Consider the following 922,746-nt stretch of genomic DNA (forward strand, 5'->3'; position numbering starts at 1 on the left):
GCCTGTTTTTATCAATCTTTCCTGCCGTTAGCTGTGGAGAGTTTTCCTTTAAAATAATCATGACGGTGATGACTTCTGCTTAAAGGTCACTCGTTGTTTATGATGTGCAGGAGCGTTACGCCATACCACTTATAAAAATTAATGGCGGATAAACGCTATATCGTTGGCAAGGATGCGATAGTTGAACCCATGCCGCATTCTTTCCGTCACGCAGCCGGATGATCGCTATGCTCGCCTTAACTACCAACACCGGATTATGGTTCAGACTTGTTTTTGTTTCGTTTGGCAGCGCATTGCTGGCTCTGTTTATTGGGCAAGGAGTTCTCGCCAGGCTAGAGCAAACGCAGCTACTGCGCTATAGCCAGGACGTGCTTAAGCAGGGAGCCGCTGTCGCGAATGAAGGCAGAGAAACCATCAACCGTGTGCTGACGCTGAATAACGCGCCCTGTTCCAACGCCGATCTGAAAGAGTTACGCCTGCTCTCTTTTTATTCTGTCTATCTGCGCGATATCGGGCGAATCAAGAACAACTACCTCATCTGTTCTGCGGGCTGGGGTATTCTCAACCCACCGATTTATCTGCTACCGCCGAACCTGACAACGCCCGACGGCGTGCAACTGTGGACCGCAATGAAAGACGTGGTTGACCCACGTATTACCGCAGATATGGCAAGCCTCAACGATGTCGTCACCGTCACCGCCGCCGCCGCATTTCGCCGTTTTATCCAACCGCCAGCCGGATACAGCGCCGCGCTAACAACCCGTAATTTGGGCCATATCTATCAAATGTTTGGCGACATCGACCTGTCGACGTTCAAACAGGCACAGCAGGCGAATAATGCGTGGTTAACCATGGGAAAACGTCAGACGTTTTCCTGTGAGTCAAACCGAGATATCTGCGTACTGGCTCAGTTAGATTCCGCGGGAATCCTGTATCGTCCCTGGTATATCATCGCCGCGTTGTTTTTTGTCGGGGCGCTCATCGGTGCCAGTTTTACCCTGTCCTATCAGCTCTACTACGATCGGCACCAGACCCTACCATCGCAGCTAAAACGTGCGATCAAACATCAACGGTTTCAGGTTCATTATCAACCGCTCATCAGCTTGCCGCAGCGGGCTATTATTGGCGTAGAAGCGCTGGCACGATGGAAAAACGAACGCGGCGACAACGTATCACCGGAATATTTTATCAATATTGCGGAAGAGATGGGCTATCTCGCGGAGCTCACCCGCATCATTACGCGTCAGGCATTGCGCGATATGCAGCCTTACCTCACACGGGAAACGCCTTTTCTGCTCAGTATTAATCTGTCGGTAATCGATATTGTGTCGCCAGACTATCACCGCTTCTTGCAGCAGATGTGCGACGAAATGGGGATAGACAGAGCACGTATTATGTTAGAACTGACTGAACGTTCGAGTACGTCTCATCAAACGCTGGCGACTGGCCTTCAGGCATTACAGCATGCGGGCTATAAGGTCGCGCTTGATGATTTCGGTACGGGGTATTCCAATCTGGATTATCTGAGCCACTTATCATTCGATATGATTAAGATCGACAAGGTTTTCGTCAGCGCCATCGGTACGGACTCGGTTAATGCTGCCATGGCAGACCTGCTCTTCACCCTGATCAAAAAACTGGATGTCTGCGTGATTATCGAAGGCGTCGAAACACGGGAACAGGCCGCCTATATTCTGGAACAGTGTCCTTCCGCCATTATACAAGGGTGGTATTTCGGTAAAGCGGTCGCGTTGCACGATCTGCCGGATAGCCTCCACTATCAGTGCCCGCCGATCGAAAAAACGTAATCTCGCCATTGGCCCACCGTCATCATTCGCGGTGAGCCAGTTTTTAAACAGCCACTATCAGGCCATTATGTCTGACAGGGTTCCCCACCCCCTGCACACGCCTCTCGCGCCATCACATTCAACACTTTCAGACGATGGTAGAGCGTACGTTTTGGAATACCCAACTCCACAATCACATCGTCAATACAGTGGCCATGACGGCGCAGCGCATCCTGAATCAGAAATTTTTCAATCCGCTTTAAACGATCTTTCAGTTGCAAAGGACGGGGATGCAGCAGCGGCTGAACTTCCGCCAGGGGCGACAGCCCCAGAGCCCAGCGATCCGCTGCCGCTTTCAGCTCGCGGATATTGCCCGGCCAGCTATGGGTCAGCAGTTGTTCGTAAATTTCCGCCGTCATTGGCGGCAATGTCATTCTCAGGCGTACCGCCGCTTCCTGACTAAAACGCTGGAACAATGGCAAGATGAGATCGCTGCGGGAACGCAGCGTCGGCAGCTGAATCTTTACCGTATCCAGACGGAAATAGAGATCGCGTCGAAAGAGCCCCTTTTCTACCAATTGCAGCAGCGGCGTTTGCGTCGCCACAATCACGCGCATATCCACCGGCGTAAACTGCGTACTCCCCAGCCGTTTGACGCCGCGGCTTTCCAGCACGCGTAGCATCTTGGCTTGCAATGTCATGGGCATGCTGTCGATTTCATCCAGAAACAGGATTCCCTTATCCGCGCTTTCCAGATAGCCGGCGCGGGAGCGGCTAGCGCCGGTATACGCCCCTGATACCACGCCAAACAGTTCGCTCTCAGCCAAATTTTCCGGCACGGCGGCACAGTTCACCGCCACCAGAGGGCCACTGCATTGGGAAAGTCGATGAATCCGATTCGCCAGCGTATCTTTCCCGGTCCCGGTCTCGCCTTCAAGTACGATGTCGACATTGAGAGGAGCAATAACATTGACGATAGGCAACAGCGATGAGTGAATATCATCCGTTGCGTGTGAAGTATATTCTGATGATGAGGGAGCACATTCTACTGCTGGCCTTGCTAATGATGAATAGCGCTGTCTGTCCTGACGGTAATGATTATTCATTGACGACTCCTGGGCCCAAACGGGCTAACTGACGGCCTTCCATAACATGAGGGTTACCACTGTGCACCCAAGGTACTTCTCCGTGCGGCGCACACCGATTCATCACCGGTGGAACGACCACAAGCATTACCGTCATTGAATAATGAAACTATCAGGCATCGCTGAACATCAGGTAGGAATTACAGAGAGGTTTGTAGGGAAATACCTACAAAAAAGTCACTAAAATAAGTAAAAACAGCCTATTAATTTTTATAACAATGAGCAGGAAAACGAAAAGACGACGTTAAGAATGCGTAAGCCTCAATAAAGGGATTCCACCATTGTTGAATCCCTTTTATCTATTCTCGTTTTCACCACAGGTTCCCAATACTAGGGAATGAGCTTTTTGCTAAAGACATACTTCACGATCTCCACATTGGTACTGAACTGCATTTTTTCCATCAGGCGGGCTTTATGGGTACTGACCGTTTTATTGCTGATAGCCAGTTCATTGGCAATCGTGTTAATACCCATACCCTGCGCAAACATAATCATGATTTGATGCTCTCTCGCTGTCAGAACATCGTGTTCGACTCTGCCACCTTCCGTGTAATTGGAAAACACCAGTTGCTCAGCAATCGTGTGGTCGATATAGCGAGCCCCCTGCGCCACGCGTCGGATCGCCGATAACAGCGCTTCTGGGTCTTTGTCTTTGGTAATGTAGCCTCTGGCGCCGCTCTTTAGCGCATGCTGCGCAATTTGCGCCTCGCTGTACATACTGAGAACCAGAATCGGTAAACGTGGGTATTGTGCTACCACGCGAGCAATCAGTGCTTCACCGCTAATTCCCGGCATAGACATATCCAACAGCAGCACATCAATGGCTACGTTGCGTAGCTGTGTCAGTACCTGTGCGCCATTTCCCGCTTCAGCCACCACACTCAGCGAATCATCCAGCGCAAAAATTTGTTTAAGCCCTTCACGCATGATGACGTGATCGTCCGCGATCATGAGACGTATTTTTTTGCCCATCGCTCATTTCTTCCTTTTGTTGTTATTGTCTCGCTATCCGCGGATATAGCCATTTTTAGGAAATGCTAACTGTACCTGTGTGCCTTTGCCGGGGGCGCTTTCAATGATAACTTCCCCTCCCAGCATACGACCCCGCTCCTTCATACTCATCAGTCCGAAGGCGTTTTTATTTTTTGCGTTCGCATCAAACCCTTTGCCGTTGTCCTTAATCCGCAACACGATGCTGTCATGCTGGTTATCCAACGTCACGATCACCTGTGTCGCGGCGGCGTAACGCGCCACGTTAGTCAGCGATTCCTGCGCAACGCGAAATGCTGCCGTGGTACTTTCGTCATCAAGTGCCAACGCGTCCCCCAGCGTCCGTAGCAGACAGGTGGCGCTGTAGTGGCGATTAAATTCATCGCACAACCATTCCAGCGCAGGCGTAAGTCCCATGTTCAATACGTTTGGCCGGAGCCGCGTCGAAACATTACGCACCACCTGAATCGTTTGGTCAGCCAGTTGCATCAGCTTTTGTAAATGCCCCTGCATCTCTGGATTATCCTTGGCAAAGCACATGCGCATCAGCGACAGGCTCATACGAATCGTGGTCAGGTGTTGCCCTAGTTCATCGTGAATTTCCTGAGCGATATGCTTACGCTCTTCCTCACGTGAAATCTCACGCTGACGTGCCAACAAGCGCAATTGCATATGGGAATCGGCCAGTTTCTTCTCCGCATAGCGAATAGCGGTAATGTCACGTCCCACCGTTAAAATGGAAACCAGCGCACCACACTGATCGAACTCCGGCACGCAGCGAATATGATGAATACTCGGATGGCACTGATCGCCTTTGCCCAACTGTTCCATCACTTCACCTTCCGCACTGCTGCGGGTATCAACAACCTGCTGCACCAGTTGTTCCATACGGATTGCGCACCCTGCTCCAGGCATCAACTCCGTAATCATCCGACCCCGAAGCTGCTCTACGGTAAATTCCAAATGTTTCAAGCTGGCGGGATTGGCATACAGGCAATGCAGGCCGGGATCGAAGCGAATAATCAAATCCGGTGAATTTTCTACCAGCGCCCGAAACTCCTGATCGCGTGCGTAGGCCAACTGTTCAATATGTTTACGTTCCCTGATATCTCTGACTACACACATGCTGTAGCTACGTCCTTTATGTTGGAAATGCGTTAGATTGACCTCAACCGGAATAGTCATGCCGTAACGGGTGAGGTGCCGGGTTTCAAAGGTGGTTCCCATGCCAGAGTCATACGCCTGCAACCAATCGGGCGAACGGTGCTCAGCGGCCCAGCTCGGATCGATATCGGCCACGCTCAGATGCATAAATTCCGCAATGCTATAGCCCAGCGTCTGACTGGCCGCTTCATTGACATAACAAAAGCACTGATCTTCATTGACGATATAAATGGCATCCTTAATACGGCTGAATGCAAAGTCCACCAGCTCCAGCTCGGGGGCTTTAGCGTGCTCATCGGAACGAAAAGGTTGGGTAAATATCATTGCCATCTCCTTGTTTGAATTAAGACCGTCGCACAGGCACCCGCCGTGCAGGTGCCTCGATACGGCGTCTCAACATTCCAGAAGATGGACAGGAAACCCTGCAACGGCTAAATGCGACCTGATATCACTGCGTGTAACCTATGTTTTGAGGGGTAACCGCCACCTTGAATCAGGCGGTCACCCCAGCAGTCAGTGAAAAACAGCGGGTGCAGGCGCATCCTTTCGTCCCGTGGAGTCGCGTCAGGATTCCACGGCCTGACGGATCACACCTCGGGCGCGAGACAGCCGTGACCGCACCGTGCCAATCGGAATCCCCATCTGCAACGCAAGATCCTGATAACTGGCATCGGTATCCAGCAGTTGCGTCAACATCTGACGGGTGTCCTCAGGCAGTGTGACGATAGCGTCCATCGCGCGTTTCAGTGCTCGCTGGCTTTCGGTAATGGTGCCGGGATCGAGCTCTATCGCGATATGTTCCAGCATCTCATCGCCCATTTCCTGAGCGCGCTGCCGTGCCTGCTTGAAATAGTTACGCACCAGATTGAGGGCAATACCGAACACCCACGTCTCCGGCCGCGATGCTCCCGCAAATTTATCCTGATGTTTGAGCACTTCCAGATAGGTCATTTGCTGTAAATCCTCCACGTCATCACGGTTGCTGACACGCTTGCGGATAAAGTTATGCAATTTCTTTCCGTGTTGACGAAACACCAGTTCCCAATCGACAGCGAGCGCCGGGTAAAGCGAAGGGGTCTGTTCGATGTGTTTCAGGGTAGACATGTCCATTTGCTGACTCTCCGTTGTTATGCCCTATTGGCAAAAACGGAAGAGCAAGCCTTGTGCCAGCCCGGAATGATTTTTATCACACTGATTTTTAATCAGTTATTTTTTAATTTTCTTTTTATCACGCCACTTATTGCCAACGCCAGCAGCGTGAAATTGCAAGTTATTGCAATCAGTAAAACGGCATTTCATTCAATCCGCCATCAAATTCAGCCTGCTCCGATGACTTCATGCCGGGGAACCCATCCTTCTCTGCGTCCACACAGCAATACATTCATTTCACTGCACGGTCACACCACGACACGTAGCCGACTTATTCAGGATGACACCATGATCAAAATACCGACCGTCCTTCCCTCTAGCAGCGCTCTACCGCAACCGGTCGTTGTGGATGACGATCCCGTGCCACAGACTGCGGTGCAGCAGGCAAGCCCACTGCATGCTTCACCCGGATCTCCGCTTTCTACGTCGATGGAAGAAGTCGCCATGGCGTTTGGTGAGCAGGCCGAGCGGAGAAGTAAGTCGTTAAATCGGCGGCAGATTGCCCAACAGCCGGATGCTCGCGTCACCGCAAATGTCGAACGGATTGAGAAACTGACAGAACTGTTCCGTATGTTGGAAAATCCGTCACAGAGTACGCTCGACCAGCAGTTGAGCCGCATGCGCGATCTGTTGACGCGACAAGGCTCACCGTCTCTTGAAGCCGTGCTGGAGGCCGCAGGCAACGATCCGGCGCGCGGCGATATCTTGCTGCGCCACATTCGGCAACAGTCAGCACAACAGCCTGAATTGGCAACGGCGGCTGCCAATGCGCTACAGCAGTTGCATCAGGAAAAAGGACCAGAAGTCCGGGCGGGTCTGAATACGGCAACGGCTATTGCGCTGTTCAGCACGCAGCCAGAGCAAAAACAGGCGATGCGCGAGCTGTACTATCAGAAAATCGTGCATCAGCAGTCAGCCAGCGCGCTATTGGATTCCCTGCTGGAACGCTTTGATGCCACGACGTTTTCCATAGGGCTACGCACGTTGCAGCGGGCACTCGCGGCAGATATTGCCTCATTGACGCCCTCTATTTCGAAAGCCGTACTCAGCAAAATGCTGAGTAATCTCAACGATTCCCGTCACCTGAGCCACACGCTGTCATCCAGCCAGACGCTACTCACGCGGTTGGCGAACAAAGTGCCTGCGTTTACGCTCGGCGCCGTGGAATTAACTCGCCGTTTGATTGGCTTAAGCACCAATGGTGCCTACGCTCGCGACCTGCATAATCTCGGTCGCGAAGTTGCGGGGACGCAGGTGCAGCATCAGGCCATATTTTTCAGCGCCCTGCTGCCGCTCGTCAGCGATCTGCCCCATCCGCTATGGCGAGACAGCAAAAACCGGCAAACGGCGATCCAGTTGATACGCGGCATGATTGGCGATATCGCCCAATACGAAAAACAGCAGGCGCAAAATGTGCAACGTGACGCCTCCCCCCACCAAAAGCAGGACGCACGCGAATCGGATAAGGGGCAGCCATGAATCTGTTGATTATCTGGCTAAACCGCATTGCACTAAGCGCGATGCAACGCTCGGAGGTCGTGGGGGCGGTTATCGTGATGTCTATCGTCTTCATGATGATCATTCCGCTGCCTACTGGGCTGATCGATGTGCTGATCGCCCTCAATATCTGTGTCTCTTCCCTGCTGATCGTGCTGGCGATGTACCTGCCCAAACCGCTGGCCTTCTCAACGTTTCCGGCCGTCCTGCTGCTGACCACTATGTTTCGGCTGGCGATCTCCATTTCCACGACACGTCAGATCCTGCTCCAGCAGGACGGTGGTCATATCGTGGAAGCCTTCGGTAACTACGTAGTGGGCGGAAATCTGGCCGTCGGGCTGGTCATCTTCCTGATTCTCACGGTGGTGAATTTTCTGGTGATCACCAAAGGCTCCGAGCGTGTAGCCGAGGTGGCGGCACGTTTCACGCTGGATGCGATGCCCGGTAAACAGATGTCCATCGACAGCGATCTGCGTGCCGGGCTGATTGAAGCCCATCAGGCACGACAGCGGCGGGAAAATTTGGCGAAAGAAAGTCAGCTATTCGGGGCAATGGACGGCGCGATGAAGTTCGTTAAAGGCGATGCGATTGCGTCGCTGGTTATCGTGTTCATCAACATGATCGGCGGCTTCGCCATCGGCGTGCTGCAACACAACATGGCGGCGTCCGATGCGATGCACGTCTATTCGGTATTGACCATCGGCGATGGGCTGATCGCCCAGATCCCCGCGCTGCTGATCTCACTGACGGCCGGGATGATCATCACCCGCGTCTCGGCCGACGGGCAAAAAGTGGATGCCAATATTGGTCGGGAAATCGCGGAACAGCTCACCAGCCAGCCCAAAGCATGGATCATCTCCTCCATCGGCATGTTTGGCTTTGCACTGCTGCCGGGGATGCCAACGCTGGTATTTGTCGCCATCAGTGTGTCCTCGCTCGGCAGCGGTCTGTTCCAGCTCTGGCGCATCAAACAGCAAGGTCAGTTGGATGCCAGCCAGTTGGAGGCGGATAACATACCTGCCGAACAGAACGGCTATCAGGATCTACGGCGCTTTAACCCCACGCGCGCTTACCTGCTGCTGTTTCATCCGGTCTGGCAAGGGCAACCAACGGCGACGGCGCTGGTGCAGAACATCCGTCGTCTGCGTAACCGGCTGGTCTACCGTTTTGGCTTTACGCTGCCGTCCTTTGATATCGAATTCAGCGATCGACTGGCGGAGGATGAGTTTCAGTTTTGCGTCTATGAAATTCCCTACGTTAAAGCCACGTTGGTTACCGACCAACTGGCGGTGGCCAATAACGCCATCGAACTCGCCGATGCGACGATCGCCACATCGGGTCACACGCTGCGCGATGAAAGCCAATGGCTATGGCTGCCGTTGGCGCATGTCGCGCAACAGCCTGACGATGTACCGCGCTGGACGGCGGATGAACTGATTCTGGCTCGCATGGAACAGGCCATTCACCGCACGGGTTCACAGTTTATCGGCTTGCAGGAAACCAAATCCATTCTGGCCTGGCTGGAGAGCGAGCAGCCGGAGTTAGCGCAGGAGCTTCAGCGCATCATGCCGCTTTCGCGTTTTGCCAGCGTGCTACAGCGGCTTGCCTCCGAGCGAGTACCGCTGCGCTCAGTGCGCCCTATCGCCGAAGCGCTGATTGAAGTCGGCCAGCACGAGCGGGATACGCTGGCGCTGACCGACTACGTGCGTCTGGCGCTCAAATCACAAATCTGCCACCAGTACAGCGATGAAAACAGCCTCGCCGTCTGGCTGCTGACGCCAGAAAGCGAAGAGTTACTGCGCGATGCACTGCGCCAAACGCAGAACGAAACCTTCTTCGCTCTGACACAGGACTATGCCTCAACGCTGCTCGGTCAGCTACGGCGGGCGTTTCCACCTTTCTCGTCACAACGCAGTCTGGTGCTGGTAGCACAGGATTTACGCAGCCCGCTGCGCACGTTGTTGCAGGACGAATTTCACCACGTCCCCGTGCTGTCCTTCACCGAACTGGAATCCACCCTGTCGATCAACGTCATCGGACGCCTTGATCTTTACGACTCTCCTGACCCCTTTAGCGCATAGGAAGACATCATGTTTGAATTACGCGTGCTGACTGGTTTACATCGCGGTGCGGCGCTGCCGCTGTGCGGAAATGCCTGGCGCATCGGTGCCGCCGATGATGCCGATCTCGTCCTCTACGATCCCGGCATTGCGCCTTATCACGGCCAACTGGAGAAGAGCGCTGACGGCTGGGCACTCAGTGCACTGGACGGCGCCTTGTGTAATACCGAAGGTCACGCTGTTGAGCACATTGACGCGCTGCCGCCCGGCACACCGTTTGCGCTGGGGCAGATTTGGCTCTGCATTGTGGCTGCCAATACCCCCTGGCTTGATGACAATCAAACGCCACCAACAGCGGAAGAGGATATCCCCGCCGCGAATATATCCACCGACGCGCCGCTGGCTCATACCACTGCGCCGACAACTATGTCGACACCTACGCCGCTACCCGCACCGCGCCTGCCGCTGTGGGCCAAAGCCAGCTACCTGCTGCTTGGCGCATTGCTGCTGGTGATGGTGGGCAGTTGGCAGCTACAGGAGAGCGTCGCGATGCCTGCCGCCCCGCCGCCGCAGGATACCCGCAAGCCGCTCGGCACGCTGCCACAGTTGGAAAGCACGCTACGTATGATGTTGCAGGAACGGGAACTGAGCGCGGCCGTAAAAGTGGCGGCGTATCAGGATCGCCTCACGCTCACCGGGCAATTAACACCGGACGATCAAAAAAAGCTGGAACGGATGCTCGCCCAACTCCACCAACGTTATAGAACCGCGCTATCGGTGGATAACCGGACACAGCTGAAAACGGAGCAACTGCCGTTTCAGATCGTTCAGGTGACCAGCGGGTCGCGTGCCAATGTCGTCACAGCGGATGGCCAGCGCTTTTTCATCGGCGATGAGGTCGACAACCTGCGTCTGGTGCGGATTGATGAGCACCAGATTGAATTCAGCGGCAGACAACAGATAACGGTGAATTGGTAATGCAGACACAACCTTCTTCTTTTCCGCTGCTCGATCGGTGGGTCGCCCAGCAGCGTCAGCACCTGGTGGGTTACGCGCCCGTGGAGAAAAAAGGCCGCGTCATGGCCGTCAGCGGTATTTTGCTGGAGTGCAACCTGCCGCAGGCACGTATTGGCGATCTGTGCTGGGTGGCGCGTCAGGATGATAGTCAGATGATGGCAGAAGTGGTGGGATTCAGCCCGGAGAATACCTTTCTCTCCGCGCTTGGGGCGCTGGACGGCATCGCACAGGGTGCCGCCGTAACGCCGCTGTATCAGCCACACCGCATTCAGGTGTCGGAACGCTTGCTGGGCAGCGTGCTGGACGGATTTGGGCGGGCATTGGAAGACGGCGGCGAGAGCGCCTTCGTTGAACCGGGTCAACCCACGGGACGCACACAGCCAGTACTGGGCGACGCGCCACCGCCAACATCCCGACCACGCATCAGCCAGCCGCTGCCTACCGGATTACGCGCCGTCGATGGCCTGTTAACCCTCGGCCAGGGTCAACGCGTCGGCATCTTCGCCGGTGCAGGCTGCGGTAAAACCACGCTGCTGGCGGAACTGGCGCGCAATACGCCGTGCGATGCCATCGTTTTCGGGCTGATTGGCGAACGAGGGCGTGAACTGCGCGAATTTCTCGATCACGAATTGGACGACGAGTTACGCCGCCGCACCGTGCTGGTGTGCTCGACCTCTGACCGCAGCAGCATGGAACGCGCCCGCGCAGCCTTCACCGCTACCGCTATCGCCGAAGCCTACCGCGCCGAAGGCCGTCAGGTGCTGCTGATTATTGATTCCCTGACGCGTTTTGCCCGCGCTCAGCGTGAAATCGGCCTCGCGCTTGGGGAACCGCAGGGACGCGGCGGGTTGCCGCCATCGGTCTATACGCTGCTGCCGCGTCTGGTCGAGCGCGCCGGACAAACGGAAGACGGTGCCATCACTGCGCTCTACTCCGTTTTGATCGAACAAGACTCCATGAACGATCCGGTCGCCGATGAAGTACGTTCGCTGATCGACGGGCATATCGTGCTCGCCCGACGTTTGGCGGAACAGGGGCATTATCCGGCTATCGACGTGCTCGCCAGCCTGAGTCGCACCATGAGTAACGTTGTGGATACCGATCACACCCGCAATGCGGGCGGCGTACGACGTCTGATGGCGGCGTACAAGCAGGTTGAGATGCTGATCCGCCTGGGGGAATACCAGCCCGGTCATGACGAGTTAACCGATTCCGCCGTCAACGCCCATTCCGAAATCACACAGTTTCTGCGCCAGTCGATGCGTGAACCGATGCCTTATGGCGTGATTCAACAACAGCTCGCCGGAGTCAGCCGCTATGCCCCATAACACCGAACGCGATGCCGAATTACAGAGCGTATTGAACCTATTAATGCCAATACGCCGCCAGCGCTTAAGCCGTAGCGAGCGTCAGCAGCGGCAGGAAGAACAGCAGCTTATCAGGATTGCAGAGCAGCAACGCCATCACCAGCAGCAGGTCGAGGCACTGCGACAGGCCAGCCACACGCAGCGCGACCAGTTTGCTCAGGAAACGCAGGGGCAACGTCAAACGTTGGAACACCTGAAGAAGCACCTTGCCGCCGAACAGCGTTTACTCGGCGAGATAGCGGCGGAAGTGCAGCAGGTGCAGGCCGCGCAGCAACAGCACGACGACCAGCAGCGTCAGGTTGATGACGCCCGACACACCACTCGCCAATGCCAGAAGGCGGTGGAGAAACTGGAATATCTGCTTACGTTACCTCAGGAGCACGTATGAATAACCGACAGATTGCGTCATCCGAATCGACGGCGACGCAGAACGCGCAGGCCGCACGGCACGGCACATCCTCGCGCGTAGACGATCAGCAACACATGGATTTTTGGGAAGCCTTCACGTTTTCGGACGGCTTCGAAGACGCGCTCTACCAAGAACCGCCTATCGCATTGCCATCGGGCAACGCCATCAACGCACCGATGCCGCTGCATAGCGAATCAGTTGACAACCCACAAAATGTGACACCGTCACCGTGGCGGCCGCTGCAATGCGAGTTAATTGAGGCAATGGACAACATTTGCGCCCCACCATTTGCCTTCAGCCTGCAACTGCCGCAGTTGGGTGACATCGATGCGCGCTTAGCCAATCTGGTGCCACGCGGCTGGGACATTTCTCTGCGCTTTAGCCGGGAAAGCTACCATCAGTTAAAAGATCGGCGTGAAGCCTGCTGTCGTTCGATCTCTACCGCGCTGGACTGCCCGATCAATCTGCGTTTTGACGCCAGAGAGGATGAGCGATGAGTTCAAATTCCCCACACATTCGACCGCTGACGCTGCCAACGATGCGCGTGCAGCACGCCCGCATCCGATCGACGCTGGCAGCAGGACTATGGCTACCTTTTATCCGCGATGGGGTTGCTGGTCGTCTGCACCTTCAACTGGCGCATCCGCGTGAGCTGATAGAGGAAACGTCTGCCGCACAGGCAAGCGGTTGGCGTAGCGATATCGGTAATTTCTCACTGACCGATCCGTTTCCGGTGCTCAGCCTGCTGTCCGACTGCCCGCTGCTGCCAGTGACAGAAGACGATGAGGCGGCACAGTGGTACTGGACGCTCTATAACCAGTCGCTCAACCCCGTACTGCGGGCGCTTGTGGGGGAAGTGTATCCAACGAGAACACCCCCGGAAGAACGAGATTCAGCAGAACAACATGACAACGATGACACGCGCTATGTCTGGCTTAGCGCCAGTTGGAACGGGATTGTCGTGCGAAGCCGGATGCAGGCCGCTGATGCCGTCTGGTTGGCATTGTTTTCCCACACCGACTGGCACCGTCAGTGCCAGGCGCTCCCCACAGCAATGGCTATCGCGATCCCGCTCACGCTGGCTGACGTCGTGCTGCCGTTTACGGCGCTACAACGGCTCCAGACCGGCGACATTGTCCTCCCTAACCGCCCGTGGGTTACGCCGTCCGGTGAGGGAACGCTGTCATTCGGCACACTGCGCCTGCACGGCATGCTACAGCTCACAGCAAACGTGCCCTACACCTTTACCGTTACCGACATGGAGACTGTCTCAATGCCCTCACCAGCTACCGACACGATGCTAACCGATGCCCACGTTGATATATCAGCGAGTGAATTCACACTATCACGTGACAACGTCACTGAAAATTTACCGCCGTTGCCGATTGTCTTACAACTTCGCTGCGGCAACCTGACGATGACGCTGGCGGAATTGCAACACCTTGCCCGCGGGAGCGTGCTGACGCTGCGCGACGTGGTGCCGGGGCAAGCCTGGCTGTATCACGGTGATATTGCGCTGGCGAGCGGCGATCTGGTCGATGTAGAAGGCCGACTGGGGATACAGATTACCCAACGCTTTTCCGCGCCAGCGCATAAGTTGCCAATGCAGGATGAAGACAACGCCGCCGCACAGGAGCTGGCACCATGACCGCCGGCGCATTCGATCCCTTGATGTTTGCGCTCTTTTTGGGCGCACTCTCCCTGATTCCGCTGATGATGATTGTCTGTACCTGCTTTCTGAAGATTGCGATTGTGTTGCTGATTACCCGCAACGCCATCGGGGTACAGCAGGTGCCGCCGAATATGGCGCTGTACGGTATCGCACTTGCGGCGACGCTGTTTGTCATGGCACCGGTGTTTCAGGACATCAGCAAACGCGTGCAGGAAAAGCCGCTGGATATGACCGACATCACGTCGTTTCAGGCCAGCGTGACCTACGGACTGGAACCGCTGCAAACCTTTATGTCGCGCAACATTGACCCGGATATTCTCACCCACCTGCATGAGAACAGCCTGCAAATGTGGCCCGCCTCGCTATCCGAGAAAGTGAATACACAAAACCTGCTGCTGGTGATCCCGGCGTTTGTGCTGTCGGAGCTACAGGCCGGGTTCAAAATCGGCTTCCTGATCTATATCCCGTTCATCGTCATCGACCTCATCGTCTCCAATGTGCTGTTGGCGCTGGGGATGCAGATGGTCGCACCGATGACGCTCTCGCTGCCGTTAAAGCTGCTGCTGTTCGTGCTGGTCAACGGCTGGACGCGACTGCTGGACGGCCTGTTCTACAGCTACCTGTGAGGCCACGATGGAAATAATCACGCTTTTCCGTCAGGCCATGGTGATGGTCGTGCTGCTCTCTGCGCCGCCGCTGCTGGTTGCGGTCACTGTCGGTGTGTTGATTTCGCTGCTACAGGCAGTGATGCAATTGCAGGATCAGACACTGCCCTTTGCCGTCAAACTGATCTCTGTCGGGCTGACGCTGGCGCTCTGCGGGCGCTGGGTGGGCGTAGAGCTGATGCAACTGGCGATTACCGCGTTCAACATGATTGCGCAGACTGGGGTATAAATCCGTATGATCGCCACCATTCAGCACGTTTACGACTTTATCATCGCCATTACGCTCGGCATCGCCCGGCTGTACCCGTGCTTTATTCTGGTGCCGGTTTTTTCACTCAACGTGTTGAAAGGCATGATGCGCAACGCCGTGGTGATTTCCCTGACGCTGCTGCCCGCCCCCATCGTGCAGCAGCAACTCCTGATGACGCCGCTGTCCTGGCCGATGCTCCCCGCGCTGTTGTTCAAAGAACTCATGGTGGGATTACTGATTGCGCTGATTCTGGCGATACCGTTCTGGCTGTTTGAGTCCGTCGGGGCGCTGTTCGATAACCAACGCGGCGCGTTGATGGGCGGTCAGCTCAACCCCGCGCTGGGCTCGGACGCCACGCCGCTCGGCCATCTACTGAAACAGACGCTGATTCTGCTGCTGATTATTGGCATCGGCCTAAAAGGGCTGACGCAGTTGATGTGGGACAGCTACCAAATCTGGCCGGTGCTGTCCTGGCTGCCTGCACCGAGTGAAAAAGGGTTTGAGGTGTATCTCAGCCTGCTGGCCGACACCTTCACCCATTTAGTGGTGTACGCCGGGCCGCTGGTGGCGCTACTGCTGCTGTTGGAATTCAGTATTGCATTGCTCAGCCTGTATAGCCCGCAGCTTCAGGTCTTCGTGCTGTCGATTCCAGCCAAGTGTCTGGTTGGGATGGCGTTTTTCATCATTTATTTGCCAGTGCTGCACTACTTAGGCGACCACAAACTTCAGGGGCTGCCGGATCTCAAACACCTGCTCCCACTGCTTTTTACCGCATCGAACAGCTAACAAGGCGGAATCGATGAGTGAAAAAACGGAACAACCCACCGAAAAGAAACTGGAAGACGCACGCCGCAAAGGAGAAGTCGGGCAAAGTCAGGATGTGCCCAAACTACTGATCTGCGTCGGCCTGTTGGAGTGTGTACTGGCACTGGCGGACAGCACAATGGGGAAACTGCAAGCGCTGGTACAACTGCCGCTGCAACGGCTTGGCACACCGTTTACCCAAGTGGCTAAAGAAGTGTTTCACGACGCGGCCGTGCTAGCGGGGACGCTCTGTCTGCTGGCTGCGGCACTTGCCGTACTGCTACGCATCGCGGGCGGTTGGCTCCAGTATGGCCCGCTGTTTGCGCCCGAAGCGCTGAAACTCGATCTCAATAGACTGAACCCGATCAATCAGTTCAAGCAGATGTTTTCCATGCGCAAACTGGTGGAAATGCTGACCAATATTCTCAAAGCGGTGGTGATCGGCGCGGTATTTTATAACGTGGTGGTGCCAGAGTTAGAGGCGCTGGTTGAATTGGCCTATGGCGATCTACACGGTTTCTGGCAAGGGGTTAAAGCGCTGCTGACGCGCATTGCCCGCACCACGCTGACGTCGCTGCTGGTGCTGTCCGCCATGGATTTCGGCCTGCAAAAATATTTCTTTCTCAAGCAGCAGCGCATGAGCCATGAGGATTTACGCAACGAGCACAAGGATTCCGAAGGCGATCCGCATATGAAAGGCCACCGCAAATCGCTGGCGCATGAAATGGCGAACGAGCCCGCTGCGCCACGTCCCAAAGCCAAGGTGGAAGACGCTGATATGCTGCTGGTCAACCCAACGCACTATGCGGTAGGACTCTACTATCGCCCCGGCAAAACGCCGCTGCCGCGCATTTTATTCAAAGGCGAGAATGAAACAGCGAGAGAACTCATCGCTCAGGCGCAAAAAGCAGACATTCCGGTGATTCGCTTCATCTGGCTGACTCGGACGCTGTATCGCACCACGCCGGAAGGCCATTATATTCCGCGCGAAACGCTTCAGGCGGTCGCGCAGGTGTATCGCGTCCTGCGCCAGCTCGAAGACGAGCAAAAACGCGACATTATCGAGATGGAGTGAAAACACCCCACCGGATAGCTAGGCGTCGGCGATCTGGCTTAGATAATACGCTTCCCCCAGCCGCAGTTCCGCCATCATGAAATCCAGAAAATCCTGCTGTTGTGGAGCATGGGTCTTGCCTGCCAGCGTTTGGACCTGAAGCGAACGCTGGTCGAGCTGCTTAATATTCAGCGGCTTCAAGCGCATCGGTTCCTGTAAACACTTATACATCACGGAATAGAAGCTACAGGCGGTAACCGCACCCGGCGTGCTCATCGCATAGTAATAGAGCGTAGTGAAGTTGTTGCAGCACAGCGTCGGCTCTAAAAAAGTGCCGTTCATGCGGCATGAGAGGTCAAACAGCTGTCGCAGCGTGGTAGACGATTCCGGCAGCGCCAGTGGGAAAGGATGCAGATCCGCCAGTTGGATAGCCTGCTGCGCCAGCGGATGTTCGTCCGACATCAGTAGCATCAGTGGCGCAGGCAGCGCCAGCTCGACATTCACGCCCTGTTCGGGTGCCAGCGCAAACTGGAGCGCGATATCCACTTCGCCGTTGCGGATCATTTGCGACACCTGCATCGCCGAATCCACCTTCAGCGCAAAGGTGGTATCCGGGTCATGCTGGCGAAAACGCGCAAACAAGGTTGGCAGCAGATCAAACGCCATCCCCTCCGTGCAACCAATACGTAATAGCGCCCGGCGACTGGCCTTCAGCCCCTGAATCTCCGCCACGGCGGCATCCATGTCCATCATGCTCTTACGCACATGGTTTTCCAGAATACGCCCGGCATCGTTTAACACCATGCCGCGCGCATGCCGCTCGAACAGCGGCACACCGATGCGTTCTTCCAGCCGCTGAATCTGGCGGCTGATGGCAGAAACGGCAACAAACAGGTGTTGACTAGCGGCGCTGAGCGAACCGGTGGTGGCAACCACCAAAAAATAACGGATCTCGGAGCTGTGCATGGCGTCGTTCCTTTCAGAAAGTGCTGAGGATTCGAAGGTTTATATTAAAAGCAAAGCTTAATTGCAATTTTTATTATTGTTGCAAAGCTCATTTTTTCTTTAAATATCGGTAACTTCGGCACATTATCCAGCAAGGAAAGGCATGACCAGCGCAGACCTTATTCGTATCGCCTGTGAACGTTTCGATCGCGGAGAATTTAAACAAACGTTAGCTCGGCGTATTGCTCACGCCAGCGAAAGCCAGAAAGCAGACAACCAGCCCGCGCTGAGCCGCTATCTGACGGATGAGATCCAGCCCGCATTGCAGGCGATGGGGTTCTGCATAAAACCCATTGCCTCGTCAGATGCGAGCCATCCCCCTTTCCTGCTGGCCGAACGCATTGAAGACCCCAGCCTGCCGACCATACTGTCTTACGGCCACGGCGACGTAGTTTTTGGTGACGAGGCTAACTGGCGCGATGGGCTCACCCCCTGGGAATTGATCGAAGAAGGCGATCGCTGGTACGGGCGCGGCTGTGCCGATAATAAAGGCCAGCACAGTATTAATCTGATGGCGCTAGAGCAGGTATTTCAGGCGCGCGGGCAGCGTCTGGGCTTCAACTGCAAATTGCTGTTCGAGATGGGCGAAGAAATTGGTTCGCCGGGGCTTGCCGACCTGTGCCAACAGCACAAGCAGGAACTGGCCGCCGATATTTTTATCGCTTCCGATGGGCCACGCCTTAATGCAGAACGTCCAACGCTGTTCCTTGGCTCTCGCGGCTGTGCCAATTTCCGTTTACGCATCAAATCACGCGAGCAGGCATACCATTCCGGTAACTGGGGCGGGCTGCTGAGCAATCCGGGTACACAGTTAGCGAACGCTGTGGCCAGTCTGGTCGACGGGCAAGGTCGAATGAAGATCGACGCCCTGCTTCCTCCGCCGCTGACGCCAGCGCTGCGCGACATTCTCAGCACGGTTGATCCCGCAGGTAGCGAAGGCGATCCAGCGATTGATGAAAACTGGGGGGCGGAGGGACTCACGCCTGCCGAGCGGCTATTTGGTTGGAACACGCTGGAAGTGCTGTCGTTCATTACCGGTAACCCACACAAGCCGGTGAACGCCATTCCCGCCGATGCCACCGCGATTTGCCAACTGCGCTTTGTGGTCGGCACCGACTGGCAGCATCTGGCGCAGCATGTACGTCAACACCTCGACCAGCATGGTTTTACCCAAGTAGACGTTGAGGTACTGAACACGTCTCCGGCGACACGGTTTAACCCCGAAGATCCGCTGGTAAACTGGACGCTGGCGCTGATGCAACAAATTAGCGGCAAGCAACCCGCGCTGTTGCCGAATCTGGGTGGTTCACTACCTAATGACGTCTTCGCCGACATCCTCGGCCTGCCGACGCTGTGGCTACCCCACTCCTATCCGGCATGCGGCCAGCACGCCGTTAACGAACACCTGTTGAAATCCGTCGCCCGCGAAGGATTAGCGATCATGACCGGCCTGTTCTGGGAGTTGGGAGAGCAAGGACATACGCTATTAGAAGCACACAGAGTGTACGTGCATCAGAAGTGATGTTTATAACCTGAGCACAATGCTTACACACGCGAAAGTGGCCGTATCAGACGGCCACTAAACGCAATAAAACAACCAGTTATCTTTCTTAACCGCATCATCAAAGAATAGCACTTAAGCCTTTTCTCTCGATGACCTCCAGTATTCGTAACGCCGCACCCGTTGGTGCGCTTACTCCACGTTCCCATTTCTGAACGCTGTTGGCCGACATATTAATGATGCCAGCCAGTTGGCTTTGACTAATTTTTTCACGCTCACGGATGGCCCGCACTCTGCTCGCGTCCATACTGGCGCGTGATTCCGTTTTTTGACTTTCCGCTACCAGGCGATTGATAGCGTCAAGATCGACGTCACTGGCCGTACCTGCGGCATGTTGACGCTGAATCATGCTCTGTATATTTAATAAGCGCTTATCAACCATTTATCACCTCAACAAGCTCTTTGTTTTTAAGGTCTGTTTCGAGATCGGCATCAGATTTATTTTTAAACACCGTTGCCGCAATTTTAAAAGCCGCCAATACATCATCGGGAATTTCTTTCCCACGCGTTGATACCGTGTTTTTTTCCCATCCTTCAAAGAAAAACACCTTACCTTCTCGATGGTAAGCCACTATTGTCCGGGCACCGCCACGTTTACCCATACTGGTAGCAACGCGCTTTTTATAAACACCACCACCGAGACCGCCTTTATCTGGATGATCAATAATGTCTGCCGCAATATCACGTAACTGTTGATCGGTTATGCCTGATTTTCTACGAGATTTATTGTAGTGACGCGCAACAAAAATCCTTTTTTGTCCCATAAAAGAATGCCCGATATTACTATGGTAATATCGGGCAATAGCGTCAACCGGTTCGGGAGTCGTTTATTCGGATTGCGTACCTTTCTTCTTCATCCACTCAGGCTTTTGGAACGCGTGGAACATGGAATTTTTATCTTCAAAGAATGCAGCGAACTCAGGGGATTGAACAGCGGCTTTCAGATCCTGAGCAAACGGTTTGTCGGCATCTTCCGCACGCACAACAATCATGTTTTTCAAATCTTCCGGCAGCACATCCAGTTGAATCGCATCAGACAGGTTCAGACCCGCAGCCATCGCGAAGTTCGCATTAATCAATGAACCCGCGACACCACCCAACGCACGCGGCAGTTGTGCTGCTTCCAGCGGTTTAAAGACCAGCCCTTTCGGGTTTTCCGTAATATCACGCACAGAAGCTTTAGTCGGCGTAATCTCTGGATTGATCTTGATCAGACCGTATTTTTGCAGGAAATCCAGTGAACGCGCCAGATTGGACGGATCGTTCGGTAACGTAATGATATCACCGGCTTTCAGCTCATTCAGCGAGCGCACCTTGTTGGAGTAAAATCCCATGCTGGCAGTCGGCACGGTGATCACTTCCGTCAGTTTCAGCCCTTTATCCGCGCTGAAGCGGTCAAGATAGCGGCGGTTTTGGAATAGGTTGGCGTCGATACTGTTATTCGACAGCGCCAGGTTCGGCTGAATGTAGTCGCTGAATTCGCGCACTTTCACGTCATAGCCTTTTTTCACCATTTCCGGCTTGATCGCTTTCGTGACCATATCGCCATACGGCCCCGGCGATACGCCGATGGTGATTTCTTTGCCTGAATCTGCTGCGTAAGCCTGAGAGATACCTAACGCCAGCATCAGTGGAATAAGTTTTTTCAATCGCATCGTCGCGTTCCTGTCTGTCCGATTTAGTCAGTCTTTACCATTATTTGGGGCGTAATAGGTGCCATGATATTGATGACGAAGTAAGGCGGGCAGAGAGCGTGGGTAGATCGTAAAGACGCTGTAAATACATCCCTGTACGCTCGAGCCGCGCAATATGAATCTCATCCCGAGATTCACCCTTACAGGGCCGTCGCAAGCGACGTTCAAAAGCGTCATTGACGCTTTTGTCCCTGGCGCGGACGCTTTACTCTTCTATCCCACGCTCTCTGCTGCCATGTCGTATAACGGTTATGGGCGTCGTAGCGCCCTATTCTATTTTTATAACGTTATTCCCTGGTGTTGGATAACGCTTTACTGCTCACACGTCTTACTAAAAAATACTTATTCAATAATCAGTTAAAACAAAAAGGTTTCCTGTCCGTAGCAATATTTATCGTACAGAGCAGGGTTAATATCGAAGCCAATTCCCGGTTTATTTGGCACCGCGACGCAGCTGTCTTTGTCTAATTCGACAAACGGCAGCATGAAGTCTTCATGCCAGTAGCGGGAAGACGGTGGAATATCGTGCGCGTAGATAAAGTTCGGCAGCGTAGATACCGCAATATTGTGCGCCTTACCGACCGCCGTATCCAGCATGCCACCGCACCACACCGGAATGTTGTGCGCCTGACAGTAGTCATGAATCAGCTTGGTTTCAGTAATACCGCCCACGCGCGCCACTTTAATATTGATGATTTTGGCACTGCCCAGCTCTATTGCTTTACGCGCGTCTTCTACCGAGGCAATACTTTCATCCAGACAGATCGGCGTATTTACCGCGGCCTGAAGTTTGCGATGGTCAATAATATCGTCGTGCGCCAGCGGCTGTTCAATCATCAACAGGTTAAATTTATCGATGCGCTTAAAGAAATCAATATCATCCAGCGTGTAGGCAGAATTGGCATCCACCATTAGCGTAATATCACCAAACGTCTGACGCAGCGCCGCAATATAGTCGTAGTCTTTTCCCGGCTTGATTTTTATTTTGATGCGCTTGTAGCCTTCCTTCAGGAAATTATCAACCACGCTGACTAATTTATCCGGCGTTTCCTGAATACCAATACTGACACCGGCTTCGACTTTATCCCGTACGCCGCCCAGTAATTGATGCAGCGGTACACCTTTTATCTTCGCGTACGCATCCCAGATACCGCCTTCGATTGCCGCTTTGGCACAGTTATTACGCTTTACCGGCGCGAAAATATCGCGAACCAGAGAAGGATGTTCAATATCCCCCGCCTGTTTAACCATCGGGATCAGGAAGTCACGCATAATATGCCAGGCAGTGACGTTGGTTTCTTCGTTATAAAATGGCAGGGAAATGGCGGAACAATCGCCGTAGCCAATCTGCCCATCGGCATGAACTTCCGCGATAGAAAAGTGTTTTTCCGTCTGCGTCGCAAAGCTGGTAGTAAATGGCGTTTTCAACGCCATTTTCATTTTTCGTAATACAATTTTGTCTATTTTCATGACATCTCTCTGCTGTCCTGAATAACGTATTCTGTCGCGGTTTAGCGGCGCTCGCGCTTATTCGCCCGCCGTGACAGCATATCGCCCAGCGTTTGCACGACCTGCACCAACACGACCAATGCAATCACCGTCACAACCATGACTTCAGTTTCATAACGGTAATAGCCGAAGCGGATCGCCAGATCGCCGACACCGCCGCCGCCAACAATCCCGGCCATGGCCGAGTAGCCAATCAGGCTGACCAGCGTAATCGTCAAGCCGCGCAATAAACCAGCCAAGGCTTCCGGCAACAGCACGGTAGCGATAATGCGCGTCGGGCTGGCTCCAAAGGCCTCTGCCGCTTCCACAATGCCTGGATCGACTTCACGCAGCGCGGAATCTACCAGACGGGCATAAAACGCAATCGCCGCCACCGACATCGGCACCGACGCCGCCACGGGCCCTATCGTGTTCCCCAGCAGCAACTGTGTTAGTGGCAACAACAGCACCAGCAGGATCACAAAGGGGATCGAGCGGATAATATTTACCAGAATGGTCGAGACCAGATAGATAAAACGGTTCTGCCAGAATAAATGACGATCGGTCACATAAATCGCGATGCCTAATGGCAGGCCGAATACCACCGCACACAGCGTTGAAATGCACACCATGGTGAAGGTTTCACCAAAGGCGAAGATTAATTCACCGATTAACTCAGTCATTGATGACCTCCACCCCAAAGGTATTCTGTCGAATATAAGAAATAGCCGCAGCGAGATTTTCCGCTGCCGGATCGTCACGGTATGAAATCTGGGCAATAATATGCCCCAACGCGCGATCGTTAATATATTCAATATTGCCGTGTAGAATATTTACCGAAACCTGAAACTGCTGCGCCACGTCGGATAATATCGGTTGTTCTACCGAATCATCGGCGAAAAGTATTTTTAACAAGACGCCTTTATTATTTTGCTTAAAGCGCTCAGGTAATTCGACCGGACTGGTATGGCTAACCAGCTGTTTGGTATAAGCGTGTTGAGGCGCTGAGAAGATCGTAAAAACGTCACCCTCTTCTACAATATTCCCGCCCGTCATTACCGCCATACGCTGACAAATACTTTTAATCACGCTCATTTCGTGGGAAATCAGCACGATCGTGATACCTAACCGGACATTAATACTCTTCAATAACGCCAGAATAGATGCCGACGTTTCCAGATCCAACGCCGAGGTGGGTTCATCACACAGCAGCACTTCGGGATGGTTGGCAATGGCACGAGCAATGCCAACACGCTGCTTTTGTCCGCCACTCAGCTGCGCCGGATAAGCGGTTCCTTTATCCTGCAATCCAACCAGCGCCAGAATTTCCGGCACGCGCTCAGCAATCTCCGCTTTGCTTTTACCCGCAGCACGCAGGCTGAACGCCACATTGTCATAGACATTGCGGGTGTGCATCAGATTAAAATGCTGGAAGATCATGCCAATACGTTGCCGATGCTGGCGCAACTCGCGGCCAGACGCATCACTGATCAGCGTATCGCCCAGAAACACCCGCCCTTCGGTGGGACGCTGTAATAAATTGATCGTCCGCAGCAGCGTACTTTTCCCTGCGCCGCTGGTGCCGACAATCCCAAAAACTTCACCCTGTTGAATGGTCAGGTTGACGTTGTTTACCGCCCTGGACTGTGCAGTTTTCCCGGCGGGGAAATCAACGCTCACGTTTTCTAACCGAATCATTACCTGACTCACTCCTGCTATTGCTGACTATTTTAAGAGATGTAACGTCGGCATACGCAACCGTGTGCCTGTTTGATGTAGGGAAGCCTTTGTCCGTGGGTAAAACCATTTCGCACTAGTCTGCGTTAAGCCTGTGCCACGGAACCATTTCACTTGTTATTTTGAACAGAGATAGGCTCTTCATCGCCTTTTTAGATTGAGGAATAACCGGGCTATTTTTGGCTGCCATTTTTGTTATAATTCGATTAATTTCTTATAAATCAATAAAATACTTAAAAATTATCGTCTATTTAAGTTAGAGAGAAATGAGCTTTGCGTCAATGATAAAAAAAGCAAATCACCTTTCTGTTTTTTAGAAGCTTTTTTATGCTTTTTACTTCTATATAGTCACGCGCAGTTTTATGCAGGATGTGATGACATTATCTTGTCGATCGCATGGCATAACTCAGTTGGCTGAGCACACAGGGCGTCAGCCTGATGGGTTGTTAGCTCATTGGCCGTTCCGTATCCCCACAGTACACCGACGGATAATAAATGGTTGTTTTGTGCTGCAATAATGTCGTCCTCTCTATCTCCCACCATGATTGAACAACGTGGTTTCAACCCATTTTTAGTCAGTAAATGAGCTAATAGTTTTGTCTTATCATCCATTTTTCCATCCGACGACGTCCCAATGATGTCTGAGAAGAAAGGGCTTATCTTCATATCATCGAGTATTTTCCCAGCGAATAGTTGTCTTTTAGATGTCGCAATAAACAGTTTATCGCCACGCTGTTTTAAGGTTTTCAGCACTGGCAGCACCCCTTCATAGATAACACTATTGTAAAGTCCGAATTGACCATAATGCGCACGATACAGGTTTATTGTTTCTTCTACTCTGTTGTCACCATAAGGCTCCAACAGTGTTCTGACAATATTGTGCATGGGTGGCCCAATGAGCGATGAAATGTCAATGTCGTCATCAATCATATGCCCTTGTTTTCGAATGGCATAAATAAGGCTCTCTTTAATTCCCGGAACAGAATCAATGATGGTTCCATCTAAATCAAAAATGATATTCATACCGACATTTCCCCGTTGTCTGATTTTCTGGCTTCACATTTCCTTTTAGGCTTATCCAAGAATAAGTCATGATGGGTTCTAAAACATAACAAAGCATAATAATTCGTTGATAAGTATCTCAAAATATATCCTGAAACATTACTATCACAATCTGCATCTAGCCTGATCCTGCACCAACAAACGTTTATCCTCTCCATTAAGGATGCCATCATGCGTCATCGCACGACTCTGTTTGCGACGATCGGAACATTACCGATTGCCAGTCTCTTTCTACTACCGCTTTCCGGGTTTGCTGCCCCACCTCAGCCGGAGAGTGCGACTATTAGCACCCTTGTCGATACCACCACACAGGCCAGTAGCCGCCCCCGCGTCATAGAACTGGAACAATCTATTCAGGCCGCACTACGCAAGGCGATACAGGGCGATGCCCCACAGCTCACCCGCGCGCAATTGGAAAAGGCACAAGAAACACCGCAGCAGGCGGATATCAACTGGCTCAACAACAGCGGCTATGATTTCGCGGTAAAAACCAACCAGCAAGCAGGCATTGCGCTACTGGAATCCTTTTCACACCTTTCTACCGATGTGTTACAGCAAAATACGGCTATCGTGACGCGCATTAATCGTGAAGCCACAACGGGTCAACGCGAACAGGCGCTAGTGGATGCTGAAGGCCAGGGGTATCTCTACTATCTGGCTGATGCATTGGGCCCACGGCTGGGTAAGATATTTATCACCGCCTATGACCGCGGTGAAATCCGTAAGGCCGCCGTGTTGCTCAAGCTATCCGCCGTCAGCACGTCCGCTGCCAAGCAACATTTTAACTATCCTCGTCCTTTCCTACAGCCGAACAATACGATTCATTTGGTGCCAGACACCGCTGTAATTGGCGATAACAAACCGTATACCGCTACCGGCGGCGCATTTCCGAGCGGACATACCAATACAGGTTACACCGATGCTCTACTACTAGCGGAAATGATCCCTGAGCGTTTCGTTCCGCTGATCGATCGCGGTGCACGCTATGGCTATTCACGCGTCGTACTGGGTGTGCATTATCCGTTGGACGTGATCGGTTCACGCATGATTGCCGAACGCAACGTGGCACATTATCTCAACGATCCGCAGTATCGCCGGCTGTTTGAACAGGCCAAAGCCGAGTTACGCAGCGCGTTAGAGAAAGCTTGTGGCACCACGTTGAGCGACTGCGCTAAAAACTCACCACAGGACGACCCTTACGCTGCACCGGAAATGAAAATGTTTTATCACTACACCATGACGTACGGCCTACCCGCTCAGCCTGGTGCGGCATCTCCGGTTAGCGTTCCCGAAGGTGCCGAAGTCTTGCTCGACGCTGTACTGCCAACGCTCTCCGCCGCCCAACGCAGAAACCTGATGGTGAAAACCGCGCTGGCCGATGGCTACCCGCTTTCCGGCGAACCGGGTGATAAAGGGGCGCAGAATTTCTGGCAGCGCCTTAATCTTCATGATGCTGTGAAGTTAGCTCAACACCGTTAGCGGTAACCCTCTTCCTCCACGTTTTCGTGCACGGGGAAGAGGGTTATCATTAAAAATAAAAATTAATAACGGAAATTTATCATTCTTACTATTATCGTCATCCTTCGTATTGTTTCATTTTTATTAAAAAACAACCATGTTGTTTTTTTAAAATAATCACAATGACGATACCATGGCGTAAAAAAACGGGCTTCATGGCATTACCTTAACGATTATTTTATTCACTTAGCTGTAACGGTAACTTTCCGGCTAGGATAATATTTTAATTATTACCAACCAGTCAGCATAGAATATTGAACAGTTTGTAAATCAATGTAAACAACTGCTATCGCAAGCCCCTTCATGCCATTTTTAAATTTTAGTTAATCTCAACATAAACCTTCTCTTTCTCCCGTCGATATAAAAATACCGCTCCTTATTCGGGAGTCATTTAGAGGTACTTATGAGCATTAAACTTAAATTAATTTCGGTTATGTTGTTAATGGCATTATTGCTTTTGGTTGTCTCTGTTACCGGTTTGTTTGGCATAAATAATACCAATCAATCGATAAAAACGCTGTATCAAGATCGGCTGATCGCACTGGGCTATCTGGATAATATCACCAGACAGGTAAACAACGTGATGTTTGAAATTGCCAGCGTTGATCTCTCGCAGCCAAACAATGTCAGAGCTGGACTGGCGCACATCGCAGAAGCACAAAAAATTTATGACGCGCAATGGGACTTATACAGTAAGACTTATTTAACAGGCGAAGAAAAAACCTTAGAAGAACAATTTGCCGTTTTATACAAACAGTACAATGAAAAAGCGGTTATTCCCGCCATTAATGCAATACAAAAAAATGACACGAACGCATTAGAGTATATTATCAATCACACACTAAAAAGCGAATATGAACCCCTGCAAAAAATTGCCGACCAGTTGATTAAATTACAATCTGATGTTGGCCAGGAACTCTATTCCGAATCACAAAGTAGTTTCAATAAAATATTATTCTCCGTGGTGATTATCCTTTTGGCGGGAATAATCATCGTTGCGTTATCAGGCTGGCGGTTGATTATGTCAATTGCCGTGCCGATAAAGCATGCCGTAGATTTGGCAAGAAAAGTGGCGAGTGGCGATCTGACGCATCGTATCGCCATTACCTCGCGCGATGAAATGGGACAGTTGCAAACCGCACTACGAGAAATGGTGCTGAATCTGACGGATATCGTAGAGCGCGTACACAGCAACGCCGATATTATCGCAACCGCATCCAGCCAGATTAGCAGCGGCAATATCGATCTCTCCTCCCGCACCGAGCAGCAGGCCAGTTCACTGGAAGAAACCGCAGCATCAATGGAACAGATGACCTCCTCCGTCAAGCAGAATGCGACCCACGCCGCCCACGCCAGTCAGTTGGCGACAACCGCTTCGCAACGCGCTGTTGATGGAGGCAAGATGATGGGTGATGTCACATCAGCGATGCAAACCATGGTGTCATCCGCAGAAAAAATCACCAATATTATCAGCGTAATCGACGGTATCGCGTTTCAAACCAACATCCTCGCGTTGAACGCCGCCGTGGAGGCCGCTCGCGCGGGAGAACAGGGACGAGGCTTTGCGGTCGTTGCCGGTGAAGTCCGCACTTTGGCACAACGCAGTGCAAATGCGGCCAAAGAGATTAAAAGCCTGATCGGGACGTCCGTCGAACAGGCAACGCTCGGCCATGCTGTCGTCATCGATGCGGGCAGTACGATTCAGAGCGTGGTGGAAGACATAAAACGTGTGGCATCGCTCGTAACCGAAATTTCCACTGCCAGTAATGAGCAAAGTCTGGGGATTGGGCAGATTAATACCGCCATTTCACAGATGGAAACCGTCACGCAGCAAAACGCCGCGCTGGTTAACGAAGCCGCCGCTGCCGCGGGTTCGCTGTCCGAGCGGGCGGGTGAACTCAGCCATGCCGTTGCCGCGTTCCGTATCTAACGCCCCTCTTTTTTTCACCGCCCCGCGCAATCGCTTACCCGCGCGCGCGGGCGTCGATTATCGCTAATACGTCGCTCAGCGTGGTTAAAAACACATCGGCATGTTCTTCCAGAAACACCAGCGGTGGACGAATTTTCAGCACGTTCGCCGCAGGCCCTGTCGCACTGATCAGCACACCACGCTGACGCATCGCGTTCACCACCTGCAACGCAGATTCAGTTGCCGGAGATTTACTTTCGCGATCGCTGACCAACTCCACCCCGATAAACAGACCGTAAGCCCGAATATCACCAATGAGTGGAAAATCCTGCGCCAGCAATTGTAGCCCTTGACGCAAATAGTCGCCGACCCGCTGGGCATTCTGCTGCAACCGCTCTTCCCGAATCACCCGCAGCACCGCGTGCGCCGCCTGACAGGACACCGGATTACCGCCGAAGGTGTTGAAATAGCGCACATCGCGTCCGAAAGCATCGAACAGCGCGGAACGCCCCACCAATCCGGCGATCGGGTGTCCGTTGCCCATCGGCTTCCCTAAACTCACTAAATCCGGGACGACGCCATGACGCGCAAAGCCCCACAGCGATTCTCCAGTGCGTCCAAAGCCCGGCTGCACCTCATCCGCAATAAACAGCCCACCCGCCTGACGAATCAGCGCCGCCGCCTGCGCCATTTCGCCTTTCGGCGCACAGAACACCCCGTCGCTGGAAAAAATGGTGTCCACCAACAGTGCAGCAGGACGAATCCCTTCTTGTTGCATCTGTGCCAGCGCATCACGAATACTGGTAAGAAATGCACCGGGCTGGCGATAGGTATCCGGCGCATCGATCAGCTTCACATGATCCCCCCGCACCACACCCTCCCCCAACGACGGTGACAGTTCCGCCAGCGCACTGGTCACGCCGTGATACGCCCAACGCGTCACCAGGACACCCGTTCCCCCCGTAACATGTCGAGCGATGCGCAGCGCCAGATCGTTAGCCTCACTGCCGGTGCAGGTCAGCATCACATTGTTCAGCTCGGCGGGAAATTCGCTCAGCAAATCTTCCGCAAAATCGACAATTGCAGGGTGCAAATAACGTGTGTGAGTATTGAGCTGTGCGCTCTGCCACGCCATCGCCTCAACCACTGCCGGATGGCAATGCCCGACTGAGGCCACATTGTTATAAACATCCAGATAACGTTTTCCCTGATGATCGAACAGCCATACGCCCTCGCCGCGCACAACGTGTAGCGGCTCTTCATAAAACAGGCGGTAACCACTACCCAGCACCCGCTGGCGGCGTGCCAACAACGCATCTGTCGCAATCATTTCAGACATCACTCCACTCTGATTCATCGTACGTTCTCCTGGCAAGCCTGCTGTAGACGAGTCACAAACTGCGCATGGGAATAGGTCATCATGCGCTGTAAGCTGTGCCAACTGCGCGGCACATTACGTAACAGATACTCTCGATTGTCGGGGTAGCGTGATGCGCGCCACTGCGCAATAGTTAGCGTCAGCGCCATGCGGGTCGCGATCAGATCCGGCAGCAGCGCGATCTCCCCCGGCGTTAATGGCATATGTTGGTGATACGCCGCAACAAACGGCAGAACATGCTCCAACAGATCCTGCCCCTCACCAACCTGATACGCCAGTGCGGTCGCCACTTCGCAGATTAACGGGGCGAACACGGCATCGCCAAAATCGATAATGCCGGTCACCCGCGTCGGCGACGAACGGCTCACCAGCACATTATGCGGATTAAGATCGTTATGAATGACCTGACGGCGCAGCGTCGCCAACTCAGGGGCTACGTGGCTGTCATAGCGGTCAAAAATACGCTGAAGATGCTGATACTGCTGGGGTTCAAACACGAAATCGAGGTAAGGACGCACCTGATCCGCCCGGCTGATATCCCACAGCAGCGAACGGTTTGCCGCCAGATGTGTAAAGCGGTGAAGTGCATTATCCAACTGCGCCAACGTACTCCCCAACTGCGGCATCAGCGCCGTTGAAGATGTGACCAGATGCTGCGGCACGCCTGCCAGATAGCTCACCAGCCGCACACGCAGCAGTTCGCCACCAATCTCAACGCCTGTTTCTGCCCGACCATTTTTTGTCAACCTGATACGCGGCACAGGCAGTTCAGGCGCATGACTAGCCAGATGCAACAATAATGAAGTTTGGAAATCGCTGACGCCGGCGGGTTCCGCCGCGTTGATCACTTTCAGCATATAGCGTTCGTCTGGCGTGACCGTCAGGCAGAAATTCATATCACGTTCGCCCTGAAGCAGGGTCATCTGCCCGAATAGGTCATATTCTTGCTGTGCAATCGCCAACGCCTGCTGGCAGGAAACCTGCGGTACAGGCTGCGTCATTAACTCATCATCGTGTGGTAAAGCCTCGGCAAATACCGGCTGGTTAGAGGCTGGACATTGCAACATGGGGGAAACATCAGACATGCTGTCCTCCATTAATATGGATTTCTGCACCATTGACGTAAGAAGCACCGGAGGTACAAAGAAAATAGATCAAACTTGCCACTTCTTCGGGTTTACCTAAACGCTGCATCGGCACCTGCCGCGCAATAATGTCATCCGTACCCGGTGACAGTATCGAGGTTTCAATTTCTCCCGGCGCAATCGCGTTGACGCGAACGCCGTGTGGACCAAAATCAAACGCCATTTCTCGCGTCAACGCAGATAGCGCCGCTTTTGAGGTAGCGTAGGCAACGCCGGCAAAGGGATGCACACGCGACCCCGCAATCGAGGTCACATTGATGATGCATCCCTGTGATGCTTTGAGTTCATCGAACAAACCGTTTGCCAGCAGCGCACTGGAGAAGAGGTTGACGTTGAAAACGCGCAGCCAGGTGGCATAGTCCGTATCGCATATGCCCAGACGTTGCCCTCCTTCACCCTTTGGCGAAATCCCTGCGTTATCAACCAGCGCATCCAGGCGACCGCCTAGCTTTTCCTTAATCAGCGGCAGCGTCTGTTGCAGGCTATCGATGTCTTCCAAATCGAGATGAATATGATTGAGTAACTTTTCCGCCCACGGGCACTCTTCTGCCCAGTTCTGACGTGAAGCGGTAAAGATCCTCCACCCTGCCGCGTGGAAATGCTTAACGGTAGCATGTCCAATCCCCCGGCTGGCACCGGTCAGCAGTAACGTTTTTTGCGCAGTCATACCGTACCTCCTGAGCCTTTGTACACACGCATCAAAATGGTGTTTGATGCATCATAAATTGGGTTTTAAAAAAAGCTGAAGAAAATTTCAGCGAAATCTAATCTTTTTACGAATACATACATCCTAATGTGAAAGTTTCGTGCGTATTAGTAGCGCTATTTCTCTGTGACTTCATCACACGCCCGACAAGGCGCGCTCAATCGCCGCAGCGCCTTGACCACTGGCTTTTTCGACGCTAATTATATCGCTGCGCGATGCCTTCGTCGGTATCAGACTTAACGAACCGCTTGCGACACGTTCCCTACGTGGCGCAAGCTTTCGCCGCATCCATGCGGCTCATCCTAAGCCTGATATCTCCTCAGCATAATTTCTTACGCCGGATAACAGTAAAAACCATCATAAACTGCGGTATTTGTGTGTAAAAAACTGAAATAAGATGCCAACACGCACGAAACATAACGCATACCCTACGTGCGCCAGATTAACTCCCACTTCTTAATCGCTCCGAACGGCGGCGCAGGATCTCCATTACGATCAGTAGTACAAGCGCGGCACCGACCATCATGGTGGCAGCGGCGGCTATCGTTGGGTCGAGATTCTCACGGATGCCAGCAAACATCTGTAGCGGCAGCGTGCGCTGGCGTGGGCTGGCGAGAAACAGTGTGACGATCACCTCGTCAAACGACGTCGCGAAGGCAAAAAGCGCCCCGGAAAATACCCCCGGCGCAATCAGCGGAAACGTTACCTTGCGGAAAGCCAGCAGCGGTGATGCCCCCAGACTGGCAGCCGCCCGCGTCAGGTTGTGATCGTAGTTCTTCAACACCGCCGTGACCGTAATCACTACGAACGGCACGCCCAACATCGCATGCGCCAAGACCAGTCCTAAATAGCTATTTAGCAGCGACAGCTTGGCAAAGAAGAAAAACATCCCGACCGCAACAATCACCACCGGCGCAATCATCGGCGAAATCAGTACCGCCATCACCAGCGATTTACCGCGAAATTCACCGCGCACCAGCCCGACCGAGGCCAGTACGCCGAGCACCGTTGCCAGTAACGTTGCCAGCGGCGCAATCAACAGGCTGTTGCCCAGCGCCCCCAGCCACTCGCTAGAGCTAAAAAACTCGCGATACCAACGTAGGGAAAATCCCGTCAGCGGATAGCTCAAAAACGACCCCGCATTAAACGAGAGCGGAACAATCACCAACACGGGGATGATTAAAAACAACAGCATCGCCGCCCCGTAGAAATTAAAGAACGTGTTCCACAGACGGATACCCACTTCACCCTGCTGTCTCATTGGTTATCTCCCCAGAATAAGGTTATGGATATCGCGCTTAATGCGCCGCCGCTTCCGCATTGGTGCGCGTCACGCGGATATAGACCACATACAGTAGCGTCACGATGATCAGCAGTTGCGTACCCAATGCCGCTGCCATTCCCCAGTTCATGGTGGTATTGGTGAAGAACGCAACAAAGTAGCTCAGCATCTGGTCACTTGGCCCCCCCAGCAATGCGGGCGTAATGTAGTAACCAATCGCCATCATGAAGACCAGCAGCGCCCCCGCCGTCACACCCGCATACGTTTGCGGCACGTAAACCCGCCAGAACGCAATAAAGGGATGCGCACCCAGCGAGATCGCCGCACGTACATAATTCGGGGAAATGCCTTTCATCACCGCGTATAACGGCAGAATGAAGAATGGCAGCAGAATGTGAGTCATCGAGATATAGACACCGATGCGGTTGAATACCAGCACCAGCGGTTCGTCGATAATGCCAATGTTAATCAGCGAGCGGTTGATCAGCCCGCCAGACTGCAATAGCACAATCCAGCTTGCCGTCCGTACAATCAGCGATGTCCAGAACGGCAGCAAGACCAAAATCAGTAACAGGTTAGCACGGTTAGATGGCTGTTTTGCCAGCCAGTACGCTAGCGGATACCCTAGCCCCACGCACAGCAGCGTTACCACGCCCGCCATCAGCAACGTACGCAGCAGCACATCGACATACAGTGACTGATCGGCAGGCTGCGGGATGATTTGCTGGGTCGTGGCATCGACTTTATGGTCAAACACCGCCAGCAGATAATAGCTGGTAAAAGGCCGCGCGGCGCGATCGAACGTTTGCCAGGTCGCCAATACCCCCCACATCGGCTGCTCACGTATCAGTTGGTCACGTACATCACTGCTGCCCTCCGCGGGCAGCTTGCGCAATGTACGGGTAATCAGCGTGCGATATTCCGCTCCTTCATACCCCAATCGTTTAGTTATCGTACTTAGCTTGCCACTGCTGCGAGCATCGCGCAGATCGCTGACCAGCGCCCGAAAGACCGCCTCATCCGGCGCATTGTTGCCCGACCAAAGCCGCATCGCGGCAATGGTCTGCGGCATGTTGTCGCGCAATTCCGGGTTGGAGACGCTTTTTCCCAAAATCGAGGTGATTGGGAACAAAAAGCTCACCACGATAAACAGAAACAGCGGTGCAATTAGCAGCAAAGAGCTTTTCTTATAGGCTTTCTGCGCGATCCACAGTTGCTGTTTCAGTGTCGCATTTTCCTCGCTCCCGACAGGCGGTGCAGAGGCGACGATTTCGCTCTGGGACATAGGCACTTTCTCCATCATCACGTACGGTAAATCACTGCGATCTTATTGGGCGGCCCAGGCGTTAAAGCGTTGCTCCAGCTCTTCACCGTGATCGATCCAAAACTCAGTGTCGACCTGCAAAGCCTGTGCCAGATTATCCGGTGCGGTCGGTAAATTGGCGGCAACAGCAGGAGCCAGCAGGCTGGTGGTTTTGACGTGCGTCGGGCCATATGGAATGTTCTCAGCGAACACTTTCTGGTTTTCCGGCTGGTTGGCAAACGCAATAAACTGCTCCGCCAGCGCCTTGTGTTTGGAGCCTTTGACGATCGCCCAGCTATCCAGATCGTAAATACTGTCGGCCCAGACAATCTTGAAGTCATGCCCTTCTTTCTGCGCCGCTGCGACGCGGCCGTTATAGGCAGAGGTCATTACCACATCGCCGGACACCAACCATTGCAGCGGCTGAGCGCCGGATTCCCACCACTGAATATTGGATTTGATCTGATCCAGTTTCTTAAAGGCACGATCGACGCCCTCTGGCGTCGCCAGCACCGTGTAGAGATCTTCACGCTTCACACCATCGGCCAACAGCGCGATTTCCAGCGTAAATTTGGCGCTTTTACGCAACGCACGCTTACCGGAGTAATCTTTCACATTCCAGAAGTCGGCCCAGCTTTTCGGCGCCTGTTTCAGTTTCGCTGCGTTGTAGGTCAAGACGGTTGACCACAGGAAGATCCCCGCGCCGCATTCAGTGACAGCACCTTTGACAAACTGGGATGGGTCGCCAAGCTTTGACCAGTCAAGCGGTTCAAACAGGCCTTCGCTACAACCGCGCATCAGCTCAGGGCCTTCGACTTCCACGACGTCCCATCCCACCTGCCCGGTTTCTACCATTGCCCGGATACGTGCCATTTCACCGTTATACTCACCGGCTTCCACCGTGCCTTTACCCGCAGCGGCGAACGGTTTGTAAAACGCCTTATCCTGCGCATCCTTGTTTAATCCGCCGAATGAGATCACCGTGACGGACTCCGCCTGCGCCTGACAGGCCATCGTCACCAGAAAAGCCGTGGCCGCTATTTTCTTCAGTACCGGACGGTTGAAGCGGCCTTTCGCTTTGGCGTTGCTGCTAAGTTTGGACATGGGCTTGAATATAGACATGGGCTTGAATATAGACATAGTTTCGCTCCTGGAGTGGTAGTCAACGTAACGGTCAAATGCGTATCACTATTTTGCGTACTCTATTTTCGTGCACTGTACTTTTGATGCATGATGCATCAGCATAATTATGCAAAAAGAGATGAGCATAAACTGTGCCAATACAAAAATTTTATTGATGTTTTACTAAAACGACGGCGGGAACGGTGCTGAGAAACAACAAGGTTATGCAGTCAACATGTTGCCCTGGTTGTATTTCGCCATTTTTGCCATATCGTGGTGCAAGCCAGCCTATCTCTGCACCACCCAGACGCATTGCGCGTTTGCTGTGTGCGTGCCAGCGTGGGTTGCCGACACGCACTTTCATCGACTATCGGGACAACAATTTACCGAGAAAGATCGACGCAGAGATATTTCATTTCCAGATAGTCTTCAATACCGAAACGTGAGCCTTCGCGTCCCAGCCCAGACTGTTTTACGCCACCAAACGGCGCAACTTCATTCGAAATCAGCCCGGTATTGATGCCAACCATGCCGTAATCCAGCGCTTCCGGCACCGTCCACTGACGCACGGCATCGCGCGTGTAGACATAAGCGGCCAGCCCGAATTCGGTATCATTCGCCATTGCAATCACCTCGGCTTCGTCACTGAAGCGGAACAGTGGTGCAACGGGCCCGAACGTCTCTTCACGAGCGAAACGCATCTCGCGGGTCACCTCACCGACAATGGTTGGCGTGAAGAACGTGCCTCCTCGCTCATGACGTTTGCCACCCAGCAGTAGCGTCGCGCCGTGCGATAACGCATCGGCAATATGTTGCTCAACTTTGCTAACCGCATCGGCATCAATCAGCGGCCCCTGTGTCACACCCGGCTGCGTACCGTCGCCTACGTTTAATTTACGCACTTCTTCGAGCAGTCGTTCTACCAGCGTTGGGTAAATCCCATTCTGCACATAGATTCGGTTAGCACAGACGCAAGTCTGCCCGCTATTGCGGAACTTGGAGGCCAGAATGCCTTTCACCGCCTGATCCACATCGGCATCATCGAACACGATAAACGGCGCGTTGCCACCTAATTCCAACGAGAGTTTTTTCACCGTCGGCGCGCTCTGCGCCATCAGGATACGGCCCACTTCCGTAGAGCCGGTGAAGCTCAGCTTGCGCACCACCGGGCTATCGCACAGCACCTTACCCACTGACTGCGCATCACCGACAATGACCTGTAACACACCGCGCGGAATACCCGCCTGCTGCGCCAGTTCCGCCAGCGCCAGCGCGGTAAACGGCGTCTGCTCGGCAGGTTTAACGATCATCGTACAGCCCGCCGCCAGTGCGGGGCCGACTTTACGGGTAATCATCGCCGCCGGGAAATTCCACGGCGTTATCGCGGCACACACGCCGATGGGCTGCTTAATCACCATCAAGCGCTGTTGCCCCTGCGGCGATTGCAATACGCTGCCTTCAATGCGTTTGGCTTCTTCCGCAAACCAGTCGATAAAACTGGTGGCGTAGGCAATTTCACCGCGCGCTTCCGCCAATGGTTTTCCCTGTTCCGCCGTCAGCAACGCAGCCAGATCGTCCTGATTGTCCATAATCAGACGCGCCCATGCCTGCAACAGCGCCGCACGTTCTTTTCCCGTCTTCTTACGCCACTCAACCAACGCCCGTTCCGCAGCAGCAATCGCCAGCTCAGTTTGTGACACCGTCACGAGCGGCACGCTACCCAACACCTCACCCGTCGCCGGATTAGTGACATCCAGACGTTCACCGTTTGGGCTGTCTTGCCACTCGCCGTCAATCAGGCAGTGTTGACGGAATAATGTTTGTTGTTTCAGTGAAATAGACTGTTTCAGTTGCATAGCATCTCTTCTATTGTGTTAATACGCGCGTCAGGATGTTCATCGCCTTGCTGAACTGCTCATCGGGAACCGTCAGCGGATACAGGAAACGAATCACGTTGCCATGTACACCGCAGGTCAGCAGCAGCAAGCCCGCTTCTAACGCGCTTTTCTGAAATTGGCGGGTAATCTCTGCCGAGGGTTTACCCGTGTTCGGATCGCTAAATTCAGCCGCGACCATCGATCCTTGTGCACGAATCGCCACCAGTGCCGGACACTGCGCTTTCACTTTTTCCAGCGTTTCGACCAGCGCGGCACCCAGCCGCTGCGCCCGTTGGCACAATTTTTCTGCTTCAATCACATCCAATACCGCCAGCGCGGAAGCCACCGCCAGCGGGTTGCCCGCATAGGTACCGCCCAGCCCGCCCGGCGATGGTGCATCCATTACCTCAGCACGGCCGACCACACCAGAGATCGGGAAACCGCCGCCCAGGCTTTTCGCCATGGTGATCAGATCCGCTTTCTCAGTATAATACTCCATCGCAAACAGTTTACCGGTACGGGCAAATCCGGTCTGTACCTCATCGGCAATCAGCAGAATGCCATGCTCGTCGCACAGCGTGCGCAGCCCGCTAATAAAGGCAGGGGGCGCGACGTGAAATCCGCCTTCACCCTGAACCGGCTCCAAAATAATCGCGGCAACTTGATCGGCAGCGATGTCGGTATGCATCAAACGTTCGACGCTTTCCAGTGCCTGTTCAACGGTGATGCCACTCTTTTCATTCGGGTAAAGCGCGTGAAAAATGGAACCGGGGAACGGGCCAAATCCCGTTGAGTACGGAGCCACTTTGCCCGTCAGCGTCATAGTCAGCAACGTGCGGCCGTGAAACGCCGCGTTGAAGGCGATCACGCCGGGGCGTTTGGTGTAAGCACGGGCGATTTTCACCGCGTTTTCCACCGCTTCGGCGCCGGTGGTAAAGAACGTGGTTTTTGCCGCGCCTTGAATGGGTGCCAGCGCGTTAATACGCTCAGCCAGCGTAACGTAGCTGCCGTAAGGTACAATCTGATAGGCCGTATGGGTAAAGCGATCCAGTTGTTCACGCACCGCAGCGACAATTTTCGGGTGACGATGCCCGGTGTTCAGTACCGCAATCCCGGCGGCGAAATCGATAAACTCTCGCCCTTCAACATCCCATAGGGTGCTGTTTTCCGCACGCTCAGCATAGAAATCACACATGACGCCCACACCACGCGGCGTGGCGGCCAGACGGCGTTGATTCAGTTCGCTATTCTTCATGATCGGCTCCGGTATCCTAAACACATCTGTTAGTCGTTGAATGATGACTGTTAGTGTAGTTGCAAGATGATGATGTTATTTAGACGCGAGATGGTTCTATAATCCAGTGCCAGTTTTGAATATTTGAAGGGTCCACTTTTGCGCTCACTCCTGACCGACTTATTGCTTCAACGTTTGGCCAACCAGCAGGACGGTGCGCTAAACAAGCGTTTGTACGACAGCATTCGGCTGGCGATTCTTGATGGTGCCATTACCGCTGGTGAACGCCTGCCGTCGTCACGCGATCTGGCGCAGCAGCTGTCGCTGTCACGCAATACCGTGTTGACGGCTTACGAGCAGCTACTGGCAGAAGGCTATATTGACGCACGCAAAGGAAGCGGAACCTTCGTCACGGAACAGTTACCCGATGGCAATATGCTGCAGGTGAGCAGCGGTAATGCGGGGGAAATACGAGAGCCTAAACATGAGCTTTCCCGCCGCGGGATGCATCTGCTGGGTTATGCCGGGGCTTCCATTCGCCAATGGGGGGCATTTATGCCCGGCATCCCTGATATCGCCAGCTTCCCGCATGATTTATGGCGGCGGATTCAGACGCGTCTGACACGGCGCGTTCGTCCTGAACAACTTTCTTACTCGCCCATTGGCGGCTGTCCCGAACTTCAGTTGGCACTGGTGGATTATCTACGTGTCGCCCGTTCCGTCGAGTGTACGCCGGAACAGGTTCTGATTACCGAAGGCACCCATCAGGCAATGGATCTGTTGGCTAAAATGCTGTGCAACCCCGGTGATTTGGCATGGATTGAAGATCCCTGCTACTGGGGGATTCGTAATGTCCTGACGATCAACGGCCTACGCGTTGCTCCTATTGATGTCGATGAACAGGGTCTGGCACCGCCGGAAACGCTTTCGTCCGATACCGCACCGCGCCTGATTTGCGTGACACCGTCACATCAGTATCCACTGGGCGCGGTGATGAGCCTGGCACGCCGCCAACGGTTGTTGGCACTGGCGCAAGAGCATGGTTGCTGGGTGGTGGAAGACGATTATGACAGCGAATTCCGCTTTTCCGGCAGCCCGATCCCCGCGCTACAAGGACTCCAGTCGCAATCCCCGGTGATCTACATCGGCACATTCAGCAAAACGCTCTACCCCGGCCTACGCGTCAGCTACATGGTGTTGCCACCACTGCTGGCGCAGTCGCTAAAGACGGCACACTCCGAGCTCTACCGCGGCGGACACTGGCTCACACAGGCAACGCTTGCGCAGTTTATCCGCGAAGGCCACTACGCCGCACATATCCGCCGCATGCGTTTGCTGTATGCCAAACGGCGCTCGTTATTGACGTCGCTGATCGAACAGCATTTGGGAACGGCTTACATCGGAGACAACAGCAACGCTGGACTGCATATGCTGCTTAGCCTACCGCCCCACATTGATGATGTCGTGCTGAGTGCCGCGATCCTGCGCCGTGGCGTGATGGTCAAACCGCTTTCCAGCTATTATCTGCAACCGACGCAACAGCGCGGTTTATTACTGGGCTATGCCAGCGTCGAGGAACCTCAAATGGAGCCGGCTTTTTCCGTGATTGTGGCCTGTATTAAGGCACTGGATACCCACCATTCAGACGTCTGACAGCCCTCGTTTTCATTCGAGTCGATTCGCACCATTACGGTGCCATTTTCCCCTGCACGCCCCATAACTGCGCATCCGTTGTGATGATAAATCGCGTTTTAGCGCATTACCGCGCGGTGTTTTCTGTTCGTTCAGCATCCGGCATGGTTTATGCATTCTTATGAATAACAGTGACTGCCGGAGAGTGAAAAATGAGAAATTATGTCAGTTTCAGGAATGTTCAGAAAACCTACGACGGCGATCGCCTGATCGTCAAAAACCTGAATCTGGATATCCGCGAAGGTGAATTTCTGACCCTGCTCGGGCCTTCCGGTTCGGGAAAAACCACCAGTTTGATGATGCTCGCCGGATTTGAGACCCCAACTCAGGGGGAAATTCTGCTGCGCGAAGCGCCATTGCACCATCTCCCCCCGCATCAGCGCGACATCGGCATGGTATTTCAGAACTACGCACTGTTTCCACATATGACCGTGACGGAGAATCTGGCGTTCCCGCTGTCCATCCGCCGCCTGAACCGTGCCGATATCAAAGAGAAAGTCGATCGTGTATTAGACCGCGTGAAGCTCACCAGCCTGGCCGATCGCTATCCCGCACAAATGTCCGGCGGTCAGCAGCAGCGCGTGGCGTTGGCTCGCGCACTGGTCTTCGAACCGAAATTGGTACTGATGGATGAACCATTGGGCGCGCTGGATAAGCAACTACGTGAACATATGCAACTGGAAATTAAAGAACTGCATCAGTCGCTGGAATTGACCGTGGTATACGTCACCCATGACCAGAGCGAAGCGATGACGATGTCCAACCGCGTTGCCGTGTTTAACGACGGCGTGATTCAGCAGATGGATAGCCCGAGCGATATCTACGAAAAACCGGAGAACGCCTTTGTGGCGCAGTTTATCGGCGAAAATAATACGCTGCTCGCCACCAGCGCCGAGGCCGAAGGCGCGTTCTATCGGGCAACGCTGGACGACGGCACCTCGCTGCGCGCACTGAAAGTCCGCCCCAGTTCGCCGGGTCGTAAAATCACCCTCTGCATCCGCCCGGAACGTATTCACGTCAACGCGGCTCATACCGACGACACCATGCAGCACGTCAAAGCGCGCATTCAGCAGTTCATCTATCTTGGCGATCACGTCAGGATGATGACGGAAGTCGCAGGCCAGCCGCAGTTTATGGTGAAACTCCCCGCCAGCGAGATTCAACCGCACTGGAAAGCTGGCACTGAGGTCAATCTATCGTGGCAGCCGGAACACCTGCGCGCGCTGGATAGCATCATCACGCATTAACCCCTTCCGTATTAGCGACCTTCCTGCCTCATTCACCGGGCGCGATATGCGCCCGTCTCACTGATTTCCATCCCACACTCCTGTATAGTCTCGCTAACAGACACAGGGCTGAACTCTCGACCTTATGGATATACTGGGCTTTATCATTGCGTTAACCCCGATAACGTTATCTCCCGGAGCAAGTTTTACGCTGGCAATGAACAATGTCGCCAGCGGGGGAATGTACGCTGTATCACGCATTATTATCGGTACTGCGCTGGGTATTTATACGCATAGTTTACTGGCAAGCATTGGTCTCACAGGGTTGCTATCCCTTTACCCCTCGCTCATGCATACCATTACCGTTATTGGTACAGGCTATTTGCTCTACTTAGCGTTTCGTTTGATAGAAAGTGGATTACGAGAGAAAAGTACAACCTCATGCAACAGCGGCAGAGTGGGTATCAAAGAGGCCTATTTGGCAAATGTTCTGAATATTAAAGCGATTCTGCTCTATGTCACTATCGTACCACTGTTTGTGAGTGCCAATGGTACCTCATCGGTATCGCTCGTGTCCTACCTCACACTCGCTACCCTACACATTGTGATGATGTCGGCCTGGCTGCTATTTTCAGCACAGTTACTTATCCGTTCATCAGGCAGAATCAACCCTATTGCGTTGAAAAAAAGCATCAATATTGGTGGCGGGATCGTGCTGATTGTTCTGACACTCTCTCCCTATATCTCAACTTATTTTCACTAGAAATAACATTCCCGCCGAAGCGGGAATGAAAATGCTGGCCTTTAACACTAGTCTCGAATCTTGCGGTACACCCACAGCACGACAATCGCGCCGACAATCGCTACCACAAAACTGCCGAAGTTAAAGCCATCCACCCGGCCGAACCCAAAGAAAACGCTGATGTAGCCCCCCACAACCGCACCGACAATCCCAAGCAACACCGTCAGGATAAATCCGCCGCCGTCTTTACCGGGCATAATCCACTTAGCCAGAATCCCCGCAATCAAGCCAAAAATAATCCAGGACAGAATACCCATACTTACTCCTCGCGTTTTCATTTTCACCACACCCGACGTTGCCGCTCGTTGGCAAATCGGGCAGTTAAGCAAGTATAGGTGAGGATTGAGGAAGTGGTGGTTGGAGGGCGACGTAGCTATCTAACACCTATCCAGTGATTGGATGGGGTAAGCGTTTATTCAAACCACTTTTCATATTACTTCTATACTTTAGTCGGACTATTTAAGTCACGGAAAAACGGTGAATCAGATTTTATAAATGGATTGACCCATTGCGCTTATTACCACATACGGCAGCGCTTGGTAACAGGCTGTTTTACCAAGCCGCCAAGCACATTGCTATTAAAAAATAAACCGCCCACTCGAAAAGGCAGAATATGATGGAGTTATTCATTGCATTAGATGTATTGAGAGAACTGGGCCATAAAGAACTCTGGATCTCTACTAATAGCCCCGTAGGGCGCATTCTCGCTGGGGGGCCTTATTCCAATATGGCTGATTGGAATAATCCGACCATTAACAGGACAGACGGCACCATTCTGGCACAGCGAGTGGCGCTTCCAGATGACTGGGAATTAGTTAATGGCCATCAAAAAATTGAAACAAGGTCTGGATCCCTCCCCAACCCGGTTTGGATCACACCGGAGCAGATCTACGAAGAAATCGCCAACATAGAAAGAATCAAGGAAGAACGAGATGAATTGATAAGACACCAAAAAAGCCAACGTGAACCCACAGATAAACGTCGACTCTGAGCACCCAATGACCCCTACTTCGCATACAAATACACCGAAGCCCGTGATACGCCGAGGTGTTGTGCGATGGTCTCCATGGATTTTTTGACTTCCAGCAGGCCGCTGTCTTTCAGTTCCTGAAGCAGGATTTTTCTGTCCTGCGCCTTTAGCGCTCGTGGCGTAGTGGCAAGCCGGGCGGCGAAGTGATCGATGTGTTGTCTGATCGCCGCGGCACCATTTGGCTCTAAATGCTCCGTTACGGAGTCCGAAGCGAGCTGGGTGAACTGCGCCAGCGCATTCTGCATGCCGCGAAAGAGCGTCATGTCGACATTCAGGCACAGCGCGGCGACATAGTCGCCTTCCGCATTTTTGATGCCGACCGAAGTGCTTTTTACCGGACGTCCATCCGCAAACTGGTTGGCGTAGTTCGCCAAAATGTTAGGAAATTCGGGCGAGGCGATGCGGGCAAGACCCAGTTCCGTCGCGGGCGCACCCACCTCCCTACCGGAGAGGTTATTGTGAATGGAAAGTATCGCGTGTTCTGGGTTCTTCAGATCGTGCACAACCACTTCACAGAATGGCGCGAACGTTTCGCTTAGCCCTTTGGCTATCGCATCTAACTGCGTTAGCAGCAGACCTTCTCCAGATGCAGACATATTCCTCTCCAATACCAAACCGACGCAACCTCGTTTTCTGGCGCTGAGTGTACTGTAAGTACATCTTCTTTAGTACCACGGTCTTGCCCTGTGAAGGGTTCTCGTTTCGCCCTTTCCCAGCAGCACACGATGCGTCTCACGTAAGCTGAAAATCTGAAGATAAATCAAATTAGACAATTTATCTAATTTTATATATTTTGTTTATCAGGCATTCAACAGCATCGAGGACAGCGGCCTCGGTATTCACAATCACGACTAGCAGGTGATCCAGATATGAGCGACTTACGCCTCCCAACCTTCGACGATGTGGTAGCCGCAGCGAAACGCATTGCCGGCTATGCCAATAACACGCCCGTCATGACATCGCGTACCGTCGATGACGCATTTGGCGCTGAGGTTTTCTTCAAGTGTGAAAACCTTCAGCGCATGGGCGCATTTAAGTTTCGCGGCGCGATGAACGCGCTGTTGCAGTTTTCCGACGAGCAGAAAACCGCTGGTGTCGTCACCTTTTCTTCTGGTAACCATGCGCAGGCCATCGCGCTGGCTGCCAAATTACTCGGCATTCCCGCAACAATTGTCATGCCGCACGATGCCCCAGCGGCAAAGGTCGCCGCAACGCGCGGCTATGGCGGGAACGTGGTGGAATACAATCGATATACCGAAGATCGTGAACAGATCGGTAGAGATCTGGCCGAAAAACGGGGTCTGACGCTCATTCCCCCTTACGACCACCCGCACGTCATTGCTGGACAAGGCACTGCAACGAAAGAGTTGCTGGAAGAAACCGGTGAGTTGGACGCCCTGTTCGTCTGCCTGGGCGGCGGCGGGTTGTTGGCAGGCTCTGCACTTTCTGCTCGTCAGTTGTCTCCACACTGTAAAATTTATGGTGTCGAGCCTCTCGCGGGCAACGACGGGCAGCAATCTTTCCGCAGCGGCAACATTGTGCATATCGATACGCCTAAAACCATCGCCGATGGCGCACAAACTCAGCATCTGGGCAACTATACCTTCCCTCTGATTCACCAAAACGTCGACGATATTCTGACGGTAACGGATGACGACCTGATTGACGCGATGCGGTTTTACGCCGAGCGCATGAAGATCGTCGTCGAGCCAACGGGATGCCTCAGCTTTGCGGCAGCGCGCAACCTCAGGGAATCGCTACGCGGTAAACGCATTGGTATTATTATCAGTGGCGGGAATGTCGATATCAGCCGCTACGGCGCATTTCTGACCGGTAGTGCTTGAGGAAAAAACGATGATCTTTATTTCTGAAGCAGAGTCAGCAGCGCTTATCAGCCATGAGCTGGCTTATGACGCCGTTCGTGAAGCCCTACTTGCTTCCAGTGAACCGGAAGCACTCAGTTTCCCGGTGGTACACGGGCAAGGCTCCGATCCGGTCAATACATTCAGCATCAAAGCCTCCGCCACGAGTGAACTCGCGGGGCTAAAAGTCGGTTCGTTCTGGCCGGGTAACCCCGCTAACGGGCTGCCCCGCCACAATTCCCTTATTCTGCTGTTCGATCAGCAAATCGGGAAAATGGCTGCGGCCATAGAGGCCGGAAAAGTTAACGCCTTTCGTACCGCTGCCGCCGATGCCGTCGCCGCCGATCTGCTGGCAAGACCGGATTCCTCTGTTCTGGCCGTGTTCGGAACAGGTCATCAGGCTCGTTACGAATGCGCTGCACTGGCAAGAATACGTCCCATTCGTACCGTGCTGATTATCGGGCGTGATAACAGCAAATCCGCAGAAATGGCGCAAGAACTCAACGCTATCGGACTGGATGCACAAGTCTGCGATGCCGAAAGCGCGTGCCGCGCCGCGGATATCATCGTGACGGCAACGCCATCCCGCGCGCCGCTGTTTAACGCTGAGTGGGTTAACGCCGGAACGCATGTCGTCAGTATGGGATCGGACGCCGTCGGCAAGCAGGAACTGCCGCCAGAACTGTTTACCGCTGGCCGCCTGTTTTGCGATCTCCCTTCTCAGTCCAGAACCATTGGTGAGTTTCAACACGCGCCAGCGCATGTGACACTGACCGCCATCGGCGATGTCATCAGCGGGAACACAGCGGGACGGCAGACGCCGGACGACATCACCATTTTTGACAGTTCTGGCTTATCCATTCAGGACTTATATATCGGTCAACGCATTCTTGCCGCCTGGCAGGCAGCGAAACAAAATGGAGACATGCAATGAGTAACGTCGAGTGGCTTAACACGCTGGAAACGCCCTTTTTGCTGATTGATGAATTCCGCTTTCAACGCAATATCGATAGGCTTTATCAGCGTACGGAAAATCTAGGCAGCCAGGTTCGCCCACATCTCAAAACGCTACGCTCGATTGAGGCTGGTCGTTATCTGCTCAAAGATTCCGCCTCACCGGCAACGGTTTCGACGCTGGCAGAAGCGGAGGCTTTTGCCGCGGCGGGTTATACCAACCAACTCTACGCCGTGGGGATCGCTCCGCACAAGCTGCCGCGTATCGCTAATCTCATCCATAAAGGCGTGAATATTCATATTTTGCTGGATAGCGCGGAACAGGCTCGTGCGGTGACCGATTTCGCACGCGCCAATAACGTGACATTTTCGGTGTTTATCGAGATCGACTGTGACGGACATCGCGGCGGCATCCCGCCAGAAAGCGATGCGCTGCTTGAGCTAGCGAAGCAGATCGACGGCAACGGCGCGACGCTCACCGGCCTACTGACTCATGCCGGGGAGTCTTACGCCTGCCGCACGGACGAGGCGATCAGGGCAGCGGCGCGTGCCGAATGCGCTGCCATCAACACCGCAGGACAACGTGTGCGAGCGCTGGGGATTGCCTGCCCTGTGCTCAGCGTGGGTGCCACACCGACGGCGCACTTTGCCGAAGACTTAACCGGCGTTACCGAAGTCAGGGCGGGCGTATTCACCACGTTCGATCTGGTGATGAAAAATGTCGGGGTCTGTTCGCTGGATGATATCGCCCTGTCGGTCGTTAGCACCGTGATTGGACACAACCGCGAAAAAAGTTGGGTATTTATCGACGCGGGCTGGATGGCGCTCTCCCGCGATCGCGGTACAGCCTCTCAGGCGAAAGATTACGGTTACGGGCTGGTTTGCGACCTGTATGGCAGCCCTTACCACGACCTCTGCGTGACTGTCACCAATCAGGAACACGGCATCATCGCGCTACCCACCGACCGTGGATTTTCAGTCGATCATTTCCCCGTCGGCACGCGGTTGCGGATATTGCCTAACCACGCCTGTGCAACGGCCGCGATGCATCAACACTATCAGGTGCTGAAATCACACCGGCATGAGCAAGAAACCTGGCAACGTATTACCGGATGGTAAGTATCATTGTCATATCGCCCGATCTAAACGTATCGGGCGATGATTTTCGCCGATCTCTTCGCGTCATCAATCCGTTAGGCTCAATTGTTCGTCCCTAACGTCGGCTCGCAGTTCACCGGGAAATTCACCGAGTGCGCAATGTAGCAAGCCTCATGCGCCAGCTCGTGCAGCGTGGCATATTGTTCGGCGGTAGGCTGTTTTTCGCCGCTGAATGTGACCTGTGGATGTAGCGTGACATCGAGCATCGCCATTTTTCCCGTCGCATTCACGCCCATCGTTCCCACCGCATGGTCCTGATAATCATCCACGCAAAACCGCTTTTTGGCTGCAATCGACAGAAACCACAGCATATGACAGCTGGACAACGAGGCCACCAACGCCTCTTCAGGATCGACTGCATCTTCCAGCGAAAAAGGCAATGGAACGACATGGGGAGACGATGAGGCGCGTAGCGTAATACCGCCGTCAAACTGCCATTGATGCAGTCGGCTGTAGCGATTATCAATAAAATCTTGCCCATCACGCCGCCAGCTAATTGAAGCACGATATTCAGACATGGATCAGTTCCCTTTGTTATGACTTTCCAACGCTCGTAATAGCGTAGCGAGATTAGCATCAAGTGCAGCCAGCACATCCGTAGATAACGCAGAAAGCACCTGCCGCTCGTTCTCAATATGCGCTTCGACGGCGCGATTAATTAGCTCAAGCCCCGTGTTGGTAAGTTGTACGAGCGTACTACGCGCATCCTGTTCGTTCTGTACGCGCTCGATAAATCCTCGGATTTCAAGGCGCTTGAGCCGATGGGTCATGGTTCCTGACGTCACCATCAACGTAGAGAACAAATCAGTCGGACTGAGGCAGTACGGCGCCCCCGCACGACGCAGCGTAGCCAGCATATCAAATTCCCAACTGCTTAGATCGAATTTGGAAAAGCAGGATTCCAGGCGCTGATCCATAAGCACAGCACATCGTCTGAGGCGTCCAATCGGCCCCATCGGGCTGGCATCCAAATCGGGTCGCTCGCGCCGCCATTGTTCAAGAATGACATCTACCGCATCGTGCTCGCTGGTTTGATTTTTCATTTATCTTGACTTCAAGTTAATTAATCAACACTATCATAGTATCTTGAATTAAAGGTAAAGTCATGAACACGACATCCTCACCACACTACTGGCGTGACGTCATACTCACAGCATTGGCCCCCGCGATTTGGGGCTCCACTTATATCGTGACATCAGAACTCCTGCCGCCGGATCGCCCCTTCACCGCGGCACTTATCCGCGTGCTGCCTGCGGGACTGTTGCTGCTTTTATTCACCCGGCGCTTTCCCGCCCGGCAAGACTGGTGGCGTGTAGTCGTACTCAGCGCCCTGAATATCGGTGTTTTTCAAGCGCTGCTGTTCGTCGCCGCTTATCGTTTACCGGGTGGATTGGCTGCGGTACTGAGCGCGATCCAACCGCTGTTGATCATGGTGTTAGTCTGGGTTGTAGATCATCGAACGCCCAGACAGGCCACGCTGTGGTCAGCGGTCATCGGCGTGATTGGTATGGCCACGTTGCTGCTGTCGCCGCAGACGACATTTGAACCTGTGGGAATCGCCGCCGCACTGCTGGGTGCAATGTGCATGGCGATGGGCGTCTGGTTGACGCGTCGCTGGCAGCTTGATCTCCCCGTGCTGCCGCTTACCGGCTGGCAACTTTTCATCGGTGGGTTGATGCTGGCACCCGTTGCATGGCTAGCCGATGCACCGCTGCCTACATTGACTCTGTCGCAGTGGGCGGCCTACACCTACCTCTGTCTTGCGGGTGCGGTGCTCGCTTATGGGCTCTGGTTTCGTGGCGTGACGCGCCTGCCGACGGTTGCCGTGGCCTCATTGGGGTTGTTGAGCCCGCTGACTGCCGTGGTGCTCGGCTGGGCGTTGCTTTCCCAGTCGATGACGGGCACCGCGTTCTTAGGTTTGGCGATCGTACTAGCCAGCGTCTTCGCCGTGCAATGGACGACGTCACGAAGCAAGTAATCGATTGAACTGCCGGTGGTGAGTGCTGTTGGCGGGGAAAGATAAAAAGAAGAGATTAAAACGGCGACGTTATCATAACGCCGCCGTTTTTATCATACTTAGCGGCGGTTACGCACAAGCTGGTAGCGACGAGTCAGGTACTCGACCGGTGCGCTCCAAATGTGAACCAGACGGCAAAACGGGAACAGAACGAACAGCGTCAGCCCCAACACGATATGCAGTTTGAAGATCAGCGCGACCCCCACCAGATGTGCAGACGCACCACCTTGGAAGTACGCCACGCTCTGTGCCCAACCGACCAACTTCAGCATTTCGCTGCCGTCCATATGCTGTGCAGAGAACGGGATGGTCAGTACACCTAAACCAGCCTGAATCACCAGTAAAGACAGAATGAGAATGTCGCCAACGCTGGAAGTCGCACGAATACGTGGGTTGGTCAGACGGCGCTTTAACAACAGCACGCCACCAACAAACGTCAGCAGACCTGCCGCACCACCGCCGAACATCGCCATTTTCTGTTTTACATCCATTGGCAGGAAGGCTTCGTACATCCAGTGTGGCGTCAGCATACCGAGGAAGTGCCCGGCAAATACACCAAGAATCCCCAGATGGAACAGGTTAGACGCCAGACGCATCCCTTTCTTATCCAGCATTTGGCTCGAACCGGCACGCCAGCTGTACTGGCCGTAGTCATAACGCAGCCAGCTGCCAATCAGGAAAATAGCCATCGCCAGGTAAGGATAGATGTCAAAAAAGAACACATTGAAATAGTTCGTGATTGCACTCATTAGCGTTGCCCTCCCGCCGATGTAGCGTCAAGATTCAGATATTGCGGCACCACCGCGCCAGCGAAGCGGCGTTGGTGTTGCGTTTGTTGAGCCGATGCGCAGCCTTCTTCGCCGAGGAACTTAACCTGTTCCTCTTCCCACACGGCATCCAGCGCCTGCGGCGTGTCGTCGCGCGCCTCGTCAGCGACCTGGTGTGTGACATCGTCACTTTTCAGGTCACTGCCGGACAACGCCAACAGCAGATCGAACAGCGCGGCATAGCTGCTGTCACGCTGCTGCAAACGCGCACCAATCAACGCCAGAATCGGCGCGATGTCGAGTAAACCCGCGCGACCTTGCGCGGGTTCCAGACGAGAAAGGTACTCAAGATACAGCGGCAGGTAGTCCGGCAGCTCACGGCAATCCAGTGCCAGACCGGCATCCTGATATTGCTGCATGAGATCGACCATTGCCTGACCACGATCGCGAGACTCACCGTGAACGTGTTCGAACAGCAGCAATGAGGTCGCCCGACCGCGGTCAAACAGGCCGCTATACTCCGCCTGCTTGTCCAACAGATCCTGTGCGCACAACGTATTGATGAACTGCATGAGCTGATGACTCTCACGCAGCGGTAAAGCATCAGCCTGCTCTACCGCTTCGATCAACTCCGCCTTGTTTTCCCACAGCTCGCTATCGGGATAGTCCAGCAGTCTGGCAATAATCCGCAGGCTAATCATGATTCGTCTCCCGCATGATTTTGCTGTTCATGTCGCGCGTTTTGTTGCTGACATCAATGGCATCAATACGCTTGCTGTTAAACAGGTTGAATTTGGTATCGCTACCGTGGCAACCATCGCCAAAGCTAAAACCGCAGCCCTTGCTTTCAGGGAAGGCTTCACGCGCCAGTTCACGATGGCTTGACGGGATCACAAAACGATCTTCGTAGTTAGCAATCGCCAGATAGCGGTACATTTCCTGCGCCTGTGCTTCAGTCAGCCCAACCTGCTCCAGCGCGCTGGTATCGATTTTGCCTTCCACGGTTTCTGCACGTTTGTAGTGACGCATCGCCAGCATACGTTTCAGCGCCAGCAAGACAGGCTCGGTATCCCCTGCGGTCAGCAGGTTCGCCAGATACTGCACCGGAATACGCAGACTTTCGACGTCCGGCAGTACGCCGGTGTGCGCCAATTGGCCCGCATCCGCAGCAGACTGAATCGGTGACAACGGCGGCACGTACCAGACCATCGGCAGCGTGCGGTATTCTGGGTGCAGCGGTAGAGCCAGCTTCCAGTCCATCGCCATTTTGTACACCGGTGATTTCTGCGCCGCGTCAATCACGCTGTTTGGAATGCCATCTTTCAGCGCTTGTTCAATGACTTTAGGGTCATGCGGGTCAAGGAACACATCCAGTTGGCTCTGGTACAGATCTTTCTCGTTTTCCACCGAAGCCGCTTGTTCGATGCGATCGGCATCATAGAGCAGCACACCCAGATAGCGGATACGTCCAACGCAGGTTTCTGAACACAGCGTTGGCTGACCACTTTCAATACGCGGGTAGCAGAAAATACATTTTTCTGATTTGCCGCTCTTCCAGTTGAAGTAAATTTTCTTGTACGGGCAACCGGTCAAACACATACGCCAGCCACGGCACTTGTCCTGATCGATCAGGACGATACCGTCTTCGCCGCGTTTGTAGATTGCGCCACTCGGACAGGTCGCCACGCATGCTGGATTCAGACAGTGTTCGCACAGGCGCGGCAAATACATCATGAACGTGTTTTCGAACTGGCCGTACATCTCTTTCTGCATATGCTCAAAGTTTTTATCTTTGGCGCGTACGCTAAATTCACCACCCAGATCGTCTTCCCAGTTCGGGCCGGTTTCGATTTTCTTCATCCGCTGACCGGTAATCAGCGAGCGTGGACGGGCGACAGGCTGATGTTTACCTTCCGGCGCTTTACGCAGGTTCTGATAGTCGTAGTCGAACGGTTCATAGTAGTCGTCGATTTCTGGCACATCAGGGTTAGCAAAAATTTTGGACAACACGCTAATGCGGTTACCCATCCGCGGTTCAAGCTTGCCGCTGATTTTACGTATCCAGCCGCCCTTCCACTTTTCCTGATCTTCCCAGGCATGGGGATAACCCACGCCCGGTTTGGTTTCGACGTTGTTGAACCAGGCGTATTCCATCCCTTCACGGCTGGTCCAGACGTTTTTACAGCTAACGGAGCAGGTGTGACAGCCGATGCATTTGTCCAGATTCAGCACCATGCCCACTTGTGAACGAATTTTCATCAGGCTTTCTCCTGCTGTACCGCTTTCTGTACATAGTCCTGACCTTCATCATCCAGCCAGTCGATGCGTTTCATTTTACGAACTACGACGAACTCATCGCGGTTTGACCCGACGGTGCCGTAGTAGTTAAAGCCATAAGCCAACTGGGCATAACCGCCGATCATATGGGTCGGTTTCGGCGTGATACGGGTTACCGAGTTGTGAATACCGCCGCGCTGCTGGGTAATTTCCGACCCTGGCAGGTTAATAATGCGTTCCTGCGCGTGGTACATCATGGTCATCCCCGCCGGCACACGCTGGCTGACAACCGCACGCGCCGTCAGCGCACCGTTGGCGTTAAACGCTTCTACCCAGTCGTTATCCGCAATACCCAAATCGCGGGCATCATCTTCGCTCAGCCAGATAATCGGGCCACCGCGACCCAGCGTCAGCATCAACAGGTTGTCGCTGTACGTGGAGTGAATACCCCATTTCTGGTGCGGCGTCAGGAAGTTCAGCGGTTTTTCCGGGTTGCCGTTAGGCTTCTTATTCAGCACCGGCTCAGCCGCACGGGTATCGACTGGCGGACGGTACACCAGCAGGCTTTCACCAAAGGCACGCATCCATTCATGGTCTTGATACAGCTGTTGGCGACCGGACAGCGTACGCCACGGAATCAGCTCATGAACGTTGGTATAACAGGCGTTATAGGAAACGTGTTCGTCTTCCAAACCAGACCAGGTCGGGCTGGAGATAATCTTGCGCGGCTGCGCCTGAATATCGCGGAAGCGAATTTTCTCGTCTTCTTTATTCAGTGCCAGATGCGTGTGGTCACGACCAGTGAATTTGCTCAGCGCTTCCCACGCCTTCACCGCTACCTGACCGTTGGTTTCTGGAGCCAGAGACAGAATCACTTCTGCCGCATCGATCGCCGTTTCAATCTTCGGACGACCCGCCGCCGCACCGTCAGCCTTGGTGTAGTTCAGCTTTTTCAGAAAATCGACTTCGGTCTGCGTGTTCCAGCCGATGCCTTTACCGCCGTTGCCCAGCTTGTCCATCAATGGACCGAGCGAGGTGAAACGTTCGTACAGGTTCGGGTAATCGCGCTCCACCATCATTAGGTGTGGTGCAGTTTTGCCCGGAATCAGATCGCATTCGCCTTTTTTCCAGTCATCCACGCCGAACGGCTGCGCCATTTCTGCCGGGGAGTCATGCTGAATCGGCAACGTAACCAGATCGGTTTCCTGACCAAGGTGTCCTTGACACACGCGGGAGAAGGCTTTCGCGATGCCTTTATAGATTTCCCAATCGCTTTTGGAATCCCACGCCGGATCGACAGCCGCAGACAGCGGGTGAATAAACGGATGCATGTCCGAGGTATTCATGTCGTCTTTTTCGTACCAGGTTGCCGTTGGCAGGACGATGTCGGAGTACAGACAGGTGCTGGACATACGGAAATCAAGCGTCACCACCAGATCCAACTTGCCTTCAACGCCCTGGTCGCGCCATTCCACTTCTTCCGGCTTCACGCTGCCCGCGGTACCCAGATCTTGCCCTTGAATGCCGTGCTCCGTACCCAGCAGGTACTTCAGCATATATTCGTGGCCTTTACCGGAAGAACCCAGCAGGTTAGAACGCCAGATGAACAGGTTGCGCGGGTAGTTTTGCGGACTATCCGGCTGTTCAGCGGCAAATTTGATTTCACCTGATTTCAACGCAGCAACGGTATATTCCTGCGGCGTGACACCGGCGGCACGCGCTTTCTCTGCGATATCCAGCGGGTTAACGTTCAGCTGCGGTGCAGACGGCAGCCAGCCCATACGCTCGGCGCGCACGTTGAAGTCAATCATGCTGCCGGTAAAGCGGGATTTATCTGCCAGTGGTGACAGCAGTTCCTGCGGCGCGACGGTTTCATAACGCCACTGGCTAGAGTGGTTATAGAAGAACGACGTACTGTTCATGTGACGAGGCGGACGCTGCCAGTCCAGACCAAACGCCAGCGGCGTCCAACCGGTTTGCGGACGTAGTTTTTCTTGTCCGACGTAGTGCGCCCAACCGCCACCGCTCTGACCAACACAGCCGCAGAAAATCAGCATGTTGATGATGCCGCGGTAGTTCATGTCCATGTGGTACCAGTGGTTGATACCCGCACCGACGATGACCATAGAACGACCGTGCGTTTTATCCGCGTTATCCGCGAATTCACGCGCAATACGGATGATGTTCTGACGAGAAACGCCTGTAATTTTCTCGGCCCAGGCTGGGCTGTACGCTTTTACATCGTCATAATCACGTGCGCAGTTGTCGTCGTCCAGACCGCGATCCAGACCGTAGTTTGCCATGGTCAGGTCATACACGCAGGCCACCAGCGCTTCGCTACCGTCAGCCAGCGTCAGGCGCTTAACGGGCAGTTTGTGCAGCAGGATTTCTTCTAGCGCAACGTTGTTGAAATGTTCGCTGACCGCGCCGCCAAAATACGGGAAGCCGACATCAACCACATCGTCGTGCGACCCCAGCAGGCTCAAGCGCAACTTCACTTCTTCGCCGCTGACGCCATCGCGCTGTTCCAGATTCCATTTACCCTGATCGCCCCAGCGGTAGCCGATCGATCCTTGCGGAGCCGTCAGATTGCCGCTTTCATCGTCAATCGCGATGGTTTTCCACTGCGGGTTATTGTCTTGGCCGAGGTTATCCACCAGATCGGAAGCACGCAGCATACGACCCGCCGCGTAATAACCGTCTTCACGCGGCTCCAGCAGCACCAGCATCGGTAAGTCCGTGTATTGACGAACGTACTCGCTGAAATACTGGCTCGGTTTGTCGAGGTGGAACTCTTTCAGAATCACGTGGCCCATTGCCAGCGCCATTGCGCTGTCGGTACCTTGTTTCGGGTTCAGCCAGTGGTCGCACAGCTTGGCGATTTCAGCGTAGTCCGGCGTGACCGCGACGGTTTTGGTGCCTTTGTAGCGAACTTCCGTAAAGAAGTGTGCATCCGGCGTGCGGGTTTGCGGAACGTTAGAGCCCCAGGCAATGATGTAAGAGGAATTATACCAGTCGGCAGACTCCGGTACGTCGGTCTGCTCACCCCAGGTCATTGGTGATGCCGGTGGCAAGTCACAGTACCAGTCGTAGAAGCTCAGGCACACGCCGCCGAGCAGAGACAGGTAACGGGCACCCGCTGCGTAGGACACCATCGACATCGCAGGAATCGGAGAGAAACCGATCACGCGGTCTGGGCCGAAGGTCTTGGTGGTGTAAACGTTAGAGGCAGCGATCAGTTCGTTGACTTCATTCCAGTCAGAACGAACGAAGCCACCACGGCCACGAATTTGTTTGTAGTATTTGGTTTTTTCGGGGTCATTGACGATAGACGCCCAGGCATCAACCGGATCGCTGTGCGTCAGTTTCGCTTCACGCCACAGCTTCAGCAGGCGCTTACGCATCATCGGGTATTTCAGGCGGTTGGCGCTGTAGAGATACCAGGAGTAACTGGCACCGCGCGGGCAGCCGCGAGGTTCATGGTTAGGCAGGTCCGGGCGGGTACGCGGGTAGTCAGTCTGCTGCGTTTCCCACGTCACCAGACCGTTTTTCACATAAATCTTCCAGCTACATGAACCGGTACAGTTTACCCCGTGGGTAGAACGCACGATTTTGTCATGCTGCCAGCGACTGCGATAGCCGTCTTCCCAGTCACGATTGGTATTGAGGGTTTGCCCGTGACCGTCGGAAAACGGTTCGGCCAGTTGTTTGAAGTAACGTAACCGGTCAAGGAATTTGCTCATCCGGACTCTCCTGCTGCGAAGCCTGTTGGCTCCTGTCGTTATGAAATGCTCGTAGCAGACATCTGTTTTTGCTAACGACACATCGCTCAAATTGGCGCTAGGGTATCCAGCAACCGCGCCGCCAAACTTGATAACGATCAAGAGTGTCCCCCGGTAAAAAACGGAGTACATCACCCTCTACCACCAAAGAATTATTATAAAAAAAACACATAAATAAATGATTTTAAAAGATAAAAATAAAACCACTGATTTTGTGTTTATACTGAATTCATACACACGACTATTTAGAGGTAGTAGTCGGAGGGTGGCGAAAAATCGTGCGAACAAGAGAGATTACCTATTAGTTCTCTGTCCTTATTTTTCTGGCGTAAAAAATTATGCTGAGGAGAGAGCGGGCTTAGGATGAGCCGCAAGGATGCGGCGAAAGCTTGCGCCACGTCGGACAAAAACGTCAGAGACGTTTTTGAACAGCACTCGTGCTGGCCCGAAGGGCGAGCCCCATTTATGGGGCGAGTAAACGTGTCGCAAGCGATCCGCAAAGTCCGATATCGACGAAGGCACCGCGTAGCGGCATAATTCACGCCGAAAGCCTGGGGTCACGGGGCGAGCGGCGTGTGAGCCGTCCCGTGCCGGGCGCGTGCTACAGAGTAGCATGAAAATGACAGCATTAACCGCGCACGGAACCACCTCTCAGTCGACATAAAAATGTGACCAAGAGGCAGTTGGGAGGAATGAAGCAAGTCAACTCAACGCTTAGCGTTGCTTTCTGGCATAGAACAACCAGGTCACCAAGATGCACACCACGTAGCACACCACAAACACTTTCATGGCACCGGTGGGTGAGCCGGTTAACTCAAGCGACATCCCGAAGGCTTGCGGGATGAAGAAGCCGCCAATAGCGCCAATGGCCGAAATGAAGCCCAGCGCCGCGGCGGTATCTGTAGCGGCAGAACTCTGTGCATCCGCATCGCTGCCACCCTGCGCTTTAACCCGATCTCCCGTTAATTTACGGAAAATCACGGCAATCATCTGGAACGTTGACCCACTCCCCAAACCCGCCGTCAGGAACAACATCATGAAGATGCCAAAGAACATCCCGAATGAACCTGCAGAGTTCGCACTCGGCAAAGACAGGAACAGTAACACCGAGAAAATCGCCATCAGGATGAAGTTAATCAACGTGACTTTCACACCGCCAAAGCGATCGGACAGCATGCCGCCAACCGGGCGCGCCAACGCGCCCAGCAGCGGCCCGAAGAACGCGTAATACAGAATAACGATGTCGGGAAACTGCGTTCTGGACAGCATGCCGAAGCCCGCCGAGAAACCGATAAATGAGCCAAACGTGGACAGATACAGGAAACTGAGTACCCACAGGTGCATTTGCTTCAAAACGGGTAACTGCTTGCGTATTGATGCATTGGCCGTCGACAGATCGTTCATGCCAAACCAGGCAGCGGTTGCGGCAATCACCAGAAACGGTACCCACATCCACGCGGCATGGTGCAACCAAATTTGGTTACCGTCCGGCTGAACAACGCCATTACCGGAAAAGCCCAGAATCGGCAGAAAAATCACCACCGGCACCAGCAACTGCATCACGCTCACGCCGAGGTTACCCAATCCACCGTTAATACCTAACGCACTGCCCTGACGTGATTTAGGAAAAAAGAAACTGATGTTAGCCATGCTGGAAGCAAAATTAGCCCCCGCGAAACCACACATCAGGGAAATCGTAACGAAAATGCTGTAAGGCGTTTGCGGGTTCTGTACGGCAAACCCGAGCCAAATACACGGGATCACCAGGATGATGGTACTTAATGTCGTCCAACGGCGACCGCCAACCATGGGGATAACGAAGGAGTAAGGCACACGCAACAGCGCGCCGGAGACGGAAGGCAACGCAGTAAGCAAAAATAACTGGTCTGTGGTAAAACTAAATCCGACCTTGTTTAGGTTAACGGCTACGGTGCTGAAAATCATCCAGACACAAAACGACAACAGCAGGCACGGTACGGAGATCCAAAGATTACGCTGTGCAATCCGTTGTCCACCAGATTGCCATAATTTTGCATCTTCAGGATTCCATTCCCTTATCAGCGTGCTTTGCGATACTTTTTCGGGTGATGAAGGCTGCGTCATAAAAACCTCGATAAATAAAAACGCGGTAGAATTAAGGCGCAACATTAGGGATTACACAGCAGGTAAAGTTGATGCAAATCAACGCGCTGTCAGGTAAAAAAACCGGGTAAAAATAACCACACTCCTTAATGAGTAATAAAAATAGAAAAATAAGCATCAATAATTCAATCTGTTATCTCTCTCTTTTTTCTTACTGTCATATCCCCTTTCAAGGCGTGGATATTCGGTGGTACTCACTAGTGGGTATAGGGTTATCATGTAGGATCGGGAAAAATGCCAAAAGGGTTATCCTTCTCGGTACTGGTTTTCTACTCCTCCAGCAGAGGTCGCTTTATTATGTTGAAACGTTTCCTGCTGCCGCTGTCGCTCGTCAATCAGGTTGCACTATTGATGCTGCTACTCGGTTTGCTGGGTATTGCCGGCATGTCGGTTTCCAGTTGGATGTCACAAAGCATCCAAGGGAATGCGCACGCCATTAATAAAGCAGGCTCGCTGCGTATGCAAAGCTACCGGTTGCTATCGATGGTGCCGCTCTCTGCCGAGAATGAAATTTATCTGCAAGAACTGGAAGAAGATGAAATCAGTAGCGACCTTCAGCAGGCGGTGCGCCGGGAAGGACTCAGTGAACAATTCACTGCGCTGCGCGTTTTCTGGCTGGAGAGCCTGCAACCGCATCTGCGGCAGGCGACGCACTCTGCCGATGCCTCGCCGGATGTCGCTCGTTTCGTGAAACAACTGGACGATCTGGTTTCCGCTATCGATCATAAAACCGAGCAGCGGTTAATGATGGTCACGCTGGTGCAGCGTATCTTCATCGGCATCATGTTTATCCTGCTGGTTACCACGTTCTTTTATCTACGTCGCCGCTTGTTAACGCCGTGGCGACGTCTGGTTTCGATGGCGCAGGCTATCGGACAGGGTGACTTCACCCAACGCGTCACCATCAACGGCCATGATGAAATGAGCACGTTGGGACAGGTGTTGAACAGCATGTCGGATGAACTTTCCGCCATGTACCATAGTCTGGAACAGCGCGTGGCCGAGAAAACCGCCGATCTGCAACAGAAAAACGATCTGCTTTCTTTCCTTTATCGCGCCAGTCGCCGCCTGCATACTGGTGCGCCGTTGTGTAGTCGGCTGATGCCGATCTTGAACGAATTACCCTCATTAACGCCGCTGCGCAATATTCAACTGCGGCTGTATGAAGATAACAATCAGGAGCAGTTTCATCAGTTCAGCGATTTCAGCCAATTACAACCGGATCACTGCCCGGATAACAGCTGTCAGAGCTGCGGGATGCAGGCAAAACGTGAAGAATTGCCGGGTGATCCTCACTGTTGGGATCTCCACGATAAACACGGACAATACGGCGTTGTGCTGGCCACATTGCCGGGTAATACCGCACTCAGTCGCGATCAGAATCAGTTGCTGAATACCTTATTAGAGCAGTTGACCAGTACGCTGGCGTTAGAACGACAATCCAACCATCAGCAGCAGTTGATGCTGATGGAAGAACGCGCCACCATTGCCCGTGAACTACACGACTCTATCGCACAATCCCTCTCCTGCCTGAAAATTCAGGTGAGCTGTCTGCAAATGCAGGGCGGCGATTTGCCCCCCGCTTCACAGCAGTTGCTGACGGAAATGCGGGAAGAGTTGAACACCGCCTATCGCCAACTGCGTGAGCTGTTGACCACCTTCCGGCTGAAACTGTCTGAGTCTGGCTTACTTGCCGCACTGCGGGCATCGGTCGATGAATTCGGCAAGCGGTTAGGGTATCCCATCGAACTGCATTACCATTTGCCACCACAGTCGGTTTCTGCTCATCAAGGCATTCACGTTCTACAAATTGTGCGTGAAGCGCTGAGCAATATTTATAAACACGCGCAGGCCACGCAGGTCGATATCACGCTGCAACTACGTCAGGGTTGTATTGAACTTAGCGTGACGGATAACGGCATCGGCATTCCCGATGATGCCAGCCGCGCCAACCACTATGGACTGATTATCATGCGCGACCGTGCACGAGGTTTGCACGGCGAATGCATTGTTCGACGCCGGCCACTGGGGGGGACTGAAGTCAATGTCAGTTTCCTCTCCGAATACCGTCACCGGCTACCATTAACAGGAGAAACACATGATTAACGAAGACGCCGCCACCCTACTGCTGATTGATGACCATCCCATGTTGCGCAATGGCGTTAAACAACTCATCAGCATGGACCCAGAGTTACAGGTGGCGGGTGAAGCCAGTCACGGCGAACAGGGTGTCGAACTCGCGGAACAGTTGGACCCGGATTTGATTCTGCTCGATTTAAATATGCCCGGTATGAATGGCCTGGAAACACTAAATCGTCTGCGGGAAAAGTCACTGTCCGGCCGCATTGTGGTCTTTAGCGTATCTAACCATGAAGACGATGTGGTCAATGCCTTAAAGAATGGCGCCGATGGTTACCTGCTGAAAGATATGGAGCCGGAAGATTTATTAGCCGCACTGCATCAGGCGGCATCTGGGAAAATGGTGCTGAGTGAAACATTGACACCGATTCTGGCCGCTAGCCTGCGTGAAAGCCGCCACAGCAGTGACCGGGATATTCAGCAACTCACGCCACGCGAGCGCGATATTCTGAAATTGCTGGCTCAGGGACTCTCTAATAAAGTGATTGCACGTAAGCTCACCATTACGGAAAGTACTGTTAAAGTTCACGTCAAACACCTGTTGAAGAAAATGAAGCTTAAATCGCGCGTTGAAGCAGCCGTCTGGGTATTGCAAGAAAAAGTCATTTAATCAAACCGTAACAACAGGCAGTTATGATCAGCGGTAAGGATAAGGCGCTCAGGCGCCCCTCCCATCGAGATTATCCTCGCGCGAGCGAGGATGCAGCAGAAGTTGGTGGAAATACCACCGCTATCCCAATAAATTAAACGGTTGCTAAACGGCACCGGCATTTATAGCCATTATCCTAATTAATGTGACGTTGCTCTCGTCTAAACTAGTTTGTAATCGCATTTTTAAGCTTTTACACCGAGTTTAACGTTGAGGAACAACATGAAGAAGGTCAGTAAAGAGCGATTTATCGGCCTGGAATGGTTACGATTTTTGCTCGGCTGCTATGTGATGATTTATCACACGGTTCACATTTATCCCCAGCGTGAGCGTATCCCTTTCTTGAGTGAACTCACTAGTATGGGATTCTTCGCCACCAGCACGTTCTTTGTCCTGTCTGGCTTTTTGCTCGCGCATGTCTACATTAAGGACGGGCGTCTGCGTGAACCTGTTCGCCAGTTCTGGGCTAAACGCTTCTTTAATCTTTACCCTATCCATATCATTGCCCTGTTGTCTTCTATTGCCGTAGTTACGCTCATGCAGTGGCTGGCGGTGCCGCCGGAAGGGCAAGTTGCCAGCGCGCGCTTCGTCATTTATGACACCAACGATCCCGCTGCCGACCCCGAAACGCTGCGCCATTACATGACGAATGCACAACTGGCGTTCAACGGGTTATTGCAGGTACTGATGTTGCAGGCATGGAATCCCTACTTCCTGACCTTCAATGCCCCGTTATGGTCGCTTTCTACGCTGTTCTTTTTCTATCTGGCGTTTCCGCTGTTGGCTCCGCGTCTGTTGAACAGCCGTCATCCGTGGCTGTGGATGGGGATTGTTTGCTTACTGTATCTGCTACCGCCGATTTGGGTGATTTGGCAGCAACAGTTCGGCATGCCGTACACAGGGCTGTTGCAGCGTGGGCCGATCTTTCGTTTGCCAGAATTTCTGGCTGGAATTTTAGGCTATGCGCTGTTTCGTCATTATCGCCAGAAAGATCGCTCACCATTAAGCAAGGGCCAGCGCTACAGCGTTGCCATGTTTATCGGTATCAACTTCCTCGTCGCAACCTGGCTATTCACGAAAGGTGACGCTTATTGGTACTTTCTGCTGCACAACGGTTTGCTGTTGCCAGCTCAGGTCGGTTTAGTGTGTCTCAGTGCGCTGGCGCGTGAGCCTGACAGCGAGTGGCTGCGGCATTGGTCGCCACGACTGGGTGCTGCATCGCTCTCCATCTTTGCGCTACATGTTCCGCTCTTCAATCTGTTCCGCACTTTGGAACAGCTGGTACGCGGTAACCCGATGGCCTGTTTCAGCGATTGGGATCAGTGTATTGCCGCAGCCGGTCAAGTGCAGTTGTCCATGACGGGCTATATCATTTTCCTGCTCAGCACCGTGACGCTATGCGTTCTCTTCCAGGAACGAATCGTGTTCCGCGTAAGGACGTTCCTGACCTCACGTTTCCTTAGCAGCAATACATCACGCACGCAGCGTACCGCGTAGCAAAATCATCGCACACGCTCTCTGGCCTGAAACACGCAGGCCAGAGATCCCCACCCCACATCGATGTCCTCTGCTACCGCTAAAAATGTGACAGACATCGCGTTATAGCGGTTAATCATCAATAGCAACTTTTATAACTATTTACATTCTAATCAATTATCGTTTTCGGGTAGAGCATCACTCAGATTCCTGTTAATGTTTGCCGTTCCGGGCTAAACCGGTTCGTTTTTATCGGCTGTACGTCTTCGACGGACATCTCACTACCTGTCACCACGGTTTATTTGGCAATAATGACACTATCCAAACACGCAATCTCTTCCCTCAGCTTGGTCATCGCCCTCTCCGCAGGCATGACGCAAAGTCGTGCTGACACCATCTGGCTGAACAATGGCGACAAAGTCACAGGGAAAATCACGCTGCTTGACGGCGGCAAACTCTTTATCAACACCGACTATGCAGGCTCCATCTCCGTAGCCTGGGATCAGGTGAAAACCTTTGAATCTGACCACGGTCTGGTGATTCAAGGCGAACGCTACGAGAAAGGCGTACTGTATCCAACGATCAAAGCGGGCGAAAACCGCGCTATCGTCGCAAGCCCGTCGCTTGCTAACGAAGCAGCAGGTCCGCAAACATTGCCACTGTCCGAAATCACTTCCATCGTGGCACAGAAGCCGCTGGTGACCGATTTCGCCTGGAAAGGCAATATCGATGCTGGCATGTCGCACAAGAAAAGCTCGACAGAAACCGATAACTACGATGTGACGCTGAACACCAAAGCACGCCACGATACATGGCGACACAACCTTGATGCCAGCTACCATTTGGCAAAAGAGGATAAAGTCGAGAGCACCAAGAATGCGGCTGGCGAATATGCGCTGGATAAATTCGTGGATGAAAACTGGTTCTGGCAGGGCCGTTATCAGTACAAACGTGACTGGATTGAAAGCATTAAAATCAACCGTTCTTTCGGTCTCGGTCCCGGTTATCAGTTCTGGGATAATGATTTAGGCGCGTTCTCACTGACGTCTCTGGTCAACTCCCAAACCTTCGTGTACCGCGATCAGGGCGATGATGACTTCTACTCTGGCGCGATAAAGTGGGCGTACAACCGCTATTTGTTCAGCAAAAACGTTGAAGCCTTCACCAACGGTGAATTGGGACGTTCATTTGATGGCACGGCACCCATTTATCTGAAAGCGGATGCAGGCCTGCGCTTCAAGCTGACTGATTGGTCTTCTATGACCATGAAAGTGTCACGTACCCGTATCGAAAGTAATCAGGGGAATGTTGACGACACGCTGTACACCATGGGTGTTGGCGTCGGCTGGTAATACAGCCACTTCCTCGTTTCACGGTGAATGGCGATATCGTCGTTCACCGTGAATTTCTCCACTCACACCGTTATTGACCATTTCCTGCTGACTCAGAGCACGACTGTTGCAGAATACGCACCCGCTGCGCCAATTCGCTCACGCGTTCATCTTCTGTTCCATGATTTTTCAGTTCTTGTTCGAGTGCAAAAAGATACTGCGCATTGGTGCCAAGCGGGCCGCTAGCGCGCGCAATCAGCGGTGCGACGCTCTGAATGCAGGTATCATTTTCGTTCAAGGGATGTTCCGGCTCGGAAACAAACACCAGCGCCGTCAGCGGTGTACCGTTCTTGCGATGCAGTTCGCACCAGAGCGGACGATAGCAGCCCGTCAGCATTTCTCGCTTCCAGAGCAGTTCCAAATCTTCACGCAATGAGGTTTCGGGTAGGCGGAAAGCCAAACCCGTTGTTTGCCCGCCGGGTTGCAGCGCCAGCATCCGCCCCGGCTGTGTTGTCGTGCCGCGACCGATAGTGAGGCGCAGGCAAAAAGCACGCTGCCACCCCGCCAACGTTGCCAGACAGATTTCTTCGGCGTCAAAAACCGGATTCCACATCAGTGAACCGTAGCCAAATACCCAGACAGGACAACTATTGGGCCGTAGCGCCAGCGTCCTGTCCAGAGAATCAGCCCGCTGTTGCGGCGTGAGCAGTAAGGTTTCTTCAATACATCCAAAAGACGTTCTACAATCTGCTTTCTGCAAAAAATCGCGTGTTAACACTACTTACCACCCCCAGCCCTACTCTTTTTCTGCTCATCAGATCGGCTCTCGCCCTGTGTTTAAAAAACCAACTGCTTCATCTGTTTAATTTTACAACACTATAGAACCTGAGGTTATTCATTTATGGCTTCGCGATCAAGCTTGATACGGGTCACAAAACCTGAAAAAGTTCGTGATAATGTTTCGCATCACGTGATGTTCCGCCTTTATATCAACTCATCGGCAATACGGCGTCAGACTTGATGTTTTCCTGATATAAACACCATTTTTGTGATAACAGATGCCTATCTTCGGCCTTTCGTTGAATATGAAAGCCCAACAGCGTATTTATTTCGATGGAAATGACAACGACTAGACACAAAGCGATAATAATTATCATCTCGTGTTGTTATTATTTCCCATACTGGAATTGACTACCACGGAGACACTGAATGGCAACGCCTCGTCAGCCTGTTTTAGTTCAGGTTAAACAGATTCACGATATTTCCCCACATTTACGCTGTATTACGTTCCATCATGATGCGCTGCGCGACTACCCAGTCGAGCGATACGGTGCACATCTCAAACTGTTTCTGCCTCAGGATGGGCAACAAAAACCCGCTCTGCCCGTCATCGGCGAACGTGGTCCTACCTGGCCGGAAGGCGAAGCCCGCCCTATCGTTCGCACCTATAGCGTCCGGGCGTTGCGACCAGAGGATGCGGAGCTGGATATGGTTTTCGCGCTGCATGAGCACGTTGGCCCAGCCGTCAATTTTGCTCGTCAGGCCAAGCCCGGTGACTGGGTGGGTATCTCGCAACCCGGCGGCCCACTTCCGATGCTGCCTCCCGCCGCCGCGTATTATCTGGCAGCCGATCCGTCCTCACTCCCCGCGCTCATGGCGTTGCTGGAAAACCTACCTGATGATGCTCAAGGACATGCGGTGATCCGTGTCGACAGCGAGGCTGATAAACTCGATATCGCGAAACCATCACAGCTTCAAATGCATTGGATCGTCGGCGGGACAGAAATGACCGACGCGCTGTTGCAGCATTTTCAGGCACTCCCAGCGGCTGAAAATGCATTTTACTGGTTAGCCGGTGAGGATCGTATCGTGGTCCAGCTTCGTCGCCATGCGCGTCGGGAACGCGGGTGTGAACGAAATCAGATGTATGCAGTACCTTATTGGCGAGAAGGGCTAAATGAAGAGGATTATCATCATAAACGCCACGATATTATGGACAATCCTGACGAATAACCATAAAAAATACATTTGATATTATAATCATAGGGAGAAGATATGCAGATTCTCCCTTTTCATTGTAATTTATGCTCAAAGCGTAAAAATCCGTAAAAAAACCCGCACAAACACAGCAATCTGTTATCATATTGTTCGTTTTATTACGTTATAACTACTTTTTAGTAACCTTTTGCGGTTTATTATCGTGTTACGGCCATGAATAAATGGTTTTATATCCTTAATAAATTGCTTTATGCCCCGAGTCATTCGAGTTGTCAGTGCGCTAGCTTGATGTATGACGGGGATATTTTGCCGCACTATTCCTCTGGATAAGGAGAACACCCACAATGAAGTCTCATGCTGAGGTGGTCAAAACTCGCCATCATGAATACTCACTCATTTTTCCTGTTATTGCGCTGGTCGTGCTCTACATGTGGGGCAGTTCACAAGATTTTGTCGCCATTCTCGGTATTAACGCCCTCGCGCTAGCCGGTATTCTTTTCAGTGCATTTAGCGTAGTACGCCATGCTGACGTGCTCGCTCATCGCCTGGGTGAACCTTACGGTTCACTCATCCTCAGCCTATCCGTCGTGATTCTTGAAGTCAGCCTAATTTCGGCGTTGATGGCCACTGGCGACGCGGGCCCGGACCTGATGCGTGATACGCTCTATTCCATTATCGTGATCGTCACTGGCGGCCTGGTGGGCTTTGCCCTCTTGCTCGGTGGCCGTAAATTCGCCACGCAGTATGTCAACCTCAGTGGCATCAAGCAGTATCTGATGGCGATATTCCCGTTGGCGGTGATTGTGCTGGTTTTCCCCAGCGCCTTACCCGACGGTAACTTCAGCGTAGCGCAGTCGCTGATTATTGCCGCCATTTCTGCGGCGATGTACGGTGTTTTTCTGTTAATTCAAACGCGTACGCACCAAAGTCTGTTTGTCTATGAACATGAAGATGAAGGTGACGGCGACGATCCACATCACGGTAAACCGTCCGCGCACAGTTCGCTGTGGCACACCGGTTGGCTTCTGGTTCATCTGATTGCCGTTATTGCCGTGACCAAGACAAACTCAATGCCGCTGGAAACGCTGCTGACCGAAATGAATGCGCCGACGCAGTTTACGGGCTTTCTGGTCGCGCTGTTAATTCTCTCACCTGAAGGGCTGGGAGCTATCCGTGCTGTTCTAAAAAATCAGGTTCAGCGCGCCATGAACCTGTTCTTTGGTTCCGTATTGGCGACGATTTCACTCACCGTCCCGACCGTTACCCTCATCGCGATGATGACAGGCCGCTCGCTAAACTTCGGGCTGGATATGCCACATATCGTCGTGATGCTGTCTGTGTTGGTGCTGTGCCACATTACATTCTCCACTGGGAGAACGAACGTATTGAGTGGCAGTGCGCATTTAGCACTCTTTGCCGCCTATCTGATCACCATCACGCTATAACCTCTCAACTGACGCGGTTTTCGCCGCGTCAGCCTCGCCAAACTGCACTTCTCTTGATGTATCTCTGGATCTTCTGAGCGCCTCCGGCGTATCGTAAGGCTGTCGTCGACGGACCGGCAGGCCCGCCATGTTGATTTACTTCCTTACTTTGGTTTCTGCTTAGATGAAAACGCACGGAATTCACGGCGTCAGGCCGTTCAGCGCGCTGATTGACGCGTGCTGGCGCGAAAAATATACGCTACAACGTTTTATTCACGACATGATCGCTGGCGTTACCGTCGGCATCATCGCCATCCCGCTGGCGATGGCGCTGGCGATTGCCAGCGGCGTTCCCCCGCAGTACGGGCTGTATACCTCGGCGATTGCCGGGATCGTCATTGCCGTTAGCGGCGGTTCACGCTACAGCGTATCGGGCCCGACAGCGGCTTTCGTCGTCATACTCTATCCTGTATCACAGCAGTTTGGGTTATCCGGCCTACTGGTCGCCACCCTGCTTTCCGGCGTGTTTCTGCTGCTGATGGGGCTCTGCCGCTTCGGCCGACTGATCGAATATATTCCGCTCTCCGTGACGCTGGGGTTTACCTCTGGGATCGCTATCACCATCGGTACGATGCAAATCAAAGATTTCTTCGGCTTGCAGATGGCCGTCGTCCCCGAGCACTACGTCGAAAAAGTGTCGGCACTGGCGCAATCGCTGCCAACCCTGCATCTTGCCGATACGCTGATCGGCGCAACGACGCTGCTGGTTCTCATCGTCTGGCCCAGACTCGGTATTCGCCTACCCGGCCATTTGCCCGCACTGCTGGCAGGCGTCGCGGTGATGGGGATGATGTCGCTACTGGGTGAAAATGTGGCCACCATCGGTTCCCGTTTTAGCTACATGCTGGCGGACGGTTCGCAAGGGCAAGGGATTCCGCCCATTTTGCCTCAGCTTATTTTACCGTGGGACATCCCGTCGCCCGATGGGAAGACGATGACGCTGGATTGGCAGAGCATTTCCGCTCTGCTGCCTGCGGCATTCTCGATGGCGATGCTGGGCGCGATTGAGTCACTGCTGTGCGCCGTCGTACTGGATGGCATGACAGGAAAAAAACACAACTCTAATGCCGAGCTGATGGGGCAAGGCTTCGGTAACATCATCGCGCCCTTCTTTGGCGGTATTACCGCGACCGCCGCGATTGCCCGCTCCGCCGCCAACGTACGCGCAGGAGCAAATTCGCCGATCTCCGCCGTGGTTCATGCCCTGTTGGTGCTGTTAGCGTTGCTGATACTTGCGCCGTGGTTGTCTTACCTGCCGCTGGCGGCAATGGCGTCACTGCTGTTGATTGTCGCCTGGAACATGAGCGAAGCGCACAAGGTAGTAGATTTACTGCGCCACGGACCGAAAGACGACATTATCGTGATGCTGCTCTGTATGTCGTTGACCGTATTGTTCGATATGGTGATCGCAATTACCGTCGGCATCGTGCTGGCCTCGTTGCTCTTCATGCGGCGCATCGCGCAAATGACCCGTCTGAGCGAACTGCCGGACACCAAAATACCGGATCATCTGGTGTTGCGCGTTAACGGCCCGCTGTTTTTCGCCGCAGCGGAGCGCATCTTCAACGACCTGACCGTACGCAGCGAAGGCTATCAAAACATCATTTTGCAGTGGGATGCGGTACCGGTGCTGGATGCTGGCGGGCTCAATGCGTTCCTGCGCTTTAGCGAAACATTGCCCGACGGTAAACAGCTCATTATTACTGACATTCCCTTCCAGCCGCTAAAAACGCTAGCGCGAGCAAAGGTTCACCCGATTGAAGGGCGACTGAGCTTCTACGGCTCATTGGCGCAGGCCATTGAGGCGACGACGGCACGCTCAGCGTAGCCGTTACAACGGGAACATGTAGGTTCAGGGGATATTCCATCGTCCCCTTCTCCTCTTTTCGCCCGTGGTTTGCCACACCGTCTCTGCCGGGTACAAAACCATACCCTGCATAGTCGTTAATTCAGGTATATTGTCACGGTTCGCCCCCTTTTAACCCGCGTGTTGAGGAGACTTAATTGTGGCAATATTTTCTTCTGCCCCCGTGCTAATTACCGGCGGCGCACGGCGTATTGGGCTGGCACTGGTGCGTTCGTTTCTGGCGCAGTCGACCCCGGTCATCATCAGCTATCGCACACCTTACGCTGAACTGGAGACGCTACGGCAAGACGGCGCGATTTGTCTGGACGCCGATTTTTCCACGACGGAAAACATCTATGCCTTTGCGGAGCAAATCCAATCGCTCACGCCGCAGCTACGCGCCATTATTCACAATGCCAGCAGTTGGGCACCAGAAAAGCCTGACACACCATTGGAGCAGACGCTGAGCGATATGCTGCAAATTCATGTCTATGCCCCCTATTTACTCAACCAATTGCTAGAACCTTGCTTACGCGGGCAAGGCATTGCGGGTGCGGATATTATTCACCTGACAGATTACGTGGTAGAAAAAGGCAGTGAGAAACACATCGCTTATGCTGCCAGCAAAGCGGCGCTGGATAACATGACGCGGTCATTTGCACGCAAGCTGGCGCCGGAAGTAAAAGTAAACGCCATCGCTCCCAGCTTAATCCTGTTTCAGGAACAGGATGACGACGAGTATCGCCAGCAGACGCTGGAAAAATCATTGATGAAAATCGCGCCCGGTGAAGAGGAAATAGTCCAACTGGTAGACTATTTGTTCAAGAGCCGTTATGTGACGGGGAAGACTCTGGGCGTCGATGGCGGACGGGCATTGCGCTAGAACCCTTGATTAAAGAAATGGCGTGAGGCTTGTACGCCATTTCTTTTTCACTCACATCTTGCGTTGTTATTACGTTAACCCTCATGTCTCGCTTAAAGAACCGGCAAGGCAGCCAAGGGAAAACTACGCAATTTTTTCCTGATTGATTAACAGAGCTTCAATATTTTTGGCTGGCAATGAACGGTAAAAAAACCATCCCTGAATTAAGCAATCTGCATCAATCTCTCTGGCAATTTTTAGCTGTGCAGCATCTTCAACACCTTCAAAGACGATGTCTTTTCCCATGTCCTTAATAAGCGAACAGATTGCATGCAATATCTTTTCTTTATTTTTATTATCCAGATTCTTCATTAGAGAACCGTCAAGTTTAACTTCATCGAATCTGAAACCTGTGAGCCATGCTAAATTAGAATTGGCAACACCAAAGTCATCAATTGCCAGGCTGATGTTCATCTTTGCCACATGCTCAGCAAAAAATTGTATTTCTTTTTGTGCCAACTGGCACCGCTCTGATATTTCCAACTTTATCTGACAAGGTTCAACATCGTATAAGGCGCACACATCAATTAGTCGACTTATGAACTCTCGATCGCTAATTTCATGATCTGTTATATTCATAGAAAGTGTTAATTTTTTATTCACTTTGAGAATATCAGACATTTCCCTGATTGATGTCTTTATTACAAAATCAGATATTTTTGAGTAAAACCCGATTTTCTCTGAGATCTTTATAAAACTCTCAGGAGAAACATAACCATGTATATCATCACGCCATCTCACCAACGCCTCAAGGCCGGCTATTTTCCCATCAACGGCGTTAACCATAGGCTGATATTCAAGGAACATATTTCCTTTCTTAATCGATTTTTTTAAGCGGAATTTCAGTGATTTTCTTTTATCAAAAATATTAAAAAAGAAAAAAGTCAGAAACCAGCCTAGCATCAATGCAGCAGCCATCGCAAAGGTCAGAAGAGCCGGTGTTAACGACAGTAACCCACTGCGTGCGTTTTGAGCCATCAAGCAAAACTGCCATTGTGGGCTACAAAGACTTGTGTTAGCGGTAAATATTTTTCTCAGGAATGAAGTATCCGAAGCAATATATCCCTTCGAATCTGATTCAAAATACTTTTGCGATTTATCTGCCGATGTCATAACGAAGTATCCATCAGTCACCGTATTCAATATATTTTCATACGTTCCTCGCGCAACAAAAACCGCTGCGTGACCTTGATGGAGACCGATATTGTTATACAGCGTTTCACTATTATTTTTTACGCTAATTAATTCTGGCTTATTAGTTTTCGTTTCATTTTTTACAGTAATAGGCAGCGGAGGATTAATTTCACCCCAAAAGGAACTGCAATAAATATCATTTCCTTTTAAAGAAGCAACATCTTCAATATTGGGGTGACGCCATCTTATCACTCTTAATTTTTCAATATAGTTTGGCGAACAAATATCAGTATCCATGGCGTTAATATCATCCAACGCAGATAGTGCTTGTTTCGCCAGTATTTCGGCCTGAAAACGTAACTTTTCCGACCGCAGCATGAGTTTATTTTCCTGATGACTAACCAATAATTCATTTAATAAAAACAAAAAAGAAAATGAGACAAGAGCCATCATAGAAATGGTTCTTATTATCTTTTTAAATTTTGAAAAACGCATCGCAGTCCAATGTCAGTTAATGCCTGTTAAAAGCATCCAAATCCAGGCTCGCGATAGTACCCACATGGTTTTTTTGTGTCCAGTTCTTTCAGGAACATCACGCCATAATTAGCACATTTTTATAACTCGATTCGCTCAATAAATTAGCGCAAGTTTATTAATTGAGACATGTAAAACCATAGAGATAACCATTTGATAATGCGTAGAAATAGCTGGTAACTCATTGATGTGTTTTGCATAAACTCTTAGCAAGAATCATATATCTACCCCCTCTACGTGCACACACTCGACAGCACGTGCAATAAGATGATGAATGTTATTTCATCTATTTTTTCTTTCCACGACCCTTACGCTGGTACGCTTTATGGTTGGCGACATACGCCAGATAGGCGGTGCGCGTCATCCCGCCAGTATGTTGGGCAAATGCATCGTAGGTTGTCTCTGGCGGAAAACCAAACTCAGCCAAGACCTGCTCCCATACTTCGCGGTGTTTCGGGTTTAACAGCGTTTTATCCCTATCAGGGAACCCTCTCTCGACAAAACAGTCTGCTGACACGCTGCTATAAGCCCCATTGTTTATATAGTTGCGCTCGGCTTTCAACGCGGTGTCCTGACCGGCTTTACTGATCGAACTGGGTCCCCACGACAGGCGATAGTCGTTTTTATGCACACTGATACTTGAGCCATATCCAACTGGAAACAGGATGTCTTCTTCTGCCAAGATTTTCGAACCTACATATTGGTAATTGCCGCGCAGGAAAGCGTCATCCATAACAATCCAGCATTTCTCGGACAAAGGAGACGCCATAATCTCCGACAGCGTGGGATTACGCTTGGTCGTGCGGAAAAGGTAAGGCCGAACAAATAGCGGCATCGTCATTACATCGTGCCAGATGCTGTGTTCAGCAAACAATTCGTCCTTCTGCATCTGACGCAGGTTGCCAATAACCAGAACATAGCCATCAGTATGTAAATCTATTTCGACGCGAAAGATGTCGCCCGGAATGGTTTTATGCTGCTGTTTTTTCATACTCATCAGCCGTTCCAGTTTATTTTCATAATCAACAGGTAAACGCTCACGATAAGAGTTCAGCCAGTCGACAATTTCCTCTTTACTGGTTAAGTCCCGACACTCTGGCAGCGGGAGTCGAATAGAATTTCGATAATTGCTGGCGTTAATATAGCCGTAATTTCCCGAGTTCAGCGTTCTGATACCTGCGGAAAACACAATGCCATCAGCCATTACGCTAGAAACGCTGGTGTAAGTGAGTTTTTTTTCTTTACCCCGCGAGGTTCTCGGCAAAATAACCTCACGTCCACGCGTGTGAATAATAACGTCTTCTTCCTGATAATTTAACGCGGTGGCGGTAATGCGCTTGCGGATCGTGTCACCCTCGAAGCAGATAAAATAACCGTCGCGTACCGTTAAAATATCCCATTCAGCCACTAACGGCTCCAGACCGAAATAAGGGCGTAAGGCTTCCTGCATCCAGCTATTTATCTGATCAATCGGTTTCATCTTTAGCACGGTTCCCAGTGGGATAATCGATAATCATGGCGCGGCCGTTCTCGATAAATTGCGAGAACCGACTAAAAAAACACGCACCGCAGCTTATCTAATTTTGAAAAATAAACAAATACTTAACACCCATTTACGCTTCGCTTCTCGTTTATCTTCGCTCATCAGGCTATGCTATCAACAGAGAGATGGGGATGACGTAGATACCATGCATAAGATTGTTTTTATAGAAGATGATACCGAGGTTGGAAAATTGATCGCTGCCTACCTCGGCAAGCATGACATTGATGTTCAGGTTGAAGCGCGAGGCGATCAGGCACAGGCCTTTATTGAACAGCAGCAGCCCGACCTTGTGCTGCTGGACATTATGCTGCCCGGCAAAGACGGGATGACCATCTGTCGGGAGTTGCGGCCACAGTACAGCGGCCCGATTGTGCTGCTAACGTCGTTGGACAGCGATATGAATCATATTCTGGCACTGGAAATGGGTGCCGATGATTACATTCTGAAAACCACGCCGCCCGCAGTCTTGCTTGCCCGCTTGCGCCTGCATTTGCGGCAATATGCCACTACGCCACAGCCTGTGGCAGAAAATACAACACCCGCGGCGTTGCAGGTACATAAATCACTGCACTTCGGCCTGCTCTGTATCGACCCGGTCAACCGGGAAGTGACATTAGGGCAAGAGCACATCGTGTTATCCACCGCGGATTTCGATCTCCTCTGGCAGTTGGCGACCCATGCTGGCCACATTATGGATCGGGATGCGCTGCTGAAAAATCTGCGCGGCGTGACCTACGATGGCATGGATCGCAGTATTGATGTGGCCATCTCCCGCCTGCGTAAAAAACTGTACGACAACCCGCTGGAGCCGTTTCGTATCAAAACCGTGCGTAACAAAGGTTACCTGTTTGCCCCCAATACCTGGGAGAGCGTGACGCTATGAGAAAACTGTTCGTCCAGTTTTTTCTCTTGCTGTTCGCCTGCTTTGTCGTCATGACACTACTAGTCGGGCTGGTCTATAAAGTCACGGCTGAACGTGCCGGACGTCAGTCCATGGACGACCTGATGAAAAGTTCGCTGTATCTCATTCGTAATGAGCTACGCGCGATCCCCCCCCGCGAGTGGCATAAAACCATCAGCCAGCTTGATTTAAACCTGTCGTTCAAGTTGCATATCGAACCGGTGAGCAAATATGCGCTCAGCCCCAAGAATCGGCAGCGCCTGAATCAGGGAGAAATTATCGCGCTGGATGACGAGTACACGTTTATCCAACGTATCCCACGCAGCCACTACGTTCTCGCCGTCGGCCCTATTCCTTATTTGTTCTTTCTGCACGAAATGCGGCTGCTGGATTTACTGCTGGTGATGCTCATCGGGCTGTCGCTAGCGTTACCGGTTTTCTTATGGATGCGGCCACATTGGCAGGCCATGCTAAAACTGGAAAATGCCGCACAGCGTCTGGGGGATGGTCATCTGGAAGAGCGCATTCACTTTGATAGCACGTCAAGCCTGTTTCGGCTGGGGGTCGCCTTCAACCGAATGGCAGATAACCTGAACCAGCTCATCAACAGTAAAAAGCAGTTGATTGACAATATCGCGCACGAACTGCGCACACCATTGGTCAGGCTGCGCTATCGGCTGGCGATGAGCGACAACCTGACAGAAGATGAGCAGCAGGCATTAAATCGAGATATTGGTCAACTTGAAGCGCTGATTGACGAACTGCTGACGTATGCCAGGCTCGATCGCCCACAGGTAACGCTGCATCTTACCGATATTGATATTCCTTCATGGTTACAGGCGAAAGTTGACGATTTTCGTCTTATCCATCCTGACAAACAGATTTCGCTGGAAATGCCCCCTTCGGCACACATTGGCGCGCTTGATTTACGTCTGATGGAACGCGTCTTGAATAACCTGATCGGCAATGGGTTACGCTTCTGTCACAGCCAGCTGCGTATCAGCCTGACGTCCGACGCGGCGCATATCGCGTGCCTGCAAGTCGAAGATGATGGCCCCGGCATTGCTCCCGAAAACCGAGAAAGTGTTTTTGAACCGTTTATTCGTCTGGAAGCAGGCATTGAGAACAGCAGCGGCGGATGTGGGCTGGGGTTGGCGATTGTTCATGCTATCGCGCGTGCTTACGAAGGCAATATTACGGTGGATGAAAGCCCGCTCGGCGGTGCCCGTTTCCGCTTTTGCTGGCCAGTAAAAACCGCGACAGCACAGGCTGCTATCGCCATTCAGCCTTGACGTCAAGACAGCGGTGATCCCGCTGTCTTTCAATGTTTTCTTTGCTTTCCTCAACCTGTACATTAGGTTACACGCCGAAACCAATCACTCACTGAAGCCGCCCTCCGTTTATCCTATTCTCTCTTCAACGGCCCACATGAGGGTCACGAAACGTGAATGAGACAACGAGGAAATGATGATGAATAAAGTATTAGTTATGATCGCTGGTGCGGCTCTGGGTCTGTCCTCTGTCGCATTTGCCGCAGATACCGTAACCAGCGCACCCGCTCAAACATCTGCAACCACGACGACTTCTGCTCCAGCTAAAGCTGTTCACCATAAAAAACAGGTGAAGAAAGCGAAACCAACTGCTGAACAGAAAGCGCAAGCGGCTAAGAAACACGTGAAGAAAGCAAAACCAGCCCCTGCACAGAAAGCACAGGCTGCCAAGAAACACGTGAAGAAAGCAAAACCAGCCCCTGCACAGAAAGCACAGGCTGCCAAGAAACACGTGAAAAAAGCGAAGCCGGCTCCTGCACAAAAAGCACAGGCTGCCAAGAAACACGTGAAGAAAGCAAAACCAGCCCCTGCGCAGAAAGCACAAGCGGCTAAAAAACATGTGAAAAAAGCGAAAACGGTAAAACCTGCTGATACCACGCCAGCAGCATAATCAGTAAGTACCCTCGCCTTCCCCTACCTATCGGGAAGGCGTCGCTTACGGTCGGATCACGTCACTAAGGTTAACCGCACAATCATCATTAAACACCCAGTTCATCGGGTGTTTATTTCATGGGGGGAAGGGAACATGATGCGTCGCTACTCATTCGAAATTATGCTATCCCTCGTTCTGCTCTGTGGAATTATTACCCTAAGTTTTTTTCTCTAATGCTCAGAATTTCTCTACCACGCAGCTACCCACGTATTCTCGCTATTATTAAGCACAGACGTCTATCTGAATAAAAAACACTCGCCAATATTGATAACCAATCTCATTAACAATATTGTTTTTTCCTATATTTTAATCTCTTCCGCTCCCCATTGACAGGTCAAACCAGACAAGACCACCATTTAAATCAATCACTTAAAGACTATCGTCTCATTTACGATGATAAACACGCCAATAACAATGGAATTATCTAAATCTTAAACTACAATTTCGAAATCAATAATAAGTCACATTGGATTTCAATTTATATTTATTATTAATAAATAAAGCACACTAACTACAAGGTTTAATTTACCAAGACATCCACGATGTCCAAACACCGCGCTGCGCGCAGCGTCTGTTTTATCGCATTAGCACCACAATGTGTTAACCCTATAATCACTTAAAACAAGGTGGTATTTATTGATAAAAAGACAACAATATACTTAGCCGAATATGGATTGAATTTAAAAATCATAAACTTAATAACATACCTCTAAGGATGCTGTATTTTTCATAAAACGAAATGGATGCGTTATAACTCCATCACGTACAGGTTTTCAATGAAAGAATTAAATACCTCTATTTTTAGAATTACAAAAATACTTTCACCACACAGCAATATCGCCCCACCGACTAAAGTCATCAAAGGGAAACGACTTTATTTCTTTTATCCATCAGGAGAGCAAGTGATTTATTTTCTGGATGAAGGAACATTCTTAATGAAGCAGTCAATCGATGATAAAGTTATTTCCGTTATATTATCACCTGCCATCATCGGTTGGTCCATGGTGACGCTTGATGGTGGGGAACTCTATCTGGAAAGGGTTGATTATGGAAAAATTCGCAGTATTCCTTTCAATACCGCGATGCGTATTATTACGGCTTATGAACGTTTCGACGATGTGTTAGCGATCGTTAATACCGGGTTTCATGCATTGATTGACCATTGTATCGGCAATCATGGTGACTCACTTTCCATCGTGCACAAAATGCTACATTCTCTGAATCACCTTCCCCCGGACGTCAAACAACGTTTTTCCGCTCTGTCATATATTTCCCAACGTACGTCACTCTCAAAAAGTACGATAAAACGGGGACTAAAGCGGCTACAGCAGCAAGGCTTGATTACGCTGGAACGCGGTAAATTACGTCACCTCACGGAATGTAATTAATACCTCGACGGGTCACCTGACCCGTCACACCTTCTGAATATTCCCAACGCCTACAGGTAGGTCAGCGTAAATGTTGCATCCGCATTGGCAGAACCGACCGTCACTGGCGTACCGATCGCCACATACTGCCCATAAAAAACCAGTGCCACACGGGCTGCGTTAGCCGACAGCGCATAAATAGGGGTTGGCAGCCCGAGAGCCAAACGACGGCGTTCGCTATCCAGAATCGCCACAGCAATATTGGTCGCGCTACTGCTCGCGTTAAGGGCAAGCAGCGTATTATCCGCCGTTGGTGCACTGCCATAAAACGTCACCTCGACGCCAGACGCCGCTGCCCCACAGTTCTCCAGAACAATCTCGAAGCGTGTCGGATTCGGATTTTGCGATCCCATAGCAAACTGCTTGCTTGACCATGTGCCGAGTTCAACCGTTTGTTCCTGCGTTCCCACGCTGACGCTGCAACTGTTTGCCAGCAGCGTCGCGGTGAGTCGCACATTGGTCAGTCCCAGATCAGCTCGCGCAGGCATCAACGTACAAACACTCATGATCAAGGAAACCAAGCACAAACGAACGCCCCATGTCACTCGTGCACGCACGGTAGGTGCCATAATATCCTGAAGTCGGTTCATCGATTCCCCCTCTGTTAGTAAAAATCGACGCGCAGATAAGCATTTGCTGTCGCAACGCCTTCCTGAGGCTTATTCCCTGTCACGCTGACCGGATACGCTGTGATCGCCACGTTCGCACTTGCCGTTTCATCCAACGTAAAGGGGATCACGCTCGCAATATCGTTAGGCGTCAAGGGATTGCTGCCACTGTCTGTGACAATAAATCCCACATCAGGGTTATCGGAAACCACCATATCGCCAGACACACGATCGGCCTGAAGCCGCATCGACAGACTCGCCTGTGCATCGATGCCGTTACAAGCAATACCTATCGTTCGCGTCACAGGAGAAACGCCAACCGGTTTTTCCCCTGCCGTGTTAAACAATCCTGATGAGATCCCGCCAAAATCAATACTGATGATCTGCCCCGCATTCAAAGCACAACTCTGAGGCACCGTGACCGAACCGCTCATATAGCCGACGACTAGCGGCGATCCCACGCTTTGCCCGTTGCCTCCCTGATTACCGTAGAGATAAAAAATCGGTGCCATTGGGATATTAGAAACCCCCACAAATTTGCGCTTGATGCGGAAGTTCACCTGAACCCGACTGCCCGTTGTCGCATTTCCTCCGCACAATCCTGCACAATTGTTATTTACATCGGTAAACGGCACATTATGAAATGTCCCCCCCGAGGTTCGGTTATAGACAAAAATGCGCGATGACACCTGAAGATAATCATTACCGGTAATATTAAACCAGTTCACGCCGCTTTCCGTTGATGCCAGAACCAATGACGGACCAGACTGTGCCGAATAATAAACCGTATCCCGGTTATTACATGGGCCGCTTATCGTATAGGAGCCCGCATCGGTTTTTTCATTCCACCCCGTCACATATCCGACATAGTTCTGGCTAGAGGCCAGTGCATAAGTGTAGTCATACGTTAACGGTGAACCGCTTGATGTCGTGCATTGCACCGCGCTAGCCTGACTAGCAATGCCCAGTAAACCCGCTGCGGTAACACCGCGCCACCACACATGACTGCGCGGCGCGCTTTTATTATTTTTCATCAGTAATGTCATTGACATATCGCCTTCGTGTAGGAAATCGGTTGGTTTTCACTGCCGTTTGGCAGAGCGTAGCGAAGCGTGCATTGCTGCTGTGAACCGCTTCCCCATGCGACCTTCAGCTCACCTTCAGGGGCTAGCCCAGATAGAAATACCTGCCCATCATCCCCAACAATACCGGTGCTATCGCTGTCCACGCGGGAGACAAGTGCGCCAAAGGGAATCGCTCGGCCATTGCGCTGTTGCAGTGAGATCAGCGCGCGTCCCCCCTGATAGGCGGTAAAGCTGGCGCGAACCATCGCCCCCCTCGTCGGCACAAGGTTAGCGACAGTGTTGTTAACTTCGGTGTTTTGATTTAACGAATTGACGTCCAGCGCGATGCGGTTATTACGATAAACGCTGGCATAGGGAATGACGGCATAGCCGCGCCAGTCCGTCTGAATACCGGTAGTATTCTCCACTCTGACACGGCTGGCTCCGGGGACTTTAATCAGCACATTGGTATCGCCCAATGGTTGACTAAACGTGACCCCATCGGCATGCGCCACCACACCGCCGCTTACCCCATAGTTAAGTTGACGGGTGTTGCGCGTATAGTTGTAGTTGGCATTACTGTTACCGTAGGTGCCCTGGTAACCGAGCCCTGCGTTCCCACTGTTCCCGATGCCGCGGTTACCATACCCTTGGGAGACATGGTAATTAAGGTTGCCTTCTGGCAGCATCGTGCCACTGAGCCCAACCTGCTGTAACGTGCGCCCCTGATTGTCCGATGTCATGTTGTACGTGGTATACGCGGTATTCTGTGAACGCCGAAGGCTAATGCCTTCTCGGTGTCCGTTAAGCCACTGACCCAGAGGAATCGAAAGGTTAAAAGCAAACAGCTGATTTCGCTCTTCCAGCCCTTGATTTTTGTTATAGCTATAGCTCAGGTTATAACTCACGCCGCGGTACACGTTGCTGTAGCCGATTTGCAGCAGATCGTTCGTGCCATCGGTATGCCAGTAATCCTGTCGGCTCCCCGTCAAAAATAGCGATCCACGTCCATCACCCAGTTGCTGGGTAATATTCATCTGCATCCGACTTTTCTTCGCGTTATTCAGATTGTAGTAGTCACGTACAACAGGCTGAGCATCAGTAAAATCGACCGTGTAACCGCTCATATTTTTATAGCTGGCCTCATCCAACGTAAAAAAACCCTTGGTTGAGTAGCGATAACCCAGAATCTGAAAGTTAGTCCCCAGGTCATTCAGTGATTTGGCATACAGGAAACGCAGCGACTGCCCGCGATGATCGCTGCCATCTGACAACGTGCTATAAGCCTGAGTGAGGTCAGCAGAAAAAGCCCCCCAATCGCCGAGATTCTTACCCGTCCCTAACGTCAACGCCTGATAATCTTCAGCAAGCTGAGTGCCGCCATACAGCGTCACCCCCGCCGAGCGCCCCCAAATCAGTGTGCCCTGACCAAAAAAGGGCTGATCTTGTTGCGCATTGTTACTGCGATACTTACCGACCGTCGCGGTATATTTCATCCGATTTTCACGCTGAAGTAGCGGCACGGCGGAATAAGGCACCACAAAACTGTTCGTCGAGTTGTCGCTCTCAGTAACGGTCACCTGTAAGTCACCGCTGGATGACGTAGGGTAAAGATCGGTAATTTCGAAGGCACCAGGCGCGACATAAGATTGATAAATAACATAGCTATTCTGTCGGATGGTGACGCGGGCATTGCTTTTAGCAATCCCTCTGATCGTTGGCGCGAATCCTCTCAGGCTGTCCGGCAACATGGCATCATCAGACGCCATCTGTACGCCACGAAATCCCAAACTATCAAAGACCTCTCCTACCGTATTACTGTCACCGATGGTCAATTCGCTACGCCAGGGGATGATGGCGCGTTGTAAATAGGTGCTGACGTGCTGAAATTCGTTATAGCGCAAATTTGAATAACGGGAATAACGCCAGGTGGAGTAATCACGCAACCGCCAACCATTCCAGTTCACCCCACTATCCAGATTGAGGAAATAGCTGTCGCTGCGGGCATTGCCGTGAGCATTGCTGCCGGTGAATTGATAATTAAACAATGCCGACGTAATACCCTCATCCCACTCTTCCGGCGAAATGTATCCTCGTCCGGCATTTTTCAACGCAACCTGCGGCAAGCTGATATTCAATCTCTGAAGTTCAAAATCAAAATCCACGCGAGCATCAGGGATTACCTGCGGCAAATTGACGCACGCCGAAGCGGGTTCGTCACGTAGAGAGGGAAAAGATCGCAGATTGACATTAAGTTGTTCCAGCAGTGTTGTCGTCAGACAAGGTTCAAGGCCCGTATCATCGCCGGAGGGGGTATCGGAGGGCGTGCGCACTTGAAACGCAATATCACGAGAAACCGCATATTCGGCATTAACATAAATCTCGACCCGATAGATGCCCGGCGGTTGCCCTTCACCATTATCAAAACGAGAAAGATCGGCGATGGCAGAAGGATCGTCCGATAAAAACGTCGGATTAAAGAAAGTTTCGGCCTCACCGTTCAATGGAAATGCCAGACATAGCATCATGGCCGGATACCAGCGTAATCGCGTAGGAATGACGCGATAACATGCGGCTGAAGGTGGTTGTATCGTAGGTTGTGAACGCATACAAAAATTCCTCATCTATGACGATGAAAAGCGCAGGCAGTCGTCGCAATGTCATTCGACGGCGGCTGGTATCTCACCGTTTCATAGCCCTGAGCCCATGGCGCGCGGCGTCATCGCACCGTAGTCGTTAATCGTCTGGTAACTCACCGCACCGGATGCTTTGCCAGGCAATGCCACTGATGCTGAACTTTTAGGCGATACCATGGTGTTAGGGAGTTTCTGACTACCCGACTGGAGGTTGACCAGCGTAATAAAGTAGGGAGAAGGATTGGTGATCGTGAGCGTATTGCTCGACTGCTGGAAACGCAGCATAGTCGATGCGCTATCTGCCCCCATCGGCAGGTTGGCAGGCCTAACAAAAAGTTTTATCCGGGATAACACGGCCAATTGCAGCGCGTTTTTATCCTGAAGGTCACGCTTATCCACGGCGGGGATCGCTTTCACGTTGAGCCAGTAAACGGACTCGCGATCGGTCGGTAACGATGCCCCTACATGCATCAACCGCAGCGTATTTTCGCCCTTAGGTTTCACCACAAAAAGTGGCGGCGTCGCCAGAAAATCCGTGGTTTTATTACCGTCTTTATCTTCCACCCAGGATTGAATCAAAAAGCGGTTTTTTTCATCACTATTAATAATGGACAGTGAAGCCTGATTGGCCCCAGCGGGATAGATCACCCGCGTGGCTCCCAGCGCGATACCACCAGCCTGTGCCTGTTGAGCAATCAATAAAGAAAAAGACAGCAATCCAAATAAGAAAGATCGGAATAAAAGAGATGCATTCTGCACACACCACCTCACAATAACGTGTTGTTGAATGGGGTATAAAGACGGCCATCCTTGGCTTTATGGCCTCCTTGCTAACCGTTCTTATTGATAATCGATGGTGAACGTGGCATCGGCATCTGCCGCGCCCGGTGTAGCGGTCGCTTGCGTGGCTTTATAACGTGCGCTGAATGCCAGCACGTTGCTGCCATCGTTCAGCGTTTGTGGAGCTGAGTAAACTGCACCATTCGGCGTCAGAACCGTACCAGCGCGATCGGAGATTTCAATCCCCACACCACCTGCTGCGCCAGCGGCTCCACCACCAATATTGCTGACAGCCAGGACGGTGTTGTCATTCGCATCGGCTGTGCCGGTAAAGGCGACAGCTGCGGTGGTGGATACGGTGGAATCACAATCTTCGAGATTGATGGTGAAAGGGACTTTGCCTGAGTAGGTTCCAACCCCGGTAAAACGGGCGGTACGGTATTGCCCCAGGTTCACAATCTGGTCAGCCGTATTGGTACTGACCGCACAAGCGGCATTAACGATTTCACCTTTGAAATGCACAGTTCCACCAGCAACGGTAGCCGCAAAAACAGTAAAACTGGATGACAACAATGAGGCACCAATCAAGGTATTGAGTAAAGATTTATGCATAACTTATATTTCCTGATAACAGATAAAAGTTAACGATCGCATTTAAAAAACAATCGTGGCTCTGTCGCTAATGCGACGTCTCGATCCTTTTTTTTAGTGCATCAGTCAGGAGCACTCTGACGTCCTTCGACACGAGAAAACTATGTGGGCAAGATGCCCAGCGCACTTCCCCGTCGCGATGCGTTAATAAATATTTTTCATGATTGTTATTTTGTAAAAGTTGTCTGAGGGTTGATGAAAAAACCGAAAAACCAGAACTAAAGTCTAATAAATGGAAATTTATTGAAACTTAAATCCAAAATATAAAAAACATCTGACATATAAATTTATTTTTTATTTGACAGGAATTCATCACATAAAAAACATGAACGCGTAAAATGTGCCAAATGAGCTCGTATGTTTATTTTTTGTTATGTTTCATGCCTGATTTCACGATGTAACACGGGCGATCGCAATAAAACGATCGCGATGCGAATAAAGAAATAAACAAGAGAGCCGTGCAGATATAAAGGAGAAGATGACTGTATTCCGCAGAGAATACGACACACATTGAAATAAAAAATATATCAGCCTATCCGCTAAACACGGCCAACCGAAGATAGGTTCAATATATTGATTTAACAGTAATTAGTTAATAAATCTCGGATTGCTAGACCAAGGTTTAGGCACAGTAAAGTTTTATCACGCGATGCCGTTTATACCATTACACACCAGGCAATACCGAGATAATCATAATGAGAAAAATCCTGCAATCATCAGCCATACTGCTCTGCATGATGGCTGCCACGCCGTATACTTTCGCCTCATCGTCTTCATCAACAGGTATCATTCGCTTTGTAGGTGCCATCGTTGAACCCGTCTGCGATGTGACTACCCTATCAAGCAATGTGACCGTCAGCTGTGCACGACAAGGGGAAGTGCAAACGCTGCAAGTTAAAAACGGTTTGCACACGTTGCCACAGGGCATCGGTTCTGTAAGTTCAAAGAACCTGAGTTCACAGGTACGTATCGTGACAGTGAGTTACGAATAAAACGGGTGAAACGGAAGCGCTCCGTTTCTGCTAATTCAAGGGCGCTACGCCACGCGAGATGTGACGTAGCGTTCATCACATAATGGACAGGGCTACTCATCCGTAAAACAGAGGCTTTTTACACTCGATAACATTTTAATTTCCCGCTCCGCACCAACAATTACATCTATAGTTAAGGCAACACGCTATATTTAGCGCCTCAAAATGACGTTCATCATAAGGTCCATTGACGACATGCGCATATCAGCCTGGTTGCTATGTTCATTATCTTTTATTACCCCGTTCAGTTGGGCAGAATCAGCAGCAACAGACGCCGCAACGCAGCAAAAAATTTTATTTTTTAATCACGACGATCGGGACATCGTTCCCGACACGGCAGTCTGGCCATGGCAAGCCATTGGGCAATTGGAAACCGCCAGTGGCAATCTTTGTACCGCAACGCTTATTTCTCCCCATTTGGCGCTGACAGCCGGGCATTGCGTGGTTACCCCTCCCGCAGGCGAAATAGATAAACCTGTCGCGTTGCGCTTTCTGGCGACAGAAAATGGATGGCGTTATGAAACCACGGAAATTGAAGCGCTGACGAATAAAACGCTCGCCAAAAAATTGAAAGCTGACGGCGAGGGATGGATCGTTCCGCCATCAGCCGCACCGCTGGATTATGCCCTGATTAGGCTAAAGCAAACACCGCCAGGCATTCGCCCACTCACGCTATGGCAAGGTAGCCGTCAGGAATTAATGCAGGCATTGCGAGACAGCGGTCAGCGCGTCACACAGGCGGGTTACCCAGAGGATCACCAGGACACGCTTTATCGCCATCAGGATTGCTTAATCACCGGTTGGGTTCAGGCCGCCGTCGTGGCACATCAGTGCGATACGTTGCCTGGCGATAGCGGTTCCCCTCTCATGTTAAACTCGGCAACAGGTTGGGTGCTGATGGGAATTCAAAGTTCAGCCCCCGATGCCAGTGAACGCGATCGGGCCGATAATCGCGCGGTTTCAGTTACTGCCATTCGCCAACAGTTAGAAGCGCTGGCAAAACTAAATTCGCAAAAACTAAATTCACCAAAAACAAGTTCACCAAAAGAGCACTAGCGTCCACGGCGTAGATGCCCCGTCAGGCGGAAACCACTATTCAGGATACCGCCTGACACCGTCGTTTCGCGCCGGCCTCATGGTATAAAAAAATATCTGTTCTATTCTTATCAGAGTAAATAAGAGAAGCTAACGCATGTGATGTGAAGTATATATTCCAAATAATTCGAGTTTCAGGACAAAAGCAGCAAGGCGTTTTTGAACGCTGATTGCAGCGGCCCCAACGGGGCGAGGCACACGTCAGTGTGCCGAGTCACGCAGCCAACGCACATGTAACGTGAAGTATTACGAGTATGACAGGTCTATACTCCAAATAATTCGAGTTTCAGGAAGGCGGCAAGAGAAGGAATCCCGATGAGCTTACTCAAGTAAGTGATTCGGGTGACTGACAAATCTGCTAAAAGCAGATTTGAACGCTGCTTGCAGCGGCCCCAACGGGGCGAGGCTCACGCCAGTGTGCCGAGTAACGTAGCCAACGCACATGCAACTTGAAGTATGACGAGTATATCATCCATATTGTCGTGATCCACAGCAGGCATGACAATTATCAACATTCTATTTCTACCCCATGGAAAATGTCTTTTTTATAATTAGATTATTATTTATTCGCAGAACACGGCCTCAGTTAACGCGCTTATTCCCCGACCAACCAATTGAAAAACAGAAAGAATTCATACTGTACGCTAAGCGTCAGAAACAGCGATTAAGTCAAAGAATCCTTAGAGCCTTAACTGAAAGATAAAAGTGGTATAATAAGTTACCTCAACTTTTAACCTCTATGTTATTGTGTCGCCGTTAAATTAAATTGATGTCGTCGCGATTATTATTGCGGAAAGGAAGAGTCTACATGTTAAAACATTTGAGCCATGATGAAAAAAAACGCATGCAGACTCTCGACGAATTACAGAAATCCGATATATCTCAAGATGATATTCTTCATAAACTCACGAAACTAGCCTGCGAACTGCTCGAAACCCCGACGGCGCTCGTGACGCTAACCGGTACTAAATCTCTGCATGTTAAAGCAAAAAACCATTTTCCTCTGGATGATATGGATAAAATCGGTTCTTTTGATCATTTCATCGTACAAACCGGTCAACACTTCGTCTGCCCCGATGCCATTCAAGACAACCGCTTTAACGATAGCCCCTATGTCACTGGCGCGCCTTTTATCCGTTTTTATGCCGGCGTTCCGCTTAAGACTAAAGAAGGCTATTCCATCGGTACATTCTGCGTCATTGATTATGTTCCGAGAACGTTCAGTAAGATTCAACTGCGTTTACTGCATGATTTAGCCGCGATTGCACTGGTTTTAATCGAATATCGTAACGCGATTGGCCTGATTGATGGAGTAACGCTGTTACCCAACCGTCAGCGTCTGATTGACGACATCAGCCACATTACCGACATTCACGAACGCTACCTGCTCATCCTGATTGATACTATCGATATTTCTTACGCCTATGAAATGGGGTGTGCGCTAGGTATGCCGACCGTAGAAGGCCTGCTGAAAGATATCGGCATCTTCCTGCGTCTCAGTTTGAGTTCACCAGATAGCCTTTACTGTGCGGCAGTAGGCCGATTCGCTCTGCTGGTCAAGGCGGATAAAAAAGCGCAGATTCTGGCAGAGCTCGATGCCTGTGCCGAGCGAATTCATGAAAGTATCTCCAGCCATATCCCGCTTAAACTGGAGTTTTTCGTCGGATACACTGAATTCCAGATTCCGGCCAGTGAGCCGCAACGAATTTTGCGTGAATCCATGAGCGCCCTGCGCGCCGCCATAACCAAGAATGTCCGCCAGTTCGCTTATGACCCCGAGGCCGATAAAGCTCAGCAAATCGCGTTTACCCTGCTCAATGAGTTAGCCGATGTTGTACAGAATAATAAACCGGGTCTTTATTTGGTGTATCAACCGAAGTTGAGTATTAAAACCAACACCGTTATTGGTGCTGAAGCGCTGATTCGCTGGCATCACCCCGAACTGGGTGAGATTTACCCCGACCAGTTTATTCCGCTAGCGGAAGGAACGACATTGATGCGGCCATTAACTGATTGGGTTACCCGTCAGGCGGCAAGCCAGGTGAAACAATGGCGTCAGCAGGGGTTAACCTTCCCGGTATCCATTAATGTCTCTGCCCGAAACTTTTCCGAGAATGACTTCATCCCACGTCTTGTCGCCATTCTGGACAGCCACGGACTCACCCCTCAGGACATTGACATCGAGTGCGTCGAAACGCAGAAAATCATTGAAAGCGCAGAAACACTTGCCACCATCCAAACGCTGGAGCAGATGGGGTTTACTATCGCTCTCGATGATTTCGGCACCGGGTATAGCAATTTAAGCTACCTGCGTAATATCCCCTCGACGGTGATAAAGCTGGATAAATCGCTGATTAAAGATATAAAAACTGACCGCAAGAGCCGCGTCATTGTGCAATCTATTATCAATATGCTGCACAAACTAGACTATGTCGTGCTGGCTGAAGGCGTAGAGAATAAGGAAACGCTTGAACATCTGGCTCGTTTTGGCTGTGATGAAGTACAAGGTTATTACTTTTCCCGACCTATCCCACCGGAAGCGTTTATTACCTGGATGGATGAGTACGCCTCACGCACGCCAGAATAACATCATTCGTAATAGTAACATCGCCGCCACAGCAAGATGTTGCAGTAAGTAGTCGGCAGCCAGTGCCGCCGACCTGCACTCCAGAGAAACTACCCTTCAACCTGTTGCATCGCCTGCAAGACGCGCTTATCTGAGATTGGGAACGGTGTACCCAGTTGTTGAGCAAAATAACTGACGCGTAACTCTTCTAGCATCCAACGCACCGCCTTCACGTCGTCATCGTCACGCCGCTCCGCAGGCAACTTATTCGACCACTGCTGCCATGTCTGTTGAACCTGCTCAACTTTCAGCATCTGTGCTCTGTCACGGTGGACATCCTGCGCCAGCTTCTCCAAACGTCGCTCTATTGCATGCAGATAACGCAATACGTCCGGCAGACGTTGCCAACCGTTTTGGGTCACAAAACCACGGAACACCAGACCGCTCATCTGGCTCTTGATATCACTTAATGCCAGTGCCATCGCCATGTCTACACGCCCTTTCAGGCGCTTGTTGATAGCGAAAACCGCCGTCAAAATTTGCTCGACCTGTTTGGCGATATCCACTACCGTCTCGTTCAGCTCTGCGCGTACTTTTTCATGCAACTGCTGGAAAGCGTCTTCCTGCCAGACCGGGCCGCCGGATGATTCAATCAGTTTATCTACCGCACAGGCGATACAATCATCGATGAGATCCAGTACCTTGCCGTACGGATTGAAATAGAGACCGAGCTTCGCCTTGTTTGGCAGTTTTTCATGCAGATATTTGATCGGCGACGGAATATTCAGCAGTAACAGACGACGTAACCCGTGCCGCATAACCTGTTGTTGCTGGTGTGGCGTATCAAACAAGCGAATCGCCACGCTATCTTTTTCATCCACCAACGCCGGATAGGCTTTGACCGAGTAGCCGCCTCGTTTCTGTTCATAACAATCGGGTAGCGAACCGAAACTCCAAACGTGCAGACCTCGCTGCTCCAGCCCGTCATCCGCAACGGATGACAGCGTTTGCTGGACTTTATCTTTGAGCTGGTCTTTCAGCGCGTTCAGGTCTTTGCCTTCACGCTGCGTGCGATTCTTCTCATCAATGACGCGGAACGTGATTTTCAGATGATCGGGCACCTGATCCCACTGCCATGCCTCACGCGGCACCGTCACGCCCGTCATCAGCCGTAGCTCACGTTCCAACGCATCCAGTAGCCCTTTCTCCAAGGGCGTGGTGCGTGCCAGAAATGCCTCTGCATAGTTCGGCGCAGGGACAAAGTTACGACGTAACGGCTTGGGCAACGATTTAATCAGCGCAATCGTCAGTTCACGGCGCACACCAGGAATCTGCCACTCGAAGCCCTCTTCACGTACCTGATTGAGAATCGGTAGCGGAATGTGCACCGTTACGCCATCCGCATCGGTTCCCGGTTCAAACTGATAGGACAAGCGTAGTTTCAGACTGCCCTGATACCAGAAGTTCGGGTAATCCAGCGCACTCACCTTCTCCGCGCCGTCTTTAATCAACATGCTCTTTTCAAAATTAAGCAGGTCGGCATTGTCCCGATTAGCCCCCTTCCACCACTTGTCAAAATGGCGGGACGACACCACATCGTGTGGCAAACGCCGATCGTAAAACGCAAATAGCGTTTCATCGTCCACCAGAATGTCGCGGCGGCGCGATTTATGCTCTAAATCTTCCACCTCCGCCAGCAGTTTGAGGTTGGCGCGGAAAAAAGCGTGATGCGTTTGCCAATCGCCTTCCACCAGCGCGTGGCGGATGAACATCTCACGTGCCAGCGTCGGATCGATTGGGCTGTAGTTCACCTTACGCGCTGCAACAATTGGCAGCCCGAAGAGTGTCACCTTCTCCTGCGCCATCACCGTGCCCTGCGCTTTCTCCCAATGAGGATCGCTGTAGCTCCGTTTAATCAGGTGCTGAGCTAGCGGTTCGATCCACTCGGGTTCAATACGCGCGGCAATGCGTCCCCACAGACGACTGGTTTCCACCAGTTCAGCCACCATTGTCCATTTTGGTGGTTTTTTGAATAACCCAGAGCCAGGGAAAATAGCAAACCGGGCATTGCGCGCACCGCTGAATTCTTGTTTCTCAATATCTTTCTGTCCGATATGCGACAACAAGCCCGTGAGCAGCGAGCAGTGAATACTCAGATAATCGGCCGGTTCGCTGTTGACCGGTAGCCCCAGTTCTTTCACTACCTGACGCAACTGCGTGTAGATATCCTGCCATTCACGAACGCGCAGGTAGTTAAGGAAATCGGTACGACACTGACGGCGGAACTGGCTGGAAGACAGCGCCTTCTGTTGCTCACGCAGATAATCCCACAGATTGACGAAGGCCAGAAAATCCGAGTCTTTATCGGCAAAACGACGATGTTTTTCATCCGACGCCTGCTTCTTATCCATCGGTCTTTCACGCGGGTCCTGAATCGACAACGCGGCGGTGATCACCATTACCTCACGCACACAGCCCATTTTACGCGCTTCCAGCACCATACGCGCCAGGCGTGGGTCAATCGGTAATTGCGCCAACTGTTGCCCTTGCGGCGTCAGGCGGTAATGCCCGTTATCCGCCAGATGAATCGCACCCAGCTCTTCCAGCAAGCGCACGCCGTCCTGAATGTTGCGCTTATCCGGCGCTTCAACAAACGGGAACGCGGCGATATCCCCTAACCCCAGCGACGTCATTTGCAGAATGACGGAAGCCAGATTGGTGCGAAGAATTTCGGGATCGGTAAATTCAGGTCGCGACAGGAAATCCTGCTCGGAATAAAGGCGAATACACACCCCAGCGGCAACACGACCACAGCGTCCTTTACGCTGATTCGCCGACGCCTGAGAGACAGGCTCAATCGGCAGGCGCTGTACCTTGGTGCGGAAGCTATAGCGGCTAATACGCGCCGTACCCGGATCGATCACATAGCGAATCCCCGGTACGGTGAGTGAGGTTTCCGCCACGTTGGTCGCCAGCACGATGCGGCGACCATGATGTGACTGAAAGACGCGGTTCTGTTCCTGATTCGACAAGCGCGCGTACAGCGGGAGAATCTCGGTATGCGGCAAATCCAGACGGGTCAGCGCCTCTGCCGTATCACGGATTTCACGTTCACCGCTCATGAAGACCAGAATATCTCCCGGCCCTTCGCGCGTCAGTTCATCGACCGCATCAAAAATTGCCTGTAGCTGATCGCGATCGCTGTCATCAGCGTCTTCCACCACCGGACGATAGCGCACGTCCACCGGATAGGTCCGACCAGACACTTCAATGATCGGTGCGTTATTAAAGTGGCGGGAGAAGCGCTGTGGATCGATGGTTGCTGACGTAATAATCACTTTTAAATCAGGACGCTTTGGCAACAACTGGCACAAATAGCCCATGATGAAATCGATATTCAGGCTGCGCTCGTGCGCTTCATCGATGATTAGCGTGTCGTACTGCATCAACAGGCGGTCCTGCTGAATTTCCGCCAGCAGAATACCGTCGGTCATCAACTTGACCAGCGTATTGTCACCGACCTGATCGTTAAAACGGACTTTATACCCGACACTGCCGCCCAGCGGCGTTTCCAGCTCTGCCGCAATGCGATCGGCAACGGTTCTGGCAGCCAGACGACGCGGCTGCGTGTGGCCAATAAGGCCCTGTACGCCGCGCCCCAGTTCTAGACAGATTTTCGGCAACTGAGTGGTCTTACCCGACCCCGTCTCGCCTGCGACGATAATCACTTGATGATTGCGCAGCGCTTCCAGTATTTCATCTTTTTTCTGGCTAACGGGAAGTTGTTCAGGGTAGCGAATAGTCGGGCAACTTGCGCGTCGGTTCTCGACTTTCTGACGAGCCGCGATAATTTCCCCCTCAATTTCCTGCGCGATGGCAGCCTGAGCCTGCGGGCTGCTGACCTTCGCTGCGCCTTGCAAGCGGCGGCGCAGACGTTGCCGATCGCGAAGCATTAGCTCACTTAACTGCGTAGATAATGCACTGAGAGGTGATTTCACGTTGCTCTTCCTTAATTATTTCTCTAATTCTTTTCTCTGCCGGGACATTGCGCGTCGCCGAATCTGGTTCGATTGAGCCTAACCTGATTTTAAGGCACAGGATTTTTAAGCCGTGGATAGTAGCACATTGTCATAACCGGCTCTAATCGCTCCGCGCTACCGTATTCAAACATCGTCTTATTCAAGAAAATCGAATAAAGACCTCGAATATTTGCACTTTTCACTTTCCAGAGCACCGCATAAGATGTGACACATCAAAGGGCGTTATGTTGTCGCCCACTTCAATCACTAAAGGAATTGGCAATGAGCAAAGTATTGGTTCTGAAATCAAGCATTCTGGCAGGTTATTCTCAGTCAAACCAACTGGCCGACCACTTCACCGCCCAGTGGCAGTCTGCACATCCAAACGATAGCATCACCGTACGCGACCTGGCCGCTCAACCGATTCCGGTTCTTGATGGTGAATTAGTCGGCGCACTGCGCCCGTCCGATGCAGCACTGACCCCGCGTCAGCAGGAAGCCCTGAAACTGTCCGACGATTTAATCGCTGAATTGCAGGCACATGACGTGATCGTGATCGCTGCGCCAATGTATAACTTCAACATTCCTACCCAGTTGAAGAACTACTTCGACCTGGTGGCCCGCGCGGGTGTGACCTTCCGTTACACCGAGCAAGGTCCAGAAGGTCTGGTGAAAGGCAAACGCGCTATCGTATTAACCAGCCGCGGTGGTATCCATAAAGGTACACCAACCGATCTGCTGGAACCGTACCTGCGTGTGTTCCTGGGCTTCCTCGGTCTGACCGATCTGGAATTCGTATTCGCCGAAGGTTACGGCTACGGCCCAGATGTGGCACAGAAAGCGACCGAAGACGCGAAAACACAACTGTCTCAGTTGGTCACCGCATAACGAATCATCGTTACTACCCTTGCCATTACATTGATTTAATTGGCTTAATTATTGCGCGCCCTCCGGCGCGCTTTTCTTTATCTCATCACCGGCAGCATTGTCCGACCGTTCCAACAGCTGCGTCGCTTCTTTATCCGCTTTGATGTGAATTTCATGTTCGATCTTCACATTCATATTGATGGTGATGGGTTCTTTAGGGGCAGCAACTTCAATGCGCGGCACACAGCCCGTCAGGAAAGCTACCGTGCAACACATCATCACTGTCTCGCTTTTATTCATTGTTCTGCCTTGAGTTTATTCATTCGCCTGCTGTTCCAACGTATCCCGCAAGTTATCGCCAAAGCGCAGACTTCGCCAGAGCTGGAAGATATTCTCCTGATGGCGATAGTTAAGAATGACCTGTCGGTTTGCGCTGAGCTGCGGATTTTTCCCTTGCACCCTCGACGTTAATGTCAGCTCACCTTGGTTATTCAGGTCAAGTGTGGCATAGGAGCGCCCAATCTCCAGATAGCGTAACCAGCCAATCGCCGCGCCTCCCGCCAGATTTTTACTCGCTAACTCATCTGCCAGTTGATCATCCAGCCGCAGCGTCAGGAAACCATCATTGGTAATACGCCCGCGCTCAATCAACATGGTCGGATGATTGAAATTCAGCGGTAGTGTGCCGCTCACACGCCCTGACAGCGCAAACTGCTTTTGCTTCAGCGCTGTCGTCAGTTCGCTGAGATCGATGCGCTTAACGGTGAACAGCGCCGGTTCACGCTGCGGCCAGCGTAGCGTAGACAGCCCAATATGCCCATCCAATACGTCCAGATCGGCCTGAGACATAACCAAAGGGCGTCGGTCGCTGTACGGATAAAAACCCTGTAGATCGACGCGGATATTGCTCATCCTAAACAGGTTGTCCAACACGTCAATTCGCAGCGTGACTGGTTGTCTGACGCCCAATTGCCAGCGTTGATCTTTCAGGCGGTAAGGCAGGACAAAATTTACCCCGCTGACTTCACCATCCTGTAGCCACAGTCCGCCATTCTTCACCACCCAGTGTCCACCCGCACTGAACCCTTCTTTACGCGCAGCGGAAAATGCCGCCTGAGCGTAAAACTGCCCGGTGCGGATGTTCATTTTCAACAACGGGGAAAGCAGAGGCTGAAACACCTTAAGTGGCTGCATTGGCCACCACGCCCCACCGCGTAGCCGTTCCCCATCCCAACGCCCACGCAGCTTGACTGGCCCGATATATTCAGCCTGTAGCTGCCCCTGTAGCTGGAAATCATCCGGGCTACGCCCCTGCATCGCCAGCGTTAGCAATGAAGGCGGCAAGTAGCCACCGTTACTGAAATTTGTCCGCTCTGAGACTAATTGCAGCGCCCCTTGAAAATGTTCGCCTGAACGGGCGCGTTGCCAACGAATCGGCTCAGTAATCGTCAGGCGAGGCTGGTGTACCGTCACAATGCCATAGCCGAGCTGGTCCAGCCCACTCGATAGTTGGCTGACTTCTATCAACGTATCCTGCCAGCGCCCTCGCCCAGCCACGTCCCATTGCCCTTTTAGCGGTGGCAGGCGGCCGTTGCCCCAATACCGCCATTGCCACTGTCCTTGATCCGGCCAGAAATCCTGCGCCTGACCGTCAAGGTGTAAGTTAAAACGCCCCCAGTATGCTTCCCGCGCTTTAACAATCGCCTGTAGCCGCCCATTTACGCCCGTCGCACTCACCCGAACGCCCGCCAGCGGCCAGCGCGCTTCGTCAAGATAAATCTGCGGCGCGGGCATTCCCCAGGCACGCAACAGTGCGCCCGGTAAAAGAGAGAGTTCGGGATTAAGAATAGAGCCCTGTAAAACCCCCGGTAGCGTCGCCGTGAAGGAGAGCGCAGGTAAATTAGCTTGTCCGGTAAGCTGAAAGCGCAATTCACTGTTGAGCAGACCAATATTACCCGGCCCGAGTACCAGCACGGCGTTAGCCTTACCGTTATGTCCTTGCGTCAGCATATTCAAACGCGCGTTAATCGTGGTGGCATCCAACCCTTGCCGCCAATGCTGCAATGTCATCGCCACTTGCCCAGAGAGCGGCTGATCCGCATAAGGCCACCGCCAGATACCATCAGAAACCTGAATCACCTCATCCGTCAATTTCCACGGCAGCGAGATCAGCGGAGCTTCATCATGCGCGGCATTCAGCACCAGTTCGCCTCGCTCATTATGCCAATTCAGCAGGAGAGAAAGCGGGTCCGGCGTCTGCCCTGAATCCAGTTTCCCAATGAGACGTCCCTGTACTGGCGCGGTATCCAGCGTATCGGCTAATTCCATCTCTCCGCTGACTTGCAGACGCACAAAACCCGCCGGTGTTGCGAGCATGCTCTCATGCAGAGTCAGACGTTTATCATTCAGTTCTGCCCTAAACGCTAACTGATCGCCCTGATAATCGAGCGTCTGTTGCTGTTTACCCGTGCTACTAAACCGCACCTGTCCGGCATAGTCCTGCCAGGGTGGTAACGTAAATTTTTTCACCTGAATAGCGACAACAGGCAACCATTCTTGCCACTGCGACAGTTGCGCGGGTGGCTCAGTGCTATGGCTCGCTGGCACATATTGCAGGCAGTCGCTGTTTAACGTCACAGCATCAAGATCAGCATGCCACTGCCAGCGATGCCAACCCAGCGTGATATTCTGCACATCAAGCAATACACATTCTCCAGCCTTAATGCTAAAGCCTTTGCTATGTAACCCGCGATTCTGCCAACCCAGCGTATCCTTTATAGTCAAAGACATGCCAGTCGGTAGCCAGATATTGGCAAGGCGCGGCAACCACTGCGGCGTCGTCCGCCAAGAAACCAATAGCAAAGTGACAAGCAGGAACGCCATTGGAAGTGCATATTTTTTAATCATTAGCGACTATTAAGCATCCCGTTAACTATTTGTAAAAACCAGCGCTGCATTGACCTGTCGATTATTCATTCACAAATCGCTCTTTTTTTTAACAAACAATTCTATCCACCTCACATTTACCCCTATTGTGCATACAGGCTTATTACCCTTTCGTGGTAAAATGTTTAATTGAGGTTATATTTTGTAATGAATCGCGTTATCTCATCATGAACAAAGCGTTTCCGATCGGATATCAGGATTGTCTCCTTTTGCCCGACTCGCCGTAAAAAAGCCATGAGCAACCTGAACCATTACCGCTATCTGCTGATTCATCTTCGTGGGTATGCCTCATGTTAAATCAGTATTCGGACACAGCATATCAAGGACTGCTTTATGCGTAATAACACCCCAGTCACCGACCATCAACTCCCTCTTTCTGAAAAAACCAGACTTATGTCGGTCACCACGCCAGAAAGCCACATTACCTACGCAAACAAAGACTTTATTGATGTCAGCGGCTATAGCATGGATGAGTTAATGGGACAGCCCCATAATCTTATCCGCCACCCGGATATGCCACCAGCCGCCTTCGCGGATATGTGGAAAACGCTGCGTGCAGGTAATATCTGGACAGGAATTGTGAAGAATCGGCGTAAAAATGGCGACCACTATTGGGTAAAATCCAGCACCACGCCGCTGAGAAAAGGCGGTGAGATTACCGGATATATGTCTGTGCGAACCGCAGCATCAGCCGAAGAAATTCATCAGGCAGAGGCGCTCTATGCCAGCGCGAACAGCGGTAAATTAAAATACCGCACCTTCCACCATGGTCTGCTCATTTATACCGGACCATTGCGTGCCCTGAGCCTTTTTAAAACCATGTCGCTACGCTGGCGTATCCGCAGTTATTTTCTGCTTTTTAGCCTGCTCCCACTCGTCGCCGCCTATGCGCTATTAGCGGGAACCGCCTTGGCATCCGTACTCTTCCCGCTGCTCATTGCCTGCTGTTTTATCAGTGGTGAACTTCTGGTGCACCATGTCGCGCGCCCTATTGAGCAAATTTTGTCTCAGGCTATGCGTTCCGCCGCCGGACAAGCAGACAACCTGACACAATTTAACCGCGTGGATGAAATTGGCATGTTAATGCGCGCGGTAAACCAGTCCGGCATGAATTTCCGCACTTTTGTGGACGATGTGAACACCAATTTGAGCGAGTTGAAAAACGCCTGTAATGAAATCGCGCAAGGTAACCACACGCTGGCACGGTGCTGTGAGGAAACCGAAGAAAGCCTGCAACAAACGGCGGCATCCGTGGAGCAACTGACCGCAACGATCAAAAGCAACGCGGAAGCCTCGCTTCAGGCCTCAATCTATACGCAGGATGTGAATCAGGCGGTCAATTCTGGCGAACAGGCTGTGAGTCAGGTCTCTGATACCATGGAGACCATCACGCGTTCCAGTGAACGCATTACAGATATTGTCAGCGTCATGGATAACCTTGCGTTTCAGACCAACATTCTTGCCGTTAATGCTGCCGTCGAAGCAGCACATGCGGGAGAACAGGGTAAAAGTTTTGCGGTCGTCGCCAGTGAAGTTCGCTCTCTGGCACAGCGTAGCGCCACCTCTTCCAGCGATATTTCGACTATCATCGACGAAACGCTGAATAGCATTCGCACTGGTGAACAACAGGTCTCACATACGCACAAATCCATGAGCAATATCCTACTTCAGGTACAACATGTCACCAATTTAATGAATGAGATCAGCCTCGCAACGCAGGAACAATCTCAGGGACTGGAACAAATAAATGAAGCGGTAAATCGCATTGATGAACTCACGCATCAAAACACCGCACTGGCCAGCCAATCGCACTCGGCTACCGATCATCTGCAACAGAAAATATCGAGTATGGTACAGGCAGCCTCTGTCTTCAGCCTTTCCCGATAACCTCGTTTTCACGGGCGCTCACCTCTCACCTCTGGGCGCCCATCATCTGATCCCCATCATTTAACGTACGTTGCCCACAGTGCAAATTCGCAGAGTCATAATATACTTAACAAATGAATGCTTTTGGTCATCGGCACGAGCGCTTGCAGCGAGTCAAGCCAGACAACTAATTTCCTGAAGAAAAAATAACATTAGAAATTAGTAACAACAGATAAGTGTCCTCACTAATTATTTCAGAAATATTGCCGTTAATTAAAGAGCATTAATCGCTTTTCAGTGAGTTCATGGATCTAAAAACATCATATTTATGCTTGCTTATACTAAAAGGATCAATAAATGCGTAAGAATTTTCCTGTCAGTGATATTCAGTATTTATTAGATGAAAAAGCCAAGCTAATGTCGGTTACGACCACCGATAGCCATATCACTTATGCAAATGACGATTTTATTGATGCCAGTGGTTACGACTTTGAGGAGATTCTCCACCAACCTCATAATATCGTTCGCCACCCAGACATGCCCCCACAGGCGTTTGCCGACATGTGGGCAACGCTGAAGGCCGGTAAAATCTGGACTGCTGTCGTCAAGAATCGCCGTAAGAGTGGTGATTACTATTGGGTGAAAGCAAGTACAACACCGCTGATGAAGGAAGGGAAAATAACCGGGTATATGTCGGTGCGAACGCGTGTGTTACCGGAAGAAGTTCGACAAGCAGAGTCACTTTACCGCCGAATGAACGAGGATAAATTAAAAAACCGTCGGCTCTATCAGGGATTATTGATTTATAAAGGGCCGTTAAAACTTCTTAGCTTATTTAAAGTCATTCCCGTACGTTGGCGGATACGAAGCTACATTTTCCTTTTCATGCTCTTCACGCTACTTTTCTTACTTACTACCCTTCCTCTTACTACACCGCTACTCGTTTTTGTTTTAGTGCTACTCGCTGGAGCGACAATAACCAGTGAATTATTAGTTCAGCACCTGGCAAAACCACTAGAAAAAATTCTCCACCAAGCTATTAATTCTGCATCTGGGCAGGCAGATAATTCGTTTCAACTTAATAGAGTGGACGAAGTCGGTATGCTATTACGCGCCGTCAATCAATCCGGTATGAATTTCCGCACGTTTGTCGATGATGTCAACGGCAAGCTGGTAGAATTGCGTCACGCCTGCGGCGAGATTGCATCGGGGAATTACACGCTAAGTCAGCGCTGCGAAGATACCTCACAAAGTTTGCAATCTACCGCTTCCTCAGTGGAACAACTCACCGCGACGATTAAAAGTAACGCTTCGGCTACCCAGTTAGCGACACGCTGTGCCAGTGATGCCAATCAGGCCGTCGATGCGGGAGAGAAAGCAGTCAGTCAGGTAACGGACACCATGGCGACCATGACTCGTTCCAGTAAAGAGATCACCGATATCATCAGCGTGCTGGATAATCTGGCGTTCCAGACAAATATTCTGGCGCTCAATGCGGCTGTAGAAGCCGCGCATGCTGGGGAACAAGGCAAGAGCTTCGCCGTTGTTGCGGGGGAAGTCCGTATTCTGGCGCAGCGAAGTGCCGCCGCAGCCAAAGACATCGCAGAGATCATTGATGCTACCATTACCAACATTCACACCAGCGATAAATTGGTCAATCACACCAGCCAGTCAATGCAAAATATACTGACGCAGGTGCAGCAGGTTACGCAGCTCGTGAATCAAATCAGTCTGGCGACACAAGAGCAATCACAAGGGCTGGGGCAAATTAACTCAGCGGTGAATAACATTGATGAATTAACCCGCCAGAACACCATTTTGGCTACCCATTCCAGTTCTGCCATCAGCAGCCTGGAACAACAGATTGCTACCATGTCTGAAGCCGTGTCGGTCTTCAGCATCCCTCGCTAAACCCGCTCTTACGCCGTTACACCTCTTATTTGCAAGCCGTTACTGTCAGTCAGGTAACGGTTTGTCACCGCCCGATTTTCTGATAGCTTAATCTGAGGATTTTTCGGAGAAACTATCAATGAAACTGGCAATTTACAGCACTAAGCAGTACGACCGTAAATATCTGGAGCAGGTCAATCAACAGTTTGGCTATGAACTGGAGTTTTTTGATTTCATGCTAACATCGCGCACCGCAAAAACAGCCGCGGGCTGTCAGGCCGTTTGCATCTTCGTGAACGATGACGGCGGCCGCGAAGTGCTGACCGAACTGGCAGAGTTAGGCATCAAAACGCTGGCGTTACGCTGTGCTGGTTTTAACAATGTCGATTTGGAAGCCGCCAAGGAGCTAGGTATCAGCGTCGTACGCGTTCCTGCGTATTCCCCTGAAGCCGTCGCCGAACATGCGGTGGGTCTGATGCTGACACTTAACCGCCGTATTCACCGCGCCTATCAGCGTACCCGTGACGCGAACTTCTCTCTAGAGGGGCTGATTGGGTTCAACATGCATAACCGGACAGCGGGCATTATCGGCACTGGAAAAATCGGCGTAGCTGCCATGCGTATTCTGAAAGGCTTTGGCATGCGCCTGCTGGCTTTCGATCCCTATCCGAACCCACAGGCATTGGAGCTAGGCGCGGAGTATGTCGATCTCAAAACGCTGTATGCCAACGCAGACGTCATCTCCCTGCACTGCCCACTGACGCCGGAAAATCACCATCTGCTCAATCAGGCGGCCTTTTCACAAATGAAAAATGGCGTCATGATCGTCAACACCAGCCGTGGCGGATTGATCGACTCGCAGGCCGCTATTGATGCGTTGAAGCAGCAAAAAATTGGCGCGCTGGGGATGGACGTCTATGAAAACGAGCGCGATCTCTTCTTTGCCGATAAATCTAACGATGTGATCCAGGACGACATTTTCCGCCGCCTATCGGCGTGCCACAACGTACTGTTTACCGGGCATCAGGCTTTCCTGACCGAAGAAGCGCTGACCAGCATTTCTCAAACCACGCTACAGAATCTGAAAGACATCAGCCAGAACACGCCCTGCGCCAATCTGGTTACATCTTAACTTTTCCTGCGGCAGTGTAAACTGCCGCAGGACTTACCCTGCCGGACAACTGCCATTCATCAGCGATTGCTCACTACAGCGCTTGCCATTGGCTAACTGACAGGCCCCCACGCTTGCACCATCAAGCTGTCTGGAAACCGCCATCGTCCCACCAATCAGCGTACAGTTAACGTCAATCGGAGAACTGCTTTTCAATAGCACGGCGACACTTTCATCATCATTTTGCGTGGTTTTTTGTTGGGTAGCCGCCGTACTTTCACTATGATTGCTGCATCCCGCCAGCAACAACGCAGCAGCAGTACATAACCATGGCAATAATTTCATGTTTTGGCCTCGGATCGGGTGGGCTGTCGCTTCCGGCACTACACTTTGCGCCATAGCCCAGAGAATGACTTTTCAGATAAAGACTATATCCATCAAGCCTCACATCGGCAACCGCGATCGTGAAGTAAAAGGTATACGCCCCTAAGTCGGAACCAGAGGCGACGACAAAACCATCACTCATCAGTCGAAACGATGTGGCAAACGTCGTGCTTTACTCACGCTAAGCGCACTTCCACGAATTTATCTTTAAAATATGAGGGTTTATCTATTTTATTAAATAAACTCAGCAGCCAGTATTTTAAATAATTCTAATAATGATTAGATATAAAATCATTTCATTTATCATGATTGCATCTCTTTCCTTCACTAGAAATAAAAATGCAATTATTGTTTTTTTGATATCTCTAAGATTTATTTATATAAAGAAATCGATAGATAATCATTGCTGAATAAAACCACATCGAATAACATCACTCCAGTGCTCTCGGAAAGTAAATAGAGCATAACAGCAATAACATTATCAATAAAATTCAATGAGGTGAAATAATGTCAGATCAACTTCTTGGTGGATGGACTGCTTTTCGTGATTTGGATGATGCAGATAAAGCGCTTTTTAAATCTACCGTACATCTGCTGGGCGTGGCTTACACCCCTTTGTTTGTCGCAACGCAGGTGGTGTCCGGTACAAACTACTCCTTCCTGACCAAAGGCACGGTAACATCGCCAGATGCACCGCTAAAAATTGTCAAAATCCACATTTATAAGCCATTAAGTGGCGATGCGCATATTACTAAAATTGAAGAAATTCTGCCGCAATAATATATAATTAAAGAGATGACACCACGGTTGGATTACTTCCCTGTCCGTGGTGTTATTTTATAATTCAGCTTTTATAGAATGACACTGACTTTCTTAGTTACCCAGACTTTCCTATTTTACTTGAATATCCACTCAAAGGCGTTTTGACACCGTTTCTTTATATATTGATTGATCATTGATCAAGCAAATCTATGTGCTCAGAAAACCAGTAACGCAAAGACTATAATCAACCCATTAAAGATCGCCGAAACTCCCACTATCACACAACCAGCAGCTAAAATACGCAGCAGAAATCTCTTAACCTCTCCTGATAATTTCCGCGCCAGACGCCAGAATCCCATGCCAATATTAGCGACATAAATACCATAAAAAACCATAGCGGCTATCGCAAGGTATCCCACCCTAACACTGCCGTCTGTAATGTATGGGACTAAAAGATGATCGAGAACAGCCAGAAGCAACGCAATAGCAAGATGCCCAAATGTACCTTCGACTCCGCAGTCTCCACGCGCGATCTTCGCCAGCCAGTGGTTACTTTTGATATTTTCTGAACGAACAAAAATCATAACTCTTCCTTAAGTTAATAACGCCATAAACCAATCTAAACGATGCTTATACACCGAACAACGTAGGAAATGAATATCCTTTTTTTTCAATAACAAGAAACATAACGCCGACATGAAGCGAGCCATAACGTCATTGCCAGACAACCCTCTGTAGTGATTTGCTGAGCATGAAACCATCTGTGCCGAACACGACGTTATGACCTTACCGAAATACAATATTTACGGTTCGTTTTTCTACCTTGAGTGAGCAAAAAGTTAGCGACTCTTTCTCGTCCATCGGGCAATTGTGGAACACTTCAGTAAAACGATCTGGCATTCGTCGCCGTAATCCGTACCATACACGCCATGATCGTGCAGAGCGTGTTGGCGTCTGCATTGAACCGTTTTCTATCCGCAACGCCTTTTGCAACGAGCACAGATAAAAATGCAAGAAAATCAACAAATTAACCAGAAACAACAATACAATCTCAACAAATTGCAAAAGCGCCTGCGTCGTAACGTCGGCGAAGCTATCGCTGATTTCAATATGATTGAAGAAGGCGACCGTATTATGGTGTGCCTGTCCGGTGGGAAAGATAGTTTCACCATGCTGGAAATTCTGCGCAATCTGCAACAGAGTGCGCCTGTTAACTTTTCTCTGGTCGCGGTGAATTTGGATCAGAAGCAGCCAGGGTTTCCAGAACATGTCCTACCGCAATATCTTGATAGCATCGGCGTGGAGTACAAGATCGTCGAAGAAAATACCTACGGTATTGTGAAAGATAAGATCCCAGAAGGCAAAACCACGTGTTCACTGTGTTCACGCCTGCGTCGCGGGATTTTGTACCGTACCGCGACGGAACTCGGCGCGACAAAAATCGCCCTTGGTCACCACCGCGACGATATTCTGCAAACGCTGTTTCTGAACATGTTCTACGGTGGAAAGCTAAAAGGTATGCCGCCGAAGCTGATGAGCGACGATGGCAAACATATCGTTATCCGCCCTCTTGCCTACTGCCGTGAAAAAGATATCGAACGTTTCGCAGAAGCACGCCAATATCCGATTATTCCGTGCAATCTATGCGGCTCGCAGCCAAATCTACAACGTCAGGTGATTAAAGATATGCTGCGCGACTGGGATAAACGCTATCCTGGCCGTATTGAGACCATGTTCAGCGCCATGCAGAACGTTGTGCCTTCTCATCTTGCCGATCATGCGCTGTTCGATTTTAAAGGCATTCGCCACGGTAGCGACGTGGTGGATGGCGGTGATTTGGCTTTTGACCGTGAAGAGTTACCGTTACAACCTGCTGGCTGGCAGCCAGAAGATGATGACGAGGTACCGCCACTCGCCCGCCTTGACGTGCTGGAAATAAAATAAGCGCGACATTCTCGTGAGGGAATGGCATTACCGTAAAGAATAGAGACACGGTGGTAAGAAGCAGCGATTGCTATTTCACCACCGTGTTTTTTATTGCCGTTTTCTGTTACGTAGCGTGCCGCTATCGGTCTTGCGGTGGTTCAATTACAGGTTCGTGTTCCGGCCCTGTCGGTGGTGGATCAGGAATGGGCGGAGGATCGGGAAGCGGACGAGGTGTCGGATCGTTCGGTATAATGGGAATCGGTTCAACCGGAACCGTGTCAGCTTGCAGATAATCCGTCGCGTCTTGAGTGAGCATATTTTCCTCCTCGGTGTTGGATAATGTTAAGGCAAATCCAGCTACTGAAGCAGTACAGACATGCGTTACGGCTGGTCAAACAACGCCAGCGCGTTCTCTTAAGCGTAGTAAGCTAATGAATAAAATGCCAAAGGCATTTTATAACGTCGCTTGCGACGGCCCGAAGGGTGTGGCTTGGGATGAAATGGAAAGGCCAGATCGAGGGACAAAAAAAAGCCGACAAAACTGTCGGCATGGTGTGAATCAATTGTGCTATGCAGTAATTCAAAAAAGGAAGTAAGACAATATGGAGCGCAACGCCCATCGCTTGACGTTGCATTCACCTGCGGGAATGATAGTGCCGCACAACAAGGTAAAAAATGTTGATATTGCTCAATTTACGCGTGGTTTTTTAACCCTTCGCGACAGTTTGTGAGTATCTACGCTCCCACTCACCGTAAGTCGCTATAGCCATTTACTGCGTTTTAACCACCATGCAACGCCGCCAACCAATATCACCAACATCAGGCAGAACGTGAAAAAACCAAACGGCGCATCGCCACCGGGAATCCCCCCTAAATTAACGCCAAATAGCCCGGTTAAAAACGTCGTCGGCAGAAAAACCATCGCCAAAAGCGACATCGTATAGGTGCGGCGGTTCATCGCTTCGGTCATCAAGGCCGTTATTTCATCCGAGAGCACCGTAGTGCGGGCAATACTGGCATCCAGATCCTCGAGCCCGCGTCCTAGTCGATCGGCAATCTCTTGCATTCTGCGGCGGTCGTCATCCTGCATCCAGGGCAGTTTCTCGCCGGAAATACGGGAGAAAACATCACGCTGTGGCGTCATGTAGCGACGTAATACAATAAGCTGTTTGCGGATCAGCGCCAGCTCGCCGCGCGGCGGAATCTTTTGCTCCAGCAAGTCGTCTTCCAGATCGATGATTTTCTCATGCAAATCATCAATGAACTCGCTGGTATGATCGGTCAATGCTTCCGCAATCGAGACCAGCCAGCTTCCGCTATCTGTCGGGCCATTGCCTTCCTTCAAATCGGTAAGAATCTCGTCGATCGCCAGTATTTTACGGCGTCGGGTAGAGATAATCAGCTTGTCGGTAATAAACACGCGAACGGCCACCAGTTGATCCGGTCGTGCATTGGCATTCAAGTTAATGCTGCGTAGCGTGATCAGTGTGCCTTCGCCCAAACGCGTCACTCTAGGACGAGCGCTTTCCCCCGCCAACGCATTGCGTACGCTATCCGGCACCAGTGTCGTTTTATTCAGCCAGCGAGCACTAGCAGGTAATGTAGAGTCGAGGTGCAGCCAACAGGGTTTCTCGCTGTTGACGACATCCTGCTCACCAATCGGGGTAATCCCGCCCTTTCCATCCAACTGATACGCATGAACCGCACCGCTGTGTTGCAACTCTTTTCCTGCCAAGGATTCCACGTCTTGCCTCCAACGGTTTTGCTATCAGTACTGCACTCTGCCAGCCGGAGCGACATCACACCCGCTCCGGCTTTATTACTACATCACTCAATGTATGACTACGGTACTTAATGTTTTTCGATGTAAAGCATGTGGCTATATGCCACATCTTCAGGGTTAGTAATGGGGTAGCCTTTCACCCACGGCTTGATCAAGCGTCCGTTGGTATATTGATAGATTGGCGCAATCGGCGCTTCATCTATCAGCAACTGCTCTGCCCGGTTGTAATCCGCATTCAGCGCCTGCGGGTTAGTTTGATTACCCGCTTCATCCAGTACGCGATCGTAACTCGCATTTTTAAAGCGAGCGATGTTACCGCTGTGGTGCGAAGTCAGCAGTGAAAGGAATGTCGAGGGTTCGTTGTAATCACCGACCCAGGACGCCCGCACGACGTCAAAATTACCGCTATTACGGCTGTCGATGTAGGTTTGCCACTCTTGGTTGGACAACCGTACGTCAACACCTAATGTCTTCTTCCACATAGATGCCACGGCAATCGCGATCTTCTGGTGGCTTTCCGACGTGTTGTACAACAGCGATAATTTCAGCGGATTGTTTGGACCATAGCCCGCCGCTGCCATCAGCGCTTTTGCCTGCGCATCCAGCTCATCCTGAGAATATTGCTGCAACAGGCTTTCCGTAGGTTTGAAGCCTGCGGTGACATCCGGCGTGAAGTGCCAGGCCGGCTTTTCTCCTGTTCCCAATACTTTTTCTGCAATCACTTTTCGGTCGATGGCATACGACAGCGCTTTTCGCACCCGGACATCATTGGTGGGAGCACGTTGCGTGTTAAACGCGTAGTAATAGGTGCCAAGCTGATCCGGCGTATAAACCTGGCCGGGTAAATCTTTCAGCAGCTTCTGGTACAGATTTTTAGGAAATGACTCGGTGATATCGATATCACCAGACAGATAGCGTTTGGTCGCGTTTGACTCTTGATTGACTGGAACAAAAGTCACCTTTGTCAGGCGCGTGTTAGCATTATCCCAATAATATTGATTCTGCGTAAGCACCAGCTTCTCGTTAACAACACGGTGATCCAGCTTAAACGCACCATTTCCGACCAGATTTCCCGGTTTCGTCCAGTCATTTCCGAATTTTTCTACCGTGGCCTGATGTACCGGAAATAGGCTGAAATTTGCCGTTAGGCTGACAAAATAAGGCACTGGCTTGCTGAGTTGCACTTTCAGCGTATGGTCATTAACCGCGGTCACACCGAGCTGCTCAGCAGGCATGTTGCCGGCGAGAATCTGCTCAGCGTTCTGAATCCCTGCGAGTCGGGCAAACCAGGCGAATGACGAGCTGTTTTCAGGCGTGACCAGACGACGCCAGCTATAGACAAAATCGTTTGCGGTGACGGGTTCACCATTAGACCAGCGGGCATTATCACGTAGGGTAAAGATAAACGTGCGGTTATCGGTCGTCTGCCAACGCAGCGCTACGCCAGGGACGATGTTACCCTTGGCATCCTGTTTGACCAGCCCTTCAAACAGATCGCGCGCCACTTGCGCTTCCATCAACCCCACCGCTTTTATCGGATCGAGAGAAGCAGGTTCATCTTTAATGTGGCGAACAATTTCCTGTTTCTCAGCCAGAATCGTTCCCGCTGGAACCTGCGCCGCAACAGCATTGCCCGCCATGGCCGCCATCAACGCGGCATAAAATGCAGAATATCCATGGTGCATGATGATTTGACCTGAAAGTATAATGAAATGATTGAAGAATATAATAGTCAGAAATCATCGCTATCATCCAGCAATACGCCTGCAATTTGTCAATCCGTATCACCGTTTGCGTCTCTGGAGCGATTTTTTTATGATAAAACGCATCCATCGGTAACCACAGGGCGATATCATGGAAAACACAATTATTCCTCTTCAGGCTCGCCAGCAACGAGGTAATTTGCCGTCGCTGGGTGAACCTTATGGAAAATCGCTGCTGGGCGCACCATTACTCTACTTTCCAGCCGAATTAGCGCCTTCAGAAAGCGGACTGATTATTGCCGGAACACACGGTGATGAAACTGCGGCAGTGGTGGCGCTTTCCTGCGCGCTTCGTACCCTATTTTCAGGCCAGAGACGCCATCACGTTGTTCTTGCGGTCAATCCTGATGGCTGTCAGTTGGGTCTACGTGCCAATGCTAACGGCGTCGATCTGAATCGCAATTTCCCAGCCAGCAATTGGCAGCCGGGGAGTACGGTTTATCGCTGGAATAGCGCCGCAGATGAACGTGATGTCGAGTTATCCACGGGGGAAACCGCGGGCTCAGAGCCGGAAACGAAAGCCCTTTGCACGCTGATTGAGAAACTTAATCCGCGCTGGGTTGTCTCTTTTCATGAGCCACTCGCCTGTATTGAAGATCCGCACCGCTCCGAACTGGGTCGCTGGTTGGCGCAACAGTGCGAGCTGCCGTTAGTATCGAGTATCGGCTACGACACACCCGGCTCTTTCGGAAGCTGGTGCGCCGATCGTTCGCTTCATTGCATTACCGCTGAGCTTCCGCCCATTTCGGCAGATGCGGCCAGCGAATGCTACCTTAACGCGATGGTCGCGTTGCTAAGCCAGCAATTTTAATCGTAATTTTTATACCAATGTTGCTAATGTTGCCCTAAACTGAGCAGCGTGTTAATCACCTGTAATTAAGGACGCAAACATGTCACAGAACGTACATTTTCAAGGCAATCCTGTGCCAGTAGCAGGGTCATTTCCAGCTAAAGGAAGCAAAGCACCCGCATTTACTCTGGTCGCTAAAGACCTGTCAGATGCTTCACTCAGCAACTATGCTGGCAAACGCAAAATCCTGAACATTTTCCCAAGCATCGATACCGGTGTTTGTGCCGCGTCCGTGCGTAAATTCAACCAGTTGGGTTCTGAACTGGATAACACTGTTGTTCTGTGTATCTCTTCCGATCTGCCGTTCGCGCAGTCTCGCTTTTGCGGCGCGGAAGGTCTGAACAACGTGGTTGTACTGTCTACCCTGCGTGGCGGTGAATTCAAAGAAAGCTATGGCGTCGCTATCGCCGATGGCGCACTGAAAGGTCTGACCGCTCGCGCTGTCGTGGTGCTGGATGAAAACGACAACGTACTGCATAGTGAACTGGTGAACGAAATCACCACTGAACCAGACTATGACGCTGCGCTGGCTGTACTGAAATAAGTCACGCTGTCAGTTATTCGTACTGATAATTGTGAAGAAACGGCTGCTTGCGCAGCCGTTTTGTTATCTTAATATCTATCGATTCCCCATACATATAATTGGGTTATTTGATTGATCATATTATCTCTATTCGAACATGAATTTTTATTAATTATTCATTTTATTACGCTTATGATATGAATGAATTAATTGTTCTATAACACCTACATTTTATATCAACGTTCTCGCCAGATTTTGGCATTTTTATCACAGCAAATACGATGCCAATAATAAAAACTATTTCCCATGTGGAATAATAGATATGGAAAATAGGAAGTAATTGCACCATAGCTAACTCTGATATGTTAGTGCTATTCACAGGAGTGATCGCTGTTGAGAACATTGTTACTTCCCCTTCAAATAGTCGCTTTATTTTCTGGGCTTGCTTTTAGCCAGAGCAGTGAAGCGTCATTCACGTTTGATCCACAAAAGTGCCACATCCCTGACCCTGAGGGCAAAGCCTATGTTGCCTTGCGCGATACGGTATTCCATATCTCTATCGACCAGCTCAGCATCCTGCACGATCCTGTTTTACGCGATGGTGAAACCCTGCCACTCCCGCCCGATCCTAGCGAGCCTCTCGGGTGTAAAGGCAATCCACTAAGTCAGCAAAGTTTATTGTTCAGCCGCAATTTCAACGGAAAGCTGGGAGACCGTCCTGACTGGTCCAAAGCCTGGCCGTTACGGAAATTCCAGCTATTCAGCTCAACGCCAAGTCATTGGGGACTTCATCTAGACGAGCGCCATGACAAGATGTGTGAAAATCGCTTAAAACAGACAGATCTGGTTCCCAACATGACCGCCTGTTTATTTGAGAAAAACCCTGCACGTCCGGATCGATATGACGTGGAGGAGGCAGGAAGCTGGATGATTGATCCTGAGGTATATTCAGCGCCGTTTAATAAGAGACTCGCTATTTTTTGTATGTTTGCCATTTCAGGAGGAACCGACTGCGAAGTCGGTTATAAAATTTTCCCGACGGTGAACCTTCTCTATGAATTTAACCCCAAGGAATTTCCACTTACCGAGGTTATTAATTTTGATAAACATCTGAGAGCGGAATTAGAACAGGCCGTGGTTAAAGATTATCCCTGGAAGAAGAGCGCCCCTAATTGAACCTTATATAATATGGAGATAGATATATGGCGATCACCTATGAATGATCTGTCCCTAAATCTATTACCCTCCTGTTCAGACTAAAACGGCTGCTTGCGCAGCCGTTTTGTGACTTACTCCTCATCATCCCCTGCCGCCTTGCGTTGGCTGAGCCCATATTCCCGCAGTTTGTTGGCTATCGCCGTGTGCGACACACCTAACCGTTTCGCCAGTTTGCGTGTGCTTGGATAAGATTGATAAAGGCGGGTCAGCACAGAGCGTTCGAAACGTTTGTTGATGTCGTCCAGCGAGCCATCAAGCAGTGTTTCATCTTGTGGCACATCAATTGAAAACGCAGGAAGATCGATATCCTGCATATGCAATTCATTACCCTCCAACCGCGTCAGTGCCCGATAAATGGTATTTCTCAGCTGTCGAACGTTACCCGGCCAGCCGTACTGTGGCAGAAAATGTTCTACATCTGCCGCTAATTTGGGGCGAGGAATGCCCTGCTCATCAGCAAAACGCGCTACAAAGAGTTCAGCCAGCGGCATAATGTCGGCCGGACGCTCACGCAGCGGCGGTAACATTAACGTAAGCACATTCAGGCGATAATAAAGATCCTCGCGGAACTCACCTCGCTGCACCAGTTCCAGCAGGTTTTTCTTTGTTGCGCAAATCACCCGCACGTCCACATGAACTTCGTGATCTTCGCCCACACGACGGAATGTGCCGTCATTCAGGAAACGTAGCAGCTTAGTCTGCATCTGTGCCGACATTTCACCGACTTCATCCAGTAAAACGGAGCCGCCATTCGCTTGCTCAAAGAACCCTTTCTTGCCTTCCTGCGCATTGAGATACGCGCCAGGAGCATGCCCAAACAGTTCGCTTTCCATCACGTCATCGGGCAACGCTGCACAATTCAGCGCCAGAAAAGGGTTCTTGCCGCGCGGCCCACGTAGGTGGCAGGCTCGCGCCAGCATATCTTTACCCGTCCCTGTATCGCCGACGATCAACAGCGGTGCATCCAGCATCGCTAGCTTGCGCGCCTGCTCCACCACCTGACGCATTTTGGGGCTAATCGCCACGATGTGATCAAATTCATTTTCATCATTCACCGTGAGGTTCTGCAACTGTCGGCCCATACGTACGGCCGATTTCAGCATGACCAATGCCCCCGCCGTTGCGGCTTTACCGGCATCATCCTCCAGACGAACTGGCGTCATTTCCAGTAGAAAATCCTGACCTCGAATCACCACGCGCTCCGCTACGACGGAGCCGCTCTTTTCCAGCCAGTTGGCAAAATTGAAACCGGGGATCATCGTGGCAATCGTCAGCTCGCTGATGGTCTCTGCCGATTGTTCAAACAGCGCCAATGCGGCGGGGTTAAACAGTTCAGGCTTCCCTTTCATATCCAGTGAAAACACCGGCTCGGGCATCGATTCCAGCAGCGCATTCAGCGCCCGATGTTCGCGTTCAGACGGCATAAACGCCACGGTACGCACGTCACTAACGCTGTCGATGCGGCGAATTTCCGACATCAGAAGGCGGAAATCATCAAAATCGAGTGTGGCAAAATTGAGGTAAATACGACCAATAGACGCAATTTCAATGCCGCGTAAATCAATATTGCGTGACGCAAGCAGGTCTAACAGTTCACGGACCATACCAATGCGGTCTTTACAAATTACTTCCAGATGCATCAACGGCTACCTTCTTCAAGAGACACGACATGGCTATTGCTACTGATAATACCCTTTCGTTTGCACCGGATGAAGTAAGGTGGCAGCAAAAGTTGACACATCTGTACGTTTTTTCCACGTCAATAACGATACGGGGTTAAGACAGCGGCGTCGTTGCCATCGCGACAATGGTTCGGACGCCTTCCAGATAGTTACCGAGACGTAAGTTCTCATCAAAACTATGCTGATTATTATCGGCATTAACCAGAGGGACGATCACGTATGGCACCTTCAACACGCTGACTGCCCCACTCATCGGCAGCGTACCGCCCATCATACGGTTCTTCTCCGGCGCAATGCCGCGCGGCGCGGTGGTTGTCGTGACTGCCCAGTGGCCCAACGGTGAATCAATCTCGGTTCTGGCTGCATAGGCGCTGCTTGGGTAGGCTGTCAGGTGAAGTGAAATCAGATGCGGATACTGCTCACGTTCAGTTTGTGTAGGCGACTCTCCAGCAATGATATGAAAACCTTTGCTGGCGATATACTGGCGTAACAGCGCGTACATATCATCCGGCGGCGTCTCCGGTACAGTGCGTATATTCACGCTGGCCGTTGCAGTGGATGGAATGGCATTGGATGCTTTCTTTCCCGTATCTCCGGCTTTAATACCGAGAATATCCAGCGAAGGATACTGCACTGCCTCTGCCGCATTGCCTGCAACCTTATCTAACTGTGCAACGCCAAAGCGTTTTTCCAGCGCACCGGCCGGGGGGGCAGTCTCAGCTACCTGTTTTTTATCGCTATCGCTGAGCGTAACGCGGTCATAATAACCGGGGATCGTGACCTTGCCGTCCGCATCTTTCATGCTGGCCAGCAACGTAGCCAAATTTTGCACCGGATTTGGAATGACATTGCCATAACCACCGCTGTGCGCAGCCGAGTTCGCACCAAATACCGTCATGTCAATTTGGATTGAGCCACGATTGCCAAAGTTGATACCAGGGCGATTGCTGGACGGCATCGCACCATCATAAATCACCATGCCATCGCTTTTCAGCAACGCCAGATGCTCCGCCATCACCGTCGTCAGACCAGGTGAACCTTTCTCTTCTTCGGAATCCAGCAGCACTTTGATGTTGACGGCAGGTTCCACACCTTTGTCCTTCATCGCATCCATTGCGGCGAGGAACATCACGATCGGCCCTTTATCATCGGCCGATGCCCGGGCGAAAATGCGCCATTCCGGGTTGATATCCCCTTTCAGAAGACGCGACTCAGGAAGTGTTTGCCATTTTCCGGCAGCATCTTTTTCTTTTAGCACAGGCTGCCACGGTGGCGTTTGCCACTCGGTCGGATTCACAGGTTGCCCGTCAAAATGCATGTAGAACAGGATGGTTTTACGATCGGGCTTTGGCGTTCCCAGCTCAGCATAAACCAACGGTTTATCGCCATTTTTCAGCTGCTGCGTGGTAAAACCGCGCGTCTGAAAAGCTTTTTCCAACCAGTCGGCATTACGCTGGATATCAGCGGGCACAGCGGCATCGTTGGGCAAGGTCAGTAATTCGAGATACTCAGGAAAGCTGTTTTGCGCGTAACGTTCAGCATCGGCAGGCGCCAATACCAACTGGGCGCTGGCAGGTAAACAGAAAATGGCTGCTGACAGCGACAGCGCCGCCAGCGTCAATTTTTTACCGGAAATCATAAAAACGTCCTGTTATACAGAAATAAGGAGTATTTATCCTACACACGATTCTGTAACAACGGTACTACCCGTCATACCAGTATGACGTCTATTCTAGATTGAGGTCCCTATTTATATGGAGATATTATCGTGATTCATCGCGCATCTGGCTGATAGATTGCCCTTCGATGAAGGAATGGGGGAACTGTCGCGACTGTATAAGATAATCCTTACGCGTCAATTTCATAAGAATTTCTTTTGCCCCATACTCCGCCATTTCTTTTACCGGATACACTACGCTATCAATATGTGGTGCCAGATATTCAGTAAGTCCAAAGCTATCAAAAGAAATGACCGAAATATCGTCAGGCACAGACAAACCTTGTAAGCGTAGCGTTTTTAATCCTCCTGAACAGGCACGTTCACCACAATAGACAATGGCTGTAATATCCAGTTTTCGCTGTATTAATGTTAATGTCGCTTGCTCACCGAAGACATGATCGTAACTGCCTTGGATATAATAGTCGTCGCCCCACGTTTTATTAACCGCTCGGATGGCATCAATGCAGCCTTTTAATCGTTGGGACGCGCTATGACGTGATTCCGGCCCACCAATCACGGCAATTTTTTTATGGCCTGCCGCAATCAATTTATTGGTAGCATCAAATGCCGATAAATAATGATCGAATGAAACTGAATAAATATCCGCCGTACCCGAAGCATCAAGCAATACCACAGGTTTATTTTCAGTATAGGCTTTAATCGTTTCGGTTGATAAATGGCGGGTGTAGAGAAGAAATCCATCACAGTTGATTTCATCCAGTTTTCTTAATGCGTTTTCTTCTTCAACTTGCCCGGCGCTTTCCAGCACCATGAGCATTTTTCCTTTGGCATTCACTTCTTTATGCACTGCGCTCATCACTGAACCAAAGAAGCCTGACACGTTGTTAGGAATAAGCATCCCGATCACGCCGCTACTTTTGCTTACCAATGAGCGGGCGCTTAAATTGGGTTTATAGTTCAATAGCTTAATGGCATTCTCGACGCGTAACTTTGTCTCCTCCTTAACTTTTTCCGGCTCGTTAAGTACGCGAGTTACCGTTGCACGCGAAACATTTGCCATCCGGGCAACATCGACGATTGTTGACATAGAATTCCATTATAAAGAAAAGCAATGCCTGACTGCGGCACTGCTTATTTATTAGCGATAATACTGAAACTATTACACTTTATCGCGGTAAAGTTCAATCATTTCTTTGATTAAGTCATTTGCCAACATCGATGTCATTAAATGATCCTGTGCATGAACCATAACTAACGTTACAGGGATTTTTCCTTCCCCTTCATCCATACCGATCAATTTAGTTTGCACGCCATGCGCCCGGCTTGCCGCTTCTCGTGAACGAATCAATGCATTATCGCACGCTTCCCACTCACCTTTTTTCGCATGCTGCAATGCAATCATGGCTTCGCTTTTACTTTCTCCCGCATTGGTAATGATCTCCATTATTTCCAATTCAAGATCCATAAAGCTCTCCTCTTTCAAAATTAAATGATTTGTTACGCTTTAGATTCTGCTTCTTGTGCTAACAACTGTTTTTCATATGCCTTGTAAAAGGGAAGCCATATCACACAGGAAATAGCGAAATTAGTCAGAACTAATATTATTGGCCCGATAGACCATCCTGCTGCCCATGGCGCCCCTAAAATAGAAGGCGTCGTCCAGGGAACAATAGACATCGGTTTGTCAACAAATCCTGAGCTCAATGCAAACCAGGCTACTGTTGCATTAATTAGCGGTGCACCGACGAAGGGGAGTAGCATCAGAGGATTCATGATAATCGGCGAACCGAAAATAACGGGTTCATTGATATTAAAAAAAGAGGGAACCACGCTCAATTTTCCGATCGAACGCAGATGCGCTGAACGACTACGCAAATACATGATGACAAGCGCAAGCGTGGAACCACAGCCCCCAATAACGATATAGAATCGCCAGAACGGATCAACGAAGCTATGGGGAAGCACCTGCCCCAATTCCAGCGCGGTTTGGTTTGCTGCGATATTTGCCAGCCAGAAGGGTTGCAGTAGATTGGTCACGATAGCCGCACCGTGAATGCCGCAGAACCATAAAAGATGGGAAATCAGCACACAGATGAGTATGGCGGTTAAACTGTCGGAAGCGGCAACAAAGGGTTTGAAGGCAGCCATAATCACTTCAGGCACCAGCATCCCGGTAAAATGCTGAACCAACAGCGATAAAGGGTATAACGTCGCAATCATCACCAACACAGGCACAAGCAATTCAAATGACTGGGCGATCTTTTCAGGCACCTGCTCCGGCAAACGGATAGTCAGGTTTCTGGTTTTTAAAAATCGCATTAGCTCGACTGAATATATCGATGTCATCAATGCCGTAAAAATACCCGTGCCGCCCATGAAGGCCGCAGGAATACTGCCATTGGTAAAGGGTGCAGCAACAATAAGGAAAGAACAGAGTGACAGTAGTCCGCCCATCAACGGGCTAAGATTATAGCCCTGAGAAAGGTTGTACCCAATCCCAACGGCAATATAGATAGTCATAATCCCCATTGTCATGCGGAATGGCATCATAATTGCGTCTTTATTGTTGGTCGCAAACTCCACCCACATCTGCCCTAGCGCGAACGTCGTATCTTTTGAAAAAGGCGGAAACGCCATAATCATCAAAAAGCTGCCGACAATCATGAAAGGCATGGCAGAAATAAAGCCATCACGCACGGCAAGAACATGCCGTTGCCCGCCGATGCTTCCAGCTAAGGGCGCTATTTTTCTTTCAATAAAAGAGATCACATTATTATAGATACTCATTATCATCCCCTGGTGTTAGCAAAATATTATGAAAGCAGACCAAGGGCGAACTTAAGTACATTGTCGCCTTTCATCATGCCGTAATCCATTGAATTTATTGTCTCTACTTTTTTATTTTTCTGTGCGGCAATTTTCTTAAATTCATCCAATTTATATCTAACCTGAGGCCCCAATAAACAGAGGTCGTATTGTTCAATGCCTTCGTTAAACTTCTCTAAAGGAAGCGCCGTCAGTTCCACATCAATATTTTCTGCCGCTGCGGCTTCTTTCATTTTTTTTACGAGCATGGATGTGCTCATTCCTGCATTACAGCAGAGAAAGATCTTTTTCATTTTGTCACCTTAGCAAGTTTTATTTATTGGAAAGTATGTTTTTTAAAGTTTGATAAATAGGAATGATTCAATTCCACTCCCAGACCCGACTTCATTTCACCTACGGTAAAATAACCATTTTTAGCCTGTGGCTCTAACGCATGCTGCACGATGTTGTAGCGTTCATCCTGCCAATAGGGAAACCACTCTTGTATTGGCACATTTGTCGTACTGATATCAAATTGAATACAGGCCGCCGTTAAGATTGGCCCAGAGGCATTATGCGGCTGAACCTGGATCTGATGCGTTTCTGCATAAGAAGCAATTTTTTTCATTTCTGTGAATCCGCCAGCCAACCCCATATCAGGTTGAATCAGTTCGAACACCCTATTTTCAATAAAAGGGGCGAAGTCAAAACGGGTATATAAGCGCTCTCCACCAGCCAGCGATAAATTCACACCCGCTTTTACTTCCAGGCTTGAATTGATTAATAAGGTATCCGTCGGTTCCTCATAAAAATAAGGGGTAAACTCTTCTAATTTTCGCCCCCATTTAATGGCATCAGAAACGTTCAGACAGCCGTGAAGATCGAGCATAATGTCGATATGTTCACCCACGGCCTCTCTTACTGCTTTAACCCGGGCAACCGCCATATCCCCCCATTCTTTACTAATAGGTCGGGATGGCGTTGATTTTTCACCCGTTGGCGACATTTTAAAAGGATCAAATTTTAATCCGGTATAGCCGTCATTTATCACCCTCATGGCTTTTTCAGCAAATTCTTCAGGCCGACAGGCATCAAAATACCAATGGTTAGCATAAAGCCGGATAGTATCGCGACATTTTCCTCCCAGCAGTTGGTAAATCGGGACATTTAATAGCTTGCCTTTGATATCCCACAGCGCCATATCTATTGCACTAATCGCACCATAAATGGCCAGCGATCGCCCTCTTCCCCAATAGGTATTATCAAAACATTGCTGGAAGATTTTCTCAGAATCGAATGGCGATTGCCCGATCAGGAATTTTTTCGTTAGTGCATCCAATATTGGAATGACTGACTTAGCCCCCACACCATAGCTCATCGCCACTTCGCCAATCCCGGTCACACCCTCATCGGTTTCAATCTCAACCACGATCAGGTTATGTGCTGGTGCACGGTGCCTTAGATCAACATCGTAAACATTTAACTGCGTAACTTTCATAATTCCCCCGAATACAGCCTGCCGGCATTATGTGCACGTTCACATTTTCATTCAAGGCAGAAAAACCGATCAAGATCACAGATAAAGCACAAATGTGAACGTGAACATCTAAGAATCAAGGGAAGTTTACTGTGTTACTGTATGGAGAATAAACAAAAGAAAAAGGAAGGGAATCCCCTTCCTGATGATAGATTTTTCCGCCATTACCGCCCTTTTTGCAGCGTGTCTTTCACCTGACCAATCAGTTCGCGGCGGAAATCACCCAAGCGTGGTTTGTCATCTAACCACGGCAGTGGGCGGCATAATTCCATCGCTTTAATGCCCAAACGTGCGGTCAGCAAACCGGCACCAATGCCCTGCGCGGCACGCGTTGATAGCCGTGCGGCAAGATCCTGCGACATCCAGTCCATGCCAATTTCCCGCACCAGCTCCGATGCCCCGGCAAACGCGATATTTACCAACACCAGTCGGAACAGGCGAACGCGACTGAAATAACCCAGTTCAATACCGTACAGCGCGGCAATACGATTAATCAGCCGCAAATTACGCCAGGCAATAAATGCCATATCCACCAACGCCAGCGGGCTGACGGCGATCATTAAGGTGGATTCCGCCGCCGAGCGGCTGATTTCACGCCGTGCCTGTGTGTCCAGCACGGGCTGAACCAGACGCGCATACAATTCCAGCACTTCACGGTCATTGTGGGTTTCGTGGAGTGAAGCCTGCCAACGCTGCATCGCTGGATGACCGCTATCCAACCCCGCTTGCCGCGCCAGTTTTTCACAGAATTCGCGTCCACGTCCCACACCGTGGCTGTGCAGCAGATCGCGCGCCACATTGCGCTCTTCCGCGCGTTCTCGCAGGCGATAGAGCCGTCGCCACTCAACGGCCAGCGAGCCAACGCCCGCCGCCACAATCAGGCTACCCGCCGTAATACCACCTAGCGCGATCCAATCCTGTTGTATCCAGGCGTTATGCAGCGACTGTACGCCCTGTGCCAGCGCGCTGACGCCAAACAGCCCTATTCCTGCCATCACCATACGCCGCCACAGGCTGCGTTTAGGACGCAACGCCGCACTGATCGCTTCTTCCGCCACGCCTTCTTCCGGCACTTCCTCTTCGCGGCTGAGAGGGGAAAAAGGCGTGCCACTCTGTTCGTCAAATGCCAACCCGGCACGTAGCTGTGGCTGTGGCGCTTGTGGTGAAACATCGTCGAACGTGACACGTGGTTTTAATGGCTCGTTCATCGCAATTTATCCTTCAGCAGAAAGTCCATGACCGTATCCAGCCGAATATGCGGCAACGGCGTGTCTACCGTCATCTCGCGCGGACGAAATTGATCGAAGTGGAAACCCTGCGTTTGCCAGAATGCTGCACCCGGTAGACGTGCAGGCACTTCACCGGGATAGACCGTTAACGGCTGGCCGTCGCTGAGCCGATGCCCTTTCAACGCTGGAATTTTTTGCCCCTGATGATCGACAACGCCGCTCTGCGTTGACTGGATTGACGCAATGCCTTCGCAGCGCATATCAATGCCTTCAAACGCGGCATTCTGCCAGGCTTCTTGCACCAGTTGCTGAAGCAAAGACACCAGATTAGCGTGCTGATCGGCGGTAATGTGATCCGCCTTACTCGCGGCAAACATCAGTTTGTCGATACAGGGCGAAAACAAACGTCGGAACAGCGTGCGCTTACCGTAGTGAAAACTTTGCATCAGTTGGGTCAGCGCCAGCCGCATATCGTTAAACGCATGAATGCCGCTATTGAGCGGTTGCAGGCAATCGACCAGAACGATCTGTCGGTCGAAACGCACGAAGTGATCTTTATAGAATCCTTTAACAACCGACTGACAGTAATAGTCAAAACGCTTACGCAGCATGCCAATATTGGTTTTCTCATCCGCCTGCGCCAGTTTGGCTTCACCGATATTATTCACCTGCGGCCAGGGGAAAAATTGCAGCACTGGTGCCCCCGCCAGATCGCCTGGCAGCACAAACCGCCCCGGTTGAATAAAGTGCAGCCCTTCTTGTTTGCAGCGGTAAAGATAATCCGTGTAGGCCTGCGCCACCTCGGCTAACTGATTTTCATCCGCGGGGGCCAGCGGGTCGATTTTCTCGCACAGCGCTAGCCAAGGTTTCGCCCATTCCACGCGCCCACCATGTAGTAAGCCGCTCATCTGTTGCGACCAACTCAAATAGGTTTGTTCCAGCAGCGGTAAATCCAACAGCCATTCGCCGGGGTAATCGACAATCTCCAGATACAACGTCGAGGTATCTTTGAAGTGGCGCAGCAGCGAATCTTTGGAGCGATAGCGCAGCGCCAGACGGATTTCACTCACGCCACGCGTTGGCGTCGGCCAGTCCGGCGGTGAACCATACAGCGCCGCCATGCCTTCATCATAGGCAAAGCGCGGCACGCCCAGATCGCGCTGTGGTACACGTTTCACACCGAGCAACCGCTCTTCGCGCACGGGGGAAAACATCGGCAAATGTGCCCCACTGTGGGTGTTCAATAATTGATTGACGAACGCCGTAATAAACGCGGTTTTGCCGCTGCGGCTCAACCCGGTGACGGCAATCCGCAGGTGGCGATCCACGCTACGATTGACCAGTGAGTTAATCTCGTTCTGTAGTCGACTCATTGAATGAACCATCACTCCTGTAGTTGCGTGTTAGTTGCGTTGCAAAAGCGCATTCAGGCTACCGCATTGATCGCGGAGAAAAAAGCAGCGCGACGCTACCCACTTTCGATTCACGTCGAACGGTGGATAGCATCAGCGAAAGCGTATAACCGATGACAGATTACAGATGGCGAAAGCGGTTCTGAACGCCAAACGTATCCGAAGTGACATAGCGCTCAATGCTACGCAGGCGCTGTTCGCTGGCCTGCAATGTCGCATCCGCCTCGTTCAGCAGTTGGCTGGGTGTACGGGCTGCCTTTTCATCCTCAAATTCCATACCCGCCGGAGCCGGATCGAGCATAAACGTTAGGATGATGTAAGCTACGATGGTGAAAAAGAACAGGCCGAAAAACATCGACAACACCGTAATCAGCCGTACAAGTTTCACCGGCACGTCAAAATAACGTGCTAAACCAGCGCAAACTCCTTTCAACATGCCTTCTTCCGGTAAGCGGTATAACGTTTTACCTGACCACGTATTTTTCATTACGATTTTCTCCAGTCCGGGTGTTCTGCATCCAGAATGTCTTCCAGCGCCCTGATACGCTCACGCATACGGCTGGACTCTTCCGTTAAATGCGTCAACCGTTGCATATCGTTTTGTCCCAGTTGAGCACCGTTTTTACGCTGGCTGTAATGTAGCCAAAGCCATATCGGTGCCACAAACAACATGAAAATGGTCAGCGGAATGGCAAGAAACAACGCACTCATTGTGTCTCCTTAGTTATTATTCATACGCCCTATGGTGGCTGCCGTTTTCAAACGACAGCCCCTCCGATGACGTTTACGCTTTGATTACTCTGCTGGCTTAACTTTAGCTTTAAGTGCCGCCAGTTGCGCGCTGATTTCATCATCTGCTTTCAGCTCGGCAAACTGCTGATCCAGCGATTTTTGTTTCCCCAACCCGTGGCTTTCTGCTTCCGCTTCCATTGTGTCGATACGGCGTTCAAACTGATCGAAACGCGCCATGGCTTCATCCAGCTTGCCGCTATCCAATTGGCGACGTACATCACGCGACGATGCCGCAGCCTGATGACGCAACGTCAGCGCCTGTTGACGAGCGCGGGTTTCGCTTAATTTATTTTCCAACTCGCCGATTTCACGCTTCATACGCTCCAGCGTTTCATCCACGCTTTCAGCTTCATGCTGTAACAGCGCAATCAGGTCGGTCAGCTTCTGCTTCTCAATCAACGCCGCACGAGCCAGATCGTCTTTATCTTTGCGCAGCGCTAGCTCGGCTTTTTCCTGCCACTGATCTTGCTGACCATGCGCTTGTTCAATACGGCGGGCAATTTGTTTCTTTTCTGCCAGCGCGCGCGCCGAGGTTGAACGTACTTCAACCAGCGTATCTTCCATTTCCTGAATCATCAGCCGCACCAATTTCTGCGGATCTTCCGCTTTATCCAGCAATGAATTGATGTTGGCGTTCACGATGTCGGCAAAACGAGAAAAAATACCCATAATTACATCCTCTTCATGATTTCCAGCGTCTGATTACGCCTGATTGATTATCGTGACCAACCGAGCCAGTCGCGATCTCATAATACTTATGTCACTAAACATGTATCAATAAGCATGCCAACTTTTAAATTCATTTAACTAATTGAAAATAAAAGAATAGATAATTTTGACTATTTTTCCCTTTTCGTTAAATTAGTCAAATACGCTAACAGTTAGTAAAAATAACACGGTGGAACATCATGCTTCAGGAAAAAGAGAATCTGCTGGGCGAAGCCAACAGCTTTTTAGAGGTTCTGGAACAGGTGTCGCAACTGGCGCAACTGAATAAGCCAGTGCTGGTAATCGGTGAACGCGGAACCGGTAAAGAACTGATCGCTAGCCGCCTGCACTACCTCTCCCCACGTTGGCAAGGGCCGTTCGTTTCCCTCAACTGCGCGGCACTTAACGAGAATCTGCTCGATTCTGAGCTCTTTGGTCATGAGGCCGGTGCCTTTACCGGCGCGCAGAAGCGCCATTTGGGACGCTTCGAACGCGCCGACGGCGGAACGCTATTTTTAGATGAGCTAGCCACCGCGCCGATGCTGGTGCAGGAAAAATTACTACGCGTGATCGAATACGGCATGCTGGAACGCGTCGGCGGCAGGGATCAGCTACAGGTTGATGTGCGTTTGGTGTGCGCCACCAATGACGATCTGCCTGCGCTGGCTGCCAGCGGTAAGTTCCGTGCCGACCTGCTCGATCGTCTGGCCTTTGACGTCGTGCAACTTCCGCCGCTGCGCGAACGCCAGCAGGACATTATGTTATTAGCAGATAATTTTGCAATTCAGATGTGCCGCGAATTGCACTTGCCGTTGTTTCCCGGTTTTACCGCTACTGCACGCGAAACGTTGCTGAATTACGACTGGCCGGGCAATATTCGTGAGCTGAAAAACGTAGTTGAACGTTCGGTGTATCGTCACGGCGATAGCGAGCAGCCCCTTGATGCCATCATTCTGAACCCCTTCCGCCGGGCTCCCGCCGTTCAGGAAAAACGACAAACAGCAGCGGGTCAGCCGGATTTACCGTTGGACATGAAACCGTGGCTGCTGGAACAAGAGAAAGGCTTGATCGATCGGGCGTTAACTCAGGCAAAATTTAACCAGCGCAAGGCCGCAGAACTGCTGGGATTAACCTACCACCAGTTACGTGGGTTATTGAAGAAACACGATATCACGGTGAATGAGTAAGATACTGGAAAGAAAATGCGGGCGCATTAGCGCCCGCACGGTCAGTCGTGCTAATGCGTTAATAACGCGATATTACGGCTCAACGCCCCAGACCAGCGTGCCTTTATCATGCACGGTGATCTTATCCCAGCTGGTGTAACTCGTGACGTTAGCGCCGTATGAATAGTCATTCGTCTCGTTCACGTTGCTCCAGTCACCGGCATGGATACGCACCTGCACTTCCCCCGTTTCCGCGCCCGGTTGTAGGGAACCCGCGCCGCTGGCGAAGGTCACCAGAACATAGCGATTGGCCTTATCGGTGCTGGCGGCTGGCGTCCCTGTGCTGGTCACGATGTTGTTAGGGCCGACATTCGCCCAGTCAACAAACAGGTTCGCACCCGGTTTACCATCATCATGGAAGTAGTAGCGAACTTGCAGATCGCTCAGTTTGATCGCCGTACTTCCGGTATTTTTGATGTTGAAGGCCATACGAATCGCATCATCGGAGGGATTATTATCCACATTGCGATATTGCAGCACGATGTCACCCGTCGTTCCGTTACCCGGGTTCGTCGGCTCTGTTGGCGTCGTTGGCGTATCGCCACCGCTCAGATCTGCCCCCGCACGAGTCTGCTCTCTGACAAATTTGCCTGACGTCGACAGATTTTGCTCCGTCCAGCCGCCTGACTTACTTGCCCCCGGTGCCAGCGCCGCTGACGCCTCTGACTTATCGTTCAGCGACCAGTTCACCCAGCTTACGCCACGGTTATTCAGGAAATCGATCCAGGTTTGCGACTCTGGCAAGAACGGCCCGCCGTTGCCGGACGCATCGCTGGTTCCCCACTCGCTGACGAAAATCGCCGCGCCACGGCTTTGCGCATAGTCAATGCGGTCGCGCAGGAACTGCCCGTGCGTACCAGCATAAAAATGCAGCGCGTACAGGGTATTCGGATCGGGCAACTGATTGTCCGCGGCATCATGAATATCCTGACTCCAGGTGCCAGTACCAACAATAATAAGGTTATCAGGATCTTTGCTACGGATAGTGTCAGTCACTTCCAGCGCATAAGGTCGAATTTGCCCGTTCCACGTCACACCACCGTTAGGTTCATTGGCAATTTCATAAATCACGTTCGGCGAGCTGCCATACAGCCCTGCCATTTCAGCAAAGAAGGTTTTTGCCTGAGTTTTATAAGTATTGGGGTCGTTATCCGACAGGATGTGCCAGTCGATGATGATATAGACGCCAAGGCTTTGCGCCGCTGCAACCGCTTCTTTGACCTTATTGGCGATGGACGGGTTAGCGATATAACCATTTTCTGCTGTGTACATGGCGACGCGGAACACGTTAATCCCCCAGTCATCACGCAGCCACTTCATCGAATCTTTGTTGACGTAGTCACCAAACCACTGCAACCCGTGTGAACTGATCCCTCTGAGTTGCACCCGCTTTCCCTGTTCATCCACCAGTCGCCCATTTTCGATGGACAACTGGCCATGCGTTTCCACCGGGGTGGCGGATAATGCGGAGAAACTGAGCGACATGCCCAGCACCGTTGTCACTACACCGAGCGTCAATTTCCTGACGATTTGCTTCCTTCTGAGCCACATATTCCTTATCTCCATTGTGAACCCCCATAAGCTTGGGTATAGGCATGATAAGGGAGATTTTCGCTCCCGCAAATAATTTAGGAAATATCCCAATCATATTGATTTTATTAATTATTTACAGAGAAATAGAAAGCAAGGTAAGTATCTGGCAAGGTCATTTTTCAGGCAAAAAAAAGCCAGCACGTAGGCTGGCTAAAATAATACTGGAAGCAATGTGAGCAATGTCGTGCTCTCCTTCAGTGCCTGCGATAAGTCACTGCTGAAGTGCGAAAATGATGATAATAGTTATCAGTATCATCTGTAAAGCACTTTGTTGAGAATTTTTCTCATTTCCATACTGACTATGGGGTTCCTGCCCGCATCATCGCTGTCGATTGCAGACTTAATGCCCCGTGGGGTTGAACAGTCTATGACTGTAAAAATCTGGGATCGCCTCAATCAGACGTAGCTGGTTCAGTGCTGGATGCAACGGATTAACCAGCGCATTACGCATGCTGCCAAATGGCTTAACTGTGCTGGTCGGTACCCAAATCACCAGCGATTGCCCAGCGTTCAAGCAGCGCGACCCCAGCGCCTGCACGTCCGGCATAAACGGGTAGCGGTGCCAGTCCTCGGGCAGCATGTCCAGCGTAATGGATTCTTGCGGGACGTCATCCGGCAGCTCATACACGCCCAGACGATAGCTGGCGGGCAGCAACTGCGGCGAAGGCAAATAATTGCCCATTTCCAGCATCGCGACGGCGGGCGTTTCACTGAAATACAACACCGGCGTATTCGGCTGATTGAAACGCGCGCCGTGCAGGAAACTCACGCCCGTTTGTCCTGAAAATGCTTCGAGCCAGACCGCTTTGGTAATGCGGTAAAGCCTCATATAAATTCGCCGTACTCAATACGACTCAGCGCGTTATCAACCAGTTGACGCCCTTTGTGCGTATCCAGCATTTCTGCCGGCGTTTTTCCGCCAAAGGCAGGAATACCGCTCTCCATCCACAGCTGCGCCTTCGCTTCATCTTCAAACGTCGTCATGGCTTTTAACCACAGGCGAAACGTCTCCAGCGCAGCCTCCCCCTGCTCCAGCGTTAAATGTTTACGGCGGAACAAACGGGAGATGTTCGACGGATCGACGGACAGCGCCGAGCCAATCAGCTTACGGCTTAATCCGCTGGCATCCGCACCACGTTTCAGCATTGCGCCGGAAATCCCGCCGCGTACGACATTAACGAACATCAACGGGTCATGAAAAACGCCGTCAGGCAATTCAGCTTCGCGAGCAAAATTTTCAACTTTAAGGCTTATCTCGGCATTCATCGTTATCTCCTCGTCATTATGACTTAACTATAGCATTCGTTATGACGTTTTCAATTAGCCATCCCGCCACTCAAACGGTTGGAAAGTCGCCAGACGCACACAACAAGAGTGGGGAGGATGCCAAGAGTGCGATACACTCTCTCTAACCGTATTGACTGAAAAATCCCGTATGTTCGGAAAAACCTGTTTCGCACTGGCACTCACCTGGCTGGCTTTACCCGCACTGGCCGCACCGCAACCCGTGCTAACGCCACCTGCTCCGCTGGAAAACATCCACCAGAGCGGTTTTGTCTATTGCGTCAATGATGTCCTGAACACGTTTAACCCGCAAATGGCGCGCAGTGGCGTCACGATCGATACGCTGGCAGCGCAACTTTATGACCGCCTGCTGGACGTCGATCCTTATACTTATCGGTTGATGCCAGAACTGGCCCAGCGCTGGGAAGTATTGGACAACGGCTCGACGTACCGTTTCTATTTGCGTCACGACGTCCCGTTCCAGAAAACGTCTTGGTTCAGCCCGACTCGTAATATGAATGCCGACGATGTGATATTCAGTTTTCAGCGCATGTTGGATAAAAAACACCCGTATCATGATGTCAACGGCGGTGAATACCCCTATTTCGACAGCCTGCAATTCGCCGATTCGGTGCAAAGTATTCGCAAATTGGGCGAGTACAGTATTGAAATCCGCCTGAACAGCTCGGATGCGTCGTTTCTGTGGCATCTGGCAACGCACTACGCGCCAATTCTGTCCGCCGAATATGCCCAACGGCTGGCGAAAGAAGATAAGAAAGAGCTGCTGGATCGCGAACCCGTCGGCACAGGGCCTTATCTGCTCAGTGAATACCGCACCGGACAATATATCCGTCTGACGCGCAACGTCGACTACTGGCGCGGCGAGCCACGCATGCCGCAGGTCGTTATCGATCTTGGCTCTGGCGGCACAGGCCGTTTATCCAAGCTGTTGACGGGCGAATGCGATGTCCTCGCTTACCCTGCCGCCAGCCAATTGGCCATCCTGCGTAACGATCCGCGTCTGCGCCTCTCGCTACGTCCCGGTATGAATGTCGCCTATTTGGCGTTCAACGTGCGAAAAGCGCCGTTAGATGACCGCCGCGTGCGGGAAGCCATCGCGCTGGCGATCAACAACGATAGGTTGATGCAGTCAATTTATTACGGCACGGCGGAAACGGCGGCCTCTATTCTGCCTCGCGCGTCGTGGGCGTACGACAATGAATCGCAAATTACGGAATATAATCCGCAGAAAGCACGACAAATCTTGCAGGACCTGAGGCTGACTAACCTCAACCTGCGCCTGTGGGTGCCGAGCGCGTCACAATCCTACAACCCTAGCCCGCTTAAAACGGCAGAGCTGATACAGGCCGATCTGGCACAGGTTGGCATCACCGTTACCATCGTTCCAGTGGAAGGCCGCTTTCAGGAAGCGCGGTTAATGGAACTCAGCCACGATTTAACGCTGGCGGGCTGGGCAACAGACAGTAATGACCCGGACAGCTTTTTCCGCCCTTTGCTAAGCTGTGCAGCGATTCGTTCCCAGAGTAACTACGCTCACTGGTGCGATCCCACCTTTGATGAAGTGCTGCAAAACGCGCTTTCATCACAGCAGCTCTCTAAGCGGATTGACTATTATCAGCAGGCGCAGCGTATTCTGGCAGAACAGTTACCCGTTCTACCGCTGGCGTCGTCACTGCGGCTGCTCGCCTACCGCTATGATATGAAAGGACTGGTATTGAGCCCGTTCGGTAATGCCTCGTTTGCGGGCGTATACCGTGAGGAGCAGCAAGCGCAGCAGAAGCCCTCTGCACCGGAAACCGTGGAGGAAGCACAGCCGTGATTATTTTTACCTTGCGACGTCTGGTGTTACTGATCGTCACCTTGTCACTGCTAACGTTGGTTGGCTTTAGCCTCAGCTACTACACACCTAACGCCCCGCTCAATGGCGCTGCGCTGTTTGATGCCTACCATTTCTATCTCTCTAGCCTGCTCCAGGGCGATTTCGGTCGTTCCAGTATTAACGGACAGGCCATCAGCGAGCTGCTGAAAGAAGTGTTCCCAGCCACGATTGAGCTTTGTCTGCTGGCGTTTGCGCTCTCGCTGCTGGTCGGCATTCCGCTAGGCATTACCGCCGGCGTAATGCAGAACCGCGGGGCGGACATCGTGATCAGCACGCTGGCGCTGATCGGTTTTTCCCTGCCGGTGTTCTGGCTGGCACTGCTGTTGACACTCTTCTTCTCGCTGCATCTCGGCTGGCTACCGGTTTCAGGCCGTTTCGATCTGCTCTATCAGGTGAAAACCGTGACTGGCTTTGCGCTGATTGATGCCTGGCTGTCCGATTCCCCCCATCGCGGAGAAATGATCGTCAGCGCCATACGCCATCTGATTCTGCCGATTACCGTGCTGGCCGTCGGGCCGACCACCGAAGTGATCCGTCTGATGCGCGTCAGCACCACGGAAATTATCAGTAAAAACTACATTAAAGCAGCGGCAACCCGTGGGCTATCACGCTTCACCATCATTCGTCGCCACCTGATTCACAACGCACTGCCGCCGATTATCCCCAAGCTGGGGTTACAATTTTCCACTATGCTGACGCTGACAATGATTACCGAAGTGGTCTTTAACTGGCCGGGCATCGGCCGCTGGCTGGTGAACGCCATTCGCCAGCAGGATTTCGCCGCGATCTCTGCGGGCGTCATGGTGGTCGGCGCGATGGTTATCACCGTCAATATCCTGTCTGACATCTGGGGCGCTATGGCAAATCCGTTGAAACATAAGGAATGGTATGCCCTACGATAACGTCTATAGCGAAAAGCGGCTGCCAAGCCGGCTGGGCGATACCTGGCGGGCATTCCATCAGGATATGCTGGCGATGATCGGCCTATATGGCTTTTTGATCCTGATCGGACTGTGTCTGTTCGGCAAGTTTCTCGCGCCTTATGAAGTGGATCAGCAATTCTTGGGCTATCAACTGCTGCCCCCTTCCTGGTCGCATTACGGCGAAGTGTCGTTCTTTCTCGGTACCGACGATTTAGGTCGCGACCAGCTAAGCCGCTTATTGAGCGGTGCCGCCCCCACCGTCGGCGCATCGCTCATCGTCACCTACGCGGCGGCGCTGTGCGGTATCGTACTGGGCGTCTTTGCGGGCGTCACGCGCGGGCTACGTTCGGCGATGCTCAACCATATTCTGGACACCCTGCTGTCGATTCCGTCGCTGTTGCTGGCGATTGTGGTGATTGCTTTTATCGGCCCGAAGCTTGAGCACGCGATGCTCGCCGTCTGGCTGGCGCTGTTGCCGCGTATGGTGCGCACCATCTACAACGCCGTACACGATGAAATGGATAAAGAGTACGTGATCGCCGCCCGTCTTGACGGAGCGTCCACGTTTTATCTTGTCTGGTACGTTGTCTTACCGAATATTGCCGCACTGCTGGTTTCCGAATTTACCCGCGCGCTGTCGATCGCCATTCTGGATATCGCCGCGCTAGGCTTTCTCGATTTGGGCGCACAGTTGCCCACCACCGAATGGGGTGCCTTACTCGGCAACTCGCTGGAACTGGTTTATGCCGCGCCGTGGACCGTGATGTTGCCCGGTGCGGCTATCGCACTGAGCGTGTTAATCGTTAACCTGCTGGGCGACGGCCTCCGCCGCGCGCTCGTCGCGGAAACGGAATAAGAGGCGACGAATTCCTATGCCATTACTTGATATCCGTAACCTGACGATTGAATTTCTGACCGCCGACGGTGCCGTAAAAGCCGTCGATCGCGTCAGTATGACGCTGAGCGAAGGTGAAATTCGCGGGCTAGTGGGCGAATCTGGTTCAGGCAAAAGCCTGATCGCTAAAGCCATCTGCGGGATCACCAAAGAAAACTGGCGCGTGACTGCTGACCGCTTCCGCTTCGATGATATCGACCTGCTGCAACTGTCGGCGCGCGAACGGCGTAAACTGGTCGGCCATAACGTCTCCATGATTTTTCAGGAACCGCAATCCTGTCTCGATCCGTCAGAGAGCATTGGTCGACAATTGGTGCAGGCGATCCCCGGCTGGACCTATAAAGGCCGCTGGTGGCAGCGAGTTAACTGGCGCAAACGTCGCGCTATCGAACTGCTGCACCGCGTCGGGATTAAAGATCACAAAGATATTATGGGCAGCTATCCCTATGAACTGAGCGACGGCGAGTGTCAGAAAGTGATGATTGCGATTGCACTGGCAAACCAGCCGCGTCTGCTGATTGCCGACGAGCCGACCAATGCGATGGAATCCACCACGCAGGCGCAAATTTTCCGCCTGCTATCGCGTCTGAACCAAAATAATAACACCACGATTCTGCTCATCAGCCATGACCTGCAAACCATGAGCAAATGGGCAGACCGGATCAACGTGCTTTATTGCGGACAAACGGTGGAGAGTGCCACCTGTGAAGATTTGATCACCGCACCGCATCATCCTTATACGCAGGCGCTGATCCGCGCGATGCCCGATTTTGGCCGTTCGCTGCCGCACAAAAGCCGGTTAAATACCCTGAACGGCGCCATTCCTTCACTGGAACACCTACCGATTGGCTGTCGGCTCGGCCCACGCTGCCCTTATTCACAAAAACAGTGCATGCAAACGCCGCCGCTGCTTTCCGTGAAGAACCACTTATATGCCTGCCACTTCCCGCTCAACATGGAGGAACCGTGATGGTTGAGATGCTGCTTGAAGCCCGCAACCTGACCAAGACGTTCCGCTACCGAACCGGGCTGTTCCGTCGTCAGCATGTTGAAGCGGTGAAATCCGTCAGCTTTACGCTACGTGAACGCCAGACGCTCGCTATCATCGGCGAGAACGGTTCGGGGAAATCGACGCTGGCGAAAATGCTGTCAGGGATGATCGCCCCGACGTCCGGCGAACTGGTTATCGATGATCATCCGCTGCATTACGGCGATTATGGCTATCGCAGCCAGCGCATCCGCATGATCTTTCAGGATGCGAGCAATGCGCTCAACCCGCGTCAGCGTATCGGACAACTGTTGGATGTTCCCCTGCGGCTGAATACCGACCTCAGCGCCGAAGCGCGCGAAAGAGCGATTAATCAGGCGCTACAGCAGGTCGGGTTACGACCCGATCACGCTTATTACTATCCGCATGCACTTGCGCCGGGGCAAAAACAGCGCGTCGGTCTGGCACGCGCGCTCATTCTGCAACCGAAAGTGATTGTCGCCGATGAAGCGCTGGCGTCGCTGGATATGTCTATGCGGTCACAGATTATTAATCTGATGCTGGAATTACAGGAAAAGCACGGTATCTCTTATATTTACGTGACGCAGCATCTGGGCATGATGAAGCACATCAGCGATCAGATTCTGGTGATGCAGGCAGGCGAAGTGGTCGAACGCGGCAGTACCGCCGATGTGTTGTCCGCCCCGCTCCATGACCTGACGAAACGTTTGATTGCCAGTCATTTCGGCGAAGCGCTCAGCGCGGATGCCTGGCGACGCGACGGCGCACAACGTTAACCTCCGTGTATTCCGGCGGGCAGTACCGCTAAACCACTGGACGGTGGAAAATGGGGATACTGCTCGGAGTACCCCTACCGCCCCCAACATGGTAGAATTACGCGGTTTATTCATCTCGGTCGTCACCTGCCGCGTAGGTTTACGGGCACAGACGTGGCGATCGCAGCAACAATGATCACAAGGATTACTGCTATGGGTTTTCTTACCGGTAAGCGCATTCTGGTAACAGGCGTTGCCAGCAACCGTTCTATTGCCTACGGTATTGCACAAGCAATGCAACGTGAAGGTGCCGAACTGGCGTTCACGTATCAGAACGAAAAATTGAAAGCACGCGTTGAAGGCTTTGCCAGCGAACTGGGTTCCAGCATCGTTCTGCCGTGTGATGTCGCTGAAGATGCGAGCATCGAGGCACTGTTTACCGAACTGGCTAACGTATGGCCTAACTTTGATGGCTTCGTGCACTCTATTGCTTACGCACCGGGTGACCAACTGGACGGTGACTACGTTGATGCCGTGACCCGTGAAGGTTTCAACATCGCTCATGATATCAGCTCTTACAGCTTCGTCGCGATGGCGAAAGCCTGCCGTAAAATGCTGAACCCGAACTCTGCACTGGTTACCCTGTCCTACCTGGGTGCCGAGCGTGCCATCCCTAACTACAACGTGATGGGTCTGGCAAAAGCCTCTCTGGAAGCAAACGTACGTTACATGGCGAACGCTATGGGTGCTCAGGGCGTGCGCGTCAACGCCATCTCTGCGGGTCCGATTCGTACACTGGCCGCATCCGGCATCAAAGACTTCAAGAAAATGCTGTCGCATTGCGAAGCCGTTACGCCAATCCGCCGTGTCGTGACCATTGAAGACGTGGGCAACTCTGCTGCGTTCCTGTGTTCCGATCTGGCTGCCGGTATCTCCGGTGAAGTTCTGCACGTTGACGGCGGCTTCAGCATCGCTGCAATGAACGAGCTGGAACTGAAGTAAGTCATCAAAAGTAGCCTATCTTGGATAGGCTACTTTCTCTCATTCAAATATTCTCTACTTCTATTTATTATTCCTCTTAGCTTTTGGCTATGCATTTCTGCTTTCGCGTTAATAGCGAATACGGTATTACCGAATTATGGGCAGATAATGAGATAGCCGAAATTTACTATTTTACATGGAGTGTTATATGGTTATTCAAAAAGTCCGTGCAAACGACAGCTTTATTGAAGAATTGTTAAATGGATGGATTAGCGCAAATCAACGCTATGTTGAACTATTAAACAGAACAGATTGCTGCTGGTGGTACAACGAACGCACGAATGTCAGCGTTCTCGCTGGGGCGGCGTGGTCATTAGGCTGGACAGCGATTGAAGAATATCCGTCAGATAAGAAAATAAAGGGTTATACAGGAGAAAACCCTGATAGCAATACAAGCAAAGGTCGAGTTGATCTTTATATAAAAAATGAATTGGAAAGTATTGCCCTCGAGGCTAAGCATGTATGGCACAACCTAGATAAAAATATAAACAAAGATATCTGTTATATCGGTTCTGCACGCAGAGATACTGAGTGTCTGAGAAACCAAGCAGACCGCCATTTTGCAGCAACATTTATTGTTTTCTACACTAAAGAAAGCCTAAATGAATTTATTCTCGAAGAACGTATCACCTCTACGATTAACAATGCCATAGAAAATTTAGACATTGATTCAATTGCATATGCCTATCTTATCGATAATAAATCCCCCTTTATGAATGAGGCAAAATATTACTATCAAAGCGTTGCCGTAATACTGGAACAAGTTGAGCTAAACCTTAAGTAAGTGGTTATCCATCACATATCCTTCGGAATCAAACCACAGTCCAGCAACAACACACCGGGCGACGGCCTGACGGGATGATTGTTCACATCCAGTTCGGTCCAATATTCACGTCGTTCGGTTTCATGATCCTCAATAATACGATATTCCGATGACGGCGTTGTGGTACGGGTAGCAGGTAACTGAATCACGCTGGCAGAAGCGGTTATTTGATGCCGCTGGCAAAATTGCAGGCACTGAATAGCATCGTCGAGTTGCAGTTTGCTTTGTAAAGCAGACGTATCCCCCTGTGACAGGCGGCTAACGGCTTGCCCCCGCAAAGCCATTAGCGCATTGAGAACATCCGTGAAGCGGTATTGTGTTTTATCTTCAGGCATCATTATTCTTATCGAGTTGGGAAAGGGACATCCTGTTTTTTCAGCAGAGACACATCAATCAGATAACGCAGCATATTCCGATCATATTCCAAATCGGTACTGGCGTATTGTTCCGGTTCGCGATTTACCCATGAATCAGTTACCCGAACGCCAGCCGGTGAGCCATCGAGCCTCAACGCATAGATAAAAAACCCCGTCCAACTCCGATGAAAACAGAGCCAGCCGTCCTCAAAATAGATAAACCATTTATCTTCCATTTGTTTTGGAACAATACCGTGCTTCATTTTTTCCGCTTCAGCGTCTGTAAACAGGGCCTGAAAGTTAAGCGGCGTCGTTTGCTGCGGTGCGGGGAGACGTTTCCAGTCTTTTGCCTGAGCGTGCATAAATTTACTCGTTTCCTTGTGGCAAGCTGGTAAGAATATGCTGCAACAAAGCAATAAAGGCTTGTTTATCTGCCAAACCATTCAGCACGCGGCTGGATACCACCGTGGTGTCCAGTAATGTGATCTGCTCAATAGCATTGTGCAACATAGGGCCGAATGCTGCTGGTTCCTGTTTGCGTGCGGTGGCATAGAGCGTCTCAGCATAAAAATCAAAGGCATCAAAGCCGCAGCAGGCAGCCATACACTCGGTTTCAATACGTCGCAATAAAGGTAACAATCCTTCGAGCAGGTAATCAACATTAACAGCCTGCTGATACCGTCCCGTTAAATCAGGCAAGACAATGCAGTCGTCATCTCCTATCGAGATAAAATTTTCCTTAATAAGCGCCATGTTAGTCTCCTTCCACTTCAGTTCCATACATCAGGTATTCCCATTCAATGAATTTCTGAAAAGAACCGGTAAATTCTACCCGAGGGAAGTTGGCAAACTCCCTTTGCATGGCCCAGGTCAGGTGCACAACGGATACGCGATCGAGCTCCTGAGTATGTTTCAGCAAGATGTCATCGCTACCATCACGATAAGCGATGACTGCTATCTCAATGCCATAAAGTGGATGAACTGTGGGTTGTTCCTGTTGATATTCTGCCAGTAAAGCCTGCTGTTTCTTACCGTTGGCATATTCCCAGCCGGCGGGGAGTTTTGGTGTAGAAGACATTGTACGTCCTTGTGTAATAGGAAAAATTCATTCTGCCGACATGGAGAGGAAATCGTACACCAGTAATTGCTACACAGAAAACGCTGATGAAACGTTCATTTTCACAACACCATCACCGAATAATCCTTATCCAGCAATTCAAACCTATAATGTCGCTGAGAAGAAAAGATAATCTCTCGCGCTTTTGTCACAAATATCGCTTCAATATCCGGCTGGTGTTGTAAAAACTTGATACCTGCGTCCACGCCCATGCCGTAGAGCAATGTCGTATAGATATCACCATCGAGGGAATCGTTCGAAATAACCGTCACGCTGTGCAGTTCATTATCAAGCGGATAACCCGTACGCGGGTCGAGAATATGATGATAGATACGATCGTGCACGGTGAAAAAGCGCTCATAGACACCGGATGTCACCACGGATTTATTCTTCACCTTAATCACACCGAGCAGGCTATCGCGATCCGCAAAAGGTTTCTGCAATCCCACGCTCCATAGCCCTTGTTCATCCGTCAACGCACTGCCGATAGCCAGCACATTGCCTCCCAGATTAATCAGTGCATCCTGAATAGCGTGTTGATGCAGTACGTCCCTGACGATATCGGCAATATAACCTTTCGCAATCGCGCCCAGGTCGATCTCCATTCCTGCTTTTTCTAACAATACGGCACAGTCTTGCTCTCTAAGGATAATGCGTTCGGGATCGGTTAATGCCAGCGCCCGATCTATCGATTCCCTGTCAGGCACCGTGCTGCCGCTAAAACCGATTTTCCAGAGTTTGACGACAGGGCCGATCGCCACGTTAAAGCGACTATTTTCAAGCAGACTTACCGTTTTAGCGCGCTTAATCAGCGCAAAGACAATCGAGCTTACCGAAACGAATGCTTTCCCCGCCGCGTGGTTGATGCTCATCACTTCCGACTGCGCTCGATTAACGGTGAGCAAATCTTCAAGCTGCTTGATGCGATGGAAAACTTGCCTGACGGCGGTTTCATCATGGACAAACAGTTTGAGCAAAATGGGGCTGCCCATTAGGTGAATGGAATAGACGTACGCGTTATCGACAGAAGGCATAGGGTAGCTCCCATGAACAGATTGCAGTGCAGAGAGTAAACGGTCGAAACAGGGCGAACGCCCTTTCAGGGCGCTCGCCAGCGGCTCCACTATTCCATCATAGCCGACTGTTTTTCAGCGATGTTATCCGTGGATTTCACAAATTTGGCTTTACGCGCCTTAGCAGGCAAAAAACCGGAATGGCGCGGTGCTCGAGCATACGCCGCGGCCTGAATCCCCGCCTGAATACCGAAGATAATGATATCCGCCACGGCGTTGCCGCCAATGCGGTTCGCGCCGTGAATCCCCCCCACCACTTCCCCTGCCGCATAAGCGCCAGAAATCGTCTCTTTGTGACGGTTCAACACTTCCGCTTTCGCGTTAATCGTCACACCGCCCATTGTATGGTGCACGCCTGGCGCAACTTTAATCGCGTAGTAAGGTGCCTGATTCAACGGGTCGCGCATGCCCGTTGAACGACCAAAGTCCTCATCGTGTTTGTCGGCAATAAAGGTATTGTAGCGTTCAAGCGTGGCTTGCAGAGCCGCCTGCGGTATGTCGAGTTTCTCGGCCAGTTCCGCCACGCTGCTGGCGCTGACGGTCAGCCCTTGAGCGACATATTCTTCAACTGCCCGGTTGCGATTTCTTACCTGTTCATCAAACAGGATATACGCGTATTCTTCCGGCAAATTGACGATGGCGGACGAGACGTTATCCCGCGTCTCCATTTCGTTAAAGAAACGTTCTCCACGCTGCGACACCAGAATAGCGCCACCGCCGCGAATGGATTCGGAGATCAGATAAGACGTCGTCTGTTCAACCGTCGGATGGGTTTGAATTTCCCCCATGTCCACCGTATCCGCGCCGATCTGCTCCAGCAGACGAATGCCGCCACCCGTTGCGCCTTTATGGTTGGTGGTGACGAAGCCTTTTAGGTCTGGGCGGTATGACTCCACCATCGCCTGATTGGCACTAAAACCGCCTGTCGCGACAATCACCGCTTTTGTCGCAATCAGGCTCACTTCCTGTTCATCATTGACGACTCTGACGGCACTAACCTTGCCCTTCTCCTGCACAATTTCGGTTACCGACGTTTCCAGCAGCACCTCAATATTGTATTTATTGAGGTTCTTAATCAGCCCGCTGACCAGATAACCGCCCACCGCTGCGCCGTTGGCAGGCCGATGTGTTCTGTCCACGCTCATGCCGCCCGTCGTGGTGATGTCGCTCAGCTCAATATCGTGCTGCGCCAGCCAGTTAATCGCGTCAGAGGCGTGATCGACAAAATATTGCACCAGCGTTGGGTTATTTTTCTGCTTTCCGCTTTTCAGCGTTTCGTTATAAAACAGCGCATGGCTATCTTCAATACCTTTATTTTGCTGGAAGACAGTACCCGCCGCGTTCATACCAGCCGAAGCCTTGATGGTATTGCCGCCGATGACGGGCATCTTTTCAATGACGATAACGCGCGCGCCCTCTTCGCTGGCCTGAATCGCCGCCGCCAACCCCGAGCCACCGCTGCCAATCACCACGACGTCCGCTTCTCGGCGCGCATCTGGGTTACCGCCATCGGCAATAATGGCGTCTTTGCTCGATTTCACCATCGCCTTAGTGACGGCTTTTTTAATCGCTTCACTTTGCGCCGTTGCGCCCGTAACAGCATCAACGTGCGGACTGTTGGTATCCAGAATGCGTTCGCGAATAATTTCAAAACTGATTTTCAGCGAATCATCAATCTCGCTATTACCCAGCGCAATATCGGCGACTCGATTTTGCTCGAAATGGACGGTAATTTGCAGTTCGCCACATTCGTCCTGAACATTTTCCTGATACACCCCAGATTTAAATTTCTTACCGGTTAAATTTACGTCCCGAATCATGGCTTCGACTAATGAAAAACGCCACAGCGGTTCGGGAATCATTAATGCTTCACGTTTATCGCTGGCAATATACAGATCGAGTTTTTTCTGTTGGGCAATACAATCCGTCCAGTCTGGATAAGCGATACAGGCTCTGCCAACGGCAATCAGGTCGTAACCCTTTTCTAACGCCGCCTCGGCATCGGCTTGATTGACAATATCTCCTACGCCAATAACCGGAATCGCCGCTAATGTCGCAGAACGACGCGCAACATATTTTTTAATCAGCGGTGTCGGATCGTTTGTCTCGATAATCGATGAGCGCAAGATATTGCCCATCGAGAAGTGGACGTAATCCAGTCCGCGCGCCGCCAGTTTTTCCAGCAGGTAGAGCGAATCATCAAAATGAATGCCCGGTTCTTCGATTTCTTCTGGCGAGAAGCGATAGCCGATGATAAAGGACGGATCGGCGTACTTACCGGCGACGTCATGGGCAATATCCAGAACGGCAAGCGGAAACGCCGCGCGTTTGTCACGGCTGCCGCCCCATTGATCTGAGCGCTGATTAGAGTGAGGGGAATAAAATTGCTGGATCAGGTAGGTGTTGGCTCCGTGAATTTCTACACCATCGAAACCCGCCTGAATGGCGCGATGGACGGCATCACCAAACTTCCCAATCATCGCTTCAACTTCATCACCTGACAACGCGACCGGAACGATGGCACCCGCGCGCGGTGCCGCGATGGCGCTAGGGGCAACTGGCGTCGCACCGCCAATGAAACGCGGCTCAACCATACGGCCGCCATGATAAATTTGCAGGATCGCCGTCGAGCCTTTTTCTTTAATCGCTGTCGCAATTTTGGCGAGTCCGGCAATTTTATCGTCGTTGTCGATCCCTATCGCACCGGGAAAGGCCAACCCTTTGTCATCAATAAAACAACACTCCACAATCACGGTGCCGATGCTGCCAGCTCTGAGCTGATAATATTCCACCAGCTCTTTGGTTACGCTCCCATCGTAAAACCCACTACAGGTGGTCATGGGGGCCATCAGTACCCGATTTTTCAGCGTCGCACCGTTGGGGAGTGTAAAAGCGGCAAATAAATCATGGTGATTATTCTTCATAGCGAATACTCCACTTAAAATAAAAACTCTGTTCGCAAATGAATCGGAAGTTGCCGTATTTGTTTTTATTAATTTTTTTGGCTGATAATTTGCGAACTTATTACTTACCAAGTATCTATTTTTTTAACGGTTATAAAATGTTTTTTTACTATTTAAACTATTTTGTAGTTCCGATTTTATTAAGGGTATTCGCACAACTCTTTTTTATATTTAATATTCCATTTACTTCATTAACATTTCATTATCCTGAAAATAACCAATCAGATATTATTGATATTCTGCATAACAAAAAAACGCCCCGGTAAACAAATAAGACCGAGGCATCAGACCGTTGACAAACCTATTTTCTGAACGAGAACGGGAGTAACGGAATAGAAGAGTAAAGCGTTTGCGCCATGGATGGCGCAATCCGAGCGTACATGGATGTATTTACAGCGTCTTTACGATCTATCCGTTACCCCCGCCCTGCGGACTTCGTCAGCAACCTCACACCCCGGTAAACAATAATACCGGGGCGCAACAGGAAGAAATAAAATGATTATTGGTATTGATAGGTATCCGTGAGAACGCCGTTGATATACAGCTGGCGCCGCTCTCCTGACGGCAAGCGCAGCGTCGCGTGTTTCCATGCTGGCTGATATCGTCCCTCTGATGTGAACGTGATATCAATCCGCTGGCTATCCGTACGAATTTCCCAACGCAGCCACAGCGCGTTCCCTTCACGCCACTGCCACGTTTCTCCGTCATCTTCAAACAGCAGTCCGCTATCTGTACCGCCTGCGACAGGCGGAAAGAGCAGGAATTCGCGCTGTTCGTCTTCATGTTGGCTGACATACGCCGTCCGCCCCGACAGCGGGATCATCGCGCCCGCTCTGACCATCAGCGGCAGGCGCTCCAGCGGTGCATCCAGCACGATCGTCTGTCCGCCGCTGAACCATTGGCCGGAATAAAAATCGTACCAGCCAGAGGTATTCGCAGGCAGGTACACCGCCCGCCGACGCTGCTCTGGCTCAACCACGCTGGCGACCAAAATGTCTCGCCCCAGCATGAAATCATCGGTTTCCTCCAGCGTCGCGCGATCCTGTTCGTGATCGAGGAATGTCGGTCGCAGCATCGGTTCATCGTCTGCACTGGCTTGCCAGAGCAACGTATAAAAATACGGCAGAAGGCGATAGCGAAGTTCAATAGCGCTACGTATCGCCGCCGTTACAGAGGGATACATCCACGGTTCGTTCACCGTATGATCGTCATTCCAGGAATGGATGGTGAAACGCGGATGCATCACGCCATTTTGCACCCAGCGCACAAAAAGCTCGGCGTCCGGTTTGTCACCGGAGAAGCCCCCAACGTCATGCCCGACATTAAACAGCCCGGACAGGCTCATGCCAACGCCCATTCGGGTGTTGTAGCGCAGCGTCTGCCAGTTGGTACGGTTATCGCCGCTCCAGGTCTGCACGTAGCGCTGCATTCCCGCACAGCCGGAACGAGAGATCAGATAAGGACGCAGCGTCGGGGCGAAACGCTGCTGTGCCTCCAGCGAGGCGCGCATCATCAACAGCGGCATCAACGGACGAATATGTTTGATCGCCATCGGTTGGCCGAACCCATGACAGCGGGCTTCACCATCCCAGACTTCATACTCGTTGTTGTCATTCCACGTCGAGTCGATGCCTTTCTCCAACAGTTGCCGGGTAACGTTTTCCTGCCACCACGCCACCGTTGCCGGGTTGGTGAAATCAAGATGAGAGCCTTCATCGTCCCAGAAGCTGGAGCGCTCCGGCATATCAGATTCGGAATCGCGGATAAACAGCCCTTGCGCCGTCACCTCATCGTATTTCGGATGATCTTGCAGTAAACAGGGTTTGATATTGGCCGCCAGCTTGAGGCCCACATCGTGGAAAGCCTGCGACATCGCTTCCGGCTGGGGAACTTTGTCGTAATTCCAGTTAAACACATAGCGCTTATTATTAATCGACGTGTAGCCCGACGAGAGTTGAAATGAATCACACGGAATATGGTGTTCACGGCAGAGCGCAATAAATTTCATCAGTTGCTGCTGCGCATCCGGCGCATCGGTGTAATGCATGGTCGAACCGCTGTAGCCTAAGCTCCATTTTGGCCCAAAGAGCGTCTTCCCCGTCAGCCGCACAAACGCTTTTGTCACATCGAGCACGCGCGGCCCGATGAACAGGTAATAGTCGAGATCGCCCGCCTCCGCCTGATAACGTCGATAAGCCAGATGGTAGTTATCGATTTCATTGCCGAGATCGAGCCAGGTCGTGCTCAGGTTATCGTAAAACAGGCCGAAGCTGACATCGTCGCGTCGGGTAATGGTAAACGGGACATGCTTATACAGCGGATCGGTACTCGCCGCGTTGTAGCCCATCGCATCCAGATTACGAAACTCAAACCGGCGTCCGGTGCGTTCAAGATCGCCCGCTTTTTCACCCAGACCATAATAGCGCTCGGTCGGGAAACGGCGCTGATAGTGCGCCACGCCATCACCGTGCGGGTTCAATAGGTAGGCGCTAGTCGGCCTATCGGCGGCAAACGGCTGCCATTCGCCTTGTTCATCCCGATATTCCCACACCAGCCACAGCGGCTGGTGAATCGTAATGCGCATCCGCTCGGTGCTGATACGCAGCGTGTCATCCACCTGTTCCAGTGAAAACCCCGGCAGGCTAAAACCTGCGCTACTTTCACGGTTGCGCCCCTCCCAGGGAACATCCTGCTGCGGCGCGATGCTCCAGGTACGGTTCAGCTTCAGTGCACCGTTCTGCTTAATCAGCACGCGCGCCAGCATTGGCTCCAGCACATAAAGGCGAAAAACATGTCTATCGTCCACCAGCAGTTCAACATGGTCGTCGCTCTGATGACGAAACACCCAATTTTTCAACGTTTTCATACAGCATCCTTTTCAGGAAAAAATAAACCAGCCGTTGCGCTTAATGCAGGTTAAGCTCATTTCTAGGAGAAACACGGGGATGAGGTTCTCGTAGGGAAGCCTCGCCCCGTGGTCGCTCCGTGTATCTCGCTTCTTAAACGAACGGCATAAGCCGTTATGCCTGTGAACGCGTTTTCCCGCGGCGTTCAGCAATAAAGGCGATAAGGAAGATGGCGCCGATCAAATCGAAGAAGCCCATCGCCACAAATAGCGGGTTAAAACCGATTTTGTCGGCGGTGACGCCAATTAACAGTGAGAACAGAAAGCTGGCAATCCACGCAAACGAACCGCGCATCCCGTTCACGGTTGCCATCTGCCCTTTATCGAACGATTCCACGACCAGTGCGCTCAACATGCAGGAAATCACCTGATGGCCGAACCCGCCGATGGAAATCAGCAGAATCGCTACCCATGGATCTTTACTGATGGCAACCAGCGCTAGCGACAGCATGAGAAACGCACCGGTGACCGAGCTAGCTACAATCGAGTTAACACGCGAGCAGCCAAACCAGCGGGTGTAGAGTCGGGTAAGGTAACCGCTGGCGACGCTGCCCAGATCGGCGGCAAGAAACGGCAGCCATGCAAACATCGCAATTTGCTTCAGATCCATACCGCGTTCATTCGCCAGATAGAGCGGTACCCAAAAGCTGAGCACGGCCCACGCGGGTTCCGCCATAAAAGCGGGAATAGCGATACCGTAAAAGCGTTTGTTTTTTGAAACGGTCTTCAGTGCGGTAAAGAAAGGCAGTTTGACCGGCGGAGCTTCATTGTCCTGACGGATGAAATCCAGCTCCTCGCGGCTTAAATTGGGGTGCTCTTCCGGGTTATGGTAGAACAGCCACCACAATACCACCCACATCAGCGCCAGCGCACCGGTGAACATAAATGCGCCCTGCCAGCCCAGATAGGCATGCGCGACGACGATAATGGGCGGTGCCAGCATCGCGCCGATGGAAAAACCGACACCAGCCCAGCCTGCCGCGATCGGTCGCTCTTTCTTAGGGAACCATTCGCCCAGGGTTTTGGCGTTCGCCGGTGTTGCAGCGGCTTCGGACGCCCCCATAAAGAAGCGTAGAATCGCAAGGTGCAGCCAGCTTCCCGCCCCCGCGTGGAAGATGCACATCAACGCCCATATCACCGCACAAATCATAAAGCCCATTTTCAGACCGATGACATCGATCAGCCAGCCACAAATCGGCTGAAAAATGGTATACGCAAGCTGGAATGCACCCACAATCCAGGAGTATTGCTCGGTAGTGATGCCCATACTGGTTTTCAGTTCTGGCGCCAGAATACCGAGCGAGTTACGCGTGATGTAGTTAACAGTAACGCCGAGTAAAAACAGGCTCAGCACCCACCAGCGCAGATTTCTGAATGTCCGTTTACCTTTGGTAGCGATGGAAGACGGATTAATGTCGAGACTCATGGTGACTCCTTTACAGGAAAGTAGGGTTACATTGGTCTGATATCTCGGCGGCATTTTTGTATTTATAGCCTATCGGACGATCGAACCATTTTTATCTCATTGTATTTATTAGCTTAAACCCCATTTCATTACATATAACCACTGAAATTGGTTTACCAAATTGAGAGTAGAACAATTGAAAATCGTGAAACACTCACTTTTTTGAAAACATTTTCATGCTATGGTTAAAATGCAAACAAAAACCTGTTTATATTGCCTGAAAACAGGAAATGTCTGGCTATGAAAACTTTGTCATTTTCAAAGGTGAACGGGATCACAAAATGAAAGGAAACCTGAAAATCCGTGAAATCGCGCAGCGGACGGGCTACTCGATCAGTACCGTTTCACGCGTACTGTCTGGTCAGTCCAATACCAGTGAGAACGCCAAAGCGGATATTCTTAACTGTGCCAGACAGTGCGGGGTTCTGACCGATCTCGCCAACGGCCGCCTGCTGTTAAACGGGCTGACTATCTTCGCCCCGCCGCGTGCGTTTGATATTCGGTCCGACATCTTCTATCACAAAGTGGTACAGAGCATTATTGATGCCCTGAAGCCACACGATGTGCGCGTGCGATACTGCGGGTTGGAGGAAAATGACAGCGATGCGGCGCTATTTTTAGACAAAATGCGCGATCCGGCCACGGAGGCGGCGCTGCTGATTGGTATCGACGATCCCTATATTCACGCGCTGGCGGCAGACAGCGGAAAACCCTGCATATTGATTAACTGCATCGACCGCAAGATGAGGTTACCGGGTGTCGCCCCCGCGCATCGGCTCATTGGCGAGTTCTCCGCCCACTATCTCTTTGAACAGGGCCACCATACCGTGTTGACGCTGTTATGCCTGCGCCGTTACACAATGGAACTGCGCCTTGATGGCATCAGAGATGCCTATCAGCACCATAATCTTCCTTTCTCAACCGAAGAGCATTTGCTGGCGTTGGATAATTTCAGCACGGCGGATGCAGAGCACGCGATGACCGATTTTTTAGCCCGCTGCCCACGGAATAAATGGCCCACAGCGATTCTGGCTGGCGGTGATTTCATCGCGGTTGGCGCGGTGAACGCGCTGAACAAGGCTGGCTTGCGCGTCCCGCAAGACGTCTCGGTGATGAGCATGGATGGCTTCAATCTCTCCGCGATTCACGACGTGCCGCTAACCTCGGTACATGTGCCGCGTGAGGCGCTGGGTGAGGAGGCCGTCAGACTGCTGCAATATCGTCTGATTCGCCCCGACGCCCCCGTGGGCAACCTATTGCTCAACGGTACGCTAGTGATTCGCCAGTCCGTCAGACGGCTTCGCGCTAGCAAATCGGTTGCCCCAGTGCAGGACAAAAGCCTCTATGACTGAGCCTGCAACCACTGCTGCGCGACGTCAAAGAAATTCTGTGCCAGCGGCGTCGCTCTACCTGCCTGCGCGATGACAACCGCAGGCTGGCGGCGCATCGGGGGAAATTGCAGCGGCCGCAGCGTTAACGCAGGCGTCATCTCTGGGATCAGGCTACCGTGGGGCACAATCCCACACCCAAGCCCAACGTAGACGCTTTGGATCAATTGCAGAACGGAAGCGCTTTCCACCTTGACCCACGGCGAGACGCCCATTTCACGAAAATGGCTATCCAGATAGCGGCGAAAATAGCGGCTGGCTTCCGCCAGACAGAGTGGCACCTCAGAAAGCGCATCGAGAGTCAGCGGCACATCCCCTATCAACTGCGGAAAATGGTGCGGATGGAACAACAGATCAACGCCCCGCTCCGTCAGCGGCGATGCCTGAAAGTGCAGTTCCTGTAGCGTTGAAAATTCAAAAAAGCCGATGCCGACATCCACCGAATGCGCATTCAGCGCTTCCAGCAGTTGATCCGCACTGAACAGCGAGATTTGGAAATCCAACTGTGGGTATTCCTTATTCACCACCGCCAGCAGGCTCGACAGCGCGATACTGCTTTGCGGCACCGCCCCGATACGCAATACCCCGCTTACGCCACGTTTCAGCGACGCGACTTCCAGCTTTAATCCCTGATAGACCGAAACGATCTCACGCGCCCAGGCCAGCACGCGCTCACCTTCGGCCGTGAAGCCTTCAAAATTGTTACCCCGATTGATTAACGCCAGATCCAGCTCCTTCTCCAGATTTTTCAACCGCATGGAGAGCGTGGGCTGACTGACAAAACTGGCTTCCGCTGCCCGGCCAAAATGGCGTTCCTTCTCCAAATTGCATAGGTATTGCAGCTGTTTAATATCCATCGCCAGGCTCTGTAGTGGGTAAGCGACAAGTATACCTTGATAAGCCACCTCTATCCCACCATAGCCGCATTTGATTAGACGTGATCGCAGACGGCACCTAAACTTCAAACCAAGAGCAAACATTTAAAGTTTTGTTCACATAAAAAAAACATTATCACCTGCGGATTAGTACATGAAATTCAAACCATCTATCAAGCCATACCGCAATGCGGCTGGCGGCTGGGGCTCGTTGGAAGCCACCACGCGTTTTGTCCTCGACAGTAAGCAAGCGCTGAAAAATATCCGAAACTTGTTACGGGTCAATAAATCGAAAGGGTTTGACTGCCCCGGCTGTGCCTGGGGTGATGACAACAGCAGCACATTCAGCTTCTGCGAAAACGGGGCGAAAGCGGTGAGTTGGGAAGCGACGCGCAAGGCAGTCGATCTGGATTTCTTTGCCGCCCACAGCGTTACGACGCTACGCCAGCAAAGTGACTATTTTCTCGAGTATCAGGGGCGTTTAACCCACCCGATGCGCTACGATCGCGCCAGCGATCGCTATGTTCCCATCGACTGGGACGCCGCTTTTGCGCTGATCGCTCAGCATATCAACAAGATGGCACATCCTAATCAGGCCGAGCTTTATACGTCCGGCCGTGCCAGTAACGAAGCCTCTTATCTGTATCAGCTTTTTGGCCGTATGCTAGGCACTAACAATTTTCCTGACTGCTCGAATATGTGCCATGAAGCCAGCGGCACTGGCCTGAAACAGAGTATCGGCGTCGGCAAAGGCACTATCCGGCTGGATGATTTCGAACACGCTGACGCGATTTTCGTCTTCGGTCAGAACCCTGGCACCAATCATCCACGTATGCTGCACAGCCTACGTCACGCCGCCGATCGCGGTGCGCACATCGTTTCCTTCAATACGCTCCGCGAGCGCGGTCTGGAACGTTTTGCCAATCCGCAAAATCCGCTGGAACTGCTCACGCCGCTGTCCGGCACCATTAGTGAAACCTACCTGCAACCCAATCTGGGCGGTGATATGGCTGCCGTGCGCGGCATGGTAAAAGCGCTGCTGGAAACGCATCGTCAGCGCCTGTCTGACGGAGAGCCGGGGTTATTCGATCAGGATTTTCTGTCCACGCATACCCAACAGGTGGATGAATACCTCGCCGTAGTGGACGTCACAAGTTGGCAGAAAATCGAGCAGCAGTCCGGCTTGAGCGAAGCACAGCTACGCTATGTGGCGGCAATTTATCAGCAGTCACCGCGCGTGATCTGCACCTGGGCGATGGGCATTACCCAACACAAGCATTCCGTCGCCACCGTGCGCGAAATCGTAAACCTGCAACTGCTGTTTGGGCAATTGGGGAAACCGGGCGCGGGGCTGTGTCCGGTACGCGGTCATAGCAATGTGCAGGGTAACCGCACGATGGGGATCGATGAGAAACCGACCGCTGCGTTTCTCGATCGCCTGGCCGCACATTATGGCTTCACTCCACCTTATGCCGCAGGCCACAACACGGTAGAGGCGCTGGAAGCCATGTTGCGCGATGAGATAAAAGTGCTGATCGCATTAGGTGGTAACCTAGCCGCCGCCGCACCAGATTCAGCACGCACCGAAGACGCTCTCAGCCGTTGCGATCTGACCGTACATATCAGCACCAAGCTCAACCGCAGTCATCTGGTTACCGGCAAGGTTGATGCGCTGATTCTGCCGACGCTTGGCCGTACCGATCTCGACATGCAGGCCAGCGGCGCACAGTTTATTACCGTCGAGGATTCCTTCAGTATGGTGCATGCCTCGCAGGGTGTCGGGCAGCCGCTTTCGCCGTTGCAGCGCTCGGAAACCGCGATTGTTTGCGGTATTGCCAATGCGGTTCTCGGCAATGAAAAGCTCGACTGGCTGGCGCTGGCGGACGATTATTCACGCATCCGCGATCATATTGCCGCCACCATTCCTGGCTTTACCGATTTCAACGCCAACTGCGACCTGCCGGGCGGATTTTATCTCGGCAATGCCGCCGCAGAACTGCGGTTTAACACCCTCAACGGAAAAGCCCAATTCGGCCATGCTGCGCTGCCCGATACGCTGTTCCCGCAGCTACAAGGCAGCGATGTACCCTTTACGCTGCAAACCCTGCGTTCGCACGATCAGTACAACACCACGATTTATGGTCTGGATGACCGCTATCGCGGCGTTTATGGTCAGCGGGAAGTGCTGTTCATGCACCCCGATGACATTGCCGCGCTAGGGCTGGAAGATGGCGATCGGGTCGATATCGAAACGCTGTGGAACGATGGTATTACCCGCATCGTCAACGACTTCAAACTGGTGAGCTACAATATTCCACGCGGTAATCTGGCAGCCTATTACCCGGAAACCAACCCGCTGGTGCCGCTGTCCAGCTTTGGCGATGAAACGCACACGCCGACGTCGAAGTCGGTGCCCGTTAGCGTTCGGCGCAGTACGCAAGCAGAGTCTCTGCTGCGTATCGCTTAAGCCTCTCTGCATTAGGGTCTATGTCATAGCGTAAACCTCCCCCCTGTCGTGTTGCAAAACCAATAGCGCACACGACAGGGCTTCTCTCAAATCAGCATTGACTTTATTCGAATTTATTCGCGCTTTCCCCGTCGTTATACGGCCACGGCTCCCCCGATTATTCTTGCCGCCAGCACCTGATTCGAGTAAAACTGTGAACTGCTAATTAAGCCACTCACAATCGTATTTCTGGACGCTATGTTTCAAGATAATCCGCTGCTTGCACAGCTAAAACAGCAACTTCACTCTCAGACACCGCGTGTTGAAGGTGTCGTCAAAGGTACCGATAAGGCATTTGGCTTTCTTGAGGCTGACGGACAAAAAAGCTATTTCATTCCCCCTCCGCATATGAAAAAAGTGATGCACGGCGACCGGATTACCGCCACCCTGCATACGGAAAAAGATCGGGAAATTGTCGAACCAGAAACGCTGATAGAACCTTTCCTCACCCGATTTGTTGGGCGCATTCATAAAAAAGACGATCGCTTATCCATTACGCCTGACCACCCGCTGCTGAAAGACGCGATTCCTTGCCGCGCCGCACGCGATGTGACACACGATTTTCAGGATGGCGATTGGGCGGTAGCCGAAATGCGCCGTCACCCGTTGAAAGGCGACCGTGGCTTCCATGCCGAACTGACGCAGTACATCACCACGGGCGATGACCCACTGGTGCCGTGGTGGGTGACGTTGTCACGCCACAACCTGGAGCGTTCTGCTCCAGAAGTGGAAACTACTGAGCGCCATGACGGCGAGCTCGTCCGTGAAGATCTGACCGCGCTGAACTTTGTCACTATCGATAGCGCCAGTACCGAAGATATGGACGATGCGCTGTATGTGCAGGACAACGACGATGGTTCACTGCAATTAACTATCGCCATCGCCGATCCCACCGCGTATGTGGATGCAGGTAGCGAACTGGACAACATTGCACGCCAGCGCGCCTTCACCAACTATTTGCCCGGCTTCAACATCCCGATGCTGCCGCGTGCACTGTCGGACGATATCTGTTCCCTGCTCCCGAACGAACGTCGCCCCGTCCTCGCCTGCCGCGTGACGATTGCCGCCGACGGTGCACTGGGTGGCGATATCCACTTCTTTGCTGCCTGGATCGAATCCAAAGCCAAATTAGCGTATGACAACGTCTCTGATTGGTTAGAAAATCAAGGCGAGTGGCAGCCACAAAGCGAGGCCATTGCTGAACAAATCCGTTTGCTGCACCGCCTCTGTCTGGCACGCAGTGAATGGCGCACCGCGCATGCCTTAGTGTTTAAAGATCGCCCGGATTATCGCTTCCTGCTGGGTGAAAAGGGCGATGTCTTGGATATCGTGGTTGAACACCGCCGCATCGCCAACCGTATCGTTGAAGAATCCATGATTGCCGCCAACGTTTGTGCGGCCATTGTGCTGCGCGATAAACTGGGCTTTGGTATCTATAACGTGCACAACGGTTTCGATCCCGCCTCGGTTGAACAAGCGGTTGCGGTACTGGACACGCATGGCGTTCAGGCTGATGCACCGACGCTGCTGACACTGGAAGGCTTCTGTACGCTGCGCCGCGAGTTGGATGCCCAGCCGACACAGTTCCTGGATAGCCGTATCCGCCGCTTCCAGTCTTTCGCGGAAGTGAGCACCACGCCGGGGCCACACTTTGGTCTGGGGCTGGAAGCCTATGCCACCTGGACATCCCCGATTCGTAAATACGGCGATATGGTGAACCACCGTTTGCTGAAAGCGGTTATCACCGGACAGGCCGCAGAAAAACCACAAGATGACATCACGGTACAACTGGCCGAACGCCGTCGCCTTAACCGTATGGCAGAGCGCGATGTCGGCGACTGGCTGTACGCCCGCTACCTCAAAGATAAAGCCGGCACGGACAGTCGCTTCAACGCTGAAATCATTGATGTCACACGCGGCGGTCTGCGCGTTCGCCTGTTGGATAATGGTGCAGTGGCGTTTATCCCGTCCTCCTTTATCCATGCGGTGCGTGATGAGTTGGTGTGTAACCAGGAAATGGGCACCCTCTCGGTGAAAGGTGACGTGGTTTATCGTCAGGGGGATACGCTAGACGTCCTCATCGCTGAAGTGCGTCTGGAAACCCGCAGCATCGTGGCAAAACCCGCCGCATAATAGTCACACCGCCGAGTCATCTCGGCGGACAACCTCTCCGCACGGGCGTTCACAGCGAACCGCCCCGTGCATCATCAGCGTTTATTCCGCCACATGGTTTATCAACGGCAGGCGTGTAACCCTACTAAAAGGAGTGTTCCCGATGAAAAAAATAACAATCGGCACATCCGCGATACAGGCTTCCAACATTGCGTTGGGCTGTATGCGAATGGCGAAGAAAAGCACGGATGAAGCGGCTGACATCCTCAATGCATCCATTGAAGCCGGCATTGATTTCTTCGATCATGCCGATATCTACGGCTCTGGCTTGTCGGAAGAGGTTTTTGCCGCAGGTTTACAGAAGACGTCCATCCGCCGGGAATCGATTTTTCTGCAATCCAAGTGCGGCATCCGCAAGGGGTTTTTCGATTTTTCCAAAGCGCACATCGTCGCGTCCGTTGAAGGCAGCCTTCAGCGCTTAAAAACAGACTACCTCGATGCGCTCCTGCTGCACCGCCCAGACACGCTGTTTGAACCCGATGAAGTCGCGGCAGCATTCGATGAACTGGAACGCAGTGGGAAGGTTCGTCATTTCGGCGTCAGCAATCAGAACCCGTTACAAATTGAGCTACTGAAGAAATCCGTACGTCAGCCGCTTATCGCCAACCAATTACAGTTCAGCATTATGCACACGGGCATGATTGATGCGGGTTTTAACGTCAATATGACGAACCCCGCATCGGTGAATCACGACGGTTCAATTCTGGAGTACAGCCGCCTGAATTCGATGACGATTCAAGCCTGGTCACCTTTCCAATACGGTTTTTTTGAGGGCGTTTTTCTCGACAATGAGAAATTCCCCAAGCTAAACACGACAATTGACCACATCGCCAAGCACCATAACGTCACCAACACGGCGATCGCCACCGCATGGATTCTGCGTCACCCTGCCGACATGCAGGTGGTTATCGGCACCATGAGTCCAGAACGTATCCGTGATATCGCTGCGGCGTCTACGCTGACGCTCAGCCGCGAAGAGTGGTACGAGATTTACCGCGCCGCCGGCAACGTTTTGCCTTAAGAAACGTTTTGTCTTCAGTACACAAGCCCTGCTTATCCCTTGCAGGGCTTCACCTTTTTACCGCTCCAGCACGTTAGCCCTTGTTTGGCCTTTAATTTTCTTTACAAAAATTCACCTTCGCTCACATTTTCTCATCCATCCGCTTCTCTTCGCCAACAAACCCACTATTGTTAAATTGCATTAACACTCGCGCTATACCCTTTCTGAATAACGAAGGAGCCGTTGTTATGAGTAACGTAAAGAGCATTGTGATCTGGCTGCTGGTCGGACTGGCGGGCGCTTTTTCGTTCGCCACGCTGGCGCTGAGCCGCGGTGAGCATGTCAATGCGGTGTGGTTGGTCATCGCCGCCGTCTCGTGCTATAGCATTGCCTATCGGTTTTACAGCCTGTTCATCGCCAAAAAAGTGTTTGAGCTAGACGATCGCCGACTGACACCGGCGGAACGTCATAACGACGGTCTGGATTATGTTCCCACCAATAAATGGGTCCTGTTCGGCCACCATTTCGCCGCCATCGCCGGGGCTGGCCCGCTGGTTGGGCCAATTCTCGCCGCACAGATGGGGTTTCTCCCCGGCACGATTTGGATTCTGGTTGGCGTAATGCTCGCCGGTGCCGTGCAGGACTTTCTGGTGCTGTTTATCTCCACCCGCCGGGACGGTCGTTCTCTGGGCGAAATGGCAAAACAGGAACTGGGCACGTTCGCGGGTATCATCACCATGCTCGGCGCGCTGGGCGTCATGATCATCATTCTTTCAGCGCTGGCGCTGGTCGTTGTAAAAGCGCTGGCGGAAAGCCCATGGGGATTGTTCACCATTGCCGCCACCATCCCCATCGCGCTCTTTATGGGTGTTTACATGCGCTTTTTACGGCCAGGTAAAATTGCTGAAGTGTCGATTATCGGCTTCGTGCTGATGATGCTGGCGATTGTCTACGGCGGTAATATCGCCGCACACCCCTATTGGGGGCCGTTCTTCACGCTGAAGGGGACATCGCTCACCTGGGTTCTGGTCATTTACGGCTTTGTCGCTTCTGTCCTGCCAGTCTGGCTGCTGCTGGCACCGCGTGATTATCTCTCTACGTTCCTGAAAATCGGCGTTATTGTCGGGCTGGCCTTCGGTATCGTGTTCGCGATGCCGGAAATGAAAATGCCCGCGGTCTCTCGGTTTATTGACGGTACTGGCCCGGTTTTCTCCGGTTCCTTGTTCCCCTTCTTGTTTATTACTATCGCCTGCGGTGCGATTTCTGGTTTCCATGCGCTGGTTTCCAGCGGCACCACGCCAAAACTGGTTGAACGTGAAAGCCACATCCGCTTCATCGGCTATGGTGCAATGCTGATGGAATCCTTCGTCGCCATCATGGCGCTGATTTGTGCTTCGGTTATCGAGCCGGGTATCTACTTTGCCATGAACTCACCCGCCGCTTTGATCGGGACCACGGTTGAGAGTGCCTCATTGGCTATTAATAGTTGGGGATTTGTGATTACCCCACAGGAATTGAGTGCGATTGCCAATGACGTCGGCGAAGCCTCCATTCTTTCCCGTGCCGGTGGTGCGCCGACCTTCGCGGTGGGCATGGCTTATATCATCACCGAAATTTTTAATAGCCGGGCGATGATGGCATTTTGGTATCACTTCGCCATTCTGTTTGAAGCCCTGTTCATCTTGACTGCCGTTGACGCCGGGACGCGCGCCTGCCGCTTTATGGTCCAGGATTTGGTCGGTATTGCGATTCCCAGACTGGCTAATAGCCACTCCTGGCTGGGGAATCTGGCCGGTACGACCGTTGCCGTTTCCGGTTGGGGATTCTTTGTGTATCAGGGCGTGATTGACCCGCTGGGCGGCATCAACACACTCTGGCCGCTGTTCGGGATCGGTAACCAGATGCTGGCATCAATGGCGCTGATTCTCGGCACCGTGGTGTTATTTAAGATGAAGAAACAACGCTACGCATGGGTGACAATCGTCCCTACCGTCTGGCTGTTTATTACATCGATGACGGCAGGTTGGCAAAAAATCTTCCATGAAAAACCCAGTATCGGCTTCCTGGCTCAGGCGAAACGCTTCGCAACGGGCATTGAACAGAACACGCTGATCGCACCAGCCAAATCGATTAAAGATATGGAAACTATCGTTTTCAGTAATCAGATCAACGCGGCGCTATGCGGGTTCTTCATGCTGGTAGCGGTGACGATGCTGGTTTCCGCATTCTTTGTCATTCGCCGTGCAATCAACAGCAATGTGCCAACGGCAAAAGAAACGCCGATTGTCTTGCGAGACAGCGCTCAACCTTAAAGGGCATCGGCGCACATTCTTCAATCCCTCCTGCGTGGAGGGATTTTTTTACCCGGAATAAGCGCTTCTGTCACAGTATGCAGTGGTTTTATCGCTTTTGATAAACCCCGCAGAGGTCATGAGAAACGCCCAACGACTTCAGGGTTCATGTAAACTGCCCATTCTTTCATAGCGTTTTTTATATTCCGCCGGTGGAATTCCATTATGTTTGCGAAATAAGCGTGTGAAATAGACCGGATCGCTGTACCCCACTGACTGTGCGACTTTAAATATGGGCAGTGGCGTCGACTGAATCAAGAGCTTGGCACAATTGATGCGCTGAACTTCGCGCCAGGCATAAATAGTTTGCCCCAATTCAATTTTGAACAGATGCGCCAGCCGCGAAGGAGACAGAAACACCATCCCCGCCAGCGCTTCAATTCTCAGCTCTTCAGCAATATGTTCGTTTAAATAGGTGCACACCGTATTTATCCTTGGATCGTGCGCATACCGGCTGCTAATAGGCTGTAGCTGAAAACAGGCGAGGATCAACCGCTCCAGCGCATTCATCGCCAACGCTTCTGACAGCGGCGTTGAATCGGCATTATGGCGGATCGCCTCATAGAACAGTGCTTGTATATGCTGGCTCATTGCAGGGGCATGGATGATGGTTTTCCCAATGCCCTGCGTTTTGTCATCCCATTTTAACCAGTCATGCCAGTAAGGTCGGGGAATAAAATAAATCCATACATGATCCCAGTGGTCGCTGTGTTTATCACGGCCATAATGGTGTGGCACGCCCGGCGGAAAAAGTAATAATTCATTCTCCTTGGACAATAACGATCCTTCCCCTACTTTGGCACATCCCTGTCCGCGCAGCGTCAGGTTAATAATATACCCCTTCATTCCCTGTGGCCGGTTAATATAATAATCCAGTACCGAACCACGAGATATTGGAGTAAAACCAGCGACCATCCAGGCATTAAAGGTAAAGGTTTTCATCAACGGGGAAAAGTTCAATAATTCATTGATATTGAGTTCCATATTAACCTCTCGATATGGCCGCTGGCATAGGCTTAGCTTTCGATAATAATAAAATCCCAGGCGTTGAGCAGTAACGATGAGCCTTCTACAACCTCAGTGTCAGTTAATAAAGCGTAACCACCCATTTCACAATGATAAGATTGGGGTTTCCCTGAGTAGTTAAATACAAAAGAAATTGACTTGCCGTGAGCATTTTTCATTCGTTTCACAATAAGCGGAAATGCATAGCGTGATGTGCGCGAACGAAGCGATATGCCTCGCGTCAGATGATCAAATAACTGGCAAATAAGGAAAGGTTGCGGCAGAAACCCTACATACATTGCCCGTCCATCGCCATAATTCGCCTCGGTTGCGGCAACGTAATCACACCAGGCCGGATGCTGATAACGCAACAAGGTGCGGGTTTCTGGTAACGGTGTCAGTAACTCCATCCATAAATCAGCCCGATTATCACGGCTGCAATCAAGATCCGGCAGGCAGGCAGCAACGGTGACCGCATCCGGCAACGTAAACTGGCTATAGCTCACGCCACAAACACGGCTGAGCAAACCAGGTTGAGTACTGTGTCGAACTTTTACATTTTCGTCACTGAACCCTGATTTGAAGCCAATCAGCGCACGGCCACCTCGTTCAATATAACCATTAATCCTTTCCAACAGCCCATTATCAGCAGCATAGAGCGCCGGAATAATCACAGCCTTATAGCGCGCCGTGCTTTCATCCACATCGTTAATAATGTCGAGAGAAATATTGTGATCGTACAGCGCATCATAAAACCGACGAATAATATCGTTATAAACGTTAGTTTTTGCGTCGCCAGGTTTGAATTGGTTCAGGGCATCCATCGCTTCATTGCTGATCAATAACGCCACATCACAATCTGCCCGTAATGATTCAAGAGACGAAGACAGCCGGGAAAAATCAGCCCCAATCGTTGTGGCTTCTTGCCAGGTAGGATTGCGAGAGAAATCATGGCTCAGCAGCCCTTTCCAGTAGGTTTCAAACGAATTATGGATGGAATGCCAGTGCCAGTACGCCACCATCGCCGCCCCCGAGGCGATGTGGCTAAAGGCTTGTAGCCGTAATTGCCCCGGATAAGGTGTCCACTGCGGAAACCCTTGTGCCTGCGTTTCGAGGACAAAATAATTTCGCCCCTGTTTCAGATTTCGCGTAACGTCACCACCGAAGGCAATTTCTCTCCCGGTTAAATATGACTGGCTCGGGTGATAAATATCGACACCTGCCACACTCAGACATTTCGCTGCCGCAAAATGATCGACGTGAGGCTGTACGCCAAATGAATAACCGCGCCATTCAAAATCAAAATTGTGCGTAATGAAATGATGCGGTTGTGCATATTCCCGCACCAGACTGGCCTGCCAGGCCAAATAATCCGTCACTTGCTGCCGCTGATAGCGGCTGAAAGCACAAGAGAGGCTGGCATTAATGGTGTTCTCGACGGGGGGGAAATCTTCCCAGCGATCGATACGGTTACTCCAATAATCGAGGCCGAAATCATGATTAAGCTTATCGAGGCTCACATATTTTTCGCGCAAATGCTGAACAAAACCGTCCTGCATGTCGCGTCCAATATTATCGTAATGCTTAGTTTCATTATCTAATTGGTATCCGATGATCGCAGGATGATGTTGTACATGCTCCAGCAACACACGGATGATATTCTCTGCATAACGGCGAAACACAGGGCTAACAATATCCATGATTTGCCGGGGTCCGTATTTTTGCTGTCCTTCTACCGTCGTCACCATGACTTCGGGGTGCTTGAGAGCAAGCCACGACGGAATCGCATAGGTTGGCGTGCCGATAATGACAGCGATCCCTGCACGATGCATCGCATCCAAAACGCGATCGATGTGATAAAAATTATACTCACCTTCTGTCGGCTCTAACGTGCTCCATGTCGATTCCGCAATGCGTACAACATTGATCCCCGTTTCCAGCATGAGTGAAATATCTTTTTCCAGACGATCTTCCGGCATATACTCATCGTAATAAGCAACACCATAATATAATTTTGACATACTCCTTCCTCCTTAAATTAATAAACTAACCCAGGCTTATGGGCAAACACTCTATTTTTATCCAGTGTGAAGAATGAAATAACGGTGAAGCACAAGGCGACACTTCCCAGTATCAGGTAGCTACTGGAAAATCCCATTTTCTGATACAAGTGGCCAATCCCGGTGGATAGAAAAATCGAGCTGAAACTTTTAGAGAATTGGAATCCAATAAGGTAGACCGTAGCGGAAAGCAGCGGATTGAAATTCGCAGTGATGTATTTTAATGCCGCAACCAGCAGCACTGAACTTTCGAACCCATGGAGTAATTTAATTAAACTAATGGATACTGGCCCAACGGCCCATGCGGAACCTATAATGCGAAAACTCATAATAAGCCCACAGTAGAGTAACGCATTTTTTGGCCCAATCTTATTCACAAACCACGGGGCGAAGAACATTACCACGGCATCCAGGAAAATCTGCCCGGTGGTTAAATAACCAAAAACTTCCGCACCACGCGCTTTGTTTTCAAAAAAGTGGGTGTAATAAATCGCAAACTGCTGGTCATAAGTTTCATAAACAGCGCCTACACCTATCATATAGATGGCAAAGAACCAGAATTGTTTTAGTTTTAGCAGTGCGGCTGCATCATTGAGTGTAACAGGCGGTTGAGTACGCATTTGCTGTGAATACTGATTCGAGGAACTGACCTGCGTTTTCCATACAACAAACAATAAGCACACGCCCGCTGCGCTAGCCGTCCAAAAGATCAAGTTCTGATCGATGCCATAAAGTTTCCCTGCAATAAAGGTTCCTAATGCTGCACCAATACCGCCAAACATTCTCGCACGGCCGAATTCAAAACCCGATGCCCGGCTGACTTTATCAATATACGCCTCACAAATTCCGCAGCCTGCGCCGTAAGCCATACCGATATATATCCCGCCCGCAAACGCACCGAGAATAACGTTAAATTTCAATAGCGGGGCAAAGACGAATATCCAATAAGGTGCGAAAAATGTAATGATAAGCGCCAGCATCCACATAAGATGCTTACGATAAATAAGTTTGTCAGAAATAAAACCAAATAATGGCTGAACACATACCGCCACAACGGCAGTAAAGGAATACACCAGCCCAACATCTCCATAGCTAATGCCAATGGTCTCCGTTAGCCATAATGATAAATAAGGGAAACAGCACCCCCAACCGATGAAGAAAAAAAGGAAAAACAAACAGCTCATGTAATAATTTTTATTTGAATCTATCATGATACCCTCGCGTTCTCATTACCGGAAATATGCCCGTATTGATGCGAGCAACGTTACCCTGTAATAGAAAGCGCAGTCATGAATGTCTCGCTAGCGACCAGTAATAATCTGCTATGCCCTGCGCGGCGTGAGAGTGCTCACATTTTATTACTGTCTGCCGGAAGAATAAAAAAATGTTTATTTTAAAATAGGAGAACACCCCGCAAGCATTATGCTGGCAGGGTAAGAATATCCTTTCATTATTTAAAACGCCGGGATATTTCCAAACGATGATCCCGACAGCACGATGGTTTACTGTCCGTAATAGGCGTTCTTACCGTGCTTACGTAAGTAGTGCTTATCCAACAGCGTTTGCTGCATCTCACTCAACTGAGGCGTTAGCTGGCGTGAGAAAATCCCCATGTAGGCAAGCTCTTCCAGAACCACGGCATTGTGCACCGCGTTATCAGCATCTTTCCCCCATGCAAAGGGGCCATGCGAATTTACCAATACCGCGGGGACATCCACCGGAGAAATGCCGCGCTGGCGGAAAGTTTCGACGATCACCGTTCCCGTATCCCACTCATAGCGACCATTGATTTCTTCATCCGTCATCAAACGAGTACAGGGAATGGGACCATAAAAGTAGTCAGCGTGCGTGGTTCCCCAGGCGGGGATGTCTTTACCGGCTTGCGCCCAGATCGTGGCATGCCGAGAATGGGTATGCACAATACCGCCGATATCGGCAAACTCCAGATACAGCACGCAGTGGGTATCGGTATCTGACGATGGCTTCTTCGTCCCCTCCACTACCTTGCCGCTTTCCAGTTCGACAACGACCATGTCCTCTTGCGTCATAGCCGAGTACTCAACGCCGGAGGGTTTGATCACCATCAGACCGCGCTGCCGATCTACCGCACTGACATTTCCCCAGGTAAACGTCACCAAATTATGCTGCGGCAAGGCCAAATTGGCTTCCAACACCTGTCTTTTTAGCGTTTCTAACATAATCAGCCTCCCATCGACGCGATAACACCATTCTCCCGGCCTGACGAATTCGTCGCTATGGGCTAAATCGCTAAAGACCTAGCGGTGTTCTGCTATGGGAAAAAGAAAGAGACACGCCACAATATTGAGCAAAAAACAGCCAGCTTTATCAATTATTGCTATCGTTAAGGTAACGCAGGGGAATTAGGAGTTTTTACCTGTTGCCGTTTTTTCCGATGATTATACTTGTCATTAGGCGGTAAAAGGCTCCATTCCTTTATTTAATACCGCAAAAAGAACTTTGTTCGATATTTTCCTCACAAGAAACGTGAGACTAAGAGCAGAAAGGGGAAGAAAATGAAATTAAATAAACGTTTTGCGACAGCCGCTCTGGCAATTACGCTTGCTGTTACGCTCGCGGGCTGTTCAAACATGTCCAAACGTGACCGTAATACCGCGATTGGTGCCGGTGCCGGTGCGGTAGGTGGAGCGATCTTAACGGATGGCGGAACATTAGGAACACTAGGCGGTGCCGCTATCGGCGGGCTGATTGGCCGTCAGGTCGATAAATAACCTATTTATAGCAGCAGGTTAACGGGAGTAAACCTGCTGCTTTTATACTCGTCATACTTATCCGCCGGCCAGCTTGACCTTCATCCCTTTCGCTTCCAGAAGCTGTTTTAGCAGGTCGCGTTTATCTCCCTGAATTTCGATCACGCCCTCTTTCGCTGAGCCACCGCAGCCACATTTTTTCTTCAATTCAGCAGCCAGCTTATCCAGCTCAGCATCATCAAGATCGAGGCCGCTAATCAGGCATACACCTTTTCCTTTACGCCCACTGGTTTGGCGTTGGATACGCACGATACCATCACCTTTTGGCCGAACTTCCTTTTCTTCTTCAGGCTTAATACGCCCCGTTTCCGTGGAATAAACCAGTTGGCTGTTCTTATCATGATTCATGATGCAGCACCATTTAACAGTGAAGCACGGATATCGCGTAGCGTCTGTGCTGGATCGGCCGATTGTGTGATCGGTCGGCCAATCACCATATAGTCCACACCAACCTGCTGCGCCTGAACCGGCGTCATAATGCGGCGCTGATCGCCAACATCGCTGCCAGCAGGACGAATTCCCGGCGTGACCAGTTGAAATGCCTGACCACACACCTGCTTCAACCGCTGTGCTTCATGCGCGGAACACACCACGCCATCCAGCCCGCTGTTATGTGTTAGCACAGCCAGCCTTTCCGCCTGCTCAGCCGGGCTGACGGTAATACCAAGCCCGCGTAGATCCTCTTCGTCCATGCTAGTCAACACGGTCACGGCAATCAGTAACGGAGCATCTTTACCAAACGGCACCAGCGCGTCTTTCGCCGCCGTCATCATGCGCGCACCACCACTGGCGTGCACATTGACCATCCACACGCCAAGATCGGCGGCTGCCGCCACGGCGTGGGCGACGGTGTTCGGAATATCGTGGAATTTTAGATCGAGAAACACATCAAAGCCGCGCTGCTGTAATGTCTGCACGAACTGTGGGCCAAATAAGGTAAACATCTCTTTGCCCACCTTCAAACGGCAATCCTGCGGATCGATACGGTCAACAAACGACAGCGCCGCATCCTGACTGGCGTAGTCCAACGCGACAACAATCGGGGAGGATACCGTTTGATTCTTTTGCTGTAGATTCTCGTTTTTCATTCGTCACCCAGTCTCTTGCGAAGCCAAAATTCCCGCCGCATTCTACATGCCCCGCCCCCGAAATCCCAGCCGCCTGAAGACGAATGCCGTTAAAGGCGTTGGCTGAAACGGAAATCACGTACAATTATTAGTATGTTGTAACTAAATAACATTAAAAAATAACGCCTCGATATAGCGAGAGGCTATTGTCCGTCTAATCCACGGATAGGCTTTACGCTGGCCCAGGTGCGGCAGGAAGGGCATTGCCAATAGAGTGATTGTGACGTGAAGCCACACTTGCGGCAGCTATAGCGGGGTTTGGTGCGAATCTGTTCGCCCACCATGTCGCGCAATCCCTGAAGATTTTCTTTTGTTCGTCCATCTTCCGCTTCATGCAGGTGAAAATCCATCAGTCGGTGGAACACACGCATCGTAGGGTGACGCTGAAGCTGACGATTAATATAAGCCTGTGCAACTTCTGCGCCCTCTTCTCTTTCGAGGATATCGGCCAGCATCAATTCCGCCGTCGCACCGGTATTTTCTTCTACGCAACGTTTGAGGAAATTCACCCAATCCAAGGGCTTATCTAAATGCTGATAGCACTCCTGGAGCATCGGCAGCGTTTCGCTGACCAGTTCTTTATCCTGATCGAGAACCTGTCTCAACGCCTCCACTGCACGCGAATAATTCTGCTGTGCCATGTAGATGCGCCCCATCATGATAGACGCGCGGGCGCACTGATTATCCGCCGCTGCGCCTTTCTTCAGGAGCGTTAACGCTTTATCTAGATCGTCGCTCCCCATCGCCAGCAGCGCCAATTCGCAATAAAAATGGGCGATATCCACGCGGAGCTGATCTTTTCCCATCTTGACCAGTTTTTCCGCAACATCAATTGCCGTCTGCCAGTCACTGGTTGACTGATGGATTTGCAATAGCTGCTGCAAGGCGCTGCGTCGAAAATCCTCTTCATCCACTAACTGGTTAAAAATTTCTTCGGCACGGTCATACAACCCTGCGGCCATGTAGTCACGGCCCAGTTGTTGCACTGCCAGCAGGCGTTGTTCAAACGTTAATGATGCGCTTTCAGTCAGCGCCTGATGGATGCGGATCGCTCGGTCAACTTCTCCGCGCGAACGAAACAGATTGCCGAGTGTCAGGTGGGCTTCAAAGGTGTTGCTGTCGTCCTTTAGCATGTCGAGGAACAGCTCCACCGCCTTATCCTGCTGGTTGGACAACAGGAAGTTAACCCCGGTGACATACTCACGGGACAGGCGGTTTGATTCCTGCTCTTTGTCCTGCTGCGCACTTCTGCGCCCCATGTACCAGCCGTATGCGGCGGCCACGGGCAGCAACAGAAACAGCAGTTCTAACATAGAGAGAATTCCTTAATGGGTGACCGTCTGCACTGGCGCCACATTCTCCTCGGTGGAGGGAGAAAGCTGTTGTTCCAGACGCTTGATTTTACGTTGTGCACGGCCAAGCGCAATGCGCTGACGCAGATAAAACAGACCACAGATAACCCAGCCAAGACCAAAGCCCAAGGCAAATAGCGTGGCAAGCAGTGTGGAGATACGATATTCCCCCTGCGCCAGCAGATAGTTAAATGTCACAACCTGATCGTTGTGCGCACCCAGTGTGACAGAAATGATGAATATCGCCAGCACGAGTAAAAAAATCAGCAAATATTTCACATTGTCCTTCCTGTGATATCCATTAACCGAATGAATTATGCCAAATTTTGGCGACTAACCCCATTAAATTACCATGTCCAGCGCGGACAGGGAAATCATGGTGTCAGTCCGATTTTTTGCCATTGTCTTTGCCATCACACGTCTCACGGTACAGAAGCTGAAAATAAGCACCGTACGCCACTGCCGTCTGCGCTTGTTATTTATTCTGTGCTGAATAAAAATGACAGTAGCACGCCAGCAAGGGGAAAAGTCATGTCAAAGCAGGACGAACAGCGATTATTGGTCAAGATCGCTACGCTCTATTATAGCGAAGGGATGAAACAAGCAGAAATTGCCGCCTCACTCCATTTGTCACAGTCTTTTGTATCCCGCGCTATCACGCGCAGTGTTAAAGAAGGTGTGGTCAAAATCAGCGTAATTCAACCCCCGAATATGTTCATGGGGCTGGAGTCCGCAATTCAGAAGCATTACGGCATCGATCAGGCTATTGTGGTGGATATCGCCGACAATGCTACGCTGACGCAAATCAAACAGGCGATTGGCTCCGCGGCGGCACACTATGTCCAAACCAGTATCCGTCCTGACGATTTGGTCGGTATTTCATCCTGGAGTAGCACGCTGCGAGCGATGGTGGACAGCCTGCACCCGCAAAGCGTCAAAGCACAGGGCGTCATCCAACTACTGGGCGGAGTGGGGCCGAACGGCAATGTACAGGCAACCATCCTGACGCAAACGCTAGCCAACCAGCTAAGTTGTCCAGCCTATCTTTTACCCGCGCAGAGCATTGAACGTTCGGTGGAAGATCGCGCTCGTTTGGTGACCAGCGATGAAGTTTCCAACGTGGTCGATAAATTCAGCGAAGTGAGCCTGGCACTCGTAGGCATCGGCGTACTAGAGCCGTCGCAACTGCTGAAAAATTCCGGTAACTACTATCACGAAGCGATGCTGCAACAGCTGGCTGAACGCGGTGCCGTGGGTGATTTGTGCCTGCATTACTACAATGCGGAAGGCGAACCGGTGTTGCAGGACGATGAAGATCCCGTGATTGGTATGGCGCTGCCCCAACTGCGTCAATGTCCGCGCGTGGTCGCGCTGGCAGGCGGAGTCGAGAAAAGTGCGGCGATTCGCGGCGCGTTGACCGGCCACTACATTGATGTGTTGATTACCGATCGACTAACCGCCGAGACGCTGATCTAACACGCCAGGCACCTAATGGTGAGCAATAACGGTAACGTCAGGCGCAACATGATTCCCCTGCTCCGCACCTGACGAACCGTGGCAAAATTACTCGTTAACGTTAATGGATGACAGCAGCGCATCCTGTACAATTCGCTGCGCCTGTAATGGATTTTGCGCCTCCTGTGCCGCCTGAAGCGCGGGGATATCCAGCTTGTCCAACGCACGATAGATGTGTTTCAGGAAACGGATGGACAGCTGCGCCGCCTCAACGTGGTTCTCCCGGAACGGGAACTGATCGAGCTGCCAGACACCCTGCCAGTTATTGATTTTCAGCACGTAGAAAAACTCGAAAATCTCGGTCATGTGCACCGTGCCGACCACCAAATCGTCATCCCAGCCGCGCAGGTTATCGTTCACATCCATGCCGAACAGCCGACCGCGATCGATAATCAACTGGGCAGAATCCGCTGGTGATTCTCCGCCATACAGCGCATGGCCGAAGTCCAGCAATACGCCGACGTTATCCAACCCGATATCTTCAATCCCCAACAGCGTTCTCGCTGCGGAATCCCAGGTCATTTTTACGCGCGGTTCGCGCGGCTTGTACTCGATAGCAAATTTTACATCGGGGTTAGCCCCCGCCAGATCGCGCATGCCATCAACCGCCAGTTTCCACAGATTTTTATGGCTGACCTGGAACGGATAATCCCAACCATCCTGTCCCGGCCAGACTTTGACGTAATTCGCCCCCAGTTCACGCACAATGCCAGCAGATTCGTGCATCAGTTCAAACGCCGCCGCCCGCGCGGCCGGGTCGGGGTTGGTGAAAGCGCCACGCGACCACTTTTGCAGGTAAATTTCCGGCGTGATACCAATCGCTTTCAGCCCTGCATCTTTCAGCGCGTCTTTCACTTCGCTGAGTGTCACGCCCGGCGTGAAGGGATAAGGCAAGTCGACATAGGAAAGCTCACCGACCTCTTTTGCCGCTTTGATCTGGTCGATCGTGCTCAAGGCCGGGCCGTAGCCGTCCACCGCATAGCGGTCGATATAATTCGCAAAATGCCACAAACCTGCACCAAATTCAGGGTAGTTATACGTTGCCATAATAAAGTCACCTCTTTGATTTGTAGAGTATTGAGCTGCTTATCTTTCGTATCGAATAGGTTTTTACGGTTAACCCTTTCTTGCTGCTAAAAAATGCTTACTGTTCAAAATGATCATGATTCGGGTCGCAGACGCGCCCGTGCCACCGCCGTGCGCCACTGTTGATAACTCTCCTGAATGGCGTGGTTTGCCAGCGACGGTTCGATGATTTCTACCTCTCTCGGCAGTGCGGCAATCTGTTCGTTGTGCTCCCACCACCCCAGCATTTTTCCGCCCAAATACGCCGCGCCCAGCGCCGACACTTCCGCGTTATGGTTGCGAATCAACGGGCGCTGCAAGAGGTCAGCCTGAAACTGCATCAGCCAGCGGTTTTGCGTCGCGCCACCGTCAACGCGCAGCGCGGGTAACGCAGCCTGCGACACCTGCTCCATCGCGAAAAAGACATCGGCAATCTGGTACGCGATGGATTCCAACCCAGCACGGGCGATGATGGCAGGTGTGGTGGCATCGCATAAGCCGCACAGCAGGCCACGCGCTTGCACATCCCAATAGGGCGCACCCAGCCCGGATAAGGCAGGGACAAAGAAGACGCCCTGATTCGATTCGGCGCTTAACGCCAGTTCGGTCAGTCGCGTCACGGAAGGGATACCCAGCATCTGACCAATCCAGGCAAATCCCGAACCGGTATGCGTAATATTGCCTTCCAGCGCGTAGCGCAGTTCGCCATCGTGCCAGGCGATCGTGGTGCTGAGCCCCACAGCGTGAAGATGTGGCGTGTTGATGGTGGTCATCAGCGACGAACCCGTGCCATATGTCGCCTTGATTTCACCGCTTTGGGTTATGCCCTGACCGTACAGCGCAGCATGGGAATCCCCAATCAGCGCCACAATGGGTACGCCAACAGCCAGCCCGCGGATACCCGTCACGCCGGTGTGACCATGCAGCGCCGAGGAAGGCGTAACAGCAGGCAGGCAAATGCTGGGGATGCCGAAGAGTGCAAGTAGATCTTCATCCCAGCAGCCGCGGTGGATATTGAACAGTTGGGTTCTTGCAGCATTGGAATAGTCGGTAGAGTACGCCCGCCCGCCGCTAAACTGCCAGTTAAGCCAGCAGTCCACCGTTCCGATGCACAGCTCCCCCGCCATTGCACGAGCAACACCGTTTGGCAGTTCAGCCAGCATGGCATGAAGTTTGGCGGCGGGAAAAAGCGGATCGACCTGTAATCCAGTGCGGGATGCGATCAAATGAGCTTCCGCACTTCCCTGTACCGCCTGACAGAATTTTTCGGCACGACGATCTTGCCAGCTAACCAGCGGCGTCAGCGGTTTTCCGGTTTGCCTGTCCCAGATGAGCACCGATTCGCGCTGATTACTGATGGCAACGCCCACCACCTGAGCACGATGTAATGACGACAGGCAGGCTTCTGCGGCCTGACAAACCGCACGCCAGATCGCCATCGCATCCTGCTCCGCTCTGCCTGGCTGCGGGTGTGTCACCTGCAAAGCAACCGACGCTTTAGCCAGAATGCGCCCCCGCTCATCGACGGCAATCGCCTTGGCGTTCGTCGTCCCTTCATCGATTGCCAAAATAACCGGCGTAAACATCATCAGCCTCCCGGACAAAGACGCAGTGCTGCGTTGACAATGCCCGTCGCGTCCAGCCCGTGATGCGCTCGCATCGCGCTCCGATCGGCGGCAATCGCGTATTGACCATCGGGAATCCCCAACCGAACTAGCGGGATTCCGCTACCTGCTTCCGCCAGCACTTCCGCAACCAGACTGCCTGCACCGCCGTTGACGTTATGTTCCTCGACAGTGATGATTCGAGGTGTTTCACTCAGAATTTCAAGTAATTGCTGAGTATTACACGGCCGAATAGAGGAAAGATTAACCACCGTAGCGGAGAGTCCTTTTTCTGCTAATAATTCAGCCGCCGTCACAATTTCATGCACGGTGGACCCCAGCCCGACCAGCGTGATATCACAGCCTTTGCGCAGTACATCGATCTGTCCCGGCACAAAGCGATAGTGCTCATCATGCAAAGCAGGCAGCGGTTTACCATCAAGGCGAATATAGACCGGCCCCTGATGTGCAAAGGCGTAATCGATAATCTGGCGACACTCTTCCGGGCTGGACGGCGCGTAGATCTCAATATTGCCAAACCCTCTCAGCACCGCGATGTCATCAATACTGTGGTGGGTGCTGGCGAGTGGGCCGTAGCTACAGCCCGCATTAAGCCCAAACAGCTTGACGTTGCTGTTGTTGTAACAGACGTCAACTTTGAGCTGTTCGTTGGCGCGGGAGATTAGAAACGGCGCCGCGTTGCAGGTCACCGCAATTTTCCCGCCGATGGACAGCCCTACCGCCGTTCCCACCATCGTTTGTTCTGCAATCCCCACGTTGACGATGCGGTCGGGAAAACGCTGAATGAACGGGGAAATCTTTGCCGTTGAGGTCGAATCCGCCAACACCGGAACAAGATCAATTCCCTGTTCGACGGCCTTGATGAACTGCTCGACCATAACCGTTGCCAAATGGTCTGCGTTACTCATCTTTTAGTTCCTCCAACGCCAGTGCTATTTCCTCGCCTTTCGGCACCCGGTGATGCCATTCAGCTCGCCCCTGAATAAACGACACGCCCGCACCTTTTTCCGTATTCGCAATCACTACATTCGGTTTACCGTTGCGCGGTAGCTTTTCCAACGTGTCCACCACCGATTGCATGTCATTACCTGCGCATTCCGTAACCTGTAAGCCAAAGGCTTGCCACTTTTCTGCCAGCGGATCGGTGTTCATGATGGAGCAGGTCGTCCCTGCCAATTGCAGTTTGTTCTTGTCGTTGATGATGATCAGGTTATCCAGTTGGTAATGCGCCGCCACCAGCGCCGCTTCCCAGTTACTGCCTTCTGCCAACTCGCCATCGCCCGTCAGGACAAAAACCCGACGCGGGCTATTATCGCGCTTAGCCGCCAGCGCAATGCCAACGGCGACGGGCAGTCCGTGCCCCAGCGCCCCGGTGTTCAGCTCAATTCCCGGCGTCTTGTGCTTGACTGGATGCCCCGGCAAATGCGAGTCGGGGTGCTGATAGGTCTCCAGCCATGCTTCTGGGAAATAGCCCGCTTCCGCCAGACAGCAGTAATAACCGCCGACGGCATGGCCTTTTGACTGGATATAAATATCCCGCTGCGAATCCTGAAGACGATCCGGTGCACAGTTCAAAATACGAAAATACAGCGCCGTCAAAATCTCAACCTGTGACAGATCTGCACCCGTGTGCCCGCCAGCCGGACTATTGGCATTCAGATGAATAATACGGCGACGAATAGCGCGGGCTTTGTGCGTCAGCGCCTCCACCGACAATGCGTACGGATTCATATCTCACCTCGCTTGAATTTTTACTCAAAACGAATATTTATTCACGTTGAATCAAAAAATTGCGCTCAAATCGGGCCTCGGTATGCCTACCGACATCGCTCCCGCCACAACCCAACGCCCCGTGCGATCTACACTAAAATGCTATCTATACATAAATGCCTCTACGCCTAACTAAGCGCCTTCCGCCACGGCCTTCTGCGACACAATCGCGGCCTTGTGCTGCATACGGTTCTGCATCTGGTCGATAATCACCGCCACAATAATGACGATGCCTTTAATCACCATTTGCCAGAATTCACTCACGCCCATCATGACCAGCCCGTCAGCAAGAATCCCGATGACAAACGCCCCTATCAGCGTACCCAGAATGGTGCCGCGTCCTCCCGCCAATGACGTTCCGCCGAGCACCACAGCAGCAATCGCGTTCATTTCAAAAGCGGTACCCGTCGCTGGGTGGCTGGCGACCAACTGAGAGGACACCACGATGCCCGCGATAGCAGCACAGAAACCGGAAATGGTGTAAACCCAGACTTTGACCTGACGCACTTTGACACCCGAAAGCTCTGCGGCACGCTCATTGTCGCCAATCGCGTAGACATGGCGGCCAAACGGCAGACGGCGCGCCACATAGGCAATCACCAATGCCAATACCAGCATCAGCCAGATAGCCAGCGGTAAGCCCAGGATCGTGCCGGAGCCAATCAACTCAAAGCCCGTATTCCCCAACTGCGGGTTACCACCTAAGCCGGGGAACGTTTCTCCACCGGAAATCAACATCGACGCCCCACGCACGATGTACATCGTTCCCAACGTGCAGATAAAGGGCGCAACGTTATACCGTGTAATAATCCAGCCGTTGATGGCACCGATGAGCGCGCCGATCAGCAGCACAACGGGCACGATGACCCACACGCTGGGGAAAATTGCGATACCAAACATAGGCAGCACAATGCCCTGAGTAATCATGTAGCCCGCCACCATGCCGCACAGCCCTAACGTGGCACCGATTGACAGGTCAATCCCGGCGGTGATGATGACAAACGTGATGCCCAGTGCCAGAAACGCATTGATGGCAATGTGCTTCACCATAATGATCAGGCTGCCTGTCGCCAAAAATCCGGGCACCGTGAAGGCAAAGAACCCCAGAATCAGGAACAGCGCGATGAACGTGCGCAGCCTGAGGATCAACAGCAGAATGCTCTCTCGTGAGCGTACAAACTTACCCGGGGATAGCGCACCTGACGCCGCCGGAAGGTGAGTCGTTTTCATGTCAGAACCCTTGTGCACTTGCCGAAACCAATGCCGACTCGCTGGCCGACTGACGCACAATATTCGCCGTCAGTTTGCCATTCGACATCACCAAAATACGGTCCGATACCGCCATAATCTCTTTCAGATCCGAGGTAGAAAACAGCACACCGATCCCCTGCTCAGAGAGCCCGACCATCATTTCAAACACATCGGCTTTGGCACCCACATCGATGCCCCGCGTCGGTTCATCCAGCAACAGCACCTTAGGGCTAGTCAGCAGCGAGCGGCCAATGACCACTTTTTGCTGATTGCCACCGCTGAGCGCCTGAATTTCCACCTCGGGTGAAGACACCTTGATGGCTAGCTGCCCAATCGTGCTGGCTACCACTTCTTGCTCCTGTCGCTGGAAGATCGCCATACCGTATTTCAGCCGTCGCCACAGGCTGGCGATAGTGAGATTAGAAGCCACCGACGAGAGCGGGAAGATCCCGGTTTTTTTGCGATCTTCCGGCACCAGACTCATCCCCATACGAATGCGTTGCGCAGTAGAAAGACGCGGATTAACCGGTTTGCTATCCAGATAAATCTTGCCCAGATAATCATTCTGAATACCCAGCAAACACTCAAAAAGCTCCGTGCGCCCCGCCCCCATCAGTCCGTAAACCCCAACGATTTCCCCTTCGCGCACCATCAGCGAGACATCATTCACCACCTGATGCCCTGCATCATTGAGGCAGGTAAGGTGTTCCGCTTCCAATATCGGCGCACCGAACGTTCTGCCCGGATGCAGGAAACTGGTGACAGGGTCACCGCCGAGCATTTCCCGCACGATCCACGGTACATCGATGTCGCTGACCGCCGCTTCCGCCTGAAAACAACCGTCACGCAGGATGGTGATGTAATCGCCAATCGCCATCAGTTCTTCTAGCCGGTGCGAAATGTAGATGATGGATACATTCTGGCGGGTCAGTTCGCGGATCACGCGAAACAGAATCTCCACTTCGGTTTTACTCAGCGCGGAGGTCGGTTCGTCGAGAATCAGAATGTCGGCCTGATCCGCCAGCGCCTTGGCAATTTCTACTAGCTGCTGCTGGCCGACTTTCAGGCTAGCGACTTCGGTACGCGGCGAAATAGCCTGATCGAGACGCGCCATCAACTCCGCCGCAATCCGTTCCTGTTCCTGATAATCGATAGGCGCAACGCCCTTTTGCAGTTCCCGCCCCAGAAAAATATTCTCCGCCACGCTCAGGTTTTCAGACAGGTTAAGTTCCTGATGCACCATGCCGATGCCTTTCGCCGCCGCATCGCGGGTATCCGCTATGTGCACCACGTCGCCATTTAGCAGAATCTGGCCGGACGTAGGCTGCTGTACACCAGCCAGAATCTTCATCAGCGTCGATTTGCCTGCTCCGTTTTCGCCAATGATCACGTTGACCTTGCCGCGATACACGTTGTAATCGACGTTATCCAGCGCCTTGGTGCCGGGAAACAGCATGGTGATGCCTCGGGTTGCCATCACAATTTCGGGACGGTTAGCCGCATTGGGTTGTAGAGAGACATCCGGTTTTTCCATTATTGCGCCCCTCCATTGCTCGTACTGGTCAGGTTTAACGTCATCGGCACCGCATCGCTGATACCCTGTTTCGTCACCACCAGCGCCACCAACACGTTAGCGGTTTTACCTTGCACACTGGCATTCAGTTCTGGCAATGACGCGATGGCTTTGCTATTCAGCGCACGCGCCAATTGGGCAAATTGCACCTGATTCTTGAAATCATCAAAGCGGATAAACCCTGCTGCATCGCGAATCGCATTGCCTTTGACTATCGGCCCCAACTGAAGCGTGACGGCGTCACCTTTTACATCAAGCGTCAATTTTCCTTCACGGCTTTCCCGATCAATCCCACTGACCGTGCCCTGAAGCCGTGCATAGACGGCTTTACGTGCCGTTCCCTCCAGCGCTGCCTGCATTTTCTTCACGTCATCCCAGGACAGCGCCTGCTGCTGCGCCGCAGGGAGCAACGTTGGTTGCCACAGCGCCGTCGCGATATTCTCTGGCGTCATGGTGCTATAGCCCGGCGTAGATGTCGGATCGACCGGAATGATCGGCTTACCGTTTTCATCCAGATCGACCACCGTACAGGCAGACAGCAGCAAGGCACAAAGCCCAATCCAGCTGGCGCGATATCGTTCATCAAACAACATAACGACTCCTCTACCTGCGGGAGCTAACGCTCCCGCTGCCTCAATTACGGTTTCAACGCAAAAGTGTTGAGTTTGTTCGCATTAGACTCATCGATCAGAATGCAATCCATCAGCTGTTTTTCATCGTGCTGTGCCTTGCCGTTCTTCAGGTAGTAATCCGCCTGTTCAACCGCCATCTGCGCCTGCTGCCAGCCGGGTTGCAGCACCGTGGCCTTGATGTTGCCTTTATTGATAATGGAATCACGCACGTAGTCGCTGCCATCAAAACCCACCACTATCACGTCGTGACGCCCCGCCGCTTTCAGCGCCGCTTCTGCCCCCAGCGCCATGGTATCGTTGCCGGAGATCACGCCGGTGATATCTGGATTTGCCTGCAAGATGGCTTCCATACGGGTAAAGGCTTCCGTCTGGCTCCAGTTCGCCGTTTGTCTGGCGACGCGTTTCATGTCGCTATACTGATCGATCACATCGTGATAACCCTGCGAACGGACGTGTGCATTGGTGTCCGACTCACGCCCAATCAGCTCAACGTACTTACCTTTCTGGCCCATCAGTTCGACAAATTTCTCCGCGCCGAGCTGCGCCCCCTGATAGTTATTGGAAACAATCTGCGCCACGGCCACGCCGGTTTCATTGATTTCACGGTCGATCAGGAATGCGGGAATACCCGCCGCTTTCGCTTTCTTCAGTGGTCCAATGGTGGCATCAGCCCCGGCATTATCCAGAATGATGGCTTTCGCCTTGCGGGCAATGGCAGTTTCAATCAGTTGATTTTGCTTACTAACGTCATCGTCGTGCGAGGCCACCAGCGTGGTGTAGCCCAGCTCGGCAGCTTTTGTTCTGGCACCTTCGGCTTCCGCTTTAAAGAAGGGGTTGTCGTGTGAAGGGGTAATAATGGCGATCAAGCCGTTATCTGCGGCGAACGTGCCAGCAGACAGGGAGAACATGATAGCCAGCAGGGAGGATTTCAGACGGTAAGGTTTCATTGTTATTCTCCTGTTTGAATATATATTCAATATTGAATTAACATTCAAATGAAGTTTTACAACCAACCGAAAAATTGTCCAACAGCAAAAACAGGAATAGCGAAGCAGCTCACAAATTGTTTACATTTTGTGCGAAGCGGTAATGGTGAGAAACGGTAAAAAAACAGAAACGAGAGCGATAAAAAATTGCTGGAGAAATTTTTAACGTTGCGTCAGCAATGGCTCACAGGGTGACGGACAAGGAAGTCCGTCATAAAAAAGCGGATGACGGATGCCATCCGCAGAGTACGCGCTACAGGAAATTATCTACGGGGTACAACCTACTACAGGAACGACAACTCAAGGGCTACGAGGATTTATTCTCAGCGGCATCCTCTTCTGCCTGTTCTTTGATTTCTTCATACTGGAGCGACAACGGGCCGCACCATCGCTGTGCCAGCCAACTTGCAACCACCACCAGCAGCCAGCTGATTAACGTCGCCACCACCAGATCCTGCGGCCAATGCATGCCGAGCACCAGACGGCTGCCCATGACGCCACTGGCCCAGAGCATCAGGATCACCACGGTTTTATAATGTCGGCGCGCCCACAGTAACCCAACGGCCAACAAAGCCCAGGTTGCGGCAAACAGGGTGTGCCCAGAGGGGAAAGCAAAGCCAGTTTCAAACTGCCAGTGGCTACGCAGCCATTGTGGGATCTGCGTTTGATCCTGCAACTGCGTTTTCACCAGTTCTGAACGTTCCTTACGCGGTAACGAGTAGAAATAGCTGTCGTCTACCTGATGATTTCTCTCCAGCCAGACAACATAAGGCCGGGATTCCTGCACCCACTCTTTAATCACCGATTTGATGCCCTGCCCAACCAACACCGTAATCGCCATAATAACCAACAGGCCGAGTGCAGGTTTCAGACGAAAACGCAGGCACCAGAGAAACCAGATGCTTAAGATAATGCTGGTCAGAATTCCCCACGGTGACGTCACTGTCTCGGTGACCCAAAAGAGTACGCGCAACCAAGCCCCACCATATTCCGGTTGCCACTGCCAACCGCTCATCCAGATAATCAGTGGCATAATCAGTAATAGCGCTGCGCCAATGGTGGTTCGTTTGGCAATGTCGTACATAATTTCTTCCCATAATTCAGCATGATGCTTTGCAACAAAACTTTCACAATTCTATCAGAAAATCCGACATGAACTGTCAGTATGGCGTAAAATAGCGCTCAGTTCTGTCAACGAAGTTGAAACCAAACTGAGGTCAGGTCACGCTATAGTTCAATTTTTGTGACGTTCTTAGACAGGCTTTTTTGCTGGTCAAGCGCGATAGGCAGCAGTAGGATTCGCCTCAGCACTTTTGTTTTTTGGACACAGCGTTTTTTGGATACCGCGTTTTTGGAGAAAAGTATGCAGCTAAAACGGGTGGCGGAAGCCAAATTACCCACTCCGTGGGGCGATTTTCTGATGGTGGGTTTTGAAGAAATCGCCACGGGCCATGACCACCTTGCGCTGGTTTATGGTGATATTTCCGGTTCAGTTCCCGTACTTGCCCGCGTACATTCCGAGTGCCTGACGGGAGATGCCTTGTTTAGCCTGCGCTGTGACTGTGGTTTCCAGTTGGAGGCCGCTTTGGGACACATCGCCGAAGAAGGTCGTGGCGTGCTGCTTTACCACCGTCAGGAAGGCCGTAACATTGGGCTGCTCAATAAAATCCGCGCTTATGCGTTGCAGGATCTGGGAGCCGATACGGTGGAAGCCAACCATCAACTCGGGTTTGCCGCCGATGAGCGCGACTTCACGCTGTGCGCTGACATGTTCAAGCTGCTGGGCGTTGATGAAGTTCGCCTGCTGACGAATAATCCGCAGAAAGTAAAAATTCTCAACGAAGCAGGCATCAACATCGTCGAGCGTGTGCCATTAATCGTCGGGCGCAACCCGAAGAATGAAAACTATTTGGCCACCAAAGCGGCAAAAATGGGACACATGCTGGACATGAAGTAACGTGTTCTACTGCATCGTATGAGAAAACGCTCTACACCAGAAAGCGTTACGTTAGAAAAGCCTTCATCCAAAAATAGCCGACTTTAGTCGGCTATTTCATTTCGGCTAGTGCTTGATGACGTACATATCTTTCGTGTAGTAATCGCCACGATAATCCGGAGCGAAACCACCAATATACGTCTTCGCCATTTGTGGCTGAACATAGTAATAGATAGGGATTAATGCCATATCTTTGTCTAAGATATCCGAGGCTTGTTGATAAATAGCCTCTTTTTCCTGCTTATCCTTCACTGTCAGCGCCTTTTTCAGTAACCCGTCATACTCGGCATTACTGTATTTGCCGTTGTTGCTGCTGTCATTGGTTTCCATCGTATTCAGGAAGGTACTTGCTTCATTGTAATCTCCCGTCCACGAGTGTCTGACCACTTCAAAGTCGCCAGTACGCACGGTATCCAGCATGGTTTTCCATTCCTGATTTTGCAGCGTCACTTCAAGACCAAGATTCTTCTTCCACATTGACGTTGCAGCAATCGCTATGCGCAAATGTGACTCTGATGTGTTGTAAAGCAGGGTGAATTTCAGCGGTTTCTTTTCATCAAAGCCAGCTTCTTTCAACAGTTTTTTCGCCTCAGCATTGCGCTGCTGCTGTGTCCAGCCTGCCCACTCTGGCTCTTTACGTTGAAAGCCCCCGACATTTTTAGGAATCAAACTGTACGCAGGCGTTTGCCCCATACCCAGCACGTTGTTCGCAATAATATTTTTATCCAAACTCAGATCCAACGCACGCCGGACACGTGGATCGTTGAACGGTGCTTTTTGCATATTGAAACGGTAAAAATAGGTGCTCATCAGTGGCGAAACTTTCACTTCTTGCGGGTAGTCTTTTTTCAACGAAGCGAACTGAATTGGCGACAAAATATTCGTAACATCAATTTCACCGGATTTATAGCGATTTAACTCCGCCGCTTGCGAGCTGATCGGCAGGTACGTGACTTTGTTAATGACGGTATGCGCATCATCCCAATACTGGCTATTACGTTTGCCAACAATACGTTCGTTCACCACCCACTCGTTTAGCGTATACGGGCCACTGCTGACGAAATTCGCGACCTGCGTCCAGTTCTCAGGGTGCTTTTCAATCACCGCTTTCGGTAACGGAACCATCACATAGAAGGACGACATCTCCAGGAAATACGAAATCGGGTGTTCGAGCGTTATTTCAACCGTGTGGCTATCCAGCGCTTTTATACCCAGTGATTCTGGCGCTTTCTTGCCCGCCATAATGTCTGCTGCATTCTTCACATACATACTGGAAACATAGCTGCCATAAGGCGACAGCGTTTTAGGGTCGCTAAGGCGTCGCCAGCTAAACACCACATCGTCCGCAGTAATCGGTGAGCCATCAGACCATTTGGCATCAGGTCGCAGGTGAAAGGTCCATACCGTATTGTCTTTATTCTCCCACCGCTCAGCTAGTCGTGGCTGTATCGTGCCGCTGTCTCCCACATGCACCAAATTGTCGAAGAAGTCACCGATGATATACCCTTCAACATTGCTTTCTACCTTATGCGGGTCCAGCGAGGCAGGCTCTGAACCATTGCCTCGTACCAGCTCTTGTTTGTCCGCCAATACCACACCAGCGGGAACCTGAGCAGCAAAAACCGAGGTTATCGCCCCCGTTGCACACAAAGTAAGAAGTAACACCGAGTGTTTAAAACGTTTTTTGATTACACCATTCATATAACCTCCTGTTATATCCGTCATCATTTAAGCAGTATCCGCGTTGCCATAAGGGCAGGTATGAGAAATAGTTTTTACTTATTCCACATAGAGTTAGCGTCACTATAACCTAACCACAATTCGCCTAAGGATACGAGGATTTAATGCGGAGAAACATGCGCGGGTACACCCAAAAATGTACCCGCGCGGCAAGACTAAGCGGAGGTTGCGTTACAACATATTGCGGATAACGTAATGCAGGATGCCGTCATGCTGGTAATAGGTCAGCTCATTACGAGTGTCAATGCGGCAGCGGGTCTTGATCGTCCGCGTATTGCCATCCGCCCCCGTGATGTTTACCTCAACGGTGGCACCCGGTGTCAGTTGATTTAATCCCGTGATCGAGATTTTTTCATCCCCGGTTAATTGCAGCGTTTTACGCGTCACGCCATCAGGAAACTCCAGCGGCAGAATCCCCATTCCAATCAGATTAGAGCGGTGGATACGCTCGAACGATTCGGCGATCACCACGCGGACGCCCAACAAACGAGGGCCTTTTGCTGCCCAGTCGCGGCTAGAACCGGAGCCGTACTCTTTACCGGCAAACAGCGCCAGCGGGATAGTGTCGTCCTTGTAGCGCATCGCCGCGTCATAGATCGTCATCTCATTCTGCGACGGAATATGGCGGGTATAGCCGCCCTCTTTACCCGGCACCATCTCATTACGGATACGAATGTTGGCAAAGGTGCCGCGCATCATCACTTCATGGTTACCGCGCCTTGAACCATAAGAGTTAAACGCTGTGGTTTCGACGCCGCGCTCCAGCAAGTATTTCCCTGCCGGACTATCGCGTTTGATATTACCCGCCGGAGAGATATGGTCGGTTGTGACCGAGTCTCCCAGCATCGCCAGAATGCGCGCGTTGTGGATATCCTGAACCGGTTCTGGTTCTTTCTCCATATCAAGAAAGAAAGGCGTTTGACGAATATAGGTCGACTCTTGCGGCCATTGATAGGTGGGGTTGTTGTCGACCTCAATGTCCTGCCACTCCTGCGTTCCTTCAAACACCGCCGCATATTGTTGGTGAAACATACCAGCACTGACGTTCAGTACCGCATCTGCCACCGCTTTCGTCGAAGGCCAAATATCTTTCAGATAGACCGCTTTGCCATCACGATCTTCCCCCAATGGTTCTTGCGTCAGATCGACATTCATATTTCCCGCCAGCGCATACGCAACCACCAGCGGCGGTGAAGCCAGCCAGTTTGTCTTCACCAGCGGATGAATACGGCCTTCAAAGTTACGGTTACCAGACAACACCGCGCCGACCGTCAGGTCACCTGCTTTTATCGCGGCTTCAATCGCATCCGGCAGCGGGCCAGAGTTACCAATACAGGTGGTACAGCCGTAGCCCACTAGATTAAACCCCAATTCATCGAGATACGGCGTCAGTCCCGCTTTCGCATAGTAATCCGTGACAACCCGTGAGCCCGGTGCCAGCGAGGTTTTGACCCACGGCTTGGTTTTCAGACCGCGCTCTACCGCATTTTTTGCCAGTAACCCGGCCGTCATCAGCACGCTCGGGTTAGAGGTATTGGTGCAGGAGGTGATCGCTGCAATCACGACCGCACCCTGCTGTAAGCGGTGCGTTTCGCCTTCCAACGTGAATTCTTCATAGTCAGAGCGATTCTTCACCGTGCTGACATCCAGTTCCCGACTGGCGTTGAACGCTTCCGGCACACCCGCTAAAGGGACACGATCCTGCGGACGCTTCGGCCCCGCCAGACTGGTTTCTACCGTTGCTAAATCCAGCGCGAGCTGGCTGGTAAATACCGGTTCATCCCCGGTATGACGCCACAGCCCTTGCAGCTTACTGTAGGCTTCCACCAGCGCAATCTGTTCTTCCGCACGGTTGGTCAACCGCATGTAGTCCAACGTGATGTTATCGATAGGAAAGAAGCCACAGGTCGCACCATATTCCGGTGCCATGTTGGCGATGGTTGCGCGATCCGCCAGCGGCAGCGAATCCAGTCCATCACCGTAAAATTCCACAAACTTGCCGACCACACCGTGTTTACGCAACATCTGCGTGACCGTCAGAACCAGATCGGTGGCGGTAATCCCTTCACGCATTTTTCCGCTTAATTTCACACCAACGACATCGGGGATCAGCATCGAAACAGGCTGCCCCAGCATCGCTGCCTCGGCTTCTATCCCGCCGACACCCCAACCGAGTACGCCTAAGCCGTTAATCATGGTGGTGTGCGAATCGGTCCCTACCAATGTATCAGGGTAGGCGAACTGCTTGTCGCCCTGCTTTTCGTACCAGATGGCCTTGGCGAGATACTCCAGATTCACCTGATGGCAAATCCCAGTTCCCGGTGGTACGACGCTGAAATGGCTAAAAGCATTCTGCCCCCAGCGCAAAAACTCATAACGTTCACGGTTACGCGCCATTTCCAATTGTGTGTTATCCGTTAGCGCCTGACGATCGCCAAAGTGGTCAACCGTAACCGAGTGATCGATAACCAAATCGACTGGCGACAACGGGTTAACCTTATTCACATCGCCGCCCAGCCTTTTCACCGCAGCGCGCATCGCGGCTAGGTCGACCACGGCAGGCACGCCGGTAAAGTCCTGCATCAATACACGCGCAGGACGATAGGCAATTTCCCGATCGACGTGACCGGTTTTCAGCCAGTCCACCACTGCCTGAAGATCGTCCTGCTCTACGGTGTCGCCGTCCTGGTGACGTAATAAATTTTCCAGCAAGACCTTGAGTGACTTCGGTAATTTATCGATATTACCCAGCGTTTTCGCCGCCTTCGGCAGGCTGTAGTAATGGTAAATCTGCTGTTGTACCGTCAGTGTGTCCAGACAAGTGTCGCGAAGGTGTGATGACATGCTTCCTCCCAAATTAACTTGCTATACCCGTCATACTTCAAGTGGTATGTGCATTGGCTGCGTTCACATACTCAGCCCGTCGTGGGCCTCGCCCTAAGGGCCGCTGCGAGCAGCGTTCAAATCTGCTCCAGGCAGATTTGCCACCCGAATCACTTACTTGTCGGGCGATTAATGAATAACCAGCCTGAGCTTGCGGTCTTATTTAAAGATAACACAAACAAAAAATAACGTTTTTGCAACAAGACGATATAAACGCAACGATAGCCGTTAGCTATTGAAAAGAAGCGCATCGGAATAAATACACATGGAAACGAGAATGGATGGAAAACAACAGCGGCAACGGGTGAAGGCTACGAAAGGCAATATAAAGAAGAACGGCCCGAAGGCCGCCTATCTCAGCACATTAATCTGACGCGAATTTAAACATTTCCGGTTGCCATCACAGAGGCCTCTTCGTCGGAATGGTCATGGTTTTGTTCTAGTTTGGCAACAACCGCTGTCGCCATGCCGTTGCCAATCACATTGGTCGCCGTGCGGCCCATATCCAGGAACTGATCGATACCAATAATCAGCAAGATACCCGCTTCGGGTAAGCCGAACATCGGCAGCGTGGCTGCCACTACCACCACCGCTGCGCGAGCGACGCCTGCCATGCCTTTACTCGTGATCATCAGCGTCAGCAGAATCAGCATCTGTTGCGTCAAACTTAGGTGGATGTTGTAGGCCTGTGCGATAAACAGAATCGCAAAAGCCTGATAGATCATCGAGCCGACAAGGTTAAAGGAATACCCCAACGGGAGTACGAAACTGGTGATTTTTTTAGGAACGCCGAACTCGCTCAGCGCCTCCATTGTTTTCGGATAGGCCGCTTCGCTACTTGCGGTAGCAAACGCCAGCATACTGGGCTCACGTAGCAATTTGATCAGCCCCCAGGTTGCTTTCTTCCCGAGGAACAGTGCACCAGCACCGAACATTAACCCCCACAGCAGCGCCAACCCAATATAGAACTCACCAATAACTTTGCCAAAGTCAAAGAGCAGCCCCAGACCTTCGGTCGTAATAGAAGATGCTAATGAGGAAAATACCGCCAAAGGCGCTAAACGCATGACATAATCCGTCACCCGAAACATCACTTTCGCCAGTTCTTCTATCATCGACTCCATCGTGACGGCATGCTTATTTTGGCCTTTCACAAAGGCCAGTGCCGAACCGAAAAACATGGAGAACACCAGGATCTGTAATATTTCGTTATTCGCCATTGCTTCGACGATGCTGCGTGGAAATATATGGGCAATAAAGCTTTTCAGTGTAAACCCGCCCGTGCTCACGCCCGCATCTACCTGTACCGATGCACTGGGTATTTCAAGATTCATTCCTACGCCTGGCTCAAAAATATTTGCCAACAACATGCCAATAAAAAGAGAAACCAGTGAAGAGCAAATAAACCACACCATGGCTTTCAGCCCTATTCGGCCGACGGAAGAAGAGTTCCCCATGCTAGCCAGACCAGAGACCAGCGTTGCAAATACCAATGGCGCAATGATCATTTTTATCAGACGAAGAAAAACATCGGTCACTAAATTAAAATAGGACACCACCTCTTTGGCTTCCTGCGCAGTCAATAAAGCGTGGCAAGCTCCGCCAACAATAATTCCTAAAACAATAGCCAAGGCTATAAAAAATAATAACCGGTTTTTTTTCATAGTAACCTCATGGTAATGAGTAAATTCAGGCAATACACATTATTAGCAACAGTGAGCCGCCTGACACACAATTGCACGCAACGTACGGTTTATCCGATTTTCGTCGTATTATCTGTGTGTTGGTATAATGCTCATCTCTACTCGATGAGAGCGTTTATTTTTCCAGCACTGCCGGGGAATGTTTTAACGACACGTGACGTATAATTGGAAATGTCGTAAGTAATTAATATTATGTGTTCGCTAAGAGAATCGTTGTGCATAGCTACCCCTCATTTGTTACACATGAAAAAATAAAGGGGTAATTCAGTCGAAATAAAACAAAAAAGACAACCATCCATACCCTTTCCTATTTCCAAAAATATTAATTAGACGCTAACGATGGAGAAATAACTTAAATTGACGCTATCATGAAAAATACGAAACCTGTCACTAATGAAATTTTTCTTATCAATAAATTTAGTAATAATTAATTAACTTCGATTACTCTCTCGGTGAAAAACATCATTCACATAGTTGATTTAACAAAATTTGCTCCCAAAAACAGACGGAATGCTTTATTTAGTCGTTTTACCCGCACTATCGTCTCTTCCACCTGCATCGTCTCTGGTGGCCAGTGAGCGATCCGTACCACCATCTGTTGTATGTATTACATGTGACATTGTTCTCTGCATGGGGTGCTCAAACCCACAACGTCGCCCGAGGATGGCATGATAATTTGCCTTTACTCCGTCAAAATCGCCCAAGTCTCATACGGCAGTCATACATAAGGAGTATTTTGGAAGAAGCCTCACACTCTATCGTTACGTTTTGTTGTAAAAAAACGACATGTCGTCATTCAACAATCATCAGCGCATGTGTTGGTGGAAAAATAATAATAGAAAGGGGTCTTCATGAAACTGTTTTACAAGGCTGAAAGCAGTTCTCTTTTTACGCACATCGTTTTGCTCGAATCCAAATTGGAGTTCAAACTGGAGAAGGTCAATCTACGCACGAAAAAAACAGAGCGTGGTATCGACTATATGTCCATCAATCCAAAGGGAATGGTGCCAGCGTTAGAACTCGATGACGGCTCGATCCTAACTGAAGGCGTCGCTATTGCTGAATACATCGCCGATCTGGTTCCACACTGTAACCTTATCGCCCCCACCGGGAGTATGGCACGCTACCATACGATTGAATGGCTGAATTACATTTCTGCTGAATTGCATAAAACGTTTACGCCGATTTTCCGCCCCGGCACGCCGGAAACGTATAAAGAACTATTGACTGAGTATTTGCAGGTCAAATTCCGTTATATCAATCTGGTGCTGAGTGAACAAAATTATCTGGTCGCCAACCGCTTCAGTATCGCCGATGCCTATCTGTTTACCGTAATGCGCTGGGCGCAGTCGTTAAAGCTGGATATGTTCCGCTACCCTGCGCTGGCCGCCTATCTCGACCATATTGCCGAGCGACCTTCCGTCGCTACCGCGCTAAAGGTTGAAAGGTTGAAAGGTTGAAAGAATAACATGCAATCACGCCCCGAGTTTCGGGGCGTGGTTCGTTTCACGACAGACGAACGGCCTGGAAATGATGGCGCGGATTGGCGATACCATCCTGAGCAGCAACCAATTGCAGTTCGTACTCATTCATCTCTTTCGTCACCAGCATAACTTCGTACACTGCCGCCGTTGTGTGCTCCAACGCTTTATCCAACGCGACGCCCTTCAGCAAATTCACCAGCAGCAATCCACTGGTCAAGTCGCCCACGCCAACAGGCTGGCGTTCAAACTCCACCAGCGGGCGGCTAATGTGCCAGGCATCCGTCGGCGTGACCAGCAGCATTTCGAAACTGTCTTCACGGCTTGCCGCTCGGCTAAGGTGCTTCACCAGAACGATTTTTGGCCCTTTTTCACACAGTGCACGGGCGGTCTCCACGGCTTCCGTCACGTTATGCACGGTACGGCCACCAAGCAGCTCCAGCTCAGGCAGATTCGGCGCGATAATGTCAGCCGCGAGTAGCGACTGCTGACAGTGAAAACCAGATACGCCGGGAGCAACAATACAGCCTTTCTCCGGCGTGCCCATCACGGGGTCACAGAAGTACAACGCCTCAGGATTAGCGGCTTTTACCTGCCGAACAATATCCAGAATATGTTCACCTTGCTCAGCAGAGCCGATATAACCACTCAACACCGCATTACACGTTTTCAGTTTGTCGATATTCGCAATACCCTGTACCACTTCAGTCAAGTGGCTGGCAGGCATCACACACCCCGTCCAGTGGCCATATTGGGTATGGTTCGAAAATTGTACCGTATTCAATGGCCAAACGTTTGCGCCCATCCGACGCATTGGAAACTCTGCCGCGCTATTGCCCGCATGACCAAAAACGACGTGTGATTGGATGGAAAGTATATTTTTCATTAGATATGACTCAAACCCTTGCCAGCGCCTATGCGCCTCAACTTACCAGAAGAAAGGGAGCTAACGCTCCCTTATCGGTGATGCTTATGCTTGCCAGCAGATCAGGCAATAGTGCTTTTTACCGCGACGCAATAAGGTGTAGCGATCAAACAGACGGTCAGCAGCACTGAAGATATATTCAGGATTCGCCTGTTTTTCACCGTTAATCGTTACCGCATTCGACGCGATCATCGTGCGCGCTTGACCGCGTGACGGCACCAACTCGGCACTGACCAGCGCCTGTTGTAAATCCGCGCTGTTTTCCAGTTCGATAATCGGCATGCCATCCTGAGCAAGCTGAGCAAAGTCGTCCTGCGTCATATCCTGCAACGCGCCAGAGAACAGGCTTTGCGTGATGCGGCGCGCGGCTTCCAGACCCGATTCCCCGTGTACCATACGCGTGACTTCTTCCGCCAGCACATACTGAGCGCGTGGCGCTGTGCCGCTATTCTTGTCTTCTTCTTCCAACGCATCGATGTCTTCGAGGCTCATGAACGTGAAGAATTTCAGGAAGCGGTACACATCGGCATCTGCCGTGTTGATCCAGAACTGGTAGAATTTGTAAGGGCTAGTTTTGCTAGCATCCAACCAGATTGCGCCGCCTTCCGTTTTACCGAATTTCGTGCCATCAGATTTGGTGATCAGTGGCACGGTCAAGCCGTAAACCTGCTTCTGGTTCATACGGCGCGTCAAATCGATACCGGATGTAATATTACCCCACTGGTCAGAACCACCGATTTGCAGTTCGACGCCATGCTGCTTGTTCAGCGAGGCAAAATCATATCCCTGCAACAGGTTGTAAGAGAACTCAGTGAATGAAATACCCACATCATCACGATTTAAACGCTGCTTGACGGCTTCTTTGCTAATCATCTGATTAACCGAGAAATGTTTACCGATGTCACGCAAAAAATCCAGCACGTTCATACTACCGAACCAATCGTAGTTATTCGCCGCAATCGCGCTGTTTTTACCGCAGTCAAAATCCAGGAAGGGAGAAACCTGACGACGAATTTTTTCTACCCATTCGCCCACGGTTTCAGCCGTGTTCAGTTTACGCTCTGTGGCTTTAAAGCTTGGGTCCCCAATCAGTCCTGTCGCCCCACCGACCAGCGCAACAGGCTGGTGCCCAGACAGTTGGAAGCGTTTCAGGCAGAGCAGTGGCACCAGATGCCCCAAATGCAAGCTGTCAGCGGTAGGATCAAAACCGCAATACAGTGCAATTGGCCCTTGCGCCAGCCGCTCTGCTAACGCTTCCTCATCCGTCACCTGGGCAATCAAGCCCCGCTCTTGCAATTGTTTAATCAGGTTACTACTCGCCATCGATAACTCCATTTTTATAAAAACAGGCCGTTACGTTCCCTTTGGGTTTACGCACAGAGCCGTGAGGGATGCGCAGCATACCTGTCTGCTGTCGCATAATGATTTCGCTGCTGCATTACCTTACGCAACAGACTACGAACGCCATATCGCTGGGCAATGTCCAGCCAACGCGAAACTTCATAGGATAAAGTGCCGATGGTAGGAGCGCCAGCGTTTAACACGGATATTTCGTGATTAAGGCGCTAAACGATCAATCTGCCAGCCCTCTTCCTGTCGCTGGTAGAAAAATCGGTCATGCAAGCGGTGTTCACCGCCTTGCCAGAACTCCACAGAATCGATAACGACGCGGAAGCCGCCCCAGAAACTCGGCAAAGGGACTTCGCCACTTTGGAATTTTTGCTTCAATTCTAAAAATTTGCTTTCCAGCACACCGCGCGCTGAAATCCGGCTGGACTGTTTTGATACCCACGCACCAATCTGGCTATCTTTCGGACGACTATGGAAGTATTTCAGCACCTCAAGCGTCGGCAGTTTCTCTACTCGTCCCAACACCATCACCTGCCGTTCCAGCATATGCCAGGGGAACAGCAGGCTGATACGTGGATTGTTTTCCAGATGATGCGCTTTGCGGCTGCCCATATTGGTATAAAACACCATGCCTTTTTCATCATAGTGTTTGAGCAGAACGATGCGCTGATAGGGCTGCCCGTGTTCATCAACGGTCGCGACAGACATCGCAGTAGGATCGGCCAGTTTCGCTTCACAAGCCTGTTTCAGCCAGCGTTCAAATAAATCCAGCGGGTTAGCGGGGAGATCGCGACGACGAAGCCCGCCTCGCGTGTATTCGCGGCGGATGTCGGCAATATCGGCGGGTTGAATAAGAGGCGTACCGTCAGAGAGGGAGCGTTCCTGAGTCATAATATCCTGCTGTCGCAATGTCGGGCCAGAAGCGGGCGAAAATCCCATTCTGCTCCCGTACCCGAAAAATCGCAATCAGCAGTGACACTGCTCACATTCAGCGTCAGTTACATCGGTGCCAACACGCAATCGTCAACAATAACGCGTTCACCCCGTTGGATAAATGCACGATCGCCTTTGCTCCAGAACGTATAGGTATCATTGCTGTACCTGACCCCAGAAGCAGACACCACTTGAGGAAGCACCAGGCGTTCGCCGTCGAGCAGGAAACTCACCTGTGCAGGCGTTTCTCCACCCTGCTGTAGCGTGACAGTTAGCGGCATCGTGCCACATTGATAATGCAGCGTTTCCACCGTCTGTTTATGACCAAAATAGCTGCATCCGCTCAGCAGAATCAGCGCTGTCCCCGCCAGAAATTGTTTCATTTTCTCTCCTGTTATTCTTGTCGATGGCGGCAACTGGCGCTGCCGCTCACTTAAGTTTAACAAGAGGATAACGATGAACCTCTCGGCAAAATCCGATTAATCCGCGCTGACCGGATAAATCGCGCCTAACACCGTTTCCTGACTCGCTCCCGTGACGGACGGCAGATTGCCCGGCAGCCCTGATAGCGTGCGTGACGCCAGCCAGGCAAATGCCAGCGCTTCCATATCATCGCCGCTCACACCACATTCATCCGTGGTGCTGACTTCGATGCCCGGCAGCAGAGCCGAGAGACGCATCATGATGAGCGGGTTACGCGCACCGCCGCCACAAACCAACAAACGCTCACATCCACCAACCAATAGCACCTGTTCAGCAATGCTCATGGCTGTCAATTCGACCAGCGTCGCCTGAACATCCTGCGGCGCAATCGGCGGCAAACCAGCCAGCATTCTTTCCAGCCAGCCCAGATTGAAATACTCACGTCCGGTGCTTTTCGGTGCCCGTAACGCAAAATAAGGATCGGTCAACATCCGACGTAGCAATAGCGGATTCACCTGCCCGCTTACCGCCCACACTGCGTCTTTATCATACGGTTGTGCGCAATGCCGCCAGATCCAGGCATCCAGCAGCATATTCCCCGGCCCGGTATCGTAACCGCGCACGGGCGCACCTGGCACCAGCAGTGACAGATTGGCGATCCCGCCGATATTGAGCACAATACGACGTTCGACAGGATGCAGTAACAACGCATGATGGAATGACGGCACCAGCGGGGCACCTTGTCCGCCATAAGCTAAATCACGGCGACGAAAATCACCCACAGTGGTAATGCCAGTTAATGCGGCAACGCGGTTATTATCGCCGATCTGTAACGTACACGGTGCATCTCCCGTAGGCTCGTGCCAGACCGTCTGCCCATGGCAGCCAATTGCGGTAATATCCTGTGCCCCCAACGCGGTCTCTTTAAGCAGTGTCAGTACAGCTTCGGCAAACAAAATACCTAAACGTGTATCCAACTGCCCCAGCGCTGACAGCGTCACAGCCTGCCCCTGACACATCCCAAGGATGGCCATTTTAATATCCTGCGGTATCGGATGACAGTAGCTCGCCTGCTGTGCAACCGTATGCTCATCAATCGCGGCTAGCACAACATCGACGCCATCAAGACTGGTGCCGGACATCACGCCAATATATCTGCCTGACCTCATTATATAGCCTTTTCCCTATGGGATAAAAAGAGAACACCGATAACAACCGTTACGCTGAGAATAAAAATAGCACGTTAACACGCTGAATTATTAAAATTTTTACATTTTTGCCACACGGGTTAGGTTTTAACCAAAAAGGCGTTTTTGATAATATTTGCTACAAAAAAAGTCATGTATTGTGCTATTTACTTCTCTGTTTAGCCGCAATTTAAGCGCACTATTATAATCTGAAAAAAAGAGTAAAAAGAGTGGCATGCTACACTGAGCCAGACCATAATTTATTGGTATAACACTGCGTTGGCCGAGGCTGAGCCAGCCCGACATATTCGCTATTAAGGAGTTTTTATTATGATGAAGCGTTTGCTTGTGGTTACCCTTGCTGGTATCACGCTCGCTGGTTGTGCTAATACCAGTACGCTTTCCGGTGATGTATACAGCGCATCCGAAGCTAAACAGGTGCAGACCGTTACCTATGGCACCATCGTTTCTATGCGTCCGGTTCAGATTCAGGCTGGGGAAGATTCTAACGTTATCGGCGCACTGGGCGGTGCGGTTCTGGGTGGTTTCCTGGGCAACACTATCGGTGGCGGTTCCGGCCGTAGTCTGGCAACGGCCGCTGGCGCAGTAGCAGGTGGTGTAGCAGGTCAAAGCGCGACAGGTGCACTGAACCGTACACAGGGCGTAGAGCTGGAAATCCGTCGTGATGACGGCAGTACCATTATGGTGGTACAGAAACAGGGTGATACGAAATTCAGCAAGGGTCAACGTGTTGCCATGGCGAGCAATGGCCGTAACATCACCGTTTCTCCACGCTAACGTTGTGTGACGATCGCTGCTCTGCGCGGCGATCGTCACAACGAATAATCAACTCCCGGAATAAATAACCAATAACGAGTATCGGTAATATCGCCGGGATTTCATTCTCCCTCTGCGTAACCCGAATTTAGCTACACTTGATGTTCATGCAATGCCAATATATTTTTTTCAAGACGCGAAACCAACAGCGCTAATTCATCAACCTGCTCTGGCGTAATTCCAAATAACACCTCACTTCGTGTATGACTAATTACACCATTGACTGCCTGTATTATTGGTTCCGCTGATTCAGTCAGCATAATACGTTTTGCCCGGCGATCGTGAGCACAAACGTGACGAGTGATTAACCCCTTCTCCTCAAGCTGATCCAGTGTTCGAACTAATGAGGGTTGCTCAATACCAATTGCTTTGGCCAATTGAATCTGCGACTGGCCGGGGGGTAAGTGGTATATGTTATGCAACGTGACCCAATGCGTTTGAGTCAGCTCAAGTGGTTTTAATCGGTGATCGACCAGCGCACGCCACACGCGCACCAGACGAGCTAAATCAGATCCTAATGGCAATTCCATCACCTCTCCTTATTGTTAGCACGCTAAGTTATATCCCTGGATTGCAATCAATTCTGATTTATAAGAATAAAAAACGATATTACTATCGTAAAAAAATAGAACCTTTCCTGAACATGATTCTATCAAATAAAAGTCTTTTAAAAATGATCTTTGGCTTATTTTATTCAATCGAACGCTCCTGCGTTGCTTAAACAAAATTTCACGTAAATAGATCGTCTAAGACAAAATGACTTAAAACAACGATGGCTGATGGGATTCTGCTGGTGTATCGGTTTTCTCTGAACGCTGTGACCGTTTCATTCTTTGCCGACACAAACGCAGTACATCCTGTTTCTGAGCATCACTCATTTGGCCCCAGCTAAAGCGTTCGTTACGACTGCGAAAGCAACCGCGACAATATCCGCCATCACCCGCCTGACAAATACCACGGCATGGATTAGGGACAACAAAGAGTTCAAGTTGCTCTGGCACACCACCTCCCGCTACAACTCTATTTATTGAAGCCCTGTTCTTTACTGCTGGCAAGCCCAAACAGACCGTCACAATGAAAATAATTAGATAACCATTGTAATCACTGACGATTTTTTTATGCGTCAGGCGGCCTAAAATCCCCTGACTACGCCATTACCCCCCTCCTGTTGGTACGTTTTAACACAAACCTCACCATAGTGTCGCATTTAGTGTCGCATTTTTAGCACCATCCCAACAGCTTGGACTCACCAGAGCCACAACGCTATACTTCCCTTTTGTTGCACTTTTTAACGAGGGCATTATGCGTTTACTTCATACCATGCTACGTGTTGGCGATTTACAACGTTCTATCGATTTCTATACCCAGATTCTGGGAATGCGCGTACTCCGCACCAGCGAGAATACCGAATACAAATACACACTGGCTTTCGTCGGTTATACCGAAGAGAGCGAGGGTGCAGTTATCGAGCTGACCTACAACTGGGGCGTCGACAGCTACGATCTGGGCAACGCCTATGGCCATATCGCGTTGGGCGTTGACGATGTTGCCGCAACCTGTGAGCGTATCCGTAAAGCTGGCGGTAATGTGACGCGTGAAGCGGGTCCGGTCAAAGGCGGTACGACCGTTATCGCATTCATCGAAGATCCAGACGGTTATAAAATCGAATTGATCGAAAACGCCCATGCTGGCAACGGCATCGGTCACTAATACTCCGCATTCTACAGGTGCTGCATCGGCACCTGTTCTCCCCCTTCTTCTGCTACCGCCACCGGTTGAAAGGTAACGGGCATGCTGCATCTCCGGCCAAAATTTGCCATAATGCGCGCTGCGTTTTGCTGACAATTAAGAGACAAATGGCTGATAAAAGTGATCTGAACGCCCTGAGCGGCCGTTTTCGTGGGTTTTATCCAGTAGTGATTGATGTTGAGACTGCCGGATTTAATGCGAAAACTGATGCCTTGCTGGAAGTCGCAGCAGTAACATTAAAAATGGATCAAGACGGTTGGTTACAGCCAGATGAAACGCTACATTTTCACATTGAGCCATTCGAAGGCGCGATTCTGGAACCTGCGGCACTGGCGTTCAACGGCATTGACCCCACCAACCCGCTACGTGGTGCGGTGAGCGAATACGATGCGCTGCACGAAATTTTCAAAGTCGTGCGTAAAGGGATTAAAGATCAGGGCTGTAACCGTGCGATTATCGTGGCACATAATGCCACCTTCGATCACAGCTTTATGGCAGCGGCAGCGGATCGTTGTAGCCTGAAACGTAACCCGTTCCATCCTTTCGCCACATTCGATACCGCCGCCCTTAGCGGACTGGTTTTAGGCCAAACGGTTCTGGCTAAAGCCTGTATTACCGCTGGCATTGCGTTTGATTCCAGCCAGGCGCACTCCGCGCTGTATGACACCAATCAGACCGCGTTATTGTTCTGTGAGTTGGTTAACCGCTGGAAACGTCTGGGAGGATGGCCGCTTGCGCTGGAAGAAAGCTCTCTCGAAGATACATCAGCCGAAGACTAAGAAAACGCGAAAGCTAATCGTAAAAAAACGGGTGCCATAGCACCCGCTGGGAATATTCACGCTCGCATCATAACCGTACTGAGATTGTTATTGCGTGTGGTGCAACATTACTCCTGATCGGCCTGCTGCGCTTTGTATTTATCAGCCGTTTCTTTGATCAGCTGTTGCAGTTCGCCACGCTGAAACATTTCAACCACGATATCACAACCGCCAACCAGTTCCCCATCCACCCACAGCTGTGGGAATGTCGGCCAGTTCGCGTATTTCGGCAGTTCAGCTCGAATATCCGGGTTCTGTAAAATATCAACATAAGCAAAACGTTCGCCACATGAAGACAATGCCTGGACGGTCTGTGCAGAAAAACCGCAGCTTGGCAATTTTGGGGAACCTTTCATGTACAGCAGAATCGGGTTTTCAGCAATTTGGCGCTGAATTTTTTCAATTGTCGGTGTCGTCATCTTCTTGCTTCCTTAAACCTATAGGATGGCTAACGTCCAAAACGCTAGCCATGAGTCGCCGTCAAAGTGTTACGACAGCGACATTGACTCAATGATATTGTACCGATGCCAATAGCCACAAAAAAACGCCATTTTTTGTAGGGTTATTTTTCTACTGATTATTCATCATTGATGAAATCAACGCCAGAAAACGCTGATAAATCAGACGAAAAAACAACTATTAACGTTTTTTCACTATTCTGTATGAATAAAGCGGCCATGCCCACTTTTTTATGACGCCGTTTTCAGGAATACTGTGCGGATTGAGCGAGTTAAGGATTATGTTCGGTCACTTTTATTATGCGCTTATTTATTACTCTTTTTATATTATTTTTCAGTAACCTATCCCTGAACGTCGTTCAGGCTGCGCCGCATACCCCGCATTCTACGCCGAAGAAAAGCGCCGTTGAAGAAACGAATAAGAAAAGCCGTCAAACAAAGGGTAATGCTAAGTCACCAGCGCCAATCAAAAGCAAAAAGCCAGAACCTGCCACCGTCAGCAATAAATCCAAACCCCGTACGGCTAACAAACCGGTAGAAAAGAAGCCATCCCGGACGCAAAGCAGCACACCTGCGCTAGTGAAAAAAAACCTTAAAAAGCTGAAGCCTGAAGACGACAGGCAGACCATTGCACAGGCCAGAGTCAAAACCGGGCTGAAGAAGACAGCACTCAAAGGAAAAGTGGATAAAAATCCAGCGCCCACAGAAAAGGGCATGACACTGAGCGCAGCGCATAAAAAACGCTATCAACACGCCAAAACGACCGCAATGAATAAACTGATGAGCCAGATCGGTAAACCTTACCACTGGGGCGGATCGTCTCCTTTTACTGGTTTCGACTGTAGCGGGCTGGTCTATTACGCCTATAAAGACGTCGTTAAGATCCAAATCCCTCGTACCGCGAACGAAATGTACCATCTGCGTGATGCCGCGCCGATTAAAAAGAGTGAGCTGGAAAGTGGCGACCTGGTCTTTTTCCGCATCAACAATCGTGGGGCTGCCGATCACGTCGGGGTGTATCTGGGGGAAGGCAAATTTATCCAGTCACCGCGTACAGGTTCAGATATTCGTATCAGCAAGCTAAGTGAAGATTATTGGCAGGAGCACTATGTTGGGGCGCGTCGCGTGGTGACGCCACAGACCATTCGTTAAGCGATAGCACGCCGAACAGAAGCGTATTCAGACACGTTTTGTGCAATAAACCTGTCTGAATACCTAACCTGCGCAAAAAGCACTGAAGGTTAGTTCAACACCGCAATGAAACTAAACGCGATGATCACAGCCAACGAGCCAACCGTTGTCAGCAAAGACATCTTCAGATCTGTATCCATAAACCACTCCTTATTAGCAAACAAATTTCATCTGAAACTTCATCTGAAAAAAAAGACACCATCATTCACAGCCGAACCCACGTAGACAGTTAAAGCTACAAATAATAGGGTTATTACGATTCTTTCATAATTCTAGCGAAAAATCTCCGACGGATGCATCACTAATAGTATAAATTAGCCCTTTCACTTTCATGATAAATCGGACACAATCCGCTGTTTATGAAAGCGCTGCGTGCCAGTCGAAAAACGTCAAGCCAGATCCCTTCGGTATAACATTCGGCATTCTCCTTCTGAAATCCTGTTTTTTAGCTTAGAAGAAGAACTTTAAACGTAGGCAAACGATTAACAATATACTTACGTCTGTAACAGGTAAGTTCAGGAGTCATTTTTAGATGGCAACGATTAAAGATGTGGCAAAACGTGCTGGCGTTTCCACCACAACCGTATCGCACGTGATCAATAAAACACGTTTCGTCGCCGAAGAGACTAAGGCAGCCGTCAGGGCAGCAATCAAGGAATTGCACTATTCGCCTAGCGCCGTCGCCCGCAGCCTCAAAGTTAATCACACCAAATCTATCGGCTTGCTGGCTACATCCAGCGAAGCGCCCTATTTCGCCGAGATCATTGAAGCGGTCGAAAACAGCTGTTATGCCAAAGGCTACACGCTGGTACTGTGTAATTCTCATAACGATATCGGCAAACAACGCGCTTATCTCTCGATGCTGGCGCAAAAACGCGTCGACGGTCTGCTTGTGATGTGTGCCGAGTACCCGCCAGAGTTATTGGGCATGCTGGAAGATTATCGCAGCATTCCCATGGTCGTCATGGACTGGGGCCAAATGCACAGCGATTTCACCGATACCATCATCGATAACGCCTTTGAGGGCGGCTATATGGCAGGCCGCTATCTGATTGAACGCGGCCATCGGGATATTGGTGCCATCCCCGGAATACAAGAGCGCAACACGGGTAACGGGCGCTACCTTGGCTTTTTAAAAGCCTTAAAAGAAGCCGACATTACCGTACGCGACGAATGGGTCGTGCGGGGCGATTTCGAACCGGAATCCGGCTACAAAGCCATGCATCAGATCCTCGCACAGAAACAGCGGCCAACGGCCGTATTCTGCGGCGGCGATATCATGGCAATGGGTGCTATTTGTGCGGCTGACGAACTGGGTTTGCGCGTGCCACAGGATATTTCGGTGATCGGTTATGACAACGTGCGCCACGCGCGTTTCTTTACGCCTGCGCTGACCACCATCCACCAGCCAAAGGAGCGTCTGGGACAGTCCGCTTTCGCGATGCTGCTGGATCGCATTACCAGTAAGCGGGAAGATGCACACGTCATTGAAGTGCACCCAACGCTGATTGAACGTCGCTCAGTTGCCGACGGCCCGTTCCTCGATTACCGCCGCTAACCTCGGCGACTCAACATAGACCGATTTTTCTTATTCCCACCCGCTTTCCTTGTCTGCTTCAGCCAATTTCCTTGTGTGCTGGCTGAAGCAGATTTAAACTGAAAACTGCGTTTCACTTTCACTGATAAAACCCAGAATAGCGATAGCCGCACGTAAGCGGATACGCGTTCTTCTTGCCTATAAGCGCATTAACTACCTGCTTATTAGCGCATTTCTTCTTCCTTTTTCTCTGGTGACAGCTGGTACATCATCTGCGGTAAGTGCTGTCCAGGTATGTTTTTCCATACTTTCACACGTGAAAAATTTAGGAGACATGATGGGTACACCTTATGCGAAAGAGCAGCATAGCCATACCACGCCCTGGTTGAAAATCATGCAAGACAGGTTGAATACGGCGGGTATCACTATTAACGGCACTCGCCCTTTTGATATCTGCGTTAACCACCCTGGTTTTTTTAAACGCGTCTTGCGGGAAGGTTCGCTGGGATTAGGGGAGAGCTATATGGACGGATGGTGGGAGTGTGAACGGCTGGATATGTTTTTCCATCTTGTCCTACGTGCAGGGCTAAAGGACACACTCCCTCGCCGTTTGCACGATCTTATGCGAATCGCCACTGCCCGCATCACGAATTTGCAATCCCGCCGACGCTCTCGAGTCGTCGGCGAATTGCATTACGATCTGGGTAATGACCTTTTTTCCCTCATGTTGGACCCTTACATGCAATATTCCTGTGCCTACTGGAAACAGGCACAAACGCTGGAACACGCGCAGGAAGATAAACTCACGATGATTTGTGAAAAACTCCAGCTTAAACCCGGCATGACACTGCTGGATATCGGCTGTGGCTGGGGCGGGCTTGCTGAGTTCGCGGCGCGTCGCTACGGGGTTTCCGTTTACGGTATCACCATTTCCCGAAAACAGCAGACGCTGGCACAACAGCGCTGCCTGGGACTGGATGTCATCATCAAACTACAGGATTACCGCGATCTCGATCGGCACTTTGACCGCGCGGTGTCAGTAGGTATGTTTGAACACGTAGGGCCACGCAACTATGATAACTACTTTCGTATTGTACGCCGCAGCCTAAAGCCCAATGGGCTGTTCCTGCTGCATACTATCGGTGCTAATTCAACCGATTCACGCCTCGATCCCTGGATTCATAAATACATCTTCCCCAACGGCTGCATTCCATCCGTTGTGCACATTGCGCAGGCGAGTGAGCCTGACATGGTGATGGAAGATTGGCACAATTTCGGTGTTGATTACGATCGCACATTAATGGCATGGCATACGCGCTTTCAACAAGGATGGCCGCAGCTTGCCACACACTACTCTGAACGTTTTCGTCGGATGTTCAGCTACTATTTGAATGCGTGTGCCGGAGCATTCAGAGCAAGAGAGCTTCAGCTCTGGCAGATCGTCTTCAGCAGGGATGGAATAGACGGCGGGTTGCGTGTTTCTCGCTAACAGAAAAGAAAAAACCGGACGATGTTGCTCGTCCGGTTTACAAAAAATAGGGAATGCAGCATTACTCTTCTTTACCGAGGTCGTTCACCTGTTTACTGGCTAACACGCGCTCGACGGTATCCACCACGGCCTGTGTTTGCGGGTCGATCTCAATATTGATGCGATTGCCCAAACGCTTCAGCCCCAACGTTGTGCGGTTCAGCGTTTCTGGAATTAAATGCACACAGAAGCGCCCGCGGGTCACCTCGCCCACCGTCAGGCTGATACCGTCAATCCCGACAAAACCTTTATGCAGCACGTATTTCATCAGCGCTTCATCTGCCAGACGGAACCAAATTTGATGGTTGTTCTCTGAAACCTGAATCTTGACCACTTCCGCCGTACACATAATGTGGCCCGACATCACATGTCCACCGATCTCATCACCGAATTTCGCCGCCCGCTCAATATTCACGACATCGCCTTCATGAATATCACCCAGATTCGTTAGCCGCAGCGTTTCTTTCATGAGATCAAAACTGACACGATCGCCATCAATAGCCGTCACCGTCAGGCAACAGCCGTTGTGCGCCACCGATGCACCGAGCGCGAGCCCTGGCAACAGGTCGGGAGGAAGTTGAATAACGTGAGTACGAAAATTGGATTTTTCTTCAATTGACACCACAGGTGCGGTGCCCTGAACAATACCGGTAAACATGCGGTTTGCCTCTTAAAAACAAAGAAATGACGCTGTGCAGTGTGCACGATATTCCACGGAAAACCAAACCGGAATACCGAACGTCAAACGCTATCGAAACCGCAGCGTAACAAAAAGAATATATTCTCTTTCATGCTGGTTTACTTTTATTAAGTCGTTACAATAACACGCTCATTTTGTTCTTGACGTTTTTCACATCCAAATTATTCATCCCGCTAGCAAAATTAAGTCATTCAAGGAAGGTATCCGTGCAACAGTATCTGACAGAAGCGCGTAAATTATCGGCGCTTGCTGTTCCTGTCATTATTGCGCAAGTGTCCCAAACATCAATGGGGGTGGTTGACACCATCATGGCAGGTGCTTATAGCGCCACCGATATGGCCGCCGTCGCAGTCGGGACGTCGATTTGGCTACCCGCCATTCTTTTCGGCCACGGTCTGCTGTTGGCGTTAACGCCTGTTGTTGCACAGCTCAACGGTTCCGGCCGTCGCGATCGCATCTCTCATCAGGTACGACAATCTTTTTTCCTGGCCGCCATTATTTCTCTGCTGACAATGTTGGTGCTGTATCAGGGGGAATATGCTATCAATCTGATGAGCGACGATTCGCCGGAACTCGCAGCAAAAGCCATCGGCTATCTGCATGCATTGCTGTGGGGCGTTCCTGGCTATCTGTTCTACCAGGTGTTGCGCTGCCAGTGTGAGGGGCTATCAAAAACCTATCCCGGCATGATGATTGGATTCATTGGGCTGTTAATCAATATCCCGATTAACTATATCTTTATCCACGGTAAATTTGGCATGCCCGAACTGGGTGGCGTAGGCTGCGGTGTAGCTACTGCATCGGTTTACTGGATCATGATGCTGTTGATGATGTTTTATACCCGACGCGCCGCCTGGCTACGCGATATCCGCCTTCATCGCCCGACATTCCGGCCGGATTTTACCGTACTCAAACGACTGTTTGGCCTCGGTTTACCCATCGCGCTAGCCCTGCTTTTTGAAGTGACCCTGTTTGCGGTGGTGGCGTTGTTGGTGCTACCGCTAGGTGTCGTTGATGTGGCCGGTCACCAGATTGCCCTGAATTTTAGTTCACTGATGTTCGTTCTCCCACTTTCGGTTGGCGTCGCCACGACCATTCGCGTCGGACACCGTTTAGGGGAAGGATCGGTTGAAAACGCCCGCATTGCCGCGCACACCGGCATCATGGCCGGTGTGGCGTTAGCCAGCTGTACGGCAATTTTTACCACGCTACTGCGTGAGCCTATCGCCCTGCTCTACAATCAGGACCCTCTGGTGGTCGCAATGGCTTCTCAGCTCATGCTTTTAGCCGCCGTTTATCAAATATCCGATGCGGTTCAGGCTATCGGCAGCGGTGTACTGCGCGGTTATAAAGATACTCGCTCAATTTTTTATATTACGTTGACGGCATATTGGGTATTGGGATTACCGAGCGGCTATCTGCTGGCGTTAACCGATGTCATCGTACCGCGCATGGGCCCAGCGGGATTTTGGTGTGGTTTCATCATTGGTCTGACAGCAGCAGCCGTGATGATGGTGACGCGGATTCGCTTTCTTCAGCGCCAGCCGGCAGCGCAAATTTTAGCGCGAGCCGCCCGTTAGATAACGTTTCACTCTGTGCTCTACCCTAAATAATTCGAGTTGCGAGATAAAACGCTGGCGTTTTGAACAACGCCAAGGCGTTGACCCTTTAGGACGAGGCCCACGATGGGACGAGTATTTAAAGGCAGCCAACGCACAAGCCGCTTGAAGAATGACGGGTATCGTCGAAAAAAACGGCGGGATGGATATAAGCTCAGCAATCGCACCGGCAAACGCACAAAATTGCATTTTTCTTCTTGCCAGATTTCCCCTTGCTCGCTACTATTCGTCCCGCTGTCAGACAGGCAGCGCGGTATCTCAATGCGTTCATAGCTCAGTTGGTTAGAGCACCACCTTGACATGGTGGGGGTCGTTGGTTCGAGTCCAATTGAACGCACCATTTCTTGTTTTCCCTTCCTTTGTTCTATTCCTTTTACGTTGTCGTTTTTTCTTCGTCCTGTAATACAAAAAGCGTCGTTATTCTTGGTAGTTTACTAGCTCATGTTTTCTATCACACCCAATTAAGTAACTAAATTAACCTTTAAGTAACTAATTTCACACCCATTGTGCACTTTTTTGTTTCATCTGACCCGATTCAGCTAAAACTATTTAATAACCACGCATTATATAAGTGTATATAGCACCACGTTGGTATTCCTTGTTTTTTTACTTCTTAAAATCAGGATGTCAGGACACCGCTATGCACGATTATTTATATTTTTTGCTGGGTAGCTTCCCACTGTTGGTCATGATTGTTCTTATTCTCAAAATAAAAATGCCTATCCACCATGCGGTACTGATTACGCTGACGCTAACCGTCGCGATCGCTGCCCTATTCTGGCACACGCCACTCAAAACGTTGGGATTAGCAGCAAGCTATGGCGCGCTAAAAGGTCTATGGCCAATAATTATCGTTATTCTAGGTGCCATATACAGTTATAACCTGATGCAAAAAACACGCAGCATGGATGTACTGCGGGACGTACTTGCCAGTATCAGCGATGATAAACGTATCCAGGTATTGCTGATTTCATGGTGTTTTGGTGGTTTTCTCGAGGCGGCTGCGGGTTATGGCACCGCCGTTGCGATCCCCATCGGCATCCTTATCGCTCTGGGATTCAACCCGATGAAAGCGGCGATTGCATCACTGGTCGCCAATACTGTCCCCACAGCCTTTGGTGCCGTCGGTATTCCCGTTTCTATTTTAGCGGAGCAGGTTCACCTTCCAGTCACCACATTAAGCGCTACGGTTGTGCTACAACTGGCGTTATTCAATATCCTTCTACCCTTTGTCATCATCGCGATTATTGGCGGTGGCATTAAGGCCATTCGCGGCGTGTTTGCTATTACGTTGGTGTGCGGCGTGACCACGCTGGTGCCACAGTATATTGTGGCCGTCCACCTCGGCGCCGAATTGCCCGCCTTCGCCGGCAGTTTAGTCAGCCTGATTGCTGTTACAGCAATGGCAAAATGCCGCAAGAAAGAAACCGATACCGCCTACCTTATCGACAGCACGCAACGCGCTTCCCTATCAGGTTATTCCGCCAGTCAACTGCTGCGCGCCTGTGCGATTTATATCCTGATTTTTACCTTTATTCTGCTGTGTTCGCCGCTGTTCCCCACCATCAAAGGCGTCGTCTCTCAAATCGCTTCCGTCATTCCGTTTTATCTGACGGATACACAGGTGCTGAAATTGAAGATCGACTGGATTGCCACGCCTGGCGTTCTGATCATTATCGCCAGTCTGTTAGGCGGTTTTATACAGGGAGCAAAGCTGGGAACGATGTTGAATGTCTTCGTCAGCACGGTAAAACAGCTCAAAAATTCGATTATCGCGATTACCGCCATCGTCGCAATGGCGACGGTGATGGATGTCAGCGGGCTGATCGCCTCGCTGGCACAAACCATGGTGGATGTGACCGGTGGAGGCTACCTGTTTATTGCTCCCGTGATTGGGGCATTAGGTACATTCGTTACCGGCAGCGACACCAACTCCAACGTGCTGTTTGGCAAATTGCAAACCATGGCGGCGGAAAAGCTGCATGTCGACCCCGTCTGGCTGGCTGCGGCGAACACCGCAGGAGCAACCGGCGGCAAGATGATATCACCGCAAAGTATTGCGATCGCGGTGTCGGCAACGCGCATGGAAGGGCAAGGTAGCGCAATCATGTCCGGTACGCTGAAGTATTGCGGCGTCTACATCATCATTCTTGGGCTCAAGGTCGGCCTGGTCTACTACCTGTTTATGGCCTGATATCACAATAAAAATCCATCTACATTGAGTAATGGGAGTCTGTCGTGAATGTTAATTTTTTTGTTACCTGTATTGGTGACGCGCTTAAATCCCGTATGGCGCGTGATTCCGTGCTGCTATTAGAGCAGTTGGGCTGCAACGTACACTTTCCCGAAAAACAGTCGTGCTGCGGGCAGCCCGCCATCAACGGCGGTTATATCAACAGCGCCATTCCCGGAATGAAAAGCGTGATTGCCGCGCTGGAAGACAATGACGACCCGATCATTTCTCCAGCCGGTTCATGCATGAACGCCATCCGCCACTATTCCGACTATCTGGCTGATGAACCTGAATGGGTACTGCGTGCCGAACGCGTTGCCGAACGCATGAAAGACCTGACATCGTTCATCGTCAATACGCTTGGCGTGACGGACGTCGGTGCACGTCTGTCAGGAACGGCGGTTTACCACCCCTCCTGTAGCCTGTTTCGCAAGTTAGGTGTGCGCGAAGAACCTATCGCGCTACTCAATCACGTTCAGGATTTGCACTTACTGCCATTTAAAGCAGAAGAAACCTGTTGCGGCTTCGGCGGCACATTTTCGGTGAAGATGGCAGAAATTTCCGGCGAAATGGTGAAAGAAAAAGTCAGCCACATGATGGAGGTCAAACCCGACTACCTGATTGGTGCCGATGTCAGTTGCCTGCTCAATATCGGTGGCCGCATGCAGCGTGAAGGCCACCCGGTCAAGGTGATGCACATCGCCGAAGTCCTGATGAGCCGCTAAGGAGAGGATATGAGCCTAAAAACCAGTAATGTTAAATTCAAGGATCGTATTCAAACCCAGATTCACGATCCCATCATGCGTAAGGCGGTGGCCAATGCGCAGGAACGTATCGGTGCGAATCGTCAAAAAATGGTCGACGAGCTAGGCCATTGGGAAGCATGGCGCGACCATGCCGCTCAGATCCGCGAGCACGTACTTAACAATCTCGATGCTTACCTCTACCAGCTCTCAGAGAAAGTGACGGCCAACGGTGGGAACGTCTATTTCGCCAAAACCAAAGAGGATGCCACCCGCTATATCCTTCAGGTTGCTCAGGCCAAGCAGGCCAAAAAAGTCGTCAAAGCGAAATCGATGGTCACCGAAGAAATCGGCATGAACCACGTCTTGCAGCAGGCGGGAATTGAGGTGATCGAAACCGATCTGGGCGAGTATATTCTGCAACTGGATCAAGATCCGCCTTCGCATGTCGTCGTTCCTGCTATCCACAAAGATCGCTACCAGATCCGCAAGGTACTACACGAAAAACTGGGCTATGACGGGCCAGAAACCCCAGAAGCTATGACCCTGTTTATTCGTAAGAAGATACGTGAGGATTTTCTCAGTGCGGAAGTCGGCGTAACCGGCTGTAACTTCGCGGTGGCGGAAACGGGCTCGGTGTGTCTGGTCACCAACGAAGGCAATGCACGGATGTGTACCACGTTACCAAAAACGCATATTGCGGTGATGGGAATGGAGCGCATTGCGCCGACCTTTGAGGAAGTGGACGTCTTGATCACCATGCTGGCGCGCAGCGCAGTTGGCGCGCGTCTGACCGGTTACAACACCTGGCTAACGGGGCCACGGGAAGCGGGACACGTTGACGGGCCGCAGGAATTTCATCTGGTCATCGTCGATAACGGCCGCTCACAGATTCTCGGCTCCGCATTTCGCGATATTCTGCGCTGTATCCGCTGCGGTGCCTGCATCAACACCTGCCCGGCCTATCGTCACATCGGTGGACACGGCTACGGCTCCATTTATCCGGGTCCGATCGGTGCGGTCATTTCCCCCTTGCTGGGCGGCTATCAGGATTTCAAGGAATTGCCCTATGCCTGTTCGCTCTGCACCGCCTGCGACACCGTGTGTCCGGTCCGCATCCCCCTATCGTCGCTGATCCTCAAACACCGGCGCGTCATGGCGGAAAGCGGAATCACGCCAAAAGCAGAACAACGCGTGACGAAACTCTTCAACTACGTCAATAGTCATCCGAGGCTATGGAAGGTTGGAATGATCGCCGGAGCCCATGCCGCAGGCTGGTTTATTAAAAACGGTAAAACGCCCATTGAGATGGGTGCCATCAGCGAATGGACTGAAGCGCGCGACCTGCCGGATGCCGACGGTGAAAGCTTCCGCAGTTGGTTTAAGAAACATCAGGCAAGAGGAAGGAAATAATGGAAAATCGCGATAGTTTTCTGGCCGAGATTGCCCGCCAGTTTGGACGCCAGGTGCGCCACATTCCAGCGCCGCTCCCCAGACCAGCGAGCCACCATGCTCGCACCCGATTAACCGATCTAACCGTGCAACAGCGTTGTGATGCCTTTATCGATGTCGCGACTAACGTCATGCTGGCACACTGCGAAATCGTCAGTGAAGCCGACGCAGCGCAGGCAGCGCTGCGATTGTGCGATAAATACGGCCATGCCCCCGTGATTGTCAGTGACGATCGGCGTTTAGAGGCATTAGGGATCACCGCGTGTTTGCAGCGTGAATGTCAGGCCACCCTATGGGACCCGCGCGTGGGGGAAGAAAATCTGCGGCTGGCGGAGCAAGCCAAAGTCGGCGTGGTTTACGCGGAATATGGCCTAACCGAATCAGGCGGTGTGGTGTTATTTTCCGCACCACAACGAGGGCGCGCCGTCAGCCTGTTGCCGGAATCCTCTCTCTTTGTGCTACGCAAAAGCACATTGTTGCCCCGTATCGCCCAGTTAGCACAGCACCTGCATCACATGGCGCAACAAGGCGAGCGCATGCCATCGTGCATTAATATTATTGGCGGCCCGAGCTCCACCGCTGATATTGAACTCATCAAAGTGGTCGGCGTACACGGACCAATTAACGCCGCCTATCTGATCGTTGAGGACTGTTGAGCTATCAGGCAGGCGGCATCATTTCACCGCCTGCCACGATACAGAGCAGGACTTACCCCTGAGATTCCATCACCACCACGCACTGCCCGGCACGAACAGATGCGCCGGGCTGGCAGCGAATTTCGCGAATAATACCACGTTGCGGTGAGACAATCGGGATCTCCATTTTCATGGATTCGAGGACCATCAACGTTTCTCCCTCGGCCACCGTCTTACCGACCTCCGTCACCACCTGCCAGAGGTTGCCGGAAATTGGGCTTTCCACGCCGAGCTGCCCTGCCTGGATCGGCGCATCATCCACCGCCTCAAGCACGACGTCCACGCTGTCTGTCACCGATTGACCGGCAATACGCCAGCGCTCACGCTCCGCTTCAAACGCCGCCCGTTGGCGTACACGGAATGTCTCGATGTCTTCCGCTTCACGCGATAGAAAATCCTGATAAGTGCTTAGCGCCAGCTCGCTTTGTTCGATCCGCAGTGGATAGCGTCCCAGAGGGAAATCCCGTCGGATGGATAACAGTTCATCAGCCGACACTGGATAGAAACGAATCTGGTCAAAGAAACGCAGCAGCCACGGCTTGCCGTTAAAGGCGTCTACGCCGCGATAGCGATCCCACATTTGCAGCGTACGTCCGACAAATTGGTAACCGCCCGGCCCTTCCATGCCATAAACACACAGGTAAGCACCGCCGATCCCCACCGAGTTTTCCGCCGTCCAGGTGCGCGCCGGGTTATATTTGGTCGTGACTAAACGGTGGCGCGGGTCCAGCGGAGTCGCAACGGGCGCACCGAGGTAAACATCCCCCAGCCCCATCACCAGGTAGCTGGCGTCAAACACCGTTCGGTAGACCTCATCGAGATTCTCCAATTCGTTAATACGGCGGATAAACTCAAGATTGCTCGGACACCAGGGCGCATCGCTGCGTACCGTCGTCATGTATTTCTGAATCGCCAGTTGGCAGGCAGGATCGTCCCAAGACAGCGGCAGATAAACCACCCGCGACGGCACCGTCAGATTTTGTTGTGCGCAAACGTCCTGCCACAGCGAGGAAAGTCTGTCTAACAGATGTGATAATGCCAGCGTTTCGGGTCGGTAGTGCACCTGCAACGAGCGAATACCCGGTGTCACATCAATGATGCCATCGAGCGTCTGCTGTTCCAGCGTCAGCATCAGCGCATGGACGCGAAAACGCAGCGCCACATCCAGTTCCGCCGCCCCGACTTCCAGCAACAGATGGGTATCACCGGACAGCCGTGCAACCAGCCGCCTATCCGCCTCACCGATATCCAGCACCACTGGAGAAATGAGTGCAGCAGGCGACCAATCGATAGCGATCGAGGTAAGCTGTTCCACTTCAGCATGACGCGCTAATGCCAGCGCACGTGCCGTGGTGAGATCGACAGGAGTAAAGCGCACACGATCGCCGGCGTTAAGCTGTCCCAGCGCCCACAGATCGGCTTCGATCACCGTCACCGGGCAGACGAAGCCGCCCAGACTTGGACCATCCGGGCCCAGAATAACTGGCATATCGCCGGTGAAATCCACTGCACCAATCGCATACGGGTTGTCGTGAATGTTCGAAGGGTGCAGTCCTGCTTCTCCACCGCTATCACGTACCCACTCCGGTTTCGGCCCAATCAGGCGCACGCCCGTGCGGCTGGAGTTAAAATGCACTTCCCACTCGGTAGTGAGGAAGGTTTCCATATAGGCAGGCGTAAAATAGTCCGGTGCTGCATGCGGGCCGTAAATCACGCGTAGTTCACGTACCGCAGACAAGGTCGTGCGTAGCGCATTCGGCAGGCTGTCACCGACGCGTCTGTCCGCCAGTGCAGCAAGATGCAAGACATCCCCCGCCCGCAGCGCACGTCCTGCATGGCCGCCAAATTGCCCCAGCGTAAAAGTGCTTTTGCTGCCGAGATAATCCGGCACCTCGATGCCACCACGCAGACAGAGATAGCTGCGTACTCCTGGTGCATTTACTGCACCTAACCGCAGTATGGCACCTGCGGGTATCGCAAAGACGCGATCCATCGGCACAGGTTGACCGTCCAGCTCAATAGCGATAGCCGCGCCGGTGACTGCCGCCACGGCGTCCGTGTTAAAACGCAACGTCGGCCCGTTCATTGTGATCTCCAACGCGGCCGTTCCCGCTGGATTTCCCACTAACCGATTCCCTAAGCGCAGCGCGCGATCGTCCATTGGGCCCGACGGTGGCACACCAACAGCCCAATAACCAAGGCGTCCGGGGTAATCCTGCACGGTGGTTTGCGTACCCGCACCGATCACCTCACAAGTTGTCGCCTTGTAGGTCAATGCATCCAGACAGCGCGTCCACGGCTGACCGCGGGCAAACGGTTCCGCCGCCAGAATCTGACGCAGATAGTCACGATTATGTTCCACGCCGTAAAGTCGTGTGTTCGCCAGCGCCCGCTCCAGCCCCACCATCGCCTGCTCGCGGGTAGGTTCATAGGCGATAATCTTAGCCAGCATCGGGTCAAAAAACGGCGGGATCTCGCATCCGGCCGTCACCCAAGTGTCGATGCGCAGGCGATGATCCTCTGTGGCAGGAAACGCGACTTCCGTCAGTAACCCCGGCGAAGGCTGGAACTGTTTACCCGGATCTTCCGCGTACAGGCGCGCCTGAATCGCATGCCCCTGAGGCTTCAATCCGGCAGACAGCTCGCGCAGCGGTGGTAAATCCCCTGCGGCCAGCTCGATCATCCAGCGCACCAGATCCACGCCCCAGACCTGTTCCGTTACGCCGTGTTCGACCTGTAGACGCGTATTGACTTCAAGGAAGTAGAAACGATCGGCCGCACTGTCATAAACGAACTCCACTGTCCCCGCGCTGCGGTAATTCACCGCCTGCGCCAGACGGATTGCCGCAGAACACAGCGCATCGGCAACACCGTCCGGCAGATTGGGCGCGGGCGTTTCTTCAATCACTTTCTGGTTACGGCGCTGCACCGAACAGTCCCGAACCCCTAGCGCCAACACGTCTCCCTGACCATCGCCAAAAATCTGTACTTCCAGATGTCGGGCGCGTTCGATATATTTTTCGATGAACACGCCCGCATCGCTGAAATTGTTCTGTCCCAGTCGCTTTACCGTGTCAAACGCATCGGACAGTTCCGTAGCGCTATAGCAGACGCGCATCCCAATCCCGCCACCGCCCGCCGTGCTTTTGAGCATGACCGGATAACCGATCGCTGCCGCTGCGCGCAAAGCAGCATCGCAGTTTTCCAGCAGCTCGGTGCCTTCCAACAGCGGCACGTTATGTTTTTTCGCCAGCGCCCGCGCCGTATGCTTTAAGCCGAATACGCGCAGTTGCTGCGGCGTCGGCCCGACAAAGGCAATCTGTGCCGCTTCGCAGGCTTCGGCAAATGCCGCATTCTCGGACAGAAAACCATATCCAGGGTGAATAGCCTGCGCACCACTACGCAGAGCCGCAGAGAGAATTTTCTCGCTATCCAGATAGGTGTGAGCTGCCGCGCCCTCTCCTAGGCTAATCGCTTCATCGGCGTCCTGAATATGCAGGCTACTGATGTCGGCATCAGAATAGACCGCGACGCCACGGACGTTCATCTCGCGCAGCGAACGCAGAATACGGCACGCAATCGCACCACGGTTAGCAATCAGAAGTGTGTCGAACATACGCTAGACTCATGCAAGGGCGGGTCGTCCCGCCAAAATGCGATCCGCATGATGGTCGTCCATCGCGGTAACGGTCAAAGGAGGTAGAAGCGTGCTCCCACGCCGGAATCATCAGTTTTTGTCAGACGGAGAACGGCTCGTCGACGGCAGAAAATACCGATTCGCTCTCGCGTCAAGCGCACTCACCAGCCACACTTTCACACGCTGCCAGCGCGTGTGTTTTTCATCATCTCGGTTCGGCGTCAGTTCCATACCAGCACCTCCGCAGGTGTCGGGTTCCAGCCGTTACACGGGTTATTCAACTGCGGGCAGTTGGAGATCAATACGATGACGTCCGTCTCGGTGCGTAGCTCCACGTATTTCCCCGGTGCGGAAATACCGTCCTCAAAGGTCAGCCCACCTTCCGGCGTCACCGGCACGTTCATGAAGAAGTTAATGTTCGCACCAATATCTTTTTTATTCAGGCGACCATCGTGCAGGCAGGCGCAGAGAAAATTGTCACGGCAACTGTGCATGTAACGCCGATCGAGCGCATAGCGCACCGTATTACTCTCTTGCGCACAGGCACCGCCCAACGTGTCATGGCGACCGCAGGTATCAGCGACGATCGTCAGAAGTGGATTACCAAGATTGGAGTACAGCACGCTACCTGTCGTCAGATAGACACTATTCTGGCGGCGCAGCGTACGTTGTGGATCGTAGCGCTCGCGTGGGTCATCAACGCGATAGAACAGCGTATCCACCGCCTGATTACCTTCCAAATCCAGCAGTCGCAGCGTCTGGCCTTGTTTGACCTCAAACAAATAAGGCTCTCCGGCAGGGATCACATGGCGGAAGACCGCGTCCTCGACCATTTTATTGCTGGCAGTTAACGTCATGTCCGGCCTCCTTATAGATAACCGCGTTCGGTATTGTGAAACGCGCGTGCATTTTCCTCACGGTACGCACGGCAGTATGCAGCGACATCCTCGCCTTCCGACCAACTCCAGGTGAGCGCAATCGGGCGCGGCGCATACGTCGGGCTGGGGTCCATCGGGTGTTGTAAGGCGGTCAGCACCACCAGCGTATCCATCGGCGCATACAGTTCGATGTAATCCCCCGCCTGAGAATGATTGGCGTAGAAGTGAAACTGCCCCTGCGCATTCACGGTGACTTTGCTGAACAGGTTGATCGTCATCAGCAGATCTTGCAGATTGAGGTTCCATTTCCCCATCTCGACCAACAGGTTATCCATGCCGTTGCGAAAAAAGTCGTTGCGCAATTCCTGATAGCGCCCTTGTCCGTATTTCTCATGCACCTCCTGTGCATTGAGTACGCCACCAACGCTGTCGTGCCAGCCGCAGGTGTCGGTCACGATCGCCGCCAATACGCGTCCCATGTCGGAATAGAGACAGTGTCCCACTGTTAACTTGGCGGTATGTTGCCCTTTCAGGGTATCCGGCAGGTTCAGGCGCTCGCTGGTTTGGTGCGCGTTAAACAGCAGTAAGCCCACATTGCCGCCGCCTTCCACATCTGTGATCCGCAGAATTTGCCCGCGCTTGAGGATGAAGGAGGTATGGCCTCCGCCCGGCACCGTTTCTTCATCAAACGCTGGCCGGCCTGTCGATGTCTGTATCTCTGTCATAAAAGAAAGCTCCTTAAACGGGGGATGTCATCGCGCTGATAACAGGAGAAAGCGGTGCAAGCGCACGCAGGCGCGTGGCGAGGCGCGCCTGATTCAGCGGAATGTCATAAGTAATGCGTGCGCCATAGGCTTCCGGCGCATGGGGATCGACGCGCACTTTGTCGAACACCAGCAGACGCGTGCCAAGGTGGAACCCTTCCGGTAAATCGTGGGTGACCATAAAGACCGTTAAGCGAGTTTCCCGCCACAGCTCCAGCAGCAGGGTGTGCATATCGCCGCGAATACCGGGGTCCAGCGCCCCAAACGGTTCATCAAGCAGCAGGATGCGCGGCTGGACAATGAATGCCTGCGCAATGGCAAGCCGCTGCTGCATCCCACCGGAAAGCTGGTTGGGATATTTGTGCATGGCGTGTCCAAGCCCGACGCGCTCCAACATCCGTGCGGCGCGATCTCTTGCCGCTTGCTTATGTTGCCCGAACAGCCGGCCTAGCCAGGGAGAGCGCGGTATTTCCAGCCCAATCACCACGTTTTCCAGCACGGTCAAATGTGGAAAAACCGAATAACGCTGAAACACCACGCCGCGACTGGCATCCGGTTCGGCGGGCAGCGGCTTCCCTTCAAGCCGCACTTCGCCACGGCTGGGCGTTTCCTGCCCCAGCAGCAGACGCAAAAAAGTGGATTTACCGCAGCCGGATGCCCCGACCATCGTACAAAACGCCCCTTCCTCGACGTTCAGGTTGAGCCGTTCCAGCACGACGTGGTCGCCGTATTCCTGCCAAATGTTATCAATCTCGATAAAACTCATGCTTTGCTTTCCTCTGACCACGGGAACCAACGGCGATGCAGCCAGCACAGTGCCATATCCATCAGCCATGCCAGCAGCGTGATCCACACCACGTACGGCAGAATCACGTCCATCGCCAAATAGCGGCGAACCAGAAAGATGCGGTAGCCCAATCCTGCCGTGGCTGAAATCGCTTCGGCGGAAATCAGGAACAGCCACGCCGCCCCCAGCAACAGCCGCAGTGAAATCAACAGCCGCGACAGTAATTGCGGCAGGATAACGCGCAGCACCACGACCCAACTGTTCGCTCCCAGCGTCTGTGCTTTGATCAGCATTTCCTGTGGGATATTGCGGGCATGTTGTTCGAGATCGCGCGCCAGCATCGGCGTGACACCAATGACGATCAGCATCACTTTCGAGAGTTCATCCAATCCGAAGACGATGAAAAGAATCGGTAAAATCGCCAGCGGCGGGATCATCGACAACACCGCCATCAACGGCGAGAGCGACGCACGAAACAGCGGAAAAGCCCCTGCCGCAATCCCAAACAACAGGCTCAACAGGCTGGCGATCCCCAGACCCAGCGCGAGGCGTACTAGACTGGCCTGTGTATCCAGCCAGAACAGGTAGTCACCGCTCCGTTTGTCTTCGGTCAATGCCATGCGCTGAATTGCTTCGGCCATTTGCCCAAGACTTGGCAGCAGTTTGTCATTGGGATTAGCTTCCAGCCGCAGTGCCGACCCCACGAGGTACAGCACCAGCAGCGCGGCAAACGGCAGCAGAACCAGCAGCAGCCGTCCACCTCGACTGGGGGAGCGATTGATTAAGCGCACGATAGTCTCTCCAGTCTATAGGTCAGAGTTTGTTCTCTGCGGCCAGACGCACGAAGGTATCGTCAAAGCGCAGTTTTACATTGGCGCTATCGCCCTGCGTAACCTGACCTGGAAACGTCATGCCGATAAAATCGGCACTCTGTGCACCTGCGCCAAGTAACCCTTTGTCAAAGGAGAAATCCGCAACGCGTTTCATGGTGTTCGGGAGATCCGCGCTGGTCAGGAAGGTCAGATTGTCCTGTGCGGAATAAAACAGGTGGGTGGTTTTCAACTGTGCCTGATAGCCGGCCAAGTCAGTGCCGGAAGCAGCCGCCATTGACTCCAACGCCGACTTGTCGCCCGCCTTCATCAACGCCATCATTTCAAACCAGGCACCGGCCAGCGCTTTACCCAGAGCCGGATTGTCTTGGAGCGTCTGCGTGTTTACGACCATCATGTCGATCAGCTCTCCGGGGATCTGACCAGACTGAAAGACTTCCGTGGTATCCGGCTGGTTTCTTATCGCCGAAAGTTGCGGGTTCCAGGCAACAGCCGCCTGTACACTGCGGGTGGCGAAAGCGGCAACAATATCGGCATCGGACGTGTTGACGACGGTGACATCTCGCTCCCGTAGCCCGGCGGTTTCCAGACCGCGCACCAGCAGGTAATGGGAAACAGAGAGTTCAGGCAGGTTGACCTTCATTCCGCGCAGGTCACCAAGCGTTTTCCCTTTGCCTTTGAGCACGATACCGTCATTGCCAGCGGAGAAACTGCCAAGCAGCAGCGCCGTAGTATCCACACCGCCCACAGCCGGAATAGTCAACGCATCCATGTTGGTCATGGTGCAGCCGTCGAACTGTCCGGCGGTGTATTGATTGATCGACTCGACGTAGTCGTTAAGCTGGGTAACCTTAATTTTGATGCCGTACTTGTCGGCCCATTTATCGATAATGCCCTGCGTACCGATGAAGCCCCACGGCATCCATCCAGCATAGATAGTCCAGCACACGTTGAATTGCGTTTTAGGCGCAGCCTGTGAAGGGAAACTCAGCAACGCTGAGAGACTGAGGACGCAAACGCCCAGTAAACGAGATAGGTTCATGCCAGACCTCCGGTTGAGTAGGAAAAAAGCGGGAACAGCGCGACACCATGGGTGTTGCTGTCTCCCGGGCTTTTGTCCCGCCGTGTAACCTCAACTGGAGGTCGCCAGCTCTCGGACCAGACATCCATATTGCATGGATCGGAACCCTAGCCAGCTATTCAGGTTGTTCAGCGCCCTATGTGGTGCTGTCCCGAATAGATAAAAGCAAAAGGCGTGCCAGTACCGGAAATGCCGTTATGACGACCGTTTGTGCAGGGAAACACGGCACTCCCGCGCTATCGAGGTGCAACAGCTCGGTGAGATCGCCTCACGGCAGTGCAGAAATGGCGGGTGATGCAGGATCTAGCGTGCCGAACCGTTCGCCGCTATTTTTTCCAGCAGCGCACTAAACATCGCTTGTTCATCCTGGGACAGTGCCTGAAGCATCTGTGCCTCTATCTGCTTTTCCTGATGCATAAAAACCTGTGTAAACGCGACGCCCTTATCGGACAAACTGAGCCACACGCTACGGCCATCATCCGGGTTATCGAGCTTGCGAACATAATCGCGTTTGACCAGTTCTGCGACCATGCGGGTGATCTGCGCCTTATCCCGCCCGACAGTTTTCGCCAGCGACTGAGGCGTAATTCGCCCTTCCATCGCGATGATCTTACATAGCCGGATATGCACAACATCCAGATTAATGTCGTGCGCTTTCATCTGTTCCTGCATCTGTGCCTTATAGCGTTCTAATAAGGCAAAAAGGGCTTTCATCATGCTTTATTGACTCAGTCAACCAATGATCATATAGTTGATTTTATCAACTATCTATCATGAGTTCAATTTAGCGAGGCTACGATGGGAAACCTCTATCAGATTACGGTGGAAGAAAAAGACGAGCAGCAACGCACGCTGTCGTTTGAATTCTCGCTTCACGACGACCTGTTCAAGTTACTGGAAAAAGTCGATGGCAAAATGGACATGACGCTGGAGCAAACTCAGGCCTTTATGGTAGGGCTGAAGCTATTTGGTGAAGTGATGATGCAACAAAGAAAACACCCGCTGTTTAAGGAATTCGCCGCCCCCTTCAGGGAATTTATGATGAACCTGAAGAAACAGTGATCGACTCAGGATATTCAACATGTGTTACAGCGGAAAATAAGGCTCCCCGCGCGGCATAAACACCAGCGCGGAGAGCATGGCCTCTTAGTCTGCCAGATCGAAGCGATCGGCATTCATCACTTTCACCCAGGCAGCAACAAAGTCATTCACAAACTTCTCTTTACTGTCGTCCTGTGCATAAACCTCGGCGTAAGCGCGCAGAATGGAATTGGAACCAAAGACCAGATCCAGACGCGTCGCCGTCCATTTGACTTCACCCGTTTTACGATCGCGGATTTCATACAGGTCTTTACGGTAAGGCTTCCACGTGTATTTCATGTCGGTCAGATTGACGAAGAAATCATTCGTCAGCGCCCCTTCACGATGGGTAAATACGCCGTGTTTTGTGCCACCGTAGTTGGTGCCCAGCACGCGCAGACCACCGACCAGCACCGTCATTTCCTTCGCGGTCAGCCCCATCAACTGCGTGCGATCGAGCATCAACTCCTCCACGCTAACGGCATAATCTTTCTTCAACCAGTTACGATAGCCATCGTGGATCGGTTCGAGGACGTCAAAAGAATCAGCATCGGTCAGCGCATCAGTAGTATCGCCACGTCCCGGCACAAAAGGCACGGTCACATGCACGCCAGCCGCTTTCGCCGCTTTCTCAATCCCCACATTACCCGCCAGCACAATGGTATCCGCCACGCTGGCTCCCGTTGCAGCCGCAATACTTTCCAGTACGACTAACACGCGCGCCAGGCGATCCGGCTCATTGCCTACCCAGTCTTTCTGCGGGGCGAGGCGAATACGCGCACCGTTGGCACCACCGCGCATATCGGAACCGCGGAAAGTACGAGCGCTGTCCCAGGCGGTCGCCACCAGCTCGCTAATGGAAAGGCTACTTTCTGCAATACGTGCTTTGACAACATCCACATCATAATCGGTACGACCAGCCGGAACCGGGTCCTGCCACAGTAAATCTTCCTGCGGCACATCAGGGCCAATGTAGCGCGCTTTCGGCCCCATATCACGGTGCGTCAGTTTGAACCACGCGCGGGCAAACACTTCGGAGAAGTAAGCCTGATCCTGATAGAAGCGCTCAGAAATCTTGCGGTATTCTGGGTCAACTTTCAGTGCCATGTCGGCATCAGTCATCATCGGGTTATAACGGATCGATGGGTCTTCAACGTCAACCGGCTTGTCTTCTTCTTTAATACTGACAGGCTCCCACTGTGACGCGCCCGCTGGGCTCTTTCTCAGTTCCCACTCATGATTTAACAGCATGTGGAAGAAACCGTTATCCCATTGCGTCGGATGTGTAGTCCAGGCTCCTTCTAGCCCACTGGTCACCGTATAGCGACCTTTGCCCGATCCCGTCGGGTTATGCCAGCCGAGTCCCTGTTCTTCCACATCCGCACTTTCTGGTGCCGCCCCCAGCAGACTGGCATCACCGTTGCCGTGGGTTTTACCTACCGTGTGTCCGCCCGCCGTCAAGGCAACAGTTTCTTCATCATTCATCGCCATACGAGAAAACGTAACGCGCATATCCTGTGCCGTACGCAGCGGATCGGGATTACCATCGACGCCTTCTGGGTTAACGTAAATCAGCCCCATCTGTACGGCCGCCAACGGGTTTTCCAGCGAGGTACGGTCATCACTGCCATAACGCCCCGTGCTCTTCGCCAGCCACTCTTTTTCCGAGCCCCAGTAGGTGTCTTTTTCTGGATGCCAGATGTCTTCACGACCAAAAGCGAAGCCGAAGGTTTTCAACCCCATAGATTCGTAAGCGATATTACCTGCCAGAATAATCAAGTCTGCCCAACTGAGTTTATTACCGTATTTTCTCTTGATTGGCCACAGTAAACGACGCGCTTTATCAAGGCTGACGTTATCCGGCCAAGAGTTGAGCGGTGCGAAACGCTGGTTACCGGTTCCACCGCCGCCACGACCGTCGGTTGTGCGGTAGGAGCCGGCCGAGTGCCAGGCCATACGAATCATCAGGCCGCCGTAGTGGCCCCAGTCCGCAGGCCACCACTCCTGACTGTCGGTCATCAACGCATGCAGGTCTTTTTTAAGGGCATCGACATCGAGGGTTTTCAAGGCTTCACGGTAGCTGAAATCGCTGCCTAACGGGTTGGTTTTGGTGTCGTGCTGATGAAGAATGTCGAGATTGAGGGCATTTGGCCACCAGTCAGTATTTGATGAGCCAGTAGAAGTGTTTCCGCCGTGCATGACCGGACACTTGCCGGCTGGTTTCGTTTTATTCTCGTCCATCATTATCTCCCAGTATGTTGCATTGCCTTAATCGCTGCGCCAGAAGGCGGGGTCGTTCTCCGATAGCCTTGCCATAGGCAACGGAGCCTTCCCCTATTCCTTCTTCTTGATGCAAGACAGTGCCAGAGTCTCCCTATAATTTATAATTGTATATGCTAACTTCTGCGATAGCTTAACCTGATGAAAAGCAGTTCAATCGCACATTTTTCCTATCTATACCCGTCATACTTCAAGTTGCATGTGCGTTGGCTTCACTCAGTCACCCGAATCACTTACTTGAGTAAGCTCATCGGGACTCCCTCGCTTGCCGCCTGCCTGAAACTCGAATTATTTAGGGTATGCATCAATAATCTCGCCTGCGATAATGAGCCTGCTTGTGATCGTGGCCTCTTTCAGGAAGCCACTGATTCTGCTACCGCAAAAAACTACTGCGCAGGCGAACGGAGTATGAACTGGGTAATTTCGGCGCGTTTCCCTAATCGAACCGGAAAACCGTTCCATAGACCCGCGCCATTACTGACATACAGATGCATGCCATCGACGTCATAGCTACCGGAGACATAGCCTTCATTCGCCAACTGCGTCACCCAATGCATGCCTAGTATCTGGCCGCCATGCGTATGGCCGGAGAGCTGTAAATCAGCACCAGCACGCGCATTCTCTTTCGCCCCCGTGGGTCGATGGCTCAGCAGAACGACAGCGGTATCCGGCGATATTCCTTCAAGCGCAGCACGAGTATCCGGCAGGCGTTGTTTAAAATCAGCGGCAGTGCGATCGGTGATACCCGCCAGTACAAACGCTGCATTATCACGGCTAATCGACACATGTTCGTTGAGCAACATACGTAACCCCAGCGCATTCAGCCGTTGCACCCATTGCGTATATTCCACGTAATACTCATGGTTACCCACGATGGCAAACACGCCGTGTGGCGCGGTCAGGTTACGCAGCGGCTCCATATCATCGTGACGGGCGCTGACAGTACCATCAGCCAGATCGCCAGTAATCACCGCCAGGTCGGGCTTAAGCGCGTTGGTTTTTGCCACCACGGCTTCCATCCAGGGGCGCTGCAACAAACGGCTAGCATGTAAATCCGTTAGCTGCACCAACCGGAAACCATCCAGCGCAGGCGGCAATTGTTTCAACTCGACTTCAACCGTGCGCACTTCAGGCACACGCACCGCTTCCCACACGCCAATAGCCGCCAGCCCCATCGCCACAACGGCCATTCCGCCACGCAGCGCCATATTGTTCAGCAGAACCTGTCCAACTGACTGGGATAAAAAGCGCCCCACCATGCCGAGAAGATCGGTGGCCAACAGCAGGAATGCAGATATCAGCAGTGCGCTAAAAGCCCATCCCAGCAGCATCAGGACAAACGCGGGCACTTCAGGCGACGCCATCGTGCCAAAAAAAGTGCGCGTAATCAGATGATGTTGCGAAACCAGCAGCAATAACACCGCCAGCGTGCGTTTAACAGGCACGCCGACACGTAAGCGCCAGACCAGACGCCAGATAACATAGAGGGCGATAAGCCCAGTAATGACATGAAACACGGATGTTTTTCTCTCTTAATTGGTGCGCCGATATGGTCGCGCTGACGTGATATCCCACAGCACGTTTTATAGTGATCGCAATATATTGTGTCAAACCGTTTACAGCGAGGTTCACATATTGTGGATCTACGTGGTAGAGGTGTTGTGTTGCCAAAGGGGGCGGATTAACATGACGCGATTCTATTCGGTATATAAAGCAAAACCGGCTATCTGGCAGCAGGTTGTGCATGATATTGATTAACCAAGGACATTTATGTTCGATTACACCGACTTTCCCGAACAACGGCAGGCCAAAATCAGGCAGATCCTCTGTGAGGAAGGCAAAGTCGTTTGCACACAGCTCTCACGCGAGTTAAATGTATCTGAGCACACCATACGGCGCGATCTGAAAGAGCTGGCACAGTCCGGTGCCTGCAAGCGCGTCTACGGCGGTGCCGTCATCATGCCGCCAGAGGCTATCGATTTTGCCAGTCGGGCAACCATCGACGCAGCTCAAAAAGATCGCATTGCTCAGGCCGTTATCCCGCTGATAAAACCTAACAGCTGCGTCTTCTTTGACACTGGCACCACTAATCTGGCAGTGGCGAAACAACTTCCACTGGGGCTAAAATTTACCGCCGTGTGCAATTCGCCCATTATCGCGACAGAATTACTACGGCATCAGGATGTGGAAGTGATTTTTCTTGGCGGAAGAATCCATAAAGAGGTCGGTGGCGCAATTGGGATCGATACGCTCAGGCAGTTAGAGAAGATGTATTTCGATCAATGCCTGTTAGGAGGCTGTGCATTTGACGCCAATGAAGGCCTGACCGTTTTTGAATATGACGATGCTGAATTCAAAAAATGTCTGGTCACCCGCAGCAGCGAGGTTATCGTGGCTTTGACCGCCAATAAGATCTCCGCTTTGGCTCGTTATAGCGTGGCTGCATGTGATGAAATCACCACGCTGGTGACCGATGATGAAATCTCACCTGCCTGCCAGAGCGCATTAAGCGAAAAAAATCTGGAACTGATTGTTGCCCGATAATGCGACGGTAGCCCCAGCGGCTGCCGGTTTGCCTCATGCCGTTCACTTTATGAAAGCAGCAGCTTTATCGTTTTCAGTACCCCATCGTCATCATTGCTCTGGGCAATAAAATTCGCCGCCGCTTTGGTTTCCTCAAACGCATTGCGCATCGCAAAGCTGTAAGCCCCGCGGCTCATTAGCTCAATATCATTGAGCCCGTCGCCGAACACCATCGTTTCCTCTGCCGTAATCGCCAATTTCTCTTGAAGGATGTCTACGGTGTGCCCTTTGTGTACGCCGACATCAGCAATGTCGATCCAAGACGCTTCAGAGACCACAATATAGGCATGATCGTGAAACGCATCAAGGTACTTCGCCGTCTCGTGGCAGTGGCCTTCTGGGTCATAAACCGTGATTTTCACAAAGTCATCGGTCACGGCAGCAAAGCTGGAGATCAGCGTCACATTGGTGTACGACTTTTTCACCTTTTCCAGTAAGGCAGGATCGATCGTTTCCTTCACCATCGCACCGTGTGGCGTACAACCGATGACTACGTGCCGATCGTCTACGCTTTCCAGCACGCCAATCAGGCTCAAGGCAAGACGGTTTTTAATAAGTGACTGGTAAACGTACTCTCCCTGATACTTGATGCGTGTCGCGCTGTCTCCCAGAATCCAGATATCTTTCGCATCATCGCCAAAAAGCGCTTCGACCCGCTCACACTGCTTGCCTGTGCAGACAGCAAACCGCACGCCTTTCTCTTTCATTAGCGCATAAACGTCGGCAAACAAGGCTCTGTTGTAATCGCCATCGCTGTGAAGAAACGTGCCGTCCAGATCGGTAATTACCAACTTGATCATTCCACTCCCCTTTCAGATTGTACGTACACAGATAGCCGCGTTTCAGGCTGGGAACAGCCCATCTGAACAACTTTTGCGCGGTGTGTTAGATGACTGACATGGCGATTTAACAGCAATGCTCGATATAGCTCGGTAATATATTCACTACGGATAACGAGCAACAAACATACAGTAAAGATTAATTTATGCCGGATTTATTGAAATTTTACGCGAAATTCAGCATAGCATTTATTGGTAATTCGCAACAAGAAGCAAAATCAATCAATAGTGAGCACAAAAAGAAAGGATCAGTAACAGAGCCACGATAGTGATGGCTCTGCCACACGCCAAATGTTAAAGCGGAGTTTACGCTGAGCGAAACTCGCGCTCAGATGAACCTGACGTTTAAATGCAATACGTTATTCAGAAAATTCACGCTATGAAGACAGCTTCATCAGAATCAGGCCGCTGACGATCAACAACGCAGCGATAATTCTCATCACACTCGCAGGTTCATCGAGGAATACTAATCCCACAACAAACGCGCCTACTGCACCAATTCCTGTCCAGATGGTGTAGGCCGTGCCCAAAGGGAGGGATTTCATCGCCATTGATAACAGCGCGAAGCTAATAATCATGGCAACGATCGTGACAACTGACGCGCCCATTTTCGTGAATCCATCAGAAAGCTTCATGCTGTAAGACCAGACAATCTCAAATAGACCAGCAAGCGCTAATAGAAACCAGGCCATACCCAGTGCTCCTTAAACATCGAATAAGGGTCGTCCCGTGAGTCCTTTTCGCGTCAGGGGCCGTCCCCTGTCAGGATGATGTACCGCGATACGATAGCGTCGCGCTATCAGGGAGTAAAGCCTTGGCACAAACGGTACGCCAATCAGCCAAAGTGATATATTTTGCTGACACAGCGGTTTCACTCGACGAATTAGGCTAAACATTCGGCACTTGAAAGAAGATGATAAACAAAGCGCTTGCCACCAGCCACAGAGCCGTCCATAATAGCGCCCATTCCAAACGCTGGAATGAAGAAAAGCATTCTAATCAAAACGTTACTGATTAAAATGTTATCTCCTGTACGACCGTAGCTCAGTTGGTTAGAGCACCACCTTGACATGGTGGGGGTCGGTGGTTCGAGTCCACTCGGTCGTACCAATTCATGTTCTGTAAATATTATTCTACGCCCGTAGGCTAATGGATGTGAATTGAATTTCCCCTACTCGCGTCTTGTTAAATCATCAAAATAAACTCAATATTTTCACCTATTTTCTCTACTGATTGATTCGGGTTCAGATTATTTCGACTAACCAGTACAAGTGAGAACCCAAACGCAGCCCTGTGTCTAATCAGGCGCGTCAAAGGACTATTCATAAAAAATGCACCTTAATCAGTTGAGTCTTCAACTTTTGGGGTGCAGTTCAAAAAGCGGCGTTTTCAACTGAAGTGGTTTACGCACTGGACATCGTATTGCCCTTTTATTTTATAACGACAATCAAGAACTGTGATTAATCTTTTAACTCGTCACCCCATAACCTCACTAAATGCCACCCAATAAAGACGTATCGAAAATCCGAGAAGCAATAGCCCCATGAGACGTTCAAACCAATGCCCGATACGCCAAAATCTCTGGCGCATGCTCTCATTGGCAAATATCAAGCTAACCAGTACAAACCAACTTGCATTGACAAGGCACATCCAGCCGCCATAAAGCACCTGAATGCGCAAGGGCGTAGATGCACTGACCACAGTGGTAAATACGGCCAGAAAAAACAAGGTTGCTTTTGGATTAGTGGCATTTGTCAGGAACCCCAACATAAAAGACTCACGAAAACTCTTGGTTCCAGTTTCAGTATCTGGAGACGGTTCTTGCGTTTGTTGGCCCGCCTGCCGGATGAAAGCAACACCGAGGTAAAATAAATAGCTAGCACCGACCAACTCGGCGGTAAGCAGCAGCCAAGGTGTGGCATGCATCAATGCCCCCATACCCAACAAGGTATAGATGACATGTACCGAGATGCCCGCACCGATACCGATTGCGGTCGCCATTCCAGCTTGATGACCATAACGTATGCTCTGACGGATTGTCACAGCGAAATCAGGGCCTGGAGCGACAACAGCAAGAAAGTGTATGGCAGCAAGCGAAAGAAATTCCCCCAGGTAGTTAAATGCCATCTCAGCTCCAGAAAGTTAGCGGCATTGCAGGACCACGGTAGCCGACAAAGCACGACAAGCTGAGGCGAATACTATCGGTACCAGGCGTGACCGCATGCATGCGGCGTGAGTTAAAAAGAATAAGGTCGCCTGCTTGAGGGCATATCTCCAACGTAGCGTCACCCAAGATTGCGGGTTCAATGCCATAGCTATCGCCACGCAATTCGTCAAAAGCTTCTGGAGATAGCGGTTGATCCCATATCTGCAAAGATCCGCCTTCACTAGGCATGGATAAGTAGACATTTGCAGCCATCTGTGCCTGAAGGCTATGCGCTTGAAAACTGTCTGGCGCATCCTTGGCAAAGATGTCGTGGTGCGCCAAGAATGTCACCCCAGGATTGACGACACGTGACAGTCCAACATACATCTTACGCCCATACAATGTCTCAAGTTGGGCACCTGCCGGCCACACTTCATCCAACATACACCTGAGCAAATCAATCGGCGATACATAAGGAGTGCAGCGTTTTCTCAATTCATCAATGTTGTCAAAGGCATTTTCAAAGTAATTCGCCATCAGCGGCGGCTGATTGTCTGCCTCATAAAAAGCCATTCCAATTCTGCCGATACTCGGGGCGTTCAGATACTTTTGAAATCCATACCCCATAATTTGCTCAGAGAGTTTCTCGGCAACGTTTTCAGCGATGAAATTTCTTACACAGATTGCTAAGACATCCTCGCGCACAAGCCTCTCGATCGCACCACACTCCAAGCGCTCAAGCTCTATTAACATATCTCATCCTTTTCCTTTTGATCATACTTCCTTCAGCCAGAGAACCAGATTATTGATGGCAATCTAAGCGCTTATCCCATTCGAGTTTTCTGCATCTTTAACGTGATATTGAATAATCAATTGGCCTTTCTTCGAATTAACTGACAGTATTTGCAGGCCTTGTAACTCCGCTGTTGCCGTAACATGCGTACCGCCACAGCCGTAAGGTTTCAGATCACCAAAACCCACTTGCCGGTATTGTTGTTCGCTGATTTGAACCTTACATGGCAAATTACGCGCAATCATTTCATCGCAATGACGCTGGACAATTTGCATATCGACTGCTTTAGCGTCGTCGAGGGGCTTGAAGACAACACGAGCTTCGTCCGGCCAGTGGTGAGCTTTCACTGGTTGCCAAGCCAAAGATTCCAGAGCATGGCCGATAAGATGACCTGCTGAATGCAGTCTGGAGTGGTGCCTTCTCCGAGCTGGATCAATTCTGGCCAACGCGAGCCCTAGAGCAACCCTCTGTTGGGTGTAATGGATGATCTCACCATCGACGATTTCCACACCAAAAACATCTGCATCTCCAATCTTGCCAATGTCTGCTGGTTGCCCTCCGCCTTGCGGGTGAAAAGGTGTGGCGTCTAAGAGCAAACCATAGCGACCGTCAGCACATTGCTTACACTCCAGAACGTCAACTTCCGCCTCTGTTATGTCACTTTTCCAATACAACTTTCGCGTCATATGGTTATTCCTTTAAATAAAACCCGATTGTATTTATATGCTTTGAATGACACAATCCGCCGTAAAATCAAATAATTTTTGCCTCATGAGCACAAATCAAATGATCGCCCTGATGGGTGAAATGGCAGTCTTCGTCAAAGTGGTCGAAACAGGCAGTTTTTCCGAGACAGCTCGCCAGTTGGGTGCGACTCCCTCAGCGATCAGTCGTTCTGTCGCTCGCCTGGAAAAAGCGCTGGGCACACGTCTCTTGCAGCGCACGACGCGTAAATTACGGCTAAGCGAAAACGGGCATGAGGTCCATGCCCGCTGTGTCGATATGGTCAACGCCGCACAAGCGGTGATGGCCATTTCTGGGCAAATCAATTCCGAGCCACAGGGGCTGCTTCGGGTTAGCGTTCCGAAAGCTGTGGGGCGTTTCGTGATCCATCCACATATCGCAGACTTCCTGGCTCGCTATCCCAAGATTAACGTGCAACTACAACTAGATGACCGCTACGTGGATTTGATCGACGAACATGTAGATTTAGCTATTCGTATTACGGATCGCCCATCTCCTGGATTAATGGGGAGGCGGTTAATTGACATCAGCCACATGATTTGCGCAACGCCTGAGTACCTGTCTCGCTACGGAACGCCTTCCCATCCCCATGATTTAAAAACACACAACTGCATCTTTTTGGGCGAAGAGCCAGGCGATTCCAGATGGAAATTCCAACGCAATGGAAAATCTGTGCGTATCAAAGTGCATGGACGCTATGCAGTGAATCACACAGGAGCGAGACTTGATGCAGTGCTAAGCCACCTAGGAATTGGCAGTTTGCCGTATTTCACGGCACGGTATGCGCTGCAACAAGGTCAGATCGTGCAAGTGCTTCGCGATTGGGAGTTCGAGACTAACTACTGTGGTGCGGCCTGGGTGCTCTATCCACCAACGCGGCATCTGGCTCCAAAGCTTAGTGCATTCATCAGCTTTATGGCCGAACGCCTAGACCAGGAGCCAACCCTGGATCAGCCCAGCAAATCGACACAGCCCCAGATACCACCGTACGAATCGCCAGAAGCAGCAAGGTAGCATCGGCTGAATGGGCTTGGAGACAACACTGGACACCAATACCTTGTATTGTTCCAACGCCTTTCGATACAGCCCGCCATCACGTTCTCGATAGCCGTCTATCTCTTTGGGATGGGTCATTCTCAGGAGATCTGGCTAGCCACTGCGGTAGCCATGGCCGCTCAGCCAATTGGCGCTGGTGTGCCTGTTTTTGCCAGGAAGTATAACTATCAGCCGGATAGGATCGCGTTATCGATCATCGCCTCGCTACTGCTCTCGTCACGATCCCTATATAGTGAGTCTTTTCCCTCCTTCGTGAATAAGCGTCCGGGCTTCTGGAAGCAATTCGGAAGCCCTATTTACCACGCCTGTTTAACGTGCAGGTAGGCTACTGCCCGCGAGTTTCCAGATACAGCACCGTGGCAGCAACACGGGAACGTACGTTGAGTTTGCGCAGCATGTTGCGGATATGCACTTTTACCGTCTCTTCTGAGATATACAGCACCGCGGCGATTTGCTTGTTGGATAGCCCCGATGCCACTTCCTGAAGCACATCCAGTTCACGCTCCGTCAATACGGTAAAAGGTGACGGCGTTTCTTTTATGGCGATACGGTGGCGCAACACGTCACGCACCTGTTCACTAAATGCATCACTGCTACGGATGGAATCCAATAAATGTTCCGGGGCGCTGTCTTTAAGCAGGTAACCATCAGCACCCGCGTCCATCAGCGCATAAATATCGCTCGGCGCATCCGAAACCGTCAGCACAATCACACGAGCGCAGATCCCATCACGCCGCAGCGCGTGCAGCGTATCCAACCCGCTTAATCCTTTCATGTTGAGATCGAGCAAGATGATATCGGGAGAATCCCGATTCGCGAGGCTCAGCGCCTCCATACCATTGCTGGCTTCCCCAATCACGTTAAAGATGGCATCCGTTGCCAGTAACTGACGAATTCCCCGACGCATAAGCGGATGATCGTCGACGATCAACACGCGATAAGATGGTTTTTCTGACATGCCCAGCCCCAATGTAATATAGATCTATTATTTTTTATTTATGATTTATCCCTGTTATCTTTCAAGCGGCATGTGCACAGCTCGAATTATTCAGGGTAGAGATTATTCGTATTGTCGCGTTCACGCGCTGTGGTCGGCGTCGAAAAACGGACGCTAACCTGCGTTCCTCCTTCAGGATGGCGACCAATAGATAACCGGCCACCTAAGCGTTCGGCGCGTTCCTGCATAATATTTAAACCGTAATGCCCAGCGGGTTCCTCTTGATTGACAATGCCGCAGCCGTCATCACGAATATCGACACAATGGCTGCCGTCGGGCTGCGTACGACAGTTGACGGTAATTGCCGCCGCCTGCGCATGTTTAATCGCGTTCAGTACCGCTTCACGAATGATTTGCAGCAGGTGAACCTGCTGTGATGCATCCAGAGCCTGCGTAGGGATACGGCAATCGATATGAATCGTCGCCTGAGTCTGCGCTCTTAGCGGTTCAATCATTTCCTGCATCGCCGCAGGCAAATCAGCCTGTTGCAGCGTCAGCCGGAACGTTCCCAGCAACTCTCTCAGTTGGCGGTAAGCATCGCTCAACGCCTGTTCAAAATCGGTGATGATCTGCCGAGCCTGCGCATTTTCTTCCGCGACCGCACGCTTTAATAACGTCATCTGGATATTCAAGTAAGACAGCACCTGGGCCAGTGAGTCGTGCAGTTCACGCGCAATGGTGGCACGTTCTTCCATCAGTAACAGCTGCTGGTAGTGCTTCTGCGCCTGATTAAAATAGAGGCCGCGCCCCAGCATATTGGCGACGCTTTCCATCAACTGTGCCGACGGCTGCCGCGTTGATGCCTGCCACCGTAACTGCCCAAATTCAACTTCTTGCAAACGGATGGGTAACGCCTGCCACGCAATCTGCGCGTCCGATTGCCCCTCACATAACAGCCAGTTCTCCCCTACCCGCATTTCCAGGCAGCCGACCGTTTCATAGCGACGAACAATTTGCAAAATCTGCTGAAAGCAATGCCTGTCGATCGTACTAACATTCATCGCCTGAGAACAGTTGTACAGCACCTTCAACATGCGGTTCACTTCCTGCAAACGCAGCGTTTTCTGCCGTACCTTGTCTTCCAAAGAGCGATAGAGCTTTTGCAATTCGTCAGTCATGCTGCTGAAGGTTTGCGCCAGTAATCCCAATTCGTTAGGTAGATTGATATCCAGCCGCGAATGGGTAAAACGTCCTTTCTCAATGGATGCACAGGCCGCCATCAGCTTATTCAACGGCACAACCACCTGACGACGAATACGGCGCAGCGTAAAGAAGATCAGTATATAGATAGTGATCGAACCAATTATTGATGTCACAACCACTATCATCATCTTGCGCTCGGAATAATGTTGCAACGCCAGCACAAAGAGATCGATCTGCGTGACATAGCGAACAATATTGTCCTGATACCACCCTCTATCCCCTGCGCTCAGGCGCTCATCCATCATTTTCCAGCTCTGTAACAGCGCGGTATAGCGATCGTGGACATCACGCGGCACATACCAGCGATCCAACAGGTGAAAAACCGGGGAATCCAGCGTTTGTGCATAGAGGTGACGATGCGATTCCAACGCCGCGCGGTCGCCCTGTAGGTCATATCCCATGCGATAGCTTTGCATACGCATGGAACCAGCAACGTTGATCGCTTCTGCATCACGTAAACCGCTGGCTAACGTCAGCAGCGCAATGCCCGTCGTCAGGAATGAGAGCAGCGCGATATAAAAAAAGGCGCGAGCCAGACTGGTAGAAACAGGACGTTTGACCATCACAACAAGCAATCCTCTTTGGCAATACAAACTCGATACCCTAAATAATTCGAGTTGCAGGAAGGCGGCAAGAGAGGGAATCCCGATGAGCTTACTCCGGTAAGTGATTCGGGTGAGTAAACGCAGCCAACGCACATGCAGCTTGAAGTATGACGGGTATCCACTATTACGATCCCCGCGAGCTCAGGCAAGCCGATAAGGCACGAATCCTACATAAGCTTGATCCGGCACCCCCATTTACCTCTAAAGGGTGATTATCGCATACAGCCTAGGGGGCATAGTGTAACCCCTATAAAAACAACGTGTTTTTTATTGGATATTTTATCGAGTGCCAGAGCGACAAACTGCCATGACTAATCTCTCCCGACGTTCCTTACTGACCGGTGGCCTACAGCGGGCAGATAACGCGCTGCGTCCGCCGTGGAGTGGCGTTGAAAGCCATTTTCTGAGCCAGTGCACGCGTTGTAACGCCTGTGTTGAGGCCTGCGGAACGCGGATCATTCAGCGTGGTTCGGGGGGCTTTCCCACCATCGATTTTCAGCGCGGCGAATGCACGTTCTGCTACGACTGTGCTCGCGCGTGTCCACAAGCGCTGTTCGCGGAGAGTCACAACACACCGTGGGAATATCACCTGACGGTTCAGGATGCCTGTTTATCGCTACACCAGGTGGAATGTCGCAGCTGTCAGGATGCCTGTGAAACCGGTGCGATACGGTTTCGCCCCACCATCGGGCGCGTTGCTGCACCGTCGATCGAGGATGACGCCTGTACCACCTGTGGCGCCTGCATCTCAGGGTGCCCCGTCGGTGCCATGTCGATGAAAAAAATAACAGCGGGGCATCACACCGCGCCAGCGCGTCTCACGACGCAACAGGAAAACCGATGAACACAGTCTGGCATGTTTGCAGTGTAGTGGTACACGTCAACACAGAGCGTATGGCCGCAGTGAACGACGCATTGGAAAAATTACCCAATGTGGACGTTGCCGCCAGCGATAGTGATACCGGAAAAATGGCCGTAGTGCTGGAGTCAGATTCAGAAGACACGCTATTAAAACACATAGCGTCAATACGCGAACTTGCGGGCGTATTGGCGGTTTCGCTGGTTTATCACCAGCTTGATGAACCGTCTTTGATGAACAATCTTTTGCTTTCGATGAACAACCTCTTGATCAACAAGCTCAGGGTGAGGAAATACCATGAAACTCAGTCGACGACACTTTATGAAGGCGAACGCGGTTGCTGCGGCCGCTGCGGTCGCAGGCATCACCATTCCTATCGCGGTTCGCGCCGCGACCGAGCAATCGGACGCTATTCACTGGGATAAAGCGCCCTGCCGCTTCTGTGGCGTAGGGTGCGGTGTGCTGGTCGGGACACAAAATGGGCGCATTGTCGCCAGCCAGGGCGATCCCGAAGCGCCGGTTAACCGCGGACTAAACTGTATCAAAGGCTATTTCCTGCCTAAAATCATGTACGGGCAGGATCGCCTGACCCAGCCTTTGCTGCGTATGCGTGATGGTAAATTCGATAAAGAAGGCGAATTTACTCCGATCTCTTGGGACAACGCCTTTGACATTATGGCGGAAAAATTCAAAACCGCGCTGAAGGAGAAAGGTCCGAACGCGATAGGCATGTTCGGCTCTGGGCAATCGACGATTTGGGAAGGTTATGCCTCTGCCAAACTGTTCAAAGCGGGCTTCCGTTCCAACAATATCGACCCGAACGCGCGCCACTGTATGGCATCGGCGGTGGTGGGCTTTATGCGCACCTTCGGTATGGATGAGCCCATGGGCTGCTACGACGATATCGAGCAGACCGATGCGTTTGTGCTGTGGGGCTCCAACATGGCGGAGATGCACCCGATTCTCTGGTCACGTATTACCGACCGCCGCCTGTCGAACAACAACGTCACGGTCGCCGTACTGTCTACCTATCAACACCGCAGTTTTGAGCTGGCGGATAACGGTATGGTGTTTACGCCGCAAACCGATCTGGCCATTCTCAACTACATCGCCAACTACATTATTCAAAACAATGCGGTAAACGAGGCGTTCTTTACCCGCCACGTGAACCTACGCAGAGGCGTGACCGATATCGGTTACGGGCTGCGTCCGACGCATCCGTTGGAAAAAGCGGCGAAAAATCCCGGTTCCGATGCGTCCGAACCGATGAGTTTTGAAGAATACAAAGCCTTTGTCGCAGACTATACGCTGGAAAAAACAGTCGCGATCAGCGGCGTTCCTGCTGACCAGTTGGAAGCGTTGGCAAAACTCTATGCCGATCCGAAGAAGAAAGTGATCTCCTACTGGACGATGGGCTTTAACCAGCACACGCGCGGCGTCTGGGCGAACAATCTGGTTTATAACATCCACCTGTTGACCGGCAAGATCTCTCAGCCGGGCTGTGGGCCGTTCTCGTTGACCGGTCAACCTTCTGCCTGCGGCACCGCGCGTGAGGTCGGCACCTTTGCCCACCGCCTGCCAGCCGACATGGTGGTCACCAACGAGAAACACCGCGCGATAGCGGAAAAACTGTGGCAATTACCGACAGGCACGATCCCTGAGAAAATTGGTCTGCACGCCGTCGCACAAGATCGGGCGCTGAAAGACGGTACGCTGAATGCCTACTGGGTGATGTGTAACAACAACATGCAGGCAGGCCCGAACATCAATCAGGAACGTATGCCGGGCTGGCGCGATCCGCGTAACTTCATCGTGGTTTCTGACCCCTATCCGACCGTCAGTGCGCTGGCAGCCGACCTGATTTTGCCTACCGCGATGTGGGTGGAAAAAGAGGGAGCCTATGGCAACGCCGAACGTCGGACGCAGTTCTGGCGTCAGCAGGTTAAAGCGCCGGGTGAGTCAAAATCGGATCTGTGGCAGGTCGTGAGCTTTGCCAAGCGCTTCGCCGTAGAGGAAGTATGGCCGGAAGAATTGCTGGCGCAGAAACCCGCCTATCGCGGCAAGACGCTCTACGACGTGCTGTTTGCGAACGATGTCACCACGCGCTTCCCGCTTAGTGAATTAGCGGAAAATCAGTTGAACGATGAATCGCGCGAATTTGGTTTTTATTTGCAAAAAGGCCTGTTTGAAGAATATGCCGCGTTTGGCCGTGGACACGGCCACGACTTGGCGCCGTTCGATGCCTATCACAAGGTTCGCGGGCTACGCTGGCCGGTGGTTGACGGTAAGGAAACGCAGTGGCGCTATAGCGAAGGACACGATCCTTACGTGAAAGCAGGAGAAGCCTACCGTTTTTACGGTAAGCCAGATGGCAAGGCGGTGATTTTCGCGCTGCCGTACGAACCTGCCGCCGAAGCGCCAAATGAAGAGTACGATCTCTGGCTCTCCACTGGCCGCGTATTGGAGCACTGGCACACTGGCAGCATGACGCGTCGCGTACCGGAACTGCACCGCGCCTTTCCCGAAGCCGTGCTGTTTATTCACCCGCAGGATGCCAAAGCGCGCGATCTGCGTCGCGGTGAAAAAGTCCGCATTATCTCGCGCCGTGGTGAAGTCGTTTCCGTTGTTGAAACGCGTGGCCGCAACAAACCGCCGCGCGGATTGGTGTATATGCCGTTCTTCGACGCCGCGCAGATGACCAACGTTCTGACGCTGGATGCCACCGATCCGCTGTCGAAAGAAACGGACTTTAAGAAATGCGCCGTCAAGCTGGCTAAGGTGTAGAAAACATGGCACGCCCGGAGAATTCACCACCCGCTCGCCGTCGTTTTCTGCGTGACGCTGTTCGTGCCGTAGCGGGTTTATCCGCAGCGGTGACGATACTCGGCATTCAGCAGCGACGCGCTCAGGCTGACGTACTCCGGCTGCGGCCGCCGGGTGCGCTGCCTGAAGCGGCGTTTTCCGGTGCCTGCATCCGCTGTGGGCAATGTGTTCAGGTCTGCCCCTACGATACGCTGAAGCTGGCGACGCTGGTCTCCGGCCCCGCCGCCGGTAGCCCTTACTTTGTCGCTCGCGATATCCCGTGTGAGATGTGCGAGGACATTCCCTGCGTCGTCGCCTGCCCCAGCGGTGCGTTACAGCCACTGGATACTATCGATGATGCCCGCATGGGATTGGCGGTGTTGTTAGATCAGGAAAACTGCCTGAACTATCAGGGGTTACGCTGCGATGTGTGTTATCGCGTCTGCCCTCTCATCGACAGCGCCATCACACTGGAACCAGAGCGCAATGCCCGAACCGGAAAACATGCCCGTTTTCTACCCACGGTACATAGCAATATCTGTACCGGTTGTGGAAAGTGTGAAAAGGCCTGCGTGCTGGAACAACCTGCGATAAAGGTCTTGCCGCGTGCGTTGGCAAAAGGCGAACTCGGACACCATTACCGTTTCAGTTGGCTGGAGGCACGCGATGGCAAATCGTAAGCAAGACGCCGGACAAGAAGCTCGGGCGAAAAAAGGCTGGTGGCGCAGCCATCAATGGCTGGTACTGCGCCGCCTGATCCAATCTCTTGTGCTGCTCATGTTCCTCAGTGGCCCGCTGTTAGGGTTCTGGATTTTGCGCGGTAACTACAGCGCCAGCCGATTGTTCGATACCGTGCCACTTAGCGATCCGCTAATGGTGCTGCAAAGTCTGGCTAGCGGTCATCTGCCCGCCGCTCTTGCGCTGATCGGGGCGCTGATTATTGCGCTGAGCTATGCGCTGGCGGGTAAGCGCCTGTTCTGTAGCTGGGTCTGCCCTGTGAATCCACTCACCGATTTAGCCGCCTGGCTACGTCGTCGTTTCGGCATCACCGCCTCGGCAACACTCCCCCGCCACCTGCGCTACCTGCTGCTGATATTTATTCTGGCAGGGAGTGCACTGACGGGTGGGCTGCTGTGGGAATGGGTCAACCCCGTCTCACTGGCGGGTCGTGGGCTAATTTTCGGATTTGGTGCGGGTATCTGGCTGCTGCTGGCGCTGTTTCTGTTTGATTTATTGGTCGTGGAACACGGCTGGTGCGGGCACCTCTGTCCGACTGGTGCGCTGTATGGTGCGCTTGGTGCGAAAGGCGCACTGGTTGTGGATGCCGCAGAGCGTGAACGCTGTACGCGCTGCATGGACTGCTTTCATGTCTGTCCAGAGCCGCAGGTGCTGCGCGCGCCCTTGCTCGATAAACACAGTCCGGTACAGATCGCTGACCGTGACTGCATAACATGCGGACGCTGTATTGATGTCTGCGCTGAAGACGTTTTTAAAATAACCCTTAGATGGAAATCGGGAGCAAAGTCATGAAAAGCCTGAGAATGGGATGGTTTCGTTGGATCACCGCCCTAGCGATAATGTGCAGTGCGATAGCCACTGCACAGGTCGATTTAAGCCAATCGCCGGAAGTCGCCGCGACACAGCCGGGAAATAGCCGAATGCCGAAGCAGCAGGAGCGTATGGCGCTCAACTATGTCAACCAACCGCCGATGATCCCGCATAGCGTGGATGGTTATCAGGTCACTCCAACTTTTAACCGCTGTTTACAGTGCCACGGCGTAGAGAGCTACCGTTCCACCAGCGCTCCCCGCGTCAGCCCAACCCATTTTGTCGATAGAGACGGCAAAGTGCTGAGCAATGTGGCGCCTGCACGCCATTTCTGCCTGCAATGCCACGTGCCACAGGCGGATAGTTCGCCGATTACCGGCAACACGTTCACCCCTTCTAAAGGCTTTGGACAGTGAGGTTTGCTATGAAACAACCAGGAAAAGTAGGACGGTTGTTGCGCCAACTGTGGCAATGGTGGCGCCGCCCAAGTCGGTTAGCATTGGGAACGCTGCTGATTATCGGCTTCGCAGGCGGTATTTTCTTTCTGGCGACGTCCCAGAAAGGCATGGAAATGAGCAACAGCGAGGCGTTCTGCATCAGCTGTCATGAAATGCGCAATACCGTTTATCAGGAATATATGGAAACCGCACACTACAGCAACCGCAGCGGCGTGCGCGCCACCTGCCCGGATTGCCACGTTCCGCATGAATTTGTACCCAAAATGGTACGTAAGATTCAGGCCAGCAAAGAGCTGTATGGCAAAATAATGGGTACCATTGATACGCCACAAAAGTTCGAAGCACACCGACTGACGATGGCGCAAAGCGAATGGCGGCGCATGAAAAATAACAATTCTCAGGAATGCCGCAACTGCCACAACTTTGACTACATGGATTTTTCAGGGCAAAAAACAGTCGCGGCGGAAAAACACAGCGAAGCGATAAAACTCGGCCAAACCTGTATCGATTGCCACAAGGGCATCGCACACAAACTGCCGGACATGCACGGCGTCAAAAGCGGGTTATAACCCGCCCCCTTCTGTAACACTCGGGACGGCGTATGCCGTCCTCAACACAAGCGGAAGTATCCGTCCCAAAACAACAATGTGCTAGGTTCAGTCTTTTGATTTTATGGGGTTGGCTCGCGTAAAAAAATCGCGCAGAGGTGTACATGACCGCCGGATGAGCGGCATGGACGCCGCGAAAGCCTGCGCCGCGTCGGACAAAAACGTCAACGACGTTTTTGAACAGCACTTGTGCTGGCCAGTAGGGCGAGTCCCGTTTATGGGACGAGTATTCGCGTCGCAGGCGGTCCGAACAGCGGGCGTGAACACCGAAGGCACCGCGCAGCGGCGCGATTTACCGCGAAAAGCCAGGGGTCGCGGGGCGACGGCAATTGAGCCGCCCCGCGTCGGGCGCGTGCTGCAACGGTTGCAGAAAAAACCGTAGGTAATGCGCACGAAACCTTCACACGACTGACTGAAACGACTGAGATTCCAAATCTATGCCTGTGATGAACCGTAAGCGTTTGAACGGAAACACTACGTTTGGAAGAGATAACTTGTAGGATAACAAAAGGGCGATATATCGCCCTTTTGTTATTGATGATGAAGATAAAAAGGATCTACTTCCCCGTGGTCGCCTGCACCGACAGTGACGCTTTCGCCTGTGCCACGCTGCGCTCGATGACCGCACGGCGCGTGTCGTTTTGCGGTAACAGTTTTAGCATCGTTTGCCAGGCGTCAATCGCGTCCTGATAACGCTGGGCTTCATAGGCATTAAAAGCCAGCAGGCTCAGCACGCGCACATTGGTCGAGCCGGAGTTCATTAGTTCACGCAGCATTTCTCCACCGCGTTGGCTATCACGAGGATCGGTGGATCGAGACAGCAGATCGGCATAATCCAGCGCCAGATCCGTATTTTTCGGATCGAGCTGAAACGCTCTGGCAAAGGCCTGTACAGACATGTCGTAGTTACTCAGCAAGCCCGCAATGCGTCCCAACATCCACCAGTCTTGTGCATTGTCTGGCTGTGCCTCCAACTGGCTGCGCAACCCCAATCCGAGGCGTGCCACCTCTTCGATGGTCAGTGGTTCTGCATCCGCATCTAGCGCTCGCGTCATCAGGTCCGGCGTTAATGCAACGACCTGCTGTAACTCTTGCACCCGATTAACCGCAGAAGTCTTCCAAAACACGCCGAGGCTGACGATGACCAGCAGCAGGCCCCCCGGCAGCAAAACCCAACGGCTCAGCGGACGCTGCGCGGCCTTCGCTCCGCCAGGAATATCCTGCAACAGCGTATGCTGGAGCTCTTCAACCAGTTGCGCGCGTTCACGCTCGTTGACAACATCGCCATTCAGCTCGCGCAGACGATCGCGATACAACGCCTGATTGATCGTATCGCGATCGTATTCGCCTCGTGACGACCATGGCGCAAGCAGCAGCGCAGACAATGCAATCAGTGATAAAACAATGATGGTTGTCAGTAACATCATTCCGATTTCCCCTCATGTCCCAACAACGTCTGCAAACGCTTTTTATCCTGTTCGCTCATCGGTTCTTTGGCACTCTTGATACGACGCGCGCGCCGAATAATTATCACTGCCCCCGCCGCCAGAAACAGCCCAGGCAGTAGCCATAATAAGATCGTGAAAGGCGTGATCGGTGGTTCATATGTCACAAAGTAGCCGTAACGATCCACCATGTAATCGACAACCTGCTCTTTCGTTTGCCCCTGCTGCATCAGTTCATACACTTTCTGCCGCATATCTGAGGCAATCATCGAATTGGAATCAGCGATACTGTTGTTCTGGCATTTCGGGCAGCGCAGTTGCATGGTCAACTCGCGGAACTGTTGCTCCTGTGTGTCGTTGTCAAAACGCAATACCTCGGATGACGCCAGGACGCCGAACGACAGCAGCAATGCACCAAGTAAGCTAAACACTCTCATGCGCCGCCCTCCTTGCTGTATTTTTCCCACAGCGGTTGCAGCGTTTCTTGCCACACCTGCATATTGAGATCGCCCGCATGCCGATAGCGAATGATGCCTTTCCCGTCGATCAGGAAGGTTTCCGGCGCACCATACACGCCCAGATCCAGCCCCAACATACCGTCGCCATCAAACAAGCTCATCGCATAGGGATTGCCTAACGTCTTCAACCATTCAACCGCTTTGGGGCGCTCATCTTTATAATTCATGCCCACGACGCGAATTCCCTGCGCCGCCAGCGTGTTGAGAAATTGGTGCTCCGCCCGACACGTTGGGCACCAGGTCGCCCAGACATTTAGCAACAGCGGTTTGCCATCGCTCAACTCAGATTGGCTATACACCTTTCCCGCCTGATCCAGAGATTCGAGACGAAATTCAGGGATTGGCTTGCCAATCAAGGCAGATTCCAGCCGCATGGGATCGTCACCGCCGCTGTTCCGCACCAGTTGCCACAGCAAGGCAACAGCCAGCAGTAAAAACAGCACTAACGGGATTAACAAAACCTTACGACTCATGACGATGTCTCCCTCACAGCCCGACGCAGACGATAGCGCGGGTCGAACATACACAGAATGCCACCCAACGCCATCAGCCCACCGCCATACCAAATCCAGCGGATAAAGGGTTTGTAATACAGTCGTACCGCCCAGCTATCGTCATCCAACTCTTCACCCAAAGCCGCATAGAGATCGCGCGTCACACCCGCATCAATCGCCGCTTCCGTCATGATCGCACCGCTGGTGTTATAGAAGCGCTTTTCCGCCGTCAGGATCGCCTCCGGCTTGCCGTTACGCGTGACCTCGATCGTCCCTTTACCGCTGTGCCAGTTCGGCCCCACCACATCCTGCACGCCTTGAAACGTAAAGCGGTAATCATGGATCTGTATGCTGTCGCCTGCCCGCATCCGCACATCTCGCTCAACGCTATAATTCTGACTGAAGGCGATACCCACCACCGTCACCGCCAGCCCTATATGGCCGCACACCATGCCCCACTGGCTCAGTGAGAGTGTGGTCAAACCACGCAGCAGGCCGTGACGTCGGGTGGAATTGGTGTGCAGTTCGTACACCGTTAAGAAAAATACCCACAGCGCCATCGACAGGCCGACCACCGTCATGGCAACGAGGGAATCCTGCAACAGCCAGGGAAGCAGCAGCGACAACACAGCAGTGACGGCCATTGCTACCAGTAACAGCTTACGCAGCTTTTGCGGCTCGTCGCGCCGCCAGCGAACCAGCGGCCCCACGCCCAGCAGCAAGGCGAAAGGAGCCATTAATAGGGTAAACATGGTGTTGAAGAACGGAGCGCCAATCGAAATGCTGCCCAACCCCAACTGCTTATGCACCAGCGGCAACAGCGTTCCCAGCAGCACAACCAATGTGGCCGCCATCAGGATCAGGTTATTACCGAGCAGGAACGTTTCACGCGACCAGAGCGAATTCGTGACCCGCGCCCGCACCCGATTGCCTTTGATGGCGAACAACAGCAAAGAACCACCGATGACAATGACCAGAAACGCGAGAATAAACATGCCACGCGCCGGATCGGAGGCAAACGCGTGCACCGACACCAGAACGCCGGAGCGCACCAAAAACGTTCCCAGCAGGCAGAGCGAGAATGCGCCGATAGCCAGCAGTACCGTCCAGGCCTTGAAGCTGCCGCGTTTCTCGGTAACCGACAGCGAATGCAGCAGCGCCGTACCCACCAGCCACGGCATCAATGAGGCATTTTCCACCGGGTCCCAGAACCACCAGCCGCCCCAACCCAGTTCGTAATAGGCCCAGCCGGAGCCGAGCACAATACCTAACGTCAGGAACGACCAAGCCGCCTGTGTCCACGGCCGGGACCAACGAGCCCAGGCGCTGTCCAGTCGTTCAGCCAGCAGCGAAGCGACCGCAAACGCAAACGCCACGGAAAACCCGACATAGCCCATGTAAAGTAGCGGCGGATGGAAGATGAGCCCGACATCCTGCAACAGCGGATTGAGATCGCGTCCATCAATCGGATAGTCCGGTAGCGTACGTGTAAAGGGATTCGACGTCAGGATGATAAATAGCAGGAAGCCGACATTAATCATCCCCATAACGGCTAACACGCGGGCGACCGCATCCAGCGACATTCCCCGGCTAAAGACCGCCACGGCGAAGGTCCAGCCACTCATCAGCAGCACCCAGAGCAGCAGCGATCCTTCATGTGCACCCCATGCCGCCGCCACGCGATACCACACCGGCAGTGCACGGTTTGAGTTGTTTGCGACATAAAGGACGGTGAAATCATTGATCACCAGCGCATGTACCAACACGAGGAAGGAAGCCAAAATGCATGCGAACAGTACCCAGGAAAGGGGACGTGCCAGTGCCATCAGTCGTGCATCCTGACGCGACGCCCCCCATAGTGGATACACGCTGAGCAACAGCGCAACACTCAGCGCCAGACACAGCAGATAGTTGCCTACTTCAGGCATCATAACGGTTTACCCTCTGTCGCTACCGCAGAGGCATGGCCGTTCTGCCCTTCCATCGCCGCTTTAATTTCCGGTGGCGTGTAATTTTCGTCATGGCGGGCAAGCACTTCTTTCGCGGCAATATGATCGTCGCTATCCAGAATCCCCTGTGCCACAACGCCTTGCCCTTCACGGAAGAGATCGGGCAACATCCCGTTGTAAGTCACATCAACTGAACCCTGTGCATCATAAACGGTGAAGCGGACTTCCAGACTTTGGCTGTCACGGCGCACGCTGCCCGGCATCACCATGCCACCCACGCGCAGGCGCTGCCCGATGGCAGGTTTTTCCTGCGTTTCATTCTTGCCATAAAGAATTTCACTGGGCGTATAAAAGAGATCGATATTTGAGCTCAATGCATAGAGTGTCAGTGCTACCGTCAACACCGTGCCGCAAACAACGGCCAGAATGGCATAGAGGCGGGTTTTGCGCGGGGCACTCATTGCACCACCTCCATTGCTGCCGGCTGACGCGCCGTGCTCTTACGCTGCTCGCGTGCCTGCTGGCGGCGGATGTCGTTTAATAAAGCACGGCGACGCCAGAAGGTATGTCCGATCAACGCGCTAAGCGGTAACAGTGTTAACACCACTGCCAGCCAGACATACAAGGCATAGCCACCCATCGCAAAAAAATCCTGCCAGCTTGTGAAGGCGATGTTCATCGTGCTATTCCTCCTTTATTGACCAGCGCAGCAACCCAAGGGGCGCGACGCTGTTGCACCAGTATCAGATTACGCAACCGCATGAGTGACAACGTCACGAACAAACTCATAAACCCTAGCATCATAATGCGTAGCGGCAGGCGCATAGCGGGATCGATAGTTTTCTGCATTTTTGTCGATGCCTGATGTAGGGTATTCCACCACTCGACCGAGAAATGGATGATGGGTAAATTCACCACGCCAACCAGCACCAGAATGGCTGCCGCACGGCCAGCAAGACGGCGATCGTCAAATGAGTTGTAGAGCGCGATGATACCGACGTACAGAAACAGCAGAACGAGTTCGGACGTCAGGCGCGCATCCCACACCCACCAGGTCCCCCACATCGGTTTGCCCCAAGTGGCTCCCGTCGTCAGCGCAATAAAGGTAAACACCGCGCCGACCGGTGCCATCGCCGCCACGGCAAGCTCCGCCGTTTTTGACTGCCGAATCATCCCGATCAGTGCAAATATTGCCATTACGGCATAGACACCCATCGACCACACGGCGGCTGGCACGTGCAGGTACATGATGCGATATCCCTGCCCTTGCTGGTAATCCGCAGGCGCAAACCCAAACCCTAACAGGCAACCGCCAATCAGCAGCGCTACGCTGATCAGGGCAACCCAAGGGATAAGCCTGCCGCAAAGGCCATAAAGGCGATCCGGCTGCGTAAGCTGATAGCTTTTTCTCAACATAATCGTGTGCTCACTCTGCGTAAAACTCATCCCAACGGGACGATAAAGGCGATCCTAAGATCGGAAAATTATTGAATACTCACCCGCAATGCGGCTGCCGTGGCAAACGGGCTTAGGGTCGCGCTGCCCACCAGAAAGGCACCGAGGATCGCCAGATACCCGCCTACCGGCAGTTGCATCATCGCGGCCTCTACCGCTGCCGTCGCAAAAATCAGCAGCGGTATGGTCAGCGGCAATACCAATAGGCTTAACAGCACGCCGCTGCGGCGCAGCCCAACCGTTAATCCCGCACCAATGGCGCCAAGAAAACTGAGCGTTGGCGTGCAAAGCAACAGCGTTAACGCCATCACCCACCAACCGTGACTGTCCAACCCAAACAGCAACGCCGCCAGCGGCGAAAGCAGTAGCAGCGGCAGTCCGCTAACCATCCAATGCACCACCACTTTCGCCAGCACCACTAACGGCAGCGGCAACGGCAGCAGCGTCAGCTGTTCCAGCGAACCATCCTGATAGTCATCACGGAAAAGACGATCCATCGCCAGTAGAGAAGCCAGCAATGCCGCCACCCACACCACGCCCGGTGCCACACGCATCAATAGTTGCGGCTCAGGTCCAATAGCCAGAGGAAATAAGATGATGACGATAAGGAAAAACCACAGCGGGTTAAGAATCTCCGCGTTATTGCGTAACGCGACGCGTAATTCCCTAGCAATCAGGCGCCGCATTATGGTGCTCCCTCAGTCGGTGTGAGCTGAATACAGCGGATGCGTTGAGCGAACGGGCGTAGCGGCTGATGCGTGGTTAAAATAATGATGCCGCCGCGCGCAATATGGTGCTCCATACGCTGCGTCAGCATTTCAACGCCCGCCACGTCAAGCGCGGTAAGCGGTTCATCCAGAATCCACAGCGGCACGTCGGTGAGCCACAAACGAGCCAGTGCGACACGGCGCTGCTGCCCCGCCGAAAGGCGCGCCACGGGCACGTCTTCATATCCAGCCAGCCCTACGGCGGCGAGTGCCTGCCAATGGGCATCCTGATGCTGCTGCGGAGAGAAAAAGCGCAGATTTTCTTCACCAGTCAAAACGCTCTTGATGCCCGGCTGATGGCCTAACCACAGGAGCTGCTGATTAAAATGTTCACGTATGCGGTTGATTCGCTGCCCTTGCCAGCAGACGTCTCCCGACTCAGGCGTCGCCAGACCGCTTAAGATGCGCAATAGCGATGTTTTTCCTACCCCGTTGGCACCGGCAATCTGAACCATTTCTCCCGGGCTGGCGGTAAACGACAACGCGCTGAACAGCACATGCTCATCGCGTATGCAAACCACATCGCGCGCTTCTAACATCGGGGTGTACTCCTACTTTCTAATGCCATATACCCTGGGTATAGAATAACATGGCGCCTTTACTCCCCCTCTCGGGGGGCGTAACCATAAAGAGTTAATCTTTTTTATTGAGATCAATAAAGTCGGCGATTCCGGTTATCCCTATCATCGAGTCGTATCGAAAACCACGCCGACACGCCTACACCGGAAATCTATTGGGCATATTTTTATGCAGCCGCCGAGAGCGTTTCGTGCGCCATAAGACCTTCATTGCATGCTACCGCTTAGCACGCGCCCGACGCAGGGCTTCCGGCTAAATTATGCCGCTGCGCGGTGCTTTCGTCGGTATCTGGCTTTACGGACCGTTTGCGACACTGTTACTCGCCCCATAAATGGGGCTCGCCCTTCGGGCCAGCACACGTGCTGTTCAAAAACGTCTCTGACGTTTTTGTCCGGCGTGACGCAAGCTTTCGCCGCGTCCTGCGGCTCATCCTAAGCCAGCTACCTCCTCAGCATAATTTCTCACGCCGGACAACAAGCACTCCCCAAAGGCACTAAAGTGAAACGTATCACCTGTCACTTCTGGCTGTTCTTCAGCAGCGTTGCCGTGTTGATTGCTTCGATCAACTGAACGCGATTCACCCGTGGGCTGTACGTATCCAGCAGGCGCTGCCAAATCGCAATCGCGCGCGCATAGTCCGCTTTCAAGAACGCATCAGACGCCAGCAGCATTAGCGCCGTCACTTCATTGGCATCCAGCGCCAGCGCTTTATCGATCATTTCCTGCATCGCAGGCGTGACGGTTTGGCCTGCCTGGTAATACAGCACTGTTGCCAGCGCCGAATACAGCTCTGCACTGTCACCCTTCAGTACGATCGCCTGCCGATAAGCGCGTAACGCATTGTCATAGGCGTTACGGTAAAGATAATATTCACCTAACTCAGCCCAGAGGACGCTGTTGCCCGGCGTTTTACGAATGTTACCCTGCAAGGTAGCAAGCTGTTTTTCCTGCTGTTGTACATCGCTAAAATCGTGTAACGGATCGGCAAGCCGCTGGCTCTCCGCTTGAACGAGCGCACTGCGCGGGCTTAGCGCGTAGAGCACCGCGCTACTCAAGAAAATAACGATGACCGCAGCCACAACGGCGAGGGTTGGTATCGGACGCTGCGTGAAGGAAGGAAGTGACGTGAGTGGCAGGTCGTGAGACAGTTCGCGCCCCAGCATCTTTGCCTCATGCTCGGATAGATGCTTCCTGGCTTGTTCACACTGAAAATGCCAGATGCGCTTCGCTAAGCGTTGTAACTTGCCATCGTCCTCCGGCTTGTGCTGGGGCAATAGCGGCCACAGCAGCCCGGCAATCAGGATAATGGCGACAGCGGCGATCAATACTTCTAACAGGCTCATGGGCGTGCCCCTCGGTTTTGTCGCCGTATCACTCGCCACGCAATAACCACAATCGCTAACAGCAAGAGCAACGGTGTTAACCAAAGTATGCCGGTTTGTATTTTCATCGGTGGGTTGTACTGAACAAAATCGCCATAGCGCTGATTCATAAACGCGATAATCTCTGACTTGTCCTTGCCCTGCTCCACCATGGAAAAGACCTCATGGCGCATGCTGACTGCTACAGGTGAGTTTGATTCCAGCAGACTTTGGTTCTGGCATTGAGGACAGCGTAATTCTCCAGCAATCGCCAGCGCGTCCTGACGCTTCGCCTGACTGGAAAATACCCAGGTATCAACCACCTGAGCCGGCACAGAAAAAACCAGTAGCATGAGAAGCAGCGCAAGGGGTTTAGTCATAGACCCTTCTCCCACGGAACCACCCCAGCAGTGCACCCGCGACCATTAACATGCCACCACCCCATACCCAGCGAACGCCGGTCTGCACATAGAAACGCATCGCATAGCGGTTTTCGCCGGTTTTCTCGCCCATCACGGCATACCATTCTCTGATCGGTCCCCAGGCAATGCCCGGCTCAATCATCTGCTGCTTGCGTGCGTTGTAATAACGGCGTTCCGGCATGACGTGGGCGATTGGCGAATCACCACGATAGATCGCAATCACAGCCTGTTCTGCGGTGTAATTCTGCTCTGCCACTAAATCCAGCTGTAAAAATCGAAAATGATAGTCGCCCAACGTGACCTGTTCTCCCTGACCGACATTGACGCTGATTTCCTGCTTACTGCCCGCAGAAAACACGATGCCCAAAGCAAACAGTGCCACGCCCGTATGTGCTAGTAGCGCAGGAAGCTGCTGGCGTATCGCCGACAGCGGCTGTAGCCATTGTGCCGCCATCACCCAGCCGATCAGGCCTGTAGCCAGTGCAACAGCGTACCCATACGGCCATAAGGCCAGAGTGGTGACAACACCAATTGCCAGCGTTATGGCTAAACGCCGGGCAGGCCACCGCGTATTGCGCTTCCAGTAACCTCCGGCAGCAATCCCAATCAGCAACAACATCAGGCCACCGAAGGGCAAGAGTACGCGGTTGAAATAAGGAGCCCCTACCGAGATTTTTCCCCAGCCCGCCAAGCCATAAATCATCGGATAAAGGGTGCCAAGCACGACGACCAGCGCCACGGCACTGAATAACAGTAGCACTAGCAGTATCGCCATTTCCCGCGACCAGCCAGAGAAACGGGCAGCAGAATGAACAAACTGGGCGCGCCAGCCATAAACGGCTAGCGCTGCCATGCTTAAACAAGAAAACAGGATAAATAAAGGCACTGCGCGGTCATGTTCGAGGGCGAAAGCGTGAACCGAAACCAGTATCCCAGAGCGTACGATCAGCGTACCCAGCAGGCATAAAATGAAGGTCAACAGCGCCAATATCAGCGACCAATGGCGGAAGATACCGCGCATGCGCGTGACAGACAGACTGTGGAGTAGTGCGCTCGCCGTTAACCACGGGAGCAATGAGGCATTTTCTACCGGGTCCCAGAACCACCATCCCCCCCAGCCCAGTTCGTTATAGGCCCACCACGATCCCAGGATGATGCCCAGCGTTAACAGGCTCCAGGCAGGCAGCGTCCAGCGCCAGCAAATCCAGGCGGTCGGAGCCGTAAACTCGCCGTGAATCAGGGAGGCTAATGCTAGTGCCGCACTCACGGTTAACCCGCCATAGCCCAGATAGAGCAACGGCGGATGGAGAATAAGGCCAATATGTTGCAACATCGGGTTGAGATCCCTTCCCGCCACCGCTGGCGGGAAGAGACGCACAAAAGGATCGGAAAAAAACACAATGAACACCAGCAGCGCGGTCGCTATCACGGCCAGCATCGCCAGCGTCAGCGGAAACAGTGCACTCGTCGCTTTGCGATAGCGGCAGGCAAACGCCGCGCTCCAGCCGGACAAACACAACAGCCACAGCAGCAGCGACCCTTCATGCCCGCCCCAAACCGCGGCTATTTTTAGCCCAAGGGGTAAATCACGGTGGCTATGCTGTGCGACATAATTAACGGAGAAATCATCCAGCACCACGCTCAGCGTCAGCACGCCGAACGCGAACAGCACAAGACCAAATAGCACCAGCGTCCAACACCGCGCCAGTCGGTAAGTACCCGACCAGCGCAGGGAGTAGCCTGAAAAAGTCAGCAACGCTGTCGCCACGCCAACACACCCCGCCAGCGACAGCGCCACATACCCGAATTCTGGCAATAACAACATCAACGGGCCTCTTGCGGGGAATTAGACAACGGTTAACTGCCCCGCATAGAGGATAAAGAAACGCAGCAGCAAGACCCCCACCAGACTCATGCCACAAACCGCCAGCACGCCATAAGGTGAATGCAAGCGGTTAGCCCATGACTTGAGCAGCAAGGGAATGACTAATCCAACCCCTACAACACCCAGCCAGAACCACACGGCCCAAAATCCACCGCCCAACGCCGCCGCCAGCGCTCGCTGCTTCCCATCGTCCCCTAACGCGAGGCCAATAAAGAACGCGAACAGCAAGAAGATCTCCAACCACACGACAGGCGTTTCGACGCAATGGATAAAGTGCGCCTCTTCGCTATGCGGATTGCGACGATAACGGCAGGCCATGGCGATCAACGCCACTGCCGCGCCGGAGGATACCCCCGAAAACAGGAATAGCGCGGGGAGAATCGGGTTATTCAGCAGCGGATAGGTCTTCAGCGCGGAGAGTAAAACCCGGTGTAAGCCCCTAACATCACCGCCAGCAGCAACATCACGATATCCAGCGATTTTTGCATCGGTGCCAGCCAACCAAGCACCTTGGGTAGAATACTCAGCTTCGGCAGCCAGCGCTGTTGCAGTGCGATAGCCTGTTCGCTAAAAATGTTGACTAACCAGACCGCCAGCGCCGCCATGTAAACCTGAAACAGCATGACCCCAACGGACATCACCGAGGTAAAACTGTAATGGAACATCAGCTTCCAGAACGTCCAGGGCCGCGTCAGGTGGAAGACCAGAATCAGCAATCCAAGGATAATGGTGCACGGCGCGAGAACCAACGTGGTGCGCATTAGCGTACTGTCTGCGGTTGCCTGCTCGGGATGGTAGCGTCGCAGCAAGGCAGACAGCGTGACCAGCCCCGCAGAGATGCCGACCAAAAACAGGTAAATCGCAATCGGCCAGTCCCAGACTAACGAATCAAAATGGAATGCGTTTGAAGACACGGGCGTCATTGATGAACCTCCCCGTATTTAAACGGTACGCGATAGACCTTAGGCCGGGTGCCGAGCGCAATTTTGTAACGATACGTCGGCTGTTGACGAAGCAGGCGGGAAATCTCGCTGTCAGGATCGTCAAGGTTACCGAATGTCAGCGCCTGAGTGGGACAAGACAACACACAGGCGGGTAGTTTTCCTGCTTTCAGGTTGGTCTTGCGGCAAAAATCACACTTGTCCGCCGTTTTCGTCTGCGGATGAATAAAGCGCACCTGATAAGGGCAGGCAGCAATACAGTATTGGCAGCCTACGCACAGATCGGGATTGACATCGACAATGCCGCTTGCCGCATCGCGATACGACGCCCCGGTAGGACACACGTCAACACAGGGCGCATGATCGCAGTGCTGACAGGAGTGACGGAAAAAACGGTATTTCACGTCAGGGAAGGTCCCGATCGGTTCGCTGCGAATGATCGTCAGGCGCGATACACCTTCCGGCACCTGATTGACATCACGGCAGGCATCCATGCACGCCGTACAGCCGATACAGAGCGATTCATCGTGGATCATGCCGTAGCGGACGCCGTTGATATTCAGCGTCTGTGCGACAACCTGCCCCGCCGTGCTGGTGATGGCGATCAGCCCGCCCATACGGGCAATAAATTGACGACGAGAGCAACTCATGGCTGCCTCTTATTACCCAGATGCACTGAGGCTGGGTTGAAATCGGGGTTATTGCGCTGATCGCTATGGCAATCCACACACAGCTTGATTCGGCTTTTATCGTTCAGCGTCTGCATACTGTCCTGCGTAGGATGCAGTTGATGACAGCTGGCACAGGCCACTTTGGCCACATGTACATCATGTGGCCAAAACGATTTCTGCAACTGCTCCGGCGTATGGCATGACATACAGACGCTGTTTTGCTCTTCCACCTTATACATCGGGAAGTTAAAGCGCATGACATCTTTAACGCCTTCGCGGTGCAGCAGAGACGGCTTGCCATGACAGTTCGTACAGGTCACCTGCTTTTGATTATGCGGATTGACTGCGGAGGCATGTTTGCCTTTCATGCCATCCTCGTCCGGTTTATGGCACTGTAGACAAGCCTCATCGGGATTGCGCTGTGGTATTACTTCCCACCGCTCTCCTTTTTCCGCCTGAGGTGCGGGCTGCGTCAGCCCTGGCAAGGCCCAAAGCATGCCTGATACCAGCACCCCGGCAGTCAATAACGAACGTAATACGCTCATATCCACTCCACTCTATGATCGCCCGCGTCCACGGGCGATGGGGTTATTAGTTCAGTCGTCCAGCTTTACGCGCTTGCTCATCCCACTGCGGCACCACCGTATTCAGGAAATCCTGTTTCTCGGCTTTTATTTGCTGCATGTTGAGCCCAATCGCCTGCTGCGCTTTCTCTTTTGTCGAGATATCCGGCAGTTTGACTTCGCCAGTCACCCCCTTCTGTGCCAGCAGACGCACCAGCTTGGTTCTCGCTTCGGCGGATTTACTCAGCGAAGTGCCGAGCATCCGTAAGCCTTCATCCGGCGCATGCATGTGAATACCGTGAGACGCGACCGCCAGATCCCAACGCCACTGCGCATGGCGGATATCCATGAGAATCGGCTGCATGTCTGCTTCGGTTGCACCAGCATCCCAGGCTGCTTTAGCCTCAAAATGCGCATGAACCAGTTGCTCTTCTGCTTTCAGTTTTAATTCCTGAATCGCTGTTTTGCGTTCAGCAACCACCGCCTGCATCGCCGCTTTGTCCTGCGTATGGCAATTGGTACAGGTTTCGCCGTAGTTATCGAAGGGGTTACCTATTTTGTGATCGGTGTACAGCTTGCCATCTGCGTTTTTCACTTTCGGCATATGGCAGTCGATACAGGTCACGTTGTTTTTACCGTGAATACCAATGCTCCAGGTTTCATACTCTGGATGTTGAGCTTTCAGCATCGGTGCGCGGGAAAGGGTGTTAGTCCAGTCGGAGAAAGAAATAGCATCATAGTATTTCTCCATATCTTCGACTTTCGTACCGTTATCCCATGGGAATTTCACCGCTTTATCTTTGCCGGAAAAATAATACTCAACGTGGCATTGTCCACAGACCATGGACTGCTGTCCGAACCGACTGGCGCTATCAAACGGCTTGCCAATCGCCTCCATTGCACGTTCCGCGTAGGGACGGGACAGCGTCAACGCGGGCTTGCCCTGAGCAAAATCCGGTGATGCGGTATCATGGCAATCTGCACAGCCGAGATCGTTAGTAATCTCCGGTCCACCTCGCGCCCACTTGCCTTTGAAGTAGCCTTCCTCACCCTCTTTTTGGATCAATCGGGCGACGTCCGGGCTTTTACAGCTCCAGCACGCCATTGGCAGCGGGCCATCTTCTGCCGTCTTCGGGGCACCGGTGCGCAGCGTTTCACGCACGTCCGTTATTGCGTAAGCGTGGCCGCGCGGCTTGTTATAGTCTCTGGAAAAGGGGTAACCGGCCCAAAGAATGACCATATACGGATCTTCTGCCAGCGCATCGTGGCGCTCAGACTGTTCGCTGGTCGCTTTCCACGAGTTGAACTGATCGGGGTGTTGATTGATGAAGGTTGAATTTTTTGCTTCTATTGGGGCGGGAGAAGAAGGCGCCGGAACATCAGCGGAGTAGGCTGGCATCAGTAAAAAGAGACTGGCTACCATGCCCCACAGATAGGAGACTGACATGCTTATCCTGACCATGCGTTTGTGTCCACATTAAGCCGCCTACTGGCGGTCATTTTCGTTATCCATTCGACAGAAACCACACCAACTGTCGTGACATTGCTCGGTGCTATAAATAGCAAAAAGATGCATTCAAAATATTGTTTTTGATCAAAGGTAAAGAAAAGTAATGATTCGTATCGAAGAATGTATGGAGGTTGTCCCATTTTCCCACTAATGGTTATATCATGACTCTTTAGTGCCTTAATAAGATCCCAACATCGGAGCACATCAGATCACACTAAAGAGTTAATTGACTATTTTTCATGGGGATACCATCAAAAGAACAAACTTTCAGCACATGGTTTGAAATGCAGGGCTAAGGACTTGTCAATCGCCTCAGAGGAAGGCATTGTTTTCCTCTCCCACGGTAAAGGAAGGGGGGAAGACCAATTTAATCGATTGATAGATTACGCGTTTTTACTGTACGACTGTAGCCCAATTGGGGCGCATTAAGGAGTCTGTTGTGCGCAAAAAGGGAATGCCGCGTTTTTCACAAATTTTGCTTGCCATCGCAGCCATTTTTTCAGCCATGATGGCCAGCCTGTTCGGTGCGCTTTACTTTATACTTTACTGGCCATATCGCAATCAATTCAATGAATTAGGTCGGTATTTTGATGAAGAGAATTCTGTCGTCTACGAGGAATCAGCCAGTACGTTCCTTTGCCCCACCGTATTTTTTATCATCCTAACCTTGCTAGCGGTGGCATTGGGTATTAAGCGTTATAGGAACGTCACCCGCCCGACCACTAAACAGCAATAACGCCAGATGGACTCAGTAATAGGCACCATATTGATACCTGTCACTTTACTCATCCTGAGGACGTATTCGCCGCCGCAAGCCACCCCGTGGAGTGGCCGATCGGTTTGCTCTCCGCACTACTCCGTCGCGATCCTATTTTTTATTTCCATAGGCCAACGCCAGCTTGGCGTAGAAATCTTCCAGCGTGAAGCGGGCATCAACAGCGTTATACACCCGAATCTGGCGCGCATTTTCCTGAGGCGCATAGGTCAGATCGTCGTTTAACTGTGGGGCGTTGACCAGCGTGTAATGGTATTCGTGATCGTCCAACAGCAGAGAAACCGAGGGGTTATCACCCAATACCCAGACTTCGCTTTTCGGCCAGGGAACCTCTTTGATGGTTTCAGAAATTGCACGATTAAACTCAATTAGCTGTTGCCACAGATACTCTCCGACTTTCCCCTGCGGCTTAACGCGCACGGCAAGTTCAGACAGCGAAACGCGTACGGACATATAGACATTATGTGGGACTTGCCACAATGGCACCTGGGACTTGAATACGGTGTTCGCCGCAACCGGATCGTTGAACATATTGTATTCCCAGCCGCCTTTCGGGTAAGGCATGCCGCCAATCCACACTACCGTCATTTTGCTGGCGATCTTCGGTTCAGCCTGCAACGCAGCAGCAATATCCGTAATCGGCCCCATAACTAACACAAACAGGGGGTGAGAATCGTCTTTTAACGCCTCTTTGATCAGCATTTGCGCGCCTTCACTCAACACAGGCACGCCACCGTCAGCCTTCAACGCCTGCGTCGCACCGCGATAAACGGGAATGTCCGTCTTTCCCATTACATTCATTAGACGCTGGAGCTCATGATAGCTTTCCATCATGCTGTTTTCGCCATCGCGTTTCATCAACGGTGCGGTACGCGAATAATGGGCGGCAATCAACCCTTTCACCTGCATCGTTGGTGTCAGTACCGCATGCGCAACGGCAAAATCATCGTCAGCTTCGTTTTTCGCATCGGCGCTAATAATGACGCGAATCTGTTTATGATCGGCAACATCGAAAGGTGACGTTTGCGCCTGCGCAGTGAGCGCGCTGAGGAAGGGCAATGCCACGATCAGCATGGCACATCGGGAAAAATATCTGTGAATAGACATGATTATCCTTAACTATGATGGGCAGTCGTTGATATGGCAGCCCGATGATTCAAGCTGCCATCAGAGAAAGCGGGCCTACGAACCTTCAACCCGCAGCATGCAGACACTATTTAAAAAGCTTCTGGACAAATTCGCTGTAGGCCGGCCGCCAGACATCCATTTCATGGCCGAGATTCGGATAATGGCGGTAGTCAAACCGGATATTTTTCTGCTCCAGTGCCGTTTTCAGACCCGCGATATCCTTACCCGTAATGTTGTCGGTCTCGCCAATCACCACCGTGAAGTTATTCAGTTGCTGATTAATCTGCTCCGGCCGCTCAAGCTGTGCAGCAACGGCCGCGTTTGGCACCGTTTCGGTGGTCACGCCGCTGAACGTCGCCAGCCAGCCGAAATGATCCAAGTGACTCATGCCGGATACCAGAGCCTGATAGCCGCCCTGCGACAGCCCGGCCAGCGCCCTGCCGTTTGCATCCTGACGAACGTTAAAGCGTTTGCCGATCTCAGGGATAATGTCATGAATCAGTTCCCTGTCCGCTGCTAACGCGTTACGCGGATAGAACACCTTGCGCCGCTCCTGCGGTGGATATTCTTCTGGGATAATCCCGGGAACGTCGGTTTCCGTATCAGGAATGACAACCAGCATCGGCTCAATTTTTTTCTCCGCCAGCAGGTTATCCATCATCTGCGGTATCCGCCCCTGCACCACAGCAGACGCGCCCGTGTCGCCAAAGCCATGATAGAAATAGAGCACGGGTAACGGTTTTGACGATTCGCTATAGCCCGGCGGCGTCCAGACATACATCTGACGCTCTGATTTCAACGCCTTAGAGTGATAGGTCAGCGTTCTTAGTTCACCGTGCGGTACCTGACGTACATCCAGAATACTCCCCGGCACCAGAATCAGGCTGGTATTCACCTGACGCTGTGGCTTGGTAAACGCCGTGCCGGTATCGATGGTACGAAAACCATCGACGCTGAAGAAATATTCATACAGGTTCGGTGCCAGCACCGGCGTTTTGAACGACCACACACCGGATTCGTCTTTCGTCATCGCATGGGACACGATGCTATCGGGCGTCGAACCGGTAAAAACACTGACCTGCTTCGCCGTGGGTGCAAACAGGCGGAAAGAGATACTGCTATCGGCATTAACTGCGGTGACATACTGGCTTACAGGAACGGTTGCCGCTGGCATAACAGGGAAATCGGCCGGTAGCGCAGACGCATTGATAGAAACGCCAGCCAGCATACTCAGGGTCAATAATGATAAAGATATTTTCTTCATGTTCATTCGCATAATCCCATCCCGACTATCACGTAATCGAGTCTGTTTTTGCTAAATGTGACAGCACCGCCTCAGCGGTGCCGACGTGATGACAGGTATTACCACCAGACTTCCGCCTGAATACCCAAGGAGAATTGATCGCTCTTGCTGTCGTTAAATGTGGCCTGACTGATATCGTTATCTTCAATTTTCAGGTAAGAACCATAGAACCGAATCTCTGGACGAGAGTTCAAGATACTCGTGTCAACTTTAAGCGCATGGTACAGCGTGGTTTTATAACCTGACTCGTGATAATTCACACCATTGGTTTTATTGGTTTGGTTAAAATACGCCAGTTCGACCCCGGTCTGATTGAATTTATCCCAAATATAAGCAGGACGTAATACCGCACGGATGCTGTTGAAATCGGTATGCGCTCCCGTGTCATAACTGTATATATCATTACCTTGTGAATAAACCAGCGCATTCGCCATAATGACATCATCACGCAAATACATTTCACCTTGCGAGATCGCGCGGAAGGCATTGCCTGAATGATTACCATAGTAGTCACCATTACGGCTATACGTCGGGTTAGCATCAGATATATTAGCAAAACCGCTGGCAATAGAATTACTCGCACCTTGCACGGTGAATTCATTAAATCCACCGTTATATAATCCTTGGCGTAAAATGACACCCGCAGTCCAGGCATCTTTCAATTTATACGATAAACCGTCGATTTCATTATTATTCTGTACATTGCTCTTATTGGCTTGCGCATATTTACCAATCAGAGACAGTGTTGCATCATCCCACAGCGGAATACCTTTATAGCGAACATCAACCGCATTGGTATTGACCTGATTTTTATCTTTTTTCGGGTCATTATATACGAATCGGCGCGCGTTAACGTCTTCACGGTTCAAAGAGACATCAAGTTTACCCACACCCAACTGCCAGTTCTCAATACCGACACCGCCCGCCGCTTCTGAACGGTGGCTTTTCCAGTCCAGCATCTGGATTTCATAGACTGGCAGGGTATTTTTACCTACCCAAAAATCAGCCTCTGGGGCGAAGGGTAAGAACCCTTTTGTATTGACGTACATCTGGGAGAATTGCAGTTTATTTTCATTATCGGCGTCTTCGCCAAACCAGGCGCTGTTATACTGCATACCCACGTTGCCATCCAATTGGATGACGGCATCGACACGCTTATTCCCTTCTGCATAAACTTTTTGGCTCAGTATGAGATCGAACCAACCACTGTGCTCATTACCAAAACGCCCTAATGAACCAATCGCATACGATTTTGGTGCGCCATGATCGGCCGTTGCCCATCCAGAACGGAAATACCCCGTATAGCTAAAGCCAATATCATCTTTAACGAACTTACTCACTTCAGCTAGCGTTAATGGTTTTTGTGGTGCATTCGTAGCATCATCAGCCGTATTTGTGGCGGGTTGGACACCAGGTGCAAGAACCACCTGATTAACCGATGATGTACCAGAAGAGGCAACAATCAGTGGTTTATCCTTTGCCACAGAGTTTGCTGCCAGACGTGCTTTATTTTCTGCATTTGTCTTATATTCACGAAACTCTTTTTTGGTTGACTGCAATTCAGCTTTATTTGCTGCCAGCTCCTTCTCCAATAGCTCTAGCCTTTCTTCTACGGTCAATTTTGCGGCTATAGCACCATTAGACAAAAACACTGACGACATCAGTAATACCATCATCTTTACAGGGAATTTTTTACGCATGATTATTATCCGAGTAGGGTACATTATTAAATTTAAAACGAAGCCCTTTCGACGCCAGCCGAGGGCTCGTCTATTTATGAACAGCTATTTATGAACAGCTATTTATGAACAGCTATTTGTAAAAAATAATCGTCTATTAGAATTTAATGGTTATTCCGACCTCTCATTATTGACTCCTCATCTTCTTTCTTATAAAGAGTAAAAATGATACCGCATTCATTCCAGAGATAATCTCTCTGAGAATGAATGCGTAAACGGTTTATTGATACGCCGATTTATTTCAACGTTTCTCCATTAGAGGAAATGACCTCTTTATACCAATAGAAACTTTTTTTACGCCGACGTTCTAATGTGCCGTTCCCTTCATCATCACGATCGACATAAATGAAACCGTAGCGTTTTGACATTTCAGCTTTCGACGCACTGACCAGATCGATAGGCCCCCAGCAGGTGTAACCCATCACCTCAACGCCATCTTCCAGCGCTTCCCCCACTTGATACAGATGATCGTTCAGGTATTTGATGCGATAGTCATCGTTAATGCTGCCATCACTCTCAAGTTTATCTTTGGCACCCAAACCATTTTCCACAATGAACAGCGGTTTTTGGTAACGGTCATAGAGGTAGTTCAGGATATAGCGCAGCCCTTCTGGGTCGATCTGCCAGCCCCATTCCGAGCTTTCCAGATGCGGGTTCGGCACCATATTCAGAATATTGCCACGGGCTTTCTGGTTCACTTCTTCATCGGTGGTTACGCAGCCCGTCATGTAGTAGCTGAACGAGATGAAATCGATGGTTTCCTTCAGAGACTGGCGATCGTCTTCGGTTACCGACAGCGTAATGCCGTGCTGTGCGAAGAAGCGCTTCATGTACGCGGGGTAATATCCTCGGGTTTGTACATCACCAAAGAACAACCAGTCGCGATTCTGCTGCATCGTTTCCAGTACATCCGCAGGCTTGCAGGTTAATGGATAGAACATGGAACCCAACATCATATTGCCAATTTTGGCATCAGGGATGATGTCATGGCACGCCTTCACCGCTTTAGCGCTGGCAACAAGCTGGTGATGAATCGCTTGATAAATATCCTGCTTACTACTCTCGGTAGGTAAACCAATCCCGGTAAACGGTGCATGTAATGCGCAGTTGATTTCGTTGAACGTCAGCCAATATTTCACTTTGTCTTTATAGCGCTGGAATACCGTGCGAGCGTAACGTTCAAAGAAGGTGATCGTTTCACGGCTTCCCCAGCCACCGTAATTTTTCACCAGGCCATACGGCATTTCATAGTGGGACAGCGTCACTAATGGCTGAATGCCGTACTTCGCCATTTCATCAAACAGGCGATCGTAAAATGCCAGCCCTGCCTCATTCGGCTGGGTTTCATCGCCCTGCGGGAAAATACGCGTCCAGGCAATCGAGGTTCTCAGGCATTTGAAACCCATTCCAGCAAAGAGCGCGATATCTTCGGGATAGCGGTGATAAAAATCGATCGCCGTGTCTTTGATTCCGCTGTCGCCCGGCGTGCGCGTGACGATCTCGCCAAAAATACCCTGTGGCTGTAAATCGGACGTTGATAGCCCTTTACCGTCCGTTAAATACGCGCCTTCAACCTGATTGGCTGCGATCGCGCCGCCCCACAAGAATTCTTTCGGAAACTGATGGCTCATCTTTTCTCCTCCCAATTGGGTCGTAAATGTCAATGTCAGCGAATTAACGTCAGTAACGCGCTCTGCTCTTGCACGGAGTCTCCGGCAGTAGGCAGAACATCAACGTAATCTTCGCTATTGGTGATAATGACGGGCGTTGTGGTGTCATAGCCGGCTTTCTCAATCGCCTGATAATCAAACTCCACCAGAAGATCGCCCTGCTTCACGACATCGCCGGTCTTAATGTGTGCGGTGAAATACTGGCCGTCCAATTTCACCGTATCGATACCGACGTGAATGAGCACCTCGGCGCCGTCTTCCGATTCGAGCCCAATGGCATGGTGGGTTTTAAACAACGAAGCAACCGTACCGTTTACCGGGGAAACCACGCGCCCGGCCAGCGGTTTAATCGCAATCCCTTTCCCCATTAAGCCACTGGCGAAGGTTTCATCACCGACGTGTTCAAGTGGCAGAACCATACCGTCGATCGGGCTGTTTATCTCTTGCTTGCGCGTTGCATCATTCTGACGCGGTGTGGCTTGTGGTGCCGCCGCAGGTGCATTTGCGTCTGTCGCTTTTTCTTGCGCGGGAATCCCGAATGCCCAGCTTGCGGCAGCGGCAAAGGTAAATGAAATCACCGTACCAATAATGGCGGCCCAGACCGTGTTATCGACACCAGTCGGCGGGATAACCTGAGTAAAGGTAAAGATGCTCGGGAAGCCGAAGGAATAGATAGTGGTATGGAAATATCCCAGAATGGCGGCGCCCATTGCGCCACCCACACAACCAAAGATGAAAGGACGTTTCAGCGGCAGCGTGACGCCATACACCGCTGGCTCCGTAATACCAAAGATTGCCGCAGAGAACGCTGAACCAGAAATCCCTTTCAGTTTCATATCGCGGGTACGCAGCAACACGCCCAGGACCGCGCCCGCCTGCCCCAATACCGCAGGAACCAGTAGCGGCATCATGGTGTCATGCCCCAGCACGCTGAGGTTATTGATCATCAGCGGCGTTAAGCCCCAGTGCAGACCAAAAATAACAAACACCTGCCACAGCGCCCCCATCAACGCGCCTGCCATCATGGAGTTCAGCCCGTAGATCAGTTGGTAACCACTGGCCAGCATGTGCCCAAGCCAGGTTGCCGCAGGACCAATCAGCAAGAACGTGACGGGAACGGTAATGCAGAGGCACAGCAACGGCGTGAAGAAATTGCGGATATTGATATGCAAAATGGCATTCAGCGGTTTTTCCAGACGTGAAGCAAGCCAGGCAGAGAAAATAATCGGAATAACGGAAGAGGCATAATTGATGAAGGTAATCGGAATGCCCAGGAAATACAGCTGTTGGTAACCTGCATTTTGCATGGCACTAAATTCAGCAATCATGGAGGGATGCACCAGCGTGGCACCAATTACCATGGTAACAAATGGATTACCACCAAATTTCTTCCCTGCGGTATAGCCTAATACTACCGGGAAGAAAAAGAATAATGCATCGCTTGCTGCAAACAGAACTTTATAAGTTCCGCTGGTTTCAACCATCCAACCACACGCCAGACTGAGTGCCAGAAAACCTTTTAAAATACCCGACGCCGCCATCACGCCAATTAGCGGCGTAAATATTCCAGAAATAATATCAATGAAACGAGAGAAGATATTTCCTTTTTTCTCATCACCGTCTTCATTGCCTGATGAGTCAGCCTGATCGGTCAATCCAGCAATATTCTGTAAACTACGATAGACGTCACTGACATGATTGCCGACGACGACCTGAAATTGTCCGCCACTTTCAACCACCATGATCACGCCTGAATTACTTTTCAGCGCAGCGGCATCCGCTTTTTTGTTGTCTTTTAATTTAAAGCGTAATCGGGTTGCGCAGTGCATCACGCTAATGATGTTGCCACGTCCGCCGACACCATCGAGTATCTCTGTTGCTAATGCTTTGTATTCCATCGTCTATCCTTAATACTAAACAGACTTAAATATCAATAATTTAAGATTGCCAGCTCTGTTTGAGACAAAAAAAAACCTAAATCGCTTTTCCCAATAAGCATTGAGAAAACGATTTAGGTTTTGCCTGCCCGCCTAGACTAGCCTGACAGTAACAATCCTGCTTGTTTGTCGGCACAGTAGTCGTGCTGACAATAGAACCAACTTCATCTGATAACTTACTTTCCACATACTCTATTCTTTCACTTTCATCGTAAGCAAGGTATTTATCTTGCTACACTGCTATTTTGTGACGAAAAGCAAATTAGCAGAAATTATTCTCCATCGCCTGGTTCTATTTTCTCCTGACCTTCCGTACGCACGCGTTCAATATGAATCGTTAAGAACATTAATTCTTCTTTCGTTAACGTGTAAACGTATTTTTGCACAATATGTGTTTGTATTTTTTCCGCACAGCGATAAGACAATTGATATCTTTCTTTCACGACATCATGCAGTGATTCATCATCACTAAATACGGTGCTTTTCCCTATTAATCGTTGCGCGAAAAACTTTAAATGCGTAACAAAACGATGATAGCTTAACGCTTGTTCGTTATAATCCAGGTTAAGCTGATATTTTACAATATTCAGTATTTCCTGCATGATTTTGGTAATTTGCAAGACTTCTGGCATTTCGCTGTCAAGTTGCGCGTTCACCAAATGCAGAGCAATAAACCCCGCCTCATCTTCCGGTAACCGCACGGCAAGACGCTGCTCAATAATATCCAGCGCTTCCAACCCAATATCAAATTCCTTTGGATACAGGCGCTTGATTTCCCATAACAGCACATTGCGGATATCCACGCCTTGCTTGTGGCGCTCTATCGCAAAATGGCAGTGATCCGTTAACGAGATATAGACGCTGTTTTGCAGTTTTCCGGGCAACCGCGCTTTTGCCAGCAGAATGATCTTGTCTGCCGTTGTGATGACATCCATCGGAATCTCTGATAGCAGCTCCTGTAGGCGTGAGGTCAGTTCTCCTGACTTCATCACAAACACGCGTTCAATCAGCGTTTCATCCAGCAGATCGCCAGAGTGCTTTTTGAAGCCCAGCCCGCGTCCCATCACAACCGACTCATTATTGTTTTCGTCGATTACGGTGACGACATTATTGTTGAGTATTTTGGCAATCTTCATTTTTCAAACCCTGGAAACAAAAAAACCAGACACCCGTAGCAAGAACGAGCATCTGGTTTTGCCTGCTTACGCAGTAACAATCCGCAATGGCTGGTAAACTACCATTTGCATTCATCTTCTCAAGGAGCATGACACAAAAACGTGATACGGATCGATAGAAAAGCATGTTGCTTACACGCACTTTCTTTATTTATTGTCGGCTGTTACAAGAATCAACGACTTGCCATGACTCACCGTAATAGCGTATTTATACAACGGATTTCTTAGGCAGTTGCGCAACAAAGTTAGGTAAAAACACCAAATCGCTCAATTTTTTGCGTAAACGCACTGAAATATTCAATTTCTGACCTTTTACCACCTTGTTTCTCGTCGCTTAATAACTATAATACGAAACGTCGTTTCAATTGAATGGTTTCAGCTAAACAACGTGCCACTATCAATAACATTATTATCAACGGCATCGCCAACGCTAGCCCCCGCGAATCCCATGCGACGAGCGGTTGCGCACTTCATCACCCATTCGCTACGACCCTCTATACTTACCTCTTTTACACCGTTCCCTCATGCATTCTTTCCAGCGGCTTGCCTCACACGGCCACAGCCACTGGTTCACTCGTTTTTTTATCCATCACAACTTGTAGAAACTATCGTATGAAAAAGACAAAAATTGTTTGTACCATCGGGCCGAAAACAGAGTCAGAAGAAGTGCTTGGCAACCTGCTGTCTGCCGGCATGAATGTTATGCGCCTGAATTTCTCTCACGGGGATTACGCAGAACATGGCCAACGCATCAAGAACCTGCGTGCCGTCATGGAAAAAACCGGTCAGAAAGCCGCTATCCTGCTTGACACCAAGGGTCCAGAAATTCGTACCATGAAGCTGGAAAACGGTGCGGATGTCACGCTGACCGCAGGTCAAACCTTCACGTTCACCACCGATCAAAGCATCGTGGGTAACAAGGATCGCGTTGCTGTCACCTACGCAGGTTTCACCGAAGACCTCAGCGTCGGTAACACCGTTCTGGTTGATGACGGCCTGATCGGTATGCAGGTTACGGCGATCAGCGGCAACGATGTCGTCTGTAAAGTGCTGAACAATGGCGATCTGGGCGAGAACAAAGGCGTTAACCTGCCAGGCGTTTCCATCCAATTGCCTGCTCTGGCTGAAAAAGACAAACGCGACCTGATTTTCGGTTGCGAACAAGGCGTCGATTTCGTTGCTGCCTCTTTTATTCGTAAGCGTTCCGACGTTGAAGAAATTCGCGCTCACCTGAAAGCACACGGTGGCGAGCAAATTCAGATCATCTCCAAAATCGAAAATCAGGAAGGTCTGAACAACTTCGACGAGATTCTGGAAGCCTCTGACGGCATCATGGTTGCCCGTGGTGACCTGGGTGTTGAGATCCCCGTTGAAGAAGTGATCTTCGCGCAGAAGATGATGATCGAAAAATGTAACCTGGCACGCAAAGTGGTTATCACCGCGACGCAAATGCTGGATTCAATGATCAAGAACCCGCGCCCTACCCGCGCTGAAGCTGGTGACGTCGCTAACGCCATCATCGACGGCACCGATGCCGTTATGCTGTCTGGCGAAAGTGCGAAAGGTAAATACCCGCTGGAATCCGTTACCATCATGGCAACGATCTGTCAGCGTACCGATTCCGTGATGAAAAGCCGTCTGGATACCATCAAGACGCCTGGAATTCTGCGCATCACTGAAGCGGTCTGCCGCGGTGCGGTAGAAACCGCAGAAAAACTGGATGCACCGCTGATTGTGGTTGCAACCAGCGGCGGTAAATCGGCCAAATCTATCCGTAAATACTTCCCGAATGCCCGTATTCTGGCGTTGACGACTAACGATGTCACCGCACGCCAACTGCTGCTGAGCAAAGGTATTGATACGCTGCTGGTGAAAGAAATTGCCTCTACGGATGATTTCTACCGCATCGGTAAAGAAGCCGCGCTGAATAGCGGCTACGCGCAAGCGGGCGATGTCGTAGTGATGGTATCTGGTGCGCTGGTTTCTAGCGGCACAACCAATACCGTTTCCGTACATCGTATCTGATCCTAACAATCAGATCGGTAAAAAGCGCCTTAATGGCGCTTTTTTTATATTCTGAAACGACTTTCTACAGCACGATAACCTAATTAATGCCTTTGCGTAACACGCCGTTTTAATAGCCTTAAGCTTCGGAGTTATCTGACAAAAATAGCGCTGTTTTCCTTACTTTTTTAATGAACAGGTAAAACTCGCTGTTTCTTTGAGCGAACGATCAAAATTAAGCATGTTCTCATCAAAAATTTATTCTCATTAGAAAATAGTTTGTGTAATACTTGTAACGCTACATGGAGATTAACTCAATCTAGAGGGTATTAATAATGAATCGTACTAAACTGGTACTGGGCGCGGTAATTCTGGGTTCTACTCTGCTTGCTGGTTGTTCAAGCAACGCTAAAATTGATCAGCTGTCTTCTGACGTTCAGACTCTGAACGCTAAAGTTGACCAACTGAGCAACGACGTGAACGCAATCCGCTCTGACGTACAAGCTGCTAAAGATGACGCAGCTCGTGCTAACCAGCGTCTGGACAACCAAGTTCGTACTTACAAAAAGTAATCGAGCTGGTTTAAGTAGTGAAAATGGCGCACATTGTGCGCCATTTTTTTTGCCTTCGTTTTTCGTTTTATCAACCTTCGCTGTTCATTTCTTTCCCACGTTACCAAGTGTATCTATCCTTCCGTTCGATTCTTGAACCAACACAGATGCGCCTGAGACGCACCTGGCCGGTTTATTTCGTGATTAACGCGAGGTAGTGCTGATAGCCGTGATTGGTGCAACCTGATGCGTCTCAGACGCTTCTGGAGCAGACTCTATCGGTGGTTGATAGGTATTGATATCTTGCCCTACGCTAACCACAATCGGCATGCCGGAACGACGCACAATCGCGTCAGCAACGGCTTTACTGTCCGTCTCTGCATCCTTAATAAATTTCTGCGTCTTTGCCGTCAGCGGAATTTTCATCGTTTGTGGATCGTCCTTATCGGTCTTTGACAAAGGCTGATGCACTTCAACGTAGCGTTTGCCGTCCGGTTCAACGGAGGTTTTAATCGCATCGTTAACAATCTGTACACGCGTACCGACTGGCACAGTATCGAACAACGCCTTGATGTCATCTGGGCGCAGGCGGATACAGCCAGAACTTACCCGCATGCCAATACCGAAGTCCGCGTTTGTGCCGTGCAACAGATAAACACCGCCATGCGCCGACAGACGCAGCGCATGTAATCCCATCGGGTTATCCGGGCCAGCCGGAACGACAGCAGGCAGCTTAATGCCCTGTTCTTCGAGATAATGCTTACGGATGTTTGCCGTTGGCGTCCAGGTCGGGTTCTCACGTTTCTCGCTCACGCTGGTCGTCATCAATGGCGTATTACGCCCCAGTTGGCCAATGCCAATCGGGTAAACAATGACGGTATTCTTCCCTTTCGGGTAGTAGTAGAGCCGTAGTTCTGCCAGATTGACCACAATGCCTTCGCGCGGCGTATCCGGCAGTAGCATTTGCGTCGGGATCGTGAGGGTGGAACCCGCTGTCGGCAGGTAAGGATCTGCGCCTGGGTTCGCTTCCAGCATACCTAATAGACCAATCTTGAAGTCCGCTGCGATAGCTTCCAGCGGGCGGCCGTCATTAGGGACCGTATAAGCGATATTCTCACCGATAAGACGGCTGTTTGGTGGCGGTAGCGGGTATTCCGTCGCTCTGGCGGCGGTGCTGGCCAGGTATGTCGCGAAGGCCATACCGAGTAAAGTTAACACGCGTTTCATAATAGATTCCCTACAATCAATAACATCTGGTTGTGTACCCAGAATGCAGTATCCGGCTATACCTCTTGATCTGGTGTTCAATACAGCCGTTGCTGCCTCTTTCCACCGGACGTGGGTATATATTAGCATTGTTGTAACAAAAGAATATTTGATTTAAAAATCAAAGCATTGATATTCAATTCTTTACAAAGCAGAGTCAGCATAAAATTTAACGGGAAATAAATATACGGGACGAATTCTGAAATATCAGCGAGTTAATAAATGAACTGGAAAACAATAACGTATCGTTGGTAAAAATCAGTAAATGAAAAAACAAAAAAGCGCTGAACGTTTTTTTCGTCACAGCGCTTTTTCTATACTCAGCGAAAGCAGAGAGAACAGCGAAACAAATTAAAGCAATGCGGCTGCATGCGCACGAATCGCCCGTAGCATCGCCTCAAGACCCTGAGAGCGGGATGGTGTCAGGTGTTGGTTCAACGCCAGCGATTCGAAGAATGGCCGCACATCTAACTCAACAATCTCCTGCGCTGTCAGCCCCTGATACAGGCTGAAAACGACTGCGATCAGGCCTTTCACGATAGCGGCATCGCTGTCGCCGTGCAGGGCGATCACGCCTTGCTCATCAGGCTGTGTCACAATCCACACTTGGCTCTGGCACCCCGAGATCAGGTTATCGGGATTACGCCACTCATCGGGCAGTGGATCAAGACGTTCCCCTAACTCGATGACATACAGATATTTTTCTTCCCAATCATTACAGCGCGCAAAATTGCGCGCCAGTTTCTGCGGTTCTGGCAGACTCGCCATGGTTTCCTCCCCGGACAGGTTCGCGCGCGGCGCTTAACTGCCCAGCAATCGATGGATACGTTGCAATCCGGCAACCAGCCGGTCAATTTCTTCGCGCGTAGTATAAACGGCCAACGAGGCGCGGCACATACTGGGAACACCATAGTGTTCCATCAGCGGCATCGCGCAATGGTGGCCGGTGCGAATCGCAATACCGTACCGATCGAGGAAACTTCCTACATCATAGGCATGGTGCTGCCCAAGATTAAACGCAATCACACCGTGACGCTCCGCAGGGCCGTACAGCGTCAGATCGGGCACCTGTGTTAACGCTTCCAACGCGTACTGCATCAGTGAGGATTCATAACGCTGAATCTCTTCACGTCCCAGTGCCGTTACATAATCCAGTGCGGCACCTAAGCCCATGATACCGCCCGTGTTGGGCGAACCAGCCTCAAAGCGCCATGGCGAATCCGCATAGGTAGTGCCTGTACGCAGGCTGACCTGACGGATCATCGCCCCGCCGCCTTCCCACGGCGGCATGGCTTGAAGCAAATCACGCTTGCCGTACAGCACACCAATACCCGAAGGACCGTAGATCTTATGCCCTGAAAAGACAAAGAAATCGCAGTCCAGATCCTGTACATCGACAGGCTGGTGCATAATCGACTGCGCACCATCGACCAACGTAACCGCGCCCGCCGCTTTTGCCTGCGCAATCATCGCTTTCACTGGGTTCAGCGTACCCAGCACGTTGGATATCTGCGTCACCGCCAGCAGACGAGTGCGTTCATCCAACAGCGCGGGAAGCTGTGCGACATCCAGCGAGCCATCTTCAGCCAGCGGCAATACGCGAACCTCAACGCCACGCGCTTCCGCCAGCATCTGCCAGGGAACGATGTTCGCGTGGTGTTCCATCTCGGTGATAATCAGGTTGTCGCCCGGCTGGATGAAGGTACGGCCATAGCTGTTAGCCACCAGATTGATGGCTTCCGTCGTCCCACGCACAAAGACAATTTCTTCCACTGACGCGGCATTGATAAAGGATGCCACCCGCTCGCGCACCGCTTCCATCGCGCTGGTTGCCTGCGCGCTCAGCGTATGAATGCCGCGATGCACGGCGGCGTATTCATGGCGATAGAATTCGGCTTCGCGTTCGATAACCGACTGCGGTTTTTGCGCACTCGCCGCGCTGTCAAGATAGGCTAACGGCTGGCCGTTAACCTCGCTTGCCAGCACGGGGAAATCGGCACGAATCCGTTCAATAGGATAGTTCATCATACCGCCTTGCCGGCATTCGCCAGCGCGTTTGGCAAACGCTGCGCGATACGTTCCAGAACCACATCTCGCAGAGACTCGTTTTCAATCGCTTCGGTGACTTCCGCCGCGAAGGCGAAGATGATCATCTGTTGCGCATCCTGCTGCGTAATACCACGGGAACGCAGATAGAACAGCTGTTCTTCATCCATACGGCCAATGGTCGCGCCATGGCTACATTTCACGTCATCTGCATAGATTTCCAACTGCGGCTTGGTGTCTACCTCAGCCAGTCGTCCCAGTAGCAGGTTGTTGTTGGTCATCTGTCCGTCGGTTTTCAGCGCATGCGGCGCAACCTTAATCATGCCGTTAAACACCGCTCTGGCACGATCGTTGACGATGACTTTATGCAGTTGGCGACTTTCGCCATAGCCCTGATTGTGCTCCAGATACGTTCGCGTATCACACACTTCGCTGCCGACAGGCAGAATCAGACTGTTCATGGACAGATTCGTCCCTTCACCGTTCAACTGAGCACTGGTGTGGTGACGCGTCAGCCCCGCTCCCAGCAGGAAACTGTGGCTGCGAACCCGAGCATCGCGTGCCAGAACCAGATCGTTGTGCGCGAAGTGGTAGCCCGCCGCCGCTTCAAACGCCAGCTTATAGTGGCTAACCTGACTATTTTCCGCCGCATTCACCGTCAGGCGAGCACCAGTAAAGTGCGCATGATCGTCAAGGCTGACGTAATGCTCGATAATTTCCGCGCTGGCACCACGTTCAACGTTCAAATGATGACGATGGTGAACCGTGTTCAACGCTGCCGCCTGACTGCTGCTGATGTGCAGCAGGTAAAGCGGTTTTTCTGCCTGCTGTCCGGCAGCCAAACGAATCAACGTACTCGTAATAGCCAGACTTTCGGTCAGATGCAGGAATACTTCGGACTGAATCGCCGTAGGCAACGCGCCACGCGCATGCGATGCCTGTACGTCAACCTGATACGGTCCCCACGCGCTGTCACTGAGTTCCGCATTAAACACGCCATCGATGAACACCAGACGCCAGCTATCCACCGCAAGTGCCAGAGCATCCACCGCTGCACGATCGATAGACGGTGCCTGTGGTGCGACAAATTCGTTGCTCAGCAAGCCATCCAGCGGCGTGTATTTCCAATGCTCATGCTTACGATGCGGTAAGCCAAGGCGCACCACGTCCTGCCAGTGTTGGTTTGCCTCTTCAGAACGACGCGACGCATCGCGTTCAAACAGGCCATGCCATTGTTGCAGCGCCTGCTCTTGTTTCTGTGCGATACTGGTTTTACCCGCCACGTTATCGCTCGTCACATTATTGCTCGTCGGTAAGCCAGCCATAGCCTTGCTCCTCCAACTGTTTCACCAGCGAGAAATCACCGGATTTCACAATGCGCCCTTGATACAGAACGTGTACGTGATCCGGTTTGATGTAATCAAGAATACGCTGGTAGTGTGTAACGATGATGAACGAACGTTTGCCGTCGCGCAGGGAGTTCACGCCGTTAGAGACGATTTTCAGTGCGTCAATGTCCAGCCCGGAGTCAGTTTCATCCAGAATGCACAGATCCGGCTCCAGCGCTGCCATTTGCAGAATGTCGTTACGCTTTTTCTCACCGCCGGAGAAACCCACGTTGACCGAGCGGGTCAACAAATCTTCCGGCATATTCAGCAGCTTGATTTTCTCTTCAATAAAGTCGGCGAAGTCAAAGCGATCCAGCGGTTCCTGCTCACGGTATTTGCGCACCGCGTTCACGGAGGTTTGCAGGAAGAACTGGTTGCTGACGCCAGGGATCTCTACCGGATATTGAAACGCCATAAAGACGCCTTCACCGGCGCGATCTTCTGGCGATAATTCCAGCAGATCTTTCCCTTTGAAGCTGACCGAACCGTCGGTCACTTCATATTCTTCACGTCCAGCCAGCGTCGCGGAGAGCGTACTTTTTCCTGAGCCATTTGGGCCCATAATCGCGTGTACTTCACCCGGCTTAATAGTGAGATTAAGCCCTTTGATGATCTCTTTACCTTCAACGCTAACTTTTAAATTTTCGATGCTTAACATGCTTATTCCTTCCAACGCCCAATGTGACGGGCGCTCAATGAATTCCGGGACCGATGATTCTCATTATTAGTCTGTGAAAATCCCGGTAACCGCCGAATTAACCCACGCTATGTTCCAGGCTAATCGCCAGTAACTTTTGTGCTTCTACCGCGAATTCCAACGGTAACTCAGAGAAAACGTCCTTACAGAAACCGTTCACGATCATTGAGATAGCGTCATCTTCGCTGATACCGCGTTGCAGACAGTAGAACAGTTGGTCATCGCCGATTTTCGACGTGGTCGCTTCATGCTCCAACTGTGCAGTGTTGTTGCGTACTTCCACATACGGGAAAGTGTGCGCACCGCATTCGCTGCCGATCAGCATCGAGTCACACTGGGTAAAGTTACGGGCATTAGCCGCACTCGGCATGATCTTCACCAAACCGCGGTAGGTGTTCTCACTGCGCCCAGCAGAAATCCCTTTGGAGATGATGGTCGAACGGGTGTTTTTACCGATGTGAATCATCTTGGTGCCGGTATCCGCCTGCTGACGACCGTTGGTCAAGGCAACAGAGAAGAACTCACCCACGGAATAGTCACCGCGCAGAATGACGCTCGGGTATTTCCAGGTAATCGCCGAACCGGTTTCCGATTGCGTCCATGACATTTTCGAATGCTCACCCGCACACAGCGCACGCTTGGTCACGAAGTTCAGAATCCCGCCTTCGGCGTCATCTTTACCGGAGAACCAGTTTTGTACCGTGGAGTATTTCACTTCGGCATTCTTGTTGATGATCACTTCCACCACCGCAGCGTGCAGCTGATAGGTATCACGAACAGGTGCGGAACAACCTTCGATATAGCTGACGTAGCTGTCATCATCGGCGATCAGGATCGTACGCTCGAACTGACCGGTTTTTGCCGCATTGATACGGAAATACGTCGACAGCTCCATCGGGCAGCGCACACCTTTCGGGATGTACACAAACGTGCCGTCAGAAGCGACCGCTGAGTTTAACGCGGCAAAGAAGTTATCGTTCGCCGGTACAACAGTACCGAGATACTGGCGCACCAGGTCGGGATGTTCCTGAATCGCCTCGCTGAATGAGCAGAAAATAATGCCTTTTTCAGCCAGCTCATGCCGATACGTGGTCGCAACGGATACCGAGTCGAAAATGGCATCGACCGCGACTTTCTGACCTTCACGGACGGGTACGCCCAACTGATTGAAGGCATTTTCCACTTCGCTGGTCAGGTAATTATTCACGTCCGTAATCCCGGATTGCTGCTTGGCGCCGGGCTCAGAGCCACAGCTGTCATCGCAGTTACCGCAGGAAGGCGCGGAATAATAGCTATAGTCCTGATAGTCGAGTTTCTCATAATGGGCTTTCAGCCAATGCGGTTCTTCCATCTCCAGCCACGCTTTGTAAGCGTTAAGACGGAATTCCAGCATCCACTCAGGTTCATTACGCTTCGCCGAGATTGCCCGGACAACATCTTCATTGATGCCGTGCGCTAACTCATCGGTCTCCAACTGCGTGAAGAAACCTTCTTTATAGCGTCCATCACCCATCCAGATCTGGACATCATCAGGTACATCTACCGTGCTACGTGCCATAATTTTTCATCACTTAAATGCCAAAGCTTTCGCCACATCCACAAGCATGCTGCGCTCTGGGATTATTAAACTTGAATATCTGATTCAGCCCTTCACGGACGAAATCAAGTTCTGTGCCGTCAATGAAAGGCATCGCTTTCAGTGGGACATACAGTTTTGCGCCATCACGTTCAAATACCAAATCGTCGGTTTCGAACTCCTGCACCAGATCCAGCACATAGCCAAACCCAGCACAGCCTGATTGTTTAACGCCAAGCCGCAGTCCTTGCACGGCCTCATCCTGCTTCATCAGATTCTTAATCTGCTTCACGGCGCTATCTGTCAGCGTCAGTCCTTGCCAGACATTTTCATCCAGTGAAAACGTCCCTACATTTTCCGCTTGCATATGGAATACCTCATTGCGTGTGGTACCAGTTTTAGGCTGGTTTCCCCTAATGTTAGTGATAATGAAACTAGCTTCAACCTCTTGTTTTGCAGGGCTATTCGTAACATTTGGTTTTTTAGCCTGCCAAGCGTGCTATTTCTCACGTTTCAAACACCCCAGATGACACAGCAAAAAACCAATTAATTATTTGATAATAAATGAATTAATATCATCTCGCCGAGTCCTTTTGGTCAGATAAATATCATCATCTCGTTATCATTATTATAACATTTATCGGTGATACCTATTTATAAAACAGGGAAGGTAAATGAAGATTTATGTGATTTCCGATCGTACTTTTGACGTTAAAGCACGTTTTGCCCATTGATCATGGCCTTTTTTATTAATATGATAATGATTATCATTTAATATTCAGGATCGATAACCATGCTTTCCGTGAATGCCTGGCTGCACCACCAGATTGACGAATATAAATTTCAGATTCGCGATGCCACTGTTGATTTCTATATGGCGGAAGCTCGTCTGAACCGTCCGGGAAGTAATATTGATCACTTACGTCGCTTTCATAACGCCTGCATGGACATGGTTGAACTCTGCCTGAGAAATGGCGATGACGACAGCTATCTGCACGCACTGGTCAAGTTGCACAATCGGCTGATTAAAGAGATCAACAATGAAGGGCGTTGCCACCTTTTTCGAGTGCAAAGTTACTACTTTGCCCGTAACACGCTAAAGTCGATTTGCCATCAGCTAAGCATGCAAGGTTCATGGGATAAAGCGACCGCCTTTCAGACGGATTTCGTTAAGCGCGTGCCTTTTCTGCCTTAAAGAAAAACCGAACCAGACCGGCCAGCAGTCTGGTTCAGCATTTCATATTTATGGCGTAATCACCGATGTCGTCAGACGCGAAATACAGCACAGGCGATGTTGATTATCAAAGATCTCAATCTGCCACACCTGGCTCCGGCGACCAACGTGAAGCGCGCGGCATACGCCCCGTACTTCCCCCTCACGCACGGCTCGCAGGTGATTGGCATTGATTTCAAGCCCCACCACCTGCTGATCGCCTTCGGAACACAGATAGCCCGCGACGGACCCCAGTGATTCCGCCAGTACAACAGATGCACCACCGTGCAGTAAACCAAATGGCTGACGTGTGCGTGAATCCACAGGCATCACCGCTTCCAGAGAGTCCTCAGCAAGACAGGTATAACGAATACCGACATGGCCGACCATGCACGTTTGGCTCTGTTGATTAAGCTGCTCCAGTGTAACCTGTCGTTTCCACAGCATCAGAGGATCTCCAATAGGGCCTGTAACGGATGGCGCAATGCGCGGCCTTCCATACGTTTTACCTGACTACGGCACGAATAACCGGTGGTCAGACAGCGTTTTTGCGGTAATTTCTGCAACACCTGTTGCCAGGATAGCGCATAAATCCCCTGCGAGTTGGCGAGGTTTTTGGTTTCATGGCCGTAGGTCCCCGCCATGCCGCAACATCCGACGCTAATATTCTCCAGTTTAGCGCCAAAGCGCGAGAAGATATCAGCCCACTGTTTCGTGCTGATCGGCAACGCGGTCGTTTCCGTACAGTGACCGAGCAGGTACCAGGATTCGCCGGTCGCAGGCTGAGGCGTGCTGTCTGCCAATGCCGTTACTAGCCATTCATGCACCAGTTGTACCTGAAAATCTCCACGTTTCTCACCCAAAATTTCTCGATATTCGTCGCGGTAGCACAGCACCAGCGCCGGATCGACACCTACCATCGGCATCCCCAATTTGGCAACACGATTCAGGAAATCTGCCGTCTTCGACGCCGTTTTGGCAAAACGTTGCAAGAAACCTTTAATATGCTGTGCCTTCCCGTTCGGAGAGAACGGCAGCAGCACCGGTTTCAGCTTCAGTTTTTCGATCAGATGAACAAAATCTGCCACCACCTGCGCATCGTAATAGCTGGTGAACGGGTCCTGTACGATTAACACATACTGCTGGCGCGCCTGCTCCGGTAGCTGTTCCAACTGTTCCAGCGTGGTGTTAACCCCGCTATGCCCAGCAAACTGCTGGCGCAGCGACGGCGATGACAGCAAGGGCAAATCGACCATACCAATCTGGCTGCGACTCAAGTTATTCAGCAACGGCATTTTCAGGAAGAAGTTAAACGTCTTCGGACTACGTGCCATCAACGGCGCATAACTTTCGACACCGGCCACCAGATAGTCACGAACCGGACGCAGATAGCGCGTGTGATACAGTTGCAGGAAACGAGAGCGGAATCCCGGCACGTCAATCTTGATAGGGCACTGTGTTGAGCAGGCTTTACACGCCAGACAACCCGACATCGCATCTTTAACTTCATGCGAGAAATCGTAATCCCCTTTCTTAGCCTGCCAGGTATTGCGGGTTTTCTGAATAAAGGCGCGTAGGCTCAGCTTTTGCTGTGGTAAAGCGTTCTCCAAAGCAACCGGGTCGACACCTTGCTCCGCTAACAGGCGTAGCCATTCACGTACCAGCGTTGCACGACCTTTTGGCGAATGAATCCGGTTTCCGCTGATTTTCATCGACGGACACATTGGGCTACGCGCATCAAAGTTGAAGCACAATCCGTTGCCGTTGCATTCCATCGCGCCACGGAACGCGGTGCGAACCGTCAGCGGGATCGTGCGGTCAAATGTGCCGCGCTTAACCGCATCGACTTTCATCATCGGTGCATCGACATCCAACGGCGCACAAATCTTCCCAGGATTCAGCCGGTTATCAGGGTCGAACGCGGCCTTGATACGACGCAGCTCGGTATACAGTTCCGGTCCAAAAAATTCAGGGCTGTATTCGGCGCGGAAGCCTTTACCGTGTTCGCCCCACAGCAGACCGCCATATTTGGCCGTCAGCGCGACAATCTGGTCGGAAAGCTGTTTCATCAACATTTCCTGCTGCGGGTCGCACATGTCCAGCGCCGGGCGAACATGCAGTACCCCGGCATCGACATGACCAAACATACCGTACGTCAGATTGTGGCTATCCAGCAGCGCGCGGAACTCTTCAATGTAATCAGCCAGATGTTGTGGCGGCACGCAGGTATCTTCCGCAAACGGGATGGGCTTGGCCTGCCCTTTACTGTTTCCCAGCAGCCCGACGGCTTTCTTGCGCATGGCGTAAATACGTTCGATTCCAGCCAGGTCGTTACAGGTTTGATAGCCAATCACTCCCCCCTCTCCGGTCTCCAGCAGCGTGTCCAGCCGCTGACATAGCGATTCCACCTGTCCGTTGATCAGCGCTTCGTCATCACCCGCAAACTCAACGATATTCAGGCCAAGCATTTCCTGATTAGGCACATCGGTAATCAGTTCACTGACGGAATGCCAGACGATATCTTCACGGGCAAGGTTTAATACCTTGGAATCCACCGTTTCGACGGATAGCGCCTTGGCTTCCACCATGAACGGCGCATTGCGCAACGCTGAATTGAAGGAATCGTACTTGATATTGACCAGACGGCGACTCTTCGGCAACGGCGTAATGTCGAGCTTCGCTTCGGTGATAAATGCCAGCGTCCCTTCGGCCCCGGTCAGAATACGCGTCAGATCGAAGGTGTGCAGATCGTCGCTGAACACATGGCGCAGGTCATAGCCGGTCAAAAAGCGGTTCAGCTTAGGGAATTTGTCGATAATCAACGCACGCTGTTCGCGGCAGCGGTGCAGCACCGTGTGGTAAATGCGACCAACGGGAGAATCTTCTTCTGCTAACTGCTCTGCCAACTCCACCGGCATCGCCTGCGTATCCAGCATCTCGCCGCCCAGCAGTACCGCACGTAGCCCCAGCACATGGTCTGAGGTTTTTCCGTACACCAGCGAGCCTTGCCCCGATGCATCGGTATTGATCATGCCGCCTAACGTCGCCCGGTTGCTGGTCGACAGTTCAGGCGCAAAGAAATAACCATAAGGCTTCAGGTACTGGTTGAGTTGATCTTTAATGACGCCAGCTTCAACGCGCACCCACCCTTGCTCAGGGTTGATTTCCAGAATGCGGTTCATATAGCGCGACATATCGACCACAATACCGCGATTCAGCGCTTGTCCGTTCGTTCCTGTCCCGCCGCCGCGCGGGGTAAAGGTCAACCCTGAAAAACGCGCCTCGCCCGCCAGTCGCGACAGGATCGCCACATCGGCAGTTGAACGGGGGAACACCACCGCATCCGGCAAAAGTTGATAGATACTGTTATCCGTCGCCATCGTCAGACGATCGGCGTAATTGGTCGCCGTATCGCCCGTAAATCCGTTTTTCTTTAATGCTTCCAGAAAATTAAGTACCGGCTGGACTAGCCCGGGAGATTGCGTGATCTGTGGGATCATTATTTTTTGACCCTGTCCGTACATGATGTGTTTGCCAATATGTCGTGATATGCCTGTGAAGAGTGGTATATAGCCTAATGTCGATCGGTTAAGCACCGAGATACACGGAGCGACCACGGGGCGAGATCTCCCTGCGGGAATCTCATCCCCGTGTTTCTCCTAAAATAGGACTTAAGTGACCCGCTATGCTATAGCCGTTCTTTCATCGGGGACATCACGTTTTATCACATTTCGCAATCGTGTGCGCTCCCAGAACGGCAAAAACATACAGCATGTTGGTTAACCGCTGTTTCACCAACAAAATGTTCAACGCGCTGTCAAAACACCCGGAAATATCTCATGATGACATGGTGACTATACTGTGCCGCCCACACTACCTCACCTTCAGCCTTTTCTTTTGCTATTGAGGAACGATTCGTTGAGCAAATATTCCCAGCCACCACGATTTGATCTGGCCAGAAACCTGTTCAGTCTGGTGTTTATTACCATCATGATTATTGCCTGCTTTTGGGTGGTACAACCTTTTATTTTGGGATTCGCCTGGGCATGTATGGTGGTGATTGCCACCTGGCCGATGCTGATCAAATTTCAGGCACTACTCTGGGGGCGGCGCTCTCTGGCGGTGCTCGTCATGACGTTTCTGCTCATCCTGCTATTTGTTGTGCCGATTGCCGTTCTCGTCAGCAGCGTAGTGGATAACAGCTCGGCACTCATGAGTTGGGGAGCCAGACAGGAAAACTTTTCGCCACCGACGCTAGAGTGGCTGGCATCAATCCCTGTCGTGGGAGAAAAATTGTTCAACAGCTGGCAGGCGCTGCTGCAAAGCGGCGGCAGTGGTCTGTTTGCCAAAGTACAGCCCTATTTTGGTAAAACCGCGACCTGGCTGGTTGCACAGGCGGCGCATGTCGGGCGCTTTCTGATGCACTGCTCTCTGATGCTTATCTTCAGCGCCCTGCTGTATTACAAAGGTGAAGCCGTCGCGAAAGCCGTGAGACATTTCGCTATCCGACTGGGGCAAGAGCGCGGCGATGCCGCCGTGATCCTGGCAGCGCAGTCCATTCGGGCCGTCGCGCTGGGTGTGGTGGTAACGGCTATCGTGCAGTCGGTACTAGGCGGAATTGGTTTGGGGTTATCGGGCATTCCCTACACCACCCTATTAACCGTTCTGATGTTCCTGTGTTGTCTGGCGCAATTGGGGCCGCTCCCCGTGCTTATCCCTGCCATTATCTGGCTGTATTGGACGGGGGATACCACCTGGGGCACCATCCTGCTGGTCTGGAGCTGTGTCGTTGGAACAATTGATAACGTTATTCGTCCGATGCTGATCAGGATGGGTGCCGATCTTCCGATGTTGCTGATTCTTTCCGGTGTAATTGGTGGATTGCTGGCGTTTGGCATGATAGGCCTGTTTATTGGACCAGTCGTCCTCGCCGTTTCCTATCGTCTGCTGTTTGCCTGGATGCGTGAAATCCCCGAACCACAGAGCATCCTGCCCGTTAGCACCACCAAGACATCAAATAAAGAATCCTCACAGTAAGCAACGCCTTTTCATCCCGTGGGTGGTGCTGACCACCCACCCATTCCTCACGCTCAATCTTGCTTCGTCTCTATTACTCCTTTATCTATTTTTCAATAGGTAAAAATAGCTAATGATTGGCCCTCTATTCTTAGGGATTAGTCCTAAAAATTTTGATATCATTTCTCTAATGCATCAATATTATTGACAATATAAAAACTCTGAGGGGTCGACTCTTAAAATATAATTAACTATTAGGATGATTCTTAATGACGAAATAAGGCATTATCCATAGGATAAATACCGGAGCTGGTATTAACCTACTGTTTGTCAATGAGGTTTCCTCCTCGTCAGAGTTAGTAACGAATTGCTGTGTGTAGTCTTTGCCCATCCCCTGAGATGGGCCTTTTTTTTCCTTTCATTTCTCTTCCATTCCATTACGCCTTATTGCTTTTTTGTTACTCTCCTGTCAGCAACCCCTCAGTTCAGTTTTTCAGGAGTTTTTCATGAAGCCTCTCGCCGCGAAGAGATTACTACTCTGTGGCTTATTCAGCCTTTTGACAGCATGCGATAATCCAACGTCTACAGCAGAACGCCCTTTATTGACCATCGAAGGTAAAACCATGGGGACGTTCTACAGCGTAAAAATTAGTGGCGCTATCAGCGAAGATAAGACACAGCTACAACGGGAAATCGATGCGCTGCTGGAGCAGGCCAATAATGATATTTCCACCTACCGTGACGATTCAGTGCTATCGCGTTTTAACCAGTATCGGGGAACCGATCCACAGCCCATCAGCAATGGCATGGCGGATATCATTCTGGCTGCACTGCGTATCGGTAAAGCCACTGGCGGCGCGATGGATATCACCGTCGGCCCATTAGTTAATCTCTGGGGATTTGGTCCACAGAAGCAGCCGATACACATTCCCAGCCAACAGCAGATTGATTTAGCACGGCAAAACGTCGGATTACGCCATCTGACACTGATCGGCGATGAAAAAGGAGAATGGATTCAGAAAGATCTCCCAGATTTATACGTCGACCTCTCCACCTTAGGTGAAGGCTACGGCGCAGACGTTCTCGCACAACTGATGACGCGTAAAGGGATTACCAATTATCTGGTTTCCGTCGGCGGCGCGATTTCCAGTCGTGGCGTTAATGCCGAAGGAACGCCATGGCGCGTGGCGATTCAGAAACCCACCGACCAGGAAAATGCGGCACAGGCGGCCGTGAATTTGCAGGGTTATGCGATCAGTACCTCCGGCAGCTATCGGAATTACTTTGAGGAAGGCAGCAAGCGCTATTCTCATGTCATCGATCCCGAAACAGGAAGACCGATTACCCACCAGTTGGTTTCTGCCACCGTGATTGCGCCGACCGCGTTGGAAGCGGATGGCTGGGATACGGGTTTAATGGTGCTGGGAACTGAAAAAGCGTTGAAGCTAGCAGAGCAGCAAGGGCTTGCGGTTTATCTGATTACCAAAACGGATAAGGGCTTTAGCGCAGTAATGACGCCACAGTTTAAATCCTTCCTGATTGCGGCACCGTGATTTTCAGCACAGCTTGCGATCAGCGGCGGTCGAGCGGTGGTAATGGATAGATCGTAAAGACGCTGTGAATACATCCCTGTACGCTCGGATTGCGCCATCCATGGCGCAAACGCTTTACTCTTCTATTCCATTACCACCGTTTTCATTCTGTGAATACTGTTTCAGTTGCCTGATGATTATATATCAGGCATTCACCGTACTAATTACTTGTGCTCAGCCAGATTCAGCCAGGTTTGCACCACGGTATCCGGGTTAAGCGACAGGCTATCGATGCCCTGTTCCATCAGCCAGACCGCGAAATCTTCATGGTCTGATGGGCCTTGTCCGCAAATACCGACGTATTTACCCTGTTTCTTAGCGGCCTTGATCGCCATCGACAGCAGCGCTTTCACAGCATCGTTGCGTTCGTCAAACAGCGACGATACCACGCCGGAGTCGCGATCCAGCCCCAACGCCAGCTGCGTCATGTCGTTTGAACCGATGGAGAAACCATCAAAGTGTTGCAGGAATTCATCAGCCAACAGCGCATTGGACGGAATTTCGCACATCATGATGATTTTCAATCCGTCTTCGCCACGGCGCAGCCCCTGATTCGCCAGTTCGGCAATCACCGCTTCCGCTTGCGCCACGGTACGAACGAATGGGATCATGATTTCTACGTTCTTCAGACCCATCACGTTACGCACGCGTTTGACCGCTTCACACTCCAGCGCAAAGCAGGCTTTGAAGTCCGGCGACACGTAGCGACCCGCACCGCGAAAGCCCAGCATCGGGTTCTCTTCTTCCGGCTCATAGCGCTCGCCACCAACCAGATTAGCGTACTCGTTCGATTTAAAATCGGACAGACGGACGATGACACGCTTCGGTGCGAATGCCGCTGCCAGCGTCGCAATCCCTTCCGTCAGACGGCCTACATAGAATTCCACCGGATCGTCGAAGCCCTGCATCAGCGTTTTGATTTCGCGTTGCAGCTCCGGGGTTTGCTGATCGAATTCCAGCAGCGCTCGCGGATGCACGCCAATCATCCGGTTGATGATGAATTCCAGACGCGCCAGACCGACGCCATCGTTTGGCAGGCAGGCAAAATCAAACGCGCGGTCAGGGTTACCCACGTTCATCATGATTTTCAGCGGCAGAGCTGGCATTTCATCAATCTGTGAACTCTTCACGGAGAAATCCAGTAGATCCTGATACACATAGCCCGTGTCGCCTTCCGCACAGGAAACGGTGACTTTTTGCCCTTTGCGCAAACGCTCGGTCGCATCGCCGCAGCCCACCACGGCCGGGATGCCCAACTCACGGGCGATAATCGCCGCATGGCAGGTACGTCCGCCGCGATTGGTCACAATCGCCGCCGCCTTCTTCATGATCGGTTCCCAGTCCGGGTCGGTCATGTCGGTAACCAGTACATCGCCTGCGTTGATCAGGTGCATCTCGCTGATGTCCTGAATCACTTTGACTTCACCCGCACCGATGCGGTGACCGATCGCACGGCCTTCCACCAGCACCGTGCCGCTGGCTGGCAGGTGGTAACGCTCCATCACCTGACCGTTGGAACGCACCGTTTCCGGGCGCGCCTGCACGATATAGAGTTTGCCAGTGTGACCATCTTTCGCCCACTCGATGTCCATCGGGCGACCATAGTGTTTCTCAATCAGCAATGCCTGACGCGCCAGCGCCTGCACCTCGTCGTCCGTCAGGCTGAAACGCGCCGTTTGTTCTGTCGGCACATCTTCAATCCGCACCTGCTTGCCATGTTCCTGACTCGCGGCATACACCATACGGATTTTTTTCGATCCCATATTACGGCGCACAATCGCAGGTTTGTTGTTCTGCAAGGTCGGCTTGTGAACATAGAACTCGTCCGGGTTCACCGCCCCCTGCACCACCATTTCGCCCAAACCGTAAGCCGAAGTAATGAACACCACCTGATCAAAACCAGATTCGGTATCAATGGTAAACATCACGCCCGCCGAGGCCAGATCGGAGCGCACCATGCGCTGCACACCCGCCGACAACGCCACGCCACGGTGGTCATACCCCTGATGCACGCGATAGGAGATAGCGCGATCGTTAAACAGCGACGCAAATACGTGCTTCACCGCGACCATCACCGCATCAATGCCCTGCACGTTCAGGAAGGTTTCCTGTTGGCCGGCAAAAGACGCATCCGGCATATCTTCCGCCGTGGCAGAAGAACGCACCGCAAATGAAGCCTCTTTTTCACCCTCAGCCAGTTGCTGATAGGCATCACTGATTGCCTTCTCCAGTTCTGGCTGGAACGGCGTATCAATAATCCACTGGCGAATCTGCGCACCCGCGCTGGCCAGTTGGCTCAGATCGTCAATATCGGTGCGGTCGAGCAGCTCATAAATGCGCTGATTGATCCCGCTTTGATTAAGAAAATCATTAAACGCCTGCGCCGTTGTCGCAAAACCGTTGGGAACGGCTACGCCCAAATCTGAAAGGTTGGTGATCATTTCACCCAAAGAGGCATTTTTGCCCCCTACCCTTTCAACATCGTGCATACCGAGCTGGTTATACCAAAGGACATTACGCAAATCAGGGCCGTTATTGGACATCGAAAATAATCCTTTCTGCATACAATTAGGGTATGAAAGAGTTCGGTTGAGAATCGCCTCAACGCAATCAGGTTAGCATAGCGTTTTGATGAACATGGACAGGTGAATCGATCAACCTATGAAAAAAAACTGATTTCATGGTGAATGATTGCCTAACACGGTAAAAATCCAATATCGTAGAAGATTAGCATTCTTTATCATAAAGATAATGAAATGGTGTTTTAATAAAAGTATTCGTAAAACACAATTTTTGACGAGGTTAAGGTGTTCGAACTGTCGGAAATATCATCAGGAGGTTATGTGGAAAGAAGCGTATTTTATGTCTCAGACGGCACGGCGATTACGGCTGAAGTGTTGGGTCATGCGGTGTTATCGCAATTCCCCGTAAACACGGTTAGCTATACCTTACCCTTCGTTGAAAGTGAAGCCCGCGCTAAAGCCGTGTGTGAGCAAATCAATACGTTGTATCAGCAAACCGGTGTTCGCCCACTGGTGTTTTATTCCATCGTCACACCAACCGTTCGTAACATTATTACCAGCAGCGACGGGTTTTGTCAGGATATTGTACAAGCGCTGGTTGCGCCCTTGCAGGAAGAATTAAATATCCCTCCGACGCCAGTTGCCAACCGCACTCACGGTTTGACAGCCAATAATCTGGGCAAATACGACGCGCGTATCGCGGCTATCGACTACACACTGGCACACGATGACGGCATTTCCCTACGTAATCTCGATCAGGCTCAGGTCATTCTGCTCGGTGTGTCACGCTGTGGCAAAACGCCGACCAGCCTGTATCTGGCAATGCAGTTCGGTATCCGCGCGGCTAACTATCCTTTTATTGCCGATGATATGGACAACCTGCGCCTGCCAGATGCGCTGAAACCCTTCCAACACAAGCTATTTGGGCTCACCATTGATGCCGAACGGCTGGCGGCAATCCGGGAAGAGCGCCGGGGCAATAGTCGTTACGCCTCTCTGCGCCAATGCCGTATGGAGCTCAGCGAAGTCGAGGCGCTATTTCGCAAACATCAGATTAAATATCTCAACACCACCAATTATTCTGTCGAGGAAATTTCCGCCAAAATCATCGACATTCTTGGCATGAGCCGAAGAATGTACTAGTACATGATAGTTTTTTTGTCCTGATACGGTTGTAATGTGTGCCATTTCGTTTATTGTGTGCACCATCACTTCCCGGCATTTCGCCGCTGCGAAGCAACCTTTTAGTTGAAAACATTGCCTGAAAATACTGCCATATCCACGTTTTTTCGATGACAACGAGTTTTCAGCTTGACCGTATTTAGAGACAAAACATGCTACAAACAGATGAACTGCGGAGCGCGCGCATCGAGAGTCTGGTTACGCCCCAAACGCTACTTGCCAGACTCCCAATCACCCCTACCGTTGCCGAAAATGTCACCTCGTCACGCAAGAAAATTGAAGCCATTCTCTCCGGCCACGACCCCCGTTTACTCGTCGTGATCGGCCCGTGTTCAATCCATGACACCGACAGCGCATTAGATTATGCGCGTCGTCTGGCTGCGCTACGCACGCAGTATCAGGATCGACTGGAAATTGTCATGCGCACCTACTTTGAAAAACCGCGCACGGTCGTGGGTTGGAAGGGGCTAATTTCCGATCCCGCGCTCAATGGCACGTTTCAGGTGAACGAAGGGCTGGAGATTGCGCGCCGTCTGCTGCTGGATATCAACCAGCTTGGATTGCCGACCGCGACGGAATTCCTCGATATGGTCACCGGTCAATATATTGCCGACCTAGTTAGCTGGGGTGCCATTGGCGCGAGAACCACCGAAAGCCAAATCCACCGCGAAATGGCCTCTGCGCTGTCTTGCCCTGTCGGCTTCAAAAACGGGACAGACGGCAATACGCGTATCGCCGTCGATGCGATCCGTGCCGCGCGTGCCCAGCACATGTTTCTCTCGCCGGATAAGCAGGGTTTCATGTCCGTCTACAAAACCCAAGGTAACCCGTTTGGCCACATTATTATGCGTGGCGGGAAAAAGCCGAATTACTATGCGGAAGATATCGCCGCCGCCTGCGCGCATCTCAGCGAGTTTTCTCTGCCTGAGCATCTGGTGATCGATTTCAGCCATGCTAACTGCCAGAAACAACATCGTCGTCAGCTCGACGTTGCTGATGACATCTGCCAGCAAATCCGCGCAGGATCGCGAGCTATCGCAGGCATCATGGCGGAAAGTTTCTTAATCGAAGGGAACCAGTCCGCCATTAATCCTCTGGCATTGACGTATGGACAATCCATTACCGATCCTTGCCTAAGCTGGCAGGACACCGAAACGCTGCTGGCACGTTTGGCAAGCGCCGTCGATAGTCGTTTTTAACACAATACGCGCTGGCATACGCCTTCCCCCGGTACTATGCCAGCCGTTTTCCTTCTTTCCTGCCACCGTTCCCGCTGTCTCGCGAGCGCCTAAATTCCTCTCTCGATTCTCCTTATTCCACTTATTAAGAAAACTTCACTTGAGGTTGCGTTTTTGTTACATGAAAATGATTCTCATTCATTGCTATAATCTCTACGACAACGATTAAGGGAACCCGATGCAGACGTCCATTTACCAACAATACCTCCAGGCTAAAGTTGAACATCCGCGTAAATACGCACGCGATCTGGCTGCGCTACTCGGCATCAGCGAAGCGGAGCTGACGCACGCCCGTGTTGGACACGATGCGCAGCGCCTACAGGGTGACGCCAAAGTGTGGCTCAGTGCACTGGAGCAGGTTGGTAATACCAAGTCGATCACCCGCAACGAGTACGCCGTGCATGAACATACTGGCTACTATCAAAACCAGACGCTGGATGGGCATGCCGGTCTTATCCTCAATCCACGCGAATTGGATCTGCGTTTGTTCCTTTCTCAGTGGGCTTCAGCCTTTGAACTGCGTGAAAACACCGCACGCGGTGAACGCCAGAGCATTCAATTCTTCGATCACCAGGGTGATGCCATTCTGAAGGTCTATACGACCGACACCACCGATATGGCCGCCTGGCAGCTATTCGTTGAGAAATTTACCAGCAGCGAAAACCCAGCGTTAGCACTTCGTCCAGCAAGTAACAACGCCGCAGCCGAGCAGACCGTTGCCCATAATCCTCAGTTTGAAGCAGACTGGCGTGCGATGACGGACGTACATGATTTCTTCATCCTGCTCAAGCGTTACAATCTGACACGCCAGCAGGCGTTTAACTCGGTCGCTGACGATTTGGCCTACCGTGTAGAAAACGACGCACTGTCACAGATTCTGTTTGCCGCACGTGAAGATCAGAACGAAATCATGGTATTTGTCGGTAACCGTGGCTGCGTGCAAATCTTCACGGGTACGCTTGAGCGTGTAGAGCGCATGGAGCAACACGCGGAATGGATCAATATCTTTAATAAAGATTTCACGCTGCACCTGATCGAAGGCGCGATTGCTGAAAGTTGGATCACGCGTAAACCAACGGTCGACGGTATCGTGACCAGCCTGGAACTCTATGCCGCAGACGGCTCTCAAATTGCACAACTCTTTGGGCAACGTACCGAAGGAACGCCGGAACAACAACAGTGGCGCGACCAGGTCGATGCCCTGAAACCGCGTAAGGATCTTGCCGCATGAAAAACTGGTTATTCCCTCTGTTATTGACACTCCCGTTGGGGGTGTCTGCTGCCGAACGTGTCGTTTCTATCGGCGGCGACGTCACGGAAATCATCTACGCGCTCGGCGCAGAGAAAGATTTAGTCGCACGCGACAGCACCAGTCTGCACCCAGAAGCCGTGAAGAAACTGCCTGATGTAGGCTACATGCGTCACCTCAATACCGAAGGTATTTTGGCAATGAAACCTTCTCTGGTTGTTGCCAGCGATCTGTCTCAGCCCTCGCTTACTTTACAGCAGGTTGCGGACAGCGGCACCAAAGTGGTGCATGTGACCGCTGAGCCGTCTCTGGATGCCGTGCCGAAGAAAATCAGTGCTATCGCTCAGACGCTAGGAAAAGAGACTGAAGGTAAAAAACTGACGGAAGCCTATCAGCAGAAATTGGCGGCAGTAAAAACGTCGCCGCTGCCGGTTAACGTGCTCTTCATTCTCAGCCACGGCGGTATGACTGCGCTGGCCGCGGGTAAAAACACCCCGCCAGACACCATTATCCGCGGTGCGGGTCTGAAGAATGCCATGCAAAACGTTGAACGCTACCAACCACTGTCGCAGGAAGGCGTGATTGCTAGCGCGCCGGATCTGATTCTGATCTCCAGTCAGGGGCTGAAAACGCTGGGCGGCGACGCACAGGTCTGGAAATTACCGGGGCTGGAACTGACCCCTGCCGGTAAAAACAAGCGTTTGTTAGTCGTGGATGACATGGCGATGCTCGGCTTTACGCTCGAAACCCCGGCGCTGATGGCAACGCTGCGTCAGACAGCCGAAGCGATAAAATGACGTCACGGTTTCATCCGCGCTCTTGGTTGATCGCGCTGCTGTTGCTGATGGTGGCACTGATGGTGGGTGCCGCCAACATGGGCGCCCTAAGCCTGTCGCTAAACACGCTCTGGCAAACGCCATTTGACGATCCGATTTGGCATATTTGGCTGAATATCCGCGTTCCCCGCGTGCTGCTGGCGATACTCGTCGGCGGGGCGCTGGCCTGTTCCGGCGCGATTATGCAAGGGCTGTTTCGTAATCCGCTCGCCGACCCCGGCCTTTTGGGGATCAGCAGCGGTGCCGCTCTCTGCGTAGCGCTGACCATCGTGCTACCGCTTGGTTTGCCTCCGCTGTTGGCGCTTTATGGCCCGATGTTCGCCGCCTTTGCCGGAAGTTTGGCGATTACTGCCATCATCTTCATCCTCAGCCGTTCCGAACAAGGTGGATTAACGCGGCTATTGCTGGCTGGTATCGCGCTCAATGCGTTGTGTCTTGCTCTCATCGGCGTATTGACCTACCTCAGTACCGATCAGCAGTTACGCCAGTTTTCACTGTGGGGTATGGGGAGTCTCGGACAAGCGCAGTGGCCCATGCTGCTCGTCGCCAGCACGTTGGTCATTCCTGCGATGATCGCTACCTTATACTACGCGCGCCGTTTAAACCTATTGCAGTTAGGAGATGAAGAAGCGCACTACCTCGGCGTTAACGTGAAGCGCACTAAATACACGCTCCTGTTGCTGAGTTCACTGCTGGTTGGCGTGGCAGTGGCGGTCAGCGGCGTAATCGGGTTTATCGGGCTTATCATCCCACACCTGATGCGCATGCATCTGGGTGCCGACCATCGCTGGCTCCTTCCCGGATCTATCCTCGGCGGTGCCTGTCTGTTGTTGTTTGCCGATACGCTGGCGCGTACGCTACTTTCTCCGGCAGAAATGCCCGTTGGGTTATTAAGTAGCCTGATTGGCGGCCCCTATTTCTTATGGCTGATCGTTCAGCATAAAGGACGCGGCAATGACTGACTCAGCACTTGACCGGACCTTATCTGCCCACAATTTGCGCTTTCAGACCAACGGACGCTATCTAACCGACGATGTTTCTCTGGAACTGAATTGTGGGGAAATCGTGGCGATTATCGGCCCTAACGGCGCGGGGAAATCTACCCTGCTCCGTTTACTGACGGGTTATTTGACGCCAGATGAAGGTGAGTGCCTGTTAGCCGGGCAACCTTTTTCGCACTGGCAGCCCGGTACACTGGCAAAAACGCGTGCGGTGATGCGTCAGTATAGCGGTATGGCGTTTGCGTTTAGCGTGCAGGATGTCGTCGCAATGGGACGTTCTCCTCATGGGCGTTACCCAAAAAATGATGATGTGGTTCAACAGGTCATGGCGCAAACGGGCTGCCTGGAGCTGGCAACTCGCGACTATCGTCATCTTTCTGGCGGAGAGCAGCAGCGGGTGCAATTGGCTCGTGTGCTGGCGCAGTTGTGGCATCCAGAACCGACGCCAGGCTGGTTATTTCTCGATGAACCTACCTCAGCGCTGGATCTGTACCATCAGCAGCACCTGTTACGGCTGCTCAAACAGCTTACGCGTGAACAGCCGCTCGCCGTGTGCTGTGTCCTGCACGATCTGAATCTGGCGGCGCTGTATGCCGACCGCATCCTGCTGCTGCACGAAGGCAAGCTGGTCGCACAAGGATCGCCGACACACGTACTACAGGCAGAAACGCTGGCGCACTGGTATCGCGCCGATCTTAGCGTGGGTTCACATCCTGACTACGCCATCCCGCAGGTTTATCTGCGTCAATAGCCTGCCCCTCCTGCTCTGGCTTAGCTGGAGCAGGATATCTCCAGATGCTTACCCCATTCTGGCGGTAACGCCGCCAAATCGTTGTTATTCGGCTGTTCATCAAACGGCCGACACAACGCCTGATGCAAGCGTGTCAGCACGCTGATGTCATCACTTTCCGCTCGTTCAATCGCCATTTGCGCCAGATAATTACGCAGAATATATTTCGGGTTCGTCGCATTCATCAAACGACGGCGTTCCTCATCGCTCTGTTCTTCCTGCATCAATCTCTGGCGATAGGTCGCAAACCAGCTGTCGAACGCGGCTCTGTCGATGAACTCATCACGAAGCGGCGAACGCGATGCCTGCTTTTCACTGTCCGCTAGCAATCGGAATGTTCGGGTGTAATCGCTGCCTTCCTGCTGCATCAAACGCAACAGCTCGACCAATACGTCATTATCTTCAGAACTCGCAGTAAACAAGCCCAATTTGGCGCGCATCAGCGTGCCATAGTGCTGCATCAGCGCCGGTTCATAGCGCGCAAGCGCGCGTTCCAGCGTATCAGTATCCATCAGCCCCGACAGTGCCTGCGCCAGACGATGCAGATTCCACAGCCCAACCGCTGGCTGATTATCAAATGCGTAGCGCCCACGATGGTCTGAGTGATTGCAAATGAAATCCGGCTGATAAGCATCTAGAAAACCATAAGGGCCGTAGTCGATAGTCAGCCCCAGAATCGACATGTTGTCCGTGTTCATTACACCGTGCGAAAAACCAACCGCCTGCCAATGCGTAATCAACCGTGCGGTACGTTCTACCACATCGCCAAACCACAGTTCATAGCGACGTTCGTCGTTTTCCCACTGCGGCCAATGACGGGCAATCACATATTCCGCCAGCTGGCGCACCTTTTCCGGCTCACGGCGATAGTAGAAATGTTCAAAATGGCCGAAGCGCACATGGCTTTCCGCCACGCGCAGCAGCATGGCACCCTTTTCTTCCTGCTCACGCTGCACCGGATGTTCGCTGGTGACAATCGTCAGCGCCCGCGTGGTGGGAATCCCCAGATGGTGCATCGCTTCCGAGGCCAGAAATTCGCGTATTGCCGAACGCAACACAGCACGGCCATCGCCCATACGTGAATACGGCGTTAGCCCCGCACCTTTCAGGTGCCAGTCCATGCTACGACCATCCGCCAGCTGTTGTTCCCCCAGCAAGATGCCACGCCCATCACCCAATTGGCCGGCCCACACACCAAACTGATGACCGCTATAGACCTGCGCCAACGGCTCCATTCCCGGCAGCAAACGCGCACCGCTCCAGATGCCATCCTGTTCTGGCGTAAACCAGTCGGGAGACAAGCCAAGCTCTGCGGCCAATCCTTCACTGTGATAAAGCAGGCGAGCCCCCTGCAACGGCGTCGGCTGTAGCGCGGTATAGAACCCCGGCAACTGATGAAAGTAGTGATTTTTAAATAACGGTGTTTGCTGCATCCTGTCTCCCTAAGGCCACCCTGTCCGGCTGAAGAGAGCCACACGCTCACTACACAACGACTAACGGGTATGCAGAAAGTGTAGAGGGATGACAATGAAATTAACACGGATGAAACACAGGGGTATTATTTCCATAACGTGTATTCAGGAGAAACCATCACCCTAAACGCGGTGAATCTATTGAGTTAACCGATAAGCGACATGCGCTGCTCAAGCCGTTCGAAATGCACCGCAGGCCACATCTGTCCTTGAACGGCATCAATATTCAGTTGCCCGATTTTATTCAAAATCGCCACATTATTAATTTCCTTAGCGATAATACTGATGCCTGAATAGCTGTTTTTAATCGTCCGTAATAACGGCTCCATCATCAGCGTATTCGTCGGTCGCGATAAAAGCTGCCCGATAAACTGACGATCCAGCTTCACACCGCGCACTAGCCCATCATGCAACGGTTTAAGCGTGGCTTTTCCAGAACCAAAATTATCCAGCCATAAAGGAACGGATTGACTCAGGTTTAGCAGCGCAGCGTTTTCTTTTCCCTGCGACAGGTGAGGAAAAAACTCATTAATTTCCAGCAAAACAAAATTGAGATGTTTGATCTCGCCACGCAGTACGTCGGACTTCATTAACATCTCGGTTATCTGGCGTCCAACCTTCAACACCAGTTGAATGTGATTATCGATAAACCATGCGGATTTTTCTTTGATAAAAAGAAGCTGCTCATGAACAAAATCATATTGTTGCCGCGGACTTAACTGCATGAGGAGAATATCGGCGGGCATACTCAATTTACCCGCCAGGCCGTTAAAATGGCTGATCATTTCAACCGCCAACAGCGTTCCATCCAGCCTGAATATCGGCCAAAAAACATAATCACTGGTGTAATCAACAGCAAGATGGACGCGCATGATCCTGTACTACATAGAATAAATAATAATCACATTACGTTATTATTATAGCCAAATCCACCACGCTTGCTCGCATACCGCACGAAAAGCGCTTTTCTATGATGTAGTCAGTTTATTCAGAGTGTTACTTCACGATCTAGCGCAAACTTTGCGCCAGCCAATCAGCCAGTTCCTGTAGTTCGTTTTGCTGTTCGGGGAAAGCGGTAATCAGTTCCTGACATGCGGCTGCCAAGGCTTCCGGGCGATATGCCGTTCCCTGTAATGCGGACGCCAGTGCTTCTAATGGCGCCGGATTCAGACTATCGGTATAAATCTGCGTCCGAACAATCACGCCGCGTTCCACATCGAAATGTAATTCAACGCCGCCCCAGGTAAAGCGGTTATCGAGTAAATGCGAGAAATCCGGTGCCTGACCGAAATTCCATTCCCAGCTACTTTGACGCGCAAATTGTTCGCTGAATCCCGGTAAATCTGGGTGAGCAGAAGGCGAGATAATTTCTGGTTCGCACTGTTCGCCAAAATAATCAAAGAAGGCCTGCGTCACGGCTTGGCAAATCACCGGATGATCGACAGAAGGCAGTAATTCCACCAGATTGGCGACGCGGGAACGCACGGACGTAATTCCTTTCGCCTGTAGTTTTTTACTATCCGGGTTCAAATAGTCTGCTAAACGATTGAGATCCGCGTTCAGCAGTAGCGTACCGTGATGAAAACCACGATCTTTAGTTTCACGATAGGCGGAGCCGGAGACCTTACGCACGCCATCAGCCGTTTCTACCACCAGATCGTTACGCCCAGACGCACTGGCTTTTAACCCAAGCGAGCTGAGTGCATCCAGCACAATCTGTGTTGATACGCTTTTATCGTATTCCGGTTTACCGGCCATAAAGGTAAAGCAGGTATTGCCGAGATCGTGAAAAACCGCCCCGCCGCCGCTGCTGCGCCGTGCCAGCTTGATGCCATCCTCTTCCATCCGTCGGGTATTGCACTCTTTCCACGGGTTCTGGGCGCGGCCAATCACCACCGTCTCCGCATTCCTCCACAAAAACAGCACCCGCTGCGTGGTGGGCATCTGACGAAAGATGCACTCCTCAACGGCCAGATTAAACCAAGGATCGTAAGAGTCGGAGATCAATAAACGCAGAGAGGACATAAGCAGCTCCGTGCTGTAAATACGCTAAATAAAAGGGGGAAATCAGATGCGGCGAGCCTGCCAGTAAGCCCGTTTCCAATATACGTTATCCAGCGACGAGCGGATGACGCCTTGGCTGGTGGAAGCGTGAATAAACTGGTCGTCTTTGTCATAAATGCCGACGTGCAGCCCGCTGCTGCCGCTGCCCGTTTTGAAAAAGACCAAGTCGCCCGGCAGCAAATTATCACGGTCAATGCGCTCACCCAGCTCAGTTTGCTCTTCCGTCGTGCGCGGCAGTTGCATACCAAACTTATCGCGAAACGTCAGATAGACGAAACCAGAACAATCGACGCCGTTACGATCCAGACCGCCATAGCGATAAGGCGTTCTATACCATTGCCCCAGTTGATCGTTTAGCTGCACCATCACCATGATCGAATCACTCAGACGCGCATTCGGCGGCGGATTATTATGCCGACTACTGCTACAGCCAACCAAAATCAGGCTGGCGAGGAGCAAAGCATATCGTAGAGTCAAACCTGATCGTAAAGGTATCATGCGCGATTACCATAAAACCGCCGAGGCCATAAACCTCTAGCGTCTGAAAATGCTAGGTATTGGATTAATTTAGCGTTTAATCAGGGTGGCTGGCAAGTAAAGGTGATTTTTCCTATTTTCTGGCGACACAGATTCTCTGACGGCAGCAGTCAGGCGCTGCGGGTGATAATCCAGTTTCGGCCATCGACCACGTGCCGCTGAAACGCGACACCGAATACAGGAGACAACACTTCCGGCAGCATGACATTCGCCGTTTCGCCCTGTGCCACCAAAACGCCTGCTGACAACAGCCAGACGCGATCCGCATGGTGGGCGCTGTGGTTGAGATCGTGTGCGCAAACCACGACGGCAATTCCCAAACGACAGAGTTCGCTCAGTAACGAGTCCAATGCCACCTGCTGCGCCACATCCAGACTGTTGGTCGGTTCATCCAGCAGCAGCAAACGTGCGTGCGGGTTGATCGTCGGCCAAATCTGTAACAGCGCAGCCACCAGCCGAACGCGCTGCCATTCACCGCCCGATAGCTGCGTGAGCGGACGCGCCAGCTTGTCAGTTAGCATCAGACGTTCCGCCAGAGAGTGCACCACCTGTTCAACCGCGTATTCCTGCGCCAGCGGTGGTTGATGCCGTTGCCAATATTGAAATACCGGCATCAGCGCCAGCGGCGGTTGCTGCTGCGCCAGATAGGCGCGCCGCATGGCTAAATCCGCTGCCGTATACTGCGACAGCGGCGTACCAGCCAGCAACACGTCACCTTCTCCTGCCAGCAAACCCGCCGCTCTTGCCAACAACGTGCTCTTTCCGGCACCGTTCGGGCCGATGATGTGCAGCAGTTCACCGCGATGACATTCCGCAGTCGTTGGCGACAAACGCGGCAAGACGCTAGCCTGCCGCAACTGCAATACGGGTGATATCTGCTGGATCAATTATTTTGCCAATGCCGCTTCGATCGCGTTCACGATGGTGTCATGGTCAGGCGACATATCCGGCGCAAAACGCTCAATCACACGCCCTTCGCGATCCACCAGAAACTTTTCGAAGTTCCACAGGATATCTTCTGGATTTTTGGGCTTACGGCCTTTATTCACCAAGCGGGCAAAAAAGTCACTTTTCCAGGTGCCGTTGGCTTCCGGCTGCTGACGAATCAACTGTTGGTATAGCGGGTGGCGGTTCTCACCGTTCACTTCAATTTTGCTGAACATCGGGAACTGAACGCCAAACGTTCCACGGCAGAATTCCTGAATCTCTGCTTCCGAACCCGGCTCTTGCCCCGCAAATTCATTGGAGGGGAATCCCAGCACGACTAAACCTTTGTCACGATAGGTTTCGTAGAGTTTTTCCAATGCGTCATATTGTTTAGTCAGGCCGCATTGAGAGGCGACGTTGACGACTAAAGCAACCTGCCCTTTAAACGCTTCGAACGTTGTCGCTTTCCCGTCGATAGTGGTCAGCGAAATAGCATAGATTTCAGTGCTCATCGTTTTGCTCCCTTCAGTAATAAAACCGCGTTGATAAAACAAGCATGGGTAACACAAGACGTATCGCTACAGTCGATTACGTAATAACAGCCAGATAAACCATGGCGACCCCAGCGTAGCGGTAACCACGCCTATCGGCAACTCGGCTGAACGCAACGCAACGCGCGCGACCGTATCCGCCAGCAGCAGAACGCCACCACCGGCTAACGCACATCCGGTCAATAAATAACGCTGATCGGTCAGTCCACACAGTCGCAGCATATGCGGGATCACCAAGCCAATAAACGCAATGATACCAGCCAGCGCGACGCTCAACCCAACCTGTACGCCCATGACCAGCACAAGAATCGTCCGCCAGCGATAGACCGGAATGCCCAATTGGCGCGCCTGAATTTCACCCAGCGTCAACCCGTTCAGTACCGTTCCCTGACGACTTAACCACAAGAGCAGCGGCAATAGCGTCAACATCAGCCAGCCGTGCCGCCAGTCAATGCCGCTGAAGCCGCCCATCATCCAGTACATCAGCTGGCGTAAATCGAGACTGGTACTGAAATAGACCGCCCAAGTCATCACCGCGCTACAGATAATCCCAAGCGCAATGCCGATGAGTAATAAACGGGTATTGGAAATATGACGGCGGGCAAAATGAAGTAACAGAAAGGTGATCAGCAGCGCACCAGCGATGGCGCTCAAACTTAACGCCCAGACAGGTAGCAGTCCCTGCCCCAGCAGCACCGTCAACACCAAAGCTACACCAGCGCCGTTTGCAACCCCCAGCAGTCCCGGTTCAGCCAGCGGATTATCAAAGACGGCCTGCATGACAGTGCCTGACATCGCCAAACTGGCCCCCACCAGCATGACAGCCAGCGTTCTGGGTAACCGCAGTTGCCAGACAAAGAGCTGCTGAGCGTCATCCAGCCAGGCTGTCGGCCAAATCCAACGTTCCCCGGCGCACAGGCTTACAACCAGCGTGAGTACGAGAAACGCCAACAGCAGTGCCAGACTCCGACGATCGCGTCTGCACTGCTGTTGTTTTAACTGGCTGTAATGGGGTAACGGCGTCGCGTGCTTTCGCGAGATATCACCCGGCGGTAATGGCTGCATTGTTCACCGTAACAAGGAATCCAGCGCAATAAGAGAATGACCTGCCGAGGTTTAAGCGCTCGGGGCATCTCTAAACGTTGTCACGTATGTTAAACGATTTCGCTGACCTTACACGCTTTTTCCTTGCTACCGCTCCGCAGTCAAAATGGAGATGACCATTACTTGGTACTGCATACCGCAATATAGTTGAGCTGGTTCCGATTGCGGCGGAAGGTATGAAACATGTTGAAGAACATGCTGCGGTTTTCTTTTTTCAGCGCATTTTTTACGATACGCGCCGCACCCGTTAAGCCTTCATCATAAATCAGCCCTTGTGGCGTCAGCAGCGTCATCGCGCCGTTATCATAGTTAACCTTGCTAAAACCACATTCTTGAAACAGCGTAACCCAGCGTTCACGCAGCATCGGCTGTGCATGTACGTTAATCGCTTTATGCATCTGTTCCACTGCCTGCAATGCCCCGGTATCTTTCTCGGAAAGCAGCATGATATCGTGGGTAATCAGACGACCGCCCGGTTTTAGCACACGATAATATTCGGCAATAATGCGGCTTTTAGCCTTGTCAGCATACATCGTCAACATGGCTTCATTAATCACGACGTCAAAGTGGTTATCGGGAAACGGCAGTTCCAGCGCATTCGCCTGCATAATCGTGACCTGCGAGGCCAGACCGTTCGCTACAACATTTTCCTGCGCCTTTTCTAGCGCGGCTTTATCCATATCCGCACCGATGACCTGACAGCCAAAACGACGCGCGATTTCCATCGCCGTGGTGCCCATATTGCAAGCCACTTCCAGCACCACGCTGTCCTGCCGGAATCCCGCCTGACTGAGTAGCCACTCGGTTGCCTTTCTGCCGCCGGGGCGCAGACGTTTTTTCCCCAATCGAGCTAAGAATTTATGTCCTGCTTCATGATCGCTCATACTGTCACTCCTTAATTCTGTGTTATCGCGTTCGCTATTTACTGCGTTTTCAGCGTCTTCAACATGGTCAGTAACATACGTGACGACTGCTGCGCATCAACGGCATGAGGGATATTCGCAGGCATACGTACCAGCGTGCCGGGCTGTGCGATAACAGGTTCCCCCCCGATCGTCAGCAATAATTCACCGTCAAGTACCATAACCAGTGCATCATAAGGCGCACTGTGTTCGCTCAACCCCTGCCCCTGATCGAAGGCAAACAGCGTAACGTTGCCGCCGTCGGTACGGGCCAACACGCGGCTGGCAATACCGTGTTCGGTTGGGGTAATTAATTCATGGAGAACCAGCGCCTGTGCCGCCGGAAGGGTATTGTCTTTCATGGAAACGCTCCGCTATTTTCGATTCAGCGTGCCGTGATTTTGCTTGCTGAATTCATGCAAGTGATTATTATTTTCATTTACTAGCTTAATGGTAATACCCGCCTCTGGGAGGGCAAATGACATTTGTCAAAAAGGCGCTATCGCCCGATGAATACGGTGAGGTGCTGTTTCAGCATGACTGGATGCGCGGTGAACCCAGCGACGTGGTGTGCGAACTATTGGCAAAAAGCGAGCGTCTGTTTTTCCGGCAGGATGACGTTCTGTTTCGCGAAGGCGACAAAATGCAGCACTGTTTGCTGGTTGAAGCAGGAAAATTGCAGGCTTTTCGCCATACCTATGGCGGGGATGAAAAGATTTTCGGGCAGTTTGAACGCGGTGAGTTTGTCGCTATTGCTGCCGTCTTTATGGATCACGGCCGCTTCCCGATGAACATTCGTGCGCTGAGCGATGGCCACACGCTGATGATTCCACGGCAGGATATTCATCAGTTTTGTCTGCAACGCCCTGAACTAGCGCTGCGTTTGCTGAATTATTTGGGCAAAAAGCTTTACTCAACGATCAACCAAATCGACTGGCTGACCTCCAGCTCCGCGCCACAGCGTCTGGCAGATTACCTGCTGCGGCAGCATCACATTCAACAAACTCAGCATCTGATATTACCCGTGAGCCGTGGGCAACTCGCTACGTCATTGGGGATGCGCGGTGAAACATTGAGTCGATTGATGTCCGACTGGAAGCGGCAAGGCCACATCACCTATCGAGGCCATCAGGTGGAATTGTGCGATCTGAATTATCTGAAAGAGCTGGCTGCCGAGGCCAGACGGACATTCTGACGGGGATAACCGGTGGTGCTAAGGCTTTGTAAGAGGAAGCATAGCGGTGCTATAGAACAATTTTGGATATGTATTTTGACAATTGTCATTCCCGCCCCATCGGATTATCGACTACGCTTAGCTTACATTGATGAGAATAACTCTCATTAACATATTTGTCTTTATAAGACGCCGTGAGGTAACGCTATGCTAGGCTTTTTCCGACGAACACTGTCACATCATGGAATATTGTCACGCAATAACAGCCAAAAGCTGCCGCATCCGCAGACGGTCTCGCCGACAGAAACCGCTGCGCATGCTCGCTGTAGCGAAAGCGAATATTGTTTCTTTAACCACACGGCCATGTTGCCTTTCGATCAACTTGACGAATGCTGCTGCGGCAACGATCGGCAAGAGAAAACGTCATCCTCATACCATTCATGACGTTTTCACGTTTTGCTGACGGTTAAAACTTGATGCTTTGACCACGCGTCAGCCAGGCACCGACGAATTCGGGCACTACGGTGCTCGCGGGGCCGTAAATTTTTTCATCAAACTGGCTTTCTACCTGACTAGGCTCCAGATTCAACTCCAGCGTATAGGCACCGTGCGAATGGGCCTCATGGACAAAACCCGCGGCGGGATAGACGTGCCCCGACGTACCAATCGCAATAAAATAGTCTGCCTGCGCCAGCGCCTGGTAAATTTTGTCCATGTACAGCGGCATTTCACCAAACCACACCACATGTGGACGTAACAGGGCAGGAAATTGACAGCAGTGGCAGCGTTCGCCGACGGCGAGATCGTCCGTCCACTCAAAAATCTGTCCACTTTGGCTACAGCGTATTTTCAGTAGTTCACCGTGCATATGGATGACGCGCTGGCTACCAGCACGCTCATGCAGGTTATCGATGTTCTGTGTGATCAGTTGGAAATTGTCTTCCAACATCGCTTCCAGATTCGCCAACGCCAGATGCGCGGCATTCGGCACAATTTCCGGCTGCTGTAGCTGACGACGACGGGCGTTATAAAACGCCTGCACCAGTTCGGGATTACGCTGAAAACCTTCAGGCGTCGCAACATCCTCAACGCGGTGTTCTTCCCACAGACCATCAGCTGCGCGAAAGGTACGAATGCCAGATTCTGCCGAAATGCCTGCGCCCGTCAGTACCACAACGCGCGGCTTTTTTACTTCGCTTGCTGCCAGATAATCACGATGGAAAATACGCGCCCGAAGACGCTGTTGCCGCATACGCTTTCCCTTGTGAAAACGCCCTAATCGTTGACGCGTATACATACTTACTCCAGCTAGTTATCCATTAAGTGTAGCAATGCCGCGCCACGTACGCCGCCCGCATCGCCATGACGCGCTTTCTCTATACGTGGCAGTTTCGCAATCGGTAAAAGTCGCGCCGGAAGACGCATCGGCAAAATTTGATAAATTTCGTCAAAATTCGACAAACCACCGCCCAATACCAACAAATGCGGATCGAACAGAGTCAGGAGATTGCCCAGGCAGGCCGCCAGCAAATCCATAAAACGGTCGACAAACTCCAGCGCTTTTTCTTCTCCGCCACGATAGTGTCGGATGATAGTGACAGCGGGTAGAGGTTCACCATAAAGATGTTCATATAGCCATTCAAAACCGCGACCGGAAATATAGTTCTCGATACAGCCTGATTGCCCACAGCCGCATTTCACGCGGGGAATATCTACGCCGATGATATCCAACGCATCGGACGGCAGGCGGAGATGACCGAATTCACCCGCAATACCGTTGCGCCCGTCTACCGGACGCCCGTTAATCACCAGACCACCGCCCAATCCCGTACCTAAAATCACCCCTAATACGACGGGATAGGAACGGAATTCTGCGTCCCAGGCTTCAGACAGCACAAAACAGTTGGCGTCGTTGCTAACGCGAACGTCGCGCTGCAAGCGCTGTGACAAGTCAATACGTAGCGGTTTTCCCATCGTCGCAGGCAGGTTGGCGGTGAATAACGCCCCGCTCTCATTCTGGATACCCGGTACGCCGATACCCACGCTCCCCTGCATGCCAACCTGTGCATCGGCTTCATGCACTAGATCGACCAGCGTAGTGAGCAGTTCATCGTAATGCGTGCGCGGGGTCGGTACCCGCTTTTGCCACACCTTATTCAACGTCGCGTCGAACACGCCCAGCTCAATTTTCGTGCCGCCCATGTCAAAACCGTAGTACATGACTGCTCCTTAGGGTGTGAACACCTTGCCACACGATAGGGAATATCCCCGTCATCTCTCAAACCGCATGTGCGTTGGCTTGTCTTACTGTCCGCTCAACACGCGGGCTGGGTCAATACGGCTGGCGCGTCGCGCCGGATACCAACTGGCAATCAAGCTCAGCACCAGCGATGTACCCAACACGATAAACACATCCATCAGATGTAATTCCGACGGCAGGAAATCAATAAAATAGATGTCGCCGGACAGCAGCTTATGGCCGATGAGTGCTTCAATACCGCGAATAATCGGCGTCAATTGCAAGGTGGCGATCACGCCGACCACAGCCCCTATCACACTGCCCAACAGCCCGGCCAATAGCCCGTACCAAATAAAGATAGCCCGAATCAGCCCATCGGGTGCACCCAGCGTACGCAGAACCGCGATATCGCTGCTTTTATCTTTCACCGCCATCACCAGCGTTGAAACAATATTAAAACAGGCCACGCCGATCACCAGGATCATCGCCAGATACATGATGGTTCTCACCATCTGAATATCCCGATACATATAACCATAGGTGCCAATCCAACTGCGAATATGGACATAGAGATTCGAGGCTTTGCCTGCCTCGCGCACCAGTTTATTGGCAGAGAACACGTCGTTGGCCTTGATGGCGATCCCCGTCACGCTCTGCCCCATATCCAGATACTGCTGGGCATCCGCAAGCGGAATCAGCGCTAAGCCGTGATCGAGCTGGCCGCTCAGTTGCAGAATACCGCTGACGTGCAGCCGGATGCGTTTAGGCTGCATCAGCTTCATTTCCGGGTCACTGTTCGGGATCATCACCGTGACCCAGTCCCCTTCAACAACGTTCAGCGTTTTCGCCACGCCTTGGCCGATAATGACCTGCTCTTCACCTGGGCGAAACCGCTGCCAGGCATCATTGAGAACATAGTTGGGCAACGCGCTGAGGCGTGTTTCTTGCTGCGGATCAACGCCTTTTACCTGAATAGCCTGAAGTTTAGCGCCATTCTCCAGCAGCCCGGTGAAATTGATATAAGGCGCAGCGGCGGCAACGCCGGGCACCTGTTCGATGGTAGGCAGGATGTCCTGCCAATCATCAAAAGGCTGATTAACGGGCTCGATCTCGCCATGTGGCACCACCGCAAGAATGCGATTATTCAGTTCACGCTCAAACCCATTCATCGCACTTAGGCCGAGAATCAACACCGCTACGCCGAGGGCGATACCCAGCGTTGAAATCACAGAGATCAGCGAAACCATGCCGCCACGCCGACGGCCACGGCTAAATCGCAGACCAATCAGCAACGAGAGCGGAGGAAAGGTCATTGACGCGCTCCCATCAGAGTCAATTCCTGCTGCAATTGACCGTCGCGCATTTCCAGTTGGCGGTTCAGTCGACCAGCCAGTTGCAGGTCATGTGTCACCACCAGAAAGGCGGTGCCTTGACGAACGTTCAGTTCTCCCAGTAGTTCGAAAATGGTGTCAGCCGTACGTTGATCGAGATTACCGGTCGGTTCATCTGCCAGCACCAGCGATGGGCTGTTGACCAACGCTCTGGCAATAGCGACACGCTGTCGCTCACCGCCGGACAGTTCCGACGAACGGTGGTGGCTACGCGATTCCAGCCCAACAGCGGCCAGCATTTCGCGTGCTTTATCCTGCGCCTGTGACGTGGGTACTTTGCCAATCAGCAGCGGCATCGCCACATTTTCCAGCGCGGTAAAATCTGGCAGCAGGTGGTGAAATTGATAAATAAAACCCAGTTCGCGATTACGCAAGTCTGCTTTTGCCGCCGCTGAAAGCGTGCTCAGCGGTTGACCTTTAAAGATAACCTCGCCCGACGTCGGCGTATCTAATCCGCCCAGCACATGCAGCAGCGTACTTTTGCCCGAGCCAGAACTCCCGACTATCGCCATCATCTCGCCGCTGCCCATCTCAAAAGAGACATCGCGCAGCACGTCGGTAGAGAGCTTGCCGTCCTGATAACGCTTGGACAGGTTAGTACACTGCAATAATGATAAATCACTCATAACGTAAAGCCTCAGCGGGTTGAACGGTGGCAGCACGCCATGATGGGTAAAGTGTCGATAAGAGGGCAATCACCATCGCGGAAATGGCAATCGTCACCACCTGCATGGGATCAATATCCACTGGCAACGCGGCGCCATCCAGCAATACGCCCAGCACGGGCATCAGCGTATTCAGTTGGCTGGCCAGTAGCGCTCCCAGCAATGCCCCTAACAGCGCACCAACAATACCCGCGCTGCCTCCCTGCACCATAAATACCGCCATCACCTGACGTTGAGTCAGCCCCTGCGTTTGCAGAATGGCGACTTCACCCTGTTTTTCCATCACCAGCAAACCCAGTGAGGTAATAATATTGAACGCGGCAACCGCTACGATCAGGCTGAGTAACAGCCCCATCATGTTTTTCTCCATGCGCACCGCCTGAAACAGCTCACCTTTACGCTCGCGCCAGTCTTTCCAGACCATGCCTTCCGGCAGCGTTTGCGTACTCAGCGAATCGACCGACAGCGGCTTTTCCAGCCACAAACGCCAGCCGGTAATCTGGTTCGCCGGATAACGCATCAGCCGCGAGGCATCCTGTTGGTTTACCAACAGTTGGTAGCTATCCACTTCGCTGTTGGCAGCAAAGGTTCCGGCAACGGTGAAAATACGCTGGCTGGGAATACGCCCCATCGGCGTCAGTTGGCTGGCGCTGGTTACCATCATGCGCACCTGATCGCCCGTTTTCACGCCCAGTTGCTCGGCCAGTTTCTCACCCAAGATGGCTTGATATTGACCCGGCTGAAGCTGCTGCTGTTTGACGTTGACCAAATAGCGCGATAGCGGTTCTTTCTCGTCAGGATCAATCCCTAACATCACGCCGACCGCGACGCTGCGGGCGCTTTGCAGCACCACATCGCCTGTCGTCAGCGGCGCGACACGCGTCACGCCTTCCAGCGAGTCTAAAGAGGAAGCAGGCATCAACGCGGGGTTCAGCGAACCTTGTGGCGTAGAGATCACCGCTTGGGGCATCACGCCGAGAATATTGCCTTCCAGCTCGCGCTCGAAGCCATTCATGACGGAAAGCACGGTGACCAGCGCCATTACGCCAAGCGTGATGCCAATAGCAGATAACCAGGAGACAAACCGCCCGAAGCGGTCTGATGCACGCCCGCGCATGTAGCGTAGGCCAATAAATAAAGCGACAGGTTGATACATGAAATCCGTCTGGATAAGGTTGCCAAAGCAAAGTGATCAAGGATAATAAAGGGTAGTACTGCTTTATGGAACCCTAACACCCTCACTCTACGGCTTTTTCTTGGTCGGATGCAGGGAGGCGAGACCCGATAATCAGATGATGCCTGAAAATTACCGTTATTCGCTGCCGCCCAAAGCGGGTGAGCAGCGCCTGCTGGGCGAGTTAACTGGCGCTGCCTGCGCCGTTGAATGTGCAGAAATCGTTGAACGCCACACCGGACTGGTGGTGCTTATCGCCCCTGATATGCAAAATGCCCTGCGATTGCGTGACGAAATTCAGCAATTTACCGACCAGCACGTCACCACGTTGCCTGACTGGGAAACGCTGCCCTACGATAGTTTTTCTCCGCATCAGGAAATTATTTCGACCCGCCTTTCCACGCTCTATCAATTACCCAACATGACGCGCGGCGTTCTGATTCTGCCAGTCAATACGCTGATGCAGCGCGTTTGCCCACACAGTTTCCTGCACGGCCATGCGCTGGTGTTGAAAAAAGGCCAGCGTCTCTCGCGTGATAAGCTGCGTTCGCAGTTGGAGCAGGCAGGCTACCGCAGCGTCGATCAGGTCATGGAGCACGGTGAATATGCGACGCGCGGTGCATTGTTGGATCTCTTCCCAATGGGGAGTGAAGAACCCTATCGTATCGATTTCTTCGACGATGAAATCGACAGCCTGCGCCTGTTTGATGTCGATACCCAGCGGACGCTGAATGAAGTACCGCACATTAACCTGCTGCCCGCGCATGAATTCCCGACCGACAAAACGGCAATCGAGCTTTTCCGCAGCCAGTGGCGCGAACAGTTTGAAGTACGACGCGATGCTGAGCACATTTACCAGCAGGTTAGCAAGAGCGTCTGGCCCGCCGGGATCGAATACTGGCAGCCATTATTCTTTAGTGAGCCACTGCCGTCGCTGTTCAGCTACTTCCCGAACAACACGCTGATCGTCAATACAGGCAATATCGAACAGAGCGCCGAGCGCTTCTGGCAGGATATTCAGCAGCGTTTTGAAAGCCGCCGAGTCGATCCGATGCGCCCCCTTTTACCGTCGGATTCACTTTGGCTACGCGTCGATGGTCTGTTCACCGAACTGAAAGCATGGCCGCGCGTGCAGTTAAGAACGGATACGCTGCCAGAAAAAGCCGCCAACGTGAATCTGGCCTATCTACCGCTGCCGGATCTCGCGATTCAACACCAGCAGAAATCACCGCTGGATGCACTGCGTCGTTTTATCGAACAGTTCGATGGTCAGATCGTTTTCTCTGTTGAGAGCGAAGGTCGGCGCGAGACGTTACAAGAGCTTCTGGCACGTATCAAGCTGAACCCTAAGCTCATCAATACGCTGGAGCAGGCTCAGGATCGTGGAGCCTATCTGATCATCGGTGCCAGCGAGCACGGATTTATCGACACGCTGCGCCAGCGCGCCTTAATCTGCGAAAGCGATCTATTGGGTGAACGCGTTAGCCGCCGCCGTCAGGATAGTCGCCGCACGATTAATACCGATACGCTGATCCGCAACCTGGCGGAACTGCGGCCGGGGCAGCCCGTTGTTCATCTCGAACACGGCGTTGGCCGCTATGCTGGGCTGACCACGCTAGAAGCAGGCGGTATTAAGGCCGAATACCTGATCTTAACCTATGCAAGCGAGGACAAGCTGTACGTTCCGGTTTCTTCTCTGCACTTGATCAGCCGTTACGCGGGCGGTGCTGATGAGAATGCACCACTGCATAAGCTGGGTGGTGATGCCTGGTCACGTGCGCGGCAAAAAGCGGCGGAAAGAGTGCGCGATGTCGCCGCCGAGCTGCTGGATATTTATGCCCAGCGCGCGGCGAAGAGCGGCTTTGCCTTTAAGCATGATAAAACGCAGTACCAGCTGTTCTGCGAAAGTTTCCCTTTCGAAACCACACCCGATCAGGCACAGGCCATCAACGCCGTACTGAGCGATATGTGCCAACCGCTGGCGATGGATCGTCTGGTGTGTGGCGATGTCGGCTTTGGTAAAACCGAAGTCGCGATGCGTGCCGCATTTTTGGCGGTCGAAAACCATAAGCAGGTGGCCGTTCTGGTGCCAACAACGCTGTTGGCGCAGCAGCATTTTGATAACTTCCGCGATCGCTTTGCTAACTGGCCGGTGAAGATTGAGATGATCTCCCGCTTCCGCAGTGCGCGTGAGCAAACCCAAGTGCTGGAAGAAACGCAGGAAGGCAAAGTCGATATTCTGATCGGCACGCATAAGCTGTTGCAGAGCGATGTGCACTGGCGCGATTTAGGGCTGTTGATTGTCGATGAAGAACACCGCTTCGGCGTACGCCACAAAGAGCGCATCAAGGCGATGCGTGCGGATGTTGATATCCTGACGCTGACCGCAACACCGATTCCGCGAACGCTCAACATGGCGATGAGCGGCATGCGCGACCTGTCGATTATTGCCACGCCCCCTGCCCGTCGGTTGGCGGTAAAAACGTTCGTGCGCGAATATGACAATCTGGTGGTACGCGAAGCCATCCTGCGTGAAACGCTGCGCGGCGGGCAAGTGTACTACCTGTATAACGACGTGGAAAATATCGAAAAAGCCGCCCAACGACTGGCAGAGCTGGTGCCGGAAGCACGCATTGCGATCGGCCACGGCCAGATGCGTGAACGCGAGCTGGAACGGGTGATGAACGACTTCCACCACCAGCGTTTTAATGTGCTGGTGTGTACCACCATCATCGAAACCGGGATCGACATACCGAGCGCTAACACGATTATCATTGAACGTGCCGATCACTTCGGTTTGGCACAGCTGCACCAGTTGCGTGGTCGCGTGGGGCGTTCCCACCATCAGGCTTACGCTTATCTGCTGACGCCGAACCCTAAAGCGATGAGCACCGACGCGCAGAAACGTCTGGAAGCGATCGCCTCATTGGAAGACCTCGGCGCAGGCTTTGCGCTGGCAACGCACGATCTGGAGATTCGCGGTGCGGGTGAACTGCTCGGAGACGATCAGAGCGGACAGATGACCAGCGTCGGTTTCTCACTGTATATGGAACTGTTAGAAAGCGCGGTCGACGCTCTGAAAGCTGGCCGGGAGCCATCGCTGGAAGATTTGATCAACAGTCAGACCGACGTCGAACTACGGTTGCCCGCCCTACTGCCTGACGATTTCATCCCCGACGTCAATACGCGCCTGTCGTTATACAAACGTATTGCCAGTGCGAAAACCGCCACCGAACTGGATGAGCTGAAAGTCGAGCTAATCGATCGCTTCGGTCTGCTTCCCGATGCAAGCCGTTACCTGTTGCAGGTTGCTGCCCTGCGCCAGCAGGCGCAAGCGCTGGGTATTCGCCGTATTGAAGGGAACGAAAAAGGCGGATTTATCGAGTTCGGCGAGCAAAACCGCGTCGATCCTACCCATCTTATCGGCCTGTTGCAGCGCGATCCCGGCACCTATCGTCTGGATGGTCCAACTCGCCTGAAATTTATGAAGGATTTGAGCGACCGCCCACAGCGCATCGAATTCATCGGTACACTGCTGGGGAACATGGCGCAGCATACGCTAGCAGCGTGACTTGCTTTCGACATAAACGGGAACCTTCGGGTTCCCGTTATTTTATGAATCCATATCGACGTTCATCGGTCTTATGAATTAAAAATCAAGAATACTTCTTCGCACCTGTAACAATTCGGTGGCTCTTTCGCGAACCATGCGCACCTTCATGTCGTAGGTTAACACTTGCCAAGTTCCTTCTACTTTCTCATCTTTTTTCTGCCCGTCCACCGCTTCGAATTCCCAATACGTATTTTCTGCTGCCTCGATATAGGCATCGCGGTATTGAACCCAGGCGTCTTGTGATTTTTTCAGCGAGTCTTTAACCGTTTGCGATTTATCTCGCATCAGCAATTGGTACTGCTGATTCATGATTCCTTCCCATCCCTGATAAGCGGTCTCGAAACAGGCTTTACTCTCAGAAATCGCTTGAGCTGACGCCGTACAAGCAATGAGTCGATCATCAGGGGATTCGTTAGTGTTATTCGCACCGTGAGCCGAAGACACCATGGCCAGAAGTGTTACAAGTATTGCCTTTTTCATTTTATTCACCGTTCCTTCTTAGTATTTTTTCCATTATTAACTGCTATATCAACACATTATCATTAACCAATACATCCACCTTTACAAGCACTGCCGGAACGCAGTAAAGTCGCCACCCTTTTTTATGGCATGGGGCACGACGATGTTTATCGGTTTTGACTACGGCACGGCGAACTGTTCCGTGGCGGTTATGGATGAAGGGACGCCACGGCTCCTGTCTCTGGAAAATGGCTCGCCTTATCTTTCTTCCCTGCTGTGTGCGCCCGTGCGTGAAGCGGTGAGCGAGTGGCTATGGCGGCACCATCAGGTCAACGCAGAAGGTGAGAACGGGCTACTGCTACAACGCGCGATTAGCTACAACCGCGAGGAAGATATTCGCGTGCAGCCCGATAGCGTGAAGTTCGGGCGCGAGGCATTACGGCACTACATGGATGACCCGGAAGAGACATGGTTCGTTAAATCGCCGAAATCCTTCCTCGGTGCCGTCGGGCTGAAAGCACAGCAGATTGCGCTGTTTGAGGATCTGGTCTGCGCCATGATGCTGCATATCCGCAAGCAGGCAGAAACCCAGCTTGATCAGCCTATTCGTCAAGCCGTCATCGGTCGCCCGATTAACTTTCAAAGTATCGGGGGCGAAGAAGCCAACCAGCAGGCGCAAGGTATTTTAGATCGCGCCGCACACCGTGCAGGGTTTGAAGACGTCGTCTTCCAGTTTGAGCCTGTCGCCGCCGGACTGGACTTCGAATCCACACTGACGAAAGAAACGCGTGTGCTGGTCGTGGATATCGGCGGTGGCACCACCGACTGCTCCATGTTGCTGATGGGACCAGAGTGGCACAAACGACACGAACGGTCGCAAAGCCTGTTAGGACACAGCGGCTGCCGCGTTGGCGGTAACGATCTGGACATCATGCTCGCATTCAAACAGCTAATGCCGCTGCTCGGCATGAATAGCGAGTCGGAAAAAGGCATCGCCTTGCCGATCATGACATGGTGGAATGCGGTCGCAATTAACGATATTCCCGCGCAAAAAGAGTTCCATAGCACCGCCAGCCGCGCGTTAATCAACGAAATGATCCGCGATGCTCGCCAGCCAGAATTAGTGAAAAGATTGCTGACCGTGTGGCAACAGCGCCTGAGCTATCGTCTGATTCAACTGGCGGAAGAGAGCAAAATCGCACTTTCCAACCAATCGGAAACAGCTGCCGATTTACACTTTATCGAATCAGGTCTGGCAACGCGCATTCATGCTGATGAACTCAACGCCGCAATCGATAACCCGCTCACGCGTATTCAGCAACAGGTAACGCTGGCGTTAGAAACCAGCCAGACCCGACCAGAAGTGATCTATCTGACTGGCGGTAGCGCAAAATCTCCTCTGTTACGTCAGGCTATTCAGCAGTTACTGCCTGATATTCCTATCGCCAGCGGTAACGATTTTGGCTCCGTTACCGCCGGTCTGGCACGCTGGGCAGAGGTCGTCTTTCGCCGTTAAGTCAAATACGAGACGTCAGCCATGCGTCCCGTAAATCTATGATTTTATTATTGGTTTTTGGTTGACCAACAACCCACGCAGCAGCAACTCCAGCGCGGTAACGCCTTGTGCCAGCCGCGCAGTACCATCCTCTCCCTGCGCAATCCAAAACGCCGCTTCGGCCAGACTGCCGTAGATCAACGATGCCAGCGCCTGTGGGTCGGCTTCAGCCACTACGCCTTGGCGTATGAGATTGTCGATCAGCCGCTGCATCGACTCAACGCAATGCCGTTGTGAATCCGGCGATGCACCACCCAGTGCAGCCCTCGCATCACGCAACACGATACGCTGGATTTCCGGTTCCAGCGCCATTTCCAGATAGGCGCGGCAGCGGCAGCGGAACCCCTCCCAATCATCTTCGGCGGTATCGGAGATCGCTTGCAGTCGCTCATCCATCTCAGCATCGATCTGCTCCACCACCGCCGCCAGTAATCCTTTCTTGTCACCAAAATGATGATAAAGCGCCCCACGGGTCAGGCTCGCCTGCGCGGTGAGATCGTCCATTGAGGTATCCGCATAGCCGCGTTCGCTGAAGACCTTACGGGCGGTCGCCAGCAGCGTAGCGCGTGTTTCTTCCATTTCAGCACGGGTACGACGAACCATCGACACATCCTTACATACACATCGTATGATTATTTACATTCATTCCGTATGAATATATGCTTTTATTCATACGATCTGTATGTATTGTCGCTGTGCCGCGCTGTGGTGGCAAGCAAATTCACTTTGGAGAACGAGATGGTTAACCCTTATCGAGCGCTTTTCTCTGCGCCTGGCACGAAAGGCTTCGCACTAGCTGGCCTGTTGGCGCGGGTGCCGCTGCCCATGACAGGTATCGGCATTATCACCATGCTGTCGCAGTTGCGCGGCAGCTATGCGCTGGCGGGAGCGGTATCTGCCACCTTTGTACTAACCTACGCCCTGCTGTCACCGCAGATCTCCCGTCTGGTGGATCGACATGGACAAACTCGCGTACTGCCACTGGCAACGCTAATCAGCACAATCGGCATGCTGCTTCTCCTCGCCAGTTCCTGGTGGCAAGCACCTGACTGGACCTTATTCATCGGTGCATTACTGACCGGTTTCATGCCCAGTATGTCCGCGATGGTAAGAGCACGCTGGACCGCCATCTATCGCGGGCAACCTCGTTTGCAAACCGCTTACTCGTTGGAGACGGTACTCGATGAAGCGACTTTCATCGCCGGACCTCCGCTGGCTATCGGGCTATCCGTAGCCGTGTTCCCTCAGGCGGGTCCATTGACAGCGGCACTCTTGCTGATTGTTGGCGTGTTCGCACTGGTTACACAGCGCAGCTCTGAACCACCTATAGCGCTACTGCACACCTGCACCGATCGTTCCAACTCAGTGTTCAAGCAGACAAACATCCGCCTGCTGACGCTGTTGATGATCGCAATGGGCATCATCGTTGGCACTGTGGATATCGTCAGCGTCGCCTTCGCCGAACAGCGTAGCCAACCGGCAGCGGCCAGTCTGATCTTGTCAGCTTATGCGATCGGTTCCTGTCTGGCCGGCCTGCTGTTCGGTGCTCTAAAGCTACGAACCGCACTGCATCACCTGCTATTGCTAGGCGGTTTGGCAACGGCAATCACCACACTCCCCCTGTTGCTGGTTAACAGTCTTCCTGCACTTGCTGCGGCCGTACTGATTGCTGGGCTGTTCTTCGCCCCCACCATGATCGTAGCGATGTCGCTGGTCGAACGTTTGGTTCCGGAATACCGCTTAACCGAAGGCATGACCTGGCTGCTGGCGGGGCTAAACATCGGTGTGGCGTTGGGCGCAGCATTATCAGGCCACGTTGTTGATGACGGCGGTACCCAAGCCGGATTCATCGTTGCGCTGTGCGCTGGCGTTTTAGTGCTGCTGGTCGCGCTATGGGGATACCTGCGTTTTCGGGAACATCCCGTCTCCCTTCCCAAGGCCGCTTGACCGTCATCCAACCTTTTTCCCAAGTTAAGGATTGAACCATGAATACGTCTTCATCTATCCCTATAAACGCGGCTACACAGCACCCCTGGCTGGCCGTCGTCGCCGTCGGTCTAGCGACGTTCTCTGTTGTCACGACGGAAATGCTCCCCGTGGGCCTGCTAACGCCAATCGCGGCTACATTAACGATTTCTACCGGGATCGCGGGACTGATGATTTCACTCCCTGCGCTGTTAGCCGCGTTATTCGCTCCACTCGTGGTGATCGTATCCGGCGGTATGGATAGACGCAGGATTTTATGTGGCCTACTGGCGTTGCTGGTTATCGCCAACATTGCCTCAGCGCTGGCACCAAACATCGGCTGGATGCTGGCTGCACGCGTGCTTGTCGGTTTCTGTATGGGTGGCATCTGGGCGATTGCCGGAGGTCTGGCTGCACGGCTCGTTCCCGAACTATCCATCGGTCTGGCGACATCCATTATCTTTGGCGGCGTCGCCGCAGCATCGGTACTGGGTGTACCATTCGGTGCGTTTATCGGAGACATCGCCGGATGGCGCTGGGCCTTTGGTTGCATGGCAGCGTTTAGTGGACTGGTGCTGATACTTCATCTCGCGGTGATTCCGACGCTGCCCGTTACCCACTCAACCACCATGCACCAGTTCGGTGAGCAACTGACCAACCGTAAATTGCAAATCGGGTTAATTCTGACGCTATTACTGGTGGCAGGACACTTCATGGCCTTTACCTTTGTGCATCCGCTGCTGCTCTCGCTGTCGGGATTCGACACGCAGTGGATTAGTGCATTGCTATTTGCCTATGGTATTGCAGGCATCGTTGGCAATTTTCTGGCAGGCATCATTGCGGCGCAGCGCACAGCGTTAACTTTAACGGCAATTGCCTTCGGGCTGCTATTGACCCCAATCTTGTTCCTCACCATCGGATCTTCGCCTATAGGTGGCAGCATGGCGCTGCTGGTCTGGGGAGTGGCCTACGGCGGTGTATCCGTTGGTTTGATGACGTGGATGATGAAAGCCGCATCGCGCACCGTGGAGATTGCTTCCGCGCTGTATGTGGGGATTTTTAATGTTGGTATCGCGCTTGGGTCCTGGGTAGGGGGTCAGATAGTGGATAGCTCCGGCCTGAACGCGACGCTTTGGTTAGCGGGTGGATGCGCAGCGGTCGCTTTGCTGTTATCACTGAGCATGACGCGGATCGAAAGCAACAAGATCGAATAAGGTAAAAAACCGCGAGCACCTTCTTCAGGTGTCTCGCGGTTTTTAGAGAGGGTGTCAGCGCAAAAACGTAGACGTTGGGGTAAATCAGCTCTGTTGATTCAGGACTAACTGACCATTTCTGTCCACGGGAATTTGTGTACCTGGATCGCGATCCATGCGGATTTTGCCCTGCTGGTCGCCGATTTTATAGGTGACATCATAACCTAAAACTTTTTGTGATTTGTCGTACACCGTTTGACAACGCTGCTGCTGTGTCGTGTACGTATCATTTTCCTGCATGCCACTTTGTACACGGTTACCCGCGTAACCGCCTGCCAACGCGCCCGCTACCGTCGCGACATCTTTACCGCGTCCGCCACCGAACTGATGCCCCAAAACGCCACCCGCCACAGCACCCAGTACCGATCCAGCAATCTGGTTTTCGTCCTGTACCGGACGGCGGTGAGTCACGCTAACATTGCGGCACTCTTGGCGAGGCGTTTTGACCGTTTCTTTAATCGGTGTTGCCGTTAGCACCTGTGCATACTGAGGTTTAGAGGAAAAGACGTCCATACTCGCCACCGCCGCCACACCCAATGCCGCAGCCACACCAATACCTACACCCGCTAACATTGATTTGTTCACAGGATACCTCCCGAATCTATTCTCACGCATTCCCCATCTGCAACCCTGCCGTAATCTTGTTTTACGTCAGCTCGCGTTTAACGCGATGAATCCGATGGTTCCTCCTGAATAACAACATTCAGAATTTTCGGCGTGCGTGCTACGCCATCTGTAAACAGTGGAAAGTCTGCACAATGTTTCACACTCTCGCAATAAGACTAACTCACCAAAAGTGTCAGATTCGTAACATAAAACCGTCATTTGGGAATTATCTTAACTGGAATTGCTAATAGGACGACATTTTATGCTGTTATTTCAGGTAGGTGCTCAATGGCATGACAAACAGAAGGACGCTATTTTCCAAGAGTCAAAACTGGAGATGATAAAAAGAATACGGGCGCGAAATCGCGTTCGCGCCCGTATCAGAAAATTTCAGTGGTGACATGCATTAATGCAATTTGAGGCGCGGGCGTATCACCCGGTTGATACCACCAACCAGCATCATCAAGCCCGTTTTGATATAGCCATGCAGGGCAACCTGGTGCATACGATAGAGGGAGATGTAAACAAAACGCGCAATCCGCCCTTCTACCATCACAGAGCCCCGCATCAGGTTCCCCATCAGACTCCCCACCGTACTGAATTTAGACAACGAAACCAGCGAACCGTGGTCTTTATAGACGTAAGGTTTCAGCGTTTGTCCGTTTAGCAGCGCGATGATGTTGCTGTGGCAGCGTGATGCCATCTGATGAGCCGCCTGCGCGCGCGGTGGTACAAAACCGCCACCTTCCTGCGGGCAGGATGCACAGTCGCCGATAGCGAAAATGTTAGGATCGCGCGTCGTCTGCAACGTCGGTTCAACGACAAGCTGATTGATCCGGTTGGTTTCCAGACCCGCGATATCTTTCATTGCATCCGGCGCTTTGATCCCTGCCGCCCAAACCATCAGATCGGCGTCGATAAATTCACCGTCTTTCGTATTCAGACCGCCGCTGTCCGCGCTGGTTACCATGGTTTTCGTCAGTACGCGGACGCCAATGTTGTTCAGTTCCTGATGTGCTGCCGCTGAAATACGTGGCGGCAGCGCTGGCAAAATACGTTCACCCGCTTCCACCAGCGTCACATTCAGCGTTTGGTTATCCAGTCCGTCAAAACCATAGCTGTGCAGCTGTTTCACCGCGTTATGCAATTCCGCAGACAGTTCGACACCCGTTGCACCGCCGCCCACAATCGCAATATTTACGCGCTCTTTTTCGTCCTGATTTGCTGTGAATTTCAGGAACAAATTCAGCATTTCGTTATGGAAGCGACGAGCCTGTTTTGGGTTATCCAGGAAGATACAGTGATCTTTCACGCCCGGTGTACCAAAGTCATTTGAGGCGCTGCCTAATGCCACCACCAGGATGTCATACGGGATGCGGCGCGCCGCAACCAGTACATCACCTTGCTCATCACACACTTCGGCCAGTTGAATCTGCTGCTGCTCACGATCGATATCCGTCAGCATGCCCAGTTGGAACTGGAAATGGTGGTTGCGAGCGTGCGCCAGATAGCTCAGCGCATCCATATCGTCGTCCAGCGAGCCTGTCGCCACTTCATGCAGCAAGGGTTTCCACAGGTGGCTATGGTTACGATCTACCAGCGTAATGTCCGCTTTTTTCTTGCGTCCTAACTTGTGGCCTAAACTTGTAGCAAGTTCAAGTCCGCCAGCTCCCCCGCCGACAATGACAATTTTTTTGGTTGGTGATGTCAAAATGACCCCCTAAAATGTGAACCAATCGTTAATAAAGAGTAAAAAATAATATCCTTATATAACATAGGGTTCGCGTAAGTTAAGCCTGATATCTGCTGCAAGAATAGCACGCTAGGTTATTTGGTCATACCAAAATTGATATATATCAATTTATTTTGCTGTGCGGTTTTTTACCGAGAAAAATCCATTTTTATTTCAGTGAATTAGCGGAAGTCTGCGTGAAGAAAAAATGCTGAATCGTGCGCATAGGCACGTCTGTAAGAATTAAGGAAAGTAAATAAACCGCACCATTCCTTCTGATCCCCCATAAACAAGGGCATCAGAAGGAAAGCCCGTCGCGATTAACGAGCACCAGGAGCACAGGCTCAGCCCAGCGTTTTGAAGGCCTTTATCCGCTGTAAATGGGGAGAGATACTTTTGAATTTATGCGTCTGGATATCGTCCCAGACGATCTCATAATATTCTTCCAGCGCTTGTGCACTGCGTTGGCTGTCGAGCATCTCATCCTGACGGGAAAGCATGACCATGCAGCGATCGCGGTTCTTTTCACGAAAATTAGCGACACACTTCGTGGCAATATCCAGATATTCTTCCGGCCGATCAATTTTCCCGCTCATGTTTTCCTGCGGGAAAAGGTTAGGATTGACGATAACTTGTCGTATATCACACAGAAATCCGACCCGTTCAGCCCAAAACCCCCCCAACCCCACACCACAGATCAGCGGACGTTCGTCATCAGAATGTTGAATCATCTTATCCACCTGCTTTAGCAAGTGTTGCATGTCATGACGCGGGTGCAGCGTGCTGTAGCTAATCAGCCGTACATCTTCATCGATAAACTGAAGCTGCAAGACTTTTTCATGGTTACCAGGACTGGTCGAATCAAAACCATGTAAATAGATAATCATCTTTTATCCTCACCACTGACTAGGTTGCCTATTTCTCACCATTTTTATGCGCCTGCCAGCGCTCGCTGAGTGAAGTGAGCGTCTGATTGGCCTGCTTCCAGCGCGGCGAATCCAGCAGTTCTCGACGAGAAAACGAACCCTGATGATATAAGCGCGTCAATTGCTCCGCTTTGACCGGAGACAGGTTATCTAACACGCTGATGGCTCCTTCCCGCTGGTTGCAAACCAGAATCATGTCACAGCCTGCCTGCAACGCTGCCTGTGCCCGCTCGGGATAACCCCCCATCACGGCGGCACCTTCCATCGAGAGATCGTCGGAGAAAATGATGCCATCAAAACCCAGCTCTTCACGCAGTACTGTTTTAAGCCAGTAGGGTGAGCCGCTGGCGGGACGCGGATCGGCCTCAGTGTAAATCACATGGGCAGGCATGATCGCATCCAGTTGCTGGCGCTGGATCAGTTCTTTAAAAATCCGCATATCGTGTGCGCGAATCTCCGCAAGCGGACGCGGGTCGCGCGGCGTTTCTTTATGTGAGTCGGCGCTGACCGCACCATGACCGGGGAAGTGCTTCCCCGTGACCTTCATACCCGCACTGTGCATGCCGCGAATAAAACTCTGCGCCACCGCTAACGCCGTTTCTGGCTGTTCGTGAAACGAGCGTTCGCCAATCGCCGCACTCTGGTGACCAATATCCAGCACCGGTGCAAAACTGATGTCGATATCCATCGCAATCATTTCTGCCGCCATCAGCCAGCCGCCCTCTTCCGCCAACCGCTGAGCGTCCGACAGGCTATTTAATGCAGCAAATGCCTGTGCAGCAGGCAAACGGGTAAATCCATCACGAAAACGCTGAACACGTCCTCCTTCCTGATCCACAGAAACGACAAGACGTTCGCGCGATGCGGCGCGGATTTGGCGTACAAGTTCACGTAACTGTGCCGCGTCATGAAAATTACGGGTGAACAGAATCACGCCACCAACCAGTGGATGTTCCAACACTTCACGATCTTCTGCATCCAGCTCATAGCTGGCGACATCTAACATTACCGGACCCACAAAAACCTCATTCTTTAGATAGTACAACTGAGTAAAATGGTCACTACCACAACATCACGCCTTCAACCAGACTATAGCCGATGGCCCAGCTGTAGCCGCTGATAGAGTGCGGGGATTTCTGCTAAAAATTCGGGGTTCTTTGTTTGCTGCCAGCGAATTTCAAACCACATCAATACCAGATAATCGACCCAGGGGAACCACTGCGTCATCTGTTGCTGAAGGCGGCTCACGGAAAATCCTCGCCGATACTGCTGATAGCTTTGTAGAAAACGCGTTTGCGCCACGCTTTCCATCTGGCTCGCTCGCACAATGAACGCCAGCTCAAAAGCGATATCGCCGTCTGAGGCGTATTCCCAGTCAATGAGCATCGCGCCTTGCGGCGTAATCAGTAGATTCTCCGCATGCACATCCAGATGAAGGGGAGCCAGAGCCAACGGTGTGGGCAACGCAGTACACTGAAAATGATGGTGGGCACGCAACAACGCAGGTGAACGACGTCGTGGGTCTATCAACTGCCAATGTTGAGCAAATAACGTTTTGAGATCGACAGGATGACCGCTACACGGCAGACGATGAAGCTGGGACAATATACGCGCTACTTCGCCATTCGCCAGCATCATCAGGAACTCATCAGAGGTAGCAATACGCCCCGGCACCCACTCAACAATGAGCCAGCCATCGCGCCACAGCAGTGGCCGTGGCGCAAGCCCTATCGCTGACATCTGCCGTAGCAAAGCGAACTCTCGCTGGCGATTAACGCCCATTTTTCGCTCAGTTGGCGACTGTCGCCGCGCAAGCCACTCAATGCCTGGCCCACGGATACGCCAACTTTTACTGCTTAACCCACCAACCAGTTCAAAGCGAATATCATCCATCTCCACGGCTGGGAAATGTTTCTGGATCGCCGTAGTCAGGTGCTGCTGGATACCCGCCTGTTTAATGCTGAACGGCGCCATTGCCTGACCACACAATTTCACCGGTCTGCACCAGCATCAGTTGCATGTCGATCTGCGGCGATTTCACGTCGCCACTGACGTCGCTGTACAGCACATACTGTGCGCTGACATAACGTGCCAGACCAATAGCCTTACTGCGCGACCCCAGGCTGTCGTCAACCGACAAACCCAGCGTTTGTTTCGCAGCGGCTAGCTGCTCACGTGGCACCAGCGTAAAGGCCTTGCCGGAGGATAACGCGTTGTACAACGCCCCTGTCGCTTTCGCTATTGGCAGTGAGCCATTGGTGTTGTTTTTCACGCTATCCACCAACAGTATGCTGCCTGGCGTGACGCCATCGGCTTTCAACATCTGTGCCACCAGCGGATTAATGCTGGCTTCCCAGTTCAATGTCTGGATTTTAGGCGGCTGCGGTACAGATTCCCCCGGCGGCGGCGTTGGCGTGGTCGGCACTTGAGGTTCAACCGGCTCAATAGTCGCAGGCGGTTCGGTGGGCTCCGGCGGACGGCTGGGGCACCCAGTCAGTACCAATGCCGCCAGTATCACCCCTAGATACTTTTTCATATTTTCTCTCTCAGCACACCATTACAAAAACAGATGAAGACGAACCTGACGCGCATTGGGACTGCTGCGCGTTGAAAAAACCGTCATTTCCGTCTGTGGCGGGATTTCAATAGACTGCACCGCTTCAAAAGGCAGCACGTCCAGCCCGTTCTCATCATACCAATAGAAGCGGTAATGCACGGTCACCGCGTGTGAAGCATCATTGCTGACGGTGGAAGAAGCACGCAGCCGGCCATTTTCTGAATCCAGCGACGGATTCCCCGCCGTAATACCCGCTGACAGCACAGGCGCATCCAACACCAGCGTTTGCCGCTCATTGATGGTCAGCACCTTTGGCGCACTACAGCCCGCCAGCATTCCCACCATCAAACACGCAGACAGAAAAAGCATCGGGTTACGCATGGTTTACTCGCATGATGGTTTTCTCACCTGATTGTCTAACCTAATCCGCCAGCAAAGGCCCTAATGCACGACCGCCAACCAAATGCATATGGATGTGATATACCTCTTGTCCGCCGTGCCGGTTGCAGTTAACGATCAGGCGATAGCCGTCTTCTGCAATGCCTTCCTGTTGCGCAATTTTACCCGCAACCGTGATCATCCGCCCAAGCGCCGCTTCATGCTCTGGCGCCGTATCGTTAACGGTTGGGATTAATACATTCGGGATGATCAGAATATGCGTTGGCGTACGAGGCGCGATATCACGGAAGGCGGTGACCAGTTCATCCTGATACACAATATCGGCAGGAATTTCCCGGCGAATGATTTTACTAAAAATGGTTTCTTCAGCCATGATTGATTTCCTTGTTAAAGCTGGCGTTGAACGACATCATGTAGGCAGTATGAGTGACATATTCCATTTCTTTCAACCTTCTTTATCTATTTCTGGCGCAGGTGGTCAAAATACGACACTCAGGAAAAACCCGCTTTATACCAGAAATAGCCACGCCATCACCGCTGCGGCAAGAATTTGCCACTAGTCGACGAATGTCCGCCGCCCGCTTTCCTTTTTCAGTTAAACGGCCGCTGCGTTCTCACCAACATCAGCAACAGGATGCACACCAGCAAAGCCGCGCCTACGTTATAGAGCATTCCCACGACAAAGGCCGACACATATTGACCCGCTTGTGCAACGGCACCATCGCCTGTAGCCAGCGCAGAGCCAAACAGGATGCCAACCACAGCCACACCCAACGCCGCCCCAACCTGCTGAACCGTTGAGATCACGCCCGATGCCATACCGGCCTGAGGCCCATCGACCAACCCTAGTACCAGATTCAACAACGGCGTCATAATGAAACCTTGGCCTGCGCCAACGACAATCAATACAGGGATCAGTCGTGTAGCTACCAGATCCGCCCCCGCTAACTGCACCTGCGTAACCAACAGTCCAATGGCAACGGCATAAACTAATGCCCCCGCTATGATGGCAAGTGTACCCCAGCGGGCAATCAGGCGCGGCGCAGCCAGCGATGCCAAGACAAAACCCACGCTACAAGGCGCGAAAATACTACCCGCGAGAAAGGGATCAAGCCCCAGCCCCATTTGCACCAGCAAGGCAAAACACAGGAAAAAGGAGCTGGATGTGGAATACACCAGCAGCACCAGCAACACTCCCAGCAGGAAACGGCGCTGTGCGAGCAGACGCATATCAACCAGCGGAAGATGCCCCGCCATTCGCCGTCGTTCCTGTTGACGGTAAAAAATTCCCAGCAGGGCAACCGCGGCAACCAGCATCCATAGACACCATGTCGGCCACCCTTGTCCCGGACCTTCAATCAGCGGTACCAGTAACAATGTAAGCCCGATGCTAACCAGCGCCACCCCGGTCCAATCCAGTGAAGGGCGCTGTGGCGTGCGGGATTCGGGGATAAATCTTGCGGTTACGATAGCCAGCAAACCGATGGGAATATTGATAAGAAAGATGCTGCGCCAGCCTAGGCCGAACAGGTTAGCATGCACCAGCCATCCCCCCAGTACCTGGCCCGCGATAGCAGCCAATCCTAACGTCATCCCCAGTAGTCCAAAGGCACGGCGGCTATCGTGGCCGTTAAAGTTAACGCGAATAGAGGCATAAACCTGTGGAAACAGTAACGCGGCCGTAAGCCCTTGCAAAAGGCGTGCACCAATCAGAAACCCCGCGTCAGGTGCTAAGCCACACAGTGCAGAAGCGATCGTAAATCCGACCATCCCCACAACAAACAGGCGACGCCGCCCAAACACATCTCCTAGTCGACCGCCCGTAATCAGCAGCACACCAAAAGCCAGTTCGTAACCCGCGACGATGAAACCGATCTGTGCAAAGCTTGCCCCCAAATCGGCCTGCATGCTGGGGATGGCAACATTGACCACGAACAGATCGAAGATCGTGACAAAGCCCGCCATGAGCAGCACAGACAGGCCAAGCCATGGCGGACTATTGGCTGTCGTCGTCGCTAAAGCCGAAGCACGACAAGTTGAGTTCATTTTATCTATCCTTATGTATCGCAACTTTATGTATCAAGAGTGAGCACGCCATCATTCTCAAATCCTTTTTAAACAATTACAATTTAACCACTTATGCTATTACTAAAAGCAATGCGGTAAACAATGAGAACATTGGAAAGAACTCGCCACGATCTGGCTGCTTTTTTGCGTGCACGCCGCGAACGGGTGTCACCCGTTGATGTAGGCTTGCCTAGCGGTGGAAGACGGCGCACGCCTGGACTGCGGCGTGAGGAAGTCGCTGCGCTCGCCGGGGTCGGTCTGACCTGGTACACCTGGCTTGAACAGGGACGCGATATCGGTGTGTCCGCAGCCTTTCTGGATAATCTGGCACGGGTGCTCAGACTTGATGCAGCCGAACGCCGTCATCTATACCTGCTGGCACATGAGAGGCCAGCTGTCGAGCCAGGTAAGACATGGTGCGTGGTGCCACCACTGGTACGGCGCCTGATGCACGATCTGGCTCCGCATTCAGCCTATATACTCAACCTGCGCTGGGACGTTTTGGCTTTTAATGAACCGGCAAACCAGCTTTTCGGCTTCAACGCTCATCCTTCCGAGAGACGTAACCTGCTCTGGCTCTTGTTTACCGACCCGTTGCTGCATGAGCGATTTGTCGGCTGGGAGGAACAAGCCCCGCAAATGCTGTCGAGTTTCCGCCGTGATTTTGCTCGCGCAACGCAGGAAGCCGATATTCATGAGTTAGTGGATGAACTGGAACAGGTATCGCCCGATTTCAAAACGTGGTGGCGTCAGCATGACGTGCATGCTCCGTGCAATGGAGTGCGTCAACTGATGATCGCCGACAAAGCTGAAGCCTTCGAGCACACATCGCTGACCATTGATGAGGATCGGCATCTGCGCTTGGTGGTCTATGCACAGCAATCTCAGGGAGAGGAATGATGTGGCGTGGTGGCAGTAGCACCAGTAAACAATTTATGCGGCAGGATCACGCACGTTACAGAAGCAGATTATCACCTTGCTGTTCAGCGCACATTTTCTTGAAAGCGGCTCAATCCTGACCATAAAAAAGGGGCTTTCGCCCCTTTCTGCAACTCCCCAACGACTCATCAGTGGTTACGGATGTAGTCGTCCATATCGGTTTTCAGGTTATCGGATTTGGTACCGAAAATTGCCTGAACGCCGGAACCTGCTACAACCACACCTGCTGCGCCCAGTTTTTTCAGGCCAGCCTGATCAACTTTAGCCACATCGCCTACGCTAACGCGCAGACGGGTGATGCACGCATCCAGGTTAGTGATGTTTTCTTTACCACCAAATGCGCTAACCAGAGCGGCAGCCATTTCAGTGCTGTCCTGCGAAGTTTGCTCAGATGAGCTGTCTTCACGGCCAGGCGTTTTCAGGTTCAGTTTGGCAATCAGCACGCGGAAGATGGTGTAGTAAATCAACGCATAGCACAGACCCACAATCGGGAACAGCCACAGGTTGCTACCGTTGCCGCTCAGTACCACGAAGTCAATCAGACCGTGAGAGAAGCTGGTACCATCACGCATACCCAACAGGATACAGATTGGGAACGCCAGACCCGCCAGAATCGCATGAATCACATACAGGATCGGCGCAACAAACATGAAGGAGAACTCAATTGGCTCAGTGATACCCGTCAGGAATGAGGTCAGTGCCGCAGAGATCATGATACCGCCCACTTTCGCGCGGTTTTCTGGCTTAGCCGAATGCCAGATAGCAATAGCCGCGGCTGGCAGACCGTACATTTTAAACAGGAAGCCGCCAGACAATTTACCCGCAGTCGGGTCACCAGCAATGTAGCGCGGGATATCACCGTGGAAAACCTGACCAGCAGCATTGGTGAACTCGCCAACTTGCATCTGGAAAGGTACGTTCCAGATATGGTGCAGACCAAACGGCACCAGAGAACGTTCAACAACCCCGTAGATACCAAATGCCAGCATCGGGTTTTCATTCGCTGCCCAGTGAGAGAATACCTGAATAGCGCTACCAACCGGTGGCCATATGAAAGACAACACCGTACCGATAATGATTGCCGTCAGACCCGAAATAATCGGTACAAAACGTTTACCGGCAAAAAAGCCCAAATACTCAGGCAGTTGAATACGGTAGAAGCGATTAAACATATACGCGGCAATCGCACCGGCAATGATCCCGCCTAGAACACCGGTATCCGCCAGATGCTTCGCAGTAATCTCGGCAGCCGGTAGATTAAGAACCAGCGGCGCAATCGCAGCCATGGTTTTCACCATGATGCCATAAGCCACCACCGCCGCCAGTGCGGAAACACCGTCGTTATTGGTGAAGCCCAGGGCAACACCAATAGCAAAAATCAGCGGCATGTTAGCAAATACCGAATCACCGGCCTGTGCCATGACGCTGGAGACAATTGCAGGCAACCAGCTAAAATTGGCCGAACCGACACCCAGCAGAATACCTGCGATAGGAAGTACGGATACGGGCAGCATTAGCGACTTACCTACTTTTTGCAGGTTTGCGAATGCATTCTTGAACATAATTGAGTGTGCTCCTGAGTAATAGTGCTTTTACTTCTGATACTTCATATAAGCAAAGACGGGGAGGATGCCTTTGCGAGTTGGGGTGTCTTAGCCCCCTTTAATTTTTACGCAGAGTAAAATAAATAGCATTCACAATGTTTGATTGCTATCACGTTTCCACAAGCCAACAGGCTGAGAACGAACAGATATTGCACTTTTTTGTGATATATCGCTAAAAAACACGTCCCCCTGAAGAGGAAAAACCTGATCAAGGGGATTACGAAGCGCTATTAATTACACGGATAAAAAAAACTCGGCTATTCTCAGCCACTATTGCGCAGCGGTCAACCGAGTCAGATCGATGTGAAACAGGCGGGAGAAGTTTTCTGTCGTGGCAGCGGCAAGGGTTTCCAGCGATATACCTTTCACTACGGCAAGGTATTCTGCTACATCACGCACATACGCAGGCTGGTTTTCCTGACCTCTGAACGGGACAGGCGCTAACCAAGGGGAATCTGTCTCAATCAGCATCCGATCCAGCGGTACATAACGCGCGACGTCACGCAATTCCTCGGCGTTACGAAATGTCACGATCCCAGAAAACGAGATGTAGAACCCCATATCGAGCAAGGCTTTTGCCGTGACCAAATCTTCCGTAAAACAGTGCAGAACGCCGCTGCACTTCTCAGCGTGTTCTTCACGCAGAATTGCTAGCGTATCTTCACGGGCAGCGCGTGTATGCACGATGACAGGCTTGTTCAGGTCATTGCCAATACGAATGTGTTCGCGAAACGATTCCTGCTGCTGGGCTTTCGTCTCCTGCTGGTAGAAATAATCCAGCCCCGTTTCCCCCATTGCAACCACGCGGCTGGCGCTGGCTAACTCACGCAGTTCGGCATAATTATAGGGGGCTTCCTGGTTCAGCGGATGAACGCCGCAGGAAAAGGCTACGTTATCGCGCTCGCCAATTAACTCTACCATCGCACGATAGCCAGGCAGCGTCGTCGCCACCGCCAGAAGGAAACCGACATCACGGCGCTTCGCTTTATCTAGCACGTCAGAGACGTCTTTATGCAATGACTGATAATCCAGACCGTCAAGATGACAGTGGGAATCCACTAACAACATGATATTTACTCGATATTAATTAAACAGAAAAGGGATGGCTGCCACGCTTAACCGACGAGGCAAGCGTGCGTTCACCATCAAGCAGGCGTTCCGTCAGCAACAGCTCACGATTCACCCCCGTGACAGTCAGCAATTTTTGTCGGCAAGCCAGCCAGTGTTGTAGCTCATACTGCAAATGCGCAGACGGTTCGCGCGCCAGACGCTCGACCAGCTCGATCTGATCCTGATTCACCAAATGCTCGTTGGCACCCTGTTGCCATTTCATGGCATCCAGCAGTAGCGCAGCCAACCAATGAATACGAACATCCGCATCGTCATGATTTAGCTGTGATATCAATGAGAGCTGATCTCGCGAAGTCAGCGCAGCAGAAAACGCCTGACACAGCGCGCTACGCTGTTTCCAACGCTCTGGCTGCAATAACGCCTCGGCGGCTAACGGCGCGCCCGATTGCAATCTCAATGCCGTGCGCAATGCCTTGCTGTCATGGCGATGGCGAGCATTCAGCCACAGCACGCTCTGCGTCTCATTTGGGACATCCAGATAATGATACAAACAGCGGCTGCGCAAAGTAGCCAACAGCCGCGCTGGTTCACGGCAGCCAAATAAAAAGAAGGTATTCTGTGGCGGTTCTTCCAACGTTTTCAGCAGTGCGTTCGCTGCGGCTTCAGTCAGTTGCTCAGCGGAAGCCAGCCAGATCACTTTTGCTCCGCCCTGCCGGGAGTGTTGGTACACATTTTCTACGACGTCACGCACCGGATCGACGCCCAGACTCTGCTTGCCCTTCTCTGGGCTCAGCACATGCCAGTCCGGGTGCGTTCCCGCTGTCATCAGGTTACAAGAGTGGCACTGGCCGCAACTTTTCATGCCGTCAGGTCGCTGACAGATCAGCCAGCGACTCAGCGCATAAATAAGCGATTCATCGCCCATGCCTGGCAGGGCATGCAGCAACACCGCATGGTGGCCTCTGCCTGCCTGATATTGACCGATAAGCTGCCGATAAGAGGCATTCAGCCACGGATACCAATCCATCAGTGCTGTTCCTGCACGACAGGCTGGAATCCTTGTTGCTGCAACCACTGCTGTAACGTAGCCTGAATATCCGCACTGACAGCATCAATGGATTGTGATGCATCGATCGTCAGGATGCTGTCATCCTCCGCCGCCAATTCCTGATAGCGGGAACGGGTACGATCAAAGAAAGCCAGCGACTCCTGCTCGATTCTATCCAATTCTCCGCGTTGACGCGCACGCTGCAAGCCGATGGCTGGCGGTAAATCAAGATAGAGCGTCAGGTCAGGACGAAAATCGCCCAGCACGGTGTCACGCAGCGAGCGCAGCAGTTGTTGATCGATCCCACGGCCGCCGCCCTGATAAGCCTGTGACGAGAGATCGTGACGATCGCCGATAACCCATTTCCCATCGGCCAGCGCAGGTTTGATGACATTATCCACCAGTTGCACTCTGGCCGCGTACAGCATTAAAACTTCCGCTTTGTCGGTGACCTTCTCATCGGCTATACCTTGCTTAATGAGTTCTCGCAGCTTCTCCGCCAGCGGCGTACCACCAGGCTCTCGCGTGAACACCACCTCTTTCACACCGTGTGACCGCAACGTGTCAACAACGATATTGCGCGCAGTAGTCTTCCCTGCGCCTTCCAATCCTTCAATGACGATAAATTTACTGTTCATCCCGTTCCTTTAACGCTGAGCGGTATACCCTTACAGCACGGTTATGGTCTGCAAGGTTAGTGGTAAAACTGTGTCCGCCTTTTCCATCCGCCACGAAATACAGATACGATGTTTTGGCCGGATGCGCAGCCGCATCCAATGACGCTTTCCCCGGCATCGCGATCGGCGTCGGCGGCAAGCCGGCGATGACATACGTATTGTAAGGTGTCGGCGTATCTAATGCTTTACGGGTTATCACACCTTTATAGTCATCCCCCATGCCATAAATCACCGTGGGATCGGTTTGCAACCGCATACCAAGCCGTAAGCGATTGATAAACACGGAAGCAACCTGCGTACGTTCTTCATTGATTGCGGTTTCTTTTTCAATGATTGACGCCATCGTCAGCAACTCGTCTGGTGTCTTGTACGGTAAGCCCTCTTCACGTCCTTTCCATACCTCATCCACCGTTTTTTTCATGCGCTGATGCGCACGCTGTAACAAGGCGCTGTCGCTCGTACCGGCCGTGTATGAATAGGTATCAGGATAAAACCAGCCTTCCGGGTTCGTTTTCTCTTTGATTTCCAACTGGGTGGCAACGTCCTGTTCGGTTTTATCGGCCAGTGAATGCTTGATATAAGGTGCTTGTTGCAGCGTGACCAGCCACTCTTTCAAGCGTGAGCCTTCGACAAAACGGATGGAAAATTGCGCTTCTTTTCCGCTGGACAGCAGCGCCAGCATCTCGCGCACGGTCATGCCCGAAGTAAAGCGATAGGTACCCGCTTTGAATTTTGCCAATTCAGGTTCAATACGCAGCAGCCACGGAAAAAATGCACCATCAGTAATAATTTTTTGCTCGAGAAGCAGCGTTTCCAGCCCTTCTCGTCCCGTTCCAGCCGGAAGCGTGAAAATAGTTTCTTTTTCGATAGCCAATGGTGAACCAGCAAAACGCTGCATTTTCTGCCACGCTACCAGCAACATCAGCACAACAGCAGCGATAATCAGCAAACCAATTTTCTTTTTCTTCATAAATCAACCATCTACTAGCAGTTAGAACTCAGGAATTGATAAAGCTCTCGGGAGTGGTAACGCCAGACGTGCGCCTGATTCACGGGGACTAGCGGCATTAATGCATTACAAACCAACACTTCATCCGCATCAGCCAATACGCCAATCGGTTCACTAACGATCTGTAACTCGAAGTCAGAACCAGCCAGCAAAGCGATAATATGCTGCCGGGCAACGCCATCTACGCCAGACTGTGATAAATCCGGCGTATAGACTCTATGCCCTTTACGCCAGAATAAATTAGCGGCACAGCATTCCACTAGCGCACCAGAGGTGTCAAGCACGAGGGTCTCATCGGCCGAGGTCTGGTCAAGATGCGCACGAATCAACACTTGTTCGAGCCGATTCAGATGCTTTATCCCCGCCAACAGCGGGTTTTTAGCCAACGCCACAGGGCTTAAGTTCAAGCGAATCCCCTGCTCACGCCAGTCGACATAATGTACAGGATAGTCTGCCTGTATGACTATTCGGCTTGGTTGCGCACAGCCTTGTGTGCTGTAACCACGCCCGCCGACGCCACGCGTGAGCATGACTTTCACTACACCGTTTGCACGGCCCAGCGCGGCCTGTTTCATTTCCGCGATCAGGCTTTCCCAGTCAACAGGCGGGAATAACAAGCGTGCCGTGGCCTGTTGCATCCGTACGATATGTCGATCGAACCAAACAATCTCGCCAGCACTGACTCTGGCTGTCGTAAAACAACCATCACCATACTGTGCACCCCGATCGAGTACCGAAAGTTGTTCCTGTAACTGACCATTAATCCACAGCATAATAAGCTCCGCGTCATTCATCGCCGTCAGCTTGCCAGTAAAGCGGCATCGCCCACAAGCAGGTGTGTCTGATTTTATTCAGGCAAAAAAAAACCCGGAAACCGGGTTTTTATAGACGCTATTGCAATCAAACTTTACGGAAGATCAGAGAACCGTTGGTTCCGCCGAAACCGAAAGAGTTGCAGAGTACGTATTCCAGATCGCTGACCTGACGCGCCTCATGCGGCACAAAATCCAGATCGCAACCTTCATCAGGGTTATCCAGATTGAGCGTTGGTGGAACAGCCTGATCGCGTAGAGCAAGAATACTGAATATCGACTCTACTGCGCCAGCTGCACCAAGCAAGTGACCCGTCATGGATTTTGTCGAGCTAACCAGTACACGACTGGCGTCCGCACCAAATACGGATTTCACGGCCTGAGTCTCAGCTTTATCACCCGCAGGCGTAGAAGTGCCATGCGCGTTGATATAACCGATTTGACTCGTTGACACACCAGCATCACGCAGTGCGTTTTCCATCGCCAGCGCGGCACCTGAACCGTTCTCCGGCGGAGACGTCATATGATACGCATCGCTGCTCATGCCAAATCCAACAACTTCTGCATAGATTTTCGCACCGCGCTTTTTCGCGTGTTCATACTCTTCAAGCACCATGAGGCCAGCGCCGTCGCCCAGCACAAAGCCATCACGATCTTTATCCCATGGACGGCTTGCCGCCTGAGGATCGTCATTGCGCGTAGACAACGCACGAGCAGCACCGAATCCACCAACACCTAATGGCGTACTGGCTTTTTCCGCGCCGCCGGCCAACATCACATCCGCATCATTATAGGCAATAATACGTGCTGCCTGACCAATATTATGCACGCCAGACGTACAGGCCGTAGCGATAGAGATACTCGGGCCACGCAGTCCGAACATGATAGTCAGATGACCTGCCACCATATTAACGATGGTAGACGGTACGAAGAACGGACTGATTTTACGCGGGCCGCCGTTCACCAGCGCAGTGTGGTTCTCTTCAATAAGACCCAGACCGCCGATGCCGGAACCAATCGCCGCACCGATACGCGGGGCGTTTTCTTCCGTTACTTCCAAACCAGAGTCCTGCATGGCCTGAACGCCAGCAGCAACACCGTATTGAATAAAGGCATCCATTTTGCGTGCTTCTTTACGCGAAATGAATTCCTCAGAATTAAAATCCTTTACTAAGCCAGCAAAACGCGTTGCGTAGGCACTAGTATCGAAATGGTCGATCAGGCTGATACCACTCTGACCGGCAAGAAGAGCACTCCAGGTAGACTCAACTGTATTGCCGACAGGAGATAACATGCCCAGTCCGGTCACAACTACTCGACGCTTAGACACGCTTATCCTCCAGGGAGGGAAAAAAAAGACACTGCGGGACAAAAAAACTTAGGCGGTCGAATGACCGCCTAGATATGTTCGCTTACTGCTGGTTAGCCTGAATGAAATCAATGGCTGCCTGAACAGTCGTGATTTTTTCAGCTTCTTCGTCTGGAATCTCAGTATCAAATTCTTCTTCCAGAGCCATTACCAGCTCAACAGTGTCAAGAGAATCAGCGCCGAGGTCATCAACGAAAGAAGCATTGTTTACGACTTCTTCCTGCTTAACACCAAGCTGTTCAACGATGATTTTCTTAACGCGTTCTTCGATAGTGCTCATACTCTTAAATTTCCTATCAAAACTCGCTTTCGCGATGGTTTTCGTAGTGTATAAAATGTTTGAAAAGATGCAACAAAATCTCGGCTGGTCGAACCACGATTTTGTGCTATTTTGCGGTTATCACCGCAAATAAAGCAAATAGTTTTCGAGCTTTTTAGATCATATACATGCCGCCATTGACATGCAATGTTTCGCCAGTAATGTAAGCAGCTTCATCAGAGGCTAAAAATACAACAGCACTGGCGATTTCTTTAGCATCACCGAGTCGGTTAGCTGGAACCGACGCCAAAATGCCTGCTCGCTGTTCTTCTGTCAATGCCTGAGTCATATCTGTTTCGATAAAACCAGGTGCGACCACGTTGACCGTAATACCACGAGAAGCGACTTCACGCGCGAGGGATTTGCTGAACCCAATCAGCCCCGCCTTCGCTGCCGCGTAGTTAGCTTGCCCTGCATTGCCCATCGTTCCCACAACGGAGCCGATGGTAATGATACGGCCAAAACGTTTCTTCATCATGGCACGCATAACTGCTTTAGACATACGGAATACCGACGTGAGATTGGTATCCAGAATATCGTGCCATTCATCATCTTTCATACGCATCAATAGGTTATCACGAGTGATACCGGCGTTATTGATAAGAATATCAATTTCCCCGAATTCTGCGCGAATTTCTGCCAATACGCTTTCTACTGATGCTGCATCAGCAACATTCAGCATATAACCTTTACCGTTTTCACCCAGCCAACTACTAATGGCTTCAGCACCTTTTTCGCTGGTTGCAGTACCAATGACTTTTGCCCCGCGAGCAACCAACGTCTCGGCGATGGCACGCCCAATACCACGGCTTGCACCGGTAACCAGTGCAATTTTCCCCTCAAAACTCATTGTCTTCTCCGTTCTTATTTCTCAATCGCCGCTGATAGAGAAGCAGGATCGTTCACCGCAACTGCTGTCAGGGTATCGACGATTCGTTTGGTTAAGCCAGTCAACACTTTACCCGGCCCGACTTCTAACAGTGACTCAACCCCTTGAGAGGCCATAAATTCAACACAGTCAGTCCAGCGCACTGGGCAATGAAGTTGGCGCACCAGTGCATCACGAATCGCTTCTGGTGTGGTTTCGATGCTTGCATCTACATTGTTTACAACTGGGATGACCGGAGAATTAAAGGTCACGGATTCTAGCGCAATAGCCAGTTTCTTCGCTGCTGGTTCCATCAACGCACAGTGTGACGGTACGCTGACAGGCAGCGGCAGCGCACGCTTCGCCCCCGCCGCTTTACACGCAGCACCCGCACGCTCGACGGCGTCTTTATTGCCCGCAATCACCACCTGACCCGGTGAATTGAAGTTTACCGGTGACACTACCTGACCCTGCGCGGATTCTTCACACGCTTTTGCAATGGCCTCGTTATCAAGCCCGATAATGGCATACATCGCCCCAGTGCCTTCCGGCACGGCTTCTTGCATCAGTTTGCCACGCAATTCAACCAGACGAACAGCCTGCTGGAAATCCAAGACACCAGCACAAACCAGTGCAGAATACTCACCGAGGCTATGGCCAGACATCAACGCAGGCGTTTTTCCTCCCTGCTGCTGCCAGGCACGCCAGATAGCAACAGAAGCGGTCAGTAATGCAGGCTGAGTTTGCCAGGTTTTATTCAACTCTTCAGCAGGCCCTTGCTGGGTAAGCTGCCACAGGTCATAACCTAACGCTTCAGAAGCCTGAGCAAACGTTTCGGTAACGATCGGGTATTCTGCCGCAAGTTCAGCCAACATCCCTACCGTCTGCGATCCCTGACCGGGAAACACCATTGCAAATTGCGTCATATCACAATCCTGTTTAATTAAAAACGAACCAGCGCGGAACCCCAGGTAAACCCGCCGCCAAAGGCTTCAAGCAACACCAGGTGCCCTGGTTTAATACGCCCATCGCGCACGGCTTCATCAAGCGCTGAAGGCACGGAAGCAGCGGAGGTATTACCATGACGATCCAACGTCACAACCACCTTGTCCATCCCCATACCCAGCTTCTTCGCCGTGGCGCTGATAATTCGCAGGTTAGCCTGATGAGGCACCAGCCAGTCTAGTTCACTTTTGTCCAGTTGAGCCGCTTGCAGCGTTTCCTCAACGATATGTGCCAGTTCAGTCACTGCCACTTTAAAGACTTCATTACCCGCCATCGTCAGGTAAGCAGGCGTATCTGTATGGTGACGATCCTGATGCGGCAACGTCAGCAGCTCGCCATAACGACCATCGGCATGAAGATGGGTGGAAAGAATACCCGGTTGCTCTGACGGCGTTAACAGTACGGCCCCTGCACCATCTCCGAACAGAATCAACGTACCGCGATCTTCGGGGTCCAATGTACGAGATAAGGTATCGGAACCGATCACCAGTGCGTATTTCACCGCGCCACTTTTAACATATTGATCGGCAACGCTCAGCGCATAGGTAAAACCTGCACACGCAGCGGCCAGATCGAAAGCAATCGTATCCTTTATCCCTAATAATTGCTGAACCTGACAGGCTGAGCTAGGGAAAGCATGGCTTGATGATGTTGTAGCAACGATTAAAAGGCCAACCTCAGAAGGATCGACATTCGCCATTTCCAGCGCTTTCTGCGCGGCGCGGTATCCCATGGTCGCCACGTTTTCATCCGGCGCAGCAATACGGCGCTCACGAATTCCAGTACGTGTGACGATCCATTCGTCCGTCGTTTCCACCATCTTTTCTAAATCAGCGTTTGTCCTGATTTCTTCAGGCAGATAGCTGCCCGTTCCAATTATTTTTGTATACATGTACGCTTAGTCACTCTTGGGTAATACCGCTTCTAGACGAGCGGCAATCCGCTCAGGAAGCTGCCGCCGTACCGTCTGCATTGCCTGTTCAATAGCAACCGCAAACGCTCTCTGGTTTGCTGCACCATGGCTTTTGATTACAGTTCCCCGCAATCCTAGCAGGCATGCGCCATTATATTGATCGGGGTTCAAATGGCCGAAACGCTTTGATAAGCGTTTTTGTAACAAACGACCTAACCATTTCAACCACCAGGATCGTTTTTGTTTTTGCTCCGGGCCTGAAGCGGGTGATTTCAGCAACGACAGGAACATCCTTACCACACCCTCTACCGTTTTCAATGTGACATTACCCACAAAGCCGTCACAGACCATCACATCCGTTTTCCCCGTCAACAGATCGTTGCCTTCCAGATAACCGATGTAGTTTATTGATGGTGCCTCTTTTAGCTGTGCCGCTGCTTCACGGATAGTGCTTAACCCTTTGCTTTCTTCTTCACCGATATTCAACAACGCAACCCGGGGATTCGCCAGTTCCAGCACTTCTTCTGCCATCACTGAGCCCATTACGGCAAACTGAACGAGCATTGTGCTATCACAATCAACATTCGCCCCTAAATCCAACACGACGGTCTTTCCATGTTGCTGGTGAGGTAATACCGTCACCAAGGCGGGCCGCTCAATGCCTTCAAGTGGCTTAATCAGGAGCTTAGCGAGCCCCATCAGTGCACCTGTGTTGCCAGCACTCACACAGGCCTGTGCCCTGCCGTCTTTAATCAATTCAAGCGCTATGCGCATTGAAGTACCGCGGCTTGCGCGAATAGCCTGCGATGGCCTCGCATCACTAGCAATAACCGACTCCGCTGGAACAATTTCCAGGCGAGAAAGTAAATCAGAATCAACTTTGGCAAGTAATGGAGTAATCGCAGCAGGATCGCCGACTAATAACAAATTGAGAGCTGGATTAGAAGCCAGTGCCTGCAATGCAGCAGGCACTGTTACGCAGGGACCAAAATCCCCGCCCATCGCATCTAACGCCAGAGTTAGGCGTGTCAAGGTATTGCCTTGCAAATAATTCGCAGGAATTACTTAGCAATAACCTTGCGACCGCGGTAGTAACCGTCCGCAGTGATGTGGTGACGCAGGTGAGTTTCGCCAGAAACTTTATCTACGGATACAGAAGAGGTAGTCAGCGCATCATGTGAACGACGCATACCACGTTTGGAACGGCTAGGTTTGTTTTGTTGTACGGCCATGGACCTTACTCCTTAATTACTTACGCTTTAAACTGGCTAATACGGCAAACGGATTCGGTTTTTCCGCCTCTGCAGGCAGTTGACCAAAAACCATGTCCGCTTCGGACACTTCACAGTGTTCAGAATCATGCACCGGGGCGATAGGCAACATCAGAATTATTTCATCTTCAATCATTGCCAGCAGATCGACTTCGCCAAATTCATCAACGCCGATCGGCTCATACGCTTCCGGTAACGCTTCGGCCTGCTCATCATTGACGACCGGGCTGAAACAGAATGTCGCATGGACTTGATGTTCAAACGGCTTTCCGCAACGTTGACACATCAGTGTGACGGTAACGTCAGCGTTACCGTCAATCACTGCCAGACGCTGATTATCAATATTGAAAGATAAAGAGGCCTGAACATCACTATCCACACTCACCACTGATTCGGCAACACGCTCTACTTGTTCAGCCGAATAGATACCAACGTAATCTAAACGCTTCTGAGCAGTGCGGACCGCATCAAGGGTTAAGGGTAATTTTACCTTTTGCATAGGGCGCGCATATTAACGTCGTAACGACATAGAGTCAAAGAAAAAGGCAGTGATGCACCACCTTTCACCAATATTCGCTTCCAGAGCGGCGCACAGTTTAAAATGCCTTTCATCATTACGCTACGGTTTATCAAAAAATTATGCAGCAGATCGTTCTCGCCTCAGCATCACCTTACCGTCGAGCCTTATTGGAAAAGCTGGCGCTACCTTTTATTTGCGCATCGCCAGACATTGATGAAACCCCTCGCCCCGGCGAAGACGCCACCAATCTTGTGATCCGTCTTGCTGAAAGTAAAGCGCGAGCGCTGTCCGCGCGCTACCCTAATCACCTGATTATCGGTTCCGATCAAGTTTGCGTATTAGGCAACGCCATTACGGGGAAACCACACAATAAAGTTAACGCAATACGGCAATTACAGCAGGCCAGCGGAAAATGTGTTTCTTTCTTTACCGGCCTGGCGCTTTTCAATAGCGCGACTCAGGCAACACAAAGCCTCGCAGAACCCTTTGACGTCTATTTCCGAACACTAACGAACGCGGAAATTGATGGTTATTTGGAGAAAGAGCAGCCGTGGAACTGTGCGGGCAGCTTTAAAAGCGAAGGATTAGGTATTGCTCTTTTTGAGCGATTGTCGGGACGAGATCCTAATACACTCATTGGGTTACCTTTGATCGCGCTGATACAAATGTTACAAAAGGAAGGTGTGAATCCATTGGTAGTATAAAACGAATCGGGATAGCCCAATAGAAAGCTATCCCGATAGATAAAAGCGGCGTGAATGGTTAGATTTTTGTCTTACGCAACACTTGTAGGCAGCGCCGTAGCCCGCTATCCAACGGCGCTTCAACTCTCAGTGTTTCACCGGTATTGGGGTGCTCAAAACGCAGTGCCTGCGCATGCAGGAATAGACGTTTTAAACCCGTGTCCGCCAGTTGTTCATCGAATTCGCGATCGCCGTAACGGTCATCAAACGCGATAGGATGCCCAGCATACTGGGCGTGTACACGAATTTGATGTGTACGCCCAGTAACAGGGCTCGCCCGCACCAGCGTCGCATGTTCGAAACGTTCTTCAATTTTAAAGCGCGTTTCTGACGGTTTGCCTTCGCTGTTTACCCGAACGATGCGTTCACCACTTTGCAGGATATTTTTCAGCAGTGGCGCCTGAACAACCTTGCAATGCGACTGCCACTGACCGCGGACTAGCGCCAAATAGTCCTTTTGCATCCCTTTCAGCCGCAGCTGTTCATGCAGAGAACGCAAGGCCGAACGTTTTTTGGCTACCAGCAAAACGCCTGAAGTATCGCGATCGAGGCGGTGTACTAACTCCAGAAAACGCGCTTCCGGGCGTAAAGCACGCAGCCCTTCAATCACACCGAAACTTAAGCCACTGCCGCCATGCACCGCCGTACCTGAAGGCTTATTCAGCACCAACAGGTAATCATCTTCATAAATAATGCACTCAGCCAATGCCGCCACTTTGCCAAGACTGGCAGAAACAGGCGTTTCATCGCGTTCTGCCTGTCGCACAGGCGGAATTCGAATGACATCACCATCGAGCAATTTGTACTCCGGTTTGACCCGTTTCTTATTTATCCTTACCTCACCTTTTCGCAAGATGCGGTAAACCATGCTTTTAGGCACACCCTTTAAGTGGGTATGCAAAAAATTATCGATACGTTGCCCCGCTTCATCTGCGGAGATCGTCACAAATTGTACTGAAGGATTATCTGTTTTCATGATGCGCGATTCTAAATAGAGCAACCCGATAGCGCCACTTCTTTTTCTGTGCTTAACTGTGTGTCTGACTTATGAAGATATTGTTGCACTTACGGATGCGTTGGGCTGTAGCATCAAACCCTGTCCGTTTTGGTGATCACAACAGAACTATCTTTATACAGACAGGCAAAGTCACCTTGCTATAACGGTATCAGCAGTGGAATAATGCTTTTGCGTTTCCCACGCGGATTTCCGATAGAACAAGGGGAAATTGCGAAATTATTAAATTTGCCTGATGACGCACACACGCAGCAATGGCGTAAGACGTAATGCGAAATCAAGCAGTTAGCGGGCTGCGGATTGCAGCTTGGCCGGCAAATGGAATCAGATCTGGCGACATTATTCAGAAGCTGTTCCCTCAGTAAATGCGCTGTTTTCCATAAGGAAACACAGGCTACCGAAACATGCGTCTCTATGCAGGCGACAACCGGGAGGTTGACGTCCCTGCGATAAGCCACGAGGCCATCGGTTCACTCCGGTCATGCGGTTCTTTTGTCCGCAGCTCTATCAATAATGCAAGTAAAAATAACGAGTAAGTTGAAGATGAAAAGAATGTTAATTAACGCAACTCAGCAGGAAGAGTTGCGTGTTGCCTTGGTTGATGGTCAACGGCTGTATGATTTGGATATTGAAAGCCCAGGTCATGAACAGAAGAAAGCAAATATCTACAAAGGTAAAATCACTCGTATCGAACCCAGTCTTGAAGCGGCTTTTGTTGATTACGGCGCTGAAAGGCACGGTTTCCTCCCTCTTAAAGAAATCGCCCGCGAATACTTCCCCAGCAACTATGCTTCCCATGGTCGTCCGAACATTAAAGACGTGTTACGTGAAGGTCAGGAAGTTATTGTTCAGGTAGACAAAGAAGAGCGTGGCAACAAAGGTGCAGCACTGACCACCTTTATCAGCTTGGCGGGTAGTTATCTGGTCTTAATGCCGAATAACCCTCGTGCAGGCGGTATCTCACGCCGAATCGAAGGTGACGATCGTACTGAGCTCAAAGAAGCGCTGGGATCGTTACAACTACCTGATGGCATGGGACTCATTGTTCGTACGGCTGGTGTGGGTAAATCCGCTGAAGCACTGCAATGGGATCTGGCTTTCCGTCTGAAACACTGGGACGCGATCAAAAAAGCCGCTGAAGGTCGCCAGGCACCGTTCCTGATTCATCAGGAAAGTAACGTGATCGTCCGTGCTTTTCGTGATTATCTGCGCCCAGACATTGGCGAGATTCTGATCGACAACCCCAAAATTCTCGATCTGGCGAAAGAACATATTTCTGCGCTGGGCCGCCCCGATTTCAGCAGCAAAATCAAATTGTACAGTGGCGAAATCCCGCTTTTCAGCCACTACCAAATCGAATCGCAGATTGAATCAGCTTTCCAACGTGAAGTTCGCCTGCCATCCGGTGGCTCTATCGTTATCGATACGACCGAAGCGCTGACGGCCATTGATATCAACTCCGCCCGCGCAACACGTGGTGGTGATATTGAAGAAACGGCATTTAATACCAACCTTGAAGCCGCAGACGAAATTGCCCGTCAACTTCGCCTACGTGACCTTGGCGGCCTGATCGTTATCGACTTCATCGATATGACACCAGTTCGCCACCAACGCGAAGTCGAAAACCGCCTACGTGATTCAGTACGCCAAGATCGTGCGCGTATTCAGATCGGTCGGATTTCCCGCTTCGGTCTGCTGGAAATGTCACGTCAGCGTCTGAGCCCTTCACTGGGTGAATCCAGCCATCACGTTTGCCCGCGCTGTAGCGGCACAGGCACAATTCGTGACAATGAATCACTTTCACTGTCGATTCTTCGCCTGATTGAAGAAGAAGCACTGAAAGAAAACACCAAAGAAGTTCACGCTATCGTTCCAGTCCAGATTGCGTCTTATTTGCTGAACGAAAAGCGTGATGCCGTCAATGCCATTGAAAAACGTCAGGGTGGTGTGCGCGCTATCATCGTGCCACACGACGGTATGCAGACACCGCACTACTCTGTGGTTCGTGTCCGTAAAGGCGAAGAAAAACCGACACTCAGTTATCTGTTACCTCAGCGTTTGGAAACGGAAACGCAACAACTGCAAGATGAACAAACGATCGAACGTAAACAGCCTGAGCAACCCGCTTTAGCAACGTTCAGTATGGCTGAAATGCCGGCAGAAACTGCACCAGCGGTTGCTAAAGCAGCTCCGGTTGTAGCAAAAGCCGCAGAAGATGCTCAGCCTGGCCTCATCAGCCGTTTCTTCGGTGCTTTGAAAAGCGTCTTTGCTTCAGAACCAGCAGCAAAAGTAGCGGATAGCGTTGACGAGAAGAAAGCCGAAGAAGAGAAGTCTACTGAAGGTCAACGCTCTGAACGTCGTAATTCACGCCGTCAGAGTAATAACCGTCGTGACCGTGGCTCTCGTGACAATCGTGACAATCGTGACAATCGTGACAATCGTGACAATCGTGACAATCGTGAACAGCGTGATGATCAGCGCCGTAACAAGCGACAAAACGATGAAACGGTTGCGGAAAATGTGGAAAAAGCAGGTTCGGAAGAACATCCGCGCCGTGAACCGCGTGCTGAACGTCAGCGTCGTCGTCAGGATGAGCGCCGCCCTGCTCAGACAGAGGAAAAAGTTCAACCAGCCACCTCTGATTCCGATGACAATGCAGCCGATCAGGATAAACCGACTCAGGTTATGCCACGTCGTCAGCGCCGTCAGTTAACGCAGAAAGTACGTGTTCAGTCTGAAACGCAGCAGGATACTCTCTCTGATAACGCAGCACCGGTGGCTGAAGCATCCGAACTGGCTCAGCCTTACGTTAAGCCAAACAATGCTGCTATAGACACTAACGAGAGCGATAACGAGCAAAATGATGCAAATCGTGCCAATGGCGAAAATGGCGGTATGCCACGTCGTTCGCGTCGTTCACCTCGCCATCTGCGCGTTAGCGGCCAGCGCCGCCGTCGTTATCGTGATGAGCGTTACCCATCTCAGTCGCCAATGCAGTTGGAATTTGCTGCCGCATCACCGGAAATGGCATCAGGAAAAGTATGGGTTAGCTATCCTGTCGCACAACCGCAGCAGGCTGAAAATCAACAGTTGGAAGAGAACGTAGCAGCTATCGAAGCACCATTGTTGCCCGCTGTTGTCGACGTTGCCGTGACTGTACAAGCCGATACAACAGAATCCAATGTGATTGAAAACATTGCAAACGTTACGGAAACAATCGTTCAGGAAAACGCCGTTATAACCGCAACCGCACAATCTGCTGACGTTGTTCAGGACAGCAATGTCGCGGATATCAACGTGAATTCTGTGGATGAAAACATCGTTGTCGAACCAGTAGTTACTGAGAATACGGCTATCGATGATGTCATCGCAGCGGTTGCTGTGAGTGCGGTTGAAGAAGCAAAAACTGTTGAGGTTGATGATACTGTGACGCTTCAGGCAACTGAAGACACACAGACCGTTGAAACTGTCGTTGCTGAAGAAAAACTGGCAGATGCTATCGCTGACGCGACTGAGACAACTGATGTGGCAGAGTCAGTTTCTACCCCGGTGGTTTCAGTACAGGAAGTCAGCCAACCACAAAGTGTTCAGGATGAGCCTGCGATCGCTACCAGCACACCGGTAGTTGTAGAAGAATCTGCCGCGAACGTAGCAAAAGCTGTGGCTATCGTTGAACAGCCTCGCTATAAGCTCCATGCAACGGCACCAATGACTAAAGCTCCAGCTCCGGCATATAACGCCGAGCCTGCTCGACACAGTGATTGGGTACGCCCAGCCTATCCATTCTCTGGAAAAGGCTCGGCAGGCGGTCATACCGCAGTTAACCAATCAACTGCGCCAGCAACCAAGCCTGCGCCAGTCAACGAGTAATACTGACTTTTATAGACAAATACCCGCCAATTGGCGGGTATTTTTTTATGGGCAGCTTTTCTTAACCTAAAAAATTCAATAGCTTGATATCTACACTGTCCGTTTTGCCACTCAATTCAGTCAACAAACTTTTAAAGTGCACACTTTGTTCATGTGATGCCAGAGCATCCCGATCTTTCCAGCGCTCGAAGAACACAAATGAACCGGGTTTATCCACGACTTCATGCAGATCATACTGCACGTTGTCCGCTTCCTGTCGGCTGGGCGATACCACGCGTTTTAGCGTTGCAGTAACATCAGCAATGAACTCAGCCTTTGCCTGAATAGTGGCAACAATACGAATTTCCATATACATCCCTTATTTATCAATGAAAAGATTATGCTATCAGATGCCAATCGACGCTTAATTTCAAGCATTCATCAACAAACGGATGCATTCAAATGGCTTTACGCTTATCCTTATCCCCCGCCGTATCAGTCCCAAAACCAACCGAAAGATGCTGTTTTTCTACTGACCGCCGGAGCGCAATTCCATGACCGCACAGCCCACTATTCTTAAAATCCGTCGTCCTGACGATTGGCACATTCACCTGCGTGACGATCGGATGCTGGAAACCGTTCTCCCCTATACCAGCCGTTTCTTCGGCCGTGCGATTGTTATGCCCAACCTGACACCGCCGATTACCAGCGTAGCCAGCGCGATTGCGTATCGTCAGCGTATTTTAGCTGCGGTCCCGCAGGGTGATAACTTTCATCCGCTGATGACGTGCTACCTGACTGATGCACTCGATGCTAATGAGATCGTGAGCGGCTTTGAGCAAGGTGTATTTACCGCTGCCAAACTCTATCCAGCCAACGCGACAACCAACTCCAGCCATGGCGTGACCAGCGTCGCCAATATCTCCGGTATTCTGGAGAAAATGCAGAAAATTGGCATGCCATTGCTCATTCACGGTGAAGTGACCGACCCCGACATTGATATTTTCGATCGGGAAGCGCGCTTCATCGAAACGGTACTGGAACCGTTGCGCCAACAATTCCCTGAGCTGAAAGTCGTCCTTGAACACATCACGACGAAAGAAGCAGCGCAGTACGTTGTTGCAGGCAATGATTATCTCGCGGCAACCATTACCCCTCAGCACTTAATGTTTAATCGCAATCATATGCTAGTTGGTGGCGTTCGCCCTCACCTGTATTGCTTACCAATCCTAAAACGTAACACACACCAGCAGGCGCTGCGTGAAGCCGTCGCCAGCGGCTGTGACCGGCTTTTTCTCGGCACGGATTCCGCCCCCCATGCCAAGCACAGAAAAGAATCCAGCTGCGGCTGTGCCGGCGTGTTCAATGCTCAGGCGGCATTGAGTACCTACGCCACTGTATTTGAAGAAATGAACGCGCTTGATAAACTCGAAGCATTCTGTTCCCTGAACGGCCCACGTTTTTATGGTCTGCCGGTTAATGACAGCTGGATTGAGCTTCATCGTGAAACGGTCACGTTCCCAGAAGAAATCACCCTTGGCGATGAGTCGCTAATCCCCTTCCTGGCCGGACAGAGCCTCAATTGGTCAGTCCGTTAATCGACCAGCCCATCAGCATTATGCCGATGGGCTAAATTTTATTGCACATATTGTTCTTCACCCTTAATGACTGTATAAATAAACAGTTATGATTTGGAGGCCAGCATGCGCGTAGAAATTACTCTAGCAAAGACAACACCTTTACCTGCCGGTGCCATCGAAGCACTCAGGTGTGAACTGGAAAAGCGGATTCACAAAATTTATCCCGAGACACCCATTCAGGTGCGCTATGCATCCGCTAATAGCCTGACAGTGATGGGCGCAGGCAAAGATGACAAAGATCGTATCTCTGAAATCTTGCAGGAAACGTGGGAAAGTGCCGATGATTGGTTTGCAGCAGAGTAATCTAAAGCTTGAAAGATAACGAAGACATAGGCTGTAATGGCAGTTTAAAGCGGCACTTCGCCATATGCTACGACCGAGGGTATCTGTTATGACGGTAGAAAAACCAGAAGAGGCAATGACATTCGGGGAATTGCTGGAGCTGATTGGCGAGCAGCAGCGCAAGATCGATGCTCTGGAGCTTGCTTTCTCGTCTCTGGCATTCTGCTTCGATGAAAAAGCAAACAAATTGATGATTCACAATCTGACGTTGGAATCTCAGAATGAGAATCGGGACCCTACTGTGAAGAAATACCTTGCCCGACTGGCCGCCGCATTGGAGAAAAATGCAGGGTCCAGCACGGAATAGTGCTCTACCGCCCCAGTAGCTGAACCTTCGGGATGAAAATCTATTCGTCCCGATACCTCATTAGGTTCATTACTTATCCCTCCATCATTCCTAAGATGTCATCTTTTTACGAAAAATTGAAAATATTTCCCATAAATTAAATAAGCAGCAGTATACTGATAAAGCTCGTTTAAGAATAATGAGCCACCTGAAGCCTCGTTAGTCACTCATGTTAGTAACTAGTCAATAAGGGGTATTTATGGATAGAAAAAATGAAGTTATTCAGACACATCCTCTTGTAGGTTGGGACATCAGCACCGTTGACAGTTATGACGCCATGATGATCCGTTTGCATTACTTATCCACCTCGGATCAAGCACCAGATGAAGCCCATGTAGACCGGACGCTTTGGCTAACAACCGATGTTGCCAGGCAATTGATACACATACTCGAAGCCGGTATCGCGAAAATCGAATCGACAGACTGTGACGTCAGTGATTATCGAAAGCATTAGTAATTGATAGCGTCATTAATATTACATTCAATACCTATTAATTTTTCTTAATAAGATTTCCTTTCGTAACACGAGTTAAAATAACAACACCGTCTTAATGGCGGTGTTGTTATTTTCGGCATATTCTCATTTCTTTATTTATTATAACGCTAACCTCTCTCCTATAATTAATCACTCACGTCATTATTATTCCGTAAACTGCATCCACTATATGTCGTCTTGCCTTATTTTCTTCGCAGAGATGCCCCTCTTTTGTCAGAAAAATAGCTCGGCACAATATCTATTTCCGCAAAACATTCAGAACTAAATTGAATAAAATATAAATTTAAATTCAAAAAAATTGTTCATGATTATGATAATGTTAAAATTGAAAAATTTATATTGCTTTTATGTTTTTCAATGATTAATTATTAGCCACCACAATGTTATCGTTAAGATAAGGAGTTCTCATCATGCTTTGGCGTAATACCTCTTTGCGTTACGGCCATATCAGCATTCTTCTGCACTGGATTGCAGCGTTGGCTATCTACGGAATGTTCGCTTTAGGACTATGGATGGTCACATTAGGATATTACGATATTTGGTATCACCGAGCGCCAGAAATTCATAAAGCCGTTGGTATGCTGCTCTTTGCCATCATAATTTTTCGCGTGGTGTGGCGTTTTATCTCCCCCCCACCCGCGCCGTTAGAAAGTTACTCTACATTGACTCGCGTCAGTTCGACGCTGGCTCATATCGCTCTTTATGTTGTGTTATTTGGCATCCTCATCAGCGGATATCTCATTTCCACAGCGGAAGGACACCCTATCTCAGTTTTTGGTTGGTTTTCTATTCCGGCCACTATTAGCGGTTTGACGGATCAAGCCGATATCGCAGGCGACGTGCATCTGTATCTTGCATGGGCGGTGGTTGCTTTATCAGCGCTACACGCTTTCGCCGCATTAAAACACCACTTTATCGATGGTGATAACACGTTGAAACGGATGTTGGGTCGCAACGTCCCTTAACTTTTTGTACTTATGGAGAAAAATCAATGCTGAAGAAAACACTACTGAGCCTGACCGCGGTATCCATGCTTGCTTCTGCTGGCTCGGCCCTGGCAGCAGAATATAAGTTTGACAAGGAAGGCCAGCACGCGTTTATTGAATTCCGCATTAAGCACCTTGGTTATAGTTGGCTTTACGGTAGCTTTAACGACTTCGACGGCGCTTTTACCTTTGATGAGAAAAACCCATCTGCGGACAAAGTAAATGTCACCATCAACACTAACAGCGTTGATACTAACCACGCGGAACGTGACAAGCACCTACGTAGCGCGGAGTTTTTAAACGCCTCCAAGCATCCGCAAGCAACGTTTACCTCAACAGAAGTGAAGAAAGACGGTGACGATTATGATATTACCGGTAATCTGACCTTAAATGGCGTCACCAAGCCCGTTAAGCTGGATGCCAAACTCATCGGTCAGGGGGATGACCCATGGGGTAACTATCGTGCAGGCTTTCAGGCCGAAGGTACGATCAAGCTAAAAGACTTTAACATTACGACAGATTTGGGTCCTGCCTCACAGGATGTAGAACTGATTATTGCCGTTGAAGGCGTTCGCCAAAAATAAGGCACCACCACGCATCTGACAGCAAAAAGCCCTTTCTTTTTGAAAGGGCTTTTATATTAATGTCCAAACCGTTAACTATTGCGGTTTGTCTTTCGCTACAGGCGCTGGAATATGCAGCGTTGACTGCAATAATCCTTTAGATTTATTAAAAATCTTCATTCCATTTTCACGCCCGCTGCGTATTGCTCTTTGTTCTTCCAACGGAAGTTTCATTTCATCCTGACACGGTGTGCTACAACAGCCGTCATATTTAGCGGCACAGCTCGGGCATTGAATAAACAGAAGATGGCACCCTTCATTACGGCAATTCGTATGGCTATCACATGAAGCACCACACTGATGACAATGCGCAATAACATCATCAGATATACGCTCTCCCATACGCTCATCAAACACGAAATTTTTTCCGATAAACTTCAACGGTAACCCTTTCGCCTTAGCCTGACGCGCATATTCAATAATACCGCCTTCTACGTGATACACATTCTTAAAGCCATGGTGCAACATATAGGCGCTGGCTTTTTCACAACGAATCCCACCCGTACAGTACATGACAATATTTTTATCACGTGCATCATCAAGCATATCCACTGCCATCGGTAACTGCTCACGAAATGTATCCGACGGCACTTCCAATGCATTCTCGAAATGCCCGACTTCATATTCGTAATGATTGCGCATATCAACGAATACGGTATTAGGATCGTCGGCCATCGCGTTAACCTGATCGGCTTTCAGGTATTGCCCGACATTCGCCGGGTTAAATGTGGGATCATCGATCCCATCAGCAACAATCCGTTCGCGTACTTTCATGCGCAATACCCAGAAGGACTTTCCATCGTCTTCCAGAGCGATATTTAAGCGAATCTGATCGAGTGCCGGATGTGCGCTGAACAAGGTCGCTTTAAAAACATCGAACTGACTATTCGGGACGCTGATTTGTGCATTAATGCCTTCGGTTGCAATATATATGCGACCAAAGACTTTATGCTGCTCAAGCTGGATATACAGACGATCGCGAAACGCTTTTGGATCATCTATCGTAAAATATTTATAGAAGGAAACTGTGGTACGTGGCTCGGTTTCCGCAAGCATACGTGCCTTCAGTTCCTCATTGGAAACCCGGTTATGTAACACTGGCATGGTGTACGTTCCTGTCTTCATTGAGGTTAGTGAGTAACATTTATAGCCGAGCCGTAGCCTGGCATAGTGAATCGCCCGGCATCATACCTGATAGCATCGAAGCTGTCAGGGCATGAAATGCATAGCGAAACGATAAAGAGTGATCTACCGTAAATAGATTATTCTTGAGATTCACTTGCGCTTTCATGAAGCATCATCATCGAAGGATCTGTCATTATGAGCCAGCTTTTCTCCCCTGTATCTCTTGGTCAACTCAAACTATCCAACCGAATCATCATCGCGCCAATGTGTCAATATTCGGCTGAGGATGGCAAGGCGACAGCCTGGCATACGATGCACTTAGGTAACCTGTCACATTCTGGAGCAGGCCTGCTCATTATTGAAGCCACGGCAATCTCACCAGAAGGTAGAATTTCTCCGCACGACCTTGGATTGTGGGATGACACAACCGAGCAAGCACTTGCCAGTGTGATTCAGTCGGTCAAAACTTATTCTTCTATGCCTCTTGGTATACAGTTGGGACATGCCGGGCGCAAAGCGTCAACAGGCGTTCCGTGGGGAGGACGTGCATTCCTGCGTCCAACACAGGGAGGATGGCAGACTCTCGCGCCATCGGCTATCCCTTATAACACCAGCGATGATGAACCATTGGCGATGTCAGAACAGCACATCCGCACGTTAGTTGAGTCCTTCGTTGACTCAGCGAAACGTGCAGACCGTTTGGGCTTTGACCTGATAGAGATTCACGCCGCTCACGGTTATTTACTGCATCAGTTCCTTTCTCCGCTGACAAATCAGCGCGTAGATAACTATGGTGGCTCACTTCAAAATCGGATGCGTCTGGTCATTGAAATTTACCGTGCGGTACGAGACGTTTTCCCTGCGCATAAAGCCGTCGGCGTGCGCATTTCTGCAACAGATGGGGTTGAAGGTGGCTGGGATCTGGAACAGTCCGTACAGCTTAGTAAAACGCTACACGAGTTAGGTTGCGATTTCATCCATGTATCCAGCGGCGGACTCTCACCGTTACAACAGATTCATCCGGCACCTAATTATCAGGTGCCCTATGCGCAGAGGATCAAACAAGAAGTTGGCATCACCACTATCGCCGTGGGGTTGATAACCGAGCCGGAACAGGCGGAAGCCATCGTTGCAACGGGTGAGGCAGACGCGATTGGTCTGGCTCGCGCTATACTTTTCGATCCTCGTTGGCCATGGCATGCTGCCGCCAGGCTAGGGGCACAGGTATCGGCGCCCCCTCAGTACTGGCGCAGCGAACCGCGTTATGCCAGAGGTATTTTCAAGCAATAATGGTAAATACGCTGTATCAGGCGGACGATGCTGTTGGGATCGTCCCTTTTCTATTTCACTACGCGTATGCCACCAAAGCCCGAAAAAACACGTTATGGATAGAATGCCGTTAACGCTGCGTTTAGAATAAAAAGCAGTTAATAATATGGCAATAATTTGTTTTATTGGCGGATAACCGTAATAATCCATCTTACTGCTAACCATTAACTCGTTTTTAACGATTCACGTGCTGGCTCGCACCCGTACCACAATGTTGATACTGAGACTATGACACAAATCCCTTCTTTTAATCGCTCATTGCTACATCCACGCTACTGGCTCACCTGGTTAGGAATCGGTATCCTTTACCTTATCGTCTTGCTGCCCTATCCCGTTCTTTACCGTATCGGTGTCACGCTTGGCCATCTCGCGACGCGCCTGCTGCCGCAACGAGTCAAGATCGCCGCCCGCAACCTTGAATTGTGTTTCCCAGAGATGTCACAGATTGAACGTGATGCGTTAGTCAGGAAAAATTTCGAATCTGTCGGCATGGGTGTGGTTGAAACGGGCATGGCCTGGTTTTGGCCGAATTGGCGTCTTGAACGCTGGTTTACGGTCACGGGCCTTGAGCATATACGCCCAGAGAATGAACGAGAACAGGGTGTATTACTCATTGGACTGCATTTTTTAACGTTGGAACTCGGGGCTCGGGTCTTTGGTATGCACAACCCAGGTATCGGCGTGTACCGCCCGAATGATAACAAACTGATTGACTGGTTACAGACATGGGGCAGGCTACGCTCTAACAAGTCCATGCTCGACCGGAAAGATCTGAAAGGCATGATACGAGCCCTCAAACAGGGTGATATCATCTGGTACGCTCCGGATCATGACTATGGCCCACGCAGCAGCGTATTCGCGCCTCTGTTTGCAGTAGACACAGCGGCCACAACCCGCGGTAGCTATATGCTGATCAAAACGGCACGCCCGGCAATCATTCCTTTTGTACCGCGCCGATTGCCTGAAGGAAAAGGTTATGAATTGCGAATCCAACCCGCTGAGCAAGGTGCGCCTGTAGACAGTGAAGCCGCGACAGCAGCATGGATGAACAAGGTTGTTGAAAAGAATATTCTGCTCGCACCGGATCAGTACATGTGGTTGCATCGCCGTTTCAAAACCCGCCCAGAAGGCGAACCTTCCCTTTATTAACGCATACGTTCTTGTTACTCATTTCAGGGATAGCAGCGTCTTGTTAGGGGCAAAAAAAAAGCAACGGCGACTGCCGTTGCTTTATCTTTTATGCTACCAATCTTTCACACGACAAACTGTTAGCTTTTGATATGAGGTGCGGGTAATTTTTGGTAAGACTCAACCCACGCCGCATAGGCTTCCGGTTTTTGCCATACATGGTAGTGCAAGCGTGAGATCGTAACGGGATCGCTAAGCAACGCCAGACGCTGATTATTGCTCACCTCTTCCGGTTTTCGATTCAAAGCATCGCGAACATTCTGCTCACGCACGTCCTCGATCGCCCGACTAAAGCGGTGACGCGCCGTCGCCATTGCGCTGGCAAGGGCATTAACGGATGGATCGAAAACAGCCTGCATAAATCCGTCATCGAGCCTACGCTGGTGGTTCAATCGGCAATATTCATCCGTAGCAACCAATTCACGCGGCGGGTTGAACTCTTCCGGTATCATCAGCAGATTCGCACGCTTACAACTCAATCCCAATGCTGCACGACTTGAATAAACCGACACAAACGGCGACAGAATCAGTGAGAAGACAATCGGAGACAACCACCACAAGAAACGTAGATCCAGCCATGCCATGCCTATCGCCCAGACCAGCCCCAGAACCAATTGGGAGCCGTGGCGTACAAACGCTTCGCTCCACGGCGTCGCATCATCATCACGCTGCGGAGAATTCCACTGCACTGACCAGCCGAGGAACGCGCTAACCACAAACACCGTATGGAACAACATACGAACCGGTGCCAGTAGAACCGAGAACAGCATTTCCAACAGCAGGGAAAGGAATACGCGGAAAGCGCCGCCGTACTCTTTTGCCCCTTTCGCCCACACCAGAATCACGCTCAACAGCTTTGGCAAGAACAGCAACACCAGTGTCGTTGAGAAGAGTGCGATAGCCAATTCTGGCCGCCACTGTGGCCAGACGGGAAACAGCTGTCGGGGCTGCAAGAAGTACTGAGGTTCCATCAGCGTATGCACAACCTGCAAGGCCGTAGAGAGTACCAGAAACATAAACCACAGCGGAGCAGACAGATAAGACATCACGCCAGTCAGGAAAACGGCACGGTGAACCGGATGCATGCCTTTAACCAGGAACAATCGGAAGTTCATCAGGTTCCCATGGCACCAACGGCGGTCACGCTTCAGTTCATCCAACAGGTTAGGCGGCAGCTCTTCATAACTTCCTGGCAGGTCATATGCAATCCACACCCCCCATCCGGCACGACGCATCAGCGCCGCTTCAACGAAGTCGTGAGAAAGAATCGCACCAGCGAACGAACCTTCACCCGGCAGTGGTGCTAACGCACAGTGCTCGATGAACGGTTTCACGCGGATAATCGCGTTATGCCCCCAGTAATGCGACTCACCCAGTTGCCAAAAATGCAGACCCGCGGTGAACAAGGGGCCATAAACACGCGTTGCAAACTGCTGGCAGCGCGCATACAGCGTATCCATGCCGGAGGCTTTCGGCGAAGACTGGATAATACCCGCGTTCGGATTCGCTTCCATCAGTCTGACCAGAGACGTCAGACACTCGCCGCTCATGACGCTATCGGCATCCAGAATCACCATGTAGCTATACTGATTACCCCAGCGACGGCAGAAGTCATCAATATTGCCGCTTTTACGCTTAACACGACGACGACGACGACGATAGAAAATGCGCCCTGCTCCACCAACATCACGACACAGTTCCATCCAGGCTTTTTGCTCTGCCACACAGATATCGGGATCGTTACTGTCGCTCAGAACGTAAATATCAAAATGCGCAAGATTACCTGTCGCTTCAACCGACTCATACGTCGCACGTAACCCCGCAAACACACGTTCTACGTCTTCGTTACAAATCGGCATGATCAATGCCGTACGATGCTCAGGATTCAGTGCCTCATTACCCACTGTCGTGGAAGAGATACTGTATTTATCCCGCCCAATAAGCAGTTGCAGGAACCCCATCAGCGCCGTCCAGAAACCAGCCGATACCCAGCAGAACAACACCGCAAATAAAACGAGTATGCCGCTTTGCAGTACGTAAGGCAGCAGTTGCATGAGCGAGCGCGTCCAAGGCTGACCCGCCATCTCAAACGGATCGATCAACGCCCAGCCCTGATAAGGCAGGATCGTTTTCATGTACCAGGTTGCAATTGCAGTCTGGAACAACGTCAGCGCCAGCAGGATATAGCGGCGAATGGTTCCCACCAGACGCCAGCGATTTTCGGAAATTTTCTCTTCCGGGCTGTAATGAGGACGAGGTGGCACAGTCCTGCCTAGCAAGCTTTCCCACCAGCGAACCAGTGGATTAGTGCGCCAAACATCGGGGAACATCGAAGCGCGGGTAATAACAGGCATCGCTTTTAATGCCGTCCGCCCTTCTCTGTCTGTACCGAGTTGCTTACCCTTATCCAAACCATCAGACCAAGCCATGTCTAAACGTGCCTGCACGGAATGCAGCGCCACATCTTCCTCGGCCTGAACATTAACCTGATTACCTTCAGACGGGTTACCTTCAGACAAGACCTGATGCAAAACGGCCTGATCGTTCCAGGCCGCTTGCGGTAATTTTTCGCGAAGAACCTCTGCCTGCTCAGCAGGCAGAGGGAGTTTCTCAATATAATCGAGAGAAGAAGTTGACTTATTCATTAGCAGGCAGCTGATTGCTCCAGGTTTCAGTCAGTGTCGTCTCGCCATTAACCAATGCAGCTCTCATTTCAGTCGGCTGTTTCGCATCTTTCACACGCAAACGCAGCGTCAGACGCCAGCCATGAGTTACTGGGTTATAGCGAACATTATTTTCTACAATCTCGCCGTTATCGCCAATGCTGACCTGAGAGGCTACCGGAGCGTTCTCATCCAGCTCTTTTAAATTCGGCCCAATGAAGTCCACAATATAAGCGATCGTGCCGTCAGGCTGGCGGATCAGGTTAGATTGTTTGACATCACCGGCAGAACGGCGCGTCTGCTGAACGTAGGCAACGTCTGGAGAATGCAGTTGATCTTCATCGCGCGTAAAGTGCAGACGATATTTAATATCCAGTGGTTTGCCCGTTTCTGGCAGTACATCAGGCGTCCAGAAAGCAACGATGTTGTCATTGGTTTCATCCGCAGTAGGGATTTCAACCAGCTCAACTTTTCCTTTACCCCACTCGCCTTTCGGTTCAACCCAACCGCTTGGACGTAGATCGTAGCGGTCATCAAGATCTTCATAGGCAGTGAAATCACGACCGCGTTGCAGCAGACCAAATCCTTTCGGATTTTCTACCGCATAGGTGCTCACAGACAGATGCTTCGGATTATTCAGCGGACGCCAAATCCATTCACCATTACCGGCATGAATTGACAAACCGTTAGAGTCATTCAGCGCCGGACGATAGTTCAGCGTCGGTGACGGCTGGTTCGGCCCAAACAGATACATACTGGTCAGCGGGGCAATACCCAGTTTGCCCACTTTATCGCGCAGGAAAACTCTAGCCTGAACGTCTACGACGCTGTCACGCCCCGGATAAACGGTAAAGCGGTAAGCCCCTGCGGCACGCGGAGAATCCAGCAGTGCATAAATAACCAGATGTTTATCATTCGGCTTTGGACGTTCAATCCAGAATTCACGGAAACGAGGGAACTCCTCACCAGAAGGCAACGCAGTATCGATAGCCAGACCGCGGGCAGACAAACCATAGATCTGACCTTTCCCTACGACACGGAAGTAGCTGGCACCCAACATGCTGACGATTTCATCATTCTTATCCGCTTTATTGATCGGATAGAGAACTTTAAAACCGGCAAAGCCGAGATTTTTAACCGCTTCAGGATCGTGATTGACGGAACCAAAATCAAAATACTCAGGCGAGTATTTAATCTCATCAACCGTGGTCGCCGTGACTTCATTAATTTTCACCGGAGTATCGAAATACATCCCCTGATGATAGAACTGTAACTTGAAGGGCGTCTGTACATTATTCCAGTATGATTTATCGTTATTGAAACGAATTTGCTGGTAGTCCGCAAATTTCATATCACGGAATTGCGCTGGAAGATTACTTTTCGGCGCTTCAAACCCCTTTTGTGCCAGCTTTTCAGCCTGCTGTGCCACATCATCAATAGAGAATGCCCAAGCAGGCACTGCGCTTACAGACAGCATAATGGCGGCGGACAGCCAGCGAAGGCTGGCAACCCGCTGTTTAAACCCAAATTTATTATCCAGCACAGCTCCCCCTGTTGGTGTGCTTCAATCAACTAAAATCCATATTAATGGATAAGTTAGCTTTCCTACAACTTGATAAAGATATTGTTCATCATAATAGGTTAGCGTTTAAACAAAGAGAACGCTAAAGCATGATAAATCGGGTTGTAAAAATGGAAAACAGCCACGGACTATAGCGAATATCGATCTATACGGGCGTAGGATTATTCCGTTTACGTCTACACCGTCTTCTCTAACTCCACCGATAAAAATCGGAACATACGGCTACGCTAACACACATACAGCCTAAAGCATGATCGGCATAAACATTTGTGTAACAAAGCAAGGACAAGTAAAGTATCCCCCTGGCTGAACCCGGTATTATTGAATTAAGACTGCTATGCTTTTGTCCGCACTACGACGGCGAAGTTTCCCAGCCTGGGTCGGCATCTTCGCTATTTTGACCATCTTCATTGCGCCAGTGATTTCACAGACACTCGTGCCTCGTGAGCATGGACTTTATGATGGTATAACCACACATAGTACTACCACGCATAGTAATGCGGCCTCTCACAGTAGAGACGTACATGATATAACCGCGCCCGTCAGTAGCAGCAGCGATATCGCTGAGCAGCATCATAATCATGCTGGACACGCGATGTCTGGGCATCACGCGACGCAATCACACCATTCGCACTCATCGCCATCCATGATGATGGATCATGCCGCTTGTGGTTATTGTGTTCTTTTTGCGTATACCCCCGCGCTGTTCACTACAGGCTCTCCTAATCCCATATTGACCGCGTCTTTATCTGAAGCGCTAGCTATACATTTTATTTCCCGGATTGCTCTTCCCGAGCGTTACACCTCTCCTGTGGTGCGCGCCCCGCCGTTCTGAATGCTGCATTATCATGCCTGCGGGCATTCATAACGCATTCGCCATACCCCTTCCGGTATGGTGTTTGGGTCTTTTTTTGCTAAATGATTTCAGAGGGTTCTATGTCACACCCTAATCAGGCATCCGTCACGACTGCCGCTTCCGGCACGCGCCTAGCTGGAGAAACGACGTTGGATAAGCACGCAATGGATAACATATCGCCACGTGCCGCAATCATTGCTCTGTTCATCCGGCTTCACTTTTATATTGGTATTTTTGTCGGTCCTTTTATTTTCGTTGCAGCCCTGACAGGAACGCTATATGTCCTTACGCCGCAGATTGAAAACCGGCTGTATTCGCACCAGCTTTTCACTGAAAGCCAGGGCACGCCACATTCGCTAGCAGACCAAATTCATGCGGCGCAGGCAGAACTTACTCATCATCAGGGCGCAAAACTGCTTGCGATACGCCCTGCTCCCGCCGCCGGAGAGACGACCCGGGTCATGTTCGCTTTACCGGAACTGGGTCCATCAGAAAGCCGTGCTGTTTTCATTGACCCCGTCTCACTGGAAAATCGCGGCAGTGAAATTGTCTATGGCACCAGCGGCATTTTGCCATTTCGTACCTGGCTCGATTATCTGCATCGCGGGCTGCTATTAGGCGATGTCGGGCGTAATTACAGTGAGCTGGCAGCATCCTGGCTGTGGGTTGCTGCCTTGGGTGGTATTGTCATCTGGTGGTCAACCCGGCAGATATCATCAGCAACCAAACGGCGGAAGTTAAAAAATAGCCAGACGACAGCAGCGAAAACGCAGCGTCTACGCCATTGGCATGCCACGATGGGACTCAGCCTCGTGCTTGGTTTGCTCTTTTTCTCCGCAACAGGGTTAACCTGGTCGCAGTGGGCAGGAGGCAATATCTCTGTCGCACGTACCGCTTTAGGATGGCAAACTCCATCGGTAAAAACCCAGTTGCCCGCACCGATGTCTCACCATGACATGATGCACGGCCACGATATGACGATGACAACCGATGAACATGCGGAGCACCATGCGTCAATGCCAATGGGGGATGCCGAAACCTATTCACCGGCGTTATTTGATGAGGTGCTGGCTACCGCTCGTCACGCGGGGATTGATGCCAATAAAATCGAAATTCGCCCCGCCACTAAGCCACATAGTGCGTGGACCGTCAGTGAGATCGATCGTTCCTGGCCAACGCAGGTTGATGCCGTATCGATTAATCCTGATACGTTGGAGGTTGTAGACAAAACCGATTTCAACACCTTCCCACTCGCCGCCAAACTCACCCGTTGGGGAGTGGATGCGCACATGGGTGTATTATTCGGTTTACCAAATCAGTTGATTCTTGCGGCATTTGGTCTTGGGCTTTGTGCGATGATCGTGTGGGGCTATCGGATGTGGTGGATACGCCGTCCAAAATATCGCCATGGCGCGAATCCAGTCAATACGCTGACGGCCACACTGTTGCAGGTTCCGGTTTTTCACCGGGTACTGATTGCGCTCATTACGCTGATGCTGGCACTGAGTTTACCCGTTATGGGGGTTAGCCTACTGGTCTTCCTACTGATTGACGTTGTTCGGTGGTATATGAACCACCCCAAACAGGCTATTGTCAAAAACTGATTCCTTTACGGCTATCATCATTCGATTCAGCAATAAAAACCGCCCTTGTGCGACACTCTTTGTGCAACACAATGGCGGTTAATCAGCAATACACGACTAGCAATAATAAATTAGAACGTGGTCCAGTCCGCCAATTCACCTTTGCCAGACGTTTTTTCTGCACGATTATTTTTAGGTGCAGACAGCGCAGGCATTTCTGCCTTTCTCGTTAACGCCGCACTTTTATAAGATGCACCAAGATTGAATACGCTGACCGTACGCGCGAGACTATTTGCCTGATCCTGCAAAGAGAGAGCCGCCGCAGCAGATTCTTCAACCAACGCCGCATTTTGCTGGGTTGTGGTATCAATCTGCCCAACGGCCAGGTTGATTTGATTGATGCCGTCACTTTGCTCACGGCTAGCCTGCGCAATTTCGCTGATGATTCCTGTTACACCCTGCACGTTTGTCACCAGTGAATTCATCGTGACGCCGGTTTCTTCCACCAGCCCCATGCCATCCTGCACTTTCTTAAACGAATCATCGATAAGTTCTTTGATTTCTTTTGCCGCCGTAGCGCTTCTCTGAGCCAACGCACGAACCTCACTGGCAACAACGGCAAACCCTCGCCCTTGTTCACCCGCACGCGCGGCCTCGACAGCCGCATTCAGCGCCAGGATGTTGGTTTGGAAGGCAATGCCATCAATCACACCGATAATTTCCGCCATACGCTGCGAGGAATCGCGAATACCACGCATTTCCTGCGTTACCGTTTCCATCATCGCGCCACTTTTCTTCACGGTTGCAGAAGCGCTGGCCGCAAGATCTGTCGCCTGCGTCGTATTATCCGCAGTATTTCTTATTGTCGACGTCAACTGTTCCATTGATGACGCCGTTTCTTCCAGCGAACTTGCCTGCTCTTCCGTTCTGGCGGATAAATCCTGATTCCCCGCAGCAATTTGCGATGCGGCACTGGAGATCGTTTCTGCACCATCACGCACCTGACTAACAATCTGTCTCAAGCTACCGTTCATGTTATTCAGGGCGGATAACAACTGACCCGTTTCATCTTTACGGTCAGTATAAACTTCAGAGGTCAAATCGCCTTTTGCGACATTTTCAGCAACAACGAGGGCTTCCTGTAGCGGTTGAGTGACGCTGCGGGTAATCAATGAAGCAATAATCAGCCCCGCTAGCGCACTAATTATAATGATCGTAGCGAGAACCATCAGCGCATTTTTATAGCTTTCACCGACTTCTTGCGCTGAAGATGACATCTTATCATCCTGTATATCGATGAACGCCTTTACTTTGCTAGTGTATTTCTCTTGAGTAACACGCGTGACGTTGAAATATTCTTCAGCAGCTGCATCCGTATTTCCTGCCGAGACCAATGAAGAAAGTTTGTTCGCTGAACTAAGAAAATCACGTCGGATGTCGCCGATATCGCGCAGTACTGCAATAGATTTATCGTCATTAACGGATTGATTCAGATATTCCATGAGTTCAGATATCGTTCCTGAACGTGCTTTGTTCAACGACAACTGTTTATTGATTTCACTTTCTGATTTAAGTAATAACAACAGTTGCTGATTGTTGAGGTAACCATTTAGCTCATCAATGAGTTTATTGCTCTTGACAGTTAATGGGTAGTTTTGAGAAACGATATCATCCATTTTCTCATGAAAATCACTTAGCTTTGAAATTGCAACGCTGCCAATGATCAGAAGCATTAACACAAGAAAAGAAAACCCTGCTCCTAATCGATATCCTATACGCCAGTTGGACAAACCCATTAACATCTCCTTAACTAATATTCTCTATCTGTATAAAAATACGCAATTTAAAAAATTAATATTTATTAATAAATGCAGATAGTCCCAATATTCTTTTTCATAACAAAAAATACACATCTCTGAACAGATCGTTTATAGGCTTTTAAACAATATGCAAGTAGATATGCTCATCAAACCACAGGCATCGTGGCGTGGCCGCCTGACTTTTATCTACTCACGTCCCATAAAATTTGGGAGAATTACCGTCACTAAAATTATGGTTGAATAGCAACGACAAATACCAATACAAGTCAGAGCAAATCTTCCTAACGCCGAAGGCGGTATCGGCCTTTTGTAGATAATCTTTATATTTTCTAACTTATGGTATTCATATCTATTTAATCGATCATTTTACAAAAATCTATCTATTTATAAGATATAAGCATTTTAAATAAACAGAAATATTGCATTTTGAATGTAACAATAAACCCAAAAACAAATAATAACAATTTGTCATAAATTAAAACAAAAACCACTTGAATTGATATTATAGCGCGGGCAGGAAATAGAGATGGAAGTAAACGAATGATATACGGTAACCCTCCTTACAATCAGGTTCACTTTCTATAAGAACATCACACCTTGGGTAAAAAAAGACTCACCCAGCCATCTTTTCATCAAGATGGCTGGGTGATTTAATGTTTTTATTTATGTTTACGCTGCTCAGAGAGCCGAGTCATATTCCAGCATTACTTTTTCTTAGACGTTACTTTGGATTTACCTTTCAGCAATTCCCGAAGTTTTTTGAGTTCTTTTTGCGTCAATGGCGCTTCTGTACCCACCTCTTCCGTCCCTTGGCTGTCTACTGATTCAGGAGACAAGGCAGAGATTAGATGGCCTTCATCAAAGCTCCGCAGTAACCGAGCACTGACTTCCGCACTGATTGATACTTCGTTTTCCAATGCCGCAGCTTTGATTTTTTCTTTCAGCTCTGGGGAAATTTTCAGGGACAGGCTAGATATCTCACTCATTTTATTACCTTTCTCATGGGGTAAAAGAGTAACCTATGACACCTAGTCAGCAATGTCCATACTGAAATAAAAATTTAATATTTCTGTCACATAAATAACGCCATTATTTTCTTAGCAAGAAGATTATTATTTCGCTATTTTAATTTCCCTAACATGGACTATTTATTTCCGTTTTTCATTTTCCAGTCGTCAATCATTTTTCTGCTCACATCGCCTTTGTAACAAATTGGCGAATAGCCCCCTGCCCGACTCCATGCACTACGCTTACCACACTGACTACCATTACGTGCTGAATTATAAGGACAAGGGCAATTTCCTGAATAAGCAGAAATCGATGCCTGGATGATCTTTTCTTTGATCTGCTCGTCAGAAATCCGAGAATTTTTCGCCATACTGGGTGTAGAAAAAGAAAGCAAGGTCACAGCGAAAACCATCGCAACAGCCAGCGTTATTTTCATACCGAAGGTCTCACTTTAAGCAGAGGTTGTTAACTGTAGTACAAAATAAGTACCACCGAACAGAGTCTTACCTGACTACTCATTATGGGTTAAAAAATTGATCATAAAATATTAACGACATAAAATGCAGGCGCTGCGAGAATAAAAGGAAACAAACGTGCCACATCACTCCCTATGGGAACTCATTAAACTTACCTACATGATCGGTTTTGTCGTTTCCTTGATCGTTACTTTCTTGTTAAGTAAAGACAAATCCCTATTCATTCGCTTTTTTGCTTCGTTAATGGTAGCTCTCACCTGGCCGTTGAGCTTTCCCGTTGTCTTGCTGTTCTCCATTTTTTAAAAGCGTTTATCTTCCTGATGACAGGTTTAATGACTCAATGCCGCAACGCCTATACTCACCTTCTAGAGAGAATGCCCCGCGATGAGTAACATTCTGATCAGTGCTTGTCTATCAGGTTTCCCCGTGCGCTATAACGGTACTGAAAAGAAATCTGTCGGAGACTATCTTGCCCAGTGGCGACAACAGGCGCGGTTGATTACATTTTGCCCGGAACTAGCTGCGGGTTTCTCAACCCCCAGGCCTTCAGCGGAGATTATTCCGGTCTTTGGTGACCGTTCCGTCATCAAAGCTGGCGCCCGAGTTGTTGAAGCAACCGGCAACGATGTGACCGCACGTTATATTCTGGGAGCATGGTTAACGCTACAAATGGCACAACAACATAACTGTCGCTTTGCTCTCCTTACGGAAGGGAGCCCTTCCTGTGGCAGCAATATTATCTACAGCGGACAATTTGATGGTTCGCAAATGGCTGGTAGTGGCGTTACCGCCGAGTTGCTACGTCACCATGGTATAGAAGTATTTTCCGATTGTGAGATCGAACGATTAATCGAACGTGTTGAATATTGCGATCGTCATACTGACGTATAACAACGCTGCTGTCGGTCACCAACCCCAAATGAGCAGCAGCGTTAGACAAAGAATTAACGAACCACTAATACTGACATCTTTGCATGGCGAACGATGGCGGCAGCATTTGAGCCGAGTAAATAGGTTTTCACATCAGGCCGCCGCGAACCAATTACAATTAAATCCGCATTAATCTCCTCTGCCAGCGATAGCACTTCGTCTCTGGCCGAACCAAAACTAACACTGCATGACACACGTGACGCAGGAAGCTCGATCGTTTTCATCAGTGATTTAAGCTTGTCATTCGCTTTCACCACGGCCTCATTCTCAAACTCTTTTATTCCAAAGGAATAAGCAGATAAAAATGCTGACGCATCAGGAAGGGAGTGAAAGAGGTGTATTGCAGCACCCGACATTTTGGCCAACCTGACCGCATGCGTAAGCGCGTGTTTGGTGAGTTCATCTTCTTCTATATCTACTGGCACCAGGATGCTTGTGTACATAATCACCTCTCCTTACGTGGATAACTGATTATCTGTCAGTATGTAAGAAGCGTAGTCTGCTCGTCGTCAGCAGAATATGATCCCGTTCACTTTTACGCATGTTGCCCGCAATTTTTAACCTAATGGGCGCATAAAATGCACGTTAGCTCACCGCCGATTGGCTTTAAAGCGATCGGGTATAGATGCGTGACGACTCTCCCCAAGGGTGATAGCCCATTCCAGTAAAGTGGAAGCCATATCGCTCATAAAAGCCGAACAACTCAGTGCACAGATGCAGCGTAGAAAAACCAACACGCCGAGTTTCCTGAGTAAGGTGTTCGATCAATTGCCCCGCATACCCCTTCCCACGGTGGCTCTCTTCAATGTAAAGCGCACACAACCAGGGATAAAGATCCATACGGCTAATGAAATCATTGGTAACTAACCCCGCACCACCAATAATGAGTCCATCCTTTTCCAACAAATACCAATCAGGCAGTGGGTTTTCGGCATTAATACAGTGACTAATACAGTCTTCATAAAGCATCAACGTTTCCTTTGATGCCCAGTGCCGTTGGAAATAATGGATCGCCCGTTCTTTGTATTCGGGGCGATTTCGGATAGAAATGATATTCAACATGGCGTTAGCGGCTCATCTTCCATGAAGCAACGATGTGTTCCGTTGTTTCTAGCGTAATCGTGTTGCCAGGAATAATAAAATTCCGCCACACCTCGTTGTAGTGCGTGATTAACTGTTCTGCTTTCAGTTCACCACGATTGGCCGTCGTGTGTGCATCGGCTGCAATCGTCAACGCATAGCCCCGGCTGGCTGCATTTTTAATGGTTGCATCAACACAATAATCCGTCGCACACCCACAAATCGTGAGGTGGTTAACATTCAATTCAGCCAGCACATCAGCTAACGGCGTACGATAAAACGCGTCGCATGCCGTTTTAGTAACAAACAAACTGCCTTCGGGTTGATGGAGCTCAGGTAATAATTGCCATCCGTCACTGCCTGACAACATACTGTCCCCTTCATGCTGAATAAAAATCGTCTGGTCTGCTGCGCCTGAAAGTTGGTTTATCAATGCAACCGTCTGCGCCTGTCGCGCTCTCGGCGTTGCAAACACGGCATTCTGCATATCAATGACCATTAATACGTGCATTTTGTTTCCTTTTTCGGCGCTTAATATCAGCATTTCATCATCACACAGGCAGTACCGAGCCATCATCCTGGCCGTTCGATACCAGCTAGATCATGTCCACTATACCATGAGGATAAAAGTTGATTTTCCCGGAACGCAGCAAATCAATATCAAACCAGCGGGTAACGATCGGAACGCCATTTGTCTCTATGCCATGAATGATATCTTGCTGATAAAGCATTTCATCCTGAAAACGAGCTTCATAGACAAAGACAATTTCATGCCCTGCCTTGCCATTGTAGGAAAAGATATTTTCTGAAACACCCAATAGCGAAAAGTCCTTGGTCGCTGCGCTAATTTCCTCCTGAACTTCTCTCTCCGCAGCCGCCTGTGACGACTCTCCAAATTCAATGCCACCGCCGAGTGGCAACACATAATGCTCATCTTTTATAGGGTCATACCCTTCAGCTAATAGAATTTTGTTATGGTTTCGGAAAAGACAAACTGCTTTTGCTCTAATCTTCTGCATGCCAACGCTCCAGGTAAACTACCGCACTGTTTTTGATAAAAAGACATTTTTGATAAAACGATATGTGCCACAGGAAAAGGTCACCACCTTGTACAGATAAAGGGCTACAAGACGAGCTCAAATACATTAACAGTCTTTATGTTCAGCTAATTTTTTCCTCAACCTCCGAGCATCCCGTCATGTTTAACTTATTGAAGTCATGTCATCTCGTATAATTATTCCAGACATATTATTGGTGAGAAATAGCAAATTCATATTTATTCACCTGACCATTGATCGCCGTCATCCTTTCACGCTCGTACAAGCGGCTGGGTAATGCTGTGTTTATTTATCATCTTGACTGGTTTTATGCGCGTGATGCGCTAAAGTTAACTAACCGTGTCTTCACACTTGGTGGATGGTGTATTAACGCTGTCTGACAGTGTGCGTAAACTCAGCCCAAAGTGTGAAAGTGAGGAGAGGTCATGCATCCAGAGGTGTCCCAAAACGAGCACCCCACATCGGGTGATCCTGGCCTTGATTCTCAGGCTAGTGATATGGAGATACTCGGCAACATAGTGGAAGAAATCATTCAATCCGGCCATTCCGTTAGTAACAAGGCTATCATTGCTAAATTAGTGAACAAAATTGAAAAAGAGGCCAATATCGCTTTTCAGGAAAGATATCGCGCATTGCTGGAGTTAGTGGTTTATAAAACTCAGGACGACTTTCTTATTTAATGTCCCGTCAATACATTCGACCATCAACTCGGTAATATTCTCGTATTATCGAGAGACTATTTTATTTAATCAACGGCATCATATCGATAATGAATAGGCAGGGTTGGAAGAATGAAATACATTCATTGCCCTATTTTTGTTCATTATGGATGAACATATTAAAACCCCGAAATGACATATATTTATTTTTTGCTAATCGTTAGTATTCATTTCAGAATAAACAAGCGATGAATAATTCACGCACAGGTTTAAACCACTTAGCACACGCCGACTCTGGCAGAGATGACAACGCCACAATAAAAAAAGACTATATCGGATTCGACAGCAGAAACGAAAACGGGCTAGCCTAAGCTAACCCGTTGAATTTTGTGGCGGAGGAGTAGAGATTCGAACTCTAGAACACTTTCGCGTCGCCGGTTTTCAAGACCGGTGCCTTCAACCACTCGGCCACTCCTCCGCAATGACGCGAACTATAAACAGTGTGTGGGATCTTGTAAAGCATCACGGCGCTCAATTGCCTGAAAAACAATCTAACACAGCGTAATTGTGCGTAAAATAGTCACGAGGCACACAAAATAGAGCAATTTATCCCCACCATCATAAGAATGACAGGGTAAAACACGAATGCAGGTACGGAGTATGGCGAATTTGCAGCGTAAAGAAGGGTAAACCATCTTTAATAACGTCTTGAAACTATTTATTCTTTGACATTGAATAATAGCACCCTGAAGAGAGAGAGTCGCTGATATGGATCGTATTGTTGTTTCTTCTACCCGTGAAAGTTCGTTACTCAGCACTCACAAAGTGCTGCGCAATACCTATTTCCTGCTGTCGCTAACACTGGGTTTTTCCGCCGTTACCGCAACGGCAAGTACTGTACTTAACCTGCCCGCACCAGGTTTAATTCTGATGCTCGTTGGGTTTTATGGTCTGATGTTCCTGACACATAAACTAGCGAACAGCCCTGCCGGTATTTTGGCGGCATTCGCACTGACTGGATTTATGGGTTATACGCTGGGCCCGATATTAAGCTCACTGATTTCTTCCGGTGCAGGTGACATTGTCATGCTGGCGCTTGGCGGTACGGCGCTGGTGTTCTTCTGCTGCTCAGCCTATGTCTTAACCACGCGTAAGGATATGTCCTTCCTGTCTGGCATGATGATGGCAGGTTTTGTTGTTCTGATTGTTGCCGTCATTGCTAATCTGTTCTTACAGATTCCGGCATTGCATTTGGCAATCAGCGCCCTGTTTATTCTGTTCTCAGCAGGCGCCATCCTGTGGGAGACCAGTAACATCATCCACGGCGGCGAAACCAACTACATCCGTGCAACAGTTAGCCTGTATGTCGCGATATACAATATCTTCGTTAGCCTGTTGAGCATCTTGGGCATCATGCGCAACGACTAAAGGTAGTAAGTCCCGCACTGAGAAAAGCTCAGCGGGTGCACTAATGAGATAATCATTCCACCCTGTGAGCAGTACGCTGACAGGGTGTTTTTTATTCAGGTACATCGCGAAAAGTTTGTTAAACTACGGCTGAGATACCGCAGTCGGAGAGAAGATGTTGGAGTTTGAAGGGCGAACGATCGCAACAGACGCACAGGGTTACCTGATGGACAGCACGACGTGGAGTGAAGCATTGGCTCTCGTGTTAGCTGAACAGGAAGGCATCGCGTTGACAGAACCACATTGGGAAGTCGTCCGATTCGTGCGGAATTTTTATCAGGAGTTTAACACCTCACCCGCTATACGCATGTTAGTTAAAGCAATGGCACAAAAGTACGGTGAAGAGAAAGGAAATAGCCGCTATCTGTATAAACTGTTTCCAAAAGGGCCGGCAAAACAAGCAACCAAGATAGCGGGCTTACCCAAACCAGTGAAATGCATCTAGCTTCCCCGTTTCAATAACGGATCGCAAAGCCTTCGTAGTCTATCTTGCCATGCGGCTCAATAAGCACCCTATCAACTCTGGCGCTTCGTGGGCCCCCTTGTTTCAGCCACTCAATTAACGCATCTACCGCATGAGGTTCACCGCTTGCCACCACTTCCACGCTGCCATCATTACAATTGCGAGCATACCCAGTAAGACCAAGCTGTATTGCCTGACGTTGCGTACTGTAACGAAAACCGACCCCCTGAACCACACCATAAACATAAGCCGCCATCGCTATCGTTGTCATCTTCCCCACTTTCCCCCTAAGCCACCAAACAACATTTATTAGCCGGACTGTATCTTCTAAAAATTTACACCATACTGTTAATAATGAGTTCAGCCAGTGATGCACTAACGAACACATGGCATCATCGCTTGAAAAAACCTCTGAACGCTAAAAACATTATCGGATGCGGTTATCCTCTCCCCGCAAAATCCGCAGCGAGTAGAAAGTATAATCAATTTCCAGGGGGTTATATGATCGTCAGCAAATTTGGCATCGGACAACAGATTCGTCATAAGCTTCTAGGGTTTCCTGGGGTCATTATCGATATCGATCCCGAATATTCACTAGAAACGCCCACCTGGGAAGAAATTAGCGGCAATGACACCCCGCGATCTGAACCGTGGTATCACGTTGTGATGGAAGATGACGAAGGCCAACCGATACATACTTATTTGGCGGAGGCACAGTTGATGAAGGAAGAGCTTTCCGAGCACGATCACCCTTCGTTAAATGAATTAGCTGAGGTCATTCAACGCCGAGCCCCCCAGTTGCGCCACTAAGTTTCATCAAAAATAAATATTGGCACTACAATCAGACATCGGCGATGTTGTGATAGTCAACATCGCCCAGTGCCTACAGCTTATTTATCCAAACCCAGTCGTGGGATTTCAATTTTCGGGCAACGATCCATCACAACTTTCAACCCTGCATCGTGAGCCAAAATTGCCGCTTGCTCATTAATGACGCCAATCTGCAACCATAGGACGGTAGCGCCGATGGCGATAGCCTCTTTAGCCACCTCATAGGCTGCCTCTGGCTGACGAAAAACATCAACCATATCAACAGGGTTAGGGATGTCTGCCAAACTGGAATACGCTTTTTGTCCCAAGAGCGTCTGACCAGCCAGCTTAGGGCTGACGGGGATGACGTTATAGCCCTGCTCAAGTAAATAGGCCATGACACCATAACTTGGACGGGACGGTTTATCGCTGGCACCCACTAACGCAATGGTTTTTACCGTTTTCAGTACCGATTCAATATCACTGTCATTCATGCTATTCAGCCTCTCTTGCGTGATTTATTACAGTGTATCTTACATTCAACGAATGGCGTGAAATGACTTACAGCACCCGTGACCTAATGCAGCATGGCACGAAAAATGCCATAACAGCCTGTTTCAAATTGAAACCTTTGACACATTCAGACAATTCCTCAACAATACCCGAATGACGTACCATCTGAGAAAATTATGAAATTCGGCTTCATCACTGTCTGCCTTTTTATTGCAGGTTTAAGCACCTCGGCAATTGCGGCAACAACGTTGAAATTAGATCAGAAAATCGATCTCCTGATGGTTGACGGGCAGAGGATGTCAGGCTCGTTGCTAAAGGGTGCCGATAGCCTCGCGCTTGGCAGTGGACAACATCAGATCTTGTTCAAAGTTGTCGATACTGTTGATACTCAGACTGGCGCACCAGCGACCTATTTTCCTTCAACATTTATTGCGACCTTTAACACCGAAAAAGTGGCTTCGGTGTCATTTAAGCTACCGCCGCTGCAAACCCTTCAGGATCGCAAAAACTTCACGGCCCTTCCCCAATATCAATTGCTTGATGAAAAAAATCAGGCTATCCCCGTGCGTACCGATGCGCTTGTAATCGCAGACAATGAGCTACTCGATATAGAGCGAAAAATGTCGGAATACAACGCAGCAGCAAAAGGGGCTTCAGTTGCTGGTTTTGCTAGCGCGCTGAATGAATCCGTAACCTGGTGATTTAACGCGCAGTCACATCAGATTTTTGATACCCGTTCGCCTTTTCCTGCTTTTATTGCTTTGCACTGAAACAGCGTTTCCGTAATCTGTCTGTACCCTAGCGTCAGCTTTACTACACCAGATTGAAGGACGTAACCATGGAGTTCACCACCCGTACCACCCCTGCGCAAAAACATATTGCGCTGGTAGCACACGACCACTGTAAACAATCCTTGCTGGATTGGGTTGGTACGAATAAAGAACAGCTCAAAGAGCACACGCTTTACGCCACCGGTACTACCGGGAACCTGATTCAGTTAAATACGGGTCTGCCCGTAAAAAGCATGCTGAGTGGGCCGATGGGGGGCGACCAGCAAGTTGGTGCACTCATCTCCGAAGGGAAAATTGATTTAATGATCTTCTTTTGGGACCCACTTAACGCCGTACCACACGATCCCGATGTAAAAGCGCTGCTGAGGCTCGCGACCGTCTGGAACATTCCGGTTGCCACCAACCGTGCAACGGCGGATTTTCTGGTTAATTCTGCGCTATTTAAAGAACCGGTGCAGATAACTATCCCCGATTATCAGCGCTACCTGCAAGACCGCCTCAAATAGCGCTAACACATAGAAATAGACCAGCGGCGAGTTGCACACCCGACGCTGGCCTCTACTGTTCTACTTCTCTATTTTCCGTTATCCAGGCTTACGCTGTGCTGGCACGCCTAAGCGCTGAAGATGCTCAACAAACACTGAGGGAGTTGTCGTATCCTGTAACAGCCAGACGCGATGCTTTGCTCTCGTCAACGCGACATACAGTAAGCGACGCTCTTCCGCATCGGGAAAATTCTCTGGCTCAGGTAACAGCGCTGCCTCAATCACAGATTCTCTTGCCGGAGCCGGGAACCCATCTTTACCCTCATGCATCCCTACAATAATGACATACTCAGCCTGCTGACCTTTACTGGCATGCACCGTCATGAAATCAATATGTAAATTCGGCCATTTGGTCGCAGCCTTCTCTAAAATAGCAGGGCGCAAATGGTGATAACGAGCAAGCACGAGAATACGCTCATCGGCTTTAGCAAAACCGCTCAACTTATCCAAGAGTGGTTCAAGCTGTTCCTGAGGTAGGATAGTCACCGCTTTTTTATCCCCCTTGCTCAAGCTATTAAGCGGTTTCTTCAACTGATACGGATTCTGTTGGATGAACGTGTTGGCAATTTCACCAATGCGTTCATTAAAGCGATAGGTCGTATCTAGCGCGCACTGTTCACCTACGCCAAAATGCTGTTCGAAGCCCGTCGTCAACGCCAATTCCGCACCGCTGAAACGATAGATTGCCTGCCAGTCATCCCCTACGGCAAACAGGCAGGTACGGCTATTTTGTCGCCGCAGCGCAGCAAGCAAACTCGCGCGCTGTGGTGAAATATCCTGAAATTCATCGACCAGAATATGTTTCCAGGGACTGACAAAACGTCCTTTATCCAGCAAGTTCACAGCCTGATGGATAAGGCCGGAGAAGTCGACTGCGTTTTCGTCCTTAAGCGCTTTTTTCCAGGCTTTCAATAACGGTGCCATCAGGCGAATACGTTGCTGAAATTCAGTCCTAATCGATTCTGGCGCTTGTTCCACCATTTCGCTCTGGCTACCACCGTGCATACGCATCAATCCCAGCCAGCGCTCAAGTCGTCCAGCCAACCGAGCCGCCAGCTTCGAATCGTTCCAGAAATCGCCATCTGGCACATCCCACTCCAGCTCTTCCGTTAACCAACGACGCCAACCATTAGCCTGCGTTTTTTTCTCGGCGCATTGCTGCTGCCAGTGTGAAATCAACAGCTCGCGGCGCTGTTTTGCATCACTTTCAAGCTGGCTTACCATCGGTGCCTTACGGCTAGCCTGCTGAATGATGTGCAATGCCAGCGCATGGAATGTCTTAGCCTGAATCTCATCCGTATGGAGCCGTTCCTGAATGCGCTCGTTCATCTCGTCTGCCGCTTTACGGCCAAATGCCAGCAGCAAAATCTGATCGGGCGCCGCTTCTTGACGATGCATTAGCCAGGCTGCACGAGCCACCAGCACGGACGTTTTACCACTGCCTGCCCCTGCCAACACTAGCACGCCCTCTTCGCCATTCATCACGGCTTTGCTCTGAGACACATTTAATGGCGAACTCTCTACCGTTTCAAAGAAAGTCTGCTCTGCCGCCAACGTGCGATCCGTCCATGCCTGGTTCGTCGCAGTGCGCATCTCGTCACCCTGCTCAAGCCAACGCAGGCAATGTTGGTAGTTATCACGGCAGTTATCAAAGGAATCAAGGCGAGCAAGAGGAAGAGGCAGAGACTCCAGCGAATTGCGGATAGCACTCTGCAACGTTGATAGAGCCTGACGACTAAACCATTTATCCTGCTGCGTCAGTGTATGGATACTGTCCATTTGACGCAGCAAAACCTCAGCACAGATCAGGCTCATCTCCTCGCTCCAGCCAAGCCAGGATTTGAGAAGATGGCGGTAAAAAGCCTGCGTTTCCTGCCACTCAGTACCATGCAAACGCACCACTTTTCCGGCTGGCAATTCAAATTCCAGCTCACCCCACACCAGCCCTCTTTTACAGTGAATATTCAGCAACTGATTAAAAGGAATCAGGTATTCATGTTTATCGCCACTCACTTCGACACCGGCATTCAGTAACCGCACCCGGTTGTAAGGATGCTGAGCCAGATGTTTACCTAATGAGGTAGATTTCAGTTCCATGATGTTCGCGCCATGACTATGTGAGAGGGACATTGGTACATTTGTTAGCGTTTCTCAGTTTCCTAGTTTACCCGTTATCGGACTTCACGCTCTAGCCTTAAAAACAGGTTAGGATATCCTGATGCTTAATGTGATAATTCTTTTACCATCAGCAAGTTTGGTTACCTTGCAAGCACAGGAGAAACTATGCGTACTGCGTTGAACATCCTTAATTTCGTACTGGGCGGCTTTTTCACCACATTAGCCTGGCTTCTGGCAACCGTCGTCAGCGTGCTGCTGATCTTCACTTTGCCGCTAACACGCTCATGCTGGGAAATCACCAAATTGTCGCTTTTTCCTTATGGCAGTGAAGCCATCCATGTTGATGCGTTACGCCCCAATGAAAAGAGCGCCATTCTTAGCGCTGGCGGTTCTCTACTTAATATCTTCTGGTTCATTTTCTTTGGCTGGTGGCTTTGCCTATCGCATATCATTACCGGTATCGCTCAATGTATTACGATCATTGGCATTCCAGTCGGCATCGCTAATTTTAAAATTGCTGCCATCGCGCTATGGCCTGTCGGACGTCGCGTGGTTTCCGTCGAGCTCGCGCAGGCTGCGCGGGAAAATAATGCCCGTCGTCACTATCGCTAACGGCATCTAAGGATATTACGTTGCTCACCTTCGCCCCAGGAATTCGTCGCTATGTCTATAACAGCAGTTGGCTGTATAGCATCCGCATCCTTATTGCACTCAGTGGTGCAGCGGCCGTTCCCTGGTGGCTAGGTCAGCCAACATCAACAATTCCGGTCACTCTGGGGGTTGTCGCCGCGGCTCTTACCGACCTCGACGATCGCCTCACCGGACGGTTACGTAATTTATTTATTACGCTGTCCTGTTTTTTTGTTGCTTCCGTTTCGATCGAATTGCTTTTTCCTTATCCGTGGCTATTCGGCATTGGTCTGGCGGTATCAACCTGCGGTTTTATCCTGCTCGGCGCATTAGGGCAGCGCTATGCGACAATCGCATTCGGTGCACTGCTGATCGCGATTTACACCATGCTAGGAATATCCCTTTACGACAATTGGTATCAGCAGCCCATCATGCTCTTGATCGGAGCCTCCTGGTATAATCTGCTGACGCTATTCGGACATCTACTCTTCCCGATCCGCCCGTTGCAGGATAATCTCGCACAGTGTTATCAACAGTTAGCTCGCTACTTAGATGCAAAAGCCAACCTATTCGATCCCGATATTGAAGAAGAAACTGACAAGCCCCTTATTGATGTTGCCATGGCAAACAGCCAACTGGTTGCGATGCTCAACCAAACCAAATCATCATTGTTAACGCGCCTGCGTGGCGATCGCGGACAGCGAGGAACACGCCAAACACTGCACTACTATTTTGTCGCCCAGGATATTCACGAACGTGCCAGTTCTTCGCATGTTTACTATCCACAGTTGCGTGAAAAACTGCGCTATAGCGACGTCCTATTTCGCTTTCAACGTCTGCTAAGCATGCAAGCCAAAGCCTGCCAGAAGTTATCGCAATCCATTCTGCTGCACCAAAAATATCAGCATGACAGCCGCATTGAGCGAGCTTTTGTGCATCTTGAATCCGCTATTGCGCGCGTCGCTGCCAACAACATGGCGGATCCCGCACAAATTAAGGCACTCACTTATTTATTGAATAATCTGCGTGCTATTGATGCGCAATTATCGACCATCGAATCCGAGCAGAGCATTGAGCAAGAAAACAATCCAGAAAACACGCTAGCCGATGACAACATCACGGGTTGGAGCGATATCCGTTTACGCATTAGCCGCCATCTAACACCACAGTCGGCGCTGTTTCGCCATGCCATCCGCATGTCAGTCTTACTCTGTAGCGGCTACGCGTTGATTCAGATAACGGGTTTGCAACACGGTTATTGGATTTTGCTGACCAGCCTATTTGTTTGCCAGCCCAACTATAACGCAACCCGGAGACGACTGACGTTGAGGGTTATCGGGACATTGACCGGTATTTTAATCGGCCTTCCTATCCTGTACTTCGTCCCTTCACAGGAAGGACAACTCACGCTGATCGTCATTAGCGGTGTACTCTTCTTTGCCTTTCGTAACGTGCAATACGCACATGCGACCATGTTTATTACGCTGCTTGTCCTACTTTGTTTCAACCTGTTGGGCGAAGGCTTTGACGTCGCGGTACCACGTATTATTGATACCTTGTTGGGTTGCGCCATCGCATGGGCGGCAGTGAGTTTTATTTGGCCAGATTGGCGTTTCCGCGGCCTGCCTACCGTTATTAATAAAACATTAAATGCCAATTGCCGCTATCTTGACGCGATCATGATTCAATATCATCAGGGGAAAGATAATAGTTTGCCTTATCGTATTGCCCGTCGCGATGCGCATAATTGCGACGCAGAATTGGCATCGGTTGTGTCAAATATGTCCTCTGAGCCTCACACCACCAAGAACAAGCTGGACAATGCATTCCGCTTCATGTGCCTGAATCATACGTTATTAAGTTATATCTCAACGCTCGGCGCACACCGTGGGAAAATAGCTTCATCGGAAACGCTGCAATTTCTGGATGATGCCGTGTGTCATGTTGACGACGCGCTACACTGTCGGGAAGAGGACAGTCTACGAATCAATCAGGGATTGAAAGCTATTGCCACCGGCATTCAATCCCTTTCACTTGAGTCAGACAGTAAAGAACCATTAATTATTCAGCAAATCGGCCTGCTGATCGGCCTCTTACCTGAACTCGTACAGCTAAAAAACGACATAATTTCACAGTAAAACAGGGAGCACGCTCTTAGTGTTTTGGCCCTTTGGAAAGAGTATTATTTTTATACCACTCTAAAAGCTCATTACGAATACCGCGGGGGAGCGCGGCTTGATGCGTGCCACAAATTGCGCCAGCAAGCGCCAATAACACGTTCACGCTTAAATTAGCGCGCACCTTTCGCAGCTCAAGATAGCTGTTTTTCGCACCATAATGCTGTAATTCATCAATATTCTTTATTCCCGCTTTCCACAGCAGCCTTTCGATGTCGTGGTTAAGATTAGGGAGATCTTTTAAACGCCCGCTCGTACATTTAAGAGCCTGATCATGCTGCGCACCTGCTAACGCCAGTCGGGCAAAATATAATAACTGCTGTGGCTCTTGCCATAATATGTCATCAACAAGGAAGTAGTTCAGCGGTAACGGCATACCGCGTTTGGTATAAATCAGATGTGGCATATCACGCTGCTGAAAATATTTTTCATCTTTTTTACTGGCGCGAAGATAAAGCTCCCCTTCCGACACCAATCCAAAAATCGTTTTATTTGCTGCGATACTGTAGCCACCAAATTGGGAACGTGAAGTGATATCCCCTAAAGAGGAAAACGAATGTTGAGATTGCAAAATCCTTTTTTTGCATAATTGCTTCATTGCCATAATCCTTAGTATTGAAATGATCTCTTCCTGAACAGTTAAATATTCGTAGCAGGAATAAATAATTAACCACACCCCTGAGGTGGCTTCAAACAGTAAATGTGTTTACTGTCTCTTGCATAAAGAATATGCGAAGCGCTTTCAAAAAATCAGGTTGATTTTCACGCACACAGCAGTTACTGTACATTCATACAGTAACACTATGGGTAGAACTCATTATGCGTACGCAATCAATCAGCTCTCACAACGTCCCGTCATCATCGTTTTCTGCCAATCAACACACAGCAGAATCTTCGGCTGTCGCGGGCGGTATTATCAGCGAAGTCGTGTACAACGCCGATCAACCCATAGTCACACACCTGTTACTTCCACTCTTACAGCAGCTAGGCACACAGTCTCGCTGGCTGCTATGGCTTTCTCCTCAGCAAAAATTGAGTCGCCCTTGGGTACAGCAATCTGGATTACCGCTGGATAAAATAGTGCAGCTCAACCATATCAATCCCTTGTTTACTGTTGATGCCATGGAGAGAGCGTTACTGACAGGAAATTACAGCGCCGTTTTGTGCTGGTTGCCGCACGAATTGACGGGAGAAGAGAAGGTTCGGTTACGGGACGCCGCACAGGCAGGGAATACATACGGCTTTATTATGCGACCAGAAAATGCCAGCGGGGACGCCTATAGACTGTTTCCCAGCCTTAAAATTCATTCGACATTGTATCATTAAGTAAATTAAGATTTTTCTCAGCTCAATTACGTTATATGCCCCGTGGATCGCCGCAAAGCGGTATTCTGCGGGCTTTTTGGCTATATTTAATACACCCCAAAGACGTAAGATCTGTCAAAACCATCTACTATTTGTTAGTAAGTGTGTATGATTCGTGCGTTTTTCCTATGACGCAAGTCACATCATACTTGTAACTTTCTCATCACGTTGTAGACTTTAACTCGCTGGAGTTGCTCTTTTATAACGTCAGTTGACTGACAGTGAGTCATAAATAAGGGCAAAGTCTCCAACCAAAGGATTTTAACCAAAGGTTTATTAGCCCTCCAGGTTAATTGCCGATTTGGATGATAATGAGGCGTAAAATGAAAAAAACAGCTATCGCAGTTGCAGTGGCACTGGCTAGCTTCGCGACTATCGCGCAAGCAGCTCCTAAAGAAAATACCTGGTACACCGGTGGTAAACTGGGTGTGTCTCAATTCCACGATACGGGCTTCTATGGCAATGGCTACAACGGTGTCATCAATAACCCGATCAAAAGCAAATTAGGCGCTGGTGCTTTTGTTGGTTACCAAGCCAACCCGTACCTGGGTTTTGAACTGGGCTACGATTGGTTGGGCCGCATGAAGTATGCTGGTTCTACTTCTAATGCAGCAGACAGTGCTAGCTTCAAGGCACAAGGCATTCAACTGGCTACTAAACTGAGCTACCCAGTGATGCCAGGTCTGGACGCCTATACCCGTCTGGGCGGCATGGTATGGCGCACTGATAGCCACGCTGACAGAAGCGGCACCCACCTCAACAACAACGATACTGGCGTTTCTCCGCTGGCTGCGATCGGTGTTGAATACGCTATCGACACAAACTGGGCTGCCCGCGTTGACTACCAATGGGTAAGCAACATTGGTGATGCTGGTACCGTTGGTGCCCGTCCAGATAACCTGCTGATGAGCGTTGGCCTGTCTTACCGTTTCGGTCAAGATGAGCGTGTTGCACCCGTTGTTGCTCCGGCTCCAACTCCAGCACCAGCTCCAGTTGTTGAAACCAAGCGTTTCACCCTGAAATCTGACGTCCTGTTCAACTTCAACAAAGCAACGCTGAAAGCAGAAGGCCAGCAATCACTGGATCAACTGTACACCCAGCTGAGCTCTCTGGACCCGAAAGACGGTTCCGTTGTTGTTCTGGGCTTCACTGACCGTTTAGGTTCAGAGCAATATAACCAAGCTCTGTCTGAAAAACGTGCTCAGAGCGTAGTGGATTATCTGGTTTCTAAAGGTATCCCTGCGAATAAAGTCTCTGCTCGTGGCTTAGGTAAATCTCAACCAGTTACCGGTTCTACCTGTGACAACGTGAAACCTCGTGCTGCGCTGATCGACTGCCTGGCACCAGATCGTCGCGTAGAGATCGAAGTTAAAGGCATCAAAGACGTTGTAACTCAGCCTCAGGCTTAAGTTATTAACGAAAAAAACCTCGCTTCGGCGAGGTTTTTTTATGAAGGACATCTTTGTCTGTCACCCTACGGGCCGTTGCTGCGCAACGTTGGAAAACGCGCCCTGCGCTTTTTTATGTCCGTTTTTCAGCAAGATAAATGACAAATACCGATCATTTTTCGTCTTTATTATTCAGAATGTCTTTAAGATCCTGCTTGAGCAGCGACATCTGGCTGGCATATTTCTCTTTATGCTCGGCATCTTCAATTAACTGCACAATCGTTTCCGACAAGGTCACCCCACGCCTCTGAGCAAGAGCCGCCAGACGCTGCCAAACCAAGTATTCCAAATCGATTGATTTCTTGCGCGTATGTTGGTGTTCCGCATTAAAATGACGTTTACGCCGTGCGCGGATCGTTTGCTTCATCCTATTTTCTAAGATGGGATTCATACATTGCGCAATCCACTCCAACACTTTCACTGGCTGGTTTTCCATTTTAAGCAATGCCTGCACCGCATCATCCGCCGCACTTTGCTCCAGAAAACGCGTAACCGCTTCTCCCTCGCGATGTTTTTTCACCAGGTATTTCCATTTCCATCCGCACTCAAGATTTTCTAGTTGTTGATATTTCATATTAAATTCTTCAGTGACCGCGTAACGTTACTTCCAGCATAACAGTTTTCCCTGATTTTGGCCGCTTTCTGGCGGTTTTCTAGCGGCTTTTAAGACGATTGGCCAATCAGGTTCTGATCTTCGACGAATGAAAGATGACGGAGAGATGACTCTCCTTATGCGCAGTGCGCATTATTCTTGTATAATCACGCTTTTCCTTTAGACGATTACATTGATACTTTGACCAGTAACCGACTCTCATGGCAGCACTTACTGCCCAATAATACGCCTTATCAAACGCTATTCACTCAGGCAGCTCAGCTTGCTCCTGCTGAATTCTCCGCTATTCAGTCGCGTCTGGCAGACAGTCTGACGCTCTTTTGCCACCCTCGTTCCCCTTCCCGCTTTATGCTATTAAAAGCGCAAGAGAACGATGAATATATGGCATTGATCGCCCGTGCGCTGAGCGCCATCAGGCCAGACTCCGGGGCGATACATGGCAGTAAATATATCATTGAGGGTCGTCATATCCGGGTCGAGCCCGCCACACAGCTAGCGGATAACTTTGCCGCCCAGCAGCTCTGTGGCTATCAAGAATGGATTGAACCTGAGCAACTCTTCGGCTGTCTGCGTAATTTCCACGATGAAATAACACTGCATCCAGGGCTGGTTCATCAGGTTAATGGCGGTACGTTGATCCTGTCAGCCAGAGCACTGCTGGCTCAGCCGTTAATGTGGCTGCGTCTGAAGCAGATTATGGCTGAGGGAATCTATCGTTGGCTGTCCCCAGACGAGCGCAAACCACTTCCCGTTGATGTACCACCAATGCCACTTGATATTCGTCTAATTATTATTGGGGATCGGGAAAGCCTGGCGGACATTCATGATATGGAGCCAGAGTTAGGCGAACACGCGATTTACGGTGAGTTCGAAGCGCAACTACAGTTGATTGAAACAGATGACATGGCGCGCTGGTGTACTTACATCAATGCGTTATGCAACAAAAATCAACTGCCGCTACTGGATGCCGATGCCTGGCCAGCATTCGTAAACAGTGCGGTACGTTACAGCGGCGATCAGGGTAATTTGCCATTATGCCCGCGCTGGCTAGTCAGCCAGTTAAAATATGCATCGCTATACGCCAGAGACGGTCAGATCACAGAACAGGCGCTGGTCGACGCGATTGCCGCACGCCAATGGCGTGAAGGCTATCTTCGTGAGCGCATGCAGGATGAAATAGAACTCGGCCAGATCCTGATCGAAACGGAAGGTGATGTTGTCGGTCAAGTTAACGGGCTTTCCGTATTGGAATTCCCGGGCTATCCCGTTGCTTTTGGCGAACCGACACGAATCACTTGTGTCGTTCATGCAGGCGACGGCGAGTTCACTGATGTCGAACGCAAAGCTGAACTTGCTGGCAATTTACACGCCAAGGGCATGATGATCATGCAGGCGTTCCTGATTACCGAACTGGAACTTGATCAACAGCTTCCTTTCTCAGCATCCATGGTCTTCGAGCAATCGTACAGCGAAGTTGATGGTGACAGCGCCTCGCTGGCAGAACTCTGCGCTCTGATCAGCGCTCTGTCCTTGCGGCCAATCAATCAGCAGTTTGCCGTTACCGGTTCAGTCGATCAATTTGGTCACGTACAGCCAATTGGCGGCGTGAATGAGAAAATCGAAGGATTCTTTGAGGTTTGCCAGCGTCGTGGGCTAACGGGAACTCAGGGTGTGATTTTACCTGCGGCTAATCTACGCCACCTCTGTTTACAAGAGGATGTCGTTGAGGCGGTACGTGAAGGTAAATTCCACTTGTTCCCAGTAGAAACTGCGCCGGAAGCGGTATCATTACTGACCAATTTTGCTTATGACGATGAGCAGCAGCCAAATCTGTTAGCGGCGATTCGTGAGCGAATTGGACAACTCTTACCGCAGGAGCGTAGACGTTTTCCTTGGTTTTTCCGTTAAACCAACTGGTTCAACCAGACGCAACAGACTTGCTCAGCGTACAGGTGTACGCTAATCTGCGTGCTTCATTAAAACAAGGCTTACAGAGACCATGGTAGATAAACGCGAATCCTATACAAAAGAAGACCTCCTTGCCTCCAGTCGTGGTGAGCTGTTCGGTCCACAAGGCCCTCAGTTACCCGCCCCTAGCATGCTAATGATGGACCGCGTCGTTAAAATGACCGAAGACGGCGGTAAGTACGGCAAAGGCTATGTGGAAGCCGAATTGGATATCACGCCTGATCTGTGGTTCTTCGGTTGCCATTTCATTGGCGATCCGGTGATGCCAGGCTGCCTTGGTCTGGATGCCATGTGGCAGCTAGTCGGCTTCTATCTGGGCTGGTTGGGTGGCGAGGGCAAAGGCCGCGCACTCGGTGTGGGTGAAGTCAAATTCACCGGGCAAGTTCTGCCAACAGCGAAAAAAGTCACTTACCGCATTCACTTCAAACGCGTAATCAATCGCCGTTTGGTAATGGGTATTGCTGATGGTGAAGTGCTGGTCGATGGTCAACAGATCTATACTGCTGACGAACTGAAAGTTGGTTTGTTCAAAGATACCAGTTCTTTCTAAGTATCAGACTATATTGCGGGCGAAGCGTTTTTCGCCCGCGTTATCTCTTCTATTTATCCGATTACATCCAACCTCAACCCTAAATCACTCGACTTATCATGTTGGACTTTTAAGTTCATTGGTGATCGACTGTCGAACGTCTTGCGGTATCTTCAGCTCTGTCGCTAACGCATCCAGATAGCTTTTCTCCATGAAGTGATCAACATCAATGACCGCACAACTGAGGAAGTAGACCTCAAGCGCCTCTTCTTCATTCTTTACATCTTTCGCTAGCAAAATCGGATCAAGCGGTTGTTCTATCGCTTCCTGCACCCAACGTTGCGCCTCGCTGCCCAATTGCAGTTGCTGAATATTGTCATCAATACGCTGCTTTTCAGTTGCATCAATATGCCCATCGCTCTTGGCAGCAAAAACCAGAGCCTGAATTAAACGCCGTGCACGAATATTGTCAGTAGAAGACTGAGTGCCGAACTGCGGATCATCCTGATGCGTGTCGCGAACGCGTTTCTTGTATTGGTTCCATAACACGACACCCGCCGCCGCACTGCCTCCAATGATCAGGGCATTTTTACCCAATGAACCTATGATTTTCCTCGTGGATTTATTTGACAGTAAGACGCCAGCCAAACCACCCAGCGCTGCGGGCTTCAACATGTCCCCCAAATTACCGTTTTTTCCCCCTTGATGATGACTCCCCTGCTTGCTAGCGGAACCTAATAAGCCCTGAATTTGTTGCAGCCAATTATTCATTTTCATTCCTCAAGGAAAAGTGACATCACTGATGGTGTTGTCACTCATAGTAATGGTGCGGAAGGCGTTTGTTTGTCAGATTGTGTATAACAATGAAAAGTATGGACCGCGCTTTCTATGCGGTCCATCTGACTATGCTGGGAACATCACGAGGCAGGTTTCAGCGGGTTTTTTCTCACTGGTGCATTGCCAGCAACATAGTAGCGTGCTTTGCTACGCGGCAGCGGCTGACGCCGGCGGATTCGGTCGGCAATTTTCTCGGCAATCATGATGGTTGTCGCATTCAGATTACCGGTAATAATTTGTGGCATAATGGAAGCATCCACCACGCGTAATCCTTCTATACCGTGGACACGGCCTTGCCCGTCGACAACTGCCATATCGTCCTCTCCCATCTTGCAGGAACAGGAGGGATGGAATGCCGTTTCAGCGTGAGTGCGGATAAATTCGTCCAGTTCCTCATCCGTCTGAACCTCTAGGCCAGGGCTGATCTCTCGTCCACGATATTTATCCAGCGCTGGCTGTGCCATGATTTCACGCGTAATACGGATCGCATCGCGAAACTCCTGCCAATCTTGTTCTGTCGACATATAGTTGAACACAATGCTGGGATGCTCATGTGCATCTTTCGACCGCACCTGCACACGCCCTCGACTCAGTGAACGCATGGAACCAACGTGCGCCTGGAACCCGTGCTCTTTCACCGCATTACTACCGTTGTAATTAATCGCGACCGGGAGAAAATGGTATTGAATATTCGGCCAGGTGAACTCATCACGGCTGCGAATAAAACCACCCGCTTCGAACTGGTTACTGGCACCAATACCCGTACCATTGAACAGCCATTCCGCACCGATTTTCGGCTGATTAAACCACTGCAACGCCGGATATAGCGATACCGGTTCTTTGCAAGCGTATTGCAAATACATTTCCAGGTGATCTTGTAAATTCTCACCGACACCGGGCAAATCATGTACCACAGGAATATCGAGCCCTTGGAGCAAATCTTTCGGCCCGACGCCGGAACGTTGCAGGATTTGCGGCGAGGCGATTGCGCCGGCACATAACAACACCTCACGACGAACCTTCGCCGTCTGGGCACTTTCGCCTTTAAAGTAGGCCACGCCAACAGCACGTTTTCCGTCAAAGAGAATCTTGTCGGTTAAGGCATGCGTCACGATAGTCAGATTCTTACGATCTTTTGCCTGATCCAGATAACCTCGCGCGGTACTGGCGCGACGCCCCTTCGGCGTGACGGTTCTGTCCATCGGCCCAAAACCTTCTTGCTGATACCCGTTGAGATCGTCCGTACGCGGATAGCCCGCCTGTACGCCCGCTTCAACCATCGCGTGGAATAGTTCGTTGTTTCCCATCTTCGGCGTTGTCACCGACACCGGCCCCGCCGCACCATGGTAGTCATTCGATCCCACATCGCGCGTTTCCGCTTTACGAAAATACGGCAGGCAATCAAGATAACTCCAGTCTTCCAGACCCGGCATCGTCGCCCAGTTATCAAAATCCATCGCATTACCACGGATGTAACACATGCCGTTAATCAGCGATGATCCACCCAATCCCTTTCCACGGCCACATTCCATGCGGCGATTATTCATATGGGGTTCGGGATCGGTTTCATACGCCCAGTTATAGCGCTTCCCCTGCAATGGAAAAGCTAACGCGGCAGGCATCTGTGTACGAAAATCCAACCGATAATCCGGGCCACCCGCCTCAAGCAGCAGCACGCTCACATCGCTTTCTTCTGTTAGACGCGTTGCCAGCACATTACCAGCGGAACCAGCTCCGATAATGATGTAATCATATTCCATTAGGCTTTCTCCCCTTCGTTTAAAATACCGAGCGGAATTCACCCAGTTCAACCTGTACAGATTTAATTTGCGTGTAGTGTTCCAACGTTGTTATGCCATTTTCACGTCCGACACCAGAATGTTTGTAGCCGCCCACAGGCATTTCAGCCGGAGATTCTCCCCAGGTGTTGATCCAACAAATCCCTGCCTCAAGCTGATGAATAACCCGATGTGCTCGATTTAGATCGCGGGTCACGATACCGGCCGCCAGACCGTATTCGCTATCATTAGCGCGGCGTATGGCCTCCCCCTCGTCCTGATACGTCAAAATACTCATGACCGGGCCGAAGATTTCTTCTCGGACAATCTTCATGTCATCCCGACAGTCAGTGAACACCGTAGGAGCAACGTATGCACCTTGGGCATAGTCACCGTCGGTCATGGGTTCACCACCCACCAGCACACGTGCGCCCTCACGTTTTCCACTTTCGATATAACGCAGTACGGACTCCCGGTGCGGGAAGCTAACCAGAGGACCAAAATTCACCAGCTCGTCAGTCGGATCGCCGATACGGATGCGTTGAACGCGCGCCAGAATTTTCTCCTCAAACTGCGTCTGCAATGCATATGGAACGAAGACGCGCGTACCATTAGTGCACACCTGTCCTGAACTAAAAAAATTCGCCATCATGGCGATATCTGCGGCCTTATCCAGATCGGCATCATCAAAGATAATCAGCGGCGACTTTCCACCCAACTCCATCGTGACTTCTTTCAGTGTCGAGCCTGCGGCATTAGCCATGACCGTTTTCCCACTGGCGATCCCTCCGGTGAAAGAGACTTTGGCAATCCCCGGATGTGTGGTCAGCGCCTGACCAACGGATTTCCCCGTCCCCGTCAGCACGTTGAATACGCCGGCCGGTAACCCAGCTTCGGTGTAGATTTCCGCCAGCTTCAGCGCGGTAAGCGATGTGACTTCACTGGGTTTGAAGATCATTGCGTTACCTGCCGCCAGCGCGGGCGCCGATTTCCACAATGCGATCTGGATGGGATAGTTCCAGGCACCGATACCGGCGACAACACCAAGCGGTTCGCGCCGGGTGTAGACGAATGAGGTATCGCGTAAGGGGATCTGCTGACCTTCCAGCATAGGAATCAACCCCGCGTAGTACTCCAGAACATCCGCCCCAGTGACAATATCGACGGTACGCGTTTCTGAGAGTGGCTTGCCTGTGTCATGGGTTTCAAGTAAGGCGAGTTCGTCGTTGCGATCGCGCAAGATATCCACGGCACGGCGTAAAATACGCGAACGTTCCATCGCCGTCATCGCCCCCCATATCTTCTGCCCTGCGGTAGCGGCGCTGACGGCGCGATCAACGTCAGCGGCAGTGGCCGACTGAAGCTGGGCAATAATGTCGCCATTTGCAGGGTTCACCGCATCAAACGTATCGTTACCCGTGCTATCGGCATAGGTCCCGTTGATATAAAGCTGTTGTAAACCGTAGCGAGACATAAATTCTCCTGTCATATAACTGCCCGACCACATGCCCGGGCAGAGAAGGCAAAATAATAAGGAAGGATTACGCGCGAATGAGCTGCTGATCGATATAGTCGCAGGCAATGCTCAATGCTTCTTCGCGGTTGAAAGCGTCATGACTTAACGCACCGCGTAGCCACAGCCCATCGATCAGACCAGCCAGCCCTTTTGCCGCAATACGCGCGTTATCTTTCGACAAGCAATGGCTAAACTCGACACACAGGTTGGAGTAAAGTCGCCGATCGTTAACCTGCTGTAAGCGATGGAGCATAGGGGAATGCAGGCTACTGGCCCAGAATGCCAGCCAGGTTTTCATCGCCGCGCTATTCGTCTGGCTATCATCAAAATTCCCCTGAACAATTGCCCGCAAACGCGCACGAGGCGTATTTTCTGTCAGGCTCAGCAACCTTGATTTTACCGCCAGCCCCAGATGGCTAATCAGGTAACGCATCGTCGCTTCCAGTAAGCCATTTTTATCGCGGAAGTAATGACTGATGATTCCATTCGACACCCCTGCACGTCGGGCAATCTGCACGATCGAGGCATCATGCATGCCCACATCGTTAATCGTTGCCAGCGTCGCTTCGATGAGTTGCTGCCGTCTGATGGGCTGCATTCCGACTTTAGGCACTACACGTCCCCTTCATTTTTTCCCTTCATTTCTGCACGATGGATCACTGTAAAAGACGATGATTCGTGATCCGATTTATCCCATTAAACTTTTTTTTGATTGAACGTTCAATAAAAAATGAATATCTTTTATTGCTGAAAGGTTAAAAATCTGTATCAATTATCACGAAAAGTGGCGTCAGTTCAGACGATAACGCCAACTTAAAAAGAATAATTTCTTTTTTGTTCTGAAGACTATCTTCAACCGAAAGCGTACTCAGCGGATGCCCTGCGACCGGTTCTTGATATGCGCTAAGCGCGCTTCGTGGAGAGAGGAGTCAGAGTATCGGTTCACATAACGCAAGGGATAACCATGCCAGCCACAGAAACTACGCCCCAACAGGATCGCCTAAATCCTGTCGTGTTCTACACATCAGCGGGATTAATCCTGACCTTCTCGCTGATGACCATGCTGTTTAACAAAGAAGCGAACGACTGGATTACTCACGCGCTCAACTGGGTTTCCGCCACATTTGGTTGGTACTACCTGCTCGCCGCCACGCTCTACATCGTGTTCGTCATCTTCATCGCCTCGTCTCGATTCGGCTCAATTAAGCTCGGGCCAGAACAATCGAAACCTGAATTTAGCCTGATGAGTTGGGCTGCGATGCTGTTTGCGGCGGGGATCGGTATCGATTTAATGTTTTTTTCCGTCGCAGAGCCGATTACGCAATATATGATGCCGCCTGAAGGACAAGGCCAGACGATGGAAGCAGCACGACAGGCTATGGTCTGGACGCTGTTTCACTACGGGCTAACAGGCTGGTCAATGTACGCGTTGATGGGAATCGCGCTGGGCTACTTCAGCTACCGCTATAATTTGCCGCTGACAATTCGCTCTGCCCTCTATCCCATCTTTGGCAAACGCATCAATGGTCCGATTGGACACAGCGTCGATATCGCAGCCGTGCTCGGAACCATTTTCGGTATCGCGACCACGCTGGGCATCGGTGTCGTTCAGCTTAACTACGGACTGAAAGTGCTGTTCCAAATCCCAGAGAATCTCACCGTTCAGGCTTCGCTCATTCTGCTTTCCGTGATCATGGCGACCGTTTCCGTGACGTCCGGCGTCAATCGCGGCATTCGCTTTCTCTCCGAGCTGAATGTTTTGCTCGCACTGGGTTTGATTCTCTTTCTGCTCTTCTGGGGCGATACCGAGTTTCTGCTGAACGCGCTAGTGCTTAACGTTGGGGATTACATCAATCGCTTTACCGGTATGACACTCAACAGTTTTGCGTTCGATCGCCCGACAGAATGGATGAATAGCTGGACGCTGTTTTTCTGGGCATGGTGGGTCGCGTGGGCACCGTTTGTCGGGCTGTTTCTGGCACGTATCTCACGCGGCAGAACGATTCGCCAGTTTGTTGTCGGCACGCTGATCATTCCGTTTGTCTTTACGTTGCTGTGGCTCTCCATTTTCGGCAACAGTGCGCTTTATCAGGTGATCCACGGTAATCTGGACTTTGCAAACGAAGTTATGCAGCACCCGGAACGTGGTTTCTACAGCCTGTTGGCACAGTACCCAGGCTTCAGCCTGAGCGCTTCTGTCGCGACCATTACCGGCCTGCTGTTTTATGTTACCTCTGCCGATTCTGGTTCACTGGTGTTGGGCAACTTCACCTCTCGCCTTGGTGACATCAACAACGATGCACCAAACTGGCTGCGGATTTTCTGGTCTGTAGCGATTGGCCTGTTGACGCTGGGTATGTTGATGACAAACGGCGTGTCAGCATTACAGAACACGACCGTCATCATGGGGTTGCCGTTTAGCTTTGTGATGTTCTTTATTATGGCGGGGTTATATAAATCACTGAGGGTTGAGGATTACCGTAAAGCCAGTTCCTTGCAAACCTCAGCCCCGATGCCAATCTCAGGCGACGATCGCCTGAACTGGAAACAGCGCATCTCACGCGTCATGAATTTCCCCGGCACAACGCATACACAGAAAATGCTGGATAACATCTGTAAAGCGGCCATGGCGGATGTTGCACGTGAATTACGTCTACGGGGTGCCAGCGTTGAAGTCAACGAATTGCCGCCTGTCGAAGATGAGCGCTTGAACCACCTTGAACTGCTGGTGGATTTAGGCGATGAACAGAACTTTCTTTATCAAATTTGGCCACAGCGTTATAGCGTCCCGGCGTTTACCTACCGTGCTCGGTCAGGAAAATCAGATTATTACCGGCTTGAAACCTTCCTGTTGGAAGGAAGTCAGGGGAATGATCTGATGGACTACAGTAAAGAACAGGTGATTAACGACATTTTGGATCAGTATGAACGCCATCTGAATTTTCTTCATCTTAATCGAGAAGCTCCCGGCAATACGCTCACCTTCCCAGATGCATAATCTCCTCCCCGATGGCGCTGAAATATAGCGCCATTTTTCAATTAATTACCTCTTCATCATGCATTTTTTCTTCATCGTGTTTTTCCCGAATTTATGGGCTGTGCCGCATTCTTTGCTTCCACGATTTGCGCTTTATTTTTGAAACGGTATACTGCACACATCAAATTGAAATACAGTTTTAAAAAATGTATTTGTCCGTCACAGAAAAGGAACGAACATGAAAATTGCACTGATTAACGAGAACAGCCAGGCTGCCAAAAACGCTATCATCGCCGAGTCACTGACCAAAGCGGTTGCACCGTTGGGCCACACTGTACACAACTACGGCCAATACGCCGTTGAAGATGCAGCGCAGCTGACCTACATCCAGAACGGCATTCTGGCAGCTATCCTGCTGAACTCTGGCGCGGCTGATTTCGTTGTGACCGGTTGTGGTACTGGCCAGGGCGCAATGCTGGCTTGTAACTCTTTCCCTGGCGTAATCTGCGGTCTGGTTGTTGACCCATCTGATGCTTACCTGTTCTCTCAGATCAACAACGGTAACGCGGTATCCGTTCCTTACGCTAAAGGCTTTGGCTGGGGCGCTGAACTGAACCTGGAAAACCTGTTTACCCAGTTGTTCAAAGAAGAAGGCGGCCGCGGCTATCCGAGCGATCGCGTTGCTCCTCAACAGCGTAACAAGAAAATCCTGGATGCGGTAAAAGCCGTAACCTACAACGATCTGATCACCATTCTGAAAGGTCTCGATCAGGATCTGGTTAAAGGCGCGATTGCTGGTCCTAAATTCCAGGAATACTTCTTCGCTAACAGCAAAGACGAAGCACTGACCAGCTACATCAAAACGCTGCTGGCGTAATCGCCCTACGGTTGACAAAAAATCCACAGGCCATCGCGGTCTGTGGGTTTTTTTATGCTCATTTCTTGCCCATTTTGCCTGCATTTTCACGACATCGTCATGCGGACTATCCGTTACCGTTCAATGCTTAGCCAGACGCATCGTTCGCGCTAAATACTGCTTGACCGGAGCTAAGTGACTCCCTATAGTAGCGCCCCGTTGCCCCCTATAGGCAACCCCCGGTGAGGTGTCCGAGAGGCTGAAGGAGCACGCCTGGAAAGTGTGTATACGTGAAAACGTATCAAGGGTTCGAATCCCTTCCTCACCGCCATATTTTGCACAAAGTCGAAAGTTCACGTAGTGTTTTTGATTTTGTACTACATAAAGTAATACATAGAAAGTCCGCCTCAGCGGGCTTTTTTGTTTACGAAATCCAGTATCCTCTCTTTTTCCTTTGCACTGACTTATCAGTCATACACGCCAAGAAAGGTTCAAGATAACGCTCTTTCCACTTTCATTATTAGACATTTATCACGTCACTGTTTGCGAATGCAGTCAGGTCGAACAGCATGGGATGATGGGACGTGTTATGGTGTGAATCAGCGCTTTCCTAACTCGTAGCGGGAGCATTAATAATATTTTTCCCGCAATTTGTTCATTTGGTGAATTTATTGACTTTACTACAACAGGAGTCGAGCAATGATAGTAAGAACATGGCATGGTTGTGTACCACTGGAGCACGCAGAAGGCTTTGCAACTCATCTTCAATTAACAGGTGTCACACATTCGCAAAGTATCCCAGGTAATCAAGGCGCGTTTGTTAAACGTGTAACGCAGGGAAACTGGGAACATTTTTTCCTTGCCACGTACTGGACTAACATTGATGCGATTAAGGCTTTTGCAGGCGAGGATTATCATACCGCGGTAACTTATCATGAAGATGATAAATTTTGTCTTTTGTCCGATCCGTATGTTTTTCAACATGAAATTGAGGCCGTACATCCGTTGTAAATACAAGATGAGTATTATTTGATGTTGCAGAGTGGGCAAATCTTCTCAACGCCAACCGAAAAGGGATGGCCAACCCACTCCCACACAAATCAGCCAGACTTCGCGATTGATCTCGTTAATAAAACTCATTATCATTAAGGCGGGTTTATAAGATAAAAACATCCGCGTACTTTTAGGTATGTAAAAGGGAGGAAACGACGATGGAATTAACATTCCGATCATTCTTAGGTGACGAGAGTGGCGCTACAGCAATCGAGTACGGTATTCTTGCGGCGCTGATAGCCGCGGCGATTGGTTTTATCTTTGGTGATAGTGGTATTTTAATTAATGCACTTAATGATAAATTTGACGAAACCCATCAAATAATTAGAACGTGTGGAACAGACGAACCCGGAATTTCGTGCTTTGCAGCAAAAAAATAAAACGGATAATAATATTAAGAAATATTTTTCAGAACATGACTAGTGCGATATATTTTCCTTTAGCACTTTATTCAGTAATAACGTTCAAGATTTTATATTATATACCCTAAATAATTCGAGTTTCAGGAAGGCGGCCAACACACATGCAACTTGAAGTATGACGGGTATATGCTCTGCAAACTGCATATTCTCGCTTACCGAATTAAGCCTTTAGCTGATTAAATTTTTTCCCTGACCAACCTTTTACTGCATTGCGGCCTGTAATTCGAATGACTTAAGGTGCACTACTCATTACTAGATTTAATTTTAATAATAGGCAGCATGATATGAAAACGCCCTTAACTTACGCTAAGGGCGTTTTTTGTGATGATGGTACGGAAACTTTTACTCCCATCCCACACAGACATCAACCATAGGCATGAAGCGTACGCTGACACAGCGCCGAGCGTACACAGTCCTCTTTACCGAAAGAGACCACGCCAATCATGTCATCCTCAACAAAACGCTCCAATGCGTCACGCAGGCCAGACTTAACCCCAGCAGGCAAGTCGCACTGTGTCACATCACCATTAACGATAACCGTGACATTCTCTCCTAAACGCGTCAGGAACATTTTCATTTGGTTCACTGTCACGTTTTGCGCCTCATCCAGAATTACAACCGCATTTTCAAACGTCCGTCCGCGCATATAGGCAAAAGGCGCGATTTCGACTTTGCCGATTTCCGGCCGTAAGCAATACTGCATAAAAGACGATCCCAGCCGCCGCAAAAGTATGTCGTAAACGGGCCGGAAATAAGGCGCGAATTTCTCTGAAATATCTCCGGGTAAAAAGCCAAGATCTTCGTCAGCCTGTAAGACTGGCCGCGTAACAATAATACGCTCAACCTCTTTATGGATTAGTGCCTCCGCCGCTTTCGCAGCGCTCAGATACGTTTTACCGCAGCCAGCTTCACCTGTGGCAAAAATCAACTGTTTGTTTTCTATCGCAGACAAGTAATGTTCCTGGGCGACGGTACGAGCTTGAATCACGGAATTATCACGATTCTCACGCGCCATTCCGATTGCTTCAATCCCGCCCATCTGTACCAGAGAAGTGACCGATTCTTCCTCACGCTGACGATGGCTACGCGAATCACGACGGATAACACGTTTGGCTTCACGACGAGCTTTGATCACTGCTTTTTGTCTTCCCATAGTGGCACCTTACAGTTTGTTTCACTTACCGCACTGCTTTGCAGCGCGTGACGTTTAACTCACTAACGAGGTTAGGCTTCCTTATTAAGCCAATAGCGGACTGAAAATACACACGAGCCATCCACGAACCGAGTGAAAACTGGGTCGAATATTCATGGATAAGAAAAGAAAATAAACGAAGGGTTTGGGTGAAAAGAGAGTGGCACAGTGTAGAAAATAAGTGGGAGGAAAATCCCTCGCATCGGCGAGTCAGCAACGTAGAATCTTGGCATCGACTACAAAGTCCAAAAAAGGACATTACCATTCGCGTTCCTCACTGTGACAACAACTATTCCACTGAATAATGATTGATCGCATCGTAGAACTACTACTAACCCTTACCTAAAAATTAGTGCCGAATGATTTCAGTAGTATGACAGTGCAATAATTTGCCCCTGCAATGCAAGCATTTTTTACACTGTCATAACATTTACATATAAATCAGTCTCCCATGGCCGGCAATCTCAACCTGAGAACCACACACTTTACGTGTCAGAAATGTCGCTGCCAGTCCAAATACTGATCGTATTTTCTTAGCGCGCTGCGGTAGATATTTTGCTCAATATCAGGAAGGTAGTCACATACTCGCTGTTGTACCCCATCACGATGCCGGGAAAAGGTTTCCGCAGGATAATCATTTGCAGCCAACAGCTCGTCCAAACGCCGTAAACGAATGACATACTCGCGCATCGTGCTATGGCGAACTTCAGTTTGCTCGATCAGATATTGCGTGAAAGCTTTTATATCGAAATAGCTAGCAGTAGTATTGCATAATATTTCGCTACAAAAGCGGCAAAGTGGGATTAATTCCTGTTGCAGGCCAGACCATATTTCGTCATCGATAAGCCTGTCGATGCTGCCAATCGATTTTTTATTAATAAGCTGGTTGCGAAATACCAGTGAAACACGATCGAGCTCTTTATCACACTGGGAACAGTTGGTCTGTCTATGTTTGAAATCTTTCAGATAACGGCTTAACAGCTGTTTCTTCCGAATTGATGAGTGCATGAATCCATTCCATGACAATACATAATCTCAACGTGAAGCAGTAGCATTTTTCACGACGCCAGAGAATCTGGCGAGCTGAAAACAGGTAGCATTAATCAGTTGAATACTGGTGCAAGGCACATCTCGATATTCAAAAATTGCTATGGCTTACAACTTCAGTGGCTGAAGATATATGTTGATAACAATATTCCTACGCGGCGCAATTAGACATCATTCATTAATTTCACGCGCAGGCGCTTTATCGCCTGGCTATGCAACTGACTGACTCTCGACTCTCCGACTTCAAGAACGGCGCCGATCTCTTTCAGGTTCAACTCCTCCTGATAGTAGAGCGTCAACACCAATTTCTCACGTTCTGGCAGGCTTTCAATCGCATCCATCACGCGATGGCGCAAATTGCCTTCCATCAATTGATGCAATGGATTCGCATCTTCATTGCCTTCCAGTAAGGCCTCCGCGCTATCACCATGTTCTTCACGCCATTCATCGTAAGAGAAAAGCTGGCTATTGTTCGTATCCAGCAGTATCTGACGATAATCCTCAAGCGTGATATTCAGGGTCTGCGCAACTTCCTGCTCCGTTGGAGTACGGCCGAGTTGTTGTTCAGCCTGCTGCATTGCTTGTGCCACTTCCCGTGCATTACGCCGTACGCTGCGTGGAGCCCAATCACGACTACGTAATTCATCCAACATCGAGCCCCGAATTCGTTGAACGGCATAGGTGGTAAACGCCGTACCTTGTAACGAATCATAACGCTCAACAGCGCTTAACAAGCCAATGCCGCCAGCTTGTAGCAGATCGTCAAGCTCAACACTCGCGGGGAGACGAACCTGTAAACGCAAGGCTTCATGGCGCACTAATGGAACATAGCGCTTCCAAAGGGAATTTTTATCCATTGTGCCTTCGGCGGTATACAAATCGCTCACAGTGACAAATACCTACGATGATAATGTTATCGACACTATTATGCTTTTAGGTAGGGTAGCCAATCGCCTGAATAGCGTCAAAAAAAGGGGGTTATTTGGGATACTGAAGTGACCAGCTTTAACCTTGAGGTGCTCCTGAGTCAGGAACTAATTCAATTGTATCACGACAGCCGGGGAGAGATTACAGCATTGACCTGCCCCCAGTATTAAACACAATAGCTAGTTAGTCATATCAGTTTGTTTACCTTCATTTTTTCCATTTAGCTAACTCGCTGCAAACTCCGCTGATGTCAGATAATTCAGTGAGGAATGAGGCCGACACTCGTTATAATCCTGCCGCCAGTCGTTAATGACTTTTCTGGCGTGAACAATATCGCTGAACCAGTGCTCATTCAGACACTCATCTCGAAATCGACCATTGAAGTTTTCGATAAACCCGTCCTGAGTCGGTTTGCCCGGCTGAATAAGCCGAAGCTCAACGCCACGCTCAAAGGCCCACTGGTCCAGTGCCCGACAGGTAAACTCTAGTCCCGGCCCGGCTCTGTTCTGATCGTTGCCGGATAGTCACGAAATAACGCAATACCGTCCAGAATACGTGTGACCTGAATCCTAATATACCGACAGGCATTCCTTCGTAAAATCATCGACGCAGGCCAGGCACTTGATCCTGCATCAGGTAGCTAAATAACTTCGCGCATTGATGCTTCACTTCTCATCGAGCGAAGCCAGAGTTGGTAGGCGTTACCACACTGCAAGTGTAGCGCTATTATGCAAAGCTATTTAGTGTGTCCATGAAGAAATCCATCGACCACGTTAGGTTAGGAGCAGCAGGACGGAGCAACGGAAGACGTTCTGTTGCCAATCCTTTTCGACATCGGCTGTGCTTAACACCTAGGCCGCTGAGATGATAAAGGCGGTACGCGCGCTTGTGATTAACATGCAGGCCTTCTCATCGCAGTAGTTGCCATATACGGCGGTAACCGAAACGTCGGTGCTCAAGCGCCATCTGAGTGATGCGCCCGGATAAATACGCATCAGCCACCGGACGCTACAGCTTCCCGCTTGTGGCCTGTCGTCAGTACTTTCGGCCCAAAGCCACCTGTAATGCTGCCTTATCCAGCATGGCTTCTGCAAGTAACTTCTTGAAACGGGCGTTCTCTTTTTCAAGCGACTTAAGGCGTTTTACTTCAGGTACTTCCATGCCACGTAACTTCTTACGCCAGATGTAAAAGGTTGCGTCAGAAATAGCATGCTTACGGCAAAGCTCACGGGCGGAAATGCCAGCCTCGGCCTCGCGGAGAATACTGATGCTCTGTTCGTCAGAAAAACGCTTCTTCATGGGGATGTCCTCACGTTGCTAATGAAGACATTACTAACATAGTGGTGTATTAATCAACGGAGAGCAGGTAAGAGTAAAGAGTTTATCAGCAGAGAACAAGCGATGGACACAATATTTGATTATATTGAGATGTTTTATAATCGTCGTCACAAATATTAGACACTGAGTTATCAAGCATTTATCAATGCATGGATAGACTATATGAAACGCAGTGTAAGCAGGTCAAGATAATCTCAGGGAAAAATAAAGCCTAATCGTGAGAATAGCATGTAAAAAAAGGCCTTTTTCTACCATAGGGTCTAGTTTACTCATGTTAAACTGTAGCCATAACTTTAAATAGACCAACTTGTTGGCAACATTCATCCATCCTCGAGACAACGAATGACTTTGTTTATCATATGCCACAATCGATTACCTGATTATCGTCCACCTAAAAATTCCAAAATCATCTGGCTAAATCCTACGCTGCCATCTAATTCTGGCGGACTGGAAATCATCCCTGGATATGATTTCTTTGAGAACCCGGAATCTTTACACGAAAAACTATCCGGTGCATTCGGGACGATGGTTATCCTTAAATTACTTGAATCTGAAGAGATAAAAACAAAATCTGTAACAGTATGGCAGTATAGAAAATTTGTGACAACTCGTCAATACGGAAAACCAAGTCTTGAATTAAACAGTATGTATATGGTAGATAAGAAAGCATCCCAAAGGATAAATTTCGCTGCAGAACTGCGTACTATAGATGATTTTCTTATTCCGTCCCCTATTAGCTTCGATAGTTTGTATGCTCAATATTTATCATGCCATAATATTTCCGATTTACTGCGTTATACAGCTATCGCAGTTGAAAACAAGATACTGACCCCCCAGGACAGTATGCATTTTTTTAATCGTTCTTATTTTAGTATAGGTGGTTCTGAATTAGGTACTTATCCAGCAGATTGGTGGATAAAAACCTTCAAAGGTTTATCAACCATTGCTTTAGATTTCATTAGTAATCATGAACCATCACAGAAAGATGATCCTTATCAGAAACGGGCTGTCGCATTTTGCCAAGAGCGACTAGGCAGTTTTCTATTACTTAAACACATTTGTGAATTATATAATAATACACTGCCATCATCTTTATTCGGAACTCTACATACCATTGCAGAAGATGGTATCTACAGGCATGGCATATAAAATATAGATTTGTCTAATAAAGTAAACAAAAGCTAGATCCGACAAATTTTGTAATGAGGGTGCTGAATGAAAGTTGTCATATTGGCTGGTGGACTCGGTTCTCGGTTGGCAGAAGAAACAGTCATAAAACCTAAACCATTGGTTGAAATTGGGGATAAGCCTATTATCTGGCATATTATGAATATCTATGCTCACCATGGCTTAAAAGATTTCATCGTCTGTGTCGGGTACAAGGGCTATCTACTAAAAGAATATTTTTCTAATATCGTCTTGCATCACAATGATTTCACTGTCGATCTTGCTAGCAACACCATCGAATATCATAACAAAGCAGCTCCCGACTGGCGCGTCACGTTGGTAGATACTGGATTGACCTCCATGACTGGTGGTCGGCTACGCAATATTCGCCAATACCTCGATCCCAATGAACCTTTTTGCATGACATATGGTGATGGAGTTGGTGATATTGATATCACGGCAGAGATTGAATTCCATCAACAGCACGGACTCAAAGCCACAATGTGCACAGTAGTGCCTCCCGCACGTTTTGGCGCCATTCATTCCGATGGCTACCGAGTTACAGAATTTCGAGAAAAACCCCAGAGTGATGGAGCCCGAATCAATGGTGGATTCTTCGTTCTCCACCCTTCCGTGCTGGACTTGATAAAAGACGAGAATACGTCATGGGAAAATGAACCGCTTGAAGCGTTGGCTACTAGTGGACAACTTGCCGCTTTCATACATGACGGGTTCTGGCAACCAATGGACACTTTGCGTGAACGTACGTTGCTGGAAGAATTATGGCGTTCAGGAAAGGCACCGTGGAAAATATGGGATTAGATCATTTCTGGGCAGGCAGGCGCGTATTCGTCACGGGACATACGGGTTTCAAGGGGGCTTGGCTTTGCCTATGGCTGGAAAAATTAGGAGCACATGTGTTCGCAACTTCTCTCCCAGCAAACACATCCCCATCGCTGCATAATTTATTGACTGTCGAAAGGAAAACCGATGGTAGCATCGTCGATATCCGTGACGTATCAGACCTGACAGCCAGCCTGCTACGAGCGCAACCTGAAATCGTCATCCACTTGGCTGCGCAGGCACTAGTTCGCCATTCTTACCGCGACCCTATCAACACCTATTCGACTAATGTAATGGGAACCGTTAATTTACTCGAAGCAGCAAAATTAGCAGATTCAGTCAAAACAGTGCTGGTAGTGACTACAGACAAGGTATATGCGAACAATGGTGCAGGCATTCCCTTCGTGGAAACCGATCCGCTAGGGGGGGAAGATCCCTACAGCAATTCTAAGGCGGCGGTAGAACTGGTATGCCAAAGCTATCGACATAGTTTTTTTGCCCAAAGAGGAATAAGGTTGGCAACCGTCAGGGCTGGGAACGTGATCGGCGGAGGGGATTGGTCCGAAGACAGACTAGTCCCTGATTTCATTCGTGCACTCGAAGCCCATCAGACGATCATGCTGCGTTACCCGTATGCTATACGTCCTTGGCAACATGTGCTAGAGCCGCTACGCGGATATATGACATTTGCTCAACTATTAACGGAAGGAAAAGTATCGTTGCCTCAGGCGCTTAATTTTGGTCCCAACCCGCAAAATTTTGCCACAGTGAGCCAAGTTGTTGACACACTAGCCGCCATCGGGAGCAACCCTACTCCGTGGCAACAAGATCCCGGCGAACACCCGCAAGAGGCGAGTTTCCTGACTCTGAACTCCAGTTTGGCTAAAGAGACGATCGGCTGGGAGCCCTTCCTCGATCTAAATCAAACACTTAGCTGGACGTTGGCTTGGTATAAAAATTTTCAGCTTGGCGCAGACATGTATGAGTTCAGTTTAAAGCAGATCACAGACTATGAAGACATAATCGAGTCACGCTACAGTTAATGTCGAGGCATTCAATGAAATTTATTCCAACAGCCGTTGATGGCGCCTTTGAGATCGAACTGGAAGGATACAGTGATGAACGAGGTTTTTTTGCGCGGGCATTCTGTGCCAACGAATTTGCTTCCCAAAACCTCGTCACCCATTTTCTCCAGTGTAATTTATCACTAAATCCACAACGAGGAACGCTACGGGGAATGCATTTTCAATACTCCCCTCAAGCTGAAGTCAAATTAGTGCGGGCGATAAGAGGTAGGGTTTTTGATGTCGCACTGGATTTGCGCCCTGAATCCCATACCTATATGGCATGGGCAGCAGTAGAACTGGACGCTAGTCAGCATAATGCGTTTTATATCCCACAAGGATGCGCGCACGGCTTTTTAACGCTGGAGGATAATTCCGACCTGTTTTACCAAGTTTCCGAATTCTATACTCCGACCTCGGAAAGTGGCGTGCGATGGAACGACCCAGTGTTTGACATCCAATGGCCTAACGACCCTACGTTGATAAGTCAGAAAGATGCAAACCATTCCGATTATCGGCGATAATGGAGCGGTTTCTATATGAAATGGGACGAAGCATGAAACGCATATTAATCACGGGGGCTACTGGTTTTGTGGGAAAGCACATACTAAATGCCTTAGAAAAAGAAGAAGTCTCGGTCCGTGTCATTTCCAGATCGGGAGAAAATGGGCTGTTGAGCACACACTCGAACGTTGACGAAGTCATTGTCACGCACGACCTATTTAATGAAAGTGAAACTTGGTGGTGCGAAGTAGCGAAAGGCATCGATATTGTGATTCATGTGGCTTGGTACGTCGAGCCTGGAAAATATCTGAGCGCGATGGAAAATATCGATTGTCTCAAGGGCACATTGGTAATGGCCAGAGGCTGTGCTCAAGCCGGGATTAAACGTTTCATTGGCATCGGCACATGCTTTGAATATGATGCTTCGTTCTGTATGCTATCAACGGAAACTCCACTAAAGCCCAATACGCTATATTCCGATAGTAAAGCTGCCGTGTTTTTTGCATTATCAAACTTATTACCTATTTTCAAAGTTGAATTTGCCTGGTGTAGACTCTTCTATTTATTTGGCGAAGGCGAGAACGAGCATCGTTTTGTTCCCTATTTACGCAAGCAACTGTTAAAAGGTGAGAAAGCCCTTCTCAGCAGTGGTAATCAGATTAGAGATTTTCTGGACGTTACCATCGCCGCCAGTAAGATTATCGATACAGCTTTAGGTAGCAAAACAGGGGCTGTAAATATTTGTTCCGGTATTCCTCTTACCATAAAGCAGCTTGCTGAGAAAATTGCCGATGAGTACAACGGAAGAAAATTGTTAAATTTCGGTGCCCGGCCCGATAATCTCATGGACCCTCCCTGCATTGTAGGGGTTCCCTAAAGAATGATAGAGGCAAACATGTCTGCTGATAAAAATCTACGGGTGCTGTACGAACAACACCAATTCCCCATATTTCAAAACCGCATGTACTCCAGTGAAAGAGAGGCGCTAGAATGTCCACGTGGTGATATCCGATTGGTAGAAGACCTGCGGACTGGGCTTGTCTACAACGCCGCATTCCTGCCCGAACTTATGGCTTATGATAAAAATTACCAGAATGAGCAGGGTAACAGTGGCTCTTTCCGCCTTCATCTGCAGGAAGTTGCAAAGATCGTAAGCCGGACGCTCGGAACAGAATCCCTGGTGGAAGTCGGATGTGGCAAGGGACTATTCATTGATATATTATCGCAACATCATAACGCCGAGATCGTGGGTTTCGATCCAACTTATGAAGGCGACGACCTACGCATACAAAAACAGTATTTCAGTCATGAAACAGGAATTAGCGGAACAGGGATAATCATGCGCCATGTTCTGGAACATATCCAGAACCCTGTCGATTTTCTCATCCAAATCAAAGAAGCCAACGGTGGGAAAGGCAAAATTTATATTGAAGTTCCCTGCTTCGACTGGATATGCAAACAAAAAGCATGGTTCGATATTTTTTACGAACATGTCAATTACTTCCGGCTTGCCGATTTCAAACGCATATTCGGTCACATCATTGAATGTGGACACTTGTTCAACGGTCAATATATTTATGTCGTTGCAGATCTTTGCTCCATAAATAAGCCTATTTTCGATCCTTGCGACAGACCCGCTTGGCCCGCTGATTTCCTTGAGGTGTTGAACAAATTTTCTCACCAGGGACCGTCAGACGGCATAATTTGGGGTGGGGCCTCCAAAGGAGTAATATTTTCTCTAATATGCCAGAGATATGGTGTTGCAATAAATCAGATTATTGATATCAACCCCGCCAAACAGGGGAAATATATAGCAGCCACGGGGCTACGAGTTCATTCTCCAAATGAAGTCATCCCTTATTTGTCAAGCGATGCGACAATTCTTGTTATGAATTCCAATTACCTCGAAGAAATAATGGAAATAACGAAAAAAAGATTTAATTACGCAATTATTGAGGAATGTTAATTTGTAACTCATAATAAAAACCACCTACTATATAGTAGGTAAACATGCTTTTTGCTCTCGAAAATAAATTTTAAAACAGGAGTCCTCTATGGTGTCTATCGAAAAATTCAAGCAAGAATTGTAATCCCTCCGGTTTTTAGTACCACCGCCAATGAGGGTTTCCGGCGAGTTTTTGCCTCGCATAGATAACGGGTGGCATATCACCCAGTGAGCTATGCGGACGTTCTTCGTTATATTCTAGGCGCCAGTCTTCTGTGAGTTCGCGCACTTCAGACAACGTTCTGAACAGATACATATCGCGTATTTCTGTTCGCAGCGTTTTGTTAAATCGCTCGATAAACCCGTTCTGCATCGGCTTTCCGGGCTGAATAAAGTCGAGTATCACACCGTGGCCTGCTGCCCATTCGGCTAAGATGGCGGCGGTGAGCTCTGGTCCATTGTCACTTCGTATAAAAGCCAGGTAGCCTCGTTCTGCGCTTAATCGCTCCAGAATGCGCACAACACGATGAGCCGGTATATTCAAATCAACCTCGATGGCCAGCGCTTCCCGATTAAAGTCATCAACGACGTTAAATAATCTGAATCGCCGCCCGTCGTTCAAGGCATCACTCATAAAATCAACTGACCAACAGTGGTTCATTTTATGCGGAATAACCAACGGTTGTGGATGCCTGTTAGGTAAGCGTTTTTTCCCTCTGCGTCGAAGATTGAGTTTTAACAGACGATAGATCCGGTAAACCCGTTTTGCATTCCACCGTAATCCTGCCTGGCGTAACTTATTGAACATCAGTCCAAAGCCATAGGCCGGATGCTGATGCGCCAATTTTTGTAGTGCCTTGACCACCGGCAGATCCCGTGTCGTGTTCGGGCGGTAATGCAGCAGACTTCGACTAATACCGATAATGCGGCACCCGCGTCGCTCACTGGCCTGATGTTCCGTCATGACATAACGCACCAGATCACGCTTTTTAGGCACCGCTAAAGTTTTTTTGCTACAACATCCTTAAGAATTTCATGATCTAAGCTGAGGGATGCGTACATCTGCTTTAATCGGCGATTCTCTTCTTCCAGCTCTTTCATTCGCTTAATATCGGAGGACACCATGCCGCCGTATTTGGCTTTCCAATTGTAATAGCTGGCTTTCGACACACCGTTTTCACGGCAAACATCCTTCACGTGTCGACCCCCTTCAACCTCTTTCTGAACCCGCAGGATCTGAGTTTCAGTGAAACGCGCTTTCTTCATGATAAGCCTCCGTTGGTTGTATTTTAACCAGATAACTCTATCAAGCGGTAAGACTAAATTCAGGGGGGGACTACAAGTTCACGAGCAGCAGTAGCGATTCCAATACGCTCAGCCAGTTTAAGGGCTTCATCGCGAAATTCGGGCATGTACTGTTTACGGGGCGCTTTACTGGTTGGTACTGGTTTTGTCATGAGTAATCACCTTTGGTTGAGAGTTTACTCACTTAGTCGCGTGTCCACTATTGCTGGGTAGGATCACACACTTACAGTTCTCCAAGCGGATCATGTGCCATTCTCCTATAAGGATACTCAGAAGAACGACACTTCATTTTTTAACTATCCGATGTGTAATATCATTCAGCTATTATATTATTTCGATAACGTTCATAATCAGTAAATTTTATTTAGGTAGCCAAGCTTTCATCCAATCAATCAATCCATCACCTTCCAGCATCCAATCTTTATATACGGCATCACGTAGTTTATCGCCCATCCTTTGAGTTTCATCAATGTCATCTAAATGCATTTGTATTGCCGCCATCCAATCTTTGAATCTATTATTAACCAGAGTAACAGGCAGACCACATCGATAAGGTTCAATATTGGTACAAATAATGGGAACACCACAAGAGCCTAATTCAAGCAACCGTAAATTGCTCTTACACTCATTGAACTTATTTATTTCCAACGGTACCAAGGCCATATCTAAATTTAAATCAGCCATCTTACGTGGATAATATTCGATAGGCACTCCTACATGAAATTCACATTTAATGTTCTCGGGTTTCATTCCCATAAAGACCCAGTCAACTTCGTTTTCCAAAGCTTTAATTATAGGACGAAGAATATCAAGGTCGCCCGCATGACTGCTTCCCCCAGCCCAGCCAATTCGGATTTTCTTGCTTACACGGCGCTGGCTCTGTAGATTTTTCCACCATTCAGGGTTTAACCGGTTTGCTGCAACACGCACATCCTGATGATATTTATTTAGCTCATCTGCAAGTGGTTGGGTTGAAGCGACAACCCAATCAGCGGCTTCAATACAACGCCGAACACCGGACATCACACGCTGAGAAAAATCCTTACGGTGTATTGATTTAATAGGAATGCTAGACAATAAATCATCGTACTCAACAACAATTTTTGTATTGGTATACTTTCTATATTGCTGCATTTTTTCCGACATCATCTGAGTTGTCGCACGTTGAATAATAATAGAATCAGGGTTCAAGCGCTCTAAATCCACCAGACCAGGATTGATATCTTTTAATCCTCCTTCTATTAGCATTTCTCGTTCCATAGATTGAAACGGGTGAATTATACGATAATATCCACAACCAAATCTGTCACCATGAACCCCAAGTACGATCGGTAGAGGACGCCCCGGCAGAGCACTTTGGCAACGTGCCATTTCCTGTGTTAACGCAAAACCTGGCGCACATTTATCGTATGCTGGATGGTAGCATGGGTCGTTGGCTAACTGCGGTAACCAGCGAGCATAGAGTGCATCGATATCTGCAGGTTGTGGTAATGAAGGTAAATTAAAATGCTGCTGCAACAGGCGTGATGCTCCCCCCAAATGAATCAGCGTGGCATCCGGTGTCCAGACAACCAGATAGCCTTTCCGTCGAGCCTTCAACGCCAGATCAACATCACCGAAATAAATGGGATATTGTCGTTCATCGAAACCACCGAGATCCATAAAAACATCACGTCGCAACATCATACAAGCTGCGCTCACCGCACTAACATTATGCGCTGTACGTAAGCGATTCATATATCCTTTTAATTCTGCTGCTTTTCCTTGAAACGCAATGCCTGCAGTATCGTTCATTCCCAGTACGATACCACCATGCTGTATACGACCATCTTCAAACACTAGTTTTGCACCAACAACGCCGACTTCTGCCCGCAATGCATGATTTAGCATAGCATTCAACCAGTCTCCATTAGTAATTTCCGTATCATTGTTGAGGAAAAGTAATACATCTCCCTTTGCTCGTTCCGCAGCAAAATTATTAATAGCAGAGAAATTGAATGGATGTGGCCATGATAAGACCCGAATTTGCGTCAACCCCATTGCAGTGAGTTGGCTAAGATACTGGCAAGCGTTCGGATCTGTCGACTGATTATCTACAATTAATAGCTCATAATTCGTGTATTGGGTCTGCGCCATCAGCGTTTCAATACAGCGACTGATTATCGAAAAATGGTCTCGGGTAGGAATAATGATGGAAACAAGGGGATTGCTCATATGTTGATACTGAATACTGCACGTTCCCTCCTCATTATCGGTAGATACTTTTGCATCAACATTGCACCGAACAAGATGCCGCTGAATAATATGTGGGTAGTCACTCATTACTTGGGTATTACGGAACCAATCAAAAAGTGCTTGTTTTGCAAAAACCAATACCTCAGGAATATGCCCTAACGCCTGTGGCCCCTCCTGCTCAATAAGTTGCCAAACCACATCATACAATTCAAGGTCGCCAGCGAGAGAAGGAATAACTCCCTGTGAGCGCACGGATGACACATCAAGAGCTAAGTTACACCCAATATATGGATAACTACGCAACATATCGATATTGCACTCAGGCTTCAGCATCGGGTTATCCGCTTCACCATCTTTAATGATGGCTTCATCAAAATAAAATGCACGTGCCGAAGGAAAGCGTAATCGATGTTCTGCCAATAGTAATAATGCATGTGGAAGTAAGCAATCACCTGCCGACAAAACCAATAAGAACGAAGACGACGTTTGTTCAATAACCAAATTCAGCGGGCTACTAGTGCAAAAATTGGCAGATAACCAGCAAGTATTATCTGAGGTAGGGCTGTGCACTTCAGCGTTGTCAGTCAGTACATAAACTTCGCTGGCTGCATAATACTGCTCCCGCACACTAGCTAATGATGCCAATATTGATGGTTCATCACTCCCTTGGGCCATGATAGCAACCCCTATATTACCGATTTCGGGGTAAGCCTGAATGAATGCCTGTAATAGGTCACGACGCGCAGGGGTAATAAGGCGTTCATTCAACCATTGATCAACAGAGTAAAAAGGTTTGGTTTTATCGCGTAATGTCAGGTTATGAAGTGAAAGCCTCTGCAATTCTTGATCGGTTATCGTTTTTAGAACAGGAGCAGGTAATAATTTCAGTACCTCATCCAACATATAAGGGAAGCACCAATATTGATTGTAATAAGTAATTCTTTGCTTCGTATATTCAACCGCATCCTGATAGCCATCGATAATATCGTCTGCCAATTCTTTAGCTGAAAACACCTTCCCAGCCGTCTCTTCACGAAACACGTTGCCTTCAACCAATTCAGTACAGATATAACCAATAAACTCACTATCACGATACAAATAGACAGGAATGCCTGAGCACAGCACATATTGTGCAATGCGCCCGTTGGTAAGAACAGCATCATAGCCTTGCAGATTATTGCTCTGGAGCCACTGCTCTCGACTAATAATATCGCAGCTAACAGAATATGGCAGCAACTCATCAGATAATGAACTCAGGCTCGGAGCCCAGACATCAACGATGACAAGTAATTTTTCAAGGTTGGATCTTGCTACAGGTAATGCATACTCATGATATTTTTTAGCAACAGGGTTGGAAAATATCTGAATAACTGATGGTTCAAGGCCACTATCACACAAAAAGTTGCTGAGCCGCGGCAACGTAACTAGAGATTTATCTGCCAGGCGGTTTTCCAGCTTAATATCAGCCGGCATAGTTTCTAGACGCTGCAATGACTGGTGATCAAAAATAATGTTTGTCGTTATACCACCGTTTAACATTCGATTCAGCAAACTGGCGTTTAGCGATGTGCTCTGTATCCAGAGGAGTTCGTAATTTTCACTAAAATCGTGTTCCACACTATCGGTGACAAACAGCGAATCCTCCGTATACCTTTGTTCAATAAAGTTTTTTATTGTATTGCCATACTGATGGCAGTATACATCGACACGCCACCCTCTATCGATAAACGCGCCGATAAGATCAAGCATTGCTAATGTTTCATCTTGGTAATCGGTAAGCTGAAGTGTGCTGATGAAAACGCGTGACATAAAAATACCTTCTGCAGAAGGGAATAGAAAAATTCTACTATAATAATAAGGAAGGAATGTATTTATCTATCAATAAACTAACTAATAACGGCCTTATTTGGAACATAAAAAACCCAGCACATAGCTGGGCTTATAGAACACATTGTTTTGCTTACAATTAACGCAGTAAAGACAGCACAGTCTGAGGAACCTGATTCGCCTGAGATAGGACGGAAGTACCGGCTTGTTGCAAAATGTTTGCTTTGCTCATATTAGACACCTCAACGGCATAATCAGCATCCTGAATTCGACCACGAGCGTTAGACAGGTTGTTGATAGTGTTGTTCACGTTGGTGATTGTAGATTCAAAACGGTTTTGGATCGCACCCAAATTACTACGCGCAGTATCTACCGCTTTCAAAGCAGTATCTACAGCATCAACGATTTTCTGTGCCAAACCACCAGAACCACCAATACCAGTTACAGCAGTACCTGCAGCAGTTCCGCTAATCGCACCAACGGCAGATGCTACACCAGAAGACAGACCACCGCTAGTCTTAGCGTTAACCAGTGCACCGGAGGTGATAGTGATAACTTCGTCGGCACCGCTGTTTGCACCTACCTGAATGTTGATACCACCGCTCGCAGAACCATCCAGCAATTTTGTGCCGTTGAAGGAAGCTGAATTAGCAGTACGGTCGATTTCATCCAAACGTTGCTTCATTTCAGTGTAAATTGAACCACTGTCAGTAGTACCGTTGGTATCGTTTGCGACCTGAACAGCCAGCTCACGCACACGCTGTAAGTTGTTGTTGATTTCGTTCAGGTTGCCTTCAGCGGTTTGCGTCAGAGAGATACCGTCATTCGCATTACGAGCAGCCTGAGTCAAACCTTTAACCTGAGCGGTCATACGGTTAGCAATCGCTTGACCAGCAGCATCATCTTTTGCGCTGTTGATACGCAGACCAGAAGACAAACGCTCAATAGCGGTGCCCAGAGAAGATTGTGATTTGTTCAGGTTGTTCTGGGTAACCAGAGACATGATGTTGGTATTGATAGATGCCATGATAAGCGTTCCTTAATCAATGAGATGTAAGTTTCGGGTTAGACCCACGGGTTCATCCCCGTCGCTAACATTTATCGGAACACTTTTCAGAAGCTTTAATTTTTTTTGCCAAAATTTTTAGGCGAACAAAAAATCAGTACATGTTTCACCCTACTGCACCAGTGTCGAATGCTTGCCCCACTAGATCAATACCGACATCACATTGGCATTAATGCTAAACTTATTCCCAACTCTGCCGATATCCATTCTGTAGACCAATGATTCTGGACAATACAAGGATTCGATCATGGCAAGTATTTCTTCTTTAGGGGTAGGCTCTGGCCTAGATTTAACGACGCTGCTAAATAATCTAAGAACAGCTGAAAATCAGCGCCTCACTCCAATAAAAACTCAGCAGACTAGTTTTAAAGCACAGGTTACTGGTGTTAGTGCCTTAAAAAGTGCGTTGGATAAATTGAACACTGCTAATAATGCGTTGGCAAAGTCTGAATCATTCGGCATTACCAAAGGTTCAATTGATGGAATAACCAACACCAGTATCTCAGGAACGAATAAAGCCTTTACCGCAACAACAGGTAGTAAAGCTGCCCCTGGCACCTATAGCGTTGAAGTACAACATTTAGCCCAGGCGCACTCAATCACTTCCGCAGTTAAAACCAGTGCAACAGATGCATTGAGTGCAACAGATACAAAACTCGTTATCACTCAAGATAATGGTAAATTTGCCGTCCCTGGCTCTACAACTGGCCAAACCCAAAAATCGCTAGAAATAGATATCAAAGCAGGCGAAACATCACTAAACGATGTCCGTGATGCCATCAACAAAACGAATGGCTCGGTGACTGCCAGTATTGTTAAAGCGAAAGATAATGAGTACTACTTAATGCTAACCGCAAAAAATAGCGGGACAGAGAGTAAGATGACGGTAAGTGACAGTGATAGTCTTCTTGGAACAACTACCGAGAAAGTCGCCGCGCAGAATGCTGTCATCGTCGCCAATGGTATTACTATCGAGCGCCAAAGCAATACGATCGAGGATGCGCTGGAAGGTGTTACATTAACCCTACAGGCAAAAACAGAAACAGATAAACCAGAAACACTGAGCGTTACGCAAGATATTACTGGCATGAAAGATGCTGTTAAAGCGTGGGTTGATGCCTATAATGCACTGCAAGACACAGTCATTGCACAAACTAAATTTACTCCGGTTAAGCTTGGCGAAGATCAAAACGCGACCAATGGTGCTTTGATTGGTGACTCAACCGTTCGCGAAATCCAGAACAAGCTTAAGCAACAATTAACGACACTTCAGCCCCAAGGCGGCGAATTCCGCATTCTGGCCGATCTGGGTATTACTCAGAACGCTAAAACCGGTAAGCTGGAAATCAGCGATACGAAACTAGATAAAGCCTTAAAGGACGAACCAGGTAAAGTTAGGGAATTCTTTGTTGGTGATAGCGATAAGACGGGTTTCGCAACACAGACCCGAACTTATATGAAGTCACTGCTTGATAACATCGATGGTGTTATTAAAACCAAGCAGGATGGTCTCGACAGTACAATAAAAAAATTAGATACCCAATTAACTCGCGTCACTAACAGCATCGAAGAAACGATCGCTCGCTACCAGAAACAGTTTACAGATTTAGATAAAGCTATGTCTGGTATGAGTAGTACGACCAACCAATTGACCAGCATGTTCTCTAAACTCTAAGTTTCTGATAAAAGAAAGATAGGTAGCGCGATGTACAATATGAAAGGCAGTCAGGCCTACGCTCAGGTAGGCCTTGAAAGCAGTGTGATGAGCGCAAGCCCTCACCAGCTTATTGTCATGTTGTTTGATGGTGCGCGCAGTGCAATGTTGCGCGCGCGTATTCTCATGGAACAAGGCGATATACCAGGCAAAGGCATGGCGTTATCTAAAGCAATAAACATAATTAATAACGGGCTCAAAGCTGGGCTGGATATGGACAGAGGCGGCGAGTTGGTTGAAAACCTGTCCGCCCTATACGATTACATGTCTCAACGATTGTTGATTGCCAACTTACATAACGATCCCAAAGCAATAGAGGAAGTTGAAGTGTTGTTGGAAAATATCGCTGATGCCTGGCGACAAATCGGCCCTAATTACAAACCAGAGCAGGAAGTACGCTAATGGCCTCCCCCCATCGGCTTCTAAAAGATTACCAACAGCTTTTGTCTCTGAGTCAAAAAATTCTTCATTTGGCCGTCAGTGGTCAGTGGGATACGTTGGTTGAGCAAGAGATTGTTTATGTTCAATCCGTCGAAGGCTTAGTTAATGCGCCAATTCCTGACGAAATTGATAGTATGATGCGACTGCATCTGCGACAGATTTTACAGGAAGTGATGGATAATGAAGCGAAAGTAAAACAACTTCTGCAGAAGCGGATGGATGAATTAAGTTCGTTAATGGGGAAATCACTGAAGCAAAAATCAATTAATACGACTTATGGTGAATTTGCAGGCCAGCGACTGCTACCTGGTGAACCCTTGCCTGACGAAACGCGATCGTAGTGTTCTATAAATTATACCGCTCTCACCGACGCGCTTCTGTTTATACGAGGCGCGTTTTTTATCCATAGCGGAAACTTTTGATGCAAATTCTCAGCAATTAGTACAGCAAGAGATCAGTTCGTGGCGAAGAAGAAAAGGAAGATCGTAGGCAGAAAACTACTACAGATAAAAATCGCACATCATCCCATCGCTGAACAGTGAGATGACGTGCAATAACTTTAATAATTACAGCCGGATATCGTTAAACGATATCAAACAGACATATTCATTACTTCCTGATACGCCGACACCAGTTTATTACGCACTTGGATGCCCATCTGCATTGAAATGGATGACTTTTGCAAATCCACCATTACATCATTCAATGCCACACCCGGCACGCCCATGGTGAATTTTTCACCTTGCGCACGAGCTACCTGTTGCGTATCGCTGATCTTATCAATCGCCGCTTTTAACTCACTGGCAAAACCAGGTTCTACCGACGGTCTGGCTAGTGGCGTACCCGAGGCTTGCAGAGCGTTTACCTGCATTTGTTGTAGAACGCCATTAATACCTTGAATCGACATATTACCTCGCTAAACCTTGCTAATTAGGCTTTCTATACACATTTATGACAACGATACCCTACCACACCCCATTTAGTCTAAATGGGGTAATTAGCGTGAAAAATGCCACCTTATCGACCCATCGATTTTTCTTTTACGGAAAATAATGACATGCCGATAAATGTAGGCGAAATGTTTTATTGATTGCGCAATCAGGGAGTTCTGTTTTGTCACGTCACAACGTTAAGTATATCGTTCAACAACCAAGCAGAGATAGAGTATGAACGCCTCATTAACCGGCTCCGCTACCGGTAAAAATAGCTTTGGCGAAATACTCAACCGGTTACGCGCCAATCCGAAGATTCCGCTCCTCATCGCAGCAGCCGCGACGATTGCCATTGTCGTCGCATTGACGTTATGGGCTAAAGGTCCTGATTATCGAGTCCTTTACAGCAATATAAATGACCGGGATGGCGGTGCGATTGTCAGCGAATTAACAAAGCTGAATATCCCTTATCGCTTTGCGGAAAACGGCGGCGCAATCATGATTCCCGCCGCGAATGTCTATGAGACTCGACTCCGACTTGCCCAGTTGGGGCTGCCAAAAGGCGGCGCTGTTGGGTTTGAATTGCTTGACCAGGAAAAATTTGGCATCAGCCAATTCAGCGAACAGATTAATTATCAGCGTGCATTAGAAGGTGAACTGTCCAGAACGATAGAAACGCTGGGTCCCGTTCAAAACGCGCGAGTGCACCTTGCCATACCGAAGCCCTCACTGTTCGTTCGTGAGCAAAAATCCCCCTCATCTTCTGTCACCCTGACATTACAACCGGGTCGTGCTTTAGATGAAGGTCAAATTAACTCGATTGTTTACATGGTTTCCAGCAGCGTTGCTGGTCTGCCACCCGATAATGTTACTGTCGTCGATCAAACCGGACGCCTGTTGACTCAGGCGGGCGGAAGCGGCCGCGATCTGAATGCGGCGCAGCTTAAGTACAGCAACGAAGTCGAGTCAATGTACCAGCGCCGTATAGAATCAATCATCGCGCCAATGGTTGGTATGGGCAACGTGCATGCTCAGGTTACCGCGCAAATCGATTTTTCTGCTCGAGAACAAACCGATGAGCAGTATCAGCCTAACCAACCACCTGATAAAGCAGCTGTTCGCTCTCAACAGACCAGCCAGAGTGAGCAGAAAGGCGGCCCGAATGTAGGTGGTGTTCCTGGCGCATTGACCAATCAGCCAGCACCAGCGCCGACAGCACCTATTACAACCGCGCCAAACAATGCCAATGCGAACAATCAGGCAGGCCAGCAGAACCCAAACAATGCTGCGGGCACACAAGCTAATTCGGCCAACGCAGTCATTCAGACATCAAATGTTCGCAATGATGCCACCACAAACTATGAAGTCGACAAGACTATTCTGCATACCAAACATAGCACTGGTGGCGTGAAACGCTTGTCTGCGGCCGTTATCGTTAACTATCAGCCTCCTGGTGAAGATGGTAAACCCGTCGCGTTAACGGAAGATCAGATCAAACAGATTGAAACGGTAGCACGCGAAGCCATGGGGTTCTCTGCTGAGCGTGGTGATACATTGAATGTCGTTAACACGCCATTTATGGACAGTGCCGAAGGCTCTAGTGAACTCCCCTTCTGGCAAAAACAAGCCTTCTTCGATCTCCTGATGGAAGCGGGTCGTTGGCTGCTCGTTCTGATTGTTGCCTGGATTCTGTGGCGTAAGTTGGTCCGTCCGCAACTACAGAGAAAATCTCTGCAACAAGAAGCGGCATTGGCGGCTGCCACCCTTAATAAGGGCAATGATGATGTCGTTGTTAATCTCAGTACCTCTGAAATTGAGCAACAACGGAAATCTCAACAACGCGTTAGTGCGGAAATGCAAAGTAACCGGATACGTGAACTGGCCGAAAATGACCCACGCGTGGTTGCTCTGGTGATTCGCCAATGGATGAGTAGTGAACTATGACCCTGACAGGAACAGAAAAAAGCGCCATCTTATTGATGACCATCGGCGAAGACCGCGCGGCGGAAGTGTTTACTCATCTTTCAACCAAAGAAGTCCAGCACCTCAGTGCCGCAATGGCGAGTATGCGCCAGGTGTCACATCAACAACTGGTAGAAATCCTCAAGGAATTTGAGGCTGACGCTGAGCAATATGCAGCGCTTAGTGTCAATGCTGGTGATTACCTGCGTTCTGTTCTGGTTAAAGCACTGGGTGAAGAACGCGCGTCTAGCTTGCTGGAAGATATTCTTGAGAGTCGCGACTCCACAAGTGGGATGGAAACTCTAAACTTTATGGAACCGCAGATCGCCGCAGACCTCATTCGCGACGAACATCCACAGATCATTGCCACAATTTTGGTACACCTGAAGCGTGCTCAAGCTGCCGATATCTTAGCCCTGTTTGACGAACGCCTTCGCCATGACGTTATGCTACGTATCGCAACCTTTGGCGGCGTACAGCCTTCCGCGCTGGCAGAATTGACAGATGTTCTGAATGGCTTACTCGATGGCCAGAACCTTAAACGCAGCAAGATGGGTGGTGTGCGTACTGCGGCTGAGATCATCAACTTGATGAAAAGCCAGCAAGAAGAAGCCGTTATCGATGCTGTACGCGAGTTCGATGGCGAATTGGCACAAAAAATCATCGACGAGATGTTCCTGTTCGAAAACCTGGTGGACGTGGACGACCGCAGCATCCAGCGGCTTCTGCAAGAAGTCGAGTCCGAGTCTCTGCTGCTGGCATTGAAAGGTGCCGAAGAACCTTTGCGCGAGAAATTCCTGCGCAATATGTCCCAGCGTGCAGCGGAAATTCTTCGCGACGATCTGTCTACACGTGGTCCGGTACGTATGTCGCAGGTCGAAAACGAACAGAAAGCGATACTGCTTATCGTTCGTCGACTGGCAGACAGTGGCGAGATGATTATTGGTGGCGGCGAGGATGCTTATGTCTAACGCCTCAAAAAATCTGGCCTGGCAGCCCTGGCAGCTCAACGATTTGGCTGATCCCGTGTCAAAAGCTGCACCAACGTACCAGGTAAATGATGAGCCTGATTTTCCTGATATTGAGCGTTTAAATGAAGAGAGCGACCAATTCTCCGCAGAGGATGAGTTGGAGTCTTTGCGCGAAAGTACAATGCAACAAGCTCGAGAAGCCGGTTTTGCACAAGGTCATCAACAAGGATATGACTCAGGTTATCAGGAAGGTTTAGCGAAAGGGCAACAGCAGGGTTTGCAAAATGCCTTACAGCAACAGCAACCGATCATTGAACAGATGCAAAATATGGTCACTGAATTCCAACAGACGTTGGATACTCTTGACAGTGTTATCCCCGCTCGTCTGATGCAGTTGGCACTGACCGCAGCCAAACAGATTCTGGGGCAGCCTCCGGTATGTGACGGTAATGCCCTGCTCGGTCAGATACAGCAATTGATTCAACAAGAACCTATGTTTTCAGGTAAAACACAATTGCGCGTTCACCCTTCAGATTTGGAGCGTGTTGAGCAACATCTTGGCCCAACGCTCAGCTTACATGGCTGGAGATTGTTAGCTGATAGCCAACTCCACCCTGGCGGTTGTAAAGTCAGTGCAGAAGAAGGTGATCTGGATGCTAGCCTGGCGACGCGCTGGCATGAACTTTGCCGTTTGGCCGCACCGGGAGAACTATGATGACTTCACGCCTTGGGCGCTGGCTTTCTTCTCTCGATTCATTTGAGAAGCGTATTGATGACACCCCTTCAGTGCGTCGTTACGGTCGCTTAACCCGGGCAACAGGTTTGGTATTAGAAGCAACAGGGCTACATATGCCGCTGGGAGCAACCTGCCTCATCGAACGGCAGAATGGCTCTCAAGTTGAAGAAATCGAAAGCGAAGTTGTCGGTTTCAACGGACAAAAACTCTTTCTTATGCCGCTGGAAGAAGTTGAAGGTATTACCCCTGGCGCGCGCGTTTACGCACGCGTTGGCCAAGACAGCAGCAGTCAAGGAAAGCAATTACCCTTAGGCCCTGAATTGCTGGGACGAGTGTTAGATGGTAGCGCAAAACCACTGGATGGTTTACCCGCCCCTGATACAGGTTATCGCGCACCGCTGATTACACCGCCGTTTAACCCATTGCAACGAACACCAATCGAAAGTGTTCTTGATGTGGGTGTCCGGGCCATCAATGCCTTGCTCACCGTAGGTCGAGGGCAGCGAATGGGCTTGTTTGCTGGTTCAGGGGTTGGTAAAAGTGTGCTGTTGGGCATGATGGCGCGCTATACTCAGGCTGACGTCATTGTCGTTGGTCTTATCGGCGAACGTGGCCGAGAAGTGAAAGATTTTATCGAGAATATTCTGGGCACGGAAGGACGAGCACGCTCTGTCGTTATTGCCGCCCCGGCTGATGTTTCTCCATTATTAAGGATGCAAGGGGCAGCCTATGCCACGCGTATTGCTGAAGATTTTCGCGATCGTGGTCATCACGTACTGCTAATCATGGATTCGCTCACACGCTATGCTATGGCACAACGTGAAATTGCTTTAGCAATTGGTGAACCACCGGCAACCAAGGGCTATCCACCGTCTGTCTTCGCCAAATTACCCGCGCTGGTAGAGCGCGCAGGGAATGGTATTCATGGAGGTGGTTCTGTCACCGCCTTCTATACCGTTCTGACAGAAGGTGACGATCAGCAGGACCCTATAGCAGACTCTGCTCGTGCCATCCTTGACGGACATATCGTACTATCTCGTCAACTCGCAGAATCTGGCCATTATCCGGCAATTGATATTGAAGCATCGATTAGTCGTGCGATGACAGCACTGATTGATGAAAGTCACTATGCTTCTGTAAGGCAGTTTAAACAGTTATTATCCAGCTACCAACGTAACCGTGATTTAGTCAGTGTTGGTGCTTACGCCGCAGGCAGTGACCCTATGCTTGATAAAGCAATTCGGCTCTATCCCTACTTGGAAGCCTTCTTGCAACAGGGTATGTTTGAACAAAGTGACTATGATGAATCCTGCCAAGCGTTGCACACTATTTTCCCTCGTAACGAGTAGGAGAGCAGATGAAAACCCAGTCACCGCTGGTTACACTACGCGAACTGGCGCAAAAGGACGTTGAGAAAGCCGCAGGTCAATTAGGCCAGGTGCGTCAGGCTCATCAACAGGCTGAGCAGCAACTCGATATGCTGTTAAACTATCAGGATGACTATCGTCAAAAGTTAAATTCGACGATGTCCTCTGGTATGGCGAATAATAGTTGGCAAAATTATCAGCAGTTCATCCGAACGTTGGACAGTGCAATTGAGCAACACAGGCAACAACTCTCTCAATGGACATCACGTTTAGATTTAGCAATGAAAACCTGGCAAGAAAAACAGCAGAGATTGAATGCTTTTGAAAAACTGCAAGATCGTGAATTGACAAGACAGCTTGCAAAAGAGAATAAAATAGAACAAAAACAAATGGATGAATTTGCCCAACGGGCCTCACAGAGGAAAACAGAATCATGAATCTGTCCGCACTACCTATAGCTGCTACCACTGCCAGTGAGACGAGCAGTTCCTCTGCTTCTTTGCTGACACAGGGTGAGCTGCCAAAAGATTTTGTTGATCTGTTGAGCAAACGCATATCACAAGCAGCTGATACATCGAGTAAAAAGACGCTTGACAAAGTGGACGAGGATGCTTTGTTAAATGCCTTGGGTAAGGATAATACTTTGCTCAGTCGTGACGATTTAAATGCCTTTCTTTCTTCATTCAGCTCTCTAACTGGGGTAGCCGTTGCGTCTAATAAGCAAAATCCAGAAATTGCTGATCAGGTGAAGTTGAAAAATATAGACAAAAAAGATAGCGACGATAGCGCAGGCGACGCGATTGCAATGCAGACACTGTTTGCGATGTTGCAAACAACGCCATTGCCTACGCAAACTGCCGCAGATACTGATAGTATCGCCACGGCAGCAGTAAACACCGGTTTAAACATTCCAGGACTCATTAACGCTAAACGCCAAAGTGATATCCTCCCATCTGCTGCATTAAGCAGCACAGATGAAAATGGCAAAAGTACTCTGGCAACGCTGCTAGGCACATCAATAGTGTCGGATAAAGGTGCTGACCTATCACGCGATCTTCCGCATGTAACTAAGCAGGCGTCGTCGACTTCGACCGAGTCTAAGGATGATGTGGCAAAATTCTCACTGGCTGCACCACATTCCTTTGCAGGCGATCGCAATGCATCTGAATCGATTTCCACTTTAGGTAATAGCGCGTCTCAAACAACGTCGCCTGTCGTTCAGGCTATGCACGTTCAGCCGGCAACGGTGGGAAGCACCGCTCCAGCCCCTCAGGTAGCAAACGCACAACTGAACGCACCGTTTGGCTCCCCACAGTGGCAAGACGCATTGGGGCAACAAATCGTTATGTTCAGTCGTAATGGTCAGCAGACCGCAGAATTGCGTTTAAATCCACAAGAACTTGGCCCCCTACACATCAGCCTAAAAATTGATGATAACCAGGCCCAAATTCACTTAGTTTCAGCAAACAGTCAGGTTCGCTCAGCGTTGGAGGCGGCATTGCCACATTTACGTAATACGATGGCAGAGAGCGGCATTAACCTTGGGCAAAGCAGTGTCGGCAGTGACTCATCAGCCTGGCAGCAGCAAATGGCTAGTAATAATAATGATGGCAACAACCGCGGCCCGTCTTACCAACAACAATTTGGTCATTCATCAGAAAGCACAAGTGAGTCATTAAACGTACCAGAACAGCTAAAAGCAATGGCATCATCAGTCAACGGTGTTGATATCTTTGCTTGAAAGTGAAGTAAACGAATAAGTTAGCACGGTTTTCCCTGCCTATTCTCTGTATTGAACATTGCAATAGGCAGGATAATCATCGACATTACGCATTTATTTATTGTTAATTTCACCCTGCAATAAATATCGATAAGTAACGGGAACTATCTTTGGCTATGTCTGATATGCAAGTTCGACCAGGACGTAAACGGTCTGTTTGGCTAATACTACTGATAATCGTTGCTCTCGCTGCGAGTGCTGCTGCGGGCGCCACCTGGTGGCTATTAAGTCAGAAAAATGCAGCTACGTCTGAGCAGGAAGCACCGCCACCGCCAGAGCCTGTTTTCATGCCACTGGATACCTTTACCGTTAATCTCGTCAATGCAGATAATGACCCTGACCGTGTATTATATGTAGGATTCACGCTGCGTTTGCCAGATGAAGCAACTCGCACGCGATTTACGAATTACCTGCCTGAAGTTCGCAGCAGGCTGTTACTATTGCTTTCTCGTCAGGACGCCATCGCGCTTGCCAATGAGCAAGGTAAACAGAAGCTGATAGAGCAAATCAAGCAAGTACTAAGCCCACCATTAGTTCCTGGTCAACCTAACCAGGTCGTCACTGATGTTCTGTTCACGGCCTTTATACTGCGGTAACCATTATGGGCGATAGTATTCTTTCACAAGCAGAGATTGATGCATTATTAAACGGTGACAGCGGTGATAGTGACGCTGATACAAATGCATCATCAAAAACGGATGGGGATGTAAAACCCTATGATCCGAATACTCAACGGCGCGTTATCCGTGAGCGTTTACAAGCATTAGAAATTATTAATGAGCGTTTTGCTCGCCAGTTTCGTATGGCTCTGTTTAACCTACTGCGCCGTAGTCCTGATATCACTGTGGGAGGGATTAAAATCCAGCCTTACCACGAGTTTGCCAGGAATCTTCCAGTACCGACGAACCTGAACTTGATTCACTTAAAACCACTACGTGGTACCGCGCTGTTTGTCTTCTCGCCAAGCCTGGTGTTTATCGCCGTAGATAACCTCTTCGGCGGCGATGGACGTTTCCCGACAAAAGTAGAAGGGCGTGAATTTACCCATACTGAGCAGCGCGTCGTGAAGCGTATGTTACGTCTGGCACTGGAGGCCTATGGTGAAGCCTGGAATGCGATTTATAAACTTGATATCGAATACGTGCGTTCAGAAATGCAGGTCAAGTTCACCAACATTACGACATCACCTAATGATATCGTTGTGACCACACCGTTCCATGTTGAAATCGGTTCCTTAACCGGTGAGTTTAACATCTGTATTCCTTTTTCAATGATAGAGCCGCTACGTGAACTGCTCGCGAACCCACCATTGGAAAACTCACGACAAGAAGATCAGAGCTGGCGGGATACCTTAGCCAAGCAGGTACAACATTCCGAGCTGGAGTTAGTCGCAAACTTTGTAGATATTCCGTTGCGCCTTTCCAAAATTCTGAAGTTACAACCCGGCGATGTGTTACCGATCGACAAACCTGAAAAAATCGTTGCCCATGTTGATGGTGTACCCGTGCTGACCAGCCAGTATGGTACATTGAACGGGCAATATGCTCTACGTGTTGAACATTTGATTAACCCTATATTGAATTCTCTGGATAACGAGGAACAGCCCCATGAGTGACACCAAGAAACCGTCCGACGACAAGGAATCAGTGGACGATCTGTGGGCTGATGCATTTAACGAGCAGCAGGCTGCAGAAAAACCGGCCGCGACAACGGAAGGCATTTTTAAATCGCTAGAAGGTCATGACCCGCTGGGTGCCCTGCAAGATATCGATCTGATATTGGATATCCCGGTCAAACTTACCGTTGAGCTTGGCCGAACCAAAATGACGATAAAAGAACTCCTACGCTTGACTCAGGGATCTGTTGTTGCGCTTGATGGCTTAGCAGGTGAACCTCTGGATATCCTGATCAATGGCTACTTGATCGCTCAGGGAGAGGTCGTCGTCGTCTCTGACAAGTATGGCGTTCGTATTACCGATATCATGACACCTTCTGAACGCATGCGCCGCTTGAGTCGTTAATGGCAACCGTTTCAGTATCGTCCCCCACTTCAGTAGCAAGCCAACAATCAACTCTTGTTACTGGGCCACCACTTACTGGCAGCATGCTACTGACACAGGTCGGTAGCGTACTTGCCGGCATTTTGTTATTTATTCTACTCATTGCCTGGCTTGCCCGTAAACTCGGTTTTGCTCCGCAAACCAAACAAAACAAGTTGCTAAAAGTCGTATCCAGTTGCTCTGTCGGCCAACGCGAGCGTGTCGTTATTGTCGAAGTGGATAATACCTGGTTAGTATTAGGTGTTACTCCTCAGCAAATCACACCACTGCATACGCTCCCAGCACAACCAACCAATGACAGTTCATCTGTAGGCGATAATAAGCCGGCAGATTTTAATCAACTGTTAAAGAGAGTTTTAAAGCGTCCGGAAAAATCGGAATGAGAGCGTTGTCTAGATATTGTCGTCCCACTACCTTTCTTCATACACTGCGCTATAGCTTAGCCATCGGTTTATTATTCATGGCGCCGTCAGTATGGGCACAGCTTCCAGGAATTGTGACTCAACCGCTACCTAATGGCGGACAGAGCTGGACGCTATCAGTACAGACGTTGGTTTTCCTCACGTCATTAACTTTTATTCCCGCCGCATTGCTAATGATGACCAGCTTCACCCGAATCATCATTGTATTAAGTTTGTTACGCAATGCGTTGGGTACACCCACAGCACCACCAAACCAAGTGTTGCTAGGATTGACGCTGTTCCTGACATTTTTTGTTATGTCACCGGTATTAAATCGTGTTTATGACGAAGCCTATCTTCCATTCAGCCAGGATAGAATCAGCATGGAAGTCGCCATCGAACGCGGCGCGGAACCAGTACGCGAATTCATGCTGCGACAAACGAGGGAAACCGATCTAGCTCTGTTTACAAGGCTGGCAGAAATTCCAGAAATTCAGGGGCCTGAAGCGGTGCCGATGCGCGTACTTCTTCCCGCGTTTGTGACAAGCGAATTAAAAACAGCTTTCCAAATTGGCTTTACCGTCTTTATTCCCTTCCTTATCATCGACCTCGTTGTTGCCAGTGTATTGATGGCACTGGGGATGATGATGGTTCCTCCTGCTACCATTTCTTTGCCTTTTAAACTCATGCTTTTCGTATTAGTCGATGGCTGGCAACTGCTACTTGGTTCATTAGCCCAAAGTTTTTACAGTTAGAGGAATGCGACTATGACGCCAGAATCGGTGATGGCACTTGGCTATGAAGCAATGAAAGTCGCATTGGCACTCGCTGCACCGCCTCTGATGGCGGCTCTGCTCAGCGGTCTGACTATTAGCCTCTTGCAGGCAGCTACTCAAATAAACGAAATGACATTATCGTTTATTCCTAAAATCCTAACCGTGTTTTTCACCTTAGTGATCGCTGGCCCTTGGATGTTAAACCTGATGCTGGATTACATGCGTACGCTATTCGGCCAGTTACCTAATATTATTGGGTAAACATGCTGACGTTTAACAGTTGGGACATGGTGAATTGGGTTAGCCAGTTTTTCTGGCCTTTTGTCAGAATTCTCGCACTGATCAGTACTGCGCCAGTCTTTAACGAAAGAGCTATCGCTAACCGAGTGAAAATAGGTCTGGGAGTGCTAATTACCCTACTCGTCGCGCCCTATTTACCGCTAAACACAACGCCCATTTTTTCTGTCGCGGGCGTGTGGCTGCTAATACAGCAAATCCTTATCGGTGTAACTCTCGGTTTATCAATGCAGTTGGCATTTGCCGCTATTCGTCATGCGGGGGAACTCATTGGTTTACAGATGGGCCTCGCCTTTGCGACTTTCTTTGATCCGACTGGTGGTCCGAATATGCCAGTAATAGCTCGTTTCCTGAATATTCTCGCCATATTACTATTCTTAACCTTTGATGGACATCTCTGGCTGATCTCGTTATTGGCAGATAGCTTCTATACCCTGCCTATCAGCACTGCTCCTATTAATAGCCATGCTTTCCTCGCACTGGCGCGTGCCGGTGGATTGATTTTTATTAACGGATTGATGCTGGCTCTACCCATCATAACCCTCTTGCTCACTATAAACCTGGCGTTAGGCATGCTTAACCGCATGGCCCCCCAACTCTCAATATTTGTTGTTGGCTTCCCGATTACCCTCACTATCGGAATCATGACGATAGGCTTATTACTCCCGCTAATCCCACCATTCGCAGAACATTTATTCAGTGAGGTATTCGATTTACTCGCTGATATTCTTACCCAACTATCAGGCTCTTAGAGATATCTATAGAAAGTGCGTACGACACGAATTCCGCATCGGTAATTAAATGCGTTAATCCTAACTCGTTACATGGGTACACAGACTATGATTGAGATAAATGGTGTTCAGATAATAGCTACGCGGATATAGGTATACTAAGTGGTGAGAATGACATGATAATGAATAGTGTGGAGAAGTTAAATACATTACTAGTAAAAAACGGCATGTCACGATTCAGTATAATGAAAGAGTGACATGCCTAAAAAATACGCCCGGTTTAAGCGTATTCAAATTTGAATGCAAAGAGTATCGCTCAGTTTTACTTATTACCGATTTATCTGAAATAACGACATGCCTTGCATATTCTGAAATGCAGTATAAGAAGCCTGCAAGGAATCCCGTTGCATCATATAGGATGAAATAGCTTCAACCCAGTTGGTATCCTGCAACTGCGACAACGTCGATTTGTTTGTCACATCACGATCTTTACCGATAGCATCAAGGCTATCAATTTCGTTAAGCTGAATACCTAGCTCCGAACGGACAGCAGAAATATTATTTATAGCATTATTTAAACCACGGTTAGCCGTAGCCAATTTGGCCTCAACACCAGTTTTTGTTGCATCATCGGCACCATCAAGCGGGGTTTCCAACGCTTTAATTGCAATATCTAATGTTTCAAACAAGTCCGCCTGAATATCACCATTCGGCTCTTTTTTAGCATCACCAGTGATGCGATTGAAAACATCAGAGCCAATATGGCTAACATTAATATTTCGAGCCGCATCTACACGTTGTGAAATCGCCGTATCTCCACCAACGTATTCGACACCTGCTGCACCATCTACGAAAGGTGTTTTATCAGTTTTATAGCCCGCAAATATATAATTACCATTGCCATCGGTACTGTTTGCCAAATTTAATAGCTCGGCTTTCATCCCACGCAGCGCGGTCGCATTTGATTTACGGTCATCATCGCTCTTAATTCCACCACCGCTAATCACCTCCGTCAATGCACTAGTAATAGTAATAACGCTACTATTCAGAATAGAATCTTCCAACGACATACTTTGCTTAGCAAACGTACGTGCCAGTGTGTACTGGCTGTTTTCTGATTGGGCCTGACCAAGCATAATCACATTCGCTGCCGCTATCGGATCGTCCGATGGATTCACAACACGTTTACCGGTTGATAGCTGCTCACCCGTCTTTTGCCATGTTGCCTGACCATTAACAATGCCTTGCATATTTTGCTGGTATATCATGCTGGTACTTAAGCGCATGGTATCAATTCCTCTTTCTTAACTGGTCAGATTAACCACGGGCTGCTAAAAGGGCATCAAATATAGATTGTGCTGTTTTGATGACCTGAGCATTTGCCATATAATATTGTTGATAACGCATCAGATCGCCGTACTCTTCATCTAGATTCACACCAGATACAGATTGCTGTTCTGCCGTCAGTTGCTTGACAACGTTTTGCTGCGATGCATTATTTATCTTCAGCGTGCTGGCCTGGTTGCCAATCGAACCAACTAGCCCTGCATACGCGCCAGATACGCTAGCTTTGCCACCTACGATTTTTTCATTTTGCAGTGCAAGTAACGCTTTGGCATTGGTGTTATCACTCACACCACCGAAAGGTATAGAATTGCCATCTGCATCAAAAGCGGCGGCGGCGGCAATTTTATCAGGATCAGAAATAGCTACCGACATATTAATAATGACATCATTCACTGGTTTAAGTAGGAAACTGTCATTCGCTGCAGAAGTTCCCGTGATAGTCATCTTGATACCATCAAAATTCAGGCTGTTATCAGAAGCGTCTACTGCTGCCGTAAAGGTTGAATTGTCAGATAAGCGAGTCACTTGCCAGTTGGCGCCGTCATATTTAACCGCGTAATTGGTCGCCTGTACGTCTTTGGTATCAGTGTAAGATGGTGTTAACGTAGCTGTGCCGCTATTTTTGCTGTCATTTAGGACAGCAGCTTTACCAAACGTGAAGAAATCTCTCTCCGCAACACCATCACGACCGTAACCTTTTTGGTGTTGAGTATTAAACGCATCAGCAAATGCCAGCGCTAATTGTCCTAGCTGATTACGCGTTTCATCCAGCGTCTCTGAACGGAAAGAGAGTAATCCTCCTAATGAACCACCGGTTAACGTGTTTTCGTTCAACGTTACAACACCACTTGTCTGGTCTTTATAGCCGATGGTGAGGCGAGTCGCATCATTGCTCGAGCCTATTGCAACCAATTGATTACTGCTACCAGCCTGAACTAAGTTAGTCCCATTTTTTAACGCGACGTTATAAACAGTTCCATCCTGAATAACGACATCAACACCAACTAATTTATTGAGTTGGTCAACCAAGTGATCGCGCTGATCGAGAAGATCATTAGGCATCGCACCGCTATTTGCGCCAAGCAACCGATTAATATCGTTATTCAGCGATGCAATTTGATTGGTGTATGTATTAACCTGGCCGACAATACTTTGAATTTGCGTATTCAGGCCACTGTCCATGTCACGCAAATATTTATCAGTAACTTTAAACTGGTTTACCAGCCCTTCAGCTTTACCCAGCACGGTTTGGCGAGTAGCGGAATCGCCAGAATTACTGGTGAGGTTCTGTAAATTAGAAAAAAAGCCCTGTATCGCTGATGAAAGACTGGTGGTACTACTGGCCAGCAGATTATCAATCTTAGAGATCTGATCGTAATACGCAGAAACTGAACTGCTTGTCGTTTGTGCAGAACGCAATTGATTGTTAATAAATTCATTATATTGGCGATCGACGCTAACAACATTAACACCGTTGCCCATATATCCAGCTGAAGTGCTGCTACTAATTGCTTGTTCGATTATCGTATTTTGCCGACTATATCCAATAACAGCCTGATTACTAATGTTATTACTCACGGTACTCAGCGCAACCTGTGCACCTTTTAAGCCACTCATCGCGGTGTTAATTAAATTGGACATAGGGTGTTGTTCCTTTTACACAGGCTCTCTTCGCTCTGCGCAGTTAACTAAATGCTGAAAGCAGCAAATCTGCTACATAAGTTAATTACTTTATCGGTCAGAAAGTGCAAATCTTGAATAAAAAAATCAAAATAGCCGACTCAAATCGTGGGTATAAGCTTTCGCTACTTTCTCACCTGAGTTTTTCATTTGCTGGATCATGCTAACCAGTTTCTGAGCATATTGTGGGTCTGTTGCATAACCCGCTTTTTGCAACGCATGGGCCGCTTGCTCAGCCGTTCCTGCACTCATCACAGCAGAATAGCGTGGGTTATTAGTCAGCAATTTCACATAGTCGCCAATGGCCTCAATGTAGGAATCATAAACCCTGAAACTGGCTTTTACCTTTTTGGCCACACCCTGCTCATACTCTGTCGTAGTTATCTCAGTTGTCGGCCCATTCCAACTGCCGCCAGCTTTGATACCGAACAAATTGTGGCTTGGTCGCCCGTCTTCGGTAGGAATTTCACGCTGCCCCCAGCCAGACTCAAGCGCTGCTTGGGCGATGATAAGGTGATGAGGTATGCCACTACTCTGGCTGGCAATCTGAGCAGGCAAGGAAATCTGAGATACAAAATTACTATTAGATAATGGCAGAGCTGAACCGGTACTTGGCAATTTGGGGAGCGCTTTACGCACCATTTGCTCCACTGCCGCGATCGGCATACTTTTGAGCATATCACCATCGAATGTTAATGGAGCAGAAGGTATAGCAGCTTTAGCTGCCGTGGCATCTGGAGATTGTCGGGTCAATTGCTCAACCATAACATCCGCGAGCCCAAGCCCCTTGCCCTTTGTTGAAATCTCTTGAGCAATTTGTTGGTCATACATTGAGGTATACAGACGCGTTTGATCGCTGCTAAAGAGTCCATCCTGCGGAATCGCAGAACGCATGCTTTTCATCATCAATTGAACAAACACGCCTTCCATCTGTTGCGCCACAGCCCTGATACCCTCTTTACTTTGAGGATTACCTGAGACTTCACGCTTCAACGTATTCAGGGACTGCGCATCATAGGCCGCATTATTCAGCGTCTGCATATCACTCATCAGATAATTTCCAGTTTGGCGCGCAAGCAGCCAGCACTTTGCATCGCCTGCAGAATAGACATCAGCTCCATCGGCGTCGCACCTAGAGAATTCAGTGCACGCACGACATTATTGAGGTTGGCACTGGAGTTAACTCGCTGTAATGCACCGCCAGCTTGCTGAACTGAAATCTCTGTTTGCGGAGTCACAACGGTCTGTCCCCCGCCGAATGGAGTATTCGGTTGGCTGACATTAGCTTGCTGGTTAATCGTCACAGAAAGGTTACCCTGAGCAATAGCACAGCTATCCAATGTGACATCGCGATTCATTACGACAGAACCTGTGCGAGAATTGATCACAACCTTGGCATCTTGGATACCGACGTTGACTTCAATATTTTGGACATCGGCCAAAAAGCGAACCTGGGAACTGTTACCATGCGGAGCCATTACCTGAATAGTACGAGAATCCAGCGGAGTAGCCGTACCACCATATCCAGAACGATTGATCGCATCGCTCACTTTCTGCGCCATTGAGAAATCGTCATTTTTCAATTGCAGCATAATCGTATTTGATGTGCCAAACGTACTAGGCAACTCTCGTTCAATAACCGCACCGTTGCTGATCCGTCCACCGGCTAGTTGGTTCACTTGAACGCTGCTTCCGCCAGCGGAAGCGCCAGCGCCACCGACCAAAACGTTCCCTTGAGCCAAAGCGTATACCTGATTGTCTACCCCTTTCAATGGGGTCATCAACAACGTCCCGCCTCGCAAGCTCTTCGCGTTACCGAGTGAAGACACAACAATATCAATATTTTGGCCTGTTCTGCCAAACGGTGGAAGTTCCGCCGTTACCATCACCGCCGCCACATTCTTCAACTGCATGTTAGTGCCGGCAGGGACAGTAATCCCTAATTGGGAAAGCATGTTAGTTAAGCTTTGCGTAGTAAACGGTGTCTGCATGGTCTGGTCACCGGAACCATCCAAGCCAACCACTAAACCGTAACCAATCAATGCATTACCACGTACGCCCTGGATATTAACCAGATCGCGAATTCTCTCTGCCGACGCAGGCGTAATATTCAGCGTCAGTAACGTCAGCAGTACAGTGAAAAATGATGCAATCCGCATGGCAGGCCTCTTAAGCTTAGAACGGAGAAACATTGAGGAAGAACCGCTGTAACCAGCCCATGTTTTGCGCTTCATTGATATAGCCATTCCCCACATATTCAATACGCGCATCCGCTACCTGGGTTGATGGCACCGAGTTGTTACCACTAATGGTTCTCGGATTTACCACGCCAGAGAAACGGATAAACTCTGTTCCCTGATTAATTGCAATTTGTTTTTCACCAACGACACTCAGGTTGCCGTTTGCTAATACTTGCCCCACCGTGACCGTAATCGTACCGCTAAACGTGTTATTGGCATTGGCACCGCCTTGCCCTGTGAAATCATTCGTCCCGGTAGCATTCAGCGCTGCACGGTTATTACCTAGCGGCCCTTCAAGATAACGCGGTGTTGTCGCTACCCCAAACGTTGATGCCCCATTACGCGCAGCATTCGCTGATGAGCTTTTACTAGCGCTGACATTTTCCTGCAATACGATCGTCAATGTGTCACCAATATTACGTGGGCGACGATCCTCAAACATCGGCTGATAACCATAATTCATCGGCTGCACAGTTTGGAAAATAGAGCCATTAGGACCTGCGAGTACTGGCGATCCCGGCTGGGCTGTTGTAGGCCCAGTGACAACTTTATCATGCGGAATATAGGCGCAGCCGTTAAGTGCTAACATCGCGATCAATGCCAACAGACGGGGTCGGCGGAGTGGTTTGATAACCGACTTTGCATTCATTATCACTGCGGATATCGCCTTAAATTAATCTATTTCACATATTCACGGGGTAAATCAAAACCACATTCCCCATTTGGGTTGCTTATGGTCTTCATTACCCCGTTAAACGCTATCTATGCTGCCACCGCCAAACCATCAGAGCGCTCACTCTCATTACTGGAATTAGCGGATTACAACATTACAGCTGAGTCAATTTCTGCAACATCTGATCAGAAGACGAAATTGCTTTACTGTTGATTTCATAAGCACGTTGAGTCTGAATCATCGACACCAATTCCTCAGCCACATTGACATTGGAGGTTTCGACATATTTTTGATACAGCAGACCCGCCCCATTCAAACCTGGGTTCGTTTCATTCGGCGCACCAGAGCTGGCCGTTTCCAAATACAGATTTTCCCCCATGCTCTCAAGACCGCTATCATTAATAAAGGTCGTCAGCGTCAACTGACCAATTTGGTTTGTTGCCGCCTGCCCCTGCAATTTAACGCTAACAATACCGTCACGACCAATATTGAGTTCAGTTGCATTCGCTGGAACAGTAATGGCTGGCTGGACCTGATAGCCGCTGGACGTCACTAACTGGCCGTTACCGTCAAGCTGGAAAGCACCGTCACGCGTATAAGCAGTCGTACCATCTGGCAACTGAACCTGAAAGAACCCCTGCCCTTTAATAGCAACATCCTTAGAGTTACCCGTCTCGGAAAACGTTCCTTGAGTATGAATACGCTCTGTTGATACCGGACGAACCCCGGTACCTAACTGCAAACCGGACGGTAGCATGGTTTGTTCTGAAGACTGAGCTCCGGGCTGACGAACAGTTTGATACATCAAGTCTTCAAACACCGCACGCTGACGCTTGAAACCATTAGTACTGACGTTTGCCAAGTTATTGGAAATAACGTCCATGTTGGTCTGCTGAGCGTTCAAGCCGGTTTTTGCAATCCACAAAGAACGGATCATTTATTCACTCCTGTGCGCACTCGGCGCTTAACCCATTGCTAATATCTGATTAGCACGTTGTGCATTATCGTCAACGCTGCTAATGATTTTCATCTGCATTTCAAAGCGACGAGCATTGGCAATCATATCGACCATCGTATCGACCGTGTTCACATTACTGCCTTCAATTACACCCGGCATAATACGCACGGTGGGATCGTTTTGCAGCACATTACCACGTTGTTGCTGAGTCTGTTGCGTTAAGCGGAATAATCCATCATCAGATCGCTCCACTTCCTGACCAGTAGCCTTAACAAGCTTCAGACGACCTAACTGGGCAATAGTATTCGGCGGGTCACCCGCATTCAGTGCAGAAATCGTACCATCAGGTGAAATACTGATTTGGGCTTGAGGAGGGATATCAATCGGTCCACCATCCCCCATCACCACTCGTCCCTGAATGGTCAACTGCCCATCAGCATTGATTTCCATATTACCATTACGGGTATACGCCTCACCGCCATTAGCCGTTTGCACTGCCAGCCAACTCTCTTTCGGTAAAGCGACATCCATTGCACGACCAGTATAATTCATCACGCCTTCGGTCATATCAGCGCCAGGCGTTGAAGCGACAACCAGCGTTCGGGTGGGCAGGGTTAACCCATTAACCGGCACAGCGCGCAGTGCTGAGAGCTGTGCACGGAAACCCGGCGTTGAAGCATTGGCCAAGTTGTTCGCAGTAATCGCCTGCTTTTCCAATGACTGGCTCGCGCCACCCATTGCCGTATAAATCGCGTGATCCATGCAATGTCCCCGTTAGGATAATTAACGCATGCTAACTAACGTTTGCAGAATAGAATCCTGCGTTTTAATCGTCTGCGCGTTTGATTGATAATTACGTTGCGCAACGATCATGTTGACCAATTCTTGCCCCATATCAACGTTTGAAGCTTCCGTCGATTTACCGATGAGCCTGCCTAGATTCCCAGACCCCGCAGTACCGACAACCGCCTGACCAGAACTTATTGTTTCAGACCAGACGTTATCCCCATTAGGCACTAAACCACCAGGGTTAGCAAAGCCCGCTAATACAATTTGGCCTAATGCTTGCTTCTGGCCATTGTTGTAGCTGCCTTCAATGGTACCATCCCCTTGGATGGCAAATCCTGTCAGAGCACCTGGCGCGTAGCCGTTTTGAACGGGGCTTTTATAGCTATAATCCGTGTTCTGCTGCACACTACCAGTAAAATCAAGTGTGAACGTACCCTGCGCCGCACCATTAGTCCCCGCGAGATTGACAGTAAGGGCTCCAGGCGTTGCACCATTAACAGGCGTCGGATTCTGGGAAAGTAATGCACCATTGGCACCAAACGTCAGCGTACCAACATCTTGATATGCTGGGGATGCCGCTGAAGCATCTCGTGCATAGGTTTTCCAGTTGTTATCGCTCACCTTAACGAAGTACAGCGTAAAATTGTGCTTATTTCCTTGACTGTCATAAGTCGTCAACGACGTTGAATTGTTAAAGGTACCTTCTTGCCCCTCTGTGCTTAATACCGGAGGTGTAGCTGTAGGGTTTGCGGCAACCCAAGGCTTGGCTGGTACAGCGTCAGATGATTTCAAGCTGGCAATCAGAGATGCGGCAGTCGTCGCACTCGCAAACATATCGCCATCAGGAATGGTTAGTGGCTGTGGGTCGCCCCCAGTTTGGATAACTGGCGGAGCTCCGATAGCGGGATAACCCGTCAATTGCATACCTTGAGCATTGACGATATTACGCCCGTTCAGCATAAACTGACCATTGCGGCTATAATAAGTGGCACCATTGGTATCTTGCATGCGGTAAAAGCCGGCACCGTTACTAATCGCAACATCCAAGTCTCGAGAAGACGAAGTGATCGTGCCATTAGAGAAATCCTGCAGTACGGCTGCAACTTGCACACCCATACCGACTTGTGACCCTGCAAACATATCACCAAATGTCACATTACTAGATTTAAAACCCACTGTTGCAGAGTTAGCAATGTTATTACCAATAACATCCAGGTTCTGAGATGCTGCATTTATGCCACTGATTGCCTGAGAAAAACTCATGTTGCTCTCCAGATAAATTGATTAATCATATTCCAGATTATGGGTACCACTGGAATACTATGAAATTTATGCCGTTACAGAATTTGCCTGACATCGTCCATGGTGGCTCTGCCGCGCAGCCCTAAATCCAGCAATGCACCGCTATCGCCACGAACAACACTATTCACAACCGCATAGCTCAATGGCTGAACAACCTGCTGCGCACCACCAGTGCTGGCAGCAACCGTAAAGGTATAAGCACCATCAGGCGCAACAGAGCCATCAGAAAGCTTACTATCCCAGTTGAATGAGTGAACTCCCGCAGAAAGCGTCCCCAGTTCGATCGTACGAACCGCTTTACCCGTCGCATCATTGACGGTGACGGTGACAACTTCCGCTGTTTTTTCCAGTTCAACACCAAAAGGAGTGCTGGTTTCTTTACCAACGAGGATTTCTTTTCCTGGAACCATGACACTGCGACCAATCAGCGTTGTTGCTTGCATGGATTGGTTGTTATTGATCTGGCCGGAGATAGAACCCAGAGTGGTGTTCAATTTCTCAATACCGCTGACCGTATTGAGCTGAGCAAGCTGGCTTACAAGCTGGTCGTTGCTCATCGGATTCGTCGGATCCTGATTCTTCAACTGCGCAACAAGAAGTGTTAAAAACTGATTCTGGAGGTCAGCGCTGCTATTCTTCTCTACCGCCGTTGTCGACGATGAACTCTGTGTTTTAGCTGCCGAGGAAGTATCATTAGTTGTGATAGACATTATTTCGTCTCCCGATTATTGCCCGATCGTTAACGTCTTCAGCATCATCGACTTGGTCGTATTTAAGACTTCGACGTTTGCCTGATAACTACGCGATGCAGAAATGGTGTTCACCATTTCTGCCACTGGGTCAACATTCGGCATGCGGACGTATCCCTGTCCATCAGCCAGCGGGTTGCCCGGTTCGTAAACCAGACGAGCAGGCGATGGGTCTTCGATAACATTAGCAACGCGCACGCCGCCAGTTGACTGCCCCGGGGCTGCATTCACTTCGAATACAACCTGTTTGGCACGATAAGGTTCGCCATCAGGTCCCGTTACGCTGTCTGCGTTAGCCAGATTACTGGCACTCACATTCAGACGCTGTGATTGCGCAGACAGTGCTGAGCCTGAAATTTCGAATATATTTAATAACGACATGAATCTTTACCTTCCCATCGCGCGATGATCATGAACCTGACTGCAGGACCGACATCATGCCTTTAATCTGCCCACCCAGAACAGTCAGGCTGGTTTGATATTTCAGGCTATTGTCGGCAAAATTAGTGCGTTCCCGGTCCATATCGACTGTATTACCGTCTAATGCAGGCTGATCGGGTACGCGATAGAGCAAATCAAGCTCCGGCGGCTGAAAATTCTGTGCCGGTATATGCCGTACAGATGTCGTTTTCAGCGCGATACCCGTACCATTCACCCGCCCTTGCTCCATCGTTTTACTGAGCTGGCTGGCAAAATCTATATCTCTGGCCTGATAGCCAGGTGTATCCGCATTAGCAATATTCGCGGCCAGAATTTCCTGCCGCTGGGCACGCAAGTTCAACGCTTCCTGCTGAAACCGCAATGAGGCGTTTAATTTATCAAGCATGCTCCCTCCGCAAGTTAGAATTTGGAGTGGGTAGGATAATTCTCATTATGGCTATGCCATCGAACGAATAGGCACCAAATGCAGCGCTATTTATTGCCTTAACCTTATGCTGACATCGTTACACTTATGCCCGACACGATCGGAATCAGGAGAGCTGAACTGGAATGAAAACAATATATTATTATCTCTGCCTGGCAACGCCCTGTTTTTTCATCCTGTGTGCCCCAATCAATGCGAGCAACCTTCCAGCACAGATCAATCAATTTTTTGCCTCGCGCTTTCAGGGAACCACCAATACCGTCAACGTTCTGATAAAGTCGCCAGAATCACAATGGCCACAGTGTGAAGCGCCCCAAATCACGCAGCCCGGAAATACAAAAATGTGGGGAAATGTAAGCCTGTCCGTACGTTGTGAGCAGCAGCGTCGCTTCATTCAAACCGAAGTCCAGGTGACAGGGAACTATGTCACCAGTTCGCGACCTATAAATCGTGGGACAACGCTGACGGAAAAAGATATTGGTTTGACAAAAGGCAGGCTCGATTTATTACCACTGCGCCCTATACTGACGTTACAAGGCGCGCAGGGTGCGGTTCTTTTACGCGATTTAACACCCGGTCAGGTTATTACTGCCTCCATGATCAGACGCGCCTGGGTGGTAAAGGCAGGCCAGTCGGTGCAAATTATCGCCCAAGGTGACGGTTTCACAATCAATGGCGAAGGGAAAGCCATGAACAACGCGGCTGCTGGGCAGGCAGTTAGGGTCAGAACGGCAAATGGACAAATAATCAGCGGCATTACGAACGAAGATGGGATTATTCTGATCTCACAGTAATTAATTAAAGATTTACTCAGGTTTGCCGATGATAGTTACTAGAGTCATTGCTGACGACGTTTTAAAATTGAATGCCAATGTAGTGAACATTTCGTAACACGTTGGTGACTAACTATTTATCCTCAAATCAGAGGGATGTATTATGAGTATTGATCGCACACAATCACTGAAGCCGGTCAGTCAAGTGCAACAACGCGAATCTGGCGACATCGTTAAAACCAAGCGTAAACAGGCTGAAACTCAGTCTGAAGTCAGCGCAACACAGGTAAAGCTGAGCGATGCGCAGGCAAAATTGATGCAGCCTGGTACGCAGGATATAGACATGGCTCGCGTTGAAACTTTGAAACAGGCAATTCGTGATGGCTCACTCAAAATTGATACCGGAAGAATTGCTGATGCGTTACTTAAAGAAACGCGAGATTTTTTAGCAGGTAATTAACACGTATGGAAAATCTACAATCGATCTTGGAGCAACTGCTCAACAACCTACGTGAACTTGATGTAGTTATGGCTGAGGAGCAAACGTTACTTTGCGCTGGTCATATTAATAGCATTGCTCTGCAACAGGTAACAGAGAAGAAGACATCGTTGCTGGCGACTATGCAGCATTTGGAAGTTCGACGCCATGCAACAGAATCGACACTTAAGCTACAGGCACCTTATGACGGTGTTGAAAAACTATCTGATTACTGGCAGCAAGTGCAGGAATTAACCAGACGCTTAAATGATCAGAATAAGCATAATGGCCTTCTGCTTAACCGCCATATTGCCTATACCAATGAAGCCATCAATATACTGAAGCCTCGCCACGGTCAAGGGCTGTATGGTCCTGATGGTCAGTCGAAAGGTGTTATAGTAGGTGGTAGGAAAATCACATTCTAAAGTCTCTGCGTTTCAGCAGAGACTTCTCATTGTCTAAGACAGCTCTTACTTAAAACCACTATTTGTAGTTGACCGCAATATCGATCGTACGGACGATGAACGTCTGCTTAATGCGCCCTTTTCCTTCAATGTAGTATACAAAACGAAACTCATTGTTAGCCGCTAATCCATCAAATGCCTGAGTTTGCCCGTCACCGCTTCCATTTAAGTCAACACAACGCTGCGGTGATTGCGAACAAAGCTTAACGACCAGCCCCATAGGTATCACTGAATCAATCGCATATCGCCAATATATTGTCGTAATGGTTTCATTCGGCTTAACCATGGTATTAGGGACAAAGGCCGATGTCGTAATCATTTCACCACGGTAATCAAGTTTTATCCCAGGCTGACTTCCGTTCCAACTACCCGGCGTTGCGATAGCGCCAAGCGGAAAAACCATCATTGCTGCGACCAGAGAACGTATCAACCTTCTCATTGTTGAGCTTCCCCTATAACTGATGTCATGCGGATTTGGCGATGATCGCTAATTTCCAAATTAGAAAGTACAGCCATGTTTGGCAGACTACGGTGCAAGAATCGGGCAAGTAAAGCACGCAAAGCATGGTTCACAAGCAGCACAGGTGGAGCACCCAACATTTCCTGTCGTTGTAGCGCTTGTTTCGCCTGCTCGAGTAGGCGATCGGCAAGCCCCGGTTCGAGACCTCCCCCCCCCTGGAGGGCCTGTAGTAAAAGGCGTTCCAACGACCCTTCCAGCCCAATAACCTGAAGTTCGCTGTCTCCCGGGAACCACTGCTGAGTGATAGCACGCCCTAATGCAACCCTGACAACCGTGGTCAATTCATAGGGATCTGGTTGCACAGGCGCATGCTCAGCCAATGTCTCCATGATAGTTCGCATATCCCTAATCGAAACCCGCTCGCTGAGCAGATTTTGCAAAACTTTATGCAATGTGGTTAGCGTCACAACGCCTGGAATAAAATCTTCTGTCAGTTTTGGCATTTCCTGCGCCACACGATCCATCAACTGCTGAGCTTCTTGTCGACCAAACAGCTCGCTAGCATGTAATGCAATTAAGTGGTTCAAGTGTGTTGCCACCACCGTACTGGCCTCTACAACCGTGAACCCTTGAGCCTGAGCCTGATCTTTCAGAGCATTATCAATCCAGACTGCTGGTAGCCCAAACGCGGGGTCCTGTGTGATATCTCCAGATAAAGAGCCAACCGCATTCCCTGGATTTATTGCCATCCACCGACCAGGATGAGCCTCACCGCTCCCCACTTCAACACCTTTCATTAATATGCGGTAGCTGGCAGGTTGGAGCTCCAGGTTATCCCTAATATGAACCACTGGAGGTAAGTATCCCATTTCCTGAGCAAACTTCTTCCGGATACTACGAATTCTGCCCAATAGTTCTCCATCTTGCTGCGCGTCAACCATTGGGATCAAACGATAACCCACTTCCATACCTAGCGGATCTTCAAGCTGTACATCAGACCAACTAGCTTCAACAACCTGATGCTTCTCCATTGATGCAGGCATGGGCTGCATAGCAGGTTCTTTTGTCTGTTCCCCGCGCATCCACCAAGCAAGCCCCAACAAAGATGCGGTGAATAATAAAAAGACAAAATTAGGCATTCCAGGAACCAGCCCAATAAGCCCAATCACTGCCGCACTCAGCACCATAACCCGCGGATTATTGAATAATTGAGTGACCATCTGCTGGCCAACATCCTGATCGGTACTCACACGAGTAACAATAACACCCGCAGCAGTAGAAATAATCAGAGCAGGGATCTGAGCAACCAAGCCATCACCGATAGTCAGCAACGTATAGCTTTCCGCCGCCTGCCCTACTGGCATGCCGTGCTGCGCAACACCAACGATCAATCCACCAATGACGTTGATGACCATGATAATCAGCCCAGCGACAGCATCACCACGCACGAACTTACTGGCACCATCCATGGAACCATAAAAGTCTGACTCCTGTGTTACCTCTGCACGGCGCTTTTTCGCTTCTTCCTCACCAATTATCCCAGCGTTAAGATCGGCATCGATCGCCATCTGCTTACCTGGCATGCCATCCAATACAAAACGGGCACCAACTTCGGCAATGCGGCCGGCACCTTTGGTAATAACCATGAAGTTGATTAAAACGAGAATGATAAATACCACAATACCAATGGCAAAATTCCCACCTACAAGGAAGTGTCCAAATGCTTCGACAACCTTCCCTGCTGCGGCAGTCCCCGTGTGCCCTTCCAGCAAAATAATACGAGTAGAGGCGACGTTAAGTGACAAGCGCAGTAATGTAGAAAACAGCAGGATTGTAGGGAATGCAGCGAACTCCAGCGTCCGTTGCGTAAACATCGCCACCAGCAAGACCATGATTGATAGTGCGATATTAAAGGTAAATAGCAGATCCAGAATGAATGGTGGCAGCGGCAATACCATCATGGAAAGTATCAGCAGGATCAGTATAGGTCCGGCTAATATTTGCCATTGGGTACCTTTCATATTACTCGGTAAACGAAGCAAAGAGGCCAAATTAGCCATCAGTAGTATTCTCTTTAGCAAAATCCAGTGCATCGGGCACCGGTAGATGTTTCGGTTTTCTAGGAATTAATCCACCTTCGCGCTTCCAGCGTTTCAGTTGATAAACCCAAGCTAAGACTTCTGCAACGGCAGCATACAAGGCAGCAGGTATATGCTCTCCAACCTCTGAATGACGAAATAACGCTCGCGCCAACGGCGGCGCTTCTAAAATAGGAACGCGATGCTCAGTTCCCAGTTCACGAATACGTAAAGCGACTTCACCAGCCCCTTTAGCCAACACTTTCGGCGCATTCATTTTTTTATCATCATATCGTAATGCCACCGCATAATGCGTCGGGTTAGTGACTATCACATCCGCCTTAGGAACATCCGCCATCATCCTACGTTGGGCAATTGCCCTTTGTTGCTGACGAATACGACCTTTAACATGAGGATCGCCTTCGTTCTGCTTATGCTCGTCACGAATTTCCTGCTTCGTCATCCGTAATTTTTTGATATGACTCCAGATTTGCCAGAATACATCAAATGCAACCATGGGGATAAGGCCCATGATGATGAGAAAGCCACACATTACGGCCAATTCCAATGCATCACCTAACGCTGCAATCGGCGCTTCGGATACCAAATGCAGTATTTTCGGCCAGTTATGAATCAGGAACAAGGTACTAATGATCCCGACCATGACCGATTTTAATATCGCCTTGAAAAGTTCAGCCAATGACTGGGCAGAAAACAAACGTTTTAAACCAGAAATAGGATCTAGTTTTTTGAAATCAACTTTTAATGACTTCGTGCTAAATAACAGTCCCCCTAGCAGCATCGGAGCAGACAACGCCACCAACACAGCCCCTAGCATAATCGGTATCAATGCAAAGGCAGCCTGGTGCAATAATGAACCGACATGGCGTAGCATTTGGGTATCATCGCTAATCGTTGCATAATCAAAATTTAGTGACTGCGCGACAATTCTGGTCAGCCTGCCAGCCATCGCATCGCCTCCCATCCACAAAATAGCCAATCCTGCGACCATCATCAAAACGGAAGTCAACTCTCGAGAACGCGGAACTTGACCTTCTTCGCGCGCCTTCTCCTCCTTTTGGGGAGTGGGGGCTTCTGTTTTTTCCAGATCGCTATCTTCAGCCACGGCGATGTTCCTGTTACGACTTCCGGGATAGGAATTTGCTGCCTAGCATGACAAATACAGAAAAATTTTATGGCTGGAACAACGAGAAAAACCAACGCTTCTTTAACGCATAGTGAAAAGGAAAGGGGAAATCAAGAGTAGCTATTTATGGCCATAAATCTGGCCATAAATAACCGGAACAGCGGCACTCTAGCCTTTTAAAAAAGGAAATGATTCCTTTTCTTAAAGCAAGGCTCATTAGAACCCAAGACTATCCAGAAGATCATCAACCTGATCCTGATTGGCTACAATACCTGCCGCACCTTTGTCCAATTGTGGTCCATTCAGAAGACCATCATTAGCACGCTTAGGCGCATCTGGTTTTTCTGGGATATTTTCCAGCAATACCATCAGCAATTGTTTTTCGATCTCCTGAACAACATCCATCATTCGCTTGATGACCTGGCCAGTAAGGTCCTGGAAATCTTGCGCCATCATAATTTCCAACAGCTGGGCGTTGGTAAATGAGGTATGTTGTGGCACATCTTCAAGATAGCTACGCGTATCCGTCACTAATTCGCGCGCATCCGCGAGTTCGATTGGATTTTCAAACCATTCATCCCAACGAACCTTCAGAGATTTTGCGCCTGATTCTAGCTGGTTCTGACGTGGTTGCGCAGCTTCTACACAGTTCAGTGCTCGCTCCGCCGCTTGCGCGGTCATCTGGACAACATAGTCAAGACGATCGCGGGCATCAGGAATGGCCTCTGCTGCTTCTGCTATCGCATTATCCAGACCCAGCTCTTTCAAACTGTCACGCAGCATACGAGTCAATTGGCCAATGCGCGAAATGATCTCGGTTGCTGAAGCTGTGTCGTTAACTGACGGCATATGTGGCGTCATAAGATCCCCTTACATACCCAGTTTTTCGAAAATCTTACTTAGTTTTTCTTCGAGGGTAGCTGCAGTAAATGGTTTAACTACATAGCCGCTAGCACCCGCTTGTGCTGCAGCGATAATGTTCTCTTTCTTCGCTTCTGCCGTTACCATCAGTACAGGGAGGCTGGAAAGCGCGCCGTCAGCACGGATAGTCTGCAACAGCTCAAGCCCATCCATATTAGGCATATTCCAGTCAGAAATGACGAAATCAAAAGCACTGGAGCGAAGCTTATTCAGTGCATCGGCACCATCCTCTGCCTCTTCTACGTTATTAAAGCCCAGTTCCTTAAGCAGGTTACGGACAATTCGGCGCATTGTCGAAAAATCATCCACTACCAGAAATCTGAGTTCTTTATCGGCCATACCTACTCCTAAAATATTTATTGCTCACCGAGAGCTGCTTATATACGTAATGCCTGTCCGGCAGAGATTTGTGCCAACATTCGCTGGCTCACCTGGTGCAAATCCACCACTTCATCGACACCACCCATCGCAATCGCTTCGCGTGGCATCCCGAAAACCACACAACTTGCTTCATTTTGGGCCAGCGTATAAGCACCAGCCTGATGGAGTTCCAGCATGCCTGCTGCCCCATCATTCCCCATTCCAGTAAGGATTACCCCTACAGCATTTCGCCCGGCATATTGCGCAACCGAACGGAATAACACATCAACTGATGGACGATGCCGATTAACTGGAGGCCCATCATTTAAACGTACTTGATAATTTGCCCCACTACGAGCCAATTCAAGATGGCGGGCTCCTGGAGCAATGTATGCATGGCCAGGAAGCACACGTTCCCCGTCTTCAGCTTCTTTCACCGTAATCTGGCATAGCTTGTTTAAACGCTCGGCAAAAGACTTCGTAAAACCAGGGGGCATATGTTGTGTAATCAATAGCGCAGGGCTTGTTGGTGGCAGAGGCTGTAATACATGCCGTATCGCTTCTGTTCCCCCCGTGGATGCGCCAATCGCGATCAGCTTCTCACTACTGAGCAGTGGCATGTGCTGAATAATTTTCGTCGGCTCTGCTACTGTGCTACGTTGCGGCAGACGCGCTTTCGCTGCCATACGAATTTTTTCCGCAATCAGTTCGCTGTATGCAAGCATCCCTTCGCGGATACCCAGTTGCGGTTTGGTGACGAAATCAATAGCGCCAAGTTCCAATGCGCGAAGCGTAATTTCTGAACCCTTCCCCGTCAGCGACGACACCATTACAACAGGCATCGGGCGCAGACGCATAAGTTTTTCAAGAAAATCCAGCCCATCCATGCGCGGCATTTCAACATCCAACGTTAATACTTGAGGATTAAATTTTTTAATCAAATCACGAGCAACTAATGGATCTGGCGCAGTTGCAACAACTTCCATGTCAGGATGGCTATTAATTATTTCAGTCATGATCTGGCGCATTAGGGCAGAATCATCAACGCATAATACTCTTATTTTGCTCATTATCTTTCCTTAGCCAGTCCATATACAGTTTGCCCACGCAAATAGAATTCTCGACTAATCTGGCTGAAATTCTCTGAATGTCCAGCAAATAACAATCCCCCCGGCTTGAGCATCGGGACGAATCGACGGAGAATACGCTCTTGGGTTTCTTTATCGAAATAAATCATTACATTGCGACAAAAAATAGCATCGAATGGTGCAGGGACAGACCAATCGGGGGCGAGCAGATTGAGTTGTTGGAAATGCACCATAGACGCAAGTTCCGGGCGAACACGAACTAAACCACTATGCGGCCCGGTACCGCGTAAAAAAAACTTCTGTAGCTGCTGTGGAGAAAGAGAACGTAATTCTTCCTGACGATAGATACCAGCAGTTGCCTTTTCTAACACTTGAGTATCAATATCACTGGCCCACACCTGACATCCACTCGCTTTATTACCTAAGACCTCGGCAAGTGTCATGGCCAATGAATAAGGCTCTTCACCCGTGGAAGCCGCTGTACTCCAAATCGTATAGCCATTTGGACGTTTTCTGGCATGTTCTGCCAATATAGGAAAATGGTGAGCTTCGCGAAAAAATGCCGTCAGGTTAGTCGTTAATGCATTAACGAAAGCTTGCCATTCCGCGCTGTTAGGATCTGACTCCAAGAGCGCTAAATACTGGCCAAAATCATTGATTCCAAGTAAACGGAGACGTCTAACCAAACGGTTATAAACCATTTCTCGTTTGTGATCGGCCAAGACAATTCCAGCGCGCTGATATATTAATTGGCTGATTCGTCGAAAATGTGTGTCCGACAGCGGCAACCGATCAACCATCTGCGTCAGGATAGACGCAGATTCGGGGCGATTTTGCGATGGTATACTTTTCATATCAAACCGCTCGAATAGTGTGTTTTGCTATGGTGTTTTTCAATCTGAACTTTCCTTTACAGCTAACGCAGGTTTTTATTGTCATTCGTCAATTGCTCATCGCACTGCGATTAAAATTGACACTGTATTGGTAATACACTCCGCAAGTTCTGAAAGCAGAACGCTCAGCGTGTCTGTTCTACCAAAGCCACATGCTGTCGGGTGGCATTGTCCCTCTCGTCACAGCTGTGCTACCTGCTTGCTTTGCCTCTGGTTTTATACCAAAGTCAACGTCACCCCATCATACCCATAACATAAGTTACAGATTGAACAATACCATGAATTACCCTGCTTAAAAGCACCAAGTGCTATATCGCCGTCAACAGCAAATGTGCACAGATAAATTACGCTCACGCTTATCTTTTAAATTAATACAAGTAAACAATCACCCAGCCACCGATACGTAAGCGGCTGGGCATTAACTCACGAGAAGCTTTACATATTGGGTTTACTTATAGCCGCTATACCACGTTTTTTATCAGAATGTTTCCCAATTATCATTAGAAGAACCTTCTTTCACTTTCTTACCGCCATTTGCTGATGGAGCCAACAATACAGGCTTTTGCGCGGTTGCTGCTGACGTTGTTCTTCTAAACGAACCCGTCTCTTCAGACAGCCGGAATACAGCAACAGCTTGGTTTAACACTTTAACTTGCTCTTCCAAAGCAACTGCAGCGGCAGCAGACTCTTCAACCAAAGAGGCGTTCTGTTGCGTTACGCGATCCATTTCAGTAACAGCCTGGCCAACCTGATCGATGCCTTTACTTTGCTCATCAGAGGCCGAGGCAATTTCGCCCATAATATCTGTTACACGAGTGACCGCACTGACGATTTCTCCCATCGTCTCGCCCGCACTTTCAACCAGAACAGAACCTTCATCGACCCGGTTGACTGAATCTTCAATCAGACTTTTTATTTCTTTCGCAGCCTGAGCACTACGTTGTGCCAAATTGCGAACTTCCCCTGCAACAACCGCAAACCCACGCCCCTGCTCCCCAGCTCTGGCAGCTTCAACCGCCGCATTCAGCGCAAGGATATTGGTTTGGAAAGCGATACCATCAATCACACTAGTAATATCGGCAATTTTTTGCGAACTTCCAGCGATATTGTGCATGGTTTTGACGACATTATCGACAACCTTGCCCCCTTTCTGCGCAGTCTCTGACGCACTTAGTGCCAACTGGCTGGCTTGGCGGGCATTTTCCGCATTCTGTTTAACCGTTGCCGTTAGTTGTTCCATGCTGGCAGCCGTTTCTTCTAACGAAGCAGCCTGTTGTTCTGTACGTGAGGAAAGATCGTTATTCCCGGCACTAATTTCCGTCGCGCCAGTATAGATAGCATCGGCACCTTGTCGGACCGCACTCACCGTTGAAACAAACTCGCTTTGCATATGACGAATACTGTCAGCGAGAATACCCATTTCATTGCTGCTATGAAAATTGGTTGTCTTTGTCAAATCACCTTTCGCAATATGACGAATATGTTCAACAATATTATTTAGCGGCCTCATTAATAATTGTTGAATACCAATCCAGGAAATCAAGGCTAACGCAAAAACCAACACGGTAATGAAGCCAAGTATCCAAAGTGCCGAATCGTAAGCTTCATCATTTTTAGTTATGCCAGCCTGATAAAGCTTGTCGCTTTCAGCTTTATAGGTGTAATACGCTTTTTCAAAGTTATCCTGAAAACGCTGTGTCGGCTGATCAATAAATTTCTTAAATTCCCCTGCGTTCAAGAACTGAATTAATTCAATCAACGCGCCATTCAAAGCCACATAATTCTCTTTTACGCCCCGGGCAACACTTTCATCTTGACGTGAATCCTGCGGCACTTTCTCATACCGTGAGAAAAAATCGTTTGCTACAGACAGTTGCTTTTGAGCAGAAACCAAAAGCTCTTTCCCCCCGGCTCCCGTGCCCGCACCACTAGCATCAAGAGCAAAACGCGTGCCAGCACGGTTAAGTGTATTGCGGGTCTGTAATAAATATGACCATGCTGAATCCAGTTCAGAACGCTTCTGGTTAATAACCTGCGTTGAGCTGAAGATATCCTTATCATTTTTTAATGCACTAAAAAATAAACCACCAGAAATAAGCTGAAGGGCTCCAAACAACACCAACACAAGCATCAAACCTGTGACAACTTTTATACGGTTAAACATACAACGCCTTTTGAGTAGACCAACCACCGATAATATCGGCATTATTCTGGATATCTTTACGAATTTCTGAACTGACAAGGATATGGCTAAGGAAGGTTTTCGGGGCCACTTTCGTAGCCCCTGAAGGCCGATAAATTAGACTTTCAATACACTATCAACCAGCGCCATTTCTTCGCTGCTCAACAGTTTTTCGATATCAACCAAAATCAGCATTCTCTCACCCAGAGAACCCAAACCAGTCAGGTACTCTGTTGACAGTGTTACGGCAAACTCTGGTGCAGGTCGAATTTGGTCCGCAGTCAATGACAATACATCGGACACACCATCTACAACGATACCAACAACACGCTGCCCAAGGTTCAGAACAATAACAACCGTGTTGTCATCGTATTCAACATCTTGCTTGGCAAATTTAATGCGCAAGTCAACGATAGGGACAATAACACCACGTAGATTGGTCACACCCTTAATGAAAGAAGGCGTGTTGGCAATACGCGTTACTTGGTCATAACCGCGAATTTCTTGTACTTTTAAAATATCAACGCCGTACTCTTCGTCACCCAGCGTAAAAATCAGGAATTCCTGTCCTACGGTTTCGCCAGTTAATTTGGTGACGCTTGCAAGTCCAGTCATGTTTTCCACCCTTTATTAACGATCTGTTTTATTAAGCAGCAGTTTCAACCACACGCTTTTCACGATTAAGCGCTTGTAACGCTGAAACATCCACAATCAGCGCAACGCTACCATCACCAAGAATGGTAGCGGCTGAAACGCCTGGTACCTTGCGATAATTACTTTCCAAGTTTTTGACGACGACCTGATGTTGCCCAATCAACTGATCGACCAACAAGGCATAACGTCGACCTGCACTCTGTAGAATAACGACTATACCCTGAGTCGCATCCGTTTTAGCACCATCCACATCAAAGATATGGAATAGTTCAACGAGAGGTAAATATTCACCACGAACTTGTAGCACACGCTCACCACCCGCTAACGGGTACAGGTCTTCAGACTGAGGTTGCAAAGACTCCATCACGGCGTTAAGCGGTAGAATAAAGACTTCATTGTTAACTTTAACGGACATACCATCAAGGATGGCCAACGTTAATGGTAACAAGATTCTTATCGTTGTACCTTTTCCAGCCTGGAAGTGGATTTCAACATGTCCGCCCATTTCCTGGATATTTCGCTTGACGACATCCATGCCGACACCACGGCCAGAGACGTCAGTGACCTTCTCTGCTGTGGAGAAGCCAGGAGCGAAAATCAACATGCCCACTTCTTCATCAGACATTGCATCGCTCACCGCCAACCCTTGAGACAGGGCTTTAGCAAGAATTCTTTCACGGTTAAGCCCGGCCCCATCGTCGATAACCTCAATGCAGATGTTACCGCCTTGATGTTCCGCAGAAAGCGTCAGGTTACCCACAGCAGACTTACCAGCAGCAACGCGTTTATCTGGAGACTCGATACCGTGATCTAGGCTGTTACGCACCAAGTGTGTCAGAGGATCAATAATACGTTCGATCAAACTCTTATCCAATTCAGTCGAGCTCCCCATCAGCGTTAACTCGACCTGCTTATCCAACTTGGCAGCCAAATCACGCACCAAACGAGGGAAGCGACTAAATACATATTCCATCGGCATCATACGAATGGACATAACCGACTCTTGCAGATCGCGGGCGTTGCGTTCCAATTGCCCCATGCTATTGAGCAGATCGCCGTGCGCCACAGGGTCAAGTTCACTTGAGCGCTGTGCCAGCATAGATTGCGTAATCACTAACTCACCAACCAGGTTGATAAGTTGGTCAACTTTCTCAACCGCTACACGAATGCTGGTATCACCGGTTTTTGCTTTATTTTTTCCATTTTCTGGGGCAGATTGCGGTTTTGCTGCAACAGGTGCAGACGGTGCTATTGGCGCAACGGGGGCTTCAACAACAGTTAACGTTTCTGCGACTTCAGCGACAACGGGTTGACTGGCTACGGCAGACTTGAAACTGATTTGCTCTGGTTCAAGAACAAAACACAGTACAGCGCTAATATCGTCTTCACTTTCAGATGTAACTAATGTCACTTCTACGCTAGTGTCAGTCTGGTGGGGATCTTTAACGGTTCCCAGATTACCAAGTTCTTCCAGCATCTGAGGTATTTCCTGAGATTTCAGGCCAGTTAATGCGATACGCATTTCACCTTTACCTACATCATTAGATGTTGGGCTGACCGAGTACAGGGTTGTAGACGATGTGTCAGACTGGGTTGCGCCACCATCTGCTTTAGACTCCAGAGCAAGCTGGCGCAAGGCCTGACAGATATACTCAAAGCTCTCAGCATTGGGTTCCTGTGCGGTTTTATAAGCGTCCAACTGATCCTGCATGATGTCTTTTGTTTCCAGAAACAGGTTAATGATATCAGTGCTAAGACGCATTTCACTACGTCTTGCCCCATCGAGTAGATTTTCTAAAAGGTGCGTAGTTTCCTGCAAAATTTTAAAACCGAATGTGCCCGCACCTCCTTTTATGGAGTGAGCCGCACGGAAAATCGCATTTAATTGTTCGGTATCAGGCTCTGAAGGATCCAACAATAATAAATGTTGTTCCATATCTGCCAGTAATTCATCTGCTTCATCAAAGAAAGTTTGATAGAAAGCACTCATGTCCATGCTCACGTGGTCACCTCAGCTGTGAATCGCGGCTTATTGAGAAGGCGTCGCCTGGCTATCCGGCGCAGCAGGCAACGCAGTAGTTGGCTGTTGACGCTCTGGAGCAGGAACTCCATTTGTTGGTTGTGGCAATGCCTCACCACTTCCACCCGTATTGTTATCACTATTTTCGGCAGTCGGCGTGGTAGGTTTAGGCTTATCCAACCCCATATTTTGTAAATTTTCTGCTTTGTCTATATTTACAGCAGAGCTTTCTGCATTTTCTTCTTCAATATCCTTCTGAGCTTGTTTGCTCAGTACCAAGAGACTGATACGTCGATTAATCGCATCATTTCCGCTTGTCGCCTGCTTGAGGCTCATTGTCGCAGCCATGCCCACAACGCGCAAAACTTTTCCATCAGACAAACCACCAAAAATAAGCTCTCGACGTGATGCATTGGCGCGATCAGCAGATAATTCCCAGTTGCTATAACCGCGTTCCCCTGTCGTATACTGAACATCATCGGTATGGCCTGAAATACTCAGTTTATTGGGGAAGTCATTCAAAATAGGGGCTATCGCACGCAGGATATCCCGCATATAAGGCTCAACCTGCGCACTCCCGGTTTTAAACATTGGACGGTTTTGGCTATCAATGATTTGGATACGCAACCCTTCCTCAATCATCTCAATCAGCAAATGTGGACGGAGTGCACGTAATCGGGGATCGGCCTCAATTAACTGATCCAAACGCTCGCGTAGTTTATTCAGTCGAGCCTCATCCAGTTTCTTTTCTACGTTATCTGTTTTGATGGCCTTTTTCACTTCACCATCTTGTTGAGTTGGATCGTTTCCCCCACCAGGGATTGGGCTGGAACTGTCGCTTGATTTAGAGCCTGAAGTTAATGCAACCTTTAATGGGGTACGAAAATACTCCGCGATTTGGGCCAACTGCATAGGTGTAGAAATCGCGATGAGCCACATAACCAGAAACAATGCCATCATTGCTGTCATAAAGTCAGCGTAGGCAATCTTCCAAGAGCCACCATGGTGACCCCCATGCCCAGATTTGCGCTTTTTGCGAATAATGGGATGCTGATGTTTCATGCGTTACTATCCGACGCTTGCTGGGTCGGCGATTTTACACGACGAATATGTTCTTCCAATTCTGTAAAAGAAGGACGCTCCGTTGAGTACAGCGTTTTACGTCCAAACTCCACAGCAATCTGCGGTGCATAGCCATTAAGGCTCGACAGTAAAGTCACTTTAATACACTGCAATACCTTGATTTTTTCTGCATTTTTCTGCCGCAGCAAGGCTGCTAATGGAGAGACGAAACCGTAAGCCAGTAGGATACCAAGAAAAGTTCCCACCATGGCATGGGCAATCATCATCCCTAACTCAGCGGCAGGCCGGTCAACATAGGCTAATGAGTGAACAACGCCCATAACTGCTGCAACAATACCAAATGCTGGGAGGCCGTCGCCCATCATTGTCAGGCTGCTCGCGGGGACTTCACTTTCATGTTCAATCGTTTCGATCTCTTCGTCCATCAGCGTTTCAATCTCAAACGCATTCATGTTACCACTGACCATCAAACGCAAATAATCGGTGATAAACTCAACAATATTGTTGTCGGAAAGAATATTCGGATAGCTCGAGAAGATCTCGCTCTCGCGAGGATTATCAATATCAAACTCAAGCGAAAGCATCCCTTGCTGGCGAGACTTAGCCATCACACGAAAGAGCAAGGCCATAAGATCCATATACAAAGCTTTATTATACTTGGAGCCTTTGACCAAAAGAGGCAGCGCTCGAAGCGTTGCTTTTATCGCCTTTCCATTGTTGCCAACAATGAAAGCGCCTAACGCTGCACCACCGATAATCAGTAACTCCGAAGGCTGATAAAGCGCACCCAAGGCCCCACCGACCATGAGATAACCGCCGAGTATCGAGGCCACAATCACGATATAACCCAATATAACCAGCACAAGAAATCCTTATAATAAAAAAGGTGGGCGGAAAGTGAGATAAAACTGCGGAGCCGTAGCCAAGACGTTCTTGAGGAAAAAACCTATCACTGCTTTCACAAGCAACAGTGATAGATTCACAAATCGCGCTACAGGCTCAGACTGCGTGTTTTACCTGTTCATCCAGCAGTTGAGGTATTATATCGGCAAGATTTTGCGAAAGTTTACGCCTTTTTACCGCTCTGGAAGGCGGTTGGCACAAACTACAAACAAAACTGTTTTTAGGCTGATGAGCGTGAGTAATAAACATCCCTTTACAGCAATTGCATGACGACAGTTGCAGCATACCGCTGTCAACAAACCGGACTAATGTCCAAGCTCGAGTCAATGCCAACAGAGGAGAATCACTCTGAGGTGCACACTGTTCCAAGTACAATCGATACGATTTAATGACTGCTTCAACACCGCTACACTGCCCATTCTTAATTAAAAAGCTATAAGCGTTGTAGAACATTGATGAATGAATATTCTGTTCCCAGGTCATAAACCAATCCGTTGAAAAAGGCAACATTCCCTTTGGTGGCGGACTTCCTCTAAGTTCTTTATACAGCTTGATCAAACGCCCGCGACTTAACTGAGTCTCACTCTCTAACATCTGTAAACGAGCACCAAGCGAAATGAGCTCCATCGCCAACTGGATATCTTTCGCTTCCTGAACAATACTTTTCTCCGCCATCACTTATGCCCTTTTCTTAGGCAGGTTTTCTTCTTTCGAAGTTAACTGTTGTAATAAGTGGCTCGACAACAAAATCCCCGTATGAATTTGCTGTAAATCATCCACACGCGATTCCTGAGTCAACACTTTGATTGTATTGTGATCGTTAAAACGAAAATGGCATATTAGTTGGTTGGTTTCTGCCAGTTTTACCATCTGCGGCAGAGTCAGTTGCATCAAGATATCAGCCATCTCGTCATTGATTCCTAGACGAAACATCGCAGAAGCTTTTTCATCATTAATTAAGCGTTGCGCCAGTAACAAATAAGACAGATTAATGTCATAAATGTGTTTGAGTAATTCAGAGGTACCCATATTTCCCATCCCGACAGGCTATGTTTAAAACATAAGTTAGGTGATAGACCATATCGCCCAGTTCGAAAATCACTCTCCATTGATGGCATAAAAAACTATCGGTGCCAGATACTGCAAGTTACTACTTCATCATTTCTTATTCGGGCAATGCTACTTGCCAACTTTAGCCAACTTTGCGCATCACGCGGAGAATCCGTTCATCCGCTGCTTTCCTGATCCTTCGATGAAGACTCACTCAACCAAGAGCATAGGATTAATCCTAAAACAGCGCAACTGTACCGCCTAATCCATAGCACACACAACGCGACTGAAGAAGAATTTTGGCCATTATGTGACGCAAGTCACACAAATGAAAGCATTATGAATCAAGCTGCCTCTGGTCAGATCACTTTCATGCGTATTTTCACACCCAAAATGCACAGTAAACGTTACAAAAAGAGCGTTGAAAATAATAAAAAAGAAACAATTTGCTTGCTATGTAAATGATACATATACAAAAATATCATCATACCCGATATGCGCGCCGTCATGTAAGTTTATACCTTTCATGAAAAACTTACACTTTTTCCCCAAAAAACTCTCAACGATATGTTTTGATGCAAAATGTACTCATTCTTTACCAAGCTATTACACGTATAAATGTAACAAAAAAGTCGAAAAAAGGATAATTTATTGATTTTAAATAAAATAGTAAGTCATCGGGATTAGTTGCAACCGCTATGGTATGAGGTCATACAAAGCACAGCATGACCTTAGCGATCTCAAACGTTACCCCCAGAATGCAACATTAGGAAGTTATCTGGTTGTAATAAAAATAATTTTCTGATCACATCTTCGTAACCCGGTTAACCAACCAAATACCTGAACATACCAAGATGAGTGCAAAGAAATATTTCCACTCCAGAATACTTTCATTAAGAAACAACGCTGACAACGCGGTACCGGATACGGGAATGAGAAAATTAAATGGTGCGACCATGCCGACCCGATTATATTTCAGCAATTGACTCCATAATGAAAAAGCGATTGAAGATAGCAAAATAAGGTAGCCGAGCATCAGCACTGCTTTCCAATCGGGTATAACTAGCGATCCACCTGTACAATACCCTGACACCGTTAAGATAACGCCACCAATCGCTAATTGATAACCCGTCATAATAGTTGGGTCCATCGTTTGTGATATCCGCTTACCATATATTGTCGATGCTGACAAAATAAATGCAGCAATAACAACGAACCCATCACCTAACAGCGTAAAACTAATACTCATTTCATCACTGCTAATATTAACGGCCATTACACCAGCGAAACCTAATATACAGCCAGTTAGCTTATTAGCATTTAACTTATCATTCTTGTACAGATAATGAGCAAGCAGTACACTGAAAAAAGTACTGGTTGCGTTCATAATTGAACCTTTAACACCCGTGGTATATGCCAGACCGATATAGAAAAAAACATATTGCAACGATGTTTGAAATGTTCCCAAGATTGTCAGTTGGGCTAACTGCCTCGGCCGAAACCGCCCGATAGACCGACCGCTTAGCACGGCTAGCACCAACAGTAACAGCCCAGCAAACGCGAAACGGTAACCCGCAAAAACAAGTTTCCCAGGAATATCATTATCCGCAATGTGAAACAGGTCATAGCCATTTTTAATGGCTGGATAAGCACTCCCCCATAGTAAACAACATAATGTGGCGATAAAAAAAACAACTTTTTTATCAGAAAAAAAATGCGTATGCTTTTCCAAGAAAGATCCCTCCGAAGATAGATTTCACACAATAGCGTTGAAGCACAGACAAATAAAGTTAGTGTGTCAGACTCTTCGTTTTTATTATCAATTTGTATGATTTCGCATCACGTGATTTTCTTTTCTTTTTAAAGCGTTAAAAACGTGATCGGGATCGCATCGAATTTGATTAAGGTTTCCCAATATATGCCGATTATCTTTTACATTGGTTGTTTAGATAATGGATTGTCATTAATGTAGACACTAAAACCTAAACGCTAATGCCGCCGCTAGTGGCATGGTAAATCATAATTTCCTGAGAATGAGTGAATGGATATGAAAATAACTTCAAGGTCTGAGCAGCACGTCGAGGCTGGCATGCTGAGCAATTTACGGCTAGTTCCCTTATTCATCATTATTCTGGGTGGTATTATGCTGCTATTTGCAGCATCTATCAGCACATCCAGCTACTTTTTACAAAGCAGCAATCAATCATTAGATGACGTTACACAAGAAATCGACACCCGAATGGGGATTTCGAACAGTTCTAACCACCTTCGCACTGCCCGTCTGTTGCTAATCCAAGCAGCAGCAGCAGCACGCATTGGTGACTCTCAGGTCTTCAATGACAACTTGAAGCAAGCAGAACAACGTCTGGAGCAGTCAAAAAAAGCCTTCCTCATCTATGAAGAACGTCCGGTTAAAACACCTCAGGATATAGCGTTGGACGGTGATCTACGTAAATCCTATGATGCCTATGTCAATCAAGGCCTTATGTTAATGCTCACTGCGGCAAAACAAGGGCTATTTGAAGAAGTCATCACCCTTGAATCCGAAGAAACCCGAATTTTAGATTCGGCCTATAACAAATTTCTACTCGACGCTGTCGCTTACCGTACGCAGAGAGCGAAAGAATTAAACGAAACCGCACATAAAAATGCGCTACTCGGATATTCGTTAATGGGGAGCAGTTTCGCTCTGGCCACCATTTTAACGCTTCTGACATTCTTCCTTCTGCGGGGAATTCTCATCAAACCGATGAACCAACTGGTCATGAGAATTCAACGCATTGCGCAGGGCGATCTGACTCAAGTCTCGGATCGCTATGGCAGGAATGAAATTGGTACGCTAGCCAGCAACGTTCAACAAATGCAATCCTCGCTGGTCACAACCGTCACTACCGTTCGGGAAAGCGCAGATTCTATTTATCAAGGTTCGACAGAGATCTCATCTGGTAACACAGACCTTTCCTCACGTACTGAACAGCAAGCGGCGGCACTTGAACAAACTGCGGCAAGCATGGAGCAACTTACCGCTACCGTGAAACAAAACTCAGAAAATGCGCACCATGCAAGCCAACTCGCCGCGAACGCTTCTGGGAAAGCTAAACAAGGTGGCGAGATCGTTGCAAACGTTGTCAATACAATGAACAGCATTTCAGGTAGCTCAAAGAAAATATCTGAAATTACCAGTGTCATTAACAGCATTGCTTTTCAAACAAATATTCTTGCGCTAAATGCAGCCGTTGAAGCAGCCAGAGCCGGAGAACAAGGTCGTGGTTTTGCTGTCGTCGCAAGTGAGGTTCGTAGCCTCGCACAGCGTAGTGCGCAAGCAGCAAAAGAGATAGAAACGCTGATTTCCGAATCAGTCAGCCTGGTCAATAGTGGTTCTGTCTTGGTTGATAACGCGGGTCAAACAATGAAAGAGATCGTCGATGCCGTCACAAATGTCACCGACATCATGGGTGAAATTGCTTCTGCGTCTGACGAGCAAAGCCGAGGAATAACTCAGGTCGGCCAAGCGATATCTGAAATGGATAGCGTCACACAGCAGAATGCTGCGCTCGTTCAGGAAGCTAGTGCCGCTGCGGCCTCGCTAGAGGAGCAAGCCGCATTACTGACCCGTGCCGTTGCAACCTTTAAGTTATCCAGCCATCTATCAAGTACGCCTTCAGCACCCGCTCGGCCAAATGCTCTGCACACGAAGGGTCATTCATCACTTGCCCTTCCCCGCCAAACCAATACGGAAAACGGTAACTGGGAAACATTCTAATACTGGATACTAGAACAGCTACGAGCATTGTTCACTCGGACAATGCTCGTATATTGACATACCCCTTTACTCTTTTTCCGGCAAGATCTTTGGTTCAACAAACGTCCCATCCTTACTGTTCATCTCATTGAAAAACCAGATACCAGCAGGGTAATCTTTTAGTCCAACTAAATACATTACCCCTTCCTCAAACGTCTCCACAGCCAGAACAGTCCCTTCCCTGCGAGTCTTCCCATCGGTTTTAACAGTAACCAAATCATTAACTTTCATAAATTTATCTCAAAATAACTTCTAACATCAAAAAAACGGCATTATCATTTACAGCGGCGGTAATAATAGTACCTATATGAAATGATTAATTTTATTAATTTTTAGCAACGACATGCCAACCCTCTCTGTCATTAACTATCGATTATTCAAGCAAAAAATTGATCATTTCTATCTTAGTACACCCGACATATTTGCAAAAGAGATGAAAAGTTGAACGAACTACTGAACGTTAATGAACAGAGAGATAACGGTGAGTCAGACTACAACCAAGTTGTAACATCAGAGTGGACACAATTGATAGCCACGACCTCACAAAAATCTTTTGGTCTATTGCAAACTCTCGCCGCCCAAAAAGCATCCGAGTTTGCTGATAAGTTCTATTCCTACATGCTCAAAGATCAAGAAGCTTCTCTTTTTCTTTCCAGCCAGCAAGTCCATGATCGACTCCATGGGTCTATGAGCAAATGGATAGTAGACATTCTATCAAACACTGGGGATCACCTAGCAGATTTGATTCTTTATCAAAAGAAAATTGGTCAGATTCATGCGCGTATCGGTATTCCGATCGATCTGGTTGAACGTGGAGCCCGGCGTCTAAAATGGCAACTCTATGACAACATCACACAAGTGACAGATGATAAATCACTCTGTTTTGATGCTATGCGTTACGCTTCTATTTCCATGGATATCGCCATAGAGATAATGAATAAAACCTATTCACAATCACACGATCTAGCAGCCAAAAACGAAGAATCTTATCGGTTATTTTCTATTCTGGAAAATGCCAGCATAGAGAGAGAACGACAGAATGCATCACTGCTAAATTGGGAAAATGCTTTTATTTTTAGCGTTGCTACCGGTACACCACTTTCCAGCATCCAAGACCTAAGTGACTCAGAATTTGGCCTGTGGTTTAACCACAAAGGGAAATCCAGTTTCAGTAATATTCAGGGAATACGGACTATTGCAAAAATTATAACCGAAACGGATGACTACATTCGCCACTACAGTAATATCGCACTACTCACACAGCAAGATTATGCTCCACTACTTAAAACAGTTAGAAGCAAAATTTATAAAATAAATATACTGTTGGGCTCACTATTCGACGAAGTCCAAAAACTGGAAAGCGGTAAAGATACGCTAACCCTCTTGCTAAACCGCCGTTTCCTGCCAACCATACTTCGACACGAAATATCGCTGACAATGCATTCAAATACGCCACTCAGCATCGCTATGATTGATATTGATCATTTTAAAGCCGTCAATGACACATATGGCCATACCGCTGGCGATAATATTCTAAAACGAATTGCGGAAATTCTGTATGAGAGTACAAGGAATAGTGATTATGTTTTCCGTTACGGAGGAGAAGAATTCATGATCGTGCTCATTGAAACGCCCAAGGTTGCTGCTCACACCATCATCGAACGACTACGAAAAAAAATTCAGGATCACACGATTCATCTTCAAAACGGTGAAAGCGTGACAATGACCATAAGTGCAGGCATCGCCGTGTATAATGGCCATCCGGATTATGAATGTTTGATAAAGGCTGCGGACGATGCACTCTATCAAGCTAAAGCAAATGGCAGAAACAGGATCGAATACGCGCCAGAGTAACTATTCTGGGTTGCTGCAAATCTGCGTTTCAGACTAGATATGAAAAAGAGTAGCCCGCTATTCGTCATCGTAGATTTGCACCATTCCCCTTGCCAAACAGAAAGACTTACCGTCATTGAACTGATCCTACCCACGTAATGTGGACACAGCCCTAAGCGAGGTTCTGGTTTTCAAATTGTTCCGGGCTGAGACCGCCACAGGCACTGTGACGGCGCCAGCGATTGTAATCGCACTCAATATAATTAAATACCGTTGAGCGCATCATTTCCCTGCTACTAAAGCGTTCCCCGTGTATGCATTCCACTTTCAGTGAATGGAAAAAGCTTTCCACACAGGCGTTATCGTAGCAACAACCCTTTGCGCTCATGCTGCCATGTAGCCTATGTCGTTTCAGCAATGCCTGATAATCCGCTGAACAATACTGCCCGCCTCTATCTGTATGAACAATGACATTCTCTGGGCGTTTACGTCTCCAGAGCGCCATCTGTAACGCATCACAAGCCAGTTGTGCCGTCATTCGGGATGACATCGACCAGCCAATTACCGCCCGTGACCACAGGTCAATCACAACCAGATAGAGCCAGCCTTCATCCGTGCGAAGATACGTGATATCACCTGCCCACTTCTGGTTCGGGCTGCTGGCGATAAAGTTCTGCTTCAGCAGGTTTTCCGATACCGGCAGGCCATGTTCACGGTAGCTGACCGGACTGAATTTACGGCTGGCTTTCGCCCGTAACCCCTGACGACGCAGACTGGCTGCGATGGTTTTAATGTTGTACTCAGGCAACTCATCAGCAAGGCGTGGCGCACCATAGCGCTGTTTTGCCTCAGCGAAGGCTTTACGGACCGCTTCATCACAAGTGAGCCGAAACCGCTGACGCGAGTTAACCTGATGGCGGCGACAACACCAGACATACCAACCGCTGCGGGCAACCCGAAGCACCCGACACATCGCTTTAATGCTGAACTCAGCCTGATGCTTTTCAATAAAGACATACTTCATTTCAGGCGCTTCGCGAAGTATGTCGCGGCCTTTTGGAGAATGGCCAGTTCCTCGTCTCTCTCTGCCAGTTGGCGCTTGAGGCGGGCAATCTCTGCAGCCTGTTCACTCTCTCGCTCAGAGGTAGTTGTCTGGCTCTGTTGCTTGCTACGCCAGTTATAGAGCTGGGATTCGTGCAGACTGAGTTCACGAGCAGCGGCGGCAACACCGATGCGTTCTGCAAGCCTCAGGGCTTCGTTACGAAATTCAGGCGTATGTTGCTTACGTGGCTTCTTACTGGTTGATACGGATTTTGTCATGTGAGCTACCTCTGGTAGAGAGTTTACTCACTTAGTCGCGTGTCCACTAATGCTGGGTAGGATCAAACAAATTCACAGCATAAAAATGATAAAGCAACGATTTTACTAACCAACCTGCCAAAAATTTGATACATATTCAATAAATAAGCATGATCGTCGACAATGTATCATGCAGTAACTCTTTTATTATTTGAGCTGATTTTACACAGGGGAGGAGCAAGCATTGCAGCGACAGCAGGTATCATCGTCACGAATTGATTCCATTGGGTATGACCCAAAGACGCACATTCTTGAGATAGCATTTCATAACAAAGATATTTATCAATATGTTAGCGTACCTGAATCTATCTATAAAAAATTTATTTCTGACGCTGTCGTTTCTAAAGGCCGTTTCTTTGATGGCGTGATAAAAGATAAATTTCTATGCCGAAAAAACAAATAGATTAAGTTTTAGCAACAATCATTGTGCTACTTGTCGCCGTATCTTAACGGCGATTAAAAGGTCGCTGTGCTTCCGTATCAATTTGTCATTTCATCCACCAGTCTGCCAAAAATCATAGCTATCATATGAATTAAATAGATATGTAGATGGTATCTACACGATAGTATCCCTCCAAATTGTGTAAGTATCTATCCTGTCTAACTAAGGGGAGTTCATATGATCACATCGGACATTCAAGGGGCTAATGCTTTATTTACCCAGAACAATAAGCCCCCCATTGCGCCAAATGAAGATACCTTCAAAATGGCACTCGAGAAGGCAAAAGATAACGGACAGCTAATCAGACATGAACCTAGCGCGAAAGTGGAGCCTCAGCGCTCGCAGGCAGCACAGGAGTTTATGGACTGGGTTTCCATGTCTTATGAGGAAAAACTATTCTTCTCCGTACTCGCATCCATGGGTATATCCAAAGAACAATACGAAGCAATGTCGTTAGAAGAACGGATGGGGTTAGAACTCAAAGTACAAGCGCGTATTAAGGAAATGGCGGAGCAAGACCAGCAACTCGTTTAGCTACTGATGTGGTCGGCGAATATGCTGTAACACATCGAGTGCCTATTCCAACGCTATATTAATTTTACCCACGTAATGTGGACACAGCCCTAAGCGAGGTTTTCGTTTTCAAATTATTCCGGGTTGATGTAAGCATCCCGGTAAACCGAACCATTCACTTTTAGAGATCTTCCGACATACTGATTATGTCCCGTTGAGGAGATCGCTATGCGCAAAGCCCGATTTACAGAACATCAGATCATCGCTGTGTTGAAGTCCGTTGAAGCCGGACGTACCGTCAAAGACGTCTGCCGCGAAGCTGGCATTTCCGAATGCCAGCTATTACATCAATGGTGCCGGGGCGGGACTTGAAAAACATGCTATAAGCATTGTATTTAAAGGATTTACCTTAAAATATAACTAGCATGTACCCGCATTTGTACCCACAACCCACATTGCTTCATTCCCTACCCTGCCGTTCGCTACGATACCTAGCAGTGACGCCAGTTGTTGAACTGCGACAGCATATTACAAAGACTGGCTATTGTCAGCCTGTCTACCGACCCAGTTTTCTACGCGCAATCCTGGCACACGCTCAAATTCACGCACATTGTTCGTTACCAGTATTAAACCTGCGGACCGCGCGTGACCGGCTAACATGGCATCATACGGGCCGATGGGGGTTCCTTGTCTTGCCAGTTCCGCACGAATTTGCCCGGTATGTACGGCAGCGTCAAAGCCATAAGTTTGCACTTCCAGACGCGCAGAAAACCCTTCAATCACAGCGAGATTCTTCTCTGGATTTACCGATTTCTCCGCGCCATAAATCAGTTCCATCAGCGTGATAGAACTGATAGCAAACTGCCCGTAATGGCGGTAGAAAGCATCCCTGACTTCTTGCGGTTTGTTCTTGATAGTGTAAATACAGATATTGGTATCAAGTAGATATTTCAGCATCAAAAATCTTCCCGGATCTGATCATTGGGTTGCTCTCTGGTGATCATAAAGTCGGAGGTTACGCCCTCCCCTTCAAACCAGCTATCCCAGCTTTCGCCTGCCGGAGTGATAATACGTGTACGGCCAATCGCGACGATATCAACCTGCTTCACATCATCGGGCAGTGCAACCGCTTTAGGGAGTCGTACCGCCTGACTGCGATTGCTTTTAAATACTGTAGTTTTTTCCATGGCAGTCTCCTTGGAGAAATTTTGTGCTATCGATAGCATAGAATATTGATGGGATATGTCAATGGGATATACGCATGTGACATGATTGGTTAATCACCTCGCCGCCAACATCCCCGGATAATGTTTGGCGATAATATCGTTCATCCGATCGATCAAGCCAGGGCGTTTAAAGGTGAGATGCCCAGTGCCTTTCTGAAAGTAACGCACACTAAAGAACTCATCTTCGTATTCCTGCTCGTGCGGATTATCACGGATATGGTCCATCAACCGGATGGTTACATCGCCCCGATTGTCGGGGAGCGGTTTGCCATCCAACAGATACAGCATACGTTCTAGATCGGCCAGTTGATCGCGTCGCCAGCCCCAGTTCAGACCAAAGCCCCAGCGGTTGTATGTCACCAGATTGCTGATGATGATTTTCTTGCCAAAGTAGCAAGGGTGATTGGTCTTGTAATCCCACGATAGCCCTTTGAATACGTTGATGACCCCACGCTCGAATACTTCCAGCTTGCTTTGGTGAAGTTGCTCAAAGGTGCTGAGGATATTGGCTTCGCTGATGGCCGGTAGTTCCCCCTCATCCAGATTCTTGTGCCACTGACTACGCGCTTCGGCATCCATCAGCGACAACATGCCAGATTTCAGCATCAGGTCGCGCCAGATATTGCGATCCAGTGTGCGGGTGATGGCGGGCATCGCCTTGTTGGATGCTTCTGTTAGCCAGCAATCGTAGCGATGCCCTTGCTTTAACGCCCAGTCTTCAGCGGTGCCACCGCCGATAGTCGCCGTTAGCGTTGAAATAGATTGTAGCTGATTGAGGAGCTGCTCTATCTGTTGCAGCGCGGCATCACGTCCGGTGACGATGCGTTCGATATTGGTCGAGCAAATCAGCTCGGTGTGTTCGGTTAAAACCTCGGGTTCAATTTGCATCATTTGTGGTCCATACATAAAAGCAAATGCGCCAGCCCTTACCGGCTGGCGCATTATGCATCGGAGAGAGGAATAAACAGGTTTGGTGCGATGTGACTGGAAAGCCGCTCGCAATCTTTATGCCTTGAGCAAGCCAGTAGCACGTCTGGCACGGAGAACATCAACGGCGGTAAGAAACGGCGATTGCTCCTGCCAGTTAAAGCCGTTGCGATCGATACGCACCAGTTCGTATTTCTCCACCAGAAAATTGACGGCATTGACCAGCGTGATGCCAGCATCGATATGCGCCTGAATCACGTTTTCCTCACAGAACGGCGTGTCGTTCAGCGTCAGGCCGTAGTGCTTTTCCAGCAGGTAAGTCAGTAGTTGCTGCCAGACGGCTATAGGTGACGGACAGGGGTTATCCTCCCGTGGAGGGATTGCCGGTGATGTTTGCATGAGAATACTCTCTACAGGTTAAGTCGATAAAATCAGGGAAATGTTCAGGATGGGAGAGAAGTTGCAGGTTATTCTGCTGCTGCCGAAGAGGGATAGATAACAATATACACGTAGCCAACACTGCCCAGCGTATCGGCTTCACAGATCCATTCGTTGCAATGCAGCGTGACGCAGTTCTGCTGACGGGGATTCAGTTCCCCCATGCGTAGCTTCTGTTCCAACAACTTAATTAGCTCAGGGAAGCAACGTTCCAGACTTTGGGTTTCTGTTTTACTGAACGTACCGACAATGCTGGCCCGGTCTGCCAGATAGTGCAGACGGTTACCTTCCTGCACCAGTCTGGCTCCGAATCGCGGCGTGACAGCACTTTTTAGTCCCCATTCCGGGGTCTCCGATGATGGCATGATGGTTTCCTTATAAAAGAGCGGTAGTAAATGTGAGCATCACAACCAGCCACGTTCAGCGAATGACACCACGTCAGCACCGCCGACAACCAGATGATCGAGGACTCTGACGTCGAGTTGTGACAGTGAGTCCTTCAACTTGTCGGTGATATGGCGGTCAGCCTGACTCGGCTCGGCACAGCCGGAAGGATGATTGTGTGCCAGTATCACGGCGGCGGCATTATGGCGCAGTGAGGCTTTGAGGATTTCACGCGGATGCACTTCGGTGCTGTTGATGCCACCCAGCGCGATAACTTCCTTTTCTATCAGGCGATGCTGGTTGTCCAGATACAGCACCATAAAGACTTCGCGCTCCAGGCTACTGAGTTCCAGCATCAACCAGCTTTTGGTGTCCTCAGAGGTTTTGAACTGTCGCGCATTTTTACGCACGCGTTTTTCCAGCAGGCACAGCGCCATCTGGATAATGCGCTGCTCTCTGGACGCAACGCTGCCTGTCAATGAATTGCATGACATGGTGATTCCTTATCTAAACGATGGATGATGAAAAAGAAGGATGAAATGGATGACAAGAGCACAATAAATACAATGCCTCGCACAGGCGCACGAGGCATCGGAACCGTGAATAAGGTCAGTCGTTATTCCACCTGGAATTCCCATATGCCCTGATCGGTCTCGACAATAATTTCAAGGACATGACAGGCGGCTCCCCAGTTTTTTGACTTAAACGTCGTTTCAAAAGTGCTACCGAAGCGGAGTCGAACGGGCTTCCAGGATTCTTCGGAAAGGTGCTGGCAATTTCCCCGATTAACCGCAATGTCTTTGACGACGACAGAATCTGTCAACGCTGTCACGGATATCCTTGGATAATAGGGACCGGCATACCAGTTTCCTGAGGCAATACGGGTTTGCACTCTGACAGGCGCTTTTTCTGCAAAAACGCTTAGCGAACACAATCCCAGACAGAGCGCGACAAATGCTTTTTTCATGATATTTTCCTTTACTCGACAGGCTCGAAGCCTTCCGATGACCAGAGGCGGTAACACTCAACGATGGCTGAATGTCAGCATGTCCTTTTTGCCGTTGTAGTGAGTGAGGTTAAGCGTGGTGTTGTTGGCATCATGGGTACTGTCAACCTTCACGATTTCACTGCAATCCTTGAGGTCAATCACCTTGATTTCAGGCGCGGGTTTCGTTTTATCGACGGCGTACCAGTTCCCTGCCGGGCAGGCCATCCCGGCACTTTGCTCCAGAAAGGCGTAATACGGCGTATCGGTCAGACGGGTATAAAGGCTGGCGGTCTCCGCGCCCTGAACCAGCACATCTTTGCCACTGTCACCGCAATTCCGGCAGAAAAGCTGGTCCTGCGTGTTTCTCAGTATGTGTGCCTGATACGCCAGAATCTGGTTATTCATCTGGAAACGGTTTTTCTCTCCATTCTTCCAGGTGACAGTGAGCAGCGTGTTGTTTTTGTTTTCTATCACCGACACCTTCGCTACAGCCGATAAATCAGAGCGGTCATCGTCAAACTCAATAAAATGAACGGTGGGCAACGCGGCATATTTATCGATGTAATAAAAATCGGGTGTCCGGTTAGCGGTGTAAGCAGGAATGGCATCATTCAGCAGGATGGTATAGCGCGTCATGTCCCATAACTTGCTGTACTGATCCGTTTTATTTTTATAGCCCTGTGGATAGTCAGAAATAAAGAAACTGTCTTTCCTGTCGGGTCCACAGAGATGGCAAACCATGTGCCCGTCGCTGTCGGTGATAATTTGCGGTTCATTGTCAGCAGGCTTTGCCTGTACAGACAGAATGGGAAGAACCATCAGGGAGGCCAGCAGCATTCCGCTGCATGGCAGTGCAGGTTGTGTTTTCATTGTGGTTTTCCTTCGGAAGGGCCCTCGGTTAAAAACCGGCCCATCCGCCAACGGTATTGATGATAAAAAGCAGGCAGGCCATAAAAATCACCGGCGTGATATACCAGCGCATAAAACGGCCAAACAGCTTCAACAGCGTTCGCATATTATTTTTCTCTGCAAATCAGGTAATACAACAATCCGGCCAGTAACGGGTCGATGACCATACCCAGAATAAACCAGCCCCAGAATGAGCGACCGCTGCTGGATGCCACGCATCCCAGCACGATTGCCAGCCCCCCCCAAAGCAGTAACAACGGTATCATTGCCCTCCAGACGTATACGCGTTACATGAACATGTTATTGATTCATAAAAGTAAAAAAGTCTCAGAATGGAATATCGATTTTATAGCGGGGAGAAATGGCGGTATAACAAATCAATTCGATCGGTTCGATCGACAAAATCGATCGGTGACGATAAAGAAACCCGATGGGAAGCAGCAAAAACGTTAGTCGAAGAAGAAAGACCACACGGCATTTGCCACTCTGGCAACGGAATGGGTGACGCCATGCAGCACCTGTTTTGCTACCTGAGGCAACGGCGCGTGGTCAATGACCCAATCCACCGCATTGACTACCGTGTCGGAAAACCCAGCCCGGGCCTGCAGTATCGCGCTTTCGGTTTGATGTTCAGCACGTAAATGAGGAATGACCGGACTACGAGCCTGCTTTGGGAGAAGGGTTATCATGGCCTCCACCATCTTTCCCAGTTGATAACGGCCTTTAACGGAAAGCGGTAAAATGTTCTCAGCCACGATACCGAGTTGTTGCCCGATAGCCGCCCGCTTTTGTGCCATATGTTCCCGTTGCCTGGATGACGGCTGCGCAGAGGCCCAGTGCCATTCTTCACTCGGTTCAATCTTGTCGACCTGATTGAGCAGCCAGAGTATCGGCGTGTGCTCCCCGTTCACGGAGCCGAACACGTCCCGATAAAACTGCTCCTCGGCAGAATAGGCGCGGTCATCCGCCTTCAATACCCACAGCACCATATCCAGCTCCGGCAACAGGGATTGGTACAGTGCGCGATATTCCTCATCCCGCTGCTGACTTTCACCCACGCCAGGTAAATCAACCAGCGTGAGATAATGACGCCCAAAACTCAGGCGAATGCGTTGTGGCTCACGGGTACAGGCTGCGACAGCATTCACTGCACAGACTTCGCTGCGAAACAGCGCATTGCATAAGCTCGATTTTCCGACGCCAGTTTTGCCCATAATGCCAATCACCGGTTCATAGGTAACCAGCCGGGTCAGTTCCTGCATAAGGGCATGACGTAACGAACGGGGATAGCGCCGCAGATGGCGGCGGATCAGGGAATAACCTGACGATTTTTTCATATCAGCCTCAGAATGAAAAAGGCCATCCGGGATGGATGGCCTGATGAATTGAAATAGGAGTAACTCAATGAGGTGATATATAACTGAGATTTTTTTATTTTTTCTGATTCATTTCTTCCCATGCTTTATCTATCAGAAATTCGATCACATCAGCCCTGTTACGGTTAAAATACTTCTCAAGTTTTACCAGCGTCTTTTTAGAACTGTCAGAAATACGAATATTGACCGGTGCTTTAGTTGCAACTTTCTTACGATGCTTCATATTTGCATAGCGTTTTCGCAACGTATTTAGAAAAAGCGTCTTTGTATCTTTACGCTCATTCCATAAATAGTAAATAAAAGGGATAGATCGAAACTGAATGTTTCTGTCAATATCCAAGGAACCGAAATCATTTAATAAATCATTATTTTTACTTAATTGATCCCATACCCATTCGGTATGAACAGATTCTGCTTCAGAAAACCAGGAAAACTCATCTTTGATGCTATTCCTTATACGAAAGTACTCCTTCCGGATTTCATCGAGGATATCCTGTAGATCGCCAAGATATAATGGAAGAACATCCAAAATATATAATCCGGCCATCAAGCATTGTTCAGCAGTATCTGGTGTACGAAGAGAGAGTTCTTCACGAAGGATTTTATGTTTATTTCTATTTCTACGATAAACACGTCGAGAGTATCGAGAAATTTCATCCAGAATGTTATTCTGGCAAGTAAAATTCCTGAAAATAAATAGCCAGAAATAAATACAGGCATTTTTATCATGTGCAATCCATGCTACCTGAGAGTCATCAATAAAACGATTTTTGTATCGTGCCTGATACCTAATAACCCGCTGAACAATGTCCATATTTCCATCGCTGTCTCTTAACATCCGATCAATACTGCTATTAATAACATCATTACATCGGAGAAGATCTCTCTTGCCTCCCAACGAAAATTGTCGAGCTTCATCCAAGAGGCTCATCCGCCAGAGAAGATAAACCCCCTCCCTAATGGACTTAACTTCAATATACCTAACCATCTCCTACCCCCATTGCTGGTGTCTTCATTTTTTAATGACACTACTACAAACATCATCAAAAAACTATGATTCATGAAGCTAAAATCAGGCTATCTAAAAGCATGAAAACGGCATTTTACCTTACGAATTGCTGATGTGTATAGTCGTGTTTTTTAGGTTATTCACGTATAATTCATAGCAGATATCATGCAATTTTATTTCAAGTAAAAAACACAAAATCAAATGGTTATAGATTTTAAATAAACTTATTGCGTGTGATAATTTAGTACTATTTGATTGATTTGTGTAAGCGTAGATATGAATCGACTATATGACATGAGGGGGATTCGTCGCTGATGTGGTTCATTAAGGAATAAAGTATTATTTAATGAACCCAGTCATCACTGCTAGATAAATAATAGCATCATTCACTTAGTGAATAGACGCATTATTAAAAAACATTCAAAACCAGACATATGGCTATAAAAAACAACCCGTATGGCATACTCCATGCCCCATTAAAAATTAACGCGCTGAATAATTATCATGAGATAAATCCACCGGAATAGACATCATGAAAAAACGTCAGTGTAAAAGCATCAATCCAAACTATCAGCATGACATGCATCTAAGCCAAAAATTTAGAGCACATCAGGAGATGTTGTTCCTGCGTTACTCAAAGTTACTGATGCTACGCGTAGACTTTGCATATATTAAAACTAGTTACGAATTTAAACACTCAGATAAGAATACCATTGTAGGGGACATGGTTAAGTTACTCCAACAAAGCGTGAGTATAAGAGGCCTTGTAGGGTACGTGTGGGTACTGGAATATACCGAACTTCATGGTTTTCATATTCATGCTGCATTTTATCTTAACGGCCAAAAACACCGTAAGACATGGAATACGTTTCTTTCTGTAGCTGAAGTCTGGGATGATATTACCGATGATGCGGGTTATGCGCATTGGTGTAACCCAAAGGAATATTATGAAGTACGGGGGGAGCGTGTTACCTCCTGGGACAACAATACCGGTCGAGACGACATGCTGTATATTCTGAGTTATCTCAGTAAAAAGGATCAGAAGACAGACAAGATTATTTTTCAGTGCAGCGATATTCCTTCCCGATGTAAAAGCGAGGGACGTAACAGAAACAGACGCCGCACCCATTTGTAAAAAATTACTCCACTGACGAATCGTTTGAAGGAATTCGCCAATTTCTATTTTCCGGTTCCTTCTCCATTCATCAGAGGAGAAAAAACGATGAGCACCACTACCGATTACCGCCTTCTTAACGACCAGTTCGTGGATATGGCATTTATCACCCAGTTGACCGGATTAACCGACAAATGGTTTTACAAGCTTATTCAACTGGGTGAGTTTCCAAAACCGATTAAGCTGGGTCGCAGTTCCCGCTGGCTGCAAAGTGAAGTCGAAAACTGGTTACAGCAACGTATCGATCAGTCTCGCCGATAGTCACATCTTCATTCCCCACTCTTTTATCAAAATGCGAATAACAGACCGCTATCCGATTCCACGGAGGACACCGGTTGTCTGTTATTCAGCATGTTGGAGACTTTTCTAAATGACACGTAATACAACGCTATCCACGTTGCTGGATAAGTACCAAAGCCACCTTGACGACAGTGCTGCGCATGCCATCCATCAGGGTATCAGTACGCGAAAAACTCATACTTTTCACCGGTTGAGCCTGACGGCAGTTTCCCTGCCAGACCAGCATAAGGCGCATCTGATTGTCCCCGCGAAACTAATGCAGAAATCAAGGGTGTCGCGTATTGAGGCTGCCAGCAGAGCCATTCTGCCTGTGGAAACCAGCCGCTACCTTCGACGGTATCCGATGCTGGGCGGTATTCTGATCAGCGAATGTGACCGACTACATCTGGATGAATTGGGTGACAGCCTTCAGAGGCTATTTGATCGGGAAAACGAACCCGGCATTCAGGAAACGTTAACACTCCTGTGCTGGTCTGAGCTACTTAACGGCCTGTCTTATCGTGAATGGACATCACTGGCTGATAAAACCGACAGACAGATTCAGGTGTGGATTAACACCCGTCTGCGCACTCAGCCAGCGCGTCGGGCAATGATTGACGAATACGTTTTCTTTGCCTGCTTTGGTTACTGGGCAGACTACCGACCTGCTTAATTTTCATACCGTTACGTGAACTCTGATTCAGAGCGCTTTTGATCGGTAACGCCGATCGATACGATCACATCGATCTATCAAAACGATTATCTTTTGATCGCCACCGTCGATAAGCTATTGCCGAGAATAACCATAACGTAATGTTTTATCTGTTTTTATTTCCACTATCGGGAAAGGTTAACTATTGCCTGTTATCCGGTAAATCAATAATCAGCAGATAAAAACCATTCGTTATTTTTGCCAAATCAGGACTGGTGTGCAATGACTCCGATTACCTCTCTTCATTTAACGATACGGAATCAACAGGATAAATCGGCGACTCGATTGAGCCAGGCGATTGAACGGCTTTCATCGGGTCTGCGTGTCAACAGCGCGAAGGAAGATGCCGCTGGTCAGGCGATTGCCAACCGGATGACCGCTAATCTGAATGCCAACAGCGTCATCACTAACGGAATGAAAGATGGCCTCAGCCTGATGCAAACGGCTGAGAGCGGACTTAATGTCATCAATAATCTACTACAACGTGGCAGGCAACTCGCGGTGCAGGCGGCAAATGGCACGTTGTCAGATACTGACCAGACCAGTCTGAACAGTGAGTATCAGCAAATCAGGGAAGAGATCGACCGCATCGCCTCATCGACACAGATCTTTGGCCGCTATCCGTTGGCTCCTGCTGAACCAGGCCCTCAGCCTGCCAAATTAGGGGAAACCTTGCCACTGGCTGAAAAGTTTCCCGTCCCCAATATCAATCATCAATTTCCTTCTGGGGTAATTTCGCTGGCTTACATTCCTGCTGGCGCAAAAAATATTACCATCACTATCGACTCATTAAGCGCCGATGACGATATCCAGCTCTTTGCGCGAGATGGCAGGCATCTGGCCGGTACGCCCGCAGAAGGAGTAGACGCCGATATCGTCTGGTCAGCAAATGGCGTAACGGGTGAAACCACCATGAATACCGCCGTGATTACGCAAGATAACGGCTTTTTACCTCATGCTACCTACTCGGCAGACTCATTACTACAAGCCGGGGAATACAATATCAACACAGGGGCGCAGACAACGTATCAGGGCATGACCATCACCTACAGTGGCGATGGTGACCGTTTTGAAGATGCCAACACCGGGGGATTTAACGATGGAAATGTGGGTGCAGCAAACCGACTGGAAAAAATTCATATTGATGAGGTAACGGAAGATCTGATTGTCATTGTGGTTGGCAGCGGCGTATTCAATAGCAGCGCAAGCTGGGATGAACTTCCCACACCGACAGAGCCAGCCCCGCCACTGCCGCCCTCAGTACCGATCAGCAAAGAAACGACGTTTGTCGTCGGGTCGAGTTTCGGTGATGCATTGCAAACGATCACCCTCAGTCCAACCCCAGCGGACAGCCAATCGCTGGGACTTTCCTCTGCCACACTAAGTACACCAGAGCAGGCCAGTGCGGCATTAGCCACGTTCGATAACGCGCTGAAAACGCTGGACGGTTACCGCAGTGAATACGGCAGCCAGATGAACCGCTTCGAATCCGTCACTACCGTGCTGTCACAGGAGAAAATTGCCACCGCTGCCGCTCGTTCCCGCATATTGGATGCCGATTATGCTCTTGAAGTTTCCGCTATGACAAAATTCCAGATCCTACAGCAAGCATCGATGGCAGTCTTGTTGTAGTCCCTCCGGTTTTTAGTACCACCGCCAGTTAGAGTCTCCGGCCAGTTTTTGCCTTGCATAGATAACCGGTGGTAGATTGCCAAGTGAACTATGTGGGCGTTCCTCGTTGTATTCCGTCCGCCAGTTTTCTGTTAATTCTCGCACTTCAGACAGCGTTCGGAACAGATACAAGTCGAGTATTTCCGTTCGTAATGTCTTATTAAACCGTTCGATAAATCCGTTCTGCATTGGCTTGCCCGGCTGAATAAAATCCAGTATGACTCCATGCCGTTCGGCCCATTCCGACAGGGCGGCGGCGGTGAGTTCCGGTCCATTGTCGCTTCGGATAAACGCCGGGTAACCTCTTTCTGCGCTGAGCCGTTCCAGAATGCGCACTACGCGATGCGCCGGGATATTTAAGTCCACTTCGACTGCCAGCGCTTCCCGATTAAAATCATCGACGACATTAAACAATCTGAATCGCCTTCCATCCATCAGTGCGTCACTCATAAAATCCACTGACCAACAGTGATTCATGCTAACGGGGACCGCCAGAGGCTGTGGACTCCGGTTGGGTAAGCGTTTTTTACCCTTGCGTCTGAGGTTTAGTTTTAACCAACGATATATTCGGTAAACGCGTTTCTTATTCCACGATAACCCCGTCTGACGCAGTTTGTTGAACATCAGGCCAAATCCATAGGCCGGATAATGATGCGCCAGATTTTGTAGCGCCTCGATGACCGGAATATCCCGTTCGGCATTCGGGCGATAATGCAAAAGGCTTCGGCTAATACCGATAATCCGGCACCCGCGTCGCTCGCTGGCCTGATGTTCCGTCATGACATAGCGCACCAGTTCGCGTTTATCGGGGACCGTTAAAGTTTTTTTGCGATGACGTCCTTGAGGATCTCATGGTCCAGGCTCAAAGAGGCGTACATCTGCTTCAATCGCCGGTTTTCCTCTTCCAGCTCTTTCATGCGTTTGATATCAGAGGACTCCATGCCGCCATATTTTGATTTCCAGTTGTAGTAGCTGGCTTCTGAAACGCCATTCTCGCGGCAAACATCCTTCACATGTCGACCGCCTTCAACTTCTTTTAGGACCCTCAGGATCTGGGATTCGGTGAAACGTATTTTCTTCATAGCGCACCTCCATAGGTTGTATTTTAACCAGAGGACTCTATTAAGCGGTAAGACTAAATTCTGGGGGGACTACATTGTCACAAGCCAATCAGCAGTCGGGAAACGTATTAAAGCTGTTACAGGGATGATGCACCGTCAGGAGTACCACTTTGCTATTTTTCTACTGAATCACTATCGTCATGAGCATTGAAATATACGGCAAATGCGTTTTTACCAGACTTGCATTTTCGCATCTAGCAGTAGTGAAGTACGGTAATGCCCAATAGCTGTTATTGATACTGAACACGGTATCGATGCCATACGATTAAACAATGTCAGTCATGACAAAAAAATAAAATTTATCTTCCTCTTAAATAACCGCAATCACTCCCCATTGGTGATCAACAACAGAGTGATAGTAATATCAAAGCGCTTATCTATTCGAACCTTAAAAAGTCTCATTTCTGCCGCATCTCTGTTCAAAGAAATAAAGGGTGAAGAAGTCCTTTTATCACCGATATGAGAAAATATTTTTTGACCATTGGCTTCAAGGTGTACCCATAAAGACCATCGCGAAAAATATGGCTGTCACCCACAAAACATCGAACAATATGCAAAACGGTATTTATAGAAAGTATGGATTCAAAGATCCCTTCACTTTTCTATTGATAGCAGAAATCTCGCGTATGCATAAGGCTGTTGACGTGGAGCATAGAAAGATCAGGTGTGACTGATTTAAGTTTTCATGCTCAATATGTTCCTTGAATTTCTCTGATTTTACGAGTCGTGATGTAGACTTAGTGTTGTTGTATTCTTTGCATTTTGGATGATTGATGGCAAAGATTGATGTGTTTTGTCACCGCAGTTCCGAAACTCAGGGGGTTATCCGAAACGTTCATTCCAGTTCTGGTGCGCAGCTTTATCGCTGTAATTAGTGTCTAAAGACCTTCCTGCTTAACTTTCGTTACAACGTTGCTAAACCCGAAATCCACCAGACCATTGTTGATATAGCAATGAATGACTCCGGATGCCGTAATACCTCAAGGATCTGACGGATAAGTCTTAATATCGTTCGCCATCATCTAAAAACTCACACCGCACCAATTAATACAACACATCGATATATAAAAATAAATTATCATCTACTGTGAAGCAGATGAACAGTGGTCATATGTGCGCAGTAAAGGCAATCAGCGCTGGTTGTTTTATGCCTATGACCTCATCCACAAGCACACCCTCGCACATGTATTTAGCTCGAGAAATACGCCGACATTATAGCGCCTTCTTGATTTGTTGACCCCATTTAGCATCACCCTCTTTATGACCGACGACTGGTCGGTATATCGGACTTTGCTGTCCTCAACGAGTCATGTTATCAGCAAAAAATATACACAACGCATAGAGAGACATAATCTGAATTTATGTAGTCATATCAAAAGTCTTACTCGCAAAAATATTTGTCTTCCGAAGCCAGAAGTGATGCGCGATAAAATCATCGGTTGGTATTTAACAATCAACCACTACCACTAAATCTGCGTCACGACTCAATTGATGAGAGCAATTTTAGCCAATTCATCGTTTACTTAACAACATTAAAAATGAAACTCTATATAATAGAGTAACCTGAACATCTATTGAAAAACTTAAATACTACGTTCTACATACTAAGTTGTTGGCTTAAACTCTTACTTTTCACTAATGCAATAAGTAAAATATTAAATAGAGATTATTATTGATATAACTTAATTATATAAAATATTAGCCATATTCAAAAATAAAAAGTTATATGCCTAATTAGAAATCATCCCCTAACAGTAAGGAAGTTAAATGTCTTTTAATAAGGCGTATTTTATAGCAAAATGAGACTATACAACAATCATCAACAACAACAAATGATTATTTATCAATGAATTATAAAAAAGCAATAGAAGATTCGGAATTTTTGTTACCGATGGCAGCATTGTCTGTTAACTCGCCAGATGGAGAGAATGGTGCAGAAATGCCGTCTCATGGAAAAAAAATGATTAAGAATCAATCACCCACGCAAGAGTTATTCGTCTTCAACGAGTCTGATGTCGATTCAATGGACTCTAAAAAAATCTCATCCAATGAAACAACGGAGGTGACTGAAAACACTGTGGTTTCATTCTTCTGCGGTTGCGGCGGTCTAGACTTAGGATTTTTGGGGGGATTTGACTATAAAGGGGAAAGCATTCCTAAATTATCATTCAAATTATTATCAGCCTACGATAATGATTCCAAATGCATAGACACTTATAATGCTAATATTTCTAATCATGGGGAAGTAAAGGATTTATCTAACTATAATCCTGAAGATGTTCCATCCGCCGATGTTTTAATCGGAGGATTCCCATGCCAAGATTTTGCAACATGTGGTCCGCGGCATGGTTTAACATCAGTGCGAGGGCGATTATATCAAGCTCTAATTAATTATATGAATCTCCATAAACCTCTCGTAGTCGTAGGAGAGAATGTTCCAGGCTTGGCAAATATGGAGAAAGGTAAAGTTCTAGAAACGATTAAAGATGATCTACAAAATGCTGGTTATAAAGTTCAGGTTTGGACTTTATTTGCACCAGATTATGGCGTTCCACAGCGAAGAACTCGTTTATTTATAGTTGCAGTCAGAGAAGACTTACATGGTTTCCCAACTAAGCCTATAGCTACTCATCATGAAAGTAACTATCTAACTACCTCTTGGGCAATAGCTGATCTTGAAAAGATCGTAGACGAAAGCATACCAAATCAATCTCAATTCTTTAAAGCAGCTAAAGCCAAAAAAGGTAATGGGCAGGGTGACGAGAAAACATTAGCGAATAGCCCATCTTATACAATAAGGGCGAATGCAAAATCTAGAGTACAATTCCATTATTCTCTAGACAGAAGATTAACTGTCAGAGAATGTGCTCGCTTACAAACATTCCCAGACAATTTTGAATTTCCACACTCTGCAACTTCGAACATTATGCAGATAGGTAATGCTGTACCACCACTTCTTGCAAACAAGGTTGCTCAGTCAATAGCCAAATTTTTGGAGAGCACAAAATGAATACAACAAAACTCGATGAACAACTTGTCGATATTACACCAACGCCTAAAATATTAAGAACCCTTGGTGATATTCCTTTTGCTGCGTGGCAATGCCTTGCCGAACTAACAGATAACTCTTTAGATGCTTTTGCTGATGCCGAATATCGTGGTCTCCTTATCGAATCCCCACGTATTGATATATATTGGTCAACAGAATCGGTAGCTGCAAATGAGCGAGAGATAGTTGTTCAAGACAATGGTAATGGAATGCCATTGAATATTTTACAAAGCGCCGCTAAAGCTGGTTATTCGAGTAACGATCCGATCCATAATCTTGGATTATTTGGAATGGGATTCAACATTTCCACAGCAAGACTGGGGGATGAAACAATATTCCTTTCAGCAACTCCAGATTCAAAAGAGTGGGTTGGGATCAGAATAAACTTCGAGCAATTGATTAAAGATCAATCCTTCACTGCACCAGTTATTCGTGTGCCTAAAAAAAATGACAGCGAATCAGGCACTAAAATTATTATTAGACACCTCAAAGAAGGTGTATATTCTGAGATCAAAAGGAAAGAAGGAATAATTAAGAGACAACTCGAAAGCATCTACACCCCTATATTAAGCAAAAATAAAGTTTCATTTTTTGTTCAAGGGAAAAAACTTTCACCCAAAAATTATTGTATCTGGTCAGATTCAAGATTCGTGATTCGTAAAGGCCAGAAAATAGAAGCGATTCAACATATTAACCGCGATCTTGGTGATACATATTTTGATAAATTGCGAAACAGATATTTAGTTGATGACGAAATAACTGAATTAGAAAGCATTTATGAAAAAACAGGAAATATCCCTGAACATATTGTCAAAAGAGCACGTAGGTTAAAGGGATGGATAGGTGTACAAAGATATTCTGATACAGTAGATTTTGGCATAGATTTTGTAAGAAATGGTAGAAAAATCCTTGTACAGGACAAATGTCTCTTTGGATTCGAAAATCCAGATACAGGGACAATAATCACAGAATATCCTGTAGAATTAGGTTCTACCGTTGGTGGACGACTAATTGGCGAGCTTCATGTAGATTACTTGATTCCTACATATCAAAAAAATGGATTCGATACTTCTGACAGAGCATGGAGACTAACTCTTGAAGCTGTTCGTGGAGCCGGTCCAATTCTTCCGAAAAGCCGAGCTGCTATGGGCTATGACGGTGATAATACATCACCATTAGGTAAGTTAGTAAATGCATATCGCAGAATAGACCCAGGAACAAAAAATCTGGCGATCGCAAACTCCTTAGCTAAAGAGTATTCGAAAAAATTCTATGCGGGTGAATCTGAATATGAGTCAGATGAAAAGTGGTTTAAAGTTGCGCAAGAAGCTGATCGTGCTCGCAGCGAAGGCACAGAAGGATTAACTCAAGTAAATCCAGGAAATAAACCATCAGACGATCTTGATGATTACATTCCACAAAGTAATATATCAGAAGAAGAAAAAAATATCGAAAATAAATCGAGTGAAAGTGCGAAACCAATTGCACAAGTAACTTCTTTGAGAGATGAGCTTATACAAAACTCAGATAAAGAAGAATCTCTATCAATGAAATACTCGTATGATCTGACCCCTGGTATGGATGTTACCGCATGGAGAGTCAAAGATATCTCAATAAAAATAAAAGGAAATCGGGTGCCATGCCATATTTTTATTGATGGGATTGAAATAGATTTTTTCTTTGATTCAACGCATCCCATATTGGCAGAATATCCTATTTCAGCAAAACAGCTTTTACTGCAAGGATTAGCAGAGAAATATAGTCTGCGCAACCAAACAATTTCAATTCAAGATGCTTTCATTGGTCTTGTGGACAATCATTTGGCTGAAGAAAGAATAAATTTCCAATCTCTTCAGGAGAGAGCTCAGTCCATATTATCAAGCATTAAAGAAAGACTTCCAACATTATTAATTCATCGTTTTAATAAGGCTAAAAAATTAATAAAAGAAGTAGAATCAGAAGAAGAAGAGTTGGCCAGAAGGCTGATTGATGAGGCTCCACACTTACTTGGTGACTATCAAAATGACCAGCTAAACGCTTCAAAAACACTGTCATATGTGTGCGATGCCACTGTTCAAAGACTTATTCAGTCCTTTCCAGAAGAGTTCTTAGATAATAAACTATTTGCGCAACCATATCTTCAATTAAACATTGGAAATGAATCAACATGTGAACGATTGAGAAAAGTTTCATTGGATAAAATACTTTCTTATCTTTCAGATGTGATTTTATTATTACAAGGAGGGCGCGTACATAAAAAACAAGAGTTATTGCGTCATTCTAATACATTGTCAATTCTTGAAGGACTTATGCATGAATAACGACATCACTTTCCTTGACGAGAATGTCATGTCTGGAGGAGATTGGCAGGCTTTGGAATTAGCCGTGGTCAGATTAATATCTCATTGTGGTTGGGGAAATATACAATATGTTGGAGGTTCTGGTGATAAGGGAGCTGATATTTTAGCTGTTAGATTTAATGACCATAGCAAGAAAAATGACTCATACCTCTTTCAAGTTAAGGCTATTACATCATCTTCTTACATCGGCGTATCGGCTATAAATCAAGCAATTACGGGTCAATCATACTACAGATCAAAGATTGTTGTCGTTGCTACAAATGGAGATTTCACAAACTCAGCCTATAAAAGGAGAGATCAGTTAAATAGTGAAGGTTTTAATATAAAACTTTGGAATGGAAGTTTTTTACGCCTATTAATAGAAAAGTGGGGGAGATATAGTTGTGACAGGAGAGAACTTCGTAATTACCAAAAGGATATCGTAGAACTCGTGAGGCAGAGCTATACAAATGGTAGAGGTAAAACATTGTTTGTTGTAGCAACAGGTTTAGGTAAAACTGTTATTGCAGCATACCTTACTAATCATTTTTACAAAAATGGCCTAAAAAAAGTTTTAGTGCTTTGTCATTCTATTGACCTCGCGTATCAACTACAAAAATCCTTTTGGAGCCAATTATCAAAAAACATTCCTACACGCTTATTTATGAGTGGAGATGCTCCAGTGCCTTATGAAGGTATTAACTTTGGTTTATATCAAACACTTTATGGGTATTTAGGGGGGTTACAACCGGATGCTTTTGATTTAATAATAGTTGATGAAGCACATCATGCTTTGGCAAATGCATTTTCGACTTGTATTGAACATTTAAATCCTAAGTTATTAATTGGCATGACTGCTACGCCCTGGCGAGGTGATGGGAGAACGATAGATTCAATATTTGGAGAACCTATAGCAAAAGTATCACTTATAGACGGAATGCGTATGGGGTTCTTAGCTGTCGTGGATTACAGACTAATGTGCGATAATATTAACTGGGAAGAAATACCTAAATTAGCAAAAAATAAACTTACAATCAAAGATTTGAACAAACGATTGTTTTTACCACAACGAGATGATGCGGTCATTGCGGAAATAATTAAGGTTCTTCAGAGTATAAATAATCCTCGGATCGTTGTATTTTCACCTTCCAAAAGTCACGCTGATTCGTTTGCCAGTAAACTAGTATCATCAGGTATATCTGCTGCCAATATGTCAATTGATGACAAAATTTTAAGACGTCAAATCCTTCTAGAATTCTCATCTGGAAAAATTCAAGCGTTGACAGCAGTAGATGTTTTAAACGAGGGTATTGACGTTCCTGATGTTAATGTCCTCGTTTTTTTAAGAGCAACACATTCCCGTAGAATATTTATTCAACAACTCGGTCGTGGTTTACGTTTGGCACCAGGCAAAGAAGAAGTAATTGTGCTGGATTTTGTTACAGATATAAGGAGAATTGCCGCAGTAAAAGAGTTAGATAATGAAGCAAAAAAATCGTCTTATAGACAAGAGGCAGAGACTGTATTTTTAAGAGATGGAGTGGTAACATTCAGTAACAATAGAGGGCAAAAACTCATTGATGCTTGGTTAGATGAGGTTGCAAGTTTACAAGATCAAGACGAAGCAGAAAGATTGATATTTCCTGACACGGAGGCTTGGATATGAGTAATATTATACCAGAAAAAGTTGCTAAAGCAGTTAAACAAACTGTTTATATTGAAGCAGATAAAGTGAATTATTTATCACGTTCTCGTACTGAAAATGGCATATTTTTAGCACAACTAGTTTCCATGCCTATGGTAGGGGGAAAACTATCACAATATATGCGAAAAGATGCCATTCGGACATACATAAAAGATGCAATTTTGAATAGATACTCAAAAGATAAAACTGGAGAAGCAAAACCGGATGATCTTAGTTTAATCATTTCTCAAACTTTTGGTGTTGAAGCAACTTTAATAGAAGAAAATTCAAAAATAAAAACATCTATTTTCTATGGAGAAAGCGGTACCCATATTATCGTTGTTGCTGATGGCACAGTCTTAAAATGGGAAACGGCATTGAGGAAAGCATTAATACTAGTAGCATCCACACCTTTAACAGAACGTTGTGAAACGACAGTATCAATACTTTTAACCCTTTTCGCAAGGCATCAAAAAGTATCACCTTCAGATGAAAAATGTATACAAAAAGCTCTTTCTATATGTAATGCAAAGGCCTATATCTATGGGGATGATTGAACATGGACAATATTAGTAAAGAAGAACGACATCGCATAATGGTGTCAGTTAAACAAAAAAATACCAGGCCAGAAATAAAAGTACGTTCGTTTCTTCATGCTAATGGTTTACGTTTTAAAATCCACGACGATAAGCTTCCTGGAAAACCTGATATTGTTTTACCTAAATATAGATTAGTTATAATGGTAAATGGTTGTTTTTGGCATGGACATATTAATGAAAATTGTAAACTCGCAAGAGTACCAAAGTCCAATGTTGCCTTTTGGCTTGATAAAATTCAGAAAAACAGACAACGCGATCAGAAGAACATTTCAGATCTTAACAAATTGGGTTGGACAGTGATCATTGTGTGGGAATGTTTTTTATTTAACAAAAGTTATCTTCCTCAACTAGTTAATTTTATCAAGTCAAAAACAGAGGATACATCTTTATTATTGGATGTGTTTCCCTCCCAACTGTAGTTAAATATTAGTCAACACATCCAGTCTTCATTTTGTCTAATCTTATTGCATAACTATCTGACGAAAGACAGAAATGAGAGTATGTCGTTTAATTTAAGTAAATAATTGCATTTATTTTTTTAATCACTATTTTCTCATACAAACAGCAAACGCTTTTAAATTTTTAGGGTTGTTGAGATGACTACAAATGTAGTCCCCCCAGAATTTAGTCTTACCGCTTAATAGAGTCCTCTGGTTAAAATACAACCTATGGAGGTGCGCTATGAAGAAAATACGTTTCACCGAATCCCAGATCCTGAGGGTCCTAAAAGAAGTTGAAGGCGGTCGACATGTGAAGGATGTTTGCCGCGAGAATGGCGTTTCAGAAGCCAGCTACTACAACTGGAAATCAAAATATGGCGGCATGGAGTCCTCTGATATCAAACGCATGAAAGAGCTGGAAGAGGAAAACCGGCGATTGAAGCAGATGTACGCCTCTTTGAGCCTGGACCATGAGATCCTCAAGGACGTCATCGCAAAAAAACTTTAACGGTCCCCGATAAACGCGAACTGGTGCGCTATGTCATGACGGAACATCAGGCCAGCGAGCGACGCGGGTGCCGGATTATCGGTATTAGCCGAAGCCTTTTGCATTATCGCCCGAATGCCGAACGGGATATTCCGGTCATCGAGGCGCTACAAAATCTGGCGCATCATTATCCGGCCTATGGATTTGGCCTGATGTTCAACAAACTGCGTCAGACGGGGTTATCGTGGAATAAGAAACGCGTTTACCGAATATATCGTTGGTTAAAACTAAACCTCAGACGCAAGGGTAAAAAACGCTTACCCAACCGGAGTCCACAGCCTCTGGCGGTCCCCGTTAGCATGAATCACTGTTGGTCAGTGGATTTTATGAGTGACGCACTGATGGATGGAAGGCGATTCAGATTGTTTAATGTCGTCGATGATTTTAATCGGGAAGCGCTGGCAGTCGAAGTGGACTTAAATATCCCGGCGCATCGCGTAGTGCGCATTCTGGAACGGCTCAGCGCAGAAAGAGGTTACCCGGCGTTTATCCGAAGCGACAATGGACCGGAACTCACCGCCGCCGCCCTGTCGGAATGGGCCGAACGGCATGGAGTCATACTGGATTTTATTCAGCCGGGCAAGCCAATGCAGAACGGATTTATCGAACGGTTTAATAAGACATTACGAACGGAAATACTCGACTTGTATCTGTTCCGAACGCTGTCTGAAGTGCGAGAATTAACAGAAAACTGGCGGACGGAATACAACGAGGAACGCCCACATAGTTCACTTGGCAATCTACCACCGGTTATCTATGCAAGGCAAAAACTGGCCGGAGACTCTAACTGGCGGTGGTACTAAAAACCGGAGGGACTACACAAAGACCCAATCTGAACCTGATATTACCTGATTAAACGATAAACTCGTTCATCAGATATACTGCCTTCTGAAACTGAATTTTCGTCATAAAGAAAAGCAACGTTTTCCAGTACGTGACTCAGCACCATGGCGGTGCAGGAACACCTGAATCAGAGTTGGTCAGTAGATTTTATGCATGATGCTCTGATGTGTGGCAGACGTTTTCGCACGTTCAAAGTGGTGGATGATTTTAATCGTGAAGTGCTGGCTATAGCAATTGACCTGAATATCCCGGCACAACGCGTGGTTCGTGTGTTGGACCGGATAGTGGCAAACCGAGAATATCCGCTTAGATAACGGTCCAGAGTCGCTCTAGTTAACGCTGGTACAATGGGTAGAAGAACATGGTGTAGCACTGGAATTTATTAAACCGAGCAAGCCAACACAGAATGCTTTAACCAGACGTACCGAACAGAAATACTGGATTTTTACCTATTCAAAAAACTGAATGAAATACAGGATATCGTGGAGCGCTCACTGCACGAATATAATAGCGAGCAGCCCCATGAATCCTTGAATAACCTGACGCCGGAAAAATATCGGCTGATTGCTAAAAACCCGAAAATTTCAAAAATGTGTGGAACTAAAACAGGTGCCCTTACATACCATGGATGATGTGGGTAAGGTACAAGCCGAGTTATATGGTCTTCATGGTGTGAGGAAAATCGAGGCTGATCATCTCCCAAGCTTCCCAAAATCAAACGGACTCACCGCCCTCTCCCGATTCGCATCCAGAAAATCCGCCCACCATTGCAGCATCAGTTTGCGCTCATCCAGATGCTCTGCCTTATGAATGTACGCAGCCCGAACGCCATTGCGCTCCTGGTGGCTCATTTGCCGCTCTACCGCATCCCTAGACCACAAGCCCGACTCAATCAACGAACTACAGGCCATGGTACGAAAGCCGTGACCACATACATCCGTTTTGGTGTCGTAACCCATAGTTTGCAGCGCTTTGTTCACCGTGCCCTCACTAACGGGTTTTCGTGACGAATGATCGCCAATGAAAACCAGTTCACAATACCCACTCACCTCTCTGATCTTTTTAAGGATCTCCAGTGCCTGACGGCTTAGTGGGACAAGGTGTGGTGTGTGCATTTTTGAACCGCGTTCGGAGAATTTCACTCCAGGGATTGGTTCACGTTCTGGAGGAATCGTCCACAACGCTCGTTCAAAGTCGATTTCAGGCCAACGGGCAAAACGGAGTTCACTGGAGCGGATAAAAATTAGTAGGGAGAGGTTAATAACCCACTTGGTAAACTCACGGCCTTTGTAACCGTCAATGCGGCCAAGAAGTTCAGGCAAACGTTCAAGCGCTAATGCCGGACGATGTTCGACTTTGCCAGGCATAATCGCCCCTGCCATATCCTGCGCCGGGTTATAGTCAATCAGGCCGTTTTGTACGGCATAGGTCATAATGGCAGTCACGCGTTGTTTTAGACGCTTAGCCACTTCTAAACGTCCGGAGCGTTCAACGCTTTTAATCGGTGTCAGCAAATCGCGAGTTTTCAGATTCGCGATGTGAGTACCACCGATGGCGGGGAAAATATTGTCGCTCAGACTTTTCAGGATACGTTCGGCATGTGAGTCTGACCATTTCTTGTTGTCGGCGTGCCAAGCGCGGGCTACAACTTCGAAAGTTTGCGCATCATCCTGTTGTTGAGTTTTGACTGCCTTTTTATGCTCGTTAGGATCAACGCCAGCAGCAATAAGTTTTCGCGCCTCATCACGTTTCTGACGCGCTTCAGAAAGGGAAACCTCGGGGTAAACACCTAGTGCCAGCGTCTTTTCTTTGCCACCCGAACGATAGCGTAAGCGCCAATATTTAGACCCATTGGTATGGACCAAAAGAAACATACCGTTTCCATCGGTAAGTTTATAAGGCTTCTCTTCCGGTTTTGCTGAACGTACCTTGATATCCGTGAGTGCCATAATGCTTTTCCTTCAATAAATGCGTTATTGAGGGTACAAGGATTTACCATACTGAAGTATACCCGCAATTGTACCCGCACAAGCAAGTTGATGTCAGTTGAATTGTGTTGACGTAGGAAGAATATGGAATGAAGGGGAAGCCAGTAAAACCGTGGGTTTTAGGCAAAAAAATAGACGTCGGTTGACGTCTATTGATTTATCAATGGTGCCCGGGGCGGGACTTGAACCCGCACAGCGCGAACGCCGAGGGATTTTAAATCCCTTGTGTCTACCGATTTCACCACCCGGGCTTAAATATTGGAGGCGCGTTCCGGAGTCGAACCGGACTAGACGGATTTGCAATCCGCTACATAACCGCTTTGTTAACGCGCCAAAATATTCAGGTCTTAGTAACCAACATCCGCAAGTGCCGATGCTTTAAATTGGAGCGGGAAACGAGACTCGAACTCGCGACCCCGACCTTGGCAAGGTCGTGCTCTACCAACTGAGCTATTCCCGCAACACAGAACCTTCTGATTTTTCTAACTTCTTACAAACCAGCGTTGCTGTTGATGCGGTGCATTCTACTGACCTGACGCAATGAGTCAATAAAATTATCAAGCAACTGCGTTCGTTTGCTGGTTTTTACGGCGCTTCGATCAAGGTTCAAGCAGATCGTGTCTTGCGGCGTTCAAATATTGAAACATGGACCAGAAAGTCAGTACGGCGGCGATGTACAACGCCACAACACCAACGCCTTCCACAATACGTTCCGGACGCCATAACAAAGCAAAAAGCGCCATCATCTGAGCCGTGGTTTTCACCTTCCCTACCCACGACACGGCAACGCTGCTTCTTTTGCCAATTTCAGCCATCCATTCTCGTAATGCCGAGATAATGATTTCCCGAGCGATCATCGTGGCAGCGGGCAGTGTAATCCACCAAGAATGATAGTACTCCGCAACCAACACCAACGCGACAGCCACCATCACTTTATCCGCAACAGGATCGAGGAAGGCACCAAAACGCGTGGTTTGCTTCCAGCGGCGAGCAAGGAAACCATCAAACCAGTCCGTCACGGCAGCAAATACAAAGATCAACGAGCAAAGCAATGGTGCCCAGACGAATGGAAGATAAAACGCCAGCACGAAGAACGGAATAAGAGCAACACGAAACAGGGTAAGCAACGTCGGTATATTAAATTGCATAGCGCTTAGGTAACTATCTGGCTGGAGTGGATACTAGGAGTATGTTGCTACATTGTCCCTAGTGTTTCAATGCATGGAAGATCTTTTCTGCCAATGCATGCGAAATTCCTGGAACATTTGCAATCTCCTCAATACTGGCATTCATCAAAGGCTGTAGTCCACCCATGTATTTCAGCAGGGTTTGGCGACGTTTAGGGCCGACACCTTCAATAAGCTCCAGCGTACTGGTATTTTTCACTTTTGCTCTCTTCTTACGGTGCCCACCAATCGCATGGTCATGCGAATCATCACGAATATGCTGGATCACGTGCAGCGCAGGGGAATCAGCTGGTAAAGCCATACCCTCACCTGTAGCCTCAAAAAACAGCGTTTCCAGGCCCGCTTTACGATCGCTGCCTTTCGCAACGCCAAGTAGCAGAGGCTTATTTTTATCCCACGATACTTGCAAGGAGTCAAACACGGCCTGAGCTTGGCCGAGTTGCCCTTTCCCACCGTCTATTACAATCACATCAGGTATTTTACTGTCATCTAACGCTTTACCATATCGACGTTGGAGGACTTGCGCCATAGCGGCATAGTCATCGCCAGGCGTAATACCACTGATATTATAGCGGCGATATTCCGAACGCAGCGGGCCATTAGCATCAAATACCACGCAAGATGCCACAGTTTGTTCCCCCATAGTATGACTGATGTCAAAACACTCCATTCGGTGAATTTCTGGCAACTGCAAGACGTTGGCTAATGCAGCCAAACGCTGATGAATAGTGGATTGCTGAGATAGTTTCGTGACCAGCGCCGTAGCAGCATTCGTCCGCGCTAATTTTAAATAGCGGGCGCGATCGCCGCGAGGTTTTGTCTGAATTTGTACTTTTCTACCTGCTACTGCGGTCAGGGACTCTGTCAGCAAATCTTTATCGGGCAAGGTGAAATCAAGCAAAATTTCAGCAGGAAGCGTCCGACCTAAGCTCCCTTGTAAATAGAATTGCCCGACAAAAGTTTGCACAACCTCCCCCAATTCCGTACCGCTAGGTACTTTCGGGAAATAGCTCCGGCTACCAAGTACCTTCCCCTGTCGGATGAAAAGGACATATACGCAGGCCATACCAGCATCGAAAGCGACGCTGATGACATCCAAATCTTCACCGTCACCGGAAACAAATTGTTTCTCCGTCACTCGACGAACAGCTTGAATCTGATCGCGTATCCGTGCAGCATCTTCAAAACGCAGATCACGACTAGCCGCTTCCATCCGGGAGATAAGTTGATTCAGTACTTGCTGATCTTTACCGGACAAGAACAGGCGAACATACTCTACCTGCTGCTGATAATCTTCTTCGCTAACCAAGCCGCTAACGCAAGGCCCAAGGCAGCGCCCAATTTGGTATTGCAGGCAAGGTCGAGAACGGTTGCGATAGACACTATTTTCACACTGACGCACCGGGAACAGTTTTTGCAGCAATAGTAGCGTTTCACGCACAGCATTGCCGTTAGGAAACGGGCCAAAGTATTCGCCCTTCGCGTGCTTGGCGCCACGATGAACTGTCAGACGCGGATGAGCATCACCGCTCAGGAAAATCATGGGATAGGATTTATCGTCGCGCAACAAGACGTTATAACGCGGTTGATAAAGTTTGATGTAATTGTGTTCCAGCAGTAAAGCTTCGGTTTCTGTATGCGTAATCGTGACATCAATATGATTGATGCTTTTGACCAACGCCTCGGTTTTACGGCTGGCGACATGACTGCGAAAATAGCTGGCAAGTCGTTTTTTTAAGTCTTTTGCCTTACCGACATAGATGACCGTATTGCCGGCATCATACATCCGGTAGACACCAGGCTGGCTCGTTACCGTTTTTAAAAATGCCGAAGCATCGAAACTCTCACTCACTACTTAACAATGTCTCCGCGGTAAAAAGCCCATGCTTGATAGCCAGATGCGTCAACTCGACGTCGCCATTGATATTCAGCTTGCTAAACATACGGTAACGATAGCTGTTCACTGTTTTGGGGCTTAGATTGAGCTGATCTGAGATTTCAGTCACTTTCTGTCCCTTCGTTATCATTAGCATAATCTGTAATTCGCGTTCAGACAAACACTCCAGCGGCGCGTCCGTCTGAGGTTCCAACTGGCTTAATGCCATTTGTTGAGCAATATCAGAAGCGATATACCGCTTACCTGCATGCACCGCCCGAATAGCAGAGATCACTTCCTGAGGGGCAGCCGCTTTACTAACATATCCCGCAGCGCCCGCCTGCATCACCTTAGCGGGCAATGGGTTTTCGGTATAAATAGTGAGCATAATGACTTTGATATCTGGCGTAAATCGTAGGATCTTACGCGTTGCTTCAAGTCCACCGATACCCGGCATGCTCATGTCCATCAAAACAACATCAACATCATTGCTTCGACACCATTTGACAGCATCCTCACCACAGCACGCCTCACCAACCACTTTCAGACCTTTGATATCGTCAAGAATGCGTCGTATCCCTGCCCGCACCAGTTCATGGTCATCAACAAGAAAAACGCTAATCAAAGAATAATTCTCCAAAAAAGGGAGTAACACTTACATGAAAAGTTGCTTGCAGGTGATACTACGTTGGTTTCAAACAATAATGAACACTGACTTATATGAATAAGTATTTTAAAATATGCCAAGAAGGAATAAAGCACATCCTCGATCATAACAATATATCGCTAGCCTGAAGACGCATGTTGATCACACTCTTAACATTTCAAATACGCCACACAGTATAAACCGGTTAATAATACAAAATGTGTAGAAAACAGATCAAATGGCATGCAATTGGCTTTATATCTTGAATGTCAATGAAAAATTACTATTGTAAGCAACATGTGATTAAGCATCACGCCATCGCCTATGACGATATTATACAAATAATATATTTATAGAAAAGCGTCCATAGTGAATATGGTATGTATTAAGCGCAACACATCTACAGCCCTTTCCACGAAATGGCATCCAAAATATAAGCGCTATTATAATAAATTAAATGCATAAAAAACAGTCACTAAAACGGTGTTATCCGCGAATAATATCAATCTACAATATGCTTTATGTTATACTCCTCACTATCTGATTTTGCCTGTCGTGTCAGCGGTAACGCCGCAGCAGGCGAAGGAAAACATCTTTTTCTTGTTGAGGAGAAAACATGAGCAACGTAGATTTTTCTACTACCGCATCCGCTGAAACCCTAGCCCATGAGGTTACTTGTCTGAAAGCGATGGTTACGCTGTTATTAAAAGCAATCGGCCAGGCAGATGCCGGTAAAGTGATCATCAATATGGAAAGATATATTGCTCAATTGGAAGACGCCGAGCAGGCTGCTGTTTTTGATAACACGATTAAGCAAATCAAAACAAGCTACCGAAAATAGCACTATTTGCTACACCGCCATCTCAGTAATTTGATCTGGCGGTGTAGCGATATTTAGCATGACTATTTTTAATTTAATAAATAGAGACTCTCGTCTATTTGTTTCCAATACTGATGAGTTTCAAAAGCAGCGCCTCTTCTTTCTTTTTATATTGTGTTAATTCCGTCACCAATGCCTTATCCAAAAACTGTTTCCTAGAGAGTGCCTTTCTTTCATCAACTAACTCCCGCAGTTCGGTGAAGCACGCATTTATCTTGTACTCTTTTGAACTTTCTGTACAAATTATCTCATGGATTGCCTGGCTAAGTTCAGACAACGAGATAACTGATTTTGGGTCCTGGTGACTTTTTTCTATGACAGCCAGTAATTTTTCGAACCCCATATGAACCTCCGAAATCAAGCAGAAACTTGCTTATGGCTAACCAGGAAGCTCCAGCTACTTCTAAATGCCGCCCCAGTGGATGTGAACACAGCCCAGTGCAAACTCGTAACATCACATACGATCTATCGTCTATTCCATCCATTAAGCATAGCACTTTCTCAGGACTCTTCAGGGCACAAGAGACACATCTTGCCCAAGCGGAACAGTGATTATCGGTTGTACCACCAATTGCGTTATATTTTCTCTCAGTGACAATACGTTATATGAATAACAAACACACAAGAAATCATCGAATGTATTAAGTGAAAAGAGTCGTAGAATGAAATAGAAAAGAAAGAAAAAGAGTTAGTAAAAAGGGAGAAATTAAAAAACAGGCGAGTATAAATTAGATAACAAATAAAAAAACAAAATGATAACAAATCAAAAAATAATTTGTAACCTATTGAAATTGTTGGTGGGTCGTGCAGGGTTCGAACCTGCGACCAATTGATTAAGAGTCAACTGCTCTACCAACTGAGCTAACGACCCAACGGGAGGGATTATTCTCCTCCCTAGCTCGCCTGTCAAACACTTCATATTAATTTTTTATGCCGCAATAATAGCATTGTTAGCGACAGGCAATTTTGTTAACCTGCACGACCTAATATCTACACTCCTCATTATTTTATATCTTCTTCATTACTAGGGCGAAAAACATACAGCAGCATCTGGCATCATTACCTGCCCTCTTTATGCTCGGCTATCTCAGACATCCGCTGTAATAAGTACTGCGGTTGCGCTATCTTATTCTCTTCGATTTTCGCAAACGAGAGCCGCCAAAGAGCTCAAAACACATCACAGACAGAAACAGGAAAGTGTACTTAAATGGTCGAACAATCAAAAGAATCCGCAGACCTTGCCCCTGAACAGGGAGAGGGACTGCAACGGAATCTGACTAATCGTCATATTCAACTCATCGCCATCGGCGGAGCGATCGGCACTGGGCTATTCATGGGCTCAGGCAAAACAATCAGCATGGCTGGCCCTTCGATCATTTTCGTTTATATGATCATTGGTTTCATGCTGTTTTTCGTCATGCGTGCGATGGGAGAATTATTACTCTCCAACCTCAACTATAAATCATTCAGTGATTTTGCTGCCGATCTGCTTGGACCATGGGCTGGTTTTTTTACCGGCTGGACTTACTGGTTCTGTTGGGTAGTCACCGGGATTGCCGATGTCGTAGCCATTAGCGCTTACTCTCAGTTCTGGTTCCCTGATTTATCACAGTGGGTATCTTCCCTGCTTTGCGTTCTGCTATTACTTACGCTAAATCTGGCAACGGTGAAACTGTTTGGCGAGATGGAATTCTGGTTTGCAATGATAAAAATTGTCGCTATCGTCGCACTCATTGTGGTCGGTGTAGCACTGGTCATGATTCAGTTTTCTTCTCCATCTGGAAATGTCGCCTCTTTTACTAATCTATGGAATGATGGCGGCATGTTCCCTAAAGGGATTAGCGGTTTCTTTGCCGGGTTTCAAATAGCCGTATTCGCATTTGTTGGCATCGAACTGGTAGGCACGACCGCAGCTGAAACTAAAAATCCGAAAGTCGTGTTGCCCCGCGCGATTAATGCCATCCCAATTCGCATCATCATGTTCTATGTTTTTGCGTTAATCATGATTATGTCTGTGACGCCGTGGAGTGCAATTACTGCGGATCGTAGTCCTTTCGTGGAAATGTTTGTCCTTGTCGGCTTACCCGCTGCTGCCAGTATGATCAACTTCGTCGTACTGACATCTGCGGCATCTTCCGCCAATAGTGGTGTATTCTCAACCAGTCGTATGCTCTTTGGTCTTGCTAAACAAGGTGATGCACCAAAAAGTTTCGGTATGCTATCTAAACGCTCAGTCCCCTCCACTGGGCTGATGTTTTCCTGTATTTGTTTACTCTCAGGCGTGGTGTTGATCTATCTGATACCGAACGTGATGACCGTGTTTACACTCGTGACCACCGTTTCCGCAATTTTATTCATGTTCATCTGGAGTATCATCCTGTGCTCCTACCTAACATATCGTAAAAAGCGCCCGCAACTGCATACAGAGTCATCATATAAAATGCCATTGGGGATTTTCATGTGCTGGGTATGCTTGGCCTTTTTCGCTTTCGTTATTGTACTGTTAACATTGCAACCAGATACACGCCAAGCGCTCGTTGTCACGCCGTTATGGTTTATTGTTCTGGCTATTGCTTATCAGTTTATTCGTCGGAAAAAGCGGGCTATTGACGGAAAGTAAAATTTGTAAATGCAAGAAAGGCGCAGACAATGTCGGCGCCTTTAATTTTTTTCGGGAAAATCACGCATAGCACAAGTACTCTCTATTATTGAATATAAACAATTCTCAATTGATGTACGGAAATTAATATGCGGTCAATTAATGTCGCCACCATTGATATATAAGAAAGTTATTCTCGTAATGAAACGGTTGTGATGCGATTGATGTTTTTAGCCAATAGTTCGAAGGCTAAGCAATTGCACTCGTCTTTCCGCTGTGAAGCATCAGCAACAACACCTTCTATTTTTCTATTTAACTCATTGATTTTTCCGTCATCTAGCGTTGAGACAATAGCAGAGATCAGCATCTCTAACGATTCAATCTTAGCGTTAAGCGCTTTTTCTCCAACTTCCTTTTCTGCCAGCTTTATTAAAAGATGAGAGAGGATATTATTCATTTGAACTCCTTAATCAAAAAATAACCGCCATACATCCATAAGGCAACACCCGTTCTTTGTCGCACAGGATTAGAGAAACATAACGAAGATTAATGTAACACTGTGAATGGCCTGACCGCTAGTGTCTATTATCATTTTAAGAAAATCATATTCACACTACAGTAATGAAATGAAGCTGCAGATAAATAAATCGAATAAATAAAAAAATTAAAAAAGCATTTTATTTTTTCGAACAAAAAATAACTATTTTGAAGAAAATCACCAAAATCATGAATGTGTGATGAAATTCACAGAAAAATAAAGATACTCATTTTTGACAGAATGCCAAACAAAGAAGCTAGATGAGTAGCCAGCTATAGGGAAACAGCTGGCTCTATAGTTACCTTTACTACGCACTCATTGATTGATGTGCGCCACTCACCGCATCCTTTGCTTGTTCACACTGTGACAATATCGTCTGTGCATGAGAATAAAGAATTTTCCCCGCTTCGGTAGGCGTAACACCACGTCGACTCCGCACCAGCAGTTGTTTTTCGAGTTCACTCTCCAGCGTCGCGACCTGCTGGCTCAGCGCCGGTTGTGCAATATGCAACAACTCAGCAGCCTGTGTAAGGCTACCGATATCAACGATTTTCACAAAGTATTTGAGCCGTCTAAGATTCATGTCTGCCTCCTGAGTAGTTACCCTAAAGAGGTAGCAAAAAGCGCGCCATATTATGTTCCTATGCCTAAGAAAAAGTGATACCTCCTTGATAAGCCACAGGTAAAATAAGGAAAAGAAATGATTCTGCTAACCAACTCGATTAGTTTTGTATGGGGAACTCGTCATCAAGCCAGTACCCGCCTGCACCATCCTAAAGCAAAACCTGCTATTTTAGGGTGCAACGCTGCCCGCTAACCGGCATATTTCATCGCTTTTCTATGTTCAACTTGAGCAATAATTTCAATATGTTGGTTATTAGTTCGGCAATCAAACACATCTATCGATAACATCCTTTGACAACCTGAAACGCTACCGCTATTATCCACCGCACTTAACCGATTCCTCTGTAGTTCAGTCGGTAGAACGGCGGACTGTTAATCCGTATGTCACTGGTTCGAGTCCAGTCAGAGGAGCCATTTTAGAGAAAGCAGACGTTCACTGACGTCTGCTTTTTTGCTTTTTATCAATTGGTTATCCCCTTCTTCAGGTTCGCCCTCGTTCACCCAAAAACACTCGAAGCCATACCCTTTTGCTGGTAAAAACACTGGTAAAGCTGGTTCGATTTCGTTTTTACCAGCAATCGGAGGGAACCGTCATGTCACTTACTGATACCAAAGTAAAAAATGCCAAGCCGTCAGAAAAGGTGGTTAAGCTCACTGACGGGTTTGGCCTCTATCTGCTGGTACATCCCAACGGTTCCAAATACTGGCAGTTAGGCTATCGCTTCGAAGGAAAACAGAAGGTGTTCTCCATCGGTGTCTACCCTGCCGTATCTCTGGCTGATGCCAGACAACGGCGAGATGAAGCAAAAAAGCTGTTAGCGGCTGGAGTCGACCCCAGCGCCAAAAAACAGGCTGACAACAAAATCGTTCAAGAGCGGCGTAACAACACCCGCGCTTTCAAAACAGTTGCCAAAAGCTGGTTTGCCACCAAAACCACATGGTCGGAAGATTATCAGCGTTCTGTCTGGACACGGCTGGAAACTTATCTGTTCCCTGATATTGGTGAAAAAGATATTGCTGAACTGGATACAGGCGATCTGCTGGTTCCCATCAAAAAGATAGAGAAGCTGGGTTATCTGGAAATTGCCATGCGGGTGAAACAGTACGCTACTGCCATCATGCGTTATGCCGTCCAGCAAAAGATGATCCGTTTCAATCCGGCCTACGATTTGGAAGGTGCTGTTCAGAAGCCGCAAACGGAACACCGTCCCGCTATCGAACTGGAAGAGATACCTACACTATTGGAACGTATTGAAGCCTATAAAGGCCGTAGCAGGCTGACCCAATTAGCGATAAAACTCAATCTGCTGATTTTTGTGCGTTCCAGTGAACTCCGCTTTGCCCGTTGGTCAGAGATCGACTTCAAAAGCGCCTTGTGGGTTATCCCTGAACAACGTGAAGCCATTGAAGGGATCAAGCATTCAGGTCGTGGGGCAAAAATGCGCAGGAAACATTATGTTCCTCTATGCGATCAAGCGCTGGCAATTTTGGAAGATCTTAAAGACCTCACCTATGACGTTAACGGTGATGAGGGTTTTATCCTGACAGGCTGTTATGATGCGATGAAACCCATGAGTGAAAACACCATCAACAAAGCACTACGCAAAATGGGCTATGACACCAAAACCGATCTGTGCGGTCATGGTTTCCGAACGCTGGCGTGTAGTGCGTTAATCGAATCAGGTATCTGGCCTGAAGATGTGGTTGAACTTCAGATGAGCCACATGGAAAAGAACAACGTTCGTGCTGCCTACACTCACAAGGCCAAACACCTTGAGCAACGCCGCCTCATGTTGCAATGGTGGGCTGATTTTCTTGATGCTAACAGCAACGGTATGGTTAGGCCGTTTGAGTTTGCGCAGAAATATTAGTTATATAGCCAAGGACGGCTAACTCAGCATTGGGACATAAAGTAACCTTAACTGAAAAGCTTAATTACTTAACAGTTTTCAATCATATGAATGAGGTCATATTAGAAAATTAATCTATTTCATACTTTTCTATTTCCGATTTTAAATATTGAACCATCCTCATCAAATTGTATAACGAAAAATATAATTGCTGACTTTTATCACTTTGTTCTTTTGAGTAAAAAGGATTTAAGTCTTGCCTTAAACCACCTTTCGCATCATTTAAAATCTTGATAGTTGAACACCAACCGCTATGAATAATTTGATTTAATAACGTTATAGTAGACATATTCATATATGCTCTTGAGTTTATCAATTTACTTGCGTCTTCTTCTATTTTATTGACTCCATATAAAAAATATTCAAACCAATCTGCAGATTGAAATGGCTGTGTATACCCCAAAACCAAAGGTGCATCTTTCTTAAACGGTGATATGTTTAGGATTGCTTTCCCAACATCATCTACTGATGAGTTTACATCCAAATCAATAGATGCTTTTTTACCAAACTCTTGGATATGAGTTTGGAATGAGGTAGTTATAATACGAAGGCGAGATATAACGAAAACCGAACTTCGGCATTTATCCTTATATATTTCAGGATAAATTGCTACAACATAAAAAATATAACTAGCAATAATTGATGCAAGAACCCCCTCGACAACAGCACTTACGTCATACATCCATGTGAAAGGTGCTGTTATTTTATTTAAAACCAAACACTTTACTATTAATAACAATAAAGCCCCAACGCCTATTTTATGATACAATGAATTTATAGACTTTATAAACTTACAAGTCTTATTAATTATATTTTCCACTTATTTCCCTCAAAATAAAAAATCGTATTAATAAATAATCATAACATGACCGAAAATGAAATATGATTGATATCTATCCCTTAGTCCAATCTTTTAAACTCTTGCCGAACCAATACATTAAATCAATTCTCCAGACTCATCGCAACAACGCCATCAACGGTTCACGCAGCTCTGAAACGATATGAATTTGAAAGTTAGGGAACTAACCAGCCGTAGATTTCCTTATATCGTGTTTAGCAATTGACTAGTACCAACCCTAGCCTTACATTGCAACCGATCAGGCACGAGACTTGACAAAAGACCACCTGAACACCTGTTTCGCCCCTGAAAGGTACTTGCGATACCAGACAAGGGCTAACCTCAACGTTATAAGGACTAACGCTATGGCTGTCTGTCAGTTTACCCATTCCCTTCCTGAAAATCTGCATCTGGCTACTGCTTTTTTTGCCACAACTCAACATCCAGCAACGGAGGTTTATCATGTTCGATAACACGCCGCTGGAACTGGAAGAAATCATCGATCAGTGTCGGGCATTGATTTACGCCGTTGTTGAACTGGATGAACCCAAGGCAAAAGAAATTTTGATCTTCGTCCTTTGGGAACGGTTTGATCTGTTATTTCGTACTTTTCATACGCCAGAAGTGATTCCAGTAGGCTAAGGAAACAGCCATGGGGATAACGCATTAAGGCCACAATTTTAATTGTGCGGGAAGTTGAGCAGCACATACAGATTGTTGTGCTGCTATTTAATTTTTTTGATTACAGTTCGTCGTTATGAGATTTTTATTTTAACAAGTAAATCATCAGACTACTTTTTAAAATCAACCTTACTGAAACAGTCTGGTGTTAATGTGATACAGGCCAGTGTCTCGCCATTATCATTGCAAAATTCTATCTCATATGCAGGGGATGGCTCATTATAAATGTGAACAATAGCCCCTAGCATTCCTTTTTTCAATCCTTCCTCTGGAAGATCATTTTTTAAAGAAATAACATCAAATAAAGAATAAACCATCATTACTTACCCTTCACATAAATTGTTGCTAACCGAGGAACATCGGAACCATTGTCAAAAAACCAACCTGTCCTAACAATAGCTGAACTCCCATTTATACCTTCAATCGGCATATCAACAATAACCTGCTGTCCATAGTTAGTTGCATTACCTAATGCCGCAGGACTTGATCCTGCGCCAAGTCTAACTTGCTCAATAAGGTCGTCCACATTGGATTGATTATAACCTAACGCAGATTCAAAAATTTTAGCTTTATGTCCTCCGACTGGATGTTCAGGATTTAATGCATAACCTGTCAGTTTATTTTTATCAATGGTTGCTTTATCTGAATTTTGAAGAACACCATCTTTAGTGATATATGGTGAATTATCCTCGCTCAGATAAACATAAATCGGTGGAAACGCATTCTCCGGGAACACCAGAATGTAATCCCGAAAATCCTTCTCTTCCGGCATTGGTGTCGCAAGAATACTGACATCATCCATCTCTGGAATTTCAAATCCCGGCACTGCTGACGGAATAACAGGCTGTTCACCGTGTGCCGTATCCGTGGGTAATTCGATACCCGGATTATCCGGTGTCCATAGAATCGTTGGTCCGGTTGCGCTCTCTTCCCAGAACTCGTAACGGTTATTGGGGAAATCATGTTTCAGTAATCTGACGCGAACCTGATCGCGACCACTTTCCATACTGGTGTGGTAGCCAACCGCCTTCAGCCTGCCAGTTTCTTCATCTTCCACCCACTGATAACGAACACGACTGGGGACGGTTCCCTGCTTCTTCGCTACCTCCAGTAGCTTTTCCTGTGTCAGCAAATCGTCTTTTTCACCTTTCAGATGGTGCTGAATCAATGCTCCCATCAGCAGGAAACTTTGCGCCATCTGCAACTGGCCTTGCCAGATTGATGGACCAGAAAGACGTTTCATCTGATGTGTCAGTGCCTTTGCTGCATCCTGATTGGCCTGCGCCACAGCGCCACCCGCAGCAGCGGTCGCCCCCGCCTGTGCTGCCGTACCTGCCATGACCACTGGTTGAGGTGGCGGCAACATTGCCGCATCCGCTTTACCCACTAACAAGTCAAAAACCGTTTTATACCACGGCTCCATCGGGGGTATCTGAGGCTTGTTAATCGCACCGGGAGAGGTCTTAGGTGACGGTTCATTTTTTCCGGCCAATGACTGAGGAGGAGAAACAGCAGAAGCCGTATTTTTCTTTTTCGCTGCCTGCGCATACTGCTTTACCTCAACTGATTTTTCTTGCGAGGGATTAGCCTGCTCAACAGGTTCAGCAACATAAAAACTCATTTCCCCGATGTTGTCCTGTGGCTCGTCTTCCTTTCCCGCATCGGTACAACCCGCACCACGTAAACAGGATTTGGCAAAAACAGGCTCAACTGCCAGCATCGGTGTTAACGCCAGCAATGGCGCACGGGTTAATGCTGCCTGTTTAGCACAGTCCTGAACGGGAGAACGATGGGGTGTATCACCAATAATGACATTGCCACTACCGGACGTGATGACTCCACCACAATTGATACCATCCCCAATACGCGCAGCGGGCTTGCCGTTAATAATAACGGTCGATGAACCTTCGGCGATTTTTCGGGAATGCACACCATGTGGTGTATTAGGACAAGGACAACCGTGAAGCAGAACAGCATCACCCTGTCGGGCAGCAGGCTGACCATTAATAATTACATCAGAACTGCCTTCGATTATCGGTGTTTCAGGGAAGCAGTCATGACCACTTCCGATATCATTAAGACGAGCAGCACCCGGCATTGTCATTTTCCTTTGACAGTAAAACACTCCTTTTGAGGGCTGAATGTTGGGCGCTTTTTATGGATGATTCAATACCGGAACCGTTAACAGATAAGGAAACAGCGATGCGTCATGATAATTTTACTTATATAAGAACATTATTTTAAATATCCTGTCTCAAATCACCCACATTTCACTTTTGTTATATTGATATATTTTGGTATCGGACGGCAACTTTCCTTTTCACCTTTTTCGCCCCCGCCGTGGGTCGTACAATGTGAACCCATTTCATTGATATTGTATTGAGGAACCCAAAGTTTCTCGTCACCATACGGATTGGTTCGTACTTGTCCGTTCCAAAATACAGCGTTCGAAGCATAATATAAAACAGGTTCAACTCCGGCAGGACATGTCCCTCCATCAACCGTGATTAGACCACCACTATTTGTCCCCCATATGCCAGATTGACAAGAAAGTGTAGCCCCTTTATCGTCCTTGCTAATTAGCCCATCAGGTGAACAACTTACTCCCGCCACAGCAGTCGATTTAACCTGTAAATATTGCCCTGAAACAATACCTGATGAAGCGATGTTTCCTGACGCAGAAATGGCCCCTGTCGTTTTTCCATCATTTGAACCCGATAAGGTAAGGTCGCCTCTCACTCTTTGGCTTCCCCAGATATCCAGCTTAACAGAGGAATTGTTATTCCCATTCAGGGAAAGATAACCATCCCCCGCACCACCAGATACATTTAACAGAATCATATTCGGATCGCTGGTGCCACCGCCACCAATCTGAAGTTTGCTGCTCTGGGTTTTGGCTGAAATGTAGTTTTCAGAGTTGATGCCGTTTTTTACCGTAAGCTGACTGTTCATCGATACGTTCTTACCAAATGTGGAAAACCCAATAACATTTAAATCCTCAGACACATTGACGTTCTTGGCAAAACGCCCATAGGTGCCATTAAATGAGGTCGCGTTCACGTCACCCGATGCGGTAATGTCTTTGGCGTTGTTGATACTCTGGCCTCCCATATTCAAATCACCTGTCATTGGTAATGTTCCATCACGACGTAGATAAACCGAATACATAGAACTGTTATATCCAACACGGTAGGCCAGCAATCCCGCTGCATTTATCCCAGCATAGTTACTTTGGTTCTCAGTCCATTGACCAGCGGTTCCCGATGCCACCGTTGTGGATTGCGTCATACCACTATCAATGCCAGCCGCCTGCATAGCACGGCCTAATAAGTCATAGCGAACACGGTTTCCTTCTGACCACGGCAATGTGGTGATAACCAGTCCGTTAATAACGTAATTAGGTGAACCTCCATCGCGCTTTAACATGATTTTATAAGATGATTTCTGCGCATTGATTCCGGTATAACTGACAGGCAACAGCCCTTCATTCACTAACGTTTGATAAGTGATTTCACAACCGTTAGCCGTACAGGTTCTTGGTCCCGGATCGCTGCTCTGGCTGCTGCTTGAAGTTAATGTTGAAAGTTTGTCATAACGGATACTGATATAACGATTAACCGCTTCTCCCATCTGTTTCATTTGAGCGCCTACGGTATTCGCTATAATGTTTTCCTGATCGTTTTTCATGTCCTGAAACTTTATGAATGCCATTGCTGTGCCGATACCTAACACCAATGTGACTTCCAATAGGGAAAACCCTTTTTGATTTGTTATTTTCATTTTCACCGTCCTTTTTTATTTACATGAACTTTAATTAGCAAAAATAAAAAAGTGGTCAAGATATCATTTATCTTTATTTATTGAGCAAACCAGTTATTTATTAGCACAATGGAAGAAAAAAATAACTAATGACTACATCAATAACCAAATCCAAATGAGATAACATTCATCTCATTAGAACAATATTTAGTGACTTCATCGACATTTTTAACCCCCTGCTTCACAGTACCACTGGTTCCGACTTCATTACCTTCTTCATCATAACCCTCATTATCACCAACAGATATATTTGAAAACATGGATGCCGTTGCTAACACTAGCTTGGCACACTCAACAGAAGGAACATTATTGTAGGTAATATTAAATCCATTAGTGCTATAACTAAAGTTCACAGGCCCTTTCCATATATTAACTACCCGATAAGTATCCCCAACTCTCATTTGGCTTGGTATGATTTTCGCGTCAATTAATGTTCTTGCATTGATGCCTGTATAATTAGTACTGGAACCATAAATAGCATTTATCCCAGACACGATAGCGGTAATGTTTTTTACTTCAATCTCTGCACGCTGTGCCGCCTGAGCCTTGGGGTAAATCATAAATGCACTGACAATCAACCCGGCAATAACACCTAAAACCAATATTAGCTCAAGCAGAGAGAACCCTTTTCTATATTTTCTATTTTTTAATAACACCCTATTTAACTCCTTTTCATCCAAACGATGAAAAACAGATAAACGATTACATAGGATAAGACAATAGATAGCGGCATATAATTAGCGGGTTAACTGATGAACGGCTGACGCGAGAGAAATAGGTTCCATATTCAGAACTTTGACACACTCCTTTCTTCCATTAGGATACACTTTTACCAGTTTTCCTTCTGAAATACAGTGGATAGGCATTCCAGCCCTGAATGCCTCGTTGATCGCTTTCTGTGAGGCGTTTTTGGCAATTCGACTTAACACTGCCGTATCCTCAAGCGGATTTTTCTTTAATTTCTTCTTTTTCATTATTTCCTCCGTATCCATACTGATATATAATTTATTACTGACATGTGTCAAATTTCGATATACCCATCAATGATTCTTTATCACCATCAGGATAATAAGCTATGAGTGAAGCTCTCAAAGTATTAAATAACATTCGAACCCTGCGTGTTCAGGCACGAGAAACCGATCTGGCGACACTGGAAGAAATGCTGGAAAAGCTCACCGTTATTGTTGAAGAGCGCCGTGAAGAAGAAACCAAAGTTCAACAAGAACAGGCTGAACGTCTGGCAAAAATTGAAGCTCTTCGTGCCAAACTGTTAGAAGATGGTATCGATCCGGCTGAACTGCTTGGTTCTGTTTCTGCCACCAAGTCAACAAAATCTAAACGTGCTCCTCGTCCAGCCAAATATAAATATGTCGATGAAAACGGCAATGAAAAGTTATGGACAGGTCAGGGCCGTACACCAAAAGCTATCGCCGCTGCGCTTGAAAATGGTAAGACTTTGGAATATTTTGAGATCTGAGCCCCCCCCCCCTTTAAGTTTTATTTAAAGGGGGGTTTTCTAAAATTAAATATAAAAATTTAACTTAAGGACAAGAAATGACAGGCAGAGTATTACTTCTGGGAGCACTTTTTCTAGTGGGGTGTACCAATTTTTCCGCAAAACAACCTTACCGAACTCAGGATGACGAACAACTTCTAATTAGCGCAAACATGCCAAACGGTGTTTTAAAGCTATGGATAAATGAAACTCTGATTATAAATGAATCGTTCTTGAATCAAGATAAAAGTTTAGCCGGGGTCTTTAGCAATAATTACACCAATGTCTATACAGCAACCTACAACGGTAAAAAAGTCATGGCACGATGCAAAAGAGAAACCCATGCATTTTCAGCACCAGATCATGAATGTGATGTTTTTATCAATGGAGAATATGCTGCAAATCTCTTCCTGAGATAGTGTTGATAATAAATCAGCTACCGCGCCCTCTGGGGCTTGCTCAACAGCTCACCGACCTAAAAACAAGTTTTAGGTCGGCTCACCGTTCGGACGTGAAAAGGAAAACTACTGTTTGGATTTATTTAAAACATTTTCGATATAAGTTTGGCCTTGTGCTTTATACCTTTCAATATCACTTTCATGAAGATTTGGGATATCAAGCAGAATCCCAAAGACCAATTCCTTATCTACATAACCAATATCACATCCTAAGACTTTGGCAACCTCTGCACCGAAAATAATTTTCTGCCGTGTATTTTCTTTTTTCGTTTGCTGTTTCTTTTTAGCTTCCAAGAAGTATAGACGTTCTTGTGCTGAAGCAATTTGTTGTTTGATTGTTTTTGTTGTCATATGTCATCCCCCCAATATTTTCTATTTTTATCATAAGGAATATTCGCATAGTCATCATTATTCAGTTTTTTCTTGATTGATTTTATCTTCAATTTAAATTGCTGTTTAACCTGATGCTCTCTGAATTTCTCCCTTATCTGATTCACTCGTTTTTCTGCTTCTAAATAGGCTTGTTCTGTATCGGTATAAACACCTTCATCAAGAAGTTTTTTGGCTTCCCAATCAATGGCTTCATCATTATTTTTATACATTAAACCTCCTTGTATTTGTTGTATATTCTCCTTTAACATATTTTGAAAAATTATCAATACAGCAATATACTTTTATTTGATAAAAAACAAACTCATAAGGCTGATATTTATACTCCATGCCACAGCATTAATGCCAATTAAAACCAATGCTGTTTCATTCAACTCACCAAGTTTCATGTTATTCTCCCTTTTCACGTTTCACTTTATTTAACTGATATCCCCTATGTTGGCAAGTTTAGGCATTAGCCACTATATAATTAACTTAACCGCATATATATGATCGTTTAAATACGTTAAGCGCTTATATGTGAGCGCTTAACCTATTTTGTAACTATTGAATAATCAGAACCATTACCATTCAAATGTCTCGTTTCAAAAATTTTTCATTTAACTCCCATGCTGCTGTTCTATTACTATCCCATGTATTATATTTATTCAATTCCGAGTATTTTATTACAGTCGATTTTGAGTGTTCACAGCTAAGGTTTATTTTAGAATCTATAGATAATCTGATAGCAAAAGCATATTCAGTAACGGTATAGAAATCATTACTCCATTCCTTGTCACTGTCAAAATAACATCTTGGAATAGAACATATCGATTCAAGTTGTATAAGATCTGACTCTTTAAAAACATTCCCTAGTTCTTCAGTTGATTCACGAATCGCTGCATCCCAAATGGTCTCATTTTCTTCCACCCCTCCGGCAACCCATTGCCAATAATCCATATCTCTTCTTTTTAGAAGATATAAATAAAGTTCATCCCTATCAATTGAATAAGGAACAATTAGCACTTGCTTAGGTTCGCGCATAAACACCTCATACCTACAAAAAGAACGATTACCCTTCACATTTTACACCTTAACCATCTGACGTATATCACTATTTTATTTTACAGATTTAAACTCCTAAAACTGTTCTGCATGACAGCCATCATATGTAACCAATTGATTACATGGCGATTATCCCAATGACATTTCAGTATAAAATTTTCTGTGAGTGAATGTATTTATGCTGTAATGGTAAAATGAGTAACACAACACAATAGTAATCACTAACTATTTTGTCTAATACTCACCACGTTACTTAATTTTTCTCGTTAATGTTTTTCATTCCACCTGTTAAATTTTCATTCTGATTCATATGACCAACCTGTTAATAGTGCAACAGGGAAAACCACAGAAAAAGCTACTATTTTCTTGTTTTAGTTCTTTCCCGCCTTACGGCGGGATAAATTAAAACTTCCCTTGTCCTTCGGACACCATTTAAAACCCATCGAGGTAATATCGCGGAATACTTCGCCCGTTTATCCAGATTGCGCCGCTTAATTCGGCGTTTTGTTTTACAGACATTAATATATTTCGTATTAATTAATGAGAGGGGCTTTTACATTGTTTCTTTTTTTAAGAAAACAATGCCCACTTATACACTCACTTCGTGAGCGTGTGGGGTCTACCGACGGTTGCCTGCCGCAGGCTAAAAACAAAACCAAGGTCAACACCAGAGTTTTCCTTGCGAAAAACTAACAGCGGCATAGTGAGCGTTGATGTTTATTTTATAGTTTTTATTATATTGAGGTCTTTTATTATATGGCAATATTTCATCTGGAGTTTAAAATTGTGAAACGTTCGGAGGGTATGTCTTCCTGTAGGAAGGCTGCCTATCATAACAGGTCAAGAATAACAGATGAGCGTACAGGTAATACCTACGATTTCAGCCGCCGAACAGATTTATTCCATCATCAAATATTAGCACCAGTTTCCGCTCCTTCTCATATTATTGAAAGCTCAACAGCCCTATGGAATGAAGTCGAAAGGGTTGAACGTCAGAAAGACGGTCAAACAGCCCGTTATTTTGATGTGGCTATCCCTTGTGAACTTGGCAATGACGACAAGATAAAATTAGTAGTCGAATACTGTCAGAAAAATTTCGTTGATAAGGGCATGATTGCCGATATCGCCTTCCACGATTTGGATGGTCAAAACCCCCATGCACATGTGATGTTGACATTAAAACCAATCACCGATGATGGCTTTGGTAAAAAAGAAAGAAGCTGGAACGACAAGAAAAACGTAATCCTTTGGCGCGAATCATGGGCAGTAATTGCCAATCGCTATCTGGCTGCCGCTGGCAGTAGCGAGCGTGTTGATCACCGTTCTATTGATACCCAATACAATGAAGCACTCGAAAATGCCGCTATCACCTTAGACGTGGAAGAAAAAGCGCTATGGCTCGCCAAAGCAACAGCAACCAGCCGCCCAGCAATGCAACGTGTTCATCGCGCCAAGTGGAACAGCAAACAGGTTCAGGAGCAACGAGCTGCTGAGCAGGCTGTTCGTGATGAGATGAAACAAGAAGCTCAGGCCACATACAACACCTTCAAAGATTTAGATATGCAGATCGTTGTTGACCTTAGAAGTTTCACCGTGTCCGAAATGCCTGAACCTGTTGAAATCGTCTTACCTGAAATACAACCTCGAACAGAGTTCTCTGAAACGGGTTCGCAGTCAGCATCATCAGATGACCAAAAACCTGTTCTGGTTGCCCCTGCGCCTCATACACGTACCAAATTGAAAACCCTATCCTCTTCAACTGCCAGAGCGGTTAAACGCGCTCCTGTTAAAAGTAAGAGAAAGCAGGTTAAACCTCGTCAGACTGGTTTGTTCAAGCGTTTCACTTTACTGGTAGTGGAATATATAAAAGAGAAATTCGTCTGGGCCAAGAAGAAACCAGCTCCTGTTTCTGTTGATGCTGAACATGATAAACGTATTGCCGAAAACTATGTGTTTGATGAGGTGCAGGGTATCTATGTATCACGCGCTGAGCATGAGAGACGAGCCAGATTTAACAGTGACACTTATAGTCCAACACCAGATGAGATCAGACGTTTCCCACGTCGTCCGGTTATGCCAGTACAACCTGAGAGTAAGCTAGACTACATACCAAAACTCGCTGCAGAAAGGAAAAAACCGGTGTCTAAATTAAGACCACCTGATTATAATAACAATTAAACACAATCGATTGGTTCGAGATCATATAGTATAATTCCGTTAAAAATAAAATCGGCATTGTATTCAACAAAAATAATTAACCATCAGCATTTATTATAACCAGTTAACTCCCAGTTGGTTTTTACTAATATATTTAATAAGTTATTCTTTCAGGCTGGAAGCTGATCTACTATATTCTCCAGTCAGATCTAAAAAAATAATCATAGCAATGGTTAATGCAGATAAAAAATCAGAAAAAGATACAAACTTTCCGAAAGTGAAAGGCTGAAAACCATTAACTGACAACTCGAATAAAGACAACCTATAAATAAAAAATATTAAAGTTCGTTAATTATCCTTAAATAGGATATACATTAACTATTTAAGGATAATTAATACGACTTAGGCCTCTTCACTCTTATATTTAATTGATGTTATTCTATTAAACGAAATGACATCACGATTTATCTCAACAAAAAAATCCTCACATGAGACCGCCTCACTTTCTTTATATTGACTTTTATTAAATATAACATAGTTTACACCAGCGTCATTTTGTACGGATTTAAAAATTATTCCGTCAAAAATTTTTCCATTATGAAAATTTTTAATAACCTCAGCCAAAGCCTGACTGGCAATATATCTACTTGGATTATTTGCAGGTCTACAAATTTCATTACCAATGAATGGCAAAATTTTTTCTATTATATACTGCCTTTCATTTCTTTTGAATAAAATGCTCTCACCATATATATAACCTTGAATTTCTTTTTCTATTTTATAGAAATCAAAAAAAACGAGATCTTTTGTCGTAATAAACTCCCCGACCGCAAGAACATCACCCATTGATGGTCTCATTTCAGATATACTTGTTTCCTGATCTTTAGCAAGATACAACATAGAGATTGATTCAGCGCTCATTCGGTTATTAGCAGCCTTATTATAGGGGGCTGGGCCTAGCCTCTGAGCGGGATAGGCTAGAATATCCTCTCGCTCGTCTATTAATATTTTTCTTGCTCTATATAACTTTGAGCCTTTAGCTAATTGGCTTACTGCTAATCTTTCTTTGTTATTACTTTTTTCCACATGGTGATATGCCAATGATACTATTTCAGAAAAATAATTCTCTACGGATTTATTAAAAAAACGACTGGAATACATTAAATCATAATTAATTTCATTCCATTTATTTATTGCATCGATTTCATTCACATTATCTTTAATAGGTTTGTACTTATCTAACTTATCTATTGTTTTTAGCAATGACTCAGTAACTCGATTACTAATTTCTTTTTTACCAAGAAAGGATAGAACCACATCAAAAAGTGGAATGCCTGAGCTATCACTCACGACTTCGTAGTGGCAAGATAAATTTTCTTTAAATTTTGATGTAAGATAAGAAACAGAGAAACCGGAATTTATTTTTTTATGACATTCACAGCAAATTCGTTCATGATGAAGTTTTCGGTCATATAATTTGAGTATACTATCTTCGATACATTCTAAGCATATAAAATCATAATCATAATCATGTTCATCGAGATCGATTGAATCCAGACTATATAGAAAATTATTTCTCACTGTTTACTATTTCCCATGAAATTTTTAGAATTTATCATACATGCTTGAACTCCACTGATCCAACATGTTACATGATTATCTGAAAATCAGAACCTCGCTAAGTGATCCGACCCATCATTAGTGGACACGCGACTAAGTGAGTAAACTCTCAATTAAGAGGTGGCTCACATAACAAAACCAGCATCAACCAATAAGAAACCCCGTAAGCAGCATACGCCGGAATTCCGAGATGAAGCCCTGAAACTGGCAGAGCGTATTAGTGTCGCTGCTGCTGCACGCGAACTTAGCCTGTACGAGTCACAACTTTATGCATGGCGCAGTAAACAACAGCAACAAATGACCGCCTCTGAGCACGAAAATGAACTCGCGGCTGAAAATGCACGGCTAAAGCGACAGTTGGCTGAACAGGCTGAGGAATTGGCTATTCTCCAAAAGGCCGCGACATGATCCTACCCAGCAATAGTGGACACGCGGCTAAGTGAGTAAACTCTCAACCAGAGGTGATTACTCATGACAAAACCAGTACCAACCAGTAAAACGCCCCGCAAACAGTACACGCCCGAATTTCGCGATGAAGCCCTTAAACTGGCCGAGCGTATTGGAATCGCTGCTGCTGCCCGTGAACTCAGCCTGTATGAATCCCAGCTCTACAACTGGCGGAGTAAACAACAGCAACAGATGAACTCATCAGAGCGCGAGAATGAACTGGCTGCCGAAAATGCGCACCTGAAGCGCCAACTGGCGGAGCGCGATGAAGAACTGGCTATTCTCCAAAAGGCCGCGACATACTTCGCGAAGCGCCTGAAATGAAGTATGTCTTTATCGAACAGCATCAGGCAGAGTTCAGCATCAAAGCTATGTGTCGGGTGCTTCAGGTTGCCCGCAGCGGCTGGTATGTCTGGCGCAGGCGTCGTTGTCAGATAACCCCGCGCCAGCATTTCCAGCTCATTTGCGATGAGGCTGTCCGTAAGGCATTCGCTAGGGCAAAACAGCGCTATGGTGCGCCACGTCTTGCTGATGAGTTGCCGGAGTACAACATCAAAACCATCGCTGCGAGCCTGCGTCGTCAGGGGTTGCGGGCGAAAGCCAGCCGTAAATTCAGTCCGGTCAGCTACCGTGAACATGGCCTGCCGGTATCGGAAAACCTGCTGAAGCAGAACTTTATCGCCAACGGCCCGAACCAGAAGTGGGCAGGTGATATCACGTATCTTCGCACGGATGACGGCACAACTGGCTTGTGATGCGTTACAGATGACGCTTTGGAGACGTAAACGCCCGCAGAATGTCATTGTTCATACAGATAGAGCTGGGCAATATTGTTCATCAGATTATCAGGCGTTGCTGAAACGACATACACAGCGTGGCAGTATGAGCGCCAAAGGTTGCTGTTACGATAACGCCTGTGTGGAAAGCTTCTCTCATACATTGAAAGTAGAATGTATCCATGGCGAACGCTTTGCCAGCAGGGAAATGATGCGCTCAACGGTATTTAATTATATTGAGTGCGATTACAATCGCTGGCGTCGCCACAGTGCCTGTGGTGGTCTCAGCCCGGAACAATTTAAAAACCAGAACCTCGCTTAGGGCTGTGTCCACATTACGTGGGTAGGATCAACAGTGATGATTACAAGCCGACCAAGGAAGAGATCACACGTTTTCCGAGCCGTCTTGGGCAGGAACAGTCTGAGAAAGATAATCATTTGGATATCTCCCCATCCATATCACATAGAAAAATACTGAGTAGCCATTTTAACAAGCTGAAACCAGCATATTTCCGAGACAAGCAAGAAAAAAGCAATTAGTATAAGGCTGTTATGTTGCTCCAACATAACAACTGATTTTTATTAATTTATGTATTGTTGTTTATTACATTCCCTCTCATATTAGTTACGGAAATCTCTACATGAGCATAAATTATCACATCACTGAAAACCTTGATTACTATTTGAACCTTGATAATCCTGAGTATACTTTTCTTATAACGGGGGAATGGGGTGCTGGTAAAACTCATTTTATTGAGCATTACATCCACGATTATAATAAAAAAAATAAAAAACACAGGAAGATAATAAAAATTAGTTTATTTGGTCTAAACTCATTATCGAGTATTGATGAAAAAATATTTCAAGAGCTTCACCCATTCCTTTCAAACAAATATACGCGACTAACTGGTAATTTTCTTAAAGGAGCATTGAAATTTGGTCTAAAAATAGATCTAGATGGGGACCAGAAAGCTGATGGAAGTATTAATGCAAGCCTAGAAAAAATAAATTTCAGTGAAGTACTTCCCTCCGATAGAAAAAATGGGGAGATTATCATAGTGTTCGATGATTTAGAAAGAACTAATATCCCAGCCAAAGAAATTCTAGGTTATATAAATTATCTTATCGAAATATCTAAAGTAAAAATAATCTTAATAGCTAACGAGAAAAAACTGACTGGTATTGACAAGTCAACACTTACTGAAAATGACCAAAAAACTTATATTGACTTTAAAGAAAAACTTATAGGGAAAACCTTTGAAATAAAACACGATTTTGTTCTTATATTAGATGAATTCCTAAAAAACACTAATAGTGATATTTTAAAAAAACATAAAAAAACAATTGAATTTGCATATAAAAAATCAGAAAAAAAGAATCTCAGAGCGATAAAAAAAACAATACTTGACTTTAATTATTTAATAAATGAACTTGAACCAAAACATTTGAAAGAGAATGATTTCATAGAGTCATTGGTTAAAATATTCTTTGCACTAAGTATAGAGATCAAAAAGGGCAATATAAATGAGAGTGATTTACGGAAAACAAACTCATTCACTTTAAAGTTTAACCCATCTGAACCAATAGATAAAATAGCTCATTTATACTCTTTCGCAGGACATGGTCTATATAATTGCGATCTATGGGCAGATATTTTTTTCAATGGTGATATATCAAGATTAAAAGAATCTACTGAAAGTTTAATTTATTTCACTCACCCAAAGAGCAAAGAAAAACCCATTTGGCTTAAGTTATGGAATTTCCGTGACTTAGAACATAATGAGTTCATTTTACTTAGTAAGAAGTTAGTAAATGAATTTGAACAATTGAAAGAATATCCAGCAAATATATTATTACACAACTTATCTTTATTAATTTATTTCTCTAAGGAAAAAATGATTGATTTAGATGTTAGCAAGATTGACGAAAAAGTTGATGAGTATATATCCACCTACAAAAACAGTGATACATGGAATACTTCATTTCACCCTTTAAATTCCGTTATCAATGGTACTGGCTATGCTTACTTTGACAGTGAAGATGAAGATTTTATTAGACAACAAAGAAAAATAACAGCAGAGATAAGTAATATTCGTAAGGCGGAAAATGAGAATAATGAAAAATTGCACGCTGAGGCTATAGAACAGAATTTATTGAATTATTCAAAAGATAAGTTAATTGAGATAATTTTAAATAAATATCAGTTCAAGCCAATCTTCCACCATCTCAGCGCCAATAAATTTATTGATGCCTTGTATTTATCTAAAAATGAATCAGTTAATATGTTATATCAAATATTATACGAAAGATATTTCTCTGAAGATGTTAAAGACGATCCTCATTTCTGGCTCGGAGTAGAAACAGAAAATAATTTCTGGAGTGAATTAAACACTAAACTTATTGATAGGAAATGCCCCTCGGATTTAGTAAAAAATAACATCCTTAATGGTTTACTCATTAATCTAATTGAAAAAATAATTAAAAAAATAAATCAGCGCAGTAATTAATATATAGACTATAATTCAGAATGCGTTCCACTTTTCATATGGCTCGCATTCGAATTACATTAATATTCTTCAGTCATTAGAAGAGAATCGCTTCTCAATACGGTTCCGATAACGCTGTTGCTCAACAATGCTCAGATTGGGATCAGATAGGACACTCCGCCCCTTCACAGCAATATCGTAGTCAATTTGGGATTGTGTTTCATATTCTTTGGTCGGCTTAAAATAATCTGGTTGCGATGCAGAAGACTGTGCATAAGAACCAGAATATGTTTTACTCCCAGCACAACCGAGATAAACCAACAAACAGGCAAACAAGAAGAAAAATGTCCATGCGGCGTTGTATCCGTTAACCGTATATCCACTACCATTTCCAACTGAAAACACGCCGTGAAACCTAATGACATAGACAATCAGGAATGATGAAAGGATAACAGCCCTGCTTTTACCTATAGTTAAATGCTTACGCATGAATTTTACCGTTGGCACCAGCATGACCATAAATAGCCCAATGGCGGCAAAAACCAGCCATACCGGGAACAGTCCGTATTTTTGCGTGGTGTTTTGAGACAGCGTCACCAGCGATAGCAACAAGAAAATGTTAAGCAGGTAAAGCCTGACCGCCATCGATACTTTCACCTGTTTTTGTGTCTTTCGGAGAAACAGCACCGGTGCCAGTGATGGTATGTTCATCAGCAGGCCAATGAAAATCACCCAATAGATAGTGTTCATAGCGTTCTTCCTTTAATTACCGAGCAGCCCAGCCGTTATTGGTTTTCACCAGAACAATTTTGGCTTCTTCTGGTTCAGACATCCCCCTGACGCCAGAGAACGCATTTTCATCAACCCAACCCGGAACGCCATCGAGCTTCCACGTATAGGTCACTTGTGTGATTTTAGCGCCATTACCCTCACTCGGTTCAGTCCAGCTTGTGATCTCAGCGACAACTCGATGCCCAACACAGACACCTTCCTCACGGTTCCAAAATTCAACCTCTTGTCCTTTGTCTGTAACCTCCAGAACATCAACACTGCTAAAGCCATTCGCCTGTTGTGAAACATTAAGCAGCCCCTGCTCAACAAGCCCATTCAGGATTTCATCACCGGCACTGTATCCAGCAGAACGGTAGCCACGGTTAACCTTTACCGGAAAACCTTTGTTGAACACAATGTCGTTGTCTTGCAGTGAGTAGCACACCTTTAATTTTGAAATTTTCGCGTTAATCGCCTTCTCAAAATCGCCCTTCTCACCACATCCCGCCAGAAAAAGCGCTGTGCCAGCAACGAGTAAAATCGTCTTCATCTTTCTATCCATCCTGATAATCATAAATGCTGTTATGTTTTGACGCCTTTCGAGTTGCCTGAAGACGTTACAGCTTGCTCTTACAGGACGACCACAGCAAAGCCACCTGATTAACCAATTGATAGGATTCAATTATTTTTGAGGGTCGTCATATCGTTTGTACCGATCAAAATCAAAACAATAATAGACATTAACTATCAATTATTATTATTCGATCGATTAAAACAATTAAATCTCCGATCGAAAAAGCATTATTGATTGCCATAATCTATCAATATTAATTTATCGATCTGTTATACCGATCATTTTCTTGCTAGAAGAATCGTTACTGGATAAAGTGAGCGGAAGAGCTACAGAGCTGTTTACGAGTGGGTTCAAGGAGATGGAGCTACTGGCCGTAAGACAAACGCCTAAAGCTGTTTTATGGCATCTGCGCTGCTTCTATTAATGCAACATCAGGGAAAACAACATGAGCATGAGAGATGCCGTTAGCGGATTAGATAGAAAGACTCACAACATCTGATAAGCGGCTTTCTTCGCCAGTCATTAACACAAATTTAAATAGCCAGATTCGATATACCTCTGGCCCCGGCTTCTTTACGCCTGTTTCTACGTTTACTGTTTATATGGAGTTAACATGAAAAAACTGTTTATTGCTGCTCTGGTGATCTTACCTCTTACCGCTTGCACCACATATGGTAATAAATCCCTTAAAGACGAATCCCAACAAACCGTAAAAGCCAAAATCGTTAAAGGGAAAACTACCCAGCAAGATGTTATTAATGCATTCGGAGAACCGCAAACGCGAGCTACCAATGATGGTCAGGAAATGTGGTCCTATTCCAGCATGTCAGGCGAGACTCAGATCTCAAACTATATTCCCGGTCTGGCCCTACTGAAAAACAGCAACACAGCGCATATGAACACCCTTGAGATCTGGTTCAAAGGGAATGTTGTTGACCGATATAATTTCAGTCAGACGGCGAGTAAGGTTTCGCGTGGACTGTTGGATTAAATAACAAAATGCAATGAAATATAATAAAACGTAATTCAATATTGGCAGGTAAAAAACCTGCCATATCTAAATAAAAAAATAAGCTTGTGATTATTTATTGAATTGACATGAAATCAACTTCATACTTGTATGAAGTTACATCCTCATCAGTATTTTCAATTTTTAACTCTGCATTTGATGACATAACATGTGTCTGTAATTTTGCTCTAGCTGAAACATCTGCCGAAAAAATAGATTTTGAAGTCATCTCAACAGCGGCTCTGGTACAACCACCAATTTCTCTAGCAAGAATCAAAGATCCCCACTGAGGTTCAAATGGAAGCCATGAATACTCTTTTTTATCTAATAAATCGCCGCTAACCCATTTTTTACCGGCCAATTCAAACAGTCTTGCCTCACCCTCATAATCTTTCTGGTGAGATTGCTTATTGATACCAGCATCTACTGAAAATGGTACATTTGCTGAAGCTTCAACATTAGTTTCACATTGAATATTTTTACTATTTGTTTTATTACTAGTTTTAATTATTTTTATTTTTGTTGCACCTAAATTTATTAAAACCTTCAAAAGTTCCGCTTCTCTTTCCTGTAGTAGAAGTTGTTCATAGTACTCATCTGGAATATATAAACTTTCTTTTTCAGGATTTATTTTATCTAAAGGGTGAAGTCGATAAAAAAGACCAACAATGGGATGTCCGGGAGGGAATTTTAGTTTCCTCCCCCTTGTTTCTTCAATAGTTAATGAATACTTATTCAATGCCCCGTCAAGGATTTTAGCCTCTTCTTTAGTAATTTTTATATCGTCACTATCTTTATTAGAAAATAAATTTAAAACCATCGGACTAACAGTGGCAGCGACACCAATTAGTTTTATTGGAAGGTAGTTCATTGTTAGCGCCGCAGCACCCGCTTTTAATAAAAGGTCTGAATAAGATATCTCTTTCCCTTTATTTTTACTCTGAATTGCTGAAATGTACGACTCTAAATCATATTTCTTCTCTATTATATATATTTTTTCCATTTCCTTTTCCATAGATAGTCATCTAAACACACGAAGTATTATTAGCACAATAATAACATCAAAAAAAGACAAAGTATTTACTTATGATCTATGGATCAATAACATCGCATATAAATATAAAAAAGCTAAAGATTTATGTAGTATTACCGATAATATAAGATTAATTACTATGCATCCTTAAACAACGCAACAGCGATCTTAAGTCTATCAACAGCCTGAGATAACGCCTCATAGAGATCGCCCTCCATCTCATGCTCAAACTCACCGTTCCTGAACATTACCACATAGCCATTGGTCAGATCTTGCATATGGGCAAGGTTTATCGACTCAATGGCTATTCTGATGTCTGTACCTTTGTATTCCGCTACTGGATAGCCCATGTCGGTGTGAAGCACGATACCGCCAGAGGCTTCCAGTTCGGATAAGAAGTTATCTTCAGCTATGGCCTCACGCAAATCCTGCAGGCCAAGCACATTCATCAATGCAGATTCATCTGAGGTATTGGCTTTCACCCTGCTACAGTAATAGTAATCATCCAGAACACTAACGGGCGTGTTGGGATGCTGGCTGTTGTAGGTTTTGGTCTCTGACATCAGCAAGCTTATTGTTTCTTCGCTGACTTGACTGAGTTCAGAAATCAATCTCCCATACACATTTACCATTCGTTCCTTATCACAATCATTTGCTGATTCAGACAGGAAGAAAGAATCGTAATCTTTAACATAGATATTATTCCCGTTTTCAAGGATAAGTTTTATTCCGTGTTCGTTCTCTTCAACATCTTTAACAACACAATTCATAAATGGTATTTTATCATTAGTATTAAATAGAGTGATGATTTTAATATTAGTCATTTTTTATTTTCCTTTTTGTTTTATTTTTAATGCCATATTTATTTTAGGAAAATCAAATTTAACTTTTGGATAATAACGTTTTCCGTACTGTTTCAATCTTCTTTTGAAAAGATATTTATCTTATGAGCTAACGCTCATGTGCTGTAGAAAACGATTCATCGTTTTCATGAGCACGGCTACGCCCTAACTCTGAAATATGTATTTTTATCTTGATGAAGTACGTTTTTAGTATTGATAGCAAAAAGAGGAAATATCTTTTTCAGATCGTTTAATCATAAAAAACAAATTTGATCTTATTCTTGAACACAGAATTACCGCGATAACATATAGCATTTGATCTTAAACGTATAGAAAAACTATATTCAAAGAAGCAGCACTGAGTGATTGCTCGAAACAATCACATTGCTGAAACAGGGTTCATCCCTGTTAATGATGGATTTATCCATAAAGAACTTCGGCGATAGCCGATAAAGCAGAAATAGTATGATTAATATTACGACTTCATGGACGGTTTAGTTTTTAAGATATTATATATACCAGATTTACCCTATACTTAATTAAAACTTCATATTGAAAAACAAATCCTTTCTTATGAGCTTTCGCTCATGGCTTCGCCCTTTCTCTGCATATTAATGAGAAATGTATCAAATTATAGCATTTGCTCTTAAACACATAGTAAAACTATATCCCCAATAGCAGCACTGAGTGATTGTCAGAAACAATCACATTGCTGCACATAAAATAAAAAGAAAAATCATAAAAAATAACAAGGTGCCACTTATTTGGCACACTTCACGTTAAGGTTATTAAAAATATTACAGTATTAAGGACGCGTAACCTATTATATTTAAAGGAGATTTGGCGATAAAAGTTTCCTGTATGGAAATTTAAGTTTCCTCTGAGGAAATCGAAGTTTCCTGTACGGAAACTAAAATTTCTTCTGTGGAAACTTTACACTAATTTGGCATATCCAGAAGAGTGAACGCAATTTCGCAAAAGTGTATTATTTTTCCTTTTTTCACATTTATTTTTGACAAGATAACACTCTGCATTATATATAACAAACATTATAATAATGAAAGGAATACTTATGGGCATTGATTACAACACAATAATGAACTCAAGCAGTGAGGAAGTGGAAAACTATATCAACAGAAATCACTTCACAGATAAACAAAAACTGGAGGTTTACAGTTTCTATAACCGAAATAGAAAAGAAAAAATAACTGTTAATGTAAGGAAAGAGCACAGTTCTGATATACAACCGGGAATAGCCTATGTTCATGCTTTTTTAGATAATCTGGAAAAACTCGGAAAGAATATGTCTGGCGCAGAATACACAATAATGATCCGGTTATGTAAGCTTATGCAGCATGGTAATCTTATAGCCAGTATATCTCAATCAGCACTCGCTGAAGAACTGAACATGAGTAAATCAAATGTATGCAAATGCTGGAAAAAACTTATCAATAAGGGCATCCTTATCTTAGATGGTAAGCATACATTAATAAATGCTAATCTCTTTCTGAAAGGCCAATACAGGACGCTTAATGGAACACGAAAGGAATATGTAAAAAAATCGCTCAGAACTACCAGTGAAGGCGTAGAGAATGTTTTTTCTACCGTATATAAAGAGTCCATATTTGTAAATAATAAGAATGAAGAAGAATCAACAAAAAAGGAAGATGAAACACCACTGCTTTCTACACCTGATGATGATATTGACTGGGACTCTGTTTCATAAAACAATATGTTTGATGATTATCATGAAGAAATTGATGAAGAAGAAAATATATAGCTTTTTATCCACAGATTACTCTTTTTAATCTCCCTGCTGCATTTGACACTTTCTCTATATACCTTAACATATAAATATAACAACTATTAATAACGAGGTATTTATGAGAAATGTAAGATTAGACAACAGCGACTTGTTCGCATATTTTGAAACTGTAGAAAAGCTAAAACAACAACCATCAATGGATGAATATAAAGAAGGATATCGTAAGCTTCGTAATGACGACACATTTGAATATGAAATTAAGAAATATAGGTCTGCACATACCGAACTACGCAGGCTAGATAAAAAGAGACAATCACTTATGGGTAGTTTCATCGGTGAACTGAATCCTATAAGTTTTTCAACAGCTAACACATCTGCAAAATCGTCAGGGATCTTGATAAGTTTTATGAACGTAGTCTTTATAGGAAAGCAATTCAAGAAAAAAGCGATGAAGAAATTGTATCCCTAATTATAAAACAGCGTACAGAAGCAGCACTTAATTTTCAACGTTCTGTTGAGCAGAGTCTTGAACAACTTTCTCATATCTCATCAGATTGGGGAGCATCGAATACAAAACGCAGAAAAATGGCTGTTTAAATGGCTGACCCTACCCGGCAATGTTGAACATGCAAATCGGTGAGTAAACCCTTAATCACAGGTAGCCCACCAGTATGAAGCCTGTAATCAGGGCACTCCTGAGTTTTATCAGAAAGTCCTCAAGCTTGCTGTGTCCATGATTGCCGATCAAGATCAATTCATGTATAGTAATGCTCGATAGCGTCTGATCAGTATAGTAACAATGGCAGGCTAAGCCAGATAAAATTTGAGGAAAACAACCTCACCTTAAGGCTATTTCTATCCTTGTGAGGTATGAACATAAACAAATGTTTAGGAGGCAACATGCTGGACATGAATTATGTAAACAGTTTGATCGACAAGCATCAAATAAAAGCGGCAGAACATATTAAACAACTTGAAGGGAAAGTAGCAAATAATCAATTGAATGAACATGGTTGGGTTTATTGTGAAGACATTGCGTCATATTGGTCGCATTCAGAAGTAATGTATATTCCTTTTACTACTATAGGCTATCTCGATTTTTTGTCTAAACAGATACATGCACAGAGCTTTATCAATGAGTTACGAAAAATAGTTTCAATGGATAAAAATGAATTAGAAAAATTATACTTTGAGAATACTTTTTCTTATTGGAAGCATCGAAATATTACGCGATCAATAGTCAATGACAAAGCATCTGAAGAATTCCTAGATCGTGTGTTTAAATAAAATATTGCAATTAAATTGAGCTTGTTAGTAATTCTGTGTAATTGCCACCGTATTAAAGGTGAGCGCTCAGGCGGTCGGTAAGTGTCAAGGTAGTTGGCACCCCCGGTTGATTTAGGCTGCCTGTTTTTCCCGCTCTGGATTCAGCATCACCTTACCTGCCGGATGCCAGTTTCGTGTTCTGCCAGACCAGCGTTCAGGCCGTTGCGCTTTTGCCTTTTTGTACACCTCATCCCGATTTTTCAGCAACTCCCCGTCTTCTCCACGATGTCGCTGACCCGGCGTCACATACCTGATGCCGCTATGTCTATGCGTTTCGTTATACCACTGCATAAAATCCTCTACCCATTCACGCGCCTCATCCAATGTACCGAACCCCGATGACGGCCACTGCGGGATATATTTCAGTGTTCTGAACAGCGACTCCACATACGCATTATCGTTACTCACCCTCGGCCGGCTGTGAGAGGGCGTTATTGCCAGCTCGTGTAGCTTCATTTACAACGTCTGTGATTTTCATCGCCGCACCGTTGTCCGCATGCAGTACTGGCGGGTTTTGCCAGCATCCTTCCCGAAGGACCGTGCGTTGTATCAGGGCTGCCGCCTGCTCACCACTTTCAGTTTCATACACTTCATATCCCACGATTATTTAAAAATCGACCCAACAACTATTATTAAAATATCTCTATTTGGCTGTTTTATTCGCTTAATTCCTGAACCAAAGGAATGAGCCAGTTAGAGACACTTTGGGTATAATTGTTCCAATCAGGGTGTTTTGATGCAAGATCAATAATTTTAGCAAGTCCAGATGAACGTTCTAAACCTAATCTGATTATAATGTTCGTAATATAGCTATGCGGATCAATTTCAAAACGAATGCTGTTTGCAACTGTTATAATTTCCAGTGCATCATTCTCCAGTCCTTCGATAGGAATAGTTGTGATTAGTTGATGGAGGTATGCTTCGGGTTTCAGATCTACCGGAAGGTTAAACTGTATAACCTTTCCTTCCCCTGCAATCTTCATTTGCTGGGTCCTTTCCTCTGTACCTGTTAATACTCTGTTTAGAGCTGTAGCTTTTTGAGCATCTGTGCTGTATTCATCACCATCTAAGATGTAGATCCTTTTGAGTATATTTTCCCCTCTGATAAGTGAGCTAGCAAGTAATGTAAATGCGTTAATTGCCGCACCAAACATATATATTTGAACATATCTGCTACCTTGTAGAGAAGAACATATTTTCCTAGCAATCGCACTTGCAACATCATCCTCGACATATATTTCTATAGGCTTAACTTGCTCACCAGTCAATCTATTTATCGCGTCTGGTTTAGTTTCTTCAAAACAATACGAGCACGTATCAAGTGATAAAATATGACGTATGTTTACTTTGTTTTTCATACTAATTATTAATTCACGATGAGTAGTAAATATAATTTGTTTATTTTTTTCTTCTGCATGCTCAGATAAAACAAGAATTAATTTTCTCAAAGCTTCATCATGTAATAACAAGTCAAGTTCATCGATCAATATGAGAGCATTTTTATCTGCTTTAAAAACAGTATCAAGAATAAGAAATATTTTTTGTTCACCTGCGCTCATACTAAGAGATGAGTAGGCTAGCCCAGCAATTTCAACACCGATAAATTTAGTTCCATTAGGTTTTTGATGATGATTAAAACTGGTATATCTTTTATTTAATATATAAGATGCCTTGCTGAGAATTGTGGTAATCAACGTACTATTCACGTTGCTAGTTATGTACTGAACATTATTTTTCTTCTCCGACTCAATCATTGGTACACATTTATCTATACCCAAATAATAAACTTCTCGCATTGGTCTTCTGGCATATATTTGGACCCAGCGAGATCCCCTATCGTCAGCTTTTCCATAGTTTTTTATATCACTATCAATTAAAATACCATCGCGCCGATATGATATATTGACATTGAAATTACTGCCATTCCATTCAGCTTGCGGGCTGCGAGGAAAAAAATCACCTAGCTTATGATCCTCACCGGAAAATCCCTCTTCAGGCATATACACGCTTGCTAAAGCATGCAGGATAGTAGATTTACCACTTCCATTTGGACCAAGAATAGCGGTTAGCGCATGTGGATGAAAAAAAATCTCATTCAAATTGTTTATGCATTTCAGTTTCTGAATTTTTATTGATTTAATTTTCTGATTCGTAATGCTTTTATTTCTTGGAGGCATTGCACTCTTCCTGATTGAGATTGAAAAATGAGCGCATTGGGTTACATAGTGCGCTTCCACGATAGTATCAGATTCAATCTTCCAATTGAACATTGTTATATCTTGTATTTAACTTACAAATCGCGGTTTAAAAAGTATGCAAAGAGAGCTATCCTTTTTTGAAACTTTCCAAAAAAACGTGTTACCCATCAGCATCGTTGAGACTTAGTATCACTAATAAAATAATTACTTATCAATATGTTAAGTCCTAGACACATAAAATGGTAATCCTTACCTCCAAATTAATACACTTTGATATTTGTATAGCCCGCCTCCGGCACAAAGCTATCTGTTAGATTTGGTATGACCCTGAGTCAGAGAAGTTTTAGGTCAAGTCTGAGCCAATAGAGCATAGCTCCTCTGGTGATACACGATCACATTCCATTTTTTCAAGCAGCTTCTTTAATCTTTTCATCTTATATTTGTGTGCCTTCTTCTCACCAATCTCCTGATAGTATTCTTCACGGCGTTCCGCTACTACCTTGCGGAACTTCTTCAACAGTTGATTCAAGGTTTTTAAATCAGTTGTAGCCGCTTCAGCTTGGATTTTTCTATACATATACATAACGTGGAATTCATCAATCATATTAAACCTCATAGTGTTATCATTGATTCTATTTCCCTCTTACGAGGGAATACTCATTACATCTGAATATCAAACAACTGTCATTTTTAACTTCCAATAAACAGGGTCTTGATTTTCATCCTGATTGATATTTTTAAATACGAGGTCAATGATATGCTCAAGATGCCAATGTAAGATTTCATCCTTCAAATCATTTTTATTGATACCAGATACATCATTTTTAATAGAGTATTTCATTATCTCACGAGTTATCACCACATCATAAATAGACTCTGAAAGTTTCCCCCAACTCATAATATAGATTGCTGTTTCAGGATCATTTTCATAAATATTATATATCTCATCACAGAATCCTTGTAAGATGTTAGCAACAAGCTCATTTTTTGTTTTATCATGACTATTCAATACAATCTCTTTCATTTTCTCATCCTTACTTTTCAGTTAATAGTCAGTAAAACATTAGTTGTTATAACCGATATTGGTGATGGCACAGCTATACTCCAGCCCCAAATCATCTACTAGCTCGTTATTAATAAATCGATTTAACTCATCAAGTATATTCTTATCATCCATGATTTCTTCTACTGAATATCCAGTAATAGCAACAAATATTTCAAAACGCTCTTGAATAGTATTCATTACTTCTGGAGATCCATCACACAACACGCTTACAACTATAGATATTTTATTTGTCATAGAACTTTGTTCGTTGTTGTTTTTACGTAATATCGTAGATGTTTCGTTTTTCTTTATGTTGTTTACCATTTTTATTTTCCTCTTATATCTTTTGTTAGCCCCTTGCGGGGCAAGATAGTTCTTACTTTCTAAAGTTATCTGAATGCCCAACTAACATGGCAGCAACCAGTTCAAAGTTAACCTGATTAATATCACCACTATTACCTTCTTGGGCAGTGAACCGATCAAAGTTATTCTGAATATGATTAATCACATGGATAATAAATGGACTCATAAAATCTGGATCATCCAAATAATCATTGGCGTCACCATCACCATTAACTTCCATGAACATATTCCAGCTTGCGGCAAACGATCTACAAGCAAGCTCATAGAACAGTTCGGTTAATTTATTAATACCCACCGTATTTTTAGACATATTTATATCCTCATAGTTAAATGCTTATTTAATTCATTGTGTTTTTTATTAGCCCCTTTCGGGGCCGAATATGCTGTTGTTAGCTCATACTAAAAAGTAATGCTTGAGTATGAACATATCTCATTTCATGCATAACCTTATCCATATCAACATAAATCAGTCTTTCTCTCTTACCCGCTTCTTCCATATGTCCATCAAAACGCTTAGCCAAATAATCTTTAACATGTGAAAGATACGATTCCGTTCTATTATTATCTAACATAATAGATGCGACTAACTCATGATCTCCTTGCTCTTTATATATCAGCATTCCAGCCACATAAAGATACTTTGTCATATCATAAAATATTTTTGTGGATAACTGCTTGATAATTTCCATTTCTTTATTATTCATTTTATTTCCTCTTGTTATTATTAAAATATTTGTTATTCAGATACAGGACGTGAATCAGAAATGATTTTCTCAATCCATGCATCAATCTCACTTTCTATAAAGGCAATAGACCTTAAACCCGTTTTAACCTGCGGTGGAAAGCGTCCGGCTTTAATAAGTGTATAAATCCATGTCTTTCCAAATCCTGTTCTTCTAATCACTTCTGGTAAACGGATAAGACGTTGTTTTTTGTTTGCTACGATTTGAACCATATTTATCTCCTGTGTATTTGATGGAAATAATTGTATGGATATCGCTTGTAAAAAACGAGGTTGGTTCACCAGCCCCGAACAGAGGGGAAGTTCAGGACCAGTGAATTTAGGAGATTTTTATGAAAGGTGAATATCGGGGATGTTCAGGCTTAGCGACTGTCCCTTGTTTTCTTATTCGGTTCAGGTTTGTCATTCATGCCGATGACAGCAAGGATATCTGAACTCTTCACATGCATGTTTTTTATGAAAAAGTCATTTAACGACTTGAAATAGTTATCATTATTTAAGAATTCATAGGCCAGAGGGTAATCTGTGTCCTTGATTTGCTCACTACCTCTGGCATAACGCATGTCGGTATGAAGGATGCCAGCCAACACAGGATAAGGGATTTTCTGATTGTTGAGTTGTTCCCAACCAATGAGATCCATTAGAGGAATAATTTTGTAATCGAGTATCTTCTGGAAGGTTTTATGACCAAAGCGGAAATCTTTTTCCGCTGGCTTGGGCGCTTTGAGATGCTTCTGCCACTGACTGATAAGCACTTTTAGGTGTTCTGCCAAATCATCACTGCTGGCTTCATCCAAATCAATTTCAATCAGCATCTTGTTAGCGGGGTTTAACCCGCCCTGCTTCAAATACTCAGATATGTATTCTGAACTCACTGAAACGTCATCTTTAGCAACGTTGTTTTCCAGACGATACATAGCTCGCCCATAGTTGAACAACGAAGTCCTTGTCATTGGTCTGACAGCATAACTGTGTGCCAGCATATGGCTGTCAGAGACCCATTTAACCTCGTGTATAACCTTACCTGAACGGATCAGGGCATCATGGTAGATCGCCAGCATTTGATTCTCTTCGCCTGCTGTTTCCCACTGTTGCCTTGCTTTATAGGCAAAGATCCGTCTTTCCAGCTCGGCATAGATTTGTTCTAGCGTTAAATCCTTCAGCACATCATATCGACTTACGTCAAACCACTCACTTAGTGCTTCTACGATCTGCGCTTTAGGCATCTTTTTGGTCATTTTTTTCTCTATAAGTTTTGTTGTTATGTTATGATAAAACCATATTACTCAACAGCATAGATAAAGCGCAAAAAGATATCAGTCCACCGGAGCAAAGCTTTGAAGAAATTCATATGGCTTGGCACTCCTTTTGCCAATTGCTTAACTAATGTTCGTTATTCATTTTTTCACACATAATTTATTTATAGTTACAACTGTTTTTCGGCTAAGTGCCAGAAGCAGATATCCATACAATTATGTAAAATAGGATAGTGAGTCAGCATCCATGTAGTCCAGATCATCTATAGCTGAAATTACGATCGCTTAACAGTGATTAACTTATAACTGCTAGCGAGCAATGTTCTTGTTTGAACCTCAAATTGAAACCACAAAATCGATAGATTATATAATCGATTATACAAATAGAAGGCAGTTCAATGGGAAATCACAGCTTTATTAAATATATTGTATTATTTGGCTTGTCCGGGATAATGTTAGCTATGTTAGTACTTTTTATTTCCTCCATAGCATATTATTTTTTCAGCCATAATAAAGGAGTTCTTCAATATATAATTAAAACCATTTTCATAGGAATTTTAACTATTCCAGTCGCAATAATACTAATCGTTGCACTCGTCCGTTATATTGTCTGGCAAAAAGGGATTTTAACGGCATGGCGTTTTATATTCCCCCTGACTAAAACAACAACCGTGAATGATATTATTAATACTGAATCAGAAGAGGTGATTGTTCACCTTGTTCATGGAACATTCGAGCCGAATGCGTCTTGGACACAATCAGAGTCGGAAATGTGTAAATCAATTAAATCAAGAAATCCCAATATAGGTATATCTCGATTTAACTGGGATGGCAAAAACTCTGCATCCTCTCGTAAGCAAGCGGCATATCAATTAGAAAAGCATATTGAAAACTCTCCTGCAAAATACAATTATATTATCGCACATAGCCATGGGGCAGCTATTGTAAGAGAAATGTCTCATTTACGAAATGATATTGCACAAAAAATACAAGGTGTATGTCTTTTGTCACCACCGTTCATCTTTCGACGTAGGATAAAAAGAACGTCAGGTAATTTAATCAATCTTATTGATATTAGCGGAGCTTTGGCTATTCAATTGTTACTTGCGGTATTTTTAGTCCCTTTCAATCTATATAATATTAATTATGCAGTAGTGATTTTTTTCTTTTCAATATTTTCAGAGATTATAATTTCCAAAAAATATAAAAAAGAATTTTTGCAGGAAGTTGAGAGAGGCGAGCACTGTGAAGCGGTTGATTTTAGGAATGTTGTAATTTATCACGCAATTGGTGATGAAGCAGATTCAGGCTTGAGATTTGTAAGTTCACTTCACGAAGGGTGTTTTGCCATTCTTTCCCAGCTAAAAAAAGCTCAAGTAAGTCATAAAAAGCTAACACACTGGTCAGCAGTTTTAAGCTATCTATTTTATATTATCATGAGTGTGTTAATATGGTTCTTCTATCCTGAAGAAAAATTATGGATTTTAGTATTTTTAGTAAGCTTTGTATTAACTTCTATTTCACACATTTGGCAAAGATTGAAACCATCAAAGGATATCCCTCATGTTTTACTTATTGCTGCAATACCAGTTGCGATTTTTTCATTTTGGTTGGCTGTAGCTAAGGCTATAGCTTATGGGGATTTGCGATTGATATTTTGCCCGGAAGTTTTTATTGCATCATCTGAAACTCCAGCTGGAAATCATGAAGTTATTAAATTCCCCCCACAAAATGATGGTATGTTAATACACTCAACACATTCACATCCGGCGGCTATAGCTAATGTTTCTGAATGGTTATATTGTTCTGAGTATGAAAGAGAAAATGGTAAACCATAGCTTAATATAGCCACCATAAGCTAACTTATAATACACTTCCCTGCTAAGTTCGTAGGGAAGTTAAAAATATACTAACTCAGTAGTGTTTTGTAAGGCAAGCATATCAGATATAACTGATGTAAGACGAATTATTGCTGACTCAAATGTCAAATACTACACAAGTCACTTATACAGCGACAAATTCGATATTTTTTAAAAATATATAATTGGCAAGAAATTTATTCTTTTTCATTAATTATAATCTGATAGTAACTCACGTTCTATGAAACGTCCGTTCCTTGTCATAGCAGCCTATCGAATCGCATGTAGGTATCTCAGATTTTGCTAGTACTGATCGAGTGGATAAACATCCACAAGTATAGTGAATTCAGTTTCAATCTACATCAGCTCCGAACAGTGGAAAAAATAGAGTTATAACTTCATAAAAAATTGTTTTAAATGCATTAAAATCATTAAAAAACTGACAACATGATGTTGAGCATCAAACCTTGCACAAGCAGCAATAGACAACACGTTATGACAACAACCAATTGTTTTTAATTGACATTTTATGGTTATAGATTAAATAATGATGGTAAAAATGCTGGTAAAAAATCACAGTATTTAAACGAAGCCAATAATAACAGGAGATAAAGATGAAGTTCGAGTCCAGTCAGAGGAGCCAAATTAGAAAATCCCGCTTAAGGAAACTTAAGTGGGATTTTTGCTTTTAGCATTGTATTCAATACGTTCCATCTGAAAATTGTTCCCGATGTACATTCCATTTTCATCCCGCATCGGATGAATGTGGTGGTCAGATTTGGGGTCACGTTGGTTCGATGACGGCGTGACCCCAAAATGTCTTTTAACAACTCAAAAATCTCGGTATCAAGCCTTCAGATAAACGCCTTAAAATCCCCGTTCCACCCGGCTTACTCATGTATTTAAACCGCAGCTAAATAGACCTTGAGTTACCATTGAAGCCAGAATGAATACCTGATATTCATCGGGTAGTTTTGCATGAAAATACATCATCAAACACCAGCCAAGGTTAACAAAAATGCGACACTACTCTATGGCCAGCCTTACCGGAGTCATCGTCACCACAGCATTGTTTTGTATTACCTTTTCTTCCATCGCCGCACCACTGAATATTTCACTACAAAATCAGCAGTTTGAGGGTCTGATCAGAGAGCCACTTTCGTTGCAGGTAATACTGGATAATGGTAAGCCAGCAATACTGGACGCATTTGTTACCCGGCCAGTCGGCCAGACAACATTCCCTGTGGCGGTGATCACTAACGGTACCGTTGGTACTGCCGAATTTGATCGCTGGGAAATGAATCCAAACCGCGAATCGTCAACCGCACTCGCCTTTGCGCGCCACGGTTATGCTGCTGTTGCCGTTCTGCGCGAAGGGTACGGCTATTCAAGTGGCGGTGCTGAATATTCAGGTGGTTCCTGTAAGCAGCCTCTGCATAAACTGGCTGGTGAAAAAGACACCAAGGATATGCTGGCCGCGCTTGAAGCAATAAGACGTCAACCCTGGGCCTCTCCTGATAAAGCGGTTCTGGCAGGCATGTCAGCAGGCGGCTTCGCCGTTCTGGCAACTAGCGCGGTTAACCCTCCCGGCGTTCAGGCTATAATCAATTTTGACGGAGGCAGAGGTTCCATTGATGGTAAATCACTTTGTGATAAAGCTGGCTTGATTAAAGCCCTGACCACTTATGGCGCAACTGCACGTATTCCTTCTCTGTGGCTCTATTCCAGCAATGATCAATCTTTCACACCAGAAATAGGCAGAACATTTTATGAAGCCTATCGCCACGATGGAGGTAATGCTGAATTTATTGAAATGCCTGCTTTTGAAAGCAATGGACACGTCTTTATGGATACAGCCTCTGAGAATTTCTGGTGGAAACACGTAGCTACCTTCCAGGCACAACAGCACTTACCATCAGAGGAAGTCGTGACCTTACCGATAACACATCTTGTTTCTCCCGCAAATCTTAATAACCTCTCAGGCGAAAAGGCGTTCAGAAAATACGAAACAGCACGACTTTATGAGAAAGCCTTTGCGACAGGCAAGGATGGGGCATGGGGGACAGCATACTGGGGGCGAACAGGTCAGGAAGCGGCTGATGCAGCCATCAGGAACTGCGAAAAATTCCAGCACAAGGGAACAACCAACTGCACGGTATATGCCATCAATGATGAGGTTGTGGCACAGTAGCTCTGTCGCCAGCGCTTAATAAAGATTAAGCGCTGGCGACGTTTTTCATTCGATGGGTTCCCGGAAAAAACTGTCTAGTCATCAACATCCATAAAATCTGAAACTGTTCTTACAGAATTACGCCTGTGAATTCGTATTCACCTCACATGTGGGACAACGCGAAATAATACCAGCGCTATCAGGCAGGCCGTTGCCTGTATACCACCTAGCGTTGTGACGGCGGGAAACGTTAGCACCGAGCCTAGCCAAGTTGCCATCGCCGCCATTCCCATCGTCAAAAAACCAAGCAGAGCAGATGCCAAACCCGCTTCTTTCCCGAAAGGCGCCATCGTAATGGCTGTTCCCAGCGGATTAGCTAAGCCCATTCCCCAGAGGAAGACAACCATCGACAAGGTATACCAGCTCAGTTTTGGGGTTTCCGGCCCAAGCAATAGTAAACTCCCACCGACTAATGCGGTAGCAAGCCCCGCCGAAGCAATCCTTCGCGGGCCATAACGGCGAGCCAGCTGCGGCGCAGCTATGCCAGCACCAAAGACAACGAACACGGTGGAAGCAAAATATAGCCCAGCCTGGAACGAAGACAGCCCTATCCCACTCATCAGAATCGCAGGTGCAGCGCCGAAAGACGCAAACAATCCGCTCATCAACAGGCTCATCGACAGTGCCGGAAGAATAAATTTCCCATTCGCAACCAGGTTGCCGTACGTAAATATCACGCTCGGCATTGCGTATCGGCTCCTACGCTCCATGGGGTGCGTTTCCCCCAGTCCGTGAGCATAGAAGACCGCGATGGCAAAGGCCGCAAGCCCCACCACTATAAAAATCGCTCGCCACCCCAGTGTGGTGGTCAGTACGCTACCCACCAGCGGTGAGAATCCGGGGGCTGCGGCCGTCGCGATCATCGTCAGAGACAACGCGCGCGCCAGCGTTTCACCGTCAAATAAATCACGTGCAATCGCGCGCGCTAACACTGAAGCAGTGCATATCCCCAGCGCCTGAATGACTCTTCCAGCAATCAGTGTGTCAAGTGAATCAGCAAGACCACCGACAACCGTACCAACAATAAATATGGTGAGGCCGCCCAGTACGAGCGTCTTGCGTCCGTAGCGGTCCGACAATGGCCCCACAACCAGTTGAGCCAGCGCGAAGGTAATGAAAAAACTGGAAAGCGTCAGACCCAGTTCACGTGAGGATGCCCCAAGCTGCTCTCCAATATCGGGAAACGCCGGAAGAATGATATTTGTGGACAGTATGCTAATAGCCGAAAGACCTGACAATAACGCGACAATTTTTCCGGTTAATCGCGGAGCTTCAGAAGAATAGGGTTTCGCCATAATTTCAGTACTCATGGTTACCTTAGCGATAATGACTGGCGCGGGAATACGCTCCGCGCCAGTTGGGTGGTTTTCGTCACAATCTGTTGCCTGTGGCGATTGTCTTTTATCGGGGTGACGGTTTATGCCGATGCATGTTTATCATCATGCGTCTGATTATCGGGGCGTATTTTGAACCAGATAGCGTACATCGCGGGTAGGAATACCAACGTCATGATCGTTCCTCCCAACGTCCCGCCAATCAGGGTATAAGCCAACGTCCCCCAAAATACCGAGTGTGTCAGCGGGATAAACGCCAGAATAGCGGCCATGGCCGTAAGCAACACCGGTCGGGCACGTTGCACCGTTGCTTCCACCACCGCATGGAAAGGATCAAGCCCTTCCTTCTCGTTATGATGGATTTGCCCTATCAGAATTAAGGTGTTACGCATCAGAATGCCCGATAGCGCGATCAGTCCAACAAGCGCATTAATACCAAATGGCTGGTTGAAGAGCAGCAGCGTTGGCACCACACCAATCAGCCCCAGCGGAGCGGTGAGAAATACCATCACCATCGCAGACATTGAGCGCACCTGTAAGATGATGATCAACAGCGTTATGGCGATCATGATGGGAAACAGCGGCACCATCGCTTTGGTTGCTTTTGCCGATTCTTCAATCGAACCCGCTTGCTCAATGCGGTATCCAGCGGGAAGCGTATCAATGATGGGCTGTAGCGCCTTCACAATTGTCGCGGACACATCTGGTGGCTGTAGCGTTTCGGCTATGTCGCCACGGACGGTAATAGTCGGCGTTCGATCTCGACGTCGAAGTACAGGATCTTCCATTCGGACCTCAACATCACCGATCTGCGGAAGGGGGATGCGTTGACCGGATGCCCCAACTAACGTCAACCCTTCTATTTTGGCGGGATCATGTCGAATATCCCCCGCGGCACGGCCTACAACCTGTACAGAACGGATATCTTCACGCACAGAAGTAATCGGAACGCCAGAAAGTAGGAACTGGAGCTGTTGAGCGATCGCACTTGATGTCAGCCCCACCGACTGCAACCGATCCTGATCCAACGTGAAATGCAACGTCGGTACACGTGGGCCCCAATCGGTGTTGACCGTCCTCATCATTGGGCTAGCCTGCATCACCGCTTCCACTTTGTCTGCAATATCACGCAACGTGACAGGGTCCGGCCCCATTACACGATAGGCCACCGGGAAAGGTGAATACGGGCCAAACACCAGTTGCGTCACGCGAACCCGCGCTTCGGGCGCTAGCCCATCAGCCGCCGCTTCACGGAGCCGAAATTTAAGTGCCTCACGCGCTTCCTGACTGTCCGTTAGCACAACAATCTTCGCAAACGACGGATCGGGTAACTCCGGTGCCATCGCCAAATAAAAACGCGGTGACCCTTGTCCGATATAGGTCGTGACAATTTTTGCTTCATCCTGTTGTTTCAGCCAGTCTTCGATCTTCGCCGCAGTGATACTGGTCTGCTCAATAGAAGTACCATAAGGCATTTGCACCTCCACCAGCACTTCAGGGCGATCGGAGGTTGGGAAGAATTGTTTCTTGACCATCCCCATCCCGCCAATAGCAACCACAAACACGGCAATAACGGTGCTGGCCACCATCCATTTCCGCGCGATCACGCGCGTCAGTAAACGGCGAAAGCGGTTGTAATGCCGAGAGTCGTAGATGGCTGCATGCCCTCCCGCCACGGTTTTTATTTCCGGCAACATCTTTACGCCTAAATAAGGTGTAAAGACCACGGCAACGACCCAGGAGGCAATCAGGGCAATGCCGACGATCCAGAACATATTACTGGTGTACTCACCGGCGGTAGACTGCGCGAAACCATTGGGCATAAAACCCACTGCCGTCACCAACGTACCAGCCAGCATCGGTGCCGCTGTATGACTCCAGGCATACGCCGAGGCTTTAACACGGTCGTATCCTTCTTCCATCTTCACCACCATCATTTCGATGGCGATGATGGCATCATCCACCAGTAAACCCAGCGCCAAGATCAAGGAGCCCAGCGTAATACGGTCGAAGTTTTTGCCGGAAGCTTCCATCACCACAAAGACGATAGCCAGCGTCAACGGCACCGCGGCCGCAACAACAACGCCTACACGCCACCCCATGCTGATGAAGCAAACCACCATTACAACAAGCAACGCGACGAAGAATTTGATCATGAACTCGTCGACGGACGAACTAATATTCACTGATTGATCGGTGACTTTCGTCAACGTCATGCCGAGTGGCATACCTTCATTGATTTTGGTCGTCTCAGCATCCAGTGCCTGACCCAAATCCAGGCCATTCCAGCCCTCGCGCATCACAACACCCAGCAACAGCGCTGGCTCCCCCTGATTACGAACCAAAAAGGTCGCAGGGTTTTCGTAACCACGCTCAACCGTCGCCACATCCGAGAGCTTCAGCGATCTCCCCTGCGCAGCAATCGGCGTTTCTCGGATCTTCTCCAGCGTGTCAAAAGCACCATCCAGACGGATAAAGACCTGTGGCCCGCTCGTATTAATCGAACCGGCCGGCGTCAGCACGTTCTGACTGTTCAGCGCGGAGAAAATATCCTGCGGAGAAATGCCCAGCGTCGCGAGCCGATCATGCGAGAACGAGACGAAGATGCGCTCAGCCTGCTCCCCGATAATATTGACCTTCTTCACTCCCGGCACATGCAACAGACGCTGACGCAATGATTCGGCATCGCGGACCAACAAACGCTGCGGCTCCCCTTTGGCCTTCAGCGCGAAGAGTGCAAAGGTCACGTCTGAGAATTCATCGTTAACCATCGGTCCGATCACCCCCGACGGTAAATTCTTCGCCTCATCGCTGAGTTTCTTACGCGCCTGATAAAATTCTTCCTGTACTTGTGAAGGCGGCGTGCCGTCCTGCAATGACAGCATCGTAAAAGCTAGCCCAGCGCGCGTGTAAGTTTCACTGCGGTCATACCACTTGAGCTCCTGCATCCGTTTTTCAAGCGGTTCGGCTACCTGCTCCTGCATTTCCTGAGCCGTCGCCCCCGGCCAGGCAGAAATAATCGTCATCTGCTTGACCGTAAACGGTGGATCTTCCGCACGCCCCAGTTCAAAGAACGAGAGAATGCCCGCGACGGTTATCAGGATAATAAGAAACAGCGTGATGGAACGCTCGCGGACGGCGAGAGCCGAAAGATTGAACCGCCCTTCGCTCATGGTTGGCTCCCGGCGACGCTGGCATCGCGCTGTTCAATCACTCGGATCGCCTCACCGTCATGCAACAAATGTGCGCCTAAAGCCACAATTTGTTCACCGGGCTGTAAACCGCTGGTCACCCTCGCCGTGTCATCACCCAACGCAATAACCTCAACAGGCTTCCACGACACGTTGAGGGGCTCACCCGAAATACCCCATACCCCCGGCCCTTTTCCCGCGTCATAAATAGCAGCGATTGGCACCTGAAGAACCTGCTCAGGTAACTGATCCTCCGCAATATTGAGCGTGACCGTCGAGCCAAGCGGCGCACTCGCCAGTGCGCCTTCAAGTACATATCGAGCTTCGAACGTACGCGTCTGAGGATCGGCAGCGTCAGACAGCAGTCGCAGTTTCGCGGGAATGGACGGTTTAGCCGCACCGTATAACCTTGCCATGGCCTCGCTACCGACCACGGGGCGTAACGTCTCAGGCAAATGTACGACAGCCTCCCGTTGCCCCGCTCGCGCCAGCCGAACGACAGGTTGACCTGCACTCACCACTTGACCGGGCTCTGCCAGCGTATCGACTACCACACCATCGGCGTCGGCCATCAAAACGGCATACCCCGTCGCATTACGCGCCACATCAGCCTGCGCCTGCGTAGCGTTCAGATCCGCTTTTGCCGTCTCGGCAGCCGCCTTTATCTGATCGTAGGCTGATGCGGATATAGCACCTGCGGCAACCAGACCTCGATAACGAGCCTCGTCATCGGTAGCCTGTCGGGCACGAGCCCGGGCAGCGATAACAGCCTGCTGCTGGGCTTGCGCCTGTAAGTTGAGATCGATAGGGTCCAAACGCATCAAAGGTTGACCACGTTTGACGCTTTCTCCGGTATTGACCAGACGCTCGAGAATTTTACCTTGCACCCGAAAACCTAGATCGCTTTGAACCCGGGCGATAACAATGCCGGTGAACGCGCGAGAGGCATCAACGGCGCTCACCACGGTAGCCGATCTCACCAAAGGAGGCTGATTGCGCGGATCGTCAACGTCGGAAGCATCGCCGCACGCCACCAGGGCGAGAGGCAACAGGCAAACAGCGATAGTGGCAGATTTGAGCCGAAGCATGGGTTCCCTTATTACATTAACAGGACAGAAACCACATTCTCCAACTAGTGACCAATATTGTCAATGGTCACATCTTTAAGGTGCCAGACTACGTAATATCAACGACGACAGTAATACCGCTGCTGATGCAGCTGTATCAAGGTTGTATTGCAATTGAACAGGGCTGATATAAGGGAGCATGACCAGATAGATCGCATTCGCCGTCTCATCCAACGGTGTCTTGCGTTCAAATTCCCCGGATTGTCGTCCCTCAAGAAGAATTTGCTGAATAAGCTGGCGTAGCTTTTCCTCATATGCTGCTGCTGAAGGCCACCGATCGCGAGAGGATACCGCGGCAATATCATAAATCTTGCGGTCATGAAAAAATAAGTCGCTACACGCTTCTGTCAAGGCTCTGAACAGGCGTCTCAGTTTTTCTGAAGCCGTTGGCGCATCCGCGATCGCTGAATTGACAATATCCATAATCATCGCCAACCGATTAGCGCAGATCACCTCGCCGATAGCCTGTTTGGAATCAAAAAATTTGTAGATGTAGGCCTTAGAAAAACCAATCGCTTTGGCCAGATCGGACACGGCTGTCTTTTCATATCCAAAATGTCCGAAGTGCTCAGTGGCAGCGTCCACTATCTGATCGCGGACGCTATGGTCCGACGGGCCGCGTGGGGAATGTGTATTCATATGTGTAGTCATGTTTCCAGCTTAGCTCATCGGGTCTTGATTGACAACGAGTGACCAATACGTAATATGGTCACATTATTTTTGGCTCAAGGAATTACTATGTCATCCCTCCATCCCCTTGCCTTGGTTGTGGCCGCTAGCGTAATGGCGGGTTGCGCGGTTGGACCGGATTATCATCGCCCGGACGTTCCGTTATCGGATCGCTACCAGACTCCATCCGCCGTCCAGCAATCTGTCGCGAATCAATCCATATCAAATCAATCCATATTAAAACAGGGGAATGCAACTCAGGTTGCTACCTTTTCGGTCTGGTGGGAGAGCTTCAATGATCCCTTACTGAACACGTTAGTTTCAAGCGCACTGGTACAGAATCTTGATTTAGCCCAAGCGTCCGCACGAATGACTCAGGCACGCGCCGGGCTTGGCGCAGCAACAGCGGCTCTGCTGCCCTCTGGCAATATCAGCGGACAAACAGCACGGGCTTATCAGTCAATTGAAACGCCGCAAGGTCGGTTACTCAACTCGACACCTGGCTATAATCGCTACGGCAATACCTATGAAACCGATCTTAACGCAAGCTGGGAGCTTGATATCTTCGGCGGTCTGAGACGCGGCCATCAGGCCGCACGGGCTGACTATCAGGCTTCAGAGGCTGGCGTCGCCGCCACTCGTCTAACCGTCGCCGCACAGACAGCCGATATCTATATCACGCTGCGCGGATTACAAACTCGTCTGGCGATCGCCAACAGACAGGTCAACACCCAGCAAGACTTACTCGACAAGGTACAGCGACTCCACAGCAAAGGACTCGCCGCAGAGTATCAAGTCCGCCAAACCGAAGGCGCACTTTCACAGGTTCAGGCTAGCGTGCCGGTTCTCCAGATAGGGATAGATAGCGCGATGAACGCGCTGGACGTTATGCTCGGCACGCCTCCCGGAACCCATCGCACTCAGTTGGCTTCTTCGGGCGCCATTCCACAGCCCCCACAGCGCATATCAACAGGGACACCTGCCGATCTGCTGCGTCGCAGGCCCGATATCATCGTAGCCGAACGCCATCTCGCGGCATCCAACGCGCGTATCGGGGCCGCCATCAGCGAGTATTATCCTAAATTCTCACTCAGCGCATTGCTTGGCAGCGCAACGTCAGTATCGAGCAGCAATCTGTTTTCCAACGCGGCCAGTCAATCGGCAGGCATCTTGGGATTGCGCTGGCGACTCTTCGACTTCGGCCGCATTAACGCTCAGATCGATCAGGCTAAGGGACAGGAAGCCGAAGCATTGGCAGCTTACCGTCTGTCAGTCTTAAGCGCGACCGAAGACGTTGAGAACGCGCTCTCGGCACTGCTCAATCGCGAGACGCAGACAGCAACCTTAACCGCAGGCGAAACTGCGTTGGCTAGCGCACGTCAGTCATCTTTCATCGCTTACCAGAAAGGGACAGCAAGCCTGATTGACGTCCTGCACAACGATGAGACCCTGTTGCAGACTTCCGACGCCAGAGCGCAGGCTCAGGCAGAATCTGCACGCGCAGCAGTCGCTGCATTCAAAGCGCTCGGCGGTGGTTGGCAGCCTCCAGAAGCCGCCGAGAGGATGCCCTAGGATACTCGCGTAGTTGTGCACAAACATGCCATCGACTACCACCTGTACCGTTCACAATAAACCACCGGAGTGATTAACATGACAGCAAAAAACAACGCCTGGGTGCTCATCACAGGGGCTTCAGGCGGATTTGGTGAAGAATTCGCGCGTCAATATGCCGCACAGGGAAAATCACTCATCCTGGTGGCACGGCGGCTCAATAAACTTGAATTGCTGGCTGCCGAATTGCGGACGCGTTTTAACATTGATGTGAGGGTTGAACAGGCCGATCTTTCCGTGGTTACCGCAATTAGCGATCTGCACAGTCGACTACGGGAACAAAATATTGTGGTTGATATATTAATTAACAATGCTGGTCATGGTCTGCAAGATAGCTTTTTGGATCAACCACTTGATGACGCGCTGAACATGATCAATCTGGATATCACCAGTTTGACAGCAATGACCCGGTTCTTTGCAGAAGATATGCGCGTCAGGCGTAAAGGATATATTTTGATGGTTGCCAGCCTGTTGTCCTATCAGGGCGTAAAAAATTTTGCCGTTTACTCAGCAGCGAAAGCGTATGTGCTCAGGTTCTCTGATGCTCTGCATCGTGAGCTTAAAAACGACGGTGTCACTGTCACCGCGCTTTGCCCGGGCATGTCTGACACTGGCTTTGCTGCAACCGCCAAACAGAAACTCACCCCAGCCTTAAAAGGAGTCATGATGCAGCCTAAGCCTGTTGTGCAGGCTGGCATCCGAGCACTTCAGGCCGGACGAATGAGCGTTGTCCCGGGTATGGGAAATAAGGCAATTGTATTTCTGACCTGGGCCACTCCGCGCTGGTTACATCAGGCCATCATGGCCCGTGTGATGGGGGTTTAAAGAGAATACCGAAAACCTACAAGAGCAAACAGCCCTCGTAATGAAATACGCCTATCAATCGCCGTGCATCACTTTTCAGGGAGCAACTCACGTCAAGAATTATGACTTGCCGCGGCAAAATAAAACGCGCTATCATCGCCGCGGCTATTCACTTTTACATCTTTTGATTTTCATCTTCGCTGAATTTTTTCAGCGCGAATTTCTCTGTCTGTCCTCAGCGTCGCACACGATCCCGAGCCAGACATCATGATGTGAAAGGCTTTTTCTATGTGTACACCTCGAATTCGTAATTTCTGCATTATTGCTCATGTCGATCATGGCAAATCCACCCTCGCCGACCGTTTTATCGAACTGACTGCAACCGTCGCTCAACGCGACATGCGCGAACTGCTGTTAGATTCGATGGAGATAGAACGGGAGCGCGGCATCACTATCAAATTACAAACCGTGCGCATGCGCTATCAGGATGAAAACCACCAGCCGTACCAATTCAATTTGGTAGATACGCCAGGACACGTTGATTTCTCGGCAGAGGTCTCCCGCAGTCTGGCCGCCTGCGACGGCGCGATTCTTCTGATTGACGCCACGCAGGGCGTTCAGGCACAGACTCTGGCCAACCTCAACCTCGCCCGACAACAGGGGCTAACGATTCTGCCTGTCCTGAATAAAATTGACAGCCCACAGGCTAATGTCGCACAGGTGATGCAGCAGTTGGCGGATATTCCCTCTCTGGATATCAGCACCGTGCTGACGGTCTCTGCCAGAACCGGAGAAGGTGTAGCGGCAGTACTGCGTTTTATTGCCCACCACTTCCCTGCACCAAACGGGTTCGCCGATGCTCCGCTGCGCGCGCTGGTTTTTGACTCACATTATGATCCCTATCAGGGCGCTATCATGCACGCACGTGTAGTGGATGGCAGCATTCAGACTGGCGATACACTCTGTTTTATGTCATCAGGATCGCGTTTCGACGTCACCGAAACCGGTGCTTTTTTCCCTCAACGTCAGCCTTGTAGCGCCTTGAAAAACGGTGAGGTGGGCTATCTCGCCGCCGGGTTAAAAGATGCCGCCGCGATCCGGGTGGGTGATACGCTGACGTTAGCCGCTCGTCCCGCTTCAGTGCCAGTTGCACGCTATCAGGAAATGAAGCCAATGGTGTTTTCTGGAATCTACCCCGACGCGGACGACGATCTGAAAAGCTTGCGCAATGCCATGAATAAACTGTCGCTTAACGATGCGGCACTGCACATGGTTCCCGATGTCTCTGCCTCGCTGGGCGCGGGTTTTCGCTGTGGTTTTCTCGGCATGTTACATATGGATATTGTTCGCGAACGGCTCAAACGCGAATACGGCATATCGGTGATTGCCACCGCGCCCAGCGTGGCATACCGGGTCACATTACATAACGGTCAGAGCCATACCATCGATAATCCAGCACATTTTCCCGGAGAAGACGTGTTGGACTTCGTCGAAGAACCCTATGTTATCTGCACAATTAACACACCTGATGCCTACGTTGGCGCGTTGATGGAATGCTGCACCTCGCGTCGTGGGGTATTTATCGACATGCAATATCTCGATAACGGTAGCGTGACACTACACTGGGAGCTACCGCTCAATGAAATGATTTTCGGCTTCTTTGATGCCCTAAAATCACTCACACAGGGCTATGCTACGTTGGATTATGTGTTAGATGGCTATCGACGTTCCGATCTGGTGCGCTGTGATATTTATCTCGATAGCCAGCCGATTGACGCCTTTTCTTTCATCATTGCCCGTCATAAAGCATGGGCACGAGCAACTGAGATCGTGAAAGCCTTGAAATACGTTATTCCACGTAAACTGTACCCCGTTCCAGCTCAGGCAAAAGTCGGCCATCGTGTCATCGCCCGCGAAGACATTCCGCCGCTGCGAAAAAGCGCACTGGCACAGGGTTTTCAGGGTAGCCTGTCGCAGAAACAGCGACTGATCCGTAAACAGCGAGAAAATAAAAAACACAACGTTGGGTTCTCAAAACGAGACATTCCACGCGAAGCATTTATGGCCATTCTGGCGATTGATGCCTAATTCCTGACGGATAAAACACAACGAGCGGGCGGATAAGGCGACGCGCTAACCGCCCCTTCGTTTTCCTATTGATTTTTCCTTGCCTGCCGATGACGGACAGTATCTTTTATACTGCCGATAATTTATCCTCTCCCGCCTTTCGTCATTGACTACAAAAATTAAGCCTGCACCTATGATTCCATCCCCTAAGGTAACGCCGACACAGGTTCAATCAGCCACGTCAACGCTTGCAACCTTACGTTCGCCCTCGCTGCTGATGCGTGAAATTTTGGCGGGCACCATCACCGCACTGGCGCTTATCCCAGAGGTGATTTCGTTTTCTATCATCGCGGGAGTCGACCCCAAAGTCAGTTTGTTCGCTTCTATCGTGTTGTGCTTCACCATGTCCTTTCTCGGCGGCAGACCGGCGATGGTTACCGCGGCGGCCGGTGCTGTGGCGCTGGTTATTGGCCCGATGGTACACGCGCACGGCGTAGCCTATATTCTGCCCGCCGTGATTATGGCGGGGCTTATCCAGATTCTGTTTGGGCTGGCTGGGTTGGCGAGAATGATGCGTTACATTCCCCGCTCGGTGATGATTGGTTTCGTGAACGCGCTAGGCATCCTGATTTTCGCCGCGCAAGTGCCACATGTATACGGGCAATCCTCGATGGTCTGGCTACTGTTTGCGTTAACGGTGACCATTGTATTGCTGCTGCCTTATGTGGTGAAAAGCATTCCTGCACCGCTGGTGGCGATCGTCACCGTAACAGCGATTGCCATGTTTACCGGCATCACGGTGCCTAACGTCGGCGACGCCGGGCCTATGCAGCCAGGGTTGCCGGGTTTCACCCAGTGGCTGGTGCCATTCAATCTTGAAACACTGCGCATCATCTGGCCGACCGCGCTCAGCATTGCCTTCGTGGGGCTGATGGAATCGCTGTTAACCGCCAAACTGGTAGACGACATCACGGATACTCCGTCCAGCAAGCGCCGCGAATGTTGGGGGCTGGGCGTTTCTAATATCTTCGCCGGATTCTACGGTGGCATTGCCGGATGTGCGATGATCGGACAGACCGTGGTCAACGTGGAGCTAGGGAAAGCGCGTACGCGTATTTCTACTCTCGCCGCCGCGCTGGTGCTGTTGCTGCTGGTGACCGGGTTGAGCGAAATCATGACGAAGATTCCGATGGTGGTGCTGGCAGGGATTATGATGATCGTCGCGCTGAAAACGATGAACTGGCATAGCCTGCACCCCACCACGCTGAAACGGATGCCGCTGTCGGAAACGCTGGTGGTCATCGTCACGGTTATCGCGACCGTTTCGACGGGAAATCTGGCAATCGGCGTGGCCGGTGGCGTTATCTTTGCCATCCTGCTATTTGCACGTCGCGTGGCGCACGTCATTCACGCAGAGCGTCGCGTGAGCGAAGACGGACAGTCGGTACACTACACGGTACGAGGACCGCTATTCTTTGGCAGCAGCAACGACCTCTTCGAGCATTTCCTGTATGCGCAGGACCCGCAGAATGTCACTATCGATCTGACGCACGCACAAATCTGGGATGCCTCCAGCGTGGCGGCGCTCGATGCTATCGAAACCCGCTATCACCGTTATGATGCGAAGGTCGCGATCGTCGGTCTGGATACCCACAGCAGCAAAATCCATCAGCGCCTATCAGGGCATCTCTGAGCCACCCAGCGTTCGAAGGCAGCGACTATTGCGGGCTGTCAACGTTGACAACCCGCACACCACTGTGATTAGACTCAATGCTAAGCAGGCTAACTTAAGGAAAGCGTTGATGAAAATTACCGATGTGCGCGTGATTCTCGCGAATCGATATATGTTTGTTGAGGTCACCACCGACGAGGGGCTGACGGGCATTGGCGAATCCGGTGCCTGGGGTTTTCTCGATGCGTCAAAAGGTGCTGTCGAGGCACTGCGCACGTATCTGATCGGGCAAGATCCACTGCGGATTGAGCACCACTGGCAGTATATGTACCGCTGCTGGCATTTTCGTGGTGCCGCGATCATGGGAGCGATCAGCGCTATCGATATCGCCCTGTGGGACATCGCGGGCAAGTATTACGATACGCCAGTTTATAACCTGCTGGGCGGCCGCTGCCGCGATAAAGCCCGCGTTTATGCCCACGCGGGAGGGCGCACCACCGAAGAAACCATCGCCAACCTGAAACAGGCCAAAGCCGATGGTTTTACCGCGATTGGTCATCTGACGCCGTTTCTGGATGAGTCTCGCGATACGCCCTATTTCACCACCCACGCCAAAGAGATCGGTGAGGCCATCGAACGGATCGGCCTTTATCGGGAAGCGGTCGGTAACGATGTCGATCTGTGCATTGAAGTCCACCGCCGTCTGAAACCCGCCGATGCCGTGGTGTTCGCTCGCGGCATTGAGCCGTTTTATCCCTATTTTATTGAAGACCCTATCGGCGCGGATAACTTCGATTCCATGGCGGAGGTGGCCGAGAAAATCAATATTCCTATCGCGACCGGCGAACGCCTGAATAATCCTCAGGAGTTCGCGATGCTGATTCGTCGTAATGCCGTCGCCTATGTGCGTCCTGATGTCTGCATGTGCGGCGGGATTACCGGAGCGAAAAAGGTAGCAGCATTGGCAGAGGCCAATGATTTGATGGTCGTGCCGCATAACCCGCTTAGTCCGGTGTCGACCGCCGCCTGCTTGCAGATCGCCGTCAGCATCCCGAACTTTGCGCTGCTGGAGTATCCAGGGGATGACCAACCCGCGCTGTCGGAAAAATTTGGCGCGACGGGCGTAGAGAACGGCGTGCGGAAAAAAGACGTCGTGAAGAACACCTTCAAATGCGTAGATGGATTTATGGAGATACCGACACAGTCCGGCATCGGCATTGAGCTGGCGGACGATCTGGAGAACCGCTTCCCCTACCGTCGTCGCGGCCTGAAAACCCGACTGCACGTCGACGGTTCCGTCGTCGATCAATAAAGCACATCAACAGGTCGTGACGCGTCACAGATAGCGCCACGACCTGTCGTATTTTTCCCTACGCCGTAGGATTTTCCACTTCCGTCCTTCCCACTGCATCAATAGGCTCAGCGCCGCAGGCAGAGCAAGCAGCGTCAGCAGCGTCGCCACCATCAACCCACCGATAATCGCGTAGGCCATCGGCCCCCAAAACACCTGATGCGCAATCGGGATCATGCCAAGAATCGCCGCTAGCGCGGTCAGCACTATCGGGCGTGAACGATGGCTGGCCGCATTGACGATCGCCTCCGTGGCGGGTTGTCCATTTTTCACATTCAGATCGACTTCGCCAATCAGAATGACGGCATTACGAATAATCATCCCCGCCAGCGCAATCGCGCCTAGCAGCGCCACAAACCCTATGGGCGTTCCGGTCGGCAGCATCGCGGCAACGATGCCGATCAGGCCAAACGGTGCGGTCAGGACAGCCAGCACCATGCGGGAAATACGCTTTAACTGAATCATTAATAGTACCAGCATCACCAACAGCGTAACCGGCAGCACCGCATATACCGAGCCATTGCCCTTGTCAGATTCCGCTGCAACGCCGCCTTCCGTGATGTGATACCCCGTCGGTAATGAGGCGCGATAGCGTTCAATTTCTGGTGCCAGTTTTTGAGACAGCGCTGGTGCTCGCACGCCCGGTGCGACATCCATCTGTACCGTAATGAACGGTTCACGCTGACGCCGCCAGATAATTGGATCGTCAACGCCGTACGACACCGTGGCAATTTGCCCCAACGGTACGGAACGACCCTCCGCAATCGGAATTTGCAGATTGGCGATCGTGGCGACGTCTCTGCGTTCCTGCGACGTACCACGAACGACCACATCCACCAATCGGTTTTCATCACGCACCGAGGTCAGCGTTGAACCGGAGAATATCGCCGCCAGCATGCTGGCCACATCCTGCGAGCTGATGCCAACCGCGCGGGCTTCGGTCTGATTCAGCACCACGTTCACCGAACGTTCCGGTTCACCCGCCGTCAGATTCACCTCGCGAACATCGGCCTGATTGCCCACCAGACTGGCAAGCCCCTGCGCAAGATCACGAACCCGATGAATATCCGGCCCCGCGACTCGATATTTCAGCGGCCAGCCCACTGGCGGCCCCAGTTCCAATGCCGACACACGCACCACAATATTACTGAAATCGCGTTCAAGCACCTGATTCAACCGTGCCGTCAGCGTATCCCGCGCGTCCAGATTTTTTGCTACCACCACCAGTTGAGCGATATTTTCATGGCTCAGCAGCACATCCATCGGGAGGTAAAAGCGCACAGCGCCCGATCCAACATAGGTGGAGAAATGGTCAACATCAGGATCGTCCTTCAGAAGCGCTTCCAGCCGTTTCGCCTGCGCCTCCGTCGCAGCCTGTGATGCATTCGCAGGCAACGTCAGGCTAACTAGCAGTTCCGGCCTGTCCGACGCAGGAAAAAACTCTCCCTCCAACCGAGTTGCACCAAACAAGGCGACTACCAGCAGGAGCACCGCAATGATTAACGTCATTCCCCGGTTTGCCAACGCCCGTTGCAGCCATTCGCGATACATGCGACCCACTCGCCCCGATTCATTGTGATGGTGACGAAACGTTTTTGACAGCAGCCAGACACCGAGCAACGGAGAAAAAAGAATTGCGACGATCCAAGAACTGAGCAAAGCGATGAGGACAACGACAAAGAGTGAAAAACAGTATTCACCCGCACTCGATGAGGCAAACCCGACGGGAATAAATCCGGCAATCATCACCAGCGTCCCCGTCAGCATCGGAAAGGCCGTACTTTCATACGCCCAGGCCGCCGCTCGTTTACGATCCCACCCTTCTTCCAGCCGCGACACCATGGCTTCCACCGTAATCATGGCGTCATCCACCAGCAGCCCCAGCGAAATAATCAGCGCCCCGAGCGAGATACGCTGTAAGCCAATACCGGTTATCTCCATGCCAATAAAGGTCATCGCCAGCACAATAGGGATAGACGCAGCAACGACCAGTCCCGCTCGGCTGCCGAGAGAGACAAACGACACCGCCAACACGATGGCAACGGCCTCCAACAGCACGTTGATAAAGCCGCCGACCGCACCTTTCACCACCTCAGCCTGATCGGCCACACGCGTCATGTCTATTCCATGCGGTAGCTGGGCAGAAAGCGTGTTCATTTTTTCGCGAATCGCCTGACCGAAATTGAGCATGTTGCCGGTAGGTGCCATAGAAATAGCCAGTCCAATGGCTTTCTCGCCATTCACTCGAAATGTCGGCGACGGCGGCTCCGCTATTTCACGACCAATGGTGGCGATATCAGTAAGCGGAACAAATTTCCCGCCGATGCGTAAGGTAATCTGGCGCAGACTCTCCTCAGAGGTAAACGCGCCGCTGACGCGCACGGCGATTTTCTCATCCTCAGTACGGATAATACCGGCCGGCGTAACCGCATTCTGCGCCTTAAGTGAATCAATCACCTGCTGCGCATCGATCCCTAATCCAGCCAGCCGTCGGGGAGAAAACGTTACGACGATCTGTTCTTCTTCCACCCCCAGCATGTCGACCTTACCGACATCCGGCACGCTCAGTAACGCAGAGCGAATATCCTCGATGCGATCGCGCAGTTCCCTCGGAGAGAACCCATCAGCAGTGAAGCCATAAATCGTGCCGAACGTATCATCAAACTCGTCATTAACGGCTGGCGGGCTGACGCCACCGGGGAGCGAACTGGCGATATCCGTCATCTTCTTTCGCACCGTATACCAGATATTCGGCACGGCAGAAGGTGGTGTATCATCGCGCAGGTTAACGAAAACCACCGCTTCCCCGGCACGGGTATAGCTCTCGACATAATCGAGATATGCCGTTTCTTGTAATTTTTTCTCCAGCTTATCGGTGACGAAATTGACCGTATCGCTCACCGTCGCCCCCGGCCAGGCGGCAGACACCACGGCAGATTTGATGGTAAACGCCGGATCTTCGTTGCGGGGCAAGCGCTGGTAGCTCATCACACCTGCCGCCATAATCACCAGCATCATAAACGCGACCAGTTGCTGATGTGCTAATGCCCAGGCGGACAGGTTGAAGCCTGGGGTCGATTGCGGTTCTTGAGCCATTAGCGACGCCCCTCTTCATCCAACCGAATTTTCTCATCCGGCCGTAGCTTACTGACGCCAGCCGTTACCACGCGATCCCCCTGTTTCAGTCCATCGGTGATGTAGATCGCCGTGTCGCTGTAGCGTGCAACGGTAACGGGCTGCAAACGCACCGTCTGGGTTTCCGTGTTCACGACGTAAACCGCTGGGTTTTCTTCCTGACGGGTGAGTGCAGACGCAGGCAGCTCAATGACCGACGTGTCGGACTGCTGTATTGCGCCATTCACGCTGGCACCCAGTACCATCGCCGCCGGTGGCGAGGTTAACGTCACCCGAACCCGAAACGTTCGCGTGACCGCATCGGCCTGCGGGCTGATATCACGCACGCGTCCTTGTACCTGAATCGCCGGATCGGATAGCAGCGACACAAGCATCGTGCGCGAAGGAAGCGACTGATTAACCAACCGTTCCGGTACATCAAATACCGCATCACGCCCATCGAGCGAAGCCAACCTGACGACTTCCTGCCCGGCACTGACTACCTGACCGGGGTTCGCACTGACCGTTGTTATCACCCCGTCCTGTGCGGACGTAAGTTGCGTATAGCCGAGGCGCTCCTGCGCGCCTTTGACGGTCATCTGTGCGCTTTCGCGCCGGGAAACGGCGGCATCCCAGTTTGCCTGCGCTTCATCAAGCTGTACCCGCGCAATCGCCCCGCCCGGCGCCAGCGCTTTCATGCGGGAGAAGTTGCTTTTCGCCAGCCGTTCCGCCGAGGCGGCACTGGCTAAATCCGCCTGTGCACTGCGAAGCTGATTTTCGCTGTCGCGTGCATCAAGCGTCGCAATCACATCACCGCGCGTCACGGATGCCCCCACATCGACCAAACGATTAAGGATGCGGCCATCCAGCCGGAAACCTAATGCCGTTTCTTCATGCGGGCGAATCTCTCCCGTCAGCGTCACCGGCTCACGACTCATTGCTGGCATGACGACCAGCGTTTTTACCGGCCTAACGGGCGGCGACGCAGGCGAATCATCGGTACTGTCACAGCCGCTAAGCAACACGACCGACAGCAGACAGAAGGCAAAACGGCTGACCATCATCACATCCTCTCACTCATCACACGCCATCAGAACGAATACAGAACCGCCAATGTTGCGCCGGTGTCATTCCGTCGTTCCACCACCTGACTATCCGCGACTTTGTCAGTAAGCCACGTTGAGGTAACCCCAACGTTGGTTGACCAAGCTGGGCTAAATTGATGCGTCCAGTTCGCACCCAACGCATAGCCGTAGACACCTTTGCTAGCATGATAGGCGACCAACCCAGAGCGAAGACTCTGCTGCTGCGTCACGCCGTAGTAGGTTTGATTAAAGCGGGCATCCCCCATCAGTACGTCTGCCGACAATGCCAGCACGTCGTCTTTTGCCGCGGACTGCCACACCGTGCTCTTTGCCCCAACGCGGTACTGATTTCCCCTTTTTGTATCACTCAGCGCAAATTCGCCGCTCGCTTCCAACGCCAGCCAAGGGGCAAACTGATACCCCGCTGTTACGGTGGTAATCACCGAACTCTTGATTTTCCCCATCCCTTTCAGCCGGTTCGAACCCGCACGCCAATTGCTGTTTTTGTCATCCCTTCCCATGTCGTAGCCAATCGCGTGATCGAGATAAAAACCGGAAGGAGACTGGTATTGCCAGCCAATACCGCGCGAAGGATCGAAATAGAGTGGGCCACGCTGAACCGTCAGCACAGGCAGTGCCGTGGTTTGACGATTTTTACTCCCCCTGTAACGCGGTGCATTCTGGGCTGCAACGCCAAGGGTAACATCTGTGTGGTCACCCAAGAGCGAGGGCGCTGATGCTTCCGACTCCGCAGCGAATGCAGTGCCAGATAGCACGATAGCGGACAGACTGGTGGATAAAATCATTGTTGTTATGTTCATACATCCCCTCTTTTAACGCGGTAATCTTGCACCGTGGTGTTTCCACGGCGGGTGCAATGTAATTGGTGTTGGCTTTTCAGCACCGTGACGAATTATGCTGACGCTTAATCAAGAAATGCTTTGTGGTTTTTTAAGATTTCATCAAGAGGTTGTGATGGCAGAAAAACGGGTGTTGGTTATTGAAGACGATATGGATGCCGCCAGCGTGCTTGAGGCTTATCTGCGGCGTGATGGCTATCAGGTTTCTATCGCGTCTGATGGGCAAAAGGGTCTGCACATGGCGCTGACCAGTAAACCCGATTTGATTTTGCTGGATGTGATGCTGCCGAAAATGAAGGGTTCGGAGGTGCTGTCCGCCCTGCGGCAGCGCAGTAATATTCCGGTGATTATGGTCACCGCCATCGGCGATGAACCGGAACGGATCGGCGCGCTGCGTTACGGCGCGGATGATTATGTCGTCAAGCCCTATAACCCGCAGGAAGTGGTGGCGCGCGTGCAGGCCGTACTACGACGCACCGGCTACGCCATCCGGGAAGAGGCGATCCTGACATTCGAAAATTTATCGGTTGATCCGACTTCCGTGACGGCCAGCATTGCGCTATCACCGTCTGAATCTGTCATTCTCGATCTTACACCTACCGAATTCAACATTCTGGTGACGCTGCTTAAAGCGCCAAACCGCGCCTTTACTCGCGGTGAACTGCTGGAAGCCTGCCTGCCGGAAAGCGATGCGCTGGAGCGCGTGGTGGATACCCACGTCCACAACCTCAGGAAGAAACTCAACCAGTACGATATCATCAACGTGCTCGTCACCGTCCGTTCTGTCGGTTATCGATTCCGGTGAACCTGATGAAAAAATCGATCTTCCTGTCAGAAAAAATGTCGCTGTGGCACTGGCTGTGCTTTCGCATCATTTCTCTACTGTGCGCTGCCCTGTTCATCATCGCCACCCTGATGTGGCTACGCTTTGCCGCCTACAATATCTATGTCGAACAACACATGCCCGACGACGTGCGGGTTGAGTTCCAACAGTTAAGCAAACAGGAAGATTACGGTAATCCTCGCTATCAACAGATTATCTATCAGTATTACGGCTCGAATTTCTTTGTACCCGATATTGCCAACAGCGACTGGCTGGTGCTGGCGATTATGGTGCTTATCGCCTTGCCCACCATGGTAGTTGTGCTTCTATGGCGGGCGCGGCCGCTGTCACAGCAATTTTCCAATATCGCCAGCGCCGCCCGCGACGTCGCTCAGGGAAATTTCGATGCTCGCACGCAGCTTGTCGAGCAGGCACCGATGGAGCTGATTACGCTGGCGGACGACTTTAACAATATGACCGCGCAGTTGGAGCGCTACGAACGGGAACTGCGCGAATCCAGCGCGGCGTTAGCGCACGAACTGCGTACGCCGCTAAACGCAGCAATGGGGCGCGTTCAGGGCATGCTTGATGACGTCTTCCCGCGTGATAAATTGCAGCTGACGATGGTCATCAAACAGCTCGAACAGCTCAATCACGTGATTCAGGATCTGCACTTCCTTTCACTCGCCAGAGCCGGACAACTGCAACTGGTCAAAACACCGCTGTATTTCGACGAGATCGTCACTGAACGGCTTACCTGGTATCGACCTCAGCTAGAGCAGGCTGGGTTTCAGACCCATGTGCATATCGAACAACATGACTTCTGTATTGCCGACCGCGAACGATTGGGGCAGGTGTTCTCCATTCTGATCGAAAACGCCTTAAGCTACGCCAGCGATGGCCGCTATCTGGCGATTGAGGTACGTGAAATTGCCGTTCGTGAAATGGCGGTGCGTGAAAACGTGCCATGCTGGCAAATTACGGTTTCTGACCACGGACCGGGAATTGAGGCAGAATCGCTTCCCCTGCTTTTTGACCGCTTCTGGCGCGCCGAACATTCACGCGGGAGACATTCCGGCGGCAGCGGGCTTGGGCTGTCTATCGCCTCAGCCATTATCACCGCACATGGCGGCGCCATTTATGCAGATCTCAACAATGACGGTGGACTTGTCATCATCATGACGCTGCCTCGTAGTACCTGAAAAACGGTACCTGAAAGAACGGTGCATGATGAGTAATTGCTAATAGTTAAAAAGCATAGCGAAATTATTGCTATGCCCAGCCGCAGGGGGAAAACACGGAAAATAGCGGCCATATTCATCAGCTACCTGATGAGATAAACAGAACAACCCCAGACGCCGCGCCCTACCACGAGGCAGACCACGCGCCAGCGTGATTTCTCTCTCAATGAATCGTTATATTTATCTGGAATGAGATAAGGCGAAAAGAACTAATTTCGCTATAAGTATTTCGCTACTCTGCATGAGCGAAATATATCGCCTCGATTAAAACTCAATCACCAAGGTAATTATAATGAAACGTTCACTTCACCAGGTATTCATGGCGATCTCGCTGATTAGCGCTTCCTTTTTCAGCCAGGCCGCCGACACACAAACCTCGACATGGCAACACATCAAACAGACCGGTGAGTTACGCATCGGCGTGGCACAGGGCGAGCCCTGGTATTTTAAAAATCCGTCGACCGGCGAATGGGACGGCATCGGCTATAACATCGGTAAAGAGCTGGCAAACGATCTGGGGGTCAAGCTGGTGACGGTGGAAACCACCTGGGGCAATGCCATCGCCGCCTTACAGACTGGTCAGATCGATACCATGCTGGTGCTCGATCCGACGGAAGAGCGGAAAAAAGCGGTCGATTTCCCTGAGCAGCCTTTCTTTTGGTATGCGCAAGGGGTGTTGATTCGCGACGGTATTGCCGTCACCAACTGGGACGACCTCAATCGTGAAGATGTTAAAATCGGCGTCACGCTGGGTTCCAGCCCAGACCTGATTCTGACCAAACGTCTGCCAAAAGCACAGCTAGTGCGTTTCCCGAATATGGACGAAGGCGTAGCTGCATTCTATGCTGGCCGTGTCGATGCGCTGTCGTATTTCCATCCCGCTCTAGCGCTGCAACAGGCTAAAGTCGGCAAAGGCAATTTGATTCTGCCGAAGCCGATTATTGAAGTCAGTACCAGCGGCGCAATCCGTAAAGAAACCGACCAAACCTTCCACAATTTCCTGAATGACCAGTTTGCCAAGCTGTATAAATCCGGTAAGACGCAGCACTACTATGAACAGGCTCTCAAACTGCGCGGTGTGGACGTCAGCAAAGTGCCGTCAGTCATTAAAGAAGACTGGAAATAAGCGGGATTCGGATAACAGAATTGTCCTGAACGGATTCAGGACGTCTGCATCAGCGGGGTCAGCAGCGCGGCGACATCCTGACATTGCTCCAGTTCGGATAACGCCGCCGTTGCCTCCGCAACCGTTGTTGGGGCAAGTCGGGACGAAAGATTCTCCGCAAATTTCGCCATGATGCGACTTTCCGTTAGCGGGTGTTCTGCGCAGCCCAGCGGAAACGCAATGCGTTCACCTGCCACAACGTTTCCCCTCATGACAACATCAACCTGCAATACCGGGCGGCGCGCCTGTGCCATAAGCTGGTCAAGCTCGGGAGACACCTCAACGTGAACCTTATCTGCCAGCGCCAAAAGCGTGGGATTGGTTAACGTATCGTCCGCACTCCAGCGGTGGCGCGGAATGCGGTAGGCAAGACAGGCCAGCGCAAACGGTAGGCTGAACTGCGCATCCGTTTCATTTTGCGGCCGCCTATCCATAAAGTCAGCGGCTAGCCTCTGGCTGCCTTTAACGAGAATAACGTCGATGTCCTGCGGTGCCAGCGCCCGTTCGTGCTGTACACATTCGAAGGATTCCAGTGCAGTATGTGTCCAGCGACAGGCAGGATACGCTTTGAAACTGGCGTGCTGGAGCGCCCACTGCTCGCCCAGCCCAGTCAGTAATAGCGACTCATCAAAACGATCTGACCCCATCATGCGCCAGAACCCCTGCTCGCCGGGCAGCACATCTCTTGGGCCGATCATTCCTGCATGATGCAGTTCAACGCCACGGACACCCGCCTCAGCGGCTGGTGCGTTGTAATCCTTAAAGGAAACCAGCGGTCGCTGCTGCCAGTTATATTTGTGCAAGCTGGGCAACGGCGTCAACGACGCCGCCAATCCGATAGCGTTCTCTAATCCTTCGGCATCACACCCCGTCAGCAACCCGTAAGCCACCGCTGCACCTACCGATTCGTGCTGGCACACGCCATAAACCTGCTGAAAACGCGCCGGACTCGGTTGCTGAGACTGAATGATCCGACCATTGATTTCATACGCCGCAGCCAGCGCACAGATTAGCGTTTCGCCGTCGATCGAGCGCGTACCGACGGCCGCCAATGCGGCGGCAACCAGCGAGGCGCCGGGGTGCCCCATGCCGCGACCGGCAACTTCATATCCGTCGTCGTAATCCAGCGCATTGATCGCCGTCGCATTCAAAAACGCGGCACCAATAGCCGCCAGCGGCGCACCACCGTCCAAGATTGGACTGTTGCCAGCAGCATAGTGCAGGCGGGTGACGCGTGCGCAATTCTGCACCACCCGACAGCTCGCCCCGGCAATGCCGCAGCCCAGACTATCGATAAAATGCAGCACGATCTTTCTTCTTAATACGGTGGGGATATCCTGAATCGTCAATCGATGAACAAAGGTCGCGAGTCGCAACGTCAGAGGGAGTTCAGCAGCGTGAGGCATCGGCATACCGCCATTCTTTTATAAATAAAAGGAATATTAACACCACGTTTTATTATTTATTTATCATTTTTTCGACCTGCTAAGATGCATCGGTTCTAACAAAATAAGAAATGTATTTCCTAATTACGTTGTTTCCAGGGGCGCTATTTTATGTCTTATCAGTGGGATTTTTCCGCCATCTGGCCTTACCACCAACTGCTGTTGGAGGGGCTATGGGGAACGATAAAGATCGGTGCCACCAGCATCCTGATCGGGATGGTGGCAGGTATGGTACTTGCCGCGATGAAAATGTCGCCTCGATGGTTATTGCGCCTGCCCGCCGTAGTGCTGATTGGCTTCTATCGCAATACGCCAGCGATTGTGCATTTCTTCTGGATTTACTACGCCCTGCCCGTCATTACGCCGTTAACGTTTTCACCTTTCACTGCCGCCGTGATCGCGCTGTCCGCACAGTCTGGTGCCTTCTATGCAGAGGTCTATCGGGGAGCGATTTCCTCGATTCACGCGGGACAGTGGGAAGGGGCAAAAGCGCTCGGTATGCCAAAATCAACCGCGCTACGTCGGGTCATTCTTCCTCAGGCGTTACGCCGGATGATCCCCCCCTTTATTGAGCGTTCATTTGAACTCATCAAATCCACGTCGCTGGCATCATCACTGGCCTACAGCGAACTGCTTTATCAGGCGATGCAGATCAACAGCCAAACCTACCGACCGCTGGAAGTCTACAGTCTGGTGGCGGTGATGTATTTCACCCTGCTGCTGCTGATTAGCCTGTTCAGTCAACATATTGAGAAACGGCTGTCGCTGGCAGATCGTCGGCTCGCGTAAGGAACATCATGCACTATCAATGGGATTTCTCGCTGGTCTGGGACAACATTCCGGTGTTGCTGAAAGGCCTTGGCGTCACGCTCGAGCTGTGGCTGCTGGCCGGTGTGATGGGAACCATACTCGGGCTGACTTTCGGTATTTTTCGCGTATTTGGAAAATGCTGGCTGTCATTACCTGCCAGAATCTTCGTCGAAATATTCCGTAATACGCCCGTCCTGATTCAGTTGATCTGGTTTTATTACGCCTTTCCGGTTCTGGTCGGCATACAGTTCAGCACCTTCGCCGCCGCGGCGCTGGCGCTGACGCTGTATAGCGCCGCGTACTGCACCGAAATTTTCCGCGCCGGGCTGCAATCCATCGACCACGGACAGTGGGAAGGCGCGAAAGCGTTGGGGATGCGGCACACCGTAGTCTTGCGGCGGGTCGTTCTGCCTCAGGTACTGCGCAACATGCTGCCAGCCTTGACCAACCGGATGATCGAACTGGCCAAAGTGACCTCACTGGCTTCCATACTGGCCGTCAACGAACTGATGTACCAAGGACGGTTGCTGAGCAGTACCTATTATCGTCCACTGGAAATCCTGACGGTGGTGGCGCTGCTCTATTTTGTTTTGATCTGGCCGGGGAGTTACCTTGCCGCACGACTTGAACGTCGTTTCCGTTCAACCCCTTAGCCTGACGGTGAAACAGGTTTTTTATGAGTGACACTATTACCTTGAATGAAAACAGTACGTTGAATGAAGATATCGCTCTGCGTATCCGCGGACTCCAGAAGCACTTCGGTGCCGTTGAGGTACTAAAAGGCATCGATTTGGATGTACGACGCGGCGAAAAAATTGCCATTATCGGCGGCAGCGGTTCGGGAAAAAGCACCCTGTTACGCTGCCTAAACTTCATGGAGATACCCAGCGCGGGCACCATCGAACTGGATGGCGTCGTGCTGGGAAAAACCAATGCACAAGGCCAGCGCGACTATCCGGAAAAGCAGCTTTGCGCCGTGCGGGAACGCGTAGGAATGGTGTTTCAGCAGTTCAACCTGTTTCCCCATATGACCGTGCTGGAAAACGTGCGTGAAGCGCTGGTGTCGGTGAAGAAAATGCCGCGATATGAAGCAGATATCATCGCCAAAACCCAGTTGGAAAAGGTCGGGCTAGGTAACAAGCAACAAGCTCGCCCTGCCAATCTGTCCGGTGGGCAGCAACAGCGCGTAGCGATTGCCCGTGCGCTGGCGATGTCGCCAGAGATTATGCTGTTCGATGAGCCAACATCGTCACTGGACCCGGAACTGGTAGGCGAAGTGCTGCACACCATCCATGCGTTAGCAGAGGAAGGGCGTACCCTCCTGTTGGTCACCCATGAGCTGGGGTTTGCCTATCACTTCGCCAACCGCGTCGTGTTTATCGAAAATGGCGTGATCCATGAAATGGGTAGCGCCGAGCAGGTACTCAAAAATCCACAGCAGCCGCGTACACAGGCTTTTCTTGCCCGCTTTGCCGAGCGAGCTTTTTAATTCAGGGACAGCATAATGCAACCTACATTATCCAACCAAAGCAGTCAGGCCTATTTGCAAGATCCGCGTAACAACGACGTACAGGTATATGTAAATGGAGAATTTGTTCATCGTGATAACGCGGTGGTATCGATCTTTGATTCCGGCTATGTGTGCGGCGACGGCGTATGGGAAGGTTTGCGCTTGGTTAACGGCCGCCTGATTGCGTTGGACGCCCATCTGGATCGCCTGTTCGAGGGTGCGGCGGCGATCCAACTGGATATCGGCCATAGCCGGGACGCGCTGACCGATATTCTCTATAAAACATTGGCAGTCAATGGGATGACCGATGGCGCACATCTTCGCCTAATGATTACCCGAGGGAAAAAGCAGACCCCGAATCAAGATCCTCGCTTTATTCTCGGCGGCGCAACCATCGTGTGCGTGGCAGAGTACAAGGTCGTCGATACGGCGGCGAAAAAACGCGGGCTGACGTTGTTTACTTCTACCTACCGCACCAGTACACCGGACGTCTTCGATCTGCGACTCAATTCGCACAGCCGCCTTAACCTTATTCAGGCACTGCTACAAGCGTTGCAGGCAGGAGCCGATGAAGCACTGATGCTGGACCCATACGGTTTTGTCGCCAGTTGCAACTCAACCAACTTTTTTATCGTCCGTCGCGGTGAACTGTGGACGTCATCGGGGCGTTACTGCTTTAACGGTATTACTCGCCAGACCCTTATCAATCTTGCTCACGCCAACGGACTCACGGTCAAGACTCAGGATTTTACGCTGGCAGAAGCGCTCACCGCCGATGAAGCCTTTGTGACTGGCACGCTGGCAGGCATCACCCCGGTAAAAGCGCTGGATGGCCACCTGTTTAGCGCCGAACATCGCCCGGTTACCGAACAACTCAGCCGCTGGTATGAGGCGTATCTACACGCGCAGTGATTGAGACGTATCGTCATGATAGCCATGACGATGCCGCTAAAGTCAGTGCTGCATAAGGAATGTATTGGCTCAGACTTAATCTGACCGTGTTGTGTATTAGAATGCGATTAAGTCTGATAGCCCACAACGAATTGATTCAACGAAATATTAACCGTTAGAAACATTTCATGTAACCTATGCGCTCTTTTTCAAAGGAGCAGGTCAGGGAATGAAAGTCGTAAAGTTACTGTTTGGCATCCTACTACTGAATATGGTCATAGGGGTCAGTACGGCTATCGCCGCCCCGGATGACACCCCACCTCCTTTTTATGCAGGAAAAACGCTGGCACATCCGATCATTTCGGGCGCACGCGACAGCAGCGCCCTGCTGGTTTTCATTCAGGAAAACCAGGTGGTCAAAGGCTATTATTGCTTCTGTAGCGAAGAGGATCACAGTGTCGATCACCTTCCCCACCTGCTCGGTACCTTCCCCGATTCCACCATCGAGTCCGTGTTTTATGCCGACGTGGATAAGGCGGGTCAAATCACGCTGGTGTTAAGTAAAAGCCACGGCAAGTTCGCCCTGCGCAGTTGGCGTTACATTGAAGACGGCAGCTATATTCCGGTACTGAGTTTACAGCCGGTTCTGGACAAGCTGGTTCACGAGAATAAGGATCTCAATGCAACGTCGATAAAACGCGCCCTCGCCAAGCTTCCACCTTATGACTACAGCGCGCAGTACCCTACGTTCGATAATCACGATTTCGATAACATCGACTTTACTCAGGGCGACGTTGTCGGCTGGTATCTTGACGATGGCACACCGTCTCATGCTGCGAAACAGCCAGCAGACAACGTCTACGCCTATAAAAAAACCTTCGCGGAAAAAGACGGTTTATTTCTTACCGTAACCTTCCGTCGCGTGGAAGACAGCGCAACACCCGGATTTCGCGCGACAGCCATCAGTTGGCAAGCTGACCCAGCTAAATTCAGCGGCAGCGAGAATGGGCCTTATATCTATTACTCGCCGCAATATGGCTTAGTAAAAGGTTTTTTCCTACATGGCGTTCCTGACGGAAAATGGACCACCGTCGGCGAGAACTTCGCTAGTTCAGGTAGCTATATAGCGGGACAACAGCAAGGCCAGTGGATCATCAGCGATGAGCAAGAAACGGCAACGGGATTGATGAAAAACGGTGAGCGCGAAGGCCGTTGGGAGATAACCGACGGCGTGGGTGGCATAACACCAGAGCTGAGTGGCTTCGATACTTACCTCAATGGCCAACGTCATGGCCCCAGCGAGCGCCGTCTGGCGGGCGTGCTGCGCTCGAAGGGCGATTATGTTGATGACCAACCTGAAAGCAGGTGGATCACCGAAAACGGCGAAGGCCCGTTTGTGAAAGGCGTGGCTAACGGGATGTGGAAGCTAAAGACGGCTGACGGCGAAATCCAGCAGGTCGAACTGATCGCTGGCATAAAGCAGGGAGAACTACGCTGGAGTGATAAGCAAGGTCGCCTGACACAACTCATTCATTATAAAGATAATCTTCCTCACGGTGTGTATCAGAAGTTTAACGCGGCCGGAAAAATGGTTTATCAGGCTGACTATGTCATGGGCAAACTGGAGGGTCGTGAAATTGAATATTATGACGATGGCACCACTCTGCGCGCCGATCGTGGTTACCGCAATGGCGAACTCGACGGCCTGTATCGCTATAATTTCCCTGACGGAAAACCGCAGTCCATATCGACCTACGATCGCGGTGATGAAGTTGGGCTAATGCAGGAATTCACCGCTGCTGGTGTCAAAATTACCGAGCGTAATTACTGCCCTCTGTCGATGAGCGGTCGCGGCTACTGCGGCAAACAGCAAACTTTCAACCCTGACGGCACGCCGCTCACCGAAGCCGATTATCTGTTTAATCACCAGCAAACCAATAATACCTGGTATGCCAACGGCCAACGTCAGGATGAAACGCGTATCGGCACCGATGACAGCTACACCCAAATCAGCTATTACCCTAACGGCCAGATGCAATGCATTAGCCGCGCGCAGGGTTTCAAACCGTTGGTGGTCGATGGTAAAGAGTACAAAGATTATCAGGGCGCGCTGCGCCAGGGCGAAAGCGCCTGTTATTACCCCGATGGCAAAGTCAAAAGCAGCGGAATCTGGAAAGATGGCAGGCTGACCGCAAAATGTGAAACCCGTTTTGATGAGAATGGAAAACAGACCGCCCCTGGTCCTAACGGCTGTGTGATTCCGAAATGGGAATATGAGCGCTGATCTTTATGGATAAACGGCTATGAACACCTATATTCTTCTTGGCTTGGCCATCGTTGCTGAAGTGATTGGTACAACGATGATGAAATACTCTGAAGGGTTTAGCCGCTTATGGCCCTCCGTGGGGACAATCTCTTGCTACGCCGCCGCGTTCTATCTGCTTGCGCAGACACTGGCACACATTCCTACCGGGGTAGCGTATGCCATCTGGTCAGGTGCGGGAATTGTGCTGATCAGTTTGCTCGGCTGGTTGGTCAGCGGACAGAAGCTGGATCTGCCGGCCATACTGGGGATGGTGCTGATTTGCGCAGGTGTGCTGGTGATTAATATCTTTTCGAAAGTGGCACCGCATTGAGTGAAGTTATGTGGTAGTTCAGAGGTATTGTTCAGCAGCCTCTCAGATTTAAGATCCCGCTAGGGATTGTGTGGACTGAGTGAAAGAAAACCTTTTGTTGGGAAAAATGATGATGCATACCCTAAATAATTCGAGTTGCGTGAAGGCGGCAACCGAGCGAATCCCCAGGAGCTTACACAAGTAAGTGACTGAGGTGAGTAAGGGCGGCCAACGCACAAGCAGCTTGAAGTATGACGGGTATATACATCTATCGATAGGAATAGAGTTATGCGTTCTACTTATTGTGCGATCAATTAATTGAGTTCACCTCTCATCAACATTGTGGCTGATTGGCTATTATTCTGAAAATACAGGATTACATTTGAGACACAGGCCAAAAATGTTAAATCGCGACGCGTGATATTATGTTTGACATTAGCGGAGAATATCTTACGACACTCTCCGCTAATTTTAACACGAACGGAGTTAGACACCCTTCTTGACCACCTTGCCAAAGCATACCGAAATAGGGTTATGGTTTATTAGCGCTGATTTATGGGGATCTCTCAGCGCCAAGGCGGGTCTTTAACGACATAACGTTAATTATTTCTTAGGGACAAGTCTTGCAATTATATAAACATCGTTTTTAGAACGAACACTTATAATTTTATAACCTGAACCTAATTTTTCAGCTTTTGTGCATATGATATTTTCCGCTTCATCAAGGGTTGAAGCTGTAGCAGTAATACTTTCTGCGAAAACCGAAAAAGGCAACATTAGGATGACAGTAAAAGTCAGAACTAACTTTTTCATACATATTATCTCTTTAATTAAATTTCATCACGCAAAGGCGAAGTATTATGCGTCTACAAACAGAACTTGTCCGGTAATGAAGCCATCAACGGAGCGTTCAAAAGCTTTACCAACAAGCGCACTCGGAACCGGCTGGAAACCAGGCATCATTTCGCCGTAAACATCCCATGCTTCCTCAAGTACGGTCGGGTTCACTACGTTAATACGCACACCGCGTGGTAGTTCATGAGCTACGCATTTTACGAACGTATCAATTGCACCACTGGTAGTGGCATCAGCGATAGCCATCGGGATCGGCTTAACATTCAGGATGCCAGAAATCAGTGTAAAGGAGCCTTTGTCATTAATGTAATCCAGACCAACTTTAACCAGATTAATCTGCCCCATCATTTTACTCTGGATAGTGGTTTCCCATTGTTCTTCGGTCATGTCGGTAAAGTCGGCATATTCGCAGTAACCAACAGTGTTCACCACGGCATCAAACTTACCGATTTTTTCAAACAAGGCTTTTAGGGATACGGTACTGGTAATATCCACCTGGTGATCACAACCTTCACCAGAACGGCTGGCCGTAATCACTTCGTGGTTTTTAAGACCGCTCAATGCTGCCTGGCCCATTTTGCCTTGTGCACCAATCAGGATAACTTTTTTCATTGCGTTCACTCTTCAAGGGTTGTTGGAAACGAGTGAAATCTTATGACCCAAGTGATACAATGTATATATGTTATCAATTGTATGAGATACAACTAAATGATTGATGGTCTCGATATCAAGCACATGCGAATGTTCATGTTGTTGACGCAGGAGAAAAACGTTTCAAAAGTCGCGCTGAAAACAGATATGTCCCAACAGGCGGTGAGCGCATATTTAAAACGGCTACGGAGCTTCTTCCCGGTTGAGATTTTCTTACGCAAAAACGCGGGCTTACAGCCTACTGATTACGCTATAGATTTGGCTGATAAGATTGGAGATATTCTTCATGCGTTTGACAGTATTTCAGGTGAAGTGGAATTCCTCCCACAAAACTATAACAAAGCTATTAATATCATGGCGAATGAATATGCCCAGCTAACTATACTGCCAGCCTGGTTCCAATCCCTTCGCATGGAGGTTCCGAACCTCCATTTTGAAGTCAGTGACTTCAATTCAAAGAATCATGCTAATGCTCTAGCTGGCGGTGATGTTGATATGGTCATTGGTTTTTCCGATCATATTGATGATGGACTGATACAAAAGAAATTACTCACAGAACATTACAGTTGCGTCGTTCGGCAGTCTTCCTTGCTTAATAAACCCAACGATATTAGCTCGCTACCCGCTGTCAGATTTTCGACAGGGCCAGGTAATATTGAAGACATTGTGGACAAATGCTTTGAAGAGGCTGGTATCGGAAATAATATCCTCGCAACATTACCTTGTTACACGACATTGCCCGCATTTATGGCGATTAATGATGTGGTGGCCTTTATACCTTCTGCAATTGCTAAAAATCCAATATTCAGAATCATTCCCCATGGAAATAATCCTGAAAAATTCGATATATCATGTTCATGGCATAGAAAGAGCCAAGGGAATCCGTTAAGAAAGTGGCTTACTCAAAAACTTGAAGTCCACCTTAAAAAAATTTCCAGTCAACAGGAAGGCATATCGATTAAATATCTTTCTGCTGATTCGTAAACCGATGGTGATAGACCCACCTAATGTGGGCCCGGCACGAAGCGAGGTTCTAGTTTTCAAACTGTTCCGACTGAATCCGCAACAAACAAAGTGCTGAGGGTGCCAACGATTGGGCACCCTCAGTCGGACATACATCAATGTCACAAAGATACTGATCGGTGATTAATAACGTTCCAGCCAGTGAGCGTACGGCGTTGGCAGCGTCCACGAGGCGCGTTCAATGCCCAGTTCGCGTGCGGCCTGATAGCTCCAGTGCGGGTTCGCCAAATGCGCTTTTCCTACCATCACCAGATCCAACTGCCCCGATGCCACCGCGTGTTCAGCCAGTTCCGGCGTCCCGAAGCCCCAGGCAGAGGACACAGGAAGATCGGCCTGCTCACGCACCTGTTGAGCAATCGGTCCCATAAAGGCCGGAGCCCACGGAATAGTCGCTTCCGGCGTAGAGAAACCGATGCTGACGCTCAGCATATCCAACCCAGCAGCTTTGAAACGGCGCGTCAGTTCGATGGATTCTTGCAGCGTTTCTTCATCACGGCCGTCAAATTCAATCACGCCGAAACGGGCGGTCAGCGGCAGATGCTGTGGCCAAACGTCGCGAACGGCAGCCAGCGTTTCCAGCAGGAAACGGCTACGGTTGCCAAAACTGCCGCCGTACCGATCGTCACGTTTGTTAGAGTGAACAGAGAAGAAACTCTGTGCCAGATAGCCGTGAGCAAAGTGCAGCTCCAGCCATTCAAACCCAGCATCCAGCGCACGGCGAGCGGCAGCGACAAAGTCATCACGAACGCGAGCGATATCTTCCAGCGTCATTTCCTGCGGCTGCTTGGGCAAATTCGCACCGAAAGGCACTGCGGAAGGGGCAATCGTCTGCCAACCGCGCGAATCACCCACGGGGATATGGTCATCACCTTCCCAAGGTACGTTGGCACTGGCTTTACGTCCGGCGTGCGCAATCTGAATACCCGGTACAGAGCCTGCATCTTTAATGGATTTGGCGACTTTGGCAAACGCTTGTGCCTGCTCATCATTCCAAATTCCAGTGCAGCGCGGGGAAATACGGCCTTCGGGAGCCACCGCCGTCGCTTCCACGATAACCAACCCCGCTCCACCGCGTGCCAGCGAGGCATAATGCACCTGATGCCATTCGTTGATCAGGCCATCGTCCGCGGAATAGGTACACATGGGTGGAACGGCAATGCGGTTGCGTAGCGTGATGTCTTTCAGTTTGAAGGGTTGAAACAGTGCGGACATAACATTTCCTACCTTGTCTGGTTACTTCGATATTTCGATATTAATCGAACAATGGATTTTAGACAACCCTACCGCTATAATTCACCCATGAGACCTTTTAAGCACCCCTCTCCTGAAGAATTTACTCTTGAGCGCGTCCTGTATGCCTTGAGCGATCCGTTGCGTCTGGCGATTGTGCGCTGTTTATCCGTACAAGAAGAGGCGACGTGTAGCGAACTCGATGGCGGTCGCCCAAAATCCAGCGTGTCACACCATTTTCGCGTGTTACGCGATTCAGGCCTGCTGCATACCAGCAACAGCGGCACCACACACATCAACCGACTGCGCCGCAGCGAAATGCAACAGCGCTTCCCCGGCCTGCTCGACGCCATTCTGTCTCAACCTATAGAGTAAATTCTTTCCGTTACTCCACATTTTCTGCTATTCCAAAATTGATGCTTTGCTTTGCATTTCTATGAATATAGCGGCCGCCACTTTTCCATTATTCTGATGCTGATACGGGTTTTACAAGGCAGGATCAGAATCGGATGGATTACTACATTGGCATTGATATCGGGACCTCCAAGGTCAAATCGGTGTTATTCGATGCCGATTTCAACGAGCTTCAGATTGCGTCAGCCAACACTTTGATTAAAGTCGATTTTCCAGCACCGTTTTCCCCGATCAGGCCAAGAATTTCTCCTGGCCGAACCGTTAGCGATACGTTATCCAGTGCGGAGATTCCTGCAAACTGCTTGCTGATGTGCGTCATTGCCAGACCGCCGCCGGATGGCGGCGGAGTAGAATCATATCCCGCCATAGACTTATTTCAGTTCGCCATAGCCAAGCTGCTTATACACCGCTTTGGCTTCTGCCTCCCCTTTGATCGGCAGCACCGGAACAAACGTCTGCGGCAGCAGCGTGGTGCCTGCAAAATAGCGTGCGACGTTTTTCGCCGATGTTGTACCAATCAGGCGCGGCTGCTGCGCGACGTTGGCAACAAACGGGCTGCCTTTCTCCGCCATAATTTCCAGCGTTTCTGGCCCGGCATCAATCGCCGTCACTTTCACATCCTTGTCACGTCCGGTTTCTTCCAGTGCCTGCACCACGCCGATGGCGGGCTGATCCCAGCAGGCAACATGAATGGCATCCAGCGTGCCTTTCGGATGTTGACTCAGCAACTCAAGGGTTTTCTTGCGCGCATCTTCCGGTGAGTTGGAATATTGTTCGGCCAGCTCAGGCTGAATAATTTTAATCCCCGGATAATCTTGCAGGACGTATTTCCACAAATCATAGCGGATGCCGCAAATTCTCAGCGCGTTGGAGAACGCGTTGAAAACGGCAATATTGCCTTTTCCGCCCAGAGAGTCCGCCGTGTAGCGACCAATCGTCGATCCAATCGCGTAGTTATCCGACGTGGTGTTATTGATGGAGTAAGACGATACGTGATCGACGGTGAAAACCGGAATTTTCGCATCACGCAGCGCTTTAAATTTTGGTTCTACTGCGCTGTCGCCGAGAATACTGATCACCGCATCGACCTTACGCGCCAGCAGGATGTCGTGATTATTGGCATGCACCTGATTATCCCGTCCGCCATCCACCCCAACAACCTGCCCTCCGAGTTTCTCAATCTCCTCCGTTGCGCCTTTGTAAGCCTCACGATCCCAAAAATGCTGTGTCCCCACCACGGCAACACCGATGGTTTTTCCCTTCAGCGACAGTGTCTCTTCTGCCGCCTGAGCCGAGGCCATGACCCCCGCTACCAGCACGCATGCGGCAAGACGAGAAAAGCGTGTGTTCATTATTTTCATCCCGATTTTTATAAAATTATTAGCAGTGAAAGAGATTAGCAACGGGAAAAGTTAAATCGAAATAACAAAAATGATAATGGCTAGTGATTAAATGGAAATAGCTTTGTTTAGCTGGTGTTATTATTTTTACTCATTGAATTTTAAGAAATAAGTTATAAAAAAAGCATCTTGCTTTTTATCCCTATAAAAGGAATGGTTAAGGTTCTTCTATATTCAAGGGAAAGCAGACATGACAACACTCGCGATTTACCACCGTCCGCACATTACACAGCCTACTCAGCAGCTCACCGCGTTTAATGACATTGCTGCACTGCTTGCCAGCGCCGGAATCCAATTAGAACACTGGCAGACAGAAGCGCCTCCGCTCGGTGCCAGCAGCGAAACCATTTTGGCGCAGTATCATGCCGATATTGAGCGGCTTAAGCAGCAAGAAGGCTACACCTCCGCCGACGTGATCAGCCTGACGCCAGACCATACAGAAAGAAAGGCGCTACGAGAAAAATTCCTTCAGGAACATACCCATAGCGAAGATGAAGTGCGATTTTTTGTCCGTGGCAGCGGTGCGTTCTTCGTGCCGATTGGCGAGCAGGTTTTCCAACTGACCTGTGAAGCAGGCGATCTCTTACGCGTCCCCGCTAACACGCCGCACTGGTTTGACTGTGGTGAATTTCCTGATTTTGTCGCGATCCGTATTTTTACCAATCCAGAAGGCTGGGTTGGGCACTTTACCGGACGGGAGACGTTTCACTAAGCAGCGAAACCCCCTTCCACCATCAGGTTGCCTCGTGGCTCAGATCAGGAAAAACCGGGACACGCCACCGCAGTATGGTCCCCGGTTAGCGAACTGACGCCACAGCATGCCCCAGCGTATGCATCAGACGGTTTGCCCAACCAAAAATAGCGGCAGAATGAATTAAGTCGACGATATCTGCCCGGCTAAACCCACGTTCACGCAACGCCTGAATATGCCGCGCTTCCAGTGCAATAGGGGTTTGCGATAACGCCCGGCAAAAATCCACCAGTGCTTGCGTGTTGTCGTCAAAAACAGCCCCGACACCCTGTGTATAAATCGTGCTCACGACGTCGTTACGACCAGAGAGCGCTTCATAACGCCGAGCGTGCACCGAGCCACAATACGCGCAGCCATTGACGGCCGAGGCAACCAACGCTCCCAGTTCTCGTTCGGCGCGCCCTAATCCTCCTTCACTGTACATAATGGCATTGAACAGCGTTGTGCGGGCGACATAAGATTCTGGATCGTGTACCAGCGTTCTCACATACGGTGAAACGTTGCTCTGGGACGGTGTGACCTGCATTGCCGCGAGCTGTTTTGGCGACGCCTCCGCAAGCGCGACAGGTTCAAGATACGGAAACCACGTTAACGGCCTGATGTTAATTTTAACGCCGGTGCTGCTCATAATAACGCTTCCAACTGTGCCAGCCCGCTAATTACCCGGGCCTCAAAATTAATAAACGCAATCAATTCAGACAACGCCACAATCTGTGCAGGCGTCAGCCCCGCATCGCTAAGCTGCTCGATATCGTCACGACGACTTTGTGAAGGGAAGACCGTCACACGGTCACAATGGTGGGCGATGGCCTGGAGACACGCCGAGTCGCCCTGCAAAAACGCCTCTCCCTGCGCGATTCGCTGGTGCAACGCATCAGGGTTATAGGTGCAAAGCCGCTGCTGATAATGCGCTGCCTGCGCGTGATTGCCGACTACGCGAGCCATACGCACCGCTAGCGCGGTACGTAAAACGGCAGAAAGGTGCAAATTATCATCAGGGTGTAATACGCTCTCCCGACACTGCTCAACGCCAGCAACATACTCAGGACGCAAGCGGCGAACAGCGAACGTCTCGCCGCGCGAATCCAGATTTGCCAAATGATCTACCGTATCAATGACCGGATCGTTCATAACAACAGTCTTCCTTAAGAGAGAAATTCGTACCAACACGGGAGCCACAGTGCCTTTCCCTGAGCATCCCGCGTCGTGCCATCCGTCCCCAGATGGCGGGCGAAAAAATACGGGGTCTATTTAACGGGCGCCATATCAAAGGCGCGCACCCAGTCGTCACCGCGTTTATCCCAATGCACCGCTTTTGCCACGCCGTAGGTGCTAGGCTGGGCATAGAGGAAAATCGCGGGGGCGTCATCACACATGATTTGCGTCGCTTTTTTATACTCGGCAAGCCGTACGGCAGGATCGAGGCTGGCACGCCCTTTATCCAATGCCTGACCGAAGGCTGTGTTATTCCAATAGGCATAATTATTACCGGGGGCAAAGAGCGTGAGCAGACCATCGGCATCCAGCGTCGGCCAGGCTTGTGCCAGCAAAGAGGTTTGTGCCAGGTCGTGAGTCTTGAGATATTTGTTCATGTAGTTACTAAACTCCATCTCATTGATGGACACACGCAGCCCCAGCTCCGTCAGCTGTGCAGCCACAACCTGTGCCACTTCATTACCTTGTAAATAGGTCGCGGTAGGCACATCCAGCGCAATCGGTTTAGACAGGTCGGCACCCGATTTTTTCAACAGCTCACGGGCTTTTTCCGGATCGTAGGCATACGCCTGCAAATCCGGGTTGTAGCCAAAGTAAGCGGGCGTCAGCACCTGACATTGTGAAACGGCGGCCTGACCGTTAAACAACGCCGTCGAGATCCCTTCCTTATCAATGGCGTAATTTAACGCCTGCCGCACCGCTTTATTATCTAACGGTGCTTTCTCTGTGTTGAACTTAATCATGACGCTGCGCATGGAAGGCAGCGAACCGGCTTCGGCTTTCCCACTCTTATTCACCCGCTCCACTTCAGAGGTGGGAATCGCCGTAATCAGCGAGACTTCCCCTGCTAACAGGGCGGCAATACGGCTAGCAGGTTCGGGAATAATGCGGAAGATGACCGTATCAAATGCCGGTTTCTGGCCGAAGTAGGTAGCATTTTCTTTCAGCGTAATATGGTCGCCAGGAACATTCTCCACCAACGTGTAGCGGCCGCCGGACAAGGTTTCCGTTGCCGGATTGTGGCTACTGGCCCACTTTGGCGGTAACAGCAGGAACATGGAAATCTGATCGGCCAGGCTAGGGTATGGTGAGGCGGTGCTCACTTCCAGTTCGGTTGGTGAAATCACCTTCACGTCAGCCACCTGCGCGAACCATGCTTTAATACGGGCGTTAACCTTCGGATCGCGAACGCGATCCAGATTCCATTTAACCGCCTCGGCATCCAGCGGCTCACCATTGGCAAATTTAGCACCGGAAACCAGCGTAAAGCGCCAGGTCGTATCATTCACCGCCTTCCAGGACGTTGCCAGTTCAGGATGTAATTTACGGTCTGGACCGCGTAATAGCAGCGCAGGATAAATATGGCTCAGTACGCTCAGATCGCTCCCCACCGACGCCGTCATATGAGGATCAAAGGTGTTTACCGTGGTGTTTAATACAATGTTGGCGGTTTCTGCATAGGTAGATACCGAAGCCGTCAAAAGAGCAGTACCGATCGCAGAAGCCAGCAGCAACCGCGTTAATTTTTTAGTCATTTTTGCTCCATTCCGTCATGTCATGGTTATTCAATAAGAACAAGGCATTACCTGCGATGTTATTGGGAAAGAACAAAATGTTCCGGCCCTACTGCCTGCAATACCGCTTGTTCAGGGGGAATGTTTTTATTCACATCAAATGCCAGCGGATGACGCTGGCGTTCAATTCTCGGATCAGGAATCGGAATCGCCGACAGCAGGGCTTGGGTATAGGGGTGACGGGGATGGTTAAAAATCGCCTCCGTGGGGCCAATTTCAACAATACATCCGCGCAGCATGACGGCAACCCGGTGGCAGAGGTAACGCACCATAGAAAGATCGTGCGCAATGAACAGATAGGTCAGCCCCAGTTCATCTTGTAAATCCTGAAACAGATTCACAATCTGTGCCTGAATCGACACATCAAGCGCGGTAATCGGCTCATCTGCCACAATAAAACGTGGACGCAGCGCAATCGCCCGCGCAATGCTCACACGCTGCCGCTGCCCGCCAGAAAATTCATGAGGGAAACGCGTCATAAACCCCGGTTCCAGACCCACCTGACGAAACAGTGCCGCTACGCGCTCCTGCCGCTCTCGCTGATTGCTCACCAATTGATGAACAATCAGCGGCTCGGCCACAAAATCGCCCACCGTCATGCGGGGATTCAGCGATGAGTAAGGGTCCTGGAAAATAATTTGCATCTCACGCCGATAGGGCTTCAGGAGACGCGGCGATAGACCGGTAATGTTTTGTCCCCGAAAAAAAATGTCGCCATGAGTCGGCGTATCAAGCTGTAACAGCGTTCGCCCAACCGTACTTTTTCCTGAACCGGATTCGCCCACCAGCCCTAGCGTTTCGCCTTCCCGAATCGCAAAACTGACATTATTGACCGCCTTGATCGGTGTGCGGTTTGCTCCCAGCCGTCGGCGCGTCTCCCCATAGGTTTTGCACAAATTTTCGACGCTAACCAGCGGTGGCGCCTGTTGGATAACCGCACTCATGGCATCTTCTCCTGTTGGGCGAGCAAGGCAGGTAAATCGTACCAGGCAGCGACCTGATGACCGGGAACGCTACCAGCCACAGGCAGCAACGGGGGAACCTCATTCAAGCAGCGAGCGGTCGCGAAGGGATTACGCGGGGCAAAAGGATCGCCTAAAGGCAATGACGATGGATCGGGTGGATTGCCGGGGATTTGATAAAGGCGACCGCTACCGCGCCGAGCCTGCGTGGGTAACGACTTGAGCAGACCCCAAGTATAGGCGCTGCGCGGATCGCTGAAAATCGCCTCAACGGGCCCCCGTTCCATAATTCTGCCGCCGTACATGACCTGCACGGTATCTGCCAGACCGGCAACCACGCCCATATCATGCGTGATCCAAATGACCGTGGTCCCCATCTTCTCCTTCAGACCGCGCACCATATCCACAATTTGCGCCTGTATGGTCACGTCCAGCGCTGTCGTCGCTTCATCGGCAATCAGCAGTTTTGGATTACAGGCGACACCAATCGCAATCATGACGCGCTGCCGCATCCCGCCGGAGAATTCATGCGGATAGTGATCCAAGCGCCGGTGAGGCGATGGGATGCCCACCACCTCCAGCAGTTCCACTACCCGTGAACGCGCAGCCTGAGCCGACAACCCGAGGTGCCGACGCAGCGGTTCGGCAATCTGCCGACCAACCGTAAGCACCGGATTCAGCGAGGTCATCGGGTCCTGAAACACAAACCCGATCTCTTTTCCCCGCAGATCTAACATTTCTCGTTTCGACAGCTTCAGCAAATCGCGCCCGTTGAACAGTACTTCACCGCTAACGATCCGCCCCGGCGGCGAAGCGATTAACCCCGTCATCGCCAACGCATGCACGCTTTTTCCAGAACCAGATTCGCCGACAATCCCCAGCGTCTCCCCCTGTTTTAGCGAGTAAGACACATTATTCACCGCCTGCACCGGGCCTCTGGCGGTGTCAAACGCTACCGTAAGATTTTTGACCTCTAGCAGCGTCGTCATGAGGGAATCGCCACTTCAAGGTAGCCACCGGTAGACTGTGTCAGGTACTCATGCCCGGTGTCAGTAATCAGAATGGTGTCCGAAATCTGGGTGCCACCGATGCCGGGAATGCGCAAATTCGGCTCGAAGGTAAAAATCATACCCGGCTCCAAAATCAGCGGTGACTGCGCATCCAGTGAGGCGTGTTCATGTGCGCCAATGCCGATACCATGCCCAATGCGGCCGGGAATATATTTGCCATATCCATGGGCCTCAAGCTGAGATTTAACCTGCTGGAACAACTCGCTATACGGCGTACCGGGACGAATGCTCGCTTCCACCCCATCGCGAATCGTCAGAATCGTATCAATCGCGCGACGGTGTGCATCTGGCAGCGAACCACAGGCGATGATGCGCTCGTTTTCCGCGTGTATGCCGTTGGCAATACTCCAGATAAATACCGCGACCGTTTCCCCCGGCAAGGGTTTACGCGTCGTAGGATTGTCGCAATTGTAAAACAGGCGATCGCCCGCCAACGCCCAAGTCCACAGACCATTTTGCGCACCGCCTTCCAATGAGCCAAAATCGCAAACTTCTACCTGCGGGTAATGGGCCGCCCAGTGCGTGTTCATCGCGTGCATAGAAGCAATACTGATATCGCGCTCACTGCCTCCCGCCGCAATGGCATCTATCGCAGCCTCCATCCCCCGATCGGCAATCCGTGCAGCAATGCGTGCATGTGCAATTTCATCGGCATCTTTAATCAGACGAACCCGCTCGATAAGTACCGATACATCGGCAAACGTCGCCTGCGGTAAGGCATGCCGCAGTTGCCCAAAGCGCTGAATAGGCAGGAAGTGCTCTTCAATCCCGATCGTTTTTCCCGCAACGCCAAGGTCGTGCAAGATCGAGACCAGCGCATCCAACCAGTTCGGCCCCATCGTGACTTTGGTTGACCAGGCACCATATAGACGAATGTCTGACACCCAGGCGCTCGCCCGACCGTGATCGTCGCGTAGCGCATGAACCAGCATGATGGGATCATAGCCCGTAGCCACAATAGCGATCACAGGATGTGAATAGATGATCGGATTAAAGCCACTGAGATAAAAACTGTTTTCAGGCTTGAAACACACCATGACATCCACACCGGTTGCCGCCATCGCCTGTTTGATCCGGTCAATACGCGGCGGTAAAACCGCAGAAATCGGTGAAGCAGAATGCAGAGAGGTGCTCATCGTTGTGTCCTCATTTTTGGATCAAAGTAGTCACGTAACCAGTCGCCGAAGAGGTTGACGCTCAATACGGTAAACAGGATTGCCAGCCCCGGGAATGTCACGATCCACCAGGCAGAAGAGAGATAAACACGACCATCGGCCAGCATCCTTCCCCAGCTTGGGTTTGGCGGCTGAATGCCCAATCCCAAAAATGACAGCGCCGCATCCATAATAATCAGGCGCGCCAGTTCCAGCGTCGCAACCACCAGCGCAGGCGTCAGTACATTCGGTAAAATATGTCGCCACATAATGCGCCAGCCGCTGGCACCAATAGCGTGAGCGGACTGAATGAATTCTTGTTCACGCAGCGACAGCACCTGCCCCCGAATGATACGGGCGTAGCGAATCCAACTGGTGAGGGCCAGAACGATAATCAGATTTTGTACCGATGGGCCAAAGGCGGCGACCACCAGCAAAGCCAACAGCATCAAGGGCAACGCAAGCTGAATATCGACAATTCGCATCAGCATGCGATCGACGATCCCGCCGCAATATCCCGCAATAATGCCAAGCATCACACCAACCGCGCCGCCTAACAGCACCGCGATGAGTGAAATCATCAACGTGATCCGGCTACCGTGGATAATTCGCGACAGTACGTCACGCCCCAGCTCATCCGTACCCAACGGATGCGCTCCCGCCGATAGAAAACTGCTCCAGCTTGGCGGCTGCATCCTCATCAACAGGTTGGATTGGGTCGGCGAAGGCAGTCCTAGCCAAGGCCCCAACACGGCGACCACGAACAAAATAACGATCAGCGTAAATCCGAATAATCCGGCCCGATGTCGTACTAATGCAGAGAAAAAAGGTGTCATCGTAGGTTCCTTAGCGCCGACGTGAAATACGTGGGTCCAGCACGCCATAAAGCAGATCCACAATGAAATTGATCGCCACGAAAATAACGGCCATGACCACAACACCCGCCTGGATGACAGGGAAATCATGCATCTGTATCGCCTGTACGATTAGCCGCCCCACGCCGGGCCAGGCAAAGACCGTCTCCGTTACCACCGAGCCCCCAAGCAATTCACCTGCAATAATCCCCACCATCGTGATGACAGGGATCAACGAATTACGCGCGACATGCCAGAGAAAGACGGTATGGGGTAACAGACCTTTTGCTCGCGCCGTGCGCACGTAATCCTCGCGCAGAATATCCAACAAGGAAGAGCGCAGCAGGCGAGCAATGGAAGCCGTCACAAATACGGCTAGCGTAATACCGGGCAGCACCAAATGTGCCAGGCTACCGCTTCCTCCCGTAGGCAACCATCCAAGATTGACGGCAAAAAACAGAATCAACATGATCCCAAGCCAAAAAACCGGCGTCGCCTGACCCAGTAATGCCAGCACCATCACGATCAGTTCCGCCAACGTCCCACGCAGCAGTGCCGCCAGCGTTCCCGCTAGCGCGCCCAGCACAACACCGAGCAATAGCGCCACCCCCGCCAATTTCATAGTGGCTGGCATATGCTGTAGCACGATATCCAATGCAGGCCGCATGTACTGAAACGACATCCCGAAGTCGCCGCGCAGCATGGCCAAGAGCGTCTGCACGTATTGCTCCATTAAGGGACGATCGAGCCCGAGACTCTGCCTCATCGCATCCAGCTCTGCCTGACCGGCCCCCACCGGCAACAATAAGACCGTCGGGTCACCCAGCACGTGCGTAACAAAAAAGACCAGCGTCACCACGCCCCATATCGCCACTAGCGACTCAATCAGCCGGGTCAGAACATAGCGCAGCATCAGCTCTCCTCACCGGACAAAAAAGTACCGATTTCGGCCAACACGCGGGCATTTTCTTCAATGTGGACGGGGTGATTAGCGCCGGCGATCTCTACATAGCGTGCACCGGGAATACCGTGAGCAATACGTCGTGACTGATCGGGTGGGCAAATCCAGTCATTCCCCCCGACGATAACCAACGCTGGCACAGCGATATCGGCTAGCTTATCTCGCAGGTCATACGCTTTATCGGCAAACAGGGCATTATGCGTTTCAGCATGCAGAGATAAGGTGCGTGTTCGCTCTAGCGCAGCATTCGCGTCAAAGTTCTCGTAATACAGCGGCTGGAGCGCCAGCCAGATGAGGCGTAATTCCGTATCATCCGTGACCCGATCGGAAAACAGCTTATGAACCATCTCCAGCGAGGCCGACGGAGCTTGATGGAGACGTGCCTGAAAATTGGCAATCGCCCCCGCTTCATGATGGTGACTCGGTGCCGTTCCACGCAGAATCAAATGGCTCAGGCCATCGGGGTATTTCGTCGCGTAGCTCAGGGCTATCATGCCGCCAAACGATCCACCGATCAGAATGATTTTCTTACCACCAGCAACCTGCTGACGAAATGCCTCCAGATCGTCCACCATCTGCTCGAAAGTAAACGGGGGTGTCAGACTCGATTCTCCGCAGCCACGCTGATCGTAAGCCAGCAGACGATAGCGATCGGCCAGCGGCAAAAAGGCCTGAAAATCACTGCGACGATCGCCAATACCGCGCCCGCCATGCAGAACCACAATCGTAGGCTGTTGGTCGTCGCCAGCCAGATCGTAGGCAAACGTCGCCCCGTTGAGCGTAATGCTATTCATACGCTTTCCCCCTGACGACTAGCGATGTTCGATGTCACGCTCACACCCTGCTCTACATCTCGCCATTCATCCCCCAACAGCTCAGGCGTATCGAACGCCAGCAGATCGGCATAGTGCTTTTCTCTGTCTTCAACAAATAAGCTGCGGGCGATTCCCTGCGCTAGCCGATCGCCCCCTGCGCTCACCGCGGGGATATCGCCAGATAGCTTGCCGTGCGTTAATACCGAGGGGTAGTTAAAGCAATAAAGGTGTGACAGCAGCGGGCTCTGCCCTGCCGTTTTTTGCTGAAACTCAAACGACGGCCCGAGATAAGGCGAAGTCGCCAATTCGCCATGTTCCTGACCTGGTTCAGGGGCAAAAACGTCCTGCCATTGTTTGATGTAAGGTGAGAACAGACGTAATTCCGCACGATACGCCAGATCAATCTGGAAGCCGGTCGCAAAGATAAGGAAATCAAGCGTCCATGTTCCCGTCGGCGTATGCAAAACGATCTCATCATGCTTGATGTCCAGCGCGGTTACCGGGCTACCGAGGTGGAAAAAAGCGTTAGCATGGCGCGAAACGCGCAGCGTTGAATCGCGCGGTGGTGGTGTTTGTGCCGCTAGCGTTGATAGAATAAATCGCCACTTCCATTCATCACTGAGCCCAACAAAACCCTGAACCACTCCCTGACTGGAGATACCCGTAAATTTGTTGATACGCGGTATATCCTGACGGCGAATGAACATATCAACCTGTTTAGCGCCCTGTTCCAGCGCGGTTGCGGCGTTATCCATCGCCGAGGCACCTGCGCCGATAACACCGATCCGTTTACCTTTCAACGCAGAAAAATCAATGTTATCTGCCGAATGTGCCCAAAATTTCCTATCCAGTGAACGCACCAAATCCGGGACATAAGGGCCACCCAACCCATCACGTCCGCTGGCTAACACCACTCGCCGTGCATAGCGGCGCAGCGTTTCCCCCGTCAGCGTATTTCGGGTCTCTACCGCTATCAGGCCATCGACATCAGGCTGTAACAGCGTCACTTCTGTGTCATTAATCACTGGCAGTTCGAGAACGGAACGAAACCAGATCAGGTAGTCCATCCACTGGGTGCGCGGAATTTTATCCAGTAATTCCCACGCTTCCCGGCCAAACTGTGCCTGATACCAGGCGCGAAATGTCAATGCTGGCAGCCCAAGCGCAGGCCCCGCCAAGTGTTTAGGCGAGCGCAACGTTTCCATTCTGGCGAAGGTTTTCCACGGCCCTTCCTGACCAGCAGGGGCTTTATCGAGGCAGATGACGTTATGGATCCCGAGCAGTTTGAGCGACGCCGCAGCGACCAACCCACACATTCCTGCCCCCATGATGATAACATCGCTAACAGGCTGTCCGGCGCGATAGGAGGCATGCACCCACGGCTTGGCGGGGAGTTCAAGCAGTTGTAAATCGTCTTTTAAACGGGCTTCCAATGCCGTTAATCCTGCCCTGTTGGCGGTGGTCATTTACGCAGATCTCCTGTCGCTATGTTGGTTATGTGTTTCATCTGAACGGGGCACGACTTGCTGCCTTATCCGGTATCATCCCGTAGGCCTTTACCCAGACGTCGCTCATTAATCCCTTTTTATGACGCGTTAGCCTTTTCACCCAATCATGTCAAAACAGAATTATTAATCGTTAATCATGCGATTTGTTAATGATAAATTTATCTGTCTTTATGAAGAAATGTGCATATACAAGTTCGAAAAGATGCCGCATGATTTTAAAAATGTCAGAAGATGATGGCGGTGTGCGCTGGCTAAGCTGCCAGCGAATTAGCCTGTTATGGAAGCGATAAGGAAAGTAAGGGTATGTCGAAGGTAGCCATGTTAGACGATCTGGATTTACGCCAACTGGAAGCGTTCTCCGCAGTCATCTCGTCTGGGAGTATCACCTCTGCGGCAAAAATCCTTCATCGCTCGCAGCCCGCAGTTACGCGTCTGATTCAGGAATTTGAGAATAAAATTGGCTATCCTCTGTTTCAACGCAACGGACCCCGCATCACGGCGACGGAACAGGCCTATCAGCTACATGAATCCGTGGAGCACGCGTTAATTTCCCTACATCAGGTGCAAGTGCGGGCAAAAGAGATCGCTGAAGATGAAGAAAAACCGTTGGTGATCGCCGCCACACCGGCCATGGCTGCAGGATTATTACCAATAGCCTTGTCAAAGGTGGATATCTCTACGCCGTTGCAGATCTTGAGTTATTCCGCAGAGCAGACGCTACATGCCGTGATTGATGGCCGTGCCGATATCGCCATCAGCAGCCTGCCGCTGGAGCATAAAAACGTTAACCGTCATTGGATCGGGCAATCGCGTTGCGTGGTGGTACTCAGTGAAGATGACCCGCTGGCTCAGGAAGCCATCATTACCTTACAGGCGCTGGTTTCCCGTAAGATTATTACGCTTTATAACCCCTATCGTCTGCGTAACCGCTTTGAACTGGCAATGAAAAAAGCCAAAATCCAGCCCCGCTATACGATTGAAACCAATTCATCGGCCAACGTGTTGGCCTGTGTCCGAGCGGGTTTGGGTGTCGCCATTACCGAACCGGTGACAGCCTATGGTTTACCGCTAAATGGCCTGATTATTCGGGAGTTAGATATTGATATTCCCTATCATTTTGGCGTGATTACGCCGCTGGCAAAAACCGCCCGTACCAGCGTGTTGCAAATTGTGGATGCTCTGGAGAATACCGCCAGAGAACTGTTACCGCATTTCACTCTTTTTCATTCAGACGATCATCATAAAATCATGTCGTCATTAAACGCCTGAAAAATATAAATCGAGGTACGTTAGCGCTTATTTATATAACACGGCATCTAAATAAAATAACAGCTCAAAAAAAATCACTGGGGTAATCACTTACCCCACGATATACCCTAAATAATTCGAGTTTCAGGACAAAACGTATTCGCTTTAAACAACGCAACGCGTTGACCTGCTGGGCGGCAGGCCAAATAGCACAACCAACGCACATGCAACGTAAAGTATGACGAGTATAAACATAATAAAAAGCACCATGAGATTAATCATCCAATATTAGTCTGGATAGTGCCGCACCTATTTCTCTTTTTCGACATGAGAAAAAGAGCTTGAGTGTATTTACTAAAAACACACTCAAGCCATGACGTATTAATTAACGGTTTATTATTCCAAACTCACATCATCAAGGGTAATGATAAAATGAAAACACGTATATTCACTAAACTTGCCATGAGTCTGACATTATTCAGCCCGTTATTTCCTGCTTCTGTTCTCGCGGAATATCCTGAGAAACCCATACAAATGCTGGTCGCCTTTGCGCCTGGCGGCGGGACCGATATTGCTGCCCGCTCAATTGCTCACTATCTTGAAAAACATTTAGGCAACAATGCCCGAATTGCCGTCATTAATAAACCAGGCGCGGGAGGTGAAATCGGCTGGACGGTGTTGGCTCAGTCAAAACCAGACGGTTACACCATCGGTATGATTAATCCCCCCGCCACCAATGCGCTGGTCGTGGAAGGGAAAGCCAAATTCACGATGAATGATTTTCAACCTATCGCCAATATTGTGTATGACCCCGGCATTTTGGTGGTCAATAAGGACAGTCCTTACAAAACGCTAGCGCAGTTTATTGATGTCGCACGGCAATCACCTGACACGCTGGTCATTGGCACATCGGGTGCTGCGGGCTCCTCTGAGCATGTCGCTATTCTGAATTTAAACCGACTGGCTGACGTACAGTTCAAGGCGGCGTTTTTTGGCAGCACCGCCCCCGTCAGACAGGCGGTATTGGGTAATCACGTCCCTGCCGCCACCATGAATCTCAGTGAAGCCTTGCCACTCGCCCGGGAAGGCCAGATCCGCATTCTGGGCTTGATGGCAGAGCAACGCTATCCGCTGTTAAAAGACGCCCCTACGTTCCGTGAGCAACAGATCGATCTGGTGGCAGGCACATCACGTGGTATTGCCGCACCAAAAGGGACGCCGCCCGAAATTGTCGCCAAACTTGAAAAAGCGCTGCATGCGGTGATTAACGACCCGGAATATCTGGAGGCGGCGCAAAAAGCAGAAATCCCCCTCAACTATCTGAATGCGCACGGCTACAGCACGCTGATTCAACGCATTAATACCGATCTGGCAGAAACCTGGAAATTGACACCATGGCGTTAACACTCAACCCCACACGCCACCATACCGAGCTGTTTTTTGCGGCGTTATGGGTCGTCATCGCCAGTGGGATGTTTATTGAAGCGGGGAAATACTCGTCAGCCAGCGCCGCATTCCCTCGTACCCTGGCGGTACTCCTCGCCGTAAGTGGCCTGGCGCTCATTATTAAAGCCTGCTGGCAACGGCCAAAAGAGGAAGGGGCAACCTCTCGACTGCTGCATGCCCCCCTGCGCGTCATCATGGGATTTGTGATGGTGACGGCCTACATTCTGCTGACGAACCACGTGGGTTACATTGCTGCCAGTCTACTATTCGGCATCACCCTGCCGCTACTGGCGGGCTACCGGCAATGGGGGAGGATACTGGCTACCGTGGGCGGAACGCTCCTGTTCATTATTGTCGTTTTTCGGATATTACTGGCCCGCCAACTTCCGGACGGCATGTTTGAAGTGTGGCTGGAGAACATTTTATGATTGATGCGTTAATAAATGCCTTACCGCATGTTTTCGTCCCCACCAACCTGCTAGCGGTGTTAATCGGAACCGTTGCGGGGTTGATCGTCGGCGCATTACCCGGTCTCACCGTCACGACCGGTATTGCCGTCCTTATCCCGTTGACGTTTGGCGTCGATCCGCTGTTTGCCTTGGGCATGATGGCGGGAATGTATAACGGCGGCAGTTATGGTGGCGCAATTCCGGCCATTTTATTACGCATCCCCGGTACACCCGCCTCCGTCGCAACGGTGCTTGACGGCTACGCGCTGACGCAACAAGGCAAAGCGGCCTATGCGTTACAGGTCGCCGTGGTATCCGGTGTCATTGGCAGCGTCTTGTCAGCAATCGCCTTGATCCTCTTTGCCCCCGGTCTGGCAACCATTGGTTTGGCGTTTAGCCCCGCCGATTACTTTTGGGTTTCTCTGCTCGGGCTTGCTACCGTAACCTCACTTCTGGGAAATGATTTTCTGAAAGGCTTGATTGCCGCACTGCTCGGGTTGGCAATCGGTACTATTGGTCTGGATATCTCCACTGGAGATGAACGTTATACCTTTGGTTTACTCGAACTTACGGAAGGGTTGGATCTGGTCGTTCTGCTCACCGCGCTGTTTGCCTTTCCACCGGTGATTCAGATGGTCGAACAGGCCCTTACCACAGGCTTACCCCGCCATTTATTGAGGCTGAAAAGCCAGGGTTCAGTGCTCTCGCAATGGCGTCAATTCCTGCCGGTCTGGCTACGTAGCTCTTTTATCGGCATCGTGATTGGTATCCTTCCCGGTGCGGGCGGCAGTATGTCCTGCTACCTCGCCTATAACGACGCTAAACGGCGCGACGCCGATCCCGATAGCTTCGGAACCGGTAACCCGAAAGGCGTCGCCGCATCAGAAGCTGGCAATGGCGCTGACAATGCGTCATCGCTGATTCCGGCCTTAACGCTGGGGATACCCGGTTCCGGCGTAGCTGCCGTAATCTTGGGCGGGCTGCTGGTACAAGGGTTACGCCCCGGTCCTCAACTCTTTCAAGAGCACCCCGATATTGTTTACGGCTTTATGCTGCAAATGCTGCTCTCCGCACTGCTACTTGCCGTTGTCGGCGGCCTGACGGCCACCCGTCTTTTCGGTCAGGCTTTACGCTTGCCAACGATCCTGCTGGCTCCCGTCATCATGCTGTTTATTACCGTCGGAGTCTATGCCGTCAATAACTCAGCGTTTGATCTTTATCTATTTCTTGGCATTGGCCTATTCGCCTATTTTATGGAGAAACTCGATTATCCCAGCGCACCTATTATTTTGGGGGTGATGCTCGGGCCAATAGCAGAAACGCAGCTCAATCTCGCCCTTACACTCTCCAATGGTCAGATCACAGCATTAGCCAGTTCGCCTTTATCGTGGCTGTTAATTCTGCTGACGATTTTCATCTTACTCACACCCTATTGGCGATATCTCCGAGAACGCTAGCGTCACCCACAGTCAAAACGGTTCCTATCTCATATCAAGGGATTTACTATGAAAGTTGCCATTCTTGGCGCAGGAAATATCGGTTTCGCCAGCGCAGCCTGGCTGGCTTCAACAGGGCACACGTCTATTCTGTGGTCACCTCATGCAGAAAATCTGGCTCCCTTACGGGCCAGACAGCACCGTTTATCCTTTATCCTTTTACCGGAAGCCGTTGCAGTCAACCACGCAGAGGTTGTCCTCCTTTGTGTGCCTGGGTATGGCCATCGAACGGTTATTGATGCATTTGTGCCCCATATCAAAAATGACCAACCCATTATTATTAATAGCGCCTGTTCGCTGAGCGCACTGTATCTTTCCAGACGGCTGGCAGAACGCCGTATCAGTGCCCCCATCATTACCTGGGGTACGACGGTACTCACCGCTCGCCGTCAGGCGAATGGATGTGAAGTCGCTATCATGGCCGCCAGAAAATTTGTACATGTTGCCACCTTGCCCATGCAGGAGAATGAACGCGCAATCGCCCTATGTTCAACCCTATTTGGCCCCCGCTTCCGCGCCCAAACCAACGTGCTGGCAACATCGTTGATCAACATTAATCCCATCGCTCACCTGGGACTGGCGCTGTGTAACGTCACGCGGATAGAAAGACATGAAAGCTGGCCTCAATATCACTACCTGACGCCGGGGGTTGCCAACTTGATTACCTCACTGGAAAAAGAACGTCAAACACTGGCCCAACACTTTGGGCTCACGATCCACAGTATTGAGGCACACTTTCAGCAATCTTTTGATCTGCCTGAAAATGAACTGGCGGATATCGCAGAGGAACTTCATCGGAGGCGCGGAGGTCCGGCAGGCCCAACAACGCTGGATACACGTTTTATCTTAGAAGACACACCGTATGGATTGGTCTTTGCTGAAGCGATGGCAAAAAAAGTGGGCTTAGTATTACCACAGCATACCTCGGTAATAAACGTGGTTGCCGCCATATGGGGACGGGATTTTCGCCGTGACAATACAATATTGCCGATGCTTGAATTAGAAAAAATGTCATTACTTGATTTGCAGCACTGCCTTTATGCGGGCTATCACGCGAATGATATGAAGGCGACAACACCGTGATACCGACTTCAGAAACGAAAATTCATCATAACGATAGCGATCGCCTCTGCATTTATTTGCGCTTCCCTTATACTACCCGGCAATAACCAAGACGAGTGGCGAGAAAAAACCGGTAATGATGAACAACGATGTCCTGCGCAGCGTGCGCTATATGCTGAATTTCAATAATGACCACCTGCTGAAAATCCTGGCGCTGGTGGAGATGACCGTCCCTCCCCAGCAGTTGGCGAGCTACGTCAAAAAAGAGGGAGAGGAAGGCTACCAGCCTTGCCCGGACATCGTGATGAGTTATTTCCTGAATGGGTTGATTCTGCAAAAACGCGGTCAAGATGAAAACCAGCCTGCACCACAGTTTGAGCGCAAGATGACGAATAATATTATCCTGAAAAAGCTGCGCGTCGCCTTCTCACTAAAAACGGATGATATTCAAGCGATCCTAATGGCACAAAATTTTCGAATTTCAGTACCGGAAGTCACCGCGATGATGCGCGCCCCTGACCACAAAAACTACCGCACCTGCGGCGATCAGGTGATCCGCTACTTTCTAAAAGGGCTGACTGCACGGGTCAAAGGCTAAAAATATTCCGTTAATAAAAGACATGAGCGTTGTCTCTCTGACCTTTTTTCGTAACAGGCAGCAGCAACGCTCGATTTTTAGCATCACACATCAATGCTGTGTTTCATTGAGGATCGCCGTAACCAGTTGCTCCAACTCTTCTGTCTCAAGCTGAGTGACCTGCTGCACGCTGTGTTTATCCATTCCCGTTAGCAATAAATTACGGGCAATTTGTCTGGCACTGCTTTTCATCCCTTGTTCAATGCCCTGCTCCAATCCTTGCTGAATACCGCGTTGAATTCCTTCCTCGAATCCCATTTTTTTCAATTGTTCTGCAATCGTCATAATGTCCTCCTGACCGGTTGATAGCGGTGCAGCCAGTGCGTCAATGAAATCTGCGGGTTTAGATGTGTTGCCCGCTTGTGCAATATAAAATAACAGCGCCCGACGCTGCGTCAGCGGCACCGACCAGTGTTCAAATAGTAACCCAATCTCTCGCGCCAACTCCAGCATATCACGGGTACGAATATGCTTCTGTACCAATTCCAGTAACGCCATACGCCGGTGCGTGCGAATCTCATCGTCCGGCATAACGGTTAAATCAACCAGTGGGAAAGGTTGTTCATACAGCGCTTGTGCCAGTATGGGATCGGCGAAGCTGTCCAGCCAGCGAAGGCTGTAAGGATAAGGTCGCGATCTGCCATGGTAAAACAGCAGGGGCACCACCAGAGGTAAACGATCGTGTCCTTGATCCAGATGTTGCTGCATGGCGGCCAGGCAATAGCGCAGTAGTCGGAAAGCCATCTGCTTTTCCAGGCGACTTTGGTGTTCAATCACGCAGTAAATGTACCCTTTACCTGCGGTGGTGCGCAGCGAGTACAGCACGTCCGATATCCGCGCACGCAGCTTTTCATCAATAAACGACGCCGACTCCAATTGCAGTGTGTTGAAATCACATCGCTCACGAATGCTATCCGGTAGATGGATAGTCAGAAAATCCCGTGCGACCGCGATGTCGCTCAGAAACAGTTTAAAGATCGCATCATGCGATGGCATTTCATCCCCTTTCTTGTCAGACACTGGCTAAAACTCAGTGAGGAGGATAAGGGGGATGCGGTATCAAAACAGAAAACGGCATAGGAAGTGGAAAGCGCCTCGAAGAAAACACGTTTTTCATGTTAAAAACAAGGCGCTAATCGTCGAAAAGAATCTGTTGCCGTCAGGCAGCTTCATGTTTTTCCATCGTCAGCCGCGCGGGAATCGCGTCAACACCCAGTGCCGGATGGCGGCAGAAGCGAACGACGTCACCGACCACCAGCAGGCTGGGCGACTGTGGTTGATAGCGTGCCAATAATGCCGGTAGGGTTGCCAGCGTCGCGGTCAATAGCCGCTGATCGGGCTGAGTACCGCGTTCGATAATCGCAACGGGCGTCTGCGCGGACAGCCCGTGTTCAATCAGGCGCTGACACAGCCGACTGCTGTGGCTCAACCCCATGTAGAACACCAGCGTTTGCTGGCTGTCCGCCAGCGTCGGCCAGTCCAACTGTGGTTCGCCATCGCGCGAATGCCCCGTCACAAAACGCACCGACTGCGCACAGGCACGGTGAGTTAGCGGTAGTCCTACCGCCGCGGCGCAGCCCGTCGCCGCAGTAATGCCCGGCACCACGTGACAGACAATTCCCGCCTGCTGGGCATAGTCCATTTCTTCGCCACCACGCCCAAAAATAAACGGATCGCCGCCCTTGAGACGGATCACCCGCTGTCCTGCCTGCGCTAGCTCGACCAACAACTGATTGATTTTTTCCTGCGACAGTCGATGACAGCCGCGCGTTTTGCCGACGTCGATACACAGCGCCTGTTCTGGCACCAGATCCATAATCTCTGCCGACACCAGCCGATCGTAAACCACAACATCCGCCTGCTGGATTGCTCGCAGCGCCTTCAGCGTCAGCAGTTCCGCATCCCCCGGACCTGCACCCACCAGCCAGATTTCACCACCGAGTACGGGCTGACGCCGCTGCCCCTGTGCCAATATTGATTGTGTTGTCATCATGTCACACCTCATTACGCCGTGGCGCTCAACCTGCTTTTTTCAGTTCATCGACCGTTATTGGTACATGCTGACTCAATAAGGCCTTCAGTTCGGGGATACAGGAACCACAGTTAGTGCCACATTTCAGCGTGCCGCCTAATGCCGCCACGCTATGGCACCCTTTACGAATCGCGCCGACGATGATCGCTTCACCGACGCTATAGCAACTGCAAATCGTCGCCCCTTGCGTCACCTGCCCCTGCGGTGCCTGACCCGCCAACAGCGCCTGACGCTCATGCGGCAACAGTGGCGGTGTGGCAAACGCCTGACACACCGCATCGCTGTCGATGCGTAGCGTTTGTGCACTGACATAACAGGCCAGCACGACGCGCCCCTCACGCCAGCCAATCAGGTGAAACACGCCGTTGCCCTGTGCGATCTGGCACTGCATATTTTCCAATCCATAATGCTCAGTTAGCCATGCTTGCCAGTCGTCTACCGGCGTGCGGTCGGCAAACAGATACTGCGTCACACCTTCATGGGGCACTTTGCTCCAATAGGTTGCAGGCGGCGGCAGAACATCATGCTCTGCGGGTAATGTTAATGGCGCTAAAACCGGTTCATCGGCAAAAAATAGCGTAGCCTGCCAGGCGGTATGCCACGGCTGGATACGCACCCGACTGTGTTTACTTTCCGGCTGACCGGAATACGGATCGGTAATCGGGGCAACTAAACTGTCAGCTCGCGCCTGAGCGCTGAACTGCTGATTCCAATGCATCGGCGCAAACACGCTGCCGCGCGCCTGCCCAACATCAAGGCGCGCCCGCGCCAACATCCAGCCATGAACCGATGACAGACGTACCAAATCGCCTGCCTGAATATCATGCGTCTGTGCATCCTGTGGGTGCAGTTCGCAATAAGGTTCGCTGATATGACGCATCAGACGGGCGGCTTTACCGGTACGCGTCATCGTGTGCCACTGATCGCGGATACGTCCGGTGTTCAGCACCAGCGGATACGCCGCGCTCCACGGGCTTTGCGGCAGCGACGGCGTGACCGCCACCAGACGCGCTTTGCCGTCGGCATGCCAGAATCGGCCATCGTCACCCAGTCGGGCGCGCCCGTGTGGGTATGTCGCATTCACCGGCCACTGTATCGGCTCCAACTGCTGCCACAGCTCATTGCTGAGCGTCGCCAACCCGCTGATATCAAACGCGCGGCTACCGTTATTCTCAAATCCAGACAGCGCCGCATGTTCACGGAAGATCTCTGCGGGATGCTGATAAGCGAACGCCTCAGCAAATCCCATGCGTTGTGCCACCTGACTCAGCATCCACCAGTCGGCTTTGGCTTCCCCCGGAGCAGGCAGAAAGGCGCGCTGGCGGGAAAGTCGGCGTTCGGAATTGGTCACCGTGCCGTCTTTTTCCCCCCAGCCTAGCGCGGGGAGTAAGATATCGGCGGTTTCTGCGGTATCGGTATGGCGCATCACTTCGGAGACGATTACCAGCGGGCAGCGCTCAAGCGCCTGTTTCACGCGGTCGGCATCCGGCATCGATACCACCGGGTTGGTGCCCATAATCCACACGGCTTTAATATCGCCGCATTCAACGGCGCGGAACAGATCTACCGCACTCAGTCCGGGCTGCGTCGCGACATTATCGCTCTGCCAGAAACGCCCCACGCGCTCGATATCCTGCGGCGTAAAACCCATATGACTGGCAAGTTGATTAGCCAGTCCGCCCACTTCTCGCCCGCCCATGGCATTTGGCTGTCCGGTTATCGAAAAGGGACCGCTACCGGGTAAACCAATTTTGCCGCTCAGCAGGTGAGCATTGATAATTGCATTGCATTTATCGCTGCCGGAAGACGACTGATTAATCCCCTGCGAATAGAGCGTCACCACCTTTTCACTTGTGCTGAACAGATGATAGAAACACTCGACATCGGCTTCATCCAACTGACAGAAATCCGCCACCTGCGCCACGGACCAGGCCTGTGCTGACTGTAATGCCTCCTCCACGCCGGAAAAGCGTTCTACCAATGCGTCGCGATCGAGACGCGAACCTTGTGCAATCCACTGCAGCAGGCCGTTAAACAGCCCCGCATCGCTGCCGGGCTGGAGCGGTAAATGCAAATCGGCGATATCGCAGGTTGCGGTGCGCCGCGGATCGATCACCACCACCTGCATCTGCGGTCGCTGCTGTTTCGCCTGCACCAGCCGCTGATACACTACCGGATGTGCCCAGGCGGTATTCGAGCCCACCAGCACCACGACATCCGCTTGTTCGATATCTTCATAATTACAGGGAACCGCATCCGCTCCTAATCCGCGCTTGTAGCCAATCACCGCCGACGCCATACACAGGCGTGAGTTGGTATCCATATTGGCGACGCCAATAAAGCCCTTCATCAGCTTATTCGCGACGTAATAATCTTCCGTCAACAGTTGGCCTGAACCATAAAACGCTACCGACTGCGGGCCGTGCTGCTGCATCGTCGCCAGCAGCCGTTCGGCTACCGTATCGAGCGCCCGATCCCAGCTAACACGACGGCCTTCCACGAGCGGCCACAATAGCCGGCCTTTCAAATCCAGCGTCTCTCCCAGCGCGGAGCCTTTGACGCACAGCCGCCCCAAATTGGCCGGATGTGCCGGATCGCCGCTGATCTTTACCGCACCTTGCCCGTCGTGTTCTGCCAGCACGCCACAGCCGACGCCACAATACGGGCAGGTTGTCCGACAGACGCGCGCGTTCATGATGCTTTCGCCATATCATGGTCTGTCAGACCAACGCTTTCCGGCACGGCCAGCGGTTGACGGCACACCCAGATTTCGTCGTCTTCTACGCGCACCGGCCAGGCGCGAACGTACAGCGCACTGTCATCCGTGCTGACGCCATCTCGCAGCTTGAAGCGTTTTTTGTACAGCGGAGAAATCACCACTGGTTCGCCCGCCACGTCACCGATCAACCCACGCGACAGCACATTCGCCCCGCTGCCCGGTTCGTGGTTTTCCAACGCGTACACCTGCTGCTCACTGCCCGGCAGGTGGAATAGCGCAATCTGTTGCTGTCCGAGGCGTGCCGCCATTCCGGCATGACGTGGAATGTCACCCAACGTTGCGACCTGTACCCACTCTGCTTCATGCACGGCGGGTTTGAGCGCGACCGGTTCTGGCGATATCGCTTTCTCATGCTCCTGCGCCGGACGGATCTGCCCGCGTTCTGGCACCATCACCACTGCTTCATCCGGGCTATCGCTGTTCAGGAAACCACGGAACAACGCCAGACGTTCCGGGCTTTCCAGCGTGGTTTGCCATTCGCACTGGTAGGCCTCCACCACGCGTTGCATCTCTTTATCTAACTCTTCGCCGATATTCAGACTGTCTTCCAGGATCACCTGGCGCAGATAGTCGATGCCACCTTCCAGATTATCCATCCAGGTGCTGGTACGCTGGAGACGATCGCCGGTACGGATATAGAACATCAACACCCGATCGATGGTGCGCAACAAGGTTTCGGTATCGAGATCGCTGGCAAAAAGATCCGCATGGCGCGGCTTCATGCCGCCGTTGCCGCACACATAGAGATTCCAGCCTTTGTCCGTGGCAATCACGCCGATATCTTTACTTTGTGCCTCCGCACATTCGCGGGTACAGCCAGACACCGCCATTTTGATCTTATGCGGTGAACGCAGTCCCTTGTAGCGGTGCTCCAACTGAATCGCCAGCCCGGTGGAATCCTGCACGCCATAGCGGCACCAGGTCGATCCCACGCAGGATTTCACAGTACGCAGCGATTTACCGTAGGCATGACCCGTTTCAAACCCAGCATCGATCAGTTCACGCCAGATCGCCGGAAGCTGCTCCAATCGCGCACCGAATAAGTCCACCCGCTGACCACCGGTGATCTTGGTATACAGGTTATAGCGCTGTGCCACCTGACCGATGGCGATCAGCCCTGCCGGTGTGATCTCCCCCGCCGGAACGCGCGGCACCACAGAATAGGTGCCATCTTTTTGGATATTGGCAAAGAAACGATCGTTGGTATCCTGCAACGGCAGGTGTTGTGGTTGCAGCAAATAGTCATTCCAGCAGGAGGCCAGCATCGACCCCACCAGCGGCTTACAGACTTCACAACCTAAACCATGACCGTAACGCTCAAGCAGGCTGTCAAACGAGCGGATTTCATGCACGCGGATCAGGTGATACAGCTCCTGACGCGAATAGGCAAAATGCTCGCAAATATCTTTCTTCACTTCGACGCCCAGTTGCGTCAGTTCGTACTCCATCACCTGTTTAAGCAATGGCACACAACCGCCGCAGCCCGTCCCCGCCTTGGTACAGGTTTTCAGCGCACCCAGTTCGCCGCAGCCGCCCGCTACCGCAGCGGAGATGTCACCTTTGCTGACGTTGTGGCAGGAACAGATCTGTGCGCTGGCAGGTAAAGCCGCCACGCCCAGCCCTTTCGGTGCATCGCCAGAACGCGCCGGTAAAATCAGCCCTTCTGGCTGTGCAGGCAACGGCATATCGTTGAGCATCATTTGCAGCAGCGTACTGTAATCACTGCTGTCGCCAATCAGTACCGCCCCCAGTAAATGCTTACCGTCGGCAGATACCACGATTTTCTTGTAGACCTCGTTCGGGCCATCCGTCCACTGGTAGCTTTGGCTTCCCGCCGTGCGCCCGTGCGCATCACCAATCGACGCGACTTCCACGCCCAGCAGCTTCAATTTGGTACTCATGTCTGCACCGGTAAATGGCGTATCGCGCTGCGCCAAGGTGTCCGCCACGCTGCGCGCCATCTGGTAGCCCGGTGCCACCAGACCGAAAATCTGGCCTTTCCACAGCGCACATTCGCCGATGGCGAAAATCGCGTCGTCTGAGGTCTGGCAATGGTCATCAATCACAATGCCACCGCGCGGCCCTTTCTCTAAATCACAGCTATCCGCCAATTTGTCACGCGGACGAATGCCGGCGGAAAACAGTACCAGATCGGTTTCCAACACGCTGCCGTCAGCAAAGCAGAGGCGATGCAATGCCTGTTCGCCGTCGGTGATTTCACGTGTTTCTTTGCTGACATGAATCTGTACACCTAGCGCCTCGATCTTGCGACGCAGCATTGCTGCACCGCCGTCATCCAACTGTACCGCCATCAGGCGCGGTGCAAACTCCACCACATGGGTGTCCAGCCCCAGCTGACGCAGGGCGTTGGCCGCTTCCAGCCCCAGCAAACCGCCACCAATCACCACACCGGATTTAGCCTTTTTCGCCTGTGCGGCAATCGCATCCAGATCGTCCAACGTGCGATAAACCAGACAGCCGGGGCGCGTATTGCCGGGAATCGGTGGAACAAACGCGTAGGACCCTGTCGCCAACACCAGTTTGTCGTAGGCGATTTCTCTGCCCTGTGCATCACATACGCACTGACGTTCCCGATCGATCGCGACGATCTCGCTGGCGCTGCGCAGCTCAATACCGCTCTCGACAAAAAAGCCCTCTTTTACCAGCGACAGTGAGGCGGCGCTGCGCCCGGAAAAATACTCAGAGAGATGAACGCGATCGTAGGCTTCATGGCGCTCTTCGCCAAATACCACGATGTGGTAATGCTGATGCAGATCACGTTCAACCAGTTGTTCAAGAAAATAGTGGCCGACCATACCGTGGCCAACGACCACTAAAATAGGTTTGCTCATGACAGGAATCCTTACAGCTTCAGGCTGTGAGTCAGAATCAGGGGAAGAAAGGCCGAAAAGCAGCGCGGCAGGCGGTATCATCTCGCCTTCAGTGGTGCTCTCCATCGCGGCCAGCAAACGCGGGCTGTCGTCGGTGTCGCCATATAGCAAGACACCGCTCAGCCGACCGTCGCGCAGGAGCAGACGGCGATAGTGCTGCGTCTGCGGATCAAACGTGGTGTACACCTCATCATTCGGCGCCACGTTAATATCGCCACCGCTGACCACACCAATTCCTGTGACTTTCAGCCGCGTCGTCGCCTGTTCACGCTGATAGTCTTGCGGGGCATGTCCAGCAAGGCGCTGTGCCACCAGCGTGGCATGAGCGAAACACGGGGCAACCAGCCCGACGATTTCGCCATTGAGTTCGCAGCATTCTCCAATCGCGCTGATATACGGGTCGGCGGTTTGCAACTGTCCGTCTACCAAGACGCCACGATTACAGGGCAAGCCACACTCGCGCGCCAGTTGGCTGGCAGGGATCACGCCAGCGGTTACTACCACCAGACCGGCGGGGATCGTGCGGCCATCCGCCAATGCGACAGCCGTCACGCCGTGTTCATCACCGTGCAGCGCCGCAACCTGTACATCCGTCATACAGGTAATGCCGCGCGCGCGCAGACTGTCGCACAACAGGTCGCTCGCCGTGGCGTCCAGTTGACGCTCCATCAGAACCGGAACGCGATGCAGCAAGGTGACGTCAGCCCCGCGCAGTTGCAGCGCCGCGGCGGCTTCAATGCCGAGCAAACCGCCGCCGATCACCACCGCAGGAACGGACTGAGCAATCGTCGCTAACATCAGTTCAACATCATCCAGCGTGCGGAAACCGCATACGCCAGCCAAATCGATACCGGGCATCGGCGGCATAAACGGCGTAGAGCCTGTCGCCAGCACCAGATGATCGTAATGCATCTGCCGTTGCGTCGTTGTCACCTCACGCGCTTGACGATCGATATGGGTGACCCGTTCACCCAACAGATAACTCACCGGCAGCGCCGCATCATCGTCGATAGCCGCAGGCGTCAGCAACGTATCCGTAAACGCTTTTTCGCCGCTCAACACGGGCGACAACAGGATGCGGTTATAGCTGACGCGCGGCTCATCACCAATCACGGTGATTCGATAGCGCGTCGCGGCCAGTTGCCGCAGTACATCGACGAATCGAGCGCTCGCCATCCCGTTACCAATCACTATCAGATGCGGTTTCATCATCGTTCTGGCCTCGCTCTCAGGCTGCTTTAGGCTGTTTTTCATATAAGAAATGCAGCACCTGCTGACGGTAATGGTGATAGCGCGGATCGTCAGCCAGCGCGACGCGTGAACGCGGACGCTCCAGCTCAACCGTCATGATCTCACCCACCGTCGCCGCCGGACCGTTGGTCATCATTAGCACACGATCCGACAGCAGCACCGCTTCATCTACATCGTGCGTAATCAGCACAATCGTGGTCTGCAAGCGTTGCTGAATCTCCATCACCGCGTCCTGAAGATGCGCACGGGTCAGCGCATCCAGTGCACCGAACGGTTCATCCATCAGCAACACTTTCGGCTTCATTGCCAATGCACGGGCGATGCCGACACGCTGTTTCATCCCGCCGGAAATCTCATTAGGCCGTTTGTTCAGCGCATGCCCCATGTGTACCAGTTCCAGATTGTGGGTAATCCATTCGTGCATCTCGTGCTTGTTCATCTGCCCACGAAACACCTGCCGTACCGCCAGCGCGACGTTTTCGTAGGTAGTCAGCCACGGCAGCAGTGAGTGGTTCTGAAAAACCACACCACGCTCTGGCCCCGGTCCGTCAATTTCACGGTTGTCACACAACAGGCCGCCGCTGCTCGGCAGCGTCAGACCGGCGATCAGGTTCAATAGCGTGGATTTTCCGCAGCCGGAGTGGCCGATCAGGCTGATCGTTTCTCCGGTGTGAATATCAAAACTCACTTGATCCAGCGCCAGAAATTCACCGCTGGCGGTATTGAAACGCTGGCTCACCTTTTGCACTTGAATAATCGGTGTTGTACGCATCGTCTGCTCCTTAGCGGTTGTCATAGCTGAAACGGTTAGCAATCCACACCAGCCCCTGCTCAAGCAGCAGACCGATAACGCCAATCACCACGATGGCGATGATGATGTTTTCTACATTCAGGTTGTTCCATTCGTTCCAAATCCAGAAGCCGATACCCACGCCGCCGGTCAGCATTTCTGCCGCCACAATCACCAGCCAGGCGACGCCAATCGACAGGCGCACGCCGGTCAATACGTTAGGCAGCACCGCCGGCAGCAGAATTTTGCGCATGATGGTGAATTCGGAGAGCTTCAGGACGCGTGCTACGTTCAGGTAGTCCTGCGGGATACGGCGCACGCCTTCGGCGGTATTGAGGATCATCGGCCAAATGGAGCAGATAAAAATGGTCCAACTGGATGCCGGTTCAGCACGCTGGAACAGCAGCAGGCCAATCGGCAGCCACGCTAGCGGACTGACTGGGCGCAGCAGCGAAATGATCGGGTTGAGCATGTTAGCCAGAAAGGTAAAACGGCCAATCAGGAAGCCCGCGGGAATACCCACCAGCGCCGCCAGCCCGAAGCCGATACCCACACGTTGCAGCGAGGCCAATACGTTCCAGCCAATGCCTTGATCGTTCGGCCCTGCGATATAAAACGGATCGGCAAAGAGGCTGAGCGCCGCAAGCCAGGTCGTCCACGGTGTTGGAAAGTTTTCGCTGTTGAGCGCGGCAATCTGCCAGACGGCAACCAGCAGCCCTAGCCCCAATACGGCAGGGAAAAGCTGCTGAAACAGCTTACGCAGCAGCGGTCGGTAGGCAAAAGCGGGAACCGTCGGCGATTTCTCAGGCGTCGCCGGTTTGGTTGGCAGAGGCGTAACCTCGGCGCTGTGTACGGTTTCGGGGGCGTTATCCGCGGTAATTGGAATGACCTGGGCCTGGTTTTTCATCATTAACCTCACTTATTTCTTCACGCTAAAACTGTTGGCATAGCCTGCCGGATCGCTACCGTCCCAGCGGCGACCGTCGATAAGCACGCTGCTGCGCATATCGCTACCGGGCAACGACACATTCCCTACGGCGTCAGCCGCCTGTTTGTAGATATCAATGCGGTTAACCTGCTTCGCGACGGCCAAATAGTCCGGCTCTTCGGTGAGCAAGCCCCAGCGTTTATGCTGGGTGAGGAACCACATCCCATCGGACAGATACGGATAGTTCACCGAACCGTCGTGGTAGAAACGCATCGCGTGTTCGTCCTTCCAGCTTTTCCCTAATCCGTTTTCGTACTGGCCCAGCATGCGTCCAACGATGGTTTCTTCTTTGGCATTGATGTAGGCGCGTCCGGCGATCACACCTGCCGTCTCACGGCGGTTGTCGTCTGAAGCATCAATCCAGCGCGAGGCATCGAGGATCGCAGCAGTCAATGCGCGGGCGCTATTCGGGTTGCCGTTCACCCAGTCGGCGCGAGTACCCAGCACTTTTTCCGGGTGATCCGGCCAAATGTCTTGTGAGGTGGCAGCGGTAAAGCCGATTTTTTCGCTGATGGCGCGCTGGTTCCACGGCTCACCGACGCAATAGCCAACCATGTTGCCAATCTTCATGTTCATCACCATCTGCGGCGGCGGCACCACGACGGTGCGCACATCGTTCAGTGGATGAATTCCAGCAGAAGCCAGCCAGTAATAGAGCCACATGGCGTGGGTGCCGGTCGGGAAAGTTTGCGCGAAGGTGTAGGTACCCGCCGGGCTGGCAGCAACATATTTTTGCAGGGCGGCGAGATCGGTAACGTTGGCTTCACGCAGTTGGTTCGCCAGCGTGATCCCTTGTCCGTTCTGGTTGAGCGTCATCAGTGCCGCCATGTTGCTCTGCGACCCAGACAACCCCATTTGCAGGCCGTACAGTTGCCCATACAAAATGTGCGCGGCATCCAGCTCGCCCGATACCAGCTTGTCGCGCACCGCCGCCCAACTGGCTTCTTTGCTGGGAACGATGGTGATGCCGTACTTCTTATCAAAGCCTTTCACTGCTGCCATCACAACCGAGGCACAGTCCGTTAACGGGATGAACCCAACCCGAATTTCCTTTTTTTCTGGCGCATCGGAACCCGCAGCCCAGGCGCTATTCATCAACCCCGGCAACATCAGGCTGCCTCCCAGTGCGGCGCTCCCCAACAGAAATTGGCGGCGAGAGACGGTCATGCTTTTGGTTTTGGAATCACTCATCAACGACACCCTTACGCAAAACACCCTTTCAGGTGGTAAAAACAAAAACGGCGTCCACAAGCCCATGCAGAATCTGCACGCTTATGGACGCCGTTGTCCGATTAACACCTTCCGCACCGCCGTTGGCCCGAAACGCATTATGAATGTTTGGTTATTGCTAATGAGTTAGAGCAAGGTTTGTGCCAGCTATCACAGTTTTGCGTATTCACGTGAGGGATTATTTAATCGAGAGGTGAATTGAAATTTCGATAACAATATGTAATTTAAGGTTATTATTTCGTGCGCCAGAATATTGCCATTTCTATGCTACGCCGTAGCACGCGCCCGACACGGGGCGCTCAGTCGCCGACGCCCCGTGACCCGCGGCTTTCCGCGAGAAATAACGTCGCTACGCGATACCTTCAGAAAAAACAGCCTCTTAACGGACCGCCGTTGACGCGTTCCCGACGCGGCAACGGCTTTCGCGGCTTCCCTGCCGCTCATCCTAAGACTGTTTTTCCTTCAGCGTTATTTACGCTCATCACAACACAACGACAGCGAGAACCCGCTACGCACGAAACCACTTCACACCGTCAGTTACTCAGCTATTTTCCCACTCACAAGACGGCGTCTTGCACCGCGAGCAAGCAGAACACGCACAGTTCATGTGCATATACCTCTTAAGGGGTATCATTGAATACATCGGCCACCGCGAGCATCGCCGTTGCAATATCGATCAGCTTTTTATTCTGGCTCATCGCCATGCGGCGCAGAGTTTTGTAGGCCTCTTCTTCACTTAACCCACGGTGCTGCATCAGCAACCCCTTCGCACGATCGATCTGTTTTCTTTCATTCAACGTGGCTCGCAGCGCAGCCAATTCATGATCCTGCGCCTGCAAGCGCCGCGACTGTTGCTGCACCAGCGACAGCAGCGATCGCCCCAGCTGTGGGCTGACGCCGTCGCTATGTAACCAACCGGGTTGCGCGTTTTGTCCTTCCACGTCGTGACCGGCGATAAATATCGAATAACCGGGATCGTCACTTTCCTGCTGCACCATTAGCTCTTCAAAATCTGCCCGTTGATCGCTGCACGCCTTCTCCGCTGCCGCAATACGCGTTCGACAGCGCTGCATCAGCGTCAGCTCCAGTTCATCTTCCATTTTTTTCATTTCATCAATGCGCCGCGTGGCAATCGAAAACCAGTGCAGGCTATCGGCTTCCGACAGTTTTTCTACCGGGCTGCGAGTGCACACGATGCGACGCAGACGTTCAAACTCGCTGTCCACCGCGATAGTGCACCAACGCTGCTGGCTTTCTTCGTCGCTAAAATTCAGGAAGGTATCGAAACAGCGTTCCTGCCGTTCAATTAAATCCAGCAGCTTTTGCCGGGTGTCCTCATCGACACTCCCCACAGCATAAGCCGCCGCACCGACAGCACGCTCCTGCCCCGCCAGCTCTTTCCCTTGCATAAAACTGAACATGGCAATCAGCGCACGGGAAATCCCCGGATCGGCTGCCGTGTCCGACACCTCAAAAACCAGCGCCAATAGGTTACGAATAATGTCGTTGAAGAATGTCATCGCCTGCGGCTGGGGCAGCAAACGCTGGCGAGTCTGCTGACGCAGCGCGGGCAGCAGACTCAACGCATAGACCACGCTGGCAACACGGCTGAATAGGCGACTCGCCTGCGGCAATTCCGCCGTCATTTTCTCCAACCCGGCCAGATGCGTCATCAGATTCGTCTGCGCCACCTGTACATCTCTTTCACGTAATACCAGTTCGTCGGCGAACAATCGGCCATCGGAGCAAAGAAACAGGTTGGTCGTTCCTCGTTCACGCTGCAATAGATGCACAAGCTGGCTGATTTTTCCCACCAGCTCACCGCTTTGCAGCAGGTAACGCAGGCTGTTCAGCTCACACTGGCGCGAGGCGAGTAAAAATCGAATTGTTGTTGAAGGCTCCGCTACCATTGCTGTCTCTCCTAAAAAACCATCTTTAGGAATATGCAATTAGTACGCCAGTTACATCAGCCTACAGCGGGCAAGCGGCAAGGGCATGTTGCCCGCACGGTGACAGCCGCTCTCGTACACTTTTCACCTTAATTTTTAAACTCCGTTGCTAAACCTTCCCCATCTCAACAGTTACGCTCTTCATCGTTACTAAAACAGTTTTATAGCCATAGCACGATACTGACACTTGCACGGAAGCAGAAAGAACCGCGGTAAAAATCGCATCGTAGCTATGCCACAGCCCATAGGAGCGCATGAACATGGCGAGTTTATCTGAACAAGAAAGTTGGATTGATGGGATTTACCAGCTTGAAACATCAGACCCGGTTGTCGCGGGTCCAGGGGGAATTTCCAATCGTCAGGCTGAGCAATTAGCCAACCGCACGGCTTACCTGAAAAAAATGCAGGAAACCACTGGCGAGAATTTGCAAAAGCATCTCGCAGCCAGCGATCCGCATTCGCAATATGCGCCCAAAAATAGCCCGGTACTAACGGGAACGCCCACCGCGCCAACGACAGCGCAAACAGCAAATAACACACAGATTGCTACCACGGCATTTGTGAAATCGGCCATTGCCGCACTGATCAATGGTTCGCCAGCAGCACTGGATACGCTGCAAGAGTTAGCGAATGCGTTAGGCAATGATCCAAATTTTTCAACCACCATCTTGAATAAGCTGGCACAAAAGCTGGAGAAAGAACAAAACGGTGCAGACATCCCCGACAAGGCCAAATTTCTGGCTAACATCGGGTTAAAATCTGCTGCCACACGTACTGTAGGTACAGGTGCCAGCGATATTCCCGATATTGCTATTGGAGATGGCCGCTATTTAGAAAAAACGACCACGGCGGTAGCAGCAACGAAACTGGCCGCAGCGAGAAAGATTGCAGGCGTATTGTTTGATGGTACTGCGGATATTGCCCTGATGCCTGAAAATATCGGGGCCTTACCGGCGACAGGGACAGCGATAGCAGCCACAAAATTAGCTGTGGCAAGAACGATCAACGGTATGGCGTTTGATGGCACAGCGAATATTTCACTGACTCCGGCGAGTGTGGGAGCATTGCCAACGGCAGGAACAGCAGCGGCGGCGACTAAGCTAGCAGTGGCACGAACGATCAACGGCGTGGCGTTTGATGGCACAGCGAATATTTCACTGACTCCGGCGAGTGTGGGAGCATTGCCAACGGCAGGAACAGCAGCGGCGGCGACTAAGTTAGCAGTGGCACGGACGATTAACGGCATCACGTTTGATGGCACAGCGAATATCTCACTTACCCCAGCAAATGTTGGGGCATTGCCCGCCGCAGGTACAGCGGTGGCTGCCACCAGATTAGCGACAGCCCGAAAGATTAATGGCGTTTCGTTTGATGGTACGGCGGATATTAATCTATCCAGTGAGTTTCCAGTCGGTGTCCCTATTCCATACCCATCAGCAACCCCGCCTACGGGCTGGATAAAGTGCAACGGGCAGTCATTTAATAAATCACTGTATCCGATTTTGGCGTCTCTCTACCCATCCGGTGTATTACCAGACCTACGCGGCGAGTTCGTGCGTGGTTGGGATGACGGGCGCGGCGCTGATACAGGGCGCGCACTGCTGAGCTGGCAAAATTTTGATATTCAATCTCACAAGCATTCAGGCGGTATATCGCGTCGATATGAATGGGGGGGGTATATCGACGGATGGGGCGATCAAGGAGCAGGAGGCGTCGATAACTACGACCCATCGGATACAGGATCAGTTGGTGGAAATGAAACTCGTCCACGCAATATCGCCTTTAACTACATCGTGAGAGCAGCATAATGAGCAACTATTCAACACAAATTAAAAACGCAGAACTGAACGAACACGGCTTAGCCATCAATACGGGATGGATTACCGTTTATCACGTGAACCCGACGACGCGGGAATACCAGAGCGCCAGCTATGAATATGTAATGCAAGGTGTTGGTCTTCCTGCCGACAGCTACGCCGACGAACCGCAATTGCCGCCTGTTGGCCAAGCCCTGCGCCGTTCCGCTGATGGCACATCGTGGGAGCCGGTGCCGGACTATCGCGGTCAGACGGTTTACAGCACAGAAACCCGCCAGCCGCAGACGGTGATGCAATTCGGTGAATTGCCTGAAAATATGACATTTCTGGCTCCTGCAACCGAATTTGATCGGTGGGATGGGACGACCTGGGTGACAAACCTCGAAGCACGACAGCTTGCTGCGACCAAAAGCCTTCAGCAGGAACTGGCGGCACGGCGCGCGACAGCAAATACCCGGATTACCGAGCTGGGCTACGCAGTGGACTTAGCTATCGCCACGGATGAGGAGCAAGAACGGCTAACCCAATGGAAAATTTATCTGGTCACGTTGAGCCGCATTGACCTCACCACCGCACCCGTTGTGTGGCCAGAAGCGCCTTCCGTCTAATCGGTAACACCAGCAATTCATTATATATACCCTAAATAATTCGAGTTTCAGGAAGGCGGCAAGAGAAGGAATCCCGATGAGCTTACTCAGGTAAGTGATTCGGGTGACTGAACGCAGCCAACGCACATGCAACTTGAAGTATGACGGGCATAATCATGGTGTGCCATATTTAGCGTTCGGCACACCCATAATTTCAGTTCCTTTAGGCGGAGTATTCTGATAATTCCCCATTATTATTCATCATGAAATGTAAAATTTAATAAAAAATGAAACTGTTATATTTATCAATTTCACATCTGTACTAATTAAACTCACAATCAACTTTAATACTGAATATATAGCGAAATAAAAAACCAAAAAATTAACACAAGCAACATCAAAAACCAAATATATCTTAAAATAAGAATATAAAACCAAAATAGCAAAATTAAAGATAAAAAACCCGAATCGACAAACTGTACTATTTATTCGTTATTTTTTGCACGCTATAATCCCCGCACGTTTCACTCACTATTTATTCTTATCTCAATTCAATCAGTGAAGTTAATTTCTGGCGGATGCAAATGCCGTCGGCGGTAATTTATTCGCATTTTATTCATCACTATTTATTCCGGCAAGCATCGGAATAGCTGCATTTTCCTGCCTTAAGCTAGGAGCGTAACATGTTTGATGTCGTCGAGCTGTCGCGGCTGCAATTTGCCCTGACTGCCATGTATCACTTTCTTTTCGTCCCACTGACGCTGGGGTTGTCTTTCCTGCTGGCCATTATGAACACGACTTACGTGTTAACTGGCAAGCAGATCTACAAGGATATGACGAAATTCTGGGGCAAGCTGTTCGCCATCAACTTCGCACTGGGCGTAGCAACCGGTCTGACGCTGGAATTCCAGTTCGGTACTAACTGGTCTTACTATTCTCACTATGTGGGCGATATTTTTGGCGCGCCGCTGGCGATGGAAGGGCTGATGGCGTTCTTCCTGGAATCCACGCTGGTTGGTCTGTTCTTTTTCGGCTGGGATCGCCTGACCAAAGTCCAGCATATGTTGGTGACCTGGTTCGTTGCGCTGGGCTCCAACTTCTCCGCCCTGTGGATTTTGGTCGCCAACGGCTGGATGCAAAACCCGATTGCCGCCGAATTCAATTACGAAACCATGCGTATGGAAATGCTGAGCTTCGCTGAACTGGTGTTGAACCCCGTCGCACAGGTGAAATTCGTACATACCGTAGCGGCAGGCTACACCGCCGGTGCGATGTTCGTGCTGGGCATCAGTTCTTACTATCTGCTGAAAGGCCGCGATATCGCATTTGCCAAGCGTTCGTTCGCCATTGCCGCCAGTTTCGGTTTGGCCTCGGTGCTGTCCGTCATCGTACTGGGCGATGAATCCGGCTATGTGATGGGCGATGTGCAAAAAACCAAGCTGGCAGCGATCGAAGCCGAGTGGGAAACGCAGCCCGCACCAGCCTCTTTCACGCTGTTCTCTATTCCTAATCAGGAGACGATGCAGAACGATTACGCTATCCACGTTCCTTACCTGCTGGGGTTGATTGCCACCCGTTCACTCGACAAACCCGTAGTCGGCATTAAAGACCTAATGGCACAACATGAGATACGCATTCGCAACGGTATGACGGCCTATGGTCTGTTGGAAGAACTACGCTCAGGCAACACCGACCTCACCGTTCGCGCACAATTTGAGGCTGCCAAGCACGATCTCGGCTATGGCTTATTGCTTAAGCGCTATACCGATGACGTCGCCAACGCCAGTGAAAATCAGATTCAACAGGCCACGAAGGATTCAATTCCTCGCGTCGCCCCGCTGTATATCGCGTTTCGGCTGATGGTGGGTTGCGGCGTGCTGATGCTCGCTATTTTTGCCCTGTCGTTCTGGAGCGTGATACGTGGCCGCATGGGACAACGTAAATGGCTGCATCGCGCGGCGCTGTACGGCATTCCCTTGCCCTGGATCGCCATTGAATCCGGCTGGTTTATCGCTGAATACGGTCGTCAACCTTGGGCAGTCGCCGAAGTTCTGCCTACCGCTATCGCCAATTCGTCTCTGGAAGCACACGATATTCTGCTGTCGATGGGGCTGATTTGCGGACTGTATACGCTGTTTCTGGTTGCGGAACTGTATCTGATGTTCAAGTTTTCCCGACTGGGGCCAAGCAGCCTGAAAACCGGCCGCTACCACTTTGAACAACTGACAACACCGCCACTCGCGACACCTGCAAAACCGTAACGGGAGCCATAATAATGCTGGATTATGAAACATTACGCCTGATTTGGTGGGGATTGATTGGCCTGTTGTTTATCGGCTTCGCCATCACCGACGGCTTTGACATGGGCGTGGGCATTCTGCTGCGCCTGCTGGGCAAGAACGATACCGAACGGCGGGTGATGATTAATGTGATCGCCCCACATTGGGACGGCAATCAGGTCTGGCTGATCACCGCGGCAGGCGCGTTGTTCGCCGCCTGGCCGATGGTTTATGCCGCCGCGTTTTCCGGTTTCTACTTCGCTATGATTCTGGTGCTCGCCGCTCTGTTTTTCCGCCCGGTTGGCTTTGATTATCGATCCAAGTTGGAAAACCAGCGCTGGCGCAATATGTGGGACTGGGGCATTTTCATCGGCAGTTTCGTCCCCACGCTGGTGTTCGGCATCGCATTAGGCAACCTATTGCAGGGCGTGCCGCTGAGCGTCGATATGTATTTGCGCCTCACCTACCACGGCGGGTTCTTTGGCCTGTTGAATCCGTTCGGGCTGCTAGCGGGGTTAGTGAGTGTCGCCATGATCGTCACCCACGGCGCGATTTACCTGCAAATGCGCACCACCGATGCACTTCAGCGTCGTGCGCAAAAAACCGTTCTGATCGCCAGCACGCTGATGAGCATCACCTTCTTACTGGCTGGCCTCTGGGTGCTGTTCGGCATCGACGGCTACGTGATTACCTCCACGCTGGATAAAGCAGCCCCGTCTAACCCGCTGAATAAAGAAGTTGTCCAGCAGGCTGGGGCGTGGTTAACCAACTTTACGGCCCACCCTGCGCTGTGGGCAATTCCTGCACTGGGTGTGGTTCTGCCGTGGTTCACCTGTCTCTTCTCTCGCGTAGACCGCTGCGGCTGGGGGTTTCTGACCTCGTCATTGACGATTGTCTGCGTGATTCTGACGGCAGGGGTTACGCTATTCCCGTTCGTGATGCCTTCCAGTGTCGATCCCAACGTCAGCCTAACCATCTGGGATGCCACATCCAGCCAGCTTACGCTTCAGGTGATGACCATTCTGGCCTGTATTTTTGTTCCCACCATCCTGCTTTATACCAGTTGGTGTTATTACAAAATGTTTGGCCGGATCGATGCCCGCTACATCGAAGCCAATAAGCATTCCGTTTACTAACGACTTGAGGAGAAAGAGCATGTGGTATTTCGCCTGGATACTCGGCACGCTGCTGGCCTGCGCGTTCGCGCTGGTCACCGCACTGGCAGTAGAGAATCATGAAGCGGGCAAAGACGCTTCCAGATAAAAAGACGCTCTGCCATCACGGGTTTCATCATGCCGTGCTGATGACAATCAGGGCAGACGAAATCCGCCAAGGGCGCTAAAATGCAAACACAGCGCCCCAAGCGGATGCCCTTTTCAACCTGAAATCAGACGACAACATGACAACGCCCAGACAGGACAAAACACCGTGGTGGAGCCAGGGGAAAACCCCGGACTACCGTTTTTCATTAGCGAATGAGCGCACCTTTCTGGCGTGGATTCGCACCGCGCTGGCGTTTCTTGCCGGCGCGGTGGGTATCGATCAATTTACCGTGCATATCGATCCGCTGTTGCGTCAGGGGCTGTCGCTGTTGCTCGTCATCAGTGCGGCGCTACTGGGAGGCTTGGCCTATCGTCGGTGGGTCAGTAATGAGAAAGCGATGCGTCAGGAAAGCAATATGCCGTATACGCCAATGCTGCTGATCGTGACGCTGTTTATCACCCTCATTGCCATCGCGCTTGCGGCGATGATTCTGTTCGGGTAGTGCATGGACACGACACGCGATCCGGGATTACAGCCACAGCGAACCGGCATGGCCTGGTCACGTACGCTGTTTGTGATGCTGATCAACAGCCTGCTGTGTTTTCGTCTGAGCATGGTGGATGACAGCCGAGTAGTGTTTGCCTGCGCCATGCTGTTGTTATGCATTTCCGCGCTGATGTCGGTGCTAGCGATTGCGCGTTATCGTTTTAATGCCCGTTGCCAGTTGGTGCTATCGCGCATTAGTCACGGGCTGATCGTGTTCACGTCATCATCAATTGTTATCACCGCGCTGGTCTTGCTACTCCATTTCAGCGGCGTGGGGTAAGCCCCCATTTTCTGTACTTTTTTCTGAAAAGAAAGGTTTTTGGAAAAGAAAGGCGGTGAAGCCCAAACGTGCTTCACCGATGAGACGGGCTATTCGATCGAACTTTCCGGGAACAAGAAAGGGTTGATGCTACTGCGAGAAAAGCCCTCTTCCTCCATTTTCACATCCAGCACCAGCGACGCCAGATCGTCAGCGACGGCTTCTACACGGTGATCTTTTTCCTGGTATAGCAGCTTCAGATACGTGCCACAGTGACCACAGCTTTCCGCTTTGATGGCGGAGTTTTCGCTATCCAGTGACCAGTAATTCAGCTCGCTCGATTCTTCACAGTTGCTGCATTTCACCCGCACCATGTGCCATTCGCTTTCGCACAGATTACAGTGCAGATAACGCAGCCCGCTGGATGTACCTAACTGCACCACGCCAGAGACCGGAATACTGCCGCACACCGGGCAGAACTGGCGATGTTCACCGGGTACAGCACGAGCTTTACCGGGCAGCAGACCTGCCATCTGTGCCCAGAAAAGCGACAGCGCAGCCCAGATAAACGGGGCTTTATCGTTGCTTTCGGCACGAAATTCGTGTTGCAGCAGCGCCGTTGCCTGTTCTTCCAACTCCTGCTCAGAAGCCTTTTCCAGATTCTCCAGCGTGGCTAACACCTGTCCGCTGGCATCCGGTTTCAATTCTTCAATCAACGCACGCAGTAGCGTATGCCAGTGCGCATCGCGCGGGAACACGGCGATATCAAGCGGCGGGCGTTCGCCGGACTGCTTCAGCACGTCACTCAGGTCAATCTGCAACGGATGATCGTGCAACACCTTCTGTTGGGCTTCCACCACGCCTGCGGCGAAGGTGAGATAATCCCCCAGCGGGTGATCTTCAGCTAGCTGACGCAGACGTTCCGCACGGCTGCTGTACAGGCTTTTCAGATTGGCGAAAAGCAGCGGAGGGATATTTCCTTCCGACATCGATTTTTCATTCTGTTCTAACTGTTCCTGAGGAACAATACGAATACTCATCAGGGGGATTTTCCTGTTATTTACGTTGTCTATCCGATAGATTTCGGGATGCGGGAAGGCCGCCAGCGCGGTCCGAAAGATAGCGGGTATAGCTCACCTTTAGCCAAGATTATACCCATCATGCCTATCGACTTCCTGATTTCCGGCAAGGTTATGGCTGTTTTTTGCTATCAATAGGGTTGCTTCCCGCCATGACGTAGACAGTAGCAGAAAAGCAGCAAGCCGCTCCACACCTCTAAAGAGGTGCTCGTGTCAGACGTTCGTTTATCTGTGCCCGAATCAGCGCGGCTAACACGATCACGCTTTGTTCACAGCGTTCGTCCCATTCGTAGGAGGCGTTGAAGCGGAAATAGCCGTCGAATTGGTCACCAGTCGTGAACATTTTCCCCGGCGCAATGCTGACGCCCCGCTCCAGCGCACAGCGGTATAGCTCCGTGCTGCTGACGCCTTCAGGTAATTCCAACCAGAGAAAATAGCCGCCTTGTGCATGATGAATGCGAACGTCACCCGGAAAATGCCTACGTAGAGACTGTAACGCCGCATGCTTACGCTGCTCCAGCGCCCGCCGCAGGCGGCGCAGATGGCTGTCATAGCTGCTGGTCGCCAGATAGTCAGCAATCGCCAGTTGCATCGGCGCACTGGTTGATAAGGTACTCATCAGCTGTAAACGCTGAATGCTGCCCGCATAGCTCCCTGCTGCCACCCAGCCGATACGAAATCCCGCCACCAGATTTTTAGAAAACGAGGAACAGTGCAAAATTGTCCCTTTTTTATCCAACGCCTTAGCAGGCAGCGGACGTTGCAGGCCAGTGTATAGCTCGCTATAGACGTCGTCCTCGACCAGTCCGACACCGTGTTTCTCCAGCATTGCCACCAGCCGCTGTTTCTTCTCCCAGGACAACGTGTAGCCGAGCGGGTTATGGAAATTAGTCATCAGCCAGCAGGCTTTGATCGGGTAGTCATTCAATGCCTGCTGCAACGCCTCAAGATCGATACCCTGTTGCGGATCGGTCGCAATCGCAATGGCCTTGAGCTTAAGACGTTCAATCGCCTGTAGCGCACCGTAAAAAGCCGGAGATTCGATCGCCACGTAATCACCCGGTTCCGTCAATACCTGAAGGCTGAGATTGAGGGACTCCATCGCCCCCGCTGTAATGACAATTTCATCGGGCGAGACGGCAATCCCCTGCAACGCGTAGCGCTGGGCGATGTTCTTCCTCAGATTCTCGTTACCCGGCGGCAAATTATCCAGCGCACTTTGTGGCTGCATATGGCGGGCGACCGAGGCCAGTGAACGCGTTAACTGGCGCTGCGGAAAGAGCTGTGGATCGGGAAACGCCGATCCAAACGGCATCACCGTCGGATCTTTGCTGGCCTGAAGCACGTCAAAAATGAACGCGTTAACGTCCACGTCTTCGGTAAGCTGGACGCGATCCCGCCCGACAGGCGAATGTGAGCTGTCTATTGACGCCGGAGATAACCGCGGAGCCGCGTAGTAACCAGACTGCGGGCGCGACACGATTAATCCCTGACTTTCCAGCAGTTGATACGCGTGCAGCACCGTCATCAGGCTCATGCCCGCATGCAGTGATTTTTCCCGCAGCGAGGGCAGTTTGTCTCCCGGCTGCCAAATGCCTTCCTGAAGCTGCTCACGGATCTGGTGAGCGAGCTGTTCAAACTTTGCCATAGCACTAGGGTTTCGCTGGATGAGTATGTCATTATTTTCGGTTCGATCATCATCGACCGATGACGATCGAGCAGGATGTGTTATCGCTAGCCACGCTTCGAGCGAGGGCTATTTCGCCGCGTAGCACGCGACAAAATCCAGCAGAATCTTGCGCGCCCAGACGGGCTCTTGCGGAATATCCATCATCCGATCGACATCCCAACCGCCCTGCCGCAGCGCCGTTTCATTATGGCGCAGGCACGTCAGCATGATGTTCGCACTGAATTCGGGGTGAAATTGTACCGTCAAGACTTTATCGCTGTAGCGGATAATCTGGCAACCATCCATCTCTGAGCTCGCCAACACCTGCGCGCCTTCTGGCGCTTCCAGCACAGATTGTTGGTGGGTCAGGTAAGCGCCAAACTGCGATGGATAATCACGCAATAATGGGTCTTGTGCCGCGACTTCATGGGTTGTCACCACTTGAACGCCGACTTCCTTGCCATTCGGGTTATCGCCTACTTTGCCGCCCAGCGCATCGGCCAGCAACTGGTGCCCATAACACACGCCCAGCAGCGGAACATCCGCGTAATACGCCTCGCGCAGCCAACCCGCGGTGTATTCACTCCAGTCCAGCCGATCTGTGACCATCGACCACGAACCGGAGATAATCGCCGCCACCAGCGTATCAAACGGCGGCAGCGGTTCCCCAAGATCGGGACGAACCACCTGCACCGGCTGTGTTTTCCCTTCGACAGCATCGACAAACCATTTCCCTTGTTGCCCAACCTGAGACGCAATGCCTTCCGGCGGTTGACCCAACTGAATCACTAGCAATACCTTTTCGCTCATCGTCCTGTTCTACCTGTATTTGAAAATCACCCGTTTGATAAACTTTTCTTCTGAAAAACCACAGAATGCGGCTTCATCCACCTCAACGAACGTAGCACTAACCCAATACGATTCCTACCCAAGTCACACTCGGGATAGCAAAAGGCCACCTCAATAGCCGGTGGCCTTTCATCTCTACCGTTGCAACGGCAATACCGACGCTTCCGTGTTATGGAAGACGATAGGCAATCACGTAATCTCCACGATCCGGTGAATTACGCGCACCGCCTGCCGAAATAACGACGTACTGCTTGCCATCAACCGAGGATTTATAGCTGATCGGCGTACTTTGACTTCCTACTGGTAGCCGGGCTTTCCAAACTTCTTTACCCGTCGCGCTATCAAACGCACGCAGATAGTAATCCTGCGTTGACGCGATAAACACCAGGCCGCCCTGAGTAGCAAGCGTACCGCCAATCGTTGGCATCCCAATCGGAATCGGCAGCCCCATCTTGATGCCAAATGGCCCCGTGTCTTGTACCGTACCAACTGGAACCTGCCAGGCGATTTGCTGCGTCTTTAAATCCACTGCCGTTAATGTGCCAAATGGTGGCTTCTGGCAAGGGATCTCAATAGGCGACATAAAGCGCACTTTGGCATTAACCGAATACGGCGTGCCATCCAGCGGAACCGGACGATCGATGCTGGCCGCTTCGTTACCATCACTTTTCTTACCCTGATTCTCCGCCGACGTCGGTACGAGTTGAACTTCCAGCCCCACTCTCATGTCGTTGATGAACAGATAATTATTCACCGGATCGGTAGATAACCCGCCCCAGTTCATCCCGCCCAATGAGCCCGGCAGGTTAAGTGACGGATCGTGACCTGGTGGGGTAAACAGTCCGTTGTAGCGTTTAGACTTGAAGTGAACGCGGCAGAGCAGCTGGTCGAACGGTGTCGCCCCCCACATATCCGATTCCTTCAGGACATCGGCCCCAATTTGCGGCATGCCAACGGAAACAGGCTGAGTCGGCGAATACACTTCGCTTGGAATTTCTCCCTGTTCAACCTTTCTTTCTTCGACTTTCGTCAACGGTTTACCCGTCGCACGATCGAGAACGAACAGTTGACCGGCTTTGGTGCCGAACACTAACGCGGGTACGTTCTTGCCATTTTCGCTGGGGAAATTAACGAAAGAAGGCTGCATCGGCACATCAAAGTCCCACAGGTCATCGTGAACCGTCTGGTAGACCCATTTGACCTGCCCCGTGGAGGCATCCACCGCCACCATTGACGCACCAAATTTACGATCCAAATCGCTACGTTTGACACCCCATAAATCAATGGCGGCGCTTCCCGTCGGCATGAACACCGTATTTGACTGCGGATCGTAGGACATCGGCGCCCATACGTTAGGCGTCGAACGCGTATAGTTCTGACCCTGTGCTGGCTCTGTTGTCTCCTGCGGATTACCAGGATCGAACGCCCAACGCAGCTTGCCAGTAATTACGTCAAACCCGCGAACGACACCGCCAGGCATATCGAGGCTAACGTTATCCGCGACTCTGCCGCCAATGACGATGGTCGTCCCTGCCAGGGTAGGCGCTGACGTCGGATAATATTGCCCTTTATCGCTACCTTTGCCCATGTGATCGCTGAGATCCACCCGGCCATTGGTACCAAAATCTGGACAAAATGCCCCCGTATCTGCATCAACCGCAATCAGTTCCGGCGTCACGCTATTCATCAAAATACGACGCTGGCAAACCGCGCCGACTGGTACCGAAACCTGTTCAACGGGCGTAGACCCCGGAAGATCGGGCTGAGCCAGCGGCTGTGTGGCATCAAAATAGGCAAGGCCACGGCAGCGCATCCACTTCTTCTGCTGAGCACCAATCTCGGTTTTCCACAGTTGCTCACCGCTTGTGGCATCCACCGCAATAATATTGTTATGCGGCGTACAGAGGAACAAACGGTTACCCACTTGCAGCGGAGTCTGCTGATCTTCAGCACCACCACCGCCCGGACTTTGCGGCACATCACCAGTACGGTACGTCCACGCGACCTGTAGATCTTTCACATTATCACGCGTGACCTGATCCAACGCGACAAAGCGTGAAGCACCGGAGGTGTTGCCGTAACTCGTCCAGTCACGCTGCTCTTCACCCGGTTTTACAGGAACGAGCGGCAACTGAGCGCCGGAAGAAGGCACTGGAGCATGAGGGACGAACATCCCACCGACTGTCGCAACAAAAGCCAGCGCCAATACGCCCGCAGAAAGCCCTGCCACACGCCAACCAGGTTGGTTGCCCGCGCGATTACGTAAGAGCGGTAGCGACAACGCGACCAAAATGGCAATCCCTGCCAGCGTGAGCAAGCGTGACACCAGAGGCCAGAAATCCAGCCCCACATCCCACAATGCCCATACCGCCGTTCCCAATAAGACGGCAGCGTACAAATAAGCGCCTACGACGCTTTTACGCCAAATCAGCACACCGGAAATCAGTAATGCTACGCCAGATACCAGAAAATATGGGCTCCCCCCCAAACCAATAAGTTTGGCGCCATAATAGGCAAAAAAAGCACCTATCGCCGTTACGATTAACCCCAAGATCAGCAGCCAAATACCCTGCAACTGGGACACAAGTGGTTTTGCCATAGAAAATTCCATCAATACGAGCAAACCTTGTCTTCACATCATTTGCCCCACATCTAACACGCTGATGAAGAAAGGAATGCATTACGTTAATGTTTTAGAAAAGCGAGAGCGTGGGTCGAGAAACCGCATAAACATGCTGGATATATCGTTTCCACCCCACTTACATAGCGTAGATGTTTTTTAAAGGGTCACAATCATATTGCACTTTCTTAATAAGAAAATAAAATTTCTATAACATTTTGTTTCGTAAGGATTTCCCCACCGCCGGATGAAAATAGCTGAATAGTGGAATAAGAAATAGATGGAAATATAAACAAGCGTAACGCTATATAAAGATAACGTTGACTGTTTTATATCATTCAGAGAGAGGGCTGTTGGCGATAAGCCAGCGAGAAAATATCGTAGAAATCAACATCGCCTTTCGTGCGTTGAATCTTCTCTATCCCCGCTTTCACGGCAGGTGGCACCTGCTCGTTACGTAGCAGTTTATCCAATGTGTCCTGCGATACATGGCGGATCGTAAACCACTCACCATTGTAGCAAACGCGTAAATCCAGCGTATCAATGTCCTCAAAGCGGTAGGTCGGATTAATATCCATTGAGAGTGCCAACGACATCACCAACAGGAAGATGGTAAAACCAATCAGGTACGGCAAACCAAAATAAGGCGCGTAAAACAGGATCATCGCAACCGGCACGTAACTCACCAGCATCGCGGCAAACAAATAGGGATGTGACTGCATGAATTTGCGGCTAAAACGTATTTTATTATCGCGTTTTTCTTCCCGATTAATACGTTCGATCTCTTCAGTCAGAAGGCGTTTTACTTCATCCATCGTCATCACCATCATGCATATAAAAACTGTCATGCTTTAACAAAAACACAACACGGCTGGCGTTGATTAGAACATAGCCATACCAGAGATAACAGATACAGTTTTCGACAGATTGACTATAACAGTTCGTCTGATGCCGGGATGAACGATCCCGGCAACATGGATGACGACATCACGAAAATTACGGAATGGCAGGCATCGTGAGATCGGGATCGATCAGATTGTAAATGTGATTACCGAACACGGGTTGTTGCAACAATTTATCAACCGCCAGCGCCACATCCCAGCGAGAGACTAACCCCAGCGTGGCCGCACCTTGTGTCAGTTGCGCATTGTGCGTCGCGACCACATCCAACAGGCCACCGGGACGAACAATACAGTGATCCAACGTACTGCTTTGCAACCAACTTTCTGCCAGCGATTTCTCACGTACTGCGAAACCAAACGCCGCTCTGGCGCGTGGCGACAGCTGTGGCCAACTATCGCCACAGCCCAGCGAGGTCACCAGCAGCATACGCTTGATACCCGCCTGTTCTGCACCGTCGATCACCGTCCGGTGCCCTTGATAGTTTACTGTACCGCCACCCATCGTCGATACCACAATAGCGGACGGCCCAGCAACGCGACAGGCTTCTGCTACCGTTTCCGGGTCACAGGCATCACCTTCCACCACGGTCATCCCCTGTTCACGCCAGTGTTTAGCCTGCTCAGGGTTGCGTAATACCAGTACTACCGCCTGCTCGCACTCAATCGCTCGTTGTAATAAGCAGGCGCCGACCCCATTGCCTGCGCCAAAAAGTAACCATGTCATACCTGCTCCGGTTGTAATTCATTCGCCAGCGCGCGGAACGCCTCAACCTGAGCGCTCAGCAGCTGGCGGTGGCTGTCTCGTCCAAGGAAGATTTTAAACATCGCTGCACCGCTGGCATTAAAGAACACCACGGAGGCTGTGTCCATCCCCATGAACTTACGTTCAATAAACGCAATATGCTGGCAGCTCGTCGCGCGGATATGTCCGCTCAGGCCATTTTTGCCACGTAAATTAAAATAACCGTGACGATGCGTCCCGGTTGGCAGCTCGCTCTTAAACTCCAGAATCGCATCCGCCGTGTGGCTAATTAACGTCACTTCACCCCAGGTCGCAATCGTGTCCCACACCTGATCGAAACGATCGCCCGTCGCCAGCGTACGCTGAGCCGCAGGCAGCGCCTCGACGACGGCAAACAGCGAAGTATTATATTTTCCGGCAATCTCTTCCAATGTGCCATCAGGGTTAGTTGCCAGTAATTCATTCAGTGTCATGGTCATGGTTGCGTCTCCGGTTAGTGCGCATGCTCTTCGGCATTAAGTTGAGGGATAATTTGTTGTAATGCCTGCATCAGGTTATTCGCCCAGAAGCGGCCATCGTTAGTCAGGCGCAGGCAGGTGGAATCGTCACAGGTTAGCCCCGCCTGATGCCACTGACTCAGCAAGGGCTGAAGTTCGCGGGCATGCTGGGTAAGCTGAGGCAGTTTGATACGGCCGACCTCAATGCCCGCCTGAAGCTGATGCTGCCACGGCCCGGTAGAACTGGCTGGCGTCATCATCATGATCGGTTTTTGCCCCTGATCGATCTGCTGATAATAGCGCTCCAGACTGCGCTCCATCATGTAGGCTTGGCCGTTTAAATTACCGCCTGCACCGCTTCCCATCGCCAGACAGTCTGCACCTTGCTTAATCAACAAATTGTACAAGTTACGTTCACGGGTGGTACGCGCCCAGTGGCTGTTGCTAAGCTGGTGCCAGCCCGCATCCGCGAGAAATGCCGCACCCGTCCGGTAAAAATCACGTCGAGCGACCACATCAGGCAGTGCAACACGCTGGTTTTCAGCCGCTTTCGCCAGCGGCGTCGTTGGTAACAGATTAAGCGCATACAGATCGACGCCGTCTAGCGCTAAATCGCTGACGATCGCCAGATCTTCGCGCCAGATTTCCGGTGTTTGTTCCGGCAGGCCAAACATCAGGTCGCATACGACCGCCGCCCTGTCGCGTTCACACAGTCGCTCAAGGAAGCGAATTGATTGTTGTTTATCTGAGGTGCGTGCCATGCGCTGACGAATACGGGTATCAAACGTCTGAATCCCAATGGAGAAGCGGTTCGCTCCCGCATCCAGACAGGCATCGATCCGCTCATCATCAAAATCCATCGCCCGCCCTTCTACCGTGATTTCACAGTCTGGAGCCAGCGGCAGAGAGGTGCGGATTGCGCGAATGATCTGCGATAGTTCATCAGCTGCCAGCGCCGTTGGCGTACCGCCACCAAAGTAAACCGCATGAATAGGCGCAGACTGATGCAGCGGGCTGTCCGCTTCCATCGCCAATTCCTGCAACAAATAGCGCGTATAGGTCGCGGTACTGTCATCACGCAGTTTGTTCTGGTAAAAGCCGCAGAACGTGCAGTGCGTGGCACAGAAAGGAATATGCAGATAGAGCAAGCGCTTACGAGCAGGCAATGTTTGCTGCTTCAGCGCCTGCCAACCGGCTGGAATGTGTTCTGGTGAAAGTGGCACATGGTTGCGCCAAGGCATTGCCATACGTCGGGCACCAAAAGGTTGCTCACCGGGCTCGGCATAATACGGCGTCAAATCGATGTTCATTAACGGCCCCCAAATAATCAATAAAATAAATTAAATGATAATTATTTTTATTTGGCAACCTGCCCGACGGGCAGAAAGGAGGCGGGTTATTCTTTCCGCATCATTTTCTCTTTAAATTAACCGATTTGCTTATTTTGTTTAAAATTTACCGAGTTAATAAACACGGTTAATTTTCATTATTTTCATAGTATTAATCCGCCACACCACTTTTAAATGTTAAATAAATGAAAACAAAAACCACTACATTAAAGTTCGTTAACTTTACAACCAATGAAATATTGCAAGTCCTTATTTAATAAGTAATGAGATTGGCGTCACATTTTAAAGAATTCATTTAAATTTAATTATTACCCCTTGCGCCCAAATGATAATGTTAATGAGAATCATTAACCTTTCAGAGAAGAAGCCATGAATAAAAAGGCCACACGCTGGGCGCTATTTATGCTGCCTGCTATTTATAGCGGCGCAATTAGTGCAGCTACAAACGATTTATCCATAAATAATTTATCCTCAAGCTATACGACGACAAACAGCGATGAAATAACCGTTATTAGCGCAGGGAGAACGGAACAGAATTTATGGGAAAGTCCCGTCACGATGCAGGTTGTCGATAATGAAAAACTGAATAAATATACCGGTGATTCTATTGCCGAAGCGCTGCGTGATATTCCCGGCGTCGATATTACCGACACCGCATTAGCAGGCCGTAAACAAATACGTATTCGCGGTGAAGAAGCCTCACGCGTCTTAGTGTTAATTGACGGACAAGAAGTCACTTATCAACGCGCCGGACCTAATTACAGCCTCGGATTATTAATTGATCCTTCTTATATCGAACGTATCGAAGTGGTAAAAGGTCCTCATTCGGTATTATATGGTTCACAGGCTATCGGTGGCGTGATCAATTTTATTACCCGCAAGGGCGGAGACAAGCCGCTGAGCGGAAAAATCAAAGCCGTTTATGACAGTGCAACCGCAGGCTGGCAGGAATCAGGTTTAGCCTACGGCTCTATCGGTAATTTTGATTATCGCCTCAGCGGCAGCTATAGCGATCAGGGCAACCGCAGCACGCCGGATGGGCGCCTACCGGATACGCATTTCCGCAACAGCGGCCAGTCCGCCTGGCTCGGCTATCGCCTTGACGATCATAAATTCGGCCTGTCGCTGGACAGCTTCAAACTCAGCACGCAGACCTACACCGATTCGGATGAATACGACAGCTTCAGCGTGCGCATTCCTGAACTGGAAAGAAAGAAGGTCGGCCTGTTTTATGACTGGCAGATCGGCGGCGATGTGCTGAAAAACCTGCATCTGGATGCCTATCAGCAAAATATCAAACGCGAATTCCGTAACGATCTGTCACAGAGCGGTAATCCGCTCAGATATGAAGGCATGGCGCTTTATCAAGGCAAAATGGCGATGAGCACGGGAACCGACGACAAGCAGACCAGCCGGGGATTAACCTTACAGGCGGATATCACGCCATTAGCCGGACACATGCTGATCGCTGGGGGACAATGGCTCTCCGATGTCGTGAAGCAAAATGCCTTCTCTGATGTTCATGTCAACGGCTTTGCCTCTCCTGTTCTCCCCGTATCCCTGTCAGTCAACCCCAGCTCGGTATCCAATAACCACTGGCGGCAGAACAGTTGGGCGCTGTTCGCACAGGATGAATGGAAAATAACGCAGGACTGGACATGGACGCTGGGTGCACGCCAATACTGGGTTGAGTCGCTCTCCTACGGAGGACAAAAAACAGGTTCAATAACAATGAACGGTATGGTAAGGCCGAACAATAGTACGTCCGCGGCCGCGAAAGAAAGTGATAGCACATTAGTCACCGCCAGCAGCCTGCGCTATTCCGGCTTTGACAATATCCAACTGCGCGCCTCCTTTGCGCAAGGTTATGTCTACCCTACCCTGACACATAAATTTTACGACACGGCGGCAGGCGGAAGCACCACTTACGGCAACGCCAACCTAAAGGCGGAAACGTCGGATAACTATGAAGTCGGCATGCGCTATAAAGATGAGAGCTGGCTGCTGGACAGCGCTATTTATCACTCACGCGCCAAAGACTACATCACCACGCTGAACTGTGCCGGTAACGCGGTCTGTTCTGGCAGCACGAACAGCAGCAGCCGCTACTACGCCAACGCCAACCGTGCGACCACGTACGGGATGGAAATGTATGCGGAATACCTCGGCTGGCCACTGTCTCCCTACGTTAACGGCAACATCATCCGTCGTGAGCTAGAACTGCCGACCCGCAGCACCTATCGTACGGGTGAACCCACCTTTACCGGAAAAATCGGACTCAAAAACATCACGTTATTCGAGCGCATGGAGCTGGAGTCAGATCTCTACTTCCGAGCAGCCTCGCGCGCGAAGGATGAAACGGCAGATACCGCCGTCCAGCACAGCGGCTGGGCAACGGCCAATCTGGAATTCACGAGTACCTTCGGCAGCGAGAATCAGTATCAAGTCACGCTGGCATTGAACAACCTACTGGATAAACGCTACACCACCGCGCACGAAAGCATTCCTGCATCCGGCTTCAGCACCGCGATTGGCGCGGCGTTCTCATTCTAAGCATCATGATGATGAAGGCGCTTATTGTGTTAATGCTCTTCGGGCTGTCTTCCTTCACCTGCGCGGCTGAGCCGCGCGTGGTGATTGCCGGTGGTTCGCTGGTGGAAATCGTTTATGCGCTCGGCGCAGGCGATACCGTTGTGGGCGTCGATCAGACCACCACCTATCCACCACAAACAGCAACGCTACCCAAAGTCAGCAACTGGCAGCAGTTGACGAGCGAAGGGATTTTGTCGCTGCACCCAACGCTGTTGATGACCTGGCAGGATGCCAACCCGCCGCAGGTACTTAATCAGCTTGAGCAGGCTGGCGTAACGGTAGCCCGTTTTACCCGCACGCCCAGCACGCCAGCGCAACTGCTTAGCAATATTCGTCAGGCTGGGGCATTGCTCAATCGCACGGAGGCTGCCGAGCAATTGGCCACCCGTCTCTCTCAGCAGCTCAGTGCGGTATCAGAGCAGCTAGCAACGCGAAAAGATCGCGTCAGCGTTGTGTTTCTGCTGAGTGTTGGCGGCGGTGCAGCGCAGGTCGCGGGGAAAAATACCGTAGTAGATAGCCTGATCGCGCTGGCAGGCGGAAAGAATATTGCCACGCATAGCCAGTATCGTATTTATGGCGGCGAGGCGATGATTGCGGCGAACCCAGAGGTGGTTGTGGTGACCACACAAAGTGTGGAAAACGGCGTGGAGGCGCTAGCGGCCGTGCCCGGTTTAACGCAAACCGCAGCCTGGAAAAACCAGCGTATTATCGCGCTCGATCAGGCGATTTTACTGGGAATGGGGCCGCGCGTCGCCGAAGCGGTTGAAGCGCTGAATCGCGGATTTTATCCTTAACAAAACGAATATATCCCCTAGATAACACGGCCTCAATAATGAGGCCGTATCACACACTTACTGAATACCCTGACTGCGCAGATAATCTTCATAGTTGCCGGTGAAATCGATCACTTTATTTGGCGTAATTTCCAGAATTCTGGTCGCCAACGAGCTGACAAATTCACGGTCATGAGAGACAAACAGCAGCGTTCCTTCATACATTTCCAGCGCCATATTCAGCGATTCAATGGATTCCATATCAAGGTGGTTGGTCGGTTCATCCATCACCAAAATATTTGGACGCTGCATCATCAGTTTACCGAACAACATGCGGCCTTTTTCACCACCGGATAACACCTTCACTTTCTTCTTGATATCATCCTGGCTGAACAGTAAACGGCCGAGTATGCTGCGCACGGCTTGCTCGTCGTCTTTTTCCTGTTTCCACTGGCTCATCCAGTCAAAAACGGTCAGTGTGTCATCGAATTCGTATTCGTGATCCTGCGCGTAGTAGCCAATTTTTGAGTTTTCAGACCATTTCACCGTACCGCTATCTGGTTCAAAATCACCGACCAGCGTTTTCAGCAATGTCGATTTACCGATACCGTTGGCACCCAGAATAGCGACTTTCTCACCCACTTCGACCATCAGTCCCAGCTTGCTGAACAGTGGGCCATTATCAAAACCTTTGCTCAGCGCTTCGACTTCCAGCGCATTACGGAACAGTTTCTTATCCTGATCGAAACGGATAAACGGGTTTTGACGGCTAGACGCTTTCACTTCATCCAACTGGATTTTATCGATCTGGCGTGCGCGCGATGTCGCTTGCTTGGATTTAGAGGCGTTGGCGCTAAAGCGGCTAACGAACGATTGCAGTTCGGAAATTTGCGCTTTCTTCTTGGCGTTATCGGCCAGCAAACGCTCACGAGCCTGCGTCGCGGCCGTCATGTATTCGTCGTAGTTGCCAGGATAAATACGCAGTTCGCCGTAGTCCAGGTCCGCCATGTGCGTACAAACCATGTTCAGGAAGTGACGGTCATGCGAGATGATGATCATGGTGCTGTTACGCTCGTTCAGCACTTGCTCCAACCAGCGGATAGTATCGATATCCAGGTTGTTGGTCGGTTCGTCGAGCAGCAGGATATCGGGATCGGCAAACAGCGCCTGCGCCAACAGGACACGCAGTTTCCAACCGGGAGCAATCTCACTCATCAAGCCATAGTGCTGCTCAACAGGAATTCCCACACCCAGCAACAGTTCACCCGCGCGTGACTCTGCGCTGTAACCATCCATCTCACCGTATTGCACTTCCAGATCGGCGACTTTATAGCCGTCGGCTTCGCTCATTTCAGCCAATGAGTAGATGCGATCGCGCTCTTCTTTTACCGCCCACAGCTCGCCGTGGCCCATAATAACGGTATCCAGTACGCTGTATTTTTCAAACGCGAACTGATCCTGACGCAGTTTACCCAGACGTTCATTAGGATCGAGGAAGACGTTACCGCCGCTCGGCACCAGATCGCCGCCGAGAATCTTCATAAATGTAGATTTACCGCAGCCATTTGCGCCAATCAAACCGTAACGGTTGCCGCCGCCAAATTTAACGGAAATGTTTTCAAACAACGGCTTGCTGCCGAACTGCATGGTGATATTGTTGGTACTTAACACAGCACTTATACTCGAGTCGGAATGTGATTTGGCGCGCATTATGCCACAAGCGCGCGTCAGGATCGCGGTTAGTTTTGAGTAATATTTAATCGATAGCGCATACAGGAGAGAAATGCGATGCCTACAGTACGTCGTTTCAAACAGGTCGATGTTTTCACCCAGCAGCCTTTCAAGGGCAATCCGCTTGCCGTCATTATGGAAGCGAATGGGTTAACCGATGCGCAAATGCAGGATATCGCGCGTTGGACAAACCTGTCAGAAACCACGTTTGTCCTGCCTGCTACCGATCCTCTGGCGGATTATCATGTTCGTATTTTTACGCCAGAAGCGGAAATGCCCTTTGCCGGACACCCCACGCTAGGCACGGCACATGCCCTGCTGGAAGAAGGATTGCGCCCTAAATCTCCGGGCCAGTTAGTGCAGCAGTGCGGCGTTGGCCTAGTCCCAATCAATATCGGTGATGACAAGAGTCTGGCGTTTCACGCACCGCAGGCTACCATTGTGCCGTTTGACGATGAACACACGCCGCTGCTGGAAAAAGCGCTCGGCATTACGGGTTTTGATAGCGCCACTATCGATAACCGCTACCCACCCACCGCGGTACAGATGGGCATTCGCTGGCTCGTGGTTCGTGTCGATAGCGCTGACACCTGTCTTAACATCATACCGGATGCAGACGCGCTCACCGCCGTGCAAAACCTCAGCCAGACCAACGGCATCGCCATCTATGGCCCGCACGATAACGCAACGCCTGCCGACTATGAAGTTCGCACGTTCTACATTGAATGCGGCCATCTTAAAGAAGATCCGGTTACCGGCAGTGCCAATGCCTGTCTGGCAACGCTGCTTCGCCAGCAGCACTCTACCAATAACGTCACCGCACCACTCAGCTATCTGGCTCGACAGGGCACGATGCTGCACTGCGATGGCCGCATTACCGTGACTTACCTGAACGATGAACCATGGATCGGCGGACACAGCGTCACAATCGTTGACGGGACGTTACAGTATTAGAAGGGAGAAGTTTTATGGAAGCACCACTGGTAGATACGTTATTTACAGATAAATTGTATCAATTAAGCCATCAGCCCCACCTACGCTTAACAATACAGGAAGAAAGCGATGCCGATGCGATTTTTACCCTGATCCAACAGGAAAAATCGCGTCTGCGGCAGACGTTGCCCTGGCCGGATTCTGTCAAGACCGTCGATGACACGCGTGAAACCATTCGCGGCAACAGAAAGGAATTCTTCGCCAAAACGGCAGCCGTGTATGTCATCCGTTGGGACGACATGCTAGCGGGCATCGTCTCTTTCAATACGATTAAGAACAAAGAAGGCACCATCGGGTATTGGATCGCAGAAGAATTCGAAGGTAAAGGCATCGTTTCTCAGGCCGTCAGTACACTGATAGCAGCCTATGTCGATGCCAGCCTCATTGAGCGCTGTATCATCAAAGCATCAACTGCCAATACACGCAGTAACGCTGTCGCCCAACGACTTGGTTTCCGTTTTCATCACATGGAAAAAAAGGCCGAGAAGATTAGTGAGCAGTGGTTCGATCACAATATTTATCACTATTCCGCCTGACACTGCCTCGTAGTGTATTCCCTCACCTGATTCGCTGCTCTATCGGGCGCGCATCAGGTTCTTTTCACGCCCGGAACATTCCATTTGCCAAGTCGTTATATTTTTGTGACTAACATCACAAAAATGTTGAAATCCAATTTCATCTCCGCTACCATTAAAAACGTGATGAACATCACACTTAATTAACCCGTTAGAGGAGTCTGAAAATGACTATGTTTCGTAAAATCAGCAAATTCTTCAAAAGAGTGGGAGATGTTTATGTCAGCTACTGTGAACGTATTGGGTCAATCATCAGCCCGTTCTGATTGTGATGTAAACAATCTCTAAAGCCGCCTCTACCAGGCGGCTTTTGTTTTTCTTGCGCCCCTATTCTTGTTTATCTTCCTTTCTTTTTTGTCTACCCGCACAACACAGATTTGTGCAGCACGCCGCATGCCTGAACATTCTCTTTTAAAAACAGCCCAATGCATTTCTCTCTCACGGCAAAATCACCATTAACAGACTATGCTTTTCTGTAGCTGTACTTGCTTTGCGTCCCCGACGTCTGCGCTAAAAGATATAAGGACATGGCTATGAGTAAAGTGAAACAACAGGATATTGACCGTCTGATCGAGCTAGTCGGCGGGCGTGAGAACATCGCAGCGGTTACACACTGCATCACTCGCCTCCGTTTTGTCTTGCACGATGCTTCCAAAGCGCATCCCAAAAACATTGAAGAAATGCGAATGGTGAAAGGCTGCTTCACGAATGCCGGACAATTTCAGGTCGTGATCGGCACTGATGTAGACGAGTATTATAAGGCGCTGCTCGCCACCACGGGCAAAGGTGAAATCAATAAGGAAGAAGCCAAAGTCGCTGCCCGCCAGAATATGAGCTGGTTTGAACGCAGTATTTCACATTTTGCCGAGATCTTTTTCCCGCTGCTCCCCGCACTCATCAGCGGAGGTTTGATCCTCGGGGCGCGTAACGTTATCGGCGATATCCCGATGCGCGACGGGCAAACGCTGGTACAGCTCTACCCAACCTGGCAAACCGTCTATGATTTCCTCTGGTTATTGGGCGAAGCCATCTTCTTCTATCTTCCTGTCGCCGTCTGCTGGTCAACCGTGCGTAAAATGGGTGGCACGCCCATCCTCGGTATTGTACTGGGTATCACGCTGGTGTCGCCGCAGTTGATGAATGCCTACCTCATCGGCCAACAAACGCCGGAGGTGTGGAATTTTGGCTGGTTCACGATTGAGAAGATAGGTTATCAGGCACAGGTTATCCCTTCCGTATTAGCCGGGATGGCGTTAGCGCTGATCGAAACACGGCTGAAAAAAATCGTACCGGATTACCTCTATCTGGTGGTCGTGCCCGTAACGTCGCTCATTCTGGCTGTTTTCCTGGCACACACGTTGATTGGTCCGTTTGGTCGCATGATTGGCGATGGCGTCGCCTGGGCCGTTAAAGCAGTCATGACAGGCAGCTTTGCCCCCGTTGGTGCTGCGCTATTTGGATTTCTGTATGCACCGCTGGTCATCACAGGCGTGCACCAAACCACGCTGGCGATTGATATGCAGATGATTCAGAGTATGGGCGGCACACCTGTCTGGCCACTCATTGCGCTGTCTAATATTGCGCAGGCTTCGGCCGTCGTAGGGATAATACTCGTTAGCCGGAAAGCAAACGAACGTGAGATTTCTGTCCCTGCGGCAATCTCAGCCTTTCTTGGCGTGACCGAACCGGCCATGTACGGGATTAACCTGAAATACCGCTTTCCAATGCTATGCGCCATGGCAGGCTCCGCTGCCGCCGCACTTATTTGCGGCCTGTACGGCGTAACCGCAAATGGTATCGGCGTGGGAGGACTGCCGGGCATTCTCTCCATCAAGCCGCAGTTTTGGGGGATCTTCGCCATCGCCATGCTGGTTGCTGCCGTCATTCCAATTATGCTGACATCGCTGGTCTATAAGCGCAAAATCCGCAATGGCACGCTAGAACCCGTATAACCGTCACAATATCTATTCAGCCACGTCTGTTGAGCCGTGGCTATATCGCTACAGGAGGATTTTTCATGAGTACGTCACTCCCCTGGTGGCAAAACGGCGTAATTTATCAAATCTACCCGAAGAGCTTTCAGGACAGTACCGGAAATGGCACTGGCGATATCGCTGGCATCACTTCCCGACTCGATTACCTGCAACAATTGGGCGTCGATGCGATCTGGCTGACTCCAGTTTACCTCTCTCCTCAGGTTGATAACGGCTATGACGTCGCCGACTACTGCGCCATCGATCCAACCTACGGCACCATGGCCGATATAGAAACGCTAATCGCCGAAGCACATCGACGCCATATCCATATCGTTATGGATATGGTGTTCAATCATACTTCTACGCAACACCACTGGTTCCAGAATGCTCAGGATCGCCGTAGCCCCTATCGCCATTTTTATATCTGGCGTGATGGGAATGACGGCGCACTGCCCAATAACTGGCGTTCAAAATTTGGCGGCTCAGCCTGGCAGTGGCATGCGGAAAGCAAGCAGTACTATCTGCACCTGTTCGCCACCGAGCAAGCTGACCTGAATTGGGAGCATCCGCGTGTACGGGATGAACTAAAACAGGTCTGTGAATTTTGGGCGGATAAGGGCGTGGATGGGCTGCGGCTGGATGTGATCAATCTGGTTTCCAAACAGCAGGATTTACCATCAGATGCACAGGGCGATGGACGCCGTTTCTATACCGACGGTCCCCTGATTCATGAGTACTTGCAGGAATTCAGTCAGGATGTTTTTCAGCCCCGTGGCTTGATGACTGTCGGCGAGATGTCATCAACCTCGTTAGATCACTGCCGCCGCTACGCGGCACTAGACGGCAGCGAACTCTCCATGACGTTCAATTTTCATCATCTGAAAGTTGATTATCCGAATGGGGAAAAATGGGCGCTGGCGGAACCTGATTTTATTCAGCTCAAGAAAATTTTTAATCACTGGCAACAGGGTATGCACAACCACGCCTGGAACGCCCTGTTCTGGTGTAATCACGACCAGCCGCGTATTGTGTCGCGTTTTGGTGATGAAGGTGAATTCCGTGTGCAATCCGCCAAGATGTTGGCGATGCTGCTTCACGGTATGCAAGGCACGCCCTATATCTATCAGGGCGAAGAACTGGGCATGACGAATCCCGGCTATACGCAAATTGAACAATATCGCGATATTGAAAGCCTGAATCAATTTACCGAACAGCGCGACCGCGGTCAGGCAGATGACCACATATTAGCGATCCTCGCCAGCAAATCGCGCGATAACGGTCGTACGCCAATGCAATGGAATGACAGCAACCATGCTGGATTCACGACCGGTACGCCATGGATAACACCATGCCAAAATTTCACCCACATCAACGTGGAGCAGGCGCTGGCGGATAAAGCATCCGTCTTCTATACCTACCAGCAGCTTATCGCTATGCGTAAAGCACTTCCGCTGCTAACGCACGGAGGCTACCAGGATTTGCTGCCTGACCATCCCACTGTCTGGTGCTATCAACGAATCTGGGAAGGACAACGACTTCTGGTTTTGGCAAATCTCACTAAACAACCGCAGCGCTGGCAGCCACCAACGGATACCCATGACCACCGCTGGCGACTGTTATTCAGCAATTATTCTGATGCACAGCCCCAGCCCGCCATTCTGGTACTACGCCCATTTGAGGCCATATATTGGGTACAAGGAATGCAGGAAAAAGAGGGAAAGGTTTAGAGGGTATCAACTATCAGGTGAGATGTAGCGGGTCATCCCGCTACATTGTCAATGATCTAACATGAGCTATTCGGCCGTTTACACTGATATCAATCGGCATTGTCGCAAGGGATGACAGAGCGATGTTCTCAGCGAGTTTTCGTTCTCAGGGACATTCCAACTCAGTGTGGAAAAAATTAGCGCTTAGCCAGCAGCAATCCCAATACCAGACCGACGGTGGCACCAATACCAATACCGTGCCACGGTTTGTCATGTACATAAACATCGGCTTTGTCGGCCACCTGCTTTGCACGTGCATAATAGCTGTCAGTCACGCCGATACGGGCTTTAACTTCGAGTAGTGCTTTTTCCGCCCCCTTCTTCAAATCAAGATAGGCTTGGTCTGCCTGATCGCCCGTATAGCGCAGCACCTCATCTAACGTCTCGGACAGAAGTTTTAAATCATCATCGACACGAATTTCTTCAGGCTGTTTTTTGGTTGCCGCCATAGAGTGCTTCCTTCTGTTATGAGAAGTCATTGGTTATGAAAAACCATGAGTTATAAATCGTTGTCTTCTTAACTATAGACAATTTTTCCTGCCTTCTACGGCTTCAGCAGACCAGATCATTCCTAAAACGCATTTTGCTTCCATAAAAAAACGCAGGGAGCGTTTTTCAACGTCGCTTGCGACGGCCCAAAGGGTGGCGAGCAGGAAGCTCACCATAAAAAAACGCCGTTGATTCTCATCAACGGCGTTTCATGACTCAAGCAGACTCTCGTCAGTGGTTACATCATTGGCTGCGCCAACTGCACCAGAGAGATAAGCGGTTGCGGGTACAAACCAAGGAACAGCACCGCGATGGAGGAGATCAATACGACCACACCACCGGCCGTTAAGGCCCAATTATTTGGTGTATCACGCTGTAGCTGTTGAGGCGCATTCAGGAACAAACTGACCATCACACGCAGGTAGTAGTACAGGCCAATGGCGCTACCCAGCACGACGGCACCGGTCAACCACCACAGCTCAGCATTCACGCCGACAGCCAGCACGTAGAATTTGCCGAAGAAGCCCAACGTCATCGGGATACCAGCCAGAGACAGCATCATCACAGTCATCACCGCAGACAGGATCGGTTTATGCCAGAACAAACCACGGTAAGAGAACAGTGAATCAGCATCCGAACCACGGTACGGGCTGGACATCAGGCTAACCACACCAAACGCGCCCAGGCTGCTGAACAGGTAACCCACCAGATACACGCCTACGGTTTCCAGCGCCAGTTGATGGCTCTGAACCGCAATCAGGGCAACCAGCAAATAGCCCAAATGCGCGATGGAAGAGTAGCCGAGCAGACGTTTGATGTTGGTTTGCGATACCGCCATCACGTTACCGAACAGGATCGACGCGAATGCGATGATGCCCAGCACAATTCTGACGGATTCGCTGTCAGCCACCGGTGCATACAGGAACAAACGCATTACCGCACCGAAAACCGCAATTTTACCGGCCGTCGCCAGAAACGTAGACACGGGTGCAGGTGCGCCCTGATAGACATCAGGCGTCCACAGCTGGAACGGAACCAGAGACAGTTTGAAGCCCAGACCAACAATCATCATCCCCAGACCTGCCAACAACAGCGGCTCATGGATTTGGTGATCGCTCAGGCTCTTACCGAGGCTGGCAAAGCTCATATCGCCCGATTCAGCATAAATCAGCGCCATACCAAACAGCAGGAAGGAAGACGCCGCCGCCGACAGCAGCATGTATTTAATACTGGCTTCCAGCGAACGCTTCAGACGGAAAGCATAGCCGACCAGGCCAAACAGCGGCAGAGAAAGCAGTTCAATACCAATGAACAACGAAGCCAGATGATTGGCACTCGACAGCAGAATCCCACCTAAGGCAGCAATCAGAACCAGCAGGTAGAACTCGTCACGGTTGTCTGGGTAGCCTTGCAGCCATGGGTAGGCAAACGTGCTGGTTGCCAGACTGGCAAGCAGAACCAGTCCGGTATAAAACATCGAGAAGCCATCAACACGCAGCAGCGGCGTCACGTCCGTTGGGCCAACCTGACCGACAAAGTACAGTGACAGCAACGCAATATTCAGGCCGATAACCGTCATGGTTGCGTTGACAAAATGGTTGCGTCGCCACGCAATGCACAGCATCACAACCACTACCGTCAATCCGACGATCAACAGCGGCGATAGCGCAATTAGTTGTTGAAGAGTTATTGTCATGGCGAATTACGGCCTTGTTGTTGAAATAATTGAATCTGGAGCAGACGACATAAACCACTGCTGGATATTTGACATCGCGGCACTGGAGGTATCCAGAATCGGTTGCGGGTAAACCCCTAACAACACCAGTAATACCACCAACAGCAGCACGATAGACAATTCGCGGATCGACATACCCTTCAATGGCTCATCAGATTTAGGCTTACCGTAATAAGCACGCTGGATCATGATCAGTGAGTAGACCGATGCAAATACCAGACCGAAGGTTGAGATCACCGTAATCACTGGCACAACCTGATAGCTGCCGAACAGAATCATGAATTCGCCGACAAAGTTACCCGTGCCCGGCATACCCAAGGTTGCCACAGCAAAGAACAGAGACAGTGCAGGCAAGAACTTCAGACGCGACCACAGGCCACCCATTTCACGCATGTCACGGGTATGCAGACGCTCGTACAGTTGACCACACAGAATGAACAGACCCGCAGCGGACAACCCGTGCGCAATCATCTGAATCACCGCGCCCTGATAAGCCAGTTGATTACCGGAATAGATGGCAATCATCACGAAGCCCATGTGGGACACAGAGGTATAAGCAATCAGACGCTTGATATCCGTCTGTTTAAACGCCAGCCACGCGCCGTAGAAGATACCAATCACACCCAGCCACATAGCAATCGGAGCAAAGGCATGAGAGGCATTTGGGAACAGCGGCAGGCTGAAACGCAGCAGACCATAGGCCGCCGTTTTCAACAGAATACCCGCGAGGTCAACAGAACCTGCGGTAGGAGCCTGACTATGCGCATCCGGCAACCAGCCGTGCAACGGCACGACAGGCATTTTTACGGCAAAAGCGATGAAGAAACCCAGCATCAGCAGATATTCGACGCCATATGACATTGGTGTCTTCAGCAGGTCTTCGTAGTTGAATGTCCAAACGCCAGTAGCATTGTGATGCACAAAGACCAGCGCCAGGATCGCAATCAACATGATCAGACCGCTTGCCTGGGTATAAATGAAGAACTTAGTCGCCGCCGTAATTCTGGTTTTACCGTCAGAGCCTTTATGCCCCCACAGTGCAATCAGGAAATACATCGGTACCAGCATCATTTCCCAGAAGAAGAAGAACAGGAACAGGTCAATGGCAAGGAACACACCAATCACGCCGCCCAGAATCCACAGCAGATTCAGGTGGAAGAACCCCTGATAGCGTTGAATTTCATTCCAGGAACAGAGGATTGCCAACACACCCAGCAGCCCCGTCAGCACGACCATCAGCAGTGACAAGCCGTCCAGCGCGAGGTGAATACCGATGCCAAAGCGCGGTATCCAAGGCACAAAGTATTCAACCTGCCAGTCTGGAGCGCCTTTCGGTGCTACGAGTGAATAACCGCCTTGCAACCACAGTTGTAAAGACAGTGCGAGTGTCAGCCCCATTGCAATCAACGCTATCCAGCGCGGTACTTTCGTACCAAAACGCTCTAACTGCCAACACAGCAGACCGCCGATAAAGGGGAGAAGAATTAGCCAAGGTAGTAGCATGGCGCTTTGTGTCCCTAAATTAAAGAAATCTGAAAACTTGCCGTGGCAGGCATTCCTTTATGTGGAATGCCCCGCCTTTCATACGTTACCGGATACTGCCTTACACCAGCAGTAACAAGCCCAGCACCAGCACGGCACCAAAGCCCATAGAGGCAACATACCAGCGCAACTGACCATTCGCACTGAGCGCCAACCCACGATTACCCCAACGGGTGATGAGGGCAGGCAGGGTCATCAGTGCATTTAACGGATCACGCTGCAACAGCTTCGCGATAGCCAGATACGGTTTAACAAAGACATGGTCGTACAACCAGTCGAAGCCCCATGCATGGAACCACCAGGTTGAGAAGAAACGGCCTGGCGCACTGTTCGCAATGCTATTCACCGCCTGACGTTTACCCAGCCACAGCACAGCGGCAAGCAGAATACCGGCAATCACCACCACACCAGAGGTAATTTCCAATGTCAGCAACTGGCCATGTTCAAGCGCTGTCGTTGCCGGCAATACACCATGCAACGGAGGAACAATCATCGCACCAATAAAGGTGGACAGAACCATCAGCACAACCAGCGGTAAGTGGTGCGAAATGCCTTTTCCTGCATGCGCCTTGGTTTTCTCTTCACCGTGGAACACGATGAAAATCATACGGAACGTATACAGCGAGGTCATGAAGGCTCCGGCCAATCCAGCCACCATCAGATTGATGTAACCATTTGCCCATGCGCCAGCCAGAATTTCGTCTTTACTGAAGAAGCCTGCGGTAACCAGCGGTAATGCAGCTAGCGCCGCGCCCCCGACCAGGAAGCAGACATAAACCAGCGGAATTGTTTTACGCAGGCCGCCCATCTTGAAGATGTTCTGCTCGTGGTGGCAGGCCAAAATCACCGAACCAGAGGAGAGGAACAGCAGCGCTTTAAAGAATGCGTGCGTCATCAGGTGGAAAATCGCAGCATCCCATGCCTGCACGCCCAGCGCCAGGAACATGTAACCAATCTGGCTCATGGTAGAATAGGCCAGTACACGCTTGATGTCGGTTTGAACCAAGGCAGCAAAACCCGCCAGCACCAACGTTACTGCACCGACAATACCCACCAGATGCAACACATCCGGCGCCATCAGGAACAGGCCGTTGGTACGCGCAATCAGGTAAACACCCGCGGTAACCATCGTTGCGGCGTGGATCAATGCAGACACCGGCGTTGGACCAGCCATCGCATCTGCCAGCCAAGTTTGCAACGGCAACTGTGCTGATTTACCCACCGCACCACCCAGCAACATCAGCGTAGCCCAGGTGATTTCAGGTGAACCTTCAGCCAGTTTCTGCGGTGCCAGAACCATCAGTTCGCGGAAGTTGAGCGTGCCCAACTCTTTGTAAAGGATGAACAGAGCAAAGGCTAAAAAGACGTCACCAACACGCGTAACGATAAAAGCCTTCATCGCTGCCGCACCGTTCTTCGGATTGGTGTAGTAGAAACCGATCAGCAGATAACTGCACAGCCCTACCCCTTCCCAACCGAGATACATCAGCAGCAGGTTATCAGCCAGTACCAGAACAACCATACTTGCGATAAACAGGTTGGTGTAAGCGAAGAAGCGAGAATATCCCTCTTCCCCACGCATATACCAGGAGGCAAACAGGTGGATAAAGAAGCCGACCCCCGTCACCACAGATAGCATCGTCACCGAGAGGCCGTCGAGCACCAGCGTTACGCTAATGTCGAAATTGCCAACGGTCATCCACGTCCACAGATGTTGATTAAAGAAGGTGACACCGCCGCTGTGCTGCTGGCCCATGAAATCAACCACAACCCAAGCGGTAACTAACGCTGCCAAACCAATCGAGCCAACACCGATCGTCGCGGACGTGTTTTCAGACCAGCGACCACGGGAAAATGCCAGCAGCAGAAAGCCGAGCAGCGGGAAGAGTATTGTTAAATAGAGTAAGTTCATCCGCGCATCTCACTGACTGTATCAATATTCAGGGTTTGACGACGACGATACATCTGCAACAACAGTGCCAGACCAATACTGGCCTCAGCTGCCGCCAGCGTAATCGCCAGAATGTACATCACCTGACCATCCGGCTGCTGCCAGTAACTGCCTGCGACAACAAAAGCCAGCGCGGCAGCGTTGATCATGATTTCCAAACTAATCAACATAAACAGCAAGTTACGACGAATCAACAGACCAGTCAGCCCCAAAACAAACAAGATAGCGGCTAAAATCAATCCATGTTGTAACGGAATCATGCACGTTCCCCCGTTATTTTTTTCTCAACATCCTGGTTCGCGCTTTCTTTATTAACAACATCACCACGTTTATCTTCACGACCAATGTGGAAAGCGACAACCAATCCCGCCAGCAGTAGCATTGACGCTAATTCAACCGCCAGAACATAAGGACCAAACAGGCTGATACCCACGGCTTTCGCCTCAACAGGCGTGCCGGTGATGCCCTGCTCTTTCAGGCTAAGGATGGCGTTAACCACAATCACCAGTAACGCCAGTGACAAAATGCTTGGGCCAATCCAGACGCTGGGTTTCAGCCAATTCCGTTCTTGTTCTTCTACGGAATTACCGAGGTTGAGCATCATGACGACGAACACAAACAGCACCATGATGGCGCCCGCATAGACGATGATACTCAGCGCACCGGCAAAATTAGCCCCGAGCGAGAAAAAGACGCCCGCAATCGCCATAAGCGAGGTGACCATATATAACAACGCATGCACAGGGTTGGTATGCGTAATGACGCGCAGTGTCGCCAATATCGCAATCAAACCTGTGGTATAAAAAGCGAATTCCATGCTAGCTCCTTAGGGCAACAGGCCTTTGACATCAATAGGTTTGGCTTCGTTTTCAGCTTCGCCTTTGTCTTTCCCATCGATTGCCATACCAGCCATCCGGTAGAAATTGTATTCCGGATATTTACCCGGCCCCGATATCAGCAGATCTTCTTTCTCGTACACCAGATCCTGACGTTTGTAATCACCCATCTCGAAATCCGGCGTCAGCTGGATAGCGGTTGTCGGGCAAGCTTCTTCACAGAAGCCACAGAAAATGCAGCGCGAGAAGTTGACGCGGAAGAACTCTGGATACCAGCGACCATCTTTGGTTTCTGCTTTCTGCAATGAGATACAGCCAACCGGACAGGCCACTGCGCACAGGTTGCAGGCAACGCAACGCTCTTCACCATCGGGATCGCGGGTCAGCACGATACGACCACGGTAGCGCGGCGGTGGATTCACAGGCTCTTCTGGGTACATCCTGGTTTCGCGCTTCTTGAAAGCATTCGATCCCACCATACAGATACTGCGTATCTGGGTGCCGAAACCAACCACTAACTCTTTCAATGTCATGGTTTATTCACCCCTTCTTAAGCGTTGTACAAAATGACGGCCGCTGTCGCCAGCAGATTCAAAAGCGTTATCGGCAGACAGACTTTCCAACCGAAAGACATCACCTGGTCATAACGTGGACGGGGTAACGAAGCACGGATCAGGATGAACATCATCATGAAAAAGCCTGTTTTCAGCGCAAACCAGACAAACGGAGGCAAGAACGGACCATGCCAGCCACCGAAGAATAAGGTCACCATCAGCGCGGAAACGGTCACGATCCCGATATATTCGCCCACGAAGAACAGACCGAATTTCATACCGGAGTATTCAATGTGGTAACCATCTGCCAGTTCTTGTTCAGCTTCAGGTTGGTCAAACGGGTGGCGGTGACACACCGCCACGCCCGCGATGGCAAACGTAATAAAGCCGAAGAACTGAGGAATTACGTTCCACAGATGTTCCTGAGAATCGACGATATCACGCATGTTGAACGAACCCGCCTGCGCGACAACACCCATCAGTGACAGACCGATAAACACTTCGTAGCTCACAGTCTGAGCGGAAGCACGTACCGCACCGAGTAGCGAGTATTTGTTGTTACTCGCCCAACCGGCAAACAGCACCGCATAAACAGCCAGCCCTGCCATCATCAGGAAGAACAGGATACCAATGTTCAGATCGGCGACACCCCAGGTTGGCGTGATCGGCACAATCGCAAAGGCAATCAGCATTGACGTAAACGCGATCATCGGTGCCAGCGTGAAGATCACCTTATCGGTGAAATTCGGCACCCAGTCTTCTTTGAAGAACATTTTGATCATGTCAGCAACAAGCTGCAATGAACCGCCCCAACCTACCCGGTTCGGTCCATAACGTCCCTGGAAGAGGCCGAGCAGTCGACGCTCACCCATACTCATGAACGCGCCACAGGTCACGACAACCAGCAGAATCACTATCGCTTTTCCGACGGTGATCAGAATTTCGATTAATTCCGGCGTTAACCAACTCATTGTGCGGCCTCCCGCAGATTTTCAACGGTTGCACCCGCCAGCACCGGTGCAATACCCGGCAAGCCCAGCGGTAAACCAACCTGTCCCTGACTCAATGCCGCACTTAAGCGCAGTGGCAGACGTAGCGTTTGTCCTGCACAAGTCAATTCCAGCAACGCCCCCGAGTTTACACCCAGTGTCGCCGCATCAGCCGGATTCACCATCACGTAAGGCTCTGGCATACGCTGCTGAATCACGTCAGAACGCTGTGACATTTCGTCACTACCGAACAGGTGATAATACGGCGCAACGCGCCACTGACCCGCTTGTGGGACGAAAGCCGCTGGGATGTTGTCGAAGTACGCCAGCGAACCTTCTCCGGCTTCGATCATACGAACGCCAGGATCGCCATGACGCAAATGTCCGCCCACTTCGTCCTGGAATTTGTTCCAGGCTTGCGGTGAGTTCCAACCTGGTGCCCAGGCAAACGGAATCTGCTGACGGTTAGCTGTTGGGCTGTTGTTCCCTTCCATTGAGAAGGCAAACATCGTGTCTTTGTCGACAGGCTGACGCGGTTCATGCACGCTGATATTGGCACGCATTGCAGTACGGCCGCTGGAGCGAATCGGCGAACGCGACAGTTTCTGCCCACGAATACGGAACGAGGCGTCCGGCGCAGCATCTTTAATCGCCGCCAACTGCGGCAATGCCGTAACACACGCGTCAATCACGTTATCCAGTTGCGTCCAGTCAACCTGACGGCTGTTATAGGTGATATACAGCGAATGCAGCCAGCGCCAGCTTTCCAACATCACGACTTTGTCGTTGTAGTACGTTGGGTCGTAAACCTGGAAGAAACGCTGAGCGCGGCCTTCCTGATTCACCAGCGTACCGTCGCTTTCAGCGAAGCTGGCAGCAGACAGGATGATACTGGCCTTGTCCATGATGCGAGTACGTTGATGATCGACCACAATCAGGTTTTCAGCTTTTTCCAGTGCAGCATCAACGCGAGCGACCGGTGCATGGCGATAGAGATCGTTCTCCAGAACCACCACGCTGTCGGCTTCGCCGTTCTCCAACTGCACCAGCGCATCGTCCAGCGAACCGCCGCCCATAATTGACAACCCGATGCTGTTTGCAGCAGGTGCAACAAAGGTAATACCGACGTCAGAGCCACGATTTTTCAGCGCTTTAGCAACGTTTGCCGCTGCGGAGATCACCTCTTCGCTGCCAGCATTGGTGCCAGAGATGATGAGCGGCTTTTTCGCACCGGCCAGCGCCTGTACGATGATATCGACTTTTTGGTCAAGCCCCGCAGCCAGATCGGCGACTGCCGGCGCGCTGCTATCCAGCCCGTGCGCAATGGCAAAACCAAGGCGCGCCTGATCGGCAACCGGTGCACGATAGTTCCATGCCGCAATGTCGTCCAGGCGGGTGTTATCTACGTTGGTGACAAACAGCGGGTGCTTGGCATGCTGACCAATGTTCATGATCGCCGCAATCTGCCAGTCAGCCACTTTCTGTGCGGCCGCCATTTCGCGGGCTTTGCCTTTAACGGCTTGACGAACGGCCAATGCGATACGCGCACCCGTCTGCGTCAAATCCTCGCCTAGAATCAGAACTGCGTCGTAGCCCTCGATCTCACGCAGCGCCGGTGTTCTCACACCGCTTTCGCGTAGCACTTTCAGAATCAATTGCAGACGATTTTGTTCTTCCTGCGCGATACCGGTGTAGAAGTTCTCTGCTCCTACCAGCTCACGTAATGCGAAGTTACTTTCAATGCTGGCACGCGGCGAACCGATACCGATCGTTTTCTTCGCCTGACGCAGCACATCCGCCGCACCTTGCAGTGCCTGATCGGCATTCAGTGCGATCCAGTCATTACCACGACGTTGCAGCGGCTGGTTAGGGCGGTCTTTCTGGTTGACATAACCGTAACCAAAGCGACCACGGTCACACAGGAAATAGTGGTTTACGCTACCGTTGAAACGGTTTTCGATACGACGCAGTTCGCCATAGCGTTCACCGGGGCTGGTATTACAGCCGACGCTGCACTGTTGGCAAACGCTCGGTGCAAACTGCATATCCCATTTACGGTTGTAGCGCTCGGAATGCGTTTTGTCGGTGAATACGCCAGTAGGGCACACTTCAACCAGGTTACCGGAGAACTCACTTTCCAGCGTGCCATCTTCCGGGCGACCGAAATAGACGTTGTCGTGTGCGCCATAAACACCGAGATCTTTACCATCCGCATAATCCTTGTAGTAACGAACGCAGCGATAGCAAGCAATACAGCGGTTCATCTCATGAGAAATAAACGGCCCGAGATCCTGATTACGATGGGTACGCTTGGTGAAGCGATAGCGACGGAAGTTCTGCCCCGTCATCACCGTCATATCCTGCAAATGACAGTTACCGCCTTCCTCACACACCGGGCAATCGTGCGGGTGGTTGGTCATCAGAAACTCAACTATCGTCTTACGGAATAGCTTCGCCTCTTCATCTTCGATCGCGATGAACGCGCCATCGGTTGCTGGTGTCATACAGGACATCACCAGACGACCGCGAGTATCTTCCGCGTTTTGATACTGTTTTACCGCACAGAGGCGGCAAGATCCGACGCTCCCGAGCGCGGGGTGCCAGCAAAAGTAAGGAATATCAAGTCCCAGAGTCAGGCAAGCTTCCAGAAGGTTGTCTGCTCCGTTTACTTCATACTCTTTGCCGTCTACATGAATAGTAGCCATAGTCAGCATGCTTCCATAATGGCCCGTGTTGCCACGAGCGCTAATCAAAAATTCTGTATACCCTCATCTTTCAAATCGCAAATGCGTTGGCTACCTGCGCCTTGAAGTCTATTGGGTTTATGAGGGTGGCTTATTTGCGCCACCCTGCGGATACATTCACTGCATCTCGCACGTATTAAGCGATAGCTTACCAGCGCTCTTTCAACAGGTTAGGCTGGATACCGCCAATCGTTTTAAGATTGCCTAAATACTGTTTAGAGATACCCGCTTCGAATTCTTCCCGGAAATACTTGATGGCACTTTGCAGCGGCTCGACTGCACCCGGCGCATGCGCACAGAAGGTGTTACCCGGTCCGAGGAAGCGGCAAAGCTGCTCTAGCGTTTCGATATCGCCAGGCTGGCCTTCGCCATTCTCCAGCGCACGTAAAATCTTCACGCTCCACGGCAAACCATCACGGCATGGCGTACACCAGCCACAGGATTCGCGAGCGAAGAACTCTTCGAGATTACGCGTCAACGAAACCATATTGATCTCATGATCGACAGCCATCGCCAGCGCAGTACCCATACGGCTACCTGCTTTCGCAATGTGCTCAAAATCCATGGGTAGATCGAGGTGACTTTCCGTCAGGAAATCCGTGCCTGCACCGCCCGGCTGCCAGGCTTTCAGCTTCAGACCATCGCGCATGCCGCCCGCGTAGTCTTCCAGAATCTCACGCGCCGTAGTACCGAAAGGCAGTTCCCACAGGCCCGGATTCTTGACGCGGCCAGAGAAACCCATCAGTTTCGTGCCTGCATCTTTACTTTTACCCGCAGATAACCCCTGATACCACGCCGCACCGTGCTCGATAATTGCCGGTACGTTACACAGTGTTTCCACGTTGTTGACGCAGGTCGGCTTACCCCAAACACCCGCAGACGCTGGGAATGGCGGCTTGGAGCGTGGGTTGGCACGACGGCCTTCCAACGAGTTAATCAGTGCAGTTTCTTCACCGCAGATGTAACGCCCCGCGCCCGTATGCACGAACAGCTCGAAATCAAAACCGCTGCCCAAAATATTCTTGCCCAGCAAGCCAGCGGCTTTCGCTTCTTCAATTGCGCGACGCAGGTGAACCGCAGCTTCGATGTATTCACCACGCAGGAAGATGTAGCCACGATAGGCTTTCAGTGCAAACGCGCTGATTAGCATGCCTTCAACCAGCAGATGAGGCTCTTGCTCCATCAGCAGGCGGTCTTTATAAGTACCCGGCTCCATCTCATCCGCGTTACACAGCAGGTAGCGGATGTTCATGCTTTCGTCTTTCGGCATCAGGCTCCACTTCAAGCCTGTTGAGAAGCCCGCACCGCCACGCCCTTTTAGGCCAGCGTCTTTAACCAGTGAGACCACTTCATCCTGTGCCATGCCCGTTAACGCTTTTTGCGCGGCGACATAGCCGTTTTTGCTGCGGTATTCATCCAGCCACACTGGCTGTTTGTCTGCGCGTAAACGCCAGGTCAGAGGATGCTGCTCAGCCGTCAGAACAATGTCTTTACTCATTGATACTGCTCCAATAACGTTTCAATACCTTCCGGCGTCACATGGCTGTGGGTATCGTCATCAATCATCATTGACGGCCCTTTATCACAGTTCCCCAGGCAGCAGGTCGGCAACAGCGTGAAACGCCCATCGAACGTTGTCTGTCCCGGTTTAATGCTGAGCTTACGCTCCAGCGCAGCCTGAACGCCCTGATAACCATTGATGTGGCACACAACGCTGTCGCAATAGCGAATAATGTGGCGTCCGACAGGCTGGCGATAAATCTGGCTGTAGAACGTAGCCACGCCTTCCACATCACTGGCAGGGATACCCAGCAAGTCGGCAATCGCGTGGATAGCCCCATCCGGCACCCAACCGCGTTCTTTTTGCACAATTTTCAGCGCTTCAATTGATGCGGCGCGTGCATCTTCATAGTGATGTTTTTCGTGCTCAATGGCGTCACGTTCGGCGTCACTCAATACAAAAGTGCTTTCTTTTGTCAGCGAATCGGCAGCCGGTTGTCCCAGAGCGTCAATATGATCGTGATTGTTGTGATCATGCATAGTTAGCGGTCCACATCTGACATTACGAAATCAATACTGCCGAGGTAAACGATCAAATCGGATACCAGACATCCGCGAATTACAGAAGGAATCTGTTGCAAATGCGCATAGCTCGGCGTGCGAATACGGGTACGGTAGCTCATCGTGCCGCCGTCACTGGTCAGGTAATAGCTGTTGATACCTTTTGTTGCCTCAACCATCTGGAATGATTCATTGGCAGGCATAACCGGTCCCCAGGAAACCTGAAGGAAGTGGTTAATCAGCGTATCGATATGCTGCAACGTGCGCTCTTTTGGTGGCGGCGTCGTCAGTGGGTGATCCGCTTTGAACGGCCCTTCCGGCATGTTCTTGAGACATTGATCCAGAATACGCAGGCTCTGACGCAGTTCTTCAACTTTTAGCATAACGCGGCTATAGCAATCGCTGATGCCGTCGCCGACTGGAACTTCAAAGTCAAAGTTTTCATAGCCAGAATATGGACGCCATTTACGCACGTCGAAACCGATGCCTGTAGCACGCAGACCCGCCCCCGTTACCCCCCATTCCAATGCTTCTTTCGCATTGTAAGCGGCAACGCCCTGAGTACGGCCTTTCAGAATGGTGTTCTGCAACGCGGCTTTAACGTAGGTATCCAAACGGCTCGGCATCCAGTCGAGGAATTCCCGCAGCAGGCGTTCCCAACCGCGTGGCAGATCGTGCGCCACACCGCCAATACGGAACCAGGCTGGGTGCATACGGAAGCCGGTAATCGCTTCAACTAAATCGTAAATTTTCTGGCGGTCAGTAAACGCAAAGAACACCGGTGTCATCGCACCGACGTCCTGAATATAGGTACTGATATACAGCAGGTGGCTATTAATACGGAACAGCTCAGACAGCATCACACGAATCGTTTTCACACGATCCGGTACCTCGATACCCGCCAGTTTCTCAACGGCCAGTACATACGGCATCTCGTTAACGCAGCCGCCAAGGTATTCAATACGGTCAGTATAAGGAATGTAGCTATGCCAGGATTGACGCTCACCCATTTTCTCTGCGCCACGATGGTGGTAACCCACATCAGGCACGCAGTCGACAATTTCTTCACCATCCAATTGCAGGATAATACGGAAAGCACCGTGTGAAGACGGGTGGTTCGGACCAAGGTTGAGGAACATGAAGTCCTCATTCTCAGTGCCGCGCTTCATACCCCATTCTTCGGGTTTGAACGTCAGCGCTTCCATTTCCAGATCTTCTTTCTGCTTAGTCAGCTCGAAAGGATCGAACTCGGTCGCACGCGCTGGATAATCTTTACGCAGTGGATGCCCTTCCCACGTCTGCGGCATCATGATGCGCGTCAGGTTTGGGTGACCATCGAAGGTCATGCCGAACATCTCCCACGTTTCCCGCTCATACCAGTTGGCATTCGGGAAAAGTTTGGTTACGGTCGGTAAATGCAGGTCATTCTCAGCCAGCGCGACTTTGAGCATAATGTCGCGATTACGCTCAATGGAAATTAAGTGGTAAAAGACGGAGTAGTCGGCGGCAGGTAAACCTTCACGATGGGTGCGCAAACGTTCATCCATACCGTGCAGGTCAAACAGCATGACATAAGGCTTCGGCTGTTTTTTCAGGAATGCGACAACATCCAGTAATTGCTCACGCTTGACCCACACCACCGGGATACCTGTGCGGGTTGCCTGTACAGTAAATGCATCTGGTCCAAAACGGTTACACAGTTCGCCAACGACCGGATCGCTAAGGTGATCGCGGGTTTGCCAGCCTGGCTGAGCGAGATCGTGTGTCGTTAAATCTGTCATAAATATGTCACCACATTAAATGTGCTATTTCTGCATCTGATAATGACCGCACACTATTATCGGGTATTACACGGTCACCGGGTTTATCATCTACAGGTCAAATCTCATCAGGCGAGCGCAGGTTGGTCACTGCGATTCGTTCGCCGCGTTTGCGCTCACGCTCAGATTGCATATTGGCGCGGTAAACGCCCTGTTCACCTACCACCCATGACAGAGGACGGCGTTCTTTACCGATGGATTCTTTCAGCAACAACAGCGCTTGCATGTAAGCTTCTGGGCGCGGAGGGCAGCCCGGAATGTACACATCAACGGGCAGGAATTTATCTACGCCCTGAACAACGGAATAGATATCGTACATACCGCCGGAGTTAGCACACGCGCCCATGGAGATAACCCATTTAGGCTCAAGCATTTGCTCGTACAGACGCTGAATAACAGGGGCCATTTTGGTAAAGCAAGTCCCCGCTACTACCATGAAGTCAGCCTGACGTGGCGACGCACGCAGAACCTCAGCACCAAAACGTGCAACGTCATGAACGGCGGTAAATGACGTCACCATCTCTACATAGCAACAGGAAAGACCAAAGTTATACGGCCACAGGGAATTCTGACGACCCCAGTTCACCGTATCGTGTAATGCATGTTCCAGTTTGCCCATGTAGACACTGCGGTGAACATGTTGCTCCAGAGGGTCGGAAACGATCTCCTGACGTTGCAGGGGATAACGGTCATTCTCACCGTCCGGCTCTATGCGGGTGAGCGTATAGTCCATCTTAAAATGCCTCGCTGTTACTGCGGATGAGTGTTGGTAGTGTTGATGATGTCTGATTTAACAACTTGTCTCTTGGATCGAACCGGGGTCCAGTCAAGTGCCCCAACACGAACCAGATAAACCAAACCAGCCAACAGCACCAAAATGAAAATGGTTGCTTCAATGAAGCCTATCCAGCCGCTTTCTTTGATAGACACCGCCCAAGCGTAAAGATAGAGGGCCTCAACGTCGAAGATAACGAAGAACATAGCGACAAGATAAAATTTAGCAGACAGACGTAGCCGCGCTGAACCCACGGAGTCAATCCCGGATTCATAAGGTACGTTTTTGGCCCTGGCTCTGGCTCTCCCACCCAGCAAGAACCCACCGGTCAGCATGAAAACGCACAGGCCTACGGCAATGATAAGGAATAGCGCAAAAGCCCAATGATGGGCGAGGATTTCAGTAGTTGTTGACATTCTCTTTGCTTACTCATCAAAAGTGGCGGGTAATATCTCTGCTCTGTTATCGGCAGTTAATGCGCCACATCGATTAAAAGGAAGGATTAATAACCACAAAAAAGCACGGAAACGTATCAGGTAAGCCTTGCTTGGTATGGTTGAGCCCCAAATTTGTAACCTTTTTTTCAACCTTACTAAAAATAACAGTACATTACTTTACATGCACGCTGTTTTGTTAACATTTTGTGTTCTCACTCGTAGCTAAATCGAGTCAGTGCCTTCGTCAGTTAACCAGAGCGCAGCGACACAGAAAGCAAGTTTGCAGCGTCACTATACCATTTTCACAGAAAATGCCTGTTCCCCCATGTGGTTATTAGGGGTATTTTTTGATCCAGCACACATTTTTACCAATTTAGTTAGTAAAAAAACCACACTGATTCAAGGCAAGGCTGGACATCATTCTCCATAACATAATTTTAAAAAAATAGAACCATTGTTTTATAAAAACAAAATATGCCCTATATCGCCACGCCTAGCCTATTGATGCCAAATGGAAAACGCAAAGAGGGAGAAAACTGGGGAAATGGGGTCAATCAGACCCTGTCTACGCGGGTTTAACACATTAGTCATAAATCATCATCATTCGGGGTGCATCCCTACCCTCCCCGAATGATAATTAACTACCCATTACGATTAGATCACATCCTTCAGCGACGAATCGGAAGACAGCATTCCATCCGCACTGTTTGCCAACATGCTGACAGGCGTAATGTGAGAAGGCTTCCCTGATTCAATCACATTGAAAATTGCCGTCGCCAGTTCATTCTCCTGGTTAGGATTCTGACAGAGAAAATAACGGGTTTCAGGCAATCTCGGCAACCCTTCCTCTTCACCCAGCACCCGCAGTTCCGGACTCATCATTTCCACCGAGCGTACGGTGATCCCCATGCCGGCCTTCACTGCGGCGCGCACAGCAGAGAGCGTTGAAGCCACATAGGCGATTCTCCAGGGAATCCCTGCGGCTGTCAGTTGCTGCGTGGCCAACGAGCGGAAAGGGCTTGGTTCATCCAGCACAACCAGAGGAATAGGTTCATTCGCTCTGAACTGGTAATCTGCCGCGCAATACCATAACGTCGGGGAACTACGTAATAACACATGCGGAAACACCACACCGTTCATTGTGGTAATAACCAGATCTATTTTCCCCTGATTCAACATGTCCATCATTTCAGCACTACGTTTTACGCTGACATTGACGGAGAGTTTAGGAAATACAGAGGTCACCCGATGTAAAATATAAGGCAGGATAGTGTCTGCCGTATCATCAGACGCCCCGATAGTTAGCGTGCCTTGAATATCACTGTACATTAATGAAATACAGGCTTCATCATTGAATTGTAATATTTTTCTGGCATAACCTAGAAACTGTATACCGTGTTCGGTCAGCAATTTATTACGCCCGTGTCGGGCAAAAAGCTCCTTTCCGATGAGTTGCTCCAGCCGCTGCATCTGCTGGCTGACTGCCGATTGAGTCCGATTGACGGCGGCCGCCGCCGCTGCAAATGTATTTAAATCTGCAACGGCAACAAACGTCCTCAGTAAATCAAGATCGAGATTAAGTACTGGTCGATTTGCACTGGTCATACGATTTTTCACTTATCTATTTTAATTTTAACAAAATATTCCTGGTGTTTTATTACATGTACGGGTAATGGCCGATACATTTAAAGACACTATCGCAGACGCACGATAAGGGCAAAAAAATACTTATATTTCGTTACCCCTATCGCCTTTCGATTGGTAAGACATCACATAATTAAATGGCTCACCAGCCTTAATCCTTTATTCAATAACAACGGCACTTTCTCTTTATTTCATTCTGCGAAATAAAGACGTTCTACACGTAAATAAACGAGCAATCCTTGTCACCCTATTCTTGCACTAAAAAATGCGTCCTGAACTGCTGTCTGCCCCCTACCATATCGCACCATCCAACGAGTACACAACCATATAGTGCAGATGCGCAATCATTTGCAGCAAAAGCGATAATCATTCTTCAAAAGGCACTTTAGGAGGAGTACATTAAGCGGGTTATGCTATTCCGCATGGGAATATGCGCTCTCTGCAAAAGGTTCGTACTATTTATGTCTCCGATTGAAAAATCCAAAAAACTGGAGAACGTATGCTATGACATCCGTGGCCCAGTTCTAAAGGAAGCCAAGCGGCTTGAAGAAGAAGGCAATAAGGTCCTTAAACTGAATATTGGCAACCCTGCGCCCTTCGGCTTTGAGGCACCGGACGAAATTCTGGTCGATGTCATCCGTAACCTGCCAACCGCACAGGGCTACTGTGATTCCAAGGGGCTCTATTCCGCCCGTAAGGCCATCGTTCAGCACTATCAGGCGCGGGATATGCGCGATATTACGGTTGAAGACGTCTATATCGGCAACGGTGTTTCCGAACTCATCGTGCAATCTATGCAGGCGCTACTCAACCCAGGTGATGAAATGCTGGTTCCCGCACCAGATTATCCACTCTGGACTGCGGCAGTTTCCCTATCTAACGGCAATGCCGTCCACTACCTTTGTGATGAGTCTTCTGATTGGTTCCCCGATCTGGATGATATCCGCAAAAAGATCACCTCGAATACTCGCGGTATTGTCATCATCAACCCGAACAACCCGACGGGTGCGGTCTACAGCAAAGAGCTACTGCTGGATATCGTGGCTATCGCGCGCGAGCACAACCTGATCATTTTCGCCGACGAAATTTACGACAAAATTCTGTATGACGATGCGCAACATCACTCGATTGCCGCTCTGGCACCAGACTTGTTGACAGTCACGTTCAACGGACTGTCCAAGACATACCGTGTGGCAGGTTTCCGCCAAGGCTGGATGGTATTAAACGGCCCGAAAAAACACGCCAAAGGCTATATTGAAGGGTTGGAAATGCTGGCCTCAATGCGGTTGTGTGCCAACGTACCCATGCAGCATGCGATTCAGACCGCCTTGGGGGGATATCAAAGCATCAGTGAATTTATTCAACCCGGCGGACGCCTGTACGAACAGCGCAACCGCTCCTGGGAATTGATCAACCAGATCCCCGGCGTGTCGTGCGTAAAACCACGCGGCGCGCTCTATATGTTCCCGCGTATTGACGCCAAGCGCTTTAATATCCATGACGACCAAAAACTGGTGTTGGATCTTCTGTTACAGGAAAAAGTGTTGCTGGTTCAGGGAACCGCTTTTAACTGGCCTTACCCAGATCACGTACGCATCGTCACGCTACCGCGTATTGATGAACTGGACATGGCAATTCACAAATTAGGGCGTTTTCTGGGACACTATCACCAATAAGCCCAGCACTAAACGATCCTACCATCGCCGGGCGATCGTCGCCCGGCGAAAACCAGACCTTCGTTTGCATAATCTTCGGCAAGTGCTCACAATAGATACCCACGATATTGCTATTCCACCGTGCTGTTGCCTGAGAGATCTCAATGAATCAGAGCCACTTTTTCGCCCACTTATCCCGTCTAAAACTCATCAGCCGTTGGCCACTAATGCGCAACGTGCGTACGGAAAACGTCTCCGAACACAGCCTTCAAGTCGCCTTTGTCGCTCACGCGCTGGCGGTTATCAAAAACCGCAAATTCGGGGGCAACCTGAACGTAGAGCGCATTGCGCTACTGGCGATGTATCATGATGCCAGCGAGGTGCTGACAGGCGACATGCCGACGCCGATCAAGTACTACAATGCGCAGATCGCGCATGAGTATAAGAAGATAGAGAAAATTGCCCAGCAGAAGCTGATCGAAATGCTGCCAGAAGAGTTACAGCAGGATTATCGGATGCTGCTGGATGACAACTATACCAGTGAGGAAGAGCGCGCCATCGTTAAACAGGCAGACGCGCTCTGCGCCTACCTGAAATGCCTGGAAGAATTATCCGCGGGTAACGCGGAATTCACGCTTGCTAAGGCACGGCTGGAAAAAACATTGCAACTGCGCCACAGCCCGGAAATGGACTATTTCATGACGGTGTTCGTTCCCAGCTTCAGCCTGTCGCTCGACGAAATCAGTCAAGACTCTCCGTTATAACACGCGTCTGCTATAGCGGCTGGAACACTTAGAACGGATACAGCCACGGCACCATCACCACGCTGACAAGCATCACCAGTACGGTAAAGGGGACGCCAATACGTACAAAGTCCCCAAATTTATAACCGCCCGGCCCCAGTACCAATGTATTAACCGGTGATGATACGGGCGTCATAAATGCGGCAGATGCCGCAACGGCGATGATCATCGCAAAGGGATAAGGTGACACGCCCATTTGCTTCGCTGCGGCGATCGCAATGGGCGCCATCAACACCGCCGTCGCCGTGTTGGAAATAAACAGGCCAATCACGGCACATAGCACGAATAAGCACACCAGCATCACATGTGGCCCGGCATTCCCGGCAACATCCATCAGCCCCTTAACAATCAGCGCAACACCGCCAGTTTGCTGCAACGCCAATGCAAACGGCATCATCCCGACGATGAGAATAATACTCGGCCAGTGGATAGCTCGATAGGCACCTTCCATGTCGATGCAGCGGAATTTGCCCATCAGTAAACAGGCGATCAGCGCAGCAACCGCATTCGGTATTTCATCCGTCAGCATCATCGCTACCATCAGCGCCAGACAAAACAACGCGTGCGGAGCCTGACTCACCGCAGGGGCGACATCATCCACTTCGGCAGGAAGATTGAGCAAAAGAAAGTCATTTTTCTGCGTGTGCAACTGCCGGATCATACGCCAGTCCCCCATCACCAGCAGAATATCACCGAGCTGGAGCGGCTCATCAGCGAGGATACCCTCCATTGCTTCACCCGCCCGACGAATCCCTACGACGCTCAGGCCATAGCGGCTACGGAATCCAACGTCGTAGAGCGTTTTTCCCAGCAGCTCGGAATCGGGGATCAAAGACACTTCCGCCATCCCCACATCACGCGCCTGCTCAGAGAAATACTCACCGCGTAGTACCATCGGTTCAAGCCGCTGCGAGGTGCAAAATTCGCGCAAATCCACCTCAGATGCCGACATATCGATCAGCAGCACATCATTCAGGCGAAGTTCGGTATTGCCAGCTACGCTGATCATCACGCGGCGGAATTTACGCCAGCGCTCAATCCCGACCACATTCGCCCCAAAGCGTTGGCGCAGACGTAAATCGTCCAGACGATGGCCGATAAAAGGCGATCCTGGGCGAATTGCCAATCGGCGTGCCCTGCCCGTCAATCGGTAATCACGGATCAGATCGCGAAACGTTCTTCTCTTCCACATCTCTTTTGCTGTTGCTGTCTCAGCGTCACCAAGCCAGTAACGTGCCACCATCATATAGGCCACGCCTAGCAACAGGGCAACCATCCCTATCGGTGTCACGCTGAAGAACCCAAAGCCCGCGACACCGTCGCGCATCAGCTCGCTGCTCACTACCATATTCGGCGGCGTCGCCACCAGCGTCATCATGCCGCTAATCAACCCAGCGAAACTCAGCGGCATCATCAGCCTTCCAGGGGAAATTTTCATCCGCGCAGAAACACTCAGTACCACGGGAATAAAAATCGCGACAACGCCGGTGGAACTCATGAAAGCCCCTAGCAGCGCAACAGTGACCATCAGTAAGATCAGCATCTTCATTTCGCTGCTACCCGCAACGCGAACCAGCCAGTCCCCGACCTGATAAGCGACACCAGTACGAACTAACCCTTCACCAATCACAAACAGGGCAGCAATCAGGATCACATTAGGATCGCTGAACCCCACCAGCGCTTCAGATAGCGTCAGCGTACCGCTCAGTACAAACGCGATAATGACCAACAGCGCTACGACGTCCATGCGTAATTTATTGGTGGTAAACAACACAATGGCGATCAGCAACAGGGATAAAACCCAGAGAAGTTCGCTATTCAAAACGGTTCCCCTGACGGAAAATACAGAGTGAAAGGTGTAGATTCAGCATGCCATAGATAAGGAAGCTAACACCCATGCAGCTTGAAGTATGACGGATATAGTCTGCCATAAAAAAAACCTCGCGGATGCGAGGTTTGATCATATTTAGTCACAGTTTTGTCATTATATTACAGACGAGCTATTGGCGCAGAAGTACCTTAACGCCACTTTGTGATTTCTCTATTTCTATCTGCTCCAACGAATCAAGCACCAGATCGACCTGATCCAGCTTCGGCGTATCCGCTGGTGCTTTCACTGCAATAACCTTACAGCCCGCCGCCAGACCCGATAACACCCCTGCGGGCGCATCTTCAACAACGACACATTCTTCCGGTTTCAACCCTAACTGCTGTGCACCAAGTAAATAAGCATCAGGGTTAGGTTTACCTTTGGCAACCTGCTCCGCCGTAATAAAAGCGCGAGGAGCAGGGAGTTCTCCACGATGATGACGCGCGCTGGCAATCGGTACGGTGCCGGATGTCACAATTGCCCAAGGAATATCCAAAGCATCCAACCGTTCCAACAGCGCCTTCGCCCCTGGCATTGCAACAATACCTTGTGTGTCAGAAGCTTCCGTTTTCTCCAGCGCATCGAACTCCTGTTGAATCGTTTCTTCGCTCTGCCCCTGAAGAAAGTGGCGCAAGGACGTGATTGCCTGCTTGCCGTGAATAAAATCCAGTACTTCCTGTGGTTCAATATCGTGATCTTTTGCCCAGTTAATCCATGCACGTTCTACAGCAGGCAGTGAATCAACCAGCGTACCATCGAGGTCGAACAGAAAACCTTTACACTCCACAGAAAGCCCCTTTTTCATTAATCAGGCGTTGATGATCTGTGCGATCTCAACCGCACTCAAGTGATACTGACGCGGGCAGGATTGCCAAACAGCCAGCATTCTGTTGTATTTTTCCCACATTTTTGTCTGCGCGTTAAAACCATGCGTACCCGCATCAAAGTGAGGGTAACGACCTTCAACATGTACCATGAAGCGTACAAAGCCCAGATAACGCGCTTCCGTTGCCGCATCAAAACCCAGGAAGGTCAGACGTCGCTCATCCAAATCCTGCTTATCTTTCAGATTGGTCCATGACACCTGCAAAGCATGATGCATTTCCATGACGTTAATAATGGTACGGCAAACTTCTTCCGTCAGCTCACCAAACTCACGGTCTAACTCCCGCATCTGCAAACCGTAACCACGCTCGATGATCGTTTGTAGCCGACGATAGCGCTCAGCGTTATCTGGATCGAGCATCGTCATCATTTTGTATTGGTTTGAAAGGATCAATCTCTGGGCATTCGTCATTTCCATGTTGCTCTCCTGAACCCTCTTTGGTGTAAGCCAATGTCGCTAAATAGGTATTACCCGCAGAATCGCATACTGAATCGTGTCACGATAGCGGTAGCCACCGCTTCTTTGATTTGAAACAGGGGAAAGAACAAAATAGCCATCAACCCGCACACAGCCTGACGCCGATCACAAATCATCAAGGAAGGTTTTATCAAGCTGCTTAAATGCACGCTTCAGCACATCCGCCAACGCTTGGTAAGTTGGCGCTTCCTCCTCCAGCGGAGCGAGTGCCTGTCCTGATTCCGCAAGTTTATGGCGAATCTCATGGAACCACTGTGCCAGCGTTGGTGGTAAAGGCGTAACAGAACGGCGGCCAAGCCACCACAGGCCCTGTAACGGCAGGCTACAGGCAAAAAGCGCGGTGGCGATGGCCGGGCCGAGCTGGCCACCAAGCGCAATCTGCCACGTTAAGGTAAACACCGCCAGTGGCGGCATGATGCGAATGCCGAACCGCGTCGCTCGCGCCACGCGGTTTTCGGGGAATAGGGGTGCCAACTGCTTTTCTGCTGGCCATGTCTTCATGTAATGCTGCCCACGTTGGAGTAACTGTAGCCAACTAATTCTACTGTCTGGTTTCGTCGCCATAGCCACACCTCAACTTTACAGATAAAAAATAAAACTTTTGCACAAATCAACAACTCAAGTTGATAAGGTTAAAATATATTTTGTGTTTACCCTACGCTATCGGTATCCTAGATCGGCCTTTTGGCCGCTGTATACCTAAAGTAGTATGACTACACGCAGGGAGTATAATTCCCTTTGCGACATAAGCGCAGCCAACGGCCATAACGCGGTTATCATCGCTTTAAAAGCTGCGGTTTACATCAGGTCGATGCCACGTTGTTATAAAGATTAGTTATAGAGATTAGTTGTAGCGATTATGGTGTACCGATTATCCGGTATACATCATAGTATCGACCCTTATTCATCATCGTGTCTGGTGTATCACACCAAGGCATGATGTTAATCATAAATGCCAGCGGCGGCATGCGATACGCTATGCCCTGTATGACATTTTTTTAACCATGTATAACAAGTAGGTACTTCCATGTCGAGTAAGTTAGTACTGGTTCTTAACTGCGGTAGTTCATCCCTGAAATTCGCCATCATCGATGCGATTAACGGAGAAGAGTACCTGTCTGGTTTAGCCGAATGTTTCAACCTGCCTGAAGCCCGCATCAAATGGAAAATGGACGGCGGTAAACACGACGCCGAACTGGGTGCCGGTGCAGCTCACAGCGAAGCGCTGAACTTCATCGTCAACACCATTCTGTCTCAGAAGCCAGAGCTGTCTGCTCAGTTGGTTGCTATCGGTCACCGTATCGTTCACGGCGGTGAGAAGTTCACCCAATCCGCGATCATTACTGATGATGTTCTTCAGGGTATCAAAGATTCCGTACCTTTTGCACCTCTGCACAACCCAGCGCATCTGATCGGTATCGATGAAGCACTGAAATCTTTCCCGCACCTGGCTGATAAAAACGTTGCTGTTTTCGACACCGCGTTCCACCAGACCATGCCGGAAGAATCCTACCTTTATGCACTGCCGTACAAATTGTATAAAGAAAACCACATCCGTCGCTACGGCTTCCACGGAACCAGCCACTACTTTGTTTCTCGTGAAGCCGCTAAAGTGCTGAACAAACCAGTAGAAGAGCTGAACGTCATCACTTGCCATCTGGGCAACGGTGGTTCCGTTACTGCAATTCGTAACGGCGAATGCGTCGACACCTCTATGGGTCTGACTCCGCTGGAAGGTCTGGTGATGGGTACACGCTGTGGCGATATCGACCCGGCTGTCATTTTCCACCTGCACGACGCACTGGGCATGGACATCGAGCGCATCAACACGCTGATGACCAAAGAATCTGGTCTGTTGGGTCTGACTGAAGTGACCAGCGACTGCCGCTACGTTGAAGATAACTACGAGACGAAAGCAGACGCAAAACGTGCAATGGACGTTTACTGCCACCGCTTGGCTAAATACATCGGTTCTTACGCTGCGCTGATGGAAGGTCGTCTGGATGCCGTCATCTTCACGGGTGGTATCGGTGAAAACGCAGCAATGGTTCGCGAACTGTCGCTGAAAAAACTGGGTCTGCTGGGCTTTGACGTCGACCACGAACGCAACCTGGCGGCACGCTTTGGTAAAGGTGGCAACATCGCTAAAGATGGCACCCGTCCGGCGCTGGTTATCCCGACCAATGAAGAATTGGTCATCGCCGAAGACGCTTACCGTCTGACTGCGTAAAACACGTAACTCCCAACACCGTCAGCCAAGGCTGACGGTGTTGTTTTTGACTAACGAGCAACCGTAAAGAGGTTCGGCCGTGTCCCGTATAATCATGTTGATCCCAACTGGCACCAGCGTCGGTCTGACAAGCGTCAGCCTGGGTGTCATTCGCTCCATGGAACAGAAAGGCGTCCGCCTGAGCGTGTTCAAACCTATCGCTCAGCCGCGCAGTGGCGACAATACGCCAGATCAGACGACCACTATTATCCGTGCTAATTCTGCTATCAATGCCGCAGAACCACTGGCGATGAGCCGTGTTGAAGCCCTGCTGAGCTCCAACCAGCAAGACGTGCTGATGGAAGAAATCATCGCGCGCTACCACGAAACGACCAAAGATGCTGAAGTCGTTCTGGTTGAAGGTCTGGTTCCTACCCGTAAGCACCAGTTTGCTAACGCGTTGAACTATGAAATCGCCAAAACGCTGAACGCAGAGATCGTCTTTGTACTGGCGCTGGGCAATGATTCTCCGGCCCAGTTGAAAGACCGCATCGAACTGGCACGTTCTAGCTTCGGCGGCAGCAAAAACAAAAATATCACTGGCGTGATCATCAACAAACTGAATGCACCGGTAGATGACCAAGGCCGTACACGTCCTGACCTGTCTGAAATCTTTGATGACTCCACGAAAGCCAGCGTTGCCAACATCGACCCTAAGCAGCTGTTCGCTAACAGCCCGCTGCCGGTTCTGGGCTGCATCCCGTGGAGTTTTGACCTGATTGCCACGCGTGCCATTGATATGGCGAAGCACCTGAATGCCCGTATCATCAATGAAGGTGACATTCAGACGCGTCGCGTTAAATCTGTGACTTTCTGCGCACGCAGCATTCCTCACATGCTGGAGCATTTCCGTCCGGGTTCACTGCTGGTGACCTCCGCTGACCGCCCTGATGTTCTGGTTGCCGCCTGTCTGGCTGCTATGAATGGCGTAGAAATCGGTGCCCTGCTGCTAACTGGCGGCTACGAAATGGACCCAAGCATTGCCAAGCTGTGCGAGCGCGCCTTCCAAACTGGCCTGCCGGTATTCATGGTCGATACCAACACCTGGCAAACCTCACTCAGCCTGCAAAGCTTCAACCTTGAAGTACCGGCTGATGACCGCCAGCGCGTCGAGAAAGTGCAGGAATATGTCGCACGCCACATCGACACTCAGTGGATCGATTCTCTGAGCGCTGAATCTGAGCGTTCACGCCGTCTGTCTCCACCGGCGTTCCGCTATCAGCTTACTGAACTGGCGCGCAAAGCTGGCAAACGTATCGTTCTGCCAGAAGGCGATGAGCCACGTACCGTTAAAGCCGCTGCAATTTGTGCCGAGCGTGGCATTGCACACTGTGTGCTGATCGGTAACCCGGAAGAGATTCAACGCGTTGCCGCCGCTCAGGGCGTAGAACTGGGCAAAGGCATCGAAATTGTCGATCCGATTGTCGTGCGTGAGCGCTATGTTGCACGCCTGGTTGAGCTGCGTAAGAGCAAGGGCATGACCGAAGTGGTTGCACGCGAACAGCTCGAAGATAACGTCGTTCTAGGTACGTTGATGCTGGAACAAGGCGAAGTTGATGGTCTGGTTTCCGGTGCCGTTCATACCACCGCTAACACCATCCGTCCGCCATTACAGTTGATCAAAACTGCACCGGGCAGCTCGCTGGTATCTTCCGTGTTCTTCATGCTGCTGCCTGAGCAGGTTCTGGTTTACGGCGACTGCGCCATCAACCCAGATCCGACCGCAGAGCAATTGGCTGAAATCGCTATCCAATCAGCTGACTCTGCAACGGCATTCGGTATCGATCCACGTGTTGCAATGATCTCCTACTCTACCGGTAACTCCGGCGCGGGTAGCGATGTTGAGAAAGTGCGTGAAGCGACCCGTCTGGCGCAAGAAAAACGTCCTGACCTGGTTATCGATGGTCCGTTGCAATATGACGCCGCTATCATGGCAGACGTTGCACAGTCTAAAGCACCAAACTCACCTGTTGCGGGTAAAGCTACCGTGTTCATCTTCCCTGACCTGAACACCGGTAACACTACGTACAAAGCGGTACAGCGTTCTGCCGACCTGATCTCCATCGGGCCAATGCTGCAAGGCATGCGCAAACCAGTTAACGACCTGTCTCGTGGCGCACTGGTAGACGACATCGTTTACACCGTCGCTCTGACCGCCATTCAGGCTACACAGCTCTAATCATCTTCATGATGACGTAAATGCCAGCCTTCGGGCTGGCATTGTTATTTGGAAGAGCAGGAATAAGACGCCGCAGAGAGAAAGTCGCGGCGAGGCAGGCGCAGAGAGAAAGTCGCGGCGAGGCAGGCGCAGAGAGAAAGTCGCGGCGAGGCAGGCGCAGATTATTTCTGCGAATCAGTTTCCGATGGTTCAGCGTTGCTGCCGTTTTCATCATGAAGATTTTCGTCATTAATACTTTCATCATTAATAACAGGTGCAGTAGCCGCTTCTACCGCGTCGTTCAACTTACGTGAAATCGGCTTGCCATATTCTCGATCGCTATAGCGCGTCAACCACAGCGACAGCGCTTTCAGTGAATCCGGCGTAAATTCATCGCAGCGTGCGGTGATCTCTTGCGGCGTCAGCCAACTGACTTCATCAACTTCTTCTTCCTGTAACGCAAACGGCCCATGGGTAACGCAGCTAAACAACGCCCCCCACACTCGGCAATTTTCACCTTCGTAATAGAACAAACCGTGTTCTGCGAATGGTACGCCAGCGATGCCCAGCTCCTCTTCAGCTTCACGACGTGCGGATTCCAGCATCTGTTCGCCGCTTTGGACCACACCGCCTGCTGTCGCGTCCAGCCAGCCGGGATAGAAATCTTTGATTTTCGTCCGGCGCTGCACCAGAATTTTACCCATGCCATCATGCACAACAATGTAAGTGGCGCGATGGCGAAGACTCTGTGCACGCATCTGCTGACGACTTGACTGAGCAATTACCTCGTTGTTTTCATTGACGATATCAACCCACTCTGTGCCTGCAGCCTGACTTTGTTCCGCCATCCTCTGAAACCCTTTAGTATTGGCACGTTGCTACGCGCGTCTGTTTTAAATGATCGATCTTTACAATGAATATTCCCTGCTACCTTGCCATTGTTCAAGGCCAAAAACAGGGTATACGATAAATTAGTGCCTAATCGCAACCTGCGCAATAGGCTCGCCACCGTGTAACGGCAGAACCCGCAGCTCGCCTTGCTCAAGTAAACCATAGCTCGCAGGGAATCCCCCTTTCGGCAAGCTTACTGAGCCGGGGTTAAAAAAATAGTACTCCCCACGTTGCTCAGCAACCGGAATATGGGTATGACCATATACCAGCACATCTCCCGTGTGCAGCGGCGGTAGATTCTCGGGATGATAAAGATGACCGTGCGTCAGGAAAAGGCGATTCTGTTGCAATAGCACATGTTGCCACGGTGCCGTTATCGGAAAGGTCAACAGCATCTGGTCAACTTCGCTGTCGCAATTCCCGCGCACGGCAATAATGCGTGATGCATAAGCGTTCAACCGGGCAGCCACATCCGCGGGCTGATACTTTTCCGGCAGCGGGTTGCGTGGGCCATGATTAAGAAAATCGCCCAGTAAAATAAGCCAGTCGGCATGACTTTGCTCAAAGATCGCCAGCACACGTTCTACTGCACTAAGAGAACCGTGTATGTCGGACGCAAACATCAACTTCATCGCTTATCTCCACCGCGTTTATACCACAATGTTATATCCACAATACGCTCACCCAACGATAGGACGTAGTCTACCAAAGTTGGCAGTACGCTTCCGGTAAAGATCGTGCAACAGCGTACGCCATCGCTTATTTTTCGCTCGTAGAAGTGGTAGGGTAAGAACCCGTTCCCAATACGCTATTCTGACAGCGCATCGCTCTCTGAAGCGATCAACTGCCGTACAGTTCCATGATGTTTTTCTGAATTAAAACGGAGACATGATTCATGATTGACCTGTATTACGCACCAACCCCCAATGGGCATAAGATCACCCTGTTTCTGGAAGAAGCTAATCTCCCTTACCAACTCCACCGCGTGAATATCAGCAAAGGTGAACAGTTCAAGCCAGAGTTTTTGGCCATCTCGCCTAATAACAAAATTCCCGCGATTGTCGACACGCAACCTGCGGAGGGCGATACGCCAATCAGCCTGTTTGAATCAGGGGCGATCCTACTCTATCTGGCAGAAAAATACGGCGTGTTGCTGAGTTCATCATTACGTGAACGCACAGCCACGCTACAGTGGCTGTTCTGGCAAGTCGCGGGTTTCGGCCCTATGCTGGGGCAGAATCATCATTTTAACCACTACGCGCCTCAGCCAGTGCCTTACGCCATTGAGCGCTATCAGCAAGAGACACAGCGCCTGTATCGCGTGCTGGATAAGCACCTACAGGACAGCCCGTGGCTAGCAGGAGAACATTACAGTATTGCCGATATTGCGACCTATCCGTGGGTAGTTTCTTACACCCGCCAGCGCGTCGACCTTGATGATTATCCAGCGGTGAAGGCGTGGTATACGCGCATCAACGAACGCCCGGCAACGCAACGAGCGTATCAGCGAGCAGAGCAATAAAATTCTGGAACATCTCATTCGGCCTTTGGATATCTTCTGCTATGGTAATCAACATATTATTGTTAACGATACCCTGACGCTGTGATTTATTCGCGGTAACAGAAGCAACCGAGGGCCGAGCAATGCCATATCACCATTCTGACGCTATTATTCGTATAAAAAATCTGCGACTACGCACCTTCATTGGTATTAAAGATGAGGAAATCACGAATAAGCAGGATGTGATCATCAACGTTGTGATTCACTACCCAGCAGAGCAGGCACGTAACAGCGAGAATATCGTCGATGCATTGAACTACCGTACCATCACCAAAAATATTATTCGCCACGTAGAAGATAACCGCTTCGCTTTGCTGGAAAAATTAACGCAGGATGTGCTCAACATCGCCAGCGATCACGACTGGATAACCTATGCTGAAGTAGAAATAGATAAACCGTTTGCCCTGCGATACGCCGACTCGGTTTCCATGACCCTGCGTTATCACAAGGCATGAAGTTCATATACTCTAAATAATTCGAGTTTCAGGCAGGCGGCAAGGGAAGGACAAATTCGTCGGGAACGAATTTGACCAGCCAACGGCTGGCCTTCGGTGAGAGACTGGATGTCTCTCATTTCATCCCGATGAGCTTACTCAAGTAAGTGATTCGGGTGACTGACAAACCTGCCAGAGGCAGGTTTGAACGCTGCTTGCAGCGGCCCCAACGGGGCGAGGTACACGCCAGTGTGCCGAGTAATGAAGCCAACGCACATGCAACTTGAAGTATGACGAGTATAAAGGGGGAGCGATGCAACTACTCATTACAGGCGGAACCGGCCTTATTGGTCGCCATCTTATCCAACGATTACAGCTGCTTTCCCACCACATCACGGTACTGACACGCGATCCTGAGCGCGCCCGAGGTGTTCTCGGCAACCAGGTCGAATACTTGTCAACATTGAGTCATATCACCTCACTGAACGACTTTGATGGCGTTATCAATCTGGCGGGCGAACCGATTGCCGATAAACGATGGACGCCGCAACAAAAGCAGCGTCTGGCACAGAGTCGCTGGAGTATCACCGAACAGCTTGCCACACTGATTAAGGCCAGCAGTGAACCCCCCGCCGTTTTTATCTCAGGATCTGCCGTCGGATACTATGGCGATCAGGGCGAAGCGCTGGTCACGGAAGAGGAACCACCGGTTGATGAATTCACACATCACCTATGCGCCCGCTGGGAAGCGCTGGCGCTGTCTGCGGAAAGCGATAACACGCGCGTCTGCCTGCTACGTACCGGTATTGTTCTTTCGCCACAGGGTGGCGCGCTAGCAAAAATGCTGCCGATTTTCCGCTTTGGGCTCGGCGGGCCGATGGGCTCCGGCAGACAATACATGCCGTGGATTCATATTGATGACATGGTTAACGGCATTATCTACCTGCTGGACCAGCCGATATTGCGCGGCCCCTTCAATATGGTTGCGCCCTATCCAGTTCATAATGAACAATTTTCCGCCATGCTGGCACACGTATTGGATCGCCCCGGTTTTCTGCGAGCCCCCGCTTTTGCGATCAAACTGCTGATGGGCGAAGCTTCAACGCTGGTTCTGGGCGGGCAACGTGCCATCCCACAGAGATTAGAAGCTGCGGGATTTGGTTTCCGTTTCTTTGAGCTGGAAGAAGCCCTACAGGACGTCATCAAGAAACCGAGCTGACTCAGTGCTGAGAGAAACATCTGAGGCTGATAATCATCAGCCCCGAAATTTACTTCAACGCGCCGGAGAGAAACTGCTGCAACCGCGCACTTTTCGGGCTACCGAAAAGCTGCTCCGGTGGCCCTTCTTCTTCGATCACACCCTGATGCAAAAAGATAACGTGGTTGGAAACATGGCGGGCAAACTCCATCTCATGCGTCACCACCACCATCGTTTTCCCTTCCTCCGCCAACTGCTGCATGATGCGCAAGACCTCGCCGACTAGTTCGGGGTCGAGCGCCGACGTCGGTTCATCAAATAGCAACACTTCAGGCTCCATCGCCAGCGCCCGCGCAATAGATACACGCTGCTGCTGACCACCGGAAAGATCCGACGGGTATTTCTGTTGGGCAGAATCCGTAATCCCAACTTTATTCAGGTAGAACACCGCACGCTCACGTGCTTCCGCTTTACTGAGCCCTAATACCTGGATCGGCGCTTCCATCACGTTCTCCAACGCAGTCATGAAGCTCCACAGGTTGAAGTGCTGAAACACCATCGTCAGACGCGTCCGCAGCATCTGAAGCTGCTTTTTATCAAAAACTTTCAACTGTCCGTCAGTGTCACGCACCATGCGGATTTCCTGATCGCTGACGTAAATCGCCCCTTCACAGGGCTTTTCCAGAAAATTAATGCAGCGCAGTAAGGTACTTTTTCCCGAACCAGACGACCCGATAATCGAAATAACGTCACCCGCTTTCGCCTGCAATGAGATCCCTTTGAGCACCTCATGCTGGCCATAACGTTTACGCAGTTCCGTCACCATCAATTTTTTATTCGACATGCTTTTTTCCTGCGCTTAATGAGATGAACGGGTATAAAGATGACGTAACCAGCGCCGCTCTGCCCTTCTGAACAGCCCGATTAATACAAATGAGATCGCCAGATAGATCACCGCAGCAATGCCAAACGCATAAAACGGCTGGTAGGTGGCCGCATTAATATCGCGTGCGATCTTCAGAATGTCCGGCACCGTCACGGTAAAAGCCAGCGCCGTCGAATGCAGCATCAGAATCACTTCGTTGCTGTAGGCTGGCAATGCAATACGCAGCGCACCTGGCAAAATAATACAGCGGTACTGCTTAAAACGGGAAAAACCGTATGCTCTGGCGGCTTCAATTTCCCCATGCGGTACGGAGCGAATTGCCCCCGCGAAAATCTCCGTGGTATACGCACAGGTATTGAGCGCCAGCGCTAAAATGGCGCAGTTCAGCCCGCTGCGAAAAAAGGCATTCAGCAGATCGGTGCCGCGCACGATTTCCAGACTATACACGCCGGAATAGAACACCAAGAGCTGCACGTAAAGCGGCGTGCCGCGGAACACATAGGTGAATAGCCAAACCGGGAAGCTGAATCGGCGTCGCGGTGACACGCGGGCAATCGCCAGCGGCAGCGCCATCAGTCCGCCGATCGCCACGGAAGAAATCAGCAGCCAGAGCGTCATCGCCAGACCAGTCAGGCGATAACCATCGCTCCACAGCAGCGGTTGCCAATATTGTTGCAGGATCTCACTCATAATTTACTTTCTTGACTCCCTGCGAATAGTGCCGCTCCAGCCACCACAACACGCCGTTAGAAACGGTGGTAAAAATCAGGTACAGCGCCCCAGCAACCAGTGCGAAATAAAACGGTTCGTGCGCGCCCTTGCCGGCCAATTGTGTCGCCTTAATCACATCATTCAGGCCAAGTAGTGAGACGAGTGCCGTTGCTTTCAGGATCACCTGCCAGTTATTGCCGATCCCCGGTAGCGCAAAGCGCATCATGGAAGGGAACAGAATGCGACGGAACACTTTCAGAGGAGAGAAACCGAAAGCCACCGCAGCTTCGATCTGTCCACGCGGCACGGCAAGATAGGCACCACGAAAAGTTTCCGTGAAATACGCACCATAAATAAAGCCCAGCGTAATAACCCCGGCAGTCAAAGGATCGATGTCAATCTGCTCCAGACCGATCGATTCCGTCACGCCGTTTAAGGCTATTTGCAGCCCATAAAAAATTAGCAGCATCAGCACCAAATCGGGGATACCGCGAATCAACGTGGTATAACAGGAAAATCCCCCAGCCAGCAGGCGGTTGGAGGACAGCTTCGCCGACGCGCCCATCAGGCCGATAGCCAGTGCCAGCAGTAGCGAACTCACTGCCAGTTCCAGCGTCATGATGGCACCATCCAGAATTAGCGGGGCATAGCCATAGAGCATCAATGATATCCGTTGAAATAGCGGTTAATGGCACAGCGCGTCATCGTCAGGAAGACGACATGGGAGGAACGATCCCATGTCGTATTACCCTATGATTCCGCTACAGAGTGTGACTCGTTAGGAGAAGTTAGCCGCCGTAGACGTCAAAATCGAAGTATTTTTTCGCGAACGTATCGTAAGTGCCATCTTTACGCATCGCTTCAAAGGCTTTATCCAGCGCGGCTTTCAGCTCAGTATCCGCTTTACGCAGCCCCATACCGGTACCCACACCGAAGAACTTGTCATCTTTTACTGCTGGGCCAGCAAACGCATAGTCTTTGCCCATATCGAGCTTCAGAAAACCTTCGCTTGCCGCAACTTCATCCTGGAAAGCAGCATCGACGCGACCTGCGGCCAAATCCGCGTAAATCAGATCCTGATTTTGATAAGCAACAACCTCAACGCCTTTAGGCTGCCAGTTCGCATTGGCAAAAGCCTCCTGCGTTGACGCCTGCAGTACGCCGACACGCTTGCCGCCCAGCGAAGCCAGCGTTGGCTCAATATTCGCCCCTTTCTTCGCAATCAGACGAGAATTAGCCGCATATAGCTTCTCGGTGAAGGCAATTTCCTGCTGACGTTTTTCTGTAATGGACAGAGAAGAGATGATGACATCAATTTTTTTAGCTTTCAGAGAGGGAATTAACGCATCAAAGTCACTTTCCACAAACGTACAGTTAGCTTCAATACGCTTACACAACTCTTTCGCCAGATCGATATCAAACCCGACCAGTTCACCGCTGGCATTTTTGGATTCAAAAGGCGCATAGGTAGGATCGGTACCGATTTTAATATTCTTGGGAATCTCCGCCATCGCGCTGCCCGCAGCCAGAATGAGTGCCAACGGCAAGACTTTGATCAGTTTCTTCATATTGCTACCCTTATCATGAGTGATTGATGTCATGTGTCGTCAATGTCGGAATTATTTAGAGTAAATCGCTTTAAAAATGAACGATGTGAGTGCTACTTGTTTTCTGCGCCGACTATTACCGTTTTTGTAGCAGTTTTCATGCCACAATGAACGTAGGGATGTCGTAAAAACCCCATGACCGAAACGTGCAGAAAATAAAGGTTAACTATTTGATTCTGCAATATTTTTAAAGGGAATTTTTTGGCGCGTAACAATAAGGATAGATAACATTGGCATGAATACAAACAACCAAACGCACCATTTCGGTGCTTTTGCGCACAAAATTGGTGCAATGTGATAAAAAGGCACAAAAAAAGGGCAGTAAAAGTTTACCGCCCCGAGAGAAAAAAATAGCGTGTCTGGGTCTCTATCCTGCTACGACGCACCTTGCCAGCGGATAAAAAGATCTTTTGGCAGGTCGATGTCAAACTGGTCCAGAATACGATTAACCGTCTGATCGACAATATCCTGCACACTTTCTGGGCGATGATAAAACGCAGGCACCGGCGGCATGATTATCGCCCCCAGCTCAACGGCGGTGGTCATCAGCCGTAAATGCCCTAAATGTAACGGCGTTTCACGCACGCCCAACACTAAAGGACGGCGCTCCTTCAGCACCACATCAGCCGCGCGGGTCAATAGATTGTCGCTGTAGCTATGCACAATCCCGGAAAGGGTTTTTATCGAACAGGGTAAAATCACCATTCCCGCCGTTTTAAACGACCCCGAAGAAACACTGGCAGCGATATCACGCGTGTCATGCACCACATCGGCTAACGCCTGTACGTCACGCAGGCTAAAATCGGTTTCTAGCGCCAGCGTCTGGCGAGCCGCCTGACTCATGATCAGATGGGTTTCAATGCCTTCCAGCGTCTGTAACACCTGCAACAGTCGGATGCCGTAAATGACACCGCTGGCACCGGAAATCCCTACAATGAGTCGCTTCATTCTTACTGCCTCTAGCTAGCCGCGTCAGCAGAAACGCGGGAAAATCATCTGCGCAAACTTTGCCGCATTGATTGGCGATAAGCAAGGGCAAGCACCGAAACGATGCTTTTATAAACAACCAAAATTTTCTATACACAACCTGTTTTCTACATACGACAAGGGGGAAGACACTTTCGCGTCTTCCCCCTTCAATAAAACCAGCCTGAATGTACGACTAGCCGTTAACCTTCGTTGTGCAATTCCAGATCTTCGACTTCATTCTGGCTACGCAGCGCTTTAGCGTCGTCGTTACGCAGCATTTCCAGATAATCCAGATAGCCTTGATCGACATCCTTCGTCACGTAAATCCCGTTGAACACCGAACATTCGAACTGAGCAATATCCGGATTGTCTTCACGCGCCGCATCGATCAGATCGTCAAGATCCTGGAATATCAGCTCATCTGCGCCAATAATCTTACAGATCTCATCCACTTCGCGACCGTGAGCAATCAGTTCATTAACGCTTGGCATGTCGATGCCATACACGTTAGGAAAGCGAATCTCCGGTGCCGCGGAGGCCAGATAAACACGCTTAGCTCCCGCTTCACGCGCCATCTCTACAATCTGCTCCGACGTTGTACCACGCACGATGGAGTCATCGACCAACAGCACATTTTTGTCACGAAACTCGGCACGGTTGGCGTTCAGCTTACGACGCACAGATTTCTTACGCGCCTGCTGTCCCGGCATGATAAAGGTACGGCCAACATAGCGGTTCTTCACAAATCCCTGACGATACGGTTTGTTGATAATACGCGCAATTTCCAGCGCGATATCACAAGAGGTCTCAGGAATCGGAATCACAACATCGATATCGAGATCTTCCCACTGGCGTGCAATCTTTTCACCGAGCTTCTGACCCATGCGAACGCGTGCACTGTAGACCGAAATTTTATCGATGAAAGAGTCCGGGCGAGCGAAGTAGACATATTCGAACAGGCACGGGTTACTCTTTGGATTCTCTGCGCACTGGCGGGTAAACAGCTGCCCTTTTTCCGTAATGTAGATCGCTTCTCCCGGCGCAACATCGCGTAAAAACTCAAAGCCCAGCGTATCCAGCGCAACACTTTCTGACGCTACCATGTATTCACTGCGGCCATCTTCCAGATCGCGTTTACCGATGACCAGCGGACGAATACCGTTAGGATCGCGGAACGCCACCATGCCATGACCGATAATCATGCCAACACAGGCATAGGCACCGCGAATTTGCTGGTGCGTTGCGGCAACAGCCGCAAAAATATTATCGGCTTCCAGCGGATAATGTTGGAAACGATCCAGCTCTCTGGCAAAAATATTCAGCAGAATTTCAGAGTCAGACGTGGTGTTAACGTGACGGCGCTCCTGCTCGAACAGCTTTTTACGCAGTTCGTGGGCGTTCGTCAGGTTACCGTTGTGAGCCAGCGTGATGCCGAACGGAGAGTTAACATAGAAAGGCTGTGCTTCCGAAGCGCTGGAACTACCCGCCGTCGGATAACGCACATGGCCAAGCCCCATGTTGCCCTGTAAGCGTTGCATGTGCCGCGCTTCAAACACATCTTTCACCAGGCCATTGGCCTTACGCAGGCGAAAACAATTAAAGGCATCGATGGTTACAATACCCGCAGCGTCCTGCCCACGGTGTTGCAACACCGTTAACGCGTCATAAATCGACTGGTTGACCGGTGTAAAACCGGCGATACCGACAATACCGCACATGGTGTCTTTTCCTCTCAGCGCTACCGCAGCGATAAATGCTGCGGCAAGAAACTTGACGTGCTTTGCAGGTAGTCAAAAAACCACCTGATAATATAACTGAACTGCGGGATTAACTGGGACTGCTTCCAGTCATCACTTTGTGAAAAACCGGTAAACGTATCCAGAAAGAATAGCAGTGCGGAAACGATCAGCACCCCGCGCAGCGCACCAAAACAGATGCCCAGAACGCGATCGGTGCCGGATAATCCGGTACGTTCAACCAGTGAACTAATCACATAGTTGACGATAGCTCCCACAATCAACGTTGCAATAAACAGAATGGCAATCGCAATGCCGTTACGCACCAGTTCATCATCAAAACGGGTGAAGTAGACCGCGAGGTAGGCGTAGTAATGACTGGCAACAAAAAAAGCACATCCCCAGGTTACTAACGACAGCGCTTCACGAACAAACCCCCGGATCAGGCTAACCAAAGCCGAAAATCCGATGATGCCAATAATGACGTAATCAACCCAAACCATGAACTATCCTAATAATGAACGATGCTACCGATAAGCCGCTACGTCATCCTGTTCGCGGCGCATTCTAACAGAAAAAGAAAACGTTTGCGTAGCGTATTTCCGCCGATTTCACCGATAGATAATCAGGCGAAAAAACCCACAATCCGTCACGCCTGATTCTATTCTCTATCGGTCTCTCAGCGAACGGAATGTGCTCGCACCTGCCCGCTTAACCCGCTTAACTGTTGCAGTTCGCCCAGAGAAGACTCTAGTTTCTGCTTCGAGGCATCCGGCCCCACGTAAATACGGGTGATTTGTCCTGAAACTGGCGTTGACGGTACGGTATACGCGCGATAGCCAGAGAGACGAAGCTTAGCGACAATCTCGTTCACCTTATCCGCATTTTTCAACGCACCGAGCTGCACAATATAGGCCTGTCCGACCGGCGCTTGCTGCGTCGGCTGCGTTTCAGGCTTCACTTCCTGTTTCGGCTCCGGTTTAGGTTCAGGCTTCGGTTTCACTTCTGGCTTAGGCTCAAGTTTTGGCTGAGGCTTCGGTGTCACAGGCGTTGGCGTCTGAATTGGCGGACGCTCAACCACCACCGGCGGTGCCGTCATGGCTGGTGTATTGGTACCTGAGCGAGATGATGATGGCGGTGTGGAAGTTTCAGGTGCCTTGGTTTCAGGTAATTTAGCTTCTGGCGTTTCGGCTTCCGGGCTGTTCTGCATCGCCCCTTCCGGTGGCAGGTTCGGCAACGACGGGTTCAGCGCGGGTAGGGATTCCATCTCATTGCTATCGCCCGGCTTGGGGATCAGAGGAATCGATGCAAACTCATCTTCGTAGTGCTTTTTCTTTCCATCCAACAGGCCGGGTAAGACGATCACGCCCAGCGCGACCAGAATGACCGTGCCAACTAATCGATTCTGAAATTTACTCGCCATTCGCCTTCTCCTCATCCAGCGCTTCCATCACATGCGCTACCGTATGAAAAGACCCACACACAATGACGATATCTTGCTCCGCCGCGTCGGACATCGCCTGCTGCCAGGCGGTAACGACATTGGGGAACGACTGGCTGCACGTCAGGTGTTCGGCAAGCTGCTGCGCCGTTGCGCCACGCGGCCCTTCCAGCGGTGCGCAATACCACTCATCAATCAACGGCGTTAAATGAGCCAGCGTACCCGCGATATCTTTATCCGCCAGCATACCAACAACAGCACGCACTTTTCCGGTTTTCGGTAACCCGGCCAAACGATTTGCCAGATAGGCCGCCGCGTGAGGGTTGTGTGCAACATCAAGAATCAACCGAGGTGATTCCTGTACTATCTGAAAACGACCCGGTAATGCCGCGCGCTGTAAGCCTTGACGAATCGCCTCTTCGCTCACATTCAATGAAGAATAGTGCAACGCAGCCAATGCCGTAGCGGCGTTGGGCAGTGGAACATTGGGCAATGGCAAACGCGACAATTCACGCTGTTTATCCTGCCAGCTCCACGTCTCGCGCTGAACTGAAAACTCCCAATCGCGACCGCGCCGACGCAGCTGTGCACCTTTCTCAGCGGCAACATCGGCGATCGTTTCCGGCATTTCCGGCTCACCGACAACGGCAGGTCTATTGTGTCGGAATATCCCCGCTTTCTCACGGCCGATGCTCTCCCGATCATTACCTAGCCAATCGGTATGGTCGATCGCAATACTGGTTACCACCGAGACATCCGCATCCACAATATTGGTCGCATCCAGACGCCCGCCCAACCCCACTTCCAGAATGACGACATCCAGATTCGCTTGCTTGAAGAGTTGCAGTGCAGACAGCGTACCGAATTCAAAATAGGTGAGCGATACTGCCCCCCTTCCTGCTTCGATATCTGCAAACGCTTGGGTATGCTGTGCTTGCGACAATTCTTTGCCTTGAATACGCACCCGTTCGGTATAGCGCACAAGATGAGGTGAACTGTACACGCCAACCCGTAGGCCTGCGGCCAACAGAATAGATTCCAGCGTACAGCAGGTGGTTCCCTTGCCGTTTGTCCCCGCGACAGTGAAAATAGTTGCGGCAGGCTGTAGCAGTTGGAGATGTTCAGCAACCTGCTTAACGCGTTCCAGACCTAAATCAATGGCCTGAGCGTGCAGATGCTCAAGATAATGAAGCCACGTGACCAAAGGTGACGTGGCTTGAGGTATTTGAAGTGTATCCATGAGTCCCGTTCACTGGCTTACGGTTCATTGCGGGCAGAGCGTGCACATTACAATACCGTCGAGAACGGCGAAGTCGAATGCCACACGCCCAGCCCATCATGTCAATTATGCGTCATCCCGTGATGATTCAGATGGTGCATCGCTACGGGTTTCCCCATCATCATTGCCCGGTTCTGGATGATTCGTCAGTTTGGCAAGGATGGTGGCCAGCTTGTAGCGCATTTCAGGGCGACGAACGATCATATCAATCGCCCCTTTCTCAATCAGAAATTCACTACGCTGGAAGCCCGGCGGCAGTTTTTCACGCACGGTTTGTTCGATAACGCGTGGGCCTGCAAAACCGATCAACGCTTTCGGTTCCGCAATATTCAGGTCACCCAGCATCGCCAGACTCGCAGAAACGCCACCCATGGTTGGATCGGTCAGCACGGAGATATAAGGCAAGCCGCGCTCGCGCATCTTCGCCAATGCGGCACTGGTTTTCGCCATTTGCATCAGCGACATCAGCGCTTCCTGCATACGTGCACCGCCACTGGCAGAGAAACACACCAGCGGGCAGCCGTCTTCCAGTGACTGCTCAACGGCACGCACAAACCGCGCCCCGACGACGGACGCCATTGAACCGCCCATGAAGGCAAACTCAAACGACGCGCCTACAACCGGCATGCCGTAAAGTGTCCCTTTCATGACGACCAGCGCATCTTTCTCATCGGACTGTTTCTGCGCAGAAACCAGACGATCTTTATATTTTTTGGAATCCCGGAATTTCAGGACATCCTTCGGTTCCAGTTCGCTTCCCAGCTCGACAGTGTTTTCTTTATCCAGAAAAGCCTGTAGACGGGCACGCGCGGAAAGACGCATATGGTGATCGCACTTCGGGCAGACCCCCAGATTGCGTTCCAACTCAGCACGATAAAGAACCTGACCGCAGCTATCACATTTTGTCCAGACCCCTTCAGGGATGTTCGCTTTACGGGTCGGTGTGATATTGCTTTTGTTAAGAATTCGTTCAATCCAGCTCATTGATAACCTTTCTGCTTGAACCTGGCAAATGCCAGTCCGCTGTTCATGTTATTCCCTGACAACATTGCCAATGAAAAAATGCCTGAGACGCACGACAATCGCGGTACAAAGGCATCGGCACCAAGGGTGTTCCCAAGAACAGACCATAAATGCTGCCCATTAAACCATAACGTTCCGGGACTGTGGATAAAAAACTGGTCAAACCGGATGTTAAAATACTTCACTTATTTTACATTGCCACGCGAAGCTGCTCTACGGTGACGGGCAATTTCAATAATACCCGGCAGGATAGAGAGAAAAATAATCGCGACAATCAGTAATTTCAAATTTTCCTGCACCACTGGTAAATCGCCAAACAGGTAGCCCGCATAGGTGAACGACAGCACCCACAGTAATGCACCTACCACATTATAGGCGGCAAAATGCCGATAGCTCATGTGCCCCATCCCGGCAACAAACGGCGCAAATGTTCTCACAATCGGAACAAAGCGTGCCAGAATTATCGTCTTGCCGCCGTGACGCGCGTAAAACGCATGCGTTTTATCCAGGTAGCTACGGCGAAAAATCTTTGAATTCGGGTTGCTAAATAGCTTCTCACCGAACAGTCGTCCTATCGTGTAGTTCACTGCATCGCCCGTAATCGCAGCAACAATCATCAAAAAGACCATCGTATGCACATTCAGATCGTTCGACGGCAGCGCCGCCAGCGCCCCAGCAACAAACAGCAGCGAATCTCCCGGTAAGAATGGTGTCACCACCAGCCCAGTTTCACAGAATAAAATCAGGAACAAAATGGCATAAACCCAGACACCATATTGCGCCACCAGTTCCGCCAAATGAACGTCAATGTGCAGAATAAAATCAATAATAAACTGTATGAACTCCACCACAACATCTTCTCCCAAGAATGTCTATCGAACGCACGCGGTCGATATACGCAAGGCAGCCGTACAATCCGTGTTGCCTTGCGTATAGCACGCTAATTCAAATCGACCTTATCACGCATTGCATACGGCTTTTGATTTACAGCCATCCGGCAGCATGCAACACGCAAAAGGCGCACTTGTTACAGCAAAAAACATCAATCCGCTAAAAAAAGCGGCCCCATCGTCGGCTGTGGCAAAGCAAAACGCGCGGGGTAATCTACCGCCACCAAATACAGCCCTTCGGCTCTGGCCGTTGCGCCTGCCAGCGTACGATCTTTGGCAGCCAACAGTTCCGCAATCCACGGCTCGGGACGATTGCCACACCCGACCTCCATCAGACTACCAACGATGTTGCGCACCATGTGATGAACAAACGCATTGGCCTTAATATCTACCACGATATAGTCACCGTGACGTGTAACCTTTAAATGATTTACATTGCGCCATGGCGTACGCGACTGACACTGTACTGCGCGAAAAGAGGTGAAATCATTTTCCCCCAACAGGCACTGCCCTGCGCGTTCCATCCGCTCCACATCCAACGGGTGATAAAAGTGCGTCATGCCATGCGATAGCACGGCAGGACGATAGCGGTGATTGTAGATAACATAGCGGTAGCGGCGAGCCGTTGCGCTGAAGCGCGCATGGAAATCTTCATCTACCGTTTTCACCCAACGCACGGCGATGTCTGGCGGTAAATTCGCATTGACGCCCATCGTCCAGGCAGCATCTTTTCTGATCGCCTGCGTGGTGAAATGCACAACCTGCCCAGTGCCGTGAACTCCGGCATCGGTTCGTCCGGCACAAAACACTTCTATCGGTTCATCCGCGACTTTGCTCAGCGCCTTTTCAAGACAGGCCTGTACGCTAGCGACATCACTCTGACGCTGCCAGCCATAATACTGGCTACCGTCATACTCAATGCCTAGCGCAATTTTTAGCGTAGCGCGTTCGTTTTCCGCAACGGCGGTGGCTTGAATAGCCGCTGCCTGAGTGGTTTCCGACATTACCCAAGATACTCCTGCACCAGGCATTCTGCCGTTGCCACCGCCATCAGCGCACCGCCAAAGCGCGCGTTATCGGCGACGGACCAGAATTGCAGCAGTTCAGGAATACCGTAATCATTACGCAAACAACCGACGCTCAGTTGCCCATTGCCGGAAGCATCCCCCACCTGCGTCGGGTAATCCTGCTCGTCGCTGACTTCAATATTTCCGGCATTAAGCAGTTCGTCACGCGCTTCTTCCGCAGACAGCGGACGCAGCGACTCAAGATGAACAACCTGTGCGTGGCCATAGAACACCGGAGACTGAATGCAGGTCACGGAAATCGGCAGCCCTTCGTCCTGCAAAACCTTACGCACCTGATCCACCAAACGCCGTTCTTCGCGTACGCTGCCCGCGTCGTCCGGTAGTAAAGGCAACAGATTGAACGCCAGCTGTTTCGGAAATAGTCCCTCTTCAGGCGGAATACCATTCAGCAAACGGGCACTTTGCCCAGCCAGATCGTCTACCGCCGCTTTACCGTGTGCAGAAACTGACAGCATATTGACGACATGCAGGCGCGACAGCCCTGCTGCATCAGTCAGTGGTTTAATCGCCGTCAGCAGTTGGCTGGTCAGGCTATCCGCCACCGCAACGATATTGCGGTTACGATAATCCGCTAGCGTATGCGTATTCACACCCGGTACGACCAGCGGCACATCCGGCTCCAGCGCAAACAGGCCGCTACTGTCGATGACCAGACAGCCAGCATCCCCGGCCTCTTCCGCATAGCGGGCGCTGGCATCTTGGCCGGCGACAAAAAACGCCAATTGCACCTGCGACCAGTCAAAATCGGCCACATCGGTGACCAGACAAGACTGACCGTTAAAACGTATGGTTTCACCCGCACTACGTTCGCTGGCCAGCGGATACAGCTCACCCACTGGGAATTCGCGTTCCTGCAATAATTCCAGTAACGCCGTGCCTACTGCACCCGTTGCGCCCAGCAGAGCGATATTCCAGCCGTCAGACATTTGGTTCTCTCCCAAATTTTGAATGAAACACAAATCATGAAGGAAACCGACAGACGATAGCGACACCGTCTGTCAGTTCCTGAATAAAAAAAGAATCATACTCGCGCAACACCGTCGCGAGAGGAACGCCGCTAGCGTGCGCCCCGCACCGACGCGGTGAATCCCAGCGAGTTCAGACAATCTGCGCTTTCAGCATCGGCACAGATGACATGGAGTGACGACCATTCGCGTCGTTCCTGATAATGTTTACGCAGGCGATCGAATTCGCCTTCCTGATGCGCAACGTGACGCAATAGCGCATCGTCTCGGCGCACATCATACACCAGATGCACCAGACGTTTTAGCAACGACTCATCCAACGGTGCGGTTAATGTCACTTCGGCATAGTCCGGATCAGGTAAAAGCGATGAAAGCGCAACCTGCTGCGGTGTTCCAATAAACTCGCTCCAGGCTTCAAAAACCTGTGTGGTGCCACGTGCTTTTCCTTCCAGCGTATAACCTGCGATATGCGCCGTACCGATGTCCACTCGCGCCAGCAAATCGGTCGATAACGCGGGTTCGGGTTCCCACACATCAAGAATCACACTAAGTTTTTTACCCTGTTGCAGCGCCTCAAGCAATGCAACATTATCCACCACTGGGCCACGGCAGGCGTTAATCAGAATACGTCCGTCCGCAAATGCATTCAGCACGTTGGCATCGACCAAATGATGTGTCCGGTACTGCCCGTCAAGATACAGCGGCGTATGCAGCGTCAAAATATCAGCATCACGCACCAGCGTTTCCAGCGGCAGGAAATCGCCCGCCTCACCGCGATCGGCTCGCGGCGGATCGCACAACAGCGTTTTCACCCCCCAGGCTTTCAGGCGTGTATCCAGACGTCTCCCAACATTCCCCACGCCAACAATACCGACAGTTTTATCGCGCAGTTGAAAACCATCACGTTCGGCCAGCATCAGCAAAGAAGAAAACACGTATTCTACTACCGCAATGGCATTACAGCCGGGGGCAGCGGAAAACGCGATGCCGTTAGCGTTAAGCCAGGGCTCATCAACATGGTCGGTGCCTGCCGTCGCGCTGCCGACAAATTTTACCGCTGCGCCAGACAGCAGATCCGCGTTCACTTTCGTGACCGATCGCACCATCAGCGCATCAGCGCCTGCCAGCAAATCGCGCGGTAAAGGGCGTCCCGGTACGGCCTGAACGTCACCCAAACGGCTGAAAAGCTCGCGGGCATACGGCATATTCTCATCAACCAGAATCTTCATTCTCTTCTCCGGTAACCTGTAGCCAGCCAAAAAAAGCGGGGAGATATTTTGCCACCGAATGGTGCAGAAACCCAAGGCAATTACGATGCGATCCCTTTCCGCCATCGGTTCACGTCGATATTGTAGCGCCATCATTCCTGCGATAGACGGTAATTTATCGTAGCAAGCTCGTGCTGCTTGAAAGCCAGACTGGGTTGATCGCCGTCACGTGGCTCTGTTATGTTGTTTGCCATTGTGGCACTTGCCCATTTTTATCAACCAGACGGGTAACCGATGTATTTGCCGTCTGGTCTGCTGTGAGAAACCCAACGTTGAACGCCCTATTTCCCACCATCGCCGTCCTGATCTGGTCAGTTAACGTCATTGTCAACAAACTCTCCGCTACCGTCATCGATCCCGCAGCTATTTCATTTTACCGCTGGCTACTGGCATTTCTTGTCATGACACCGTTCATGCTGCCAGCCCTGCGCCACCATGCCGCAGCCATTCGCCAGCACGCGTGGAAACTGCTGGCGTTGGGTTTGCTCGGCATGGTGTTGTACCAAAGTCTGGCCTACTACGCCGCACACACAATCAGCGCCGTGATGATGGGGATCATGGGGTCGCTCGTGCCGCTACTCACCGTCTTGCTCAGCATTCCTCTGCTACGCGTGGCACCCACGCTGGGCGTGCTGCTCGGGAGCCTGCTGTCACTGGCAGGAATCGTCTGGCTGATTGGCGAGGGACATCCCGAACAGATTCTGGCGCAAGGCATCGGCCCCGGTGAATTCATGATGTTTTGTGCCGCGCTGTCCTACGCACTCTATGGCGTGTTAACCAAACGCTGGAGCATTCCGCTGCCCAACTGGGTATCGCTCTACGTGCAAATTGCCTTTGGCGTGGTGGTACTGATTCCCAATTTCTTGCTGACAGAGAATGTTGAGCTCAATGCCCAAAATCTGCCGCTGGTGATTTTCGCAGGCATCATGGCCTCAATTATTGCACCTTTTCTGTGGATTCAAGGGGTGATGCGTCTGGGAGCCAGCAAGGCCGCCATCTTTATGAACCTGACGCCAATCTTTGCGGCAGTGATTGCGATTGGTTTTTTACATGAACCGTTGCACCATTATCATCTGGTTGGCGGAGGCATTACGCTACTCGGTGTTATCCTCGCCCAGCGTTTGCGCGTCCCGTTAGGGCGTACTTCGAGTGATTAGTGCGTTTTAGGCGACGCATGACTATCGGCCGCCACGGGAGATTGCTATGATTCATCTCAATCATGACGGCAGTGAGGATAACCAATATGCAACCTGTAAGTGGCCCAGGTGCCCCGCTGCCCGGCGAACGTGCGGTTACGCCGACAACGACATCGTCAACCTCATCTACATCCTCTAACGCCGCAGGTTCCACCAGTGACGATCGGCCGCTGACGCTGGCACAGCGAACCACGCTGGAAAATCTGGTGCTTAAAGTTGCTGCGCTGACAACGTCAAAGGCGGCGGAAGTCTGGACGACAGTAAAACAGGGGTTAGGGCTAGCAGAAAATAATGAACTACAGTCCCGCCACTACCAACCAGCCGAGCAAATACTCCAGACGCGCCTAACGCAGGCGCAAGATAACAGCGGCCGCCAGCCGTTGCTTCAGCGCCTGACAGATATGCTGTCTCAGGGCAATAATCGTCAGGCAGTCAGTGATTTCATCCGTCAACAGTTCGGTAGTACCACGCTAAGTGCGCTAAGTAAAACGCAGCTACAGCAGGTTGTGACACTGCTACAAAATGGGCAGATTCCGCAGTCAACAGCACCGACCTCAGCGCCGCAAGCGGCTCAGGCACCTAATTCGCCTGAGCGTCCGCTCTCACCAGTTGAACAGCGCAGCTTGAATCAGTTAGTCACTCGGCTAGCAACCATGACAGGGGAACAACCCGCGAGAGTGCTGAGTAACCTGATGACGATGCAGAATCTTACCCCTGGCGACGCCATCCCGTTCAAGCACCTGCCGCTACTCACGCAGTTCCTGCAAGCGCAAGTTGAACTGCAACAGACGCAGACACTGCTTCGCACCACGTTGACGCCACAGGGAACGCCGACCAATACGGGAACGGCTGGCACACCTCAGGAATCGCTGGCAGCCAACACAACCAATACGGCTAACGCGACAAATGCAAATTCGGCATCAACAACTACGCTCTCATCATCACAGCCAATACAGAGCACCCTGCTTTCCCCGAACCTCGCTCCGTTGCAGGCTCTGTTACAACAGCCTATGACCGCGCAGGAACAACAATTACTGATAGATTACACACAGAATCGTTTCAATATCGGCTTGCAAACCCCGCTGACGCCGATGCAGGTCAGCGATCTGCTGACGCTCCTGTTTACGCAACGAATTCAGCGCTCACAGGAAACTGACTGGACGACGACCTCACAGTTGCTACATCCGCTGTTTAACCCATTGATTGCATCGCTACCGCTCAGTTGGCAATCCCTGTTCCACAAGCCGATGTTTCTGGTGATTATCAGCACCTGCGTGGCTGCATTTCTGCTCTGGGTGCTGCTGTAGCGCAAAATTAGTCTGCGCAATACGTGTTAAACCTAACCGCACTACGATAGTACACCTTAATCACGCCACTCAGCTTTCTTTCCATCAAAGGAGACAGGATGACTCTTGAGCCAAACATTGCTGAACTCGTCAATACGTTTATCCGTAATGGTCGCCCTTCAGTAAAAAATCAAACGTTGGCGGAACGCCGTGAAGGATATATCGCCAGTACCGTGCTGGCAGGAGAGGCGCCTCCTGGCGTCAATTATGAAGAGATAAATTGGCAATCACTCACACTGCGGCTTTACACGCCACCGACCGCACAGCCACGCGCTTCTGCTGTAATTTACTATCATGGTGGATGTTTCGTCAGCGGTGGGTTCGCCACACACGATTGCCAATTACGACATATCGCCTTTCACAGCGGCTGTAAAGTCATTGCTGTACAGTACCGTTTAGCCCCAGAACATCGCTACCCGGCTGCACATGATGATGCCTACCATGCTGCTAAAATGATCCATGAACGCGCCAACATGTTGGATATCGATCCCGACAATATCATCTTGATGGGTGACAGTGCTGGAGGCCACCTGGCGTTAGTGACTGCCATACGGTTACGCGATCGCGGTACATTCAAACCCTGCGGACAAATCCTGATCTACCCCATGCTGGATGCCACAGCCAGCAGCGATAGTTACCGTACAAATGGCAAAGATTATGTCATTACACGAGAAACGTTGGTGAGTGGATATGAAGCCTATTTTGATTCCTTGACTCCCAATCATTGCGAAGCCAGCCCGGCAATGCACAGCCCATTATCGGGTTTGCCGTCAACGCTGATCATTACAGCAGAATATGATCCGCTACGAGACGAAGGAGAAGCATTGTTCCGCACGCTAACCGAGCAGGGTGTCAATGCACAATGCCGGCGCTATTTGGGGGTTATTCATGGTTTTTTCCAGCTTGGTGGCATCAGCCAGGCGGCAAAAGACGCCATGCAGGATGTGACTACTGCAATCAAAAAGTGGACAGTACCGCTTCCATAACAGCACCTCACGCCAGTTGAACACCATCCCAAAAACAAAAACCCCGCGGCTTACGCCTGCGGGGTTTTTATTACTTCTCATAATAATACGCGGGTGAAAAACCGATTATTTATCGAGTTTTCTCATCACCAGCGTCGCGTTCGTACCACCGAACCCGAAGCTGTTAGACATCACCGTGGTCAGTTTACGTTCCGTCGGTTCAGTCACGATGTTCAGGCCAGCAGCCTGTTCGTCCAGGTTTTCCACGTTGATGCTCGGTGCAACGAAGCTATGTTCCAACATCAGCAGGGAGTAAATGGCTTCCTGAACGCCAGCAGCCCCCAGAGAGTGACCCGTCATCGCCTTCGTCGCAGAGATAGCTGGCGAGTTATCACCAAACACTTCACGAATTGCGCCCAGTTCCTTCACATCGCCAACCGGCGTAGACGTGCCGTGAGAGTTCAGGTAATCAATTGGCGTATCAACACCATTCATCGCCATCTTCATGCAGCGAACCGCACCTTCACCCGATGGGGCAACCATATCCGCACCGTCAGACGTTGCACCGTAGCCGACAACTTCTGCGTAAATATGCGCGCCACGTGCCAGTGCGTGTTCCAATTCTTCTACCACGACCATACCGCCACCGCCTGCGATCACAAAACCATCGCGACCCGCATCGTAGGTGCGAGAGGCTTTTTCTGGCGTCTCATTGTATTTGGTGGACAGCGCGCCCATGGCGTCAAACTCACAGGCCAATTCCCAGCACAGTTCTTCAGCACCACCGGCGAACACGATATCCTGTTTGCCCATCTGGATTTGCTCAACGGCGTTACCGATACAGTGTGCAGAAGTGGCACAGGCAGAGCTGATGGAGTAGTTCACACCGTGAATTTTGAATGGCGTCGCCAGACACGCGGATACCGCAGAGCCCATGGATTTGGTTACCACGTAAGGGCCAACCGCTTTCAGACCACGTGGGCTACGCATCGCATCAGCACCAAATACCTGATAACGCGCAGAACCGCCAGAACCGGCGATCAAACCAACGCGCGGGTTATTCTGATAAACTTCATCAGACAGCCCAGAATCTTGAATCGCCTGCTCCATGGATAAGTAGGCATAAATCGACGCATCACTCATAAAACGCACAACTTTGCGGTCGATGAGGCCAGTGGTGTCCAGTTTGACATTCCCCCAGACGTGACTACGCATGCCGGAATCTTTCAGCTCTTGAGAGAAAGTAATACCCGAGCGGCCTTCCCGCAATGATGCCAGAACTTCCTGCTGGTTATTACCAATGCTTGATACGATCCCCAGGCCAGTAATCACTGCACGTTTCATTTAATACCTCTTCTTCCACTTATAGAGTTTGGGATTTCGCTTCGCACTTTAGCGTACAGTTGTAAGCTGAACAAGTCCGATCAGCCGAACTAGCGAGAAATTATTGCTAAATTTGCACCACGATCTTCAGCTCGTTAAAATCTCGCCATCACTTGAATAATGAGCTTTTACCGTGGCTAACCTTCCCATCCAACATGCGTCGTTAAGTTGGAACGCTCAGGGTACACCTGTATCGCAACAGTTTGATGACGTCTATTTTTCGAATCAGGATGGGTTAGCCGAAACCCGTTATGTGTTTTTACAGGGCAATCAGTTTCCTGAGCGCTTCACCACTCACCCGCGCACAGCGTGCGTGATAGCGGAAACCGGCTTTGGCACCGGACTGAATTTTCTCACGCTGTGGCAAGCCTTTTCCCATTTTCGTCAACAGCAGCCGCAGGCGACATTACGACACTTACATTTCATCAGCTTCGAGAAATTCCCCCTGCGCCAGCACGATCTGGCTGCCGCACACGCACAGTGGCCAGAGTTAGCCGAATTCGCAGATGAACTGCGCCAGCAGTGGCCGTTAGCGCTGCCGGGGTGTCACCGTCTGATTCTGGCGCAAGGCAACATCACGCTCGATTTATGGTTTGGCGACGTCAATGTCTTATTACCTGAGCTGGACGACACCCAAAACCATCAGGTTGATGCCTGGTTTTTGGATGGCTTCGCACCCGCCAAAAACCCTGACATGTGGACCGATAATCTGTTTCAGGCAATGGCACGCCTGTGTCGTAAAGAAGGGACATTCGCCACCTTTACCGCCGCAGGTTTTGTGCGGCGTGGGCTACAACAGGCGGGATTTCAGGTTAGTAAAGTCAAGGGATTCGGGCAGAAGCGCGAAATGCTGAGCGGCATCCTTCCCGATGTACTTCCCATCAGTTCGCCGACACCGTGGTATGCACGCCCAGCGGCCAGCACGACTGACGATATTGCGATTATCGGCGGCGGCATCGCCAGCGTGCTCACCGCGCTGGCACTGCAACGGCGTGGTGCAAACGTCACGCTCTACTGCGCGGAGTCACAGCCTGCCACTGGCGCATCTGGCAATCGTCAGGGCGCGCTGTATCCTCTGCTGAATAACCGACACGATGCGGTATCCCGTTTTTTCTCGCTCGCCTTTGACTTTGCCCACCGCAGCTACACGGCGCTGGCGCAGCAGGGGCTGGAATTTGAACACCAGTGGTGTGGCGTCAGCCAGCTTGCCTGGGATGAAAAGAGCGCGCGTAAGATCGAGCAGATTTTGCAAGGGGAATGGCCGGAAGAACTGGTCGTTAGCGTCGATGCGCAGCAACTGGAAAAGCAGAGCGGCCTGAATCCCGGCGTAAATGGCATCACCTACCCCGACGGCGGCTGGCTGTGTCCAGCAGAACTGACAGCCGCTGCGCTGAAGCTGGCACAGCAACACGGCCTGTCGGTACAGATGAGTACCACCATTTCCGATCTGGAGAAAACAGATAACGGCTGGGCGCTCACTCTACGTACTGGTCAGCAAGTCAGTCATGCGGTCGTGGTACTGGCGAATGGTCACCAGATTACTGACTGGCCACAAACCCACCATTTACCCGGCTACGCCGTGCGCGGGCAGGTCAGCCACATTCCGACTAACCCTGTGCTGGGCCAGTTAAAGCAGGTGTTGTGCTACGACGGCTACCTGACACCAGTGAGCCCGCAACATCAAACACACTGCATCGGGGCGAGCTATCTACGCGGCGAAGCGCATTGTGATTATCGGGAAGAAGAGCAGAAGGAGAACCGTCAACGGTTGCTGAATTGCTTGCCCAACGCCGATTGGACCAAAGCAGTCGATGTCAGCGATGGACAGGCTCGCCAAGGCGTCCGCTGCGCGCTGCGCGATCATCTGCCGCTCTTAGGCGCGGTGCCGGACTATGAAAAAACGCTGACAGACTATGAAGATCGACTGCATCCACAGCATCGTACTGACGCTGTGCCAAGCGCACCTTATTGGCAGGATCTGTTTATTATCGGTGCGTTAGGATCGCGCGGGCTCTGCTCTGCCCCACTTGCGGCGGAAATTTTAGCGTCGCAGATGTATGGCGAACCCCTACCACTGGATCGTGACACGCTAGCTGCGCTAAACCCGAATCGCTTCTGGATAAGGAAACTGCTAAAAGGTAAACCCGTGGCTCAGGATTAATGGGGAAGAAGATGTGCTGGCTAGACTAAGCCAGCACCGACAAATTGGCGGTTAGCACTGACGAAATCAGTGCGTGCTATTCTGCGCCTGTTGGAACAAACGTTCCCACATTCCGTTAACCAGCACCTGATCCGGTGGTGACAGTTCACCATTTTTGATCGCGTTGTTAATACTGTCGCTAACGCGCACATGCAGTGCTTCAAGCGTATGTTCCCCGTTCTCTTCCGCTTCTGCCACCGACACTGTCAGATGACCACGCAAATAGCCACCAGCAAAAAGTTCATCGTCGCTGGCATGTTCTACCATGTCATCAATCAGCGCCAAAATGCGCGTTTCAAATTCTGCGATCATTTCTTATCCTCAAATTTTTTGCAGTTCCCGTTCATCACAGATCGGCTGGATACGGAAAGCTCGCCGCCGTCAGCGGTGGCGTATTGTAAAACGATTGTAACGCGTGAATAAAGCTTGCCGGGCGCGCAGGAATCCCTTCTTCCAGATACTGCATCACTTGTGCATGCACACGTCGTTGGAAATCAATACGATCCGGCTCACAATCGCCGTTCAGGTTGTCGCAGCTGACGTTAAACGGAAAGCCTGCTGCAACGCAGAATAGCCAGTCGAAAGCCTGGGGTTTGATCTCCACCACTTCAAATTGGCTTTGCGTCGCCGCATCGCGACCATCCGGGCAGTACCAGTAGCCAAAGTCGACCTGCAAACGCCGCTGTGCACCGGCAATGCACCAGTGAGAAATCTCGTGCAGCGCGCTGGCATAAAAACCGTGAGCAAACACAATCCGATGATACGGAATCTCATCATCCGCTGGCAGATAAATCGGCTCATCGTCGCCTTTTACCAGACGGGTATTGTATTCATCGCCAAAGCAATCATTAAAAATATCAATCAGTTGTTGATAATGGTGCGTCGTTGTCATGTTATTTGTTGTCATTATAAAATTTTTATCATAAAAGCTGTCCCAGCCAGGCAGCAATCGCATGCCCATGGCTGTCATAAATCAGCTTGCTGCTCATGATGGCGGAAACCAGCACCAGCATAGGGCGGATCAGCTTTTGCCCTTTTGTCATGACCATTTTGGCGCCAAGCCGCGCACCGAGGATCTGCCCGATCAGCATCACGCCCCCGACTACCCAGACCACCTGACCGCCCAGAATGAAAAACAGCAGCCCGCCGAAATTGGAGGTAAAGTTCAGGATTTTGGCATTCGCCGTCGCTTTTGCCAGATTGAAACCATACAAGGTGACAAAGGCCAGCGCGTAAAACGACCCGGCTCCGGGACCGAAAAAACCATCATAAAAACCAACGCAACCACCTGCCACAATCGCAAACGGCAGCGGCGACAGGCGGCGCTGCCGATCTTCATCGCCGATTTTGGGCGTTAATAAGAAGTAGAGGCCAATACCAATGATGAGGAACGGCAATAGTTGGCGTAGAAAATCGGCATGGATTTGCTGAATCAACCAGGCACCAAAGGTCGAGCCGACAAACGTCAGCGCAATAGCCAGTTTCTGCTCGCCCAGATTCACCGCACGCCGACGAATAAAATACAGGCTGGCAGAAAAGGAGCCGCCGACAGCCTGAAGTTTATTCGTTGCCAACGCCTGCGCCGGGGATAAACCCGCCGCCAGCAAGGCCGGGATCGTCAATAACCCACCGCCACCAGCAATCGAATCAATGAAGCCTGCCAGCGCCCCGACAAAAAACAACACGGCCAGCATGTCTGGCCCAAGAACTAACCAATCCATCGTTATTCGTTATCTCGCGGCAAAATGTCTGTCGAGCAATGCCTGACAAGAAGGCGGCAACGGTGGCGGCGTCGTTTTCTCTGGGGCTTCGCTACTCGGCTGCTTCGGCTGGAACCAACTGGTTAACTCAGCACCGCATCCGTCTCCGATAGGAGGATCGCTCTGTTCCTGACACTCCAGGCTATCTGCCGGGCAGCGCAAACGAACATGCATATGCGCACGATGCGCAAACCAAGGGCGGACTTTACGTAACCAGTCACGATCGTGACCCGCTTCGGCACACAGCTGTTTTTTAATCGCCGGATTAACGAAAATACGCGTCACGTCGCTATCGAGTGCCGCAGTCTTGATCAGCGTAGTGACTTCCGGCCGCCAAACGCGCGGGTTGACGTTAAGCCCGCTGGCATTAACCAAATCGATAGGCTGTGGTTTCAGCAACTGTTGTTCACTCCAGCGCTGTCTGGGCAACTGTAACCAGATGTCCACATCCAGCCCGGATTGGTGACTGGCGTGGCCGCTGCTGAAACGTCCACCGACAGGCATTCCCATATCCCCCACCAGCACATTACCCGATGTCGTGCGCTTAACCTCGGTACTCAGGCGCTGAATGAACGCGAGAAGATCGGGGTGACCAAAATAGCGGCGCTGATCGACGCGCATCACCTGATAATCCAGAGACTGCAACGGCAACGGCTGGGCACCGATGATGCAGCCATTGGAAAAGCTACCAATTGCCTGTGCCGCACCCGCGACCGGATGCGTTATCTCCTGCCACGGTGTTTTTGCCCACGCGGCATTCGACAACAACGATGCACTCAGCGCCAGCGCGAGAACCCCGATTAACCCTTGTTTCATTATTTTTACCAGCGAGGAACCTGACTGTTCACATCCCCACACTGTGCGCGTTGGCGCAACAGGTGATCCATTAACACGATCGCCATCATCGCTTCGGCAATCGGCACTGCGCGAATCCCGACACACGGATCGTGACGTCCACGCGTTACCATTTCAGTCGCTTCACCCTGACGGTTGATCGTTTTTCCCGGCACCATAATGCTGGAGGTCGGTTTCAACGCCAGATGCGCAACGATGTTCTGACCGCTGCTGATCCCGCCCAAAATGCCGCCAGCATGATTGCTCTGAAAGCCTTCAGGTGTGATTTCGTCGCGGTTTTCGCTGCCACGTTTGGTGACAACGGCAAACCCATCGCCAATTTCGACGCCCTTCACAGCATTGATGCTCATCAATGCATGAGCCAGATCGGCATCCAGGCGGTCAAAGACCGGTTCACCTAATCCGGCGGGCACCGACTCCGCTACAACGCTCACCTTCGCGCCGATGGAATCACCCTCTTTTTTCAGCGCGCGCATCAGTTCATCCAATGCGTCCAACTTGTCGATATCCGGGCAAAAGAACGGGTTTTGCTCCACCTGTTCCCAATCTTTCAGCTCGCAGGTGACATCGCCAATCTGTGACAGGTAGCCACGAACCTTCACACCATATTGTTGTTGCAAGTATTTCTTCGCAATCGCCCCTGCGGCAACGCGCATCGCGGTTTCACGCGCAGAAGAGCGACCGCCACCGCGGTAATCACGCAGACCGTACTTTTGCTCATAGGTATAATCGGCGTGACCAGGGCGGAAAACGTCTTTAATCGCGCTGTAATCCTGAGAGCGCTGATCGGTGTTTTCAATCAGCAGGCCAATGCTGGTCCCTGTTGTCACCCCCTCAAACACGCCGGACAAAATCTTGACCTGATCGGGCTCGCGACGCTGTGTCGTATAGCGAGAGGTCCCCGGACGGCGGCGATCCAAATCGTGTTGTAAATCCGCTTCCGTCAGCGGAATACCCGGCGGTACGCCATCAACAATACATCCCAGAGCAATACCGTGGGATTCACCAAATGTAGTGACGCGGAAAAATTGCCCAATACTGTTGCCTGCCATCACAACTCCTTCACATGTGTTCTGTTTCTGCCTTACCGTCAAACGGTCAGGCAGATGAATATCGTTATGACCGTTTAATCACGGTAAGCGCTAAAATGATCTTTGCAATCAACCAGCTGTGACTGGGTTAGCATAAACACGCCGTCACCGCCGTTATCAAACTCCAGCCAGGTGAACGGAATCTCTGGATATTGATCGATCAGGTGCACCATGCTGTTACCCACTTCGCAAATCAGCACGCCGTCGTCACTAAGATAGTCTGGCGCACAGGCCAGAATACGACGAACCAGATCCAAGCCGTCGTTGCCCGCCGCTAGCCCCAGTTCCGGTTCGAAACGGAATTCCTGCGGCAGATCGGACATATCTTCTTCATCCACATACGGCGGATTGGTCACAATCAGATCATAGCGAATTGCCGGTAAATCGCGGAACAGGTCAGAGCGAATCGGCGTTACACGGTATTCCAGACCATGCTGCTGAATATTTTGCTCGGTCACCGCCAGCGCATCGCTGGAGATATCAACCGCATCGACCTCCGCTTCTGGGAACGCCTGAGCACAGGCAATAGCAATACAGCCGCTGCCAGTGCACAGATCCAGAATAAGGTTTGGTGTCTTCGGCAGTTGCTCGTCAAAATAGTTATTGATCAGCTCACCGATAGGAGATCGCGGCACGAGCACACGTTCGTCAACGTAGAATTCCAGGCCGCAGAACCAGGCTTTGTTGGTCAAATAGGCGACCGGGATACGCTCATTAACGCGGCGGATCACGCGTTCAACAATGCGCTGCCGTTCGCTGGTGATCAAACGGGACGTGTACATATCTTCAGGAATATCGAGCGGCAGATACAGACTAGGCAGTACCAGCTGTATGGCTTCATCCCAGGGATTATCCGTCCCGTGACCGTAATAGACGTTGGCTGCGTTAAACCGGCTGACAGCCCAGCGCAACATATCCTGGATGGTATGAAGTTCACTGACGGCCTCATCGACGAAAATTTTGTCCAAGGGTATCCTCCGCAGACAGTTCTGAATAAGAAATTGGCGCTTAGTTTGCCATGAAGCCCGCGACAAATCAGCAGATATAACCGACTGAACGCGCACTGATACAGACTTTTATTTAGCGACAGCGGGGAGACAAGGTAAACTGATCGAATGTTGACGCAAGATGAATGAAAAATGAGTAATAAATATTCGCTGAATGACGACGAATTGCAGCTTTTTCGTACGTCAATCACTGGCACAAAAAAGTTGCGTCAGGATACCTATACCCATAAACCGCTGCGCAGGAAAATAGGCGAATTACCGGCAAAACGAGCATTGCAGGAACAGGTTGATGCCAGTTTTTATTTTTCGGATGAATTTCAGCCACAGTTGGACGCAGAAGGCCCGACGCGCTATATCCGCCCAGGCGCTAGCCATTACGAATTGAAGAAACTGCGGCGGGGGGATTATTCGCCGGAGCTGTTTCTCGATTTACACGGTCTGACACAGCTTCAGGCAAAGCAGGAATTGGGCGCACTGCTGGCAGCCTGTCGCCGGGAGCACGTTTACTGCGCCTGCGTAATGCACGGACACGGCAAACATATCCTTAAGCAACAAACACCGCTCTGGCTGGCACAGCACCCTGACGTACTGGCTTTTCATCAGGCACCGAAAGAATTCGGAGGGAATGCAGCGTTGCTGGTACTGGTTGCGCTGGAAGCGCCTTCGCTTGAGTAATCCTCGCCATGCTTCAAACCTTACAAGGCGTGCAGCACGCTACACGCCTCATACTGCACGAACTTCGAGTTTCTCGCTGAGAAATCAGGGTTTTGCGGTCAGCTGTGCCGGGCTGACTTGCCAGTGCAGCACCCCATTGCCGGATTCGGTGTCCACCTTGACGCAGGCGATAGCGGAGGTGGCGAACATTGGAGCCGTTTCATTCTGACATAACTCAGCAACCAGATAGCCCACCAACGGCAGATGCGAAACAACCAGAACCGCACCAACACCTTCTCTCGCCAGCGTTTGCAGGTAATAACTGACAAGCTGGGCATCACCGCCGGGTGTCAGTTCATTGAGGCAATCCGCTTCTTCCGGCAAAGGCAGCGCTTTTTTCACCACATCGAGCGTTTGCTGAGCGCGTAAATAAGGGCTCACCAGAACGCGCTCAATATCGATATTTTGCTCGTTCAACCAACACGCCATCTGGCGAGATTCATCACGACCACCGTCGCTTAATGGCCGAACAGCATCACTCGCTGCATCAAGTACCGCATCGCCATGACGCATTATCAACACTTGCATATCACACCGCTATGTTAATGAAATATATGATGTATCTTCTATAACTCAGGCTGCATATGCACGCATTATCCTGCACCTGCAACTCGAATTATGTAGGGTCTAACCTGTTTTATCCCTGTAGGTTACCTGAGTTTAGTGCCCTGATAAACTCGCCTGACATCGGGTTTCCGTATGAAGCACGTTCCTTTGTCATTTTACGGAAGTAATCTACTGATAAATAATAGTTTTAAAGGTTTCTGACCAAGTACATCGTCTTAGGAATATATACCCATGAAATCAAGATGGACATTATAATCAATTACAAACAAATCAACTTATTTAATCAAAAAACAGATTAAAAACAAAAAATCAGCACAAAACACCATCAAACAAACAAAAAACGATGATTTTCACTTTTTTAACACATATCAATTTTGCAATATTGTTAAACAACCACTCTGCTTCTATCTTTATCTTAAATAGCGTTTTTTGATATTCACTTTATATGAATAAAGAAAAAATACGGAATATAACGCCATATAATAAAAACAGATTGCCCTTCTATTTTACGGACGCTCGTGCAATTCAGGATAAAGGTCGGAGAGTCTTTCTGTTATTTTATATGTTAGAAATCATTCATCACCATGGAAGAGAAAATTAGCAATACGTTTCCTTTATAGATTTATTTTCACCATGAGAAAAACACTGAAATTTTAGCAGGATATATTTCAGTAGTACGATATTTTTGTGTCAGCGGTTCCGGTAATCAGGAAAGAGAATATACCCTAAATAATTCGAGTTTCAGGAAGGCGGCAAGAGAAGGAATCCCGATGAGCTTACTCAGGTAAGTGATTCGGGTGACTGAACGCGGCCAACGCACATGCAACTTGAAGTATGACGGGTATAAACCCTCTGTATTTTCCCGTACGGTTAATCCATGCCATATAAATAGCCGTACTGATTAAAACGACTCGTTATGATTTCTTTTGTAATAGTCACTCGTAACGAGCAGTACTCACGAAAACCAATACCTTTTCGTGAAGACACTTTCGATGAAAATATGTGAGATGCATATAAAGGAATCGTTATGAATTCTAAGCGTATAACATTACCTATTCTGGCTACATTATTCACCACATTCGGCCTTTCTCCCACCGCCAGCAGCGTGACGATTAATGGTCAGATCCCCGTATCACTCACGATTACTGCGGCCTGCACTATCAACAACGGCGCTGCAGGCCAAACCGGTACATGGGGTACGATCAGTTTTGGTTCCCACTCCGATTTGACGGCCAACATTGATAGCCAGGCGACCAGCGCTGGGGGCACAGGGATTACTGTCACGTGCTCTGTTGGCACCCCTGCCACGCTGAACATCGGCGCAGGGCTCAACGACAGTGGGCCACTACGCAGGCTCGCACCAGGGACAGGAGCGTATAACGTTCCTTATCGTTTATACAGCGACAGCACCCGTAGCACCGAGCTTACAGCCACAGGGACAACGGGTATTGCGATTGCTGCAACAGGCAACCCACAATTAGTTCCGGTCTATGCGCGAATTCAACCATCAGACCAAACGGTTTTGTCACCCTCTGCGGGTTCTTATACCGATACCGTTGCTGCCACTCTCGTATGGTGAAGGTTTACAGGCTGACATATTTACATGTCGGCCTTTTTAGGGTCATTGATCCGCAAGAAAAGGAGCCGTTATGCCACCACGTCTTATAAGCGATATCGTGTTTACTGCCTACGCCCCACAGCCGGCTCTTGGCATTTCCCGTATCGTCATTCAGGCTGAGTAGCCACCGGTATAGCGATGCGTTTTCCATCGGCATTGATGTCGTCACTTCTGCTGTTTAGCCCCCTAGTTCCTACGGTGACGATGGCGCTCACGGTCAGCAGCACTTTTGACGTCGAAGCAGTCATACAAAAAGGCTGTGTGTTTGGTACCAATACGGCAAGCAGTCAACCCAATATGGGCACACTTAATTTCGGGACGCGCAGTGCCACGGCCACCAACGTGGATGTTGCCAGCACAAGTGCAGGCGGTTCGATTATCGCCACCTGTACGCCTGGCATTAACGCCATCATTGAACTGGACTACGGCATCAATGGTGGCAGCAGTACACAGCGTTATCTGAAAAATGCAGCAGGGACGCGGCTATTGGCCTACCAACTTTATCGTGATGCCGCACGCACGCAGGTATGGGGAACGGGAAGTCTGGCGCTCAGTATCGTCTCTTTTCCGGTTACAGCCCAGACTTACACCGTTTATGCCCGCTATTTTGGCGGCACACCTCTGCCTCCCGCAGGGGTTTATACCGATAATGTGACCGTCAGCCTGACTTATTAAAAATAAAACAGGGTAAATACAGGATGAAAAGGAAAATGACGTTTTTTATTCGGGCAATGATCTTTTTGTTAAGCGGTATCAGCTTATCTTGTTTTGCTGCCAGCTCTATTCTCGTTTGGCCAATTTATCAGGTCATTGAATCAGATGAGAACAGTTCGGCGCTGTGGCTGGAAAATAAAGGCACTGCCCCCGTCGGTTTACAAATCCGCATCATGTCCTGGAAGCAAATAGACTTTCAGGATCGTTATGCCGAACAAAGTAACGTGATTGCTACACCACCGTTCATGACGCTGGAACCAGGTAAACGTAATATGATACGCCTGATTCGCGTCAACTCGGCCCCCGCCAATACTGAACTGGCCTACCGTATCATCATTGATGAAATTTCCGCTCCCTACCAACAAGATGCCCCGCAGATGGGACTGCAATTCCAGATGCGCTATCTGTTGCCCTTGTTCCTTGATGGTGAAGGTGTCTGGACACATACTCGCCCCGATAAACGGCGAACCAACGCCGAACCTACGCTGCCCGTGCTTAGTTGGCGAATCAGTGCCGTTGGGGGAAAAAACTATCTTTATGTCCGCAACCGCGGCGTGGTGCATGCCCGTCTGAGTAACGTCTATTGGTCCGCAGACCGAAGCGGAAAAGGAAGCAAGACCACGTTAACCGACGGCTTTTTAGGCTATGTGTTACCGGGGCAAGAGATGCGCTGGCCGCTCCCCGCTGGCATATCCACACCCGGCGCGGCGATGCAGCTCTTCACTCACCTGATCGATATTACCGATCCCATCTTGATTAAACGTGAATGATGGAGCGGTTAACGACAGAGGCGTATTTATTGACCGTACGGCCATGGTGAGGTCAGACATGACGATCAAAACAGGTGTTTTGCCCCTGCTCATGTATGCCCCGCTTGCACTGTTTTATTCTGAGCCCCTTCTCGCGGAAGACTATACCGATCTTCCTGCGCCCCCCAGCGCCATGCCATCACTTAGCGAATCCGTTTACTATTTAACGCTTTCCGTTAACGGACAAAGTGATAATGCGGTTGTGCCCGTCACCTATCGTGAGGGGAATTATTATGTGGATGCAACAACGCTGCGTTCGAATCACGTCCGCCTACCGGATCAAAGCACGGGGCTCGTCAATATCAGCACGCTGCCAGAGGTCACCGCCGATCACGATCAGGCCATACAGCAGCTAAAGCTCACCGTACCCACATTCTGGCTGCCGGAGCAATCCGTTGACGGCGGAGGGCAAGACATGGCGCATTTCCCAGCCCGCAGCAGCCCCGGTTTGTTGTTCAACTATAACCTGTATTACACCTCACCCCGCGGCAATTCGGATTCGCTCAACAGTTGGATGGAGCAGCGCTTTTTCAGCCCCTACGGAACCTTATCCAATACGGGGATCTACTATTTCACTTCAGGCGGCAATGCCACGCAGCAAAATAGCTATCAGCGTTTCGATACCTATTGGCGCTACAACGATAACGAACACATGATCACCTATCAGGTTGGCGATCTGATTAGCAACTCTCTGACGTGGAGCAACTCGGTGCGTATGGGCGGCCTGCGTGTTGCCCGCAATTTCGGTCTTCGGCCGGACATTGTGACCTATCCAATGCTGCAATATACCGGTACGGCCGCCGTACCCAGCACACTGGATCTCTTTATCAACGGCTATAAAGCGAATAGCACCAACCTGAATGCTGGCCCCTTCACCCTCACGAATACGCCTTATCTGAACGGCGCAGGGGAAGCGACCGTCATTACGACGGACGCTCAGGGGCGGCAGATTTCCACTACAATCCCTTTTTACGTCTCCAACGCATTGCTGCGAGAAGGGTTAAGCGACTTTGATCTGTCCGCTGGTGTGTTGCGCCAGAACTATGGTGTACAGAATAATGCCTATACCGATGATCCCGCCCTCAGCGGCATCTATCGGTATGGGCTGACCAATAAGCTAACGGTGTCAGCGCATGGCGAAGCCGTGAAGGATCTTTATCTGATCGGCGCGGGGGCGGATTTTACCCTAGGCCGCTGGGGAACACTGAGTTCCTCCTACAGTCAGAGCGAAAAGGAAGCGACCGGACACCAATACACCGCAGGCTACTCCTACTACACCTCCGCCTTTGGCCTGAGCGTTCAACATGCCAAACGCAGTGAAGAATACCGCGATTTAACAGCCACGATCACAGAAGGCCGCCTCAGCCGGGAAAGTAATCAGGCAACGATCAGCAGCCAAATCTTCGGTGCGGGCAATGGTTCGTTCGGCGTGGGTTATTTCGATATACGTGCCTACGATTCAGCCCGTACCCGCCTGCTGAACCTCTCTTTCAGCCGACAGGTCTGGCAAGGCAGCGCTATTTATCTCGCCTTTAACAAAGCGCTGGGAGAAAACGGCTACAGTGCCCAGATCCAGTTCGTGATGCCTTTTGGCAACAACAGCAGCATCAATGCTGGCGTTCAGCGCGACAACAATGGTGATTATTCCCCGCGTGTCGGGGTGAATCGTACCGCGCCGACAGAGGGCGGATTCGGTTGGGACGCCGCGTATGGTGCGGGCAAAAATCCCTATCATCAAGGTTCGCTTAACTGGCGCGGCCCTTATGCCATGGTGGCTGGCGGAACCTATGGCAATGAAGGAAGCTCCACCCAGTGGGGGGAACTGAGCGGTTCGCTGATCTACATGAACGGAGGGCTTTTCCCTAGCAATCGTATTAACGACGCCTTTGTTGTTGTCGATACCGATGGATACCCTGATGTCCCGGTAAAATATGAAAACCAACTGGTGGGGAAAACCAACAAGCGCGGCCATTTACTCGTACCGTGGGTCGTGTCCAATTACCCCGCGAAAGTGGAAATCGATACGTTACAACTGCCAGCCAACGTCACGACCCCACAGGTGGAATCTCGCGTGTCGGTAAAAGAAGGCAGCGGCACCGTCGTGAAATTCCCTGTTCATGTCGTGCGATCCGCCAATATCCGATTGCGTAATACGGATGGCAACCCGCTCACCATCGGCACCTGGATAACAGACGAAGCCAGCGGCAACACCACGATCAGTGGCTACGATGGTTTAGCTTACTTCGCCAATCTGGGAACCTCTAACCGCTTACGTTTTAAACAAGAAGATGGACGGCTTTGCCGCGTGGCGTTCTCACTGCCGGAATCACAGACCATGATGGCAACCATCGGCCCGCTTACCTGCCAGACTGATCCAAAAGGATAAAACGATGCTGACCCCGATACCGCAGATCCAGCACCTCTTCGCCACCAATCGGCGATCCGCCCGTTGGTTACATCTGGCCTTCCTGCTGATGACACTGTATTACGCACCTTTTAGCTACGCTGCCTGTACCACGCCGCCCAGCAACACCACGCTAGGGCCTTATGGTTCTTCCGTTGTCGGCGTTAACGGTGCGCCACAAATCGTGGCATCGGGAAGTGGATTTCGCTGTACGGGAAGTCTGCTGAGTATAGCGGGCACGAATACCATCACAGCTACAATACAGAGCGACAGTAATCCCAGCGGCACCACCATGCGGATGCGCCGAGGGACGAGCACAGATTACGTTCCTTACTATCTGTGTATGGATTCGGGATGCGGTACACTCTATAACATCGGTTCAGCCTACACTTGGAGCCAGACCACCTTTCTGGGGATATTAGGGCTGTTCAATTCATCAGATGGTTCCATACCGATCTATATCCGTACCAGTACAGGTAATAACATTTCTGCCGGTACCTATACCGACGCAGTGACAATAAAATGGGATTACAAACTTTGTTCCATAGGGATAATCACCTGCATTTATGAGGAAGGGTCAACGACCTCAACGCTCAATATCACCATGAACATCACCAATGATTGCCAGATCACCAGTGCGCCAAATATCAGCTTTGGTACGGCGGCCTTTCCCGCTAACTTTGCAGCGGTCAACAATAACCTCGGCGTTCGCTGTACGCTGCTGGGCGCGTATACCGTTAAGCTCGTAAGTACCCATCCGGATGATGCCAACTGGCGCAGAATGACCGCAACCGTCGGTGGTACGCCCTACTACTTGCAATACCAGCTCTACCGTACTGGGAACGTCGCCTGGACAGAAACTAACGATTATAGCGGGGCGGGAACGGGAATTACGCAGAATATCCCGTACACCGCCCGCATTAATGCCAGTCAGGCAAATAAACCGGAGGGGACGTATAAAGACACCGTCACGATTAACGTCACGATAAACTAACGTTATGCTCCTCATCGGCTGGCGGATAGAACGTCCGCTGGCCTTCCCGCATCGTGAGTAAACGTTCACAGGGTGCGAATCGATCGCCATACTGTTGTTGCAGTACCAGCAGCGTTTTCACGACCGTTTCCATCCCCAGACGATCCATATAGTGGAATGGGCCGCCAAGGAAAGGGGGAAAACCAATACCAAATACCGCACCGATATCGCCGTCACGGGCGCATTGAATCACGCCTTCATCCAGACAACGCGCCGCCTCATTCAACATCATCATCACGGCACGCTGGCTGATCAACGCAGGATCGATATGCGCCTTCGGTGTCACATCCAGCAGTGGATAAACCGAACTATCGACCTCTTTCGTGTGCCAGAAACGGCGCGTTTTACTGTACCGATAGAACCCTTTGCCATTCTTACGCCCTTTGCGCCCATCTTTCAGGATCGCATCAAACGCGGGCGGAGAGGTAAAGCGATCGCCGAGTTCTTCACTCAGCACCGGTACGATTTTGGTTGCGACATCAATACCGACCTCATCAAGCAGCGCAAGCGGACCAACGGGGAAACCAAAACGCACCAGCGCGTAGTCAATCGATTCAACAGGTTCTCCTTCCAGCAGGCAATAAGCCGCCTCATTGATGTAAGGCGCCAATATGCGATTCACATAAAATCCCGCGCTATCGTTCACGACGATTGCAATTTTCCCCTGTTTTCTCGCCAGAGCAACCGTCGTCGCAACCGTCTCTGCGCTGGTGTGGGCGTGCGGGATAACCTCAACCAACGGCATTTTGTCCACCGGGCTAAAATAGTGCAGGCCAACGACCTGCTGCGGGCGACGCGCGCCCTCTGCAATCTGATGGATCGGCAACGATGAGGTATTTGATGCAAAAATAGTATGGGGCGCAGCATGATCTTCAATCTCCACCACCATTTGCCGCTTCAGCGCCAGATCTTCAAAGACCGCTTCAATGACGATATCCGCATGTTCAAAACCACGATAATCCGTACTACCGGAAATCAACGTCATCAAGCGCTGACGCTCCGTTGGCTTCATCCGTTTACTCTGAACACGCTTGGTCAACAATTGCCAGTTGTACTTCAGCGCATGGTTAATACCCTGCTCATTGATATCTTTAATGCGCACCGGCAATTGTCCGCGCGTTGCCGTAACGCTGGCGATCCCTCCGCCCATCAACCCGCCACCGAGAATGCCAACACGATGGATCGGCTTCGCCTCAGAGGCTGAGCCGGAGGTTTTCTTTAACGCATTCGAGGCAAAGAACAAATGGCGTAGTGCGGCAGATTCCGGCGTCATCACCAGCTTGCCAAACGCTCGCGCCTCCTGCCGATATCCTTCCTCACGACCTTTTTCTATTCCCCGGCGCACCACCTGAATGATCTTTTCAGTGGCCGGATAGTTGCCATGTGTTTTCGCGCGGGTCTTGTGTTTCACTATTTTGAAAAGCAGATGGCGAATACCCGGGCTGCTTAGCAAACGCGAACGCCAGCCCAACGGCACCACCTTCCTTTTACCTTTTTTGAGAATCTCGACCGCCGTCTCCAGTAGAATATCGTGCGGGACAGCCTCATCAACCAGCCCTTGCCGCAGCGCCTGACTCGCCCGGAGATGGCGACCGGTAAGAATGAGATCCAATGCGCTATCCAGACCAATCAAGCGTGGCAAACGCTGCGTTCCCCCCGAGCCGGGAAGGAGGCCAAGTTGGACTTCAGGTAGCCCTAGTACCGTCTTTTCATCTAGCGAACAAACGCGATAGTCGCAGGCTAATGCCAGCTCCAACCCACCGCCCAAGCAGGCACCGTGAATCGCGGCCACAACGGGGAAAGGCAGTGCAGCAACGAGGTCAAATGTTTCCTGCCCTTGTTTCGCCAGGCTTTCTGCCTGTTCGGCGCTGCCACACTGGTTCAACATGGTGATATCTGCGCCAGCAATAAACGAATCAGGCTTGGCAGAAATAAAAATGAGTCCTCTGAGCGTCGCGTGCTGCCGCGCCAGCTCGAAGACCGAGAGAATCTGTTCTGCAAATTCGCGCTTTAACGTATTCACCTTCTCGCCGGGGACATCAATACTAATCACGCCAATATTGTCTGGCCGAATGGTGAGGGAAAACGCAGACTGGCTTTCCGTTGCCGTGAGGAAAGGCTGTTGATCGTTCATGGCGTCACCTCCAGTACCATTGCCGCGCCTAGCCCGCCCGCCGCACAGGCGGTGGTTAAGCCCAGTCCGCCACCGCGACGACGCAGTTCATTCAACGTTTGGGTAATCATCCTCGCACCAGTAGCGGCAAAAGGATGACCATAGGCAATCGAGCCACCCAGCACGTTGAACTTAGCGCGATCCACCTCGCCCAGCGCGGCGTTTCTGCCCAATTGGCTTCGGGCAAACTCATCGCTGGCAAACAGCTTCAGATTTGCCAACGTCTGGGCGGCAAAGGCTTCGTGCATATCAATTAACGTCAGATCGGCCAACGCCACACCCGCCCTTGCCAGCGCAAGTGGAGAAGCATAAGCCGGCCCCAACAACATATCGCGCTGCACGCCGATGGCGCTAAATGCATAGCTGCGCAGATAGCCTAGCGGCGTAAGTCCCAAACTTTTGGCCTTGGATTCACTCATCATCAAGACCGCTGCCGCACCATCCGTTAGCGGCGTACTGTTTGCCGCCGTCACCGTACCGTGTCGGCGATCGAACGCCGGACGTAAGCGAGAATACTGCTCTAAGGCGGAATCATGGCGCACGTTGTTATCTTCACTCAGCGCCTTCTCATAAGGCGGGACGTACGCCGTCATGACCTCATCCCGCAGCACGCCAGATTCCCAGGCCTGTGCCGCCAGCCTGTGCGAACGGTGCGCCAGCTCATCCTGTTCTTCACGCGTGATGCCGTAGGTTTTTGCCATCTGTTCGGCGGTATCGCCCATGCGCAACCCGGTGGAATACTCCGCCACGGCAGGTGCCACCGGGAGCAGGTCTTTCGGGCGCAGGCCGCTTAACAATCTCAACTTCTGGCCCAGCGTTCGAGCCTTGTTCATATCCACCAGCGTTCTGGCCAGTGCTTTACTGACACCAATGGGCAATACGGAAGAGGAGTCCGCCCCTCCGGCAATACCGACTTCCACCGTGCCTGCCATAATACTTTCCGCTACATTGGCGACGGCCTGAAAGCTGGTCGCGCAGGCGCGTGAAACGCTATACGCATCAGTATGCACGCTCATGCCCGTACCGAGCACAATCTCTCTGGCGATATTCGGCGCTTCAGGCATTTGAACCACCTGCCCGAACACCAATAGCTCGATCAGCTCAGGATCGATACCCGTGCGAACAAGAAGTTCACTGGTGACAAGTTTGCCTAATTCAATGGCAGGTACGCCATAGTAGGCCGTTGCCTGCCGGGCAAATGGGGTGCGTAATCCGCTCACGAACGCAATGCGATCGCCACGGCGGGTTATCAGAGGTAATACCTCGCTCATAAACGCTCCTGTTAACCGAAAATACTTCCGTTAACCAAAAATAAAGTACGCGCACAACAGGTCAGACCTGATTTCATTGTTAACCAGATAGTTACATTACGCAAAGCCGCGCAACATAAAAATGTGAAGAGCATGCGGGTCGTGGCCTTTATTCCATCAATCTTTACGCAAAGGAATTTGCCAACAAAATATATTAGCGCTAATGTATTTATTTTCATTAGGGAGACACTTTTGAAAATTAAACCTGGATTGGGCGAACTGCTGAGGTATACCGCTGAATTGGTTGATAAAGGGTCGGAGGCAAACTACCGCGCCATGTCACTCAATTATCGTCCACGATTTACGCCGATCCTGCGTTCAATTGTCGCTGGCGCTCAGACCGTGCAGGACATCACCGAATCGACGCATCTGACACAGGGCGCGATCAGCCAGTCGGTCACGTTAATGGAGCAGGACGGCATTCTTGTGCGCGAACAGCTCAGCGATGGGCGTAAATTTGCGCTCAGGCTGACACCAGCAGGCATTCAACTCGTTGATCGACTAGAGAGCTGCTGGGAAGCCATTTTCCTTGCCATTGAACAGCTTGAAAAAGACGCGGGCTGGCCGTTGATGAAGGGGCTGGAAGCTCTGGCATCGGCGTTGGAACAGCAGAGCTTTGAAAAACGAATACAGATAGCGCGTGCAGAATTACACGCCTCAGGTGATAAAGATGACTAACACAACCGAAGAAAGCAGAAACTGGTTTGCCTCCGGTGGGAAAAACTACGCTCGTTACCGCCCCCAATACCCACCCGAACTGGCAGAATACCTTTCCAGTCTCGCACCCAATACCCAAAACGCGCTGGATGTGGGGTGCGGGACCGGGCAGCTTACGCGACAGCTAGCTGAACATTTCGACGTTGTAAAAGGTATCGATCCCAGCGATAGCCAGCTACGTAACGCTATTGCACACAACCGTATCCATTATGCATGTTCCCCCGCCGAAACACTGCCGGGACAACCGCTCAGTTACAGTTTGATTACCGCGGCACAGGCTGCACATTGGTTCAAGCTGGACGCGTTTTACCGGGAGGTGCACAGGGTGGCAGTCCCTCTAGGAATATTGGCGCTCATCAGCTATGGGGTTATGCAGCTTGATGACGATCTGAACGACAGATTTCGTCAGTTTTATGACGACGAGATTGGCCCGTTTTGGCCTGCCGAACGCCAACTGGTTGATAATGGGTATAAGGACATCCCTTTTCCCTTTGACGAGATCGACGCACCGCCCCTGAACATCCACCTTGAATGGCCGTTGGAAGCTCTCATCGGCTACATTTCAACCTGGTCTGCCGTCGCCGGCATTAGGGAGGCAGGACAGGAGGAAACGCTGCATCGTTTTTATGAAGATATCGCAGAACTCTGGGGAAACCCGGCAACATACCGACCAATTATATGGCCGATTAACATGCGTATCGGGAGAGTTAATAAGTGATGACACCGCCAACATTGGTGAATAACAGCGAAGAGAAATAAAAAACGAGTCTGGCAAGCTATGCAATAAGGCAATACTTGCCAGAAGGAGGCTTAACGCAGGCCTAGCTGGAAAATCATTGTTTCAGCCTGGCAGCTGAATGTAAAATCGATGTCCAATTTAACACCACCGTCTACCTCCTCCAGCGTGCTGGCGATGTCGCAAGGTTCAGACTCCACCGCACGCGCTTTTGCCGTCAGAGTGGCGAGTGTCGCCTCCGCATCAGAACGATCGCTGAACACTTTACTGTAAGACGCCGTGCAATCTGTATTATCCATGATTGTGCCGACATCGACACAGCAGCAGGCTGCGGTTTCTTCAGCACTGCATTTATTGATTACGTTCGTCATGATGCTTTCCTCTTGAGGCTTAAGACGCGGGAGATATGATCCAGTTCAAATATTTCTATCTTCCTTATATTTTACTCCCTCATCCTAAAGCAGCACCAGTACTTCATGCCTACCCATAATTTTAGTGATATCAGTCACATTAAGGTGTTATTAGGCAGTAAAAACCGAGTAATAGTTCCTCACAAAAATTAACCAAAACGTTAAGTAGATCTAAATTTTGCATCATTTTAGAAATATTTTTAATACACAAGCGCAACATTATCGTATTCCCAACTTATACTTTGGCAACTGGTCTGATTTGTCAGGCTGAGTGCGCCCCCTACAATGCGCGTCCCTTGTTACCCCGTGTAACAACGTTAAATAACAAGCATATAAAGAGGTTTTGGTCATGAGCCAGAAAAACCTGTTCAAACAATCCACAATTGCTGTTGCGGTGGCCCTGTTTTCAGCAAATGTGTCCGCGGCTGGTTTCCAGCTAAATGAATACTCATCATCGGGTCTGGGACGCGCGTTTTCTGGTGAAGGTGCCGTAGCCGACAACGCGGCCTCAGGTAGCCGTAACCCGGCAACCATGACCATGTTTGACCGTCCTTCATTTTCCGGTGGCGTCACTTACATCAACCCAGATATTGATGTCAGCGGTTCAAACCGACTGACAGGAAATGATGCTAGCGCCAAAAATATCGCGCCACATGCCTGGGTACCGAACCTGCATTTCATCATGCCGCTTAACGAACAGTGGGCAATTGGCGCGTCTGCCACCACCAACTACGGTCTGGCAACGGAATTCAATGACAGCTATGCAGCAGGTTCTATCGGCGGAAAAACCGACCTGTTGACGTCAAACCTGAACCTGAGCGCAGCCTATCGTCTGAACCAGCATTTCAGCTTTGGTCTGGGTGTTAACGCCGTCTATGCCGATGCCAAAATTACGCGTCATCTCGGCGATCTCAGTACAGCACTGCCGCGCACCACTGAGATAGCGAAATTAGAAGGCAAAGAATGGGGCTATGGTTGGAATGCCGGCATCCTGTACGAAATCGATGAAAACAACCGCGTCGGCCTGACTTATCGTTCTAAAGTCGATATCGACTTTAACGGCGATTACAGCAACCAACTGCCCGCTGGGCCAGGTGCCCTCAATGGTGCGACCGTTCCAGGTAAGCTGACTCTCAATCTGCCGGAAATGTGGGAAGCCTCTGCCTATCACCGCGTGGCACCAAAATGGGCGGTGCACTACAGCCTGACTTATACCAGTTGGAGCCAGTTCCAAGAGCTGAAAGCAACAGGTAATAGCGGTAACACACTGTTCCAGAAAGAAGAAAACTTCCGTGATGCTTACCGTATCGCACTCGGCACCACCTATTATCACGACGATAACTGGACGTTCCGTAGCGGTATCGCGTTTGATGACAGCCCAGTACCAGCCGACAGACGTTCTATCTCCATCCCGGATCAAGATCGTTTCTGGTTGAGCGCAGGCACAACCTATGCATTTAACAAAGACGCGTCGGTTGACGTTGGCGTGTCCTACATGCATGGCAAGAGCGTGACTATCAACGAACGTGCGCCGGGTGCCTTCAATGCTGTCCAATATGACTTTACTTCTAAAGGTAAAGCATGGTTGTACGGCGTGAACTTCAACTATGCGTTCTAAGTAATCTACGGATTTCTACATAAAAGCAGGTAAGGCAACCTTCCTGCTTTTTTATTGCCCGATATACCGTAGAAACACGATAAAATAAGGCCGCTTTCGCGGCCTTATTTACGTCGTTATTCCAATTAATACCAATTACTCAGGTTTAACCTCAATATAATCCAGATCCAGCGTGCTGCTGGTGTAGCGACGGATTTTATTGGTCATTTCAATATTACCGTCCAGCTTCTGACCATAAGACGGAACAATCTCTTTCAGCTTGCTTTGCCATTCTGGCGTCGCCACTTTATCTTTAAACACTTTTTGCAGCAGGCTCAGCATAATCGGCGCTGCGGTTGACGCGCCCGGAGAAGCCCCCAGCAGAGCGGCAATCGAACCATCCTGTGAGCTGACGATCTCAGTACCCAACTTCAGCACGCCACCTTTATCATCATCTTTCTTGATAATCTGAACGCGCTGGCCTGCAATCGCCAGTCTCCAATCTTCTTTCTTCGCGTTCGGGAAGTATTCCTGCAATGAAGCGAAGCGATCGTCATCATCCATCATGACCTGACCGACCAGATATTTCACCAGATCGAAGTTATCCAGACCGACGTGCGTCATCGGCATTACGTTGGAGAAGGTCACAGAACCGATCAGATCCCACAGCGAACCATTTTTCAGGAATTTACTGGAAAAAGTGGCAAATGGCCCAAACAGCAAGACTGGCTTGCCGTCAAAAATACGCGTATCCAGATGAGGAACGGACATCGGTGGCGCCCCCACAGAGGCTTTGCCGTACACTTTTGCCATGTGGCGCTTCACGATTTCCGGGTTTTCTGTCACCAGGAATTCACCACCAACCGGGAAGCCGCCGTACAAATCGGCCTCAGGAATACCGGTTTTCTGCAACAATTGTAGTGCCGCCCCACCCGCACCGATAAAGACGAATTTTGCCTTAATCACGCTCTCTTTTTCGCCGTTCTTCAGATCGGCGTAAGTCACGCTCCAGCTGTTGTCTGCATTACGCTTGATATCACGCACTTCTGAATTCAGATGCAGCGCAAAGTTGGACTTGGTTTTCATCGCACCAACTAACTGACGCGTGATTTCACCGTAGTTCACGTCAGTACCGATAGGCATACGGGTTGCTGCAATTTTTTGAGCAGGATCGCGACCTTCCATCACCAACGGAGCCCACTCTTTGATCGTATTTGGATCGTCAGAGAACTCCATGCCACGGTACAGCGTACTGTGCTGCATCGCATCATAGCGGTGTTTCAGGAACGCGGTGTTTTCGTCGCCCCAGACAAAGCTGATATGCGGCACACTGTTAATGAAAGCGTGCGGATTATTCAGCACGCCATTTTTCACCTGATAAGACCAAAACTGGCGCGAGACTTCAAACGCTTCGGTAATTTCCAGCGCTTTGCTGATATTGATTGGGCCGTCGGGATTATCCGGCGTGTAGTTTAGCTCCATGAAGGCCGAGTGGCCCGTACCGGCATTATTCCAGCCGTTAGAGCTCTCTTCCGCCACGTTATCCATACGCTCAACCATGTCGATAGACCAATCTGGCTGTAGCTCTTGTAGATACACGCCCAGCGTAGAGCTCATAATCCCCCCGCCGATCAGTACCACATCCGTTGTCTTCTCTGTCGTTTTAGCATCTTCAGCCATCGCCAGTGGGGTGCTCACCACCACGGTCAGGCAGAAGAACATAGCAAGTAGTTTTTTCATGCTTATATCTCTATTTTTATAAGTGCAGGTAAATAGAATTTCACGCATTCATTAACACACGACCATGCCACCATCGGTAAAAGGCATCATTCTTATGACCTTTTTGTTAATCACCTCGCTAACAAAAAAATCAGCGTGCTGATGCATTTCAGCCACCGTGAGCATCAATAGCGGTTAACGACGTTGCATTATTGTTATCTGACGAAAGGAAATAAATTTTAGTAAGTAAATAAATAGACAACAAAGTAATAACTTTTAAGAAACAAACCACAGAATCAGTGGGGTAACGATAAGTTTAGCAGTGTTTTATAAAAGCAAAAGGCACCCGCAGGTGCCTTTGAAATGAGCAAAAATATGCTGGGCTAGTTCGCTGAATCAATCTCGTCGAGCGAGTCTTCAATCGCAGCGGCATTCGGATTCTGCTGCGGGGTGATTTGCCCATCGCTGGCAAGGAAATCATGCCGTTGGAAGTAGGCTTCACGCATCATCAGATACGGATCGGAAGAGTTACGCAGCAGACCATCGGAATCCAACAATTGCGCTCGCGTTTCTAGTCCCTCGATAGCCCACTTACCCGCAGACATCCAGAACGTCAGATAGCTCAGCATCGGATACAGCGTATCCACAACATCACCGCCATCTTCACGCAGGGTAGCACTGCCGTAGCCCGGCACGACCAAATAAGGTCCATAGCCCACGCCATAATTACCCAATGTGCTACCAAAACGACGAGACTCTTCTTTCGCCAATTTAGGATTAGCCATCGACGCGACATCAATCAGACCGCCCATCCCAAGCAAGCTATTCAGGAAGAAGCGGTTAAAGTGAATCATCGCTTTATACGGCTTGCCTTCAATGAAATAGTTTACCATCGTCGCTGGCTCTTCCAGGTTACTGAAGAAGTTCCCCAGCCCATTGCGCGCGGGCTTCGGCACATAATCGCGCCAGGCAACAGCGGCCGGACGAACCAGATAAGGATCTAGGACGTCGTAATTGAAGTTGAACATGGTACGGTTAAAGCCTTCAAGTGGATCAGAACGTCCTTCTTGAGCGCGATCCCCGGAACTGGCGCAGCCGATCAGTAACACGCTGGCAAACACCACCCCACTCAGGCGGTAATTCATATCTGTTCTCCCTGATTTATAGTGTGCTATACCTGTAATACTTCAAGCCGCATGTGCGTTGGCTGCGTTACTCGACACACTCGTGTGTATCTCGCCCCCTTGAGGCCGCTGCAAGCCGCGCTCAAATCTGCTTTTAGCAGATTTGTCACTCACCCGAATCACTTACCTGAGTAAGCTCATCGGAATGAAATGAGAGACATCCTGTCTCTCACCGGAAGCCAGCCGTTGGCTGGTCAAATTCGTTCTCGACGAATTTGACCCTCTCTTGCCGCGTTACGATGCTCATCACTGAGCACCGCTCTGAGAGCCAACGCTCTGCGTTGTTCAAAACGTTAACGTTTTGTCCTGCAACTTGAATTATTGGGGGTATATACCCGTGACCGAAAATGGTATTCCCACTATCAGCCCAACCTATCAAACTGGACGATAAGGACGGGATATCGGCCAACAGTGTAACATTTTCTTGATCTATCGCTACGCTGGCTTACGTATTACTGCCTTTTCAGAGGCTTGCCATTTTTCTTATCAGGACAACACGCGGTATCGTAACAACGCGCTCCCCTGCGTGGACGACAACACGGTAGTTCATTGTTCCGCTCAAAGCATAGCACTGCCAACCTAAATCAGTGAGGCATAACGCGTCATCCCACCTTGTAAAAAAGACGACGAGTACATCTTTAGAAGATGATCATACCCTGCGAGAAAAAGAGAAGGACGTAGAGAGAAATCGAGGAAAAAGAACATGCATAAGGCACTGATTGCCGACACTTTGAGCAAACGCGCAGTTAAGTGCTTATTCTCAGAGCCAAAATGCGTATAATGGCTGCGCTTCACGTCTCCGTAGTTAAACGGATATAACAAGCCCCTCCTAAGGGCTAGTTACTGGTTCGATTCCAGTCGGGGACACCATAATCTCGCCTACCCACGTCCATCAAAGTCTATTTTTTCCATTCTATTCATCAAGTTAATACAACAAGCGAGTCTACTTAGCCCTACTCCGTTTTACCGGAGTCTACGCTGTTTTGTTGGTATAAATGTTGGCATAGCAAGTTCGATAATGCAGATACCATCACTGTGGGAGATTTTCTATGATGAGCCACCGTACAGAAAAAATAGCTGGCACCGTTGGTGCTGAAGTACAGGTTGTACACTTTTAGTTCGTTTTTCGAGTTCAACAAGCGGCACCAGCTAAATTAATATGCCTATACGCTATAAGTAGCGAATCGGAAAAGGGTAATAAGCGTATTTTATAGAAGGTCGATACGGTCTCCCCGAGTCGTAGGGTGTGATACCACAATGAAATCAACATCATTATCTGATTCATTTTTGGCCTGATGCCTTGTGCCCGGAGGAATTTCAACGCCTTGATGTTTATTGATTATGTGCTCTGAACCTTCTAATTCAATGGTCAGGGTTCCAGAGAGCACAAAGAAGAACTGCCTCGATTCTGAGTGATAATGACGTTTTTCCCTAGTTCCTGATGGCATCCTTTCATGAATAATACTCATATCCTGTCTTTTGACGAGATACCATCCATCACAACTATCTCCCCAAACGTAGTGCTCTGCGTTATCCTTCGAAATCATTGAGTAACCTCCTTTTTATGCGTTAACGTTGTTATAACGTGGCCGTTATATTATTAATAACAGATGACCAAGGCCAAGGGTAAGGATTAACAGAAAATTCTGAACATCGGCGGTTCACATGTTCATATCCAATTCATTGGCGTGAAATTTTGACCGATTACGACAAGTGGTGATTTATAACGGTACTAAAAGAGCAGACTAAGCTATTCATTGCTTAAACGTTAGACACATCGGCAGCAAGAGAAAGTGGCGAGAAAAGAACAACGCGACAGAGCAGCATTAAACCTAAAAACCTCATCCTTATTTCCTTGATTTATATGTATACCTGAAGATTCAACATGCTGACAACGAATCAAGTATCATTTGAATGGCGCCTAAATTGTTCTGACAGGACGGAGCACGAAACGTAGCAGACGTCCCAATAAAGCATCGATAGTGGCTTGAATAACAAAGAATATATACTTGCAGCCATAAATATCCTTATAATATCAATAAGATTTATTCACTATTTGTAAGGAATGTGTGTTTATTATGAAACGGAATTATATAAAAATCGGTATTTTACCTTTTCTTTTTCTTCCTCTCTCCATTGGGGCACATGCGCAAGACTTCCCAACGTTTGTTACAGACTTCACCACGGTGTTGCAAAAGAGTAAATTATCACAAAAAGACTATAACCAATTCATTGAACTCACTGATTCCTATTTTGTTCCAGCTAACTATGGTGTAAGCATAGCGAAAAAAGATAAAGTCAGTTATAAAAACAACGAAATAATGCCAAAACTTGAATCTGACTCCAGTTTTATATTCAATGGTTCAAATGGGAAATCAGCTTTTATTTCATTTCTGCAAGAAATAAAAAATCTACCACCGTCAGAAAAATATTTTGAAAAATCCTACACGGATGCAGGTTTGGTCTTCGTCATGAATTACTATATGCTGTCATCAGGGATTATTAATATCCAGATGGACACCGTTTCTCCTCCGGGCCTCAAAGGAATTGTCATCAATCTACTTAACGAAAGGGAATCTGAACTTAGACAAGAAGCAGGCGAAAGGGCTTATATCTATCAATTTAAAAAAACAAATGAGACCTATAAGATGGTCAGCGCCAATGCCTATTCATCTTCAGATAAACGAATCTGCATGTCCTGCTAACGTGATTTCAATGGAATTGAAAATGATAAAAATCATAATAAAATCTCTATTATTGATAATAGTTTCATCACACTATGTTAATGCAAATAACCTTGTGTGCCGTAGTCCTCTCGTCATGCAGTCGTTAATCAAAGAAGATCAAGAGAAAGCACAACCCATCAGCGATCGTGTATCTTTAGAGACAATTAAAAAAATTGAATTTGAATATGACATCATTATCACAAAACTTAAAACAAAAAATAATCTAAGCTGCTTTGGCAAAGCCAAGATAAAAATCCCATCCACTGTGTTAGATTTTTTAAAATACTATCCGCTTATGGATAATGGAGATCCTCAAGCAAAAAGCATTTATCTTCTCAATATCCCCCCCCACAAAAAAGAAGCTGAATACATCGTAGTAGACCGTGTTTATTATAATGTTCATATTGCTGATAATCAGCAAGAAACCAATATTATGTATCCACATGATGAGGCAGTCTCGCGCACACTTTATGGCTTGGCCTGGTTACAAGAAAATGCAGCAAGGCTGGAAGATCAATCACCACGTTTTAAATATAAAAAAGCAATCATAGAGTTCACTGAGGCTGATAATGCATTAAATATTTATTGGAGTAACCTACCCGACTATATTAAAGGGCAGATGAAAGAGGATGCACGGCAGTGGATAAAAAATAAAAATAAAAAATGCGGGGCAATAAAATCCATCTCAAATCAAAGCCACTCTCTGGAAGATCAGACAAAAATTTATACCTGCCAACAACAAATGACTAGGGAAAGGCTGGTACAGCTTGGGTTGACTGAAAACAAGGACAAGAGATGAAAAAGCTCTTCTATGTCATGGTTGGAATTATCCTCACTTGCACGTCGGCATATGCCAAGGAAGACTTTCAATGCAGCGATCTCAACGCAGTGGAAGTCGTTAAAAAAACGTTTTCCGACCGTGCAAAAGCACTGTTCTATAATTCTTCTTCTCAATCTGTTGATACTGTGAGCATAATTTATTCTAAATTATCAACTCAGCCACGCTGGGGAAAGGCGTTTTCATGTAGCCTACGGATTGAAATTCCCGTAAGTCAGGAGATTATCGACATCATTCTTAATGAAGACGATCTTTTGTACACAAAAGATGAAATGGATAAAATTAGCAATAACCTTTTTACTAAAACAGGGGAAAGCAAAGATAATAGGCTCAGTAATAACAAGATTGTCATTCCGTCATTTTCCTACGATCTCAGTATTCTCGATAGTGAAAAGGAAATAAAAGTAGAAAAGAAATCCTATGATGCCCTATCCAGAGCAATTTATGGTGTCGCCTGGCTCAGTGAAAATGCCGAAAAAATCACAAAAACGGCACAAGAGAAAACGCTTGAAAATGAAAAAGACCAATATCTTTTCTTTTTCACCGACGTATATGGAATATTGGAAGACACACCTGAAGATATAAAGAGTAAATTCCACGCGTCTCAAGAAACATGGGTTAAAGAAAGAAATAAAAAATGCGGCAATATAGAATCGTTAGAAGCGAATAATTATTCAGTTAAAGAACAGATTCATGCTTATCGCTGCCATAATGCAACGATGAGTGAACAAATATCAAGTTTAGATCCAAGCGAAGGGTAATAGCCACACCTATGTTGCTTCAGGCTATTGCCTGCTATTTTAGCAATAGCCTGAATATAAACCTCTCGTCCTACTGACTCAACCAGACAATCAGCTATCGCTCGGCTGTACAGGGCGCTCAAGATAGGTCGACAACACAATGTAAGATCGTGTTGAGCTAACACCAGGCACCGCGTAAAGCTGAAACAGGAGCTTTTCCAGCGACTGCGCGTCTTCCGTACGAATCTTGAGGATCAGTGCTGCATCGCCAGCAACCGAATGCACCTCTTCAACATCAGAATTACGCGTTATCTCCATCAGTTCTGATGACACGCCCCAACCGCTAGTATCAACGTGCACAAATGCCAGAAGGTTCTTTTTTATCGCGACAGGATCGAGCAGCGCAGCCGTTTTCCGTATCACACCGTCGCGCCGAAGCCGTTTCACCCGTTCATGGGCGGCAGGAGCCGAAAGCGCGACTTTTTCCCCTAGTTCGGCATAGCTCAGCGTAGCATCGTCGACCAGTTCTCTTAATAATCTTCTGTCTGTGGCATCAATATCCCGTGTAGGAATGGCTTTTGGCTTAATATCATCTTTATTTATTTTCATTCTCTAATTCCTTATTCAAAACTAATTCTGTTTGGTTAATAGTATTTTCTCCGAATCATATTAAGCAAAAAGTGAAATTTCAATGTCACCACATCAACATGCCGAACATCATGCGAATTCGTGCACGCTTCGTGTTCCTGGCGCGGCTTATGTCCTGACGTTCTGCATCGGCGTGATTGGATCAAATTCGTTACTCATGGGCCCCATCGCTCCCGAGCTTGCCGCATCATTTAAGAGCGTCACACAGTCAGTCATGCTGGCCTCAGCTGCGTTTGGTCTGGGAACCGCGCTAAGTGCTCTGTTTCTGGCACGATACATCGATCGGTTCGGTGCCTTTAGGATGTTGAAGAACGCGATGATGCTGCTGGTTGTCGCCTTGCTTTCCAGTGCGGTTGCTTCTTCCGTTGAATGGCTGATAGCCAGCCAGCTTATTGCAGGTATTGCATCCGGCGTAGCGATTCCCGCGATTTACACCACCGCTGCGGCAATCGCTCCCAAGGGGCTGGAAAGTAAAACAACGGGTGTTGTTCTTACCGGCTGGACATTAAGCCTTGTTGCCGGTGTTTCACTCGCGTCGATTCTGGCAGAGCAGTTTCACTGGCGCATCGTTTATCTCGGGATCGGTGGGCTCGCCGTTTTGGCTATCGTCATCCTTTCCCGTTTGAGCAATCGAGATGAAAACGTCATTCAGGTTTCATCATCTCCCCTGGCAGCACTCAGCGTGCCCGGTGTGAAACCGTTATTAGCGGCATGCGGCGGATTCATGACCGCCTTTTATGGGGTTTATGGCTATCTGGGCGACTATCTGTACCACGGACTGCACCAGCCGTTGAGTGCTAACGGCCTGATCGCACTTTGCTACGGTATCGGCTTTGGTTCCGCAGCTTTTCTGGATGCTATGATAAGTAAAGTGAATAGCAGAGTAGCTATGCCAGCCTCATTTCTTACGGTTGCGGCGGTGTACCTTATTTTCGCGCTGTCAGGAAATAACTTATCAACGGTATGCGTGCTGATGCTTTTTCTGGGTACCGCAAATCACCTATGCGTCAATTTGCTGATCACCGGGTTAAATACAACCGATGCATCGAAACGCGGTGCCATCATGGGGCTGAACAGTGCCGTGACCTATTTGGCTGTCTTTGCAGGAAATACGTTCTTCGGTGCTCTCTATCAGCATTGGGGTTATACGACGGTGCTATATACTGCGGTAGGGTTCGTGGTGATCTCCATCCTGTTTACGTTACAGATTAAAGAAACAACCAACCTGTGAAATACATTAATACCTGCCTATAATTTATTCATCAATAGGTTATTCCATAAGAATTTTATCAGACTGAAAAGTGCGAAAATAGGAAGAGGTATGTTTGACCATACCTCTCTTATCATAATTATTTTGATGCTGTTAGGCTGGCAGCGGTAAATTCTGGATAACCAGCCGGCCGACCATTATTCAGATTATTCAGGAAATTATTGTCTTTAAGAGGAATCGAGGCCGATCCATAGTCAAACGCGTTTAATCGGTTCCGCAATTCCTGATTATTAATGCCATCACCGTACATTGAATACCAACTGATAATATCTGGCGTGACAAATTTCTTATATGGATTTTCTGCTTGTTCATTCGTTTTAGAAAAACGGAAAGCGTGGGTTAATGCACCATCTTTGTGATAAACAAATTTCAGATGCCCATCCTGTTTATCGATGCTCGCCGCATCTTTGGTCGTCAATTTACCATGAGCACTGTAGCTACCATGCGTTACTACGCCATTTTTAGTCCAGATCGCAACATGTTCCCAATCATGGCGGTGGCCTGAATTTACACCGTTCAGTATCTGATCTTTTAAAAAATAGAGCGCGTAGAAGCTGCCACAATAACGGGAACCACCAGAGTTAACACAGGCATATCGGTGCAGTGTATTTGATGAGTCAAGAAAGTTACTCCATCGGCACCCACCTGTTATATTTCCCGATGGTTTAAGCCCACCGTTTTGTACACCATTACGGCTCACTCCGGCGCTGGGAAGACAACCATCAGAATCAAAATCAAATACCGGTGCAATCGCCCGTGCATCAATTCCAGACGGCAAGGTTTGGTTTAATTTAGGGAAAGTATCTGCATGCGAAGAAAAAGTAGCGAACAATATTGAGAATGCCAGACTTGTTTTCTTTCCTGAAAGCATATTAATTCCTTTAGTAAAGAATAACCGTTTAAAACCAATACCATCAATAGCTACAAAAACTGTACCCATGATGAAAGCGTAAGAAGTTCCACTTTTAACAAGAAAAAAGAGGAAATCAAAATCTTTTATTTCCAACAATGAAGATGAATATATTTAGGCTGCAAAATAATATAGGGAACTTATATAATAGTCAGCAAGTTCCCTACCACGTTAGGACGCTTACTCTCCAAACACGTCATAACGCTGATTTTTCGCATCAAAACGATATTCCAACAGAATATCCCCTCCGCCGTGGGAATAGCAGTTCAGCATGATGCTGCGATTATCTTCGCCGTTCTCAATATTCATATAAACCGGGGTCATGAAAAAACCGAACTGGCATTGTTGAAAGTCAGGTTTAAGAAGCTGATCGACATTGCCGCTCTTCTTGTTAATCGCCTTGATCCCCTCAACAACCATCCCCGTATCGCTGTTTTGATACACTCCGACGAAACTGTGGGTTTCCGTTTGTCCCCAGAAAGGAATATCGACCTGCCCTTCTACCTTGGCAGGTTGCTCGCTATCGTCAAAGGATGCGACACGCCGTAAGCTAACATCATAACGAGCTTTTCCGTTCGACCACTCGCCGCGGAGCTCTTCTCCCGTTTCCGTTAATTTAAACGGGCAATGTGTCATATCCATGTCAGACTTAACGCCCTGAACGATATATTTATCATAATCCTGAGGCGTATGAATTTCGCAGATATCGAGCGACGTTTCCGAGAGTCGACCATACAGAGGGATCGGTGCTCGGTATTTATCGTAAAAGTAACTTCCCAAAAGATTCTTATCTTGGTCAATACCGTATTTCTGCAATGAAAAATGCACCGGATAAGGCCCAATATGGCCTTCGTAATTGCTCACGACATACCAGCCAGCATGCGCTCCCCATGTTGCCGTCCACAGTCCACAGGCTATTAAGGTTGATACCGCTACTCTCATATATTCACCTTGTCTACCCGTTATACCTCAAGCCACATATGCGTTGATTTTTCTGCAACTCGTGTTATTTAGTGTGTAACCATAAAGCGCTGTTGTTCAAAAACGGCGAACACCTGTCGCACATCCCTTTAATCATGCTGGCAGCAGGGACAGATTTCTACCTCAGAAACCGTCATGGCCGTTGTTCCCTGACAATCCCATTCGACACGTACCGGCTGGCCTTCAGGCTCCGAGTGGTGCAGATACTTATTGACGGGACTTTCCGTCATACCACTCACCACTTCAGTGGCGATAAGCTCATCACCGACAAAAATACGGGCTGTCGCCTGTGAGGCTTCGCGCGTTTCACCGGATTGCCGATACAAATAGTTAACCGTGAGTTTAATGCTGGGCATAGCACTTCTTAACAGGGAAAAAACAAGGAAAACAGTGTATCGCGTTCACTCGCGCTTGTAGAGCACATACATAGCAAGCGGTATCCCCAACCCATGCTAATACCATGATAGTTTTCTATTTTTTAAAAATAGAGGGATCTGGTCGCATAAAATCGCACGATTGGTAATCAAAAAGTTAAATCTTATGCCTTTTGGATATTAATGAAGCAGAAAAAACAGCCGATACACTTTTCGATAGGGTGTTTTTTAATGCAATTGCATTTTGCATAAATAGTGTTTGGCATAAATACTGTTTTATCGTGTTCTGATTGAACCATGTCGCTAACGTCATCGTGTTGAATAATAGGAAATTATACTCATCGGATTGATGCCTCTTCCAAGTAAGATAATTAACTTGCTTATGTTGGCGGCACGAGTTTTAACAATGGCGCATTAACGCATGTGGTTTTAACGCACTGAAGTAACTCACTGGTAAAACCATTACCAGCATTAAATAGATATAAGAAGGAGTTATACTGTGGTGATTCCAGATATTCAAATCGTGAGTTCAACAACTCCTGCGACCATGCCTCCCATTGGCGCAGCCGCTAATCCAACTGTCGTTGCAGCCATCAGCCCGGGGAATAAAACCGACACATCAGCAAATTCCGACTCGCAAAATATGCCGGGCTCGAACGAGAGCACGAAGGTCACGCTGTCGTCTCAAAAGAAGCGTGCTACTGAAGAGAAAGATGTCACTCCACCTGAACAGGTTAAGGCACAGCAGAAAGTTGCCACTGAATATTCTTTGGCGATGACAGGTATTCCTTTGTATAACGGTAAACTTGTGTCCGTGGTTAAATACCCAGATGGTAATTCTGAAATGTTTGATGCCTTTACAGGACAGCGCATCACACAGGAAGATTTGGCTCTCATGAGCGCACTTCATAGTTCTGGTGGCGAGCAGGTATTACATTTTGAGAGTAAGACGTCATATAGCAATTTATCTGCGGCCGAAGTTTATCAGCAGATCCAAGAGATGATGCATGGTTCAAGCGGTCAGGAAGATCAGTCTTAATAATAAATCGATGCCAAGACAAATAACCCCATTGCCCTGGCATTAAAGAAAAATATAACGCTATCTTAATAATACAGAATGGCTACTTAATGGAAACTGGCCGATTAACGATTAGCAACGAGCGCTTGCGAAAACTCAGTTAATCTTGTCAGGCCATATTCCCAGGGACCAAACCCCGCTTCCGCATTAATATGCCCCGCCTCGCCGACATCAACTAACTCACTGTTCCACGCCTGCGCCCAGTATTGGGCGCGAGTGAAACTCATTAACGGATCGTTATGGCTGGCAAATGTCAGCGCAGGAACCGGCAGCGGCGCTGCCTGAATGCGATCGTCGATTTCAAAGCGCAGGGGCTCGGCAGGAGCCACTAGCATGACACCGGCGATCCCTTCCTGACCCTGTTGCACGATATGGCAGGAAGCCAATGCACCGAAGCTGTGACCAATGAGAATCACAGGCTGTGTACAGACGCCGATCTCACGGCGGATCGCCAATACCCAACGGTCCAGATCGGCCTGATACCATTCCCGCTGACGTATACGGTGCCAGTGAGGAAAACGCCGTTCCCAATGGCTTTGCCAGTGTTCGTCATCGCTGTCTCGCAACCCTGGCACCAGTACCATCGTTAGCTGCTGGCTCACTTCAGCAAGCCGCAGATCGATTTCTGTTGTCTGCATCCGTTCTTAACACTCCTGTCTGTTACACCGTGACGCTCATCCTGCCCTGCCAGATCAATTAAATACCGGTTACTTTAACAATCTAGCCTTACAGCTTTTCCCTTTGATTTTGCCTTTCTGGAGCTGCTGCAACGCACGTTTAGCACTGGCTTTACGGATAGCCACATACGCATGCAGCGGGAACATATCTATTTTACCAACTTCCGCCGCCGTTAATCCCGCATCGCCAGTTAATGCGCCAAGAATATCACCGGGACGAATTTTGGCTTTTCTGCCACCATCTATGCACAGCGTCATCATCTCAGGTTCGAGCGCAACCTCACCACTGCGGCTAATCTCATCCGCCGACGTCCACTTAATGCGCATACCGAGATAGTCTTCAATCAGATTAGCGCGATTCATTTCCTGTGGCGTACATAGGCTGACAGCCAGTCCCTGCGTACCCGCGCGCCCTGTTCTGCCAATACGGTGCACGTGAACTTCAGGATCGAAAGCCAGCTCAAAATTCACCACCAGCGCCAGCTCTTTGATATCAAGACCGCGAGCCGCAACATCGGTTGCAACCAGCACGCGGCAGCTGCGGTTAGCAAAACGCACCAGCACCTGATCGCGATCGCGCTGTTCCAGATCGCCATGCAGCGCCGATACGCTAATCCCACGCATGTCCAGTGCGTCAAATACGCTCTGGCAATCGCGCTTCGTGTTGCAAAACACCACGCAGGATGCTGGCTGATAATGGCTCAGAATGGCAATCAGCAGCGGCAGCCGCTGTTCTTTCGTCGTCTCATAGAAACGTTGTTCAATGGCCGACTCTTCCACATCATCTGCAATCTCAAAACGTTGCGGCTGGCGTTGAACCCGTGCGCTGATCTGTTCGATCTCTTCCGGGTAAGTAGCGGAAAATAGCAGGGTTTGACGATCGGACGGCGTATAGGAAATCACATCATCAATGGCGTCAGTGAACCCCATGTCCAGCATGCGATCCGCTTCATCCAGCACCAGCACTTTCAGGCTATCCAGAGACAGTGACTGCTTGCGTAAATGATCCTGAATACGCCCTGGCGTTCCGACGACAATATGTGGAGCGTGAACCAGCGAATCGAGCTGTTGCCCCATCGGCTGACCGCCACACAGTGTCAAAATCTTAATGTTTTGCGCAAAACGCGCCAGACGACGCAGCTCTTTGCTAACCTGATCGGCCAGTTCACGCGTCGGACACAGCACCAGTGCCTGAGTGGTAAAGTCGCTCACGACAATACGATCCAGCAGCCCAATCCCGAATGCCGCCGTCTTGCCGCTACCGGTTTTCGCCTTGGCCCGCACGTCCGCGCCGCTCAGAACCGCTGGCAACGTCGCCGCCTGAACGGGCGTCATATCGGTATAGCCCAGTTCATTAAGATTGGATAACTGCTCTGCCGGCAGCGCGAGGGAAGAAAAAGAGGTTGTGCTCACAGTGATTACTCTACCAAGGACGAAATAACAGAAGGTGACGCCGAGCCAAAGAACGGCGCAGATATGCCGCAATCATAGCAGAGTTCGCCATCGTTGACCGATTTACCTCCCGTTCTCCCGCTAAAACAACGAGGCGAACCCTCTATTCACCAAAAAATCCTGTCCTTCGGGTGACAAAAGGTAGTTCGCCAGCAGTCGTGCTTCACGTCGGGCTGGCTTCATGATGGCCAACATGTACTCAGCATCAATCCGATAGGGATCGGGTAAGTGAACCACATGCAAATCCGGCTGATTGAGCAGTAATGGCAGATAGCTGGCATAGCCAATGTGCATATCACTCTGCCCGGTACGAATCAGGTAGCTCCCCGCCGTCATCCCCGTCGGAATCGCATGGTCCAGCCCCCTACCCACTAACGGTTTCGCTTTGTCCCGCAGCTGATTTCCCCAACCCCGATGCAGGCGTTCGATGCGATCAAAGAGTTGAAAAGCATAATCCCCACCGGGATCACTGCCGGGCGTTGAGGTAGAAAGCACAAAACGCGGGTCAAGCAGCGCCATCAGCCAGGATTGCGTGGTAAGTTCTGGCACATTACGCATAACGATGCAAAGGTGATTGCGCGTAAACACAGAGGTTTCCTCCGCCAGCCCCATCGTTTTCAAGCGCAGCGGATGTGCACAGTTTGCCGATGCAAAAATATCTACCGCGTCGCCGTGCATTATTTTTTCGCTCAATAGCCCGGCCGGACCGAAAGTCGACATCACCTCCACCGCGTAGCGTTCACTGAATGTCGTCAACAAAGGAGCAAACGCGAGGCGTAGGCTGCCAGCAGCATACAGGCGAAGAGGGTCGCTCATGGTCGCTCCGTCATGGTTAATATCGGTATCAGCGCGCGATACGGCTGCGGCGCGATTTCCACACAAACCTGCCGTACCGGGATGCCGTACAAACGCGACAGGTTAGCCTCCGTCAGAACTTCATCGCTGCGGCCATAAAGATAATGCTGATTGTCCATCAGGAGCAGCGCCTGCTCTGCAATTGCTAACGCGTGGGAAGGATCGTGCGTGGTCAGCAGGATGCTCAGATGCTGCGTCCTTGCCAGATCCTTCAATAGCCACAGCACCTGCGCCTGATTTTGTACATCAAGCGCCGCCATAGGCTCATCCAGAATCAACATCTGACACTCTGATGCCAATGCCCGTGCAATTAACACAAGCTGCCGCTGCCCGCCGGACAACGCACTAAATTCACACTCGCCAAGCGATGCGATGCCCAGCAGGTTCAGCGCATGCTGAGCCACGCGAGTATCATGCGCAGAGGGCATGGTAAACAACCGAACACGCGCGGCACGCCCCATCAGTACCATATCCAGAACGCTGTAGGAAAACGGTGGGGTAAATATCTGTGGCACAAAACCAATACGCCCCTCACGCTGGATTGTCCCAGAAAGCGGCGATAAGTGGCCCAGTAAGGTATTCAGAAGCGTGGTTTTCCCTCTGCCATTCGCTCCCAGAATTGCCGTCACCTCACCTTCCCTACAACACAAATTTAGCGGTGAAAAAAAGCCCCGCCCCTGTTGGTAGCCATACACGAGTTCTTCTGTCGATAACCTGATAATAGACATGCTAGCGTCCTCGCCCCTGGCGCTGTGTTTTATACAGCAGCACAGCGAAAAGTGGTGCGCCAAGTAGCGCTGTCAGAATGCCCAACGGAATCTCGGCTTCACTGAGATTGCGAGCCAGATCGTCTACCAGCACCATAAAGCCACCACCAAGCCACAACGACACTGGCAACAAACGGCGATGGTCGGCTCCCACCAACATGCGCGCGACATGGGGGATCACCAGACCTATCCAGCCGATACTACCACTGACCGCCACCTGAGCAGCCACGATGGCAGCACACAGACTCAAAACCAGCCAACGCAACGGCTGTACGGCAACACCCAGCGCGCGCGCATCCTGCTCTCCCATCGACAACACGTTCACGTGCCAGCGCAGCCGCAACAGCAACCCACCCGCAAGCGCTAATGGCACCGCCACCGTTATTAGCGAGTTCCAGTGTGCGGTGGCAAAGCTACCCAGCAGCCAGAACACGATGCTCGGCAGCTTCTCTTCGGTATCCGCCAGATATTGCATCAGGCTGACCAGCGCCCCAAAAAAGCCGCTGAGGATGACACCTGCCAGAATGAGGATCAGTACATTCTGTTTACCGAATGCGGCGGCCATCATGAAAATCAGCAGGAGCGCCACCATGCCGAACGCAAACGCAGATAGCAGCAAAAACAGCGGTGTCCAGCTTAATAGAATGGCCAGCGTGCCGCCAAAGGCTGCGCCGGCGGATACACCAATAATATGCGGGTCGACCAACGGATTACGGAAAACGCCTTGCAGCGTGGCCCCGCTCAGCGCCAGCGCCGCACCCGCGCACCAGGCTAATAACACGCGGGGTAAGCGGACACTCCATACCACTTGCCGCTCGATATCTCCAAGTAAAGGATTGTCGCCAGACAGCGGTTCGGCAAGGATCTGGACGATGCGCCACGGGGATAAGCTAAAGCGCCCGAGCCCCAGCGAACATACGGCAATCAACAGCGTGAGCACCACCACTGTCAGCAACGTAATCCGATAAGTGCGATAACTCATTGTGCCGCAGAGGCTTCCGTGCGGTAGTCCATACGGTAGAAGCGTTGGTAATACTCATCAGCGGCTTTTTGCATATCGATATCTGCGAAACGTTCGGGATACAGTTTTTTCGCCATCCATAATTCGCCAATCGCTAACGCTTCCGGCATTGGGTAACCCCAGGCTTTGGCATATTCGGGCATCAGATACACACGATGCTGTTTCACCGCATCAATCGCCTGCCAGGCCGGATCGTTGACGATCTGCTTCACGACATCTGGGTAGCGATCCTGCACAAAAATCACCTGCGGGTTCCAGGCCAATACATTTTCAATCGACACCTGTTTGAAGCCTTTTATCGAGGCTGCCGCCACGTTCAACGCCCCCGCATGCGACATCATCAGGCCGGTATATTTTCCTGAACCATAGGTTGTCAAATCTGGGTTAGCCATATACACGCGGATTCGCTTTTCTTCTGGGATGGAATCCAACCGCGCACTAACGTTCTGCCGCTGCGTAAAGGTATAGTCAATCAGCGCTTCCGCCTGTTTTTGACGCTCAACCACGTCACCAATCAGCCGAATCCCTGCCTTGAGCCCTTCGTTATACGCGGTGTTTTCATCACCCATCGTAGGATTGATCTTGTCGGCTTCTCCCGGCTGATCCTGACGTAGCGAGATCGCCACAACCGGAATCCCCGTCCGCTCAATCTGTGAAATCATTTCCGGCGGGGCATAGTTAGCAACAAAAACCACCTGCGGCGACAGCTTCAGCAGGCTTTCAATATTAACCTGCGTGAGGTCGCCCGGCATCGGTAGATCCGCCAGACGCGGAGCAAGCCGCAAATAATGCTCTCCTAGCTGTTTCTTCCAACTGGATAGCACACCGACCACGCTATCCTGTGCATCCAATTGCACCAGCAAATTGAGTGTTTGATGCTGCAACACCACCACGCGGTTAACATGGTCGGGAATGGTCACATTGCGCCCCAGTTGATCGGTGACCTGACGCGCCGCCCAGACATTGGAAAACACCAAAAACAACCCGGTAAACCACAGTGTGTAGCCAAATTTCTTTATCATGTTCGTATCCTGACTTTCGCTATATATAAAATAATACAGCGTCAGCGAGAAAGAGAATACTGATCTCGCTCATAATAATATTTAGATACCAACTTCGAGGTAGATAAGCGGGATTGCGTGTTCCCTAAAGGTTATTTACGGGAACAAATCGAGAAATCATCCGCTCAACACACCCTTTACTCTGCAAACGATCGCTCAGATAAACTGAATTATTACGTTAAAAAAATGACATTTATTCTCATTATTAATCGCGTAGAGTAATCACACTGTGGCGTTACGCCTTGCTACGCACACGCTTATGCTAAATATCTCGCTGAATATAAGGATAAATACCCTATGAAGAAGATTGGATTTTTATCATTTGGCCACTGGACACCGTCGCAGCAGTCCGGCACGCGTTCAGCGGCAGATTCATTACTGCAATCCATCGATCTTGCTGTCGCAGCAGAGGAACTGGGCGCTGATGGCGCTTATTTCAGGGTTCATCATTTTGCCCGCCAACTGGGTTCACCTTTTCCACTGCTGGCGGCGATTGGTGCGAAAACCCGCAGCATTGAAATTGGCACTGGCGTCATCGACATGCGCTACGAAAACCCACTGTATATGGCTGAAAATGCCGGTGCGGCCGATTTGATTTCAGAGGGTCGATTACAGCTCGGTATCAGTCGAGGTTCTCCTGAGCAGGTCATTGATGGCTGGCGCTATTTTGGCTATCAGCCCACAGAAGGTCAGTCCGAAGCGGATATGGCGCGACATCATACTGAGGTATTGCTGGATGTGCTGCGTGGAGAAGGGTTTGCAAAGCCGAATCCGCAGCCCATGTTCCCGAACCCACCGGGTCTGCTACGTCTGGAACCTTATTCTGAAGGGCTGCGTGAACGAATCTGGTGGGGGGCAGGATCGAATGCAACGGCGGTATGGGCGGCGAAGCTGGGAATGAACCTGCAAAGCTCCACGTTGAAGGATGATGAAACTGGCGAACCTTTTCATATTCAACAAGCACAGCAAATTCGCGCATACCGAGCTGCCTGGGCTGAGGCTGGACATACACGCACACCGCGCGTCTCCGTTAGCCGGAGTATTTTTGCACTGATGGATCAGCGCGATCGCGCCTATTTCGGCGGGAGCAGTAACGATAGCGATACCGTCGGTTTTCTCGATGAGAAAACACGCGCGATTTTCGGGCGCAGTTATGCTGCTGAGCCAGAAACACTCATCCAACAGTTAAAACAGGATGAAGCAATTGCTGAAGCAGATACGTTATTGCTGACAGTGCCGAATCAACTCGGTGTTGATTACAATGCGCATGTTATCGAAGCGATTCTGAAGCATATCGCGCCTGCGATGGGGTGGAGAGAGTAGGCTGCCAGTCACCTAAATAACTCGCCTGATGATGGGCTGATAACAATACAATTACTCGACTATTAATGAGGCGTTACTCCTAAGATAGCGCCGTCAAAAATCGGGGGAATAAGGGACGATTTTCACCGGAACTCCCCCGAATTTCCCGGCCTCAGAAGCGACGCAACGCTTTTTAATGCTATTTTGAAAATATAGTTTCTGGACCTCTTGAATTCCCCCCCTCACTCGGCGTAGATTTAGCGCCGATCCCGTCATAACTAGTGTGATTCTGGTGATGACAACGGGAAGAATTACCCTTCGGCGACGTTCTCCTGTGGTGACATCGTCGGCTGCGTAATGACTTCCTTCCATAATAAAACGCACAATCGGGATCGTTGCTGGCGTGGTTTCTGCTGGAGAATAAATCGGTGAAGTATTTTTTTATGGGTATCTCATTCTGCTTAGTCGTTTGGGTGAGTACCTTTATGCTGATGGTAGAATAACCTGTCATTTGCCCGGCAAAGATGTCTTCGCTGAAGGGCACACACAGAGATAAAAAAGGCTGATGGTATTTATACCCTCAGCCTATTTTTATGCCTTTTATTCGCTGTCTAATTATGATTCAGCCATGTCTTTGTCATTATCTACAGATTGACCCCATTCATTATCACACTGAACACGCCGCCAAGTGCCAGCCAGGGACCAAATGCCAACGGTTTATCCGTCCCTTCTTTGCGCAATCCGCGCCAGACGAGTGTCACAACCAGCCCGCTTAGCGCCGCTACCAGCACTAAATTCGGTAATGCCTGCCAGCCCAGCCATGCCCCCAGCGCAGCCAGTAACTTGAAATCACCGTACCCCAGCGCCTCTTTGCCTGTGGCATATTTAAATCCCCAATAAAGTAGCCACAGCGACAAATAGCCGGCCATGGCACCTATCACCGCATCGTTCAATGAAACAAACGTTTCCGATAAATTAAACAAAAGCCCCATCCACAGGAGCGACAACGTGAGTACATCCGGCAACAACAGCGTTTTTATATCAATAACGGTCAACACCAGCAGGAAAGACAGCAGAATTAACGCTCCCCACAGCGCCATACCGGGAACCCATAGCCAACCCGCCGTCAGAAAAACCAGCATGGTGATAGCTTCCACTAGCGGATATTGCACAGACACCGGTTGATGACAACAGCGGGAGCGCCCGCGCAGCCACAACCAGCTGAACAGCGGGATGTTATCTTTCACCGCAATAGCCTGCCGACAATGTGAACAAGCCGAAGGCGGCCACCACAGGTTATAACGCGCACTATCACGACCGGAATCCGTCACTCCCATCTGAAGATCGGTATCCTGCTGCCAACGTCGTTCCAGCATAATTGGCAGGCGGTAAATCACCACATTCAGAAAACTGCCAATAATCAGCCCCAATACACCCAGCATGCTGAACCACCATGCAGGAAACACCTGTGCGAATTCCCTTAAATCATCCACGTTAATCCCTGAGTATTGATAAAGAAGTGGTATAGATGAGTTGCCCGTTCTCGCGAGCGCCTACGCAGTGATTGCAACGATCGTCTTTATTACAACAATTGTCTTTATTACAACAGTTGTCTTTATTACAACAAGCGCCCCTGAAAATTCAGCGTTCTGGCACCCTGTTCGTCTGCTTTACCCGTGGTCGCCAGCAGCTTTTTCATGGTCGCGGGTAAGTCATTCCCGCTGCTAAGCCGTCCCGTAAAACGGTATTCGCCTTTCGGGGTAACGCTGCCTTTACCAGACAACTGTAGATATGAGGAAACCTGCCGCAGACTCGCTTCCAGTCCGCCTTGTTGGCAGCGTAGCGTGGCCTGAGGCGTCGCTAACGCCAGCCCACCCAGCGGCGTTTTTACCCGCGCGTCTGCCCAAATGACGCTAGCATCCAGCGACTGGCAGCCTGAACGATCGACCGTCGCTTCTTGCAGATTTAGCTGCACGTTTCCTTCCGCCCCGATTGGCACAATAAAACGTAACTGGCTGAATAAGTAGCCGGCCGGAACAGAAAGCCGCCATTGATAAAGCTGCGGCTGCTGCCAGCCGCGAATGATTCCATGACCTTCAATGCCTTCCGGGTTTTTAAACGCAATCTCTAACGCGGGCATAAAACCCGAAAAAGTGATTTTCCAGTGCACATCGTCCAACGTTAACTTACGCCAGCTAAACCGTTGCAGATTCCCCTGCCATAGCGTTCCAGCGGCCTCCGCGACCACCATTCCGGCTGGCAGGGGCACCGCAGTAAGCAAGCGGGCAGGTGCATAGCACGCCAGAAACAGCCCATAGGCCAGAACCAGAGCGACACCAGCGCTGATGCCGGATTTAAGCTTCATCCGACCGTTCCAGCATTAGCCTGGTGACATCCACCATGCCAGGGCTTTGCTCTACGGCATTCACATCCAGCGACACAACACGTACGCCGTTTTGCCGTTCCAGTTCACTCAGCCAGCGTAGCAGACTATTGAAGTCACTCTGCGCTAGCGTTACCGATGCCTGGTTCCCCTGCGGCTGCAAACGTACAACAGACAGTCCGTAACGCTGGGTACTTTGTGAAATCAAAATAGGCAGACTGGTTTCCCTCTGACTATTTTCCCCCTGCGCCTGATTTTCCTGTGGAATCGATGGGGCCTGTTTTTGCATCCAGTTTACGGTTTGCTGTTCACGGGAAATTGTGCGTTCCCACAGTTCCTCCCGCAGTTGCCACGGCTGAACAATAGCGTAATAAACCAGACAGAGCAGAAGCATCGCCGCACACACGACCATAAGCTGGCGCTCCCGCGGGCTCATGGCCTGCCAGCGTTGCCGTAATTCATTCATTGCTGGCTCCTTAATGTTAACCGGCCTTCAACCCGATCGTTTTCCTGCCGCATCTCACCCGCCTGTACCTGATAATAGGCAGCAGCCTGCTGCTGAAACTGTTCCAACTCTTGATAAGACGTACCCTGCAACGCCAATCGGAATTCACCCGCAGAACCGTCGTAAGACAGCGACTGAATTTTGATCGCGCTATTCTGCGTCATGAGTTGCTGCAAAGGGCTCAATTGCTCCAGTAGCCCCTTCCCCGCACTCCCGGCTGTCGTACGTTGCAGATGCTGCTGCATCTGTGCTCGCGGGTTAACGACATTCGTCTCGGAAGGGAAAATTTGCCGATAGACGCGCACGCTCTCCTGCCGCCAATGCTCGGCCTGCTGATAAAGCTGATAGTGCGCCCAGCCAGCATCCGCCACGACCAACAAGAGATAACAAGCAAAAGCAATTCCAACGCTACGCCACGGCAATAGCCTGTTTTGCCACGCGTTCTCCGGCGCATAATCGCCTTGCCGCAAATCAACTGAAGCGGGTAGAGATACCGTCGCCGCCAATGTAAAGAGATCCGTTTCTGGCTGCGCCTTCCACTCGCTTTCCTCCTGCCATTCGTACTGCGACAGCTCACCGCCAATCGAGGCAGCGCTATAGCTGTATATCGCAGGCAGCGGCATAGATGCCTTCAGCAGGTCACCACACCAAGACGATTCTGCCGCCATGGCATGACCCGTAGGCTGGCGAAACAGCCACATGTCATCATGTTGCAACGCGCTCCACCCATCCTGATGTTTTGGCAATACGCGAGCATCAGGCAACAGGGCATCAACGCGGAGACCCAACGCATCACACAGTGCCAGCCACTGCTGCATTCGGCTTTTTTCCACCACGGCAACCGTACCGTCATCACCATGAATTTCCAACACGGCAAAATGCAGCTTTTCAATATCCGTAGCCAGTTGATCTTCCAGCATAAATGGTACGACTTGCGTCAGTTGACGCCGCGCCTGCCGGGGCAACGTCAGGGCATAAAACGTCACGTCCGTTGCCGGAACCAGAACGCGGGTAAATGCCACGGACGGATAGGCTGCCAGCGCAGGACGAACCTGCTCTACGCTGCCGCGTCCCTGACTCAGTACGCTTTCCCCATTGGATGAACGGACCTGCCATTCGATTTCGCCCTGTTCCTCTACCGGAAGGCGCACAATGAGGCACGGATGTCGAACAACCGAACCTCGATTTAATGGAGCTTTCGCGGTTTTTTTCTTCCATTTTCCCGCTAATTTCATGGATTCACCGTCCTATATCCTCCATATTGCCGCTGCACAACCTCTACCTTTTGCCCACTCAAATGAAGCAAGCTGCGTTGGTGAAAATCACTGTCGCCGACACGTACCTGAAGCTTTACAAAAAACCACTCACTTTTCACTGCCAGCACCCGCTGCGCGGTATTTTTACTATTCGGAGGCAATAGTCCCGTTTGCTGCAATACCTCCAGGCTTGCCCATCCCATACGTGGACGCTGCTGCACCAACGCTTTTGCCTGAGACATCGTCATTTCATTCAAGAAAATAGCGGATAACAGCGGAGCATCAAACTCAGTTAATGTATTGATATTAATGGACATCGCATCCACTGGTAGCGCACAGACATAAGGTAATAACCGGCGATAGAGATCGCTGTCCATACCGTAAACCGCTCGTAATTCGCTGATTTCACTCATTCTTTGATTGGCTGTGCGATAAGGCACTGGTAACGTGGCATAGACCTCGTCTTCTGCACCGTTCGCCGACGGGTAGTTATCCGCATCAATCCAGTCACGTACCGCCGCAGTGATTTTTTCTGCACGATCCGCATCTTCGCCTAGATTTTTCAACAGAAAACGGAAAACCTGCGCTGGATAAGGTGTCTTCACCAACGTACTTTCGTTATCCACGCCTTGATTGATCGCATTCAGATTAAAGCAGGTGCGCGCATCGCTAATCTGGCCGATGATTTCCCCTCCATCCACCGGGAAACGGTGTCCCGGCTGGGACCAATTTTGCCCAACAAACGTGCGGCCTGGCATATTTCGGGTATCACGTAGCAATATTTGCCCGCTTAGCGTTTCCGCTCCCAAGGCGTACCATTTCGCCTGCTGACGGCTTAAATGCGTTTCGGTACGCAAAAACGCTTTACCCGTGCGTTCCGTGATCGCTGAGGCTATCGTTACCATTAATGCCAGAATCAAGAGCACCACCAGCAGCGCCATGCCGCGCTGACGCGACTTCATTTAACTGGCCCGGTGGTAATCAAGAACATACGCGACATTTCTCCGTAATCCCTTAAGGTCAGCACGACTTCAATTCCTTGTGGCAATTGCGTACTGTTATCCCAGCGGTCGCGCCAGCTTTTGTTGCTGAAAAAGCGTAGGCGAAAACCATCAACCTGCGTGAGAAGCGGTTTTACGCCGGGATCGAGCCCCTCAATAGGGTCGGGAACCGAGTGCGTTAGCCGTTCCAAAGTGTGATCCCGCAGTCGATAGGCTACAGGCTGAAGTTCAGAGCGTGGCAAAATACCAAACGGGTTCTGCCAGCCATTGCGCATAAAACTAACGCCCCAGTCATCACTTTTTAGCTGATCGCGACCGGCGTAGAATATCGAGGTGCTTCCCCGACTGCCACGTGCGATCATCTGGGAAAAATCGCTGTCCATTTGTGAAAAAGCGCGCTGTATTTCAGCCAGACGTTCGGCCTTGCGCTGCGAAATTTCATCGTTACGCATCACACCGTTCAGTACCTGAAACGCGCTGACACTTAATGCCGCAAAAATAGCGATCGACAGTATCATTTCCAGCAGCGTAAACCCCTGCTGACGCCTGCGCTTCGCGGCCTCTCGCACCGTCCTAGCTTGATTGCACATCCTTGTTCTACTAAACATTATTGCTTCACCACATAGGTGCGTAGCGAGGCATCGGAAGCAAAGGCATCTTTATTACGCCGCACTTCCACATCCAGTGCCTTGGTCTGAGGGTCGCCAGTTTCTACACCCTGCCAGCGCCAATGCCAGCGCACGCCCGCGAATTTCGTTTCCCCTCTCACCCACGACGCTTCAGGCCAACGTTGTTCCAACCGTAGTTGAACCTGCTGGTTTTCCGCCACCCAGCCTGCAAATGTTTTCTCTTCCAGCCGACTCAAGCTGCTTGCTTGTCTGGCTGTCGTTTGCAAAACGGCAATGCCCGCCAGCGCAAAAACGCTCAGCGCGACCAACACTTCCACCAGCGTCATCCCTTTCTGTCGTCTCATCGCTTCTTACCCTGACTCATCGACGTCACAAACCGCCCGTTGGCATCCATCTGGAGCCAATTCGAGAGTGCTTTATTGTCAGACTTAACGAACAGACGGAAAGGCGTGATTTCACCACCGGGCAAAATCAGGATATCGGGATCGTCGCCACTCTGCGTTTTCTCCACTTTTTTCCCATCGGCCTGCAATAGCTCAAGCCGTAACCCATCGGGCAGCGCCGCCGATGTCCTCACCCGATACGGTTGCCACGGCTGCCACTTGTAACCCTGCCAGCGATCGCCGCTCGGCACAGACACGCTTTCCGCTGTAGCAGGTCGCTGGAGTTGATAAAACTGCCAGCGATCGGGATAAATGCGCACACCCAGCATATATTCATTCACCTGACTGCTTTCAGCAGCAAATTCTAACTGTGCCTGAAAACGAGCCAACTGCCAGGCGCTGTCATTTTGGCGCTCGGGGGGAAACGCCATGACCACCATACCCGCAGCGATACCGGCCAGTAACACGACCAGCATCATTTCCAGCAGGGTGAACCCCTGCTGCTTCCTCGTTGACCGCTTCATTGCGCTTCTGCCGTCCTTTTCCCGCCGTCATCGGTAGCGATGACCTACAACTATCGCCCGACAGCAATCATCTATAAAAACGGGTGTGCCGCCACATACCTTTATTTTTTATCAAGATTCCAGTTGCCGATATCATCTTCTGTTCCCGGCATACCATCTGGTCCCAAAGAAAAAATATCCAGCTTGCCGTGCTGACCTGGGTTTAGCAGTTGGTAGTCGGTCCCCCATGGGTCCTGCGGCAGGCGACGAATATAGCCATCGGCTGGGTAGTTACGCGGTTCCGGCTGTACCGTCGGCTTCGTTACCAACGCTTTCAGCCCCTGTTCTGTGGACGGATAGCGATTGTTATCCAACTTGTACATATCGAGCGCACTTTCAAGCGAGACAATATCGCTGACCGCTTTTTGTCGATCCGCCTTTTCTTTATTCCCCATCAAATTAGGCACCACCAAACTCGCCAGCACGCCGAGAATGACGATCACCACCATAATTTCCAACAGGGTAAAACCACGCTGACTACCACCACGTTGATACTGTTGCATCCTTACTTTTCCTTGTTCAATTGTTGGTTCTCTTACGAACTCATTAACGTATTCAGTTGCAGGATCGGTTGTAAAATCGCCAATACGATAAACAGCACCACTGCCGCCATGCTGACCACCAGCAGAGGTTCAAATAACCCCAGCGCCAGCGTCATTTGTGAACTGAATTCACGATCCTGATTATCTGCCGCACGCTCCAGCATGCTGTCCAACTCGCCGCTGCGTTCACCGCTGGCGATCATATGGCGCATCATTGGAGGAAAGAGCGCCGTCTGCTCCAGTGCTTTGTGCAGGCTCACCCCTTCTCGCACCGCATCCGTCGCCATAGAAAGTCGATGGCGAGCGTAATCATTGCTCATCACATCGCCGCTAATGCGCATCGCCTGTAGCAGCGGCACGGCACTGGCGTTGAGAATACTGAGCGTCCGCGCATAGCGTGCCGTATTCAGGCCGCGAGCAATACGACCAAGCAGCGGTAAATGCAGTAGGCGTCGATGAAAACTAACGCGCCGTTTTTCCTGCCGCAGCATCACCCGCAGCGCCATAAACCCTACCAGCAACGCCAGCAGGAACCACGGTCCAAACGCACGCACGGCATCACTCATCCCCATCAACACACGGGTTGAAAGCGGCAGCGCCTGTTTCATATGAATAAATTGCTCGACGACTTTCGGCACGACAACAGACAGCAAAATACTCACCACGGCGATCGCGACCACGGTTAGCACGCAAGGATAGATCATCGCCTGCTGTATGCGGCTACGCATCTGTTGACGCTGCTCGGTGTAGTCCGCCAGCCGATTCAGCACTTCATCAAGATGACCGGACGTTTCACCTGCGGCGACCATTGCGCAGTACAAGCGCTCAAAGCTACCGGGAAAACATTTCATGGCATCAGCCAGCGAGTGGCCTTCCATCACCTTGCTGCGCACCGCTGCCATCAATTGGCTCAGATGCGGCTTTTCACTCTGCTTCGCCACGGCATCCAGCGCTTCTTCCAGCGGCAACGATGCCGCCACCAGCGTAGCCAACTGGCGCGTCAACAATGCTAAATCTGAGGTACTAATACGGATCTTGCGACGTAGGGAAAAACCCGTAGCGCTGGATTTCTGCTGTTCGCCTCGGCTTTCATCGACCGATAGCGGCACCAGCCCCCGTTCCCGTAATAGCTGACGCGCCTGTCTGGCAGAGTCGGCCTCCTGACTGCCACGGCATTTTTTCCCCTGCGCATCCAGCGCTTGATAGTGGTACTGTGCCATGTCATTCCTCTTTGGTTACGCGGATCACTTCTTCCCAGGTCGTAAGCCCCGCCAGTACCTTCTCCAACCCATCCTGACGGATCGTTGTTCGGCTCTCTCCCAGAATCTGCGCAATCGCCATTTCACCGTCACGACGATGGATCGCAGCACGGACGTCATCATTGATGAGAACCAATTCATGAATACCAATACGTCCCCGATAGCCGGTAAAGCTACACTGCGGACAACCAACGGGGCTGTGCAGCAGCGTATCCGATGCAATTCCCATCTGTTTTGCCTGAACCGGATCGACAGGCTGCGGCTGGCTACAGTCAGGACACAGCGTTCTGACCAGACGCTGTGCGAGTACGCCCAGCAGAGAAGTTGATAGCAGGAAAGGTTCTACGCCCATATCCTGCAAACGAGACAGCGCGCCCAGCGCACTATTGGTATGCAGTGTGGATAAGACAAGGTGACCCGTTAGCGATGCCTGCACGGCAATTTGCGCGGTTTCCCCATCACGAATTTCCCCCACTAGGACCACATCCGGGTCCTGACGCAAAATGGCACGTAGCCCGCGGGCAAACGTCATATCCACCTTGGTATTGACCTGCGTTTGCCCGATGCCTTCCAGCTCATATTCGATGGGATCTTCCACCGTCATGATGTTACGTTCCGAAGCATTCAGGCGACTAAGCGCAGCATAAAGCGTGGTACTTTTCCCCGACCCAGTCGGACCGGTGACCAGAATAATGCCGTGTGGACGATGGATCAGGCTGTCCAGCAGTTGTCGATTGCGGTCCGACATGCCCAACAATTCAAGATCGAGCTTAACGCTGTTTTTATCCAGCAAACGCAACACAACACGCTCACCGTAATTCGACGGAAGAGTGGATACACGCACGTCAACCGCACGTCCTCCGACCCGCAGCGCCATGCGACCATCCTGCGGGATACGCTTTTCAGCAATATCCAGCTTTGCCATGACTTTGATACGCGACACCAGCAGCGAAGCGAGCTTACGCTGTGGACGCAGAATCTCACGCAGTACACCATCAACGCGGAAACGGATCAGCAAATAGCGCTCATAGGTTTCGATATGAATATCCGATGCTTTATTCTTAATCGCTTCGGTCAGCATGGCGTTAATGAGGCGGATAATCGGCGCATCGTCATCAGCATCAAGCAGATCGTCGCTATCTGGTAGCTCTTCCACCAGCGTATAGAAGTCCATCTCGTTGCCGATGTCCTCCATCATACGGCGCGCTTCTTCCGAGTCGCGCTGATAGCTAATGACCAATTGCCGCTCGAATTCTTCGTCCGTGACCCGCTCAATCCTGAGCGAACATCCAGCCACCCGACGCGCCTCCAACAACGCAGCCGCTGGTGTCTGCGCGACGCAAATCGTTCGAAGGCTCGCATCATTATCCCCCTGCAACAGCAGGATTTGCTGCGACCGTGCATAGGCGAAAGGCAATATGGGGCGTAATTCTATAATCTGGGAAGCCGCGTCACTCATTTCCCGCCCGCCGGGTAAAATGCCACGATAGAGGACTGAACCTGACGGAACGTATAAGCGTTCCCGCCTTCCGGCAAGCGCAGTAAATCGTTATCCAGCAGATTAGCCTTCCCGCCATTCGCCTCTCTCTGCTTCTCTTCTTCAGCATTGAACGAGTGATATTTACTGGCAGAAGCGCTCTGGTATTGGCTACGATCGCGGATAATAGAAGGACGGATAAACAGCATCAGATTACGTTTTTTCGTTTCCTGGCTGTTTGAACGGAACAAATGCCCCAGAACGGGAATATCTCCCAACAGAGGCACTTTACTGGCAGACTCATTCGTACTTTTGTCCAGCAAGCCGCCCACCACCACGGTTTCGCCGCTGCTGACCAGCACTGCGTTATTAACGGTACGCGTATTGAATGTTGCTCCGAGGTTGGTGCTGCTGCTGGAAGCCGCATCCGCTACGCTGGAGACTTCCTGCTCGATTTCCAGTAGAACAGAATCGCCCTCGTTAATTTGGGGCTTCACCTTCAGTTTAATACCGACCGTTTTACGTTCCACCGTTTGGAAAACGTTGTCGCCGGATGTCGTTTGCGAGCCAGCCAACACGGGCACTTCCTGGCCGACGTTAAACGTCGCTTCCATATTATCCAGCGTCACAATACTCGGTGTTGCCAGAATATCGTTCTTGCTGTTGCTGGACAGCGCCGTCATCAGCATGCCCCAGTTACCCTGATAGAAACCGGCAGCAATCCCGTTGAAACCGCCAAGTGCCGTTGTCGCTGCCGTACCAAGTGTTCCATCACGCCGGAATTGATCCGCTCCCGCCATCATTGTCGTGATCGGTAGACCGGTGTTCGTGAACTGCGTCACCCCGGCATTCTTATTGGCCCATTGCACACCGAGGTTCATCCCATCGGCATCTTGTACTTCCGCGATGATCGCTTCGACCAATACCTGTGGGCGACGGATATCCAACTGCGCAATCACCTGTTCCAGATCGCGCATGATGTCAGGCGCTGCATTCACAATCAGCGAGTTGGTTTGCTCATGCGCTTTAATCGAAATGTCTTTGCGCAGCGCAGGCAGCGCATTTTGTTGGTCGGTTTGGATACTGTCGCCTACGCCCGTGAGCACTTCGACCAGATCGGCAGCCTTGGCGTATTTGAGATAGATGACTTTGGTGTTACCTTGCACTGCCTGCTGGCGATCGAGCTGCTTGACCATATCGATGACGCGCTGGCGTGAATTCGGTTCACCCCGTACCAGCACTGAGTTGGTTCGTTCATCGGCCACCACATTCGCGGTTAACATACCCGGCAAGGCGGACTTCTCGTCCATCTTATTCAGCTCATTGACCATCTTCACCACTTCCGTGGAGGACGCGTAAGACAGTGGAATACTGGTAACATTCCGATCGCCCGTCTGATCAACCCGTTCGACGATCGTCATCAACCGCTTGATTACCCCCGCGCGCCCAGTCATCAGCAGCACGTTCGACGGCTCGTAATGCACCACGCTCCCAGCTCCCGCGTTGTCGTTCAACTGACGCAGCAGCGGCGCCAAATCACGCGCCGCCACATTGTTGACGGGCACCACGCGCGTAACAACTTCATCACCGATACCAGGCTGATCATCACTGGCCAACGGCATCGACGTCGATTTCGCATCTTTTGAGCGAATAATTTTCAACACATTGTTATCCATAGGGACAACAGTAAATCCATAAACATCCAGCACGCTAAGGAAGAACTGGTAATACTGCTCTTCGTTCATCATGTCATAACTGCGTACAGTAATCGTTCCGCTGACCGACGGATCGATAATAACCGTCTTATTCAGATTCTTACTGACGGTATTGATAAACTCTTGAATGTCCGTGCCTTTAAAACTGGCGGAGAACTCAGCGCTCCACGCTAACGATGACGCCATCAGCAGAACACTCCCGCTGAGCAATAGCATGCTCTTGCGGCGTACATGACTAAGCCATTGGTTTTTATGCTTTGAAAAAACCTGACGCTTAAAAAATCCCTGTCCCTTGCTAAACAAATTAGTGGTCTCCATCCAGTGCCAGATATATATCTTGCTGTTGACCATCACGCTCGACGGTCAAATTAAATTTGCTCATCCCTGCCAATTGCGCCATCGCCTGCTGTGCCTGATCCGTATCACGTAAATCCATGCCGTTTAATGACACAGCGAGATCGTTATCCTGCAAGCCTGCGCGGTAGAAAAGATCGGGATTTTTGCCGGGGTTTAACTGATATCCTTTCAGTACGTCTTCTTCCGTGACGGGAGAAATGGTGAGGTAATCCTGCGCCGTAAAGGGGGCCTTTTGAATCTCATCTTTCACCTGGCTAAAAGTGCCAGAAGACAGTGGGACAGCGGCGGTGTTTTCTTCCTGATATAAATGGAGCGCCTCATACCGCCCCTGATACTGGAGCACGACACGATCGGCAGAGATAGTCACAATTTTGGCTTCATAGCCGGGAATGGCATCGCCAACATTACGGCTGTATTGCTGACTATCTTTAGCGATAATGGCAATCGAACGCTTGGCGTCTCCACTCGCCAGCACCCCTGTCAGACTGATATTTAACGATGTCAGCGGAATATCACCAGATAGCGCGGCATCGTTAGCTGCGGTCATATCCGCATCGGGAGCATGACCAAACAAGGTAAAATCACCTAACGTAGCAGGTTTTTCTTTCGCCTGGGCAGGCGTGACCGACACGCCAACAACGCGTGAATCTTCAGGTAGGAGAAAGCGCCAGGTCAGTACAGCCAACTGCTGGCAAATCAGCAGTAAAATCAGCCCCAACACAATACGTCGGATCAGCGGCGCGGGCAGTGACCGAACAGAGGCAACCAGCGAATTAAAAGACGGTTCTTTGAAAACTTGCAATCGTGCCATAGCATAATCATCCATAATACTCCCCACGCCAGCGGCGTGGGGAGAATGCCTTATTCCGTTGCGGCTTCCCGGGTGATAGTTTCATCACCGCTGGTCGTCAGCGCGGCATCATTATTTACACGGTCTTCGAGCCGGATATTTTCAATATGACCGAAATTCCAGGCTCCCGGTACATTCTCAAAAATGACATTTTTAAAGTCACTGTTCTTCAGGAACGTAATATCTGTGGCTTTTACACTTCTGAATTTTACATTCTCAAAATGCAAGCCTTGATGATAGGCATCACGTCCAAAAGAGAACTTATACGCATCAGCCATCTCACCGATGGTCATCCCATCGACCAGAATGCTGTTTTTCTTCGCTGAACCATCAACCGTAACGTTAGAAACGGTCACATCGCGGAACTGCGCGGGTTCAGCCGCAGGCTGAGTATCGTTCACGTCCGCTTTATATTTGATAGTGAAAACGAACGGCTCGTTGACAATATCACGCATCGCGTTATTACGGAATACCACGTCACGCGAGCCACCACCATAATAGGGTCGACTCTTCATACGCAAGCCAACATCCGTCTTATTCATGACGTTATCTTCAGCAACAATTTTTTCAATCCAGGCACCGGTATGGCTACCCGTAACCACCGCACCGTGCCCGCGGCGGAAGTAGTTATTGAAGATCCAGGCACCGCTCTGCGCTTTTTGCCCCAGCGTCGCCACTTCAGCACCGTACCCCGCCGCAAAGTTTACGCTGTCATCACCTGTATCAAAAAAGTTATTGAATACCATGACATTTTGGCTATTGCCGAATTCAATACCATCCGCATTATTCGCATCGTACGTCGTGTGCACCAGCGCATTCATCGCCACATTTTCGGATTCCAGCACCATCACACCGTGGTAAGCCGGGTTCAGAATCGTCAGCCCTTCCAGATACATATTGCTCACGCCGCGCAGCGTCATCAGGCTGGAGCGTCGGTTTTTGTACGCTTCCTCCAGTGACATGCCTTCATTAACGGCTTTGGCCGTTTGGTCTTTTGCCAGAATACCGTCACTGCCAACATTGGTCGCTTTGCTCGCACGGTAGAGCGGTAATTCTTTAATTCATTCATCACTGGCTTTAATGGTAGCCGAGCCTGTAATACGAATATTTTTAAAGGTACCGGCATGGCTACTGCCCCGATCGTCGGCTTCCAACACGTTAATCAACGAAGGTGGGCGCTTAGGTAATTGAGGTGAAGTGTAAGGGTAGAGATAGTAGCCACGAGCGAGCGGATAGTCGTCGCCGTTTGCCGACCCCAGCAACGTAGCACCTTTTGCAACTTCAAACGTCATGTCGCTATGCAGGAACAGCGCACCGGTTTTAAACGTCCCCCCTTCAACCACGACTTTACACCCTTTCGGATAGGTGGCTAGCGTACAGTCATCAATCGCTTTCTGAATCGCCAACGTATCGTCTGCTATCCCATCCCCTTTCGCACCGTAGTTAGTCACGTTCAGTGAGACTGGCGTGGCCGTCGTTTTCTGCACGACCGTCTCGCTATCAACGGATTCTTTGCCGTCCTCATAAAGCGCGCGCACCGTGAAGCGGTATTCCGTTTCCGGCGACAGGTTAGCCACCTTGAAATTATGGAAGCTGACGCGAACATGCCAGTTGGCGGTATCGATCGAATTGTAGAAGTGATCGATATAAGGCTTGGCTGGCGAGTGGGTGTTCTGGTTATCAATGGTTCCGCCCAACAAGGTTCCATTCATATAGACACGATAATCTTTAATGCCTGCGGCCGGTTTAGTCGGTTTTTCCCAGGCCAGTACCACGCTGCTATTATCATAGGCCAGCGTCGGCACCTTAAGATTCTGTGGTGCGGCAGAACGGTCAACACCCACATTCGGCGTTGAGTCGCTATCGCTGCATCCGGCAATCAGGCCGCTTAGAACGAGTGTCGCGCAGAGCGTAAGGCGAGTACGAGGTAAAAAATCAGTCATAACATTTCCTGTATTTTTATATCGCCCGACATCTTTCTCCCTGCGGCAGAATCGTTACCACAGGGAGACACACATCAGGCGGAGGGTTTACAGATAAAAATTTAAATAATGAGTAAGATCAGATGGCTACGGCAGGGCAATCTCCAGCTTTCCCGCACCGGCATTTTCCAGGACATATTTCTCAACAGCGGCGATAGATTTCCCAACGCTATAGACATAAGGCGGACTCCACTCCAATTCATTGGTGCAGGTCTCCAACGCCCATCCCGGTACCGCTTTTCCAGCGCTGGTAGCAGCGGCTTTCTCGGTTTCTTGCAATGCACTACATTTATCCAAGGCAATTTGATTCAGATTGCTTGCCGGATTGCCATTGAACCAAGAACCGTTGTCTTTAAATTTACTTCCCTTGTAGGCACCAATAATCAGCTTTTCATCTGCCGCACCGCCCTGGAAATTAAAAACATTACTTTCGGAAAGAATCGATGAATCGAAGCCCATCCCAATGGCATACAGAATGGGATAATTTGTATCCGTTGCGCCACGGTGGTAGTTATTAAGTAAATGCACCTGACCAAAGCGCACTCGCGGCGAACGCTGCACGCTGTTGTCCCACAAATTGCCTTCAAAAGTGATCCGATATTCCCCTTTATCACCATCGCCTGAGCCGATTAAGACCGTCTTGTCATGCTGAGCGAAAATGTTGTAGGAAATCGTCAGATAATCAGCCCCATCTTCTATATCCAGCAGGCCATCATGGCGTTGGATATGTTTACCGAACAGCACCGGCTCCTGATAGTCAGGGTGTTCACCGTCTGTAAAGGTACAGTGGTCGACCCAGACATTTTTGCTGGCATTAATCGATACGGAATCATAACGCGCATTCCAGTTGCCTTTATCTCCATCACCCGCATCCCAAGCTGGGGCAAAGTCACGCGGCGCCTGAAACGTAATATTACGGATAATGATGTTGCTGTTATCCGTTTTGCCAAACGTGTGGCTTAACGTATTGAGGGATAAGTAGCCTTCCACCAGTTTCGCGTCGCTACCTACACCTAAAATTGTGGTATTCGGCGGAACCTGAAATTGAATCTGTGCTTTCTGGTTGTTGGCATACTGCGAACGCTGACCATTCTGTTTTTTCAACAGGCTAAGCTCTGCACTGGCGGCTACCGCATCAGCGCCACCGGCATCCGCCGTCGCTTTCAGTTGTGCCATATAGTTCTGATCGAACGCTTTAACATATAAATCAAAATCGAACGTGGTTTTATTCGGTTTGGTTTTATAATCCTCAGCATTCGCATAGCGTCCATTTCCTAAATCATCACCACGAATAGTGCCTTGCCAATAGATAATCTTGGGTTCTAACTTTGCCTGTAACTCCGCATCGGCGTCACCTGCAATATAACGGACACTGCGGGTGTTATTTAACGCCTCTTTTAATTCTTGACGATTGGTAACGACATAAATGCTATTTTCATGTGCACCCTCACCTCCCGTCGTCGCATAAAATTTACCATCCGTGTTCTGATATTGCGCAGCCCAGCCAAACGGTGCAGTTTTCACCTGTAAGTCTGGCGGAGCCGTTTCTGCCACTGGTTGCTGACTGTTGTCACACCCAGAAAGTGCTATCCCAGAAAAGGCAATAGCTACCGCACAGGCGCGTAAACGACCCGTTCCAATAACTGCTCTAAACATTTTATCCCTCAGTATTTTTTAATTATTAAAATGGAAATAACACATTCGCAAAAAATCCTGCGATACTAATCACATTCTTTAGAATTTATTTTATTTGTAATTTACGGCAGATTGACGTTTTCCTTATTGATAAAAAAGTGGCGCAATACCTGTAGTAAAAACCACATAGTAACGCTGCTAATTTAACGCTCAGAATAGTTAATTAATTATTAGGATTTCTCCGAATTCATTGACCACTAAGAACAAAAAAGAAACATCATGCCTACAATGGTAAAACATGATTTCATTAAAGCAAATCCGCACTTTTTTTTTGCGACCCGCATCAAGGTTCCATCCGTGATTATTATCATTACAATAGTTTTTAATCAAAATGGAGTAGCTGTCACATAACCGAGAGATTCGGTTTTTAGTTCTTTCTATTTCTTGCAAAATAAGGCAGATAGCACCATCCGTTTGCACGACTTTCGTTTATGATGTGAGGCTACACGGCCTAAGTAGATAATTAAGGATGAGCGCGTGGATAACGCACCGGACGCACAGACACATTCACAACCAGCGCTACTTGCCAAATATCCGATGCCCGGCTATCTGATGGTTGTTTACGCTTTGCTTTTTATCGCGCTAGGCTGGTTCAGCCACCAGCGCTGGGGTAGCCCTGCGGCTTCTCCGACAGCCACTTTAGCCGTTCACGCCGCGGCCTTGCCGGCGGTTGAGGAACAAGCACTCGCGGCTACATCTCATCAAGGGGAGGTTTATGCTGATAAGCCAGCGCCCCCAAAGAAAAAGACCACGCTGCCATTACCTGCCATCAGCAATGGCGAAATTCCGCCGCTGACCTATAGCGCACATGTTTATACATCCGACGAAGCCAAGCGCAGTATCACACTCAACGGCCTACCGTTCCGTGAAGGTGATTCGCCAGTGGAAGGGCTAACCATAGAACAGATCCAGCAAGATATGACGATTTTCAGCGTAGAGGGTGAGGTATTTATTTTGGAAGCGCTGGAAGACTGGCCGGGCGGAAAATTCAACGACAATGAACGTTCCGCCGACGGTGAAAGTGGAAACGTCGCGCCTTAGCCGTGGTTACGCATGGCATCAATAAACGGCGTCAGCGTACGGTTAAACTCCGAACACTGCGCTTCTTTTGGCGTACTGTCTTTTAATAACCCTTGGTACAGGCTTTCACTGCGCTGCGGTAAAGCCTGATAGTTTGCAACATTCCAGCCTCTTTGTTTCGCCACAGCTAATGCCACATTGGTAACCGTCGCATCATCGGGGAGATCGCTACGGTTACATTTCGATTTAAGGTATCGGGTGGCAGCAACCAATGACGACAGCTGATTCAGTTGATCGTTAGGAGAGACCGTTACCACAGAAGACTGGCCTGCCACTGTTCCTTTGTGGGCAGACGTTCCTGTTTGTTGGCACCCGGCCAGCGTGACGCAAAGCAGCGTTAACGCAGAAAATTTAGACAGAGATAACGACATGACAAACTCATCCTGATTGAGATTAACGGTAGGCATTTTAGCAAATGATAGGCCGCTGTCACGGCATGTTTATGTCGCTCCCAGCCAGACGACTGGGAGCCGAGGATATCAGGCAACAGTGCCTTTTCCTGATGAAGGTTTAGCCGTCGGTAAAAGACCATCGGCACGAAACATCGTCTTAATGCCGCGCACCGCCTGCCGAATACGATCCTGATTTTCGATCAAGGCAAACCGGACATGGGTGTCGCCATAATCGCCAAAACCAATTCCAGGTGAAACGCACACCTTCGCCTCCGATAGCAGGCGCTTGGCAAATTCCAGCGACCCCAAGTGCGCATAGGCATCAGGAATTTTCGCCCACACGTACATCGACGCTTTCGGTTCATCAACCATCCAACCTGCCTCATGCAGACCGCGCACCAAAACGTTACGGCGCTGGCGATACTGCTCGGCAATATCACGTACACATTGCTGATCGCCTTCCAACGCGGCGATTGCGGCAACCTGCAACGGCGTAAACGTACCGTAATCGTGATAGCTCTTGATCCGTGCTAGTGCGTTGACCAGTTCAGGGTTTCCGACCATAAAGCCAATGCGCCAGCCTGCCATGTTATAGCTTTTTGACAGCGTGAAGAACTCTACTGCGATGTCCTTTGCGCCGGGAACCTGCATGATCGAGGGAGCCTTCCAGCCGTCATACACAATATCGGCATAGGCCAAATCATGGATCACCAACACATTGTACTGTTTTGCCAACTTAACAACGCGCTCAAAGAAATCCAGTTCGACGCACTGCGCTGTCGGGTTCGACGGGAAGCCAAGAATCATCATTTTCGGCTTCGGAATACTCTCGCGGATCGCACGTTCTAATTCATTAAAGAAATCGACGCCCTCCACAAGCGGTACAGAACGCACCTGGGCCCCAGCAATCACCGCACCATAGATGTGAATCGGATAACTCGGGTTCGGCACCAGCACCGTATCACCATGATCCAATGTTGCCAGCATCAGGTGCGCCAACCCCTCTTTGGAGCCAATAGTGACGATAGCCTCGCTTTCAGGATCGATATCAACCTCATAGCGATCGGCATACCAGCGAGAGATCGCACGGCGTAAGCGCGGAATACCTCGGGATGTCGAATAACCATGAGTATCTTCACGCTGTGCAACCGTACAGAGTTTTTCCACGATATGAGGAGGCGTCGGGCCGTCAGGGTTACCCATGCTGAAATCAATAATATCTTCGCCACGACGACGCGCAGCCATTTTTAATTCAGCAGTGATATTAAATACATATGGGGGAAGACGATCGATGCGCGTAAAACGGCGCGGAGAAGTAGAATCAGACATAACATCCTCAAATTAACGTGAGCGCCCGGACCGTCCGAGCGACGCAGTGCCTGTAAAAAGACACTCTACTCAACATCTTTCGAATCGCACGAAGCCCGTTTTCGTTAACCGCAAGAGCACATGCGACCTGAAGTGTGATGAGTCTATTCAAGCTATCCCAGATAATTCGTTCTGTCGATACCCGTTCATAAATTTTCTCAGTCTGGAAGTAAACCCCATTTATTTCTGGCTAATATCGCGAAAAATAAAGAATACGCGTCGGAAGAGGCATTACACTTTACAACCCGATCAGGCCTGCTAAATAAGGTAGTTATAGCTCGGGATTACAAGATGGTTCATTCGAGAGAGGATTCAAGAGTCAGCCTATGACCGAGATGCGATTTTTCACCGAAAGTTGGCCTATAGAGGGCGCATTTACCATTTCACGTGGCAGCAAGCGTCAGGCTGATGTCGTTGTCGTGGCGCTTCAGTCCGATAATATGACGGGCTATGGCGAGTGCGTCCCCTATTCGCGCTACGGTGAATCCCTTGATAGCGTAATGGCTCAGCTCACGTCACTGAACAGCGACGTTGGTAATGGTTTAGACCGAGAGCGCTTGCAAACCATTCTACCTGCCGGCGCGGCACGTAATGCGCTCGATTGCGCGTTCTGGGATCTGGAATGCAAACAACATCAGCAGCGCATTTGGCAACGCCTGAATCTTCCTTTGCCTACAGCGCTGGAGACAGCCTATACGCTATCGCTTGATACACCAGATGGTATGCGACACGCCGCGATGCGCAATGCCCATCGCCCTCTTCTCAAGTTAAAACTGGCTGACACAGACGATCTAGCCAGAGTAGCCGCCGTTCGCGAAGGAGCCCCATTGGCTCGCCTGATTGTGGATGCCAATGAAGGATGGGATATCGATCGCTATCTGACGCTGGTTCCTGAACTCGCCGCGCTTGGCGTAACGATGATCGAACAACCTTTCCCGGCAGGTAAGGATGATGTGCTGGCAGATCTGCCCCGCCCTATTCCCGTCTGTGCCGATGAGTCCTGTCATGACAGTCAATCGCTAACCGCTCTGATAGGACGCTATGACATGATTAACATCAAGCTGGATAAAACTGGTGGACTGACTGAAGCCCTGCGTTTGAAAAAATACGCGCAGGAGCAAGGTTTAAAAATTATGGTCGGCTGCATGGTAAGCACATCACTGTCGATGGCTCCTGCATTTGTCGTAGCGCAGGGTGCCACCGTGATCGATTTGGATGGTCCGCTGCTCTTACAGCGCGATCGCAATAACGGGTTGCATTATAACGGTAGCGAAATATTACCGCCCAACGCATTATTGTGGGGATAACGCGTATTAACCTGCATTGAGCAACTATTAAGGAGTGTTGTGATGCAACGTCTTGTTTACGTTGATGGACAGTATTTAGAAGAGAATGAAGCAAAAATTTCCGTATTTGACCGTGGCTTCCTGTTTGCCGACGCTGTCTATGAAGTGACGGCGGTAATCGATGGCAAGCTGGTTGATTTTCCCGATCACATCACCCGCCTGCAACGCTCCTGCCGCGAATTATCGCTTACGCTGCCCGTCACCGCTGAGGCACTCAAAGATATTCACGACGAACTGATCGGTAAAAACGATCTGCAAGAAGGTGCGATCTACTTACAGCTTAGCCGCGGCAATGCTGGCGATCGTGATTTCTATTTCCCTTCCGCGGACGTCAAATCCACGCTGGTTTTATTCACTCAAGCTCGTTCGCTGGTCGGTAATCCTAAAGCAACAACGGGACTGCACATTGTCACCACCGAAGATATCCGCTGGCACCGTCGGGATATCAAAACCGTCAGCCTGCTCGCTGCCAGCCTGGCGAAAGAGTATGCCCACGCGAATAAGGCCGATGACGCCTTCTTTGTCGAAGAGGGTTTCATCACCGAAGGCAGCTCTTGCAACTGCTATATCGTCCTGCATGACAACACAGTAGTAACCCGACCGCTTAGCAACGATATTCTGCACGGCATCACACGTCAGTCGCTGCTCAAACTGGCGGAAAAAGATGGCATTACGCTAGAAGAACGTTGTTTTACACCAGAAGAGGCCTATCACGCCAAAGAGATTTTTGTCAGTTCAGCCACCATGCTCGTCCTCCCTGTCGTCATGCTGGATGGAAAAACGATCGGCGACGGCAAACCGGGTCAAATTACTCAACGGCTGCGTGACATCTATCTCGATATGATTAAACAGCAGGGAAAATAGCCGCCATTCACGCTCTGTGAGCTCGGCATAGATGTTCATCCGTTACCCGTTCAATTCTGGATAACGGATGGCAATCCCCGTCATACTGCAAGCTGCATGTGCGTTGGCTGCGCTACTCGGCACATTGGCGTGAGCCTCGCCCTTGCGGGCCAACGCTTTGCGTTGTTCAAAACGCTAACGTTTTGTCCTGCAACTCGAATTATTTAGGGTATAAATCATTATTTATCCTCACCCGAAATGCTATCAGGCAGCGCTAACCCCGAGTTTTCCAATACCATCTTCTGTGGCACGGCCAACGGAATATTTGATGCCCGTAACCGTTTGATGATCTCAAACAACAGGTCGCTTTTCGCTTCCGATACCATTCTCGGGCTACTGACATAGCCCGTCACACTCAACACCATACCCGTTGGGTTCAACTGACTGAACTTCACTGACGGTGCTGGTGATTCCAAAATCGCATCGTGGTTGATATAAGCATCCAGCAACAGGGTTCGGACTTCTTCGGGGTCGATATCCAACGGGAACGTCAGCGCCAGCGTCGCAACCCCAAACGGGTTACCCATGGTAATATTGCGCACATTCTGTGAAATGAATTGAGAATTCGGCACGATTACCGTCGAACGGTCGCCTAGTTGAATTTCCGTCGCACGCACATTAATCCGACGGATATCACCTTCAACCCCGCTGATGCTCACTGAATCCCCGACTTTCACCGGACGCTCCGTCAATAGAATCAGGCCAGAGATAAAGTTTTTCACTATCTCCTGTAAGCCAAAACCGATGCCCACCGACAGCGCACTGACAATCCACGCCAGCTTGTTCCATTGAATCCCCAATGTCGCTAAGGTCAGCAGGATAATCAGGATATAGCCGATGTTGCTGAACAACGTCACCAGCGATGCACGGATTCCACGTTCCAACGTCGTTTTAGGAAGAAACTCGTCTTCCAACCAGCGTTTTGAGGAGCGTAAAACATAAACCCCAACGACCAGAAAGAGCACGGCATTAACCAGATGAGCAGGCACGATGCTCAAGGTTTCCAGTCCTTTACCACCCCAGATTTCAACAGCTTTTTGCACCAACTCCAGAGGTGTAGTCGTGCCAAATGTGCCGTTTAGTAAAGCAACGGCCGCCATCAAAATTAAAAAAACTTTACCGCCAGCCGACAGAAGCAATGTGGCTTGAGCCAGATGCCGATCGTCTAAATTAAGCGAATTTTTCATTCGCTTGCCGCTGGCATTGTTGGGAGAGAAAAGGCTTTCGCAGATATCAGTAATAAACGTTGAGAACAAATACAGGCAGGAGAACACCATGCCAATCCACACCAGTTCGAACGCCAGGAAACGAGCCAGTGAGATGTAACCGATGGCCAACGACACCAGGATTGAGAATGACGTAGCCAATACCGCAAGATGGATAATGCCAGATAGCGTCGAACGCGCTTCCGGCTGCTCCCCTGAATGTACCATCTGCCGGCGAATTTGATCGCTTTTCAGCGTGATCGTCCCTGCGGTGAAGGCTAAGAACAGTGCAGATAAGCCGTTCACCATAATGGTTGCCGCTACCGATGTCCCTACCGTCGCCGTCACTTGTTCAATAAAGCCGAATATCAGAATAATACCGGCGGCAACAACAGGGAACGGCTTCATGGCCTTGGCGACTGGATTAGCAATCGCGGGTAAACGCCATGAAGGGCGTTGATTTGACAGGAATGCTCGCCCCAGCCCAGCAATCATCGAACAGAAGATGGCCTGTCTCACCAGCGCATCAAGGAACGACACGACGCGTTCTGTCGCCTCGCCATGACGCGTGAACGTAAAATCAATCAAATTCACCGCAATACCGATCGTGACTACGGTTGAAATAACCGATGCTGTCGCTAAAAAGCTCCGGCGCAAGCGTCCTTCAGGTAACCAGTGGATTCCCGCCCAGGCCAGATACTTTTCCAGATACCGCCGCCCTGCCGAACTCATCGCCATTGCAATCAGAATCAGGAAAGCAGAACCGTAACGCCAGTCCGGTTCCCAAGCCACCGTAAAAGCATCGCTTAATTGATCTTGAAAAGTACTCAGGCGGCGAACATCCTCGGCCTGCGGCACTATAAGCGGTGCCCAGAAACGCCCGCCCAGAATACTGCCGGAGTTCAATGCCAACTGTGTTTTCAGCGCGCTACGTCGTAGAGTCACAATTTGCGCCGACAGATTAGCTGCACTGGCGCGTAAAGCCTGAATTTGTTCGATCTGCGCATCCATTTTTGCTTTTTGCGCATTCAGACTGTTGCGCTTACGCGTCACTTCACTGGTTTCATTAAGACTGGAACCAGACTCTGGCGCGGGCCCTAAAACATCCAACTGAGCCTGAATTTGAGCACGTAGCGGCGCAACCGCATTAGAAAGCTCGTTGGCGCTATTCACCAATTCCTGTGTCGTGTCATTCAACGCACCAAATTTGCTGTCGTTATTAGTACCTGAAACCTGCTGTTTGATGCTGTCTAACTGTTTTTGCAGCTTGATCAACTCAGCATCAACATTAATTTTTACTGGAGCCTCAGTCTGAGCGGGCTGTGGGTCTGGATCAGAACCCGCATTCGCCGCCGCGGCATATCCAGCGGGCAGCACTAACATCGTCAATAGACAAATGCGTAAAAATGCGGATGAAAGAATGTTCATAAATCAAAAGGTTCCAAAGTTCGACGAAATAGCGAATTCATCAATAGCCAAGCAACAACCCCAGCACGTGAAAGCTGCCCGCACTCATCCAAAATCCAACGAATACGGGCATAGTGTACCAACAGCGTAGGACGCAGAATATGCCTGTTCATAACTTGAAAAGAATTACTGAACGCATCCAGCAGATAAAACTGAAACTTTCATTGCTATGTGTCATTCGTGTGGAGCGGGCTCGCAATTGTGCAAAAAATTCACACCAGCAAAAGCAATATTCAGCAAAGTTGTACAGGGATTCACCGTATAACGTAAATCCCGCGCCAACCCGTTGACTCACTGGGGCTTGTGGGTATAATCCAGCCCACTGTTGCAACGAGCAACGGTCACTTCTTTGCGTAATGCGCCCTTAGCTCAGTTGGATAGAGCAACGGCCTTCTAAGCCGTAGGTCACAGGTTCGAGCCCTGTAGGGCGTACCATTTTAAGTTCTCCCAGACTCTACCGAATTCAACAAAACCCCGTTATATTCATTGATACCACTAGGATTTTCTGTCGCTGAGCTCCACCGAGGTCAACCCAGCATACTGGAAATCAAGTCGATGTTGGGGGCCTCTATGGGGGCTCTTCTTGTTCAATGACTATTAGGGGCCCCCACCATGCCACTTAATGCTCGACAGATAGAAACCGCCAAGCCACAAGATAAAGAATACAAACTCACTGACGGCGCAGGCCTTTATCTTCTGATAAAGCCGAATGGAGCCAAATACTGGCGTTTGAAATACCGCGTTACAGGGAAAGAGAAAAAATTATCTATCGGTGTTTATCCTGATATCTCGCTGGCAGAGGCTCGCCTAAAACGCGAAGAAGCTCGCAAAATCGTCGCTTCTGGTGGCGATCCTAGTGAACAAAAGCAGGTCGAAAGACAGGCTAAGAAAATCAGCATTGATAACACCTTCAAAGCTATCGCTCTCGAATGGCATGAATATAAGCGCCCTAACTGGTCGAAGGGCTACGCTGAAGACCTGATGGAAGCGTTTGAGAATGATATCTTCCCTGATATTGGTAAACGCCCTGTCGCTGAGGTTAAGCCGCTGGAAATGCTAACAACGCTGCGCAAACTGGAAAAACGCGGCGTACTCGACAAATTGCGTAAAATTCGCCAAGCCTGCAATCAGGTGTTCCGTTATGCGATTGTTACTGGCCGGGCGGAAAACAACCCAGCATCAGAACTGGCAAGCGCCCTTCCCCCACCAAAAGCCACGCACTACCCTCACCTGCAGCCTGATGAACTGCCAGATTTTCTACGCGCTCTATCAACTTATTCGGGTAGCAAGGTCACACAACTGGCTACACGTATCCTGATGCTTACCGGCGTTCGCACCATCGAATTACGGCAAGCAGAATGGAAGGAGTTTGATTTTGAAAAAGGGCTCTGGGAAGTACCGAAAGAACGCATGAAAATGCGCCGCCCTCACCTCGTTCCCCTCTCTGCTCAAGTGATTGATGCGCTGCAACAGCTCCAGGCCGTTACCGGGCGCTACAATCTGGTTTTCCCTGGACGTAACGACATCACCAAACCGATGAGTGAAGCCAGTATTAATCAGGTACTGAAACGAATTGGTTATCACGGTAAAGCGACAGGACACGGCTTTCGCCACACGATGAGTACCATACTGCACGAACAAGGCTATAACACTGCCTGGATCGAATTGCAGCTTGCTCATGTGGATAAGAACACCATTCGTGGAACGTATAACCATGCGCAGTATTTAGAACAACGGAGGGAAATGTTGCAGTGGTATGGGGATTTTATTGATGGGCTGGAGCATGAGGATGTGAAGAAGGTTGTGGTGTTAGGTAAGCGAAAGTAGGAAAAAAATTATTGGCCGGAATTATTCCGGCTTTCACACTTAGTCGTGTGTCCACTAATGGTGGATAGGATCAAATATCACCTCTTATCAGGTGGCCAAATTCATTAAACCACTACAACTCGCAAGTTGCGTCAACTTTGTTGTGTTTGGTGATGAACAGTCAGGCCAGCTCAGTATTGGTTGACACGGGTTCGTTCGTACACGGTTCAAAACATGTCTGCAAAGAGCGAAGCTGACGTTATGCCTCATAGACAACAGCATGAGATTTAGATAACGCGGAGCGATTCAAACAGTACAATTTTTCTATCAAATGATAAGGTTAGTTTTCCCTAAATCTTCTGAGCAGGAACGAAATGAGCATTTCAGAGAAACATGAATGGCGTAAGGATAAATACCTGGTAAGTACAGACAGAGAAAAACTGGATGTGCAGGCTATCCATAGCTATCTGACGAGATCCACCTGGGCTAAAGGTATTCCTCTGGACATTGTCTGTACCTCAATAGAAAACAGTCTTAGCTTTGGTGTTTTTCATAATGAAACCCAGATAGGCTTGGCTCGTTTGATAACGGATTATGCTACATTCGCCTACCTTTGCGATGTTTATGTCCTTGAAGAATATCAAGGAGAGGGACTTGGAAGATGGGTTATGGAATGCATACATAGTCATCCTGTGTTTGAGCAGCTTCGCAGGATCATGTTGTTCACAACATCAGCGCCCTGGCTTTATGAAAAGTTTGGCTATGAGCCCGTAAATCGGGAAAACTATGCATGGACCATTACCCGGCCTGATATTTATACCAATGGAAAAAAGCCTGATTGAGCTACGCTCATATTCCACTCCACGTTGGCTTATTTACTCTTGAGTTTGCAATGTCTTCTTTAGTACGTCAGGTAATGCCCCCTGCGTGATAACTCCCCTTCTCCACGCAGAGGCTCCACACGGTGTGGCCGTTTTTTCCTTCTTGCCTCGATTATTCAAACCACAATGAAGAAAGTCCTATAACCATCACAATGCCCATAATTACCTGAATCAAGACGATAAAAAATGCAAGAACGCCAAGCACTGTGATTTTTCTACGAAGGATAAACGTAGTACCGGAAAGTACAGCGCTGAACAGAATTGTTTTAAGCAGGTAAGCTAGCGGCACCATTGCTGCATGGCCCGTCTGCACACCAGCCATCCCAATGAGACCAAGAAATAAGCCGCCACAAAAACCCCATCCCCAGAACGTCATCGGCAAACTTAGTTGCCCAGTTACCAGCTTTTTCAGCACGGCTGCATCCCTTCTATAGTATTAGTGTATTAACAATCATTATCCGCCATGTATCTTCGTCTGCCGCAAACATTAATTCCAGCTAAATACGACTTTCGCGAGGCAAAGCGCAGGAAGTGAGAGAGGCTGATGGAGCAGATCTATCGTGCGGATAAATCGGTAAATCCAGAAAAGAATCTCGCCGTGATTAAGGGTACTGTGCGCATCTGGCAGCGTAAACTTATGGCGTTACCGCTGCCATGCATACTGGTCAACTTCGTGCGGAACTGATTTGTTGGTACAAGCCTGTCGAGATTCAGAACGGACTATCAGATTTGATTTTGCCCTAACGGAAAGTGGCTAAAAAGATCACCAGCCGGCGATCAAAAAATCTGCCGTATTGACAAATGACGACCCTGGACAGGCTTTCAACCCATCCCACAAAACTAAGCCCCGATCAGCAGAGGAATCAGATGATTTTCAGTCAAAGGGGCGAGTTTAATATGATTATGCTGGCTCGGCTCAAACCAGATCACTTCCTCAATTTCTGCGGCGGGTTCAAAATAAGTTCTATCTGTCGATATGCGAAAGATGTCTGCACATACAATATGCCCAGGCTCATTAGCAGCGATATCCGTAAAACTACCGACCGATACAAGCTCATCAAGTGAAACAATGAAATTAAGCTCCTCTTTAAGCTCACGCACCAAAGCCGCTTCTGGTCGCTCTCCAGCTTCAGGTTTTCCTCCTGGCTGCATAAAGTAGTGAGTGCCACGTTTCCTCACTAACAGGCAACGTCCTTTACTATCGGTGATAATCGCCGCTGCAATGTTAATTGCACCTATTGTGCTCAATACCTTTCCCTCCGTATGCGGTTTATATTTCGCCTTAAATGTTTATGTTCAACATCTCACTAAACAACAGGCGACCATGAACTCAACAAGGACGCTATGATAAGCAATTACGTGTGTTATGTAACTTCTAAGATTCACACAACACGCACCAGAAGCGTCCGTTCCTAGTAAAAAGTGGACTGGTCGGCTAAAGCGAAAACGGCCATCGCATTTGCCACCGCCAACAACCATACTGAAGAAAATTCAGTTCAGTTAATTTCAGCGGGAAGCACGAACTCAATACAACTTCCCCCCAAGGCACTGTCTCTGCAACTTACCTGACCGCCATGCGCCCTTGCGATAGCATTCACTACAGCCAGCCCAAGCCCTGAGCCATCTGTTCTCGCAGAGCGCACATTATCAGCGCGATAAAAAGCGTCGAATATTGCCGCAATATCCTGTGGCGGAATTCCCGGCCCTTCATCTTCCACCGTTATACGAATGTCGCCCTTCACCAAATGGCAGGTAATGAGAATTTTACCGGGAATAGTGTATTTAATGGCATTACTCAGCAGCGCGGATAAAACCTGACTGATACGAATTTTGTCCACAAAACCAGTGAGTTGATCCGCCTCGATAACCGGTGTCAGGCCTTTCCTCTCAAGTTCATCACGAAAGAGTTCAACACTGGTGACGATCAACTGATCCATCTGCACGGTTTCACGATAAAGGTAGAGCTGGCCGCTATCGGAAAGGCTTAACACCCTTAAATCATCGATAAGCCTCGATAAACCTTCAGTCTGGTTGAGTAACAGCAAAAATTGCCGATCGTCTTTCTCAAATACGCCATCCAGAATGCCCTGGATCCTGCCTTGTAAAACGGCAACGGGTGTCCTCAATTCGTGAGCGATGGCGGCATTCCATTTCTTCATTTCACTGGACATCACTTCCAGTTTACTGGCCATCGCATTGAAATCATCAACCAGTAATGCCGCCTCACGGATTTCCCGAGCACTATGTGTTGCTCTTGCGCTAAGCCGGCCTTCCGCAATCATGCGGGCGCTTTCAGCCACGGCATTCAATGGAATAATGACTTTTCGCGCAAAAGACCAGGCAAAACCCAACGCGACCACGGAAGATAACAAACCAGAAATCAACATCAGAACCCGATCATGGGTAGCGGGTATCCAGCTATATTCATCGTACCCGTCAGCAAAAATGCTGATATAAATCCCGTAAACCCCAGACAGCAGGATGAGCGTACTAAGCGCCACTTTAGACGTCAGGATGAAGAGCTGATAACGAATGCCGGTTTTCACCACCTTAGTCTCCAAGCCGATAGCCAAAGCCACGAATGCTCTCAGGTACAGATGATAACCCCGCTTGTTCAATTTTCTTCCTCAACTTGCTGATATGGCTGTCCACCGTTCGCTCACTGGCTTCGCCCTCCGGCAGGCAATATTCCAGGATCTCCTGACGTGAAAATACCCTTTTGGGATAGCGAATAAGATGGAGCAGAATTTTGAACTCTGTCGACGTGAGCTGGCTGCCAATATCGGTATGGGTATTTTTAATCACGACCGTGTGATGATTGACGTTCAGATCGATATGACGCGTACTGAACGAGAGTGGGTTTTTATCGGTGCGGTGAAAAGACATGCGCCTTAAAATGACGTGAATCCTTGCGATTACCTCAGCAGGGTTGAAGGGTTTAACGAGGTAATCGTCGGCTCCTGTCCGCAAAGCCTGAATCTTATCGATATCCGCATCCAGCGCGGTTAGCATCATGATCGGCACATCATTATCCCGCCTGATTTCACTCAGTACCTGCCAGCCATCCACATGCGGCATTCGAATATCCAGGATCACAAACGAGGGAGATTCGGCAAAAAAAAGTGAAATCGCTTCAAGGCCATCCTTCGCTCTCACCACAGTAAAACCTTCTTTCACCAGATAAGCGGTTAGAATTTCTGCAATTTCGTTTTCATCTTCTGCCAACAGGATTTTGATGTTTTTCATTTTTGCTCCAGATATCCGCTCATCTTTATCGCTCTCCACACCATCTCCACATAGCCTACACTTAACATAAACATATGAATTATATAATCATTATAGCATGTGGTATCTATTTTAAATATCAGGAAATGACGAGAATGATGCTTAACAGAACGACGAAAATAAGTGTGTTATCCCTCTTCTGGCTTTTATCAGCCTGTGATTCAGATTCCGAAACCGCCACACAAACCGAAGAGATGCCGGCCATCGTGAACGTGGAGACACTGGCCGCAGAACCGGTGTCTCGTGAGCAAACTTTTCCGGGACGGGTGGCCGCTTTTCGTATCGCACAAATTCGACCTCAGGTGAGCGGTATTGTCACTGAAATGAAGTTTAACCCGGGAAGTGAATTAACACCGGGGCAGGCATTATTCCAGATCGATCCCGCACCGTTTAAAGCTGACGTAAACAGTGCGGCCGCCGCGTTGCAAAAAGCGCAGGCCAGTTACCGACAGCTGCAAGCTAAAGCCAGCCGCCTTGCGAAGATAAAGCATTCAGGTGCAGTCAGCGACCAGGATTACGAAGAAGCGCTTTCCACTGCTGAGCAGGCAAAAGCGTCTATCTCGGAGGCGCGTGCCATTCTCGAGCGCAAACAACTGGACCTCTCCTATTCAACGGTGAAATCCCCCATCGGTGGGCGGGTTGATCAAAACTTTATTACTGAAGGCGCGCTGGTCAGTGCCAGTGACAGTCAGGCTCTCGCAACGGTCCAGCAGATCGACAAAGTGTATGTTGATGTTCGACAACCTGCCGCGCAAATGAACGCACTGCGCACCGCCGCAGGCACAGGAGTCAGTGGTGAAAATGCAGCATCCGCCGCCATTATCTCCGCAGATGGGACACCCTATAGCAACAAAGCACAAATTCTGTTTACTGGCGTCAGCGTTGATGCGGGTACGGGGGACGTGGTGATGCGTCTGCTGGTTAATAACCCGGATAGAACGCTTTTGCCAGGTATGTATGTTCAGGCAAAAATCTCACGCCTGTTGGATAAGGACGGCCTGATGGTTCCGCGTGAAGCCGTGGTGCGCGAAGGCAATAAAACGCATGTCTGGCTCAACGATGAAGGTAAAGCGAAATCTGTCGAGGTTGAGCTGGGAGAAGCCGTTGGCGCTAAGTTCTCAATCACAAATGGCCTTAAGGCTGGTGACCAGTTAGTTGTCAAAGGCATGGGCAGGTTACAGGAGGGAATGTCTCTGCAACTGGCACAAGGTACACACCCGTAACCTCACCCTACTATTATTCAGGATTCCCTATGCCGCAGTTTTTTATTAATCGCCCTGTTTTTGCCTGGGTTATTGCCGTGTTTATTGTGCTGTTCGGGATGATCGCCATCCCAAAACTGCCTATTGCTCGCTACCCCTCGGTGGCTCCACCCAGTGTCAATATCTACGCCACGTATCCGGGTTCTACGCCTGAGACGATGAACAACAACGTCGTGTCTTTAATCGAGCGTGAGCTGTCTTCGGTTAAAAACCTGCTCTATTTTGAATCATCCAGTGACACCACGGGACAGGCAACCATTACCGTCACCTTTAAACCCGGCACCGACCCCGACCTGGCTCAGGTTGACGTGCAAAACCGTATTAAAATCGTCGAGCCAAGACTGCCTCAGGTGGTACGACAAAATGGCCTCAATGTTGAAGCGTCATCCTCAGGCTTCCTGATGATTATTGGACTTTCCTCAAAGCACGGACAGATGTCGGACAGCGATTTAAGCGATTATTTCTCCCGTAATATGATTGAAGAATTACGCCGGATTGAAGGCGTTGGCCGCGTCCAGCTGTTTGGATCGGAAAAAGCGATGCGTGTGTGGATCGATCCGGTCAGGCTCAATCAATATAGCCTGACGCTGAACGATATCAGTCGGGCAATAACCGCAGAGAATGCTCAGATATCCCCCGGCCGCACGGGCGATTCTCCCGCAGTGCCAGGCCAGCAGGTCACCTATCCTTTACTGGTGAAAGGCCAGCTCAGTTCGCCTGAAGAATTTGGCAATATCACACTGAGGTCGAACCGGGACGGTTCACGAGTGGTACTTTCCGATGTTGCTCGTCTGGAGCTTGGACCACAAAGTTATACCTTTTCAACCCGAGAAAATGGACAGATTTCCACCGGTGCGGCGATTCAGCTTGCTCCGGGAGCGAATGCGGTCAGAACAGCGGATCAAATTAAGCTGCGTCTTGACGACCTGAGTAAAGCGATGCCCTCAGGCATGCAATACACTATTCCGTTTGATACCACTCCGTTCGTAAAAATTTCGATTGAGAAAGTCGTACACACGTTCATTGAGGCAATGGTGCTGGTGTTCCTGGTGATGTATCTGTTCTTACAGAATGTCAGGTACACCTTTATCCCCGCCATTGTTGCGCCCATCGCGTTGCTGGGTACTTTCACGGTCATGTTGATGTCGGGCTTTTCCATTAACGTGTTGACCATGTTCGGCATGGTTCTGGCGATAGGGATCATCGTGGATGATGCCATCGTGGTCGTGGAAAACGTTGAACGCATCATGGATGAAGAAGGATTAGGGCCGAAAGAAGCGACGCAGAAAGCGATGAAAGAGATAACCGGGGCAGTTATCGGCATCACGCTGGTGCTCAGCGCCGTGTTTATTCCCATGGCGATGGCAACGGGATCGGTCGGGGCCATATACCGGCAGTTCACTCTGTCGATGGCGGTTTCGATACTGATTTCCGCTTTCCTTGCGCTTAGCCTGACACCCGCGCTGTGCGCCACGCTACTGAAACCGATAGATAAAAATGCCCATGAGAAGCGCGGCTTTTTCGGCTGGTTCAACCGCAAATTCTCGGCGATGACCGACCGTTACGAAAATGGCGTTGCCCGAATGCTGAGGCGAGCAGGAAGGTCGTTGGCTGTCTATGTGGTGCTGTGCCTCGTCCTGTTCTTATCGATGAGAAGCGTGCCCTCTTCCTTCCTGCCAGAAGAAGATCAGGGGTATTTCCTAACCTCAATTCAGCTGCCTTCGAATGCCACGGCGGAGCGAACCTTAGGCGTGGTGAAAACGTTTGAAGATACCGTGCTGGGCAGAGAAGGCATCGAAACCAACCTGTCCATCATGGGATTCAGTTTCTCCGGTTCGGGGCCTAACTCCGCGATGGCATTTACCACGCTAAAAGACTGGGGTGAGCGTAATGGTGCGACCGCAGCGTCCGAATCCGGCCATGTGTTAGAGGCTTTATATGGCCACCCTGAAGCTGAAATCTACAGCCTGATGCCCCCTGCGATTGACGAACTCGGAAATTCTTCCGGCTTTGCCATGCGTCTTGAAGACCGAGCGGGTAAAGGGTATGCCGCGCTTAAAGAGGCTAAAAATCAGCTCCTGGAGCTGGCAGCGAGCAGCAAGGTCGTTCAGGGTGTCTACGTTGACGGTTTGCCCGACGGCCAAGTGATTAACCTGCAAATCGACCGTCAGAAAGCCTTCGCGTTAGGTGTGCCATTTGATGAAATCAGCCAGACGTTATCCGGGGCCGTAGGGTCTTTGTATGTCAATGATTTCCCTAACGCTGACCGTATGCAGCAAGTCATCATTCAGGCAGATGCCCCGTACCGTATGCAGCCAGAGGACATTCTCAAGCTGTATGTACGTAATGGCAGTGGTGGAATGGTTCCGCTTTCCGAGTTTGTCCAGGCTAAATGGGAAAATTCACCGCTGCAATTGGTGCGTTATAAAGGCTATCAGGCCATTAAGATTACCGGTAGTGCAACGGCAGGCTATTCAAGCGGGGACGCCATAAAAGAGATGGAGCGACTGGCAGAACAATTGCCGGAAGGATTTGCCGTTGAATGGACGGGTCTGTCATTGCAGGAGCAGCAGTCTGCTTCCGAAGCACCGATGCTGATGATTCTGTCAATGCTGGTCGTGTTCCTGGTGCTGGCGGCGCTTTATGAAAGCTGGGCCGTTCCACTGTCCGTACTGATGGTTGTGCCGTTGGGCCTGTTAGGCGCAGTGCTGGCTGTCATGATGAGAGATATGTCGAACGATGTCTTCTTTAAGGTTGGGATGATTACCATCATTGGCCTGTCGGCAAAGAACGCGATCCTCATCGTAGAGTTTGCCAAACAACTGCATGAGAGCGGCAAAGGTTTGCTTGAGTCTACGATTGAAGCGGCGCGGATGCGTCTGCGGCCTATTCTAATGACTTCTCTGGCGTTTACCCTAGGCGTAGTGCCCCTGATGATTGCCAGCGGAGCCAGCGCAGAAACACAGCATGCCATCGGTACGGGCGTATTTGGTGGTATGGTCAGCGGAACGATACTGGCAATATTCTTCGTCCCTGTCTTTTACTTCTCAGTCATGAAAGTGGTCGAGAAATTTACCCGCAATAAGGCTTAATTTTTAGTGAAGGGCGTATCGTATGATGCGCCCTCATTGATGGGGGACACATGGCATCAGTCTATACTTACCATCAGGGCATTATTGATGAACTGATCCGTTGGATAGTGCAACAACACGACAAACCCGTCACAACCGCTATTGTTGCGGAACGCGCAGGTTTTTCTCTCTGGTATATGCAGAGAGTGTTTAAACAGCGGACAGGTATTACACTGGGAAAATATATAAAAGATGTCAAACTTGGCAAGGCAGTGCTTGAGTTAATTAAAGGGAATGAACCGGTTATTATTACGGCTCTTCAGAGCGGTTATGAATCCCAACAAACCTTTACCCGTGCGATAAAAAACTATACGGGCTTAACTCCAGGGGAGATTAAGCGGCTGCCTGACGAGCAAAAGATGAACTTGCTTGAACGGGTACTACATCGGCGTTGCGAGTGAAGCAAAACAGCCGAAGAATAACATTGAAGGCCTGTGATTACCTTCCTCCTCTTAATTGTCATTGTCGCACCGTGATGTTCATCATATCGGCTAGGACGCATTGTTGATCACACTATCGGCAATCGGTTCAGCTAGCCGCTCCTAACCCCATGGATGCCAGCGGTGAATCCTGTAAAACAGGGCTTCTGCACTAACGTCGATCCTAACCGCACACCTGATCATGAATATAATTCATATTTGATGAAATTAACTCTCTTTCACTCGCCCAATGACTCTGGCATAAAATATGCAATATTAACTTATCGACAACATGAAGATAACTGAATAAGAAACAATCAAAGCCATTAAAATCAACAAATTAATTCAGTTTTCATATCAAAATTTAGGATACAAGAACACAATGAACAAAGATTTTACATTTACCATTAAAAGCATTTGTTTCGATGAAAATTATAACCCTTCAGAAAATACGCGCATCACGACCAACTTTGCTAACCTGGCCAGAGGAGAGAAGCGCCAGGAGAACTTACGCAACACGTTAGTGATGATTGACAATCGTTTCAATTCTCTGGCGCATTGGGATAACCCCAAAAGCGATCGTTACTCTGTCGAACTTGAAATCATTTCCGTCGAGATTGATATTGAAGGCAATGGCGACACCTTCCCGGCAATTGAGATATTGAAAACCAATATTGTCGATAAAAAAACAAACGAACGCATTGAAGGCATTGTAGGGAATAACTTTTCTTCTTACGTGCGAGATTATGATTTTAGCGTATTACTGCCAGAACATAATAAGAGTCACCCCGGATTTAGCACGCCAGATAATTTTGGCGAGTTGCATGGTAAATTATTTAAATGTTTCACAAATTCAATTTATTACAAAAATAACTTTAATAAACAACCCGTTATATGCTTGAGCGTTTCAAGTAAAAACACCTATCATCGGACGGGGAATCAGCATCCTGTGCTGGGCATCGAATACCAGCAAAATGAGTCTTCCTTGACCGATCATTATTTCGAAAAAATGGGATTACAGGCTCGCTACTTTATGCCTGAAAATAGTGTCGCACCTTTAGCTTTCTATTTTTCTGGTGATTTACTGAGCGATTACACGAATCTTGAGCTTATCAGTACCATCAGCACGATGGAGACTTTCCAAAAGATTTATCGACCTGAGATTTACAATGCTAACTCGGCGGCAGGGCATACTTATCAACCCAATCTGAATCATCAGGATCATTCATTAACAAAAATTGTTTATGATCGGGTAGAACGTAGTCAGTTGGCGATTGAGCAAGGGAAGTTTACTGAAGAGCAATTCATCAAACCATACAAGAATATTCTTGAACAATGGTCTGCTCACTACGCGCTTTGATTCACTAAAACGATAAGGTCACCTGCTATGAAAAGATTGCTACCGACTTCGACTGCGGGCAGTTTGCCCAAACCGTCCTGGCTCGCAGAGCCAGAGAAACTGTGGTCCCCCTGGAAATTACAAAACGAAGAGTTAATTGACGGGAAAAAAGACGCCCTGAGTTTATCGCTGTTTGATCAACTGCGCGCAGGTATTGATATTGTCAGCGATGGTGAGCAAACGCGCCAACACTTTGTCACAACGTTCATTGAGCACCTTAGCGGCGTGGATTTTGAGAAACGTGAAGTCGTTAAAATTCGTAATCGCTATGATGCGAGCGTACCGACTGTTGTCGGTGCGGTGGCGCGTCAAAAACCCGTTTTTGTTGAAGATGCCAAATTCTTACGTCAGCTCACCAAGCAACCGATTAAATGGGCTCTGCCAGGGCCAATGACGATGATCGATACGCTGTATGATAACCACTATAAAAGCCGCGAAAAACTGGCTTGGGAATTCGCCAAAATTCTCAATCAGGAAGCTAAAGAATTAGAAGCCGCGGGTGTGGATATTATTCAGTTCGATGAGCCAGCCTTTAATGTCTTTTTTGAAGAGGTGAATGATTGGGGTATCGCCGCGTTAGAAAGGGCGATTGAAGGGCTGAAATGTGAGACGGCGGTACACATTTGCTACGGGTACGGCATCAAAGCCAATACCGATTGGAAAAAGACGCTGGGATCAGAGTGGCGGCAATATGAAGAAGCGTTTCCTAAACTGCAAACGTCCAATATCGATATCATCTCGCTGGAATGCCACAACTCGCATGTTCCCATGGACCTGCTTGAGCTGATTCGCGGTAAAAAAGTGATGGTTGGAGCCATTGACGTGGCAACCAATGCCGTCGAGACACCGGAAGACGTCGCCAATACGCTACGCAAAGCACTTCAGTTTGTCGATGCCGACAAGCTCTACCCTTCAACCAACTGTGGTATGGCTCCTTTATCTCGTCGGGTAGCGACAGGCAAGCTCAATGCGTTAAGTGCAGGCGCAGACATCGTCCGAAGAGAACTCTCGGCTAAATAACGCTCTAGACACGTTTCCCGTGCCAGCATTCCAGTTAGATAAAAAAGACCCCGGATAAACCTATCCAGGGTCTTTACACCGTGCAAAACCGTCACCGCTTAAGGATTAGCCGCGGTTCTCTTCAATGTAGCGAGCCAATTCTGCTGGGGTCTTCAGAACGGTAGCAACTTCGGTTGGTGGGATCACGCAGCCGTAAACGTCCTGCACTTCCAGCACCAGATCGACCGCCAGAATCGAGTCGAGAATATCAGACTCAATCAGTTCATCGTTAAAGCCCACTTTACGGGATAAGATCTTTTCAAACAGCGCAAGTATTTCTTGTTCCATGATTTTTCCTGAGAAAATTAAATCGTGCGGGCATGAGTATCCAGCAGTTTACGATCGATTTTGCCGTTAGGATTCAGCGGCAACGCATCTTTTATAATGATTTGGGAAGGCACCATATAGGGTGGAATCACCTTAGAGAGCGAGGTTTTAATCGCTTCTGGTGCTAAGTTCGTCACGCAGAATGCTGCAATACGCAGCACGCCACCGCCCGATTTCATCAACGGCAGGACAACCGCTTCGCTGATGTCGGATATCGCCAGCAGGCGGTTTTCAATTTCGTTGATTTCAATACGGTAACCATTGAGTTTGATCTGGCTGTCATTACGACCCTGACAGTACAACAACCCGTTCTCATAGCCCAGGTCGCCGGTTCTATAGCCTCGAAATGCTTCACTTTCCCGGTGCAACAATTTCTCAGCGTTCTCCTGCGCGAGCCCGAGGTAGCCACGCATCACGTTTTTGCCCCAGATAATCAACTCACCTTCAGCGGTAATTTCCATTCTGGAGTCCGGCATCATCGCGCCGACAGGCAGCAGATCGTTGTCGCTGTGCAGAATGTCATCGGTGATTTCGATAACGGTGGTAGCGACAGTCGCTTCCGTTGGGCCATAAGAGTTGAGGATTTTGGCGTGCGGAAAGCGGCGACGTAATTGTTTTACCAACGCTTTATTGAGTACTTCGCCAATAAATACAAAGACGTTAAGTTCAGGTAGATATTCACTGTTGAACTGGGGGGAAAGCAGCTTCTGGTAGGCGAAAGATGGCGTTGAAACCCAGACGGAAACGCCGTTGTCTTTCAGGCGATCGAGCCAGTTTTCGGCGGCAATATCCTCTTTCGCATTCAGAACGATGTGCCCTCCGGTTGCCAGGTTCGCCAGCAGCGGAATCAAGGAGAGATCGAAGCTGAACACCGCATGGTTCATCAGCACCGGTATGTCTGGTAGCGAGAAGTCCTCACGCACCCATTTCATGAAGTGCCACAGGCTTTCACGCCCAATCTGCACCCCTTTCGGCTTCCCGGTGCTGCCGGAAGTGAACATGATATAGGCGAGATCCTGCTCAACCAGCGCCTGACCAGCCTCACCCGTCGCAATAAACTGCCTGGTCGCGACATCGTAGTAGTAAGGGGCGTTCGCCAGGTGGCAAATCTCCTTGAGCCGCTCCTGCGGATAGATGCAGTCCACCGGGATATACGGAATGTTATGCAGCAGGCAGCTATAGATCGCCACGGCGAATTCCGCCTGCTGATGCCCATATAACACAACAGGCGAACCTGCGGGCCGCCGGCATTGCTGATAGCGATGCGACCAGTCAGTGACAGCGACGGAAAGCTGTTGCCAGGTCATCGCTTCATCGCTGCCGCTAATCGCCAACTGAGTTGGGTTAGCGGGCTCGAGTAATGCCGCACGCAGGAAATCTTGTAGTTCCTGAAGTTCTGAGTGAAGGTTCATAGAGGAGACATTCCGCTAAAGATGTAGAGGGAGGCCGCAGCGCTTGTCAGCGTCAGAATTCGACCGATGAACACAATAACCGGATGATGTAGACAATTATTCAAAGCCGGACTACGTTTGGCAGACCACTGCAACATGTTATGAACAACGGAAATGGCACCAAACAGCGCGCCGCTAATAACATAGTGTCGTTCAAGCCCGTTCCATGCCCCCATGCAAAACAGGGTGCAGAAAATGCCGATATTCTGCGCCAGCGTTTTGTTCTGTCGGAAAAAATCGAGCTTCATCAGATTCATATAAATCGGCATAAAGACCACGTCCCTCAGCCATTCAGACAGGCTGATATGGAAGCGCCGCCAGAAATCCTGCGGGTTTTTCGCCAAAATGGGCATATTGAAGTTCGCTGGGATATTCAGGCCAAATAAGCGCCCTGCCCCAATAGCCATATTGCTGTAGCCGGCAAAATCAAAATAGAGATAGGCGCTGTAGGCCAACGACATCACCACGCCAACGCTTACTGTAAACGGACGATGGCTCCACGACTCAATCACCAGATTATTGATCAGCATGGCGAATAAGAACTTCTGAATAATACCGGTAAATATTTGCTCCATAGCCACTAAAAACTGCTCACGGGTAATAATAAAGACCGGTTTATTAATATCAGTAAGCCATGTCCGCCAGCGATACATTGGACCGGCCAGAATAATGAATGGCATAAACAGATAGCAGAAGTAATGCAGGAAATTCTGGCCGTCTTTTTTGCTGCGATAAAGCAGAACATCAATGGCGCGGAAGGTCATAAAAGACAGACCAATCATGCCCCAGTGATTGTTAAGGTGTAATTTCACTAAAAACAGCGGGAGCAACGTCAGGCTGACCGCCTGCCAGGTTTTTAGCCAGCCTTTTTCTTTTAAGGTGACGAGAATATAAAAACTCAGGAAAACCGCCACAGGAACAAAGTAATCCCCCTGGAAAATATATCCCCAGCCCAGCACCGCCAAGACGGAAAAGGCGGATAAATACGTCAGCCGATAACTGAACGCGCGGTTAACCAGCGCAAACAATAATGCTGATGAAAACAGAAGGAAAAAAAACATTCCGGAGCTGTACATCATTCATCCTTCAGAATTTTTGATATTCAAAATGCACTTTTAAACTCATGCTTTCATCAACAGAGGTCCACGCGACAATGGTTACTGCCAGAAAGAGATAAAGGAAAAAAAGGCGAATGGCGGTTTTCATCATTTAAAACTCTCAGCAATAAATTGATCCATCGCGACCCATGCCGGCTCGGTTGGGTGCAGGCGATCCCAATTCCAGCCATTCTGATAAGGCTGCGCATACATATCAAAATAGCGAACCTGATTTTCTTCCAACATCGATCTGATCTGACTATCGACTGGCTGGAATTTTTCGGAATTTTTAATTGCCCACGGATTGATCGGATCAACAATGACGACAAACTGCACATTGCGCGCTTTTAGCAGTTTGATCGTCGCTGATAACGCCTCCATTTGCGCAGGAACAATCGGCGCGTCATCCCACTCTTCCCGCGTTTGATCGTCTGCAAAAACAGACTTATCCATCCACAGCGTATCTGCACTTTGCTGACGAGACTTATTCAGCTCATGAGCCTGAGCCAGTTCGCGATCCCAGTCAGGAGCCACATGGGAGGCTGGTGGATTCGGCCACGGTTGCGCGGGCTGAGGGACAATACGTAGCATCGCTAACCAGTCGCTTTTTATCAGCTCGCAGAAATTAGCAAATTGATAACTCACTTCCTGCCAGATAATTTGCGGGTCCCAGCCATAGATTTTCATTTGGCCGAAAGTCAGATGACTTATCTCTTCTTTATCGATATGTTGTAAGTAATTGACCAGAAAGGAACGCGTCTGGTCGTCCTTCATCAACGGATTGAAAATAGATGCCGGAAAATTGTTGGCAAAAATTGCCGGTGGAATACCGTCCGAATAAAAGCTATCGGGTGCCAGCAGCAAAACAACTTTACTGTTCGCGTTAAGATCATTTTTAAAACGCGAAAGCAGTAAAAAATGCGTGACGCTATCGATATAACTATCGCCATAGGCCACAACGGGGCGATGCAGTTGGTTATTAAAATAGTTATAGACTGCGTAATGTTCGTCTTCAGAAGTAGAGACTTCGGATGCACCAAGAAAGAAAATCCCATTTCCCTGTAAAGCATGAGAAATAGTCGCTATTTTTTCCTTTTGTTCTTTCTGCGTTCCTTCCATGGTGTTAATCAGCGGTTGAAATGTTAACGCCGGATCAACGCTAGTCGCTAGCGGGTGAGCGCTAAGAAACAGGATAGCGAGAGTAGCCATCAGGATATGTAGACAGAGAGTATTTTTTATTTTCATTATATAAAGTAAGACTACATGATATTTATTGTTTGAAATTTGTGAATTTTTATCTTCACAGTACATCGATCCCTGTATTTTTGGATTATATACCAGGCTTATCTTCGATGATGAGCGTTGCTGTGTAACGGTATGTACAGTGTTTATGTCCGTCACAATAATCAGGTTGGCGACCAAGTAAGGGAAGGATTCTCAGACATCTCTTCTTGCTTACGCAGCCCGAATATGGGGTAGTAAAGCTTCGCTGGCAGGAGTCTCACCGCACCCAGTTTGAACGTGATGTCAGGGATGATGGAGTGCAAACATCTTTGAGCGCTGACCGACAAAAAAGTTAAAGGAGTGTTTATGAAAAATTATCAGCCCACTATCCATCAGCTATTGATTGCTTCAGTGACGCTGTTAGTTATCGCCTGTTCATCCAATGGGAAAAAATTCCCCACGGATGAAACGCCGGAATGTATGAAGTACCGTTCTATGATGACAGCACCTTTGCCACCAGCGGAAATGATGAGATTAAAAAATCAGTGTGAGCAGTCAAGGCGTTAAAATAATAGGGTGTTTTTATCGTGTCGATAATTAATAAAAAACGCCCTAATCAATAAAGCAAAGAAATAGCGTTCATCATTGAAAATGATCGCTACTCGTTTCAATTCCCCGCGTGTTCTCAATCACAGTAGAATGTATAAGACGTCTCATTATTATCAGTGCACATTTTATTTCCTACTCGGTTATAGCGCACACTGCGATTCATGAATGAGATCGATAACGGCATACTGCCAACGCGGCTTAATCAAGAGGTTAGCTTTGCGTTACTAACGCGGATAGCGCAGCACTTCCACAAACAGTGAAAAGGCGGTGGTATGCTGCTTGCGGCTGGGATAATAAAGATAGTAGCCCGGAAACAGCGGGCACCATTCTGTCAGCACCCGAATCAGGCGTCCGCTGGCAATATCCTCACGCACTGAATCTTCCGGCACATAGGCTAGGCCGAGCCCGATTTGCGCGGCGTCAATTCGCTGGCGCAGGCTATTCATCGTCAACTGCCCTTCAACACGCACCTTGATGGCTCGCCCGTTTTTTTCAAACTCCCACGCGTAGATGCCGCACATTGTCGGCAGACGCATGTTAATACAGCGATGCTGCTGTAAATCTTGTGGCGTCGTGGGGGCAGAATTGCGCGCGAAATAGTTCGGGGAACCGACCACCGCCATACTCATTTCCGGTGCAATACGCACAGCGATCATGTCTTTTGCCACCTGCTCACCCAGACGAATATCCGCATCAAAGCGACCAAAAGCACTATCCGTTAAGGCATCATCCACCGTGATGTCGACGTGAATATCGGGATAGTTCGCTAAAAATGGCTTTAACACTGGCCATAATATCGAATCAACCGCGTGCTCTCCCGCCGTGATACGGATATTCCCCGCAGGCCGCTCGCGCATATCACCCAGCGCAACCAGTTCACTTTCGATATCCGCGAAACGCGGGCCAAGGCTATGCGCCAGTTTCTCCCCCGCTTCCGTCGGCGCGACGCTGCGCGTGGTACGGGTCAGCAACCGTACGCCAAGCCGCTCTTCAAGGCCGCGAATCGAATGGCTCAGCGCCGACTGGGAAAGCCCGAGCTTCGCCGCCGCTTTGGTAAAACTGCGTTCTCTTGCCACCACAAGGAACGAAATGAGGTCATTAACGTTTTCTTTTAACATCAGCGTGTCCGAATAGTGGTGTTATCAATCGGTATCCATTATACAAGTTCATGAATGATATTGTTCCGCCCCAAAAACAGCAAAGCCACTCAGCGTGAAACTGAGTGGCTTTTCCGTTAGCTTCGTGATGTGACTAGCGCATGTGCATATTAACGCCTGAGACCTCTTTCCTCAGTTCAATAATCTCTTCAGCCAGTTCACGGCACAACATCGCATTCATCAGGTGATCCTGTGCATGCACCACGATGAGTTCAAGATTGGCTTTTTCCTTACTCTGGTGGCCAATAAATCCAGTCTGGATCAACTGCGCTCGGTTCAGCGCTACCGCCGCCATTTTTAATAGTTCATCGACGTGTTCCCACTCGCCTCGGCGGGCGGATCTCAGTGCTTCCATTGCGCAGGAACGTGTTTCGCCAGATTTAACAATAAGCTCAATCATCCGCGTTTCTACATCCATTATCCCATCCCCCGAATATCAGTTGCTGTGTCACTTTTTTGTCGGTCAATTAGCCCCAAATTGCAGACAAGCGCACGTGACACCGAAGAGATACGGTGCATTTGTTGTATCGCTACTCACAGCCTGCATAGTAAATATAGACGATGAATCAAGATTTGTTTCTGTAAATCATGATGTTATATCTCATATTCGATGAAATAAATTTCACAGCAACGCCAACCTGTTTTTACGAGGTCGTTTTATCCTTTTTCACACCGCGACACGTGCTGAAATAAAGTGATGACCGAAATATCCCATCCATTGAAACCTTAATTTAACCTTAAGAAAGCGAAATAATAATAACTATCATTATTATTATCGATATGTAGAATCCATTTTCGACTGCCGCGACATCCCTGCCTGTGTCACTAAAATAATGCGATACGAGGGAGTCAATGTCGGCCAGCAATATTCAAACATAACGGGTATTGATAAGGGTAAATACTATGAAGCTTGGTTTTGGATTACTGAGTTCTGCCGTTTTATTAGCTTCCGGCCTGACTCTCAGCGCATCGGCAAATGCAGCAGAAAACGATGAAGGGATTGTGATTTACAATGCCCAACATGAAAATCTCGTGAAATCGTGGGTTGACGGTTTTACCAAAGAAACCGGTATTAAGGTAACGCTGCGTAACGGTAGCGACACCGAATTGGGCAACCAGCTCGTGCAGGAAGGGAAATCTTCCCCTGCCGATGTGTTCCTGACCGAAAACTCACCGTCAATGGTGCTGGTCGATAACGCCGATCTTTTTGCTCCACTGGATAAAGCCACCCTCGCTCAGGTCGCACCTGACTATCGTCCGTCCCACGGACGCTGGATCGGCATTGCCGCACGCTCCACCGTATTTGTCTACAATCCGACCAAATTTACCGACGCGCAGTTACCGAAATCCTTAGCCGATCTGGCGAAGCCAGAATGGAAAGGCCGCTGGGCAGCATCGCCATCGGGTGCAGATTTTCAGGCCATCGTCAGCGCCTATCTAGAACAGAAAGGCGAGAAAGCCACGCAAGAGTGGCTGAAAGGCATGAAAGAGAACTTCACCGCCTATAAAGGCAACAGTACGGTGATGAAAGCGGTGAACGCAGGTCAGATTGATAGCGGCGTGATCTATCACTATTACCGTTTTGTCGATCAGGCTAAAACCGGCGAAAACAGTAACAATACTAAGTTGTACTACTTCAAGCATAAAGATCCGGGCGCGTTCGTCAGTATTTCCGGTGGCGGAGTACTGGCATCCAGCAAACACGCGAAAGAGGCTCAGGCCTTTATCAAATGGATCACGGGCAAATCCGGTCAGGAAATCTTGCGCACCAACGACGCCTTTGAATATGCGGTTGGCGTCAATGCGCTCTCAAACGACAAACTGGTTCCGCTGAAAGATCTGGACGCACCGAAAGTTGATGCCGCCAAGCTCAACAGCAAGAAAGTCGTGGATCTGATGACACAGGCCGGCCTGTTGTAGCGAATAGATTGTAATGATAGCGCCTTCGTCAGGGCATTTTCGCCCTGACGAATCATCACAAAAATGGTCGCTCAACGCGATTTTACCGTCTAAGAATATCGTCCTGACGAGGCAGCTACAGGCAGTATGACAAACGTTAGCTACAGCAAAACTAGTACGTTTCCCGAATCCTCCCCGCCATTACGCAAACCTGTCGCGTTGCTTACGATCGCCGCGTTGGTGCTATCCCTGTTGGGCTTTGTCCCGCTGGGCTTTGTGATTGGCGTCAGTATTGATACCGGTTGGGAAACGGCTCGTGCCCTGTTATTCCGCCCACGCGTAGGCGAACTTCTGACAAATACGGTGCTGCTGGTTGTCCTGACGCTGCCGATTTGTACAGTTCTGGGCGTACTGTTGGCCTGGCTGACGGAACGTACTACTCTGCCCGCCCGACGCCTGTGGTCGCTGTTGCTCACCGCACCGCTGGCGATCCCCGCGTTTGTACAAAGCTACGCTTGGATCAGCGCCGCCCCCGGTCTGCATGGCTTACCGGCTGGCGTATTTTTATCCGTCGTCGCCTACTTACCGTTTCTTTATTTACCCTGCGCCGCGACGCTGCGGCGTCTTAACCCCGCACTGGAAGATGTCGCCGCCACCCTGGGCGTGCCGCCCATTACCGTATTTTTTCGCGTGGTGTTACCGCAGTTAACGCTAGCTATCGGCGGTGGGCTACTGCTGATTGCCCTGCATCTGCTGGCAGAGTACGGCCTGTTCGCGATGATCCGTTTCGATACCTTTACCACCGCAATTTTCGATCAGTTTCAGTCAACGTTTAATGGCCCGGCGGCCAATATGCTGGCTGGCGTACTGGCGCTACTGTGCCTGTTCCTGCTGTGCGCGGATGCCCGCGTACGCGGCGTCACACGCTATGCGCATGTTGGCTCCGGCGCGCCACAGGTCGTCACACCGATACGCTTGTCACCACTGTCTCTCACGTTGGCGCAGCTGTTACTGGCAACGCTGGTGCTGCTGACGCTCGGCGTACCTTTTATTACGCTATTCCGCTGGCTAGGTTTTGGCGGTTGGGACGTGTGGCAACGCCGCGAGCTGTTTGATGCCTTTAGGCAGACCATGACGCTGGCGCTGAGCGGTGCCACACTGACGACGCTGGCAGCGATCCCAATGGCCTGGCTGACCATTCGCCACCCCAATCGCCTGTATCGGTTTTTGGAAGGGTGCAATTACATCACCAGTTCTTTGCCGGGCATCGTCGTCGCGCTGGCGCTGGTGACCACCACGATTCACATCATCAGGCCGCTCTATCAGACCGAGTTTACCGTGCTGTTAGCTTATCTGCTGATGTTCATGCCACGGGCGCTGGTTAATCTACGCGCGGGTATCGCACAGGCACCCGTAGAGTTGGAACAGGTGGCTGCCAGCCTGGGTCGATCCCCTTTGCAGACGTTAATGACCGTGACCATCCGGCTGGCTGCGCCCGGCGTCGCGACGGGGACAACACTCGTGTTTCTGGCGATCGTCAATGAGCTAACCGCCACTCTGCTGCTGGCACCTAACGGCACGCGAACGCTGGCGACCGGATTTTGGGCGCTAACCAGTGAGATCGACTATCCCGCTGCGGCACCCTATGCGCTTATTCTGGTCCTGCTGTCGCTACCGTGGACCTGGTTTCTCTACACGCAATCACAAAAAATGGCGGGACTGTAATCATGTTGGAACTTCATCGCGTCAGTAAAAGCTTCAACGGGCGCACCGTGCTGTCTGACATCCGTTTAACGTTAGAAAACAGCCGCCGCACGGCGATTGTCGGCCCGTCCGGTTCAGGGAAAACCACCCTGCTGCGCCTGATCGCCGGGTTCGAAAAACCAGATACCGGCGTCATTACGCTAAACGGCCAAACGCTCTGCGATAACGGGCTTTCCGTCCCCGCCCATCAGCGCGGAATCGGCTATGTCCCGCAGGACGGCGCACTGTTTCCGCATCTCTGCATCGCAGACAACATCGCCTTTGGGCTCAAAGGCACGAGGGCAGAAAAACAAAAACGCGTGGATGAGCTGATGGCACTGGTTTCCCTTCCCGCACATTTACAGAAGCACTCGCCGCATGAAATTTCCGGCGGACAGCAGCAACGTGTCGCACTGGCTCGCGCGCTAGCGCAGCGCCCTGCGTTGATGCTGCTGGATGAACCGTTTTCTGCTCTGGACACTGGCCTGCGTGCCGCCACCCGTAAAGCGGTAATGGACGTCTTGCAGCAGGCTAACGTGGCGTCGATTCTGGTGACCCACGATCAGGGGGAAGCGCTGTCTTTTGCCGATCGGGTCGTCGTGATGCGCGACGGCCAACTGTCACAATCAGGCTCGCCGTGGACGCTCTACCACCGACCCAACAGTGAGGATATCGCCACCTTCCTCGGTGAAACACTGATTCTCGAAGCTCAAATTGACGACAATCAGGCTGATTGCCTGCTGGGACGCATCGCCGTGGAGCGCCCAACGGCAAATGGTCGGGCAAGAATTATGCTCAGGCCGGAGCAGATAATGATTCAGGATACCGAGACAACGAGCACGGCACACATTCGCGCCACCATCCGCAACGTCGAGTTTTCCGGCTTCGTCTCTACGCTGACGCTATGCATCCACAACGCAGAAGCCGATGTCATTGAACTGAAAACCGTCAGTCACGCTGCTTTCACCGTCGGCCAACAGGTTAGCCTGAGCGTCACGGGTACTGCTCACGTCTTCAGTCAATAATCCCGCACTACCTGCGCGCTCAGGCGGTTTATCGCTCCGCCTGCGCGTTACGCGTCACCAGCCAGACGCCCAGCATAATAATCAGAACGCCGAGATTTTTACGCAGGCTCATCGGCTCATTCAGCCACGGCAGAAAAACCGCAGCCAGGTAAACTACCGCATAGCTCAAACTAATCAACGGGTAAGCGCGGCTTAACGGTAGATAACGCAGCACCATGAACCAGCACACCATCGACAGGCCATAGCAGATAACCCCGATAAGCACCGCGACAACAGGCCAGCCCACCATCAACGTGCTGAGCGATGGCCAGTGTGTCATGGAAATGCTCGGCAGAGCCAGCATTCCGCTTTTCATTAATATCTGTGCAGCGCTGGCTAGCACAATACTGGCAAGCGCCCAGACATAGCCTTTTTTCGTCATCATCCCCCCTGCATCAAATAGATACCGGTGATAATCAGCACGATGCCCCACCAGTGATGCCTATCCACACGTTCGCCAAATCCATAGCGCGCCAGTAGCGTAACCAGAATAAAATTGATGCTCAGCAACGGGTACGCCACGCCGAGCGGGAGATGCTGCAACACCAAAAGCCACAGCAGCAACCCAACTCCGAGCAACAAAACCGCCAACATTAGCCACCCCAGCGTTATCCGTTTACGCCGTTCGGTGGGCAAACGCCGCCAGCATTCCGCCGCCTGTTTCTGGCACAGCTGCCCTAAGCTCGTCAGCAGACAGACGATGGCAACCAATAGATAACTCATGGCGTTACCTGCTTATAAAACAGCAGCACGTAGCGGTGCGATTTTCTCAACTGACTGGGCATTGGCAGATTACGGTATTCCTCATCGGAATCTCTATCGACCTTCAGCACCAGCGCGACATCTCCGCGACGCCGCTTATCGGCAAGCCAGGCTGGAAAAGCGTCCTCATCGACAAAGCGGTCAGCGGCATCCGCATAGCCCAGTCCATAGCTCAGTTCGCCACGCGCTTTGAATAAAGTGATATCGCTGCGCTTCAGTTCCCACGCCAGTCCGGCGGCCAATCCGACCTCGTCGCTCAACACATAGCGGCTGTTTTCCAGCAACGGCTGGTGGCTACGAATGAAGGTTTGGGGGTTCTTGGAATCCACTACGCTCGCTGGAATGCTTCCGCCAACGAGCAGCGCCAGAAAGAGCGGACAACCCGCCACCAGATAGCCCCAAGCCCTCTGTTTTCTCAAACTGACAACCGCAAAGGCGATCCAGCCAATAAAGCAGACCACACCCGATATGATGGTCAGCCCTTCTCCCGGTTGATAGAAATGCGGTACGACGATGCCAAGTCCAAGTGCGGCAACCGCAAGCCCCAGCACACCGCCAAAAGCAATATTGAGCCAACTATTGATACGTAATAGACGTTCACGTACCGCTGGTGCCAGCCCGGAAACCCACGCCGCCATCAGCAGCGCCAGCGGCGCGAAGCACGGCAGAATGTAGGTCAACAGCTTGCCTTTGGCGATGCTGAAAAACAGCAGCGGCATTACCATCCAGCACAGCAAGAAGAACCGTTCTGGATTCACTTTCCGTTCAATCCAACCGCTGCGTAACGCACCCGGCAACAGCGCCAGCCAAGGGAATGTCCCGATAATCAGAACCGGCAGGTAATACCAGAACGGTGCCTTATGTTGCGCATCGTCTTCAGCAAAACGCTGGATATGTTCGATCCAAAAAAAGTAATGCCAGTAATCGGCCTCGCGTTCGTGCACCGCCAGCGCCCATGGTGCACTCAGCAATACCGCGACGACAATCGCAAGCGGCCCGAACAACAGCAGTTCCTTGATTCGCTTTTGCGCCAGCGCCACGGGCAGCACGCTGATCACCGGCAGCGCCAGCGCCAGAAAGCCTTTGGTCATGAATCCCATACCGCAGGCTAGCCCCATCAATCCCCAGGCCAACAGCCGTTCACGCGTCTGTTTTGCCCGCAAAATCAGCGCGTGGCTGAACAGCGCCGCCGTCATCCACAGCGTCACCATCGGATCGAGCACGCTGTAAGTACCGATGCCATACACCAGCAGTGATGTAAGGTAGATCGTCGCCGCCAACAGCGCGGTGCGCCGGCTTTTCCACAGCATCATCGCCAGCCAAAACACCAGCAGTGCACTCAGCGCGGTAGAAAAAACCGAGGCAAAACGCACGGCAAAATTGGTATGGCCTAATAACCATTGGCTCATGTTATTCAGCCAATAGCCCGCGACAGGTTTCTCAAAATAGCGGATACCCAACAAATGCGGCACAATCCAATCGCCGCGCTGAAGCATCTCACGACTGATTTCGGCATAACGTGTTTCATCTGGCGACCACAGCCAACGGCCATTAAGCGGCAACAGATAGAGCAAAGCAAACAACACCATTATCACGGTACTTTTCAGCTTGAACATGCCTTTTTCCATACGATTTCCCGCTGTATTTATTCTTCCGTTTGTACGCCAAGCCACCCTTCCCGTCCGGGAAACGGCGCGCGCTCAATCCGTCCGACGGGCAGCGTAGCCAAGTCGTCAGGCAGTAACGAGGAAAGCGGACAAAATTCGATGTGCTGCTGACGGGCGCGAAGCAGTAGCTGACGGAACAGCGCCAGCTTCGTCCCCCCTTCAACCTCCGCGTGGATGGTATACACCGGCACGCCACGATCCTGCTCGATTGCATCAAGAATAAAGCTGTTGAACTCACCGTCACTCACACGCTCGCCGATGACCTCATCGTAGGTCGGCAGCGTGACGGGGATCTGCATCGTGCCGAGCTCACCATTTTTCAGGCGCGGTCGGAAAGGTCGGGTGCCGCGGCAGTCGCTGTTATAGTTCAGATTCCAGCGCTGTTTCATCTCTACAACGCGCGAATCAGCCCGCCAGCCCGCCACCGCAGAACAATGCACCGGTGATGGCAGAATCTGCGTTAGCGCATCTATGCCTTCACGGAACTGCGCGGCCAGTTGCGCATCCGACCAACGAGCGACATTCGCCTGCCAGCCGTGATGATCCCAGGCATGTAGCCCTACCTCATGCCCGGCGTCGTGCGTCTGGCGGATTAACGCGCCAAACCGTGCGCCGATAGGACGCCCCGGCCACGCCGTGCCAGCCAGTAAAATATCCCAGCCGTAGAGGGAGGCCGCGTTGGAGCGCAGCATCTTCCATAGAAAGCGTGGACGCAGCAGACGCCACAGGTGTCGCCCCATGTTGTCCGGCCCGACGCTAAAAAAGAAACTCGCCTGAATATCAAACTCAGCCAGCACCTTCAGCAGCGCGGGCACGCCGTCCCGCGTACCACGCCAGGTATCGACATCAATTCGCAGGCCAACGCGCGTCATCCCTGCGCATCCGTGGAATCAGCGGTGTGCGAGACATCAACGGTACGCAGAAAATAGTCCAGCGTTTCCGCAACGGTCTGCTCCATCCTCACCGACGGTTCCCATTCCAGCAGGCGTTTGGCATTGCGAATGCTCGGCGTGCGGTGTGCCACATCCTGATAGCCTTTGCCGTAATAGCTACTGCTCTCCACGTCAATAAACCCAGCGAACGGCGGGAAGCGGTCACGTAACGGGTGAGCATTAAAGCTGGTCAGCAGCATGTCGCCTAGCTCGCGGATACTGGCTTCATTGTGCGGATTGCCGATGTTGATAATCTGTCCGTCACACTGGCCGTTACGGTTTTCAATAATGCGGAACAGCGCTTCAATACCGTCATGAATGTCGGTAAAGCAGCGCTTCTGCGCCCCGCCGTCCACCAGCTTGATCGGCGATCCTTCCACCAGATTGAGGATCAATTGCGTAATGGCGCGCGAACTGCCGATCCGCGCGGCATCCAGCGTGTCCAGACGCGGCCCCATCCAGTTAAACGGACGGAACAGCGTGAAGCGCAGGCCGCTTTTCGCGCCGTATGCCCAAATCACCCGATCCAACAGCTGCTTGGAGACGGAGTAAATCCAGCGCTGCTTGTTGATCGGCCCGACAATCAAGCGTGAAGTGTCTTCATCAAACTCTTTGTCATCACACATGCCGTACACTTCTGAAGTGGACGGGAAAACGATGCGTTTGTTGTAACGTACGCAGTCGCGCACAATTTTCAGGTTCTCTTCGAAATCCAGCTCGAATACGCGCAGCGGGTTACGGGTGTATTCGATGGGCGTGGCAATCGCCACCAGCGGCAGAATGACATCACACTTCTTGATGTGGTATTCGATCCATTCGTTATGGATGCTGATATCGCCTTCCACAAAATGGAAACGCGGATCGTCAAGAAAACGGGCGATGGCATCCGAACTGATATCCAGTCCGTAAATTTCATAGCGATCGTCGCGCAGCAGCCGCTCGGTCAGATGGTTGCCGATAAAACCGTTCACACCGAGGATCAACACACGCGTACGGCGTCGTTGCACCCGGCTAGCGAGGTTGCCCAGCCGCGCCTGTGGCACCATGCCCATTTCCGCCGCCAGTCGGCTGCCCGACATATATAGCCCGGACTCGCTCTGTCCGCTGACGATCTCAAGTGCGTCTTCCCCGCAGGACACCACCAGCGGCGAGGTCGAAATAATTGAGCCCGCATCGCCGCCATGTGGATAATTCACGTCCACACTCTTGTTTTTAACCACACGGGCGCGCCAGATAATTACCTTGCGCTCGCCGAGAAACGTAAACGCCCCCGGATAGGGCTCCGTCACGGCGCGGATCAGGTTGTTGATCTCACCCGCGCTTTTTTGCCAGTCGATCAGGCCATCTGCCGCCGTACGGCGACCGAAATAGCTAGCCTGACTGTCATCCTGCGGCGTCAGCGTAACCTCACGCGAGCGAATCAGCGGTAACTGCTGCGCCAGTAAAGCGGCAGCGGCGGTACGGCATTTGCCATGTAGCGTCAGCGCGGTGTCTTCATCGTCAATCACCACCACGGACTGGGCAACGATGTCGCCCGCATCCGCGCGGGAAACCATCTTGTGCAGCGTCACGCCCGTCTGCGTTTCGCCGTTCACCAGCACCCAGTTGACCGGTGCTCGCCCACGGTAGCGCGGCAGCAGTGAACCGTGCAGATTGAATGCGCCAAACGAGGGTAACTGAAGAATGTCATCGCTTAATAGTGTGCGGTAATAGAAGGAAAAAATAACATCCGGTGCCAGCTCTCGAATGCGGTTCACCCAGAGTGGATGGTTAACGTCTTCCGGCGCAAACACCGGCACGTCCATCTCGGCAGCCGCTTTCGCCACTGAGGCGTAGAAGTGGTTCTCACCCGGTGCATCGCTGTGCGTGAACACCGCCTGAATTTCGTAGCCTGCTAGCCTCAATGCTTCAAGACCGACACAGCCGATATCATGGTAGGCAAATACGATCGCTTTCATTCTTCTTCATCCCGTAAACTGGTAGTCAGTGGCGTTGCCGCACTCACCGTCTTTTGCACAAAATAGCGTGGCCGAGCACGCACATCGGTATAGATACGACCAATGTATTCCCCCAGTAGCCCCATCCCGACGAACTGCGCGCCGATAAACATGAACAGCACGGCAAACAGCGTGAACACGCCCTCAGCCGCCCACTCCGCGCCGAAAAACAGACGCAGGCCAATCAACAGCAGCGCCAGCAGAAACCCCGACAGCGCAACGACGCTACCAATCAGGCTGAGTATGCGCAGCGGCGTTGTCGTCAGGCAGGTCAGCAGGTCGTACATCAGATTAATTAGCTTGAGAAAGCTGTATTTGGACGTGCCGAATTCCCGCTCGGCGTGCAACACGTCGATCTCGATAGTTTTGCGAGCGAATGTATTAGCAAGAATAGGAATAAAGGTGCTGCGTTCATGACAGCGCAGCATCGCGCTGACAATGTGGCGACGATACGCACGCAGCATACAGCCGTAATCCGCCATCGATTTCCCGGTCGAACGCCGGATCATCATGTTGATGGTTTTCGAGGCCAGTTTGCGGAATAGCGAATCCTGCCGGTTAGCTCGCACAGTGCCGACTACGTCATAGCCTTGCGCGGCATACTCCACCAGCCGCGGGATTTCCTCCGGTGGATTTTGTAAATCAGCATCCAGCGTAATCACCACATCGCCCACCGCTTGCTGGAAACCCGCCATGATGGCCGAGTGCTGACCGTAGTTGCGGTTCAACAGCACGGCGATGATGTGCTTTTCCGGGTCGCTCGCCGCCTCGGTCAGCAGTTCTGCCGAGCGGTCGCTGCTGCCGTCATCAACCAGAATTATTTCCCAGGGTTTACCGATCTGCCGACAGGCCGCCAGCGTGCGGTCAATCAGCACCGGTAGGCTCTCTTCTTCGTTATAAACGGGGATCACAACAGAAACATTGTTGATGTCATCAATCACGAACAGACTCCAGAATCGAGGTTAGCGCCGCGACGACGCGATCGACATCGCTATCCAGCATGTCGGGGAACAGCGGTAGCGTCATCAGCGACGCCGAATTCCACTCCGTTTCCGGTAGGTGCAAATGAGGGTAGCGCTCGCGGTAATATTTCTGCGTATGCACCGCTCTGAAATGCAGTCCGGTGCCAATACCGTGCGTTTGCAGCGCCGCCATCAGAGCATCGCGTGATATGCCGCACTGCGTTTCGTCTACGCGCACCATAAACAGGTGCCAGGCGTGCAGATGGGGATAATCAGGAACCGCCAGCGGCTGGAGCGGCAGGGAGTGCAGTTGAGTGAGATAACGCACGGCAAGTTGCTGACGGCGGGCGTTGAACGCCGAGAGTTTATCCAGTTGAATGAGTGCAATGGCCGCATTGATATCCGCTAGGTTGTATTTAAACCCCGGCGTCACCACTTCAGCCTGCGGCTTGCGCCCCTGTAATTGCCGGTCAAACGCATCTACTCCCAACCCGTGAAACTTTAGGCTGCGTATACGCTCGGCGAGTACGTCGTCATCCGTTACCACCATGCCACCTTCCGCACAGGTGATATTTTTAATCGCGTGAAACGAAAAAATGGCCGTTCCGCGCGCGCCGATCCATTCACCGCGATATTGCGTACCGACGGCGTGCGCCGCATCCTCAATCAGCGGAATACCGTAACGTTCACTCAAAGCACGCAGCGCATCCAGATCGGCAGGTGCACCGGCGTAATGCACGGGAATAATCGCTTTAGTTTTTGGCGTGATAGCGGCTTCCATGTCCTGCGGTCGCACCATCAGCGTGTGCCGATCCACGTCCACCATCACCGGCTCTGCCCCCAATAGCGTGATCATATTGACAGTCGAAACCCAAGTCTGAGACGGTGTAATCACCTCATCACCGGGGCCGATACCGAGCGCCATCAGCGTAACGTGCATTCCCCCCGTCGCAGAGCTAACCGCAATCGCCTGTCGACACCCGATTCGCTGGCAAAACGCCAGCTCTAATTGCTGGCATTTCGGCCCCGTGGTTATCCAGCCAGAACGTAATACGTCTGCCACGGCAGCAATTTCCTCTTCGCCCATAGTCGGGCGGGAAAAAGGCAAAAAATCCGTCATAACATATTCCCAAAATAAATAATGGCGACAAATCATTATTAAGCAGTCTAAATAATGAAGCCTTAAGCCAACCTTAATTTATTACGACAGTCATAAAATCACAGATAAACGACGCCACACGACATAGCGCAAACACATCCCGCACTCAAAGAGATATAATTAATTACAATCTATAAATGAACTTTCCGCTAATATCCGAGTCACGGTCGTATCGATTTATTGATCTATGACAAAAAATCAATCCTCCCCGAATAAATCTCGCGTATAGACTTTCTCCATCACATCTTTTAATTCATCGGCGTAACGATTGGTAATAATAACGTCACACTGCTGTTTAAAACTATCGAGTTGATGAATGATAGGAACATCGAGAAAATCGTCATCATCAATACCCGGTTCATAAATCACAACATTGATTCCTTTCGCTTTTATCCTTTTCATAATGCCCTGAATGGAGGAAAAGCGAAAATTGTCCGACCCCGCTTTCATGATAAGGCGATAGACGCCAACGGTTTTAGGGTGGCGGCGGATAATCGTGTCGGCAATGAAGTCTTTCCGCGTATGGTTAGCGTCCACGATAGCCTTGATCAGATTATTCGGCACAGTACGATAATTAGCCAGAAGCTGCCGGGTATCTTTCGGTAAACAGTAACCGCCGTAGCCAAAAGAGGGGTTATTGTAGTAATCACCAATACGGGGATCGAGGCATACCCCTTCAATAATCTGCCGGGTGTTCAACCCCAGCGATTCGGCATAGCTGTCCAACTCATTGAAGTAGGCCACCCGCATTGCCAGGAAGGTATTCGCAAATAATTTTATCGCTTCGGCCTCTGTCGGGTCGGTAAACAGCACGCGAATATCTTTTTTTAATGCACACTCTATCAATAGGTTAGCGAAGAACCTTGCCCTTTCTGACCGTTCCCCCACCACAATTCGTGACGGGTAAAGATTGTCATGCAGCGCCTTTCCTTCACGTAAAAACTCAGGCGAAAAAATGACATTATCCGTATCCAACTGTTGACTGATTTTCTCCGTAAAGCCAACAGGCACCGTCGATTTAATCACCATAATCGCCTGCGGATTAATCGCCAGTACGTCGCGAATGACCGCCTCTACCGATGAGGTATTGAAATAGTTGGTTTGTGGATCGTAATCCGTCGGCGTAGCGATAATCACGAACTGCGCATCGGTATACGCTTCATGTTTATCCAGCGTAGCCGAGAAATTCAGCGTTTCATGTTGTAAAAAACGCGCAATTTCAGCGTCATTAATCGGCGATTTTCGTTGATTTAGCAGCGCCACTTTTTCAGCCACAATATCCAGCGCTACAACCTGATGCCGTTGTGCTAATAATAATCCATTCGATAAACCCACATATCCCGTTCCACTAATGGCTATTTTCATGCAAGGCTCTTCATCTCAGCATTCGCTAAAAAATCATACGTTATCGCAGTATCTTTGTTATTTACTCATCTGCACAATCACGTTTGTTTTCAATTTATTTCCTGTTATATCCACACGATTAACAACGACATCACTTAAGAAAAAATCTTCACACGTCAAAAAGTAGGAGCAAAGTATCATTCATCATTAGCAAATTCAGTTAAACGCCAATTAAACATAGTGCATTTAATGATAAATAAAATTTTTTACACGCTGTCACGTTTTAAAATAATTTTCGGTATTATTGAATAAATTGAACTTTGAGAAAAAAACCGCATCAAAACATTTCCCTCCTTTTCAGACAAACCTTATGCGTATTGCCTGAAAGGGAGGAAAACCACTTTGCTCTACCTCAAAAACTATTTATTCAACAACGTTTCGTCCAGATTATTTATGGTCATACTGGCGTTAAGTACCAGTGGTTTGGCTATTTCTTTTCGTCGCTGCAATAGCGCCAGAAAAATCAAATCTGTCAGGGTGTTTTGCGCCGTCCGTGATGATATCGAAGAGCTGCGCCATTCATTTTCATCAGAAATACTTTCCAGCACATAATCGGCAAGTTTGGCCAGAGGGGTTTCCTTGTTACCTGTAATGGCGATGACCGTCGCCCCCTGCGCTTTTGCCATGGTACTGGCTATACGCATTTCTTTGCGCTTGCCGCTGAACGACAACACGATCTGTACGTCCTTCGGCGTCAGAGCCTGCGCGGTGGTGAGTTGAACGTGAAGGTCTGCTTCTGCTAAGCAGAGAATACCTATCTTTTGCAGTTTGTAGCTCAGGTCTTTTGCTGTTAATCCAGACCCCCAAATGCCGACAATCTGCACCCGTTGGGCGTTATTAATAATATCGACAACTTTCTGAAATATTGGGAAATTTATTTTTTTGGTGGTATCAATGATCGCGGCCGTTTTTTCATGTGCCAGTTTTTGCGCCATCACCATCAGCGAATCTTCAGACGAGATCGCGTTATGCAACGCCTTATGCGGGTAAGTTTTAAATTGGTTGTTTCTGCCCAGTTCTTCACTGATGACAATCTTAAGCGCAGGAAAGCCCTTCATACCGATCTTCTGGCTAAACTTGATGACAGCAGATTGACTCACCCCAGCGTTTTCGGCAAAGCGGGAAGAGGACATGCTCAGAATAGCCTCTGGATTATCCAGAATGTATTGCGCAATTTTTTGCTGTCTTTCAGCTAACTCAGGTAGCAGCCAAGCGATCTCATTTAACACTGACATGAAAAATATCTCCGTTACTTGTAACACACCGTCATACTTCAAGTTGCATGTGCGTTGTTCAAAACGCTAACGCTTTGTCCTGAAACTCGAATTATTTCGGGTATAGATTATTCCAGTAGTAACACCTTTCATTCCATCAACTTATTTATATGAAAATATTGAAAATATTTTTCAATTCACTTTTTTTATTCGGTATTTATTCCTCATCAAACCAAAAACAAGAATAGATTTGCCGTGATAAAAATCACACTCCATGAATAAATAATTCCTTAACATTGCCGAAAACCCAATGACCTGGAAGCCCGAATGAAGATTAATTTAAGCCAGATGATGACCGAAAGCCGCAATCCGGCCAGCTCTCAGATTGATACGCTGTCAACACTGGAAATGCTTGCGGTGATCAACGCGGAGGATAAAAAAGTCTCCTTAGCGGTGGAAGCCACGCTGCCAGACGTTGCCAAAGTAGTGGATTTGGTCACTGAGGCTTTTGCCAACGGGGGCAGGTTGATTTATTGCGGTGCTGGCACTTCTGGACGTCTGGGAATTCTGGATGCAAGCGAGTGCCCCCCCACCTACGGGACACCGCGAGAACAGGTTATCGGCCTGATTGCTGGTGGACATACGGCGATTCTACAGGCGGTTGAGAACGCAGAAGACAACCCTGAAATGGGGAAACAGGACCTGCGTAATATCGAGTTCAACTCGCGTGACGTCTTGGTGGGGATCGCCGCAAGTGGCCGCACACCTTATGTATTAGGCGCGATGGCTTACGCACGCCATGTCGGGGCAACGGTTGCCGCTATCTCGTGTAATCAGAACAGTGAAATGAGCAAGGCCGCAGATATTGCCATTGAGCCCGTAGTTGGCCCTGAAGTCGTCACGGGTTCATCACGCATGAAAGCAGGAACGGCGCAAAAACTGATCCTTAACATGATCACCACGAGTGCAATGATCCGCAGCGGCAAGGTCTATAGCAATCTGATGGTGGATGTTGAAGCCACCAACGCCAAGCTGGTGCAACGCCAAGTCAACATTGTGGTAGAAGCCACAGAATGCAGTCCAGAAGAAGCAGAAAGCGTACTCAATGAATGCCAGCGCCACTGTAAAACCGCGATTGTCATGATCCTAGGCGGCCTCACAGCGCAGCAGGCTACCGCAGCGTTAAGCAAGAACAACGGCTTTATTCGTAAAGCCTTACAGGGGATACAGGTATAACCATGGCGAAAATAACCGTTTCTATGATAGAGCAGATTTTACAGCTCACCGGCGGTAGTGAAAATATCATTATCTGCGGTAACTGTATGACCCGTCTGCGCCTGACGTTGCGTGACCGCGAGCAAATACAGCTCGATAGCCTGAAGAAAATACCGGGTGTGTTAGGGGTAGTTAACGGTGACGATCAATTGCAGATCATCCTCGGCCCAGGTAAAGCCCAGACAGCCAGCGAAATGATGAATGCGCTGTTGAGTGAGCAACCTCGGCAACAGCCGGGCAGCAACGAGCAAGCAGATTTGCAGTCCTTGACTAGCCAGAACAAGCAACAGATGAAAGCCAAACAAAATAGTGCGATACATAATTTCTTGACCAAGTTCGCCACTATTTTTACCCCATTGATCCCTGGTTTTATTGCAGCAGGGCTATTGCTAGGGATTGCAACGCTACTGCAACAAACGCTGGTCGTTGATGGCGTGACTCAAGCCGCTTGGCTGAAAAGCCTGATCGCTTACATGAAAGTATTCAGCATCGGTTTGTTTACCTTCCTGAGCATTCTGATTGGTCATAACACTCAGAAAGCCTTTGGGGGGACTGGCGTGAATGGCGCGATTATCGCGTCGCTGTTTATTTTACGCTACGTTCCAGAAGGCACTGTTGGCTATTACGCTGGGATGGGTGACTTCTTTGGCATGGTTATCGATCCGCGCGGTAACATTATTGGTGTGTTGCTGGCCTGCATGTTAGGGGCATGGATTGAACGGCAAGTGCGTCGGGTGATACCGGATAACCTGGATATGATCCTGACGTCATCGATTACCTTGTTGATCACGGGCGCGATTACTTTTGTGGTGATTATGCCCGTGGGGGGCGAGTTGTTTAAGGGGATGTCATGGCTGTTTATGCATCTTAACGGCAACCCGTTCGGCACCGCCATACTGGCTGGGCTATTTCTGATTAGCGTGGTTTTCGGCATTCATCAGGGGTTTGTGCCAGTGTATTTCGCGTTAATGGATGCACAAGGGTTTAATTCGCTATTCCCAATTCTAGCGATGGCGGGTGCTGGGCAAGTCGGGGCATCGTTAGCGTTGTTTGTTCGTTCGCCAAAAGGTTCGCTGTTGCGCACTCAGATTAAAGGAGCCATTCTCCCTGGCCTGCTGGGGATTGGGGAGCCACTCATTTATGGCGTGACGTTGCCGCGCCTGAAGCCGTTTGTGACCGCCTGCCTGGGCGGTGCTGTAGGGGGATTCTTTGTCGGTCTGGTGGCTTGGATGGGCTTGCCAGTAGGACTGAATACCGTCTTCGGCCCTTCTGGATTGGTCGCGATTCCTCTGATGACGTCAGCAAAAGGCATATTTGCAGGCATGCTAGTTTATATCGCCGGCATTATTATCTCTTATATTGCCGGTTTCATCCTGACCTGGCTGTTTGGCAGTAAGAATGTTGATTTAAGCTGATTACCAAAGCTTTTCTATTGCTTCTTGCGGGACAGTGTTGCCATCGAAAAGACGGGTTGCTATTACGCAGCCCGCTGCGGAGCACAGAGCCCAAAAAAGACTATCCAACCGCAGTACGAAAATGATGTCCTGCAAAAACATAAGCTAATTTCATCAATCCCAGCGCAAGCGGCAGAAACGTCTACACTTATCATCAGTCATCTTTCTGGCTAAGGATGGGAAGAACAATGAGGGTCAGCACGCACAGCAAAGCCAACTACTACCAAATGCCGCTGCAAAAACTGATGATTGTCTTTATGCTATTCATCGTCACCACCGTAGTGGCGCTAAACGGGTGGGCTGTATTCAACTCTCACCAACAGCTTATTGATTCCACAGAGCGAAACGCCAAAAATCTGTCTCTGTCGCTGGCGCGCCATGCTGAAGATACGTTTTTACAAGTCGATATCCTGTTACAAGATTTACAAGAACGTATCGACAAAGATGGCTTATCACCTGCACAAATAGCCAGGCTCGGCGATATTTTAAAAAGCAGAAAATCCACTCTGCCACAGCTGCATGGCATCTTCATCTACGATGAGAAAGGCGAATGGCTGGTGAATTCGGGGGGAACCAAACCCGCCAACGCCAATAACGCCGACAGAGAATATTTTAAATATCACCAAAGCAACGTCAGCAAAGACATGCACATCGGCAGCGTGATTCAAAGCCGCTCCACAGGGGATTTGATCATTCCCGTTTCCATGCGCATCAGTAAACCAGACGGTAGCTTTAACGGCGTGCTGCTCGCCACCCTCTCGCTGAACTATTTCAAACAGTATTATGGCTACTACTCCATGGGGAATATGGACGTGCTCGCCATCCTGCTTTCCGATGGTCGGATTCTCTATGGCCGGCCTTACGACGATTCATACGTCAACCGCAATGTGTCCAACGGTCCGCTCTTTTCAGAACATCTAAAACAGTCCGAAAGCGGAACGGCGACGTTTGTCTCGACGCTCGACCACATCGAGCGAATTTACGGTTACACAAAATTAAAGCGTTACCCCATCGTCATCGCAGCGGGCTTCGATCTTGGGTTAGTGCTCAACAAGTGGAAAGCCGACCGTCTGGTCTACGGTGTCATTACGCTCATTCTGCTGTTCACTATCACTCTGCTCGGCCTGATCGTCCTGCGGCAGATTCGCATGAATTTAAAAAATCAGATCGATTTAACCATCGTGCGTGATGAGCTCACGTCGGTTAACCACACCCTGCAAACGCTGGCGCTGTTCGATGGCCTGACGGGATTAGCTAACCGCCGTCAGTTTGATATTTTCCTGCAACAAACGCTCTTGCGGATTGCAGGCACGCAGCAGTGTATGGCGCTGATCATGATCGATGTCGATGCCTTCAAGAAATATAATGACCACTATGGGCACGTGGCTGGCGATGAGTGTCTGCGTAAGATTGGTAACGTCCTGAGCAACATGCCTAAGCGTAAAGAAGATTTAGTCGCCCGCTACGGCGGAGAAGAATTCGCTATTATTATCACCGACACCGATAAGCAAGGTGCCGCCACGTTCGCTCAGCGCGTACTGGATGCAGTGCGAAAGGAAAAGATCCCTCACGACATGACGCTATTTCCAGAAAAAATCGTCACCATTAGCGCCGGAGCCTATGTATTCTGCGTCGATAACCCACCGCCAACCGCAGCATCCGTTGTCGATATTGCCGATGCCGCACTGTATCGCGCCAAAAATGGGGGTAAAAACCGGTTTGAGGTCAGTGAATAGCGCGGGCAATTGGAATTAATGTTGACGCAATGCCTGACAGCACGCGCAGGTTCTGACAAAATAGCGGCCATCTCCCCCTATTTCAAATTGATGGGTATCATCTCAGATGGCAGCAAAGATTATTGATGGTAAAACGATTGCGCAGCAGGTCAAAGACGAAGTTGCCGCGCGAGTCACGCAGCGTTTAGCTGAAGGAAAACGCGCACCAGGTCTGGCGGTTGTACTGGTCGGCGAGAATCCAGCGTCACAGATCTATGTCGCCAGCAAGCGTAAGGTATGTGAAGAAGTCGGCTTTATCTCCCGCTCTTATGATTTACCCATCACCACCACGGAATCAGAGCTGCTGGCGCTTATCGATCGGCTCAACGCTGACCAGGCGATTGACGGTATTCTGGTTCAACTCCCGCTGCCGGAAGGCATCGATAACACCAAAGTGATTGAGCGTATCGCACCAAGTAAAGATGTGGATGGCTTCCATCCTTACAACGTGGGTCGTCTGTGCCAGCGCGCGCCACTGCTGCGCGCTTGTACACCACGCGGCATCATCACGCTGCTAGAACGTTATAATATCGATACCTTCGGACTGAATGCCGTTGTGGTTGGCGCATCCAACATTGTTGGCCGCCCGATGAGTCTGGAACTGTTGCTGGCAGGCTGTACCACCACCGTTACGCACCGTTTTACCAAAAATCTGCGCCACCATGTTGAAAATGCCGACCTATTGGTTGTCGCCGTGGGCAAACCGGGCTTCATCCCTGGCGAATGGATCAAACCGGGCGCAATCGTGCTGGACGTGGGTATCAACCGTCTGGAAAGCGGTAAAGTGGTTGGCGATGTGGAATTTGAAACGGCGCAGGAACGAGCGTCTTACATTAGCCCTGTGCCGGGCGGCGTCGGCCCTATGACCGTTGCCACACTGATTCAAAATACGCTACAGGCGTGTGAAGAGTACCATGACCACGCCGAATAATGGGCGAGTCAAACACCGATAAGCAGGAATTTATGGCAACCTTTAATCTTGAAAAACATCCGCACGTTGAACTGTGCGATCTCTTAAAATTGCTGGGCTGGAGTGAAAGTGGCGCAACAGCCAAGCTGGCTATCGCCGCAGGTGACGTGACCGTTGACGGCCAGACGGAAACGCGCAAGCGCTGCAAAATCCTCGCCGGGCAAACCGTTCAGTTCAATGGCGAGAAGGTAACCATCGCCGAGTAACCCTTATCCCGTCGATGATACCGAAATAAAAAGCCCGCGATTTATACTTGCGGGCTTTTTATTGACTGAAAGTGTGCTGGCTGAGAGAAAGGATTACTTACGGCGCCAGATCGTTCCCTGCGGGCCATCTTCCAGCACAATGCCCATTTCGTTTAACCGATCGCGTGCCTGATCGGCCAGCGCCCAGTCTTTCGCCGCGCGTGCATCTTTACGTTGTTGGATTAACGCTTCGATTTCTTTCACTTCATCGTTATCCACCTGCGCACCGTTTTGCAGGAACTGCTCAGGATCTTGTTCCAGCAGACCCAGCACGCCAGACAGTTTACGCAGCGCCGATGCCAGTTGGTTTGCCGCCAGTACATCTTCCGCTTTCAGGCGATTGACTTCGCGCGCCATATCAAACAACACCGAGTAGGCTTCCGGCGTGTTGAAATCATCGTCCATCGCTTCGCGGAAGCGAGCTTCAAACTCGTCACCGCCGTGCGCCTCAACGCTGAGATCGGTGCCGCGCAATGCGGTATACAGGCGTTCTAACGCCGCACGTGCCTGTTTCAAGTTATCTTCACTGTAGTTCAGTTGGCTACGGTAGTGGCCTGACATCAGGAAGTAGCGCACGGTTTCCGGGTCGTAGTACGCCAACACATCGCGCACGGTGAAGAAATTGTTGAGTGATTTTGACATCTTCTCGCGGTCAACCATCACCATACCGGAGTGCATCCAGTAGTTCACATACGGACCATCGTGCGCACAGCTGGATTGTGCAATCTCGTTTTCGTGGTGCGGAAACATCAAATCTGAACCGCCGCCGTGAATATCAAAGTGCTCGCCGAGCTGCTTGCAGTTCATGGCAGAACATTCTATATGCCAACCAGGACGCCCTTCTCCCCACGGAGAAGACCAATGAGGCTCACCCGGTTTGGACATTTTCCATAGTACGAAGTCCATCGGGTTACGCTTCACTTCGGTAATTTCAACGCGCGCGCCAGCCTGCAACTGATCCAGATCCTGACGAGACAGCACGCCATAGCCCGGAGCGGTATCAACAGAGAACATCACATCACCATTACTCGCGACATAGGCGTGGCGGCGGGCAATCAGCGTTTCCACCATTTCGATAATGTCGGCAATATGGTGCGTCGCACGCGGCTCAGCATCCGGGCGCAGAATATTCAAGGCATCAAAATCAGCGTGCATTTCTGCGATCATGCGAGTCGTCAATTGGTCGCTGGTTTCCCCATTTTCGATCGCGCGCTTAATAATTTTGTCGTCAATATCGGTGACATTACGCACATACTTCAGTGAATATCCCAGATACCGCAAATAGCGCGCCACCACATCAAACGCCACGAAAGTACGCCCGTGACCGATATGACACAGGTCATAAACGGTGATGCCACACACATACATTCCCACCTGCCCGGCGTGGATAGGTTTAAATTCCTCTTTTTGGCGACTCAGCGTATTAAAAATCTTTAGCATCAGGGCGTTCCAGTGTTTTTATAAAAAAATGGTTTTCACAAAAAATGGTCTTCACAAGAAAAATCGTGTTCACTCGATAGGTCAATTACCGTCGCGGTTAGCACAAGTAACATCAATACATTCAGGGTTTACACCCTAACGGCGTATTGAAACCTGAACCCTACTGTATTGCAAGGTTAATAAGAAGAGGGAATAAGAGAGAAAGGGTAAAAATGAAATGGCCCGGAAGATCCGGGCCATTTCACGCAATTGGCGTTATTGATGAAAAAACAATCAGCGCCAGCGTGGGTTCGACATCACAGAGTATTTACCACTACCAAGCAAGGCAATAGCGATACCCGCAAAGAAGAACACAGCCGTGCCTTCAACACCCCAGGCACCGGTTTTTGCCAGCGTGAAGAAACCATCAGGGTGAACCAGCAACGTCGCGACGAGCATGGTGAAGGAAAAAATCAGTGCGGAAGGACGCGTAAAAATCCCTAAAATCATCAGGATCGGTATGATGACTTCGCCAGCATAGACACCGTAACCAATGAAAGCAGGCAGCCCAGCATTGGTCAGCATACCTTCAATCGCACCAATTCCGCCGTGCACTTTATGCCACCCGTGGAACAGCATCAAAACGCTGAAAGATACGCGCAGAAACAGCTTGCCAAAATCCGGTTTGTCTAATAAACGATTAATACCATCCAGAATACCCAGCATAGTTCACCTATCTCTTTAGAGTTATTTGGGAAAATAAGAGTTACTCTCAGATTAATCTGAGCTGAAAAAAAAGAATACGTTGATTACGCAAAACATTGATCTGGGGCAATAAAAATCTCATTCAAATAAATTAACCATAAGTTGACCACTCAATCAATTTATTTGCTTTTAAAAGTCCACATTACATGATTAATGTGTTCATCAATGCACACCTAGCCACCGTTCTCCTTTCCCAGCGATTACCTAAATCAGAGTAGTACACATTTTTATACGATTTTTCAATCACACCCATCGTCGCCAAACAGCAGCAAGAGCGAAATACTGACTCAATCGACCAGTTATGCTATAACAGCGCTCTTGTTGTTCACCGTCTTTTGTGGACAGCACTCTTAATCACTAAGGCTATCTAGGGTTCATTATTATGATTACGCTTCATACCAATCACGGCGATATCGTTATTAATACGTTTGCAGACAAAGCGCCAGTTACCGTAGAAAACTTCCTGAACTACTGCCGCAGCGGTTTTTATGACAACACGATTTTTCACCGTGTCATTAATGGTTTTATGATTCAAGGCGGTGGTTTCGCTCCCGGTATGGATCAAAAAGAAACCAACGCGACAATCAAAAATGAAGCCAACAATGGCCTGAAAAATACGCGTGGCACGCTGGCGATGGCTCGCACTAACGATCCGCACTCTGCAACAGCCCAGTTCTTTATCAACCTCGTTGATAACGATTTCCTGAACTTCCGTTCAGAACGTGCCGATGGCTGGGGCTACTGCGTTTTCGCTGAAGTGACCGACGGTATGGACGTCGTTGATAAAATCAAAGGCGTGGCAACAGGCCGCAGCGGTATGCATCAGGACGTACCGAAAGAAGACGTGGTGATTACCCACGTAACGGTCAGCGAATAATCCGACCTGCATGGCAACGCTGTTCATTGCCGATCTGCATTTAAGCGTTCATGAACCGGCGATTACCGCCGGTTTTCTGCGCTTTTTACGCCAGGACGCCATTCATGCCGATGCGCTGTACATCCTCGGTGACCTGTTCGATGCCTGGATTGGTGACGATGATCCGCAACCGCTGCATGCGACCATCGCCGCTGAGCTGTATGCATTACATCAGCGCGGCATTCCCTGTTATTTCGTGCACGGTAACCGTGATTTTTTGATCGGCAAGCGTTTCGCCCAACAAAGCGGGCTGACACTGCTACCAACAGAAAATATCGTTGACCTCTACGGGCAGAAAATCCTCATTCTGCATGGCGATACCTTGTGCACTGACGATTTGGCCTATCAAAAATTTCGCCGCCGGGTACACAACCCGTTCATTCAGCGGCTGTTCCTGCTCTTACCTTTATCATTACGTGTGAAAATCGCTGCGAAGATGCGGGCAACCAGCCAGCAGAAGAATCAGAAGAAATCGCAGCAGATTATGGATGTGAATCCTGAGCAGGTGATTGGCCGCTTACGGCACTATCAGGTGAAGACGATGATCCACGGGCATACTCACCGGCCAGCCATCCACCAGGTCTCTCTCGGTGATTCTCATGGCCGTCGTGCTGTTCTTGGCGCCTGGCATGAAGAAGGGTCGATGATTAAGGTCACGCCACAAAATATCGAACTGATTTCCTTCCCCTTTTAATACGTTTTCTGCCATTGACTTAACGGCCTCTCACCTAGTTCCCCCTGTATTTCCGCATACGCAACCGTTTTCCTCGCCATAATGGCGTGGTATGCTCTACGCCCTCAACGCCAGACCCTCTCTGTCTGGCCGACGCAATATTGGTTACCCTAAATAATTCGAGTTGCAGGACAAAACGTTAGCGTTTTGAACAACGCACATACGGCTTGAAGTATGACGGGTATACCGCGTCACGAACACGTACAATCATAGGAGCGTCACAGGCATGTCATCCAACGTTGCCCCGGCTAAAATTGCCATCGTCATGGGTTCAAAGAGTGACTGGGCCACTATGCAGTTTGCTGCGGAAATCCTCACCACGCTGAACATTCCTTTTCATACCGAAGTCGTTTCTGCACACCGGACACCAGATAAGCTGTTTAGCTTCGCTGAGCAGGCGGCAAAAAATGGTTTTGATGTGATTATCGCTGGCGCAGGCGGCGCAGCACACCTGCCGGGTATGCTGGCAGCGAAAACGCTGGTTCCCGTGCTCGGCGTACCCGTACAAAGTTCAACGCTGAGCGGTGTAGACAGCCTGTACTCCATCGTCCAAATGCCGCGTGGCATCCCAGTCGGCACGTTGGCAATTGGCAAGGCTGGTGCAGCGAATGCCGCTCTGCTGGCCGCACAAATTCTCGCCCTGCATGATAACGACATCGCCACCCGACTGGCCGACTGGCGCCAGGCGCAAACTGATGATGTGCTGTCTCATCCCGATCCGCGGGAGGAGGCATGAAACCGGTCTGCGTATTAGGCAATGGCCAGTTAGGCAGAATGCTCCGCCAGGCAGGCGAACCGTTAGGGATCGCCGTTTATCCCGTTGGGCTGGATGCAGAGCCGGAGTCGGTGCCGTTTCATAACAGTGTGATTACTGCCGAGATCGAACGCTGGCCGGAAACCGCCCTCACCCGCGAGCTGGCCGAACACACGGCGTTTGCGAACCGCGACATTTTCCCACGCCTGGCCGATCGCCTGACGCAAAAACAGCTGCTGGACTCGCTGAATCTGGCAACCGCCCCCTGGCAGCTGCTGGCCAGCGCCGATGAATGGTCACACGTCTTCTCCTCACTCGGTGAGCTCGCTATCGTTAAACGCCGCGTCGGCGGTTACGACGGCCGTGGACAATGGCGCTTGCGTGACGGCGAACAGCAGACGCTGCCTGCTGATTGCTATGGTGAGTGCATCGTTGAGCAAGGGATTAATTTTTCTGGCGAAGTCTCACTGGTTGGCGCTCGTAATGCACATGGCAAATGCGTGTTCTATCCGCTCACTCATAACCTGCATCAGGATGGCATTCTGCGCACCAGCGTGGCTTTCCCTCAGCCCGATCCGCAGCTGCAACAGCAAGCTGAGCAGATGCTGTCCGCGATTATGAATGCGCTGGGCTATGTTGGCGTGATGGCGATGGAATGCTTTATTGTCGGCGATCGCCTGCTCATTAACGAACTGGCGCCACGCGTACACAATAGCGGACACTGGACGCAAAATGGTGCGTCGATCAGCCAGTTTGAGCTCCACCTGCGTGCCATTCTGGATCTGCCGCTGCCAGTACCGGTCGTCGAAACCCCTTCGGTGATGGTCAATCTGATCGGAACCGATGTAAATATCGACTGGTTGGCGTTGCCGCTGGTGCATCTGCACTGGTATGAGAAGGAGGTTCGTCCTGGCCGCAAAGTAGGACACCTCAATCTACCGTCGTCAGACACCGCACAATTGCAGCACACACTGCAATCGTTGGCTTCTCTATTACCAGAGGAATACCACAGCGGGCTGGCGTGGGCAGAAGAAAAACTGACTGCCTGACGATCGGCGGCTGTTATCCGGCGGATTGCGATCTGCCGGGTAACGCGCAGTAGACTACCGCGCAATGGGATACAAAAGCAGGAACAACATCGACAGTACATCCCTCTAAAAGAGAAAAACCATCATTACGCGTGACATCAGAAAATTTGCGTTTATTATTTCATCTGCTTTTTATTTTATTTATTGTTCATTTTTTATCACTCGATAATTAAATAAAGTATCAATAACGAGCCGTTAAAAATATTTAAAATAAAGTATCAAGATTGATATTTTAATTTACGCGGAAATTTATTAAAATATTTCCCGTCAATTCATTTCTGTGATCGCCTCAATATTATTCGCTGACCACCACGATATAGAATGCCGCCACAAAACAGTATTGACCTACTGACATAATTAGCAACATGTCTCGTTCGTTTTTTAAACTCCGTAACGGCAGCTTGCCGATACTGTAATTTTTATAATCCACATCATGTGGCAATACTCTTGTAACAGAGTATTAATATTTTCACCGAGGAGAGATCAGTATATGAGCACCATTCAAGATAGCAGCCAGGTATTAGAACAGGCTTCAGGATGGCGTAAAAGCGACACTGTCTGGATGCTGGGCCTCTATGGCACAGCCATCGGCGCTGGCGTGTTATTCTTACCTATCAATGCTGGTATTGGTGGGTTAATTCCGTTAATTATCATGGCACTGATTGCCTTCCCGATGACATATTATTCTCACCGTGCCTTATGCCGCTTTGTATTATCCGGCAAGAAAGGTGGCGAAGATATTACCGAAGTCGTTGAAGAACATTTCGGCGTTGGTGCAGGTAAATTAATCACTTTACTTTATTTTTTCGCTATTTATCCGATCTTATTAGTTTATAGCGTTGCTATCACCAATACAGTAGATAGCTTTATTACTCACCAATTGCACTTACCTTCTCCACCGCGTGCCGTGCTGTCATTAATATTGATCCTTGGGTTGATGTTTATTGTCCGTTTCGGTGAAGCGATGATCGTTAAGGCAATGAGTATTCTGGTTTATCCTTTCGTTGCCGTGCTGATGTTACTGGCGCTTTATTTAATTCCGAACTGGAATACCTCTGTTTTTGAAAACATTTCTTTGAGTTCCAGCGTAACGGGCAACGGTCTGTTAGCGACATTGTGGTTGGCTATTCCGGTGATGGTTTTCTCCTTCAACCACTCGCCAATCATCTCTTCTTTCGCCGTTGCCAAGCGTAAAGAATATGGCGATGACGCAGAGAAAAAATGTTCACGCATCCTTTCTTATAGCCACATCATGATGGTGATGACCGTGATGTTCTTTGTCTTCAGCTGCGTACTAAGCCTTTCTCCGGCGGAGCTGATGGAAGCGAAAGCACAGAACATTTCTATTTTGTCCTATCTGGCGAACCACTTTAACAATCCGGTCATCGGCTATCTGGCTCCAGTTATTGCCACTATCGCGATCTCTAAATCCTTCCTGGGTCACTATCTGGGCGCTGGCGAAGGTTTTAACGGCATGATCGTGAAAACCCTACGTAGCAGAGGCAAAACCATTTCCCATACCAAACTGAACCGCATCACGGCGCTGTTCATGCTGGTTACCACCTGGATTGTCGCGACCAAGAACCCAAGCATTTTGGGTATGATCGAAACATTGGGTGGTCCGATTATCGCCTGCTTGCTGTTCCTGATGCCGATGTACGCCATCCAGAAAGTTCCAGCGATGAAGAAGTACAGCGGCCACATCAGTAACGTCTTTGTTACCCTGATGGGACTGATCGCTATTTCCGCCATTGTTTACAGCCTGCGCGATCTGCTGTAGGCCCCAGAGACTAATTTAACGCCAGTACGTTATTAACGGCTGGCGTTTTTTTTCAAGGAAATCGCTATGGTCAGCGTATTTGATATCTTCAAAATCGGTATCGGCCCGTCCAGTTCTCATACTGTCGGCCCAATGAAAGCGGGCAAAATGTTTACCGACGATCTGGTGAATCGTGCGCTTATCCCATCGGTGACACGCATTGTCGTTGATATTTACGGATCGCTCTCTCTAACGGGAAAAGGGCACCACACCGATATCGCCATCATTATGGGGCTTGCGGGTAACCTGCCAGATAGCGTAAACATCGATCGCATTCCGGCCTTTATTCAACAGGTGAAAGACTCTCAGCGACTACCGATACTCAACGGTCAGTATGAGGTCAGCTTCCCGCTGGAGTCTTCTCTGCGCTTCCAGCCGGAAAACCTGCCACTGCATGAAAACGGCATGACCATTCGCGCCTATAACCAGCAAGAGCTGGTGTATAGCAAAACGTATTACTCAGTCGGAGGCGGATTCGTCGTCGATCAGGAAAATTTCGGCAAACCCAATCTGGCAGAGGAAAGTGCACCCTATCCATTCTTTTCTGCCCAGAAGCTGCTGCAACATTGCCACGATCACTGCCTGTCCTTATCCGCCATCGTCCTGAAAAACGAGATTGCGATGCATGGGCGGGAGGCGCTTGAGCACTATTTTGCCGACGTGTGGAAAACCATGCAGGACTGCATGCATCGCGGAATGAATACCGAAGGTGTATTGCCTGGGCCATTGCGCGTACCCCGCCGTGCATCAGCGCTGCATCGCCTATTGTTCATCAACGATCGTTTCTCTAACGATCCAATGGATGCGATGGACTGGGTTAACATGTTCGCGATGGCCGTGTCGGAAGAGAATGCGGCTGGCGGACGCGTCGTTACGGCACCGACGAACGGCGCATGCGGTATTATCCCCGCCGTACTGGCCTATTACGATCGCTACGTTCAACCCGTCACCCCAGAATCTTACCTGCGTTACTTTCTGGCATCCGGGACTATCGGCATGCTCTACAAAATGAACGCGTCTATTTCTGGGGCTGAAGTTGGCTGTCAGGGAGAAGTTGGCGTTGCCTGTTCGATGGCCGCAGCGGGTCTGGCTGAGCTACTTGGCGCCAACCCGGAACAGGTGTGCATCGCCGCAGAAATCGGCATGGAGCATAATCTGGGGCTGACATGCGACCCGGTAGCGGGTCAGGTTCAGGTACCGTGTATTGAGCGTAACGCTATCGCCTCCGTGAAGGCGATCAATGCCGCAAGAATGGCAATGCGCCGTACCAGTGAGCCACGCGTATCACTCGATAAGGTGATTGAAACCATGTATGAAACAGGCAAAGACATGAACGCCAAGTACCGTGAAACGTCTCGCGGTGGGTTGGCGATTAAAGTCGTGCTGTGCGAATAGTCGGCGAAACACTGCTCCTGTTGCGTTAAATACCTGGCAGATTAACGCAACAATCGGGGGTTAATGCGAATGATTTGGCATTAGCCCTTTATTTTTTATCACTTTCAGGCAGCGACCAGACAATATTGTTTTCAGCAGCCGCGATGTACCAGTCCACAGTGCTGTTAGCTGGTTTCTTGATGTTTTCATGTTTGGCGAGCGCTTTGGCAGGAAACGTCGCCGCTTTCTTCCTGATACGCAGCGGCGTCTGTTTTTTCTCACCGCTGATCTGCGCATGAAAAGATTCGACTTCCGCATCGAAGAGCACACCTTCAATCTGATGCAGACGGTTCAGCCCACGTAGAATAGAGAGCAGGCTGCTGAGCGTAATGGATTCACCCATTTCAGCCCGTTTGATCGTTGCAATCCCCAGCCCTGCCCGCTCAGCGAGATCAACCTGTGATAAACGCTGCTGGATTCTGGCATCTTTTATTCTCCGGCACAGTTCGGTAATAATTTCGCCTTCGTTCATGGTGCTGAATTTCATCTTACCTGCCGCTTACCAGAGTCATAAAATTGCGCGCATTTTATCATCAATTTTTCAAATGGCACGGACAATTGATGAACGGTAGCCATAATTTTTTTATGGTTTGATGAGACCATGAACATTCCATCAGGTTTGCCGTCAATACGGGTTATATTTAATCGAAACAATTAAATAATATAATAATTAAAACCACTAACCAACAACCAAAAAGACACGAAAATTTAAATAATCAAATAAAAACAACCAATTAAAAAACAATCGCTAATTTAAAAAATAAAAAGAAGACAAACACATTAACTAAGATAAACTTTTCTCTATATTCACACGATTGTACTGCATAACCACGCTCTACTATTGAATTTCACTCTCACAGGAAAGGAACCTCCATAATGAGCATTACAAGCCTTAATGGTATCACTAACTACTCAGTCCCCACGGTGAACCGTAAAGAACCTGCGGAAAACGCATTTTCACTCGTTGGCAATACGTCTAAGTCCCCCCATTCCGTTTCTGCTAATCCTCCCTCAACGATTCAGTCAAGCAAACGTTATGACTTTTCCAATATGACACCACAGGAAGCGATTGACGCGACAAAAGAACTTACGGCCTCCGGCGATATGTCATTTGAAGAAAGTCTGGAAATCGGTATGGCGGCACTGCTCATTTTGCATCCTCCGCTTGACGATGTCGCCCCCGCCGATCCCAACCAGAAAATCAATTTTATCCAAATGCTCAAAAACGGGATAAGTGGTTCGCTGTCACGCGGCGAGCACTTACATGCAGAACAGCAACAGGCAGTATTAGACAAATTAGTCCAACTCAGTTACACACCGATTAGCGTGAAAGCATGATGAAAAGCAGGCTCTCTTTTTGGGAGATCCTGCTAAGAATACGGCGTTATCGAATATTCAGTGAAGTGCTAAGCGTTCTAAAAGGAGGATTAGTAGAAGTGGATTGATAGCGGAAATTGCCAGACTGCATGCCATCGCCATTGAAATAAACCATCCATCCTACATAAGTCGCCCCAACGGGGCATGACTCGCTGTAATTACCACGAACAATACAAACGCCATTAACCTGATAGGATTTCTTGTCTAGACCACCAACCGAAGCAAAACGATGGTTCCCATAACCGACTTCCAGCACCGCAATGCGCAGTTGTGCCCCACCATGGTCCTGAGCCGTTATCGATTTATTTGGACCAATATATTCCCAGGCTCCACCATTCTGTGTTGATGCCACGGCGTAGACATAGACAGAACTCAATGCAGGCGCTGGCGCACGAAGAGGTTTATAGTGCTGAGAAGAGGATTCATTTGCAGATGTTGGGTTCTCCAGAAGCGGAGAATCAAATGCTGTAATTGCTTCCGCCACCGGCTCTTCCATACCCTGAGAATAAGCCGGAAATACAGCACTAACCAACATACTGAATGCAAAACCAATATATATTTTCTTTCTCATCCTGAGTAATTCCATTTAAATGCAGCCGATTGCTGCAGATAAACTATGAATAAAAATGTTATTTTTTCCAGTAACCAAATCACAATAAAATAAAAATATTTACATTAAAAACAAATGATTAACCATTTATTTATTTTAAAAAAAACCTTAAATAACCTAATAATATCATCACCACTCATAATAAAATAACATACATAGCAATGATATCATTTAAATAAATATCTAACCAAATCGCCCAGTAATATAATCTTCTGTGCGACGCTGTATCGGAGAGGTAAATAAATCATCAGTACGGTTGTACTCAATTAATTTACCCTGATTGATAAACGCGGTGTAATCCGACACACGAGCCGCCTGCTGCATATTGTGTGTCACTAATACCAGCGTAAAGTGCTGTTTTAGCGTTCCCATCAGCTCCTCGACAATCAGCGTCGAAATCGGATCGAGCGCAGAAGTCGGCTCATCCAACAGCAGCACTTCTGGTTCAATAGCGATCGCCCGAGCGATCACTAAACGCTGCTGCTGTCCGCTAGATAGCGTGAGCGCATTGTCACTTAGCCGATCCTTTACCTCGTGCCATAGTGCCGCTGCCCGCAGCGCACGCTCAACGGCATCATCCAGTAAGCGACGATCGCGCAGCCCCTGTAATCTCAGGCCATAAATCACATTTTCATAGATCGACTTGGGAAACGGATTAGGACGCTGAAAAACCATACCGATGCGGCGACGTAACACCGCAACATCCAACTGAGGGTCGTTAATTGGCATACCATTCAGCCTGATATCACCTTCGGTACGGCAGTCATCCACCAGATCGTTCATGCGATTAAAGCAGCGTAAAAGCGTAGATTTACCACAGCCAGACGGCCCAATCAGCGCCGTGACCTGATGCTTCGGGATGCGAATAGAAATATCGTTCAATGCCTGTTTATTGCCATAGTACAGATTCAGATGTTCCACGGTTAACGTCGTCTGTTCATCACTCAGTTGATGAACATCAGGCAGCGGTGCCATCTCCTTTTGTGTCATAAATCCCATAACTTCATCCTACTTTCAGAGTGATAACGAACGGTATTTCTCACGCAAAACATGGCGAATCCCAATCGCAGCAAGATTCAACCCGACAACAATCAATACCAGCAGCAGCGCGGTGATATACACCAGCGGCCTTGCCGCTTCCACATCCGGGCTTTGGAACGCCAAATCGTAGATTTGAAAGCCCAGATGCATAAATTTTCGCTCAAGATGCAGATAAGGGAAAATATCATCAACCGGTAAGACGGGCACCGACTTCACCACGCCGACCAACATCAGCGGCGCGGTTTCTCCTGCGGCACGCGCCACCGCGAGGATCAACCCCGTCATCATTGCGGGAACCGCCATCGGCAAGACAACGTGCCACAGCGTTTCGGCTTTGGTTGCCCCCAGCGCCAGCGAACCGTGGCGCACGGACATCGGAATCCGTGACAACCCTTCCTCTGTCGCCACAATCACCACTGGCAGCGTTAGCAATGCCAGCGTCAGCGACGCCCACAGCAGCCCCGGCGTACCAAATGTCGGGTTCGGCAATGCTTCAGAGTAGAACAGTTGATCCAACGTGCCGCCGATGAGGTAAACAAAAAAACCTAATCCGAATACACCGTAAACAATTGATGGCACACCGGCCAGATTAACCACCGCAATCCGCACCCAGCGCGTTAAACTATTTTTTCCTGCATATTCATGTAGGTAAACCGCAGCGATCACCCCCAGTGGCATCACGACAATAGACATCAGCACTACCATTAATACCGTACCAAAAATGGCAGGGAAAAGTTGACCCGCGCTATTACTGTCCGGCGAGTAGTGCATCAGCATGTATTTCGCCTGATAGCCCCAATGGCGGGCTTTTTCCCACAAGCTCATTGCATTAGGATACCAGACCTGCTCAATGTCTTTGAGCGGGATAAGATGGACACTACCGTTAGCATCCCGTAACTGCACCGTATCGCGATTAATATCCAGATTAAGTGCAGTTAACTGGCGCGATAGCTCATCAAAACGGCGTTGCAGTTCGATACGTTCTGCCTGAAGACGGGCTAGCGCCTGATTGTCCAGTGTCTTTGCCTGCTGTCGCTTTTTCTCTTCCAGCCGTAGCGTCTCAAACTGCTGGTTAATCTTTGCCATCTCGCCCATGCGGATTGTCTGCGTCTTCGCGAGCAATCCCTGAACCTGCTCGACGCGATGCCGTAGGGTTGCGGAGAGATCCGTCGCCACTAGTGGTTGCTCTCCCTCCAGCATCCCAGCCAGATAACCGTAGGCGGTGCCATTATTGGTTCGTTTCAATACCAGAATGTCGGCAGGTTTATCAAAGTGAGCAATGTCGCGGGACAGCAGCGTGCGAAAGCTTTGCCCATGAATTTCACGTTGGCCGATTTTGATCAAATAGCGGGTTTCTTCCTTACCAGACAAAGACGCTAAATTGGCCTGTTGCAACTGCGAAGGCGAAAGCGTCTGTTCGGCATAAATTTCCCCCATCAACGCGCGTTGCACACCCTGTTCAGGCTGTAACGTCAGTAGCCAGACGGGCTGCGGCCACAAATAACGCATTCCCTGCCCCGCCAACAGCACGATAATCGCTAGCATGGCCAACAGGCTGATAGAAATTGATGATGCGGTCAGCCACACCCACGGTCTTCCTGAACGGAACCAGCGCTTCACGCATTTTCTCCTTCATCACGGTAACGTTGGCGCAAACGCTGCCGGATAGTTTCAGCCAGCGTATTCACAATGAACGTGAAAACAAACAGCGTGAGTGCCGTTAAAAACAGCACCCGATAGTGACCGCTGTTCGTTACCGCTTCTGGCATTTCAATAGCAATATTCGCAGCCAGCGAGCGCAAGCCCTGAAGCAGACCTTCATCCATAATCGGCGTGTTGCCCGTCGCCATGAGTACAATCATGGTTTCCCCCACGGCGCGACCAAAACTCAGCATCAGCGCGGCAAAAATGCCCGCGCTGGCAGACGGCAACACAACACGCCACAAGGTTTGCCACGCCGTTGCACCCAACGCCAACGAACCCTGGCTTAAGCGAGCGGGTACGCTAAACAAAGCGTCTTCCGCCAGTGAAAAAATTAGCGGGATCAGGGCGAAGCCGAGAGCAACCCCCGCCACCAGCGTATTACGTTGGGCAAAATCGTCACCCAACCATTGGTATAGCGGTTGCCCCAACAGCGCTATTTCGATATGCGGCGCGGCCCAACAGCCAACCACGAACGTCAACAAAATGGCGGGAATGAGAAATAGCGCGTCCCAACCCACAGGGAAACGGGTACGCCAGCGTCTCGGCAGACACTCAACCAACCAACCACAGCCGAGCACAGCCAGCATCCACAACACCGGCATGACTAGAATAGCGGACAAATACGTCGCAAAATGCGGTGCCAGCCAGATGGCCGCAATCAGACCGACGACGACTGTCGGCAGCGCGCCCATGATCTCCAGCGTGGGTTTAATCCAGCGTCGCAGCGTCGGCGACATAAAGCAGGCGGTGTAAATCGCGGCAGACAGTGCCAGCGGCGTAGCAAACAACATGGCGTAAATCGCCGCTTTCATGGTGCCCAGCATCAGCGGCATCATGCTGAATTTGGCCTGATAGCTGTCATCCGCAGACGTGGATTGCCAGATATACGCCGGTTCCGGGTAGTTCTCATACCACAGCTTTTGCCACAACCCGCGCCAGCCAATATCGGGATACGGATTATCAACCTGGTAGCGATGCCACCCCTGTGCCGTTTCAATCAGCATGGCAGAACCACGCGGCGAAAATGCCATCCCCTGCGCCTGTGTTGGCAATGTCTGCGTCAGCAGCGCATGCGACTGTTTACTGGCAAACAGTGACAGCTCACCCTGTGTATTTAATGTGGCAAATACGCGTCGCTGCGCCTCTGTTGCCAGCAATACCGATTCCCCAGCAACGTGCGGAAACTGACGCGTTTCCGTCAGCCTGGCCCCCTTTTCACTCGGGACGTCAAACCACTGGCTAATCCGCCCGTCAGCAGCCTGCACCAGCAACGAACGTCCACCGGACAACAGCGCCAGATGCAGGGGGTCCGCCAGTTGCAATTGCCGTTCTTCACGCAGCGTCAGCGCATTTTCGCCCACTTGCCACAACGTTAATGTATTTCCGTGCAGCAAATACACTTGCTGTCCGTCTGGCGTCAGCAGGAGTTGGCTAACCGCGCCAGCCGGCAGCGTAATCTGTGCCTGTTGCCGCACGCCGCTCTCATCGACATCGGCAATAATCAGTGCATTTTCCTGACCAATCGCCGCAGTAACAACGTGTTTTTCGCCCACAGCCGCTATCGCCAGATGACGCAGTGGCTGCGCGGGCAGCCCCAGTGAATACGCCTGTTCACCCAACGGATACATCCAGGCAGGAGAACGGTTTTCCGTCCGCGACAATGCAGGTTGAACAAAAAGCAAGCGGCCATCAGGTTGGCTCAAGGCATAAATCTGTCGCTCGCCCTGACTTTGCGCCAGCAAACTCAGGGCAGGAACCAGTTGAATACGCGACATAGGCTGATTTTCCGCAAACGGAATAAACTCACCATATCCCTGAGCGTCGATACGAAACCCAATTTGCCCATTGTCGCTGAGTCCCAAGGCCAGCGAAGGTTCCGCGCTGTGGCGTTGAACCGTTTTTTGTCCGTTGACCGAAGGAGACAGGAATAGTGGCGTCACCACATACAGTAGATAGAAGAAGATTAACAACAGCATCGCTAGCACCAGCAGCCCGCTGCCCGCAACAATGCGGTGTACCAAACGATCGACCCACGCTCGTCGACGATCTCGATACTGTAATGTGCTGCCTGTTTTGACCATTATTCTCGCCGTTAAAATGAAGCCGCCAGAGTCGTGTTGCTAACGTATTGCGGGTAGCATATGTTGCCTTTACGCCCATAATATGACAATGGTAAGTCTGTCTATGAATTAGATTTTATCGTCATCAACACGCCATAATGTTGTTGTACCCTATCTCCACAGCGGAAGGGTATGAATATTGGATGAACCTTCAGTACATGAGTTGAGCGGAGTGACAATGGGTCAGGACAAACTCTATATAGAGAAAGAATTAAGTTGGTTATCCTTTAATGAGCGAGTGCTTCAGGAAGCAGCAGATAAAAGCAATCCGTTAATCGAACGCATGCGCTTTCTTGGCATTTACTCCAGCAACCTTGATGAATTTTATAAAGTCCGTTTTGCCGATTTGAAAAGACGCATTCTGATTAACGAAGAACAGGGTCTGGACGGCAATCTACGGCATCTTTTAGGCAAAATTCAGGCGCGTGTACTCAAAACCGATCAACTCTTTGACAGCTTGTATAACGAACTGCTGTTGGAGATGGCGCGGAACCAGATTTTTCTGGTCAACGAGCGTCAGGTTTCCCCTAATCAGCAGGAGTGGCTGAGGGACTACTTCCGGCAATATCTACGCCCACACATCACGCCAATACTTATCTTTGACGAAACCAACCTGGTGGAGTTCCTGAAAGATAACTACACCTATCTTGCCGTCGAAATTATTCGTGGCGATGAGATCAGTTATGCCCTGCTGGAAATTCCTTCGGATAAAATACCGCGTTTCGTCAATCTGCCAGCGGAAGCGCCACGCCGCCGTAAGACCATGATCCTCATCGATAACATCCTGCGTTACTGTCTGGATGATATCTTCAAGGGCTTCTTTGATTATGATGCGCTGAACGCGTATTCCATGAAGATGACGCGCGATGCGGAATACGATTTGGTTACGGAAATGGAATCCAGTCTGCTGGAACTGATGTCTTCCAGCCTGAAGCAGCGCCTGACCGCCGAACCGGTGAGGTTCGTCTATCAGCGCGACATGCCGGACGCGATGGTCGCCATGTTACTTGAGAAACTGGGTATCTCTTCCTATGACTCCGTGATCCCCGGCGGGCGTTATCATAATTTCAAAGACTTTATTTCTTTCCCGAACGTCGGGCGCGCTAATCTCGTCAACAAACCGTTGCCGCGCCTGCGACACACTGGGTTCAACCATTTTCGCAACGGCTTTGATGCGATCCGCGAACGTGACATCCTGCTCTATTATCCGTACCACACCTTCGAGCACGTATTGGAACTGCTGCGACAAGCCTCGTTCGATCCCAGCGTGTTGTCCATTAAAATCAATATTTACCGCGTCGCCAAAGACTCGCGCATCATTAATTCGATGATCCATGCAGCGCACAACGGTAAGAAAGTGACAGTGGTCGTCGAACTACAGGCGCGCTTTGACGAAGAAGCGAATATTCACTGGGCCAAACGTTTAACCGAAGCCGGCGTGCACGTCATTTTCTCGGTGCCAGGGCTGAAAATTCACGCCAAGCTGTTCCTGATTTCCCGCCGTGAAGGGGAAAACATCGTGCGTTACGCGCACATCGGCACCGGTAACTTCAACGAAAAAACCGCCCGTCTGTATACCGACTATTCGCTGCTGACTGCCGACGAACGCATTACTAACGAAGTCCGTCGCGTCTTCAACTTTATTGAAAACCCTTACCGCCCGGTCAGCTTTGAACACCTGCTGGTGTCACCACAAAACTCCCGCGACAAACTTTACCAACTGATCGATACCGAGATCGAAAACGCGCTGGCGAATCGTGATGCAGGCATTACGCTTAAGGTAAATAATCTGGTGGATAAAGGGCTGGCGGAAAAGCTGTATCAGGCTTCGTCTGCGGGCGTGAAGATTAATCTGCTGGTACGCGGCATGTGTTCATTGATTCCTAATTTGCCGGGGATCAGCGAAAATATTCAGGTCATCAGTATCCTTGACCGCTATCTGGAACACGATCGGGTGTATGTCTTCAACAACGGCGGAGACAAAAAAGTCTACCTCTCTTCCGCAGACTGGATGACACGCAACATTGATTATCGCATTGAAGTCGCAGTGGAAATCCTTGATCCTATTTTGAAAAACCGCGTACTGGAAACGCTGGATATCCTGTTCAGCGACACGGTGAAAGCCCGCGTCATTGATAAAGAATCGAGCAACCGCTATGTATCACGCGGCAACCGGCGTAAAGTACGCGCGCAAAATGCCATTTACGACTACATCAAGGCGTTGGAGCAACCTGGAGATAAGCCTGAATAATGCCGCTAACGAACAATGAAAAAACTGAGATGAAGCCGCAAGAATTCGCGGCTATCGACCTGGGTTCCAATAGTTTTCACATGGTGATCGCACGCGTGGTAAACGGTGCGCTTCAGGTATTGGGGCGTTTAAAACAGCGGGTACATCTGGCCGATGGGCTGGACAACAAAAATGTGCTCAGTGAAGAAGCCATTCAACGCGGCCTAAGCTGTCTGGCGCTGTTTGCTGAACGTCTGCAAGGCTTCCCCGCGGTGAACGTTTCTATTGTCGGCACGCACGCGCTGCGTCAGGCGGCCAACGCGCAGGAATTTTTGCGCCGTGCGGCAGACATCATTCCCTATCCAATAGAGATCATTTCCGGTCATGAAGAAGCTCGCCTGATTTTTATGGGCGTGGAGCATACGCAGCCGGAAAAAGGCCGCAAACTGGTTATCGATATCGGCGGTGGTTCTACAGAACTGGTTATCGGTGAGGATTTCGAACCGATGCTGGTAGAAAGTCGTCGAATGGGATGTGTTAGCTTCGCACAGCAATTTTTCCCCAATGGTGAGATCAGCGAAGCCAATTTCAAGCGCGCTCGGCTGGCTGCGGCGCAGAAACTGGAAACGCTGTCCTGGGAGTACCGCATATACGGTTGGAAATTTGCCCTCGGTGCATCTGGAACGATCAAAGCCACACACGAAATTCTGGTGGAAATGGGGGAAAAAGACGGTCTGATTACCCCCGAGCGGCTGGAAATGTTACGCACGCAAATTCTACAGTTTAAGCACTTCAAATCGCTGAGCCTACCGGGGCTGTCCGAAGATCGGCAGTCGGTGCTGGTGCCTGGTCTGGCGATTTTGTGTGGTATTTTCGATGCGCTGGCGATCAAAGAGTTACGCCTGTCTGATGGCGCACTGCGCGAAGGCGTGCTGTACGAAATGGAAGGCCGTTTCCGCCATCAGGATATTCGTATCCGTACCGCGCAAAGCCTGGCAACCCATTACAATATCGACCGAGAGCAGGCACGACGCGTGCGGGAAACCACGCAACAGCTTTATGCGCAATGGGCAGAGCAAAACCCCAGCCTGGTGCATCCACAGCTTGAGGCCATCCTAAACTGGGCTTCCATGCTGCATGAAGTCGGATTGGGCATTAACCACAGCGGTATGCACCGCCATTCCGCCTACATTTTGCAAAATACCAACCTGCCCGGTTTCAATCAGGAACAACAGCTCGTCCTGTCAATGATCGTACGGCTGCACCGTAAGGCCATCAAGCTGGAAGAGTTACCACGACTGAACCTGTTTAAAAAGAAACAGTATTTGCCGCTGGTACAATTGCTACGCCTTGCCACGCTGTTAAACAACCAGCGGCAGGCAACGACGACGCCAGAATCATTGCAATTACATACCGATGACAATTACTGGACGCTGACGTTCCCGCACGACTTTTTTACCAATAACACATTGGTACAGCTCGATCTGGAACGTGAACAGGAATATTGGCAGGACGTCACCGGCTGGAAGCTGATGATTGAGGAAGAGAAAGCCTGATTACCGAAGGCGTTGCGCAAGAAATCTGGCGCGCATTGGGCACCATAATAAGGCGCAAGTTGCGCCACCGCGTTGGCGGGTTCATTCTGGTTAACATAAAGTTAGCCAGAATGAGGCCGATACTAAATTGATGACTGGTGAGAATATTCACCAACATCGTGCAACCTCGGTGGAAAGGCGCACTTCCTTTCCATACCCTAAATAATTTGAGTTTCGGGACAAAACGTTAGCGTTTTGAACAACGCAAAGCGTTGGCGCGCAAGGGCGAGGCTCACGTAAGTAAGCCGAGTATCGCAGCCAACGCACATGCAACTTGAAGTATGACGGGTATATATCGGATAGTAATCCAACTCAACGTTAAGGAGAGTAAAATGGATGTATCACAGATTGCATCATTCGCAACCGACCTCAGCAACCTGCGCACCAGCAGTGAGGCCAGTACGCTTGTGATGAAAAAAGCGCTCGACAGCCAAGAGTCTGTTGCTTTAGGTATTTTGCAAGCCTTACCCCCATTGCCAGCAAACCCGGCGATTGGGCGTAACGTCAATACCACGGCGTAATTCCGCCGTACTACACAACCCGCTTATCCGTTTTTGAGCGGGTTTTTTATACCACCGCCCCAATTCTTACTCACTTCCCTCTCCGTACTCGTTCCTAAGATCCTATCCTTGCACTGAACGTGCGGAAACCCGTTCGTCCATCACCTTTTTCACTGCGGCAGATTGACCTAGGCCACTGCTTGTGCCTAAATAAACAACAGCGAATGTTCGCTTTCACAGAGGATTTACTGGTAATGTCCACGCTTACCCACAAACGACGATTATCGATACGCCCACGACGAAGTGGCTCCCGTATCGCTCGTGCTGTTTTGCTCATCAGCTTCATTATTCTTTTAGGTCGTTTTGCCTACTCCACTATCACCGCGTTTGCCCATCATCAAGACAAACAGCAGCAACGTGCTGAACAGCTACTGCCTCCTACCAACGTACTCATTAATCAGAAAGAGTAACGCTTAGCTAAAGCCGTTTCTTATATTGCCTCGTTAGGCTTTATTGCCTATGTCTCTTCGTGCCCGTTCTTCACATCAGCACGCGTTGCCCATTCAGCTTATGTCGCACAAATAAAAAAAACGGCAGTGCGAATCTTCGCAGCCACCGTTTTCAACGCTCAATAATACCCTCACATCAAACTGGACTTAGACGATAGTCAAAGTCACATCGATGTTACCACGCGTTGCGTTGGAGTAAGGGCAAACGATGTGGGCTTTCTGCACCAGATCTTCAGCCACTGCGCGATCCAAACCTGGCAGGGAAATTTTCAGTTCAACTTCAATACCAAACCCTGTAGGGATGGCACCGATACCTACGCTACCGTTTACCGTTGTACCAGCCGGTACGGCGATTTTCTCACGTGCACCAACAAACTTCATTGCACCAAGGAAACAGGCAGAATAGCCAGCAGCAAACAACTGCTCTGGGTTAGTCCCCTCACCGCCTGGGCCGCCCAGTTCACGTGGCGTCGTTAATTTAATATCAACCGCGTTGTCGGAAGATACCGCGCGACCATCACGACCACCAGTGGCCTGAGCATGAGCAACGTATAAGACTTTTTCAATAGACATAATGTGACTCCAGATAGTTAAGGAAATAGGGATGCTGCTTCATTTCATTTACATAGCAAAAAATTAAATCGCACACTACTTAATTGATTAAAATAAATGACTTAAAAATATGACACAACCTAACAACTCTTACGATGTGCCTAGAACAAGCGCGTGTTTAAAGGTGTCCGATCAGGCTTTTACGTAGCATCTCAAGATCCTTTTTGATCGTCTGTAACTGTTCGAGATGACATTCCGTCGCACAAAACACACTTTCAGGAATCGCCCGCGCCTGTTGCTGAAGGGCACGACCCGCTTCGGTTAATCCGATCAGTACCTGACGCTCATCTTCCGTCCCTCGGTTACGTACCACGAGCCCTGCACTTTGTAAGCGCTTGAGCAATGGCGTTAGCGTAGCCGAATCCAAATACAGCCGCTCGCCCAACTCAGATACCGTCAATCCATCACGTTCCCACAAAACCAACATCACCAGATATTGGGGGTAGGTCAGGTTTAGTTCAGACAGTAAACGACGATACAGCTTATTCATTGCCAGATTGGCAGAATACAGTGCGAAGCATAGCTGTCCATCCAGTTTATAAGCGTTATCGTTCATCGTCTCTGCCATCGGTATCTGTTGCGTTTCTGGTATTGACTCTACATCGCCCAAAACTAAATAGCAAACGATTTAATATCGCGTTAAATAAAAAACATCCTGAAAAACACGTTTGCCCAGTATTAGCTCGTTTTTCAGACTGCGATTCGCCAGTAATCCTATTCTTAATCTACTGATTTTGCGCTACGTTTAATAAAACATGGATAAAAAACAGACCGAGCATAAAACATTATGTCGAGTGTAAAAAAACTTACCGACCTCCGGCGTCGCATCTCCCTTCTGCTATTAGAAAATAAAGAGCTGGTTGAAGACATCATCAATCGGCAATCCCCTATCACAGAACATGACGAAACCACGTTAAGCGACAAAACGGTAGTAAGTAACAAAATCAAGCTACGTGAAAAAAGTCTTCTGCTCGATCAAACCGCAGAAATTAGCGAACTGATCGTCGATCTCCATGCTGCTGACCTGGCCGATTTGCTGGAATCGTTACCACAGGATGAACGCCTGGCGCTCTGGCGGCTTATCCCCATAGCGAAACGCGGCCACGTTTTAATTGAGGCCTCAGACAGTATTTCCGACGATCTGATCGGTGATATGCAGGATAAGGAAATTCTAAGGGCAGTTCGGGTACTGGATGTGGATGAACAGGCGCAATTATCTCGCCTTGTCCCCCGCCATTTGCTGGGTCGAATACTCACCTCACTTGAGCCGAAGCAGCGTGCGCAGCTACGGGCTGCCATCAACTATGATGAAGACTGCCTCGGCCACATGATGGATTTCAAACTCATCACCATACGCGCCGACGTCACGCTCGCAGCCGTACAACGCTATCTGCGCTACCGCAAAACCATTCCTGAATCTACCGATAAGCTGTTCGTGACCGATCGCAAAAACACGCTGATCGGTGAGCTATCGCTGGCGAGTATCCTGCTCCATTCGCCTCATGCTTTGGTGACTGACGTGATGGATGCTCAGCCGCTGAGATTTCAGCCCGAAGATAAAGTCGAAGAGGCCGCTGGCGCTTTTGAGCGTTATAACTTAATTTCTAGCGCCGTCGTGGACAGCAAAGGCAAGCTAATGGGACGCCTGACGATTGAAGATATCGTCGATGTCGTAAACCGGGAAAGTGATAGTAACCTGCGGCGTTCTGGGGGGTTAACACCTTCTGAAGATGTCTACGCGCCCGTCTATAAGTCGTTCCGCAATCGCTGGGCATGGCTGGCTATCAACCTTTGCACGGCGCTCATTGCCTCGCGGGTCATTGGTCTATTTGAGCACACATTATCGCATCTGGTGGCGCTAGCGACACTCATGCCGATTGTTGCCGGCATCGGCGGAAATACCGGTAACCAGACAATCACCATGATTGTACGCGCACTGGCGTTGCATCAGCTTGAGCACGGTAAAAAATCGTATTTACTGCTCAAAGAATTAGGCGTTGCGCTGGTAAACGGGGTGATATGGGGCACGATCATGGGCGTAGTGACCTTCCTGCTCTATGGCAGCCCTGCTATGGGTGGCGTGATGATGCTGGCAATCCTGCTGAATTTACTGCTCGCCGCGCTGATGGGTGTCGCGATTCCGCTGGTTATGATGAAACTTGGACGCGACCCGGCCATCGGTTCCAGCGTGATGATTACGGCAATCACCGACACTGGCGGCTTCTTTATCTTCCTTGGATTAGCAACGCTGTTTCTGCTGCCTTGATAAAAGACAAAAAGCAACATTAATGATTTATTTTTAATCATATAAGTTGTTATTTAATACAAATAAGTTAATGTATCTATAGAATAAAAACTGAGCAAAATGGCGGGATGCCAAATGAAATACTCTGAATTCAGGCGCTGGCTTCTACAACAAGGAGCAGAATTGACTAAAGCATCAGGAGGTGGGAGCCACCTTAAAGTTAAATTAAACGGAAAGGCATCCGTTCTGCCTTTTCATGGCGCAAAAGAAATACCTGAGCCTCTTCGTAAGAAAATCATGAAAGATTTGGGATTATGATACTTAAGGCTTACCAGCCAATTTAGCTATCTCATAGACCAAAATTTCTGTAAATTCAGCGAATTGGTTAGAAGAACCACTAATCTGATTACGTCGACCACTATAATCTATGTCAGTGTGATTCTCGTTACATAGGGGGAAACCCCATTTAGAGGTAAAAGTATGTTCAACTATCCCGTAAAACTGGAACTCGACGAAGCGACCGGACAATACGTGGTTTCCTGCCGCGATTTGCCATTAATGAATTCAGTTGGTGACTCCGTTGACTCAGCCCTTCTGGAATCTGTTGACGGAATTGTTACCGCCATAGCCATCGAAATTGAAGAACGCCGCCCTGTTCCTTACGCTAGCGCGCCAATAGCAGGAGAGCACGTTGTCACGATCCCAGTATTAGTGACGATGAAGGCTGCATTACATAATGCAATGATTGAAACAGGAACGCGTAAAGCTGAACTTGCCAGACGGTTAGGCCAAAAAGGTCCGCAAATTGATCGCCTTTTGGACGTTGAACATTCATCAAAAGTCGAAACGATAGAGTTAGCTCTGCGCCAGCTTAACCGTGACGTTAATGTTTCTATTTCCACACAAGCTCGACAATAAACTGAAAAGGTGAGGTTCCCCTCACCTTTCCCAGCCTGAACTTAACTCAAACGACCCGCACCGTCGGATGCCTGGCACAGATAGATTGACGGCTGCAGCCCGGTGCGCGCCGGATATTCACGTTCGATCACCTGTTTGACTTCATCCGTCAGCGCCGAAGGGATAAGGGCAACAATACAGCCACCGAAACCGCCACCGGTCATGCGTACGCCGCCCCGCTCACCGACATAATCCTGAATCAACGTGACCAACGTATCGATCGGCGGTACGGTAATTTCAAAATCGTCACGCATTGAGACATGTGATTCTGCCATCAGTGTAAACAAGCGGTGAGCATCCTGACGCGCCAGCGCATCGGCGGCTTCCAACGTGCGGCGATTCTCGGTAATGACGTGCCGCGCGCGACGTACCGCCACCGGGTCCAGCCCCTCGATTCCCGACTCAAACTGTGACAGAGATACATCACGCAGCGCTTTAACGTTAAAGTGACGCGCTGCCGCTTCACACTGCTGGCGGCGCGTGTTGTATTCACTGTCCACCAGCCCACGGCGCACATTGGAATTCACGATCAGCACATCGACACCGTCGAGCATACGCACAGAGCGCCCTTCCAGAGAGCGGCAGTCGATCAACATCGCCTGACCTACACGCCCCTGAGCGGAAATGAACTGATCCATAATACCGCAGCTACAGCCGACAAAATGGTTTTCCGCCTGCTGACCGTTTAACGCCACATCCAACTGGCTGATATCCAGATTATTCAATTCCTTGAACGTCTGCCCGATTACCACTTCCAGCGAAGCCGAAGAACTCAGCCCGGCACCGGAAGGCACATTCCCAGAGACCACCATATCCATGCCGCTAAGCGGCAGGCCACGCGCCAGCAAAAACTTCACCGTTCCGCGAATATAGTTGGCCCAAAGATATTCCGGGTGAGGCACTATTTCTTTAGCAAGATCAAATTCATCCTGCTGATTGTCATAGTCCACCGCCACCACCCGCACGATGCCATCCTGACGTACCGCCGCGCTGACAACCGTCTGGTAATCGATAGCGCAAGGCAAAACAAAACCGTCGTTATAATCGGTATGCTCACCAATCAGGTTAACCCGGCCAGGTGCCTGAATAGCAGCGTGCGGCGCATAGCCAAATAATCGGACAAAAACAGACTCAGTTAACTGACGTAGAGAATCAATACGGCTCATAAAATGACCTCAAATTTGCTCACTAAAATGGATATCGCTCACACTGCGTAAGCGTTCAGCGGCCTGTTCTGCCGTCAGATCACGCTGTGCTTCAGCCAGCATTTCATAGCCAACCATAAATTTTCGCACGCTGGCGGAACGTAATAACGGGGGATAAAAATGGGCATGCAGTTGCCAGTGCTGGATGTCGTTACCCTTAAACGGTGCGCCATGCCACCCCATCGAATAGGGGAATGAACACTGAAACAGATTGTCGTAACGGCTGGTCAGTTTTTTCAGTATCAATGCCAAATCGTCACGCTGAATGTCATTGAGCTGTGGCAATCGCTGCACGGCAAACTTGGGCAGTACCAGCGTTTCAAACGGCCACGACGCCCAGTAAGGGACAACGGCTAACCAGTGCTCGGTTTCCACCACAATGCGTGAACCGTCAGACTGCTCTCGCTGAACGTAGTCCAGTAATAATGGCGAGCCATGGCGAGTAAAATAGTCATGCTGCTGTTCATCCTCACGCAGCACTTCGTTGGGTAAAAAATCATTAGCCCAAACTTGCCCGTGTGGGTGCGGATTAGAACACCCCATCATCGTGCCTTTGTTCTCAAACACCTGCACCCACGGATAGCGCTTGCCCAGTTCCTCGGTTTGATCGCTCCACGTATCGATCACGGCTTTCAGTGCTGGCAGCGAAAGCTGTGGCAGGCTTTTACTGTGATCGGGAGAAAAACAGATCACACGGCTTACCCCACGGGCTTGCTGCACGCGGAACAACTCGTCGTCCCCCGAGGGAGCCTCCGGCGTGTCTTCCATCAGTGCCGAAAAGTCATTGGTAAAAACAAAGGTGCTCTGGTAGTGCGGATTGATATCGCCCGTAATACGTTTATTGCCCGCACACAGATAGCAGGTCGGATCGTAAGGCGGCGGCGTGGCACGGTCGGGTTCATCCTGCTGGCCTTGCCAAGGGCGCTTGGCACGGTGTGGAGAAACCAAAATCCACTCACCTTTAAGTGGGTTAAAACGACGATGCGGATGTTCAGTTGGCTCAAACTGCATAAGCTACTCCTCAATACAAAATACGAATTCAGTACAGCAGTGGTAGCCATCCGCAGCCAATTGTAGGGCGCTAACAGCCAGTCAGCAGTCTGGAAAAAGCGTTTAAAAAGACAGTAAACCTAACCAGAAAATCCCGTTAATGTAATCAGTTTCACCCTAAGCTATGGATAAAATAGCTGTAATAATGCTGAATACAGATAGACTGCTATCGTTTAGCCACCGCATAGGTGTAATCGGTTACCCTAAATTTAAACCTCAGGATGGTATTTTGGAAGAGAGAAATAGTCGATGATTGTTGATAGCGATCACATAAGTACGGTCTGGATCAAAAAGGAAAGCAGGTCGGGTAGGTAACATCCCCCAAAAACCTGTACATTTATCAATATAAGTAATCGATTTTTTCTTTTAACTTGTGCGTTAGGCTGCGGTCCGCCTCACCACGCATTTGACCGTTCAGGAATGCCAATGGCCACAATAAAGGATGTTGCTCGTCTATCAGGTGTATCAGTCGCTACGGTTTCGCGCGTCATCAATAATTCGCCCAAAGCCAGTACGGCCTCAAGGGAAGCCGTACACAAGGCGATGGCGGAGCTGCAATACCACCCGAATGCCAATGCCAGAGCGCTTGCACACCAAAGTGCAGAGACAATGGGGCTGGTCGTTGCGGATGTGTCCGATCCCTTTTTCGGGACAATGGTCAAATCTGTCGAACAAATAGCACAGGCAACCGGCAACTTCCTGCTAATTGGGAACGGCTACCACAATGCCGAACAGGAAAAGAAAGCCATTGAACAGCTGATTCGCCACCGCTGTGCAGGGCTGATCGTGCATGCAAAAATGCTTTCAGATGAGGAACTGGCGGCGCTGATGAGCCATATTCCTGATATGGTGCTCATTAACCGCACCTTACCAGGTTATGAACACCGCTGCGTTGCGCTCGACGATCGCTATGGTTCTTGGCTGGCAACACGCCATTTGATTCAGGAAGGCCATCAGAAGATCGGTTTTCTTTGTTCCAACCACCAAATTTCCGACTCCACCGACCGCCTACAAGGCTATATGGATGCACTGCAAGAGCACGGCATCGCACGGGATGAGCGCCTCATTGCCCGCGCCTCACCGGACGAAGTGGGCGGCGAGTCAGCCATGACGGAACTATTAAGTCGTGGTGGTAATATGACAGCGGTGGTGTGCTACAACGACTCCATGGCAGCTGGCGCCCTTTCCGTCCTGAGTGATAACAGCATCAGTGTACCGCAGGATATGTCGGTGGTCGGGTTTGATGACGTATTGATCGCTCGTTACCTCCGCCCTCGCCTGACCACCGTGCACTATCCGGTTTCCGCCATGGCCATTCAGGCGGCAGAATTGGCTATCGCGTTATCCCACGGTAAACAGCTCAGCGAAACGACGAATATGTTTAGCCCGACGCTGGTACGCCGCCATTCTGTTAGCCCCCCAGCCCGTAAGAAGTAACCGCTATCGCACTGTTTGCCTGATGTGGTACTCGTTTACATCAGGCAAACAGTGACATTATTCCCCTTCCGCACTCACACATCTTGTTCTTTATTTCTCTTACGCAGACGCCTTTCACTCTTTTCCAGAAACATTTCCGATTCTGACATAAAAAAATTTTATGCTGCATTTGAGGCTAAAAAACAAAACGTGTAACCAGTTACACCTAATTACACAGCAAATAACATCATCTATAACCTGATAAATCGCCTAAAGTCAGCCTGTGCCATCGTTAAATCAGTGTAAATTTTGGTGTAACTATTTTGTATTTTGTGAGAACAATCATGTCACGCGTTATTTTATTCCCCCATAATCCTTCGCCATGAGTGGAAACGTTTTACCTCCGTTCACGTCATGTTATTTGGAACATCCACATCCTTACCCGAATAAGCGAAAGGTATATTATGAAAAGAAAACTGCTGACGACATCCATTGCCCTGAGTCTGGCAATGCTAGCAACCCCTTCTTATTCTGTTGATTTTTCAGGGTACTTCCGTTCTGGCGTGGGGGCTTCAAACCACGGAAAACAACAGGCGGCCGATAAAAGCTATGTAGGAAGATTAGGTAACGAAGATGACACCTACGGCGAAATCCAATTAGGGCAGCAGCTGTATAACGAAAATGGGAAAACGTTTTACTTCGACAGTATGATTTCCATGTTCTCTAATGGCTCGAACGACAATGAAACCACAAAAAATGACGACGCCGAGTTTGGCCTGCGCCAGTTGAACCTTCAGGCGAAGGGCTTTGTTCCTGGTCTGCCAGATGCCACCGTCTGGGCAGGGAAACGTTATTATCAGCGTCATGATTTGCACATCATCGATACCAAATACTGGAATATCTCCGGTGCGGGTGCCGGGATCGAAAACATCAAAGCGGGTGAAGGTGCGTTCTCATTTGCCTGGATTCGTGCTGATGCAGAGAACATGAACATCGATTGTGGTAATAGCTTGAACAGTCAGGAATGTCAAAGCAGAACAGACACCTACGACGATCTGAATATCAACTATCTGGACGCACGCTATGCGGGCTGGAAGCCGTGGGACGGTGCCTGGACAGAATTCGGTATCTCCTACGCGATGCCAAATGAAGCGGATACCCAGAAAAACATCTTCCTCGCAGAAGGACAGAAATTCGATCCTAAAAACTCGATGATGATCACGGGCGAGCTCAGCCACTATTTCTCTGGCCTCAAATCTAACCAGAAACTGGTGCTGCAATATGCCGACAAAGGGCTGGCACATAACATGGTCGATCAGGGCGGCGGCTGGTATGACGTCTGGAGCATCAACGACAGCGCCAAAGGCTATCGCGTCATTCAGGCAGGTGACCTGCCAATCACCGATCATATTTCCCTTAGCCACGTGTTGACCTACGGTAAAGCGGATGAAATCAGCCGCTGGCGCGACAGCACAGAGTTATTGTCTGCAGTAGGACGCGGCCAATATGCCTGGACCAAGAACCAGAAAACCTATCTGGAAGTGGGTGCATATCAGAAAAAAGACAGCTGGAAAGCGGGTACAGAAACCAAATACAGTGGTGAAAAATACACGCTGGCACACGCCTTCAGTGCCGATATTCCCATGCTGACACGCCCGGAACTGCGCTTCTTCGTGTCTTACCAAAACCGTGGAAATGAAAACCGCAACACCTTCAACGACGATCGCAGCAATGCAGTGAACTTCGGTATTCAAGCGGAAGCCTGGTGGTAATACGTCTCTAACCCTCAACCCGACGGGCTCATCATTCCCGTCGGTATTTCCCAAAAGGCTTTCTTCGGAGAGCCTTTTTCCATTGCGAGTAACACTCACTATCCAATTTTCACTGCATCATGTGCGGTAGTACGAAAGTTTCGTGCGTGTTAACTACCACTCCAATCTGTAATTTCACCACACGCCCGACAAGGCGCGCTCAATCGCCGCAGCGCCTTGACCACTGGCTTTTCGGCGCTAATTACGTCGCTACGCGATACCTTCGGCGTTCGTGACCGCTATTCGGGCCGTCAGTGACGCGTTCCAGACGCGGCACTGCCTTTCGCGGCGTCCATGCCGCTCACCCGGCGGTCACGTCCACCTCAGCGCAATTTTTTACGCCTGGAACACACAGAACAGCGGCATATTTCACAATAGAGGATTTATAAATGGCAGAACCAACGCCCGCTAAGGGCGCTGTTTATGTTTAGTAGGGATTTTGACTATTTAAATTCAGCGACTTAACTACGCACTGATACGCAAGCCATCGGCGTTGAACACCAGACAGTTAGCAGGAGAGAAGAACACCTCAATATGTTCATACGGCTTGAAGGCGCTGTCGCCTGCCAGCAGCAGCTTGAAGTTATCAATCCCGCAGCATTGGCCGAACAGATAGGTGCTATTGCCTAAACGCTCGACGACCTCACAGCCGAATGACAGCCGAATCCCCTCGCCTTCCGGTGAAACGTGTTCTGGCCGTAGCCCCAGCGTAATCGTGCTCCCAGCGCTCAGCTCACTGGTGCGAACCGGCAGTTCAAGCTGTAGCTGCTCGGCGGCATTGACCGTCAGGCTATCCGGCGTCCAGTCGATGACCTGCGCAGGCAGGAAATTCATTTTTGGCGAGCCGATAAAACCCGCGACAAACTGGTTAACCGGATGATAGTAAAGCTCCATCGGCGATCCAACCTGTTCAACTTTTCCGTAATTCATTACTACGATTTTGTCAGCCAGCGTCATGGCTTCGACCTGATCGTGCGTTACGTAGATCATGGTCGTTTTCAATTCCTGATGCAGCTTGGCAATATGCAACCGCATATCCACGCGCAACTCCGCATCAAGGTTCGACAGCGGTTCATCAAACAGGAACACTTTCGGATTACGTACGATCGCACGCCCTATCGCCACACGCTGACGCTGGCCGCCTGACAACTCTTTCGGCTTGCGCTCCAGCAGGTGAGACAATTGCAGCGTCTTCGCCACCATCTCAATCTGGTGCTTAATCTGGTCTTTCGGGACACCATTAACACGCAGGCCGTAGCCCATATTCTCAGCGACGGTCATGTGCGGGTATAGCGCATAGGATTGGAACACCATGGCAACGCCACGATGCGCGGGGGCAACATCATTCACTATCGCATTATCAATCATGATTTCACCGCCTGTGACATCTTCCAGTCCGGCAATCATTCTTAGCAACGTCGACTTACCGCAGCCAGACGGCCCAACAAAAACGGCGAACTCTCCATCTGCAATCGTCAGATTCACATCGTGAAGCGTAATCGTTTTGCCAAAATGCTTACTAACTTTATCCAACTGGATCGACGCCATAACGGTAACCTCTTGATAATTTTGCTTTTCAGGATATAAGCGCTGAGTCACAACGGCCCAGTGGTCGTCTACTCAAAATGGCTCGGCAGCCCTTCCAGACGTATCAGCATCCGGCCAGGCTGACCTGCACGCTGGTCATAATCGCAATATAACAGCATGGTGTAACCGTTTGCACAAACAGGGGGTTACTTTTGTGCATAAGATCACAGCCTTTACATGTTTCACTGGCAGACGTGGCGCACTCTGCTTAATGTAATCGCCACTGGTGTAACCGTTACCCTACTTTGTGGAAAACGCACAATAAAGCGTCAAGCGCCACACAGCGACGATCACCACACAACGCGTACGGTTAGATGTCTCATTCCCTGCTGTGTACTGCCGTGTGATGTAACGTTACACCAACATCGCACAGGGACGACAAAAACGGCGAAAGCGGAAAGTACGTGACGATTTCCTACCATGATTGGCCCACCAGGGCTTTGAGGACTAATGATGAAAATGAAAACGCTGACTACCGTCATCATGATTTCACTGGGTATCACTGGCGTGCTCAGCAAATCAGCGCTGGCAGCCGACAAAGAACTTCTGGTATGGGAAGATATCAAGAAATCAGACGGCATTGCCGATGCGATAAAAGCCTTTGAAAAACAAAACAATGTAAAAATCAAAGTGCTGGAAACACCTTACGCTCAACAGATTGAGAAACTCCGTCTGGATGGCCCTGCGGGGATCGGCCCAGATGTGATAGTGATGCCACACGATCAGGTTGGCACCGCTGTGGTTCAGGGATTAATTAGCGAATTGACGTTGGATCAGACATTCCTGTCGAGTTTCACCAAACCCGCACTGGAAGCACAAACCTACAACGGTAAGCTGTATGGCGTGCCGAAAGCGGTTGAAACCACCGTACTGGTGTACAACAAAGATCTGATGCCACAGCCGCCGGAAAAATTCGACGACCTGTTCGCCTTCTCCAAACAGCAACGTGCCGAAGGTCGCTATGGTTTGTTGGCGAAATTTGATGAGATTTATTACGCCTATGGCGTCATCGCCGGGATGGGCGGCTACATCTTCGGCCAAAACAGCAACGGTTCACCGAATGTCAAAGACCTCGGTCTGGATAAACAAGCCACCATCGATGCCGTCAACTACATCAAGAAATTCTACGCTGATGGCCTGTTCCCGCCGGGCATCGTCGGTGAAACCGGCGCTAACGCCATCGACTCCCTGTTTACCGAGAAAAAAGCCGCTGCCGTGATTACCGGTCCGTGGGCGTTTCAACCGTACAAAAACGCGGGCGTAAACTATGGCGTAGCACCACTGCCGCTGTTGCCAAACGGTGAACACCCGCGTTCACTGCTGGGCGTAAAAGGCTACAGCATCTCCACCTACTCCAAGAACAAAGAGCTGGCACAGAAATTCATTGAGTTCATCAATCAGCCGGAATACGCCAAAGTTCGCTTCCAGTTGACCGGTGAAATCCCACCGATTGCCGCACTGGTTGACGATCCACTGATTAAAGATGACGAAAAATCTCGTGCTGTCGCGATCCAGTCTGGTTATGCCGTCCCTATGCCGAGCGTACCGGAAATGCAGGAAGTCTGGACGCCAGCCAACAGCGCGCTGCAATTGAGCGTGACGGGCAAGCAGGACACCAAAGCGGCGCTGGAATCCGCCGTGAAGGTAATAAAAATGCAGATCGAAGCTAACCACAGTAACCAGTAAACCACTGCTCCACCGTGGGTCAACATGGGTTCCCCCTGTTTATCCCCACTAAATATCGGGATGCGGGGATACCCATGTTTTTAAGAAAATGGAGGTAGATGTGACCGTCAACGCCAGCGGCCTTACGCCACAAGAAAGAGGACATCGCCACGCCAGAACAGCGGTATTGCTGGCGCTCGTCCCCGGACTCGGACAGATTTATAATCGCCAGTTCGTCAAAGGCGCGCTTTTCTCTATCGTCATGGTTTGCTTCATCGGCATATTCCATGATTTCCTGCAAAATGGCGCTTGGGGGCTTATCACGCTGGGCACCGAGTTGCCACGCGATCACTCTATTTTTCTTCTGGCAAAAGGCATTATCAGTGTGATCGTCGCCGCCTTTGGCGTCGGCGTCTACTATTGCAGCCTGCGTGATGCCTACGTGTGCGGAGCCAGACGTGATAAAGGCCTGCCGTTGAACAGCGTGAAGAAGCAATATCAGATGCTGTTGAGCGAAGGCTTCCCTTATCTGATGATCACACCGGGCTTTATTCTGCTGGTCTTTGTCGTGGTTTTCCCGATTATTTTCGGCTTCTCCATTGCCTTTACCAACTACAACCTCTATCACACGCCGCCCGCCAAGCTGGTCGACTGGGTGGGGATGACGAATTTCATCAATATCTTCCGGCTTGACCTCTGGCGGTCCACATTCTTTGACGTGCTGCAATGGACGGTAATTTGGACGCTGATTGCGACCACACTTCAGTGCGCTGTGGGTATCCTGCTGGCGATTTTGGTGAACCAAAAAGGACTACGTTTTAAACCGCTGATTCGCACCATCCTGATCCTGCCGTGGGCAGTACCGGGTTTCGTCACCATTCTGGTCTTCGCGGGGATGTTTAACGAAACGTTTGGTGTAATCAATAACGGCATTCTGGCCGCGCTGGGGATTGAGCCTAAAGCGTGGATGACCGATCCGTTCTGGACCAAGACCGCGCTGATTCTGATGCAAACCTGGTTAGGCTTTCCGTTTGTGTTCGCCATGACCACCGGCGTATTGCAGGCTATTCCTGATGATTTGTACGAAGCCGCGACCATTGACGGAGCCAGCAGTTGGTACAAGCTGACCACCATCACGCTGCCGCTGGTACTCTACTCCATTGCGCCGATCATCATCACGCAGTACACGTTCAACTTTAATAATTTCAACATCATCTATCTGTTCAACAACGGTGGACCGGCGGTAATCGGCTCCAACGCGGGCGGGACGGATATTCTGGTGTCCTGGATTTATAAGCTGACCATGTCTTCTTCCCAATATGCGATCGCAGCCAGCATCACCATTTTGCTGTCGATCTTTGTCGTGGGAATCGCGCTGTGGCAGTTCCGTGCCACCAATTCCTTCAAACAAGACAACATGGCATAGGAAAGCGCGCAGATGAAAAAACATAGCGTTAAACGCCAAAATTTTATCAAACTTGGCCTGACCTACCTGCTGCTGACGATTGTGGCCATCATCATTATTTACCCGCTGATCTGGACGGTTGGTGCATCGTTAAATCCCGGCAGCAGCCTGCTCAACACCTCAATCATCCCGGATAACTTCTCCTTCATTCACTATGAGGAGCTGTTCAACGGCCAGATTGACTATGCCGCCTGGTACTGGAACTCGATGAAAATCAGCTTCCTAACTATGGTTCTGACGCTCATCAGCGTCAGTTTCACCGCGTATTCCTTCTCGCGCTTCCGCTTTCGCGGCCGTCAGAACGGGCTGATGCTGTTTCTGCTGTTGCAGATGATTCCGCAGTTCTCTGCCCTGATCGCCATCTTCGTACTGGCGCAGATGCTGGGGCTGGTGAACAGCCATATCGCCCTCGTACTGGTTTACGTCGGCGGTATGATCCCGATGAATACCTATCTGATGAAAGGCTATCTGGATGCCATTCCGAAAGATCTGGATGAGTCCGCGCGTATGGACGGTGCAGGCAACTTCCGCATCTTTATTGAGATCATTATGCCGCTGTCCAAGCCAATCATCGCGGTCATTGCCCTGTTCTCGTTCACTGGCCCGCTGGGTGATTTCATTCTCTCCAGCACCATTCTGCGCACACCGGATCAATACACGCTACCTATCGGGCTGTACAACCTGGTCGCACAGAAAATGGGCGCTAGCTACACCACCTACGCCGCCGGAGCCGTGCTGATCGCGGTGCCGGTCGCCATTCTTTATCTTTCATTGCAAAAATACTTTGTCTCCGGCCTGACGTCTGGCGGAACCAAAGGATAATTACTCAACATCTGTACCTATTCCAGGAACGTAAAATGAAAATGAAAAAACGCGTACTGATGGCCGCCATGTTGGCAACTGGCCTGTTGACCTTCTCCCTGCCGCAAACCCTGTATGCCGCAGAAAATGTGACGATCAATAAGTTGACGAATGTCCCTGCCGATTTCATTAAAGGCGCGGATATCTCCATGCTGAACGAGGTGGAAAAGCACGGCGGAAAATTTTATGACGAGCATGGCAAACAGAAAGACGCCATGCTGATCCTGAAAGAAAACGGCATTAACTATATCCGTCTACGCATCTGGAACGATCCGAAAGATGCTGCGGGCAACGGCTATGGCGGCGGCAACAACGATCTGGCCACCACGCTGGCGCTGGCTAAACGCGCCAAAGCGAACAGTATGAAAGTGCTGCTGGATTTTCACTACAGCGATTTCTGGACCGATCCGGCTCACCAAAACAAGCCTAAAGCGTGGTCAGGCCTCAACGTGGAACAGCTCACCACTGCCGTACATGACTACACCAAAGCCACGATTAGCGAATTTCAAAAAGCGGGCGTCATGCCGGATATGGTGCAGATCGGTAACGAACTGAACGGCGGGATGCTGTGGCCAGAAGGAAAAAGCTGGGGCCAGGGTGGCGGCGAGTTCGATCGCCTCGCGGCGCTGCTGAAAGCCGGCATTCAGGGCGTGAAGGACGTACAAGGCGCGAATAACGTCAAAATCATGCTACATCTGGCAGAAGGCACCAAAAACGATACCTTTATCTGGTGGTTTGATGAAATCGTCAAACGCAATGTTCCATTCGATGTCATCGGTGCCTCATTCTACACCTACTGGAACGGCCCCATCAGCGCGTTGCAGTACAACATGAACGACGTCACCAAGCGCTACAATAAAGACATCATCGTGGTTGAAGCCGCCTATGCCTATACGCTGGAAAATTGCGATAACGCGGAAAATAGCTTCCAGCAGAAAGAGCTGGATGCGGGCGGCTATCCGGCTTCCGTTCAGGGTCAGGCCAATTACCTGCACGATCTGATGCAAAGCGTCATCAACGTGCCCAATCAGCGCGGCAAAGGCATCTTCTACTGGGAGCCAATCTGGCTGCCGACCCCCGGCGCAACCTGGGCCACGAAAGCGGGCATGAAATACAACAATGACGAATGGAAGGAAGGCAACGCACGGGAAAATCAGGCGCTGTTCGACTGCAAAGGCAACGTACTGCCTTCCATCAAAGTATTTAAGCCGTAAACCGTATTCAACACGTCGACAACCCGTTTAGGAGAGAACGATGTTCAAATTTCCCCCGCTAAGCAGCAAGGTGCCTGTTCTACTGCACGGCGCTGACTATAACCCTGACCAATGGCTGGATGACCCAGAGGTACTGGAAAAAGACATTGAGATGATGAAGCAAACTCAGTGCAACGTCATGTCAGTGGGGATTTTCAGCTGGTCCGGGCTTGAACCGGAAGAAGGTCGTTATGAATTTGGCTGGCTGGACGGCATCCTCGATACGTTGTATGCCAATGGGATCTTCGTTTTTCTGGCAACACCCAGCGGTGCCCGCCCGGCCTGGCTATCGCAGAAATACCCTGACGTGCTGCGCGTGGGCAGCAACCGCGTACGGGCGCTGCACGGCGGTCGCCACAACCATTGCCTAAGTTCGCCGAACTATCGCGAAAAAGTAAAACAAATGAACACCCAGTTGGCAAAACGCTACTCGCACCATCCTGCGGTGATCGGCTGGCATATTTCTAATGAATACGGCGGCGAGTGCCACTGCGATACCTGTCGCAGCACCTTCCAAAGCTGGCTGAAAGCACGCTACGGCACGATAGACGCGTTGAATAAAGCGTGGTGGAGCACCTTCTGGAGTCATACCTATACCGACTGGTCGCAGTTAGAACCGCCATCCCCCATCGGTGAAGTCTCTATCCACGGTCTGAATCTGGACTGGAAACGCTTTAACACCTCACAGGTCAGTGATTTCTGTGCGGCAGAAATCGCACCGCTCAAAGCCGAAAATCCGTCTCTGCCAACCACGACGAATTTCATGGAATACTTCTATGATTACGACTACTGGCAGTTAGCGAAGGTGATCGACTTCATCTCCTGGGACAGCTACCCGCTGTGGCATAACGCAGAAGATGACTGCACGCTGGGTGCCTACACCGCGATGTATCACGACCTGATGCGTACGCTAAAAGGCGGCAAGCCTTTCTACCTGATGGAGTCAACGCCGAGCCTGACCAACTGGCAGCCGATCAGCAAACTGAAAAAGCCGGGCATGCATATCCTGTCTTCACTTCAGGCTGTCGCACACGGGTCAGACTCCGTGCAGTATTTCCAGTGGCGTAAGAGCCGCGGTTCCGTCGAGAAGTTCCACGGTGCCGTCGTCGATCATGTCGGGCATATCAACACTCGCGTTGGGCGCGAAGTGCAGGAGTTGGGTGACATCCTCAACAAACTCGCCCCAGTGGCAGGCAGTCGGGTGGACGCCAAAGTCGCTATCATTTTCGACTGGGAAAGCCGCTGGGCAATGGATAACGCTCAAGGGCCGCGCAACGCAGGCCTGTTCTATGAAAAAACCGTCACCGATCACTATCGGACATTCTGGGAGCAAGGCGTGGCGGTGGACATCATCAACGCCGATGTCGACCTCAGCGGCTATCAGGTCGTCATTGCACCAATGCTTTACATGGTGCGCGATGGCTTTGCCGAACGTGTCGATGCCTTCGTCAAACAGGGCGGCCGCTTCGTCACTACCTACTGGTCTGGCGTCGTCAACGAAACCGATCTCTGTCACCAAAACGGCTTCCCTGGTCCGCTGCGTCCGATCATGGGGATCTGGGCGGAAGAAATCGACGGGCTGTACGATCATGAAAGCAACAGCATCAGCGGTCTGGACGGTAACGAGCAACGCCTGGTCGGCCCGTATCAGGTCACCCACCTGTGCGAGCTGATTCATCTGGAAGGCGCGCGGGCGCTGGCGACCTATGACAGCGACTTCTATGTCGGACGCCCGGCCGTTACGGTCAATGATTACGGCAAAGGACAGGCTTACTACATCGCATCGCGCAACGATCTCGCTTTCCAGCGGGATTTCTTCACCACGCTGATACAAACGCTGGATCTACCGCGCGCGCTGCCAATCGATCTGCCTTACGGCATTGTCGCTCATTGTCGTGATGACGGGGAAAGCGAGTTTATCTTCGTTCAGAATTACACGGCAACGCCGCAGCACATTACGCTGCCTGCCGCCTACGAAGAAATGACCACGGGTAGCACGCTTTCAGGGTCTATCGACCTGTCAGGCTACGGCTGCCGGATTCTACGCCGCGCATTACAGTAAAGATTCATGCTGGTCAGTTAAGTATCGCAATACCGATAGGGCACCGGTGATGAGCGTTTCGACGAAACCTCATCGCCGTGTGTCGCCTAACAGTAATGTCAGGTGAGCGGCATTATCATACGCACGCTGATAAACAAACGAAGAGGTGACTACGATGGGCAAGATTCACAATTTTCGGAAATTGTTCGCATCAATGTTGGGTAAGCAAATTACCGAAATTGAAATCGCTTCACCGTTAGACAAAGAGAATTTGCAGCAGTTGGTGAACGCCTTTGGCGGCAAAGAAAATATCGTCAGTCTGGATGCCTGCATCACCCGCCTGCGGGTTGAGGTTCACAGCCTGCGACTGGTCAACAGCGACAGCCTGCAAAAACTGGGGGCTATCGGCGTGATTATTGTCGGTCATCAGGTACAGGCCATCTTCGGCACCCAATCAGATAATCTGCGGCGCGAACTGGCGGCCTGGTTTGAGGATGATGGGGCGGAAGCACACTAAGAGTGTTACGACGCGCTCAACGGTTTTTGCCGTTATCCGGCGTAAAAAATTATGCAGAGGAGATATCTGACTTAGGGTGAGCCGCATGGACGCGGCGAAAGCTTGCGCCACGTCGGACAAAAACGTCAGAGACGTTTTTGAACAGCACTCGTGCTGGCCCGAAGGGCGAGCCCCATTTATGGGGCGAGTAAACGTGTCGCAAGCGGTCCTCTAAGCCTGATACCGACGAAGGCACCGCTTTAGCGGCATAATTCCCGCCAAAAAGCCGGGGTTCATAGGGGGCTGGCGTAGCCCCCTATGTCGGGCGCGTGCTACGACGTAGCATGAAAATGGCGGCATTATGGCGCACGAAACCATTTCCACATCCGCATGTAATTTCTACACCCGCATGTACGCATATAAAAGTGTGCCGAAGCTAGCCGCGTCCTAATAACGACTCGCCCGCTCCAGCAACTCAATATCTTCTGCCGACAGTACCAGCCGCGTCGCACCTGCGAGTTCAGCAACCTGTTCCAGCGATGTCGCACTAGCAATCGGGGCGGTAATACTTGGACGTGCGATCAGCCAGGCCAGCGCAACCTGCGATGGCGTCGTTTGATGCGCATTCGCCACGCTATCCAGTGCTTCCAAAATGGTGCGACCACGCTCGTTCAGGTATTTTTCCACTACGCCCTGCCCGCGCGCACTTTTCGACGCATCCTTCGGCTGACGATACTTGCCTGACAGAAACCCGCTGGCCAGCGAATAATAGCTAATAACGCCAACCCCTTGCTCACGCACCAGCGGTTCAAGCGCGGCCTCATACCCTTGCCGATCGTACAAATTGTATTCCGGTTGCAGGGTTTCATAGCGTGCCAGATGGTTGGCTTTGCTGACTTTCAGCGCTTCAGCCAGACGCGCAGCGCTGTAGTTGGACGCCCCAATCGCGCGTACCTTGCCCTCTTTAATCAGCGCATCAAACGCGGCCAGCGTTTCTTCCAGCGGCGTTTCCTTGTCGTCAGTATGTGCCTGATAGAGATCGATGTAGTCGGTTTGCAAGCGCTGTAATGAAGCCTCGACCGCCTGACGAATATAGCCAGCAGATAGCCCTTTCTTGCCATCACCCAAATCCATGCCGACTTTGGTGGCAATAATCACCTTGTCACGCTGGCCGCTTTTTTTCAGCCAGTTGCCGATGATCGTTTCAGATTCGCCACCTTGATTGCCGGGTGCCCAGCGTGAGTAAACATCGGCGGTATCAATGAAATTCAGCCGATGCGCCACGAGTGCATCCAGCAGACTAAATGACGTCGACCGATCGACCGTCCAACCAAAAACATTACCACCAAACGAAAAAGGCGGGACCACAATGCCTGAACGACCAAGCTCACGTGAGGTATCTGATACTGACATAATCACTCTCCTTTTGAATCATGCAGAAAACACCATAAAAATACTCGCCAACCTGCAACCCAAAGTAGGGCAATGCAGCTTTCTGTGTGCGATAAGAATAATGAATGAACAGAAAGACCCAAATAACGAGACGTAGCATTTAGTTTAGATAAAATCCGAAGGTATAATTGTTTTTTTGCGTTCTTCCTCTCATTTTTAGTGCACGCGTTACATAAAATGACGTGGAAAATTTGGCCTGCCTCATATTCGGAGCACACATGTCCTTGTCCCATATCGCGCAATTTGTTCTGGCGCTGGTTGTTGTTACGGCGCTGTCGCTACTCGTCTGCCGCGATCGTAAAAGCATTCGTATTCGTTTTATTATTCAGCTACTCGTCATCGAAATTCTGCTCGCCTATTTCTTCCTGTACTCAAACGTTGGGTTAGGTGTGGTCAAAGGGTTCGCAGCAGTCTTCGACAAATTACTCGGATTTGCAGGCCAGGGGACGGACTTCGTATTCGGTGACATGGTGAATAGTGAGAAGAACCTGATTTCCTTCTTCTTCAAAGTGCTCTGCCCTATCGTCTTCATTTCTGCGCTGATCGGTATTCTGCAATACATTAAAGTGCTGCCAATCATCATCCGCGCCATTGGTACAGTGTTGTCCAAAGTGAACGGTATGGGCAAACTGGAATCCTTTAACGCGGTCAGTTCACTGATTCTTGGTCAGTCCGAAAACTTCATTGCCTATAAAGATATTCTGGGCAAGATGTCCGAAAAACGCATGTACACCATGGCCGCTACCGCGATGTCCACCGTGTCGATGTCCATCGTCGGCGCGTATATGTCTATGCTGGATGCCAAATTCGTCGTTGCTGCGCTGATTCTGAACATGTTCAGTACCTTCATCGTGCTGTCACTGATTAACCCCTACAAAGTCGGTGAAGAGCCGGAATTGCAGTTGGGTAATCTGCATGAAAACCAGAGCTTCTTTGAAATGCTGGGCGAATACATTCTGGCAGGCTTCAAAGTTGCTGTGATCGTAGCGGCCATGCTGATCGGTTTCATTGCACTGATTGCCGCAGTCAACGCGATTTTCAGCGCCATTTTTGGTATCAGCTTCCAGGAAGTCCTTGGCTACGCGTTCTACCCATTCGCCTGGATCATGGGTATCCCGTCTCATGAAGCGCTTCAGGTTGGTAGTATCATGGCAACCAAACTGGTTTCTAACGAATTTGTCGCGATGCTGGAACTGCAAAAAGTGGCAGGCGAACTGTCTCCACGCAGCGTCGGCATCCTCTCTGTGTTCCTGGTGTCCTTCGCCAACTTCTCGTCTATCGGTATTATTGCAGGCGCGATTAAAGGCCTGAATGAGCAGCAAGGTAACGTGGTTTCCCGTTTCGGCCTGAAGCTGGTTTACGGTTCCACGCTGGTGAGCATCCTTTCCGCCTCTATCGCGGGTCTGGTGCTGTAACCCTTCATCACGTTATAAAATCCTTATCCCAGTCCGGCAGTCTTACACTGCCGGATTTTTTTCCTACAAACCCTGACACATCTTCCATATTTCCTTCATTTTTGTCCGGCATCCCCTGTTTAAACTAGTAAAATGCGGCCATTGGCTAATGTTGATCGCTTAAGCCTCATTTTAGGAGAAACACGGGGATGAGGTTCCCGCAGGGAAACCTCGCTCCGTGTATCTCGATTCTTAAACGATCGGCACGTGGCCATTGGTCCAATAACACGCTGAGTATGACAGCCAACGCACATGCAGCGTGAAGTATGACGGGTAGATCGTGCTTCCCGCGCAACCTGGAGAGAGTAATCCACCACTATGAATGCTAAACGTATCCGAGGCCTGCTGGTACTTGCCGCCGTTATTGCTATTGCCGTACTGATCTGGCGCCACTTTACCCAGACGTCGCCTGCCGCACCCGGCAAGAGTGAACAGCACGCCGCCCGTACGTCAAATTCGGGTAGCAGCAGTGGTGGTGGACGCAGGGCGGCCATGCGCACGCTGGCTCCCGTACAGGCTGCGCTGACGCAATCTGCCTCCGTACCTTATTATCTCTCCGGTTTAGGCACAGTAACGGCGGCCAATACCGTGACGCTACGCAGTCGGGTGAACGGGCAACTGATGGCGCTTCACTTTCAGGAAGGGCAACAGGTTAAGGCGGGCGATCTCCTGGCAGAAATCGACCCCCGCCCGTTTCAGGTTGAACTGACGAAGGCACAGGGGCAGTTGGCAAAAGATCGGGCCGTGCTGGCTAACGCTCAGCAGGATTTAGCACGCTATCAGCAACTGGTGAAAACCAACCTGATCTCCCGTCAGGAACTGGATACGCAGATCGCCGCCGTGCGTCAGGCGGAAGGCACGCTAAAAGCCGATGACGGTGCCGTAGCCAGCGCACAGCTCCAGTTGGATTACAGCAAAATTACCGCACCGATCAGCGGCCGGATCGGTTTAAAACAGGTCGATGTGGGGAATTACATCACCAGCGGCGACACCAATGGCATTGTCGTGATTACACAGACGTATCCTATCGATGTCGTCTTTACCGTACCGGAAGCGGAAATCTCCACCATTATTAGCGCGCAGAAATCAGGTCAGCCACCCGTGGTAGAAGCCTGGGATCGCGCCAATCAGAAGAAACTCTCGCAGGGTAGCCTGCTCAGTATGGATAACCAGATCGACACCACCACCGGTACGATCAAGCTCAAGGCGCGTTTTGATAATCTGGATGATGCCCTGTTCCCGAATCAATTTGTGAATATCCGCATGAAGGTCGATACGCTGCAAAACGCCGTTGTTGCCCCCTCCGCTGCGGTGCAAATGGGCAATGAAGGCCGCTTCGTCTGGATTTTGAATGATAAGAACGAGGTCAGTAAACGTCAGGTCACGACCAGTATCCAGTACGGCCAGTTGGTCGTGGTCACTGCCGGGCTGGATGCCGACGTGAAGGTGGTCACTGACGGTATCGATCGTCTGACCGAAGGAACCAAAGTGGAAGTCGTTCCCTCTACGCTGACGGAGAAAACGCCTGCAATCTCTGGGGAGAAATCCTGATGCAGGACACCGTTCCAGCCAGCGGAGGCGGGCCGTCACGCCTGTTTATTCTGCGCCCCGTCGCAACGACGTTGTTGATGTTCGCCATTCTGTTGGCCGGTATTATTGGCTATCGGGCACTGCCCGTTTCAGCGCTGCCCGAGGTTGATTATCCGACGATTCAGGTTGTTACCTTGTATCCTGGAGCCAGCCCCGACGTGGTGACCTCGGCGATTACCGCGCCGCTGGAACGGCAGTTCGGCCAGATGTCCGGGCTAAAACAGATGTCGACGCAAAGCGCAGGCGGCGCATCCGTCATCACGCTTCAGTTCCAGCTTGAACTGTCGCTGGATGTCGCGGAGCAGGATGTACAGGCCGCCATTAATGCGGCCAGCAATCTGTTGCCAAGCGATCTGCCCTATCCACCCACTTACAGCAAAGTGAACCCGGCTGATCCGCCCATTATGACGCTGGCCGTCACCTCCACCGCAATGTCGATGACGCAGGTGCAGGACATGGTGGACAACAGGATCGCGCAAAAAATTTCGCAGGTCGCGGGCGTCGGGCTGGTGTCGTTAGCCGGTGGCCAGCGGCCAGCCGTGCGGGTAAGGCTAAACGCGCCGGCGCTGGCGGCTTACGGCCTGACCAGCGAGACCATTCGCACCGCGATTACCGCCGCCAACGTGAACTCCGCCAAGGGGAGTCTGGATGGTCCAACGCGTTCGGTGACGCTCTCCGCCAACGACCAGATGAAATCCGTTGATGACTACCGCAAGCTGATTGTTGCGTGGAAAAATGGCGCACCGGTACGACTTCAGGATGTTGCCACTATTGAGCAGGCCGCCGAGAATATTCATCTTGGCGCCTGGGCGAATCGGCAGCAGGCGATCATTATTAACGTTCAGCGCCAGCCGGGTGCCAACGTCATCACGACCACGGATAGCATTAACAAGATGCTGCCCGCGTTAAAAGCCAGCCTGCCGAACTCTGTGGATGTCACTACGCTGACTGACCGCACCACCAGCATTCGCGCTTCAGTAAAAGACGTCCAGTTCGAGTTACTGCTGGCTATCGCACTGGTTGTGATGGTGATTTACCTGTTTTTGCGTAACGCCGTTGCCACACTGATCCCGAGCATCGCCGTGCCGCTGTCGCTGATCGGCACCTTTGCCGCCATGTATTTCCTCGGTTTTTCCATCAATAACCTGACGCTGATGGCACTCACCATCGCCACGGGTTTCGTGGTAGATGATGCCATCGTGGTGATCGAAAATATCTCCCGGTATATCGAAAAAGGGGAAAAACCGCTTAACGCGGCGCTGAAAGGAGCGGGAGAAATCGGCTTCACCATCATTTCTCTGACCTTCTCACTCATCGCCGTGCTGATCCCATTGCTGTTTATGGGTGATATCGTCGGACGCTTGTTCCGCGAGTTTGCCGTGACGCTGGCGGTGTCCATCCTGATTTCTGCCGTTGTGTCGCTCACGCTCACCCCGATGATGTGCGCACGGATGCTAAGCCATCAGTCGCTGAGTAAACAGAACCGTTTTACTCGTGCCAGTGAGCGTTTCTTCACCCGTCTGATCAATGTCTACGGCATCTGGCTACGCAAAATACTCAATCATCCGTGGCTAACACTCAGCGTCGCACTGGGTACGCTGTTGCTCACTATCCTGCTCTATATCTGGATTCCGAAGGGCTTCTTCCCGCTACAGGATAACGGCATCATTCAGGGCACCGTACAGGCACCGCAGACGGTCTCGTTCAGCAATATGGCTGACCGCCAACAGCGCGTCGTCTCCATTATCATGAAGGACCCCGCGGTAGAGAGCGTTTCCTCGTATGTCGGCGTCGATGGGACGAATGCCGCACTGAACAGCGGTCGACTGCAAATCAACCTGAAACCGCTCAGTGAACGCAGTGAGCGTATTCAGGCGATCATCAGTCGCCTGCAACAGCAAACGGCCCAGATTCCCGGCATTCAGTTGTATCTGCAACCGGTGCAGGATCTCACCATCGACACCCAGATTAGCCGCACGCAATATCAGTTTACGTTGCAGGCAATGTCGCTGGATGAACTGAGCGTCTGGGTGCCGAAGCTGATGACCGAACTGAAAAAGCTACCGCAGCTAGAGGATGTCAGCAGCGACTGGCAAGACGGTGCTGCGGTCGCCTACGTCAACGTCGATCGCGACAGCGCCAGCCGTTTGGGCATCACCATGTCTCAGGTCGATAGTGCGCTGTATAACGCTTTTGGTCAGCGTCTGGTTTCCACCATCTATACACAGGCCAGCCAATACCGCGTGGTGCTGGAGCACGATACGACCCACAATACCGGTCTGGACGCATTGAACGACGTGCGTCTCATCAGCAGCGACGGCGGTACGATCCCGCTCAGCAGCATCGCCACGATTGAAGAGCGTCAGGGACCGCTGGCGATCAACCATATCGACCAGTTCCCCTCGACGACGATCTCTTTCAACGTCGCCAGCGGCTACGCACTGGGCGAAGCGGTTGATGCCATCACGCAGGCTGAACAACAGATGAACCTGCCCGCGGATATCACGACCCGTTTTCAAGGCAGTACGCTGGCGTTCCAGTCGGCGCTGAGCAGCACCGTGTGGCTCATCATTGCGGCGATTGTCGCGATGTACATCGTGCTCGGCGTGCTGTACGAAAGCTTTATTCACCCGATCACCATCTTGTCTACGCTGCCAACGGCGGGCGTCGGTGCGCTGCTGGCGCTCATGATGGCGGGGAATGAGTTAGATGTGATCGCCATTATCGGGATCATCTTGCTCATCGGGATCGTGAAGAAAAACGCCATCATGATGATCGACTTCGCGCTAGCGGCGGAGCGAGAACAGGGAATGACACCGTATGACGCTATTTATCAGGCCTGTCTGCTGCGTTTTCGACCGATTCTGATGACCACGATGGCCGCCCTACTCAGTGCGCTGCCGCTGATGCTGAGCACTGGCGTCGGCGCGGAACTGCGCCAGCCGCTAGGGGTCTGTATGGTCGGTGGCCTGATCATGAGCCAGATTCTGACGCTGTTTACGACACCGGTAATTTACCTGCTGTTTGACCGTCTGGCGGCGCGCTTCCGTCGTGCACCGCGTCAGGAGGAAGAAATCGAGTGAAGTTCTTCGCCCTGTTCATCCACCGCCCCGTCGCCACCCTGCTGTTGACGTTGGCCATCGCGCTCTGTGGCGTATTAGGTTTCCGCCTGTTGCCCGTATCCCCGCTGCCGCAGGTGGATTTCCCGGTGATCTCAGTCAGCGCCTCACTGCCCGGCGCGTCACCCGAAACCATGGCCTCTGCCGTCGCGACACCGCTGGAGCGTGCGCTCGGTAGAATTGCAGGCGTCAACGAAATGACGTCCACCAGCTCGCTCGGTAGTACGCGCGTCATTCTGGTGTTTAACCTCGATAGGGATATCAACGGCGCGGCGCGCGATGTTCAGGCGGCTATCAACGCCGCACAGAACCTGCTGCCGTCCGGTATGTCCAACCGCCCGACTTACCGTAAGGTCAACCCATCCGACGCACCGGTCATGATTCTGACGCTGACTTCGGATACCTACAGCCAAGGTCAACTGTACGATTTCGCGTCCACCCAGTTGTCACAGAAAATCTCGCAGATGGAAGGCGTTGGCGATGTCTCTATCGGCGGAAGTTCGCTCCCCGCCGTGCGCGTGGCGCTGAATCCGGTGGCGTTATTTAACCAAGGCATTTCCCTGGATGACGTACGACAGACCATCGCACAGGCAAATGTGCGCCGACCGCTGGGGAATGTGGAAAACAGCCAGAGAAGTTGGCAGATACAAACCAACGATGAGCTCAAAACTGCCGATGCTTACGCCCCGCTGATTATCCACTACAACAACGGCGCCGCCGTTCGCCTGAGCGACGTCGCCACGGTGGAAGATTCCGTGCAAAACGCGCGCAATGCAGGGATGGCGAATGCGAAGCCTGCCATTCTGGTGATGATTCGCCGCGCGCCGGATGCCAACATTATTACCACGGTAGACAACATCCGCGCCGCGATGCCGGAACTACGCGCCAGCCTGCCTGCCGAAATACAGTTGGATGTCGCACAGGATCGTTCCCCCACGATTCGCGCCTCGCTGGCAGAAGTCGAGCAATCGCTGCTGATCGCCGTCGCGCTGGTGATTCTGGTCGTCTTCCTGTTCTTACGCTCCGGGCGGGCAACCGCTATTCCGGCACTCGCCGTTCCCGTGTCACTCATTGGCACCTTCGCTGCCATGTATCTGTGTGGCTTCAGCCTGAATAACCTGTCGTTGATGGCGCTCACCATTGCTACTGGTTTTGTGGTGGATGATGCCATCGTGGTATTGGAAAATATTTCCCGCCACATCGAAGCTGGCATGAAGCCGCTCCAGGCATCGCTTCAGGGGGTCAGAGAAGTGGGGTTCACGGTGTTATCCATGAGTCTGTCGCTGGTGGCGGTGTTCATCCCGCTGCTGTTGATGGACGGCCTGCCGGGGCGACTATTCCGTGAATTCGCCGTAACGCTGTCGGTGGCGATCATGATTTCCCTGCTGATCTCGCTCACGCTCACCCCCATGCTGTGCGCACGACTGCTGCGTGCCGTGCCCAAACGCAGCCAGCCGCGCACACGGGGTTTTAATCGTGTATTGCTCGCCATGCAGCAAGGCTACGGGCGATCGCTGAAGTGGGTACTCAACCATGCTCGCTGGGTTTTGTTGCTCCTGCTGGGCACCATCGCACTCAACGTCTGGCTGTACATCAGTATTCCGAAGACTTTTTTCCCGGAACAGGATACAGGCAGGCTGATGGGCTTTATTCAGGCTGACCAGAGTATTTCTTTTCAGGCCATGACGGTGAAGCTCCAGAATTTCATGACCATTGTCAGCAGCGATCCTGCGGTGGATAACGTGAACGGTTTTACGGGGGGATCGCGAACCAACAGCGGCTCGATGTTTATTTCGCTTAAGCCGCTGTCCGAGCGCGATGTTTCCGCACAGCAGGTAATTAGTCGTCTGCGCGTCAAGCTGGCCAAGGAACCCGGCGCCAATCTGTTTTTAATGCCAGTGCAGGATATCCGTATCGGCGGACGGGAATCGAGCGCCGGGTATCAGTACACGCTCCTGTCTGATGATTTGAGCGAACTGCGAACCTGGGAGCCAAAGATTCGTGCTGCTTTCAGCAAACTGCCTGAACTGGCCGATGTGAATTCCGATCAACAGGATAAAGGCGCAGAAATGGCGTTAACCTACGATCGTGATGCGATGGCACAGTTATGCATCAACGTCTCTGCCGCCAATGCATTGCTTAATAATGCCTTCGGCCAGCGTCAGATTTCGACCATTTATCAGCCGTTAAACCAGTACAAGGTCGTGATGGAAGTAGACGATGCCTACACGCAGGATGTCAGTTCACTGAACAAGATGTTCGTCATCAATAACGACGGTAAGCCCATCCCACTTTCTTATTTCGCCAGTTGGAAGCCGATCAACGCACCGCTGTCGGTGAACCATCAGGGACTCTCTGCCGCGTCAACCATCTCTTTTAACCTGCCTGAAGGCACCGATCTTTCCACGGCGACAGCGGCGGTAGAAAGAACCATGACGTCACTGGGCGTGCCGTCCTCGGTACGCGGTCAGTTTTCTGGTACGGCGCAGGCGTTCCAGCAATCCCAGTCTTCCCAGCTATTGCTGATTCTGGCGGCGATTATCACGGTGTATATCGTGCTGGGCGTGCTGTATGAAAGCTATGTGCACCCACTGACGATTCTGTCTACCCTCCCCTCGGCAGGCGTGGGCGCTCTACTGGCGCTAGAGTGGTTTGGCGTACCGTTTAGTCTGGTAGCACTGATTGGTATCATGCTGTTGATTGGGATCGTGAAGAAGAATGCGATCATGATGGTGGATTTCGCGCTGGTGGCACAGCGCAGCGGCAAGCTGAACGCACGGGACGCCATTTTTCAGGCCTGCCTGCTACGTTTCCGCCCGATTATGATGACCACATTAGCCGCATTGTTTGGCGCACTGCCGCTCGTGCTGACCAGCGGTGACGGTGCAGAGTTGCGTCAACCGCTCGGCATCACGATTGTCGGCGGGCTGGTGATGAGCCAGATCCTCACGCTGTATACCACCCCGGTGGTATACCTGTTTTTCGACAAGCTGAGGAATATTCGGCGCAAAGCCCCGGAGAAGGATTTGTCACTGTCGTGACGGAACATGAGCACCAGTAAAATGCTAATTTAGGAGAAGTTTCGTGCGCTTAACGTTCGCTGTTTTTCTAGTAGCGCCCCGAACGCGCCCGACCAAGGGCGGCTCAATTGCCGTCGCCCCTGTGTCGTGCGCATACGGAAAACATGCAGAGAAAAACAAATGTTAAGCGCACGAAACCTCGCCAAAAGAACAAGTTACACAATCGGGTGTCGGCATATGTATTCACCAGCTATCCATTTATCACTTAATCAGGGGGAATCTGAAACATGATGAATCCCGCCTCCGTTCGCTGGCAGCTCTGGATTGTTGCCTTTGGCTTTTTTATGCAGACGCTGGATACCACTATCGTGAATACCGCGCTGCCTTCAATGGCGGCGAGTCTGAATGAAAGCCCGTTGCATATGCATTCGGTGATTGTTTCCTATGTGCTGACCGTCGCAGTGATGCTGCCCGCCAGCGGCTGGCTGGCGGATCGTATCGGCGTGAAGAACATCTTTTTTGCCGCAATTCTGCTGTTTACACTGGGGTCGCTGCTGTGCGCCCGTTCGGAAACATTAGATGAGCTGCTGCTCTCCCGCGTGATTCAGGGCATTGGCGGCGCGATGATGGTGCCGGTAGGACGTCTGACGGTGATGAAGATCGTCCCGCGCGATCAATATATGGCGGCAATGACCTTCGTGACGCTGCCCGGCCAGATCGGCCCATTACTGGGGCCCGCGCTCGGCGGTTTTCTGGTGGAATACGCCAGTTGGCACTGGATTTTCCTTATCAACCTGCCGGTTGGCATCATCGGCGCGCTGGCAACCTGGTTTCTGATGCCCAACTACACCATGCAAACTCAGCGCTTTGATATCAGCGGTTTCGTTTGGCTTGCCGTCGGTATGGCGACGCTGACGCTAGCGTTGGACGGTAACCGTAGTCTCGGCATTCCGCCGATTGCCATTTTTGCGCTGATTGCCATCGGGCTTATCGCACTATTGAGCTACTGGCTGCACGCCCGTCATAACGAACGGGCGCTGTTCAATCTGCGTTTGTTCGACACCCATACTTTTTCTATCGGCCTGACCGGCGGGCTGCTGGCTCGCATCGGCAGCGGTATGTTACCGTTTATGACGCCGCTATTTTTGCAGTTGGGAATGGGGTTTTCTCCGTTCCATGCGGGGTTGATGATGGTGCCAATGGTACTGGGTAGCATGGGGATAAAACGCGTCGTGGTGCAGATCGTCAATCGGTTCGGCTACCGCAACGTGCTGGTCGCCTCGACGTTATTGCTGGCGCTGGTCACGGCGCTGTTTGCGCTGGTCGCACTGATGCAATGGATCTGGATGATCCCGGTGGTGCTGTTCTTCCTCGGTACGGTAAATGCCATTCGCTTTTCCACCATGAACACGCTGACGCTGAAAGATCTGCCTGATTCCCTCGCCAGCGGCGGCAATAGCCTGCTGTCGATGACCATGCAGCTCTCCACCAGCCTGGGGGTAAGCATCGCGGGTATTCTCTTAGGCATGTTTTCTCAACCGCACATCGCCGCAGAAAGTGGGACAACCCACACGGTATTTCTCTACACCTATCTCAGCATGGTCGTCATCATCGCGCTGCCAGCGTTGATTTTTAATCGTGTCCCACCTGACACCGTAAAACAGTCAACGCTACCGCGTAAATCGTGAGGTCGTTATGAAATTCGGAATCACCGCCAAACTGTTTCTCGCGATTTTCGCCACCTGCATGCTGGTGCTGGTAACCATGCACTGGGGTGTGCGTGTTAGTTTTGAACGCGGCTTTATCGACTACATTAAGCGCGGCAATGAACAGCGGGTTATGCAGCTGCGCGATGCGCTGGCAGAGCAATATCAGTTGCACGGCGATTGGTCATTCCTGCGCAATAATGAGCGTCTGGTGTTCAAGATGCTGCATTCTGTGGATCAGAACAGCGACACCGACAACAGCATGCAGGGATGGCGGGTGCGTCTTTGGGTACTGGATAACAGTAAACGCAAACTGTTCGGATCGCCGGCACCTATACCCAATGAAGGCACCTGGCAGCCCATTCAGGTACAGAACCAGACCGTCGGCTGGATTGTCGCCTCCCCCGTTGAACGCCTGACCCGTAACGCCGACATCAGTTTCGATCAACAGCAACAACGCACCAGTTGGCTGATTGTGGCGCTATCGATGTTGCTGGCTATCATCGCCGCCTGGCTGACTGCACGTGGCCTCCTCGCCCCCGTCAAGCGACTGGTCAACGGCATGCACAGTTTAGCGTCAGGAGATTTCAGCACCCGCGTGACGGCAAGCTCGCACGATGAGCTGGGCAGGCTGGCACAGGATTTCAATCAGCTTGCCAACACGCTGGAAAAAAATGAACAGTCTCGCCGCGCGTTTATGGCTGATGTATCCCACGAGCTGCGCACGCCGCTGGCAGTGCTACGCGGTGAATTGGAAGCCTTGCAGGATGGTGTACGCAAGCCCGACGCGCACTCTCTGCATTCGCTTCAGTCGGAAGTCGCAACGCTCACCAAACTGGTAGACGATCTGCACCAGCTCACCTTGTCCGATCGCGGGGCGCTGGCCTACCGCAAAACGTCCGTAGACGTTGTGCAAACCCTGCATATTGCTATCGCTGCATTTCATGCACGTTTCCAAAAAAAGCAGATCGCGCTCACCACCGATTTACCCGATCAGGCTGGCGTTTTTGGTGACTCAGATCGGTTAAGTCAGTTATTTAATAATTTGCTGGAAAATAGCCTGCGCTATACCGATGAACAGGGCCAATTGACCATTTCACTGGTTCAGCGACATAAGTGCTGGGCTATTATCTGGCAGGACAGCGCCCCTGGCGTAACCGATGAGCAGCTCATACTGATTTTCGAGCGTTTCTATCGGGCGGAAAGCTCGCGCAACCGCGCCAGCGGTGGAGCAGGTCTGGGGCTGGCTATCTGCAATAATATCGTTGAGGCACATAGCGGACGGCTGTATGCTGAACATTCGCCATTAGGGGGAGTGATGATTACCATCGAGCTTCCATCGCACGTTCCTGATTAAACGCCACGCTAAGCGAAACTGAAGATAAACAGAGCCATGACAACCGCACCCGATTTCGCTATGACGTCACCCATTTTGATCGTCGAAGATGAGCCCAAGTTGGGGCAACTGCTGGTAGATTACCTTCAGGCCGCAGACTATGCCACGCACTGGCTGCCAAATGGCAATGACGTCGTTGAGTGGGTGCGACAGCATTCTCCTTCACTCATTCTGCTGGATTTAATGCTGCCGGGCTGTGACGGCCTGACCCTCTGTCGCACCATCCGTCAGTTTTCCAACGTGCCAATTATCATGGTCACCGCCCGCAGTGAAGAGATCGACCGCCTGCTGGGGCTGGAAATTGGTGCTGATGACTATATTTGTAAGCCTTTCAGCCCGCGTGAAGTCGTCGTGCGTGTCAGAACGCTACTGCGCCGCTGCGGCTGGCAGAACGACGGCCTGAAAGCCGCAGAGAAAAGCGAAACAGCGCTGTTGATTGATAAAAGCGGCTTTCAGGCCAGCTATCTGGGGCAGAACCTTGACCTGACGCCCGCGGAGTTTCGTCTGCTCAAGACCCTCTCCACTGAACCGGGTAAAGTGTTTTCACGCGAGGCGCTGCTGGATAAGCTTTACGACGATTATCGTGTCGTGACCGATCGCACCATCGATAGTCACATCAAAAACCTACGCCGCAAACTAGAACAGCTGGATGAAGAAACCTCATTTATCCGCACGGTGTACGGCATCGGCTATCGCTGGGAAGCCGCCCCCTGCAATGAGGTATAAATCCAACCGTCTTATGATGTTATGGAGCCTAATTTGAACGGACCCGATCCTGATAACCGCCACCCGATGGCCGGTTTCCCCCAAGTGTGTTTTATCAAGAATATTGTCGCCAACCCGAATATTAACATTGGCGACTACACCTATTATGACGATCCCGACGGCGCGGAAAATTTCGAAAAAAATGTGCTTTATCACTATCCGTTCATCGGCGATAAATTAATCATCGGTAAGTTCTGCGCTATTGCGCGTGGTGCAAAATTTATCATGAACGGGGCTAATCATCGGCTTTCCGGCCTGTCGACTTATCCATTCCAGATTTTTGGCAACGGTTGGGAAAAAGTAACACCTAAACCAGAAGATTTACCTTACAAAGGCGACACCGTGATCGGCAATGATGTCTGGATTGGCTATGATGCGCTGATCATGCCCGGTGTTCATATCGGAAATGGTGCCATTATTGCCTCACGCGCCGTGGTCACCGCCGATGTGCCTGCCTATACGGTCGTCGGCGGCAATCCGGCAAAAATCCTTAAAGCCCGTTTTGCGCCAGATGTCATCAATACACTGGAAACGCTGAGCTGGTGGGACTGGCCGATAGAAAAAATCACACGCCATCTGGATATCATCGCAGCGGGTGATATTGACGCACTGCAAGCCAGCCATCAGTCAGAATAACCGCCTTTCATTGCCCACCAATCCATTTCCCACGAAGAAGAGGCTTTCACGATAATGACTGCGCTATTTTCCGAAACCACCAAAATCGAAACACCTCGCCTACTGCTACGCCCGCTCTATCGTGATGATGCACCCGCACTGTTCGCTTTTATGTCCGATCCGGTCGTGATGCGTTTCTGGAATCACCCGCCCTGGCAGCACATCGAGCAGGCGCATGACGCGATTGACGAATACTGGAGCGCGCTGTGCGCCGGGCAATACATGAAGCTGGGTCTGGAAGCCAAAGCAAGCGGCGAACTGATCGGCACCTGCGTGCTGTTCAATCTTGAGATTGGCTCTAAACGCGCAGAGATTGGCTACTGCCTGGCAGCAAGCGCACAAGGAAAAGGCTATATGGCGGAGGCGCTCTCTGCCCTGCGGGATTTTGCCTTTGAAACGGCGGGTCTAAGCCGATTGGAGGCCGAAATCGATCCCCGCAATGTGGCTTCAGCCAAATCGCTGGAACGACTGGGATTCACGCAAGAAGGGTTATTAAGGCAGCGTTGGATCGTAGACGGCGAAGTGTCTGATTCTGCGCTCTACGGCTTGCTGGCGGCAGAACGTTAATCGCCATTTTCCTATGCCAGTCAAAAATACTGTCCGACTTAATGAAAATTTTGTCATTTTTTCTTTTCCCACGGCTGTTACCATTTCAAGCCTACAATAATGACAGGTATCCATCCGCATCCTATGCGGGTACAGGTCACCTGCAACACCATTGATTTTTTAACGCCATTGATTTTGAAAACAACGGTTCTTCCAAGCCATTGTTCTTCAAAAAAATGGGGCTTAAAAACAATAGACAGGGGAAAATGTATGTCAGGTTTAGTTGATGGCAAATGGGTTAACGGCGATGTCGCGGCAGAAGAGATCAAAAATGGCGCGTTCCACCGTGAAGAGACCAAATTTCGGCAAACCGAGCTGGTGCCAGAGGCTGGGCGTTACCAGCTTTTTGTTTCTTATCTCTGCCCGTGGGCATCGCGCACGCTGATTTTCCGCAAGCTGAAAGGGCTGGAGAACATCATTTCGCTCTCAGTTGCCAACCCACGTATCGCCGATAACGGCTGGGAATTTGCAACGCCGCAGGATGCTGGCGAGCACGCGGGGGAAATTCACTATCTGCACCAGTTGTACACCGCCAGCGTGCCCGACTATACCGGAAAGGTGTCGGTGCCTGTGCTGTGGGATCGGGTAGAAGGCCGTATCGTTAACAACGAATCGGCGGATATCATCCGTATGCTGAACAGCGAATTTAACGATCTGACAGGCAACCACCTCGATTTTTACCCGTCTGAACTGCGCGGTGAGATCGACCATTGGAACGAAACCGTGTACCACAACGTCAATAACGGCGTATATAAAACCGGGTTTGCTAAAACGCAGGAACACTATAACGATGCGGTCACCACACTCTTCGCCACGCTGGACGAGCTGGACGATCATTTAGGCAGCCATCGTTACATGTTGGGCGATACGCTGACCGAAGCCGACTGGCGTCTGTTTGTGACGCTGATACGTTTTGACGTGGCCTACCACGGCGCGTTCAAATGTAATCTGAAACGCATTGCCGACTATCCGCACTTATCAAATTACCTGCGCGAACTGTATCAGTGGCCGGGCATTGCGGAGACGGTCAATATCGACCATATCAAAGCAGGTTATTACGGTATTGCCTGGCTGAACCCGACACAGATTGTGCCGGTTGGCCCACAGGTTGATTTATACCAGCCACACAACCGCGACACCCTCGGCACATCCCGTATCGCCACGCGTTAATACGGTGAGATCTGGCCTGCTCGGTTTACGGCAGGCCATTCTTTATTTAGGTCAAAAAAAATTGATTTACGTCAAACAATAGGCCCACGTTTCGTGTGTCGTCTACTGCAATTTCCCCCTATTAGCGCTAGAATCCTCCGCCTTTACTGCTCCCGCCGCGGAGCAGCCTGACTTGTGATCAGAATCGAGAGATACCATGTTTAAACCGGAACTGCTTTCTCCGGCCGGTACGCTGAAAAATATGCGCTACGCCTTTGCCTATGGCGCGGACGCGATTTATGCCGGTCAACCTCGCTATAGCCTGCGCGTACGCAATAACGAATTCAACCATCAGACGCTGGCGCAAGCCATTAACGAAGCGCATGAACTGGGCAAAAAATTCTACGTGGTCGTTAACATCGCACCGCACAACGCCAAGCTGAAAACCTTCCTGCGTGACCTGCAACCCGTAATCGAAATGGGGCCGGACGCGCTGATCATGTCCGATCCGGGCTTGATTATGCTGGTGCGCGAAAACTTCCCACAGATCGACATTCACCTTTCCGTTCAGGCCAACGCGGTCAACTGGGCGACGGTGAAATTCTGGCAGCAGATGGGGCTGACTCGCGTGATTCTGTCCCGCGAACTGTCGCTGGAAGAGATTGCGGAAATTCGTCAGAACGTCCCGGACATGGAACTGGAGATCTTCGTTCACGGTGCGCTGTGCATGGCCTACTCTGGCCGCTGCCTGCTGTCCGGCTACATCAACAAACGCGACCCAAATCAGGGAACCTGCACCAACGCCTGCCGCTGGGAATATAAGGTTCAGGAAGGTAAAGAGGACGAGGTCGGGAACATCGTCCATCAGCACGAACCAATCGCGGTGAAAAACGTTGAGCCCGCGCTGGGCATCGGCGAACCGACCGACAAAGTCTTTATGCTGGAAGAAAATCTGCGTCCCGGCGAGTACATGAGCGCATTTGAAGACGAGCACGGCACCTACATCATGAACTCCCGCGATCTGCGTGCGATCCAACACGTTGAGCGCTTGACGCAAATGCAGGTTCATTCGCTGAAAATCGAAGGCCGCACCAAGTCATTCTATTATTGCGCTCGTACCGCACAGGTGTATCGCCGCGCCATCGACGATGCTGTCGCGGGCAAGCCATTCGACCCAACATTGCTGGAAACGCTGGAAGGTTTGGCGCATCGTGGCTATACCGAAGGTTTCCTGCGCCGCCACGTGCATGAAGATTACCAGAACTACGACTACGGCTATTCCGTTTCCGATCGTCAGCAGTTTGTCGGCGAATTCACTGGCGTTCGCCGTGATGGGCTGGCAGAAGTCGAAGTGAAGAACAAATTTTCCTGCGGCGACAGCGTGGAGATGATGACGCCAAACGGCAATATTCAATTCACCATCGAATCGATGCAGAATGCCAAAGGCCAACCGACCGAGGTTGCGCCGGGTAACGGCCATATCGTTTATCTGCCGGTGCCGGATGATGTCTCGCTAGACTACGCCCTATTGCTACGCAATCTGCCGGGCACTACCACGCGTAACCCTAACGCGGAATAAATCAGTCATATCGCCGGATGTCCTGACCATCCGGCGATGCCCTCTCAAGGCAGCGCGTTCTCACGGAATGTCCTCCATCATCACCGCTCCTCTGCCACAAATAAGTACGCTAATAGCCTGAGGGTATCGTTACAAAGCTCAGGGTTTTTAACGAATATTAGAAACAGATCACATCAATTCGCTGGTCTTGTGGTTAGTATTGCGTCGCTGAGAAAACATAGAACGAAAAATAAGCGTAGTGATACTACTAGGAACCACCTCCTTGGCCAGCTCAATCTCCCTTGAGCTGGCTTTTCTTTTTCTTCCGCCCACGTATTTCCCCACCGCACATATACCCTAAATAATTCGAGTTTCAGGCAGGCGGCAAGAGAAGGCATCCCGATGAGCTTACTCAGGTAAGTGATTCGGGTGACAAATCTGCCGGGAGCAGATTTGAACGCTGCTTGCAGCGGCCCTTTAGGGCGAGGCCCACGACGGGCCGAGTATTTAAGTGCTGCCAACGCACATGCAACTTGAAGTATGACGGGTATATTCACCGACTCTTCTGATATCTGCCTACCAATTTAGTGTCTATGATTAACTGCAACGTTTCTGTATTAACAACATCGCAGCCAGAGAAAGACGACATGGAAAAAAATCCAATCACCCTGCTGATTTTGAATGGGAAAAGTGCGGGTAATGAAGAACTTCGCGAAGCCATCGGTGAGCTACGCAAAGACGGCTATACGCTGCATGTCCGCGTGACCTGGGAATACGGTGATGCGAAGCGTTACGTGGAAGAGGCGATCCAGCTCAACGCGGATAATGTGATCGCTGCCGGAGGCGATGGCACCGTCAATGAAGTCGCTGCGGCATTGGCCGTACAGCCGGAAGCGGTGCGTCCGTGTCTCGGGATTGTACCGTTAGGCACGGCCAACGATTTCGCCACCAGTTGTCAAATTCCGATGGAGATGCACAATGCGGTGACGCTGGCGATAAAAGGCCGTGCTACTGCGATTGATATCGCCAAAGTGAACGACACGCACTATTTCATCAACATGGCGACGGGCGGGTTCGCGACGCGCATTACCACGGAAACACCAGCCAAAATGAAAGCGGCACTGGGGAGCGCTTCTTACGTGCTACACGCGCTCTTTCGTATGGACATGCTGCAAGCCGAACGCTGTGAAATTCGCGGGCCGGATTTTCACTGGGAAGGCGATACGCTGGTTATCGCGGTGGGGAATGGCCGTCAGGCTGGCGGCGGACAGGAACTTTGCCCGGAAGCGCTGATTAACGATGGGTTGTTGGAACTGAGCGTACTATCGGCAACCGAGTTACTGCCCAATATGCTTCAGGCCTGGTTTACTGGCAGCGAAAACCAGAACATGATTTCCGCTACCCTACCCTGGCTGGAGATCACCGCGCCAGACGATATGACATTTAATCTGGACGGCGAGCCGCTCACCGCCAAACGATTCCGCATTGAGGTGCTTCCCGCAGCGATTCACTGTCGGCTACCGCCTCAGTGTTCGCTGCTGGAATAGCGGCGCGTTTTAACTATTTCTGTTTCTATTATTCCCGCTTCAGGCGATTACTGTTTGCCAGATACAGCGTCACAACCAGCAGCAGGATCGCCGCGGAATAGACCAGCGTATCCGACGGGCTTTTGTGATCGACAATAATCAGGCGAATGATGGCGGTGATGCCGATGTAGATAAAATAGCGCAGTGGGAAGTGATAGCCGGACTGGAAATACTTCACGATCAGCGCAATAAACTCAAAATAAAGGAAATAGATCACGATGCCTTCTATCAGCTGATAGGAGGAATCTTTCTCGTTGGAGATCAACAGCACCTTCGCCAGATGAAACGTTTCCTTGACTAAAAAAATCACCAGAATAGTCGCCAGCGCCAGCAGGCCGATATTGAGTATCGTCTGAAGCGCCTTGGCAGCCATTGCACTGCGAGCAGAACCTGCCATATGTTATCCCCACATCCTATTTCACATTAACACCAAGATTTCACAGCAAAGTAACCGGACGTTCACTCACTGTCTATGCCGAAGACGCTTAATTTACTTTGAAATTACTGGCAAATGTGTCACGCAAAGTACAAGTCAATTTACTTATACCCGCCATATTTCAGGCGGCAGGAAGCCGGCAGTGTGAAGGATTGAGGGCATATAATATTTACCACCAGCGGTGGAAGTGATGAACGGGTCCGATACCGTGCCCAACCTCCAGCGTGTCGGCCTGCTGTAGCGCCTGCTGTAAATAGTCCTTAGCTACCTTAACCGTCTCACCCCAGCTAGCGTAACGTGGCCGCAGCGCCGCCAGCGCGGCAGACAGCGTGCAGCCGGTGCCATGCGTATGACGCGTATTCACACGCGGGGAGCTAAAACGCTGCGGATCGGCCTGTCGGCTGAACAACCAGTCCGGGCTTTCCGCTTCACTGAGGTGCCCGCCTTTCATCAACACTGCCTGACAGCCCATCGCCAGCAGCGCTTCCCCCTGTTCTCGCATTTCCCGCTCGCTGGCGGCAGGCGACGTATTCAGCAGCGCGGCGGCCTCCGGCAGGTTGGGCGTAATCAGGGAAACCAGCGGCAGCAGCTCACGGCGGATCGACTCCACTGCTTCAGGCGCGAGCAGCGGGTCACCACTTTTCGCCAGCATCACGGTATCTAACACCACAAAAGGAACCGCGTAATGACGCAGACGCTCGGCAACCGTTTCGACAATATCGGCCTGCGCCAGCATCCCAATCTTGGCGCTGTCGATACGCACATCGCTCAACACGGAATCCAGCTGCGCCGCGACAAAATCCGGTTCAATCCGGTAGACGGACTGTACGCCGCGCGTATTTTGCGCCACCAGCGCGGTAATGACCGACGTGCCATAAGCACCCAAGGCTGAAAACGCTTTTAAATCCGCCTGAATCCCCGCCCCACCGCTCGGATCGGTACCCGCAATCGTCAACGCATTGATACGTTTCATGCCAGATCCTCCGCACGTAGGGTATAGAGCCGATCGAGGAAATTAGGGATAAAACTGCCTGTACCTTGTGATGCTGAAGCTGCCTGCTGCCCCGCTAACGCCATGACATAACACGCTGCCGCCACGTGGGATAAACGGTCACCGTCTAAGGAGCAGAAACCCGCAACCACCGCCGACAGCACACAGCCTGTACCGACTACACGTGTCATCATGCTATCGCCGCCGATTACCGCAATATCGCGTTCACCGTCCGTGACATAATCCACCGCGCCGGTCACCGCGACAATCGTCCCAACCTGCCGCGCCAGCTCACGCGCAGCGGGTAGCGCTGCAAGGGAATCATCGGCACTATCCACGCCCCGCCCCTGCGCGGCTACCCCAGAAAGTGCCATGATTTCAGACGCATTGCCGCGAATCGCCGCCGGTTTCCATGTCAGCAATTCCCGGCAAAATTCGGTACGGAAGGTCAAACCGCCTACAGCAACCGGATCGAGCACCCACGGCGTACCCGCCTGATGTGCGCTGCTTACCGCCGCCCGCATCGCCTCAGCGCGCGCGCGTTCCAGCGTTCCGACATTAATCAGTAACGCATCGGCCACCGCGCTGAACTGCGCGGCTTCATCGGGATCGACCACCATCGCAGGCGATGCGTTCAGCGCTAGCAGCACGTTAGCAGTAAAAGATTGCACCACGTCGTTGGTTAAACAGTGCACCAGCGGTGAAGCAGAACGAAATTGGGTCAGTGATGTTGCTGCCTGAGCGGCAGAAAAGTCGGCGGGTTGTGTATTCATAAGTCTCCCAACCGGCGTGGAAGAAGGCGGCAACCGGTGGGCATACCGTGACTTCCCTACGCTGGCATTATCCAGATCAGGTGGTACGGGTATTTCTCAGCCTTCACAAAGAAGGGCACCCCGAGTCATTTACTACGCCTCGCAGCATAAGTAAGTGATGCCAGCAAAGCAAGCCCGTCCCGCCCGACACAAAATGAAAAACCACAGGCACGTTGTGACATAGAGAAAAACGCCATAACCCTTTAGACTGATTAATCAAACCCGTACTGAGGAGATTGTGATGACGATAATCAAGAGTTATGCCGCACCGGAAGCAGGCGCAGCGCTGGAGTTGTATGAGTTTGATGCGGGTGAACTGCATGCGGAAGACGTCGAAGTCGTGGTTGATTACTGCGGCGTGTGCCATTCCGACCTGTCGATGATCGATAACGAATGGGGCATGTCGAGCTATCCGCTGGTTGCCGGGCATGAAGTGATTGGCCGTGTGCACGCATTGGGTGATGCGGCGAAGAACAAAGGATTAAAGATTGGCCAGCGCGTCGGTATTGGCTGGACAGCACGCAGCTGTGGGCATTGCGATGCCTGTATCAGCGGTAGCCAAACCAACTGCCAGCAAGGCAGCGTGCCGACGATTCTGAATAAAGGCGGTTTTGCCGATAAGATCCGAGCAAACTGGCAGTGGGCAATCCCGCTTCCTGATTCCATTGATATCGAATCTGCGGGTCCGTTACTGTGCGGCGGTATCACCGTCTTCAAACCGCTGTTAATGCACCATGTCACTGCGACCAGCCGCGTTGGCGTGATCGGTATCGGCGGTCTGGGACATATCGCGATTAAGCTCCTACACGCGATGGGTTGCGAAGTCACAGCGTTCAGCTCTAATCCGTCCAAAGAGCAGGAAGTCTTGGCGATGGGTGCCGATAAGGTCGTCAACAGCCGCGATCCACAGGCGCTGACCGCGCTGGCAGGCCAGTTCGATCTCATCATCAACACCGTAAGCGTCGATCTGGAATGGCAACCTTACTTCAACGCGCTCGCCTATAACGGGAAGTTCCATACCGTCGGCGCGGTAATGAAGCCATTTAGCGTTCCGGCCTTTACGCTTATCGCAGGCGATCGCAGCGTTTCTGGTTCTTCTACCGGTTCGCCACATGAGCTACGTTCTCTGATGAAGCTCGCCGCGCGTGCCAGCGTGAAGCCACAGACGGAACTGTTCCCAATGTCGAAAATCAACGATGCTATCCAGCACGTGCGTGACGGAAAAGCCCGTTATCGCGTCGTACTGAAAGCCGATTTTTAATCGGTAAAGACGCCTGAGCGATCGGGCGTCTGCTTTTTACACATTGGTCAGATTAACGTCATTCTCTGGAACACACCGCCGGCACCACGCGACTGAATGTATTCAATAGGTTTCATGATAGGATTGGAAGGTGATGCAAGAGGAGATCCGCAATGCCTTTTAAAGAGTATGACCACGACTTCATTGATAGAAATAAGAAGGCTTCCTCGTCAGTAAGGGTCGCCCTTTTATTGTCTGCGTTAATCATTATATTTAATCTCCTGTTCTTCAAGCACCGCGATTTTCAGGAGCAGTTGCACAATAATCCGGGGTCTTATACCGATTCGATCGCGTTGGTTTTTCTTTTTTTTATCTTATCGTGTACCAGTAAAATCTCACTGAACCATACTTCAGCCTTATCCATCCGGCTCGGGCTACATGTCTGGATATGCTCAGCCACGTTTGACTTCATGGATGAGTTTATCTATCAACCCAAACTAGTTGGGTACTATGTTGAGGATATGCTGAGAATTATTGGTATGTTTGGCGTCGGATTCGGTGTCTATACCCTGATACAGCAAATCAACAATAAGTATGTCGAAGCCAGAATACAGTCATTCAGCGATGAACTCACGCAGCTCCCTAATCGCCGGTTTTTTATTAACGAATTAAAAAAACTCGAAGCGAAAACACCCTATTTATTTATCATCGACATCGATAATTTCAAAGTCATCAATGACAAATATGGGCATACGAAAGGCGATGAAATATTAAGTAAATTCGGCCATATTCTTTCTCGTTTCGATAACAGTGAAGTCGTCGCAACTCGAATTGGTGGCGAAGAATTCGCGATTATTCTTTATGCAGGAACACAGGATCGGGCAGAGAAGCTGGCGAGAGAAGTATTAAAAAATGCCAACAAAATCATTATTAAAAATATGCATTACCTTTCTGTCAGCATTGGGGCAGGTAAAAAACAGCCGCAGGAGCCCACAGAACACTTTATGAAACGCGTAGATGTTGCACTTTATCAAGCCAAAAATACCGGCAAAGGCAAAGTGGAATGGGCTCTGGAACCGCAAGAAAAAAAACCGTAATCCAACGCAGCCTCATCCGATCACACGGCCGCACGGACGCGCCTCTCTCTAACTCATCATAAAAACTACTGTAAACAACATTCCCGCCATAGAAAACCATCGACTAAATAACTCATCATTTTGTAACAAAATTAAACGCTTCCTGATTAGTTAACTCGCCGACCTGCGTATACTCTTTTATAGGTAGAACCAAATACATTACCTCCACAACACATTCAGTAAAAGGAAGACTAATGAAAGCAGCTATCGTTACGAAGGATCATTCCGTTGAGATTCAGGACAAAAAACTACGTCCCCTCCAACACGGAGAGGCTCTGCTAAAAATGGAATGCTGTGGCGTGTGCCACACCGATTTGCACGTCAAAGACGGTGATTTTGGCGATGTGACTGGCATCACGCTCGGTCATGAAGGTATCGGTATTGTTAAAGAAGTCGGTCCAGGCGTGACATCACTGAAGCCCGGCGATCGCGCTAGCGTAGCCTGGTTCTATCAAGGCTGTGGCCACTGCGAATATTGTAATAGCGGTAACGAAACGCTCTGTCGCACGGTGAAAAATGCAGGTTATTCCGTTGATGGCGGCATGGCGGAAGAATGCATCGTCGTTGCTGATTACGCAGTCAAAGTGCCGGATGGTCTGGATTCTGCCGCAGCCAGCAGCATTACCTGCGCTGGCGTGACAACATATAAAGCGGTGAAAATCTCGCAAATTAAACCAGGACAGTGGATTGCCATTTATGGTCTGGGCGGGTTGGGCAATTTGGCGCTGCAATACGCCAAAAATGTCTTTAATGCCAAAGTCATCGCGATTGATGTGAACGACGCACAGTTGGCCTTTGCCAAAGAGGTCGGTGCAGACCTGGTCATCAATCCAGCCAAAGAAGATGCCGCCAAGATCATTCAGGAAAAAGTGGGCGGCGCACATGCGACCGTAGTCACCGCTGTTGCACGCGCAGCGTTTAACTCTGCCGTGGATTCTGTTCGTGCGGGCGGACGCATTGTTGCCGTCGGCCTACCGCCGGAGTCCATGGATCTGAATATTCCGCGTCTGGTGTTGGATGGCATTCAAGTGTTGGGTTCGCTGGTCGGCACGCGTGAAGATCTGAAGGAAGCGTTCCAATTTGCGGCCGAAGGAAAAGTAAAACCGAAAGTCACCCGCCGTCCGCTAAACGATATCAACGCTATTTTCGCTGAAATGAAAGGCGGGAAAATCACCGGCCGTATGGTGATCGATCTGTCAATGTAAGCGATAGTTAGCAAACAGGTATAAACGGGATAGCGCTATCCCGTTTATTTATTCATCTCTTAGCTAAGCGCTTGGGTATTACCGGGGCAAACAAGCTGCTTGCTTTTAATATGGTAAACCTCGACGTCAGGGCGTGTGAAAAAGGCAATTTCCCACGGGTTCTTGGTGACGAATTCATGGCGTACTTTTTCATAGAGCGGATTATCACGCGCGATAATAAACGCTTCCCCTTCGATAAGGGTGTAGTTCCACTCGATGGCTCGCTCAAAGGTATAATGGCTGCGCTCATCCATCGCAAAAAAGCAGTGCGGATTACGTTTGAGCAACTGGGATTTAAAGGTCTCAGGGAACGTAATCAGGAAGATATCGTTATCCACGGATGAGAGGAACGCTAACACCGTAGTATGCGGCTGTTCGGCAGCCATGGTGATTAAGACACCGACCTTGTTGGAAAAATCCTGCTTTTCCGTCGGCGGAAAATCGACCATCGGCGTCAGGGGCACTGGTATGGACGGGCGATCGTCTTGTGGAAACTGATAGCCCGGCTCGCGGATGTCCAGCACAGGCGTGAAACCATGCAGGAGCTGACATTCTCTCGGTTCCAGTACCACCCAATCACCTTCGCTTGCTATCACGCGCCCTTTGTAAGAAGCACGATAGACCTGAATATTGGCATCAAACTCATCGACCCCAGAGCGGTTATCAAGGTGAATGGTTGCCAGATCGCCAACGACAAACTCATGTCCGTGCGGGAAAAAAACGCGCAGGCTGTTATCCGCATTGGGATAAACGCCGCAAATATGGATGACCATGCCATCCTGCTTATAACCCGCCAGAACACCGAGAGTTTGCTTTCCGAGATAGCTCACGAGACTCATACATCACGCCTTATTCAGATTGGGGTTCAGAGAGGACGCCGACCCAGCTTCACTCGGGCCGCTCCAACTGCGGTCAGGACGCTGAAAAATCATTCACGCTAACCGCATCACTTCCTACTTATCAACGGAGAAAGCGCTGAAAACTTTAAGCTGAATACCTGTCTATTTAAAGAAATAAGTATGTGTTAACAGTGAACCAGCGTGTTCACCGCGTTATTTCAGCACCAGCATAGCGATTCCCACGCCGACCAGCATCAGGCAAAACGCGCCACGTAGATAAGCGACCGGCAGCTTGTGAGCAACCGCTACCCCCCAGGACACGCTGACAATTCCTCCCAACGCCAGTGGTAAACCGATACTCCAGTCAACATTACCCGCCTGTGAATAGGATAGCAGCGCCGCCAGAGCGCCCGGCACAACAAGAATCAGGGCCATCCCCTGCGCCTGTGTTTGTGCAAAGGCAAACAGCGTAACCAGCACTGGCACCACCACCAAACCGCCGCCGACGGTAAAAATACCGGACATAAACCCGCTCGCTACACCAAGTAGCGGCAGATACTTGGTCGACAGTACAATCTCCAACGTTTGGCTGCGCTTTTTGTTATACCACTGCCACATATAGTACGCCGCCAGCACCAGCAGAAAAGTGGCAAAGGCGCGCTGTAGGTTGTGAACATCAATCGATGAGGCGATATGAGCGGCAAGGTAGGCAGACCCCGTGGCAAATAGACACATAGTCAACGCCAGCCGCGTATCAATGCGGTTACGCTGTCGATAGCGTAGAAAACCAATTAGTACGTTAGGTGTTATCATCACCAGCGCGGTTCCCTGTGCCATATGCTGATCCATCCCAAAGAGCACTCCAAGAATCGGAATCGCGATAAGCCCCCCGCCGATCCCCAGCATTCCTCCGCAAAACCCCAGTCCGATCCCCAAAAGCAAACACAACAAAATATCGCTGAACATCATTAAGCTAAACATAACCTAACCAGATAACCCATAAGGTAAAAATAGAGAGAGAACAACACCATCCTAGGTGCAGAGCCGCATTTTGATAATCACTGAATCGTCAATGACCCTTTCCTGTCAGGAAAACCGCCAACTGTGTTAACGTACAGCGTGACATAAGACATGTGACGACATGCTGCGCGGAATCAAACTGCCAGCTATTGTGCGGTTTTCCAGCCATGCTGAGGACTCTCGATAAACCATGATTAATCCGGCGCATTTTGACCTTCAGTCACTTCGTATCTTTTTGCAGGTTGCCCAAACGGGTAGCCTGACCAAAGCCGCAGAAAAATTTCACATCACGCTTTCGGCCTTGAGTAAACGTATCGCTGAACTGGAGCGCACCGTGGACTGTGCGCTGTTTATCCGTATGCCGCGCGGCCTGACGCTCACCCCGGCCGGTAAAGAACTGGTTACTCTCGCAGGCAATGTATTAAGCAACGTGGAACGCATGGCGAGTGAGATGAACGATTACGCCGCTGGCGTTCGCGGCCACGTACACATGTGGGCGAATACTTCGGCGATTATTCAGTTTCTTCCGCAGGATCTGGCGTCATTTCTTCTGACGCGCCCACTCATTCGTATTAACCTGGAGGAAAAGCTCAGTAAAACGGTGGTAACGGCGCTGGCGATGGGGGACGCTGATATTGGCATCTTCGCCGACAATGTGGGTTCGCAAGGCGTCGAAAAGATCCCTTATCGCCAGGATAAGCTGGTCGTACTCGTTCCGCCTCTGCACCCGCTTTCCTCATACCCAGAGGTGAGCTTTAACGACACATTGGGCTACGACTACGTTGGTCTCAATAACGGCAGCTCTTTGCTCAAACAATTGAAAGACGCCTCGGATATACTGGGAAGAGTTCTGCGCCTGCGGGTTCAGGTCAGCAGCTTTGATGGGATTTGCCGCATGATAGAAGCAGGGCTGGGGATCAGCGTCTTGCCAGAGGGCGCGATTCGCCCTGAAGTGCTCGGCACCGGATTACGCGCCATCACGCTCACCGATGAATGGGCATCACGCCAGCTTTGGCTTGGCGTAAAATCCGGCGCCATTCTGCAACCCGAAGTGGCTAACTTACTCGCTCATCTGCGGCAATACGGAGCGTAAGGTAAAATGTGGCTCTCAGCCTTCTTCGCTACCCGTTTTGTCATAGCCGAGACGGCCAATAAAGGGTAAACGCAGCGCGGGTGGGTTGATATCCACGCCCATATTTAGTCCCAGAATATTGGCTTCGATCCCCTCTTCAACGCCCATGGTGATACCCATGACACCCAGCAGTGAAATCTGCACACCGCTCCCCGACGGTGACCGGCCAACGGGACGCGTGATTGGGCGGTAATCTTTACCAATCGCATTGGCAGGCATATCCAGCTTGAGCGCAGGCACCTCACGGCCGATGTGCGCCAGAAACGTATTGCTATTTGGCCCTGGCCACGCATGATAGGTATTCGGCCACGGATAGCTTTTGATGGCGGCTTCAATCTGCGGGATCATCGCTTCCGCCTTGTTACCTCGATGATCCACCAACAGTTTCGGTTTCGCGCCATACCAATACGCATCGGCTGCCGAACGGTTCAGATGGATGACGTTATCACTTCCCCAACTCAAAATTTCGTAACGGCGATATTGGGTTTCCCCTGCTTTCTTGAAAATGATCCACGGATGCACCGCCACCAGCCCGCGCCAGCCATAAGTCGGCGCAGCATACACCTGTACGACGGCAGTCTGGCGGAATTGCACCGGATTCGGCGCTAACCCGGAAGAATCGCGTTTAGCAGACCACCAACTTTGCCCACTAAACGTTTCGCCGTTACGCGTTGATTGCGCCCAACTTTGCCAAAAAGACAGTAACAGCACACAAATAAACCCAATCCCCAAGAATTTGAGGTACGTCATAGGCCAAATAGCTCGCAGAAAAGGAGTGGAACAGAATCGATACGCCCGTGGGCGAACACCCACAGTGAAAATCGGTCAAAAAATCACAACCGCCAGTTTACTGCCAATTGGCGGTAAGGTTAAAGCATTGGGTGAAATGTTGACCTATTTTTACGTTGTGTGGGTACGACGACAACCGTCTCAACGCGTTTTCACTCAACGTTCGTTGCGGTGCAAGCTTGATTGAAAATCAACATAAAATAAACGAACCATCAAAAAACACATTCCCATTGAATAATAATAAATAAACTAATCAGCATGCATCGTTATATTTATTTTTAGATCTAACACATCCCATAAATAAATCACTGACTATACTCGTCATACTTCAAGCTGCTTGTACGTTGGCTGTCCTTATTCACCCCAGTCACTTACCTGAGTAAGCTCCTGGGGATTCATGCGGTTGCCGCCTTCACGCAACTCGAATTATTTAGAGTAAATAATCAGCGGTAATATTAGTGAACTACCCCCTCTGAGAATAAATGTGGAGAAATTAAATGATAAGAAATAATAAGCACCTTAAGTCTACGGTATGCGCACTGTCATTAGCAGCATTAACGCTAGGCTCAGCGGTTTCACTCGCCTGTACGCGATTCGTTTATAAGGACATACAGAACCCTGATTACCCTATTACCGCCCGCTCAATGGACTGGGCCGAGGATACCCATACTAATCTCTGGATTTTCCCTCGAGAATTAAACCGCTCTGGCGCCGCTGGTCAGTATTCTCTGGAGTGGACATCAAAATACGGCAGTGTTATTGCCTCTGCTTTTGATGGCGACGAGAAAATGGCTTCCACAACCGATGGTTTGAATGAGAAAGGGCTGGCGGCTAACGTGCTCTGGCTAGCGGAGTCTGAATACCCTAAAACCAAGCCGACAGCGAAAAAACCGGGATTAAGCGTCGCCGCATGGGCCCAGTACGTGTTGGATAATTTTGCTACCGTCGATGAAGCCGTGAAATCGCTACAACAGGAAAAATTTATACTGGTTACCAAAGATGTACCAGGGCAGAACCGGAAGGCAACACTGCACCTTTCGTTATCAGATTCCTCTGGCGACAGTGCGATTATTGAATATATCGACGGCAAACAGGTTATTCACCATAATAAGAGCTATCAGGTAATGACCAACTCCCCCACGTTCGATCAGCAATTAGCGCTTAATGCCTATTGGGATCAGATCGGTGGTAATGTGATGCTACCAGGAACGAACCGCGCTGCCGACCGTTTCGTTCGAGCCTCATTCTATGTGGAAAGTTCTACCCCCAATAAACTCATTCCTGGGATAGCAGAGAAAAATAAAATAGAAAAAGACAAAGCGGACTTAGCCACTGCATTCAGTATCATACGTAATGTATCGGTTCCTTATGGCTATTCCTTACCGAACATGCCGAATATTGCCTCAACGCGCTGGCGTACCGTTATCGACCATACATCACTGCAATACTTCTTTGAATCCGCTGTTTCTCCCAATATCTTTTGGGTTGATTTGAAGAAGATCGATTTTTCCCCGCGAGGAAATAACGCGAGCAAGTTAGATTTAGGGCCAAACCAAAGTATAATTTACTCTGGTCAAGCCTCAGGACATTTTAAACAGGCTACGCCATTTAAATTTGCAGGACTATAAATAGGAAAATTATTTCCCGACATTATGTTTATTACACAATAATATTAGAGCGCCATGGGAACATGGCGCTTCAGACCGTTGACAAACCTATTTGCTGAATGAAAACGGGCGTAACGGAATAGAAGAGTAAAGCGTTTGCGCCAGGGATGGCGCAAGCCGAGCGCACAAGGACGTGTTTACAGCGTCTTTATGATCTATCCGTTACCCCCGCTCTGCGGACTTTGTCAGCAACCTCAAGCGCATGATAATAACTAAGGATATCTACAGACTACTTATAACAACTTCGCATCTCCTGCCCATTCAGCATAGAAATGGCTCGAACAGATCCCTGGCTCAATTGCCTTTATTTCTGTTTTGACTAATCCCAAATTGACAAATGGATCATCGGAAAGAATATCTTCTATATCAGAAAGTGCTAGCCCGTAGGCTAAAATAAACCCGCCGGAGCCATCTTCCAGTGGGCCGGCAAAAATAACATTTCCCTTTTTAATGTTATCAGCCAGCCATTTTTTGTGCGCATCAATACTCTTTTCAAGTTCATTTTTCGGGCTGGTGTAAGAAAGCGTAATAGCATAGAGCATGATTGCTACCTCAATAATTATTGAACGGCCATAGATGTAATAATGGAATGAATAGAGGATTTCGCATTGTGAATTTCACGATTCTTGATTTCATCCCCTTTTGAAGCACCTTCCACACGGACAAAATGAATATCGCTAATACCAAGAAACTGGAAAAAACCCTGAAGATAACGCTCCTGAAAATCCAGATCTAAAAAAGGCGGTGCAGTATAAAAACCACCGCGAGAAGAAACCACAATAACCGTTCTTCCCCCAGACAGCCCTACCGGACCTTTTTCCGTATATTTAAAGGTCTTGCCAGCCTGCGCAAGCCGATCCAGCCACGATTTCAGCTGGCTGGAGACGGAAAAGTTATACATCGGCGCGCCGATGACAATCACGTCATTCGCCAGAAATTCCGCGACCAACGCATCAGACAACTGGTGTTCCCGCATCGTGGCTTCATCCGCTGAAGAGGACGCTATTTGGCGAAATCCTGCGGCAATCGGTCCCGTTAAGTGGCGTATTTCATCTTTAACCACATCCCGGTAAGAGACAGCAGCATCGGGATGTTGCTTGACTAACTCATTCACCACGTCAGCAGAAATCTGTCGGGAAACGGAACCGCTCTCAAGAATACTGGAGTCTATATGTAAAATGTTCACAATGACTTCTCCTACATTTGAGTTTCAAAGCTCACTTAGTTAACTGCTTTAGCCGCGCTATCAATAAAATCCGCAACAGCTTCCGGGTGTGACACCAGAGACATATGACTGGAGGCAATAGAACGCGTCTTTGCGCCGATACGGCTCGCGATTTCTTTCTGAATAGATGGATGTAATGCCTTGTCATTCTCCGTCAGTAAATACCAGGTCGGTTTAGCTTTCCACGCCGCTTTCTGGACGCGATCGCCAAACGCTTTTGCCGCAATCGGCTGCTGCACCGCAGCCAATGCCTGCGCTTTCTTCAGTGATACATCGCCCGCCATAACCGCACGATACTGCTCAGAATTGTCCAGCCAAATCATGCCATTAGCATCGGGCGCCATGCCTTCCATCGGCGCTTTCAGGCGCTGCAATAGATCAGAAACGGATTCTTCGCTGTCTGGCACCAGCGCCGACAAATAGACGATGCCGCGGACCTTGGGATCATTACCAGCTTGTGTCACGACAGTCCCGCCCCACGAATGCCCGACCAACAGCACATCGCCCTGCTGTCTTTGCAGCACGCGATCTGTCGCTTCGACGTCATCCGCTAAAGAGGTGAGCGGGTTTTGCACTGCGGTCACGTGGTATCCCATCCGCTGTAGTCGGGCCGTAACAGCAGACCAACTGGAGCCATCGGCAAAGGCGCCGTGGACTAAGACGATATTGTTAATTTTTGCCGCCTCCGCAACGTTGTGAACACCAGCAGACAGCACCAGGCCTAACACGATAGCCAGATGGCCGAGCCATTTAATACGGTAATGCGTCATACGCTTTCCTCTGCAAGAGTGATACGCCTGCCTGCTTCTCCGACGAGTCTCATCAGGCTTGGGCTGCGAATGGTTGAATTTTAATCGTGGTTGATGCTTGTGGTAAGGTGGCAAACTTGACATAGTTCATGCAAAATTCGCCAAATCTTGTCTGGCAGGAAACGTCACTATGCACATCTCTATTTTGGCATTGCCGGGCAGTATGCAGTCGGCCATCTCCGGGCTTTCCGATATATTTTGGATGGTCAATCAGGCACTGATTACACAGCCTGAGAGCGCTTCTTCCTCCGCCCCACCGCTCTCTTTTGAAACGTCCATCATCAGTGCAGACGGCAAGCCAGTACGTGATGCCCAAGGCAGGCTCATTCACGTAGACAGCTCATTTGACGCGGTGGGTAAAGCAGATGTTGTACTGGCGACCGGGATGATGCTCGGATCGGACAAATTACCGCTAGCGGCATCATCCGTTCATGAATCCGCCATTTGGCTCAGGGAGCAATACCAGCAGGGCTCGCTGATAGGCGGTGCCTGTGCAGGTGGGTTTATTCTGGCCGAAGCCGGGCTGCTGGATGGCCGGTTTTGCACCACGACCTGGTGGCTCTACCATACCTTTAAGCAGAAATACCCGAAGGCAAAACCAGTGTGGGGCAAAGCGCTGGAAGAACAAGATGGCATCATTACCACCGGCGGGCCATTATCCTGGGTCGAGCTTGCTCTGCATATTATCCACCGCAGTGGCGGGCCAAAGATCGCCAAATTAGCGGCGGATATCGCCGTGGCGGATAGCCAACCTCTTTCTCAACGTATTTACGCGCCACAGGGGTTCATTAATACCGTACACCCCTTGCTGCTACGCGCTGAACAACTCATCCGCTACGAAAACCCATCAATCACCGCAGAAGAATTAGCCAGCGCTCTGAATTTCAGCGACCGAACGCTGCACCGCAAACTCAAAGAACTCACGGCGGAAAGCCCGAAAAACTTTATTACCCGCGTCAGGATCGAAATGGCCTGTCTGCTGCTTGAAAACCCAATGACCAATATCAAGCAGGTTGCCGCCGAATGCGGTTACAGTGAAGATACCGCTTTCAGACGCGCCTTTTCCCAGCAGATGGAGATGACGCCGACCCAGTTCAGAAAATGGGCGTTGTTGAGAAATAATAAACCGGGTGCGTTAGATAATGACGGTGGTGATTGAGTCGATGGCTCTAGAAGACACGACCGACGGCAAACCATCACCTTGGCCGACACCTTTGCTATACATTGCTATTCACTCAGGGAATGAAAATCGATGATAAGGAAAACAATAATTGCCACGCTGCTCAGCCTGTCGGCGGTATCCATCAGCCCAGCCAATGACAAAATAGAGGCGATCTACGAACGCCTGACGCAGCAGGATACTCATGCATTAACCGCGCTGACAGCATTAGCGAAAGACCGCGACTCGCAGGCATTAAGCACGCTAGGGTTCATCTATGAGTACGGCATCATAGTCCCGCAAGATACTACGCAAGCGCGCCAGTATTACCAGCAGGCCTGCGAAATAGACGGCAATGTTGGCTGCTACAACGTCTGGTATTTTTATCAATATGGCAAAGGTGTGGCGCAGGATAAAGAACGCGCCAGACAGTTCGCAGAAAAAATGAATCGTGCCGATCTCAAAACACCGCCTGATGTAATAGAGATAATCATCGATTATCTCTATAGCGCAAAAGCCAATGCCGATAGCGACATATCACAGCGTTCTACGTTAATTTACACCGCCAAAAGATACCTCACCAATGGTGATGAAGAGACACAACGTTTCTTTACCCGTATCGGCTTTAGCAAACGGGATGTGCTACGGCTGGCAACATTCTGGGCAAAAGATGGCGATCCAGAAATAAATTTCCTGGTCGGTCATTTGTATAATTTTGGCTATGCCGGTATTAAAAATGAGAATATTGAAGCCCTTAAATGGTTCCGCGTCGCAGCCGAAGGCGGCCATCCAGAGGCACAAAATATTCTTGGGTCGGTATACGAAAAAGGACGCTGGGGTATTCATGCAGACGGATCAGAAGCTGAAAAATGGTACGATCGGGCGGCAAAACAAGGCAATGACAACGCCCTGATGAATCTCGGAAAAATGTATTACGATGGCGTACTCATCAAGGCCGATTACCGTAAGGCCTATGCATTATTTGAACAGGCCTATAAAAATGACGTAACAGGTGCAAGCAAATATTTGTCCCAGATGTATTACAGCGGACAGTACGTTGATGTGGATTGTCATCAAGCCCAGAAGTATAAAGGGCGTGCAGATAACGATTATTTTCGCCAATGTGAAAAAGATAAGCGTGAGAGAAACGCGACACGCGACGTATTACCGGATTTAACGTTAAAACATGAATCGAGCCCATTCGGTGGAGATAATAATCCCTATAAATGCGAACTTAATTTCTCTATCAATACGAATAAACTCGGTGAAGTCGCCAATTTTCGCGCCACGTTACGACTCAAAAACAGCGAAGGCATTTCGGCCGAACAGGCGCTCGCTTTCCCACCTTTTGGATTGAGTAGTTTTGATGCCGGAATGATTGGAGAAAAATTCATTTTTTCCCAAGCATCTGCTCTGCTCCCACAGTACAACCCCGATTTTTGCCAGTTCAGCGATCTGGAATATCAGGTCACCTCCGCCACCGCCACGATTAACGGAAAGGAAGTGGATATGCTTAAAGCAGGAATATTGAAGCAACAGGAAAAGCGTTAACCCTCACGATTAGTGCCTGATTCTCCATGCTGTGGCCCTGTTTTTCGGGCTATTTAGCCTTTCCAACATATTCACCCGCGTGACTAAAACGCGAACTCATGCACAGGGAAGCAATTAGGTAGAAAAATCCTCTACAGAGAGTCTATGATGTGAATATAATGCTGTATGGATAACAGAGATCGCAAAGAAAATGGAAACAGGGAATAAAGAATTCATTTTTCATCAGTCATTAACACAAAACGACTATGAAAAAAGCATTAAACTGATGTCCAACTGGGCTGAAAAGAAAAAGAGCTATAAACACAGGGTAACCCACTCCCTACTACTGCTTTCATTCGTTTTATTTCTCTTATCGCTCTTCATATTGCTGGCGATTATTTTCCTATCTAATGAACGTGAAGCCCATCCAATTATAAAATTATTTTCTTATTTTACCGCTTCGCTAACCGTCCTTTCCATTTTACTTTCATTAGCGATCGTGAAAATAAAAAATCATCCTTCCGATGCTTTTCCAATTAGGGTGAAAGTAATAATAAACAACGATGGAATTTACGGGGAGACAGAAAACTCAAGCAGCAGCTATACATGGCACGCTATTTCTCACATCAATAAAACTGATGACTTTTTATTTTTAATCGCTAATCATCTGACGGTGCTCCCTATTTCGCTCAGCAATTTTTATGATGAACAAGAGGTTGAATCGCTCACTCTTTTTATTGAAGAAAGAATGGGTAACCCAAAAGGCACGTCATAGCGGAACTTTTCGCATGGTTCTGCCATACGGCAGAATCTCTATTGCACTTTAGAAGAGCGGGGATGAGGTTCAGGCTTAGCCAGCCCCCGCCTCTCGTATACTTGGGGATGAATGGCAAACTGGCGTCATGTGACTATCACGAACTCCGTCTCCACTATCCCCCCTGAAAATTCTATCGACGACTTATGTCGTTCCGACAATTATTCATCATCGCGTTCTTTTCTTGCCCGCTGACGTTCGTAGAACTCATCTTCAACTGCAATGATTTCATCAATCAGTGAACCCATATCCACTTCATGCGCCGCTTCGACGAAAAGACCGGTTAGCACTGTTTCTGGGGTTAATTTTCCGTCTTCATATAACATCCAGATTTCTTGCGCATACCGTGTTTGCAATAATTGTGGCGCAAACTGGCCGTAGTAAGCAGTAATGTTATTAACATCACGTGTAAACATAGATTCAGCATGGTTGTTGGCGGCGGCGTCCACAGCCTGTGGCAAGTCGATAATTACCGGTCCTTGCGCGTCAAGCAGTACGTTAAATTCCGATAAATCACCATGTACGATGCCTGCACACAACATGCGCACAATATTGCGGATCATCGTATTAAAATCAGCAACGGCACTCTCTTCCGTTAGAATCACATCGCTAAGGCGTGGAGCAACAGCGCCTTCAACATCTGTGACCAACTCCATCAATAACACACCGTCAATGCAAATATAGGGTTGTGGTACACGAACGCCGGCATTAGCAAGACGAAACAATGCTTCGACCTCCGCGGTTTGCCAGGATTCTTCTTGTTGCTTGCGTCCGAATTTTGAGTTTTTTTGCATTGCACGGGCGTTACGCGTATTACGGACTTTGCGCCCTTCCTGATACTGCACAGCCTGTTTAAAGCTACGCTGCATTGCTTCTTTGTAAACTTTGGCACACTGGATTTTGTCACCACATAAAACAGTGTAAACGTCCGCTTCCTTGCCGCTTTTCAAGCGTTGGAGCACATTGTCTATCAGGCCATCATCGACCAGCGGTTGTAGTCTGTTTGGGATTTTCATGCGGCTTTATGCCCTATTTCAGCCGCTTTTCGTATCAATAACAAAGACGGCGATACTGGAAAAAATGGCAGAGTCTGAAGAAAGATTTTAATTCTACCAATAATCACCAGATTTTGCTGACCTGCTGCGATCATCTTCTTGCTTCATTCAGCCGTTCATGTGCCTCTGAAAGCAGAATCACACCAAGATCATATCGACCAGGTAATGATTTCTTGTCTGCCATGGATCGGGTAGTGGTAGCGAAACGATATGGCTCCAGCAGTTGTGCTGACTATAAAAGACCATCGTGGTCATTCGTCTTGTAGCTTCCCTCTGTTTGAGGTTATGTAGTTTGGTATTAGTCTGCATGGAGGCCACGGACACCACATAAACACGGTGCTTGGCGATGCTAAGAACAGCGGAGTAGTCCAACCCAAAAAGCTGAAGGAACAGCGTAGCGACATAATTTCTGCCAACAGCCGGGTTCTCAGGGCAACGGCGACTGGGCGCTCTGAGTCGGCGTGACACAGGTGCAACAGATAAATTCATTATCTATCACGCACGAAATCTCCCTCTATTCGTAAATAAAAAACTTAGTTCCAAAACCTGATGCACCAATACGCTTGAAGGCATTCTTGCAAGATTGTCGTTTTTAAGTTACAAAAATTAAAGGACTAAAGACCTGTGAGGACGCTATCTTGTATACAGTGAAACTGTTACCAAAGCAGTGACGGTAAAGTCCTTTACACTGAATAGATACAGAAACTACGCAAGAAAGATCCTCGTACAGCTTCAAAAGTAGACACCCGAGTAGACCGTGCAGAAAAGAGAAATTTCGGCGACCATAAATTTGAAAGAGACGGTGTTTGGGAGCTCAGAGTTGATTATGGTCCAAGCTATCGAGTGTAGAAGGCGATAAGATGATTTTGCTCTTCACCGGTGGGATAAATCAAGCCAAAGCAAAGATTTAGATAAATCAATGCAATACTGGCGGGATTATCAAAAGAGGTAACATCATGGCAATCATCACCCAATCCACTACATTCGAAAAAACCATTAGCCACGATGATGCAATGGTTGTGGAACTACGAGAAAATCCTGAATACGCAGAAATATACCTCCAGACAGCACTAGAGGATATTTATGAGGAAGGTGGCATCGCTGCATTCCTGACAGCATTACGCCGTGTCGTTGAAGCGCGTGGCGGAGTGGGTGAAATAGCCAAAAAATCGGGTCTGTCTCGCCAACAGCTATACAGAACGCTGTCTGAAAATGGCAATCCAACGCTAATAACACTCACAGAAATCACCAGAGCCGCAGGCGTTCGGCTTATTCCTAATGCTCACAATAATTAAAAATATCAGTGGCTCAATTGTGTAGAAAGATTTCGTCAGACGTAAAAAAACCCGCAGTTACGCGGGCTTAGAGGTACTTTACTGCTTTTACGTGCAGGCTGTTGCCAGACGCGAAATCATTCCCACTCAATCGTTGCTGGTGGCTTACCCGATACGTCGTAAACGACGCGGGAGATACCGTCGACTTCGTTGATGATGCGGTTGGAGACGCGGCCCAAGAAATCGTATGGCAGGTGTGCCCAGTGCGCGGTCATAAAGTCGATGGTTTCTACCGCACGTAGCGAGACAACCCAATCGTATTTACGACCATCGCCCATCACGCCCACGGAACGAACCGGCAGGAAGACAGTGAATGCCTGGCTAACCTTGTTGTAGAGGTCGGCTTTGTGCAGTTCTTCGATGAAGATCGCATCCGCACGACGCAGCAGGTCACAGTATTCTTTCTTCACTTCACCCAGCACGCGCACGCCCAGACCTGGACCCGGGAACGGATGGCGGTACAGCATGTTGTACGGCAGACCCAGTTCCAGACCGATCTTACGCACTTCGTCTTTGAACAACTCTTTCAGCGGCTCAACCAGACCCAGTTTCATCTCTTTCGGCAGGCCACCCACATTGTGGTGTGACTTGATCACGTGCGCTTTACCCGTCGCAGACGCCGCAGATTCGATGACGTCCGGGTAGATGGTGCCTTGCGCCAGCCATTTCACGTCGGCTTGCTTGCTGGCTTCTTCATCAAACACTTCAACGAACACGCGACCAATGATTTTACGCTTGGCTTCAGGATCGTTTTCGCCAGCCAACTCACTCAGGAAGCGATCTTCTGCCGCTACATGCACAATGTTCAGACCGAAATGGTCGCCGAACATTTCCAGAACCTGATCGGCTTCGTTCAGGCGCAACAGGCCGTTGTCGACAAACACGCAGGTCAGACGGTCACCAATAGCACGGTGCAGCAGCATCGCAGTAACGGAAGAATCCACACCGCCAGACAGACCCAAAATCACGTGGTCGTTACCCACCTGCTCACGAATACGGTTCACCGCATCGTCGATAATCTTGGCTGGCGTCCACAGGGCTTCACACTGGCAAATATCGCGTACAAAACGTTCCAGCATACGCTGACCCTGACGGGTGTGCGTCACTTCCGGGTGGAATTGCACGCCGTAAAAACGCTTATCTTCGTTAGCCATGATGGCGAACGGACAGGTATCCGTACTGGCAACGGTCTCAAACCCTTCCGGGATCGCCGTCACTTTGTCGCCGTGGCTCATCCAGACATCCAGCAGCGGCGCGCCCGTGGCGCTCAACGCATCCTGAATATCACGCACCAGCGCGCTATCCGTCTTAACTTCTACCTGCGCATAACCAAACTCACGCTCGTTGGAACCTTCAACGTGGCCACCCAACTGCATCGCCATCGTCTGCATGCCGTAGCACACGCCTAATACCGGTACGCCAGCATTGAAAACGTATTCTGGCGCGCGTGGGCTGCCAAATTCGGTGGTGCTTTCCGGGCCACCGGACAGGATGATCCCGTTCGGATTAAAGCCGCGAATCTGCGCTTCCGTGACATCCCATGCCCACAGTTCACAGTAAACGCCCAGTTCACGCACGCGACGTGCAACCAGTTGCGTGTACTGCGAGCCGAAATCCAGAATAAGAATGCGGTGTTGATGAATGTTTTCAGTCATGAGGAGCGTGTTCCAAAAAGCTAAAAAATAAGTAAACCCGGCGAATAGCCCTAAAAAGGTAGGCAATAGTACCGGGTTTATCGGGTTAAATCAGCCCGCAAATTACCTTATGAACCCATACGGTAGTTTGGTGACTCTTTAGTAATGGTAACGTCGTGAACGTGGCTTTCCTGAATGCCCGCGCCGCTGATGCGTACAAACTCAGCCTGCGTGCGCAGCGCGTCGATAGTGGCGCAACCGGTCAACCCCATACAGGAGCGCAAGCCACCCATCTGCTGGTGAACAATCTCTTTCAGGCGACCTTTATAGGCTACGCGACCTTCGATACCTTCCGGCACCAGTTTGTCGGCAGCGTTATCGGTCTGGAAGTAACGGTCTGATGAACCTTTAGACATCGCGCCCAGTGAGCCCATACCGCGATAAGATTTGAATGAACGCCCCTGATACAGTTCGATTTCACCTGGGGATTCTTCTGTACCCGCCAGCATAGAACCGACCATGACACAGGCCGCACCGGCCGCGATGGCTTTAGCAATATCACCAGAGAAACGGATACCACCGTCGGCGATGACCGGAATGCCAGTGCCTTCTAACGCTTCAACCGCGTCAGAGATAGCCGTAATCTGCGGTACACCTACGCCCGTCACGATACGGGTGGTACAGATAGAGCCAGGGCCGATACCGACTTTCACCGCGCTAACGCCAGCTTCAACCAGCGCTTTCGCGCCAGAACCCGTTGCAACGTTGCCGCCGATGATTTCGAGGTTCGGATATTTAGCACGTGTTTCACGAATACGTTGCAATACGCCTTCGGAATGGCCGTGTGAGGAGTCAATCAGCAGTACGTCAACACCTGCGGCAACCAGTGCATCAACACGCTCTTCGTTGCCTGCACCAGCGCCAACTGCCGCGCCTACACGCAAACGACCGTGTTCGTCTTTACAGGCGTTCGGTTTACGTTCTGCTTTCTGGAAATCTTTTACTGTGATCATGCCGATCAGGTGGAATTGGTCGTCAATCACCAGTGCTTTTTCAACGCGTTTTTCGTGCATTTTTTGCAGCACGACATCACGCGCTTCGCCTTCTTTGACGGTGACCAGACGCTCTTTCGGCGTCATGAACGCGCTAACTGGTTTTTCCAGATCGGTAACAAAACGCACGTCACGACCGGTAATGATACCGACCAGTTCGTTGTCTTTTGCAACAACCGGGTAGCCCGCGAAGCCGTTACGCTCGGTCAGCTCTTTCATTTCACGCAGCGTCGTTTCTGGCGTCACGGTTTGTGGATCAACCACAACGCCACTTTCGTGTTTTTTCACGCGGCTTACTTCTTCCGCCTGACGCTCAATGGACATATTTTTGTGAATAAAGCCCAAGCCGCCTTCCTGCGCCAGCGCAATGGCCAGGCCGGATTCGGTAACGGTATCCATCGCTGCGGACAGCATAGGAATATTCAGGCGGATGTTTTTCGTCAACTGCGTGGACAGATCGGCAGTGTTAGGCAGAACGGTAGAATGAGCAGGAACCAGGAGGACGTCGTCAAACGTCAGTGCTTCTTTAGCGATACGTAGCATGGGCAATATCTCACCAAGGTGGATGTAAGAATAGATAAAATATTGCCGTGGCATTATACAGAGCGTAATCGGTTGCCTCCAGCATTATTTTACTAAAATGCTTGATTACCTTTTTCAGGTAGGTAGTATCGATCAATTAAGTGACTGTTTTAAAATTTGATCTGGCTCACAATGTCTCAATTTCCCTCCTCTGCAATTTTTACCGTTAGCCGCCTGAATCAGACGGTTAGACAACTGTTGGAAATGGAAATGGGCCAGATTTGGCTCTCTGGCGAAATCTCCAACCTTTCTCAGCCCTCATCCGGCCATTGGTATTTCACGCTAAAAGACGAGCGGGCGCAGGTGCGCTGTGCGATGTTCCGCACCAGCAACCGCAGAGTGACGTTCCGCCCGCAAAACGGTCAGCAAGTGCTGATTCGTGCCACCATCACGCTGTATGAACCTCGCGGCGACTATCAGCTACTGGCGGAAAGTATGCAGCCTGCCGGCGATGGCCTGCTACAGCAGCAGTTTGAACAGCTCAAGCTGCGCCTCGCTGCCGAAGGGCTGTTCGACCAGCAGTTTAAGCAAGTGCTCCCCTCTCCCGCCAAACAGGTCGGTGTGATTACGTCAGCCAGCGGTGCCGCCTTGCACGATATTTTGCAGGTGTTGCAGCGCCGCGATCCGTCACTGCCGGTGATCGTGTATCCCACGTCAGTGCAAGGCGCCGAAGCGCCGCTACAGATTGTTCGCGCCATCGAACTGGCTAACCAGAGAGATGAGTGTGACGTGTTAATCGTCGGGCGCGGCGGAGGGTCACTGGAAGATCTCTGGAGCTTTAACGACGAACGGGTAGCTCGCGCTATTTTCGCTAGCCGTATTCCTATCGTCAGCGCCGTCGGCCATGAGACCGATGTCACCATCGCCGATTTCGTCGGTGACCTGCGTGCGCCCACGCCGTCCGCTGCTGCCGAGTTAGTGAGCCGTAACCAACTTGAGCTGTTGCGTCAGATCCAGTCCCAGCGCCAGCGTCTGGAAATGGCGATGGACTACTACCTTGCCCAGCGCAACCGGGAATTTACCCGCCTGCACCATCGCTTGCAGCAGCAGCACCCGCAACTGCGGTTGGCACGTCAGCAAACTCAGTTGATTAAACTACGCCAGCGACTGGATGACGCTATGCAGCAGCAGCTTCGGCAGACCTCACGCCGAAGTGAACGCTTACAACAGCGCCTGATGCAACAGCAGCCGCAAACCCGCATTCATCGTGCGCAGCAGCGTTTGCAGCAGTTGAGCTATCAGATGCAAAGCGCAGTAGAACGTCAGTTGAATCAGAACAAGCAAAAGCTAGGCATCGCCTGTTCGCGACTGGAAGGCGTTAGCCCGCTGGCGACGTTGGCGCGTGGCTATAACGTCACCACGGCGCCGGACGGTAAGGTGCTGAAAAATGTCGCGCAAACTGCCCCCGGTGAAACGCTGAAAACCCGTTTGCAGGACGGCTGGGTAGAAAGTCAGGTCACGACGCTGATTCAAAACTCAAGTTCCGTGAAAAAGCGGCGAAAACCCTCATCCCAGACGCCAAAATAACGCGATTGGCATAAAATGCACGGAATGGGGATTTATCCTAAAACGACGGCGATCCCCCATTCTTGCCACTGACATCTGAACTATACTCATTTCCAGCTCACTAAAATTTATCCCCGTCATACTTCAAGCAGCACTGCGCGATGAAGCGGATGGGATAAAAAGACAGTGAGCTTTATTGATCGTCTGTGTTACCCCTGATGAGCGTTTTCAAGGAGATGAGGTATGAAGTCCAGACAAAAAATTTGTAGCGTAATCCCCCCCTATATTCTGCATCGTATTATTGCAAACGGCACAGACGAGCAGCGACACTGCGCGCAACAAACACTGATGCACGTTCAGTCATTAATGGTCAGCCACAACCCGCGCCCTGAGCCTCATGAGACATTGCCCGCTGGGCAAGTAAACCGCCGTATCCTTGATGCAGAACAGCAGCAACAGTTGCCTGGCAAACTGGTACGCGCTGAAGGTCAATCCAGCAACGGTGATATCGCGGTGGATGAGGCCTATGACTACCTGGGCGTGACCTATGATTTTTTCTGGAAGATTTTCCAACGCAATTCGTTGGACGCTGAAGGGCTGACACTGGCTGGCACCGTACATTACGGTCAGGATTACCAGAATGCCTTCTGGAACGGGCAACAAATGGTATTCGGGGATGGTGACGGTAAAATATTCAATCGCTTCACGATTGCGCTTGATGTCGTTGCACATGAACTCGCTCACGGCATCACCGAACATGAAGCGGGGCTGATTTATTTCCGCCAATCCGGCGCGCTCAATGAATCGCTGTCCGACGTCTTTGGTTCAATGGTCAAACAGTATCATTTAGGGCAAACCGCTGAACAGGCCGACTGGTTTATCGGTGCCGAACTTCTGGCAGACGGTATCCATGGCATGGGGCTGCGCTCGATGTCTCATCCGGGCACCGCGTATGATGATGAACTGTTGGGTACCGATCCCCAGCCCTCCCACATGAACGAATATGTCAACACGCGTGAAGATAACGGCGGTGTACACCTGAACTCGGGTATTCCCAACCGAGCATTCTATCTGACAGCTATCGCGCTAGGCGGGCATTCCTGGGAAAAAGCGGGTCGTATCTGGTACGACACGCTGTGTGACAAAGCGCTGCCGCAAAATGCGGATTTCGAGATTTTCGCGCGCCATACCATTCAACATGCCGCTAAGCGTTTTAATCACACTGTTGCCGATATCGTCCAGCAGTCATGGGAAACCGTGGGCGTGGAGGTACGTCAGGAGTTCTTATGAGAACGCTGCCAGAGCTCAACGACAACGCCATCATTGAGCTGGCGCGTGAAGGGGGATTCGCCTTTATCCCCAAGCTGGCGGGGCCGCGACGCTTCGCGCTCGCCAGCGTCCCCTCATCCGAACGGGAACGCATTTGTAATGCGATCCGCGATGCCTTTCCCCAAGCTCGTGAATCCGGCGAACCCGATGGCCCAGGACGCGGCGACCAGTTCTATTACCGCATCCACATCAGCTACAGCCACCCGCAACAGAATCAATATGCCGATGTCATCCTGCTGATCCCCGAAGACCGCGCGCCACCGGAACTGACCGAACTGTGGCGCAACGGCATACAAGCGTAACAATTGGCTTAATCGGCAGGTACGTAACTGAACACAACCCGCCGTTTGGAAATCATCCCGTGCTGCTGACAGAAATAATCCACCGCGCCACAGGCTTTCAGTTCCTGGAGTAAGTGGTTACATTCAGGGCACGCCGCCTTACGCAGATAATGCTGCTGGCAGACCTTGCATAAAAATGAACCATCAGGCTGCCACAGCATCACGTGGTGACAATCAGGACAAAGCGCATCCATCTTTTCTCCTCCATTTTGCTATCAATAACACGTGGTGGTCAGACGTTAAATCACACCGAGGGAACGCAGCACGTACAGCCCAATCGCAATCATGAAAAACGCGCCAACCGTCGTCAAGCCAATAATATTCGCTGCCAACGTGGCGTTTCCCCCCATCGCACGAGTCATTGCATAGCTACCTGCTGCGGTTGGCGTCGATGAAAACAGAAAAATAATGCCCAACTCAACACCGCGAAAACCAACCAGCCATCCGCCCAGCGTGAGTAGCCCCGGCACAATGAATATCTTCGCCACAGAAGACAACACGGCAACATTGGACGAACGAAACATACTGCGCCACTCCAGACTGGCTCCGGCACAGAGTAACGCTAGCGGCAGCGCCATTGAGGAAATAAAGCCGCCGGTTTGCTTAATCACACTCGGCATCGGTAATTGGCTCTGCCCATATGCCGCCCCCAGAAGTAAACCAATGATCAGCGGGTTCGTCACAATCCCCCGCAGCAATTGGCTTACTGGGATCTTCTGTTCAGGAGATTGCCGCTGCAAGCTGCGCGTCAGCGTAATGACAGACAGTGCGTTGAACATAATCACGGTCACCATCAGATACAGTGAGCCAACAGCAATGCCTTCATCACCGTAAGCACTCATCGCAAATGCCAGCCCCATTACGCCAGTATTCGAACGGAACCCACCTTGCACAAAAATGCCGCGTTCCTTCGGGTCCTTGACGACCTTCACCGCCGCGATTTCCAGCAGCAGAAATGTCGCCAATGTCCCTACCGTGCCATATACCACTAGTGGCCATTGGCTTGCGAAAGAATGGTGATTGCCTGCAACACTAAAAAACAACAGACAGGGAAGAGAAAGATTGAATACAACCCGCATTGCCGTATCACAAAACGCATCATTCAGAAGATTGAGTTTGCGTAACACAATACCTATCAACAACATAAGTACATTAGGCATCGTAACGTTGAATGCAAAACTCCAGGTTTCCCAGGACATGACTTTCCTTGATTATTATTCGTTTTATCAGAGACGAAACGGGGGCGAATATCGCTATTCGCCCCCGTTGATGAATCATTTACTCTTTTTAAGATGCGACATTAACCGCTTACGCTTACGTAGCTGGTTTGGCGTCAGCGTGTTGCGCTTGTCTGCAAAGGGGTTTTCCCCTTCTTTAAACTGAATACGAATCGGCGTACCCATCACTTCCAGCGAACGACGATAGTAATTCATCAAGTAGCGCTTGTAGGAATCTGGCAGGTCTTTCACCTGATTACCGTGGATCACCACAATCGGTGGGTTATACCCCCCGGCGTGCGCATATTTCAGCTTCACGCGACGACCGCGCACCAGCGGCGGCTGGTGGTCGTCTGCCGCCATTTGCATAACACGCGTCAACATCGCCGTGCTCACACGACGCGTCGCGCAAGAATAGGCTTCGGCCACCGATTCAAACAGGTTACCCACGCCGCTGCCGTGTAGCGCAGAAATGAAGTGAATGCGGGCAAAATCGATAAAGCCGAGGCGCAGATCCAGCGTATCTTTCACCTGATCGCGCACTTCCTGCGACAGGCCATCCCACTTGTTCACCACGATCACCAGTGAGCGCCCACTATTGAGGATAAAGCCCAGCAGTGAGAGATCTTGATCGGAAATACCTTCACGTGCATCGATAACCAGCAGCACTACGTTAGCATCTTCAATCGCCTGCAACGTCTTGATGACGGAGAATTTTTCTACCGTATCCGTGACTTTACCGCGCTTACGTACCCCGGCGGTGTCAATCAGAATATATTCACGTTCATCGCGCACCATCGGGATGTAGATACTGTCACGCGTTGTGCCCGGCATGTCGTACACCACAACACGTTCTTCACCCAGAATACGGTTAGTCAGCGTGGATTTCCCCACGTTCGGACGCCCGACAATCGCCAGTTTGATCGGCAAATCTTCAGGATTGAAATCGTCTTCCGCTTCTTCTTCGCTGGCCTGCTCTTCCGCTTCTAACGCTGCCCAATAAGCCGCGTTCTCTTCTTCTTCGGTGAGCTCGACCGGCTCTTCTATTTCATCTTGTACAAACGGCAGTAAAACCGTTTCCAGCAGCGACGTTACGCCACGGCCATGAGATGCTGCAATCGCGTAGACCTCACCCATACCGAGTGAATAAAAATCCGCAGTGACCATATCAGGGTCAAGGCCATCGGTTTTGTTAGCGACCAGCACCGTCGTCTTTTCGCGGCTGCGCAAATGCTTGGCAATGCCTTCATCCGCAGGCATCAGCCCCGCGCGAGCATCGACCATGAACAGCACGATATCAGCTTCTTCAATCGCCACCAGCGATTGACCCGCCATGCGCGTTTCCACACCGTCTTCCGTGCCGTCAATCCCACCGGTATCGACGATAATAAACTCATGCCCTTCCACTTCTGCACGACCATACTTGCGGTCACGAGTCAGCCCAGGGAAATCCGCCACCAATGCATCACGAGTGCGCGTTAAGCGGTTAAATAGCGTGGATTTACCCACATTCGGGCGCCCGACCAGCGCGACGACAGGTATCATTGTTACAACCTCATTACTTATATTTCAATACGTTACAGCGAAACACTCGCTGACGATAAAAAGACGAAACGGCCCCTGATAGTGTCAGGAGCCGTTGTAGTAACACAGTCAAAAGTGGGAACGCATCCAAAAGCGCTGCGCTCCAAATCAATACGGTATTACTTAGCGAGTGAACGCGTAGACATCACCATTTTTCGCCTGAATCAACAGCTTGTCGCTGGCAATGACAGGCTTGCTCAGGAAACCAGAGCTATCCACTTTTTGTTGTGCCACAAAGCGACCATCTGCCGTATTCAGCCAGTGCAGATACCCTTCGGCATCGCCCACAACCAGATAACCGTTATACAGCGCTGGTGCCGTTAAGTTACGGTGCAGCAGATCGCTTTGACGCCACAAGCTCACGCCACCGTTAGTGTTCAATGCAACAACGCGATCGTCCTGATCGACCAGATAGATGCGGTCACCGTCAATGATGAAATCATGCACGGAACCCAGTTCACGCTTCCACAAAACCTGACCAGAACGCAGATCCAGCGCAGTCATATTGCCATTGTAGCCCAGCGCGTACACCACTTCGCCCGCAACAACGGGTGTTGTGTCGACATCGTTCAGACGATCGATTTCGGTTGCGCCACTCGGCTGTGAAATACGCTGTTGCCAGATGAGTTGACCCTGATTGATCATCACGGCATTCACACGACCGTTGTCACCGCCGACAATCGCCGCACCAAATGCGGTTGTCGGAGCAGATTCACCGCGCAGAGACAGCGTCGGCATATCCAGATTGACACTCCACTTGATTGCGCCATCCGCTTCATTCAAGGCCTGCAACATACCGTTGCTAGTGTGAATCAGCACCACACCATCACTGACCACAGGACGTGACAGCGCTTCGCCTGCCACTTTCGCCTGCCACACCGGCGTACCATCTTCCGCATTCAGCGCATAGACCTGCGCCTTCTCGCTGCCGACATAGACATGGTTACCAGAAACCGTTACGCCGCCAGACAGCAGCGCTGGATTATTGCGAGAGAAGAAATTGGTCTTCTCGGACAGATCGGCGCGCCACACCTCTTTGCCATCATTCAAATCCATCGCTTTTACGGTACCACGACGATCGGCGGCAAAAACGCGATTATCCTGCCATGCTGGATGAAGATTGGAATAAAACTCACCAATGCCACTCCCAACCGAACTGTTCCACACTTTGGTTGGCGTGAACTGGTTTTCCACCTTCGGCAGTGGAGACATAGTGACAACATCTTCTTCGCTGTTAAACAGCGAGCATCCGCTCAGCAGGGCAACAGAAACCAGTCCTACCAACAGTGTTTTACGCAATTGCATGGAATTCCTCTTAGCTGGACAGGTTATTCAGTTTCATGCGCAGTAACGCTTGCTGTGCCTGCGATGGATTGGAAGACAACCCTTTGTTGTAGGCATCACGCGCAGCCTGATTGTCCCCTTTGCTCACCAGAATATCGCCACGCACTTCCGCTGCCTGTGACGCCCAGCCTTCCAGCTTGATGGCATCCAACGTTTTCAGCGCGTCATCCGCTTTGTTTTCCTGTAGCTGAACCCGCGCCAGACGCAGATTCACGACTGCCAGCAGATCGGCATCTTTAGTCTGCGACTGTGCCTGTACCAGCTGTTGCGCTGCCTTAGCAAAATCTTTCTGATCAACATAATGACGAGCCAGTTCCAGAGAAGCCAGCGCACCATAGGTATTCTTATTCTCAGCCGTAAATTTCTCTGTTGAAGCAATCGCTTCAGCTTTACCTTCGGCCAGTTGCTCCGTCACCTGCTGATAAGACGCCGATGCCGCCTGCACGCTATCATTTTGATGGTTTTGCCAGAAACGCCAGCCAACCAGCGCACCGACACCCAACACAACACCGACAACGAGCGCCTTTCCGTTCTCCGCGAGGAAACGACGCAGTGCATCAACCTGTTCATTCTCTGTGGTATAGACTTCCACGGTGTCTCTCTCCTCAATCCAGTAACGTTGCCAGCCGCGATGCGACGTCGGCCTGTGCCAATGTATCCTGTTCGCCATTGCTCAGGTTTTTAACCACAACCTGACCGGCCGCCACTTCATTTTCGCCTAATACCAATGCGACGCGTGCGCCCCATTTATCCGCGCGAGCAAACTGTTTCTTAAAGTTGCCACCGCCATAGTTGGTCATCAATTTCAGCTGCGGCAGCGCATCGCGTAATTTCTCCGCCAGTTGCATTGCAGCTACCTGCGTTCCTGCACCGGAAGAAATCAGATAAACATCCACGCTTGGCTGTGCTTTGAAATCCGGGTTCACAGACTGCACCAGCAGAACCAGACGCTCCAGCCCCATCGCAAAACCGACGGCTGGCGTCGCGTGGCCGCCCAGTTGCTCCACCATACCATCATAACGTCCACCGGCACAGACCGTGCCCTGAGCGCCCAGACTGGTGGTAACCCATTCAAATACGGTGCGGTTATAATAATCCAAACCACGGACCAGACGCGGATTAACGGTATATGGGATACCGGACTGCGTTAAAAGTTCACCCAACGCCTCAAAGTGTTCACGCGACTCGTCATCCAGGTAGTCCGTCAGCACCGGCGCGTCATTCAGCAGCGCTTGAATCTGTGGATTTTTGGTATCCAGAACGCGCAGCGGATTGGTGTACATCCGGCGCAGACAGTCTTCATCGAGCTGATCTTTATGCTGTTCGAGGAACGCCACCAGCGCTTCACGATAGCGAGCACGCGCGTCCAATGAACCGATCGAATTCAATTCCAGCTTCACATGGTCGGCGATACCAAGCACTCGCCACCAGCGGGCTGTCATCAGGATCAGTTCTGCATCAATGTCCGGCCCTTGCAGACCAAAAACCTCACAGCCCAACTGATGAAACTGACGATAACGCCCTTTCTGCGGACGCTCGTAGCGGAACATTGGGCCGACATACCACAGACGCTGTTCCTGATTGTAGAGAATACCGTGCTCAATACCAGCGCGGACGCAGCCTGCCGTCCCTTCAGGACGCAGAGTCAGGCTCTCGCCATTGCGATCATCAAAGGTATACATCTCCTTTTCGACAACATCGGTCACTTCACCGATAGCGCGCTTAAACAGCGGTGTTTGCTCGACAATCGGCAAACGAATTTCATTATAGCCGTAGCCGCTGAGCACCTGTTTCAGGCTGTTTTCAATACGCTGCCACAATGCCGTTTCGGCTGGCAGGTAATCGTTCATGCCGCGAATGGCTTGAATATTTTTTGCCACGTCAGTTCTCTATGCGTTTTTCAAAAAATAAACCCGATTATAGAAGGATTGTCGTCGCATCTTCAATGCGGGGCATCCCCATCGGGTTCAGGAGTCGTGAATTATACAGGCGACGGCATACCGCCACGCCTTGCAAAATTATTTATCCACCAGATTAACGGTAATACGCTGATTTTCGTCCATCATGGAGGCTTTGGCGCGAATCTTGGCTTCTAGCTGATCGATCATCTGTTCGTTATCGAAGCGCTCTCTCTGCCGCACGCCGTCTTCATAGAAGCCGCTCTTATTGTGCCCGCCCGTAACACCAATGGTAGACACCAGCGCTTCACCGGGGCCATTCACCACGCAACCGATAATTGAAACATCCATCGGCGTGATGAGATCTTCCAGCCGTTGCTCCAACGCGTTGACCGTACCGATCACGTCAAATTCCTGACGAGAGCAGGTCGGGCAAGCAATGAAGTTGATGCCACGTGCACGAATGCGCAGTGATTTCAGAATATCGAAGCCAACTTTCACTTCTTCAACGGGATCGGCCGCTAGAGAGATACGCAGCGTATCGCCAATACCTTCAGACAGCAGCAGACCGAGGCCGATAGCCGATTTCACCGCACCACTACGCGCCCCACCGGCTTCGGTGATACCAAGGTGAAGCGGCTGATCGATACGCGCCGCCAGCAGACGGTAAGACTGCACCGCCAGAAAAACATCCGAGGCTTTGACGCTGACTTTAAACTGATCGAAGTTTAGGCGGTCGAGGATATCGACATGGCGCATTGCCGATTCAAGCAGCGCTTCCGGTGTTGGCTCACCGTATTTTTCCTGCAAATCTTTTTCCAACGAGCCGCCGTTAACACCAATGCGGATCGGGATATTGTTGTAACGCGCACAGTCAACAACCGAGCGAATACGCTCTTCGTTACCAATATTACCGGGGTTGATGCGCAGACAGTCGACGCCGTATTCTGCGACTTTCAGCGCAATGCGGTAGTCAAAATGAATGTCAGCGACGAGCGGAACATTTACCTGCTGTTTGATCAGCTTAAAGGCTTCCGCCGCATCCATTGTGGGTACGGACACCCGGACAATATCGACACCAACACGCTCTAGCGCTTTAATTTGGTTGACGGTGGCTTCAACGTCGGTGGTTCGAGTGTTGGTCATGGATTGCACCGCAATCGGCGCACCATCACCAACAGGCACCTTGCCGACGTAAATCCGTGTTGATTTTCGACGGGTTATGGGTGCAGCGTTATGCATTACTTCATCTCCAACATTGCAGTCTTACTTGAACAACATGTTATTCGGCCGTCAGCGTCAGACGTGCAACCTGACTACTACGTACAAATTGGCTTAAATCGACCGGCTTACCTTGAAATTGGATCTGTAGCGCAGCTGGCGCACCAATTTTAAGTTTATAAGGTGACTGACCATCCAGATTCAGCGTGCCGCCATTACGCTGCATGCCACTAAACAGTTTCTTACCGCTCGCATCCGTGACTTCCAACCAGCAATCAGCCGTAAAGGTCATTACCAATGCATGCGTTGCAGACACCGGGTTGCTCTCCGCTACCGTAGCAGCGGGTGCGACTGCCCCAGCCCCCAGCAAGGTATTACCCGCAGACTGTGACTGTGTCGCGTTCGCCGGTGAAGATGATTGGCTGGACGGTGCAGCAGAAGGGGCAGTTGTGGAAGAAGGAGGCGTTGATGGTGCCGCCCCAATAGCCGCGGAAAGATCGACTGGCGTTGAAGAAGGTGCGGTTGCAGAACTCGACGTCGTGGTTTCCTGCGGAGCGCTGTTATCCATCAGCGGAACAGACTGCCCTTCCGTTTGTGCCTGTACTGAGCTGGCGTGATCGACCATGCTGTTGATCTCTGCCTGCTGAGCCTGATGGTTTTGCCACCACCATGCACCCGTCAGCCCCAGAACGACCAGCACAACCAGCCAGGTGATTGTCATCAACCAGCCATCGCGCTTTTTGCGACTTTTTTTCAGTGAAAAACTCTGCATCGGCGAAACGGAGATAGTTTTAGGCACGGCCTGTTTATCCACTATGGGAAGCAGGTCATTTTCGGGTAAATGAACCAGCTTGGCATAAGAACGGATATAGCCGCGCAGAAAGGTCGGCGCTAAATCGGCAGGGGTCGTACCGTCTTCGATATCACGAACGGTGGTGATTTTAAGGCACAAACGCTCGGCAATAGTTTGCTGAGTCAGCCCAAGGCGTTCGCGCGCCTCACGCAGACGTTCACCGGGTAGTTTTGCTTCTGTTGTATTTTGGGTGGCTTCAGTATTCATTAGCTAAGAAATGCTGGTACTGTTTAGATTGTGGAAAACTTCGCGCCAGCACGTTGCCATAACGTTCTTTATCGCCATCATGGCCCGCTAACGCGGCGAAACGAATCTGTAACCATAAACTTTCGGCACTGGCCGGAAGACTATGCTGATAAATCTCAATCAGCAGTCGCGTTTGCTCACTTTTTCCGGCAGAAAACTGTTGGTTTGCTTCCGCCAGCAATGCGATGCCTTTCTTCGGGTCATATTTCAGCGCCCGACTTAATAAACGACGCGCGTCTTCAACCTGCCCGGCATTGAAAAAGCAGTATCCCGCATTTTCCAACGCATCAGCAACCTGACTGTAATCAGGAAGTTGTGCAGCCGCACTAAACTGTCGCTGCGCCGCTACATACTGCCCTAAACTACACAGAAACGCACCGTAATTATTCATGGCACTGCCATTTTCCGGTGCCATGTTGAGCACTTGCTGATAACGCTGTTCGGCCAGACGGTTTTCACCTATCCGCTGTTCGTAAAGCGCCATCCCCAGTTGTGTTCGATAATCCTGCGGAGCAATCGCTACCGCCTTCTCAAGATTCTGCCGCGCCGAATCCAGATTATTGTGCGCCAAATACGCCAATCCCAGCTGCAAGCGGGTTTGGGCGAGCGCTGGATTTGTCGCCCCCTGAGGCGAATTCACGCATCCCACCAGCAGCAACATCGCAAACCAGCTACTCAGCGGTGATAACGCCCTTCCATGTAATAAAGACAGTCCCTGCAATAGAGGCTTCACCATCCCTGTTCCCTCGCGTTGTCATTCCTGACAAAGAGGTTACCTGAATACAAACAGAGTGGCAGTCAAGCCTCACAACAACGCGGCGCGCCTCGCAATTTGCCCACCGCGGCCCTAAAAATGACCTCGGCGGCAAGACCTTGGGTTAACGCCTCCGCATTAACCCGCGCCATTCGTTATCAGACCGCTTTCACCGCGATAGGTTCACCGGCCATTTTCTTCTTCAACGTACGCTTGGTTCTGTCCACGACTTCCCCCGCCAACTGACCGCAGGCAGCATCAATGTCATCCCCACGCGTTTTACGTACGATCGTCGTGAAACCATATTCCATCAGCACTTTGGAGAAACGGTCAACGCGGCTGTTTGAGCTGCGGCCATACGGCGCGCCCGGGAACGGGTTCCACGGAATCAGGTTGATCTTGCACGGCGTATCTTTCAGGCATTCAGCCAGTTGATGCGCATGCTCGGTGCCGTCATTGATATGATCCAGCATCACATACTCAACGGTAACGCGTCCCTGATTCGCATTGGATTTCTCCAGATAGCGGCGTACCGCGCTCAGGAACGTCTCGATGTTGTATTTTTTGTTGATCGGCATGATTTCGTTACGGATATCGTCTGTCGGCGCATGCAAAGAAATCGCCAGCGCAACATCAATCATATCGCCTAATTTATCCAATGCTGGCACCACACCAGACGTGGACAGCGTCACACGGCGCTTAGACAAACCAAAGCCGAAATCATCCAGCATAATTTCCATCGCTGGCACTACATTAGTCAAATTCAGCAGTGGTTCACCCATCCCCATCATCACCACGTTGGTGATCGGACGCTGACCAGTGACTTTAAAAGCACCAATGATCTTCGCTGCGCGCCACACCTGACCGATGATTTCCGATACGCGCAGGTTACGGTTAAAGCCCTGCTGGGCTGTTGAACAGAATTTACACTCCAGCGCACAGCCAACCTGAGAGGAGACGCACAGTGTGGCACGATCTTCTTCTGGAATATAAACCGTTTCGACCCGCTGACCGCCGACCAGAATCGCCCACTTAATCGTGCCGTCGGAAGAACGTTGCTCATCCACCACTTCGGGTGCACGAATCTCAGCGATTTCCTGCAATTTGGAACGGAAGACTTTATTGATATCCGTCATCTGGTTGAAGTCATCACAGCAGTAGTGATAGATCCATTTCATGACCTGATCGGCACGGAACGGCTTCTCTCCCATAGAGACGAAAAGATCGCGCATTTGCTGGCGGTTAAGATCAAGCAGGTTAATTTTTTCCGCACTGGTTTTAACGGATTGAGAAGCATCAGCAGATGCCGGGGAGAATTCAGACACGATAGTTTCAGACTCAGACACGATTTGCTTAGACATTGATAGATCCTGGCCTCGTTGTTACACGTTATGGCACTAAAAAAGAGGGTTGAATTCGATGGTAATGACCAAAGAAATGCCCCGGGCAAGTGCAGGCTCATCCGGGGCGCAGCATTGTACAAAGTTTAAAACAGGTAAGCTACCATCACTGCCTTTTTTCTGTGTCATCGCTTCAGCATCGCGCACTGACTCGTGAAAAAAGGGTCACATCATGAGTACTCACCTGCTATTACCCACGCAGAATTACGCGCGTGGGCAGATTTCATCTTCGCTAAAGAAATAAGCGATTTCACGCTGAGCAGACTCGATGGAATCGGAACCATGCACCGCGTTTGCCGTGAAGCTGTCGGCATAATCAGCACGCAGCGTTCCCGCCAACGCGTTAGCTGGGTTGGTGGCACCCATGATGTCACGGTTACGTTGGACGGCGTTTTCACCTTCCAGCGCCTGCACCATGATCGGGCCAGACATCATGAATTCAACCAGGCCATCAAAGAATGGCTTACCTTTATGCTCTGCGTAGAAACCTTCTGCCTGTTCACGGCTCAGACGCAACATTTTAGCCGCAACGATGGTAAAACCAGCGCTTTCAAAGCGTGCGTAAATCGCACCGATGGCATTCTTGGCAACCGCATTAGGTTTTACGATGGAGAAGGTACGTTCTATCGTCATATTGACCTCATTAACTAAACTATCAAATTACAGCCGGATTATAAGAATTATCTATATCCTAAATAATTCGAGTTGCAGGCAGGCGGCAATCGCACGAATCCCCAGGAGCTTACACCAGTAAGTGACTGGGGTGAGTAAGGGAAGCCAACGCACATGCAGCTTGAAGTATGACGGATATACCCAGCCAGTGAAGGTGGCGGAAATTATAGGGGTACTGGCCTTTATTGCCTACCAAGGAAATAACATTTTTATTAAAAAAATATTACCTCTTCTTTTCTCTTCATTAACGATCCAATTCTCAATGATTGACGCCAATCAGGATGGCTGGCTGCAATTAAAACAAGCATATACAAACAGCAGCATCCAATCATCCATGGCTTGTCGGATTAGGGAAAATCACTGACAATAACGCTATCATTGCACATCAGAGCTGAATCCCTCAGCTCTAGCGTGGAGGATCTATGTCAGCATCGTCTTCTGATTTGCCCATTTCTCATGAGCGGTTTGTCTCCGCAGACTGGCTTGCCAGCCGCCTGAATGATAGCAACATCACGCTTATTGACGCACGAATGCTACCACCGGGTAACGCTAGCCGTGATATTCATGCCGAATACCGCGACGGCCATTTGCCAGGCGCGGTTTTTTTTGACATTGAAGCCTTGTCCGATCACAGCACAGACCTGCCGCATATGATGCCAACTCGCGAAGATTTCGCACACGCGATGGGTGAACTGGGGATCGATAATCAGCAGCATCTGGTGATTTACGATGAAGGTAATCTCTTTTCCGCCCCCCGAGCCTGGTGGATGCTGCACACCTTCGGTGCCACATCGCTTTCTATTCTGAGCGGCGGGCTAGCAGGTTGGAAAGCGCAAGTCCTGCCACTAGAGCAAGGCAATGTCGTACGCAAGCCCGTCACGTTTCACGCTACTTTGGATGAAAATGCTATTCGCTCACGCGATGACGTGCTTTCAATCAGCCGGGATAAATCAGAACAGATTATCGATGCCCGACCCGCCCCGCGCTTTCATGCCGAAGTGGACGAGCCGCGCTCCGGCCTGCACCGTGGCCATATTCCCGGTAGCCTGAACGTGCCGTGGACCGATTTAGTGAATAACGGCACGTTGAAGCCCAATGCAGAACTGGCGACCATTTTGCATAAGCAGGGCGTGGATTTCACTCGCCCCATCGTCGCCAGCTGTGGTTCTGGCGTGACAGCGTGCGTCGTAGTATTAGCGCTGACGCAGTTAAATGTCCCTAATGTGACGTTATACGATGGGTCATGGAGCGACTGGGGTAGCCGCGATGATGTCCCGATTGCACGCGATTAATGCCGGGTGAGATTGTATCCAGCCGCGAATGGCAGCCAGGTGTAGAGCAGGCAACAGCGGAAAAAGCGTAATCCGCTGTCGCCGCCATGCCGATTACGCGTTGCCGGTGGCCTTAAACTCCCGCAGGAAACTGCCCCACTTGCGCTCGTAGAACGGCGTGGTGTGTTTAATCATGTAATGGCTGATGCCCGGCTCGCCGTCTTTCACCAGACACAAATCGACAGGACGATCGTCCGGTAAGGTATCGCTAGCGACATTGCCCGCCTCACGAATGATAGTTTCCTCGTCCCGATCGGCATCAATACCAATCAGCAGGTGCGGCTGTTCTTCACCGGGCTCCTGAATCTGTGCCAAAAACGCCCGTTTTACCTGACGGTGTTTGGCAAACAGCTGCGTTAGAGAATCAATCATCTGTGCTGGCATCTCGGCTGGCTGACTCAGCATCACCTGCATATCTTCTTCAACAACGCGCTGCTGAACAAAACCATTGCCTTCGCCAGACAGAATATGTTCAATTTCCTGCGGCAAAAATTCTTTGCCATACGGTAGTTTAGGATTAAGGAACAGCGTGACGCCCTGCGTCATTTCAAACAACGACCGCACTGGCAGTGCCAGAAAAGGGGCCTCTTCCGTAATCACGCTCTGTAACGCTTCCAGAGAAGAAAAGAAGGGAATGGCGGATGAACCATCGTCTTTTTCCCAGTGCTGGATGTTCACATTACTGCCCGCATGCAATACCACCTCACCGGATTCATCCCCGTCGTCGGTACTGCCCAGCACAAACACCGTGGCTTCCATCAGTTCACTGAAAAATTCAGGACGATGCGCCGGCTCTGTTGCGGCCAGAATCAGCACTTCTTCCAGTTTGTTACGTGGCGAAAACTCCATACGTTCCTCAACATGATTACGTTAAAAGCCGGCACGTTGAGGGCCGGCTTTATTCTCAATACATTCTGTAAATAGCAGATAAACCTGAAACAACTATTTGGCGTTGCTCAGCAGAAGATTCGCCAATGTGCGAACACCAAGCCCCGTCGCGCCAGTCGCCCACTGATCTACCGCGCTTTTGCGGTACGTTGCGGAACAGTCGATGTGCAGCCAGCCCTGCTGGTAATTTTTCACAAAATGCGACAGGAAAGCGGCGGCCGTGCTAGCACCGGCGGTGTGTGCACCGCTGGCAATATTGTTCAGATCGGCAAAGCTGGACGGCAGATGGCTGCGGTGGAACTCTTCCAGCGGCAAGCGCCAGAACGGCTCATTTTCTTCTTTCGCACTTTCCTGCAATGCCGCTACTAGCTCATCATCAAAGCTAAACAGCGCGTGATAATCATTGCCTAACGCCATTTTCGCAGCCCCCGTCAACGTGGCACAATCAATAATCCACTGCGGATTCTGCTCGGAAGCATCGATAAGGCCATCCGCCAATACCAGACGTCCTTCCGCATCGGTGTTCATCACTTCAACCGTTTTGCCGTTACGGTAGCGAATAATATCGCCCAGACGGAATGCATTACCGCTCACCATATTGTCTGCACAGCACAGATACAGCTTCACGCGTTGTTGTAAACCGCGCGACGCCGCCAGCGCCAGTGCGCCAGTCAGGGTGGCTGCGCCGCCCATGTCTGACTTCATAGAATCCATAGAGCCGCTAGGCTTCAGGCTATAGCCGCCGGTATCAAACGTAATACCTTTACCCACCAAGCAGGCGAACACCGGTGCATCCGGGTTACCCGTCGGGTTATAGTCCAGCGCCAGCAGCACGGGCTGACGTTCAGAACCGCGACCGACCGTGTGCAGACCGGCATAATTCTGTTCGCGCAGATCTTCACCTTTGGTGATGCGGTAGCTGACAGCATCACACGCAACCTCACACAGCAGGTCGACCGCACGGGTCGCCAACTGCTCTGGCCCCAGATCTTCAGCAGGCAGGTTGATGGTATCACGCACCCAGTCAACAATTTTCAGGCGATCGTTCAGCTCTTTCTTATCAGCGTCGTTCAGTTCAGCCCATTCAACCGTTCTTTGCCCTTTCGGCCCACGATAGCCCTGCCAGAATGCCCAGCTGTTTGCCAGATCCCAACCTTCCCCCGCCAACGTAACGTGTTTAATCCCCTGCCCATCGATTTTACGGGCGGCACGCTGGATCGTGGCCAAGGCAGCTTTGCCATTCAGCGACGTCGACCCAACATGAATGGTAAAGCCCTGCTCATTCACACTCAGCGTCGCTTTTTCTCCCCAGCGCGCGTCAGCAGGTTGCGTGGAGAGTGAAATCAGCATGGTATTGTTCGTCATAGTGCTTCTCCGATAATGGGTATTCCTGCCACTTTTCATGTTTGCAGGTGCTTTTCATATTTTTGCAGATAAATAAACGGTGCATGATGACATGAAAATATTACGAATTTTGGCACGGAAATAAAATGGGCCACCCAAGGCAGCCCGTCATAATGTTAGTCGGCTTCATCTAACCAGACCAGCAGGATCGCTTCCAGAATTTTTTCGTTGGAGGCGTCCGGCCGATCGTCAAATTCATCCAGTTCGCAGATCCACTGGTGCATATCCGTGAAACGTACCGTTTTCGGATCGAGATCGGGAAACTGGTCGTAAAGCGCTTCGCCGATCGCCCGACTGTCCGTCCATTTTAGTCCCATAATTCTTCCTCTCTATTCAGATCAATGCTCACGCGCATGATTGATCGTATAGCGCGGGATCTCGACAACCAGATCGTCTCCAGCAACACGCGCCTGACAGCCCAGACGGCTTTCCGGTTCCAGCCCCCAAGCCTTATCCAGCATGTCGTCCTCTTCTTCCGTGCTTTCCGCCAGCGAATCAAAGCCTTCGCGCACAATACAGTGGCACGTGGTGCAGGCACAGGATTTCTCGCAGGCATGTTCAACGTCAATACCGTTACGCAAGGCCACTTCCAAAATACTTTCGCCGCGCTCCGCTTCCAAAACCGCGCCTTCAGGACACAGATCCTGATGCGGTAAAAAAACTATCTTAGGCATGTTACACCTCATCCACAGAATGACCTGCCAGCGCGCGACGGATAGAGGCATCCATGCGGCGGGCGGCGAATTCCTGGGTTTGTTGATCAACTGTTTTAATCGCGGCTTCAATTGCCACGGGATCGCTGCCCTGCATCATCGTATGCAGATGTTCGGATGCCGCAGCAATGACGCCTTTTTCGTCATTGCTCAATAATTCCGCATCGGCCGCCAGCGCAGTTTGTAAACTTTCCAGCACGCGAGCCGCCTCCACTTTTTGCTCTGCCAAACGACGCGCGCCGACGTCTTCCTTCGCGTTCAGCATCGAATCGGTGATCATCGTGGCAATTTCCGTGTCGCTCAAACCGTACGACGGCTTAACCTGAATGGATGCCTCGACACCCGTCGATTTCTCCATCGCCGTCACGCTCAGCAGGCCATCTGCATCAACCTGAAAAGTCACGCGGATGTGAGCCCCACCGGCAGGCAGCGGCGGCAGACCGCGCAGCGAAAAACGCGCCAGCGAACGGCAATCCGCCACCATTTCACGCTCACCCTGCAAAACGTGGATCATCATGCCGCTCTGACCATCTTTAAACGTCGTGAATTCTTGAGCACGGGCAACGGGGATCGTGGTATTGCGTGGAATGATTTTTTCCACCAGCCCGCCCATCGTTTCAAGACCCAGCGACAAAGGGATCACATCCAGCAGCAGCATTTCACTGTCTGGCTTGTTGCCCACCAGAATATCCGCCTGGATTGCCGCACCGATCGCCACGACCTTGTCTGGATCGATCGACGTCAGCGGTGTACGACCAAAAAACGTTCCCACTTGCTCACGCACCAGCGGAACACGCGTCGATCCGCCGACCATTACCACTTCCAGCACGTCTTCTGCCGTCAGCCCCGCGTCTTTCAGCGTACGGCGGCAGGACAGTAATGTGCGCTTCACCAACGGAGCAATCAGTGCATCAAGCTGTTCACGGGTGATCGTCCCCTGCCAACCTGCGACATCCACACCTATCGCATCAGCGCTGCTGAGTGCAACTTTAGCCTTCACCGCCGCGTGGCGAAAAGCATGATCTAACTGAAGATCGTCACGATCGTGAATGCCCGCCTGCTCACGCAGCCACTCCGCCAGCAGATGATCGAAATCATCACCGCCCAGCGCAGAATCACCGCCCGTTGCCAGCACCTCAAAAACGCCGCGGCTCAGGCGCAGAATGGAAATATCAAAGGTACCACCGCCCAGATCGTAAATGGCGATCACGCCCTCTTTACCGGAATCCAGCCCGTAGGCAATCGCGGCCGCTGTCGGTTCATTGAGCAAGCGCAAGACGTGCAGCCCGGCAAGGCGCGCCGCGTCTTTGGTGCCCTGACGCTGTGCGTCATCGAAATAGGCAGGAACGGTAATCACCACGCCATCAGGCACGCCGCCTAACGCCGCTTCTGCACGCGCAGCCAGCGCGGACAAAATATCCGCCGAGACTTGTACAGGATTGAGATTGCCAGCCGAGGTCTGAATCAGCGGCAGGCCGTTATCGCTGGCATGAAAGCGATACGGTAAATGCGGATAGCGCTGCTGAATATCGGCCAGAGAACGTCCCATCAGACGCTTTACTGAACGAATCGTATTTTCCAGATCGTGAGCAGCATTGTCGCGTGCTTGCCAGCCCACACTGTGACCATCGCAATGGTAGTGAACGACTGACGGCAGCAGATCGCGCCCGTCGCTATCCGTCAGCGTTTGAGCTTCGCCGCTGCGCACGGTGGCAACGAGCGAATGGGTGGTGCCTAAGTCAATACCGACAGCCAGACGCCGCTGGTGCGGTGCGGCACTGAGGCCAGGCTCACTAATTTGTAATAAGGCCATATTGAGCTTCCATCAATTGGCTGGCGAAAAACTGAATGGTCATTACCACCGAATTTCCCGCCGGATTAACCAGTTATCTGTCCAGCAATTGTTCTTCGAGTTCTTCAACCTGTTGCTGGAGCTTGTCTAAAAAGCGTAGCTTGCGCACGGTGTCTGCGGCGTCTGCCCACGTCTCATTATCGAGTGCATCACGCATATGAGAATGACGTATAGCGATAGCAGCCTGTAACCGCTCGGCAAAGGCCGTCAGCACCTCATCTGCATCAGCTCGCTGTGAGATCGCGTCCAATTCTTCGCGCAGTTCCAGCTGTTCCATCAGGAATGCTGTGTCCTTCATCGTGTGCTGTTCGTTGTTCACATCAAAACCGTGCAGCGACAGCATGTACTCCGCACGTTTCAGCGGATGCTTGAGCGCCTGATAGGCGTTATTAATCGTCGCCGCCTGTTGCACCGCCAGCATGCGCTCGCGTTCTGGGCTGGTAGCATAGCGGTCAGGATGAAACTGACGCTGCAAGTCCTGAAAACGGGATGCAAGCAGGCCGCCATCCACGTCATAGCGAATCGGCAGCCCGAATAACGTAAAGTAATCCATAGTGGTACTCTGGGAGTGCTGGGTAGTCGCGCTTGCCATCCATTGATAGCACACTCAACTACCCAAGAGGGGTCAGACGTTGAAACTTTCGCCGCAACCACATTCGCCGGTAATGTTAGGATTATTGAACTTAAAGCCTTCGTTCAACCCTTCCTTAACGAAATCCAATTCAGTTCCGTCAAGATAGACTAGGCTTTTACCGTCCACGATGACCTTCACGCCTTTGTCTTCAAAGACCGTGTCACCGTCGTTCAAGTCATCCACAAATTCCAACACATACGCCATCCCAGAACAGCCGGATGTCCGTACGCCAAGACGCAGCCCAAGGCCTTTGCCCCGGTTTACGATGAAAGCACTTACGCGTTGTGCCGCACTTTCGCTCAGAGAAATCGACATACTGTTACCTCGATCGTTCGCCAGCTCGACAGGAACAGGCACCGAGAGACACGGTGCCCCGACGAGCTCAGCCGCAGAGATTACTGCGCGTCGCGTTTACTTTTGTAATCCGCAATCGCTGCCTTGATAGCGTCTTCCGCCAGGATGGAGCAGTGAATCTTCACTGGCGGTAGCTCAAGCTCTTCGGCAATCTGCGTGTTCTTAATCGCTTCAGCTTCATTCAGCGATTTGCCTTTTACCCACTCTGTGACCAGCGAGCTGGAGGCAATGGCAGAACCACAACCATATGTCTTGAAGCGGGCATCTTCGATGATACCCTCATTGTTGACTTTTATCTGCAACTTCATCACATCGCCGCACGCTGGCGCGCCGACCATGCCGCTGCCGATAGAAGGATCGGCGTTGTCAAATGAACCCACGTTGCGTGGATTTTCATAGTGATCAATTACTTTTTCGCTGTAAGCCATGATAGTCGTCCCCAAACTGGTGAATTAATGATGCGCCCACTCGATGCTGCTGATATCCACGCCCTGTTTGAACATTTCCCACAGCGGAGAAAGATCGCGCAGACGACCGATGGATTTACGTACCAGCTCGATGGTGTAGTCGATCTCTTCTTCGGTGGTAAAACGTCCCAGCGAGAAACGGATCGAGCTATGTGCCAGCTCATCATTCATGCCCAGCGCACGTAACACGTAGGAGGGCTCCAGACTGGCCGACGTACAGGCAGAACCGGACGATACCGCCAGATCCTTGAGCGCCATAATCAGCGATTCACCTTCAACATAGTTGAAGCTGACGTTCAGGATCGTGGACACACCCTGCTCGATATCACCATTCAGGTAGACTTCTTCAATATCATTAATACCGTTCCACAGACGGTCGCGCAGCGCACGCAGGCGATCCATTTCTGCGGTCATCTCTTCTTTCGCAATGCGGTAGGCTTCACCCATGCCGACAATCTGGTGCACAGGCAAGGTGCCAGAACGCATGCCGCGCTCATGGCCGCCGCCGTGCATCTGCGCTTCGAGACGAATACGGGGTTTACGACGAACATACAGGGCTCCGATCCCTTTCGGCCCATAGATTTTATGGCCGGAGAAAGACATCAGATCCACTTTTAACTGGTTCAGATCGATAGGCAGTTTGCCTACGCTCTGTGTGGCATCGACGTGGAACACGATACCGCGGCTACGGCACATCTCGCCGATCGTTTCGATATCCTGCACAACGCCAATTTCATTATTGACGTGCATGATAGAAACCAGAATGGTGTCCTCACGCATTGCGGCTTCGAGTTCAGCCAGATCGATAATGCCATTACGCTGCGGGGCCAGATAAGTCACCTCGAAGCCTTCGCGTTCAAGCTGACGACAGGTATCCAGCACGGCTTTGTGCTCGGTCTTGCTGGTGATGATGTGCTTGCCCTTCTTCTGATAGAAGTTGGCAGCACCTTTAATCGCGAGGTTATCGGCTTCGGTCGCGCCTGACGTGAAGACGATCTCACGCGGGTCGGCACCAACCAGCTCAGCAATTTGGTTACGGGCGATATCAACCGCCTCTTCCGCCTGCCAGCCAAAACGGTGGGAACGGGAAGCCGGGTTACCGAACGTACCGTCCAACGTCAAACACTGCATCATTTTCTCAGCGACGCGCGGGTCAACCGGCGTGGTAGCTGAATAATCGAGATAGATAGGTAACTTCATTGCTCATAAACTCCGTACATCACTTCAAAACGTACAATGCGTTTTGTTTTATTGACAGGCTGTTTATACCCGCAACCTCTCGGGCCAATGCAAAAAATCTGACGATGTTATCGTTGGCACAATCTATCGTCAGAACACGCCGTGACAGTCGGACTAACGCCAACACCACATTGGGCAATGTGGTCAGGATTATGCAGCTATCAGAAAGGCAAAACGTGACGAGTAAAGATGCTCGTCACATTGAAGGTGTATCAGGCGCGCAGGTTAACGTTGATCGTTTCCTGAATACGTCCATTGGCGGTGCGGCGAATGTCAGCATCCTGACGATCGGCAACGTTCAGCACTTCCTTATTATTCACCAGCTCATCCAGCGTGATGTTATTCAGGAAGTCGGTAATACGGTCGCTCAGATCGCGCCACAGCGTGTGCGTCAGGCAACGATCGCCACCCTGGCAGCCTTCGCGACCCTGACAGCGCGTTGCATCAACGGACTCATCGACCGCAGAAATAACCATACCAACGGCGATTTCATTCGCGTTTTTACCCAGCAGATAACCACCGCCCGGGCCACGAACGCTGGCAACCAACCCATTTTTACGCAGGCGTGAAAACAACTGCTCCAGATAAGACAGTGAAATGCCTTGGCGCTCAGAAATATCCGCTAAGGGAACTGGGCCTTCCTGGGAGTGCAGAGCCACATCGAGCATGGCGGTAACGGCGTAACGGCCTTTGGATGTCAGTCTCATGATAGTGGTACCTGTAGGTAAAACATGTATTATGAAAACATGTATTGGCAGAACATATCGCGAGTCTGACATTCCCGAGTGTTTTAGTCAACTATTTAACCGAGTAAAATACTCAAGTATTATTCGTCGTGGTTTTTTTGTACCGAACTCAGTATCCCACGCAAGATGTTAAGTTCCTGCGCTTCAGGCCTGGCGCGGGTAAACAGGCGACGCAGCTTGTTCATCACCTGCCCTTGATGTGCTGGTCGGATAAATCCGGTTTGCAGCAATGTCTCTTCAAGATGCTGATAAAAGCGCTCCAGATCGTCGACCAGCGGATACGGTGACTCTTCGTGTTCCGGCTTACCGGCCTGTAACCGATCCAAATGCGCGATACGCACTTCATAAGCAATAATCTGCACCGCCATCGCCAGATTCAACGAGCTGTATTCCGGGTTTGCGGGAATCGCCACGTGGTAATGGCATTTTTGCAGTTCATCATTCGTTAGCCCGACACGCTCACGCCCAAACACCAATGCTACCGGTGCGTGCTCCGCTTCCTGCGCGCTGCGAACGCCACACTCGCGCGGGTCCAGCATCGGCCAAGGCAAGGTACGAGAACGTGCGCTGGTGCCAACGACCAGACTACACCCTTCAAGCGCCTGATCGAGCGAATCAACAATCGTAGCGTTACCAATGACATCACTGGCACCAGCCGCCAGCGCAATCGCCTGCGAATCAGGCTTAACCAGCGGATTGACCAAATAAAGTTTGCTTAATCCCATGGTTTTCATCGCCCTGGCCACCGACCCCATATTGCCAGTGTGCGACGTTTCAACCAGAACAATGCGAATATTGTCTAACATATGTACTCTGTTGTGCGAAAAGGAAGAAGAAGTCGTGTGAAAAGGAAAGTGCCATACCTTAACACAAACTTAGCTATTTTACTTTTCCACTGCTATACTCTGCGCCGCTTTCCGTTCTTTAACATTCCAGTGGACCGATACCATGCATCCGATGCTCAACATCGCTATACGCGCTGCGCGTAAAGCCGGTAATTTGATTGCCAAAAACTATGAAACGCCAGACGCCGTCGAAGCTAGCCAAAAAGGCAGCAACGATTTTGTGACTAACGTCGATCGTGATGCAGAACGTCTGATCATTGAAGTCATCCGCAAGTCTTACCCACAGCACACCATTATTGGTGAAGAATGTGGCGAGCTGGCAGGTGAAGATCCGGCAGTACAATGGGTTATCGATCCTCTGGATGGCACCACCAACTTCATCAAACGTTTACCTCACTTCGCCGTTTCTATCGCGGTTCGCATTAAAGGCCGTACTGAAGTTGCCGTTGTTTATGATCCTATGCGTAATGAACTGTTTAGTGCTACCCGTGGTCAGGGTGCGCAGTTGAACGGCTATCGTCTGCGCAGCAGCACTGCCCGCGATCTGGACGGTACCGTGCTGGCAACCGGCTTTCCTTTCAAATTAAAACAACACAGCAAAAGTTATATCAATGTCATCGGCGCGCTGTTCACCCAGTGTGCGGATTTCCGTCGCACGGGTTCTGCTGCACTGGATCTCGCCTATGTAGCCGCGGGTCGCGTTGACGGTTTCTTTGAAATCGGCCTGAAGCCGTGGGATTTTGCGGGTGGTGAACTGCTAGTGCGCGAAGCTGGCGGGATCGTGACAGACTTCGTTGGTGCTCATAACTATATGACGTCTGGCAATCTGGTTGCAGGTAATCCGCGAGTGGTTAAAGCGATTCTGGGCACCATTCGTGAAGAACTGAGTGACGCGCTGAAACGCTAATCTCAACCAACTCCGGCTCACCCACATAAAAATGAAATTGGGTCGGAGTTGTTATTTTTCTTTACATATGAATCCTGTATACGCATTGTTTATCCTTATACGATAATAATTATCAAACTCATTTCTCTGATAAATTGTGAATTAGGATCGCCACCATGTTAAGAAAATCAGTAAGATCGCTCTTTCTGACCGCATTACTCTCCGCTCCACTTTTCAGCTATGCCACCCAATATCCTCTTACCGTTACCGACTTTGATGGCAGAAGTGTCACCATTCAACAAGAGCCGCAGCGCATCATTCTGCAAGACGGGCGTGATATTATGGCGATGGCTCTGCTTGACCGCGATAATCCCTTTCAGCGTCTGGTTGCCTGGAACAATCTGGCAAAAAAACAGGACACCGCAACCTGGGACATGCTGAAAGGAAAATGGCCTCAGTCCGTCGGCATTCTGGATATGGGCTTCAGTGACAAAGGTAACGTCGATCTAGAAAGCGTACTGTCAAAACAGCCGGATCTGATGATTGCCCAACTGCGTGCCAAAGCGGCACTGAAGGAAAGCGGCGTGATCGACAAGCTCAGCGCGCTGAATATTCCCGTCCTGTTTGTCGATTATGAAGTGAATCCGGCAAAAGATACCGCCCCCAGCATCGATCTATTGGGGAAAGTGCTAAACCGCGAAGCCAATGCCAAAGCGTATACCGATTTCTATCGTCAGCACTTCGATGCCATTCAGCAGAAAACCGCCGCGATAACCCCGAAACCCAGCGTCTTTGTTGAGCCGATTGCCGGTAACTCAGATTCTTGCTGTTTCACACACAGCAACAGCGGCTGGGGAGGCTTAGTTGAAGCCGTCGGCGCGAAAAACATCGGTTCAGATTTGCTGCCGGGCGCAACGGGTTTTGTCTCGCTGGAAAAAATCATCAGCATGAAACCTGATGTCTACATTATGACGGGTTCTAAACGTGGCAATAGTCAGGTACTGCCGTTAGGCTATGGCGCTAGCGTAGAAGACGTTCGCAATCAGGCTAATGTGCTACTAAGCCGCACCGGTATTAGCCAAATTCCAGCGGTTCAGGCGAAACATGTCTATGGCGTTTACCACCATTTTTACAACCATCCCTACAACATTGTCGGTATGGAATATCTGGCAAAAGATATTTATCCTCAGGCGCTTACCAGCCTGAATCCTGATGACACGTATCACCATATCATTCAGAATTTTACCTCGCTGCCCGACAGTGACTTTATCTTTGCCTGGAAACAAGGTGAGTAATTTTTAATGAGTACAACCACTGAACCGGGTATCCGCAATACTGCCGCGGATGCCAACACCGTTATGGACAACTATCGCGCCATCATCCGACGCCGCGTGGGTGTTATGGCGATACTGCTGTTGATCATCATCGGCTCGTTGTTGCTGGATTTCACGATGGGGCCTTCGGGGCTAACGCTTGATGTGCTCTGGAACACGCTGACCGATCCGGCCAGCGCTGATGCAGGTACGCGCGTGATTGTCTGGGATATTCGTCTGCCTTACGCACTGATGGCGATTATTGTCGGCCTGGCGCTCGGCCTGGCTGGCGCAGAGATGCAAACCATCCTGAATAACCCGTTGGCCAGTCCGTTTACGCTCGGCGTTTCTTCCGCCGCCGCATTCGGCGCCGCGTTGGCGATCGTGCTCGGTATCGGTATCCCTGGCATCCCGGCTCAGTGGTTTATTTCTGCAAATGCCTTTATCTTTGCGCTGTTGGCAGCATTGCTGCTTGATGGCATCACGCGCTGGACGCAGGTCGCCACATCAGGCGTCGTGCTGTTCGGTATCGCATTGGTGTTTACCTTCAATGCACTGGTTTCCATGCTCCAGTTCATCGCTAACGAAGACACGCTGCAAGGGTTGGTGTTCTGGACGATGGGCAGTCTGGCTCGTGCATCGTGGGAAAAATTGGGCATCCTGCTGCTGGTACTTGTCGTTGTTATGCCCATTTCGCTGATGAGCTCATGGAAACTCACCGCACTGCGACTGGGTGAGGATCGTGCCGTCAGCTTCGGCATTAACGTGCGCCGCCTGCGTCTGGCGACGCTGCTGCGCATCAGTATTTTATCCGCTATTTCGGTCGCATTCGTTGGCCCTATCGGCTTTATCGGCCTAGTGGCTCCACATATCGCACGAATGATTTTTGGTGAAGACCACCGCTTCTATCTGCCTGCCAGTGCGTTAACTGGCGCACTGGTACTGTCGATGGCCTCTGTCGCCTCGAAAAACCTGATTCCCGGCGTCATTATTCCGGTCGGCATCGTCACCTCACTGGTTGGCGTACCTTTCTTCCTGAGTATTATTTTGCGCCACAGAGGGAACGTATGAGTCAGCAAAACCCATCTGGATTACGACTTTCCCATTTTCGTGCGGGTTACCCCAAACGTCAGGTGATTCGCGATCTGTCAGTACCACAACTGCCACGCGGGAAAATTACCGTGCTGCTCGGCCCCAACGGCAGCGGCAAATCCACCCTGCTGCGTGCCATGGCAGGCCTGAACCCTTCAGAAGGCGAACTGTGGTTGGATGACACCAACCTGATGACCTTGCCATTCGCTCAGCGGGCGGAAAAGGTCGTTTATCTGCCGCAGTCCTTGCCCGCAGGCGTTCACCTGCACGTACTGGAATCGATTATCGTCGCACAGCGTGCTTCCGGCGGCATGCATAGCGCCGAAAAGCAGGATGAAGTCATGACCCTGCTGCGTCAGTTGGGCATTGAGCATCTGGCGTTAAGCTACCTCGATCAGCTCTCCGGCGGTCAGAAGCAGCTGGTTGGGTTAGCACAATCGCTGATCCGTCAACCCTCACTGCTCTTGCTCGACGAACCGCTCAGCGCGTTGGATCTGAATTATCAATTCCACGTAATGGATTTGGTACGCAAGGAGACGCGGAAGCGCAACATCATTACTGTCGTGGTGGTGCATGACATCAATATCGCGCTGCGTCATGGCGATCACGTGTTGATGCTACAAAATGGCAACCTGATTGCTGATGGTGCGCCTGCGGAAGTGATTAGCCCCGAAAGCCTGTCAGCGGTCTATGGCGTACGCGGACGTATTGAGCGCTGTTCGCAGGGTGTACCGCAGGTGATTATCGACGGACTGGTCAGCGAACCGACCATCTAAATGATGAGCCATTCGAATAACCTCCGGTAAGCGAATGCCCCGGAGGCATAATACTGCTAGTGTAAACGCTCACTTCCCAACATATCGCGCATGTTCGTCAGCATGTTCTCAAACAAACGTAATGCCAACCCAACGCTGTTTACGTTGTAGTACAGCGCCGCATCATGATGCTTTAAATAACTCTCAAACTCCGGTTTATCGATCAATTTATAAATAGCCGTAAATCGCAGGATCAGATGGCTGCAATTATTGAGATACAAATCAAGCGTACGGTAATCGCTTTTCATCAATTGAGTCAGTAGCACAGTCATATGCTCGAATTCCGTCAACAGTGACGCATAATCTCCCAAATTTTCAGCGCTGTGCTCGGTCGATTTCATACTGTCATCTCCCTTTATCCTTTCGCCATCCGGCATAGGATTCTATGGCCGCGTACAGCCTCACAGCACAACACGCGGCTTAATAGATCAGAAACGCTGCCAATCTCCTTCATCCTGAGCAGCAGCGTTTTTTTTCTTCGCGGGGGCGAGACGAGGTACCGATAGGCCAGACGGTACAGAGGCAAGAGCAGGGGTCAACGCCGATGGCGTAATTTGCCCCACAATAAATTGCCCCACCAGTTGGCTCAACGTGCTTGCCTGCTCCTGCAACGACTGCGAGGCAGCGGACGCTTCTTCGACCAATGAGGCGTTTTGCTGGGTCACATCATCCATCTGGTTAACGGCCTGATGCACCTGACTGATCCCCTGACTTTGCTCTTCCGTCGCCGCAGCGATTTCGTTCACCAAATCCGTTACCTGCTGGATCGCATCCTTCATTGCCGCCATGTTTTTCCCCACATCACTGGCTTGTTCAACCCCTGCCGATACCAGTGAGTTTGAGGCATCAATCAAATCTTTGATCTCACGGGCTGCCGTAGACGAACGCTGTGCTAGCGTGCGCACTTCTCCTGCTACCACCGCAAAACCGCGACCTTGTTCACCCGCACGCGCGGCTTCTACCGCCGCATTCAGGGCAAGGATGTTGGTCTGAAACGCAATACCTTCGATAAGCGCAATGATGTCGGTAATCTTGCCTGAGCTAGTACGAATATGTTCCATCGTACTCAGCATCGTACTGACTGAATCGGCACTATTGATAGAAATCCGGCTAGCATTGCCCGCCAATAGGCTGGCCTGCTGCGTGTTCTCCGCATTCTGGCGTACCGTTTCGCTGATTTCCGTCATACTGGCAGCAGTTTGTTCCAGCGAAGCAGCCTGTTCTTCCGTGCGGGATGACAGATCTTCATTCCCCGCCGCAATCTGCGTCGCCGCGCTGCTCACCGACTGCGATGATGCACTCACCGAAGCCAGCGCTGAGGATACCCGCTGCATCAGACTGTTAAAGGCACGGGCGGTATTTCCCACTTCATCCTTGCGCCGATCGTCCGCTTGAATCGTCAGGTCGAGATGGGTACTAACGCTTTCCATCGTCTGACTCATGTTATTCAAACTTTTTCTAATGCCCAGGATGGTTCGCACCGCGAAAAAGCCGATCAGCAACACGATCAACAACGTGCCGGACAGCAAACCAAACCACGTTTGTTCATAGATCTGTTGATTCACCTGACGCAGGTCATCGCCAATCTTGATATTAAGATCAAACTGTTTGCGATAGTTGGCGATCAAATTACGTACGGCCTCACCTGGCCCTCCCATGCCCTGGAGAAGGCCAAGCGCAGTGTCATTTTGATTTGCACGTGATGCATTCAAAAAGGCAGGCAGTGAAGCCTGCAATTTTCCGATGAGATCGATAGCCTTGTTTGTCAGTTGAAGATCTTCTTCGCTCGAGACGTCATTTTTCAGGTAATACTCATTGAGCGCCTTCAACTCTTCGATGGTTTTAGTGATGTCCTGCTCGATCGCAGGCAGCTTACGATCGTCATCCGTGGTCTGATGACGATACAAAAAAAGCACCAGCGAATTACTTTTATCTACCAGACTATTTAAATCTTTAATGCTCGGAATTGCATTGTCCTGAACGTATTCAAAACGAGACTGGAACCCTGATAATAGTGATAAAGTGACGATAACCAATGAGATAAGTGCTAGCGACATTAACGAAAACGTCAACAGCAGGCGTTGCGTGATATTCATAAACCGCTCCATTTTAAATTTTTATACTGCATATTTTCCTGATTCGGGGATGTCACATCGGCAACATCCCGTTCTTACATGTCACTGAGTGCAGATCAGGCATGCTTTTACCACGCTCAGTTATCGGCAAACCCACAATGACCTTGCGTTCCCGATCGTTAAAACAAATTAATAAAATCAAATGGATAGATTAAAACTATCAACCAACGACAATTGATCGTCAAAAACGTCCGTTCATCTGTAACGGCACGCAAAGAAAGAGGCACAAAAAAAAAAGCACTGACCAATAAGGTTCAGTGCTTTTTTATCTCTGGTTTACTATCTGGTAGCGCTATTTCTTCGCTGGCAGCGTAACCCAGTAGCCCGGCTGATACGGCAGCGGCAGGAACTTCTCATGGAAGGTACGGAATGTTGCATCAGGATCGAGGTCTTTAAATAGTTCAGGGTGCATCCATTTCGCTAATACTTGAATCGCCACAAACTGATACGGGCTGTCATAGAACTGATGCCAGATCGCATGAGCGTTGCCATCAGTTGCTACCGGCAACGTTTTAAATGCTGAGCGTTCCATCAATTTTTGCAAACGTTGCAGCGCTTCCTTCTGATCGGCTCCTGGTCCGACGCCAACCCAGCCGTTCGCCGTGTTGTAGTTTTTCCAGTTTGCGCCTGTTACCACCACGACATCCGGGCGAGAGCTGATAATCTGCTCAGGATTCAACGTACCAAACGTGCCGGGAATGATGTTCTTGGCAATGTTGTCACCGCCGGCAACGTCAACCATGCGACCAAAGTTTTCATCACCGAATGACATGCAGCACTCTTCGTCATAACCACCCGCACGGTCGATCATCACTTTTGGACGTGAGCCTTGATAGTTTTTCAACCGATCGGTGACGATTTCAATTTGCTCACGACGAAATTTAATAATCTCTTCCGCACGCTGGGGTTTGCCCACCAGTTGCCCCATGATATGAATGCTTTTCTCCGCATTCTCAAACGGCTTCTCACGGAAATCGATAAACACCACCGGGATACCCAGCGAACTGAGTTTTTCAATCAATTTACCTTCATCCGTCGCCGCTTTTGACTCCAAATTCATCAACACCAAATCCGGTTTTAGCGTCAATGCCTGCTCAACGTTGAAAGTGCCATCCTTCGCTCCGCCGAAGGTCGGTAGCTTTTTAATTTCCGGGTATTTCTTTTCATAAGCCATATAGCCGTCGTAATCCGCTTTTGGCAGATCGTCACGCCAGCCAACCACACGTTGGAACGGTGCTTCGGTATCAAAGGCAGCCAGCAGATAAATCTGTCGACCTTCCCCTAAAATAATCCGCTTCACTTCGGATTTAATTTCTACCTTCCTGCCACTAACGTCTTCAATAACAATCGGGTTAGCGCTAGCAGCAACGCTAGCGCTCAGCCCCAAGAGCACAACGACTGAGAACAGCCATTTCTTCATTATTATTCCCTTCTGCGATTATGGTTATAAATGATAATAGTTATCATTAATGAAATGATATCCTGCCGTGATTATCGGAGGCAATGGGTTTCTAACGAGAAGTTAATAAAAAGTGAAATCAGCCGGAGAATGGCCGAATACCGCCCATCATCGCGGGCTGTGCGCTGAGGTAAAGCAGGATACCGGAACCAACCAAAATCAGCCCGCCAGCAAAAGCCAGAAGAGAAAACGTCGCTCGCTGCCATACGGGCGATGCACGATTTGCCCCTAAACGCTCAACAACACGACGGCAGTAAAAAACCAGCACAGCCAACGCCGAGATCGTAATCGCCGTTCCGGCAGCCATCACCAGCGCAGAAACTACGCCCCACAGATAGACGCCGATCACTTTAGAGAAAAGCAGCACCAGAATAGCGCCTGAGCACGGGCGCATCCCCATTGCCAGTACAATCATCAGGCGCGTACGCCAGCTGCTATCACGCCCAAGCTCCTCATTACTAGGGAGATGGCGATGCCCACAGCCACAATCGGCATCGTGCTGATGAAGAGAATGAGACGGTGCAGGCATTGGGCGCAGCGTCAGACGTCCATGCGTTGGCTTGTTAAGTGGCGTCATGCGCAAAATTGTCGCCGGTTTGGGCTGCCGCGCTAACGTGATATAGAGCTGTTTCAACGCACGAAAACAGAGCAATAGCCCTAACCCCGCCACCAGGACGAAACTCCCTTTCTCCATCCAGAAACTACTGCTATGCAGCGTCCGGCTCGACAGTTGCAAGATCCCGAGTACTACAGTCACCAGCGCTATCGCCATCAGTCCCTGAACCAGTGAGGCAGCAAATGTTAACTTCAGGCTGCTTTTCAGCTTCGACGGATGTGTCGCTAAATAGGTCATGATAACGACTTTGCCATGCCCTGGCCCGACCGCATGGAGCACGCCATAGACCAGACTGAACATCATCAGGCTCAGCCCAGCCTGATGAGGCTGCTGTTCCACCATCTGCAACAGATGTGACATCTGCTGGTGCAGCGATTTCTGCCAAATCGCACTTTGCAGCACGATTTGCGGCCAATATCCCACGATGTAATGTAGCGCCGCAGCAAGCAGCGCTAAAAACAGCCACAGCGGCCACAGATCGCGCAGCTGGCTCAACAACGAACGTTGACGCGACAGCAAGCCAAAGTTTACTGACATTGCAACGTCACCCGCTGTGCAAACTGTTTCCCCAAATCCATGTCTTCATCCGGTGCATCATTTTTATCCAGTGATAACGCATAGGATTGCAGTTCAGCGTTAGGCTTTGGCGTGAAAAGCGTAGTTTTACAGCGAGATGCCAGCTCGGGTGCCAGCTTAACGGCCTTATCATTCTGATAGGACATATCGACAAAGTAGGTCGGGTCGTAAGTAGAAATCAACAAAGGTTTTCCGGCCAGTGGCTGCGGGTGTGACAGCGGGAGTACAAATTCCAACACCGCCTGGTTGCCTTTACGGGAGAGATTATATTCAGTTGGCAGCCGAGCGTATTTTACGGGCTGATTATCACGATAAATGTCGGTGAAATAGTGCTGTCCCCACACATTCGCCATAACTTCCGCCGCCAGTTTTTTCCAGACTTCGGAATCCTTTTTCGCCTGTCCTGCGTCATACAGCAAGTCGGCAGACGTGATAGGGTCCATCGTCCACTGCATACGTAAACCGGTGATGTTGTCGTTCTGGCTTTCAACTGTCGTTTGCATATCAATAAAACTGTGTGGGTGAGCGAAAACGGGTTGGCAGAGCGCCAAACCTGTCATGAGCAACGGTATCCGACCGCCCCCTCGTTTCAAAGCGTTATAATGTAACATTATTTTTATCACAATGTGTACGCCACTCTCTTAGGTTTTTGCGACAGTGTGATGACTCACAGACGGTCGGATAAACAGAGCCGGAACAGCCAACAGCGCCATCACCCAAAACGTACCGCCCTGCAAATGATCAAACAGGAAGCCGGACACCATGGTCATCACCGCAATACTTCCCCCCATCGCCAACGCGGAATATACCGCCTGCAACCGCAATACGTCACCTCCGCTGCGTGCCGCAATAAAGCGCATAGCGGCCAAATGGCAGACGGTAAACGTACCACAGTGCAATATCTGTATCACAATCAGCCACGGCAGAGCCACCGTCGACCCCATCAAACCCCAGCGCACCACACCGCATACCGCGGAAAGCAGCAGCAGTTGTCTGGCACTCCAGCGTCGGAACAGGCGCTGGCTAAAGGTAAAAATGACGATCTCCGCGACAACACCCAGCGACCAGAGATAACCAATAATCGAGGCGGAATAGCCTGAATCCTGCCAATAAATCACGCTGAAACCGTAGTAAGCCGCGTGCGCTCCCTGCAACAGCGATACGCAAAGTAGGAAACGCCATACCGCCGGTTCACTCAGTAATTTTTTCCATGGCGTAACGCTGGCAGATTGTGCCGTAGACGCGGTGGCCTGTGGCATCACACTCGGCCGGAACAGCATGCCAAGCAGCATAGCGACAAGGCCCGTACTTAGGATCGCCAAAATGGCAGGATGCCCCCAAATAGCCACCAGTTCCCCCGTCACAGCAGAGGCGATAACAAAGGCAATCGATCCCCACACGCGAACTTTGCCATAATCCATCACTACCTGCTTTTGCCACGTGGCAGCCAACGCATCAGTCAGCGGCACCAGCGGCGCAAAAAACAGGTTAAACCCGATCATCACTATCATTAGCCACAGCCAGGCATTACCCAGCCAGAAACCGACGACCAATGCCAATGACAGCAGTGCCAGCCCACGCAATACCGTAATTAATTTGGACGGATCTTTCACGCTGGGCGTAATGACCAGACTACCGACGAAGCGCGCCACCAGCCCCGCCCCCAACAGCATACCTATCGACTCTGCGGACAGCCCCTCACCTTTTAACCACCCCCCCCAAAACGGCAGGAAAACACCATAACAAAAAAAGTATGTGAAATAGCTCAGCGCCAGCCAGCGCGTCGATTGCAAAACCATGATATCTCCCTTTCGATGACGAACACTCCCGCTCACCACCCTACAAACTGTCACAAACACAACGTGTATAATTTTCCGCTAAAAATGAACCAACACTTTTTGCTGGCGATTCTTTTTACCAGTGACTTTTTTTGCTGGTTACTGTGTCAGAGTGCATGCGACGGTGCAACGCGTTATTCGTTATTACACGTGAACAGGAATATCGGCCGATCGACAGGTATAAAAAATGTCCAGGAGAAATTTTTAACGTCGCTTGCGGCGACCAAGGATGGCACGCCATAAAAAAACGTGGGGAACGTTTTTCAACGTCGCTTGCGATGGCCCGCAGGGTGGCGGCCAGGGATGGTACGCCATAAAAAAACGTGGGGAACGTTTTTCAACGTCGCTTGCGACGGCCCGCAGGGTGGCGGCCAGGGATGGTACGCCATAAAAAACGCCAGCACAGAGGCTGGCGTTTGAGACGTTTTCCGACAGTGATGTCTGAGAAAAATGCCGAATTATGCGTAAACCGGGAAGCGGGCGCAGATCTCCAGAACTTTCTGTTTCACGCGTTCAATGGTTGCTTCGTCATTGATGTTGTCCAACACATCACAGATCCAGCCAGCCAGTTCACGCACTTCCGCTTCTTTAAAGCCACGACGCGTTGCCGCTGGTGTACCAATACGGATACCAGAAGTCACGAACGGACTCTTCGGATCGTTAGGCACACTGTTTTTGTTCACGGTGATATTCGCACGACCCAGCGCAGCATCTGCTTCTTTACCGGTCAGGTTTTTGCTGACCAGATCCAGCAGGAATAAGTGGTTGCTGGTCGCGCCGGAAACCACGTTGAAGCCACGTGACAGGAAGACCTCTACCATTGCTTTGGCATTCTTCGCCACCTGCTGCTGGTAAACTTTGAACTCAGGCTCCATCGCTTCTTTCAGCGCAACCGCTTTACCCGCGATAACGTGCATCAACGGGCCGCCCTGACCGCCAGGGAATACCGCAGAGTTCAGTTTTTTGTACAGCTCTTCGTCGCCGCCTTTCGCCAGAATCAGGCCACCGCGTGGGCCAGCCAGCGTTTTGTGCGTGGTAGTGGTCACGATGTGAGCATGAGGAACCGGGTTAGGGTAAACATCCGCGGCAATCAGACCAGCAACGTGCGCCATATCAACAAACAGGTAAGCACCGATGCTGTCAGCGATTTCGCGCATCTTCGCCCAGTCAACCACGCCAGAGTATGCAGAGAAACCGCCGACGATCATTTTTGGCTTGTGCGTACGCGCCAGCTCAGCCATTTCGTCGTAGTCGATTTTACCGCTTTCGTCGATGCCGTAAGGAATGACTTTATACAATTTACCAGACAGGTTAACCGGAGAACCGTGCGTCAGGTGACCACCGTGCGCCAGGTTCATACCCAGAATGGTGTCGCCTGGTTGCAACAGCGCTGTATAAACAGCAAAGTTAGCCTGAGAACCGGAGTGCGGCTGCACGTTGGCATAATCAGCACCGAACAGCGCTTTAGCACGATCGATCGCCAATTGCTCAACGATGTCCACATACTCACAGCCGCCGTAGTAACGTTTGCCTGGATAACCTTCAGCATACTTGTTCGTCAGCTGAGACCCTTGAGCCTGCATAACGCGTGGGCTGGTGTAGTTTTCTGACGCAATCAGTTCAATGTGCTCTTCCTGACGCACCACTTCTTGCTCCATTGCTTGCCACAGGTCGGCATCATAATCGGCAATGTTCATTTCACGCTTTAACATCCGGATCTCCTGACTCAGCTAACATAAATATACTGGGAATTGACGGCCCATTCGGGAATTGGCCTACCCTTTTGGGGAATGGCGTATAGTGTAAACCGTTTTTCCCTAATGAAGATAGGTCTTGACAGAGGTTTTTACGCAAACGATTAGCTACAGGCAGCACAAGGCTTCAGCAAATCTACGTGGTGTAACGACAAACGGATTTTTCTTCATTCTCATCCTGCTATTTCTTCATGTTATTCCTTCTGACCCACGCTAAAAGCCCCTACCACCAAAAAGGTAATTTACAGCGACGGACAAACCCAATAAGATGCATATAAAATACAACTTATAAGTCATGCAAATAAATAAGGAGTCACCATGCTGGATAACAACACTATCGCTATCGTTAAATCAACCATCCCTCTGCTGGCGGAAACCGGTCCGAAACTGACCGCACATTTCTACGATCGTATGTTTACGCATAACCCGGAGCTCAAAGATATTTTCAACATGAGCAACCAACGTAACGGCGATCAGCGGGAGGCGCTGTTCAATGCTATTTGTGCTTATGCGACGAACATCGAAAACCTGGCTGCACTGCTGCCTGCGGTTGAGCGCATCGCCCAGAAGCATGCCAGCTTTAATATTCAGGCCGATCAGTATCAGATCGTGGGTAATCATTTATTGGCCACGCTAGATGAAATGTTTAGCCCCGGCCAGGAAGTGCTGGATGCCTGGGGTAAAGCCTATGGCGTACTGGCGAACGTCTTCATCCAACGCGAAGACGATATCTACCGCAGCACCGAAGCAAAAAACGGCGGCTGGAGCGGTGTACGCGCTTTCCGTATTGTGAACAAGCAGCCGCAAAGTTCAGTGATCACCAGCTTTACACTGGAACCCATCGACGGCCAGCCTATCGCTGACTTTCAACCGGGCCAGTATCTGGCGGTTTACATCAAGCATGACAGTTTTGCCAATCAGGAAATTCGCCAATACTCTCTAACCCATGCTCCTAATGGAAAGTCCTACCGGATTGCGGTTAAACGTGAAGCTCAGGGCACCGTTTCCGGCTACCTGCATGATACGGCTCGTGAAGGCGACATCATTCATCTGGCAGCTCCACACGGCGACTTCTTCCTTGATATCCCCGCCACCACACCCGTTGCTCTGATTTCCGGTGGTGTAGGACAAACTCCGATGCTGGGCATGCTGCATACGCTAAAACAGCAGGGCCATCAGGCTAAGGTATTATGGCTGCACGCAGCAGAAAACGGCGCAGCGCACGCGTTTGCTGATGAAATCGAACAGACGGGGCCATCACTACCGCAGTTTCAGCGCCACATCTGGTATCGGGAGCCACAGCAGACCGATCGTCCAGGCGAAGATTATCATCACAGTGGCCTGATGCAGTTATCCTCGCTACAAGATGAATTAACCACGCCCGCCATGCACTACTACCTATGTGGCCCTGTCGTTTTCATGCAGTTTGTCGCACAGCAACTGCTGGCAATCGGCATCCCGGCCGAGCAACTGCATTACGAATGTTTTGGCCCACATAAAGTTGTCTAACCCTCATTGATAACGGCTCAAACCCAAAGGTCGCTTTTGCGACCTTTTTTTGTCTATTAAAACCTCGCCTTCCCTGAAACACTTTATTGATCACAATTTTATGTGCCGATACACGGGTACTCCGCTAAAAAAGAGGTCGGTCACAAAAAAATAGGCCTTATTAAAATAATATTTCATTTTTAATGAATAGTTATTTCATCAAAAGGTTCTGCGTTTAGGCATCGCCCTTGAATCGGCTTGGGTGCACAATAAAAGCCCCGATGTTCTCTCTAAAGGCCGTGACAAGAACGGTAAAAAACAGCGTTCTTTCTTTGATAACACTTGGGTTCATTAACCGTTTTCGATTAACCAACAAGGGATATGTCTGACCATGGCAAAACGTTTTTCAGAAAGTATGGCTTTAGCGTTGATACTTTCCACCCCTTTCACATTCGTACACGCTAAAACTCCCACCGCTGCACACCAGACCGCCGCACCAGAGAGCGCTAAATTACTGTCAGGTTCAACGTTGGGTGAAAAGACGGGATTATCTGGTAGTGTCACGGCTCGGGATATTCATCTACCCGCTACCATCATTATCAGAGACCAACAGGGCCAGAAGCGACAAACGCAGACCGATGAGCAAGGGAAATATCACCTTGATGTTTCAGGCCTCACGCCCCCGCTACGGGTTTTAGCCATTGAATCCGGTGGCAATAACTGTCTGCTAAATAATATTTCCCGTGCAATCTGCCTGTCTGCCGTCGCACCTTCACTGCATGACGGTAAAGAAAATATCGCCAATATCAACCCACTGACCGACCGTATTACCTCAGATATCGCGGTAGCAGCGGGTTACATCGGCCCACAGCAGCTAACCGACGACACAGCATCACCAAAGCTCGACGCCGCAGCATGGAAAACCGCCTACGCCGATTTTCATGCCGGCTTTAATGGCGCATTAAAACAGGTTGGTATCAGCGCCCCCGCGCGCTTCGATCCCCTCACTTATCCCGCAAGCCAGCAGGCCGCTGTTACCAAAATTGTCAACGTCATTAACCATAACCGCAATTATCACAACAATACGGGTTACTCCGGCCATACCGTGCTGACTGACAGCGCATTTCACCCGATTGTCGGCCTGAATGATAAAGGTGACTATGAACCGTTAGACTATCGCTCTGCCCGCCAAAGCCTGGATGCCATCCAGAAAGCACAAACCCGCATTTTCCTCGTTGGCGATTCAACCGCAGCAACCTATGAAAAAATGCGCTTCCCACGTATGGGATGGGGTCAAGTTTTTGAACAGCAGTTCAGTAAAAACAGTAGCGTGAAAGTCGTCAATGGTACACGCGCGGGCCGCAGCTCACGCGACTATTTTTACGAGGGCTGGTTCCGCCAGATGCAGCCGTTGATGAAGGAAGGTGACTTCCTATTTATACAAATGGGACACAACGATCAAAATTGCAACGGTGCAAAAGAAGTTCGCGGCCCTGCTGATGTCGCGAATCTATGTACTTACCCGAATGATGCCGCAGGGAAAAAACAGGCACCGCAGGGGAAAGCCGATATGTCATTCCAGACATCACTGGAACGCTACATCACTTTTGCTCGTCAACACAAACTCACACCGGTTCTGCTCACCCCGACCACTCGAGTGAAAACGGCTGAAGGGAAAAACGGCACACCTGCCGTACATAGCCACTTCACCAAACAAAATGCGGACAACGGTTATGCCTTCGTCGGCGATTACAGCCAGACCATCAAAGACACCGCTGAAGATAACAAGGTCATTTTGCTGGACGTTGAGCCCGCCACCATTGCGTTGGCAAATCAGGGCAACAGCGACCATTGGAAACAATACTGGCTGGTGATCGACCCCAAAAAATATCCTTACTATCGCGATCAGGCAGGCAGCCTGAGCAAACCAGACACCACTCATTTCCAGCAAAAAGGCGCTATTGCCGTGGCGGAGATTGTCGCTAACGCCATTCGGCAAGAACCCGCTTTAGCAGCTCTGGCGGAGAAAACCGTCAGCAAGCATAAGTAGTTATCAGTCAGGCAAAACGATAAGACAGAACCACGCGCGGCGTTATTTAGCCGCGCGTTATAGACCTTCTTCTTTCCCCTACCGATTACAGGACTCTGGACATGATAAACACCCCACACCTCTGCAAGACGCTGACCTTAGCCATGTTAATTTCTTCCCCTTGGGCATTAGCACAGGCAGCCGACTATAATGCGCTGGTTTCCGCCAATGCAACGGACGCCAAGGCCTACAAAACCATTACTGAAGCTATCGCCAGCGCCCCGGCAGACAGTTCCCCGTTTGTTATCTATGTGAAAAATGGCGTCTACCACGAACGCCTCACCATTACGCGCCCCAACATCCATCTACAGGGCGAAAGCCGTGACGGCACCGTAATCACCGCAACCACCGCCGCAGGGATGCTCAAACCCGATGGCAGCAAATGGGGAACTTATGGCAGCAACACGGTGAAAGTTGATGCACCTGATTTCAGCGCCCGTTCACTGACTATCAGCAACGATTTCGATTACCCTGCCAATCAGGCCAAAGCCAATGATGACCCGACCAAATTAAAAGATTCGCAGGCCGTAGCACTATTGGTTGCCGAAAACAGCGATCGGGCGTGGTTCCATGATGTCAGCCTGACTGGCTATCAGGACACGCTGTATGTGAAAGGTGGGCGCAGCTTCTTCTCAAAATGCCGTATCAGCGGCACCGTTGATTTCATCTTTGGCAACGGCACTGCGCTGTTTGACGACTGTGACATCGTCGCCCGTAATCGTACCGACGTGAAAGATCAACCACTTGGCTACCTCACTGCTCCCAGCACGGACATTAAGCAAAAATATGGTTTGGTCATTATTAATAGTCGGGTGATTAAAGAGAAAGATGTGCCCGCAAAAAGCTATGGTCTGGGTCGTCCATGGCACCCAACGACCACCTTTGAGGATGGTCGCTATGCCGATCCTAACGCCATCGGCCAGACCGTTTTCCTGAACACCAGCATGGACGACCACATTTATGGCTGGGACAAAATGTCAGGCAAAGATAAACAAGGCGAAAAAATCTGGTTCCATCCGCAGGACTCACGCTTTTTCGAGTATAAATCCAGCGGTTCAGGAGCAGAGAAAAACGATCAGCGCCGTCAGTTGAGCGAGGCGGAAGCGGCAGAATACACCGCTGATAAGGTATTAGCAGGCTGGGTTCCTACTGCACCTAAAGGGAAATAAAGGTAACGAAGCCAGCCTTCATCAGGCTGGCTTCTATATCCGTCATACTTCAAGCTATATATGCGTTAGCTGCATGAAACGAGAATTATGCAGAGCATAGACGGTATTGTCGGGGTGAGGCGAAACGATTAAATCGCTTCCTCGTCCTCTTCACCAGTACGAATACGAACAACGCGTGCCACATCAAAAACAAAGATTTTACCGTCGCCGATTTTACCCGTCTGCGCGGTCTGTGTGATGGTTTCAACACAGGTATCAACAATATCATCCGACACAACAATTTCGATTTTTACTTTCGGCAAAAAATCGACCATGTATTCTGCACCACGATACAGCTCGGTGTGGCCTTTCTGGCGACCAAAGCCTTTAACTTCCGTTACCGTCATCCCTGTGATGCCCACTTCAGCTAACGCTTCACGCACATCGTCCAGTTTGAACGGCTTAATAATCGCATCAATTTTCTTCATGGAGGAACCTTTGTGTTATCTATGTTGCGGCCAAAGCCGAGCATCAGCAAATAAACAGCATGTCAGAACTCAGGCGGACAATCTATACCCGTCATACTTCAAGCTACTTGGGCACTGACCCACACCACACTGTATTACGGGCGTCCTACCTGCGCTCTCAGGGCTAATCTTTAAAATCATTGGCATCCAGTTCGTGCCGACCCAACAGTTTATAAAATTCCGTTCGATTACGCCCGGCCATTCGCGCAGCCTGCGTCACGTTACCTTTTGCGATCTGTAGTAGTTTTCGCAAATAGTTAAGTTCAAACTGATGGCGCGCTTCAACAAACGTCGGCAGTGCGGTATTTTCACCTTCCAGCGCCTGCTCAACCAGTGCATCGCTGATTACTGGCGCGCTGGTTAACGCAACACACTGTTCGATGACATTCACCAACTGACGCACGTTACCCGGCCAGCTTGCCGTCATCAAGCGCTTCATCGCATCCGTTGAAAAGGTGCGCACAAAAGGTTTGTGACGATTGGCGGATTCACGCAGCAGATGATTTGCCAACAGCGGGATATCTTCGGCACGTTCATGCAGCGCTGGCAGCTTCATATTCACCACGTTGAGTCGATAATACAGATCCTCACGGAATTCGTTTTTTTCCATCGCCTTCGGCAAATCACGGTGCGTGGCGGAAATAATCCGCACGTCGATGTCCAGATCGCGGTTGCTCCCCAGCGGGCGAACTTTTCGCTCCTGCAAAACACGCAGCAGCTTAACCTGTAAAGACAACGGCATATCGCCGATTTCATCTAAAAACAGCGTACCGCCTTCTGCCGCCTGAAAAAGCCCTTCACGGCTGCTAACTGCACCGGTAAAAGCCCCTTTCGCGTGACCAAACAGCTCCGACTCCAGCAGCGGCTCCGGCAACGCACCGCAGTTAATCGCGATAAATGCTTTCTTGGCGCGTGGGCTTGCGGCATGAATTGCCTGAGCCAGCACCTCTTTCCCGGTTCCGCTCTGACCATTAATCAGCACGCTAACGTCCGACTGTGCCACCATTCTGGCCTGTTCCAGCAGACGTAACATTATTGGGCTACGCGTCACGATAGTTTCACGCCAGCTTTCATCACCTGCCGGTGCGGATAACGCCATCGCTTCATCGATGGCTTTGTAGAGCGCATCGCGGTCAACGGGCTTCGTGAGAAAGCTGAATACGCCCTGTTGCGTCGCCGCAACCGCATCGGGAATGGAACCGTGAGCGGTTAAGATGATCACTGGCATCCCCGGCTGATAGCGCTGGATTTCGGAAAACAACGCCATGCCATCCATTTCATCCATACGAAGATCGCTGATCACCAGGTCAAACGTCTCGCGCGTTAACAGCCGCAGCGCCTCCTGGCCGCTCTCCGCCGTCATCACGCTAAACCCTTCACTGGTCAGGCGCATTCCCAATAGCTTCAGCAGGCTGGGATCATCATCCACGAGCAACAAACTCGCCGTTTTTCGGGCTGTCATTGTCTTGTTGATTCCTTCGTCGTCGATTTGTCCGTATGTGACCCAATTGGCGGCGTATAGGTGTCATCCGCATCAACGGGCTCATTTCTGGGTTTCGTGGCCGAATTGCGTGAACTCTCTCTATTTGTCCCCGCATTGCCACGGTGATCGGCATCGTTATCCGGCATTTCCCCTGACAACTGCTTACGGGATGAGAGTTGACGTTCAATATCCGTCAGGTTTTCCAGTTTCTGCGTGGTCGTTTCTAATTGATATTGCAGGTGATTTTGCTGCACGCGCAGGGTGTCTAGCTGTTTGTCACTGGATTCCTGTAAACGCTTATAGCGCAGGCGTTCATCTGATAGCGCCAGAAATAGCGTTTGTCTGTCACGCCAGGTTTGCATCAACGGGCGCAGCGCCGCAGGGAAAGCCAGACGATATAAATTGATTTGTTCCAGCACCTGACGTCGTTCAGCCTGAGTAATACCGGCATTGTCCAGTAAAATACCCTGCTTAAACGCATTTTCCCAGCTATCCCCCGCGACCTGCTCAGCTTCTTCACGAGCCTGAAACTGGGTCAGACGCCCCGCACAATCCATCGCCCGCAACCAATAAAGTGCGTTGTTCATGGATTCACGATCGTCTATCTGCCACAAATGCTCACATTGCGCGATACGGAAATCGGCGACCTGTTCTTTCGGCGGTGTACCTTCTATTTCCAGCAGCGCAGTGCCGCTGTTCACATAGCTATTGCACGCAGCCAAAACAAGCGGCGACGACAGCAGCACCGCCTTCAACAGACAGGAAAATGGTCTTTTCGCCAGCCATCCCTTCATAAACCCTACATTCATTATCTATTCATTCTCGGACTTTATTCATTATCGGACAATAAGGGCAGTTCGATGCGGAAACACACATCAGCATAGTCCACTGTAATTAGGCTAAGCTCACCACGCATACGGCGAATGCAATCGCGCGCAATACTCAACCCGAGCCCGCTACCCTTTACCGCGCCACGGCGCTGATGGCTTCCCTGATAAAAGGGCTCAAAAATCATGCTCCGCTCGGCATCAGGAATGGACGTACCACTATTGGCGACATCAATCTGAACGCGATTGCCAATCTGGCGGCTATAAATCCAAATGTTACCGGATTCCTTCCCGTAGTGCACCGCGTTGGAATAGAGATTATCAATCACTCGCATCAACAGCGTCGTCTCCGCCCAACAGTGCCCAACGGCCAGTGTCACATCGGTATGAATCATTTTGGCGCGAGCAGGGAGACTGTGGGATGACACGACGATATCGACGATTTCTTCGATTTCAACACGCTCCAGCTCGGTCGGCGTATCTGCCAGTTTGCGGTTATAGTCCAACAGTTGATCGATCAACTGCAACAGGTGACGGCTGCTGCTATCGAGAATAGCGACAACCTCCTTCTGGTCGGTAGTCAGCGGGCCAACTACCTCATCAGCCAGCAGTTCGGTGCCTTCTCGCAGACTGGCCAGCGGCGTCTTGAGCTCATGGGAAATATGACGTAAGAACTCGTGTCGCTGTGACTCCAGCCAGGACAGACGCTCACTCAGCCAGATAATGCGCTGCGCCAGCGTCCGAATCTCACGCGGGCCTTTGAACGTGCTGGTATTCCCCAGCGAACGGCCTTCGCCAAGGCGGTTAATCATCCGCTCTACACCATTAACCGGGCCAATAATCATCCGCGTAAAAAGAGCCACCAGCAGTACGCTGACCAGAAACAAGAGCAACGCCTGCCAACCAAAGAACTGGCCGCGTTCGGAAATAGCCTGCTGAAGCTGTTGCCCGCGAGAGAAAACGACGTCACGCGTCACCTGCACCATCTGTCCGTTAGCGCGAGAGAACCCTTCCAGCAGGCTGGACGCCGTTTGTTCCGGGCCGCTGTTATGACAGCGTATCTCGCCAAGCTGAGTCAGCAGTTGACGTAACGTCTGATAATAACGGGGATCGGGAAGCACCCGCGCGTGGGAGTCCAACATTTGCGAATACTGTTTACGCTGGTTTTGGTAAAGCGTCGCCAGCGTCTGGTCATCTAATACACAGTATTGCCGATAGCTACGCTCCATCGCCAGCGCTACGCTGGTCATCGCCTCACTGCGGCGGGCATCAGCCAGCGTTGTGCGATTAATATCCGCAGCCTGTTCGCTCAGCATGTTTAGGCTTTGATAAGCCTGATAAGCCAGTACCAACAGCGGCAACAGCACCAACAAGAATGCCATAATTACTAATTGCCGCAGGGAACGCGGAAATAAACGCCATCGTTTCAAAGAAATCATCTCGTTACCTATCGAATCCGCTCTGATGCTAACTGAGTCTTATAAAAGTTCAACGTTTTCCCTTACGACATGCGCAACGCTTCGCAATACGGCATGAGTACCAATGTAACGCTATAGAAAGTCACGCCGTAAAAAGCAATCAGGGGGATTTTCTGGGGGATGTGGCGAGTATAAAACGTCACGCGGCCAGAAGAATCGCTCCCTCTGGCCGCGTAACTGAATAGGCGGTGCCTCACTCAACGTGTCGTCCGATGCTTGATAACGTTCGTTTTCACGTACTGTTATCGGTCTGGTGGACGATAGGCACCCTTTCTTTTGGCATCATTCCAGATGTTATGAGCGAAAATGTTTGCCAGTTAGCAACGCAATCATAACCAGTTGAATGAGCAACGTCGATTAAAATGCATGTATCATGCCAATATCAAAAAATAAAAAATAACCACTTGATTAATAATATTTTTTATTATTATTTTTATCGAAAAACAGATTATCCAAAATTAAAACAGCGACAATATGCGTAAAAGAGACGATTTATGTCGCTAAAAACAGACAGCTTTATAACGCCGTCACAGCCTCCATATAAATCAATTAGTTAAATGTCACCAATCAGAGACAATAAAAAACCAGTCCGTCGCAAAAAAACGACAAAGCGAGATAACAGAGGTAAAAAAGGGGCCGAAGCCCCTTTCTCTCACTGACGTTAACTCAGCCCAGTTGTCTACGTGCGTTGCGGAACATACGCATCCACGGGCCATCCTCGCCCCATTCTTCTGGGTGCCAAGAGTTACTAACGGTACGGAACACGCGTTCAGGATGCGGCATCATGACAGTTGCCCGACCACTAGTACTGGTTACCGCCGTGATACCGTTTGGCGACCCATTCGGGTTAGCCGGATAATTCTCGGTTACCTGCCCATAGTGGTTGATATAACGCAGTGCGACCAGACCGTGCTCTTCAATCGCCGCTAAATGCGCATCGTCACGGACTTCAACCAGCCCTTCACCATGTGAAACGGCAATTGGCATGCGAGATCCCGCCATGTCATTCATAAACAGCGACGGGCTTTTCTCCACTTCGACCAGACTGAAACGAGCTTCAAAGCGATCGGATTTATTGCGGACAAAGCGCGGCCAGAGATCGGCACCTGGAATTAACTCACGCAAGTTGGACATCATCTGGCAACCGTTACATACGCCCAGCGCCAGCGTCTGCGGACGCAAGAAGAATTCAGCGAACTCATCACGCACGCGAGAGTTGAACAGAATAGATTTAGCCCAGCCTTCGCCCGCGCCCAGCACGTCACCATAAGAGAAGCCGCCACACGCAACCAGCGCTTGGAAATCCTTCAAGTTACGACGATTCGCCAGCAGGTCACTCATATGGATATCGATGGCCTCAAAGCCAGCACGGTGGAACGCCGCCGCCATTTCTACGTGGGAATTCACCCCCTGCTCACGCAGGACTGCCACTTTAGGCCGAGCATTCTTAGCAATATAAGGTGCGGCGATATCTTCCTGCGGGTTGAAGGTCAGCGATACATTCAGGCCAGGATCGTTATCATCCTGTCTGGCGATGTGTTCCTGATCGGCACACTGCGGGTTATCACGTAGGCGCTGCATCTGCCAGCTGGTTTCAGCCCACCAGCGGCGCAGCGTCGAACGGCTTTCCTGATAGACCGCTTCAGTACCCTGATTGATGGTGAAACGCGTTCCTTCTTCGGCATAACCAAGATAATGCACACAATCGGCCAAACCGTGCAGCGCCAGAACGGCGTTGACTTCGGCACGACGCGCTTCTGGAATCTGGATTACGGCACCCAACTCTTCATTAAACAGCGTCGCCAGCGTATCTTCACCCTGAGACGCAATATCAACAGTGATACCACAGTGACCAGCAAACGCCATCTCTGCCAGCGTTACCAGCAGACCGCCGTCTGAACGGTCGTGGTAGGCCAGAAGCGCCTTATCCGCAACCAGTTGTTGCATGGCGTTAAAGAAGCCTGCCAATTGCTCTGGGCTATGAACATCTGCCGTTTTGCGACCCAGTTGGCGATAAACCTGCGCCAGCGCCGTCGCACCTAATGCTTTATTACCTGCGCCCAGATCGATCAGCAGCAGCGCATTATCCTGCCCGGTACGCAGCTGTGGCGTTACCGTGTTACGCACGTCTTCCACACGCGCAAATGCAGAGATCACCAGCGACATCGGCGAGGTGACCGCGCGATCTTCACCGTCTTCCTGCCAGCGGGTTTTCATCGACATGGAGTCTTTACCCACTGGGATCGTCAGACCCAGCGCCGGACACAGTTCTTCGCCCACGGCTTTTACCGCATCGTACAGGCCAGCGTCTTCACCCGGATGCCCTGCTGCCGCCATCCAGTTTGCAGACAGCTTCACGCGAGTCAGCGGGCCGATATGCGTAGCAGCAATGTTCGTCAGCGCCTCACCTACCGCCAAACGCGCGGAAGCCGCAAAGTTACGTAGCGCAACAGGTGCACGTTCGCCGATAGACATCGCCTCGCCGTAATAGCTGTCAAGGCTGGCGGTAGTCACCGCACAGTCAGCCACCGGCACCTGCCACGGTCCGACCATCTGATCGCGCGCAACCATGCCCGTAACAGAACGGTCACCAATGGTGATCAGGAAGGTTTTTTCCGCGACAACGGGCAAGTGCAGCACGCGCTCGACCGCTTCGGCCAGATAAATTTCGTCACGCTGTAATGGTGTGCCTTCTACCTGTTTGCGCTCTACATCACGCAGCATCTTCGGTGTTTTACCCAGCAGCACATCCAGCGGTAAATCGATAGGTTTGTTGTTGAAGTGACGATCGTTCATCGTCAGATGCAGTTCTTCCGTCGCTTCACCAATCACCGCATAAGGCGCGCGCTCGCGGCGGCAAATGTCATCAAACTGTGCCAGTTGCTCTGGCGCAACCGCCAGAACGTAGCGCTCCTGCGACTCGTTACACCAGACTTCCAGCGGGCTCATACCCGGCTCGTCGTTCAAAATATCACGCAGTTCAAAGCGACCACCGCGACCGCCGTCGCTCACCAACTCAGGCATGGCGTTAGACAAACCGCCCGCGCCGACATCGTGAATGAACAGGATCGGGTTAGCTTCACCCAACTGCCAGCAGCGGTCGATCACTTCCTGACAGCGACGCTCCATTTCTGGGTTATCACGCTGAACAGAAGCAAAATCCAAATCCGCATCAGACTGACCCGATGCCATGGAAGACGCCGCGCCACCACCCAGACCGATATTCATGGACGGTCCGCCCAATACAATCAGTTTAGCGCCAACGCTAATTTCGCCTTTTTTGACGTGATCGCCACGGATGTTACCAATGCCGCCCGCCAGCATGATCGGTTTATGGTAACCGCGCAGCTCTGTGCCATTGTGGCTATCAACGCGTTCTTCATAAGTACGGAAATAGCCAGTCAGTGCAGGACGGCCGAATTCGTTGTTAAATGCCGCGCCGCCTAATGGGCCTTCAGTCATGATATCCAGCGCGCTGACAATACGATCTGGCTTACCGAACTCTTCTTCTTCCCACGGCTGGATAAAGCCAGGAATACGCAGATTCGATACAGAAAAACCGACCAAGCCAGCTTTCGGCTTAGAGCCACGACCCGTTGCGCCTTCATCACGGATTTCACCGCCAGACCCTGTTGCTGCGCCCGGCCACGGTGAAATCGCCGTTGGGTGGTTATGCGTTTCCACCTTCATCAGGATATGTGCGTCTTCCTGATGGTAAGTATATTGCCCGTTGGTATCGGTGTAGAAACGGCCAACGGCGGAGCCTTCCATGACGGCAGCGTTGTCTTTATAAGCAGAGAGAACGTGATCGGGCGTGTGTTCAAAGGTGTTTTTGATCATTTTGAACAGTGATTTCGGCTGAGTTACGCCGTCGATTACCCAATCCGCGTTAAAAATCTTGTGGCGGCAGTGCTCAGAGTTCGCCTGTGCGAACATATACAGTTCAATATCGTTAGGATTGCGGCCCAGTTTGGTGAAGGCTTCCAGCAGATAATCAATTTCATCTTCCGCCAATGCCAACCCCAGACGGACATTTGCCTCTTCCAGCGCCTGACGTCCTTGCAGCAGAATTTCAATACGCTTGAAAGGGGCTGGTTGATGATGAGAGAACAACGCTTCAGCCTGTTTCAGGTCGCTAAATACGCTTTCCATCATCCGGTCATGTAGCAATGTCCCCAGTTGCTGCCACTGTTCATCGCTCAGCATTGGCGCATGAATATAGAAAGCCAGACCGCGCTCTAAGCGCAAAACTTTGCTTAAGCCACAGTTATGGGCAATGTCTGTTGCTTTGGAAGACCACGGTGAAATAGTGCCGGGACGCGGCGTGACCAGTAACAGACGACCTTGCGGCTCGTGCTCCGCGAGAGAAGGGCCATACTTCAGCAAACGTGTCAGTTTGGCCTGTTCATCGTTGTTCAGCGGGGCGCTGACATCGGCGAAATGTACGTATTCAGCATAGATATCGCTGACCGGCAAAACGTGCTCTTTGCAGCGGACCAGCAATTTATTAATACGAAAAGCCGATAAAGCAGGTGAACCACGCAGTATTTCCATAATCTAAAGTTCTCTCGTCTTCGATGCACTGGCTGCGATACAGCCACTGGGCACAACAGGGGGGAAACGCGCGTATTATAGAGAATCCTTCCCTCGGACGAAACCGTTTGCGTGCCGATAATTTTACTTCGCCTCCGCCGGATGATTAATCGGTGACCAAATCAATAAAAGTTGCACACTGGCGGTTTGTTAAGCAAAATGCCCCCACTCTGGGAAATGACGTATAAAAAAACTGCCGTTACAGACAGCCTGGCCATCCGGCCGCCGAGAGATAACTATTTGAAGCCTTTAAAATTAAATTATTTTTTCATCGGGATTATCACGTTACTACTGGCGTTAGCGCTATGGCCTAGTATTCCCTGGCGCAGCAGTCAGGATGTACAGCTCAGGCAGATCCTCTCACGCGGCGAGTTACGTATCAGCACCGTTAACTCACCGCTGACTTATGCTATGAGCAACGGTTCCCCGACAGGTCTGGACTATGAACTGGCAAAACGTTTTGCCGATTACCTCGGCGTCAAGCTGGTGGTCTCGTCACGCAAGAATCTTGACGAACTGTTCGACGATCTGGACGGTGACGATGCAGACCTGCTAGCTGCCGGGCTGATTTATAATCATGAGCGCTTAGAACGTTTCCGTGCTGGCCCGACCTACTACTCCATCTCACAGCAGATGGTCTACCGCCTCGGTTCACCTCGCCCAAAAACGTTGGATAAACTGCAAGGCCGTCTCGTTGTCACATCAGGCTCCGCTCATGCGGCAACCCTGCGCGATTTAAAAGCAGAGAAATACCCACAGTTGAGTTGGGAATCCGCCTCCGATCAGAGCACACAGGAATTATTGAAACAGGTTGCTGACGGCAAACTGGACTATGCGCTAGGTGACTCAGTGACCATCGGCCTGATGCAGCGTATTCATCCGCAGCTCGCCGTCGCCTTCGATCTTAGCGATGAAGAGCCGGTCACCTGGTATATGCGTCGTTCGCACGATGACAGCCTGTCTGCTGCCCTGTTAGATTTTTTCAGCAAGATTGTCGAAGATGGTACGCTCGCACGTCTGGAGGAAAAGTATCTCGGTCACGTTGGTGAATTTGATTATGTCGATACCACCACGTTTCTGAGCGCCATCGATGAAACGTTACCGGACCTGCGCCCGCTGTTTGAAAAATACGCCACCGATATCGACTGGAAGCTGCTAGCCGCCATCTCCTATCAGGAGTCACACTGGAACCCGCTGGCAACCTCCCCTACCGGCGTACGCGGATTGATGATGCTAACGCGTAACACCGCAGAAAGCCTGAACGTGACCGATCGCGTCGACCCTGAGCAGAGTATTCGCGGCGGCGCACAATATATGTCGTATATGATGCAGAAAATGCCAGACACCATTCCCGAAGATGAAAAAATCTGGTTTGCGCTGGCATCCTACAACATGGGATACGCCCATCTGCTTGATGCACGTAAATTGACCGAGAAACAAAAAGGCAATCCTGACAGTTGGGTAGACGTAAAAATGCGCCTGCCAATGCTAAGCCAGAAGCGCTATTACACGCAAACCACCTACGGCTACGCACGCGGGCAAGAAGCCTATAATTATGTGGAAAACATTCGGCGCTATATGGTGAGTCTGGAAGGTTATCTGATAGAAAAAGAAGCCAAGGCTCAGCAACAAACCCAGATTGCGCAAGGCTATCCAGCGGTTCCTCTCACCAAAGTGCCGGAATAAAAAAAACTAGAATGGACCTATACCCTAAATAATTCGAGTTGCGTGAAGGCGGCAACTGAACGAATCCCCAGGAGCTTACACAAGTAAGTGACTGGGGTGAGTAAGGGCAGCCAACGCACAAGCAGCTTGAAGTATGACGGGTATACGCTATTCCTGCGCGGCGTTCTTCTCTGCGGCTCGGCGGGCTTTATGCTGTTCACGACGCAGACGAAAAAATGCGCTGAGCGTTGCAGAGCATTCGTCAGCCAGCACACCCGATTCAATAACAATCTGATGATTCATGCCAGGGTGGCGCAGAATGTCCAACAGCGATCCCGCCGCCCCCGTTTTCTCATCTGACGCGCCATAAACCAGACGACCAATGCGGCCATGTATCATCGCGCCCGCACACATGATGCACGGCTCCAACGTGACATACAGCGTGGTCTCCAGCAGGCGGTAGTTCTGCAACACGACTCCCCCCTGCCGCAGTGCCATAATTTCAGCGTGCGCGGTAGGATCGTGATGACCTATCGGCCGATTCCACCCTTCGCCAATCGCTTCGTTATCCAACACCAGCACCGCGCCAACCGGGACTTCGCCTTCATCTTGAGCACGCTGAGCCAGCGTCAATGCATAGCGCATCCAGTATTCATCATTATGCAGGCTAGTCACATTTCCTCACTCAATCATTCGCATTTTTGGCGGCGCATTATACCTATATGGTTGGCGTATTGAAGGCGTTACTCCAGTTGTTGCAGACTTCCTTCGGGCGTCACCCGCCAACGGTGCTCGCAAAAATAGAGCAATGGGTTGTCCTGCTTGCTGTCGCTATAGCCGCTGTAGAGCTTGAGCGGTGCACCTAAACGCTGCTCCATCTGCGTCACTTTTTCATGCCCGAGACAGCGCAGCGTGAGTACCCAGCCGCCGTAGCGACGGGTAATCTGGCTCCCCATCAGGCGAACGCCAGATAAAAAAGGCGAATCCTGATAGACCTGTTCAACCAGCCGCTGTGGCGATCCCGTCACCAGCCAAACCTGTGCATCACTGTCTTCAAGATAGCTTTTCAACCGCTGTTGAACCTGCGGAAACGGTATGACATCGCGACGAAATGCACCAACGAACTGCTTTTCAAGCTGAGCAAGATCGTCTTCGTCACGCCCAAACGTAATCGCCCACAGCAGCCAGCTCATCGGCCAGCGCGCCGCGCGCCCCCGAATTAATAACCCAAGCCCTATCACCGGCAATAGCGGAATAACCAAAATGAGGTTTAACGGCAATCGACGAAGCAAGAAACGCAAAAAACTGCCAAACATATCCTGCTGATGCAACGTGCCATCCAGATCAAAAAAAACAATGCGTTGCTCTCGCTTGTCACTCAAAACATCTCCCCCGACTTGCATCAAGATAGTCTTATCCGCTAATCAGCGCCTGTCGCGCCGTATTCTTTTCGCCCACCGTCGCTTCCACCACGATACGGCAAGCCCGGTGCACCAGCTTCACATTGATTGCCGGATCACGCGTTTCAGAAACCAGTTTAGGGTATATATGCTTTTGAGACCTATCAAAGTAAGCTATTCTGCATCGAATTCACTCTCCACATTCATCTCGCAAGGTAAACAGAGAAACCTCAGTGCGATTCTCCGGGTTCAAGATCTCCAGTTACAAGCTGTTCTTTATTAGCTGTCTGCTGTTTCTGCTGGCGGGTTCTCTACGTGCGGACTGGGATTTTATTACCATTAATCAGCGAACCGAGCAGCTTTATGGCCCGGCAACGCCCGATGCGCGCCGCCGGATAAATGAATGGCAGACGCTGTTGGTGAATTCCCGCAATAAAGACGAAAAAGCGCTGCTGAGTATCGTGAATCAGTTTTTCAACGATCGTATGCTGTTTCGCGATGATATTGTCGTCTGGAATCAGGAAGACTACTGGGCAACACCGATTGAAGCGCTGCGTAAAGGCGCTGGAGACTGTGAGGATTATGCGCTTGCCAAGTATTTTACGCTGCGTCATTTAGGCGTCTCTGCGGACAAATTGCGCATCACCTATGTTAAAGCCCTGCGTCTGAATAAAGCGCATATGGTAGTTACCTATTATCCCACACCAACCTCGATTCCGCTGGTGCTGGATAATCTGACCGATAAGATCCAACCTGCGACAGAGCGCAACGATTTAGTGCCGGTGTACGCCTTTAACGGCGGTGGTCTCTGGCTGCCGGGAGCAAGCGGCAGCAACAAACGCGTCGGTGACAGTAAACGACTTTCACGCTGGCAGGATGTATTAACCAAAATGCGTGCCGAAGGGTTTTCAATTGAGGAGTAAAGGTAGGCTATGTCTTTATACAAACAATTACTGATAGCCATCTGCCTGTTCGTGCTAATCATTTTCAGCGGGAGTTTTTTCGTCAGCCTGGAAAATTCACGCGAACAATACAATAACCAGCTTCACTCTCATGCACAGGATGCAGCTACAGCACTCGGGCTTTCCCTGACGCCGAATATTGATGACCCGGCAATGGTAGAGCTGATGGTCAGTTCCATTTTCGACAGCGGCTATTTTTCCAGTATTCGCGTGCGAGATTTAAAAACCGGCAACGTCACGTTGGAGCGCACCGCCTCACCGGATATCCCTGATGTACCGATCTGGTTTGTCCGATTAGTGGATCTTCAGCCCGGTGCAGGCGAAGCCATTGTGATGCGCGGTTGGGAACAGGCAGCAAAAGTCGAAGTGGTCAGCCACCCGATGTTCGCAGTAACCCGGCTGTGGCGCAGCAGTACGGCTACCTTCCTGTGGCTGCTTGGCTGCGGCACGCTGGGCGTGCTCATCGGCGCGTTGTTCCTGCGCCGCCAGTTACGTCCGCTCGACTATATTGTTGATCAATCACTGGCAATTACCCGACGTGAATTCCTAAGCCAGCCGGATCTGCCCAATACGCCGGAATTTCGCCGCGTCGCGCAAGCAATGAACCTGATGGTCAGCAAACTCAAGACGCTGTTTGAAGAGGAAGCAGAGCGAAGCGAGCGCTTACGTCAGGAAGCTTATCAAGATCCACAAACCGGGCTGAATAACCGCCGTGCATTTGATATGCAATTCAACGACAAGCTAGCCGATGAAGAAACTGCCCCCGGATTTCTTATTATGATTCGCGTTCAGGATCTGGCGGGAATGAACCAGCGGCTGGGCGGTCAGCGCACCGACGCGCTGTTAGCCTCCGTCGGCCACATCCTGCGTAAAACGCAAAAGCAGCACACGAATACGGAAAGCCTGCTGGCACGTATCCGCGGTGGGGAATTTGCGCTGTTTTGCCCAGGATTGGTCGATAAAGAAGCCTATGCGCTGATTGGCGAACTGACGCGCAACATTGAGACGTTGCATCTGACGGGCGAAACCGACGTCTCCCCTGTCGCTCAATTCGGCATGGTGCCCTTCCGCCCCGGCGACACCGCGCAATCCCTGTTTATTCAGGGCGATCAGGCGCTCACTCGGGCCGAAAGCGATACCGATACGACCGCCACTCACGACATTCCATCTGTCAGTGCTGAACAGGTCGAAACCGATCGTCATATGTGGTTTAACCTGCTCGATCCTATCCTTGAACAGGAACGTTTGCAGCTTTTCCTACAGCCCGTTGTAGCGTGTGACGATCCCAGCCAGATATTACATCACAAAGTACTGGCTCGCATTCAGGATGAGCAAGGAAACAGCATCGCGGCAGGCCGTTTCCTGCCGTGGATTCAACGCTTTGGCTGGGATACTCGTCTGGATCAGACCATGCTGCGCGAAGTGCTGGACTACCTCCGCCAACACGACGGCAACCTCGCCCTCAGCCTGTCTGGTACCACGGTACTGAATCTTCATCTACTCGCCGATCTGCTTGCTCCGTTGAAACATCAGCCAGACGTCGCCAGACGGCTAATTTTGGAACTGGATGAGAATCAACTGCCAGACAGCGTCCAGTTGGAAGCTTTAATCAAGCTGTTGAATGAGCATGGCTGTGCGCTGGGGCTACAACACTTTGGTGGGCGCTTTAATATGATCGGCAATTTGTCCCAGTGGGGGCTGGCTTACCTAAAAGTCGATGGTAGCTACATCCGCAATATCGATCAGGAAAGCGATAAGCAAATGTTTATCGAAGCGCTGTATCGTGCCACTAACAGTATTGCCCTACCGCTTATCGCCGAACGCGTTGAAACCGCAGGTGAGCTGAAAGTGCTTCAGGAAATGGGATTACAGGGAGCAATGGGAAGGCTGCTGGGCGAACCAATGCCAGCGCTCAAGGCCTGACGCCATTTTGGCTAGTGGTGTTTTCGCCGCCCCGGCTTCCTCCATTATAGAGAGAGGTCGGGATCGACGTTAAAACATAATCTATCTAAAATACCATCTACGTAGAACACGATCGCGTTAAAACATCGTTTCTTCATCATCGCCAATCAGCTTGTTCAATCCGCCATTCAGCGCTTCGCGCGCCTGAGCGCGGTTGATCAGCTTCAGCTGCGCTGCCTGAGGGAAATCGGTAATACTGACTACGCCTTTTTGGATCAAAACCTGAATTAAATCTTCCAGCACGCGCACCATTTCCAGATCGCTTTGCTGTAGTTGCTGCAAACTGGACATCGCCGCCTGATGGCTCCGGAACCAGGCAAGCGCCTCACGCGAATCGTCAGGCAACTCACCATTCATGTCAGAAAAAGGACTCTTTTCTACCTTTATTAGATGCCCATCACTGTCGCGCTGGATATAAAACATTTTCAGAGACCTTTTACGTTTTCGATAAAGTAGGGAGCCTGTTCAGGCTCCGCCTTTTCCATCAGTGGGACTGTTCCGGTTTATTAACCAAACTTTCAAGCGATGGTAATGCGCCGTTATAATGTTCCAACGTAATCGACACCGCAACCGTTCCGCCGTTATTGGCCGTAAAGTTCCCCGCCGTGCTCACCTCAATGACTGGAGAACCCTGATTATCCGTGATACGAATATAGCGACTGATATCGGTTCCCTGCTCCAACTCACCAATCAGATCGCTTAAATCTATCCGGTCGCCCTCTTTGGCATTAAAGTCTTTGATGACGTCATTACCGATGTCGCCAGCCTGCCATTTAAAGGTATCAGCCCCGGCTCCGCCAATGAGCGTATCTCCTCCAGCACCGCCGATCAGGATATCGTCTCCGCTACCACCGTAGAGCAAGTCATTCCCTGCACCACCGTAGAGAGTATCATTTCCTCCCTGACCGAAAAGGATATCATCCCCGTCACCGCCGTTGAGTACGTCATTCCCCCCTTTGGCTGACGACAGATCAAACTCCGTGCTATGCGACGCAATATAGTTATGCATGTCCTTCGTCGTCGGAACGCCCGTTTGCATACCCAATTGCTTACCGATGTAGTTTTGTAAAGCCGTGATACCGTTACCGTCGATGTTAGGGAACGACACGACATCGCCGAACAGCACATCATCATTATATGTGCCGGATATCGTATCGTTACCTGCCGCACCGACACTCAATCCATATTGCTCAGCGCCTTCCGCCGAATAACCCGTTGCCGTATCGTGGTTGCCCATTTCTGTCGATGTCGCCTGTGCAACAACATTCAATTTACCGGCATCGCCTGGCACCTCAAGCGTAATCTTCCCAGCCAGCGTTTGGGCATTGTGCGCATTTTGAATCAGGTAGGTACCATCAGCACCCACGGTATACTTCACGTTATTGATCTGGTCAGTCAGCACCGTGCCCGTTGGAATCCCCGTCAACCGAATCCCTGACAACGTTTCACTACCGTCACGATCGGTCAATGCTGCCGAAACATCGAGGACATAGGTTTGTTTTCCCACCTGACCAGGTACTTTGTCCACCGTCGCACTATTTCCGGCGGTATACGTCGAACCATCGCTGTAGATCACCCCTTCAAGCTGGTTACTGACCTGCTTGATTAAAGACCCTGAATGCCCCTTTCCATCAGAATAAGTAACTTTCACACCATCCATTGTGTTGAAGTTATTATTTCTATTATTCGTTGAATTTTCAGCCTTATAGGTAAAGCCTTCTTCTTTTTGGACAAAGATATAATCTTTACCTGGGTTACTCGACTGTGACTGACTATTCCCGTGGACAGAATCAAGCTGGTTATACTGTTTTTGTGCTTCAGTCCAATCAGACTGACGGTAGAAATAACCGCTTTTGGAGTGAACAACAAAAATGTCAGCATAGCTTGTCGATCCCCCAGGATTACCATTGTTGTTATCTTTGCCGTAATACTTAACCTGTTCCGAAGGGTTAGCAGCAGTAGGCGCAGTGTCACCCTCAGTCAACCAAACGCGCACGCCACTGCCGATCTTAACAATTTTCCCATCTTGCACATCAAACCCACCGGACTTCCCACTTCCTCCATTCACCTTGATGATTTCCGCAGAGGTCGGTGTTGTGGTACCGGCGGTGGTGTTCAGGCTCACTACCGGTGCATCGGCTACTGGGGTAATGCCGACTGAAACGGTGCTAGCGGTTGTGCCTCCTTTGCCATCCGAAACGGTGACGATAAAACGATCGCTACCACTAAAGTTAGCCGCGGGCGTGTACGTATATTTTCCTGTCGCCCCGTCCAACGTCAGGGTACCGTGCTGCGGCTGCGTGCTCACGCTGTAGCGCAGCGTATCACCGTCCACATCGGTCGCCCGGATGGTGCCGCCAACCGGCGTATCTTCCCGGGTGGTGATCGACTGATCCGCGCTCACCGGCGCATCGTTCACCGGGTGATCCCGATGCTCACTGTGCTGGTCGTCGTCCCGCCGTTGCCGTCCGACACCGTGACGATAAAGCGATCGTTGCCGTTGTAGTCCTGCGCCGGCGTATAGGTATATTGCCCGGTCGCCCCGTCCAGCGTCAGGGTGCCGTGCTGCGGCTGCGTGCTCACGCTGTAGCGCAGCGTATCACCGTCCACATCGGTCGCCCGGATGGTGCCGCCAACCGGCGTATCTTCCCGGGTGGTGATCGACTGATCCGCGCTCACCGGCGCATCGTTCACCGGGGTGATCCCGATGCTCACTGTGCTGGTCGTCGTCCCGCCGTTGCCGTCCGACACCGTGACGATAAAGCGATCGTTGCCGTTGTAGTCCTGCGCCGGCGTATAGGTATATTGCCCGGTCGCCCCGTCCAGCGTCAGGGTGCCGTGCTGCGGCTGCGTGCTCACGCTGTAGCGCAGCGTATCACCGTCCACATCGGTCGCCCGGATAGTGCCGCCGACCGGCGTATCTTCCCGTGTGGTGATCGACTGATCCGCGCTCACCGGCGCATCGTTCACCGGGGTGATCCCGATGCTCACCGTGCTGGTCGTCGTCCCGCCGTTACCGTCCGAGACGGTGACCACAAAGCGATCGTTGCCGTTGTAGTCCTGCGCCGGCGTATAGGTGTACTGCCCCGTCGCCCCGTCCAGCGTCAGGGTACCGTGCTGCGGCTGTGTGCTCACGCTGTAGCGCAGCGTATCGCCGTCGACATCGGTGGCCACAATGGTGCCGCCAACCGGCGTATCTTCCCGGGTGGTGATCGACTGATCCGCGCTCACCGGTGCATCGTTCACCGGGGTGATCCCGATGCTCACCGTGCTGGTCGTCGTCCCGCCGTTACCGTCCGAGACGGTGACCACAAAGCGATCGTTGCCGTTGTAGTCCTGCGCCGGCGTATAGGTGTACTGCCCCGTCGCCCCGTCCAGCGTCAGGGTACCGTGCTGCGGCTGTGTGCTCACGCTGTAGCGCAGCGTATCGCCGTCCACATCGGTCGCCCGGATGGTGCCGCCAACCGGCGTATCTTCCCGGGTGGTGATCGACTGATCCGCGCTCACCGGCGCATCGTTCACCGGGGTGATCCCGATGCTCACCGTGCTGGTGGTGGTCCCGCCGTTGCCGTCTGACACCGTGACGATAAAGCGGTCGTTGCCGTTGTAGTCCTGCGCCGGCGTATAGGTATATTGCCCGGTCGCCCCGTCCAGCGTCAGGGTGCCGTGCTGCGGCTGCGTGCTCACGCTGTAACGCAGCGTATCACCGTCCACATCGGTCGCCCGGATAGTGCCGCCGACCGGCGTATCTTCCCGGGTGGTGATCGACTGATCCGCGCTCACCGGCGCATCGTTCACCGGGGTGATCCCGATGCTCACTGTGCTGGTCGTCGTCCCGCCGTTGCCGTCCGACACCGTGACGATAAAGCGATCGTTGCCGTTGTAGTCCTGTGCCGGCGTATAGGTATATTGCCCGGTGGCGCCGTCCAGCGTCAGGGTACCGTGCTGCGGCTGCGTGCTCACGCTGTAGCGCAGCGTATCACCGTCCACATCAGTGGCCACAATGGTGCCGCTCACCGGCGTGTCTTCGTCCGTGGCAATACTCTGGTCAGCGGTGACCGGTGCGTCGTTGACCGGACGCACCCCGATACTGACGGTGCTGGTGGTGGTCCCGCCGTTGCCGTCCGAGACGGTGACGACAAAGCGGTCATTGCCGTTAAAGTTGGCGCCCGGCGTATAGGTATACGCCCCGGTAGCACCATTGAGCGTCAGCGTACCGTTAGCAGGTTGCGTGTTCACCGTATAGCTCAGCGTATCGCCGTCGACATCGGTCGCCACAATAGTGCCGCTCACCGGCGTATCTTCATCCGTGGCAATACTCTGGTCAGCCGTGACCGGGGCGTCGTTGACCGGCCGTACCCCGATACTGACGGTGCTGGTCGTCGCCCCGCCGTTGCCGTCCGAGACGGTGACGACAAAGCGGTCGTTACCGTTGTAGTCCTGCGCCGGCGTATAGGTGTATTGCCCAGTCGCGCCGTCCAGCGTCAGGGTACCGTTGGCCGGTTGCGTGTTCACCGTATAGCTCAGCGTATCGCCGTCGACATCGGTGGCCACAATAGTGCCGCTCACCGGCGTATCTTCATCCGTGGCAATACTCTGGTCGGCCGTCACCGGTGCATCATTCACCGGCCGCACCCCGATACTCACCGTACTGGTGGTGGTCCCGCCGTTGCCGTCCGACACCGTGACAATAAAGCGATCGTTGCCGTTGTAGTCCTGCGCCGGCGTATAGGTATATTGCCCGGTCGCCCCGTCCAGCGTCAGGGTACCGTGCTGCGGCTGGGTACCGACGGTGTAGCTCAGGGTGTCGCCGTCCACATCGGTGGCCACAATGGTGCCGCTCACCGGCGTATCTTCATCCGTGGCTATCGACTGGTCCGCCGTCACCGGGGCGTCGTTGACCGGACGCACGCCGATACTCACGGTGCTGGTGGCGGTACCGCCGTTGCCGTCAGAGACCGTCACCACAAAACGGTCATTGCCGTTAAAGTTGGCGCCCGGCGTATAGGTGTACGCGCCAGTCGCACTGTTTAACGTCAGCGTACCGTTGGCCGGTGGGGTACCGACGGTATAGCTCAGCGTATCGCCATCGACATCGGTGGCCACAATGGTGCCGCTCACCGGTGTATCTTCATCGGTGGCAATACTCTGATCCGCCGTCACCGGCGCATCGTTGACAGGCCGCACCCCGATACTCACCGTGCTGGTGGTGGTGCCGCCGTTACCGTCCGATACCGTGACAATAAAGCGATCGTTGCCGTTGTAGTCCTGCGCCGGCGTATAGGTGTATTGTCCGGTCGCCCCGTCCAGCGTCAGGGTGCCGTGCTGCGGCTGCGTACTCACGCTGTAGCGCAGCGTATCACCGTCCACATCGGTCGCCACAATGGTGCCGCCAACCGGCGTATCTTCCCGGGTGGTGATCGACTGATCCGCGCTCACCGGCGCATCGTTCACCGGGGTGATCCCGATGCTCACCGTGCTGGTCGTCGTCCCGCCGTTGCCGTCCGATACCGTGACAATAAAGCGATCGTTGCCGTTGTAGTCCTGTGCCGGCGTATAGGTATATTGCCCGGTCGCCCCGTCCAGCGTCAGGGTACCGTGCTGCGGCTGCGTGCTCACGCTGTAACGCAGCGTATCACCGTCCACATCGGTCGCCCGGATAGTGCCGCCGACCGGCGTATCTTCCCGGGTGGTGATCGACTGATCCGCGCTCACCGGCGCATCGTTCACCGGGGTGATCCCGATGCTCACTGTGCTGGTCGTCGTCCCGCCGTTGCCGTCCGACACCGTGACGATAAAGCGATCGTTGCCGTTGTAGTCCTGCGCCGGCGTATAGGTGTATTGCCCGGTCGCCCCGTCCAGCGTCAGGGTGCCGTGCTGCGGCTGCGTGCTCACGCTGTAGCGCAGCGTATCGCCATCCACATCGGTCGCCCGGATAGTGCCGCCGACCGGCGTATCTTCCCGGGTGGTGATCGACTGATCCGCACTCACCGGCGCATCGTTCACCGGGGTGATCCCGATGCTCACCGTACTGGTGGTGGTCCCGCCGTTGCCGTCTGACACCGTGACGATAAAGCGGTCGTTGCCGTTGTAGTCCTGCGCCGGCGTATAGGTATATTGCCCGGTGGCGCCGTCCAACGTCAGGGTGCCGTGCTGCGGCTGCGTGCTCACGCTGTAACGCAGCGTATCACCGTCCACATCGGTCGCCCGGATAGTGCCGCCGACCGGCGTATCTTCCCGGGTGGTGATCGACTGATCCGCGCTCACCGGTGCATCGTTGACCGGGCGTACCCCAATGCTTACCGTGCTGGTCGTCGTCCCGCCGTTACCGTCTGACACCGTGACCACAAAACGGTCATTGCCGTTAAAGTTGGTGCCCGGCGTATAGGTGTACGCCCCGGTGGTGCCATCCAGCGTCAGGGTGCCATTGGCCGGTGGGGTGCCGACCGTATAGCTCAGGGTGTCGCCATCCACATCGGTGGCCACAATGGTGCCGCTCACCGGCGTGTCTTCATCGGTGGCAATACTCTGGTCGGCCGTCACCGGTGCATCATTCACCGGCCGCACCCCGATACTCACCGTACTGGTGGTGGTCCCGCCGTTGCCGTCCGACACCGTGACAATAAAGCGATCGTTGCCGTTGTAGTCCTGCGCCGGCGTATAGGTGTATTGCCCGGTCGCCCCGTCCAGCGTCAGGGTACCGTGCTGCGGCTGCGTACTCACGCTGTAGCGCAGCGTATCACCGTCCACATCGGTCGCCCGGATAGTGCCGCCAACCGGCGTATCTTCCCGGGTGGTGATCGACTGATCCGCGCTCACCGGTGCATCGTTCACCGGGGTGATCCCGATGCTTACCGTGCTGGTCGTCGTCCCGCCGTTACCGTCTGACACCGTGACCACAAAACGGTCATTGCCGTTAAAGTTGGTGCCCGGCGTATAGGTGTACGCCCCGGTGGTGCCATCCAGCGTCAGGGTGCCATTGGCCGGTGGGGTGCCGACCGTATAGCTCAGGGTGTCGCCATCCACATCGGTGGCCACAATGGTGCCGCTCACCGGCGTATCTTCATCCGTGGCTATCGACTGGTCCGCCGTCACCGGGGCGTCGTTGACCGGACGCACGCCGATACTCACGGTGCTGGTGGCGGTACCGCCGTTGCCGTCCGACACCGTGACAATAAAGCGATCGTTGCCGTTGTAGTCCTGTGCCGGCGTATAGGTGTACTGCCCGGTCGCCCCGTCCAGGGTCAGGGTACCGTGCTGCGGCTGCGTGCTCACGCTGTAGCGCAGCGTATCGCCGTCCACATCGGTCGCCCGGATGGTGCCGCCAACCGGCGTATCTTCCCGGGTGGTGATCGACTGATCCGCGCTCACCGGCGCATCGTTCACCGGGGTGATCCCGATGCTCACCGTGCTGGTCGTCGTCCCGCCGTTGCCGTCCGATACCGTGACAATAAAGCGATCGTTGCCGTTGTAGTCCTGTGCCGGCGTATAGGTATATTGCCCGGTCGCCCCGTCCAGCGTCAGGGTACCGTGCTGCGGCTGCGTGCTCACGCTGTAACGCAGCGTATCACCGTCCACATCGGTCGCCCGGATAGTGCCGCCGACCGGCGTATCTTCCCGGGTGGTGATCGACTGATCCGCGCTCACCGGCGCATCGTTCACCGGGGTGATCCCGATGCTCACTGTGCTGGTCGTCGTCCCGCCGTTGCCGTCCGACACCGTGACGATAAAGCGATCGTTGCCGTTGTAGTCCTGCGCCGGCGTATAGGTGTACGCCCCGGTGGTGCCATCCAGCGTCAGGGTGCCGTTGGCCGGTGGCGTACCGACCGTATAACTCAGGGTGTCGCCATCCACATCGGTGGCCACAATGGTGCCGCTCACCGGCGTGTCTTCATCGGTGGCAATACTCTGGTCGGCGGTCACCGGCGCATCGTTGACCGGACGAACCCCGATACTCACGGTGCTGGTGGTGGTGCCGCCGTTACCGTCCGACACCGTGACCACAAAACGGTCGTTACCGTTAAAGTTGGCTCCCGGCGTATAGGTGTACGCCCCGGTAGCACCATTGAGCGTCAGGGTGCCGTTGGCCGGTTGCGTGTTCACCGTATAGCTCAGGGTGTCGCCGTCGACATCGGTCGCCACAATGGTGCCGCTCACCGGCGTATCTTCATCGGTGGCAATGCTCTGGTCCGCCGTCACCGGTGCGTCGTTGACCGGCCGCACCCCAATGCTTACCGTACTGGTCGTCGTCCCGCCGTTGCCGTCCGACACCGTAACAATAAAACGGTCATTGCCGTTAAAGTTGGCGCTCGGCGTATAGGTGTACGCCCCGGTGGTGCCATCCAGCGTCAGGGTGCCGTTAGCAGGTTGCGTGCTCACGCTGTAGCGCAGGGTATCGCCATCGACATCAGTCGCCACAATGGTGCCGCTCACCGGCGTATCTTCATCCGTGGCTATCGACTGGTCAGCGGTGACCGGTGCATCATTCACCGGGGTGATCCCGATGCTCACCGTACTGGTGGTCGTCCCGCCGTTGCCGTCCGACACCGTGACGATAAAGCGATCGTTGCCGTTGTAGTCCTGCGCCGGCGTATAGGTATATTGCCCGGTCGCCCCGTCCAGCGTCAGGGTACCGTGCTGCGGTTGCGTGCTCACGCTGTAGCGCAGCGTATCGCCGTCCACATCAGTCGCCACAATGGTGCCGTTCACCGGCGTGTCTTCATCCGTGGCAATGCTCTGGTCAGCGGTGACCGGCGCATCGTTCACCGGGGTGATCCCGATGCTCACCGTGCTGGTCGTCGTCCCGCCGTTACCGTCCGATACCGTGACAATAAAGCGATCGTTGCCGTTGTAGTCCTGCGCCGGTGTATAGGTATATTGCCCGGTCGCCCCGTCCAGCGTCAGGGTGCCGTGCTGCGGCTGCGTGCTTACGCTGTAGCGCAGCGTATCGCCGTCGACATCGGTCGCCACAATGGTGCCGCTCACCGGCGTATCTTCATCCGTGGCTATCGACTGGTCCGCCGTCACCGGGGCGTCGTTGACCGGACGCACCCCGATGCTCACCGTACTGGTCGTCGTCCCGCCGTGGCCGTCCGATACCGTGACGATAAAACGGTCATTGCCGTTAAAGTTGGCGCTCGGCGTATAGGTGTACGCCCCGGTAGTGCCATCCAGCGTCAGCGTGCCGTTGGCCGGTGGCGTACCGACCGTATAGCTCAGCGTATCGCCGTCCACATCGGTGGCCACAATGGTGCCGCTCACCGGCGTGTCTTCATCGGTGGCAATACTCTGGTCGGCGGTCACCGGTGCATCGTTGACCGGGCGTACCCCGATGCTCACCGTACTGGTCGTCGTCCCGCCGTTGCCGTCCGACACCATGACAATAAAGCGATCGTTGCCGTTGTAGTCCTGCGCCGGCGTATAGGTGTACTGCCCCGTCGCCCCGTCCAGGGTCAGGGTACCGTGCTGCGGCTGCGTGCTCACGCTGTAGCGCAGCGTATCACCGTCCACATCGGTCGCCCGGATGGTGCCGCCAACCGGCGTATCTTCCCGGGTGGTGATCGACTGATCCGCGCTCACCGGTGCGTCGTTGACCGGCCGTACCCCAATGCTCACCGTACTGGTCGTCGTCCCGCCGTTGCCGTCCGACACCGTGACGATAAAACGGTCATTGCCGTTAAAGTTGGCGCCCGGCGTATAGGTGTACGCCCCGGTGGTGCCATCCAGCGTCAGGGTGCCGTTGGCCGGTGGCGTACCGACCGTATAACTCAGGGTGTCGCCATCCACATCGGTGGCCACAATGGTGCCGCTCACCGGCGTGTCTTCATCGGTGGCAATACTCTGGTCGGCGGTCACCGGCGCATCGTTGACCGGACGAACCCCGATACTCACGGTGCTGGTGGTGGTGCCGCCGTTACCGTCCGACACCGTGACCACAAAACGGTCGTTACCGTTAAAGTTGGCTCCCGGCGTATAGGTGTACGCCCCGGTAGCACCATTGAGCGTCAGGGTGCCGTTGGCCGGTTGCGTGTTCACCGTATAGCTCAGGGTGTCGCCGTCGACATCGGTCGCCACAATGGTGCCGCTCACCGGCGTATCTTCATCGGTGGCAATGCTCTGGTCCGCCGTCACCGGTGCGTCGTTGACCGGCCGCACCCCAATGCTTACCGTACTGGTCGTCGTCCCGCCGTTGCCGTCCGACACCGTAACAATAAAACGGTCATTGCCGTTAAAGTTGGCGCTCGGCGTATAGGTGTACGCCCCGGTGGTGCCATCCAGCGTCAGGGTGCCGTTAGCAGGTTGCGTGCTCACGCTGTAGCGCAGGGTATCGCCATCGACATCAGTGGCCACAATGGTGCCGCTCACCGGCGTATCTTCATCCGTGGCTATCGACTGGTCCGCCGTCACCGGGGCGTCGTTGACCGGGCGTACCCCGATACTGACGGTGCTGGTGGTGGTGCCGCCGTTACCGTCCGACACCGTGACCACAAAACGGTCGTTACCGTTAAAGTTGGCTCCCGGCGTATAGGTGTACGCCCCGGTAGCACCATTGAGCGTCAGGGTGCCGTTGGCCGGTGGGGTGCCGACCGTATAACTCAGGGTGTCGCCGTCCACATCGGTGGCCACAATGGTGCCGCTCACCGGCGTGTCTTCATCGGTGGCAATACTCTGGTCGGCGGTCACCGGCGCATCGTTGACCGGACGAACCCCGATACTCACGGTGCTGGTGGTGGTGCCGCCGTTACCGTCCGACACCGTGACCACAAAACGGTCGTTACCGTTAAAGTTGGCTCCCGGCGTATAGGTGTACGCCCCGGTGGTGCCATTGAGCGTCAGCGTGCCATTGGCCGGTTGCGTACTCACGCTGTAGCGCAGCGTATCGCCATCCACATCGGTCGCCACAATCGTACCGCTCACCGGCGTATCTTCATCCGTGGCTATCGACTGGTCCGCCGTGACCGGGGCGTCGTTGACCGGGCGTACCCCGATACTCACCGTACTGGTGGTGGTGCCGCCGTTACCGTCCGATACCGTGACAATAAAGCGGTCATTGCCGTTAAAGTTGGCGCCCGGCGTATAGGTGTAGGCGCCGGTAGCACCATCCAGCGTCAGGGTGCCGTTAGCAGGTTGCGTGTTCACCGTATAGCTCAGGGTGTCGCCATCCACATCGGTGGCCACAATGGTGCCGCTCACCGGCGTGTCTTCATCGGTGGCAATACTCTGGTCGGCGGTCACCGGTGCATCGTTGACCGGACGCACACCAATGCTCACCGTACTGGTCGTCGTCCCGCCGTTGCCGTCCGACACCGTGACGATAAAACGGTCATTGCCGTTAAAGTTGGCGCCCGGCGTATAGGTGTACGCCCCGGTGGTGCCATCCAGCGTCAGGGTGCCGTTGGCCGGTGGCGTACCGACCGTATAACTCAGGGTGTCGCCATCCACATCGGTGGCCACAATGGTGCCGCTCACCGGTGTATCTTCATCCGTGGCTATCGACTGGTCAGCGGTGACCGGTGCGTCGTTGACCGGGCGCACCCCGATACTCACCGTGCTGGTGGTGGTGCCGCCGTTGCCGTCCGACACCGTCACCACAAAGCGGTCATTGCCGTTAAAGTTGGCGCCCGGCGTGTAGGTGTACGCCCCGGTAGCACCATTGAGCGTCAGCGTACCGTTGGCCGGTGGGGTACCGACCGTATAACTCAGGGTGTCGCCATCCACATCGGTCGCCACAATGGTGCCGCTCACCGGCGTATCTTCGTCCGTGGCAATACTCTGGTCAGCAGTCACTGGCGCGTCGTTGACCGGGCGTACCCCGATACTCACCGTGCTGGTGGTGGTGCCGCCGTTGCCGTCCGAGACCGTCACCACAAAGCGGTCATTGCCGTTAAAGTTGGCGCCCGGCGTGTAGGTGTATTGCCCGGTGGTGCCATTGAGCGTCAGCGTGCCGTTGGCCGGTGGGGTACCGACCGTATAACTCAGGGTGTCGCCATCCACATCGGTCGCCACAATGGTGCCGCTCACCGGCGTATCTTCATCCGTGGCTATCGACTGGTCCGCCGTCACCGGTGCATCGTTGACCGGCCGCACCCCGATACTCACCGTACTGGTGGTGGTGCCGCCGTTGCCGTCCGAGACGGTGACGACAAAACTGTCGTTGCCGTTAAAGTTGGCGCTCGGCGTATAGGTATATTGCCCGGTGCTGCCGTCCAGCGTCAGGGTGCCGTTAGCAGGTTGCGTGCTCACGCTGTAGCGCAGCGTGTCGCCGTCCACATCGGTGGCCACAATGGTGCCGCTCACCGGCGTATCTTCATCCGTGGCAATACTCTGATCCGCCGTCACCGGCGCGTCGTTGACCGGGCGCACGCCGATACTGACGGTGCTGGTGGTGGTGCCGCCGTTACCGTCCGACACCGTGACCACAAAGCGGTCGTTGCCGTTAAAGTTGGTGCCCGGCGTATAGGTGTACGCGCCAGTCGCACTGTTTAACGTCAGCGTGCCATTGGCCGGTGGCGTACCGACGGTATAACTCAGGGTGTCGCCATCCACATCGGTGGCCACAATGGTGCCGCTCACCGGTGTATCTTCATCCGTGGCTATCGACTGGTCAGCGGTCACTGGCGCATCGTTGACCGGGCGCACCCCAATGCTCACCGTACTGGTGGTGGTGCCGCCGTTGCCGTCCGACACCGTGACCACAAAACGGTCATTGCCGTTAAAGTCGGTGCCCGGCGTATAGGTATATTGTCCGGTGGTGCCATCCAGCGTCAGCGTACCGTTGGCCGGTGGGGTACCGACCGTATAACTCAGCGTATCGCCGTCGACGTCGGTCGCCACAATGGTGCCGCTCACCGGCGTATCTTCATCCGTGGCTATCGACTGATCGGCGGTGACCGGTGCGTCGTTGACCGGGCGTACCCCGATACTCACCGTGCTGGTGGTGGTGCCGCCGTTGCCGTCAGAGACGGTGACGACAAAGCGGTCATTGCCGTTAAAGTTGGTGCCCGGCGTATAGGTGTATTGCCCGGTGGTGCCATTGAGCGTCAGCGTGCCGTTGGCCGGTGGGGTACCGACCGTATAACTCAGGGTGTCGCCATCCACATCGGTCGCCACAATGGTGCCGCTCACCGGCGTATCTTCATCCGTGGCTATCGACTGGTCCGCCGTCACCGGTGCATCGTTGACCGGCCGCACCCCGATACTCACCGTACTGGTGGTGGTGCCGCCGTTGCCGTCCGAGACGGTGACGACAAAACTGTCGTTGCCGTTAAAGTTGGCGCTCGGCGTATAGGTATATTGCCCGGTGCTGCCGTCCAGCGTCAGGGTGCCGTTAGCAGGTTGCGTGCTCACGCTGTAGCGCAGCGTGTCGCCGTCCACATCGGTGGCCACAATGGTGCCGCTCACCGGCGTATCTTCATCCGTGGCAATACTCTGATCCGCCGTGACCGGTGCACTATTATCTTCCGCAGTGGTAGCAGCAGTGGCAGTAAGCAACGTAGATGAATCGACACCATCCAGAACAGATGAGGCTCTATCGGTAAACGATATGCCCGCAGTATCATAACCAATCGGGGCAGTCACGACATCAGCCGTTAAATCCAGTACCACCGTTGAATTGAAATGCCCACCACCGCCATCACCCGCTTCGCCAGTGTCATCATTACCAGCGGCGGCCGCCTCTAGGACTTGCGTTGGGTCAGCGCCCTGAGCAATAGCATCTTGTATAGCTGCGACATCATTGGCGACATCTACATTTTTCTGAGAAGATGCGCTGCTTACATCGCTCCAGTGGCTATCGCGTCCCAGATCCAGTGTCTTACCATCAGGTAATGTGATTGAAACCGCGCCGTTAGCACCGGTTATCACTTCTTCACCACTGTAAACGCGATCGCCAGCAACTAACAGTCTCTGACTCCCATCAAGCGCGACAACAAAAACTTGTCCAATAACGAATTTAATAACACCAATCACACCGTTCAAAATACTTTCTCCTTGATATCTATAATTATTTTTATGATATTGCGATATTGCAGCTATAGATTTTGACTATCATCCTGATAGGGTTGATTTGCTGTGTGTCGTCCTGACATTTTTTAAAAAAAACGCTACGATAATGCTGCCGTTATGCGTCAAACGCTTGACTCGATGAGCGATATAATAAAAAATTCAGAATATTCTTTCCAGAACTTTACTCATTTAGGGTAAGTCTTATTTCTTTCTCTCAATACGCCCTTTGCGATAGAATTAACGCACTGATATTAAAGAAATAAAAAAAATAAATTCGTTAAGCGTTTATATAACACTCAAACACTTTAATAGGAATAATCACAAATAAAGTTTTTGTGAAGGAAAACTGCTAATGATGCGTAGATACCGTTTTGTTTTATTACCCTTTATTGCCCTTTTTTCCACAGCGACGTATGCCGAGACGCTCCAGGATGCAATAAAAAGCTCGCTTTACACACACCCCGAAGTGAGTGCATCCATTAATAGCCGATTTTCCGCCGAACACGACTTACGTGCGGCAAAAGGCGGGTATCTTCCCTCCATTACGCTGAATGCTGGCGTTGGCCGTGAGGAAACCGATAGCCCCTCAACACGTGCTAGTGCCAATAAACGCACGGAGCTCAGTCGTCAGGAATCAAGCATCGCTCTGAACCAGACGGTATTTGATGGTTTTGCTACCTCGAGTGAAGTTGGCAGACAGCGTGCCACCGTCAATTCACGCGCCTATAAAGTGTTGAATACAAGTGAAGCGACGGCATTAGGCACCGTTCAGGTGTACCTCAACGTACTGCAACGCCAAGAATTCGTCCGCCTGGCAGAAGCCAATCTTGCAAGCCATGAGCGCATTTACGATCAAATAAGGCTGCGCAGCGAGCAAGGCGTTGGGAGATTGGCCGACCTTGATCAGGCGGAAGCCCGTTTAGCACAAGCACGCAACAACGCGCTGACAGAAAAAACCAATCTGGACGATGCCAAAATCAACTACATGAGTATTGTCGGAAAAGTGCCTGAAAATTTGGTTATGCCCGATGCGTCCGCAATAAAACTTCCCCCTTCTTTGGAGGAAGCACAACGCATCATGTTGGCAAATAGCCCGGCACTAAAATCCGCAGAATCGGATATTGAAGCCACGCAGCAGCAGTATGAAACATCAAAATCAACCTTTTATCCACGCCTCAACGTTGAACTCTCTCGTACAATGAATAATAACGTTGATGGGACGCGCGGCCAAAACAATGAGTGGCAAGCGATGCTGCGGATGCGCTACAACCTGTATGAAGGCGGCAGTAGCAAGGCCAGCATGGAATCTAAAGCCTATCAGGTAAAAGAAGCACAGGATGTTCGAAACAATGCTCTGCGGTTGTTGAATGAAGAACTGAAGCTCGCCTGGTCAGCGCTAAATAATTCACGTCAACAGGTTCCGATTGCCGCCGAATACGCCGATCGCAGTATGAAAGTACGTACCGCCTATCAGAAGCAATTTGGTCTGGGAGAAAGAACGTTATTGGACTTGCTGGATAGTGAAAACGAACTGTTCACCGCACAAAGACGCCTGGTCGAGGTTCGCTTCATCGCCCTTTATACCGAATACCGGATCACATCGCGTATGGGAGAGTTATTGAATCGTTTAGCGATCCCAACGCCTGATGCAGGTGTCAGTTTGACAAACGTGACAACCCAAGCAGAGTTGCCAAGCCTTAATTAATATATTTCATTAGTCAGCCAGCAATAAATTATGGTTTATATGCGAGGGAATTACGTTGTGTAAGGGAACGTTCAGTTAAATGAAGTTGCATTCAGTACAAGAGACGAAAGGTTCTGATGAATCGGTCGCCCATGAATCTACCGTTCATGAACCCATCGTCCATGAAAATAGTGACCCTCGCAGCCGTCATGACGACCCGTTATTGGATAGTTTGCTGATCCTCTGTGCCTTACAGGGGAAATCCGTCAGCCGTACCACTCTCACCGCTGGCTTGCCTTTAGCTAACCAGCGCTTATCCGTAAAATTGCTCCCAAGAGCCGCAGCACGTGCAGGATTGCAAGGCCGCGTTCTCAAACGTTCCCTGAATAAAATTTCTGAGATGTCACTTCCCGCGATGTTGCTGCTACGGGAAGGAGGCGCAGCGATTCTGTTAGGCTGGAACGCCGACGGCAGCGCACGTCTGATGCCCAGTGAAACTGAAGGCGGAGAAATTTCTGTTGAGCATAATATGCTGCAACAGAATTACCTTGGCTTAGTGATGTTCGCCCAGCCCCGCCATCAGTTCGATTTGCAAAATCCGTCACTGATCCCTCATACCAAATCCTGGTTTCGAGATACGCTTCAGCTTTCACGTTCGCTCTATCTGGATGCCATCCTTGCCAGTTTGCTGGTGAACATTATCGCACTTGCCACACCGTTGTTCGTGATGAATGTCTATGACCGCGTTGTACCTAATCAGGCAACGGCGACATTATGGGTGCTGGCAATCGGCGTTACTGGTGCTTTTGTTTTCGATTTAATTCTCAAAACGCTACGCGGCATTTGTCTTGATATGGCGGGCAAAAAAACCGATCTGATTATTTCAGCCACGTTATTTGAGCGCATTACCGGAATGTCGATGAAGGCTCGGCCACCACGAGTCGGTAGCTTTGCGCAAAATATTCATGAATTTCAGTCGCTCAGAGATTTCTTGTCCTCGCTGACGCTGACGACGCTGATCGATTTTCCCTTTACGCTGCTTCTGCTGCTGGTTATCGGTATCATCGGCGGTCCGCTGGTTTGGGTTTCCATACTGGCCTACCCTATCGCCCTGCTGGCGAGCTGGGCGATGCAAAAACCGCTGTCTGCCACGATTGAAAAAACGATGCATCTTGCCAGTGAACGACAGGCAACACTGATCGAAACGCTGAGCTGCCTGGATGCGATCAAGGTCAACAATGCAGAAAGCGAACGGCAGCACCAGTGGGAACAGACGATTGGCAGTCTGAGTAAGCTGGAAATGCGGGCGAAAGCGTTGTCTTCACTGGCAGTGAACCTGACGCAGTGGTTCCAGCAATTTGCTGGCGTGGCTATGATTGTCGTCGGCGTTTATATGCTAATTAACGGTAAACTCAGCATGGGTGGGCTGATTGCCTGTTACATGCTGAACGGCAGAGCGCTTATGCCGCTAGGCCAACTGTCAGGGCTGGTCAGCCGTTATCAGCAAGCGCGTTTGACGATGCAAACCACCGAACAGATGATGCAACTACCGCAAGAACGTAGCGATAACGAACATCCGCTGAAGCGCGAGAGTATCCGAGGTGGGATCGAATTTCGCGATGTGACGTTCAACTACCCAGAACAAAAAACCAGTTCACTGCAAAGTATCAGTCTGACCATTGCTCCCGGTGAGAAAGTGGGGGTAATTGGCCGCAGCGGCTCAGGGAAAAGCTCATTGCAAAAGCTGATCGTGAACCTCTATCAGCCCAACACGGGTAATATTCTGATCGACGGTGTTGATGCCCGTCAGTTGGATGTCAGCGATTTACGCCACAACATCGGCTATGTCCCGCAGGATATTCAATTGTTCAGTGGCTCGCTGCGCAATAACCTCATTAGCGGCGCGCGCTATGTCGAAGATGAAGCCATGCTAAGAGCCGCTGAAATTTCAGGGGTAAACGAGTTTGCACGCCTGCACCCCGATGGCTACAACCTTCAGGTCGGTGAACGAGGCCAACAACTCTCCGGCGGGCAGCGCCAGGCTGTCGCGATAGCCAGAGCGCTATTGCTTGATCCTCCGATTCTGGTTCTTGATGAACCCACCAGTTCGATGGATAACACCAGCGAAGACCGGTTAAAGCAAGCTCTCGCCCCCGTCATTGCGGAAAAAACGCTGTTGCTAGTTACCCATCGAGTTTCCATGCTGGCGCTGGTCGATCGTTTAGTGATTGTCGATAAAGGCAAAATTATTGCGGATGGGCCGAAAGCGATCGTGATGGATGCGTTGAAGAAGGGGCAGATCAATGCGTCTCGGTAAATATATCAAACGAATCAAACGGTATTTTGTTGGTGGAGATGAGGAAAGCCTACAAACGATGCCAGAAGTAAGCCGGGCAATGGCTGAGGATTCACCACGTTCTATTCGCTTCACGCTGTGGGCTATCGGGGCCTTTTTCCTGTTCTTTATTTTGTGGGCGGGACTGGCGAATATTGATGAAGTCACCCGAGGCGAGGGTAAAGCCATCCCTTCTTCTCGCTTGCAAAAAATTCAGAATCTGGAAGGTGGAATCGTCACGGAAGTATTCATTCGTGAAGGTCAGGTCGTCAATGCTGGCGATCCTTTGCTGCGCCTTGATGATACTCGCTTTGCTTCCAATGTAGGAGAAACCGAAGCTGACCGGCTTGCACTGCTGTCACGTGTTGAGCGCCTGAACGCCGAAATCAGCGATAGGGAGCTCATGCTTTCCGAAGAAATAATGACGCAAGCGCCTAAAATTGCAGCAGGTGAACAAGAGCTTTATAACAGCCGTCGCCAGCAGCTTCATAATGAAGTATCCGGTCTGGAAGAGCAGTTGATCCAACGTCGCCAAGAACTGCGGGATTTTTCTGCCAAAGAGATTCAATTCCGCAATAGTCTGGGTCTGCTTCAGCAAGAAATTAAAATGTCGGAACCGTTGATTGCAGAAGGCGCAATTTCTAAAGTAGAAGTTTTGCGCCTACGCCGTGCTGAAGTCGAAACCCGTGGTCAGCTCGACTCTGTCAAACTCTCAATTCCCCGAGCGGAATCTGCAATTAAAGAGATCGAGAATAAAATAGAAGAAACCCGCAGTCGTTATAAAAGCGAGGCGTTATCTCAGCTCAGCGAAGCACAAACCAATCTGAATAAAATTGAAGCTACGGGTAAAGCACTGGAAGACAGGGTAAATCGAACGCTAGTCGTCTCCCCTGTTCGCGGTATTGTGCAGCAGGTTCTGGTAAATACCATCGGGGGGGTGATTCAGCCGGGTAGCGATCTGGTGGAAATTGTTCCACTAGATGACAAGCTACTGGTGGAAGCTAAAGTTCGCCCTCAGGATATTGCCTTTTTACACCCTGGTCAGGATGCCATAATAAAGTTGACGGCCTATGACTACACCATCTATGGCGGTTTAAAAGGTCAGTTGGAACAAATCAGCCCAGACACGGTAACCGATAAAGAAGGGAACAGCTTTTATATTATTCGTTTGCGGACTGATAAGAATTATTTAGGCTCAGCCGATAAACCTCTTCTTATCATTCCCGGCATGGTAGCCTCGGTAGATATAATAACGGGAAAGAAAACGATCCTCAGTTATTTGTTAAAGCCAATCATTCGGGCAAAAGCGGAAGCACTGCGAGAAAGATAATAAAAAGGCGCTCAACATGCGCCTTTTATCTGTTCCACTAATCAGTGCTCATTCATACTGTGATAAATCTGTGTTTGGCTCCGCCCCATCGCTTTAGCCTGATACATAGCGGAATCGGCATTAATTGCCAACGTCAGAGAATCGGAACCGTGCTCTGGGTACAATGCAATACCGATACTGCATGATATATCCAGCGTTTTACCATTGATCTCAAAAGGTTTGTTCAATGCGTTATGGATTTTATCGGCAACATAAAGCGTATTATCAATCTCTTTAATACCCTGAAGCAGAATAATAAATTCATCGCCGCTACGGCGATATACCGTATCCGAATCACGAACCGCGCCACGCATACGCGCCGCGGCTTCTTTTAATAGCAAATCACCAACAGCATGTCCGAATGAATCGTTTATCTGTTTAAATTTATCGAGATCGAGGAACATCAGCGCGATTTTTCTGCCAGTTTGCTTAGATAACAGAATCGCCTGTTCCATTTGTTCGGCGAACGTCAGGCCGTTAGCCAATGACGTTAATGAGTCATAATGCGCCAGTTGCCGATAGTGTTCCTCACTCCGCCGCAGCATATCGATGGCATGGTATCGCTCTATAGCGATCGCAATCAGCTGTGCAGATTTCTCTATAGAGAAAATTTCTTCCTCGGTCGGTGCATAGACTTTACGATGGTAAACGCTTAAAACACCTAATATTTCTTTGTTCTGGCCAATGATAGGTTCAGACCAGCAGGAGCGCAGCCCAGCGTATAATGCCAACCCTTTATATAAGGACCAGTGTGGATGAACTGAAATATCGTCAGCAACTACGCGCTTTCCGGTATAAGCTGCCGTACCAAAAGAAGCCACACCATCAGCAATTTTTACATTATGAATGGCATTTTTATAGAAACCAGGCAGACTTGGTGCAGATCCAAGCGTCAGACATTTCTTGTCTTTATCGACTAACAGTACAGAGCAAACGATGCGGCCAGGATTTTTCTCCTCAACGCTGAAAATGATCGCATCCAGAATATCTTTCAGCGGCGCACCGCTTGATAACAGTTCCAGCGCACGATTGTATGAATTATCGTGATGTTCCTGTGATTTCCGTTCCGTGATATCTAACTTAATGCCGACATATTGAGTCGTGTTACTCGCTTTATTATATATTTTAACGATATTGGCCTTTTCCCAATACAGTTGCCCATCTTTGCGTCGGTTAACAAACTCACCACTCCAAACATTACCTTTATTTATGGTAGCCCACAGATCTTCATAGACGCTGGCGTTAGTCATGCCAGAGTTTAATATATTCGTTTTTTTGCCAATAACTTCATCCGGCATATAGCCAGACATGGTAATAAACTGACGATTTACGTAAATAATTTCACAATTTTCATCTGCGATCATAATTGAGGCAGGGCTATATTCCATTGCAAAAAAAGTCATGTTGAGAAAATCTTGTTTTTTCTGTTCAGTTTTAAACTTTTGTTTAATTTTTCTATTTTTCACAGAAGAAAACAATAACAGCATTAACAGTAAGGTTATTATAATTTCATACACAATAACACTCTCCTCAGGCCCGAGTGGTCCTGATCGTACACATCACAACGCAGATGGCGAAAAATCCCGGCAACAAACCCCTACCCCGCCGATTTTCGGGATCGGTGAATTTCCAGAGAGCAGAAAGGATGAAAGAAAAAACGCTCCATGAAGCAGGAGTATTTAGAAACATAGCAACGTCAGCATAAAGCCCTCGCATATGACTGTGCGCAGATAAAAACAGCAAATTCAAAAGAGTATCTTAATTTAATAGTAGTAATTGTTCGGGTTATAAGCTTTTCTAATGGAATAAAAGAATATTCCTAAAGGTATATGGAGATATATTTTGAACGTCAATTTTTTGTAAGCAAATCAATTATACCAATAAGTATCATTGTTTTAATCAATAAAATCTATCACAAAATGATTTTTGATCGTTAACAGTAAACATTATATTTTTTTACCATTAAAAATCAAATAATTAAAAGAAAAAAATAAAATCATTAACGCAAGTGCCTGATGATATATGTCATAATTTGATGCAAAATTTGTAACCCCTCTTCCTTTTAGTTTGTTGAAACTAAACACTGTTATAACAAATAAAATAAGAATTAAATAACAAAAATAAAACAAAAATGGCATTTTACTTCATGAAGTGAAATGAGAGGTAAGGTTGTCGGCGTGGCGAATTTTCACACAACTATGAAGCATTAGAAAACATAATGAGTTGATACGGAAGAAGAAAAGCGACGAGATGTATAGCAGTACTCTAATGAGTAAAATCATATCCCAAACAACAGGTTATCACCTATAGTTCGAGCTTCAACGTTTCAAAATTCTCAAATGGCTGGGGACGTGAAAGATAGTAACCTTGGGCAGCATAAGCATGCGAAGCCTGAACAATCGCCCACTCCTCTCGTGTTTCGATCCCTTCAATCACCACATAATTGCAAAAGCGTGATAGCAACGCGATCAACGCGGGAAAAACAGTGCGTCCTTCACTACTTTGTTGCAGGAGAATGAAGAGCTCACGCGCGACTTTGATGCAATCATACTGAGCCAGCATCAATGATGAAAAATTCGCCATACCACAGCCAAAATCATCCAACCACAACGTTTGTGCCTCAGGGAGTTTGGTTAATACTTCTTTCGGCAACCCCCCCTGATTTTCAACCATTTCAAAACGAATCCAAGGCATTTCCGCGATCAGGCGTTTGGCTTCCAGATTATTTTGCAACGCCAATAGCGTCATGCCATCGATGTTGACAGAGGCAAAAAGATCGTCGCGAGTAAATCGGAAACTCCATTGAGACAAAAGTTGCAGTTGTTCTACAATAATTAACAGGCGGGTATCAACATCAATATTTGCGAAGTATTTTTCAGGAGAGATGAACTTTTGCGGCAGGGTAGGAGAAAAAACGGAAGTCAGTAACTCAATAGCCATTAATTTACCAGATGTTCGATAAATGGGCTGAAAAGTATACCGCCGTTGACATTGTTGCCAGTAATCAGCGTCTAACGGCTCCACGCTTCCCTGTTGGAAAAATCCAGTTCCAAACTGATTAAGATGACCTTCCTGCTGCACTATGAGTTCCGCCATTAAACTGACACTATTAGTTATAAAATTATATCATACGGGCATGCACCGACATCGACTCTCAAGATGCAAACTTAATCGGCAAAACCGATTAAATCGATGTCCATGATATTACAAAAATAAGTGGTTCAATATCACAACTAAATTATTTAAATTGTAAATCAATAAATTAAAAACCAATAAACACAGTCGCACTGGCTGATTTATGCAGTCTAATGCATACACATAAAACCAATTTAACGAACAGATGGTAATTTTACCCTGTAACCTCACTATTTATGTAGCCAATAGGTCGCATGCTGAAGACCTGCGAAAGCACATGAAAGCGACAGAAAATAGCCGCCGGGGAGAAAGCACGTCAAAGGCAACAGAGGCCAATTCGGCAGTATATTACCCATCAACCATAGTTACGCGTGTCTAAACGAGCGTCAACGGGTATAATCTGCGCCTTATTTGTAAGGTAGAAGAACATCATGGCGTTACTCATCACCCATAAATGCATCAACTGTGACATGTGTGAGCCCGAGTGTCCTAATCAGGCCATCTCCATGGGCATGGACATTTATGAAATTGATACCACGCTCTGCACGGAGTGCGTTGGTCACTACGACACACCTACATGTCAGAAAGTTTGTCCAATCGACAATACGATCGTCAAAGATCCAAACCATGTTGAAGGTAATGAGCAGTTGTGGGAAAAATATGTGCTCATGCACCACGCTGACAGGATTTGAGCATCCAATAGCGAGTGTCAGCTTTCGATAATCACCGTCGCACAGGCATAGCGTCTTTCGTCAGCCAACGTTACATGTACGTGTCTTACGCCTATCTGTTCTGCCAACTCTG

The 922,746-nt window shown here is 50.4% G+C and carries 813 protein-coding genes, 11 tRNA genes, 1 other RNA gene, 17 pseudogenes and 2 riboswitches (1 of these 844 only partly in view); of the genes and pseudogenes, 347 read left to right on the forward strand and 495 right to left on the reverse strand.

Annotation, left to right across the window (positions count from 1 at the left end):
* Window positions 1-227 precede the first annotated feature (227 nt).
* The gene (locus E2566_RS11450; RefSeq protein ID WP_107169615.1) at window positions 228-1,808 is read left to right on the forward strand and encodes an EAL domain-containing protein; all 1,581 of its coding nucleotides are present in this window, start codon (window positions 228-230) and stop codon (window positions 1,806-1,808) included.
* Window positions 1,809-1,873: 65 nt separating this feature from the next.
* Here E2566_RS11450 and E2566_RS11455 read toward each other — a convergent pair whose 3' ends face one another.
* The 4 genes from E2566_RS11455 to E2566_RS11470 all read right to left on the reverse strand — a co-directional run bounded on the left by E2566_RS11455 (window position 1,874) and on the right by E2566_RS11470 (window position 6,196).
* A complete protein-coding gene (locus E2566_RS11455; RefSeq protein ID WP_107169616.1) occupies window positions 1,874-2,893 on the reverse strand; it encodes a sigma 54-interacting transcriptional regulator in 1,020 nt (339 codons plus the stop codon).
* A gap of 369 nt (window positions 2,894-3,262) precedes the next feature.
* Window positions 3,263-3,904, reverse strand: coding sequence for a response regulator transcription factor (locus tag E2566_RS11460; protein WP_107169617.1), 642 nt, complete (start codon window positions 3,902-3,904; stop codon window positions 3,263-3,265).
* A 33-nt stretch (window positions 3,905-3,937) separates the two neighbouring features.
* Window positions 3,938-5,410, reverse strand: a complete 1,473-nt coding sequence (locus E2566_RS11465) for a PAS domain-containing sensor histidine kinase (protein WP_107169618.1) — start codon at window positions 5,408-5,410, stop codon at window positions 3,938-3,940.
* Between the two features lie 240 nt (window positions 5,411-5,650).
* A complete protein-coding gene (locus E2566_RS11470) occupies window positions 5,651-6,196 on the reverse strand; it encodes an RNA polymerase sigma factor (protein WP_107169619.1) in 546 nt (181 codons plus the stop codon).
* Between the two features lie 327 nt (window positions 6,197-6,523).
* Here E2566_RS11470 and sctW point away from each other — a divergent pair, with 327 nt between their 5' ends.
* Genes sctW through sctU form a run of 11 tightly spaced genes read left to right on the forward strand, consistent with a single transcriptional unit; the run spans window position 6,524 to window position 17,051 of the window.
* Window positions 6,524-7,714, forward strand: coding sequence for a type III secretion system gatekeeper subunit SctW (gene sctW, locus E2566_RS11475; protein WP_107169691.1), 1,191 nt, complete (start codon window positions 6,524-6,526; stop codon window positions 7,712-7,714).
* Window positions 7,711-9,813, forward strand: a complete 2,103-nt coding sequence (gene sctV, locus E2566_RS11480) for a type III secretion system export apparatus subunit SctV (RefSeq protein WP_107169620.1) — start codon at window positions 7,711-7,713, stop codon at window positions 9,811-9,813. The genes sctW and sctV overlap by 4 nt, the downstream gene beginning before the upstream one ends.
* Before the next feature lie 9 nt (window positions 9,814-9,822).
* Complete coding sequence (locus E2566_RS11485; protein ID WP_107169621.1) at window positions 9,823-10,770, forward strand: FHA domain-containing protein; 948 nt, start codon at window positions 9,823-9,825, stop codon at window positions 10,768-10,770.
* Entirely contained in the window at window positions 10,770-12,137 is a 1,368-nt protein-coding gene (gene sctN / locus E2566_RS11490; protein WP_107169622.1) for a type III secretion system ATPase SctN, read from the forward strand. Before E2566_RS11485 ends, sctN begins: the two co-directional genes overlap by 1 nt.
* Window positions 12,127-12,564, forward strand: a complete 438-nt coding sequence (locus tag E2566_RS11495) for a type III secretion protein (RefSeq protein WP_107169623.1) — start codon at window positions 12,127-12,129, stop codon at window positions 12,562-12,564. Before sctN ends, E2566_RS11495 begins: the two co-directional genes overlap by 11 nt.
* On the forward strand, window positions 12,561-13,082 hold the full coding sequence (locus E2566_RS11500; protein ID WP_107169624.1) for a type III secretion system HrpP C-terminal domain-containing protein: 522 nt from the start codon (window positions 12,561-12,563) through the stop codon (window positions 13,080-13,082). The genes E2566_RS11495 and E2566_RS11500 overlap by 4 nt, the downstream gene beginning before the upstream one ends.
* Window positions 13,079-14,233 carry a type III secretion system cytoplasmic ring protein SctQ gene (gene sctQ / locus E2566_RS11505; RefSeq protein WP_107169625.1) on the forward strand — a complete coding sequence of 385 codons (1,155 nt, stop codon included), beginning with the start codon at window positions 13,079-13,081 and terminating at the stop codon, window positions 14,231-14,233. Before E2566_RS11500 ends, sctQ begins: the two co-directional genes overlap by 4 nt.
* Window positions 14,230-14,883, forward strand: a complete 654-nt coding sequence (gene sctR, locus E2566_RS11510) for a type III secretion system export apparatus subunit SctR (RefSeq protein ID WP_107169626.1) — start codon at window positions 14,230-14,232, stop codon at window positions 14,881-14,883. The genes sctQ and sctR overlap by 4 nt, the downstream gene beginning before the upstream one ends.
* A 7-nt stretch (window positions 14,884-14,890) precedes the next feature.
* Entirely contained in the window at window positions 14,891-15,151 is a 261-nt protein-coding gene (gene sctS / locus E2566_RS11515) for a type III secretion system export apparatus subunit SctS (RefSeq protein WP_107169627.1), read from the forward strand.
* A 6-nt stretch (window positions 15,152-15,157) separates the two neighbouring features.
* A complete protein-coding gene (gene sctT, locus E2566_RS11520; protein ID WP_107169628.1) occupies window positions 15,158-15,958 on the forward strand; it encodes a type III secretion system export apparatus subunit SctT in 801 nt (266 codons plus the stop codon).
* A gap of 13 nt (window positions 15,959-15,971) precedes the next feature.
* Complete coding sequence (gene sctU / locus E2566_RS11525) at window positions 15,972-17,051, forward strand: type III secretion system export apparatus subunit SctU (RefSeq protein ID WP_107169629.1); 1,080 nt, start codon at window positions 15,972-15,974, stop codon at window positions 17,049-17,051.
* An 18-nt stretch (window positions 17,052-17,069) separates the two neighbouring features.
* Here the strand turns inward: sctU and E2566_RS11530 are convergent, their stop codons facing one another.
* Window positions 17,070-17,996, reverse strand: coding sequence for a LysR family transcriptional regulator (locus E2566_RS11530; protein WP_107169630.1), 927 nt, complete (start codon window positions 17,994-17,996; stop codon window positions 17,070-17,072).
* 142 nt (window positions 17,997-18,138) lie between these two features.
* Here E2566_RS11530 and E2566_RS11535 point away from each other — a divergent pair, with 142 nt between their 5' ends.
* Window positions 18,139-19,557: a M20 family metallopeptidase gene (locus E2566_RS11535; protein ID WP_107169631.1), complete on the forward strand. Its 1,419-nt coding sequence runs from the start codon at window positions 18,139-18,141 to the stop codon at window positions 19,555-19,557.
* A gap of 100 nt (window positions 19,558-19,657) precedes the next feature.
* Here E2566_RS11535 and E2566_RS11540 read toward each other — a convergent pair whose 3' ends face one another.
* From E2566_RS11540 to E2566_RS11570, 7 genes are all read right to left on the reverse strand, one after another.
* A complete protein-coding gene (locus tag E2566_RS11540) occupies window positions 19,658-19,978 on the reverse strand; it encodes a helix-turn-helix domain-containing protein (RefSeq protein WP_039358997.1) in 321 nt (106 codons plus the stop codon).
* Window positions 19,971-20,360: a type II toxin-antitoxin system RelE/ParE family toxin gene (locus tag E2566_RS11545; protein ID WP_107169632.1), complete on the reverse strand. Its 390-nt coding sequence runs from the start codon at window positions 20,358-20,360 to the stop codon at window positions 19,971-19,973. The genes E2566_RS11540 and E2566_RS11545 overlap by 8 nt, the downstream gene beginning before the upstream one ends.
* Window positions 20,361-20,423: 63 nt before the next feature.
* Entirely contained in the window at window positions 20,424-21,251 is an 828-nt protein-coding gene (locus E2566_RS11550; protein ID WP_107169633.1) for a MetQ/NlpA family ABC transporter substrate-binding protein, read from the reverse strand.
* A 396-nt stretch (window positions 21,252-21,647) separates the two neighbouring features.
* On the reverse strand, window positions 21,648-22,760 hold the full coding sequence (menC, locus tag E2566_RS11555; RefSeq protein ID WP_107169634.1) for an o-succinylbenzoate synthase: 1,113 nt from the start codon (window positions 22,758-22,760) through the stop codon (window positions 21,648-21,650).
* A gap of 41 nt (window positions 22,761-22,801) precedes the next feature.
* On the reverse strand, window positions 22,802-23,461 hold the full coding sequence (locus E2566_RS11560) for a methionine ABC transporter permease (RefSeq protein ID WP_107169635.1): 660 nt from the start codon (window positions 23,459-23,461) through the stop codon (window positions 22,802-22,804).
* On the reverse strand, window positions 23,454-24,476 hold the full coding sequence (locus tag E2566_RS11565) for a methionine ABC transporter ATP-binding protein (protein WP_107169636.1): 1,023 nt from the start codon (window positions 24,474-24,476) through the stop codon (window positions 23,454-23,456). Before E2566_RS11565 ends, E2566_RS11560 begins: the two co-directional genes overlap by 8 nt.
* 399 nt (window positions 24,477-24,875) lie before the next feature.
* Window positions 24,876-25,538: an HAD hydrolase-like protein gene (locus tag E2566_RS11570; RefSeq protein ID WP_107169637.1), complete on the reverse strand. Its 663-nt coding sequence runs from the start codon at window positions 25,536-25,538 to the stop codon at window positions 24,876-24,878.
* A 210-nt stretch (window positions 25,539-25,748) separates the two neighbouring features.
* Here E2566_RS11570 and E2566_RS11575 point away from each other — a divergent pair, with 210 nt between their 5' ends.
* Both E2566_RS11575 and E2566_RS11580 read left to right on the forward strand, forming a co-directional pair.
* A complete protein-coding gene (locus E2566_RS11575) occupies window positions 25,749-27,056 on the forward strand; it encodes an acid phosphatase (protein WP_107169638.1) in 1,308 nt (435 codons plus the stop codon).
* A gap of 481 nt (window positions 27,057-27,537) precedes the next feature.
* Window positions 27,538-29,025 (forward strand): methyl-accepting chemotaxis protein, encoded by a 1,488-nt coding sequence (locus tag E2566_RS11580; RefSeq protein WP_234257016.1) that lies wholly within the window; start codon window positions 27,538-27,540, stop codon window positions 29,023-29,025.
* A gap of 34 nt (window positions 29,026-29,059) precedes the next feature.
* Here E2566_RS11580 and E2566_RS11585 read toward each other — a convergent pair whose 3' ends face one another.
* The 8 genes from E2566_RS11585 to E2566_RS11620 form a co-directional block, all read right to left on the reverse strand.
* Window positions 29,060-30,361: an aspartate aminotransferase family protein gene (locus tag E2566_RS11585; protein WP_107169640.1), complete on the reverse strand. Its 1,302-nt coding sequence runs from the start codon at window positions 30,359-30,361 to the stop codon at window positions 29,060-29,062.
* Window positions 30,358-31,467: a phosphotransferase gene (locus E2566_RS11590; protein WP_240618639.1), complete on the reverse strand. Its 1,110-nt coding sequence runs from the start codon at window positions 31,465-31,467 to the stop codon at window positions 30,358-30,360. Before E2566_RS11590 ends, E2566_RS11585 begins: the two co-directional genes overlap by 4 nt.
* Complete coding sequence (locus tag E2566_RS11595) at window positions 31,460-32,194, reverse strand: SDR family NAD(P)-dependent oxidoreductase (protein WP_107169642.1); 735 nt, start codon at window positions 32,192-32,194, stop codon at window positions 31,460-31,462. The genes E2566_RS11590 and E2566_RS11595 overlap by 8 nt, the downstream gene beginning before the upstream one ends.
* Before the next feature lie 481 nt (window positions 32,195-32,675).
* The gene (locus tag E2566_RS11600) at window positions 32,676-33,494 is read right to left on the reverse strand and encodes an ABC transporter permease (RefSeq protein WP_107169643.1); all 819 of its coding nucleotides are present in this window, start codon (window positions 33,492-33,494) and stop codon (window positions 32,676-32,678) included.
* A 37-nt stretch (window positions 33,495-33,531) separates the two neighbouring features.
* Window positions 33,532-34,800 carry an ABC transporter permease gene (locus E2566_RS11605; RefSeq protein WP_107169644.1) on the reverse strand — a complete coding sequence of 423 codons (1,269 nt, stop codon included), beginning with the start codon at window positions 34,798-34,800 and terminating at the stop codon, window positions 33,532-33,534.
* A 42-nt stretch (window positions 34,801-34,842) separates the two neighbouring features.
* Window positions 34,843-35,922 carry an ABC transporter substrate-binding protein gene (locus E2566_RS11610; protein ID WP_107169692.1) on the reverse strand — a complete coding sequence of 360 codons (1,080 nt, stop codon included), beginning with the start codon at window positions 35,920-35,922 and terminating at the stop codon, window positions 34,843-34,845.
* A gap of 401 nt (window positions 35,923-36,323) precedes the next feature.
* Window positions 36,324-37,796, reverse strand: a complete 1,473-nt coding sequence (locus tag E2566_RS11615; RefSeq protein WP_107169645.1) for an NAD-dependent succinate-semialdehyde dehydrogenase — start codon at window positions 37,794-37,796, stop codon at window positions 36,324-36,326.
* 10 nt (window positions 37,797-37,806) lie between these two features.
* On the reverse strand, window positions 37,807-39,072 hold the full coding sequence (locus tag E2566_RS11620) for a 4-aminobutyrate--2-oxoglutarate transaminase (protein ID WP_107169646.1): 1,266 nt from the start codon (window positions 39,070-39,072) through the stop codon (window positions 37,807-37,809).
* Window positions 39,073-39,210: 138 nt separating this feature from the next.
* Between E2566_RS11620 and pdxR the strand changes: the two genes are divergently transcribed.
* The 3 genes from pdxR to E2566_RS11635 all read left to right on the forward strand — a co-directional run bounded on the left by pdxR (window position 39,211) and on the right by E2566_RS11635 (window position 42,732).
* On the forward strand, window positions 39,211-40,704 hold the full coding sequence (gene pdxR, locus E2566_RS11625) for a MocR-like pyridoxine biosynthesis transcription factor PdxR (RefSeq protein ID WP_107169647.1): 1,494 nt from the start codon (window positions 39,211-39,213) through the stop codon (window positions 40,702-40,704).
* Window positions 40,705-40,895: 191 nt separating this feature from the next.
* Complete coding sequence (locus E2566_RS11630; RefSeq protein ID WP_107169648.1) at window positions 40,896-41,990, forward strand: ABC transporter ATP-binding protein; 1,095 nt, start codon at window positions 40,896-40,898, stop codon at window positions 41,988-41,990.
* Window positions 41,991-42,114: 124 nt separating this feature from the next.
* Window positions 42,115-42,732, forward strand: coding sequence for a LysE family translocator (locus E2566_RS11635; protein WP_107169649.1), 618 nt, complete (start codon window positions 42,115-42,117; stop codon window positions 42,730-42,732).
* Window positions 42,733-42,779: 47 nt separating this feature from the next.
* Here E2566_RS11635 and E2566_RS11640 read toward each other — a convergent pair whose 3' ends face one another.
* Window positions 42,780-43,028 carry a GlsB/YeaQ/YmgE family stress response membrane protein gene (locus E2566_RS11640; protein ID WP_005972245.1) on the reverse strand — a complete coding sequence of 83 codons (249 nt, stop codon included), beginning with the start codon at window positions 43,026-43,028 and terminating at the stop codon, window positions 42,780-42,782.
* 356 nt (window positions 43,029-43,384) lie between these two features.
* Here E2566_RS11640 and E2566_RS11645 point away from each other — a divergent pair, with 356 nt between their 5' ends.
* Complete coding sequence (locus E2566_RS11645) at window positions 43,385-43,762, forward strand: hypothetical protein (RefSeq protein ID WP_133169866.1); 378 nt, start codon at window positions 43,385-43,387, stop codon at window positions 43,760-43,762.
* Between the two features lie 14 nt (window positions 43,763-43,776).
* Here E2566_RS11645 and E2566_RS11650 read toward each other — a convergent pair whose 3' ends face one another.
* Window positions 43,777-44,397, reverse strand: a complete 621-nt coding sequence (locus tag E2566_RS11650; RefSeq protein WP_005972267.1) for a helix-turn-helix transcriptional regulator — start codon at window positions 44,395-44,397, stop codon at window positions 43,777-43,779.
* A gap of 273 nt (window positions 44,398-44,670) precedes the next feature.
* On the opposite strand from E2566_RS11650, the gene E2566_RS11655 reads away from it, so the two are divergent.
* From E2566_RS11655 to E2566_RS11665, 3 genes are read left to right on the forward strand one after another with little or no spacing between them, the layout of a single operon-like run.
* Window positions 44,671-45,645, forward strand: a complete 975-nt coding sequence (locus E2566_RS11655) for a threo-3-hydroxy-L-aspartate ammonia-lyase (RefSeq protein ID WP_107169651.1) — start codon at window positions 44,671-44,673, stop codon at window positions 45,643-45,645.
* Between the two features lie 10 nt (window positions 45,646-45,655).
* A complete protein-coding gene (locus E2566_RS11660) occupies window positions 45,656-46,597 on the forward strand; it encodes an ornithine cyclodeaminase family protein (protein ID WP_107169652.1) in 942 nt (313 codons plus the stop codon).
* A complete protein-coding gene (locus tag E2566_RS11665; protein WP_107169653.1) occupies window positions 46,594-47,736 on the forward strand; it encodes a DSD1 family PLP-dependent enzyme in 1,143 nt (380 codons plus the stop codon). Before E2566_RS11660 ends, E2566_RS11665 begins: the two co-directional genes overlap by 4 nt.
* A gap of 80 nt (window positions 47,737-47,816) precedes the next feature.
* Here E2566_RS11665 and E2566_RS11670 read toward each other — a convergent pair whose 3' ends face one another.
* Both E2566_RS11670 and E2566_RS11675 read right to left on the reverse strand, forming a co-directional pair.
* On the reverse strand, window positions 47,817-48,293 hold the full coding sequence (locus E2566_RS11670; protein ID WP_107169654.1) for an OsmC family protein: 477 nt from the start codon (window positions 48,291-48,293) through the stop codon (window positions 47,817-47,819).
* Window positions 48,294-48,296: 3 nt separating this feature from the next.
* On the reverse strand, window positions 48,297-48,818 hold the full coding sequence (locus E2566_RS11675) for a MarR family winged helix-turn-helix transcriptional regulator (protein WP_107169655.1): 522 nt from the start codon (window positions 48,816-48,818) through the stop codon (window positions 48,297-48,299).
* A gap of 62 nt (window positions 48,819-48,880) precedes the next feature.
* Here E2566_RS11675 and E2566_RS11680 point away from each other — a divergent pair, with 62 nt between their 5' ends.
* Window positions 48,881-49,753, forward strand: a complete 873-nt coding sequence (locus E2566_RS11680; protein WP_107169656.1) for an EamA family transporter — start codon at window positions 48,881-48,883, stop codon at window positions 49,751-49,753.
* 98 nt (window positions 49,754-49,851) lie between these two features.
* Here E2566_RS11680 and narI read toward each other — a convergent pair whose 3' ends face one another.
* The 5 genes from narI to E2566_RS11705 form a co-directional block, all read right to left on the reverse strand.
* On the reverse strand, window positions 49,852-50,541 hold the full coding sequence (gene narI / locus E2566_RS11685) for a respiratory nitrate reductase subunit gamma (protein WP_107169657.1): 690 nt from the start codon (window positions 50,539-50,541) through the stop codon (window positions 49,852-49,854).
* A complete protein-coding gene (gene narJ, locus E2566_RS11690) occupies window positions 50,541-51,260 on the reverse strand; it encodes a nitrate reductase molybdenum cofactor assembly chaperone (RefSeq protein ID WP_107169658.1) in 720 nt (239 codons plus the stop codon). Before narJ ends, narI begins: the two co-directional genes overlap by 1 nt.
* Window positions 51,253-52,818 (reverse strand): nitrate reductase subunit beta, encoded by a 1,566-nt coding sequence (narH, locus tag E2566_RS11695; protein WP_107169659.1) that lies wholly within the window; start codon window positions 52,816-52,818, stop codon window positions 51,253-51,255. The genes narJ and narH overlap by 8 nt, the downstream gene beginning before the upstream one ends.
* Window positions 52,818-56,579 carry a nitrate reductase subunit alpha gene (locus E2566_RS11700; protein WP_107169660.1) on the reverse strand — a complete coding sequence of 1,254 codons (3,762 nt, stop codon included), beginning with the start codon at window positions 56,577-56,579 and terminating at the stop codon, window positions 52,818-52,820. The genes narH and E2566_RS11700 overlap by 1 nt, the downstream gene beginning before the upstream one ends.
* A 753-nt stretch (window positions 56,580-57,332) precedes the next feature.
* The gene (locus tag E2566_RS11705) at window positions 57,333-58,721 is read right to left on the reverse strand and encodes a NarK family nitrate/nitrite MFS transporter (RefSeq protein ID WP_107169693.1); all 1,389 of its coding nucleotides are present in this window, start codon (window positions 58,719-58,721) and stop codon (window positions 57,333-57,335) included.
* Window positions 58,722-59,057: 336 nt separating this feature from the next.
* Here E2566_RS11705 and narX point away from each other — a divergent pair, with 336 nt between their 5' ends.
* The 4 genes from narX to E2566_RS11725 all read left to right on the forward strand — a co-directional run bounded on the left by narX (window position 59,058) and on the right by E2566_RS11725 (window position 64,376).
* Window positions 59,058-60,866, forward strand: coding sequence for a nitrate/nitrite two-component system sensor histidine kinase NarX (narX, locus tag E2566_RS11710; RefSeq protein WP_205543358.1), 1,809 nt, complete (start codon window positions 59,058-59,060; stop codon window positions 60,864-60,866).
* Window positions 60,859-61,509, forward strand: a complete 651-nt coding sequence (gene narL, locus E2566_RS11715; RefSeq protein WP_010276892.1) for a two-component system response regulator NarL — start codon at window positions 60,859-60,861, stop codon at window positions 61,507-61,509. The genes narX and narL overlap by 8 nt, the downstream gene beginning before the upstream one ends.
* 261 nt (window positions 61,510-61,770) lie before the next feature.
* Window positions 61,771-63,045 (forward strand): acyltransferase family protein, encoded by a 1,275-nt coding sequence (locus tag E2566_RS11720; RefSeq protein WP_107169662.1) that lies wholly within the window; start codon window positions 61,771-61,773, stop codon window positions 63,043-63,045.
* A gap of 290 nt (window positions 63,046-63,335) precedes the next feature.
* Entirely contained in the window at window positions 63,336-64,376 is a 1,041-nt protein-coding gene (locus tag E2566_RS11725; RefSeq protein WP_107169663.1) for a DUF481 domain-containing protein, read from the forward strand.
* A 70-nt stretch (window positions 64,377-64,446) separates the two neighbouring features.
* Here E2566_RS11725 and E2566_RS11730 read toward each other — a convergent pair whose 3' ends face one another.
* A complete protein-coding gene (locus E2566_RS11730) occupies window positions 64,447-65,133 on the reverse strand; it encodes a gamma-glutamylcyclotransferase (protein ID WP_107169664.1) in 687 nt (228 codons plus the stop codon).
* Window positions 65,134-65,564: 431 nt separating this feature from the next.
* Here E2566_RS11730 and E2566_RS11735 point away from each other — a divergent pair, with 431 nt between their 5' ends.
* The 4 genes from E2566_RS11735 to folM all read left to right on the forward strand — a co-directional run bounded on the left by E2566_RS11735 (window position 65,565) and on the right by folM (window position 70,566).
* Window positions 65,565-66,368, forward strand: a complete 804-nt coding sequence (locus E2566_RS11735) for a siderophore-interacting protein (protein ID WP_107169665.1) — start codon at window positions 65,565-65,567, stop codon at window positions 66,366-66,368.
* A 329-nt stretch (window positions 66,369-66,697) separates the two neighbouring features.
* Window positions 66,698-67,798, forward strand: coding sequence for a sodium-potassium/proton antiporter ChaA (gene chaA, locus E2566_RS11740; protein WP_107169666.1), 1,101 nt, complete (start codon window positions 66,698-66,700; stop codon window positions 67,796-67,798).
* Between the two features lie 163 nt (window positions 67,799-67,961).
* Window positions 67,962-69,665 carry a C4-dicarboxylic acid transporter DauA gene (gene dauA / locus E2566_RS11745; RefSeq protein WP_107169667.1) on the forward strand — a complete coding sequence of 568 codons (1,704 nt, stop codon included), beginning with the start codon at window positions 67,962-67,964 and terminating at the stop codon, window positions 69,663-69,665.
* Window positions 69,666-69,843: 178 nt separating this feature from the next.
* Window positions 69,844-70,566, forward strand: a complete 723-nt coding sequence (gene folM / locus E2566_RS11750) for a dihydromonapterin reductase (RefSeq protein WP_107169668.1) — start codon at window positions 69,844-69,846, stop codon at window positions 70,564-70,566.
* A 123-nt stretch (window positions 70,567-70,689) separates the two neighbouring features.
* On the opposite strand, the gene E2566_RS11755 is transcribed toward folM, so the two are convergent.
* Both E2566_RS11755 and E2566_RS11760 read right to left on the reverse strand, forming a co-directional pair.
* Window positions 70,690-72,234, reverse strand: a complete 1,545-nt coding sequence (locus E2566_RS11755; protein WP_107169669.1) for an EAL domain-containing protein — start codon at window positions 72,232-72,234, stop codon at window positions 70,690-70,692.
* A 325-nt stretch (window positions 72,235-72,559) separates the two neighbouring features.
* Window positions 72,560-73,753, reverse strand: a complete 1,194-nt coding sequence (locus E2566_RS11760; protein ID WP_107169670.1) for an immunity 26/phosphotriesterase HocA family protein — start codon at window positions 73,751-73,753, stop codon at window positions 72,560-72,562.
* Between the two features lie 208 nt (window positions 73,754-73,961).
* On the opposite strand from E2566_RS11760, the gene rstA reads away from it, so the two are divergent.
* The 4 genes from rstA to E2566_RS11780 all read left to right on the forward strand — a co-directional run bounded on the left by rstA (window position 73,962) and on the right by E2566_RS11780 (window position 78,088).
* Window positions 73,962-74,699, forward strand: a complete 738-nt coding sequence (rstA, locus tag E2566_RS11765; protein WP_107169671.1) for a two-component system response regulator RstA — start codon at window positions 73,962-73,964, stop codon at window positions 74,697-74,699.
* Window positions 74,696-76,009, forward strand: coding sequence for a two-component system sensor histidine kinase RstB (gene rstB / locus E2566_RS11770; RefSeq protein ID WP_107169672.1), 1,314 nt, complete (start codon window positions 74,696-74,698; stop codon window positions 76,007-76,009). The genes rstA and rstB overlap by 4 nt, the downstream gene beginning before the upstream one ends.
* Window positions 76,010-76,187: 178 nt before the next feature.
* Window positions 76,188-76,658 (forward strand): acid resistance repetitive basic protein Asr, encoded by a 471-nt coding sequence (gene asr / locus E2566_RS11775; protein WP_107169673.1) that lies wholly within the window; start codon window positions 76,188-76,190, stop codon window positions 76,656-76,658.
* Between the two features lie 818 nt (window positions 76,659-77,476).
* Entirely contained in the window at window positions 77,477-78,088 is a 612-nt protein-coding gene (locus E2566_RS11780) for a helix-turn-helix domain-containing protein (RefSeq protein ID WP_107169674.1), read from the forward strand.
* Between the two features lie 50 nt (window positions 78,089-78,138).
* Here the strand turns inward: E2566_RS11780 and E2566_RS11785 are convergent, their stop codons facing one another.
* From E2566_RS11785 to fimA, 5 genes are all read right to left on the reverse strand, one after another.
* Window positions 78,139-78,717, reverse strand: a complete 579-nt coding sequence (locus tag E2566_RS11785) for a fimbrial protein (protein ID WP_107169675.1) — start codon at window positions 78,715-78,717, stop codon at window positions 78,139-78,141.
* Window positions 78,718-78,731: 14 nt separating this feature from the next.
* A complete protein-coding gene (locus E2566_RS11790) occupies window positions 78,732-79,769 on the reverse strand; it encodes a fimbrial protein (protein ID WP_240618640.1) in 1,038 nt (345 codons plus the stop codon).
* Window positions 79,770-79,777: 8 nt separating this feature from the next.
* The gene (locus E2566_RS11795; RefSeq protein ID WP_107169677.1) at window positions 79,778-82,408 is read right to left on the reverse strand and encodes a fimbrial biogenesis usher protein; all 2,631 of its coding nucleotides are present in this window, start codon (window positions 82,406-82,408) and stop codon (window positions 79,778-79,780) included.
* Window positions 82,409-82,489: 81 nt separating this feature from the next.
* Window positions 82,490-83,194, reverse strand: a complete 705-nt coding sequence (locus tag E2566_RS11800; RefSeq protein ID WP_107169678.1) for a fimbria/pilus periplasmic chaperone — start codon at window positions 83,192-83,194, stop codon at window positions 82,490-82,492.
* 81 nt (window positions 83,195-83,275) lie between these two features.
* Window positions 83,276-83,827 carry a type 1 fimbrial major subunit FimA gene (gene fimA / locus E2566_RS11805; RefSeq protein WP_107169679.1) on the reverse strand — a complete coding sequence of 184 codons (552 nt, stop codon included), beginning with the start codon at window positions 83,825-83,827 and terminating at the stop codon, window positions 83,276-83,278.
* Window positions 83,828-84,561: 734 nt separating this feature from the next.
* On the opposite strand from fimA, the gene E2566_RS11810 reads away from it, so the two are divergent.
* The 3 genes from E2566_RS11810 to E2566_RS11820 all read left to right on the forward strand — a co-directional run bounded on the left by E2566_RS11810 (window position 84,562) and on the right by E2566_RS11820 (window position 88,579).
* A complete protein-coding gene (locus E2566_RS11810; protein WP_107169680.1) occupies window positions 84,562-84,858 on the forward strand; it encodes a hypothetical protein in 297 nt (98 codons plus the stop codon).
* 234 nt (window positions 84,859-85,092) lie between these two features.
* The gene (locus E2566_RS11815) at window positions 85,093-85,953 is read left to right on the forward strand and encodes a trypsin-like serine peptidase (protein WP_107169681.1); all 861 of its coding nucleotides are present in this window, start codon (window positions 85,093-85,095) and stop codon (window positions 85,951-85,953) included.
* Between the two features lie 847 nt (window positions 85,954-86,800).
* Complete coding sequence (locus tag E2566_RS11820; protein ID WP_107167514.1) at window positions 86,801-88,579, forward strand: sensor domain-containing phosphodiesterase; 1,779 nt, start codon at window positions 86,801-86,803, stop codon at window positions 88,577-88,579.
* Between the two features lie 89 nt (window positions 88,580-88,668).
* Here E2566_RS11820 and hrpA read toward each other — a convergent pair whose 3' ends face one another.
* Window positions 88,669-92,556, reverse strand: coding sequence for an ATP-dependent RNA helicase HrpA (hrpA, locus tag E2566_RS11825; protein ID WP_107167515.1), 3,888 nt, complete (start codon window positions 92,554-92,556; stop codon window positions 88,669-88,671).
* A 303-nt stretch (window positions 92,557-92,859) separates the two neighbouring features.
* Between hrpA and E2566_RS11830 the strand changes: the two genes are divergently transcribed.
* Complete coding sequence (locus E2566_RS11830) at window positions 92,860-93,465, forward strand: FMN-dependent NADH-azoreductase (RefSeq protein WP_107167516.1); 606 nt, start codon at window positions 92,860-92,862, stop codon at window positions 93,463-93,465.
* Between the two features lie 48 nt (window positions 93,466-93,513).
* On the opposite strand, the gene E2566_RS11835 is transcribed toward E2566_RS11830, so the two are convergent.
* Both E2566_RS11835 and E2566_RS11840 read right to left on the reverse strand, forming a co-directional pair.
* Window positions 93,514-93,744 (reverse strand): YnbE family lipoprotein, encoded by a 231-nt coding sequence (locus E2566_RS11835; RefSeq protein WP_107167517.1) that lies wholly within the window; start codon window positions 93,742-93,744, stop codon window positions 93,514-93,516.
* Between the two features lie 15 nt (window positions 93,745-93,759).
* The gene (locus E2566_RS11840) at window positions 93,760-96,351 is read right to left on the reverse strand and encodes a YdbH family protein (RefSeq protein WP_107167518.1); all 2,592 of its coding nucleotides are present in this window, start codon (window positions 96,349-96,351) and stop codon (window positions 93,760-93,762) included.
* 372 nt (window positions 96,352-96,723) lie between these two features.
* Between E2566_RS11840 and E2566_RS11845 the strand changes: the two genes are divergently transcribed.
* The 3 genes from E2566_RS11845 (at window position 96,724) to E2566_RS11855 (ending at window position 101,278) form a co-directional block, all read left to right on the forward strand.
* On the forward strand, window positions 96,724-98,277 hold the full coding sequence (locus E2566_RS11845) for a methyl-accepting chemotaxis protein (protein WP_107167519.1): 1,554 nt from the start codon (window positions 96,724-96,726) through the stop codon (window positions 98,275-98,277).
* Window positions 98,278-98,613: 336 nt separating this feature from the next.
* On the forward strand, window positions 98,614-100,167 hold the full coding sequence (locus E2566_RS11850) for a methyl-accepting chemotaxis protein (protein WP_107167520.1): 1,554 nt from the start codon (window positions 98,614-98,616) through the stop codon (window positions 100,165-100,167).
* 118 nt (window positions 100,168-100,285) lie between these two features.
* Window positions 100,286-101,278, forward strand: a complete 993-nt coding sequence (locus E2566_RS11855) for a 2-hydroxyacid dehydrogenase (RefSeq protein ID WP_107167521.1) — start codon at window positions 100,286-100,288, stop codon at window positions 101,276-101,278.
* Between the two features lie 33 nt (window positions 101,279-101,311).
* On the opposite strand, the gene E2566_RS11860 is transcribed toward E2566_RS11855, so the two are convergent.
* Window positions 101,312-101,602 carry a putative hemolysin gene (locus tag E2566_RS11860; protein ID WP_107167802.1) on the reverse strand — a complete coding sequence of 97 codons (291 nt, stop codon included), beginning with the start codon at window positions 101,600-101,602 and terminating at the stop codon, window positions 101,312-101,314.
* A 546-nt stretch (window positions 101,603-102,148) separates the two neighbouring features.
* Between E2566_RS11860 and E2566_RS11865 the strand changes: the two genes are divergently transcribed.
* Complete coding sequence (locus tag E2566_RS11865; RefSeq protein WP_107167522.1) at window positions 102,149-102,421, forward strand: hypothetical protein; 273 nt, start codon at window positions 102,149-102,151, stop codon at window positions 102,419-102,421.
* Window positions 102,422-102,618: 197 nt separating this feature from the next.
* On the opposite strand, the gene E2566_RS11870 is transcribed toward E2566_RS11865, so the two are convergent.
* Window positions 102,619-102,987 (reverse strand): hypothetical protein, encoded by a 369-nt coding sequence (locus tag E2566_RS11870; protein ID WP_107167523.1) that lies wholly within the window; start codon window positions 102,985-102,987, stop codon window positions 102,619-102,621.
* A 189-nt stretch (window positions 102,988-103,176) separates the two neighbouring features.
* Between E2566_RS11870 and E2566_RS21865 the strand changes: the two are divergent.
* Both E2566_RS21865 and ttcA read left to right on the forward strand, forming a co-directional pair.
* Window positions 103,177-103,334: pseudogene (locus E2566_RS21865) on the forward strand (site-specific integrase); the annotation flags it as partial.
* A gap of 77 nt (window positions 103,335-103,411) precedes the next feature.
* The gene (gene ttcA / locus E2566_RS11875) at window positions 103,412-104,347 is read left to right on the forward strand and encodes a tRNA 2-thiocytidine(32) synthetase TtcA (protein WP_107167524.1); all 936 of its coding nucleotides are present in this window, start codon (window positions 103,412-103,414) and stop codon (window positions 104,345-104,347) included.
* A 121-nt stretch (window positions 104,348-104,468) separates the two neighbouring features.
* Here ttcA and E2566_RS11880 read toward each other — a convergent pair whose 3' ends face one another.
* The 3 genes from E2566_RS11880 to E2566_RS11890 form a co-directional block, all read right to left on the reverse strand.
* Complete coding sequence (locus E2566_RS11880; RefSeq protein ID WP_165800617.1) at window positions 104,469-104,645, reverse strand: hypothetical protein; 177 nt, start codon at window positions 104,643-104,645, stop codon at window positions 104,469-104,471.
* 444 nt (window positions 104,646-105,089) lie between these two features.
* A complete protein-coding gene (gene zntB / locus E2566_RS11885; protein WP_107167525.1) occupies window positions 105,090-106,073 on the reverse strand; it encodes a zinc transporter ZntB in 984 nt (327 codons plus the stop codon).
* A 107-nt stretch (window positions 106,074-106,180) separates the two neighbouring features.
* Entirely contained in the window at window positions 106,181-107,797 is a 1,617-nt protein-coding gene (locus E2566_RS11890) for a peptide ABC transporter substrate-binding protein (protein ID WP_107167526.1), read from the reverse strand.
* Between the two features lie 169 nt (window positions 107,798-107,966).
* Between E2566_RS11890 and mpaA the strand changes: the two genes are divergently transcribed.
* From mpaA to E2566_RS11905, 3 genes are all read left to right on the forward strand, one after another.
* Complete coding sequence (mpaA, locus tag E2566_RS11895) at window positions 107,967-108,686, forward strand: murein tripeptide amidase MpaA (RefSeq protein WP_107167527.1); 720 nt, start codon at window positions 107,967-107,969, stop codon at window positions 108,684-108,686.
* 79 nt (window positions 108,687-108,765) lie between these two features.
* The gene (tpx, locus tag E2566_RS11900; protein WP_005972398.1) at window positions 108,766-109,269 is read left to right on the forward strand and encodes a thiol peroxidase; all 504 of its coding nucleotides are present in this window, start codon (window positions 108,766-108,768) and stop codon (window positions 109,267-109,269) included.
* 372 nt (window positions 109,270-109,641) lie between these two features.
* Window positions 109,642-110,424, forward strand: coding sequence for a hypothetical protein (locus E2566_RS11905; RefSeq protein ID WP_107167528.1), 783 nt, complete (start codon window positions 109,642-109,644; stop codon window positions 110,422-110,424).
* A gap of 113 nt (window positions 110,425-110,537) precedes the next feature.
* Here the strand turns inward: E2566_RS11905 and tyrR are convergent, their stop codons facing one another.
* From tyrR to pspA, 12 genes are all read right to left on the reverse strand, one after another.
* The gene (gene tyrR / locus E2566_RS11910; RefSeq protein ID WP_107167529.1) at window positions 110,538-112,106 is read right to left on the reverse strand and encodes a transcriptional regulator TyrR; all 1,569 of its coding nucleotides are present in this window, start codon (window positions 112,104-112,106) and stop codon (window positions 110,538-110,540) included.
* A 136-nt stretch (window positions 112,107-112,242) separates the two neighbouring features.
* A complete protein-coding gene (locus tag E2566_RS11915; RefSeq protein ID WP_107167530.1) occupies window positions 112,243-113,787 on the reverse strand; it encodes a M20/M25/M40 family metallo-hydrolase in 1,545 nt (514 codons plus the stop codon).
* A 124-nt stretch (window positions 113,788-113,911) separates the two neighbouring features.
* Window positions 113,912-114,916: a LacI family DNA-binding transcriptional regulator gene (locus E2566_RS11920; RefSeq protein WP_107167531.1), complete on the reverse strand. Its 1,005-nt coding sequence runs from the start codon at window positions 114,914-114,916 to the stop codon at window positions 113,912-113,914.
* Between the two features lie 72 nt (window positions 114,917-114,988).
* A complete protein-coding gene (locus tag E2566_RS11925) occupies window positions 114,989-115,294 on the reverse strand; it encodes a PTS lactose/cellobiose transporter subunit IIA (protein ID WP_107167532.1) in 306 nt (101 codons plus the stop codon).
* 32 nt (window positions 115,295-115,326) lie between these two features.
* Window positions 115,327-116,616, reverse strand: coding sequence for a PTS sugar transporter subunit IIC (locus E2566_RS11930; RefSeq protein WP_233671796.1), 1,290 nt, complete (start codon window positions 116,614-116,616; stop codon window positions 115,327-115,329).
* Between the two features lie 26 nt (window positions 116,617-116,642).
* A complete protein-coding gene (locus E2566_RS11935; RefSeq protein ID WP_107167534.1) occupies window positions 116,643-116,948 on the reverse strand; it encodes a PTS sugar transporter subunit IIB in 306 nt (101 codons plus the stop codon).
* A 23-nt stretch (window positions 116,949-116,971) separates the two neighbouring features.
* Window positions 116,972-118,132 (reverse strand): mandelate racemase/muconate lactonizing enzyme family protein, encoded by a 1,161-nt coding sequence (locus E2566_RS11940; protein WP_107167535.1) that lies wholly within the window; start codon window positions 118,130-118,132, stop codon window positions 116,972-116,974.
* Window positions 118,133-118,335: 203 nt separating this feature from the next.
* Window positions 118,336-119,379 (reverse strand): YcjF family protein, encoded by a 1,044-nt coding sequence (locus E2566_RS11945; RefSeq protein WP_107167536.1) that lies wholly within the window; start codon window positions 119,377-119,379, stop codon window positions 118,336-118,338.
* The gene (locus E2566_RS11950; protein ID WP_107167537.1) at window positions 119,376-120,773 is read right to left on the reverse strand and encodes a YcjX family GTP-binding protein; all 1,398 of its coding nucleotides are present in this window, start codon (window positions 120,771-120,773) and stop codon (window positions 119,376-119,378) included. Before E2566_RS11950 ends, E2566_RS11945 begins: the two co-directional genes overlap by 4 nt.
* 160 nt (window positions 120,774-120,933) lie before the next feature.
* Window positions 120,934-121,299 carry an envelope stress response membrane protein PspC gene (gene pspC, locus E2566_RS11955; protein WP_107167538.1) on the reverse strand — a complete coding sequence of 122 codons (366 nt, stop codon included), beginning with the start codon at window positions 121,297-121,299 and terminating at the stop codon, window positions 120,934-120,936.
* Window positions 121,299-121,523 (reverse strand): envelope stress response membrane protein PspB, encoded by a 225-nt coding sequence (gene pspB, locus E2566_RS11960; RefSeq protein ID WP_107167539.1) that lies wholly within the window; start codon window positions 121,521-121,523, stop codon window positions 121,299-121,301. The genes pspC and pspB overlap by 1 nt, the downstream gene beginning before the upstream one ends.
* Before the next feature lie 84 nt (window positions 121,524-121,607).
* On the reverse strand, window positions 121,608-122,273 hold the full coding sequence (gene pspA / locus E2566_RS11965; protein WP_107167540.1) for a phage shock protein PspA: 666 nt from the start codon (window positions 122,271-122,273) through the stop codon (window positions 121,608-121,610).
* Window positions 122,274-122,512: 239 nt separating this feature from the next.
* On the opposite strand from pspA, the gene pspF reads away from it, so the two are divergent.
* Window positions 122,513-123,499, forward strand: a complete 987-nt coding sequence (gene pspF / locus E2566_RS11970; RefSeq protein WP_107167541.1) for a phage shock protein operon transcriptional activator — start codon at window positions 122,513-122,515, stop codon at window positions 123,497-123,499.
* Between the two features lie 72 nt (window positions 123,500-123,571).
* Here pspF and E2566_RS11975 read toward each other — a convergent pair whose 3' ends face one another.
* The 3 genes from E2566_RS11975 to E2566_RS11985 form a co-directional block, all read right to left on the reverse strand.
* Complete coding sequence (locus tag E2566_RS11975; protein WP_107167542.1) at window positions 123,572-125,089, reverse strand: cellulase family glycosylhydrolase; 1,518 nt, start codon at window positions 125,087-125,089, stop codon at window positions 123,572-123,574.
* A gap of 382 nt (window positions 125,090-125,471) precedes the next feature.
* Entirely contained in the window at window positions 125,472-125,960 is a 489-nt protein-coding gene (locus tag E2566_RS11980; protein ID WP_107167543.1) for an RES family NAD+ phosphorylase, read from the reverse strand.
* The gene (locus E2566_RS11985) at window positions 125,957-126,397 is read right to left on the reverse strand and encodes an antitoxin Xre/MbcA/ParS toxin-binding domain-containing protein (RefSeq protein WP_107167544.1); all 441 of its coding nucleotides are present in this window, start codon (window positions 126,395-126,397) and stop codon (window positions 125,957-125,959) included. Before E2566_RS11985 ends, E2566_RS11980 begins: the two co-directional genes overlap by 4 nt.
* 169 nt (window positions 126,398-126,566) lie before the next feature.
* Here E2566_RS11985 and sapA point away from each other — a divergent pair, with 169 nt between their 5' ends.
* The 7 genes from sapA to E2566_RS12020 all read left to right on the forward strand — a co-directional run bounded on the left by sapA (window position 126,567) and on the right by E2566_RS12020 (window position 133,722).
* Entirely contained in the window at window positions 126,567-128,255 is a 1,689-nt protein-coding gene (gene sapA, locus E2566_RS11990; RefSeq protein WP_107167545.1) for an ABC transporter substrate-binding protein SapA, read from the forward strand.
* Window positions 128,252-129,217, forward strand: a complete 966-nt coding sequence (sapB, locus tag E2566_RS11995) for a putrescine export ABC transporter permease SapB (protein ID WP_107167546.1) — start codon at window positions 128,252-128,254, stop codon at window positions 129,215-129,217. The genes sapA and sapB overlap by 4 nt, the downstream gene beginning before the upstream one ends.
* Complete coding sequence (gene sapC / locus E2566_RS12000; RefSeq protein WP_010276734.1) at window positions 129,204-130,094, forward strand: putrescine export ABC transporter permease SapC; 891 nt, start codon at window positions 129,204-129,206, stop codon at window positions 130,092-130,094. The genes sapB and sapC overlap by 14 nt, the downstream gene beginning before the upstream one ends.
* A 16-nt stretch (window positions 130,095-130,110) precedes the next feature.
* Window positions 130,111-131,103, forward strand: coding sequence for a putrescine export ABC transporter ATP-binding protein SapD (gene sapD / locus E2566_RS12005; protein ID WP_107167547.1), 993 nt, complete (start codon window positions 130,111-130,113; stop codon window positions 131,101-131,103).
* Window positions 131,103-131,918: a putrescine export ABC transporter ATP-binding protein SapF gene (gene sapF / locus E2566_RS12010; RefSeq protein WP_005972439.1), complete on the forward strand. Its 816-nt coding sequence runs from the start codon at window positions 131,103-131,105 to the stop codon at window positions 131,916-131,918. Before sapD ends, sapF begins: the two co-directional genes overlap by 1 nt.
* Before the next feature lie 192 nt (window positions 131,919-132,110).
* Complete coding sequence (fabI, locus tag E2566_RS12015) at window positions 132,111-132,899, forward strand: enoyl-ACP reductase FabI (protein ID WP_107167548.1); 789 nt, start codon at window positions 132,111-132,113, stop codon at window positions 132,897-132,899.
* Window positions 132,900-133,086: 187 nt separating this feature from the next.
* Entirely contained in the window at window positions 133,087-133,722 is a 636-nt protein-coding gene (locus E2566_RS12020) for a hypothetical protein (protein WP_107167549.1), read from the forward strand.
* 11 nt (window positions 133,723-133,733) lie between these two features.
* On the opposite strand, the gene E2566_RS12025 is transcribed toward E2566_RS12020, so the two are convergent.
* The 8 genes from E2566_RS12025 to E2566_RS12060 form a co-directional block, all read right to left on the reverse strand.
* A complete protein-coding gene (locus tag E2566_RS12025) occupies window positions 133,734-134,099 on the reverse strand; it encodes a hypothetical protein (protein WP_107167550.1) in 366 nt (121 codons plus the stop codon).
* Window positions 134,100-134,104: 5 nt separating this feature from the next.
* Window positions 134,105-134,479, reverse strand: coding sequence for a hypothetical protein (locus E2566_RS12030; RefSeq protein WP_107167551.1), 375 nt, complete (start codon window positions 134,477-134,479; stop codon window positions 134,105-134,107).
* Between the two features lie 4 nt (window positions 134,480-134,483).
* Window positions 134,484-134,870 (reverse strand): DUF6331 family protein, encoded by a 387-nt coding sequence (locus E2566_RS12035; protein ID WP_107167552.1) that lies wholly within the window; start codon window positions 134,868-134,870, stop codon window positions 134,484-134,486.
* A 1-nt stretch (window position 134,871) separates the two neighbouring features.
* Window positions 134,872-135,195 (reverse strand): hypothetical protein, encoded by a 324-nt coding sequence (locus E2566_RS12040; RefSeq protein ID WP_107167553.1) that lies wholly within the window; start codon window positions 135,193-135,195, stop codon window positions 134,872-134,874.
* Window positions 135,196-135,296: 101 nt separating this feature from the next.
* Complete coding sequence (locus E2566_RS12045; protein WP_107167803.1) at window positions 135,297-136,268, reverse strand: FAD:protein FMN transferase; 972 nt, start codon at window positions 136,266-136,268, stop codon at window positions 135,297-135,299.
* Window positions 136,269-136,357: 89 nt separating this feature from the next.
* Window positions 136,358-139,231: a flavocytochrome c gene (locus E2566_RS12050; RefSeq protein WP_107167554.1), complete on the reverse strand. Its 2,874-nt coding sequence runs from the start codon at window positions 139,229-139,231 to the stop codon at window positions 136,358-136,360.
* Between the two features lie 538 nt (window positions 139,232-139,769).
* Window positions 139,770-142,136: a glycoside hydrolase family 31 protein gene (locus tag E2566_RS12055; protein ID WP_107167556.1), complete on the reverse strand. Its 2,367-nt coding sequence runs from the start codon at window positions 142,134-142,136 to the stop codon at window positions 139,770-139,772.
* A gap of 154 nt (window positions 142,137-142,290) precedes the next feature.
* A complete protein-coding gene (locus E2566_RS12060) occupies window positions 142,291-143,601 on the reverse strand; it encodes an MFS transporter (protein ID WP_107167557.1) in 1,311 nt (436 codons plus the stop codon).
* Between the two features lie 320 nt (window positions 143,602-143,921).
* On the opposite strand from E2566_RS12060, the gene E2566_RS12065 reads away from it, so the two are divergent.
* Complete coding sequence (locus E2566_RS12065) at window positions 143,922-144,992, forward strand: LacI family DNA-binding transcriptional regulator (protein ID WP_107167804.1); 1,071 nt, start codon at window positions 143,922-143,924, stop codon at window positions 144,990-144,992.
* Here E2566_RS12065 and E2566_RS12070 read toward each other — a convergent pair.
* Window positions 144,983-145,885: a LysR family transcriptional regulator gene (locus tag E2566_RS12070; protein WP_107167558.1), complete on the reverse strand. Its 903-nt coding sequence runs from the start codon at window positions 145,883-145,885 to the stop codon at window positions 144,983-144,985. The genes E2566_RS12065 and E2566_RS12070 overlap by 10 nt on opposite strands.
* A 172-nt stretch (window positions 145,886-146,057) precedes the next feature.
* On the opposite strand from E2566_RS12070, the gene E2566_RS12075 reads away from it, so the two are divergent.
* The 4 genes from E2566_RS12075 (at window position 146,058) to E2566_RS12090 (ending at window position 153,893) form a co-directional block, all read left to right on the forward strand.
* Window positions 146,058-148,370 carry an FdhF/YdeP family oxidoreductase gene (locus E2566_RS12075; RefSeq protein WP_107167559.1) on the forward strand — a complete coding sequence of 771 codons (2,313 nt, stop codon included), beginning with the start codon at window positions 146,058-146,060 and terminating at the stop codon, window positions 148,368-148,370.
* A gap of 237 nt (window positions 148,371-148,607) precedes the next feature.
* A complete protein-coding gene (locus E2566_RS12080; protein WP_107167560.1) occupies window positions 148,608-150,542 on the forward strand; it encodes an exoribonuclease II in 1,935 nt (644 codons plus the stop codon).
* A gap of 142 nt (window positions 150,543-150,684) precedes the next feature.
* Window positions 150,685-151,602 (forward strand): aldo/keto reductase, encoded by a 918-nt coding sequence (locus tag E2566_RS12085; RefSeq protein ID WP_107167561.1) that lies wholly within the window; start codon window positions 150,685-150,687, stop codon window positions 151,600-151,602.
* A gap of 227 nt (window positions 151,603-151,829) precedes the next feature.
* Window positions 151,830-153,893 carry a carbon starvation CstA family protein gene (locus E2566_RS12090; RefSeq protein WP_107167562.1) on the forward strand — a complete coding sequence of 688 codons (2,064 nt, stop codon included), beginning with the start codon at window positions 151,830-151,832 and terminating at the stop codon, window positions 153,891-153,893.
* 138 nt (window positions 153,894-154,031) lie between these two features.
* Here E2566_RS12090 and araC read toward each other — a convergent pair whose 3' ends face one another.
* The 4 genes from araC to araD all read right to left on the reverse strand — a co-directional run bounded on the left by araC (window position 154,032) and on the right by araD (window position 159,195).
* A complete protein-coding gene (gene araC, locus E2566_RS12095) occupies window positions 154,032-154,916 on the reverse strand; it encodes an arabinose operon transcriptional regulator AraC (protein WP_107167563.1) in 885 nt (294 codons plus the stop codon).
* A gap of 32 nt (window positions 154,917-154,948) precedes the next feature.
* On the reverse strand, window positions 154,949-156,958 hold the full coding sequence (locus E2566_RS12100) for a beta-galactosidase (RefSeq protein WP_107167564.1): 2,010 nt from the start codon (window positions 156,956-156,958) through the stop codon (window positions 154,949-154,951).
* 17 nt (window positions 156,959-156,975) lie between these two features.
* Complete coding sequence (locus E2566_RS12105; RefSeq protein ID WP_107167565.1) at window positions 156,976-158,208, reverse strand: oligosaccharide MFS transporter; 1,233 nt, start codon at window positions 158,206-158,208, stop codon at window positions 156,976-156,978.
* A 291-nt stretch (window positions 158,209-158,499) separates the two neighbouring features.
* Window positions 158,500-159,195, reverse strand: a complete 696-nt coding sequence (gene araD / locus E2566_RS12110; protein WP_107167566.1) for an L-ribulose-5-phosphate 4-epimerase — start codon at window positions 159,193-159,195, stop codon at window positions 158,500-158,502.
* 336 nt (window positions 159,196-159,531) lie between these two features.
* Between araD and osmB the strand changes: the two genes are divergently transcribed.
* A complete protein-coding gene (gene osmB, locus E2566_RS12115; protein WP_010276685.1) occupies window positions 159,532-159,747 on the forward strand; it encodes an osmotically-inducible lipoprotein OsmB in 216 nt (71 codons plus the stop codon).
* Between the two features lie 57 nt (window positions 159,748-159,804).
* Here osmB and yciH read toward each other — a convergent pair whose 3' ends face one another.
* The 4 genes from yciH to E2566_RS12135 form a co-directional block, all read right to left on the reverse strand.
* On the reverse strand, window positions 159,805-160,134 hold the full coding sequence (gene yciH / locus E2566_RS12120) for a stress response translation initiation inhibitor YciH (RefSeq protein WP_107167567.1): 330 nt from the start codon (window positions 160,132-160,134) through the stop codon (window positions 159,805-159,807).
* Entirely contained in the window at window positions 160,131-160,874 is a 744-nt protein-coding gene (pyrF, locus tag E2566_RS12125) for an orotidine-5'-phosphate decarboxylase (protein ID WP_107167568.1), read from the reverse strand. The genes yciH and pyrF overlap by 4 nt, the downstream gene beginning before the upstream one ends.
* 182 nt (window positions 160,875-161,056) lie before the next feature.
* Complete coding sequence (gene lapB, locus E2566_RS12130; RefSeq protein ID WP_107167569.1) at window positions 161,057-162,226, reverse strand: lipopolysaccharide assembly protein LapB; 1,170 nt, start codon at window positions 162,224-162,226, stop codon at window positions 161,057-161,059.
* A gap of 12 nt (window positions 162,227-162,238) precedes the next feature.
* The gene (locus E2566_RS12135) at window positions 162,239-162,544 is read right to left on the reverse strand and encodes a LapA family protein (RefSeq protein ID WP_107167570.1); all 306 of its coding nucleotides are present in this window, start codon (window positions 162,542-162,544) and stop codon (window positions 162,239-162,241) included.
* Between the two features lie 252 nt (window positions 162,545-162,796).
* Here E2566_RS12135 and E2566_RS12140 point away from each other — a divergent pair, with 252 nt between their 5' ends.
* Window positions 162,797-163,741, forward strand: a complete 945-nt coding sequence (locus tag E2566_RS12140) for a sugar-binding transcriptional regulator (protein ID WP_107167571.1) — start codon at window positions 162,797-162,799, stop codon at window positions 163,739-163,741.
* Between the two features lie 87 nt (window positions 163,742-163,828).
* Here E2566_RS12140 and E2566_RS12145 read toward each other — a convergent pair whose 3' ends face one another.
* The 9 genes from E2566_RS12145 to pgpB form a co-directional block, all read right to left on the reverse strand.
* Window positions 163,829-164,827, reverse strand: coding sequence for a sugar phosphate isomerase/epimerase family protein (locus E2566_RS12145; RefSeq protein WP_039314505.1), 999 nt, complete (start codon window positions 164,825-164,827; stop codon window positions 163,829-163,831).
* Window positions 164,828-164,940: 113 nt separating this feature from the next.
* The gene (locus E2566_RS12150) at window positions 164,941-166,431 is read right to left on the reverse strand and encodes an FGGY-family carbohydrate kinase (RefSeq protein WP_107167572.1); all 1,491 of its coding nucleotides are present in this window, start codon (window positions 166,429-166,431) and stop codon (window positions 164,941-164,943) included.
* A 2-nt stretch (window positions 166,432-166,433) separates the two neighbouring features.
* A complete protein-coding gene (locus E2566_RS12155) occupies window positions 166,434-167,378 on the reverse strand; it encodes a transketolase family protein (protein ID WP_168444503.1) in 945 nt (314 codons plus the stop codon).
* A complete protein-coding gene (locus tag E2566_RS12160; RefSeq protein WP_107167574.1) occupies window positions 167,371-168,201 on the reverse strand; it encodes a transketolase in 831 nt (276 codons plus the stop codon). Before E2566_RS12160 ends, E2566_RS12155 begins: the two co-directional genes overlap by 8 nt.
* A gap of 171 nt (window positions 168,202-168,372) precedes the next feature.
* Window positions 168,373-169,470 (reverse strand): ABC transporter permease, encoded by a 1,098-nt coding sequence (locus tag E2566_RS12165; RefSeq protein ID WP_107167575.1) that lies wholly within the window; start codon window positions 169,468-169,470, stop codon window positions 168,373-168,375.
* A gap of 1 nt (window position 169,471) precedes the next feature.
* Complete coding sequence (locus tag E2566_RS12170) at window positions 169,472-171,025, reverse strand: sugar ABC transporter ATP-binding protein (protein ID WP_107167576.1); 1,554 nt, start codon at window positions 171,023-171,025, stop codon at window positions 169,472-169,474.
* Entirely contained in the window at window positions 171,025-171,657 is a 633-nt protein-coding gene (locus tag E2566_RS12175) for a DUF2291 family protein (protein WP_107167577.1), read from the reverse strand. Before E2566_RS12175 ends, E2566_RS12170 begins: the two co-directional genes overlap by 1 nt.
* Before the next feature lie 44 nt (window positions 171,658-171,701).
* A complete protein-coding gene (locus E2566_RS12180; protein ID WP_005972510.1) occupies window positions 171,702-172,643 on the reverse strand; it encodes a D-ribose ABC transporter substrate-binding protein in 942 nt (313 codons plus the stop codon).
* Window positions 172,644-172,989: 346 nt separating this feature from the next.
* Window positions 172,990-173,766, reverse strand: a complete 777-nt coding sequence (gene pgpB, locus E2566_RS12185) for a phosphatidylglycerophosphatase B (protein ID WP_107167578.1) — start codon at window positions 173,764-173,766, stop codon at window positions 172,990-172,992.
* A 279-nt stretch (window positions 173,767-174,045) separates the two neighbouring features.
* Here pgpB and ribA point away from each other — a divergent pair, with 279 nt between their 5' ends.
* A complete protein-coding gene (ribA, locus tag E2566_RS12190; RefSeq protein WP_107167579.1) occupies window positions 174,046-174,639 on the forward strand; it encodes a GTP cyclohydrolase II in 594 nt (197 codons plus the stop codon).
* Between the two features lie 105 nt (window positions 174,640-174,744).
* Here the strand turns inward: ribA and E2566_RS12195 are convergent, their stop codons facing one another.
* The 3 genes from E2566_RS12195 to E2566_RS12205 all read right to left on the reverse strand — a co-directional run bounded on the left by E2566_RS12195 (window position 174,745) and on the right by E2566_RS12205 (window position 180,965).
* Window positions 174,745-176,379: an ABC transporter substrate-binding protein gene (locus E2566_RS12195; protein WP_107167580.1), complete on the reverse strand. Its 1,635-nt coding sequence runs from the start codon at window positions 176,377-176,379 to the stop codon at window positions 174,745-174,747.
* 210 nt (window positions 176,380-176,589) lie between these two features.
* Entirely contained in the window at window positions 176,590-179,262 is a 2,673-nt protein-coding gene (acnA, locus tag E2566_RS12200) for an aconitate hydratase AcnA (RefSeq protein ID WP_107167581.1), read from the reverse strand.
* 419 nt (window positions 179,263-179,681) lie between these two features.
* Window positions 179,682-180,965, reverse strand: a complete 1,284-nt coding sequence (locus E2566_RS12205) for a dicarboxylate/amino acid:cation symporter (protein WP_107167582.1) — start codon at window positions 180,963-180,965, stop codon at window positions 179,682-179,684.
* An 890-nt stretch (window positions 180,966-181,855) separates the two neighbouring features.
* Here E2566_RS12205 and gstA point away from each other — a divergent pair.
* The gene (gstA, locus tag E2566_RS12210) at window positions 181,856-182,464 is read left to right on the forward strand and encodes a glutathione transferase GstA (protein ID WP_107167583.1); all 609 of its coding nucleotides are present in this window, start codon (window positions 181,856-181,858) and stop codon (window positions 182,462-182,464) included.
* Window positions 182,465-182,510: 46 nt separating this feature from the next.
* Here the strand turns inward: gstA and pdxY are convergent, their stop codons facing one another.
* From pdxY to anmK, 5 genes are all read right to left on the reverse strand, one after another.
* Entirely contained in the window at window positions 182,511-183,371 is an 861-nt protein-coding gene (pdxY, locus tag E2566_RS12215; protein ID WP_107167584.1) for a pyridoxal kinase PdxY, read from the reverse strand.
* Window positions 183,372-183,455: 84 nt separating this feature from the next.
* The gene (gene tyrS / locus E2566_RS12220; protein WP_107167585.1) at window positions 183,456-184,733 is read right to left on the reverse strand and encodes a tyrosine--tRNA ligase; all 1,278 of its coding nucleotides are present in this window, start codon (window positions 184,731-184,733) and stop codon (window positions 183,456-183,458) included.
* Window positions 184,734-184,967: 234 nt separating this feature from the next.
* Window positions 184,968-185,651, reverse strand: a complete 684-nt coding sequence (gene pdxH / locus E2566_RS12225; RefSeq protein ID WP_107167805.1) for a pyridoxamine 5'-phosphate oxidase — start codon at window positions 185,649-185,651, stop codon at window positions 184,968-184,970.
* Between the two features lie 107 nt (window positions 185,652-185,758).
* Entirely contained in the window at window positions 185,759-186,076 is a 318-nt protein-coding gene (locus E2566_RS12230; RefSeq protein ID WP_107167586.1) for an MliC family protein, read from the reverse strand.
* 96 nt (window positions 186,077-186,172) lie between these two features.
* On the reverse strand, window positions 186,173-187,285 hold the full coding sequence (gene anmK / locus E2566_RS12235) for an anhydro-N-acetylmuramic acid kinase (protein ID WP_107167587.1): 1,113 nt from the start codon (window positions 187,283-187,285) through the stop codon (window positions 186,173-186,175).
* A 348-nt stretch (window positions 187,286-187,633) separates the two neighbouring features.
* Here anmK and E2566_RS12240 point away from each other — a divergent pair, with 348 nt between their 5' ends.
* A complete protein-coding gene (locus E2566_RS12240) occupies window positions 187,634-188,101 on the forward strand; it encodes an outer membrane lipoprotein (RefSeq protein ID WP_107167588.1) in 468 nt (155 codons plus the stop codon).
* A gap of 131 nt (window positions 188,102-188,232) precedes the next feature.
* Here E2566_RS12240 and slyA read toward each other — a convergent pair whose 3' ends face one another.
* The gene (gene slyA, locus E2566_RS12245; protein ID WP_107167589.1) at window positions 188,233-188,670 is read right to left on the reverse strand and encodes a transcriptional regulator SlyA; all 438 of its coding nucleotides are present in this window, start codon (window positions 188,668-188,670) and stop codon (window positions 188,233-188,235) included.
* 231 nt (window positions 188,671-188,901) lie between these two features.
* A complete protein-coding gene (locus tag E2566_RS12250) occupies window positions 188,902-189,141 on the reverse strand; it encodes a DUF1289 domain-containing protein (protein WP_107167590.1) in 240 nt (79 codons plus the stop codon).
* Between the two features lie 301 nt (window positions 189,142-189,442).
* Here E2566_RS12250 and gloA point away from each other — a divergent pair, with 301 nt between their 5' ends.
* Window positions 189,443-189,850: a lactoylglutathione lyase gene (gene gloA / locus E2566_RS12255; RefSeq protein ID WP_010276601.1), complete on the forward strand. Its 408-nt coding sequence runs from the start codon at window positions 189,443-189,445 to the stop codon at window positions 189,848-189,850.
* 146 nt (window positions 189,851-189,996) lie between these two features.
* Window positions 189,997-190,668: a ribonuclease T gene (gene rnt / locus E2566_RS12260; protein ID WP_107167591.1), complete on the forward strand. Its 672-nt coding sequence runs from the start codon at window positions 189,997-189,999 to the stop codon at window positions 190,666-190,668.
* A gap of 107 nt (window positions 190,669-190,775) precedes the next feature.
* On the opposite strand, the gene E2566_RS12265 is transcribed toward rnt, so the two are convergent.
* Window positions 190,776-191,126 (reverse strand): Grx4 family monothiol glutaredoxin, encoded by a 351-nt coding sequence (locus E2566_RS12265; RefSeq protein WP_005972539.1) that lies wholly within the window; start codon window positions 191,124-191,126, stop codon window positions 190,776-190,778.
* Between the two features lie 339 nt (window positions 191,127-191,465).
* Here E2566_RS12265 and E2566_RS12270 point away from each other — a divergent pair, with 339 nt between their 5' ends.
* Window positions 191,466-192,317 (forward strand): C40 family peptidase, encoded by an 852-nt coding sequence (locus E2566_RS12270; protein ID WP_107167592.1) that lies wholly within the window; start codon window positions 191,466-191,468, stop codon window positions 192,315-192,317.
* An 89-nt stretch (window positions 192,318-192,406) separates the two neighbouring features.
* On the opposite strand, the gene cydH is transcribed toward E2566_RS12270, so the two are convergent.
* Window positions 192,407-192,496: a cytochrome bd-I oxidase subunit CydH gene (gene cydH, locus E2566_RS12275; protein WP_014915740.1), complete on the reverse strand. Its 90-nt coding sequence runs from the start codon at window positions 192,494-192,496 to the stop codon at window positions 192,407-192,409.
* 392 nt (window positions 192,497-192,888) lie between these two features.
* Here cydH and purR point away from each other — a divergent pair, with 392 nt between their 5' ends.
* Window positions 192,889-193,914, forward strand: a complete 1,026-nt coding sequence (gene purR, locus E2566_RS12280) for an HTH-type transcriptional repressor PurR (protein WP_107167593.1) — start codon at window positions 192,889-192,891, stop codon at window positions 193,912-193,914.
* Between the two features lie 316 nt (window positions 193,915-194,230).
* A complete protein-coding gene (gene cfa / locus E2566_RS12285) occupies window positions 194,231-195,382 on the forward strand; it encodes a cyclopropane fatty acyl phospholipid synthase (protein ID WP_107167594.1) in 1,152 nt (383 codons plus the stop codon).
* Window positions 195,383-195,443: 61 nt separating this feature from the next.
* On the opposite strand, the gene E2566_RS12290 is transcribed toward cfa, so the two are convergent.
* A complete protein-coding gene (locus E2566_RS12290) occupies window positions 195,444-196,079 on the reverse strand; it encodes a riboflavin synthase subunit alpha (RefSeq protein WP_107167595.1) in 636 nt (211 codons plus the stop codon).
* Between the two features lie 248 nt (window positions 196,080-196,327).
* Between E2566_RS12290 and E2566_RS12295 the strand changes: the two genes are divergently transcribed.
* The 6 genes from E2566_RS12295 to E2566_RS12320 all read left to right on the forward strand — a co-directional run bounded on the left by E2566_RS12295 (window position 196,328) and on the right by E2566_RS12320 (window position 202,824).
* Window positions 196,328-197,701 (forward strand): MATE family efflux transporter, encoded by a 1,374-nt coding sequence (locus E2566_RS12295; protein WP_107167596.1) that lies wholly within the window; start codon window positions 196,328-196,330, stop codon window positions 197,699-197,701.
* A 302-nt stretch (window positions 197,702-198,003) separates the two neighbouring features.
* A tRNA-Val gene (locus E2566_RS12300) sits at window positions 198,004-198,080 on the forward strand.
* A 300-nt stretch (window positions 198,081-198,380) separates the two neighbouring features.
* Window positions 198,381-199,934, forward strand: coding sequence for an L-lactate permease (locus tag E2566_RS12305; RefSeq protein WP_107167598.1), 1,554 nt, complete (start codon window positions 198,381-198,383; stop codon window positions 199,932-199,934).
* A 44-nt stretch (window positions 199,935-199,978) separates the two neighbouring features.
* Window positions 199,979-200,698, forward strand: a complete 720-nt coding sequence (locus tag E2566_RS12310) for a (Fe-S)-binding protein (protein ID WP_107167599.1) — start codon at window positions 199,979-199,981, stop codon at window positions 200,696-200,698.
* A gap of 9 nt (window positions 200,699-200,707) precedes the next feature.
* Complete coding sequence (locus E2566_RS12315) at window positions 200,708-202,129, forward strand: LutB/LldF family L-lactate oxidation iron-sulfur protein (protein ID WP_107167600.1); 1,422 nt, start codon at window positions 200,708-200,710, stop codon at window positions 202,127-202,129.
* A complete protein-coding gene (locus E2566_RS12320) occupies window positions 202,129-202,824 on the forward strand; it encodes a LutC/YkgG family protein (RefSeq protein WP_107167601.1) in 696 nt (231 codons plus the stop codon). Before E2566_RS12315 ends, E2566_RS12320 begins: the two co-directional genes overlap by 1 nt.
* A 52-nt stretch (window positions 202,825-202,876) precedes the next feature.
* On the opposite strand, the gene uca is transcribed toward E2566_RS12320, so the two are convergent.
* From uca to E2566_RS12360, 8 genes are all read right to left on the reverse strand, one after another.
* Window positions 202,877-206,479, reverse strand: coding sequence for an urea carboxylase (uca, locus tag E2566_RS12325; protein ID WP_107167602.1), 3,603 nt, complete (start codon window positions 206,477-206,479; stop codon window positions 202,877-202,879).
* Between the two features lie 111 nt (window positions 206,480-206,590).
* Window positions 206,591-206,731: a hypothetical protein gene (locus tag E2566_RS12330; protein WP_165800618.1), complete on the reverse strand. Its 141-nt coding sequence runs from the start codon at window positions 206,729-206,731 to the stop codon at window positions 206,591-206,593.
* Window positions 206,722-207,357, reverse strand: a complete 636-nt coding sequence (locus tag E2566_RS12335; protein ID WP_107167603.1) for an urea amidolyase associated protein UAAP2 — start codon at window positions 207,355-207,357, stop codon at window positions 206,722-206,724. The genes E2566_RS12330 and E2566_RS12335 overlap by 10 nt, the downstream gene beginning before the upstream one ends.
* 11 nt (window positions 207,358-207,368) lie before the next feature.
* On the reverse strand, window positions 207,369-208,103 hold the full coding sequence (locus E2566_RS12340; protein ID WP_107167604.1) for an urea amidolyase associated protein UAAP1: 735 nt from the start codon (window positions 208,101-208,103) through the stop codon (window positions 207,369-207,371).
* A gap of 13 nt (window positions 208,104-208,116) precedes the next feature.
* Complete coding sequence (locus tag E2566_RS12345; RefSeq protein WP_107167605.1) at window positions 208,117-208,908, reverse strand: ABC transporter ATP-binding protein; 792 nt, start codon at window positions 208,906-208,908, stop codon at window positions 208,117-208,119.
* Window positions 208,905-209,720, reverse strand: a complete 816-nt coding sequence (locus E2566_RS12350) for an ABC transporter permease (RefSeq protein ID WP_107167606.1) — start codon at window positions 209,718-209,720, stop codon at window positions 208,905-208,907. Before E2566_RS12350 ends, E2566_RS12345 begins: the two co-directional genes overlap by 4 nt.
* A gap of 22 nt (window positions 209,721-209,742) precedes the next feature.
* Entirely contained in the window at window positions 209,743-210,801 is a 1,059-nt protein-coding gene (locus tag E2566_RS12355; RefSeq protein ID WP_107167607.1) for a putative urea ABC transporter substrate-binding protein, read from the reverse strand.
* A 59-nt stretch (window positions 210,802-210,860) separates the two neighbouring features.
* A riboswitch (guanidine-I (ykkC/yxkD leader) is annotated at window positions 210,861-210,962 on the reverse strand.
* A 181-nt stretch (window positions 210,963-211,143) separates the two neighbouring features.
* A complete protein-coding gene (locus E2566_RS12360; RefSeq protein ID WP_107167608.1) occupies window positions 211,144-211,557 on the reverse strand; it encodes a MarR family winged helix-turn-helix transcriptional regulator in 414 nt (137 codons plus the stop codon).
* Between the two features lie 81 nt (window positions 211,558-211,638).
* Here E2566_RS12360 and E2566_RS12365 point away from each other — a divergent pair, with 81 nt between their 5' ends.
* A complete protein-coding gene (locus tag E2566_RS12365) occupies window positions 211,639-211,902 on the forward strand; it encodes a DUF3861 domain-containing protein (protein WP_107167609.1) in 264 nt (87 codons plus the stop codon).
* Between the two features lie 84 nt (window positions 211,903-211,986).
* Here E2566_RS12365 and katG read toward each other — a convergent pair whose 3' ends face one another.
* The gene (gene katG, locus E2566_RS12370) at window positions 211,987-214,161 is read right to left on the reverse strand and encodes a catalase/peroxidase HPI (RefSeq protein WP_107167610.1); all 2,175 of its coding nucleotides are present in this window, start codon (window positions 214,159-214,161) and stop codon (window positions 211,987-211,989) included.
* A gap of 425 nt (window positions 214,162-214,586) precedes the next feature.
* The gene (locus tag E2566_RS12375) at window positions 214,587-215,717 is read right to left on the reverse strand and encodes a metallophosphoesterase (RefSeq protein ID WP_107167611.1); all 1,131 of its coding nucleotides are present in this window, start codon (window positions 215,715-215,717) and stop codon (window positions 214,587-214,589) included.
* A gap of 253 nt (window positions 215,718-215,970) precedes the next feature.
* Between E2566_RS12375 and E2566_RS12380 the strand changes: the two genes are divergently transcribed.
* Complete coding sequence (locus tag E2566_RS12380; protein WP_107167612.1) at window positions 215,971-216,744, forward strand: DeoR/GlpR family DNA-binding transcription regulator; 774 nt, start codon at window positions 215,971-215,973, stop codon at window positions 216,742-216,744.
* A 47-nt stretch (window positions 216,745-216,791) separates the two neighbouring features.
* Here the strand turns inward: E2566_RS12380 and E2566_RS12385 are convergent, their stop codons facing one another.
* Complete coding sequence (locus E2566_RS12385) at window positions 216,792-217,583, reverse strand: HAD-IIB family hydrolase (RefSeq protein ID WP_107167613.1); 792 nt, start codon at window positions 217,581-217,583, stop codon at window positions 216,792-216,794.
* A 416-nt stretch (window positions 217,584-217,999) separates the two neighbouring features.
* Window positions 218,000-218,314 (reverse strand): DMT family transporter, encoded by a 315-nt coding sequence (locus tag E2566_RS12390; protein WP_107167614.1) that lies wholly within the window; start codon window positions 218,312-218,314, stop codon window positions 218,000-218,002.
* A 341-nt stretch (window positions 218,315-218,655) separates the two neighbouring features.
* Between E2566_RS12390 and E2566_RS12395 the strand changes: the two genes are divergently transcribed.
* Window positions 218,656-218,732 (forward strand) — tRNA-Val (locus tag E2566_RS12395).
* 366 nt (window positions 218,733-219,098) lie between these two features.
* On the opposite strand, the gene E2566_RS12400 is transcribed toward E2566_RS12395, so the two are convergent.
* The 3 genes from E2566_RS12400 to E2566_RS12410 all read right to left on the reverse strand — a co-directional run bounded on the left by E2566_RS12400 (window position 219,099) and on the right by E2566_RS12410 (window position 221,247).
* Entirely contained in the window at window positions 219,099-219,749 is a 651-nt protein-coding gene (locus E2566_RS12400; RefSeq protein WP_107167615.1) for a LysE family translocator, read from the reverse strand.
* Window position 219,750: 1 nt separating this feature from the next.
* Window positions 219,751-220,521: a 2OG-Fe(II) oxygenase gene (locus tag E2566_RS12405; protein WP_107167616.1), complete on the reverse strand. Its 771-nt coding sequence runs from the start codon at window positions 220,519-220,521 to the stop codon at window positions 219,751-219,753.
* Between the two features lie 63 nt (window positions 220,522-220,584).
* Window positions 220,585-221,247 (reverse strand): alanyl-tRNA editing protein, encoded by a 663-nt coding sequence (locus E2566_RS12410; protein WP_107167617.1) that lies wholly within the window; start codon window positions 221,245-221,247, stop codon window positions 220,585-220,587.
* A gap of 85 nt (window positions 221,248-221,332) precedes the next feature.
* Between E2566_RS12410 and E2566_RS12415 the strand changes: the two genes are divergently transcribed.
* Entirely contained in the window at window positions 221,333-222,319 is a 987-nt protein-coding gene (locus tag E2566_RS12415; RefSeq protein WP_107167618.1) for a LysR family transcriptional regulator, read from the forward strand.
* Between the two features lie 367 nt (window positions 222,320-222,686).
* On the opposite strand, the gene narP is transcribed toward E2566_RS12415, so the two are convergent.
* On the reverse strand, window positions 222,687-223,319 hold the full coding sequence (gene narP / locus E2566_RS12420; RefSeq protein WP_107167619.1) for a nitrate/nitrite response regulator protein NarP: 633 nt from the start codon (window positions 223,317-223,319) through the stop codon (window positions 222,687-222,689).
* Window positions 223,320-223,405: 86 nt separating this feature from the next.
* The gene (gene narQ, locus E2566_RS12425) at window positions 223,406-225,124 is read right to left on the reverse strand and encodes a nitrate/nitrite two-component system sensor histidine kinase NarQ (RefSeq protein WP_107167620.1); all 1,719 of its coding nucleotides are present in this window, start codon (window positions 225,122-225,124) and stop codon (window positions 223,406-223,408) included.
* A gap of 349 nt (window positions 225,125-225,473) precedes the next feature.
* Here narQ and napF point away from each other — a divergent pair, with 349 nt between their 5' ends.
* From napF to napC, 7 genes are read left to right on the forward strand one after another with little or no spacing between them, the layout of a single operon-like run.
* The gene (gene napF, locus E2566_RS12430) at window positions 225,474-226,010 is read left to right on the forward strand and encodes a ferredoxin-type protein NapF (protein ID WP_107167621.1); all 537 of its coding nucleotides are present in this window, start codon (window positions 225,474-225,476) and stop codon (window positions 226,008-226,010) included.
* Entirely contained in the window at window positions 226,007-226,450 is a 444-nt protein-coding gene (gene napD, locus E2566_RS12435) for a chaperone NapD (protein ID WP_240958785.1), read from the forward strand. The genes napF and napD overlap by 4 nt, the downstream gene beginning before the upstream one ends.
* Window positions 226,347-228,809, forward strand: a complete 2,463-nt coding sequence (gene napA / locus E2566_RS12440) for a nitrate reductase catalytic subunit NapA (RefSeq protein ID WP_240958797.1) — start codon at window positions 226,347-226,349, stop codon at window positions 228,807-228,809. The genes napD and napA overlap by 104 nt, the downstream gene beginning before the upstream one ends.
* Window positions 228,810-228,814: 5 nt before the next feature.
* A complete protein-coding gene (gene napG / locus E2566_RS12445; protein WP_107167624.1) occupies window positions 228,815-229,507 on the forward strand; it encodes a ferredoxin-type protein NapG in 693 nt (230 codons plus the stop codon).
* A complete protein-coding gene (gene napH, locus E2566_RS12450; RefSeq protein ID WP_107167625.1) occupies window positions 229,494-230,357 on the forward strand; it encodes a quinol dehydrogenase ferredoxin subunit NapH in 864 nt (287 codons plus the stop codon). The genes napG and napH overlap by 14 nt, the downstream gene beginning before the upstream one ends.
* The gene (napB, locus tag E2566_RS12455) at window positions 230,354-230,791 is read left to right on the forward strand and encodes a nitrate reductase cytochrome c-type subunit (protein WP_107167626.1); all 438 of its coding nucleotides are present in this window, start codon (window positions 230,354-230,356) and stop codon (window positions 230,789-230,791) included. Before napH ends, napB begins: the two co-directional genes overlap by 4 nt.
* Before the next feature lie 8 nt (window positions 230,792-230,799).
* The gene (gene napC, locus E2566_RS12460; RefSeq protein WP_010276503.1) at window positions 230,800-231,402 is read left to right on the forward strand and encodes a cytochrome c-type protein NapC; all 603 of its coding nucleotides are present in this window, start codon (window positions 230,800-230,802) and stop codon (window positions 231,400-231,402) included.
* Window positions 231,403-231,998: 596 nt separating this feature from the next.
* On the opposite strand, the gene ccmI is transcribed toward napC, so the two are convergent.
* The 16 genes and pseudogenes from ccmI to nrfA form a co-directional block, all read right to left on the reverse strand.
* The gene (ccmI, locus tag E2566_RS12465) at window positions 231,999-232,868 is read right to left on the reverse strand and encodes a c-type cytochrome biogenesis protein CcmI (protein WP_107167628.1); all 870 of its coding nucleotides are present in this window, start codon (window positions 232,866-232,868) and stop codon (window positions 231,999-232,001) included.
* On the reverse strand, window positions 232,865-233,323 hold the full coding sequence (locus E2566_RS12470) for a cytochrome c-type biogenesis protein (protein WP_107167629.1): 459 nt from the start codon (window positions 233,321-233,323) through the stop codon (window positions 232,865-232,867). Before E2566_RS12470 ends, ccmI begins: the two co-directional genes overlap by 4 nt.
* Window positions 233,320-233,877: a DsbE family thiol:disulfide interchange protein gene (locus tag E2566_RS12475; protein ID WP_107167630.1), complete on the reverse strand. Its 558-nt coding sequence runs from the start codon at window positions 233,875-233,877 to the stop codon at window positions 233,320-233,322. The genes E2566_RS12470 and E2566_RS12475 overlap by 4 nt, the downstream gene beginning before the upstream one ends.
* On the reverse strand, window positions 233,874-235,829 hold the full coding sequence (locus E2566_RS12480; RefSeq protein WP_107167631.1) for a heme lyase CcmF/NrfE family subunit: 1,956 nt from the start codon (window positions 235,827-235,829) through the stop codon (window positions 233,874-233,876). Before E2566_RS12480 ends, E2566_RS12475 begins: the two co-directional genes overlap by 4 nt.
* Window positions 235,826-236,308 (reverse strand): cytochrome c maturation protein CcmE, encoded by a 483-nt coding sequence (ccmE, locus tag E2566_RS12485; RefSeq protein WP_107167632.1) that lies wholly within the window; start codon window positions 236,306-236,308, stop codon window positions 235,826-235,828. Before ccmE ends, E2566_RS12480 begins: the two co-directional genes overlap by 4 nt.
* Window positions 236,305-236,526 carry a heme exporter protein CcmD gene (gene ccmD / locus E2566_RS12490; protein ID WP_107167633.1) on the reverse strand — a complete coding sequence of 74 codons (222 nt, stop codon included), beginning with the start codon at window positions 236,524-236,526 and terminating at the stop codon, window positions 236,305-236,307. Before ccmD ends, ccmE begins: the two co-directional genes overlap by 4 nt.
* Window positions 236,523-237,263 carry a heme ABC transporter permease gene (locus tag E2566_RS12495; RefSeq protein WP_107167806.1) on the reverse strand — a complete coding sequence of 247 codons (741 nt, stop codon included), beginning with the start codon at window positions 237,261-237,263 and terminating at the stop codon, window positions 236,523-236,525. Before E2566_RS12495 ends, ccmD begins: the two co-directional genes overlap by 4 nt.
* Window positions 237,264-237,331: 68 nt before the next feature.
* Entirely contained in the window at window positions 237,332-237,988 is a 657-nt protein-coding gene (gene ccmB / locus E2566_RS12500) for a heme exporter protein CcmB (protein WP_080641343.1), read from the reverse strand.
* On the reverse strand, window positions 237,988-238,608 hold the full coding sequence (gene ccmA / locus E2566_RS12505; protein WP_107167634.1) for a cytochrome c biogenesis heme-transporting ATPase CcmA: 621 nt from the start codon (window positions 238,606-238,608) through the stop codon (window positions 237,988-237,990). Before ccmA ends, ccmB begins: the two co-directional genes overlap by 1 nt.
* 555 nt (window positions 238,609-239,163) lie before the next feature.
* Window positions 239,164-239,991, reverse strand: coding sequence for a heme lyase NrfEFG subunit NrfG (gene nrfG / locus E2566_RS12510; protein ID WP_107167635.1), 828 nt, complete (start codon window positions 239,989-239,991; stop codon window positions 239,164-239,166).
* Window positions 239,988-240,389, reverse strand: a complete 402-nt coding sequence (nrfF, locus tag E2566_RS12515; protein ID WP_107167636.1) for a heme lyase NrfEFG subunit NrfF — start codon at window positions 240,387-240,389, stop codon at window positions 239,988-239,990. Before nrfF ends, nrfG begins: the two co-directional genes overlap by 4 nt.
* Window positions 240,382-242,256: a heme lyase CcmF/NrfE family subunit gene (locus tag E2566_RS12520; RefSeq protein WP_107167637.1), complete on the reverse strand. Its 1,875-nt coding sequence runs from the start codon at window positions 242,254-242,256 to the stop codon at window positions 240,382-240,384. The genes nrfF and E2566_RS12520 overlap by 8 nt, the downstream gene beginning before the upstream one ends.
* Before the next feature lie 21 nt (window positions 242,257-242,277).
* Window positions 242,278-243,239 (reverse strand): annotated as a pseudogene (gene nrfD, locus E2566_RS12525) (cytochrome c nitrite reductase subunit NrfD).
* Entirely contained in the window at window positions 243,236-243,907 is a 672-nt protein-coding gene (gene nrfC / locus E2566_RS12530; protein WP_107167639.1) for a cytochrome c nitrite reductase Fe-S protein, read from the reverse strand. Before nrfC ends, nrfD begins: the two are co-directional and overlap by 4 nt.
* A complete protein-coding gene (gene nrfB, locus E2566_RS12535; protein ID WP_107167640.1) occupies window positions 243,904-244,473 on the reverse strand; it encodes a cytochrome c nitrite reductase pentaheme subunit in 570 nt (189 codons plus the stop codon). Before nrfB ends, nrfC begins: the two co-directional genes overlap by 4 nt.
* A gap of 46 nt (window positions 244,474-244,519) precedes the next feature.
* Window positions 244,520-245,890, reverse strand: a complete 1,371-nt coding sequence (gene nrfA, locus E2566_RS12540; protein WP_240618602.1) for an ammonia-forming nitrite reductase cytochrome c552 subunit — start codon at window positions 245,888-245,890, stop codon at window positions 244,520-244,522.
* A gap of 550 nt (window positions 245,891-246,440) precedes the next feature.
* Here nrfA and E2566_RS12545 point away from each other — a divergent pair.
* A complete protein-coding gene (locus E2566_RS12545) occupies window positions 246,441-246,737 on the forward strand; it encodes a hypothetical protein (RefSeq protein WP_107167642.1) in 297 nt (98 codons plus the stop codon).
* A gap of 132 nt (window positions 246,738-246,869) precedes the next feature.
* Here the strand turns inward: E2566_RS12545 and E2566_RS12550 are convergent, their stop codons facing one another.
* From E2566_RS12550 to licT, 6 genes are all read right to left on the reverse strand, one after another.
* On the reverse strand, window positions 246,870-247,883 hold the full coding sequence (locus tag E2566_RS12550) for a nucleoside hydrolase (protein WP_107167643.1): 1,014 nt from the start codon (window positions 247,881-247,883) through the stop codon (window positions 246,870-246,872).
* Between the two features lie 106 nt (window positions 247,884-247,989).
* Complete coding sequence (locus E2566_RS12555; RefSeq protein ID WP_280527931.1) at window positions 247,990-249,180, reverse strand: alpha/beta hydrolase; 1,191 nt, start codon at window positions 249,178-249,180, stop codon at window positions 247,990-247,992.
* A gap of 86 nt (window positions 249,181-249,266) precedes the next feature.
* On the reverse strand, window positions 249,267-250,907 hold the full coding sequence (locus tag E2566_RS12560) for a carbohydrate porin (RefSeq protein ID WP_107167645.1): 1,641 nt from the start codon (window positions 250,905-250,907) through the stop codon (window positions 249,267-249,269).
* A 275-nt stretch (window positions 250,908-251,182) separates the two neighbouring features.
* Window positions 251,183-252,577, reverse strand: coding sequence for a glycoside hydrolase family 1 protein (locus E2566_RS12565; protein WP_107167646.1), 1,395 nt, complete (start codon window positions 252,575-252,577; stop codon window positions 251,183-251,185).
* A gap of 35 nt (window positions 252,578-252,612) precedes the next feature.
* Window positions 252,613-254,514 carry a PTS beta-glucoside transporter subunit IIABC gene (bglF, locus tag E2566_RS12570; RefSeq protein WP_107167647.1) on the reverse strand — a complete coding sequence of 634 codons (1,902 nt, stop codon included), beginning with the start codon at window positions 254,512-254,514 and terminating at the stop codon, window positions 252,613-252,615.
* A 311-nt stretch (window positions 254,515-254,825) separates the two neighbouring features.
* Window positions 254,826-255,689, reverse strand: a complete 864-nt coding sequence (gene licT / locus E2566_RS12575; protein WP_107167648.1) for a BglG family transcription antiterminator LicT — start codon at window positions 255,687-255,689, stop codon at window positions 254,826-254,828.
* 651 nt (window positions 255,690-256,340) lie between these two features.
* Between licT and pykF the strand changes: the two genes are divergently transcribed.
* Together pykF and E2566_RS12585 are read left to right on the forward strand one after the other, a co-directional pair.
* Window positions 256,341-257,753 (forward strand): pyruvate kinase PykF, encoded by a 1,413-nt coding sequence (pykF, locus tag E2566_RS12580; protein WP_107167649.1) that lies wholly within the window; start codon window positions 256,341-256,343, stop codon window positions 257,751-257,753.
* Window positions 257,754-258,067: 314 nt separating this feature from the next.
* Window positions 258,068-258,304: a major outer membrane lipoprotein gene (locus E2566_RS12585; RefSeq protein WP_005970385.1), complete on the forward strand. Its 237-nt coding sequence runs from the start codon at window positions 258,068-258,070 to the stop codon at window positions 258,302-258,304.
* A 183-nt stretch (window positions 258,305-258,487) separates the two neighbouring features.
* On the opposite strand, the gene E2566_RS12590 is transcribed toward E2566_RS12585, so the two are convergent.
* From E2566_RS12590 to sufA, 7 genes are all read right to left on the reverse strand, one after another.
* On the reverse strand, window positions 258,488-259,510 hold the full coding sequence (locus E2566_RS12590; RefSeq protein ID WP_107167651.1) for a L,D-transpeptidase family protein: 1,023 nt from the start codon (window positions 259,508-259,510) through the stop codon (window positions 258,488-258,490).
* Between the two features lie 390 nt (window positions 259,511-259,900).
* Window positions 259,901-260,317 carry a cysteine desulfuration protein SufE gene (sufE, locus tag E2566_RS12595; protein ID WP_103807807.1) on the reverse strand — a complete coding sequence of 139 codons (417 nt, stop codon included), beginning with the start codon at window positions 260,315-260,317 and terminating at the stop codon, window positions 259,901-259,903.
* A gap of 33 nt (window positions 260,318-260,350) precedes the next feature.
* Window positions 260,351-261,574 (reverse strand): cysteine desulfurase SufS, encoded by a 1,224-nt coding sequence (gene sufS / locus E2566_RS12600; protein ID WP_107167652.1) that lies wholly within the window; start codon window positions 261,572-261,574, stop codon window positions 260,351-260,353.
* Window positions 261,574-262,920 (reverse strand): Fe-S cluster assembly protein SufD, encoded by a 1,347-nt coding sequence (gene sufD, locus E2566_RS12605; RefSeq protein ID WP_107167653.1) that lies wholly within the window; start codon window positions 262,918-262,920, stop codon window positions 261,574-261,576. The genes sufS and sufD overlap by 1 nt, the downstream gene beginning before the upstream one ends.
* Window positions 262,895-263,641: a Fe-S cluster assembly ATPase SufC gene (sufC, locus tag E2566_RS12610; RefSeq protein ID WP_005970394.1), complete on the reverse strand. Its 747-nt coding sequence runs from the start codon at window positions 263,639-263,641 to the stop codon at window positions 262,895-262,897. Before sufC ends, sufD begins: the two co-directional genes overlap by 26 nt.
* 97 nt (window positions 263,642-263,738) lie before the next feature.
* On the reverse strand, window positions 263,739-265,238 hold the full coding sequence (gene sufB / locus E2566_RS12615; RefSeq protein WP_107167654.1) for a Fe-S cluster assembly protein SufB: 1,500 nt from the start codon (window positions 265,236-265,238) through the stop codon (window positions 263,739-263,741).
* Between the two features lie 13 nt (window positions 265,239-265,251).
* Complete coding sequence (gene sufA / locus E2566_RS12620; protein WP_005970398.1) at window positions 265,252-265,623, reverse strand: Fe-S cluster assembly scaffold SufA; 372 nt, start codon at window positions 265,621-265,623, stop codon at window positions 265,252-265,254.
* A gap of 426 nt (window positions 265,624-266,049) precedes the next feature.
* Between sufA and E2566_RS12625 the strand changes: the two genes are divergently transcribed.
* Window positions 266,050-266,451, forward strand: a complete 402-nt coding sequence (locus tag E2566_RS12625) for a hypothetical protein (protein ID WP_005970399.1) — start codon at window positions 266,050-266,052, stop codon at window positions 266,449-266,451.
* Between the two features lie 48 nt (window positions 266,452-266,499).
* On the opposite strand, the gene E2566_RS12630 is transcribed toward E2566_RS12625, so the two are convergent.
* Both E2566_RS12630 and ydiJ read right to left on the reverse strand, forming a co-directional pair.
* A complete protein-coding gene (locus tag E2566_RS12630) occupies window positions 266,500-266,916 on the reverse strand; it encodes a hotdog fold thioesterase (RefSeq protein WP_107167655.1) in 417 nt (138 codons plus the stop codon).
* On the reverse strand, window positions 266,916-269,969 hold the full coding sequence (gene ydiJ / locus E2566_RS12635) for a D-2-hydroxyglutarate dehydrogenase YdiJ (protein ID WP_107167656.1): 3,054 nt from the start codon (window positions 269,967-269,969) through the stop codon (window positions 266,916-266,918). The genes E2566_RS12630 and ydiJ overlap by 1 nt, the downstream gene beginning before the upstream one ends.
* A 418-nt stretch (window positions 269,970-270,387) precedes the next feature.
* Between ydiJ and ydiK the strand changes: the two genes are divergently transcribed.
* The 3 genes from ydiK (at window position 270,388) to apbE (ending at window position 273,038) form a co-directional block, all read left to right on the forward strand.
* Window positions 270,388-271,506, forward strand: a complete 1,119-nt coding sequence (ydiK, locus tag E2566_RS12640) for an AI-2E family transporter YdiK (protein WP_107167657.1) — start codon at window positions 270,388-270,390, stop codon at window positions 271,504-271,506.
* 282 nt (window positions 271,507-271,788) lie between these two features.
* Window positions 271,789-271,900, forward strand: an RNA gene (rprA, locus tag E2566_RS12645) — antisense sRNA RprA.
* 91 nt (window positions 271,901-271,991) lie between these two features.
* The gene (gene apbE, locus E2566_RS12650; protein WP_107167658.1) at window positions 271,992-273,038 is read left to right on the forward strand and encodes an FAD:protein FMN transferase ApbE; all 1,047 of its coding nucleotides are present in this window, start codon (window positions 271,992-271,994) and stop codon (window positions 273,036-273,038) included.
* A gap of 203 nt (window positions 273,039-273,241) precedes the next feature.
* Here the strand turns inward: apbE and ppsA are convergent, their stop codons facing one another.
* Entirely contained in the window at window positions 273,242-275,620 is a 2,379-nt protein-coding gene (ppsA, locus tag E2566_RS12655; protein ID WP_107167659.1) for a phosphoenolpyruvate synthase, read from the reverse strand.
* A 300-nt stretch (window positions 275,621-275,920) separates the two neighbouring features.
* On the opposite strand from ppsA, the gene ppsR reads away from it, so the two are divergent.
* The 6 genes from ppsR to E2566_RS12685 all read left to right on the forward strand — a co-directional run bounded on the left by ppsR (window position 275,921) and on the right by E2566_RS12685 (window position 281,856).
* Window positions 275,921-276,742, forward strand: a complete 822-nt coding sequence (ppsR, locus tag E2566_RS12660; protein ID WP_014700375.1) for a posphoenolpyruvate synthetase regulatory kinase/phosphorylase PpsR — start codon at window positions 275,921-275,923, stop codon at window positions 276,740-276,742.
* Between the two features lie 191 nt (window positions 276,743-276,933).
* A complete protein-coding gene (locus tag E2566_RS12665; RefSeq protein ID WP_107167660.1) occupies window positions 276,934-277,980 on the forward strand; it encodes a 3-deoxy-7-phosphoheptulonate synthase in 1,047 nt (348 codons plus the stop codon).
* Window positions 277,981-278,197: 217 nt separating this feature from the next.
* Window positions 278,198-279,250: a hemin-degrading factor gene (locus E2566_RS12670; RefSeq protein WP_107167661.1), complete on the forward strand. Its 1,053-nt coding sequence runs from the start codon at window positions 278,198-278,200 to the stop codon at window positions 279,248-279,250.
* Complete coding sequence (locus tag E2566_RS12675) at window positions 279,247-280,065, forward strand: heme/hemin ABC transporter substrate-binding protein (RefSeq protein ID WP_107167662.1); 819 nt, start codon at window positions 279,247-279,249, stop codon at window positions 280,063-280,065. Before E2566_RS12670 ends, E2566_RS12675 begins: the two co-directional genes overlap by 4 nt.
* Window positions 280,062-281,066: a FecCD family ABC transporter permease gene (locus E2566_RS12680; RefSeq protein WP_107167663.1), complete on the forward strand. Its 1,005-nt coding sequence runs from the start codon at window positions 280,062-280,064 to the stop codon at window positions 281,064-281,066. Before E2566_RS12675 ends, E2566_RS12680 begins: the two co-directional genes overlap by 4 nt.
* On the forward strand, window positions 281,059-281,856 hold the full coding sequence (locus E2566_RS12685; RefSeq protein ID WP_107167664.1) for a heme ABC transporter ATP-binding protein: 798 nt from the start codon (window positions 281,059-281,061) through the stop codon (window positions 281,854-281,856). Before E2566_RS12680 ends, E2566_RS12685 begins: the two co-directional genes overlap by 8 nt.
* A gap of 20 nt (window positions 281,857-281,876) precedes the next feature.
* Here the strand turns inward: E2566_RS12685 and E2566_RS12690 are convergent, their stop codons facing one another.
* The 9 genes from E2566_RS12690 to E2566_RS12730 all read right to left on the reverse strand — a co-directional run bounded on the left by E2566_RS12690 (window position 281,877) and on the right by E2566_RS12730 (window position 289,814).
* Window positions 281,877-283,328, reverse strand: a complete 1,452-nt coding sequence (locus E2566_RS12690) for a protein adenylyltransferase SelO (RefSeq protein WP_107167665.1) — start codon at window positions 283,326-283,328, stop codon at window positions 281,877-281,879.
* Window positions 283,329-283,513: 185 nt separating this feature from the next.
* Window positions 283,514-284,239, reverse strand: a complete 726-nt coding sequence (locus E2566_RS12695; protein ID WP_168444504.1) for an EAL domain-containing protein — start codon at window positions 284,237-284,239, stop codon at window positions 283,514-283,516.
* Window positions 284,240-284,375: 136 nt separating this feature from the next.
* Complete coding sequence (locus E2566_RS12700) at window positions 284,376-285,392, reverse strand: lipoate--protein ligase (protein WP_107167667.1); 1,017 nt, start codon at window positions 285,390-285,392, stop codon at window positions 284,376-284,378.
* Window positions 285,393-285,434: 42 nt separating this feature from the next.
* A complete protein-coding gene (locus E2566_RS12705; RefSeq protein WP_240352896.1) occupies window positions 285,435-285,908 on the reverse strand; it encodes an NlpC/P60 family protein in 474 nt (157 codons plus the stop codon).
* Between the two features lie 170 nt (window positions 285,909-286,078).
* A complete protein-coding gene (gene btuD / locus E2566_RS12710; protein ID WP_107167669.1) occupies window positions 286,079-286,855 on the reverse strand; it encodes a vitamin B12 ABC transporter ATP-binding protein BtuD in 777 nt (258 codons plus the stop codon).
* Window positions 286,856-287,407 carry a glutathione peroxidase gene (locus E2566_RS12715; RefSeq protein ID WP_107167670.1) on the reverse strand — a complete coding sequence of 184 codons (552 nt, stop codon included), beginning with the start codon at window positions 287,405-287,407 and terminating at the stop codon, window positions 286,856-286,858.
* Between the two features lie 66 nt (window positions 287,408-287,473).
* Window positions 287,474-288,511, reverse strand: a complete 1,038-nt coding sequence (btuC, locus tag E2566_RS12720; protein WP_107167671.1) for a vitamin B12 ABC transporter permease BtuC — start codon at window positions 288,509-288,511, stop codon at window positions 287,474-287,476.
* A gap of 158 nt (window positions 288,512-288,669) precedes the next feature.
* A complete protein-coding gene (locus E2566_RS12725; protein ID WP_107167672.1) occupies window positions 288,670-289,434 on the reverse strand; it encodes a class I SAM-dependent methyltransferase in 765 nt (254 codons plus the stop codon).
* 38 nt (window positions 289,435-289,472) lie between these two features.
* A complete protein-coding gene (locus tag E2566_RS12730) occupies window positions 289,473-289,814 on the reverse strand; it encodes a cupin domain-containing protein (protein ID WP_107167673.1) in 342 nt (113 codons plus the stop codon).
* A 116-nt stretch (window positions 289,815-289,930) separates the two neighbouring features.
* On the opposite strand from E2566_RS12730, the gene E2566_RS12735 reads away from it, so the two are divergent.
* Entirely contained in the window at window positions 289,931-290,647 is a 717-nt protein-coding gene (locus E2566_RS12735) for a Crp/Fnr family transcriptional regulator (protein WP_107167674.1), read from the forward strand.
* 228 nt (window positions 290,648-290,875) lie between these two features.
* Window positions 290,876-291,070 (forward strand): hypothetical protein, encoded by a 195-nt coding sequence (locus E2566_RS12740; RefSeq protein WP_240958786.1) that lies wholly within the window; start codon window positions 290,876-290,878, stop codon window positions 291,068-291,070.
* A 22-nt stretch (window positions 291,071-291,092) separates the two neighbouring features.
* Here the strand turns inward: E2566_RS12740 and cobB are convergent, their stop codons facing one another.
* From cobB to lolC, 5 genes are all read right to left on the reverse strand, one after another.
* The gene (gene cobB, locus E2566_RS12745; RefSeq protein ID WP_107167676.1) at window positions 291,093-291,923 is read right to left on the reverse strand and encodes a Sir2 family NAD+-dependent deacetylase; all 831 of its coding nucleotides are present in this window, start codon (window positions 291,921-291,923) and stop codon (window positions 291,093-291,095) included.
* Window positions 291,924-291,934: 11 nt separating this feature from the next.
* Entirely contained in the window at window positions 291,935-292,846 is a 912-nt protein-coding gene (nagK, locus tag E2566_RS12750) for an N-acetylglucosamine kinase (RefSeq protein WP_107167677.1), read from the reverse strand.
* Between the two features lie 84 nt (window positions 292,847-292,930).
* On the reverse strand, window positions 292,931-294,178 hold the full coding sequence (gene lolE / locus E2566_RS12755; RefSeq protein WP_107167678.1) for a lipoprotein-releasing ABC transporter permease subunit LolE: 1,248 nt from the start codon (window positions 294,176-294,178) through the stop codon (window positions 292,931-292,933).
* Window positions 294,175-294,882 (reverse strand): lipoprotein-releasing ABC transporter ATP-binding protein LolD, encoded by a 708-nt coding sequence (gene lolD / locus E2566_RS12760; RefSeq protein WP_107167679.1) that lies wholly within the window; start codon window positions 294,880-294,882, stop codon window positions 294,175-294,177. The genes lolE and lolD overlap by 4 nt, the downstream gene beginning before the upstream one ends.
* Complete coding sequence (lolC, locus tag E2566_RS12765; protein WP_107167680.1) at window positions 294,875-296,077, reverse strand: lipoprotein-releasing ABC transporter permease subunit LolC; 1,203 nt, start codon at window positions 296,075-296,077, stop codon at window positions 294,875-294,877. The genes lolD and lolC overlap by 8 nt, the downstream gene beginning before the upstream one ends.
* A 136-nt stretch (window positions 296,078-296,213) precedes the next feature.
* Here lolC and mfd point away from each other — a divergent pair, with 136 nt between their 5' ends.
* Complete coding sequence (gene mfd / locus E2566_RS12770; RefSeq protein WP_205942443.1) at window positions 296,214-299,666, forward strand: transcription-repair coupling factor; 3,453 nt, start codon at window positions 296,214-296,216, stop codon at window positions 299,664-299,666.
* 78 nt (window positions 299,667-299,744) lie between these two features.
* Here mfd and E2566_RS12775 read toward each other — a convergent pair whose 3' ends face one another.
* Window positions 299,745-300,188 (reverse strand): lysozyme inhibitor LprI family protein, encoded by a 444-nt coding sequence (locus E2566_RS12775; RefSeq protein ID WP_107167681.1) that lies wholly within the window; start codon window positions 300,186-300,188, stop codon window positions 299,745-299,747.
* Window positions 300,189-300,330: 142 nt separating this feature from the next.
* Between E2566_RS12775 and yegD the strand changes: the two genes are divergently transcribed.
* Window positions 300,331-301,683 (forward strand): molecular chaperone, encoded by a 1,353-nt coding sequence (gene yegD / locus E2566_RS12780; protein ID WP_107167682.1) that lies wholly within the window; start codon window positions 300,331-300,333, stop codon window positions 301,681-301,683.
* Between the two features lie 36 nt (window positions 301,684-301,719).
* Here the strand turns inward: yegD and E2566_RS12785 are convergent, their stop codons facing one another.
* Complete coding sequence (locus E2566_RS12785) at window positions 301,720-302,325, reverse strand: TetR/AcrR family transcriptional regulator (protein WP_107167683.1); 606 nt, start codon at window positions 302,323-302,325, stop codon at window positions 301,720-301,722.
* 135 nt (window positions 302,326-302,460) lie between these two features.
* Between E2566_RS12785 and E2566_RS12790 the strand changes: the two genes are divergently transcribed.
* Window positions 302,461-303,669 (forward strand): MFS transporter, encoded by a 1,209-nt coding sequence (locus E2566_RS12790; RefSeq protein WP_107167684.1) that lies wholly within the window; start codon window positions 302,461-302,463, stop codon window positions 303,667-303,669.
* Window positions 303,670-303,707: 38 nt separating this feature from the next.
* Window positions 303,708-304,901, forward strand: coding sequence for an MFS transporter (locus E2566_RS12795; RefSeq protein WP_107167685.1), 1,194 nt, complete (start codon window positions 303,708-303,710; stop codon window positions 304,899-304,901).
* 84 nt (window positions 304,902-304,985) lie between these two features.
* On the opposite strand, the gene E2566_RS12800 is transcribed toward E2566_RS12795, so the two are convergent.
* From E2566_RS12800 to E2566_RS12840, 9 genes are all read right to left on the reverse strand, one after another.
* Window positions 304,986-305,525, reverse strand: a complete 540-nt coding sequence (locus E2566_RS12800; protein WP_107167686.1) for a glycine zipper 2TM domain-containing protein — start codon at window positions 305,523-305,525, stop codon at window positions 304,986-304,988.
* 427 nt (window positions 305,526-305,952) lie between these two features.
* A complete protein-coding gene (locus E2566_RS12805) occupies window positions 305,953-307,257 on the reverse strand; it encodes an NAD(P)/FAD-dependent oxidoreductase (RefSeq protein WP_107167687.1) in 1,305 nt (434 codons plus the stop codon).
* 365 nt (window positions 307,258-307,622) lie between these two features.
* Entirely contained in the window at window positions 307,623-308,165 is a 543-nt protein-coding gene (gene ycfP / locus E2566_RS12810; protein ID WP_107167688.1) for an alpha/beta hydrolase YcfP, read from the reverse strand.
* Between the two features lie 28 nt (window positions 308,166-308,193).
* Window positions 308,194-309,222 (reverse strand): beta-N-acetylhexosaminidase, encoded by a 1,029-nt coding sequence (gene nagZ, locus E2566_RS12815; RefSeq protein WP_107167689.1) that lies wholly within the window; start codon window positions 309,220-309,222, stop codon window positions 308,194-308,196.
* A 71-nt stretch (window positions 309,223-309,293) separates the two neighbouring features.
* Window positions 309,294-310,178 (reverse strand): thiamine kinase, encoded by an 885-nt coding sequence (gene thiK, locus E2566_RS12820; RefSeq protein ID WP_107167690.1) that lies wholly within the window; start codon window positions 310,176-310,178, stop codon window positions 309,294-309,296.
* The gene (lpoB, locus tag E2566_RS12825) at window positions 310,159-310,740 is read right to left on the reverse strand and encodes a penicillin-binding protein activator LpoB (protein WP_107167691.1); all 582 of its coding nucleotides are present in this window, start codon (window positions 310,738-310,740) and stop codon (window positions 310,159-310,161) included. The genes thiK and lpoB overlap by 20 nt, the downstream gene beginning before the upstream one ends.
* A gap of 21 nt (window positions 310,741-310,761) precedes the next feature.
* Window positions 310,762-311,142: a YcfL family putative periplasmic lipoprotein gene (locus E2566_RS12830; protein WP_107167692.1), complete on the reverse strand. Its 381-nt coding sequence runs from the start codon at window positions 311,140-311,142 to the stop codon at window positions 310,762-310,764.
* Window positions 311,143-311,182: 40 nt separating this feature from the next.
* Window positions 311,183-311,533 (reverse strand): purine nucleoside phosphoramidase, encoded by a 351-nt coding sequence (gene hinT, locus E2566_RS12835; RefSeq protein ID WP_107167693.1) that lies wholly within the window; start codon window positions 311,531-311,533, stop codon window positions 311,183-311,185.
* Between the two features lie 218 nt (window positions 311,534-311,751).
* Window positions 311,752-313,206 (reverse strand): MFS transporter, encoded by a 1,455-nt coding sequence (locus E2566_RS12840; protein WP_107167694.1) that lies wholly within the window; start codon window positions 313,204-313,206, stop codon window positions 311,752-311,754.
* 123 nt (window positions 313,207-313,329) lie between these two features.
* Between E2566_RS12840 and E2566_RS12845 the strand changes: the two genes are divergently transcribed.
* Complete coding sequence (locus E2566_RS12845; protein WP_107167695.1) at window positions 313,330-314,127, forward strand: helix-turn-helix transcriptional regulator; 798 nt, start codon at window positions 313,330-313,332, stop codon at window positions 314,125-314,127.
* A gap of 167 nt (window positions 314,128-314,294) precedes the next feature.
* On the opposite strand, the gene ptsG is transcribed toward E2566_RS12845, so the two are convergent.
* The 14 genes from ptsG to yceD all read right to left on the reverse strand — a co-directional run bounded on the left by ptsG (window position 314,295) and on the right by yceD (window position 326,631).
* Window positions 314,295-315,728: a PTS glucose transporter subunit IIBC gene (gene ptsG / locus E2566_RS12850; RefSeq protein ID WP_107167696.1), complete on the reverse strand. Its 1,434-nt coding sequence runs from the start codon at window positions 315,726-315,728 to the stop codon at window positions 314,295-314,297.
* Between the two features lie 312 nt (window positions 315,729-316,040).
* Window positions 316,041-316,838: a metal-dependent hydrolase gene (locus E2566_RS12855; RefSeq protein ID WP_107167697.1), complete on the reverse strand. Its 798-nt coding sequence runs from the start codon at window positions 316,836-316,838 to the stop codon at window positions 316,041-316,043.
* Between the two features lie 19 nt (window positions 316,839-316,857).
* Complete coding sequence (holB, locus tag E2566_RS12860; protein WP_107167698.1) at window positions 316,858-317,868, reverse strand: DNA polymerase III subunit delta'; 1,011 nt, start codon at window positions 317,866-317,868, stop codon at window positions 316,858-316,860.
* Complete coding sequence (gene tmk / locus E2566_RS12865; protein WP_107167699.1) at window positions 317,868-318,527, reverse strand: dTMP kinase; 660 nt, start codon at window positions 318,525-318,527, stop codon at window positions 317,868-317,870. Before tmk ends, holB begins: the two co-directional genes overlap by 1 nt.
* The gene (gene mltG / locus E2566_RS12870) at window positions 318,517-319,536 is read right to left on the reverse strand and encodes an endolytic transglycosylase MltG (protein WP_107167700.1); all 1,020 of its coding nucleotides are present in this window, start codon (window positions 319,534-319,536) and stop codon (window positions 318,517-318,519) included. Before mltG ends, tmk begins: the two co-directional genes overlap by 11 nt.
* 14 nt (window positions 319,537-319,550) lie before the next feature.
* Entirely contained in the window at window positions 319,551-320,348 is a 798-nt protein-coding gene (pabC, locus tag E2566_RS12875) for an aminodeoxychorismate lyase (RefSeq protein WP_107167701.1), read from the reverse strand.
* Window positions 320,349-320,475: 127 nt separating this feature from the next.
* Window positions 320,476-321,717 carry a beta-ketoacyl-ACP synthase II gene (fabF, locus tag E2566_RS12880; protein ID WP_107167702.1) on the reverse strand — a complete coding sequence of 414 codons (1,242 nt, stop codon included), beginning with the start codon at window positions 321,715-321,717 and terminating at the stop codon, window positions 320,476-320,478.
* Window positions 321,718-321,799: 82 nt separating this feature from the next.
* Window positions 321,800-322,036 carry an acyl carrier protein gene (gene acpP / locus E2566_RS12885; protein ID WP_005970506.1) on the reverse strand — a complete coding sequence of 79 codons (237 nt, stop codon included), beginning with the start codon at window positions 322,034-322,036 and terminating at the stop codon, window positions 321,800-321,802.
* Window positions 322,037-322,190: 154 nt separating this feature from the next.
* Entirely contained in the window at window positions 322,191-322,925 is a 735-nt protein-coding gene (gene fabG, locus E2566_RS12890; protein WP_107167703.1) for a 3-oxoacyl-ACP reductase FabG, read from the reverse strand.
* Window positions 322,926-322,939: 14 nt separating this feature from the next.
* Complete coding sequence (gene fabD, locus E2566_RS12895; protein ID WP_107167704.1) at window positions 322,940-323,869, reverse strand: ACP S-malonyltransferase; 930 nt, start codon at window positions 323,867-323,869, stop codon at window positions 322,940-322,942.
* Window positions 323,870-323,886: 17 nt separating this feature from the next.
* Window positions 323,887-324,840, reverse strand: coding sequence for a beta-ketoacyl-ACP synthase III (locus E2566_RS12900; RefSeq protein ID WP_107167705.1), 954 nt, complete (start codon window positions 324,838-324,840; stop codon window positions 323,887-323,889).
* A gap of 6 nt (window positions 324,841-324,846) precedes the next feature.
* The gene (gene plsX, locus E2566_RS12905; RefSeq protein WP_107167706.1) at window positions 324,847-325,893 is read right to left on the reverse strand and encodes a phosphate acyltransferase PlsX; all 1,047 of its coding nucleotides are present in this window, start codon (window positions 325,891-325,893) and stop codon (window positions 324,847-324,849) included.
* 29 nt (window positions 325,894-325,922) lie between these two features.
* The gene (rpmF, locus tag E2566_RS12910) at window positions 325,923-326,093 is read right to left on the reverse strand and encodes a 50S ribosomal protein L32 (RefSeq protein ID WP_011093369.1); all 171 of its coding nucleotides are present in this window, start codon (window positions 326,091-326,093) and stop codon (window positions 325,923-325,925) included.
* A 16-nt stretch (window positions 326,094-326,109) separates the two neighbouring features.
* The gene (yceD, locus tag E2566_RS12915; protein WP_005970520.1) at window positions 326,110-326,631 is read right to left on the reverse strand and encodes a 23S rRNA accumulation protein YceD; all 522 of its coding nucleotides are present in this window, start codon (window positions 326,629-326,631) and stop codon (window positions 326,110-326,112) included.
* A gap of 140 nt (window positions 326,632-326,771) precedes the next feature.
* Here yceD and E2566_RS12920 point away from each other — a divergent pair, with 140 nt between their 5' ends.
* On the forward strand, window positions 326,772-327,356 hold the full coding sequence (locus E2566_RS12920; protein ID WP_107167707.1) for a Maf family protein: 585 nt from the start codon (window positions 326,772-326,774) through the stop codon (window positions 327,354-327,356).
* Between the two features lie 58 nt (window positions 327,357-327,414).
* On the opposite strand, the gene rluC is transcribed toward E2566_RS12920, so the two are convergent.
* Window positions 327,415-328,371: a 23S rRNA pseudouridine(955/2504/2580) synthase RluC gene (rluC, locus tag E2566_RS12925; protein WP_107167708.1), complete on the reverse strand. Its 957-nt coding sequence runs from the start codon at window positions 328,369-328,371 to the stop codon at window positions 327,415-327,417.
* A 582-nt stretch (window positions 328,372-328,953) separates the two neighbouring features.
* Here rluC and rne point away from each other — a divergent pair.
* The gene (gene rne / locus E2566_RS12930; protein ID WP_107167710.1) at window positions 328,954-332,280 is read left to right on the forward strand and encodes a ribonuclease E; all 3,327 of its coding nucleotides are present in this window, start codon (window positions 328,954-328,956) and stop codon (window positions 332,278-332,280) included.
* Between the two features lie 61 nt (window positions 332,281-332,341).
* Here the strand turns inward: rne and E2566_RS12935 are convergent, their stop codons facing one another.
* The gene (locus E2566_RS12935) at window positions 332,342-332,629 is read right to left on the reverse strand and encodes a putative quinol monooxygenase (protein WP_107167711.1); all 288 of its coding nucleotides are present in this window, start codon (window positions 332,627-332,629) and stop codon (window positions 332,342-332,344) included.
* Window positions 332,630-332,813: 184 nt separating this feature from the next.
* Between E2566_RS12935 and pyrC the strand changes: the two genes are divergently transcribed.
* The 6 genes from pyrC (at window position 332,814) to E2566_RS12965 (ending at window position 336,653) form a co-directional block, all read left to right on the forward strand.
* Window positions 332,814-333,857: a dihydroorotase gene (gene pyrC / locus E2566_RS12940; protein ID WP_107167712.1), complete on the forward strand. Its 1,044-nt coding sequence runs from the start codon at window positions 332,814-332,816 to the stop codon at window positions 333,855-333,857.
* A 105-nt stretch (window positions 333,858-333,962) separates the two neighbouring features.
* Entirely contained in the window at window positions 333,963-334,202 is a 240-nt protein-coding gene (gene dinI, locus E2566_RS12945; RefSeq protein ID WP_107167713.1) for a DNA damage-inducible protein I, read from the forward strand.
* 88 nt (window positions 334,203-334,290) lie between these two features.
* Window positions 334,291-334,548, forward strand: a complete 258-nt coding sequence (locus E2566_RS12950) for a hypothetical protein (RefSeq protein WP_107167714.1) — start codon at window positions 334,291-334,293, stop codon at window positions 334,546-334,548.
* 238 nt (window positions 334,549-334,786) lie between these two features.
* Window positions 334,787-335,041, forward strand: coding sequence for a biofilm formation regulator BssS (gene bssS, locus E2566_RS12955; RefSeq protein ID WP_005970542.1), 255 nt, complete (start codon window positions 334,787-334,789; stop codon window positions 335,039-335,041).
* 452 nt (window positions 335,042-335,493) lie between these two features.
* A complete protein-coding gene (locus E2566_RS12960; protein WP_107167715.1) occupies window positions 335,494-336,048 on the forward strand; it encodes a cytochrome b in 555 nt (184 codons plus the stop codon).
* A gap of 29 nt (window positions 336,049-336,077) precedes the next feature.
* On the forward strand, window positions 336,078-336,653 hold the full coding sequence (locus E2566_RS12965) for a YceI family protein (RefSeq protein ID WP_107167808.1): 576 nt from the start codon (window positions 336,078-336,080) through the stop codon (window positions 336,651-336,653).
* 75 nt (window positions 336,654-336,728) lie between these two features.
* Here E2566_RS12965 and trhO read toward each other — a convergent pair whose 3' ends face one another.
* Window positions 336,729-337,796 carry an oxygen-dependent tRNA uridine(34) hydroxylase TrhO gene (trhO, locus tag E2566_RS12970; protein ID WP_107167716.1) on the reverse strand — a complete coding sequence of 356 codons (1,068 nt, stop codon included), beginning with the start codon at window positions 337,794-337,796 and terminating at the stop codon, window positions 336,729-336,731.
* A gap of 216 nt (window positions 337,797-338,012) precedes the next feature.
* On the opposite strand from trhO, the gene E2566_RS12975 reads away from it, so the two are divergent.
* Both E2566_RS12975 and E2566_RS12980 read left to right on the forward strand, forming a co-directional pair.
* Window positions 338,013-339,107 carry an NADH:flavin oxidoreductase/NADH oxidase gene (locus E2566_RS12975; protein ID WP_107167717.1) on the forward strand — a complete coding sequence of 365 codons (1,095 nt, stop codon included), beginning with the start codon at window positions 338,013-338,015 and terminating at the stop codon, window positions 339,105-339,107.
* Window positions 339,108-339,374: 267 nt separating this feature from the next.
* A complete protein-coding gene (locus E2566_RS12980) occupies window positions 339,375-340,295 on the forward strand; it encodes a Kdo(2)-lipid IV(A) acyltransferase (protein WP_107167718.1) in 921 nt (306 codons plus the stop codon).
* Between the two features lie 119 nt (window positions 340,296-340,414).
* On the opposite strand, the gene mdoH is transcribed toward E2566_RS12980, so the two are convergent.
* Window positions 340,415-342,979 carry a glucans biosynthesis glucosyltransferase MdoH gene (gene mdoH, locus E2566_RS12985; RefSeq protein ID WP_107167719.1) on the reverse strand — a complete coding sequence of 855 codons (2,565 nt, stop codon included), beginning with the start codon at window positions 342,977-342,979 and terminating at the stop codon, window positions 340,415-340,417.
* A complete protein-coding gene (locus E2566_RS12990; RefSeq protein WP_107167809.1) occupies window positions 342,972-344,474 on the reverse strand; it encodes a glucan biosynthesis protein G in 1,503 nt (500 codons plus the stop codon). The genes mdoH and E2566_RS12990 overlap by 8 nt, the downstream gene beginning before the upstream one ends.
* Window positions 344,475-344,916: 442 nt before the next feature.
* On the opposite strand from E2566_RS12990, the gene E2566_RS12995 reads away from it, so the two are divergent.
* Complete coding sequence (locus E2566_RS12995) at window positions 344,917-345,414, forward strand: DUF2946 domain-containing protein (protein ID WP_107167720.1); 498 nt, start codon at window positions 344,917-344,919, stop codon at window positions 345,412-345,414.
* A 101-nt stretch (window positions 345,415-345,515) separates the two neighbouring features.
* Complete coding sequence (locus E2566_RS13000; protein WP_107167721.1) at window positions 345,516-347,039, forward strand: PepSY-associated TM helix domain-containing protein; 1,524 nt, start codon at window positions 345,516-345,518, stop codon at window positions 347,037-347,039.
* Between the two features lie 110 nt (window positions 347,040-347,149).
* Here E2566_RS13000 and E2566_RS13005 read toward each other — a convergent pair whose 3' ends face one another.
* The 3 genes from E2566_RS13005 to E2566_RS13015 all read right to left on the reverse strand — a co-directional run bounded on the left by E2566_RS13005 (window position 347,150) and on the right by E2566_RS13015 (window position 350,282).
* Entirely contained in the window at window positions 347,150-348,814 is a 1,665-nt protein-coding gene (locus tag E2566_RS13005; RefSeq protein WP_107167722.1) for a methyl-accepting chemotaxis protein, read from the reverse strand.
* A gap of 728 nt (window positions 348,815-349,542) precedes the next feature.
* Window positions 349,543-349,824 (reverse strand): hypothetical protein, encoded by a 282-nt coding sequence (locus tag E2566_RS13010; RefSeq protein WP_107167723.1) that lies wholly within the window; start codon window positions 349,822-349,824, stop codon window positions 349,543-349,545.
* A gap of 158 nt (window positions 349,825-349,982) precedes the next feature.
* Window positions 349,983-350,282, reverse strand: a complete 300-nt coding sequence (locus E2566_RS13015; protein WP_107167724.1) for a hypothetical protein — start codon at window positions 350,280-350,282, stop codon at window positions 349,983-349,985.
* A 157-nt stretch (window positions 350,283-350,439) separates the two neighbouring features.
* Here E2566_RS13015 and E2566_RS13020 point away from each other — a divergent pair, with 157 nt between their 5' ends.
* Both E2566_RS13020 and E2566_RS13025 read left to right on the forward strand, forming a co-directional pair.
* Window positions 350,440-350,625 (forward strand): GhoT/OrtT family toxin, encoded by a 186-nt coding sequence (locus E2566_RS13020; protein ID WP_107167725.1) that lies wholly within the window; start codon window positions 350,440-350,442, stop codon window positions 350,623-350,625.
* Window positions 350,626-350,706: 81 nt separating this feature from the next.
* A complete protein-coding gene (locus E2566_RS13025; protein WP_107167726.1) occupies window positions 350,707-351,213 on the forward strand; it encodes a 2-thiouracil desulfurase family protein in 507 nt (168 codons plus the stop codon).
* A gap of 53 nt (window positions 351,214-351,266) precedes the next feature.
* On the opposite strand, the gene E2566_RS13030 is transcribed toward E2566_RS13025, so the two are convergent.
* The 4 genes from E2566_RS13030 to E2566_RS13045 form a co-directional block, all read right to left on the reverse strand.
* On the reverse strand, window positions 351,267-351,695 hold the full coding sequence (locus tag E2566_RS13030) for a universal stress protein (protein ID WP_107167727.1): 429 nt from the start codon (window positions 351,693-351,695) through the stop codon (window positions 351,267-351,269).
* 163 nt (window positions 351,696-351,858) lie between these two features.
* A complete protein-coding gene (locus E2566_RS13035; RefSeq protein WP_107167728.1) occupies window positions 351,859-352,314 on the reverse strand; it encodes a GNAT family N-acetyltransferase in 456 nt (151 codons plus the stop codon).
* Between the two features lie 4 nt (window positions 352,315-352,318).
* Entirely contained in the window at window positions 352,319-352,843 is a 525-nt protein-coding gene (locus tag E2566_RS13040; RefSeq protein WP_107167810.1) for an isochorismatase family protein, read from the reverse strand.
* Window positions 352,844-352,928: 85 nt separating this feature from the next.
* A complete protein-coding gene (locus tag E2566_RS13045; RefSeq protein ID WP_107167729.1) occupies window positions 352,929-353,351 on the reverse strand; it encodes an NUDIX hydrolase in 423 nt (140 codons plus the stop codon).
* 464 nt (window positions 353,352-353,815) lie between these two features.
* Between E2566_RS13045 and E2566_RS13050 the strand changes: the two genes are divergently transcribed.
* Window positions 353,816-354,070, forward strand: coding sequence for a biofilm/acid-resistance regulator YmgB/AriR (locus tag E2566_RS13050; protein ID WP_107167730.1), 255 nt, complete (start codon window positions 353,816-353,818; stop codon window positions 354,068-354,070).
* A gap of 369 nt (window positions 354,071-354,439) precedes the next feature.
* Here E2566_RS13050 and E2566_RS13055 read toward each other — a convergent pair.
* A tRNA-Ser gene (locus tag E2566_RS13055) sits at window positions 354,440-354,527 on the reverse strand.
* Between the two features lie 290 nt (window positions 354,528-354,817).
* Here E2566_RS13055 and yccA point away from each other — a divergent pair.
* Window positions 354,818-355,477 (forward strand): FtsH protease modulator YccA, encoded by a 660-nt coding sequence (gene yccA, locus E2566_RS13060; RefSeq protein WP_107167731.1) that lies wholly within the window; start codon window positions 354,818-354,820, stop codon window positions 355,475-355,477.
* 154 nt (window positions 355,478-355,631) lie between these two features.
* Complete coding sequence (gene tusE / locus E2566_RS13065; protein ID WP_107167732.1) at window positions 355,632-355,961, forward strand: sulfurtransferase TusE; 330 nt, start codon at window positions 355,632-355,634, stop codon at window positions 355,959-355,961.
* Window positions 355,962-355,971: 10 nt separating this feature from the next.
* On the opposite strand, the gene yccX is transcribed toward tusE, so the two are convergent.
* Window positions 355,972-356,250 (reverse strand): acylphosphatase, encoded by a 279-nt coding sequence (gene yccX, locus E2566_RS13070; protein WP_107167733.1) that lies wholly within the window; start codon window positions 356,248-356,250, stop codon window positions 355,972-355,974.
* A gap of 230 nt (window positions 356,251-356,480) precedes the next feature.
* On the opposite strand from yccX, the gene hspQ reads away from it, so the two are divergent.
* Window positions 356,481-356,789: a heat shock protein HspQ gene (hspQ, locus tag E2566_RS13075; RefSeq protein WP_107167734.1), complete on the forward strand. Its 309-nt coding sequence runs from the start codon at window positions 356,481-356,483 to the stop codon at window positions 356,787-356,789.
* An 80-nt stretch (window positions 356,790-356,869) separates the two neighbouring features.
* Here the strand turns inward: hspQ and E2566_RS13080 are convergent, their stop codons facing one another.
* Window positions 356,870-357,283 (reverse strand): CoA-binding protein, encoded by a 414-nt coding sequence (locus E2566_RS13080; protein WP_107167735.1) that lies wholly within the window; start codon window positions 357,281-357,283, stop codon window positions 356,870-356,872.
* A gap of 195 nt (window positions 357,284-357,478) precedes the next feature.
* Here E2566_RS13080 and E2566_RS13085 point away from each other — a divergent pair, with 195 nt between their 5' ends.
* Together E2566_RS13085 and E2566_RS13090 are read left to right on the forward strand one after the other, a co-directional pair.
* Window positions 357,479-358,003 carry a DUF2057 family protein gene (locus tag E2566_RS13085; RefSeq protein WP_014700457.1) on the forward strand — a complete coding sequence of 175 codons (525 nt, stop codon included), beginning with the start codon at window positions 357,479-357,481 and terminating at the stop codon, window positions 358,001-358,003.
* A 137-nt stretch (window positions 358,004-358,140) separates the two neighbouring features.
* The gene (locus E2566_RS13090; protein WP_107167736.1) at window positions 358,141-358,599 is read left to right on the forward strand and encodes a methylglyoxal synthase; all 459 of its coding nucleotides are present in this window, start codon (window positions 358,141-358,143) and stop codon (window positions 358,597-358,599) included.
* 78 nt (window positions 358,600-358,677) lie between these two features.
* Here E2566_RS13090 and helD read toward each other — a convergent pair whose 3' ends face one another.
* A complete protein-coding gene (helD, locus tag E2566_RS13095) occupies window positions 358,678-360,735 on the reverse strand; it encodes a DNA helicase IV (protein WP_107167737.1) in 2,058 nt (685 codons plus the stop codon).
* A 186-nt stretch (window positions 360,736-360,921) separates the two neighbouring features.
* On the opposite strand from helD, the gene E2566_RS13100 reads away from it, so the two are divergent.
* Both E2566_RS13100 and yccS read left to right on the forward strand, forming a co-directional pair.
* Window positions 360,922-361,368 carry a YccF domain-containing protein gene (locus tag E2566_RS13100; protein WP_107167738.1) on the forward strand — a complete coding sequence of 149 codons (447 nt, stop codon included), beginning with the start codon at window positions 360,922-360,924 and terminating at the stop codon, window positions 361,366-361,368.
* Window positions 361,369-361,388: 20 nt separating this feature from the next.
* Window positions 361,389-363,524: a YccS family putative transporter gene (yccS, locus tag E2566_RS13105; RefSeq protein WP_107167739.1), complete on the forward strand. Its 2,136-nt coding sequence runs from the start codon at window positions 361,389-361,391 to the stop codon at window positions 363,522-363,524.
* A gap of 16 nt (window positions 363,525-363,540) precedes the next feature.
* On the opposite strand, the gene E2566_RS13110 is transcribed toward yccS, so the two are convergent.
* Window positions 363,541-364,161 (reverse strand): TfoX/Sxy family DNA transformation protein, encoded by a 621-nt coding sequence (locus E2566_RS13110; RefSeq protein ID WP_107167740.1) that lies wholly within the window; start codon window positions 364,159-364,161, stop codon window positions 363,541-363,543.
* A 221-nt stretch (window positions 364,162-364,382) separates the two neighbouring features.
* Between E2566_RS13110 and sulA the strand changes: the two genes are divergently transcribed.
* Together sulA and ompA are read left to right on the forward strand one after the other, a co-directional pair.
* Complete coding sequence (gene sulA / locus E2566_RS13115) at window positions 364,383-364,889, forward strand: SOS-induced cell division inhibitor SulA (protein WP_107167741.1); 507 nt, start codon at window positions 364,383-364,385, stop codon at window positions 364,887-364,889.
* Between the two features lie 362 nt (window positions 364,890-365,251).
* Window positions 365,252-366,337, forward strand: a complete 1,086-nt coding sequence (ompA, locus tag E2566_RS13120; protein WP_107167742.1) for a porin OmpA — start codon at window positions 365,252-365,254, stop codon at window positions 366,335-366,337.
* Between the two features lie 151 nt (window positions 366,338-366,488).
* Here the strand turns inward: ompA and matP are convergent, their stop codons facing one another.
* Window positions 366,489-366,950: a macrodomain Ter protein MatP gene (gene matP, locus E2566_RS13125; protein ID WP_107167743.1), complete on the reverse strand. Its 462-nt coding sequence runs from the start codon at window positions 366,948-366,950 to the stop codon at window positions 366,489-366,491.
* Between the two features lie 177 nt (window positions 366,951-367,127).
* Between matP and E2566_RS13130 the strand changes: the two genes are divergently transcribed.
* Together E2566_RS13130 and fabA are read left to right on the forward strand one after the other, a co-directional pair.
* The gene (locus E2566_RS13130) at window positions 367,128-368,897 is read left to right on the forward strand and encodes an AAA family ATPase (RefSeq protein ID WP_107167744.1); all 1,770 of its coding nucleotides are present in this window, start codon (window positions 367,128-367,130) and stop codon (window positions 368,895-368,897) included.
* Window positions 368,898-368,988: 91 nt separating this feature from the next.
* Window positions 368,989-369,507 (forward strand): bifunctional 3-hydroxydecanoyl-ACP dehydratase/trans-2-decenoyl-ACP isomerase, encoded by a 519-nt coding sequence (gene fabA / locus E2566_RS13135; protein WP_107167745.1) that lies wholly within the window; start codon window positions 368,989-368,991, stop codon window positions 369,505-369,507.
* A gap of 96 nt (window positions 369,508-369,603) precedes the next feature.
* On the opposite strand, the gene E2566_RS13140 is transcribed toward fabA, so the two are convergent.
* The 4 genes from E2566_RS13140 to betI form a co-directional block, all read right to left on the reverse strand.
* Window positions 369,604-370,257 (reverse strand): tellurite resistance TerB family protein, encoded by a 654-nt coding sequence (locus E2566_RS13140; RefSeq protein WP_107167746.1) that lies wholly within the window; start codon window positions 370,255-370,257, stop codon window positions 369,604-369,606.
* Between the two features lie 146 nt (window positions 370,258-370,403).
* Complete coding sequence (betA, locus tag E2566_RS13145; protein WP_107167747.1) at window positions 370,404-372,083, reverse strand: choline dehydrogenase; 1,680 nt, start codon at window positions 372,081-372,083, stop codon at window positions 370,404-370,406.
* A 19-nt stretch (window positions 372,084-372,102) separates the two neighbouring features.
* A complete protein-coding gene (gene betB, locus E2566_RS13150; protein WP_107167748.1) occupies window positions 372,103-373,575 on the reverse strand; it encodes a betaine-aldehyde dehydrogenase in 1,473 nt (490 codons plus the stop codon).
* 67 nt (window positions 373,576-373,642) lie between these two features.
* On the reverse strand, window positions 373,643-374,230 hold the full coding sequence (gene betI, locus E2566_RS13155) for a transcriptional regulator BetI (RefSeq protein WP_107167749.1): 588 nt from the start codon (window positions 374,228-374,230) through the stop codon (window positions 373,643-373,645).
* Between the two features lie 351 nt (window positions 374,231-374,581).
* Here betI and E2566_RS13160 point away from each other — a divergent pair, with 351 nt between their 5' ends.
* From E2566_RS13160 to E2566_RS13180, 5 genes are all read left to right on the forward strand, one after another.
* Window positions 374,582-376,615 (forward strand): choline transporter, encoded by a 2,034-nt coding sequence (locus E2566_RS13160; RefSeq protein WP_107167750.1) that lies wholly within the window; start codon window positions 374,582-374,584, stop codon window positions 376,613-376,615.
* 217 nt (window positions 376,616-376,832) lie between these two features.
* Window positions 376,833-377,471, forward strand: a complete 639-nt coding sequence (locus E2566_RS13165) for an RpiB/LacA/LacB family sugar-phosphate isomerase (RefSeq protein ID WP_010287191.1) — start codon at window positions 376,833-376,835, stop codon at window positions 377,469-377,471.
* Between the two features lie 220 nt (window positions 377,472-377,691).
* Window positions 377,692-377,781, forward strand: a tRNA-Ser gene (locus tag E2566_RS13170).
* Window positions 377,782-378,149: 368 nt separating this feature from the next.
* Window positions 378,150-378,461, forward strand: coding sequence for a hypothetical protein (locus tag E2566_RS13175; RefSeq protein ID WP_107167751.1), 312 nt, complete (start codon window positions 378,150-378,152; stop codon window positions 378,459-378,461).
* A gap of 200 nt (window positions 378,462-378,661) precedes the next feature.
* A complete protein-coding gene (locus E2566_RS13180) occupies window positions 378,662-378,883 on the forward strand; it encodes a Flp family type IVb pilin (RefSeq protein WP_107167752.1) in 222 nt (73 codons plus the stop codon).
* Window positions 378,884-379,289: 406 nt separating this feature from the next.
* On the opposite strand, the gene phoH is transcribed toward E2566_RS13180, so the two are convergent.
* From phoH to E2566_RS13200, 4 genes and pseudogenes are all read right to left on the reverse strand, one after another.
* Window positions 379,290-380,078, reverse strand: coding sequence for a phosphate starvation-inducible protein PhoH (phoH, locus tag E2566_RS13185; RefSeq protein ID WP_107167753.1), 789 nt, complete (start codon window positions 380,076-380,078; stop codon window positions 379,290-379,292).
* A 531-nt stretch (window positions 380,079-380,609) separates the two neighbouring features.
* Window positions 380,610-381,125 carry a flagella biosynthesis regulatory protein FliZ gene (gene fliZ / locus E2566_RS13190; protein WP_107167754.1) on the reverse strand — a complete coding sequence of 172 codons (516 nt, stop codon included), beginning with the start codon at window positions 381,123-381,125 and terminating at the stop codon, window positions 380,610-380,612.
* A gap of 203 nt (window positions 381,126-381,328) precedes the next feature.
* On the reverse strand, window positions 381,329-382,051 hold the full coding sequence (locus E2566_RS13195) for an RNA polymerase sigma factor FliA (protein WP_014915881.1): 723 nt from the start codon (window positions 382,049-382,051) through the stop codon (window positions 381,329-381,331).
* Between the two features lie 264 nt (window positions 382,052-382,315).
* Window positions 382,316-383,390 (reverse strand): annotated as a pseudogene (locus E2566_RS13200) (integrase core domain-containing protein).
* A gap of 102 nt (window positions 383,391-383,492) precedes the next feature.
* On the opposite strand from E2566_RS13200, the gene E2566_RS22050 reads away from it, so the two are divergent.
* From E2566_RS22050 to E2566_RS13235, 7 genes are all read left to right on the forward strand, one after another.
* Window positions 383,493-383,549 (forward strand): hypothetical protein, encoded by a 57-nt coding sequence (locus tag E2566_RS22050; protein ID WP_420892587.1) that lies wholly within the window; start codon window positions 383,493-383,495, stop codon window positions 383,547-383,549.
* A gap of 222 nt (window positions 383,550-383,771) precedes the next feature.
* Entirely contained in the window at window positions 383,772-384,578 is an 807-nt protein-coding gene (locus E2566_RS13210) for a hypothetical protein (RefSeq protein ID WP_107167755.1), read from the forward strand.
* A 66-nt stretch (window positions 384,579-384,644) separates the two neighbouring features.
* The gene (rfbF, locus tag E2566_RS13215; protein WP_107167756.1) at window positions 384,645-385,418 is read left to right on the forward strand and encodes a glucose-1-phosphate cytidylyltransferase; all 774 of its coding nucleotides are present in this window, start codon (window positions 384,645-384,647) and stop codon (window positions 385,416-385,418) included.
* Window positions 385,409-386,482 carry a CDP-glucose 4,6-dehydratase gene (gene rfbG, locus E2566_RS13220; RefSeq protein ID WP_107167812.1) on the forward strand — a complete coding sequence of 358 codons (1,074 nt, stop codon included), beginning with the start codon at window positions 385,409-385,411 and terminating at the stop codon, window positions 386,480-386,482. The genes rfbF and rfbG overlap by 10 nt, the downstream gene beginning before the upstream one ends.
* A gap of 14 nt (window positions 386,483-386,496) precedes the next feature.
* Window positions 386,497-387,027: a dTDP-4-dehydrorhamnose 3,5-epimerase gene (gene rfbC / locus E2566_RS13225; RefSeq protein WP_107167757.1), complete on the forward strand. Its 531-nt coding sequence runs from the start codon at window positions 386,497-386,499 to the stop codon at window positions 387,025-387,027.
* 32 nt (window positions 387,028-387,059) lie between these two features.
* Window positions 387,060-387,884 (forward strand): NAD-dependent epimerase/dehydratase family protein, encoded by an 825-nt coding sequence (locus tag E2566_RS13230; protein ID WP_107167813.1) that lies wholly within the window; start codon window positions 387,060-387,062, stop codon window positions 387,882-387,884.
* Window positions 387,885-387,902: 18 nt separating this feature from the next.
* Window positions 387,903-388,973 carry a class I SAM-dependent methyltransferase gene (locus tag E2566_RS13235; RefSeq protein WP_205942444.1) on the forward strand — a complete coding sequence of 357 codons (1,071 nt, stop codon included), beginning with the start codon at window positions 387,903-387,905 and terminating at the stop codon, window positions 388,971-388,973.
* Between the two features lie 136 nt (window positions 388,974-389,109).
* On the opposite strand, the gene E2566_RS13240 is transcribed toward E2566_RS13235, so the two are convergent.
* The 4 genes and pseudogenes from E2566_RS13240 to E2566_RS13255 form a co-directional block, all read right to left on the reverse strand.
* A protein-coding gene (locus E2566_RS13240; RefSeq protein WP_107167758.1) for an IS3 family transposase occupies window positions 389,110-390,218 on the reverse strand; the annotation gives its coding sequence in 2 pieces (ribosomal slippage) (window positions 389,110-389,969 and window positions 389,969-390,218; 1,110 coding nt in all).
* Between the two features lie 74 nt (window positions 390,219-390,292).
* Window positions 390,293-390,409 (reverse strand): annotated as a pseudogene (locus E2566_RS13245) (IS3 family transposase); the annotation flags it as partial.
* A 208-nt stretch (window positions 390,410-390,617) separates the two neighbouring features.
* Entirely contained in the window at window positions 390,618-394,301 is a 3,684-nt protein-coding gene (locus E2566_RS13250; RefSeq protein ID WP_107167759.1) for a glycosyltransferase, read from the reverse strand.
* Window positions 394,302-394,458: 157 nt separating this feature from the next.
* Entirely contained in the window at window positions 394,459-395,346 is an 888-nt protein-coding gene (locus E2566_RS13255; protein ID WP_107167760.1) for a flagellin N-terminal helical domain-containing protein, read from the reverse strand.
* A 286-nt stretch (window positions 395,347-395,632) separates the two neighbouring features.
* Here E2566_RS13255 and fliD point away from each other — a divergent pair, with 286 nt between their 5' ends.
* From fliD to fliT, 3 genes are read left to right on the forward strand one after another with little or no spacing between them, the layout of a single operon-like run.
* Window positions 395,633-397,060: a flagellar filament capping protein FliD gene (fliD, locus tag E2566_RS13260; RefSeq protein ID WP_107167761.1), complete on the forward strand. Its 1,428-nt coding sequence runs from the start codon at window positions 395,633-395,635 to the stop codon at window positions 397,058-397,060.
* Between the two features lie 30 nt (window positions 397,061-397,090).
* The gene (fliS, locus tag E2566_RS13265) at window positions 397,091-397,501 is read left to right on the forward strand and encodes a flagellar export chaperone FliS (protein WP_107167762.1); all 411 of its coding nucleotides are present in this window, start codon (window positions 397,091-397,093) and stop codon (window positions 397,499-397,501) included.
* Window positions 397,501-397,881, forward strand: coding sequence for a flagella biosynthesis regulatory protein FliT (fliT, locus tag E2566_RS13270; protein ID WP_107167763.1), 381 nt, complete (start codon window positions 397,501-397,503; stop codon window positions 397,879-397,881). The genes fliS and fliT overlap by 1 nt, the downstream gene beginning before the upstream one ends.
* Before the next feature lie 251 nt (window positions 397,882-398,132).
* On the opposite strand, the gene fliE is transcribed toward fliT, so the two are convergent.
* Entirely contained in the window at window positions 398,133-398,447 is a 315-nt protein-coding gene (gene fliE / locus E2566_RS13275; protein WP_107167764.1) for a flagellar hook-basal body complex protein FliE, read from the reverse strand.
* A 259-nt stretch (window positions 398,448-398,706) separates the two neighbouring features.
* On the opposite strand from fliE, the gene fliF reads away from it, so the two are divergent.
* The 13 genes from fliF (at window position 398,707) to fliR (ending at window position 409,574) form a co-directional block, all read left to right on the forward strand.
* The gene (gene fliF / locus E2566_RS13280; protein WP_107167765.1) at window positions 398,707-400,416 is read left to right on the forward strand and encodes a flagellar basal-body MS-ring/collar protein FliF; all 1,710 of its coding nucleotides are present in this window, start codon (window positions 398,707-398,709) and stop codon (window positions 400,414-400,416) included.
* On the forward strand, window positions 400,413-401,405 hold the full coding sequence (fliG, locus tag E2566_RS13285) for a flagellar motor switch protein FliG (RefSeq protein WP_107167766.1): 993 nt from the start codon (window positions 400,413-400,415) through the stop codon (window positions 401,403-401,405). Before fliF ends, fliG begins: the two co-directional genes overlap by 4 nt.
* Window positions 401,398-402,120: a flagellar assembly protein FliH gene (gene fliH, locus E2566_RS13290; RefSeq protein WP_107167767.1), complete on the forward strand. Its 723-nt coding sequence runs from the start codon at window positions 401,398-401,400 to the stop codon at window positions 402,118-402,120. The genes fliG and fliH overlap by 8 nt, the downstream gene beginning before the upstream one ends.
* Window positions 402,120-403,490: a flagellar protein export ATPase FliI gene (fliI, locus tag E2566_RS13295; RefSeq protein WP_107167768.1), complete on the forward strand. Its 1,371-nt coding sequence runs from the start codon at window positions 402,120-402,122 to the stop codon at window positions 403,488-403,490. Before fliH ends, fliI begins: the two co-directional genes overlap by 1 nt.
* Before the next feature lie 8 nt (window positions 403,491-403,498).
* Window positions 403,499-403,945, forward strand: a complete 447-nt coding sequence (gene fliJ / locus E2566_RS13300; RefSeq protein WP_107167769.1) for a flagellar export protein FliJ — start codon at window positions 403,499-403,501, stop codon at window positions 403,943-403,945.
* A complete protein-coding gene (locus tag E2566_RS13305) occupies window positions 403,942-405,249 on the forward strand; it encodes a flagellar hook-length control protein FliK (RefSeq protein ID WP_107167770.1) in 1,308 nt (435 codons plus the stop codon). The genes fliJ and E2566_RS13305 overlap by 4 nt, the downstream gene beginning before the upstream one ends.
* 155 nt (window positions 405,250-405,404) lie before the next feature.
* Window positions 405,405-405,884, forward strand: a complete 480-nt coding sequence (gene fliL, locus E2566_RS13310) for a flagellar basal body-associated protein FliL (RefSeq protein ID WP_107167771.1) — start codon at window positions 405,405-405,407, stop codon at window positions 405,882-405,884.
* A gap of 5 nt (window positions 405,885-405,889) precedes the next feature.
* On the forward strand, window positions 405,890-406,903 hold the full coding sequence (fliM, locus tag E2566_RS13315) for a flagellar motor switch protein FliM (protein ID WP_107167772.1): 1,014 nt from the start codon (window positions 405,890-405,892) through the stop codon (window positions 406,901-406,903).
* Window positions 406,896-407,309, forward strand: a complete 414-nt coding sequence (fliN, locus tag E2566_RS13320; RefSeq protein ID WP_107167773.1) for a flagellar motor switch protein FliN — start codon at window positions 406,896-406,898, stop codon at window positions 407,307-407,309. The genes fliM and fliN overlap by 8 nt, the downstream gene beginning before the upstream one ends.
* Entirely contained in the window at window positions 407,309-407,731 is a 423-nt protein-coding gene (gene fliO / locus E2566_RS13325) for a flagellar biosynthetic protein FliO (RefSeq protein ID WP_107167774.1), read from the forward strand. The genes fliN and fliO overlap by 1 nt, the downstream gene beginning before the upstream one ends.
* A 77-nt stretch (window positions 407,732-407,808) precedes the next feature.
* Entirely contained in the window at window positions 407,809-408,504 is a 696-nt protein-coding gene (gene fliP / locus E2566_RS13330; RefSeq protein ID WP_205542848.1) for a flagellar type III secretion system pore protein FliP, read from the forward strand.
* Between the two features lie 12 nt (window positions 408,505-408,516).
* Window positions 408,517-408,786 (forward strand): flagellar biosynthesis protein FliQ, encoded by a 270-nt coding sequence (gene fliQ / locus E2566_RS13335; RefSeq protein WP_039273449.1) that lies wholly within the window; start codon window positions 408,517-408,519, stop codon window positions 408,784-408,786.
* Window positions 408,787-408,788: 2 nt separating this feature from the next.
* A complete protein-coding gene (gene fliR / locus E2566_RS13340) occupies window positions 408,789-409,574 on the forward strand; it encodes a flagellar biosynthetic protein FliR (RefSeq protein WP_107167776.1) in 786 nt (261 codons plus the stop codon).
* Window positions 409,575-409,882: 308 nt separating this feature from the next.
* Here the strand turns inward: fliR and flgL are convergent, their stop codons facing one another.
* The 11 genes from flgL to flgB all read right to left on the reverse strand — a co-directional run bounded on the left by flgL (window position 409,883) and on the right by flgB (window position 420,117).
* A complete protein-coding gene (gene flgL, locus E2566_RS13345; RefSeq protein WP_107167777.1) occupies window positions 409,883-410,839 on the reverse strand; it encodes a flagellar hook-associated protein FlgL in 957 nt (318 codons plus the stop codon).
* A 31-nt stretch (window positions 410,840-410,870) separates the two neighbouring features.
* Window positions 410,871-412,541, reverse strand: coding sequence for a flagellar hook-associated protein FlgK (gene flgK / locus E2566_RS13350; RefSeq protein WP_107167778.1), 1,671 nt, complete (start codon window positions 412,539-412,541; stop codon window positions 410,871-410,873).
* 126 nt (window positions 412,542-412,667) lie between these two features.
* Complete coding sequence (flgJ, locus tag E2566_RS13355; protein WP_107167779.1) at window positions 412,668-413,630, reverse strand: flagellar assembly peptidoglycan hydrolase FlgJ; 963 nt, start codon at window positions 413,628-413,630, stop codon at window positions 412,668-412,670.
* Window positions 413,630-414,739, reverse strand: coding sequence for a flagellar basal body P-ring protein FlgI (locus tag E2566_RS13360; RefSeq protein WP_107167780.1), 1,110 nt, complete (start codon window positions 414,737-414,739; stop codon window positions 413,630-413,632). The genes flgJ and E2566_RS13360 overlap by 1 nt, the downstream gene beginning before the upstream one ends.
* A 16-nt stretch (window positions 414,740-414,755) precedes the next feature.
* Entirely contained in the window at window positions 414,756-415,469 is a 714-nt protein-coding gene (locus E2566_RS13365) for a flagellar basal body L-ring protein FlgH (protein ID WP_107167781.1), read from the reverse strand.
* A gap of 178 nt (window positions 415,470-415,647) precedes the next feature.
* A complete protein-coding gene (gene flgG, locus E2566_RS13370) occupies window positions 415,648-416,430 on the reverse strand; it encodes a flagellar basal-body rod protein FlgG (RefSeq protein ID WP_039359858.1) in 783 nt (260 codons plus the stop codon).
* A gap of 27 nt (window positions 416,431-416,457) precedes the next feature.
* Window positions 416,458-417,213: a flagellar basal body rod protein FlgF gene (locus E2566_RS13375; protein ID WP_107167782.1), complete on the reverse strand. Its 756-nt coding sequence runs from the start codon at window positions 417,211-417,213 to the stop codon at window positions 416,458-416,460.
* Between the two features lie 21 nt (window positions 417,214-417,234).
* Window positions 417,235-418,503: a flagellar hook protein FlgE gene (flgE, locus tag E2566_RS13380; protein WP_107167783.1), complete on the reverse strand. Its 1,269-nt coding sequence runs from the start codon at window positions 418,501-418,503 to the stop codon at window positions 417,235-417,237.
* Window positions 418,504-418,577: 74 nt separating this feature from the next.
* On the reverse strand, window positions 418,578-419,252 hold the full coding sequence (gene flgD / locus E2566_RS13385) for a flagellar hook assembly protein FlgD (RefSeq protein WP_107167784.1): 675 nt from the start codon (window positions 419,250-419,252) through the stop codon (window positions 418,578-418,580).
* Window positions 419,253-419,267: 15 nt separating this feature from the next.
* Complete coding sequence (flgC, locus tag E2566_RS13390; RefSeq protein WP_015840801.1) at window positions 419,268-419,672, reverse strand: flagellar basal body rod protein FlgC; 405 nt, start codon at window positions 419,670-419,672, stop codon at window positions 419,268-419,270.
* A 28-nt stretch (window positions 419,673-419,700) separates the two neighbouring features.
* Window positions 419,701-420,117, reverse strand: a complete 417-nt coding sequence (gene flgB, locus E2566_RS13395) for a flagellar basal body rod protein FlgB (RefSeq protein WP_039347427.1) — start codon at window positions 420,115-420,117, stop codon at window positions 419,701-419,703.
* A gap of 164 nt (window positions 420,118-420,281) precedes the next feature.
* Between flgB and flgA the strand changes: the two genes are divergently transcribed.
* The 3 genes from flgA (at window position 420,282) to E2566_RS13410 (ending at window position 421,832) form a co-directional block, all read left to right on the forward strand.
* Window positions 420,282-420,950 (forward strand): flagellar basal body P-ring formation chaperone FlgA, encoded by a 669-nt coding sequence (flgA, locus tag E2566_RS13400; RefSeq protein ID WP_107167785.1) that lies wholly within the window; start codon window positions 420,282-420,284, stop codon window positions 420,948-420,950.
* A gap of 142 nt (window positions 420,951-421,092) precedes the next feature.
* Complete coding sequence (gene flgM / locus E2566_RS13405; protein WP_107167786.1) at window positions 421,093-421,389, forward strand: flagellar biosynthesis anti-sigma factor FlgM; 297 nt, start codon at window positions 421,093-421,095, stop codon at window positions 421,387-421,389.
* Between the two features lie 5 nt (window positions 421,390-421,394).
* Window positions 421,395-421,832: a flagella synthesis protein FlgN gene (locus E2566_RS13410; protein WP_107167787.1), complete on the forward strand. Its 438-nt coding sequence runs from the start codon at window positions 421,395-421,397 to the stop codon at window positions 421,830-421,832.
* A gap of 58 nt (window positions 421,833-421,890) precedes the next feature.
* On the opposite strand, the gene E2566_RS13415 is transcribed toward E2566_RS13410, so the two are convergent.
* From E2566_RS13415 to E2566_RS13485, 15 genes are all read right to left on the reverse strand, one after another.
* Window positions 421,891-422,310, reverse strand: a complete 420-nt coding sequence (locus tag E2566_RS13415) for a flagellar protein FlhE (protein WP_107167788.1) — start codon at window positions 422,308-422,310, stop codon at window positions 421,891-421,893.
* Window positions 422,307-424,391, reverse strand: a complete 2,085-nt coding sequence (gene flhA, locus E2566_RS13420; RefSeq protein WP_107167789.1) for a flagellar biosynthesis protein FlhA — start codon at window positions 424,389-424,391, stop codon at window positions 422,307-422,309. The genes E2566_RS13415 and flhA overlap by 4 nt, the downstream gene beginning before the upstream one ends.
* Window positions 424,384-425,535, reverse strand: coding sequence for a flagellar biosynthesis protein FlhB (gene flhB, locus E2566_RS13425; protein ID WP_107167790.1), 1,152 nt, complete (start codon window positions 425,533-425,535; stop codon window positions 424,384-424,386). The genes flhA and flhB overlap by 8 nt, the downstream gene beginning before the upstream one ends.
* 237 nt (window positions 425,536-425,772) lie before the next feature.
* Window positions 425,773-426,417, reverse strand: coding sequence for a protein phosphatase CheZ (gene cheZ / locus E2566_RS13430; RefSeq protein WP_107167791.1), 645 nt, complete (start codon window positions 426,415-426,417; stop codon window positions 425,773-425,775).
* 9 nt (window positions 426,418-426,426) lie between these two features.
* On the reverse strand, window positions 426,427-426,816 hold the full coding sequence (gene cheY / locus E2566_RS13435; protein WP_095699942.1) for a chemotaxis response regulator CheY: 390 nt from the start codon (window positions 426,814-426,816) through the stop codon (window positions 426,427-426,429).
* Window positions 426,817-426,854: 38 nt separating this feature from the next.
* On the reverse strand, window positions 426,855-427,907 hold the full coding sequence (locus E2566_RS13440; protein WP_107167792.1) for a protein-glutamate methylesterase/protein-glutamine glutaminase: 1,053 nt from the start codon (window positions 427,905-427,907) through the stop codon (window positions 426,855-426,857).
* The gene (gene cheR / locus E2566_RS13445) at window positions 427,907-428,779 is read right to left on the reverse strand and encodes a protein-glutamate O-methyltransferase CheR (RefSeq protein ID WP_107167793.1); all 873 of its coding nucleotides are present in this window, start codon (window positions 428,777-428,779) and stop codon (window positions 427,907-427,909) included. The genes E2566_RS13440 and cheR overlap by 1 nt, the downstream gene beginning before the upstream one ends.
* A gap of 517 nt (window positions 428,780-429,296) precedes the next feature.
* Window positions 429,297-430,982, reverse strand: coding sequence for a methyl-accepting chemotaxis protein (locus E2566_RS13450; RefSeq protein WP_107167794.1), 1,686 nt, complete (start codon window positions 430,980-430,982; stop codon window positions 429,297-429,299).
* Window positions 430,983-431,117: 135 nt separating this feature from the next.
* Window positions 431,118-431,615 carry a chemotaxis protein CheW gene (gene cheW / locus E2566_RS13455; RefSeq protein ID WP_010279509.1) on the reverse strand — a complete coding sequence of 166 codons (498 nt, stop codon included), beginning with the start codon at window positions 431,613-431,615 and terminating at the stop codon, window positions 431,118-431,120.
* 31 nt (window positions 431,616-431,646) lie between these two features.
* Window positions 431,647-433,644, reverse strand: a complete 1,998-nt coding sequence (gene cheA / locus E2566_RS13460) for a chemotaxis protein CheA (RefSeq protein ID WP_205942445.1) — start codon at window positions 433,642-433,644, stop codon at window positions 431,647-431,649.
* Between the two features lie 39 nt (window positions 433,645-433,683).
* On the reverse strand, window positions 433,684-434,736 hold the full coding sequence (gene motB / locus E2566_RS13465; protein WP_107167796.1) for a flagellar motor protein MotB: 1,053 nt from the start codon (window positions 434,734-434,736) through the stop codon (window positions 433,684-433,686).
* Window positions 434,733-435,620 carry a flagellar motor stator protein MotA gene (gene motA, locus E2566_RS13470; RefSeq protein ID WP_107167797.1) on the reverse strand — a complete coding sequence of 296 codons (888 nt, stop codon included), beginning with the start codon at window positions 435,618-435,620 and terminating at the stop codon, window positions 434,733-434,735. The genes motB and motA overlap by 4 nt, the downstream gene beginning before the upstream one ends.
* A 136-nt stretch (window positions 435,621-435,756) precedes the next feature.
* Complete coding sequence (gene flhC, locus E2566_RS13475; RefSeq protein WP_005970730.1) at window positions 435,757-436,335, reverse strand: flagellar transcriptional regulator FlhC; 579 nt, start codon at window positions 436,333-436,335, stop codon at window positions 435,757-435,759.
* A 3-nt stretch (window positions 436,336-436,338) separates the two neighbouring features.
* The gene (gene flhD / locus E2566_RS13480) at window positions 436,339-436,689 is read right to left on the reverse strand and encodes a flagellar transcriptional regulator FlhD (protein ID WP_014915924.1); all 351 of its coding nucleotides are present in this window, start codon (window positions 436,687-436,689) and stop codon (window positions 436,339-436,341) included.
* 826 nt (window positions 436,690-437,515) lie between these two features.
* The gene (locus tag E2566_RS13485; protein WP_107167798.1) at window positions 437,516-438,442 is read right to left on the reverse strand and encodes a DMT family transporter; all 927 of its coding nucleotides are present in this window, start codon (window positions 438,440-438,442) and stop codon (window positions 437,516-437,518) included.
* A 309-nt stretch (window positions 438,443-438,751) separates the two neighbouring features.
* Between E2566_RS13485 and E2566_RS13490 the strand changes: the two genes are divergently transcribed.
* A complete protein-coding gene (locus tag E2566_RS13490; RefSeq protein WP_107167799.1) occupies window positions 438,752-440,473 on the forward strand; it encodes a methyl-accepting chemotaxis protein in 1,722 nt (573 codons plus the stop codon).
* 66 nt (window positions 440,474-440,539) lie between these two features.
* Here E2566_RS13490 and dsrB read toward each other — a convergent pair whose 3' ends face one another.
* Window positions 440,540-440,743 (reverse strand): protein DsrB, encoded by a 204-nt coding sequence (dsrB, locus tag E2566_RS13495; protein WP_107167800.1) that lies wholly within the window; start codon window positions 440,741-440,743, stop codon window positions 440,540-440,542.
* A gap of 210 nt (window positions 440,744-440,953) precedes the next feature.
* Here dsrB and E2566_RS13500 point away from each other — a divergent pair, with 210 nt between their 5' ends.
* Window positions 440,954-442,366: a diguanylate cyclase gene (locus E2566_RS13500; protein WP_107167801.1), complete on the forward strand. Its 1,413-nt coding sequence runs from the start codon at window positions 440,954-440,956 to the stop codon at window positions 442,364-442,366.
* 151 nt (window positions 442,367-442,517) lie between these two features.
* Here E2566_RS13500 and E2566_RS13505 read toward each other — a convergent pair.
* A protein-coding gene (locus tag E2566_RS13505; protein WP_168444505.1) for an IS3 family transposase occupies window positions 442,518-443,665 on the reverse strand; the annotation gives its coding sequence in 2 pieces (ribosomal slippage) (window positions 442,518-443,407 and window positions 443,407-443,665; 1,149 coding nt in all).
* Window positions 443,666-443,888: 223 nt separating this feature from the next.
* On the opposite strand from E2566_RS13505, the gene E2566_RS13510 reads away from it, so the two are divergent.
* From E2566_RS13510 to E2566_RS13520, 3 genes and pseudogenes are all read left to right on the forward strand, one after another.
* Window positions 443,889-444,107: a KTSC domain-containing protein gene (locus tag E2566_RS13510; protein WP_107170987.1), complete on the forward strand. Its 219-nt coding sequence runs from the start codon at window positions 443,889-443,891 to the stop codon at window positions 444,105-444,107.
* Window positions 444,108-444,323: 216 nt separating this feature from the next.
* Window positions 444,324-444,680 (forward strand): hypothetical protein, encoded by a 357-nt coding sequence (locus E2566_RS13515; protein WP_107170986.1) that lies wholly within the window; start codon window positions 444,324-444,326, stop codon window positions 444,678-444,680.
* Between the two features lie 207 nt (window positions 444,681-444,887).
* Window positions 444,888-444,992, forward strand: a pseudogene (locus tag E2566_RS13520) (transposase); the annotation flags it as partial.
* Between the two features lie 195 nt (window positions 444,993-445,187).
* Here E2566_RS13520 and vapC read toward each other — a convergent pair.
* From vapC to E2566_RS13575, 11 genes are all read right to left on the reverse strand, one after another.
* The gene (gene vapC, locus E2566_RS13525; protein WP_107170984.1) at window positions 445,188-445,616 is read right to left on the reverse strand and encodes a type II toxin-antitoxin system tRNA(fMet)-specific endonuclease VapC; all 429 of its coding nucleotides are present in this window, start codon (window positions 445,614-445,616) and stop codon (window positions 445,188-445,190) included.
* A complete protein-coding gene (gene vapB / locus E2566_RS13530) occupies window positions 445,616-445,846 on the reverse strand; it encodes a type II toxin-antitoxin system VapB family antitoxin (RefSeq protein WP_107170983.1) in 231 nt (76 codons plus the stop codon). The genes vapC and vapB overlap by 1 nt, the downstream gene beginning before the upstream one ends.
* 93 nt (window positions 445,847-445,939) lie before the next feature.
* On the reverse strand, window positions 445,940-446,773 hold the full coding sequence (locus tag E2566_RS13535; RefSeq protein WP_107170988.1) for a DUF4942 domain-containing protein: 834 nt from the start codon (window positions 446,771-446,773) through the stop codon (window positions 445,940-445,942).
* 117 nt (window positions 446,774-446,890) lie between these two features.
* Window positions 446,891-447,211 (reverse strand): TA system toxin CbtA family protein, encoded by a 321-nt coding sequence (locus E2566_RS13540; protein ID WP_107170982.1) that lies wholly within the window; start codon window positions 447,209-447,211, stop codon window positions 446,891-446,893.
* Between the two features lie 68 nt (window positions 447,212-447,279).
* Window positions 447,280-447,615: a type IV toxin-antitoxin system YeeU family antitoxin gene (locus tag E2566_RS13545; protein ID WP_129705773.1), complete on the reverse strand. Its 336-nt coding sequence runs from the start codon at window positions 447,613-447,615 to the stop codon at window positions 447,280-447,282.
* A gap of 39 nt (window positions 447,616-447,654) precedes the next feature.
* Entirely contained in the window at window positions 447,655-448,128 is a 474-nt protein-coding gene (radC, locus tag E2566_RS13550; RefSeq protein ID WP_107169985.1) for a RadC family protein, read from the reverse strand.
* 122 nt (window positions 448,129-448,250) lie between these two features.
* On the reverse strand, window positions 448,251-448,601 hold the full coding sequence (locus E2566_RS13555; RefSeq protein WP_107169984.1) for a hypothetical protein: 351 nt from the start codon (window positions 448,599-448,601) through the stop codon (window positions 448,251-448,253).
* A gap of 57 nt (window positions 448,602-448,658) precedes the next feature.
* Window positions 448,659-449,492, reverse strand: coding sequence for a hypothetical protein (locus E2566_RS13560; RefSeq protein WP_107169983.1), 834 nt, complete (start codon window positions 449,490-449,492; stop codon window positions 448,659-448,661).
* A gap of 146 nt (window positions 449,493-449,638) precedes the next feature.
* A complete protein-coding gene (locus E2566_RS13565; RefSeq protein WP_165800660.1) occupies window positions 449,639-449,797 on the reverse strand; it encodes a hypothetical protein in 159 nt (52 codons plus the stop codon).
* 183 nt (window positions 449,798-449,980) lie between these two features.
* Window positions 449,981-450,868 (reverse strand): GTPase family protein, encoded by an 888-nt coding sequence (locus E2566_RS13570; protein WP_107169982.1) that lies wholly within the window; start codon window positions 450,866-450,868, stop codon window positions 449,981-449,983.
* A 94-nt stretch (window positions 450,869-450,962) separates the two neighbouring features.
* Window positions 450,963-451,838, reverse strand: coding sequence for a hypothetical protein (locus E2566_RS13575; RefSeq protein WP_240958798.1), 876 nt, complete (start codon window positions 451,836-451,838; stop codon window positions 450,963-450,965).
* A gap of 610 nt (window positions 451,839-452,448) precedes the next feature.
* Here E2566_RS13575 and E2566_RS13580 point away from each other — a divergent pair.
* The 4 genes from E2566_RS13580 (at window position 452,449) to E2566_RS13595 (ending at window position 455,713) form a co-directional block, all read left to right on the forward strand.
* The gene (locus tag E2566_RS13580) at window positions 452,449-453,051 is read left to right on the forward strand and encodes a YagK/YfjJ domain-containing protein (RefSeq protein WP_107169980.1); all 603 of its coding nucleotides are present in this window, start codon (window positions 452,449-452,451) and stop codon (window positions 453,049-453,051) included.
* An 87-nt stretch (window positions 453,052-453,138) separates the two neighbouring features.
* Window positions 453,139-453,351: a helix-turn-helix transcriptional regulator gene (locus tag E2566_RS13585; protein WP_107169979.1), complete on the forward strand. Its 213-nt coding sequence runs from the start codon at window positions 453,139-453,141 to the stop codon at window positions 453,349-453,351.
* A gap of 109 nt (window positions 453,352-453,460) precedes the next feature.
* Window positions 453,461-454,042 carry a hypothetical protein gene (locus tag E2566_RS13590; RefSeq protein ID WP_107169978.1) on the forward strand — a complete coding sequence of 194 codons (582 nt, stop codon included), beginning with the start codon at window positions 453,461-453,463 and terminating at the stop codon, window positions 454,040-454,042.
* Between the two features lie 261 nt (window positions 454,043-454,303).
* A complete protein-coding gene (locus tag E2566_RS13595) occupies window positions 454,304-455,713 on the forward strand; it encodes a flagellin N-terminal helical domain-containing protein (RefSeq protein WP_107169977.1) in 1,410 nt (469 codons plus the stop codon).
* Window positions 455,714-455,725: 12 nt separating this feature from the next.
* Here the strand turns inward: E2566_RS13595 and E2566_RS13600 are convergent.
* Window positions 455,726-456,834, reverse strand: a protein-coding gene (locus E2566_RS13600; RefSeq protein WP_107171160.1) for an IS3 family transposase whose coding sequence is annotated in 2 segments (ribosomal slippage) — window positions 455,726-456,582 and window positions 456,582-456,834 — 1,110 coding nt in all. Because the reading frame shifts where the segments join, the coding sequence is not laid out codon by codon here.
* Between the two features lie 812 nt (window positions 456,835-457,646).
* On the opposite strand from E2566_RS13600, the pseudogene E2566_RS13605 reads away from it, so the two are divergent.
* From E2566_RS13605 to E2566_RS13640, 8 genes and pseudogenes are all read left to right on the forward strand, one after another.
* Window positions 457,647-458,343: pseudogene (locus tag E2566_RS13605) on the forward strand (IS1 family transposase).
* A 376-nt stretch (window positions 458,344-458,719) separates the two neighbouring features.
* The gene (locus E2566_RS13610) at window positions 458,720-459,883 is read left to right on the forward strand and encodes a DNA cytosine methyltransferase (protein ID WP_205942499.1); all 1,164 of its coding nucleotides are present in this window, start codon (window positions 458,720-458,722) and stop codon (window positions 459,881-459,883) included.
* Window positions 459,880-462,243, forward strand: a complete 2,364-nt coding sequence (locus tag E2566_RS13615; RefSeq protein ID WP_107170905.1) for an ATP-binding protein — start codon at window positions 459,880-459,882, stop codon at window positions 462,241-462,243. The genes E2566_RS13610 and E2566_RS13615 overlap by 4 nt, the downstream gene beginning before the upstream one ends.
* Window positions 462,236-463,927 (forward strand): DEAD/DEAH box helicase family protein, encoded by a 1,692-nt coding sequence (locus E2566_RS13620; protein ID WP_107170906.1) that lies wholly within the window; start codon window positions 462,236-462,238, stop codon window positions 463,925-463,927. Before E2566_RS13615 ends, E2566_RS13620 begins: the two co-directional genes overlap by 8 nt.
* The gene (locus E2566_RS13625; protein ID WP_107170907.1) at window positions 463,924-464,502 is read left to right on the forward strand and encodes a hypothetical protein; all 579 of its coding nucleotides are present in this window, start codon (window positions 463,924-463,926) and stop codon (window positions 464,500-464,502) included. Before E2566_RS13620 ends, E2566_RS13625 begins: the two co-directional genes overlap by 4 nt.
* A gap of 2 nt (window positions 464,503-464,504) precedes the next feature.
* Window positions 464,505-464,963 carry a very short patch repair endonuclease gene (locus E2566_RS13630; RefSeq protein ID WP_107170908.1) on the forward strand — a complete coding sequence of 153 codons (459 nt, stop codon included), beginning with the start codon at window positions 464,505-464,507 and terminating at the stop codon, window positions 464,961-464,963.
* A gap of 262 nt (window positions 464,964-465,225) precedes the next feature.
* A protein-coding gene (locus tag E2566_RS13635; protein WP_107171160.1) for an IS3 family transposase occupies window positions 465,226-466,334 on the forward strand; the annotation gives its coding sequence in 2 pieces (ribosomal slippage) (window positions 465,226-465,478 and window positions 465,478-466,334; 1,110 coding nt in all).
* Window positions 466,335-466,386: 52 nt separating this feature from the next.
* Window positions 466,387-466,978 (forward strand): annotated as a pseudogene (locus E2566_RS13640) (integrase core domain-containing protein); the annotation flags it as partial.
* A gap of 88 nt (window positions 466,979-467,066) precedes the next feature.
* On the opposite strand, the gene E2566_RS13645 reads toward E2566_RS13640, so the two are convergent.
* The 7 genes from E2566_RS13645 to uvrY all read right to left on the reverse strand — a co-directional run bounded on the left by E2566_RS13645 (window position 467,067) and on the right by uvrY (window position 472,050).
* Window positions 467,067-468,323: a tyrosine-type recombinase/integrase gene (locus E2566_RS13645; RefSeq protein WP_107168534.1), complete on the reverse strand. Its 1,257-nt coding sequence runs from the start codon at window positions 468,321-468,323 to the stop codon at window positions 467,067-467,069.
* 203 nt (window positions 468,324-468,526) lie between these two features.
* Window positions 468,527-468,613: transfer RNA gene (locus tag E2566_RS13650), tRNA-Leu, on the reverse strand.
* Between the two features lie 8 nt (window positions 468,614-468,621).
* A tRNA-Cys gene (locus E2566_RS13655) sits at window positions 468,622-468,695 on the reverse strand.
* A 51-nt stretch (window positions 468,696-468,746) separates the two neighbouring features.
* Window positions 468,747-468,822, reverse strand: a tRNA-Gly gene (locus E2566_RS13660).
* Between the two features lie 139 nt (window positions 468,823-468,961).
* Window positions 468,962-469,510 carry a CDP-diacylglycerol--glycerol-3-phosphate 3-phosphatidyltransferase gene (pgsA, locus tag E2566_RS13665; protein WP_107168533.1) on the reverse strand — a complete coding sequence of 183 codons (549 nt, stop codon included), beginning with the start codon at window positions 469,508-469,510 and terminating at the stop codon, window positions 468,962-468,964.
* 58 nt (window positions 469,511-469,568) lie between these two features.
* The gene (gene uvrC / locus E2566_RS13670) at window positions 469,569-471,401 is read right to left on the reverse strand and encodes an excinuclease ABC subunit UvrC (protein ID WP_107168532.1); all 1,833 of its coding nucleotides are present in this window, start codon (window positions 471,399-471,401) and stop codon (window positions 469,569-469,571) included.
* Entirely contained in the window at window positions 471,394-472,050 is a 657-nt protein-coding gene (gene uvrY, locus E2566_RS13675; protein WP_010279369.1) for a UvrY/SirA/GacA family response regulator transcription factor, read from the reverse strand. The genes uvrC and uvrY overlap by 8 nt, the downstream gene beginning before the upstream one ends.
* Window positions 472,051-472,687: 637 nt before the next feature.
* Between uvrY and E2566_RS13680 the strand changes: the two genes are divergently transcribed.
* Window positions 472,688-472,912, forward strand: coding sequence for a DUF2594 family protein (locus tag E2566_RS13680; protein WP_107168531.1), 225 nt, complete (start codon window positions 472,688-472,690; stop codon window positions 472,910-472,912).
* A 94-nt stretch (window positions 472,913-473,006) separates the two neighbouring features.
* On the opposite strand, the gene E2566_RS13685 is transcribed toward E2566_RS13680, so the two are convergent.
* Window positions 473,007-473,294, reverse strand: coding sequence for a hypothetical protein (locus E2566_RS13685; RefSeq protein WP_107168530.1), 288 nt, complete (start codon window positions 473,292-473,294; stop codon window positions 473,007-473,009).
* Window positions 473,295-473,746: 452 nt separating this feature from the next.
* Window positions 473,747-473,822: transfer RNA gene (locus E2566_RS13690), tRNA-Lys, on the reverse strand.
* Window positions 473,823-474,158: 336 nt separating this feature from the next.
* Here E2566_RS13690 and cycA point away from each other — a divergent pair.
* Window positions 474,159-475,571, forward strand: coding sequence for a D-serine/D-alanine/glycine transporter (cycA, locus tag E2566_RS13695; RefSeq protein ID WP_107168529.1), 1,413 nt, complete (start codon window positions 474,159-474,161; stop codon window positions 475,569-475,571).
* Between the two features lie 169 nt (window positions 475,572-475,740).
* Here the strand turns inward: cycA and iraP are convergent, their stop codons facing one another.
* Together iraP and E2566_RS13705 are read right to left on the reverse strand one after the other, a co-directional pair.
* On the reverse strand, window positions 475,741-476,007 hold the full coding sequence (gene iraP / locus E2566_RS13700; protein ID WP_168444506.1) for an anti-adapter protein IraP: 267 nt from the start codon (window positions 476,005-476,007) through the stop codon (window positions 475,741-475,743).
* Window positions 476,008-476,401: 394 nt separating this feature from the next.
* A pseudogene (locus tag E2566_RS13705) lies at window positions 476,402-476,671 on the reverse strand (LysR family transcriptional regulator); the annotation flags it as partial.
* A 379-nt stretch (window positions 476,672-477,050) separates the two neighbouring features.
* On the opposite strand from E2566_RS13705, the gene E2566_RS13710 reads away from it, so the two are divergent.
* Both E2566_RS13710 and E2566_RS13715 read left to right on the forward strand, forming a co-directional pair.
* Window positions 477,051-477,126, forward strand: a tRNA-Asn gene (locus E2566_RS13710).
* A 179-nt stretch (window positions 477,127-477,305) separates the two neighbouring features.
* Window positions 477,306-478,583 carry a tyrosine-type recombinase/integrase gene (locus E2566_RS13715; RefSeq protein ID WP_107168526.1) on the forward strand — a complete coding sequence of 426 codons (1,278 nt, stop codon included), beginning with the start codon at window positions 477,306-477,308 and terminating at the stop codon, window positions 478,581-478,583.
* A gap of 109 nt (window positions 478,584-478,692) precedes the next feature.
* Here E2566_RS13715 and E2566_RS13720 read toward each other — a convergent pair whose 3' ends face one another.
* Window positions 478,693-479,442 carry a hypothetical protein gene (locus tag E2566_RS13720; protein ID WP_107168525.1) on the reverse strand — a complete coding sequence of 250 codons (750 nt, stop codon included), beginning with the start codon at window positions 479,440-479,442 and terminating at the stop codon, window positions 478,693-478,695.
* Window positions 479,443-479,922: 480 nt separating this feature from the next.
* Here E2566_RS13720 and E2566_RS13725 point away from each other — a divergent pair, with 480 nt between their 5' ends.
* A complete protein-coding gene (locus E2566_RS13725) occupies window positions 479,923-480,102 on the forward strand; it encodes a hypothetical protein (protein ID WP_100016978.1) in 180 nt (59 codons plus the stop codon).
* 149 nt (window positions 480,103-480,251) lie between these two features.
* On the opposite strand, the gene E2566_RS13730 is transcribed toward E2566_RS13725, so the two are convergent.
* From E2566_RS13730 to E2566_RS13750, 5 genes are all read right to left on the reverse strand, one after another.
* Window positions 480,252-480,461: a DUF4926 domain-containing protein gene (locus E2566_RS13730; protein ID WP_107168524.1), complete on the reverse strand. Its 210-nt coding sequence runs from the start codon at window positions 480,459-480,461 to the stop codon at window positions 480,252-480,254.
* Window positions 480,461-482,239 carry an S-type pyocin domain-containing protein gene (locus E2566_RS13735; RefSeq protein WP_107168523.1) on the reverse strand — a complete coding sequence of 593 codons (1,779 nt, stop codon included), beginning with the start codon at window positions 482,237-482,239 and terminating at the stop codon, window positions 480,461-480,463. The genes E2566_RS13730 and E2566_RS13735 overlap by 1 nt, the downstream gene beginning before the upstream one ends.
* Before the next feature lie 161 nt (window positions 482,240-482,400).
* Window positions 482,401-483,921: a shufflon system plasmid conjugative transfer pilus tip adhesin PilV gene (pilV, locus tag E2566_RS13740; protein ID WP_107168522.1), complete on the reverse strand. Its 1,521-nt coding sequence runs from the start codon at window positions 483,919-483,921 to the stop codon at window positions 482,401-482,403.
* A gap of 137 nt (window positions 483,922-484,058) precedes the next feature.
* A complete protein-coding gene (locus E2566_RS13745; RefSeq protein ID WP_107168521.1) occupies window positions 484,059-484,616 on the reverse strand; it encodes a type 4 pilus major pilin in 558 nt (185 codons plus the stop codon).
* 81 nt (window positions 484,617-484,697) lie between these two features.
* Entirely contained in the window at window positions 484,698-484,934 is a 237-nt protein-coding gene (locus tag E2566_RS13750; RefSeq protein ID WP_107168520.1) for a hypothetical protein, read from the reverse strand.
* Window positions 484,935-485,035: 101 nt separating this feature from the next.
* Between E2566_RS13750 and E2566_RS13755 the strand changes: the two genes are divergently transcribed.
* Window positions 485,036-485,437: an H-NS family histone-like protein gene (locus E2566_RS13755; protein WP_107168519.1), complete on the forward strand. Its 402-nt coding sequence runs from the start codon at window positions 485,036-485,038 to the stop codon at window positions 485,435-485,437.
* Between the two features lie 77 nt (window positions 485,438-485,514).
* The gene (locus E2566_RS13760) at window positions 485,515-485,874 is read left to right on the forward strand and encodes a hypothetical protein (RefSeq protein ID WP_107168518.1); all 360 of its coding nucleotides are present in this window, start codon (window positions 485,515-485,517) and stop codon (window positions 485,872-485,874) included.
* 105 nt (window positions 485,875-485,979) lie between these two features.
* On the opposite strand, the gene E2566_RS13765 is transcribed toward E2566_RS13760, so the two are convergent.
* From E2566_RS13765 to E2566_RS13775, 3 genes are all read right to left on the reverse strand, one after another.
* On the reverse strand, window positions 485,980-486,264 hold the full coding sequence (locus E2566_RS13765) for a conjugal transfer protein TraD (protein WP_103182486.1): 285 nt from the start codon (window positions 486,262-486,264) through the stop codon (window positions 485,980-485,982).
* Complete coding sequence (locus tag E2566_RS13770) at window positions 486,261-486,515, reverse strand: hypothetical protein (RefSeq protein ID WP_107168517.1); 255 nt, start codon at window positions 486,513-486,515, stop codon at window positions 486,261-486,263. Before E2566_RS13770 ends, E2566_RS13765 begins: the two co-directional genes overlap by 4 nt.
* Before the next feature lie 358 nt (window positions 486,516-486,873).
* Window positions 486,874-487,365 carry an NUDIX domain-containing protein gene (locus E2566_RS13775; protein ID WP_168444507.1) on the reverse strand — a complete coding sequence of 164 codons (492 nt, stop codon included), beginning with the start codon at window positions 487,363-487,365 and terminating at the stop codon, window positions 486,874-486,876.
* Window positions 487,366-488,103: 738 nt separating this feature from the next.
* Between E2566_RS13775 and mobQ the strand changes: the two genes are divergently transcribed.
* Window positions 488,104-489,525, forward strand: coding sequence for a MobQ family relaxase (mobQ, locus tag E2566_RS13780; RefSeq protein WP_107168515.1), 1,422 nt, complete (start codon window positions 488,104-488,106; stop codon window positions 489,523-489,525).
* Between the two features lie 381 nt (window positions 489,526-489,906).
* Here mobQ and E2566_RS13785 read toward each other — a convergent pair whose 3' ends face one another.
* The gene (locus E2566_RS13785; RefSeq protein WP_133169852.1) at window positions 489,907-491,085 is read right to left on the reverse strand and encodes an RES family NAD+ phosphorylase; all 1,179 of its coding nucleotides are present in this window, start codon (window positions 491,083-491,085) and stop codon (window positions 489,907-489,909) included.
* Between the two features lie 168 nt (window positions 491,086-491,253).
* Between E2566_RS13785 and E2566_RS13790 the strand changes: the two are divergent.
* From E2566_RS13790 to E2566_RS13800, 3 genes and pseudogenes are all read left to right on the forward strand, one after another.
* Window positions 491,254-491,520: pseudogene (locus E2566_RS13790) on the forward strand (transposase); the annotation flags it as partial.
* A gap of 75 nt (window positions 491,521-491,595) precedes the next feature.
* Window positions 491,596-492,669 (forward strand): annotated as a pseudogene (locus E2566_RS13795) (IS3 family transposase).
* 319 nt (window positions 492,670-492,988) lie between these two features.
* Entirely contained in the window at window positions 492,989-494,854 is a 1,866-nt protein-coding gene (locus E2566_RS13800; RefSeq protein WP_107168513.1) for a P-loop NTPase fold protein, read from the forward strand.
* A 69-nt stretch (window positions 494,855-494,923) separates the two neighbouring features.
* Here E2566_RS13800 and E2566_RS13805 read toward each other — a convergent pair whose 3' ends face one another.
* Together E2566_RS13805 and E2566_RS13810 are read right to left on the reverse strand one after the other, a co-directional pair.
* On the reverse strand, window positions 494,924-495,583 hold the full coding sequence (locus tag E2566_RS13805) for a hypothetical protein (protein WP_107168512.1): 660 nt from the start codon (window positions 495,581-495,583) through the stop codon (window positions 494,924-494,926).
* 16 nt (window positions 495,584-495,599) lie between these two features.
* Window positions 495,600-496,154: a lipoprotein gene (locus E2566_RS13810; RefSeq protein ID WP_107168511.1), complete on the reverse strand. Its 555-nt coding sequence runs from the start codon at window positions 496,152-496,154 to the stop codon at window positions 495,600-495,602.
* Between the two features lie 637 nt (window positions 496,155-496,791).
* Between E2566_RS13810 and E2566_RS13815 the strand changes: the two genes are divergently transcribed.
* Window positions 496,792-497,169: a hypothetical protein gene (locus tag E2566_RS13815; protein WP_107168510.1), complete on the forward strand. Its 378-nt coding sequence runs from the start codon at window positions 496,792-496,794 to the stop codon at window positions 497,167-497,169.
* A gap of 94 nt (window positions 497,170-497,263) precedes the next feature.
* On the opposite strand, the gene E2566_RS13820 is transcribed toward E2566_RS13815, so the two are convergent.
* Window positions 497,264-498,202, reverse strand: coding sequence for a hypothetical protein (locus E2566_RS13820; protein ID WP_133169851.1), 939 nt, complete (start codon window positions 498,200-498,202; stop codon window positions 497,264-497,266).
* A 155-nt stretch (window positions 498,203-498,357) separates the two neighbouring features.
* Window positions 498,358-499,044 (reverse strand): BTB/POZ domain-containing protein, encoded by a 687-nt coding sequence (locus tag E2566_RS13825; protein ID WP_107168508.1) that lies wholly within the window; start codon window positions 499,042-499,044, stop codon window positions 498,358-498,360.
* Between the two features lie 1,090 nt (window positions 499,045-500,134).
* Here E2566_RS13825 and E2566_RS13830 point away from each other — a divergent pair.
* From E2566_RS13830 to E2566_RS13840, 3 genes and pseudogenes are all read left to right on the forward strand, one after another.
* Window positions 500,135-500,788 (forward strand): hypothetical protein, encoded by a 654-nt coding sequence (locus E2566_RS13830; protein WP_107168507.1) that lies wholly within the window; start codon window positions 500,135-500,137, stop codon window positions 500,786-500,788.
* Window positions 500,789-500,945: 157 nt separating this feature from the next.
* Window positions 500,946-501,424, forward strand: a pseudogene (locus E2566_RS13835) (DUF4756 family protein).
* 303 nt (window positions 501,425-501,727) lie between these two features.
* Window positions 501,728-502,114: a hypothetical protein gene (locus E2566_RS13840; RefSeq protein WP_107168506.1), complete on the forward strand. Its 387-nt coding sequence runs from the start codon at window positions 501,728-501,730 to the stop codon at window positions 502,112-502,114.
* A 111-nt stretch (window positions 502,115-502,225) separates the two neighbouring features.
* Here the strand turns inward: E2566_RS13840 and E2566_RS21870 are convergent.
* The 9 genes and pseudogenes from E2566_RS21870 to E2566_RS13885 form a co-directional block, all read right to left on the reverse strand.
* Window positions 502,226-502,754: pseudogene (locus E2566_RS21870) on the reverse strand (transposase); the annotation flags it as partial.
* A 55-nt stretch (window positions 502,755-502,809) separates the two neighbouring features.
* Entirely contained in the window at window positions 502,810-504,330 is a 1,521-nt protein-coding gene (locus E2566_RS13850; RefSeq protein WP_107168504.1) for an AAA family ATPase, read from the reverse strand.
* Window positions 504,331-504,694: 364 nt separating this feature from the next.
* A complete protein-coding gene (locus E2566_RS13855) occupies window positions 504,695-504,955 on the reverse strand; it encodes an H-NS family histone-like protein (protein ID WP_107168540.1) in 261 nt (86 codons plus the stop codon).
* 69 nt (window positions 504,956-505,024) lie between these two features.
* Window positions 505,025-505,375, reverse strand: a complete 351-nt coding sequence (locus E2566_RS13860; protein ID WP_107168503.1) for a hypothetical protein — start codon at window positions 505,373-505,375, stop codon at window positions 505,025-505,027.
* A 39-nt stretch (window positions 505,376-505,414) separates the two neighbouring features.
* The gene (locus E2566_RS13865) at window positions 505,415-505,720 is read right to left on the reverse strand and encodes a hypothetical protein (protein ID WP_420892579.1); all 306 of its coding nucleotides are present in this window, start codon (window positions 505,718-505,720) and stop codon (window positions 505,415-505,417) included.
* A gap of 52 nt (window positions 505,721-505,772) precedes the next feature.
* Window positions 505,773-506,069 (reverse strand): hypothetical protein, encoded by a 297-nt coding sequence (locus E2566_RS13870; RefSeq protein ID WP_107168502.1) that lies wholly within the window; start codon window positions 506,067-506,069, stop codon window positions 505,773-505,775.
* 79 nt (window positions 506,070-506,148) lie between these two features.
* Complete coding sequence (locus E2566_RS13875) at window positions 506,149-506,463, reverse strand: hypothetical protein (protein WP_107168501.1); 315 nt, start codon at window positions 506,461-506,463, stop codon at window positions 506,149-506,151.
* Between the two features lie 32 nt (window positions 506,464-506,495).
* Window positions 506,496-506,714, reverse strand: a complete 219-nt coding sequence (locus E2566_RS13880; protein WP_039520198.1) for a helix-turn-helix transcriptional regulator — start codon at window positions 506,712-506,714, stop codon at window positions 506,496-506,498.
* 149 nt (window positions 506,715-506,863) lie between these two features.
* Window positions 506,864-507,739 carry a DUF6387 family protein gene (locus tag E2566_RS13885; protein WP_107168500.1) on the reverse strand — a complete coding sequence of 292 codons (876 nt, stop codon included), beginning with the start codon at window positions 507,737-507,739 and terminating at the stop codon, window positions 506,864-506,866.
* A 416-nt stretch (window positions 507,740-508,155) separates the two neighbouring features.
* On the opposite strand from E2566_RS13885, the gene E2566_RS13890 reads away from it, so the two are divergent.
* Together E2566_RS13890 and E2566_RS13895 are read left to right on the forward strand one after the other, a co-directional pair.
* Window positions 508,156-509,595, forward strand: a complete 1,440-nt coding sequence (locus tag E2566_RS13890; RefSeq protein WP_107168499.1) for an alpha/beta hydrolase family protein — start codon at window positions 508,156-508,158, stop codon at window positions 509,593-509,595.
* 1,039 nt (window positions 509,596-510,634) lie between these two features.
* On the forward strand, window positions 510,635-511,807 hold the full coding sequence (locus E2566_RS13895; protein ID WP_107168498.1) for a dienelactone hydrolase family protein: 1,173 nt from the start codon (window positions 510,635-510,637) through the stop codon (window positions 511,805-511,807).
* Between the two features lie 137 nt (window positions 511,808-511,944).
* On the opposite strand, the gene E2566_RS13900 is transcribed toward E2566_RS13895, so the two are convergent.
* From E2566_RS13900 to E2566_RS13915, 4 genes are all read right to left on the reverse strand, one after another.
* Entirely contained in the window at window positions 511,945-513,141 is a 1,197-nt protein-coding gene (locus tag E2566_RS13900; protein ID WP_107168497.1) for a multidrug effflux MFS transporter, read from the reverse strand.
* Window positions 513,142-513,263: 122 nt separating this feature from the next.
* Complete coding sequence (locus tag E2566_RS13905; protein WP_107168496.1) at window positions 513,264-516,353, reverse strand: efflux RND transporter permease subunit; 3,090 nt, start codon at window positions 516,351-516,353, stop codon at window positions 513,264-513,266.
* On the reverse strand, window positions 516,350-517,459 hold the full coding sequence (locus E2566_RS13910) for an efflux RND transporter periplasmic adaptor subunit (protein WP_107168495.1): 1,110 nt from the start codon (window positions 517,457-517,459) through the stop codon (window positions 516,350-516,352). Before E2566_RS13910 ends, E2566_RS13905 begins: the two co-directional genes overlap by 4 nt.
* A gap of 75 nt (window positions 517,460-517,534) precedes the next feature.
* The gene (locus E2566_RS13915) at window positions 517,535-518,149 is read right to left on the reverse strand and encodes a TetR/AcrR family transcriptional regulator (RefSeq protein WP_107168494.1); all 615 of its coding nucleotides are present in this window, start codon (window positions 518,147-518,149) and stop codon (window positions 517,535-517,537) included.
* Window positions 518,150-518,236: 87 nt separating this feature from the next.
* Here E2566_RS13915 and E2566_RS13920 point away from each other — a divergent pair, with 87 nt between their 5' ends.
* The 5 genes from E2566_RS13920 to E2566_RS13940 all read left to right on the forward strand — a co-directional run bounded on the left by E2566_RS13920 (window position 518,237) and on the right by E2566_RS13940 (window position 525,633).
* Window positions 518,237-519,739, forward strand: a complete 1,503-nt coding sequence (locus tag E2566_RS13920; protein ID WP_107168493.1) for an efflux transporter outer membrane subunit — start codon at window positions 518,237-518,239, stop codon at window positions 519,737-519,739.
* A 78-nt stretch (window positions 519,740-519,817) separates the two neighbouring features.
* On the forward strand, window positions 519,818-520,603 hold the full coding sequence (locus E2566_RS13925; protein ID WP_107168492.1) for an SDR family NAD(P)-dependent oxidoreductase: 786 nt from the start codon (window positions 519,818-519,820) through the stop codon (window positions 520,601-520,603).
* 267 nt (window positions 520,604-520,870) lie between these two features.
* Window positions 520,871-522,670: a translation elongation factor 4 gene (gene lepA, locus E2566_RS13930; RefSeq protein WP_107168491.1), complete on the forward strand. Its 1,800-nt coding sequence runs from the start codon at window positions 520,871-520,873 to the stop codon at window positions 522,668-522,670.
* A 172-nt stretch (window positions 522,671-522,842) separates the two neighbouring features.
* Window positions 522,843-524,342, forward strand: coding sequence for a SulP family inorganic anion transporter (locus E2566_RS13935; RefSeq protein WP_107168490.1), 1,500 nt, complete (start codon window positions 522,843-522,845; stop codon window positions 524,340-524,342).
* 109 nt (window positions 524,343-524,451) lie between these two features.
* On the forward strand, window positions 524,452-525,633 hold the full coding sequence (locus E2566_RS13940) for a mandelate racemase/muconate lactonizing enzyme family protein (protein WP_107168489.1): 1,182 nt from the start codon (window positions 524,452-524,454) through the stop codon (window positions 525,631-525,633).
* 24 nt (window positions 525,634-525,657) lie between these two features.
* Here E2566_RS13940 and E2566_RS13945 read toward each other — a convergent pair whose 3' ends face one another.
* From E2566_RS13945 to E2566_RS13955, 3 genes are read right to left on the reverse strand one after another with little or no spacing between them, the layout of a single operon-like run.
* Window positions 525,658-528,768, reverse strand: coding sequence for an efflux RND transporter permease subunit (locus tag E2566_RS13945; RefSeq protein ID WP_107168488.1), 3,111 nt, complete (start codon window positions 528,766-528,768; stop codon window positions 525,658-525,660).
* Window positions 528,768-529,850: an efflux RND transporter periplasmic adaptor subunit gene (locus E2566_RS13950; protein WP_107168487.1), complete on the reverse strand. Its 1,083-nt coding sequence runs from the start codon at window positions 529,848-529,850 to the stop codon at window positions 528,768-528,770. The genes E2566_RS13945 and E2566_RS13950 overlap by 1 nt, the downstream gene beginning before the upstream one ends.
* A gap of 26 nt (window positions 529,851-529,876) precedes the next feature.
* On the reverse strand, window positions 529,877-530,692 hold the full coding sequence (locus E2566_RS13955; protein ID WP_107168486.1) for a MipA/OmpV family protein: 816 nt from the start codon (window positions 530,690-530,692) through the stop codon (window positions 529,877-529,879).
* A gap of 154 nt (window positions 530,693-530,846) precedes the next feature.
* On the opposite strand from E2566_RS13955, the gene E2566_RS13960 reads away from it, so the two are divergent.
* The 3 genes from E2566_RS13960 to E2566_RS13970 all read left to right on the forward strand — a co-directional run bounded on the left by E2566_RS13960 (window position 530,847) and on the right by E2566_RS13970 (window position 533,921).
* Window positions 530,847-531,536: a response regulator gene (locus tag E2566_RS13960; protein ID WP_107168485.1), complete on the forward strand. Its 690-nt coding sequence runs from the start codon at window positions 530,847-530,849 to the stop codon at window positions 531,534-531,536.
* 5 nt (window positions 531,537-531,541) lie between these two features.
* Window positions 531,542-532,756 carry a sensor histidine kinase gene (locus E2566_RS13965; RefSeq protein WP_107168484.1) on the forward strand — a complete coding sequence of 405 codons (1,215 nt, stop codon included), beginning with the start codon at window positions 531,542-531,544 and terminating at the stop codon, window positions 532,754-532,756.
* Between the two features lie 331 nt (window positions 532,757-533,087).
* The gene (locus E2566_RS13970; RefSeq protein WP_107168483.1) at window positions 533,088-533,921 is read left to right on the forward strand and encodes a transporter substrate-binding domain-containing protein; all 834 of its coding nucleotides are present in this window, start codon (window positions 533,088-533,090) and stop codon (window positions 533,919-533,921) included.
* A 35-nt stretch (window positions 533,922-533,956) separates the two neighbouring features.
* On the opposite strand, the gene E2566_RS13975 is transcribed toward E2566_RS13970, so the two are convergent.
* Window positions 533,957-535,366 carry an MmgE/PrpD family protein gene (locus E2566_RS13975; protein ID WP_107168538.1) on the reverse strand — a complete coding sequence of 470 codons (1,410 nt, stop codon included), beginning with the start codon at window positions 535,364-535,366 and terminating at the stop codon, window positions 533,957-533,959.
* A 150-nt stretch (window positions 535,367-535,516) separates the two neighbouring features.
* Between E2566_RS13975 and E2566_RS13980 the strand changes: the two genes are divergently transcribed.
* From E2566_RS13980 to E2566_RS21875, 7 genes and pseudogenes are all read left to right on the forward strand, one after another.
* Window positions 535,517-536,194: an amino acid ABC transporter permease gene (locus E2566_RS13980; protein WP_107168482.1), complete on the forward strand. Its 678-nt coding sequence runs from the start codon at window positions 535,517-535,519 to the stop codon at window positions 536,192-536,194.
* 8 nt (window positions 536,195-536,202) lie between these two features.
* A complete protein-coding gene (locus tag E2566_RS13985; protein ID WP_107168481.1) occupies window positions 536,203-536,868 on the forward strand; it encodes an amino acid ABC transporter permease in 666 nt (221 codons plus the stop codon).
* A 23-nt stretch (window positions 536,869-536,891) separates the two neighbouring features.
* Entirely contained in the window at window positions 536,892-537,704 is an 813-nt protein-coding gene (locus E2566_RS13990) for an amino acid ABC transporter ATP-binding protein (RefSeq protein ID WP_107168480.1), read from the forward strand.
* Between the two features lie 15 nt (window positions 537,705-537,719).
* Window positions 537,720-538,637: an aminotransferase class IV gene (locus tag E2566_RS13995; protein ID WP_107168479.1), complete on the forward strand. Its 918-nt coding sequence runs from the start codon at window positions 537,720-537,722 to the stop codon at window positions 538,635-538,637.
* A gap of 208 nt (window positions 538,638-538,845) precedes the next feature.
* Entirely contained in the window at window positions 538,846-540,900 is a 2,055-nt protein-coding gene (locus tag E2566_RS14000) for a toxin-antitoxin system YwqK family antitoxin (protein ID WP_107168478.1), read from the forward strand.
* A gap of 19 nt (window positions 540,901-540,919) precedes the next feature.
* Window positions 540,920-541,252, forward strand: coding sequence for an EmrE family multidrug efflux SMR transporter (locus tag E2566_RS14005; protein WP_107168477.1), 333 nt, complete (start codon window positions 540,920-540,922; stop codon window positions 541,250-541,252).
* 319 nt (window positions 541,253-541,571) lie between these two features.
* Window positions 541,572-541,777 (forward strand): annotated as a pseudogene (locus E2566_RS21875) (IS4 family transposase); the annotation flags it as partial.
* A 57-nt stretch (window positions 541,778-541,834) separates the two neighbouring features.
* Here E2566_RS21875 and E2566_RS14010 read toward each other — a convergent pair.
* Both E2566_RS14010 and E2566_RS14015 read right to left on the reverse strand, forming a co-directional pair.
* A complete protein-coding gene (locus tag E2566_RS14010) occupies window positions 541,835-542,044 on the reverse strand; it encodes a DUF1471 domain-containing protein (RefSeq protein WP_107168476.1) in 210 nt (69 codons plus the stop codon).
* 45 nt (window positions 542,045-542,089) lie between these two features.
* Window positions 542,090-542,698, reverse strand: a complete 609-nt coding sequence (locus E2566_RS14015; RefSeq protein ID WP_107168475.1) for a short chain dehydrogenase — start codon at window positions 542,696-542,698, stop codon at window positions 542,090-542,092.
* 96 nt (window positions 542,699-542,794) lie between these two features.
* Between E2566_RS14015 and E2566_RS14020 the strand changes: the two genes are divergently transcribed.
* The gene (locus E2566_RS14020; protein ID WP_107168474.1) at window positions 542,795-543,721 is read left to right on the forward strand and encodes a LysR family transcriptional regulator; all 927 of its coding nucleotides are present in this window, start codon (window positions 542,795-542,797) and stop codon (window positions 543,719-543,721) included.
* A gap of 162 nt (window positions 543,722-543,883) precedes the next feature.
* Here the strand turns inward: E2566_RS14020 and E2566_RS14025 are convergent, their stop codons facing one another.
* Window positions 543,884-544,972: an NADH:flavin oxidoreductase/NADH oxidase gene (locus E2566_RS14025; RefSeq protein WP_107168473.1), complete on the reverse strand. Its 1,089-nt coding sequence runs from the start codon at window positions 544,970-544,972 to the stop codon at window positions 543,884-543,886.
* Between the two features lie 87 nt (window positions 544,973-545,059).
* On the opposite strand from E2566_RS14025, the gene E2566_RS14030 reads away from it, so the two are divergent.
* Together E2566_RS14030 and E2566_RS21880 are read left to right on the forward strand one after the other, a co-directional pair.
* On the forward strand, window positions 545,060-545,365 hold the full coding sequence (locus tag E2566_RS14030) for an ArsR/SmtB family transcription factor (protein WP_165800631.1): 306 nt from the start codon (window positions 545,060-545,062) through the stop codon (window positions 545,363-545,365).
* Between the two features lie 134 nt (window positions 545,366-545,499).
* Window positions 545,500-545,601 (forward strand): annotated as a pseudogene (locus E2566_RS21880) (FGGY family carbohydrate kinase); the annotation flags it as partial.
* On the opposite strand, the pseudogene E2566_RS14040 reads toward E2566_RS21880, so the two are convergent.
* Together E2566_RS14040 and E2566_RS14045 are read right to left on the reverse strand one after the other, a co-directional pair.
* Window positions 545,589-545,771 (reverse strand): annotated as a pseudogene (locus E2566_RS14040) (ATP-binding cassette domain-containing protein); the annotation flags it as partial. The pseudogenes E2566_RS21880 and E2566_RS14040 sit on opposite strands and share 13 nt — an antisense overlap.
* Window positions 545,772-545,775: 4 nt before the next feature.
* A complete protein-coding gene (locus E2566_RS14045) occupies window positions 545,776-546,705 on the reverse strand; it encodes a sugar ABC transporter substrate-binding protein (RefSeq protein WP_165800634.1) in 930 nt (309 codons plus the stop codon).
* Between the two features lie 289 nt (window positions 546,706-546,994).
* Between E2566_RS14045 and E2566_RS14050 the strand changes: the two genes are divergently transcribed.
* Window positions 546,995-547,516 carry a 1,2-dihydroxy-3-keto-5-methylthiopentene dioxygenase gene (locus E2566_RS14050; RefSeq protein WP_107168470.1) on the forward strand — a complete coding sequence of 174 codons (522 nt, stop codon included), beginning with the start codon at window positions 546,995-546,997 and terminating at the stop codon, window positions 547,514-547,516.
* Window positions 547,517-547,601: 85 nt separating this feature from the next.
* Here E2566_RS14050 and E2566_RS14055 read toward each other — a convergent pair whose 3' ends face one another.
* From E2566_RS14055 to E2566_RS14100, 10 genes are all read right to left on the reverse strand, one after another.
* A complete protein-coding gene (locus tag E2566_RS14055) occupies window positions 547,602-548,183 on the reverse strand; it encodes a peroxidase-related enzyme (protein ID WP_107168469.1) in 582 nt (193 codons plus the stop codon).
* The gene (locus E2566_RS14060; protein WP_107168468.1) at window positions 548,180-548,686 is read right to left on the reverse strand and encodes a CMD domain-containing protein; all 507 of its coding nucleotides are present in this window, start codon (window positions 548,684-548,686) and stop codon (window positions 548,180-548,182) included. The genes E2566_RS14055 and E2566_RS14060 overlap by 4 nt, the downstream gene beginning before the upstream one ends.
* A 116-nt stretch (window positions 548,687-548,802) precedes the next feature.
* Window positions 548,803-550,305 (reverse strand): ABC transporter substrate-binding protein, encoded by a 1,503-nt coding sequence (locus E2566_RS14065; protein WP_107168467.1) that lies wholly within the window; start codon window positions 550,303-550,305, stop codon window positions 548,803-548,805.
* A 59-nt stretch (window positions 550,306-550,364) separates the two neighbouring features.
* Window positions 550,365-551,288 (reverse strand): ABC transporter ATP-binding protein, encoded by a 924-nt coding sequence (locus E2566_RS14070; RefSeq protein ID WP_107168466.1) that lies wholly within the window; start codon window positions 551,286-551,288, stop codon window positions 550,365-550,367.
* Entirely contained in the window at window positions 551,285-552,295 is a 1,011-nt protein-coding gene (locus tag E2566_RS14075; RefSeq protein ID WP_107168465.1) for an ABC transporter ATP-binding protein, read from the reverse strand. Before E2566_RS14075 ends, E2566_RS14070 begins: the two co-directional genes overlap by 4 nt.
* Window positions 552,292-553,512, reverse strand: a complete 1,221-nt coding sequence (locus E2566_RS14080; protein ID WP_107168464.1) for a M24 family metallopeptidase — start codon at window positions 553,510-553,512, stop codon at window positions 552,292-552,294. The genes E2566_RS14075 and E2566_RS14080 overlap by 4 nt, the downstream gene beginning before the upstream one ends.
* Window positions 553,509-554,366, reverse strand: a complete 858-nt coding sequence (locus E2566_RS14085; protein WP_107168463.1) for an ABC transporter permease — start codon at window positions 554,364-554,366, stop codon at window positions 553,509-553,511. The genes E2566_RS14080 and E2566_RS14085 overlap by 4 nt, the downstream gene beginning before the upstream one ends.
* 10 nt (window positions 554,367-554,376) lie before the next feature.
* The gene (locus E2566_RS14090; RefSeq protein WP_107168462.1) at window positions 554,377-555,297 is read right to left on the reverse strand and encodes an ABC transporter permease; all 921 of its coding nucleotides are present in this window, start codon (window positions 555,295-555,297) and stop codon (window positions 554,377-554,379) included.
* Window positions 555,297-556,139: an alpha/beta fold hydrolase gene (locus E2566_RS14095; protein ID WP_107168461.1), complete on the reverse strand. Its 843-nt coding sequence runs from the start codon at window positions 556,137-556,139 to the stop codon at window positions 555,297-555,299. The genes E2566_RS14090 and E2566_RS14095 overlap by 1 nt, the downstream gene beginning before the upstream one ends.
* Window positions 556,136-557,626: an NAD(P)-binding domain-containing protein gene (locus E2566_RS14100; RefSeq protein WP_107168460.1), complete on the reverse strand. Its 1,491-nt coding sequence runs from the start codon at window positions 557,624-557,626 to the stop codon at window positions 556,136-556,138. Before E2566_RS14100 ends, E2566_RS14095 begins: the two co-directional genes overlap by 4 nt.
* Window positions 557,627-557,971: 345 nt before the next feature.
* Between E2566_RS14100 and E2566_RS14105 the strand changes: the two genes are divergently transcribed.
* From E2566_RS14105 to E2566_RS14130, 6 genes are all read left to right on the forward strand, one after another.
* On the forward strand, window positions 557,972-558,937 hold the full coding sequence (locus E2566_RS14105; protein WP_107168459.1) for a LysR family transcriptional regulator: 966 nt from the start codon (window positions 557,972-557,974) through the stop codon (window positions 558,935-558,937).
* A gap of 411 nt (window positions 558,938-559,348) precedes the next feature.
* Complete coding sequence (locus tag E2566_RS14110; protein ID WP_205942456.1) at window positions 559,349-560,320, forward strand: tripartite tricarboxylate transporter substrate binding protein; 972 nt, start codon at window positions 559,349-559,351, stop codon at window positions 560,318-560,320.
* The gene (locus tag E2566_RS14115; protein WP_107168458.1) at window positions 560,311-560,790 is read left to right on the forward strand and encodes a tripartite tricarboxylate transporter TctB family protein; all 480 of its coding nucleotides are present in this window, start codon (window positions 560,311-560,313) and stop codon (window positions 560,788-560,790) included. Before E2566_RS14110 ends, E2566_RS14115 begins: the two co-directional genes overlap by 10 nt.
* Window positions 560,787-562,268, forward strand: a complete 1,482-nt coding sequence (locus tag E2566_RS14120) for a tripartite tricarboxylate transporter permease (protein ID WP_107168457.1) — start codon at window positions 560,787-560,789, stop codon at window positions 562,266-562,268. Before E2566_RS14115 ends, E2566_RS14120 begins: the two co-directional genes overlap by 4 nt.
* Window positions 562,269-562,316: 48 nt before the next feature.
* Entirely contained in the window at window positions 562,317-563,390 is a 1,074-nt protein-coding gene (locus tag E2566_RS14125; protein ID WP_168444508.1) for an NAD/NADP-dependent octopine/nopaline dehydrogenase family protein, read from the forward strand.
* A gap of 115 nt (window positions 563,391-563,505) precedes the next feature.
* Entirely contained in the window at window positions 563,506-563,967 is a 462-nt protein-coding gene (locus E2566_RS14130) for a YehS family protein (RefSeq protein WP_107168455.1), read from the forward strand.
* A gap of 90 nt (window positions 563,968-564,057) precedes the next feature.
* Here E2566_RS14130 and E2566_RS14135 read toward each other — a convergent pair whose 3' ends face one another.
* The 8 genes from E2566_RS14135 to E2566_RS14170 all read right to left on the reverse strand — a co-directional run bounded on the left by E2566_RS14135 (window position 564,058) and on the right by E2566_RS14170 (window position 577,877).
* Window positions 564,058-565,002 (reverse strand): Rpn family recombination-promoting nuclease/putative transposase, encoded by a 945-nt coding sequence (locus tag E2566_RS14135; RefSeq protein ID WP_107168454.1) that lies wholly within the window; start codon window positions 565,000-565,002, stop codon window positions 564,058-564,060.
* Window positions 565,003-565,165: 163 nt separating this feature from the next.
* Window positions 565,166-565,999, reverse strand: coding sequence for a uroporphyrinogen-III C-methyltransferase (cobA, locus tag E2566_RS14140; RefSeq protein WP_107168453.1), 834 nt, complete (start codon window positions 565,997-565,999; stop codon window positions 565,166-565,168).
* 25 nt (window positions 566,000-566,024) lie between these two features.
* Window positions 566,025-568,733 (reverse strand): nitrate reductase, encoded by a 2,709-nt coding sequence (locus E2566_RS14145; protein ID WP_107168452.1) that lies wholly within the window; start codon window positions 568,731-568,733, stop codon window positions 566,025-566,027.
* A complete protein-coding gene (gene nirB, locus E2566_RS14150) occupies window positions 568,730-572,917 on the reverse strand; it encodes a nitrite reductase large subunit NirB (protein ID WP_107168536.1) in 4,188 nt (1,395 codons plus the stop codon). The genes E2566_RS14145 and nirB overlap by 4 nt, the downstream gene beginning before the upstream one ends.
* Before the next feature lie 19 nt (window positions 572,918-572,936).
* A complete protein-coding gene (locus tag E2566_RS14155) occupies window positions 572,937-573,731 on the reverse strand; it encodes an ABC transporter ATP-binding protein (RefSeq protein WP_025919247.1) in 795 nt (264 codons plus the stop codon).
* 10 nt (window positions 573,732-573,741) lie between these two features.
* Window positions 573,742-574,656: a nitrate ABC transporter permease gene (gene ntrB, locus E2566_RS14160; RefSeq protein WP_107168451.1), complete on the reverse strand. Its 915-nt coding sequence runs from the start codon at window positions 574,654-574,656 to the stop codon at window positions 573,742-573,744.
* Window positions 574,657-574,668: 12 nt separating this feature from the next.
* Entirely contained in the window at window positions 574,669-575,928 is a 1,260-nt protein-coding gene (locus tag E2566_RS14165; protein ID WP_107168450.1) for a CmpA/NrtA family ABC transporter substrate-binding protein, read from the reverse strand.
* A 659-nt stretch (window positions 575,929-576,587) separates the two neighbouring features.
* The gene (locus tag E2566_RS14170; RefSeq protein WP_107168449.1) at window positions 576,588-577,877 is read right to left on the reverse strand and encodes a nitrate regulatory protein; all 1,290 of its coding nucleotides are present in this window, start codon (window positions 577,875-577,877) and stop codon (window positions 576,588-576,590) included.
* 299 nt (window positions 577,878-578,176) lie between these two features.
* Between E2566_RS14170 and E2566_RS21885 the strand changes: the two genes are divergently transcribed.
* The 7 genes from E2566_RS21885 (at window position 578,177) to E2566_RS14210 (ending at window position 584,688) form a co-directional block, all read left to right on the forward strand.
* On the forward strand, window positions 578,177-579,724 hold the full coding sequence (locus tag E2566_RS21885; protein ID WP_240618612.1) for a phage tail protein: 1,548 nt from the start codon (window positions 578,177-578,179) through the stop codon (window positions 579,722-579,724).
* Window positions 579,724-580,341 (forward strand): tail fiber assembly protein, encoded by a 618-nt coding sequence (locus E2566_RS14185; protein WP_107168448.1) that lies wholly within the window; start codon window positions 579,724-579,726, stop codon window positions 580,339-580,341. The genes E2566_RS21885 and E2566_RS14185 overlap by 1 nt, the downstream gene beginning before the upstream one ends.
* A gap of 662 nt (window positions 580,342-581,003) precedes the next feature.
* Window positions 581,004-582,581, forward strand: coding sequence for a cytochrome ubiquinol oxidase subunit I (gene cydA, locus E2566_RS14190; RefSeq protein ID WP_107170514.1), 1,578 nt, complete (start codon window positions 581,004-581,006; stop codon window positions 582,579-582,581).
* Between the two features lie 14 nt (window positions 582,582-582,595).
* Window positions 582,596-583,735, forward strand: a complete 1,140-nt coding sequence (gene cydB / locus E2566_RS14195; protein WP_107170515.1) for a cytochrome d ubiquinol oxidase subunit II — start codon at window positions 582,596-582,598, stop codon at window positions 583,733-583,735.
* 19 nt (window positions 583,736-583,754) lie between these two features.
* Window positions 583,755-583,862: a cytochrome bd-I oxidase subunit CydX gene (gene cydX, locus E2566_RS14200; protein ID WP_107170516.1), complete on the forward strand. Its 108-nt coding sequence runs from the start codon at window positions 583,755-583,757 to the stop codon at window positions 583,860-583,862.
* Between the two features lie 136 nt (window positions 583,863-583,998).
* Window positions 583,999-584,364, forward strand: a complete 366-nt coding sequence (locus E2566_RS14205; protein WP_107170517.1) for a YidH family protein — start codon at window positions 583,999-584,001, stop codon at window positions 584,362-584,364.
* A 3-nt stretch (window positions 584,365-584,367) separates the two neighbouring features.
* Entirely contained in the window at window positions 584,368-584,688 is a 321-nt protein-coding gene (locus E2566_RS14210) for a DUF202 domain-containing protein (protein WP_107170518.1), read from the forward strand.
* Window positions 584,689-584,777: 89 nt separating this feature from the next.
* On the opposite strand, the gene fdhE is transcribed toward E2566_RS14210, so the two are convergent.
* The 8 genes from fdhE to hutW form a co-directional block, all read right to left on the reverse strand.
* Window positions 584,778-585,707 carry a formate dehydrogenase accessory protein FdhE gene (fdhE, locus tag E2566_RS14215; protein WP_107170519.1) on the reverse strand — a complete coding sequence of 310 codons (930 nt, stop codon included), beginning with the start codon at window positions 585,705-585,707 and terminating at the stop codon, window positions 584,778-584,780.
* Window positions 585,708-585,942: 235 nt separating this feature from the next.
* Window positions 585,943-587,394 (reverse strand): aminotransferase-like domain-containing protein, encoded by a 1,452-nt coding sequence (locus tag E2566_RS14220; protein WP_107170520.1) that lies wholly within the window; start codon window positions 587,392-587,394, stop codon window positions 585,943-585,945.
* Window positions 587,395-587,502: 108 nt separating this feature from the next.
* On the reverse strand, window positions 587,503-588,225 hold the full coding sequence (locus E2566_RS14225; protein WP_107170521.1) for a glutamine amidotransferase: 723 nt from the start codon (window positions 588,223-588,225) through the stop codon (window positions 587,503-587,505).
* A gap of 208 nt (window positions 588,226-588,433) precedes the next feature.
* Complete coding sequence (locus tag E2566_RS14230; RefSeq protein ID WP_107170522.1) at window positions 588,434-590,863, reverse strand: membrane-bound PQQ-dependent dehydrogenase, glucose/quinate/shikimate family; 2,430 nt, start codon at window positions 590,861-590,863, stop codon at window positions 588,434-588,436.
* Window positions 590,864-591,222: 359 nt separating this feature from the next.
* On the reverse strand, window positions 591,223-591,699 hold the full coding sequence (locus E2566_RS14235; RefSeq protein ID WP_233671856.1) for a YlaC family protein: 477 nt from the start codon (window positions 591,697-591,699) through the stop codon (window positions 591,223-591,225).
* Window positions 591,700-591,880: 181 nt separating this feature from the next.
* Window positions 591,881-592,510 carry an NAD(P)H-binding protein gene (locus E2566_RS14240; protein WP_107170524.1) on the reverse strand — a complete coding sequence of 210 codons (630 nt, stop codon included), beginning with the start codon at window positions 592,508-592,510 and terminating at the stop codon, window positions 591,881-591,883.
* Window positions 592,507-593,007, reverse strand: a complete 501-nt coding sequence (gene hutX, locus E2566_RS14245; RefSeq protein ID WP_107170525.1) for a heme utilization cystosolic carrier protein HutX — start codon at window positions 593,005-593,007, stop codon at window positions 592,507-592,509. The genes E2566_RS14240 and hutX overlap by 4 nt, the downstream gene beginning before the upstream one ends.
* 14 nt (window positions 593,008-593,021) lie before the next feature.
* The gene (gene hutW, locus E2566_RS14250; RefSeq protein ID WP_107170526.1) at window positions 593,022-594,335 is read right to left on the reverse strand and encodes a heme anaerobic degradation radical SAM methyltransferase ChuW/HutW; all 1,314 of its coding nucleotides are present in this window, start codon (window positions 594,333-594,335) and stop codon (window positions 593,022-593,024) included.
* Window positions 594,336-594,743: 408 nt separating this feature from the next.
* On the opposite strand from hutW, the gene E2566_RS14255 reads away from it, so the two are divergent.
* Together E2566_RS14255 and E2566_RS14260 are read left to right on the forward strand one after the other, a co-directional pair.
* Window positions 594,744-596,927, forward strand: a complete 2,184-nt coding sequence (locus E2566_RS14255) for a TonB-dependent receptor plug domain-containing protein (protein WP_107170527.1) — start codon at window positions 594,744-594,746, stop codon at window positions 596,925-596,927.
* Window positions 596,928-596,938: 11 nt separating this feature from the next.
* The gene (locus E2566_RS14260) at window positions 596,939-597,760 is read left to right on the forward strand and encodes a heme/hemin ABC transporter substrate-binding protein (RefSeq protein WP_107170549.1); all 822 of its coding nucleotides are present in this window, start codon (window positions 596,939-596,941) and stop codon (window positions 597,758-597,760) included.
* A 57-nt stretch (window positions 597,761-597,817) separates the two neighbouring features.
* On the opposite strand, the gene E2566_RS14265 is transcribed toward E2566_RS14260, so the two are convergent.
* Window positions 597,818-599,410 (reverse strand): ABC-F family ATPase, encoded by a 1,593-nt coding sequence (locus E2566_RS14265; protein WP_107170550.1) that lies wholly within the window; start codon window positions 599,408-599,410, stop codon window positions 597,818-597,820.
* A 117-nt stretch (window positions 599,411-599,527) separates the two neighbouring features.
* On the opposite strand from E2566_RS14265, the gene E2566_RS14270 reads away from it, so the two are divergent.
* The 4 genes from E2566_RS14270 to treC all read left to right on the forward strand — a co-directional run bounded on the left by E2566_RS14270 (window position 599,528) and on the right by treC (window position 604,741).
* Complete coding sequence (locus E2566_RS14270) at window positions 599,528-600,424, forward strand: PhzF family phenazine biosynthesis protein (protein ID WP_107170528.1); 897 nt, start codon at window positions 599,528-599,530, stop codon at window positions 600,422-600,424.
* Window positions 600,425-600,438: 14 nt separating this feature from the next.
* The gene (locus E2566_RS14275) at window positions 600,439-600,999 is read left to right on the forward strand and encodes a GNAT family N-acetyltransferase (RefSeq protein WP_107170529.1); all 561 of its coding nucleotides are present in this window, start codon (window positions 600,439-600,441) and stop codon (window positions 600,997-600,999) included.
* Between the two features lie 572 nt (window positions 601,000-601,571).
* The gene (gene treB, locus E2566_RS14280) at window positions 601,572-602,990 is read left to right on the forward strand and encodes a PTS trehalose transporter subunit IIBC (protein ID WP_107170530.1); all 1,419 of its coding nucleotides are present in this window, start codon (window positions 601,572-601,574) and stop codon (window positions 602,988-602,990) included.
* 65 nt (window positions 602,991-603,055) lie between these two features.
* On the forward strand, window positions 603,056-604,741 hold the full coding sequence (gene treC, locus E2566_RS14285) for an alpha,alpha-phosphotrehalase (protein ID WP_107170531.1): 1,686 nt from the start codon (window positions 603,056-603,058) through the stop codon (window positions 604,739-604,741).
* A 176-nt stretch (window positions 604,742-604,917) separates the two neighbouring features.
* Here treC and elaB read toward each other — a convergent pair whose 3' ends face one another.
* The 15 genes from elaB to lrhA form a co-directional block, all read right to left on the reverse strand.
* Window positions 604,918-605,229, reverse strand: a complete 312-nt coding sequence (elaB, locus tag E2566_RS14290) for a stress response protein ElaB (RefSeq protein ID WP_010295366.1) — start codon at window positions 605,227-605,229, stop codon at window positions 604,918-604,920.
* 278 nt (window positions 605,230-605,507) lie between these two features.
* Window positions 605,508-606,965: an NADH-quinone oxidoreductase subunit NuoN gene (gene nuoN / locus E2566_RS14295; protein ID WP_107170532.1), complete on the reverse strand. Its 1,458-nt coding sequence runs from the start codon at window positions 606,963-606,965 to the stop codon at window positions 605,508-605,510.
* 6 nt (window positions 606,966-606,971) lie between these two features.
* On the reverse strand, window positions 606,972-608,507 hold the full coding sequence (gene nuoM / locus E2566_RS14300) for an NADH-quinone oxidoreductase subunit M (RefSeq protein ID WP_107170533.1): 1,536 nt from the start codon (window positions 608,505-608,507) through the stop codon (window positions 606,972-606,974).
* Between the two features lie 100 nt (window positions 608,508-608,607).
* Window positions 608,608-610,458: an NADH-quinone oxidoreductase subunit L gene (gene nuoL, locus E2566_RS14305; RefSeq protein WP_107170534.1), complete on the reverse strand. Its 1,851-nt coding sequence runs from the start codon at window positions 610,456-610,458 to the stop codon at window positions 608,608-608,610.
* Window positions 610,455-610,757 (reverse strand): NADH-quinone oxidoreductase subunit NuoK, encoded by a 303-nt coding sequence (gene nuoK, locus E2566_RS14310; protein ID WP_005969835.1) that lies wholly within the window; start codon window positions 610,755-610,757, stop codon window positions 610,455-610,457. Before nuoK ends, nuoL begins: the two co-directional genes overlap by 4 nt.
* Window positions 610,754-611,314 (reverse strand): NADH-quinone oxidoreductase subunit J, encoded by a 561-nt coding sequence (gene nuoJ / locus E2566_RS14315; protein ID WP_101781442.1) that lies wholly within the window; start codon window positions 611,312-611,314, stop codon window positions 610,754-610,756. Before nuoJ ends, nuoK begins: the two co-directional genes overlap by 4 nt.
* Window positions 611,315-611,323: 9 nt before the next feature.
* The gene (nuoI, locus tag E2566_RS14320) at window positions 611,324-611,866 is read right to left on the reverse strand and encodes an NADH-quinone oxidoreductase subunit NuoI (protein WP_010278884.1); all 543 of its coding nucleotides are present in this window, start codon (window positions 611,864-611,866) and stop codon (window positions 611,324-611,326) included.
* Window positions 611,867-611,883: 17 nt separating this feature from the next.
* Window positions 611,884-612,858 carry an NADH-quinone oxidoreductase subunit NuoH gene (nuoH, locus tag E2566_RS14325; protein WP_107170535.1) on the reverse strand — a complete coding sequence of 325 codons (975 nt, stop codon included), beginning with the start codon at window positions 612,856-612,858 and terminating at the stop codon, window positions 611,884-611,886.
* A complete protein-coding gene (gene nuoG / locus E2566_RS14330; RefSeq protein WP_107170536.1) occupies window positions 612,855-615,581 on the reverse strand; it encodes an NADH-quinone oxidoreductase subunit NuoG in 2,727 nt (908 codons plus the stop codon). The genes nuoH and nuoG overlap by 4 nt, the downstream gene beginning before the upstream one ends.
* A gap of 187 nt (window positions 615,582-615,768) precedes the next feature.
* A complete protein-coding gene (gene nuoF, locus E2566_RS14335) occupies window positions 615,769-617,118 on the reverse strand; it encodes an NADH-quinone oxidoreductase subunit NuoF (RefSeq protein ID WP_039298412.1) in 1,350 nt (449 codons plus the stop codon).
* A complete protein-coding gene (nuoE, locus tag E2566_RS14340; protein WP_005969842.1) occupies window positions 617,115-617,660 on the reverse strand; it encodes an NADH-quinone oxidoreductase subunit NuoE in 546 nt (181 codons plus the stop codon). The genes nuoF and nuoE overlap by 4 nt, the downstream gene beginning before the upstream one ends.
* A gap of 2 nt (window positions 617,661-617,662) precedes the next feature.
* Window positions 617,663-619,462 (reverse strand): NADH-quinone oxidoreductase subunit C/D, encoded by a 1,800-nt coding sequence (nuoC, locus tag E2566_RS14345; protein WP_107170537.1) that lies wholly within the window; start codon window positions 619,460-619,462, stop codon window positions 617,663-617,665.
* A 97-nt stretch (window positions 619,463-619,559) separates the two neighbouring features.
* A complete protein-coding gene (locus tag E2566_RS14350; RefSeq protein WP_005969846.1) occupies window positions 619,560-620,234 on the reverse strand; it encodes a NuoB/complex I 20 kDa subunit family protein in 675 nt (224 codons plus the stop codon).
* Window positions 620,235-620,251: 17 nt separating this feature from the next.
* Window positions 620,252-620,692, reverse strand: a complete 441-nt coding sequence (locus tag E2566_RS14355; RefSeq protein ID WP_107170538.1) for an NADH-quinone oxidoreductase subunit A — start codon at window positions 620,690-620,692, stop codon at window positions 620,252-620,254.
* A gap of 675 nt (window positions 620,693-621,367) precedes the next feature.
* On the reverse strand, window positions 621,368-622,318 hold the full coding sequence (gene lrhA / locus E2566_RS14360; RefSeq protein WP_107170551.1) for a transcriptional regulator LrhA: 951 nt from the start codon (window positions 622,316-622,318) through the stop codon (window positions 621,368-621,370).
* 500 nt (window positions 622,319-622,818) lie between these two features.
* On the opposite strand from lrhA, the gene E2566_RS14365 reads away from it, so the two are divergent.
* Together E2566_RS14365 and yfbR are read left to right on the forward strand one after the other, a co-directional pair.
* Window positions 622,819-624,033 carry a pyridoxal phosphate-dependent aminotransferase gene (locus E2566_RS14365; protein WP_014916029.1) on the forward strand — a complete coding sequence of 405 codons (1,215 nt, stop codon included), beginning with the start codon at window positions 622,819-622,821 and terminating at the stop codon, window positions 624,031-624,033.
* A gap of 143 nt (window positions 624,034-624,176) precedes the next feature.
* Window positions 624,177-624,776 carry a 5'-deoxynucleotidase gene (gene yfbR, locus E2566_RS14370; protein ID WP_107170539.1) on the forward strand — a complete coding sequence of 200 codons (600 nt, stop codon included), beginning with the start codon at window positions 624,177-624,179 and terminating at the stop codon, window positions 624,774-624,776.
* A 28-nt stretch (window positions 624,777-624,804) separates the two neighbouring features.
* Here the strand turns inward: yfbR and E2566_RS14375 are convergent, their stop codons facing one another.
* The 4 genes from E2566_RS14375 to yfbV all read right to left on the reverse strand — a co-directional run bounded on the left by E2566_RS14375 (window position 624,805) and on the right by yfbV (window position 628,612).
* Complete coding sequence (locus tag E2566_RS14375) at window positions 624,805-626,637, reverse strand: SLC13 family permease (protein WP_107170540.1); 1,833 nt, start codon at window positions 626,635-626,637, stop codon at window positions 624,805-624,807.
* A gap of 178 nt (window positions 626,638-626,815) precedes the next feature.
* Complete coding sequence (locus E2566_RS14380; protein ID WP_107170541.1) at window positions 626,816-627,472, reverse strand: sugar phosphatase; 657 nt, start codon at window positions 627,470-627,472, stop codon at window positions 626,816-626,818.
* 21 nt (window positions 627,473-627,493) lie between these two features.
* A complete protein-coding gene (locus E2566_RS14385) occupies window positions 627,494-627,988 on the reverse strand; it encodes a YfbU family protein (protein ID WP_005969861.1) in 495 nt (164 codons plus the stop codon).
* Between the two features lie 165 nt (window positions 627,989-628,153).
* Entirely contained in the window at window positions 628,154-628,612 is a 459-nt protein-coding gene (gene yfbV / locus E2566_RS14390; protein ID WP_107170542.1) for a terminus macrodomain insulation protein YfbV, read from the reverse strand.
* A 463-nt stretch (window positions 628,613-629,075) separates the two neighbouring features.
* Between yfbV and ackA the strand changes: the two genes are divergently transcribed.
* Together ackA and pta are read left to right on the forward strand one after the other, a co-directional pair.
* On the forward strand, window positions 629,076-630,278 hold the full coding sequence (gene ackA, locus E2566_RS14395; RefSeq protein ID WP_107170543.1) for an acetate kinase: 1,203 nt from the start codon (window positions 629,076-629,078) through the stop codon (window positions 630,276-630,278).
* Between the two features lie 79 nt (window positions 630,279-630,357).
* Window positions 630,358-632,496: a phosphate acetyltransferase gene (gene pta / locus E2566_RS14400; RefSeq protein WP_107170544.1), complete on the forward strand. Its 2,139-nt coding sequence runs from the start codon at window positions 630,358-630,360 to the stop codon at window positions 632,494-632,496.
* A gap of 161 nt (window positions 632,497-632,657) precedes the next feature.
* On the opposite strand, the gene yfcD is transcribed toward pta, so the two are convergent.
* Window positions 632,658-633,323 carry an NUDIX hydrolase YfcD gene (gene yfcD, locus E2566_RS14405; RefSeq protein ID WP_107170545.1) on the reverse strand — a complete coding sequence of 222 codons (666 nt, stop codon included), beginning with the start codon at window positions 633,321-633,323 and terminating at the stop codon, window positions 632,658-632,660.
* Window positions 633,324-633,446: 123 nt separating this feature from the next.
* A complete protein-coding gene (gene yfcE, locus E2566_RS14410; protein ID WP_107170546.1) occupies window positions 633,447-633,998 on the reverse strand; it encodes a phosphodiesterase in 552 nt (183 codons plus the stop codon).
* Window positions 633,999-634,261: 263 nt separating this feature from the next.
* Between yfcE and yfcG the strand changes: the two genes are divergently transcribed.
* The 3 genes from yfcG to E2566_RS14425 all read left to right on the forward strand — a co-directional run bounded on the left by yfcG (window position 634,262) and on the right by E2566_RS14425 (window position 636,580).
* Complete coding sequence (gene yfcG / locus E2566_RS14415) at window positions 634,262-634,888, forward strand: GSH-dependent disulfide bond oxidoreductase (protein ID WP_107170547.1); 627 nt, start codon at window positions 634,262-634,264, stop codon at window positions 634,886-634,888.
* Between the two features lie 122 nt (window positions 634,889-635,010).
* Window positions 635,011-635,382, forward strand: coding sequence for a dihydroneopterin triphosphate 2'-epimerase (gene folX, locus E2566_RS14420; RefSeq protein WP_107170548.1), 372 nt, complete (start codon window positions 635,011-635,013; stop codon window positions 635,380-635,382).
* Between the two features lie 292 nt (window positions 635,383-635,674).
* Window positions 635,675-636,580 (forward strand): TIGR01777 family oxidoreductase, encoded by a 906-nt coding sequence (locus E2566_RS14425; protein WP_107169726.1) that lies wholly within the window; start codon window positions 635,675-635,677, stop codon window positions 636,578-636,580.
* A 49-nt stretch (window positions 636,581-636,629) separates the two neighbouring features.
* Here E2566_RS14425 and hisP read toward each other — a convergent pair whose 3' ends face one another.
* The 14 genes from hisP to pdxB all read right to left on the reverse strand — a co-directional run bounded on the left by hisP (window position 636,630) and on the right by pdxB (window position 650,383).
* Complete coding sequence (hisP, locus tag E2566_RS14430) at window positions 636,630-637,403, reverse strand: histidine ABC transporter ATP-binding protein HisP (RefSeq protein WP_107169725.1); 774 nt, start codon at window positions 637,401-637,403, stop codon at window positions 636,630-636,632.
* Window positions 637,404-637,418: 15 nt separating this feature from the next.
* Entirely contained in the window at window positions 637,419-638,135 is a 717-nt protein-coding gene (locus E2566_RS14435) for an ABC transporter permease (protein WP_107169724.1), read from the reverse strand.
* The gene (locus E2566_RS14440) at window positions 638,128-638,817 is read right to left on the reverse strand and encodes a histidine ABC transporter permease HisQ (RefSeq protein ID WP_107169723.1); all 690 of its coding nucleotides are present in this window, start codon (window positions 638,815-638,817) and stop codon (window positions 638,128-638,130) included. The genes E2566_RS14435 and E2566_RS14440 overlap by 8 nt, the downstream gene beginning before the upstream one ends.
* Window positions 638,818-638,944: 127 nt before the next feature.
* Window positions 638,945-639,724, reverse strand: coding sequence for a lysine/arginine/ornithine ABC transporter substrate-binding protein (locus tag E2566_RS14445; RefSeq protein ID WP_107169722.1), 780 nt, complete (start codon window positions 639,722-639,724; stop codon window positions 638,945-638,947).
* Window positions 639,725-640,138: 414 nt separating this feature from the next.
* Entirely contained in the window at window positions 640,139-640,711 is a 573-nt protein-coding gene (locus E2566_RS14450; RefSeq protein ID WP_010285043.1) for a UbiX family flavin prenyltransferase, read from the reverse strand.
* Window positions 640,712-640,932: 221 nt separating this feature from the next.
* Window positions 640,933-642,450 carry an amidophosphoribosyltransferase gene (purF, locus tag E2566_RS14455; RefSeq protein ID WP_039298357.1) on the reverse strand — a complete coding sequence of 506 codons (1,518 nt, stop codon included), beginning with the start codon at window positions 642,448-642,450 and terminating at the stop codon, window positions 640,933-640,935.
* 20 nt (window positions 642,451-642,470) lie between these two features.
* The gene (gene cvpA / locus E2566_RS14460) at window positions 642,471-642,971 is read right to left on the reverse strand and encodes a colicin V production protein (RefSeq protein ID WP_005969889.1); all 501 of its coding nucleotides are present in this window, start codon (window positions 642,969-642,971) and stop codon (window positions 642,471-642,473) included.
* A 176-nt stretch (window positions 642,972-643,147) separates the two neighbouring features.
* The gene (gene dedD / locus E2566_RS14465) at window positions 643,148-643,891 is read right to left on the reverse strand and encodes a cell division protein DedD (protein ID WP_107169721.1); all 744 of its coding nucleotides are present in this window, start codon (window positions 643,889-643,891) and stop codon (window positions 643,148-643,150) included.
* Entirely contained in the window at window positions 643,881-645,149 is a 1,269-nt protein-coding gene (folC, locus tag E2566_RS14470; protein ID WP_107169720.1) for a bifunctional tetrahydrofolate synthase/dihydrofolate synthase, read from the reverse strand. The genes dedD and folC overlap by 11 nt, the downstream gene beginning before the upstream one ends.
* Before the next feature lie 105 nt (window positions 645,150-645,254).
* Window positions 645,255-646,172, reverse strand: coding sequence for an acetyl-CoA carboxylase, carboxyltransferase subunit beta (accD, locus tag E2566_RS14475; protein ID WP_107169719.1), 918 nt, complete (start codon window positions 646,170-646,172; stop codon window positions 645,255-645,257).
* A gap of 224 nt (window positions 646,173-646,396) precedes the next feature.
* Window positions 646,397-647,059, reverse strand: coding sequence for a DedA family protein (locus E2566_RS14485; protein WP_107169730.1), 663 nt, complete (start codon window positions 647,057-647,059; stop codon window positions 646,397-646,399).
* A gap of 194 nt (window positions 647,060-647,253) precedes the next feature.
* Window positions 647,254-648,105 (reverse strand): tRNA pseudouridine(38-40) synthase TruA, encoded by an 852-nt coding sequence (gene truA, locus E2566_RS14490; RefSeq protein ID WP_233671857.1) that lies wholly within the window; start codon window positions 648,103-648,105, stop codon window positions 647,254-647,256.
* Window positions 648,105-649,115 carry an aspartate-semialdehyde dehydrogenase gene (locus tag E2566_RS14495; RefSeq protein ID WP_107169717.1) on the reverse strand — a complete coding sequence of 337 codons (1,011 nt, stop codon included), beginning with the start codon at window positions 649,113-649,115 and terminating at the stop codon, window positions 648,105-648,107. Before E2566_RS14495 ends, truA begins: the two co-directional genes overlap by 1 nt.
* A gap of 131 nt (window positions 649,116-649,246) precedes the next feature.
* Complete coding sequence (pdxB, locus tag E2566_RS14500; protein WP_107169716.1) at window positions 649,247-650,383, reverse strand: 4-phosphoerythronate dehydrogenase PdxB; 1,137 nt, start codon at window positions 650,381-650,383, stop codon at window positions 649,247-649,249.
* Between the two features lie 311 nt (window positions 650,384-650,694).
* On the opposite strand from pdxB, the gene E2566_RS14505 reads away from it, so the two are divergent.
* The 3 genes from E2566_RS14505 (at window position 650,695) to E2566_RS14515 (ending at window position 653,950) form a co-directional block, all read left to right on the forward strand.
* Complete coding sequence (locus E2566_RS14505) at window positions 650,695-651,579, forward strand: DMT family transporter (RefSeq protein ID WP_205942481.1); 885 nt, start codon at window positions 650,695-650,697, stop codon at window positions 651,577-651,579.
* A gap of 86 nt (window positions 651,580-651,665) precedes the next feature.
* The gene (gene flk / locus E2566_RS14510) at window positions 651,666-652,925 is read left to right on the forward strand and encodes a flagella biosynthesis regulator Flk (protein WP_107169715.1); all 1,260 of its coding nucleotides are present in this window, start codon (window positions 651,666-651,668) and stop codon (window positions 652,923-652,925) included.
* Between the two features lie 98 nt (window positions 652,926-653,023).
* Entirely contained in the window at window positions 653,024-653,950 is a 927-nt protein-coding gene (locus tag E2566_RS14515) for an alpha/beta hydrolase (RefSeq protein WP_107169714.1), read from the forward strand.
* A gap of 105 nt (window positions 653,951-654,055) precedes the next feature.
* Here E2566_RS14515 and fabB read toward each other — a convergent pair whose 3' ends face one another.
* On the reverse strand, window positions 654,056-655,273 hold the full coding sequence (fabB, locus tag E2566_RS14520; protein WP_014699120.1) for a beta-ketoacyl-ACP synthase I: 1,218 nt from the start codon (window positions 655,271-655,273) through the stop codon (window positions 654,056-654,058).
* Between the two features lie 172 nt (window positions 655,274-655,445).
* Here fabB and mnmC point away from each other — a divergent pair, with 172 nt between their 5' ends.
* Window positions 655,446-657,473: a bifunctional tRNA (5-methylaminomethyl-2-thiouridine)(34)-methyltransferase MnmC2/FAD-dependent 5-carboxymethylaminomethyl-2-thiouridine(34) oxidoreductase MnmC1 gene (gene mnmC / locus E2566_RS14525; RefSeq protein WP_107169713.1), complete on the forward strand. Its 2,028-nt coding sequence runs from the start codon at window positions 655,446-655,448 to the stop codon at window positions 657,471-657,473.
* Between the two features lie 66 nt (window positions 657,474-657,539).
* On the opposite strand, the gene E2566_RS14530 is transcribed toward mnmC, so the two are convergent.
* The 6 genes from E2566_RS14530 to prmB all read right to left on the reverse strand — a co-directional run bounded on the left by E2566_RS14530 (window position 657,540) and on the right by prmB (window position 662,186).
* Window positions 657,540-657,824 (reverse strand): YfcL family protein, encoded by a 285-nt coding sequence (locus tag E2566_RS14530; RefSeq protein WP_010285074.1) that lies wholly within the window; start codon window positions 657,822-657,824, stop codon window positions 657,540-657,542.
* A gap of 34 nt (window positions 657,825-657,858) precedes the next feature.
* A complete protein-coding gene (locus tag E2566_RS14535) occupies window positions 657,859-658,404 on the reverse strand; it encodes an elongation factor P hydroxylase (RefSeq protein WP_107169727.1) in 546 nt (181 codons plus the stop codon).
* A gap of 28 nt (window positions 658,405-658,432) precedes the next feature.
* Complete coding sequence (locus E2566_RS14540) at window positions 658,433-659,233, reverse strand: sulfite exporter TauE/SafE family protein (RefSeq protein WP_107169712.1); 801 nt, start codon at window positions 659,231-659,233, stop codon at window positions 658,433-658,435.
* Between the two features lie 9 nt (window positions 659,234-659,242).
* Window positions 659,243-660,088 carry a penicillin-insensitive murein endopeptidase gene (mepA, locus tag E2566_RS14545; RefSeq protein ID WP_107169711.1) on the reverse strand — a complete coding sequence of 282 codons (846 nt, stop codon included), beginning with the start codon at window positions 660,086-660,088 and terminating at the stop codon, window positions 659,243-659,245.
* Window positions 660,089-660,093: 5 nt separating this feature from the next.
* Window positions 660,094-661,179: a chorismate synthase gene (aroC, locus tag E2566_RS14550; protein ID WP_107169710.1), complete on the reverse strand. Its 1,086-nt coding sequence runs from the start codon at window positions 661,177-661,179 to the stop codon at window positions 660,094-660,096.
* Window positions 661,180-661,253: 74 nt separating this feature from the next.
* On the reverse strand, window positions 661,254-662,186 hold the full coding sequence (gene prmB, locus E2566_RS14555) for a 50S ribosomal protein L3 N(5)-glutamine methyltransferase (RefSeq protein ID WP_107169709.1): 933 nt from the start codon (window positions 662,184-662,186) through the stop codon (window positions 661,254-661,256).
* Window positions 662,187-662,357: 171 nt separating this feature from the next.
* Between prmB and smrB the strand changes: the two genes are divergently transcribed.
* Window positions 662,358-662,900: an endonuclease SmrB gene (gene smrB, locus E2566_RS14560; RefSeq protein WP_107169708.1), complete on the forward strand. Its 543-nt coding sequence runs from the start codon at window positions 662,358-662,360 to the stop codon at window positions 662,898-662,900.
* A gap of 84 nt (window positions 662,901-662,984) precedes the next feature.
* On the opposite strand, the gene sixA is transcribed toward smrB, so the two are convergent.
* The gene (gene sixA, locus E2566_RS14565) at window positions 662,985-663,467 is read right to left on the reverse strand and encodes a phosphohistidine phosphatase SixA (RefSeq protein ID WP_107169707.1); all 483 of its coding nucleotides are present in this window, start codon (window positions 663,465-663,467) and stop codon (window positions 662,985-662,987) included.
* Between the two features lie 1,066 nt (window positions 663,468-664,533).
* On the opposite strand from sixA, the gene E2566_RS14570 reads away from it, so the two are divergent.
* The 5 genes from E2566_RS14570 to E2566_RS14590 all read left to right on the forward strand — a co-directional run bounded on the left by E2566_RS14570 (window position 664,534) and on the right by E2566_RS14590 (window position 670,045).
* The gene (locus tag E2566_RS14570; protein WP_107169706.1) at window positions 664,534-665,085 is read left to right on the forward strand and encodes a Csu type fimbrial protein; all 552 of its coding nucleotides are present in this window, start codon (window positions 664,534-664,536) and stop codon (window positions 665,083-665,085) included.
* Between the two features lie 177 nt (window positions 665,086-665,262).
* Window positions 665,263-665,799, forward strand: a complete 537-nt coding sequence (locus E2566_RS14575) for a Csu type fimbrial protein (protein WP_107169705.1) — start codon at window positions 665,263-665,265, stop codon at window positions 665,797-665,799.
* 35 nt (window positions 665,800-665,834) lie between these two features.
* Window positions 665,835-666,608 (forward strand): fimbrial biogenesis chaperone, encoded by a 774-nt coding sequence (locus tag E2566_RS14580; protein WP_107169704.1) that lies wholly within the window; start codon window positions 665,835-665,837, stop codon window positions 666,606-666,608.
* 58 nt (window positions 666,609-666,666) lie between these two features.
* Complete coding sequence (locus tag E2566_RS14585; protein ID WP_107169703.1) at window positions 666,667-669,033, forward strand: fimbria/pilus outer membrane usher protein; 2,367 nt, start codon at window positions 666,667-666,669, stop codon at window positions 669,031-669,033.
* 4 nt (window positions 669,034-669,037) lie between these two features.
* Window positions 669,038-670,045 (forward strand): Csu type fimbrial protein, encoded by a 1,008-nt coding sequence (locus E2566_RS14590; protein WP_107169702.1) that lies wholly within the window; start codon window positions 669,038-669,040, stop codon window positions 670,043-670,045.
* Here the strand turns inward: E2566_RS14590 and fadJ are convergent.
* Both fadJ and fadI read right to left on the reverse strand, forming a co-directional pair.
* The gene (gene fadJ, locus E2566_RS14595) at window positions 670,032-672,218 is read right to left on the reverse strand and encodes a fatty acid oxidation complex subunit alpha FadJ (protein WP_107169701.1); all 2,187 of its coding nucleotides are present in this window, start codon (window positions 672,216-672,218) and stop codon (window positions 670,032-670,034) included. The genes E2566_RS14590 and fadJ overlap by 14 nt on opposite strands.
* Window positions 672,215-673,528, reverse strand: a complete 1,314-nt coding sequence (gene fadI, locus E2566_RS14600; protein ID WP_107169700.1) for an acetyl-CoA C-acyltransferase FadI — start codon at window positions 673,526-673,528, stop codon at window positions 672,215-672,217. The genes fadJ and fadI overlap by 4 nt, the downstream gene beginning before the upstream one ends.
* Before the next feature lie 231 nt (window positions 673,529-673,759).
* Here fadI and E2566_RS14605 point away from each other — a divergent pair, with 231 nt between their 5' ends.
* Together E2566_RS14605 and E2566_RS14610 are read left to right on the forward strand one after the other, a co-directional pair.
* Window positions 673,760-674,245: a MarR family winged helix-turn-helix transcriptional regulator gene (locus E2566_RS14605; protein WP_107169699.1), complete on the forward strand. Its 486-nt coding sequence runs from the start codon at window positions 673,760-673,762 to the stop codon at window positions 674,243-674,245.
* On the forward strand, window positions 674,238-675,002 hold the full coding sequence (locus E2566_RS14610; RefSeq protein ID WP_107169698.1) for a class I SAM-dependent methyltransferase: 765 nt from the start codon (window positions 674,238-674,240) through the stop codon (window positions 675,000-675,002). The genes E2566_RS14605 and E2566_RS14610 overlap by 8 nt, the downstream gene beginning before the upstream one ends.
* 92 nt (window positions 675,003-675,094) lie before the next feature.
* Here E2566_RS14610 and E2566_RS14615 read toward each other — a convergent pair whose 3' ends face one another.
* Window positions 675,095-675,391: a YfcZ/YiiS family protein gene (locus E2566_RS14615; protein ID WP_107169697.1), complete on the reverse strand. Its 297-nt coding sequence runs from the start codon at window positions 675,389-675,391 to the stop codon at window positions 675,095-675,097.
* 388 nt (window positions 675,392-675,779) lie between these two features.
* Here E2566_RS14615 and fadL point away from each other — a divergent pair, with 388 nt between their 5' ends.
* On the forward strand, window positions 675,780-677,048 hold the full coding sequence (gene fadL, locus E2566_RS14620; RefSeq protein WP_107169696.1) for a long-chain fatty acid transporter FadL: 1,269 nt from the start codon (window positions 675,780-675,782) through the stop codon (window positions 677,046-677,048).
* 135 nt (window positions 677,049-677,183) lie between these two features.
* Here fadL and mqo read toward each other — a convergent pair whose 3' ends face one another.
* Window positions 677,184-678,767, reverse strand: coding sequence for a malate dehydrogenase (quinone) (mqo, locus tag E2566_RS14625; protein WP_107169695.1), 1,584 nt, complete (start codon window positions 678,765-678,767; stop codon window positions 677,184-677,186).
* A 362-nt stretch (window positions 678,768-679,129) separates the two neighbouring features.
* Entirely contained in the window at window positions 679,130-679,891 is a 762-nt protein-coding gene (gene mlaA, locus E2566_RS14630; protein WP_107169694.1) for a phospholipid-binding lipoprotein MlaA, read from the reverse strand.
* A gap of 834 nt (window positions 679,892-680,725) precedes the next feature.
* Here mlaA and E2566_RS14635 point away from each other — a divergent pair.
* Window positions 680,726-680,800 (forward strand) — tRNA-Arg (locus tag E2566_RS14635).
* Between the two features lie 338 nt (window positions 680,801-681,138).
* Here the strand turns inward: E2566_RS14635 and E2566_RS14640 are convergent.
* Complete coding sequence (locus E2566_RS14640) at window positions 681,139-681,477, reverse strand: cupin domain-containing protein (protein ID WP_107170254.1); 339 nt, start codon at window positions 681,475-681,477, stop codon at window positions 681,139-681,141.
* 531 nt (window positions 681,478-682,008) lie between these two features.
* On the opposite strand from E2566_RS14640, the gene E2566_RS14645 reads away from it, so the two are divergent.
* From E2566_RS14645 to E2566_RS14655, 3 genes are read left to right on the forward strand one after another with little or no spacing between them, the layout of a single operon-like run.
* Entirely contained in the window at window positions 682,009-682,635 is a 627-nt protein-coding gene (locus E2566_RS14645) for a hypothetical protein (protein ID WP_107170253.1), read from the forward strand.
* Window positions 682,636-682,657: 22 nt separating this feature from the next.
* Window positions 682,658-683,455, forward strand: a complete 798-nt coding sequence (locus tag E2566_RS14650; RefSeq protein ID WP_107170252.1) for a lysozyme inhibitor LprI family protein — start codon at window positions 682,658-682,660, stop codon at window positions 683,453-683,455.
* On the forward strand, window positions 683,452-684,255 hold the full coding sequence (locus E2566_RS14655) for a hypothetical protein (RefSeq protein WP_107170251.1): 804 nt from the start codon (window positions 683,452-683,454) through the stop codon (window positions 684,253-684,255). The genes E2566_RS14650 and E2566_RS14655 overlap by 4 nt, the downstream gene beginning before the upstream one ends.
* A 90-nt stretch (window positions 684,256-684,345) precedes the next feature.
* On the opposite strand, the gene E2566_RS14660 is transcribed toward E2566_RS14655, so the two are convergent.
* Window positions 684,346-684,843, reverse strand: a complete 498-nt coding sequence (locus E2566_RS14660; RefSeq protein WP_107170250.1) for an Lrp/AsnC family transcriptional regulator — start codon at window positions 684,841-684,843, stop codon at window positions 684,346-684,348.
* Window positions 684,844-684,925: 82 nt separating this feature from the next.
* Here E2566_RS14660 and E2566_RS14665 point away from each other — a divergent pair, with 82 nt between their 5' ends.
* Window positions 684,926-686,113, forward strand: coding sequence for an MFS transporter (locus E2566_RS14665; protein WP_107170249.1), 1,188 nt, complete (start codon window positions 684,926-684,928; stop codon window positions 686,111-686,113).
* A 118-nt stretch (window positions 686,114-686,231) separates the two neighbouring features.
* On the opposite strand, the gene E2566_RS14670 is transcribed toward E2566_RS14665, so the two are convergent.
* The 3 genes from E2566_RS14670 to E2566_RS14680 form a co-directional block, all read right to left on the reverse strand.
* Window positions 686,232-687,023, reverse strand: a complete 792-nt coding sequence (locus E2566_RS14670) for an NPP1 family protein (RefSeq protein ID WP_107170248.1) — start codon at window positions 687,021-687,023, stop codon at window positions 686,232-686,234.
* Between the two features lie 219 nt (window positions 687,024-687,242).
* Window positions 687,243-688,004, reverse strand: coding sequence for a hypothetical protein (locus E2566_RS14675; RefSeq protein WP_165800667.1), 762 nt, complete (start codon window positions 688,002-688,004; stop codon window positions 687,243-687,245).
* Between the two features lie 128 nt (window positions 688,005-688,132).
* Window positions 688,133-688,399 carry a hypothetical protein gene (locus E2566_RS14680; RefSeq protein WP_107170246.1) on the reverse strand — a complete coding sequence of 89 codons (267 nt, stop codon included), beginning with the start codon at window positions 688,397-688,399 and terminating at the stop codon, window positions 688,133-688,135.
* A 517-nt stretch (window positions 688,400-688,916) separates the two neighbouring features.
* On the opposite strand from E2566_RS14680, the gene E2566_RS14685 reads away from it, so the two are divergent.
* Window positions 688,917-689,456 (forward strand): hypothetical protein, encoded by a 540-nt coding sequence (locus E2566_RS14685; RefSeq protein ID WP_107170245.1) that lies wholly within the window; start codon window positions 688,917-688,919, stop codon window positions 689,454-689,456.
* Window positions 689,457-689,560: 104 nt separating this feature from the next.
* Here E2566_RS14685 and E2566_RS14690 read toward each other — a convergent pair whose 3' ends face one another.
* From E2566_RS14690 to E2566_RS14715, 6 genes are all read right to left on the reverse strand, one after another.
* Window positions 689,561-690,133 (reverse strand): alpha/beta hydrolase, encoded by a 573-nt coding sequence (locus tag E2566_RS14690; protein ID WP_107170244.1) that lies wholly within the window; start codon window positions 690,131-690,133, stop codon window positions 689,561-689,563.
* A 69-nt stretch (window positions 690,134-690,202) separates the two neighbouring features.
* On the reverse strand, window positions 690,203-691,585 hold the full coding sequence (gene dbpA / locus E2566_RS14695) for an ATP-dependent RNA helicase DbpA (RefSeq protein WP_107170243.1): 1,383 nt from the start codon (window positions 691,583-691,585) through the stop codon (window positions 690,203-690,205).
* Between the two features lie 120 nt (window positions 691,586-691,705).
* Complete coding sequence (locus E2566_RS14700) at window positions 691,706-692,440, reverse strand: molybdate ABC transporter substrate-binding protein (RefSeq protein WP_107170242.1); 735 nt, start codon at window positions 692,438-692,440, stop codon at window positions 691,706-691,708.
* Window positions 692,437-693,207: an ABC transporter ATP-binding protein gene (locus E2566_RS14705; RefSeq protein WP_107170241.1), complete on the reverse strand. Its 771-nt coding sequence runs from the start codon at window positions 693,205-693,207 to the stop codon at window positions 692,437-692,439. Before E2566_RS14705 ends, E2566_RS14700 begins: the two co-directional genes overlap by 4 nt.
* 1 nt (window position 693,208) lies before the next feature.
* Window positions 693,209-694,228, reverse strand: a complete 1,020-nt coding sequence (locus E2566_RS14710) for a FecCD family ABC transporter permease (RefSeq protein ID WP_107170240.1) — start codon at window positions 694,226-694,228, stop codon at window positions 693,209-693,211.
* Entirely contained in the window at window positions 694,225-695,289 is a 1,065-nt protein-coding gene (locus E2566_RS14715) for an ABC transporter substrate-binding protein (RefSeq protein ID WP_107170239.1), read from the reverse strand. Before E2566_RS14715 ends, E2566_RS14710 begins: the two co-directional genes overlap by 4 nt.
* A 336-nt stretch (window positions 695,290-695,625) precedes the next feature.
* Between E2566_RS14715 and E2566_RS14720 the strand changes: the two genes are divergently transcribed.
* Window positions 695,626-696,651, forward strand: coding sequence for an LLM class flavin-dependent oxidoreductase (locus E2566_RS14720; RefSeq protein WP_107170238.1), 1,026 nt, complete (start codon window positions 695,626-695,628; stop codon window positions 696,649-696,651).
* Between the two features lie 407 nt (window positions 696,652-697,058).
* Window positions 697,059-697,133, forward strand: coding sequence for a membrane protein YpdK (gene ypdK, locus E2566_RS14725; RefSeq protein WP_099606229.1), 75 nt, complete (start codon window positions 697,059-697,061; stop codon window positions 697,131-697,133).
* 141 nt (window positions 697,134-697,274) lie between these two features.
* Here the strand turns inward: ypdK and E2566_RS14730 are convergent, their stop codons facing one another.
* The 15 genes and pseudogenes from E2566_RS14730 to E2566_RS14800 form a co-directional block, all read right to left on the reverse strand.
* Window positions 697,275-698,123: a prepilin peptidase gene (locus E2566_RS14730; protein WP_107170237.1), complete on the reverse strand. Its 849-nt coding sequence runs from the start codon at window positions 698,121-698,123 to the stop codon at window positions 697,275-697,277.
* A gap of 125 nt (window positions 698,124-698,248) precedes the next feature.
* Window positions 698,249-698,995, reverse strand: coding sequence for a type II secretion system protein N (locus E2566_RS14735; protein WP_107170236.1), 747 nt, complete (start codon window positions 698,993-698,995; stop codon window positions 698,249-698,251).
* Complete coding sequence (gene gspM, locus E2566_RS14740; RefSeq protein WP_107170235.1) at window positions 698,985-699,479, reverse strand: type II secretion system protein GspM; 495 nt, start codon at window positions 699,477-699,479, stop codon at window positions 698,985-698,987. Before gspM ends, E2566_RS14735 begins: the two co-directional genes overlap by 11 nt.
* Window positions 699,476-700,753 carry a type II secretion system protein GspL gene (gspL, locus tag E2566_RS14745; protein WP_107170234.1) on the reverse strand — a complete coding sequence of 426 codons (1,278 nt, stop codon included), beginning with the start codon at window positions 700,751-700,753 and terminating at the stop codon, window positions 699,476-699,478. The genes gspM and gspL overlap by 4 nt, the downstream gene beginning before the upstream one ends.
* A complete protein-coding gene (gspK, locus tag E2566_RS14750; RefSeq protein WP_107170233.1) occupies window positions 700,750-701,736 on the reverse strand; it encodes a type II secretion system minor pseudopilin GspK in 987 nt (328 codons plus the stop codon). Before gspK ends, gspL begins: the two co-directional genes overlap by 4 nt.
* Complete coding sequence (gene gspJ, locus E2566_RS14755; RefSeq protein ID WP_400371656.1) at window positions 701,733-702,365, reverse strand: type II secretion system minor pseudopilin GspJ; 633 nt, start codon at window positions 702,363-702,365, stop codon at window positions 701,733-701,735. The genes gspK and gspJ overlap by 4 nt, the downstream gene beginning before the upstream one ends.
* 17 nt (window positions 702,366-702,382) lie before the next feature.
* Entirely contained in the window at window positions 702,383-702,748 is a 366-nt protein-coding gene (gspI, locus tag E2566_RS14760; protein WP_107170231.1) for a type II secretion system minor pseudopilin GspI, read from the reverse strand.
* On the reverse strand, window positions 702,745-703,311 hold the full coding sequence (gene gspH / locus E2566_RS14765) for a type II secretion system minor pseudopilin GspH (RefSeq protein WP_107170230.1): 567 nt from the start codon (window positions 703,309-703,311) through the stop codon (window positions 702,745-702,747). Before gspH ends, gspI begins: the two co-directional genes overlap by 4 nt.
* A gap of 101 nt (window positions 703,312-703,412) precedes the next feature.
* A complete protein-coding gene (gspG, locus tag E2566_RS14770) occupies window positions 703,413-703,853 on the reverse strand; it encodes a type II secretion system major pseudopilin GspG (protein ID WP_107170229.1) in 441 nt (146 codons plus the stop codon).
* A 32-nt stretch (window positions 703,854-703,885) separates the two neighbouring features.
* Window positions 703,886-705,112, reverse strand: a complete 1,227-nt coding sequence (gspF, locus tag E2566_RS14775) for a type II secretion system inner membrane protein GspF (protein WP_107170228.1) — start codon at window positions 705,110-705,112, stop codon at window positions 703,886-703,888.
* Window position 705,113: 1 nt separating this feature from the next.
* Complete coding sequence (gene gspE, locus E2566_RS14780; protein WP_107170227.1) at window positions 705,114-706,610, reverse strand: type II secretion system ATPase GspE; 1,497 nt, start codon at window positions 706,608-706,610, stop codon at window positions 705,114-705,116.
* On the reverse strand, window positions 706,607-708,559 hold the full coding sequence (gene gspD, locus E2566_RS14785; protein WP_165800666.1) for a type II secretion system secretin GspD: 1,953 nt from the start codon (window positions 708,557-708,559) through the stop codon (window positions 706,607-706,609). Before gspD ends, gspE begins: the two co-directional genes overlap by 4 nt.
* Window positions 708,560-708,647: 88 nt before the next feature.
* Window positions 708,648-709,511: a type II secretion system protein GspC gene (gspC, locus tag E2566_RS14790; RefSeq protein WP_107170257.1), complete on the reverse strand. Its 864-nt coding sequence runs from the start codon at window positions 709,509-709,511 to the stop codon at window positions 708,648-708,650.
* 50 nt (window positions 709,512-709,561) lie between these two features.
* Window positions 709,562-711,493, reverse strand: a pseudogene (locus tag E2566_RS21980) (glycosyl hydrolase family 28 protein).
* A 126-nt stretch (window positions 711,494-711,619) separates the two neighbouring features.
* Window positions 711,620-713,188 (reverse strand): pectate lyase family protein, encoded by a 1,569-nt coding sequence (locus tag E2566_RS14800; protein ID WP_107170224.1) that lies wholly within the window; start codon window positions 713,186-713,188, stop codon window positions 711,620-711,622.
* A gap of 516 nt (window positions 713,189-713,704) precedes the next feature.
* Here E2566_RS14800 and gspB point away from each other — a divergent pair.
* Window positions 713,705-714,268: a type II secretion system assembly factor GspB gene (gene gspB, locus E2566_RS14805; protein WP_107170223.1), complete on the forward strand. Its 564-nt coding sequence runs from the start codon at window positions 713,705-713,707 to the stop codon at window positions 714,266-714,268.
* On the opposite strand, the gene gspS is transcribed toward gspB, so the two are convergent.
* Together gspS and alaC are read right to left on the reverse strand one after the other, a co-directional pair.
* Window positions 714,265-714,678, reverse strand: a complete 414-nt coding sequence (gene gspS, locus E2566_RS14810; protein WP_107170222.1) for a type II secretion system pilot lipoprotein GspS — start codon at window positions 714,676-714,678, stop codon at window positions 714,265-714,267. The two genes, gspB and gspS, sit on opposite strands and share 4 nt — an antisense overlap.
* 108 nt (window positions 714,679-714,786) lie before the next feature.
* Window positions 714,787-716,028, reverse strand: coding sequence for an alanine transaminase (gene alaC, locus E2566_RS14815; RefSeq protein WP_107170221.1), 1,242 nt, complete (start codon window positions 716,026-716,028; stop codon window positions 714,787-714,789).
* A 365-nt stretch (window positions 716,029-716,393) separates the two neighbouring features.
* On the opposite strand from alaC, the gene dgcA reads away from it, so the two are divergent.
* Together dgcA and E2566_RS14825 are read left to right on the forward strand one after the other, a co-directional pair.
* Entirely contained in the window at window positions 716,394-717,374 is a 981-nt protein-coding gene (gene dgcA / locus E2566_RS14820) for an N-acetyl-D-Glu racemase DgcA (RefSeq protein WP_107170220.1), read from the forward strand.
* A 42-nt stretch (window positions 717,375-717,416) separates the two neighbouring features.
* A complete protein-coding gene (locus E2566_RS14825) occupies window positions 717,417-718,277 on the forward strand; it encodes a D-amino-acid transaminase (RefSeq protein ID WP_107170219.1) in 861 nt (286 codons plus the stop codon).
* Window positions 718,278-718,495: 218 nt separating this feature from the next.
* On the opposite strand, the gene E2566_RS14830 is transcribed toward E2566_RS14825, so the two are convergent.
* On the reverse strand, window positions 718,496-720,949 hold the full coding sequence (locus E2566_RS14830) for a DUF3772 domain-containing protein (RefSeq protein WP_107170218.1): 2,454 nt from the start codon (window positions 720,947-720,949) through the stop codon (window positions 718,496-718,498).
* Between the two features lie 397 nt (window positions 720,950-721,346).
* Between E2566_RS14830 and E2566_RS14835 the strand changes: the two genes are divergently transcribed.
* The 3 genes from E2566_RS14835 (at window position 721,347) to E2566_RS14845 (ending at window position 723,636) form a co-directional block, all read left to right on the forward strand.
* Window positions 721,347-721,423, forward strand: a tRNA-Arg gene (locus E2566_RS14835).
* Between the two features lie 177 nt (window positions 721,424-721,600).
* Window positions 721,601-722,815, forward strand: coding sequence for a tyrosine-type recombinase/integrase (locus E2566_RS14840; protein WP_107170217.1), 1,215 nt, complete (start codon window positions 721,601-721,603; stop codon window positions 722,813-722,815).
* Window positions 722,816-723,168: 353 nt separating this feature from the next.
* Entirely contained in the window at window positions 723,169-723,636 is a 468-nt protein-coding gene (locus tag E2566_RS14845; protein WP_107170216.1) for a GNAT family N-acetyltransferase, read from the forward strand.
* A 151-nt stretch (window positions 723,637-723,787) separates the two neighbouring features.
* Here E2566_RS14845 and E2566_RS14850 read toward each other — a convergent pair whose 3' ends face one another.
* From E2566_RS14850 to E2566_RS14865, 4 genes are all read right to left on the reverse strand, one after another.
* Window positions 723,788-724,090, reverse strand: coding sequence for a hypothetical protein (locus E2566_RS14850; protein WP_107170215.1), 303 nt, complete (start codon window positions 724,088-724,090; stop codon window positions 723,788-723,790).
* 425 nt (window positions 724,091-724,515) lie between these two features.
* Entirely contained in the window at window positions 724,516-724,914 is a 399-nt protein-coding gene (locus E2566_RS14855) for an NUDIX hydrolase (RefSeq protein WP_107170256.1), read from the reverse strand.
* A 257-nt stretch (window positions 724,915-725,171) separates the two neighbouring features.
* Complete coding sequence (locus E2566_RS14860; RefSeq protein WP_240618651.1) at window positions 725,172-726,221, reverse strand: ATP-binding protein; 1,050 nt, start codon at window positions 726,219-726,221, stop codon at window positions 725,172-725,174.
* A gap of 4 nt (window positions 726,222-726,225) precedes the next feature.
* Window positions 726,226-726,921: a response regulator gene (locus E2566_RS14865; RefSeq protein ID WP_104212484.1), complete on the reverse strand. Its 696-nt coding sequence runs from the start codon at window positions 726,919-726,921 to the stop codon at window positions 726,226-726,228.
* Window positions 726,922-727,055: 134 nt separating this feature from the next.
* Between E2566_RS14865 and E2566_RS14870 the strand changes: the two genes are divergently transcribed.
* The 5 genes from E2566_RS14870 to E2566_RS14890 all read left to right on the forward strand — a co-directional run bounded on the left by E2566_RS14870 (window position 727,056) and on the right by E2566_RS14890 (window position 734,191).
* Complete coding sequence (locus E2566_RS14870; protein WP_107170213.1) at window positions 727,056-728,183, forward strand: efflux RND transporter periplasmic adaptor subunit; 1,128 nt, start codon at window positions 727,056-727,058, stop codon at window positions 728,181-728,183.
* Between the two features lie 29 nt (window positions 728,184-728,212).
* Window positions 728,213-731,314, forward strand: coding sequence for an efflux RND transporter permease subunit (locus tag E2566_RS14875; protein ID WP_107170212.1), 3,102 nt, complete (start codon window positions 728,213-728,215; stop codon window positions 731,312-731,314).
* Between the two features lie 50 nt (window positions 731,315-731,364).
* Window positions 731,365-731,754 carry a helix-turn-helix domain-containing protein gene (locus E2566_RS14880; RefSeq protein ID WP_205543080.1) on the forward strand — a complete coding sequence of 130 codons (390 nt, stop codon included), beginning with the start codon at window positions 731,365-731,367 and terminating at the stop codon, window positions 731,752-731,754.
* Between the two features lie 400 nt (window positions 731,755-732,154).
* Window positions 732,155-733,132 (forward strand): DUF1852 domain-containing protein, encoded by a 978-nt coding sequence (locus tag E2566_RS14885; RefSeq protein WP_107170211.1) that lies wholly within the window; start codon window positions 732,155-732,157, stop codon window positions 733,130-733,132.
* Window positions 733,133-733,159: 27 nt separating this feature from the next.
* On the forward strand, window positions 733,160-734,191 hold the full coding sequence (locus tag E2566_RS14890; protein ID WP_107170210.1) for a methionine synthase: 1,032 nt from the start codon (window positions 733,160-733,162) through the stop codon (window positions 734,189-734,191).
* Window positions 734,192-734,296: 105 nt separating this feature from the next.
* Here E2566_RS14890 and E2566_RS14895 read toward each other — a convergent pair whose 3' ends face one another.
* The 4 genes from E2566_RS14895 to E2566_RS14910 form a co-directional block, all read right to left on the reverse strand.
* Complete coding sequence (locus E2566_RS14895) at window positions 734,297-734,518, reverse strand: acyl carrier protein (RefSeq protein ID WP_005970017.1); 222 nt, start codon at window positions 734,516-734,518, stop codon at window positions 734,297-734,299.
* Window positions 734,519-734,535: 17 nt separating this feature from the next.
* Window positions 734,536-735,969 (reverse strand): AMP-binding protein, encoded by a 1,434-nt coding sequence (locus E2566_RS14900; RefSeq protein WP_107170209.1) that lies wholly within the window; start codon window positions 735,967-735,969, stop codon window positions 734,536-734,538.
* Window positions 735,966-737,084, reverse strand: coding sequence for a membrane-bound O-acyltransferase family protein (locus E2566_RS14905; RefSeq protein ID WP_107170208.1), 1,119 nt, complete (start codon window positions 737,082-737,084; stop codon window positions 735,966-735,968). The genes E2566_RS14900 and E2566_RS14905 overlap by 4 nt, the downstream gene beginning before the upstream one ends.
* Window positions 737,085-737,213: 129 nt before the next feature.
* Complete coding sequence (locus E2566_RS14910; RefSeq protein ID WP_107170255.1) at window positions 737,214-738,350, reverse strand: D-alanyl-lipoteichoic acid biosynthesis protein DltD; 1,137 nt, start codon at window positions 738,348-738,350, stop codon at window positions 737,214-737,216.
* A gap of 345 nt (window positions 738,351-738,695) precedes the next feature.
* On the opposite strand from E2566_RS14910, the gene E2566_RS14915 reads away from it, so the two are divergent.
* Complete coding sequence (locus E2566_RS14915; RefSeq protein ID WP_107170207.1) at window positions 738,696-738,896, forward strand: hypothetical protein; 201 nt, start codon at window positions 738,696-738,698, stop codon at window positions 738,894-738,896.
* Window positions 738,897-739,162: 266 nt separating this feature from the next.
* On the opposite strand, the gene E2566_RS14920 is transcribed toward E2566_RS14915, so the two are convergent.
* Both E2566_RS14920 and E2566_RS14925 read right to left on the reverse strand, forming a co-directional pair.
* A complete protein-coding gene (locus E2566_RS14920; protein ID WP_107170206.1) occupies window positions 739,163-740,056 on the reverse strand; it encodes a LysR family transcriptional regulator in 894 nt (297 codons plus the stop codon).
* Between the two features lie 133 nt (window positions 740,057-740,189).
* Window positions 740,190-740,513, reverse strand: coding sequence for a PTS sugar transporter subunit IIA (locus tag E2566_RS14925; protein ID WP_107170205.1), 324 nt, complete (start codon window positions 740,511-740,513; stop codon window positions 740,190-740,192).
* Between the two features lie 485 nt (window positions 740,514-740,998).
* Here E2566_RS14925 and E2566_RS14930 point away from each other — a divergent pair, with 485 nt between their 5' ends.
* From E2566_RS14930 to E2566_RS14940, 3 genes are all read left to right on the forward strand, one after another.
* Window positions 740,999-742,015 carry an iron ABC transporter substrate-binding protein gene (locus E2566_RS14930; RefSeq protein WP_048261300.1) on the forward strand — a complete coding sequence of 339 codons (1,017 nt, stop codon included), beginning with the start codon at window positions 740,999-741,001 and terminating at the stop codon, window positions 742,013-742,015.
* A gap of 126 nt (window positions 742,016-742,141) precedes the next feature.
* The gene (locus E2566_RS14935; protein WP_168444509.1) at window positions 742,142-743,719 is read left to right on the forward strand and encodes an ABC transporter permease; all 1,578 of its coding nucleotides are present in this window, start codon (window positions 742,142-742,144) and stop codon (window positions 743,717-743,719) included.
* 2 nt (window positions 743,720-743,721) lie between these two features.
* Window positions 743,722-744,762 carry an ABC transporter ATP-binding protein gene (locus tag E2566_RS14940; protein WP_107170203.1) on the forward strand — a complete coding sequence of 347 codons (1,041 nt, stop codon included), beginning with the start codon at window positions 743,722-743,724 and terminating at the stop codon, window positions 744,760-744,762.
* A gap of 28 nt (window positions 744,763-744,790) precedes the next feature.
* Here the strand turns inward: E2566_RS14940 and arnF are convergent, their stop codons facing one another.
* The 9 genes from arnF to E2566_RS14985 all read right to left on the reverse strand — a co-directional run bounded on the left by arnF (window position 744,791) and on the right by E2566_RS14985 (window position 754,919).
* Window positions 744,791-745,183, reverse strand: a complete 393-nt coding sequence (arnF, locus tag E2566_RS14945) for a 4-amino-4-deoxy-L-arabinose-phosphoundecaprenol flippase subunit ArnF (protein WP_107170202.1) — start codon at window positions 745,181-745,183, stop codon at window positions 744,791-744,793.
* On the reverse strand, window positions 745,183-745,524 hold the full coding sequence (arnE, locus tag E2566_RS14950; protein WP_107170201.1) for a 4-amino-4-deoxy-L-arabinose-phosphoundecaprenol flippase subunit ArnE: 342 nt from the start codon (window positions 745,522-745,524) through the stop codon (window positions 745,183-745,185). The genes arnF and arnE overlap by 1 nt, the downstream gene beginning before the upstream one ends.
* A complete protein-coding gene (gene arnT / locus E2566_RS14955) occupies window positions 745,521-747,191 on the reverse strand; it encodes a lipid IV(A) 4-amino-4-deoxy-L-arabinosyltransferase (protein ID WP_107170200.1) in 1,671 nt (556 codons plus the stop codon). Before arnT ends, arnE begins: the two co-directional genes overlap by 4 nt.
* Window positions 747,192-747,208: 17 nt before the next feature.
* Window positions 747,209-748,102, reverse strand: coding sequence for a 4-deoxy-4-formamido-L-arabinose-phosphoundecaprenol deformylase (gene arnD / locus E2566_RS14960; RefSeq protein ID WP_107170199.1), 894 nt, complete (start codon window positions 748,100-748,102; stop codon window positions 747,209-747,211).
* Complete coding sequence (gene arnA, locus E2566_RS14965) at window positions 748,099-750,120, reverse strand: bifunctional UDP-4-amino-4-deoxy-L-arabinose formyltransferase/UDP-glucuronic acid oxidase ArnA (protein WP_107170198.1); 2,022 nt, start codon at window positions 750,118-750,120, stop codon at window positions 748,099-748,101. The genes arnD and arnA overlap by 4 nt, the downstream gene beginning before the upstream one ends.
* The gene (arnC, locus tag E2566_RS14970) at window positions 750,117-751,100 is read right to left on the reverse strand and encodes an undecaprenyl-phosphate 4-deoxy-4-formamido-L-arabinose transferase (protein WP_107170197.1); all 984 of its coding nucleotides are present in this window, start codon (window positions 751,098-751,100) and stop codon (window positions 750,117-750,119) included. Before arnC ends, arnA begins: the two co-directional genes overlap by 4 nt.
* A complete protein-coding gene (gene arnB / locus E2566_RS14975) occupies window positions 751,093-752,241 on the reverse strand; it encodes a UDP-4-amino-4-deoxy-L-arabinose aminotransferase (RefSeq protein ID WP_107170196.1) in 1,149 nt (382 codons plus the stop codon). Before arnB ends, arnC begins: the two co-directional genes overlap by 8 nt.
* A gap of 237 nt (window positions 752,242-752,478) precedes the next feature.
* The gene (locus tag E2566_RS14980; protein ID WP_107170195.1) at window positions 752,479-753,645 is read right to left on the reverse strand and encodes a nucleotide sugar dehydrogenase; all 1,167 of its coding nucleotides are present in this window, start codon (window positions 753,643-753,645) and stop codon (window positions 752,479-752,481) included.
* Window positions 753,646-754,043: 398 nt separating this feature from the next.
* The gene (locus E2566_RS14985) at window positions 754,044-754,919 is read right to left on the reverse strand and encodes an SIS domain-containing protein (protein WP_107170194.1); all 876 of its coding nucleotides are present in this window, start codon (window positions 754,917-754,919) and stop codon (window positions 754,044-754,046) included.
* A gap of 306 nt (window positions 754,920-755,225) precedes the next feature.
* On the opposite strand from E2566_RS14985, the gene murQ reads away from it, so the two are divergent.
* The 5 genes from murQ to ybcJ all read left to right on the forward strand — a co-directional run bounded on the left by murQ (window position 755,226) and on the right by ybcJ (window position 760,578).
* Complete coding sequence (gene murQ / locus E2566_RS14990; RefSeq protein ID WP_107170849.1) at window positions 755,226-756,134, forward strand: N-acetylmuramic acid 6-phosphate etherase; 909 nt, start codon at window positions 755,226-755,228, stop codon at window positions 756,132-756,134.
* 2 nt (window positions 756,135-756,136) lie between these two features.
* A complete protein-coding gene (gene murP / locus E2566_RS14995; protein WP_107170850.1) occupies window positions 756,137-757,588 on the forward strand; it encodes a PTS N-acetylmuramic acid transporter subunit IIBC in 1,452 nt (483 codons plus the stop codon).
* Between the two features lie 227 nt (window positions 757,589-757,815).
* The gene (locus E2566_RS15000) at window positions 757,816-759,363 is read left to right on the forward strand and encodes a sensor domain-containing diguanylate cyclase (RefSeq protein ID WP_107170851.1); all 1,548 of its coding nucleotides are present in this window, start codon (window positions 757,816-757,818) and stop codon (window positions 759,361-759,363) included.
* A gap of 106 nt (window positions 759,364-759,469) precedes the next feature.
* Window positions 759,470-760,333 (forward strand): bifunctional methylenetetrahydrofolate dehydrogenase/methenyltetrahydrofolate cyclohydrolase FolD, encoded by an 864-nt coding sequence (gene folD / locus E2566_RS15005; protein ID WP_107170852.1) that lies wholly within the window; start codon window positions 759,470-759,472, stop codon window positions 760,331-760,333.
* Window positions 760,334-760,365: 32 nt separating this feature from the next.
* A complete protein-coding gene (gene ybcJ, locus E2566_RS15010; RefSeq protein WP_107170894.1) occupies window positions 760,366-760,578 on the forward strand; it encodes a ribosome-associated protein YbcJ in 213 nt (70 codons plus the stop codon).
* A gap of 93 nt (window positions 760,579-760,671) precedes the next feature.
* Here ybcJ and cysS read toward each other — a convergent pair whose 3' ends face one another.
* Together cysS and E2566_RS15020 are read right to left on the reverse strand one after the other, a co-directional pair.
* Window positions 760,672-762,057 carry a cysteine--tRNA ligase gene (cysS, locus tag E2566_RS15015; protein ID WP_107170853.1) on the reverse strand — a complete coding sequence of 462 codons (1,386 nt, stop codon included), beginning with the start codon at window positions 762,055-762,057 and terminating at the stop codon, window positions 760,672-760,674.
* Between the two features lie 273 nt (window positions 762,058-762,330).
* On the reverse strand, window positions 762,331-762,762 hold the full coding sequence (locus E2566_RS15020; protein WP_107170854.1) for a DoxX family protein: 432 nt from the start codon (window positions 762,760-762,762) through the stop codon (window positions 762,331-762,333).
* Between the two features lie 421 nt (window positions 762,763-763,183).
* Here E2566_RS15020 and ppiB point away from each other — a divergent pair, with 421 nt between their 5' ends.
* The 6 genes from ppiB (at window position 763,184) to E2566_RS15050 (ending at window position 769,506) form a co-directional block, all read left to right on the forward strand.
* Entirely contained in the window at window positions 763,184-763,678 is a 495-nt protein-coding gene (gene ppiB / locus E2566_RS15025; RefSeq protein WP_005970048.1) for a peptidylprolyl isomerase B, read from the forward strand.
* 10 nt (window positions 763,679-763,688) lie between these two features.
* Entirely contained in the window at window positions 763,689-764,411 is a 723-nt protein-coding gene (gene lpxH, locus E2566_RS15030; protein WP_107170855.1) for a UDP-2,3-diacylglucosamine diphosphatase, read from the forward strand.
* Window positions 764,412-764,676: 265 nt separating this feature from the next.
* Window positions 764,677-765,186 carry a 5-(carboxyamino)imidazole ribonucleotide mutase gene (gene purE / locus E2566_RS15035; RefSeq protein WP_107170856.1) on the forward strand — a complete coding sequence of 170 codons (510 nt, stop codon included), beginning with the start codon at window positions 764,677-764,679 and terminating at the stop codon, window positions 765,184-765,186.
* The gene (gene purK / locus E2566_RS15040; RefSeq protein WP_107170857.1) at window positions 765,183-766,253 is read left to right on the forward strand and encodes a 5-(carboxyamino)imidazole ribonucleotide synthase; all 1,071 of its coding nucleotides are present in this window, start codon (window positions 765,183-765,185) and stop codon (window positions 766,251-766,253) included. The genes purE and purK overlap by 4 nt, the downstream gene beginning before the upstream one ends.
* 529 nt (window positions 766,254-766,782) lie before the next feature.
* On the forward strand, window positions 766,783-768,072 hold the full coding sequence (locus E2566_RS15045; RefSeq protein WP_107170858.1) for an HAAAP family serine/threonine permease: 1,290 nt from the start codon (window positions 766,783-766,785) through the stop codon (window positions 768,070-768,072).
* Between the two features lie 66 nt (window positions 768,073-768,138).
* Window positions 768,139-769,506: an L-serine ammonia-lyase gene (locus tag E2566_RS15050; RefSeq protein WP_107170859.1), complete on the forward strand. Its 1,368-nt coding sequence runs from the start codon at window positions 768,139-768,141 to the stop codon at window positions 769,504-769,506.
* Window positions 769,507-769,594: 88 nt separating this feature from the next.
* Here E2566_RS15050 and E2566_RS15055 read toward each other — a convergent pair whose 3' ends face one another.
* Window positions 769,595-770,032, reverse strand: coding sequence for a helix-turn-helix domain-containing protein (locus tag E2566_RS15055; protein WP_107170860.1), 438 nt, complete (start codon window positions 770,030-770,032; stop codon window positions 769,595-769,597).
* Window positions 770,033-770,421: 389 nt separating this feature from the next.
* Here E2566_RS15055 and E2566_RS15060 point away from each other — a divergent pair, with 389 nt between their 5' ends.
* Window positions 770,422-770,883, forward strand: a complete 462-nt coding sequence (locus tag E2566_RS15060) for a hypothetical protein (protein WP_107170861.1) — start codon at window positions 770,422-770,424, stop codon at window positions 770,881-770,883.
* Window positions 770,884-770,929: 46 nt separating this feature from the next.
* On the opposite strand, the gene E2566_RS15065 is transcribed toward E2566_RS15060, so the two are convergent.
* From E2566_RS15065 to E2566_RS15080, 4 genes are all read right to left on the reverse strand, one after another.
* Entirely contained in the window at window positions 770,930-771,493 is a 564-nt protein-coding gene (locus tag E2566_RS15065) for a YolA family protein (protein WP_107170862.1), read from the reverse strand.
* Window positions 771,494-771,715: 222 nt separating this feature from the next.
* Window positions 771,716-772,531, reverse strand: a complete 816-nt coding sequence (gene pstB / locus E2566_RS15070; protein ID WP_107170863.1) for a phosphate ABC transporter ATP-binding protein PstB — start codon at window positions 772,529-772,531, stop codon at window positions 771,716-771,718.
* 15 nt (window positions 772,532-772,546) lie between these two features.
* A complete protein-coding gene (gene pstA, locus E2566_RS15075; RefSeq protein ID WP_107170864.1) occupies window positions 772,547-774,193 on the reverse strand; it encodes a phosphate ABC transporter permease PstA in 1,647 nt (548 codons plus the stop codon).
* Window positions 774,190-776,358 (reverse strand): ABC transporter permease subunit, encoded by a 2,169-nt coding sequence (locus tag E2566_RS15080; protein ID WP_107170865.1) that lies wholly within the window; start codon window positions 776,356-776,358, stop codon window positions 774,190-774,192. The genes pstA and E2566_RS15080 overlap by 4 nt, the downstream gene beginning before the upstream one ends.
* Window positions 776,359-776,575: 217 nt before the next feature.
* Here E2566_RS15080 and ppk1 point away from each other — a divergent pair, with 217 nt between their 5' ends.
* The 4 genes from ppk1 to E2566_RS15100 all read left to right on the forward strand — a co-directional run bounded on the left by ppk1 (window position 776,576) and on the right by E2566_RS15100 (window position 781,192).
* Window positions 776,576-778,648 (forward strand): polyphosphate kinase 1, encoded by a 2,073-nt coding sequence (ppk1, locus tag E2566_RS15085; protein WP_107170866.1) that lies wholly within the window; start codon window positions 776,576-776,578, stop codon window positions 778,646-778,648.
* On the forward strand, window positions 778,648-780,183 hold the full coding sequence (gene ppx / locus E2566_RS15090) for an exopolyphosphatase (protein WP_107170867.1): 1,536 nt from the start codon (window positions 778,648-778,650) through the stop codon (window positions 780,181-780,183). The genes ppk1 and ppx overlap by 1 nt, the downstream gene beginning before the upstream one ends.
* Before the next feature lie 371 nt (window positions 780,184-780,554).
* The gene (locus E2566_RS15095) at window positions 780,555-780,743 is read left to right on the forward strand and encodes a YjfB family protein (RefSeq protein WP_107170868.1); all 189 of its coding nucleotides are present in this window, start codon (window positions 780,555-780,557) and stop codon (window positions 780,741-780,743) included.
* A 233-nt stretch (window positions 780,744-780,976) separates the two neighbouring features.
* On the forward strand, window positions 780,977-781,192 hold the full coding sequence (locus E2566_RS15100; protein WP_107170869.1) for a YfgG family protein: 216 nt from the start codon (window positions 780,977-780,979) through the stop codon (window positions 781,190-781,192).
* Between the two features lie 186 nt (window positions 781,193-781,378).
* On the opposite strand, the gene E2566_RS15105 is transcribed toward E2566_RS15100, so the two are convergent.
* Both E2566_RS15105 and E2566_RS15110 read right to left on the reverse strand, forming a co-directional pair.
* Complete coding sequence (locus tag E2566_RS15105) at window positions 781,379-781,804, reverse strand: organic hydroperoxide resistance protein (RefSeq protein WP_107170870.1); 426 nt, start codon at window positions 781,802-781,804, stop codon at window positions 781,379-781,381.
* Window positions 781,805-781,961: 157 nt separating this feature from the next.
* On the reverse strand, window positions 781,962-782,411 hold the full coding sequence (locus tag E2566_RS15110; protein ID WP_107170871.1) for a MarR family winged helix-turn-helix transcriptional regulator: 450 nt from the start codon (window positions 782,409-782,411) through the stop codon (window positions 781,962-781,964).
* A gap of 219 nt (window positions 782,412-782,630) precedes the next feature.
* Here E2566_RS15110 and mgtE point away from each other — a divergent pair, with 219 nt between their 5' ends.
* From mgtE to E2566_RS15125, 3 genes are all read left to right on the forward strand, one after another.
* Complete coding sequence (gene mgtE / locus E2566_RS15115; RefSeq protein WP_107170872.1) at window positions 782,631-784,109, forward strand: magnesium transporter; 1,479 nt, start codon at window positions 782,631-782,633, stop codon at window positions 784,107-784,109.
* Between the two features lie 114 nt (window positions 784,110-784,223).
* Complete coding sequence (locus E2566_RS15120) at window positions 784,224-784,406, forward strand: type II toxin-antitoxin system HicA family toxin (protein ID WP_039515475.1); 183 nt, start codon at window positions 784,224-784,226, stop codon at window positions 784,404-784,406.
* A 162-nt stretch (window positions 784,407-784,568) separates the two neighbouring features.
* Complete coding sequence (locus E2566_RS15125; protein ID WP_039497653.1) at window positions 784,569-785,006, forward strand: type II toxin-antitoxin system HicB family antitoxin; 438 nt, start codon at window positions 784,569-784,571, stop codon at window positions 785,004-785,006.
* Window positions 785,007-785,047: 41 nt separating this feature from the next.
* Here E2566_RS15125 and galK read toward each other — a convergent pair whose 3' ends face one another.
* The gene (gene galK, locus E2566_RS15130; protein WP_107170873.1) at window positions 785,048-786,211 is read right to left on the reverse strand and encodes a galactokinase; all 1,164 of its coding nucleotides are present in this window, start codon (window positions 786,209-786,211) and stop codon (window positions 785,048-785,050) included.
* Between the two features lie 9 nt (window positions 786,212-786,220).
* Entirely contained in the window at window positions 786,221-787,261 is a 1,041-nt protein-coding gene (galT, locus tag E2566_RS15135; protein WP_107170874.1) for a galactose-1-phosphate uridylyltransferase, read from the reverse strand.
* A 465-nt stretch (window positions 787,262-787,726) separates the two neighbouring features.
* On the opposite strand from galT, the gene galR reads away from it, so the two are divergent.
* Both galR and E2566_RS15145 read left to right on the forward strand, forming a co-directional pair.
* Complete coding sequence (gene galR / locus E2566_RS15140; protein ID WP_107170875.1) at window positions 787,727-788,737, forward strand: HTH-type transcriptional regulator GalR; 1,011 nt, start codon at window positions 787,727-787,729, stop codon at window positions 788,735-788,737.
* Between the two features lie 443 nt (window positions 788,738-789,180).
* Entirely contained in the window at window positions 789,181-790,488 is a 1,308-nt protein-coding gene (locus E2566_RS15145; protein WP_107170876.1) for a maltoporin, read from the forward strand.
* A gap of 504 nt (window positions 790,489-790,992) precedes the next feature.
* Here E2566_RS15145 and E2566_RS15150 read toward each other — a convergent pair.
* On the reverse strand, window positions 790,993-792,075 hold the full coding sequence (locus E2566_RS15150; protein ID WP_107170877.1) for an ABC transporter ATP-binding protein: 1,083 nt from the start codon (window positions 792,073-792,075) through the stop codon (window positions 790,993-790,995).
* 492 nt (window positions 792,076-792,567) lie between these two features.
* On the opposite strand from E2566_RS15150, the gene E2566_RS15155 reads away from it, so the two are divergent.
* The 6 genes from E2566_RS15155 to E2566_RS15180 all read left to right on the forward strand — a co-directional run bounded on the left by E2566_RS15155 (window position 792,568) and on the right by E2566_RS15180 (window position 799,916).
* Complete coding sequence (locus tag E2566_RS15155) at window positions 792,568-793,800, forward strand: extracellular solute-binding protein (RefSeq protein WP_107170878.1); 1,233 nt, start codon at window positions 792,568-792,570, stop codon at window positions 793,798-793,800.
* A gap of 88 nt (window positions 793,801-793,888) precedes the next feature.
* Entirely contained in the window at window positions 793,889-795,205 is a 1,317-nt protein-coding gene (locus E2566_RS15160) for a carbohydrate ABC transporter permease (protein WP_107170879.1), read from the forward strand.
* A 12-nt stretch (window positions 795,206-795,217) separates the two neighbouring features.
* Window positions 795,218-796,066: a sugar ABC transporter permease gene (locus E2566_RS15165; RefSeq protein WP_107170880.1), complete on the forward strand. Its 849-nt coding sequence runs from the start codon at window positions 795,218-795,220 to the stop codon at window positions 796,064-796,066.
* A 35-nt stretch (window positions 796,067-796,101) separates the two neighbouring features.
* Window positions 796,102-797,319 (forward strand): glycoside hydrolase family 53 protein, encoded by a 1,218-nt coding sequence (locus E2566_RS15170; protein ID WP_107170881.1) that lies wholly within the window; start codon window positions 796,102-796,104, stop codon window positions 797,317-797,319.
* Window positions 797,320-797,359: 40 nt separating this feature from the next.
* Window positions 797,360-799,420, forward strand: coding sequence for a beta-galactosidase (locus E2566_RS15175; protein WP_107170882.1), 2,061 nt, complete (start codon window positions 797,360-797,362; stop codon window positions 799,418-799,420).
* Between the two features lie 154 nt (window positions 799,421-799,574).
* Window positions 799,575-799,916: a PTS sugar transporter subunit IIB gene (locus E2566_RS15180; RefSeq protein ID WP_011094702.1), complete on the forward strand. Its 342-nt coding sequence runs from the start codon at window positions 799,575-799,577 to the stop codon at window positions 799,914-799,916.
* Window positions 799,917-800,342: 426 nt separating this feature from the next.
* Here E2566_RS15180 and E2566_RS15185 read toward each other — a convergent pair whose 3' ends face one another.
* Window positions 800,343-801,308, reverse strand: coding sequence for an aldo/keto reductase (locus tag E2566_RS15185; RefSeq protein ID WP_107170883.1), 966 nt, complete (start codon window positions 801,306-801,308; stop codon window positions 800,343-800,345).
* Between the two features lie 263 nt (window positions 801,309-801,571).
* Here E2566_RS15185 and E2566_RS15190 point away from each other — a divergent pair, with 263 nt between their 5' ends.
* From E2566_RS15190 to yegS, 12 genes are all read left to right on the forward strand, one after another.
* On the forward strand, window positions 801,572-802,762 hold the full coding sequence (locus E2566_RS15190; RefSeq protein WP_107170895.1) for a NupC/NupG family nucleoside CNT transporter: 1,191 nt from the start codon (window positions 801,572-801,574) through the stop codon (window positions 802,760-802,762).
* Window positions 802,763-803,119: 357 nt separating this feature from the next.
* A complete protein-coding gene (locus E2566_RS15195) occupies window positions 803,120-804,352 on the forward strand; it encodes an MdtA/MuxA family multidrug efflux RND transporter periplasmic adaptor subunit (protein WP_107170884.1) in 1,233 nt (410 codons plus the stop codon).
* Window positions 804,352-807,474, forward strand: coding sequence for an MdtB/MuxB family multidrug efflux RND transporter permease subunit (locus E2566_RS15200; RefSeq protein WP_107170885.1), 3,123 nt, complete (start codon window positions 804,352-804,354; stop codon window positions 807,472-807,474). Before E2566_RS15195 ends, E2566_RS15200 begins: the two co-directional genes overlap by 1 nt.
* Window positions 807,471-810,551, forward strand: coding sequence for a multidrug efflux RND transporter permease subunit MdtC (gene mdtC, locus E2566_RS15205; RefSeq protein WP_107170886.1), 3,081 nt, complete (start codon window positions 807,471-807,473; stop codon window positions 810,549-810,551). The genes E2566_RS15200 and mdtC overlap by 4 nt, the downstream gene beginning before the upstream one ends.
* Before the next feature lie 266 nt (window positions 810,552-810,817).
* The gene (mdtD, locus tag E2566_RS15210) at window positions 810,818-812,218 is read left to right on the forward strand and encodes an MFS transporter (protein WP_107170887.1); all 1,401 of its coding nucleotides are present in this window, start codon (window positions 810,818-810,820) and stop codon (window positions 812,216-812,218) included.
* A gap of 7 nt (window positions 812,219-812,225) precedes the next feature.
* Window positions 812,226-813,593, forward strand: coding sequence for an envelope stress sensor histidine kinase BaeS (gene baeS / locus E2566_RS15215; RefSeq protein ID WP_107170888.1), 1,368 nt, complete (start codon window positions 812,226-812,228; stop codon window positions 813,591-813,593).
* Window positions 813,594-813,629: 36 nt separating this feature from the next.
* Window positions 813,630-814,358 (forward strand): envelope stress response regulator BaeR, encoded by a 729-nt coding sequence (baeR, locus tag E2566_RS15220; RefSeq protein ID WP_107170889.1) that lies wholly within the window; start codon window positions 813,630-813,632, stop codon window positions 814,356-814,358.
* Window positions 814,359-814,379: 21 nt separating this feature from the next.
* Window positions 814,380-815,033 carry a Vat family streptogramin A O-acetyltransferase gene (locus E2566_RS15225; protein WP_107170890.1) on the forward strand — a complete coding sequence of 218 codons (654 nt, stop codon included), beginning with the start codon at window positions 814,380-814,382 and terminating at the stop codon, window positions 815,031-815,033.
* A 54-nt stretch (window positions 815,034-815,087) separates the two neighbouring features.
* The gene (locus tag E2566_RS15230) at window positions 815,088-815,639 is read left to right on the forward strand and encodes a GNAT family N-acetyltransferase (protein ID WP_107170891.1); all 552 of its coding nucleotides are present in this window, start codon (window positions 815,088-815,090) and stop codon (window positions 815,637-815,639) included.
* Window positions 815,640-815,888: 249 nt separating this feature from the next.
* Entirely contained in the window at window positions 815,889-816,848 is a 960-nt protein-coding gene (locus tag E2566_RS15235; protein WP_107170892.1) for a glutathione S-transferase family protein, read from the forward strand.
* A gap of 196 nt (window positions 816,849-817,044) precedes the next feature.
* The gene (gene trhP / locus E2566_RS15240; RefSeq protein ID WP_107170893.1) at window positions 817,045-818,406 is read left to right on the forward strand and encodes a prephenate-dependent tRNA uridine(34) hydroxylase TrhP; all 1,362 of its coding nucleotides are present in this window, start codon (window positions 817,045-817,047) and stop codon (window positions 818,404-818,406) included.
* Between the two features lie 626 nt (window positions 818,407-819,032).
* Window positions 819,033-819,932, forward strand: a complete 900-nt coding sequence (gene yegS, locus E2566_RS15245; protein ID WP_107170484.1) for a lipid kinase YegS — start codon at window positions 819,033-819,035, stop codon at window positions 819,930-819,932.
* Window positions 819,933-819,960: 28 nt separating this feature from the next.
* Here yegS and psiE read toward each other — a convergent pair whose 3' ends face one another.
* From psiE to thiM, 3 genes are all read right to left on the reverse strand, one after another.
* Window positions 819,961-820,368: a phosphate-starvation-inducible protein PsiE gene (psiE, locus tag E2566_RS15250; protein WP_039492362.1), complete on the reverse strand. Its 408-nt coding sequence runs from the start codon at window positions 820,366-820,368 to the stop codon at window positions 819,961-819,963.
* A 208-nt stretch (window positions 820,369-820,576) separates the two neighbouring features.
* Window positions 820,577-821,380 (reverse strand): bifunctional hydroxymethylpyrimidine kinase/phosphomethylpyrimidine kinase, encoded by an 804-nt coding sequence (gene thiD, locus E2566_RS15255; protein WP_107170483.1) that lies wholly within the window; start codon window positions 821,378-821,380, stop codon window positions 820,577-820,579.
* Window positions 821,377-822,171 (reverse strand): hydroxyethylthiazole kinase, encoded by a 795-nt coding sequence (gene thiM / locus E2566_RS15260; RefSeq protein ID WP_107170482.1) that lies wholly within the window; start codon window positions 822,169-822,171, stop codon window positions 821,377-821,379. Before thiM ends, thiD begins: the two co-directional genes overlap by 4 nt.
* Window positions 822,172-822,207: 36 nt before the next feature.
* Window positions 822,208-822,304: riboswitch (TPP riboswitch) on the reverse strand.
* Window positions 822,305-822,451: 147 nt separating this feature from the next.
* On the opposite strand from thiM, the gene ahr reads away from it, so the two are divergent.
* From ahr to adhP, 3 genes are all read left to right on the forward strand, one after another.
* Window positions 822,452-823,471 carry an NADPH-dependent aldehyde reductase Ahr gene (ahr, locus tag E2566_RS15265; protein ID WP_107170481.1) on the forward strand — a complete coding sequence of 340 codons (1,020 nt, stop codon included), beginning with the start codon at window positions 822,452-822,454 and terminating at the stop codon, window positions 823,469-823,471.
* Between the two features lie 152 nt (window positions 823,472-823,623).
* Complete coding sequence (locus E2566_RS15270) at window positions 823,624-824,547, forward strand: GGDEF domain-containing protein (RefSeq protein WP_107170480.1); 924 nt, start codon at window positions 823,624-823,626, stop codon at window positions 824,545-824,547.
* 233 nt (window positions 824,548-824,780) lie between these two features.
* Window positions 824,781-825,791: an alcohol dehydrogenase AdhP gene (adhP, locus tag E2566_RS15275; protein WP_107170479.1), complete on the forward strand. Its 1,011-nt coding sequence runs from the start codon at window positions 824,781-824,783 to the stop codon at window positions 825,789-825,791.
* 59 nt (window positions 825,792-825,850) lie between these two features.
* Here the strand turns inward: adhP and E2566_RS15280 are convergent, their stop codons facing one another.
* The gene (locus tag E2566_RS15280; protein ID WP_107170478.1) at window positions 825,851-826,669 is read right to left on the reverse strand and encodes a hypothetical protein; all 819 of its coding nucleotides are present in this window, start codon (window positions 826,667-826,669) and stop codon (window positions 825,851-825,853) included.
* A 213-nt stretch (window positions 826,670-826,882) separates the two neighbouring features.
* Entirely contained in the window at window positions 826,883-827,650 is a 768-nt protein-coding gene (locus E2566_RS15285; protein ID WP_165800672.1) for a sulfite exporter TauE/SafE family protein, read from the reverse strand.
* A gap of 229 nt (window positions 827,651-827,879) precedes the next feature.
* Here E2566_RS15285 and E2566_RS15290 point away from each other — a divergent pair, with 229 nt between their 5' ends.
* Window positions 827,880-828,782, forward strand: a complete 903-nt coding sequence (locus E2566_RS15290) for a LysR family transcriptional regulator (RefSeq protein WP_107170477.1) — start codon at window positions 827,880-827,882, stop codon at window positions 828,780-828,782.
* Between the two features lie 15 nt (window positions 828,783-828,797).
* Here E2566_RS15290 and E2566_RS15295 read toward each other — a convergent pair whose 3' ends face one another.
* The gene (locus E2566_RS15295) at window positions 828,798-829,571 is read right to left on the reverse strand and encodes a DUF3750 domain-containing protein (protein ID WP_107170476.1); all 774 of its coding nucleotides are present in this window, start codon (window positions 829,569-829,571) and stop codon (window positions 828,798-828,800) included.
* 536 nt (window positions 829,572-830,107) lie between these two features.
* On the opposite strand from E2566_RS15295, the gene E2566_RS15300 reads away from it, so the two are divergent.
* The gene (locus E2566_RS15300) at window positions 830,108-831,238 is read left to right on the forward strand and encodes a linear amide C-N hydrolase (RefSeq protein ID WP_107170475.1); all 1,131 of its coding nucleotides are present in this window, start codon (window positions 830,108-830,110) and stop codon (window positions 831,236-831,238) included.
* A gap of 272 nt (window positions 831,239-831,510) precedes the next feature.
* Here E2566_RS15300 and E2566_RS15305 read toward each other — a convergent pair whose 3' ends face one another.
* From E2566_RS15305 to E2566_RS15315, 3 genes are read right to left on the reverse strand one after another with little or no spacing between them, the layout of a single operon-like run.
* On the reverse strand, window positions 831,511-831,819 hold the full coding sequence (locus E2566_RS15305; protein ID WP_107170474.1) for a YciI family protein: 309 nt from the start codon (window positions 831,817-831,819) through the stop codon (window positions 831,511-831,513).
* Window positions 831,820-831,836: 17 nt separating this feature from the next.
* The gene (locus E2566_RS15310) at window positions 831,837-832,463 is read right to left on the reverse strand and encodes an FMN-dependent NADH-azoreductase (RefSeq protein ID WP_107170473.1); all 627 of its coding nucleotides are present in this window, start codon (window positions 832,461-832,463) and stop codon (window positions 831,837-831,839) included.
* Between the two features lie 35 nt (window positions 832,464-832,498).
* Window positions 832,499-833,272, reverse strand: a complete 774-nt coding sequence (locus E2566_RS15315; protein WP_107170472.1) for an alpha/beta fold hydrolase — start codon at window positions 833,270-833,272, stop codon at window positions 832,499-832,501.
* A gap of 169 nt (window positions 833,273-833,441) precedes the next feature.
* Between E2566_RS15315 and E2566_RS15320 the strand changes: the two genes are divergently transcribed.
* The 3 genes from E2566_RS15320 to E2566_RS15330 all read left to right on the forward strand — a co-directional run bounded on the left by E2566_RS15320 (window position 833,442) and on the right by E2566_RS15330 (window position 836,775).
* Window positions 833,442-834,470, forward strand: a complete 1,029-nt coding sequence (locus E2566_RS15320; RefSeq protein WP_107170471.1) for a GlxA family transcriptional regulator — start codon at window positions 833,442-833,444, stop codon at window positions 834,468-834,470.
* Window positions 834,471-834,563: 93 nt separating this feature from the next.
* A complete protein-coding gene (locus tag E2566_RS15325; RefSeq protein WP_107170470.1) occupies window positions 834,564-836,021 on the forward strand; it encodes a tetratricopeptide repeat protein in 1,458 nt (485 codons plus the stop codon).
* Between the two features lie 190 nt (window positions 836,022-836,211).
* Window positions 836,212-836,775 carry a YcxB family protein gene (locus E2566_RS15330; protein WP_107170469.1) on the forward strand — a complete coding sequence of 188 codons (564 nt, stop codon included), beginning with the start codon at window positions 836,212-836,214 and terminating at the stop codon, window positions 836,773-836,775.
* 200 nt (window positions 836,776-836,975) lie between these two features.
* On the opposite strand, the gene E2566_RS15335 is transcribed toward E2566_RS15330, so the two are convergent.
* Complete coding sequence (locus E2566_RS15335; protein WP_107170468.1) at window positions 836,976-837,830, reverse strand: PA4780 family RIO1-like protein kinase; 855 nt, start codon at window positions 837,828-837,830, stop codon at window positions 836,976-836,978.
* Between the two features lie 677 nt (window positions 837,831-838,507).
* On the opposite strand from E2566_RS15335, the pseudogene E2566_RS21990 reads away from it, so the two are divergent.
* Window positions 838,508-838,821 (forward strand): annotated as a pseudogene (locus E2566_RS21990) (type II toxin-antitoxin system RelE/ParE family toxin).
* Window positions 838,822-838,825: 4 nt separating this feature from the next.
* A complete protein-coding gene (locus E2566_RS15345) occupies window positions 838,826-839,164 on the forward strand; it encodes an addiction module antidote protein (RefSeq protein ID WP_107170467.1) in 339 nt (112 codons plus the stop codon).
* Window positions 839,165-839,280: 116 nt separating this feature from the next.
* On the opposite strand, the gene guaA is transcribed toward E2566_RS15345, so the two are convergent.
* Together guaA and guaB are read right to left on the reverse strand one after the other, a co-directional pair.
* Window positions 839,281-840,858, reverse strand: coding sequence for a glutamine-hydrolyzing GMP synthase (gene guaA, locus E2566_RS15350; RefSeq protein WP_107170466.1), 1,578 nt, complete (start codon window positions 840,856-840,858; stop codon window positions 839,281-839,283).
* Between the two features lie 107 nt (window positions 840,859-840,965).
* Entirely contained in the window at window positions 840,966-842,432 is a 1,467-nt protein-coding gene (gene guaB, locus E2566_RS15355) for an IMP dehydrogenase (protein ID WP_005970134.1), read from the reverse strand.
* 171 nt (window positions 842,433-842,603) lie between these two features.
* On the opposite strand from guaB, the gene xseA reads away from it, so the two are divergent.
* The 3 genes from xseA to E2566_RS15370 all read left to right on the forward strand — a co-directional run bounded on the left by xseA (window position 842,604) and on the right by E2566_RS15370 (window position 845,608).
* Complete coding sequence (xseA, locus tag E2566_RS15360) at window positions 842,604-843,998, forward strand: exodeoxyribonuclease VII large subunit (RefSeq protein WP_107170465.1); 1,395 nt, start codon at window positions 842,604-842,606, stop codon at window positions 843,996-843,998.
* A 222-nt stretch (window positions 843,999-844,220) separates the two neighbouring features.
* Window positions 844,221-845,267, forward strand: a complete 1,047-nt coding sequence (locus tag E2566_RS15365) for a M4 family metallopeptidase (protein ID WP_107170464.1) — start codon at window positions 844,221-844,223, stop codon at window positions 845,265-845,267.
* Complete coding sequence (locus tag E2566_RS15370; protein WP_107170463.1) at window positions 845,264-845,608, forward strand: protealysin inhibitor emfourin; 345 nt, start codon at window positions 845,264-845,266, stop codon at window positions 845,606-845,608. Before E2566_RS15365 ends, E2566_RS15370 begins: the two co-directional genes overlap by 4 nt.
* A gap of 8 nt (window positions 845,609-845,616) precedes the next feature.
* Here E2566_RS15370 and E2566_RS15375 read toward each other — a convergent pair whose 3' ends face one another.
* The 11 genes from E2566_RS15375 to ndk all read right to left on the reverse strand — a co-directional run bounded on the left by E2566_RS15375 (window position 845,617) and on the right by ndk (window position 856,797).
* A complete protein-coding gene (locus tag E2566_RS15375; RefSeq protein WP_107170462.1) occupies window positions 845,617-845,841 on the reverse strand; it encodes a zinc ribbon domain-containing protein in 225 nt (74 codons plus the stop codon).
* 45 nt (window positions 845,842-845,886) lie between these two features.
* Window positions 845,887-846,846, reverse strand: a complete 960-nt coding sequence (locus E2566_RS15380) for an AEC family transporter (RefSeq protein ID WP_107170461.1) — start codon at window positions 846,844-846,846, stop codon at window positions 845,887-845,889.
* Between the two features lie 75 nt (window positions 846,847-846,921).
* Complete coding sequence (der, locus tag E2566_RS15385) at window positions 846,922-848,409, reverse strand: ribosome biogenesis GTPase Der (protein WP_107170460.1); 1,488 nt, start codon at window positions 848,407-848,409, stop codon at window positions 846,922-846,924.
* Window positions 848,410-848,571: 162 nt separating this feature from the next.
* The gene (bamB, locus tag E2566_RS15390; RefSeq protein ID WP_107170459.1) at window positions 848,572-849,753 is read right to left on the reverse strand and encodes an outer membrane protein assembly factor BamB; all 1,182 of its coding nucleotides are present in this window, start codon (window positions 849,751-849,753) and stop codon (window positions 848,572-848,574) included.
* A 10-nt stretch (window positions 849,754-849,763) separates the two neighbouring features.
* The gene (locus E2566_RS15395) at window positions 849,764-850,384 is read right to left on the reverse strand and encodes a YfgM family protein (protein WP_107170458.1); all 621 of its coding nucleotides are present in this window, start codon (window positions 850,382-850,384) and stop codon (window positions 849,764-849,766) included.
* A 13-nt stretch (window positions 850,385-850,397) separates the two neighbouring features.
* Window positions 850,398-851,672 carry a histidine--tRNA ligase gene (gene hisS / locus E2566_RS15400; protein ID WP_107170457.1) on the reverse strand — a complete coding sequence of 425 codons (1,275 nt, stop codon included), beginning with the start codon at window positions 851,670-851,672 and terminating at the stop codon, window positions 850,398-850,400.
* Window positions 851,673-851,810: 138 nt separating this feature from the next.
* On the reverse strand, window positions 851,811-852,932 hold the full coding sequence (gene ispG / locus E2566_RS15405) for a flavodoxin-dependent (E)-4-hydroxy-3-methylbut-2-enyl-diphosphate synthase (protein WP_014698959.1): 1,122 nt from the start codon (window positions 852,930-852,932) through the stop codon (window positions 851,811-851,813).
* A gap of 40 nt (window positions 852,933-852,972) precedes the next feature.
* The gene (gene rodZ / locus E2566_RS15410) at window positions 852,973-853,971 is read right to left on the reverse strand and encodes a cytoskeleton protein RodZ (RefSeq protein WP_107170456.1); all 999 of its coding nucleotides are present in this window, start codon (window positions 853,969-853,971) and stop codon (window positions 852,973-852,975) included.
* Window positions 853,961-854,746, reverse strand: a complete 786-nt coding sequence (gene pilW / locus E2566_RS15415; RefSeq protein WP_205942494.1) for a type IV pilus biogenesis/stability protein PilW — start codon at window positions 854,744-854,746, stop codon at window positions 853,961-853,963. Before pilW ends, rodZ begins: the two co-directional genes overlap by 11 nt.
* 176 nt (window positions 854,747-854,922) lie before the next feature.
* Entirely contained in the window at window positions 854,923-856,125 is a 1,203-nt protein-coding gene (rlmN, locus tag E2566_RS15420; RefSeq protein WP_234258222.1) for a dual-specificity RNA methyltransferase RlmN, read from the reverse strand.
* A gap of 243 nt (window positions 856,126-856,368) precedes the next feature.
* Window positions 856,369-856,797, reverse strand: a complete 429-nt coding sequence (gene ndk / locus E2566_RS15425; RefSeq protein WP_005970161.1) for a nucleoside-diphosphate kinase — start codon at window positions 856,795-856,797, stop codon at window positions 856,369-856,371.
* Between the two features lie 461 nt (window positions 856,798-857,258).
* Here ndk and sseA point away from each other — a divergent pair, with 461 nt between their 5' ends.
* On the forward strand, window positions 857,259-858,128 hold the full coding sequence (sseA, locus tag E2566_RS15430; RefSeq protein WP_107170454.1) for a 3-mercaptopyruvate sulfurtransferase: 870 nt from the start codon (window positions 857,259-857,261) through the stop codon (window positions 858,126-858,128).
* A gap of 93 nt (window positions 858,129-858,221) precedes the next feature.
* Here sseA and sseB read toward each other — a convergent pair whose 3' ends face one another.
* The 11 genes from sseB to trmJ all read right to left on the reverse strand — a co-directional run bounded on the left by sseB (window position 858,222) and on the right by trmJ (window position 867,270).
* Window positions 858,222-859,016 (reverse strand): enhanced serine sensitivity protein SseB, encoded by a 795-nt coding sequence (gene sseB / locus E2566_RS15435; protein ID WP_107170453.1) that lies wholly within the window; start codon window positions 859,014-859,016, stop codon window positions 858,222-858,224.
* A 93-nt stretch (window positions 859,017-859,109) separates the two neighbouring features.
* Window positions 859,110-860,420 carry an aminopeptidase PepB gene (gene pepB, locus E2566_RS15440; RefSeq protein ID WP_107170452.1) on the reverse strand — a complete coding sequence of 437 codons (1,311 nt, stop codon included), beginning with the start codon at window positions 860,418-860,420 and terminating at the stop codon, window positions 859,110-859,112.
* A 155-nt stretch (window positions 860,421-860,575) separates the two neighbouring features.
* Window positions 860,576-860,776: a Fe-S cluster assembly protein IscX gene (gene iscX, locus E2566_RS15445; RefSeq protein ID WP_005970169.1), complete on the reverse strand. Its 201-nt coding sequence runs from the start codon at window positions 860,774-860,776 to the stop codon at window positions 860,576-860,578.
* A gap of 21 nt (window positions 860,777-860,797) precedes the next feature.
* Window positions 860,798-861,133 carry an ISC system 2Fe-2S type ferredoxin gene (fdx, locus tag E2566_RS15450; RefSeq protein WP_014698950.1) on the reverse strand — a complete coding sequence of 112 codons (336 nt, stop codon included), beginning with the start codon at window positions 861,131-861,133 and terminating at the stop codon, window positions 860,798-860,800.
* 1 nt (window position 861,134) lies between these two features.
* A complete protein-coding gene (gene hscA / locus E2566_RS15455; protein ID WP_107170451.1) occupies window positions 861,135-862,985 on the reverse strand; it encodes a Fe-S protein assembly chaperone HscA in 1,851 nt (616 codons plus the stop codon).
* A 73-nt stretch (window positions 862,986-863,058) separates the two neighbouring features.
* Window positions 863,059-863,577, reverse strand: coding sequence for a co-chaperone HscB (hscB, locus tag E2566_RS15460; protein ID WP_107170450.1), 519 nt, complete (start codon window positions 863,575-863,577; stop codon window positions 863,059-863,061).
* A gap of 72 nt (window positions 863,578-863,649) precedes the next feature.
* Complete coding sequence (gene iscA / locus E2566_RS15465) at window positions 863,650-863,973, reverse strand: iron-sulfur cluster assembly protein IscA (protein WP_107170449.1); 324 nt, start codon at window positions 863,971-863,973, stop codon at window positions 863,650-863,652.
* Window positions 863,974-864,053: 80 nt separating this feature from the next.
* Window positions 864,054-864,440, reverse strand: coding sequence for a Fe-S cluster assembly scaffold IscU (gene iscU, locus E2566_RS15470; RefSeq protein WP_005970177.1), 387 nt, complete (start codon window positions 864,438-864,440; stop codon window positions 864,054-864,056).
* A gap of 24 nt (window positions 864,441-864,464) precedes the next feature.
* On the reverse strand, window positions 864,465-865,679 hold the full coding sequence (locus E2566_RS15475; RefSeq protein WP_107170448.1) for an IscS subfamily cysteine desulfurase: 1,215 nt from the start codon (window positions 865,677-865,679) through the stop codon (window positions 864,465-864,467).
* Between the two features lie 251 nt (window positions 865,680-865,930).
* Complete coding sequence (gene iscR / locus E2566_RS15480) at window positions 865,931-866,425, reverse strand: Fe-S cluster assembly transcriptional regulator IscR (RefSeq protein WP_107170447.1); 495 nt, start codon at window positions 866,423-866,425, stop codon at window positions 865,931-865,933.
* 119 nt (window positions 866,426-866,544) lie between these two features.
* A complete protein-coding gene (trmJ, locus tag E2566_RS15485; protein ID WP_107170446.1) occupies window positions 866,545-867,270 on the reverse strand; it encodes a tRNA (cytosine(32)/uridine(32)-2'-O)-methyltransferase TrmJ in 726 nt (241 codons plus the stop codon).
* Window positions 867,271-867,412: 142 nt separating this feature from the next.
* On the opposite strand from trmJ, the gene suhB reads away from it, so the two are divergent.
* The 4 genes from suhB (at window position 867,413) to E2566_RS15505 (ending at window position 871,376) form a co-directional block, all read left to right on the forward strand.
* Window positions 867,413-868,216 carry an inositol-1-monophosphatase gene (gene suhB, locus E2566_RS15490; protein ID WP_107170445.1) on the forward strand — a complete coding sequence of 268 codons (804 nt, stop codon included), beginning with the start codon at window positions 867,413-867,415 and terminating at the stop codon, window positions 868,214-868,216.
* A 155-nt stretch (window positions 868,217-868,371) separates the two neighbouring features.
* On the forward strand, window positions 868,372-869,490 hold the full coding sequence (locus E2566_RS15495; RefSeq protein ID WP_107170444.1) for an ABC transporter substrate-binding protein: 1,119 nt from the start codon (window positions 868,372-868,374) through the stop codon (window positions 869,488-869,490).
* A gap of 6 nt (window positions 869,491-869,496) precedes the next feature.
* Window positions 869,497-870,579 (forward strand): FecCD family ABC transporter permease, encoded by a 1,083-nt coding sequence (locus E2566_RS15500; protein WP_107170443.1) that lies wholly within the window; start codon window positions 869,497-869,499, stop codon window positions 870,577-870,579.
* Complete coding sequence (locus E2566_RS15505; RefSeq protein WP_107170442.1) at window positions 870,576-871,376, forward strand: ABC transporter ATP-binding protein; 801 nt, start codon at window positions 870,576-870,578, stop codon at window positions 871,374-871,376. Before E2566_RS15500 ends, E2566_RS15505 begins: the two co-directional genes overlap by 4 nt.
* Window positions 871,377-871,432: 56 nt before the next feature.
* Here E2566_RS15505 and E2566_RS15510 read toward each other — a convergent pair whose 3' ends face one another.
* The 7 genes from E2566_RS15510 to glyA form a co-directional block, all read right to left on the reverse strand.
* The gene (locus tag E2566_RS15510; RefSeq protein WP_107170441.1) at window positions 871,433-871,756 is read right to left on the reverse strand and encodes a hypothetical protein; all 324 of its coding nucleotides are present in this window, start codon (window positions 871,754-871,756) and stop codon (window positions 871,433-871,435) included.
* Window positions 871,757-871,843: 87 nt separating this feature from the next.
* The gene (locus E2566_RS15515) at window positions 871,844-873,511 is read right to left on the reverse strand and encodes a methyl-accepting chemotaxis protein (protein WP_107170440.1); all 1,668 of its coding nucleotides are present in this window, start codon (window positions 873,509-873,511) and stop codon (window positions 871,844-871,846) included.
* A 331-nt stretch (window positions 873,512-873,842) separates the two neighbouring features.
* Window positions 873,843-874,970 (reverse strand): ABC transporter substrate-binding protein, encoded by a 1,128-nt coding sequence (locus E2566_RS15520; RefSeq protein ID WP_107170439.1) that lies wholly within the window; start codon window positions 874,968-874,970, stop codon window positions 873,843-873,845.
* Between the two features lie 118 nt (window positions 874,971-875,088).
* Window positions 875,089-876,162 carry a nickel/cobalt transporter gene (locus tag E2566_RS15525; protein WP_107170438.1) on the reverse strand — a complete coding sequence of 358 codons (1,074 nt, stop codon included), beginning with the start codon at window positions 876,160-876,162 and terminating at the stop codon, window positions 875,089-875,091.
* Window positions 876,153-876,812: a DUF1007 family protein gene (locus E2566_RS15530; protein ID WP_107170437.1), complete on the reverse strand. Its 660-nt coding sequence runs from the start codon at window positions 876,810-876,812 to the stop codon at window positions 876,153-876,155. The genes E2566_RS15525 and E2566_RS15530 overlap by 10 nt, the downstream gene beginning before the upstream one ends.
* A gap of 30 nt (window positions 876,813-876,842) precedes the next feature.
* On the reverse strand, window positions 876,843-878,000 hold the full coding sequence (locus tag E2566_RS15535; RefSeq protein WP_107170436.1) for a 3-phenylpropionate MFS transporter: 1,158 nt from the start codon (window positions 877,998-878,000) through the stop codon (window positions 876,843-876,845).
* A gap of 497 nt (window positions 878,001-878,497) precedes the next feature.
* Window positions 878,498-879,751: a serine hydroxymethyltransferase gene (gene glyA / locus E2566_RS15540; RefSeq protein ID WP_107170435.1), complete on the reverse strand. Its 1,254-nt coding sequence runs from the start codon at window positions 879,749-879,751 to the stop codon at window positions 878,498-878,500.
* 360 nt (window positions 879,752-880,111) lie between these two features.
* Here glyA and hmpA point away from each other — a divergent pair, with 360 nt between their 5' ends.
* From hmpA to pemA, 3 genes are all read left to right on the forward strand, one after another.
* The gene (gene hmpA, locus E2566_RS15545) at window positions 880,112-881,302 is read left to right on the forward strand and encodes an NO-inducible flavohemoprotein (protein ID WP_107170434.1); all 1,191 of its coding nucleotides are present in this window, start codon (window positions 880,112-880,114) and stop codon (window positions 881,300-881,302) included.
* A 370-nt stretch (window positions 881,303-881,672) separates the two neighbouring features.
* Window positions 881,673-883,331, forward strand: coding sequence for a pectin acetylesterase PaeY (paeY, locus tag E2566_RS15550; protein WP_107170433.1), 1,659 nt, complete (start codon window positions 881,673-881,675; stop codon window positions 883,329-883,331).
* Between the two features lie 101 nt (window positions 883,332-883,432).
* Window positions 883,433-884,539, forward strand: a complete 1,107-nt coding sequence (gene pemA / locus E2566_RS15555) for a pectinesterase PemA (RefSeq protein ID WP_107170432.1) — start codon at window positions 883,433-883,435, stop codon at window positions 884,537-884,539.
* Between the two features lie 128 nt (window positions 884,540-884,667).
* On the opposite strand, the gene glnB is transcribed toward pemA, so the two are convergent.
* From glnB to purL, 5 genes are all read right to left on the reverse strand, one after another.
* A complete protein-coding gene (gene glnB / locus E2566_RS15560; RefSeq protein WP_005970202.1) occupies window positions 884,668-885,006 on the reverse strand; it encodes a nitrogen regulatory protein P-II in 339 nt (112 codons plus the stop codon).
* Window positions 885,007-885,169: 163 nt separating this feature from the next.
* Entirely contained in the window at window positions 885,170-886,507 is a 1,338-nt protein-coding gene (gene glrR / locus E2566_RS15565; RefSeq protein WP_107170431.1) for a two-component system response regulator GlrR, read from the reverse strand.
* Window positions 886,504-887,337: a two-component system QseEF-associated lipoprotein QseG gene (gene qseG / locus E2566_RS15570; RefSeq protein ID WP_107170430.1), complete on the reverse strand. Its 834-nt coding sequence runs from the start codon at window positions 887,335-887,337 to the stop codon at window positions 886,504-886,506. Before qseG ends, glrR begins: the two co-directional genes overlap by 4 nt.
* Window positions 887,338-887,357: 20 nt before the next feature.
* Entirely contained in the window at window positions 887,358-888,794 is a 1,437-nt protein-coding gene (locus tag E2566_RS15575; protein WP_107170429.1) for a sensor histidine kinase, read from the reverse strand.
* A 705-nt stretch (window positions 888,795-889,499) separates the two neighbouring features.
* Window positions 889,500-893,387: a phosphoribosylformylglycinamidine synthase gene (purL, locus tag E2566_RS15580; protein ID WP_107170428.1), complete on the reverse strand. Its 3,888-nt coding sequence runs from the start codon at window positions 893,385-893,387 to the stop codon at window positions 889,500-889,502.
* A 216-nt stretch (window positions 893,388-893,603) separates the two neighbouring features.
* On the opposite strand from purL, the gene mltF reads away from it, so the two are divergent.
* Window positions 893,604-895,112, forward strand: coding sequence for a membrane-bound lytic murein transglycosylase MltF (gene mltF, locus E2566_RS15585; protein ID WP_107170427.1), 1,509 nt, complete (start codon window positions 893,604-893,606; stop codon window positions 895,110-895,112).
* 147 nt (window positions 895,113-895,259) lie between these two features.
* Here the strand turns inward: mltF and tadA are convergent, their stop codons facing one another.
* Window positions 895,260-895,736 (reverse strand): tRNA adenosine(34) deaminase TadA, encoded by a 477-nt coding sequence (gene tadA / locus E2566_RS15590; protein WP_233671812.1) that lies wholly within the window; start codon window positions 895,734-895,736, stop codon window positions 895,260-895,262.
* Between the two features lie 98 nt (window positions 895,737-895,834).
* On the reverse strand, window positions 895,835-896,473 hold the full coding sequence (gene yfhb, locus E2566_RS15595) for a phosphatidylglycerophosphatase C (RefSeq protein ID WP_107170485.1): 639 nt from the start codon (window positions 896,471-896,473) through the stop codon (window positions 895,835-895,837).
* Window positions 896,474-896,724: 251 nt separating this feature from the next.
* On the opposite strand from yfhb, the gene lapG reads away from it, so the two are divergent.
* Both lapG and lapD read left to right on the forward strand, forming a co-directional pair.
* Complete coding sequence (lapG, locus tag E2566_RS15600) at window positions 896,725-897,414, forward strand: cysteine protease LapG (RefSeq protein ID WP_107170425.1); 690 nt, start codon at window positions 896,725-896,727, stop codon at window positions 897,412-897,414.
* A gap of 9 nt (window positions 897,415-897,423) precedes the next feature.
* Window positions 897,424-899,376, forward strand: coding sequence for a cyclic di-GMP receptor LapD (gene lapD, locus E2566_RS15605; RefSeq protein WP_107170424.1), 1,953 nt, complete (start codon window positions 897,424-897,426; stop codon window positions 899,374-899,376).
* Window positions 899,377-899,493: 117 nt separating this feature from the next.
* On the opposite strand, the gene E2566_RS15610 is transcribed toward lapD, so the two are convergent.
* From E2566_RS15610 to E2566_RS15620, 3 genes are all read right to left on the reverse strand, one after another.
* Window positions 899,494-899,838 carry a tryptophan synthase subunit beta gene (locus tag E2566_RS15610; protein ID WP_107170423.1) on the reverse strand — a complete coding sequence of 115 codons (345 nt, stop codon included), beginning with the start codon at window positions 899,836-899,838 and terminating at the stop codon, window positions 899,494-899,496.
* 61 nt (window positions 899,839-899,899) lie between these two features.
* Complete coding sequence (locus E2566_RS15615; RefSeq protein ID WP_240958789.1) at window positions 899,900-901,834, reverse strand: Ig-like domain-containing protein; 1,935 nt, start codon at window positions 901,832-901,834, stop codon at window positions 899,900-899,902.
* Window positions 901,831-913,383: a retention module-containing protein gene (locus E2566_RS15620; protein WP_240958799.1), complete on the reverse strand. Its 11,553-nt coding sequence runs from the start codon at window positions 913,381-913,383 to the stop codon at window positions 901,831-901,833. The genes E2566_RS15615 and E2566_RS15620 overlap by 4 nt, the downstream gene beginning before the upstream one ends.
* Window positions 913,384-913,771: 388 nt before the next feature.
* Here E2566_RS15620 and E2566_RS15625 point away from each other — a divergent pair, with 388 nt between their 5' ends.
* The 3 genes from E2566_RS15625 to E2566_RS15635 all read left to right on the forward strand — a co-directional run bounded on the left by E2566_RS15625 (window position 913,772) and on the right by E2566_RS15635 (window position 918,768).
* Window positions 913,772-915,124, forward strand: coding sequence for a TolC family outer membrane protein (locus E2566_RS15625; protein ID WP_107170764.1), 1,353 nt, complete (start codon window positions 913,772-913,774; stop codon window positions 915,122-915,124).
* Window positions 915,125-915,203: 79 nt separating this feature from the next.
* A complete protein-coding gene (locus tag E2566_RS15630) occupies window positions 915,204-917,420 on the forward strand; it encodes a type I secretion system permease/ATPase (RefSeq protein ID WP_107170765.1) in 2,217 nt (738 codons plus the stop codon).
* The gene (locus E2566_RS15635; protein WP_107170766.1) at window positions 917,407-918,768 is read left to right on the forward strand and encodes an HlyD family type I secretion periplasmic adaptor subunit; all 1,362 of its coding nucleotides are present in this window, start codon (window positions 917,407-917,409) and stop codon (window positions 918,766-918,768) included. Before E2566_RS15630 ends, E2566_RS15635 begins: the two co-directional genes overlap by 14 nt.
* A 41-nt stretch (window positions 918,769-918,809) precedes the next feature.
* Here the strand turns inward: E2566_RS15635 and E2566_RS15640 are convergent, their stop codons facing one another.
* On the reverse strand, window positions 918,810-920,324 hold the full coding sequence (locus E2566_RS15640) for a sensor domain-containing protein (protein ID WP_107170767.1): 1,515 nt from the start codon (window positions 920,322-920,324) through the stop codon (window positions 918,810-918,812).
* A gap of 787 nt (window positions 920,325-921,111) precedes the next feature.
* Complete coding sequence (gene pdeH, locus E2566_RS15645) at window positions 921,112-921,903, reverse strand: cyclic-guanylate-specific phosphodiesterase (protein ID WP_165800677.1); 792 nt, start codon at window positions 921,901-921,903, stop codon at window positions 921,112-921,114.
* 470 nt (window positions 921,904-922,373) lie between these two features.
* Here pdeH and E2566_RS15650 point away from each other — a divergent pair, with 470 nt between their 5' ends.
* Window positions 922,374-922,634, forward strand: coding sequence for a YfhL family 4Fe-4S dicluster ferredoxin (locus tag E2566_RS15650; RefSeq protein WP_039293116.1), 261 nt, complete (start codon window positions 922,374-922,376; stop codon window positions 922,632-922,634).
* Window positions 922,635-922,651: 17 nt separating this feature from the next.
* On the opposite strand, the gene acpS is transcribed toward E2566_RS15650, so the two are convergent.
* A protein-coding gene (acpS, locus tag E2566_RS15655) for a holo-ACP synthase (protein ID WP_107170768.1) crosses the window boundary here: on the reverse strand, window positions 922,652-922,746 show its 3' portion. The gene runs 286 nt beyond the window's last position; the window shows 95 of its 381 coding nt (coding positions 287-381); the start codon falls outside the window, past its right edge; it ends in the stop codon at window positions 922,652-922,654.

This window comes from Pectobacterium punjabense, assembly GCF_012427845.1.
In the GTDB taxonomy this organism is placed as follows: domain Bacteria; phylum Pseudomonadota; class Gammaproteobacteria; order Enterobacterales; family Enterobacteriaceae; genus Pectobacterium; species Pectobacterium punjabense.

Coding starts and splice junctions, on each gene's coding strand:
- E2566_RS11450 (WP_107169615.1), top strand. CDS start 228: ATGCTCGCCTTAACTACCAACACCGGATTATGGTTCAGACTTGTTTTT.
- E2566_RS11455 (WP_107169616.1), bottom strand. CDS start 2,893: ATGAATAATCATTACCGTCAGGACAGACAGCGCTATTCATCATTAGCA.
- E2566_RS11460 (WP_107169617.1), bottom strand. CDS start 3,904: ATGGGCAAAAAAATACGTCTCATGATCGCGGACGATCACGTCATCATG.
- E2566_RS11465 (WP_107169618.1), bottom strand. CDS start 5,410: ATGATATTTACCCAACCTTTTCGTTCCGATGAGCACGCTAAAGCCCCC.
- E2566_RS11470 (WP_107169619.1), bottom strand. CDS start 6,196: ATGGACATGTCTACCCTGAAACACATCGAACAGACCCCTTCGCTTTAC.
- sctW (WP_107169691.1), top strand. CDS start 6,524: ATGATCAAAATACCGACCGTCCTTCCCTCTAGCAGCGCTCTACCGCAA.
- sctV (WP_107169620.1), top strand. CDS start 7,711: ATGAATCTGTTGATTATCTGGCTAAACCGCATTGCACTAAGCGCGATG.
- E2566_RS11485 (WP_107169621.1), top strand. CDS start 9,823: ATGTTTGAATTACGCGTGCTGACTGGTTTACATCGCGGTGCGGCGCTG.
- sctN (WP_107169622.1), top strand. CDS start 10,770: ATGCAGACACAACCTTCTTCTTTTCCGCTGCTCGATCGGTGGGTCGCC.
- E2566_RS11495 (WP_107169623.1), top strand. CDS start 12,127: ATGCCCCATAACACCGAACGCGATGCCGAATTACAGAGCGTATTGAAC.
- E2566_RS11500 (WP_107169624.1), top strand. CDS start 12,561: ATGAATAACCGACAGATTGCGTCATCCGAATCGACGGCGACGCAGAAC.
- sctQ (WP_107169625.1), top strand. CDS start 13,079: ATGAGTTCAAATTCCCCACACATTCGACCGCTGACGCTGCCAACGATG.
- sctR (WP_107169626.1), top strand. CDS start 14,230: ATGACCGCCGGCGCATTCGATCCCTTGATGTTTGCGCTCTTTTTGGGC.
- sctS (WP_107169627.1), top strand. CDS start 14,891: ATGGAAATAATCACGCTTTTCCGTCAGGCCATGGTGATGGTCGTGCTG.
- sctT (WP_107169628.1), top strand. CDS start 15,158: ATGATCGCCACCATTCAGCACGTTTACGACTTTATCATCGCCATTACG.
- sctU (WP_107169629.1), top strand. CDS start 15,972: ATGAGTGAAAAAACGGAACAACCCACCGAAAAGAAACTGGAAGACGCA.
- E2566_RS11530 (WP_107169630.1), bottom strand. CDS start 17,996: ATGCACAGCTCCGAGATCCGTTATTTTTTGGTGGTTGCCACCACCGGT.
- E2566_RS11535 (WP_107169631.1), top strand. CDS start 18,139: ATGACCAGCGCAGACCTTATTCGTATCGCCTGTGAACGTTTCGATCGC.
- E2566_RS11540 (WP_039358997.1), bottom strand. CDS start 19,978: ATGGTTGATAAGCGCTTATTAAATATACAGAGCATGATTCAGCGTCAA.
- E2566_RS11545 (WP_107169632.1), bottom strand. CDS start 20,360: ATGGGACAAAAAAGGATTTTTGTTGCGCGTCACTACAATAAATCTCGT.
- E2566_RS11550 (WP_107169633.1), bottom strand. CDS start 21,251: ATGCGATTGAAAAAACTTATTCCACTGATGCTGGCGTTAGGTATCTCT.
- menC (WP_107169634.1), bottom strand. CDS start 22,760: ATGAAAATAGACAAAATTGTATTACGAAAAATGAAAATGGCGTTGAAA.
- E2566_RS11560 (WP_107169635.1), bottom strand. CDS start 23,461: ATGACTGAGTTAATCGGTGAATTAATCTTCGCCTTTGGTGAAACCTTC.
- E2566_RS11565 (WP_107169636.1), bottom strand. CDS start 24,476: ATGATTCGGTTAGAAAACGTGAGCGTTGATTTCCCCGCCGGGAAAACT.
- E2566_RS11570 (WP_107169637.1), bottom strand. CDS start 25,538: ATGAATATCATTTTTGATTTAGATGGAACCATCATTGATTCTGTTCCG.
- E2566_RS11575 (WP_107169638.1), top strand. CDS start 25,749: ATGCGTCATCGCACGACTCTGTTTGCGACGATCGGAACATTACCGATT.
- E2566_RS11580 (WP_234257016.1), top strand. CDS start 27,538: ATGGCATTATTGCTTTTGGTTGTCTCTGTTACCGGTTTGTTTGGCATA.
- E2566_RS11585 (WP_107169640.1), bottom strand. CDS start 30,361: ATGAATCAGAGTGGAGTGATGTCTGAAATGATTGCGACAGATGCGTTG.
- E2566_RS11590 (WP_240618639.1), bottom strand. CDS start 31,467: ATGTCTGATGTTTCCCCCATGTTGCAATGTCCAGCCTCTAACCAGCCG.
- E2566_RS11595 (WP_107169642.1), bottom strand. CDS start 32,194: ATGACTGCGCAAAAAACGTTACTGCTGACCGGTGCCAGCCGGGGGATT.
- E2566_RS11600 (WP_107169643.1), bottom strand. CDS start 33,494: ATGAGACAGCAGGGTGAAGTGGGTATCCGTCTGTGGAACACGTTCTTT.
- E2566_RS11605 (WP_107169644.1), bottom strand. CDS start 34,800: ATGTCCCAGAGCGAAATCGTCGCCTCTGCACCGCCTGTCGGGAGCGAG.
- E2566_RS11610 (WP_107169692.1), bottom strand. CDS start 35,922: ATGTCCAAACTTAGCAGCAACGCCAAAGCGAAAGGCCGCTTCAACCGT.
- E2566_RS11615 (WP_107169645.1), bottom strand. CDS start 37,796: ATGCAACTGAAACAGTCTATTTCACTGAAACAACAAACATTATTCCGT.
- E2566_RS11620 (WP_107169646.1), bottom strand. CDS start 39,072: ATGAAGAATAGCGAACTGAATCAACGCCGTCTGGCCGCCACGCCGCGT.
- E2566_RS11630 (WP_107169648.1), top strand. CDS start 40,896: ATGAGAAATTATGTCAGTTTCAGGAATGTTCAGAAAACCTACGACGGC.
- E2566_RS11635 (WP_107169649.1), top strand. CDS start 42,115: ATGGATATACTGGGCTTTATCATTGCGTTAACCCCGATAACGTTATCT.
- E2566_RS11640 (WP_005972245.1), bottom strand. CDS start 43,028: ATGGGTATTCTGTCCTGGATTATTTTTGGCTTGATTGCGGGGATTCTG.
- E2566_RS11645 (WP_133169866.1), top strand. CDS start 43,385: ATGATGGAGTTATTCATTGCATTAGATGTATTGAGAGAACTGGGCCAT.
- E2566_RS11650 (WP_005972267.1), bottom strand. CDS start 44,397: ATGTCTGCATCTGGAGAAGGTCTGCTGCTAACGCAGTTAGATGCGATA.
- E2566_RS11655 (WP_107169651.1), top strand. CDS start 44,671: ATGAGCGACTTACGCCTCCCAACCTTCGACGATGTGGTAGCCGCAGCG.
- E2566_RS11660 (WP_107169652.1), top strand. CDS start 45,656: ATGATCTTTATTTCTGAAGCAGAGTCAGCAGCGCTTATCAGCCATGAG.
- E2566_RS11665 (WP_107169653.1), top strand. CDS start 46,594: ATGAGTAACGTCGAGTGGCTTAACACGCTGGAAACGCCCTTTTTGCTG.
- E2566_RS11670 (WP_107169654.1), bottom strand. CDS start 48,293: ATGTCTGAATATCGTGCTTCAATTAGCTGGCGGCGTGATGGGCAAGAT.
- E2566_RS11675 (WP_107169655.1), bottom strand. CDS start 48,818: ATGAAAAATCAAACCAGCGAGCACGATGCGGTAGATGTCATTCTTGAA.
- E2566_RS11680 (WP_107169656.1), top strand. CDS start 48,881: ATGAACACGACATCCTCACCACACTACTGGCGTGACGTCATACTCACA.
- narI (WP_107169657.1), bottom strand. CDS start 50,541: ATGAGTGCAATCACGAACTATTTCAATGTGTTCTTTTTTGACATCTAT.
- narJ (WP_107169658.1), bottom strand. CDS start 51,260: ATGATTAGCCTGCGGATTATTGCCAGACTGCTGGACTATCCCGATAGC.
- narH (WP_107169659.1), bottom strand. CDS start 52,818: ATGAAAATTCGTTCACAAGTGGGCATGGTGCTGAATCTGGACAAATGC.
- E2566_RS11700 (WP_107169660.1), bottom strand. CDS start 56,579: ATGAGCAAATTCCTTGACCGGTTACGTTACTTCAAACAACTGGCCGAA.
- E2566_RS11705 (WP_107169693.1), bottom strand. CDS start 58,721: ATGACGCAGCCTTCATCACCCGAAAAAGTATCGCAAAGCACGCTGATA.
- narX (WP_205543358.1), top strand. CDS start 59,058: ATGTTGAAACGTTTCCTGCTGCCGCTGTCGCTCGTCAATCAGGTTGCA.
- narL (WP_010276892.1), top strand. CDS start 60,859: ATGATTAACGAAGACGCCGCCACCCTACTGCTGATTGATGACCATCCC.
- E2566_RS11720 (WP_107169662.1), top strand. CDS start 61,771: ATGAAGAAGGTCAGTAAAGAGCGATTTATCGGCCTGGAATGGTTACGA.
- E2566_RS11725 (WP_107169663.1), top strand. CDS start 63,336: ATGACACTATCCAAACACGCAATCTCTTCCCTCAGCTTGGTCATCGCC.
- E2566_RS11735 (WP_107169665.1), top strand. CDS start 65,565: ATGGCAACGCCTCGTCAGCCTGTTTTAGTTCAGGTTAAACAGATTCAC.
- chaA (WP_107169666.1), top strand. CDS start 66,698: ATGAAGTCTCATGCTGAGGTGGTCAAAACTCGCCATCATGAATACTCA.
- dauA (WP_107169667.1), top strand. CDS start 67,962: ATGAAAACGCACGGAATTCACGGCGTCAGGCCGTTCAGCGCGCTGATT.
- E2566_RS11755 (WP_107169669.1), bottom strand. CDS start 72,234: ATGCGTTTTTCAAAATTTAAAAAGATAATAAGAACCATTTCTATGATG.
- E2566_RS11760 (WP_107169670.1), bottom strand. CDS start 73,753: ATGAAACCGATTGATCAGATAAATAGCTGGATGCAGGAAGCCTTACGC.
- rstA (WP_107169671.1), top strand. CDS start 73,962: ATGCATAAGATTGTTTTTATAGAAGATGATACCGAGGTTGGAAAATTG.
- rstB (WP_107169672.1), top strand. CDS start 74,696: ATGAGAAAACTGTTCGTCCAGTTTTTTCTCTTGCTGTTCGCCTGCTTT.
- asr (WP_107169673.1), top strand. CDS start 76,188: ATGAATAAAGTATTAGTTATGATCGCTGGTGCGGCTCTGGGTCTGTCC.
- E2566_RS11780 (WP_107169674.1), top strand. CDS start 77,477: ATGAAAGAATTAAATACCTCTATTTTTAGAATTACAAAAATACTTTCA.
- E2566_RS11785 (WP_107169675.1), bottom strand. CDS start 78,717: ATGAACCGACTTCAGGATATTATGGCACCTACCGTGCGTGCACGAGTG.
- E2566_RS11790 (WP_240618640.1), bottom strand. CDS start 79,769: ATGAAAAATAATAAAAGCGCGCCGCGCAGTCATGTGTGGTGGCGCGGT.
- E2566_RS11795 (WP_107169677.1), bottom strand. CDS start 82,408: ATGCGTTCACAACCTACGATACAACCACCTTCAGCCGCATGTTATCGC.
- fimA (WP_107169679.1), bottom strand. CDS start 83,827: ATGCATAAATCTTTACTCAATACCTTGATTGGTGCCTCATTGTTGTCA.
- E2566_RS11810 (WP_107169680.1), top strand. CDS start 84,562: ATGAGAAAAATCCTGCAATCATCAGCCATACTGCTCTGCATGATGGCT.
- E2566_RS11815 (WP_107169681.1), top strand. CDS start 85,093: ATGCGCATATCAGCCTGGTTGCTATGTTCATTATCTTTTATTACCCCG.
- E2566_RS11820 (WP_107167514.1), top strand. CDS start 86,801: ATGTTAAAACATTTGAGCCATGATGAAAAAAAACGCATGCAGACTCTC.
- E2566_RS11830 (WP_107167516.1), top strand. CDS start 92,860: ATGAGCAAAGTATTGGTTCTGAAATCAAGCATTCTGGCAGGTTATTCT.
- E2566_RS11835 (WP_107167517.1), bottom strand. CDS start 93,744: ATGAATAAAAGCGAGACAGTGATGATGTGTTGCACGGTAGCTTTCCTG.
- E2566_RS11840 (WP_107167518.1), bottom strand. CDS start 96,351: ATGATTAAAAAATATGCACTTCCAATGGCGTTCCTGCTTGTCACTTTG.
- E2566_RS11845 (WP_107167519.1), top strand. CDS start 96,724: ATGCGTAATAACACCCCAGTCACCGACCATCAACTCCCTCTTTCTGAA.
- E2566_RS11850 (WP_107167520.1), top strand. CDS start 98,614: ATGCGTAAGAATTTTCCTGTCAGTGATATTCAGTATTTATTAGATGAA.
- E2566_RS11855 (WP_107167521.1), top strand. CDS start 100,286: ATGAAACTGGCAATTTACAGCACTAAGCAGTACGACCGTAAATATCTG.
- E2566_RS11860 (WP_107167802.1), bottom strand. CDS start 101,602: ATGAAATTATTGCCATGGTTATGTACTGCTGCTGCGTTGTTGCTGGCG.
- E2566_RS11865 (WP_107167522.1), top strand. CDS start 102,149: ATGTCAGATCAACTTCTTGGTGGATGGACTGCTTTTCGTGATTTGGAT.
- E2566_RS11870 (WP_107167523.1), bottom strand. CDS start 102,987: ATGATTTTTGTTCGTTCAGAAAATATCAAAAGTAACCACTGGCTGGCG.
- ttcA (WP_107167524.1), top strand. CDS start 103,412: ATGCAAGAAAATCAACAAATTAACCAGAAACAACAATACAATCTCAAC.
- E2566_RS11880 (WP_165800617.1), bottom strand. CDS start 104,645: ATGCTCACTCAAGACGCGACGGATTATCTGCAAGCTGACACGGTTCCG.
- E2566_RS11890 (WP_107167526.1), bottom strand. CDS start 107,797: ATGCACCATGGATATTCTGCATTTTATGCCGCGTTGATGGCGGCCATG.
- mpaA (WP_107167527.1), top strand. CDS start 107,967: ATGGAAAACACAATTATTCCTCTTCAGGCTCGCCAGCAACGAGGTAAT.
- tpx (WP_005972398.1), top strand. CDS start 108,766: ATGTCACAGAACGTACATTTTCAAGGCAATCCTGTGCCAGTAGCAGGG.
- tyrR (WP_107167529.1), bottom strand. CDS start 112,106: ATGCATCTGGAAGTAATTTGTAAAGACCGCATTGGTATGGTCCGTGAA.
- E2566_RS11915 (WP_107167530.1), bottom strand. CDS start 113,787: ATGATTTCCGGTAAAAAATTGACGCTGGCGGCGCTGTCGCTGTCAGCA.
- E2566_RS11920 (WP_107167531.1), bottom strand. CDS start 114,916: ATGTCAACAATCGTCGATGTTGCCCGGATGGCAAATGTTTCGCGTGCA.
- E2566_RS11925 (WP_107167532.1), bottom strand. CDS start 115,294: ATGGATCTTGAATTGGAAATAATGGAGATCATTACCAATGCGGGAGAA.
- E2566_RS11930 (WP_233671796.1), bottom strand. CDS start 116,616: ATGAGTATCTATAATAATGTGATCTCTTTTATTGAAAGAAAAATAGCG.
- E2566_RS11935 (WP_107167534.1), bottom strand. CDS start 116,948: ATGAAAAAGATCTTTCTCTGCTGTAATGCAGGAATGAGCACATCCATG.
- E2566_RS11940 (WP_107167535.1), bottom strand. CDS start 118,132: ATGAAAGTTACGCAGTTAAATGTTTACGATGTTGATCTAAGGCACCGT.
- E2566_RS11945 (WP_107167536.1), bottom strand. CDS start 119,379: ATGAACGAGCCATTAAAACCACGTGTCACGTTCGACGATGTTTCACCA.
- E2566_RS11950 (WP_107167537.1), bottom strand. CDS start 120,773: ATGAGTCGACTACAGAACGAGATTAACTCACTGGTCAATCGTAGCGTG.
- pspC (WP_107167538.1), bottom strand. CDS start 121,299: ATGAAAAATACGTGGTCAGGTAAAACGTTATACCGCTTACCGGAAGAA.
- pspB (WP_107167539.1), bottom strand. CDS start 121,523: ATGAGTGCGTTGTTTCTTGCCATTCCGCTGACCATTTTCATGTTGTTT.
- pspA (WP_107167540.1), bottom strand. CDS start 122,273: ATGGGTATTTTTTCTCGTTTTGCCGACATCGTGAACGCCAACATCAAT.
- pspF (WP_107167541.1), top strand. CDS start 122,513: ATGCTTCAGGAAAAAGAGAATCTGCTGGGCGAAGCCAACAGCTTTTTA.
- E2566_RS11975 (WP_107167542.1), bottom strand. CDS start 125,089: ATGTGGCTCAGAAGGAAGCAAATCGTCAGGAAATTGACGCTCGGTGTA.
- E2566_RS11980 (WP_107167543.1), bottom strand. CDS start 125,960: ATGAGGCTTTACCGCATTACCAAAGCGGTCTGGCTCGAAGCATTTTCA.
- E2566_RS11985 (WP_107167544.1), bottom strand. CDS start 126,397: ATGAATGCCGAGATAAGCCTTAAAGTTGAAAATTTTGCTCGCGAAGCT.
- sapA (WP_107167545.1), top strand. CDS start 126,567: ATGTTCGGAAAAACCTGTTTCGCACTGGCACTCACCTGGCTGGCTTTA.
- sapC (WP_010276734.1), top strand. CDS start 129,204: ATGCCCTACGATAACGTCTATAGCGAAAAGCGGCTGCCAAGCCGGCTG.
- sapD (WP_107167547.1), top strand. CDS start 130,111: ATGCCATTACTTGATATCCGTAACCTGACGATTGAATTTCTGACCGCC.
- sapF (WP_005972439.1), top strand. CDS start 131,103: ATGGTTGAGATGCTGCTTGAAGCCCGCAACCTGACCAAGACGTTCCGC.
- fabI (WP_107167548.1), top strand. CDS start 132,111: ATGGGTTTTCTTACCGGTAAGCGCATTCTGGTAACAGGCGTTGCCAGC.
- E2566_RS12020 (WP_107167549.1), top strand. CDS start 133,087: ATGGTTATTCAAAAAGTCCGTGCAAACGACAGCTTTATTGAAGAATTG.
- E2566_RS12025 (WP_107167550.1), bottom strand. CDS start 134,099: ATGATGCCTGAAGATAAAACACAATACCGCTTCACGGATGTTCTCAAT.
- E2566_RS12030 (WP_107167551.1), bottom strand. CDS start 134,479: ATGCACGCTCAGGCAAAAGACTGGAAACGTCTCCCCGCACCGCAGCAA.
- E2566_RS12035 (WP_107167552.1), bottom strand. CDS start 134,870: ATGGCGCTTATTAAGGAAAATTTTATCTCGATAGGAGATGACGACTGC.
- E2566_RS12040 (WP_107167553.1), bottom strand. CDS start 135,195: ATGTCTTCTACACCAAAACTCCCCGCCGGCTGGGAATATGCCAACGGT.
- E2566_RS12045 (WP_107167803.1), bottom strand. CDS start 136,268: ATGCCTTCTGTCGATAACGCGTACGTCTATTCCATTCACCTAATGGGC.
- E2566_RS12050 (WP_107167554.1), bottom strand. CDS start 139,231: ATGAAGAATAATCACCATGATTTATTTGCCGCTTTTACACTCCCCAAC.
- E2566_RS12055 (WP_107167556.1), bottom strand. CDS start 142,136: ATGAAAACGTTGAAAAATTGGGTGTTTCGTCATCAGAGCGACGACCAT.
- E2566_RS12060 (WP_107167557.1), bottom strand. CDS start 143,601: ATGAGTCTCGACATTAATCCGTCTTCCATCGCTACCAAAGGTAAACGG.
- E2566_RS12065 (WP_107167804.1), top strand. CDS start 143,922: ATGAAAGGAAACCTGAAAATCCGTGAAATCGCGCAGCGGACGGGCTAC.
- E2566_RS12070 (WP_107167558.1), bottom strand. CDS start 145,885: ATGGATATTAAACAGCTGCAATACCTATGCAATTTGGAGAAGGAACGC.
- E2566_RS12075 (WP_107167559.1), top strand. CDS start 146,058: ATGAAATTCAAACCATCTATCAAGCCATACCGCAATGCGGCTGGCGGC.
- E2566_RS12080 (WP_107167560.1), top strand. CDS start 148,608: ATGTTTCAAGATAATCCGCTGCTTGCACAGCTAAAACAGCAACTTCAC.
- E2566_RS12085 (WP_107167561.1), top strand. CDS start 150,685: ATGAAAAAAATAACAATCGGCACATCCGCGATACAGGCTTCCAACATT.
- E2566_RS12090 (WP_107167562.1), top strand. CDS start 151,830: ATGAGTAACGTAAAGAGCATTGTGATCTGGCTGCTGGTCGGACTGGCG.
- araC (WP_107167563.1), bottom strand. CDS start 154,916: ATGGAACTCAATATCAATGAATTATTGAACTTTTCCCCGTTGATGAAA.
- E2566_RS12100 (WP_107167564.1), bottom strand. CDS start 156,958: ATGTCAAAATTATATTATGGTGTTGCTTATTACGATGAGTATATGCCG.
- E2566_RS12105 (WP_107167565.1), bottom strand. CDS start 158,208: ATGATAGATTCAAATAAAAATTATTACATGAGCTGTTTGTTTTTCCTT.
- araD (WP_107167566.1), bottom strand. CDS start 159,195: ATGTTAGAAACGCTAAAAAGACAGGTGTTGGAAGCCAATTTGGCCTTG.
- osmB (WP_010276685.1), top strand. CDS start 159,532: ATGAAATTAAATAAACGTTTTGCGACAGCCGCTCTGGCAATTACGCTT.
- yciH (WP_107167567.1), bottom strand. CDS start 160,134: ATGAATCATGATAAGAACAGCCAACTGGTTTATTCCACGGAAACGGGG.
- pyrF (WP_107167568.1), bottom strand. CDS start 160,874: ATGAAAAACGAGAATCTACAGCAAAAGAATCAAACGGTATCCTCCCCG.
- lapB (WP_107167569.1), bottom strand. CDS start 162,226: ATGTTAGAACTGCTGTTTCTGTTGCTGCCCGTGGCCGCCGCATACGGC.
- E2566_RS12140 (WP_107167571.1), top strand. CDS start 162,797: ATGTCAAAGCAGGACGAACAGCGATTATTGGTCAAGATCGCTACGCTC.
- E2566_RS12145 (WP_039314505.1), bottom strand. CDS start 164,827: ATGGCAACGTATAACTACCCTGAATTTGGTGCAGGTTTGTGGCATTTT.
- E2566_RS12150 (WP_107167572.1), bottom strand. CDS start 166,431: ATGTTTACGCCGGTTATTTTGGCAATCGATGAAGGGACGACGAACGCC.
- E2566_RS12155 (WP_168444503.1), bottom strand. CDS start 167,378: ATGAGTAACGCAGACCATTTGGCAACGGTTATGGTCGAGCAGTTCATC.
- E2566_RS12160 (WP_107167574.1), bottom strand. CDS start 168,201: ATGAATCCGTACGCATTGTCGGTGGAGGCGCTGACGCACAAAGCCCGC.
- E2566_RS12165 (WP_107167575.1), bottom strand. CDS start 169,470: ATGAAAACGACTCACCTTCCGGCGGCGTCAGGTGCGCTATCCCCGGGT.
- E2566_RS12170 (WP_107167576.1), bottom strand. CDS start 171,025: ATGGAAAAACCGGATGTCTCTCTACAACCCAATGCGGCTAACCGTCCC.
- E2566_RS12175 (WP_107167577.1), bottom strand. CDS start 171,657: ATGTTGTTTGATGAACGATATCGCGCCAGCTGGATTGGGCTTTGTGCC.
- E2566_RS12180 (WP_005972510.1), bottom strand. CDS start 172,643: ATGAAACCTTACCGTCTGAAATCCTCCCTGCTGGCTATCATGTTCTCC.
- pgpB (WP_107167578.1), bottom strand. CDS start 173,766: ATGTACGACATTGCCAAACGAACCACCATTGGCGCAGCGCTATTACTG.
- ribA (WP_107167579.1), top strand. CDS start 174,046: ATGCAGCTAAAACGGGTGGCGGAAGCCAAATTACCCACTCCGTGGGGC.
- E2566_RS12195 (WP_107167580.1), bottom strand. CDS start 176,379: ATGAATGGTGTAATCAAAAAACGTTTTAAACACTCGGTGTTACTTCTT.
- acnA (WP_107167581.1), bottom strand. CDS start 179,262: ATGTCATCACACCTTCGCGACACTTGTCTGGACACACTGACGGTACAA.
- E2566_RS12205 (WP_107167582.1), bottom strand. CDS start 180,965: ATGAAAAAAAACCGGTTATTATTTTTTATAGCCTTGGCTATTGTTTTA.
- gstA (WP_107167583.1), top strand. CDS start 181,856: ATGAAACTGTTTTACAAGGCTGAAAGCAGTTCTCTTTTTACGCACATC.
- pdxY (WP_107167584.1), bottom strand. CDS start 183,371: ATGAAAAATATACTTTCCATCCAATCACACGTCGTTTTTGGTCATGCG.
- tyrS (WP_107167585.1), bottom strand. CDS start 184,733: ATGGCGAGTAGTAACCTGATTAAACAATTGCAAGAGCGGGGCTTGATT.
- pdxH (WP_107167805.1), bottom strand. CDS start 185,651: ATGACTCAGGAACGCTCCCTCTCTGACGGTACGCCTCTTATTCAACCC.
- E2566_RS12230 (WP_107167586.1), bottom strand. CDS start 186,076: ATGAAACAATTTCTGGCGGGGACAGCGCTGATTCTGCTGAGCGGATGC.
- anmK (WP_107167587.1), bottom strand. CDS start 187,285: ATGAGGTCAGGCAGATATATTGGCGTGATGTCCGGCACCAGTCTTGAT.
- E2566_RS12240 (WP_107167588.1), top strand. CDS start 187,634: ATGATGAAGCGTTTGCTTGTGGTTACCCTTGCTGGTATCACGCTCGCT.
- slyA (WP_107167589.1), bottom strand. CDS start 188,670: ATGGAATTGCCATTAGGATCTGATTTAGCTCGTCTGGTGCGCGTGTGG.
- gloA (WP_010276601.1), top strand. CDS start 189,443: ATGCGTTTACTTCATACCATGCTACGTGTTGGCGATTTACAACGTTCT.
- rnt (WP_107167591.1), top strand. CDS start 189,997: ATGGCTGATAAAAGTGATCTGAACGCCCTGAGCGGCCGTTTTCGTGGG.
- E2566_RS12265 (WP_005972539.1), bottom strand. CDS start 191,126: ATGACGACACCGACAATTGAAAAAATTCAGCGCCAAATTGCTGAAAAC.
- E2566_RS12270 (WP_107167592.1), top strand. CDS start 191,466: ATGCGCTTATTTATTACTCTTTTTATATTATTTTTCAGTAACCTATCC.
- cydH (WP_014915740.1), bottom strand. CDS start 192,496: ATGGATACAGATCTGAAGATGTCTTTGCTGACAACGGTTGGCTCGTTG.
- purR (WP_107167593.1), top strand. CDS start 192,889: ATGGCAACGATTAAAGATGTGGCAAAACGTGCTGGCGTTTCCACCACA.
- cfa (WP_107167594.1), top strand. CDS start 194,231: ATGGGTACACCTTATGCGAAAGAGCAGCATAGCCATACCACGCCCTGG.
- E2566_RS12290 (WP_107167595.1), bottom strand. CDS start 196,079: ATGTTTACCGGTATTGTTCAGGGCACCGCACCTGTGGTGTCAATTGAA.
- E2566_RS12305 (WP_107167598.1), top strand. CDS start 198,381: ATGCACGATTATTTATATTTTTTGCTGGGTAGCTTCCCACTGTTGGTC.
- E2566_RS12315 (WP_107167600.1), top strand. CDS start 200,708: ATGAGCCTAAAAACCAGTAATGTTAAATTCAAGGATCGTATTCAAACC.
- E2566_RS12320 (WP_107167601.1), top strand. CDS start 202,129: ATGGAAAATCGCGATAGTTTTCTGGCCGAGATTGCCCGCCAGTTTGGA.
- uca (WP_107167602.1), bottom strand. CDS start 206,479: ATGTTCGACACACTTCTGATTGCTAACCGTGGTGCGATTGCGTGCCGT.
- E2566_RS12330 (WP_165800618.1), bottom strand. CDS start 206,731: ATGGAACTGACGCCGAACCGAGATGATGAAAAACACACGCGCTGGCAG.
- E2566_RS12335 (WP_107167603.1), bottom strand. CDS start 207,357: ATGACGTTAACTGCCAGCAATAAAATGGTCGAGGACGCGGTCTTCCGC.
- E2566_RS12340 (WP_107167604.1), bottom strand. CDS start 208,103: ATGACAGAGATACAGACATCGACAGGCCGGCCAGCGTTTGATGAAGAA.
- E2566_RS12345 (WP_107167605.1), bottom strand. CDS start 208,908: ATGAGTTTTATCGAGATTGATAACATTTGGCAGGAATACGGCGACCAC.
- E2566_RS12355 (WP_107167607.1), bottom strand. CDS start 210,801: ATGAACCTATCTCGTTTACTGGGCGTTTGCGTCCTCAGTCTCTCAGCG.
- E2566_RS12360 (WP_107167608.1), bottom strand. CDS start 211,557: ATGATGAAAGCCCTTTTTGCCTTATTAGAACGCTATAAGGCACAGATG.
- E2566_RS12365 (WP_107167609.1), top strand. CDS start 211,639: ATGGGAAACCTCTATCAGATTACGGTGGAAGAAAAAGACGAGCAGCAA.
- katG (WP_107167610.1), bottom strand. CDS start 214,161: ATGGACGAGAATAAAACGAAACCAGCCGGCAAGTGTCCGGTCATGCAC.
- E2566_RS12380 (WP_107167612.1), top strand. CDS start 215,971: ATGTTCGATTACACCGACTTTCCCGAACAACGGCAGGCCAAAATCAGG.
- E2566_RS12385 (WP_107167613.1), bottom strand. CDS start 217,583: ATGATCAAGTTGGTAATTACCGATCTGGACGGCACGTTTCTTCACAGC.
- E2566_RS12390 (WP_107167614.1), bottom strand. CDS start 218,314: ATGGCCTGGTTTCTATTAGCGCTTGCTGGTCTATTTGAGATTGTCTGG.
- E2566_RS12400 (WP_107167615.1), bottom strand. CDS start 219,749: ATGGCATTTAACTACCTGGGGGAATTTCTTTCGCTTGCTGCCATACAC.
- E2566_RS12405 (WP_107167616.1), bottom strand. CDS start 220,521: ATGTTAATAGAGCTTGAGCGCTTGGAGTGTGGTGCGATCGAGAGGCTT.
- E2566_RS12410 (WP_107167617.1), bottom strand. CDS start 221,247: ATGACGCGAAAGTTGTATTGGAAAAGTGACATAACAGAGGCGGAAGTT.
- E2566_RS12415 (WP_107167618.1), top strand. CDS start 221,333: ATGAGCACAAATCAAATGATCGCCCTGATGGGTGAAATGGCAGTCTTC.
- narP (WP_107167619.1), bottom strand. CDS start 223,319: ATGTCAGAAAAACCATCTTATCGCGTGTTGATCGTCGACGATCATCCG.
- narQ (WP_107167620.1), bottom strand. CDS start 225,124: ATGGTCAAACGTCCTGTTTCTACCAGTCTGGCTCGCGCCTTTTTTTAT.
- napF (WP_107167621.1), top strand. CDS start 225,474: ATGACTAATCTCTCCCGACGTTCCTTACTGACCGGTGGCCTACAGCGG.
- napD (WP_240958785.1), top strand. CDS start 226,007: ATGAACACAGTCTGGCATGTTTGCAGTGTAGTGGTACACGTCAACACA.
- napA (WP_240958797.1), top strand. CDS start 226,347: ATGAAGGCGAACGCGGTTGCTGCGGCCGCTGCGGTCGCAGGCATCACC.
- napG (WP_107167624.1), top strand. CDS start 228,815: ATGGCACGCCCGGAGAATTCACCACCCGCTCGCCGTCGTTTTCTGCGT.
- napH (WP_107167625.1), top strand. CDS start 229,494: ATGGCAAATCGTAAGCAAGACGCCGGACAAGAAGCTCGGGCGAAAAAA.
- napB (WP_107167626.1), top strand. CDS start 230,354: ATGAAAAGCCTGAGAATGGGATGGTTTCGTTGGATCACCGCCCTAGCG.
- napC (WP_010276503.1), top strand. CDS start 230,800: ATGAAACAACCAGGAAAAGTAGGACGGTTGTTGCGCCAACTGTGGCAA.
- ccmI (WP_107167628.1), bottom strand. CDS start 232,868: ATGATGTTACTGACAACCATCATTGTTTTATCACTGATTGCATTGTCT.
- E2566_RS12470 (WP_107167629.1), bottom strand. CDS start 233,323: ATGAGAGTGTTTAGCTTACTTGGTGCATTGCTGCTGTCGTTCGGCGTC.
- E2566_RS12475 (WP_107167630.1), bottom strand. CDS start 233,877: ATGAGTCGTAAGGTTTTGTTAATCCCGTTAGTGCTGTTTTTACTGCTG.
- E2566_RS12480 (WP_107167631.1), bottom strand. CDS start 235,829: ATGATGCCTGAAGTAGGCAACTATCTGCTGTGTCTGGCGCTGAGTGTT.
- ccmE (WP_107167632.1), bottom strand. CDS start 236,308: ATGAGTGCCCCGCGCAAAACCCGCCTCTATGCCATTCTGGCCGTTGTT.
- ccmD (WP_107167633.1), bottom strand. CDS start 236,526: ATGAACATCGCCTTCACAAGCTGGCAGGATTTTTTTGCGATGGGTGGC.
- E2566_RS12495 (WP_107167806.1), bottom strand. CDS start 237,263: ATGTTGAGAAAAAGCTATCAGCTTACGCAGCCGGATCGCCTTTATGGC.
- ccmB (WP_080641343.1), bottom strand. CDS start 237,988: ATGCGGCGCCTGATTGCTAGGGAATTACGCGTCGCGTTACGCAATAAC.
- ccmA (WP_107167634.1), bottom strand. CDS start 238,608: ATGTTAGAAGCGCGCGATGTGGTTTGCATACGCGATGAGCATGTGCTG.
- nrfG (WP_107167635.1), bottom strand. CDS start 239,991: ATGAGCCTGTTAGAAGTATTGATCGCCGCTGTCGCCATTATCCTGATT.
- nrfF (WP_107167636.1), bottom strand. CDS start 240,389: ATGACTAAACCCCTTGCGCTGCTTCTCATGCTACTGGTTTTTTCTGTG.
- E2566_RS12520 (WP_107167637.1), bottom strand. CDS start 242,256: ATGTTGTTATTGCCAGAATTCGGGTATGTGGCGCTGTCGCTGGCGGGG.
- nrfC (WP_107167639.1), bottom strand. CDS start 243,907: ATGAGTTGCTCTCGTCGTCAATTTATTGCCCGTATGGGCGGGCTGATC.
- nrfB (WP_107167640.1), bottom strand. CDS start 244,473: ATGAGCGTATTACGTTCGTTATTGACTGCCGGGGTGCTGGTATCAGGC.
- nrfA (WP_240618602.1), bottom strand. CDS start 245,890: ATGCCAGCCTACTCCGCTGATGTTCCGGCGCCTTCTTCTCCCGCCCCA.
- E2566_RS12550 (WP_107167643.1), bottom strand. CDS start 247,883: ATGTCTATTCACAGATATTTTTCCCGATGTGCCATGCTGATCGTGGCA.
- E2566_RS12555 (WP_280527931.1), bottom strand. CDS start 249,180: ATGCGAATGAACATGAAGAAAATATCTTTATCATTATTGACCCTGAGT.
- E2566_RS12560 (WP_107167645.1), bottom strand. CDS start 250,907: ATGCGTAAAAAATTCCCTGTAAAGATGATGGTATTACTGATGTCGTCA.
- E2566_RS12565 (WP_107167646.1), bottom strand. CDS start 252,577: ATGAGCCATCAGTTTCCGAAAGAATTCTTGTGGGGCGGCGCGATCGCA.
- bglF (WP_107167647.1), bottom strand. CDS start 254,514: ATGGAATACAAAGCATTAGCAACAGAGATACTCGATGGTGTCGGCGGA.
- licT (WP_107167648.1), bottom strand. CDS start 255,689: ATGAAGATTGCCAAAATACTCAACAATAATGTCGTCACCGTAATCGAC.
- pykF (WP_107167649.1), top strand. CDS start 256,341: ATGAAAAAGACAAAAATTGTTTGTACCATCGGGCCGAAAACAGAGTCA.
- E2566_RS12585 (WP_005970385.1), top strand. CDS start 258,068: ATGAATCGTACTAAACTGGTACTGGGCGCGGTAATTCTGGGTTCTACT.
- E2566_RS12590 (WP_107167651.1), bottom strand. CDS start 259,510: ATGAAACGCGTGTTAACTTTACTCGGTATGGCCTTCGCGACATACCTG.
- sufE (WP_103807807.1), bottom strand. CDS start 260,317: ATGGCGAGTCTGCCAGAACCGCAGAAACTGGCGCGCAATTTTGCGCGC.
- sufS (WP_107167652.1), bottom strand. CDS start 261,574: ATGAACTATCCTATTGAACGGATTCGTGCCGATTTCCCCGTGCTGGCA.
- sufD (WP_107167653.1), bottom strand. CDS start 262,920: ATGGCTGGCTTACCGACGAGCAATAATGTGACGAGCGATAACGTGGCG.
- sufC (WP_005970394.1), bottom strand. CDS start 263,641: ATGTTAAGCATCGAAAATTTAAAAGTTAGCGTTGAAGGTAAAGAGATC.
- sufB (WP_107167654.1), bottom strand. CDS start 265,238: ATGGCACGTAGCACGGTAGATGTACCTGATGATGTCCAGATCTGGATG.
- sufA (WP_005970398.1), bottom strand. CDS start 265,623: ATGCAAGCGGAAAATGTAGGGACGTTTTCACTGGATGAAAATGTCTGG.
- E2566_RS12625 (WP_005970399.1), top strand. CDS start 266,050: ATGCTTTCCGTGAATGCCTGGCTGCACCACCAGATTGACGAATATAAA.
- E2566_RS12630 (WP_107167655.1), bottom strand. CDS start 266,916: ATGCTGTGGAAACGACAGGTTACACTGGAGCAGCTTAATCAACAGAGC.
- ydiJ (WP_107167656.1), bottom strand. CDS start 269,969: ATGATCCCACAGATCACGCAATCTCCCGGGCTAGTCCAGCCGGTACTT.
- apbE (WP_107167658.1), top strand. CDS start 271,992: ATGAAGCCTCTCGCCGCGAAGAGATTACTACTCTGTGGCTTATTCAGC.
- ppsA (WP_107167659.1), bottom strand. CDS start 275,620: ATGTCCAATAACGGCCCTGATTTGCGTAATGTCCTTTGGTATAACCAG.
- E2566_RS12665 (WP_107167660.1), top strand. CDS start 276,934: ATGCTACAAACAGATGAACTGCGGAGCGCGCGCATCGAGAGTCTGGTT.
- E2566_RS12670 (WP_107167661.1), top strand. CDS start 278,198: ATGCAGACGTCCATTTACCAACAATACCTCCAGGCTAAAGTTGAACAT.
- E2566_RS12675 (WP_107167662.1), top strand. CDS start 279,247: ATGAAAAACTGGTTATTCCCTCTGTTATTGACACTCCCGTTGGGGGTG.
- E2566_RS12680 (WP_107167663.1), top strand. CDS start 280,062: ATGACGTCACGGTTTCATCCGCGCTCTTGGTTGATCGCGCTGCTGTTG.
- E2566_RS12685 (WP_107167664.1), top strand. CDS start 281,059: ATGACTGACTCAGCACTTGACCGGACCTTATCTGCCCACAATTTGCGC.
- E2566_RS12690 (WP_107167665.1), bottom strand. CDS start 283,328: ATGCAGCAAACACCGTTATTTAAAAATCACTACTTTCATCAGTTGCCG.
- E2566_RS12695 (WP_168444504.1), bottom strand. CDS start 284,239: ATGCGCGTCCATCTTGCTGTTGATTACACCAGTGATTATGTTTTTTGG.
- E2566_RS12700 (WP_107167667.1), bottom strand. CDS start 285,392: ATGTCCTCTCTGCGTTTATTGATCTCCGACTCTTACGATCCTTGGTTT.
- E2566_RS12715 (WP_107167670.1), bottom strand. CDS start 287,407: ATGAGCACTGAAATCTATGCTATTTCGCTGACCACTATCGACGGGAAA.
- btuC (WP_107167671.1), bottom strand. CDS start 288,511: ATGCAGCCATTACCGCCGGGTGATATCTCGCGAAAGCACGCGACGCCG.
- E2566_RS12725 (WP_107167672.1), bottom strand. CDS start 289,434: ATGAGCGATCATGAAGCAGGACATAAATTCTTAGCTCGATTGGGGAAA.
- E2566_RS12730 (WP_107167673.1), bottom strand. CDS start 289,814: ATGAAAGACAATACCCTTCCGGCGGCACAGGCGCTGGTTCTCCATGAA.
- E2566_RS12735 (WP_107167674.1), top strand. CDS start 289,931: ATGACATTTGTCAAAAAGGCGCTATCGCCCGATGAATACGGTGAGGTG.
- cobB (WP_107167676.1), bottom strand. CDS start 291,923: ATGTATACGCGTCAACGATTAGGGCGTTTTCACAAGGGAAAGCGTATG.
- nagK (WP_107167677.1), bottom strand. CDS start 292,846: ATGTACTACGGTTTTGACATGGGCGGCACGAAAATTGAGCTGGGCGTG.
- lolE (WP_107167678.1), bottom strand. CDS start 294,178: ATGACCTTTCCTCCGCTCTCGTTGCTGATTGGTCTGCGATTTAGCCGT.
- lolD (WP_107167679.1), bottom strand. CDS start 294,882: ATGAGTGATTTATCATTATTGCAGTGTACTAACCTGTCCAAGCGTTAT.
- lolC (WP_107167680.1), bottom strand. CDS start 296,077: ATGTATCAACCTGTCGCTTTATTTATTGGCCTACGCTACATGCGCGGG.
- mfd (WP_205942443.1), top strand. CDS start 296,214: ATGATGCCTGAAAATTACCGTTATTCGCTGCCGCCCAAAGCGGGTGAG.
- E2566_RS12775 (WP_107167681.1), bottom strand. CDS start 300,188: ATGAAAAAGGCAATACTTGTAACACTTCTGGCCATGGTGTCTTCGGCT.
- yegD (WP_107167682.1), top strand. CDS start 300,331: ATGTTTATCGGTTTTGACTACGGCACGGCGAACTGTTCCGTGGCGGTT.
- E2566_RS12785 (WP_107167683.1), bottom strand. CDS start 302,325: ATGGTTCGTCGTACCCGTGCTGAAATGGAAGAAACACGCGCTACGCTG.
- E2566_RS12790 (WP_107167684.1), top strand. CDS start 302,461: ATGGTTAACCCTTATCGAGCGCTTTTCTCTGCGCCTGGCACGAAAGGC.
- E2566_RS12795 (WP_107167685.1), top strand. CDS start 303,708: ATGAATACGTCTTCATCTATCCCTATAAACGCGGCTACACAGCACCCC.
- ycfP (WP_107167688.1), bottom strand. CDS start 308,165: ATGATTATCTATTTACATGGTTTTGATTCGACCAGTCCTGGTAACCAT.
- thiK (WP_107167690.1), bottom strand. CDS start 310,178: ATGGCGCCGTTCAGCATTAAACAGGCGGGTATCCAGCAGCACCTGACT.
- lpoB (WP_107167691.1), bottom strand. CDS start 310,740: ATGAAAAAGTATCTAGGGGTGATACTGGCGGCATTGGTACTGACTGGG.
- E2566_RS12830 (WP_107167692.1), bottom strand. CDS start 311,142: ATGCGTAACCCGATGCTTTTTCTGTCTGCGTGTTTGATGGTGGGAATG.
- hinT (WP_107167693.1), bottom strand. CDS start 311,533: ATGGCTGAAGAAACCATTTTTAGTAAAATCATTCGCCGGGAAATTCCT.
- E2566_RS12840 (WP_107167694.1), bottom strand. CDS start 313,206: ATGAACTCAACTTGTCGTGCTTCGGCTTTAGCGACGACGACAGCCAAT.
- E2566_RS12845 (WP_107167695.1), top strand. CDS start 313,330: ATGAGAACATTGGAAAGAACTCGCCACGATCTGGCTGCTTTTTTGCGT.
- ptsG (WP_107167696.1), bottom strand. CDS start 315,728: ATGTTCAAGAATGCATTCGCAAACCTGCAAAAAGTAGGTAAGTCGCTA.
- E2566_RS12855 (WP_107167697.1), bottom strand. CDS start 316,838: ATGTTGTTAGTGGATTCCCACTGTCATCTTGACGGTCTGGATTATCAG.
- holB (WP_107167698.1), bottom strand. CDS start 317,868: ATGGATTGGTATCCGTGGCTGAATGCCTCTTATCGGCAGCTTATCGGT.
- tmk (WP_107167699.1), bottom strand. CDS start 318,527: ATGAACAGTAAATTTATCGTCATTGAAGGATTGGAAGGCGCAGGGAAG.
- mltG (WP_107167700.1), bottom strand. CDS start 319,536: ATGAAGAAAAAGAAAATTGGTTTGCTGATTATCGCTGCTGTTGTGCTG.
- pabC (WP_107167701.1), bottom strand. CDS start 320,348: ATGCTGTGGATTAATGGTCAGTTACAGGAACAACTTTCGGTACTCGAT.
- acpP (WP_005970506.1), bottom strand. CDS start 322,036: ATGAGCACTATCGAAGAACGCGTTAAGAAAATCATCGTTGAACAGCTT.
- fabG (WP_107167703.1), bottom strand. CDS start 322,925: ATGAGTTTTGAGGGGAAAATTGCACTGGTTACCGGTGCAAGCCGTGGT.
- fabD (WP_107167704.1), bottom strand. CDS start 323,869: ATGACGCAATTTGCAATGGTGTTTCCCGGTCAGGGATCGCAGACGGTA.
- E2566_RS12900 (WP_107167705.1), bottom strand. CDS start 324,840: ATGTATACAAAAATAATTGGAACGGGCAGCTATCTGCCTGAAGAAATC.
- rpmF (WP_011093369.1), bottom strand. CDS start 326,093: ATGGCCGTACAACAAAACAAACCTAGCCGTTCCAAACGTGGTATGCGT.
- yceD (WP_005970520.1), bottom strand. CDS start 326,631: ATGCAAAAGGTAAAATTACCCTTAACCCTTGATGCGGTCCGCACTGCT.
- E2566_RS12920 (WP_107167707.1), top strand. CDS start 326,772: ATGCAGCAGATCGTTCTCGCCTCAGCATCACCTTACCGTCGAGCCTTA.
- rluC (WP_107167708.1), bottom strand. CDS start 328,371: ATGAAAACAGATAATCCTTCAGTACAATTTGTGACGATCTCCGCAGAT.
- rne (WP_107167710.1), top strand. CDS start 328,954: ATGAAAAGAATGTTAATTAACGCAACTCAGCAGGAAGAGTTGCGTGTT.
- E2566_RS12935 (WP_107167711.1), bottom strand. CDS start 332,629: ATGGAAATTCGTATTGTTGCCACTATTCAGGCAAAGGCTGAGTTCATT.
- pyrC (WP_107167712.1), top strand. CDS start 332,814: ATGACCGCACAGCCCACTATTCTTAAAATCCGTCGTCCTGACGATTGG.
- dinI (WP_107167713.1), top strand. CDS start 333,963: ATGCGCGTAGAAATTACTCTAGCAAAGACAACACCTTTACCTGCCGGT.
- E2566_RS12950 (WP_107167714.1), top strand. CDS start 334,291: ATGACGGTAGAAAAACCAGAAGAGGCAATGACATTCGGGGAATTGCTG.
- bssS (WP_005970542.1), top strand. CDS start 334,787: ATGGATAGAAAAAATGAAGTTATTCAGACACATCCTCTTGTAGGTTGG.
- E2566_RS12960 (WP_107167715.1), top strand. CDS start 335,494: ATGCTTTGGCGTAATACCTCTTTGCGTTACGGCCATATCAGCATTCTT.
- trhO (WP_107167716.1), bottom strand. CDS start 337,796: ATGCCAGTGTTACATAACCGGGTTTCCAATGAGGAACTGAAGGCACGT.
- E2566_RS12975 (WP_107167717.1), top strand. CDS start 338,013: ATGAGCCAGCTTTTCTCCCCTGTATCTCTTGGTCAACTCAAACTATCC.
- E2566_RS12980 (WP_107167718.1), top strand. CDS start 339,375: ATGACACAAATCCCTTCTTTTAATCGCTCATTGCTACATCCACGCTAC.
- mdoH (WP_107167719.1), bottom strand. CDS start 342,979: ATGAATAAGTCAACTTCTTCTCTCGATTATATTGAGAAACTCCCTCTG.
- E2566_RS12990 (WP_107167809.1), bottom strand. CDS start 344,474: ATGCTGTCTGTAAGCGCAGTGCCTGCTTGGGCATTCTCTATTGATGAT.
- E2566_RS12995 (WP_107167720.1), top strand. CDS start 344,917: ATGCTTTTGTCCGCACTACGACGGCGAAGTTTCCCAGCCTGGGTCGGC.
- E2566_RS13000 (WP_107167721.1), top strand. CDS start 345,516: ATGTCACACCCTAATCAGGCATCCGTCACGACTGCCGCTTCCGGCACG.
- E2566_RS13005 (WP_107167722.1), bottom strand. CDS start 348,814: ATGGGTTTGTCCAACTGGCGTATAGGATATCGATTAGGAGCAGGGTTT.
- E2566_RS13010 (WP_107167723.1), bottom strand. CDS start 349,824: ATGAGTGAGATATCTAGCCTGTCCCTGAAAATTTCCCCAGAGCTGAAA.
- E2566_RS13015 (WP_107167724.1), bottom strand. CDS start 350,282: ATGAAAATAACGCTGGCTGTTGCGATGGTTTTCGCTGTGACCTTGCTT.
- E2566_RS13025 (WP_107167726.1), top strand. CDS start 350,707: ATGAGTAACATTCTGATCAGTGCTTGTCTATCAGGTTTCCCCGTGCGC.
- E2566_RS13030 (WP_107167727.1), bottom strand. CDS start 351,695: ATGTACACAAGCATCCTGGTGCCAGTAGATATAGAAGAAGATGAACTC.
- E2566_RS13035 (WP_107167728.1), bottom strand. CDS start 352,314: ATGTTGAATATCATTTCTATCCGAAATCGCCCCGAATACAAAGAACGG.
- E2566_RS13040 (WP_107167810.1), bottom strand. CDS start 352,843: ATGCACGTATTAATGGTCATTGATATGCAGAATGCCGTGTTTGCAACG.
- E2566_RS13045 (WP_107167729.1), bottom strand. CDS start 353,351: ATGCAGAAGATTAGAGCAAAAGCAGTTTGTCTTTTCCGAAACCATAAC.
- E2566_RS13050 (WP_107167730.1), top strand. CDS start 353,816: ATGCATCCAGAGGTGTCCCAAAACGAGCACCCCACATCGGGTGATCCT.
- yccA (WP_107167731.1), top strand. CDS start 354,818: ATGGATCGTATTGTTGTTTCTTCTACCCGTGAAAGTTCGTTACTCAGC.
- tusE (WP_107167732.1), top strand. CDS start 355,632: ATGTTGGAGTTTGAAGGGCGAACGATCGCAACAGACGCACAGGGTTAC.
- yccX (WP_107167733.1), bottom strand. CDS start 356,250: ATGACAACGATAGCGATGGCGGCTTATGTTTATGGTGTGGTTCAGGGG.
- hspQ (WP_107167734.1), top strand. CDS start 356,481: ATGATCGTCAGCAAATTTGGCATCGGACAACAGATTCGTCATAAGCTT.
- E2566_RS13080 (WP_107167735.1), bottom strand. CDS start 357,283: ATGAATGACAGTGATATTGAATCGGTACTGAAAACGGTAAAAACCATT.
- E2566_RS13085 (WP_014700457.1), top strand. CDS start 357,479: ATGAAATTCGGCTTCATCACTGTCTGCCTTTTTATTGCAGGTTTAAGC.
- E2566_RS13090 (WP_107167736.1), top strand. CDS start 358,141: ATGGAGTTCACCACCCGTACCACCCCTGCGCAAAAACATATTGCGCTG.
- helD (WP_107167737.1), bottom strand. CDS start 360,735: ATGGAACTGAAATCTACCTCATTAGGTAAACATCTGGCTCAGCATCCT.
- E2566_RS13100 (WP_107167738.1), top strand. CDS start 360,922: ATGCGTACTGCGTTGAACATCCTTAATTTCGTACTGGGCGGCTTTTTC.
- E2566_RS13110 (WP_107167740.1), bottom strand. CDS start 364,161: ATGAAGCAATTATGCAAAAAAAGGATTTTGCAATCTCAACATTCGTTT.
- sulA (WP_107167741.1), top strand. CDS start 364,383: ATGCGTACGCAATCAATCAGCTCTCACAACGTCCCGTCATCATCGTTT.
- ompA (WP_107167742.1), top strand. CDS start 365,252: ATGAAAAAAACAGCTATCGCAGTTGCAGTGGCACTGGCTAGCTTCGCG.
- matP (WP_107167743.1), bottom strand. CDS start 366,950: ATGAAATATCAACAACTAGAAAATCTTGAGTGCGGATGGAAATGGAAA.
- fabA (WP_107167745.1), top strand. CDS start 368,989: ATGGTAGATAAACGCGAATCCTATACAAAAGAAGACCTCCTTGCCTCC.
- E2566_RS13140 (WP_107167746.1), bottom strand. CDS start 370,257: ATGAATAATTGGCTGCAACAAATTCAGGGCTTATTAGGTTCCGCTAGC.
- betA (WP_107167747.1), bottom strand. CDS start 372,083: ATGGAATATGATTACATCATTATCGGAGCTGGTTCCGCTGGTAATGTG.
- betB (WP_107167748.1), bottom strand. CDS start 373,575: ATGTCTCGCTACGGTTTACAACAGCTTTATATCAACGGGACCTATGCC.
- E2566_RS13160 (WP_107167750.1), top strand. CDS start 374,582: ATGCCAGCCACAGAAACTACGCCCCAACAGGATCGCCTAAATCCTGTC.
- E2566_RS13165 (WP_010287191.1), top strand. CDS start 376,833: ATGAAAATTGCACTGATTAACGAGAACAGCCAGGCTGCCAAAAACGCT.
- E2566_RS13175 (WP_107167751.1), top strand. CDS start 378,150: ATGATAGTAAGAACATGGCATGGTTGTGTACCACTGGAGCACGCAGAA.
- E2566_RS13180 (WP_107167752.1), top strand. CDS start 378,662: ATGGAATTAACATTCCGATCATTCTTAGGTGACGAGAGTGGCGCTACA.
- phoH (WP_107167753.1), bottom strand. CDS start 380,078: ATGGGAAGACAAAAAGCAGTGATCAAAGCTCGTCGTGAAGCCAAACGT.
- fliZ (WP_107167754.1), bottom strand. CDS start 381,125: ATGCACTCATCAATTCGGAAGAAACAGCTGTTAAGCCGTTATCTGAAA.
- E2566_RS13210 (WP_107167755.1), top strand. CDS start 383,772: ATGACTTTGTTTATCATATGCCACAATCGATTACCTGATTATCGTCCA.
- rfbF (WP_107167756.1), top strand. CDS start 384,645: ATGAAAGTTGTCATATTGGCTGGTGGACTCGGTTCTCGGTTGGCAGAA.
- rfbG (WP_107167812.1), top strand. CDS start 385,409: ATGGGATTAGATCATTTCTGGGCAGGCAGGCGCGTATTCGTCACGGGA.
- rfbC (WP_107167757.1), top strand. CDS start 386,497: ATGAAATTTATTCCAACAGCCGTTGATGGCGCCTTTGAGATCGAACTG.
- E2566_RS13230 (WP_107167813.1), top strand. CDS start 387,060: ATGAAACGCATATTAATCACGGGGGCTACTGGTTTTGTGGGAAAGCAC.
- E2566_RS13235 (WP_205942444.1), top strand. CDS start 387,903: ATGTCTGCTGATAAAAATCTACGGGTGCTGTACGAACAACACCAATTC.
- E2566_RS13250 (WP_107167759.1), bottom strand. CDS start 394,301: ATGTCACGCGTTTTCATCAGCACACTTCAGCTTACCGATTACCAAGAT.
- E2566_RS13255 (WP_107167760.1), bottom strand. CDS start 395,346: ATGGCATCTATCAATACCAACATCATGTCTCTGGTTACCCAGAACAAC.
- fliD (WP_107167761.1), top strand. CDS start 395,633: ATGGCAAGTATTTCTTCTTTAGGGGTAGGCTCTGGCCTAGATTTAACG.
- fliS (WP_107167762.1), top strand. CDS start 397,091: ATGTACAATATGAAAGGCAGTCAGGCCTACGCTCAGGTAGGCCTTGAA.
- fliT (WP_107167763.1), top strand. CDS start 397,501: ATGGCCTCCCCCCATCGGCTTCTAAAAGATTACCAACAGCTTTTGTCT.
- fliE (WP_107167764.1), bottom strand. CDS start 398,447: ATGTCGATTCAAGGTATTAATGGCGTTCTACAACAAATGCAGGTAAAC.
- fliF (WP_107167765.1), top strand. CDS start 398,707: ATGAACGCCTCATTAACCGGCTCCGCTACCGGTAAAAATAGCTTTGGC.
- fliG (WP_107167766.1), top strand. CDS start 400,413: ATGACCCTGACAGGAACAGAAAAAAGCGCCATCTTATTGATGACCATC.
- fliH (WP_107167767.1), top strand. CDS start 401,398: ATGTCTAACGCCTCAAAAAATCTGGCCTGGCAGCCCTGGCAGCTCAAC.
- fliI (WP_107167768.1), top strand. CDS start 402,120: ATGACTTCACGCCTTGGGCGCTGGCTTTCTTCTCTCGATTCATTTGAG.
- fliJ (WP_107167769.1), top strand. CDS start 403,499: ATGAAAACCCAGTCACCGCTGGTTACACTACGCGAACTGGCGCAAAAG.
- E2566_RS13305 (WP_107167770.1), top strand. CDS start 403,942: ATGAATCTGTCCGCACTACCTATAGCTGCTACCACTGCCAGTGAGACG.
- fliL (WP_107167771.1), top strand. CDS start 405,405: ATGTCTGATATGCAAGTTCGACCAGGACGTAAACGGTCTGTTTGGCTA.
- fliM (WP_107167772.1), top strand. CDS start 405,890: ATGGGCGATAGTATTCTTTCACAAGCAGAGATTGATGCATTATTAAAC.
- fliN (WP_107167773.1), top strand. CDS start 406,896: ATGAGTGACACCAAGAAACCGTCCGACGACAAGGAATCAGTGGACGAT.
- fliO (WP_107167774.1), top strand. CDS start 407,309: ATGGCAACCGTTTCAGTATCGTCCCCCACTTCAGTAGCAAGCCAACAA.
- fliP (WP_205542848.1), top strand. CDS start 407,809: ATGGCGCCGTCAGTATGGGCACAGCTTCCAGGAATTGTGACTCAACCG.
- fliQ (WP_039273449.1), top strand. CDS start 408,517: ATGACGCCAGAATCGGTGATGGCACTTGGCTATGAAGCAATGAAAGTC.
- fliR (WP_107167776.1), top strand. CDS start 408,789: ATGCTGACGTTTAACAGTTGGGACATGGTGAATTGGGTTAGCCAGTTT.
- flgL (WP_107167777.1), bottom strand. CDS start 410,839: ATGCGCTTAAGTACCAGCATGATATACCAGCAAAATATGCAAGGCATT.
- flgK (WP_107167778.1), bottom strand. CDS start 412,541: ATGTCCAATTTAATTAACACCGCGATGAGTGGCTTAAAAGGTGCACAG.
- flgJ (WP_107167779.1), bottom strand. CDS start 413,630: ATGAGTGATATGCAGACGCTGAATAATGCGGCCTATGATGCGCAGTCC.
- E2566_RS13360 (WP_107167780.1), bottom strand. CDS start 414,739: ATGCGGATTGCATCATTTTTCACTGTACTGCTGACGTTACTGACGCTG.
- E2566_RS13365 (WP_107167781.1), bottom strand. CDS start 415,469: ATGAATGCAAAGTCGGTTATCAAACCACTCCGCCGACCCCGTCTGTTG.
- flgG (WP_039359858.1), bottom strand. CDS start 416,430: ATGATCCGTTCTTTGTGGATTGCAAAAACCGGCTTGAACGCTCAGCAG.
- E2566_RS13375 (WP_107167782.1), bottom strand. CDS start 417,213: ATGGATCACGCGATTTATACGGCAATGGGTGGCGCGAGCCAGTCATTG.
- flgE (WP_107167783.1), bottom strand. CDS start 418,503: ATGAGTTTTTCTCAGGCAATCAGTGGCATAAATGCAGCATCTCAGAAC.
- flgD (WP_107167784.1), bottom strand. CDS start 419,252: ATGTCTATCACAACTAATGATACTTCCTCGGCAGCTAAAACACAGAGT.
- flgC (WP_015840801.1), bottom strand. CDS start 419,672: ATGTCGTTATTAAATATATTCGAAATTTCAGGCTCAGCACTGTCTGCG.
- flgB (WP_039347427.1), bottom strand. CDS start 420,117: ATGCTTGATAAATTAAACGCCTCATTGCGGTTTCAGCAGGAAGCGTTG.
- flgA (WP_107167785.1), top strand. CDS start 420,282: ATGAAAACAATATATTATTATCTCTGCCTGGCAACGCCCTGTTTTTTC.
- flgM (WP_107167786.1), top strand. CDS start 421,093: ATGAGTATTGATCGCACACAATCACTGAAGCCGGTCAGTCAAGTGCAA.
- E2566_RS13410 (WP_107167787.1), top strand. CDS start 421,395: ATGGAAAATCTACAATCGATCTTGGAGCAACTGCTCAACAACCTACGT.
- E2566_RS13415 (WP_107167788.1), bottom strand. CDS start 422,310: ATGAGAAGGTTGATACGTTCTCTGGTCGCAGCAATGATGGTTTTTCCG.
- flhA (WP_107167789.1), bottom strand. CDS start 424,391: ATGGCTAATTTGGCCTCTTTGCTTCGTTTACCGAGTAATATGAAAGGT.
- cheZ (WP_107167791.1), bottom strand. CDS start 426,417: ATGACGCCACATATGCCGTCAGTTAACGACACAGCTTCAGCAACCGAG.
- cheY (WP_095699942.1), bottom strand. CDS start 426,816: ATGGCCGATAAAGAACTCAGATTTCTGGTAGTGGATGATTTTTCGACA.
- E2566_RS13440 (WP_107167792.1), bottom strand. CDS start 427,907: ATGAGCAAAATAAGAGTATTATGCGTTGATGATTCTGCCCTAATGCGC.
- cheR (WP_107167793.1), bottom strand. CDS start 428,779: ATGAAAAGTATACCATCGCAAAATCGCCCCGAATCTGCGTCTATCCTG.
- E2566_RS13450 (WP_107167794.1), bottom strand. CDS start 430,982: ATGTTTAACCGTATAAAAGTTGTCACAGGTTTGATGCTTGTGTTGGTG.
- cheW (WP_010279509.1), bottom strand. CDS start 431,615: ATGACTGGACTTGCAAGCGTCACCAAATTAACTGGCGAAACCGTAGGA.
- cheA (WP_205942445.1), bottom strand. CDS start 433,644: ATGAGTGCTTTCTATCAAACTTTCTTTGATGAAGCAGATGAATTACTG.
- motB (WP_107167796.1), bottom strand. CDS start 434,736: ATGAAACATCAGCATCCCATTATTCGCAAAAAGCGCAAATCTGGGCAT.
- flhC (WP_005970730.1), bottom strand. CDS start 436,335: ATGGCGGAGAAAAGTATTGTTCAGGAAGCGAAAGATATCCAGTTGGCG.
- flhD (WP_014915924.1), bottom strand. CDS start 436,689: ATGGGTACCTCTGAATTACTCAAACACATTTATGACATTAATCTGTCT.
- E2566_RS13490 (WP_107167799.1), top strand. CDS start 438,752: ATGGATATGAAAATAACTTCAAGGTCTGAGCAGCACGTCGAGGCTGGC.
- dsrB (WP_107167800.1), bottom strand. CDS start 440,743: ATGAAAGTTAATGATTTGGTTACTGTTAAAACCGATGGGAAGACTCGC.
- E2566_RS13515 (WP_107170986.1), top strand. CDS start 444,324: ATGATCACATCGGACATTCAAGGGGCTAATGCTTTATTTACCCAGAAC.
- vapC (WP_107170984.1), bottom strand. CDS start 445,616: ATGCTGAAATATCTACTTGATACCAATATCTGTATTTACACTATCAAG.
- vapB (WP_107170983.1), bottom strand. CDS start 445,846: ATGGAAAAAACTACAGTATTTAAAAGCAATCGCAGTCAGGCGGTACGA.
- E2566_RS13535 (WP_107170988.1), bottom strand. CDS start 446,773: ATGCAAATTGAACCCGAGGTTTTAACCGAACACACCGAGCTGATTTGC.
- E2566_RS13540 (WP_107170982.1), bottom strand. CDS start 447,211: ATGCAAACATCACCGGCAATCCCTCCACGGGAGGATAACCCCTGTCCG.
- E2566_RS13545 (WP_129705773.1), bottom strand. CDS start 447,615: ATGCCATCATCGGAGACCCCGGAATGGGGACTAAAAAGTGCTGTCACG.
- radC (WP_107169985.1), bottom strand. CDS start 448,128: ATGTCATGCAATTCATTGACAGGCAGCGTTGCGTCCAGAGAGCAGCGC.
- E2566_RS13555 (WP_107169984.1), bottom strand. CDS start 448,601: ATGAAAAAAGCATTTGTCGCGCTCTGTCTGGGATTGTGTTCGCTAAGC.
- E2566_RS13560 (WP_107169983.1), bottom strand. CDS start 449,492: ATGAAAACACAACCTGCACTGCCATGCAGCGGAATGCTGCTGGCCTCC.
- E2566_RS13565 (WP_165800660.1), bottom strand. CDS start 449,797: ATGATACCGTTGTTACTGCTTTGGGGGGGGCTGGCAATCGTGCTGGGA.
- E2566_RS13570 (WP_107169982.1), bottom strand. CDS start 450,868: ATGAAAAAATCGTCAGGTTATTCCCTGATCCGCCGCCATCTGCGGCGC.
- E2566_RS13575 (WP_240958798.1), bottom strand. CDS start 451,838: ATGAGCCTCTTGGATGAAGCTCGACAATTTTCGTTGGGAGGCAAGAGA.
- E2566_RS13580 (WP_107169980.1), top strand. CDS start 452,449: ATGAAAAAACGTCAGTGTAAAAGCATCAATCCAAACTATCAGCATGAC.
- E2566_RS13585 (WP_107169979.1), top strand. CDS start 453,139: ATGAGCACCACTACCGATTACCGCCTTCTTAACGACCAGTTCGTGGAT.
- E2566_RS13590 (WP_107169978.1), top strand. CDS start 453,461: ATGACACGTAATACAACGCTATCCACGTTGCTGGATAAGTACCAAAGC.
- E2566_RS13595 (WP_107169977.1), top strand. CDS start 454,304: ATGACTCCGATTACCTCTCTTCATTTAACGATACGGAATCAACAGGAT.
- E2566_RS13610 (WP_205942499.1), top strand. CDS start 458,720: ATGAATTATAAAAAAGCAATAGAAGATTCGGAATTTTTGTTACCGATG.
- E2566_RS13615 (WP_107170905.1), top strand. CDS start 459,880: ATGAATACAACAAAACTCGATGAACAACTTGTCGATATTACACCAACG.
- E2566_RS13620 (WP_107170906.1), top strand. CDS start 462,236: ATGAATAACGACATCACTTTCCTTGACGAGAATGTCATGTCTGGAGGA.
- E2566_RS13625 (WP_107170907.1), top strand. CDS start 463,924: ATGAGTAATATTATACCAGAAAAAGTTGCTAAAGCAGTTAAACAAACT.
- E2566_RS13630 (WP_107170908.1), top strand. CDS start 464,505: ATGGACAATATTAGTAAAGAAGAACGACATCGCATAATGGTGTCAGTT.
- E2566_RS13645 (WP_107168534.1), bottom strand. CDS start 468,323: ATGGCACTCACGGATATCAAGGTACGTTCAGCAAAACCGGAAGAGAAG.
- pgsA (WP_107168533.1), bottom strand. CDS start 469,510: ATGCAATTTAATATACCGACGTTGCTTACCCTGTTTCGTGTTGCTCTT.
- E2566_RS13680 (WP_107168531.1), top strand. CDS start 472,688: ATGAGCAACGTAGATTTTTCTACTACCGCATCCGCTGAAACCCTAGCC.
- E2566_RS13685 (WP_107168530.1), bottom strand. CDS start 473,294: ATGGGGTTCGAAAAATTACTGGCTGTCATAGAAAAAAGTCACCAGGAC.
- cycA (WP_107168529.1), top strand. CDS start 474,159: ATGGTCGAACAATCAAAAGAATCCGCAGACCTTGCCCCTGAACAGGGA.
- iraP (WP_168444506.1), bottom strand. CDS start 476,007: ATGAATAATATCCTCTCTCATCTTTTAATAAAGCTGGCAGAAAAGGAA.
- E2566_RS13715 (WP_107168526.1), top strand. CDS start 477,306: ATGTCACTTACTGATACCAAAGTAAAAAATGCCAAGCCGTCAGAAAAG.
- E2566_RS13725 (WP_100016978.1), top strand. CDS start 479,923: ATGTTCGATAACACGCCGCTGGAACTGGAAGAAATCATCGATCAGTGT.
- E2566_RS13730 (WP_107168524.1), bottom strand. CDS start 480,461: ATGATGGTTTATTCTTTATTTGATGTTATTTCTTTAAAAAATGATCTT.
- E2566_RS13735 (WP_107168523.1), bottom strand. CDS start 482,239: ATGCCGGGTGCTGCTCGTCTTAATGATATCGGAAGTGGTCATGACTGC.
- pilV (WP_107168522.1), bottom strand. CDS start 483,921: ATGAAAATAACAAATCAAAAAGGGTTTTCCCTATTGGAAGTCACATTG.
- E2566_RS13750 (WP_107168520.1), bottom strand. CDS start 484,934: ATGAAAAAGAAGAAATTAAAGAAAAATCCGCTTGAGGATACGGCAGTG.
- E2566_RS13755 (WP_107168519.1), top strand. CDS start 485,036: ATGAGTGAAGCTCTCAAAGTATTAAATAACATTCGAACCCTGCGTGTT.
- E2566_RS13760 (WP_107168518.1), top strand. CDS start 485,515: ATGACAGGCAGAGTATTACTTCTGGGAGCACTTTTTCTAGTGGGGTGT.
- E2566_RS13765 (WP_103182486.1), bottom strand. CDS start 486,264: ATGACAACAAAAACAATCAAACAACAAATTGCTTCAGCACAAGAACGT.
- E2566_RS13770 (WP_107168517.1), bottom strand. CDS start 486,515: ATGTATAAAAATAATGATGAAGCCATTGATTGGGAAGCCAAAAAACTT.
- mobQ (WP_107168515.1), top strand. CDS start 488,104: ATGGCAATATTTCATCTGGAGTTTAAAATTGTGAAACGTTCGGAGGGT.
- E2566_RS13800 (WP_107168513.1), top strand. CDS start 492,989: ATGAGCATAAATTATCACATCACTGAAAACCTTGATTACTATTTGAAC.
- E2566_RS13805 (WP_107168512.1), bottom strand. CDS start 495,583: ATGAACACTATCTATTGGGTGATTTTCATTGGCCTGCTGATGAACATA.
- E2566_RS13810 (WP_107168511.1), bottom strand. CDS start 496,154: ATGAAGACGATTTTACTCGTTGCTGGCACAGCGCTTTTTCTGGCGGGA.
- E2566_RS13815 (WP_107168510.1), top strand. CDS start 496,792: ATGAAAAAACTGTTTATTGCTGCTCTGGTGATCTTACCTCTTACCGCT.
- E2566_RS13820 (WP_133169851.1), bottom strand. CDS start 498,202: ATGGAAAAGGAAATGGAAAAAATATATATAATAGAGAAGAAATATGAT.
- E2566_RS13825 (WP_107168508.1), bottom strand. CDS start 499,044: ATGACTAATATTAAAATCATCACTCTATTTAATACTAATGATAAAATA.
- E2566_RS13830 (WP_107168507.1), top strand. CDS start 500,135: ATGGGCATTGATTACAACACAATAATGAACTCAAGCAGTGAGGAAGTG.
- E2566_RS13840 (WP_107168506.1), top strand. CDS start 501,728: ATGCTGGACATGAATTATGTAAACAGTTTGATCGACAAGCATCAAATA.
- E2566_RS13850 (WP_107168504.1), bottom strand. CDS start 504,330: ATGCCTCCAAGAAATAAAAGCATTACGAATCAGAAAATTAAATCAATA.
- E2566_RS13855 (WP_107168540.1), bottom strand. CDS start 504,955: ATGATTGATGAATTCCACGTTATGTATATGTATAGAAAAATCCAAGCT.
- E2566_RS13860 (WP_107168503.1), bottom strand. CDS start 505,375: ATGAAAGAGATTGTATTGAATAGTCATGATAAAACAAAAAATGAGCTT.
- E2566_RS13865 (WP_420892579.1), bottom strand. CDS start 505,720: ATGGTAAACAACATAAAGAAAAACGAAACATCTACGATATTACGTAAA.
- E2566_RS13870 (WP_107168502.1), bottom strand. CDS start 506,069: ATGTCTAAAAATACGGTGGGTATTAATAAATTAACCGAACTGTTCTAT.
- E2566_RS13875 (WP_107168501.1), bottom strand. CDS start 506,463: ATGAATAATAAAGAAATGGAAATTATCAAGCAGTTATCCACAAAAATA.
- E2566_RS13880 (WP_039520198.1), bottom strand. CDS start 506,714: ATGGTTCAAATCGTAGCAAACAAAAAACAACGTCTTATCCGTTTACCA.
- E2566_RS13885 (WP_107168500.1), bottom strand. CDS start 507,739: ATGACCAAAAAGATGCCTAAAGCGCAGATCGTAGAAGCACTAAGTGAG.
- E2566_RS13890 (WP_107168499.1), top strand. CDS start 508,156: ATGGGAAATCACAGCTTTATTAAATATATTGTATTATTTGGCTTGTCC.
- E2566_RS13895 (WP_107168498.1), top strand. CDS start 510,635: ATGCGACACTACTCTATGGCCAGCCTTACCGGAGTCATCGTCACCACA.
- E2566_RS13900 (WP_107168497.1), bottom strand. CDS start 513,141: ATGGCGAAACCCTATTCTTCTGAAGCTCCGCGATTAACCGGAAAAATT.
- E2566_RS13905 (WP_107168496.1), bottom strand. CDS start 516,353: ATGAGCGAAGGGCGGTTCAATCTTTCGGCTCTCGCCGTCCGCGAGCGT.
- E2566_RS13910 (WP_107168495.1), bottom strand. CDS start 517,459: ATGCTTCGGCTCAAATCTGCCACTATCGCTGTTTGCCTGTTGCCTCTC.
- E2566_RS13915 (WP_107168494.1), bottom strand. CDS start 518,149: ATGACTACACATATGAATACACATTCCCCACGCGGCCCGTCGGACCAT.
- E2566_RS13920 (WP_107168493.1), top strand. CDS start 518,237: ATGTCATCCCTCCATCCCCTTGCCTTGGTTGTGGCCGCTAGCGTAATG.
- E2566_RS13925 (WP_107168492.1), top strand. CDS start 519,818: ATGACAGCAAAAAACAACGCCTGGGTGCTCATCACAGGGGCTTCAGGC.
- lepA (WP_107168491.1), top strand. CDS start 520,871: ATGTGTACACCTCGAATTCGTAATTTCTGCATTATTGCTCATGTCGAT.
- E2566_RS13935 (WP_107168490.1), top strand. CDS start 522,843: ATGATTCCATCCCCTAAGGTAACGCCGACACAGGTTCAATCAGCCACG.
- E2566_RS13940 (WP_107168489.1), top strand. CDS start 524,452: ATGAAAATTACCGATGTGCGCGTGATTCTCGCGAATCGATATATGTTT.
- E2566_RS13945 (WP_107168488.1), bottom strand. CDS start 528,768: ATGGCTCAAGAACCGCAATCGACCCCAGGCTTCAACCTGTCCGCCTGG.
- E2566_RS13950 (WP_107168487.1), bottom strand. CDS start 529,850: ATGATGGTCAGCCGTTTTGCCTTCTGTCTGCTGTCGGTCGTGTTGCTT.
- E2566_RS13955 (WP_107168486.1), bottom strand. CDS start 530,692: ATGAACATAACAACAATGATTTTATCCACCAGTCTGTCCGCTATCGTG.
- E2566_RS13960 (WP_107168485.1), top strand. CDS start 530,847: ATGGCAGAAAAACGGGTGTTGGTTATTGAAGACGATATGGATGCCGCC.
- E2566_RS13965 (WP_107168484.1), top strand. CDS start 531,542: ATGAAAAAATCGATCTTCCTGTCAGAAAAAATGTCGCTGTGGCACTGG.
- E2566_RS13970 (WP_107168483.1), top strand. CDS start 533,088: ATGAAACGTTCACTTCACCAGGTATTCATGGCGATCTCGCTGATTAGC.
- E2566_RS13975 (WP_107168538.1), bottom strand. CDS start 535,366: ATGCCTCACGCTGCTGAACTCCCTCTGACGTTGCGACTCGCGACCTTT.
- E2566_RS13980 (WP_107168482.1), top strand. CDS start 535,517: ATGTCTTATCAGTGGGATTTTTCCGCCATCTGGCCTTACCACCAACTG.
- E2566_RS13985 (WP_107168481.1), top strand. CDS start 536,203: ATGCACTATCAATGGGATTTCTCGCTGGTCTGGGACAACATTCCGGTG.
- E2566_RS13990 (WP_107168480.1), top strand. CDS start 536,892: ATGAGTGACACTATTACCTTGAATGAAAACAGTACGTTGAATGAAGAT.
- E2566_RS13995 (WP_107168479.1), top strand. CDS start 537,720: ATGCAACCTACATTATCCAACCAAAGCAGTCAGGCCTATTTGCAAGAT.
- E2566_RS14000 (WP_107168478.1), top strand. CDS start 538,846: ATGAAAGTCGTAAAGTTACTGTTTGGCATCCTACTACTGAATATGGTC.
- E2566_RS14005 (WP_107168477.1), top strand. CDS start 540,920: ATGAACACCTATATTCTTCTTGGCTTGGCCATCGTTGCTGAAGTGATT.
- E2566_RS14010 (WP_107168476.1), bottom strand. CDS start 542,044: ATGAAAAAGTTAGTTCTGACTTTTACTGTCATCCTAATGTTGCCTTTT.
- E2566_RS14015 (WP_107168475.1), bottom strand. CDS start 542,698: ATGAAAAAAGTTATCCTGATTGGTGCACAAGGCAAAATGGGCCAGGCA.
- E2566_RS14020 (WP_107168474.1), top strand. CDS start 542,795: ATGATTGATGGTCTCGATATCAAGCACATGCGAATGTTCATGTTGTTG.
- E2566_RS14025 (WP_107168473.1), bottom strand. CDS start 544,972: ATGTCCGCACTGTTTCAACCCTTCAAACTGAAAGACATCACGCTACGC.
- E2566_RS14030 (WP_165800631.1), top strand. CDS start 545,060: ATGAGACCTTTTAAGCACCCCTCTCCTGAAGAATTTACTCTTGAGCGC.
- E2566_RS14045 (WP_165800634.1), bottom strand. CDS start 546,705: ATGGCCTCGGCTCAGGCGGCAGAAGAGACACTGTCGCTGAAGGGAAAA.
- E2566_RS14050 (WP_107168470.1), top strand. CDS start 546,995: ATGACAACACTCGCGATTTACCACCGTCCGCACATTACACAGCCTACT.
- E2566_RS14055 (WP_107168469.1), bottom strand. CDS start 548,183: ATGAGCAGCACCGGCGTTAAAATTAACATCAGGCCGTTAACGTGGTTT.
- E2566_RS14060 (WP_107168468.1), bottom strand. CDS start 548,686: ATGAACGATCCGGTCATTGATACGGTAGATCATTTGGCAAATCTGGAT.
- E2566_RS14065 (WP_107168467.1), bottom strand. CDS start 550,305: ATGACTAAAAAATTAACGCGGTTGCTGCTGGCTTCTGCGATCGGTACT.
- E2566_RS14070 (WP_107168466.1), bottom strand. CDS start 551,288: ATGAGTGCGGTTATCCAACAGGCGCCACCGCTGGTTAGCGTCGAAAAT.
- E2566_RS14075 (WP_107168465.1), bottom strand. CDS start 552,295: ATGACGACGCTGCTAGAGGTCAAAAATCTTACGGTAGCGTTTGACACC.
- E2566_RS14080 (WP_107168464.1), bottom strand. CDS start 553,512: ATGAGCACCTCTCTGCATTCTGCTTCACCGATTTCTGCGGTTTTACCG.
- E2566_RS14085 (WP_107168463.1), bottom strand. CDS start 554,366: ATGACACCTTTTTTCTCTGCATTAGTACGACATCGGGCCGGATTATTC.
- E2566_RS14090 (WP_107168462.1), bottom strand. CDS start 555,297: ATGCTGCGCTATGTTCTGACCCGGCTGATTGAGTCGCTAGTGGCGATA.
- E2566_RS14095 (WP_107168461.1), bottom strand. CDS start 556,139: ATGAATAGCATTACGCTCAACGGGGCGACGTTTGCCTACGATCTGGCT.
- E2566_RS14100 (WP_107168460.1), bottom strand. CDS start 557,626: ATGACCACCGCCAACAGGGCAGGATTAACGGCATTGGAAGCCCGTTTA.
- E2566_RS14105 (WP_107168459.1), top strand. CDS start 557,972: ATGTCGAAGGTAGCCATGTTAGACGATCTGGATTTACGCCAACTGGAA.
- E2566_RS14110 (WP_205942456.1), top strand. CDS start 559,349: ATGAAAACACGTATATTCACTAAACTTGCCATGAGTCTGACATTATTC.
- E2566_RS14115 (WP_107168458.1), top strand. CDS start 560,311: ATGGCGTTAACACTCAACCCCACACGCCACCATACCGAGCTGTTTTTT.
- E2566_RS14120 (WP_107168457.1), top strand. CDS start 560,787: ATGATTGATGCGTTAATAAATGCCTTACCGCATGTTTTCGTCCCCACC.
- E2566_RS14125 (WP_168444508.1), top strand. CDS start 562,317: ATGAAAGTTGCCATTCTTGGCGCAGGAAATATCGGTTTCGCCAGCGCA.
- E2566_RS14130 (WP_107168455.1), top strand. CDS start 563,506: ATGATGAACAACGATGTCCTGCGCAGCGTGCGCTATATGCTGAATTTC.
- E2566_RS14135 (WP_107168454.1), bottom strand. CDS start 565,002: ATGCCATCGCATGATGCGATCTTTAAACTGTTTCTGAGCGACATCGCG.
- cobA (WP_107168453.1), bottom strand. CDS start 565,999: ATGATGACAACACAATCAATATTGGCACAGGGGCAGCGGCGTCAGCCC.
- E2566_RS14145 (WP_107168452.1), bottom strand. CDS start 568,733: ATGAACGCGCGCGTCTGTCGGACAACCTGCCCGTATTGTGGCGTCGGC.
- nirB (WP_107168536.1), bottom strand. CDS start 572,917: ATGAAACCGCATCTGATAGTGATTGGTAACGGGATGGCGAGCGCTCGA.
- E2566_RS14155 (WP_025919247.1), bottom strand. CDS start 573,731: ATGCGTACAACACCGATTATTCAAGTGCAAAAGGTGAGCCAGCGTTTC.
- ntrB (WP_107168451.1), bottom strand. CDS start 574,656: ATGAAAAACCAGGCCCAGGTCATTCCAATTACCGCGGATAACGCCCCC.
- E2566_RS14165 (WP_107168450.1), bottom strand. CDS start 575,928: ATGAGTGATTCCAAAACCAAAAGCATGACCGTCTCTCGCCGCCAATTT.
- E2566_RS14170 (WP_107168449.1), bottom strand. CDS start 577,877: ATGGTAGCGGAGCCTTCAACAACAATTCGATTTTTACTCGCCTCGCGC.
- E2566_RS21885 (WP_240618612.1), top strand. CDS start 578,177: ATGGCGAGTTTATCTGAACAAGAAAGTTGGATTGATGGGATTTACCAG.
- E2566_RS14185 (WP_107168448.1), top strand. CDS start 579,724: ATGAGCAACTATTCAACACAAATTAAAAACGCAGAACTGAACGAACAC.
- cydA (WP_107170514.1), top strand. CDS start 581,004: ATGTTTGATGTCGTCGAGCTGTCGCGGCTGCAATTTGCCCTGACTGCC.
- cydB (WP_107170515.1), top strand. CDS start 582,596: ATGCTGGATTATGAAACATTACGCCTGATTTGGTGGGGATTGATTGGC.
- cydX (WP_107170516.1), top strand. CDS start 583,755: ATGTGGTATTTCGCCTGGATACTCGGCACGCTGCTGGCCTGCGCGTTC.
- E2566_RS14205 (WP_107170517.1), top strand. CDS start 583,999: ATGACAACGCCCAGACAGGACAAAACACCGTGGTGGAGCCAGGGGAAA.
- E2566_RS14210 (WP_107170518.1), top strand. CDS start 584,368: ATGGACACGACACGCGATCCGGGATTACAGCCACAGCGAACCGGCATG.
- fdhE (WP_107170519.1), bottom strand. CDS start 585,707: ATGAGTATTCGTATTGTTCCTCAGGAACAGTTAGAACAGAATGAAAAA.
- E2566_RS14220 (WP_107170520.1), bottom strand. CDS start 587,394: ATGGCAAAGTTTGAACAGCTCGCTCACCAGATCCGTGAGCAGCTTCAG.
- E2566_RS14225 (WP_107170521.1), bottom strand. CDS start 588,225: ATGAGCGAAAAGGTATTGCTAGTGATTCAGTTGGGTCAACCGCCGGAA.
- E2566_RS14230 (WP_107170522.1), bottom strand. CDS start 590,863: ATGGCAAAACCACTTGTGTCCCAGTTGCAGGGTATTTGGCTGCTGATC.
- E2566_RS14235 (WP_233671856.1), bottom strand. CDS start 591,699: ATGGATGAAGTAAAACGCCTTCTGACTGAAGAGATCGAACGTATTAAT.
- E2566_RS14240 (WP_107170524.1), bottom strand. CDS start 592,510: ATGACATGGTTACTTTTTGGCGCAGGCAATGGGGTCGGCGCCTGCTTA.
- hutX (WP_107170525.1), bottom strand. CDS start 593,007: ATGACCATGACACTGAATGAATTACTGGCAACTAACCCTGATGGCACA.
- hutW (WP_107170526.1), bottom strand. CDS start 594,335: ATGAACATCGATTTGACGCCGTATTATGCCGAGCCCGGTGAGCAACCT.
- E2566_RS14255 (WP_107170527.1), top strand. CDS start 594,744: ATGAATAAAAAGGCCACACGCTGGGCGCTATTTATGCTGCCTGCTATT.
- E2566_RS14260 (WP_107170549.1), top strand. CDS start 596,939: ATGAAGGCGCTTATTGTGTTAATGCTCTTCGGGCTGTCTTCCTTCACC.
- E2566_RS14270 (WP_107170528.1), top strand. CDS start 599,528: ATGCCTACAGTACGTCGTTTCAAACAGGTCGATGTTTTCACCCAGCAG.
- E2566_RS14275 (WP_107170529.1), top strand. CDS start 600,439: ATGGAAGCACCACTGGTAGATACGTTATTTACAGATAAATTGTATCAA.
- treB (WP_107170530.1), top strand. CDS start 601,572: ATGAGTAAAGTGAAACAACAGGATATTGACCGTCTGATCGAGCTAGTC.
- treC (WP_107170531.1), top strand. CDS start 603,056: ATGAGTACGTCACTCCCCTGGTGGCAAAACGGCGTAATTTATCAAATC.
- elaB (WP_010295366.1), bottom strand. CDS start 605,229: ATGGCGGCAACCAAAAAACAGCCTGAAGAAATTCGTGTCGATGATGAT.
- nuoN (WP_107170532.1), bottom strand. CDS start 606,965: ATGACAATAACTCTTCAACAACTAATTGCGCTATCGCCGCTGTTGATC.
- nuoM (WP_107170533.1), bottom strand. CDS start 608,507: ATGCTACTACCTTGGCTAATTCTTCTCCCCTTTATCGGCGGTCTGCTG.
- nuoL (WP_107170534.1), bottom strand. CDS start 610,458: ATGAACTTACTCTATTTAACAATACTCTTCCCGCTGCTCGGCTTTCTG.
- nuoK (WP_005969835.1), bottom strand. CDS start 610,757: ATGATTCCGTTACAACATGGATTGATTTTAGCCGCTATCTTGTTTGTT.
- nuoJ (WP_101781442.1), bottom strand. CDS start 611,314: ATGGAATTCGCTTTTTATACCACAGGTTTGATTGCGATATTGGCGACA.
- nuoI (WP_010278884.1), bottom strand. CDS start 611,866: ATGACATTGAAAGAGTTAGTGGTTGGTTTCGGCACCCAGATACGCAGT.
- nuoH (WP_107170535.1), bottom strand. CDS start 612,858: ATGAGTTGGTTAACGCCGGAATTAATCGAAATTCTGATCACCGTCGGA.
- nuoG (WP_107170536.1), bottom strand. CDS start 615,581: ATGGCTACTATTCATGTAGACGGCAAAGAGTATGAAGTAAACGGAGCA.
- nuoF (WP_039298412.1), bottom strand. CDS start 617,118: ATGAGTAAAGACATTGTTCTGACGGCTGAGCAGCATCCTCTGACCTGG.
- nuoE (WP_005969842.1), bottom strand. CDS start 617,660: ATGCATGATCACAACAATCACGATCATATTGACGCTCTGGGACAACCG.
- nuoC (WP_107170537.1), bottom strand. CDS start 619,462: ATGACAGATTTAACGACACACGATCTCGCTCAGCCAGGCTGGCAAACC.
- E2566_RS14350 (WP_005969846.1), bottom strand. CDS start 620,234: ATGGACTATACGCTCACCCGCATAGAGCCGGACGGTGAGAATGACCGT.
- E2566_RS14355 (WP_107170538.1), bottom strand. CDS start 620,692: ATGTCAACAACTACTGAAATCCTCGCCCATCATTGGGCTTTTGCGCTA.
- lrhA (WP_107170551.1), bottom strand. CDS start 622,318: ATGACCAGTGCAAATCGACCAGTACTTAATCTCGATCTTGATTTACTG.
- E2566_RS14365 (WP_014916029.1), top strand. CDS start 622,819: ATGTCTCCGATTGAAAAATCCAAAAAACTGGAGAACGTATGCTATGAC.
- yfbR (WP_107170539.1), top strand. CDS start 624,177: ATGAATCAGAGCCACTTTTTCGCCCACTTATCCCGTCTAAAACTCATC.
- E2566_RS14385 (WP_005969861.1), bottom strand. CDS start 627,988: ATGGAAATGACGAATGCCCAGAGATTGATCCTTTCAAACCAATACAAA.
- yfbV (WP_107170542.1), bottom strand. CDS start 628,612: ATGGCGACGAAACCAGACAGTAGAATTAGTTGGCTACAGTTACTCCAA.
- ackA (WP_107170543.1), top strand. CDS start 629,076: ATGTCGAGTAAGTTAGTACTGGTTCTTAACTGCGGTAGTTCATCCCTG.
- yfcD (WP_107170545.1), bottom strand. CDS start 633,323: ATGGCGGAACAAAGTCAGGCTGCAGGCACAGAGTGGGTTGATATCGTC.
- yfcE (WP_107170546.1), bottom strand. CDS start 633,998: ATGAAGTTGATGTTTGCGTCCGACATACACGGTTCTCTTAGTGCAGTA.
- yfcG (WP_107170547.1), top strand. CDS start 634,262: ATGATTGACCTGTATTACGCACCAACCCCCAATGGGCATAAGATCACC.
- folX (WP_107170548.1), top strand. CDS start 635,011: ATGCCATATCACCATTCTGACGCTATTATTCGTATAAAAAATCTGCGA.
- E2566_RS14425 (WP_107169726.1), top strand. CDS start 635,675: ATGCAACTACTCATTACAGGCGGAACCGGCCTTATTGGTCGCCATCTT.
- hisP (WP_107169725.1), bottom strand. CDS start 637,403: ATGTCGAATAAAAAATTGATGGTGACGGAACTGCGTAAACGTTATGGC.
- E2566_RS14435 (WP_107169724.1), bottom strand. CDS start 638,135: ATGAGTGAGATCCTGCAACAATATTGGCAACCGCTGCTGTGGAGCGAT.
- E2566_RS14440 (WP_107169723.1), bottom strand. CDS start 638,817: ATGCTCTATGGCTATGCCCCGCTAATTCTGGATGGTGCCATCATGACG.
- E2566_RS14445 (WP_107169722.1), bottom strand. CDS start 639,724: ATGAAGAAACTGATCAAAGTCTTGCCGTTGGCACTCATTCTGGCTGCG.
- E2566_RS14450 (WP_010285043.1), bottom strand. CDS start 640,711: ATGAAGCGACTCATTGTAGGGATTTCCGGTGCCAGCGGTGTCATTTAC.
- purF (WP_039298357.1), bottom strand. CDS start 642,450: ATGTGCGGTATTGTCGGTATCGCCGGTTTTACACCGGTCAACCAGTCG.
- cvpA (WP_005969889.1), bottom strand. CDS start 642,971: ATGGTTTGGGTTGATTACGTCATTATTGGCATCATCGGATTTTCGGCT.
- dedD (WP_107169721.1), bottom strand. CDS start 643,891: ATGGCGAGTAAATTTCAGAATCGATTAGTTGGCACGGTCATTCTGGTC.
- folC (WP_107169720.1), bottom strand. CDS start 645,149: ATGGATACACTTCAAATACCTCAAGCCACGTCACCTTTGGTCACGTGG.
- accD (WP_107169719.1), bottom strand. CDS start 646,172: ATGAGCTGGATTGAACGAATTCTTAACAAAAGCAATATCACACCGACC.
- truA (WP_233671857.1), bottom strand. CDS start 648,105: ATGTCGGAAACCACTCAGGCAGCGGCTATTCAAGCCACCGCCGTTGCG.
- E2566_RS14495 (WP_107169717.1), bottom strand. CDS start 649,115: ATGTCTGACGGCTGGAATATCGCTCTGCTGGGCGCAACGGGTGCAGTA.
- pdxB (WP_107169716.1), bottom strand. CDS start 650,383: ATGAAGATTCTGGTTGATGAGAATATGCCGTATGCCCGCGAGCTTTTC.
- flk (WP_107169715.1), top strand. CDS start 651,666: ATGCAACCTGTAAGTGGCCCAGGTGCCCCGCTGCCCGGCGAACGTGCG.
- E2566_RS14515 (WP_107169714.1), top strand. CDS start 653,024: ATGACTCTTGAGCCAAACATTGCTGAACTCGTCAATACGTTTATCCGT.
- fabB (WP_014699120.1), bottom strand. CDS start 655,273: ATGAAACGTGCAGTGATTACTGGCCTGGGGATCGTATCAAGCATTGGT.
- E2566_RS14530 (WP_010285074.1), bottom strand. CDS start 657,824: ATGATCGCAGAATTTGAAACGCGCATTTTGGCGCTGATTGATGACATG.
- E2566_RS14535 (WP_107169727.1), bottom strand. CDS start 658,404: ATGACAACGACGCACCATTATCAACAACTGATTGATATTTTTAATGAT.
- E2566_RS14540 (WP_107169712.1), bottom strand. CDS start 659,233: ATGGATTGGTTAGTTCTTGGGCCAGACATGCTGGCCGTGTTGTTTTTT.
- mepA (WP_107169711.1), bottom strand. CDS start 660,088: ATGAAACAAGGGTTAATCGGGGTTCTCGCGCTGGCGCTGAGTGCATCG.
- aroC (WP_107169710.1), bottom strand. CDS start 661,179: ATGGCAGGCAACAGTATTGGGCAATTTTTCCGCGTCACTACATTTGGT.
- smrB (WP_107169708.1), top strand. CDS start 662,358: ATGAGTAATAAATATTCGCTGAATGACGACGAATTGCAGCTTTTTCGT.
- sixA (WP_107169707.1), bottom strand. CDS start 663,467: ATGCAAGTGTTGATAATGCGTCATGGCGATGCGGTACTTGATGCAGCG.
- E2566_RS14570 (WP_107169706.1), top strand. CDS start 664,534: ATGAATTCTAAGCGTATAACATTACCTATTCTGGCTACATTATTCACC.
- E2566_RS14575 (WP_107169705.1), top strand. CDS start 665,263: ATGCGTTTTCCATCGGCATTGATGTCGTCACTTCTGCTGTTTAGCCCC.
- E2566_RS14580 (WP_107169704.1), top strand. CDS start 665,835: ATGACGTTTTTTATTCGGGCAATGATCTTTTTGTTAAGCGGTATCAGC.
- E2566_RS14585 (WP_107169703.1), top strand. CDS start 666,667: ATGACGATCAAAACAGGTGTTTTGCCCCTGCTCATGTATGCCCCGCTT.
- E2566_RS14590 (WP_107169702.1), top strand. CDS start 669,038: ATGCTGACCCCGATACCGCAGATCCAGCACCTCTTCGCCACCAATCGG.
- fadJ (WP_107169701.1), bottom strand. CDS start 672,218: ATGAACGATCAACAGCCTTTCCTCACGGCAACGGAAAGCCAGTCTGCG.
- fadI (WP_107169700.1), bottom strand. CDS start 673,528: ATGAGCGAGGTATTACCTCTGATAACCCGCCGTGGCGATCGCATTGCG.
- E2566_RS14610 (WP_107169698.1), top strand. CDS start 674,238: ATGACTAACACAACCGAAGAAAGCAGAAACTGGTTTGCCTCCGGTGGG.
- E2566_RS14615 (WP_107169697.1), bottom strand. CDS start 675,391: ATGACGAACGTAATCAATAAATGCAGTGCTGAAGAAACCGCAGCCTGC.
- fadL (WP_107169696.1), top strand. CDS start 675,780: ATGAGCCAGAAAAACCTGTTCAAACAATCCACAATTGCTGTTGCGGTG.
- mqo (WP_107169695.1), bottom strand. CDS start 678,767: ATGAAAAAACTACTTGCTATGTTCTTCTGCCTGACCGTGGTGGTGAGC.
- mlaA (WP_107169694.1), bottom strand. CDS start 679,891: ATGAATTACCGCCTGAGTGGGGTGGTGTTTGCCAGCGTGTTACTGATC.
- E2566_RS14640 (WP_107170254.1), bottom strand. CDS start 681,477: ATGATTTCGAAGGATAACGCAGAGCACTACGTTTGGGGAGATAGTTGT.
- E2566_RS14645 (WP_107170253.1), top strand. CDS start 682,009: ATGAAACGGAATTATATAAAAATCGGTATTTTACCTTTTCTTTTTCTT.
- E2566_RS14650 (WP_107170252.1), top strand. CDS start 682,658: ATGATAAAAATCATAATAAAATCTCTATTATTGATAATAGTTTCATCA.
- E2566_RS14655 (WP_107170251.1), top strand. CDS start 683,452: ATGAAAAAGCTCTTCTATGTCATGGTTGGAATTATCCTCACTTGCACG.
- E2566_RS14660 (WP_107170250.1), bottom strand. CDS start 684,843: ATGAAAATAAATAAAGATGATATTAAGCCAAAAGCCATTCCTACACGG.
- E2566_RS14665 (WP_107170249.1), top strand. CDS start 684,926: ATGTCACCACATCAACATGCCGAACATCATGCGAATTCGTGCACGCTT.
- E2566_RS14670 (WP_107170248.1), bottom strand. CDS start 687,023: ATGCTTTCAGGAAAGAAAACAAGTCTGGCATTCTCAATATTGTTCGCT.
- E2566_RS14675 (WP_165800667.1), bottom strand. CDS start 688,004: ATGAGAGTAGCGGTATCAACCTTAATAGCCTGTGGACTGTGGACGGCA.
- E2566_RS14680 (WP_107170246.1), bottom strand. CDS start 688,399: ATGCCCAGCATTAAACTCACGGTTAACTATTTGTATCGGCAATCCGGT.
- E2566_RS14690 (WP_107170244.1), bottom strand. CDS start 690,133: ATGCAGACAACAGAAATCGATCTGCGGCTTGCTGAAGTGAGCCAGCAG.
- E2566_RS14700 (WP_107170242.1), bottom strand. CDS start 692,440: ATGAGCGACCCTCTTCGCCTGTATGCTGCTGGCAGCCTACGCCTCGCG.
- E2566_RS14705 (WP_107170241.1), bottom strand. CDS start 693,207: ATGTCTATTATCAGGTTATCGACAGAAGAACTCGTGTATGGCTACCAA.
- E2566_RS14710 (WP_107170240.1), bottom strand. CDS start 694,228: ATGAGTTATCGCACTTATCGGATTACGTTGCTGACAGTGGTGGTGCTC.
- E2566_RS14715 (WP_107170239.1), bottom strand. CDS start 695,289: ATGATAAAGAAATTTGGCTACACACTGTGGTTTACCGGGTTGTTTTTG.
- E2566_RS14720 (WP_107170238.1), top strand. CDS start 695,626: ATGAAGAAGATTGGATTTTTATCATTTGGCCACTGGACACCGTCGCAG.
- E2566_RS14735 (WP_107170236.1), bottom strand. CDS start 698,995: ATGAAGCTTAAATCCGGCATCAGCGCTGGTGTCGCTCTGGTTCTGGCC.
- gspM (WP_107170235.1), bottom strand. CDS start 699,479: ATGAATGAATTACGGCAACGCTGGCAGGCCATGAGCCCGCGGGAGCGC.
- gspL (WP_107170234.1), bottom strand. CDS start 700,753: ATGAAATTAGCGGGAAAATGGAAGAAAAAAACCGCGAAAGCTCCATTA.
- gspK (WP_107170233.1), bottom strand. CDS start 701,736: ATGAAGTCGCGTCAGCGCGGCATGGCGCTGCTGGTGGTGCTCTTGATT.
- gspJ (WP_400371656.1), bottom strand. CDS start 702,365: ATGTGCAATCAAGCTAGGACGGTGCGAGAGGCCGCGAAGCGCAGGCGT.
- gspI (WP_107170231.1), bottom strand. CDS start 702,748: ATGAGACGACAGAAAGGGATGACGCTGGTGGAAGTGTTGGTCGCGCTG.
- gspH (WP_107170230.1), bottom strand. CDS start 703,311: ATGAAGCGGTCAACGAGGAAGCAGCAGGGGTTCACCCTGCTGGAAATG.
- gspG (WP_107170229.1), bottom strand. CDS start 703,853: ATGCAACAGTATCAACGTGGTGGTAGTCAGCGTGGTTTTACCCTGTTG.
- gspF (WP_107170228.1), bottom strand. CDS start 705,112: ATGGCACAGTACCACTATCAAGCGCTGGATGCGCAGGGGAAAAAATGC.
- gspE (WP_107170227.1), bottom strand. CDS start 706,610: ATGAGTGACGCGGCTTCCCAGATTATAGAATTACGCCCCATATTGCCT.
- gspD (WP_165800666.1), bottom strand. CDS start 708,559: ATGCTATTGCTCAGCGGGAGTGTTCTGCTGATGGCGTCATCGTTAGCG.
- gspC (WP_107170257.1), bottom strand. CDS start 709,511: ATGGCACGATTGCAAGTTTTCAAAGAACCGTCTTTTAATTCGCTGGTT.
- E2566_RS14800 (WP_107170224.1), bottom strand. CDS start 713,188: ATGTTTAGAGCAGTTATTGGAACGGGTCGTTTACGCGCCTGTGCGGTA.
- gspS (WP_107170222.1), bottom strand. CDS start 714,678: ATGTCGTTATCTCTGTCTAAATTTTCTGCGTTAACGCTGCTTTGCGTC.
- alaC (WP_107170221.1), bottom strand. CDS start 716,028: ATGTCTGATTCTACTTCTCCGCGCCGTTTTACGCGCATCGATCGTCTT.
- dgcA (WP_107170220.1), top strand. CDS start 716,394: ATGACCGAGATGCGATTTTTCACCGAAAGTTGGCCTATAGAGGGCGCA.
- E2566_RS14825 (WP_107170219.1), top strand. CDS start 717,417: ATGCAACGTCTTGTTTACGTTGATGGACAGTATTTAGAAGAGAATGAA.
- E2566_RS14830 (WP_107170218.1), bottom strand. CDS start 720,949: ATGAACATTCTTTCATCCGCATTTTTACGCATTTGTCTATTGACGATG.
- E2566_RS14840 (WP_107170217.1), top strand. CDS start 721,601: ATGCCACTTAATGCTCGACAGATAGAAACCGCCAAGCCACAAGATAAA.
- E2566_RS14845 (WP_107170216.1), top strand. CDS start 723,169: ATGAGCATTTCAGAGAAACATGAATGGCGTAAGGATAAATACCTGGTA.
- E2566_RS14865 (WP_104212484.1), bottom strand. CDS start 726,921: ATGAAAAACATCAAAATCCTGTTGGCAGAAGATGAAAACGAAATTGCA.
- E2566_RS14870 (WP_107170213.1), top strand. CDS start 727,056: ATGATGCTTAACAGAACGACGAAAATAAGTGTGTTATCCCTCTTCTGG.
- E2566_RS14875 (WP_107170212.1), top strand. CDS start 728,213: ATGCCGCAGTTTTTTATTAATCGCCCTGTTTTTGCCTGGGTTATTGCC.
- E2566_RS14880 (WP_205543080.1), top strand. CDS start 731,365: ATGGCATCAGTCTATACTTACCATCAGGGCATTATTGATGAACTGATC.
- E2566_RS14885 (WP_107170211.1), top strand. CDS start 732,155: ATGAACAAAGATTTTACATTTACCATTAAAAGCATTTGTTTCGATGAA.
- E2566_RS14890 (WP_107170210.1), top strand. CDS start 733,160: ATGAAAAGATTGCTACCGACTTCGACTGCGGGCAGTTTGCCCAAACCG.
- E2566_RS14895 (WP_005970017.1), bottom strand. CDS start 734,518: ATGGAACAAGAAATACTTGCGCTGTTTGAAAAGATCTTATCCCGTAAA.
- E2566_RS14900 (WP_107170209.1), bottom strand. CDS start 735,969: ATGAACCTTCACTCAGAACTTCAGGAACTACAAGATTTCCTGCGTGCG.
- E2566_RS14905 (WP_107170208.1), bottom strand. CDS start 737,084: ATGTACAGCTCCGGAATGTTTTTTTTCCTTCTGTTTTCATCAGCATTA.
- E2566_RS14910 (WP_107170255.1), bottom strand. CDS start 738,350: ATGAAAATAAAAAATACTCTCTGTCTACATATCCTGATGGCTACTCTC.
- E2566_RS14915 (WP_107170207.1), top strand. CDS start 738,696: ATGAAAAATTATCAGCCCACTATCCATCAGCTATTGATTGCTTCAGTG.
- E2566_RS14920 (WP_107170206.1), bottom strand. CDS start 740,056: ATGTTAAAAGAAAACGTTAATGACCTCATTTCGTTCCTTGTGGTGGCA.
- E2566_RS14925 (WP_107170205.1), bottom strand. CDS start 740,513: ATGGATGTAGAAACGCGGATGATTGAGCTTATTGTTAAATCTGGCGAA.
- E2566_RS14930 (WP_048261300.1), top strand. CDS start 740,999: ATGAAGCTTGGTTTTGGATTACTGAGTTCTGCCGTTTTATTAGCTTCC.
- E2566_RS14935 (WP_168444509.1), top strand. CDS start 742,142: ATGACAAACGTTAGCTACAGCAAAACTAGTACGTTTCCCGAATCCTCC.
- E2566_RS14940 (WP_107170203.1), top strand. CDS start 743,722: ATGTTGGAACTTCATCGCGTCAGTAAAAGCTTCAACGGGCGCACCGTG.
- arnF (WP_107170202.1), bottom strand. CDS start 745,183: ATGACGAAAAAAGGCTATGTCTGGGCGCTTGCCAGTATTGTGCTAGCC.
- arnE (WP_107170201.1), bottom strand. CDS start 745,524: ATGAGTTATCTATTGGTTGCCATCGTCTGTCTGCTGACGAGCTTAGGG.
- arnT (WP_107170200.1), bottom strand. CDS start 747,191: ATGGAAAAAGGCATGTTCAAGCTGAAAAGTACCGTGATAATGGTGTTG.
- arnD (WP_107170199.1), bottom strand. CDS start 748,102: ATGACGCGCGTTGGCCTGCGAATTGATGTCGATACCTGGCGTGGTACG.
- arnA (WP_107170198.1), bottom strand. CDS start 750,120: ATGAAAGCGATCGTATTTGCCTACCATGATATCGGCTGTGTCGGTCTT.
- arnB (WP_107170196.1), bottom strand. CDS start 752,241: ATGACGGATTTTTTGCCTTTTTCCCGCCCGACTATGGGCGAAGAGGAA.
- E2566_RS14980 (WP_107170195.1), bottom strand. CDS start 753,645: ATGAAAATAGCCATTAGTGGAACGGGATATGTGGGTTTATCGAATGGA.
- E2566_RS14985 (WP_107170194.1), bottom strand. CDS start 754,919: ATGTCAGTGTTAAATGAGATCGCTTGGCTGCTACCTGAGTTAGCTGAA.
- murQ (WP_107170849.1), top strand. CDS start 755,226: ATGAAGATTAATTTAAGCCAGATGATGACCGAAAGCCGCAATCCGGCC.
- murP (WP_107170850.1), top strand. CDS start 756,137: ATGGCGAAAATAACCGTTTCTATGATAGAGCAGATTTTACAGCTCACC.
- E2566_RS15000 (WP_107170851.1), top strand. CDS start 757,816: ATGAGGGTCAGCACGCACAGCAAAGCCAACTACTACCAAATGCCGCTG.
- folD (WP_107170852.1), top strand. CDS start 759,470: ATGGCAGCAAAGATTATTGATGGTAAAACGATTGCGCAGCAGGTCAAA.
- ybcJ (WP_107170894.1), top strand. CDS start 760,366: ATGGCAACCTTTAATCTTGAAAAACATCCGCACGTTGAACTGTGCGAT.
- cysS (WP_107170853.1), bottom strand. CDS start 762,057: ATGCTAAAGATTTTTAATACGCTGAGTCGCCAAAAAGAGGAATTTAAA.
- E2566_RS15020 (WP_107170854.1), bottom strand. CDS start 762,762: ATGCTGGGTATTCTGGATGGTATTAATCGTTTATTAGACAAACCGGAT.
- ppiB (WP_005970048.1), top strand. CDS start 763,184: ATGATTACGCTTCATACCAATCACGGCGATATCGTTATTAATACGTTT.
- lpxH (WP_107170855.1), top strand. CDS start 763,689: ATGGCAACGCTGTTCATTGCCGATCTGCATTTAAGCGTTCATGAACCG.
- purE (WP_107170856.1), top strand. CDS start 764,677: ATGTCATCCAACGTTGCCCCGGCTAAAATTGCCATCGTCATGGGTTCA.
- purK (WP_107170857.1), top strand. CDS start 765,183: ATGAAACCGGTCTGCGTATTAGGCAATGGCCAGTTAGGCAGAATGCTC.
- E2566_RS15045 (WP_107170858.1), top strand. CDS start 766,783: ATGAGCACCATTCAAGATAGCAGCCAGGTATTAGAACAGGCTTCAGGA.
- E2566_RS15050 (WP_107170859.1), top strand. CDS start 768,139: ATGGTCAGCGTATTTGATATCTTCAAAATCGGTATCGGCCCGTCCAGT.
- E2566_RS15055 (WP_107170860.1), bottom strand. CDS start 770,032: ATGAAATTCAGCACCATGAACGAAGGCGAAATTATTACCGAACTGTGC.
- E2566_RS15060 (WP_107170861.1), top strand. CDS start 770,422: ATGAGCATTACAAGCCTTAATGGTATCACTAACTACTCAGTCCCCACG.
- E2566_RS15065 (WP_107170862.1), bottom strand. CDS start 771,493: ATGAGAAAGAAAATATATATTGGTTTTGCATTCAGTATGTTGGTTAGT.
- pstB (WP_107170863.1), bottom strand. CDS start 772,531: ATGGGATTTATGACACAAAAGGAGATGGCACCGCTGCCTGATGTTCAT.
- E2566_RS15080 (WP_107170865.1), bottom strand. CDS start 776,358: ATGGTCAAAACAGGCAGCACATTACAGTATCGAGATCGTCGACGAGCG.
- ppk1 (WP_107170866.1), top strand. CDS start 776,576: ATGGGTCAGGACAAACTCTATATAGAGAAAGAATTAAGTTGGTTATCC.
- ppx (WP_107170867.1), top strand. CDS start 778,648: ATGCCGCTAACGAACAATGAAAAAACTGAGATGAAGCCGCAAGAATTC.
- E2566_RS15095 (WP_107170868.1), top strand. CDS start 780,555: ATGGATGTATCACAGATTGCATCATTCGCAACCGACCTCAGCAACCTG.
- E2566_RS15100 (WP_107170869.1), top strand. CDS start 780,977: ATGTCCACGCTTACCCACAAACGACGATTATCGATACGCCCACGACGA.
- E2566_RS15105 (WP_107170870.1), bottom strand. CDS start 781,804: ATGTCTATTGAAAAAGTCTTATACGTTGCTCATGCTCAGGCCACTGGT.
- E2566_RS15110 (WP_107170871.1), bottom strand. CDS start 782,411: ATGGCAGAGACGATGAACGATAACGCTTATAAACTGGATGGACAGCTA.
- mgtE (WP_107170872.1), top strand. CDS start 782,631: ATGTCGAGTGTAAAAAAACTTACCGACCTCCGGCGTCGCATCTCCCTT.
- E2566_RS15120 (WP_039515475.1), top strand. CDS start 784,224: ATGAAATACTCTGAATTCAGGCGCTGGCTTCTACAACAAGGAGCAGAA.
- E2566_RS15125 (WP_039497653.1), top strand. CDS start 784,569: ATGTTCAACTATCCCGTAAAACTGGAACTCGACGAAGCGACCGGACAA.
- galK (WP_107170873.1), bottom strand. CDS start 786,211: ATGAGCCGTATTGATTCTCTACGTCAGTTAACTGAGTCTGTTTTTGTC.
- galT (WP_107170874.1), bottom strand. CDS start 787,261: ATGCAGTTTGAGCCAACTGAACATCCGCATCGTCGTTTTAACCCACTT.
- galR (WP_107170875.1), top strand. CDS start 787,727: ATGGCCACAATAAAGGATGTTGCTCGTCTATCAGGTGTATCAGTCGCT.
- E2566_RS15145 (WP_107170876.1), top strand. CDS start 789,181: ATGAAAAGAAAACTGCTGACGACATCCATTGCCCTGAGTCTGGCAATG.
- E2566_RS15150 (WP_107170877.1), bottom strand. CDS start 792,075: ATGGCGTCGATCCAGTTGGATAAAGTTAGTAAGCATTTTGGCAAAACG.
- E2566_RS15155 (WP_107170878.1), top strand. CDS start 792,568: ATGAAAATGAAAACGCTGACTACCGTCATCATGATTTCACTGGGTATC.
- E2566_RS15160 (WP_107170879.1), top strand. CDS start 793,889: ATGGAGGTAGATGTGACCGTCAACGCCAGCGGCCTTACGCCACAAGAA.
- E2566_RS15165 (WP_107170880.1), top strand. CDS start 795,218: ATGAAAAAACATAGCGTTAAACGCCAAAATTTTATCAAACTTGGCCTG.
- E2566_RS15170 (WP_107170881.1), top strand. CDS start 796,102: ATGAAAATGAAAAAACGCGTACTGATGGCCGCCATGTTGGCAACTGGC.
- E2566_RS15175 (WP_107170882.1), top strand. CDS start 797,360: ATGTTCAAATTTCCCCCGCTAAGCAGCAAGGTGCCTGTTCTACTGCAC.
- E2566_RS15180 (WP_011094702.1), top strand. CDS start 799,575: ATGGGCAAGATTCACAATTTTCGGAAATTGTTCGCATCAATGTTGGGT.
- E2566_RS15185 (WP_107170883.1), bottom strand. CDS start 801,308: ATGTCAGTATCAGATACCTCACGTGAGCTTGGTCGTTCAGGCATTGTG.
- E2566_RS15195 (WP_107170884.1), top strand. CDS start 803,120: ATGAATGCTAAACGTATCCGAGGCCTGCTGGTACTTGCCGCCGTTATT.
- E2566_RS15200 (WP_107170885.1), top strand. CDS start 804,352: ATGCAGGACACCGTTCCAGCCAGCGGAGGCGGGCCGTCACGCCTGTTT.
- mdtD (WP_107170887.1), top strand. CDS start 810,818: ATGATGAATCCCGCCTCCGTTCGCTGGCAGCTCTGGATTGTTGCCTTT.
- baeS (WP_107170888.1), top strand. CDS start 812,226: ATGAAATTCGGAATCACCGCCAAACTGTTTCTCGCGATTTTCGCCACC.
- baeR (WP_107170889.1), top strand. CDS start 813,630: ATGACAACCGCACCCGATTTCGCTATGACGTCACCCATTTTGATCGTC.
- E2566_RS15225 (WP_107170890.1), top strand. CDS start 814,380: ATGGAGCCTAATTTGAACGGACCCGATCCTGATAACCGCCACCCGATG.
- E2566_RS15230 (WP_107170891.1), top strand. CDS start 815,088: ATGACTGCGCTATTTTCCGAAACCACCAAAATCGAAACACCTCGCCTA.
- E2566_RS15235 (WP_107170892.1), top strand. CDS start 815,889: ATGTCAGGTTTAGTTGATGGCAAATGGGTTAACGGCGATGTCGCGGCA.
- trhP (WP_107170893.1), top strand. CDS start 817,045: ATGTTTAAACCGGAACTGCTTTCTCCGGCCGGTACGCTGAAAAATATG.
- yegS (WP_107170484.1), top strand. CDS start 819,033: ATGGAAAAAAATCCAATCACCCTGCTGATTTTGAATGGGAAAAGTGCG.
- psiE (WP_039492362.1), bottom strand. CDS start 820,368: ATGGCAGGTTCTGCTCGCAGTGCAATGGCTGCCAAGGCGCTTCAGACG.
- thiD (WP_107170483.1), bottom strand. CDS start 821,380: ATGAAACGTATCAATGCGTTGACGATTGCGGGTACCGATCCGAGCGGT.
- thiM (WP_107170482.1), bottom strand. CDS start 822,171: ATGAATACACAACCCGCCGACTTTTCTGCCGCTCAGGCAGCAACATCA.
- ahr (WP_107170481.1), top strand. CDS start 822,452: ATGACGATAATCAAGAGTTATGCCGCACCGGAAGCAGGCGCAGCGCTG.
- E2566_RS15270 (WP_107170480.1), top strand. CDS start 823,624: ATGCCTTTTAAAGAGTATGACCACGACTTCATTGATAGAAATAAGAAG.
- adhP (WP_107170479.1), top strand. CDS start 824,781: ATGAAAGCAGCTATCGTTACGAAGGATCATTCCGTTGAGATTCAGGAC.
- E2566_RS15280 (WP_107170478.1), bottom strand. CDS start 826,669: ATGAGTCTCGTGAGCTATCTCGGAAAGCAAACTCTCGGTGTTCTGGCG.
- E2566_RS15285 (WP_165800672.1), bottom strand. CDS start 827,650: ATGTTTAGCTTAATGATGTTCAGCGATATTTTGTTGTGTTTGCTTTTG.
- E2566_RS15290 (WP_107170477.1), top strand. CDS start 827,880: ATGATTAATCCGGCGCATTTTGACCTTCAGTCACTTCGTATCTTTTTG.
- E2566_RS15295 (WP_107170476.1), bottom strand. CDS start 829,571: ATGACGTACCTCAAATTCTTGGGGATTGGGTTTATTTGTGTGCTGTTA.
- E2566_RS15300 (WP_107170475.1), top strand. CDS start 830,108: ATGATAAGAAATAATAAGCACCTTAAGTCTACGGTATGCGCACTGTCA.
- E2566_RS15305 (WP_107170474.1), bottom strand. CDS start 831,819: ATGCTCTATGCTATTACGCTTTCTTACACCAGCCCGAAAAATGAACTT.
- E2566_RS15315 (WP_107170472.1), bottom strand. CDS start 833,272: ATGACGCATTACCGTATTAAATGGCTCGGCCATCTGGCTATCGTGTTA.
- E2566_RS15320 (WP_107170471.1), top strand. CDS start 833,442: ATGCACATCTCTATTTTGGCATTGCCGGGCAGTATGCAGTCGGCCATC.
- E2566_RS15325 (WP_107170470.1), top strand. CDS start 834,564: ATGATAAGGAAAACAATAATTGCCACGCTGCTCAGCCTGTCGGCGGTA.
- E2566_RS15330 (WP_107170469.1), top strand. CDS start 836,212: ATGGAAACAGGGAATAAAGAATTCATTTTTCATCAGTCATTAACACAA.
- E2566_RS15335 (WP_107170468.1), bottom strand. CDS start 837,830: ATGAAAATCCCAAACAGACTACAACCGCTGGTCGATGATGGCCTGATA.
- E2566_RS15345 (WP_107170467.1), top strand. CDS start 838,826: ATGGCAATCATCACCCAATCCACTACATTCGAAAAAACCATTAGCCAC.
- guaA (WP_107170466.1), bottom strand. CDS start 840,858: ATGACTGAAAACATTCATCAACACCGCATTCTTATTCTGGATTTCGGC.
- guaB (WP_005970134.1), bottom strand. CDS start 842,432: ATGCTACGTATCGCTAAAGAAGCACTGACGTTTGACGACGTCCTCCTG.
- xseA (WP_107170465.1), top strand. CDS start 842,604: ATGTCTCAATTTCCCTCCTCTGCAATTTTTACCGTTAGCCGCCTGAAT.
- E2566_RS15365 (WP_107170464.1), top strand. CDS start 844,221: ATGAAGTCCAGACAAAAAATTTGTAGCGTAATCCCCCCCTATATTCTG.
- E2566_RS15370 (WP_107170463.1), top strand. CDS start 845,264: ATGAGAACGCTGCCAGAGCTCAACGACAACGCCATCATTGAGCTGGCG.
- E2566_RS15375 (WP_107170462.1), bottom strand. CDS start 845,841: ATGGATGCGCTTTGTCCTGATTGTCACCACGTGATGCTGTGGCAGCCT.
- E2566_RS15380 (WP_107170461.1), bottom strand. CDS start 846,846: ATGTCCTGGGAAACCTGGAGTTTTGCATTCAACGTTACGATGCCTAAT.
- der (WP_107170460.1), bottom strand. CDS start 848,409: ATGATACCTGTCGTCGCGCTGGTCGGGCGCCCGAATGTGGGTAAATCC.
- bamB (WP_107170459.1), bottom strand. CDS start 849,753: ATGCAATTGCGTAAAACACTGTTGGTAGGACTGGTTTCTGTTGCCCTG.
- ispG (WP_014698959.1), bottom strand. CDS start 852,932: ATGCATAACGCTGCACCCATAACCCGTCGAAAATCAACACGGATTTAC.
- rodZ (WP_107170456.1), bottom strand. CDS start 853,971: ATGAATACTGAAGCCACCCAAAATACAACAGAAGCAAAACTACCCGGT.
- pilW (WP_205942494.1), bottom strand. CDS start 854,746: ATGGTGAAGCCTCTATTGCAGGGACTGTCTTTATTACATGGAAGGGCG.
- rlmN (WP_234258222.1), bottom strand. CDS start 856,125: ATGTCTAAGCAAATCGTGTCTGAGTCTGAAACTATCGTGTCTGAATTC.
- ndk (WP_005970161.1), bottom strand. CDS start 856,797: ATGACGATAGAACGTACCTTCTCCATCGTAAAACCTAATGCGGTTGCC.
- sseA (WP_107170454.1), top strand. CDS start 857,259: ATGTCAGCATCGTCTTCTGATTTGCCCATTTCTCATGAGCGGTTTGTC.
- sseB (WP_107170453.1), bottom strand. CDS start 859,016: ATGGAGTTTTCGCCACGTAACAAACTGGAAGAAGTGCTGATTCTGGCC.
- pepB (WP_107170452.1), bottom strand. CDS start 860,420: ATGACGAACAATACCATGCTGATTTCACTCTCCACGCAACCTGCTGAC.
- iscX (WP_005970169.1), bottom strand. CDS start 860,776: ATGGGACTAAAATGGACGGACAGTCGGGCGATCGGCGAAGCGCTTTAC.
- fdx (WP_014698950.1), bottom strand. CDS start 861,133: ATGCCTAAGATAGTTTTTTTACCGCATCAGGATCTGTGTCCTGAAGGC.
- hscA (WP_107170451.1), bottom strand. CDS start 862,985: ATGGCCTTATTACAAATTAGTGAGCCTGGCCTCAGTGCCGCACCGCAC.
- hscB (WP_107170450.1), bottom strand. CDS start 863,577: ATGGATTACTTTACGTTATTCGGGCTGCCGATTCGCTATGACGTGGAT.
- iscA (WP_107170449.1), bottom strand. CDS start 863,973: ATGTCGATTTCTCTGAGCGAAAGTGCGGCACAACGCGTAAGTGCTTTC.
- iscU (WP_005970177.1), bottom strand. CDS start 864,440: ATGGCTTACAGCGAAAAAGTAATTGATCACTATGAAAATCCACGCAAC.
- E2566_RS15475 (WP_107170448.1), bottom strand. CDS start 865,679: ATGAAGTTACCTATCTATCTCGATTATTCAGCTACCACGCCGGTTGAC.
- iscR (WP_107170447.1), bottom strand. CDS start 866,425: ATGAGACTGACATCCAAAGGCCGTTACGCCGTTACCGCCATGCTCGAT.
- trmJ (WP_107170446.1), bottom strand. CDS start 867,270: ATGTTAGACAATATTCGCATTGTTCTGGTTGAAACGTCGCACACTGGC.
- suhB (WP_107170445.1), top strand. CDS start 867,413: ATGCATCCGATGCTCAACATCGCTATACGCGCTGCGCGTAAAGCCGGT.
- E2566_RS15495 (WP_107170444.1), top strand. CDS start 868,372: ATGTTAAGAAAATCAGTAAGATCGCTCTTTCTGACCGCATTACTCTCC.
- E2566_RS15500 (WP_107170443.1), top strand. CDS start 869,497: ATGAGTACAACCACTGAACCGGGTATCCGCAATACTGCCGCGGATGCC.
- E2566_RS15505 (WP_107170442.1), top strand. CDS start 870,576: ATGAGTCAGCAAAACCCATCTGGATTACGACTTTCCCATTTTCGTGCG.
- E2566_RS15510 (WP_107170441.1), bottom strand. CDS start 871,756: ATGAAATCGACCGAGCACAGCGCTGAAAATTTGGGAGATTATGCGTCA.
- E2566_RS15515 (WP_107170440.1), bottom strand. CDS start 873,511: ATGAATATCACGCAACGCCTGCTGTTGACGTTTTCGTTAATGTCGCTA.
- E2566_RS15520 (WP_107170439.1), bottom strand. CDS start 874,970: ATGAAGAAATGGCTGTTCTCAGTCGTTGTGCTCTTGGGGCTGAGCGCT.
- E2566_RS15525 (WP_107170438.1), bottom strand. CDS start 876,162: ATGTCAGTAAACTTTGGCTTGCTGTCGCGTCAACGTTCGTTGTTGAGC.
- E2566_RS15530 (WP_107170437.1), bottom strand. CDS start 876,812: ATGTTACATTATAACGCTTTGAAACGAGGGGGCGGTCGGATACCGTTG.
- E2566_RS15535 (WP_107170436.1), bottom strand. CDS start 878,000: ATGGTTTTGCAATCGACGCGCTGGCTGGCGCTGAGCTATTTCACATAC.
- glyA (WP_107170435.1), bottom strand. CDS start 879,751: ATGTTAAAGCGTGAAATGAACATTGCCGATTATGATGCCGACCTGTGG.
- hmpA (WP_107170434.1), top strand. CDS start 880,112: ATGCTGGATAACAACACTATCGCTATCGTTAAATCAACCATCCCTCTG.
- paeY (WP_107170433.1), top strand. CDS start 881,673: ATGGCAAAACGTTTTTCAGAAAGTATGGCTTTAGCGTTGATACTTTCC.
- pemA (WP_107170432.1), top strand. CDS start 883,433: ATGATAAACACCCCACACCTCTGCAAGACGCTGACCTTAGCCATGTTA.
- glnB (WP_005970202.1), bottom strand. CDS start 885,006: ATGAAGAAAATTGATGCGATTATTAAGCCGTTCAAACTGGACGATGTG.
- glrR (WP_107170431.1), bottom strand. CDS start 886,507: ATGACAGCCCGAAAAACGGCGAGTTTGTTGCTCGTGGATGATGATCCC.
- qseG (WP_107170430.1), bottom strand. CDS start 887,337: ATGAATGTAGGGTTTATGAAGGGATGGCTGGCGAAAAGACCATTTTCC.
- E2566_RS15575 (WP_107170429.1), bottom strand. CDS start 888,794: ATGATTTCTTTGAAACGATGGCGTTTATTTCCGCGTTCCCTGCGGCAA.
- purL (WP_107170428.1), bottom strand. CDS start 893,387: ATGGAAATACTGCGTGGTTCACCTGCTTTATCGGCTTTTCGTATTAAT.
- mltF (WP_107170427.1), top strand. CDS start 893,604: ATGACGTATAAAAAAACTGCCGTTACAGACAGCCTGGCCATCCGGCCG.
- tadA (WP_233671812.1), bottom strand. CDS start 895,736: ATGCGCTATGCATTGACGCTGGCTCAGCGTGCTCAAGATGAAGGCGAA.
- lapD (WP_107170424.1), top strand. CDS start 897,424: ATGTCTTTATACAAACAATTACTGATAGCCATCTGCCTGTTCGTGCTA.
- E2566_RS15610 (WP_107170423.1), bottom strand. CDS start 899,838: ATGTTTTATATCCAGCGCGACAGTGATGGGCATCTAATAAAGGTAGAA.
- E2566_RS15625 (WP_107170764.1), top strand. CDS start 913,772: ATGATGCGTAGATACCGTTTTGTTTTATTACCCTTTATTGCCCTTTTT.
- E2566_RS15630 (WP_107170765.1), top strand. CDS start 915,204: ATGAAGTTGCATTCAGTACAAGAGACGAAAGGTTCTGATGAATCGGTC.
- E2566_RS15635 (WP_107170766.1), top strand. CDS start 917,407: ATGCGTCTCGGTAAATATATCAAACGAATCAAACGGTATTTTGTTGGT.
- pdeH (WP_165800677.1), bottom strand. CDS start 921,903: ATGGCGGAACTCATAGTGCAGCAGGAAGGTCATCTTAATCAGTTTGGA.
- E2566_RS15650 (WP_039293116.1), top strand. CDS start 922,374: ATGGCGTTACTCATCACCCATAAATGCATCAACTGTGACATGTGTGAG.